Source organism: Ochrobactrum sp. EDr1-4 (assembly GCF_049199085.1).
GTDB lineage: Bacteria > Pseudomonadota > Alphaproteobacteria > Rhizobiales > Rhizobiaceae > Brucella.
In genome coordinates this window covers 450,284-1,306,146 of the sequence record NZ_JBLZOF010000001.1, presented here as the reverse complement: position 1 = coordinate 1,306,146, position 855,863 = coordinate 450,284, and the positions used below count along the sequence as shown (strand labels likewise).

The following is an 855,863-nucleotide window of genomic DNA, read 5'->3' as shown; positions in this document are numbered from 1 at the left end:
CAGGATCAAACTCTCAAGTTGAAAATTTGATAATTGGCTATTTTGGTCAAAGCATTCTTCGTTGCCGAAAAACACTCAGAACCGTGGTCACGCTCAAATTTGACGAGAACATATTTACACACCAACTTTAATCTCAAAGGCCGAAGCCTAAGATCAAAGCCAGGTAACATATTCTATCAAGAAACGTGTCCGCCAAAGTTCTGTTCGAATATTCCAAATCTCTTTCAAGACCCGAAACATTCAGCAGACAATGCCGCCCACGTTTCTCTTTCTTCTGTATAAAATTATCAAAGAACAGACAGTTTAAAACCGTCGAAAACTAAACCCGCTTAACTCCGCTCAACAATCTCAATCATCAGAACCATTCGGCCCAACTCTCAATCTCGTCTCGCTCCGTCGCTGCGGTGCCGGGTATCTAGTCTACATCGTAAACCGTGTCAACCCATTTTTTTCAAGAAATTCACAGCCTTACAAACCGTTCCTTCCTCAACACATCAACAAGACTTCCATCTTACCAATGCCGCCCAACTAACCACTCTCAACATCTCTGTCAATCGCTCTCGCTGAACTACAAGGACGAGGCAACATGCCGCTAGCAGCGTCGCCGCCCTCGTTGGAAGCCATATAGACCCCAACAAACAATTCTGTCAACGCGTATTCGTTCGTTTTTTGAATCTTTTTTGACAATTTTCCTTGTTTGACAGGTTTTCCACTATCTCCGCTTATATAAGCAAGGGCAAAACCAATTGAATAACGCCGGCAAGAGCCACAAACCGGCCTCATTATCCCATTAGCGTCGGCGCACATTATAAAGCGCAGCTCGAACTGCTGTGAATAACGTATATGAGCCCACTTATCGTTGACTTACTGTGTTGCGGCTGACAAAACTCAACAGCCTGCTTGAGGGACTTCCATAATAAGGGAAGACGCCATGTGTCGGATTGCAGCAATGCTGCTTTCTGGAAATGATGTTCATGCACTTATATATGCGTGCATCCAGATTTGAAGAAGGACCTGCACCCGCAGCATGAAAGATTTGGGGCCACACAATGTGAATCCGGGTGACGAACCTCCGCTTACAGTGGGCGGTCGACGTCGCCCGCCTGATCGGCGTGAGGTATCAGCGCGCTGGCTCGTAGGTACATTTCTGACAGGTGTCACATCTTGTATGCTTATCGGCGTCGCATTGTTTGCAGCGCTCGACGGTCGTGAACAATTGGCCACGCCGCCAGAAATCCTAGCACGCGCCGATATGCCTGGCGTTACCAATGATACGAATGCCACCAAGGGTTCGCGTCTTGTAAGTACGATTTCCAAACAGAAGGCGAATGACCGCCGCCACTTTGAACTTTCAACTATGCAAAAGGTGGGTGAACGCGAAGTCATCCGCACGCGGCCTTTTGAACTCGTGAGCATGTCACTCGCCGTCGATCATCCCACAAACCGGAAATATCCCGCTTTCAATGCGATGACCGTTTTCTCCGAAGGGCCCGCAGCACCGCAGCCGACGGATACCGGCCAGATTTATGGTGCAAAGGTTGAGAGCGAGGTTAGCCTGCGCGTAGCAGATTTCCCACTTAATAGTGCGAGCTTTGACCCTTCGAATGATCTGACGGTTGATGAAGTGGAAAAGGTCGTTCGTGATACCGGTGTTTTGCTCACCGACGGCGATGTTCAAGTTGCTTCTCTACACTATGTCGATCCGGCACGTTTTGGAGGCGTTGACTCCTCTTTCGCACTGAGTCCAGCCCTTGGCGTGAAAATCACGCAGGAAAATGTGACTGTCGCCCAGCGCGCTGACGACGAAGAAGCCACTGACGGATTTTCTGAAGAGCTAATTCCCTTCCGCCAAACGATGGATATCAATCAGGCTTTGCAGAGTGCCGGTTACACGGACGACGATGCTTCGAATATGGCTGACGCTATTACGAAGCTGCTCAATTCGCCTCGTCTGAAAGAAGGAAGCGTGCTGCGTGTCGGCACCGAGACGCATAATGGCGAAGATAAAGTCGTTCGAGCGAGTGTATATCACCGCACGACACACCTGGTAACGGTTTCACTCAACGACCGTAATCAGTATGTGCCATCCGATCAGCCCGAAGAAACGCCGCTTCTTGCTTCTGCATTTGATGGCGATGCTCCGCCAACTGCGATTCGCGGCAATCTTCCGAGTGTCTATGATGGGATCAGCCGTGCAGCACTTGCTTATGGCATGACGGAAACCATGCGCGAGCAGCTCGTAAAGATGCTGGCGTCCGATGTTGATCTACAAGCACGCCTCTCGCAGAGCGACAAGATCGATGCTTTCTTCTCGCTGCCTGATGACCCCGAAAAACCGGACGGCGATTCACAGCTTCTTTATGTAGCCGCCAATTTCAGCGGGACGACGCGAAAGTTCTATCGCTATCAGGCCCCGGATGGCAGCGTTGATTATTTCAACGAAGATGGAAAAAGCGCGAAGCAATTCCTGCTGCGCAATCCAGTGCCAAATGGCGTGTTCCGCTCACCATTTGGAATGCGCCGCCATCCAATTCTCGGTTATAGCCGTATGCACACCGGCGTTGACTGGGCTGCCCCTCGCGGGACCCCAATCATCGCATCCGGTAACGGTGTCGTTGAAAAAGCTGGTTGGACAAACGGCTATGGCAACCAAACCTTGCTTCGTCATGCGAATGGTTATGTCAGCAGCTATAGTCACCAGAATGCAATTGCGCGCGGCGTAACCGCTGGCTCACGCGTGCGCCAAGGGCAAGTTATCGGTTACGTTGGATCGACTGGTCTCTCAACCGGACCACACTTGCACTACGAGCTCATCGTCAATGGCACCAAGGTTGACCCGCTTCGCATTCGTTTGCCGGATAATAAAGCGCTGAAAGGCAAAGAACTTGAGGCCTTTAATCAGGAGCGCGAGCGCATTGATACGCTGCTGAACACAGATGATGCCGGCACTAAGCTTGCATCGACAGGAACCACGAAGAGCTAATTAGTCAGCCCGTTTAACAAGATCAATATAAAACACCCGGAAATCGCTACTGATTTCCGGGTGTTTTTCTTTTTAGCAGATGATCTTCAACCGTGCTTATTCCGTAAACTCAACAGTTACGCCCGCTTTGACGAGCTTCGCTAATTCTTCCGCATCCCAATTCGTCAAACGCACACAACCATGACTTGATGTCTTGCCAATGCGTGAAGGTTCGGGAGTTCCGTGAATCCCGTAAGTCGGCTTTGACAGTGCTATCCAGACTGTGCCAACCGGTCCGTTTGGACCCGGTGGAATAGTCAGCACCTTATCATTAGCACCCTGCTTGAAATTGATTTTCGGATTGTATGTGTAATTCGGGTTAATCGCGATGCGCTGCACCTGCACGATCCCCGAAGGCGATGGCGTATCAGAAGAACCAATTGTTGAAGGGTAAGCGACCACGAGCTTGCCATTTTCATCATAGCCCCGGACCTGCTTGCGACCTTTATCGGCGATGATGCGTGCAACCTTTGCACGGACAGGCTTGCCAAGGCTTGGCACCCTCACAATGGAGCCCGGCTGATTAAAATTTACACCGGGATTGATCTCTTTGAGATAGGCCTCATCGATATGAAACTTTTCACCAAGCATTTCGGTTACCGACGTATAGGCCATAGCCGGTAGCTGCGCCTTATGAGCATAATCATCCGGGATCGAAGCCACATATTGACGGCCGACATCTTCATTGGTGATGGTATATTCTGTGAAAGCCGGACCGCCTGTTGCCTGCAACTCGGCCTCAATTGAAGCTTCATCGGTTGGGTTGAGGAACTTGCCCGTCATTTCGCTATAGGCCGCAGCAGCCTTATCGACATTAGAGCCTGAACGACCATCAATCACGCCCGGCGAAGCACCTGCCCGATCAAGCAAAACCTGATAGGCAGCAATCTTCTGTTTTGCACCCTGCCCTTTCGGCATTTCAATGGCGGGCGTCATATCATCGGCATTGGGCACAGCATGTGGCTGTGTCGATGGCTGTTGATAGCCCGGATCGCGATTGATGCTTGCAGTCGGTGATTCCGTATCTGGATATTCCGTACCCGCCGGTGGCAGCTCGGAGCGCTGAACCTGTCCGTCGCGATTATAGTCATAAGCAGGCGCTGATGGTGCTTCCGGGTAATAATTCGGATCTTCTGGCACATTGCCGAACCCATCAGAAGGCGCACCGCCGCCTACCGGACCGCCAGACCAGCCATCATCTTGCTGATTACCACCAGCATAACGGCCAGAATCGCGCGGGTCTTCAATATTGAGAACGCGTCCGCGACGATCAATCGTGACCTGCCGACCATATTCGTCCGTATAAACACGCACACCGCGATCGCGACCACGATCATTATTTCGATCATGTCCCCAATCGAAGAGCTGTGCCAGTTGCACGGGTTGCGAAACGTGGGGGGTCGCATCGCGCTCATCCGCAAAGGCTGAACCACCTGCTGCAAGAATGATTGCAGAACCGAACAAACCGAAGCGAAGCATGTTTAAGAGATGCGACATACAAGAAACCCTGAATTACCTTACATAAGGGATGCAACTATATGGTTAACAATTAATTACTCAATAACAGCAAATGCCAGATGAACTGGACATGAAGATGGCCTTCTAAAGCGATGCTTTATAAAAAAAGCGCCGCAATCGAATGATTGCGGCGCTTAATGGATAATATTGATAAGGCCTTATGCCTTTTCGTCCTCTTTCACAGGCTCGCCTTCACCCATCACGCGGATGGGACGGAAGTTAAGCCGATCCGAGCCGGGCAAAATCTTGACAATCGAACCATCAAGAATATCCCCCAGCAGAATGCGTTCGGCCAGAGGGTCTTGAACTTCCTTCTGGATAACGCGCTTCAACGGGCGCGCACCATAAGCCGGATCATAACCCTTGTTAGCCAACCATTCACGGGAATCGTCTTCAAGTTCCAGCGTGATCTTGCGATCATGCAACAGAGCCTGCAAACGCTTCATCTGAATGTCGACAATCGAACCCATATCCTCACGACGCAACCGATGGAACAGGATGATTTCATCCACACGATTGAGGAATTCCGGACGGAACGAAGCCCGCACGACACCCATCACTTCATCACGAACACTTTCAACGTCTTCATTCTCGCCAAGATTGACGAGATATTCAGCGCCAAGGTTCGAGGTCATGATGATCAGCGTATTGCGGAAATCAACCGTTCGACCCTGACCATCCGTCAGACGACCATCATCAAGAACCTGAAGCAACACGTTGAACACATCAGGATGCGCCTTTTCGATCTCATCGAACAGGATCACCTGATATGGCCTGCGCCGCACAGATTCCGTCAGAACACCGCCTTCTTCATAGCCGACATAGCCGGGAGGTGCGCCAATCAGCCGGCTCACAGAATGCTTTTCCATGAATTCCGACATATCAATACGCACCATAGCCGTGTCGTCCTGAAACAGGAACGAAGCCAAAGCCTTGGTCAACTCAGTTTTGCCCACACCGGTTGGTCCAAGGAAAATGAACGAGCCGATTGGCCGGTTCGGATCCTGAAGACCTGCGCGTGCACGGCGAACAGCTTTTGAAACAGCCTGAACCGCTTCACCCTGTCCGACAACGCGTTTGCCGATTTCGTCTTCCATGCGCAAAAGCTTTTCGCGTTCGCCTTCCAGCATCCGTTCAACAGGAATACCTGTCCAGCGCGCAACGATCTGCCCGACATGTTCCGGCGTCACGGTTTCCTCAAGCAGCGAGCCTTTGTTCTCGCTGCTTTCAGCATCGACAAGTTGTTTTTCAAGCTGCGGAATTGTGCCATAGGCCAATTCACCAGCCTTCTGGAATTCACCGCTGCGCTGAGCAGTCGCCAAAGCATTGCGTGCTTCTTCAAGCTGACGCTTCAAATCTGCCGCAAGCCCAAGCTTCTGCTTTTCCGCCTGCCATTTCGCTGTCAGTTCCGCTGATTCCTCTTCCAGATCAGTCAGTTCTTTTTCGAGACGCTGCAAACGATCAATAGAAGCCGTATCGGTTTCGACCTTCAGTGCTTCGCGCTCAATCTTGAGCTGCATCGCACGACGATCGATCTCGTCCAACTCTTCCGGCTTTGAATCAACCTGCATACGCAGACGCGATGCAGCTTCATCGACAAGATCAATAGCCTTATCTGGCAGGAAACGATCCGTAATATAGCGGTTCGAAAGCGTTGCTGCCGCAACAAGTGCCGAGTCGGAAATACGAACCTTATGGTGCTGTTCATACTTTTCCTTCAAACCACGAAGGATCGAGATCGTATCTTCAACAGTCGGCTCATCAACAAATACTGGCTGGAAACGACGCGCAAGCGCCGCGTCCTTCTCAACATATTTGCGATATTCCTCGAGTGTGGTAGCACCTACGCAGTGCAACTCACCACGAGCCAATGCAGGCTTAAGCAGGTTCGATGCATCCATCGCACCGTCAGACTTGCCTGCACCCACAAGCGTGTGCATTTCATCAATGAACAGGATGATCTGGCCCGCAGCAGTCTGCGTTTCCGAAAGCACGGCCTTCAGACGCTCTTCAAACTCACCACGATATTTCGCGCCAGCGATCAACGCACCCATATCGAGCGCCATCAACTGCTTGTCTTTCAGTGATTCCGGCACGTCACCATTGACGATGCGCAGGGCAAGACCTTCGGCAATTGCTGTTTTACCAACGCCAGGTTCACCAATCAGCACCGGATTGTTTTTGGTGCGACGCGACAAAACCTGAATGGTGCGACGAATTTCTTCATCACGGCCAATCACCGGATCAAGCTTGCCCGCACGTGCATCTTCCGTCAGATCGCGCGCATATTTTTTCAGCGCATCGTAATTGCTTTCAGCAGAAGCGGAATCGGCTGTGCGGCCTTTACGCATGTCATTGATAACCTTGTTGAGCGCGGTCGGTGTCACACCGGCAGCAGCCAGAATTTCAGACGTTTTTGCAGACTTTTCGATAGCAAGTGCTGTGAGCAAACGCTCAACCGTGACAAAACTGTCGCCAGCCTTGCTTGCCAGCTCTTCAGCAAGGGTAAAAACCTTTGCCAATGGCTGAGCCAAATAAAGCTGATCGTTACCGCCGCTTACTTTTGGCAGTTTTTCGAGCGCTATCTGCAAACCCATACGCACATCAGTGATACGGCCACCCGCACGCTCAATGAGCGACGCAACAAGGCCCTCGTCATCATCGACGAGCACTTTCAGAAGATGTTCCGGGGTAAACTGCTGATTGCCCGAGGAAAGGGCGAAAGTCTGGGCTGACTGAATAAAACCGCGAACCCGTTCGGTGTATTTCTCAATATTCATAATGTCTCCTTTTCCTTCCGACCCATTCTGGCATCGGAAGACTTTTGGTGACGGAGCCACCGAATTCGGCTGGCTCACTATCCAAGGAGAAATATGGGAAGATCATTGAAGTTCGGCAAGGCCACAAAAGCCAAAAGCGTGCAAATAAAAATGGCGCGGAAAACCGCGCCATCTTTTTGAAATCAAACATATTGCCAATCAGGCTTTATGCATCAGAATCCGCTGTTTCAGGAACTTCATCCTTAGGAACGCGACGCGGGCGACCCGGACGACGTGTAACACGGGCTGGAGCTTCTTCCTTAGCCGACGCTTCAACAGATGCTTCGGCAGCAGGTGCAGGCTTTTCAACAACCGGTGCTGCTTCTTCCGCAACTTTTGCAGGCCTTTCAGCGCGCTTAGGCTTTTCAACCACTGGCTTTTCTGCAACCGGCGTTTCAACTACCCGCGCTTCAACAACTGGCTTCTCAACAACTGGCTTCTCAACAACTGGTGCTGGAACTGGCTGTTCATCCGAAACCGCAGCAGCAACTGGTGCATCTATGACTGGCTGATCGGACTGCTCATCCGCATTGAAGCGTTCGCGCTGTGGGCGACGACCACGACCAAGACGGCGCTGATCACGTCCGTCACGGCCTTCGCGGGCATCACGACCTTCGCGTGGCTGCGAACGGTTGTCAGGGCGGCCATCAGATCGATTGTCGGAACGATTATCCGAACGGCCTTCCGAACGACTTTCACTACCATCTTCGCCGTAAACAACTTCAGCTGGAGTGCCTTCAATAACAGGCTGCGGGCCAGAACCATTGACTGGCTGGTGCACAGGAGCGGCTGGCACGAAGCCGCCTTCATCCTCATCGCCACCATCATTGTCGAAGTTTTCTTCGCGCTGATATGGAATATTCTGCGCTGCCATAGCAGCCATAATGATGCGATTATAATGTTCTGCGTGCTGAAGATAATTTTCAGCCATAACACGGTCACCAGACGCCTGCGCGTCGCGGGCCAGTGTCGTATATTTTTCTGCAACATGCTGAGCATTGCCGCGGATTTTTACATCCGGACCATTGCTTTCATAATTACGCGACAGAGGATTGGGGCCCTTGCGGTTGTTATTGTTGTTATTATTATTGTTATTATTCCCCCGTCCGCGCATACGCCTGTTCTGCTGTACTGGCCTCATCGTCTTCTCTTTTCAGATTAAAGGGCGTCAAATTCCTGTGGCTTAAAGCCACCGGCTTCGCATTATCGAGCCATGGAGGAAGCACACCCTAAAACTTCCCACACATCGAATTGTTAAGAGTTCCGCATCGCCCACCAAAGACAACGCGAACTTTCCGGCTTGGCATTTGCAAGACCCTCCGAAAAGAAAAACTCTCCGGAACTATTTTTGAAAGCCGTGCACTTCCGTACAAACCATCCCTTGAGAAAAACCCTCACGGGAGCATGACCTTATTCGTCATGGAGTATTTCCGCCACCGCCCTCAAGCGGGCAAAACCATTCTGGCTATATACGGTGGCTGGAAACTAAACGGCTTCGCCGCAAATTCCAAGCGCTTTTTTGATGTCATAGCGCGTTTTTTAACACGCGGTCTATCAAACGCTCACACCGTCTTGGTCTATGAAAACCATGGCCCTTCTATGACCACCGAGATCAATCGCTTCATTAGTCAAATGAAAATCAGCGCTTTCAAAAATGGCGCTCACATCGTCGAACTGGCCTGCGCCAATCTCAACGGCAATAATTCCACCTTTATATAGGTATCCACGAGCCTCACTTGCAAGGGAGCGATAGAAATCAAGTCCGTCATCGCCGCCATCCAGAGCCGCCATTGGATCATGCTCACGCACTTCGCGCGACAGATCATCAATGTCTTTGCTCGGAATATAGGGCGGGTTTGAGACAATGAGATGAAACCTGCCACTGACATTTGAAAGCCAGTCGCTTTTAAGCGCCGCAAATCTCGCGCTCACACCATTTGCTGCAGCATTTATCCGCGCCATGGCAAGCGCACCATCGGCAACATCCAGCCCAATACCATTGAGTTTTTCAAACTGATGCAGAAGCGAAATCACAATGGCGCCTGTGCCTGTGCCCATGTCGAGCATCATTGCCCGGCCATGCTGTTCAATCAGCTTTTCGATGTAAGGTGAAACAAGCTCCACCAGAGCTTCTGTATCAGGGCGCGGCTCAAGCGTTTCAGGCGAAAGCCGGAACTGCAGGCCGTAAAACTCGCGCATACCGATGATGCGATGTACAGGTTCACCAGCGATCCGGCGCTCCAGCGCTTTGCTTAACTGCGCGACCTTATCTTCATCAATGAGCTTTTCCGGCCATGAAATCAGATCGAGCCGCGTTGCCCCGGTCGTCCATTCGACGAGCAACTGCGCATCAAGATCAGGCGTATCAATACCGGCCTCGCGCAACCGCGCTCGGCTCGACGCCATCAGCAGATCCAAGCGTTCGCCGCTCACGCGTTTTCGCCCAATTCCATCAACAATGCCGTCTGATGATCGGAAATCAGCGCATCAACCAGTTCGTCCAGTTCGCCCATCATCACGCGATCCAGCTTATAGAGCGTTAGGTTAATACGATGATCGGTTACCCGGCCTTGCGGGAAATTATAGGTACGGATACGCTCAGAACGATCACCTGATCCCACCTGACTGCGGCGCGATTCAGAGCGTTCATTGTCAGCCTTCTGGCGCTCCATGTCATAAAGACGCGCACGTAGAATCTGCATGGCGCGGGCACGGTTCTGGTGCTGCGATTTTTCCGCCTGCACAACCATGATGCCCGTCGGAATATGCGTAATACGCACAGCCGAGTCAGTCGTGTTGACGTGCTGACCACCGGCACCAGAAGCGCGCATCGTATCGATACGAATATCTTCATTGCGCACTTCGATGTCGATTTCTTCAGCTTCGGGCAGCACGGCGACCGTTGCAGCAGAGGTATGAATACGGCCACCCGCTTCAGTTTCAGGCACGCGCTGCACACGGTGCACACCTGATTCGAATTTTAGTTTCGAGAACACGCCCTTGCCGGAAACGGTTGCAATGATTTCCTTAAAGCCGCCCGCGTCACCGTCGCTTGCCGAAACCAGTTCGACGCGCCAGCCTTTTTCGGCAGCAAACCGCTCATACATGCGGAACAGATCGCCAGCAAAAAGTGCTGCCTCCAGCCCACCCGTACCAGCGCGGATTTCCAAAATCGCGTTCTTCTCGTCAGCTGCATCTTTTGGCAGCAGCAAAATCTGCACTTCCTGCTCAAGCGTCTCTATGCGCTTTTCGACCTCTGGCAGTTCTTCGACCGCCAGCGCACGCATTTCAGCATCAGTGGATGCATCATCCCGCATCGCAGTCAGATCTTGCGCCTCGCTACGCGCATCGGTCAGCTCGCGAATTTTACCAACAACGTCCTGAAGCTCTGAATATTCAGAGGCCAGCTTCACATAGGTGACAGAATCAGGATTGTTCGCCATCTGGCTTTCAATCATCGAGAACCGCTTCAAAAGCTGGTCCATCCGGTCCTGTGGCAATGCGATCATGGGTATGTCCTAAGGTTTCTCAAAGTGAGAATAAGCAAAATTGGGCACAGCACAAACGGTGCTATACCCAATGATGAAATGCAATTTTCTACGCTATAGCGGAATATCGTTGTCTTCTGCAAACTGAAGCAGCAGTTCACGCAGCGAATGCGCACCATTTGGCTTATCGAGCTTGTCATTGAGCAGCGCATTCAGCTTGCTCACATCAAGCGCACCGAGCATTGCTTTGACCGGGCCAATATTGGCAGCGGACATCGAAATCGAGCGGAAACCAAGCCCCAGCAATGCCATTGCAGTTAGCGGACGTCCGGCCATTTCGCCACATAAAGTAACCGGCTTTCCATGACGATTACCGGCGTCAACAATATGACGAAGTGTACGCAGGAAAGCTGGCGACAACTGATCAAAACGGCTTGAAATCAGCGAGTTGCCACGATCCACTGCCATTAAAAACTGGAACAGATCGTTGGAACCAACGGAGACGAAATCCACAATCGCCATCAATTCGTCGAGCTGCCATAGAAGTGCAGGCACTTCGATCATAGCACCAAGCTTGAGATTATTCGGCAGCGTGTGGGCAAAGCGCGAAAGGTGACGAACTTCGCGATCAATGATCTCGCGTGCGGCTTTCACTTCGCTTACTTCTGTCACCATCGGCAACATAATTTTGAGTTCACGCCCACCAGCAGCTTTCAGCAGCGCACGCAACTGTGTGCGCATCAAACCCGGACGATCCAGCGTCAGGCGGATCGCACGCCAGCCAAGCGCCGGATTTTCTTCCTGTGCGGTTGCGCGGAAATAAGGAAGAACCTTATCGCCACCAATATCAAGTGAGCGGAAGGTAACAGGCTTATTGCCCGCTGCTTCAATCACCGAGCGGTACAGCCGTTCTTGTTGTTCTGCACGCGGGAAAGTCGACGCCACCATGAACTGAAGTTCTGTGCGAAACAGACCTATACCCGCGGCGCCCGACGCTGAAAGCTGTGGCAAATCCACCAGCAGACCTGCATTCATCAAAAGCGAGATATCGACGCCGTCTTTCGTCACCGCAGGCTTGTCGCGTGATTCGCGATAGAGCGCCTGACGACGCGCGCGGAAACGAACTTTTTCTACATAAGCAGTTTCAACGTCGGTTTGTGGACGCAGATGCAGGATGCCCTCATCGCCATCGACAATGGCCGCATCGTTGTTTTCAGCCATGGACACAGCGCCCTTGGCCTGTCCGACCACGGGAATACCCATTGCGCGGGCAACAATCACCACATGGCTGGTGGCAGCACCATCTTCGAGCACAACGCCACGTAAACGCTCGCGCGGATAATCAAGAAGCTCGGCAGCGCCCATCGTGCGCGCGACAATGATCGCGTCCTTGGCGAGTGATTCGGCCATAGTCTTAATGTCGCGACCCATCAGCTGACGCAACAGGCGGTTGGCCAGATCGTCAAAATCCGATAGACGCTCACGCATATAAGGATCGGTCAGATGCACCATGCGCGCACGCGTGTCGCTCTGCACCTTCTCAACTGCGGCTTCTGCTGTCAGACCATTGTGAATGGCTTCTTCAAGACGGCGTACCCAGCCGCGATCATGAGCAAACATACGATAGGCTTCGAGCACTTCACGATGTTCGCCTTCAGCGGCCACATCACGACGCGAAAGCATGTCATCAATCGAAATACGCAGAGAACCGAGCGCAGTTTCCAGCCTGACGAGCTCCGCCTGACTGTCCTCGTTAAACAGGTTCGTTACAACGATACGCGGCTCGTGCAGCACGACATGACCAAGGCCGATTCCATCATTAAGCCCATTACCATTCACGCTCATTGAACGGCCAAGATCCAGCTCAATGCCGGGACGTGCAAAACGAAGCCCGTCTCCCGTGGCAATAATTTCAGCAAGAACCATTGCTGTCGTCTCAAGTGCTTCAACCTCGTCTTCGCGATAGGCCCGCTTTGTCTGATTCTGGACGACAAGAACGCCCAAAGTGCGGCCAGCACGAAGAACAGGAACACCGAGGAATGAATTATAGGCTTCTTCGCCGGTTTCCGGCAGATAAGCAAAGGCTGGATGGCTCTGCGCATCGGTCAGGTTCAGCGGGCGTGCGCTGGCAGCAATTGTACCCACAAGGCCCTGCCCCAGACGCAGCTGCGCAAGATGAACCGACTGTGGGTTTAGACCCTCAGTCGCATAAAGCTCAAGCACGCCATCGGCACGAAGAATATAAAAAGAGCAAACTTCCGCGACCATATTTTGCGCGATTTCACGGACGATCCGGTCAAGGCGTTCCTGTGGCTCTAGTGATTCAGCCATCAATTCGCGCAACCGCTTCAGCAGCACGCGGGGACCAGTTGTCAGATCACGCATGATCGTCGGGGGCTCCTCATTTGGTACAGGCTCAGCTCTTCCGCAAAGCCAGTTCCCTTTACCCGCCTGCGAAGCGTTACGCCGAATCCTTTGTGAGCATTTTTGACACGCGCGTCTAGTCTAATCGTCAGAAAATCTGACAACTCATATAATAAGAAAATGCCACCCCCTTATTATAGGGAGTGGCATTGTTTCAAAACGAACCAGACACAGCTGGCTAGAGCATTTCCAGTTTCTTTTGAATCTTTGGAAATGCTCTATCTTTTTGTTTTTGCGCGCATCTTGTTCCGAAAACCGTTTCACACTTTTCGGGATGCGCTCCAATTACTTATCGAGGCCGTAAACGCCGTGCAGTGTGCGAACTGCGAGTTCGGCATAAGGACCGTCAATCAGGATCGAAATTTTGATCTCAGACGTGGTTATAGCACGGATATTGATGCCTTTTTCAGCCAATGCCTTGAAAGCTGTCGCCGCTACACCCGCATGGCTGCGCATACCGATGCCGATGACCGAAACCTTGGCAAGACCAGTTTCCGACTGGATATGATCGGAGCCAATTTCGGCTTTCACTTTATCGAGAACACGCAGTGCCTTGTCGATATCGCCGGTCGGGATCGTGAATGTCATGTCGGTTTTTGAACCGTCTTCCGACACGTTCTGGACGATCATATCGACATTGATGTGCTCTTCGGCCAGAGGTCCGAAAATCGCAGCCGAAATGCCTGGCCGGTCAGCCACGCGCCGGAGCGAAATCTGAGCTTCATCCTTCGCATAAGCGATACCAGTGACGACCTGCTGTTCCACGATTTCTTCCTCGTCGCAAATGAGCGTTCCGGGCGGATTGATCGGATCATCCATGCCCGGTGCATTGGGGTCCGAAAAACTTGAGCGCACGAAGGTACGCACTTTATGTACCATAGCGAGTTCGACCGAACGCACCTGCAAAACCTTGGCGCCGAGCGAAGCCATTTCCAGCATTTCTTCAAATGTAATGCGGGAAAGGCGCTTTGCCTTGGGTTCAATACGTGGATCAGTCGTGTAAACGCCATCAACATCGGTATAGATGTCGCATCGGTCAGCTTTTACGCCCGCAGCTATCGCCACAGCCGAAGTGTCAGAGCCACCACGACCCAGCGTCGCAATGCGGTTATCCGGGCCGATACCCTGGAAACCAGCAACAACGGCAACCTGACCCATTTCCATACGACGGATAATTTCTGAACCGTCAATTTCCTGAATACGGGCAGCGCCATGCGCATTGTCTGTCTTGATCGGAATCTGCCAGCCATGCCACGAACGCGCATCAATACCAATCGACTGCAACGCAATCGCCAAGAGGCCGCTTGTTACCTGTTCGCCAGAGGCGACAATCGCATCGTATTCGCGCGCGTCGTAAAAAGGCGAAGTACCACCGGCAACCTTGGGCATGTTCTGTACCCAGTTGACCAGCTCGTTGGTCTTGCCCGACATGGCGGAGACAACAACAGCAACCTGATTGCCAGCATCGACTTCACGTTTGACGTGGCGCGCCACAATGGAGATGCGTTCCAGATCGGCCACAGAAGTGCCGCCGAATTTCATCACGATGCGCGCCATTTAAGGATACGTCCCGTCTTTTGCAAAATTACACTAACGCCTGCCGAAACATTATTTTCTTGCGACAGACAAACCCGGGGTCACATAGCTAAAATGTCGCGCTTCCGCAAGAGTGTGATTCCCGTGAAACAATAATCAACGCTTCCAATTCGGGAATTTGATTTGATCCTTGACTTTAACACGCTACCTTGAGAGCAGGATTGCACGCGCTTCCGCAGGAGAATGATATGACTGAGACCGCCCGCACCACGATCGATGCTTCTGAAATCGAGCATTTTTCGCGCATTGCTGCGCAATGGTGGGACCCGCAGGGCAAGTTTCGTCCGCTGCATAAATTCAATCCGACACGTCTGACCTATATCAAAGAAAAGGTCTGCGAAAAATTCAATCGCGACCCGAACAGCCCCCGGCCTTTTGAAGGCCTGCGCTTTCTCGATATTGGTTGCGGCGGTGGTCTGTTGTGCGAACCGATGTCGCGTCTCGGTGCAACGGTGATCGGTGCCGATGCATCCGAAACCAATATCGAAGTCGCAAAGATTCACGCGTCCCAAAGCGGTGTAGACGTTGATTATCGTGCAACCACGGCGGAGGCACTGGCTGAAGCGGGCGAGAAATTCGACGTCGTGCTGAACATGGAAGTGGTTGAACACGTTTCCGACGTTGATCTGTTCATGTCCGCGACCAGCGAAATGGTAAAGCCGGGTGGGCTGATGTTCGTCGCTACCATCAATCGCACACTCAAAGCCTATGGCCTTGCTATTATTGGTGCCGAATATGTGCTGCGCTGGCTGCCACGCGGCACCCATCAATATGAAAAACTGGTGCGCCCGGAAGAGCTGGAAGCAGCCTTTTCAAAAGCTGGCCTCACCCTTATCGACAAGCTGGGCGTGACCTATAATCCGCTTGCCGACAGCTGGAGCCGCTCACGCGATACCGATGTAAACTACATGGTTCTTGCAGAACGTCCTCAATAACTACCTTTTCTGGGCTTTTGTCGTCAGCGCCACTCCAATAGCGATGACGACAGCACCTATCCATGTGAGCGGCGGATAGTTTTCGCCCAGAAACAGCGTTCCTGAAATCAGCCCGAGCGCTGCCGCCACATAGCCAATCTGGCTCAGATAAACCGGTCCACCCACCGCCTGCAACCGGAAGAACAGGGCAAACATGCCCGCCGCCGCAATGCCTTGTGCTACAGCAGTCGCTGGCGCAAGAGCCAGTGTTTCAATTGGGAAATTACCGCTGAACAGCAAAATCCCGATAAACAGCATCACGGCCGCAGCCAAATGGCTACCAGCAGCAAGCTCAGTCGGATCAGCATTTTTCGGCCAGTCGAGCGTGCGATAGACATTTCCCATCGCCAGAAATACCGGAATAAGAAGCGCTAAGCCGATCCAGAGCGGATCGGCTGGTTTGCCCACTTCGCCGCGTGTCATCGCCACCATAATCGCGCCGATAAAACCAACAACAATCCCGGCAATCCCAAGCGCATTCGGACGGCGCAGACCAAAGCCCATCGAAATCAAAAGCGTAATCACGGGCGACAGCGTGTACATGATTCCTGTGAAGCCCGCACCAAGACGCGGAATGGCTGACAGGATCAGAAGGTTTGGCAGCGCATAGGAAATTGCCGCCGTGCAGATATAATAGCGCAGTCTGCCACCTGAAAAGCCGACACGCTTTTTATTCAAAAGCATGACCAGCAGCAGGATGATCCCTGCACTTGCCGAAAACAGAAATGTCCAGATCGCGGGCGGAATGCCTGCTTCTGCAGCAATCTTACCTAGGGGGAGAATAAGGCCGAGAAGCGTGCCGGTCGTAAGCAACAAAAAAGGCGCAGAATCCATGAGTTTCATGCGCCTGATCTCCTACGCATTGCAATTACCAGCTAATTCTTATCTTCCGGAAAAACAGGCAATGGCATCACTTCGACACCATCCTCGATAAGAGAATGCACATCCTCTTTGGACGCTTCGCCGTAAATACCGCGCGCTTCAGTTTCACCAAAATGAATTTTACGCGCTTCCTCGGCAAACTGATCGCCGACATAGTCCGCATTTTCACGGACCTTGCGGCTTAGTTCTCGCATCTGCTCAAGTACCTGTTTCTGCGCCTGATCCATAGCAATCGCCACCTGCTCTTTTGAGCGACTGGTGGAGACGGCAGGTGCCATCAACGACTTTTGGATTTCCGGGGAGTTGCAAACAGGACAAGAGACCAGCTTCCGCTCCGACTGCCGGTCAAAATCGGCATTGTCGCGAAACCAGCCTTCAAATTCATGGCCGTGATCGCAATGAAGCGAAAAGCGGATCATGGATTATGCGTCCTTTTTTTCATGCGAAACTTTCACGGAAAATTCCCGCGCATTCTTGAGGTTTGGCACTTTGGCGCGTGCTGCCACACTTTCCGAAACGTCGATGTCAGCGATAATCACGCCCGGCTCATCATGCGCCGCTTCAGCCAGAACCTTGCCCCATGGCGAAACGATCAGCGAATGACCATAGGTCTCGCGACCGTCTTCATGCACACCGCCTTGGGCTGCTGAAATCAGGAATGCACCATTTTCAATCGCGCGCGCCCGCTGCAAAACATGCCAGTGCGCTTCACCCGTCTGGCGCGTGAAAGCGGCAGGTCCGGTAATCACATTGGCTCCTGCCAGTGCTTGCGCACGAAACAGTTGCGGGAAGCGAATATCGTAACAGACCGCCATGCCGACATTTGCAAAAGGCAGCTCGGCAATAACCGTTTCCTTGCCCGGCTCATAGGTTGCCGATTCGCGCCAGCTTTCGCCATTGTCGAGATCGACATCGAACATGTGCACCTTGTCATAAGTCGCGATCTTCTTGCCCGATGGCGCAAAGATGCCGCCACGATTGGCAATCTTGCCATCACCGGCAGCAATGGCTGTCGAACCGATATGCAGGAAAATGCCGTGCTTCTTTGCAAGTGCTGATGCGGCTTTGAAAACGAGGTCATCATTTTCATCACGCAGACTTGCAAAAAGCGCTGCACGGTCGCGCATCAGCACACCCGTCATTTCTGGGGTTTGCACATAATGAGCACCCTTCGCTGCAGCGTCAGTTACGAATTTTTCCAAATCCTCAACGTTACGGGCAATGTCAGTGCCAGAACGCATCTGAACGGCAGCGGCGCGAAAAGTGCTCATAAAAATCTCCCCCATCCTGATCTTAGTTCAACTCACCAGTTGCAAGAAGGCCGTCAAGCTTACCTGCATTGTCGAGTGCTACGAGATCATCGCAACCGCCGACATGCACAGCACCGACAAAGATCTGCGGGAAGGTATTACGGCCCGAACGTTCCTGCATTTCTGCACGCAATTCAGGCGTCGCTGCCGCATTGATTTCGTTGAACTCAACGCCCTTGTTCTTCAAAAGGCCAACGGCACGTGTGCAGTAAGGGCAGCCGGGACGGGTGTAGATGGTAATATCGGTCATGAAAAACTCCATTCGTTGCCCACTATATAAGTAGCAAAGCCACGATCTGGAAGCCCCTTATCTCTTCACAAAGCTGTATTCAGGTGTCAGGCAGAACGCGGCTGAATGTCAGAACATCAACGCTTTTTGCGCCGCCACGCAGCAGCGCGCGTGTCGCGGACTTAACCGTTGAACCCGTGGTATAAACATCATCGATCAACAGCACCCGCCGCCCACGCACGTGAATTTCATGTTCTTTCGGCACACGAAATGCACCATCGACATTGCGTTTACGCTCTTTCAGGCCAAGCCCAATCTGCTGATCAGTCCGGCGAATACGCTTTACCGCCTGTGGAGCAAAAAGCTTACCATTTAATTGCGCCAACGCACGTGCCAGCTCAGCTGACTGGTTAAATCGACGCGACCAGAACCGCCATTTATGCAAAGGCACCGGCAGAATAACGTCGCATTCGTCGAGCAACTCACGCCCAGCACGTTGCATCCAACGTGCCATCCATGGTGCAAGATCAGTTCGATCATGAAACTTGAGTGCCACTGCCATGCGTTGCGCTGCTCCTCTATGCAGCACTGCTGAACGTAAACGTCGAAACGGTGGCGGATCAGCAATCGCTTCTGCACTCATGAAATTCTCGCCAAAGTCGTGATTGAACGGAATGCCAAGCACCGGACAATAGGGCTTTTCAATAAAGCGCAGTTGCGACCAGCATTGCGGACATAGCGTCCCCGGCTCGGAAACCTGAATGCGACATCCAATACAACTGGCCGGATAGAGAATATCAGATGAATAGCGCAAGCCCTTGCGTGCCGCGCTAAGCGCGTGCGTTTTGAGCCTGTAAAACAAGCTTTGATGCGACCTGTCGTCATCAACCATTGCATTCGCCCCCGTTCGAATGCATTTACGCCTATATCTATATTACCGACGCATATCCGAAAGAGAAGACGGAATCGCAATGGCCGCCCCTTCACCTGCCCAATCGTCTGAAAACGCGATCTTTGATCGCGACCTCCAACTGGCATTTCGCCGCCGTGCCTTTAAACGCGCGATCCCGGGAGCAGACTTTATTTTACAAAGGGCAGCAGAAGACCTTGAAGACCGGCTGGATGCAGTGACACGTCGTTTCCCGGTTGCTGTTGATCTCGCGGGGCATAATGGCCTTGCGGCGAGCGCCATTGCACGCTCTGGCAAGGCGGATATGATTTTGCGCATCGAGCGCGATGCAGCCTTTCTCAATGGCCCCTTCCCGGCAGTCGTTGCAGATGACGAAGCTCTGCCGTTAAAGCCACAAAGCGCCGACCTCATCGTTTCACTTCTGGCATTGCATTCGACCAATGATACGCCCGGCGCGATGATCCAGATTGCCCGCGCACTAAAGCCCGATGGTTTGTTTCTGGCAGCACTCAGCGGCAATGGAACTTTGGGCGAATTGCGCGAAAGTCTTTTGCAAGCAGAAATCGAGCTAACGGGGGGCGCAAGTCCACGTATCTTCCCATTTGCGGACGTGCGTGATGTTGGCGGCCTCTTGCAGCGCGCCGGTTTTGCGCTTCCAGTGACGGACGTGGAAAATGTCACCGTTCGTTATGACAGCATTTTCAACCTGATGGCTGATCTGCGTGCCATGGGTATGCAGAACATTTTGCGTGATCGATCCCGTAAGCCTGTTTCGAGAAAGCTATTTTTACGTGCAGCTGAAATCTATGCCGAGCGTTTTAGCGATCCAGATGGGCGTATCCGCGCAAGTTTCTCGACAATCTGGTTGTCTGGCTGGGCGCCGCACGAATCGCAGCAAAAGCCATTGAAACCCGGCTCTGCCAAAGCTTCACTGGCTGATGCGCTTAAGAATGTGGAATAAAGTGTTTCCAGCAAACGTGTGAAACAGTTTTGCGTACAAAAATACGCAACTCAAAAAGGCTTAGCAGTCGCCCGTCTGGGTGCCATCGACTTCGATGACACAGATGGGCCTGACGGGTGCCTTGCGCTCCATATGAATGTCCCGCTTAATCGATCCAGTCATCGTGCGATCAATGCCCGCTGGCAGAACCGATTGTGCCGCGAGCTTGTTCGCCTGATCGTTTAAAATCGGCACAATAATCAGTGCAAGAGCGACTGCGGCAGAACCAAAAAGCAGCACGACGCGCAAGATACCGCGGCCCGCTTTCGAGAGTGGTCCCGGGGTGTATTCATTATGATCTGCACTGAAATAATTATTATCAAAACTCATGAGGCTAACTCCGGAACACTTATCCCAGAGAATGCCGCAGTGGAGTGAATCATCGATTAACGCGGAAGGTTAACGGGTAAGGATTTGGGTACTATTTCGTAGCTTTCCACAGCCTCAGAGAAGATCGATCAAAAACGGGATCAACGGCTCGTCTGCTGGCGGCATCGGATAATCCCGCATGTCCTTCGGACGCACCCATTTCAGTGCCTGACCTTCCAGCCCTTGCGCCACACCTTCAAAGCGACGGCAGACATAAAGCGGCATTAACAAATGGAAGTCATCATAGGTGTGGCTGGCAAAAGTCAGCGGCGCGAGACAGGCCACTTTCGTCGTAATACCAACCTCTTCCTGAAGCTCACGGATCAGGGTTTCTTCCGGCGTTTCGCCTGCCTCAACCTTGCCACCGGGAAACTCCCAAAGGCCAGCAAGCGATTTGCCTTCCGGGCGCTGCGCCAACAGCACACGTCCGTCAGCATCAACCAGCGCACAGGCAGCGACCAAAACAATACGACGCGATTTCACTTCAGTCATTGTTCATTGCTTTCCCGATATGCATAGCGATAGGCTTCCTGAAAGCCGAAACGCTTATAAAGTGCCAAACCAGCGACATTATCAGCTTCAATTTGCAGCCATGCAGTTTTTGCACCCAGTGATTTTGCCCATTTGAGCGTCGCACCAATCAAAGCCTTACCATGCCCCTTCTGACGCGCTTCTGGCAAAGTTCCGACGTCAAACAGACCGGCCATGGCTGCATCCTGCACACAGAGCACATTGGATACCGCACGACCGCCCTCTTCCAGAACAAACATGCCCTTATTCGGACGAATACCGTCCAGCAACTCAGAGAAACCCGGACGCAATTCTGTCGGGCGACCATGAATGGAAATTGAAGCATCCACATAGCGGCCAATGTCTTTCAAAGGCGCTTCGTCACGTTCAGCCGAAAGATCAAGCGCACTCAGATTGGTTGTCATGACGATAGTTTCGTCGTGACGCTTCCAGCCAAGACCTTCGAGATAGTTCTCAAGCTCGACAGGGGCTAGCGGCGAAAGCCTGAAACACGGAACCCGGCCATAGGTGCGAAAGCGCTGTGATGCCTGCTCGACACGCGCCGGAATATCGCGCGTGTCGCCCGGATCAAGTGGATTAACCGAGTTGAGACGCTTGGAGGGATGTGCCGCAGTCATGCGTATCGCCCATGTCCCGTCATAATGAACGGACGTGGCTGGCCATGCACGGAAGCCTACGGCTTCAAGCTGGCGAACGATAGCAAGATTGGACATATTCAAACTCTTTCACAACTCTGCTGATGCAGGTTTCGGAGATCAATTGCGCCGAAAATAGTGATCTTCGAGAACCGGAGCGCAGTGTACTTAATGTACATGAGCACCGGAAGCGCAGAAGATTGCTATTTGCAGGCCAATGGAGCCAGAAACGTTTAGCTTCGGTAGTCGCCGTTGATTGCAACATATTCCTTTGTCAGATCGCAGGTCCAAACGGTTGCCTTACCCTTGCCAAGGCCGAGATCAACCCGGATCAGAATATCTTCGCCCTGCATATAGGCCGAGGTTGCCTCTTCGGAATAAGCCGGATCGCGCTGTCCCTGATTGGCCACGCGAATATCACCAAACCAGATGGCGAGAAGATCGCGATCCGCCGGTTCACCCGCCTTACCGACAGCCATCACAACACGGCCCCAGTTTGCGTCTTCGCCGGCCACAGCAGTCTTAACCAGCGGTGAATTGGCAATCGAAAGCGCAATTTTCTTTGCGGAAGCGGCAGATTTAGCACCGGTCACTTCAACTTCGACCATCTTACGCGCACCTTCGCCGTCGCGAACGACCTGAAGTGCAAGTGATTTCAGAACACGGCCCAGTGCCTTTTTAAAATCGCCAAGGCGTTTATCGGAAGCATCGGTGACTTCAAGTGCGCCGCGCTCTGTTGCCGATCCGGTTGCAAACAGCATCAGCGTGTCAGATGTCGACGTGTCGCTATCAACAGTCACAGCATTGAATGTCGAACCAACGCCCTTGGAAAGCAGGCTTTGTAGCACATCAGCCTTGATCGGCGCATCTGTAACAACAAAGGAAAGCATCGTCGCCATATCAGGCGCAATCATGCCAGCACCCTTCGAGATGCCATTGATCGTCACCGGAACCTGTCCGAGCAGCACCGTTTCAGTCGCCACTTTCGGGTAGGTATCGGTGGTCATGATGGCTTTAGCGGCTTCTGTCCAGAAATCATCGCTGGCAGTATTTGCCATATCATCCAGAAGACCGGAGAACTTTGATGCATCAAGCGGCTCACCGATCACGCCGGTAGAAGCAAGAAACACATCTGTCGTATTGCAGCCAACAGCTTTGGCAGCCGCTTTAGCTGTTGCCTCTGTGGCTTCCCGACCTTTAAGGCCCGTAAAAGCATTGGCATTGCCCGAATTAACCACAACTGCACGCGCTTTGCCATGAACGAGGTTCTGGCGGCAGAAATCCACCGGCGCTGAAGGGCAGAGCGAGCGGGTGAAAACGCCAGCTGCTTCCGCTGGCTTGTCAAACACCATCAGCATGACATCGGTGCGGCCCTTATATTTGATACCGGCAGCAGCAGTTGCAATGCGGACGCCGTGAATGACCGGCATGGATGGGTAATGTTTTGGAGCAAGCGGGGATACGGTCGCAGACATGATTGCCTCTGAAAAGATGCGATTTGATTCTGCCGCATTGGAAAGGTTTGCAGCACAAAATCAAGTTATAAGTAAAATGGAGATAAAAAAACGCCCCGCATTGCGGGGCGTTTTCATGAACTCAAATCTTACTGCTGCGGAGCGGCATCGGGTGCATCACCCTGTTCCTGCGCCGCTGCGGCTTCCTTCATCGCTTTATCGACTGCTGGATCCTTATACTCGATCTTCATGCCATCACGCAGCTTCTTGACCATTTCGACATAACGCTCACGCATGATGATCGAACGAATCTGCTCAGATACCTGATCGAATGCCGGTGGCTGCTTGGTGCGGCGATCTTCCAGCTGAATCACGTGGAAGCCAAACTGCGACTGCACAGGCTCCTTCGTGTATTCACCCGGCTTCAGTGCAAAAGCGGCCTTTTCAAATTCAGGAACCATCTGACCTTCGGAGAAGTAACCGAGATCGCCACCATTGGCAGCAGTGCCATCGGTCGAGCTTTCCTTGGCGAGATCTTCAAACTTCGCGCCACCTTCAAGCTTCTTGATGATCGCTTCAGCTTCTTCCTTGGTCTTCACGAGAATGTGACGCGCGCGCACTTCATTCTGTGGAGGGATAGCCGCGATTTCCTTGTCGTAACGGGTACGAACATCAGCGTCCGAAATCTTGTCGACAACGGCATCCTTGAAATATTCGTTGTGAAGCGCGCGTTCACGCAGGAACTCCATACGCTTCTTGAAATCGTCGCTCTGATCGAGCTTTTCCTTGGTTGCTTCGCCAGCCATCGCCTTAATGTCGATGAGGGCTGCAAGAGCGGCCAGACGGCGCTGTTCAGCTGGAAGGCGAGCAAACTGCGGATCAAGATCGCCAGCGGCCTGATCGACTTCACCAACAGTGATGTCGTTGCCGTTGACGGTAGCAAGAACCTTTGCCGGATCTTCGGAAGCGGCAGCAGACGTTGCGGCTTCAGCGGGTTTAGCTGCATCCTGTGCAAAAACAGCCGAGCTGCTAAAACCAGCAAGCGCAACGGATGTTGCGAGAACGGCAAGAGCTTTGCGGGATGGGGCTTTGAAAAAGGCTTTCATATGAGATTCTCTCCTTCGAGACCGCCTACCGGCCCCATGAATGCGGCGGAATTTGGCCCGAAACCCCGATTATCCTTTAGAAAATACGAGCTTTCCGGCCTTTCGAGCAACATTGACATCGCTTGAAGCCCCTCTTATCTGTCCTTCAGCTTGGCGTCCAGTAAGCGGCTGGGGAATTGCGTTGAAAATGCGCCGTATCTGGCAGCTTTCGACGCGCAGTTTTCTTGCATTTGTTTCAATACGCGTGAATAAAGCATTCGACAAAGCATTATCGGCAAAATTGCAATGCGGTTTTGAGTTCGAAAATGCGAAAGATTTAAAGAGTTAGAGCCTTTTTAGAGTTTCGATGAAACCGAAAAAAGGCAATGGCGCCGGAAGCGCTTCCGGCTGAACGCACAGGAAAGGACCAGGAATGGTCAGCTTTGGCGGCCTCGCCCGCAAGATATTCGGTTCGTCCAACGACCGCCATGTGAAAACACTGCGCGTTCGTGCGGAACAGATTACTGCGCTTGAGAAGAATTACGAATCCCTTACCGACGAACAGCTTCAGGCAAAGACTGCGGAATTTCGCGCAGAACTCGCTCAGGGCAAGAAGCTCGACGCATTGCTTCCGGATGCTTTTGCAACCGCGCGTGAAGCGGCAAAGCGCGTGCTTGGCATGCGCCCCTTCGATGTGCAGCTGATCGGCGGCATGGTCCTGCATGAACGGGGCATTGCTGAAATGCGTACCGGTGAAGGCAAGACGCTGATGGCGACATTGCCTGTTTACCTCAACGCACTTGAAGGCAAGGGCGTGCATGTGGTGACGGTCAATGATTACCTCGCTACCCGCGACGCCGAAACAATGGGCAAGCTTTACAACTTCCTCGGTCTGACCGTGGGCGTGATCAAGCATGGCCTTGATGATGGTGAGCGTCAGGCAAATTATGCCTGTGACATTACCTATGCGACCAACAACGAACTCGGCTTCGATTATCTGCGTGATAATATGAAGTATGAGCGCAGCCAGATGGTTCAGCGCGGTCACAACTACGCAATCGTCGACGAAGTTGATTCGATCCTCATCGACGAAGCGCGTACACCGCTGATTATCTCCGGCCCGTTGGAAGATCGCTCTGACTTCTACAACCTCATCGACACATTCATTCCAGCGCTTGAGCCGGAAGATTTTGAAATCGATGAAAAGCAGAAGACTGCAATCTTCACCGAAGTCGGCACCGAAAAAGTTGAGCAGCTTCTTGAAGCTGCTGGACATCTTAAAGGCGAAAGCCTCTACGACATCGAAAATGTTGCTGTCGTCCATCACCTGAACAACGCTCTTCGTGCGCATAAGCTGTTCCAGCGTGATAAGGATTACATCGTCCGCAACGATGAAATCGTCATCATCGACGAATTCACCGGACGTATGATGCCGGGTCGCCGCTTCTCGGAAGGCCTGCATCAGGCGCTTGAAGCTAAAGAGCAAGTGACCATCCAGCCTGAAAACCAGACGCTGGCATCGATCACTTTCCAGAACTACTTCCGCATGTACACCAAGCTTTCCGGCATGACCGGTACAGCTTCAACGGAAGCGGAAGAATTCGGCAATATTTATGGTCTGAATGTTCTTGAAATTCCGACCAACCTGCCGGTCAAGCGTCTCGACGAAGACGATGAAGTTTATCGTACCGTCGAAGAAAAATACAAAGCCATCGTCCGCGATATTCAGGCTTCGCACGAAAAGGGCCAGCCAGTCCTCGTCGGCACGACATCGATCGAAAAATCGGAACAGCTTGCAGAGCGTCTGCGCAAAGAAGGCATCAAGGGCTTTCAGGTCCTTAACGCCCGTTATCATGAGCAGGAAGCTTTCATTATTGCGCAGGCCGGTGTTCCAGGTGCAGTGACCATCGCCACCAATATGGCGGGTCGCGGTACGGACATTCAGCTGGGCGGCAATCTTGATATGCGCGTTCATAACGAGCTTTCGGAAGTGCCGGAAGGTCCAGAGCGGACTGCAAAGATTGCTGAGATCAAAGCCGATATTGCGAAGCTGAAAGAAAAGGCACTTGCTGCGGGTGGCCTTTACGTTCTCGCAACCGAACGTCATGAAAGCCGCCGCATCGATAACCAGCTGCGCGGTCGTTCGGGTCGTCAGGGCGATCCGGGTCGTTCGAAATTCTTCCTGTCGCTTCAGGATGATCTGATGCGCATCTTCGGCTCCGACCGTATGGACGGCATGTTGCAGAAGCTGGGCCTCAAGGAAGACGAAGCTATCGTTCATCCATGGATCAACAAGGCGCTTGAAAAGGCCCAGACCAAGGTTGAAGCACGTAACTTCGAAATCCGTAAAAACCTGCTCAAATATGACGACGTCATGAACGATCAGCGTAAGGTGATCTTCGAGCAGCGTCTTGAAATTATGGACGACGAAGACCTCACTGACACCGTGACCGAGATGCGTCACGAAGTCATTGAAGACATGGTGCGACTGCGTATTCCAAAAGACGCTTACGCTGAAAAGTGGGAAATTGCCGCCCTCAAGGACGACATTCTCACCAAGCTCAACCTCGCCTTGCCAGTTGATGAATGGGCTAAGGAAGAAGGCATCGCCGAAGAAGAATTTGAAGCCCGCATCAAGGAAGCCGCCGACAAGGCCGCTGCTGAGAAGGCAGAACGCTTCGGCCCACAGATCATGACTTATATCGAAAAGTCGGTGATCATGCAGTCGCTCGACAATCTCTGGCGCGAGCATCTGGTCAATCTTGACCACCTGCGTTCGGTCGTTGGTTTCCGTGGCTATGCACAACGCGATCCGCTGAACGAATATAAGACCGAAGGCTTTGAACTGTTTCAGGCGCTGCTCGCCAACTTGCGCGAAGTGGTTATTACACAGCTGATGCGTGTTGAAATCGTTCGCGAAGCACCCGTTGAGCCAGAGCTTCCGCAGATGACGGGTGTTCATATCGACGGCACCACCGGCGAAAATGACTTTGATGAAAATGCTTGGGCCGATCATCAGCAGGATGAGCGCATCATCCCCGCTTCTGAACGTGACGCCGCTGACCCTAAAACATGGGGCAAGGTGAGCCGCAACGAATCCTGCCCTTGCGGTTCTGGCAAGAAATACAAGCATTGCCACGGCGCGTTCGAATAAGCGCTGACAGCAATCTAGCTTACATGAAAACCCGGCGCGCAATCGCCGGGTTTTTATTTGCCAAAGTGCTTGGCAACTCCATATTTTAGTAATTTCACAGAAACTGATATGTTCAGAAAGTAATTACCATTAATGCGAATTTGGCTTCGCTTGGTCAGAAGTGGGCGATTTGTTTTTACCTTTTTAAAGAACTCCCATCTAATGTTTGGCCAATCTTGTTCAGCAACGATTAAAATACGCTGGATAGATCGACCTCGAGATATCGCAGCGGGACAAGCAGAACTTTGATCAAAAGTCGCAATAAACAGGATTGGCAACGAATGCATATTTCCGCCGCTGACGTGCTGCGACAATCATTTTCTGATGAACTTTGCGTGTCAAAAAAAGCACGCGATAGTTCTGGGCAAAGCGCCAAATGTCAGGCAACCAAGCAGGTTTCAGGTCCCAATGTGACAAGCGTCCGTTCCGGTGTTGATTTGACAAGCCAAATTCTCCTCGGATTCACTAAAAACCTTGAGGAGGCTTTGTAATGGCCGCAAAACCTTTACTTGAGGAATCCGCAGGTGGACATACGGCCCGCATCATCTCTCAGCTGTCCGATAATGTCGCGGGGAAGGATACAGCCAAGCGACTGGAAGAAAGCCTGCTTCATCGAGACATCCCACGTAAGCTTGCAATTTATGGTGCCTCCGCAGGCTTTGAACTGCGCGATGAACTTGACCACTTAAGCAGCCGCACAATCGAGCCCAATATCTTCTTCAATGCACGCTTTCTGGCACCAGCCATGCCACGCCTTGAAGATCGAGAAGTGCGCTTCATGGTGATGCGTGATGAAAATGAAATCCGCAGCCGCCTGCGCTTCGTTATGCCTTACACTGTAGAGCGCCCCGGCCTGCCCCTGTCGTCACCCGTCATTCGTGCATGGGCGACACCATTTGGCCCGCAAGGCACCCCGCTTATCGATCACGATGATCCAGTGGGCGTCGTTGAGGACTTGTTCGATATTCTGGCACGCGATCATATCAAAATGCCGGAAGTTCTCGTACTTCCGGAAATGCGCGCCGATGGCGCTGTTGCGAAATTAATCCGTTCTGTTGTGGTCGGCAGACAGCTGCCCGTCGTTTCGATTGAACAAAAAGCCCGGCCATTCCTCGAAAGCAATTTGGATGGTGAAAGCTATTTCAGGGAAGCTCTCGGAGCACACCACCGTCGCAATTACAGCCGCCTTTGGCGTCGCCTCGCTGAGAAGGGCGAACTCGCACATCGCATCGCCCGCACACCCGATGAAGTCCGCTTTGCATTCGAGCACTTTCTGACCTTGGAAGCGAGTGGCTGGAAAGGTCGCCGTGGCACCGCTATGGCTGTTGATCGCTTTCGTGCGGCGTTTGCTCGGGAAGCGGTCAACAATTTGGCTGAACGCGATTGTGTCCGCATTCATACGCTTGAATTGGATGGACGTGTGATCGCTATCTTGATCGTTTTCACCGTGTCAGGCGAAGCATGGACATGGAAAACGGCTTATGATGAGACGTTAGCGGCTTACTCACCGGGCATGTTACTGATGATAGAGGTGGTCAAAAACCATCTGGAGGATCCCAACATTACCCGCACAGATTCCTGTGCAGTGCCCGACCATCCCGTAATGTCACGTCTCTTTAAGGAACGGGAAACCATCGAAACACTGGTGATCGGGCTTCATCCGGGTGTCGACAAACAAGTGCGTCAGGCGGCCTCGCAAATTCATCTTTATCAGCGTACTCGCAACCTGACCCGGATCATTCGCAACCGTATCCGCAATTTTACAGAACGAAAATAAAGCCGAATAGTTCAATAAACAGAACGAAACAAAAATTTGATAAATCGGAAAGACGTGCTATATTTTCTATCGGGAGAGCGCCTGAATTAAAGCAATGCAGGCGAAAAATAAGGGTCTGAACTTGTTGCCCTGATATTTAATTACGTTGCAGCAAGTAAATATATAAGTAGGACCTTTTTTCGCTGCTTCACGAAAACCAACGCGCCTCCTTTGGGAAGGAGATGCGCTATGTTGGAATATCTCACTTATCTAAAGACACTCGATCTTATCGTATTGGGCTTGATCGCTTTTCTCGTCTGTTGGAACATTGTCGAGTATAATTTGCGCCGCTGAGGTCGCGCTGTAAAAAAGGCGGCTTCATAAAGCGACGTGAGCACAGGCGACAGGCTTTATCGCCCATCCAAGGCGCTTTCGTCGCTGTGTGGAAGTATAATCAGTCAAGCCGCTTGTGAGCGATTGACGTGGTTTCGTTTAGTCGTTATATCCCTCCCCGCTGTCCGTTTTTGGACCATATCAAACTGCTTCGGCAGTTACGTGCGGGTGTGGTGGAACTGGTAGACGCGCCGGACTCAAAATCCGGTTCCGCAAGGAGTGTCGGTTCGATTCCGACCACCCGCACCATTTATCTTCAAAACGTCATTTCATTGTTATGACGACGTAACTTGGATAGACTTCAACAAAAATCAGTGGCGTTGCATTTATGATAGTTGCCTGATCAATGGGCGATATCTGCACATTTGCCAGCATGTTCTCAAGCTTGGCGCGATTATTCTTATCGCTAAAAAAGCGGTCTTTAACGTCTTCCGCATCGACCTTGCCAAACTGATGTACGTTTGCACGATCCTGACGGATAATCCCGGCAACCTTGGTCAGGCGTTGTCCCGATGAACTGAAATGGTCTTGCTCACTCAATCGGGCATAATAGGAATCGATCGGCTTTTCAGCCGCAGATGCTATTCCGAGCGTCATGAACAGCAGTATTGCAGACAAGATCGATGAGCGCATGACGCCTCCTTATGCCAGTTTTATGCACGAATGCTTTATCTCGACACACTTCTTATTATGTCTCCGACAAACCGTCAAAATCTGTTTGCCATGATGACGACGAAGAAGGTCTGAGAGCAGTTAAACGGCTCATACTTCCAGAAAACATGCCATCGCAGCATTATGCAAAGCGTTTACCTCACTATTAAGAGGTATATGAAAAAGCTAGATTTAAATTATTCGTTGACATTCAGATCATTTTCGCACTGATTAATCAGCACCTAACTGTTTGTTTTGATGGACGTCTCGTTTGAAATTTCATTTCCGGGATGTCGGACATTATACGTTTCGTCTATCTGTTTTATCCATTAAACAGATAGGAACAGATCAGTTTTAGGGCGGGCAAAATAATTGCTTGTCGGAGTGTGTTCGCTCCACTTTGATGATTAAAGCGGAGCGAGGACTCTGAGATGCGTATAGTCAGTGCGGCTTTTCTTGTGGGCCTTCTTGTGTCCAGTGCGCCAGCTTTTGCACAATATGAAAAAGAACTTGGCCCCCTTGCTTCCGCAGCAACATCACAAATTTTACCGGGTTGGACCGCAACCACACGAGACGGCTGGTTTGTTCTCAACAACCAGCAAGCAAGTGGCTCCGAGCAAACCTTGATGCTAACTGCTGGTCCTGCGCCAGATCAAGGTCGGGCAACGCGTGTCGCTGTTGCAGTTACCTCATCAAAGCCAAGCGCTTCCATTGGATTATTTGCGACCAATCCTGCTGAAAACGCGATTTGTCTGATGGAGATCATGGCAGACAAATCTGCCAAACTATTCTGCATGGACAATGGCAAGCGGCTTGATATTGCCAATGTACCAAATGCAGCGAAACTAGACGGCAGCGATGTCATCGAAATGGTCGATGTGCCGGGCGTATCGCGCTTTCTGCTCAATGGTAAAACCATTGGAGATGTGCAGGCCTCTCGCGCGCTCGGCGCACAAATTGGCGTTATGGCCTATGATGTTGGTATGTTTGCGATAGCGAATTTCAGTATAACATCTGACGGCCAGAATGTGCCAACACAGCCATTCGTGTCTACCACGCCGCGCAGTGAAACACCACAAACGGCTGACACAGGTACACAGCAACAACCGCAAACTGGTGCGCCAACACAGGCAGGATCGGGAAACCTCTCAGGACCGCTTCCCGATTTTGAGGGAGACACCAACAAAATCGCATCTGTCTATTTTGGCCTTATGCGCAGCATCTTTGCACATGAATTCGGACATGCGCTAATTGGCGAATTGCAACTGCCTTCAACCGGCCCGGAAGAAGACGCGGTTGATATTTATTCCGCATTGCAGATCGTTGAACCGACAATGTACCCGTCGGGGGATAAGCAGGTGGACGATATGGCAGTCGGCTCTGCAACCTATGCCGCGCTGCAGTGGTATTACAGCGGCAAAATCAACGAGATGAAAGGCAGCGCGCCATCGCCATGGCAGGACGAGCATACCGCTGATCTGAAGCGGTTTCGAAACATGATGTGTATCATGTATGGCGGTAACCCTAAGGTTTTCAGCAATCTGGCTGATAGCGTGAACCTTGATGAGCGCACACGCGCCCGCTGCTCAGACGAGTTCAACAAACAGAACCGTGCATGGCGGAAAATTCTCGCGCCACATACACGATCAGGAGAATGGCACCCCGAGGGTGAGCAACCAGCCGATGCGCCGGGTGCCGTCATTAAAACCGTTTTCGAGCCATCAAAAAGTCGCGTCGGTGATTATTATTATGCCATGCTGTCAAAAGCTTTGACCGGCTATTTCAACAACCTGTCTCAGACTTACGTGCTACCGCGCCCAATCACTGTTACTTTCCGCGACTGCGATCAGTTAAATGCATGGTACGATCCCAAAGAGGGTTCAATCACCATGTGCTATGACCTGTTTGAGCACCTCGCAGTGATGATTTCTGATGTTGAAAGTGGAACTGTAAGGGGTGAACCAGCCACAGAAACCACCACAACGTCAGCGCCAGCCGCTGGAAATGCAAGCGGCGGCGGCACAGCCATTGATGAATTGCGTGATGAAGGCATTGCCGCCAGCATGGTTCTGTTTCAGGCTCCCTACACGGGACCAACGCCTAACAAACATGCAAGAGCAACAATCATCACAACGGTTGAAGTTGTAAAAATTATCGCGAACGGCCGTAAAACGCTTTTCGTCGATACCAGCGGTTTGCAAGAATCCTTGCAGAATGCTTACTCGCTCACTGATGCGGGGCGTGATGGCAGCGTGACGGATGGTCTGCAACAGGCGCTCGACGAATGGCTTAACGAAAAAGCTGGTGGCGATCGCAGCGTCGGTTTGGTGTTCTTCGGCAAAGGCATGCGTGATCGCTCGTCATATAATGCTGCCCTGCGTGCCGCTACACTCGGCTGGACAACATTCTGGTATCGCGGCGGGCTCGAAGCGTGGACCGCGAACGGGTTGCCCGTCAGTAAGTAGCCAACGCACAACTTTATGCTTTGTGCATCCACTTGATGCACAAAGCTCTCTTTGATCAGGCAGCCTCCAGTGCTTGAGCGAGATCGGCAATCAGATCATCCGGATGCTCGATACCAATGGACAGGCGAATTGTTGATTCCAGCACGCCTATCCGTTCGCGCACATCCACAGGAACCCCGGAATGGGTCATTGCTGCCGGATGGCTCGCAAGCGATTCTGTCCCGCCAAGGCTGACAGCCAATTTCAAAATCTGTAGTGCATTCAGGAAGCGGAAAGCAGCCGCCTGACCGCCTTTGATATCAAATGAGAAGGTCGATCCAGCCCCCGTGCATTGGCGCTTGAACAATTGGCAAATATCGGATTTTTCATCTTCAAACGGCAGATAATGCAGTTTTCCAACCTTGGGATGCTCTCGCAAAAACGTGGCTATCGCGCGTGCATTTTTGTCGGCGCGCTCCATACGAATGCCGAGCGTTTCAAGCGAACGTCCAAGCATCCAGCAAGAATGCGGGTCAAGCTGTGTACCGATAGCACCACGCAGCGCTTTGACCTGCTTAACGACTGATTTGGCACCCAGAACGGCGCCGGCAATCAGATCAGAATGACCACCGACATATTTCGTCAGTGAGTAAAGAGAAATATCAGCACCATGATCGAGCGGTTTCTGAAAAACCGGACCAAGCAGCGTATTATCGCAAACGATCACTGGACGTAGTCCATTTTGCTTGTCTGCAATCGTTTCGGCAACACGTCGGATCGCAGCAATATCAACAATACTATTGGTGGGATTGGCAGGCGTTTCAATCAGAATAACTGAGACGCGGCCTTTTTCGAGCGCAACCGCCGCAGCTTTTTCAATTGCAGCTTCATGAACACCGTCCGCGAATGCGACAGCTTCCACATTGAAGTTTTGAAATGTCTTGGCGAGCAATGTTTCTGTTCCGCCATAAAGCGGCTGCGAATGAAGAATGACATCGCCTGGCCGCGCAAATGCGAAAAGCGTTGTTGCAATTGCCGACATGCCTGAGGAAAACAGCGCACAGCTTTCCGCGCCTTCATAGACAGCCAGCCGATCTTCAACGATCTCACTGTTGGGATGGTTAAACCGCGAATAGACGAGGCCAGCGCCGACACCGACTGGCGGCTCCTTACGTCCGGAAACGAAATCGAAAAAATCTCTGCCATCTTCGGCAGTTTTAAAAACGAAGGTCGATGTGAGAAAAACGGGCGGTTTAACCGCACCTTCGGATAATTCAGGATCGTAGCCATAATTCATCATCTGCGTTTCTGGATGCACCAGATGATTGCCAATATGGGTTTTCGACTGACGCGGTGCGGTCATGCTAATCTCCTCAAAACTCCTCCGGCCCTCAGGCTGGGAGGAGTTTAACAGAGATGGACCGCAATCTTCTTGCGTTGTTAGATGCTTAAGCGACTAGGAGTGAACAGGTCACATGCTCGCCATTGCAGAATACCTGCTTACTTGATCACCAAAACAGGCACCGAGCTGAACGAAAGCACCTCAGCCGCCTGACTGCCGAGCAGCAATTTATTGACGCCACGGCGACCATGCGATGCGATAACGATCAAATCGCTACCAGTCTTTTGTGCCGCCTCGATAATGCCTTGTGCCGGAGATTGGTTTTCAATGTGCAGAGTTTCAGCCTCAACGCCTGCAGCTTCAGCCTTGGCTTTCGCTTTTGCGAGAAGCTCAGACGCCGCTTTGGTAATCGCCTCGCGATATTCCTGAAAAGCAGCAGGACTGGAAGCCCATTCTGCGGCAACCACGATGCCATAGGATGGCAAAAGCTCCGTCACGGAAACCAGCGACACTTTCGAACCAAACTGCTTTGCCAGCGCCACGCCCTGTTCGACGCCTTTATCTGCAAGTTCAGAACCATCAGTAGCAATCAGAATTTTCTTATACACAGCCCAAGCCTCCAGTTTGTGATCAAGATCCAACCATGCGCGCCGCTATGAATAAGGGCATTGATGCGGATCAATCAGACAGGAAAAAGCTTATAGGCATGAAGAGCTTACCGAAAGAGGGAGCGAGTGGTTTGAGAACCATGAATTGTCTTTTTCAAACAAATCATCGTGCGCACTATCCGCGCACAATGGATTAAAAATAAATTCTACACGCATCGACTTTAAAGAATAAAATTCCAAATTTTAGCAATCCGAAGCACAGAGCCAGCTATGCTTTTGCGTTATTTCCTCTTAAACTCCGTTCCAAACACAAGGAGATTTTTCCATGAGCAAGCCACTTGGCGAAAAAGGCGGCGCAGCTGCGGGACGCGGGCGCATTTATGATTCCATCCTCGACACCATCGGCAATACGCCGCTGGTGCGTATCGATAAATTCGCCAAGGAAAACGGCGTCGAAGCCAATCTTCTTGTAAAGCTTGAGTTCTTCAATCCACTGGCAAGCGTCAAGGACCGTATCGGCGTTGCTTTGATTGAAGCACTGGAAGCACAAGGCAAGGCTGTTCCGGGTAAAACCGTATTTGTGGAGCCGACCTCCGGCAATACCGGCATTGCGCTTGCTTTTGCAGCAGCTGCCAAAGGCTATCGCCTCGTGCTCACCATGCCAGAAACCATGTCGGTTGAACGCCGCAAGTTGCTCAAGCTGTTGGGAGCAGAACTTGTTCTCACCGAAGGCGCAAAAGGCATGAAGGGCGCAATCGCCAAGGCCGAAGAAATCGCTGAAGGCAATCCGAATGCGATCATTCCGCAGCAGTTCGAAAATCCGGCCAATCCAGAAATTCATCGCCTCACCACCGCTGAGGAAATCTGGAACGACACCAATGGCGAAGCCGATATTCTAATTTCCGGCATTGGCACCGGCGGCACGATCACCGGCGTTGGTCAGGTGATCAAGGCCCGCAAGCCATCCTTTAAGGTGGTAGCGGTTGAGCCTAAGGATTCACCAATTCTTTCGGGTGGAACACCCGGCCCGCACAAAATTCAGGGCATCGGCGCTGGCTTTGCACCAAAGACGCTGGATACCGGCGTTTATGATGAGATCGTGACTGTTTCAAACGAAGATTCCTTCGCGAACTCGCGTCTTATTGCACGTCTGGAAGGCATTCCGGTCGGCATCTCCTCCGGTGCAGCACTCACCGCTGCAATCGAGATCGGCAAACGTCCTGAAAACAAGGGCAAGAATATCGTCATCATCATTCCATCCTTTGCAGAACGCTATCTTTCGACGGCGCTCTTTGAAGGTCTGGAATAAGAACGCCAATAAACAAAAAGCCAGAGCGGTCACCCGCTCTGGCTTTTCTGTTGCCTGAAATCATGTACTCCGCGCCTGAACCTCATTGGCCCTGCTACGGCAGTCTCAATTTTCAGTTTACCGTGCGTGCCGCGCAAGCCGGACCAGGACCGCGCATGTAATGGCGCTCGGGCCTGTAGCTTGGTGCGACGAATTCACGAATAACATTAACGCTGTCACGCAGCTGAACTATAATGTTCATCGTCTTCACCTCTTCACCAAATTGCTTTTCTAAAATGATATCCGGCACCGGCCCGAATAGGGTTAAGGCAATGCTTTTCGCTTCCGAACATCTTAATGAAAACTTTAACAATTAAAGATGAACAACCCCTGAACCGGCATGGTTAAGGTTAAGTTAACGGTAAGGATATTTAGGTTTTCCACAAGTGTGGGAATTAGAGCGCATCCCGAAAAGTGTAAAACGGTTTTCGGGATGCGCGTTAAAATAAAGAATGAGAGCGCCGATCTGATTTGATTAGATCGAAACGCGCTCTAGCCACAAATAAAAAAGCCGGTGTGAATACACCGGCTTTTCCAATGCTAATCATTTGTTTTACGCACATCTTGGTCCGAAAACCGGTTCCCACTTTTCGGGATGTGCTCTAGCGCGTTGGAACCGGATGTTCGCCGCGATAATCATAAAAGCCACGACCCGTCTTACGACCTAGCCATCCAGCTTCAACATATTTCACCAGCAACGGGCATGGACGATATTTTGAATCTGCCAGACCATCATGCAGAACCTGCATGATCGACAGACACGTATCAAGCCCGATGAAATCAGCGAGCTGCAACGGCCCCATTGGATGGTTGGCGCCGAGCTTCATGGCCGTATCAATGGCTTCCACGCTGCCCACGCCTTCATAGAGCGTATAGATCGCTTCATTGATCATCGGCAGCAGAATTCGATTGACGATAAAGGCCGGAAAATCTTCGGCAACAGTGACTGTCTTGCCGAGTGCGGTCACAAAATCCTTGGACTTGCGGAATGTTTCCTCGTCAGTCGCAATACCGCGTACCAATTCCACCAGCTTCATGATCGGAACCGGATTCATAAAGTGAATGCCGATAAAGCGCTCTGGACGATCAGTCGTGGATGCAAGACGCGTGATCGAAATTGACGACGTGTTGGTCGCTACAATGGCTTCAGGATTGAGCACAGGGCAAAGCTGAGCAAAAATCTTGCGCTTGACGGTTTCGTCTTCGGTCGCCGCTTCAATAGCCAGATCAACGCCAGCAAGATCCTGCATCGTGTTCGCTGCACGGATAAGCTTCATCGCATCGGCGCGTTGCTGTTCTTCCAGCTTACCCGAAGAAACTTGCCGCGCCATATTGCCGTTGATCGTGGCGATGCCTTTTTCCAGCCGATCTGCAGCCGCATCATGCAACAGCACGTCGTAACCTGCCAAAGCGCACACATGGGCAATGCCACTGCCCATCTGACCCGCACCAACAATACCTACCGTTTTGATTGCCACAGTATCGACTCCTTCATGCTACGCATTCATGCTTATCAAAAAGCTCGCCTAACAAGCCAGTTAAAGGCAAGAAATGCAAGGTCATCGTGCAAACCACGCGATTTGGCTCAATAAAAAAGGCGGCGAGGATGACCTGCCGCCTTTTCAGAGAATTAGAGAGCTTTTTGCAGCTCTGGCAGAATGGTAAAGAGATCACCGACTAGGCCGTAATCGGCCACCTGGAAGATCGGCGCTTCTTCGTCCTTGTTGATTGCCACGATCACGCGGCTATCTTTCATACCCGCCAGATGCTGGATCGCACCGGAGATACCAACTGCGATATAAAGATCAGGCGCAACCACCTTACCCGTCTGGCCAACCTGCCAGTCATTTGGTGCATAGCCCGCATCAACTGCTGCACGGCTGGCACCAACTGCTGCACCGAGCTTGTCGGCAACTGGTAGGATCACTTCCTCAAACTTCTCAGACGAACCAAGCGCACGGCCACCTGAGATGATGATCTTGGCCGAGGTCAGTTCCGGACGATCGGAATCCGACAGAGCGTTTTCAACAAAGCTAGAAAGAGCAGGATCAGCGGCAGCATTGATGCTTTCAACCGAAGCTGAACCGCCCTCAGCCGTTGCCGAGAAAGAAGCCGTACGAACCGTGATGACCTTCTTGGCATCTGTCGACTGAACGGTCTGGATCGCGTTGCCGGCATAGATCGGACGCTTGAAAGTGTCAGCGGACACGACTTCCATGATTTCCGAAAGCTGCATCACATCGAGCAGAGCTGCTACGCGCGGCAGCACGTTCTTGGCCGAAGTGGTGGCTGGTGCAATGATCGTGTCGTAATTGCTCGCTAAGTCAACTATAGCTGCTGCGAGTGGCTCAGCCAGACGGTTTTCCAGTGCATCGCTTTCAGCAAGCAGAACCTTGCGCACGCCCGAAAGCTTTGCTGCGGCATCAGCGGCAGCTTTCGCGCCCTTGCCTGCAACCAGAATGTCAACGTCGCCGCCGATCTGGGCAGCGGCAGTTAGTGCCTTTGCAGTCTGATCAGAAAGGCTTGCATTGTCGTGTTCGGCAATAAGAAGAATAGCCATAAATTTGTCCCTTCCGATCTCTTACAGTACGCCGTCAGCTTTAAGCTTCTCAACCAGCTCACTTACGGAGCCAACCTTCACGCCAGCCTTGCGACCGCCCGGTTCTTCGGTCTTCAAAACCTTGAGACGCGGAGCAATGTCGGCACCAAAATCGGCTGGCGACTTTTCATCAAGCGGCTTCTTCTTAGCTTTCATGATGTTTGGCAGCGAAGCATAGCGCGGCTGGTTCAAACGCAGATCAACGGTGACAATCGCAGGCAACTTCACATCAATGGTCTGAAGGCCACCATCGACTTCACGGGTTACCTTGGCAGAACCTTCACCCAGCTCAACTTTCGATGCAAACGTTGCCTGGCTCCAGTTGAGTAGTGCCGAAAGCATCTGGCCCGTCTGGTTGGCATCGTCATCAATCGCCTGTTTTCCGAGGAACACGAGGTCTGGCTGTTCAGCTTCGACGACGCCCTTCAGAACCTTGGCAACGCCAAGCGGCTCAACGGTTTCGTCAGTTTTCACGAGGATTGCACGGTCCGCACCCATGGCGAGCGCGGTACGCAGTGTTTCCTGCGCCTGTGCAGGACCGACCGAAACCACGACGATTTCCGTAACCTTGCCAGCTTCCTTCAAACGGATCGCTTCTTCAACCGCGATCTCGTCAAAAGGGTTCATCGACATCTTGACGTTTGCAAGCTCAACGCCCGAACCATCACCCTTAACACGGATCTTTACGTTGTAATCTACAACCCGCTTTACTGCGACAAGGACTTTCATCCGCGATTACCTCTTCAATGACTTTTTGCGGCCTGACTATGCCGCCATGAATCTTTGCCCGCATGTCAGAATCCGACATGACAACGCTGCTGACAGAAACGCCGTAAAAGCCAGCCTTTCCCCGCAACATCAGGAACCGGCACGAAACCTAAAGACGGTTGACGTGCGCGTCAATCGTGGTTGGGCGGCAATATCGATTTAAATGAATATATTCTGACAGATAGTCATTCCGTTTTCGCACTAACGTCTATCGTAGAGTTACCTAACGACTTGGCACTATTCGATACGCTTAGTTTCTTCATGCCGCGCCCTCCCATTTTCGTGGCGTTTACAAGCCATACCTCATGCGCTAGGAGTGCAGCGTAAACATCCGGTCGCAGCCTACCCGGTCAAAACAAGGACTCAAACTATGAAGACGCTTGTCATCTGCTCCGGCGGATTGGACTCCGTTTCGCTTGCGCATAAAATCGCAGCGGAACATCAACTCACTGGCCTTATTTCTTTCGATTACGGCCAGAGACACAAAAAGGAACTGAGCTTTGCGGAAGCCTGCGCAAAGCGACTTAACGTTCCTCATCAAATCATCGATATTCGATCTATTGGTGCCAGCCTGACCGGCTCAGCGCTCACAGACGACGTCGATGTTCCCGATGGTCATTATGCCGAGGAAACGATGAAAATTACCGTCGTTCCCAACCGCAATGCTATCATGATGACGATTGCTTTCGGTGTCGCCGCAGCACAGCAAGCCGATGCAGTGGCGCTCGCCGTCCACGGTGGCGATCACTTTATATACCCCGATTGTCGTCCTGGCTTTATCGGCGCTTTCCAGACCATGCAAAACCATGCACTGGAAGGCTATGCTGATGTCCAGTTACTTGCACCCTATGTACACAAGTCAAAAAGCGACATCGTTTCAGACGGTGCAAAATACCAAACGCCATTTGAAGCGACATGGTCCTGCTACAAAGGCGGCGAGCATCATTGCGGGCGTTGCGGCACCTGTGTCGAACGACGCGAAGCCTTCCACCTCGCTGGTATAAATGACCCGACACATTACGCAGATGCTGATTTCTGGCGCGTCGCTGTTGAGAAAAGGAGCGCCTGATGTTTCGCATCACCAAGGAATTTCATTTCTCTGCTTCGCATCAGCTGACAGAGCTTCCCGCCGATCACCAGTGCGCGCGGTTGCATGGACACAACTACATCGTGGAAGTAGAACTGTCCGCCAATGATCTTGATCAGCATGGCTTTGTCCGCGACTATCACGAACTCGCGCCACTGAAGCGCTATATCGATGATGAACTGGATCATCGTCATCTGAACGACGTGCTTGGACATAATCGCATAACCGCAGAATTTCTAGCGCGTCATCTTTATGAGTGGTGTCACACCCGCTGGCACGAAGTTACGGCGGTACGGGTTAGTGAAACGCCGAAAACATGGGCGGAGTATCGGCCAGAACGTCTGCAACCTTGTTTCCTGCAACAATGAACAAGCATCCTGAAATCCGCATCAGCGAGATTTTCGGTCCAACCATTCAAGGCGAAGGCGTATTAAGCGGCGAGCCGACTGTTTTTGTGCGCACGGGCGGCTGCGACTACCGCTGCGCATGGTGTGACAGTCTGCATGCTGTTGAAAGCCGCTTTCGCCATGACTGGAAACCGATGAGCATTGATGCCATATGGCGCGAAGTGACGGCATTATCAGGTCGAAGGCCAATAACAGTGTCACTTTCTGGCGGAAACCCGGCTATTCAACCATTAGGACCGTTAATCGATCATGGTCACGGTCAAGGTTATCGCTTTGCACTGGAGACACAGGGATCGGTAGCGAAAGACTGGTTCTCACGACTTGATACGCTGGTGTTAAGCCCAAAACCGCCATCGAGCGGCATGGAAACAGACTGGAAGGCGCTCACCACCTGCATCAATGCTGCGGGATCACAACCGAAGACCGTATTGAAATTCGTAGTCTTTGATGATGCAGATTATGCCTTTGCAAAGGCTGCATCGGCGCGTCATCCGCATTTGGCCGTCTATCTTCAGCCGGGAAATCACACACCGCCTCCGCCTGAAGATGACGATGCCCGCATCGACATGGACGGCATCATGAGCCGCATGGAATGGCTGATCGACAAGGTGATGGCCGACCGCTGGTTTGAAGCGCGCGTCCTGCCCCAGCTTCATGTGCTGATCTGGGGCAATAAGCGCGGCGTCTAAAGTATGTCGCGGAAAAGTGGGGACCGGTTTTCCGATAACGACATGCTTAAAAACAAAGAGATAAAGCTAGCCGCAACGCGCATTGTCGTCAGGCCGTGGCGAAAATGGTGGTCTGTTGAGCATCGGAGCGGAGCTTACTTGAGGTAAGTGAGCACCGAAGCGCAAACAGAACGCCATTTGCAGACCGGCCTCACGGCGATGCCTACCGGTTTTGGCCCGGCACCCAAAGAACATCCCTCGCGCCATTATCATTGACGGCGCGAGCGGCGACAAACAGAAAATCGGAGAGGCGGTTGATATATTGCAACGCCTCTTTTGAGACAACTTCGCCTTCCACCTTTGCGAGCGCCACCATCAGTCGTTCGGCACGGCGCGAAACCGTGCGCGCCAGATGAAGCGCTGCTGATGCAGCCGAACCACCCGGCAGAATGAACGAGCGCAAAGGCGGAATCGAAACATTCAAATAATCAATGTCGGATTCAAGTCGCGTCACCTGCGATGCAACAATGCGCAGCGGTTCATAGGCAAGCGGCTCCCCATCATCCGGCGTTGAAAGATCAGCACCGAGATCGAACAGATCATTCTGGATGCGCATGAGCATCACATCAATAGGACCGTGATCTGCGCTACTTGTATGCAGTCGCACCAAGCCGATACAGGCATTGGTTTCATCGACCGTGCCATAGGCTTCCACGCGCAGATCGGATTTCAGCCGGCGCGCACCAGATGTGAGGCCGGTGGTGCCATCATCACCTGTGCGGGTGTAAATCTTGTTGAGCTTGACCATTTGCTATTGTCCACTTGCCTGACGTGCAAAATAGATTGCCCCCACGACCAGAAGAATTGCAACAAATTGCAGAAGAACACGCAGCTGCATCATCTTGTTGGAGAAATTACCGTCACCACCCCGCATCATATTGCGCAGGCCGATAATCAAAACGATTGCCACAGCAATCACGGCCACCATGGCAGCCGCCTTGAAGACGAAATCCATTTACATTCCTCCCATAATCCGCCGTCTTTGTTGGTTTCAAGACTGATCGGACAGCATTTTGTAGAGCCAGCGTGACGGCAGCAGGCGTCGTGCCAGAATACCCAGTTTCGCCGGTCGCGTAACTGCGTAATGCGGACGCGGCTTTGGTGCGTCCAATGCATGCACAAGTACCGCGTAAACCGCTTCCGGGCCAAGCTTGTTTTTGGATTTCGTGCCACCACCTTCGAGCTTTGCCATCTGGCGCTGATAGAGTTCGCGATGCACCGAGTTTTCAAGGTCAATATTAGCCCGCGCATGCGCTGCTGCAGTATAGGTAAAGCGCGATGCAATTGGCCCCGGCTCGATCATCGACACCTCAATACCCGAACCTTCCAGTTCCATACGTTGCGCCATCATCAAGCCTTCAAGCGCGAATTTCGAAGCTACATAAGCGCCGCGCCATTTCATAGGCACAAGCCCGAGAATAGACGAACAATGCACAATCCGGCCCTGCCCCTGTGCGCGCATCGTGGGAATGATACGTCGTGTCAGATCATGCCAACCAAAGAAATTTGCCTCAAATTGCGCACGCAAAGCTTCAACCGGAAGATCTTCAATCGCCCCCGGTTGCGCATAGGCACCATTGTTAAAAAGCGCGTCCAGCTTGCCATCCGTTGCGCGCAAAACTGCATCAATCAGCGCTTCGATTGATTGCGGCTCGGTATAATCGAGATAAAACGCCTCAATGCCTTGGGCTTTGAGGGCTGCAATATCCTCGCCTTTTCGTGCAGTCGCAAACACGCGCCATCCAGCCTCATGCAAAGCTGTCGCGCAATAAGCACCGATACCAGAAGAACAGCCGGTTATGAGGATGCTGCGCTTTGCATTTTGTGAGACCATGGATCGGTTCCGCTCCTGTTTTGGCTCACAGTGCTTGATTCGTCCTAGTATGGCGAACCCGAAATTCGTTTCACCTTGAAGCAGCTCTCGAAGCAGATTTCGGGTTCGAAGCCATACGAGTAAACTTTTGAATCTAGTGTGGTTTACGGATTTGAAGTTCCTAAACGTGAATGCAACACAAATGATAGGAACTTCAAACCCACCACACTAAGTTTAAAACCGCTATCCCCTTGCAATATTGAATCTAATACTAGATTTAAACGCTTGGAATGAATGTCGGTCGACCGAAGGAAAAAATCTACGGATGCGAAAAGTTAAACGTTTTCTCCGTCAGGTCACTTACGACGTTTACTGGCATTTCAGCACTGACGACGGTTGGGCTTTTGCTTCGCACATCGCCCTTTCCGGGCTGATGGCACTATTTCCATTCCTGATTTTCGCAACAACACTCGCTGGTTTTCTTGGCACCAAGGAATTCGCTAATAATGCCGTGCATGTCATTTTTGATATGTGGCCTTCTAATATCGCAGGTCCGATCGCTAATGAAGTGATGAATGTTCTGACCGTTCAACGCAGCGGGCTTCTGACATTGAGTGTGATCGCGGCCGCCTATTTTGCCTCCAATGGGGTGGAAGCCTTGCGCATGTCGCTCAACCGCGCCTATCGCGTCAGTGACCAGCGCTCGATCATCTTCTGTCGCCTGCAAAGCCTTGGCTTCGTGCTGATTGGCACAATCAGTCTGATGGCCATCAGCTTTCTGCTGGTTCTGGCACCGCTTGCAGTGCGTCTTGCCGAACAATGGTTTCCCGATATCGCTCCCTTCACCGGCACAATCGCCATATGGCGCTATACGATTGCTGTGAGCGTTCTGGTGCTGGCACTTTTCATCGTGCATATCTGGCTGCCTGCCGGAAAACGCCGCATGAGCGACATTCTTCCCGGCATCGGCATCACGCTCGTTGCATGGCTTGCTGCCGCAACCGCTTTTGCAAAATATCTCGAAACATTTGCAAACTACGTCACCACCTATGCGGGCCTTGCCTCGATCATGGTGGCCATCGTGTTTCTTTATATGTTATCCGCGATCTTCATCATTGGCGCAGAAATCAACGCGGCGATCATGATTTTCCGCAAACGCGAACAACAGCCCGAACTTATCGACGCAAAGTAGTCAGCGCCACACCGAGCGTTGTCACAACCATGCCTGCGATCTGAATCGGCCCCAGCGTTTCACCAAAAATCAGATAGGCCATGATCGCGGCAGTCCCCGGAACCAGATAGAAAAGTGACGCAACCTTCGACATAGCGCCTTCGCGGATCATCACCAGAAGCGCCAGAATAGCGCCGATGGAAATTGCAAGCGTCAGCCAGACCAGCGCAAAAATAAGCTGTGGCGACCAGATCATGACGCGGGTTTCAAACGCAAAAGCGCATATCGCGGTCATTCCTGCTGCCGCGATATATTGCACCGCAGTCCCGGTCTTCAAATCCGCCGCCGTGCCGAAACGTTTTTGCCACACGGTGCCAGTGCTGATCGCCAGAACAGCCACAAAAGCCGCAAACAGGCTTTGCGGATCTACACCGCTATGCCCCGAAAACTTCGGCCAAACCACCATCGCAACACCAAGAAAACCAATCAGCAGCCCCAGCCATTGCCGCCCACTGGCGCGCTCTCCAAGAAGAAGTGCTGCAATCAAGGTGGTCAACATGGGTTGAAGACCAGCAACCAGCCCCGACATACCAGCTGGCAGACCGTGATGCACCGCCCAGAAAAGTGCTGAAAGATAACCACCATGGATGAGACAGCCAACAATGGCTGCATTGAGCAGCGTTTTGCCTCTTGGCCACACACTATGACTTGCCAAAGCCCACAGGATCATAATGGCTGCTGCAATCGAAAACCGTACCGCCATAAAGCTGAACGGCTCCGCATAAGGCATGGAAAGCCCTGCCCCGATAAAGCCAGTGGCCCAGAGCAACACGAACATAATCGGGAAAAAGCGGGTAGACATGATGCAGACGTTCCTGTTTGCTTCCCTCTAATCCCGTTCCATGCTTTGCGCTATCGCATAAATCTGATTGTTGCGATCAATTTGCCAAATGCCTCGCTTCTGCCTATGAAACGGCATGGATAATCAGAATGACACAATTCGCATTTTTGTTGATGCCGACGCCTGCCCGGTAAAGGCCGAAGTCTATCGCGTCGCCGAACGGCACAATCTGCCTGTTGTGCTGGTCGCCAATAGCTATATTGCCATTCCGCGCGATGCAGAGCGGGTTGAGCGCGTCATCGTTTCTGACAAGCTGGATGCAGCAGATGACTGGATCGCTGAAAACTCCCGCCCCGGCACCATTGTGATTACAGCGGATATTCCGCTCGTAAGCCGGTCGATAGAGATGGGCGCATCAGTTATCGGCCCCAATGGCAAAGTGCATACGGCAAGCACCATCGGCAACACACTTGCTACGCGCAATCTGATGGATTCGTTGCGTTCGGCAGGCGAAACGACGCGCGGACCAGCGCCGTTTTCGGCAAAAGACCGCTCGGCTTTTTTATCCGCACTCGAACTGGCAATTGTTCAGCTCAAGCGTGCTGGTTTCAAATCAGCTTGATCGTATTGAAGCGGTGGCAATGCCCGCGCCGATCAACATTGTCCCGCCAGCACGATTGAAAATACGCAAGGCACGTTCATTGGCAAAGAAACGACGGGCGCGCGTGGCAATCAGCGCATAAGCGAAGGCATTGAGAAATGCCAGAACAAGAAATGTACTCTCAAAAACCAGCATCTGAGTGAGAAAATCGCGATGCGGGCTTAAGAACTGCGGCAGGAAAGCCACGAAAAATGTGATACTTTTGGGGTTGAGCGCTGTCACCAGCCAAGCGTGCAACAACATTTTGACCGGCTTAACCTCATCGTGCCGCGCCTTGGCGTCCATTGTGCCACCGGCACGAAACAACTTTATACCCAACCAGATGAGATAGGCGGCACCAAGCCACTTAACCGCAGTAAAGACCGTCGCTGACGCGGCGAGAAGCGCACCGACACCCAGCATCGAAAGCGTCATAGCGGTAAAGTCACCGAGTGCCACGCCAATTGCCATAGGGAGCGCCGCTTTCCAGCCCTGCCCGAGCGCATAGGAAACGACAAGCAAAACCGTTGGCCCCGGAATAATCAAAAGCACAATGGATGCCGCAGAAAATGCCAGCCAGACTTCAATGCTCATGGGAAACTTCCTCTCTTAACAAGAGGAAGCCACTGAACCGAATGTTTGTCTATCTAAAGTTTCTGCGCAGCTTCAATCAACTTGATAGCGTCTGGGCCATCCCACGGTGCGGGACCATTCATCGATGCAATCTGGCAACCATCCTTATCGACCAGCAATGTCACAGGCAGGCCGAATGCGAGATTTTTGCGCTTTAATTCATTGAAGCTTGACATAGTAGCATCACGATTGAGGCTCAGGCTTTTGATACCAATCTCTTCGAGAAATTTCTTCGGCTTCTCGTCGGAGCCGGTATCAATATTGATGGCAACCACATCAAAATCACTGCCACCCTTTGCCGCCTGCAAATTATCAAGCTCCGGCATTTCTTCACGGCAAGGCGCGCACCATGTCGCCCAGAGGTTCACAAGCAGCGTCTTGCCCTTGTAATCGCCTAGCGTCATCTGCTTGCCGTCAGGTCCGGCGAAAGCGATATGCGCCACCGAAATCGGCTTTTCAGCTGCACGCATGGCAGCAACGCTTCCGGTTGCAGCTTGATCTAGGCTCTTCAGACTATCCGCTTTCAGTGCACATTGTGCAGAAGCTTCATCCGATTTCGCAGAAACATTGCTGGCTGTAGCATTGCCAGAAGGCCGTTCCATCACGTATACCGCGCCTATACCGGCAATGACACCGGCCAGAGCGGCAAGATAGACGATCCTGCGATTTCCTGACTTAGCCTTATCGTTGTCTTTTGCCATCTCGCGTCACTTCTTTCCTAGTCTTGCATTCGAGGCATACGAGCATGAGCGAACAAAAATCAAGCAATCAGATGTGGGGCGGCCGTTTTGCCTCAGGACCCGATGCGATCATGGAAGAGATCAATGCATCGATTGGCTTCGACCGCAAACTCTATGCGCAGGATATTCAGGGATCGCTCGCCCATGCAGCCATGCTTGCAAAGACTGGCATCATTGCGGCAGATGATCATAAAAAGATCGAAGACGGTCTGAAAACCATCCTGAAAGAAATCGAAGACGGCAAATTCACCTTCTCGCGCAAGCTCGAAGACATTCACATGAATATCGAAGCGCGTCTGGCCGACCTTATCGGCGCATCTGCTGGACGTCTGCACACGGCCCGTTCGCGTAATGATCAGGTGGCGGTTGATTTCCGCCTCTGGGTTAAGCGCGAAATGCAGAAAACTGCGGTCGCGCTAGAAGGCCTCATCAACGCGTTTCTTGAACGCGCCGAAGAGCATGCGGCAACCGTCATGCCGGGCTTCACGCATCTGCAAACAGCCCAGCCGGTCACTTTTGGTCATCATTGCATGGCCTATGTGGAAATGTTTGGCCGCGATCTTTCCCGCGTCCGCGATGCGATTGAACGCATGGACGAATCACCTCTCGGTGCCGCAGCACTTGCTGGAACCGGCTTCCCGATTGATCGTCATATGACAGCGGCAGCGCTTGGTTTCCGTGAGCCAACCCGCAATTCTCTGGATAGTGTTTCCGACCGCGACTACGCGCTGGAATTCCTGTCACTAGCCGCAATCTGTGCCGGTCATCTGTCACGTCTGGCTGAAGAAATCGTCATCTGGTCAACACCGCAGTTCAATTTCGTGCGCTTGTCTGATGCCTTCTCGACCGGCTCCTCGATTATGCCGCAGAAGAAGAACCCAGACGCTGCCGAACTTGTTCGCGCCAAGACCGGCCGCATCAATGGTTCACTCGTGGCACTGCTGACCATCATGAAGGGTCTGCCACTCGCCTATTCCAAGGATATGCAGGAAGACAAGGAACAGGTTTTCGACTCTGCCGAAAATCTCGAACTCGCAATCGCTGCCATGTCCGGCATGGTGCGTGACATGACCATCAATGTCGCCAGCATGAAAAAAGCTGCCGGTTCCGGCTATTCAACCGCAACCGATCTTGCTGACTGGCTGGTGCGTGAATTGGGTCTTCCTTTCCGTGATGCCCATCATGTGACTGGTCGCGCTGTGGCTCTTGCTGAAAGCAAGCAGGTCGATCTCGCAGCTCTCACACTTGAAGATCTTCAGTCGATTAACCCGGGCATTACGGATGCAATCTTTGGCTATCTGACCGTTGAGCAGTCGGTTGAAAGCCGTCAGTCATTCGGCGGCACCGCACCGCAGCAGGTGCGTAAGCAGATTGCTTACTGGAAAAATCGTATCGCAAAAGCGTAAGCTGACCATCCTGGTGAACTCACTCTTAAAGGAGTGATTTCACTTTCTGATATTTTGGGTTAGACCTGACCCATCGACAAATTCCGGGAACCAAAGCTGATGACAGGCCGCTCCGCCATTTCTTCCGTGCTTCTGATCGCAGCCCTTGCTGCCACTCTTGCCGCTTGCGGACGTAAAGGCCCACTTGAGCCACCGCCAGCGCAGCTCATCACCAATGAACAGGGTCGTACAGTCGAAAAACCGAAGGAAGACAAGCCCTTCATCCTCGACAAAATCTTGTAATTCCTCCCCCATTCGGATTGTTTCCCGTGAATCATTTTGAATATCGCGACGGCGTTCTTCATGCCGAAAATGTAAGCCTGCCCGAGATTGCAAAACAGGTTGGCACGCCGTTTTACGTCTATTCCCGCGCAACGATTGAGCGTCATTTCCGCGTTTTCAGCGAAGCTTTCGCCGACATGAATACGCTAGTGACCTATGCGCTCAAGGCCAATTCCAATCTGGCTGTACTCAAGACGCTTGCCAAACTTGGCGCAGGTGCTGACACGGTTTCAGAAGGCGAAATTCGCCGTGCGCTGGCCGCTGGTATTCCGGCAAACAAAATCGTATTTTCCGGCGTTGGCAAAACACCGCATGAAATGGATTTTGCGCTAGAAGCAGGCATTTACTGCTTTAACGTCGAATCCGAACCAGAGCTTGAAATCCTGTCAGCTCGTGCGGTTAAAGCCGGCAAGGTTGCGTCCGTCTCTCTGCGCATCAATCCTGATGTCGATGCGAAAACTCATGCCAAAATCTCGACCGGCAAGTCCGAGAACAAATTCGGCATTCCACGCGTAAAAGCCCGTCAGGCCTATGCGCGCGCGGCAAGTCTGCCCGGTCTCGACGTTGTCGGCATCGACATGCATATCGGCAGCCAGATCATCGATCTTGAGCCTTTTGACAATGCTTTTGCGTTGATGGCTCAGCTTGTGAAAGAATTGCAAGCCGATGGCCACAATATCCGTCACGTTGATGTCGGCGGAGGTTTGGGCATTCCTTATCGCACTGATAATAATCCGCCACCGCTGCCTGTCGCCTATGCTGAAATCGTTGCCAAGCACATCAAACCGCTGGGCCTCAAGACCGTCTTTGAGCCGGGTCGTCTGATCGTCGGCAATGCCGGATTGTTGGTAACGGAAGTGATTTTTGTCAAAGAAGGCGATGCGAAGAATTTTGTCATCGTCGATGCGGCGATGAACGATCTCATTCGGCCGACGCTTTATGAGGCGTTCCACGACATCAAGCCTGTTCTGGAAACCAAAGATAATGCGCCACGCATTCGGGCCGATTTTGTCGGCCCGGTCTGTGAAACGGGTGATTATCTGGGTGTTGACCGTGAAGTGGCAAAGCCCGCTCCCGGTGATCTGATCGCAGTTTGCACCACCGGCGCTTATGGCGCGGTTCTGTCCAGCACCTACAACAGTCGTCTTCTGATCCCGGAAGTGCTGGTAGACGGTGATCGTTATCATGTCATTCGTCCGCGCCGGACCTATGAAGAGCTTCTGGCACTCGATTCTGTACCGGAATGGCTATAAGCGCATCCCGAAAAGTGTGAAGCGGTTTTCGGATAAGATGCGCATTGAAACAATGATTAGAGCGCCGATCTGATTTAATCAGATCGAAACGCGCTCTAATTGGGACGAAAGCCTCGCCTTTGCCATGATGCGTGTTATTCTATGAAACAACCATAGGCGTTACACGCATCAGAAAGACCCGATGACACAACAGACAAAAGACAGCAAAGACTTGCCAATCCGCAAGCGCGATGCGTTTTTCCGCCTGTTTTCCGGCGAGGGTGCGGCCCTTCGGCGCCTGCGTCTGCAAAGTTTTCTGACAATCAGCTTTGAACGGGTATGGCCGCTCGTTTTGCCGCTGATTCTTTTGATTGCCCTTTTTGCAAGCCTAAGCTGGCTCGGACTTTTCGCGCTAATGCCGCGCTGGCTGCATCTTGGCGTGCTCGGGCTTTTTGGTCTTGCTGGAATTGTAGCGCTTTATCTGCCTTTCCGTTTCCGCCTGCCGGATGACGAAGCCATTACCGCTCGCATTGAAGACGTAAACGGACTGATTCACGAGCCATTGGCCGTCCAGACTGGCCAGATGGCGACAGGCGCCAACGATCCATTTGCCATTGCACTCTGGCAGGAACATCAGCGCCGCATGGCTGAGCGGTTGAAAAACCTGCAATCCGGCGTTCCACGTCCGCATATTCCTGAACGCGACCCCTATGCACTGCGCGCTGTCGTGGCCTTGCTGTTTGTGACCGCCGCCGCCTATAGCCTCAGCCCGAATAGCGGTCAGATTGCTGATGCGTTTAACATCCGCGCAGGCTCGGCAAGTGCCGTTGCGCGCATTGATGCCTGGGTAACGCCTCCATCTTATACCGGTCGTGCGCCGATATTCCTCAGCACGGCGCTGGATGATGCAAGTGCCGAAAAGCCAATAACAGTGCCACAAGGCAGCATCGTCAATATCCGTGTCATTGGCGGGAGTTCCGAAAGGCTAACCACAACGGATGCCACGGGCCATCGCGCAGAGATAAAACCCGTTGCACCCAAACAGGGCGAAGAAGAGCAGCAAACAAGCGTCGATGATAGCCGCAACTTCCGTTACGATTTGCAACAGGACCAGACGCTCAATCTTTCAGGCATAGATGCCCGCTGGTCATTTGCTGTCACGCCCGACAATCCGCCGACTATTCGTTTCAGCAAAGAGCCGGGCCATGCGCTAAACGGCACTTTGCAGCACAGCTATGAAATTTCCGACGATTACGGCGCAGTCAAAGCCTATGGCGAGATCGTTCCGCTCGACATTGACCATGAAGACGAAGAAACGGCGCCACTCTATGACGCGCCGGACCTGCCGCTTGCGCTACCGCGTCGCGGAACCAAAGAAGCGACAACTTCCAAAGACCTGACCCAACATCCATGGGCTGGTCAGAAAGTGGCGCTGACGCTTGTTGCAACTGATGCAGCCGGAAAATTCGGACGCAGTGAGACGAAAATCATCACGCTTCCAGAACGTCCTTTTTCCAATCCGCTCGCGAAAGCCGTCGCCGAACAGCGCCGGATTCTCGCGCTTGATGCAACGCAGCGTGATCATGTGCGCGATATGCTTTCAGCACTGATGATCCGCCCGGAAGAGACGATCAAGGACAAAGCGCATTATCTGGGCCTCGTGACTATCCGTACGCGTCTGCGCCTGGCAACAGGCGATGATGCACTGCGCGATACAGCAGATTATATGTGGCAAGTGGCTCTGGGCATTGAAGACGGCAATCTTTCGGCAGCAGAGAAGCGTCTGCGTCAGGCGCAGGAAGCGCTGCGCAATGCCTTGCAAAATGGTGCCTCACAGGAAGAAATTGAAAAGCTGACTGCGGAACTGCGTGAAGCCATGCAGCAATTCCTGCGTGAATTTGCACAGCGTCAGCAGCAAAACCCGAATGCAAAAAACCAACCGATGGACCCGAATGCGCGCATGCTCACCGACAAGGATTTGCAGCGCATGATGGACCAGATTGAAAATCTGGCGCGTCAGGGGTCACGTGATCAGGCTGAGCAACTTCTTTCGCAGCTACAAGACCTGATGAACAATCTGCAGATGGGGCAACCGTCGCAGCCCGGTCAACAAGGGCAAGGTCAGGGCCAAGCCAATCAGATGCAACAGCAGATGAACAAGCTGGGAGATTTGATGCGCCGCCAACAGCAGATGATGAACGAGACTTTCAAGCTCGATCAGCAAATGCAGCAGCAACAATATGGCAGCGGCGAGTTCGGCGATGAAGATGTGTTGCCGGGTGATGATGGAACCATGGGGCAAGGCGAATCGCAGCAAGGCGGCCAGTCCGGTGAAACATCTTCGGAAATGGCTGAAGCTATGCGCAAGCTGCAACAACAGCAGCAAGCACTTCAACAAGAACTGAAGAAGTTCGGCGAAGACCTGAAAGGCATGGGTATAAATCCAAATAAGGATTTCTCCGACGCCGACAAATCCATGGGTAATGCCGGAGATGCTTTGGGTCGCAGTGAAGGTTCAGAAGCCGGAGACCAGCAAGGCAATGCGCTGGAGGCTCTGCGCCGCGGTGGCCGCGATATGATGCAGCAAATGCAGCAGGCCATGGGACAGCAGGGTGAAGGCCAGAACGGGCAACAAGGACAGAATGGCCGTGACCCGCTCGGGCGTCAGCAGGGCAGCAATGGCATGTCAAATGAGAATGGCGTCAAGATTCCGGGCGAAATTGATATTCAGCGCGCCCGCGAGATTCTCGATGAAATTCGTCGAAAGCTCGGCGACGCGCTGACGCCACAAATCGAAAAGGAATATCTCCAGCGACTGCTGCAATTCGACTGATCAAAGCGCGATCAGTCTTTCCGAAACGCACGCCACTAGCCGCGGGAGATTTTGGTTATAACGTGCCGAAAATGGTGGTTTTTGAGAACCGGCGCGCAGCGTACTTAAAGTACGTGAGCACCGGAAGCGCAGAAAAGCGCCATTTGCAGGCCGTTAGAGCCGAAATCTCTGGGTTAGTCCCGGACGTGACCGACGTAAGGTAGCTGCCGGAACGAGTGTGCGACGTCCATGCCATAGCCGACGACGAAATAGTCCGGGCATTCGAAAGCAACAAAATCTGCATCCAGATCAACCTTGCGCCGCACGCTCTTGTCGAGAAGAACGGCAATGCTGACGCTGCGCGCACCACGTTCGATCATCAGTTCACGCACAAATTTAAGCGTCTTGCCTGATTCGAGAATGTCATCGATCAGAAGAACGTCACGGTCTTTCACATCGCTGTCGATGTCGCGCAACAGACGCACTTCGGTGCTGGTCGTACCCTTGCCATAGCTTGAAACCGTGATGAACTCGACGTCCGGTTCAACACCCGCATCGTGCATGGCGCGAATAAGATCGGCTGCGAAGATAAATGAGCCTTTGAGGATCGAAATAGTCAGCAGATTGTGAAAATCGCGTCCTGCTATTTCTTTTGCCAGCGCGAGATTACGCGCAGCGATTTCCTCCGGGCTGAAAAGCACGTCGATGGTTTTTCCGCCAACCTGAGGCATCTGCTGCGTCTCCTGATTTATAAGCATAACTTCGCTCTGAAAGGCACGCTCTATAGCACGCTTTCAGAAAAATGCACCCTCTTGAAGAGCACGAGTTTGAGAACATCTAAAGTAAGCATAATCATTTGCCATTTCATTGGTTTGATGTAGCGTGCCTGCCATGCATCCGGACATTATCGAACTCCGCTCCTTTTATGAAACCACCCTTGGCCATCTCGCCGAGCGGTCCATTCGCATGGCGCTTGCGGCACTGTGGGGGCATGTTCCAGGTGAGCGACTTGTGGGGCTTGGATATAGCCTCCCCTATCTCGACCGTTTCAGCGCAGATACCGAACGAAGCTTCGCATTCATGCCTGCAGGACAGGGTGCCGTTGCATGGCCGTCATCGGGCAAATCAAGCACCGCTCTTGTCTTCGACGAAGAACTGCCGCTGCCTGATTCTTCGATTGATCGTGTGCTGATGGTTCATGCGCTCGAATATGCCGAAAACGCCTCAGAAACGCTGAAAGAAATGTGGCGTGTGCTGGCTCCCAATGGACGGCTCGTCATTGTGGTTCCGAACCGACGTGGTGTCTGGGCTCGTCTCGACCGCACGCCATTCGGCAGTGGCCGGCCCTATAGCCGCACACAGTTGACTGCCCTGCTGCGCGAAGCCAATTTCAGCGTCAACACAGTCAGCAATGCATTGCATTTTCCGCCCGTGAAACGTCGCTGGATGATGCGTCCTTGCATGGCAATTGAAGGTATTGGTCGCAAGCTCTGGCCACTGTTTTCCGGTGTTCTGGTCGTCGAAGCGCAGAAACGCCTTTATCAAGGCCTGCCTGTCGCACAACGCTCATCGCGTCGTGTCTTTGTGCCGGTTCTGGCCCCACAGGGAACACCAGTTAGCGGGTTGAGAAAAACCGCGTCAAAAGAACCCAAAAAATAGCGCTGCAACCTTTCACAGTAAGGTTTTTCTCGACTTGAACGCGGCAGAGGTTTATGCCCGCTACGCAACCTTAACATCAGTCCTTTTGGCGGAGCCAAAATCATGACCAATACGCAAGACCTTTCCCGTCCCCAGCCTAAAACCGGCCTGCTAGATATCGCAGCCTATGTACCAGGCAAGGAACACGTCGAAGGCGTTGCAAAGGTCTATAAGCTCTCCTCCAATGAGACGCCAATCGGCCCCAGCCCTCATGCAATCGAGGCCTATCGACATTTGGCTGATACGCTTGCGATTTATCCGGACGGTCAGGCGCAGGCATTGCGCGAGGCAATCGCTGAATCTCAGGGGCTTAACATCGGTAACATCATCTGCGGCAATGGCTCGGATGAATTGCTCGGCCTGATCTGTCAGACCTATCTGGCTCCGGGCGATGAAGCCATCATCACCGAACATGGTTTTGCGGTTTACAAAATCCAGACGCTTGGCGCTGGCGCAACGCCTGTGACGGTAAAGGAAAAGAACGAGCGCATCGACGTCGATGCAATTCTGGCCGGCGTAACACCACGCACAAAGATCGTTTTCATTGCCAATCCAGCCAATCCGACCGGCACCTATCTGCCGTTTGAGGAAGTGCGTCGTCTTCATGCAGGCTTGCCGAAGAACGTTCTGCTAGTGCTGGATGCTGCCTATGCAGAATATGTTCGTCGCAATGATTATGAGTCCGGTCTTGAACTGGTATCGTCGAACGAAAATGTCGTTATGACACGCACCTTCTCGAAGATTCATGGCCTGCCAGGTCTTCGCATTGGCTGGATGTATGCGCCATTGCACATCATCGATGCGGTCAATCGTATCCGTGGGCCTTTCAACATGAATTCGGCAGCAATTGCTGCCGGTGCTGCCGCGATCCGCGACCGCGCTCACGTTGTAAAGTCAGTCGAATATAATGAAAAATGGCTGTCGTGGCTCACAGACGAATTCACGAAGCTTGGCCTTCGCGTCACTCCATCGGTCACAAACTTCCTGTTGTTCCATTTCCCGGAAAATTCCGCACATTCGGCAGATAAGGCGGATGAGTGGCTCTGCAAGCATGGCTATATCCTGCGTCGTGTGGGCGGCTATGGCTTCCCCAATGCATTGCGTATGACGGTCGGCACGGAAGAGGCTAATCGCGGCGTTGTGGCAGCTCTGACCGAGTTTTTGAAGTAAGACGATGTCCACGATCCATTTCGAGAAAATCGCGCTCATTGGCATTGGTCTCATCGGCTCATCGCTGGCGCGTGTCGTTCGCCGTGAAGGCCTTGCCAATCATATCGCCATTGCAACACGCAGTGCCGAAACATTAAAGCGCGCCGAGGAACTCAACCTCGGCGACAGCTACTCAACCGATAGTGCTCTAGCCGTCAAAGATGCCGATCTCGTTATCGTTTCGGTTCCTGTCGGCTCGTCGGGCACAGTTGCCAGGCAGATTGCTGCACATCTGAAACCCGGAGCAATCGTTACCGATGTCGGCTCGACGAAAGCTTCGGTGATTGCACAAATGCAGCCGGAATTGCCTGAGAATGTGCATTTCATTCCCGGCCACCCGCTTGCAGGTACGGAATATTCCGGTCCGGATGCGGGTTTTGCCGAGCTGTTCAACAATCGCTGGTGCATTCTCACGCCACTGCCAGACACGGATCAGGCAGCGATAGACAAGCTTTCAGCCTTCTGGACAGCTTGCGGTTCACGCCTTGATCAGATGGACCCGCAGCATCATGATCTGGTGCTGGCGATCGTCTCGCATCTTCCGCATATCATCGCCTACAACATCGTCGGTACTGCCAGCGATCTTGAACAGGTGACAAAATCAGAAGTCATCAAATATTCGGCTTCAGGTTTCCGCGATTTCACACGTCTGGCTGCGTCCGACCCAACCATGTGGCGCGACGTCTGCCTGCATAACAAAGATGCGATCCTCGAGATGCTGGCGCGCTTCTCGGAGGATTTGGCGTCCTTGCAGCGCTCGATCCGTTGGGGCGATGGCGATGCACTGTTTGATCTATTCACCCGCACGCGAGCGGTACGGCGCAGCATCATCGATGCCGGGCAGGAAGTTGACGCACCGAACTTCGGGCGACAGGCGGCTTCCCAAACAAGCGACAAGAAATAAAAAAAGGGCAGTATGTGATACTGCCCTTTTCTTTATAGGTTGGGCAAACGCCCTAGTGGGATAAAGCCAGCGCTGGCTTTCCCCTTACGAATGGTAATATCAATAACAGGGTTGCCATTTTCGTCTTTCGGCATGGCGGAGAGAGCAAAAAGAGCGGTGGCTATATTGCCGCCCTGCTCTGGAAATACCGTCTGTCCGGCCTGCGCGAATGATTGCGAGTTGACCATGGTGACTTTCAGGTCAGCATCGATTTCACCTTGCTGGCCAACTGAAAAAGGCCCTGCAACCGTCAACATTGCGCCATTCGGCATTGACAGAAATGCTTGATTGATAACGCCACTATGACCGCGCATCCGTTCGTTAAATGGTGCAGAACTTGGAGCAAGGAAAGTCGCGGCATCAGCAACAGCTATATCGACCAGTCCATCAATTTCTGGGCTTTTGGCATTACCAATGACGTATGGTTCAAGCTTTAGACCGGCGAAACGACCGTTGATCTTGAGCTGACCTTCCTCATTGCTCATACGGAAATTCATCTGCTCTAGCTTGCTGATCTGCTCCGTGGTCGTGGTTTCGGTTCGCAACCCGACCATGACGTCACGTGCGGTTAGCTCAATCTCGGTTGGAAAAGGTCGTGCTAGACGCGTGTTGGAGGTAAATTTTTCCCAGTTGATTTCGAGCGGCTGCACACCCGGAAACTCGACAAAAGCTGGGCCTGTCAACTCATTGCTCAATGATCGTGGCGCATAGACGGGAGAACCAGACGTGAAGCGCCCGGCACGCAGCGCCATTCCCTCAGAAGGCTTCTGCCATGAGATACTGGCACAAACCACATTCACGCGAAGCGGATAACCGCCCATATGGAGGTTTTCACACTGAACACCAACGCCCTGCGATGCCAGCTTGGCTATGTCAGCCTTAGCGCGTACTTCGATCTTATCGGCAGCATAAAACCAGCCAGCCGTATAGGCGGCTATCAGCACAAGAACGATAATCGCAATTGTGATCGGACGCTTTCTGGATTTTTTGGTTCCAATACCAGCATGCGCCATAGAAAAAGCCTTTGTTTATTAAGCTGCTTTATCAGCCGGGCAACGCATAAGTGACTCTGCCCATTTAAAAACACGAGATAATCTGCTGTCTTCAACACGTGGCTATATTATGGCAAGATTGAGTCTTGTGAAGTTGCGCCAATTAAAAAATACGGGATATCTTGGGACCGCAGATAAAAAGCTGCCATATTCGCAATTATAGATATTAGATTATGGAAATGCGCGCAAATAACAGTCCATTGAATGACTTCTGGGTATTCGGATACGGTTCGCTGATGTGGAAACCGGGCTTCGCTCATGTGGAGACCGTGCGCGCACGTCTGCATGGCTATCGCCGCAGCCTTTGCATCTATTCGCATGTTCATCGTGGCACCCCCGACCATCCCGGCCTTGTATTGGGACTGGATGCCGGTGGATCATGCCTTGGAATTGCCTTCCGCGTTCCGGGCGATATGACCGATGAAGTGATGGTCTATTTGCGTGAGCGAGAAATGTCGCATCAGGTTTATCATGAAAAGCGACTGCGTCTGCGTTTGGCAGATGGTCGCGACGTTGAAGCCGTGACTTACGTGGCAGACCGCCGCCATGAGCAATATGCGGGGTCGCTTAAGCCTGAAGATGCTGCTGCAATTGTAGCTTCTGCACATGGCGAATCTGGCGCAAATGTCGATTACGTTGCCAACACACTCGAACATCTGCACAATATGCGGGTTCGTGATCATACGCTTGAGCATGTGACGGACCTCGTGCGTAAAAACATCGAACTCAATCGACACTCATTATAAATTTCTTCGCTAATGCAATTTTCCTCGCGGCCCAAACATCGCCAGCGCGTTAAAAATTCTAATTACGCGATGCCCCAACCCTTGTTCTTGCCCGATGCAACCGCTACATCTCGGCAAGTTCTCAAGGAGAAGTTTTTATGATCGCATTGTTCCGCACCATTGATCTGGCGCTCGATATCTATACGTGGATCATCATCGCAAGTGCCATTTTCTCATGGCTCTATGCGTTCAACGTCGTCAATTCTTCCAACCGCTTCGTGGCTTCAATCGGTGAATTTCTTTACAAGGTTACAGAGCCGGTTCTGCGCCCAATCCGCAATATTTTGCCCAATCTTGGCGGCATCGATCTTTCGCCGATCGTCCTGCTGCTGATTATCTTCTTCATCCGTCAGTTCATGTGGACGACGCTGCTTCCAGCACTTTTGTAAGAAGAAAAAGCAACACGACAAACAAAAACGCCCGGATTTTCATCCGGGCATTTTTTTAAACCATATAAGATCGATTATTGTTCTTAGCGCGTTCAATCGCTTCAACGATGAACTTGCGCGCGTAATCTTCATCACCCCAGTCGCCGATCTTAACCCACTTACCTGGTTCCAGATCTTTGTAGTGCTCAAAGAAATGCGCAATCTGCTTGAGTGTGATTTCCGGAAGATCGGAATAATCATGCACTTTTTCATAGCGCTGAGTCAGCTTAGGCGAAGGAACTGCAATGATCTTCTCGTCCTTACCGGAATTGTCTTCCATGACCAGAACGCCGATTGGACGGCAGTTAATCACGCAACCCGGGATCAGCGGACGGGTATTGCACACCAGAACGTCAATTGGATCGCCATCTTCTGAAAGCGTATGCGGAACAAAGCCGTAATTGCCCGGATAGGTCATCGGCGTATAAAGAAAGCGGTCCACAATCAGGGCACCAGCTTCTTTGTCCATCTCGTACTTGATCGGCTGTCCGCCAACTGGCACTTCGATAATTACGTTGATGTCTTCTGGAGGATTGTTACCAATCGAGATAGCATCAATATTCATGATGGGTCCTTTCGTATCGCGCTCTGATAACGGGTTTCATGTTTGCGTGCAAGAAAAACGAAGTTTCAACAAAACGTGACGAATTGTCGTTCCCTCTGACGTAACAAAGCGCATTCGAGTTATTGGGAGGTTTCGGTTATTTCACTGAGTTCCTTCAACCGTTGCACGGCTGTCGGTGGCATTGGGGGTGCATTCACATCACGACTTGCTGCAACGAGCAGTTCATCACAAGCCGTCTCTGTCGTTTCGATCAAACGACGCAAAAACTCTTCTTTCTCAAGTCCTGCTGGAATAAGCGGCAAAACCCTGCAACGAATTGTGCCGGGAAAACGAAAGAACTTGCGTCGCGGCCAGTAAAGCCCGGCATTGTGTGCAATCGGTAAAACTGGAAGTTTGAGCGCATCATAAAGATGCACGATACCATATTTGTACTCCGGCGGCGCTCCCGGTGAACGACGTGTTCCTTCAGGATAAATCAGAATCTGGCGTCCTTCAGAAATCGCCTTCTGCGCACCAACTGTGATCGAATGCAGTGCCTTCACGCGCGATCCACGGTCAACCGGGATCATTTCCATTTTCGCGACATACCAGCCAAACAGAGGTATCCGCATCAACTCACGTTTGAGGATCAGAACCGGATCATCCAGCTGCGGTAGGAATGCATAAGTGTCCCATGCCGACTGATGCTTTGGCGCGACGATATAAGCGCCTTCAGGAATATTTTCGAGGCCTTCAATCACGTAGTCGGTGCCTGCAATATATTTTTGCAGCCACAAATTAACGCGCGCCCATGTTTTCGGCACGATCCATGCCTTTTTGCGCGGAAGCAAAAAGTAAAACGGTGTGTAAAGGACCATCTGCACAAATGTGCCGATGTAGAAGGCGAGATTAAACAAAATGGAGCGCAGATAGAGAAGCATCGTATCGGCGATAACCTTGGTTATGCCCATCGCTCCACATTTCAGCGTGTGAACCGATCAAGCAAAGAAACGGAGAGCTTTTCCGAGAAAGCAGCGGCACTCGATATATCAGGAAGCAGAGAATTTTCCATAAGGAAATCGTTTTGCAAGACGATCAATTGCGCACGGTCTCGAAAGGATTAGGCGGCTTCGCCGAAAATCTTCGCTCCGCCCACGCGAATGGCTGCGCCGATATATTTGATGTATTCGATAAACAGCACGCGGAGCGTATCGCTTTCAGCCACCCAGCTATGAGCACGCTTCTCACCATTAACCACCGGATAAGGCACAAATTCCACATCCTGCATCCGCGATGACATCTCAAGAATACTGCGTGGGATGTGGTAATTGTTCGTAACGACAATCACCCGATGATACTTGTTGGCGCGTATCCAGCGTTCGCTTTCAGTTGCATTCCCCACCGTATTAAGCGCAGAACGATCAAGATCGACGCAACAGTTAAACAGGCTCGCATCCGTGTGTGTGGCGCGCTGCAAATCTTTTTCATTGGTCGAAGGATGCACACCACTGATCAATAGCCGCTTGCCCTGCTTATCTTTCAAAAGATCAAGCGCCGCCTGAATACGCGACTGACCGCCTGTCAAAACCACAATTGCATCAGCAGGCGTGTCCAATGCAGGCGATTGCATGCTTGTCACTTTCTCACTGAACGCAACAAAGCCGATCAGAAAGGCGACAATCACCAAAAACAGAAAAATGGAAACAGGCTGAAGTCGACGGAATACACGCATTAAAAGCGACCATAGAAATTTAGCGCCCGCCAGTGCAAGGCCAGAAGGCGCGTCGATAGTGCTACTGCGGCGCCATACCACAGCGCCCATACGCCCCCCGGCTTCCTTGTCTGCCGCTGCATCATTGCTTTCCCGATACTCAACTGCGTGTTCGTTCGACCTACCATCATAGCTACCATTGCGGCGATATGTCGGAAAGCTGCCAGAAACTCGCGATTTGCGATCGGTATTAGCAAAAAAAGACGTCATTCAGCACGCACTCCCGGCCCATCCATCGTCGCGAGTTGACGGACAACCGTCAGCCGACTTGTCAGCATCGTCAGAAAGCTCACAAGAATGATGATTGCAGCAGCACCGAAATAACCCTCACGGCCAATCGCGAAATTGCCAAACATCGCTGCGGCCTGATCGCCAGCAGGCGTTCCCATACGTCGGGACGCCCACCAGGAGAAGCATAGGAAAACGAACATAGCTGCCCCGCCGCCAAACAAGGCCCCTTTGAGCGCTGTCCGGAAGAAGTGCCATTCAAATTCACGCGCAACAAACTTTGATTCTGCGCCAATAAAATGCAGAACCTCGATAATATGGCCGTTGCCTGACATCGCCCCGCGCGTAGCGAAAATCACCGTCAAAACTGTTGCAGCGATCACGAGTGACAGAACTCCAGTACCTATAAGCACCGTCGTATTGGCCATTGAAACGAGCCTGTCGACCCATGTGCGATGATCATCAAAACTCGCACTTGGAATAGCCCGCGAAATCTCCGCACGCATGGTTTCAAAGTCAGGCGGTGCGTTTTCATCGATGGTGACAACGACGAGACGCGGCACAGGCAGTTCGTCGATATTCAGACCACTGCCGAGCCATGGCTCAAGCAGCCGTGCAGTTGCGTCCTTGTCGATAATATTGGTGTCTTTGACCCCGGAAAAGCCGCGTGCAATACCGCTGGCATCCGACAGAGCCTTTTCCATGTCCAACCCGTCAACAGGCCTGATCTGGATGGTCGCCTCACGAGCAATCTGGCTTTGCCATTGCGCAGCCGATGTTCGCACAAGTGTAACGCCACCAAGCGTGAGGCAGGCAAGAAAGGTCATGATCGCAATCACAGTGACCAAAGCCGTCCCGGTCACACTTCCATCAGGAACAATGGGATTTGGCCCCTGACGCTTTCTGCGTTTACCAATGCGCACCAGCAGCATATCTTTGAGGTCTTCAAAGCGTATGCGCAGATCGTCCATGATCTTGGCGAAAGCGTTCTGCCTGTTTCTGCTCGCATTATTCATAAATATCGAGCCGCCCATGTTCTATGATCATACGGCGTGCATTGACCTGATCCATCAAAGACAAATCATGTGTCGCAATAATAACTGCAGTGCCCGAACGATTAAGCTCAGCAAAAAGCCGTAACAAACGTTTTGCAAGTGGCGGATCGACATTGCCTGTCGGTTCATCAGCCAAAAGCAGTTCCGGCTGATCGATCAGCGCACGCGCAATCGCTGCACGCTGCTTTTCACCACCAGAAAGTACTGGCGGTAGCACGTTCATGCGATCACCAAGTCCAACCCAATGCAGCAGCTCTTCAACTTCGTGACGATAAGTGGCTTCTTCCTTGCCGCGTACACGCAAAGGAAGTGCAACATTTTCATAGGTCGTCATATGATCGAGCAGACGAAAATCCTGAAACACAATTCCAATGCGGCGCCGAAGTAACGGCACGTCCTTATGGTCGAGACGCGCGACATCTTTACCAAAAATGTTGATAAGTCCACGCGTTGGCTTCAGTGCCATGAACAGCAGCCGAAGCAGCGAGGTCTTCCCCGCGCCTGACGGACCAGTCAGAAACTGAAATGAACGCGGCGGAATATGGAAGCTGACATCCTTCAGGATCTCAGGCCCCATGCCATATCTCAGGCCAACATTCTCAAAACGTATCACCGCTGCGCTTCTCTGAATTGTCCGCACACCAATCGGTGCTGCGGATGAAATCTAATTTAAAATGACCTTTAACCTCCATGGTTAATGTGAGGTTAATTATGTCGAAATCGCTCGTAAAAATTACGAGAGACTTGATTTTCTATAACGCAGAAAAATTGGGCAAATCTTGGGGCGGACACACCAAAACACTCCGCAAAAAATAATTGCGGCATAAACGATGCAAATTAATAACCAAAACGGATACGGGTTATTCCCAGCAGCCCAGGTTACGGCCTTTGAGATTATGGGAATCAATGTCAGTGACGAGGCGCGCGTCTTCCCGCAACAAAATCATCGTCGTGCGCTGTTTAAGATCAATCCTCTGCCAACCTGCACATTCCGTTGGCATTGGCGGCCTGCTATCGATCCTGACAGTTTCTGACCATGTCGTCGCGGTGCAGCCGGAAACAGCCGCGCTGATGCCAATTACCATGGCGGATTGTAGAACCAGTCTGCATGTTCGTGCCTGAAATTGAATATTCAAGACTGGCAACTCCCTAAAACGCCCCACGAAACACCCGCTTACCAAGATCGATTTCATCGCAATTATCTGCATGAACAAGCTTCTTATAGCCCGCGCTCACCCATCACCGCAATATACTCGACGAAAACAAGCATGATTTAAATTAAGGCGCAAAAGCGGCTAAATTACGGATTTATCAAGTATATTTGATAAATTAGCAAAACTTTAAATAACTAATGACGAGATAAATCAAAACTTGATCGTAGTATTAAATATTAGAAATATTCATAAAACAAACCAACGATAAAATGTAATTGAAGCTAAAAATAGCTAGATATATATTTGAGAAATTGATTCGCATTGGCATTATCACGACACCAACACTGGGGACTTCCATGTTGAATAAATTGTCTGCGGAATTTTTCGGAACATTCTGGCTTGTTTTTGGCGGCTGCGGCAGCGCAATCTTTGCTGCTGCTTATCCTGAACTCGGTATCGGCTTTGCCGGTGTCGCTCTCGCTTTCGGCCTGACCGTCCTTACAATGGCTTATGCCGTAGGTGGAATTTCGGGTGGTCATTTTAACCCAGCCGTCTCGCTTGGCCTTCTGGTCGCCGGCCGTTTTGAGGCCAAAAATCTCATCCCTTACTGGGTTGCGCAAGTTTTGGGCGGCATTGCTGCAGCGGCGATTCTCTATCTCATCGCCACAGGCAAAGCTGGCTTTACGGTGGGCGGTTTCGCATCCAATGGTTATGGCGAACTTTCACCCGGCGGCTATAGCCTCACCTCTGCACTGATTGCAGAAATCGTGCTGACAGCCTTCTTCCTCATCGTGATCCTCGGCTCAACATCGTCTTCTGCGCCAAAGGGCTTTGCACCAATCGCTATTGGTCTTTCCCTTACGCTGATCCACCTGGTGGCCATCCCGATCAGTAACACCTCAGTTAATCCAGCACGTTCAGCAGCTGCGGCTCTCTTTGCCGAAACCAACGCGCTCGGCCAGTTGTGGTTATTCTGGGCAGCTCCGCTGGTTGGCGCGGCCATCGGCGCAATCATCTGGAAAGGCCTTCTCGGTAAGGACTGACCAACAATACAAATGCGGAATCATCGAAAAGACCGGCTTAGGCCGGTCTCTTTGCTCGAAAACTGAGACTTGGAAGCAAACTACACCAACTCTTTCATAAAATTTCGATTCTCCAAGAAAAAGTGATCATTGCTCGCAATAAATTACTGTAAGAAAGAACTCCCTTTCACAGATGTTCTGAGCAATGTCCCCCAGCACTGATGCCACCCACGCGGATCGCTACGCCGCATTCCGCCATACGTCGTTCAAAAAATACTGGGCCGCGCGCTTTCTAAGTGCCTTTGCCGTTCAGATCGTCAGCGTCGCTGTCGGCTGGCAAATTTATGATCAGACCCGCGATGCATTCAATCTTGGTATGGTCGGGCTTGTGCAGTTTCTGCCTGCCCTGCTGCTGGTGCTCTTTACAGGCGCTGCAGCCGACCGCTTTGGCCGTCGCCTTGTCATGGGCTTGTCGCTCATATTGGAAGCCGGTGTCACAGCATTTCTGCTGCTGCTCACGCTTTTCAGTGATTTCGAACCGATGATCGTCTTTGCGGCGCTGCTGGTGTTCGGCATTGCCCGTGCGTTCCTCGGACCGTCCTCGGCTTCTCTTGTTGTGAACCTCGTCCCGACAGAAGATTTTGCGAATGCAGTTTCGTGGAATTCTTCGGCATGGCAGGTCGCAACGATTGTTGGTCCGGTTGCCGGTGGGCTGCTCTACGGAATTTCGCATGTCGCTGCTTATGGCATTGCAACGGTCTTTCTCGTTGCAGGCTCAGTGCTGATTTTTTCTATCCCGAAACCGAAACAGCACACGACGATGGAGGAGCGCTCGCTCACCTCCATGCTTGCTGGTTTCCGCTATATCTGGAAAGAAAAGATCGTTCTGGGTGCTATCTCGCTTGATCTTTTCGCCGTTCTGCTTGGTGGAACAGTTGCGCTTTTACCGATATATGCGCGCGATATTCTCGATCTCGGACCTTGGGGTCTAGGCCTGCTGCGTTCAGCGCCGGGGATTGGTGCGGTTCTCACCGCGATCTGGCTTGCTGGTCATCCAATCCGCGATCATGCAGGCCGCGTAATGTTCTTCTTCGTCGGCATGTTCGGCCTGTTCAATATCATCTTTGGCGTCTCGACAATCGTCTGGCTGTCGATTGTAGCACTGGCCTTAGCGGGTGCTGCCGATATGATCAGCGTCTACATCCGCGAAACGCTGATGCAGCTCTGGACACCAGACCACGTGCGCGGACGCGTAAATGCGGTCAATATGGTGTTTGTCGGCGCATCGAATGAGCTGGGCGAATTCCGTGCAGGGCTTATGGCTGCGGCCATTGGTGCAGTGCCTGCGGTTGTTATTGGCGGAATAGGCTCTATTGCTGTTGCAGCTGCATGGGCTGCGATGTTCCCGCAACTGCGCAAAGCGCGCAATCTGCAAGGGCGCACCTAGCTCCCGATCACTGCGTCAGGCTTCTGGCGCGGTGATATTTCCGGCCTGAACACGCGTTTCGATCTGATCCCGATCTTCAGCTTTGATGCCAATAAGATCGGCCACACGCCACATCACATCAACCTCGACTTCGCTTGCAACACCATCGGCATAGACGATGTTCCACATCAACGCGATAAAATCGAGCCGGGCTTGATAATCAAGATGCCGTTTGAGAACAGAGGTAAAATCCGAAAGGCTGATTGATTCCTGATCAGCCTCTTCGGCGGCGCGAATAAGCTGCTTAAGGGCATCGCCCTTCAGTCCATATTTCTGCGCAAGCATGGCCGAAAGCTTAGCACGCTCTACCTCACGCGCATCACCGTCAGCATCCATGATGTGAAACATCAATGCTGCCGCAGCCAGTCTCGGATCATCGTCGGAAAACTTTTCGCCCCGCTCACGCAAACCATTTCCGGGCAACTCTTTCAGAAAATCCAGCAACCGCTCGAACATTCACCCTCGCCAAGTCTCAAACCGCAAAAGACCAACTCGGTCTGCTCTTCTTTAGAAGCTTTAAAACTAGCGAGATGAAAATATGAGACAAGACTGTAAAGCGACGATGCCGCCTTTCAACAGCGAAAGACGGCATCGTCGTGGTCTTTAAGCAACAATTTACCCGCTACAAAGGCCAGATCAGAACAGGCGAAGCCCGTTTTGCGACTTTTGCGACGTCTTACGTTCATCAACGCCGGGATCATCCACAATGATATGGGCCGTCCGTTTTTTGTCTGTCTCGTCAATATCCGGCCCAGCTGCATCAATAATTGCTGGCTTCTCTACCTGCTGAATTTCAGGCTTTTCTGGCTGTGGCTTTACCTCAACAGGCTTCGGCTTAGGCAGGACCACTTCCGCTTCGATAACGTCGTCAATCTGCGGCTTGGGCTTAATTTTTTCAGCTGGAATAATTGCATTGTTTTTTACAACAGGTTCGGAAACAGCCGCAGCAATCTCAGGCTTTTCCACTTCAATCACCGGTGAAAGCTGCTCGACAGGTACTTTCCATTCAAAGCTGTTCAGGCGTCCGGTCACTGGCGATACAGGCGACCACTGTTCAGACACATAGCCATCAGCCGTCCATGCCGGATCGCGCGGTGCTTTAACCGCCTGCGCAAGCAACTGACGCACCTTGCCCTGATCGCCGGTCTCTGCCTCTTCAATATCGGCAAGCAGCAGATAGGCACTTTCGCGTGGCGAGCCGCGCAACACCTTATCGGCATTTTCTCGCGCCAGACGATAATCACCCGCATCATAAGCAGCCCGAGCAAGTGCCAAACTGCCTTCGGCATTGTTTGATCTCAGCGTCACCAAGTGCTTTGCCCGCTTGAGACGATCCTGCACGGTGTCGCCAGAACGGCCATAAATATAGGTCGATGCAATATCTGGATGCGGCGCGCGCTTCCACGCAGCCTCAAGAATCTTCGACCCCTTGCGCACTTCGCCATCGGCAAACAATGCTCGCGCTGCAACGACAGCTGCTGGCACCAGATCAGGCGCAAGTTTGTTGGCTTCAAGAGCAATCGCCTTGGCATTTGCGTGATCGACATCAACCGTTGCGATTGCTTTCGCCGTCAGAAGTGCAGCACGCTCCTTCTTCACAACATCCTTGCTATGCGAGAGCGCCTGTTTACGTGCATCAACCAGTTTGAGCGCACCATCCCAATCGCCTTCCGAGCAGAACTGCCCCATCACGGCTGAGGATGCCCATTCGAGCTGTGGTGCATGTTTTGCGGCTTCTGTCGCATAGTGACGTGCGGCTTCTCGTGCACCCATGCGCTGCGCCTCGATATAAAGTCCGCGCAAGCCAAGAAGTCGGGTTTCGGGGTCCTCAACCATGGCCTCAAATGCCTTGCGCGCATCATCCGACCGGCCTTCAAGCATGGCCGTTTGAACTTCCAACAACTTGATCATCGGTTCAAGATCAGGATCAAGCAACGTGCCTGCCTGCTTTGCCATACGGCGCGCGGCTTCCGCATCCCCTGCACCTGCAGCAATCAAGCCTGTTGAAAGCGACTGATATCCCCGGTCGCGTTTGCGCGAACGAAAATGACGACGCAACGTGTAAGGCGACTGAATGGTGCTTTTGATTACCCACCAGATGATCAGAATTGCAGCCACAATTGCCACTACACCTGCGGCAGCGGTAATCAGTGGGACGTTGTAATGATTGCCAGCAAAGGTGACATCAAGCTCGCCCGGACGATCCGCAAGCCATGAGAAGCCAAATCCCAGAACAACGACAATAGCGAAGTAAAAAATCACACGCAGCATAGACGCCTCCTTAGTTTGGCGCCGTGGCGTCTGTTGCGGTTTTTGGCTTAATGCTTTCGGTTACGACGCGCTGGATAAGCGCATCAGCGTCGTGACGCGCTTTTAGCTGGCTCGCAAACTCTGCCGAAACAGCTTTTGCATCAGGCGTGAGCTGCTCCCATTCGGAAATGGCACGCTCCAGATCACCGGCATGAAGCGCTGCTTCCATTCGGGCAGTCGTTGGACCCGCACCGGTTCCGCTGACATTGCCCGCAACCGGACGCACACTCACAAGCCCCTTTGCGCTCGCAAGGAGCTGATCCCAAACGCCAGCATCAGCGGGCAGCTTATTTTCAGTAGCAATGATTTTGTTAGCGACAGGCCCAAACCATGCATTCAGATCAGCAACTGTCGGCACACCTGAATGCGCAAAGGCATTTAGACCTTCAATTGTCTTATCCTGCGGAGCAACGGAGGCATATGTATCAAGCTCAGCCTTATAAGAACCACCGCGATCAATCGCAGTCTTTAGCGCATTGGCTGCAATCAATACAGACGCATCAGGCTGGCGCGCACTCTCACTGACCTTACCCTCAAGCGAAACCAGCTTCTGTTCAAGGTTAGAAATCGTGCCACTATTGCCGGAAACACCAGCTGCGGCCTGATCAGCCTGATTCTTCGCATCACTTAACTGCGTTTCAAGCGCACTGAGGCGCTCGGTTAACGCCGAAACATCAACAGGCGCGGCATCCGCCTTTGGAAGCGACGCAAATTGCTGCTGAACTTCCGTCAAAGTCCCAGCCACGGCCTCCGCCTTGATTTCAGCCGCCTGGACGTTTTTCTGCAAATCAGCAAGCTGCGCCTTGCTGGCATCGTCGAGCGACGCGGGCGCGGGATTGGAGCGCAAGTCCGCAATCTGCTGTTCCATATGGGCCAGCTGTTCAGCTGTCACCCTAGCGCCCGGCGATGGCACAACATTGCCCCATTGCAGCGCAAAAAGGCCCGCCAGTGCAATCACACCGCCTGCAACACCCGCCAGCAGATGAGAGCCACCTGAACCCGATTTCTGTGCTGGTACGGAAGTAGCTGCACTAGCACGTGGTGCCTCCGGCTTCACTCCCGCCGTAAAGGGCGGCTTTTCTGTCTTCGTTTCTGGCTTAAACGCTGGCTTTTCTTCTGGCTTGGGTTCGGTTTTCATCGCCGCATCCCCAACTGGCTCAGCGGCAGGTATCGCTTTCGGCGTTGCTGCTTCGTCAACGCGTTGAACATCCGACGGATCAAGATTGATCGTCACGGGCTTATTGGCCGGTTTGGAATGCCGCGGAGTGCCAGATTTCGCCATGGGTCCTCTCGGTGTAGAAATAATGTTTCTAAAGCTTATCAGATAAAATCGCGAGATGAAGGAAGGTTGCGCTCAAAAGAGTCAAAGTTTGGAAAACAAACGAAAAATTCCTTGCTCGTCAGGATGGTCTGCTATGAGCGCCTGCGCCTTGCATGTCTCTGGTAATTGCTCAGCAACGCGGCCAGAAATACACAAAAACCGCGTATCCGAGCCAAATGCAGCCTCAATCTGCGGCATTATCCGGGCAAAATATTGGGCCGCAACGCCCGAATAAAGCAGAACCGCGACAAATAGACTTTTGGGCAAAAGCGCTCTGACTTCTTCTTCGGAATAGCCAATCTGCTCAACGTCATAAACATCGCAGACCTGCATTTTGAGGCCAGCCTGCAATACTCGCTCTTCAAAGATCGGCTGACGTATCCGCCCCGCGAGATACAAAACCTTTGCGCCTTCCGGCAAATGCTCTGCCATACACGACGCCAGACGAACGGCATCGCCGCCGCCCTCGATAACCCTCTCAAAGCCCGCATAACGCGCAGCGCGCGCCGTGCCTTCACCGACAGCAAACAGCGGCAGCGATTTATAAGGCTTCAGAAACTCATCCTTCACGTGCCGGAAGGCATTGGCGCTGGTTACAGTAAGCGCGTCGAAGGATTGATTCTCGACAGAAAATTCCAGAGTAACAGTACGGCTTAAAGGCATCAAAACCGGCGAAAAGCCGAGTGCGGCAAGCTTTGCTGCCGTCACGGATGCCGATGGTTCAGGCCTTGTTATCAGAACTGAACCGCGCGTTCCGGTCTTGTGCTCTGCTGTCAATGTTACTCCCAGCCCTCAAAGAAATCGGCACCCGCTTGCGCCCGCACGCGCTTGGCGGCATCTGACCCAAGCTCAGCTGCATCCGATGCCAAACCCTCTGCTGTGACTTCATGCGCCTCACGACCATCCGGTGTGAGAATCATGCCACGGAATGAAATCGTGTCACCATTCACAATCGCAAGACCGGCAATTGGCGTGCGGCAGGAGCCGTCAAGCGTCGCCAAAAATGCGCGCTCACAGGCCAGCGCCACATGCGTATCATGATGCGCCAGCGGCTTTAACAATGCGTCGATTTTTTCATCACCAATACGGGTTTCAATCCCGATTGCACCCTGTCCGGGCGCAGGCAGAAACACCGATGGCTCAAGCAAGTCGGTAATCACATCTGCCAAATCAAGCCGCCGCAAACCAGCACAGGCGAGGAATGTCCCATCCACTTCGCCTTCTTCAAGCTTGCGCAGACGCGTCTGGACATTGCCGCGAAACATCACCACCTGAAGGTCGGGACGAAGCCGCTTGATCATCGCCTGACGGCGCAACGAAGACGAACCGACCACTGCACCCTTCGGCAGATCAAGAAAACGCTTAGACGTGCGGCCAACAAAAGCATCGCGAGGATCTTCGCGCTCAAGGAATGCGGAAAGATGAAGACCTTCCGGCAAAACTGTCGGCATATCCTTGGTGGAATGCACAGCCAGATCAATACGGCCATCTTTCAGCGCTGCTTCGATCTCTTCGGTGAACAGCCCCTTGCCGCCAACCTGCGACAGCGGGCGATCCTGAATGCGGTCTCCGGCAGTGGACATCGGCACGATTTCAATCGCATCTTCGCTCAGGCCGTGCGCGGCAATCAGACGGGAACGGGTTTCATAGGCCTGCGCGAGCGCAAGCTTGCTGCCTCTAGTGCCAATCTTCAAGGATGCTGTTTGCATATCGCGCCGTCCATGATACCGGGTTTCTAAAATATTTACGTAAGATTACGAGACAAGCAGGGTCTAACCGCAAATGCGCGTTCTTGGAATAGAAACAAGTTGCGACGAAACAGCCGCCGCCATCGTTGAACGTGACGATAGCGGCAAAGGGCATATTTTGTCCAATGTGGTGCTCAGCCAGATCGCCGAACACGAACCTTATGGTGGTGTGGTGCCGGAAATTGCCGCCCGCGCCCATGTTGAAGCGCTCGACCAGCTCGTGAAACGTGCGCTCAAAGACGCCAATGTGAAGCTCGAAGACGTGGATGCAATTGCCGCGACTGCCGGTCCAGGTCTTATCGGCGGGCTGATTGTTGGCCTGATGACTGCCAAGGCCATGGCCATGGCAGCGAACAAGCCGTTTTATGCGGTCAATCATCTAGAAGGCCACGCGCTCACTGCTCGACTGACTGACAACCTCCCGTTTCCTTATCTGTTGCTGCTGGTTTCCGGCGGTCACACGCAGATGGTTCTTGTGCGTGGTCTTGGCGATTATGAACGCCTTGGCACAACAATCGATGATGCTCTGGGCGAAGCTTTCGACAAAACCGCCAAGCTGATGGGGCTGCCTTATCCCGGTGGTCCAGCGGTTGAGCGCATGGCAATGCAGGGCGACCCGAAACGTTTCCCGCTGCCAAGGCCACTCAAGGGTGAAGCACGGCTCGACTTCTCATTTTCAGGCCTCAAGACAGCCGTGCGGCAGACTGCAACGGAACTTAGCCCGCTTTCTGATCAGGATGTAGCCGACATCTGCGCATCGTTTCAGGATGCTGTTGCCGACACTTTGTCAGATCGTGTGAAGCGCTCGCTAGAGCGGTTCAAGCAAGAGTTCCCGGATTGTGCTACCCCCTCGCTAATCGTTGCGGGGGGCGTTGCGGCCAACAAGACCTTACGCGCATCTCTGGAAAAGCTTTGCGAAAAGCACGGTTTCAGCTTCATCGCACCGCCGCTCAATCTCTGCACCGATAATGCAGCAATGATCGCATGGGCAGGCGCCGAGCGCGCTGCAACCAAAGCTCCTGATTCGCTTAACATCGCACCGCGCTCACGCTGGCCGCTTGATGAAAAATCGACACCCATGTTCGGCACCGGGCGACGCGGAGCAAAAGCATGAGCGAGCGAGCTAAAATTGCGGTGCTAGGCGGCGGCGCATGGGGAACCGCTCTTGCAGCCATGGCAGCCATCAGCGGTCACGACGCATGGCTTTATGCTCGCGATGCGCAAACCGTCGCCCATGTGAACGACCAGCGCCGCAATCCTGCTTATCTTGGCGAGATCGAATTGCCCGAAGGCATTCACGCCAGCACGGACGCCAAAGCAGTACTTGAAAATGCCAACGCAGTTCTTGTTGTCCTGCCCGCACAGGCGATGCGCAAAGGGCTATTGGAATTAAGCGCACTTATTCCACAATCAGCTCCTGTTATTCTCTGCGCCAAGGGCATTGAGCGCGACACCGGACGACTGATGTCGGAAGTGGTGGCGGAAGTTCTGCCACACCACACAATAGGCGCACTCTCCGGTCCTAGTTTCGCAACGGACGTGGCGCGTGGCCTGCCAACAGCGGTGACGATTGCTTGCGAAGATGCAGCCATTGCCGATCAACTGGCGGCGATGCTCTCTGGTCCCGCCTTCCGCTGCTATTCAACCACTGATCTCAAAGGTGTTGAAATCGGCGGAGCGCTTAAAAACGTGCTGGCGCTTGCAGCAGGTGCTGCCATCGGGCGCGGTTATGGTGCCAGCGCACAAGCAGCCCTTGTTACGCGCGGATTTGCCGAACTCCGCCGTGTTGCGCAGGCCATGGGCGCAAAGCCAGAAACCATCATGGGTCTTTCAGGCCTTGGCGATTTGATGCTGACCTGCTCGTCATCGCAATCGCGCAATTATTCCTACGGGTTGGCAATCGGCCGTGGTGAAGACCTCACCAACCGCCCGCTGGCAGAAGGCGTGGCAACCGCTCCGATTGCTGCTGAGCTTTGCAGACAACATGATGTGCCTGCGCCGATCATTTCGGCAGTTGCGGCACTTCTTGCAGGAAAAATCACGATTGATGAAGCCGTAACAGCGCTTCTTAACCGACCACTCAAGACTGAGGATTAAGGCATGATCCCGAAAAGTGGGAAGCCCATTTCGGACCAGATCATGCCCAAACAAGAAGGTTAGAATAACATGCTTTTTGCTCTTCTGTGCAACGACAAGCCCGATCATCTGCAAGTGCGCCTTGATACGCGCCCGGCCCATCTCGACTATCTTAAAGGCCTTGGTGACGTGCTAAAATTTGCAGGCCCATTCCTTGGTGAAGACGGCAAGCCAAATGGCAGCCTCGTTGTCGTAGAAGCAGCCGACAAAGCCGAAGCTGAAAAGATCGGCGCGAATGATCCTTACGCACTGGCTGGACTTTTTGCTGATGTAACCGTGCGCCCATGGAACTGGGCGATTAACAATCCAGCAAACGCATAAGGGCAGATCATGGCTTACTGGCTGTTCAAGTCTGAACCATTCAAATGGTCATGGGAAATGCAAAAAGCCCGTGGCGAACAAGGCGAACAGTGGGACGGCGTGCGCAACTATCTGGCACGCAACAACATGCGCGCCATGAAGATCGGCGATAAAGGCTTTTTCTACCATTCTAACGAAGGTCTGGAAGTAGTCGGCATTGTCGAGATTTGCGCCCTTTCGCACCCCGACAGCACCACCGACGATCCGCGTTGGGATTGCGTGGACATCAAAGCTGTGCGCGATGTGCCAAAGCCTGTCACATTGAAAGACGTGAAAGCCAATCCAAAGCTCGAAAAGATGGCGCTCGTTACATCCATGCGTCTTTCGGTGCAACCAGTGACGGAAGATGAATGGATTGAAGTCTGCCGCATGGGCGGACTGGACGCTAAAGATATTTAATGCTTGATCCGGCACATAAGGCGACGCGTGATTTCATATTGGCCAATACTGGCCTGCAAGCGCCGCCGCACGTGCCGGAAATCAATCTCCATCTGGCCGATGAAGCGCATGACCTTTGGCATAAGACCGAGGAAGAACTGGCAACCATCGGCCTGCCGCCGCCTTTCTGGGCCTTTGCCTGGGCGGGTGGTCAGGGCGTTGCGCGCCATATTCTTGATCACCCGGAAACGGTCTTCGGCAAAACTGTACTGGATTTCGCTTCCGGCTCAGGTCTGGTTGCCATTGCAGCCATGAAAGCGGGCGCAAAAAGCGTTAAGGCTTCCGATATTGATCCATTTGCGCTGCCAGCTATCGAAATCAACGCGGCTGCAAACAACGTTACTATCACCCCGACACTCACCGACCTGATCGATCAGGATCATGGCTGGGAAGTCGTGCTTGCGGGTGATGTGTTTTACGAGAAGCCGCTCGCGGATCGTCTGATCCCTTGGTTTTCAAAATTGGCAGAACGCGGTGCCCGCATCATTGTTGGTGATCCGGGCCGTTCCTATCTGCCCAAAGACCGGCTTGAGCAGCTTGCCGTTTACACAGTGCCCGTCACCCGTGCGCTTGAGGATGCAGAAGTCAAACGTACGACTGTCTGGACGTTTTTTTAACGTTACCTAGGCGAATTTCTTCGCACCAGCCACACAAAGCACCACCACACCAGCTGTCAAAACCATGCCCATGCTGACCGGTTCACCGGCAATCGATGCAGCCAGCATCAGGCCGAAGAATGGCTGTAACAATTGCAGCTGTCCGACGGCTGCCGCACCGCCTTGCGCAAGGCCGCGATACCAAAAGAAAAAGCCAATCAGCATGGAAAACAGCGTTACATAGGCAAGCCCGCCCCATGCCATAACGCCGATTCCAGCCCATGTTTCTGGACGGGTTAGAATGCTGAGCGGCAGCATCACTGGCAACGAAAACACCAGCGCCCAGCAAATCACCTGCCAGCCACCCAGTCTGCGAGAAAGGCTCGCGCCTTCTGCATAACCCAGCCCGCAGACAATGATCGCGCCGAGCATCAGCACATCGCCCAGCAATGTTGACTGGCTCCCCTGCCCGTAAGCATAAGACGCAACAATAGCGCTACCCACAACCGAGAACAGCCAGAACAGCGGCCGTGGGTTTTCGCCGCCGCGCAGTACGGCAAACACAGCTGTCGCCAAAGGCAGCAGGCCGATAAAGACAATCGCATGGGCCGAGGTCATGTGTTGCAGCGCAATGCCTGTTAGCAATGGAAAGCCCACCACCACACCAAGCGCCACTACAATCAGCGAAACAACGTCATTTCGGCTCGGAAATGGCGCGCGGAAAACGAGCAGTAGCGCGAGCCCCAACAGGCCCGCAATCGAAGCTCGTGCCATAGTTAAAAAAGTCGGGTCTATATCAATGACGGCCAAACGCGTGGCTGTCAGTGACCCGCTGAAAATAAGAACGCCAATAAATCCGTTAATCCAACCCGCAGTCTTGTTCATATGTCTTTTCGATCTGTTGCAGTTTCATGTAGATGATTCTGGCAAAGTGTCGTGAATTCGGCAAAATAAGCAGAGACAGTTTCCGTACAATTTTGCTAAACTGTACTGATACGAAGGATGGTACAGATGATTTCAACGGGCCTGTTGCGCAGTCTTGAAGCAGTGGAAGCAGCCTATCTTGGCGGAAACAGCGAAGAGAAAACGAACGCTGAAAAAATCTCGCTCGTTGACAAAGTCATGACCATCATTCGTGACCGCATTGCTGCCATGAGCCTCGCGCCCGGAGCGCGTCTGCCATCGATCCGCCGCTTGGCCGAAACCATGAATGTCTCTAAATCCACTGTGGTTGAAGCCTATGACCGGTTGGTGGCTGAAGGTGTTATTCAGTCACGCCGGGGTGCAGGTTTTTATGTGTCTGAGCGCGGACGCCAACCATTTACCGTTGCCGCAACCACGCCCCACAAAGACCGGCAGATTGACCCTTTCTGGGTCATGCGCCAATCTCTTGAAGCTGATATCGAGACTTATAAGCCCGGTTGTGGCTGGCTACCCGATGAATGGCTGCCGCTTGAAGGCATTCGTCGTGCCATGCGCGCAATCGCCCGCGATGAGAACAGCAATCTTACGACTTATGGCGAACCTCTTGGCTTCCGCCCTTTGCGCAACCATCTGGCGCGCAAACTGTCTGAACAGGGCATCGATATGTCCGGCGGCGATATCTTGCTGACCGATTCAGGCACCCACGCAATTGATCTCATCTTCCGCTTTCTGTTGCAGCCTGGCGATACCGTGCTGGTCGACGATCCCTGCTATTTTAATTTTCAGGCAGCGCTTCTCTCACATCGCGTAAAGCTTATTGGCATCCCTTATGCGCATACTGGCCCCGATCTGGAGGCCTTTGCAAAGGCTGCTGAGGAACACGCGCCGAAGCTCTATATTTCCAATGCAGGACTGCATAATCCCACAGGTGGCACGATGACACCTGCCATTGCACACCGTTTGCTGAAGCTTGCGGAAATCCATAACATAACACTGGTTGAAGATAATATTTTTGGCGACTTTCATCCATCGCCAACACCACTTCTTGCCGAACTCGACGGCTTTGATCGCGTGCTGCATATGGGCAGTTTTTCAAAGACGCTCTCGGCTGCGGCTCGCGTTGGCTATATTGCCGGTCGTCGCGACTGGATCGATGGATTGACCGATCTCAAGCTTGCAAGCACATTTGCGGGCAATACTGTCTCGGCACAAATCGTGCATTCACTGCTAACTGACGGCACCTATCGCCGCCACATCGACAGCCTGCGCGCCAAGCTCGCCGATGCTATGACGCTGGTCGCTAAGCGACTGAAGGCTACCGGACTTGAAATATGGACCGAGCCACAAGGCGGGATATTTCTCTGGGCGCGATTACCCGAAGGCATGGATTCAGGCCGCATCGCAGCCTATGCGCTTGAGAAAAATGTTCTTCTCGCGCCCGGCGACGTATTCAGCCCATCGCGCAGTGCCACGCGCTATCTTCGTTTCAACGTTGCGCAATCGATAGAGCCATATATCTATACCGTTCTCAGTGATGCCATGCGCGAAGCGTCGGTGTGAGCGCATCCCGAAAAGTGTGAAACGGTTTTCGGACAAAGGTGCGCGTAGGGCAAAAGCATTAGGCCGCTAAAGCCGAAAACAACTTCAAGCAAAAGCAATGCAGTCAGTCTGCGCATGAGGGATATACTCGCCCCCTGTCTTTGAGGAGAGACATCGGGAGGAATAATCGTGAATGCACACCCAACAGGGATGATGGCCAGTCCGCGTCCTGAAGACGAAAAACTATCCGTCGCCGCCAATCTTGCCTATGGATTTCAGCATGTTCTAACAATGTATGGCGGCATTGTCGCCGTGCCGTTGATTATCGGTCAGGCGGCAGGCTTGAGCGCCAGCGAAATTGGCCTGCTGATCACCGCTTCGCTTTTTGCAGGCGGCGTTGCAACCGTTTTGCAAACCATCGGCATTCCATTTTTTGGCTGCCAGCTTCCGCTGGTGCAGGGCGTATCATTCGCTGGTGTTGCCACAATGGTTGCCATTGTAACTTCTGCCGAAACCGGCGAGGCAGGCATTCAGGTCGTGCTGGGTGCGGTTATGGCTGCATCATTAATCGGCTTTCTCATCACGCCAATCTTTTCGCGCGTTACGCGCTTTTTTCCGCCACTTGTCACCGGCATTGTGATTACCACCATCGGTCTTACCCTGATGCCCGTTGCTGCGCGCTGGGCCATGGGCGGCAACAGCAAGGCACCTGATTTTGGCAGTATGGGCAATATTGGTCTCGCAGGCCTCACACTTCTGATTGTGCTCTTACTCAGCAAAATCGGCAACGCCACGATTTCACGCCTCTCGATCCTGCTTGCAATGGTGATCGGAACAGGCGTTGCATGGGCGCTCGGCATGACGGATTTTTCGCGTGTAGCAGAAGGTCCAGTGATGGCCTTGCCCGAAATATTCCATTTTGGCTGGCCGATATTCAGCATTGCAGCAACACTATCGATGTTCATCGTGATTATCGTGACATTGGTCGAAACCTCTGCCGATATTCTGGCAGTCGGTGAAATTCTAGGAACGAAAGTCAACTCCCGACGGCTCGGCGATGGTCTGCGCGCCGATATGGCATCAAGCATTCTCGCACCTGTCGTCGGCTCTTTCACGCAAAGTGCCTTCGCGCAGAATGTGGGTCTGGTGGCCGTAACGGGTGTGAAGAGCCGCTATGTGGTTGCCACGGGCGGACTTATTCTCATCACGCTCGGGCTTCTGCCAGTGATGGGCCGCGTAATTGCCTGTGTACCGCCAGCCGTGCTCGGCGGTGCGGGCATTGTTCTGTTTGGAACCGTGGCCGCAAGCGGCATCCGCACGCTGTCAAAAGTCGATTATCAGAACAATATCAATCTGATCATCGTAGCAACCTCGATTGGCTTCGGGATGATCCCGATCGCAGCACCGGAATTCTATCACCACTTTCCAACGTGGTTTGAGACGATCTTTCATTCGGGCATCAGCTCGGCTGCATTGATGGCCATCGTGCTTAACCTCATGTTCAACGAGTTCAAAGCTGGCAACTCAAACCAGATGTCAGTCTTTGCCGAAGGCACTGAGCGCATCATTCGCCACCACCAGATCGCAGAACTGCACGATGGCGATTATATCCAGAACGGTAAACTCTACGATGTGGAAGGAAATGAAGTGAAAATCGTTCCGGCAGGGGCACATTAAAAGCACTTCCAGCAAAAGTGCGAAGCGGTTTTGCGTAGGACAGTGCGTAAAAAAAAATCAGAGCGCATAGCGCTCTGATTACCGAAGCACACGGATAATCGTCCTATTCGTCAAATGCGGTAAGAGGCGCGCCATGTCGGCGCGCTTCAACGCTATGCAGCCCTCTGTCGGCGTATAACCTGGACGCGCAAGATGAAAGAAAATCGCGCTGCCACAGCCACGTTTGCGCGGGCTGATATTCCAGTCCATCACAATACAGGCATCGTAAACATCGTCGTTGCGCCACATCTTCTCGTGGCTTGATTTGAATGGAAGACTAACCGGGTGATTGTAATTGGCGTCGTTGGGTGCATCGCACCAGCCATCAAGCTTGCGAACACGCTTCAACGGAAAAGGCGTGAGAGGCCATTGCCGCGCATCGCCGCGACGATAGCCATAAAGCAACCGCATTGAAGAAAGTGGCGTCGCACCGTCGCCTTCGCGCTTGAAAGCGCTGATTCCCCCCTTGCCAAGCGCACATTCGAGCACCAAATTGCCAGCAGCAAGCAGGCCGCGCGTTTTATGGCCGGGCTTTGCCCGTACATCTATGATGCCAATTCCGCGGTTATTGTGATTTCTGGACAAGCCTGCCTCCGTTTTCTGCCTGCTGGTAAAGTTTGGGTGATCGCCTGAAAATCTGCTCTGTTTTTTCACGGCTTCAACTTATCGCCATTAAATGTCATAAAACACGAACCACTATTTGAATCAAAGAGTAACGAGGACAGGCATGACAGGTCGTACAATACTGCTCGTGGACGATGACGAAGATCTCCGCTCCATCCTCGTCGAACAGCTGGAACTATGCGAAGAGTTCCAGATTCTTCAGGAAGACAATGCCACCAAGGGCATTCAGACGGCGCGCAACGGCATTGTTGATCTGTTGATCATGGACGTTGGCCTGCCGGATATGGACGGTCGCGAAGCAGTCAAGCTGCTGCGCAAAGGCGGGTTTAAGGCTCCTATCATTATGCTGACCGGTCACGACACCGAATCGGACACGATTCTCGGTCTCGAATCAGGTGCGAATGATTACGTCACCAAGCCATTCAAGTTTGCCGTTCTGCTTGCGCGCATTCGCGCGCAGTTGCGCCAGCATGAGCAGAGTGAAGACGCGACATTCATCGTTGGTCCTTATACGTTCAAACCGGGCCAGAAGCTGCTTCTCGATGAGAAGGGCGGAAAGATTCGCCTGACCGAAAAGGAAGCCGCGATCATTAAGTATCTTTATCGCGCCGGCGACAAGGTCATTGGCAGAGATGTGCTGCTTGAGGAAGTGTGGGGGTATAATTCGGGCGTCACGACACACACGCTGGAAACCCACGTTTACCGTCTGCGCCAGAAAATTGAAAAGGATCCATCCAATGCATCGCTTCTGGTTACAGAAAGCGGGGGATACAAACTTGTCCCATGATGGACAGCGCATGATACGGGTGTCATGACAAGCTATGGCGCTCGATGACGATATCCGCATTCTCAGCTCAGTAGGCCTGTTCGAGTCTTTCTCACCTGAACAGTTGCGTCTGCTCGCCTTCGGCGCAGAACGTCTTGTGCTGCGCGCTGGTCGTGAACTATTCCGCGAAGGCCAGAGCGCTGATTGCGGCTATATCGTCGTATCGGGCAATATCAGCCTGTTTCATGATGCCGACGAAGGGCGGGTCACAATCCGCCCCGTCGGCCCCGGTGCAATGCTTGGCGAAATGGCGCTGATTGCCCAAACCTCCCGCATGACCGGTGCGTTGGCTGAGGAAGAAACCGAAGTTATCCGCATCAGCCGTTCGGTGTTCCGGCGCATTCTGGAAGAATATCCGGAAGCCGCAGCCTCGCTGCACGCGCATATCAGCAGAAACCTGCTGCAACTGATTGCTGATATTGAAAAAGTAGCACCTCAATTTGGCGGCAGCGACTAAATCATAATTCAATGATCCGCTCGATCCCTATAGCATCCAGAAATGCTTGATCATGGCTCACAAGCAGCAGGCCACCCTCATAATCATTCAGTGCTGTTTCCAGTGCCTGAATTGAATCAAGATCGAGATGATTTGTCGGCTCGTCCAGAATAAGCAGTTCAGGTCTGAGCGTTCCTGCGAGCACACAAGCCAATGCTGCGCGCAGCAATTCACCACCGCTTAAGCTACCTGCCAGACGTGACGCACTCTCACCACGAAATGAGAAACGCGCCAGAGCCGAATGAGCATCATTATCGCTGGAACCTTTGTTCAACCTGCGGAAATTCTCGTAGAGCGTCGCATTTCGGTCCATCAGGCTCATCTGCTGATCAAACATGGCAATAGACACAAAGCACTTGATCTCACCCGAAACAGGCTGCAAATCGCCGGAAATCAACCGTAAAAGCGAGGTTTTGCCAGCACCATTTGCACCGCGAATAACAATGCGTTCTGGCCCGACAATTTTCAGCGAGAAGTCCCGGATAACCGGGCGTTCCGGTACTGGCCCGCCAGAAACATTGAGCATTTCGAGCATCACACGCCCCGAAGGCGAAAGCGCCGCCTCAATATTAAAACGCATTGGCTTATTGCGTTCGACCTTTGCTTCCGCATCACGCAACTGGTTTTGTGCGCGCTCTGCATTGCGCTCAGCAAGCAATTCACCACGACCGCCAGTCTTTTGCGCTTTATCGGCACGCGCATCCAGCAGAAGCTTGCTCATGCCCGCATCGGCTCGCGATTTTTTCCCACGCGCATCGCTTTTTGCCTGCCGTTCAGCGGCTTCCTGCGCTTTGAGCCTGACCTGTTTCACATCGCGCTGCGCAAGCTCAAGATCACGCTGCGCCCCTTCCCGCTCTGCTTCCTTACGCTCGTAATAGAAATCCCAGTTGCCGCCATAAAGCGTCAACGCGCCTTGCGAAAGCTCGGCTATCGCATCCATTCCCCGCAACAATTCACGATCATGGCTGACGACAACAGCTGCCCCCTGCCATTTCGCAAGCATGTCAGCGACAGCCTGACGACCATCGCGATCAAGATTGTTGGTGGGTTCATCGAGCAGAATAAGATCAGGCTTCTGAAACAGTAGAGCTGCGAGTGCTGCCCGTGTCTGTTGCCCTCCACTTAATGCTGAAACCAGGGTTTGTGGAGCAAGCGAAAGCCCGAACATCTGCAAGGCTTCATCAAAATGCTGCGGCAACAGCCAGTCGGCCTGCTCAAAATCAACGTCAGTGCCCTCACCTGCTTGGATACGCGCAAGCATGTCAAAGACAGCACCCGCCTCAAACAGATCGGCTACAGTCTGCTGACCATCACTACCGATATTCTGGGCAAGTACACCAATTCGGCCAGTGCGCGTAACAGTGCCACTAGCAGGCAGCGACGCCCCGCTCATGATTTTCAGAAGGGTGGATTTGCCAATACCATTGCGCCCGACAAGCCCAATACGGCCTTCGGTTACGCTGAAATTGATGCCGGAAAAGAGTGTACGGCCATCAGCCGTGAGCGCGGAAATACCCTGAAGAGTGAGAAGAGAAGACATGAAGAACCCCGGAAACGTTGAAAACACTGGTCATTGAAAACAGTGCTGAACGATCCATTGCTCTTTTCTCCTCTTCTGAACTTCGCTCTATATACGCTTGCGTGTGCGTTTAATCCAGATCGAATGTCGCAATTACTGGTACGTGATCGGATGGACGATCCCAGCCACGCGCTTCGCGCAGGATTTGCAAACCTTGCATATGCGCTTCCAGATCAGCCGAACCCCAGATGTGATCGAGCCTGCGGCCACGGTCAGCTGCATCCCAATCCTTGGCGCGATAACTCCACCATGTATAAATTTTCTGGTCTGCCGGGATGACATGACGCATGAGATCGCTCCAGCCGCCTTTGACGCGAAGATCTTCAAGCGTGGTGGTTTCAATCGGCGTGTGGCTGACGATTTTCAGCAACTGCTTATGCGACCAGACATCGTTTTCCAGCGGCGCAATGTTGAGATCACCAACAAGGATCGACGAGTTTCCATCCTGCCTGTCAGCAACAATCGCCCGCATTTCCTCAAGGAAACCAAGCTTGTGCGCAAATTTTGGATTGATTTCCGGGTCTGGCTCATCGCCACCCGCAGGCACATAAAAATTATGGATACGGAGCTTTTTGCCACCCGCTTCAACCACTGCGCTTAAATGACGGCAATCGCCCATCTCGCAAAAACCGACCTTTTCAACGTCGCTCAGCGGACGTTTCGAGATGGTTGCAACGCCGTGGTAACCCTTCTGACCACTGATCGCGATATGCTCATAGCCGAGTGCGCGAAAGCCCTTGGAAGGGAACTGATCGTCGGGACATTTGGTTTCCTGAAGGCAGAGAACATCCGGCTGATAATCGCTTAAAAACTGCTCGACCAGCGGCATACGCAAGCGAACGGAATTGATGTTCCAGGTAGCAACAGAAAATGTCATGGGAATAAGACTCACAGCCATCAAAAGATGGCCGCGAACGTAACGATTTATCCGGCAAATGCAAATATCGAGCGTGAAGTTTTACTGGCCCTTACGCTTCATCGCGATGCGCTGATAGTCGATCTTGAACATGTCATCGGTAAAGCGAACGCCACTGCGAAGATTGAACACCATGATTGTGGTGTCGAGGCCCTGCGCATCGGTGATGGTCCACTGCTTGAGATCCATGGTCTTTGGTTCAAACATCATGGTGATCTTCGAATTACCAAAAGCCGTTTTATCACCCACGACCAGCGTGGTCATATCCGGGTCTTGCTTAACACTCTGAAGGCGTCCGCCGCCGAGATCAATCCGGTCAGCGAGCAGCATCTTCAACGGCGTGGTGCCGAGCGCATACATATCCCATGTGTCGAGCTTGCGATTGTTGATGACAACCTGATTACCATCGGAGATCACGCGGATCGGTGACTTATCATAGTTGAAGCGAATCTTGCCCGGACGTTCCAGATAGAATGTGCCGCCGGTCTGTTCACCCTTAGGGCCGAACTGTACAAATTCGCCAGTGAGCGTCCGCAACGATGAGAAGTGATCGGCGATCTGCTGTGCAGCCGCAGCACCACTTGCGCCCTGTGCCTGCGCTGCAACCGGCACAAAAGCCGGAGCCACAACACCAAGGCTCAATGCTCCCAATCCGAGGACGGCCACAAAGCGGCTGGCTTTCATAAAGCTCGAAATACGGGAGATCATCATGGGCAAACTCTCTTTTTTCATCGTTGTCTCAGAATAAATCGGCAGTTAGGCGCCAGTATGGCAGCACAAAAGCCGATGAGATCCTGAGAATTAATAGTCGTCTTCAGTCGGCACCAATATCTCGCGCTTACCCGCGTGATTAGCAGGACCGACAATACCTTCTTCTTCCATGCGCTCAATGATTGAAGCGGCACGATTATAGCCAATGCCTAGGCGACGCTGGATATAGGAAGTCGAAGCCTTTTTATCACGCAGCACCACGGCAACAGCCTGATCATAAGGATCGTCGGAGTTTTCAAGGTTGGACGTTCCAGCCGGACCGCCACCTTCGTCTTCTTCCTCATCCTCGGTGATCGCGTCGAGATATTCCGGCACACCCTGAAGCTTGAGATGCTGAACAATACGCTCAACCTCGTCATCGCCCACGAATGGACCGTGCACGCGCTGAATGCGACCGCCACCGGCCATGAACAGCATATCACCCTGACCAAGCAACTGCTCGGCGCCCTGCTCACCCAGAATAGTGCGGCTATCAATCTTGGAAGTAACCTGGAACGAAATACGCGTCGGGAAGTTCGCCTTGATCGTACCGGTAATCACATCGACCGATGGACGCTGCGTTGCCATAATCACATGAATACCTGCCGCACGCGCCATCTGTGCCAGACGCTGTACGGTGCCTTCAATATCCTTGCCTGCGACCATCATCAAATCGGCCATTTCGTCGATGATCACGACGATATATGGCATTGGTTCGAGATCAAGCTGTTCGGTTTCGTAGATCGCTTCACCTGTGTTCCGGTCAAAGCCGGTCTGCACAGTGCGCGCGATATTCTCACCTTTTTTCTGGGCTTCGCCAACGCGCTGATTGAAACCGTCAATGTTGCGCACGCCGACCTTGGACATCTTGCGATAGCGGTCTTCCATTTCCCGCACGGTCCATTTGAGCGCAACCACCGCCTTCTTCGGATCGGTCACAACGGGCGTCAGAAGATGCGGAATACCGTCATAGATCGAAAGCTCCAGCATCTTTGGATCAATCATGATCAGGCGGCATTCTTTTGGCGTCATGCGATAGACCAGCGACAGGATCATCGTGTTGATAGCAACCGATTTACCGGAACCCGTCGTGCCTGCCACCAGAACATGGGGCATTTTTGCAATATCGGCGATGACCGGCTCACCATTAATCGTCTTGCCGAGTGCCAGCGCAAGCTTTGCCTTTGTTTGCTCAAAATCACGGCTTGCCAGCATTTCGCGCAGATAAACCATTTCGCGCTTCTGGTTCGGCAGTTCGATGCCGATCACATTGCGGCCTGGAACAACAGCAACACGGGCGGCAATCGCGCTCATCGAGCGTGCAATATCGTCAGCCAGTCCAATGACGCGAGACGACTTAATGCCTGGAGCAGGTTCAAGCTCGTAAAGCGTGACGACCGGACCCGGCTTCACATTGATGATCTCGCCACGCACGCCGAAATCTTCCAGCACACCTTCCAGCAGACGTGCATTCTGTTCGAGCGCATCTTTGGAAAGCGATGAATCGCGCTGCACAAGCTTTGGTTCAGCAAGGAAATGCAGCGATGGCATTTCAAAAGCGCCGCCATCTTTCAGGAACGACGACTGCGCCTCACGCTGAATACGTCCACCGCTCTTTGGTGCCGGCGCACGTTCGCCAACCCGCGCTTTCGAGCGCTGCGGCGGTGCGTCGTGCCACTCTTCACCCGCCAAAGGCATATCTTCACCATCACCATCCATATCGAATGGCGGTTCTTCCGATGCTGCACCACCAAAGCCCGGCTCATGACGAGTACTGCCCCGCGCTTCTGCACTGCGGCGCACTTGGCGCATATCGCCATATTCGTCGTCGCGCGGCTTGCGACGGTTCATTCCGGTCAGACGTTTGAATGTTGCGGTCGCGCTATAAATCGTGTGGGTAAGAGAACCAACGAACGCAGAGAGGCCACCAGAAGATGCTTCATCGTCTGCATCTTCATAATCCGAATAATCATCTTCAGCCGATGCACCGCGTTCGCTCGCGCCATCAGTCGCCGCGTTGCCGCGACCAATGATTCCGCTTGCAAACAGGCACAGCCAAAGTGCCGGGAAAGCCAGAACCAGTGCAATGCCTGAAGCAATTGCACCTTGCGGGAAGGAACCTAAAAAGATGCCGGGAATGCGCAGAACCAGATCACCGAAAACACCGCCAAGACCAATCGGCATCGGCCAGCTTTCGGGAACCGCAAAGCAGCTCGCAATGGCTGCAAACAACAAAGCCGCGCCAAACCATGCGATGCTACGCTTTGCGATCCGGCCAATACCACCGCGCGTCATCATCAGCAGCGACCAGACTGCAAGCGGCAGAAGTGCTGGAACACTGGCAAGGCCGAAAAACTGCATAGCAATGTCGGAAAAGACGGCACCCGGATAGCCAAGCGCGTTGGTGACAGGATTGTCCGTCGCATGACTGAGGCTGGGATCAGCCACGTTCCATGTGGCGAGCGCGCCAACAGCCATCGCTGCCAGCGAAAGCAACGCCAACCCAAATAGGATATAGAATTGCCTGCGGAAGATATTGACCAGTCGCAGTCTATCATCCGAAATCCGCTCGTCACGCAGCGGGTATGAGGGCGAATATCCTTGCCGCATAAAGCCTGTCCCGAACTATGGTTTGTTGCCCTCGGGCTTGGATAGCCCTGGGCGCAATGAATCGGGATGATCCTAGCCTTGCGATGGTTAATTCCTCATTAACCATGCAGTATCATACACAGGCAAATAATGCTGAATGTGAAAAAGGCGCGGTTTCCCGCGCCTTTTCCTTCTTGAGACAACCCTGTTCTACTGAACAGACTCGCCGTGCAACGCGATGTCGAGACCTTCCATTTCTTCCTGCTTTGTCGGGCGCAGACCCATGATGGCCTTGATCACATAAAGGATGATGGCTGTCGCAACTGCGGTGTAGACAATCGTAACTGCCGCACCGAAGAACTGCTTGCCCATGGTTGCGCCTTCGCCAGCAGCATTGATTGCAACATCAGCAAAAAAGCCAGTGAGGATCGCGCCAACAAAACCGCCAACACCGTGAACACCGAAGGCATCGAGCGAGTCGTCATAGCCAAGTGCGTGCTTGAGCTTAACCGCTGCCACGTAGCAGATAAGGCCTGCGATGATACCGATAATCAGCGCGCCCGTTGGATTGACGAAACCAGCGGCAGGCGTAACGGCAACGAGACCTGCAACCGCACCTGAGATGATTCCAAGAACACTTGGCTTACCGGCAATTGCCCATTCAGCAAACATCCAGGCGAGAGCTGCACCAGCGGTCGCAACCTGCGTGTTGAGCATAGCGACAGCAGCGAGCGAATTGGCACCAGCAGCCGAACCAGCGTTGAAGCCGAACCAGCCCACCCACAGAAGAGCTGCACCAATGACCGAGAGAACGAGGTTGTGTGGAGCCATATTGACGTGGCCGTAACCATCACGCTTGCCAATGATAAGGGCTGCAACAAGACCAGCAACACCAGCATTGATGTGAACGACAGTACCACCAGCAAAGTCGAGAACGCCGTCAGAACCGAGGAAGCCGCCGCCCCATACCCAATGTGCTACCGGCACATAAACGATGAACAGCCACAGAACCATGAAAACAAGCATGGAGGAGAATTTCATGCGTTCAGCGAACGAACCCGCAATCAGCGCAGGCGTGATAACCGCAAAAGTCATCTGGAACACGATGAAGAGATATTCGGGAATTGTTCCAGTGAGCGAGTCCATCGTCACACCCGACAGAAACGCCTTATCAAAGCCGCCGATATAGGCGTTCATCGAACCACCATCGGTGAATGCGAGCGAATAGCCGAAGAACATCCACAAGACCGACATAAGGCAGGTGATTGCGAAGCTCTGCATTACAGTGGAAAGCACATTCTTCTTGCGAACCATACCGCCGTAGAAAAGTGCGAGACCAGGAATGGTCATCATCAGCACAAGCGCGGTTGAAGTCAGCATCCAGGCGGTATCGCCCGTATCAAGGGTCGGGGTAGCTTCGGCTGCATCCTGTGCAAAGGCTGTTCCCGCTAATACGAGCAGCGCAGGAAGGGTGGCAAATGCCGTCTGCTTAAATCTTTCAGTTATGAGCATCGAGTATCTCCGTCGAATGGCGGCTTCAAACGCGTCTGCGCTGAAAAGACCGGTTCGAACTAAGAGAAACAAAAATCGTGCCAGTTACGGACCACCACACCATAAAAATGCAATTTTTCTGATGTTTGATGCTCGCTGATTTCTCAGAACTGTCAGATAGACGCTGTATTTTCGCCCAAAATGCGGGCTTTTCGGCAAACCAGACAAGCGATGCAAATGCCGAAAAAATCTTTCTATGACAGAAAAAAGCGGTCTTACCCCGATGGGCAAAACCGCTTTAAGTGATTCATCGGATTCAGTTTTTAAACCTGGCGCTCAGTTAGCGTAGATAGCCACTGCATAAAAATTAAACACACGTATTATCGGTGATTAAAATATCATCATTTGGCTTTTTCATGCACACGAATAAGACCTTCCTGCGCAACCGACGCGATTAACAACCCATCGCGGGTATAAAGTGCGCCACGGTTAAATCCACGTGCGCCGGAAGCGCTCGGGGTATCCTGCGTGTATAAAAGCCAATCATCGAGCCTGCACGGGCGGTGAAACCACATCGCATGATCAAGGCTCGCCACTTGCAGATCACGATCAAAAATCGTGCGTCCATGCGGGTGCAGCGATGTATCAAGCAATGTCATATCGGAGAGATAGGCAAGAATGGCTGCTTGAAGTGCGCGATCATCCGGCACGATGCCGCGCGCGCGCACCCAGACATGTTGGCTCGGAGCCAGTTTTTCGCGCGAGAAATAATGCTTGAGCGACACCGGCTTGATCTCGATCGGGCGCTCCTGCTCCCAATATTTACGCACGCCCGACGGGGCAAGATGCAGATACTCGTCTTTTAGATCATGATCGCCGACCAGCTGTTCCGGCATCGGCAGACCTTCCGGCATTTCGATCTGATGATCGAGACCCGGCTCATCAATCTGAAATGAGGCCGACAGCGTGAAGATCGCCTTACCGTGCTGCTTTGCCAGAACACGGCGCGTATTGAAACTCGAACCGTCGCGAATGCGGTCGACTTCATAAATAATCGGAATTGCCGGATCACCCGGACGCACAAAATAGCCATGCAGAGAATGAACCTGCCTTTCCGGCTCCACAGTGCGCTGCGCTGCAATCAGCGCCTGGCCGATCACCTGTCCGCCAAAAACGCGCTGCCAACCCACCTGCGGGCTGTTACCACGGAAAAGATCCACTTCCAGCGTTTCAAGATCAAGCGTCTCTAGAAGCTGTTGCATGGCAGCCGTTTGCTCGGCCTGCGATAGATCGGTCTTTTCATTATTCGACATGGACAGCCTGTCTCCTGAAACCTTATATAGAGAACATATTCTTGATGAACTGTTTGGGCTTGCACAAGGGAAACTGTCAAGTTCCCCAAAACTGTCGCAGCCTTATCTGCTTCATCGAAGAGCGATCTGAAAGGAAGAGCAATGTCCGCCGAAGCCACGCAAAATGCAGCCAACAAACGCGATCTTGTTATTGCAGGTGGCGGCTACGTCGGCCTTGTGACTGCTGTTGCTGTCAAATCCGCAGCCCCGCATCTTTCCGTAACCGTCATTGATGGCGCACCCGCAGGCGCATGGAAAAATGACCCGCGTGCGTCTTCCATTGCCGCTGCCGCCTCACGCATGCTTGATAAGCTTGGCTGCTGGCAGGAGATTGTCACAGATGCTCAGCCAATCACTGAGATGGTCGTAACAGATTCCCGCACCTCTGATCCCGTGCGTCCGGTATTTCTGACATTCGCTGGCGATGTTAATCCCGGCGAGCCCTTTGCGCATATGGTCGAAAACCGCGTTCTTAACACCGCCCTTCACAGACAAGCGGATAAACTCGGCATCACGTTCATTGAAGGCATGAGTGTAGAGAATTTTGAAACGCTACCCGAATCCGTCACCGTCACTTTGGCCAATGGCGAAACAATCTCCACGCGCCTGCTGATTGCCGCTGATGGCGCGAAGTCGCGCCTGCGTGATATTGCAGGCATCAAGACCGTTAACTGGGACTACGATCAATCGGGCATCGTCTGCAACGTCGCCCATGAACGCCCCCATGGAGGCCGTGCCGACGAACATTTTCTGCCTGCTGGCCCATTCGCTATCCTGCCGCTGAAAGGCAATCGCAGTTCGCTCGTCTGGACAGAACGCACAGCGGACGCCGAGCGTCTCATCCGGGAGGATGACTTCATCTTTGAAACAGAACTCGAGCAGCGTTTCGGCCATCGCCTTGGCGCACTGACGGTTGAAGGCCCGCGCCGCGCCTTCCCACTCGGCCTCACGCTGGCGCGCGAATTTGTAAAACCACGTTTCGCGCTTGTGGGCGATGCAGCCCATCGTATTCATCCAATCGCCGGTCAAGGTCTCAACCTCGGTTTCCGCGATGCCGCAGCCATTGCAGAAGTAATTGTCGAGACAGACCGCCTTGGCCTCGACATCGGCTCCTTTGCGGCACTCGAGCGCTATCAAGCATGGCGTCGGTTCGACACGGTTCAGATGGGTGTCACCACTGATGTGCTGACCAAGCTCTTCTCCAACGACAATCCGGCTGTGCGCACCATTCGCGACATTGGGCTAGGTCTCGTGGATCGCGTGCCAAGCCTCAAATCGTTCTTCATAAAACAAGCCGCAGGTCTTTCGGGGGATACCCCGCGTCTGCTGCAAGGAGAAGCGATTTAAGCTTCTCACGACCACTGGAAAAAGCTTCCACGTCTGCTAAAAAAGCAAAATAGAATATAGGCGTGGGGGCCTTGGGGCATGCATACCAATAAGCGGTTGATCGATGTGATCCTGCAGGCACAGGCAGGCTTATGGACAACGGCACGTGTTCACAAACTGTCTAAAATTGCGGGCGCGCTTGCCATTATTACCGCTATGGCAGCAGCCGTCATTTATTCAGCCGTTAAGCCTGACAATAATTGGGATATGATCCCCTATATCGCGACAGCACTGGAAAACCGCTATCCCGATGCAAACGCGCTACATACGGAAACATGGCGGCAAGTCGCCGAAGTTGCATCAGAGGGCGAACTGCTCGCTTTGAAACAAGATGGAGACTTTCGAAGCGCTCAGTGGGAGAGCCCGGATAGCTTCAAGTCACTATTGGTCATGTATCGCGTCAAGGCCGGCTATATTCAACTGCTGCGCTGGCTTGAGCCTTACACCGGCCTGGCTCGTGGTGGCCACCTCATCAGCATTGCGGCCTCACTTGCGATTGGGCTGCTCATGCTTTGGTTGCTCGCCAGCTATCAATCGCTTCAGGCTGGCCTCATCGTTGGCCCCGTTCTTTTGCTGGCCGGGTATGGACCAATATCGTCAGCTGTATTTCCCGATATCACCATGGCAGCGCTTTCCTTCGCTGCCATTTTTGCCATTCTGCGTAAGCGTGACTGGCTGGGTGCGATGCTACTCGTGCTTTCCTTCACAATCCGTCCAGACAATATTATCATGATATTCGCTCTGCTGATCACAGCATTCCTGTTCGGCTGGCGAAAACTTCCATTGCTGATCGCCTTCGCCGTGTGCATCGTGGCTGGCTTAATGATGGAGAAAACTGCGGGGCATCCCGGCTGGTGGGCACACCTCTATTTCACCTGCATTAATATGCCAAACTCCATGACGGGTTTTAACCCGGACTTTTCGCTCGTCCTTCTGATCAAAGCCTATATTCGAGGCATCATACTCGCACTTTATCTCGAAAGCTGGCCCTCCATACTTCTGATAGCACTGGTCGCATGGATCGCGATGGCGAGAGCTGGGATCAAGACCAATATACCGCGATTGAATGGCGTTATCTTCGCCATGGTCATCGGTATTCTCGGAAAATTTGCTTATTTCCCGATGCCCTACGATCGCTTCTTCTTCAACATGATTATTATCATGGTTCTCATGCTTTCACTGGCATGGGCAGACGATACAAACCGTAAGATTGTCCATAGCTGACACTGGAACGCATCTGAATACGCCCTATGTGGTTTTTAAACCCAACAGAGGAGTTTCATCATGGATAGAAAAGCAACAGCCGTCTGGAAAGGCACGCTCAAAGAAGGCAAAGGCACGCTCAATACACAGAGCGGTGCTTTGAAAGATCTGCCTTATGACTTCAAAGCGCGCTTCGAGGATGAAAGCGGTCGCGCTGGTACCAATCCAGAAGAACTGCTGGGTGCAGCCCATGCAGGTTGCTTTGCGATGAATCTCTCAGCACATCTGACGCAAAATGGCACTCCGGCAGAAAAGCTGGAAGCAACAGCGGCGGTCACAGTGGTTCCGGCATCCGGTGGCGGTTTTGAGATTACGCGCAGTGCTTTGACGCTTAATGCAACCATTCCCGGCATATCAAACGACGATTTTCAGAAGCTCGCTGAAACAGCAGAAAAGACCTGCCCACTTTCTAAGGCGCTTGGTGCTATCGAAGTAACGCTGGACGCCAAACTGGTGTGATAAAATAAAAGCGGGCATTGCCCGCTTTTTTCATTCCGGCAGATGACAGACTGCTTCGATGTTATGGCCGTCAGGATCGGTCACGAAAGCCGCGTAATAATCGGGGTGGTAATGTTCGCGTATTCCCGGCTTGCCATTATCTTTTCCGCCTGCGGCAAGCGCCGCTTCATAGAAGCGGTCCACTTCAGACCGTGTTCCCGCTGAAAAGGCCACATGCAGAACACCCTCGAGTTTTGCACCCTTCTGTTTGCCGATCCAGAACTCTGGCTTGCCATTGCGGCCATAGCCGACCCAGTCACCGAATTCCATAGCACGCGAAATACCGAGCGGTTTGAGCGCGGCATCATAGAATGCACTGGACTTTGGCATGCTGGAAATATTGAAGCCGATATGATCAAGCATGATGAAACCTTCAAACGAGGAGTAAACTTCTGCTTTCTGATCAGATATGGGCAACACGAAAAAATCAAGTATCAGCCAGATCTTCCGCAAAAGAAAAGGGAGGCAAAACCTCCCTTTAATACAGTATTTGACTGCCGCGATTACACGGGGCGTTCAACCATCATCTTCTTGATTTCGGCACAAGAGGCGTTGAGGCCACAGGCCGAAAGGGAAACAAAAAGGCGATCGCCGCGATTATACGCGGCGCTCAACCATCATTTTCTTGATTTCGGCACAGGAGGCGTTGAGGCCACAGGCCGAAAGGGAAACAAAAAGGCGATTGCCGCGATTACACGCGGCGCTCGACCATCATTTTCTTGATTTCGGCAATCGCCTTGGCAGGGTTAAGACCCTTCGGGCAGGTTTGCGCGCAGTTCATAATCGTATGGCAGCGATAGAGACGGAACGGATCTTCGAGATTATCGAGACGTTCGCCCTTGGCTTCGTCGCGGCTGTCGATCAGCCAGCGATAGGCCTGAAGCAGAACAGCTGGTCCGAGATAACGATCGCCATTCCACCAATAGCTTGGGCACGAGGTCGAGCAGCAAGCGCAGAGAATGCACTCGTAAAGACCATCGAGCTTCTGACGATCTTCGTGGCTCTGCAACCATTCCTTCTGCGGCTCTGGCGAAACCGTCTTGAGCCATGGCTCAATCGAACGGTGCTGAGCGTAGAAGTTGCTGAGATCAGGCACCAGATCCTTCACAACCGGCATATGCGGCAGCGGGTAGACCTTGATGGAACCCTTGATCTCGTCCATGCCCTTGGTACAGGCAAGCGTGTTAGCGCCATCGATGTTCATCGCGCAAGAACCGCAAATGCCTTCACGGCACGAACGGCGCAGCGTCAGCGTCGGATCGATCTTGTTCTTGATGTAGAGAAGACCGTCGAGCACCATCGGGCCGCAATCATCGCGATCGATATAATAAGTATCGATGCTTGGATTTGCGTCGTCATCCGGCGACCAGCGATAAATGCGGAACTCCGTTACATTCTTGGCACCATCTGGACGCGGCCAGGTCTTGCCTTCCTGCATACGGGAGTTTTTGGGAAGTGCGAGTTCAACCATTGCTCATTCCCTCGATCAGTAAACGCGCTTTTTCGGCGCGATTTTGGCCAGATTGATGCCGCCTTCTTCCTCGGTCGTCAGCGGATCGAGATGAACAGGGCGGTAATCAAGCTTCACGTCGCCATTTGGCGACAGCCAGGAAAGGGTGTGTTTACGCCATTCGGCATCATTACGGTCCGGGAAATCCTCATGCGCATGTGCGCCACGGCTTTCCTTGCGTGCTTCAGCCGAAACAACGGTTACCATGGCGTTTGCCATCAGGTTTTCCAGTTCCAACGTTTCAACCAGATCAGAATTCCAGATCATTGAGCGGTCAGAAACCTTAATGTCCGGCAGTTCTTTCCAGATTTCGGCCATACGTGCCACGCCCTGCTTGAGCGATTCATCCGTACGGAACACGGCAGCATCTTCCTGCATCGTGCGCTGCATCTTTTCGCGCAGTTCTGCGGTTGGCGTATTGCCGTTCGCATAGCGAAGACGATGGAAACGATCCATAATCTTGTCGCACGCAGCCTCGTCAATATCCGGAATTTTTGCAGCGCGATCGATGACTTCGCCAGCGCGGATTGCAGCCGCACGGCCAAATACCACCAGATCGATCAGCGAGTTGGAGCCAAGACGGTTTGCACCATGCACCGATGCGCAACCAGCTTCACCCACGGCCATCAGGCCCGGCTGAACGCGATCTGGGTCTTCCTTGGTTGGGTTAAGCACTTCGCCCCAATAATTGGTTGGAATGCCGCCCATATTGTAGTGAACCGTTGGCAGAACCGGGATCGGTTCCTTGGTCAAATCCACGCCTGCGAAAATCTTGGCCGACTCGGAAATCCCCGGCAGACGTTCATGCAGAACAGCCGGATCAAGATGGTCGAGATGCAGATAAATATGATCTTTGTTTTTGCCAACGCCGCGACCAGCGCGGATTTCCATGGTCATGCAACGCGAAACAACGTCACGCGAAGCCAGATCCTTGGCGGACGGTGCATAACGCTCCATAAAACGCTCGCCTTCGGAATTGACGAGATACCCGCCTTCACCGCGTGCGCCTTCAGTAATCAAGCAGCCTGCGCCGTAAATGCCGGTGGGATGGAACTGAACGAATTCCATATCCTGAAGCGGAAGGCCTGCGCGAGCAGCCATGCCGCCACCGTCGCCAGTGCAGGTATGCGCGGATGTTGCCGAGAAATACGAACGACCATAACCACCCGTCGCCATAACCACCATTTTGGCGGAGAAGCGATGAATTGTGCCGTCATCAAGGTTCCATGCAACAACGCCCGTGCAGACGCCATCGGTCATGATCAGATCAAGCGCGAAATATTCGATGAAGAACTGCGCATTGTTTTTCAGTGACTGACCATAAAGCGTGTGCAGGATCGCATGGCCGGTACGGTCAGCAGCGGCACAAGTACGCTGAACTGGCGGACCATCACCAAAGTTCTGCATGTGGCCGCCGAATGGACGCTGATAAATCTTACCTTCTTCGGTACGCGAGAACGGCACACCGTAATGTTCAAGCTCGTAAACCGCAGCAGGAGCCTCACGCGCCAGATATTCCATCGCGTCCGTGTCACCCAGCCAGTCCGATCCCTTAACGGTATCGTACATATGCCACTGCCAGCTGTCCGGGCCCATGTTTTTCAGCGATGCTGCAATACCGCCCTGCGCTGCAACCGTATGGGAGCGCGTTGGGAAAACCTTGGTGATGCAGGCAGTTTTCAGGCCCTGTTCGGCCATGCCAAGCGTTGCGCGCAGGCCGGCGCCACCGGCCCCCACCACGACAACATCAAACTTGTGATCAACGAATGTGTAGTTCTTTTCGCCCGCAGCACCAGCTGCATTATTTTGTGCACTAGCCATCGGGCTATCAACCTCCGAAGCTCAGCTTGAGGATCGCGTAAACGCAAGCCACGCCCACAACCACCGTGAAGAAGGTGTTGAGCATAACCAGCAGGACCTTCAGGCCTTCGCCGTGAATGTAATCTTCAATAACAACCTGCATGCCAAGACGCATGTGGTAAACACCGGTCAGCACGAACAGCGCCATCACCAGAGCGGTGAAGGGATGCGCCAGAACGGCTTTCACTTCCGCATAGCTTGCGCCATGCAGCGAAATGACCAGACCGACGAAAAACAAAACCAGCGGAACGAGCGCTACGGCACTCATACGCTGAAACCAGAAATGGCCGGTGCCTTCCTTGGCAGACCCCAAACCGCGAACTTTGCCGAGAGGTGTACGCATATCGCTCATGTCAGAACTCCTTTCAGCGCACTACGAAAGCAACAACCCAGACAAGGATCGTTGCAGGCAGTGAGAAGGCCAGTGTCAGCCAAGCGATCTTACTGGCTGTGTGCTTTTCCAGTCCGGCACCCATGTCCCAGATGAAATGGCGCACGCCGCCAGCCAGATGGTGCAACAGCGCCCACGTATAGCCAAACAGTACAATATAGCCGATCCACGAATTGTAGACCCAGCTCACAGTATTGAAAGCGTCTTCACCGATTGCAGCGGCAATCAGCCAAGCAGCGAGAAGAATGGTTCCGAAATAAAGCGCAACACCCGTGATACGATGGATGATCGACATCGTCATCGTGATCTTCGGTCGATAAATCGACAGATGTGGCGACAAAGGACGCTGACGCGTAACGGTCGGTTGTGTCATGGCTTTCGTGGGCTTCCCTGACGTTTCCACCCGCTTCTCCATGTGCCGGTTTTGTCTGGCATGATGAAGCAGATGCGGGCTCATTCGGAGCCCGGTTCGATGTCGTTCACAGCGCAAGGAAACGGAACTGTTCGATCCTGCGCCAGCACGACCCAGAAAATGTGTCTAGATCGTGTCGCACGACCCTATGTGGCGCTTTCTACTGCGCTTTCACCACCACGTCAAAGAAGCTTTTTCACGAAAAGACTAACAATTGGTCGCACCCGGACGACACTTTCGCGTGATTTAGGAATTCAAACGATTGAAGTCCCGTGTTTGGCAAAACATGTGTAATTTCATCCACTTTTACAGATGAAACTCAGTTCCCGAAGCGAATCACATAGCTGGACCAGTCAGCAGCCGTGGCGACTTGTTCGTAGAGCTTGCGGCCATCTTCCGGCACGCGCGGCGCATTGAGCACAAGCTTCGACCAACTGCGCTCTTCGGCTTTGTCAGCCAGCACGTCAATCAACGCCTTTGCTATGCCTTTGCCGCGATGATCATGATGGACGTAAATGTGATCCACCTGTCCTGCACGCGAACCAGAGACCGGTTCTGGCAGATCGAAGAAAATGACAAAGCCAACGAGATCGCCGTCAACACGCGCACCAAGAATTTCGGTCGCACGATCCTGCAACAGATGCTCGGCATAAAAATCATCTGGGCGGCGTGGAGCACCACGCTTCAATGCCTGCGCATAGCTTGCAAGCAAAGGCGAGAACTCATGCGCATCTCGCAAATGCAGCAGCGCAATATCGACGGCATGATCTGTGGTCATTTCGGTCTTTTCCTCCAAGTACATCCCCAAGAAGGGAGTGGGGCGATTGTAGACAACAGCTCGTCCAAAGGTAAAGCATGTCAGCATAATTCAACGTGTTTTATCGGGCTCTGTTTGCACCACGCATTTCGACGACATTGTCATCAAGCATCATCGGCAAGGCCGTGCGAACGCAATTGCGACCATTTTTCTTGGCTTCATAAAGTGCTGCGTCAGCGCGCTTGTAGACATCAGAGAAAAAGTCATCAAACTCCATCTCCGTCACACCGAAACTAACCGTGAAGTTAACTTCACCAACAGAAGCTGGCAGAGAAATATCGGCACAAGCCAGCCGCGCGCGCTCCGCAAAACGCCATGCTGACTGGATCGTATGACCGGGCAACAGAACTGCAAATTCTTCTCCCCCCATACGGGCTGCAATGCCACCCTTCGCCGCTGCCGAGCGACGCAATTCATCGGCAAATACAGCAATCACACGATCACCCAAAGCATGTCCATGGGTGTCGTTAATGAGTTTAAAGTAATCAATGTCGCAGACGATCAGAGACAGTGCCTGCCGCATACGCTTGGACTTTTCAATCGCAGCTTCCGCTCTGAACTCAAAGCCGCGCCGGTTAAGAAGTCCGGAAAGCTGATCGGTCTCCGAACGCAGCGTCACGTCGGAAATCAGCTCACCCATGAGGCTCAAAAGCAAAAGTAAACCACCAGCGACCGAAAGTCCGGCACCAATCGACTGGACCAAAAGCGCATAGTCCGTGCGAATGTAATCATCCGGCGATGCACCAACACCACCAACCAGATTAGCCAGCACAGGCTTAATCAGAAAATGAATTGCGCTCACCGTAAACAAGCCCGCCATCAGGCCATCAAGAGCCCCCCAGGCGCGGCCAAAAGGTCTTGTACGGGTTCGACTGCTTGTTCGGCTATGGATCACAATCCAGGCTGCAAGCATAAGAATCAAAAAATACGGCAATTGATAGAGAATACGACCCAGCATTTCACTGCGGGCAATATCGTAAATACCGTAGATTAGTACCACTGAACCTATTGTAAGAATCCCCAGCGGCCACCAGGGAACAGGCACAGAATACATGCGTGCAACGCCGACAACGAGAAATGACATCGTCACGAAGTACACAATAAATGCCAGCATATAGCCAAGTTTCTGACTTGGAATTGAAGGCATCAGCAGTTCGGTGAGAAAATAAAGCATCGCGAAAATGAAGCCGATGCCAAAAACCGGCGCCGCACTGTTGTCACGCGCATAGGCCGCAATACCGAAAAAGGTAAGCGCAAACAGGCCGGAAACCGTCATGTTTATCAGCAGTATGAACTCAGCGCCGTCCATTCATATTTTCCCGCATATATGCCTGCCAGCACATCACAATATAAGCCCATTGCAATAAAACATAATACACTGAAAGCATGAAAAAGGAGCTAATTTAGAGTCTCACCAGCAATACCATAAACAAAAAAGCCGCCGGATTACTCCGACGGCTTTGGTATTCATGGAATAGAAAAATTAGTTCCAGTCGCGAATATCGACAAAATGACCGGCAATTGCCGCAGCAGCTGCCATAGCTGGCGACACGAGATGCGTGCGACCTTTGAAGCCCTGACGGCCTTCGAAGTTACGGTTTGAGGTCGAAGCGCAACGTTCGCCCGGCTTCAAACGATCGTCATTCATAGCAAGACACATCGAGCAGCCCGGCTCACGCCAATCAAAGCCTGCTTCGATGAAAATCTTGTCGAGACCTTCAGCTTCCGCCTGCTCCTTCACAAGACCGGAACCTGGAACGATCATGGCACTGACGCCCGCGGCAACTGTCTTGCCAGCAGCCATACGTGCCGCATCGCGCAGATCTTCAATACGACCATTGGTGCAAGAACCGATGAAAACACGGTCGATCTTGATGTCGGTCATCTTGGTGCCCGGCTTCAAACCCATGTAATCAAGCGCACGCCACTTCGATGCACGCTTGGTTTCGTCCTTGATCTCGTCCGGGTTCGGAACGATGTCAGTTACAAAGACCACGTCTTCCGGCGAAGAACCCCAGGATACAACCGGCGAAATCTTGGCGGCATCCAGTTCAACGATGTTGTCGAAATGCGCGCCTTCATCCGAATGCAACGTCTTCCAATAACCAATGGCCTGTTCCAGCGCTTCGCCCTTTGGCGCGCGTGGCTTGTCAGCGACATAAGCAAAAGTTGTTTCGTCCGGCGCGATAAGACCAGCGCGCGCGCCGCCTTCAATCGACATGTTGCAGACGGTCATGCGACCTTCCATCGACAGCGAACGAATGGCGCTGCCTGCATATTCAATCACGTAACCGGTTCCGCCTGCGGTACCGATTTCACCGATGATCGCAAGTGTGATGTCCTTGGCGGTAACGCCTGCGGCCAGTTCACCCTCAACACGCACCAGCATGTTCTTGGCTTTTTTCTGAATCAGCGTCTGGGTTGCCAAAACGTGCTCGACTTCCGATGTGCCGATACCGTGCGCAAGCGATCCGAAAGCGCCGTGGGTCGATGTGTGGCTATCACCGCAAACAATCGTCATGCCGGGCAGCGTAAAGCCCTGTTCCGGACCAACGATGTGCACAACACCCTGACGCTTATCGCGTTCAGAATAATATTCAACGCCGAAGTCGGCTGCATTTTTAGCAAGCGCTTCAACCTGAATACGGCTTTCTTCGTTCTTGATGCCGTTTACGCGGTCAGGCGACGTTGGAACGTTATGATCGACAACGGCCAGTGTTCTCTCAGGATGACGCACCTGACGTCCAGCCATGCGCAGACCTTCAAAAGCCTGCGGGCTTGTCACTTCGTGCACAAGATGGCGATCAATATAAAGGAGGCAGGTACCATCGTCCTGCTGATCCACTACATGGTCGTCCCAGATCTTGTCATAAAGTGTACGCGGCGCGCTCATTGCGAGAGTTCCTTTGAATAGTTCTTAATTGGCTGTCATATGCACCCGCCGCAGCATTTCGTCAAGAAAGCGCAACCGCAACAGGGTGTCGCAGTAACAATCTTGCGCAATATTGGCGGAATTATGCAATATGTTACGCAGGCTTTTGAATTTTGCAAATAAAAAAGGCGGTCCAAAGACCGCCTTTTTCAGATTCATGCGAAAACTGGCTTATTCAGCAGCAGTCTTTGCAGCTTCTGCCTTAGCAGCAGCGGCCTTATCGGCTTCGCGTTCTGCCTTGGTGCGGTTGTCTTTTTTCTCAGCAATACGTGCAGCCTTACCGGTGAGGCCACGAAGGTAGTAAAGCTTCGCGCGACGGACCTTACCGCGGCGAACGAGTTCAACACCTTCTACGATTGGCGAGTAAACTGGGAATACGCGCTCTACGCCTTCGCCGTAAGAAATCTTACGAACCGTGAAGCTTTCATTGATGCCAGCGCCGGAACGCGCAATGCAAACGCCTTCATAGGCCTGGACACGAGTACGCGTACCTTCGGTAACGCGAACCTGAACGCGAACGTTGTCGCCTGGCTTAAAATCTGGAAGCTTGCGCTTTTCTTCAATCTTTGCTGCCTGTTCGGCTTCAAGCTGACGAATAATATCGACCATCGTCTGATTCCTCTACGAATTATTCTCAAACAGCCAGAGCGCTCTGCACTTACCACCAAGCATCTTTGGCCTTGTGGTTATGCCTGAAAAATCAGGCAGGAGCGGTGCACCATTTATTAGTTAAAAGACGTCGGGTTTTCCCGAACTGGCGCGGCAATACACCATTGCGCGCATTGAATCAATATCACGGCTCAGATTTCGCTATTTCCCGCCAATGCGTCCGAGATGCGTATCCTGAAAACTGGTTCCATACTTGAGACCGAAACCGAGGGCACGATCAATACCAATATGAACCGCCCAGATAAGCGCAACAGCGAAGCAAAGCGGCCAGCTCATCACCCAGCCAAGCACTGCCACGAGCACAACACCGATCCAGCTATGCGCGATGTTATAAATGATCGCACCCGTGCGCGGACCTTTGAGATAGGCAAAGAACGACAGATCCGGTGCGAGGATGAGAATCGCAAATAGCCACCAGCTCACGCCACTTACCCAATAAGCACCCAGCGCCAGCAGCGCGAGTGAAAGACTTTCGAGCCGCTGGATCAGATTCATTTGCGTTTGCCCTCGCGATAAGTGTCCCAAAGGTCCGGACGCCGTTCCTTTGTAATGCGTTCTGCCTGCGCATGACGCCATTTCGCAATGGCACCATGATTGCCGGATGTCAGCACATCCGGGATTGCACGGTCTTCCCAGACTTGCGGGCGTGTATAATGCGGATGCTCAAGAAGCCCGGTCTCAAAACTTTCCGTCTCACCCGATTCCTGATTGCCCATCACACCAGGCAAAAGCCGCACAATGGCATCAAGCAATACAATAGCCGCTGTCTCTCCACCTGAGAGAATATAATCACCAATCGAAATCTCTTCGAGTTGGCGGCCTTCGATCACTCGCTCATCGACGCCTTCAAAACGACCACAGAGAATGATGGCTCCCGGACCGTCAGCCAGTTCACGCACGCGCTTTTGCGTCAATGGCGCCCCGCGCGGGCTCATCAGCAGCATAGGGCGGTCATCAGCAACCGAATCGAGTGCACGCGCCACCACGTCCGCCTTCATAACCATGCCAGCGCCGCCACCCGATGGCGTGTCATCGACCATGCGATGCTTGCCTTCGGCAAAATCGCGGATCTGCACCGTATCAAGCGACCATGTATTATCAGTAAGCGCCTTGCCTGCCAGCGATACACCCAGCGGTCCCGGAAACATTTCGGGATAAAGGGTTAGCACCGAGGCATGAAATCCCTGCTTATCTGTGTCAGGCAGATCGTTCATGACTTCTTTGGCCGCTTCTGTTCTTTTTCAGGTCTATCGCGCTCATTATCCGGATTGTCATCGTCGTCGGCAATAAGCCCCGCAGCATACGGATCGACACGAATAGTACCCTTATCGAAATCGATTTCCGGCACTGCGGCTTCCGTAAAAGGAATTAGCATCGGGCGCTTTCCCTTGAGACTCAGCTCGATCAGATCGCCAGCACCAAAATCAAAAAGGGCACTGACAATGCCATAAGACTTGCCTTCAGCATCAAAGGCTTCAAGACCAATCAGATCAGTCTGGAAAAACTCGTCTTCATCAAGTTCTTCATCATGGAGCTGCGAACGGTCGATGAAAAGCTCGGTGCCGTTCAATGCTTCGGCAGCGTTGCGGTCATTAACGCCTTTGAAGCGAACCACAACCACAGTCTTGGCCGAACGTGCTTCAAGCACTTCATAGGCCTTGCCCTGCGCATCATAAAGATGGCCATAATCAGCAATGGAAAGCGGGTCATCGGTAAATGTCTTGACCCGAACTTCGCCACGTATGCCATGAGCGGCTCCGATGACGGCAAGCTGGATCGGGTTTTCTAGGCGCGACATGAATATTTCCGTAATTGAAGGACTATTTTCTATCGCTTACTCAATTTCCCATGAAAACGCCAAGAAAAACGAAAAGCGGTAAGTTTACCGCCCGGCAACCTATCGCTGGCAAAGTGTACGCAGCCCAACTCAAGTAGCGAATCCCGACCATGACGCGCAAAAGCGAATTCCTTATCCCTGCCCGCGCAGATCTTGCAGCTGCACGCGAGGAATGGCTGAAAACGCTCAAAGATATGCGTCGTCTTTCGGAAAATACGCTGGAAGCCTATGAGCGCGACACGCGCCAGTTTCTGCAATTCATGACCGGACACCTCGGTGAACCGCCTTCGATTAAGGACATCGGCAGTCTGCGCGTCGCTGATCTGCGCTCCTATCTCGCAAACCGCCGCAGCGATGGGGCTGGTGCGCGCACATTGGGGCGTGGCCTTGCTGGTGTCCGCTCCCTGCTTAAGCACCTGGAAAAGCGCGGTCTGGTGAATGCCGCTGGTGCCACCGCCATACGCGCACCGCGCCAGCCAAAATCACTGCCAAAACCGCTGACCGCAGAGGATGCCCGCAAGGTTGTCGCCGCCGATGGTCAGATGGCAGAAGAGCCTTGGATTGCCGCCCGCAATGCTGCCGTTCTGACATTGCTTTACGGCTGCGGCCTTCGCATTTCCGAAGCACTGGGCCTTGCAGGTGATGCATTGAGCGACGCGTCTGCGCTATCCATCACGATCACGGGTAAAGGCGGCAAATCCCGCATGGTGCCACTGCTTCCCGCAGTCCATCGCGCTATAGCGCAATATCGCGAACTCTGTCCGTTTGATCTGTCTGCTGACAAGCCTTTGTTTCGGGGAGCCAAAGGCGGCGAGCTTCATGCAGCCATCATCCAGCGCGAAATGCAAAAGCTGCGCGCAGGTCTCGGCCTTCCTGACACCGCAACGCCCCATGCGCTGCGTCATTCCTTTGCCACGCATCTGCTGGGCCGTGGCGGCGATCTTCGCACCATTCAGGAACTGCTCGGACATGCGAGTCTCTCAACCACGCAGGTCTATACCGGCGTCGATAGCGCAAGGCTTCTTGATGTTTATGACAAAGCGCATCCCCGCGCTTAATCTAGGGTGCCATCTTGCGCTCACCATCCTATATTCACCTTATGAAAAAGCTGTTCTTTGTTTTTGCCTGTGCTCTTGTCGTCAGTTCCGCACATGCCAGCGCTGAAAGCAGGCAAGCCACCTGTACTCCACACGGCGTCAATCTTATTGACGGTCTGGACAAAAAAGACCCAAAACTCTGGGCCGAGCTTCAGAAAGAAGCGAGCGAAATGCCCAATCACAAGGGCATCTTCTGGAAAATCGAGAAGGATGGACTCAAGCCATCCTATTTGTTCGGAACCATTCACCTAAGCGATCCGCGCGTGATGGCCCTGCCCGATGCGGTAGCAAAGGCCTATGATGATGCAGATGCGATTGTCGTCGAAGCAACCGATATTACCGACCCAAAAGCCTTTCTGCGGGTTAAACTTGAGCAGCCGGAACTGATCCAGTTCACAGATGGCTCAACGCTACAATCGCATCTGCCACAGGACCAGCTCGAAGAAATCGATAAGAAACTGGAAGCGCGCGGCATCATTCTTGGTGCCGTTGGCAAGATGAAACCATGGATCATCACAAGCCTGCTTGCACTTCCCAAATGCGAAAGACAGAGAAAACTCGAAGGCGCGGACTTCCTCGACGGATACCTGATCACAGAAGCTCAGGATCAGGGCCGGACGGTCCTCGGCCTTGAAAACGCGGTCGAGCAGCTTGAGGCGATGAACAGGCTTCCGCTTGATTTTCACATCCGCAATCTGATTTCTAGCGCCCAATTTGGCGATACGATTGAAGACGCCATGGAAACCACGATTGCGCTTTATCTTCAAGGCGAAACCGGAATGGTCATGCCAGCATTGCGCAAGATTGTGCCCGATGGGCTTTCAGAAGACGATTACGAGCTTTTCCAAAAAGTGTTGCTGACAGACCGCAATCATATCATGGCAAAGCGTGCAGCACCTATTTTGAGGAACGGCGGGGCTTTTGTTGCCGTTGGCGCATTGCACCTTCCCGGACAAGAAGGACTGATAGAACTCCTGCGTGCGCAGGGCTACACCATCACCGCACAGTAAACTGGAACAATTGCGGCGCGCTCGCGTTAAGTCTTCCAATGGTTGCAACCAACCGGAGGAGAGCAAATGGTTGACCCACTCGATCCCCGTAATGATCCTTTAAACAATCCGCGTCAGACGGACCCGCTTGCAAACCCGGTCGGACGGCCACCGCAGCCGAAAGGTGGCAGCGGTATGATGCTTGCAGTTATTCTGCTCGCCGCAATCCTCATTCTGGGCTTTTTCTTCTACAGAAGCGGGACAACAGATACGGCAGCGCCACCGCCGCCAGCGGCGCAGGGCGAAACCACGATGCCACCTGCGGCACCGCCAGCAACGCCACCTGCAGCAGCACCGGCACCAGTTGAACCAACAACACCGCCGCCGCCTGCACCACCGGCACAGAACTAATCATACGAAAAAGGCCCGCTTGCGCGGGCCTTTTATTATGGAACTGAAACCAGCAATTACATATGAATTGGCTTGGCGAAAGTCGCCAGCGCCGATTCACGAACGGCTTCCGACATGGTTGGGTGAGCGTGGCAAGTGCGTGCCAGATCTTCGGACGAACCACCAAATTCCATCAGAACCGCCAGTTCGTGGATCATTTCACCGGCATTATAGCCGAGGATATGCGCGCCAAGAACGCGATCTGTTGACTTGTCAGCAAGGATCTTCACAAAGCCATCCGTGTGCTGCATAGCGCGTGCGCGACCGTTGGCAGTGAACGGGAACTTGCCAATTTTGTATTCAACGCCAGCGGCTTTCAGTTCTTCTTCGGTTTTGCCGACAGAAGCGACTTCCGGCTGCGTGTAAACAACGCTTGGAATAACGTCGAAGTTTACATGTCCAGCCTGACCAGCGATGATTTCGGCAACTGCAATGCCTTCATCCTCAGCCTTGTGCGCCAGCATCGGGCCCTGAACCACGTCACCGATGGCATAAATGCCTTCGACATTGGTGCGCCAGTGACCGTCAATCGCAACGCGACCGCGATCATCGACATTCACGCCAGCTTCCTGAAGACCCAGACCATCCGTGTAAGGACGACGGCCAGTCGAAATCAGAACTGCATCGGCTTCGATGGTTTCTGCATCGCCACCCTTAACCGGCTCAAAGGTCACTTTTGCACCCTTAGCCGACTTTTCAACGCCAGTTACTTTCGCGCTAAGCTTGAAAGCAATGCCCTGCTTCTCCAGCAGACGCTGGAACTGCTTCGACACTTCGCCATCCATCGCACCAAGCACCTTGTCGAGATATTCAACGACAGTCACTTTCGCGCCGAGACGCGCCCAGACCGAACCAAGCTCAAGACCAATCACGCCACCGCCAACAACAACGAGATGCTCTGGAACCTTGTCGAGCGCAATTGCGCCCGTCGAAGACAGAATGACCTTCTCGTCAATATCGACCTTAACGCCCGGAATGCCAGCGACGTCCGAACCGGTTGCAATGATGATGTTCTTGGCTTCAATTTCCTGAACACTGCCGTCTTCGGCAGTCACAGAAACCTTGCCCTTGGCAATGACCTTGCCGGTGCCTATGAAAGCGGTGATCTTGTTCTTCTTGAACAAGAATTCGACGCCCGAGGTATTCGACTTAACGGTCGCATCCTTATGCGCCATCATCTTTTCAAGATTGAGCTTCGGCTTGCTGATTTCAACGCCGAGCGTGTCGAATGAATGACCGGCTTCGGCAAAGACTTCAGACGCATGCAACAGCGCCTTGGAAGGAATGCAGCCAACATTGAGACAGGTGCCGCCAAAGGTCTTGCGCTTTTCCACCACAGCGACCGATAGGCCGAGCTGTGCGGCCTTGATTGCAGCAACATAGCCGCCGGGGCCGGTACCAATGACAACCACATCATAAGACATTGAACTATCCTTCTTACGTCTGAGCCACTCCCGGCTCGTCAATTATTTTCAACCGGAAATCCGGTCATTCCTCAGGTGTGCAGGATTTAAAGCGGAAGCTTTCAAACTGAAGCGGCTTTTCCGGCTTCGCTGCACCAAAATCATATCCATCAAGCGCTGTCACAAGATCAGGAAACAGAATTGCCTGCGCTGCTGGCTCGTCGGCCTTGGGCAACACATCGGCTTCCGCACCTTCTTTCAGCGCATAAACAACGCTCTGCCAGAGACTGCAATCATCGAGATCTTCCGGCTCCGTGCCGCCATTCTTGCAATTATAGGTGATCAGCGCATACGGGCGCGCAATCCCCTCTTCCGGCCAGATCACAAGACCCGTCAGCTTAAACTCCGGCTTGTCATCAGCAGTGATTGTGAATTCATTGGTGGGTGCTGGGCTCATCTTGAGCGCATTCGACTGCGCCTCATGGAAGGTGAGGGTGTAAGCATCGCCCTGATCGCGATAAGTCGCGCGGTTCTGTGTACAGGCGGCCTGAACGGCGCTCGAGAAAACCGTCACAGCAAGCGCTGATGCAGCCACCACTTTGAAAAGCTTCTTAACGTCATGCATCTGTCGGTTCTCCTCAATCGTCCGGCAGCGATTACTGCGCTTTAGCGATGGCAAGTTTGAGACCAAGCGCAATGAAAACCACGCCGCTTGTTCTGTCGATCCATTTTGAAGCACGCGAGAACACGGCACGCATTTTTGGCGTCGTCATGAAAAGGCTGACACCGATGAACCACGAAATCAATGCCGAGGCCATCACAACACCATAGCCTAGCTTCACTTCATTGGGGGTGTGAAGGCTGACAACGGTCGAGAAAATCGAAAGGAAGAAGAACACGGCTTTTGGGTTCAGCGCATTGGCAGCGAAACCAAGGCTGAACGCCCGAACTGCGCTCTGCGCGGCGCGTGGTTCCTGTTTGCTCATATCCACATCGATCTTGGTTGTGCCTGCGCGCAACGCTTTAATGCCGATATAGACCAGATAGGCCACACCACACCATTTGACGATGTTGAACAAATAGATCGACTGCGAAATGATCAGCCCCAGACCAAGCACCGTATAAGTGACATGCATCATGAGTGCTGCACCAATACCAAAGCTGGTAATGATTGCCTCGCGACGGCCATGCATCAGCGACTGACGAATAACCATCGCCAGATCAGCGCCCGGCGAAACGATAGCGAAAACAAAGATCGCCATCAGGGATGCAAGTTCAAACAGATAGGGATGCATCACTTATCCTTCGCCCCGCATCGTCACGATGCAGGCAAGCATCAAAAAACCAGATTGAAAAACATGAGTGCAAGCCCGGCCAGCGAACCAACCCAGACCAGCGAGCGGATATACGGGATACCCGCCAGATAAAGCGGCACATAGACGATGCGGCAGATAAACCATATCCATGCACCATAAAGCCCGAGAGTTGCCGCATCGCCTTTAAACACAAGGCCCAAAGCGAGCGCAACAAATGCAGGATAAGTCTCGCGGAAATTATTGGAAGCGCGTTCCGCACGACCGGCCAGATGACCAGAGGCTTTCAAGCCATTATCGCGCGGACCCGCATTCCATTTGGAGCCGAGCTCCCTCGTCACCGTCCAGCCCTGCAGGAGGATATGAACCACCAGCAGAACGACACTCCAGCCAATCAGCGGAAGAAAAGACGACGCGGAAAGGATACCCGGCTCCATTATTTTTTACCTCAGAGCATTTCCAGCAAAAGCGCGAAGCGGTTTTGCGTAGGATAATGCGTTGCGATTAAAGATCGAGAACCAGACGTTCTGGATCTTCCAGGCTTTCCTTAACGCGAACGAGGAAGGTCACTGCTTCCTTGCCGTCAACGATACGGTGATCGTAGGAGAGCGCGAGATACATCATCGGACGGATGACGATCTGGCCGCCAACAACAACCGGACGATCCTGAATCTTGTGCATGCCGAGAATACCCGACTGCGGCGAGTTGAGGATCGGCGAAGACATCAGCGAGCCGTACACGCCACCATTGGTGATGGTGAAGGTGCCGCCCTGCATGTCAGCCATCGAAAGCGAACCATCGCGCGCAGCTTTCGCAAGACGACCAAGTTCCTTTTCAACGCCAGCGATTGAACGCTGATCGGCATCGCGGATAACTGGAACAACAAGACCCTTATCGGTGCCAACAGCCATGCCGACATGGGCAAAGTTCTTGTAGATGATGTCGTTGCCGTCAATCTCGGCGTTAACAGCCGGGATTTCCTTCAGCGCATGTGTCACAGCCTTCGTGAAGAAGCCCATGAAGCCGAGCTTAACGCCGTGCTTCTTTTCAAAAATGTCCTTGTAACGAGCGCGAAGCTCCATCACAGCAGACATATCGACTTCGTTGTAAGTCGTGAGCATTGCAGCGGTGTTCTGCGCGTCTTTCAGACGACGTGCAATGGTCTGACGCAGACGGGTCATCTTCACGCGTTCTTCGCGTGGTGCATCATCAGCCGATGAAGCAGGACGTGCCGCGGCCGCAGGAGCCTGAGCGACCGGAGCAGCCGACACACCCTTAGCGATTGCGTCGAGAACGTCGCCCTTGAGAACCTGACCGCGCTTGCCCGAACCATCAACCTGATCAGCTGACAGGCCTTTTTCAGCGAGAAGCTTGGAAGCAGCCGGTGCTGGCTGCATTGCCGGACCGGATGTCGAAGCAGCAGGCGCCGCCGCCGGAGCAGCAGCTGCTGCTGGCTTGGCTTCTTCCTTTTTCGGAGCAGGTGCAGAACCCGCGCCGGAAATCTGGCCGAGCAGTGCGTTCACTTCAACAGTGTCGCCTTCCTGCGCCACGATTTCAGCGAGAACGCCCGCAGCCGCAGCCGGAACTTCAATTGTCACCTTGTCGGTTTCCAGTTCCACCAGCGGTTCGTCAGCAGCGATTGTGTCGCCAACCTTCTTGAACCACTTTCCGATGGTTGCCTCAGTAACGGACTCCCCAAGCGTGGGAACGCGAATTTCGGTGGCCATGGTTTCTTCTTCCGTGATCTTCGATCTTTAGATTTATGTTCAATTCAGTAAGAAGCGGCTTTTCCAAACCGCTTCTTACTGACAATTCAATTAGTTTCCGAGTGCATCCTCGAGGAAAGCCTCAAGCTGCGCAAGGTGCTTCGACATCAGACCTGTTGCAGGCGACGCCGCTGCCGGACGACCGGTGTAGCGAACGCGCTGATGCTTGGCGTCGATATGTGCAAGTACCCATTCGAGATACGGATCGATGAACGACCACGCACCCATGTTCTTCGGCTCTTCCTGACACCAGACAATTTCTGCCTGACGGAAGCGCGACAGCTCATTGATGAGCGCCTTTGCCGGGAACGGATAAAGCTGTTCGACACGCAGAAGGTAGACATCGTCGATGCCACGCTTTTCGCGCTCTTCGTAAAGATCGTAATAGACCTTACCCGAGCAAAGAACCACGCGACGGATCTTGCCATCCTTCTGAAGCTTAATGCCAGCTTCGCCCTTGTTGTACTGTGCGTCATCCCAAAGCAGACGGTGGAACGATGAATCGCCCGACAGTTCGTTGAGGCTCGACACAGCACGCTTGTGGCGCAGCAGCGACTTTGGCGTCATCATGATCAGCGGCTTACGGAAGTCACGCTTCATCTGACGGCGTAGAATGTGGAAGTAGTTAGCCGGCGTGGTAACGTTTGCGACCTGCATGTTATCTTCAGCACACATCTGCAACCAGCGTTCCAGACGAGCAGACGAATGCTCAGGACCCTGGCCTTCATAGCCATGCGGCAGAAGGCAGACGAGACCCGACATACGCAGCCACTTGCGTTCACCCGAAGAGATGAACTGATCGAATACGACCTGCGCACCGTTGGCGAAATCGCCGAACTGGGCTTCCCAGAGAACCAGAGCGCGTGGATCGGACAGCGAATACCCATATTCGTAGCCGAGCACAGCTTCTTCCGAAAGCATCGAGTTGATAGCTTCGTAGATTGCCTGCCCCTTCTGAATATTGTTCAGCGGGATATAGCGGTTCTGGGTTTCCTGATCATAGAGAACCGTGTGGCGCTGCGAGAAGGTGCCGCGTTCCACGTCTTGACCGGACAGACGGATCGGGCTGCCTTCGGAAACCAGCGATCCGAATGCCAGCGATTCAGCAGTTGCCCAATCGATGCCTTCGCCAGTCTCCATCATCTTGGCGCGGTTATCGAGGAAGCGCTGGATCGTGCGATGGACGTTGAAATCCTTCGGCACTTCAACAAGCTTCTTGCCGATTTCCTTGAGCGTCTTGATCGGAACGCCGGTCTTGCCGCGACGCTGTTCGTCGGCATTGTCCGCCGTACGCAAACCGCTCCACGCACCGTCAAACCAGTCAGCCTTGTTCGGCTTGTAGCTCTGACCAGCTTCAAATTCCTGCTCAAGCTTTTCGCGCCAGTCAGCCTTCATCTTGTCGATGTCAGCCTGTGCAAGCAGACCTTCAGCCATCAGCTTGTCGCTGTAGAGCTGAACAGTGGTCTTGTGCGCGCGGATTTCCTTGTACATCAATGGCTGTGTAAATGAAGGTTCGTCACCTTCATTATGGCCGAAGCGGCGATAGCAGAACATGTCGATCACCACAGGCTTGTGGAAGATCATACGGAATTCCATCGCAACCTTAGCCGCAAAAACAACCGCTTCCGGATCGTCACCATTGACGTGGAAGATCGGCGCTTCGATCATCTTCGCCACATCCGATGGATAAGGCGATGAACGTGAGAAGGCCGGATTGGTGGTGAAACCGATCTGGTTGTTGATGATGAAGTGCAGGGTACCGCCGACCCGGTGGCCTTTCAGACCCGAGAGACCAAGACACTCGGCAACAACACCCTGACCTGCGAAAGCTGCATCGCCGTGCAACAACAGCGGCAGAACTTTCGCGCGTTCAGTCAGTGGCACCATGTCGTCGCGGGTACGGCCCACAAGCAGATCCTGCTTGGCGCGTGCCTTGCCCATGACAACCGGATTGACGATTTCAAGATGCGACGGGTTTGCGGTCAGCGAAAGGTGAACCTTGTTGCCATCGAACTCGCGGTCCGACGATGCACCAAGATGGTACTTCACGTCGCCCGAACCTTCCACATCGTCAGGCGCATAAGAGCCGCCCTTGAACTCGTGGAAGATCGCGCGATGCGGCTTGCCCATAACCTGTGAAAGCACGTTCAGACGACCACGGTGCGCCATGCCGAGCACGACTTCCTTGAGGCCCATCTGACCGCCACGCTTGACGATCTGCTCCAGCGCCGGGATCAGCGATTCACCGCCATCAAGACCGAAACGCTTGGTGCCCTTGTACTTCACATCGATGAACTGCTCAAAGCCTTCGGCTTCGATCAGCTTCGATAGAATAGCTTTCTTGCCTTCAGCAGTGAAAGCATAGGCTTTATCTGGGCCTTCGATGCGTTCCTGAATCCATGCCTTTTCGATCGGATCGGAAATATGCATGAATTCAACGCCAACATTGCCGCAATAAGTGCGCTTGAGAATTTCAAGCATCTGCGGAACAGTCGCGTATTCAAGACCCAGAACATTGTCGATGAAGATCTTGCGATCATAATCGGCAGGCGTGAAGCCATAGGTCGATGCATCGAGTTCGCTAAAATCATTTGGCTTTTCAGCAAGACCAAGCGGATCGAGATTAGCATGCAGATGACCACGCATACGATAGGCGCGGATCATCATGATGGCGCGAACGCTATCGCGTGCAGCCTGTGCAATCTCTTCTGATGTCAATGTTGCAGCAGAAGCCTTGGCATCGCCCTTTGCAGCCTTGCCCTTAAGCTTGTCCGTGACATGCTTTTCGACTTCGGCCCAGTTGCCGTCAAGTGCGGAAATCAGCTCGCCATTGGCAGGAATTGGCCAATTCTTGCGCGTCCAGGATGCGCCCTGTGCGTTCTTACGCACATCGTCGGCATCGTCTTTCAGCTCTGCAAAGAAATCGCGCCATTCCTGATCAACCGATGTGGGATCATCCTCGTATTTGGCATAGAGCTCCTCAATATAGTCGGCATTGCCGCCATAGAGAAACGAGGTAAGGGCGAAAACGTCATTGGCTTGTTCTTGCCTTGCCATAACCTAATCCGGAGCCTCCGCTCCGTCTCCTTATAGTAGCTCATCATGCGCGGGCCGGAAGCTTTTGACCTTCATCCCTCACGCCGCCGGGGAGGAACCACAACAGACCCCGGCATAACTCGTTTACAAATCAGTCTCTGCGGGAGAATGATGGCCAAAGCCTGACATTCTCTTAAACCAACCGCATTCAGTATTTTTGCGCGCATCTTATCCAAAAACCGCTTCACACTTTTTGGGATGCGCTTGTCCCGGCAGCAACTTTCGCCGCTGCCGGATCATTTCAATCAACGACGCAGTCTCAGCCCTTGAGGACTTCAACCAGCGTCTTGCCGAGCTGTGCTGGCGAAGGAGACACGCGAATGCCAGCCGATTCCATGGCTGCAATCTTGTCTTCTGCGCCGCCCTTGCCACCCGAGATCACAGCGCCTGCATGGCCCATGGTGCGTCCGGCAGGAGCAGTACGGCCAGCGATAAAGCCAACCATTGGCTTCGAGCGACCGCGCTTTGCTTCGTCCTTGATGAACTGCGCTGCATCTTCTTCAGCAGAGCCACCAATTTCACCGATCATGACAATCGACTTGGTTTCATCGTCTGCCAGGAACATTTCCAGCACGTCGATGAACTCAGTGCCCTTAACCGGATCACCGCCGATACCAACAGCAGTGGTCTGGCCGAGGCCTTCGTTCGAAGTCTGGAACACTGCTTCATAGGTAAGTGTGCCGGAGCGCGAAACAACACCCACAGAACCCTTCTTGAAGATATTGCCCGGCATAATGCCGATCTTGCATTCTTCAGGGGTCAGGATGCCTGGGCAGTTTGGTCCGAGCAGGCGCGACTTCGAGCGTTCGAGACGCTCCTTGACGCGAACCATGTCCATGACAGGAATGCCTTCGGTGATGCAAACAATGAAGCTGACTTCGGCTTCGATTGCTTCAATGATTGCAGCCGCAGCACCTGCTGGCGGAACGTAGATCACCGATGCGTCTGCACCTGTGCGTTCCTTAGCTTCTGCAACAGTTGCAAAAATTGGAAGCTGTTCGCCCTTGGAACCTTCCCAGGTTTCGCCACCCTTCTTAGGGTTGATACCGCCGACCATCTGCGTGCCGTAATAAGCAAGCGCCTGTTCGGTGTGGAAAGTTCCGGTCTTGCCGGTCAGGCCCTGTACGAGAACCTTGGTGTCCTTGTTAACGAGAATGGACATGCCTTAGTTTCCCTTCACTGCAGCGACGATTTTCTGCGCCGCATCGTCGAGATCGTCAGCCGAAATAACATTCAGGCCGCTCTCGTTGATGATCTTCTTGCCAAGTTCAACATTGGTGCCTTCAAGACGGACAACCAATGGAACCTTGAGGCCGACTTCCTTGACCGCAGCGATAACGCCTTCAGCGATCACGTCGCACTTCATGATACCACCGAAGATGTTGACCAGAATGCCCTGAACAGCTGGATCAGCGGTGATAATCTTAAACGCAGACGTTACTTTCTCCTTGGTAGCGCCGCCACCAACGTCGAGGAAGTTAGCTGGCTCAGCACCGTAAAGCTTGATGATGTCCATGGTTGCCATGGCAAGGCCAGCGCCGTTGACCATGCAGCCGATATTGCCATCAAGAGCGACGTAAGCGAGATCGTGCTTGGAAGCTTCGATTTCCTTTTCGTCTTCTTCCGACAGATCGCGCAGTTCCTGAATGTCAGGATGACGGAACAGTGCATTGCCGTCGAACGATACCTTGGCATCGAGAACGCGCACGCGGCCATCGGTCATGACGATCAGCGGGTTGATTTCCAGAAGGCTCATATCCTTATCGGTGTAAGCCTTGTAGAGGATCGGGAACAGCTTGAGAGCATCTTCACGTGCTGCACCTTCAAGCTTCAACGCGTCAGCGAGCTTGTTGGCGTCTTCATCGGTCACGCCCTTGGCAGGATCGATAGCAACGGTGATAATCTTCTCAGGTGTTTCTTCAGCAACAGCTTCAATGTCCATGCCGCCTTCGGTCGAAACGACGAAAGCAGGACGGCCAACGGTGCGGTCGATGAGGATCGAGAGATAAAGCTCACGCTCAATATCTGCGCCATCTTCGATGTAAAGACGGTTGACCTGCTTGCCAGCGTCGCCGGTCTGCTTGGTCACGAGCGTGTTGCCGAGCATTTCCTTGGCGTGGGAAACAACTTCTTCGATCGACTTTGCAAGGCGAACGCCGCCCTTTGCATCAGGACCGAGTTCCTTGAATTTGCCCTTGCCGCGTCCACCAGCATGGATCTGGCTCTTGACGACATAAAGCGGGCCTGGAAGCGTCTTTGCCCATTCTTCCGCCTGTTCGACGGAATAAACAGCCACACCATTGGCGATTGGTGCGCCATAAGTGTGGAGCAGGCGCTTGGCCTGATATTCGTGAATATTCATCTGGTTGTCCTCTGCGGATTAACAGCCGGAAAAGGCCGGAACGCTTTCAAGAGCGATCCGGCCTTGTCTGGAACTTATTTCAGTGACGGTGCGATACCGACGCAAGCTTCACAAAGACCGGCTACAGAATCGACCGACTTTTCGAACTCGGCCTTTTCGTCCTTATCGAGATCGATCTCGATAATACGTTCAACGCCATTGGCACCAATTACGGTTGGAACGCCGACATACATGTCTTTGACGCCATACTGGCCAGTCAGCTGTGCTGCCACTGGCAGAACGCGCTTCTTGTCCTTGAGGTAGGATTCAGCCATCTGAATGGCCGAAGCTGCCGGTGCGTAGAAAGCAGAACCGGTCTTGAGCAGGCCGACGATTTCTGCGCCGCCGTCACGGGTGCGCTGAATGATCTTGTCGAGCTTTTCCTGTGTGGTCCAGCCCATCTTGACGAGGTCTGGAAGCGGGATACCGGCAACAGTCGAATAACGAGCCAGCGGAACCATGCTGTCGCCGTGGCCGCCAAGCACGAATGCAGTGACGTCTTCAACCGACACGTTGAATTCTTCCGACAGGAAGTAGCGGAAACGGGCGCTATCGAGAACGCCAGCCATGCCGACAACCTTGTGTGCTGGCAGACCGGAGAACTTCTGCAAAGCCCAGACCATCGCATCAAGCGGGTTGGTGATGCAGATAACGAAAGCTTCAGGAGCGTATTTCTTGATGCCTGCGCCGACCTGTTCCATGACCTTCAGGTTAATACCCAGAAGATCATCGCGGCTCATGCCCGGCTTACGCGGCACGCCTGCGGTAACGATGACAACGTCCGAGCCTTCGATTGCGGCATAGTCGTTTGCACCGGTGAACTTCGCATCAAAACCGTCAACCGGTGAAGATTCTGCGATATCCAGTCCCTTACCCTGCGGAGTACCTTCCGCAATGTCGAAAAGGACGACGTCGCCGAGTTCCTTCAGACCAGCAAGATGAGCGAGCGTGCCGCCAATCATACCGGAGCCGATGAGGGCAATCTTGTTGCGTGCCATGTTGTTTCTTTCCTCAAGTTTGATCCAGAAACGCATGAAGCTATCCGGTTTCCTCCCGGAAAACGCGTCTGCGCTGCGAGGGTTCGATAGGACTCTTTCAAAAAAAACTCAACTCATTATTTTGCGACCAATGTTTTCAATCGGTTAGAATTATATGTTCTTACGTAAACGTAAGATATTTTAGCAAAATGAAGGCAATTGAGTCTCTTCGTCCGGCTGTTTTGCATCTCTTGAAACAAGACAGCGCGTCCGCAAATGATTTTTTGCTGGTGAGTTCAATCAACATGAAGACAACTGCATCCCACCCAAGCCGTGTCCCACCAACATAGCTCGCGGATGATATAAGTCGAGTCTGTGGCAGTTAGATGATGGTGAAGGGGCAATACGCCCGCATTTTACTGTGCTGCTTTTTCAGAAAATGCATCCAGATATTCAGCGCTCTGCATTTCAAACAGGCGCGATGCAGTGCGATCAAACTCGAAAGCTTCAACACCCTGCTTTGCCTGATAGAGCTTTTCAGGCTGCGCTTCGGCGGAAACAAAAAGCCGCGCGTGATGATCATAAAGAACGTCGATTAGCAGAATAAAGCGCTTGGCTTCATTGCGGCGGGAATGGTCAAGCACCGGCACATCATCGATGAACAGCGTCTGGTAGCGTGAAACAATGGCAATATAATCATTGGCTGCAAGCGGCTGTGCGCAAAGCTCGTCGAAAGTGAAGCGCGCGGCACCCGGCACAGCTTGACGCACGACGATATCGCGGCCCTTGATATGGACGACATCAGGCTTTTCTTGCTGCCCATCCTTATGGGCGGTCCATGCTGCATCCATGCGCTTGGTCGTCTCAGAATTAAGCGGCGTCAGATAAACCGGCTGACGATCAAGCTTTTCAAGACGATAATCGGTGCGTGAATCGAGATTGATCACATCGACATGCTTTTTGAGAATATCAACGAATGGCAGAAACAGCTGACGGTTCAGCCCATCGCGATAGAGATTGTCTGGCGCAACATTCGAGGTGGCAATCAGCACCACGCCGCGTTCAAACAAGGCGCTGAACAGGCGCGACAGGATCATCGCATCGGCAATATCAGTGACGGTGAATTCGTCGAAGCACAGCACCCATGCCTGTTGAGCAAGAGCCTCAGCCACCGGCGGTATCGGGTCTTCTTGCTTGGTTTCGCCGCGCTTCAAAGCCTGACGATGTGCATTAATGCGCTCATGCGCATCCGCCATAAAATCATTGAAATGCGCACGGCGCTTGCGTTCAATCGGCAAAAGCTGAAGGAACATATCCATCAGCATGGTCTTACCGCGGCCAACTTCACCGTGAACATAAAGTCCTTTGACTGTGGCAATTTCCTTGCGCTTACCAAACAGCCAGCCCAAAGCGCTCGATTTGCGCGACAGACGCTTGGTGCAAATCTCCTCAATGAGGCGGTCATAACGCTCAGTCAGCTCAAGCTGTGCGGGATCGGAATCAACCTCGCCTGCCCTTACCAGCGCATCATAATGCTCACGAACCGATGGGAACGCTTTCAGATTACCGTCGAAAGACATGATTGCTTGTCCAACCGCCTAATTGTAGAAAAGGCGGAGCGTCTCGCGACTGCTCCGCCTGTCTTTAACTCAATTGCCTGATCAGCGCGACAGCGAAACAGTCTGGCCGCTTGTGGTCTGGCCATCGAAGCGGCCCTGACCGGAAGAATAAAGTGTCGCGACCGTGCCACCATTGGCATCATAGAGCGAAAGCTGCTTGCCGCTGACAGCCCATGAAGCGAGGCTTCCCAGTTCACCCGGGCAGCGCAGCGGACCAGCGCGGAAACCCTGACCATATTTGGTCTGCGGCGTTGCAATCTTACACTGCTGACCGGCAAGTGAAGCATTCCACACACCAGCAACCTTGCCCGGTGTCAGATCAGGCGCTGATTCGGGCGGAAGGCTTGCAACCTGTGTGCCAGCTTCTGGCTGCGACATGTCCGTTGCTGGCGCGGTCGGGAACGAGGTTGGCGCATTCAGATTTCCAGACTGTACGGAACTTACAGGAGCAGAGCGCAGCGGTGCAGGTGGCGGCGGCGATACCGTATTGTCAAAGCCACCAACCCGGGAGCTCTGACAACCAGCCAGAATTGCGCCCGCTGCAGCAATGCTGAGCAAACTTGCTTTTGAAATTCCCATCTGGTTCTCCAATTCCGCCTTAAGTTCAGGCGTGTTCGTGGGGCTGACTATTCGGGGGAGCGCCCCTCGCACCGTCGAGTTTGAAAGCTCGAGCTAAAACAATATTGCACCGATAAAATGGCGATATGGTTAAAAAATCAACAGTGGGCTATGGCGAATTTATGCAAAATGAGCCGAAGAGGCTTGAAATAGCTTAGAAATTTTTGAAATGGCGCAGGAAGGACACAGTTTTTGAAGAAATTGCTATCAATAATGAATGTCATCAGAGGACGGTGCGGCCAATAGCGCGCCGGTACTGGCAATTTGTGGGCTTTTCCGCCATATAAGGCGCATCCCGAAAAGTGTGAAACGGTTTTCGGACTAAGATGCGGCTTAAAATAAATAAGTTGGAGCGCAGATCTGATCAAATCAGATCGAAACACGCTCCAGAACCTTTCCAGAATATACGGGATCCGGAACCATCAATGAGTAAGGCTATCTTCGCCAAAATGAACGGACTAGGCAACAAGATCATTGTTGCCGATATGCGCGGGCGCGGCGATCATATCGCACCGAGCGCTGCAATCCGTTTGGCCGGTGACGAAGCCACCTCATTCGATCAAATCATGGCGATCCATGATCCAAAAACCCCCGGCACCGATCATTATATCGAGATCATCAATTGTGATGGCACACAGGCGCAAGCTTGTGGCAACGGCACGCGCTGCGTTGTGCAGTGGCTTTCCAATGAAAGTGGCAAACAGGATTACATCTTCCAGACATTGGCAGGTATTCTGACCGCCAATGAACATGAAGACGGGTTGATCACGGTCGATATGGGTAAGCCGCATTTTGGCTGGAAGGAAATCCCCCTCGCCCATGAAGTCGCCGACACACGCGCCATCGATCTGTCTGCTGGCCCTGCCGATGCACCTGTTCTGCGATCGCCGTCGATTGCATCGATGGGCAACCCGCATGCGATCTTCTGGGTTGAAAACGACGTCTGGTCCTATGCGCTCGATCAATATGGGCCGGGGCTGGAACATGATCCGATCTTCCCGGAACGCGCCAATATCTCCATCGCTCAGGTCACATCGCGCGACAGCATGAACCTGCGCACATGGGAACGTGGTGCGGGCTTGACCCGCGCTTGCGGCTCTGCTGCCTGCGCTGCGGCTGTTTCAGGCGCACGCACGGGCCGCACCGAACGCAATGTCACCGTGAATGTCCCCGGTGGTCCGCTTAAAATCGAATGGCGCGAGGATGATCACGTCATGATGACCGGCCCTGCCGAATGGGAATTTGACGGCACATTTGATCCTGCAACCGGCGCATGGGAGTACGCCCCAAAGACCAGCCGGGGAGCTGCCTGATGGCTGTGGAAGTTGTAACCTTCGGATGCCGCCTCAACACCTATGAATCCGAGGTGATGAAACGCGAAGCCGATAGTGCTGGCCTTGGCGAACTCAAAGATGGCGCGATCATCTTCAACACCTGTGCCGTTACATCGGAAGCCGTGCGTCAGGCGCGTCAGGCGATCCGCAAAGCCCGCCGCGATAATCCGCAAGCCCGTATCATTGTGACGGGCTGTGCCGCGCAAACAGAATCGGCCAAATTCGAGGCCATGGATGAAGTTGACCTCATTCTCGGTAATGAGGAAAAGTTGAAATCCAACTCCTACCGCATGCTGCCAGATTTCGGCGTGAACCAGTTTGAAAAGGTCCGCGTCAACGACATTATGGAAGTGCGCGAAACCGCAAGCCATATGGTCGATGCCATTGAGGGCCGCGCCCGCGCATTCGTTCAGGTGCAAAATGGCTGCGATCATCGCTGCACCTTTTGCATTATCCCTTATGGTCGCGGCAATTCGCGCTCGGTGCCGATGGGTGGCGTGGTCGATCAGGTCAAACGCCTCGTCGATAATGGTTATGCCGAAGTGGTGCTGACAGGCGTGGACATGACCTCTTATGGTCCTGATCTGCCGGGAAGCTTACGCCTTGGCAAGCTGGTGAAAACCGTTCTCAGTCAGGTGCCGGATTTGCAGCGCCTGCGCCTGTCATCCATTGATTCCATCGAAGCCGACGAAGACCTGATGGAGAGCATCGCCAATGAAAAGCGTCTGATGCCACATCTGCATCTGTCGCTTCAGGCAGGTGACGACATGATTTTAAAGCGCATGAAGCGTCGCCATTTGCGCGATGATTCAATCCGCTTCTGCGAAGATGTACGCGCGCTTCGCCCCGACATCGTATTCGGTGCCGACATCATTGCTGGTTTCCCGACCGAAACCGAAGAGATGTTCGCAAACTCAATGAAGATCGTTGAGGAATGCGGGCTAACGCATTTGCACGTCTTTCCATACAGCGCACGCGAAGGCACACCGGCTGCGCGCATGCCACAGGTCAGGCGCGAAATCGTGAAGGAACGCGCCAAAAGGCTGCGTTCTGTCGGCGATCAGGCTTATGAAAAACACCTCACCTCTCTCAACGGCACCGCGCAGCGCCTGTTGATCGAGAAGGAAGGCATTGCCCGCACGGAAGGCTTTACGCTTGCCGCGGTGGATCAGGGTAATGCTGGCGAAATTATCGAACGAATTGTGACGGGGCATGACGGTGAAAAACTTCTCACCCGTCAGGCAGAGCACAAAGCGGCTTAGACAAGGCATCAAAATTCATGGCAATGGGTTTCATTAAGAAAATGTTCTCCTTCGGCAAGAAGGAGGTCGAGGAAAAGCCGGTCGAACAATCGGCTCCCGATGCTGTGGAAGCAGCGCTTCCGGAAGCCGTCGAAGTATCTGAAAAAGCTGAAATTCCTGCTGCCGAAGTGGTCGTCGCCGAACCTGAAGCACCTCAAGTCGTTCCAGAGCCAGAGCCGGTTGAAGAACCCGTCGCTGTGATCGAACATCCGGTTGCCGAGATCGAAATTCCGATTGAGCAGCCTCCCGTTATGGAACCAATCGTGGTGGAAACGCCAGCGCCGGAACCTGTTGTGAAGCCGGAGCCGGAAGTCGTTGTCGAACCCGAACAGCCGGAAATCGCGGAAGCTTCTGACGCTCCAGTCGTGGAAGTGGTTGAAGTCGCACCGCAGCCAGAGCCGGTTAAGCCTAAAAAGGTCAAGGTCGCAAAGGCCGTTGAAGAACATCAGGACGAAACGCCGGTTGAGGCTGCACCTGAGCCAAAGCTTTCGTGGTTCGAGCGTCTGCGTCGTGGTCTGCTGCGCTCTTCCAATTCACTAAGTGATTCCATCAGCGGCATTTTCACCAAGCGCAAGCTGGATGAAGACACGTTACAGGATTTGGAAGACGTGCTCATTCAGGCCGATCTCGGACTTGAAACCGCTATGCGCGTAACTGATGCGCTCTCGTCTGGCCGCTACGGCAAGGACGTGACCGGCGAAGAAGTCCGCAACATCATGAGCGCGGAAATCGAGAAAGTGCTTGGTCCGGTCGCAAAGCCGCTGGAACTTGATCTTTCGCATAAGCCGCATGTCATTCTGGTTGTCGGTGTTAACGGCACGGGCAAAACCACAACCATCGGCAAACTTGCCGCAAAACTGACCGCTGGCGGCCTTAAGGTCATGCTTGCAGCGGGCGATACATTCCGTGCCGCCGCCATTGAACAGCTTCATATTTGGGGTGAGCGCACCGGCTCGCCGGTTGTTTCGAGCAAGCTCGGAGCGGACGCGGCAGGTCTCGCCTATGACGCATGGCAGCAGGCAAAAGACGCGGGCAGCGACGTTCTCATCATCGATACGGCTGGCCGTTTGCAGAACAAAGCCGAGCTTATGGATGAACTTGCAAAGATCGTTCGCGTTCTTGGCAAGCATGATCCGGAAGCGCCGCATACCGTTCTGCAAACGCTAGATGCCACTACCGGCCAGAATGCGCTCAATCAGGTTGAGATTTTCAAGAATATCGCTGGCGTCAACGGCCTTGTCATGACCAAACTGGACGGCACGGCACGCGGCGGCATTCTGGTGGCGATTTCGGCCAAACACAAACTACCGATCTATTTCATTGGCGTCGGCGAAGGTGTCGACGATCTGGAACCCTTTGCGGCCAATGATTTTGCCCGCGCTATCGCAGGAACAGCCTGATGCAACACCCGGTTTTTGAGCGCGATCCTTCACAAAAGACCGAAGCCGAACGCAAGGAAATCGCACCGCTGCTCAAGCTTGCGCTGGAACTCGGACCGCTGCTGGTTTTCTTTTTCGCCAATGCACGCGGCGAAAATCTGATCGAGAGCTTTCCAATACTCGCCAAGATCGGTGAACCGATCTTTCTGGCAACAGCGCTCTTCATGGTTGCGACGGTTATCGCGCTTGCGGTTTCATGGTCGCTGACACGCACGTTGCCGATGATGCCGCTTATTTCCGGCATTGTGGTTCTGGTGTTTGGCGCGCTGACGCTCTGGCTGCACAATGACACCTTCATCAAGATGAAGCCGACCATCGTCAATACGCTGTTTGGTGCGATCCTGCTCGGCGGACTGTTCTTCGGCAAATCCCTGCTCGGCTATGTGTTTGATTCGGCTTTCAAGCTCGATGCCGAAGGCTGGCGGAAGCTCACTTTCCGCTGGGGGCTGTTCTTCATCTTCCTCGCGGTGGTGAATGAAGTGGTCTGGCGCAATTTTTCGACCGATGCCTGGGTTTCCTTCAAGGTCTGGGGCATCATGCCGATCACCGTTGTCTTCACACTTTTACAAATGCCGCTTATCCAGAAGCACACTTTGCCCGAAGCCCGTAAAGACTAAAAGTCATCAAGGAGGACGCCATGTCCCAAATCGACAAAAGGCTGGACATTGAACAATTCATCTGCCGCAGCGATAATTATGGCGTTCTCATCCACGATCCAGAAAGCGATCTGACGGCGGCAATTGATGCGCCCGACGCGGCAGCCGTTGAAAGCGCTCTCAAGCGCCGGGGCTGGACGCTCGATTTCATCTTTACAACGCATCATCACCTCGACCATGTAGAAGGCAATACAGCACTCAAGGCCAAGTTCGGCGTTAGCATCATCGGCCCAAAGGCTGAGGCCGATAAAATTCCGACACTCGACCGCACCGTGCAAGATGGCGACGAGTTCACCTTCGGACTTTTCAAGGTCAAAGTAATCTCCACACCCGGCCACACGGCAGGCGAGATTTCCTTCTACCTACCGGAAGCAAAAATAGTGTTCACTGGTGATACGCTTTTCGCGCTGGGCTGTGGACGGCTGCTGGAAGGCACACCCGGTACGATGTTCCAGTCGTTGCAAAAGCTTGTGGCGCTACCCGGCGACACACAAGTCTATTGCGGCCATGAATATACGCAAAGCAATGCGCGTTTTGCCCTCACCATCGATCCTGACAATTCGGCTTTAAAAGAGCGTTCAGCAGAGATTGCGCGGCTGCGTGCGGCTGATAAGATGACGCTACCCACCAGCATAGCGCTTGAAATGGCAACCAATCCGTTTCTGCGCTGGCACGATGCCCGCATTCGCACCCGTCTTGGGATGCAGAATGCAACTGATGAAGCTGTTTTTGCGGAAATCCGTAAGCGCAAGGATTTATTCTAGGATTCTATCATGACAAAGATTTTCCCAATTAAACGCTTCCAGACAGCAGCTCTTCTCGGCCTCTCGCTTGTGATCGTGCCGCAAACCGTCAAAACAGCTTTTGCGGAAGACATTCTCGCGATTGCGACACCTTTGCAAACACCAGCAGAAATCAACAATTTCAAGCTCAGCGAAGACCTGCTGGACCGTATGTTGAAAATCCATAACAAGCTTGAAGATATGCAGCTTTCACCGACCGCTGAAGAAGGTCTGGATGCGCGACCGTCGATGGATTCCATGGTCAAAAGCATTGAGTCGCGCCCACAGGTCGTGGAAGTGATGAAGGCGGAGAACATCGCACCCCGGGATTATCTGCTCGCCTATTTCGCGATGATGAGTGGGCTTGCAGCAGCGGATGCCGAAGAAGAAGACCAGCTTGTTGATGAAGTGAAACAAATCAATCCGGAGCATGTCACCTTTGCCAAGCAAAATGGTGATCGTATCCGCGAACTGATTGGCGAATAGGTTTTAAAAAACCGGCGAAGGAGACTTCGCCGGTTTTTCCTTTAAGACGGTTGCCGCAAAAGCCGCAGCGCATTGATCGTGACCAGAACGGTTGCGCCCGTATCAGCCAGAATGGCTGGCCAGAGGCCAGTAATACCCAGCACTGTCGTCACGAGAAACACAGCTTTCAGCCCAAGCGCGATTGCAATGTTCTGATGAATGTTGCGCATTGTCCGCTTGGAGAGATCGACCATTGCGGCCACATCGCCTACACGTCCGTGCAGCACGGCCGCGTCCGCCGTTTCCAGCGCAACATCAGTACCGCCACCCATGGCGATGCCAACATCAGCCGCTGCAAGTGCTGGCGCATCATTGATACCGTCGCCGACCTTTGCAACAATCTGACCTTCATTGCGGAACTCACCGACAATACGCTGTTTGTCTTCTGGCAGAAGTTCGGCACGCACCTCAATATCAAGATCCTTGCCGATGGCTTCTGCTGTGCGACGATTATCGCCGGTCAGCATAACAGTGCGAATACCGGCAGCTTTCAGCGTCTTTAGCCCTGCAATCGCATCGGCGCGAGGCTCATCGCGCATAGCGATAGCGCCCGCGATTTTGCCATCCGCCACCAGAACCGAAACCGTCTTGCCTTCATCGTTGCAGGCTGCAATGCGGGCAGCAAGTTCGTCCGGAATGGCAGAGATTTCATTGGCAGCTTTGCGCGAACCAAGAAACAGCTCAATCCCGTCTGCCGTACCCGACACGCCCTTGCCGCCATGTGCCTTGCCGGTCGAAACTGCCGAGATTTTCAGACCACGCGCATCCGATGCCGAAACAATCGCCAATGCCAGCGGATGACTGGAACCTGCATCGAGCGATGCAGAAAGACGCAGCACTTCATCTTCTGAAAGTGCGCCAGAGAGAACATCGGTCACTTGAGGCTTACCTTCGGTAAGCGTGCCGGTCTTGTCGAAACAAGCGGTCGTGATCTTTCCGATAGTCTCCAGAACCGCGCCACCCTTCAGCAATAGCCCGCGACGCGCACCAGATGATAGCGAAGCTGCAATGGCCGCAGGGGTCGAAATGACCAGCGCACAGGGGCAGCCAATCAGCAGAATAGCCAGCCCCTTGTAAATCCACTCGCCCCATTCAGCACCTGCCACAAGCGGCGGCAGAATGGCAACGAGAGCTGCAACCACCACCACACCCGGCGTATAATAGGTCGAGAAGCGATTGATGAAACGCTCTGTGGGTGCTTTGGCTTCCTGTGCTTCTTCAACAAGCCGAACAACACGCGCAATGGTGTTATCCTGTGCTACCGCCGTCACTTTCACACGCAGCACACCATCGCCATTGATCGTTCCGGCAAACACGCTGTCACCGACGGCTTTGCCAACCGGCGTGCTTTCGCCTGTCACCGGCGCTTCATCGATAGCACTTTCGCCAGAAATAATCTCGCCATCGGCAGGCATACGGTCGCCCGGACGCACGGCAATCACATCGCCAACTTTGAGTTCTTCCGCTGGCACTTCTTTCGTTGTGCCATTGCTTTCGAGAAAAGCGGTCTTCGGCACAAGGGCAGTCAGCGATTGAATACTGTCACGCGCTTTGCCAGCAGCCACACCTTCCAGCAATTCGCCAACCAGAAACAGGAATACGACAGCTGCCGCTTCTTCTGTCGCACCAATGATAACCGCGCCGATAGCAGCAATCGTCATCAGCATTTCTATGGAAAACGGCGTGCCATTAATCGCAGCCGAATAAGCGCGTTTTGCAATCGGTATCAAGCCGATCAGCATAGCTGCTGTGAACGCCCACAACGCAATCGGCGGATAAAGATGGCCCACAATATAAGCCAGCACCAGACCGCCACCACAGGCAAGCATCATCTGACCCTTGTCAGTTTGCCACCACCGCTTCGGCTTTGCGCGAGCGGTTGGCTTCGGTGTCGCATGAGCAGGTGATTGCGCGCTGGCCTTATAGCCCAGAGATGTAACCTTCGCAGCGATCTCATCAAGGCTGACTGAACCGTCATGATTGACGGTCATAGTACCATTGGTCACAGAAACCGAAACATCCTGTACGCCACCAACACGGCGCACAGCCGTATCGATCTTCGTCGCGCAGGACGCACAATCCATGCCTTCAATGCTAAAACGAAGACTATCAGCACTGGCTGCAATCGGCTTTGCTTCGGTTTCATCATGCTCATGATCATGGTCGTGATGATGGCCGCTACAGCCAGCATGATCATGGCTATGTTCATGATCGTGGTCGTGATGTTTTGTACGTTCGGTATGGCTCATCATCTGCCCCAGAAAATTGCCCAGAAATGGTCTGGCACGGCTTCTCTCTTGAATTCCCTGAAACAAGGTTTACATCCTCTAGTGACTAGAGGAGCAAGAGAAAAAATGATCACTAATGTTCCGATTGGCGAGGCATCAAAAGCCAGCGGTGTGAAAGTGCCAACCATTCGTTATTACGAGCAAATCGGGCTGCTGCCAGTGCCACCACGCACGGAAGGCAATCGCCGCCTTTATGACAATGCCGATATTCAGCGGCTGCTTTTCATCCGCCATGCGCGCGATTTGGGTTTTGAGGTCGATGCAATCCGCACGCTTTTGGACCTTCAGGACAACCCCGACCAGTCCTGCTCTGCGGCTGATTCTATTGCGCGCGCACGTCTGATCGATGTTGAACATCGCATCGCGAAACTGACATCATTGAAAACGGAGCTTTTGCGGATGCTCGACTGCACGGCACATGGCCGCATTGACCAGTGCCGGGTTATCGAAATTCTCGGCAATCACGACGAATGCCTGCATCCGAAGCATTGAAATTCAAACTTATTGCTGAATTTTCTCGAACCGCGTTGCTTCGATTTTCAGCGTTCCGAGCTGGGTACCAATGCGCGCCACCACCGGAGCATAGATGCCTGAATTGCCAAGCGAAGCAAACGAGATCGTGATCTTGCTGCGATTGGCAAGATAATCAATGGCCTTCTTGCCCTTTTGATAACCAGCAAGCGGCACAAATTTTGCCGAGCAAATCACCGATTCGCCGGTAAAGCCTTTGGTAGTGAAGGATTCGGTGCCGTTAAAACTCAAAATTATATCAGCGCGGGTCTGACCATCGAAAACGCGAAGTGTGCGGTTGCAGACGGCCTTCGGGTCTTTGGTCGGAATCATCAGCGCGCTGAGCGGATCACTGACATTAACAAGGTCCTGCGGGGTTATCTCCACCCATGGATCGCGTTTTTTGACTGGCGGCACATTCTCAGAAGAGGTCACATTTCCTCCAGAGAAGCGAATGGTCGTGCTCTTGTTCTTTCGCCCATGCTTATAAGCGAGATCAAAGGCGGACGGCGTCACCTTACTCTGGGTCGAACTGCCGCCCACATAAACAGTACCATCGGTATCATCAAAAATGCGAGCAATGCCGGAAGTCTTAAAGCGGCCATTAACGCCGTAATTGGCACCTTTAACCACCGTCTCAATCGCAGAGCGCGCAATAGAAAGCGCAAACATGGAAATATCGTATTCGGTCCGATAGAGATCATCTGCCTGAGCGGAACTCATCACCGACATGCTCGCAATCGTCAGTCCGGTAAGAAATGCAAGTCTTCGCTTGATGACCCGCTTGTTAACCGGTTGCTGGAAATACGATTGCATGATCATGCCAGACTTTCCTTTCGTCTTATCAGCGTCGCATCAATCCCCTCGCAAGAATGATGCCCGGCCACTCGACCCATGAACTTCACCTGTAACCGATTCTCTTTCTCGACAGATGCTGTGTCTTGCGTTTAAGCTTTCGACTATCAATAACTCAAAATCTGCGCCAGATTTCTAATTGATATGCTGTGTCGAACAGAAAAAGCTGGCAAAGTTATGATCGGATGGCATGGTCTGGGCTGAAAACTGCCGGAATTGCGCGCCTTTAGGTCACGCTGACGGAATCTATCTTGACTGTAATCGCTAGTCTCACTATAGAAACGCGACTTTCCCAATAGGCCGCCTGTCCGAGATCGCGCGCCAGCAGCAGAAATACTGCTATGATTGCGTTGAATTCGGACATTCGAGTCGGGGCCTGAGAAACAAAAATTTGAAGGTGAGACCAAAATGTCCCGCGCTTGTGAATTGACCGGCACCTCGGTCCAGTACGGCAACAATGTCAGCCACGCGAACAACCGTACGCGTCGCCGCTTCCTGCCGAACCTCTGCAATGTAACGCTTATGTCCGAAGTACTCGGCCAGAGCTACCGTCTTCGCGTTTCCGCTTCTGCTCTGCGTTCAGTTGAGCATCGCGGTGGCCTCGACGCTTTCCTCGCAAAGTCAGACGACAAAGAACTTTCGCAGCGCGCTCGCCTGCTGAAGCGTCAGATCGCGAAGAAGCAGGCTGAAGTTGCTGCATAAGCAATCAGCTTTTTAAGTTTTGACAAAAAAGGCTGACTTGCGTCAGCCTTTTTTACTGGTGACATCACCCAGGATAAAAAAATGTTTAATACAAGCCCTGCTTTGTCCCGGCTTTTGCCGGCCATATTGTGCATGTGCGCGGCTGTCGCCGCTTCCAATATCTTTGTGCAATATCCGTTTGAACATTTTGGCCTCGGCGAAATGCTCACTTACGGCGCTTTCACCTATCCTTTTGCCTTCCTCGTCAATGACCTGACAAATCGTCGCTTTGGCCCTGCTGCCGCGCGCAAAGTTGTCTATGCGGGTTTTGTGCTTGGCGTATTAATGTCGATCCGGCTGGCAACACCACGTATCGCTATTGCGTCCGGCTCGGCATTTCTGATTGCGCAATTGATGGACATTACGGTCTTCAATGGCCTACGCAAGAAGACATGGTGGAAAGCACCTTTTGCAGCAGCAATGTTCGGCTCGATTGTCGATACGGTATTGTTCTTCTCCATCGCCTTCGCTGCGCAATTTGCATGGCTCGATGCCATAACTGGCCTGCCCGACTCATCCCTGACCGATCCCGCCGCTTTCCTTGGCCTTGGAATGCCTCTCTGGGCTTCGCTGGCTATCGGTGACTTCTTTGTGAAGGTTGTGATGGGAACACTGATGCTTGTGCCTTACGGCGCCATTCTGGCGGTCTTTGCACCACGCCTTTATGCGCCGGATCGTGCGAAATAGATCTGCAATCACAATCCATTTATCTGAATAAAATTCAGTTTCCTCAGAGCGCGGTAAGCTTTATGTACCGCGCTCCGATAATTTTAATGATTAACTATCCTGAATAAATTATCGGACTCGGTTTCTATATTGTTTATAATTAGCAAAGGCTGTGTGGATTTATTTCGCCCTCGGCTTTTGTGCTTTTCTGAAGATATTTATATTTAGATAGAGGTTTATTAGATGTCCGATAATAAGGGAAAGCTGCCGCTCGTCATCATTACCGGCGCGAGTTCAGGTATTGGCGTCGCCACAGCGAAGATGTTTGCTGATCGTGGTCATCCACAGCTGCTGTTGGCACGTCGTCTCGACGCGATGGAAAAGCTCAATCTGCCAAACACATTGTGCAAGTCTGTCGATGTGACGGATCGCAAAGCGCTGCTTGCTGCCGTTCACGAAGCTGAAGCGAAATTTGGCCCTGCCGATGTGATCGTCAACAATGCCGGCGTCATGCTGCTGGGCGATGCAACCAAGCAGCACCCGGACGAATGGGACAAAATGCTTGAGGTCAACGTCAAGGGCTTGCTCAACGGCATTCATGCTGTCTCCGCTGGCATGGTCGCACGCAAGCGCGGCACCATTATAAACATCAGCTCGGTGGCTGGCCGCAAGACATTCGCCAATCACGTTGCTTATACGGCCACGAAATTCGCCGTCCACGGCCTTTCCGAAAATCTGCGCGAAGAACTCTCACCGCATGACGTGCGCGTTGTGACGATTGCGCCGGGAGCCGTTGAAACCGAACTTCTCAGCCACACCAATGATGCAAGCATCAAGGCTGGCTATGAGGACTGGAAGAAGAGCATGGGCGCGCCTGTGCTGGCAGCTGACGATGTTGCTCGCGCTATCCTCTATGCCTACGACCAGCCACAGGGCGTATGCATTCGCGAAATCGTGTTGGCAGCGACACGCCAGCAAGCATAAGAAAAGGGGGCTGAAACAGCCCCTTTTTTCGTTAGCGTTTACCGGCACGGCGTCCCCGCCCTGCCCCGCCTGCACCCTGTTCTTCAAACAGCGATGCGAGCTGCTCAGTCATCGCACCGGCAAGCTCCTCAGCATCCACAATGGTCACAGCGCGCTGATAATAGCGCGTCACATCATGGCCGATACCAATGGCAATCAGCTCAACCGGTGAGCGATTTTCGATCTCTTCGATCACCGCACGCAAATGACGTTCAAGATAATTGCCCGGATTAACCGAAAGCGTGGAATCATCGACCGGCGCACCGTCAGAAATCATCATCATGATCTTACGCTGTTCAGGACGTGCCAGCAGACGCTGATGCGCCCAGATCAGCGCTTCGCCGTCGATATTTTCCTTGAGCAGGCCTTCGCGCATCATCAGGCCGAGATTGTTGCGTGCACGGCGCCACGGCGCATCTGCGCGCTTATAAACGATATGGCGCAAATCATTCAGGCGACCCGGATTGGATGGTTTACCACGGCCAAGCCATGCCTCGCGTGATTGCCCGCCCTTCCAAGCCTTCGTGGTGAAGCCCAAAATTTCGACCTTCACGCCGCAACGCTCGAGCGTGCGTGCCAGAATATCGGCGCAAGTTGCCGCAACTGTAATTGGGCGACCGCGCATGGAGCCAGAATTATCAATGACCAGCGTCACAACCGTATCGCGGAAATCCGTATCACGCTCCATCTTATAGGAAAGCGGCTGCGTTGGGTCGATAACGATACGCACCAGACGCGCACTATCGAGATACCCCTCTTCCAGATCAAAGTCCCAAGAGCGGTTTTGCTGCGCCATCAGGCGACGCTGCAAACGGTTAGCAAGCCTGCCAACCACGCCTTGAAGATTGGCCAGTTGCTTGTCGAGAAAGCCACGCAGACGAGCAAGTTCCGCCTCATCACAAAGATCCGCGGCCTCAACCTCTTCATCAAATTCATGCGTGAAGACGTTGTAATCGACATGCTCGGCGAAATTGGCGAAAGGCTGGTTCTGACGGCGTGTGTCGCCCGGCGTTTCCGCGTCGACATCCTCGCTGTCATCCATATCATCGGAAGCGGCGTCAGTGGCTTCCATTTCGCCCTGTTCGCCTTCTTCACTGGAATTGTCCGATTCGTCGCTTTCAGCGGAATCAGAACCTTCCTGATTTTCCTCGCCGCCTTCTTCGTTTTCGTCCTGCTCCGGCGTCTGCTCGTTATCCTCGTCCTGCTCGTCGCTCTGCTGTTCCTGCGAAAGCTCCTCAGCCATATCCATCGAGGCCAGCATATCGCGCACGGTACGCGCAAAAGCCTGCTGGTCTTCGAGATTATCGCCAAGACGTGCGAGCTCAGGACCAGCCTTCTGCTCGATCCATTCGCGCCAGAGATCAAGCACAGGACCAGCTTCAGCGGGTGCTTTGCGTCCGGTCAGTTTTTCACGCAACAGTAGCGACACGGCTTCTTCAAGCGGTGCATCTTCTTTGTCAGTCACTGCGGAAAAATTGGCGCGGGCATATTTGTCAGCCAGCATTACTGAGAGATTTTCGGCAACACCTGCCATGGCGCGCGCACCGATAGATTCGACACGCGCCTGCTCAACCGCATCATAGATCGCACGCGCCTGCTTGCCTTCCGGCGCAAGGCTTGCATGAATACGGGCATTATGGCGAGCCTGACGCAGTGCCATGGAATCACCAAGGCCGCGTGTGACGGCAACATCATGGGCAGTCGGGCGTTTTGGCAGATCAGGCAGGCGGGCACGGTTTCCCGTCAGCGCTGGGCGATCATTGCTGAAAGCTACTTCCAGTTCGTTCTCACCGGAAATGGCGCGCATGGTAACGGTCATCGCCCGCTTGAACGGCTCCGAATCCACGGGTCCGTTTTTGCGCTCGCGCGAATTATCGCCAATTCCTGACTTCTGGCCCGACATCTGCCTATCCTGCCTTTGTATATAACGCTGCCGCTCTTAATGAGCGGCAGGCATCATCCAGTCTTATGCCAAAACGATATTGGCAGCCGATTCTGGAAGTTCCTCACCGAAAGCACGCTGATAGAACTCAGCCACAGTCTGGCGCTCAAGTTCATCGCACTTGTTGAGGAAGGTCAGGCGGAATGCAAAGCCGACATCGTTGAAGATCGCGGCATTTTCAGACCAGGTAATGACGGTACGCGGGCTCATCACGGTCGAAAGATCGCCATTGATGAAAGCCTGACGAGTCATGTCGGCAACGCGAACCATCTTATTGACGATCTCGCGACCTTCAGCATTCTGATAATGCTTAGCCTTGGCGAGAATGATGTTCACTTCATTGTCGTGCGGCAGATAATTCAGCGTCGTCACGATCGACCAGCGGTCCATCTGTGCCTGATTGATCTGCTGCGTGCCATGATAAAGGCCAGTCGTATCGCCAAGACCAACGGTGTTGGCGGTCGCAAACAGGCGGAACGCCGGATGCGGACGGATTACGCGGCTCTGATCGAGAAGCGTCAGACGGCCCGAGGTTTCCAGAACGCGCTGGATCACGAACATAACGTCCGGGCGACCGGCATCATATTCATCGAAAACCAGCGCAACATTGTGCTGATAGGCCCAAGGCAGAATGCCGTCTTTAAATTCGGTAACCTGCATCCCGTCCTTGACGACGATTGCATCTTTACCGACGAGATCGATACGGCTGACATGGCTGTCGAGATTGATACGGACACAAGGCCAGTTGAGGCGGGCTGCGACCTGTTCGATATGGGTCGATTTACCCGTACCGTGATAACCCGAAACCATCACGCGACGATTATAGGCAAATCCTGCGAGGATCGCGAGCGTCGTGGTGCGGTCAAAAATATAATCCGGGTCTTTTTCCGGCACATAGGAATCGCCTGCCGCATAGGCTGGCACACGCATGTCGGAATCAATTCCGAACACTTCGCGCACCGAAACCGTGGTATCCGGCAAATTGGCTATATCCCGCTCAACCTTGTTCATCATGCCTCCAGAGCGACAGGACTGTCCTGCCGCGACATTCAAATTCAATCAGGAGGCCGATTTCCGGCGAGCCGGATGGCGCCCCTTGAGTTCAGTTGCGGGCATCCGTAATCGCATCTGCACGTAAGCGCAGTAGATGAATGTCCGTCAGGGCAAAGAATGCCCTGATACTCGACTTCACAAAGCCCAGACAGGCTTTAGCAAAAACCTGCCGTCTTGAGCAATTGATAAGCCTGAATGACGTCGCGAAATCTTTCTTCAGACCCGCGGTCACCACCATTTGCATCGGGATGGTGTTGCTTCACAAGTTCTTTATAGCGCGACTTAATCATATCGCTAGTCGAATTCGCATCAAGACCCAGTGTAGCAAGCGCCTTTATTTCCAAAGTACGCGGTTTGCGCTGCACAGCTTTGGCTGTACCGGGATTGCTTTTCGCATCATTCACGAAGGCAAACGGATCGCGCATGCGGTTCTGATAGGCGGCAGAACCCGAACGCCGTTTCGCCATATCGGGCGACGTGCGTGTCGATGCTGTCGGATTGGAGGTCGTCGACCATGTCGGACGATTGCCGGTAATCGCATCCTTCTGGAATTTCGAAATATCGCCGTCGTTCAGACCGGAGAAATAATTGAAATTCTTATTATATTCGCGGACGTGATCCACGCAGAAATGCAGATACTCGCCCTCACGCTCACGCCCAACCGGTGCACGATGCGTACCAGGCTTGTCGCAACCATCCCATTGGCAGCAGGGACCACTGGACTTCTTTTCCGTTTCCTTCTTAGGACGGATACGGATGCTGTCGAAAAATTTTGAGTTCGTTGTCATCGAATCGGATTATGCGGAATAAGAGTGACGAAACAAGAATTGACTTTTCGTCCTGAATGGTTTTGGCCACAAGGTCAGGGCGAAAATTTAATGCAGATTACAATTCCTGTGCGGATTTGCCCCACCGATTGTCGCCGGGGCGACGTCTATATGAAGCACAGCGTCTATATGGGGAGAACTGGCCCAAATGTCCATTCACAATAGCAAACAATCTTCGATGGAAGCAAAACTGCAAGCAGCTTTTGCCCCCGAAAAACTTGAAATCATTAATGAAAGCCATCTCCATGCCGGCCATCATCACGAAGATCGTGGCGAACATGAGGTCTATGACGGCACCGGCGAAACACATTTTCGCGTGCGCATCGTGTCTGACGCTTTCACAGGCTTAAGCCGCATTGCGCGTCATCGCGCGATCAATGATCTGCTGAAAGATGAACTCAACACCGGCGTTCATGCCCTAGCACTTGAGCCTTCCGCACCCGGCGAAGCAACCCGCCGCTGATTTTACTTACGCTTGAGCCTTCAGCATCGGCCCAAAAATCGGAATCGATTTTTGGAAAGCACGATGCGTAGTTTTAATAATTTAGAGCGTCCTTTGTGCGTCCGATAGGGCGCACGGCGCTCTAAGCCATTTGCGCAGACGGCCTCGCGCATTGGCATAGGGCGAGGACGTATTGAACTGGATCATGCGCCCGAGCGTATATTTCTCATACCATTGAACACCATAAAGCTCTGCATCGGTGCGCACAGTAATCAATGCGACCAGCGCATTCTTCGCGCTTTCAAAGCGTGACAGAAGCTCGGCAAACGGCACATCTTCATAATCGCTATAAAACTTGGCTGCGAGCGCACCAAGTTCATTCCATTTGAAACCCGTTTCCGGGAAATCAACAGCAAGCCCCTGATCCTTGCGCTCGCACCATTTCAGCACCAGCTCGTTCCAGCCAACCAAATAGGCAACCAGATCATGCACGCTCATCAGCGTGCCTTTGGCATGGCCTTCCATGGTTTTGAGCGCGTATTGTTCAGGCGACACCCGACGCAGATCAAGCGCCAGCCGTGCATAATTGGTTTCAATCGCCGCAAGCAATTCCTGTTTGTTTGCGGGAACAGCCATCAGGCGATCAGCCGTTCTTTAAGAAACTCAAGCACTGCCACTGGCGGCACATCCTTAGCAATGAATGACTGGCCTATGCCGCGTGTCAGAATGAATGTCAGCGCCCCGCGGGAGACTTTTTTGTCTTGTGCAATGTAGTCCATCAGCTTTTCAGCGTCCGGCAGACCACCCGGCACATCATTTAGCGATGTCGGCAGACCAACAGTCTTCAGATGCGCCTCGACGCGTTCCGCGTCTTCAATGCCGCAAAGATTCATCTTCACCGAAAAACGATGCGCAAGCGCCATACCAATCGCAACGCCTTCGCCATGCACCAGACGGCTTGAATCATATCCGGTCGCTGTTTCCAGCGCATGGCCAAATGTATGACCGAGATTTAGCAGCGCACGATCACCATTTTCATGCTCATCGCGTGCGACGACTGCGGCCTTTGAGCGGCATGATTCAGCAATGGCTTGTGTACGTTCTGCACCGCCTGCAAAAACCGCTTCCCAGTTTTTCTCAAGCCATGCAAAGAAATCCGGGCGATCAATCAGACCGTATTTTGCGACTTCGGCATAGCCTGCACGGAATTCGCGCGGGCTTAACGTGTCGAGCACATCGGTATCCGCCAGCACCAGCTGCGGCTGATAGAAAACGCCAACGAGGTTCTTGCCATATTGTGTGTTGATGCCGGTCTTGCCGCCAACGGACGAATCCACTTGCGCCAGCAGCGAGGTTGGCATCTGCACGAAATTCATGCCGCGACGCACGATCCCAGCAACAAAGCCCGACAAATCGCCGACTACGCCGCCGCCAAAAGCAACCACCGCGTCACCACGCTCAAGACGCGCTGCAAGCACGGCATTGGTGACACTTTCAAGCACGGAAAACGACTTCGACTTCTCGCCCGGAGCAACGATAACCGGCGTTGATTCGATACCAGCGCGGGCAAAACTCTCTGTGAGTGCTTCAAGATGCGCTTTGGCGACATTCTCATCGGTGACGATTGCTACACGAATGCCCGGCAGACGCTTGGCAACTTCTTCGCCAGCGCGTGCAACCAGCCCCTTGCCGATCAGGATTTCATAAGATCGGTCCCCCAGCGAAACCGGAACTGTTACACTGTCGGTACTCAAAGGGGCATTCATTTAAATCGTCTCCTAAATCAGTATCAGGCTTCGCCCTCGGGCAGACTTTTATCCAGATGCGCGATCAAAACGTCGATCAGCTCTCCGGCAATCACTTCTTTTTTGTCGTCGCGAGTCATGGCATGCACATCAGCCAGCGCATAAATCGGATAGCGCTCATTCATCAGCCGCTGCATCACGCCGCGCGGATCATCATTTTTCAGAAGCGGACGGTTTTGACGACGCGAAACGCGGTCCATCAACACATCCAGCTCAGCATTGAGCCAGATCGAAACGCCGTTTGCGGCAATCGCCTCACGGGTTTCAGCGTTCATATAAGCGCCACCACCAGTAGCGAGTACCATTGGACCGTCTTCAAGCAAACGTAGGATCACACGTCGTTCAAGATCACGAAATTCTGCCTCGCCATAAGCGTCGAACAATTCCGGGACACTCATGCGGGCAGCCGACTCGATTTCGTTATCAGCGTCTTTAAACGGCAGATTGAGCATCGTTGCCACTTTGCGGCCAACCGTCGATTTGCCTGCACCCATCAGCCCAACAAGAACAACCACTTTCGCGCCAAGAAGCTGGCGGACCATGTCCGCCTTGTCGTTAAAATCTGTTTGTTTTGCTGTACTGCTCATAGACCTCATCCATTTCCTCCGGTTCCATAGGAAAAACCATGCGGCGTCAATCGCTTTCATCCACAAAACTGAACCAATTACGGCTTTTTAGTGCCAAGCGCGGGCAGTCCTTGCTTTCGTCTCAATAGCACAGCATAAACGCTTCATGCCCACGCTGACGCGCATTCTTCTTCTGCTCGCTGTGATTGCTGCCATTATTTATGGCGCAATGTTCTCACTCGCCAGTTTCGTGAAACCCACCACCCATGAAATCACCGTCGAGATTCCATCATCAAAGTTGAAGCAGACCGTCATTGCCCCCCCGTCAAAACCAGCACCACAACCAGCACCAGTGGTGGAAGACAACACGGATAGTCAGGAATAGACATGCGGGCATCACTGGCGATTGAAAATTTCCTCGAAATGATGAGTGCAGAACGCGGTGCAGCGCATAATACGCTGGAATCCTATCAACGTGATCTGGAAGCGGCAGCCGATATACTCACAGCGCGCGGCACCAATCTCGCTGAAGCAAAGACCGATGATATTCGCCGTGTTCTCGATAGCATGGCCGATGAAGGCTTCGCCGCCACATCACAGGCACGGCGCCTGTCTGCACTCAGACAATTTTATCGCTTTCTCTATGCGGAAGGCTTTCGGCAGGATGACCCGACCAGCGTCATTGACGCACCGAAAAAGCAAAAGCCACTGCCAAAAATCATGAGCGTCGAGAATGTTGGCCGTCTTCTGGACCGCGCAGCGCTGGAAGCACAAGAAGCAACGGAACCAGCAGAGCGTTTCAAGGCTCTGCGTCTTCATGCGCTTCTCGAAACGCTTTATGCAACTGGCTTGCGTGTCTCGGAGCTTGTCGGGCTGCCTGTCAGTGTCGCCCGCACTGACCATCGTTTTCTGATTGTACGCGGCAAAGGCTCAAAAGACCGTATGGTGCCTTTGTCGCCCAAAGCGCGCGAAGCACTGCAAGCCTTTATTGTGGTCCGCGATGCCTTGTCCGGCAGCGATGACAATCCTTGGCTGTTTCCCGCTTATTCAGAAAGCGGGCATCTGGCACGACAGGTTTTTGGCCGAGAGCTTAAAATTTTGGCAGCGCGTGCTGGGCTTTCAAGCGCATCCATATCGCCGCATGTGCTGCGTCACGCCTTTGCCAGCCATCTATTACAGAACGGCGCAGATCTGAGAACTGTGCAGCAATTGCTCGGTCACTCCGACATTTCGACGACACAAATTTATACGCATGTTCTGGAAGAAAGACTGCATAAGCTGGTAAGTGAACATCATCCGCTTGCCGATTAAGCGCGCGGCGTTTAAGAGAATTTCAGAAAAATTTGCAAGATGCGCTCGAAGTAAATATGTAAGACGCCGTAAAACAGCCTTTATCTGGCTTGTTCTATGGCCAACATCTCCGGAAACGCACAATAGTCAGGCCCGATGTATAACTATCTCGATTTTGAAAAACCCGTCGCAGACCTTGAAGGCCAGATCCTTGAGCTGAAAAAGCTCGCTCAGGAACAGGGCAGTGTTGAGATGAGCGACGAGATCAGCCGTCTCGAGAAACGCTCGGCCGATGCGCTCAAGGATATCTATCGCAAGCTGACCCCTTGGCAGAAGGCGCAGATCGCCCGCCACCCGGATCGTCCGCACTGCCTTGAATATATCAACACGCTTTTTACCGAATTCACGCCTTTGGCCGGTGACCGCCAGTTTGCCAATGACGAAGCCATTCAGGGCGGCTTTGCCCGCTTCAATGGTCAGGCTGTTGCAATTCTCGGTCAGGAAAAAGGCTCGGACACCAAGACGCGCCTTAAACACAATTTCGGCTCTGCCCGTCCTGAAGGTTACCGCAAAGCCGTGCGCATCATGGAAATGGCTGACCGTTTCCAGCTGCCGCTGATCACTTTTGTCGATACCGCCGGTGCTTATCCGGGCGTGAGCGCGGAAGAACGCGGTCAGGCAGAAGCCATTGCACGCTCCACCGCCGAATGCCTCAAGCTGCGTGTGCCTGTCATTTCGATCATCATCGGTGAAGGTGGCTCCGGCGGCGCGATTGCGATTGCCGTGGCAAACCGCGTCTATATGCTTGAACATTCGATCTATTCGGTGATTTCGCCGGAAGGTGCGGCATCGATCCTCTGGCACGATTCTACGCGCGCTAAGGATGCAGCATCCAATATGCGCATTACTGCGCAGGATCTGTTTGACCTCAAGGTCATCGACGGCATTATTCCTGAACCGCTCGGCGGCGCCCATCGTGGCAAGGAATCGACCATTGCGGCAGCTGGCGACATCATCACCGCCTCGCTGCGCTCGATGAAGGATGTTGATGGTGAAACACTCAAGCAAGAGCGTCGCCAGAAATTCCTAGAGATCGGCAGAAATATTTAGAGCCTGTTCCGATCTGATTTAGTCAGATCGGCGCTCTAAACTTTTTTACTCCAAGCATAATCTTATCGATCCTAGTTTCGCTCCGGTCGGATTAAGCTTCAATTAACTATAAAATTCAAAAACTTGCCCCGGCGCAGCTCAAACTGCGCCGGATTTGCATCATGTCGCCATTTCCGCCATATTGCGGACACGCTGTTTTTTAGGTATTTGAGCAAGGAATTATCAACGATACCGAAAGGTTTTGTTGTTAATAAACGAATACTGAAAATTCAGATTTCGAAACAGGCTTGATGCGATATGAAGATCAGAACCGCACTTTTTGCAACTCTCATGGCCTCCGCTTTGCTTGCGGGTTGTCAGGGTTCGTCCGTTTCCGATCTCAGCCTGCGGGCTGAAAAGCCACTTTCCGAGAAAATTGTCGCCAAGATGAAGACGAAGGGCATGACGCGCACATCGCCGGTCATGGTTCGTATTTTCAAGGAAGAAGGCGTCCTCGAAGTCTGGAAGCAGAAGAATAACGGTAAGTACGATCAGATTGCATCTTATGAGATTTGCAAATGGTCCGGTAAACTTGGTCCGAAATTCGTAGAGGGTGATCGTCAGGCGCCAGAGGGCTTCTATAACGTTCGCCCCGGCCAGATGAACCCGAATTCGCAATATCACCTCGCCTTCAACATCGGCTTCCCGAATGCCTATGATCGCGCCCACAACCGCACCGGACAGAATCTGATGGTCCATGGCGCTTGTTCGTCGTCGGGCTGCTATTCTATGACCGATGAAAGCGTGAGCGAGATTTATGCCTTTGGGCGTGACGCCTTCAAGGGTGGCCAGCGTGATTTCCAGATTCAGGCTTTCCCGTTCCGCATGACAGCAGCCAATATGTCACGCTATAAGAGCGATCCGAATTACGGCTTCTGGAAAATGCTTAAGCAGGGCTACGACACTTTTGAAGCGACCAAGGTACCGCCGAAAGTTGACGTCTGCGAAAAGCGTTATGTCTTCAACGTACCAACGCCGGATGGCCAGCCGCTTTCGGCAACCGATGCCTGCCCGCCTTCGGCCAATGCTGAATCGATGGCCTATACAACATCGTATGAAAAGACCTTCCAGTCGGCTTTCAGTGCAGCACAGAAGAAGCCTTCGCCATCCATTCAGGGCATCTCGGAAGCCAAGCTCGTCTCGGCATGGAGTGCAGCACGTGCGCGTGGCGAAAAAGTAACGCGTGAACCGCCGTCGCTTTCGCCAACATCGGCTGAAACGCCAAATGCTCCAGATATTGCGCCTGCGGCAACACCGATCTCGGTGCAGCCAGCCACCGCAATTGCAGCAACACCAGCGGTCGTTGATGCGACACAGACAGCTTCCGTTCCTGTTCCGCAACAGAACCCGGCTGTGGTCTCTCCCATGACCACGGCAAACACAGTTGCAGAAACTGTGCCAGCACCCGCGCCTGAAAAGAAAAAGGCATGGTGGAAGCTCGGCGGAAACTAAGACGCAATGCGTGAAGACATTCCCGTCTATGATCTAAGAGGGCTTAAATGCCCTCTTCCCGTTTTGAAAACGCGCAATCGTCTGAAAGATATGCCAGCCGGTGCGCTTCTTTGGGTGGAAGCAACCGACCCGCTGTCGGGCATTGATCTTCCACATTTCTGCGCGCAGGAAGGACACGCTCTGCTTTCGCAAGAGCGCCATGAAAACCTTCACCGTTTTCTCATTCAGAAAAAATAATTATCGCGTAGAAAATCCGGGAATAGCCAGCGGATTGTCCATCATCGCCGCACGGTCCGGACGATCAATCCCCGCTTTGCCGAGAAATGCGTCGAAAAGCTCGCGCACATAGGCTTCCGGCAAATCCTTGACGATCATCACAAGAAGCGTTTCACGCTCGTCTTTGGGCCATTTTGGCAGGCGTGCGGGCGGATGGAAAATCTTCTGCACACCATGAATGACCAGCGGACGATCCGGGTCTTCGGCAATCTGCACAATGCCTTTCACGCGCAACAGCTTCTCGCCGTGGGTCGAGCGCAGCAGATCAAGAAACATCTCGAACGTTGAGAACGGAATCGGTTCCTTGTGGCGCAGCGAGAAAGAGCGGATCGCATCATCGTGATGATGATGATGGTGGTGGTGGTGATGGTGGTGTTCATGATCACAATCAGGGCCACACACATGCTCATGATCATGGTCGTGGTGCGAATGATCGTGATGATGATCATCTTCATAGGCTTCAGCGTTCAGCCAGTGCTGCACATCTGCCGTCTTGGTCTCAGGATTATAAAGCCCGCATTCAAACAGAGCCGCATAGCCCGTGCGCGTATCCGACGCTTCCAGAATGTCCGCGCCCGGATTAAGCAGTTTCAAACGTGCTTTAAGCGCTCCAATCCCTGCCTGCGCTTCCGGCATATCCGCTTTGGTGATGATAATACGATCAGCCATTGCTGCCTGCTTGACCGCTTCCTCATGATTATCGAGCGTCGTCATGCCATTGACGGCATCAACCGTTGCCAGCACACCATCAAGTCGCAGCGCCTGCATCAGAACAGGATGCCCCATGATCGAATGCAGCACGGGTGCCGGATCTGCAAGACCGGTGGTTTCAATGATTATCCGCTTCAACGCCTTGATCTTGCCCGTCTGAAGACGGTCAATCAAATCGGCCAGCGTATCAACCAACTCGCCGCGCACGGTGCAGCACAGGCAACCATCGGCAAGCTCAATCACGCCTTCACTGGCTTCTTCAACCAGCAGATGATCGATGCTGACTTCACCAAACTCATTGATGATGACAGCCGTATCGGTCAGCGCCGGGTCTTTGAGCAAGCGATTTAGCAGCGTGGTCTTGCCCGAGCCAAGAAAGCCGGTCAGCACGGAAACAGGAATTGGATGCGCCATGGTACTATCTTAATTGATTGAAGCGGAAGTGCGCTGCGGACGTGGCATTGGAACAGGAACCTGCGAAATATCGAGCTGACCAACGCGTGTTATCTTCGCTGGTGGCGCAGAAACAAGTCCGACCTGAACCGGCACCGGCTCGCGGGTCATCGCGTGAATATAAGGTGAGTTCAGCTGCAAACGCCCTTCAACATCGCGACCATCCCAGCGATCAGCCATAGCCTGCTGATTGCAAATCGCTTTGCGCATATCGACGGCCTGATTAACCGCGCTGCTTGCAGGCGGAACCATGGTCCCAAGCGTTGGCACGCCCGCACCATTGGAGCGGAATGCATCGGTCATCAGCTGTGCCGCCTGCACCGCACGCGCTTCCTGACGATCAGAACCCAGAACCACGGCCAGAATTGTCCGACCCTGACGGGTTGCGGAACTGGCGAGATTAAAGCCAGACGCACAAACGAAGCCGGTTTTCATGCCGTCGGCGCCGTCAAAACGACCCAGCAGAATGTTGTAATTGGCCTGTGGCTTCTTGCCGTCGCCTGCGTCAATCGCTTCGGTATTAAAATAATGCGCATATTGCGGGAATTCGCGACGCAACTGCACGCCAAGCACTGCCAGATCATGCGCGGTCGAATAATTATTCGGATCATGCAGACCGTTTGGATTAGCGAAACGCGATCCGCTCATGCCGATGCGCTGAGCTTCCGCATTCATGCGCTTGACGAAAGCAGCCTCGCTACCACCAACAGCCTCTGCAACGGCAACCGAAACGTCATTGGCTGACTTCACCAGCATAATTTTCAGCGCGTTATCAAGCGTCAACACCGAACCCGGGCGATAGCCCATCTTGCTCGGCGGCTCTTTGGAGGCATTGACGGTCATCTTGACCGGTGACCCTAGCGTCAACTGTCCCGACTGAAGCGCCCTGAACGTAACATAAGCCGTCATCATTTTGGTGAGCGAAGCCGGATACCAGCGCTGGAACGGATCTTGGGCCGAATAAACCTTACCGGTTGCCACATCGACAGCAATCGATGGGTTCGCCAGAGCACTCGACAAAGTCAGGGCTGAAAGAGCCGCGGCTGCACAGAGGATTTTCAACGACTTCGAGATCATTCGTAGTTCCAATCAGCAAAAGCGATAACCGCTTGCAAATACATCAGTCAAAAAGGAGAATTAACTCTCTGTTATCTATGCCATGTGGCAACCAAAAGGCAAATAGAGCATGCCCAGAAAAGTGGGAACCGTCTTCGCAGGGAAATCAGTTCACTGGACTGATTTCCGATCCTGCTTCGATCCGATAATGCATGCGTAAAACCAATAACTTAAAGCGCAAAGCGCTTTTGGGATTGCCCGCTTTCACCGAAACGTCATATCCTGACAACTTCTGTACATAAAGAATCTCAGGATATTTTCGAAATGCCAGTGCTTAATCGTGTCGTCGAAACCCAAGCGGAGATCGCCGCATGGCGTCGTCATCTGCATCAGAACCCTGAACTGCTTTATGACGTTCACGACACGGCGCGATTTGTCGAAGAAAAGCTGAAATCTTTTGGTTGCGATCTGGTCGAAACCGGCGTTGGCCGCAGCGGTGTTGTCGCCGTCATCAAAGGTCGTCACGGGGATGGACCGGCGATCGGACTGCGCGCCGATATGGATGCGCTGCCGATTACCGAGACCAGCGGCGTCGAATGGAGCTCGACAAATCCGGGCAAAGCGCATTCATGCGGCCATGATGGTCACACGGCAATGCTGCTCGGAGCTGCGCAATATCTCGCAGAAACCCGCAACTTCCGCGGCTCAGCAGTTCTGCTTTTCCAGCCAGCCGAAGAAGGTGGCGCAGGCGCACTTGCCATGGTTCAGGATGGCGTGATGGACCGTTTCGGCATTGCGGAAGTCTATGGCGTGCATAATCTTCCAAGCCTGCCTGTTGGCCAATTTGCCATGTGCAAAGGCCCGATCATGGCAGCAACTGACGAATTCGATCTTTCCATCAAAGGGCGTGGCGGTCATGCAGCACAGCCGCACCGCACGATTGACCCGATCCTTGCCGGTTCACAACTGCATATCGCCATTCAAAGCATCGTTTCACGCAATATCGATCCGCTGGATTCGCTCGTGATTTCGATCACAAAGTTCAATGCTGGAGAAGCCTATAACGTCATTCCGGAAACGGCGAAGCTTTCGGGCACGGTGCGCACATTGAGCAAAGAAACGCGCGCCTATGCCGAAAAGCGCATTCGCGATGCAGCGGCTGGTATTGCCGCTGTAACAGGTGCGGAAATCAGCGTTCGTTATAAGAACAATTATCCAGTGACCTATAACCATGATGACCAGACCGATTTTGCCGCCCGCGTTGCAAAAAATGTCGCTGGCGAAGGCAAGGTGAAAACCGATGTAGCGCCGATGATGGCGGCAGAGGATTTTTCCTACATGCTCGAAGCGCGCCCCGGCGCTTATATCTTCCTTGGCAATGGCGACACACCGGGCCTGCATCATCCAGCCTATGACTTCAACGACGAAGCTATTCCTTATGGCGTGAGCTATTTTGTGTCTGTGATTGAAACTGCCCTCGCCGCCTGAAACCCAATAAACAAATAAATGCGCCCACCCCGCTTTTTGCGGGGTTGGCGAAAGCCATGAAAAACAGTATGTGTCGGAAAATACACAGCTTAGGCTGGAGTATTGATAGTGCTGGTCCCGTAGCTCAGTAGGATAGAGCGCAAGATTCCTAATCTTGAGGCCACTGGTTCGAATCCAGTCGGGATCACCATCACGCTGCCGATCTGCACTTCACTCAGAGTTTGAGACAGAGAGCTACCTCAGATGATCTTCTTTTGACCGTTTCTTGAGATCAAAAACCATCCCATAACAGTCAGCACAAGACCTCCGATTGCAAACGGCAACACCAGCACCATCAGCCAGAAGATGAATGCAGTCATCTCATCATTGCGTCCGGATGCATTGCTTTTCATAAGCTCAAATATATTTATGTCAGAGCTGACCACAGTAGCGATCAATCCACCAAGAACAACCAGCCCAAGTATCAAACAGCCCCAGCCCAAACGCAGTCTCGTATCTGCAAGTCGCAACAGAAAAAACGTCACTGCGGCGATAATAATCAATTGAACCAACAGGCTGGCGATAATAATCGCGTCAACATTACCTGAATCCGATCCTGCTCCACCAAACTGAGACAATATTGCTGGCACGAAAAGAGTGGATCCAGCGCGAGCAATTATCACGCCGAAAACAAGACTGATAATCCATTTTTTCCAGACAGGATTCATGTAATTCATTCCTTGTTGAGCCTGCTTTATCTGAAACAAAGCACTATCAATTTTGTGATGTTATATAGCACGAGGCTCAGACAGGCCAACTGGCTTGCGAGAATACCCCGCCATCAACCCAGAGTGTCTGACCTGTCACGAAACATGCAGCATCCGATGCCAGAAAAAGTACCGGCCCTGAAATATCTTCGGCAGAACCAACGCGGCGCAACGGGGTGATCCGGCTCCAGCTTGCCGCATAATCTGGCTGTTCTTGCATCGTGCGCTCGTTGAGAATAGCGCCCGGTGCCACACAATTGACCCGGATGCCCTTGGGTCCAAGTTCTACCGCCGAAACCTTGGTGAATTGTTCAATCCCACCTTTTGAGGCCGTATAAGAAACCAGATTGGGAAAAGCCAGCTTATTGCAGCCCGAGCCAATATTGATGATCGAACCAGCTTTACCGACATCAACCATGCGTCTGGCTGCCGCCTGCGTGTTCAGGAAGCAGCCTTTCATATTGGTACGAATAACATCGTCCCAATCATCTTCGGAAAGTTCCAGCAAAGGTGCCCAGGCCTGAATACCGGCATTGTTGATGAGCACGTCCGGCGCATCACCATACCAGCTGCAAACCTCATCAAAAAACTCATCCACTTCGGCAGCGGAACCAACATCGCACTCGATCCCGAGCGCCTGACCGCCTTGTGCCTCCACCTCTTCCATAAGTGTGTTTGAGGGCTCTTCATCGCCTTTGAAGCTGAAAGCAACGGCATATCCGGCTTCCGCAAAAGCCAGAACCAAATGTCGGCCGATACCGGTGCTACCGCCTGTGACGACCGCAAATCCACTCATTCAACCCCTCCCAAAATCTTGTGAGTGAGACTTTAGTTGAGTTTTTCCAATGGTAAAGCCAGAAAGACCGAAATAAGATTCTGGCGAAAGAGGAGTTGCAAATGAATCTTGATATTCAAACTGCCAATGGTGCCTGCCACTGCGGAACCGTGCGCTTTCGCGTCAAACTATCCGATGGACTTCACACTGCGCGCCGCTGCACCTGTTCCTATTGCCGAATGCGTGGTGCTGTCGCTGTTTCCGCAGATCTCAACGGTGTTGAAGTTCTGGAAGGCGAAGATGCGCTGACGCTCTACACATTCAATACGGGCGCGGCGAAGCATTATTTCTGCTCGAAATGCGGAATTTATACGTTTCACCAACGCAGATCCAGCCCGCATCAGTTTGGCGTGAATGTCGCCTGTCTCGAAGGCGTCTCACCTTTCGACTTCAAGGTCATTCCGGTCAATGACGGCGTGAACCACCCATCCGACAATCCGAACCACAAGGGTTCAGGCATTGCTGGCTATCTGCGTTTTGAGGTCAACGAAGACTAACCGCGCGCGCGCCGCTTGTGTTCGTTTTTCTCCCATGAAAACACAGTGGGCAGTAGCGGGTCGAGACCACGAATAATATCCGCACCCTTTTCGCCGACCATGATGGTCGGTGCATTGGTGTTGCATGACGGAACGCGTGGCATGATGGAGCTGTCACAAACGCGCAGACCTTCCAGACCGCGCACTTTGAGTTCCAGATCGACAACGGCCATCGCATCCGTCCCCATCCTGCAGGTGCCGACAGGATGGTGATCGGTCTTGGCATTGGCACAGGCATAATCAAACAGATCATCATCACTGACGACCTTTGGCCCCGGCAGACGCTCCGCCATGACATAGGGCTTTAGCGCGTCCTGCTGCATAATTTCGCGCGCGATCTTCAGACCTTCAAGCGACATTTTGCGATCATGCGGATCACTCCAGTAATTCGGATCAATCAGGGGTGCTGCAGCCGGATCATTGGAAGCCAGCCGCACGGTTCCACGCGAGCGCGGATGTAGATAGGCAGAATTAAGCGTCACGCCTGCATTCTTAAGCTTCTCGACGCCAGCTTCAATGCCCGAACCAAGCCCCAGATGAAACTGAATATCCGGTGAGCGGGCATCCGGGTCCGCATACCAGAAGCCGCCCGTTTCAAAGAGGCTGGACGCCACCGGACCAGAGCGCAGAAACATATATTGCAGGCCAGCGCCCAGAGTCCGATGCAGCTTTGCCACGCCATCATAGGTGTGATCGCCCGTACATTCGGCAATGACAAACAGATCGAGGTGATCCTGCATGTTCTCACCCACACCCGGCAGATCATGCTTCACATTAACGCCAGCCTTTTTAAGATGATCGGCAGGACCAATGCCCGATTGCAGCAGAAGCTTCGGTGAGCCGATAGCGCCGGACGAGACAATCACCTCGCGGTTTGCGCGCAAGACCTCGCCGCTCATCAGCGTTACGCCGGTGACTTGGGTCTTTTCCAGATCGATACTGCGCACCGGCGCATTCATCCGCACGGTGAGATTTTTACGGTTCTTGATAGTGGAGAGGTACGCAAGTGACGCCGATGAACGGCGGCGGTTGCGTTGAGTAAGCTGATAAAAGCCGACACCTGCCTGCTCACGACCATTGAAATCAGGATTATACGGAATGCCGAGTTCTTGACCCGCGCGGATATAGGCGTCGCAAATCGGCAATGGCGCAGACGGCATCGAAACACCCAGCGGTCCGCCATAGGAATGAAAATCATCGTTAAAACGCTGATTGTCTTCGGCGCGTTTGAAATAGGGCAGCACATGGCGATAATCCCAGCCGGTACAGCCGTCTTCACCAGCCCATAGATCATAATCGGCTGCATTGCCGCGTGTGTAAATCTGCGCATTGATGCTGGAGCCGCCGCCGATAACTTTCGCCTGCGTATAGCGCAACACACGGTTTTTGAGATGCTTCTGCGGAACGGTTTCCCAGCCCCAGCTGGCCACGCCTTTGGTCATCTTTGCAAAACCGGCAGGCATGTGAAACAGCGGATTCCAGTCGCTTCCACCTGCTTCCAGCAGCAGCACTTTTATCGCTGCGTCTTCGCTCAGACGATTGGCGAGAACGCAACCGGCAGGACCGCCGCCAACAATAATATAGTCATACTTCATGCGTTTCTCCTCCCGAGAAACTAAAGCTTCGCAATCGACAGGCCACCATCGGCATTGATCGCCGAGCCCGTCGCAAAAATGAAGTCACCACCTGCAAGCCCGGCCACAATAGCGCCGACATCGCCTGCCTCGCCCCAGCGTTTCATCGGCACCAGACCACCTTCGATCAGTCCATCATAACGTTCGGCAACACGCGCTGTCATATCCGTGCGGATGATACCGGGACGCACCTCGAACACACCGATCCGTGCTTCTGCGAGGCGCAGAGCAAGCCCCTGCACAAAGGCTGTCAGACCCGCTTTGCTGATGCAGTAATCAAGCCTTTCGGGCGACGTCATCACAGAGGAAACCGAACTGATCGTCACGATACTGCGCGGAAACCGCACATCCGTCACCGCCAGCATGGATTTCACCACCGCTTGCGTAAAAAACACCGTACCGCGCAGGTTCACATCAATAATCGTGTCAAAATTCTCAGGTTTCAGCCCAATAAAATCACCGCGCTCAACCGAACCCATACCTGCATTGTTGACCAGACAATCGATGCCCCCAAGTTCATTCACAACGGCTGCAACCGTCGCTTCATGCGTTTCGATAGACGCCAGATCGCTTTCAAAGAAAGCCACCTTTCCCCCAAGCCCGCGCAATTCATGGACAACCGCCTCATCACGTTCACGGTCGGTAATCGCCAGATCAAACCCTTTGGCGGCCAAAGCGCGCGCTATGCCAAGCCCGATACCACGCCGCCCACCAGTCACCAGTGCCACAGGTCTTTGACGGTTCATGCCAGTATCTCCCTTTGAATATGGTCGGATACGCGCAGAGCTTGCGCCGCAATGGTCAGTGCGGGATTGACCGCTGCCGAAGTCGGCAGAAACGACGCATCGACAACAAAGAGATTGGGGTGATCATAAGCGCGGCAGTAGGGGTCAAGCGGCGCTGTTGCTCCATCATGACCAATACGCACGGTGCCGCATTGATGCGATGGTGTTCGGCGATCAAAAGCGCGCGACAGCACGATTGGAAATCCTGCCTGTCGCAACGCGCATTTCAGCTTATCAACCAGCATCAGATGCGCTTTCCAATTGGTCCGCACCCAATGAAGCGTGATGCGTTCACCATCCACGCTCACGCGACTTTCCGGCGATGGCAGATCTTCGCTCATCGCGTAAAAATCAATCGTATGCCCGGCAATGCGGTTCAAAAACCATTCCGGCACACGCAGCATGCTCGATTTCAAGACTGCACCCGACACCCGCCCCAGCAATTGCACATTGCCGAGTGGCGGCCCGCCTGCTCCGTCGCTGAGATAGTAATCGTTAAAGCCAAAAGTCTTCTGGTAAACGCTGTCATTGCGATAACGCGGATCAAACCCGATCACCGCACTGGCATTGTGGTTCATGAAATTGCGGCCCACCTGATCGGAACGGTTCGCCAGTCCAGAACGCAACAAAAGTGCTGCTGACTGCACCGCTCCCGCGGACAGAATGACCATCTTTGGACGCAGGACCAGCGCCTCGCCGTTCTTCACATAATGAACTGCCGTAATGGTTTTGCCATCCGGCCCGGTTTCCAACTTCGTCACCCGCGCTTGAGTTTCAAGACTGACATTCGGATGTTTGAGCGCAAGTGCTAAGGGACAAGTCTCCGCATCCATCTTGCCATCATTGCTGTTGGGATGCGCGTCCCACGGCGTTTTTGCCTTCGCCAGCCAGCGCTCAATATCAACGCCAAGCGGCAGGGAAGCCGGATGCAGCCCCGCCTTCTTCAGCCGTGCCCGCACATCAGCAATCGGGCTTTCATCACGGATGGCCGGATAAGAATAAGGTTTTGAATGATGCGGTTCGGTCGGATCATCGCCCAATTCACCGCGAACCTGAAAAAGCTCTTCCGCCTTGCAATACCACGGCTCAAGCTCGTCATAGCCAAAAGGCCACGCCGGAGACACGCCTTCGAGATGCGCAAGCTCGTCAAAATCCTCACGCCGATAGCGCACCAGCACGGCGCCATAGAATTTGGAATTGCCCCCGACATTATAATAATTGCCGGGATTGAACGGCGTGCCATTGGTCTCATACCAAAGCTCTTTGGGGCGAAAGAAACCTCGCTGGAAAATGGCCCGAGGGTCACGGTTTTCCGGCCTGTCAGCCAGATGCTCACCTGCCTCAAGAATAAGAATCTCCGCACGTGATGTGGCCAGACCAGCGGCCATTGTTGCGCCACCGATACCCGATCCGATGATGACGATATCCGGCTGTCCTCCCAAAGCCGTCACTCCTTTATTTTGCTTGCGGCATCCACCAGCCGGTGCGCGCACCGATATGCATGTTGAGCGTCTTGGTCTCGGTATAATCCTCCACCGCATGACGACCCAATTCGCGGCCCAGACCCGACTGGCGATAACCACCAAACGGCAGTTCCGGCGTGCCGTCCATGAAGGTGTTCATCCAGACAGTGCCAGCCCGCACCTTGCGGCCAATGTTCATGCAAGTGTCGAAATCGCGGCTCCACACGCCGGCCGACAGGCCATAATCAACCGCATTGGCAATGGAGATCGCCTCATCCACTGTATCAAAAGACAGCACCGACAGAACCGGCCCGAACACTTCTTCACGCGCAACGGCCATGTCGGCTTTCACACCTGCAATAATGGTCGGTCCCATATATTGGCCAAGACCGAGATCCAGCACATCACCACCATGGGCAATTGCTGCACCTGCCTTTTTCGCCTGATCCACATAAGCGCCGACCTTGCTCAAATGCTGTGGCGTAATGATCGCGCCCACTTGCGTGCTGACATCGAGCGGATCGCCGACGATCACTGTCTTCGACAGATCAGCGACGCGCCCAACAATCTCATCGACAATCGAGCGATGCACGATCAGCCGCGAACCGGCATTGCAGCACTCGCCCGCATTGAACCATGCGCCGAACACGGCAGCATCGATAAAGGCATCCATATCCGCATCCGGAAACAGGATTTGCGGATTCTTTCCGCCAAGTTCCAGCGACACTTTCTTCAGCGTCTGCGCCGCATTGGCCATGGTGAGCTTGCCCACACCAGTCGAGCCGGTGAACGATACCATGTCCACATCCGGATGCGTGCTCATATGCTGGCCAACGTCCGCACCGGTCCCGGTGATGATGTTGACGACACCGTCAGGGACGCCTGCTTCAGCCAGAATTTCGCCGAGTAACAATGTTGATCCGGAAGTCAGCTCCGAAGGCTTAACGACTGCCGTACAACCCGCAGCGAGTGCGAATGGCAGCTTTTGGCCCACGATCAGGAACGGGAAATTCCACGGCGTAATGATCGACACAACGCCAATTGCCTCGCGCAGCACGACGCCGAGCGTCCCATCGCCCAGATTATTGTAGCTCTCGCCATGCAGATCGCGCGCCAGTGCTGCCGCATAGCGCCAAATATCAACTGATCCTGCAATCTCACCACGCACCTGAGAAATCGGCTTACCCGCTTCAATTGCATCGAGATAGGCCAGCTCTTCGGCCCGCGCTTCGATCAGATCGGCAGCTTTGAGCAAAATCAGCGAACGCTGCGAAGCCGTTTTAGACGACCAGCGCCCGTCATCGAAAGCCTTACGCGCGCTCGCAACCGCGCGCTCCACATCGGCTTTATTGCCAGCAGGATAGCGGCTCACGGTAACGCCATGGCCGGGAGCCACACGCTCGATTGTCTCACCGCTCTGGCTTCCAACCCATTTGCCATCAATCAGCATGGAGAATTCACGGACTTCCAACCCATTCAGCGGCTGTGGCTTTACGACAATGCTCATTACCATTTTCCTTCAAAATTCGCTTCGCGCTTTTCGGTAAACGAGCGCACGCCTTCGTTCAGATCGCCGGTCTTGGCGACGAGGATGGAACCTAGCGCCTCGACTGCGCTGCCATTATCCTCGCCATTGGCGACCGACAGCATCAGTTTGGAAATCTCAAGCGCAGCCGGTCCGCGCTTGGCCACCCGCAACGCACAGTCCTGCGCGGCTTGCAGAGCTGCACCCGTCTCCACCACATGATCGACCAACCCATGCGACAGCGCTTCGTCTGCGGTAAACATTTCGCCACCCAGCACCATGCGGCGCACGATCTGCGCACCGAAACGGCGCACAAGACGCTGCGTGCCCGACCAGCCGGGGATCATACCAAGCGATGTTTCCGGCAGGCCGATTTTTGCTTGTCGCTCTACAATGCGGATATCGGCGGCACCTGCCAGTTCCAGACCACCACCCAAAGCATGACCATTCATCGCTGCGATTAGCGGCACACGCAAAGTCGCAAGCCGCTCGAACACACGATGACCGTAGCGCACCCAGGCATGGCCGAATTCTGCCGGTTCCATGCCGCCCCAGGCCTTGATGTCGCCGCCTGCGGAAAAAGCCTTGCCTTCGCCAGTCAGGATCGCAACGCGCACGGTGCACTCCGCTTCCACCCGATCACAGGCCGCAGACAATTCCTGCAAAAGCTCGATATCAAACGCATTGAGCTTTTCGGGCCGCTTGATGGTCATGACGGCGATGTGGTTCTCGATCGAGATATCTATCCGTTGAGCCATTTATGCCTCCAGCTTTCGCGCAGGCTTTTGCTGCAATTCAAGCCCGATCGGCTCGTCACGGAACAGTGCCTCATCCATGAGTTTAAGCTGGTCCGAAACAATCAGCGGAAACTCGGCCTGGTCCAGAATATGCGTCTGCAAATCCACACCCGGCGCAATCTCTGTGAGCACAATGCCCTCTGGCGTCAGCTTCAAGACGGCGCGTTCGGTGACATAGGTGATATCCTGTCCCTGCTCGACGCCACGCGGACCGGAGAAGGTGACATGCTCAACTTCATTTACGAGCTTTTTAAGCTTGCCTTCCTTCTCGATCACCAGCTTACCGTCAGCGACCGACAATTTCGCCCCTGCATTGAACATGCCGGAGAAAACGATCTTCTTGGCCCTTGCAGTAATATCAACAAAACCGCCAGCACCAGCCGTCACATGCGGACGGAATGACAGCTTCGACACATTGACCGAGCCGTCGCGTCCGATCTCAAGGAAGGACAGAAGCGAGGCGTCGAAGCCTGCGCCCTGAAAATAAGTGAACTGATAGGGTGACGGCATATAAGCATCGGCATTCGACGCACAGCCAAAGGCAAAATCGAGAAGTGGCACGCCGCCAACTGCACCCTGCTCAATCACCCATGTTACGGCCCCATGCAGACCTTCTTCCAGCAAAATGCGCGGCACATTGGCGGAAATACCGAAGCCAAGATTGACAGCACTTCCCGCTTGCAACTCCTGTGCGACACGCCGCGCAATCGCCTTTTGAATATTAAATTCAGGCAAGCGGAACGTATCAAGCGGACGGAAAATCTCGCCGGAAATTGCCGGATCGTAAAGTGTCTGCGTTGTCTGTTTCTGATCAGGATCAACGACAATATAGTCAACCAGAACGCCCGGAACGCGCACATCATGCGGTTTCAGCGTGCCTTCCTTGGCAATGCGCTTCACCTGCGCAATGACGATGCCGCCATTGTTGCGCGCAGCCAGCGCCTGATCCAGCCCACCAAGATAAGCACCCTCATGTTCATAAGTGAGATTGCCGCGTTCATCGGCAGTGGTGGCGCGGATGATCGTCACATGCGGCACGATATTGGGGAAATAGAGCCAGTCCTCACCTTCAAAACTGACCCGCTTGACGACCGGCTCCTCACGCGCCTTGTCGTTCATTGCCGATCCCTGACGCTTGGGATCAACGAAAGTATCAAGCCCCACTTTGGTCAGTACACCGGGACGCTTAGCAGCTGCCTCACGATGCATGTCGAACAGAATACCAGACGGTATATTATAGGCCGGAATCTCGTTATTGGTGATCATCTGCCAGATCAGCGGCGGCTCAGAACTTGATGGCCCTGACGGATAAGAACCACCGATGATCTTTTTAAGAAGCCCCTTTTTGGCGATGTAATCAACGCCCTTAATGCCGCTCATATCGCCCGCAGCAATTGGGTGCAGCGTGGTGATATTCTGGGGATGACCGGTTTCATCAAACCGTTCGCCAATGGCTTTCAGCATCATATCTGGACAGCCAAGACCGCTCGATGAAGAAACCGAAACAACAGCATTGTCGGGGATGAGTGCGGCTGCTTCAGCAAATGAAATATGTTTGCTCATTATGTTCACAGTCCTGAATGAACGGTCGTGGCCTTGCCGGTCTTTGCAGCCTCAAGCACGGCAAGCCCGGTCGCCAGCGACCAGATGCCATCCTCCAGTGTGGCTGATGGCTGGCCTTTGCCCGCAATCGCATTATGGAAGGCCAGCAAGGCGGTTTCGTAGAGATTCTTCTGGTCGAGCGGCAATTCGTGCTCGCCATCCTTGTCACGCAGAATGACGGTTCCCACGGGCTTCTGCGTCATGACATTGCGTGCAATGAGCGAGCCTTCACGCCCATGCACTTCAAAACCGGTTTCCGCATATTTGGTGGTGAACGCATCGTGGAACTGAGCAATCGCGCCGGAGGAGAAGCGCAGCACACCCATCACACCGTCTTCCAGCCCTGCGCCGCTTAAGCCACCCTGCTGGCTGAAAGCCACAGCTTCGACCGGGTCTTCACCCAGCACAAAGCGCAATGTGTCAGCATCATGCACTGTAATATCGAGGATCACACCACCGCCCGCATCAGGGCGTTCAATGCGCCAGCCTTGCAAATGGGGCGGCAGATAAACCGCATGAAAAACCCGCGCGCCCAGCACCTTGCCGATCCTGCCTTGAGAGATCGCATCACGCATGGCGAGGTGGCTTGCAGCATTGCGCAAGTGATGGTTGGTGCCCGCCACAACGCCCGCTTCACGCACTGCTTTCAGCATTTCGTGGGCATCGCCAATCGTCAGCGCCAGCGGCTTTTCACAGAGGATGTGCTTGCCTGCTTTGGCGGCAGCAATCGCCTGATCGCGGTGCAGTTCATTGGTGGTGGAGATATAGACAGCGTCGATTTCCGGATCAGACAACAGCGCATCAAGGCTTGTCACCGAGCGGCCAATACCGTTCTCGCGTGCATAGGTTTCGCCACGCTCAGCATTGGTGCTGTAGACGGAAACGACTTCGCCGCCAGTGGCGCGAATGGCACCGATCACCCATTCTTTTGCAATGGTGCTTGCGCCTATAAGGCCCCACTTTGCCATGCGAATTTCTCCTCCTTTTTAGATTGCGCACCACAACTTGCACGCACCGCAAGACGCACCGCCAAGCGCTGCGCCTCCGCCTCCACCCGTTCCGAATTGATTTGTTTAAGCAAAAGCTGCGCCGCACGTTCTCCCAAACCTTGCGGATCAACAGCCACAGTTGTCAGTGCCGGAACAGCGGTCTTTGCTTCGATCACATCGTCAAAACCGACCACTGCGAAATCCCGGCCTGGTTCCAGATTTGCAGCGCGCAAACCATCGCAGACTCCAAAAGCCACAGCATCATTGAAGCACACTGCTGCCGTCGGCTTCATGCCGTGCCGCAACATGCGCTCAACTGCTTCAACACCGCCTGCGCGTGAAGGCGCAGACGTGAAGACCAGCGCATCATCAAACGCGATGTCCGCCTGCTCAAGCCCCGCACGATAGCCCGCAACGCGTTCAGCAAAAACAGCGGTATCAGCATAGCCGCCCATGAAAGCGATTACGCGATGCCCCAGCGACACCAAATGCTCAACTGCCTTTGCCACGCCGCCGCGATTGTCTGAAACAATGGACGACACACCCGATCCCGGCACATCACGCACCATCTGAACAACTGGCAGGCCACTTTTTGCTAATGGTTTCAGATCACTAGCCTCGGTGCCACGCGCCGGCGAAACAATCAGCCCTGCAATGCCATGCTCACGCATCGAAGCAATCACCTCACGCTGGCGATCAATGCTTTCCGCTGTATTAGCGAGAAACTGCACATAACCTGCCGACTGCATGACACGATCAACACCTACGGCAAGCTCGGCAAAGAAGCTGTTTGTCAGATCATTGACCACAAGCCCGATGATCTTCGATTTCGACTGCCTGAGATTGGCGGCTGAGCGATTATAGACATAGCCGAGCTTCTCAATCGCTTCCTGAACCTTAGCCCGGGTCTCGGCATGAACCAGAGGACTATCGCGCAGAACAAGCGATACAGTCGACTTCGACACGCCTGCTTCGCGTGCGATATCGATGACCGTGATGCTGCTCTTGCTCATATCCGTCTCCTGTTCCCTTAAGTTAATTGGAACGATCCAAATTTGTCAACTTTTTTAGTAAACACGGAATTGCCATATTGTTAACATCAGCTTGCCTTAATTTTTGAAGCATTTTGCAATGCTAAAATGAAAAATCAGGCTCTGGAATCGCATTTTTTAAGCATCTTCTTGAAATTTGGAACGATCTAAATTATTCATGTCGTCGTGGAGTTGGAGGACTGACATGTATGCATCGTCGGAAAATATGCTGAGCCTGCCATTCGCAGATGGTGGTATAAAACCCTATCGCTTGATTGGCACCCCGACGCCGCGCCCTGCATCTCCTCCGCGTTTTAACCGCATTGCCTATGCAGCCGCGCATGTTGTGTCAGATCCCCTTAGAGACCGTAATCCATGGAACGACCCAGCGATTGACTGGGATGCGACCATGGCCTTCCGGCATCATCTCTGGAGCCTCGGCTTTCAGATTGCGGAAGCGATGGACACCTCGCAGCGCGGCATGGGTCTCAACTGGGCTGGCGCTCAGGAATTGATCCGCCGCTCACTAGCAGAAAGCAAAACCGTAGCAGGCGCTGATCTGGCCTCTGGCGCTGGCACCGACCATCTTGATCCGTCTGAGGCAAAAAGCCTTGATGACGTGATCAAGGCCTACGAAACTCAGGCTGAATTCATCGAAAAACACGGTGGTCGTTTCATTCTGATGGCCAGCCGCGCGCTCGCCCGCATTGCAAAATCACCTGATGATTACGCAAAAGTTTACGGGCATATTCTCTCCAATGCCCGCGACAAGGTCGTACTGCACTGGCTGGGCGACATGTTCGACCCACAACTCAAAGGTTACTGGGGTTCAGACAAGTTTGAAGACGCGCTTGATACGGTCATCAGCATTATAGAGGCCAATCGCGACAAGGTTGAAGGCATCAAGATTTCACTGCTCGAAGAGCGCTACGAGATCGCACTGCGCAACCGGCTCCCTGATGACGTCCTCTGTTTCACGGGCGATGATTTCAACTATGCACCGCTGATCGAAGGCGATGGCAACAAGCACAGCCATGCGCTGCTTGGCATTTTCGACGCCGTAGCACCACAGGCTTCAAGCGCTCTCGCCGCTCTTGCCGATAGCGACAATGCCCGCTTCCGCGCAATCATCGAGCCAACAGTGCCTCTGTCACGCAAAATCTTTGAAGCACCAACGCAATATTACAAGGCAGGCGTTGTGTTTCTCGCCTGGCTCAACGGGCACCAAAGCCATTTCACCATGCCTGCAGGAATGCAATCGGCACGCGGCATTTTGCATTATGCTGATATTTTTCGCCTCGCAGATCAGGCGCACGTGCTGGATAATCCAGAACTTGCAATCATCAGGATGAAAACTCTGCTGGCTATTTACGGTGTGAAATAAACCAGCAAAGATAATATTCATATATATTTATGTTAAGTAAATTTATCATCTCTTAATAAGCAATAATTAAAATGAAAATCAAATATACTCTATTCAAATAACATATTTAATATCAATTATTTATAATAATAACATATATTTCAAATAGTAAAAATTAACTTGATTTTTACATTTCAATCAAACAAAAATATCAAAACTAACGACTATCGGTTTGTTGTATTTAAATTATAACAGTCTTGTGTAGAGATGAGTTAAATTTATGTTAGTAAATAAGATAATTCTAAACTCATCAATACTTGTATCACTGAGTTCTTATGCATTTGCAGAAGCTCCTGTTTATGAGGTTCATGGCTCATTTGGAGGGGCTCGTGCTGATGCGGTCAGTGTGTCTGCAAACGGAAAAGTATTTGGCGTGCGCCGTATGTCTTCCAGTGGCGCTTACGACAAATCATTTATCGTCACTCCAGACGGAATAACGGATATCGGATCACTCATCGACGCTGGTGGAACCGCACTCATGGCCGTCTCGGCAAACGGGGTTGCTGCAACAGGCATCAGCAATATCAACGCAACAGAAAGCCACGCTTTCTGGTGGTCATTCGATACAGGCATGATCGACATAGGCACGCTCGGAGGAGCTGCTTCTTATGCCAACAGTATTTCATCAGACGGAAATGTCGTTGCGGGAGATAGCCAGACCAACAATAACGCAACAATTGCTTTTCGATGGACACCTCAAGACGGAATTTTAAGTCTTGGTACTCTGGGTGGAGAGGTATCTTTCGCAAATGCTGTGTCCGCTGATGGCAGCACCATTGTTGGATATTCAGCAATCGAAACTTTTGAAACAAGAGCATTCCGCTGGACACAAGCTTCAGGAATGTTCAGCCTCGGAAGTCTTGGCGGCAATAACTCAACAGCCCGGGGTGTTTCATCCGACGGATCAGTTATCGTCGGAACCAGTGATACCAGCGACGGCCAACAGCATGCATTCCGTTGGACGACGCAGACCGGAATGGTCAATATACATTCGCTTCTGGGTTCTCAACAAAGCATCGCAGATTTGGTTTCTGGCGATGGAAATGTTGTCGCCGGAGCGGCCATTTTCGATAACGGCTTTAATCAGGCATTTCGCTGGACCGCACAAACGGGGATGATTAGCCTCGGCTCGTTTGGCGGGGGGATTTCTCAGGCTCTGAGCATGTCCGCTGACGGCAGTGCCGTGGTCGGTTACAGCTATACAGACACTATGGCAATGCATGCCTTCCACTGGACCGCACGTGACGGCATGGTCGACCTTGGAACCATTGGCGGCACCAGCGCAGTTGCATGGGATATTTCTGACGACGGCAGCGTCATCGCAGGAATGGCGGAAACGGCAGATGGCGATCTTCATGCGACCTTGTGGAAATTCCCCAAACGTGAACCTGCTATTGATCCAGTGATCAACCCTGGAACCCCGCCAACTGATCCCGGGGCTGAGCCGAAACCTGAAACCGGAGGCGGAACCGATCAGGGAACAACACCTGAAGAAAATCCCGGCACTGGCCCCATAGCTAGTCCATCGCCAACTGAACCATCAATTGAGGCGCCTGTGATCATCGACGTCGATCACACGGTTGCCACAGTTCTTAAGCTGGCCAATATTGGTTTCTCCGCAATGGAAGCGCAGCGCCTCACACTCAATAAATTGCAAGGGGTCTGCAATGTAGATGCAGCAGGTAAGACCTGTTTCACGCAATTCACGGATTTTAGCGGATTTGGCGATCAGCGAGACCTCTTATCTGGCTTAACTCTGGGCCATGGCTTTACAGAAAACTTCTCAGCTGGTTTGACGCTGGCGCATTCATTCTGGCGTCAGCAACCAGACGGTTATAATTCCGGCAGCGACAATTTCGGCGGCGGCGCTTATGCGCAGTGGCAAGACAAGACCAAATCCGGCGAATGGTATATGCGTTTTAGCCTCGCCGCCAACCGCTACGATGCCGATATTATGCGACCCCGCCTGAACTATACCGAAGCCGGAACCGGCGAAAGCCGCGTGCAAGGCTGGAGCACGACGCTGGAAGCCGGACGCACTGAAAATCTAAACTTTAACGATGCGCATTTCGGCTATTATGGTGGCCTTCGTTATAGCGATGTATCCATGGACGGCTACACCGAAACCAATGCGGAGTTTCCGTTCACATATAGCGATATGACCTATCGGCTCACGACTGCTTATGCAGGAGCCAATTATACGGCAACGCTCAACAACCGGCTTCGCTGGTCCGCCAATATCGAAATCGAACAAGATCTTTCGCACGACGATCCGGAGTTTAACGCAAGAGCAGACTATATCGGCGGACTGGTATTCAGCTCTGACTTTGCCCACACTCGAGGTTCGGCATCCACAAGTCTGATCTATGCTATCAATGACACAGTCGATCTGTCATTCACGCCCTATCTCATTCGTACTGCAACCCGGGAAAATGCGCTTGGAGCAACCGCCAGAGTTTCTGGCAGGTTTTAAACGATCCTCTTAAACATGTCAGAACAAAGGTTTGCACCCAATAAAAAGCCTCGCAGAATGTTATCCTGCGAGGCGGTTGTGCGTCTCGAAAACTGTGAAACAGCTTTCGGGATGCGCTCTGATAAAGCAACTCAGCGCCAGCCGAGAGCGGGTGCCACATGCTTGAGGATCGCCTCAATCACGTGCGCATTGTATTCCACGCCAAGCTGGTTTGGCACAGTAAGCAAAAGCGTATCGGCTTCAGCAACCGCTTCGTCCTGTGCAAGCTCTTTGATCAGCGCATCCGGTTCAGCCGCATAGGAGCGACCAAAGATAGCGCGGGTATTCTCATCGATATAGCCGACAGAGTCCTGATCTTTGCTGCCACCACCAAAATAGTCGCGGTCGCGATCATCAACCAGCGCAAAGATGCTTCGGCTTACTGAAACACGTGGCGTTCTGGTATGCCCGGCCTCTTTCCAAGCTTCACGATAAGCACGAATTTGCGCGGCCTGCTGGACATGGAACGGCTCGCCCGTTTCATCATCTTTCAGCGTCGAGCTTTGCAAATTCATACCAAGCTTTGCAGCCCAGCGTGCTGTTGCATTGGAACCGGCACCCCACCAGATACGATCGCGCAAGCCTTCCGAATACGGTTCAAGACGCAACAGGCCGGGAGGGTTCGGAAACATCGGACGCAGGTTTGGCTTGGCAAAGCCTTCGCCTTTTAGCGCGTCAAAGAAAACCTCACCATGTTTACGGCCCATATCCGCATCGCTTGCGCCGTCTTCAGGCGCATAGCCGAAATAGCGCCAGCCATCGATCACCTGCTCTGGCGAGCCACGGCTCAGACCAAGCTGTAAGCGGCCTTGCGAGATAAGATCGGCGGCACCCGCATCTTCCGCCATGTAAAGCGGATTCTCGTAGCGCATGTCGATAACGGCCGTGCCAATTTCGATCTTGCTGGTTTTTGCACCAACAGCTGCCAGCAGCGGAAATGGCGATGCAAGCTGACGGGCAAAATGATGCACGCGGAAATAAGCACCGTCTGCGCCCAGTTCTTCAGCTGCAACTGCCAGATCAATCGACTGCAAAAGCGCATCACTTGCCGAGCGGGTGCCCGACTGTGGCGAAGGCGACCAATGTCCGAATGAAAGGAAACCTATCTTTTTCATATTCATTTTCCTCAAGTGCCCGTTCTGTGAGCGCCCGTCCTGTGCGTGGGGAGGCACTTTTAAAGTGTTCTCGCAGAATATGGCTCTGCACGATAGCCATTGAAAGTGGGCTGAACACAGTGTTCATGAAACAGAATATAGCGGCGTATTAAAACAGGTAATGCGGACACGTTGACAGTCTATACGGACCCGATTAAGCCTTGTTATCAGGTGGATAAACCTTCAATTCCGGCAGATAGCCGTTGTTGAACATTCGGGTGTAAGCCAACAAAATGCCTTCACAGGCAACGCACCAAAACAGGGGAGATTTTTCATGCGTTCTATGCTTCTGGCCTTGCTGGCCGCAACAGCTCTTGCCACGTCGGCGCAGGCTAAGGATGTGACGGTTGCTGTCACTGCTATCGTCGAACATCCGGCACTCGATGCTGCGCGCGACGGTGTTAAAGATGCGCTGGCTGCTGCTGGCTTCAAAGAAGGCGAAAACCTCACCTTCGTCTATCAGTCGGCACAGGGCAATCCGGCAACCGCCGCACAGATCGCACGTCAGTTTGTTGGTGATGGCCCGGACGTCATCGTTCCAATTTCGACACCTTCGGCTCAGGCTGTTGTTTCTGCAACGCGTGATATTCCGATTGTCTTTACCGCAGTTTCCGATCCGGTTGGCGCGCAGCTTGTCAAGGACATGGCAAAGCCGGGCGGCAACGTCACGGGCCTTTCCGACATGTCGCCGGTTGTCGAGCACATCAAGCTCATCAAGGAAGTAATGCCGAACATCAAGAAGCTCGGCTATCTCTACAATTCCGGCGAAACAAACTCGGTTTCACTTCTTGCAGCACTGAAAGAAGCCGCGAGCGCTGAAAACATCGAAATCGTTGAATCGGCGGCCACTAAGTCAGCAGAAGTTCAGGGTGCAGCCCGTGCGCTCGTTGGCCGTGCCGATGCAATGTATGTCCCAACCGACAACACCATCGTTTCAGCGCTTGAAAGCGCTGTCGGTGTGGCGGAAGAAAGCAAGTTGCCACTGTTCACTGCTGACACGGATTCCGTGAAGCGCGGTGCCGTTGCAGCTCTCGGCTTCAACTATTACGATGTTGGCAAGCAGACCGGCGAAAAGGTCGTGGCCATTCTGAAGGGTGAAAAGCCGGGCGATATTCCGGTTGAAATCGCCAAGGGTACCGATCTGGTCATCAATCTTGGTGCAGCCAAGAAGATGGGCGTTGAATTCCCGCAGGCTGTCATCGACCGCGCCACCAGCAAGATCGACTGATTGCGATCTATATTGTAAATGAGAAGGGCGGGATCAATTCCCGCCTTTTTATTTTAAACCTGTCGAGTTTCTGAAATGCCCGCAATACGCATCCTTCCAGCCGATGACAACACCAATGGCTGGAGCAAAATTCTTAGCCCTCGCGCCCCGAATGCATCGCTGAAAGGTGACATCAAGGCTAACTGGATTGTACTTGGAGCGGGTTATGCAGGTGTGGCTGCGGCGCGACGGCTGGCAGAGAACCGCCCGAACGACCAGATAGCACTGATTGACGCGCAGGAAGTCGGCAAAGGCACGTCAGGTCGGGCAGCCGGCTTTGCGATTGATCTGCCGCATAATGTCAGTTCCTCAATGGAAGAACTGGCGAAGTCTCATAGCTATCGCGCACTAGCGCGTGCAGCGATTGATCATCTGAAACAGCAGGTTGATCAGCATGGTATCGACTGCGACTGGCGGCAGGATGGCAAGTTTCACGCTGCCGTCTCCGATCAGGGTATGCGTGAAGTTCTGGAACCAACGGTTAAAGAACTCGAACGCCTCAAAGAGCCTTTCGACTGGCTCGAAGGCGATGCTTTGGCCAAACGACTCGGAACAAATCATTTCAAAGCGGCGATTTTCACTTATGGCACATCGCTGTTAAATCCGGCTGCTCTGGTGCGCGGCCTTGCCGACAGCCTGCCGGACAATGTGACGCTTTATGAGAATTCGGCTGTTACCAAAATTGATTATGGCGAGCGTATTCTCATCACCACGGCAAAAGGCAGCATTCAGGCGCCAGCGATGATCCTGACTGTCAATGGCTTTGGCGAACAGTTCGGTTTTTTCAGACGAAAACTGCTGAATTTCGCAGCACATGCCAGCCTCAGCCGCACGCTGACCGATGCTGAATATAAAGCGATCGGCGAAGTCGCTCCGTGGGGGCTGACACCTGCAAATTCCTTTGCTGGCATCACCATGCGCCTGACATCGGACCGACGTATTCTCGTTCGGCAGAATGTGCATTTCTGCCCGTCGCTGCGTCAGTCGGATGCGCGCCGTGAAACAATCAAGCGTGAACACAAACGCCTGTTTGACGAGCGTTTCCCGGTGCTGGCTAATGTGAACATGGAACATACATGGACAGGTTTTATCTGCCTGTCACGCAATGGCGCTCCGGGGTTCGGGCAGATTGCAAAGAATGTTTACACATCGCTTTGCCAGAACGGTGTCGGCATCACCAAGGGCACTATCGGCGGTATTCTCGCAGCCGACATGGCCTGTGATATCGACAATTCGCTGATTAATGACATGTTGAAACTGGGATCCCCAACCGAACTTCCGCCACGCCCTTTCCTTGATATTGGCGTTCGTGCGCGTTTTGCATGGGAGTTGTGGCGCGCACGCGGAGAAGTGTAAGCTGAAATAAGCGCCTCAAATGTTGTAACACGCCCACAGAACGCGGCTTTTCAGCGCTTTTTCATCGATAATGCTTGCGCGTTGAAACTTTTGAGTTGTATCGGAAAAGATAACTAGCCAGAACAATCGCAATCGATGCGATTGCGCATGAAAAACCGGGAACTGGTTTCGTAAGGCATAAGCTTACGAAACGAACTCAAATCAAAACCGGTCGTGATTGAAACAGTCCTCCGGGCATGAGTGGCAGAAGTCATCATGTTTGAAGGCCAATGAATAGTGTTTGCCGCAAGGCCATGTTCATGTTCAGCCACGGCAAAGAACAAGGAATCTCAATGTGAGTCAGATCGCCTTCTGGGGTGCGGTCGAATTGGGCCTCGTCTTCTCTTTTGTCGCCATCGGCGTCTATCTGGCTTTCCGCGTGCTCGATTTCCCCGATCTGACCGTGGATGGTTCGTTTCCGCTGGGTGCAGCTGTAACCGGCGTTCTGATCCTTGCTGGCTGGAACCCATGGCTGTCCGCAGGTGTTGCGATGATTGCCGGTTCGCTTGCCGGTCTCGTCACCGCAACGCTGAATGTGCGCTTCAAGATCCTTAATCTGCTGGCATCCATTCTGACGATGATTGCGCTGTTCTCGGTTAATCTGCGCATTATGGGCCGTCCGAATATCGCGCTGATCAATCAGGATACCATGCTGTCGCCGTTCTTCGGCCATGGCATTCCTGAATATTATGTGCGCCCGGCTTTCCTTTTCGTGCTGGTTGCGATCACGGTCTTCCTCGTCTGGCGCTTTCTCGAAAGCGACATGGGCCTTGCCATGCGGGCAACCGGTGCCAATCCGAAAATGGCGCGTGCGCAGGGCGTGCGCACCGACCGCCAGATTTATCTAGGCATGGCACTCTCCAACGCGCTCGTGGCGCTTGGTGGCTCGCTTTTCGCCCAGACAAACGGCTTTGCTGACGTAACTTCCGGCGTGGGTACAATCGTGGTTGGCCTTGCCGCCGTGATCATCGGTGAAACATTGCTGCGCTCGCGTCTGATCCTCGTGATCCTGATCGGCTGTGTGCTTGGTTCGATCATCTACCGTATTGCCATCCAGCTCGCACTTTCCAACGGCAATATGGTTGGGCTTCAGGCTTCCGATCTCAACATCGCAACGGCGCTTCTCGTGACCTTCGCGCTTATCTTGCCGCGCCTGCGCCGTGGAGGAGCATCATCATGATTGAAGTCTCCAATCTTGAAGTTATCTTTGGTCGTGGAACACCGCTCGAAAAACAGGTTCTGAACAAGATCAACCTGACAATGGATCAGGGTTCGTTCGTCACCGTGATTGGTTCCAATGGTGCGGGCAAATCGACCATGCTCGGCGTTCTGGCAGGCGATGTCATCCCGACCGCTGGCAAGGTGGTGATCAGCGGGCAGGACGTGACCCGAAAATCAACCGCAGACCGTGCCGGTCTTGTGGCGCGTGTGTTTCAGGATCCGCTTGCTGGCAGCTGTGGAACACTGACGATTGAGGAAAATCTGGCACTGGCTGCATCGCGTGGAACACGCCGTGGTCTGACCCATGCGCTCAATTCCAAGCGCCGTGAATGGTTCCGTGAACGCGTGGCAAGCCTTAATCTCGGTCTCGAAAACCGCATGCAGGATCGCATGGAGCTTCTCTCCGGCGGTCAGCGCCAGGCGCTTTCGCTGATCATGGCAACGCTTTCGGGTTCAGAAGTGCTGCTGCTTGATGAACATACCGCAGCGCTTGATCCGGGCATGGCAGAATTTGTCATGGAACTGACCCGCAATCTTGTTACCGAAAACAAGCTCACAGCACTCATGGTCACACACTCGATGCGTCAGGCATTGGATTATGGCGACCGCACCATCATGCTACATGGCGGGAAGATTCTGCTCGACGTGACCGGCGACAAGCGCAAGACGCTCAGCGTGGAAGACCTTATCGAAATGTTCCGCAAGGTGCGTGGACAGACGCTTGATGACGATGCTTTGCTGATCGAATAGCGTTGCAAACAGCTTTGTTTCACAGCCGCCGCTCAGTTTGACCGGCGGCTGTTTCTGTTTATAGGCAGGATTATACAGATTCAGGTTAGGGACAGCCGAAAATGGTGTCTTTTCGAGACCCAGCGCGCAGTGTACTAAGAGTACATGAGCACTGGAAGCGCAGAAAAGCGCCATTTGCAGGCCGACATAACCTGAATATGGATATATCCTAATGGCGCAGAAGAAAGCACACGAAGTAGATCAGTTCATCAGCAAACCGAGCAGCTCGTTTCCGGTTGTGCTGCTCTATGGCCCTGATAAGGGGCTGGTGAACGAACGCGCACGTCGCTATGCAAAGGCCACAAAACTGCCGCTTGATGATCCCTTCGCGGTCATTCGTATGGAAGCCGATGAGATCGACGCTGATCCGGCAAAGCTTGCCGATGAAGCGCGTACAATTTCGATGTTTGGCGGCGAGCGGCTGATCTGGATCAAGAATGCTGGCGGACAAAAGAAGCTTGCCGAAGCTGTGAAACTTCTGGCGACCGAGCCGCCGCGTGAAACATATATTCTGGTCGAAGCGGGCGATCTGAAAAAGGGTGTCGGTCTGCGCGGTGCCGTTGAAAACGCACCAGCTGGCATGGCACTGCCCTGCTATTCAGACGATGCACGTGGCATTGATGGTGTCATCGACGATGTGCTGGCCGAGTGGAAAATGCAGATCACCATGGACGGCCGCCAGCTGCTGCGCGCCAGCCTGGGCGGTGACCGGCTGGCCACGCGTGGTGAGCTGGAAAAGCTTTGCCTTTATGCGCGTGGCAAAGAACGCATCGATATAGACGATGTGCGCGAAGCCGTGGGTGATGTAGCAGGGCTTTCGACCGATGAAGTGGTGGATGCGGTTCTGACGGGCGATCTGCGCCGTTTTGAGACGACATTTGACCGCGTTGTGAAATCGGGAACTGCTCCGTTCCTAGTGCTCAATACTGCTGCACGTCAGTTCCAGCAGATTCAGACGCTTCGTCATATCGCAGATACCGAGCGTAAAAGTGTCTCTGTCGTGGTCGCCTCTGCGCGTCCGCCGGTCTTCTTCAACCGCAAAAAACTGATTGAAAATGCCGTCAGTCGCTGGACTGCAGAAAGCCTTTCGCGTGTCATGGAACGCCTGCAACGCGCAGTTCTGGAAAGCCGTCAGAATGCAGCTCTGGCAGTGCCCATCATCCGTCAGTGCCTGCTAGCAATCTCGGTGGAAGCCGTGAAACTATCGCGCAAATAGGCTATAGTTTCACATCTAGCCCAGCTTAAGCTGCGGGCTTTCCTGATATTTCCGCCACAGCGAAATGAGCCAGCCGCCGAAATAGCCCGCTGAAGCACCTGAGACCACCGCGGTTACATACATCAACGTCGTGTGTTCCTGCGGATAAATCGCGTTCAGAACTGCCAGCACATATTGCGCGCAGAAGAAAATCACATTGCGAATAAGAGGCAGCGTTGTGCCTGCGCGTTCTATGCGCTTGGTTTCACGATCAACCGCCAGAATGCGCGGCCCAGTCAAAAAACCCAGCGGTGTAAACAGTGCCAACCCTACAAACCAGCCGATTAGAAACGAACTGAATTGGTCCGACGTATCATCAAAGTGCAAAAAGCCAACGCCGATGAAAATAACCGGCACAAAAAGCATTCTCCAGAGCGAAACCGTTTGTGTTTCACGCCCCTTTATCCCTGTTATGATCAGATAGACAAGCAATCCCCAGACATAGACAGGCGTGTGAATAATGATTTGCGTCAGCAGTTCCATGAATTGCGCTCTCTCCCCGCCCCTCTGATCCGGGCACTTTGACTCTCAATCATATAGGACTTTTAGCGCTTCGATGAAAAGCCGTTAAAAGCAGGCACAGTACAAAGGTCAAGAACCCGTTCAACAGGCTGTGAGACCGTGATCGAGATCTTGAGATTGCAGTTCTGTTCAGCAATATTAGAGCCAACGTAATAATCGACAATTCCCTTATTCTGGTTCGCTATTCCGCTTCTCTGGTCTGAGGAATATTTTATACAAGCCATTGGAATAAATGCATGATTGGCTGCATCCCTCCTATTCTCCTGATCATGATCAGCGCAACTCTCGGCTGGCTGATTGGCGGCGACTACGGAGCTTTCTGGGGAGGTGCGGTGGGTGCTATCATTGGTGTTATCACCATGATCATTGTCGTCTTCGCGCTCATCAAGGCACGCACACGATAAAGAAAAAGCCGTGAAACAAATCACTGTTCCACGGCTTCAGATTTCAAACGCTTAAAAGAAACGATCAGCTCTGCAAGCGACGGCAAATCTCATCGAGCTGTTCCAACGAGCTATAGCGCACCTTCACTTCGCCACCGCGTTCACGGTGATTGATTTCAACCTTCATACCGGTAACATCAGACAACAGCTTTTCAAGCGCCTTGGTGTCAGCATCTTTCTCAACTGGCGCACTCTTGTTTGGCTTCGGCTCTGCACCATTGCGTGCCTGCGACAGAGCTTCAACCTGACGCACGGACAAGCCTTCCTTGACCACGCGCTCCGCCAATGCGGTCGGATCTTCCATGGTGATCAGGCTGCGCGCATGACCGGCCGAAAGAGCGCCATCCGAGATAAAGTCCTGCACGCGTTGCGGCAGTTTCAGAAGGCGGAGCGTATTGGCAACATGGCTTCGGCTTTTACCGATCACCTGTGCGAGATCATTCTGCGTATAATCATGATTATCGATAAGCTGTTGATATCCCATCGCTTCTTCGACTGCGTTAAGATCGGCACGCTGCACGTTTTCGACAATTGCAATCTCAAGCGCAACGCGATCATCCACATCGCGGATGATAACCGGGATCGTATCAACGCCCGCGCGCTGCGATGCGCGCCAGCGGCGTTCACCAGCAATCAGCTCAAAACGGTCAGGTTCATTCGGTGCTGGACGAACCACAATAGGCTGAACAACGCCATGTTCCTTGATCGATTGCGCCAGATCTTCCAGCTCGACTTCCGAGAACATACGGCGCGGGTTGCGTGGATTGCGCGTTACGAACTCGATCGGAACGTTACGTTCACTGGAAATGGGCACTTTGCGCTCTTCCGCCGGGCGGTCGATTTCACCAATCAGTGCGGCCAAGCCGCGGCCAAGGCGCTTTTTTGAAGGATCGTCGTTCATCGTCGGCAGTTCCTGAAATTGTTACGTAGTCGAATCGATAAAAGCACCGCAGCGCGATGCTGGCTCATTATGCGGCTTTAAGCTGCCGCTCACGCTGAATAACTTCGGATGCCAGTTGCAAATAAGCCTGACTGCCTGCGCATTTCAGATCATAGAGAATGGCCGGCTTTCCGTGCGAAGGCGCTTCCGATATGCGCACATTGCGCGGAATAACGGTGCGATAGACCTTTTCACCCATGAATGCGCGCACATCATCCACAACCTGCGTCGCAAGATTGTTACGGCTATCGAACATTGTCAGGACAATTCCCTGAATTGTCAGCTCAGAATTAAGGCTAGCGCGAACCTGATCGACAGTCTGCAAGAGCTGACTTAGACCTTCAAGCGCGAAGAATTCGCATTGCAAAGGCACCATCACAGAATCGGCTGCGGCCATTGCGTTCAGCGTCAAGAGGTTCAGCGACGGCGGGCAATCAACGAGGATATAGGAAAACTTTTCAGCAACAGTAGAATCAAAGCGCAATGCATCGCGCAAGCGACGCGTACGGTCCGGTGCCTGCGCAATTTCCATCTCGATACCGAGAAGATCGAGCGTAGATGGCACAATATAAAGGTTCGGAACATCACTCTGCATCGCAGCATCATTCGCAGAAGCAGCCTGAGTCAGGACATCATAGGATGACAAAGGGCGGTTTAGACGATCAATACCGAGACCCGTGCTGGCATTACCCTGCGGGTCGAGGTCAACAATCAGCACCGTCTCCCCGATGGCGGCCAGCGCTGTCGCAAGATTAATAGCGGTCGTGGTTTTGCCAACGCCGCCCTTCTGATTTGCAATGGTTATGATCCGGGATCTTTTGTTCATTACCGTCGCCCTGCCACTTTCTGTCATATCGATGCTGGTTTAGCCGGTGATGCGTCGCAGATTGCTAATCTCGAGTATCACCGAACTGGTATCGATAGCACTTTCATGTTGTACCAGATCAAAACTCCAGCCGACACGGCTTTCATCGATTTCCCTCTGGTAATCCCGGCCTTTTTGAAAAAGGGCCTTGGAACCATTCGTCAGCCAAGGTTCTGCAAGCTCGAAAAGTACGTTGAGCGATGCGAGCGCACGAGCCGTAACAACGTCTGGCGTCTCAATTTTATCCCACATCGCCTCAATACGCTCGGAATGAACACGCGCTGGCACCCCAACATGCCCCGCAGCAGTGCGCAAAAAGGCCGCCTTTTTGCCAGCGCTCTCGATCAGATCAATCGAAGCGCCCGGCTTTTCTTTGAGGAAGCAGGCCGTCACAACGCCTGGAAATCCGCCGCCGGATCCCAGATCAAGCCAACGCTTTGCGTCTGGAGCCAACGGAAATATCTGCGCACTATCCAGAATATGCCGTTTCCAAAGGTCGGCAAGTGTGGATGGAGATGCCAGATTGATCGCGTTTGACCACTTACGAAATAGTTCTTCAAAGGCAATTAGGCGTTCAGTTGTTTCACGTGAAACAACGGGAACAATCTTTTTCAAGCTCGAATATCGGCTATCCACAGTCATGCTACGCCTTTCTCGGCGTTCAGTTCGAGCGCCGCACGTTCGCGCGCACCATGCTTCTTGATATGCGTAATCAACAAAGCAAGTGCTGCCGGCGTAATACCCTCTACGCGCTGCGCTTCAGCAATAGTCTCTGGTTTGCGCTGCTTAAGCTTGAATTTAAGCTCATTGGAAAGGCCGGAGATCGCATCAAAATCCAGCGTTGCAGGAATGAAGAGACGTTCTTCTCGCTCCATCACCGCAATATCACTTTGCTGGCGGTCCATATAGACCGCGTATTGAGCTTCGATCTCAAGCGCCTCGCGCGTGATGGAATCAATGCTATTCAACTCGGGCCAGATAGCCTGAAGGTTTGGCAGATCAATATCTGGGTAAGACAGAAGATCATAGGCCGAGCGACGCACTCCATCCTGATTGAGATGAAGGTCATAACGGCTAGCCTGATTGGGCGTGATCGTCAGTTCTTTTGTCATATCGCGTGCAGCTGACAATGCATCCTGCCGGGCGGCAAACTTTTCGCGACGCTCCGAACCAAGAATACCGAGCTCATCTGCAAGCGGTGTCAGACGCTGATCGGCATTATCTGCTCTCAGCGAGAGGCGGAACTCAGCGCGGGATGTGAACATACGATAAGGCTCGCTAACCCCTCGTGATGTCAGATCATCGACCATAACACCAATATAGGCTTCCGTACGCTGAATAATAACCGGCTCACTGCCGCCTGCCCGCTTGGCAGCGTTCAATCCCGCGAGCAATCCCTGCGCACCGGCTTCTTCATAACCGGTCGTGCCATTGATCTGCCCTGCAAGGAAGAGGCCAGTCACGCGACGGGTTTCAAGACTGCGCTTCAACTCCCGCGGATCAATAAAGTCATATTCAATAGCATAGCCAGGCTGAAGCATGGTCGCTTTTTCCAAACCGGGAATGGTCTTGAGGTATTCGAGCTGCACCTCTTCCGGCAAAGATGTCGAGATACCATTCGGATAGACGGTATGATCGTCCAGCCCTTCTGGTTCAAGAAATATTTGGTGACCGTCGCGATCACTAAACTTAACGATCTTGTCTTCGACCGACGGGCAATAGCGCGGGCCGATCCCTTCAATGGAACCGGAATACATCGCCGAACGATGAAGATTGGCCCGGATGATCGCATGGGTTTCCGGCGTCGTTCGCGTAATACCGCAATCAATCTGTGGCGTGGTAATCTTATCTGTCATCAGCGAGAAGGGAACCGGATTCTCGTCTGCTGACTGCATATCCAGGCTCTGCCAATCAATAGTGCGCCCATCAAGACGTGGCGGTGTGCCGGTCTTAAGGCGCCCTACTGCAAAACCTAAACCGCGCAACGTATCCGACAGACCAAGCGCCGGATTTTCACCCATGCGTCCAGCCGGGATTTTTTTCTCACCAATATGAATGAGGCCATTCAGGAATGTGCCGGTTGTCAGAACGACAGCCGCACAACTAATCTCACGACCATCTGTTAGAACTACCCCAGTGATAGCACCATCGCTCACGCGGATGTTCGATGCACCGCCTTCAACGACCGTCAGATTTTCCTGCTCTGAGATCAGTTCCTGCATTGCAAGACGATAGAGTTTACGGTCGGCTTGTGCGCGCGGACCACGCACAGCGGGTCCTTTGCGACGATTGAGCAGTCTGAACTGGATACCTGCCTTATCGGCAACGCGGCCCATCAATCCGTCCAGCGCATCAATCTCGCGCACGAGGTGACCCTTGCCCAAACCACCAATCGCTGGATTACAAGACATGACGCCAATTGTATCGAAGCGGTGCGTGACCAAGGCGGTACGCGCGCCAGCACGTGCTGAGGCAGCCGCAGCCTCACAGCCGGCATGTCCCCCACCAATTACAATCACGTCGAAAGCTGTCGCTTCGGCCGAACTTTTGATGTTCATCCTGATGCATCCGAATCCAGTTTAGAGAGAAGTCTCTTTGACACGTTTGGGTCTTCAACGGAAGGGGTAACCCGACCGAGCTTCGATCAACTCTTTGATAAACTTGATACAGAAATCGACTCACGGATCGATATGGGAGTCAATAAGTCTGGGCAGATTCCACAGATGTTTCACGTGAAACATTTCGCTCGGCTACTTCCAAAGCCATCACTGTTTCACGTGAATCACTCATTTTCCAATGCAAAACTGAGAGAAAATAACGTCGAGAATCTCTTCAACATCAACGTCGCCGGTAATGCGTCCGAGATATTGCGATGCCCTGCGCATATTCTCAGCGCGGAGTTCCAATGGTAAATCTTCGCGCTCCGCTGCAATATCAATTTCGGAGATTGTTGATTGTAAAAGATTGATGTGTCTCTGCCGCGTCGGTACAGCATCATTGATAAGGCCAATGCGCGCTTCGGCAAATTGCTGTAATGCTTCCAATAGACGATCAAGTCCGTCTGTGGTTCGAGTTGAAATGCGATACTGCCAGTTTCCGCTATCGCTTGTAACCAGGTCCGCCTTAGTCCCGACTGTCCAGATGTCAGCATCGCCATTCTCAAGCGAGACCGGAATTGGATTTTGCATATCCTCAAGCAGTAAAACCAGATCGGCTTCAGCTGCGCGTTCGCGCGCACGCTCAATACCAATCCGCTCAACCTGACTTGTCGTCTCGCGCAGCCCAGCAGTGTCTGTCACATAAACCGGAATGCCGCCAAGGTTCAATTTAACTTCCAGCAGATCGCGCGTCGTGCCCGCCTCTTCCGAAATAATCGCAATCTCGCGGCCCGCCAGAAAATTGAGTAGGCTCGACTTGCCAGCATTTGGAGCGCCAGCAATGACTACATGCAAACCATCGCGCAACATGGCAGCACGTTTGCCGCCTTCAATATGGTTGATGATTTCGCTACGCAGAGTTTTGAGATGCTCCCATACCTGCACCGAAACGGAACCCGGCACATCACTCTCATCAGCAAAATCGAGTTCCGCTTCAATGAGCGCACGCGCGCGGACGAGCCTCTGTCTCCAATCTGTATAAAGCTGACGCTGCGCTCCAGATGCGACCTGTAATGCAAGACGGCGCTGCCCTTCAGTTTCCGCTGCTATCAGATCAGCCAGGCCTTCGGCAATCGTCAGGTCCATTTTGCCGTTGGTAAAAGCACGACGAGTAAATTCACCCGCTTCCGCGATACGACAATTCGGAAAGGTACCCAGTTCTTCGAGCAGCTTTTCAACGACGGCAATACCACCGTGGAGATGGAATTCTGCACAATCTTCACCGGTAAAGCTGTTGGGTCCAGGGAAGAATAGTGCAAGCCCCTTATCAATAGCATCGCCATTACGCGCGCGAATAGTTTTATACGCGGCATATCTTGGCTTCATCATCGCACCAACGATCGTTTCGATTACGAATCGAACTTGCGGGCCGGATATACGCACTACAGCTACGCCGGAAGGAAGGCGTCCGCTCGATAATGCGAAAATCGTATCGGTAAGATGTTGCCGCTCGCTCATTTAATTTCCCGTTCTATATTGATAGTCACACGCATATTCATTCATGTCAGGAAAGAAAAGCCCTATGACCGATATCAGCAGCAACAGGCTCAGGACCGCTCCAAGCGCCTATCTGCGTCAGCACGCCGATAATCCGGTTCACTGGCAGGTTTGGGGCAAAGAGGCGCTTGATGCAGCGCAGGAACTCAACCGCCCTATTCTACTTTCGATAGGATATGCCGCCTGCCACTGGTGTCATGTCATGGCACACGAGTCCTTCGAAGATCCAGCCGTGGCTGAAGTCATGAATGATCTTTTCGTCAATGTGAAGGTTGATCGCGAAGAAAGGCCAGATATTGATCAGATTTATATGGCAGCTCTTGGCGCTATGGGACAGCAAGGTGGCTGGCCGCTTACAATGTTTCTGCGTCCCGATGGAAAGCCATTTTGGGGCGGAACTTACTTTCCACCTAAAGCGCGACACAATCTTCCCGGATTTATCGACGTGCTAAAAGCGGTCAATAATCTTTGGCAAGGAAATAAAGAAAAAATTAACCATAATGCGGAGGCTGTGTTCAGTCATCTCGAAACACGTCTCGCTGCGCAAAGCGAGGCGAGCCTGAATGACATTGCGCATTTCGATACTATAGCAGATCGGATCAATTCAATGTTTGATCCTATACGCGGCGGTATTGATAACGCGCCAAAATTCCCCAATGTTCCCTTCATGGATGCTTTGTGGCTGTCGTGGCTCTATGGAGGACGAAGCGATCATCGCAATACGTTTCTGCTAACGCTGAGAACAATGCTGCAAGGTGGCATTTATGATCATCTCGGTGGCGGGCTTTGTCGCTATAGTGTCGATGCCGACTGGTTGGTGCCGCATTTTGAAAAGATGCTCTACGACAATGCACAACTGATCAGACACGCGACTTATGCCTATGCTGAAACGCAAGATAAATTGTTCCGTATCCGAATCGAAGAGACAGTAAGCTGGTTGATCCGCGAAATGCGACTTCCCGACGGAAGTTTTGCGTCCAGTCTCGACGCCGACAGTGAGGGTGAAGAAGGGAAATTCTATATCTTCACCGAGGCTGAGATAGATGCAGTATTGGGTGATCAGGCAGCGGCATTCAAAAACTGGCATGGCGTAAAAGCTGAAGGCAATTTTGAAGGCCAAAATATTCTCAACAGACTTCACGCGGTGAATAAGAAGGCCGAGCTTCCCAGAGAAATTGAGGCATCAAGACAAGAGCTTTTTGATTATCGCAGCAGGCGCATTCGTCCGGGCCGCGATGAAAAAGCACTGACGGACTGGAATGCGTTAGCTATACGGGCACTGGCAGAAGCGGGTCGGTGTTTTCAGAACCTCGAATGGATTGATTATGCCATTGCTGCCTATCGTTCGATTGGCTCATCGTTTGAAGCCGGACGCATGGCGCATTGCCGGATGGATGATGAATTGGTTTACCCTGCCCTATCATCCGATTATGCAGCGATGATCAATGCAGCACTCTCGCTTTTTGAAGCGACAGGCGACAGAGTATTTATCCGCGATGCGCTCGCACTCAGAGATGCGCTCAATCAAAACAATCGAGATGCGTCGGGCAATTACCGGCTTTCAGCGATAGAGGCGGAAGATGTTATTCTTCACAGCTATGGAGATTATGACGAAGCCATTCCATCTGCTACCAGCCAGATCATCGAAGCATTCACGCGGCTATTTTTGGCCACCGGTGATATGCATCTTTATCATCAGAATGAGCGTCTGGTTGAACAGGCAATGGGTCGCGCGCTCGTTCAGCAATATGGACAGATCGGCATTCTAAATGCGAGCCGCTTTGCTGCTGAGCCACGTTCGCTTGTAATAGCTGACACAGGAGCAGATGGCGAACTCTTAGCCATAGCTCAGCGCAATCCTGATCCACGAAGGTTGGATAAGTTTGTTGCCTTTGAAGCGGGGAAATTGATTGAGCTTCCGACAGGCGGCACAGCACATGCGGATAAACCATCAGCATGGTTCTGTAAGGGGCAAGTTTGCTTGGCACCTGTTGAGACCGCTGCAGCGCTCGAAATCCTGCTTAGAGGCCATTCCTGAGCTTTTATGAAGCAAAGAAACGAAAACGCCGCGCTGATTTCTCAACGCGGCGTTTTTATAATGATAGTCGATCAGAACTTACGTGTTCATTGAATCGAAGAAATCGCCATTGCTCTTGGTCTGCTTGAGCTTGTCGATCAAAAATTCGATCGCATCGGTCGTGCCCATTGGCGCGAGAATACGGCGCAGAACGAAGATCTTCTGAAGATCGGCGCGTGGAACAAGCAGGTCTTCCTTACGCGTGCCGGACTTGAGAATATCCATAGCCGGGAAGATACGCTTGTCAGCAACCTTACGGTCGAGAACGATTTCCGAGTTACCTGTGCCCTTGAATTCTTCAAAGATCACTTCATCCATCCGCGAACCGGTGTCGATCAGTGCCGTTGCGATGATGGTAAGCGAGCCACCTTCTTCGATGTTACGGGCTGCACCAAAGAAACGCTTTGGACGCTGCAAGGCGTTCGCGTCCACACCACCGGTAAGAACCTTACCTGACGACGGAACAACGGTGTTATAAGCGCGGCCAAGGCGAGTGATCGAGTCGAGAAGGATCACGACGTCACGGCCATGTTCGACAAGACGCTTGGCCTTCTCGATGACCATTTCCGCAACCTGAACGTGGCGTGTTGCTGGCTCATCGAAGGTAGAAGAAACAACTTCACCCTTCACCGAGCGCTGCATGTCGGTCACTTCTTCCGGACGTTCATCGATCAGCAGAACGATCAGATAGCATTCAGGATGATTTGCTGTGATCGAATGCGCGATGTTCTGCAAGAGAACCGTTTTACCGGTACGTGGCGGAGCAACGATCAAACCGCGCTGGCCCTTACCGAGCGGAGCAACGAGATCGATAACGCGGGATGACAGATCTTTAGTGGTCGGAACTTCGAGTTCCATCTTGAAGCGCTCATTTGGATAGAGCGGCGTCAGATTGTCAAAGTGGACCTTGTGTTTGATTTTTTCAGGGTCGTCAAAATTGATCGTGTTGACCTTAAGAAGTGCGAAATAACGTTCGCCTTCTTTTGGACCACGGATCGGGCCTTCAACCGTATCGCCGGTCTTCAGTGAGAAGCGACGAAGCTGGGAAGGCGAAATATAAATATCATCCGGGCCGGGCAGATAATTGGCGTCGGCTGAGCGCAGGAAGCCAAATCCGTCCTGCAGCACTTCAACAACGCCCTCGCCGATAATTTCGACGTCCTGAGCAGCAAGACTTTTGAGGATCGCGAACATCAGTTCCTGCTTGCGCATGGCGCTTGCATTTTCGACCTCAAGCGTATCGGCAAATGCCAGCAGCTCGACCGGAGTTTTATTTTTAAGTTCTTGTAGTTTCATTTCCTGCATGGGTGAGGAACTCTTTTGAAATATAAGGAGAAAAATGCAGTTGTTCGGAAAGGTGGGTCACTTGGATCGTGACCGGCATCGAAGGCCTGCTGTCATGGTGGGAAGAGGACTCACTCATACCTTTTTGCGGTATGAAGAGCAAGTCTCAGATAAGGATTAACGATAGTTTCTTCAATAGGAAAAAAGTTGAAGCCCGGAAAAACAACAGAATTTCCGGGCTTCTTTAAAAAATCATTTGCAATTAGAATGGCTTCACGATCACCAAAATAACAATCAGGATCATCAAAACGGTTGGAACTTCGTTAACGATTCGCCAATGTTTGGCTGATTTCGTGTTCTTATCCTGCGCGAAAAGACGTGTAGCCTTCGACAAGTAACCATGAACACCGGACATCAGCACCACCAGCAAAATCTTTGCGTGCAACCATCCGCCTTTGAACTCAAAGATTTCCCATGCAAGCCAAAGACCGGCAATCCATGTTACAATCATTGCGGGATTTATGATAAAGCGCAGCAACCTGCGTTCCATAATTTTGAACGTCTCAGAGGTTTCTGAACCGGGTGTCGCCGCACAATGATAAACGAAGAGCCGCGGCAGATAGAGCATTCCGGCCATCCAGGCGATCACCGCAATGACGTGGATCGACTTGACCCAAAGATAAGCATCAGCTGGATTCACGTGAAACAATCCCCATAGTCCAAGCACCACCACGGCAAGAGCCACAATGGTACGGATCAGCGCGGCCTTGCCGCTGTTTGTCTTATCGGAAGTGCTCATCAATAGCCTCCGCGGACCCGGTCAATCATCCGCTGCACGTTTTCAATTGGTGCCTGTGGGGTAATTCCATGACCGAGATTGAAGATCAGCGGACCTTGACCCAGATTTTTGAGGATCGCGTCAACGCCTTCATCCAAAGCTGAACCACCAGCGACAACGCGCAGCGGATCGAGATTCCCCTGAATAGCGCCTTCTTTCTGCAGTTCCTGTGCAAAGGAAACTGGTACTGACCAATCGAGACCCAGAACATCAACGCCGGTCTTTTCGCGATAGCCCGCGTAAAGCATTCCCGCGCCTTTCGGGAAACCGATAATGCGAGCTTCAGGATAAACAGCCCTCACCTTTTGCACGATACGGGCAACCGGGCGAATGCAGAAGCGCTCAAAACAATCTTCATCAAGCACGCCCGACCATGAATCGAAAATCTGTACCGCATCAGCGCCTGCATCAAGCTGTTCGATGAGGTATTCGGCTGAAACATCAGCCAGATTATTCAAAAGCTTCTCAAAAGCTTCCGGGAAGCGATAGGCAAACAGACGGGCGGGAGCCTGATCCGGAGTGCCATGTCCGGCGATCATATAGGTCGCAACGGTCCAGGGAGCGCCACAGAAGCCCAATAGCGTCGTTTCGTCAGGCAATTGTGCCCGCAGCAGCCGAACCGTCTCATAGACGGGCTCCAGCCGTTTAGCGACACCTTCTGTTTCAAGCCAGAAAATCTCATCCGCATCAATCGGTGTCATCAAAGGCCCTCTTCCTTCTTCAAAGCGAAGGTCTCGTCCAAGGGCGTGAGGGATGACAAGAATATCTGAAAACAAAATGGCTGCATCAAAGCCATAACGGCGGATTGGTTGAAGTGTCACTTCAACGGCCAGATCAGGTGAGTAGCAAAGGTCGAGAAAGCTTCCTGCCTGTTTACGCACTTCGCGATATTCAGGAAGATAACGTCCAGCCTGACGCATCATCCAGATTGGTGGTGGAAACACTGCCTCACCGTCTATGACTTTCAAGACTTTGCGCTTCATTGCATTCCACCTTGTCTGATTTTCGTTATCTCGTGTGAAAGTTTTCCCGTGCTTCCTTCATAAAGAAAGGAGGAATCTTGAGTCTTCTTATTCTTAGAGTCTGTTGGAATCGGGGATTACGTTTTGCTCACCTTTTTCCCACAGCTCTGCTTAGCAACAGCTTTGCCTGTGGGATCATTCACCGATAGTCTCGTTAAATGCAATGGAAACTCAAATCATTCATTGAATCTAAGGAGTTACCAATTGCCGCACTTTGACGCTCTTTGTGGACAAGCTGGGTATATCGCAGGCGTTTTCCAAATGTTACGAGTCTTGTACACAAGCGCTTTCTAAAGCTTCCCACATGTGCACTCGCTGTGGATGACTTGCCAAGTTTCCCACTGCCTGCCATGGCTTGTGGATTAAGCCTCTAATTTACGCACAGTCGTCAACAGGGAGGGGAGAAAACTGTGACCAGACCGCTTTCTTACTTTCATCTTCATCTGATTTCTGATGCGACAGGAGAGACTCTCCTTGCCGCAGGGCGTGCTGCAGCCGCTCAATATGCCAATGCGCGTGCGATTGAGCATATCTATCCGCTCATCCGAACCGAGAAACAATTGCGCAAAGTTCTGGAAAACATCGACGCCGAGCCCGGCATTGTTCTCTATACAATTGTCGATCAGAAGCTGGCCGCGATCATTGATGAAGCCTGCGCTGAAATGGGCGTACCGAGCGTTTCGGTTCTGGAACCAGTGCTCAATACATTTCAGTCCTATCTGGGCGCGCCTGCGCATCGCCGCGCCAGCGCACAACATGTATTGAATGCCGATTATTTTCGCCGCATCGATGCGCTTAATTTCACAATGGAGCATGATGACGGGCAATTGCCGCTTGATATTGAAGAGGCAGACCTCATTCTGGTGGGCATTTCGCGAACCTCAAAAACGCCAACCAGCATTTATCTGGCCAATCGCGGCATCAAGGCGACCAATGTGCCGATTGTTCTTGGCATCCCCCTCCCCGATCAGCTTTTTACCGCAAAGCGTCCATTGATTGTTGGCCTCGTGGCAACGGCAGAGCGCATTTCTCAGATAAGGCAGAACCGCCCGCTCGGCAGTGTTCCTTCGCTTGATATCGGACTTTACACAGACCGCGTTTCAATTTCGGAAGAACTGGCTTATGCCCGCAATCTCTGCAACCGGCATGGCTGGCCGATCATTGATGTGTCGCGCCGGTCGATTGAGGAAACAGCAGCGGCAATTCAATCTCTGCTGCGTGATGGCAAGAAGGAAGACCTGACATGACCATAAAGCTTATTCTCGCCTCGAAAAGCCCGTTTCGTTCGGCTCTGCTAAAAAATGCGGGCATCACTTTTTCGGCTGAAAGCGCGGATATCGACGAGCGCTCGGTGGAAGCACCGCTTTATAAAACGGGTGCAACACCAGAAGATGTGGCGCAGGTTCTAGCTGAAGCAAAAGCCTTGTCGGTCAGCGAAAACCATCCCGATGCGGTGGTGATTGGCTGCGATCAAACTCTTTCCATGGGGGACGAAATTTTCCACAAGCCTGCTGATATGGAGGCGGCACGCCGCCAGCTTTTGCAATTTTCCGGTAAAACCCACCAGCTTAACAGCGGCGTGGTTCTGGTTAAAAATGGCGAGACGCTGTGGCGTCATGTGAGCGTCGCGCGCATGACAATGCGTGATCTCGATCCGGGCTTTATCGGACGCTATCTCGGGCAGGTTGGCGATATTGCCCTTTCCAGTGTTGGCGCTTATCAGGTCGAAGGTCCGGGCATTCAGTTGTTCTCGAAAATCGACGGCGATTATTTCACCATCGTTGGACTGCCGCTGTTGCCGCTGCTTGATGAACTGAGGAAGGAAAATCTGATCGATGGCTAATAAGGCATTTGTCACCGGCTTTCCGATAAAGCATTCGCGTTCACCGCTTATTCACGGCTTCTGGCTGAAAGAGCATGGCATTGAAGGCTCTTATGAAGCCATTGAAGTAGCACCGGAAAATTTCGCCGAATTTGCTACTTCGCTTCAAAAAAATGGCTTTGCTGGTGGCAATGTTACGATCCCGCATAAGGAAGTAGCTTTTGCAACGGTGGCGAGCCGCGATAAGGCCGCGGAAGCTATCGGCGCGGTCAATACGCTCTGGCTTGAGAATGGAAAACTCTGCGGCGGCAATACCGACGCTTATGGCTTTGCCGCTAATCTTGATGCGCTGGCTCCGGGCTGGGATGATGCGGATACGGCGCTTGTTCTGGGTGCTGGTGGTGCAGGACGTGCGATTGTGCACGCTTTGCAGACACGCGGCTTCTCACGCATTGCAATCGTCAATCGCACGGTGAGCCGGGCGCTAGAACTGGCAAGTCATTTTGGCGCGGGCGTTTCGGCCCATGGATGGGATGCGGCACAGGCTTTGGTCAAAGATGCCGGTCTCATCGTCAACACGACATCTCTTGGCATGAGCGGACATGGTGAGGTTGAAGAGTTTCCACTTGATCTGAGTAACGCGCAAAAATCAGCCGTTGCCACCGATATTGTCTATATTCCGCTGAAAACTCCTTTTCTGGCCAGCGCCGAAACCTCAGGCCTCAAAACCGTCGATGGGCTTGGCATGTTGCTGCATCAGGCCGTTCCGGGTTTTGAACGCTGGTTTAGGAAAAGACCAGAAGTGACAGATGCTCTGAGAAATCATATTCTGGATGATATGAAAAAGGCTGGCGCTTTATGATCATCCTCGGACTGACCGGCTCCATCGGCATGGGAAAAACCACTGCATCCAACATGTTTGCAGACGCTGGCGTGCCGGTCTATAGCGCCGACGATGCTGTGCATCGCTTATATGCGGGCCGTGCTGCACCGCTGATTGAAGCGGCCTTCCCCGGAACGGTTGTGGACGGCACTGTTGATCGGGCAAAATTATCCGCAGCAGTTCTCGGAAAGCCGGAAGCGCTCAAAAGGCTTGAATCGATCATTCATCCCCTCGTGCATGAAGAGGAAGCCAGCTTTCTTGACCAAGCGCGTGCCGATGGCGCTGATATTGCTCTGATTGATATTCCGCTGCTTTTTGAAACTGGCGGTGAAAGCCGCGTAGACAAGGTTGCGGTTGTTTCCGCCCCAGCCGACATTCAGCGGGAGCGCGTTCTGGCGCGCCCCGGCATGACGGATGAGAAGTTTGCGGCGATTCTAGCCCGACAAATGCCGGATGCTGAAAAACGTGCGCGTGCGGATTTTATCATCGATTCTTCGGGCGACTTTGAGGAAACGCGGGCGCAGATTAATGCCATTATCGCCGAATTGCGTGGAAAGCCTGTTGATCAATCCTGATTGCCAGCGCGGGCGTGTTATAAGACACAAATCATTTGAAAGGTTTTTCCATGCGTGAGATCGTTTTCGATACGGAAACCACCGGCCTTGAACGGCTGGAGGATCGCGTGATTGAAATCGGCGGCGTGGAAATGATCAACCGCTTTCCCACCGGCAAAACTTTTCACAAATTCATCAATCCGCAGGGACGCAAAGTGCATCCCGATGCATTGGCCGTTCACGGCATTACCGATGAGCAATTGCTCAAAGAGCCGAGCTTTGCGGAAATCGTTGACGAATTTATGGCTTTTATTGATGGTGCGCAGCTCGTCGCGCATAATGCCATGTTCGATCTTGGCTTTATCAATGCGGAACTGGATCGTCTGGGCAAGCCGGGCATTGCGGTTGATCGTATCGTCGATACGCTGGCACTGGCGCGCCGCAGAAACCCGATGGGTCCGAACTCGCTCGATGCGCTTTGCAAGCGCTATGGCATCGACAATTCGCATCGCACATTGCACGGCGCATTGCTCGATTCCGAAATTCTGGCGGAAGTTTATATTGAGCTGATTGGCGGTAAGCAGACGGCCCTTGGCCTTAGCATGTCTGGTAATTCAGGCGGCAATAATGGCTCAGATAACAATAGCGGTATTGTTCTGCGCCAACGCCCGGTTCCACTCGCCTCACGCATTTCCGAAAAAGAACGTGCTGCACATGATGCGCTTGTTGCAAAAATGGGCGACAAAGCAATCTGGAAAAAATACGTGAACTAATTCAAGCATAAAAAAACCCCGCATAAAGCGGGGTTTTCTTTTGATAGGAACCTAAGATCAGCTCTTTACAGCGTTCTTGGCTTCTTCTTCGGCCATACGGGCCTGGAACATCTGCGCGAAATCGATTGGATCGATCATCAATGGTGGGTAGCCGCCATTGCGGGTTGCGTCAGCAACGATCTGACGCGCAAACGGGAACAGCAGACGTGGGCATTCGATGAACAGCAGCGGAAGCATGTGTTCCTGCGGGATGCCCTGAATGCGGAATACGCCGCCATAAGTCAGTTCTGTGTTGAACAGAACGTCCTTGCCGTCGACAGCCTTGGCTTCAAGCGTCAGAACAACGTCGAAATCCGTTTCGGAAAGCGGATTGGCGTTTACATTCACATTGATGTTGATCGAAGGAGCCTTGTCGCGTGGGCGCAGCGACTGAGGCGCGCCTGGGCTTTCAAAGGAAAGATCCTTGATGTACTGGGCCAAAATGTTGAGGGACGGCTGGGCGGTTGCGCCATTGCCGTTCTTTACTTCGCCCGCAGCGGCCTTATCGCTCATTATCGGTATGCCTTCTCTTTAATGATTTATCTTGTTGCCAAAAAGCAGTGCTGCTTGGCTAGCATGTGTCGGAACATCAAGCAAGGAACGCTTTTTACGTTAGTATTTGCTCGATTAACGATCTTTGTGGTCCGGGTTCCATGGTGAGTTTTCATCCGGTTTTGCGGTGTAATCTTCCGGGTCGAGATCGATCACGTTGTTATCCTGACGCTGATACGGGCTATAGGCCTCCGAATAGCGCGTGGATGCAGTTGCAACCACCAGACGATTGCGGACAAATCTGTTCCAGACGAGATCACGGATGAAGGGCACGAAAAGCAGCAGGCCAATGGCGCTTGTGACGAAGCCCGGAACAATCAGCATAATGGCCGCGACGACGATCATCGCGCCATGCATCATTTCGCGATCCGGTACACGTCCCGCAGCACTTTCAGCACGAATGCGCTGCAATAGTCCAAAACCCTGCACGCGCAGCAGGAAAAAGCCAAGAACGGCACTCAAAACGACAAGACCCAGCGTTGCCAGAACACCGATTTCACTGCCGACGATCACAAAACCAGCAATTTCGATGAACGGCATGGCCAGCATGAGAAGAGGGGCGAAAGAAGGTGACACGGCAATTAAGACCTTATGTTGATGGGTGTTTGCAAAAAAGAAACGGAATTGAAGCAGTCTATCATAGATTATCACATAGGTATTCGTGATCGGGATTTGAATGATCTATCAAGCCGATCTATATGTATATGTAACGAAATTGGTGGCGGGAGCAAAATTTGCGGTCGTTATCCGTTAACTGGTGGCAGGCGGTATGGAATTTTTTGATTTTGGCACGATATTTTTCTTCATAGCAGCGGTGGTAATATTTCTTCAGCTGAGGAATGTTCTTGGCCGCCGCACAGGAAACGAAAAACCGCCAGTCGATCCTTATACCTCTAACCGTAGTTCTGACACGCAGACGAGTGGCGCGGACGCCGATAATGTAGTGTCGCTGCCGCAGCGCACCGGCGAAAAAGATTTCAGTCGGATAGACAAGATTGCCCCTGCGGGCACTCCAATTAATGACGGATTGCGCGCCATTCAGGCGGCTGATCCATCGTTTGACCCGCCAGTCTTTGTCGATGGTGTGAAGATCGCTTACGAAATGATCGTGATGTCTTTTGCCGATGGCGACCGCAAGGTTCTCAAAAATCTTCTTTCGAAGGAAGTCTATGAGGGCTTTGTATCCGCAATTGATGAGCGCGAAGCGCGTGGCGAAAGCGTGCGCTCAACATTCGTTGGTATCGATAAAGCCGAAATCGCCAATGCTGAAATGAAGGGTTCGGAAGCGCATGTGACGCTGAATATCGTCAGTCAGATGATTTCTGCAACCTTCGATAAGGATGGCAACGCGGTCGAAGGCGATCAGGAAAACGTTGTTGAAATCCGCGATCTGTGGACTTTTGCCCGCGACACGCGTTCGCGTGATCCAAACTGGAAGCTTGTCGCGACGGAAGCGGAAGACTAAAGAGAGTTTATGAATCAGGGCCGCTAAATTAGCGGCCCTTTTAATATTGACGGATGCGGCTTGTGCATAATCTGGCGAACATCATACGACCGGTCAGCTATTCAGACTGTCCGGGCTGGTATCAGGACGATCAGGCTTCAGCCTTTTCGGCCTTTCGTCGTTCAGCCGATTACGCAGAACATAATCGCTATAACAGCGGCAGTCTGGGCATCAGCTTTGAGGCACTACAGGTGACTTTTGCTGCGGCACGGTTGCTGACACATCCCAATATCGCGCAGGCACGTGCGTTTTTTGAAGAGCATTTTGTTCCCTGCCATATTGATGCGGAAGGCTTTGTGACAGCCTTTTACGAGCCGGAAATTGCCGCATCGCGGACGCCTGACGCGCATTTCACCGTGCCTTTTCTGAAAAAGCCGGACGATCTTTTAAAAGTCACCGATGAAAACCGTCCTGCGGGCATGGATGTGTCTTACGCTTTCGCACGACAAACAGCGCACGGTGTCGAAGAATATGATGATCGACGGGCTATTGAGCAAGGGAGCCTGAACGGACGCGGGCTTGAGCTTGCTTATGTTGCGGACCGTGTGGATGCGTTTTTCGCGCATGTGCAGGGTGCAGCTAAGCTCAAGCTCACCGATGGCAGTTTTATGCGGATCACTTACGCCGCTAAAGCTGGCCATCCTTTTACGGGCATTGGGCGTATTTTGGTGGCAGAAGGCGAGATTCCGGCTGATAAAATTTCCATGCAGACAATTCGGCAATGGCTGAAAGATCATCCGGAAAAAGCCGATGATCTCATCTGGCAAAACCGTTCTTACGTTTTTTTCCGCGAAGCACCGGTGGATGACCCGAATGTCGGACAGATTGCAGCTGCCAAAGTTCCGCTCACAGTAGGACGTTCCATTGCTGTGGACCGGCTTTTGCATACATTCGGAACACCTTTTTATGTGAATGCTCCAAGCGTGACCGAGTTCGACAATGCGCCCTTCTCCCGGCTTATGATCGCACAGGATACCGGAACGGCGATTGTCGGCCCCGCGCGCGGCGATCTTTTTGCGGGTTCGGGTGATGCAGCTGGTGAAATTGCTGGCGGCATTAAAAGCAAAGCCGATTTTTATGCGCTTGTTCCTCGCGCTCTGGTGATCTGAACCATGGTGCCAAAGAACGAAAACTCCGACAAAGATTATCTACGCCCTGAAGACCGCATTCTGTGGGAAACGGTGGCTAAAACCGCAAAGCCTTTGGCTGGCAAAAAGCTTCAGTTTGAAGAGCTTTCGGTTTTCAGCGAATTGATGGCGGAGAAGGCTGAGAAGAAGCCAGCGAAGCAGGTGTCTACGCCTGTGGCCGACCCCGTCGAACCTAAAAAGAAAATCACCGCTCTTAAAGAACTGCCGATCCATGCCTTTGATCGGCCAACGCACCGCAAGATTTCCAAAGGGCGTGTGGATATTGAAGCGCGGATTGATTTGCATGGCCTGACGCAGAACGACGCTTATGAACTGCTCTACGGTTTTCTTCTGGGCGCCCATGCACGCGGCTTGAAGCATGTGATGGTGATTACCGGTAAAGGCCGCTCATTTGGCAGCGAAGGCGTGCTCAAACAGGCAGTTCCACATTGGTTCTCGACGCCCCTCTTCCGGCTTCTGGTCAGTGCCTATGAAGATGCAGCGCATCATCATGGCGGGCATGGTGCGCTTTATGTGCGACTGCGCAAGCAAACGCAAAACGGAGGTCTTCTGCGATGACACCGTTTGGCAAGCGTTTGCGAGAGTTGCGTGACGAACGCAATGTTACCCAGAAAGAAATGGCAGCGGCTTTGCGCGTATCGCCAGCCTATCTCTCGGCACTGGAACACGGGCGGCGCGGCCAGCCGACATGGGATCTGCTGCAACGCATCATTACGTATTTCAACATCATCTGGGACGAAGCGGAAGAGTTGCAAAACCTCGCTTCGGTCTCGCATCCGCGTGTGGTGATCGATACGTCCGGTCTGTCTCCACAGGCAACGGAACTTGCCAATTTGCTGGCGCGCAATATCCGCATCATTGATCGCGAGACGATCAAGCATTTGAGCGATGAAATAGAAGCGGCGCGAAAACGCCGCCGTGGCTTGAAGCCTTTAGTCTGAAACCCGCATTCTAGAGCGCATTTCGATCTGATTTAATCAGATCGGCGCTCTAATCACTTGTTTTTAAGCACATCTTGGTCCGAAAACCGGTTCCCACTTTTCGGGATGTGCCCTAAAACAGCGCCTTCAGCTCATCGAGCTTGGAATTGACCAGCCAACCATAATAGTTTTCCTGCGGCATCAAAGCTGCCTGACCAGATGCTTTGCGCTGTGCATTTTCATTGGCCAGCGCACGGGCGCGGGCATCTGCACCACCGGTGTTATAAAGCGTTGCGGTCAGACCGGGGTTCTTGGAAATGTCGAAATCTGCAATCTGACGATAGGCGGTGATCGACTGCTTTAGCGTGGCCGCGATGTAGGGCAGCGTCAGATCGGGGTCCATGATGGTCTTATAGACCGTGTTGCCATTTTCGGCATCAAGCTTTGGTAGGCCGGAAACGCGATTGACTATATCCGACATTTGCAATGCAGTGAGCGGGTTCATCTGACCAAGACCGAAGGTCTGACCAGCATAAAACGGCTGGAAGAAAACGGCGCTGAACCGGTTGTTCGGATAGTTTTTGCCGCCGACGGATTTGCCACGGAATTGCTTGTTCCAGATATTCTCACGGCAAGCCCAGAGCGAATAGCTGTCCTTGAACTTGAGGCATTCGGAGAATTCAGGACGCTTTACGAACTGGCCAATGCTCTCGCCATTATAGCCGAAGCTCACACCCTGGTTCACATAGGACATAGCCTTGACATAGTAGGTCTGCAAACGATCATAGACGTCGACATTGTAAGTGTGCTCGCCAACGATAGCGCCGACAATATGGATCGGATCAATGCCATAAGCGGAAGCCGTCGATTTGATCTTTGAGCGTAACGATGCATCTTTTTTCAGAAGGTTATAAATCTTCTGATACTTCTTTTCATAAGTGGTGCTGAGTTCCTTGGTGCGCTTGGCAGAAGCACCGGGAATGGGCGGCTGTTCGGCATTGCGGTTGCCGGCTGGCACGGAAACGGCTGCAAATGCGCTCTGGCAGGAAAAAGCGACAGCGAGGCAGATGCCCGCAATACGGTTCAATCGACTGGTCATTGCGCGGAAACGGCCCCAAATATGGTAAACGACATGTAAAAGTTGCGGCAAAATAAAAAACCCCCTCGATGAAGTCGAGGGGATTTTTGTTTTTCAGGATTATGGGACTGAAGCGTGACTTTATGGTCACGTTTTAATTTACAGAATGAAACGCGAAAGATCCGTGTTTCGGGCAAGATCGCCGACAGTCTTGCGGACGTAATCGCCGTCAACCTTGAATTCCGAACCGGATTTGTCGGGTGCATTGTACGAAATATCGTCCAGCACCCGCTCCATTACCGTCTGCAAACGACGTGCGCCGATATTTTCCACTGTCGAATTGAGATCAACTGCAATATCCGCAAGAGCTTCAATCGCATCGTCGGTAATATCGAGCTTCACCTCTTCCGTCGCCATCAGTGCAATATATTGCTTGATCAGACTGACTTCGGTTTCAGTGAGAATCCGGCGGAAATCTTCACGCGTCAGGGCGCTGAGTTCTACGCGTATTGGCAGACGGCCCTGAAGTTCTGGCAGAAGGTCAGAAGGCTTGGAAACGTGGAAAGCGCCCGATGCGATAAACAGGATATGATCGGTTTTCACCGGGCCATATTTCGTTGCAACGGTGGTGCCTTCAACGAGTGGCAACAGATCGCGCTGTACGCCTTCGCGTGATACGCCTGCTCCCATACCGCCTTCGCGCGAAGCGATCTTGTCGATTTCGTCCAGGAAGACGATACCGTCATTTTCAGTCGAACGCAGGGCTTCCTGAATGAGCTGATCCTGATCGAGCAGCTTGTCGGACTCGTCATTGATCAGAATCTTGTAGGATTCTTTGACCGTGGTTTTGCGCGTTTTGGTGCGACCGCCCATGGCCTTGCCGAAAATATCGCCGATATTGATCATGCCAATATTGGCACCCGGCATGCCCGGAATTTCGAAATTCTGACCAGCACCGGTGTCGGCAACTTCGATTTCGATTTCCTTATCGTCGAGCTCGCCTTCACGCAGCTTCTTGCGGAAACTGTCGCGAGTGGCCGGACTTGCGGTCTTGCCAACCAGACCGTCAAGCACGCGCTCTTCGGCATTGATATGCGCTTTGGCCTTCACTTCCTCGCGCTTCTTTTCGCGCACGAGGCCGATTGCAGCTTCGACCAGATCGCGGATGATCTGCTCGACGTCGCGGCCAACATAGCCCACTTCAGTAAACTTGGTGGCTTCCACCTTGATGAACGGCGCACCGGCAAGCTTCGCCAGACGGCGGGAGATTTCCGTCTTACCAACGCCGGTCGGTCCGATCATCAGAATGTTTTTTGGCATAACTTCTTCGCGCATCTGGCCATCCAGCTGCTGACGGCGCCAGCGATTGCGCAAGGCGATAGCCACGGCGCGCTTGGCGTCGTTCTGACCGATGATGAAGCGGTCAAGCTCGGAGACGATTTCGCGGGGAGAAAAATTGCTCATGATTATAACCCGGTTTGCCACTGCTTGATGAACTCGAACGGATGCAGCAGCATGATCACGTTGAGCGTAAGATTGTCGCGAATAATGATAAGCGCCAGAATTTCGAAGAACAGCGCTATGGCGACGGTGATTTTTGTCGGTAGTTTTGCAGCAAGCAGAAAGCCGATCAGGGCGGCGATGGTATCGGAAACTGAATTCACGATGCTGTCGCCAAAATAGTCGACGGAGGACGTATTTGCGCGATAGCGCTCGATAATGAAGTTCGAGTTTTCGACCAGTTCCCAGACGGCTTCAACGCCAACTGCCATGGCAAGCCGCAGACCCAGCGGCGCTTTTGGCGCGATGATTGTCAGAAGCCAATAGAACAGAAAGCCATGGATGATGTGCGAAAGCGTATACCAGTCGGATATATGCTGCGAGTTTTCGGACATCAGCGAACCGGACCATAATTTTATGGTGCCGCATTCGCACATAGGAATTCGTCCATCGAGATAAAGCCAGAAGGCCTGTATCACGAGAATGGCAAGGACGATCAGAGCACCTAAGCCCCAACGCTGTGGTTTAGAGGCTTGCACGGTTTGCGTCATTCTGCGTTGAGACTTTCAACCAGAATGCTGTGATTGGTGTAGATACAGATGTCTGCGGCAATCCCCATCGCTTTGCGGGCGATTTCCTCGGCATCCAGATCTGTATCGACCAGAGCACGCGCTGCGGCGAGAGCATAATTGCCGCCCGAACCAATCGCCATAACGCCATGTTCTGGCTCAAGCACGTCGCCTGTTCCGGTTAGGGCCAGCGTAACTTTGCTGTCGGCAACTAACATCATGGCTTCGAGCTTGCGCAGATAACGGTCGGTGCGCCAGTCTTTTGCGAGCTCGACGGAGGCGCGCATCAGCTGGTCGGGATATTGTTCAAGCTTGGCTTCAAGGCGCTCAAGCAGCGTGAAGGCGTCGGCAGTGGCACCTGCAAATCCGGCAATGACATTGTTGCCCTTACCGATGCGGCGCACTTTGCGCGCATTGCCCTTCATGACGGTATTGCCGAGCGAGACCTGCCCGTCACCGGCGATAACGACCTTGTTACCCTTGCGAACGGTAACGATGGTCGTGCCGTAAATTGTCGTGGGATTGTGTTCGATCATGGATCACTCCTTTGGCGGCCGATACGTTTCCATCTGGCAAACGCATAAGCCCCTGATATGGGCGAAGCCCCATTTTGCTCGTTCAAGAGCTAACTGAATCGGGTTTCGTTGTGAATATTTAAGAACCGTCTGGCAAAATGCAAATAGGTTCACGCGCATTCCAAAAAGTGGGAACCGGTTTTTGGGTAAATTGCGCGTGAGGAAATAAGTGCATTCCAAAAAATGGGGTCCGTTTTTTGAAGAAAAAATGCCTGAATAAAAGTCAGATTATTGGGAGGTGTTCTAAAAGCATTGGCAAAAGCAGCCAGCTGTTCTAGAACGCGAAAAGATTTCAACTGAGGAAATGCAATGACGGCTGAAAGCGCCCGCAAAGCAAGTATCGAACGTTCAACAAAAGAAACAAGCATTGCTGTTTCTGTCGATCTGGACGGCAACGGCAAGTTTGACATTACAACCGGTGTCGGCTTCTTCGATCATATGCTGGAGCAGCTTTCCCGACATTCGCTCATCGACATGCGCGTGATGGCCAAGGGCGATCTGCATATCGACGATCATCACACAGTGGAAGATACCGGCATTGCGCTTGGTCAGGCTGTTGCAAAAGCGCTTGGCGAGCGTCGCGGCATCGTGCGTTATGCATCGATGGATCTTGCTATGGACGACACGCTGACGGGTGCTGCGGTCGATGTTTCTGGCCGGGCTTTTCTCGTATGGAACGTAAATTTCACGACGGCCAAGATCGGCACATTCGATACCGAACTGGTGCGTGAGTTCTTCCAGGCTTTTGCAATGAATGCAGGCATCACCCTGCATATCAATAATCATTATGGTGCCAACAATCACCATATTGCAGAGTCGATCTTCAAAGCCGTGGCCCGGGTTCTGCGCACAGCGCTCGAAACCGATCCGCGCCAGAAGGATGCAATTCCATCGACCAAGGGGTCGCTGAAGGGATAAGCTAATGGCGCAATTCGTGGTGCTGGAGAAAGAAGGCGCAAACAGCGCTGAAAACTCTGTCTTCGTGCGCGACGGATTCTACACATTGGCGCTGATCCTGCCGGTTGTCTGGCTGTTGTCGCAGCGGCTGTGGTTTGAAGCGATTGCCGCTCTTGGCGTAACGATCCTGCTGGGTGTGGCAGGTTCTGCATTGGGGATATCCAATGCAGTGCCGCTGATCACTTTGTTGTTTTCGCTGTTTGTGGCGCTGGAAGGCGCTAATTGGAAAATCGCGAAACTCAAACGTCAGGGCTATGTCGAAAAAGCGGTCATCGATGCTTCCGATCTGGAAGAAGCGGAAATCCGCTATTTCTACAGCTTTGAGGAAGCAGCCTCATCCGCAGAGTTGCCAACGCCCGAATGGGCTGAAAAAACTCCTCGTCCCACTTATTCCTCATTTGGCTCGACGATCGGATTTGTCGGTCATCGCGGAGAAAACTGAAAATGCGTGTTGCTATTATCGACTATGGTTCCGGCAATCTTCGCTCGGCCACCAAGGCCTTTGAGCGTGCCGCCCACGAGAGCGGTGTGAAAGCTGAAATCGAATTGACTGCGGATGCCGATCGCGTGGCAAGCGCTGACCGCATCGTTCTGCCGGGCGTTGGCGCTTATGCCGATTGCCGTCGCGGTCTTCATGCTGTGCCGGGCATGGTGGAAGCACTGGAAGATGTGGTTCTGAAAAAGGCCCATCCTTTCCTTGGCATCTGCGTGGGTATGCAGTTGATGTCAGAGCGCGGCCTTGAAAAAGAAGTGACCGAAGGTCTTGGCTGGATTGCTGGTGATGTGCGTGAAATGACGCCGTCCGACCCGACGCTCAAGATTCCGCAGATCGGCTGGAACAGGATTCACGTGAAACATTCGCATCCTGTCTTCGATGGAATCGCTACCGGCGAGAACGGCTTGCATGCCTATTTCGTGCATTCCTATATGTTCGATGCGAAGAACAAAGCGGACGTTCTGGCCGTCACTGAATATGGTGGCGATGTGACCGCAACTGTTGGTCGCGACAACATGATCGGCACGCAGTTCCATCCTGAAAAGAGCCAGCTGCTTGGCCTTTCGCTTATTGCCAATTTCCTGAAATGGAAGCCTTGAAGATATGATCCTTTTTCCCGCCATCGATTTGAAAGACGGTCAATGCGTGCGCCTGAAGCTTGGCGACATGGATCAGGCGACCGTTTACAATGAAGACCCCGCAGCGCAGGCCAAAGCTTTTGAGGATCAGGGCTTTGAATGGCTACATGTGGTCGATCTCAACGGTGCTTTTGCTGGCGAAAGCGTCAACGGCAAAGCTGTTGAAGCCATTTTGAAAGCGACCAAAAATCCGGTTCAGCTTGGCGGCGGTATCCGTACGCTTGCCCATATCGAGAGCTGGCTTTCCAAAGGTCTGCGCCGCGTCATTCTCGGCACCGTTGCCGTGCGTGATCCAGCACTGGTGATTGAAGCCTGTAAGGAATTTCCGGGACAGGTTGCGGTCGGCATTGATGCCAAGGGCGGCTATGTTGCCGTTGAAGGCTGGGCCGAGGCTTCTGAGCTTGGCGTGGTGGAACTCGCGAAAAAATTTGAAGGCGCGGGTGTTGCCGCCATCATCTATACCGACATTGACCGTGACGGTGTTCTGGCTGGTATCAACTGGGATTCCACACTTGGTCTTGCCGATAGCGTTTCCATTCCGGTGATCGCATCGGGCGGCCTCGCCTCGATGGATGATATCAAACGCCTCGCCGCTCCTGATGCACGCAAGCTTGAAGGTGCGATTTCCGGTCGCGCGCTTTATGACGGCCGCATTGATCCGGCAGAAGCACTGGCATTGTTGAGGGCTTCGGTATGACACTCAAAGCACGCGTCATTCCCTGCCTGGACGTTAAAGACGGACGTGTCGTTAAAGGCGTAAACTTTGTCGATCTGATTGATGCCGGTGATCCGGTGGAAGCAGCGCGCGCCTATGATGCCGCGGGCGCTGACGAATTGTGCTTCCTCGATATCACGGCGTCTTCGGACAATCGCGAGACAATTTTCGATGTCATCGCCCGTACAGCAGAACAATGTTTCATGCCGCTGACTGTTGGCGGTGGTGTGCGTCAGGTTTCTGACATTCGCAAGCTGTTGCTTGCTGGGGCCGACAAGGTTTCGATCAACACGGCTGCGGTGAAGAACCCGGAATTTGTTGCAGAAGCCGCTGACAAGTTTGGCGACCAGTGCATCGTTGTGGCCATCGACGCCAAGAAAGTTTCGGGCGCAGGCGAGAGCGACCGCTGGGAAATCTTTACCCATGGCGGACGCCAGACGACGGGCATTGATGCGGTGGAATTTGCGCAGAAGGTGGTGAGCCTCGGTGCCGGTGAAATTCTGCTGACCTCGATGGATCGTGACGGCACCAAGGCTGGTTACGATGTGGCCCTGACGCGGGCTGTTGCTGACAGCGTGCGCGTTCCGGTGATCGCATCGGGCGGCGTTGGCAATCTCGATCACATGGTTGATGGCATTCGCGAAGGTCACGCAACGGCAGTTCTCGCAGCATCCATCTTCCACTTCGGCACCTATACGATTGGCGAAGCCAAGCGCTATATGGCCGAGGCCGGCATTCCGATGCGGCTTGATCCGGTCCGTTGAGAATATAGCTTGTCGCGGAAAAGTGGGAACCGGTTTTCCGATAACGACATGCGCAAAAAGAGTTGAAGGAAGTTCGATGGCTGAGTTCACACTTTCCGATCTTGAACGCATCGTTGCGGAACGTGCGACTTCGACGGATGGATCGTCCTATACGGCTAGTCTCTTTGCCAAGGGTCAGACGCGGGCCGCCAAAAAGCTTGGTGAAGAAGCCGTCGAAGCGGTGATTGCGGCAGTCAGTGGCGACCGCGCTGAAGTGGTCACGGAAAGCGCTGATCTGCTCTATCACCTGCTGGTGGTTCTAAAAATTGCAGACGTGCCACTTGATGAGGTTCTTGCAGAGTTACAACGCCGCACGGCGCAGACTGGCCTTGAGGAAAAGGCCAATCGTCCGAAAGCATAAATGCAAACTAATCCAAAAACTGTGAGTTTAGAATTGGCGTTGAGGGAGAGCAGCGACAATATGTGGGAAAAAGTGGACCAGCTAACGCCGTCGCGTTACTCGCCTTACCGTTTTTTTTCGGCCGAGGAATGGGCAGGCTTTCGCGCCGACACTCCCCTCACCCTCACCTATGAAGAAGTCAAACGGCTGCGCTCGCTGGGCGATCCGATTGATCTGGATGAGGTGCGGCGCATTTATCTGTCGCTGTCCCGCCTGCTCTATGCGCATGTGGAAGCGAGCCAGCTTTTGTTCCGCCAGCGTCAGCAGTTCATCAATATGGAAGAGCGTTTCAAGACGCCTTTCATCATCGGCATTGCAGGCTCGGTTGCCGTCGGAAAATCCACGACTGCGCGTATTCTGAAAGAACTTCTCGCCCGATGGCCTTCCAGCCCGAAGGTCGATCTGGTGACGACGGACGGCTTCCTCTACCCCAACGCGGTTCTGCGTGATCAGAACATGATGGAACGCAAGGGCTTTCCGGAAAGCTATGATGTGGGCGCGGTCTTGCGTTTCCTGTCAGCGATCAAGGCAGGCATGAGCCATGTACAAGCGCCGCTCTATTCGCATTTGAGCTATGACGTGCTGCCCGGCGAATATCAGATTGTCGACAAGCCTGACATTCTGATCTTTGAAGGCATCAATGTTTTGCAAGTCCGCGATCTGCCGGAAGACGGTAAGATGGTGCCTTTCGTTTCCGACTTCTTCGACTTCTCGATCTATATCGATGCAGAGCCGGAGCTGATCCACAAATGGTATATTGATCGCTTCATGCGGCTGCGCGAGACGGCCTTCGTCAATCCGCAGTCGTTCTTCCATCGCTATTCGCAGCTTTCAGAAGATGCGGCGCGTTCCATCGGCGAAGGCCTTTGGAACAATATCAACATGAAGAACCTGCGTGAGAATATTCTTCCCACACGCCCCCGCGCCGATATTATCCTGCGCAAAGGCAGCGATCATTTGATCGAAGAAGTGGCACTCAGAAAGATATGAAAAAGGCCGGTTTAACCGGCCTTTTCTTTGTGTCTTTAGCCTTCCAGTGGCGGAATGCGCAGCACCTGGCCCGGATAGATTTTGTCCGGATGCGTCAGCATTGGCTTGTTGGCTTCAAAGATAATGTCGTTCTTTGCGCCTTTGCCTTTGCCATATTGGGCTTCGGCGATTTTCCAAAGATTGTCGCCCTTCTTGACCGTGTAGAAGACAGGTTCGGCGCCCGTTGTTCCGGCACCCTCGACTTTCAGCTCTGAAGCTTCAACCTTCGATACACCAAGCGAGTTGCCGACGGCGATAATCGCTTTTTCAAAAGCCGACTGATCTTTCACATTGCCGGTCAGAACGGCCTTGTCACCCTGCACGCTGACCTGCACGCCATCGGTGCCGAGATTATGCGAGTCGAGTTCCTTCTTCAGATCATCGGCTTTGGGTTCATTCTCGCCGAAACCAAGCTTGGTTCCAACTGACTTCACGAAATCGAAAATTCCCATGGGCAAATCTCCCTGTTGTTGCTACTCAGTCGTTGCATCAAACCCGTTATCGAAACCAGCGGGGCTCCCGGTCAGTCAATAGCCAGTAAGGTACAGCGCTCGTCAAATTGGTCAAGTGCCAATTGATCCCGAATTATCCAATGAGTACGGGCACTTAATTAGCACCTTAATAAGCTCTAACGACCAAGATTGGTCTTTGCCAGTTCGACGATTTCATCACCACGACCGCTGATGATGGCTTTGAGCATATAAAGGCTAAAGCCCTTCGCCTGCTCGGCCTTGATCTTGGGCGGCATCACCAGTTCCTGCTTAGCTGTCACAACATCGACCAGAACCGGACCATCATGGGCAAAAGCTTGTTTCAAGGCTTCCGGCAGATCAGCGGATTCCTCTACGCGAAAACCTTTTATGCCGATAGCTTCCGCCATGGCTGCAAAATTCGGGTTTTCGAGATCGGTCCCGGAGGTCAGATAGCCGCCCGCTTTCATTTCCATGGCCACGAAGCCAAGTGAGCCATTGTTATAAACAATGATCTTGGCGGGCAGATTGAGTTGTTTGAGCGACAGGAAATCGCCCATCATCATAGTGAAGCCTCCATCGCCCGAAAGCGAAACGACCTGTCGTTCCGGTGCCGCAGCTTTTGCGCCGATTGCCTGAAGCATGGCATTGGCCATGGAGCCGTGGCTGAAAGAACCGAGCAGACGGCGCTTGCCATTCATGGTGAGATAGCGTGCAGCCCAGACGGTTGGTGTGCCAACATCGGCGGTAAAGATCGCATTCTCGTCAGCAATCTCATCAATGAGACGCGTGAGATATTGCGGGTGGATTGGCTGGCCAGGTTTTGATGGTGCTGCCAGATCATCCAGTGCCTCGCGCGCTTTCGTGTAATGCGTCTTTGCAGCATCGAGGAACTTCGTGTTGCGACCGGATTTGAGTTTGGGCAGAAGGGCTGCGATTGTTTCCGACACATCGCACGTCACACCCAATGTAAGCGGCGCGCGGCGACCAAGCTGCGAGGGATCATTGTCGATCTGAATGATTTTGGCCTTTTCGGGATAGAAGTTGCGATAAGGGAAACTGGTGCCAAGCATCAGCAGCGTGTCGCAGTTGAGCATGGCGTGATAGCCGGATGAAAAGCCGATCAGGCCGGTCATGCCTACATCAAAGGGATTGTCCCATTCGACATGTTCCTTGCCGCGCAGCGCGTGAACGACAGGCGCTTCCAGCTGTTCGGCCAGAGACACGACAGCATCATGGGCGCCAGCGCAGCCGCTGCCTGCCAGAATGGTGATCTTCTCCGAACCGTTGAGAATATCTGCGAGTTTTGCAACATCCTGATCTGACGGAACCATGCGTGGAAGCGAGATTGGCGTCCAGGTCTGCTTTGCCCCTTCAGGTGCCTGCTTGAGCGCAACGTCACCCGGAATGACGATCACAGCCACGCCGCGCTTGCCGATGGCGGCACGCATGGCGCGGTTCAGCACTTCGGGCATTTGCGCAGGGTTGGAAACTAATTCAACAAAATGGCTGCATTCGCGGAACAGTTCCTGCGGATGGGTTTCCTGAAAATAGTCGAGACCGATTTCGGACGAAGGAATATGGGCTGCAATCGCCAGCACAGGTTCGCGGTTGCGATGGCAATCAAACAGACCGTTGATGAGGTGCAGATTGCCGGGACCACAGCTGCCAGCACAAACGGCCAGTTCGCCGGTAATGGCGGCTTCGGCACCCGCAGCGAATGCCGCGGTTTCCTCATGGCGGACATGCATCCAGTCGATCTTGCCAAGTCGTCTGAGGCTGTCATTCAGTCCGTTGAGGCTATCGCCCGTAACACCCCAAATACGCTTAACACCTGCTTCGGCTAAAGTTTGAGCCAGAAGATCCGCAACAGTCATGCCCATGATTTTGCCCTTTCACAATCTTGAAGATCAAGTTAGGGCGCGGGGCTGATGTGGGAAGCCGTCAAACGGCATCAATTGATGCCGTTTGAATGGGAAAAGTTATTTTGTGCAACTCTCGATGAAACGCGCAAGATAGGCATCAAATTCCGCTGGCGTTTCGCGGAATGGCGCATGTCCCGCATTGTCGATAACGTGGGTTTTGCCTTCCCAAAGATTACCGAATTTTACCCTGGAGACGAAGTCGAGTTCGACGAAAGGTTCGTCGCGTCCATTGACGACTGCAATGGGAAGCTTCGCTTGAGCGACGATGTCGCGCTGGTTGCCGCCGGTGCCAGAACCAAATTTTTCAAACATGATGCGGCGGGCGCGACCGTCGGTACGGGCAACAATATCGAGAAGCGATGCCTCGAATGGTTCGCCACAGGTACTGCGTGCGTAAGAATCCACATCGCGTTCAGAGAATACTTCCTGTCCGGCAAGCGCCATGTCGGGTCCACTCTTAAACCCCTGCCCCACTTCTTCACGCGCCACGGGCGGCGTTCCGGTAATCATCAGGCCACGCATTTCTGGGTAGCGCTCAATCATCTCGATACCGATATGTCCACCGAGCGACCAGCCGAAAACGACAGCATCGGCAATACCGAGCTTCTGCATGACTTCCGTCATCGCATCCGCATAGCCTTCCATCGAATAGCTGCGATCGGGATCAATCGCATCGGAAGATTTACCATGGCCCGGAAGATCAGGCGCTATCACGCGCCATTTTTTGCCAATTGCACCTTCGAGCTGTGGTGCGAAAATTGCGCCCGAACTTGAATTGCCATGGATCATCAGGAGGGGCGCGCCTTGGCCCTCGCTTTCACGCACGGCAATGCGGCCATGGCTGGTTTCAAGCTCGTGATAATTGATCGTCATGTTGTCTGTTCCCAAAGTCTGAATGGTCTATTTTTTTACGCGCATCTGTGTCCGAAAACCGGTTCCCACTTTTCGGGATGCGCTTAATCGTAAGAAACCTTGCCGCGGCCTTTTTTAATGTCAGCGCGTCCGGATTTAGCCTTGAGGCGGCGTTCAACGGAGCCTTTTGTCGGCTTGGTCTTTCTGCGTGGCGGCGGCGGTGGAACTGCCGCTTCTTGTATCAAAGCAATCATCCGCTCGCGCGCATCTTCGCGGTTGCGCTCCTGCGTGCGAAAACGATTGGCTTCGATCAGCACATCGCCATCCTTGGTGCCGCGCTGACCGGCAAGTTTGAAGAGACGGGAAAGCACATCCTCCGGCAGACCGGACTGGCTCGCATGAAAACGCAGCTGCACGGCGGTCGAAACCTTGTTGACGTTCTGACCACCGGGACCGGATGAGCGGATAAAGCTCTCCTCAAGATGATCCTCGTGGATCGTCAAGCGGTTTGTGATGCGGATGGTGGTGCGGCTTTCTTCCATGAGGACGAGTGATACACCGCTTTCGAACGCATGTCTCCCAAAAGTGGGAACCGGTTTTGGGATAAAGACATGCGCAAAAACAAATGGATAGAGCGAGCGAGGTGGATACGATCAAGCGCGACACGCTCTACCCATTGCAAAAAAGAAAAACCCGGCCTTTCGACCGGGCTTCCCCTCCTCCTCAGGATTTCATTTTCTCTTACTCAGCTGCAATCTGCGTTGCTGGCGCTGCATCGCGCACATCATGGTCGACATGGCTTTCGAATTTCTCGAAATTGGTCACGAACATATCAACCAGCTTTTGCGCCTGTGCGTCGTAAGCAGCCTTGTCAGCCCATGTCGAACGCGGATCGAGAATGGCGGTATCCACACCCGGCACTGCAACCGGAACGGCAAAGCCGAAATTCGAATCAGTACGGAATTCCGCATCATTGAGCGAACCATCAAGCGCTGCCGCGAGAAGTGCGCGGGTGGCCTTAATCGGCATACGCTTGCCGGTGCCATAGGCGCCGCCGGTCCAACCGGTGTTGACCAGCCAGCAATCGACCTTGTGTTCGGCGATCAGCTTACGCAGCAAATTTCCGTATTCCGATGGATGGCGCGGCATGAATGGCGCACCAAAGCAGGTAGAGAATGTCGCTTCCGGCTCGGTCACGCCTTTTTCGGTGCCAGCAACCTTGGCGGTGTAGCCAGACAGGAAGTGATACATGGCTTGCGCAGGCGTAAGCTTGGCGATCGGAGGCATGACGCCGAAGGCATCAGCGGTGAGCATGATGATGTTCTTTGGCTGGTTGCCTTTGCCCGATGCAGATGCATTGGGGATGAAGTCCAGTGGATAAGCGCAGCGGGTGTTTTCGGTGAGCGAGACGTCATCGAAATCCGGCTGGCGGTTTGCATCCAGCACGACATTTTCCAGCACAGTGCCGAAGCGCTGCGTGGTCGCGTAGATTTCCGGCTCTGCTTCCGCAGAAAGGCGGATGGTCTTGGCATAGCAGCCGCCTTCGAAATTGAAGACGCCATGTTCGCCCCAGCCATGCTCATCATCGCCGATCAGCGTGCGGGTCGGGTCAGCCGAAAGCGTGGTCTTGCCGGTGCCGGACAGACCGAAGAAGACAGCCGTGTCGCCATTCGGGCCTTCATTGGCCGAACAATGCATCGGCATGACGCTCTTGGCAGGCAGCAGGTAATTGAGCGCGGTGAAGACCGATTTTTTCATTTCACCAGCATAGGACGTGCCGCCGATCAACACGATCTTGCGGGTGAGATCAACCGCGATCACCGTTTCGGTTCGCACGCCATAGCGTGCAGGATCGGCCTTGAAGGAAGGCAGATCGATAATGGTCATTTCAGGCAGGTAAGAAGCAAGCGCTGCTTCTTCCGGGCGGATCAGCAGGTTGCGGATGAACAGCGAATGCCATGCATATTCAGTCACAACACGTGCATTGATCTTGTTGTCTTCGTCAGCACCGCCGATCAGATCCTGTACGAAAAGCTCTTTGCCCTTCGCATGGTCAATGAAATCGGCATAGAGAAGCTCGAAAGCTTCCGGCGTCATTGGTTTGTTGTTGTCCCACCAGACCTGATCTTCGGTGTTTGCATCGCGAACCACGAACTTGTCTTTTGGTGAGCGACCAGTGTGTTGGCCCGTTCTAGCAACAAGGGCTCCTTGTGCCGAAAGCTCTGCTTCACCGCGACGGATGGTCTCTTCATAAAGCCGGGCCGGTCCAAAATTATAAAAGACTGCGGACAGTTCCTTCAATCCTGAAGTGGAAATGGAAGCGGCAGTATTATGGATGCCGATCTCTTTCATGGTCTCTCCGCCATATGGTTCAAAATTTGGTTGGCCCCGGTCTTTTTTAAACGGGATGGCAGTCAGAAACAGATTAATTAAATTAAATCAAATATTTAATCGATTTAAAAATATTGAATTTTTTTTAAATCGTTTAATTTAGATGTTATGTTGGCTATCCACAGTCTGGAACTGTTCTCGACTGTGTTAACCACTCCGCTAACCATCGCGAAAAAAGCCTATCAGCGGTCTTGCCGGGAAGTTAAGCCGTTGCCACATTTTGTACCTAATTTGTACTGCACAAGCGGCAGGACTGTAATAAGATCAACGCGCTTACCGGCGTTTGGTGATTTGCACCGCTGCTGTAACGGGGCGGTTAACAAAGGAGAAGGTTCGCATGAAGGAAGCTTCGGCAACGCAGACAATTGCGCTGGTCGACGATGACCGCAATATTCTGACCTCCGTTTCCATTGCTCTGGAGTCGGAAGGCTATCGCGTCGAGACCTATACCGATGGGGCTTCTGCTTTGGACGGCCTGATGACCCGCCCACCGAACCTCGCGATCTTCGATATTAAGATGCCGCGTATGGATGGGATGGAACTGCTGCGCCGTCTGCGCCAGAAGTCCGATCTTCCGGTCATCTTCCTGACGTCCAAGGACGATGAGATCGACGAACTCTTTGGCCTCAAGATGGGCGCGGACGATTTCATCACCAAGCCGTTCTCGCAGCGTCTTCTGGTCGAGCGTGTAAAGGCTGTTCTGCGCCGCGTCGCAGCGCGTGACGGCACCGCGAAGCCAACCGGACAGCAGGCAAAGTCGCTTGAGCGCGGTCAGCTTGTCATGGATCAGGAACGCCACACCTGCACATGGAAGGGTGAGCCAGTAACGCTGACCGTTACTGAATTCCTCATCCTGCATTCGCTTGCCCAACGTCCCGGTGTTGTGAAAAGCCGTGATGCGCTGATGGATGCGGCTTATGATGAACAGGTCTATGTTGACGACCGCACCATCGACAGCCACATCAAGCGTCTTCGCAAGAAGTTCAAGTCGACGGATGATGATTTCGAAATGATCGAAACGCTTTACGGCGTCGGTTATCGTTTCCGCGAAGCGTGATATAGAGATTAAATCGCCAGACATTTTCAGTCTGGCGATTGTTTAAGAAGGCAAGATTGCAGCGACATGGTCGCCGAGACACGCAAAGATAGCGCAATGACGATGAGAGAACGCAGGGCACGGCGGCAACGCTCGCTGTTTCTGCGTCGTCTTTTTGCGCCTTTCAGCCGGTTTCTGGGTCAGTTCCTGTTTTCCAGCCTGACGCGCCGCATTCTGTTTCTGAATATCGCGGCGCTTGGCGTTCTTGTTTCCGGCATTCTTTATATGAACCAGTTCCGTGAGGGGCTGATCGATGCCAAGATTGAAAGCTTGCTCACGCAGGGCAAAATCATTGCCGCTGCAATTTCGGCATCAGCGACGGTCGATACCAATTCTCTGATGATTGATCCTGAAAAGCTGTTGGAGCTTCAGGCAGGGCAAAGCATTACCCCCTCGCCCGATTCTCCGGACAATTGGGAATTTCCGATTAATCCGGAAAAAGTTTCACCCCTGCTGCGTCAGTTGATTTCGCCAACCAGTACGCGCGCTCGTATTTACGATCATTACGCCAATCTGCTGCTGGATTCCCGTTCGCTTTATGCACCGGCATTTGCTTCTGGCGGTCCGGTGTTCCGTTATGATCTGCCCGCAATTGAAGAAGACGCACCGAGCACATGGGAACGCTTTACCATGTGGTTCTCACGTCTGTTTTATGGTGGTGGTCTTCCACTATATCAGGAACAGCCGGGTGGTAATGGTCTAGCCTATCAGGAAATCGTTCGCGCATTGAGTGGCTCGCCGCAAACAGCGCAGCGCCGCAATCAGCAGGGCGAACTGGTGGTTTCGGTTGCCGTGCCAATTCAGCAATCGCGTGCGATTTTGGGTGTGCTTCTGCTTTCAACTGAAGGCGACGACATCGACAAGATCGTTCAGGGCGAACGTATGGCGGTTTTCCGCGTGTTCGGCGTTGTTGCGGCGGTGATGGTGATCTTATCGCTGTTTTTGGCTTCGACCATTGCAAGCCCGTTGCGAAAACTCGCTGCCGCAGCGGACCGTGTGCGCCTTGGCGTAAAAAGCCGCGAAGAAATTCCGGATTTTTCCGAGCGTCAGGATGAAGTAGGACATTTGTCAACGTCTATCCGCGCGATGACTGACGCGCTTTATACGCGTATTGAGGCGATTGAGAGCTTCGCTGCCGATGTGAGCCATGAGTTGAAAAACCCGCTCACCTCGTTGCGCAGTGCTGTTGAAACGCTGCCGCTTGCGAAAAATGAGAATTCTCGCAATCGCTTGCTTGATGTCATTCAGCATGATGTGCGGCGTCTTGATCGTCTGATCACTGATATTTCGGATGCATCGCGCCTTGATGCAGAATTGGCACGCGAACATTCTGACCGTGTGGATATGAAGACGCTGCTCAATAATCTGGTTCTTGCAGCACGCGAAGTCCGTCGCAACAAGGTTGGCACCGAGATTGTTTTCAATACGGGCAAGTTGCCGTCCGGCAAGAAGGGCTTCTTCGTTGCGGGACATGATCTTCGTCTCGGTCAGGTTATTAGCAATCTGATCGAAAATGCGCGGTCTTTTGTTCCAGAGGATACTGGCCGCATCGTGGTGACGCTGAGCGGTGAAGGCAGTCGCTTGCGCGTTCTCGTTGAAGATAACGGCCCCGGCATTCCAATTGAGAATATCGAACGTATTTTCGAGCGTTTTTATACGGATCGTCCGGCCTCCGAAGCGTTCGGACAAAATTCTGGCCTTGGTCTTTCAATCAGCCGCCAGATTATTGAAGCGCATAATGGCACGTTGAGTGCTGAAAACATCATCGATGCCAATGATCCGGATCATATGCTGGGCGCACGCTTCACCGTTGATCTGCCAGCCATCGCGTGACCTGACATGACGCCGGAAGAACAGAAAAGTGGTCTTCACGCAACGACGGTGCAAATACGCGGTCGTGGTGTTATGCTGATGGGAAAATCGGGCGCGGGCAAAACAGAGACCGCACTGACACTGATTGAGCGAGCTATCGCGCGTGGTGAAGCGGCTTCACTTGTCTCTGACGATCGCACTTTGCTGCATGTGGAAGGTGGCAAGCTGATAGCCAGCGTTCCCGATTCTCTCGCCGGCGGCGTTGAAATTCGTGGCGCGGGTCTTTTCACTGTTGCTTATGTGAAACAGGCGCCACTTGATCTTGTTGTCATTCTGGTCAGCCGCGAAGAGGCTGAACGCTATCCAAGCAGCGAGAACTGGCAGTTTGAAGGTATCGAAATTCCGCGTCTGCTGTTGCCTGCACTCTCGTCAAACGGCGATTCTAACGCGCTTTCGCGTGCTATCGAGGCAAGTCTCTTTTACAAACCCTGGCCATAAGCGCTTCGCTGAAAGAAATGCCCAACGCTGCGGCATTTTGCTTTTTTCAAGGCAAATGTGAAATTTTTCACTTGCTATCAAGATTTGCAATGCCAAGATGCACAACTCGTCGGCTGAGTTCCGGCGATTTTTGTGTCATCTGCGCCTTTGAAGGGGTGAAGCGGCGGGCACGCGACAGGAGCTTTTAAAGTATGATCGGACTCGTGCTTGTTACGCACGGAAGGCTGGCCGAAGAGTTTCTCCATGCTGTCGTGCATGTGGTTGGCCCGCAAGACAATTTCGAGACCGTTTGTATCGGTGCCGAAGATGACATGGAACAGCGCCGCCGCGATATCGTGGATGCGGTGGACCGCGCCGATAGTGGCAGAGGTGTTATCGTTCTGACCGATATGTTTGGTGGAACTCCGTCCAATCTCGCAATTTCGGTGATGGAAGAAGGCAAGATCGAGGTGATCGCAGGCGTGAACCTGCCGATGTTGATCAAGCTCTCCAGCGTTCGCATTGGCGGCGACATCAAGACAGCGTTGCGCGAAGCGCAGGATGCAGGACGCAAATATATCAATGTTGCAAGCCAGGTCCTGACAGGAAAGTAATTCATGCATCCCACAGTGGTTGTTACTGGCGAATATGATGCCGACAGCTCTCTCCTGCGCTCCTTCGAGATCGTCAATAAGCGTGGTCTGCATGCGCGTGCATCGGCCAAGTTTGTCCAACTTGTGGACAGCTTTGATGCCCATGTCCGCGTCAGCAAGGACGGCATGACGGTGGGCGGAACGTCGATCATGGGCTTGATGATGTTGGCGGCCTCACCGGGCTGCTGCATCGAAGTGCGCGCATCGGGTGAACAAGCCGATGCGGTGCTTGATGGGCTTCAGGCGCTTATTGCTGATAAGTTTGGCGAAGAAGCCTGATATTAAAAAATATCGCTAAGTTGATATGCACACATAAAGAACTCTTTATGTGATGTTGTGCTGACGCGAGTGATCTGCTAATCAAATGGCCAGTCGAAGCCCCTCCTCCGATATTTTTTATTTCGGGGCTTCAAAATCAATTTGATTGGAGCAGATGATGACCGCAAGTCAGGATTTCGTCGTCAAGGATCTTAGCCTCGCCGATTGGGGCCGCAAAGAACTCGATATTGCTGAAACCGAAATGCCGGGCCTGATGGCCGCGCGCGAAGAGTTCGGCAAATCGCAGCCGCTCAAGGGCGCACGCATTTCCGGTTCCTTGCATATGACAATCCAGACTGCCGTGCTGATCGAAACCTTGAAGGTTCTTGGTGCAGATGTGCGTTGGGCGTCCTGCAATATTTTCTCGACGCAGGATCACGCAGCAGCTGCAATCGCTGCAACTGGCACGCCAGTTTTCGCCATTAAGGGCGAAACCCTTGAGGAATACTGGACTTACACCGATCAGATTTTCCAGTGGTCGGATGGTGAGCCATCCAACATGATCCTCGATGATGGTGGCGATGCCACCATGTATATCCTGATCGGTGCGCGCGCTGAGGCTGGTGAAGACGTTCTTTCCAAGCCTGAAAGCGAAGAAGAAGAAGTTCTGTTTGCACAGATCAAGAAGCGCATGGCCGAAACACCTGGCTTCTTCACGCGTCAGCGCGATGCGATCAAGGGTGTGACCGAAGAAACCACCACAGGCGTCAACCGTCTGTACCAGTTGCAGAAGAAGGGCCTCCTGCCCTTCCCGGCAATCAACGTCAATGACAGCGTCACCAAGTCGAAATTCGACAACAAGTATGGTTGTAAGGAATCGCTGGTCGACGGCATCCGTCGCGGCACAGACGTGATGATGGCTGGCAAGGTTGCTGTCGTTTGCGGCTACGGTGACGTCGGTAAAGGCTCGGCTGCATCGCTCGCTGGTGCTGGTGCCCGCGTGAAGGTTACGGAAGTTGATCCGATCTGCGCGCTTCAGGCTGCAATGGATGGCTTTGAAGTCGTAACCCTGGATGATGCGGCTTCGACTGCTGATATCGTGATTTCGACAACCGGCAACAAAGACGTCATCACGCTTGATCATATGCGCAAGCTGAAAGATATGGCGATTGTTGGCAATATCGGTCACTTCGACAATGAAATTCAGGTTGCTGGACTGCGTAACCTGAAATGGACCAATGTGAAGCCACAGGTTGATCTGGTTGAATTCCCGGATGGCAAGCGCATCATCCTTCTGTCGGAAGGTCGCCTGCTCAATCTCGGCAATGCAACGGGTCATCCAAGTTTCGTGATGTCGGCTTCGTTTACCAATCAGGTTCTGGGTCAGATCGAGCTCTTCACGCGTACTGATGCGTATAAGAACGAAGTCTATGTTCTGCCAAAACACCTTGATGAAAAGGTTGCCCGTCTGCATCTCGACAAGCTCGGCGCGAAATTGACCGTGCTTTCGGACGAACAGGCCGCTTATATTGGCGTAACACCACAGGGTCCGTTCAAGTCAGAACACTACAGGTATTAATTATCTGTTAACCATACTGCTACATCTTGTAGGCCGGACAGTTTAACACTGCCCGGCCTTTATTTTTGCGCGTAACATGCTTCACGCGGAATCCCCGGAAGGGTATTGTGAAGACGAATCAATGTGTTTTGACGGGTGTTTGCGTTCAGCGTTTTTTGCCAATTGGGGTGAAAGACGGATGGCGTATTCAACCGCGAAACATGTCTGGCTCTTTGCATTTGGCGATGTGAGAGAGGCAGAATGGCGTTTTTTGAAATACGGCTGCACCTTTTTAAGGATCGGCAGTCGGGCGGCGGAGACACGGAACATATGCCAGAAGTTGGCTCAACGGGGAGTTTGCAGACACAATCTGCAATCAGCGCAGGCAGGCACCTGAAAGCAACGCTTTCGCTTGGCTTTCGTCCTTTGAAATGGGTTGTTCTCAAGGCTTCAGTCTCTTTTGCCGCATTGGTTGCGGCTGTTCCAGCTTTTGCACAAGGCGCTGAAAACGCAACGCGTATTGCTCTGCCGTTTGGTGGCAGCGTGGGTGCTTTTGAAGTCATCCAGTTTTCGATTTTTCTGGGCGCTTTGGGTGCAGCCCTTCTCTCGGCTGGCTGGCTTATCCGCGATCGCTCGAAAACCGCACAGGAAAACAATGAGCTGCGGTCGCGCCTATCAGATATGAATCTGGCAGCACAGCGCAGTGAAGCACTGCTTAATCTCAAAGACCAGCGCGCCATTGTCTGGGACGCAAATGGCGCGCGCGCTGATGTTGTCGGCCAACTGCCATTTGATAGTGGCGCGCCGCAGGATCGTTCACACTTCCTCGCTTTTGGCCGCTGGTTGCGCCCGCAATCCGTGACCGAGCTTGAGCGTGCGGTTTCCTCCTTGCGCGAACAGGCCCATGCATTCGATCTGACGGTCGAAACCAGCAATGGAACCCTGCTTGACGTCTATGGCCGCACATCGGGAAGTTTTGCGATTGTGCGTTTCTTGGGGCTTCAGGGCGTGCAGGCAGAGCGCGCAGCGCTTCAGGCACAGAACCGCGAATTGTCTGAAAAGCTCGCACTTCTTCGCCACCTGCTTGATCGTCTTGAGCAGCCGGTCTGGCTACGCGGCGCAGATGGTCGTATGGAATGGGTCAATGCCGCCTATGCGCGTGCTGTGGATGCAGTGGACGGCACACAGGCCACATCTGAGCGTCGTGAACTCTTCGGTGCGCAGGCGCGCCAGCGCTTGGAACGTGATCGGTTTGCCGAGCCTGATCTCTATGAAAAACTTCCCGCCGTCATACGTGGCGACCGCCGCGTGTTCGATGTGACAGATGTGAGTGCAGAGGCGGGTTCTGCTGGGCTTGGCTTTGATCTGAGCGAAGTTGAACAGATACGCGAAGAACTGAGCCGCACCCTGAAAAGCCATGCCGAGACGCTCGATCAGCTTTCAACCGCTGTGGCGATTTTCGATCCCGACATGAAGCTGCAATTCTTCAATCAGGCTTTTGTTTCGCTCTGGTCGCTCGACACAGCTTGGCTTGAAACGCATCCAAGCAACACACTGCTGTTTGATCGTCTGCGCTCGGAAGGCAAGCTTCCAGAGCAGCCGGAATGGCGCAAATGGAAGGATTCGCTTCTCGCCGCCTATCGCGCTGTCGAGCCGGAAGAGCATATGTGGCATCTGCCGGATACCCGTATCCTGCGCGTCGTTGCCAATCCGCATCCGCAGGGCGGCGTGACGTGGTTCTTCGAGAACATGACCGAGAAATTCGAGCTTGAAGGCCGTTACAACACGCTGATTAAGGTACAGGGAGAAACGCTCGACCACCTCGGTGAAGCGGTCGCTGTGTTCGGTTCTGACGGTCGTTTGCGTTTGTCCAATCCGTCTTTTGCTGACCTCTGGTCGCTGCCTGCAGCCATTACCGTTGAAGGCACGCATATCTCAACCATTTCCAAGCTTTGCGGTCAGCGCGGCGGAAACGGTCTTTGGGATGACTTTGTTTCCTCTGTCACTGGCTTCCTTGATGAGCGCAACGGCCGTATGGGACAGGTGGAACTGGATGATGGCATCATCCTTTCCTATGCCGTGGTGCCGCTGCCAAAGGGCCAAACGATGCTGACCTTCATCGATGTCAGCGATACGGTGCGCGTTGAACGGGCGCTTAAGGAAAAGAATGAAGCGCTGTCGCTTGCCGATCAGATCAAGAACGACTTTGTGCAGCACGTTTCCTACGAGTTGCGCTCGCCGTTGACCAATATCATCGGCTTTACCGAATTGCTGCAAACGCCTGCCTTCGGTTCGCTGAATGAACGTCAGCTCGAATATCTCGATCATATTGGCACGTCATCTGCCGTGCTTCTGACTATCGTCAACGATATTCTCGATCTTGCAACAGTCGATGCTGGTATCATGCAGCTCGATATTGACGATGTTGCTGTGATGGACGAGATTTCGGCCGCGGCAAAGCGCGTGAGTGAGCGCCTGCAAGAGCATGATATTGCGCTCAATATCGAAATCGCTGACGATGTGGAGTTGTTCAGAGCCGATGCCAATCGCGTGCGTCAGGTGCTGTTCAATCTTCTATCCAACGCTTCCAATTACGCGCCGGAAGGCTCGACTGTTTCGCTGCAAGTTGTGCGCGATGGCACGGATATCCTGTTTGCTGTGCATGATGACGGTCCGGGGATGCCGGGCGATGTGCTTGATACGGTGTTCAAGCGTTTCCAGGCCTATCAGAACGGCGGGCGCAGACGCGGCGTGGGGCTTGGCCTTTCCATCGTGAAGAGCTTTGTCGAATTGCATGGCGGGCGTGTGGAAATTGAAACTGGAGCTGATATTGGTACGACAGTAATTTGTCGCTTCCCATCTGAAGCGCGCAGCTTCCGTGTTGCCGCCGAATAAGGTAAATGGGGCTTTATGAGCACCCCAATCAGTAGCCCGATAACCCATCTTGAATTGTTCCTGCCCGATGAGGCCGCGACCAAACGCTTTGGCGAGGATTTCGCTTTGGCACTGGTCAAAGGCGATCTCGTCACTTTATCGGGCGATCTCGGCGCAGGTAAATCTTCACTTGCACGCGCTGTCATTCGCGCGATTGCCGATGATGAGGGGCTTGAGGTGCCAAGCCCGACATTCACGCTGGTGCAAAGCTATGAGGTGCTGCGCTTGCCCGTCGCTCACGCTGATCTTTACCGGATTTCGCATGGCGAAGAGCTGGATGAACTGGGGCTGGTCGAGTTTCTCGAAGATGGTGTTGTGCTGTCCGAATGGCCGGAGCAGGCGGAAGGTTTTCTGCCAGAGCCAAGCTTTGCCGTCACCTTGACCCACGAAGGGGCGGGACGGCGCATCGCAATTAGCGGGACAGACGCTGCGATTGCTCGTCTTCAACGCACGCTGAAAATCCGCAGTTTCTTAGACAACAACGACCGGGCAGGAGCCACGCGCCGCTATTTGCAGGGCGATGCTTCACCGCGTAAATATGAGATTATCGACAGCGCGCATGGCATAGAAGTGCTGATGAATGCGCCCGCGATGCCCTACGATCCGCCCTTGCGCAATGGCAAGTCCTATCGTCAGCTTGCGCATATTGCAGAGAATATTCAGGCTTTCGTGGCCATTGATGATCTGCTTGCGAAAAATGGCCTGCGCGTGCCGCAAATGCGCGCTGTTGATATTGATGCAGGACTGCTGATCCTCGAAAATCTTGGGCTCGAGGGCATCAGGGCTTCATCGGGTGAGCCTGTGGCTGAACGCTATGAAGCGGCTGGACGGTTTCTTGCGCATCTTCATGGGGTTCAGTGGCCGGATCATGCGCCGGTTGCAGGCTATCCAGATCACATCGTTGCATCTTTTGATCGTGATGCGATGGTCATGGAAGTGAGCCTTGTCGGGCAATGGTATGCGCCACGCATGATGGGCCGCAAGCTGAGTGATGCAGAAGCGCAAGCTTATGAAGCGGCATGGGACAAAGTTCTCGACGCTATTGCCGATTGCGAGAAAAGCCTGCTGCTGCGCGATTACCATTCGCCAAACCTGTTCTGGTTTGAGGATGCGCAAGGCGCAAATAAGATTGGCACAATCGACTTTCAGGACGCGATGATCGGCCCTGCTGCCTATGATGTCGCGTCGCTGGCACTCGATGCTCGCGTGACGATTACGCCGGAGCTCGAAAAGGCAGTGGTGGATGCCTATTGCGATGAACGCCGCAAGCTTGGCCATGTGTTTGATGAAGCGGCTTTCCGCATGGCCTATGCCGCCATGGGTGCGCAGCGCAACGCCAAGCTGCTGGGTCTTTTCGTGCGGCTTGATGAACGTGATGGAAAGCCGCATTATCTCGCGCATCTGCCGCGTATTCACGACTATCTCAGCCGCGTATTAAAGCATCCGGTCATGGCGCCGGTCGCCCGCTGGTTTGATGATCTCGCATTGCTGGAGAAACAATGACACGTCCTGATACAGCGATCATGCTTGCAGCAGGTCTTGGCAAGCGTATGCGCCCGATCACCGAAACCATGCCCAAGCCACTGGTTAAGGTTTCCGGCAAGCCGCTGATCGATTGGGGTTTGGATGCGCTGGCGGGTGCAGGCGTTGAGAATACAATCGTCAATGTTCATTATTTAGCCGACCAACTGATCGATTATCTCGGTAATCGTACAGCGCCGAAAATCACGATCTCCGACGAGCGCGCTCTTCTGCTTGATTCCGCTGGCGGTATCGTCAACGTGCTGCCCCAGCTTCAGAACAAGCCGTTCTACGTACTCAATGCCGATACATTCTGGGTTGGTGATGAAGCGCAGCCGAATATTTCGGCGCTGGCGCATGTCTGGGACGATGCCCGCATGGATATTCTTCTCATGACGGCCCGGCTCGATCAGGCAACGGGTTTTGAAGGCAAGGGCGATTTCGTCGCGGATGAAGAGGGCCGCTTGCGCCGTCTGCGTGATGTCGCGGGCGACCCGGTCATCTATGCCGGTGCAGCAGTCATTCATCCGCGTATTTTTGCCAAAGCCGAGCCGGGTGTTTCATCGCTCAATCGCTATTTTGATGAAGCCATTGCAGCCGGACGTCTTTATGGTATGCCCATGACCGGGCATTGGCTTACGGTCGGAACACCGGAAGCAATTGGCGAGGCGGAGGCTGTGCTTTCCGCAATTGCGTAAGGAGAGCATGGCGGAATGACCATTACGAGGCCGAAGCTTTTTTCCATTCCATCCGGCACAGCTTTTCTACCGGCCTTTGCCAAGGCGCTTCTGGAAGGCCGCCTGATTGAAGGCTTTCCGGGTAACGCATCTGATCCACTGGCATTAGCGAACGCGACCATCTATGTGCCGACGCGTCGTGCAGCGCGTGCGCTTCGTTCCATTCTGGTCGATATGAATCCGGCTAAATCTGCAATCCTTCCGACCATTCGCCCGCTGGGCGATGTGGACGAGGACGCAGCTTTTTTCAACGCAGCCACAAGCGGCGTATTCGATCTTAATCCGCCAATTGGCAAGGCTGAACGGCTGTTGCTGCTGGCGCGGCTCATTCGTCCATGGCGTGAATCGCTGCCTGCGCATGTGCGGGCGCTGTTTGGCGTCGATGATGTTTCAGTTCCCGCAACGACCTCTGACGCGATTTGGCTTGCGCGTGATCTGGCTGGCCTGATGGATCAGGTCGAAACCGACAATGCCAAATGGAGTGAGCTTGCCAGCATTGCGCCCGATGATCTTGCCGACTGGTGGCAGGTCACGCTCGGCTTTCTCGATATTGTCACGAAACTCTGGCCGGAAATTCTGGAAGAACGCAAGCTCTCCAATCCCGCAGCGCACCGCAACGAATTGATCTGGGGTGAGGTGCGGCGACTGCGCGATCATCCGCCGCAAGGTCCTGTGATTGCGGCTGGTTCCACAGGCTCAATCCCCGCGACTGCCGAGCTTGTTTCAGTCATCGCCCGACTGCCGCAAGGTGCTGTGGTTCTGCCCGGACTGGATCGTGATCTTGATGAAGGCGCGTGGAACCTGCTGGGGGCTTCGGATGATAATCCGTCCACCTTCGGCCATCCGCAATATGGTCTCCACAAGTTGCTTAGGGCCATCGGCGTTTCCCGCGATGAAGTCGAGCATATCGAAAATATGCCGGTTAAGAAGCGCGTGCTTGAACGCGTCGTTAGCCAAGCATTGCGCCCGGCAGAGACGACTGACGCATGGAGCCTGCTCAATGATGAGCCTGATATGCGCCCTGAAATATTGCTTCAACACGCCAACAAGATCGATCTGATTGAAACCGCCAATGAGCGCGAGGAAGCGCTGGCAGTGGCTCTGGCGCTTCGCGATGCAATCGCTGATGAGAAAAAGACCGCAGCACTTGTGACCGCAGACCGTAATCTTGCGCGCCGCGTGGTGGGCGAACTCGCCCGCTTTGGCATCGACGCCGATGATTCCGGCGGCCGCCATTTGCGCGATATCGAAACCGCGACGCTGATGCGCCTCATGGTCGAAACCGTGTTCAACCCCGGCGATCCGGTGGCTCTATTAGCGCTGGTTAAGCACCCGATGCTACGGCTTGGCGGCAAGCGTATCGAGCGGCGACTGGCTGCGGAAACGCTTGAACTGGTGGCGTTCCGTGGCGGTACGGGCAGGGCATCGATCATCGATCTTCCCGGCTTTTTCGATCGCCGCATGGAAGAAAGCGCCAGCCAGTCATGGCAACCGGCATGGCACGCGACTGTTACGCCTGACATGATCGAAGCGGCGCGCTCGCTTTGCGTGAGCCTGTCGGAAGCGGTTGCGCCGCTGGCACCTTTTGCCACCATTAACCGGCGAACGGATATTGGCGAGATTACACGGGCAACTGTGGAAGCGCTCGAAAATCTGGCACGCGATGAGAGCGAAAGCGTCACGCGCTATTATTCCGGCGAGCATGGCGAGAAGCTGGCTTCATTTCTGCGTCAGCTTGTGGCGAGTGAAGCGGGACTGGATTTTGAGGCTATTGAATGGCCCGCAATTCTTGAAGCTCTGATGTCGGGCGAAACCGTCAAGCCGCATCCGGGCGGCCATCCGCGCGTTTTCATCTGGGGTGCGCTGGAAGCGCGTTTGCAGACCATGGATACGTTGGTGATTGGTGGTCTCAACGAAGGAACATGGCCCGCCAAGACGCGCAACGACCCGTTCATGTCGCGCCCTATGAAGGCGATGATCGCGCTTGATCCACCTGAGCGCCGTACTGGCCTTGCAGCACATGATTTTCAGATGGCGCTTGGCATGGATCATGTCGTGCTTTCGCGTTCGCAGCGTTCTGATAATGCGCCGACGATTCCGTCGCGCTGGTTGCAGCGGCTTGAAACGGTGCTGGGTTCAGATGTGACCAAGGATATGCGCTTGCGTGGGCAACGTTTCATCCATTGGGCGCGTGAAATCGATCAGGCACCCGATGTGCCGTTCGTTAAACGCCCGGAACCGGCACCGCCTGTAAGCGCGCGACCCAAGCATTTTTCAGTCACGGAAATCGAAACCCTTCGTCGCGATCCTTATGCGATCTTTGCCAAAAAAATTCTGAAGCTGCGCCCGCTGGAGCCGCTGATCCGCGATCCGGCAGCCGCAGAACGTGGGACGCTTTTTCACGACATTCTTGGACATTTTACCGAAGAGGGCATCGATCCGCTGGCGCCGGATGCGAGCGCGCAACTTGAAGAATTTGGCCGGCATTTCTTTGGCGAAATGGATCTGCCCATTGAGATCGAAGCAGTCTGGTGGCCGCGTTTTACCGCTCTTATTCCGCAATTCCTCGAATGGGAGCGGGAACGCGCTTACAATGTTCAAACCCGCTTTGCCGAAATTTCGTCGGATAAGCGCGAGGTTGAAAGTCTTGGCATCACTTTGTCGGGCCGTGCCGATCGTATTGATCTGATGCGCGACGGAACTGCGGAAGTGATCGACTATAAGACCGGCTCCACGCCATCTCCACGACAGGCGCATGTCCTCTTGTCACCCCAGCTGGCGCTGGAAGCCGCTCTTCTTGTGCGCGGTGCGTTTCGCGAACTGGGTTCTGTTCGCGCGTCTGATCTGACCTATGTGCGCTTGCGGGCAGGCGGAGAGGTGAAGCCGGAATCGATTTTGAAGATCGGTCGGCCACCATCAGAAAAGACCGCACCCGCCCTTGGCGAAGAGGCTTGGCAAAGATTGGCGCAGCTGCTTGCTGAATATCAGAATCCGGCTAAGGGTTATCTTTCCCGCGCGCTTCCTTTTCGTGAGACAGATTTGACTGGCGATTATGATCATCTTGCACGCGTGCTGGAATGGTCCGCTGGTGGTGATGCTGGCGGGGAGGGCGGCGAATGAAAAAGCAACGGATTATTCCAAAGGAAACAATCGAGGCACAGGCCAGTGCCGCCAATCCACTGGCCTCTGTCTGGGTGTCGGCGAATGCCGGTTCGGGTAAGACTCACGTTTTGACCGAGCGCGTTATCCGGCTGCTGCTCGAAGGCACTGACCCGTCAAAAATCCTCTGTCTCACCTATACCAAGGCGGCAGCAGCCGTCATGCAGAACCGCGTCTTTGCGCGATTGTCCGAATGGGCAATGTTGCCAGATGAGGATCTGGCTGACAGGCTTATCAAGCTTGAAGGCAGGCGCCCGGGAGCGACACGACTTGCCGTTGCACGCAGGCTTTTTGCGCGCGCGCTTGAAACACCGGGCGGGTTGAAAATCCAGACCATCCACGCATTTTGCGAAGCGATCCTGCATCAGTTCCCTCTTGAGGCGAATATTGCAGGCCATTTTGAGATGATGGATGATCTCATGCAGGTGGCTCTTGTCGGCGAAGCGCGACGCACACTGCTTGAGACCGCACATGGCGGCGGTGATCCGGAACTGGCAAACGCCTTTGCCGATGTCATGCAGGCAGCAGGCGAGATGGGTTTGCAGGCACTGCTTGATGAGGCTGTTGGTCGCCGCAATGGCTTGCAGCAATATATTTCGGCGCTTGGTAATGCGGATGAGCGCAGCGAGACTTTGCACAGGCATTTCCGTTTCCGGCCAGACACGCGCGAATCCGATTTGCTGGATGATATGTGGCCGGTGCCGGAATTTTCCGACGATGCACTCGATCTCATTTTGTCGATCCAAAAGGGTGCGGCACGCGCGCATGATTTTGCGTTGCAGCTCAAGCAATATGACAAGGTCAAAAGCAGCTTCGACAAGGAAGCCGTTCTGCGCGCTTCCTTCCTGAAAGCCACCGGCGAAGCCAAATCTGGTTCCTATGTCAGATCGAGCGCGGTCAAAAAGCTGCTGCCGGATTTCGAAGAAGATTTTAATGCTGCCGCTTCCCGGGTGGAACTTGGTCTCGACAAGATCAAGGAATTGCGGCTGATCCGGCTCAATCTCGCGGCACTCACACTCATTGATAATCTTCTGCAGCGCTATCATGACTTGAAGCGCAAGCGCGGTCTGCTCGACTTTGAAGACCTGATTACCCGCACGGTTGCACTTCTGGCGCGTGATGGGGCGGGGCAATGGGTACAGTATAAGCTTGATCGCGGCATTGATCATATTCTCGTCGATGAAGCACAGGATACCAGTCCCGATCAGTGGCAGGTTATCCGTATGCTGTCGGAGGAGTTTTTCTCCGGCCTCGGTCAGCGTAATGTGCAGCGCACGCTGTTTGCCGTCGGCGATGAAAAACAGTCGATCTACTCGTTTCAGGGCGCTATCCCGGAAGATTTTGCAGCACAGGGCAGGGCGGTCAGCATCAGAGCGCAAGATGCCGAGCTTAAATTCGAGCGCGTCAGCCTCAACTTTTCGTTCCGTTCGGCACCCGACGTTTTGCAGGCCGTGGACGAGGTTTTTGCACGCCCCGAAGCCAATCGCGGCTTGTCAGGGGCCACCGTTCACTCCGCCATCCGCGACAACGAGCCGGGCGAGGTGGAAATTTGGGATATGCTGACGCCGGACGTGGTGGAGGAGCCCGACGACTGGCGCGTTCCGGTCGATCATTTGCAGGCACCCGCCATAAAGCTTGCCGAGCAGATTGCAGCAACCATTCGCTACTGGCTTGATCGCGGCGAGACCATTCCGGGGCAGAACCGCAAACTCGCGCCAAAAGACATTATGGTGCTGGTGCGTAAGCGTGATCAGTTCATGCCAGCACTTTCGCGTGCACTTAAAAACCTCTCCGTGCCGGTGGCTGGTGCTGATCGTCTCAAGCTGACAAGCCATATCGCTATTCAGGATCTGATGGCATTGGGACGTTTCGTGTTGCAGCCGTCAGATGATTTGTCATTGGCTTCGCTTCTCAAAAGCCCGCTGTTTGGCTGGGATGATGACAGGCTGTTTGCGCTGGCCCATCCGCGCAAGAGTGGCGAAACGTTGTTTGAGCGCCTTTATCATGCATCCCTTGAAGAACCGACGCTGATCGGCGTGCATAAGACGCTGAGCCGTTGGCGCAATATGGCCGACACCATGCCGATCTTCGAGTTCTATGCGCGAATCTTGAGTGCCGATGGTGCAAGGCGTAAGCTTCTGGCGCGGCTTGGACCGGAAGCGGGCGATATTATCGATGAATTCCAGAACTACGCGCTTTCGGCTGAACGCGCTGGTCTGCCGGGTATGCAGGCTTTTCTGGAAACGCTTGATGCAGCCTCGCCGCAGATCAAGCGCGAACTGGATCAGGGCCGAAACGAAGTGCGTATCATGACGGTTCATGCCGCCAAGGGGCTTGAGGGCGCTGTGGTGTTTCTGGTTGATCCGGGCAATGCCGTCTGGAGCGGAACACGCGCGCCCAAGCTGATCCCGTTTGATCTCAGCAGTGACGGGCCACAGGTGAAAGGCTATCTCTGGCAGCCCAATGCGGGTTATCAGACCGGCTTTCTGGCATCGCAGATTGAAGGCTTGAAGGCCCGTGCCGAAGAAGAATATCGCCGCCTGCTTTATGTAGGCATGACGCGTGCGGAAGATAAGCTGATTGTCTGTGGCTATCGCGGTTCGCGTGAAAGCGGCGAGACATGGCACAGGCTGGTTGAAGATGCTTTGACCACAAAAGCCGAAACTTTCGTGCATCCGGTATCGGGTGTTGCCGCCCGACGCTATCGCAACACGCCGCGCAGTCTTACAGAGATTGCAGAGCCGGAAGTGGAAAAGGTGGCAGAGCTGCCGCCGTTGCCGCTCGACTATCTGAAGCCCATAAAGCCAGAGCCGGGTCTGCCACGTCCGCTTGCGCCGTCTGGTGCATCGGCACTGATCGAAGCGGATGAGGAGCCACCGCTCGATACGCTGTCACCGGTTCTGGGATTGGGTGGCGAGACGTCGGCTTTCGCGTTAAGGCGCGGTACTGCGATCCATATGCTGCTGCAATATCTGCCAGAAGTGGCCGCGAATGAGCGCGAGAATCTTGCACAGGACTATCTGGCACGCATTGCTGCCGACTGGCCGGAAGCTGAACGCGCGAAAGCCTGGGCGAGTGTTGCAACAATTCTGGCCGATCCAAAGTTTGCGCCGGTCTTCGCCAGCGGATCGCGTGGTGAAGTGGCGGTCATGGGCACGATCAATCTCGGCGGAAAAGATCATGCCGTATCGGGCCAGATCGACCGCATCAGCGTCGATGAAAACCGCGTGCTGATCGTTGATTATAAAACCAATCGCCCTCCACCAAAGACCATTGAAGCCGTGCCTTTTGCCTATCGCGCACAACTGGCGCTCTACCGCGAATTGCTTGCGCCCCTTTATCCGGGACGGGTCGTCGAGGCCGCTTTGCTTTTCACCGAAGGCCCGTATTTGCTACCATTGCCGGAGAATGTACTCAATGAAGCATTGCAGGCTCTAAGTGACTCTCAAGGAAAGGTTACTAACCAGAACTTGACGGATGGCAGTCAACACGCCACATGATATGGTCAAAGGAGCGATTTCTTGATGAGTCTTTCGCTCTCAAACAGATATGAGGATAGCCCTATGGCAACCGTAAAGGTCGATAACAGCAATTTTCAGTCGGACGTTCTTCAGTCGAGCGAGCCAGTCGTCGTGGATTTCTGGGCTGAATGGTGCGGTCCTTGCAAGATGATCGCTCCTGCTCTTGACGAAATCGCCGCTGAAATGGCTGGTCAGGTGAAGATCGCCAAGGTCAATATCGACGAAAATCCAGAACTCGCAGCACAGTTTGGCGTTCGCTCGATCCCAACATTGCTGATGTTCAAGGACGGAGAACTTGCAGCCAACATGGTTGGTGCAGCTCCAAAGAGCCGCCTTGCTGACTGGATCAAGGCTTCTGCTGCTTAATCAGCGAAGTTTGCTAAATATGAAAAACCCGGCCTATAAGCCGGGTTTTTTGTTAATTTGGTGGTGTTCCATTGTCGCGCAGCACTTCACCTGCCAGATAAAGTGAGCCACCAATCAGAATGCGCGGCGGGGCTTCATCAGGCGCCCATGTATCGCGTAGAATCTTGAGCGCGTTTTCAACCGAATGTACCGGTTCTGCCGAAAGCCCGGCCTTCTGTGCGCTGATTGCCAGCTCATTATTCGGGATGCCTGCATCGCTTGACGGGATCGGCACGGTAAAGACATGGCGTGCCATGCCCGCAAAGGCCTCAAAATAACCGACAGGGTCTTTGGTGTTGATCATGCCGGTTATCAGGAACAAAGGCCGTGTGGAGCGCTCTTCAAGATCGCCAAAGGCTTCCGCGATTACCATGCCTGCGCCGGGATTATGTCCGCCATCAAGCCAGATTTCTGATGCCGTGGGTGCCAGATCAACAAGTGCGCCATGGGTCAGGCGCTGCATACGCGCAGGCCAGTCCACAACCATCATGGCTTTTTCAGCGGCCTTGTCGGTAATGGTGAAACCAGCCATTTGCACGGCTTCAATGGCAGCAGCAGCATTGGCAAGTTGGTGACGGCCAGGCAGACGGGGCAGCGGCAGATCAATCAGCGCGTCCTCGTTCTGGAAAACCATACGGCCATGTTCCTCGAATGCGAGGAAATCCTGACCATAGATCGAAAGTGGGCAATCGAGCCGGTCAGCAGTCGAGATCAGCACTTCACGCGCTGCGTCAAACAGCTGAAAGCCAATGACGACAGGGCAGTCTTTTTTGATAATGCCAGCTTTTTCCGCGGCAATCAGTTCAACGCGGTCGCCCAGAAATGCCTGATGATCGATAGAAATCGGCATGATCAGCGATACGGCTGGATCAGTAATCACATTGGTCGCATCAAAGCGTCCGCCAAGGCCAACTTCCATGATCACCACATCGGCGGGATGCTCGGCAAATAGCACAAAGGCAACGGCGGTGAGTATCTCGAAAACCGTGATGTACTGACCGTCATTGGCGGCTTCAACGCGCTCAATGGCTTCGGCCAGAACATCGTCGGAAACGAATTTACTGCCATTTTTGGAAGCGAGCCGATAGCGCTCATGCCAGTTGACGAGATGCGGCGAGGTATGGACGTGAACGCCAAAGCCGCTCGCCTCCAGAAGCGCGCGGCAGAAGGCAGTTGCCGATCCCTTGCCGTTGGTTCCGGCAATGTGGATGACGGGCGGCAGGTTCAGGTGCGGATTGCCAAGCTTTTCCAGCAGACCGCGAATGCGGTCCAGTGAAAGATCAAACCCTTTGGGATGCAATTGCATCAGCCGTTCGATGACGGCATCCGCTTTTCCTGTCACGATTAAGCCGCCTTGCTGTCAGCTTCTGGCTTCTTTGGCGCAGGTGCCTTTACCGGCACATCACTGTTGGCTGGCTGCCGGGTCATGATTTTGAGCAAGCTCGCGATGGTTGATTTCAGCTCAAGGCGCGAGCAAACCATATCCACCATGCCATGTTCCATCAGATATTCAGCGCTCTGGAAGCCTTCTGGCAGCTTTTCGCGAATGGTCTGTTCGATCACGCGAGGACCAGCAAAGCCGATCAGTGCCCCCGGTTCTGCAATGTGAATATCGCCGAGCATTGCATAGGAAGCCGTGACGCCGCCGGTGGTCGGGTTAGTGAGAACGACGATGTAAGGCAGACCTGCTTCTTTGAGCATTTCGACCGCAACAGTGGTGCGCGGAAGCTGCATGAGCGACAGAATGCCTTCCTGCATACGTGCACCGCCTGATGCTGCAAACAGAACCAGCGGACGCTTCAATTCAATGGCTTTCATGAAGCCCTGAATGATGGCTTCGCCAGCACCCATGCCGAGCGAGCCGCCCATGAAACCGAAATCCTGAACGGTTGCGACAATCGGCAGACCTTCAATTGTGCCAAGACCATTGGTGATCGCGTCTTCCATGCCGGTGCGCGCACGATAGTCTTTCAGACGGTCGATATATTTCTTTTCGTCGCGGAATTTCAGCGGATCGACCGGAACTTTCGGGCTTTCCAGCGTTGTGTATTCGCCATTGTCGAAGAAGAAACGCAGACGGTCCTTGCCCTTGATGCGCATGTGATGGCCGGAACCCGGAATCACGAACTGATTGCTTTCAAGGTCTTTATGGAACACCATTTCGCCGGTCGATGGATCCTTGATCCAAAGATTTTCCGGCATCTCGCGACGTCCGAGCATCGAATTGATCTTTGGACGAACGTAGTTGGTGATCCAGTTCATGACGTTTGCTTCCGTTTCTTGTTCTTCAAAAAACTCGTTATTTTACGCATGTCGTTATCGGAAATTGGCTTTCCACTTTTCCGCGACATGCTCTCTTGCTGCCTAAATGGACGATTTATTGGGCAGCTTCAAGGCGTGTTGCGCGAACACTTGCTGCCAATGCACTGACAAGTTTCGTCACAGCGGCTGCCGGATCGCCCTTTACCTTGCCATTTTCATCGAGCTCGAGCGCCACTGCATTGACGATTGCAGTACCCACAACCACACCGTCAGCAGCTTCCGCAATGGCTGCGGCCTGTTCCGGGGTCTTCACACCAAAGCCCACACAAATTGGCAGATCGGTGCTCTTCTTGATGTGGCGCACAGCATCGGCAACGCGGCTTGTATCGGCAATCGCCGAGCCGGTAATGCCGTTCATCGAGACATAATAGACAAAGCCCGACGAATTATGCAGCACTTTGGGCAGGCGCTTATCATCGGTGGTTGGTGTCGTCAGGCGGATGAAATTGAGACCCGCAGCCGTTGCCGGAATGCAGAGTTCCTTGTCCATCTCAGATGGCAGATCGACAATGATAAAGCCATCAATGCCGGATGTTTTTGCATCGGCAAGGAAGCGCTCGACGCCATAAATATAAATCGGATTGTAATAGCCCATCAGGACGATTGGCGTGGTGTCGTCTTCCTTGCGGAAGTCAGCAGCCAGTTGCAAGGTCTTTTTCAGAGTCTGTCCGGCATTGAGCGCGCGCAGACCAGCGGCCTGAATAGCAGGGCCATCGGCCATCGGATCAGAAAAAGGCATACCAAGCTCGATCACATCGGAGCCTGCTTTTGGCAGCGCCTTCATGACGTTGAGCGATGTTTCATAATCGGGGTCGCCGCCCATGAAATAGGTAACCAGCGCCGGACGTCCTTCGGACTTGAGCGATGCAAATTTGGTGTCGATGCGTGTGGTCATACCGTGCCCCGTGGCAAAATGCGCGTAAGATATTCGGCGGTGGATTGGCCAGACATGGCCGTTTCCATCCAGGCGCGCCGTTCAAAGTCAATGATTCCAAGCTCCCAGACGCAGGCCATCAATAAAGGCTGCGCTGGTTCAAATTCGATCTCGTCGCCAAGCTCAGACTGCCAGAGAATCTGCGTTGCGATGCCGCCTTCCAGCCACCAGTGCAGAAGCAGCCACAGGCTTTCTTCGCCCTGATGCAGAATGGCAAAGCCAGCACCCAGATGCGGCGTATGCTCTAGCTTGTCTGCAGCAGATGCGATCTGCCTGCGTGTAATGCCGAGAGCTGATTCAGCCAGTGGATTGGAGGGATCGGCTTCAATGATGCTGAGCTTGATTGTTGCCGACCCACACTCCGTCAGTCCGTCGAACCATGCGGCGCGCGGTCTGTAAGCATTGGCGTCGACAACAGTATTGCTCATGTCGTCCTCACATATCCATGCCGAGCAGCTGCCCGACCGTGTGAACATCCTTATCGCCGCGACCGGAGAGATTGACGATCATCACCTGATCCTTGCCCATGGTTGGGGCCATTTTCACAGCTTGCGCAATCGCGTGAGCGGATTCAAGTGCTGGAATAATGCCTTCAACGCGGGTGCAAAGCTGGAAAGCTTCCAGCGCTTCGTCGTCGAGGATTGGCACATATTCAACGCGACCTGAATCCTTGAGCCATGAATGCTCAGGACCAACGCCCGGATAATCAAGGCCTGCGGAAACCGAATGGCCTTCAAGAATCTGGCCGTCTTCGTTCTGCAAAAGATAGGTGCGGTTGCCATGCAGAACGCCGGGGCTGCCTGCGCTCATCGATGCGCAATGCTCAACGCCATCGAGGCCACGCCCGCCCGCTTCAACGCCAACGATCTTAACCGATGAATCATCTAAGAACGGATGGAAGAGACCGATTGCGTTCGATCCACCACCGACAGCAGCGACGATCACGTCGGGCAAACGGCCTTCCTGTTCGAGAATCTGCTTGCGCGCTTCCACGCCGATGACCGACTGGAAATCGCGCACCAGTTCCGGATAAGGAGCGGGACCCGCAGCGGTACCGATCAGGTAATAGGTGTCATCAACATTGGTGACCCAATCGCGCAATGCTTCGTTCATCGCGTCTTTGAGCGTGCCATTGCCAGCGGTAACAGGGATTACTTCAGCACCCAGAAGCTTCATGCGGAACACATTTGGCTTCTGACGCTCAACGTCAGTGGCACCCATATAAACAACGCAAGGCAGGCCAAAACGCGCTGCAACGGTCGCCGATGCAACACCGTGCTGACCAGCGCCGGTTTCAGCGATGATGCGGGTTTTGCCCATGCGCTTTGCAAGCAGAATCTGGCCAAGGCAATTGTTGATCTTGTGGCTGCCGGTATGGTTCAGATCTTCGCGCTTGAAGTAAATCTTCGCGCCGCCCAAATGCTTGGTCAGTCCTTCAGCATAATAGAGCTTGGAAGGGCGACCGGCATAATAGGTCGAGAGATTGGAAAGCTCGGCCTGAAATTCAGGATCGGTCTTTGCCGTCTCATAGGCTTCCTGCAATTCGAGGATCAGTGGCATCAGTGTTTCGGCGACAAAGCGTCCGCCAAAAATGCCGAACATGCCTTCTTCATCCGGGCCTGTCTTGTAGGAATTGGGTTCAACCGGCTTGTTCAATGCTGCCACTCCGTCATGTGCAGGCTATTGTCTGGCATCAGACACAGCCTGAAAAAAATCATTGATAAGACGCACGTCCTTTTCACCGGGCGCGCGCTCTACACCGGACGATACATCAATACCCGGCGCACGCGTTTTGTGCAGCGCCTCGGCAATGTTGCCCGCATTTAGTCCACCGGAAAGCATGTAATCGACGCTGTCGTCAAGCGCGTCGAGCAATGCCCAGTCAAAGGATACACCATTGCCGCCCGGAAGGTCAGAACCTTTCGGCGGCTTGGCGTCAAAAAGAAAGCGATCCGCGATGCCCTGATACGGCGCGATTACCGCAAGATCGTCGGCCTCGCGAATGGCAAAGGCTTTTATCACCGGCAGGCCATAGCGCTTTTTTACATCAGCCACGCGTTCCGGCGTTTCATGGCCATGGAGTTGCAGTATATCCGGCTGCAATTCACGCACGATTTCATCAAGCGTTTCATCATCGGCATCAACGGTGACGGCAACCACTTTGGCGCGGCCTTTCGCTGCTTCACGCAGACGTCCGGCATCGGCAGGCGTTAAGTGCCGCGGGCTTTTGGGAAAAAAGATAAAGCCAATATGCGTCGCACCGCCATCAAGCGCAGCAGCGACTGCTTCCGGCGTTTTAAGGCCACATATTTTTATATCAAAAACCATGGGGTTTCCGTCGCACATATTGTGAGCCGACTCAAGCTGTTCCGGCTTCAACGCGCGGGGCCGCGTCATCATAGCCCCGTGATATTAGGTAGTCATAGGCTTCCATAACCTCAAGGGGAACGGCTTGCGCAACCTGAAAGCCAAGTGCCGGATATTCGAGAATGCGTCGCAGATCACCAACCATCTCGCGCACCAGCTTCTCAAAATCATGCCCCGCTGTTGGCTGATCTCTAAAAGATGTCGCAGGTGCGGTGACGAATGCGCGTGCTTCCGGCCATTGCCTGTCAACGGTTGCCCGCACCCGGCGCTGGGTTTGCGGTTTGGTCACAAAGATCGGGCTGATTGTTCCTGCAACCATGATTTCGCGTGCGAAAAGTATGTTCTCGCCGATATTGGTGGCTTTCGGCTCAATAATGATCGCGCTCTCAGGTACACCTTCAGCGATGGCGATTTCCGCGAAGGCTTCGGCCTCTGATGCCTTGTAAAGCCCTTTGGTCCAGTTGCCGCTATGGCCTGTGAACATGAGCCAGTTGGCAAGGCCTTGCAGATAAAGTTCGGCAGCGTGCTTTGCGACGCGGGTGTCGTAGCTGCCGAGCCCGATAATCACATCGGCGGCGATAGGTTCATCCGAGAGGCAATGGTAATCCCACAGCGCCCGTGCAGCAGTTTGAATGTCTGATGTCATGTAAAATCGATAGCCTGTAATGCGCTGCCATTGCGCTTCAGCCATGCTTTGCAGCGCTCTGTATCAGGGCAAAGCTCATGGCAGAGTTTCCAGAATTTCGGCCCGTGGTTCATCTCAATCAGATGGGCCACTTCATGGGCGACGAGATAATTAATGACGGGCGCAGGCGCCATGCCGATACGCCACGAAAAAGAAAGCACGCCATCGGAAGTACACGACCCCCAGCGGCTTTTGGTATCCTTGAACCGAACCGCTTTGGCTTTGCGACCCACGGTTGTCGTGTGACGGGTAACAAGCTGTTCAATATCGCGTTTGACTTCGCGCTTAAGGTAATCGGCAATACGCCGCGAAAGATGTGCGGGATCGCCATGAACGAGCAGAACATTGCCTTCCAGCAAATCCACTGTGCCGCGTCCGGGCTGATGGGTGATGAGATGCGGCACGCCGCGAATGGGTATTTTTACACCCGCACGAAGGCCAGCCTGATCGGGCATTTTGGCAATGCGGCTCTCAATCCAGCCCTGATGGCGGACCAGAAAACTCTGAACTTCGCGGTCTGGTAGGCCGGGCGGAATGGTTACGCGCAGCCCTTTGCCGCCGGTTTCAATTCGCAATGTCAGACGTTTGGCGCGTGGGTTTTCCAGCACGCGCAAAGGCAGTTCGCGCCCCGCAACCGCATGTATGCGTTCGCGTGTGACGACAGACGGCTTTTTCGGTGCAGATCGAAATAAGGAAAAACCCATGCCTTAAAGATAGGTGATTCGCATAAAAATCCAGAAATTTTTAATGTTCCAAGCAAAACGGCGCAGACAAAGCCTGCGCCGTTTACAGTTTAGATCGGGATTATAGCCACTAGATCGTAGTTATATCGCTCGCATCATTTTTCTTTGCAGAAGCACGGCGTTCATTCATGAAGCGGTCAAACTCTTCCTTGTCGCGGGCGCGGCGAAGTTCTGTCGCATAGGCTTCAAACTCAGCCCGGGCTTCTTCCAGCTTGCGGCGTTCTGCGGCCAGGCGGTCGAGTTCTTCACGACGCCATTCGTCGAAAGCAGCATTGCCGGTGGTGCCACCAAAATTGAAGCTTTCGCTTTTGTTACAATTGCGGAAAGAGCCAAACACAGAGTCGGTCTTTTCGTTGACTTGGCGTTTAAAATCACCGAGGCGATCACCCCAGATGATATAGGCAAGCATGGCGAGGCCAAGCGGCCAGAAGAAGATAAAGCCCAGCACCATCAGCGCAATCGTCGCTGGTGTCCATGCGGGGCGGATCAATGCAGAATTGGTCATGGTCTACTCCGTCAGTTTAAAGGCCGTTCGCTTAGTCTCGCGGCTTGAAATTGACGTGGTAAATCAATTAGGGCTTTTCAAGAATACCGTCTGCTTGCTCCCGCCAAACGGGAGCTAAGCAATGTGATTATCTCGGAAATTTTTTACGTAAATGTTCGAGTGCTGCCACCCCAAGACCAGCAACCAGTGCCCAGAAGGCGGAACCGACGCCAAAAAAGGCAATGCCGGAGGCAGTCACTGCGAAGGTGACGATAGCTGCAAGCCGCTCTTCTTCAACTTTTAGCGCCAGCGCCATCGCGTTGATGAACGGGCCGCTTAATGCAAGACCAGCAACCAGCGCGATGAGTGTGACGGGCAGCACGGCAAAGATTGCGACCAGCGACGCGCCGAACAGTGCAAATATTATATAATAGACCGCATAGACCGGGCCGGTCATCCAGCGCTTTTTAGGGTCAGGATGCGCATCTGGATTGGTGCAAAGCGCCGCTGAGATTGCCGCAAGATTGCTGGTTGCTGCACCAAAGGGCGCGGTCAGCAGCGAGAAAAAACCGGTTACACGCAGAGCAGCACTTGTCGGTGGCTCATAGCCTGAAGCGCGCAACACCGCGAAGCCCGGCAGATTTTGCGAGGCCATGGTCACGATATAAAGCGGCAAAGCGATGCCGATCATTGCGCCAATGTGAAACTCCGGCCAGATCAGTGTGAGTGTCGAGATTTCCGGCGCAGGCAGTTGAGGCACGCGGGCGGACATAAGCGCATAGGCCATACCCAGCACGAGCACGGCAATGACCGCCAGCGACGGATTAAACAGCCGCACAATGAAGAACAAAGCCACCAGAGGCAGCACGAAAGCAGGATCAAGCGAAACGGATTTCGCAGCCGCAATCACAAAACTCAGCAGCACACCTGCCAGCATGCCAGATGCGACCGATGCCGGAATACGCGAAACCAGCGTGGAAAGCGGACGGATTAGTCCGGTCAGGATCAGCGCTAGCGCTGTGACGATGAATGCGCCCACCGCTTCCGGCATGGTGAAGCCAACGCTTGCACCAATCAGTGCCAGTCCCGGCGTGGACCATGCGGCGATGATCGGCATTTTGTAGCGCACACTTAGCCATGCGGATGAACCGGCAATGGCTAAGCACACCGCTGTCACCCAGCTTGCAGTTTCGGCTTGTGTTGCGCCGAGTACATTGGCGGCTGCAACAATCAGCGCCAGCGTACTACCAAAGCCAACGATTGCTGCGACTGCTGCGGACGCAAAAACCGAAACGCGCATGCTTATTCTCCGAGAGATATACGTTCAGCGAGACCTGAAACGGTGCGGATCAGAAGTTCCAGATCCTGCGGACGCGACAGACGATGGTCGCCATCGCGCACCAGTGTCAGCGTCACATCATCGACAGGCAGATGCTCAACGAGCTTGAGCGCATGCTGATAAGGCACCGCCTCATCCTGCATTCCCTGCAGAATATGCACTGGGCAACCCGTTTCGATGATTCCTTTGAGAACCAGATTGTTACGACCATCTTCGATCAATGCGCGCGTATAGATATATGGGTTTGGCGAATAGTCCGAAGGTTCTTCAAAATAACCCTGTTCGATCAGGTCTTTTTTCTGCGCATCGGTCAGCGAGGGTTCGACAAGCTCCGCAGTGAAGTCGGGGGCGGGTGCGATCAGAACAATTCCTGCTGGTGATTTACCGATCTTCTTCAATTCCTGCGCCATACGCAGCGCGATCCAGCCGCCCATGGATGATCCGACGAGAATCTGTGGGCCTTGCGTATATTTGGCTAAAACCGCGAGGCTTTCATTCAGCCAGCGTGAAATTGTGCCCTGATTGAAGTCACCACCCGACTCACCATGGCCGGAATAATCAAGACGCAACACGGAACGTCCGGTTTTTTCAGCCCACTCATCAAGAACGACAGCTTTGGTGCCAAGCATGTCCGAACGATAGCCACCGAGCCAGACAACGCCCGGCGCAACCTGTCCCGTGCGATTGCGGACGGCAATATTCGCGCCATCAACGTCAATAAAATCTGGTTCAGCGGCACTCATGTCTCGTCTCCTGATTTGGCAGGCAATTTTTCAAGTGGTTTTCATTTGCCATTTATGACGGGCGGAGAAAACCTCACTCCCTTGAAATAATAGGAATTGTGACCGATATGTCGCTTACCACTCCCGAAACACTTCTTTCTTTGCCTTTATTTATCCGGGGGTGATTTTCCCTGTCAAAGATGCTATTGACTTTACCGCTCGCTTGACCACATTTCCGCGTTAAACAGGGGTTTGATGGGAAACGGTCGTGGCGGGCCACGAAATTGAATTGCCTATATCGTTAATAATCAGGAGATAACGACCATTCGCCGACCGTTCAGAGCGACGCCGGTCCAGAAAGACGGACCGCGCTCCAACCGTGATATCCGGGTTCCCCGGGTCCAGCTTATTGATGCCGAAGGCCACAACCACGGCAGTATCGCCACTCAGGACGCCATTGCGATGGCGGAAGAAGCGGGCCTCGATCTCGTTGAGATCGTGCCAAACGCTGAACCACCTGTGTGCAAGATCGTGGATCTCGGCAAGCTGAAATATCAGAATCAGAAAAAAGCCTCCGAAACACGCAAAAAGCAGAAGACGGTCGAAATCAAAGAAATTAAGATGCGACCAAACATCGACACGCATGATTATGACGTGAAGATGAAAGCGGCTCAGCGTTTCTTTGATGATGGCGATAAGGTGAAGTTCACCCTGCGTTTCCGCGGTCGTGAAATGGCGCATCAGGAGCTCGGTATGAAGCTTCTCATCCGCGTCAAGGAAGACACTGCGGAGATCGCAAAGGTCGAGGCAGAGCCTAAGCTTGAAGGCCGTCAGATGATGATGGTTCTTGCTCCACGCTGATCTAATGTTTTTTTGCCTTTGAAAAGCCGCCTTCGGGCGGTTTTTCTTTGCCCGGAATAATCCTCTCTTAGAGATCATCATGAAAACACTAAGTGAACTGGGCAAATATCAGCAAAAACGTCGTCTTGCGATTGCCATTGTAATCGGGTTTCTTGTGTTCGCGCTGTTGTTTGTGCGCTCGCAATCAACCGACCATATGCACGAATATATCGAAGCCTTCGGTATCAGTTTGATCGTTGCTGCGATTCTCGGTCGTATGTGGTGCACGCTTTATATTGGCGGTCGCAAAAGTGCGGAAATCGTGCAGACTGGCCCCTATTCGATGACGCGCAACCCGCTTTATGTGTTCAGCAGCATCGGCGCGATTGGTATCGGCGCACAGACCGGCAGCATCATTATTGCGCTTGCTTTTGGTTTGCTTTGTTATCTGGCTTTCGCAACTGTCATCCGTACCGAAGAAAAGTTTTTGAAAACCAACTTCGGCAAGCCCTATGAAGCTTATTGTGCGAGCGTGCCGCGCTTTTTTCCAAAATTCTCGCTGTTCCGCGATGAAGACGAATTGCGCGTAAAACCGGATCGGCTTTATCGCACATTCACCGATGGTCTGGTGTTCTTTGTGGCCTATCCGTTCTTTGAATTCATCGAATATCTTCAGGGCATCGGCTCATTGCCGGTTTTGCTGCGACTTTATTGAGTTTGAGGCGCGATTCAGCTTGATTCAGGCCGATTCAGGCATTGCGTTTTTCAGGCTTTACGCCTATAAGCCGCCTTCGAACCGCCCGGCAGGGCATGCCGTGGCGGTTTCGCATGCTTTTCGGACTTGGTCGGTCCGGGAGTAAATCAAGGTTCCGGTATTTTGCAGATACGGACGCTTTTTAAACAAGAGGCGTGGAGTGCTGCAAGCACGACAGGGACTAAACAAAGGAGTAGCAAAATGCCCAAGATGAAGACCAAATCGGCTGCTAAAAAGCGGTTCAAAATTACTGGCACTGGCAAAGTTGTAGCTGCGGCTGCAGGCAAGCGCCATGGCATGATCAAGCGCTCGAACAAGTTCATTCGCGATGCACGCGGCACCATGGTGCTCTCGGACGCAGACGCGAAGATCGTAAAACAGTTCCTGCCTAACGGCCTCTAAGCCGTCTATCCTCTAAGGAGATCATCACATGGCACGTGTAAAACGCGGCGTAACTTCCCACGCCAAGCACAAAAAAGTTCTCGATCAGGCTTCCGGTTTCCGTGGCCGTCGTAAAAATACAATCCGCACCGCTAAGGCTGCTGTTGATCGTTCGAAGCAGTATGCTTACCGCGATCGCAAGAACCGCAAGCGTACATTCCGCGCTCTCTGGATTCAGCGTATCAACGCTGCTGTTCGTGAGCATGGTCTTACCTACGGCCGTTTCATCGATGGTCTTGGCAAAGCAGGTATCGAAATCGACCGTAAGGTTCTTTCCGACATCGCAATCCATGAACCAGATGCATTCGGTGCGCTGATTGCTTCTGCTAAGAAGGCACTTGAATACCTTAAGGGTACAGAGACGCCAAACGCTTTTGAAGGCGCTGTTCGCTAAGCCAGCCCTTCCCAAGTGATATTTTGAATTTTGGGAACCCGCGCTGGCTTGGCTGGCGCGGGTTTTTCTTTCTGTTATGCCTTGCAGGCCTGAGAGTATCACTGCCCAAGAGGCGTAAAGTGCCGCAGGCGCGACAGGGACTTAAATCAAGAGGCGTCGAGTGTCCCTTGGACACGAGAGGGATATAGACAATGAGCGATCTTGAACAACTCGAACAAACTATTCTTGGCGAAATCGCCGCTGCCAATGATGAGCAGGCGATTGAAGCGGTGCGCGTTGCAGCACTCGGCAAAAAGGGCACTATCTCTGAAAAGCTGAAGACGCTGGGCAGCATGTCGCCGGAAGAGCGGCAGGCGCAGGGTCCGGCTATCAATGGCCTAAAGAACCGCGTGACCGAAGCACTGACCGAACGCAAAACAGAGCTGCGCAAGCAAGCCATTGCAGCGCGCCTTGAGCGCGAAAAGCTTGATGTCACGCTTCCTGTTCGCGAAGGTGCAGCATCACGCGGTCGCATTCATCCGATTTCTCAGGTTATCGATGAAATTACTGCGATCTTCGCGGATATGGGTTTTTCGATTGCCGAAGGTTCGGACATTGAAACCGACTATTACAACTTCACGGCGCTGAACTTCCCCGAAGGTCATCCGGCGCGCGAAATGCACGACACGTTCTTCTTCAATGCTGATGAGAAGGGCGAGCGCAAGCTGCTGCGCACGCACACCTCGCCGGTGCAGGTGCACACGATGGAGAAGTTTGCCGCCATTCGCGATAAGGAAGGCCGCGACGAGCCGATTCGCATCGTCATTCCGGGCAAGACCTATCGCATGGATTCCGACGCCACCCATTCGCCGATGTTCCATCAGGTCGAAGGTCTGGTTGTCGATAAGTCGGCCAATGTCGCGAATATGAAGTGGGTGCTGGAAGAATTCTGTAAGGCATTCTTTGAAGTGCCAAACGTCACGATGCGGATGCGTCCGAGCTTCTTCCCGTTCACCGAGCCATCGGTTGAAGTTGATATTCAGTGCGACCGTTCTGGCCCGCATGTGAAATTTGGCGAAGGCACTGACTGGCTCGAAATTCTGGGCTGCGGCATGGTGCATCCGAATGTGCTGCGCGCTTCAGGCTATGACCCGGACGTCTATCAGGGCTTCGCATGGGGTATGGGTATCGACCGTATCGCGATGCTGAAATACGGCATGCCTGATCTGCGCGCCTTCTTCGATGCCGATGTGCGCTGGCTCAACCATTATGGTTTCCGTCCACTCGACCTGCCGACGCTGTTCGGCGGTCTGAGCGCGTAAAGACAGGAAGGAACAGAAAAATGAAATTCACGCTTTCCTGGCTCAAGGATCACCTTGAAACTGATGCGACGCTCGACCAGATCGTCGAAAAGCTCACCGATATTGGTCTGGAAGTGGATGGGGTTGATGACCGCGCCGCTTTCAAAGCTTTCAAAATCGCTAAGGTTCTGAATGCTGTTCAGCATCCGGATGCCGACAAGCTGCGCGTTCTGACCGTTGATACGGGCGAGGGCCAGCCGGTTCAGGTCGTTTGCGGTGCGCCGAATGCTCGTACAGGCCTGGTCGGTGTTCTCGGTCGTCCGGGCGACTATGTGCCGGGCCTCGATGTGACGCTTTCGGTTGGCAAAATCCGTGGTGTCGAAAGCTTCGGCATGATGTGTTCCGAGCGCGAGCTGGAACTTTCTGACGAACACAATGGCATTATCGATCTGCCAGAAGATGCGCCTGTTGGCACAAGCTTCGCGGCCTATCTCGGTATTGACGATCCGATTATCGAAATCGGTCTGACGCCAAACCGCGCGGATTGCACCGGCATTCGCGGCATTGCCCGTGATCTGGCAGCCGCTGGTCTTGGCACGCTCAAGAACACTTTGCCGGAAGCGGTGAAGGGCGAAGGCGAGACACCTGTTAAGGTCATTCTTGATCAGGATGCCGAAAACCCGTTCTGCACAGGGTTTGCACTGCGTCTGGTTAAGGGTGTGAAGAACGGCCCAAGCCCAAAATGGATGCAGCAGCGCCTGAAAGATATTGGTCTGCGACCTATCAATGCGCTGGTCGACATCACCAATTATGTGACCTTCGATCAGGGCCGTCCGCTGCATGTTTTTGATGCAGCTAAGGTTAAGGGCAACTTGACTGTGCGTCTCGCCAAGGATGGCGAGACTATCCTTGGCCTTGATGGGCGTGAGCATAAGTTCAAGCCGGGCATGTATGTGATTGCTGATGAAAACGGCCCCGAATCGATTGCCGGTATCATGGGCGGTGAGCATTCAGGCTGCGATGAAAACACTGTGGATGTGCTCATTGAGTCGGCCCTTTGGGATCCACGTATGATCGCACGCACGGGCCGCGAACTCGGTATCGTTACGGATGCACGCTATCGCTTTGAGCGTGGCGTGGATCCTGAAATGATGATTCCGGGTGCGGAAATTGCAACCAAGCTGGTGCTTGAACTTTGTGGCGGTCAGCCAACGGTTCTCGACGTGGTTGGTTACACCACTCCCAGCCAGCGCGTGATTGATTTCCCAGTTTCTGAAGTCAAGCGTTTGACCGGCATTGAGGTTTCCTATGATGCATCGTTCGACATTCTGAAGCGTCTCGGCTTCGGCGTTGAAGGCGACGGCAAGGTCATTAAGGCAACGGTGCCCACATGGCGCAATGACGTGGAAGGCAAGGCTGATCTCGTTGAAGAAGTCATGCGTATTCACGGCATCAATCAGATTGCACCACAGCCGCTGCCGGGTCTTGGCACGGTTAATGGCCGTATTCTGACAACGCTGCAAATTCGCACGCGTCTGGCACGTCGCACACTTGCTTCGCGCGGCATGATGGAAGCTGTGACCTATTCCTTCATTTCCGAAAGCCAAGCCAAAGCTTTTGGTGGCGGCAAGCCGGAACTGAAGCTGGCAAACCCGATTGCAGCCGATATGTCGGATATGCGCCCTTCGCTTCTGCCGGGCCTGTTGACTGCTGCGCAGCGCAATGCAGATCGCGGATTTGGCGATACAGCACTGTTTGAAGTCTCGGGCATCTATGAAGGTGACAAGCCTGAACAGCAGCGTCGCGTAGCGGGTGGTGTCCGTCGTGGCACGGCTGGCGTTGAAGGTTCGGGCCGCTTCTGGTCGGGCAATGCGGCAACTGTCGGCGTATTCGATGCCAAGGCTGATGCGCTGGCCGCACTTGAGGCTGCTGGTGCGCCGGTTGATCGTATCCAGATCGAAGCTGGTGGACCTGAGTGGTTCCATCCGGGCCGTTCGGGCACGCTGAAGCTCGGACCAAAGGTCGTGCTTGGCTATTTTGGTGAGTTCCACCCTGATACGCTCGAAGCGCTTGATGTGTCGGGCGCGCTCTGCGGCTTTGAAGTCTATATTGATGCGATCCCTGAGCCGAAGGCAAAGGCAACCCGCACCAAGCCAGCGCTCAGCCTCTCGCAGTTCCAGAGCCTCAAGCGTGACTACGCATTTGTCGTGGATGCAAATGTGGAAGCTGGCAGCCTTGTGAAGGCAGTCTCTTCTGCCGACAAGAAGCTGATTGCCGGTGTGCAGGTGTTCGACATCTTCACAGGTGCTTCGCTTGGTGAAGGCAAGAAGTCTATTGCGGTTGAAGTGCTGTTGCAGCCACAGGACCGCACTTTGACCGATGAAGATCTCGAAGCTTTGTCAAAGCAGGTGATTGCAAATGTCACCAAACAGACTGGCGGCGTCCTTCGCGGATAACAATAAATGAAAAGAAAACCCCGCTCGTGAGAGCGGGGTTTTTTCTAACCACGCAAACCGATGCAATTACCCCACGGGTCTTTGACCTGACACATGCGCATATTGTCCTGAATATCGAGCGGCCCTCGATAAAGCGTGCCGCCAATGGCGATCAAATGCGCGAGCGATTCATCGAAATCATCGACGTGCCAATAAACAACACTCCCCGCAGCACCCGATGAAACCTTTTCATCTGCCGGAACTATCTCCAGATCAACATCGCCGATTTGCAGATAGCTGAAATCATAGGTTTCGAGATGTTTGAGGACCGCGTGCGGGAAGGCTTTTCGATACCATTCGATTGCTGCCTCTACATCACTGACATGAACGAGAACAGCCGATATTGCGCCGCTCATGCGGGAACAGCTACGCGTGCAGGCATGGCAAGCATCGCCATGTCGATGATTTTCTGCACGGCTTCGCGTGAATTGCCATCGCGGGCTTCAAAAGAAATGCTCTGCTGGATCATATGATAGAACTCGGTCATCTGTGCGATGTCGGTTTGTTCGGGCAGATCGCCTGCCGCAATAGCGCGCTTCAGACGGCGTGAAAGCTGTTCGTGATTGGTGTGACGAACATCCTGCAGAAATGCCTTCACATTGGCGTTTTCCGGTTTGCACTGAATAGAGCTAACACTGATCATGCAGCCGCCAGCAGGACACGCAAAAGCGCTGTCAGCGCTCAATTCAAGCCATTGCCGCATGCCGTCCTGAATGGTTGGCGCTTTTTCAAGTGCATCGAAAGGACCAGCGCCGATTGTGCGGGTATAATAGTCCACGGCTTCGCGAAACGCCTGCTCTTTATTGCCAAAGGCGGCATAAAAGCTTGGCGGCGTAATGCTGATCGCCGATGTAAAATCGTTGATCTGGGCGCATTCATAGCCCTTCGCCCAGAAGACTTTCATGACTTTTTCCAACGCAGTATCGCGGTCGAAACTGCGCGGACGCCCGCGCGGAACCATTTTTCGCCCTTTCTGTAGTCATCCTTATATAATTTGCTTGACGCTCTGGCGCAAGACGATATGAATTATGTAGTATCGACTATATAAATAGGATTCGTCCCATGAACGAAGTGTGTGATTCTGCCATTGCGGCGGAAGGGGTTTCTGCGTCTTCAAGCCAAGCGCGCGAGATTCCACTGGTGGTCTATTGCCTGACATTGGGTATTTTTGCGCTGACCACCTCTGAACTGATGATTTCTGGCATGATGCCAGCGCTTCAGGAGGCTTTCGGGCGCTCGGTTTCCGATATTGGCAATCTGATTTCGGTCTATGCTTTGGGTATGACGATTGGTGGTCCGCTGGTGACGGTGTTGTTTCTGGCACTGAAAATCGAAAATAAGCGCGGGCTGCTGTTGCTTCTGATTCTTTATGCGGTGGGGCAAAGTGTGGCTGCTTCGACCAGCAATTTTCATGTGATGCTGGCGGCGCGTGTTTTCACCGGCATGGCAGCTGCGACCAGTTTCGGCCTGATGCTGGCAATTACTGCGCAGCTCGTTGTGCCTGAACTGCGCGGTCGCGCGTCTTCGCTGGTCTTTGCGGGGCTGATGCTTTGCACGGTTTTAGGTGTGCCGCTTGCAACGCTCATCACCAACAGCTTTGGCTGGCGTGCAGGTTTCTGGGCGATTGTGGTGCTGGTGCTGTTTTGTGCGCTGGTGATTGCGCTCAAGATCGAAGCAAGGCCAAATAATGCCGAAGTAAATCTGCGCTCCGAGCTCAATGAAATGCGCAAGCCAAGGCTTTGGGCCGCTTACGCAACCAGCGCTCTGGTGATTGGTGCCTCGTTCTCAGTCTATAGCTATTTGTCGCCTATTACGGCGCAACTTGCGGGCTTCCCGGAAGCGCAATTGCCATTTTTGCTGGCCATCTATGGTGCAGCCAATATCATCGGCAATTATGTGATTGGTCGTTTCGCTGACCGCCATACGATTGCGACGATCTTTATCGGCATTCTGATCATGCTGGCGGCAATGCTGATCTTTGCGCTGTTTGCTGAACTGAAAATTGCGACGGTGCTGGCAATTGTGCTGATCGGTCTCACAGGTATTGCGCTTAATCCGGCGTTTATTGCCCGTGTGATGCGCATCGCGCATCCCGGCGCGCTGGTCAATGCAATGCATGCTTCGGTTATCAATATCGGCCTTGGCCTTGGACCATGGGCTGGCGGCTTTGCGCTTTCAACAGGCTATAGCCTTCATGCGCCGCTCTGGGTGGGTTTCATCATGACGCTTCTTGGCTTGCTAACCCTTGCACCGCGCGCCTTGCGCCGAATGTAATGATCCACATCACACAAAAAAGCCGGGGTCGATGCCCCGGCTTTTTGATCGAAAGGAAATTAGTCTTTTGCAAAAATTGTCGCGTTCTGCGATGTCGTGACCATAGTGTTGTAGTCACTGACGATCCACTGGAGATCAGAGGCAACATTGCCCTTGCGGGCATCGCCTTTGGTCTTTTCCAGCTTTTCCTGGAAGTCGCGCAGCTTGCCCAGAAGGCTTGCAGGGCGGGATTCAAAAACATGGAACGAGTTTGGATGCTCGGTCGCGTAATCATCCATTTCACGAACGGCAGCAGCATAGCTATCCATAGCTTTGCCAAAGGCTTCCATATCGACAACCGGCTTTTCATTCTCTGGCAGCAGTTCAACAACCGCATTGGCACGCATCATAACATTGCGAACCTGCCAGTTGGCTTTTTTGCCTTCGGCTTTTTCAAGCGCATCAAGTTCTGCCAGATCGATCTTGGCTTTTTCCTCGCCTAACAGTGCATCGACGCGCTTGCGTTCTTTGGTGAATTCCGGCGCATATTCGGCGATCTGTTTGTGAAACTCTTTCGCGCCAGCAAACTTGTCAGACTTATAGTCCTTGCGGTCGTAATATTTGCTCGCCTTTTCAACAACCGGGGCAAGCTTCTGATAGATCGCAATATAGCTCACCATTGCTTCGTCGAGCGCTGGAAGTTTTGGGTCCGCCTTGGTGGCTTCTTCAGCGGCTTCAATTTCGCTGCGCACATCATAGAGCGAATAAAGGCCATAGACATTGCGCTCCTTGCCAGTGGGACCCTTCTTCATGTCGACCCAGCTATCGTAACGGTCGAGCGATTCCGAAGCGCGGATGGTGCGGTTGAGAAGCGAAACATAGGCGTTCATCTTGCCAATCGCAGCGTTTGGGTCAGTCTCATCGGCAGATTGCGCAAAGGCTGTAACTGGTAGGATGACCGCCAGAAGCGTGAAAAGGATCGCACGAGGCGAGAAGCGTTTCATATGTTTTCCCTCATTGAGTACATTCTGAAATTGGTGAACTGACTGCTATGCATTCAGTTCCAGGCCGGAAGCATGTCCCCCTCCGACCGGCTTTTATGATGGGGATGATCGTCGCGACCATGGAAAGCACGATCAGATATTCAGGTCGACGAAACCAGCCAGCAAGAAGAAATTTTCTCGCGATGCCATCAATCAAGATGACGCCATGGATCCCATGTGTGAAGCCAAGCCCCACATAGGAAAAGCAAGCAATAGCAGCGGCGGCGATGGCAATTATGCCAAGCACTCTCGTGATGGTCCCTGTTTGCATAGCAGGCAAAAAGCACGCAGCCGCAAGAATGACAAGCCTTATTAGGAACTTCTACTTAATCAGATGGGTCATTTAAATATTTATGCTTGTTTCAGTCTGTGAATGCGAAAGGCGGGGATGATCCCCGCCCTCGTGTTTAATTCTCTCAGTTTTAAAGTCCGGTCATGGCCAGCGAGGCATCGGTGTATCTTTTGCCCGCAATCTTTTCGAAATCAAAAAGAGTGTTGAGCTGTGCCAGTTCATTGCTGCTCAATGATACATTTGCAGCGCCGGCATTGTCTTCGAGGTGATTGACCTTGCGGGCGCCGGGGATCGGCACGATGAAATCGCCCTGATGCAGAACCCAGGCAAGCGCCAGCTGTGCTGGTGTAACCTGTTTTTGAGCGGCTATATCGACAATGAGATCCACCTGCTTGTTATTGGCTTCAAGGTTACCCGGCTGGAAGCGCGGCAGCGTCTTGCGGAAGTCATCTGCTGCGAGATCGGATTGCGAGCGAACCTTGCCCGTCAACATGCCACGACCCAGCGGGCTGTAAGGCACAAAGCCAATGCCAAGTTCGGCACAGATTTTCAGCACCTCATTTTCAGGATCACGTGCCCAGAGTGAATATTCACTCTGCAGAGCAGCAATCGGATGAATAGTATGAGCACGGCGTAGCGTGTTTGCGCCCGCTTCTGAAAGACCAATGGTGCGGATTTTTCCCTCGTCAATCAGGTCTTTCATTGTGCCGATGACATCTTCGATTGGTACATTCGGATCAACACGATGCTGATAGAACAGATCGATCGTTTCAATGCCAAGGCGCTGCAAAGAAGCCTCTGCCACGGCGCGGATGTTTTCTGGGCGGCTATCCACGCCCACGGGCGTGCCGTCTGCGATTTTAAAGCCAAATTTTGTAGCAATCGTGACTTTATCGCGGATCGGCTTCAGCGCCTTGCCGAGCAGCTTTTCGTTTTCATAGGGGCCGTAGACTTCGGCTGTATCGAAAAATGTGATGCCAAGATCAAAAGCACGGTGCAATGTGGCAATGGCATCCTGTTCGTCCTGTCCGCCATAGGCATAGCTCATGCCCATGCAGCCGAGGCCGATTGCGGAGACAGTCAGGTCCTGGCCAAGCTTGCGCGTTTTCATAGATATTCCTTTCGGGACGAGTTTTGAAATCTGGGAGCGCGGTTCTCTGAAAGCACAGAGCGTCCGGCGAGACTGAAACTACTCCTCGATCCGGCGTTCGATAATACTGATTTATTTTCACGGGCTATTCTATATTTTAGAACAATGAATCGAAATCAGCTTTCCCAATTGGCCGTTTTGGCAGCCGTCGCAGCCCAAGGCAGTTTTCGCGGCGCAGCGCGTGAATTGTCGATTGCGCCATCCGCAGTCAGCCATGCAGTCTCAACTCTTGAAGAAAGCCTTGGTATCAGGCTGCTATCACGCACTACGCGCAGCGTTGCGCCCACGGATGCTGGACGACAATTGCTGGAGCGGCTCGCTCCGGCGCTTGAGGAAATTCATCAGGCGCTGGGTGCTGCAATCGAGGCGCGCGAACGCCCAGCGGGCATACTGCGCATTACGATGCCGCATATTGCAGCGCAGTTTGTCATTGCGCCGCGGCTTCATGCTTTCGCCGAAGCCTATCCCGACATTACGCTTGATCTGACAATAGAAAGTGCGCTCACAGATATTGTTGCAGAAGGTTTTGACGCTGGCATGCGGCTTGGTGAAAGTCTTGAGGCTGATATGATCTGCGCCCGGCTGACAGGTGACCTGCGCGCTGCGATTGTGGGAGCGCCGTCCTATTTTGAAACGAAAGCCATCCCCGAACATCCGCATGACCTGATGCGGCATCGGTGTGTACGGCAACGCTTTTCCAGCGGACAGATTTACAATTGGGAGTTTGAAAAAGGCGGCAAAGAGATAGAGGTGGCAATCAAAGGGCCGCTTATTCTCAATGATGACAGACTGATTCTTGATACCGTTCTAAATGGTACCGGCCTTGCCTATCTGTTTGAAGATCACGTTCGCGACGCGCTCGCGGATGGACGGCTGGTCAGAGTGCTTGAAGACTGGTGCCAGCCATTTGCAGGGCTGTTCCTTTATTATCCAAGCCGCCGCCAGATGAGACCTGCTCTGCGTGCATTTATCGATTTCTTTCGCGGGTCTTACGACATGCAACATCGTTTTTTGGGGGCTTGAGGTATCTCGCGACTAAGAAACTTATTTGACCGCTTTGGTGGCGAGACATTTTTTTGTTTCGTATTTGGCACCAATCATGGCATCGATAGCCGCAATTATGGGATCATGGCGCTTTGCGCATACTGAAACTGGGCTTGAAAGAAGGAAATCGCATGTTTCGTTGGGGTATTCTTTCCACCGCCAAGATTGGCGTAACACAGGTTATTCCGGCACTTTGTGCTTCGGACAATGGTATTGTTCATGCCATTGCCAGTCGTGATCATGCGCGTGCGCGTGCTGTTGCAGATCGATTTGGTGCACCACTGGCCTTTGGTTCCTATGAGGAATTGCTGGCAAGCGACGAAGTGGATGGCGTTTATATCCCGCTGCCGACTTCACAACATATTGAATGGACGCTGAAAGCAGCTCAGGCCGGTAAGCATGTGCTTTGCGAAAAGCCGATAGCGCTTAAAGCCGATGATATTGATCAGTTGATTGCCGCGCGCGACAAGCATAAGGTCACAATAGCTGAAGCCTTTATGGTCTTTTACCACCCGCAATGGATCAAGTTGCGTTTTCTTCTGGAAGAAGGTGCGATTGGAACGCTGCGCCACGTGCAGGGTGCATTCAGCTATTTCAACAATGATCCAACCAATATGCGCAACCAGCCGGAGCTTGGCGGTGGCGTGCTGCCGGACATTGGTGTTTACCCGACTGTTGTTACGCGTATGGTGACTGGCAAGGAGCCATTATCAGTTCAAGCTACGGTCGAATATGATCCGAAATTCGGCACCGATCGCTATGCCAATGTCTCGGCGCGATTCGACGGTTTCGACATGAGCTTCTATGTCGCCACCCAGCTTGCCGGTCGTCAGACGATGGTTTTCCATGGCGACAAGGGATTTATCGAAGTTCACGCACCTTTTAACACCGGCAAATATGGTCATGGCCGTATTACGCTCTATAATGCGGGACATACGGAGGCGACAGAATGGTCATTCTCCGATACAGACCACTATAAGCTTCAGGCGGAAAACTTCGTGCGCGCCACGAAGGGCGAAGGCGTGATGCTGTTTTCTCTGGAAAACTCAAAAGCCAATCAGAAATTTATCGATGCGATTTATCGCGCTGGTAAAAGCGACGGCTTCGTGAGTGTTTAAAGCATGTCGCGGAAAAGTGGGAACCGTCTCCGCGGGGCAATCAGTTCACTGGACTGATTGCTGATCCCGCTTCGATCCGATAACGACATGCGAGATACAAAAATACAGAGCGAGTACTGCGGTTGCGATTAAAATGCGGCACGCTCTGAGAGCTGGAAAGTTTAACAGGCAGGAATCTTTCACTGTGATGCGTCTTGTGACTTGCAGTGAAAAACTGCCTTTCTTATATACGCCTCGCACAGGGCTTTGATAAAAGGCCGGGTGGCTTGAAAAACGCTTCCCGACTTCACACCTTGAAGCAGGCATTGTGAAACCGATAGGAACCGCTCATGAAACGCTCGGTAGAGGTTTTTGCGGTTTGCTGAATGGAGAGAAATATGGCTAAAGTTATTGGTATCGATCTGGGAACGACCAACTCCTGCGTAGCCGTCATGGACGGAAAAACCGCGAAGGTCATTGAAAATGCTGAAGGTGCGCGTACGACACCTTCGATCATCGCTTTCAGCGATGGTGACGAACGTCTCGCTGGCCAGCCTGCGAAGCGTCAGGCTGTCACCAACCCTGAAGGCACTCTGTTTGCCGTAAAGCGCCTGATTGGCCGCCGCTTTGATGACCCAATGGTCACCAAGGACAAGGACCTTGTGCCTTACAGCATCGTCAAGGGCGACAATGGCGACGCATGGGTAGAAACGCACGGCAAGAAATATTCGCCATCGCAGGTTTCTGCGATGATCCTTCAGAAGATGAAGGAAACTGCTGAATCTTACCTCGGCGAAACTGTGACGCAGGCCGTTATTACGGTTCCGGCATACTTCAACGATGCTCAGCGTCAGGCAACCAAGGATGCCGGCAAGATCGCTGGTCTTGAAGTTCTGCGCATCATCAACGAACCAACTGCTGCAGCCCTTGCTTATGGTCTCGACAAGAGCGAAGGCAAGACGATTGCTGTTTACGATCTTGGTGGCGGTACGTTCGACGTTTCCGTTCTCGAAATCGGTGACGGCGTGTTTGAAGTTAAGTCGACCAATGGTGACACGTTCCTCGGCGGTGAAGACTTCGACATGCGTCTGGTTGAATATCTGGTTGCCGAGTTCAAGAAGGAACAGGGCATCGATCTGAAGAAAGACAAGCTTGCTCTGCAGCGCCTCAAGGAAGCTGCTGAAAAGGCAAAGATCGAGCTTTCGTCCGCTCAGCAGACCGAAATCAACCTGCCGTTCATCACAGCTGACCAGTCTGGTCCTAAGCACCTTGCTATCAAGCTTTCGCGCTCGAAGTTCGAAAGTCTGGTTGACGATCTCGTGCAGCGCACGGTCGAGCCATGCAAGGCAGCGCTTAAGGATGCAGGCCTCAAGGCTGGCGATATCGATGAAGTTGTTCTGGTTGGCGGTATGACCCGTATGCCGAAGATTCAGGAAGTCGTTAAGGCTTTCTTCGGCAAGGAACCACACAAGGGCGTGAACCCGGACGAAGTTGTTGCTATGGGCGCAGCAATTCAGGGCGGCGTGTTGGCTGGCGACGTCAAGGACGTTCTGCTGCTCGACGTTACCCCGCTTTCGCTCGGTATTGAAACGCTTGGTGGCGTGTTCACACGTCTGATCGAACGCAACACCACGATCCCGACCAAGAAGTCGCAGACCTTCTCGACCGCTGAAGACAATCAGTCGGCTGTGACGATCCGCGTGTTCCAGGGCGAGCGTGAAATGGCTGCCGACAACAAGATTCTCGGCCAGTTCGATCTCGTTGGTATTCCACCAGCACCACGCGGCGTACCGCAGGTTGAAGTGACTTTTGACATCGACGCCAACGGCCTGGTTAACGTGTCTGCAAAAGACAAGGGCACAGGCAAGGAACACCAGATCCGCATTCAGGCATCGGGTGGTCTTTCGGACGCCGACATCGAAAAGATGGTCAAGGACGCGGAAGCAAATGCTGAAGCCGACAAGCAGCGCCGTGACGCGGTTGAAGCCAAGAACCAGGGCGAAAGCCTCCTTCATTCGTCTGAAAAGTCGCTGAAGGAATATGGTGACAAGGTTTCTGCTGAAGACAAGCTGGCCATCGAAGGCGCGATTGCAGCTCTTCGTACCTCGCTTGAAGGCGAAGATGCTGAAGACATCAAGGCGAAGACGCAGGTTCTTGCCGAAGCTTCGATGAAGCTTGGTCAGGCCATGTATGAAGCAGCGCAGGCTGCTGAAGAAAATGGTGCTGCCGGTGGCGAACAGGCTTCTTCCAACGACGATGTTGTCGATGCCGATTACGAAGAAATCGACGACGACAAGAAAAAGTCGTAAGCCTAGTCTGTAAACGCTCAAGCCCGGGTCACTCCCGGGCTTTTGCGGCCTTTCGGGACGGTTGCACCGGACGGGTAAACCAAGACTATTCCAGCAGGCACAACAATGTCTGCACGAAATGGGACCGTGGAGCCGCAAACATTGCATGCGCTCCTGCCGTCGGGATAACGAACGATGAAGATCGATTATTACGAAGCTCTCGGTGTGGAGCGTACTGCAGACGATAAGGTGCTTAAAACCGCCTTTCGCAAGCTTGCTATGGAATATCATCCGGATCGCAATCCGAATAATCCGGAAGCTGAAGTCAAATTCAAGGAAATCGGCGAAGCTTATGAGACGCTGAAAGACCCGCAGAAGCGCGCAGCCTATGACCGTTTTGGTCATGCAGCCTTTGAAAATGGCGGCATGGGTGGCGGTGGTTTCGGCGGCGGCGGCTTTGGTGGCGCGGGCGGTTTCTCCGATATTTTCGAAGATATTTTTGGCGAGATGATGGGTGGCGGCGGTCGCCGTCGTTCGAATGGCGGACGCGAACGCGGCGCCGATCTTCGCTACAATATGGAAGTCAGCCTTGAGGAAGCCTTTTCCGGCAAGGCAGCACAAATTCGTGTGCCGACCTCTATCACCTGTGATGAATGTTCAGGTTCTGGCGCAAAAGCCGGTTCGCAGCCAACGACTTGTACGACGTGCGGCGGCGCTGGTCGTGTACGCGCAGCGCAGGGTTTCTTCTCCGTTGAGCGCGCTTGCCCGACCTGTAATGGCCGCGGCCAGATCATCAAGGATCCTTGCGGCAAGTGTCACGGTCAGGGCCGTGTGACACAGGAGCGTTCGCTTTCGGTCAATATTCCGGCTGGTATCGAAGACGGCACCCGTATTCGCCTGTCTGGTGAAGGCGAGGCCGGAACGCGTGGCGGACCTTCGGGCGATCTCTACATCTTCCTGTCGGTCAAACCGCATGAGTTCTTCCAGCGTGATGGGGCTGATCTCTATTGCAAAGTGCCGATCTCGATGACGACGGCGGCACTGGGTGGCGAGTTTGAAGTTTCCACGCTTGATAGTACCCAGACCCGCGTAAAAGTGCCGGAAGGCACGCAGAACGCCAAGCAGTTCCGCTTGAAGGGTAAGGGCATGCCGGTTCTGCGCCAGCAAGCGATGGGTGATCTTTATATCCAAATCGATATTGAGACACCACAAAGCCTTTCCAAACGCCAGCGCGAGTTGCTTGAGGAATTTGAACAACTCTCGTCGAAGGAGAACAGTCCGAAATCGGCTGGTTTCTTTTCCCGGATGAAAGAGTTTTTTGAGGGTATTGGTGAGTGATAAAAAGGGGGCCGTTTGGCTCCCTTTTTTTATTCTGTCCTTAATGTTGCCTTGCGCAGCTCGTTCAATACGTCATAAACTTGTCTGATAACGACAATGGGAGCAGTGAGAATGGCAGGACAACTCGGCAGGAAACTGGCCGCTAAGTTCGATGAGGAAATCCGTTTTTTCAAAGGCTGGATCGACGGACCGAAAGCGGTTGGCGCGATATTGCCGACAAGTTCGATTACGGCGCGCCGTATGGCGAGCGTCATTGATACAAAATCTGGCCTGCCCGTTCTGGAGCTCGGACCGGGCACAGGTGTTATTACCAAAGCCATTCTTGCGCATGGCGTGAAGCCATCCGATCTTTATTCAATCGAATATTCTCCCGCTTTTGTTAAACATCTCGAAAATGCCTATCCCGATGTGAATATCATCGAGGGCGACGTGTTTGATCTTGATACTGCACTTGGCACTATGAGAGATCAGCAGTTCGATAGCATCGTTTCAGCGGTACCTATGCTGAATTTCCCAATGCCAAGTCGTATTCAGCTGATGGATGATCTTCTCTCGCGAATTCCGCGTGGTCGTCCGCTGATTCAGATAACCTATGGCCCACGCCCTCCGGTGCCTGCTGGTAAAGGCAATTATACTGTGCAGCATTATGATTTTGTCGTGCGCAATGTTCCGCCTGCACAGCTTTGGGTCTATCGCCGCCCGATCACCTGATATTTGGAGTAACAATGACTGCACGAATTCTCGTTTTCGCGGGTTCTGTCCGCACGGGTGCATTTTCGGCCCATATGGCGGATGCAGCTGAAAAAGAACTCACGCAACAGGATGCTAAAGTCACACGCATAACGCTTGCCGATTATCCGCTTCCCATCATGAATGAAGATTTGGAAGCCGAAGAGGGTATTCCTGAAAACGCTATGAAGCTTGGCCGTCTGATGGCTGAGCATGACGGGCTGATGATCTGTTCGCCCGAATATAACGCATCGATCCCGCCGCTTCTGAAAAACACGATTGACTGGGTCAGCCGGATTTCAAAAGATGGCGATAAGCCATTCAAGCCTTATGCGGGTTTGACGGTCGGGCTTTGTTCAACTTCCAACGGCGCTTTTGCCGGTATGCGCGGGCTTTATCACCTGCGCGCCGTTCTGATGAATTGCGGTACGCAGATTGTGACGGAGCAATGCTCTGTGAGTGCCGCCGCCGATGCTTTCAACGAGGATGGCACGCTTAAAAACGAACGTCAGGCAAAAATGCTAAGCAACGTTTGCAAAAGCCTGATTGCGCATTCGGCCAAATAGACACGTTGTTTGATTGATATTCAATAATTTCAGGGCGCGGTATCTTTCGTACCGCGCCCTGTTGTGCGAAGAGAGCTAAACTCATCACGGAGAGATTTATGACGACGACAGATGTGCGCGATAAGCTGATCGTGGGCCTCGACGTGCCAAGCGTTGCTGAAGCGGAAAAGGTGGTCGAAGAACTGGGCGATGCTGCCACTTTCTACAAGATTGGCTATCAGCTGGTATTCGCTGGCGGTCTCGATTTCGCAAAGAGCCTGATTGCGGCGAAGAAAAAAGTCTTTCTCGACATGAAGCTTCTCGACATCGACAACACCATCGCCAAGGGCGTCGAAAATGTTGCTAAGATGGGCGTTTCGATGCTCACGCTGCATGCTTATCCAAAGGCCATGCGCTCGGCTGTTCAGGCCGCGCAAGGCTCTGATCTCTGCCTGCTTGGCGTGACGGTGCTGACCTCGATGGATGATGCTGATCTCAAAGAAGCAGGCTATTCCGATACGCCGGAAGCGCTGGTGCTCAAACGTGCGCAGCAGGCACGTGATGCCGGTATGGGCGGGATTGTCGCTTCCGCCGCCGAAGCTTTTGCCATTCGTCAGGCCATTGGTCCCGATATGGCGGTTGTCACCCCCGGCATTCGTCCGGCAGGAGCCGAAAAGGGCGACCAGAAGCGCGTGATGACACCAGCAGATGCGCTGAAAGCCGGTGCGAGCCATCTCGTCGTTGCGCGACCAATTGTCGGCGCGAGTAATCGCAGGGCTGCAGCTCTTGCCATTCTCGAAGAAATGCGCTCGGTTGCATAATCATTTTTCGAGGAGGACAACATGACCAAAGCCTATTGGATCGCCCGCGTGGATGCCCGTGATACGGAGCGCTACAAGGATTATGTATCCACCGCTAAGCCCGCTTTTGAGCGCTATGGGGCGAAGTTCATCGCCCGCGGCGGTAAAGCCGAAGCTGTTGAGGGACCGGGCCGCGCCCGCAATGTCATCATCGAATTTGAAACCATGCAGCATGCGCTGGATTGCTACAATTCGCCGGAATATCAGGCGGCGAAAGCCATCCGCCAGACGGTGGCGGACGGCGAAATCGTGATTGTCGAAGGATTTTAAACTTACAATCGAACCGGCGGGTCGTGACGACCGCTGACCGACAGATCCAGCAACACGACTTTGCCCGCATGTGGATCAGCATTGCGGGCATTTTCATTCATAGCTTCATGCGCGCTGGTGACGATCAGCACAGAGGCGTCTGCACCGATAAAGGCGGGGCAGGTCGGCTGTGTCACAGGTAGTTTGATCGAGCGGATCAACCGCCCTTGCGGTGAATAGGCATTTAGCGCGCTGCCGCCCCAACAAGCATTCCACAAGGTTCCCTCAGCATCCACGACAGAGCCATCAACGCCACCCTCTTCCACATGATGATGAAACACGCTTTTTTCCGATGTAGGCAGCCCGGTTTCGGGATCGGTATCGACCCGCCAGATGATGTTGCGGTCGGTATCCGCAAAATAGGCGATTTTACCATCCGGCGAAAAGCAGATCGAATTGGTGATCGTAATGCCAGAGAAAAGCTTTTTCACTTGTCCCTCGCGATACCACCAGATCGATCCCGCATCCTTCTCGGCCTTCTTACCCATGGTGCCGATCCAGAATGAACCGGATGGATGCACACGCGCATCATTGGAACGGGTGACATTATTGTCGGCTTCTAACGGATGATGCAGCGTGAGGCGTCCGTTAGTGCGTTCGCGTACAAACAGGCCGTGCTCGCTCACGATCAGTTGCCGTTCGCGATCAATAACTGCGAGCGCGCTGGCTTTCATGCCAAGATCATGCGCACGAATTTCACCGCTGTCGTCTCGCTCAATCAGCCGCTGGCCGAGAATATCAAACCACCAGCACTGACCGGTCAGCGGATCATAGCCCGGACCTTCGCCCAGTTCAGCAATATGGTCGGCAAATAGAGTTGTCTTGACTGCGCTCACCTGTTCCTCCCGGGTCATGCTGGTTCAACATAATCAAGCAGGCCGATACGATCCAGCTACAAATATTTGTGTTAGCAGAAAGGACTATGTTGCGGTCAAATTCCGTTTTAAGTTCGCGCAACTAAGAATCGCGAGGAAATCATGTCGCTAAAAGTTGCGGTCCAGATGGACCATATCAGCACCGTCAATATCAAAGGTGACACCACCTTCGCTCTGTCGCTTGAAGCACAAAAGCGTGGCCATGAGCTGTATCATTATACAACGGATCGCCTGTCGATGCGCGATGGTGTTGTTTCAGCGCGGCTTGAAACGCTGGAAGTGCGCGATATTGAGGGCGATCATTTCACCCTTGGCGCGCCTGAGCGTCGCAACATGCTGGATATGGACGTGGTGCTGCTGCGTCAGGACCCGCCTTTCGACATGAATTACATCACCAATACGCATCTTCTGGAGCGTATTCATCCAAAGACGCTGGTGGTCAATGATCCGGCATGGGTGCGTAACAGCCCGGAAAAGATTTTCGTCACCGAGTTTCCTGATTTGATGCCGGAAACGCTCATCACCAAAGACCCGCAGGAAGTGATGGAATTCCGCCGCGAGTTTGGCGACATCATTCTGAAGCCGCTTTACGGCAATGGCGGTGCGGGTGTGTTCCATCTGGCCGATGGTGACCGTAACCTGACCTCGCTTCTGGAAATGTTCGGCCAGCTTTTCAAAGAGCCATTTATTGCCCAGCGTTATCTCAAAGATGTGCGTTCTGGCGACAAGCGCATCATTCTGATCGATGGTGAGCCGGTGGGTGCGATCAACCGCGTGCCTTCGGAAAGCGATGCGCGTTCCAACATGCATGTTGGTGGCCGTGCCGAGAAGACGCTGCTGACCGCACGTGAACGCGAAATCTGCGAACGGATTGGACCATCGCTGAAGGAACGTGGCTTTATCCTCGTTGGTATCGACGTGATCGGCGATTACATGACCGAAATCAATGTAACCTCGCCAACCGGCATCCGCGAGATCGAACGCTTTGACGGTACTAACATTGCTGCCCTGTTCTGGGATGTGGTGGAAGCCAAGCGCAAGTAACACGTGCTTCCTTACAGAGAAAACTTATAGGGCCGGTCTGAAACAATCAGATCGGCCCTTTGTCTTGATTGAACCCCAACTTGATTGAACTCAATGAAAATGCTTAAATCCTATGGTTGTATTTAAGCATTTTCTCACGTTTGAGATGTGCTGCGTGTTATGCGGGGGCATATGGTAGCGCGGGTGGGGACGGTTGCCTTTCAGGGCATAGAGGCGGTGCCTGTCGATGTGCAGGTGATGGTGGCACCGGGTAAAATGGGCATGTCGATTGTCGGCCTGCCCGATAAGGCTGTTGCCGAAAGTCGGGAGCGGGTGCAGGCAGCGCTACATGCTTCCGGGCTTTCCATGCCGACCAAGCGTGTGACAATCAATCTGGCACCAGCCGATTTGCCAAAAGAAGGCTCACATTACGATTTGCCGATTGCTGTGGGGCTTATGGCTGCGATTGGCGCTATCCCGGCGGATGCAATTCAATCCTATATGGTGCTTGGTGAATTATCGCTCGACGGCACGATCACTGCCGTCGCGGGTGTCCTGCCTGCTGCAATCAGTGCGAACCGTGAAGATAAGGGGCTGATATGCCCTTATGCCTGCGGCTCGGAGGCTGCATGGGCGGGCGCGGACATTGATATTCTCGCGCCGCGCAGCCTAATCGCGCTGGCCAATCATTTCAAAGGCACGCAGGTTCTGACGCCGCCAGAGCCGTCTATGCGGGTTTCAAGTGAAGTGCAGCCTGACTTGGCTGACATTAAAGGACAGGAAACAGCAAAACGCGCGCTGGAGATTGCAGCAGCCGGCAATCACAATCTGTTGCTGGTCGGACCGCCCGGATCAGGCAAATCCATGCTGGCGCAGCGTTTGCCGTCAATCCTGCCAAAACTCAGCCCACGCGAACTTCTCGATGTTTCGATGATCGCATCAATCGCGGGCGAACTGTCTGGCGGAAAATTGTCGGATCGCAGACCGTTTCGAGCGCCGCATCATTCTGCCTCTATGGCGGCAATGGTCGGTGGTGGCCTGCGGGCACGGCCGGGCGAGGTGTCGCTCGCACATAATGGCGTATTGTTTCTCGATGAGTTTCCCGAATTCTCGCCACAGGTGCTCGATTCGCTTCGGCAACCTTTGGAAACGGGCGAATGCATGATTGCTCGCGTCAATCATCGCACCAGCTACCCGGCACGCTTTCAGCTGATTGCTGCAATGAATCCATGCCGCTGTGGCATGGCAGGAGAACCGGGGCACACATGCGCGCGCGGCCCGCGCTGCCAGAGTGATTATCAGGCGCGGATTTCCGGCCCTTTGCTGGATCGTATTGATCTGCGCGTTGATATGCCCGCGGTTTCCGCGATGGACCTCATTCAGCCTTCACAGTCTGAACACAGCGAAAGTGTTGCCAAGCGCGTGGCGCGGGCGCGCGCAATACAAAGCGCACGCTATACGGCGCTTGGGCTTGATGCATCGATGACCAATGCACATTGCTCGGCAAATCTGATTGAAGATGTGGCAAAGCCGGATGCGGCAGGCGTCAAATTACTGCGCGATGCCAGCGAGCAGATGCGTTTTTCTGCGCGCGCTTATCATCGTATTCTGAAAGTTGCACGCACGCTCGCTGATCTCGATGGTGTTGATCAGCTCAGCCGTATCCATCTGGCTGGTGCGATTTCGTATCGGATGGGTGCGGAAAGGCTGATCGCCTCTGCCTGAACTTACTTAACTGCGCCAACCAGCAGGTTGTCCGGGCTTTCGATGGTGACCCAGCGGCCCGTATTGTTGGCAGCCTGACGCTTAAGATAGGTGTATTCGGTTTCGTCCCAGCGCAGAACTTCATCGGTCAGATTGTCGAGAACGAAATCGCCGCGATCTGTGCGAACGGTCAGAACTGCATGGCCTTCACCGTCTGGCTTACGAACAACGGTGATCAGAAGGTCGGTCATTGGAATGCCAGCCTTGGCTAGTTCGCGCTGCTTAAGAAGAACATAATCTTCACAATCGCCAACAGTGGTTGGGTAAGCCCAATATTCCTCAACGCCGTAGATTTCCATGTCGGTCATCGGCTTGATACGTTCATTGGCCGAAAGATTGACGGTCTGAATGAGCTGCCAGTTGTTGTTGTTGAGCGAGAGGGCGCGTGTATCACGGCTTACGATGTTGCATTCAGCAGCTTCACGCTTGCAGAATTCGTAGTGGCCAATTGGCTGTGAGGTGAGTTTGCCGGTCTGCATATAAGCGCCGGTTCCAGCCTGTGCACTGAAGCTCACAACGAGAGCAGCAATGCCGATGCTTGCAGCAGCGATAATCTTCATGCCTGAGCGAACTACACACAACATACTCAACGCCCTTTTCACAGCCCGCACAGGGCATTTATTAACGAAAAGTTAAAGTATGAAATGTGGCCTGAGTCAATTCGATCTGCCGCTAGAGCGCCCTACTTCTTAATTAATGGTTAACACGGGTATTTCTATATTAACACACCTTATGCGTGTATATAGGCGCGCAAAAAACCGCCATGGAAGCCCATAGCGGTTTCAAAACATGCTATTCGTTACTGGTTCAGAGCGGCGTGAAGCACACATTTGTGTGGCCGGCACTGATAAAGCCGAGGCGCTGCGCAGCACCCTTGGAAAGATCAAGCACACGTCCCTTGATGAACGGTCCGCGATCATTGATGCGCACGACAAGCGACTTGCCATTGCGCTGGTTGGTGACTTTAACCTTGCTGCCAAGAGGCAGTGTCTTATGGGCGGCTGTTAAGCCCGCAGGGTTCATGCGTTCGCCCGATGCCGTGCGGGACGTGAGTGCATACCATGAAGCACCACCACAGCGCGCGGCCTGAGCTTCCATTGCGGTGATCGAGAACAGACCGGTTGTCGCAACGGCGAGCATAGCCATACGGATTTTGAAGTTCATCGTGATTCCAATAGTCGTTTCGAAGAGCCTTCACAGTCATGACTGGTAAAGACCGGTGCCAATTGGAATCTAAATGTGGCGACGACGTGATGTTATTGAGAGTATAATGAGATGATTGAATCGCTTATTTAAGCGGAATATCATCCTATACTCTGCGTTGTTTATTTAAACTTCCAAGAAAAAATCAGGAATATTTTGAATTGAATCGCATTGTTTCTAAGAATCTATTTAAGATTCACTGGGATTCAACGCAGGACCGCGCCGATCCATGTTTTTAAGCGTGGTTCTCAAGAAGAGCTGCTTACGGGCGGGCGATTGTTTAGCCGGGACAATACAATCTTTATTTGTATCGCTAGTGTTTACCCCGGACTCACAAGATGACAAAATCCGGCCTTTTTTGGTCAAAATACAACTTATTCGTGTTTCTTGGTCGGTAAAGTTTGGAGTCTTTTCTGTAACTTTTGTTGAAATCCCGCGTGATGACGTAGTTTTGTCCACGCGCCCTCTGCACGCTAAAGCCAGAATCCTGCTATAAGCGCCCATCTTCAGAATGGATTATCATGCAGGACGATACGCAAAAGGACGATACGGAAACGCCGCTACCGCCAATCTCGGCGGGAAAGCGCATTCTTTATCTGTGCCTTGGCTTTCTTATGGTAGCGCTGGGTATCATCGGCGCCATTCTGCCGGTCATGCCAACGACGATCTTTATTATTCTCGCTGCATGGTTCTTCGCCCGCTCCTCGCCGAAGTTTGAAGCGCGTCTACTTGCCGATCCACGCTTTGGTCCGATGATTATCAAATGGCGTGAGCGCGGAGCCATTCCTCCAAGAGCCAAACTCTATGCCTGTCTCGGCATGACTTTCGGCTATGGTATGTTCTGGTGGGGAGCCCAGCCAGGACCTTTGCTGGCTATCAGTGTTACAATTTTTATGGCTGGCTCGGCCATATATGTTCTCACGCGTCCCAGTGAGTGATGCATGCTGAGTGATTCATAATATTAGGCATTTTGCATGTGAGCGCACAAAACTGCCTGCATCATGTAATGACACAGAGCTGTAACACTACTGTCATATGACTGTTATATAGAGCGCGTAGATGGCTGCTGACGCTTTCACGTCATGTGTCTTTTACAACAGGGACTGGTACTCATGAACAAGATGATTTCCTCGACCGCAGCGCTTGCAATAGCAGCAGTATTGTCGGTTTCAGCTGCAAACGCACGCGAACAGATTCAGGTTTCCGGTTCCTCGACCGTTCTGCCTTACGCTAAGATCGTTGCCGAAACTTTTGGCGAAACCTATCCGAACTTCAAAACACCGGTTATCGAATCGGGCGGTTCGGGCGCAGGCATTAAAGAATTCTGTAAGGGCGTTGGCGAAAACACCATCGACATCGCAAACGCATCGCGCGCTATGAAGGACACAGAACTCAAGTCCTGCATCGACGCTGGCGTTAAGGACGTTCAGGAAGTTCGTTTCGGTTATGACGGCATCGTCTTCGCAACCGATGCAAAGGGTCCGGATTGGAAGCTCGCTCCAGTTGACCTTTACAAGGCACTTGCCGCTAAGGTTATTGTTGACGGCAAGCTCGTAGACAATCCAAACACTAAGTGGAATCAGGTCAATGCCGACCTGCCAGATTGGGACATTGCTGCTTACATCCCTGGCGAAAAGCACGGCACCCGTGAAGTTTTCGAAGAAAAGCTTATGGCTGATGGTTGTAAGGAATCGGGCGCTCTTGCTGAAATCAAGAAGACCGGCCTCGACGACAAGGCTTCGGCTGCTGCGTGTATCGCTGTTCGTAAAGACGGCAAGGCTGTCGACATCGACGGCGATTACAGCGAAACGCTGGCTCGCATCGACTCGAACAAGCAGGGCGTTGGCGTTTTCGGCCTCTACTTCTTCGAAAACAATGCTGACAAGCTCAAGGTTGCAACTGTTAACGGCGTAACGCCATCGGCAGAAACCGTTGCTTCGGGCGAATATCCAGTTTCGCGCCCACTGTTCTTCTACGTGAAGAAGGCTCACCTTGGCGTCATTCCAGGCCTCAAGGAATATGTAGACTTCTTCCTGTCGGAACAGATGGTTGGCCCAGACGCTCCGCTTGCTGAATACGGTCTGGTTCCTGCACCAGATGCAGAACGTGAAGCACAGCGCACTTCGTTCACCGAAGGCAAGGTTCTGGCTGTTAAGTAAGCTTTGAACTGTGGAACGTGGGGATCATTGGTCCTCACGTTCTTTCTCTTTAGCGCCTTTTCAGTATGACAGGCGCATTCGCGTGGAAGTGGTTCGGCTGCATATTTTGCGTCAACACGCTGCTTCCGCTTTTTTTGGGGCAACCGGGGAAATTGAATGTCCTTCTTTCTGGTTCTCGTCAGTGTCGTTGCAATCGGACTGATCGGATTCTTCATAGGCCGACAGCGCGCCGTTGCAATTGACAAAGCGCAGCCTGTAACCAACGGCGTCAGCGCAGAGAAAATGCATTCCCGCCCGCTTTATCATGGCTGGTGGGTTTTCCTCGTTTCCGCATTGCCCGCAATTCTGTTTCTCGCGGTCTGGGCGGTCGGCACATCTGTTTATCTCGATCATACGGCGACAGCGCGTATGCCTGCGGCCGTTGAAGATGGCACTTATTCCGAGCGCAGCTTGCAGCTTGGTATGATCCGCAGTCTGTCAGATGGCTTGCAAAAGCTCACACCTGCAGAGATCGACAGCCTACCGCAGACTTACACGCAAGCGCGTGATGTTCTTGGCTCAAAGGGCGTAGCACTTGCGACTGAAGGTCAGGACTATATGGTCCCGGTTGCAATCTTCCTCGATAAAGCCAGCAAGATTTCGCATACCGTTGGCAGCGCGATTGCGCTGGTTATCGCGATTGCAGGTCTGATTTTCGGACTATCCGGCATTCGCCGCCGCACACGCGCTCGCAACAATGTTGAGCGCATCGTTCTCTGGGGGTTGATCGCTGCGTCCGGCATCGCAATTCTCACAACCATCGGCATCGTGTTCTCTGTTCTGTTCCAGACAGTGAGCTTCTTCCAATCGATTGCTCCGATGGACTTCTTTTTCGGTACCGTTTGGGACCCACGCTTTGCTGCAGCCGGTTCGGGTGGTGAAGTTGGTCAGTTCGGTCTGATCCCGCTTCTGGCCGGTACACTCTACATCGCGTTTGTCGCCATGTTGTTTGCGGTGCCTGTCGGCCTGTTCTCGGCAATCTACATGGCCGAATATGCGTCGCCGCGCGTACGCACCGTCGTTAAGCCGGTGCTTGAACTTCTGGCCGGTATCCCGACCATTGTTTACGGCTTCTTCGCACTGATAACGGTTGGACCGTTCCTGCGTGATCTCTCGATGGCAATCGCTGGTGGTCAGGGCTTCATCATGGCGCAGAGCGTGCTGACTGCCGGTCTCGTCATGGGCGTGATGTTGATCCCGTTTGTGTCGTCGCTATCCGATGACATTATCACGGCGGTTCCTGGATCGCTGCGTGATGGCTCGTTGGGCCTTGGCGCAACGCGTTCGGAAACAATCAAGCGTGTTGTTCTGCCAGCTGCACTTCCGGGCATTGTCGGCGCACTTCTGATGACAGCTTCCCGTGCGATCGGTGAAACCATGATCGTGGTGCTTGCAGCCGGTGTTGCCGCTCGTCTTTCTGCCAATCCGTTTGAAGCGATGACGACGATTACTGTCAAAATCGTCAGTCAGCTGACAGGCGATCTTGAATTTGACTCGCCACAGACACTTGTTGCTTTTGCGCTGGGTCTTACGCTTTTCGTCCTGACGCTGATCATGAACATCTTTGCGCTCTACATCGTTCGCAAGTACCGGGAGCAGTACGAATAATGACCGATTCAACATTGAATGCCGGCACTGCTGTGGCAAAGCCAGAGCGCCGTGATATCGGGATCAAGCGTCGCTACGCTGCTGAACGTCGCTTCCGTCTCTATGGCGTCGTTGCCATTGCGATCGGTGTGTTCTTCCTTTGCGCACTTTTGTTCTCGGTCTTCTCCAAAGGCTATACGGCTTTCGGACAGACAACGATCTATTTGCCAGTCAAACTTGAAGCGAGCGTCATCGATCCGGGCAACAAGCTTGCGACCGATCCAAATGTGCTGATCACTGCCAACTATCCGCTTCTGGTGCGCAATGCTCTGGCTGAAAAGCTCGGTGTTGCAACCACGGATCGCGCAGAAATGCGTGAAGTTGGACGTTTCTTCTCGGATGGTGTGCGTGTTCAGCTTCGCCAGATGGTGATGGATAATCCGTCGCTGATTGGTACGACGCAGACGGTTCCTGTTCTCGCTGCTGCTGATATTGATTCTGCCTATAAGGGCCAGATCGATTTTGCAGTCCCGGAAGCAAACCGCAAGGTTTCCGATCGCCAGTTTGAGTGGATCAAAACACTGACCAATGAAGGCATCATGAGCGAGGCCTTCAACTGGGGCTTGTTCACCAATGGCGCTTCCAGCCGTCCTGAAACTTCGGGTCTCGGTGTTGCACTGGTCGGTTCGTTCTACATGATGATGATCGTGCTGGTTCTCGCACTGCCTATCGGTGTGGCCGCTTCGATCTATCTTGAAGAATATGCCAAGAAGAACCGCCTCACGGATATTATCGAAGTCAACATCAACAATCTTGCTGCTGTTCCGTCGATTGTGTTTGGTCTGCTTGGTCTTGCTGTCTTCATCAACTTCTTCAACCTGCCGCGTTCAGCTTCGCTTGTCGGTGGTTTGGTTCTGACGCTGATGACGCTTCCGACCATCATCATCGCGACACGTTCGGCACTTCGCGCAGTTCCACCGTCGATCCGTGCGGCAGCGCTGGGACTTGGTGCATCGAAAACACAGATGGTTTTCCATCATGTGTTGCCGCTAGCAGCACCGGGCATTCTGACCGGAACGATTATCGGCCTTGCGCAGGCGCTTGGTGAAACTGCACCGCTGCTTCTGATTGGTATGGTGGCCTTCGTTGCCAATATGCCTGCAACCCCGATGGACCCTGCAACGGCTTTGCCAGTGCAGATCTTTATGTGGGCCAATGAAGCCGAACGTGCCTTTGTGGAACGGACATCAGGCGCTATTATCGTCCTGCTCCTGTTCCTAGCCGTCATGAACATCTTAGCAATTATTCTGCGCCGCCGCTTTGAGCGCCGCTGGTAAACGGGAGAGAAATGATGAATCTTATGACAGAACGATCTCTCGAAAAAGCCGTAGGAGACAAAATGAACGCCAACGCTCCATCCATTAAAATGCGTGGCGACAAAGTCTGCGTGTTCTATGGCGAAAAACAGGCTTTGTTTGAAGTCGATCTCGACGTGCCGGAAAAGATGGTGACAGCGCTGATCGGTCCTTCGGGCTGTGGCAAGTCGACCTTCCTGCGTTCGCTGAACCGCATGAACGACACGATTGAAGGCTGCCGCATCGTTGGCAACATCACGCTCGATAATGAAGACATCTACGATCCAAAGATCGACGTTGTTGAACTGCGTGCACGTGTTGGCATGGTGTTCCAGAAGCCAAACCCATTTCCGAAGACGATCTTTGAAAACGTGGCTTATGGCCCGCGCATTCATGGCCTCGCACGTAACAAGACTGATCTTGAAGAAATCGTTGTCACAAGCTTGAAGAAGGCCAGCCTTTTTGAAGAAGTGAAAGATCGTCTTCACGATGCAGGCACCGGTCTTTCCGGTGGTCAGCAGCAGCGCCTGTGCATTGCACGCGCGATTGCCGTCAGTCCTGAAGTGATCCTGATGGATGAGCCTTGTTCGGCACTCGATCCGATTGCAACGGCAAAGGTTGAGGAACTGATCGACGAGTTGCGTCAGAACTACACCATCGTCATCGTGACTCACTCGATGCAGCAGGCTGCTCGTGTGTCGCAGCGCACAGCGATGTTCCACCTTGGTAATCTGGTGGAAGTCGGTGATACCGATGTGATGTTCACGGCACCGACCGAGAAGCGCACGCAGGACTATATCACTGGTCGTTTTGGCTAACCAATATTTCAGCAAAAGCAGGAGCCGATTGCGGTTCCGCTTCCTGCGTTTTTAATCGAGAGGTCTATGATGGCGTCCCAGCATACTGTTAGCGCATACGACGAAGAACTTCAGTTCCTGACCCACAAGATCGCCGAAATGGGCGGTCATGCGGAGCGCATGGTTGAGCAGTCGGTTGCAGCGATTGTGAATGCCGATAACGCACTGGCACAGCGCGTCATCTCCGACGATCTTATCCTCGATGCAAGCGAGCGCGAGATTGACGACAAGGCCGTCATGATTATCGCAAAGCGTCAGCCAATGGCTGTTGATCTGCGTGAAATCATCGGATCAATCCGCATTTCCGCTGATCTGGAACGCGTGGGCGATCTTGGCAAGAACATCGCGAAGCGCGTTGCAGCCGTTTCAGAATCCCGCCAGCCGGGCAAGCTTTATCGTGGTCTCGAAACCCTCGCTGAACTGGCACTGACACAGTTGAAAGACGTGCTCGACGCCTATGCAACGCGTTCGGTGCAGCAGATCAATATCGTTCGCGACCGTGATGACGAAATTGACTCGATGTACACCTCGCTGTTCCGCGAGTTGCTCACCTATATGATGGAAGATCCGCGCAACATTTCAGCCTGCACGCATCTTCTGTTCTGCGCGAAGAATATCGAGCGCATTGGCGATCACGCAACCAACATTGCTGAGACCGTCTATTACATCGTGACCGGCCTGCAGATGCCTGCGGAACGCCCGAAAGAAGACCTGAGCCACGGTATTGTCGTGGACGAGGCGCGTAAATCCTGATGAGATTTGCGCCGTATGATCGCGGCGCAAATTATTCGCATATGTAAGAAAACGCGGCGGCACGCGGCTGAACGGGGGAGTTGCATGTGCCGCCACGCTTAACTCAATAGGAAACACTGCATGTCACAGGCACCTAAGATTGCTGTGGTTGAAGACGAAGAAGCGCTGAGTGTGTTGTTGCGCTATAATCTTGAAGCCGAAGGCTATCACGTCGATACGATCTTGCGTGGCGATGAAGCCGAGATTGCACTGCGTGAAAACGTGCCGGATCTTCTCATTCTCGACTGGATGCTACCGGGTGTGTCGGGCATTGAACTTTGCCGCCGTCTGCGTCAGTGGCCGGAAACCGAACGTCTTCCGGTAATTATGCTGACTGCGCGTGGCGAAGAAAGCGAACGTGTTCGCGGCCTGAGCGTTGGTGCCGACGATTATGTGGTCAAACCGTTCTCGACCCCTGAACTGCTTGCGCGTGTTAAAGCCATGCTGCGCCGTGCCAATCCAAGTGTTCTGTCGCATGTGCTTAAAGTCGGCGAACTTGTGCTCGACCGTCAGCAGCACCGCGTTTATCGCAAAGAAAAAGAAATTCGTCTTGGACCGACAGAGTTCCGCCTGCTTGAATATTTCATGATGTCGCCGGGCCGCGTTTTCTCGCGTAGCCAGTTGCTTGATGGCGTATGGGGACCGGATATCTACGTCGATGATCGCACGGTCGACGTGCATGTCGGACGCCTGCGCAAGGCGATCAATTTGGGGCGCATGCTCGATCCGATCCGCACTGTGCGCGGTGCTGGCTATTCTTTCGGCTAGTCATCAGAGTTCATTTCACGCGTTAAGAATGGCCCGTTGCTCAAAAGGCATCGGGCCATTTTTGTTGCAAATTTCCAAATTCCGATTCGTGTTGTTGATGAAAATCCGTTCCATATCGGCTCGTATCACACGATGTTACAGTTCATTTCAAAGATTTGACTGAAACTGGACATGATGCTCGTGAGAGACGCATGTTCTGATTATTTCAGCGCCAATTTCTATGTCTTAGCAGGATTTTACAGCAGTCATGAATTAAGGCAGCTCTATGGTGCGCGCTGCATTGCAATTGAATCGCGTGTAATCAATACCTTATAAGATTTAAGTGGTTGCGTTAACGATTTGTTAATAATTTAGAACGGCTTAGCTCAGGTTATTGGCCAAAGATTCGACGTGTTGAGTCTCTCGGTTTCAATATGGCTGTGAATTTGAAATATGATTTTTTGCCTTGTTTTTGCCGAAAAATTCTTAATTCTTGCACTCTAAGAAGATTAGCAGAACGTTTGAATTTTAATTTTCGTTCGATTTGGCTTGAACGCCAGCCTGATTTTGCAGCGCCTTGGTGGCGCTTTAAAAGCGGAAGCAGACTGGATCAGTTAAGGGTCGTAATGATGCGCCTAATTAAGAGATTGAGCCGTTGACGCGCGCTCGTAAATGGAAACTGCCGGTTATTCTCGGTTTGCTCGTGGCACCTTTTCTGGTGACGGGCTGCACGACAACTGGTGGTACGAGCAAGACCAAGACCGAAAAGACAGCGGCTGTAAGCCACGTTAAGTCGGTCAATGGCGTGAAGACTTTCACTTACACCGCGAGAGATCGCGAATGCCTCCAGCGCGCGATGTTTTTTGAATCAAACCGTTCAAGCCCTGATGGTTTGATGGCTGTCGGTACTGTGGTGATGAACCGCCTCGCATCGGGCAGCTACCCCGATACAATTTGTGGTGTGGTTGGGCAGAAAAACCAGTTTGCACCGGGCGTTTTGACCCGCAAGATGAATTCCAACGCTTTGCCAGATGTTCAAGCAGCTGCTGATGCAGTTCTTAAAGGCAAGCGTCATCCATCTTTGAAGAACTCGATGTTCTTCCATACTGCAGGGCTCAAATTCCCTTACAACAATATGCATTATGTGCTGGTTGCAGGTGGAAACTCCTTCTACGAAAAGCGTGGTCGTGACGGCGAATTGCAGAACCCGGTTCCGCAAACGCCTTACAACCTTGCTTATGCGTCATCGCCACAATCGCCTTCCATGCCTGAAGGGCCGTTTTATAACGTGACCACGCAGCAGGATGGAACTGTTCCTGAAGTTCAGCCGACTGTTCAGGTTGCGCTTGCTGACGCTTCAAAGACGGCAGAGACGCAGCAGAACGGTGGTGTTGGTCCACAAGCGCGTGGTGATCGTTTGGCGACCTTGCCTGTTACGCCTGCTGAAAAGCCGGTTCTGACGCAGGTTGCAAGCTATCAGCCGACTTTCGATGAAACCGCACCAACGGAGCAGAACGCATCTCTGGCATATACCGCCGATAAGAAGCATGTTGATGCAATTGGTGCGATGCTTCTCGCGCAGGATCGTCCGCAATCACCGCTCTGAAGTTGAGCTGATCACAGAATTAAAAAAGCGCCCCAAAGGGCGCTTTTTTTTATTTTACTGGCACCGCCACCGGAACGGGCTGATAAATCACCATCGGCCTGTCGTAGAAATCAGCTCTATTTTGCCATTCGCGTCGATCCGCGCGGCGGTCGAGATCAAGCCGCATCAGACAATTCGCAAAAGCATCCGATTTCTGTTTGAAACCATAGCCGCGGCAGGTCTGTTCATCTGCCGCGCGGCGCTGTTCAGGTGTCATAGTTTGACAGCCTGCAAGCAGCCCTGCAACACCGAGGATTATAAGCACGCTTTTCTTCATAGCCGTTGCTCTCATTGAATAAAAAAATTCGACCGCATGATCAATATAGTGCAATAGCAGTAAAAAGAGTGGTGAAATTATGCCTTCTGATACACTGCCGCTGATTCTATCAAACACAAGGTTCGCAGCCCTATGGCACATGACATTAACGCTCCCGTCATCGACCCGGTAAAACTCGAACGTCTGGCCGAAGTCGCCGTACGAGTCGGGCTGCAATTGCGCGAAGGGCAAGATCTTGTCATCACAGCCCCGGTTGTTGCGCTGCCGCTGGTGCGCTTGATTGCAAAACACGCCTATAAGGCGGGTGCAGGCATTGTAACGCCCTTCTTCTCCGATGATGCGATTGCGCTGGCACGTTATGAAAATGCATCGGACGAGAGTTTTGATCGTGCAGCCGACTGGCTTTATGAAGGCATGGCAAAGGCCTATGCCAACGGTGCAGCGCGTCTCGCGATAGCAGCTGATAATCCGCTGCTCTTGTCTTCGCAGGATGCATCTAAGGTTTCGCGCGCCAACCGTGCCAATTCCAAGGCCTATCAGCCAGCGCTTGAAAAGATCGCAGGCTTCGACATCAACTGGAACATCATTTCCTATCCGAACCCGGAATGGGCGAAGCTGATGTTCCCGGATGATGCGCAAGACGTTGCAACCCGCAAGCTTGCTGATGCGATTTTCGCAGCCTCCCGCGTTGATGTTGATGATCCTGTCGGTGCGTGGGCCGCGCACAATGCGGCATTGCGCACCCGCACGCGTTTGCTCAACGGCAAGGCTTACAGCGCGCTGAATTTTAAGGGACCGGGCACCGATCTGACGGTTGGTCTTGCCGATGGTCACGAATGGCATGGCGGTGCATCCACGGCGAAAAACGGCATCACCTGCAACCCGAATATCCCGACCGAAGAAGTGTTTACCACGCCGCATGCGCTACGCGTCGATGGTCATGTGTCGAGCACCAAGCCGCTGTCGCATCAGGGCACATTGATCGACAATATCTCTGTGCGTTTTGAAGGCGGTCGCATTGTTGAAGCCAAGGCAAGTCGTGGCGAAGAAGTGCTCAACAAAGTGTTGGATACGGATGAAGGCGCACGCCGTCTGGGCGAAGTGGCACTCGTTCCGCATTCCTCCCCTATTTCGCAGAGCGGGCTTCTTTTTTATAACACGCTGTTCGATGAAAATGCAGCAAGCCACATCGCGCTCGGTCAGTGCTATTCGAAATGCTTTATCGATGGCGCGAAGCTTACGCCGGAACAGATCAAAGCGCAGGGCGGCAATTCGAGCCTGATCCACATCGACTGGATGATCGGTTCAGACAAGATCGATGTGGATGGTGTGAATGCCGATGGCAGCCGCGAGCCTGTCATGCGCGGCGGTGAGTGGACGAACTGATAAACAAAAGGCCGGGAATTTCCCGGCCTTATTCGTATTATCAGCGTACCAAAATCAGTTCTTTTCCTGAACGTGTGCTTCCAGAAACCACAGCGACTTGTCGAGGCTGCGCGAGGCGGCTGTGAAAATATCTGCGGTCGTGTCGTCACCAGCTTCGTCTGCATCCCTGATCGACTGACGCACTAAGTTGGCCACATCGCCATAGCGCTCGATCAATGCTGCCAGATGGTCGTGCACGGCATAAATATCAGTCGGATAGGCTTTAAGCTTGGAGTCTTTGGCGACAACCTGCGTGGTGCCATAGGCAGTGCCGCCAAGCTGCACAGCGCGTTCTGCAATCGTGTCCACATGATCGTCGAGGTCGGCACGGAATGTATCAAGCAATTCATGCACGGCGATAAACTGCGGACCCTTAAGGTTCCAGTGCGCCTGCTTGGTGATAAGAGCAAGATCAATGGTCGCAGCCAGGTTTTCGTTGAGCAGCGCGATCATCGTTGTCTTGGTATTGGAGGGAAGATCGTTGCGGGTTGTATGCATCGACTTCTTGGACATTTGATCCTCATATCCTTTGCACGATCCGACTCATGTCACAGTGATTGGGACATCACTGAGCGAAAGCAGATTTGCTTTCTGAAACCGTCCCCGCCGGATCTCAATGTAAGGCCGGTTTGGATAGCGTTATTATATTCCGTCCCGCATCCGATATTTAAACGCTCCACACGGCATTTTGTTCCCAAAAGTGCTGTTAAATTTGGTCCAATTCATGTGTTTTGCTTGTGGCATAACGAATTCTGATTTACCCGATGGCTTATGAAGATACTTGCCCTTGATACCGCTTCTTCCTGGTGTGCTGCCGCAATCTATGATTCTGGCACCGATACGGTTCTTGCTGAAGTCAGCGAGGACATCGGAAAAGGTCATGCCGAAGTCCTGATGGACTATATCGGGCGGGTAATGACGCAATCCGGAATTGCCATGACTGATCTTGATTGCGTGGCCGTCAATGTTGGCCCGGGTTCTTTTACCGGCGTACGGATTGGCGTGTCGGCAGCGCGTGGTTTTGCGCTGGCGCTTGAGCGCCCTGCAATCGGCATCAGTGCTTTTGATGCGCTTGCATCGGAAGTAGCGATCAGCCATCCGGGAAAGCCGGTTCTGGTGTTGCTTGAAGCGCATCGCGGTGAAATCTATGCGCAGAGCTTTGATGCGGATTCCAAGGCGACAACTGGCCCAATGGTGCTGCCGCGTGATGAAGCGCTGGCGCTTATCCAGCAGCAATCCTCAGAGACGGTGCTGGCTGGCTCTGCCGCAAATGCGCTGAATGAAGTTTTGGCAGGAACATTCAGCACTGCACGCGTTGAGCCGACCGCACGGATCGGCACTTATGCAAAGCTTGCAGCATTGCGCGAGCCGGGCGAAGCGCCGAAGCCGCTCTATATGCGCGGACCTGATGTGAAGCCGCAGACTGGTTTTGCGCTGCCGCGTAAGGCGGACGGAGAATAAGATGCTGGGCTTTTCGCTCCCCCGCTTTGGCCGCAAGTCTGTTTCGGTCGAGCCGCTTAGCGCTAAGGACTGCGGAGAAATTCACCGTGTTCATGCGCTGGCTTTTCATCACAGCTGGAGCTCCGATGATTTCCGCTCGCTGATTGCGCAAGACAATGTTTTTGGCTTCGTTGCGCGGCCTGAAGGTAAACCGGGCAAGGCATACGGCTTCGTGCTGGCCCGGCTGGTTGCAGGTGAGGCGGAAATTTTGACGATTGCAGTTTCCGATGAGGTGCGCAAGCAAGGCGTTGGTCGCTCGCTGATGGATGCGGTGCTGCGCTATCTGTATCAGGAACGGGCGGAAACGCTGTTTCTCGAAGTCGATGAAAACAATGTTGCGGCAATGGCTCTCTATCGCCGGATTGGTTTCAACAAGGTCGGTGATCGACCGGCTTATTACGAAACAGAAAATGGGCGCTCATCAGCGTTCATCCTAAGGCGCGATTTGGTGAGGCCACAATGATCGGTGCCATCCGCATCATTTTGGTCGTTGCGGCGATGGTGGCTCTCAGCCTGTCGCTGATTCCGTTTCAATATGTGTTTTTGAAACTCAAAAACACTTGGAAGCGCCGCCTGCCGAATTTCTTTCATCGTATCATCGCCCGCCTGTTCGGTTTCCGCATTACGATTGTTGGTGAGATCCCGGAAGGTAGGCCGCTTTTGCTGGTCGCCAATCACACGTCATGGAGCGATATTGTCGTTTTGTCGGCGGCGGGGCAGGTTTCGTTCATTGCAAAATCGGAAGTAAAAAGCTGGCCGGTCTTTGGCTTTTTTGCTGTGTTGCAGCGCACGGTCTTTGTTGAACGCGAACGGCGCGGCAAAACGGGCGAACAAACCTCTGACATTGCAAGACGTCTGGCTGATGGTGACGCGATGGTTCTGTTTCCAGAGGGGACGACTTCGGACGGTAATCGTGTTTTGCCGTTTAAGACCGCACTTTTTGGGGCGGCACATGCTGCAATCCGCGAAGCAGGCATTCCGGAAGTGATCGTTCAGCCGGTGGCTATTGCCTATACTGGCATGCATGGAATGGCGATGGGTCGTTATCACCGCCCGATTGCATCATGGCCCGGTGATGTTCAGCTGATGCCCCATCTCAAGGGTATCTTGAAAGAAGGCGCTATCGACGTTGAAATACGCTTTGGCGAGCCGATTGTTGTGACTGCCGAGACGGACCGTAAGGCTTTGGCGCGCAGCATGGAAAGCCGGGTGAGGGCGCTTTTGCAGTCATCATTGCATGGTCGCGAAATTGCTGAGGATTGATACCCAATTCCATCGAGTGAAACTGAATGGAATTGGGTTAAGCCCGAGTGGCGATTGAACTTCTTCAAGGCGTGATGCGTAAGCATCTTAGCGCCTTGGCATAAGAGCGTAAGTTTGTCGCCTTTTAAAGCGGTGATAAAAACGCTAGATAGCGGCCATGAGCGAAAACATGACCGATATTCAAAAAACATCAGATGGCAGCAACACGCGTAAGGTCTTCGTGAAGACTTATGGGTGCCAGATGAATGTCTATGACAGCCAGCGCATGGCCGATAGCCTTGCGCAAGAAGGTTATGTCACGACGGACACGCCGGACGATGCTGATCTGGTTTTGCTCAACACCTGCCATATTCGTGAAAAAGCATCCGAGAAGCTTTATTCAGCGCTGGGTCGTCTGCGAAAAATGACGGATAAGCGCGGACCGAATGGCAAAGAACTGACCATTGGCGTTGCCGGTTGCGTTGCACAGGCCGAAGGTCAGGAAATTCTGCGCCGTGCGCCCAACGTCGATCTGGTGATCGGGCCACAGACCTATCATCGTCTGCCCAACGCGCTGGCGCGTGTCCGTGGTGGCGAAAAGGTTGTCGAAACCGAATATGCTATCGAAGATAAATTTGCTCATCTGCCTGCGCCAAAGCGCGAAGAAACCCGTAAGCGCGGCGTTTCGGCGTTTCTCACGGTTCAGGAAGGTTGCGACAAGTTCTGCACCTTCTGCGTAGTCCCTTACACACGCGGCTCGGAAGTCTCGCGCAGCGTTGCACAGATTGTTGCCGAAGCCGAACGCCTTGCCGAGAGCGGCGTGCGTGAACTCACGCTTTTGGGTCAAAACGTTAATGCATGGCATGGCGCGGGCGATGATGGTCGCGAATGGGGCCTTGGCGAACTTCTGTTCCGCCTTGCACGCATTCCCGGTGTAGCGCATTTACGTTACACGACCAGCCATCCGCGCGATATGGACGATACGCTGATTGCAGCGCATCGCGATCTGCGCCAGTTGATGCCTTATCTGCATCTGCCGGTTCAGTCGGGTTCGGACCGCATACTCAAAGCGATGAACCGCCGTCATAAGGCTGACGAATATGTCCGTCTTGTCGAGCGTATTCGTGAAGTGCGCCCTGATATGGCGCTGTCGGGTGACTTCATTGTCGGTTTTCCCGGTGAAACCGATCAGGACTTTGAAGATACAATGCAGCTGGTGCGCGATGTAAATTATGCGCAGGCCTATTCGTTCAAATATTCGCCGCGTCCAGGAACGCCGGGTTCTGATCTTCCTGATCATGTGGAAGAAGCGGTCAAGGATGAGCGGTTGCAACGCTTGCAAGCGCTTTTGGCCGAACAGCAAACAGCATTTCTGAATTCGCTGGTCGGTCGTGAAATGGATGTGCTTCTGGAAAAGAAGGGCCGTTTCGAGCGCCAGATGGTTGGTCGTTCGCCATGGCTCTTGCCAGCCATCATTGATGATAATGACGATCAGGTCGGTGAGATCATCCGTGTAAAAATTACGGGGACTGGCACCAATAGTCTTATTGCGCAAAAGCTTGTGTGAGAGCATTATAGCATTCAGGCAGTAGTCGCGGTGAGTAGTCTTTGACCGAACGTCCTGCCGGTACTGCGATTGCAATGCGTGAACCTTTGGGAGATGCGTTTGAGCGCTACGGAAAAACTAAAGCCTGCCAAGCCAACCATCCATACGCAAACAAACACAATTTCAAGCCCGGCTGCGAGTTCTGCTATTACTGCGCCATCCGGAGCCTCCGATATGGCCCATATCGTCCTCACCTTCGACAATAATCGCCTTGCCAGTGCGCTTTACGGCCAGTTCGATGAGAATCTGGCGCGTATTGAGCAGAAGCTCGGCGTCGATGTGCGATCACGGGGCAATGAGCTATCCATCCGTGGAGAGCCAACGGCCACCGAACAGGCCCGCCGCACGCTGGATCAGCTTTATGAATATTTGCAAAAAGGCAATGAACTGACCGCTTCGGATGTCGATGGCGCGATTCGCATTGCCGTTGCTGCGGACGATCAGCTGATCTTGCCAACGCTTGAAACCAAGGGGAAAATGTCGGCTGCGCAAATATCGACGCGCAAGAAGACAATTTTTGCCCGCACACCGACGCAGGACGCCTATATGCGCGCCCTTGATCGTTCGGAACTTGTTATGGGTGTCGGGCCAGCTGGTACAGGTAAGACTTATCTTGCCGTCGCCCATGCTGCGATGCTTTTGGAACGCGGTCTGGTCGAGCGTATCATTCTGTCGCGCCCGGCTGTTGAAGCCGGTGAGCGTCTTGGCTTTTTGCCGGGTGACATGAAGGAAAAGGTCGATCCTTATCTTCGTCCGCTTTATGACGCGCTTTACGACATGATGCCTGCGGAAAAGGTCGAACGTGCGATTACGGCGGGTGTGATCGAAATCGCACCGCTTGCGTTCATGCGCGGACGAACGCTCGCGCATTCTGCGGTCATTCTTGACGAAGCGCAGAATACAACATCGATGCAGATGAAAATGTTCCTGACGCGTCTTGGTGAAGGCTCGCGGATGATGGTCAATGGTGATCCGAGCCAGATTGATCTTCCACCCGGCCAGAAATCGGGTCTCGTTGAAGCGCTTCGCGTTCTTGAAAACGTCGAATCGGTTGTCAAAGTGCGCTTTACTGAGAAAGACGTGGTGCGTCATCCGCTGGTCGCAGCCATCGTCACCGCTTATGACAGTGACGCGAAAAAGAACGCTCGCTCAGAATAATTCAAAATTATTCTTGTATTCGCGTAGAATAATGACGATTTATAAATATTACGTCCGCCGAAAGGCGGACGCTTCTTTTAACAACTGGAAGGATAGAGCGGCTGTTTCATCGCAAGCCGCGAGAGAAGTGTCAGATAACGCGATCCAAATCGATATTATGATCGAAGCCGGCAACTGGCCGGAAGAAACAGTCCTTGAAGGACTTGTGCAGCGCTCCGTAGAGGCAGCTTGGAATAATCTCCAGCTTAAGCCCGCTGAGAGCGAATTGAGTCTGGTTTTTACCGACGATGCTTCTATCCGCAAGATCAATGCCGAGTGGCGAAACAAAGACAAGGCGACCAATGTTTTGTCTTTTCCGGCCTATCCTGTAAAGGCTGGCGAGCAGCCGGGCCCGATGCTGGGTGATATCATTATTGCGCGCGAAACGGTCGAGCGTGAGGCTCTCGAAGAGGGCAAGCCGTTCGATAACCATCTCACGCATCTCGTAGTGCATGGCTTTTTGCATCTTTTGGGTTACGATCACGAGACTGAGGAGGAGGCCGAAGAGATGGAACGTCGCGAACGCGAAATCCTTCATGCTCTTGCCATCCCCGACCCTTATGCTGTATCCGATTTAAACGTTGAAACAGATTGATCATGGCTGACCAAAACAATTCCTCTACCGCTGGCGATAGCCGAAGCGACACACAAGACGCCGAAGGGCAAAGTACGCAGCGCTCGCAATCGAGCGAAAAGCGTTCCCTTCTGGCAAATATTTTTCCGTTTATGCGTTCGCGCCAATCATCGTCTTTGCGCGAAGATTTAGCTGATGCGCTTTCAAGCACTGAAAGCGAACAGGATTCGGCTTTCTCGCCTGAAGAAAAGGCGATGCTCAACAACATCCTGCGTCTGCGCGAAATCCGCGTCGAAGATGTGATGATCCCACGCGCGGATGTAGTAGCGATTGAAATTTCTACACCGCTTTGGGAAGCGCTAGAGCTGTTTGAAAGCTCAGGCCATTCACGCATGCCGGTCTATGCTGAAACGCTGGATGATCCGCGCGGCATGATCCATATCCGCGATGTGCTGAATTACATTACACAGCAATCGCGTCAGAAGACCGACGCGACGAGTGCTGCCAAGTTTGACATGGGGCGTATCGACCTCACGAAGACCATTGGCGAACTTAATCTTATTCGCAAGGTGTTGTTCGTGCCGCCATCGATGCTGGCGAGCGGACTGATGGCACGCATGCAGGCGGCCCATATCCAGATGGCACTGGTCATTGATGAATATGGCGGCACCGATGGTCTGGCCTCGCTCGAAGACATTGTCGAAATGGTTGTCGGCGATATTGAAGATGAGCATGATGACGAAGACATCATGATCTCTGAGGAAGCCAACGGCGTTTTCGTTGTCGATGCCCGCGCTGATCTTGAAGAACTGGCTGAGAAGATCGGCCCTTCGTTCGAAGTGGGCGAACATGGTGAGGATGTCGACACTGTCGGTGGCCTGATATTCTCGGTTCTTGGACGCATCCCTGTACGCGGTGAAGTCGTGCAGGCTATACCGGGATATGAATTTCATGTGCTGGAAGTTGATCCACGCCGCGTGAAGCGGGTTCGCATTGTGCCACTTTCGGAATCAGAAAGTCATCGGCCACGTCCAGTTGTCAGCACGGATGATGATGCATCCGAAAACACCACGGACACGTCCAAAGAGGCCTGATGATAGAGAGATTTGCGGGGAAGATCTCTTCTTTGAGCGGCTGGCGCCGGGCGCTGGTCGCTTTTCTCACTGGTGCAGTCGCGACGCTCACCCAACCGCCTTTCGATATTTTTATCGTCGGTTTCCTTACATTCCCACTGCTGGTCTGGCTGATTGACGGTGCAGTGCCTGATAAGGAAAAAGGCCCTATCCGGCGCTTTTTCCCGGCCGCTCTGATCGGCTGGTGGTTTGGTTTTGGCTATTTCGTATCTGGTCTTTGGTGGATCGGTACGGCTCTTCTGGTCGATGCTGAGCAATTTGCTTGGGCTATACCGTTTGCAGTTCTAGGCCTTCCCGCGTTTCTGGCGATTTTCTATGGATTGGCCGCGATGGTTGCGCGGCTTTTCTGGTCGCAGGGCATTGGGCGCATCTTTGCGATGGCGCTCGGCTTTGGTCTGACTGAATGGCTGCGGACATTTGTTTTCACCGGCTTTCCGTGGAACGCAGTTGGCTATGCCGCCATGCCCACGCCGATGATGATGCAATCCGTCGAGATTGTGGGTCTCGTTGGTATGAGTGCATTTGCAGCGCTCGTGTTTTCGGCACCTGCGTTGCTCAGTGGCGGTCGTTTTGCAAAGGCTGGCCTTGGGCTTGCCGCTGTTCTTGTCGCCGCGCATATCGGCTTTGGTGCATGGGTGCTGTCGAATGCGCCAGCGGTCGATACTGATCGGACAACGCTTTCAATCCGCATCGTACAGCCTTCTATTGCGCAGAGCCTGAAATGGGACAACAACGAGCGGCGTGCGATCTTCGATAAATTTATCGCCATGACTGAGCAGGCACCGGCAGATGGTGCGCCGAGGCCCGATGTGGTGATTTGGCCTGAAACGGCAGTTCCTTATATTCTTTCATCAACACCGGATGCCCTGAAGCGCATTGCCGATGTGGTTGGCGACGATCAGGTGCTGTTGACGGGTGCGGTGCGTGAAGAAATCGTACCGCGCCGCGATCCGCGTTATTATAATTCTATCCTGACGATTAATGGCGACGGTAAAATTGTCGATTATACCGATAAGGTCCACTTGGTGCCGTTTGGTGAATATCTGCCTTTCGAGCGGTATCTGCGCAGCTGGGGATTGCAGGAAGTGGTCGAAATGCCCGGTGGCTTCACAGCTGCCAAAGCGCGTCACGCGATCAATGTCATGGAAGGCCAAACCTTCCTGCCGTTGATTTGCTATGAAGCAATCTTCCCTGATGAACTCTCCTATACTGGACGAAAGGTGACGGCGATTGTGAATGTCACCAATGATGCATGGTATGGGGACACACCGGGACCTTACCAGCATTTCCGACAAGCACAGGTGCGCTCTGTGGAGCAAGGCCTCCCCCTCGTTCGTGCTGCCAACAATGGTATATCTGCTGTCGTAGATGCTTATGGACGAATCATTCAGGAGCTACCTCTTGACGCGGTAGGGGTAATTGATGCTTATTTGCCTGAAGAGCGTGTCCCATTTTGGGGCAGTGCGCCCTCCGGCAAACAGGCTCTTGCAATTCTGTTTGTGTTATTCACCGTATGCGTGTGGTTGAGGTTGTCTTTCCGCAAGCGTTTTCATTGACATGGCAATTTTGTTACGATGTTATACTCGGGCGGTGACGGTTTCATTGGAAAACCAGTCTGACTACCTCCCACAATGATTTTTATCTCTGTTCTTTTGAACAGACCATGAATGAAAGCTCGCGGTCGCGAGGAGTGAAACTGTATGATTGAGAATAAGAAGAAGCCCAACCCCATTGATATCCATGTGGGCAGCCGCATTCGTCTTCGCCGCAATATGTTGGGCCTCAGTCAGGAAAAATTAGGCGAAAGCTTAGGCATTACTTTCCAGCAGATTCAAAAATATGAAAAAGGCACCAACCGCGTTGGCGCCAGCCGTCTTCAGGCGATCTCATCTATTCTGACGGTGCCAGTTTCCTTCTTTTTTGAAGATGCGCCGGGTTCTTCGCCTACTCAGGCAGGTTTTGCTGAGGACAATGAAGCGACTTATGTTGTCGATTTCCTTAACTCGAATGAGGGCGTCCAACTGACCCGTGCGTTTACCAAAATTTCCGACCCGAAAGTGCGCCGCAAGATTATCGATCTTGTGAAGTCTCTTGCCGCAGAAGGCGAATAACGCATAATTTTGTCCGCAAAACCGCATGCCGGAAGGATTTTTTCTGGCATCGAGGTGTCGCAACAAGAATATGCATTGACGGTTTAATCCTAACTTCGCTAACACAATGCTGTGCCCGGACCATATGAAACGGTTCCGGGCGCTACTGTGTTTCCATGGCGGATATTTCATCCGTTGGATTTTCAAGAGGGGTTACCCGTGTCGCGCAGTTCTTATCTCTTCACCAGCGAATCGGTGTCTGAAGGTCATCCAGACAAGGTTTGCGATCGTATTTCCGATGAAATCGTAGACATGATCTATAAGGAAGCGCGCCGTACCGGCGTTGATCCTTGGTCTGTCCGCGTTGCATGTGAAACGCTTGCTACCACCAATCGTGTGGTTATTGCTGGCGAAGTCCGCGTGCCTGAAACTTTCCTGAAGAAGAATAAGGACGGCACAATCGCTCATGACGCGGCGGGCCATCCACTGATTAATCCATCACGCTTCCGTTCCGCTGCGCGTAAAGCTATCCGCGAAATCGGCTACGAGCAGGATGGCTTTAATTGGCGCACTGTGAAAATCGACGTGTTGCTGCATCCACAATCTGCCGATATTGCGCAGGGCGTGGATAATGCTGCCGACCGTCAGGGCGAAGAGGGTGCAGGTGATCAGGGCATTATGTTCGGCTATGCTTGCCGCGAAACGCCTGATCTGATGCCAGCGCCGATCTATTATTCGCATAAGATTCTCGAAAAGCTCGCTGAAGCGCGTCACAAAGGTGAAGGCGATCCGGGCAAACTCGGCCCTGATGCCAAGAGCCAGGTCACTGTGCGTTACGAAAACGGCAAAGCTGCTGAAGTAACTCAGATCGTGCTTTCCACGCAGCATCTCGATGCAAGCTGGGATTCAAAGAAAGTTCGCTCGGTTGTTGAGCCTTACATTCGCGAAGCGCTGGGCGATCTTCCAATTGCAGCAAACTGCAACTGGTACATCAACCCGACCGGCAAGTTCGTTATTGGCGGGCCAGATGGTGATGCGGGCCTTACGGGTCGCAAGATTATTGTTGATACTTACGGCGGTGCGGCTCCGCATGGTGGTGGTGCATTCTCCGGTAAGGACACAACCAAGGTGGATCGCTCGGCAGCTTATGCAGCGCGTTATCTTGCCAAGAATGTGGTTGCTGCCAATCTTGCAGATCGCTGCACGATCCAGCTTTCTTATGCTATCGGCGTTGCACAGCCGCTTTCGGTCTACGTCGATCTGCACGGCACGGGCAAAGTGGACGAAGCAGCCGTCGAGGTAGCATTACGTAAGGTTATGGACCTGTCGCCAACCGGCATCCGTAAGCACCTTGATCTCAATAAGCCTATCTATGCCAAGACCTCATCTTATGGCCATTTTGGTCGCAAGGCGGGTCGAGACGGTTCTTTCTCTTGGGAAAAGACCGATCTCAGCAAGGCGTTGAAGGCAGCACTTTCAGCCTGATTGTTTACATTTCCAGCAATACTGCGCAGCGGTTTTGCATAGGACAATGCGTAAAAAAGAGTTAGAGCGGTTCCAACGATACCGCTTTAACTGGAACCGCGATAAATGACCGATGAATCTCATCCAGTACGCGCGGCCGGAAACTTCTTCGGTCGCCGTCACGGCAAGCCACTGCGTCCACATCAGAACAATCTGTTTGAGGATTTGCTGCCGCGCCTTAAACTTGATCTCGATACGCGTGCACCACTGGATTTGCGAACCTTGTTCGATGCGCCAGTTGAAAATGTGCGCATGGAAATTGGCTTTGGTGGCGGGGAACATCTCCATCACGAGAGCGGACGCTATCCGAAGTCTGGCTTCATTGGCGTCGAGCCTTTCGTCAACGGCATGGCCAAGATGTTGGCTGCCCTTCATGAAGCGCCGCGAACGAATCTCCGTCTCTATGATGAAGATGCGACCGATGTGCTTGATTGGTTGCCGGATGCATCGCTTGACGGGATCGATCTTTTCTATCCCGATCCGTGGCACAAGCGCCGCCACTGGAAGCGCCGTTTTGTCAGCGATGCCAATCTCGACCGTTTCGCACGGTTGTTGAAACCGGGTGCAAAGTTCCGCTTTGCTTCCGACATTGAGCATTACGTCAACTGGACGCTGCAACACTGCCGCAGACATCCGGCTTTCGAGTGGCAGGCAGAGGGCCCGGATGATTGGAACAAAGCCTATGATGGCTGGCCGGGCACGCGTTATGAAGCCAAGGCTTTCCGTGAAGGACGCGTTGCTGCGTATCTTACTTTCATTCGCCAATAATCTATCTCGGATGCGGCTCTTGAAAAAATCCGCGCTGGCTGGTATATAAGTTTCAAATTCTTGGTCGTTTGAACAAGAGTGGGCCCTCCCGGACCCGCTCTTTTTTGTTACCTGCGACCCAGTGAAGAAGGTTTATCGAGTGAGCGAACACGAACAGGCAATTGAAACCGTAACCGCAGATGCCGTAATTGCAGACGAGCGCATCATTCGCGAAACGGGTCTTGATGCAAAAGTGGCATCCATTGTGGAACCAGTGATCAATACGCTGGGTTTCCGCCTCGTGCGTGTGCGCCTTTCTGGCCTCAATGGGCAGACTTTGCAGATCATGGCAGAGCGTCCTGATGGCACGATGACCGTTGAAGATTGTGAATTGTTGAGCCGCACTGTGGCTCCAGTTCTCGATGTGGAAGATCCACTCAGCGGCAAGTATCATCTTGAAATTTCGTCGCCGGGTATTGATCGCCCGATGGTTCGCAAGTCCGATTTTACCAATTGGGCCGGTCATGTTGCCAAGCTTGAAACATCGATTGTTCACGAAGGACGCAAGAAGTTTCGTGGTCGCATTGTGATTGATGAAGCCGCGCCGGACGATTCGGTTGTGATTGAAAGCGATCAGATTTCTTACGGAAACGAACCAGTTGTTCGCATCCCGTTCGATCTGATTTCTGATGCGCGTTTGGTTCTGACCGATGATCTGATCCGCGATGCGTTGCGCAAGGACAAGGCTGCACGCGAAGGCCGCATTCCCGGAGATATTCTGGATGGCGATCTGAGCGAAGGCGCCAATGAAAATACGGAAGAAGCCGGATCGGCTGAATCCGAAACTGAAAAGTAATAAGTTTCAAAGTGAGTTTCAGGCGTCCGGCTCTCAAAGAAGAACGGATGCGTCACCAAGGAGAGACCTATGGCAGTCAGTGCAAACAGGCTGGAACTTCTGCAGATCGCCGACGCGGTCGCACGCGAGAAGTCGATTGACCGCGAGATTGTTCTCTCGGCCATGGCCGATGCTATCCAGAAGGCCGCACGTTCGCGTTACGGTCAGGAAAGCAATATCCGCGCCGACATCAACGCGAAGTCCGGCGAGATCAAGCTTCAGCGTTTGCTAGAAGTTGTTGAGACCGTTGAGGACTACTCCACGCAGATTTCGCTGTTCACTGCACGCGACCGTAACCCTGATGCGCAGATTGGTGATTTCATCGCTGATCAGCTGCCACCAATGGATTTCGGCCGTATTGCTGCCCAGTCGGCCAAGCAGGTTATCGTGCAGAAAGTGCGCGAAGCCGAGCGTGACCGTCAGTATGACGAATTCAAGGACCGTGTCGGCGAAATCGCTAACGGTACCGTTAAGCGCGTTGAATATGGCAATGTGATCGTTGATCTTGGTCGTGGCGAAGCAATAGTACGTCGTGATGAACTGATCCCACGCGAAGCATTCCGCTATGGCGACCGCATCCGCGCCTATGTTTACGACGTTCGTCGCGAACAGCGCGGTCCACAGGTTTTCCTGTCGCGTACCCACCCATCTTTCATGGCGAAGCTTTTCAACATGGAAGTGCCGGAAATTTACGACGGTATTATCGAAATCAAGTCGGTCGCCCGTGATCCGGGTTCGCGCGCCAAGATCGCCGTTGTATCGCGTGATGCATCGATTGATCCGGTTGGTGCCTGCGTTGGTATGCGTGGCTCGCGTGTTCAGGCTGTTGTGGCTGAACTTCAGGGCGAAAAGATCGATATCATTCCATGGTCGCCAGATGCGGCTTCTTTCATCGTCAACGCGCTTCAGCCAGCTGAAGTTGCTAAGGTTGTTCTCGATGAAGATGCAGAACGTATTGAAGTTGTCGTTCCGAATGACCAATTATCACTGGCAATTGGTCGTCGCGGTCAGAACGTGCGCCTTGCGTCACAGCTGACTGGCTGGGACATCGACATCCTGACCGAAGACGAAGAGTCGGATCGTCGCCAGAAAGAATTTGCTGAGCGTTCGAACCTCTTCATGGATGCCCTTAACGTTGATGAAATGGTCGGTCAGGTTCTGGCTTCGGAAGGCTTTGCCTCGGTTGAGGAAATTGCTTACGTCGAACCGGCTGAAATCGCTTCTATCGAAGGTTTCGATGATGATACCGCTGGTGAAATTCAGGAACGTGCGCGTGAATTCCTGGAGCGTATCGAAAACGAACAGGATGATCGTCGTAAGGAACTGGGCGTAGAAGATGAGCTTCGCGACCTTCCGGGCCTGACGACCGCAATGCTTGTTGCTGTTGGCGAAGACGGCGTGAAGAACATCGAAGACTTTGCTGGTTATGCCGTTGACGATCTCGTTGGCTGGCGTGAACGCAAGGACGGCGAAACCGTTAATCACAGCGGTATCCTGTCTTCGTTTGATCTTTCCCGCGTTGATGCGGAACAGATGATCCTGACAGCACGTTTGAAGGCTGGCTGGATCACAGAAGACGAACTGGTCTCAACCGAGGTTGAGGAAGAAGTCGAAGCAGGCGAAGAAGAAACCGCTTCGTAAAGAAATGGAGCCGCATCGTTATCGTTGCGATGCAAATCGGACGTAAATGATGCGGCACCGCGTTCTTGTTTAGAGTTAGAGCGTTCTTCTAAGAGTTAGTTATTGTGATGTGGCGTTACCTCTGCTAGGTCGCTGCCAGTTTTGGAATTGAATAAAAGGCGGTCTATGGCAAAGCCATCATTGCGTGCGGAGCAGGATATGAACGACAGAACCTGTATCGTCACACGTGAAAGTGGTTCTGCGGATGAGCTGATCCGCTTTGTGGCTGGGCCTGATGGTTCGGTTGTGCCTGATCTTAAGCGAAACCTGCCGGGCAGGGGCTGTTGGGTTAAGGCAGAGCGGCGTCTGGTGGACGAAGCCGTCAAGCGCAAGCTGTTTGCGCGGGCGTTGAAAGAAGGTGTTACGCCGCAGGCGGATCTTGGCGCGCTGGTTGACCAGCTGCTGACGAAATCTGCCCTAGGAAGTTTGGCACTAGCACGCAAATCCGGTGCTGTGGCATCTGGTTCGACCAAGGTCGATCAGGCAATTCGCTCCGGACAAGCGGTTTTGGTATTGCATGCGAAAGAAGCGGCCTCTGATGGGGTTCGTAAATTGGATCAGGCAAGGCGCGTTGTTGTGCATATGGATGGCCCTCAAATCCCGGCCTTCACTCTTTTCGGAGTCGAAGAAATGGATTTGGCATTTGGGGGCGGAAATGTGATACATGCAGCCGTGCTCGGCGGAAGGGCAGCAGCCGGCGTCGTGCAAAGGCTGCTTTTATTGCATAGCTATCGTGGCGAAAGCCCACCAATTGAGACGGTGAGTTGAAACGGCGAATTCGAGCAGCAGTCCGACACTGCTGTGTGTGGTAAATTAGTAGAGCGGTTCTCTTAAATCCCGACGATACGGGGTCCGCTCTGGAGCATAAACCGGATGATTGGGCTGTTTGGCTCAACCGGATTATGCACTAAAGTGGATGACCGGAGCATTATCCAAAATGATTTGATTGTGTTGGATGATGCTCGGGTAAAGCGGTTGAAGCCGCGAAGGAAACGGAAACGTAATGAGCGATAAAACAAACGACGATAAGACGCTGAGCGTCAATTCCAAGAAGACGCTGACCATCAAGCGGCCAGGGGTTGAGCAGAGCACCGTGCGCCAGAATTTCAGCCACGGTCGCACAAAGGCTGTCGTCGTTGAAACGAAGAAGCGCAAATTCTCACGGCCTGATGAGAAGCCTGAAGCGGAAGTAGCAGCGGCACCAAAGCCTGCCGCTCCTGCTCCAGTTGCGAGCGCGCCTGTTGAGCCAACACCAGCACCTGTCGCTGCGGCTCCAGTGTCTGCACCAGCTCCAACTCCAGCACCTGCTGCACAAACAGCTCAGGCAGCTCCAGCTGTGGCATCGACGCCAGCTCCGACTCCAACGCCTGCGCCTGCTGCACCAGTGGCGGCAGCTCCAGTTGCAGCCGCACCTGTCGCTCCTGCACCACAGCAGCCAAAACCTGCACCAGCGGCACCGGCTTCCGCACAGCGTCCGCAGGGCACGCAGCAGCAGCGTCCCGGCCAGCAGCAGTCCCGCCCGGGTCAGCAGCAGCGTCCAGGTCAGCAGCGCCCCGGCCAGCAGTCACAGCGTCCACGCCAGTCCGATCGCTCGGGTATGGTGCTGAACACGCTGTCGAGCTCTGAAATGGATGCACGCCGCCGCGCGCTTGAAGGTGCTTTGGTTCGTGATGCCGAAGATCGCGTTCGCGCAGCTGAAGAAGCCAAGCGTCGTGCAGAAGAAGATGCGCGTCGTGCTAAGGAACGTGAAGAATCAGCTCGCCGTCAGGCAGAGGAAGAAGCACGCCTGAAGAGCGAAGCAGAAGCCAAGGCTCGTGCCGCAGCAGAAGCTGCAAAGCGCGCTCCACAGGCAGCTGGTCGTCCGGAACAGCGCGGCGATTCCCGCCCTCCACAGGGTGCACGTCCGCAGCAGTCGGGTCGTCCGCCACAGGGTGGTCGTCCACAGCAGGGCGCACGTCCAGCGTCGCCAGCGATCGCAGACGTTATTCCAACGGCCAACAAGCCATTGCCACAGAGCCAGCAGCGTAAGCCAGGTGCAGGTCAGGACGATGATGATCGTCGTGGTCCATCGACCGCGCGTCGCGGCACACCTGCGAAGCCTGAAGTGCGTACACCAAAGGTCACCAAGACCGATGATGATCGTCGTCGTGGCAAGCTGACAATTTCCAGCAATCTGGAAGATGAAGGCCGTTCGCGTTCGCTTTCAGCGATGCGTCGTCGTCAGGAAAAGTTCAAGCGTTCGCAGATGCAGGAAACCCGCGAGAAGATTTCTCGTGAAGTTATCGTGCCTGAAACCATTACGCTTCAGGAACTTGCACAGCGCATGACCGAACGTTCAGTTGATATCATCAAGTACCTGATGAAACAGGGCCAGATGATGAAGCCAGGCGATGTGATCGATGCGGATATGGCGCAGCTGATCGCTGAAGAGTTCGGCCATACCGTTAAGCGTGTTGCTGAATCGGACGTTGAAGAAGGTATCTTCGACGTGGCTGATGACGCGGCTGCTCAGGTTTCGCGTCCTCCGGTTGTCACCATCATGGGTCACGTCGATCACGGTAAGACATCGCTGCTCGATGCTATTCGTCAGGCCAATGTGGTTTCTGGCGAAGCTGGTGGTATCACACAGCATATCGGTGCTTATCAGGTCGAACAGAACGGCCATAAGATCACCTTTATCGATACGCCGGGCCACGCTGCGTTTACCGCAATGCGTGCTCGTGGTGCACAGGCAACTGACATCGCCATTCTGGTGGTTGCGGCTGACGACAGCGTGATGCCGCAGACGATTGAATCGATCAGCCATGCTAAGGCCGCTGGCGTGCCGATCATTGTTGCAATCAACAAGATCGATAAGCCGGAAGCTGATGCGCAGAAGGTTCGTACACAGCTGCTTCAGCACGATGTGTTCGTTGAATCGCTCGGCGGTGAAATTCTCGACGTAGAAGTTTCGGCTAAGAAGAAACTCAACCTCGATAAGCTGCTTGAAGCAGTTCTGTTGCAGGCTGAAATCCTTGATCTCAAGGCTGATGCGGCCCGTACTGCAGAAGGCGTCGTTATCGAAGCTCAGCTCGACCGCGGTCGTGGTTCGGTTGCGACCGTTCTGGTTCAGAAGGGTACGCTGCGCCCGGGCGATATTATCGCTGCTGGTAATGAGTGGGGCCGCGTGCGTGCTCTGGTCAACGACCATGGCGAACACGTTAAGGAAGCTGGCCCTGCAATGCCTGTTGAAGTTCTCGGACTTCAGGGTACGCCACAGGCTGGTGACCGTTTCGCGGTTGTTGCCAACGAAGCCAAGGCTCGTGAAATTGCTGATTATCGCCAGCGTCTTGCTCGCGATAAGGCTGTTGCACGTCAGACTGGTCAGCGCGGTTCGCTTGAACAGATGATGAGCCAGTTGCAGGTTAATGGCACCAAGGAATTCCCGCTTGTCATCAAGGGTGACGTGCAGGGTTCGGTCGAAGCGATTATCTCTGCTCTCGAAAAGCTTGGTACTGACGAAGTTCGTGCACGTATCGTTCATTCGGGTGCAGGCGGTATCACGGAAAGCGACGTGTCGCTGGCCGAAGCCTCGAATGCTGCAATCATCGGCTTTAACGTTCGTGCCAATAAGCAGGCACGCAGCTTGGCTGATCAGCAGGGCACCGAAATTCGCTACTACAACATCATCTACGATCTGATCGAAGATGTGAAAGCTGCGATGTCGGGTCTTCTGTCGCCAGAACGTCGTGAAACCTTCATTGGTAATGCTGAGATTCTCGAAGTCTTCAACATCACCAAGGTTGGCAAGGTTGCTGGTTGCCGCGTCATCGACGGTAAGGTCGAACGTGGTGCAGGCGTCCGCCTCATCCGTGACAACGTGGTTATCCACGAAGGCAAGCTCAAGACACTCAAGCGCTTCAAGGACGAAGTGTCGGAAGTGCCGATGGGTCAGGAATGCGGTATGGCGTTCGAAAACTACGACGATATGCGCGCAGGCGATACAATCGAAGCGTTCCGCGTCGAACATATTACGCGTACGCTCTAATATCTTAATGCCGGACCGTCCTCGATTGGATGGTCCGGCTTTTCATTGCCCGGTTCCGAGGGTCTGACTCCCATCGCAATTGTGGTAGATTGAACTTATCAATTTGTAGCCATTTATCGGCAGGCCCGTCGGCTTGCGCGTTCATGGTTGTTTATCGAGGATAAATAATGGCACGTTCTCCCGATCCGAAAGGCTCAGGTGGTCTTTCTCAGCGCCAGCTTCGCGTGGGCGAGCAGGTACGTCACGCTTTGGCACAGGTTCTTCAGCGCGGTGAAATCCGCGATGATCTGCTTGAGCGTACGGTTATTTCTGTTTCAGAAGTGCGCATGTCGCCGGATCTGAAAATCGCGACCTGTTTCATCACGCCGCTCGGCAGCACAGATGTGCAGGCGGTCATTAAGGCATTGGCTTCAAATGCGAAGTTTATTCGCGGTCGCATTGCGCCAAGCCTGAGCCAAATGAAATACATGCCGGAATTCCGCTTCCGGCCTGACACAAGCTTCGACAATTTTTCCAAGATAGATGCGCTTCTGCGTTCGCCAGAAGTAGCGCGCGATCTTGGACGTAATGAAAATGATGAAGACGGTGAAAGTGACGACGCTTCCCGCAATGGAGACGCATAAAGCATGGCAAGACGGGGCAAGAAAAAAGGCCGTCCGGTTTCTGGCTGGGTTATTTTCGACAAGCCAAAAGGCATGGGTTCAACGGAAGCCGTTTCAAAAATCAAGTGGCTGTTCAATGCAGAAAAAGCCGGACACGCCGGTACACTCGATCCGCTTGCATCCGGCATGTTGCCAATTGCACTTGGTGAAGCCACCAAAACCGTGCCTTATGTTATGGATGGCACCAAGGTTTACCGCTTCACAGTGACCTGGGGTGAAGAACGCTCGACGGACGATCTGGAAGGCGTTGCCACAAAGAACTCCGACAACCGCCCATCGCGCGCGGATGTTGAAGCTCTGTTGCCAAACTACACAGGCGTTATCTCTCAGATTCCGCCGCAGTTTTCCGCCATCAAGATTGGCGGCGAACGCGCCTATGATCTGGCACGCGAAGGCGAAACAGTCGTCATTCCAGCGCGCGAAGTCGAAATCGACCGTTTGGAAATCGTTGAATTTCCTGATGCAGATCGCACCGAATTTGAAGTCGAATGCTCCAAGGGCACCTATGTTCGCTCGCTTGCGCGCGATATGGGCCGCGATCTTGGCTGCTTCGGCCATATTTCGGACCTTCGTCGCATTGAAGTAGCACCCTTCACTGATGAGGATATGGTAACGCTGGCAGAGCTTGAAGAAGCATGGCCGCCGCTGCCGCCGAAGAAGGAAGAGGCCGCAGAAGATGCAGAGACCGACATTGTCGAACAGCCAGCGCCGCGCCGCGATTTTTCAGCAATCGATGCGCTCGTGATCGATACCGGTGCAGCGCTTGATTGTCTGCCGCAGGTGCCATTGAGCGATGATCAGGCCCAGCGTGTGCGTCTTGGTAATCCTGTAATTATCCGTGGACGCGATGCGCCATTGGAAGCGGACGAAGCCTGCGTAACATCGAAAGGCAAGTTGCTTGCAATTGGCTATATCGAGCAGGGTCAGTTTAAGCCAAAGCGTGTTTTCACGGCGGCTTAAAGCGCATTCCGAAAAGTGTGAAACGGTTTTCGGATAAAATGCGCGTTAGGATAAAGATTTGAGATGCGCAGACCTAATGCAAGCAGCTTGGCGCGTCTCAAATTAACCGCGATAATGCCAGCGTTTATTTGACACTGGTATTATTGCCGTTTTTGCACTATATGCCCCATCAGCGGTCTTATGAATTAATTGTGAGATCGTTTAAATGGCCCGCGCTGGACGACATCCCGGCTTGGGCGTCTCTTTTTCCTCTCATCAAGAAAGGGTGTACGATGTCGATTACTGCTGATCGCAAGCAAGCGCTTATCAAGGAATTCGCTACCAAAGAAGGCGATACCGGTTCCCCTGAAGTTCAGGTTGCCGTTCTTTCCGAGCGTATTTCGAACCTTACAGATCATTTCAAGGGCCACAAGAATGACAATCATTCGCGTCGCGGCCTTCTGAAGCTGGTTTCGCAGCGTCGTCGTCTTCTTGACTATGTCAAGGGCATCGACCAGGCACGTTACCAGGCGCTGATCACCCGTCTGGGCCTGCGCCGCTAACGGTAAAATCGGGCGACGTCTCAAAGCGTCGCCCGTTTGATTTAGAGCGCGTTTTTCAGATGCGCACTAAAGGAATACCTTAAGGCATTCTGAGAAGCGGATATCCGCTTTCCAAAAGAGAATGCGATATTTCGGGCGAATGCCCACTGACATGAGACGGCGCACATGGTGCATTCCGTCATGTCAATGCAGAGCCAAAAGGCTCAAGACCTGGACCAGTCATGGGGCAGGATTGCAGGCAGTTCGTGCCAGAGGATGTTCGCATGCGAATATTCTGACACGTAACGAACTTCCCGTTGTCTTGCCCATGGCCCGGTCTGCCAACCGGATGATGTCTTCAGACGCTTTTGCGCGGCATCTCCAAACAAGGACAAGATATGTTCAATACTCATAAAGTTGAAATCGAATGGGGCGGCCGTCCGCTGACACTCGAAACCGGCAAGATCGCACGTCAGGCTGACGGTGCAGTTCTCGCAACTTACGGCGAAACCGTCGTTCTCGCGACTGTCGTTTCTGCCAAGAGCGCAAAGCCGGGCCAGGATTTCTTCCCGCTGACCGTCAACTATCAGGAAAAGACCTACGCTGCTGGTAAGATCCCAGGTGGCTTCTTCAAGCGTGAAGGTCGTCCAAGCGAAAACGAAACACTTGTTTCGCGTCTGATCGATCGTCCGATCCGCCCGCTTTTCGTTGAAGGCTACAAGAACGAAACGCAGGTTGTTCTGACCGTTATCCAGCACGATCTGGAAAACAATCCAGACGTTCTGTCGATGGTAGCAGCATCGGCTGCGCTGACCATTTCCGGCGTTCCATTCATGGGCCCAATCGGTGGCGCACGCGTTGGTTACATCAACGGCGAATACGTCCTGAACCCGAATATCGACGAAATGCCAGAATCGAAGCTCGATCTGGTTGTTGCTGGTACTTCTGAAGCCGTTTTGATGGTTGAATCAGAAGCACAGGAACTGTCGGAAGAAATCATGCTCGGCGCCGTTGTTTTCGGCCAGAAGGGCTTCCAGCCAGTTATCGACGCGATCATCAAGCTCGCTGAAGTTGCTGCCAAGGAACCACGCGATTACCAGCCAGAAGATCTGTCGGAAATCGAAGCCAAGGTTCTTGCAGTTGTCGAAAAAGACCTGCGCGATGCCTATAAGAACACTGAAAAGCAGGCTCGCTACAACGCTGTTGACGCCGTTAAGGCTGCAGCGAAGGCGCATTTCTTCCCTGAAGGCGTTGAAGAAACAGAATTCTCGGCTGAAAAGTTCGCGACTGTTTTCAAGGAACTGCAGGCGAAAATCGTTCGCTGGAACATTCTCGACACCGGCAGCCGCATTGACGGTCGCGATCTGTCGACTGTTCGTGCAATCGTTTCCGAAGTTGGCCTTCTGCCACGTACCCACGGTTCGGCGCTGTTTACCCGTGGCGAAACACAGGCAATCGTTGTTGCGACACTTGGCACCGGCGAAGACGAACAGATGATCGATTCTTTGACTGGTACGTACAAAGAACCTTTCATGCTGCACTACAACTTCCCTCCATATTCGGTTGGTGAAACCGGCCGTATGGGTTCGCCAGGTCGTCGTGAAGTTGGTCATGGTAAGCTCGCTTGGCGCGCAATCCACCCAATGTTGCCAGCTGCTGAACAGTTCCCTTACACGATCCGTACTGTTTCTGAGATCACCGAATCCAATGGTTCGTCGTCGATGGCAACCGTTTGCGGCACATCGCTGGCTCTGATGGATGCGGGCGTTCCGATCATCCGTCCAGTAGCTGGTATTGCTATGGGTCTGATCAAGGAAGGCGATCGTTTCGCAGTTCTGTCCGACATTCTCGGTGATGAAGATCATCTCGGCGATATGGATTTCAAGGTTGCCGGTACTGAAAACGGTATCACAGCGCTTCAGATGGACATCAAGATCGACGGTATCACCGAAGAGATCATGAAGGTTGCTCTGGAACAGGCTAAGGGCGGTCGCGTTCACATTCTGGGCGAAATGGCGAAAGCTCTTTCGACCTCGCGTGAAGAACTCGGCGAATTTGCTCCACGCATCGAAGTCATGAACATTCCTACCGACAAGATCCGTGATGTTATCGGTTCGGGCGGTAAGGTTATTCGTGAAATCGTCGAAAAGACCGGCGCGAAGATCAACATCGAAGACGATGGTACGGTCAAGATCGCTTCGTCGAACGGCAAAGAAATCGAAGCCGCTAAGAAGTGGATTCACTCGATTGTTGCTGAGCCAGAAGTTGGCGAAATCTACGAAGGTACAGTTGTTAAGGCTGCTGACTTCGGCGCATTCGTAAACTTCTTCGGTCCACGCGATGGTCTGGTTCACATTTCGCAGTTGGCTTCCGACCGCGTTGCCAAGACCACTGACGTGGTTAAGGAAGGCCAGAAAGTCTGGGTCAAGCTTATGGGCTTTGACGAACGTGGCAAGGTTCGCCTGTCGATGAAGGTTGTCGATCAGGAAACCGGCAAGGAAATCGTTGCTGAAAAGAAGGCAGAAGCAGACGCTGAATAAGCGTTGAAGCTGTTGTAAGTTATCGAAAGCGCGCCCCAGAGCTAATTTGGGGCGCGCTTTTTTGTTGCACGTGAATCAATTCAAGACCATGGATGAGCCATGATGACACCAGCACAACAAACACTCTTTCTCCCTTTCTATCAGGACATTCTGGATATGCCTGAAGAAGGCCAGACCTTCCTTGCTTGCGGCTTGTCTGCCGACCGGCAGCTTGAGGATGAATGGAAGCAGGCGCTGACTTTCTTGCAGCCATGGCGTCCTGATTGGCTGGCTCTCAACAAAGAAGGCTTCAAGGCAATCCCCAGGTTGGCTCAGGAGAGCAATTTTTCCGGCGGGCTACTTCTGCTCGGAAAACACCGTGGTCGCAACGAGGCGTGGTTTGCGGAGCTTCTGGCGCGTGTTAAGCCGGGCGGCTGGATTGTCGTCTCCGGTGACAAGAAGCTCGGTGTCGATAGCTTTCGCAAATGGGTCGGCAATATTGCTGAAGTCAGCGACCGGCTATCCAAGAATCATGCGGTCGCTTTCTGGCTGCAACGTCCTGCCGATCTAGGTGACGATTTTATCAATGCATTGAAGCCGGTTGCGACTGATATTGACGATGTGTTCCGCACAGAGCCCGGCATGTTCTCGCATGGCGCTATCGACAAGGGTTCGGCGCTGCTGGTGCCGCATATGGAAAAGATCGTGTTTGGCAATGTTGCCGATCTGGGTGCTGGCTGGGGCTATTTGGCGGCGCAAAGTCTCAAACATGCCGATCGCATCAAGCAGATTGATCTTTTCGAGGCGGATTATGAAGCGCTGGAAGCGGCGCGTGGCAATCTGGAGCGTCTTGGTTCCCCCTTGCCGATGACGTTTAACTGGTTCGATGTTACAAGCGAAAAAATGACCGGCATTTACGATACGGTTATCATGAATCCGCCGTTTCACGAGGGACGTGCGACCGAAGTGTCGCTCGGTCAGACGTTCATAGCAGCCGCTGCTTCACGTCTGAAAATCGGCGGTCGTTTGCTGATGGTTGCCAACCGCCAATTGCCTTATGAGGCAACACTCAAAAGCTTGTTCAAGAATGTGAATGTGCTTGAGGACGCAAAAGGCTTCAAAATATTTGATGCTAAGAAGTGAAGCAAAAAAGCCGCCTCGAAAGGCGGCTTTTTTTATCAAGCTTATGAGACTTATTCGCCGCGCGTGTCAGCCGAACTTTTCAGTTCTTCCAGCGTTGGCATCGAAAGGATGTTGTAGCCCGAATCCACATAATGGATTTCGCCGGTTACACCGCTCGAAAGATCTGACAGCAGGTAAAGAGCCGATTTGCCAACATCATCAATGTCGACAGTGCGGCGCAGAGGCGAATTACGGCGCTGATAGCTGAAGATTGCGCGTGCATCGCCAATGCCGGCACCAGCCAGCGTGCGTACAGGGCCAGCCGAGATCGCATTGACGCGGATACCCTGCGGGCCGTAATCGGCAGCGAGATAGCGAACCATGGCTTCAAGAGCAGCTTTCGCCACGCCCATGACATTGTAGTTCGGGATTGTGCGTGTCGAGCCGCCATAGGTTAGCGTCAGGATCGAGCCGCCGTCCTTCATGAGCTTTTCTGCGCGCTGCGCCATTTCCGTGAAGGAATAGGCAGAGATCACCATGGTGCGGCTGAAATTGTCGCGTGTGGTGACGTCTGCGTAACGTCCCTTCAGCTCAGTCTTGTCCGAGAAACCGATGGCGTGAACGATGAAATCGAGCTTTCCCCATTTCTTCTCGATTTCAGCGAAAACGGCATCAACCGAAGCAATGTCTTCAACATCGCAAGGCAGCACCATATCCGAGCCAACCTGTTCGGCCAGCGGTTTAACACGTTTGCCAAGTGCATCGCCCTGATAGGTGAAAGCGAGTTCGGCACCCTGTGCTGCGAGTTGCTTAGAAATTCCCCAGGCGAGTGAGTGGTTATTCGCGACCCCCATAATGAGGCCGCGTTTGCCTTGCATCAAACCTTGCATATTGTCCCTCTCCATCAGCTCTGATAGCGCTGGAACACCAGCGTTGCATTGGTGCCGCCAAATCCAAAGGAATTGGAAAGCACTGTATTGAGCTGAGCATTGTCGATGCGCTTGCGAACGATAGGCATGTCCGCGAAGGCAGGATCCAGTTCTTCGATATGAGCGCTTTCGCAGATGAAGTTATTCTGCATCATCAAAAGCGAGTAGATAGCTTCCTGAACGCCTGTGGCACCCAAAGAGTGGCCAGTCAGCGACTTGGTTGCCGCAATCGGCGGGCAGGCATCGCCTGAACCAAATACCTGACGGATCGCTTCGATTTCAGGAGCGTCGCCAGCAGGGGTCGAGGTTGCATGCGGGTTGATGTAATCAATCTTGCCCTTGACGGTCGAGAGCGCCATTTTCATGCAACGGATCGCGCCTTCACCCGATGGAGCGACCATGTCGTAACCATCCGATGTTGCACCATAGCCGACGATTTCGCCGTAAATCTTGGCACCACGAGCAAGCGCGGTTTCGAGGTCTTCCAGCACGAGAACGCCTGCACCACCGGCAATAACAAAACCGTCGCGGTTTTTGTCGTAAGCGCGCGAAGCCGTCGAAGGTGTGTCGTTATATTTCGACGACATAGCACCCATGGCGTCGAACAGCACTGAAAGCGTCCAGTCGAGGTCTTCACAGCCACCAGCGAAAACGCGGTCCTGCTTGCCATACTGGATCATTTCATAGGCATTGCCGATACAATGGTTCGATGTCGCACAAGCGGACGAGATCGAATAATTGACGCCCTTGATCTTGAAGAACGTTGCAAGCGTTGCCGAAGCTGTTGAGCTCATGGCTTTTGGCACGGCAAAAGGTCCGACGCGCTTTGGGCCTTTTTCACGGGTGATGTCGGCAGAATCGACAATGGTGCGTGTCGAAGGACCGCCCGAACCCATGATGATGCCGGTACGATCGTTGGAGACTTCCTCCTCCGAAAGACCTGCATCGGCAATTGCCTGATCCATGGCGACATGATTCCATGCAGTACCACGACCATGAAAACGCATGGCGCGGCGATCTACGAGCGCCTCGACATCGATCTTTGGAATGCCGTGAACCTGGCAACGGAAACCAAGCTCGCCATATTCTTCAGCACGGGAAATGCCGGATCTGGCTTCACGCAAAGAGGTCGTAACCTCTTCAGTGTTGTTTCCAATCGAGGATACAATCCCCATACCCGTTACGACCACACGCCGCATCGCGTTCTCCTTTACACCTGTTCCGTGTGATCAACCCGTATGAGTTGACCCTTGTTCCCGGTTACATAGGTGCGATCTTCGCATATTTTGAGCGCGGCCGCATGAAAACTCGTCATTTTCTGCGTCCGCGCCCGTGAATGTTGTATGAATTAAGCGCCGTCGCTGTCTTTGGACAGGCCGACGCGCAGGTCGCTCGCCTTATAGATGGTCTCGCCATCAGCCTTGAGCCAGCCATCGGCTGTGCCAAGAACAAGGCGACCACGCATGACGCGCTTGAAGTCGATTCCGTATTGCAGAAGCTTTGTGTGCGGGCGAACCATGCCCTTGAACTTCACTTCGCCGGTCGAAAGCGCCATACCGCGACCCGGCTCGCCGAGCCAGCCGAGAAAGAAGCCCGTCAGCTGCCACATGCCGTCGAGGCCAAGGCAGCCCGGCATGATTGGATTGCCCTGAAAATGGCATGGGAAATACCAGTCATCGGGGCTGACATCGTATTCAGCACGGATATAGCCCTTGTCGAACTCTCCGCCGGTTTCGGAAATTTCGGTGATGCGGTGCACCATCAGCATTGGCGGCAGGGGGAGCTGTGCATTACCGGGACCGAACAACTCGCCACGTGCGCAGCTGAGGAGCTCTTCATACCCGTAGCTCGATTTCTGTTCTGCCATTACGCCTCCCTTGAGGGTTATTCTTGTGATGGCTCCTGTGTTTCAGGAACGATCGCGTTTCATCAATTCGGGAACACCTCTATCATAGAGTGTTTCCATCAGTAAAATAGTGAGCGAGGTTTTCCAAAAAAAGGCGGAATTACCAAGCCTATTGATACTTAATTCGCAACGGCATATATCAATGTCAGTAGGCAATGGGCAACAGCCCGTTTAATCTTTGACGAAATTGCTACAAGCTTGTGACGGATCCAAGGGTGAATATGCAGAATTATCATGCCAGCCACTCGATGGTTTCAATGGAAGAGCGCCTTCGCGGCGCGGGTTTGCGCCCGACGCGCCAGCGTGTTTCGCTTGCCAGCCTGATCTATGCTCAGGGTGATCGCCATCTTTCCGCTGAAGACCTTCATGAAGAAGCAGTCCTCGCGAATGTGCCAGTATCGCTTGCAACTGTTTACAACACACTGCACCAGTTTACCGAAGCCGGTATGCTGCGCATCATCGCGGTTGAAGGTTCGAAAACCTATTTCGACACCAATATCTCCGATCACCAGCACTTCTTCCTCGAAGGTGAAAATGTTGTGTTCGATATTCCGCATGGTGAGCGCGGCCAGCCAACGGTTTCCAATATGCCCATCGCACCAGAAGGCATGGAAATCGTCAATGTGGACATTATCGTCCGCCTTCGTCGTAAAACGCGATAAGTTATTTGGTAAAAGTTTCTAAGAAGGCGGCCTTTTGGGGCCGCTTTTTTGTTGCGCATCTTAGCCTAAAGTGATTCACCCAAAGCATTCCTTTTAACTGGCGCATCTCATCTTGGACCTCCCAATCCGCATGAATGCGCCGATAACAATTTGACTGGAGACGCCCATGCGCAAGCTGATCATTGCTGCTACCGCTTTTGCCCTGTTCTCAACCGCAAGTGCTTTTGCTGAGAAAATTCGCATTGGTGTAACGCCCGGACCGCATGCGCAGATCATGGAAAAGGTTAAGGAAGTCGCTGCGACTAAAGGAATGGAAATCGATATTCAGGAATTTTCTGATTATGTGATTCCCAACATGGCGCTGGCTGACAAAGCGCTTGAAGCCAATTCCTTCCAGCATCAGCCATATCTCGATAATCAGGTTGCAGATCGCGGATTTCCGATTGAAACGGTAGCGCCAACGGTCAACTTCCCGATGGGCCTCTATTCAAGCAAGCTGAAAAACATCTCGGAACTGGCAGATGGTGCAACCATCGCGATCCCGAATGATCCGACCAATGGTGGTCGTGCACTTCTGGTGCTGGCAGACAACGGTTTGATTAAGCTCGATGCGTCAAAGGGCCTGAAGGTCACGTCGATTGACGTAACGGAAAACCCAAAGAAGCTGAAATTTGTGGAACTGGATGCTGCGCAATTGCCGCGCTCGCTTGAAGATGTCGACGCTGCGGTCATCAATACTAATTATGCGCTGGAAGCAGGTCTTGATCCGGCAGCAGGCGCATTAATCCGCGAAGGCGAAAAGGCACCTTATGTTAATGTGCTCGTTGTGCGTACCGAAGACAAGGATGCTGATTGGGTGAAGACGCTGGTCAGCAGCTATCACAGCCCGGAAGTGAAGCAGTTTATCGCTGATACATTCAAGGGCTCGGTCATTCCGGCCTGGTAAGGTTCGATAGAAAAAGCGGCTTTCGAGCCGCTTTTTTGTATTCTTTAATCAAAGACCTCGTCCGGATAAACGCCCCAGAGGTCAGACTGTCTAATCCAGCCGCGTGTGCCCTGAATATCCATCCGGCACCACTGGCCATTGCATTCGCGTGCGGTGCCGACGACATTTGGTTCAACTTCGGCTGACAGGCCCGAAGTTTCGCTCGGATCGCGGCGCATGGTAATCATCGCGCCCTGATCGTTTTTAAGCCATGGCGCGGTGATTGCGGTCCGCTTGCCCGATAGCAACGACTGGTAGACCCAGCCTTCTGTGCCGTCAGCATCGCGGATACGGCGCCAGTTATCATATTCCTGAATGATTTCGACTGGCAGTCCGGCTTTCATAAACAGCCATGACACCGCATAGTCGCGTCCCGGACCTATGCGCAGATTAACGCGCGCTGGCTTGAGACTGACAAAGCGAGGGACAGGCAGGCCGCTTGCACCCAGAGGTGTGGCGGATTGCTCCTGCGCATTGGCGCCGTGCTTGTGCGATGCCAGCAATGGCGCACCAACCAGCAGCAGAGCAATGCTGCAAAGCGTTGCGATAAAAAAGCGTTGCGAAAGTACCCGGTACAATTCTGACCTCTCGCTGTCCTGTCATGTGGGGCAATTTCAGGACTAGGGGAGGGGCGTCTGAAACTGCGGAATGAATAAATTGCGCGGTTGCCCGCATTTGATGCCGCTCTCGCGGTTCTGTTTTTCTTTGTCTTTGCAGCGCCACCTTGCTAGAGATGAGCAACTGAAGCAAAATCGCATATTGCACCTTCTTGGTTAAGGAGGTCTCAACGTGTGAAACGGCAGGGCAGGTTTCCTGAGAAATCCGTAAGCCTTTTACCGCTGGCTTTGCTCAAAAAATGGGGTGGAGATGTCGAACAAGAAAAAACCACTGGTGGTACTGACCCGGAAACTGCCCGACCCGGTGGAAACCCGAATGCGGGAACTGTTCGACACACGCCTGAATATAGATGACCATCGCATGTCGCAGCCCGAAATTATCGCTGCGATGAAAGAAGCCGATGTTCTGGTGCCCTGCATCACCGATGTGATTGATGCGGCAGCCATTGAGCAGGCTGGTCCCAATCTCAAGCTAATCGCAAATTTTGGTAATGGTGTTGATAATATCGATGTTGCAGCCGCTGCAAAGCGCGGCATCACCGTCACCAACACGGCCAATGTGCTGACCGAAGACACCGCCGATATGACGCTGGCACTTCTGCTGATGGTGCCGCGCCGTCTGGTGGAAGGCGCGAATGTACTGAACGAGCGCGATGGTGAGTGGCCGGGCTGGTCGCCGACATGGATGCTCGGACGCCGTATCTGGGGCAAGCGCCTCGGCATTGTCGGCATGGGCCGAATCGGAACGGCAGTCGCCCGCCGCGCCAAGGCTTTTGGCCTGTCGATCCATTATCACAACCGTAAGCGGGTTAACGCACAGGTTGAGGAAGAGCTGGAAGCGACCTATTGGGACAGTCTCGATCAGATGCTGGCCCGTATGGACATTATTTCGGTCAATTGTCCGTCAACACCAGCGACATTCCATCTGCTCTCAGCGCGGCGCATCGCGCTGATGCAGCCAACCGCCTATCTGGTCAACACATCGCGCGGTCAGATCATTGATGAAAATGCGCTGGTCGATCTGATCGAACAGGGTAAGATCGCCGGTGCCGGGCTTGATGTGTTCGAGCATGAGCCAGCCGCCAATACACGCCTGTTGTCGCTGGCCGAAAAGGGCAAGGTCGTGCTGCTGCCGCATATGGGGTCGGCCACGATTGAAGGTCGTGTCGATATGGGCGACAAGGTCATCATCAATATCAGAGCGTTTTTTGACGGCCATCGCCCGCCGGATCGTGTGCTGCCGAACCGTATTTAATTATTTGCTGGCGGTTACAGGATCGTTCTGTTCGTTGCCAGCAATAAATTTCAGGACCGCATGCGCGTAAAGCCTTGGATTCTCAGCCGGAACGCCATGGCCCGAATCGGGTAAAATAATCAGGCTGGCACCCGGAATATGATGCGCCATAAATTCGGTATGCTCGCGCGTAATCGCCGTATCGCGATCACCGATCACAATTGCTGTGCGCACATTTATCTTTGACAGATCATCCGCGCTGTAATTCGGCTCATTGGCCCAAAGCGCATGGATTTCTTTATCGATGCTTTCATAATGGCGCAGCTCAGGCACAGGCTTACCCTCGGCTCGCGCTAGCGCATAGCCGGTAGAGCCTTCCGGTGACACATTGGCCGCCTGCGCAAATACGCTTTTCAACCTGTCAGGATAGCGCATCGCCATGATGAGGCCGATAATGCCGCCATCGCTCCAGCCAACAAGGTCAACCTTGTCGATCTTGAGATAATCGAGCAGTGCAACATAGTCGTCGGCCATAAGTTCATAGGTGAGTGGTTCGGTGGTGCGGGTCGATCGCCCCTGTCCACGACTGTCAGCAACGATGACTGTGTGATGTTGCGCGAGAATCGGCAGTTGCGCATCCCAGACATGCTGGTCGGATAGGCCGCCATGAATAAGCAGAATCGGCGATCCCTTACCGATAACGCGATAATACATGTCGATGCCGTTAACGCTGGCGAAGCTCGCTGGTGCAGCAGTTATGGTCATGCGGGCGATTCTTTCAAAGGAGACAGCAGAAGGGAAAAAGGCTGTGAGGCTGAGTACCAGCCCTGCAATCCATAATGTCCCTTTGCTCTTCATCGTCTCACGCTTATGGCCTTCTGATGAGCGTCGGCAGATCGTAAAGATAAGCGATGCGTTTGATTGCGTCCTTCAGCGGTTCAAGCGTTACGGTCATTGTATGACCACTGGCATGAAGAAGCATATCGGGCGATTGGCAGATAGCGACATGGCCTTTCCAGAACACGAGATCGCCGCGCTTGAGATTGGAATAATCGGCGTCCGGCTCGATAATGTCACCGAGCGAGTTTTCCTGCATATCCGAATCGCGCAGAACTGATCTGCCCGAAACCCACATCGAAAGCTGCACGAGGCCAGAGCAATCGATGCCAAAGCCTGATGTGCCACCCCAGAGATAAGGCGTATGCAAAAGCGTTTCCGCAACCGCTACAAAGTCATTGGCATGTTCGCTCAAAGGCGCGAGATGCTTTGCGATCAGCGCTTCGCCGGTTTCGAGCAAAGCATATTCAGTGCCGCGCTTTTCCGACGATCCAACGATTCGCACTCGTGAACCGAGCGACAGCGCCTGAGTATGCGGAAAACGCAAATCATTGCCGGGATAAACGAATGTGCGTGGCACGATGACCATATGCGTAGGCTCGCCAACCGGCTTTGCCAGTGAAGCCGCTGAGACGTAGCCAGTATAGCCGTCGCGTTCAGCCTGCACCCAGCACCAGCCATCCTGCTCTTCAAAAACGCGCACCGTGTCACCAAAGATGATCTGCGTTTGCGGTCCGCTGTCGGGGCGTGGTTCGGCGCGAAGATCGACTACTGAATCGGAGACTTGCATCTTTGTGCCTGCGGTGAAGCGACTAGCTTCCACCTGACCATTCAGCCGCTCATCGGCGAGGTCAGGGCGGTAGGCGTTGAGGCGACGGTCAAGCATGCTCACAATGGTAACTCCCGGGCATTGGCGATCACGAGATCACCCAGTCTTTCGACATAGAGCGCACCCGTGACTGTTCTCTTTACTAGCACATTTCTGCGATCTTTTTCATCACGATGCCGGGATACGAGATCGAGCGTTCCCATCGTATCGAGCGCACGCGTAATCACCGGCTTGGTGACATCAAGCTTGGCTGCAAGCCCCCGCACGGTATGCGGAGGCGGCTCCAGATAGATGGTCAGAAGAATCGCGGTCTGCCGCGTTGTGAGGTCAGGCATTTCATCCCGAACCTGCGCCAGTGACAGCGTTCTCAACAATGTCAGTGCCTGCAAAGGCTTCAATTCAACGGGCATATTTTACGCAACGCTTAATATCGTTTCGGTCCCGTATCATTCAACGTCGTTTTTGCTTTGCAGGCAAGAGATTTTATTTCGCGGGATATTTTTGCTTGAGAAGCGCATAGACCGCACGAATAGCCTGTGCTTCGCCACCAACCGGTGAGGCTGGCTTTTCAGCCGGCACCCAGCCGAAAATATCGAAATGCGCCCAGCTTTTTGCCTTCTCGACAAAGCGGCTCAGAAACAGAGCGGCAGTAACAGATCCGGCAAAGCCATCGGTGGTGACATTGTTAATGTCCGCTACACGTGAGGAAAGTTTTTGCGCATATGGCTGCCACAGTGGCATGCGCCACAGTGGATCGGCGGTCTCAATAGCTTTCTCCGCAATGTTCGCTGCCAGTGCATCATCATGCGTATAGAAAGGCGGCAGATCAGGGCCGAGCGCTACACGCGCCGCACCCGTCAGCGTTGCCATATCGATGATGAGTTCTGGCTCTTCTTCATCTGCCAACGCCAGTGCGTCAGCCAGAACCAGACGACCTTCGGCATCGGTATTGCCGATTTCAACGGTTAATCCCTTGCGGCTTTGCAGTACATCGCTCGGGCGGAAAGCATTGCCTGCAATCGAGTTTTCAACCGCCGGGATTAGTACGCGCAGACGAATGGGGAGTTTGACATCCATGATGATGGAGGCAAGGCCCAACACATTGGCGGCTCCGCCCATATCTTTTTTCATGGTTAGCATGCCGCTTGCAGGCTTGATGTCGAGACCGCCGGTATCAAAGCACACACCTTTACCAACCAGCGTAATCTTTGGGTCGCTCTCTTTGCCCCATGTGAGATCGATAAGACGCGGCGCAATGCTGCCTGCGCGACCTACCGCATGGATCATCGGGAAATTCCGTTCAAGAAGTGCGTCGCCCTCAACGGTGCTGATTTTTGCTCCATTTTTCGCCGCAAGATCGCGTGCCGCCTGTTCGAGCGCATCCGGTCCCATGTCGTTGGTTGGCGTATTGATCAGATCGCGCGCCAGTGTAACCGCATCTGCAATGCGCTGTGTTTCGGCTGCATCGACACCTTCCGGCACTGCCAGACGGATGAGCTTGTCGCTGCCCTTGCGGTAACGCGTAAAATTATAACCGCCCATCAGAAAGGCGAGCGTTACGAGTTCTGCATGATCTGGCGTGCCTTCAATATGCCAGTTGCCTTCGGGAAGGCTGCGTGCAAGCTTTCCGGCAAGGAGCTGTGATTGCCCGCTCTGTTCTGCATCGCCTGTGCCAAACAGCGCACCGGCAATCGCGCCGTCTTTACCGGGCAGAACAAGAACACGACCGGCTTCGCCGTTAAAATCATTTGCCTTGGCCCAGGCTGTCGCATCCGGCGAAAGCCCCACTTGATCGACGGCATTCTTTCCGATGAACCAGACAGGGCGGCTATCGGTTGATTTCGCGGTAATGATTTCAACGCTCATGACATTCCTCGGCGATTAGAATTTCTGGTTTAATCAATAAACAAATAGCCACCCGGCGTGAACCGGGTGGCTATTCAAATCTCTATAAAGTGAAACAACTTAGTTTCGTTCAGTCAACTGGATTTGCGCGGCTTTGTAATCAAAAGCGGAAGCGGGCTTTCCGGCAAACAGCGCCATGCCACTGATAACGGCAATAACGGCAAGCGCACCGATGAGTGTGCATTCGATCATCGCTGCACCTGATCTGTTTTTAAAGAAGCGCGTCATCAAAGCCGGCATGTTATTTACCCTGAACTGAAGTCTCGTTGGGTTTCCTTTTAGTGCCTGCCAATTGTGATGAGTTTAAGAAACAAGGAAAATAAAACGTTAATATAGGTCAGGCACGACTTCGATGTGGTTTGGGTTAACGGATGGCAAATGCCGCTAACCGGCATTATATCATTGCAACAGCTTGTTTCTTGTCATGCCCGAAAGATGAAAAATGCCCGAATTGCCTGAGGTTGAAACAGTTCGCCGTGGTTTGCAGCCTTTTATGGAAGGTTCAAAAATAGAACATGTCGAGCAGAACAGGCCTGATTTACGCTTTCCTTTTCCTAATCAATTTGTCGAGCGTCTCACGGGACGCAATATTGATGCATTGGGGCGCCGCGCGAAATATCTGACAATGCATCTTGATGACGGGCTGTCCGTGATCAGTCATCTGGGCATGTCCGGCTCGTTTCGGATTGAGGCGGATGATGGGGAAGAAATGCCCGGCGACTTTCATCATGAACGCTCCAAACTCACCAAGCATGATCATGTGGTTTTTCATTTGAAGCGTGCAAATGGTTCAACCGCCCGCATCATTTATAATGATCCGCGACGGTTCGGCTTCATGCTCTTTGCAGAAGATGGCGCTCTGAATGAACATCCTTTCCTTAAAGGTCTGGGCGTTGAGCCAACCGGCAATAGCCTTTCAGGTGAATTGCTTGGCGCACTCTTTGAAGGCCGCAAGACGCCTCTCAAAGCAGCGCTGCTTGATCAGCGGCTGATTGCAGGGCTTGGCAATATCTATGTCTGCGAGGCGCTGTGGCGCTCGCGACTGTCACCGATGCGTGCCGCAGGCTCTATTGCTAAGGATAAAAAACTTCTCGATCGACTGGCGGAGGATATTCGCACCGTGATTGCCGAGGCGATTGCCGCGGGCGGCTCAAGCCTCAAAGATTATATTCAGGCCGATGGTGCGCTTGGCTATTTCCAGCACTCATTCTCTGTCTATGGGCGGGAGGCGCAGCCATGTCGTGCACCCGGCTGCAAAAATACTATTGAGCGTGCGGTGCAGTCGGGTCGCTCGACGTTTTTCTGCGCTTCGTGCCAAAGTTAACTATCAGCTGGCCTTGTTAAATGGAAACGTCTGGTCCAGCTTGACGGCAGAATACGTACTGGTTTTGGAGGAGAGATTTTCTCATGGCTTATGAAACGATCGTTGTAGAAACACGCGGTGGCGTTGGACTTGTTCGGCTTAATCGGCCACAGGCGCTTAATGCGTTAAACAGCACGGTTCTTAAAGAACTGACTGAGGCGCTTGCCGCTTTCGACAGCGATGGCAAAATTGGTGCAATTGTTCTCACGGGTTCAGAGAAAGCTTTTGCCGCTGGTGCCGACATTAAGGAAATGCAGCCCATCAACTTCGTCGATGCCTATTTACAGGATATGTTTGCCGACTGGCGCAAGGTTGATCGCACCCGCAAGCCGGTCATTGCAGCTGTTTCCGGCTATGCGCTGGGCGGTGGTTGTGAACTTGCCATGATGTGCGATTTCATTATCGCGGCAACCAATGCCAAATTCGGCCAGCCGGAAATTACACTGGGCGTTATGCCCGGCATGGGTGGCTCGCAGCGCCTCACCCGCTATGTCGGTAAATCTAAGGCCATGGATATGTGCCTGACAGGCCGCATGATGGATGCGCAGGAAGCTGAACGCTGCGGTCTGGTCTCACGTCTGGTCGCGCCGGAAGAATTGATTGAGGAAGCACTGAAAGCTGCCGAGCGTATTGCGTCTTTCTCGCAGCCTTCGGTGCAGATGGTCAAGGAATCGGTCAATCGTTCTTATGAGACAACACTTGATGAAGGTCTGCGTTTTGAACGCCGCCTGTTTCATTCGCTTTTTGCGACTGAAGACCAGAAGGAAGGCATGTCCGCGTTTATTGATAAACGGACGCCATCGTTCAAGAATCGCTGATATGATCAGTGCGAGAGGCTATAAATGAGGCACTCTCGCTGGCTTGGACGCCATAATTTGAGCCAGAAGGCCGCATATCCGGCCTTTTGACAGGGCTTGAGATCAGAATCTTCGTTGACGCGAAGCCAAAGCTGATCTATAAGCCCGCCACGGATCGGCGGCCCTAGGCATTATGGCTGCCCTAGAGGTTTTTGTGCCTGACGGTTATTCACCGTGGGCTGCTGACAGAAAAAGAGAGGCATTTATGGCCAATACTCCTTCGGCGAAGAAGGCAGTGCGCAAGATCGCTGCCCGCACCGAAATTAATAAATCGCGTCGTTCGCGCGTTCGCACATTCCTCCGCAAGGTTGAAGATGCGCTCCTGAGCGGCAACAAGGAAGCAGCAACTGTTGCTTTCAAGGCTGCTGAGCCAGAACTGATGCGCGCTGCTTCAAAGGGCGTCGTTCACAAGAATACTGCTGCTCGTAAGGTTTCGCGCCTTGCTGCACGCGTTAAGGCTCTGAACGCCTAATATAATCTAAATTGAGATTAGATTTTGGAAACCCGGCTCATTGTTAGCCGGGTTTTCTTTTTTAGAGCTTTTACAAAGAAACTTAACGACGGATTGTCAGAACATAATTCTTTAGTAATTTTGCATTTGATGAATGAAACCCTCCATGTTTCATTCAGTAGAGAATCGAATTTCCCTTATTTTTTCAAAAGCTTGCAAATTATTGTCCACACTTATCCACAGGCCCCGGAAAGGACTCGGAAGGGGTGATGAGTCAAGAAGATTTTTAAAAATTATTTTCCCGGAGAACATATCGTGTTCATCTAAAAAATAGCCAATCGAAACGCATTGAATCCAAAGGTGTTATTTCCTCAGTGCCCGATTCTCAGTCTTCACCTCGAAGCAATGCAAGTCTTAATTGAAGAAAAAACTATAGATTCGAGGCTTGCTCTTTGCCGCCAGCCTTCGCTAAAGTCAGAGCACAAGAGGGGTGGGCCTTGGCCCGGAGTTAGCATTAAATTGAAGTTTCTTTGGCGTGGGCATGTATGTCTGCGATTGCTTAATTCTGGTCTTAAGTTCCTGATCCTATTAAGTTTGTCTCTTTCGACGATTGCTTACCATTCATTAACCGGATTGCTGCTTTAGGCACATGCTCGTCAATTGAATGGTTGTCGCAAGAGTCGTTCCGGGCAATCAGCCTTGAGCAAGAATTGTATGAGTCGTAACGCGTAGCCGGAAAGGAGCATCCGGGCACCGGTCCGTGATAGCTGTTTGATGCGTAGACCGTTTTGAGTTTGTGTTTGGCCCTCGACATGAGGCGCCAGTTTAGAGTGAGTACCAGCGAGGCGACCTGATCATAAGATCTGGCGACCTTAAGCAGGAAAAAAAGATAAGCGCCGTAAAAATGGCGCGTAAGAATGTGAAGGCAGGCGAGACGATGGCAATGATGACTGGTAAGTCGACGGCAACGATGGGTGATGATGCGCATGCGAACCGTATCCATGGATCTTCTGCAACTGGAAAAGAAAACAGCCTCGTGGTGAGCGCTGAGTCGCCAATTGGTGATGACGTTTTTGAACGTCTGACAGCAAAGCTCAAAGCCCGCGTTGGCAGCGAGATCTATTCGAGCTGGTTTGGTCGCCTTAAGCTTGACGATCTTTCCAAAAGTGTTGTTCGCTTGTCGGTTCCAACAGCCTTCTTGCGCTCGTGGATCAACAATCACTACTCCGACCTGCTGACCGAGCTTTGGCAGGAAGAAAATCCGCAGATTCTGAAAGTTGAAGTTGTCGTGCGCGGAATGAGCCGTGTGGTTCGTGCTGCAGCACCTGCTGAAACGAATGAAGCTTCTGAAACTAAGCCACTTTCAGGTTTGCGTGAGAAGGTGGCTTTCCCTGTCGGTCAGCCAAGCGCTGAAAAGCGTGGCTCAGCAGTTGTTGCAGACTCTGTTGCTGCATCTGGTGCTGTTCTCGGCTCGCCGCTTGATCCGCGTTACACGTTTGATTCTTTCATTGATGGCGCGTCCAATCGTGTGGCCCTTGCTGCTGCCCGCACTATTGCTGAAGCAGGCACAAGTGCAGTTCGCTTCAACCCGCTGTTTATTCATGCATCTGTTGGTCTTGGTAAAACTCACCTGCTACAGGCGATTGCGGCAGCCGCTTTGCAGCGTCAGGAAAAGGCACGCGTCGTTTATCTGACTGCTGAATACTTCATGTGGCGCTTTGCGACCGCTATACGCGACAACAATGCACTTTCGTTCAAGGAACAGCTCCGCGACATCGACCTTCTGGTCATTGACGACATGCAGTTCCTGCAAGGCAAGTCGATCCAGCACGAGTTCTGCCATCTTCTGAACACGCTGCTTGATAGCGCCAAGCAGGTTGTTGTGGCTGCTGACCGTGCACCATCGGAACTGGAATCGCTTGATGTCCGCGTTCGCTCGCGTCTTCAGGGTGGTGTGGCTCTCGAAGTTGCAGCACCAGATTATGAAATGCGCGTTGAAATGATGCGCCGCCGTCTAACGGCTGCACAAGTCGAAGACCCAAGCCTCAGCATCAGCGATGAAATTCTTTCGCATGTTGCTCGCACGGTCACCGGATCGGGCCGTGAGCTGGAAGGCGCTTTCAACCAGCTTCTGTTCCGTCAGTCGTTCGAGCCTAATCTTTCGATTGATCGCGTTGATGAATTGCTTGGCCACCTCACCCGCGTAGGCGAGCCAAAGCGTATTCGCATTGAAGAAATTCAGCGCATTGTTGCGCGACATTACAACGTATCGAAGCAGGATCTGCTCTCGAGCCGTCGCACACGTACCATCGTTAAGCCGCGTCAGGTCGCCATGTATCTGGCCAAGATGTTGACGCCGCGTTCACTTCCGGAAATTGGCCGACGCTTTGGCGGTCGCGATCACACGACGGTTCTTCACGCAGTTCGTAAGATCGAAGATCTTGTTGGTGCTGACACCAAGCTTGCGCAGGAATTGGAACTGTTGAAGCGTCTGATTAACGATCAGGCTGCCTAATTTCGCAGACATCCCCGCTGTTCACAGTGGTTATCAACAAAAAGCCCATGCCGTGTCGATTTGCGACGCGGCATGGGCTTGCTTTTGAGCTTATAAATCTGGCACTTTAACAAACCTTCGGGCGCGATAAGCGCCGTATTGATAAGGGTGTCTGCCCGTTGCGCGGTTGCCCAGTCCTAGAGAGCGAGTGCGTTTCAATATGCGTGTAACCCTGGAACGGTCGAACCTTCTTAAATCCCTCAATCACGTGCATCGCGTCGTCGAGCGTCGCAATACGATTCCGATTCTGTCGAACGTGCTTTTGCAGGCAGAGGGTGCAAGCCTTGCACTGAAAGCCACCGACCTTGACCTTGAAGTCAATGAAGCGACGGCTGCAATGGTAGAGCAGGCGGGTGCCACGACAGTTCCTGCACATCTGCTTTATGACATCGTGCGCAAGCTTCCCGATGGTGCGGAAGTGATGTTGTCGACCAATCCTGATGGCGGCTCGATGTCGGTTGTGTCGGGTAAGTCGTCGTTCCGCTTGCAGTGCCTGCCACAGTCCGATTTCCCGGAACTGACTTCCGGCTCATTCACCCATACATTCCGCATTGAGGCGCTGGCTTTGAAGCGTCTGATTGATCGCACACAATTTGCGATCTCGACGGAAGAAACCCGTTATTACCTCAACGGCATTTATTTCCATGCGATTGAAAGCGATGGCGCACTGAAGCTGCGTGCGGTGGCAACAGATGGCCATCGTCTGGCACGCGCTGAACTTGAAGCGCCTTCGGGCACCGAAGGCATGCCGGGAATCATTATTCCTCGTAAAACCGTTGCCGAACTTCAAAAGCTCGTCGATGTGCCGGATACTGTTGTTTCGGTTGAACTGTCCGATGCAAAGATTCGTTTCACCGTTGGTTCGGTTGTTCTGACGTCCAAGCTGATCGACGGTACATTCCCTGATTATCAGCGGGTGATTCCTTCAGGCAACGATAAGAAGCTTACGATTGGCCGTCAGGATTTTGCTGCTTCCGTTGATCGTGTTTCGACAATTTCGAGCGAGCGCGGTCGTGCGGTCAAGCTTTCGATTGCCGATGGTCAGCTGACGCTCACGGTCAACAATCCCGATTCGGGCAGTGCAACCGACGAACTCGCAGCCGATTATAATGATGATCCAATCGATATCGGCTTCAACTCGAAATATCTGCTCGACATCACCAGCCAGCTTTCTGGCTCGGATGCTGTCTTCATGCTGGCTGATGCTGGTTCGCCAACGCTGGTGCGCGATACCGGCGATGAAGATGTGCTCTATGTTTTGATGCCGATGCGCGTTTAGGGCGTCATATTCCGGCTCTGGCGGCCTGCAAACGGCGCTTTTCTGCGCTTACCTAGGCTCACGTACCTTTAGTACGCTGCGCTCCGGGTCTCGAAAATCACCATTTTCGGCTCGCCATAACCAGAATAGCAACAGTCCTTAAAGAAGCGGATAGTGGAAACAAGAAACAACATAGAAAGCCGCCCGGATCGTGTCTCGGTCCGGCGGCTTAAACTTTCTGATTTCCGTAACTATGCGGAACTCACGCTTCCACTCGGCCCCGGCCATGTTGTGCTGACAGGCGAAAACGGCTCAGGCAAAACCAATCTCATTGAAGCTCTTTCTTTCCTGTCGCCGGGAAGGGGCCTGCGGCGCGCGTCTTATGATGATGTCGCGCGCACGACCGGACATGATGGCTTTGCAATTCACGCCACACTTGATTGCATGATTTATGGTGATGCCGAAATCGGCACAGGTACGGCAGGCGGCGGCGAAGGTGGCCGTAAGGTCCGTATCAACGGTAATGCTGCATCGGGTGACGAGCTTCTTGATTATGCGCGTGTGTTGTGGGTAGTTCCGTCAATGGACGGGCTGTTCACCGGCGGCGCATCGGACAGGCGGCGCTTTCTCGACCGCATGGTTCTGGCCATTGATACAGGCCACGGCAAACGTGTGCTCGATTATGAAAAGGCAATGCGCTCGCGCAATCGTCTTCTGAGTGATGGCAACAACGACAATCAGTGGCTTGATGCGATTGAGAGCCAGATGGCCGAGCTTGGTATCGCTATAGCAGCAGCGCGCGCGGAAGCGATGCGGCTGATTGCTGCGATGATTGAGCGCTTGCCTGCCGAAAGTCCATTCCCGAAAGCTGATTGTTTTCTCGAAGGATCGTTGGAACAGCGCATAGGTCTGGAAGCAGCACTTGATCTGGAAGAGGATTTTCGCCGTCAGTTGCGCGATGGTCGTCCGCGTGATCGCGCTTCGGGGCGCACGCTGGAAGGTCCGCATCGCACCGATTTGATTGTGCAGCATCGGCCAAAATCCATGCCCGCCGCGCTGTGCTCGACCGGCGAACAAAAGGCTCTTTTGATTGGTCTGATTCTGGCCCATGCTCGCCTAACAGGCGAGCTTTCCGGCATGGCCCCGATTCTGTTGCTCGATGAAATCGCGGCACATCTTGATACGGGACGCCGTGCGGCCCTTTTCGGCATTCTTGATGATCTTGGCGGACAGGCCTTTATGACCGGCACTGATCGTTCTCTGTTTGAAGCGCTTGAAGGCGATGCGCAGTTTTTCAATGTTGCAGCGGGCGAACTGACGAAAATCTGAAAATAGTCGCTGACAGCGCATGTGAGCAGGCTTATGTTCAAGCATCATGAATGCATCATCAAAGCCTTTTTCATCTGAAGAATTGGAACGCTATGCGCGCCATATCGTGTTGCCGGAAATCGGCGGACCGGGCCAGCAGAAGCTCAAAGCTGCCCGTGTGCTGATTGTTGGCGCAGGTGGGCTTGGCGCGCCGGTGCTGCAATATCTGGCAGCCGCGGGTGTTGGGACGATTGGCCTCGTCGATGACGACACAGTTTCGCTTTCTAACCTGCAAAGACAGGTGATCCATGACACAGACAGCGTGGGGCATAGCAAGGTTGAGAGCGCCAAAGCGTCTATTGCCCGCATCAATCCGCATGTAAGCGTCGAAACGCACTCCTTGCGGCTTAATGGCGAAAATGCGCAGGCTTTAATCAGTCAGTATGATGTCGTTGTTGATGGCTCTGACAATTTCGCCACCCGCTATGCTTTGGCCGACGCAAGTGCGCTTGCCGAGCGTCCGCTGGTTTCAGGCGCTATGGGGCGCTTTGATGGCACGGTGACAGTGCTTATGCCTTACGCAAAAGGCGCTGACGGCACACAAAATCCGTCCTATCGTGATCTGTTTCCGGATATGCCGCCAGCGGGTTCCATCCCAACATGCGCTGAAGCTGGTGTTCTGGGTGTGTTGCCGGGCGTGATTGGAAGTTTGCAGGCTATGGAAGTGATCAAGCTGATAGCTGGTATTGGTGAACCGCTTGTGGGCCGCTTGTTGCTCTACAATGCATTGAATGTGCGTTTTGAAACTATTCGCTACAAGGCACGCAAACCCAAATGACTTCTGTTCGTATCGCTCCGATTGGTGCAGATTTTGAGCGCTGGAACGAGCTTTTGGAGCTCATTCAAAATAGTTTTGCTTATATGGATGGCGTGATTGACCCGCCATCCTCCGCACATGTGCTGACGGTTGAAAACTTGCAGACAAAAGCCCAGGACGAGCTGGGCTTTGCAGCCTTTCTCGGTGACAGACTCGCTGGCTGTGTGTTTATCAAAGAAAAAGAGGATCACTTCTATCTCGGCAAGCTTGCTGTTGCTCCGGCCTTTGAGGGACAAGGCATTGGTCGTAGCTTGTTGGAAGAGGCAGAGAATCAGGCTGTTGCGCATGGCAAGCCTGAACTAGAGCTGCAAACGCGGATAGAACTCACGCGTAATCATGCTGTTTTTGAAAAGCTTGGTTTTCGCAAGATTGCCGAGACGGCCCATCCGGGTTTTGACCGCACAACGTCTATCACCATGCGCAAAATAATCGCGCATGATGCTTAGCCGGGTAATCTTTTAATACTGCGTAGCGCGGTCAACCACGTTTTCGAGTGTTCCGTCGCGTTCAAAGGCTTCAATCTGACGAATGATCTGCGGAACAATTGCGTTTGCAGACGAGCTTGCTGCCGCATGCGGGGTGATCGTCACTTTTGGATGCGTCCAGAGCGGGCTTTCAGAAGGCAAAGGTTCCTGATTAAACACATCAAGCGTCACTGCAGATAGCAATCCACGATCAAGTGCCGCCAGAATATCCGCTTCATTTTGCAAGCCCCCACGACCCGCATTGATAAGCACAGGTGCACCAAGTGGCCCATCGCTTTTCAATTGTGCGAACATGGTCATAGAGAGGATGCCCTTGGTGTCAGGCGTCAAAGGCAACAGGCAGACGAAAATATCGGCGGTCTTGAGAAAACGCCCAAAACCTTCTTTGCCGCTAAATGTCTGAACGCCATCGATTTCCTGCGGGCGGCGGCTCCAGCCAGTCACATTAAAGCCTAATGTTTTGAGCTTTTCGGCTGCGTCGCGACCAAGCACGCCAAGCCCCATGATGCCGACTGTGACTTCATGTGCTGCCGGCTGGCGCGGATCCTCGTGCCAGATGTGGTTCTTCTGTTGCTTGCGATAGCTTGCGCCGAGACGATGATGATCAAGCACCTGCCAGACGACATATTCGGTCATGCGCATGGTGAGATCATCGGAAATGACACGCACCAGTGGTACATCCGGGATATGCGGATCATGGAACACATGATCAACGCCAGCGCCCAGCGAGAAGATCACCTTAAGATTTGGCAAATTGGTCAGCGAGCCGGGCTTCTGCTTCCACACAAGCGCATATTCGATGTTTGGATCGTTCTCCGCACGCTCTGTCACGACATTGCGTTCAGGCGCATGTGCCTTGAAGCTATCGGTCCAGGTTGCCGGGTCCCAATTGGTTATTGCGAGAAGAATGTTGCCATCATTATTGCTTGTCATTGCTTAACTCCTCCCGGTGTGGCCTCCATGTGGAAAGCCGCTGCCATCAACGCTTTGGTGTAGTCAGTCTTTGGATTGGCAAAGACTTCCTTTGACGTTCCATATTCGACTGCTTTGCCATTGCGCATAACCAGCACATCATTGGCCAGTGCACGCACCACTTTCAAGTCGTGACTTATGAAAAGATAAGCCAGATCATGCTTCTTCTGCAATGCGCGCAGCAGATCGACAACCTGCGCCTGAACGCTCATATCAAGCGCCGAGGTTGGCTCATCCAGCATCACGAATTTTGGGTTGAGCACCATGGCGCGTGCAATCGCGATGCGCTGGCGCTGACCGCCGGAAAACTCGTGCGGATAGCGGAAACGGGTTTCAGGGTCGAGGTTCACCTCCTTGAGTGCAGAAACAACCCGCTCGTCGCGCGCATCGGCAGAAAGCTTCGGTTCATGCACCAGAAGCCCTTCCGCAATGATATCAGCGATGGTCATGCGTGGGCTGAGTGATCCGAACGGGTCCTGAAACACGATCTGCATTTCACGACGCAGCGGCCGCATATCCTTGAAGCTGAATTGCGCAATATCGCGGCCATCAAAGCGGATTTCACCTTTCGATGAAATCATGCGCGAAAGTGCGAGACCAAGCGTGGTTTTGCCAGATCCCGATTCACCCACCACGCCAAGCGTCTGACCTGCACGCAGTTGTACGTCGATGCCGTCCACGGCTTTCACATGATCGACTGTCTTGCGCAGAAAGCCTTTCTTGATTGGAAACCAGACGCGGATATCCTTGCCTTCCATCACCGTTTCGGCAGTGAGGTCGGCTACGGGCGGCTCACCTTTTGGTTCTGCTGCAAGGAGATGTTTGGTATATTCGTGTTGCGGATTTTCGAAAATTTCTTTCGTCGGTCCAGCTTCGACAATCTTGCCTTTGCTCATCACGCAGACGCGATCGGCGATCTTGCGCACAATGCCGAGATCATGGGTAATGAAGAGCATCGACATGCCCTGCGAGGCTTTGAGTTCCGCAAGAAGCTCCAGAATCTGTGCCTGGACAGTCACATCAAGCGCCGTTGTCGGCTCGTCGGCGATTAGCAGTTTTGGCTTGTTGGCCAGTGCCATGGCGATCATCACACGCTGACGCTGCCCACCTGAAAGCTGATGCGGGAAAGATGCGAGGCGTTTTTCCGGTTCGCGGATACCAACCTCATGCAGAAGCTCGAGCGTGCGTTTGCGCGCCGCCTGATCACCCATGCCCTGATGCATTTTTAGGATTTCAGCGATTTGCTGTTCCACCGTATGCAATGGATTGAGCGATGTCATCGGTTCCTGAAAGATCATCGTCACATCATTGCCGCGCACGTGCCGCAACTCTGGCTCGGATGCTTTCATCAGATCCTTGCCGTTGAAAAGAACTTCACCGGAAGGATGGCTCGCAGCCGGATAGGGCAGAAGCTTAAGGATCGAAAGTGCTGATACGGACTTTCCTGAACCTGACTCGCCCACCAGGGCTACGGTCTCTCCTTCGGCGATATCAAAAGAAACACGATCAACGGAAATCCGTTCCTCACCATTCTGGCGGAACGCAACGGAAAGGTCGCGGACGGATAGCAATGGTTTGTTGTTCATCGATCCGCTCATAGAAAGGCCTTTCGCGGATCGAATGCATCGCGCGTTGCTTCACCGATGAAAATCAGCAGCGACAGCATCAGAGAAATGACGACAAAGCCGGTTATGCCAAGCCATGGTGCCTGAAGGTTGTTCTTGCCCTGGGCGAGCAATTCGCCCAGCGAAGCGGAACCTGGCGGCAGACCAAAGCCCAAAAAGTCGAGCGCGGTCAGTGTCGTGATCGAGCCATTGAGAATGAACGGCAGGAAGGTCAGCGTTGCCACCATGGCATTCGGCAACAAATGCCGCCACATGATGGTGCCGTTTTTCACGCCAAGCGCGCGGGCTGCATTCACATATTCAAAGTTTCGGGCGCGCAGGAACTCAGCGCGGACGACGCCGACGAAAGCCACCCATGAGAATAGCAGCATAATTCCGAGCAAGACCCAGAATCCGGGTGGTAATATCGCTGCAATTATCAGCAGCAGATAAAGCACCGGGATCGAAGACCAGATTTCGATGACGCGCTGGAAGATCAGATCGACCCAGCCGCCGAAATAACCCTGCACAGCACCAGCCGTTACGCCGATCACGGCTGAGAAGAAGGTGAGGATCAGGCCGAACAGCACGGAAATGCGGAAGCCATAAAGCGCACGCGCAAACACATCACGCGCCTGATCGTCTGTGCCGAGCCAGTTGAAGTTACCGACAATACAATTTGGATCATTCACACCGAGTGGATAGCGTTGGCAGCGCTGCTCGGCTGTATAAAGCCAGAATGGCTTGGATGGCGCAGCTTCTGGAATATCGTTATTGACCGTGTTGTAGGAATAGCGAACCGGCGGCCAGAGTGCCCAGCCATTGCTATTAATCTCGTCCTGAATAACCGGATCGCGATAATCCGTGACGGCATAAAAGCCGCCAAATTTCTCTTCCGGGTAATCAACAAAAACCGGCGTCAGCAGCTCGCCCTTGTAGGAAACGAGGATGGGTTTGTCATTTGCGATAAACTCGGAGCAAAGCGCCGCGACAAGCAGAAACAGGAAAATCCACAGCGACCAGTAACCGCGCTTATTGGCTTTGAAATTCTGCCAGCGTCGTTTGTTGAGCGGCGATAGAAACGGGCGCTTTACGGGCTTGGCGATCGGGTTGAGAGTGGCGTCTGTCATCACACGTCCCTCCGGTCAAAGTCGATGCGCGGATCAATCCATGTGTACATCAGATCAGACAACAGGCCGACCAGAAGGCCGATCAGTGAGAAAATAAACAGGCTGGCAAATACCACTGGATAATCACGATTGATAATCGACTGATAGCCGAGAAGCCCCAGACCATCGAGCGAGAAGATTGTTTCGATCAGCAGTGAGCCGGTGAAAAAAGCCGAGATAAATGCGCCCGGAAAACCGGCAATCACGATCAGCATCGCATTGCGAAACACATGGCGGTAAAGCACCTGATGTTCCGTAAGTCCTTTGGCGCGTGCGGTCGTCACATATTGTTTGCGGATTTCTTCCAGAAATGAATTCTTGGTCAAAAGCGTTGTGGTGGCAAAGGCCGACAGCACGAGCGCTGTTACCGGCAGAACCATGTGCCAGAGATAATCACCGATCTTTCCCCAAACTGACATCTGAGCAAAATCCGGCGAGGTGAGGCCGCGCAGCGGGAACCAGTCGAAGAACGAACCACCCGCAAACAGCACAATCAGCAGGATCGCAAACAGGAAGCTCGGAATAGCATAGCCGACGATAATGATGGCGCTGGTCCATGTATCAAAGCGGGTGCCTTCTTTGATCGCCTTGCGAATGCCCAGCGGGATCGAAATCAGATAGGACAGGAACGTGAGCCAGAGGCCGAGCGAGATCGAGACCGGCATCTTTTCTTTGATAAGGTCGATGACGCTGATATCGCGGAAGTAACTGCGGCCAAAATCAAAGCTCATGTAGCTCCAGAGCATATGGCCAAAACGCTCAAGCGGCGGCTTATCGAAGCCGAATTGCTTTTCAAGGTCGGCAATGAATTGTGGATCAAGACCCTGCGCGCCGCGATATTTGGAATTGACCGAGCCGCTATCGATAGCGGTTTGTCCGGCATCCGCGCCGCCGCCGGAAATACGATCAAGAGCGTCGCCCCCCTGACCGGATAGCTGCGCAATCACACGTTCGACAGGTCCACCGGGCGCAAACTGAACCACAGCAAAAGATATAGCCATAATGCCGAGGATCGTCGGAATCATCAGAAGCAGGCGGCGGAAAATATATGCGCCCATCAGCTCTCAATGCTCCGCATGTTCAGATTGCTCTCTCGGCTTGCCAATAGTTTCGCCTTTTTACTTTTTAAAATTACGGTTTAGTCCACCAAAGCGTCTCAACCGGAAAGCCATAATCGGGTTTCGGCTCCTTAAAGCCAAACCGATCCCAATAGGCAACCAGGTGATTCGCTGCTGTCCAATTTGGAATCCACTCCAGCCGGATACGCAAGTAGCGATCTAGCACCCGGATTGTTGCAATGAGCTCGTCGCGTGTGGAAACCTTGCCGACATCGTCGATTAGTGCGTCGATTATCGGGTCGGAAGTTCCCGGGAGATTATAGCTGCCCGGTGTTTTGGCTGATTGCGAACCGAACATGCCCGCGAGTGATTCTTTTGTGGGGGTTGCGCCAAACTGCATCGCTATGCCCACGAGATCAAAATCGAAATCCTGCATTCGCGCCTGATATTGGCTGGGGTCGACCAGTCGCAAACTGGCATCAATGCCGATTGCCCGCATTTTCTGCACAAACGGATTATAGATGCGGGAGAAGCTTTCCGAATTGCTGAGTATCTCCAGCGAGAATTTTTCTCCGCTCTGGCTGTGAAACTGGCCGTTCTTGCGTTCAAAGCCTGCCGCATGCATCAGCTCAATAGCGCGTGAAAACTGCTTGCGGTCACGACCGGAACCGTCCGAGACAGGCATGAGCGATACATCGTCAAACGCCGCTTCCGGAATTTTTCCACGATAGCGTTCCAGCACCTTCATTTCGTCCGGCGTTGGTACGCCCACGGCCTGAAAGTCAGAACCATTGAAGTTGGATTGCGAGCGTTCATAGGTGGAATAGAACAGGTTCGCATTGGTCCATTCAAAGTCGAAACAGAGATTGATTGCTTCGCGTACCCGCGGATCTCGAAAGCGTTCGCGGCGCTGGTTGAGCGCCCATGCCTGCATCAAAGGGCGCTTTTCTCGCGGGAAGGTGCGTTTGATAATCTTCTTTTGCTCGATAGCCGGGAAGTCGTAGGCCGTAGCCCAGTTTTTAGCGATGCTTTCCTGCCGAAAGTCGATACTGCCTTTCTTGAAAGCTTCAAATTCCGGTTGGCGATCACGGTAAAACTCAATGCGCAGAAGATCGAAGTTGTTGGAGCCGCGCTGCACCGGCAAATCTTTGGCCCAATAATCTTCAACGCGTTCATATTCGATTGACTGACCGGCGACTACTTTTCCGACGCGATAAGCGCCCGATCCAAGGATGACGTCCATGTTGGCCGTATCTAAATCGCGACCTTTAAACCAGTCTTTAGACAAGATCGGTAGTGTCACGGCATCAAGAATAGCGCTGGCACCACGATCAGCAGCAAAGTGCATCTCGACTTCGCGCTTGCTAATTTCCTTTACAGTCTCAAGCGCTGCAAGCGTTTGCCTTATATGCGGGTGGCCCTTTTCTTTCAGCGTCGTGTAAGTGAATACGACGTCTTTCGCTTCAATCGGTGAACCGTCATGAAAACGCGCTTCCTTGCGCAGTTTAAAGAGGCAGGTTTGCCGATCTTTGGAAAGCGTGACGCTTTCTGCAATCAACCCATAGACTGCATCCGGCTCGTCCAGCGCTGAAGCCATAAGACCGTCAAAGGTCAACTCCATACGTGGCGGCGCATCACCTTTGAAAGTCAACGTATTCAGTGTGTTGAATGTCGCCGTGTTCTGGTTCCAGTACCATGTATTTGGTGCGAGCGTGAACGTACCGCCCTTAAGCGCTTCCGGGTTCACATAATCGAAATGCGTGAACTCGGGCGGGTATTTCAGTTCGCCAAAGGCCGACAGTCCGTGCAAGGGCTTATCAACGGCAAGCTTTGCAAAAGCTTTTCCCGGCAAGCAGGCAGCGATGGCTGCACTGCCTGTAAGCCCGAGAAAATGGCGGCGATCCATGCGAAGAGCGGTCATTCTATTGGTACTCTACTGGGTGCCAGTCTTGATCTTTGATTCCTTTGCAGGATCTACCCACCACGAAAACGGGTCAATTCCCATATAATCGGGTTGCTTATCGGGCATACCAAACTTGTTCCAATAGGCCACATTGATGTGGTCAGAATACCATTGCGGAATGACATAGTAGTTCCACAACAGCGCACGATCGAGCGCGTGGCTTGCCGCTACCAATTCGTCACGATCTTTCGCATAGATGATGCGGTCAATCAGCTTGTCGATGGCTGGATTCTTGATACCCGCATAGTTACGGCTCCCTTTGAAGTCTGCTGCTTTCGAGCCCCACATATCGCGCTGCTCGTTGCCCGGAGAGGCAGTTTGTGCGGTAACAGACGATATGACGTCATAGTCAAAATCATTGAGGCGGGCCTGATACTGGGCGGCATCGACGGTGCGAATTCGTGCATCAATACCGATCTTTTTCAGGTTTTGGATATAGAGATTGTGGACACGCTCAAACGTTGGGCCGTCATCTAAAAACTCAATCGTGAACTGCTTGCCATTGGCGTCAACCAGCTTGTTGTTCTGTAATTTCCAGCCTGCTTCACCGAAGAGTTGCAGTGCCTTACGAAGATTATCGCGTGTTGCCTGCGGCGTGTCATAAACGGGCGCTTTAAACTCGTCTGTGAGGGCTGCTGCGGGCAGCGCATCTTTTACCGTTTCAAGAATTGCTTTTTCCTCAGCCGTTGGCGGCCCATCGAGCTGCAATTCATTGCCAGAGAAATAGCTGTTGATGCGGGTATATTGGTTGAAGAACAGCAAACGGTTCATGGTTTCAAAATCGAAAGCATATGTCAGCGCTTCACGCACTTTCGGATCCTGGAACTTGTCTTTGCGTGTGTTGAGGAAATAGCCCTGCATCCGCCCCACAGCATTATATGGGAAGGACTTCTTCACCACATCGCCGCGCTGTACCGCGGGGAAATTATACTGCTCGGCCCAACGCTGCGCCCGATTTTCATTACGATAATCGTATTGGCCACCTTTTTTGAAGGCTTCCCACGTTGCGTCTTCGCTTAAGTAATACTCGTACCGCACTTCATCAAAATTGTTGCGGCCAACACTATCCGGCAAATCCTTGCCCCAATAGTCGGCAACGCGCTCCCATACGACTGAACTACCCGGCACGGCGCTCTTGATCTTATAAGCACCTGACCCCAGCGGAATTTCCAGTGTCGGACGGCTGATGTCGCGTTGCCTTCCCTGTGCATCTTTGCCCTCCCACCAGTGCTTCGGAAGCACGGCAAGCTGCCCTAAGATTTGCGGAAGTTCGCGGTTGCCCTTTTCTGAGAAGGTAAATTTCACTTCATGGTCGCCGGTCTTTTCGACTTTTTCGACGTCGCCATAATACTTGTTATACATAGGCGACTGCTTTTTCAGCACGTCGAATGACCAGATGACATCATCTGCGGTGATCGGTTGGCCATCATGCCATTTCGCATTGGGATTGAGCTTGAACTTCACCCATGAATAATCATCAGGATACTGCAACGCTTCCGCGATCAGTGGATATTGTGTTGAACCCTGATCAAGCGAGTCGCTCATTAGCGTGTCGTAAAGCATCCCGCCGCCGAATGGGGCGAGGCCAGCTGCTGGCACACCTTGAATGACGTAAGGATTGAAGCTGTTGAATGTGCCAACCGCGACCTGATTGAGCGCGCCACCTTTCGGCGCATCAGGATTTACGTGGTCATAATGCTTGAAACCAGCTGGATATTTGGGTTCGCCGATAAGGCTGGAAGAGGTATGCCATTGTGGTTCGCCGTCCGCCGCGTAACCAAAGGATACCGCGTTCGCCAACATGGTGACTGCGAAAGCGCCCGCCCAAAAACCCTTCATCCAGCATCTCCGTTTCTGCTTCGGATATATTGGGACCAAGTTTTATGGGTTTTTGCGGAGGAAGAAAGGCGCTCGGGCAATAAATAGCTGGTCTAACTAAATTTTCTTTCAATTATCAGCTTTTTTAGCACTTTCTTGGTTCGCGGTGAACATTGTTGCTTTTGCCTAGCTGATGCATTTTGCGTTTTAAAGCTGATTGTTCCGTTCAGTTGCCTTGTTTTTCAGAAGTAGTCCGCTTTATTGCAAGTAATAACGAATATGACCAAGGCGTATAAAGGCTCGGCGAATGGTGCAAAACGAAACTTCAGCCACTGCAACTCAGGTTGAACCATTAAAAATACAAGACATCAAAGTCATTGATAACGTTAAACTGAAAAAAGCTATTACCGCTGCGGCGCTTGGCAACGCGATGGAATGGTTTGATTTCGGTGTTTATGGTTTTGTGGCCTATGCCTTGGGGCAGGTGTTTTTTCCCAATGCGGCACCCGGCATTCAGACCATTGCCGCATTGGCAACATTTTCGGTACCATTTCTTGTCCGCCCACTCGGCGGACTATTTTTCGGGGTGATGGGTGATCGCTTCGGACGTCAAAAAGTCTTGTCGCTAACGATTATCATCATGGCCGCGAGTACATTTTGTATCGGCCTTATCCCGTCCTATGCAACCATTGGCATCTGGGCACCTGTCTTGCTGCTTGTGTGCAAGCTCGTTCAGGGTTTCTCCGTTGGTGGCGAATATACAGGTGCTGCCATTTTCGTGGCGGAATATGCACCAGATCGCAGACGCGGATTCCTTGGCAGCTGGCTCGACTTTGGGTCGATCGCTGGTTTTGTGATGGGTGCCGGACTTGTTGTGTTTCTAAGCACAATGATGGGCGAGGCTTCATTTTTGGATTGGGGATGGCGTCTGCCGTTCTATCTGGCTGCGCCACTTGGGCTGATCGGGCTTTATCTTCGCCACGCGGCGGAAGAAACGCCAGCCTTCACCCAGCAGCTTGAGCGTATGGAGAAGGAAGACAAAGACGCGATTGAAGATCGTCCGCGCATATCTTTCAAAGAGATCGTTCGCAACTATTGGAAGTCATTGTCCGTATGCGTCGGCATGGTGCTTGTAACCAACGTCACCTACTACATGCTGTTGACTTATATGCCGACTTACCTGTCGCAAAGTCTTGGATATTCTGAAGATCACGGCGTTCTGATCATTATTGTTGTGATGATAGGAATGCTGTTTGTGCAGCCGGTTGTTGGCTTCTTCAGCGACCGTTTTGGTCGGAGGCCATTTCTGCTTATTGGTAGTTTGGGTTTGTTGTTTCTGTCCTTGCCCGCGTTTCATCTCGTTACGAGCGGTAACACGCCACAGATTTTTGCGGGCTTGCTCGTCTTAGCGGTTTTCCTGAACTGTTTGACTGGTGTTATGGCATCAACCTTGCCTGCTTTGTTCCCAGCAAGAATACGCTACAGCGCATTGGCGAGCGCGTTCAATATCTCGATCATTATCGCGGGCTTGACGCCGACACTGGCCGCCTGGTTGGTGGAAGCAACCGACAGCCTTTATGTGCCAGCCTATTATCTGATGATAGCTTCGGTCGTTGGTCTGATAACGGCGTTCTTTCTGCCCGAAACAGCCAATAAGCCGCTTCGTGGCGATACGCCGAGTGCGTCGAATAAGTCTGAAGCAAAGCTGCTGCTTCAAGAGGCCTATGATCATATTGAAGAACGCGTTGAAGATATTGACGAAAAGATCGCATCTCTCGAAGGCGATATAGAAGCGCTGAGAATACGCAGGCAATCTCTGGTGGATCGTCATCCGAAGCTGAACTGATGCGCAAAACAAAAATGCCGGGCAAAGCCCGGCATTTTTTATCTCGTAACTGTTGAGTTTTAGTTAGCCGGTGCGGGTTGAGCTGGTGCTGGATCAGCTGGTTTTTCCGCTTCACCAGCAGCTGGTGCTGCTTCGCCTTCAGGCTTTGCTTCGCCACCTGTAGCAGGCGCTGCGTCAGCAGTTGGAAGCGGTGCAGGATTGTCGGCAAGGGTGCGCAGGAACGCAATCAGATCAGCGCGTTCATTGTCCTTTTTGTCGCCAGCAAAACCCATGGCCGTGCCTTTGATGTAGCCTTTTGGCGAGGTGAGGAACTTGTTGAGATGTTCATAATCCCATTTGTTTCCTTCCGCACCGAAAGCCTTCATGGCAGCGGAATAGCCAAAGCCATCAACTGATGCGGCTGGGCGGTCCACTACATCCCAAAGATGCGGGCCAACCTTGTTGGCTCCACCTTTTTCAGATGTGTGACAGGCAGCACAACGCTTGAAAACTGTCTCGCCGCGCGCAGGATCAGCAGATTGCATAAGAACAGCAATCGACACTTCTTCCTTGGCTGGAGCTGCTTCGCCGCCTGTTGAAGCCTCTGCTGCTTCAATTATGAAACCTGGTTTTTCAGGTGCAGGTGCATGAAACAACGTATCGGACAGAATGCCGGTTGTCATGACAACAAAAACTGCGGCTAGAAAAGCCATGATAAACTTGTTCGTCCGGGTTGAATTCATCGCCGGTCAGCGCTCCCTCTACTCAACGCCTCCAAAGGCCGGCATGCAAAACCTATGTGTAAGTCTGGCAAGTCTCTCCCCGGCATTGGGCGGAAACTAGGTCTTTTACCGGGGGGGTGCAACACTTATAAGGTCTGCTACCCCCGTGACTTTTTGACACTTTTGCTGCAATGGGTGGGTAGATAAATGTCAAAAGAAGGCGCAAGAAGACCTTTCCGGCTAAACCACACATGACGAGACGATCATGCTTCAGACTTTGAAAACACTGACACTCATTCCGGCGCGCATGGCCTCAGTTCGCCTGCCAAACAAGCCTCTTGCGGATATTTGCGGCAAGCCGATGATCGTGCATGTGGCAGACAGGGCTGTGGCAGCAAAGCTTGGCCGCACGGTGGTAGCGACAGACAGTGAAGAGGTTTTTGCCGCCGTTCAGGCACATGGGCATGAGGTCATTATGACGCGCAGTGATCATGAGTCGGGTTCGGACCGAATTTATGAAGCGCTGCAAAAAGTCGATCCGAATGGCGAGATCGAAGCAGTGGTCAATGTGCAGGGCGACTTGCCGACAATCGATCCAGAAACAATCCGCCGCTCTTTGCTGCCACTGGTTGATGGCTCTGCCGATATTGCAACGCTCGGCGTAGAGATCACTCTCGATGAGGAAAAGATCAATCCCAACGTGGTGAAGATCGTCGGCTCACCAATGAATGGCGGCGAGCGTTTGCGTGCGCTTTATTTCACGCGCGCGACCGCCCCTTATGGCGATGGTCCGCTGTATCACCACATCGGTCTTTATGCCTATCGCCGTGCGGCGCTTGAGCGTTTTGTGAAGATTGGCCCATCTGTGCTTGAAAAACGAGAAAAGCTTGAGCAATTGCGCGCCCTTGAAGACGGAATGCGCATAGAAGCAGAGATTGTCCGCACCGTTCCGCTTGGCGTTGATACGCAGGCTGATCTTGACCGGGCACGGGAAATTATCGCAAAGGGTTTGTGATAAATAAGCTTCGATTGTTGCGGAGCATTTGAGAAAGTACGGACACGATGAAGACCAACCGGATTTCCTTTCAGGGTGAAGCGGGCGCCAATTCCGATACGGCTTGCCGCAACATGTTTCCCGATATGGAGCCTTTGCCGTGCCCGACTTTTGAAGATGCGTTCAACGCGGTTGAAAGCGGTGCTGCCGATCTTGCGATGATTCCCATCGAGAACACGCTTGCTGGTCGCGTTGCCGATATTCACTATCTGCTGCCGCTGGCTGATATTCATATCGTCGGCGAATATTTCCTGCCGATCCATTTTCAGTTGATGGTGCTTCCGGGCGTAAAACGCGAAGAGATCAAAACGGTTCACAGCCATGTTCATGCGCTGGGTCAGTGCCGCAAAGTCATTCGGGAAAACGGCTGGAAGCCGGTGATCGCAGGCGACACGGCAGGTGCTGCACGTCTTGTTGCAGATATGCAGGACCGCTCGATGGCGGCCCTTGCGCCACGCTTAGCGTCTGAACTTTATGGCCTCGATATTCTGGAAGAGAATGTTGAAGACGCAGAAGACAACGTGACCCGTTTCGTTGTTCTGTCAAAGACCAAGAAATGGGAACCACGTCCCGAAAAGGACGAGCGCATTATCACGACCTTCGTATTCCGCGTGCGCAACGTCCCTGCGGCCCTTTACAAAGCAATGGGCGGTTTTGCGACCAATGGCGTCAACATGACCAAGCTGGAAAGCTATCAGGTTGGTGGACGTTTCATTGCCACGCAGTTTTATGCGGATATTGAAGGCCATCCGGAAGACCGTAACGTGCAGCTTGCTTTGGAAGAACTGGCGTTTTTCTCAAAGGAAGTACGCATTCTTGGCGTCTATAAGGGCAGCGATATTCGCGGCACACAATTGCTGGCGGCGGAGTAACCCGCATTTCCAGCGAAAGTGGGAACCGGTTTCGCGTAGGAGAATGCGCGAAAATAATTAGAGCGGCGTAGCCGCTCTAACCCTCTGCCCAGGCTCTGATCAAATGGGTTGCGATGGCACCGCTTGCCGGTACACGCAGCCCATTTTCATGTGTGCCTGCGAGCATGGCACGCACTTCTGACTTATCGAACCAGCGACCATCTTCAAGTTCTGAATGATCAATAGTGAAGTCGTCGGATAGCACTTCGGCATGACAGCCAATCATCAGTGAATAGGGGAACGGCCATGGCTGGCTTGCGTGATAGCCAACGCGACCGATTGCCAAGCCCATTTCCTCAAAGCTTTCGCGACGAACTGCTGCTTCAATTGTTTCGCCATGCTCGATAAAGCCCGCAAGGCAAGAATAAGAACCAGCAGTAAAATGCGCGCTGCGTGCGAGAATGCATTTTTCGCCGCGAACCGGCAGCATGATCGCCACCGGATCAGTGCGCGGAAAATGCTCAGTGCTGCAATTGGGGCAAACGCGCTTTGCACCACCGGCGCGCATTTCGCTTTTGGTGCCGCAACGTCCACAATAGCGATGATTGCTGTGCCATGCGGTTAGTGCTGCAGCCTGTGCCAGCGCACCAACAATATCCGAAGGAACCAGTCCTTCCATATAAATGCTGCGATAATCCTGCACGCGGTAAGGCTGCTCGATTGCATCCGGATCAAGCGGTGCCATCAGTGCAACAATCGGCGCACCATCCTGTAAGCCCAGCAGAATAGGCTCATGCAAATCTGGCGAGAAAGCCTGTACTTCAGTGAGCGAGTACAGGGCGCGGGGTTCCTGTTCTTCCGTGTAATCAAGCAGAAGCTTGTTGCCGCCCAGAACCAACACGCGGGTTTCCGGCAATGCCAATGCTGTGAAAGCAGAATCGTCCTGTCGTTTTTCGGATAGGCGGTCAATGCGGTTGCCTGCAAAGCCGACGAGGCGGCTCGGCTCAATTTCCGGCAGGTCGTAAAGGCGAAAAGCCATGATGTTCTCGGGAAATGTTTGGAAGGGGATCAGAGTGCTGCGCGAATGTCTTCGATCAGCTTGTGGGCTTCGTCATCGCTATAAGGCTCGCGTGTGCCATGCCCCCAGACAGGTCCGGGCCAGCCAGCGTCGCCTTCATTGCGCGCAATCACATGCATATGCAATTGCCGAACCATATTGCCCAAAGCGCCGGTATTGATTTTGAGACAATTGGTGGCGCTTTTAAGAGCCTGCGAAACGATTGCCGCTTCAAAGGTCAGCATAGTCTGATCAAGCGGTGTGAGGTCGTGTATCTCGGATAATTTAGCACGTCGCGGCACAAGTATCAGCCATGGCCAGCGCTTGTCATTCATCAAGCGCAGTTCGCAAAGGCCAAGCTTGGCTACTGAAAAAGTGTCGGCATCAAGCCGTTTATCGAGTTCAAACTGTTCCATAGAATAATTCTTATCAGTTTTTTTGTCTCTGCGCTTGCTTTTTGCTTGGTAATTGACGATATGCAGCGTGGGAGGTTGGTGGTGGACGAGCCACTCGCCAACCGGGTCAGGTCCGGAAGGAAGCAGCCCCAACGAGCACGGCACGGGTCATCGTGCCAGCCTCCCACCTTTCTAAAACGATCATGGCTGTTGATGGTTGATAAGCCATCGCCAAAGCCACTTTCGTCTCTGGTCCAAACTGTTTAGAGTTTGTTGATCGGAACAAGCGAACAGAGAACGGAAGGGTCGCAATGGACACAAAATCCGAAACTGGCGCTTATCGCGTTCTCGCCCGCAAATATCGCCCCCAGAATTTCAATGATCTGATCGGCCAGGAGCCGATGGTCCGCACGCTGAAAAACGCGTTCGAGACTGGCCGTATTGCGCAGGCATGGATGCTGACTGGTGTTCGCGGTGTGGGCAAAACTACGACGGCACGTATTCTGGCGCGTGCGCTCAATTACAAGACCGATACTGTCGATCAGCCGTCGATTGATCTCTCCGTAATGGGTGAGCATTGTCAGGCGATCATGGAAGGCCGCCATGTCGATGTGATCGAGATGGATGCGGCCTCGCATACGGGTATCGACGATATTCGCGAAATCATCGAGCAGGTGCGCTATCGCCCTGTGTCGGCGCGGTACAAAGTCTACATCATCGACGAAGTTCACATGCTGTCCAATCAGGCCTTCAACGGCCTGCTGAAGACGCTTGAAGAGCCGCCGCCGCATGTAAAATTCATCTTTGCGACCACCGAAATTCGCAAAGTGCCGATCACGGTTCTGTCGCGCTGTCAGCGTTTTGACCTTCGCCGTATCGAATCGGGCACGTTGGCTGCACACCTGCGCCGTATTGCGGAATCAGAAGCGATCGAAGTCGATGACACATCGCTTGCGATGATTGCGCGTGCGGGCGAAGGCTCGGCACGCGATTCGCTTTCGATTTTCGATCAGGCGATTGCGCATGGTGCAGGGCATGTCTCAGCAGAGGCTGTGCGTTCAATGCTCGGCCTTGCCGACCGTGCGCGCATCATCGATCTGTTTGAGATGATTATGCGTGGTGATGTGGCCGGTGCGCTGACCGAGTTCCGCGCGCAATATGATGTTGGTGCTGATCCATCAGTCGTGCTGACGGACCTCGCCGATTTCAATCATCTGGTAACGCGTCTGCGCTTTACGCCGGATGTGGCTGAAGATGTGTCGCTCTCGGAAGATGAGCGCGTACGTGGCCGCGACTTCTCGCAAAAACTGTCCGTGCGTGTGCTTTCGCGTACGTGGCAGATGCTGCTCAAGGGCATTGCGGAAGTGGATACGGCAACGCGGCCTGTGCAGGCGGCGGAAATGCTGCTGATCCGTCTCGCGCACGCAGCCGACCTGCCAACGCTGGATGAAGCCTTGCGTGGCTTGGAAAATGGATCAGTGTCAGCACCACGTCCTCAGCCGTCAGGTGGCGCACGCTCCAATGGCAGCTCACAGCCGGAAGCGCGCAGCAGTGTTGATGCAGTTGCCGCCTCAACCATGATGCCTGCGTCGGGTGGTCCTGCAACTGCCATGCGTCTCGTTGAATCGCCGCCGCAGCCTATTCAGCCCGTTGCGCCCCAGCAGTTTGTCGATAATACACCGCAACCTTCGGTTCAAATTAACAGCCTCAACGATATTGTTTCCCTGGCTGATAAGTTCCGCGACATGCAGTTCAAGATTCTGGTCAAGAACTGTGTGCGCATGTCGTCTATTGCAGCAGGACGGCTGGAAATCGGCTTGACGGACGATGCGCCAAAATCACTGCCAAGCGATATTGCGCAACGTCTTTTGAACTGGACGAGCATTCGCTGGGTGGTGAGCGTTGTGCGCGATGTTTCGGGACAAACCGTTGCCGAAGCTGAAACCGAGCGTCGCGATAATCTTGTAACCGATGCGCGTGCTGATCCCGATGTTGCTGCAATTCTGGCGGCTTTTCCCGGCGCAAAGATCACAGATGTCCGCATTGCCGTTGCAGAACAGAGCGACGATGACGATATAGACCTTGATACGATTGAAGACGTGCCCGGCGCGCCTTCTGACGATGACTGAATTTTAGAGCGCATCCCGAAAAGTGCGAAGTGGTTTTCGGATTAAGATGCGCGTTCAAAAAATGATGGAGTGAACCCATGCGTGACATGATGGGCATGATGAAACAGGCGAAGGAATTGCAGGCCAAAATGAAGGCCATGCAGGACGAGATCGCTGATCTTGAAGCAACCGCTTCTTCGGGTGGCGGTCTTGTTACCGTTACGCTTTCCGGCAAGGGCACTTTATCGTCTCTCAAGATCGATCCTTCGATGATGAAGGAAGAAGATACCGAAATCCTCGAAGACCTGATCATCGCAGCTCATAATGATGCCAAGGCGAAGCTCGAAGCTGAAATGGCTGAAAAGACCCAGTCTCTGACCGCCGGTCTGCCAATTCCTCCGGGCTTCAAGCTGCCATTTTAAAACTGTTCGGGGAGCGTTTCAGCTCCCCTTTTTATCTCCTTATGACTCCCTAACTTTTTAAAGCAGCATGTCAAAACGTATCGCCGGTCCTGAAATTGAACGTCTGATCCAGCTTCTGGCGCGAGTGCCGGGATTGGGACCACGTTCTGCACGTCGTGCGGCTTTGCACCTGATCAAGAAGAAAGAGGCGCTTCTTGTGCCGCTTGGCGGTGCCATGCAAGAGGCGGCTGAAAAAGTACGCATCTGCTCGTGCTGCGGTAATGTCGATACATCTGATCCCTGCACGATCTGCACTGATGATCGCCGCGACCCAGCAATCCTGATTGTCGTCGAAGACGTGTCCGATCTCTGGGCGCTCGAACGCGCTGGCACCATGAATGTGCGTTATCATGTGCTGGGTGGGCGATTGTCGCCATTGGATGGCATCGGGCCTGATGATCTTAACATCAAGGGACTGGTCGAACGTGTGGCCTCAGGCGACGTCAAAGAAGTGATTCTTGCAGTCAATGCGACTGTCGAAGGTCAAACCACCGCGCATTACATCACCGATCAGCTGACAAATTTTGAAGTTCGTGTCACGCGGCTTGCCCATGGTGTGCCAGTGGGTGGTGAGCTTGATTATCTTGATGAAGGAACGCTTGCGGCGGCTCTGCGGGCGCGAACAGCACTCTGACACGCTATTTGGGAGACGCTTATGAAGGCTGGATTCTGGAAACAAGGCCTGACAACGGCTCTTTGTCTCGCTGCATCGCTGTTCGTAACATCTTCTTTTGCCGCTCCTTCCAAAGCGCAGATCGAAAGTCAGTATCGCAACTGGATTGAAAAAGACCTTTGGCCGGAGGCAAAAGCCGCCGGCGTTTCACGCCCTGTTTTTGAGCAGGCCTTCGCAGGCGTTAGCATTAACTGGAAACTGCCGGATTTGGTTATCCCCGGCGAAAAGCCAACGGGACCAAAAGAGCAGAAACAGGCCGAATTCGGTGCTCCGGGTAAATATTTCAACGATAAGACCGTTGGTAGCGTCACCAATGGCGGCAAGGCACGGCTTGGTCAGAATGCAAGCCTGCTCAAAAGCATTGAGCAGCAATATGGCGTGCCGGGCCGGATTGTGGTTGCCATTTGGGGGCGCGAGTCTGGCTTTGGCACGGTAAAAATTCCTTACAATGCCTTTGAAGTGCTAGGCACCAAAGCCTTCATGGCAACCCGCAAGGATATGTTCCGCAAGGAGCTGATTGCAGCGCTTGAGATTACATCGCGCGGTTACATTGCCAATGGCGCGATGAAAAGCTCGTGGGCGGGCGCTCTGGGCCAGCCGCAATTCATGCCAACATCCTATCTCAAACATGCTGTTGATTTTGATGGCGACGGCAAGCGCGACATCTGGAACTCTGTGCCGGATACACTGGCATCAATCGCCAATTATCTCAAAATCCACGGCTGGCAGGCAGGGCGCGACTGGGGCTATGAGGTCAATGTGCCTCAGAATATCTCGTGCTCGCTTGAAGGGCCTGATCAAGGCAAGACGTTTGCTGAGTGGTCAAAGCTTGGCATCACTCGCACAAACGGCAAGGCATTTCCGGCCAATGAAATGCGCGGCGAGGGCTTTTTACTGATGCCCGCTGGTCGCTATGGTCCGGCCTTTATCGTGACACCGAATTTCTACGTCATCAAAGATTACAATATGAGCGATCTTTATGCGCTCTTCATTGGCCATATTGGGGACCGTATCGCCTATGGCGCTGGCGATTTTCAAACCCAATGGGGCAACGTCGGCACCATGTATCGCTCTGACATTCTGGCGATGCAAAAGCGCATGCAGGCGCAAGGTTATGATATCGGCAAGGCGGATGGACTGCCGGGTTTCAAAACGCGTCGTTCGATTGGTCTCTGGCAGTCCAAAAATGGAATGGCACCAACATGCTTTACCCAGCCTGAACTGGTAAAGTCCATTCGCTAAAATCTGCGCCGGAGCGAGATAATCGCTCCGGCGCAAAGCATTTAAGCCGCCTTCGTCAGCATACCGTGCGGGTCGAGCACGAATTTCTTTGCCACGCCCTGATCAAAGCTTTCATAGCCTTGCGGCGCATCTTCGAGCGAAATCACCTGCGCATTGACGATATCTGCAATGTTCAGACGTCCATGCAGGATGGCCTGCATGAGCTGACGGTTATATTTAACCACCGGCGTCTGGCCCGTGTGGAAAGATTGAGCCTTTGCCCAGCCAAGACCAAAGCGCAGCGAGAGACTTCCCTGCTTAGCGGCACTGTCAACGGCACCCGGATCTTCCGTCACATACAACCCCGGAATGCCGATAGACCCTGCGGGGCGAGTGATTTCCATCATCTGGTTGAGAACAATGGCCGGTTGCTCGCCGCCGCTATGGCCGCGTGCTTCAAAGCCCACCGCGTCGATAGCACTGTCCACTTCATTGCTACCGGTCACTTCGGCAATCATGTCTCCAAGGCGGTCGCTGGCCGAAAGATCAATCGGCTCGAAGCCGACCTTGCGGGCGTGTTCCAGCCGCTCTTTGTTGAAATCACCCACCATAACGACTGCAGCACCCAAAATGCGGGCAGAGGCGGCAGCAGCAAGCCCGACTGGCCCAGCGCCAGCCACATAGACAATCGAGCCGACACCAACGCCCGCTTTCACCGCGCCATGAAAGCCGGTGGGTAGAATATCCGACAGCATGGTCAGGTCGCGGATTTTTTCAATGGCCTGTTCCCGGTCTGGGAATTTCAGCAGATTGAAATCGGCATAAGGCACCATGACATAGCGCGCCTGCCCACCGATCCAGCCGCCCATATCGACATAGCCATAAGCACCGCCTGCGCGTGCCGGATTGACCGTCAGGCACACGCCGGTGTCTTGCGATTTGCAGCAGCGGCAGCGCCCACAGGCGACGTTGAACGGCACGGAAACAATGTCGCCGACTTCGAGCATTTCGACATCGCTGCCTTTTTCGATCACTTCGCCAGTGATTTCATGGCCAAGCACAAGCCCCGGCATCGCGCTGGTACGGCCACGCACCATGTGCTGATCAGAGCCGCAAATATTGGTTGTGATGACTTTTAGAATGACGGCGTGATCAAGCTTGCGCCCATCAGGAGCGCTCAACACTGGATCATCAATGTCACGAACTTCCACTTTACCCGGGCGCATATACACAACGCCTCTATTCCTGCTCATGTCTACCTCCTCCAGATTGACGTGCGGATCGGTCCCGATCCGCACATGTTGGGCCGGGATGTGCGGGGATATACCCGTGGGTGAAGCCTACAGCGGTTACCGGTCGGGAAGTTGTCCTGTGCGCGACATGTCCGGTTCGCTCGTCAGCATGTCGGCGAAAGATTTGAGCGCTTTCGTCTGATAGCGATCATTGTGCGAAAGCATCAGAAACTGGCGTTGTGGCAGTGCAAAATCCGCTTTGACCAACGTTCCCGCCGCAAGATGCGGGGCTGCGACCAGTTCCGAAATTGCAGTGACGTAATTGCCGGATAAAACCGCCGAGCAAATAGCCTCATTGGAAGGCAGTTCAAGTGCAATGTTCAGACGCGCGGGATTATAGCCCGCGACGCGCGCTGCATCTTCGAACACGCTGCGTGTCCCTGATCCATGTTCACGCAATATCCATTGGCCGGTAAACAATGAATCCCAAGTGAGTTTTCCGGCATCGTGCCATTGATGATCTGGCTTTGTGACGACGATCAGCTTGTCGGTGCCTACCTTGCGAAGCGAAAGGGCAGGAGCCTGAACAGCACCTTCCACAAGGCCTACATCAGCCAAGCCGGCCTCAGTCGATTGTGTCACGCTTTCGGTGTTGCCAAGCGTCAGGCGGACATCAATCATAGGGTAGGCCGCGTGAAACTGTGCCAGATAAGGCGGTAGCCAATAGCTCGCAATCGTTTGGCTTGCATGGATGGAAAGAATACCACGTTTGCCGCCGCCAAGCTCGGATAGCATACGTTCTGCGGATTGCGCCCGCGCCAGTGTCGCTCGCGCTTCATCGAGAAACATGCGGCCATCGCCGGTTAGCTCTATACGCCGCCCGATCCGGTTGAAAAGCATCGCACCATAGCGATCTTCAAGCGTACGAATGGCCGAACTCACCGCCGATGGCGTGAGATTGAGTGCCTCCGACGCACGTGTGAGGTGCTCGCGCTCGGCTACTTCGATGAAAATGCGTAGTTGTTCCAGTGTCATAGCTTTAATCGTTCGATTTTATCGAATGAATTATGCCATATTATGCGATGGAATGAACAGAAGAAAAAGCGCATCAGATTGGAAAATCTTTCTCCTGCAATGAATGCCTGTTCCAATGACCACTGCAACCGTCACCAAATTCCAGAACATTCTCCCCGGACTAGCACTTAGTCTGGCGGTATCGGCAGTCGCGGTCAGCTTGGAAAAAGTCGAGGAACATTATACCGGCAAAGCATGGCTCGAAGCCTTGGTACTTGCAATTCTTCTCGGAACAACCGTTCGCACCATTTTCCGCCCGGGTAAGCAATTTGCCAAAGGCATCAGCTTTTCAGCAAAGCTATTGCTGGAAATTGCCGTGGTGTTGCTTGGCGCGTCGATCAGTGCAAGTGCAGTGATTGATGCTGGACCGGGCCTTATCCTCGGCATTGCCTGTGTGGTGGTAATGGCTATTACCTTCAGCTATGGCATTGGGCGGCTGTTAAAGCTGCCGCATCGCATGGCCATTCTCGTTGCTTGCGGCAATTCTATCTGCGGCAACTCGGCGATTGCGGCGACGGCTCCCGTCATAGGTGCAGATAGCGAAGACGTCGCCGCCTCCATAGCGTTTACCGCCATTCTGGGCGTGGTTGTCGTGTTGCTGCTGCCGCTTTTGGTGCCACTGCTTGGAATGTCTTTTACGCAATATGGCGTTTTGGCGGGACTGACCGTCTATGCCGTGCCGCAGGTGCTGGCTGCAACCGCTCCTGTAGCTGCAATCAGCGTTCAGCTTGGTACATTAGTCAAGCTGGTGCGTGTGCTGATGCTGGGTCCGGTTATTCTGGCGCTTTCCGTAGTGGCTGGTAACAAGGACGCCGAAGTAAAACCCGGCTTTCTGCAACTCGTGCCATGGTTCATTATCGGCTTTCTGGGCATGATGGCACTGCGCTCGCTGCACCTCATTCCTGAAACCATTCTCCCAATCATCCAGTTTTCATCCACGGCATTGACTATCATTTCAATGGCGGCTTTGGGGCTTGGTGTCGATGTGCGCTCGGTCGCGTCTGCTGGTGGGCGCGTTACGCTTGCAGCTATCCTGTCGCTGCTGGTTCTTGGCGCGATCAGCCTTGGCCTGATCCATTTGCTTGGTGTTGTTTGACTTTCCGTTTGCGCGGATTTTTCATTCAAAAATCCGCTTGATCCTCTAGTCACTAGAGATGTTACGAAGCTTTAAATTCGTAACAGGAATGTTGAAATGGATCGGAACTACCTCAAAGAAACGTCACTTCTCGACTTTAGCTCAGGATCAATTCAGGAGCTGATGACCTCAAGGGCTTGGTTTGATCTCAATAGCTTTGAGAGGGTTGGTGCGGCGTACGACTTTGTGCGTGATGAGATCGTGTTCGGATATAACAGCAGCGACAACATCACGGCATCTGCCGTGCTGGCCGATGGCTATGGCCAGTGCAACACGAAAGGCACTCTGTTGATGGCTTTGTTGCGCGGCCTTGGCATTCCCTGCCGTCTGCATGGCTTCACGATCCATAAAGACCTCCAACGTGGTGTCGTGCCGGAACTTGCCTATGCACTTGCGCCTGACAGCATTTTACACAGCTGGATTGAAATCTGGCACAATGGGCGATGGATCAACCTCGAGGGCTTCATTCTGGATCGCCCTTTTCTGCAGGCTTTGCAAAATAGGTTCGGGCGCGATGGTGAAAGCCTTTGCGGATATGGCGCTGGAACAGACTGCCTGTCCTCTCCGCAAGTCGACTGGACTGGCGAAGACACCTACATACAACGCACCGGAATAAATGCTGATCTTGGCTTGTTCGATACGCCAGACGACTTTTACACGCTGCATAAGCAAAAATTCGGCTGGCTGCGCGGACTGATCTATCGACATATTGTCCGGCATTGGATGAATGCACGAGTGAAGCGGATCAGATAGGGAAAGATACCCGAATTGCCAAAGCGGCAAAATCGCATGGTCATGCATCGAGCATTTGAGAATGGTTTGAGCAAAGAAAAAGCCCACCAAATGGCGGGCTTTCTCGTATTTAGTGAAGTGTCGAAAACTTAGTTGTTTTCCGACTTCTTCATTGCTGCAGCGAGAATGTCGCCGAGCGAAGCGCCTGAGTCGGTCGAACCGTACTGAGCAACTGCTTCTTTTTCTTCAGCGATTTCCAGAGCCTTGATGGAGACCTGCAGCTTGCGGGTCTTCTTGTCGAAGGCGATGACGCGAGCGTCAACTTTCTGGCCAACGGTGAAGCGTTCTGGACGCTGTTCGTCACGATCACGCGACAGATCCGAACGCTTGATGAAGCTATCGAGATCGTGGTCAACGAGACGGACTTCAAGGCCACCATCGGTAACAGCTGTGACTTCACAGGTTACAACGGCGTTCTTGCGCAGATCACCCGAAGCTGCTGCTTCGCCGACCTTGTCGCCGGAAAGCTGCTTGATGCCGAGCGAGATACGTTCCTTTTCGATGTCAACGTCGAGAACAACGGCCTTAACAACTTCGCCCTTGTTGTATTCTTCGATGACCTGTTCGCCTGGACGGTTCCAGTCGAGATCGGAAAGGTGAACCATGCCGTCAACGTCGCCGTCGAGACCAATGAACAGGCCGAATTCGGTCTTGTTCTTGACTTCGCCTTCAACGATTGTGCCCTGTGGGTACTTGTCAGCAAAGGTCGTCCATGGGTTGTCGAGAGTCTGCTTGAGACCAAGCGAGATACGGCGCTTAACCGGATCAACTTCGAGCACAACAACTTCGACTTCCTGCGTGGTCGACAGGATCTTGCCTGGGTGTACGTTCTTCTTGGTCCACGACATTTCTGAAACGTGGATCAGACCTTCGATACCTGGCTCGATTTCGACAAATGCGCCGTAATCGGTGATGTTGGTTACAGTACCGGTGATCTTTTTGCCGATCGGGTACTTCGCACCAATGCCATCCCAAGGATCGTTCTCGAGCTGCTTCATGCCGAGCGAGATACGATGTGTATCCTGGTTGATACGGATGATCTGCACCTTGACCGACTGGCCAATTGTGAGGATTTCCGAAGGATGGTTGACGCGGCGCCATGCCATGTCGGTAACGTGCAGAAGGCCGTCAATGCCGCCGAGGTCAACGAACGCACCGTAATCGGTGATGTTCTTGACAACGCCGTCAACAACCTGACCTTCTTCAAGGTTCTGAACGATTTCCGAACGCTGTTCCGCACGGCTTTCTTCAAGAACGGTACGACGCGAAACAACGATGTTGCCGCGACGCTTGTCCATCTTGAGGATTTCGAAAGGCTGTGGGACGTGCATAAGTGGGGTAACGTCGCGGATCGGACGAATGTCGACCTGCGAACGTGGAAGGAACGCAACTGCGCCGTCCAGATCAACGGTGAAGCCACCCTTAACCTGGTTAAAGATGACGCCGTCGACGCGTTCGCTGTTTGCGAACTTCTGCTCGAGCTTGCCCCAGCTTTCTTCACGACGTGCTTTTTCGCGCGACAGAACAGCTTCGCCGAGTGCGTTTTCGATGCGCTCAACATAAACTTCAACTTCGTCGCCCGGCTTCATCGAGCCGTCTTTGCCCTTCGCGCCGAATTCCTTCAGCGGTACGCGACCTTCGACCTTGAGGCCAGCATCGATGATTGCCATGTCTTTTTCGATGGCAACGATGCGACCCTTTACAACATAACCTTCTGCAAGGTCATTGTTGGCAAAGGATTCAGCCAGCAGCGATTCGAAGTCTGCGAGGGAGGGATTGAATTCAGACATAAATACTCCTGATGCATCCGGTATAAAACAACATCGGATGCGGCGCCGGGGGTTAGAGTTGCGTTAGGCCTGTCCTTCGGCTCCGTCTCTTAGAGACAACCGGCGCGTGGAACGCGAAGTCAGGTTATAAGTTTGGGTGAGCCCTATATAGGAACAAAACCCGGATTATTCAGCGTTTCAGAGGCATTATTCTATCAGAAAGTTGTAAAACTGTCCCGATATTATGCCTTGTGCTGCGCAAGAGCATGATCAATCAGCTTTTTCGCAGCCAGAAATGCCGCTTCTATACTCATTTTGCTCGTATCTAGCAAGTGCGCGTCTTCGGCAGGCTTAAGGGGCGAATCCGTGCGGTTCATGTCGCGCTCGTCGCGCTTTTTGAGATCAGCGAGAATATCATCAAAATCCGCTGTGCCGCCTTTGGCGATAATCTCGTCAAAGCGACGCTGGGCGCGGACTTCTGGCGATGCCGTTACAAAGAGCTTTATTTGCGCTTGCGGGCAGACCACCGTTCCAATGTCCCGCCCGTCAAGAACACTTGAAGGCAATGCATTGGCAAAACTGAGCTGTGCTTCGACAAGCGCACGGCGCACGGCAGGCATGACAGCCACTTTCGATGCTGCTTCACCAATGGTGTGCGCTGAAAGCACAGCCTTATCCATGTCGTGCAGATTAAGATTGAGCGCCACATCCGCAGCTATCGCTTCATCATCAAGCGGCAGTCCCTGATCAAGTAGGGCTTTCGCGACTGCACGATAGGTCAATCCGGTATCAAGGTGTGGCATGCCGTAATGAATGGCAATGCGCCGGGCAAGGGTCCCCTTGCCCGAGGCTGCTGGTCCGTCGATGGCTACGACGAAACTTGTCATTGCTTCTCGCTGACTTCGATTTTCGCACCAAGGCCGGGCATCATGGTCATGAATTCCGGAAATGAAGTGGCGATCATCGTACTGTCATCAACCGTGACCGGCTTTTCCGCGGCCAGACCCATGACGAGGAAGCTCATCGCAATGCGGTGATCAAGGTGGGTTGCAACCGTGCCGCCGCCAAGGCCTTTGCCGTCTGGACGACCGCGAACCGTCAGCGACATTTCGCCTTCGGTGCAATCAACGCCATTGGCCTCAAGGCCACGAGCGACCGCTGCAAGACGATCTGATTCTTTGACGCGCAGCTCATCAAGGCCATCCATGACGGTTTCGCCTTCTGCAAAGGAGGCTGCAATCGCTAGAACCGGATATTCATCGATCATCGACGGTGCACGTTCCGGCGGAACGACAACGCCCTTGAGCTTCGATGATTTCACACGAAGATCAGCAACATCTTCACCACCGGCAAGACGCGGATTGATGATTTCAATGTCAGCACCCATTTCCTGCAAGGTGAGAATGAGCCCGGTACGGGTCGGGTTCATCAGAACATTGAGAATGGTGACGTCCGAGCCTTCAACCAGCAGAGCGGCAACAAGCGGGAAGGCGGTTGAGGACGGATCGCCCGGCACATCGATGGTCTGACCGGTCAGTTTGCCCTGTCCGACGATACGGATATGGCGCACGCCGTCCTTGTCAGTCTCAACCGTGAGATCAGCGCCAAAGCCTTGCAGCATTTTTTCGGTGTGATCGCGCGTCATGACCGGCTCGATGACTGTTGTAACGCCGGGTGTGTTAAGCCCTGCCAGCAGCACGGCGGACTTCACCTGCGCGGATGCCATTGGCACACGATAGCTGATCGGGTTTGCAGTCTTTGGACCAGTGAGTGTGAGCGGCAGGCGGTCGCCTTCGGCGGCCTTTACCTGAACGCCCATCTCGCGCAGCGGATTGAGCACACGGCCCATCGGACGCGAGGTCAGTGATGCGTCACCGATAAAGGTTGTGGTCATGTCGTATGTACCGACAAGACCCATGGTGAGGCGGGCACCAGTTCCGGCATTGCCGAAATCAAGCGGCGCTTCCGGCTGTAAAAGACAGCCATTGCCGACACCATTGATGATCCAGATATCGCCGTCTTTGCGAATCTTGGCACCCATGGCCTGCATAGCGCGGCCTGTATTGATAACGTCTTCACCTTCGAGCAGACCTGTGATGCGGGTTTCGCCCGCAGCAAGACCACCGAACATGAAGGAACGATGCGATATGGATTTGTCACCCGGAATGCGTATTTCGCCCGTCAAAGCCTCTGAACGGCGGGCGGTTGCAGGTTTCGGGGTAGCGGAATGGGACATGGATTCTTCACTGTCTCATTTTGGCGTTATTCACGCTGGATTAATCAAAGCGGCAGCTTCGTAACACAGGAACAAGGCTTGGTCATCCGCCAATGCATATTTTCAGGTGTTGTAAACGCGCAGAATGAGTCTTTGGCTTTGACAAAAGCTGCAAATTACGTTTATGCACCAAACAACACCGCCAAAATTAGATCAGAGGCGCGTCTTCCGCCTTCTCCCGACTGATTGACGGTTGAGGAGTCTGATGGCGAGCTGAATGCATGCATGCGTCGCAAGCGCGACGGGGAAATCAACTCACGAGGCTAAACGTGTCAAAAGCTGAACTTGGAACCAAGCGCATCGATCCGGAAACGGGTAAGAAATTTTACGATCTCAATCGCGATCCGATTGTTTCGCCTTACAGCGGCATTTCCTATCCACGGTCGTATTTTGAAGCGACTGTAGCGGAAAGCCGTGCGGCTGAGCAGGAAGAAGAAGCGGAAGAAGTCGATACCGCACTCGAAAAGCCAGAATTCGTTTCCCTTGAGGATGCGGACGATGAAGCCAAGGGCGGCGAAGATCTTCCGGATCTGGATGATGATGTCGATCTCGGCGATGACGACGATGACACCTTCCTCGAAGAAGAAGAAGACGAAGACGACGACGTTTCGGGCATTCTCGGCGGCGGCGTCGGGGATGACGACGAAGAAGTCTAATCTTCTGATATCGAGATAGATTGAAACAAGGCGGCTCATTGAGCCGCCTCGTTGCTTTTACGGCATGGTGGATGGCATTTGGATAATCGGCAAATTATTTTTGGCCGATGCGATAAGAGTTGCGATTTAGCTCTTGATCTTCTTCCAAACGCCATTTAAGAAGCCGCCACACCGGACAGAAATTTCTGTCTGGCCCACCTCGCAAGAGGTCTGATGGGGCCATAGCTCAGCTGGGAGAGCGCTTGCATGGCATGCAAGAGGTCAGCGGTTCGATCCCGCTTGGCTCCACCAAAATTTCCGATGAAATCAGCGCCTTAAATAGCTTTTCTTGCCTCGATCATCGATGCAATATTTTCCACCGCGTGGACCTGTGCAAAACAAGCCGTCGCGGCACGAGCATTCGTTGCTCGATGAAGATTGCATGTTCGATTGAGCAGGATTGATTAAACCGGCTGCATCCCCAACTGCTCCCATTGCGGCCTGACACGATTTTTTGCTGCCGCTGACTGAGCCATCATTGCAGATGAAAATATCGCCGCGGCAATGCGATATGCCACCTTTGCTGCCACTGCATGGTGTGTTCGCTGCCTGCGACGGTGCAATTATTGAAATTTGCAAACCGATGATTATCAGTTTGATGACCCAGCCCATTATCCGCATAAGTGCTGATATTAGCGGGTGTTGAATTGCGTGCAACTGATTAAGATCAGGAAAAGCATAGACGCCAAGTCGAGTCTCTTTTAGAGACTTCTATGGAGCTGGGTGGGGAGAACATCTCAGCTCACATAATTCTGGGAGGAATGATGAATAAGACTGTTTCCGCTAATGATCGTCCGCTGTGGCAACCTGATGCAAATCGCATTGCAGCGAGCGGGCTTGAACATTTTCGCGTGCAGGCAGAGGAGTGCGCAGGGCGGAAGCTTGCAGATTATCAGGCGTTGCATCGCTGGTCGATCGAAGATCGCGCTGCATTCTGGACGTTGATCTGGGATTTCTGTGATGTCATTGGCGAGCGCGGTGATACGGCGTTGATCGATAGTGGCCACATGCGCGAGGCAAAATTCTTCCCGGACGCAAAGCTTAATTTCGCAGAAAATCTTCTTCGTCATAAGGGCGAGGGCGAAGCAATCATCTTTCGCGGCGAAGACAAGGTCGAGCGCCGTCTGACATGGGATGATCTGCATGCGCTGGTCTCAAAACTTCAGCAATTCATGCTTGCAGAAGGTGTAAAACCCGGTGACCGCATTGCAGGCATGATGCCTAATATGCCCGAAGCAATCGCACTGATGCTGGCAGCAGCGTCTATCGGTGCGGTTTGGTCTTCGTGCTCGCCAGATTTCGGTTCACAGGGCGTTTTGGATCGGTTTGGCCAGATTGAGCCAAAACTGTTCTTCGCCTGCGACGGCTATTGGTACAATGGCAAGCGCATCGATGTGAGCGAGAAGATTGCCGAAGTGACGGCGAAACTTCCAACCAGCAAGCGCACGGTCATCGTGACCTATCTGGGGGAAGCTGAAACTGTTGCAGCCAAAGCTGCAAATGGCATTGCGTTGGATGCAGCCCTTGCATCATTTGCTGCAAAAGACGTCGCGTTCGCGCGACCGCCATTCGATCACCCGCTGTATATTCTGTTTTCATCGGGCACGACGGGCATTCCGAAATGCATTGTTCACCGGGCTGGTGGTGTGCTGTTGCAGCACCTCAAAGAACATCGTCTGCATGCAGATATTCACGACGGCGATCGCTTATTCTATTTCACGACCTGTGGCTGGATGATGTGGAACTGGCTGGCATCCGGCATTGCGTCCGGCGCAACGCTTCTGCTTTATGATGGCTCACCATTCTATCCCGATGGCAATGTGCTGTTTGACTATGCGTCAGCAGAAAAAATGACCTATTTCGGCACGTCTGCAAAATTCATTGATGCGGTGCTGAAAGCCGGGCTGAACCCGCGCGAAACCCATGATCTGTCTGCTTTGCGTACGGTTTCATCGACTGGCTCGCCGCTATCGCCGGAAGGCTTTGCTTTCGTCTATGAAGCGATCAAGCCAGATGTGCATCTGGCCTCCATTTCCGGCGGTACTGATATCGTCTCCTGTTTCGTGCTGGGTGTTCCGACAGAGCCCGTCTGGCAGGGCGAAATTCAGGGCGCTGGTCTTGGCATGGCGGTCGATGTCTGGGGCGATGATGGTAAGCCGATGCGCGGTGAGAAAGGCGAGCTGGTCTGCACGAAGGCTTTCCCCTGTATGCCTTTGGAGTTCTGGAACGATCCCGAAGGCGCCAAATATCAGGCTGCCTATTTTGACCGCTTTGACAATATCTGGTGCCATGGCGATTTCGCTGAATGGACCGAACATGATGGCATCGTGATTCACGGTCGTTCAGATGCGACACTTAATCCGGGCGGTGTGCGTATCGGTACGGCGGAAATCTACAATCAGGTTGAGCAGATGGCAGAAGTGGCTGAAGCGCTTTGCATCGGGCAGGATTGGGACAATGACGTGCGCGTGGTGCTTTTTGTGAGGCTTGCTGAGAGCGTCTCGCTCGATGATGATCTAAAAGCGCGTATCAAGACCAAAATCCGCACCGGTGCAACGCCGCGCCATGTGCCAGCGAAGATCGTTGCTGTCAGTGATATTCCACGCACCAAGTCAGGCAAGATTGTTGAACTTGCCGTGCGCGACATTGTGCATGGGCGCGAGGTGAAAAATCGCGAGGCGCTGGCAAATCCGGAAGCCTTGGAACTTTATCGCGATCTTGTTGATCTCGCTTAGGTTCAGTCTCCTGTTAAGCCTGCCTTTCGTGTGCCGCTATATGGAGCATTTTCGCTTGTTCTGATGACCAGTTCAAAAGAACTCAGATGATTAGGAATGGGAATAAACCTAGCCGATTATGGTGGGGGTATTTCTGTTGTAGTTGCAGGCAGTTGAACGCTTGCAATCGCAAGCGGGAAATGCATTCTTATTACATCATGAAAGCTCGCTCCCGTTCCTGAGCATGATTCCGAAAGTGCGAGAGTAATTTCGGATAATATTATGGCTCAGATGCCCTTATGGGTGGTGTGGCGTGCTTTTGGATTGACCCTTTAAAATCGTATGATTGAAATAAAAGGGAGGGCCCGGCAAACCGGCGGCGCAAAGACGCTGCAATTTGACCGGCATGGGTTGTCTGAGGTCATCGGGAAAACGAGACCTCGCAAAGGAGAAAAAGAATGAACCTCAAGCTTCTTTCCAGCGTAGCTTTTGCCGCTACACTTGGCTTCGCCGGTACTGCTTATGCGGACATCACCGTCGGTGTTGTTGCACCGCTCACAGGTCCGGTTGCTGCTTATGGCGATCAGGTCAAGAAGGGTGCGGAAACCGCCGTTGAAGTCATCAATGCAAAGGGCGGCATCAAGGGTGAAAAGATCGTTCTGAAATTTGCTGACGATGCCGGCGAACCAAAGCAGGGCGTTTCGGCTGCTAACCAGTTGGTTGGTGACGGCGTCAAGTTTGTCGTTGGTCCGGTTACAACTGGCGTTGCAATTCCGGTGTCCGATGTTTTCGCTGAAAACGGCGTCCTCATGGTTACGCCAACGGCGACTGGTCCTGACCTCACCGCTCGCGGTCTGGAAACAGTGTTCCGTACTTGCGGTCGTGACGACCAGCAGGCTGACGTTATGGCCGATTACTTCATCAAGAACATGAAGGATAAGAAAGTCGCTATCGTTCATGATAAGGGCGCTTACGGCAAGGGACTGGCAGATTCGTTTAAGGCTGCAATCAACAAAGACGGCGTTACGGAAGTTCAGTATGATTCCGTCACGCCAGGCGACAAGGATTTCAGCGCCCTCGTATCCAAGCTGAAGGCTGCTGGCACCGAAGTCGTTTACTTCGGCGGTTATCATGGTGAAGGCGGTCTTCTGGCGCGTCAGCTTCATGATGCAGGTCTGAATGCGCTGATCCTTGGCGGTGAAGGTCTTTCCAATACTGAATTCTGGGCAATTGGCCAGAAGAATGCTGAAGGCACGCTCTTCACTAACGCTGTTGATGCAACCAAGAACCCAGCTTCCAAGGAAGCCGTCGATGCATTGACTGCAAAGAACATTCCGGTTGAAGCATTCACCATGAATGCATACGCCGCTGTTCAGGTTCTCGCAGATGGCATCGAACGCGCTGGGACAACAGATGATGCTGCAGCCGTGGCAAAAGTCCTTCGCGATGGTCAGCCAATCGAAACTGTTATTGGCAAGCTGACCTATGGCGAAACGGGCGATCTTTCGTCGCCAAGCTTTGATGTGTTTAAATGGGAAGACGGCAAGATCGTCGGTCTTGACTGATAAATTTGTGATGATTGCATATTCTGAATTTATCAGAATATAGCAGTTATAAATTAAGAATAAAAACGCCGATATTTTTATCGGCGTTTTTTTATTGCTATAATATAATGATCTAAAATTAATTCATTTCATAATTTATTATTGTAATTATTCATACTAGGAGTAATCTATGCGAATTATTACTTATTTTAATACCATTTTTCATAATGGGGTATTTTAGTAATACGTTTTTTGTTTCCATGTGCAGATGTTTTTGAAATTGTATGGTCTCGCTTTATCTACAGCATTTGTAAAACGGTAAGCTTCGGTTAACCATGCTGGTGTAGTCTGACTGTATCAAAAAGGAACATCTGGCGGAGCAGGTTTGATGCAGCGCTATAGATTTGACGACAAAAAAGTTTTGATCGAAGCAATAGTCGAGCTCCTCAATCGTGGCGTCGAGCCGGACGAATTGGATCTCGTATTGAGCCGGATCGGTCCGGTTGATCTCGATCTGATGCGGCAGTGTTTGATCGAAGTCTGGGAGTATAATAATCCCGCGCCGATTGAAACGCCGATGGCAGCTTGAACGACCGGAACTTTACCGGGAAGTGTCATAAACCTGAAATGGACAGATGCTAAATCTGCTCATGTATCGGGAATTCATTCGATAATGTGTCCACGGATGTACTGGCGCAAAATCAGAATGGAAGCGGAAGGTCGGGTTCAGCCCGGCCTTTTTCGTTTTAAAAATGCGTTTGTATTGCTGATCCCCGACGACTGTTATTTCAGTCTTTCATTATTTGCAGGTGATGCATCGAAAATGCCTTCTCGGTTTTTCGAATAGGCTCTAATGTCTGGCGGCATTCTGCGAGGAGATAATCAATGCTGCGCCATATCGTTCTTGTGAAGTTCAGGTCTGAGATTCCAGCCGCGGAAATCGATGCAGCGCTTGATCAGGTTGTTGCATTGCGTGAAAAGATTGATGGTATTGTTGCGGTCAGCGTTGGCGCGAATACCAGCCCTGAAGCATTGGAAAAAGGTTTCCGACACGGTTTCGTCGTCGACTTCACGGATGAAGCGTCGCGGGATGCCTATCTTCCACATCCTGATCATGCGGTGGTCGGTGGAAAGCTTGTTGAACTCGCAGAGGGCGGGATCGACGGCATTTTGGTGTTCGACTACAACTGCTAAACCAGTTCTATAGAACGAGCCCGCCGACGCCCATTCTTCCCAGATCGTTTGCGCTGAGTTGCATTCCTGCCATCAGCCGATCCAGTATCCAGTCAAGACTGTTCTCGCGTGCACTTCGTGCTGAGCCGGGTGCTACGACAATATATTTGTCGTCTAGCTTTGCCAGCACAAGAAGATTACCGGGATCGACCGGAACGCCCATTCGCAGGATTTTGCCCCCGCAATTGATGATTGCGCGTGGAACAATGTCAGCTTCGTCAGCAATTGATGATGCGCTGAAAATCACGATGACATCGCAATCCTTGGCAGCTTCACGGATTGCAGAAGACAGCGCCGTTTGCTCATGAGCAACGCGATGCTCCATGGACACAGAACCCTGATTTCGCTCGACGCGACTGGAAATCAGATTTTTGGTTTTTTCGAATATCGTTTCACGTATCGACGGCAGCCGTGATTGTATAAGGCCGATCCGTGTGGCGCGGAATGGCCTGACGTCAATTGCTTTGCGTTGCTTTCCTTCTAGCTTTTCAATCAAGGCTTTTGGAATGGCAAACGGGATGATCTTGACGGTTGCTACCATCTGACCGCGATCAACGCGGCAATCCTTGCGTACTGTGGCAATTGAAATGCGGGGATCAAGCAGATTGATTGCATCAATGTCGCTGGCATTGGCATGAAACAGACCTGCATGTTGAGCGAAAAGATTGACGCGTCCTGCAATGGGCGGGCCTGCCTGGAGATTTGCTGAAATTAGCAATTTCCCAACTGCAAGCGCCGCGTCATTCTCGCTAATGTCATCGTTTTCGAGACGAGCTGCGAAAATATGCGTGAGGCCGTGATGCTTCAGAACCGCAACATGATCCGACGTAAGCAGCGTGCCTTTGCGAAAATTGTGAGTGCCTGTGGCAATTGCATAGCCAAGTACTGCTCCCTCAGTTTCTTCGATTGGCCAATTACCAAAAATCATGCATGTCTCGTTGGTTTCAGTTTCTGCAAGTTGAAACTACAGCATCTCAACGCAGACTGGAATCGTTCTGAGTCCAATTTGCGATGGATTCCATAGAATTATTTGTTGTATCGATATATATATGGTATTGTATGTCTTGTGTTTTAATATGATTAATTTGCAAAATACAAAATAAGCATGGATGGCATTCATTAGACTTAATGTATTCTTATTAGCAAGTTTCATCTTTGCCATTAATCACAGCCAGTTTACCACTGAATATCGTCTTGAAAATTTTGATTTGAACTTGTAGAGAACCGCCAATCGCAATTGGCTTGTCCAATATGATTCCGAATGGGTCGATTATGACTCTTCAAACCCATGCAGCCGCGACATTTCGATCCAATACATTTTTGGTCTGGCGCGTGACAAACGGGATTATTCGTTATATCGGTACTTTTGAAATTTTCAGAATTTACCGAAATCTAGAAAATGACGCATGCACCAGAGCTGACGCTTTGCGTGCAGGATGGAAAGACAAATGAAACACGGCACCCCCCGGACGATCGTTTCGTTCGCCGTCTTGGCCCTCACGGCGTTCCTCGCCGGCTGCGAGAACCAGGTCCTGCTCTCTCCGAAAGGAGAGGTCGGTGTGGCAGAGCGCGATCTAATTTTCTTTGCGACGGGCCTTATGCTGCTCGTCGTGATCCCGGTCATTGGTATGACGCTTTACTTCGCTTGGAAGTATCGCGCGACCAATGAAAAGGCAGAATATCTGCCAGACTGGCACCATTCCAACAAGATCGAAGCTGCGGTTTGGCTGATCCCTGTGGTCATTATCGTCGTGCTTGGCACGGTGACGTGGATCACAACGCATAAGCTTGATCCGTATCGTCCGCTGGTGTCTGATGCGAAGCCGATCAACGTTGAAGTTGTTGCGCTCGACTGGAAGTGGCTGTTCATCTATCCTGATCTGGGTGTTGCGTCTGTCAATGAAATGGCGATGCCGGTTGATGTTCCTGTGAACTTCAAGCTGACATCCAGCAGCATTATGAACTCGTTCTTCATTCCTGCGCTCGGTAGCCAGGTCTATTCCATGCCAAGCATGCAGACCAAGCTTCACCTGATTGCCAATCATGAAGGCGTGTTTGACGGTATCTCCGCGAATTATAGCGGTCAGGGTTTTGCTCAGATGCGTTTCAAAGCGCATTCGCTCAACCAGGCTGACTTTGACAAGTGGGTTGCCGATGCCAAGGCTTCGGGTCAGGAACTGTCGCGTGAGCGTTATGCTTCGCTGGTTCAGCCAAGCGAAAAGGCGCCTGTTCAGCACTTTGCCTATAATGATAAGGCGCTGTTTCATAACATCGTCAATCGTTGCTGGGATGGAAAGTCCGTCTGTATCGATGATCAGATGCATCAGGAACAGATGGTGCGTGAAGCACGTTCGGACCTGCGCAAGTCTTCGCCCGTCGATTTCAGCCAGTGGGCAAATGACATTCTATGCCTCACTCAGCCGCAGCGTATGACGCAGCTTGAAAACTGATATGCCGATGCAGCTTGAGCCCCGGATGTATTCCCCGGGGCTTAAACTGTTGATCGCACTCCAATCGAAGTAAGAATAGAAATGTTCGGAAAACTTACGCTCGAAGCGATACCCTATCACGAGCCTATCATCATGGTCACACTGACCGCGGTGGCTGGTGGGGCGCTCGCTATTCTCGCAGCCATCACCTACTATAAAAAGTGGGAAGATCTCTGGCATGGCTGGCTCACATCTGTCGATCACAAGCGCATCGGCATTATGTACATCATTCTGGCTTTCGTGATGCTGTTCCGCGGCTTCTCGGATGCTGTGATGATGCGCGCTCAGCAGGCGATTGCCTCTGGTGCGAATGAAGGCTTCTTGCCGCCACATCACTACGATCAGGTTTTCACGGCGCATGGCGTGATCATGATCTTCTTCGTGGCAATGCCTTTCATCGTCGGTCTTATGAACTTTGCCGTTCCGCTTCAGATCGGTGCGCGCGACGTGGCCTTCCCATACCTCAACTCGTTGAGCTTCTGGTTGACCGTTGCTGGTGCAATCCTGATCAATTTGTCGCTGGGTATCGGTGAATTCGCAAAGACCGGCTGGCTGGCTTATCCGCCGCTGTCTGGCATCGAGTTCAGTCCGGATGTCGGCGTCGATTATTATATCTGGGCATTGCAGATTTCCGGCATGGGTACGCTTCTTTCGGGCGTCAACCTGATCACCACCATCATTAAGATGCGTGCGCCGGGCATGGGCATGATGCAGGTTCCTGTCTTCACATGGACCGCGCTTTGCTCGAACGTTCTGATCGTGGCTGCGTTCCCGATCCTGACCGTTACCCTCGCTCTGCTTTCGCTTGACCGTTATTTGGATTTCCACTTCTTCACCAATGACAGTGGTGGCAATCCGATGATGTATGTAAATCTGATCTGGATCTGGGGTCACCCGGAAGTCTATATTCTGGTTCTGCCTGCATTTGGTGTGTTCTCTGAAGTCGTCTCGACCTTCACTGGCAAGCGTCTCTTCGGCTATACGTCGATGGTTTACGCAACTGTTGCGATTACTGTTCTGTCGTTCCTCGTCTGGGTGCACCACTTCTTCACCATGGGTGGCGGTGCAAGCGTCAACGCCTTCTTTGGTGTTGCAACGATGATCATCTCGATCCCGACAGGGGCTAAGGTCTTCAACTGGCTGTTCACCATGTATAAGGGGCGCATCCAGTTCACGACACCTATGTACTGGACCATCGGTTTCATGTGCACCTTCGTTGTCGGCGGTATGACAGGCGTTCTGCTTGCTGTTCCACCTGCGGATTTCGTACTGCACAACTCGGTGTTCCTGATCGCCCACTTCCATAACGTGATCATCTCGGGCGTGCTGTTTGGTTGCTTCGCCGGTCTCATCTACTGGTGGCCAAAGGCATTCGGCTTCAAGCTGCACGAAGGACTTGGCCGTAAGGCATTCTGGTGCTGGCTCGTTGGCTTCATCCTTGCGTTCATGCCGCTCTACGTGCTTGGCCTGATGGGTATGACCCGTCGTCTGAACCACACTGAAAACCCAGCCTGGCACATCTACCTGATCGTTGCTGCCATCGGTGTTGCGATTATCCTTTGCGGTATCGTCTTCCAGGTTCTCCAGATCATGATTTCGATCCGTGATCGTGAAAAGCTGCGTGACCTCAATGGTGACTCATGGGGTAATGGCCGTACGCTGGAATGGTCGCTGTCTTCGCCTCCGCCATTCTATAACTTTGCTGAAGTGCCGCATGTCCGTGATCCAGACAGCTGGTGGGATATGAAGCAGAACGGTTATGTTCGTCGTACAGAAAAGTTTGCCCGCATTCACATGCCGCGCAACACGGGTACTGGCTTCATCATCGGTATGCTGACCATTCCACTAGGTTTTGCTCTGATATGGCATATCTGGTGGCTGGCAATTGGCGCAGCGGTTGGTGTGCTTGCTGTCGCTATCGCCCATTCTTTCAACAATGACAGAGACTATTATGTCTCGGCCGAAGAAGTGCAGCGCGTCGAAGACGAACGCACTCGGCAACTGAATGCTCAGGAGGCCTGATCCATGAGCGCTATGGGTTATAAATCTGCCCCTTTCACAGGTGGCAACGAGCATCCGGCTCACGAAGACCATCACGATGCAGGGTCGACCACACTGGTCGGCTTCTGGATCTACCTGATGAGCGACTGCGTTCTCTTCTCGGGCCTTTTTGCAACCTATGCCGTTCTGGCGCATCAGTTTGCGGGTGGCCCAACCGGCCGTGAACTGTTTGATCTGTCGTTCGTTCTGACAGAAACCATGATCCTGCTGGCATCGTCGCTGACCTACGGTCTGGCCACGTTGTCGATGTACCGCAACAACCGCGCAGGCGTTTTGTTGTGGCTGGGCGTGACGTTCCTGCTCGGCGCAGCGTTTCTTGTTATGGAAATCTATGAGTTCCATCACCTGATCGTTGAAGGCGCAGGTCCAAGCCGAAGTGCATTCCTTTCGGCCTTCTTTGCGCTGGTCGGAACCCACGGTCTGCATATTACTTCGGGTCTGATCTGGATTCTGGTGCTCTCCGCCCAGCTTCTGCGTGATGGCCTGACTGAAAAGAACCGGACGCGCGTGATGTGCTTGAGCCTCTTCTGGCACTTCCTGGACATCATCTGGATTGGCGTCTTTACCCTTGTCTATCTGCTGGGTGTATTGTGATGAGCTCTGGACACGAAACACATGATCAAGCCGCACATGGCAGCCTGAAGTCCTACCTGATTGGTCTGGCTCTCGCGATCGTTCTCACCATCGTTCCGTTTATGCTGGCGATGAATGGTTACTTCACACCAGCAACGACCGCAGCGATTGTTATCGGTATGGCTGCTGTTCAGATCGTGGTGCATCTGGTTTACTTCCTGCACCTTGATCCGAAGTCGGAAAATGGCTGGAACATTCTGGCGCTCATTTTCACGGTCATTATTCTGGCTATCGTGCTTGCTGGCTCCATCTGGGTCATGCATCACCTCGATACCAATATGATGCCGATGTATATGACACCGGATGATGCGCGTAATCTGCCATAATTGAATTTCAGAAGGCTGGTTCCGGCTGGCCTTCTGATCGCCTGAAACCAGGTCTGACGGCCCGGTTGCGCGACTTTTTTCCTCCCTCTCCCCCTTAAAAGTCGCGTGGCGCCCTGGTTCCCTCCAGGGCGCTTTTATTTTGATATAGTGATGAATAAATTTAGCAGTAAATTTAATTAAAATTTTTTAAAAATGTTAATAAGTGAAATTGTTTGACATAAATCACGTGTAATACGATGTATTGCTTATCCTTATTAAGCACGATTTTAATGTGTATTTGCATTTTTTGGATATTTGGTATAAAGATACGCGCATTAACTTCTTAAATCGTATATTTTAAATTGCGTATTTGGAGAAATGTTAATGTATTTATCTGATTTATTTACGAGCAATAGATTTTTCGGCGCTTTAGTTTTTGTATCCCTATTCCTGATGCCGAGTACCGTCTTTGCAGCACCTGCAACGGTAACTGCGAACGCGAATTTAAGAACTGGTCCCGGGAGTAATTACGAGCGGCTAGCGTCGCTACCGGCGGGTATGGGAGTTGATGCTGGCCCATGTCGCGGTAGTTGGTGTCAAGTTCGTACTAGCTTCTATAGAGGCTGGATATCGTCACGCTTTTTAAGCTTCAGTCGTTATTCTCCTGCGCCAAACTATTCAATGTCGCGTGGCGCTAGGGTTCCTATTGGCGATGGTGTGGAGATTAGACGGCGCCCACCCGCTCGTCCTGGTTATGACCCTTATCAACCGGATCCCGCACCGGGATACGATCCTTATCGTGATTCCGGTCCTTCAACAGTTCCTCCTATTGGTGGAGGTGTGAGGCCCATGAGGTCGCCTGATTAAATGCAGACTGATCGGCTTGGGCTTGGCCATTCCGCTTAGACGCAACCGCAGAATTACGAACATGAATAGCAAGACGAAAGCGAGACGAGCCTTACGTTCTAACGTTTCTGAGATTTTTTTGTCTTCAGGTCATATCCTCCCCGCACAATCATGACCTGAGCCGCGGCCTGCCAGAGTCCCTCCCTCTGGTGGGCCGCATTCATATTGCGAATAAATTTTAGTTTAATCTTGTCCGCTTATTAACGCTCCATTGACTCAATCTATTCAAAATAGGGCATATTTGACTTTAGGGCTTGGATCGCTGTTTGGGTTCGCTGTGAGGGCTTTTGTTAAAGCTGGTCATTGCTCGCAAAGCACGGCATCCGGGCCTGAAATGTCAAAACGCATCGGGTTGAAGCTTGGTCTTCCTACCGCACTATGTTAATCCCTGAATCGTCCTGGGATTTCGGGGGAGGACGAGGCACTGCCCAAGCGGTCGTGAAATTGCAACCGGACAGTATTGTGTATGACTAGGCGTAACAGGACGATACAGGGAAGAAGTTTGATTGTGCTCGCTTTGGCGGTGCAATTTGCTTCGATGACGGTTTCGCCTGCTTTGGCGTTTGAGATTTTTGGGATTCACCTTTGGGGTCAGAAGAAAGAAACTGATCCCGACATTATTGATCCCAAAAGCTACACCGTCGAAGTCACTACTTCTGGCACCCGAAAAAATGCCGACGGTAGCGATGCTGATCTGAAATCTGTAATTGATGGCGCGTCTGGTCTCGTCTCAGATGAAGAAACGCCTGCATCCGGTTCAGCTGGCCTTTTGGCAAAAGCACGCGGTGATTATCGTCGGATTTTGGCCGCTCTTTATGGTGATGGCCGATACGGTGGCACGATATCCATTAAGGTCAATGGGCGGGAGGCAGCGGACATTCCTGCCGATACCGACATTCCAAATAATGCTAAGGTTGATATTTCGGTCGATCCGGGTCCGCAGTTCCTGTTCTCCCGCACGGCTATTTCAAATATCGCGCCGCCATATGCGGATAAACGCAACAAAATTCAAACGCCGGAAGAAGCTGGTTTTGCGCCGGGTGAGGTTGCCCGATCAACCACAATCCTGAAGGCTGAGCGACTAGCGGTTGAGGCATGGCGTCAGCAAGGTTATGCGAAAGCGAAAATCACTGGCGAAGACATTGTTGCCAACCATGATGGCGATACAGTTGCCGCTGATGTCTCGCTCGATCCGGGTCGCAAGGCATTTTATGGGCCGGTCAGCGTCGTTGGCACCGCGCGCATGGACCCGCAATTTGTGGCCTGGATGACCGGCCTTAAGCAAGGCGAGCAATACAGTCCCAAAGATATTGAAGACGCCAAGAAGCGTCTTGGCCGCATGGAAGTTTTCCGTGCGATGAACTTTGAGGAAGCCGATCAAATTGGGCCGGATGGCAGCTTGCCGATGACGCTCAATGTGCAGGAGCGAAAGCCCCGTCGCTTTGGCTTTGGTGCGGAATATTCGACGCTCGACGGTTTCGGTGTGACGGGTTACTGGATGCATCGAAACCTGTTTGGCCGAGGCGAACGTCTGCGTTTTGATGCCAAGGTTAGTGGTGTCGGCGGATCGCAGGATAATTCCTTCGACCCGACAAATTTCACCTATACGCTTGGCACGAGCTTTGCGAAGCCGGGCGTTTATACGCCGGATACGGACTTTGTGGCAGCGCTAGATGCGAAGCGCGAAGTGCTCGACGCCTATACCGAAACTTCGATCAATGCGAAGACTGGCTTCACACAGATTTTCAGCGATGAACTGTCCGGTGCGCTTTATGCCAAGGCAAGCCATGGCCGCTTTGAAGATGACTTTTTTGGAAAGCGCGAGTTCACGACTGGCGGACTTGAAGGCAATCTTCTTTATGATGGCCGTAATAACAAACCTGATCCAACTTCGGGTCTTTATGCAGAAGGCAATGTTCAGCCTTTCTACGAATTTCAGCGCGGCAACTTCGCAACACGCTTCACCGCAGAAGGTCGTGCTTATTACGGCTTTGGCGCAACGGATCGCGTCGTTCTCGCAGGCCGCGTGAAACTCGGTTCCGTGGTGGGTGCGGATATTGCTGACCTTCCTCCGAACCAACTGTTCCTTGCAGGTGGCGGCGGGTCGATCCGTGGCTATTCCTACCGCAGTATCGGTGTCGAAACATCGACCGGAGACACGATTGGCGGGCGCTCGCTGGTTGAAACATCGGGCGAAGTTCGTACACGCGTCACCGATTCCATCGGCGTTGTGGGCTTTGTCGATGCTGGCTATGTCGGCGAACAATCCTATCCTGACTTTTCGGAAGAAATGCGTGTCGGCGCGGGCCTTGGTCTGCGTTATCTGACGGGGCTTGGGCCGATCCGTCTCGATGTCGCTCTTCCGCTTAACCGCCGCTCGGGCGATCCGAGCTATGCATTCTACGTAGGCATAGGACAGGCGTTTTGACCAGATTTCTCGCACTTCTCGCCTTCATCCTTTTCGCAGTACCTGCCGTCGCCCAAGAGCAACAGCAGGAAGAAGAAAAGTCGTATTTCATCTCCTTCGTGGAAAGCAAACTTTCCGCGCCAAACCGTCGTATCCAGTTTTCAGGCCTGAGCGGGCTTCTGTCGTCTGAGGCAAGTGTTGGCCAGATTACCATTGCTGATCGTGAAGGCGTGTGGCTGCGCATTGAAAATGCCAAGCTGAACTGGAGCCGTACGGCGCTGTTCACGGGTCGTCTGAGCATTCAGTCGCTCGTTGCTGAGCGCATTGATTTTATCCGCAAGCCTTTGCCGGATACAGGTCTGCCATCGCCTGAATCGTCGAGTTTCAGCCTGCCGGAACTGCCGCTGTCGATCAATATCGATAGCCTTGATGTGGCACGTCTCAAATTCGGCCCTGATATTTTTGGCCTTCCATCGGAAGTGTCGCTCACGGGTAACTTGTCGCTTGCCGATGGATCGCTGACTTCTGCTTTTGACATTAAACGTCTTGATGGTCCGGGCGGTAATTTTTCGCTGCGTGCGGCCTATGCCAATGCCGATCAGAAGCTCGATCTTGATTTGAAAGTCGCTGAGCCTGCCAATGGTATTGTTGCCAATGTGCTCAATATTGATGGTCGCCCGCCGGTTGATCTGACACTGACTGGCAAGGGCACGTTGGATGATCTTAAGATCGATCTGGCGCTCGATACCAATGGTAGTCGCACACTGACGGGTGGCTTTACACTGCTGCGTCAGGCCGATGGACGCGTGTTTGCGACCCAGATCAATGGTCCTATTGCTGTTCTGGTGCCGCCAGCATTCCGCGATTTCTTTGGCGCTGAAACGGCCCTTTCCGCCAATGGTTTGCTCAAAGATGGCGGTGGTTTCCGTCTCGATGATCTGGCACTCAAGAGTGCTGCGCTCAACGTTAAAGCGTCGGCTGAATCTGGCAATGACGGGTTTTTGAACAAGCTGCGCGTAGACGCAACCATTCAGGATGACAGCAAGGGGCAAGTGCTTCTGCCGGTTAAAGGCGCTGAAACAGCCATCAACAACGCCACATTGCAAATCGCTTACGGCGACCGCCCGACCAATGACTGGACCGGCAAGCTTGCTGTAACTGGATTTAAGAATGCGACTATTTCGGCTTCCAGCATTGCGCTCGACATGGGCGGCGTTGCTGAAAACCTGAACGACGCGGCCAACCGCCGCGTAACATTCGATGTTAAGGGCGGTGTCACCGGAATCGATGCGACCGATGCTAAAGTTGCTGAAGCGCTGGGCGATAAAATTGATCTCGCGATTGCGGGCGGCTGGCGTGCTGGCACTGCTGTCGATCTTACAAAGGCTGCAATTGAAGGCAACGGCCTGAGCCTTGAACTCGCTGGCAAGATTGATGATTTCACATTCAATGGCGATATCGCAGCCAAGGTCGCAAGCCTTGCGCCTTATGCAGCGCTCGCTGACCGCGATCTTGCAGGTAGCATCGATGTGAAGGCATCTGGCACTGTCAGCCCGATCAGCGGTGCGTTCGATCTCAATCTCGACGGCAATGCGCAGAATATGCGCACCGGCACGGAAGCGGTCGATAATATTCTGAATGGCGATGTGAAGCTAAGCGGTGGGATTGCCCGTAGCGCGCAAGGTTTCGCAGCGCGTAATTTCCGCATTGGCAATGAGCTGAGCGAAATCACCGCCAATGGTTCTTTTGCATCCGACAAGGCTGACTTTGATTTCGGTGTGATGCTTTCTGATCTCAAGCTATTGTCCGAAAAAGCTTCGGGCCGCATGACGATCAAGGGAAGTGCGCGTGGTGATGATAAGCTGATTGCCCTGGCATTGCGTGCTGATGCACCACAGGGAACGCTGGCGGATCGCAAGCTCACAGAAGGCGCGCTTGATTTTAACGCGCTGCTTGATGGGAATGCCACAACGGGCGCGTCTTTGTCGGGCAAGCTTGCCGGTAACGCATTCCTCAATGGCCAGAAGATCGATCTTGCTACGCTGATTGACATCGTCAATGATGAGAAACGTCTGACCGACTTAGTGTTCAACGCAGGCGGTGCGCATCTTTCTGGCAATGTTACGCAGAATGCAAAAGGCTTGCTGGCAGGCCAGTTGAAGGTCGATGCACCAGATATTTCCACAGCCGCAGCGCTCTTCCTTGCTGATGCGACTGGTTCTGCAAATGCCGATATTGCGCTTGATGCCAATGGCGAGCGCCAGAACGCAACCGTCAATGCCAAGGCCAATAGCCTTAAAATCAACGGCAATCATATTACATCGGCTGATATTGCGCTCACCGCGCAGGATCTGTTCGGCGTGCCGGTTGTCGATGGTACGGCGAGTGCGCGCGACATTCTGGTTGGCACGTTCGGCATTGATAATTTTGACGCCAAAGCCAATGCAACTGGTACAAAGACCGATTTTACGGCCAGCACCAAACTCAAGATTGGTACGCTTGCCAATGCTTCCGGTTCGCTTGAGCCAAAAGATGGTGGCTTTGAACTGGCACTTGCATCTGCAGACGTGAAGCAAGGAAACCTCGCGGCAACGCTTGCCGCACCTGCAACCATTGCCATGAAAGGCAGCGACATTTCCTTTGGCGATATTATTGTCAATACGGGTGACGGACAGGTGAAGGTCAATGGTGCGGTTGGCGATAGGCTCGATCTTTCGGTCGCACTCTCCAATCTGCCGCTGGCACTTGCCAATACGTTCAAGCCTGAGCTCGGGCTTGGCGGCACGCTCAACGGTACGGCACGCGTTACAGGCACCAAAGATAATCCGAACGCGGCATTTGACATCACTGCGCGTGGCGTGACTGCTGCCGAACTGAAAAATCAGGGCATTGCGCCGCTTGATGCGGATGCCAAAGGTACCTCGGATAACAATCGTCTCAATGTCGATGCGCGTGTTACCGGTGGTGGCGGTATTGATGTGAGCGCCAAGGGGGCTGTTCCGCTTGGTAAAGGCGATCTGGCCGTTGATGTTAACCTCGCCAATCTGCCACTGACTGCATTGAACGGCGCGGTCAAAGGTCAGGATCTGGCCGGAAATGTCACTGGTACTGCGCGTGTGACTGGCCCGCTGACCAATCCAGCTGCGCAGTTTAATCTGCGTGGAACAGGTCTTGCTGCCAAGCCTCTGCGTGACAACGGCCTTGCGCCAATAAGCTTGCAAACGGCTGGCAATTACGCAGCAAAGACTGTCGATATTTCGTCGCTGACGCTTGAAGGTCCACAGGGTCTCAATGTCACGGCAAATGGCAAAGTTCCGCTTTCGGGGCAGGGCCTTGGTGTGAATGTTTCGGGCAGTGTTCCGCTGGCTCTCGCCAACCGCTTCCTTGCTGATCGTGGTTCACAGGCAAGCGGCACGCTGTCGCTGACCGCAAGCGTTTCAGGTGGTTTCGACAAGCCGCAGCTGCGTGGCATGTTCTCGACGTCGGGTGCACAGTTCATTGATCCTGAAACAAACCTTCGCCTGAACAATATCAATGTCATGGGCGCGATGGAGGGTGAAACCATCACGTTGCGTCAAGTCAATGCAGCGTTGGGGGGCGGCGGTTCTGTTTCCGCGACTGGCACGATATCGACCAATGCGGCTGCCAATTTTCCCGCGAATATCGATATCAAGCTCGATAATGCGCGCTATGCAGATGGCAAACTGGTAGCAGCAACCGTCAATGGTGGCATTTCCATCACCGGCCCGCTCATGCGTGATCCGTTGATTGCTGGTCGTATTGATGTCGAACGTGCGGAAATCACTGTTCCGGAAAATCTGGGCGGTGGCGCGACCTATGTTCCGGTAACGCATATCCATACGCCAAAAAATGTGCTGACAACACTTGAACGCGCCAAGGTCGAAACGCGCAGGGGCAAAGTGCCGACGCCAACCTCGCGTCCAACCGTTCCGCGCCTTGATATTCTTGTTAATGCGCCGAACCAGATTTTTGTGCGTGGTCGTGGTCTTGATACGGAATTGGGCGGGCGTGTGCGTCTCACCGGCCCTGTCACCAATATCCAGCCGGTTGGTTCGTTTGACCTGATCCGTGGCCGCATCAGCATCCTTGGTCAGCGTATTACCTTTGACGAAGGCAGTGTCACGCTTGTTGGCGATCTCAACCCGCAGATCAATTTCGTGGCCCGCAGTGAAGGTGACAATATCACTGCAATTGTGACGGTGACGGGAACGGTCGATAATCTCAATATCGTTTTCTCATCATCGCCGGAACTTCCACAGGACGAAGTGCTTGCGCAGTTGATCTTCAAGCGCTCCATTGGCGAATTGTCAGCCTTCCAGATCGCGCAGCTTGCAGCAGCCGCTGCGGAGCTTGCTGGCGGCTCCAACAATTCGCTCATGAGCAAATTACGTCAGGGAACGGGGCTGGATGACATTGATGTCGTAACAGACAGCAAGGGCCAGACCAGTGTGAGGGCAGGGCGCTATATTCGGGATAATATTTATCTCGGCGTTGAAGCCGGTGCAGCTGGCGCGACGAAAGGCACTGTCAATCTCGATATTTCGCGAAACCTGAAGATTAAGGGTGCGGTTGGATCAGATGGGGATTCCAGTGCCGGTATCTTCTACGAAAAAGACTATTGATCCATCATTCAGTTGAAATTTGAAAGGCCGGGGCAATCCCGGCCTTTGTTTTATCTATGGCACGGTAACCAATTTTCTTAACGTTTGCGCGAGCTATTTAACGCTTCCTCAACCATAAGGACGCAAATTGTCAAAATGATCAGAAGGCATTTTGCCAGTTGTTTTGAGTTAGGCGATTTGTATGTCTAAGTTGACTGAGAAATTAAGCCGCCGCCATTTTCTGCTTGGCACAGGTGCCGCTATGCTGGGCGGCGTTGCGGGCTGTTCGCAAACCATGGACATGTCGGCGTTTCAGATGAATCTGGACCCGATGTCGACGGGTGGCATTACGCCGATGCGTCCGCAAATCAGCGTCGATAAGAATATCACGACGCCGGATGTTATGTATGCTGCGGTGCAGGAAGGCCAATATGCGCTGCCTGCCATTCCGTATCAAAAGGTGCCGAAAGAGTTCCGCCGTCAGATCGTGCCAGATCCGACAGGGCAGGCACCTGGAACAATCGTTGTCAGCACAAAAGACCATTTCCTTTATTATGTCCTGCCGGGCGGTGAAGCGCTGCGCTATGGCGTGGGCATCGGCAAGGCGGGCTTTGAATGGCAGGGCCGTGCGAATGTGCAGTATAAGAAGCAATGGCCGCGCTGGACGCCTCCGCCGGAAATGATCCAGCGCCGACCTGATCTTGAAAAATACCGCAACGGTCAGGAACCGGGTCCGCAGAACCCGCTGGGTGCGCGTGCGCTCTATATTTTCCAGAATGGTCGCGACACGGGTTATCGTATTCACGGCTCACCGGAGTGGTGGTCGATTGGGCAGTCGATGTCGTCGGGCTGTATCCGCCTGATGAATCAGGACATTATTGATCTCTATAATCGTGTTCAGGGACAGGCGCCGATCATCGTTGGATGATCGGTTCGCCCATCGGCCTAAACAAAAAGAGCGCGTGCATTTCGTAATGCACGCGCTCTTGTTTTTACCGGACTGACTGGAGGCGTTTCGGCCGGCTAATAGCTAAAGAATTTATTCGTAGTGAACTGGTTTAGCCGCATTGTCAGCAAAAGCGACAAGGCGGGATAGCTCAAGTTTCATGCTGTCCACTGATGCATGAAGCGTAGCAGGTGCAGTGGCATCCTGTGCCATCTGGGTCGATACTGCTGGCATTGCAAAGGCTGATGCGGTGAGTGCAATCGCTGCTACAAAGCCGAGGCGTCGTTCTGTTCTGGCCTGCATTTTCGTTCTCCTCGTGCCGCTTTTCGCGGCCTCAATCTGAATTGGTTTTCGTGCTGCGTTTTCAGCTCAGTGAAAAGTCGCGCGACGGGATATGTTCAAAGCACTGTCGATTGCATGGATGGGTATTGGCAGCAAAGTCTGTCCGAAATCCGCCAATGTCTCGGCGAAACTACGTGCAGCATCGGCCACATCATGGCTGCGACGCTTACATGCAATCGCCTCAAGACAGGTATCGAGCAACAAGCCATCCTGATTCTGGATGCCGGATATCAGACCGAGCGTCAGACACTCTTCGCGGCAGACATGGTGTGAATCGAATGGAAAGGCGCGCAGCTGGCAGCTCGCGCAATGGTGCAGCACACGAATGAACTGGGACAGTTCGCCCACGGCCCGCTTTGCTTCTGATGCGCCAAGCAATTCCGAATAGAGGCCCCAGGTCATTTCCCAGGGAATGATCGATCCGGTCTCAAAACCGGCGGTCCAGCGGCGATAGCCTTCAAGCACCAGCTTCTCAGGCAGGCGGTCATAATAGCCGACGCTGTTGGTGCCATTCAGCTCAGAAATACGCATATTCATGTGCGCCTCCATTCAGAGGTGCGAACACGTGCGCAGTCTTGCTGCTTTGATTTCACGAGGCGTTCTGTTTCCCCTCGCGCATTACAATATCCGGTCGGCAAAAGATGCAACTGCCACGGCAATCCATCAACATTTGCGGACCGGCACTCACTGAGACCGATCATCTGGTCCTCCAATCGAACGGGTTCAAGGCCCAAACATCAAAGGTTAAGTAAAATAATTACGCTTCATAAAAGCTGCAAATTGATCTGGAGTCAATTAGTCAGCTTTTAAAAAGCAGAATTATTTCAATAAATTAGAATTATTCTATACTATTACATTCATGTTTATAGCTATAAACGAAGAACGCAACCGCTACAACGGGGTAGCGGTTGCGGCAAACGGGCGCATAATGCTGTAAGGAGAGAAACGCGTTAGCGCCCTTTACCCTAACATTAATGGTTGGAATGATCTTCCGACTTACCGCTTTGCGGGGTCACAGGGAATTCCAGATCAACTTTTCCAGCCTTCTCGAACTCCAGCGTAGCGGAAACCTTGTCGCCTTCCTTGTACGGATGGTCTGGCTGGATGAACATCAGGTGGTAGCCACCGGATTTTAGCTCAACAGTTTCACCGGCAGGAATATCCAGACCATTTTCAAGCTTGCGCATCTTCATGACCTGATTGTCCATGGTCATTTCATGGATTTCAACGCGCTTAACGCCAGTCGTTGTGACGCTGACCAGCTTGTCAGCTGCTTTGCCGTCGTTCTTGATCGTAAGGAAACCGCCAGCAACCTTGGCACCCGGAACCATTGCACGGATGGAAGGGCCGCTGATGCTCAGATCGCCCGCTTTGGTTGGAGCCATGGCGTGATTGCCATGCGAGCCATGTCCGGAGTGATCATCTGACGCGGCAGCCACGAGAACGCGAAGCTGCGGGGCAGGGCTTTTCAGGTCGTGTGGGTTCTGGCCGTCCGCTGCAATTTCAGTCCATGCAACGGAATCATCCGTGCCGCAATATTGGGTCACCGGGAAGGACAGCGTTGTGTCCTTGTCAAACTTGGCAAGCTGACCAACGACCACGAATTCATCATAGAAATCGCTTGGCAATTCGCCTTCGCTGAACGTGACTTGCTTGACGCCGGAGGTCACATCTTTGCCATGGACTTTGTAGCTCTGTGCGTAATCACCCTTGGCGGTTTCTATTTTCCAACCGGCTTTTGCCTGTGGCTGGGCCGCGATAAAGCCTTCTGGAAGTTCAATTTTTACCGAAGTCGTGGCTTTGCCGTCGCAACCATGCGGAATGCGCACAACAGCTTTATAGCGGCTCCCTGCCGTGGCTTCGCTCCGGTCAAGCGATGAGTGGGCGTTTGCCATGCCTGCGGAAGCGCAAAGGGCAAAGAGCGAAATGGCAGATGTCAAAAGACGAGCATTTTTCATTGTAAAGAACCTGAATAATCATGTGTCGGGACGCAGCTTTTCTAAGCGCGTGCAGGAAAAGACTGATTTCAGGCGAAAGGCGGCGCTTGTGGCGGCGCTTGAGGCGGATAAGTCTGCTGCCTCAGAACTGGTTCTGATGGCGTGATAATATCAGCCGTTGCAATATTGATTGTGGCTCCTGTCGATGGAGCAGGCGCAGGACACAGAAACGCTGATGAAATGCGGCAGGCATCGCAAACAGTGTTGTTGTGCAAATGCTGATCATCCTCATGACCGTCAATATCGACTGCATGATCGGTGATACAAAGCACGGGATAGCTGCCATCAGGCAACACATATTGTGCGAGCAGAAATTGTTCTGGAGAAGCGAGCGCGACTGGCTTGTGTCCGAACGCGACAAGCATCAACGCCAATACGCTCAAGATGCGTATTGCCAATGTTGCCCGTAACTGGACTGTGCGCCTATTCAATCCGAGTGCTCCTTCAGGATTGACCTTATCTATTCCAAGGCAACCGTCTTTGCCAAGCGTCAAATAGAAGCTGATTTGTTAGTAGGCGAGCGGCGATTTGATAAACTGCTCGCCTGATGTGCCTTACTGATAGCGTCCGCCGCGCTGAATGACTTCGATCTTGTAGCCATCTGGATCTTCGACAAAGAAGAAGCGCGCGACCAGCGCGTCACCATTTTTGAAGTCTACCAGCTTGCCGACCTTAAAGCCGAGCTCACTGAAGCGGGCATGTTCGGCGCCCAGATCATCAACCACGAAAGCCAGGTGACCGTAGCCATCGCCAAGATTATAAGGATCGGTGCGACCTTTGTTCACGGTCAACTCAACTTCGAAGTCCGCTTCGTCATTGCGCAAATAAACAAGCGTAAAGCTTTCAAAGTCGATGCGTTCAGCAATTTTCAAACCAAAAGCATGGCCGTAGAAGGAAACGGAACGCTCCTCATCAAGAACGCGTATCATCGTGTGGATGGCTTTGGCCATTATGTCACCTGTCTCTATAAAACTCTTTGCTTGGTTCTATTGGCCTTTTGGCTAAAACTGGCTTATCTCAAGACATGCAAAGCGGGCAAGCGCAATGCGTGTTGCAGACGAGGGCTTGCCGCAGACGAGGTTGGAATAATGTCAGGCGTAACGCGTGAACAGGTTCTGGAGCGGCTGAAGGCCGTAACAGGACCAGATTTCGAAAGCGATGTCGTGTCGCTCGGTCTGGTGTCGGATATTTTCATTGCCGACGGCAAGGTTTTCTTTTCCATCACGGTTCCTGCGGATCGCGCAAACGGGCTTGAGCCGATGCGGCTGGCTGCGGAAAAAGCGGTTAAGGAAATACCGGGCGTGTCCGGCGCGCTGGTCACACTGACTGCTGAGAAGAAAGGCGGTCGCACAAGTGACGACGCCCCGCCCCCGCCAAAGCCACAGCCGCGCCCTGCACAGGCTGCGGCACCACAACCGCGTCCGGCTGCGAAACCGGGGGTTCCGGGCGTCGGCGCAATCATTGCAGTTGCATCGGGGAAGGGTGGCGTCGGCAAATCCACGACGGCGGTTAATCTGGCGCTCGGTATGGTGGCGAATGGCCTGAAGGTCGGTATCCTTGATGCCGATATTTATGGCCCATCGATGCCGCGCTTGCTTGGTCTTTCTGGCCGCCCGGAAACGGTGGAAGGACGCACCTTGAAGCCGATGGAAAATTATGGCGTTAAGGTCATGTCCATGGGCTTCATGGTTGAAGAAGACACGCCGATGATCTGGCGCGGCCCGATGGTGATTTCTGCGCTGACACAGATGCTGCGCGAAGTGGCATGGGGCAATCTTGATGTTCTGGTTGTCGATATGCCTCCCGGTACGGGTGACGCGCAGCTCACCATGGCGCAGCAGGTGCCACTCGCGGGTGCTGTGGTCGTTTCAACGCCGCAGGATCTGGCGCTGATTGATGCGCGCAAGGGCCTCAATATGTTCCGCAAGGTCGATGTGCCACTTTTGGGCATTGTCGAAAACATGAGCTATTTCATCGCGCCCGATACCGGCAAACGCTATGATATTTTTGGTCATGGTGGCGCACGCAAGGAAGCGGAGCGTCTCAATGTGCCGTTCCTAGGCGAAGTGCCGCTGCATATGGATGTGCGCGCGCATTCAGACAACGGAACGCCGATTACCGCGGTCGAACCGGATAGCGAACACGCGAAAATCTATCGCGATATTGCCGCTAAGGTTTGGGAAAACATGAAGTCTGGCGCAGGCGCGGGAAAACCGGCTCCGGCTATTGTTTTCGAGTAGTTTAAAAAAGAAAAGGGCCCGTGAGGGCCCATTTCATTATGTGATGACGCTTGGCTCAGTTCGTCCGCTGCGCTTTTTGACCTCAGAAATTTGCTCGGCAGCATCAATCAGCGCTGCCAACGTTTCCTGCGTATCGAGATTATGCTTGGCCTGATCTGCTTCATAACGCTCGATATAAATGCGGATCGTCGCGCCAGATGTACCTGTTCCGGACAGACGCAGAACCACGCGCGCACTGCCTTCAAAATAGATGCGGATGCCCTGATGTTCGCTCACCGAATGATCAATCGGATCATGATAAGCAAAATCATCGGCCTTTTCGATTTTCAAACCATTGACGCTGGTGCCCGGCAGACTTGCAAGCTTACCGCGTAAATCAGCAACGAGCTTCTTTGCAATGTCGGAATCAACCGCTTCATAATCGTGGCGGGTGTAATAGTTACGACCAAAGCGCGCCCAATGTTCTTCGACAATGTCCTTCACGCTTTCTTTGCGCACCGCGAGAATGTTGAGCCAGAGTAGAACAGCCCACAATCCATCTTTTTCACGCACATGGTCGGAGCCGGTGCCGGAGCTTTCTTCGCCGCAGATCGTAACCTTGCCATGATCGAGCAGATTTCCGAAGAACTTCCAGCCGGTCGGCGTCTCATACATGCCGATGCCAAGCTTCTCTGCGACGCGGTCGGCTGCGGCACTGGTTGGCATGGAGCGGGCGATGCCCTTAATGCCGTCCTTATAGCCGGGTGCCAGATGCGCATTGGCGGCAAGCATGGCGAGCGAATCGGATGGAGTTACGAAAATGCCGCGTCCGATAATGAGATTTCGGTCGCCATCACCGTCTGACGCCGCTCCAAAATCTGGCGCATTATCTGACATCAGCAGATCATAGAGCTCTTTGGCATAAACGAGGTTCGGGTCGGGATGATGCCCGCCAAAATCTGGCAGCGGCACAAAATTCATCACGCTGCCTTCCGGCGCACCCAGACGGCGTTCAAAAATTTCTTTGGCATAAGGGCCGGTAACGGCATGCATAGCATCAAATTTTAGCGCAAAGCCTTGGCTGATCATGGCGCGGATCGCTTCGAAATCGAACAGGCTTTCCATCAACTCAGTATAGTCTGCTACCGGATCAAAAATCACAATTTCGGTGTCGTCAATCTTGGCGGTTCCGAGCGTGTTGAGGTCAACATCCGCAGCCTCAATAATCTTGTACTGATCAATCACCTTGGAGCGCGCATAGATTGCCTCGGTAATCTTTTCAGGTGCCGGGCCACCATTCCCGATATTATACTTGATGCCAAAATCTTCGGTCGGACCACCAGGATTGTGGCTTGCTGACAGGATGAGGCCACCGAAAGCTTTGTACTTCCGGATCATGTTGGAAGCGGCAGGCGTGGACAGAATGCCACCCTGACCAACCATGATGCGACCAAAGCCATTGGCGGCTGCGATCTTGATGACCTTCTGGATTACTTCGCGATTATAGAAGCGTCCGTCGCCGCCCACCACGAGGGTCTTACCCCCGAAACCGTCCAGCACATCGAAAACCGACTGGATGAAGTTTTCGGCATAATTGGGCTGCTGGAAAACCGGCACTTTCTTGCGCAAGCCTGATGTGCCGGGCTGCTGATCCTGAAAGGGCGTGGTGGCAACTGTCTTGACGGTCATATTTTTCCCGTTCGATTCAATGATTTGGTGTAGCAGTGATCAGTCTTTGCGCTCATTGCAAGACAAGATAGATCAAACTTATTGTTTGAAAATAACAAACTGTGTGCTGTTGTGCAGAAACAGTTCTGTTTTTCATTCCGGATGACCTCATATGAAGCCTTTCCAAGCGGAAAGCCTGCCCGCCGAAATTCTTTCAAAGCTTTCTCATATGGATGGTCGATTGATCGTTGCAATTGCGGGTCCGCCCGGTGCTGGCAAATCCACCATCTCGGAATATCTCCGCGATGCGATCAATCAGGGCGAGTCAGGACCAGCTGTCATCGTGCCGATGGATGGCTTTCATCTCGATAATGCGATTCTTGATGAGCGCGGCCTACGTAGCCGCAAAGGATCTCCACCGACGTTTGATTGCGCAGGCTTTGCCACACTTCTTGAGCGTCTCAAAAATACATCGGAGGATGTAGTTATTCCGGTTTTCGACCGCACGCTTGATCTTGCACGTGCCGGTGCGTCTGTCGTGCATGACGATCATCGCATATTGCTGGTCGAGGGCAATTATCTGCTTCTCAATCAGGAGCCATGGACAAGGCTCGCGCCATTTTTCGATATGACGATCTTTCTCGATGTTCCTTTGGACGAGCTTGAACGTCGGCTTATTCAGCGCTGGCTTGAGCATGGGCATACGCCCGATGCCGCACGCGAACGCGCACTTTCCAACGATATTCCTAACGCCGAACTTGTAGTCTCATCTTCACGCGATGCTAATTACGTTGTCAAAACGGCATAGTGCATGACGGAAAATTGCACGGGCAAGACTTGCAGGTGGTGATTCCTGCCTGCATGATAAAAACCTCATACATATCTCACGGGATCAGCTTTTTATGACAAATTATGTTTTTCAGCCTTCGCCGCAGCCTTACGTGCCGGTTAAGGGAACAGAAGCGCGTTTTCCTGTGCACCGCATTTACTGTGTCGGTCAAAACTATGCTGATCACGCTATTGAAATGGGTGGTGATCCTACTCGCAATCCGCCATTTTTCTTCCAGAAAAACCCGGATAATCTGGTGATTGATAGTGGTGATTTTCCTTATCCGCCCAAGACCGAAGATGTGCATCACGAGATTGAACTGGTGGTCGCATTGAAAACGGGCGGCAAGGATATTGCGGTTGAAACAGCGCTCGATCATGTCTTTGGCTATGCAGTTGGCATCGACATGACGCGTCGCGATTTGCAGGCCGTGGCCAAAAAAGCCGGTCGTCCGTGGGAAGTGGCAAAAGCGTTTGAACACTCCGCACCATGCTCGGCCATCGTGCTGGTATCGGAAATCGGCCATCCCGAATCGGCTGAGATTTCGCTCAAAATCAACGGTGAGACCCGCCAGTCGGGTAATCTCAATCAGATGATCTGGAAGATTGCCGAGACGGTTTCCTATCTTTCGTCGCTGTTTGCGCTGCAACCCGGTGATCTTATCTACACTGGCACACCAGCCGGTGTTGGCGCGGTTCAGCGTGGTGATGTGCTGGAGGGTAATGTGGACGGTGTCGGCTCCATTTCCGTCAAGGTCGTCTGATTTATTTGAAAGACGCTTAAACTCTGGAGGAACAATGAGCACATATCTTCCGACTGACGTTCATGATGCCCTTGAGCGCTTCATCAACGAGACGCATCCGGGCATCAATCAGACCGAGGCAATTATTCTGATTCTGCGAAAAGCACTTGTGCATCAAGGTTATCTTGCAGCTGAGCCAGAACATGGTACACCGCCTGAAGAATTGAACGCCACAAATGACGATTGATGATGAATAAGATTCCACCTGAGGGAGCGCGCCATAAGGCCGCTCTCGGTCGCCGCCTGTTACTTCTGACGATTCTGGCGATTGTGCTGACTGTAGCACTGATCTGGATGAGCATTTATCTGTTCAATCCCGATGGCAGCATTGACTTCGAGGATCTTGGAATTTTTGCGCATGAATTCAATGCGATAGACACAATGTTGCCCCGGATTTTATGATCCGGAAAACGGCTCTGTTACGCGTTGAAATATTCATTTTGACGCCTCTATGATTTTCAGGGCTTCCGCTTTGCTCATTTAGCGTGGTACATCACTGTCATCGATTGAAAGAATATTGACTGAACCGGGCCGCATTTGCGCCTGTTAAGCCAAGAGGATCTTATGGCATTCGAGGACATCAAGGCAGAGATCGCTCTGCTGTTTGAGCAGATGGTAAACCAGCCGCAGGACGTTCACGAAGTTCGTGAAATCGTTCGCGAAAAGCTCAATACGCTTAAAGCAACAGGTATGCCTCTGCCAGAAGATCTGGTTGAACTCGAAAAACGCATCGAACAAGATTTCGATTCATAGGATCGGTTGATCATGCGATTTCAGTTTTTTTCAAAGCCATTCGTTCTTCCACTATTTAAAGGCGCGCTGCTGTTTGGTTGCGCTTTTGCATTGAGTGCCTGCAACACGACGAGCGATGGTAAGCCTGCAAAAACTGCACTGATCACACCAACTGAAAATTCCGCTACGGCTACGACTGTTGCTGCAACAACCGCAACCGGCGACGCTATAACGCCAGCCGCGGGTACTACCGCTGTTGCGGATGCAAATGCCGCTCCGGGCACGGAGACTGTTGCATCTCTTGAAAATCCTGTGCTTCCATCGGTTGTGCCAATTCCGGGTGTGCGCGGACAGTCCGAGCCGATGCTTGCCTTTGCTGGCGCACAGGCCGCAGCTTCGCCCGCGTCTCTTGCCACCAATATGGCGTTTGAAACGCCGGACCATGCACCGGAAGGTCTCGACGACCTGATCACCAAATATTCAGTTGCCTATGATGTGCCGGAACGTCTGGTGCGTCGCGTCGTGCATCGCGAAAGCCGCTTTAATCCCGGTGCGCGCAACGGCCCTTACTGGGGTCTGATGCAGATCAGCCATCCGACCGCGCGCGGCATGGGTTATAAGGGCAACCCCAAGGGTCTGCTCGATGCCGAGACGAACCTGAAATATGCCGTTCGTTATTTGTCGGGTGCCTATAAGGTCGCAGGCGGTGATGAAAGTCAGGCAGTCCGTTTTTATGCGCGTGGCTATTATTACGATGCCAAGCGTAAGGGTCTGTTGCAGGAAACTGGTCTCGACGGAAGCCTTAAGCGCAATGGTCCGACTGTTGAAGCAGCCGCAACTTCAGTTGAGCCAGCAGTTCTTCCGCAAGGTGACGCTGTTCCATTGCCGGGCGTTGCACCCATTCAGGCGTCTTTCGCACCTGCTGCGCAGTAAGAAGCCAAACGACACTCTGTCATCTTGACGCTGCAATCCAATGTCATCACAAGCTTCGTTTGTGAATATGGAAAAGCGTGATGGATATAAAACTCCCATATCCTATTAAATGGAAGTATGATCGTGCCGAACTTTGGGCAGATGGCGTCATCCATATATTGGGTGTTTCGCTGGCACTTGGCGGCGCGATTGCCATGCTTTTCTATTTTCTACCCAATATGACGGTAACGACGTCCATCGCTTCGGGTGTCTATCTTGCAAGCCTGCTGGCAGCGCTTGGAATTTCTGCCGTCTATAATATCTGGCCAGTTTCGCCGACCAAATGGTTTTTGCGCCGCTTCGATCACTCAGCGATTTACCTGCTGATTGCTGGCACCTACACGCCTTTCGCAGTCCATATGGGTGATCGGGCTTTGCCGCTGCTTCTCTTTGTCTGGAGCGTGGCTTTTGTCGGCATTATGCTCAAACTCTTCATGCCGGGTCGTTTCGACCGGTTGTCGATCCTGCTTTATCTGGCGCTCGGCTGGAGTGGCGTGATGGTCTATGACACCATGGTGCAATCGCTGCCGCCGGCTGTGTTCTGGCTGATTGCCGCGGGTGGCATGGTTTACTCGCTCGGCGTAATTTTCCATGTCTGGGAGCGGTTGCGATTTCAGAATGCAATCTGGCACGGCTTTGTCGTGGTTGGCGCAGCACTGCATTATTGCGCAGTTTTCGTCGTCGGAACGTGAAGTTGAGGATAATTGCGATGCGCCGGATTGGGCTTATGGCGTGCCGAAAATGGGGTTTGCGAGAACCAGAGCGAAGTGTACTTTAAGGTACATGAGCACCGGAAGCGGAGAAAAAACGCCATTTGCAGGCCGCTAGAAGTCTAATCCTAATGAAAGTCACGTGAGTTCGGCATGATCTTCACATTGCGCGGATGGCGCGCTGTGGTCTGTGATGGCGCGATAAGGCGGTTTGGCTCGCGCCCACTCATTTCAATGAGCGCGGCTGAACGATCTTCCAGCTTTGATGCAACCAGATGCACGACGCCCTCCGGGCTGCGCTGAACCTGCCCATCAATGAGAATGAGCCGTGCGCCCATCACCTCGCGGCGAAATATTTTCATGATTTTCGGCCACACAACAATATTGGCGATGCCGGTTTCATCTTCAATCGTGAGAAACACCACGCCTTTGGCACTACCGGGGCGCTGACGAACAGTGACAACACCCGCCACTTTCATGCGGCGGCTCTGTGTTGCTTGCTGTACGGATTTGCAGGTGGAAACACCTTCTGCCGCGAGCCTTTCACGCAGGTATTCCACTGGATGACCTTTGAGCGAGAGCCGGGTTGTCTCATAGTCAGCAATGACATGCTCAGAAGCCGCCATTTCAGGCAGTTTTGTGTGTGGCTCTTCCGCGAGTTCGCTGGTTTGGGCAGCCATGAACAGCGGCAGGGTTTCATCATTGGGCAGGCGGCGCACAGCCCATAAAGCAGCACGCCGGTCAATGTTAAGCGAGCCAAAAGCATCGGCATCGGCAAGAAGCGTGAAAGCACGCCGGTCGAGCCGCAGGCGGCGATGCATATCCTCAATGCTGCGATAGGGTTCATGCTGACCGGCAATCAGCAGCTTTGCAGCATCCTTTGAAAATCCATCAATCTGGCGAAAACCAAGTCGAAGCGCTGGTTGCATATTGGATCTGTTTTCCAGAGTATTGTCCCAATGGCTGAAGTTCACATCGATTGGCAGCACGCACACACCATGTTCATGCGCATCACGCACGATCTGTGCTGGCGCATAAAACCCCATCGGCTGTGAGTTGAGCAGAGCCGCTGCAAACACTTCCGGGTGGTGGCATTTGATCCATGCGGAAATATAAACGAGATGTGCAAAGCTCGCCGCATGGCTTTCCGGAAAGCCATATTCACCAAAGCCTCTGATCTGGTTGAAGCAGTTTTCTGCAAAAGTCCGGTCATAGCCACGGTTGACCATGCCATCGATCATCTTGGTTTCCATGGTGTGGATGGTGCCCATTTTCCGGAATGTCGCCATGGCGCGACGCAGTAGATTGGCTTCATCAGGCGAAAAATGTGCAGCTTCAATGGCAATGCGCATGGCTTGCTCCTGAAACAGCGGCACGCCTTTGGTCTTTTCCAGAATGTTTTTCAACTCATCCGGCTCACCATGCTCAGGTGAGGGAGCGGGATAGATTACATTCTCCGGATTTTTCCTGTTCCTCAGATATGGATGCACCATATCGCCCTGAATAGGACCTGGGCGGACGATGGCCACCTGAATGACAAGATCATAATACTTTTGAGGGCGCAAACGCGGCAGCATGTTCATCTGCGCACGGCTTTCAACCTGAAACACACCGACTGAATCGCCTTTGCAAAGCATATCGTAAACGGTTTTGTCCTCACGCTCCAAAGTGGCGAGCGTTAGTTTTTTGCCGTGATAAAGCTGCGGTTTATGAGCGTGAATGAGGTCGAACGCCTTGCGGATACAGGTGAGCATGCCGAGAGACAGCACGTCCACTTTCATCAGGCCTACTTCGTCAATGTCGTCCTTGTCCCATTCGATGAAAGAGCGTTTGTCCATCGCCGCCGGACCAATTGGTACTGTCTCATCCAGACGATCTCGGGTCAGCACAAAGCCTCCGACATGCTGCGATAGATGCCTTGGAAAGCCGATCAGCTCCAGCGCCAGTTCAACCGCTCGCCGAATGATGGGATTATCAGGATCAAGCCCCGCCTGTCTGATATGCTCTTTGTCGATGCCGCCGCCTGATATGCCCCAGACGGTGTTGGCGAGTGCTGCAGTCACATCTTCTGTTAGCCCAAGCGCCTTACCAACATCGCGGATAGCGCTGCGGGAACGATAGCTGATGACGGTCGCAACAATCGCCGCACGGTCTCTCGTGTAGCGCTCATAGACATATTGCATCACCTCTTCGCGCCGCTCATGCTCGAAATCGACGTCGATGTCTGGCGGCTCTTTGCGCTCGACGGATAGGAAGCGCTCAAACAGAAGATCCACTTCTGTCGGATCGACGCCCGTTATGCCAAGGCAGAAACAGACAACGGAATTGGCGGCTGAACCGCGCCCCTGACACAGAATGTCTTTCCTGCGCGCATAGCTCACAATGTCATGAACAGTGAGAAAATAGGCCGCATATTGCAGCTGTTCGATCAGCGCTAGTTCCTTGTTGATCAGCTTTTGAACCTTAAGCGGAACTGTATCTGCACCATAATACCGGGCAGCGCCGTCCCATGCGAGATCATGCAGATGCTGCTGTGGTGTCTTGCCGGGCGGCACTGGCTCGTCGGGATAGTCATATTTCAGCTCATCAAGCTGGAAATTGATAGGCGCCACGAAATCGGCAGTCGCTTCAATTGCGCTGGGATAATTGCGAAACAGACGCACCATTTCATGCGGCGGCTTGAGATGACGCTCGGCGTTCTTTTCAAGTATTCGCCCGGCGGCAAAAACTGTTGTGTAATGGCACGTTGCTGTAAGCACGTCCTGCAAAGCGCGCCGGTCTGTATGATGATAAAGCACGTCATTGGTGGCGAGTAGCGGCACATTCGCCTCTGCCGAAAAATGTGCTATGCGTTCTGCACGGCGTCCATCATGGCCCTGATGTGGCATGGTCAGCGCCAGCCAGACAGAGCCCGGTGCGGCTTTTGCAATCTCTGTCAGACGGTCAATAAAATAAGGTTGGTCTTCGTCGGGGGCAAAGACGGCAATCTGGAACTGTCGTGCACGGAATAGCAGATCGCCCCATTCAAGATGGCATTTGCCTTTGGTGGCAGCGCGTTGTTTTCCCTCTGTCAGCAGGCGACACAATTGCCCATAGGCAGCACGATCACGCGGATAGACGACCATATCCGGCGTGCCATCAATGAAGGAAAGACGGCAACCGATGAAAAGCCGGAAATCGCATGTCTCGCGAATATCCTTCCATGCCGCATGCGCACGCACCACACCTGCGAGCGTGTTACGATCAGCAATACCAATGCCGGAAAGCCCCAAGGCATGGGCTTGCAAGACAAGCTCATGCGGGTGCGATGCGCCACTCAGGAAGGAAAAATTGCTGGCCACAGCCATTTCAAAATAGCGGTCCATCACGCGAACAACCCATGCAAGAACCAGCGCGGATGATTAGAGCCGTCATAAAGCCCCTCACGAAAAATCCAGAAACGCTGGCCGTTATCATCCTCCACCCGGTAATAGTCGCGCAGCTGCGGCACATTATGGCCGATAGAAAGCCACCATTCCGGTTCGATCCGCTCCGGCCCTTCGGCAAGGCGCACATGATGGCGTACGCGCCGCCATAGGAAAAACGATGGCGGACTGTCAGGCACTTCAGCAATCGATTCGATTGGCTGCGGCGGATGAAACAGTTTTATCGGTCGCGCGGGCGGGTCGCCGGGAAGCGTCCGACTGCTTTCATAATCCGCGTCATTCTTACGACCTGTCTGCATTGCTGAATGTAGGCTGAAAGCCCGCTCTGGCATATGCGTGTTGCGCGCAAACGGGATGAGCACCCGGTTTGCACCAAGCCGGGCTGCAAGCCGGTCAATCAGCTGGCTGAAACCGGCCTGATCTTCCTCGTTCTGGTCCAGTCCGGTCTGGCGCTGGGCAATGGCAGCAGAGCGCAGTGCCGCAAGCCGTATCATGTCAAAGCCAAAACCGGCATCAAGCGGATCGGTCAGCGCATTGAGCCGCTCACGCGCAAGCCTCAGAAAAACCCGGTCTTCACGCAAAGGCTGGCCGGTTTCAATGCGGATATGACGCACCTCGCCATCGACCCGGAAAAACGAAGCTTCGATCAGCAGTGCGCCTTTGCCTTCGGTCTCAAGCAGGGCGAATAATTCCTGCGCCAGTTCCTGCAAAATTTGCTCAACAAGCGCCATCACCGTGACCGGCTCTGAAAGACGGCGTTCAGCTATGCTGAGCGGCACGATGCGCAAGGGTGAAATCGGTGCCCGTTCCTGCCGCGCCAGTCGTTCAAGCTTCGTGGCAAGGTCAGTTCCGAAACGTGCGGTCAGCGTTGCACGTGGGAGTGCCATCACATCGCCGATATGCTTCAGCCCGGCACGTTTAAGACCCGTCTCAGCAGCTTCATTCAGTTCAAGAGAGCTGATCGGCAGACGCGGCAAAAAATGGTCGGCACCAGCCTTGCTGAAAACGCCGCCTCTGGTGCCACGCGCCAGAAGCCGTGCGGCAAAGCTGCCATCGGCAATCGCTGCCTGTATGCTGAGCCCAGCCCGTTCAATCCGCATGATCGCGTCCTCTCGCAGGGCAGAAAGCCCGCCAAAAAGATGCGCGCATCCGGTGATGTCGAGCATCAGCCCATAGGGCTGATCGAGAGCGACAAGCGGCGTATAGCGCTCGCACCAATGCGCAAGCCGTCTGAGCAGCGCTGCGTCGCGCTGAGGTGCTGCGGTTGCCACGTCCAGCTTTTCTACCCGCGCACGCGCATCGGTCAGGGCCATGCCGGGAAAAAGGCCCAGCTTTGCGGCCTCAATATCCACTGCCGTCAGTCGCAGTGCATTGGCCGTGCGCTCGGTGACAACAAGTGGCAGTTGCTGTTTGCCCTCATGCGGAGCGGAGCGGCGAAGCCGGTCGGTCGGCAGAAACGGAAACCACAGGGCGAGGAACACCCGTTCTGGCGCTCCGTTTTGCTGCTCCAAATTCAAGGCTTTCATTGTTCCATTCCATGATCCATTGCCCACATGTGCCGTGCCGGTTGCGTTCAAGTACAGCAGAAAAGGCAGGCTTTCCGGGGGCATTCGCTCCGCTGGAGCGCGAGGGCGCAGGGGCTACCCGCCAGCGGCTGACGGCTGCACTCTGAATGCCCGTTCGGTGGCTCCTGAGCAGGAAAACTGGTAGTTGCGCAGTCTCCGTTGCCAGCAGCAGACGACGCGACGCTGTCAGGTCGAGGCACTTTGGCTGGCCAGTCATTGAAGCAACCACGCCGGAGATAAGATGCGAAGCCTTGCCACCACTTCCCGCCTCAAGCGCATCATTAGATGCTTTGAGCACATCCTGCGCGGTGGGGCAGCGCACGATCAGCAGCCGCGCCGGATCAATACCAAAGGCATGAAGTCCCGGTGGATACAGCCCGCCATATTCAGTTGAAGTGCTTTCCTCCTCAATCCAGATAATCGGCTTTTTTGCAGGCGATGCCCGCAAGGCAAGCGCCAGTGCAAAGCCTGTTGCTGCCATATGCGCACCCGGATTTTCTGCAAAAACCTCATGCAAAGCATCGCCTGCCAAACCATGCGGGAAAGCATCATCAGCGTGAGCAAGACCCAGCGTGAAACTACGCGCACGCCCGAAACCCGCGACCGCTTCACTGCTAAAACTGCCTTGTGCGTCGTTGCCTTCAATGGCCGTAACCATGCGCCGCAACGCCGCGATGTCGATGCCGCTCACGTTTGAAACCTATTGTTGTTCACTTTATGTTCTAGTATTGAATCGAGTCAGCGAAGAGTCAAGCAAGATCATCTGTGGGTTGGTGTGGATAAGAAAAATGCTCCTCGATAGGGAGCATTTTTCTTTCAGTTCAGGCGGCTTCTTTAAAAGATACGCCTGCCAGTTGTGCGAGATGACCACCAAGGTCAGTGCCAGCACCTGATGCATTGATGGTGTCAAAATAATCATGCCAGCCGGTTGAAGTGATTCCGGCAATTAGCATGTCGAGAGCGGCTTCATCCGGGAAACGCCAGATGGCAAAGAAGCTCTGCTCTGGTGCATAAGGCTTTGTGGAATCGACCGGACCCAAAGCCAAAGCTTCAACTCCGAGTGCTGCCAGACCGCCCATGCCAGCGCCTACTTTTTCAAAGAAAGCCTGTCTGCCTTGTGCATCAAGTTCAAGCCAGCTTGCTTTGGGTGAGTAAAGCTCGGCGAGGTAATAGGTCATTATAAGTCCCTTAGGGTTTCACTAATTTTGAAGGAATGGCCCGCATCAGTTCGGCTCCAGATGCGGCGCAATAGGGTACTCAGCAGTTGTTGCTCGCCGGTTGAAAGATCGCTCATCAGGCCCGCGATCCAGGCCGTATGCTGATCGAAAAGCTCTTGTGCCAAACGTGCGCCTTCGGGTGTTAGCCTTACTGTGAGCTTGCGGCGATCCTGCGTATCTGCATGGCGCGTCAGAAAGCCGTCACGTTCCAGCCCGTCGAGAAGGCCGGTAATGGTGGCGCGTGTGACGCCAGCGCGTTCCGACAGCTCATGCGGCGACAGGCCGTCAGCTGCATTTTGCAACAAAAACAGCAGCACAAACTTGCCTTCGGAAAGCTTGTGAGGGCTAAGCCTGTTCGCGCAGTCTCGATCAATCGCTGCTGCCAGCGACAGGATTTCAAAACAGGCCTTCAACGCGCCGGTTGAGGGAGTGTTGCGGCGTTCCAGTTCGCCCAAAAGGGCGTGATGCTTCTGCTCTATAATTTCCATACGGCGACGTATAGTAAGGTGCCGTACTAAATGCAAGAGGATTAAAGATAGATGGCGACTAGCTGGCCTTGATTGAGTGTAATATACGATTTATATATGTTTTATATATTAAACGATGGATCGCAATTATGGGTATCGTAAAAATTAGCGACGAACTGCATGAAGAACTGCGCAAGGCAAGCGATGTTATGTGCCGCTCAATCAATGCGCAGGCAGAATATTGGATGAAGATCGGCATGCTGGCACAGGCTCACCCCGAACTGTCGTTCAATGAAATTGTGCAGATGCAGTTACGCGCCGCCCATGTCGAAATTCCGGTTCTGGCGGTTCAGTCATCATGATCAAGACACCGGCTGAAGTGGAAAAGATGGCGGCTTCGGGCGCGCTGTTGGCTTCTGTCTTCACGCTTCTCGACAACACGTCGCTTGTTGGCATGAGTACAATGCAGGTCAATGATCTGGTCGAGGATTATATCACCCGCGAATTGCAGGCGCGTCCGGCCAGCAAGGGGCAATATGATTTTCCTTATGTGCTCAATGCCTCAAGGAATGAAGTCGTTTGTCACGGTATGCCGTCTCATGATGAAATCATCGCAAATGGTGAGATCATTAATTTCGACATTACCCTTGAAAAAGACGACTATATCGCTGATTCCAGCAAGACCTATATGATTGGTGAAGTTGCTCCCTTCGCCTCACGTCTGGTGCGTGTAACCTATGAAGCGCTATGGAAGGGCATTGCTGCCGTGCGCCCCGGTGCAACGCTGGGCGACATTGGCTATGCCATCGAGCGTCACGCAAAGCGTCATGATTACAGCGTCGTGCGTGAATATTGCGGTCATGGTATTGGCCGTGAAATGCATGAAGAGCCGCAGGTTCTGCATTTCGGAAAGCCGGGCACTGGTGCTCGATTGCGCGAAGGCATGGTGTTCACCATTGAGCCTATGCTCAATCAGGGCACAGCCAAGGTAAAGACCGAAAAAGATGGCTGGACGGTGGTGACGCGTGACGGAAAATTGTCAGCCCAATTTGAGCATACGGTGGCTGTTACGTCGAATGGCGTTCGGGTGCTGACCTTACGTCCCGGCGAAGAAAAGATGCTTGGCTCTATCAGTCACGCGGTATGATGATCACCCGATTTTACCAGCCAGTAATAGGATGAATATTATCGTTCCGGCGATGCTCATTCCGCTTGCCAGAATGGTTCCCAAAATGACAGGCACGAGTTTTAGGAATGAAACATAGGGCGATATTTCCAGCTGAAAATTTGACCGGATTTTCTCTGGCGTAAGACAGGTTATCTCGTATTCGCCCGCTGCTGAGCATTCAAAGTTTCCTAAAGCATGCGAAGCGTAGCCGCTCATATCTGTGCGTCTGACGCCGAGCAGCGAACGGCTTGTTGAGCGATAGGCGACAGTTGCGCCGCTTGGCAGCGACTTGATTGCAAATTGCGTTGAGAAATAAGCGGTTCCTGTAACAATCGTTAGCGGCGGAAACACGATGCTCACAGTATATCGTCCGGTGTTTGGCAAGTAAAACACGTGTGGCTGGCTGTCTGCTTTAAAGCGATGACGGACCGCTGGCATGATGATGCCCCACAGAATGGAAATGCACCGGACCAGCAGATAAATGCCGAGCAGAATGCAAAGAGGCATCGCAAGATAGAGAAACACGGCTCACGCTCCGTTTAGTTCCTGAAAAGAAAAAGCCCGCCGGGAGGCGGGCTTTTTTATTGATGTGAACCGCTTATCGACGGTCGCGAGCAGCCAGGGTGCGCAGACGAAGCGCATTGAGCTTGATGAAGCCTGCTGCGTCCTTCTGGTCATAAGCGCCCTGATCATCTTCAAACGTCACGAGCTTGTCGGAATAGAGTGACTTGTCCGATTCGCGGCCAGTGACGATCACATTGCCCTTATAGAGCTTGAGTGTGACTTCACCTTCAACATGACGCTGGCTGAGGTCGATTGCAGCCTGCAACATTTCACGTTCTGGCGAGAACCAGAAGCCATAGTAAATGAGTTCTGCATAGCGTGGCATCAGCTCATCCTTGAGATGTGCTGCACCACGGTCGAGCGTGATCGATTCGATAGCGCGGTGTGCAGCCAACAGGATCGTGCCGCCCGGTGTTTCATAAACGCCGCGGGACTTCATGCCAACGAAGCGGTTTTCAACGAGGTCAAGACGACCAATACCGTTGTCGCGGCCATAATCATTGAGCTTGGCAAGCAGTGTTGCAGGCGACAGACGTTCGCCATTGATCGAAACGGCATCACCCTTTTCAAAGCCAACCTTGATGATGGTCGGTGTGTCTGGTGCTGATTCTGGCGAAATCGTGCGCATATGCACATATTCAGGCGCTTCGATTGCCGGATCTTCCAGAACCTTGCCTTCGGACGAGGAGTGCAGCAGGTTTGCGTCAACCGAGAACGGCGCTTCGCCCTTCTTGTCTTTCGCAACAGGGATCTGGTGCTGTTCAGCAAATTCAAGCAGATGCGTACGGCTCTTGAAGGTCCAGTCGCGCCATGGAGCGATGATCTTGATGTCCGGGTTCAGCGCATAAGCGGAAAGCTCAAAGCGAACCTGATCATTGCCCTTGCCGGTCGCGCCATGCGCAATCGCGTCAGCGCCGGTCTTCTTGGCGATTTCGATGAGGTGCTTGGAAATCAGCGGACGGGCAATCGAGGTGCCGAGCAGATAGACGCCTTCATAGACGGCATTGGCGCGGAACATCGGGAAGACGAAATCGCGCACGAATTCTTCGCGCACATCCTCAACGAAGATTTCCTTGATGCCCAGCATTTCCGCCTTTTTGCGTGCTGGTTCAAGTTCTTCGCCCTGGCCGAGATCGGCGGTAAAGGTAACGACTTCTGCGTTAAGCTCAGTCTGCAACCATTTCAGGATAATCGAGGTGTCGAGACCGCCCGAATAGGCCAGAACGACTTTTTTGACGTCTTTCAGCTTGCTCATAGTTCACTTCCGTCTGAGATGCGATGGTGGCCTGAAGGGCCGTAGAACAGGATGTTGCAGCTCTTTTATCAGTTGCTAAGCAGCGTGCAAGCCGGATGGTGCGTTGTGGTCGAAAAGAAAGCTTTATCTTCCATTTTGGACAGTGTTGACTGTCATCTTGATTTGTAACTATAAAAGTTACGTGAATAATCAACCCAATCCATTTTCTGATCCGCAGTTGGTTGCTCGTTATTGTGAGGGGCCGCCGAAAGCTGTGCCGGGCTTTCGAGACATGCAGCGCATGACGCGTTTGCTGCTTGCTGAACAGGTTGCTGATGATGCGCGCATTCTCGTGCTTGGCGCGGGTGGTGGGCTTGAACTCACCCTCTTTGCTGAAAAACACCCGCGTTGGACTTTTGAAGCAGTTGATCCCTCCACCGAAATGCTGCAACTGGCGCGGCAAAATCTAGGCACCAATGGGGAGCGTGTGAATTTCCATAATGGTTATATCGACACTGCAGCAATGGGACCGTTCGATGGCGCTGTCTGCTTATTGACCATGCATTTTCTGGATACGGAAACGCGCAGACAAACGCTTGCAGATGTACATCGCCGATTGAAACCCGGTGCGCCGTTCATCATGGCGCATTTTAGCTTTGAGCAGAGCAACGCCGATGAGCGGGCTTTGTGGTTGTCGCGCTATGCTGCCTTTTTGAATGATTCTGGCGTTGATCTGGCAAATGCAATCAAAGCCAGCACAGCGATCAATGAGCGTTTGCATATCTTTACGCCGCATCAGGATGAAGCACTGATACGCGGTGCGGGCTTTAAGAATCTGAGCCTTTTTTATGCGTCTTTCACCTATCGCGGATGGGTTGCCTACGCGTAATCACGGGTCGCTAAGACGGCTAAAAAATTCGATGGCGGAGGACATGGATTCGCGTTAGCTTGCCGCGAATTCCCGGAGTGCTTTTCAATGTCTTTTCTGACAAACCTGACCTTCATCCCCGAATGGACCATCTTCGTCCAGTTCGTGATTGCTACTGCAATCCTGTCGATCACCCCCGGCCCGGATATGACGCTGTTCGTTGGTCGTGCGTTGTCTGAGGGCAAGGCTGCGGGCTTTGCCTGTATGGCGGGTGCCAGCACTGGCATCGTCATTCACACGAGCATGGTGGCGCTTGGCTTGTCCGCGCTGATCCTCGCGTCTCCCGCCGCTTTCACAGGACTCAAAGCTGTTGGTGCGATCTATCTTGTCTGGCTCGCAGTGCAAGCAATCCGCAAGGGGTCTGCATTCTCGCCGGAAAAGAATGGCGGCAAAAAGCATACATTGTTTCAGAATTGGGCAACGGGCCTCGGCATCAATTTGCTCAATCCGAAGATCATCCTGTTCAATATGACCTTCCTGCCGCAATTCGTCTCAGCCAGTGATCCGCATGCGATGGGAAAACTGTTCTTCCTCGGCCTGTCCTTCATTCCACTGGCACTGCCTTTCACCATTCCAATGGTGGTTGCAGCCGACAAGTTCGCGGGTCTTCTCAAGAAGAATCCGACAGTGACGCGGATTGTGGACTGGCTTTTTGCAGGTATTTTCTCAGCTTTCGCGCTGAAAATTATCACTGCGCAGGCGAAGTAAAGTTATTTAGCCGGGTGGCCCAAAAACCGCCCGGCATTGCGGCCAGCTATCAGCCAATAGACGAAGCCGCCGACGACACCTGAACCGGCGAAAGCGCCTGTCATAAGCGCAAGACCTGCGGCGATATTCTGATCCGTCACCGCGAAAAGCGACCCCGTACCCATTCCAAGCAGGCCAATGACCATGCCACCGATGCAATAAGGCAGGGATGACTTCCATCCGCGCGCTTCACTGATGACAATCAGCAGCAGCGCTGGGAAGAAGCTGAAACCGCCTGCCATGAATGCCAGAACCGGGCCACCAACGAGAACCGCAGCATAAAAGCCGGTCGTATCCCAGCTGTTGCGGATTTCCCTGAAAACATCCTCAAAGAATGGGTCTGACATTGCATAGCCCAGCACATCGATCTGGCTATACAAAATAGCCGCCAGAAAAAACCCAGCGGCCAGAACGGCTAAGCAATAGCCGAAAACGATAACGACAAAGCGCGTGATATAATCAAACGTATCGGTCAAAGGCGCTTAGTCCCCCTGAATTATTCACCGTGCCCGGCAATCATCATAGCTTCAAGCGCCAGACGCTCGCTTTTGCGCATACGTTCTGATTCCGACTTCAACTGACCGCAGGCAGCCAGAATATCGCGACCGCGTGGTGTACGGATCGGCGAAGCATAACCGGCAGCGTTCACATAATCGGCAAAGCGTTCAATATGCTCCCAGTCCGAGCACTGATAATTCGTACCGGGCCATGGGTTGAACGGGATCAGATTGATCTTGGCTGGAATGCCGCGCAAAAGCTTTACGAGCAGTTTGGCGTCTTCCATGCTGTCATTGACGTCCTTGAGCATCACATATTCAAATGTAATGCGCTTGGCGTTCGACAGGCCCGGATATTCGCGGCACGCTTTGAGAAGCTGTTCCAGTGGATATTTCTTATTGATTGGCACCAGAAGATCGCGCAATTCATCGCGCACGGCATGCAGCGAAATCGCCAGCATCACGCCGATTTCTTCGCCGGTGCGATAGATTTCAGGCACGACGCCAGAGGTCGAAAGCGTGATGCGGCGCTTGGAAAGTGCCAGACCATCGCCATCAGACGCAATCAGCAGAGCTTTTTTCACTTCATCGAAGTTATAAAGCGGTTCGCCCATGCCCATCATAACGATGTTGGTGACCTTGCGGCCTTCAGCTGGCACGATCGCACCGTCTGGTGTGTCCGTTTCCGGGAAGTCGCCCAGACGATCACGCGCGGTCATCAACTGAGCCAGAATTTCTTCAGAGGTCAGATTGCGCACCAGCTTCTGCGTGCCGGTATGGCAGAAAGTGCACGTCAGTGTGCAGCCAACCTGAGAGGAAATACACAGCGTGCCGCGACCTTCTTCAGGAATATAGACGCATTCGATTTCAACCGGACGTCCAGCACCGCGTGGCGGAAAGCGGAACAGCCATTTGCGCGTGCCATCCTGCGAAATCTGTTCTTCAACCACTTCCGGGCGCGCAATGGTGAAATGCTGCGCCAGAAGGGCGCGCAGATCCTTCGAGATATTGCGCATATCGGCAAAATCGGAAACGCCGCGGACATAAAGCCAGTGCCAGAGCTGCGCAATGCGCATCTTGACCTGCTTTGGCAACACGCCAATCTTAATCAGCTCATCAGCCATTTCCTCACGCGACATGCCGATGAGCGACGGCTTTTGCTCCATATTTGCGCGCACATGGCGGGCAAGCTGGTCACGCGTATCATCAATGGTCAGGTCGAACGAAATGGACATCTTTTTTCAACTGTTGGGGGCGACCGCATAAAGCGCGCCGGTAATTTTGTCGATTGCATGGATATATGGGCTCGTTCATCTGAAATGCGAGCCTGTTGCGCGCGCTCTTAGCACACAATATTGCATCCGTCATCCCGCAGTCTGTCGCGGCAGACATGCATAAGTGAGGATGCAGTGTCGAAAAGAAAAGCCGGAGCGAAGCCCCGGCTTATAGTTTTAGCTTGGACCAAATGAACTATTTGCAATTCTGAATGGCTGCGAGCGCTGCCGAAATGCCCTTGAGCGAATAGGTATAATTGGTCTTTGTGCCGCGCTTGGACTGTGCCTGCACCTTCATGTCCGCACCGCCGCGCATCGCTGCAATCAGCTGCGGCTCTTCGGCTGCATTTTCCATCCAGCCCGACTTACCATTCACGAACATCGTAAAATTGCGAGCTCCCACGGTGACAATAACCTTGGCATTCGCATTGGCGTTCAGCTCGTAGCCAGCCATAAACTGCGGCTCGAGGTTAACGTTCTGTCCTGGCTTCTTGCTCACGAGGAAAAAGTTATCGCCATGATCAACATTGGCGGGCGCTTTAACCGTCGGAACGGACAGGACATAGCAAACCTTGCCATTGGCAGACTGGTAGCTATATGCGCCCCAGGCGTCGAACTGCTTAATCTGGGTCGGTGTCTGGGCGAGTGCTGAGCCTGCCATTGCAATCGTGAACACCGAAGCCGCGACGATCGATTTTCCAAGCATGATTTTTTACCGGTTCTCTTTCGTTTGCTTCAAAGTCGAATATCGGGATGTCGCCGTTCAACACGCCGCCCCGTTTGATGACCCTTAATGTGCCTTAATCTGGGTTACCAAACGGTGAAGTTTTGAAAGAAAACTTGAACGAGTGGGAAAAGCCCACCACGATCCCGTTGCCAACTTCAATGAAAAGAAAGCGGCAAGAGTTTGTCATATCGCGTCAATTCGCTATGAGCGATGTATTCCACCGTCACAAATCTGTGAAACAGAGCTTAAGCGGCTTCGCCCTCATCGCGCATAGCCTCACGCGCTGCGATTCTGTGCGCTGGCGTTATATGTGTGCGTACAGCGGTCAATGCAGCCATCAGTACGGCAATATCGTCGGTAAAGCCAATGCCCACCAGCATGTCGGGAATAATGTCGAACGGAAGCACGAAATAGGCGAGGGCCGCCATCAGTGTCATGCGCACGCGGGTCGGGGTCTTTTCATCGAGCGCGCAATAATAAGCCGCTACGACTTCGTCCATGAACGGGACCATACGACCAGCACGACGTGCAGTCTTCCAGAAGCCCTGTTTCACCCGTTCGCTGCGCTTCTCGTGGTCGCGCTCGCTTCCGGGTTCGAGGATGTCATCAATCTTGGTGCGATCCATAGTCAGTTTAACTCCTGTCAGCCAGATAGAGGGCTGCACCAAAAGAAGATGGGATTATTTTTCGTCATTTTCAAGTTTTCTACCCGATGAGACACTGGCAGACCCTGCCAGAACCATCAGCTTCACCGCGCATCCCAAATCACCGGATTATGGATTTTGCCTTTTTAGGGCTGAACAAGATCTGAGGGAGTGGAGCTATTCAATGCATTTAACTGGTTATGGCGAAAACTTTGTGCGCAGTGACCGGTCGAGCCAGTTCTATCGCGGCCATCAACTCGCAGCCGCGCAGGATGTTGGCGATCAGGTCAATATCGATGTGAAAGACGGCATTTGCTATGACATCACGGCCTATATGCGCTTTCTGCTTGGTGCGGGTATTTCAGAGCATACCTTACGTGGTACATCCGGCCAAAACTGGATACCGCTGCTAAACTTCCGGGCTGGGGAATTGTGGAACGGTTATTCTTCACTGCCATACGGACGCGCTATCGGCTTTTACGATGTGAGAGCTGGCCACATTTTCCATTCTGCCGTTTCGATAGGAGATGTGTTTATTCGCAGTATTAATGGCGGCGCACTCGGCCAACAGTGGAGTGATCGCGTTGATCTGACCAAAGCACTGCCATACATCGCGAGAAACCGTGACGGCAGTTTCAATTTTCAGAAAAAGACGATTTTCGTTTATATTTCAAAAGTTTGAACCAATCACATAATCGCATTCATTTTGCGTGCAAGCTTAATATCTAGTTCCGTAATGCCGTTCTCGCTATGCGTTGAAAGCGTAACATCGACGCGATTATAAACATTGAACCATTCCGGGTGATGGTCGAATTTCTCCGCATAAAGCGCTGCCCGCGTCATAAATCCAAAAGCTGCATTGAAGTCCTTGAACTTGAAGCTTTTGCTGATCGCCTCGCGGCCATCGACCTTCTGCCAGCCTTCAAGGTCGCTGAGTGCTTGTTTGAGTTCTTCTTCTGTCAGCCTGTTGCGTGCCATCACATTTCGCCTATGTTGCGGTTCTGATGATAACTTATCATAGCCGCGAGAGTTCCGTGACCCAACAAGCCCCAACCAGTATTCTGTTTGTCTGTGCAGGCAATATCTGCCGTTCTCCGCTCGCAGAAGGCGTGATGGAATATGTTTTGGCCAAGCGTGGCATCAAACATGTGAAGATCGATTCGGCAGGAACAAACGGCTATCATACGGGCGAAGAGCCTGATGAGCGCTCAGTCCGGGTTGCGGCAAAGCATGGCCTTGATATTTCAGAACAATCTTGCCGCCAGTTGACCGCGACAGATTTCACCCGCTTTGATCTAATTCTTGGAATGGACCGCTACAATATGCGTATGATCGCGCAGCGCCAGCCTGCGAACACGACTGCGCGTATCGGGCTTTTCACCGAAATAGCAGAGGGTAAAGCAGTTGAAATCCCCGATCCTTATTATGGAAACATCGGGGATTTCGAGCAGGTTTACCGGATGGTGCTCGCATCCTCTAAAGCGCTTGCCGACCAGTTCTGGCGGGAGGCTGCCATCAAAGGCCAGGCTTCTTCGACAATATAAGGTCCACCGCCAACAGAATCACGTGACGACATCAGCACGAAGCGGCCCAGTTTGAATGGCATTGTTGAGAAGTTTCCGCGTGATGAAAGATAATGCACGACATCCGCAATATGTGGATTTCTCAGCCGTGCCAAAGTCACATGGGGCGTGAATTTGCGTGGATCAGCCGGAATATGAAGCCGCTGGCAGATGCGTTCTATTTCGCTCTGCAACGCATTGAGTTCGGGGGAGGGTGATACACCCGCATAGATGCTGTGCGGTTTCTTGGAACCGAAAGCATCTACACCGGACAGGTTGAGCATGAATTCGGGACGCCTTACGCGATCCAGTGCATTGGCAACTTCGTCGGCCACATGGCCTTCCACATCCCCAATAAAACGCAGAGTTATATGGTAGTTTTCGACATCAATCCAGCGTGCGCCTGGGAGTCCGCCCCGTAATAACGAAAGCGAAAGCGCGGCGTCGCGCGGGATTTCGAGGGCAGTAAAGAGACGCGGCATTAAGCATCCTCCTCGAACGGTTCTGATCCAGAGCGTCGTGTGGCTTAGCCACGGGAGGACGCTCTGACTTAGAGTGCCTGTGCATCGACTATCGGAAAAACGAATCTCTTTTTCCTAATCGATGTATTTCTTAGCGAATCATTCTTCGCCTTCTTGGGCAAGCTGTTTATGCCTGCGGTTTGTGTCAGCCGCCTGATGTCCCCGTCTTTTGTTCAGCTTTCAACGCTTTCTCGATTGTTGGCATAAAATTGCTCACCATCGTTTCCACGCCCTTTTCATTCGGGTGCATGCCGTCTTCAAGTTGCAACTGCTTTTGTGCAGCAACGCCATCAAGGAAAAATGGATACAGCGGCACGCCATATTTTTGCGCTAGCTTCGGAAAAATTGGATTGAACTTGTCGGCATAGTCTTTGCCCATGTTAGGCGGCGCCATCATACCTGCGAGAATAACCGAGATGCCGCGTGTTTTCAGCCGCGAGAGCATTTCATCAAGGTTCTTCTCAGTAATATCAGGCGCAATCCCACGTAGCGCATCATTTGCTCCGAGTTCTAGGATCACCAGATCCGTGCCATCGGGTATAGACCAGTCGATGCGCGCAAGACCACCCGTGGTGGTGTCGCCCGACACGCCAGCATTCTCGATGCTGACTTCATAACCCTTATCATCAAGCGCTTTTTCGAGTTGCTGCGGGAAGGCGGCATTTGAAGGCAGAAGATAGCCCGCCATCAGACTATCGCCGAAGCCAACAATTTTGACGGGTGCCAGTTGCTCGGTTGGCAATGCGTCCTCAAGCCCCGTAGGGTCTTCCTGCGCACGCGCAGCGGTAGCAATAAAAGACGCAGCTACGACAAAAATCGATAACCAAACCGTGATCGAGTGTTTGAAACGCATCGTTAGCAACCCATATCTAGCTAATTGGTGGTGGATCCACCTACATGATTCCTTCTTGCGCAAAACAAGATCATTTTTGTGACGCGCTTCGGCTCTTAATATTCATATAGGAAGAAAAACGCGTGACGGAACAGGTGACTTCGCTAAATCATGCTCCGATCATCGAGCTAGAGCCGATCATTCAACTTGATAATGTTCATCTGACTCTGGGACATGCGGCATCATCCGTGCATGTGCTTAAAGGCGTCTCGCTTTCCATTGCGCAGGGGCGCTCTGTGGGTATTGTCGGTCCATCAGGCTCGGGCAAGTCCACACTGTTGATGGTGCTGGCTGGTCTTGAACATATCGATCAGGGCACGGTGAAAATCGCAGGCGAAACCATCAGCCAAATGACCGAGGATCAGGCTGCCGCATTTCGTGGCGCGAATATCGGGATCGTCTTCCAGTCATTTCATCTCATTCCGAACATGACGGCACTGGAAAATGTTGCCGTGCCGCTTGAGCTTGCAGGCCGCAGAGATGCGTTTGAAGTTGCCGAACGCGAATTGCGTGCAGTCGGCCTTGGCGAGCGGCTCACGCATTATCCCTCAGAACTTTCCGGTGGCGAGCAGCAGCGTGTGGCAATTGCCCGTGCGCTTGCGCCAAGCCCGAAAATCCTGATTGCTGATGAGCCGACAGGCAATCTTGATACGGCGACAGGTCGACAAATCGCTGATCTTTTGTTTTCCAAACAGCGTGAAAACGGCCTGACCATGGTGCTTGTCACGCATGATCCATCGCTTGCAGCGCGTTGTGATCAGGAAATTCCGGTTCGTTCAGGCCGCATTGAAGAACCAGCCCGAAAAGAGCCAGCGCTTGAAACAGCGGCGGCTAGCGCATGAGCAGGCTCGCTTCTTTCTCTCTTGCTCTTCGCTTTGCGCTGCGCGAAATGCGCGGCGGGCTTTCCGGCTTCTATATTTTTCTGGCCTGTATCGCTTTGGGTGTCGCAGCCATTGGCGGCGTTAATTCGGTTGCCCGTTCGGTCAGCACTGGCATTGCCGCAGAAGGGCAGAGCATTCTAGGTGGCGATGTCAGCTTTGCGCTTAACCAGCGCGAAGCAAGCGTAGAAGAGCGCGCTTTCATAGACAGCCAAGGCAAGGTCGCTGAAAGTGCGACAATGCGCTCGATGGCGCGTCTGCCGGATGGCTCTGATCAGTCGCTGGTCGAAGTGAAGGCGGTCGATGCTGTCTATCCGCTTTATGGCGAATTGAAAGTCGCACCAGAGTTTTCGTTCGAGGACATGACGAAACAGCAGGACGGCGCTTACGGTGCTGCTGTCAGTCAGGATTTCCTCAACCGGATGGGTGTGAAGCTCGGTACGAAAGTTCTGCTCGGTTCCGAGACTTTTGAACTGCGCGCGCTGATCGAAAGCGAACCTGACCTCCTGTCGTCTGGCTTTAATTTTGCACCGCGATTTCTTGTCTCAATAGATGGTCTTCGCGCATCTGGCCTGATCCAACCCGGAAGCCTTGTCGATCATATTTATAAGGTCGCATTGCCTGATGGCGCGCCTGATACTGCAATCGCGCAATTGCGCGAACGCGCAACTGCCGACTTCTCCGACGCGGGTTGGAATATCCGTTCGCGCAACAATGCCGCGCCAGCACTAACCGCCAATATTGAACGTTTTTCGCAGTTTCTCACGCTGGTTGGCCTGACCGCGTTGATCGTCGGCGGTGTTGGTGTGGCCAATGCCGTGCGCGCTTATCTTGATGGCAAGCGCGGTGTGATTGCTACCTTCAAATCACTGGGCGCGCCTGCGCGGTTTGCCGTGCTGGTCTATCTGGTCCAGATCATGGTCATCGGTTTGATGGGCATTGCGATCGGACTGGTTCTTGCGGCTATCATCCCATTTGCAGCTGCTTTGGCGCTTGCCAATTATCTGCCAGTTGCGGGTGGTGGTGGTTTCTTCCCCGATGCACTCGCTTTGGCAGCCGTGTTCGGCCTCATCACAACCCTTGCATTTGCGATTATACCACTTGGTCGCGCGCGCAATATTCCGGCGACTGCACTGTTTCGCGAACAGGGCTTTGAGCAACGCGGATTACCACCGTTTTTATACCTGTCGCTTGCGGTTCTGCTGATTGCTGCACTGGCAGGGTTGGCACTTTACGTCGCTTATGACAGGCGGATTGCGGCGATATTCATCGTGGCCTCGATCGCAGCCTTTGGTATTCTGCGCCTTGTGGCGGATGGTATCCGCTGGCTGGCGCGCCGTGCGCCGCGTACACGCTCGACCGCCTTTCGTCTTGCAATTGGCAATATTTATCGCCCCGGCGCTCTGACACCATCCGTTGTGCTTTCGCTCGGCCTTGGTCTCACGCTGATGGTGGCGATAGCGCTGATCGACGGCAATCTTCGTCGTCAGGTGACGGAGAATATTCCGGCGCAGGCCCCGGACTTCTTCTTTGTTGATATCCAGAACAACGACATTGGCGACTTCACAAAGCTTGTCACCGGCATTGTGCCGGATGGCAAACTGACTTCCGGACCAATGCTGCGGGGACGCATCGTTGCTTTCAACGGCACCAATGTGCGTGACATGACCATTCCTCCGGAGGCTGCATGGGTGCTGCGCGGCGACCGCGGCATTACCTTTGCCGACAAGGTTCCTGAAAACTCGACCCTAACTGAAGGCGAATGGTGGCCGGAAAATTACACCGGCGAACCGCTTGTGTCTTTTGCTGAACGCGAAGGCAAAGAGCTGGGTCTGAAAGTTGGCGATATGGTTACGGTCAACGTGCTTGGCCGCAATATCAATGCCAAAATCGCAAGCTTCCGGCAGTTGCAATGGGAAACGCTGGCGATGAATTTCGTCATGGTGTTCTCGCCCAATACATTTGCCGGAGCACCTGCCACATGGCTTGCGACGCTGACCATTCCTGATGGCCAGAAAAATCTCGCACCCGATGTTTTGCGACAGGTTACAAAAACATGGCCAGCGGTTACCACTGTCAGCGTGACAGATGCGCTGGATGTGGCGAACGATCTGATCAGCCAGCTTGCAACAGCAATTCGTGCAGCAGCATCTATTGCGCTTGCGGCGTCTGTTCTGGTGCTCGGCGGCGCTCTGGCTGCGGGCAATCGCGCCCGTGTTCACGATGCAGTGGTGCTGAAAACACTGGGTGCCACGCGTGGCACGCTGATTAGCGCTTATATCATTGAATATATGCTGTTGGGTCTGGCAACCGCCGTGTTTGCGCTGGTCGCTGGCGGTGTCGCGGGCTGGTATGTGGTTGTGGAAGTGATGAAGCTCAAAGCACAGTTTCTACCGGATGTTGCACTGATGACGGTTGGTGTAGCTCTGGTGCTGACTGTCGGTTTTGGTCTTGCCGGAACATGGCGGGTGCTGGGTCAGAAGCCCGCAAATGTGCTTCGTACCTTATGAAGCATTTGTAATGTGAGAGCTTAAAATCGCTTAAGCCTTTGGATCGCATGGATAATGCGATCCGTATTTCAACCAGACTCATCACGATTTTTTTCAAGTAGTACTTGTGTGAGAGCGGCAAAATCCCCATAATAAAACGCAGGCATGCTGGGGTCTCGCCAGCGGCGCCTGGGAGCGGCTCGAAAAGAGCCTGACCTCGACACCGGACGGGACAACGCAAAGGGATTTAAGTCATGGCTGACTTTCGCAATATTCAGGCACAGCAGAGGCCGGTAGGTGGCGCTCGTGTTGGAGCCGACATCGATCAGGGCCTCCGCAGCTATATGCTCGGCGTCTACAATATGATGGCAATTGGTCTGGTTGTTACCGGCCTTGCTGCTTTGGCTGTTTCGTCACTGGCTGTCACAACCGATCCGTCGGCTGCGGTTGCACAGATGGCAAACGGCAAAATGCTCACTGCACTTGGTGCAGCACTCTACACATCGCCACTGCGCTGGGTTGTTATGCTCGCGCCGTTGGCTGCCGTATTCTTCCTGAGCTTCCGTATCGAGCGCCTTTCGGTTGGCACGGCTAGCGCCGTTTTCTGGGGCTATGCAGCGCTCGTTGGTCTCTCGCTGTCGTCGATCTTTCTGGTTTATACCGGACAGAGCATCGTTCGCACCTTCTTCGTAACCGCTGCCTCGTTCGGCGCCCTGTCGCTTTACGGCTACACCACTAAGCGTGATCTGTCGGCGATGGGCTCGTTCCTGATGATGGGTCTGTTCGGCCTGATCATCGCTTCGGTTGTTAACATTTTCCTCGGCTCCACCGCGCTGCAGTTTGCAATCTCGGTGATTGGCGTTCTGATCTTCGCAGGTTTGACCGCTTACGACACACAGTCGATCAAGGAAATGTACTTCGAAGGTGATTCTGCTGAATCGCAGGGCCGCAAGGTTGTTATGGGCGCGCTGCGTCTGTACCTCGACTTCATCAACATGTTCATGTTCCTGCTTCAGTTCATGGGCAACCGTGACTAATCAAGTTGGAATAGAGTTATTGCGAAAGGGCAGCGGAAACGCTGCCCTTTTTGCTTTTCAAAAGAGATGCCTGGAGTCATGCTCAGCGGGTAATTTCAAACTGAGTCCCGGCCCACATGCCCCATATTCGCGACTTTCATCCCACCGACATTGAAGCTATCACAACCATCTATACCGAAGCCGTGTTAAACGGCTCAGGTTCCTATGATCTCGAGCCGCCGACGCTTGAAGACATGGCACGGCGCTTCGATAACTTTGTCGAACAGGGCTTTCCAATTCTGGTTGCCGAAGAAAACGGGCTGGTTCTTGGCTATGCCTATATCAGCTATTTCCGCACCCGCCCGGCCTATCGCTGGCTTGCTGAGGATTCGATCTATATCGCACCCGATGCGAAGGGGAAGGGTGTCGGTAAGCTTCTGCTTGGCGAACTCATCAAACGCGCAACAGCGCTCGGCTTCCGGCAGTTGCTGGCAGTGGTTGGTGACGGCGAGCACAATATTGGCTCAGTAAAGCTGCATGAGAGCCTTGGCTACGTCCATTGTGGGCGTATTCAGGGATCGGGTTTCAAGCATGGGCGTTGGCTTGATACGGTGTTGATGCAGTTGCCGCTCAATGGTGGCTGTACGGTTGATCCAGGGCCAATGCCGCTGATTTAATAAAGCGCATCCCGAAAAGTGCGAAGCGGTTTTCGGATAAGATGCGCGTCAAAAAGAGCAGCATCCCGAAAAGTGCGAAGCGGTTTTCGGATAAGATGCGCGTCAAAAAGAGCAGCATCCCGAAAAGTGCGAAGCGGTTTTCGGATAAGATGCGCGTTTTAATTGTCTACGAGCTTAAGGCTTTTATCGAAAACGCGCAGCACGCGTTCAAGCTCATGCCCGCGTTTCATTATCAGTCCGCTTGCGGCAATAACCGAATACGCACCTTGCTTGTTCGCAAGCTTGGGGTTTTTCTCAACCCGAAACAACGGCACCTCGCTGGCGCGCCGAAAGATGGAAAATACTGCTCTGTCGGCAAGATGATCGATGGCGTAATCGCGCCACGCGCCTGTTGCGACCATGCGTCCATAAATATTGAGGATTTTTCCCAGCTCGTGCCTGTCAAAACTGACCGTTGGGGGTTGCGGACGTGATGTGCCAAGAGGGACTACTTTTGGCGTTGCCGATATAGGGGAAATGGGTTGCGATGATTGATCTTCATTCGCAGCGCTTGGAATATCCATTGTGTTCCTTTCATCGCAGAATTGGTCGTGAAGGGAATGAGCAAGCGGCAATATCTTGCTTCATAGTGCTATGGTGATGCTTTTATTAAATCTTTGCAAGGTTGTGTTTGAGGGCTAGCGCTCACTCTCTGATTGGTCTATACAAAACTACTCCCAATTAGTTGTATATTAGCTGATCACGAAAAGAGAATAGCTGTTCTCAATGGTGATCGCTGGCCACATTTTGGCCTTGTCAAATCCCCATTCCGGCCCGATTCTGTGGCATATATTAGCTCGTTGCCTGAGACGGTTCGGTCCGGGTATGTCCGACCCCAAGCCCCCCGCCCAAAGGACTGCCCGAACCGAACCAACCTCTGATGGTTAGCTGTTGAGACAGCGGCAAGATTTCCCGAAATGACAAAGTAATTTTATACGCTTGAAACGTCGCCTTTTGGGCTCAAAGAGCCAGCGGATTTTTCTGCTTAAAGATCGCTGCGCCGTGAATAGGGCCGAGAGCCTTTTCGCTGTTGCTTTCCTGCAAAACGACTGCGCAGCCGCTCACATCTTTGCGCGTGAGTTCTGACGCCGGCAGTTCAATCTTAAGCGCTTTGCCGTCCCACATGCCGATTGTGTTGATGTCTGTTACCGTATTGCGATAAGTCACGGATTGACCGGCGTTTTCGCCTTTTTCGATTGGTATCGTCACCGAATCGCGCAGATAAAACATCACAACATGCACGGGCTTTTCCGGCTTTTCACCGGCTGCAATCTCAATCGAAAGACGTCCGTCATCCAGTTTGGTGATTGAAACCGGCACATTGAGCTTGTTGTCTGTCAGATGCGTTTTCACGACCTGAGCGTCGTTGCCGTTCATCTCAGCAGCACCATTGACGATAGCCTGCGGTGTATAAACCATCTTCGCATTGAATGAATTGCGATAGGCATTCTGTCGGTCGGTATTATCCTGAGAGGCAAGCGTATCGCGCCATCCCATATAATCCCAGTAATTAACATGAAACGACAGCGCCAGAACGTTTGGATCATCCGCATAGGATGCTAAATTCTTATCAGCCTGCGGGCAGGATTTGCAGCCCTGGCTGGTATAAAGCTCAAGCACCGATGTGCGTGTGCTGTTGTCCTGTGCCTTTGCAGCGCCACTCATTGACAGGCAACCAGTGAACGCCATCCCCAAGGCAGCACAAACACAACGCAGACCGGGAGCGCACTCGTCGGAAAGCCATGTATATGTCCCATTAAAAGGGGAGTGGAAGGTCACTTTGGTTTCATCCTGCTATAATTGACGCTGACATCTATTATGTAGGAATTGCGACGATCAATAGGAAGTCACGTTGCAGTGAGATTTGTCGCAGTTTTTGTCATATGGGTGTTTCTTTTATCCCACGTTTGAGCTTGCTTGCGATAAGTGTGGCCCACGCGCACTTATATAAGTAAGGGACTGAGTGAATATGAGGTCGAGTTTAAGAGAAAAGGCCATCGCTATTTGCGATGAGAAAATCGCGAAAAAGGGCGAGACGGTCGGCATTTCCTTTTATGCATTCTTTGCCAATAAAAACTCAGACCCAGACCTGCTTATGGAAGCAGCAGAATGGTGGATCAAAACCCATAAGCTGGATCACTTTGAGAAGGCTTTGAAAATCAGGGAAATGATTCGTTCGGGGCTATAAAATGAAAAAAACCGCCGGATTCCTCCAGCGGCCTTTTTGTTTTATGAACGCGCTGATTAAGCAGCGAGATCGCGCAGAACGGTCTGCAAAATGCCGCCGTTCTTCATGTAGTCGAGTTCGTCCAGCGTATCGATACGGCAGATCAGTGGAACCTTCTTCACTGTCCCATCTGCAAAGGTGATCGAAGCTTCAACCTTCTGACGCGGGCGTACATCGGCAAGGCCTTCAATGGAGACGATTTCGTCGCCCTTCAGACCCAGTGTCTGCCAGCTTGTACCTTCCTCAAACACAAATGGCACAATGCCCATGCCAACGAGGTTGGAGCGGTGAATACGCTCGAACGACTGCGCAATCACGGCCTTGACGCCAAGCAGATTGGTGCCCTTTGCAGCCCAGTCACGCGACGAGCCGTTGCCATACTCCACACCCGCAAAGATGACCAGCGGAACGCCTTCGGCCTTATACTGCATGGCAGCATCATAGATCGAAGTTTCTTCCTTTGACGGATAGTGAATGGTGTAACCACCCTCGCGACCATTTTCGCCCAGCATGTGGTTGCGAATACGGATATTTGCGAAAGTGCCACGCATCATCACTTCATGATTGCCACGGCGCGTGCCGTACTGGTTGAAGTCGGCAATGCCGACGCCATGATCGATGAGATATTTACCAGCAGGCGACTGTGCCTTGATGGAACCGGCAGGCGAAATATGGTCGGTCGTGATCTTGTCGCCAAACAGGCCAAGAACGCGCGCGCCCTTCACGTCTGCAATCGTGCCAGCCGACTTGCCCATGCCCACGAAGTAAGGCGGGTTCTGCACATAGGTCGAATTGTCGTCCCATGCATAGGTCTGACCCGCTGGCACCTGCACAGCCTGCCAGTTTTCGTCGCCCTTGAACACGTCCGCATATTTTTCGGAGAAGACTTTGCGGGTTACGTTCTTTGCGATGAAATCCTGAATCTCAGCCGATGAAGGCCAGATGTCACGCAGGAATACCGGATTGCCATTCTGATCTTCGCCAAGCGGCTCTTTGGTCAGATCCATGGTGACCGTACCAGCAAGCGCATGAGCCACAACGAGCGGAGGCGAGGCCAGATAGTTTGCCTGAACGTCCGGCGAGACGCGGCCTTCAAAGTTACGGTTGCCGGAAAGTACGGCAGCAGCGATCAGGCCCTTCTCGTTGATGGTCTTGGAGATTGGTGCAGGCAATGGACCGGAGTTGCCGATACAGGTCGTGCAGCCGAAGCCAACGAGGTTGAAACCGAGCGCATCGAGGTCTTTCTGAAGGCCAGCCGATTCAAGATAAGCGGCAACAACCTGAGAGCCGGGAGCAAGTGAAGTCTTAACCCAAGGCTTGGTTTTAAGACCTTTGGCAACGGCATTGCGGGCCAGAAGACCAGCAGCAATCAGCACGCTTGGGTTAGAGGTGTTGGTGCAGGAGGTAATAGCGGCAATGGCCACATCGCCATGACCAAGATCATAGTCTTCACCTTCAACCGGATAACGTGTGGTCTGGCCGGTGGTCTTTTTATATTCAGTTTCAAGCGAGGTCGCGAAGCCTGAGCCAATATTTTCTAGCGCAATACGGCCTTCAGGACGCTTTGGACCAGCCATCGACGGAACAACTTCGCTCATGTCCAGCTCAAGAATATCGGTGAAGACAGGGTCTTCCGAACCGGCTTCACGCCACATGCCCTGTGCGCGGGAATAAGCCTCCACGAGCGCGAGACGATCTTCTGCGCGACCGGTCGTGTTCATGTAGTTGAGCGTTTCTTTGTCGATCGGGAAGAAGCCGCAAGTCGCGCCATATTCCGGGCCCATATTCGCAATAGTGGCGCGATCAGCCAGCGTCATGTTTTCGAGGCCTTCGCCGAAGAACTCAACAAACTTGCCGACTACGCCCTTCTTGCGCAGCATCTGTGTAACCGTAAGCACCAGATCGGTTGCGGTCACGCCTTCCTTAACCTTCCCGGTCAGGCGGAAGCCGATAACTTCCGGCAACAACATGGAAACAGGCTGACCCAACATCGAAGCTTCCGCTTCAATGCCACCAACACCCCAGCCAAGAACACCAAGGCCATTGACCATGGTTGTGTGGCTGTCTGTGCCGACGCATGTGTCAGGATAGGCGACGGTCACGCCGTCTTCTTCCTTGGTCCAAACGGCTTGCGCCAGATATTCAAGGTTTACCTGATGACAGATGCCTGTGCCCGGAGGAACAACGCGGAAGTTTTTGAATGCCTGCTGGCCCCACTTAAGAAAGCGGTAACGCTCGCCATTGCGCTCATATTCGAGATCAACATTGGCCTTGAACGCATTTGGATTGCCAAATTCATCCACGATGACCGAGTGGTCAATGACAAGATCGACAGGAACCAGCGGATTGATCTTTTCCGGATCGCCACCAAGTGCCTTGAGGCCGTCACGCATGGCTGCAAGATCGACAACGGCTGGAACGCCGGTGAAGTCCTGCATCAATACGCGGGCAGGGCGGTAAGCGATTTCTGCACCGGCAGAACCGCGGTCTGTAAGCCACGCAGCAACTGCTTCAATGTCCGACTTCTTAACCGAGCGGTCGTCTTCAAAGCGCAGCAGGTTCTCGAGCAGAACCTTCATGGAAAATGGAAGCTTGGAAATGCCTGTCAAACCGTTCTTTTCGGCTTCGGTCAGGCTGTAATAGATATAATCCTTACCGTTGACGGTAAGCGTTTTGCGGCTTTTGAAACTATCAATGTTTGACACGTTAGTTCGTCCTCATGCTACTGGCCGGAAAACCAGGACGAACGCCTAGGCTTGCGTTTCAAGGACGCGCCAAGGTGCGGGTGCAGTCATTTCCGCTGTCCGTCCCGAAACCTGTGCTCTTGCAAGCGCCAAGTGTTTGAGATCGGCCAAAATTTGTTTCCACACCGACCGCTGGCATGGTAACTCAGATATAGGGAGTTTCTTATAACGATTCCAGACAGATTATCGTGAACGTCATCCCTTGCGGCAAAATGTTACGTTATCCCGGTCGGCTTGATCAGCTTGACCCTAGGAGAGAATATGCGGCTTGGGGCCGAAAATCTGGCGGGCGAACGCGGTGGCGAGACGATCTTCGCAAGCCTCTCATTTGAATTATCATCTGGCGAAGCGCTGATTGTCACGGGCCCGAATGGTTCTGGGAAATCCACTTTGCTGCGCATCCTCTGCGGATTGCTTGCTCCCGAAGAAGGCAAAATTACGCTGGTTGAAGACGAGACTACCCTGCCTGTTCAAGCAGCATGTCATTATCTCGGTCACCAGAATGCAATGAAGCCTGCTTTGAGCGTGCGTGAAAATCTACTGTTCTGGCAAAAGTTTAATGGCGCAGCAGCGCTTGAACTTGATGAGGCGCTGGAAGCCGTCGATCTGCCGGGTGTTGAGCATTTGCCTTTCGGCTATCTTTCAACCGGGCAGAAGCGCCGCGTTTCCATCGCAAAACTGTTGATCAGTCATCGCCCGCTCTGGATTGTCGATGAGCCGACTGCGGGTCTCGACAAAGCATCGGAAGAGCGCTTTGCAGAACTGATGCGCGATCATATGCGCGACGGCGGTATGGTGATTGCCGCAACACATATTCCGCTCGGCCTCGAAGGTGTCAAAACGCTCGATATGGCGCAATATTCGCACGAGGCCGTGTGATGCTGGCGCTGTTTTTGCGAGATTTACGCCTGAGTTTTCGTGCCGGTGGTGGCGCGCTGATCGGCATCTTGTTTTTTCTGGCGGTCATTTCCGTGATGCCGTTCGGCGTCGGCCCTGATCTTAACCTGCTGTCGCGGATTGGTCCGGCCATGTTGTGGATCGGCGCTTTGCTGGCGACACTGCTTGGCCTCGACCGGCTGTTTCAGGCAGACCGCGATGATGGTTCGCTCGATCTGCTGCTGATCGGCGCAGACCGGCATATGCTGGCTTTCACAGTCTTTGTGAAATGTTTTGCGCACTGGGTCGCAAGCGTTTTGCCGCTGGTGATTGCATCACCTTTGTTGGGGCTGTTCATGAATATGGATGCGACGGCAACGGCTGCTACCACACTCACACTTCTGGTTGGAACGCCAGCGATTACCTTTATCGGCGCTGTGGGCGCTGCCCTTGCGGTTGCGCTTCCACGCGGCGGTTTGCTTGTTTCGGTGATTGTGCTGCCGCTCACCATTCCGGTGCTCATTTTCGGCGTCTCGGCATCTTATGGCGCGACCGATATGGTGGCACCATTCTTTGCTCCGTTTCTTATTCTCTGCGCCCTGACTTTGTTTTTCGCAATTTTGGGGCCATTGGCTGCTGCGGCATCGTTGAAAAGCTCGGCGGATTGAGCATGATCCCGAAAAGTGGGAACCGGTTTTCGGATCAGATCATGTTCGGCAGAGTGTCGCAGTTGATTACGGTCAATTGAACGCCATAACGCGTCAGGTATAAGTATAGCCCATGACGAATGACATTGTGAAAACCACAAGCTGGCTTGATCTGGCAAACCCCACGCGCTTTCTTGGCTTTGCGGGCCGGGTTTTGCCGTGGCTGGCAATCCTCTCTGCGTTATTTCTGGCCGCAGGGCTTTATATGGTTTTCCTGTCACCGGATGATTATCAGCAGGGGTTGACGGTCCGCATCATGTATATCCATGTGCCTTTCGCATGGCTTTCGATGATGTGTTATTCGATCATGGCAATCTCGGCGCTTGGCACATTGGTCTGGCGTCATCCGCTGGCCGATGTCTCCATTCGTGCAGCTGCACCTTTGGGTGCTGTTTTCACAGCATTGGCACTTGCAACCGGCTCGCTCTGGGGCAAGCCGATGTGGGGCACATGGTGGGTGTGGGACGCGCGCCTGACATCCGTTTTCGTGCTTTTCCTGATGTATCTTGGCATTATAGCGCTGTCGCGCGCCATGGATGACCCGGCAAAAAGCGCCAAGCCAGTGGCAGTGCTTACACTGGTTGGCTTCATCAACATCCCGATTATCAAATTCTCGGTCGACTGGTGGAACACGCTACATCAGCCCGCTTCGGTGTTCCGCATGGACGGCCCGACGATTGACGGCTCCATGCTGCGCCCGCTTTTTGTTATGGCGATTGGCTTCACGCTGTTGTTTCTCACATTACATATGATGGCGATGCGCAATGAAATCTGGCGTCGTCGCGTGGCAATGATGAAGAAGCTTGCCGCCCGTAACGCAGATCGCAGCCGTCTGAAAAGAGAGCGTGCTAACGCGCAAGAGGAGGCCGCACAATGAGTCACTTTGCTTATGTGATGACGTCTTACGGGATTGCAGCAGCAGCGCTTGCCGTCACCATTGGCTGGCTTTTAATTGATCAGCGCATTCAGAAAAATGAGCTGAAGCGGCTTGATGCGCAGGGCGTGCGCCGCCGTTCTGACAAAGCATCTGGTTCCGCACGATGACTGAAGCTACAAAGAAACGCGCAACCTGGGTTGCGCTGCTGCCGTTGATGATTTTCGTTGGCCTTGCCGCAATCTTTGCTGTGCAGCTCTTATCCGGCAAAGACAACACGACTATTCCGTCTGCCCTGATCGGCAAGGATGCTCCACAAACCAATCTCGCGCCGGTGGAAGGTCTTGTGCATGAAGGCGCACCTGTCCCGGGCCTCAACAGCGAAGATTTCAAAGGCAAGCTCACACTGGTTAATGTGTGGGGATCATGGTGCGTCCCATGCCGTCAGGAGCATCCGCTGCTGATGGAGATCGCCAAAGATGAGCGCATCCGGGTAGTTGGCCTTAATTATAAGGACCAGCCCGAAAACGCCCGCCGTTTCTTGGGCGATCTTGGCAATCCATTTGCCGCAGTCGGTGCCGACCGTGCCGGCCGCTCAGCCATAGAATGGGGCGTCTACGGCGTGCCTGAGACCTTCCTCGTCGATGCCGATGGAAAGATCGTCTACAAGCATGTTGGGCCGTTTACGCCAGAATCCGTCAAGAATGATCTGATGCCAGCGGTACAGAAGGCGCTTCAGCAATAAACTCTATAAAATGGAAAAAGCCCCGCATGTGCGGGGCTTTTGCTTTTTTCATACTATCAATCAGGCAGCTTTCGCACCGCGCCCTTGGCGGCACTGGTTGCCATGGAGGCGTAGGCTTTAAGCGCGGTTGAAACCTTGCGCTTACGCTGTTCCAGTGGCTTCCAGCCTGTTTCATTCTGCTCTGCGCGGCGTTGTGCCAGCGTTGCATCGTCAACAGCGAGATGGATCGTGCGGTTTGGAATATCGATGTCGATAATATCGCCTTCGCGCACCAGACCAATTGTGCCGCCTTCGGCTGCTTCCGGCGAAACGTGACCAATCGAAAGACCCGATGAGCCGCCCGAAAAACGTCCGTCCGTGATTAGCGCGCAGGCCTTACCCAAGCCCTTCGATTTCAAATAGCTGGTCGGATAGAGCATTTCCTGCATGCCCGGACCGCCACGCGGACCTTCATAGCGGATCAGCACGATGTCGCCAGCTTTGATCTTGCCGTTGAGAATAGCAAGAACCGACGAGTCCTGGCTTTCAAAGATACGGGCCGGGCCGGAGAATTTAAGGATGGAATCATCCACGCCTGCCGTTTTCACGATGCAACCATCTTCGGCCAAATTGCCGTAAAGCACGGCCAGACCGCCATCTTGACTGAAAGCGTGTTCTTTCGAGCGGATAACGCCCTTTTCGCGGTCAGAATCGACGCTGTCAAAGCGGCGTTCCTGAGAAAAAGCAACCTGTGTCGGTACACCACCGGGAGCAGCTGAGAAGAACTTATGTACCATTTCGCTCTTGGTACGGGTCACGTCCCAAGTATCGAGCGCCTTGCCCATGGTTTCGCTGTGCACGGTCGGCAGATCGGTGTTGATGAGGCCCGCTTTATCGAGCTGGCCGAGAATGCCCATGATGCCACCTGCGCGATGCACATCTTCCATGTGAACCGTGTTGTTGGCAGGTGCCACTTTACAAAGCACAGGAACACCGCGCGACAGACGATCAATATCCGCCATGGTGAAGTCGATTTCAGCTTCCTGTGCGGCGGCAAGGAGGTGTAGAACCGTGTTGGTCGAGCCGCCCATTGAAATGTCGAGCGTCATCGCATTTTCAAACGCTTCAAAGCTCGCAATCGAGCGTGGCAAAACGCTTGCGTCGTCCTGCTCATAATAACGGCGGGCAAGATCAACAATCAGATGGCCAGCTTCGACAAAAAGGCGCTTACGGTCAGCGTGGGTCGCGAGCGTCGAGCCGTTGCCCGGCAACGACAGACCAAGCGCTTCGGTCAGGCAGTTCATCGAGTTGGCTGTGAACATGCCAGAGCACGAGCCACAGGTCGGGCAGGCGGAGCGTTCAATCGCCTTGACCTGATCGTCGGTGTAGCTGTCATCAGCTGCTGCAACCATAGCATCGACGAGATCGAGCTTCTTCACCTGATCGTCCCAGATAACCTTGCCGGCTTCCATCGGGCCGCCGGAGACAAACACGACTGGAATATTAAGACGCAGCGATGCCATCAACATGCCGGGGGTGATCTTGTCGCAATTGGAAATGCAGACCATCGCATCGGCGCAATGGGCATTGACCATATATTCGACGGAGTCGGCGATTAATTCGCGCGAAGGCAGCGAATAAAGCATGCCGTCATGGCCCATGGCGATGCCGTCATCGACTGCAATGGTGTTAAATTCCTTGGCAACGCCGCCTGCTTTTTCGATTTCACGCGCGACGAGCTGGCCGAGGTCTTTGAGATGTACATGGCCGGGAACGAACTGCGTGAACGAGTTCACCACAGCAATAATCGGCTTGCCAAAATCCTCATCTTTCATGCCGGTGGCGCGCCATAGGCCGCGCGCGCCAGCCATGTTGCGGCCGTGAGTGGTAGTACGCGAACGATAAGGAGGCATTTTCAAACCTTTTAGGAACTGTTCTAACTTTAGAGCGCCGTGCGTCCTTTTGGACGCACTAAGGACGCTCTAACTCTTTGAATCGGCGCATCGTGCTTTTCTGAAATCGAAATCGATTTCAGGCCGATGCGCTGATGCCGGTATGCCAGAATCATTTCCGCAGAGCAAAGCGCAAATTGCCCCAGAGACTGCACTGGCGCACTATTTTTAAGGCACTTTGCATTCCACGGAAGGTTCAGGCGTGCAATAGCAATTGCAGGCACCGACACGGATAATCTAACACATTATTGATATAATGCAAAAGATTTTGCCAATTAAACGTAATGAAATTTCTTAAGGCTCGTTTGGCGCAGAGGTCATGGCGCTGTCGAGCAGAGCGTTGGCTGTTTTCATGCGCTGTTCTGCAGCCAGACGAAACTCTTGTGGCAAGCGGTCGGGGTGGTTCTCGGCTGCAAAACTACGTCGAAGACGCTGAAGCTCACTTCGTTTCATGCCAGCGTGTAAACCGAGCTCAACGCGAATAGATGAAGGTGACTGGCTTTCCATACGCTTTGCAAGTTCGCGCATTTCGCGATTGAACGTATCTGCTTCGCTTTCAAATTCTTCTAGGTCGAACTGAGGCAATATTCTTCTGGCTTGTTCTGTGTCAGCTGAAGCCGAATTCAAGCCTGCGGTGAAGACTGCCGAAGCGAGGTGAACATGCGAAGGACGTGCATATTCAGCGCGCTCGCTTTCGGTTTCAGCTTCCTTCAAGATGGTAGCAAAGTCCGGAAAACCATGCCGCATCAGCGCTGCTCTGCCATTTCAGAGGAAAACGCGTGAGCAAGCGTCCGCGTAAGTACATAGGGCGGCACTGGCTTGCGAAATACCGGAACCTCTGGATAGCGCGCCGCAACATGTGCAGGCATTCCTCCGCCTGTATGCACTACGACGAAAATATTGCGGCTCCTCAATCGCTTGAGAATGGGTTCAAGGTCGCCATCCGCTAAATTGACGTCGAGAATTGCTGCATCAACATCTTGTTTCTCGATAAGTTCAATGGCTTTCTTAACTGTTGCGACAGGCCCTATAACAGTCCCATGGGCATCTTCCACAGTAGCCGCTACGTCGAGAGCAACGAAAACTTCGTCCTCCACAACAAGTATTCGTCTATGTTCAAGATTATCCATCGTCTTTCCATTATCGCTATTGTTATACTCTTTGGTAAACCCTTTTTGGGTGTGCCGCCGAGTCAATGCGCGAGGACGCGAAGAGGTTCCATGGCCAACAGGATAATAGAATAATGGTAAATCAAATCTTTATTTCGGTTGCGTCTCAAGAACGGCTGCAATCATTGTATATCGGATAGTCAATTGCTCTTTTAGAATGCCGTGAATGTCAACGTGGTCAGAGACCGGACAATATTCGGAATATTCAGCACGTTCTCGTTGATAAACTTGCCAATGTCGTCGCCTTCTTTCACATAGATTTTTGCAAGCAGATCATATTCACCGCTCGTTGAATAAAGCTCTGAAACGATCTCGCGCTGATAAAGTGTGTCGGCAACCTCATAGGTCTTGCCGGGCGCACATTGCAGTTGCAGAAAAACGGGCTTCATATTTGTTCCTTTCGCCATAATTAGCTTTAAAGCTTTATGACTGAATTGCCGATTGTCTTGGCTGTTTCAAGCACGGTCAGAGGCGCTAAATCAAGAGCGTTTGATCACTGCGCGTGTTTCTGCCTTCGGTTTAATTTACTGAATTGTATTTTCAATTAAGGAAGGCGATAACACAGCTTAAAATTAGAAATAAGATAATCAATCTATGCTTTATGTACTGCCTGCCGTTTTTATCCTGTTTTCATTGGCCTTTGTTATCGTCGGGGTCATAGATAAACTGCGTCGCCATCTTTTGTGGTGTGCTGTTTGTTTTATCTGCATTGGCTTTGCCATGCTTAGCCAACTTGTCGATATACCGGCGGATGATGAAAATAATACGCTGCTAACCACTGGCATTTATGTGTTGGGTGCTTTGGCGGGTGGACAGGGCATACTTAGAAGATCAGGTCTTAGCCTGTCTGTTGGGTTCTCTATTGTCAGCATCGTGTTGATCATGGGTGGCGTTCTTTGGTTTCTTTACCCCCAACCCAATGCGATTGGCCGTATTTACGTTGTAAATTTTGGCCTCGCATTCATGATTTTGGCGTTTGTCTGGTATTTGCGCGGGTTGGTTTATGGCTCTGTCGCTGACAAACTCATTCTCGGTATGTTGTTACTCGTATCGATACAATTCTTCCCACGAACATTGTTAACCGCACAAACTATTGTCGGCGACGATACCGGCATCGATTTTTCTTTTACACCGTTTTGGCAATGGACGGTGTTTTCGACTGCGGTGGCAGGCGTTATTGCTGGGCTTGTGTTATTTGCCGCTGCCGGTGCCGATCGGTTAAGTGAGTTGGAACACGAGCGCGATAGAGATCCTCTGACAGGGCTGTTGAACCGACGCGGGCTGGAAACGCGCATTGTTGAAACAGAGCGCAGCAATCTCTCCGGGTGGATTGTCGCTTGTGACATTGATCACTTCAAAACCATCAATGACCTCCATGGCCATGCGGCGGGCGATGCTGTTTTGAGGGAGTTTTCTGATATTCTTCAGTCGTATTCCGGTGATCGCAATTTGACAGCCCGTATCGGAGGGGAGGAGTTTATTCTTTATCTCGACGATATGCCCTCCGACGAGGCGCTGGTTCTGGTCGAGACAATTCGGGAAACTGTGAATGATCGACAGTTTGCACGTTTGTCGGAAGGTCAGCAGGTTACTTGTAGCTTTGGCGCGGCTAAGCTCGAAAGCCACGGGGATTTCTGGAAAACTGTCGAAGCAGCTGATAAGATTTTGTATGCTGCTAAAAAAGCCGGGCGGAACCGGACGTTCTTTGGTAGCTGATTTTGATAGCCAGACCAGCTTGTTGGGTGCAGCCAATTCTTGTGGGGATCACAATCAATAACATTGCCGTGAAGGTCGACAAGCTGGCATAAAGAGTGTGTTATTAAAGCACTAATTTAAAATCTTTCTCAGCGAGTTTTCCAAAATCCAATGAAGTTTTTATATCGTCTGTTTTCCTTATCGTTTGTTGTCCGCGCTTTAGCGGTCACATTTGGGACTGTTCTCGTTGCTTTCAATTCACCAGCCTCGGCCATGACTGCGCTTGAAAAGGCGCAACTTGAGAAGCTTGATCCTGCAACGCGCCTTGAGCAGCGCTGTGATGTCGAGGCAATGGAACAGATTAGCCGCGATGTCCGCAAGTTCTCCGTCGACAAGGTTTTGGCCTATGCGTTTTCCGACCCGCGCGCTGGAAAAAACAGTATAAAGGCTGATGGCGCTGCGTTTCGCAGCGGTGAGCATTGGTATAAGCTCGCATTTGTCTGCAAGACTGCTGATGACCACATCAGCGTCACCTCATTTGATTATGAAATCGGCGATGAAGTTCCGCAGGATCAGTGGGACAAGCATTACCTCGTCCCCTGATTAGATTTTACTCTTCATTACCGTCCGCGCGGCAGGCTGCAAGTATCGTAATTTCCTTCGCTGAATCATCAGCTTCAAGATGGGTTAAAACAGCCTTGCCGTCTTTCTCATTCCAGCGATAGCTATCCTGCTCATCCATAGCGACGTATTTTTTTAATGCGTCGTGCCATTGCAGCGCGACCATTTTTCCTTCGGCATCAAGCACTGCAAAAGCTGGCTCTTCTCCCGCATGGATATAGGTGACAGGAACGACAACACCCCGTTCGCATATATAATCTGTGCGAATGACTGAATCACGGCTGATCGATTGGGCTAATGCTGGCCCAGTCACCAGAAAAGCCGCAGTGAGTGCGATGACCATAGTCTGAGTTTTGCTTCGCATGGCGGCCTCTCTATTGGCATGTTTTGGAACTCATCACATTGTAATGTGGCAGCTATTCACTTCAAAGCATCAAATGCTCTTATGATTAAGGGGCAATTTTTTGGTCATAAAAAATCTTAAGAATTTTCAATATTCTAATGGAACCGAAATCATGATAATCCGTTGTGTGTGTGCTGGTCGTTAGATCGGCCGGGACCCGGACTAAATTTGCCCCCGCAATCCCAATCCGGGTCCCACCTTTTCAAGGTTCAGCCAGTTAAAGAACTGGTTTCTTCTCATCCTCACATTGATAATTCTTACCTCTCTCTCAGTTTTAAAAGAGGGTGTTAGAAAATTTATTCCTTAAAATTAGCTCTGATCGCTTATAATTTTCGTACAGCGTTTAAATAACAGAAACCTTGTGGCATCCTGTGATCACTGTCCTCTGATACTCTTTGAGGAATGAAACGCGGAGAGGTGGACCTGAACATGTCGAAGAAAATATCGAAATTTTCGTTCGCGCTTGCAACTTTTGTTGCGGCCGCAGCACTTGCCGGTGGGATTCAGGCAAGTCACGCTGATCAGACATTGCTCAACGTGTCCTATGATCCGACACGAGAGCTTTACAAGGATTATAACGCAGCGTTTGCCAAGCACTGGAAAGATGAAACCGGCGAGACGGTCACTATTCGCGCATCGCATGGCGGATCAGGCAAGCAGGCGCGTTCGGTTATTGATGGTGTAAAGGCTGACGTCGTAACGCTGGCACTGGAAAGCGACATTGATGCTATCGTCGAGCATTCCGGCAAGATCGATAAGGATTGGCGCAAGCGCCTTCCAGACAATTCATCGCCTTACACCTCGACGATTGTTTTCCTTGTGCGCAAGGGCAATCCAAAAGGCCTCAAAGATTGGGGTGATCTGGTCAAGGATGGCGTTGAAGTCATCACGCCAAATCCGAAGACATCCGGCGGTGCCCGCTGGAACTATCTGGCTGCATGGGCATGGGCGCACAAAGAATATGGTGGCGATGATGCCAAGATAAAGGAATATATCGGCGAACTGTTCCGTCATGTGCCGGTGCTTGATACGGGTGCGCGTGGTTCCACCACAACCTTTGTGCAGCGTCAGTTGGGTGACGTGTTGCTGGCGTGGGAAAACGAAGCCTATCTTTCCATCGCTGAGTTTGGCGACGATGCTTTTGACATTGTTGTGCCACCTCAGTCGATCCTCGCTGAGCCGCCAGTAGCCCTCGTCGACAAGAATGCCGATGACAATGGAACCCGGAAAGTGGCGGAAGCTTACCTTGAATATCTTTATTCGCCAGAAGGTCAGGGTCTGGCATCCAAGCATTTCTATCGCCCATCGAAGCCCGATGTGGTGCCAGCTGACCAGAAGCGCGATTTCCCGCAGTTGCAGCTTGTGACGATTGATGATCCAATCTTCGGCGGATGGGCCAAGGCTCAGCCTTATCACTTCGGTGATGGTGGAACATTTGATCAGATCTACAAGCCAGCAAAATAAGCTGCTCTTGCTTACGAGTCAGTACGACCAATAAAAGGGAACATAACAATGTCTTCTCACCCTGCACCGGTCAGAGCAGGGTGGCATTTCAGAAAACCGAGCGTCATTCCAGGCTTTGGACTGACACTCGGTTTTAGTGTCGCCTATTTGACTCTGCTTATTCTTATTCCGCTGGCGGCACTTGTGCTGCGTTCCACTGATGTTGGCTTTGCGGGATTCTGGAAGATCGTCACAGATGCGCGCACAGTGGCGGCGCTTGAAACGAGCTTCGGTACGGCTTTCATCGCAGCACTGGTGAATGTGGTCTTCGGTGTTATTCTTGCGTGGGTTCTGGTGCGCTATCGTTTTCCGGGACGCCGGTTTATCGATGCAATTGTCGATATTCCCTTTGCACTTCCGACAGCTGTCGCCGGTATCGCGCTGGCGTCTATCTATGCGCCCAATGGCTGGATTGGCAGCCTGCTGACCCCTTTTGATATCAGAATTGCTTTTTCGCGTGCTGGCATCATCGTGGCGCTGATCTTTATCGGTCTGCCATTTGTGGTGCGCACGGTGCAACCGATCATGGAAGAGATCAGCCGCGAAGTTGAAGAAGCTGCTGCAACTCTTGGTGCATCGCGTTTTCAGACCATTTGGCGTGTGCTTTTACCAAGCCTTCAGCCCGCCATTCTCACAGGTTTTGCGCTGGCTTTTGCGCGCGGCGTTGGGGAATATGGCTCAGTCATCTTCATTGCTGGCAATACGCCTTATGTCTCAGAAATTGCGCCGCTTCTGATCGTGATCCGGTTGGAAGAATATGATTATGCCGGTGCAACTGCGCTTGCCACTGTCATGCTGGCGCTGTCATTTGCCATGTTGCTGTTCATCAATCTGATCCAGTCGTGGACGAGAAAGAAGTACGGCTATGGCGTCTAGTTCTTCCACGCGCAGCGCTGTGACTGAAAGCCTGCCGACGCGGATCATCCTGATCGGCATAGCACTGGTATTTCTCGCGCTGTTTCTGATCCTCCCGGTTGTTGCCGTTTTTGTGGAAGCTTTTCGCAAAGGCACTGGCGAATATCTGGCAGCATTGGTTGAACCGGATGCCGTTGCAGCCATCAAGCTCACGCTTCTGGTGGCGGTGATTTCGGTTCCGGTCAATCTGGTTTTTGGTGTCGCTGCTGCATGGGCAATTGCCAAGTTCGAGTTCAAGGGCAAGGCGCTTCTAACCACGCTGATTGATCTGCCGTTTTCGATCTCTCCGGTTATTTCCGGTCTGGTGTTCGTGCTGCTTTTTGCAAGCCATGGCCTGATCGGCCCTTGGCTTGAAAGCCATAACATTCAAATTCTGTTCGCAGTGCCCGGCATTGTGCTGGCGACTTTGTTTGTGACATTTCCCTTTGTGGCGCGTGAACTGATTCCGTTGATGCAGGAGCAGGGAAGCGGTGACGAAGAAGCGGCCATTTCGCTGGGTGCAAATGGCTGGCAAACATTTCGCTATGTTACGCTGCCCAATATCAAATGGGGCCTTCTCTACGGTGTGCTGCTTTGTAATGCGCGTGCGATGGGCGAATTTGGTGCGGTTTCCGTGGTGTCCGGGCATATTCGCGGCCTGACCAACACCATGCCGTTGCATGTCGAAATCCTCTATAATGAGTATAATTTCGTTGCGGCTTTTGCTGTGGCATCGCTGCTGGCGCTGTTGGCTCTCGTGACACTGGCGGTCAAAGCGTTTCTGGAATTGCGCTATGGCGATGAACTGGCTGGCAGTAACGGGCATTAACACTTAGATTAGATATAAGAGAATAAGCCGCCCGGTTTTGTGGACCAGTGGCGGTAGGGGAAAGGATCTGGAATGGAAGTTCGTGTCGCCGGTGTGCGTAAAGAGTTTGCTCGCTTTCCGGCATTGCATAATGTGTCGCTTGATATTCGCTCATCCGAGTTGATTGCTTTGCTTGGACCGTCAGGATCCGGCAAGACAACCTTGCTGCGCCTGATTGCTGGCCTGGAAAAGCCAACAGATGGTGCCATTTATTTTGGTGATGAAGATGCTTCGCACAAAAGCGTGCAGGAGCGTAATGTCGGTTTCGTGTTTCAGCATTATGCGCTGTTTCGCCATATGACAGTCGCTGATAATATCGGCTTTGGCCTCAAGGTTCGTCCAAGTCGCACACGCCCTGAAAGTGCAGAAATCCGCCGCCGTGCGCTCGAATTGCTCGATCTGGTACAGTTGAAGGGACTTGAAAGCCGCTATCCATCCCAGCTCTCCGGTGGTCAGCGTCAGCGCGTCGCTCTTGCCCGCGCCATGGCGATTGAGCCAAAAGTTTTGCTGCTGGATGAGCCTTTTGGCGCGCTTGATGCGCAGGTGCGAAAGGAATTGCGCCGCTGGTTGCGCGAAATTCACGACAAAACCGGCCATACCACCGTTTTCGTAACGCATGATCAGGACGAAGCACTGGAGCTCGCTGACCGCGTGGTGGTGATGAGCCAGGGGCGTATCGAGCAGATCGGTACGCCGGATGAAGTTTATGACAATCCCAATTCACCGTTTGTCTATGGCTTCATTGGGGAATCGAGCACGCTGCCTGTGCGCATAGAGAATGGCGAAGTCTGGCTTGCAGATCGCAATATCGGCCTCACTGTCGAGAACACGGCTGACGGTGAAGCAAAGTTGTTCTTCCGCCCGCATGAGGTTGAACTGCTTGATGGTTGCGGTGGCTGTATCGCGGGCACGGTTGTTGCGAGCCGCAGATCAGGCGGCAAGCGCCGTGTCGAACTTGAAATCGGTGGTTCGCGGGAGCGCGTCGAAATAGAAATCCCTGCCGAACATCCTGCGTCGGAAAAAAGCCGCATCGCTTTTCGTCCGCGTTATTGGAAGGTTTTTGGTCGCGAAGATGCCGAAAATGCATCGACTGCGCTCGATAAAGCTTCATAAATCTGCTGCACAGCGGATTTACTCTCTCAAAACATCATCCGCATCCTAACCGGGGTGCGGATTTTTTGTGTCGCATGAAGGTTTGCTTGCTCGGTAAGTATTACAATGAAGCTAGACTCTGGGTGGTATTATTTTTATTTTCAGTATGTTAGGGTTGTGGAAACCGCACATTTCATAACGCAACATTACTACCGGGAAAGATTTGTGCGTTGCGATTTAAACGATTTGAATATCAGCACAACCCGTCGTCGCATTTTAGACAAATGATATCGACATTCAGGGAACCGATTACGAATACTGTCGTTTTTCTGAATTGAAATTCTAACTCGTATTCACCCGCCGCATTCAACTCATTCCCTTCGGAAAGGCTGTTAAGGCACATGCCGGAATCGACTTCTTCGCCGTCAAAATCGTCCATCGTCGATCGCAAGACTTCGGATCAGATTCCGCCCGAACAACCTTCTCCAATACGCGCTCTCTACAAAAGTGACGATGAGCTGCGTGAACTCGCAGCATCTGTTGCGCGTGGAGATGAGCTGGCACTGCCCGGCTATCAGTCTTTTGTTTTTGATGAGCGCCTGTCTGAAAACGGCAAGCTCATCCTTCATGCTTATCGCTCATCGGACGCTGCATCGCGTGCAGGCGAGACCATCACGCCAGCCGCACAATGGCTGCTCGACAATCATTATCAGGTTGATAAGACAGTCCAGCAGACCCGCAGGGATTTGCCGCGCAAGTTCATTCGCCAACTGCCAACTTATGCAGCGCAGAAAGACATGCCACGCATTTTCGCGCTGGCTTGGCTTTATGTTGCGCATACGGACAGCAATTTTTCGCTGAAGTCACTGACAGCACTTGTGCAGGGTTTCCAGACTGTCGAGCCGCTCAAGATTGGTGAATTGTGGGCGCTGCCTTCGGCCGTGCGCTTTTTCCTGATAGAGAATGTGCGTCGTCTAGCGCTTCGCGTTGATCGCGCACGCGACATGCGCAATCTCGCCAATACGGCGGCTGACCGCATCGTCATTGCTGCCAATGAGCATGAGCTGGAGGCGGTTCTCGCACAATACTCAAAGGCTGCGCGCGACAGTACCTTTGCCACGCATTTGCTTTATCGTCTGCGCAGTGCCTCCACTGATACATCTGCTGCATCAAGCTGGCTTGAACGTATTCTCGACCAGGAAGGCAGCAACGCCGAAGACGCTATTGTCGAGGAGCATGCACGCCAGTCTACCGGCGGCGTGACCATGGGCAATGCGATCAGCAGTCTCAAGCGCATTGACGATATTGACTGGGAAACATGGTTTGAAACCGTCAATGAAGTCGATGCGATTCTGCGCGATCACAGCGATTTTGAACTGCTCGATTTTCGCTCGCGCAATGCGTATCGTGTGACAATTGAAAAGCTCGCTCGCTTTTCAAACATGAGCGAAATTGACATCACATGGGCGGCGCTCAAACTTGCTGACGACAGCAAGGTTGATGACAACCAGCCCGAAGGCAAAGGCTCGATTGCCTATTACCTTTCCGGTGATGGTCGAACAGAGCTTGAGCAGCTTTGCGGTTATAAAGCGCCATTCGGAACCCAAGTCCTGCGCTTTTATCGTAGTCTTGGCCTGTTTGGTCTATTTATTCCGACTGCGATCTTCACGGTCATTATTCTGGCAATCGTGCATTACTGTATGATGAAGGCTGGCCTCTCGGCTGATTGGCGCGCGCTCTTCACCATACTGGCACTCTTCCCGGCGATGGATGCATCTTACTCGCTATTCAACGCGCTCGTGCCGCGCTTTGTGCAGCCAACACGTTTGATCGGGTTTGAATATAAGGAAGGTCTGCCTGCTGAGGCGCGCACGCTGGTTGCTGTGCCGACGCTGATCACCTCGCGTGACTCCATCGATGAGCAGATCCGCAATCTTGAAGTCCATTATCTGACCAATCCGCGCGGCGAGATTTATTTCTCGCTGGTGAGCGATTGGACGGATGCCAAGCAGGAAATCACGCCTGCGGATATGGAAATCTACGAATACGCGCGCGAAGAAATAGCCAAGCTCAATGAGCATTATACCGGCGATGAACAGCCGCGTTTCTTCCTTATGCACCGTCGCCGGCTTTACAATGAGAAGCAGGGCTGCTGGATGGGCTGGGAGCGCAAGCGCGGTAAGCTGCATGAGCTGAACCTGCTGTTGCGTGGCGATCAGGATACGAGCTATTTTGCTCCGGATGCCCGTCTGCCAAAAGACATAAAATATGTGATGACGCTCGATGCGGATACGCGTCTGACGCCTGAATCTGTCACCAATCTGGTCGGTAAGCTCAGCCATCCGCTCAATCGTCCGGTATTTGATGACAAAACAGGCCGCGTTGTGCGCGGTTACGGCATTTTGCAGCCCCGCGTTACACCATCGCTGACAACAGGCGACGAAGCATCGTTTCTGCAACGCGTGTTCTCGGTCAATCGCGGCATTGATCCTTATGTGTTTGCTGTTTCCGACACCTATCAGGATTTGTTGGGCGAAGGTTCCTTCACGGGTAAGGGCCTTTACGACATTGATGCTTTTGAAACGGCGCTTAAAAATCGTGTGCCGGAAAATACGCTGCTCAGCCACGATCTTCTCGAAGGTGGCTATGCACGTGCGGCGCTCGTTAGTGACGTCGAAGTCGTTGAAGATTATCCGACTGGCTATAATGTTGACGTATCGCGTCATCATCGCTGGGCGCGTGGTGACTGGCAGCTTCTGCCATGGCTGTTCTCAACAAGTCGTGGTGTGAGCGCAATCACCCGCTGGAAGATGGTCGATAATCTGCGTCGCTCATTAAACCCAATCATGTGGTTGATTGCATCGGTTGTTGGCTGGACCATTCTGCCGATTGGCGTTGCCTCCGTCTGGCAGGCATTCCTGATCGTCAGCATGTTCGTGGCGCCGACTTTTGGTATTCTGACCAATCTCATTCCGTCGAATATGGATTATTCACTGAAAGGCCATGCACAGTCGGTTCTGACTGATATTGCGCTCGGCACAGCGGATGTCGCCCTTCGCACAACCTTTATCGCGCATTCGGCGTTCCTGATGGCCGATGCAATTGTGCGCACGATTTATCGTCTGTTTGTATCGCATCGCGATCTGCTCGAATGGAAGACGGCTGCACAGGCGAAATCATCGCCGGATACGCTGCTCTATTATTTCCAGCTGATGTGGCCTGCCATTATCATTGCTGGCCTTGCGGTGTTTATCCCGCTTGGTGCTGATAGCCATGCTGCCCTGATTGCGGCACCGTTTGCTGTGATCTGGTTTGCGTCGCCACTGATCGCCTGGCTCGTCAGTCGTTCAGCCAAGCCGCAGGATACGCTGGAAGTTCTCTCCTCCGATAAGGCTGATTTGCGCCGTTATGCGCGTCGCACATGGCGCTATTTCGCCGAGTTTTCCAATGAGGAAAACAACCATCTGCCGCCGGATAACTTTCAGGAAGACCCGGCCCCGATTGTCGCTCAGCGCACGTCGCCAACCAATATCGGTGTCTATGTACTATCCGTAGTCGCGGCCCGCGATTTTGGCTGGATCGGCTTTGATGAAACGCTTAACCGCCTTTCGTCGACCATCACAACGCTCGAAAAGATGGAGAAATATCAGGGCCATCTCTACAATTGGTACGAAACCAACACGCTGACGCCGATGCGTCCGCTCTATGTTTCTGCGGTTGATAGTGGCAATTTGGCTGGCCATCTTGTGACGCTTTCTTCGGCACTCGAAGAATGGGCGGAAGCGCCAAGTGTATATCTTCAGGCCGATCTCGATGGCATTCTTGATGTCAACGACATCCTTGAGGAAAGCATTGCGCAGATCCCGGATGATCGCCGCATTCTGCGTCCGCTTCGTCGTCGTCTGGAAGAGCGGATTGCCAATTTCCGCCGCGCCGTTCGCACCATCAAGGAAGAGCCAGAATCGGCAACCTTCCGCACGATCAATCTGTCGCTTTTCGCGACCGACATTGTGCGCCTGATGGAAGAACTGGATAGCGAAATCGAAACAGCGGCAAGTGCTGAAGCCAAGGAATGGGCCAATATTCTGGTCGATACCTGTAAGGCACACACCGATGATTCCGTTGGTGAGCACAACACCGACGAGCTGCGTGAACGTCTGCAAGATCTGGCAGGGCGCGCGCGTCAGTTGGCCTTTGATATGCAGTTTGGCTTCCTGGAGCGCAAAGAGCGTCGCCTTCTCTCCATCGGTTTCCGCGTGCAGGAAAACGAACTGGACGAAAGCTGTTACGATCTTCTGGCGTCCGAAGCACGTCTGGCCAGCTTGTTCGCAATAGCCAAGGGCGATGTGCCAGTTGAACATTGGTTCAAGCTTGGTCGCCTTCTGGTGCCGGTTGGCTGGAAGGGCGCTCTGCTCTCCTGGTCCGGCTCGATGTTCGAATATCTGATGCCGCCGCTGGTCATGTCCGAGCCGCTCGGTTCGCTGCTTGATCAGACCAATAAACTTGTGGTGCAGCGCCAGATTGATTATGCGACCTCGCGCGGCCTGCCATGGGGTATTTCGGAAGCGGCATTCAATGCGCGCGATGCGCATATGAATTACCAGTATTCTAACTTTGGCGTGCCGAACCTCGGTCTCCAGCGTGGTCTCTCGCGTAATGCGGTTATTGCGCCTTATGCAAGCTTGCTTGCAGCGCAGTATCAGCCAGCGGCAGCAGTTGCCAACTTGAAGCGTCTCGCAAAGCTTGGTGCGCTTGGTCGCTATGGCTTCCACGATTCAGTTGATTTCACTCCATCGCGTGTTCGCGAAGGCGAACAATATGCCGTGGTGAAAAACTACTATGCCCACCATCATGGCATGGCGATTATCGCGGTCAACAACGTGATTTTCGAAGGTCGTATGCGTGAGCGTTTCCACTCCGATCCGGTGATCGAAGCAGCAGAACTTCTGTTGCAGGAAAAGGCACCACGCGAAATCCCGATGATCTATGCGAAGACGGAAAATCCGATGCGCGTGGATTCGGGCGGCTTCGACGATGCACCAATGCGCATCATCGATGTGCCGTTCAAGGCACCACGCACCACGCATATGATGTCGAATGGTCAATATGCGCTGATGGTTACGGCCAATGGTTCTGGCTACAGCCGCTGGCACAATTGGGACATCACGCGTTTCCATGCCGATGCGTCGGAAGATCTTCAGGGCAGCTTCCTGTTCCTGCGTGATATGGAAAGTGGTTATTGGTGGTCGGCAACCGGTGAGCCGGTGCGCAATCCAGACGAAGAAACCAAGACTGTCTTCACTGAAGACAAGGCGGAATTCTACAAAACCGCCGGTGACATCAAGACGGTCATGGAAGTGATTGTCTCGTCGGAATCGGATGGTGAAGGCCGCAGGCTCGACATCATCAACACCTCTGCGCGTGACCGCGTGATTGAAGTGACGTCCTATTCCGAACTGGTGTTGACGGACAGCGATAGCGATGCAGCGCATCCGGCCTTCGCCAAGATGTTCGTTGAAACGGAAATCGCAGATAATGGCTCGACCATTTATGCGAAGCGTCGCAAACGTGCGCCGTCCGATCCGGATATTCACGTCGCACACTTTGTGACCGACCTGTCTGGTTCAGTCCGTGAAACGGAAGTCGAAACAGACCGTCGTGCCTTCATCGGGCGTGGCCGTTCACTACGCGATGCAGCGGCCTTTGATGACGGTGCAAAGTTTACCGGAAGTCAGGGTTGTGTGCTCGATCCGATTGCATCGGTGCGCACGCGTGTCCGCGTTCCCGCACACAAGAAGGTGAGCCTCGTCTTCTGGACATTCGCCGGCGGTAGCCGCGATGCGGTGGAGCACGCTGTTGCAACCCATCGTCATCCGGAAACTTTCGTTCGCGAATATTCATTGTCTTGGACAAGCTCGCAGGTACAGCTCTACCATATCGGCATCAAGCCAGCGGAAGCAGCCGACTATCAAAAGGTTGCGGCCTATCTGCTCTATCCAGAGCGGACTATGCGCCAGCCGCCGGAAACCATTGCAGCGGGCCTTGGCAAGCAGTCGAACCTTTGGCCAATGTCGATCTCGGGCGACTATCCGATCTTTGCGCTTCGCATTGATAACGAAGTCGATCTTGACGTGCTGCGCGGCGTTTTGCGCGCCCAGGAATACTGGCGCAGCAAGGGCCTGACTGTGGATGTGGTTGCAGTCAATGAACGCGCCTTCTCCTATGCGCAGGATACACAGCGGGCGATTGACTGGATCATTGAGGGCTTCCGCGCCCGCGGTGGTGGTCAGCCGCATATCTTTGCGGTTCGTCGCGATCAGATGAGCGAAGAGAGCTACAACACGCTGCTTGCTTCCGCTCGTATCGTGATGCATGCGCAGAACGGCTCGTTGGCCGAACAGCTTCGCCGCAGTGAAGAACTCACTGTCGATATGGCTGCACGCGGTGACGGCAAGACGCCAGCTTCACAGCAGGGTCTGGGTGCTGCTGGTCTTGCACCGACGACAATCGAACGCGGCACTGAAGAGCGCCGCATGGTCGCCAAGCCTAAGCCTGTTCTGCGCCCGGCACCAACCGGCGATGATCTCCAGTTCTGGAATGGCTATGGTGGCTTTGCTGACGACGGCAGCTATGTCGTGCGTGTCAACAACCGCACAACCACGCCGCATCCTTGGATCAACGTGATCGCTAATCCGAATTTCGGCTTCCATGTCTCGGCAGAAGGTTCGGCCTTCACATGGGCTGGCAACAGTCGCGATTATCAGCTCACCCCTTGGGCGAACGATCCGGTCACCAACCGTCCGGGTGAGGCGATTTATATTCTCGACCGAGAAACGGGACGCAGCTTTGCCCCAACGGCAAGTGTGCTTCGTGATGAGGCCGTGACCTATGAAGCGCGTCACAGCCATGGCTATAGCACGTTTGCTGCCCAGCATGGCGAACTGGCACTGGAGTTGACCCATATTGTCGATGCGGAAAAGCCAGTTAAGCTTTCACGCCTCACGATCACCAATAAGGGTCGTTCCAAGCGCAAGCTGCGCGTCTATGGCTATGCTGAATGGGTGCTGGGCAATGCCCGCTCTAAGAATGTGCCGTTCATCGTGCCATCGCAGGATGAAGAACTCGGCGCGCTCTTTGGAGGCAATCCATATCATCCGGACAAGTCTGGTCAGGTGGCGTTCTTTGCGGCAACGGAAAAGCCGCAATCGGTAACGGCTGACCGGGGCGAGTTCATCGGCTCGACCGGCTCGGTTGATCGTCCTGAAATCGTGCTGGCTGGCAAAGCGCTGTCCAACACGGTTGAAGCGGGACGCGATCCGTGTGCCGCCCTCGCAATTGACGTTGAGGTCGGCCCCGGCGAAAGCCGCGAAGTGGTGTTTCTGCTTGGCAATGCTGCCGATCAGCAGCAAGCAAAGGCGCTGGTCACAGAAAGCCGCAAGGCTTCCTTTGACGAGAAGCTCAATGCATCTCGCAAGCATTGGGAAGGTCTCTTCAACCGCGTGCAGGTCAAAACACCTGATCCGGCATTTGATTTGCTGATCAATGGCTGGTTGCCTTATCAGGCGATTGCCTGCCGTATCTGGGCGCGTGCTGCTTTCTATCAGGCCAGCGGTGCTTTTGGTTTCCGCGACCAGTTGCAGGATACACTCTCTCTGTTGTTGATTGATCCGTCACTGGCCCGTGCGCAGATTCTTAACGCCGCTTCGCGTCAGTTCCCTGAAGGTGATGTCCAGCATTGGTGGTTGCCCGCGACGGGTGCGGGTGTTCGCACGCTGATCTCCGACGATGTGGTCTGGCTCGGCTATGGCACCTCGCTTTATGTGCAAACCACCGGCGATCATGCAATCCTCGATGAAAAGCTGGCGTTCCTGAAGGGACGCATGCTGGAAGAAGGTGAACATGACGCATTCTTTGAGCCGGAGATTTCCGATCAAACCGTAAGCCTTTATGAGCATTGTGCGCTGGCGCTTGATCTCGCAATCAAACGCACTGGCAAGCATGGGCTACCGCTGATGCTCGGCGGCGACTGGAACGACGGCATGAACCTTGTCGGCGTGAAAGGCGAGGGCGAAAGCGTTTGGCTGGGCTGGTTCCTCGCCTACACCTTGCGTCAGTTCATTCCGATTGCGCAATCCCGCAAGGATGCCCGGGCAAACGCTTGGGCCGCACATCTTGAAAGCCTGACCGCAGCGCTTGATCGCGATGGCTGGGATGGCGAATGGTATCGTCGTGGCTTCTACGACAATGGTTCGCCGCTTGGTTCAAAAGACAGCGACGAATGCCAGATTGATGCCATTGCACAGTCTTGGAGTGTGTTGTCTGGCGTTGCCGATCCGAAGCGTTCGGAACAGGCCATGGCTTCGCTCGAAAAGCATCTGCTTGACGATGAAGGTGAATTGTTGCGGCTATTCACGCCGCCATTCGACAAAACGGTGCAGGAACCGGGTTACATCAAGGGCTACCCGCCGGGTGTTCGTGAGAACGGCGGTCAGTACACCCATGGTGCAACATGGGCCATTCTGGCGCTCGCCCGCATGGGCAAGGCAGCGGAAGCATGGAAACTGTTCTCGCTGATCAGCCCGGTCAATCATGGCCGCAACCCGGATACCTACCGCGTTGAGCCTTACGTGATTGCAGCTGACATCTATTCGGTCGAGCCACGTCGCGGACAAGGCGGCTGGACATGGTATACAGGTTCTGCCGGCTGGTTCTATCGCGTAGCGACTGAGGGCATTCTGGGTGTGACCAAGCGCGGTGATCGTCTGCATCTCGATCCGGCCTTGCCGCCTGAGTGGGATGGCTATGAGGCAGAACTTCGCTTCGGTGAAGCGCTCTATCGTGTGAAGGTTGTTACGGGCGCCAAGACGAAGGCCATCAAGCTTGATGGTCGTAAAGTCACCAAGCCGGAAGACGGTGTAATCATCAAGCCGGATGGCGAACATGAAATCATAGTAGAGCTTCCCAAATCTGAATGAAGCATTTAAAAAGGCGGGTGAAAACCCGCCTTTCTTTTTGCTGCCAAGCATTTGGCTAGGCAGCGGTATATGCTCATGGAATGGAGGCCGTTATGGCCAAAACCGATATCGCGCGGCGCGTCTTTAACCACGCATGGAAGCTCGATCCGATTGTTCGCAGCCTGCTGGATACCGATTTCTACAAACTTCTGATGTTGCAGATGATCTGGGGACTTTACCCCAAGGTAGACGCCACCTTTTCGCTGATCAATCGCACGACATCCGTGCGCCTTGCCGATGAAATTGATGAAGGTGAGCTACGCGCGCAGCTTGATCATGCGCGTACCCTGCGCTTTACCAAGAAAGAAATGATCTGGCTGGCGGGTAACAGCTTTTATGGCCGCAAGCAGATTTTCCAGCCGGAGTTCCTCCACTGGCTGCCTGACTTCCAGCTGCCGGAATATGAACTGAGCCGCAAAGACGGGCAATATGAGCTGCATTTCCATGGTCCGTGGTCGCACACAACGATGTGGGAAATTCCAGCACTCGCCATTATCAATGAGCTTCGTTCGCGCGCTGCGATGAAGAACTTGGGGCCGTTCTCGCTTGATGTGCTTTATGCTCGCGCCAAGGCCAAGATGTGGAGCAAGGTCGAGCGACTGCGCGAACTACCTGACTTGAAGATTTCAGATTTTGGCACACGTCGCCGCCATTCGTTCCTGTGGCAGCGCTGGTGTGTTGAGGCGCTGAAAGAAGGCATCGGCAATTCCTTTACCGGCACCAGCAATGTGCTTCTCGCGATGGATAATGATCTGGAAGCGCTCGGCACTAATGCGCATGAACTGCCGATGGTGCTGGCGGCGTTGGCCAATACGGATGAGGAACTGCAAACCGCACCTTACCGTGTGTTGCAGGACTGGAACCGCTATTATGGTGGCAATCTTCTGATCGTGTTGCCGGATGCTTTCGGCACCGCTGCCTTCCTGCGCAATGCGCCGGATTGGGTTGCGGACTGGACCGGCTTCCGCCCGGACAGCGCTCCGCCGATTGAAGGCGGCGAACGCATCATCGAATGGTGGAAATCACGTGGCAAAGACCCACGCGAAAAGCTGCTGATTTTCTCGGATGCGCTTGATGTCGATACGATTGAGGAAACCTATCGCCATTTTGAAGGCCGCGTCCGCATGAGCTTTGGTTGGGGCACCAACCTCACCAATGACTTCGCCGGTTGCGCACCAACAACCATTCATGGCCTCAAGGCTATTTCGCTGGTCTGCAAGGTGATTGATGCCAATGGACGTCCGGCGGTCAAGCTTTCGGATAATCCGCAGAAGGCGACGGGTGATCCTAAGGAAGTCGAGCGCTATCTGAAATTCTTCGGCAACGAAGAGCGCGTCGAGCAGCTCGTTAAAGTATAGAGCGCATCCCGAAAAGTGTGAAACGCCTACGCGGGGAAATCAGTCCACTGGACTGATTTCTGATCCCGCTACGATCGGAAAAGATGCGCGTTAAGACAAACAATTAAAACGCCGATCTGATTTAATCAGATCGGCGTTTTAATGAGCTGCGTCAATTATTCCATCAGTCGTGCAGTGCCCGACAATCGGATAGATTCGCCACGTATATGGCCGATCTCTGCGCGAAGGTGTGATGGTACACCCATATCCTCGCCCTGAAATACTTCAATGGCGCCACCATGTGGCCAACCGAGATCACGGAGATAGGCTGCAAATGCGGCTGTCGAAGCGCCCGTTGCCGGGTCTTCATAAACACCGCCAGAGGCGAATGGATTGCGGCTATGAAAACGCGTGGGCGTTTCTGCGTGAACCAAAAGGATTGTGGTCCAACCCTGACGGTTCATCAACACGCGACCACGTTGCAGGTCATAATGCATGGCCGCTAGCTTCTCGCGTGAGCGCAATGCCAGCACGATATGGTCAGCACCGGCGTGAATGAGTGCTGGCGGAATGCCCGGCGCCAGATCGTCCTGTTCGTAGTTGAACAAAGCCAGCGCTTGCTCAATTTCAATTTCCGATGCGGCGCGGTTGCGCGTTCCCGGCGATTGCAGGCTGGCGGCAAAAAGCTCGCCTTCTTTGCGGCCTTCTACGCTGATTTCTGCATTGTTGAGCTTCAATGCGAAGCGTCCATCGCCGTCGCGCATGGCGAGCGCTGCGCCCAGTGCTATGGTCGCATGGCCGCAGAAAGGAATTTCTGTTTCCGGCGCAAAATATCGCACGCGAAAGCCTCCGGCTTCCGGCATTGCAAAGGCCGTTTCGGAAAAGCCAACATCTTTGGCAATTTTCTGCATGTCTTCGGTTGAAGGCAGTTTTTCAGAAATCAGTACACCGGCAGGATTTCCGCCCTGATTACCTTGCGAGAAGGCAGCTATACGCAAGACGTTCAATGACATGTCCTTTGCCAACTTTCGATTCGTTCCCACCTTCTTCAATAGAAGGCGCTAAATGAGTCAGGTCAAGGGCAGGGGGCATTCGTTCACATGCAAGTTTGGAACGTGTTTTGATTTAGAGCGTGTCGCGCTTATTCGTATCCATAGCGCTCGCTCTAACTCCTTGTTTTTTACGCATGTCGTTATCGGAAAACCGGTTCCCACTTTTCCGCGACATGCTCTAGTCTTTCATTTCCGTCGCCCATGGCGGATTTGCACCCGCGCGCGAAACTGTCACTGCGGCAGCGCGCACGCCAAGCGCTACAGCTGCATGAATTTGGTCTTCATCGAGTTTGGAGATAGCTTCTTTGTCGAGAAGCCCCTGATTTTGCAGGCTCGCAAGAATACCGGCATTGACCGTATCGCCGGCGCCAACCGTATCCAACACGTCAACCTTCACGCCGGGCACCCGAACGGTGGCGTTTGCGCTGTAGGCATCAGCGCCATGTGCGCCTTTGGTTATGACAATCAGCTTCGGCCCGAGCTTAAGCCATCGGGCAGCAATCTCATCGTGATTGCCCTTTTCACCGAACCATTCAAGATCTTCGTCCGAAAGCTTCACAATATCCGCAAGCGCAATCATGCGTTTCATCCGGGCAAGATGGATTTCACGATCTTTGATGAAGCCTGTGCGGATATTCGGATCAAGGAACATGACGCGCTGTGACGCTTCGCGGGTCATCAGCGCTTCATAAACGCTGCCGCATGGCTCGGAAATCAGACTGATACAGCCAAACAGCATGGCTTTAATTGCATCATCAATCGGCGGAATATCGCTTTCGGAGAGCATCCGCAGGGCTGTGTTTTCGTCATAGAAAGCATAGCGCGCCTGACCATCAACGAGGCGGACAAAAGCCAGTGTCGTGGGACGATCCGAAGTGGCCGAAAATGAATAATCGACCTTGGATCGTGCGAGTGTATCGCGCAGCACTTCGCCGAAAAAGTCTGATGAAAGTCCGGAGAAGAAACCCGTTGGAACGTCAAGACGCCCAAGCGCAATCGCCGTGTTGAAAACCGACCCGCCAGCGAGCGGCAAAAATGCTGTTTCACCTGACGCAGTTTCGCGTGGCAGCATGTCGATCAGGGCTTCGCCGCAGCATAGGATCATGGTTTCAACTCAGCTGTTAAATCGATTGAAGATTACAAAACGAGCAAGGTAAACACAAAAGCGCAGCGTTGATCAATGCCGCGCTTTTGAAAATCGATCAGACGTGCTGACCGCCATTGATGTGGATTTCTGAACCCGTCACATAAGATGAGGCTTCGGAGCAGAGATAATAGATCGTCTCTGCAACTTCTGAGGTCTTGCCAAGACGACGCATTGGTAGTTGCTCGACAAGCTTTTCTGTGCCGGGAGAAAGGATTGCGGTGTCGATTTCGCCCGGCGCAATCGCATTCACACGAATTCCATGCGGGCCAAAATCGGAAGCCATTTCGCGGGTCAATGCTGCAAGCGCTGCCTTGGAAGTTGCATAGGCCGTACCTGCAAAAGGGTGTACGCGGGATCCGGCAATGGAGGTCACATTGACCACTGAGCCTTGCGCGGATTCCAGTTCTTTGAACAAACCACGTGCAAGCATGATCGGTGCCATGAAGTTCACCTGAAACACATCGCGCCAAACGGCCATCGGCGTTTCGATGGAATTCAAGCGGCGACCACCTTCTGCCTTTGGTGAAATACCGGCGTTGTTGACGAGGGCATGCAGCTTGCTGCCATTGGCTTCCAGTCGGCGGCGGATTTCAGCGATTGCCTTGCCGACGTCTTCCTGATCGGCAAGGTCAACCTTGATGTGGTCTTCCGGCCCTGCTGGCCATGGGCAATTCTCAGCGAAATCCTGACGCGAGCAGGTGATGACACGCCAGCCAGCGCGCGAAAAACGCTTGACCGTCGCATGACCGATACCTCGGCTTGCGCCTGTCAAAACGATCGTTTTGCGTTCCGTGTCTGGCTTGGGAGCTTCAGACCGGGCCGCATCTGTTTGGGAAACTGTGGACATGAAAACCTCACTCTCAATCCTTGAATAGACTAAGCCACTCAGGATTTCGAGCGGATTTCATATCTATTAGCGCTATCTGCTTCACTTGATCGCGATAAGGGCCGGTATTAACCGGCCCTATGCGAAGATCACTGCGTATTGCCCATAATGATATCGAGAAGCGTGGTTGAATCACGGCTCTGCTGTGGCTGTCCGCCGACATCACCGGGAGGCAATGGTGCGCCATTGTCATTGGCCGGGTAATTGGCAGGTACGCCCGATTGCTGGCCCTGTTGAACATTGTTACGGGCGGGCGAGTCAGGTGCTGGCGGCCAATAGCCGTCATCGCCATTGCCAGCCAGTGGCTGTTCGCCATAGCCGCCCTGCGGAATCATACCCGGTTCATACGGATTGTTCGGATCAATACCGTCGCTGCCGCCGGGAATGATATTCTGAATGTCGTAATGGCCGGGAAGCTCGGCAATCGGCACGCCCTTATGCGCTTCCTTCATGTATGCTTTCCAAGCGGCGACGGGCAGTGTCGAGCCGAACACGCGCTTCATGCCCTTGCCATCATCATTGCCGAACCACACGCCAGTGGTGAGATTGGCGGTGTAGCCGACAAACCATGCATCGCGGAAATTCTGGCTGGTTCCGGTTTTGCCTGCCGCTGGCCAGCCGAAGGCCGCGCGTTTTGCCGTGCCGTCTTCCACTGTCTTGCGCAGCATAGCGTTCATCATGCCGACATTGCGCTCATCAATGACGCGCGGACCAATGCCATCTTCCCGCTGATAGAGAACCTTGCCTTCGGAATCCGTGATCTTGGTGATGAAATAGACCGGCGCGCGATAGCCACCATTGGCAAATGGCACATAGGAATCGGTCAATTCCAGAAGCGATACTTCCGAAGTTCCCAATGCCAGCGAAGCATTGGGCTCTAACTTGGACTGAACGCCCAAACGATGTGCGGTGTCGATAACGGTCTGCGGCCCGACTTCCATCACAAGCTGCGCAGAGACGGAATTGAGCGAGTGAGACAGCGCGGTCGCAAGCGTCACTTCGCCCATATATTTGCCGTTGTCGTTGCTTGGCGTCCATTTGCCGATCCGCACCGGCGCATCGTTACGAACGGAATCCGGTGTGCGGCCCTGTTCCAATGCAGTCAGATAGACAAATGGCTTAAACGACGATGCTGGCTGACGGCGTGCATCGGTCACGCGGTCAAACTGGCTGGCCGCGTAGTCATAACCGCCAACCAAAGCGCGCACTGCACCCGTGCCATCAATGGAGACAAGCGCGCCTTGGCTTACATTCATCTTCTTGCCGTTCGCGGAAATCTGGTCTTTGATTGCTTCTTCGCCTGCGCGTTGAAGATTAAGATCAACGGTCGTTTCAACAACTATATCTGTCTTTGTCTCGCCAATCAGGGACGGAATTTCAGCAACCACGCGGTCGGCAAAATAGTTTTCCGAACCCTGCCAATAAGAGGCAGCTCGTGCTGGCGGCTCGCTTTCCGCGATCGCGACCTGACGGTCATCGATCATACCTTCTTCACGCATGGCACCGAGAACCAGCCGCGCGCGGGTGGCGGCTGCTTCCGGATCGCGTGCTGGTGAAAGGCGCGAAGGCGCTTTCAGAAGGCCGGCGATTGTTGCCGCTTCCATCAGGTTGAGTTCTTTTGCGGATTTGTTGAAATAGCGGCGTGAGGCAGCATCGACACCATAAGCACCGGAACCGAGATAAACGCGGTTCAGATACATCTCCAATATCTGCTCTTTGGTGTATTTATGCTCTAGCCAGAGGGCGAGCATCACTTCCTGCACCTTACGTTCCAGCGTGCGGTCTGGTGACAGGAACAGATTTTTAGCCAGCTGCTGCGTGAGCGTTGAGCCACCCTGAACGGCACGGCCTGAAGTGATGTTGGTAACAACAGCACGCGCAAGACCGATTGGATCAATGCCGAAATGCGACATGAAGCGGCGATCTTCAATGGCCATAACCGCTTGCGGAATAAAAGGCGACATTTCATGCAGACCGACAGCTTCGCCGCCTGTCGTGCCGCGATTGGCAATCAAACTGCCTTGCACATCGACAATACGCACATTTGGCGGACGATCAGGAATGGACCAATCGGTTGTCGGCGGCATTTTTGCTGCGAAATAAACGAGCATACCGGCGAAGGCGATGCCTCCCCATAGGCCGAGTACCAGGAACCAGTAAAAGGCACGGCGAACAAAGCCAAAAAAGCCGCCGCGCTTTTTCGTCTTACGGCGTGAACCACGTGGTTCACGCTCTTTTGGCTGCTTGCCGCCGCGCTGCGTTCTGGCCATGCGCTCCTCATCATCGACGCGAAACACGTCTTCTTCCTCTTCCTTTTTCGGCGCATTGCCGAAGGAAGGTTCGATACGTCCGTTTCTACCGTCTCGCGATGCCATATCTGCTTAAATCCACCCGCCTGTATATTTTTTACGTTGTTTATCGCCTGAAGTGTAAATGCGGCAGTTTAAAGGGGCGTAAACTCAGCATTCACAAAAAACAACCTTCCAGCAGCTCAAAAAGAAAAGGCCCCGCAAATGCGAGGCCTTTTCCGTAGTTTTATCAAGTCAGATTAGAACTTGTATGCAACGCCAAGACGAATTTCGTTGGTCTTGAACTTGTTGCGGGTATCTACACCGTCAACGTCAAAGTTCTTGTGACCGTAATCGGTATAGCGATATTCAAGACGCAGAATTACGTTGTCGGTTGCAGCGTAATCAACACCAGCGCCAGCTGTCCAGCCGGTGTGGGTCTTGCTGGAGGAGAAGCTGTCTTCCACACCGCCAACGATAGAGGTTGCAGAATTCTTGATCTGGCCGAACGCTACACCACCAGCGATGTAAGGCAGGAAGCGGTCAACTGCATAACCTGCACGTGCACGCACAGCACCCGACCAACGCAGCTTTGTTTCTACGCTATCGAAATCACCGTCTGCGTCGGTCTCAGAAAAACGCTTCTTGAGATTGTTGTAGGTTACGTCACCGTCAACACCGAGGACAACACTGTTGCCGAGGTCGAAGTTATAACCAGCGTAGAGGCCACCGAGGAAGCCATCTGGCTTCAAGTTAGCGGAGCCATCGATATCGCTGAACTGCGACTTGCCCCAGCCGTAGCCGATCTGTCCACCGAGGTAAGCACCGTTCCAGCTGAATACTGGAGCGGAGATAACTGGTGCTGGTTCTTCGTAAACGATAGCGTCAGCGGCTTTTGCGCCAGTGGTAGCAAGAAGAGCAACAGTTGATGCGAGAAGAAGGGACTTAAGTGTCATAATAAAACCTCCGGTGGAGAAATTGGGGAAACTCATTTGTTGCCCCCAATATAATCCTTCCACTGATAAAGTCTGTAGCAAGAATACCACAGTGAATATCTGGCAGGAAAAACCACGTATTTCCGGGCATTTACGCGAAAAAGCCGGTATTGTTGGTTATCAAATGGTTAAATTATCGATTATTTTGAAGTTGAAGTGCTTATAAAGCTATTTACAATCAGAACAGGTATCTATCAGAAAATTTAAGGAGCGCTCTGTTTGGGCGCTCCTTAAATATTGGTATTAATTTACGCGTGAGCGAAAATATCCGCCTCAGGCCAACCCATCAGATCAAGCTCTGAGCGGGTTGGCAGAAACTTGAAGCAGGCTTCGGCTTGCTTGGTGCGGCCATCACGTTCAAGGCGCTGTTCAAACACGGCCTTCAGGCGGTGCAAGTAAAGAACGTCAGACGCTGCATATTCAAGCTGTGCCTGTGACAGAACTTCTGCCGCCCAATCGGATGACTGCTGCTGCTTGGAGATCGAAACCTCAAGCAGTTCGCCGCAGATTTCCTTCAGGCCATGGCGATCCGTATAGGTGCGGGTGAGCTTGGATGCGATCTTGGTGCAGAATACCGGCTCCGGCATGGTGCCAAAAGCATGCGCCAGCACAGCCAGATCAAAGCGGCCAAAATGAAAGATCTTGGTGATCGCTTTGTCTTGCAAAAGCTTGACCAGATTAGGCGCAGTTTTCTGGCCTGCTTCAATCTGGATCACATCTGCGGTGCCGTCGCCCGGTGAAATCTGCACCACGCAAAGACGGTCGCGATGTGGGTTGAGGCCCAGCGTCTCGGTATCGATAGCAACCGAATCCACCTGATAATGCTCGAGATCAGGCAAATCGTTTTTATGAAAACGAATAGTCATTTAGTCTTCCTTATTGAGCAGCGATGGCTGCCATAATGCGTGCCCAAGAGCGCTGGCCCTTATGGAAAGAGTTCAGTTCATATTTTTCATTGGGCGAATGGATGCGGTCATCTTCGAGGCCGAAGCCAACAAGCAGCGATTCCATGCCGAGGAACTTGTCGAAATCACCGACAATCGGGATTGATCCACCCATGGCGATCAGCACGGCTGGCTTTGGCCATTCGTCGGACAATGCGTCCTTGGCCTTTGAAACCAGCGGTGAATCATAAGGCAGCTGAATCGCTGGCGAGCCGCCATGCGGATGAAACTCGACAGAGCAGTCAGCTGGCAGGCGTTCCTGAACAAATGCGCGGAAAGCTTCGCGGATTTTGACCGGGTCTTGTTTGTGCACGAGACGGAACGAAACCTTGGCTGAAGCTTCCGCTGCGATAACTGTCTTGAAGCCTTCTCCGGTATAGCCGCCGATGATGCCGTTGACTTCGGCTGTCGGGCGCGCCCATGTCAGCTCTAAAACGCTGCGGCCTTGTTCGCCAGATGGGATCGAAAGGCCAATCGGGCCGAGGAAGCTTTCAGCGGTACGGCCAAGGTTTTCCCATGATTGCAAAATCTGTGACGGCGTTTCTTCCACACCTTCATAGAAGCCCGGAACCGTGACGCGTCCGGTTTCGTCATGCAGGTCAGCGAGAATTTTTGCGAGAATATGGATCGGGTTTGCAGCAGCGCCACCGAAGAAGCCAGAATGCAGATCGCGGTCAGCGGCCTTGATAACGATTTCTTCGCCAACCAGACCGCGCAGACCAACGCTGATCGCTGGCGTTTCTGTGTCCCACATTGAGGTGTCACAGACGAGCGCGACGTCTGCTTTCAGCTCTTCCTTATGCGCATCGAGGAATGGCTTGAGCGATGGTGAGCCGGATTCTTCTTCGCCTTCAAACAGCAAGGTCACTTTGACAGGCAGGTTGCCGTTGACGGCTTTGTAAGCGCGGCAGGCTTCGACAAAGGTCATCAGCTGGCCCTTGTCGTCAGAAGTTCCGCGACCGGTCAGAATTTTGCGGCCATTGCCAACGTCTTTGATCGCCGGTTCAAACGGATCGTTTTCCCAAAGGTTGAGCGGGTCAACCGGCTGCACATCATAATGACCATAGAATAGCACATGCGGCGCATCGGCGGTGGCGCCGTCATGATGGGCGACAACCATTGGATGACCGGGTGTTTCGCGCACGCTTGCGTCAAAACCAATGGACTTCAAATCCTCGACCAGCCATTCGGCAGCCTTGCGGCAATCGGCTTTGTAAGCCGGATCGGTCGAAATCGACTTAATCCGCAGAAGATCGAACAGATGATCGATGCTCTTGTCGAGATTTGCGTCGAGATGGTTGAGGACTTTATCGAGTGATTGCGCGGACATGAACACTTCCTGACGAGTCGAAATACTGCGCGCACAGTACAACTGCGAAGCTCAAGAAGAAACCCAATTTGACAGGGGCGCAATTTGATGAAGGAAAGTTGCCTCAAAATGAATTGGCCGTCGTGGTGAGGGGGTTACCACAACGGCCATATCACTACACTCACAAACGACAGCCCGGAGAGGGGATTTAGGCTGTCGCTCACAACCGGTTTCCAACGGGGGACGGGTCAGTAAACCGGCGATCAACGTACTGTCGATGACCTAGAAATGGCCCTTCAACTGTGGCTATTCAAGGGCATTTGGTGGCATTTTAGATTACAAATTCGTAACATAAACGTTACCTTTTCGTGAGCAATCCGATATCTGTAATAACCTGAAATTGCATATGCACGGAGGCACTTATGGAAAAGCCTATCATACTCAGCAAGGCCGACTGGGAGAAGACGCCAGGTAAGTGGCACGGCGAATTTGAAGGCAATGTGTTCGGCGCGGGCACGTCGATCATATTCTATTCGACTGAGGAGATTGGCCGCGGGCCGCGACTGCATCGCCATCCTTACGATGAGATTTTTATCGTGCGCAAAGGTCGGGCTTTATTCACCGTTGGCGAAAAGCAATTTGAAGCGGAAGAAGGCAGCGTTGTGTTTGGTGCGGCCAAGATTGCGCACAAATATGTGAACCTCGGGCCCGGACTGCTGGAAACGATTGATGTTCACGTCTCAAGCACCTTCATTCAGGAAGACTTGGAGTAGTTTCGCTTATCAAAACAGGTCGGGAAGCGATCCAACGGTGGACACATGTTTCTCCTGACACAAGGCCGGTTTTCTTTGTGCTTTGTTTGATTTAATCCTAAGCCATGAAAAAAGGCGATCATCTCTTCCTCATCGACGGCTCGGGCTATATTTTCCGCGCCTATCACGCTCTTCCACCGCTGACCCGCAAGTCGGACGGCTTGCCAGTGGGCGCGGTGTCTGGTTTCTGCAACATGCTGTGGAAGCTGCTGAAAGATGCGCGCAATACTGATGTGGGCGTGGTGCCGACGCATTTTGCGGTCATTTTCGACTATTCATCGCAGACATTCCGCAAAGAGATTTATCCCGAATATAAGGCCAACCGCACCGCGCCGCCGGAAGATCTGATCCCGCAATTCGGCCTGATCCGTCAGGCAACTCGTGCCTTCAATCTGCCCTGCATCGAAAAAGAAGGCTTTGAGGCTGACGATCTGATCGCAACCTATGCCCGCATTGCGGCAGAAGCCGGGGCCGATGTCACTATTGTATCGTCTGACAAAGACTTGATGCAGCTCGTGACAACGCAAGTGTCGATGTATGACGGCATGAAGGATAAACAGATTTCGATCCCGGAAGTGATCGAAAAATGGGGTGTGCCGCCGGAGAAGATGATTGATCTGCAATCGCTGACTGGCGACAGCACCGATAATGTTCCGGGCATTCCCGGCATCGGCCCAAAGACTGCAGCGCAATTGCTGGAAGAGTTTGGCGATCTTGATACGCTGCTCGCACGGGCGTCCGAGATCAAGCAGAATAAGCGCCGCGAAAATATCATTGCTTATGCTGATCAGACCAAGATCGCGCGTGAGCTGGTCACACTTAAAGTCGATGTGCCGCTGGATGTTGACCTTGATGGTCTGGTGCTTGAGCCGCAGAACGGCCCGAAGCTGATCGGCTTCCTGAAAGCGCTGGATTTCACGTCACTGACGCGCCGCGTGGCGGAAGCAACCGACACAGATGCATCGGCGGTTGAGCCTTGCCACATCGAGACGGAATGGGGGGCAGATGCCCACGGACCAGACGTTGATGTGCCTGCGAAGACAGATGCTGCGCCAACTGGCTCGGCTCCCATTGCTGCTGAAACGTCCGACGCAAGCGGCTATACGCCAAAAGCGCTCGCTGCAAAGCGTGCATCTGATGCTTTGGCGCAGAAAATCGACACCACGGCCTATACCTGCATTCGCGATATTGAAACGCTGAACAAGTGGCTCGCGGAAGCTGTTGAGACGGGTCTGGTTGCCTTCGATACAGAAACCAACTCGCTTGATCCAATGCAGGCGGAACTGATTGGTTTCTCGCTGGCGCTTGCGCCCGGCAAAGCTGCCTATATCCCGCTCCAACACAAGTCTGGCGTAAATGATCTCTTGGGCGGCGGAATCGTCGAAGAGCAGATTCCGCTCGATAAGGCGCTTGCGGCATTGAAGAGCGTTCTTGAGGACAAATCCGTCCTCAAAATCGCACAGAACATGAAATATGACTGGCTGGTCATGCGCCGCCACGGCATCGACACTGTGTCTTTTGACGATACGATGCTGATTTCCTACGCGCTCGATGCTGGCCCCGGCGGCCACGGCATGGACCCGTTGTCCGAGCGTTGGCTGGGTCATACGCCAATCGCCTATAAGGATGTGGCAGGCAGTGGTAAGAGCGCTGTCACCTTCGATATGGTCGATATTGATCGCGCCACCGCCTATGCAGCCGAAGATGCTGATGTGACATTGCGTCTCTGGCAGGTGCTGAAACCGCGTCTTGCGGCAGAAGGTCTGGCCTCGGTTTATGAACGCCTTGAGCGTCCGCTAGTCGATGTGCTGGCGCGTATGGAAGAACGTGGCGTTTCAGTTGATCGTCAGGTTCTCTCGCGCCTGTCTGGTGATCTCGCACAGTCCGCTGCGCGCAATGAAGACGAAATCTACGAGCTTGCCGGTGAAAAATTCAACATTGGTTCGCCCAAGCAGCTTGGCGATATTTTGTTTGGCAAAATGGGACTTCCGGGCGCTTCAAAGACCAAGACCGGTCAATGGTCGACCTCTGCGCAAGTGCTGGAAGATCTAGCCGCTGAAGGTTTGCCTTTGCCGCGCAAGATTGTCGACTGGCGTCAGCTGACGAAGCTGAAATCCACCTATACCGATGCTCTGCCGGGCTTTATTCATTCCCAGACCAAGCGTGTGCATACGTCATATTCGATGGCTTCCACCTCAACGGGGCGCTTGTCTTCGTCTGAGCCTAATTTGCAGAATATTCCGGTGCGTACCGCCGAAGGCCGCAAGATCAGAACCGCCTTCATTGCCGAACCCGGCAATAAGCTGGTCTCTGCCGATTACAGCCAGATCGAATTGCGCGTTCTGGCGCATGTCGCGGATATTCCGCAGCTAAAACAAGCATTTGCCGACGGTATCGATATTCATGCCATGACCGCGTCTGAAATGTTTGGTGTGCCTGTCGAAGGCATGCCGTCAGAGGTGCGCCGCCGCGCCAAGGCGATCAACTTCGGCATCATTTACGGTATTTCGGCCTTTGGTCTCGCCAATCAGCTGTCCATTCCACGCGAAGAAGCAGGGCAATATATCCGCACCTATTTTGAGCGTTTTCCGGGCATCAAAGATTATATGGAAGCGACCAAGGCTTTTGCCCGCGAGCATGGCTATGTCGAAACCATTTTTGGCCGTCGCGCGCATTATCCCGACATCAAAGCATCCAATCCACAGGTGCGCGCATTTAATGAACGCGCTGCAATCAATGCGCCTATTCAGGGCGCTGCAGCTGATATTATTCGTCGCGCCATGATCCGCATGGAAGATGCGCTTGCAAAAGAGAAGCTTGCCGCCCGTATGCTGTTGCAAGTCCACGACGAATTGATTTTCGAAGTGCCTGAAAATGAAGTCGAAAAGACGATTACGCTGGTGCGTGACGTTATGGAAAACGCGGCGATGCCAGCTGTGTCGCTTTCCGTGCCATTAAAGGTCGATGCGCGTGCTGCGCATAACTGGGATGAGGCGCATTAAAAGCGCATTCCGAAAAGTGTGAAACGGTTTTCGGGTTAAATGCGCGTCAAAAAAGACTAGAGCGCCGTTCCGGGTTAATCGGATCGAATTGCGCTCTAGCGTCTCACCCTGTTGACCTGAGAGGCACAAACCTATAGGTAGGCGCTAATTATGGTGCTTCGGTAGTCGTCAGGAGAGTTGTGAACAAAAAGGTTCACAACCGATGGGTATGCGGCTTGTGAAGCTTTTTTGAAAGTCACTCATGTCCCTACCTGATACGATCGCTCCGGCTCTTTCCGGAGCATTAGCCGCTCGTGGTTACAACACACTCACCGCTGTTCAGAATGCCGTTTTGGCGCCTGAAACACTTCATGGCGATTTGCTTGTTTCCGCGCAGACAGGCTCCGGCAAGACTGTTGCCTTTGGTCTTTCCATGGCATCCACCATTCTTGGTGACGACCTGCGCTTTGATCGTGCGCAAAATCCATTTGCGATGATTATTGCACCAACGCGCGAACTTGCTTTGCAGGTTCGCCGCGAACTCGAATGGCTCTATGCTGATACGGGTGCTGTGATTGCTTCTTGCGTTGGTGGTATGGACATTCGTTCCGAGCGCCGTGTGCTCGAACGTGGATCGCATATCGTTGTCGGCACACCGGGTCGTCTGCGTGATCATATTTCGCGTCGTGCGCTTGATATGTCGGAACTGCGCGTTGTTGTGCTCGATGAAGCTGACGAAATGCTCGATATGGGCTTCCGTGAAGACCTCGAATTCATTCTTGGTGAAGCACCGGAAGATCGCCGCACATTGATGTTCTCGGCAACCGTACCAAAGCCGATTGCCCAGCTTGCCAAGCGCTTCCAGAAAGATGCGCTGCGCATTACAGCTGCTGGCGAAGCCGGTCAGCACGCCGATATTGATTATTTTGCGATGCCGGTTCCGCCACAGGAACGCGATCATGCAATCATCAACACCCTGCTTTATTACGATGCGCAGAACTCGATCATTTTCTGCTCGACGCGTGAAGCGGTTAAGCACATGGCAAGCCGCCTTTCCAATCGCGGTTTTGCGGTTGTGGCGCTGTCGGGTGAATTGAGCCAGGCCGAGCGTAACAATGCGCTTCAGTCGATGCGTGATGGACGTGCGCGTGTTTGCGTTGCAACCGACGTTGCTGCACGCGGTATCGATCTGCCAAACCTTGATCTGGTTATCCACGCAGACCTGCCAAACAATCCAGATACCATGCTGCACCGTTCGGGCCGTACCGGTCGCGCAGGCCGCAAGGGTACTTGCGTTCTGGTGGTTCCGTTCTCGCGTCGCCGTATTGCCGAGCGCCTTCTGAGCCTCGCAAAGCTTGATGCGCAGACAGTACCAGCTCCGGGCATTGCTGCCGTTCAGGCCAAGAACAATGAGCGCATTCTCAATGGTGAAGCTTTCAGCCAGCCGATTGATGAAGAGCATCAGGATCTGTTGAAGGCACTGACCGAGCGTTATACGCCGGAACAGATTGCGGCTGCGTTCCTCAATCGCGAACTGGCAGCATTGCCAGCTGCGGAAGATATTTCGGACGCACCTGTTCACCCGATTTCCAGCAAGAAGCCGCGTGAGCGTTCAGAGCGTGGTGATCGTCCGGAACGTGGTGGCGAACGTTTTGATCGTGCTGATCAGGGCGAACGCTTTGACCGTAATGCTCGTTTTGACGGCGTCTGGTTCTCGGTTTCGGCTGGTCGTAAGCACCGTGCCGATCCAAAGTGGTTGCTGCCGCTGATCTGTAAGGCTGGCGATATTACCAAGCGCGATGTTGGCTCGATTAAGATTTTCGACAATGAATCCCGCTTTGAAATCGTCGCTTCCAAGGCTGATGAATTCCGTCGTTCGGTTGAAGAACGCGGCACTGGCGAAAAGGGTCTCGTGATCCGCACTGCCGTTGCAGGCGCCGGTGGCGATGCTGCGCCTCGCGAAGGTAAGCGCGATTTCAAGCCACGCAGTGATAAGCCAAGAGGCGATTTCCGTGACGGCCCACGCGATAATAATCGCGACGGCGCTAAGGGTGGCTGGTCGAAGCCGAAAGGCGACTTCAAGAAAGATGGTTTCAAGAAGGACGGCAAGAAATCCAACGATGGCTATTCGAAAAAGCCACGCGGCGAGTAATCGCTCCATAGATTAAAAAAAGCCCGCCAATTGGCGGGCTTTTTTTTGTCAAAACTCCAAAACAGAAAAAGCCCCGGAAGATTTTGGTCTTCCGGGGCTTTGTTATCCGTGCAGTAAATCTGGTCTAAACGTCGAGATTGGCAACGCTGAGCGCGTTTTCCTGAATGAACTCACGGCGCGGTTCAACTTCATCACCCATCAGGCGCGAGAACAGCGAGTCAGCATCCGTCGCATCGTTGACCTTAACTTGCAAAAGCGTGCGCACATTCGGGTCTAGCGTGGTTTCCCAAAGCTGTTCAGCGTTCATTTCGCCCAAGCCTTTATAACGCTGTAGCGTCAGGCCCTTGCGACCCGTCGCGAAAATTGCATCAAGCAACGCCATCGGGCCAGAAAGCGTATCGATCTTATCCTTGCGGCGCAGCACTGGAGGCTCGGCAAACACTTCTGCAAGGCGTGAGGCCACGCGGTCGATCTGTCGTGCATCAGCAGAACCGAGCAGTGCCATATCGAGAATAGCAACATCCTTCACGCCACGCACCATGCGCTCGAAACGATAGCCGCCGTCATCCGTCACATGTGCTGTCCAGCCACGCTCGGTTTCTTCCGAGATCATATCAAGACGTTTGGAAACCGTTGCAGCCGATGTCTGTGCTGTCGCGTCATTGGCGGTAGAACCGGGATTAAGCAGTCCGGCAATTGCGGCCTGTTCGACAACACGGCGATCATAACGTGTATGCAGGCCACCCAGAAGCTGACGCAGCGTGCGGGCATCATCGACAACAGAACGAAGGTCAGGTCCGGCGCGCACTTCTCCGCTTGCCATTTCAAGAGCCGCTTCATCAAGGCCAGTCTCGATGAGGAAATCCTCAAAGGCTGCTTCATTCTTGATATATTGCGAGGATTTTCCGCGCACGACCTTATAAAGCGGCGGCTGTGCAATATAGATATGGCCGCGTTCAATCAGTTCCGGCATTTGACGGAAGAAGAAGGTCAACAGCAATGTGCGAATATGCGCGCCGTCGACGTCAGCATCGGTCATGATGATGATCTTGTGATAGCGCAGCTTGTCAGGGTTGAAGCCATAAGCTTCATCCTTGCCAATCGATGTACCAAGTGCGGTAATCAATGTGCCGACCTGATCAGACGAGATCATGCGGTCAAAACGAACACGTTCCACATTGAGGATCTTACCGCGCAGCGGCAGAATTGCCTGATTCTGACGCGAACGACCGCTCTTGGCGGAACCGCCAGCAGAATCACCCTCGACGATGAAGATTTCTGATTTTGCAGGATCGCGTTCCTGGCAATCAGCAAGCTTACCGGGAAGCGATGTAACGCTCAGATTGCTCTTGCGGGTGATGTCGCGCGCCTTGCGCGCTGCCTCACGCGCGGCGGCTGCCTGAATGACCTTTTCAACGATGGTCTTGCCGCCAGCAGGATGTTCTTCCAGCCAAGTTGAGAGCGCTTCATTGACGAGGCTTTCGACGACAGGACGCACTTCCGAGGAAACCAGCTTGTCCTTTGTCTGCGACGAGAATTTCGGATCAGGAACCTTGACCGAAAGCACGGCCGTCAGTCCTTCACGGCAATCATCACCGGTGAGGCTGACCTTTTCTTTTTTGGTCATGCCGGATGCGTCAGCATAGCCCGTAACCTGACGCGTTAGCGCGCCACGGAAACCGGCCAGATGCGTACCGCCATCGCGCTGCGGAATGTTGTTAGTGAAGCAAAGCACCTTCTCGTGGTAGGAATCGTTCCACCACATGGCGACTTCAACGGTCATGCCGTCTTTTTCGCTCTTGATGTAGATCGGTGCATCCAGAAGGGCTTTTTTGCTCTGGTCGATGTATTTTACGAACTCAACGACACCGCCATCATAATGCAACTCGTGCTCCCGCACATCCGCATGGCGGCGGTCGCTTAGCAGAATACGGACGCCGGAATTCAAAAACGCCAGTTCGCGCAAACGGCGCTCCAGCGTGTCATAGTCGAATTCAACCATAGTGAATGTGTCGGTCGAAGGCAGGAAGCTAACCTCGGTGCCGGTTTCGCTGCCAGCATCACCTGTTACAACGAGCGGAGCATCGGCGACGCCATGCGTAAACGCGATCTCGTGAATTTTTCCCGCGCGACGAACTTTCAGTCGCAGCCAGACCGAAAGCGCATTCACAACCGAAACGCCCACGCCATGCAGACCACCGGAAACCTTATAGGAATTCTGGTCAAATTTGCCGCCAGCGTGAAGCTGGGTCATGATGACTTCGGCAGCCGAGACGCCTTCTTCCTTGTGGATGTCGGTCGGAATGCCACGGCCATTGTCGGTCACGGTGCAGGAGCCGTCAGCGTTGAGCGTAACGGTGACCAGCGTGGCGTGGCCTGCAAGCGCCTCATCGATTGCGTTGTCGACGACTTCGTAGACCATGTGATGCAGGCCAGAGCCATCATCCGTATCGCCGATATACATGCCCGGACGCTTGCGGACTGCGTCGAGGCCTTTCAGAACACGAATGGAATCCGCGCCGTATTCGGCAGGGGCTTCGGAATTCATCTCTGGAGTCTCGGTCATGAAAATCTTTCGCAAATGTGCCGCGAATGCGGCCTGAAATCCTGCTGCTTATCCAGCATAAAATCTTATGTCGAATCACTCGACAAACATGGCTTTAATATAGGCGTTAACGGTGATTTTTCCAAATTTAGCGGCCAAAATTGCCGGGGATTGCGCTTATTTGGATATGCTTATCTTCTCACGGTTGTTTTCGCGCCAAAGTGAAGGGCTCGTAGCGGTAACACGCCTGAACTCCTTGTTGAAATTCGACTTAGTTTGAAAGCCAGCATCCAGCATGATCGTGGTCACAGGCAGGTCGGTTTCGGTGAGCAACCGGCAGGCTTCATGGATCCGATAATTGTTGATGAAGCGCGAGACATTCTCTCCACTCACCCGGTTGACTGCGGCTGAAATCTGCCGCGATGGAATACCGGACTTGCGCGCTAACCGCGTCAGATTGAGGCTCTCGTTCTGATAAAGCCGTGTCTCATTAAGTAACGTTTTTATCCTGAGAAGAACGTCGTGATCCTGCGCGGATACATCGGAAATATCCTCGCGATTTTCGGGCATTGGAGCAGCAATCGCATTGCTTGCAATGAGCGCTGTGACGCCGATCAGAAATAGGCCGATGAGATTGGCATTGCCGATAATGAAGGCCGTGTGCTGGCCACCGCTCCATCCTGCATCAACAAGAACGGCAACATCAAAAAATGCTGAAAAATAAAGCGAAATGGCAGCAATAATCAAAGCGCGATGGGCTGAAATTGCAGCATCAAAGCGCGCTTCCTCCAGCCGGTCTGGTCCGGCCCCGCCCATAAAAAGTAGTGCGGACGCAAAGAAAATAAAAATGACAAACAGCGCTGCGTCGAGCAATTCGGGCGCAAAAAGCAGCAATGTTACCATCAGGCAAGGTAGCAATAGTGCCGACCAGAAAGTTGGGTTTTTTGATGGTTTTTCCCGCTGAATAAGGTTGCAAAAGCCCAAGTAAACCAGTGGCGGCAGACAAGATGCAATGACGGGCGACACCATGCGCAAAGCGGTGATGTCATAGCCCCATCGCAAGCCAACAAGTGCTGATTGAATAGCGCTGAGAAAGATCACCAGAATGAACGGCCAATGTTGGCGTGCAAGTTCCTGATTGCGCAGCGTTGGAATAAGCAAAGCCAACAATGCAAGCGCTGCGACAAAGGGCAGGGGAATGAAAATCAAGGGCACCTCAGCTTGCCATTGGCACGAACTATGTTTGGCTTTTGTCGCATTTTGTCCTTTATCGCGATTTTGGGCGACCTGAAACACGATTGAGAACGCGAGACGCCAAGATTTAGCAGAAACCTCCAACGCATCGTCATCTGAATCGAACATGCATGGAGAAAGACATGAAACTTTGCAAACTGGTCCTCGGTCTCACTTTTGGGGTGATCCTGTCTTCGGCGTCTGGCGCGTTGGCCACAGAGGTCGGCGTGCGTGCGGTCGATATTCCATCGCCTACGCGTGGAAGCGATCTTAAACTGCGCATCTGGTATCCGGCACAAAAGGGCGGCAAACCTGCTTCGATGGGTGAAAACCGTGTTTTTCAAGGTGCAGAGGCGTTTGAAAATGCACCTTTGAGTGCAGGAGTATATCCTCTGGTGCTGTTTTCGCACGGGTCTGGGGGCAATGTCGAGGCAATGGGCTGGCTTGCCAATATTCTGGTGAAGGCCGGTTTTATTGTGGCAGGCCCCAATCACCCGGGCACGACGTCGGGCGATTCCTTACCTGCAGAAACACCCAAAGTCTGGCAGCGTGTGGGCGACCTCTCAGCCGTGATCGATTTCATGAGCAAGGACGCAGAGTGGCAGCAGCATATCAATGTGGATCGCATCGGTGCCGTTGGCTTTTCGCTGGGTGGCACCACAGTTATGAGAATGTCTGGTGCGCGAAACAATCTTGAGGCTTATGCGCACTATTGCGATGGTTATAAGCAATGGGATTGCGCATGGTATGCCAATGGCATTGGCTTTCGTGACAATGAGGAAGTCAAAGTCGGGACTTATGATCTGCGCAACGTAGACCGGCAATTGTTTGAACAATCAAACCGCGATCCGCGTCTTCGCACGGCTATTATTGTTGATCCCGGAATGGCCCGTGCCTATGTGCCAGAGAGCCTTGCGAAGACTGAAATCCCGATGAATTTCATCAATTTGGGCAGTGAAGGCACGGTGCCACTGGCGACAGAGGCAAGTCAGCTGGCGGAGATAACGCCCAATGGCAGCTATGTGAGCGTTCAGGAATCTGACCACTTTAGCTTTCTGCCCGAATGCAAACCAGATGCGGAAGCTTTCCTGAAATCAATCAATGAACCCGACCCAATCTGTGCGCCGACAAAGCGTTCACGTAGCGATATTCATGCAGAGCTTTCCAATGTAATTTCAGCGCTTCTGCAAGCCACTTTGAAAAACGCGGACAAGCCTTAACATTGACCAAACGGGGCTTTGGCCCCGTCAGTCTTTGGAACTGCCACAATTGGCGCTTATATTGGTTTTCAGCAGGGGCATTCTCGACACCGAGGAGCACTTTATGGATACCACAATGGCGATCAACGAAGCCGCGCAACCATTCATCCCACCGGCACCACGCCCGCGCGAAAAGCCGGTTGGCCGCTTCGAGATGATGCGTGTGGTTTATAAAAACCCGCTCGAATTGTGGGGTGAGCCTTCTTACAATGAGCCATGGGTTTCGGTGAGTTGGCTTGGTATCAAAACCATTATTGCCAACGATCCCGGCCTCATCCGGCATGTGCTGGTCGATAATGCCGCAAACTATCCGATGTCTGCCATTCGCCAGCGGGTTTTGCGTCCGCTTTTACGCGATGGATTGCTGACCGCTGAGGGTCAGGTCTGGAAGCGCTCGCGCAAGGCCATGGCACCCGTGTTCACGCCGCGCCACATCGGCGGCTTTGCGGAAGCGATGCGCGATCGCTCGCGCCAGTTTGTCGAGCGTTACAAGACAAGCGGCATCATCACCGATGTAGCCCACGATATGACGCTGCTCACCTATGATATTCTCGCGGAAACCCTGTTTTCGGGTGAGATCGCCGGTGATCCCAACGACTTTGCGCGCCAGATCGACAAGCTTTTCGAGACCATGGGTCGCGTCGATCCGTTTGATTTGCTCGGCCTGCCAGATTGGCTGCCGCGCTTCACGCGCCTTCGTGGTAATCAATCGCTTGGCTTCTTCCGTGAACTGGTCTCCGAGACCATCGCTCTGCGAAAAGCGCGGATGGATAAGGGCGAAGACGTCCCCAATGATTTTCTGACCTTGCTTTTGCGCGCCGAAGGACCGGATGGTTTGAGCCGTGCCGAGATTGAAGATAACATCATCACCTTCATCGGCGCGGGGCATGAGACAACAGCACGCGCGCTTGGCTGGACGCTCTATCTGCTGGCCAAAGCACCGCAGGAGCGCGAGCGTGTTGAGGCCGAAATCGATGGGTTTTTTGCTGATGGCGGACATGATCTGCCGCCGCAGGAATGGCTGGCGAAACTCCCTTTCACACGCGCTGCCTTTGAAGAGGCGATGCGGCTTTATCCGCCAGCGCCGTCCATCAATCGCGAGGCCGCAACGGATGACACTTATGGTGATCTGAAAATTGCCAAAGGAACCGCTGTTCTGGTGATGCCATGGGTGATCCATCGGCACAGGCTTTATTGGGATCAGCCGGATGCCTTCATGCCGGAACGCTTCTGGCCGGAAAATCGCGACAAGCTGGATCGTTTTCAATATCTGCCATTTGGCGCAGGCCCGCGTGTCTGCATCGGTGCGAGCTTCGCGCTTCAGGAAGCTGTCATTGCGCTTGCAATCTTGCTCGATGGTCGTCGCTTTGATGTGCTGGAGACCACAAAGCCATGGCCGGTGCAGAAACTCACCACCCAGCCGCAGGGCGGTCTGCCTATGAAGGTTATGAAACGTTAATCGGTTGCCGCACCAATGGCGATCCGCGCAAGACGCGGATATTCGGGGTCGGCCAGATTGCTGATGGTTTCGAGCTCGCTAGGGCTGTACCATGCAAGCTCAGAATGTTCATCGCAGACATTGCGCGGTTCGCCACCGCCCCATGCAGTGACCTGAAAAATATGGCAGATGGAATCGCCATAGAGCTCAGGCTTTTTCTCATCGATGGCAGCGATCTCACGAAACTTGATCGGGCGAATGCCGAGTTCCTCGCCCATTTCCCGCACCAGCGCATCTTCCAGAGTTTCCCCACGCTCAACATGACCACCGGGCGTGTCCCAATGTTCGGGCCACGCCTTTTTCCATGGTGAGCGCAGCCCCATCAGGACTTTTTTGTCGCCGTTCACCAGCAAGGCACCGACGGTGACAACTTTCTTCTTCTTCGCCATGAGGGTCCCGTCATGTTGATGCGTTTGCGAATAAGCTTACTGCTAAGTCCACAAACGCACATCACCACTTTTTAATTAGCAAGGCTTTTACCTAGCAAGACGCTCCGCATGCCACTGGAGATGTTCACCCATGAAAGATGAGATGAAGAAATAGGAATGGTCATAGCCTTCGCGCATGTTGAGCGTGAGCGGAATACCAGCCTTTTGGCAAGCTTTCTCCAGCAACCACGGACATAGTCCTTCCTCAAGGAACACATCGGCTTCGCCCTGATCGACCAAAAATTCCGAAAAGCGTGCGCCATCCTCAATAAGCAGCGTCGCGTCATAGGCGCGCCATGCGCGTTCTTCGGAACCGAGATATTTTTCCAGCGCAGGCTTCGACCAGTCGGCTGTTGAAGGCTGCACAATCGGCGCGAAAGCCGATGCCGATTTGAAGCGGTCGGGGTTTTTCAGTGCGATGGTCAGTGCACCATGACCACCCATGGAGTGGCCGGTGATGCCCTGACGCGACATATCAAGTGGGAACTCAGCCGCCACCAGATCGGTCAGTTCCTTGGTGATGTAGCTATACATCTGATAGTTTTTGGCGAATGGTTCCTGCGTCGCATCAACATAGAAGCCTGCACCTTTGCCGAACTTCCAGTTCTGCGTCTCGTCTGGAACATCTTCACCGCGCGGGCTGGTATCGGGGCAAATAACGGCAATTCCTAATTCTGCGGCCATTTGCCGATACTCGCCTTTATCCATCACATTTTGATGCGTGCAGGTCAGGCCGGAAAGATACCACAGCACCGGAACGGGACCGTTCTTTGCTTGTGGCGGCAGGAAAACGGCAAATGTCATTTCGCATTGAGTGGTCTCGCTCTTATGGCGATAGACGCCCTGCGTTCCACCAAAGCATTTCGCGGTCGAAATCGTTTCCATGATTAAATCCTAACTCCCGGATACTTTAACTTCCAAGGGCAACCGCGACATTGACGGTTGCAGCCACGAGGACAGTATTGAAGAAGAATGAGACGACGCTGTGCAGAAGCGTCATTTTTCGCATCGCGGTCGTGGTCACATTGGTGTCAGAGGTCTGCGCTGTCATGCCGATGATGAAGGCATAATAGGCAAAATCCCAGCCCGAAGGTTGTGGCGTTTCAGGAAACGCAAATCCGCCCCGGTAACGACTGGCATGCGCCGCATCTTTTCCAGCTGGCTCCGTTGGTTGCCAGTATAAATGCGCATAGTGGATCGCCGTCATCATGTGGATGGTGCACCAGCCAAGCGGCACAGACGCCAGCGTCACAATAAGCGAAAACATATCTGCTTCCGGCTTTTGATTGACCAGTACAAACAGCGACACAACCGCAACCACCACCGTGGCAAATGTGACCAGAAAGATGATCCACATCGGTTCATCTGCCGTAGCTGCATGTTTTTTGAGATAAGGCGCTGTCAGTTTTGGCAAGGCGCACAATGCGAGCGCCAGATAAAGCACGAAGAAAACATTCGCCCCAATAACTGGCGCAAGCGGGGTTTTGAGAACCCAAGTGATGATGAATGCGAGTGCGCCGCCAATGGCCGCGAGATAAAACGACATATGGCGGCGCAGCAAAAACATCAGGCAGCGCTTTCCTGCGGCTCTAACCGCATATCGACATGCGGAATACCGTCTTCAAGATATTCGTCTGAAACCGCAACAAAGCCAAACGAGCCATAGAATTTCTGCAAATGGCTCTGCCCGCCTAGCTCCATGGCGATGCCCGGAAAGCGTGTCTCAGCAAAGGTAATCGCCTCTTTCATGAGGCGCTGACCAAGTTTGTAACCGCGATAATCGGCCGCCACGACAACGCGACCGATCTTCACCGGCTTACCATCCTTCTCTGGTGGCAGAACCCGCAGACTTGCTGCGAGTTCTTCACCATCGAGAATGCGTAGATGAAACGCGTCATAATCCTTGCCGTCGATTTCAGGGTAGGGGCAATTCTGCTCCACCACGAAAACATCCACGCGCAGCTTCAGCATCGCATAAAGTGCGCGCGGGGTCAGGTTGTCGATTTCATCCCAATGGGAGGTGAAAAGCTTCTCACTCATCAGTAGACAATCACCGAGCGGATCGACTTGCCTTCATGCATCAGATCGAAGGCGGTGTTGATTTCATCAAGCGGCATGGTGTGGGTGATCAGGCTGTCGATGTCGATCTTGCCTTCCATGTACCAATCAACAATCTTTGGCACATCGGTACGACCGCGTGCGCCGCCAAAGGCTGTACCCTTCCAGACGCGTCCGGTGACGAGCTGGAATGGACGCGTAGCGATTTCCTTGCCCGCTTCCGCGACGCCGATGATGATCGATTCACCCCAGCCGCGATGGGTGCATTCGAGCGCCTGACGCATGACATCGGTGTTGCCGGTGGCATCGAACGAATAGTCCGCGCCGCCATCGGTCAGATCCTGAATGGCCTGAACAACCTTGTCATTACCGATTTCGCGCGGGTTGACGAAGTCAGTCATGCCGAACTTCTTTGCCATTTCCACCTTGGATGGATTGATGTCGACGCCGATGATCTTATCGGCGCCAACCATGCGTGCGCCCTGAATGACATTAAGACCAATGCCGCCCAGACCAAACACGACAACATTAGAACCTGGACGAACCTTAGCCGTGTAAATAACCGCGCCAATGCCGGTGGTCACACCGCAGCCAATGTAGCAAATCTTGTCGAAAGGCGCGTCTTCGCGGACCTTGGCGACAGCAATTTCCGGCAATACAGTGAAGTTCGAGAAGGTCGAGCAGCCCATATAATGGAACACTTCGCCGCCATCGCACGAAAAGCGCGAAGTTTTGTCAGGCATCAGACCCTGACCCTGCGTTGCGCGGATCGAGGTGCAGAGGTTTGAGCGCTGCGACAGGCAGGTTTTGCATGAGCGGCATTCCGGCGTGTAAAGCGGGATCACATGATCGCCGGGCTTTACCGAAGTCACACCAGCGCCGACTTCACGCACGATACCCGCACCTTCATGGCCGAGAATGGCCGGGAATTTGCCTTCGGAATCAAGGCCGGAAAGCGTGTAGGCATCCGTGTGGCAAACGCCGGTCGCCATGATTTCGACCAGCACTTCGCCAGCGCGTGGACCGCCGATTTCGATAGTTTCGATGGTGAGCGGCTTCTTTGCCTCCCAGGCAACGGCTGCGCGTGACTTCATGTTTGCAATCCTTTTGTCCGTGCGCCCTATTTCAGATAGGTACGCAAAATCCGCATGATTTCGTCGATTTGTGTATCGGGATCAGCCGCTGCATTTTGCGCTATGGTCTCACGCGCTTGGCCAAATGTCTCGCGAAAATGGCTTTCCAGCACTTCCGCCATCAATCCGTTGGTCGCCCCACGCAAAGCCGCAATCTGCTGCAACAAGGCAGCGCATTCCGTGCCTGCTTCCACTGCGCGCTCAAGCGCTTCGGCCTGGCCTTTGATGCGGCGCAGACGCGTTAAAGCACGCTTTTTGTCTTCCGGTGAATGCGGCATGGAATCTCCCGATTTTCACAAAATCTATATACTCTAGGGGAGTATGTCAATTGCTCCTAAAATAGCTTTTGCGAGAATAGTTTTGCGAGCAAATCTTACAGGCTGGATTTTATGCCTCAAGCTTAAAATGCAGCAGCGGATAAGGGCGTCCCTGATCATCCGTTTCCGAGCTGCCTGTCTCGACAAAACCCATATGCTTATAAAAGCCGACGCCTTGTGTGTTCTGCTCATTCACATCAACGGTCAGCGTGCCCTGCTTTTTCGCATGCGCAATCATATGCTTGCCAATACCCTTGCCGCGCTGAACAGGTGAAATGAATAGGCTGTCGATATTGTTATCGGTCATGCCCATAAAACCTACCGGTTTGCCGTCATCCTCAATGACATCCACTTCCACATTCGGCAGATATTGCTCACCGACCAGCTTTTCGATTTCAGCGAAATCTTCGCGGCTTAGAAAGTGATGCGTTGCCAGCACACTTGCGCGCCAGATAGCGGTAAGGGCTGGGGCATCCGCCGGATTGGATTTTCGGATATGGATCATCTCGGTTCCCTGTGTGATAAGCAGCAAAGCAACGCCTTTATAATACGGAATTTCATTTGACGAGCCTACCCGATCTCCCCGTTACCCGCATTCTGCCGGAACTCGACGCTGCCATGAACAGCCATGCAAGTGCGGTTCTGGTTGCACCTCCCGGCGCGGGTAAGACGACGCTGGTGCCGCTGCATTTTTTAAATGCCAGCTGGCGCGGCGACGGCATGATTGTGCTGCTCGAACCGCGTCGTCTCGCCGCCCGCGCAGCGGCCCGCCGCATGGCGCAGCTCTTGGGCGAAGAGCCGGGCGAAACGGTCGGCTATCGTATGCGCCTTGAAAGCAAGGTCTCGGCCAAGACCAAAATTCTTGTTGTCACTGAGGGCGTTTTTGCACGCATGATTCTTGATGATCCCGACCTCAATGGCATTGCCGCCGTTCTGTTCGATGAGTTTCATGAACGCAGCCTTGATGCCGATTTTGGTCTGGCGCTGACGCTCGATGTGCAGGCCGCTTTGCGCGACGATTTAAAAATTCTCGTCATGTCGGCAACGCTGGATGGTGCGCGTGTGGCCTCACTTTTGGGCGATGCACCCATTATCGAGAGCGAAGGCCGCGCTTTCCCCGTCGATATTCGTCATCGCGAACGCAAGCCTGACGAACGCATTGAAGATGCGATGGTGAAAGCCATTCGCGAAGCGCTGGCCGACGAAACCGGCAGCATTCTTGCCTTTCTTCCCGGTCAGGGCGAGATTGAACGCACGGCTGGCGTTCTAGAGAAATTTCTTCCTGCCAATATCATTTTGGCCCCGCTTTATGGCGCGATGGAAGGCCGTGATCAGGATGCGGCAATCAAGCCAGCGCCCGCAGGCCATCGCAAGGTCGTGCTGGCGACCTCGATTGCCGAGACCTCCATCACAATTGATGGCGTTCGGGTGGTGATCGATTCAGGTCTTGCCCGCCTGCCAAAATATGAACCCGCCACCGGCCTGACCCGCCTCGAAACCGTGCGCACTTCGCGTGCGAGTGCAGATCAACGCGCTGGTCGTGCCGGACGTACTGAGCCGGGTATCGCAATCCGCCTCTGGCATCAGGGACAGACCGCAGCACTTCCCGCGTTCTCTCCACCCGAAATTCTTGAAGCCGATCTTTCCGGCCTCGTGCTCGATGCGGCGGCATGGGGTGTCACTGATCCCGCAACCTTATCACTGCTCGACAAGCCCCCGGCACCGGCATTGAAAGAAGCCAAAGCGCTGCTCATGCGGCTCGGTGCGCTTGATGAAACAGGGCGACTGACATCGGACGGCGAGGCGATGCGGTCACTCGCACTTCCTGCACGTTTGGCGCATATGGTGGCGGAAGCGGGCAAACGCGGTGAGGCTTCGCGGGCAGCAGAGCTTGCAGTGCTTTTGACTGAGCGCGGCCTTGGCGGCAATGAAACCGACCTCGACACGCGCATGTCGCGCTTCCGCAATGATCGATCCGATCGTGCGCAACGCGCCAAAGGACTAGCGAAACGTCTGGCTGCAAATGTGCCTAATAAAGGCGAAGCAGCAGGTTCCAGTGTTGGCCGTATGCTCATCGACGCCTATCCAGACCGTATCGCCAAGGCGCGTGGAGCAACGGGGCAATTTCTGCTGGCCAATGGCCGCGGCGGTGAGGTCGATCCGGCGATCAGCCTTAGCCGTGCGCCATGGCTTGTGGTGGCAGATATGTCGGGCAAGGCAGGCCGCGCACGCGTACTTTCTGCGGCTGAAGTCTCAGAAACCGAAATCCGCACTGCTCTTGGCAACAAGATCGAAAGCGGCCGCCAAGTCGTCTATGACGCAGAAAAGAACGCGCTGCGTGCGCGTGAAGCTGTTCGCATTGGCGCCATCGCCTTGTCGGAAAAACCGCTTGCCGCCCCTTCCGGCGTGAGCGCCGATGAAGGCGTGATCGCTGCCGTGCGCGAGCACGGACTGCAAATCCTTCCATGGGGCAAAGAGGCAGAAATCCTGCGTCGTCGTCTGGGCTGGCTCTATCGCGGCCTTGGTGATCCGTGGCCGTCAATGGATGATGAGCATCTGATCGAGCGTCTTGATGACTGGCTTTTGCCATTTCTTACGGGTGAGTCACAACTCAACCGTATCCCGGCGCATGTGCTGAAAAACGGTCTGATGAGCCTTGTGCCATTCGACATGCAGCGCAGCGTCGATAGACTGGCCCCGACACATTTCGAAGTGCCGACTGGCTCCAATATTCCCATTCGATACGATGCGGAGGAGCCGATCCTTGCCGTGCGTGTACAGGAGCTGTTCGGCCTTGGCATTCACCCGGCAATTGCCAATGGCAAAGTACCCCTTTTGCTGGAACTGCTTTCCCCCGCCCACCGCCCGATCCAGATCACGCGTGACCTGCCGGGCTTTTGGCAAGGTTCATGGGCCGATGTGCGCACGGATATGCGTGGCCGCTATCCGCGCCATGTCTGGCCGGAAGATCCGGCCAATGCGCAAGCTACCAGCCGCGCTAAGCCTCGCGGCACTTAAGCATGCAGAACGACGCTCACTTCGTCTTCATCGCGAATGTCAAGATGATTGCGTATCCGCTTATCTGAGATCAGTTCCAGACAGTCATGCATGTGTGATCCCACACGCCGGAAAACCCAAACTGGCATCGACCGCGACTTGGCGTAAAGTGTGGCTCGCCATGCTTGTCCCATGCCTCGACGTGGCTTGAAAAGCTTGCGCCTAAGGCTGTTATTTTCAATCCTATCTTGCGGGATCACCAAGGTTGGCGGAACCAAACCACGGTCCAGCGCCTTCAATCTGCTGCGGCGGCTTTTCAGTGCCTCGGGAAATTCGACGATTTGAACATTGAGTGATCCAGCCGCAAATTCTTCCGGCCAATCAACGGGTGAATCGGCCAAATTTTGTTTTCCCGGAATGATCAGCTCGGAATGCCTCCCAAGCCCCGAAGATATCTTCCCCCTGAAGATAACCATGCGTGCCCTCCTACGCGTGTAGAGGGCATCATAAATTATTCACAAAATTGACACAATTTAATCACGTCCACCCTGACGGCAATGTGATTGCAGCCCAAATCCCCGTAAATGCGGGGTTATGGCCTATTGCTTGTTAAGCTGCGACTGGATGACACAGTTCTACTTGCATGAATATTTGCGCTGTCGCATAAGGAGCCGAAGGTGGCTTCGCTTTATCCAGCGCAATGGATATGCTTTTCTTAAAGCGAGGCTGTCTTGAAATTTGGTGGAATTTTTGGGAGTGGCCATGCACGCAGAATTCGATAATCGCGCTTCCAATCTCTCACGCAGGCCGCGTCTTACCACATTGGTACGTTTGCGCTGGTTGGCGATTGCCGGACAGACGGCAGCCGTGATGTTTGTGGCGCTTTATCTGCAATTCAGCTTTTCCATCAGCATTTGCCTCGCACTGATAGCATCGTCCGCGTGGCTTAATCTCTATCTGGCGTTTCGCTTTCCAAACACTCACCGACTTAATCCCGAAGCGGCAAGTCTGGTGCTTGCCTTTGATATTTTGCAACTCGCAGGCCTGCTTTATCTAACCGGCGGCGTACAAAACCCGTTTATCATTCTGGTGATTGCACCTGTAATTATCTCTGCAACATCGCTTTCGGTACGGCACACGCTGGCTCTGGCTTTGCTTGCGGTGTTCTGCACTTCGTTTCTGATATTTTATCACCGGCCTTTGCCTTGGTATCCGGGCGAGATGCTGGTTCTCCCATTCCTCTTTGTGGCCGGTATCTGGTGTGCAATCGTTTCGGCGCTCGGCTTTACTGGCGTTTATGCCTATCGTATCGCTGAGGAAACGCGTCAGCTGGGTGATGCATTAACCGCCACCGAACTGATATTGCAGCGCGAACAGCATTTGACTGCCCTTGATGGTCTTGCCGCTGCTGCTGCCCATGAGCTGGGCACCCCGCTTGCCACCATCACGCTGGTGGTCAAAGAAATGCAGCGCACTTACGCTAAAAAGCCGGATAGTGATCCCGCATTGGCGGAAGACATTGCGCTTCTGCAGTCGCAGGCGGCGCGGTGTCGTGAAATCCTGCAACGTCTGACCAGCCTTTCTTCGGAAAACGAAGAGCATATGTCACGCTTGCCGTTCTCTTCACTGATTGAAGAAGTGATTGAGCCGCATCGCAACTTTGGTGTCGTGCTTGATGTTTCCAAGCTCGATGGGCCAAAGCCCGAACCTGTTGTGCGGCGCAATCCAGGCTTGCTGTACGGCCTTGGTAATCTCATTGAAAACGCCGTCGATTTTGCGCGTGAAGAGGTCAGCGTGACATGGGGATGGACGGACACCAATGTGACCGTTCTTATTCAGGATGATGGCGAAGGCTTCAAACCGGAAATTCTTGACCGAATCGGTGAACCTTACATGAGCAGTCGCGACGGCAGTCAAAATGGCGGCGGTGGGCTTGGTCTGGGACTTTTTATCGCAAAAACCTTGCTCGAACGCTCTGGTGCACAGATCAGTTTCAAAAATCGCAAAAATCCTGGTCAGGGAGCCGAGGTAAAGGTGGTTTGGCCACGCTCTGCATTTGCACTAAGCTAATGAATATGCTCGATAATCTTTATTAGATTATGGGTGACATTGGCGAGCTATAATGCCCAAATATAAAATCATTTTTATATGGAAAACCTAAAAAAGACTTTGCGAAAACAACAGTTTGCCTTGTTTCTGTTTGTCAATTTTTTGCAAGGATTGCTTCAACAATTCAATGGCTATTTGACTTTTTGACGCAGGGGTATCAATAAAGGAACAAAAATACAGGCAGGAAGCACCCCATGGAAGACTTGAAGCAGGAAGACACCGAAGCCATTGGCAACGATCCAACCCTTCTTCTGGTTGATGACGATAAGCCTTTCTTGCAGCGCCTTGCCCGCGCCATGGAAGGTCGGGGCTTTCAGGTGACCACTGCGGAATCCGTTGAAGAAGGCATTGCCGCTGCGAAAGCCGCGGCCCCCGCTTATGCTGTGGTCGATATGCGCCTTGGTGACGGAAACGGCCTTGATGTGATCGAAGCCATCCGCACCCGCCGTACCGATACCCGTGCGATTGTACTCACCGGCTACGGAAATATTGCGACAGCAGTAAACGCGGTGAAGCTTGGCGCGATTGATTATCTGTCCAAGCCAGCCGATGCGGATGAAGTTTTTGCAGCACTTACCCGTCGCCCGGGCGAAAAGATTGCACCGCCGGAAAACCCAATGTCTGCCGACCGGGTTCGCTGGGAGCATATTCAGCGGGTTTATGAAATGTGCGAGCGCAATGTTTCTGAAACCGCGCGTCGTCTCAATATGCACCGCCGTACTTTGCAGCGCATTCTGGCAAAGCGCGCGCCTCGTTAAAGCATATCGCGGAAAAGTGGGAACCGATTTTCCGATCACGATATGCCTAAAAACAAAGAGTTAATCAATATCGGTTTCAGGCACGTCTAAACCTGCTAATTCAGCAATTGTCAGCCTTGCCGCACTTGATCTCGCAAAGCGTAACATCAGCGCTTTGCGGGTAGCGCCCGGCAGTTTGTGTTCCGGTGCATCGCGCAGGATTTCCGCGCCATACCCATCCGATAAAATAAACCCGCAGTCTTCTGGAAATATTTCGCTTGGCACGCTCGGATGCGTCGCAAAAAACAGACGATCGCAATAGGCGCGATAGTCTGGCCATTTGCGATCGGCCTTCCAGTCTTCAATGGACGACTTGATTTCGACGATCCAGATTTCGCCTTTGCGGCTAACCGCAATAAGGTCTGCGCGCCTGCCTGAAGCGAGAGACAGCTCCGGCAAAGTTGCCAGTCCCATTTCCAAAAAAAGACGCTGAACACCGCGCCGCACAAGCATGGCATTTTCGGATTGGCGACCGTCGGAAAGTGGGTGTGTTTTGTTGGGAATCACGATTGGCATGAGTGCATTTTGCGCGTGAAAAACGTCCAAAACAATTGAAAAACACTCAAAAACCAGCGGCAAACCTAGTACGAGATTGTGAAACCAATGGCGAGATTATGGCTAAATAATGAATTTTCAATTTACGGTTAACGCTTGGTTAACAATACTCCCTCATCTTTGCGTATGAATGAGCGATTCGCTCCTGATGATGGTCTTTTCAATCTGGGGAATTTTCATGAAGTCTCGCGTCTTGCAGTTGACCGCAGCCCTTCTTCTTGGTGGCGCCCTTACTGGCTGCTCCACAGTCGGCGGCACCTTCTACACCGCGTCCTATTCTTCGGTCAGCGACGCTGGCTACACAATTCCAGCTATTCCGAATGAGAAGATCCCGCAGCAATATCGCCGTCAGATCGTCAAGTATCAGACCAATGAGGTGCCGGGCACAATCATTGTGGAAACCGGCGAAAAGTTTCTTTATCTGGTGCAGCCAGACGGAAAGGCGATGCGCTACGGTATCGGTGTAGGTCGTGAAGGTTTCGGCTGGAACGGGACGGCACGCGTTGCGATGAAGCGTGAATGGCCGACATGGACACCTCCATCTGCAATGATCAAGCGTCAGCCTGAACTGGCAAAATACCGCAATGGTATGGGACCGGGCCTCAAGAATCCTTTGGGTGCACGCGCGCTCTATCTCTACAATAAGGGCGGCGACACCGGCTATCGTATTCATGGAACACCAGAATGGTGGTCGATTGGCAAGGCCATGTCATCGGGATGCGTTCGCATGATGAATCAGGATATCATTGATCTTTACGAGCGCACCGAGCAGGGTGCCAAAGTTATAGTCCGATAACAGACGATATGAAAAAGGCCGCTGAAAAGCGGCCTTTTTATTGCGATTTCTATAAGATCAGATCTGCTCAACCTGCTGAACTTCCGGCACAAAATGACGCAGAAGATTCTGAATGCCGTGCTTGAGTGTTGCGGTCGATGATGGGCAGCCAGAGCAGGCACCCTTCATGTGCAGAAACACAGTGCCGTTTTCGAAACCGCGGAATGTGATGTCACCACCGTCCTGAGCCACAGCTGGGCGGACGCGTGTTTCGATCAGTTCCTTGATAGTATCAACGATTTCAGTGTCGGCCTTATCGAAGAATTCTTCTTCTTCATCGGTCTTGGCAGCATCAACGCCAGTGTTGCCTGCCATGACAGGAGCGCCCGACATGAAATGTTCCATGATGGTGCCAAGGATAGCAGGCTTCAAATGCTGCCATTCGCCGTCTTCTTTGGTCACCGTGATAAAATCAAAGCCAAAGAAGACGCCGGTTACGCCCGGAACGGCAAACAGCTTGGCTGCGAGTGGCGAAGTGTTGCCAGCGCTGGCTGCATCGCGAAAATCGGCGGTGCCTTCAGGCATAACGACCTTGCCGGGCAGGAACTTGAGGGTTGCCGGGTTTGGCGTGGTCTCGGTCTGGATGAACATGTCCGTTCTCCGCTTTCAATATCAGAAGCTTTTCGTAAGCATGGATGCGCGTTTAAGCAAGCCTCATCTCAAAAGGCGCATGCGCGTTACGATCAATATAGGGTGATTATGTCACCGCATCAATGTCTTCATCGGAAAGACCTGCCGGAATGACGGTCACCGGAATCTGGAATTGCGCACGATTGGCAAGAGATTGCACAAGAGGGCCGGGGCCTTCGTTGCCCGAACCTGCCGCCAGAACGAGGATAGCAATATCCTGATCTTCCTCAATCAGGCTCGGCAGCTCTTCTGTTATCCGGCCTTCACGAATGATCAGTTCGGGATCAATGCCCTGTTCTTCGCGAACTTTTGCAGCAAACTTCTCAAGCGTTGAACGCGCACGTTCTTCTGCCTCGGCACGCATGATCTCGCCAACGCCAAGGATTTGCTGGAAATCTGAATTGTCGATGACGAAAAGCATGACGAGCGCGCCATTGGAGTTTTTAGCGCGGCGTGCAGCATAGGCAACAGCACGCCCGCATTCGGGCGTCTCGTCGATAACGGCAAGAAACTTGCGTCGATGTCCGGTTTCCCGGCTAAGTCGTTTTGATACCATGGCGATAATGTGGCATTCTCGAAGGCTACCTGCAAGCTGGTAGCCTTCGAATTTGATTAGGACCTTTTGAGATTCCGGTTATAGCGTGCCGAAAATTGTGATCATCGAGCACCGGAGCGCAGTGTACTTAAAGGTACATGAGCACCGGAGCACAGAAGATCGCAATTTCCAGGCCGCTAGAGCTGGAATCTAGTCTTGCAGCCAGCCGATAATGTCGCGTACATGGCGCATATTGGTCTCTGCAATCGCGCTTGCACGTTCGCCACCATCCTTCAAAACGCTGTCGATATAGGCAGGATCAGCCACCAAACGGCGCATTTCATGGGTGATTGGCGAGAGTTTCGCGACTGCCAGATCGGCAAGCGCCGTTTTGAATTCTGAGAATTGGCGTCCGCCAAATTCAGCCAGAATGTCTTCCTTCGACTTGGACGAAAGGGCTGCATAGATTCCAACAAGATTGTCAGCTTCCGGGCGACCTGTGAGGCCATCGAGTTCCGTTGGCAAGCCATCCGAATCGGTTTTTGCCTTGCGGATCTTTTTGTTAATGGTGTCTTCATCGTCGATCAGATTGATGCGCGACAGGTCAGATGGATCGGACTTCGACATTTTCTTAGTGCCATCACGCAGTGACATAATACGCATAGCCGGGCCTGAAATCATCGGCTCGGTCAGCGGGAAGAAACCCGAAACCTGTTCGTCGCCCACCTGCATATCCACGCCGATACCAAGGGCAGCAATACGGTCGGAATAGTCGTTGTTGAACTTCTGTGCGATGTCGCGGGTCAGTTCCAGATGCTGCTTCTGATCTTCTCCGACCGGCACATGGGTTGCGCGATAAAGCAGAATGTCTGCAGCCATCAGGCTTGGATAGGCGAAGAGGCCCAGCGATGCATTTTCGCGGTCTTTACCAGCCTTGTCTTTAAACTGCGTCATGCGGCTCATCCAGCCCATGCGCGCCACACAGTTGAAAACCCAAGCGAGTTCGGCATGCTGACGCACGCGGCTCTGATTGAACACGATGCTGCGTTTAGGGTCGATGCCTGCCGCAATAAATGCAGCTGTCACTTCGCGGGTTGACTGCATCAGTTCAGCCGGATCGGGCGAAACGGTCAGCGCATGCATATCGACAACACAGTAGATGCATTCCTGCGTCTCCTGCACTTCGACCCACCGCTTGATCGCACCCAGATAATTTCCAAGGTGAAGGTTTCCGGTCGGTTGAACGCCGGAGAAGACAAGCGGTTTGAACGTGCTCATGATTATATCCTGATGTTGGCCTTCGCCGGTGGAGAGCGAAGGGCACTAATTTTGATGCGGTGTTTTCGCAGAGCTGCGAGTACCTTTCAAGGTCTATTATACTTCGCTCTCGGGCTCTTTCTTGGTGGCACCGCGCTTGATGCCGCGACGTATCATCGCCGTATTTGCACCACCAAGCCCAAAGGCCAGCGCAAAATAGACAACCATCGCCGCCAAAACCATGGCCGCTAGAGTTCCGGCGCGCACACCAAAGGATGATGCTGATGAAAGCTCATGCGAAAAATAGCCAATGGCAAAATGAATGCCGATAGCCATAACGCCAGCGGCAATCAGCAGGCGCGGAATGCGGGTGAGCAATGGAATATCATTGCCCCAATGCCCACGCTTTATCAGCATTACAAACAGCAGTGCCGCATTGATCCAGCCCGCTGTGATTTCTGCAATGGCGATGCCGGTCGGTCCCATACGCGGAAACAGGGTGAGGGCTAGTGTTATATTCACCGCAACCGAAATGGCTGCAAAGATCATTGGTGTGCGGGTGTCTTCACGGGCAAAAAAGCCCGGAAGAAAAGCTTTGATCAGCACATAAGCTGGCAGGCCGATGCCGTAAATTGCCAGAATGCTGGAAACAACGAGCGTTGATTCTGCGCTGAACTGTCCGCGCTCAAACAACAGTCGAACAATCGGCTCTGACATGACCAAAAGAGCAGCCGCAGCCGGAAGGGTGAGAAACAGTGTGAATTCAACCGAGCGGTTTTGCAGGTTCGATGCTTCTTTCATATGCCCGCCGCGCAAAGCGCGTGAGAGTTCCGGCAGAAGTACGGTCGCAACCGCAATCCCCACTACGCCTAGTGGCAACTGGTAAATGCGGTCGGCATAAACAAGCGAGGAAACTGCACCCTCCATACCCGACGCAATATTGGTGTTGATCAGCAGATTAATCTGCGTGATGCCACCGGTGATCGCTGCTGGAAATGCCAGAACGAGCAGCCGTTTGACGCCGGGCGTCAGACGCGGACGCCGAAAACCGATTTTAATGCCTGCAACGCGCACGTCGATCCAGACGATAGCAAGCTGAACCAGACCCGCGGCCATCACACCCCATGACAGCGCATAGCCGACGGCAAGCGCGTCATATCCCTGCCACCAGCTGAAGGCGAGAACTGCAATGAGGATGATGTTGAGAAAGACTGGCGCCACTGCTGCTGCGAAATAGCGATGCAGCGAATTGAGCATTCCCGCCATCATTGACGCCAGCGACATACAGGCAAGATAGGGGAACATGATCACGGCGAGCCGCACCGTATTGTCAAACTTCACCGGATCATCGGTGAAGCCCGGCGCAATGACGGTGCGCACGATAAACGGCATTGACAGTTCCATGACAATCGTAATGAACATCAGAACCGTGAAGAGTACGCCAAACACTTCTTCCGAAAAGCGACGGGCACCGTCCATGCCGTTCTTCTCGATCTCTTTTGAAAATAGAGGCACGAAGGCAGTATTGAACGCGCCTTCGGCAAACAGTCTGCGGAAAGTATTCGGGAACCGGAACGCCGCATTGAACGCATCCGCAACCGGACCAGTACCGAGAGCCGCTGCCATAAACATTTCACGCGTGAAACCGAAAATGCGGCTCATTAGCGTGCCAGATGCAACGGTAGCGAACTTTTTGACCAAACTCATTGAATTGAAATACCTATATTATGCTGCTGCGCGGCCATTGGTCTTAGCAGTATTTTCGCCGCTAAGGACGGCAGTAAGTTTGCGCCTGATATTACCCTGACGCGTCGCGTTTGAAATCTTGTGCCCGACCAGATCAGTGACATAGAAACTGTCGATCACTTTCTCGCCGAAAGTCGTGATATGCGCCGAAGCAATATCCAGTGACAAGTCAGAAATAAGGCCAGTCAATTCTGACAAAAGGCCGGGACGATCCAAACCTTCCACTTCAATGACGGTGAACTTATCGGATAAAGTGTTGTTGATTTCAACGCGCGGCTCGACCTTGAAAGCCTTTGCGCCACGTTTGGGCTTGGTGCGTTTGGCAAGCACATCCGGCAGATGTGATTTGCCCGAGAGTACATCTTCGATCACCTTGCCGACACGCTCTGCACGACGGCGTTCGTCTTCGTCTGTGTCAAATTCGCGGTTGATGAGAATTGTATCGAGCGCACGACCGTCGCCTGTAGTGAAGATCTGCGCGTCGACAATGTTGCCGCCAGCAGCAGCGCAAGCGCCGGTGATGATCGACAAAAGACGCGGATGATCGGGCGCAAGCACGGTTATTTCCGTGACAGCTTCAAATGTATGGGGTTTTGCCATGGTGGCGAGCACACGCCCATTACGGTCCGTTTCACGGATGAAATGCGCGTGGCGAACCTGATCCTCAAGACTGACGGTCAGGAAATAATTGGTGTAATGCAGGCCAAGATATGCTTCGCGCTCGGCTTCCGGCCAGTCGCTCAATTTTTCAGCCAAGTCTGCACGGGCCTGTCGGTCGCGATCAGCACGTGGCAGCTTGGAGAAGCCGCCTGTTAGCACCAGCTCGGTTTCATAAAAAAGCGTGCGCAGAAGCTGGCCTTTCCAGCCATTCCAAACGCCGGGGCCAACGCCTTTAATGTCGCAAACCGTCAGGATCAGCAGCAGCTTAAGCCGCTCCATCGTCTGCACGGTATCGGCAAAATCAACGATGGTTTTACGGTCGTTGAGATCGCGTGATTGCGCAACCATGCTCATGGTCAAATGCTCACGCACCAGCCATTCGACGGTTTTGGTTTCTGATGGCGAAAGCCCAAAACGCGGGCAAAGCTTTTTCGCAATACGTGCGCCAGCAATCGAATGATCTTCAGGGCGACCTTTGGCAATGTCATGCAAAAGCATGGCGACATAGAGCAAATTGCGATCACGCTTGATGGTGCCGACGAGGTGATTGGCGAGCGGATGCTCGTTTTCAAGATCGCCATGCTCAATCTCGGAAAGCACAGCAATGCAGCGCAGCAGATGCTCATCAACCGTGTAATGATGATACATATTGAACTGCATCATCGCGACGATCTTGCCAAAATCCGGGATGAATTTGCCCAGCACACCCGATTCATTCATGCGCCTGAGAATGAGTTCGGGGTTGCGTGGCGAGGTCAGCACTTCCAGAAACAGCTTGTTGGCTTCCGGGTTCTCACGCAGCTCCGTATTGATGAGTTTGAGCGAGCGAGTGAGCTGCTGCATCACATCGGGGTGAAATTCTAACCCAAGCTTATCAGCGAGCTGGAAAACACGAATTATATTGACCGGATCGCGCTTGAACACATCGGCATCGGCAATGTTGATACGATGATTTTCGGAGATGAAATCATTGGTGCCCGCAAGTTTGCGCTTGCGGTTGGAGAATGTGAGGAAGATACGGTTGAAGCCCGGCACATGCTTGGCCTGCTCTTCTTCCAATGCTGCACAAAGAATGCGCGTCAGATCGCCAACGTCTTTGGCGACGAGGAAGTAATGCTTCATGAAGCGTTCGACGTAGTTCTGGCCGGGATGGGCTGTGTAACCCAGACGCTGCGCAATTTCCGGCTGAATGTCGAAAGACAGACGCTCTTCGGCTTTCAGCGTTGCAAAATGCATGTGGCAGCGTACAGCCCAGAGAAAATCTTCAGCCTTATTGAAAAGCCTCAGTTCCGCGCGTGACAACACGCCAAGCTTGACCAGCTCTTCCTTGCTTTTGACGCGATAGAAATATTTGGCAATCCAGAACAGAGTATGCAGATCGCGCTGGCCGCCTTTGCCTTCTTTGACATTGGGCTCGACCAGATAGCGGGTTTCGCCTGCCTTACGGTGACGGTTATCACGCTCGGCAAGCTTGGCCTGAATGAATTCCGGACCTGTATTCTTGACCACTTCCTCGTCAAAACGCGCGACGAGCGAATTAAACAGATCGCGATTGCCGATGATAAAACGCGCATCGAGAATGGCGGTTCGGATCGTCATATCTTCGCGCGAAAGGCGGATGCATTCGTCGATATTGCGCGTGGAATGGCCGACCTTCAGCCCCATATCCCAGAGCATATAGAGCATATATTCAGCGACTTGCTCGCCCCACGGCGTTTGCTTGTAAGGTAGCAAAAACAGCAGATCGATGTCTGAGCCGGGAGCCAGTCCGCCGCGACCATATCCGCCGACAGCAACAATCGCCATGTTCTCGGCTTTGGATGGATTGAGCGCCGGATAAGCCTTGGTGCTGGCAAATTCAAAAAGAGCGCTGATCAGCGTATCCATGAGATAGGAAAGACGTCGCACGCAAAGCGAGCCGCCGCCATCTTTCATCAGCATGTTTTCCGCAACGCCACGACCGCGAACGAGCGCATCTTTCAGCGCATGCAAAACCACCTTGCGGACAGGCAGGCTCGTATAGCTTTCGTCGGCTGAATCCGCGAGTTCGTTGATCTTGCGACGCAGCGTTTCGGGATTGACGATTTCTTCAAGCTTCAGGTCGTGTGCGCTCATGCGGCTTGTATGTCCGGCGTTTTGGGAGGGAACTGACGGAACTATCCTATAGCCGGTTTTAAATTGTATGAATATTCAAAAGAAACAGCCGGGCATTGCCCGGCTGTTTAGCATTTCATTCGTCTTTTCAGTTGCCAGCATTATAGGCAGCGATTGCCGCCATATTGACAATGTCGGTATCTTTCGCACCGATGCTGACGATCTGTGCTGGTTTGTCGAGACCAACGAGCAGCGGGCCGATAATGGTCGCCCCGCCCAGTTCCTGGAGCATATTGGCTGCAATTGATGCCGAATGATTATCCGGTGTGACGATGACATTGGCCGGACCCGACAGGCGGATGAACGGATACCGCTCCATCAGCTTTGGGTTCAGCGCCACGTCTGCGCTCATTTCGCCGTCAAACTCGAAATCGACATGACGCGTGTTGAGAATACGCACGGCTTCCTGAATGCGCGCCGAGCTTTCGCCGCCCATATGACCAAATGTCGAAAACGCAGTGAGTGCCACGCGTGGCACATAGCCCATGCGACGCGCCATGCCTGCGGCTTCCACCGCAATATCGGCGAGTTCTTCAGCGGTTGGCTTTTCGTGAACGGCAGTATCGGCGATGAACACAGTGCGACCACGGCAAAGCGCAATGGAAACACCAACCAGACGATGGCCCGGCTTTGAGTCGATAACGCGGCGCACGTCTTCAAGGCCCGTGGCGTAATTACGGGTGATGCCCGTTACCATGCCATCCGCATCGCCAAGTGCAACCATGCAAGCCGCGAAATGATTGCGATCATTGTTGATCAGGCGATGGCAATCGCGCGTCAGATAGCCTTTGCGCTGAAGCTTCTCATAGAGATAATCAGCATAGGCCGCGTTGCGGCTCGACAAGCGCGCATTGATGATTTCAATGCCCGGACGGTTGAGATCAAGACCCGCTTCCTTGGCCGTTTCTGCAACACGCTCTTCGCGGCCAACCAGAATGGCAGTGCCAAGGCCCTGATTAACATAGGAAACAGCGGCGCGCATTGTTGGCTCTTCTTCGCCTTCGGCAAAGACGATGCGCTTTGGCTGACGGCGCACGCGCTCATAAATGCCTCGTAATGTCGAAGCAATTGGATCACGACGCGCAAGCAGTTCCTGCTTGTAGCCTTCAATGTCTTCGATGGCGCGACCGGCCACACCCGTTTCCATCGCGGCCTTGGCAACGGCTGCGGAAACGGTTGCCAGCAAGCGCGGATCGAATGGCACCGGAATGATATACTGCGGACCAAAGCGCGGACGGCTGCCCTGATAGGCGGCAACCACATCGTCCGGCACGTCTTCGCGTGCCAGATCCGCAATCGCGTAAACCGCTGCGATCTTCATCTCGTCATTGATCGTGGTTGCACGCACATCAAGCGCACCACGGAAAATATACGGGAAGCCGAGAACGTTGTTGACCTGATTTGGATAGTCCGAGCGGCCTGTGGCAACAATTGCATCGTCGCGCACTTCGGCAACGTCTTCCGGGGTCACTTCCGGGTCGGGATTGGCCATGGCGAAGATGATCGGATTTGGTGCCATTGAACGCACCATTTCCTTGGTCAGCGCGCCCTTTGCCGAAACGCCGAAGAAGATGTCGGCATCTTTCATGGCGTCTTCAAGCGAGCGCTTGGACGTTTTGATGGCATGCGCCGACTTCCACTGGTTCATGCCTTCTTCGCGGCCCTGATAAACGACACCTTTGGTGTCGCAGAGCGTGACGTTTTCAGACGGGAAACCGATGGCCTTGATGAGTTCGATACAGGCAATGCCTGCAGAGCCCGCGCCATTGCAGACGAGCTTGGTATTTTTGATGTCACGACCCGTCAAAAGCAGCGCATTGATCATGCCTGCTGCAGCAATGATTGCTGTGCCATGCTGGTCATCGTGGAAAACCGGAATATCCATCACTTCGCGCAGACGCTGTTCGATGATGAAGCAATCCGGTGCTTTGATGTCTTCGAGATTGATGCCGCCAAAGGATGGGCCGAGATAGCGCACGGCATTGATAAATTCATCAATGTTGGTCGTATCGACTTCCAAATCGATGGAATCCACATCCGCAAAGCGCTTGAAGAGGACGGCCTTGCCTTCCATCACAGGTTTGGAAGCCAGTGCGCCGAGATTGCCAAGGCCAAGAATGGCTGTACCGTTGGAAATGACCGCAACCAGATTGCCCTTGGCCGTATAATCATAGGCGGTGGCAGGGTTTTCGGCGATTGCCTTGACTGGCACTGCGACGCCCGGCGAATAGGCCAGCGACAGGTCGCGCTGCGTCATCATCGGCTTGGTGGGATTGATTTCCAGCTTTCCCGGACGGCCATGCGCGTGAAAGTCGAGCGCTTCCTTCTCACTGGCTGTGGGTGTGCGTTCTGGCGTGTTGCCCTTCGGCGTCGAGACTGGCATGTTCCCTCCGGTTTCTTCTGCGGGACGAATTCGATAGCGTCAGTCCGTAGGAGTGTAAACAGCGCATTTTGGAATAGATATTGATCCTAAAAAGCATGATATTGAACGTATTATGTCTTTAAATGGATTTAAATCGCAATAAATGAAGGTTTGGCATGGAAGCGAAGGTCGAAGAGAAACAGGTTGATGCGGATGAAAATAACACGCAGGAAACCGTTGTTCGCCTCACGCCCATGATGGAACAGTATATTGAGATCAAAGCTGCGAATGTTGATTCGCTGCTTTTCTACCGCATGGGCGACTTTTACGAGCTGTTTTTCGACGATGCGGTCGAGGCTTCCAAGGCACTGGGCATCACGCTGACCAAGCGTGGCAAGCATCTTGGCGAAGACATTCCGATGTGCGGCGTGCCGGTTCATGCTTCCGATGATTATCTGCAAAGACTGATTGCCAAAGGCTATCGCGTTGCGGTTTGCGAGCAGATTGAAGACCCGGCAGAGGCCAAGAAACGTGGCTCGAAATCAGTGGTTCGCCGCGATGTTATCCGGCTGGTAACGCCCGGCACAATCACTGAGGAAAAGCTGCTTGATCCGTCAGAAGCTAATTATCTGATGGCGCTTGGCCGCACCAAAGGCGACGGCGCGCTGGCTCTTGCCTGGATCGATATTTCCACCGGCACATTCCGTGTGTCGGAGACGAGCGAAGACCGGCTTTTTGCCGATGTGGCGCGTGTCGATCCGCGAGAGCTGATCGTGGCGGACACGGCATTTCATGATGCCGAGCTGCGTCCGACTTTTGATCTTATCGGCAAGGCGGTTATCCCGCAGCCTGCAACTCTGTTTGACAGTGCGGCCGCTGAAAATCGCATTCAGCGCTATTTCAATGTGGCGACACTGGATGGGTTCGGACAATTCAGCCGCTCTGAGCTTTCCGCCATTTCCGGTGCCATTGCCTATATTGAAAAGACGCAGATTGCCGAGCGTCCGCCGCTGATGCGGCCTGAACGCGAGCAGGAAGGCGGCACGATTTTCATCGATCCTGCCACCCGTGCAAGCCTTGAACTTGCCCGCACCATGTCCGGCAATCGCGAGGGCAGTCTGCTCAAGGCCATTGACCGCACGGTAACGGGCGGTGGTGCGCGGCTGATTGCCGAGCGTCTGACAGCACCTTTGACAGATCCGAAGGCGATTGCGCTGCGTCTTGATGCCGTTTCATGGTTTTTAAGCGAGCAATCGCTTTGCGAAGGGCTGCGGCTGGAGCTGAAAGGTGTGCCGGATATGCCGCGCGCACTGTCGCGTCTGGCGGTTGGTCGTGGTGGTCCGCGTGATTTGGGTGCTTTGCAGCGTGGTTTTGAAGCCTCCAACGGCATTGCTTCTATACTTGAAGGTACAATTCTGCCCGATGAACTGGCAGCGGCGCGTGAGGCCATTGAGGCATTGCCGGTCAGCTTTGCGGCGCACATTGATCGTGCGCTTGCTGACGAAATGCCGCTGCTAAAGCGCGATGGCGGGTTCGTGCGTGAAGGCTACAACACAGAACTCGATGAAATGCGTGCGCTGCGTGATCAGTCGCGCCGCGTGATTGCCGGACTTCAGGCCGACTATATCGAGGAAACCGGTATTAAGACGCTGAAAATCAAGCACAACAATGTGCTTGGTTATTTCATTGAAGTTACAGCCAATAATTCCGGCACTATGACCGATACGGTTGAAGCAAAGGGCCGCTTCATCCATCGCCAGACAATGGCCAATGCCATGCGTTTTACCACAACGGAACTGGCCGAGCTGGAAAGCAAAATCGCCAATGCGGCTGATCGTGCGCTTTCTATTGAACTTGCAATCTTTGAAGAACTAACAGCCGAAGCGGTCAGCCATGCCGATAGTATTCGTGCTGCTGCTGCTGCACTTTCCGTTTTCGATGTTTCAGCAGCACTTGCAATACTTGCCGATGAGCAGGGCTATTGTCGTCCGCTGGTCGATGACAGTCTGTCATTCAACATCGTCGCTGGCCGTCATCCGGTGGTGGAGCAGGCGCTGCGCCGTCAGGCGGCCAATCCGTTTGTGGCCAATGATTGTGATCTTTCACCACAGAAAGACGGCGGGAATGGCGCTATCTGGCTGCTCACAGGCCCGAATATGGGCGGTAAATCGACCTTCCTTCGTCAAAATGCGCTGATTGCGATCATGGCACAGATGGGTTCGTTTGTGCCTGCGGGTTCGGCGCAGATCGGTGTGGTGGACCGCTTGTTCAGCCGCGTTGGCGCGTCTGATGATCTGGCGCGCGGCCGTTCGACCTTCATGGTGGAAATGGTTGAAACAGCCGCTATTCTCAATCAGGCGGGCGAACGCTCGCTGGTCATTCTCGATGAGATTGGTCGCGGTACGGCAACCTTTGACGGGCTTTCGATTGCATGGGCTGCGGTTGAATATTTGCACGAAAAGAACCGCTGCCGCGCATTGTTTGCCACGCATTTTCATGAAATGACGGCACTTTCTGAAAAGCTCGACCGGTTGTCGAATGTCACCATGCGGGTCAAGGAATGGGACAATGATGTCGTGTTCCTGCATGAGGTGGCAAAGGGCGCGGCTGATCGTTCCTATGGCGTACAGGTTGCGCGCCTTGCCGGTCTTCCGGAAGCTGTCGTCAATCGTGCGCGTGATGTGCTCCATCAGCTCGAAGCTGGCGAAACATCGGGGAAGGCTGACAAGCTGATCGATGATCTGCCGCTGTTCTCAGTCGTGCTGAAACAGGAAAAGCCAAAGCCGCAGGTGAACGCAAAGGACAGCGAGTTGTCCAAGGCTGTTGCGGATATCAGCCCGGATGAGCTGACACCGCGTGAAGCACTTGAGCTGATTTATAAGCTGAAGGAATTGGCGGGCAGGGGATAAGGGCACTGCCCAGTCTGTTTGAGATTCTGGTTATGGTATGCCGAAAATGGTGTTTTTCGAGAACCGGAGCGCAGTGTACTTAAGGTACATGAGCACCGGAAGCGCAGAAAAAAGCCATTTGCAGGCCACCAGAACCAGAATATCTACAGACTAAACAAAGCGGTTTGCGTCCGCGCCGTAATACGTGATGTACCGGCTGGAAATACGCTCGATTGGCAGGATGATGAATACATCGGTCGTGCCGAAAGCTTCATCGATCACTGCGCCGTCACCGATCATGGCACCAAGGCGCAGATAGCCCTTCACCAGTGGTGGCATCGAAAACAGCGCAACCTTGGTGTTGATGGCTTCCTTCGGCATCAAATCCATTGGCTGATAGCGATGTGGTAGCGCGCGCACATCCCAGTCAGGCGTTGCACGGCAATTTTGATGCAAGAACGATAGTCCCAGCGCATGTGCAGCAGGCACGGCACCATGGAAGGATGCACAGCCAAACATCACATCAATCGAATGGCGGCGGCAATAAGCCCACGCACCCTGCCAGAGCAGTTCGACCGTACGCTTGGAGCGATATTCAGCTTTGACGCAAGAGCGACCAAGCTCGAGAAGTCTCAGATCAGGACGCGAAAGCGCCAGACGCTGCACGTCATATTCATCAGCCGAATAAAAGCCGAGTGCCTTTTCTGCCTGTTCGCTGCGCATCAGGCGATAGGTGCCGACAATCTGCTTGTGCTCAGGCACGGGCAGGGCGGTGTCGTAAACCAGAAGGTGATCGCAGATTGCGTCGAAACGGTCGGCGTCTCGCAATTCAACTTCTTCAATACTTTCCTTGCGGGCGCCTAACTCTTCAAAGAACACACGAAACCGCAGCTCCTGCGCGGCTTCAATCGCCTCGCGAGAATTTGCAAGTCGCACTTCGAGTGAACCAATGCGTCCCAAAACGATGGGAGCGCCGTTTGTCTCAAAAAGTGCCTGTTGTGCTTCTATACCCGACATGACCGTATCATCGATGATTTGCTGGCTCATTCCAAGCAGTGTTGACATGATGATTCGCTCCTAATTCCGTTTCCGCGCAGTCCCGAATGGCTTGCCCCGGCAACGGATGATTTGTTCCGTATTTGCCAAAGCAATAGTCGTTCAGTGCTACGCGAGGATGACAGAAGCGTGTCACCAATGTGTCAATTGGAGTGGGTCGAGCTTATCCCCTTCAAAAAACTGTTAAATTTGAATTCAAACTAAGCGAAAGCCCCTGTGCAATCAAGACTTTCGCTCGGGCTGCAAAAAACAACTAGCAATAATGGTTAGCGAGTGGCGCGTTCGCGTCGCCAGCCGAGGAATTCTTCCAGAATAATCAGCGCTGCTCCGATGGTGATAAACGTGTCCGCCAGATTGAAAACAGCGAACGACCACGTCGGCAGATGGAACAGAATATAGTCGACCACATAACCGTGCATGACGCGGTCGATCAGATTGCCAATCGCACCGCCGACAACGAGCGCAAAGCCATAACGCGCAAAGACGCGATTGGACGGATTGGTCCACCAGAGATAAAGCACGAAAACAATGACGGCTGCGGTAATCGCAACCAGTCCCCAGTCGTGCAGCCATGCCAGCATCGAGAATGCGATGCCTTCATTATGCGTGCGAAACAGCGCAAGAAACGGCAGAATATCAATCTGCTCGTGATAGCCCATCCGGGTTTCAACGAGATATTTGATGCCCTGATCGATCAGAACCGCAAAGAAGACAACGAAAAACGATGACAGGACGGCATGACGCTTCATCCGCTGGTCCTTTCATCAAGGGTGAGCGCGTCGCGGCGAATTTCATAGAGCATCACGCCGGTGGCAATCGCCAGATTAAGCGAATCGGCGCGACCAGCTTGCGGAATACGTGCGAGCTTATCGCAGCTTTCTGCCAGATTATCCGGCAGTCCCTGTTGCTCATTGCCCATCATCAGAATGACCGGCTTTTTGGCATAAGGAATAGTGCGGTAATCGACGGCACCTTTCAAATGCGTACCGACGAGAAGCCCCGAAAAGCCTTTGCGCCAGTTGAGAAAATCGGATTCCGTTGTCTTATAGAGCGGCAACGAGAAGACCGAGCCCATGGTGGCGCGCACGGTTTCAAGCGAATAAGGATCGGTGGTGTCGCCGATCAGGATAATGCCCTTGGCACCAACCGCATCGGCTGTGCGGATGACGGTGCCAAGATTACCGGGATCGCGCACACGGTCAAGCGCGATGTAAACATCATTGCCCTTTGGCTTGAGGCTTGAAAGCTGCTGATACTGCTGCTCGAAAACGCCAACCACCATCTGCGGATTATCGCGACGGGTGATGGCTGCCATGATCTTCTCGGTCACTTCCAGCACCAGTCCGCCCTTGGCAAACGTGCGCGCTGCAACCTGCTCGACCATCTTGTTACCCTTGCCGGACTTGGCAAAAACAAGCGTCTTAATGCGCCAATCCTGTTCGAAGGCATCAATAACGAGCTTCAGACCTTCGGCCAGAAACACGCCCTGCTGGTCGCGGAATTTTTTCAGTGCGAGCGAGCGAAGGTCTTTAACAATCGGATTTGTCAGGCTGGTGACTTCTTTCACCTGACCGACCCGCTGGCCCGAATGCTGGCCAGAATGTGTGTTGCCGCTTTTAGAAAAATCGTCGTCTCGGCTCATTTTGCTACCCAGCGGCTGAACATGGAGGTGGAAAGCGCACGCTTTGAGGCACGTTCGCGAAGAATAAGTTCGCCCGATTCGACCGTTCCGCCAAGTCCGGTAAAGCGGTCGCGGACCAGTTCATGGATGGCGAAGAAGGAAGCGCGGATTGAATAGGCGGTCAGAATGACGGCCAAAGCTTTGGGCGAAAGGATCGCACGGCAGGTATCGACCATTGCAGGCAGATGTTCGAACAACTGCCAGACTTCGCCGTTCGGGCCACGGCCATAGGCAGGCGGATCAAGCAGGATAATGTCATAGGTGCTGCCGCGACGCTCTTCGCGCTGCACGAATTTCATCGCGTCTTCGCAAATCCAGCGGATTGGTTTGTCGGAAAGTCCGGCCATTTCCTGATTTTCGCGCGCCCAGACGATTGCTTTCTTCGAAGCATCGACATGGGTGACTTCAGCGCCTGCGCGTGCTGCAACAAGCGAAGCTACACCTGTGTAACCAAACAGATTGAGCACTTTTACAGTGCGGCCCGATTTGGCTGCATCACGAATAAGCTTGCCCATATAGGACCAGTGTGCGGCCTGTTCCGGGAACACGCCGACATGGCGGAACGATGTGAAACGGCCATGAAACGAAATGCCGTCATGCTGCATCGGCCATGTTTCGCCGAGCTGCTCACCAATCGGCAGCTTTGGAAATGCCCAGCGGCCCATACCTTCTTCATCGGTATTGCCGGTAAAGACTGCGTCGGCCTTATCCCATTCGCCTTTGCCGAGGCTTGGAAGCCAGATGGCCTGACCTTCCGGGCGGATGATGCGATAGGGGCCATATTGTTCGAGCTTGAGACCATCGCCGCTATCAAGCAGCGCATAATCGTTTGATGGCTCTGTTTCGAGGATGACCGGTGCGCGTTCGCCGGGACGCTCGCCTTGATACGCTTTGATTTCGCGTAGAGGGCTAGCTGCAACGTGCTTTTCTTCGGCTGGCTTAACAGGTGCCTTAGCGAATTGCGGGCGCGGCTTTTTAAAGAACGTGCCCTTGTCGTCGGCCTTGTTCCCTTGTCTTGAAGCCGAACGTGGTTCTTCATGCTTTACGCGGCCTGAACCGCGCTGCTCTTTACCACCTGTTGGCTTTTTGCCTTTTCCTTTTGGCGCCTTCACCCGAAACTCCGTTTATTATTTTGGGTTTAGGTAGGGCAAATGTCGCCGGAACGAAAGTGAAAAAACGAAAAGACGCGATCAGACCTTGGTGAGAGTGTGAGACGTGTGGCGTTTTTCAGCAGATTCGGCACGTTCGAGAAGCTGTGAGGCCTCTTTTTTATAGTGGCGACCACGGCGGCGGTGCTTTCCTTGGGTGAGCCAAGTCACCGCAGCGCCAATGAAAGCGCCAAGGATGAGCGCACCAAACAGCCAGATAAACAAAGGAGCCTGATAGGTCAGCGCTGGATTGCCGGGATTGAACGGATCAATTGTCAGGCCAATCGTTTGACGATTGGCCACCGACAAAGCGATTAGAATGATCGCCAGCGGCACAAGAATGACAATTGTTACGACGCGCTTTGCCACCATGACAGATCAGATGGCGCCGTTGAGACGGTCGCGCAATTCTTTACCCGTCTTGAAGAAAGGAACCCACTTTTCTTCGACGTCCACCGTGTCGCCGGTGCGTGGATTACGGCCACTGCGTGCAGGACGGTTTTTCACCGAAAACGCGCCAAAGCCGCGAAGCTCAACGCGATTGCCTTCAGCAAGGGCGGTTGTGATCTCATCAAAAACCGCTCCAACGATGTTTTCAACATCGCGCTGGAAAAGATGCGGATTACGGCTGGCGATAATCTGAACGAGTTCCGATTTGATCACGGCTTTTAACCCCTGTGTTTATGTTGTCCGATGAAAGGACTCAATTATTTGCCGGGTTGTTGCCCGACTGACCGTCAACGTGCCAAACGGAGAGAAGTCCGTCAAGGAAGATACGATCTTTAGCGATTTCATTAAGTAATCCATTGGCTTCCTGAGGCAAGCCCAGAAGTTTGGCACCAGCATGAATAATGAGATCGCGGAGCGAAAATCCGGTATCTGCGCTGACCGGCTTCCATTCAAGTTTCGGCAGATCTTTGGAAATACCTTTGCTCGTCAGCCAATCAATCGCTTCTTGCTCTCCACCCAACCCGTCAATCAGCTTTTTCTCAAGCGCCTGACGGCCCGTGAAAACTGCACCGTTGGCAAGCGCCAGCGCTTCTTCATGCGTGAAAGAGCGACGTTCCTGTACAATGCCGACAAACCAGTCATAGGAATCCATGATCATGCTGCGGATCATGGCTTTGGCTTCTTCGCTTGCTGGGCTGAAATAATTAGGCTCGGCTTTGAGTGGCGAAGATTTGATGGTTTCGACCTTTACGCCAATTGTGTCGAGCAGCTTCGACAGATCCGGATACTGGAACAGCACGCCGATTGAACCAACGATAGAGGTCTGATGCGCAATAATGTGGTCTGAGCCAGCGGCAATCATATAGCCCGCGGAAGCCGCAAGTGTGCCAACTTGTGTCACGACCGGCTTCTTTTTGGCGATTCTCCGCACAGCTTCATAAATCGTTTCGCCGCCAACGGTGGTGCCGCCGGGAGAATCAAGAATGAGGATCACAGCTTTGACGGCATCGTCATCGGCAATCTTGTTAAGACGCTTGAGAAGTTCTTCATTCTCAAAAATAGTGCCTTCGATGCGCACTTTCGCAACATGCGGTGTCGCAAAATTCGTTCCGCGCAGGGAATAAGAGGCGATGCCGGCGATCAATAGAGCCAGCAGAAGGAGAAACGCCACACGCCAGACAGTCAATTTACGGCGCAGCTTGCGTCTTTCGATCAGGGCTTCGGCATCTTGAGCCATTCGGTCGGTCCCATCCATTCAACAAACAAGATAAATAATAATTGATGCCTTTTAATATATGGTTCGCAATTGGGGAAGGTGGTGCGCTTCCCTTCTGCTCAGGCTGGAGACTATAATGAAATTTAGTTTTATGTTAACAAGGAATTGATCGGGCTTTTATCAGCAGTGAAAAGCCGGAATACGCGGTATTTTCTGCGAATTTATAGAGCCTATGCCCGGTTTGCATGGCAGGTGCGTTGTTTTGTGGTCTGTATCAGACTTGAGTAGCAGGCTATTGAACCCCAAATAAGCCGCATTGAACGAAGATAGCATTCGACGAAAAATGTTGATCCTAATGCTTTCGTAAACTGTTGAGCAATAAAGCAACATTAAAAGCTGACGAAAATCTGGAACGATTGAAAGACACGATGAGCGCTGACACACCACATATTCATGTTTCGCGAGGAGCTGCCACTGCAGTTTCTGAAGGCGTTGGCATGCATTTTGGAGCGTCTGAAAAGGCAGCCTCGATTTTTCGATCAGCACAGCGCCATTCGGTCCGCGTGCGGGTACTGAAGACCGCTTTGCCTGTCGCTGCAATTGCACTGGCAGCTGTTTTTTCGTGGTACACATTTCTTGCTACGCCTGCTTCGCCTGTTAAAGTTGAAGTCAATAATGGCGGAGAGCCGGGTAAGCTTGTGATGAGCAATCCGCAGCTCAATGGTTATACCAAGGATAATCGTCCTTATTCGATGGTGGCAGCAAAAGCTGTGCAGGATGCCAAGAATAGTGGCTCGATTGCACTTGAAGGTATTTCGGCAGAGCTGCCTGTTGGCGAAAAGGGTAATGCTAAAATCGAAGCTGCGTCCGGCGTTTACGATAATGCGAATGGCCGTTTGCAACTTGATAAGGATTTTACTGTTACCACTGATGAAGGACTTCATGCCGTCATGCGCAACGCAGATGTCAATCTGAAGAGCGGACAGGTGACGACAGATAAGCCGGTTGATATTCGCAATGGCAGCACGCAGATCAGTGCTGACAGCATGCAGATTAAAGAGAGCGGCAAGGTGCTGATCTTTGAAAACAAAGTGCGTGTCGTCATTGACGGTGGTGAAGTTTCGGGTGACAAAACGCCTGAAAATGATCGGGCAGGATAATTGCCGAAAAGCAGCGCATGTATTTGCCGCGCTTTTTAGGTGGTTGTGATTGGGTTTATGCGCAGTCAGATATTTCTATCTGGCTGCGTTATGTTTAAGATTAAGACTGATATTCTGGCCTAAGATGTGGTTGTGGAAGGTTGATCGACTTTTCATAACCGTTTAAGCGTCAGACAGTTATGAATTGCGCTGGACCTGATCCCGCAGGGGTCTTTAGGGGAAGTATAAGCGATGGAACGTGAGACGGGCACAATGAACAAGATCTTGAAGACCCGCACGCTGCGGATGGGATTTGCGGCTTTGGCGCTCGGTCTCATTGTTGTACCGATTTCGGCTATGGCTCAGGATAGCCAGCAGGTTCCATTCGGCAGCCTCAAGCTTTCTGATGGCAAAAACCCGATCAAGATCGATGCCGACAAGCTCGAAATGCTCGACAAAGAAGGCAAGGCCATTTTCACAGGCAATGTTTCTGTGATGCAGGGCGATGCACTTCTGAAGTCCGGCAAGATGATTGTCTTTTATAATAAAGATGCGCAGGGCGCGGATGGCAAACCCGCTGGCGGTACTGCTGGCTTGAGTGGTTCTGGCATTGATCGTCTGGAAATCAGCGAAAAAGTTTATCTGAAATCCGGCACGCAGGTCGCCACTGGCGATACCGGCACTTATGACGGCAAAAGTCAGGTCATGGTGTTGCAGGGTCAGAAAGTTGTCCTCACCGATGGTGACAATGTGGCCACTGGCTGCAAACTAACGGCCAATATGGGCACCGGCAAAGCTTTCCTTGAAAGCTGCAAGGGCCAGAGCAAGGGTCGTGTTTCGATCATCATGTCGCCCAAGGATCAACAGCAGGGCGGCGCTGCGCCCAAATCGAATTAACCGGAGCACGCGTGGGATTGTTCTGGAATAAGAAAGCCGACGAGTCTATGGCCGTTTCTGAAAGTGCTGCACCTTCATCTGCTGTTGATGGCATGATGCCTGCGCAGCCGGGCAAAGAAACACGCCTCAAGGGAACGTTGGTGGCGCGTGGACTTTGCAAAAGTTATCGCGGACGTCAGGTTGTCAACGGCGTGTCTTTTGGTGTTCGCGCTGGTGAAGCTGTTGGTATTCTTGGCCCAAACGGTGCCGGTAAGACGACGTGCTTCTATATGGTGACGGGTCTCGTTCCCGCTGACGCAGGTTCAATTGAAATTGATGGTTACGACGTAACTTCGATGCCGATGTATCGCCGTTCGCGTCTTGGCATCGGTTATCTGCCGCAGGAAGCGTCGATTTTCCGTGGCCTTTCGGTCGAGAACAATATTAAGGCTGTGCTGGAAGTGGTCGAAAAGGACCGCAAGAAGCGTGCTATGGAACTCGATGCTCTTCTTGAAGAGTTTCACATTTCGCATTTGCGTAAGGCTGCCGCAATTTCATTATCGGGTGGTGAACGACGCCGTCTCGAAATTGCCCGCGCTCTCGCATCGCGTCCAAATTTCATGTTGTTGGATGAGCCGTTTGCGGGTGTTGATCCGATTGCGGTTTCCGATATCCAGCAGCTCGTGCGCCATCTGACCAGCCGTGGCATTGGCGTTCTGATTACCGACCACAATGTGCGCGAAACGCTTGGTCTGATTGACCGTGCCTATATTATCCATGCGGGTCAGGTGCTGACCCATGGCCGCCCCGCGGAAATCGTCGCCAATCCTGACGTGCGAAGGCTTTATCTCGGCGACCAGTTCACGCTCTAATTATTTCAGGTTTCCACAAACACGTGGAAACCGCTTCCCTTCTTCCCGTGTATAACGCGACGACTGCTTCGACAGTCGCCTCATTGCTGCGACTATTTTTCCTTTTTCTGGAAAATACGCACATTCAGAATTGACAAGCAAGGTTCATACCAGTTTTGATGAACTGCACGCTTTAATTGAAAACAATTCGGGAACAAGCGGTTTGCCAGCTAACTTGCTGTAAAGGAAATGGGGGAGTTGCGCGTCATATGGCTCTGTCGCCGAGGCTAGATTTTCGTCAATCGCAATCGCTGGTGATGACTCCGCAGTTGATGCAGTCCATCAAGCTGTTGCAGATGACGCATATCGAGCTGGAGCAATTTATCGACATAGAGATCGAGAAAAACCCGCTTCTGGATAGAATAGAAGCTGCAAACGACGATTTTGCAGAGCCTGAAACTGCGAGCGATAGCGGTGACACGTCGGATGCTTCATCCGATGAAGACTGGTTCAAGACGGATAATGTCGCCGACGCGCAAAATCTTTCGTCCACCTTTGATAGCTCGTTAGAAAATATTTTTCCCGATGATCCTGGTCGCTCAGATGATGCTGGGGCCATGCTTGATCCCCAGTGGAAAACCACCGGCGTCGAGAGTGCGGGCAGCGGTGGCAGCTATGATATTGATCAACTCACAGCGAACCGTCCGTCTTTGAGTGAGCATGTTGCCGAGCAAATTGCCCTCTCATTCAGCAATCCCGCTGATCGTTTTATCGCCACTGCACTTGCTGATGCGCTCGACGAAAGTGGCTATTTGCGCGCTGATACGTCATTGCTTGCGCAAAATCTTGGCGTTGAAACAGCGCATGTTGAGCGTGTGTTGCATGCCGTGCAAGGTTTTGATCCGGCAGGCATTTTTGCCCGTGATTTGCGCGAATGTCTGGCCATTCAGCTTCGATTAAAAGATCGGTATGATCCGGCAATGGCCGCGCTTATTGATAATCTTGATTTGCTTGCGCGTCGGGATTTTGTCGCGCTCAAAAAGCTTTGTGGTGTCGATCAATCCGATCTTCTCGATATGCTGGGTGAAATCAGAGCGCTTGATCCGAAGCCCGGCACGCAGTTTGAGGTTTCGGTTGCTGATGTAATCACGCCCGATGTGTTGGTGTCGCCCACCCGCGATGGCGGCTGGGCGATTGAGCTTAACCCTGATGCGATGCCGCGCCTGATCGTGAATAATGAATATTACGCGGAAGTCAGTCCTTCTGTGAAAGCGGAAGAGAAAGCATTTCTGTCTGATTGTATGCAGTCGGCAAGCTGGCTGGTGCGCAGTCTTGATCAGCGGGCGCGAACGATTCTTAAAGTCACACAGGAAATCGTGCGTCAGCAGGACGGCTTTCTTCGCGACGGTGTCACACATCTCAAACCTCTGAACCTGCGTACTGTAGCTGATGCGGTCGGTATGCATGAATCAACCATTAGTCGCGTGACGGCCAATAAATTCATGGCAACCTCGCGCGGTGTTTTTGAATTGCGCTATTTCTTTAACGCTTCTATCGCCTCGTCAGAAGGTGGAGATGCTCATTCATCGGAAAGTGTGCGTCATCGTATCCGCCAGATGATTGACGCGGAAAAGCCCGATGACGTGCTTTCCGATGATGCAATCGTTGATGCATTGAAAAAAGACGGAGTGGATATCGCACGCCGTACAGTCGCAAAATACAGGGAATCGATGAATATTGCTTCATCGGTTCAACGCAGACGCGAGAAAAAAGCCAGATTATCTGCACGATGACAGGTGGCATCTGGCGTCAGGAAGCAGCAACGAAATACGTTTGTAACATCATGGAATTGCTCTGAAACTTTGAGACGACTGAACTCTGATTTTATAAGAATTTGCTCAATTTCTAACAAGCAGCACGCATTGCATTCGAAAATGACTGGTATTCGCTGCGATTGACAATTGACGTTTCAGTCAATAGAAGCCCGGCTCGCATAACGATATGAACCTGCAAAAGTCGGTTTCACACTGACCGATTGTTTGAATGGAAGGCTAGGTAATATTTCAGGAAACGCTTCTGCGTTTTCTGCGTTACATAAGAGAACGATGTGCAGTGAGCCATCCCTGACGATGAATGGGGAAATTACTCGAATAGCCGTGAAAATGAGCGCATTCCAGAAAGCAAGCTCTGCTTCTCTGGAATATGTGAAACGAGGCTAAAATAAGCACAGGACGAAAAGCAAAATTGATGCTGGTTCGCTTTGCGCTTCGCTCACCATGTGGTTAGACTACGTCCTGTTGTGTAACGCAAATGAGGTGTACCAAATGACTCTGCGTGTATCTGGAAAGCATATGGACGTCGGCGAAGCTTTTACGACTCGGATCGTTGATCGGGTTAATGATGCAGTCGGCAAATATTTTGATCATGGCTTTTCCGGGCAGGTAACGGTCACCAAGTCCGGATCGCGCTATAGCGCAGATTGTACCTTGCATCTCGATAGTGGTGCCACTCTTCAGAGCACCGGAGATGCGCAGGACCCGCAATTGGCGTTCGATGCGGCGGCTGATAAGATTGAAACCCGGTTGCGTCGTTACAAGCGCCGGCTGAAATCTCGTCCTGCCACTGCACCAAATGCGATCTATGATGATGTGACATATCGTGTTATGGCACCGCTGCCGGAGGAAGAGGAGGATCTTCCGGTGGATTACGCGCCAACTATTGTTGCGGAATCGTCTGTTGCTCTTCGCACCCTCTCGGTCGCGTCGGCAGTTGTGGAACTTGACCTGATTGAAAATCCGGTTCTGGTGTTCCGCAATGCAGGAAATGATGAAGTTAATATCGTCTACCGTCGTGCGGACGGAAACATTGGCTGGGTTGATCCGTCAACGGTAACCCGCCAGTCCGCGCCACGCGCCTGACGGCAAACCTGGAGCGCACGCAGTGGATGCTGTCGTGCGCTTCCCTAAACAGGGCCTTAAATGGCTTGATTGAAGAAGGAACGGAGAGAATGGATCTTAGTGATCTGATTCAGCCAGGGGCGATTATCCCTGCGTTGAAAGCCAGCTCCAAAAAGCAGCTTTTGCAGATTCTGTCTGAAAAGGCTGCGGAACTGACCGGTCTCCCTGAGCGTGAAGTTTTTGAAACAATTCTCCAGCGCGAACGTCTTGGTTCGACTGGCGTTGGTAATGGCATCGCCATTCCGCACGGTAAGCTGGCGAGTATTAATAAGATTGCCGGAATTTTTGCGCGCCTTGAAACGCCAGTGGATTTTGAAGCACTGGACGATCAGCCTGTTGATCTTGTTTTCCTGCTTCTGGCACCGGAAAACGCGGGCGCTGACCACCTGAAAGCCCTATCACGGATTGCGCGTATGCTGCGCGATGCTGATACAGTTGCAAAGTTGCGCGGCACACATGATGCGCAGGCGCTTTATTCATTCCTCAAAGCACAGCCAGCCACCAACGCTGCCTGAGTTTGGCGAATAAGAATTAAAAAAGCCGCCGTTTCGGGGAGAACGGCGGCTTTGTTTGTTCTGGCATTTGCGGGCTGGAAGTTAGTCCCTCATTCTTTCGATTTTAAACAGTGGACGGAACGTTTAACTAGGTTTCGCAACGCGATATAACGCACCGTGAACACGTATAAGCTTGATAAGCTCCAGTATTTTTTTAGTCTGCCTCTCCAGAGAGTTTCTGAATTCCAATGCCCTCATAATTGTAAGAAGCATTTCAACCTGTATGCTGGAACCTGCACATGAAGTTTCGTATTGCCCATGCGTCCGACGCGCCAGTATTGGCCGCTATCTCAATTGAAGTTTGGTTGGGGACTTACATCAAGCGTGGGGTAAATGCTTTTTTTGCTGATTATGCACTAACTGAATTTACTGCCCACAACTTCGACAAACTAATTGATGATCCCAACGAACATATCGTCGTTTCAGAGAATGAAGATGGCATAGATGCGTTCATTCGTATGAGTGACGGGAAACCTGCTCCAGTTATCGGCTGTTCGTCTATGGAGATTTCTACCCTGTATGTTCAGCCTCGTCATCACGGTAAAGGGCTTGGAAGGCTATTATTGCAGGAAGGGTTGAAATACGCGCGAGCTGCTGGAAGCCCTTCAGTCTGGCTGACGACCAATTCTGAGAATAGTCCCGCGATAGCATTTTATGTTAAACAGGGTTTTGAAAAAGTCGGAACTACAAACTTCCGCATTCAAGATCAGGCTTACTTGAATGATGTATTCAGGCGTTTTATCTCTGTATAAAAGGAAAAGATGCAATTCTCTGCGAAGCCGTAATGTCGAGCCATGTTATGGATCGACATTACTGGTTAAGCTTACTGCAGCGTCACTGTGCGCAGTTCATGTTCATGTGCGCCCTGAAGCGCTGTGGCTCGGACATCGGAGAGCACAATCGGCTCGCCGCTCGCGCCAAACAGCGCCCAGATTTCTAAACCTGGAGCAATCGGTGGCAGCGCAGGAAAGGTGCGGGAAAGGTCATCGGACCTGATCTTGCGCACATAGGCCAGTTCGCCTTCACCCAGATGCGCGAATTCATGATCAGTAAGAATGTGTCTGTTCATCATCGTAGCCTCCGTTCCAGCGGCATATCATTTGCGATCATGGCGCTTAAGAGCTTAATAATTCTTTATAGCGGTTTTGATCTGAACCTAAGGTGAACCCGGTTCAATCTTTAACTGCTATATTAATACGTTTGATCAGCCGTTCTGGTTCAGGACGATCAAGATCAATCGCTAGTAGGCCGTTTTTCAGATCGCAGGCGACAACCCGCATTCCATCCGCCAAAACAAACACGCGCTGAAACTGTCGGGCAGCGATGCCGCGGTGCAGAAATTCGCGTTCTGTGTCGTCGGTCTGGCGTCCGCGGATAACAAGCTGGTTGTCTTCCGTCATGACTTCGAGGTCGTCGCTGGCAAAACCCGCAACAGCCAGCGTGATACGCAGCCGTTCAGAACCGGTCTCGCCGCGCAGTCGCTCGATATTATAGGGCGGGTAACCTTCGCCGGATTTGGCAATCCGTTCCAGCGTCTTTTCCATTGTGTCGAATCCGAGCAATAGCGGGCTCGAAAACGGTGTCATTCGTGTCATTGCATCAGTCCTTATCGAAGCGACCGGTTATGGAAAGCACCCTTGCGGCGTATCTTTCACCCAACTGATATGGCTTGTGAAAAGCCCGACTTCAAGAGCCGAAAACCGATTCCTGATGTCACACCGTAAATCAGATGCGTTAGAGGCAAAAGCCGTCAACTTATGTGGAAAAATCTATCTTTTCGCTTTTGAAAGCGCATCGCGAAAAGCGGTTGCGAAACTTTCGCGATCATCGGGATTAAGAAAACCACCGACAAGCACGCGGTTTTCGCGGCTTTCGACATGCATGGATGTGATGCCGAACTCAGGTTTACGGGCTACTTTAAACCGCGACCAAAACGGATGAAACTCGTGGCTACTCACTTTGCCGGACGGCTCATATTTGCGAATATGCAGTGCTGAACGGGAGACGGATATTTCTTCTCGTGCATTGGCCGCGCGGTAATTCCAGCGAAAAGCCAGATAGATCAGCAGGACATCAAGACCGAAAAATCCGATGATCGGCCATGCGCCAATTGACCAGAACAGTAAGCACACAAAAAGCCAGCAGGCGATGAGCGCGCCCATCAGCACGCGAAATCCCGTTCGTCCCAGTGATCGATAGGGCGTCAGTAATGCGCTGAAAATTGGTTCGTCAAAATTATCCGGATTTGCGCCGTCTGGATGCTGCATGGATTCGACGTCCTGTGGGGGCTGCGTCAAGCTGCTAAGTTTTTTCCAAAGCCAAGTGCCAGTATAGAGACAAAATGGAAAACGCCAAAATCAAATCCCCTGTGAATGTTGCAACACCCGCTCGCCGTCCGCGCCGGGTGGCTGGTACGCTTTACACAGTGGATGAGATTCATGAGATTTTCCGCCGCTTTTCCATTCTACGCCCCGAACCGAAGGGCGAACTCGAGCATGTGAATGCTTTTACGCTGCTGGTGGCAGTGGTTCTCTCGGCACAGGCAACCGATGCGGGCGTCAACAAAGCGACCCGCGCTCTTTTCGCCATTGCTGATACGCCGCAAAAGATGCTTGCGCTTGGGGAAGAGACGGTTGGTAATTATATCCGGACCATCGGGCTTTGGCGCAACAAGGCCAAAAACGTCATTCTTTTATCAGAAGCGTTAATCCGCGAGCATGGTGGCGAGGTGCCGGACGATTTGAATGCATTGGTTGAGCTGCCGGGTGTTGGTCGCAAGACTGCCAATGTGGTGTTAAGCATGGCGTTCGGGCATTCTACCATGGCGGTCGACACGCATGTTTTGCGCATCGGTAACCGCATGGGGCTTGCGCCAGGTAAAACGCCAGAGGCGGTGGAAGCTATTCTGATGCGGGTGATCCCAAAGGAATATCTGTTCCACGCCCATCACTGGCTCATTCTGCATGGGCGCTATACGTGCAAGGCGCGCAAGCCTGAATGCGAGAAATGCGTTGTCGCCGATATTTGCAAATATCCGGGCAAAACCTGCGATGTTCCGGCAGCGCTTATTCCGCTACCGCCGCAGTTTTAACATCTCCTTTGCAGAGATCGCTTTGTGCAGATGAATCATCATCGCGGCGGCAAAAAGCGGTGTCAGCAGGTTAACGATTGGGATTGCGAGGAAGCCTGCAATCAACAGTCCTGCGAGAAAGACCGTTACTCCATATTGCGAGCGTAGCGCCTTCGCTTCCGCTTCTGAACGATAGCGCATTGCGGCAAATTCAAAGAATTCCCGGCCAAGCAGATAGGCGTTGATTACAAAAAAGGCGATTAGATTGATCCCCGGTATGAACAGCAAAAACAGCGCCACGATATTGCCGAGAATAACGACGCCTAAGAATTTCAGTGACACAATCATTGAACGCCCTAATGGCAAGGGTGTGCCTTTTGGCTCACCCGGATAATCCTCGCGCTCAACCACATCGGCCACGTCATCAAGGAAAATACCGGCGACAAGCGCTGTGACGGGAGCGATCATTAGCGCGAGCACGAGTGCCAGCCCAAGGCCAGCAACAATAGCTGCCACAATTCCAAGCCAGCCAGCCCATTCGGGCATTCCGGGCAGGATCTGCTCCATCCACGGCCAGGCTAAGGTAAAAAATAATTGACGAATTGCGACCCAGAGCCCGACGAGCAGCAATAGTGTCAAACCCAGCGTTTTCAACAAAACCGAGCGAAACTCAGGTGTTGGAAGGCGTTTGAGGGCTTTTGCTGCGGCTTCAAGGATCATTTTTGTCCACTTTTCTCGATCTTACCGCATGAAAGTAGGAAGTGGGATAGGTCTGCGCAATATCCCATACCCACAGTCCAAAGGTCTAATAGGCGGCGGACAGGGTGGTCAAAGCACTTGCAAACGGTTAAACCCGCCCCACATTGCTGTCGCCGGTTCCAGTCTGAAAACGTCAGACAACGACTGGCAGCAGATCAAAGGGGAGCCCAGACCAGCTCATGGCTACATTCGACGTTCTTTGCATTGGCAATGCCATTGTCGATATTATTTCGCGTACCGAAGACGCATTTCTCGAAACAAACGGCATCATAAAAGGTGCTATGAACCTGATTGATGCGGATAGGGCCGAGCTGCTCTATAGCCGTATCAAAGGTCAGGTTACGGAAATGTCGGGCGGCAGCGCAGGCAATACGGCGGCGGGCATTGCAAGCCTTGGTGGGCGTGCTGCCTATTTCGGCAAGGTTGCAACGGATCATCTGGGCCGGGTTTTTGCACATGACATTCGCGCGCAGGGCGTCGCTTTCGATACGCGCCCGCTTGAAAAGGGATCGCCAACTGCACGCTGCACGATTTTCGTGACTCCTGACGGTGAGCGTTCGATGAATACTTATCTCGGTGCTTGCGTTGAGCTTGGACCGGAAGATGTTGAGACTTCCAAGGTTGCAGATGCACGTGTGACCTATTTTGAAGGCTATCTGTGGGATCCGCCACGCGCCAAGGAAGCAATCGTTCTGGCATCCAAAATCGCGCATGAACATGGCCGCAAGGTCGCGATGACTCTGTCTGATCCATTCTGCGTTGATCGCTATCGCGAAGAGTTTCTCGATCTGATGCGCAGCCGCACGGTCGATATTGTGTTTGCGAATGAAGATGAAGCCAAGTCGCTTTATCAAACCAAAACACTTGATGAGGCAATCGAAGCTATCCGCAAGGATTGTGAATTGTCGATAATCACACGGTCTGAAAAAGGTGCGGTTGTCGTAACGCCTGATCAGACGATTGAAGTACCGGCTATCGAGATTGAAGAACTGATCGACACCACCGGCGCCGGTGACCTTTATGCGGCTGGCTTCCTTTATGGTTACACGAAGGATCGCTCGCTTGAGGATTGCGCACGTCTTGGTTCACTCGCCGCTGGTATGATTATCCAGCAGATGGGCCCGCGTCCGCTGGTCGATCTCAAGGCTGTGGCAACACAGGCCAAGCTTATTTAATTAGGGTACGATCCGGTCGCGCTTGAGTTCTTCTTCGGTGCGACCGGGACGGCTTTTATAAACGGGCAGGTTCCAGCCAAAGTAAAGCGCACCGCCGCGCACGACAAAGGCGATCAGTGCTGATGAAAGCCCGGCAAAGAGCGGATTGATCCCGAAGCGCTCCAGGATCACATAGAGACATGCTCCGACAAGCGCTGCGCTGACATAGATTTCGCGCCGCATCAGCACCGATGGTTCGCCTGCCACCATGTCGCGCAAAATGCCGCCCAGTGTTGCGGTGAAAATTCCGGTCACAATCGCGACTGACGGCCCAAAGCCAAGCGCCAGCCCCTTCGCGGCCCCCACCACCGTATATGCGGCCATACCAATGGCATCAAACCACAACAAAAGCCGATAGCGCGATTCAACGAGATGGGCTGTGAAATAAACAATGATTGCGGCTGATGTGCCGGCCAGCAAATAGAATGGCTCGATTACCCAGAAAACAGGCGCGCCGAGAAGCAAGTCGCGGATGGTGCCGCCACCAATGCCGGTGATGTTGGCGAGGAAAATAAAGCCGATAATGTCGAGCTGTCGACGTGAGGCCGCAAGTGCGCCGGTGGCAGCGAAGATGAAAACGCCTGCAAAATTGGCAAAGTCGATAATCGTCAAGCGCGCCTCCCAGCAATTGTCTGTCGATATTCCAACGGATGCCGGCAAAAAGAAAGAGCGGCGATTAACGCGCCGCTCTTTCTCTCAAATATGTTCAGCAGTTTATATGCTTATGCATTGCCTTCGGGTGCTGTTTCCGCAGCAGCCTTCGGACCACCCTTGGAAACGCCGACCATGGCCGGACGCAACACGCGATCACCAATGGCAAAGCCTGCCTGCATAACTTGAACGACTGTGTTGGCTGGCAGTTCAGGATTTGGCACTTCAAAAATCGCCTGATGGAAGTTCGGGTCGAACTTTTCTCCTTCAGGGTTGAGCTTGGTCACGCCATGACGTTCCAAAGCCTGCAACATGGCGCGTTCAGTCATTTCCACGCCTTCGGCCAGCGACTTAAGGTTCGCATCGCTTTCCAGCGCTTCTGCTGGAATCGATTCATGTGCGCGGCTCAAATTGTCGGAAACCGAGAGCATGTCGCGTGCGAAGTTTGTCACCGCATAGGTACGGGCGTCCTGAACATCGCGCTGGGTGCGCTTGCGCAGGTTTTCCATTTCAGCAACCAGACGCAGCATCTGATCTTTCAATTCTGCGTTGTCAGCTTCCAGAGCAGCAATCGTGTTTGCAGCAAGGCTTTCGGAATCAACTTCGTCTTCGGCAGCTTCAGCGCGTGCCTCAGCCTTGCGGCTTTTCAAAAAATCATCGGCAGCACGCTTCAGCGCATCACGATCACGAGGATTGTTGATATCGCGCTGCTCAAGATCGGCGGTTTCAGGTGTGTTTTTTTCATCAGCCATTTTTTGTCTTCCGTCTTGAAGTATGTTTAGGGCGGATATCGAGTTTCGCGGCGTTAAAATCAAGGTCTAATTTGTTGCCCTTGTTAAGACTGACAACTTAACGCAGCAATCGAGACACGATTTGAGCGGTATAATCGACCATCGGCACAATACGCGCATAGTTAAGGCGGGTTGGTCCTATCACGCCAAGCGCGCCAACAACGCGCTGTTCGCTGTCGCGATAAGGTGCCACTACCAGCGATGAACCGGACAGAGAAAACAGTTTGTTTTCGGAGCCGATGAATATTCGTACGCCCGAACCCGATTCAGCCAGATCAAGCAGCTGGATCATGCCATCCTTGGTCTCTAAATCATCAAACAGATGGCGCAGGCGCTCAATATCTTCTTGCGCATGAATGTTTTCAAGCAGATTGGCGCGGCCACGAACAATCAAACGCGCTGGCTGGTCAGAACCTGCGCCACTCCAGACCGCTATGCCCTGTTCGACCAGTTCTTGCGAAAGCTGATCAAGCTCCTGTCTGGTTTCCTGCGAGAGTTTTTCCAGTTCCGACTTTGCTTCCGAAAGCGTGTGGCCATGAATATGCGCATTGAGGAAGTTTGAAGCTTCCACAAGTTGCGAAGCCGAAATCCCGGCAGGCAGATTGATGACGCGGTTTTCCACATCGCCATTCTGCATCACCAGAACGGCTAGCGCGCGCGTTGGTTCAAGCCGCACAAATTCGATATGTTTGAGTGCGCCTTCGGCCTTGGTTGCAAGCACAAGACCCGCGCCACGCGATAGGCCAGAAAGTACCTGACTGGCTTCGGTCAAAACACTTTCGACTGAATTGTTCATACCCGCCGAGCGAACCTGCGCTTCAATCGACGTGCGTTCATCGGGGCGCAGATCGCCCACTTCCATGAAAGCATCGACAAAGAAACGCAGGCCGATCTGCGTTGGCAGGCGTCCGGCAGAAATATGCGGTGCGTAAATGAGGCCGAGTTGTTCCAGATCGCTCATCACATTGCGGATGGTGGCAGGCGAAAGACTGTGCGGCAGCAGACGCGACAGATTGCGCGAACCGACCGGATCGCCATCATTGAGGTAGCTATCGACGATCAGCCTGAAAATATCGCGCGACCGCTGGTCGAGCGAATTAAGTAGCTGATGTTCCGGTGATTTGATCATGGTCTTAGAGCGAAGCCTCTGAATTGCATGCTATAAATATAAGCGCGCAACCCAAGCCGTCAAAGGCTTTGCGCCAATAATGACAGTTCTCTTAACATCTCTCTTGCCGGATCATGCGAAATTCCTTTCCATTCCTGCACGACAAGCCTAAAAAGCCGCAACGAAAAACGAATTGAGGAAATACAATGCGTCCATCTAAGCGCGCTGCTGATGAAATGCGTGCCGTCTCTTTTGAGCGCGGCGTCTCCAAACATGCGGAAGGCTCGTGCCTCGTAAAGTTCGGTGACACCCACGTTCTTTGCACCGCAAGCTTAGAGGAAAAAGTTCCGGGCTGGATGCGCAATTCCGGCAAGGGCTGGGTCACAGCAGAATATGGCATGCTGCCACGTTCAACCGGCGACCGTATGCGCCGCGAAGCAGCAGCTGGCAAACAGGGTGGCCGCACGCAGGAAATCCAGCGTCTTATTGGCCGTTCGCTGCGCGCTGTTGTTGATCTTCAGGCATTGGGCGAATACCAGATCACCGTTGACTGCGACGTCATTCAGGCTGATGGCGGCACGCGTACCGCGGCGATTACCGGCGGCTTTATCGCGCTGCATGATTGTCTGCGCTGGATGGAAGCGCGTCAGATGATCCGCATCGAAAAAGTGCTCAAGGATCATATCGCTGCGATCTCTTGCGGCATCTATGAAGGCCAGCCTGTGCTTGATCTTGACTATGTTGAAGATTCGGCGGCTGAAACCGACAGCAATTTCGTCATGACCGGCAAGGGCGGCATTGTCGAAATTCAGGGTACAGCTGAAGGCGCGCCGTTCTCGGAAGAAGAGTTTGCAGCGCTTATGAAGCTTGCTCGCGGCGGCATCAATCAGCTGGTTGAGTTGCAGAAGGCAGCACTTGCCTGATAGTTAGGGCCTTCTTGATTAAAGCGCATCCCGAAAAGTGTGAAACAGTTTTCGGGATGCGCGTTAAAGTAAGTGATTGGAGCGCAGATCTGATAAAATCAGATCGAAACGCGCTCTAATGGGGGCCAGACTATGCAAGCATCCCGCATTCTTGAAACTGCGCTCTATGTCCGTGATGTTGCTGAAGCGATTGCGTTTTATCGCGACATTATCGGGCTTGAGCCGGTGGGCAAGGTGAGCGAACGCAATGCATTCTTCCGCTGTGGCGATGGCATATTGCTTTTGTTCAAAGCGGAAGAAACACTGAAACCACCTCTGCTCGGGTCGTTACCGGTGCCACCACATGGCGCTGCGGGTCCGGGACATGTTTGTTTTGCCGCCACACGTCATGAAATTGACGACTGGCGCATCTATCTCGAAAAGCACGACATTGCTATCGAGTCTGATTTCGAATGGCCTAATGGTGCGCGTTCGATTTATTTTCGCGATCCTTCCGGTAATTCGCTGGAATTCGCTGAGCCGAAACTTTGGAGTTAAAGCATGATCCCGAAAAGTGGGAACCGGTTTTCGGATAAGATCATGCGTAAAAAGGTAGAACTTAAATGAAGGCGCTTGAAAAAGGCAAACTGATCGTCGCATCGCACAATGCAGGCAAATTGCGTGAGTTCGATGGGCTGATTGCGCCGTTTGGCTTTGAGGTCAGTTCCGTTGCAGCTCTCGGTCTGCCTGAGCCGGAAGAAACCGGCACGACATTTGAGCAGAATGCTTACATTAAGGCGCTGGCCGCAGCCAAAGCCACTGGTTTGCCTTCGCTGTCTGACGACTCCGGCATGATGGTTGACGCGTTGGATGGTAATCCGGGTGTTTACACCGCGGATTGGGCCGAAACCGAAGACGGAACGCGTGATTTCAATATGGCAATGCAGAAGGTCGAAGATCTTTTGCAGGAAAAAGGCGCTGTTGCACCTGACCAGCGTAAGGCGCGTTTTGTTTCGGTGATCTGCCTTGCATGGCCGGATGGTGAAGCACAATATTATCGCGGTGAAGTGGAAGGCACGCTGATCTGGCCTCCTCGTGGTGATATTGGCTTTGGTTATGATCCGGTTTTCAAGCCGGAAGGCTATGAGAAGACCTTTGGCGAAATGACTGCTGACGAAAAGCATGGCTGGAAGCCGGGCGATGCGTCCGCACTTTCGCACCGTGCGCGTGCTTTCAAGCTGTTTGCTGAAAAAGCGCTCGGTGTTGTTTCGGATGCTGCTGAATGAACCACCACTTTTCTCCACCCGCTGGAAGTGTTGATATTCTGCCGATTGCGCGAGCGGATGGAGAGAGTGCGTTTGGCGTTTATGTGCATTGGCCATTTTGTCTGGCCAAATGCCCATATTGCGACTTCAACAGCCATGTGCGTCATCAGCCGGTTGATCAGGATCGCTTTGCATCCGCCTTCAACCGCGAGATGGAGACACTGCGTGAGCGCACAGGTCCGCGTACCGTCACCAGCATCTTTTTAGGCGGCGGGACACCATCGCTGATGCAGCCTTCAACCGTTGGCAGCTTACTTGATGGCATTGCGTCGCGCTGGTCTGTTGCACCCGATATTGAAGTGACGCTGGAAGCCAACCCGACAAGCGTGGAAGCAGATCGGTTTCGCGGCTATCGCGCCGCCGGTGTCAACCGCGTCTCGCTCGGCATTCAGGCGCTCAATGCCCCTGATCTGCGTCGTCTGGGTCGCATGCATTCCGTTGATGAAGCAAAGGCCGCAATCCGGCTGGCGCGTGAGATTTTCCCACGGCTGTCGTTTGATTTGATCTATGCGCGGCCCAATCAGACGATTGAAGCATGGCGCGAAGAGCTGAAAGAAGCCATTGATCTGGCTGCCGATCATCTGTCACTCTATCAGCTGACGATTGAAGAAGGCACGCAGTTCTATAATCTTTGGAAGGCTGGCAAGCTGACTACGCCAGAGCCGGATCATGCGGCGGCTCTTTATGAAGAGACGCAAAAGATTACTGCAGAACACGGCCTGCCTGCTTATGAGATTTCAAACCATGCTATGCCGGGGCGCGAGTCGCAGCACAATCTGGTTTATTGGCGTTATGGGCAATATGTCGGCATTGGTCCCGGCGCGCATGGTCGTTTTGTTGAGAACGGCACACGCACGGTCACAATGACCGAAAAGCACCCGGAAACCTGGCTCGAAAAGGTCGAAACCAACGGTCACGGCATCATTGAAGAAGAATATCTCAATGGCAATCAGGAAGGCGATGAGTTCCTGATGATGGGGCTACGGTTGCGCGAAGGCATCGATCTTGCGCGTTATCAACGCTTGACCGGGCACGATATTGATCGCAAGCGTCTTGAACGGTTGATTGCATCGGGCATGATTGAAAAGATGGATGGAACTTTCATCCGTGCAACGCCGGATGGTTCGCTGGTGCTTGATGCGCTGGTGGCTGATCTGGCTGCTTAGCGCATGTCGCGGAAAGGTGGGAACCGGTTTTCCGATAACGACATGCGTCAATAAGGAATTTAGATGAGCGAATTTTTGGACGAGCAGAAACGCGAATTTGTTGTCGGTGGCACCGCTCAGCGTGCGCGCCCGATTGAACCCGCGCTTTATATCGTCTCGACCCCTATCGGTAATCTTGGCGACATGACGCTGCGTGGGCTGGAAACACTGGCAAGTGCCGACATTGTTGCCTGTGAAGATACCCGCGTAACCCGCGTGTTGCTGGATCGCTATGGAATTGCGCGTCGCCCGATCAGCTATCATGAGCATAATGCTGCTGAAGCCGGCGCAAAGTTGATTGCCGCTTTGCAGACTGGCAAAAGCGTAGCGCTTGTTTCCGACGCGGGTACGCCACTTGTGTCTGATCCAGGTTTTCGGCTCGTCGGTGAAGCACGCGAGGCAGGCATTCGCGTGGTGCCAATTCCAGGTGCTTCCGCACTTCTTGCAGCCCTTGCCGCTTCAGGGCTTCCGACCGATGCTTTCATGTTTTGCGGCTTTCTGCCGGTTAAACATGGACAGAAAACCTCCAAGCTCGAAAGCCTCAAGAATATCGAAGCAACGCTGGTGTTTTATGAATCGCCCAATCGTACGGCGACAACTCTTGCCGATATGGCGGAGGTTTTTGGCGACGCGCGTGAAGCGGCCCTGTGCCGCGAACTGACCAAGGCTTATGAAACCATTGTCACTTCCACTCTGGGTGAGTTGAAACAGCAATTTGATGGCGAAAATCGTATTCGCGGTGAAGTCGTGTTGCTGGTTGGTCCGCCAACAGGGGAAGCCGGTCCGCAGAGCGAAGAAGACATCGACAAGCTGCTGCTGTCACTCTCGCAGGAATTGTCTCCGTCCAAGGCGGCAGGCGAGGCCGCAAAGATGACCGGCGGGCAGAAGTCGGTGCTTTATCAGCGTCTGATGCAGTTGAAGGCACAAGGCTGATGAGTGATTTCCGCGAGAAAAAGCGAGTTGCTTTCTTTCGCGGACATAGCGCCGAGCGGCTGGCCGCGTTTGCGCTCATGCTCAAAGGTTATCGTATCGTCGCTCGCCGCTATCGCACACGGTTAGGCGAAATTGATCTCATTGCCCGGCGCGGCAATCTTATCCTCATCGTTGAAGTTAAAGCGCGGACCACTGTGGAAGCGGCACATCTTGCCGTCACCCCACAAGCTATGCGCCGTATCGAGGCGGCCGCCGATATGTGGCTGCAACGCCAAAAGGATTACGCACAATTATCACTGCGCTTTGACCTCGTGGCTGTTCTGCCGCGCCGCTGGCCAAAGCATTTTCCTGCATTCTTCACTTCTGAAAATTATCGCTAAGCTGATGTAAATCCTACAAAAATTATGGGATATAATTTAAGGCAAGCAGGAATTAAAATCCTCAAAACACCTTTTTAAAGGAAAAGTGATGCTCCGTGCGATTTGCGCGCGCAAGCCCGTTTCTTATAAAATTTCATCGGTACGGGAATAATAACAGCAGTCTAAAAAAGGATACTGCTGTGGCTCTCGCGTCCCAACGACTTCTTGCTGATTTTCCTGCCTTCTTTCGTGTTTCGGAAGAGGTGGTGGTTATTGTTGGCGGCGGCGAAGAAGCGCTCAACAAAGCCCGTCTTGTGGCCCAGACGTCGGCTCGTTTGCGCATCGTTGCGGAAGAGTATGAGCCAGCTTTGGCGAGCTTCATCGAAAGCCATGGTGTAGAGCAGATTTACGAAGCTTTTGAACCGAAACATCTTGAAGGTGCGAAGCTGGTTTTTGTCGCGACCGGCGATGAGCAACAGGATCGCGCAATTGCAGCGATTGCCAAAGCGCATAAAATTCCTGTCAATGTGGTTGACCGTCCCGCACTTTGCGATTTCCTGACGCCGGCTATCGTCAACCGTGCACCGATTGCAATTGCGATTGGCACAGAAGGTTCGGCCCCTGTGCTGGCGCAGATGGTACGCGCGCGCATTGATGCGGCTTTCTCGCCACGCCTTGGCGAACTGGCGCATTATGCCGAAAGCTGGCGTCCGCTGGTTGAAAAACTACTACCAAAAGGTTTGGCGCGGCGCAGTTTTTGGCGCGGCTTCTTTTCTGGCTCCGTTGCCCGTAGCGTTGAAAACGGCGACCGTGAGGAAGCGTATAGAGCAGCGAACGAATTGATTGCCGAGCCGCAGAATGCTGCCGGTTATGTCTGGCTGGTTGGTGCTGGTCCGGGTGCCGAAGATCTGCTGACCCTGCGTGCGCATCGTGTGCTGATGGAAGCCGATGTGATTGTGCATGACGCGCTGGTGCCAGAAGGCGTTATCGCCATGGGGCGTCGCGATGCGGAGCGTCTTTCGGTTGGTAAGCGCAAGGGTTGCCATTCCAAAAGCCAGAACGAGATTAACGATCTGCTCGTCAGCCTTGGTCGCGAAGGCAAGCGCGTGGTGCGTCTGAAAGCGGGCGATCCGCTGGTCTTTGGCCGTGCGGGCGAAGAAATGGCTGCATTGCGGTCAGCCGGTATCGGTTTTGAAATTGTGCCGGGCATCACGTCCGCTTTCGCTGCTGCTGCCGATATGGAACTGCCACTAACCTTGCGTGGCGTGGCATCCTCGCTGGTGTTCACGACAGGTCACGACATGGCAGGTGATGTGTTGCCGGGCTGGGCCAAGCTGGCCGTCTCTGGTGCAACAATCGCTGTCTATATGGGCTCAAGCGTTGCGGCATCCGTTGCAAGCCGTCTGATTTCTGCGGGTCTTCACGAAGATACGGCTGTCGCAGTTGTTGAGAATGCCAGCCGTAAGGATAAGCGGCTGTTTCATGGAACATTGAAAGATCTGCCATCGCTGGAAGAGCGCAAAGAGCTTGCGGGTCCGGTCATGGTCATCATCGGCGATGCTGTTGCAGGTGCCGCTATCGATAAAGCGCAAGCGCTGGCGGTTAGACCCGTTGCAGTCGCTGCTTAAATCAGGAGTCGGAAAAATGGTTGTAAAAGTTCTCACCGCAAACCGGCTCATTGATGGTCAGGCCGTGTGGCTTGGCGCTGATGGTTCATGGCAGGAAACGATTAATGGTGCACTGGTTGCCCGTCATGCCGAAGCAGTTAGCGCTCTTGAAGACGCGGGCAAGGTTGCTGCCAAAGCCAATCTGGTGGTCGATGTAAACGTGATTGACGTCGAAGAGCGTGATGAAGGGCTCTATCCCATTCGCCTGCGCGAGCGCATCCGGCTTTCCGGACCCACCATCGTTACGCTTGGTCAATCGCATGGCGCCCAAAAGTGGGAACCGGTTTTGGGATAAAGCCATGCGTGAAGAAAAGCTCCTGAAGCAAGCTTCCTGATCTGAATATCGGAATTAAATATGTATCGTTATGATGAATTTGACCGCGATTTTGTTGCGGCCCGCGTTGCACAGTTCAAGGATCAGGTTGAGCGCCGTCTTTCGGGTGAAATGACGGAAGATCAGTTCAAACCGCTGCGCTTGATGAATGGCCTTTATCTGCAATTGCACGCCTATATGCTGCGTGTTGCGATCCCTTATGGCACTTTATCGAGCCGCCAGTTACGCAGGCTTGGCACTATTGCGCGCGATTATGATCGGGGTTTTGCACATTTCACGACGCGTCAGAATGTTCAATATAACTGGCCAGCGCTGAAAGATGTACCACGTATTCTTGAAGAGCTTGCAGAAGTCGAAATGCATGCGATCCAGACGTCGGGTAATTGCATTCGCAATGTGACCGCTGATCACTTTGCAGGGGCGGCTGCTGATGAAGTGGCCGATCCGCGCCCACTGGCAGAAATTCTGCGTCAGTGGTCGTCGCTGCACCCGGAATTTTCCTATTTGCCGCGCAAGTTCAAGATTGCAATTGTCGGCTCCGAGCATGACCGTGCGGCCATTCAGGTGCATGACATCGGCTTGCAGCTTAAAAAGAACGAAGCAGGCGAACTGGGCCTTGCCGTCTATATCGGCGGCGGGCAGGGGCGCACGCCGATGGTTGCCAAGAAAATCCGTGATTTTCTGCCGCTTGAAGACATGCTAACCTACGTGACGGCAATTGTTCGCGTTTATAATCTCCACGGACGCCGCGATAATAAGTACAAGGCACGCATCAAAATCCTCGTGCATGAAACGGGCGTCGAGCCGCTGGTGCAGGAAATTGACGCAGAATGGGAACAGATTCGTTACAGCGATCTGCAACTGCCGCAGCGCGACATCGATGCGATTGAAAGCTATTTCCGCATGCCGGATTTGGCGCAGCGTCCTGAAGGCTGGGAAATTCTGGCTGTCACGCAGAAGACAGATAGCGATTTTGCAGCATGGACCCAGCGCAATGTGACGCCGCACAAGAACCCGGATTATGCCGTTGTCACGATTTCGCTCAAGCCCATTGGCGGTATTCCCGGTGATGCCAGTGCAGAGCAAATGGAACTGGTGGCGGATATTGCGCAGACCTATTCCTCTGATGAAATCCGCGTCAGCCATGAACAGAATCTGGTTCTGCCGCATGTGGCGAAGGCCGATCTTCCGGCGGTCTATGATCTGTTGCAATCGGATGGATTAGTGACAGCCAATGCTGGTCTCATCACGGATATTATCGCATGCCCCGGTCTTGATTACTGCGCGCTGGCCAATGCACGCTCAATCCCGGTCGCGCAGCGTATTTCGGAGCGCTTTGGCGATCAGCAGCGCCAGCTTGAAATCGGTGATCTCAAGATCAAGATTTCTGGCTGCATCAACGCCTGCGGCCATCACCATGTTGGCCACATTGGTATTCTTGGCGTCGAGAAAAAGGGCGAGGAACTCTATCAGATCACGCTTGGCGGGTCTGGCGACGAGCATACGTCGATTGGTGACATTACCGGTCGTGGCTTTTCATCCGAAGAAGTGGTCGACGCAATTGAAACTGTGGTCGATACCTATCTTGGTCTTCGAGAAAACGGTGAAGAGACATTCCTCAATGCCTATCGCCGGGTTGGTATGGAGCCGTTCAAACGCGCGCTTTACGGAGAGGTAAGCCGTGCTGCCTGACTCTGATCCAAATTCAGACCAAATCGCAGAGGCACAAGCCCGTCTGCTGGAGGGAAGCCATGGCGCGTCCTCTCCGCAGGAGGTGATTGCGCTGAGCGTGCGCGAGATTTTTGACGGGCGCATTGCAGTCGTTTCGTCGTTTGGTGCGGAATCCGCTATCCTGCTGCACATGATCTCTGAGATTAATCCGGCAACACCAGTTCTATTTCTTGATACGGGCAAGCATTTCCGCGCAACGCTGGATTATCGCTACGATCTGGTTGACCGGCTGGGGCTTCTCGACGTGCAGGATATTCTGCCGCTTGAGGAAAGCGTGAAAGCCGATGATCCGTTTGGCGCTTTGTCGATGACCGACAAGGACCGCTGCTGCTTCATCCGCAAGGTTGAGCCAATGGCGCGTGCGGTTTCGCCTTATCGTGCATGGATGACTGGCCGGAAGCAGTTTCAGGCCTCGACCCGCAATGCGCTCCCAGTTTTTGAATCGGTCGGCCCTCGCGTTCGTATCAATCCGCTGGCACGTATGAGTGCGGACGATTTGCGAAACTATGCGCGAAAACACGATCTGCCTGTCCATCCGCTGACAGAACAAGGCTATCGCTCGATCGGCTGCATGCCCTGCACGCGGCCCGTGAGCGACGGTGAAGATCAGCGCGCCGGACGCTGGTCGGGATCGGAAAAGACCGAATGCGGCATCCATCTGACCGGACTCGCCGATAGCCTGAAAAATCATGGAGCTTTGGACCAGAAATGAGTGAAACAAAACTTTGGTCCGAGCAGGGCTTTCGCGAAGATGACTATATCTTTGCGGATGATCTGGAAACCGCAGGTGATGCACCGGCGATCATCATACCTTTGGCTGTCTGGCTGGGGCTGGATGACGAGCTACGCCGTGCCTCCAATCGCCGCATTGGTGTGTCGGTGGCGCCGGGTGAAAAAATCGAGCCATTGCTCGATCATCTGGAAAGCCTGCCATTGATTGCTTTGGAGTTTCCAGCCTTCAATGATGGCCGTTCTTATTCGAAAGCTGAAGTTCTGCGTCGCGCTGGCTTTGAAGGCGAGTTGCGGGCAACAGGCGATGTGCTGATCGATCAGGCCGCTCTTATGCTGCGCACGGGTTTTGATAGCCTGCAAGTGACCAATAAAGTCGCGCAATCGCGTCTTGGCGAGCAGCGCCTGGTCGATACGCCCGGCTATTATCAGCCTGGTCGCGGGTCGGTTCAGCAGGAGAGCGGCTATGCGTGGCGGCGTATTAAAGCCAGTTAAATCGTAGCGATCACCTTTTTGTGGTTTTGCTTGTCTGCTTGATGGGGTAGATACCCTCATAAAAGCATTTCCAGCAAAAGTGCGAAGCGGTTTTGCGTAGGATAATGCGTCAAAACAAAAAGATAGAGCGGTTCGCATGGGTTCATTTAGAACCGGGCCGCTCTGGATTTGGAGACGAGACGTGATCCGCCACATTGTTTTCTTCAGCGTCAAGCCCGATCAGGACATCGATGTTGTCCGCAAGGGTTTGGAGCAGTTGGGTACTATTCCTTATTCCGACGTGTTTGAAGTTCTGCCAAATTCCAAAGTCGACCCGATGGGCAATGCGATTGATCTCGTTGTCTATGCTGAGTTCAAGGATGAAGAAGCGCTTTTTGCGTATAAAAACCATCCGACATATGATGCGTCCACGCAATATGTGCGACCTATGCGTGAGCTACGTTTTTCTGCCGATGTCGTGACCGAGAAGGGTTAATCCGCCTGTGGTGGTGCCTGAAGTGGTAGGCCGCCAAATAAGTCGGGCTCTGTTGATGTTCTGGCACGCTCGATATTCAGCAGGCGCAGCTTGGTCACTGTTCCACCCGCAGCTGAAAAACCGCCGACCTTGCCATTGGAGCCTAAAACCCGATGGCAGGGCACAATGATCGGAAACGGGTTTTTGCCAAGTGCATAGCCCACTGCCTGCGAAAGACTAACATCGCCCAGCCTGCGCGCGATTGTGCCATAGGTGATGGTCTCACCGGCTTTAAGTTCCAGAAGAATTTCATAGACTTTGCGGTTGAGGTCCGGCACCTGATCAAGTGCCAGCGGTGTCTGTGAAAAATCCGGATCGCCACCATCAAGCAACACGCAAACTTTGTTGATAGCTTCGCTGACATAATCAGGTGCAGATGATGTTTCTGCATTATTAAAGCGTGACTGAAGCCGGTAACGCGTTTCGCTTTCATCGGCGTCACCAATTTCCACGCCGATGATTTTACCGGCGTCCCATGCAATCCCGCAAGGGCCGATAGGCGTGTCAAATATGTTGATGCCGGTCGAATCCATGAGCATTGATATAGCATAATTTACAACAATTGCTGCGGATGGTGATGCGAAATGGTTGAAGAACGCAGCAAATAGTGATTGTGTGGGGACAACCGCCATAGGCATGATCGTGAGTCATGACTTTTTATGGCCAAATAACAGAGCGATACCTTCCGGCACGTGTTGAATGTGATCGGAACGAGGAAGTTTAAATGGACGATTACGAACGCTATGCCACAGGGCTGATGATCGTTTTTGGTGCGCTGATCGTTGGCGCGCTGATGGCGGCCAATCTTTATCATGGCGATAAGCCCGGTTTTCTTTTCGCGCTCGGTGCGGCGGTTGTGGGCTGGTTTTCTGCTTTTGCGGTGCTTTTCGATAAGCCGCGCGTTTATGGCGTGATGATTGCTGTTGCCATTGGACTGGTCGCCGCGTCCATCGGTGCTTTCGTCACCTGATCTCTGAATTAAATAGTCTTATGAAAAAGCCCCGGTTTGTCCGGGGCTTTTTTTATTCAGATATATGGCGAATAACACTGGCGGCGTGGGCCATAATTGGGCTGGAACGTATTGTCATAAGCCCGGTATGACCGATAACGATTGAAGCACCAGCGGACATGCGCGTTGCCACCGCCACGATATACTGGGGCTGGGCGATAGCGCGGCGGGTGATGACGGTAGCGTGGTGGCGGACCCCAATCCCGGTAATGCGGCCGATAGTGTGGTCTGTAATGGGGGCGGTGATGCCTGTAACCGTCACGCCAATGACGTCGATCTCCGCGACGTTCGTAATACTGAATGGTCTCGACCGGTGCCTGTGCGCCATGTGAAACAGCGGGTGCAATAAGCGATGTTGGCTGTGCCGCATTTGCACTTGCGGTTATCGCAGGCACACCGATGCCAAGTGACAGACACGCTGCGAAGAAGGATGATGCAAGTCTCTTCATCGTTATCTCCTCGATTATATGAGCTTTATCTTCAACGTCCCTGATGCGATTTTGCTCCTGCAATGTGGCGGGTAGGTGGCTGGGAAAACTCACTTTTTCTTTGCTGTAGCAACAGATTGGTGAAGGGTTGCGCGGCTACTTAGAAAACTGCTTCTGAATTGACATAAAGATATGTTTATGTCATTAAGCAACCCACTGCGATTTTGCGTATTAGAATACAGGCGGTAATCCCCTATGACGTCTTCCCTCGATAATCTTTTTGGTTCAACGGCAGCTAAGCCGGATGGTTCGGAAGTGCTTGCAGCACTGACCAAAGCCGCAAGTGAACGCATTCTGATTCTCGACGGTGCCATGGGTACGCAGATTCAGGGGCTTGGCTTTCACGAAGAGCATTTTCGCGGTGAGCGTTTCGGTTCCTGCGATTGCCAGCTTCAAGGAAACAACGATCTTCTGACACTGACCCAGCCAAAGGCGATTGAAGAAATTCATTATGCCTATGCGATTGCTGGCGCTGATATTCTGGAAACCAACACCTTCTCGTCGACCACCATCGCGCAGGCCGATTACGGCATGGAAGATGCCGTCTATGAGCTGAACCGTGATGGCGCGCGTCTGGCGCGTCGCGCAGCAATCCGCGCGCAGCAAAAAGATGGTCGCCGCCGCTTTGTTGCAGGCGCGTTGGGGCCAACAAACCGCACCGCTTCTCTTTCGCCGGACGTGAATAATCCGGGCTACCGCGCCGTCACTTTTGATGATCTCCGTATTGCCTATGCCGATCAGATCCGCGGGCTGATCGATGGCGGCTCCGACATTATTCTGATCGAAACCATCTTCGATACGCTGAACGCAAAGGCCGCTGTTTTTGCGGCTGAAGAAGTATTTCTTGAAAAGGGCGTGCATCTGCCGGTGATGATTTCCGGCACGATCACCGATCTTTCAGGCCGCACACTTTCCGGTCAGACACCGACGGCGTTCTGGTATTCACTGCGCCATGCCAAGCCGTTCACCATCGGGCTTAATTGCGCGCTCGGTGCCAATGCAATGCGCGAACATCTCGCCGAAATCGCTGGCATTGCCGATACATTTGTCTGCGCCTATCCGAATGCTGGCCTTCCAAACGAATTTGGTCAGTATGACGAAAGCCCGGAAGCCATGGCAGCCCAAATCGAGGATTTCGCACGCGAAGGCCTCGTCAACGTAGTGGGCGGCTGCTGTGGTTCGACGCCTGACCATATCCGTGCGATAGCAGCTGCTGTGGCCAAGCATCCGCCACGCAAGCCGGTCAACGTGCCGCCGCTGATGCGCCTGTCGGGCCTTGAGCCTTTCACGCTGACCAAGGATATTCCCTTCGTCAATGTCGGCGAACGGACGAACGTTACCGGCTCCGCCCGTTTCCGTAAGCTCATTAAGGCTGGCGATTATTCGGCGGCGCTTGTTGTGGCGCGTGATCAGGTCGAAAACGGCGCGCAGATCATCGACATTAATATGGATGAAGGTCTGATCGACAGCCAGAAGATCATGGTTGAATATCTCAACCTGATCGCGGCGGAGCCGGATATCGCGCGCGTTCCGGTCATGATCGACAGCTCCAAGTGGGAGGTGATCGAAGCTGGTCTGAAATGCGTTCAGGGCAAGCCGATCGTCAATTCGATCTCGTTAAAAGAAGGCGAAGAAGCCTTCCTGCATCATGCGCGTCTGGTGCGTTCCTATGGTGCAGCAGTTGTGGTCATGGCGTTTGATGAAACGGGTCAAGCCGACACTGAACAGCGCAAGGTCGAAATCTGTACCCGCGCTTACAAGATTCTGACCGAGCAGGTTGGCTTCCCACCAGAAGACATCATTTTCGATCCGAACGTGTTTGCCGTCGCAACTGGCATTGACGAGCATAACAATTACGGCGTCGATTTCATCGAAGCCACGCGCAAAATTACGCAAACACTGCCGCATGCGCATATTTCTGGCGGCATATCAAACTTGTCGTTTTCGTTCCGTGGCAATGAGCCGGTGCGCGAAGCCATGCATGCTGTGTTCCTGTATCACGCCATTCAGGTTGGCATGGATATGGGTATCGTCAATGCTGGTCAGCTGGCGGTTTACGACACAATTGATACGGAACTGCGTGAAGCCTGCGAAGATGTGGTGCTGAACCGTCGTGATGATGCGACGGAACGGCTGCTCGAAATCGCTGAGCGTTTTCGCGATAGCGGCACAAGAGAAGCCAAGACGCAGGATCTGAGCTGGCGCGAATGGCCGGTGGAGCAACGTCTTTCGCATGCGCTGGTCAATGGCATTACTGAATATATCGAAGCCGACACTGAAGAAGCGCGTCTTGCTGCGGCACGTCCACTGCATGTTATCGAAGGTCCGCTGATGGCGGGCATGAATGTGGTGGGCGATCTGTTTGGCGCGGGTAAAATGTTCCTGCCGCAGGTGGTTAAATCCGCACGCGTCATGAAACAGGCCGTGGCTGTGCTTCTGCCATTTATGGAAGAAGAAAAGCGACTGAATGGCGGCGAAGGTCGCCAGAGTGCCGGTAAGGTGCTGATGGCAACTGTGAAGGGCGACGTGCACGACATTGGCAAGAATATTGTCGGCGTGGTTCTCGCTTGTAACAATTACGAGATCATCGATCTTGGCGTGATGGTGCCAACGCAGAAAATTCTTGATACGGCCCGCGCTGAAAATGTCGATGTGATCGGTCTTTCAGGACTTATCACGCCGTCGCTTGATGAGATGGTGCATGTGGCTGCTGAAATGGAACGCGAAGGCTTCAACGTTCCGCTGTTGATCGGTGGTGCGACGACCAGCCGTGTGCATACGGCGGTGAAAATTCACCCGCGTTATGAGCAAGGGCAGGCGGTCTATGTGATCGATGCCAGCCGTGCGGTGGGCGTGGTTTCCAATCTGTTGTCGCCTGAAAACAAGGGCGCTTATGTCGAGGGCATCCGTGAGGAATATGCCAAAGTTGCGGCGGCTCACGCCCGTAATGAGGCAGACAAGAAGCGTCTGCCACTGGCTCGTGCGCGCGAAAACGCCCAAAAGATCGACTGGGATGCTTATACGCCGCCTAAGCCGACATTCCTTGGCACCAAAACATTCGAGAACTACGATCTCGCAGAGATTGCGCGTTATATCGATTGGACCCCTTTCTTCCAGACATGGGAGATGAAGGGCCGCTATCCGGCTATTCTCGAAGATGAAAAGCAAGGCGAGGCGGCGCGTGCGCTCTGGAGTGATGCGCAGGCTATGCTTGCAAAAATCATCGAAGAGAAGTGGTTTGCACCGCGTGCTGTCATTGGCTTCTGGCCTGCAAACACGGTGGGCGATGATATTCGTCTCTTTACCGATGAAAGCCGGAAACAGGAGCTTGCCACCTTCTTCACTCTGCGTCAGCAATTGTCCAAGCGTGATGGTCGTCCGAATGTCGCCATGTCCGATTTTGTGGCTCCAAACGAGAGTGGCAAGCAGGATTATGTTGGTGGCTTCGTCGTGACTGCTGGCATCGAAGAAGTAGCAATTGCTGAACGCTTCGAGCGCGCAAATGATGATTATTCGTCCATTCTCGTGAAGGCTCTCGCTGACCGCTTTGCCGAAGCCTTTGCTGAACTGATGCATCAGCGCGTGCGCAATGAGTTCTGGGGCTATGCGCCGGGTGAAGATCTGTCCAACGACGATCTGATCCATGAGCGTTATGCAGGCATCCGTCCAGCGCCGGGTTATCCTGCACAGCCAGATCACACCGAAAAGAAGACCCTGTTTGAAATACTGGATGCAACGGCTCAAACCGGGGTCGAACTGACGGAAAGCTATTCCATGTGGCCGGGTTCGTCCGTATCGGGTCTCTACATTGGCCACCCAGAAAGCTATTACTTTGGCGTCGCTAAGGTGGAGCGTGATCAAGTCGAAGATTATGCCGCCCGTAAGGGCATGAGCGTTGAGGAGGTCGAGCGCTGGCTTGGCCCGGTTCTCAATTACATTCCCGGCCAAACCCCGGAGCCGGTTGAAGCTGCTGCATAACCGTAAAGCGCATCTGAAAATCATAAGTCCCGCATTGCGGGGCTTATCTATTTTATTTTACTTAAGTTTTATGCAGTTAAAATAAGTACTGTTTTTTGAAAATTATAACAATATTCAAATCAATATAGCTAGATGACCTGTAAATCATATGGTATGTAATACAGGTGGCTCACGGTCTTGTGGTCGATAAATAAATTCGGATTCCGGCGCCATCGAATCCTCAACATTATTATTCGCTTGTCTGGCTTTTTAATTTTGGCCGGAGTGCGGCTCTTTAACTGATATTTCTCAGAAGTTTTTGGTTCATCGAAACAATATTGGGATTCAAGTTATGAAATGGGAAGATTTTTACGAGACCATTCAATCATCCGATAATGCCGAAGTCCTGTTCGAGCAGATTAAGACCTATGCCGCAAAACTAGGCTTTGCCTATGTGTCTTATTCCATGTGTGTTCCGTCGCTGGATAGTGTCTCACGCTGGATACGCTTTGAGACCACGCCCGATGCGTGGCAGAAACAATATGCGGCAAAAAAATATGTTGAAATCGACCCTGTTGTGCGGCGTGGCGTAAATAGCATCGAGCCTCTCGTATGGTCACAGAGGCTTTTTGCCGAGACTCCGCAAATTTGGGCGGATGCGCAGAATTTGGGGCTTCGTGTTGGTATTTCCCAGCCATGTTGGGCAGCACAAGGTGTTTTTGGCATTCTCACATTTCTGCGGGACAAGCCAGCTTTATCAGAAGGCGAAATCTCAATCTTGCGTCGCCAAATGCAGATTGTGACCAATCTTTTGCATCTCGCCATGTATGAGCATCTCAATGTTCCGAAAATCAATTGCGTATCAGAAGTGAACCTGACTGCGCGCGAGCGTGAAATCCTGCGCTGGACAAGTGAAGGTAAGACCGCCGAGATTATTGGAACAATCCTCAGCATTTCGACGCGCACGGTGAACTTTCACATCAGCAATGTTCTCACCAAACTTGTTGCGGTGAACAAGGTACAGGCTGTTGCCAAGGCGCGTACATTTGGCCTTCTCTAACGACGTTTGATCCTTTGGCGGTTTAGCCCGAAGGACAATTTACCCCTCAAAAATCGACTTAATACCACAAATTTAGTAGTATTTTCCGCAACTTGACCAAAAATTGCACTTTTCAATCTGGCGCAAGTTTGTTTCTGTTATCGTGTCAAAACAGGCACGTTTTCGCTTAACCCCGTCACAATACGCGATAGCATACTTTTCCTTTTGCTCTGCCTTTCACGACAATGCGCGAAGAGTGGTTTTTGCCACATCTGCGCCGGATCAAGGCTCTCGCCACCCTCCCGCGAATATTAATTATCCAGCCGGTTTCCGGGAGAGACAGACGTGCATCACGCATCCCTGAGCAAAAACCTGACGCATCTTGAGCGTCTGGAAGCAGAAGCAATTCATATTTTCCGCGAGGTTGCCGCAACCTTCTCCAATCCGGTGATGCTTTATTCGGTGGGCAAAGATTCCTCCGTCATGATGCATTTGGCAATGAAAGCGTTCTATCCGGCTCCGCCTCCATTTCCGTTTCTGCACGTCGATACGACCTGGAAATTCCGCGAGATGATCGAGTTTCGCGATGCGCAAGCCCGCGAAAAGGGCTTTGAACTGCTGGTTCACATCAATGAAGACGGTGTGCGCGATGGTGTTGGTCCGTTCACGCATGGCTCAAACGTCCATACTCATGTCATGAAGACAGTAGGATTGCGGCAGGCGCTTGATAAATACAAGTTCGATGCTGCCTTTGGTGGTGCGCGTCGCGATGAGGAGAAATCCCGCGCCAAGGAGCGCATTTTTTCATTCCGCAATGCGCAGCATGGCTGGGACCCGAAGAACCAGCGTCCGGAAATGTGGAAGGTTTATAATACCCGCGTTGCAGCTGGTGAATCGATCCGCGTTTTCCCGCTCTCAAATTGGACCGAATTGGATATTTGGCAGTATATCCTTCAGGAAAATATCCCGATTGTGCCGCTTTATTTTGCAGCGCCTCGTCCGGTGGTCGAGCGCGACGGCATGTTGATCAAACTCGATGATGATCGCATGACGTTGCGTCCCGGTGAAAAGGTGGAAGAGCGGCTGGTGCGTTTTCGCACGCTTGGCTGCTATCCACTGACAGGTGCTATTGAATCCAGTGCCACCAATCTTTCTGACATTGTCGAAGAAATGCTGATCGCCCGCACCTCCGAGCGTCAGGGCCGCGCCATTGATCGCGATGAAGCAGGCTCGATGGAAAAGAAGAAGCGGGAGGGCTATTTCTGATGAACGCCATATTGAAGCCTTCTGTAACAAGTGCAGCCGTCAGCGACTTTCTCGCCGATCAGGAACGCAAGACGCTGCTCCGCTTTCTCACTTGCGGTTCGGTCGATGACGGAAAATCCACGCTGATCGGACGTTTGCTCTATGACACGAAGCTGATCTTTGAGGACCAGCTTGCCACACTGAAAAATGACAGCCGCAAATTCGGCACCACGGATGATGATTTCGACTTCGCGCTGCTGGTTGATGGCCTAGAAGCCGAACGCGAGCAGGGCATCACTATTGATGTGGCTTATCGCTTTTTCTCAACGCCGCGTCGTAAATTTATCGTGGCCGACACGCCGGGCCATGCGCAATATACGCGCAATATGGCGACAGGTGCTTCGACTGCTGATCTTGCGGTGGTGCTGATCGATGCGCGGCAGGGCGTGTTGACACAAACGCGCCGCCATAGCTTTATCGCTTCGCTGTTGGGCATCCGGCACATTGTCGTTGCCGTCAACAAAATCGATCTGGTTGATTTCTCGCAGGATGTTTTTGACAGTATAGTCGCTGATTATATGAGTTTTGCCAAAGATTTGGGTTTTGCCAGCATTCAGGCAATCCCACTGTCTGCACGCTTTGGCGATAATGTTACCAGCCTTTCGCCACGTATCGGCTGGTATCAGGGACCGTATCTGCTGGAACATCTGGAAACCGTACGTCTTGAAGCGGATAGTATCGGCAAGCCGTTCCGCTTCCCCGTGCAATATGTGAACCGGCCTAATCTCGATTTCCGTGGCTTCTCCGGCACTGTTGCATCAGGTTCGATTGCCGAAGGCGACACGGTCGTCGTTGCTAAGTCGGGCAAGCAATCGAAGGTGAAACGCATCGCCACCTATGACGGTGGTCTGCCCCGCGCCAGCGAAGGGCAGGCGGTAACGCTGGTTCTCGAAGACGAGATTGAAGTCTCGCGCGGTAATATGCTGGTGGGTGCAGAAACGCGGCCTGAAGTGGCGGATCGTTTCAGCGCCAACATTGTGTGGTTCGGTGAAGAGGCGTTACAGCCAGGGCGTTCCTATCTGCTGCGCACCGAGACCGACCAGACTCCGGTAACAATCAGCGAGATTAAATACCGTACCGACGTTAATACATTTGCGCGGGAAGAGGCGACGCAGCTTGATCTGAATGAAGTCGGGCATTGTCATCTTCAGACGGCGGATCAGATCGTGTTTGATCCCTATTCGGATAACCGCGTGACCGGCGCTTTTGTGCTGATTGATCGTGTAACCAATGCAACGGTGGGCGCAGGCATGATTGATGGCGCATTGCGTCAGGCAACCAATGTGCATTTACAGGCTTTCGATCTGGATAAGCAGGCACGCGCGTCGCAGAAATTCCAGAAGCCAGCGGTGCTCTGGTTCACGGGCTTGTCAGCATCGGGTAAATCCACCATCGCGAACAGGCTTGAACAGCGGCTTCATGCGCTTGGCAAACACACCTATCTGCTTGATGGCGATAATGTCCGTCATGGCCTCAATAGCGATCTTGGCTTCTCGGACGAAGACCGGGCCGAGAATATCCGCCGCGTTGGAGAGGTAGCAGGTCTTATGGCCGATGCCGGGCTGATTACGCTGGTCTCGTTCATCTCGCCGTTCCGTTCCGAACGCGATCGCGTGCGGTCGCGGCTGTCGGAGGGTGAGTTCATTGAAATCTTCGTTGATACGCCGATTGAGGAATGTATGGCGCGTGATCCGAAAGGGCTTTATACGCAGGCTCTACGTGGCGAGATCAAAGCGTTCACGGGTATTGATTCGCCCTATGAAGCGCCGCATTCGCCGGAACTACATCTTCACACCGCAGCGCGTGACATTGACGAACTCGTCGCGGAAGTGGAAAGATATCTTGCCGAGCGAGGTGTTATCGGCAGTTATGGCAGTGATTCCTGGTCGATTTGAGAAATGACAACAGCAGCCTTCCCTAAAGCCGACCCAGATAGCAAAGCGTTGCTCACTGTGCTGGAGAATGCAGCACTTGAGGCTGGTCGTGTCATTATCAAACACTACACGGATGGCTGCGCCGTTCATTCCAAGAAAGATCAGTCGCCAGTAACCGAAGCCGATCACGCGGCAGAGGCGATTATTCTTGCGGCCCTTGCATCTGTTGCGTCGGATATTCCGGTTGTGGCTGAAGAGGAAGCGGCGGCAGGTCGACTGCCAGCGCAATTGGGGAGACATTTTTTCCTGATTGATCCACTTGATGGAACGCGGGAGTTTCTTCTGCGCAATGGCGATTTCACAGTGAATATCGCGCTTATCGAAGGTGGAGCGCCAGTGCTAGGGCTAGTTTATGCTCCGGTGCGTAACCTGCTTTATGTGGGTTCGCGTGAAGGTGCGCAGGAAGTGACGACGTCTGCCGACCATCACATCGTAAGCAGGCGTCCGATTACCGCTCGCATTGCGCCAGATGAAAAGACCGTTGTGTGCAGCCGTTCTCATCTTACGCCTGAAACAGAAGAGTTCCTTAAACTCAATCACAGCGGTAAATGTGTTTCGGTGGGATCGTCGCTTAAATTCTGCATGATTGCGCGCGGCGATGCTGATCTTTATCCGCGATTTGGCCCGACAATGGAGTGGGATACGGCGGCAGGAGACGCAGTTTTGCGCGCAGCAGGCGGCATGACCACGACTTTCGACGGAAAGCCGATGATCTATGGTGCGCGTTCTGATGGAAGCGCGAGAGGCTTTGCCAACCCGGATTTTGTGGCTTTTGGGGCGGGAAAACCACCAGTTTTTAACTAAATAAGCCAGCTAATTATGCGGTTGAAAAAAATAGCTGAAAAAAAGCTGTTGCATCCCCTTGCAGGTTCAAAAGAGCGGCGCTATAAGCCGCTCACAGCAAGACGTTCGAGTCTCGCTAATATGGTTACGGAGTGTAGCGCAGCCTGGTAGCGCATCTGGTTTGGGACCAGAGGGTCGGGAGTTCGAATCTCTCCACTCCGACCATTTTCTCCCAGAAGTGAATGCTTAAATAGATCTGTCGAAAACAGACATGCGCATAAATGCGCCGTCATACTCGGCAATTTCGACAAGCCTTGATCGATTGAGAATTTCAACTCTATACGATTTGAACACGACCAGCCCTTCCTCGCGCAACTCCCTCATCATGCGGTTGAGATGGATAGGGGTAAGGCCCAGAGCATCGGCCAATTGATATTGCGTGAGCGGACAGTAAAATGAATCCGGCTCGTCCATGCCGCAGGATTTTACGCGATCAGACAATTCCAGCAAGAAATGCGCGGTGCGGACAAAACCGCTGCGGCAGCCAACATTGGTTAGATGCTCAACGAGCATCGCTCGCTGTCGCGCAAGCATCTCAATGAAGAGTAAGCCCAGACGGGGCACTTGTTTGATTGTTTGTTCAAGTGACACCAGCGGTATTTCATAAACAGACATCGGCGTCAGTGTTTTGATCGTATTGTAGCTGTAGCCGCCAGCAGTTCTTAATCCAACGAAGTCGCACCGCATTGGAAAGTCGATAATCTGCCGCTCTCCACTTGAAAGATCTCGATAAACGCAGCCCCATCCGGTGCGGACCATATGAATGCTGCGGATAGATGCACCTTGATCAATGATAACGGCATCGGCGGGATAGCTGTGCTCTGAAATGGCAAGGGCCTGCATGGCCTCTTTTTCGCGCGAATCCAGCTTGGCAAGAATTGGAGGCGATTCCAATAAGTTGACCAAGCCGTCGATCAGTAAAGCGGTGGTGTGTTGGTTCCCACTATGCATCCGCTGCCCATGCTCAACGAAAGTTATAGAATTTATAACTTTATGTTCCCGAAGTCGTTCTTATGGCGAGCACATTTTTTTATAAACCGCTAACATAAGTTAATGACACGTTTATTTGCTGGTATCAATATTTAGACCAGTCTTCAGCTGGGTTGGCAATGAAAATACCAATAAAGTGCCGAAGTTTTTATCGTAACTAGTGTTTTGTATCGAGTAAAAACATGAGTAGTAGAGGAAACTAAGCAATGCTTCAAATAAGAGAGCCTTACTTATGGGCAGCACCTGATGGCAGTCGCGAGGGTGCTTTTGCTGTCTTCGGGGAAAGAAAAAAGAGTGAAGAAATTGCAACTGGCTTGCCTGTTCAGAATGAGCCTCATCTTATGCTCGTCTGTAAAAGCAATCTGGAGCGGGAATGTCTCTTTAATGGCCTGATGATGAATGGGCTGAAGCTTCCCGTTATAAGCTACGCGGCAACTTATAAAAATATGCCGCTGAACGGAGCCATTGTCGTTCTCATGCATGTGGGTTCCAGACGGCTGGCAGATCCGTTTTTCTCTGATGAAGTGGAAGCTGCGGTGAAGGCGTGGCATCCGATACCGCTCGTGTTACTGGCAGAACGTGAAGAATGGTCACAGGTTATGCGGGCAATGGAAATTGGTGTGCGTGGCTACATTCCGACATCCGTGGACATTCGGATTTGTGTGGAAGCCATCCATCTGGCGCTTGCAGGTGGTATGTATGTGCCTGCTTCTATGCTTATGAAGCCGCCGTCTGAGGAAATGACTGACGATGTACTTGGTGAATTACTGACAATGCGTGAGATTGAAGTTGTTCACGCCATTCGCGTCGGAAAATCCAATAAGATCATCGCATTTGAACTTGGCATGAGCGAAGGTACCGTCAAGGCGCATGTTCATAATATCATGCGCAAGATTGGCGCCGCCAATCGCACGGAGGTCGCTTGTAAGCTGCATAAAATGTACGGCAACAAGTTTGGTGAGGAATGAAGTTTTTTACATGCTAACATTATCAATACCAAAAACTATGAAGCGTCGCCTGAATTGAACAGCCGGCGCTTCTTAGCTTTTGGAATGCAGGTAGAGCCTCATCTGATCTTCTGAGATGAGGGGGTAGGGGCAGATTTTCACCTGCCCCTACAGAATGAGAGTGGGTATCCTTTGAGGGGGCTCTCATTCTTTTCTGAGCGGATGGACGCCTGATGCGGTTCCGCTTCTGTTTTTTGCTCTGGAAAAATTGTCTGTCGAGCCTTTGGGTCGATGGCTTTCTCTCAACAGATAACCGCTCCAGTTCCAGCCAGCCTGATTTTGGTTAACGACGAAGGCTGATGCTGCCGGAAGATCCTCCGGATGTGGTGCCAAAGGCTGTGCCTGCGGAACTCCCGCCAAGAAAGCCTGTGCCAGATTGCGCCATGGCAGCGGACTGACCGCCTGAGCCGGAGGTGAAATAGCCGGAGCCTATTCCTGCACTACCGCCATAATGTCCGACCTTGCCGCCAATGCCGACAACTGTGCCTTTGCCCTCTGCCCAGCCGGTGGTGGCTGCCTGACCTGCCGCAGTAGAGCCTGCGCCGAACGCAAAACCGCCGGTAACAGCAGAACCAGCACCACTTGCACCGCCAAAGCTACCATTCCAGTTTACCGTCTGCGCGGCTGCTGGCAGAGCGCCGGCTGCAAGAAGTGTGAGAGAAGCAATAAGAATTTTCTTCATGATGAGATGTCCTCCACGTGTTGAATGAGTTCCCGATCTTGTTTCGGTCGGCATATCCTGACGATACACCCCGCTGCCCATCCGCTTGCTGCCAGGCTTTATGCTCAAGGGGCTATACCGCAGAGTTGCCGGCCCAAAGCTTCTTTGAAAGCCTCTTTGGGCCGGGCATATGTGCTGATCTTCACATCAGAGGGCGCGAGCAGTGCCAGGCTTGTCCATTGTTTGCTGTATTGCGCAGAACACATCCCTTGGCGCGCAGCTGATCAGAACTCAGCCCGAGCGCTTTGGCAGAATAAGTTCGCTTTCCTGTTATCGGCTGCGACGGTGCAGTTCTTGTACGGGCACTGGCTGGAATTGCAGCTGGTTCTTCATTCGATACAGATGCAAAAAGCGGTGCCTGTCGTGCCCGGCGCGGTGTTGCTTGTGCTGTCGCTATGCCTTGTGAAGGGCAGACCACGCCCGTTGCATTCAGCGACGCTCTGACTTCCTTGTTCAGACAAATCAGATCGAGTGCGGCTCTGTTTTGACCCATGCCTAGAAGTGCTGCTGCATAGGCACGGCGGTTACATTCACGCATTTCATAAGTGCTGCCAAAGCCCAACCCCCAGCCGGTTGCGCCGACACCCACGCTTGTTGAACCCGCGCAGGAATGGACACCTGCGGCCACGAGGCCCGGTGCAAAAGCCGGTACCGTTGTTTTGATTTTGCTCGGTGAATTTCCGCCGCCGCCAACAGCAATAGCTGTCGCTCCGGCTTGCGATGACGAGTTTGTATTGTTGTCTACATTCACGCTTTGAGCAAACGCACTGCCACTGAAAAGAACAAGTGCGACGGAAATGAAAAAGATACCCAGTTTAGACATAGCTAACCCCTTCAGATAAGAATATATGTTTCACATTTACTGATAGGATAAAGGCGCCATTACCAATTTTATCTGTGGTCCTTTTCTCAAAGAAATAAGGATTATCTGAATAATATTTAAATTAACGATCTGGGAAATATGTTTGTTTGGCTTATTTATATTCGGAAGGTGTAGGTTCACTCAAAGATCGTGAGGCTTTTTGCTATCTTTTGAACGGTATCTTTCTGAAATGAAAAACTTTCGGATTCGAAATAAACGGAGGTTTATTTGGCGATACCTCCAATGAGGGGCAGAGATGGTGAGTTTCCGCCTGTTTTGTCATCAGGTGGTTGCTTTCTTTTGCAAAACAGCGAAATTACGAATTAATTGTTAGAATAATTCCATGCCGGGAACACCATGCAGCTTACCCCTCGTCACAATGCAATTTTGGATATCGCGCGCCGACAGGGGCAAGTTCTGGTGGATGATTTGGCAGTCGCTTTCGACGTAACGCCGCAGACGGTGCGTAAAGATCTCAACGATCTTTGCAAGGCACGATTGCTGCGCCGCATTCATGGTGGCGCGCTTTATCCGTCGGGCGTAGAGAATATGGAATATGAAGCGCGCCGCCGTATTGCAGCCAATGAAAAGGAATTGATTGGGCGTGCGGCAGCCGAAATGATTCCCGATGGGGCATCGCTGTTTATCAATATCGGTACGACCACCGAGGCCGTCAGTCATGCGCTGATCGACCACAACAACTTGATGGTCATCACCAACAACATCAATGTTGCCAATACGCTGCGCGTTTACCCTGAAATCGAAGTGGTGATTGCAGGTGGTGTTGTGCGCGCTTCTGATGGCGGCATCGTGGGTGAGGCGGCAGTGGATTTCATCCGCCAGTTCAAGGTGGATTACGCAATCATCGGCGCATCGGCGATGGATGAGGATGGTGCGCTGCTGGATTTTGATTTCCGCGAAGTGAAAGTCGCGCAGGCGATCATCGCCAATGCGCGTCACGTTATTCTGGTAAGCGACTCAACCAAGCTCGAACGCACAGCACCTGTGCGCCTTGGCCACATATCGCAGGTCCATACGTTTATAACTGACCGCTGCCCGTCGCGGCAATTGCGTGATTTATGCCGCGAGAATGAGGTTGAGATGATTGAAACCGCCCCGCTTAGCTCTTCCGAAGAGAAAGAATCGTAGTTTCGTTTCATTTTCGTTTTGCTTTCGTATTAAATAAATTATATTCGTTTTGGTGGTTGGAGATGATCTTCAGGGTTCACCATGGCGCAGCATGAAATATTCGACATTTTCGTAATCGGTGGCGGCATCAATGGCTGCGGCATTGCCCGCGATGCTATAGGGCGCGGCTTTTCCGTCGGTCTTGCCGAGATGAATGATCTGGCGAGCGGCACTTCATCGCGGGCCACCAAGCTTATCCATGGCGGTTTGCGCTATCTGGAGCATTACGAGTTTCGTCTGGTACGCGAAGCGCTGATGGAGCGCGAAGTGCTTTGGGCAAATGCCCCTCACATCATTCATCCTATGCGTTTTGTGCTGCCTTTTCATAAGGGCGGTGTGCGTCCGGCATGGCTGCTGCGCCTTGGGTTGTTTCTCTATGATCATCTGGGTGGCCGCAAAATGCTGCCTGCAACCCGCACGCTGGATATGCGGACCGATCCGGTCGCCGCACCACTCAAGCCGCTTTTCACCAAGGCTTTCGAATATTCGGATTGCTGGGTGGATGATGCGCGTTTTACAGCACTCACCGCACGTGACGCCGCTGATCGCGGTGCGATGATCCGCACGCGCACTAAGGTTATCTCTGCCCGTCGCGACCATGAAGCCTGGACAGTGACGCTGGAAAACATCGATACGGGTCTTCGCGAAGAATTTCGCGCGCGCCTTTTGGTCAATGCCGCAGGTCCATGGGCGGACAAGGTACTGGAAGGTGTCGAAGGTGAACGTCAGTTGCACAATGTGCGGTTGGTGCAGGGCAGTCACATCGTTGTGCGCAAGAAGTTTTCCGATCCGCGCTCCTATTTCTTCCAGAACAATGATGGACGCATCATCTTCGCAATCCCTTATGAGGATGATTTCACGCTGATCGGCACGACTGATCAGGATTATAAAGGTGATCCGGCGAAGGTTGCGATCAGCGACAAGGAAACCGATTATCTTTGTGCCTGTGCCAGCGAATATTTCCGTGAGCCTGTGCGCATTGAAGATATTGTCTGGACCTATTCCGGCGTGCGTCCGCTTTATGATGATGGTGCCAGCAAGGCACAGGAAGCAACCCGCGATTATGTGCTCAAAGAAGATGCGCCGCAGGGCGCTGCCCCGCTGATCAATGTGTTCGGCGGCAAGTTGACCACCGCGCGCAGGCTGGCCGAACATATGCTGGAGAAGATCGAGCATCACTTGGGCAAAAAGGGTGCGCCATGGACCCACGCCGCATCTCTGCCGGGAGGTGATTTCGAAGCAACGGCTTTTGATCGCGAATTGGAAAAGCTGAAAGCCGATTATCCGTTTTTGTCAGCGATCCACGCCCGCCGTCTGTTCAAGCTTTACGGAACGCGCGCACGTGTTTTGCTTGGTAACGCCACATCACTTGCCGAGCTTGGCCGACATTTGGGTGCCGACCTTTATGAAGCGGAAGTGCGCTATCTCATCGAGCATGAATGGGCGCATACGGCAGAAGATATTCTCTGGCGCCGGACCAAACTTGGCCTGCGGATGAATGCGATGGAAGTCGCAGCCCTTGAGACTTTCGTCGAACCTGCGAAAGTCGTGTAACGGTTCGCTTGCAACCCGTCCGATAAAAAGTCATTATCCACTCATTAGGCGGTTTCCAGCCTTTCTGGGAGGAAAACATGGGTGCACCGCAAGACAGGATTCATGCTGACCGTATTCAGTCCGCAATTGATACGGGCGGTGCGGCGCGCTCAGCACTTGTCGCCTCGTGGCGACGCTCCTCCCGCCTTTATGGGCTTGATCCCTCGCAGGTAGGGTCTGTTCAAACGCTATCCGATAATGAATTACGCACGACACGTCAGCGCATGGAACGTGTGATCAGTATCGCACAAGCCAGCATGGACCGGCTTTACATGGCGGTTGGCGGCGTTGGCTGCTGTGTGCTTCTGGCTGATAGCCAAGGTGTGCCGGTCGAACGTCGCGGTGCTGCGGGTGATGACGATACGTTTTACGATTGGGGTCTGTGGACGGGTGCCGTGTGGAGCGAAGCCGTTGAAGGCACCAATGGCATTGGCACCTGCATTGCTGAACAGCGCGCGCTGACCATCCATCGCGACCAGCATTTTCACACCCGCAATATCGGGCTTTCCTGCACAGTCGCGCCAATCCATGACCATCAGGGACGCATTATGGCAGCGCTTGATGTTTCGTCCTGCCGCAGCGATTTGACGGAAGCCTTCGTGCAGCTGATTTCTGTTGCGGTAATTGATGCGGCGCGCCGCATTGAGGCCGAGAATTTCCGCCAGGCTTTTCCAGATGCGCGTATCGTGCTTGCGCCAAGTGCCGACAGAACTGGCGGCGCATTGATTGCGGTCGATAAGGATGACCTCGTCATTGGTGCCACACGTGCGGCGCGTCTTTCGCTTGATCTGACCGATGAAGCGCTTTCGACCGCGCTGCCTGCTGCCGACCTGCTTGGCTGGAATGCCGATCCGCGTGAGGATATGGCAGAGTCTGAGCGTAGCGTTATTTTGCGCGCCATTGCACGTTCAGAAGGCAATGTCTCATCGGCTGCAAAGCTTCTGGGCATCAGCCGCGCCACGCTTCATCGCAAGCTTAATCGCCTGAAAATCATAAGACCCAATTAGTTTTTGAATTGTGTCGCATTATTGAGACACATTGATACAGCATACTATCCAGCGCTGGATGACTCCTCCCAAGAGCCGCGCCACATTGTGTCTGAAACGCCGTAGGAGCGGCGTTGAATTTTGGGAGGAAATAATGAACAAGGTTGAATTTCATCGCTCCGTAAAGCCGGAGTTTGCCAAACGTTATGGCAATTTCATCGGCGGCAAATGGGTTGAACCCAAGTCGGGCCGCTATTTTGAAAATACATCGCCGGTCAATGGTCAGGTGCTTTGCGAAGTCGCTCGTTCTGATGCGGCAGATATCGACGCAGCACTTGATGCAGCACACGCAGCCAAAGAAGCTTGGGGGAAAACAAGTCCGGCTGAACGCGCTGTAATCCTCAATAAGATCGCCGATCGGATTGAAGCCAATCTGCCAAAGCTGGCAGCGGCAGAAACATGGGATAACGGCAAGCCGATCCGTGAAACCACCCATGCCGATTTGCCGCTGGCAATCGATCACTTCCGCTATTTCGCTGGTGCAATCCGTGCGCAGGAAGGCGGTATTTCCGAAATCGATCACGATACGGTTGCCTATCACTTCCACGAACCGCTGGGCGTTGTCGGCCAAATTATTCCGTGGAACTTCCCACTGTTGATGGCTGTGTGGAAGCTCGCACCAGCACTTGCTGCAGGTAACTGCGTGGTGTTGAAGCCTGCTGAACAGACACCGGCTTCCATCCTCGTTCTGATGGAAGTGATCGGCGATCTTCTGCCAGCGGGCGTGCTGAATGTGGTCAATGGTTTTGGCCTAGAAGCTGGCAAGCCGCTTGCATCAAGCCCGCGCATTGCCAAGATCGCTTTCACTGGTGAAACGACAACCGGTCGTTTGATCATGCAATATGCCAGTCAGAACCTTATTCCGGTGACGCTGGAACTGGGTGGCAAGTCGCCAAATATCTTCTTCTCGGACGTAACCGCTGAAGATGATGATTACTTCGACAAGGCAATCGAAGGCTTTGTTATGTTTGCGCTCAATCAGGGCGAAGTCTGTACTTGCCCAAGCCGTGCGCTGATCCATGAAAAAATCTACGATAAGTTCATGGAACGGGCATTGAAGCGCGTTGAAGCTATCGTTCAGGGTGATCCGCTTGATCCGGCAACCATGATCGGTGCGCAGGCATCCAGCGAACAGCTCGAAAAAATCCTGAGCTATATCGACATCGGCAAGCAGGAAGGCGCGGAAGTGCTGACCGGCGGCGGGCGTAATGAACTGGCTGGTGATCTGGCAGGCGGCTATTACGTTAAGCCGACCGTGTTCAAGGGCACCAACAAGATGCGGATTTTCCAGGAGGAAATCTTCGGCCCTGTTGTTTCGGTCACCACGTTTAAGGACGATGCTGAAGCGCTCGCGATTGCCAACGACACGCTTTATGGCCTTGGTGCCGGTGTCTGGACACGTGATGGCACACGCGCTTATCGCTTTGGTCGCGCCATTCAGGCAGGTCGTGTCTGGACAAACTGCTACCACGCCTATCCGGCCCATGCTGCATTCGGTGGCTACAAGCAGTCGGGTATCGGTCGCGAAAACCACCTCAAAATGCTCGATCATTACCAGCAGACCAAGAACATGCTTGTGAGCTACAGCCCGAAGAAGCTTGGCTTCTTCTAAGAATGAAAGCGATCCGCGGTATATCAGCCGCGGGTCGTCGCCTTTGCAATTTCACTGATTCAGTGCGGCTTCAAAGAAATAATTTTGAAGCCGCTCCCCCCTGTTTCCTCCCAGGAAAGGGTCGGGTCGGCAGGACTTTGTGCCTGTCTATCCGACCCAAAATTTAGAAGGATGTTCTCGTAATGGCTAAGACAATGAAAGCTGCCGTGGTTCGCGAATTCGGCAAACCACTAACCATTGATGAAGTACCAATTCCGGTGCCGGGCGATGGCCAGATTCAGGTAGCAATTCAGGCATCGGGCGTGTGCCACACCGATCTTCATGCTGCCGAAGGCGATTGGCCGGTAAAGCCAAATCCGCCATTTATTCCGGGCCATGAAGGCGTTGGTTTTGTCTCGGCGGTTGGTCGTGGCGTCAAGCATGTGAAGGAAGGCGACCGCGTCGGTATTCCCTGGCTTTACACGGCTTGCGGTCATTGCGTGCATTGTCTTGGCGGTTGGGAAACCCTTTGCGAAGAGCAGCAAAACACTGGCTATTCGGTCAATGGCGGCTTTGCCGATTATGTTGTTGCTGATCCGAATTTCGTCGGTCATCTGCCAAAAAACATCTCGTTTAACGAGATTGCGCCGATCCTCTGTGCCGGTGTGACTGTCTATAAGGGCCTCAAGGTCACAGATACAAAACCGGGCGATTGGGTGGTGATTTCTGGTATTGGCGGTCTTGGCCATATGGCGGTGCAATATGCTAAGGCTATGGGTCTGAATGTTGCTGCTGTGGATATTGACGACAAGAAACTTGATCTTGCGCGCAAGTTGGGCGCAACGGTTACCGTCAATGCCAAGACGCATAATGATCCGGCAGCCTATATCAAGAAAGAGACCGACGGCGGCGCGCAGGGCGTTCTGGTGACAGCGGTTTCACCAAAGGCTTTTGAACAGGCCATTGGCATGGCGGCTCGCGGTGGCACGATCGCCTTGAACGGCCTGCCAGCCGGTGAATTTCCGCTTTCGATCTTCAATATGGTGCTCAATGGCGTCACCGTTCGCGGTTCCATCGTCGGCACACGTCTTGATTTGCAGGAGTCGATTGACTTTGCCGCTGAAGGCAAGGTTAAGGCCACCATCCGCACCGACAAGATCGATAATATCAATGTGATCTTTGATGAAATGCGCGCTGGCCAGATCGAAGGCCGCGTCGTGATGGACCTGACGCAGTAATGCTGCGATAATAAAGCATGTCTCCCAAAAGTGGGAACCGGTTTTGGGGCAAAAGACATGCGCAGATACAAAGAAGTAAAGCCGCCGTAGTGATGCGGCGGCTTTGTTAGAGCATAATCCGACCTTCGTTCAACGAAGATCGATAAGATTATGCTTCAAGTAAAAGACTGTAGAGCGCCGATTTGATTTGATCAGATCGAAATGCGCTCTAAATGAGGAGGAACCATGCCACAAGTCTCTGAACAAGAGCAGGTCACTGCCACTGACGCAGCGCTGGAGCTGATCGCCGAGTTGCAGGCCGAATATGGTCCGATCATGTTTCACCAGTCGGGCGGTTGTTGCGATGGATCGTCACCGATGTGTTATCCGCAGGGCGATTTGTTACTATCGGATGCCGATGTGAAGCTCGGTGAAATCGGCGGTGCGCCGTTTTATATCAGCGGTGCGCAATATGAAGCGTGGAAACATACCGAACTCATCATCGATGTCATTCCAGGGCGCGGCGGTATGTTCTCACTCGATAATGGTCGCGAAAAGCGCTTTCTCACCCGTTCCAAGATATGCTCCATTTAACTCTTTGCGTTGATCTGCAAAGCAGATACTAAATTGGCCATATCACTGGGGAGAGTGCATAACGGCCATGGCCGCATCCAATAAGAGAGCGACGATCCACGATGTGGCGCGTTTGGCAGGCGTGTCTATCAAGACAGTTTCGCGTGTTTATAATGACGAGCCGAATGTCCGCGATACGATCCGCGAAAAGGTCAAACTGGCAGGCGCCGAGCTGCGCTATCGCCCCAATGCTGCGGCGCGTAATCTGGTCGAACGCCGCTCGCATCTGATCGGACTTTTCTTTGAAAATCCGAGCCAAAGCTATGTAACCGAACTACAGATAGGCGCGCTGGATCGTTTGCGCGGCACGCGCTACCGGCTTTTGATATTTCCGGTCGAGAACCGTGCAGATATTCGCGGATCGCTGATTGAGACCGCCCATGCGTCGGGTCTTGATGGAATTATCGTAACACCGCCGATGTCGGATGATCCTGAGATTTTGCAGGAACTGATTGCATCCGCGATGCCTTTTACGCGCGTGGCTGGTGATTTTGGTGTGCATCCGACAGATAGCATTGCCATTGATGACGAGAAAGCGGCTTGCGATCTGATGCAATATTTGCTCGATCTGGGGCACCGTAAGATTGCAATTGTGATCGGAGATCTGACGCACCGCTCAGCGCAATTGCGCGTCGAGGGTTACCGCAAAATGCTCGACCAGGCGGGAATTGCGCATAATCCTGATTATGAGGCGGAGGGTGGTTTTAGCTTTGCAAGCGGTCTGGAGGCTGGCCGCAAACTCTTGTCGCTGAAGAACAGACCCACTGCGATTTTTGCATCGAATGACGATATGGCGGCAGCCGTTCTGCAAATAGCCTATGATCATAAGATCGACGTGCCAAATGAGCTGACCATTGTTGGGTTCGATGATAGTGCGATTTCGAGCATGGTATCGCCGCAGATCACCACCGTGCATCAGCCGATCCGCGAAATGACCTATGATGCGGTGGATATGCTTTTGAGCCAGATAGAAACCAGCGAGGCATCGCCGTCGCGGCATATCGATTACAAGCTGATTATTCGCCAATCATCCGGCAAGGTTTCCAAATAAAATGGGCCGGTTTCCCGGCCCATTCCATCTTAAGATAAATCAAGACCTTTGGTCAGTTCCAAGGCCTGCCGTTCGAACATACGACGATAGATACCACCAGGCTTACGGATAAGCGCATCATGATCGCCTTCTTCGACGATATTGCCTCTGTCAAAGACCAACAGCCGATCGAGTGCACGAACCGTTGAAAGCCTATGTGCAATCACAAGTGTGGTACGACCGATCATCAGCCGTTCCATCGCTTGCTGGATCAGCACTTCCGATTCTGAATCAAGGCTCGATGTTGCCTCGTCCAGAATAAGAATTGGCGCATCCGCCAGAAATGCACGGGCAATCGCCACACGCTGACGTTCACCACCCGAAAGTTTCACACCACGTTCACCGACAAGCGTTGCATAGCCCTTTGGCAAGCGCATGATAAACTCATGCGCACTGGCAAGCATCGCTGCATGCTCGATCTGGGCTTGTGTTGCGCCGGGGCGAGCATAGGCGATGTTTTCAGCCAGCGTGCGGTGAAACAGGATTGGTTCCTGCTGCACGATAGCAATCTGCGATCTGAGCGAAGCCTGCGTGACTTCGGCAATGTTCTGTCCATCGATTTTGATGGCACCGCCACTCACATCATAGAGACGCTGGATGAGCTTAACGAATGTCGTCTTGCCCGAACCCGAATGGCCGACCAGACCAACGCGCTCGCCAGCTTCGATCCTAACCGAGAAGTCGCGATAAAGCGGCGTGTCGTGGCTGCCATAATGGAAGGTGACGTTATCAAACGTGATCTCGCCATTTCCAATCTGGATTGCACCAGCACCCGACCTATCAGCAATACCGTAAGGTTCGGCTTCGATCTGAACCAGCTCTTCCATGTCGTTGACCGAGCGTTGCAGGTTGCGGATATGCATACCCACATCGCGCAGATAGCCCTGCAACATGAAGAAGGCGGTCAGAACAAACGTAATGTCACCTGCGGTCGCTTTGCCCTGGCTCCAGAGATAAAGCGCAAAGCCAATGACCACGCCACGCATGATCAACAGGTTTGCACCCTGAATGAAGCCGTTGAGCGTGCCGATCAGCCATGTGCGACGTGTGCGTCCGCGCCATTTGGTGACGACCTTGGCAAGACGTCCATCTTCGCGGGTTTCAGCACCGAATGCTTTCACAACCGCATTGCAAGAAATCGCATCAGCCAAAGCGCCGCCCATGCGTGTGTCCCAGCTGTTGGCAAGAGTTGCGGCAGGCGCAACAAAGCCAAGCGAAATCACAATCGTGCAGACGATGAACAGCACTGAACCAATGAATACCAGCAGACCCATCATCGGCCAGTACCATGCGAGAAGTGCGACTGATCCGAGCAGCATCAAGATCGACGGCAGCAGCGCAAGCAGCAACGTATCATTGAGCAGATCAAGCGCCCACATGCCACGCGAAACCTTACGCACGGTCGATCCGGCAAAGGCATTTGCGTGCCAGTCGGTTGAAAAACGCTGTAGCTTGTGAAACGCGCTCGCAGCCATGTCGCTCATGATTTTCAACGTGAAATCCGTGATGACATAGAAGGTGAGCTGACGTGTGATCAAAGCAACTGCGCCTAAGACAAGCAGAATGATCAGCGCGTGAATGGCTGCATCCCATGCGCCATCCTGTCCAAGCGAAAGCGCATCAACCAGCTTCCCTGAATAGAGAGGTGTGAGGACGTCTGCGGCTGTTGCAAGCAGCATGCTGATAATGATCAGCGTCAGCCGCAGAGGCTGACTTCGCCAGTGGCTGACGGTGTAGCCGAGGACATTGCGGAAAGCAGGTCCCCGGAAATTGATACGAAACCGAGTCATATGAATTATACCAGGCCGCACTAAGACGGATTCTGGTTCCTTTAAAATCATTTTCATTAAAAGCACGAAGCGGCTTCGCGTCGGACGATGTTTGAAAACGAAGACAAAACAAACAGCTGAAAATAGCTGCGGCAAATTTGGAAGTGTTTAGGAATATGCCCTTTGAGGGAGGGCGGTGAGGCCTTAGCCTCTTGTACGGGCCAAGAACTTAAAGCTTGAAAGCGCCCGCGCAAACACCGGGCACCGACGGAAATGGATAGGATCGCATCTCATACCTCTTGCCAGTGTTTCAGATGGGTGCACAATAAATGAGCAAATCTATTTGCCAAGTGGCAAAATGCAGAAACTTAATTTCATTTCGGTCACTGTGGCAAAAATGCTGCCTTACAGCTTTTGGGGCCAAACTGCGAGCTTGCGCGAAAAATGCGAGATTGTTGCATGTAAAAGCATGGTGAAGGCCGCCAGCACAAACAGGCTTGCGAACATCAGATCGACTTTGGCGCGACCATTGGCAAGGAGCATCAGATAACCAAGCCCTTTGGATGCTCCGACCCATTCGCCCACCACGGCACCGATGGGTGCATAGACGGCAGCAAGACTTAACCCCGAAGCGAGTGACGGGAAAGCTGCGGGAATGCGCACACGAAATAGAATTTGCATTGGCTTGGCGCCGAGATTTTCGGCGGCATTAATCAGCGTCTGATCCGTCCTTTGCATTCCATCCAGAAAGGTGGAGACGACTGGAAAGAAGATCATCAGAATGGTGACGGCGATTTTTGATGCCGGTCCATAGCCGAGCCAGAGTGTCAAGATCGGAGCGAGCGCAAATATCGGAATCGCCTGAGAGAACACAATCACTGGCATGACCAGACGTTGTACAAGCGGCGACAGCATTAGCCCTATCGCTGTAAGCACACCAATGGCAGAGCCGAGAAACAGCCCGCCCAGCACTTCACCAAATGTCACGACAGCATTATCGGCGATCAACTGTGCATTGGTGATAAGCGATTGCACGACGTCGATCGGGCCGGGCAGGATGAAGCGCGGCATCTGCCAGATGCTCACCACAGCCTGCCAAAGTGCCAGCACAGCAAACGCCGACAGAAACCCGTCGGCGATGCGTTTTTTGCGTGAGCGAGGAGCGATGCTCGTCATGCTCCTTTGAGACCCCCAGAAATACCCATTGACCAGAAGTTCGCTTCAAGCCTGCTTGCGGTCGCAAAAATCTGGCAGAGCTTTGGCCAGCGTGGGCTGCTCTCGAAATCCGTGCCGATGCGGGTTTTTGCGGCCTGATCAAAAAGCTTTCCAACGGTGTGGCACATCTCCTGATACTCAGCGCCCGCATAGGTGTCGATCCACTCCTGATAGGGTGTTCCGGGTTTCGCGTTGGCTGCGAGATTGACCCCGATTTCGCCATAGCCATGCGCGCAGGGAACCAGTGCGGTCAGCAGGTCGAGGAAATCGCCTGCCTGCCCGCAATCAAGCACATAACGCGTATAGGCGAGGTTTTCTGGCTCTTCTTTTGTGCTGTAAAGATCGTCTTCGGTTATGCCTTCGCGTGCGCAGATTCCGACATGCAGCGGCAGTTCTGTGACCGCCAGCCCATGCATAATCTCGGCGCAGAGCCGCGTTTCCTGCAAGCTCCCGGCCTTCACGACGCCCAGCGCAAAGGCGCGAGCATAGTGATGCAGATAGACGTAGTCCTGCCTGAGATAATGCAGGAATGCCGATTTCGGCAGCGTGCCGTTGCCCAGTCCGCGCACAAATTCATGATCGATATAGGGGTTCCAGTCATTAAGCGTTGCGGCACGCAGGCGAGTGAATAATTCGGATGAATAAAGCGTGTCACTCATGACTTGTCGCCTTCTGCATTCACATCAATTGCGAATTTTTCGACAGGCAGGATCGAAGGCACGAGGCCGTTATCCTTGAGATAGGTTTCGTAGCGGCTCCAGCGTCCATAATCGAGGCTTGCGGGCGAGCGCGAGAAACGGGCAACCGTCTCTTTCCAGGCGCGCTGGTTCAGCTCGTCTTTGAGTTCAGAACTATAAGACGCAAACAGGTCGTAGCTTTGCTCTGGATGATTGACGATATATTGCGCGGCTTTTTCAGTGGCTGCTAGAAAGCGCGAAATTCGCTCCTTTTCGTTCGCATCCAGCTTGTTTGAGTTGGCGACATAAACCAGCTCGTCATAGACCGGCACGCCTTCCTCCTCGACGAAGAAGCATTTGCCCGCAACCCCTTCAACCGCCATCTGGTTGAGTTCAACATTGCGATAGGCACCCATCACTGCATCAACCTGTTTCGACATCAGCGATGGTGCGAGCGAGAAGTTCACATTGATAAGTTCGACATCTGAAAGCGGAATGTCGTGGCGTTTGAGAATGGTGCCAAGCACCGTTTCTTCAACACCAGCGACAGAGAAGCCGATCTTCTTGCCTTTGAGATCGGCAATTGAATTGATCGAACCATCGTCACGCACCATCAGGCAATTGAGCGGAGAATCGATCAGAGTGCCGACGCGGATCAGCGGAATATCGGCATGAACATCGAGATGCACCTGCTGCTGATAGGAAATTGCCAGATCAGCCTGTCCAGCCGCAACCATTTTGGGCGGCACGGATGCATCCGCCGGTGCGATGATTTCCACATCGAGACCCGCATCTTTGAAGTAACCGAGCTTGTCGGCCACGATGATTGGGCCATGATCCGGGTTCACATACCAGTCGAGTATGAGTTTGAATTTGTCGTTCGCCTGAGCCGCCTGAGCTGACATCAGGGCGAACGAAGCCGTGGCGCTGAAAAGCGCAGCAAAAATCAGTTTTTTCAATGTTTCCTCCAGAAACTAAATTACATGAGGTCTAGTAACTTCGATCCATTGCCGCACGCGGGCTTCCGGATCAGGATTGAGAGTGATGTCGGTGACGACGGATACAATGTCAGCTCCGGCTTTAAAGACGCCGGGCGCGCGATCGACATTCATGCCGCCAATGCCAACAAGCGGAATATCGCCAAGTGTGGCTTTCCATTGGCTGACGCGGTCCAATCCCTGTTCATGCCATTTCATCTTTTTGAGAATGGTCGGATAGACAGGGCCGAGCGCGATATAGGCTGGCTTTAGTGCTAATGCGCGATCAAGTTCAGCCTCATCATGGCTGGATACACCGAGCTTCACGCCGCTTGCGTGGATTGCATCAAGATCGGCATCATCAAGGTCTTCTTGACCGAGATGTATGAAGTCACAGCCTTCCTCAATCGCCAGTTGCCAGTAGTCATTGACGATGAGCTGACAGTCATATCGCGCGCAAATTTCGCGGGCTGCGCGAATTTCTGCACGCAGTTCAGCGTCGTTCTTATCCTTGATGCGCAGCTGCACGAGTTTGATGCAAAGCGGCACCAAGCGCTCACACCAGCTGGCGCTATCAAAGATCGGGTAGAACGGATCAAGGGCCATTACAAAAATGCCTTTCCGAGTAGTGGAGTGGAGGGGGTAGCCATGTCGCGGGCTTCAATCGGATCGGCCTCATAGGCGATGCGACCAGCTTCAACAGCGAGTGCAAAAGCGCGGGCGATAGCGGATGGATCACCTGCTTTGGCAACGGCTGTGTTGATCAGCACGGCATCAAAGCCAAGTTCCATGGCGGTTGCAGCGTGCGATGGCACGCCAATACCAGCATCGACGACCAGTGGAATATCGGGGAAATGCGCGCGCATGGTTTTAAGCGCATAGGGATTGTTGAGGCCGCGACCTGAACCAATCGGCGCACCCCATGGCATCAACACCTTGCAGCCTGCCTCAATCAGTTTTTCCGCAACCACCAGATCGTCATTCATATAAGGAAAGACGTCGAAGCCTTCGTCGCAGAGAATACGGGCTGCTTCGACCAGCCCAAAAGGGTCCGGCTGCAACGTGTCGTGATCGCCGATGACTTCAAGCTTGATCCAGTTGGTGCCGAAAACGTCACGCGCCATTTTTGCCGTGGTGACTGCTTCGCGTGCGGTATGGCACCCGGCAGTATTGGGCAAAACCGAAACACCCAAATCCTTGATCAGTGTCCAGAAGTCTTGTCCGGCGCGCATATTCCCGCTCTCGCGCCGCAGCGAGACTGTCACGATTTCGGTCTTTGACGAGCGAACGCTGTCAGCAAGAATAGAGGGGGATGGATATTGCGCCGTTCCCAATAGCAGGCGGCTTTCAAAGGTTTTTCCGTAAAAATCCAGCATCTTAGCCTCCCTGCATGGGTGCGAGTACTTCGATGCGATCGCCTTCGCCGATCAACGTTTCCTCGCGTTCATCGCCTGCAATGAATTCGCCATTGAGCGCGGTTGCCACCACGGCCTCATCAAGTTCGATTTCTGCAAGCAGAGCCAAAAGATTGGCGCTTTTGGTCTCAAAGACCTCGCCATTTAAAACGATGGTCATGCCAGGTTCTCCAGAAGTTCAGGTTGTTGTTCGGCCTCGGTTGCTGCCGCAACCGCCATGCGTGCAACCGCAGGCGAGAGCAGAAAGCCGTGCCGGTAAAGCCCGTTGACATAGATGGTCTGGCCGCGTTTACGCACACGCGGCAGATTGTCGGGGAAGGCGGGGCGGGCATCGACGCCGGTTTCCAGAATTTCCGCCTCGCCAAATGCCGGATGCAGCGCATAGGCGGCACTCAACATTTCCAGCGTCGAGCGAACGCTGATGCCGCCTCTCTCATCGCTCTCAATCATGGTCGCGCCGATCATATGAATGCCGTCACCGCGTGGCACGATGTAGAGCGGAATACGCGGATGCAGCAGACGCACAGGGCGCGAAAGATTGATGTCGCGGGAACGAACCACCAGCATTTCGCCCTTCACGCCGCGCAGATCCTGCAACTGATCACGAGCCGCAAGACCGCGTGCATCGACGGTAATATCGGTGTCGATTTTTACATCTTTCGCATCTTGCCCGAGATGAAAGACGACGCCTTTCTTTTGCAGATTTTCGGCAAGTTCGATCAGTGTATTGCGTGGGTTGAGGTGGCCTTCTTCAGCAAAGAAAAGCCCCTGCCGGAAACGGCCTGCAAGGTCTGGCTCCAGTGCATCGATCTGTTCGGAATCAATTGTGTTGAAGGCTTCCGTGCGACGGGCGAAGCGGCGCAGTTCAGTCGTGTCGCGTGTGTGGGAAATGACGAGCGTGCCTTTGCGGTGGACTGTCGACACATGCCGTTCCCACCAGCCAATCGCTTGCTTCCCCAGCCTGACGACAGGTTCTTCCGCACTCTCGCCTTCGCACCAAGGGGCCAGCATTCCGCCCGCAAACCACGAACAGCTGTCAGAACCGATTGCGGTGCTTTTCGCAATCACGGTCACGGCGTGGCCTTGATCGCTAAATTCTGCGGCACAGGCAAGGCCGGCAACGCCTGCACCAATGATGGTGACGTGCATTATGCAATCTCCCACAAAGCGTGGAAATGATGCACGGGGCCGTGCCCGCTTCCGACCTGCAATGTGTTGGCAGAGCGGATGGCCGCTTGCAGATAGCTGTGCGCTTCACGAAGTGCCTGTTCCAGCGAAAGGCCTTTGCCAAATCCCGCTGCAATTGCGGATGAAAGCGTGCAGCCGGTGCCATGGGTGTTTCGTGTGTAGATGCGCTGCGCTTCCAGACGGATGGTTGGCAGGTTGGCGCGGATGAGAAGATCGGTGCAGATGTCGCCATCGGCATGTCCACCTTTCATCAGCACGGCCTTTGCACCGAGCTTGAGCAAAGCGCGCCCTTGTTCCTCTGCCTCATCATCGTTGCGGGCGATTGAACAATCGAGCAGGCAGGCTGCCTCTGGTCGGTTCGGCGTCAGAATGCATGCAAGTGGGATCAGTTTATCGCGTAACGTTGAGATCGCGGCCTCGCTTAACAGCCTATCGCCGGATTTTGCCACCATCACCGGATCAAGGACGACTGGTCCTGAGAAATGCGCGAGGCCCTTGGCGATTGCCTGAATGGTTTCCGGTACCGATACCATGCCGATTTTGACTGCTGCCACATTGAGATCGCTGAAGACCGCATCAATCTGTGCAGCAACGATTTCAGACGGGATGTCGTGAACGGCTGTAACGGCTAATGTGTTCTGCGCAGTGATCGCAGTGATCACGCTTGCGCCATAGACATTGAGTGCCGAAAAGCTTTTGAGGTCGGCCTGAATGCCAGCGCCTCCGCCGCTATCAGAACCCGCAATCGTCACGCAAATAGGCACAGATGCACCATTGCTGGCGGTCGTTTTGGTTCGGGAGAGGCTTTGTCTTAAGTCCATCATGTCGTCTCTCATTCCGAACGGAAAATTGAGACGTCATGAACGGGTTTTGGGGCTTTGCCCCACGGAGGATAGAATCCTCCTTGTTCGCGACGCGCCAAACTCCGTTCCCTACGCAGGTATTACCCGGATCAGGTTCAATGGGTTAACGCGATCAGCGTCTCTCAGCCTTTTGTGTCGCAGGATCGATTGGAAAACCGCAATGCACTTTTCCTGATCTTGCTTCGAAGGCACCCCAACGAATTTTGTGCTTTAGGCATAGGCCGGAACGAAGAGCCGGTCAAGCGCTCGCGATTATTACAATTTGCGAATAAAATTATATTCTCCCCAAGTTTATATATTAATTTTTAATGACCATGCGTTAATCCAGCTTGGGAAAAGCTTCGTCCTGCTACAGACGAATATCTGATTTTTGGGCACGGTCCTTTTTGAGGACATGAAATATCGGGTCAGGATCAGTCTGATGAGGGGACAATGATGAGGAAGCGGGAAGCCGGTCAGGCTCACTCGGATGATGCGCTGGAGCGCACATCTGACGCGGATTTCCGCATTCTGTTCACCACTCATCCCACGCCGATGTGGGTTTACGATCCCGATACATTGCGCTTCATCATCATGAATGAAGCGGCCCACGCGCTTTATGGCTATTCGGCTGATGAAGTGCCGGGCATGACTGTTCTCGATATTCGTCCGCAAACGGAACGTGACCGGATGTCGATTGCGGTTCGTGACAGAAGTGATCTTGAGCGTCCTGAGCGCTGGAAGCATCTGAAAGCCAATGGTCAGATCATTGATGTTTTGACCTATGGCCGTGAGGTGGTTTTCGATGGCCGGCAGGCCATATTGGCAATTGTGCAGGACATGACGGAGCTTGAGGAAGCCAATCGTCAGGCAAGTCATGCGCAGACATTGCTCGATAGCCTCATCAACAACATGCCGCTTGGTGTCTTCGTCAAAGATATGCAGGACGAGGGGCGTTACCTGCTCTATAATCAGGCTGCATCAACTATCAGCGGCCACAAGATCGATCATGTCGTTGGCTCTGTGGATACGCAAATCTTCCCCGCTGAGGAAGCCAAGCTTCTGACCCAGCAAGATAGTCTTGCGATGCGTCGCGGCAGCGTGCTGACAATTGAGCGCGATATTCGCTGTGCCGACGGAACTCCGCGCAGAATGCGGATCATCAAGCGCTCTATTCCGCCGGTGGAAGGCGATGAATCGCGCTATCTCATTGGGCTTGTTGAAGATATTACCGAGCGTCGTTTGATCGAACAACGCATGACGCATATTGCGATGCATGACAATCTGACGGACTTGCCTAATCGCGCTTATTTCTCTCAGCATATTGAAGCCGTGCTGAAAAAGCGTGAAAGCGCACCGGCTTTTGCGCTTTTCTATCTCGATATTGATCACTTCAAAAACATCAATGACAGCCGTGGGCACCAGATCGGGGATCGCTTGCTGCAACAGGTTGCAGAGCGCCTTAAAAACATCGTTTGCGATCATTTTCTGGCACGTCTTGGTGGCGATGAGTTTGCGATCATTTATCGTTGCGCTGCCGTTTCGCAGATTGCCATGTTTGCCGATCAGCTCCTTTCTGTTTTTCAGGATCCGTTCGATCTTGGCGATACGCTGGAATTTGTCTCATGTAGCATTGGGATCGCGCAGGCGCCATTGCATGGCGATGATCTTGACGTGCTGATGCGTAATGTTGATCTGGCGCTATACGCTGCCAAGGCCGATGGGCGACGCACATTCCGCTTTTATCAACATTCGCTGCGGCTGGCTGTCGAGAAACGTCATGCCATGACCACGGATTTACGGCTGGCTTTGGCAGCACAGCAGCTTGAACTGCATTATCAGCCAATTTTTAACCTTCAAACCGGCCACATCTCTGGTTTTGAAGCCTTGCTGCGCTGGCGTCATCCTGTGCTTGGCATGGTATCGCCCGTTGAGTTCATTCCAATTGCCGAAGAAGCCGGTCTCATTGGACCGATTGGCGATTGGGTGTTGAAACAGGCTTGCCTTGAAGCGGCTTCTTGGCCGCATGGCATTAAGGTTTCAGTTAATCTCTCGCCTGTGCAGTTCCAGCAAACGGCGCTTCTTGATTCAGTCACCGATGCACTGGCTGCGGCATCCTTGTCGCCTGACAGGCTGGAACTGGAAATCACGGAATCAGTGTTCCTGCAAAACAGCAAGCACAACATTGAATTGCTGTTTGAACTGCGTCGCTTAGGCGTTCGCATTGCGATGGATGATTTCGGAACCGGCTATTCATCGCTGAGCTATCTGCGTTCGTTTCCGTTTGACAAGATCAAGGTGGATCGCAGCTTTGTGTCTGGCATTGAGGTGGACACGCGCGATCTTGCGATCATTCAGGCCGTTGCAACCCTTGGTGCGGGTTTCAAGATCGTCACAACTGCCGAAGGTGTGGAAACCACTCAACAGCTGGAATGTTTGCGCGCGCAGAATTTCGGCGAAGTGCAGGGCTTTTTGATGGGGCGCCCAATGCCCGCCATTGATGTGGCCGATTTCATTCAGACCCGCTGCGGATCTATCCTTGCAATGATCGAACCGCAAAACGAATTGGCTATCTGATAGGGCTTGACCTTCCAACGGTGGGAAGGGTTATCTATCATGCAACTCATTAAATCGCTCTTCAAACAGAGCGAAGTAGCATCCGCCCAAAAGTCGGAAACGATTTTTGGAAAGCAGGATGCGCTTTAAAAGGGATTGCCATGAACAAGCCTGTAAAATCCGATGCCACAAGTTTTGCCATTCCTGTTGAAGGGATGAGTTGCGCGTCCTGCGTATCATCGGTTGAGAAGGCCGTCGCAAAGGTTCCGGGCGTAGAAAAAGTGTCCGTCAACCTCGCAACAGAACGGGCTGATGTCACCTTCAAGTCAGCGCCCGATATGCCTGCTGTCATCGATGCAATCCGCAAGGCTGGCTATGATGTGCCGTCGGGCAGTGCTGATCTTGCCGCCGAACTCGCTATTGAGGGTATGAGCTGCGCGTCTTGCGTGAGCAATGTCGAAAAAGCTTTGAACGCGGTTCCGGGCGTGTCTCGCGCCAGCGTCAACCTCGCAACTGAGCGCGCGCATGTTGAGCTTGCAGGACAGGTCGCAGTCGCTGATCTTATCAAGGCGGTTGAAAAGGCGGGTTATGAAGCGCGTTCGCTTGATGAGACACGCAGCGATGCCAAGCAGGAAACACAATCCGACAAGCGCGACGCTGAAGCGGTTGAGCTGAAAAAGAATGTTATTCTGGCAGCCGTTCTCACGCTTCCAGTGTTCATTCTGGAAATGGGCTCCCACCTCATTCCTGCTGTGCACATGTTCGTCATGGATACAATTAGGATGCAGAACAGCTGGTATTTCCAGTTTGTGCTGACAACGCTTGTGTTGTTCGGCCCCGGTATGCGCTTTTTCAAAAAGGGCATTCCCGCTCTGCTGCGTGCCGCACCCGATATGAATTCGCTGGTGGTTGTTGGTACAACGGCCGCATGGGGCTTTTCAGTTGTTGCTACCTTCTGGCCGGATATTCTGCCGGATGGAACGGCTAATGTTTATTTTGAAGCGGCTGCCGTTATCGTCACGCTGATCCTGATTGGCCGTTATCTTGAAGCGCGCGCCAAGGGGCGTACTTCGGCCGCAATCAGTCGCCTGGTGGGTTTGCAGGCAAAGTCTGCGCGCGTGGTGCGCGATGGTGAAACGCTGGATGTGCCACTTGAAGAGGTGCGTGCGGGCGACATTGTGCAGGTGCGTCCGGGTGAAAAAGTGCCTGTCGATGGCGAAGTGACGGAAGGCTCGTCCTATGTGGATGAATCGATGATCACCGGCGAGCCTATCCCCGTCGTCAAGGAAACAGGTGCTGAAGTTGTCGGCGGAACGATCAACAAGACTGGCGCTTTTACCTTCCGCGCAACCAAGGTTGGTCGCGATATGGTCATCTCGCAGATTGTGCGAATGGTTGAAGATGCGCAGGTCGATAAGCTGCCCATTCAGGCTAAAGTCGATAAGGTGACGGGCTGGTTTGTGCCAGCGGTTCTGGGCGCAGCGCTTCTTACATTTATCGCTTGGTTGATCATTGGCGGCACGGCGATGATGGGCTTTGCGCTGGTCAATGCCATCGCGGTTGTTATCATCGCTTGCCCCTGCGCTATGGGGCTTGCAACGCCGACCTCGATCATGGTTGGCACAGGCCGCGCTGCCGAATTTGGCGTGCTGTTCCGCCGTGGTGATGCACTGCAAACCTTGCGCGATGCATCGGTGATTGCGGTTGATAAGACCGGAACACTGACTCAGGGCAAGCCCGCTTTGGCACATTTTGACGTTGTCGATGGTATTGATAAGGACGAAGCACTGGCGCTGATAGCTGCTGTCGAGGCCCGTTCGGAGCATCCCATTGCCGATGCGATTGTAACCGCCGCAAAGGAAAAAAACCTTAAACTTGGTGATGTATCGGCTTTTGAATCGGTTCCGGGTTTTGGCCTGAAAGCCGAGGTTGCGGGTCATGAAGTTGCCATTGGCGCAGATCGTTACATGGCGAAGCTTGGGCTTGATGTGGCGATCTTTGCTGATGATGCCAGCCGTCTGGGTGATGAAGGCCAGACCCCGCTTTATGCGGCAATTGATGGCAAGCTGGCTGCGATTATTACTGTTGCCGATCCGATGAAGGAAACCACGCCTGCGGCAATCGCTGCCATGCACGAGCAGGGCTTGAAAGTTGCAATGATCACCGGCGATAACCGTCGCACCGCGCAAGCCATTGCCAAACGCCTTGGCATTGACGAGGTGGTTGCGGAAGTGCTGCCTGATGGCAAGGTTGAGGCTTTGAAGCGCCTTTCGGCTGGTGGAAAACGCATTGCATTTGTGGGTGACGGCATCAATGATGCACCAGCACTTGCGGCTGCCGATGTTGGAATTGCCATTGGCACTGGTACGGATATCGCGATTGAAAGTGCCGACGTGGTGCTGATGTCGGGCGATCTGCGCGGTGTGGTCAATGCGATTGCAATCTCGAAAGCCACGATCCGCAATATCGGTGAAAACCTGTTCTGGGCTTTTGCTTACAATGTGGCGCTGATCCCAGTTGCTGCCGGTGTTCTTTATCCGATTACGGGAACGCTTCTGTCGCCGGTGTTAGCGGCGGGTGCTATGGCGCTTTCGAGCATTTTCGTGCTCAGCAATGCGCTTCGGCTGCGGGCATTTAAAAGCCCGCTGGCCTGATAGATTACGCAAAGATCGGCGGCCTTTCTGGTCGCCGGTAATTCTTTATTTCTTTTGCATAAATGCCTCTGGATTTTTCATTTTGCCGCCTATCTTTCAGGGCAGGCAGTGTTGTGTTGCGTGCAAGGTCTTTTGCTGCAACACTTCCACCAATCAGGAATACCTCGAATTTTCTTTATCCGTGCAGCTCTTTCAGTCGAACAGCAGTGCACGGTGGGATGGCAGTTACAGCTTTAAGGGGGTAACGTCTTGCTTGTTTCTCTGACTTCAATTGTTTTGATATTGATCGGCCTGGGGCTGGGTGCCGCGGGCATCTATCTCGTCACGCTGGGCGGCAGCTGGTTCTTCGTCATCGCTGCTATTGGCTTTTTGCTGACAGGCTTTTTCCTCTTCAAAAGAAGCGCAGTTGCGCTCTGGATTTACGCACTTGTCGTCCTTGGCTCACTTGGCTGGGCGGTCTCTGAAGTCGGTTTCGACTGGTGGGGACTGGGTTCGACAGGCGGCGTGATCGTGCTGCTTGGCCTGTGGCTGCTGACCCCATGGATCAGAAGGCCTCTCAATGGTGGTGGTTTACCATTGACCATTGCGACGCTCGCGGCGCTTGTGGTTGCGGGTTACTCCATGACGCAGGACCCGTGGAATATTGCGGGTGATCTGCCAACCGACAAGGTGGCAGCAACGCCTGATCTCGGTGGCAATGTTCCCGATGGCGAATGGCATCAATATGGCCGCACGCCTTATGGCCAGCGTTATTCGCCTCTGACCGGGATCACGCCGGAAAACGTCTCGAAATTGCAAGTCGCATGGCAATATCAGACCGGCGATGTGAAACAGCCGGAAGATGTGGGCGAAACGACCTATCAGGTCACGCCACTTAAAATTGGTGACTCGCTTTATCTTTGCACGCCGCACAATTGGGCCATTGCGCTCGATGCAGCAACGGGCAAGGAAAAGTGGAAGTTTGACCCGAAAGTCGGCTTCAATACGGATCGCCAGCACCAGACCTGCCGCGGTGTCAGCTATTGGAAAGACACAACTGCAACGGCTGGGGCCAAGTGTTCTGAACGCGTTTATCTGCCAACATCGGATGCACGTCTGATTGCACTTGATACCCAGACCGGCGAAATCTGCACCGATTTTGCCAATGGCGGCACGCTCGATCTCAGTCATGGCATGAAATACAACCCAGCTGGCTATTACTATTCGACTTCGCCGCCAGCCGTGGTGGGTGACAAGATCATCGTTGGCGGTGCGGTCAATGATAACTATTCGACCGAAGAACAGTCGGGCGTTATCCGCGCCTTTGATATTCGCACCGGCGATCTGCTGTGGAACTGGGATTCGGGCAATCCGGACGTCACGACGCCGTTGCCAGAAGGTGAACATTATACGACCAATTCGCCAAACAGCTGGTCGGTATCGAGTGTTGATGAAGGGCTTGGCCTGATTTTCATTCCGCTTGGCAATCAGGTGCCAGATCAGTTGGGCATGAACCGCAGCGATAATGTCGAAAAATATTCGTCGTCCATCGTTGCGCTGGATGTGAATACCGGACAGCCGAAATGGGTGCGCCAGACGGTGCATCACGATCTGTGGGATATGGACGTTCCAGCCCAGCCGGTTCTTCTGGACATCAATGGCGTGCCTGCGCTGGTTGGACCAACCAAGCAGGGCGATATTTATGTGCTTGATCGCCGCACGGGTGAGCCGATTATCCCGGTTCGTGAAATCCCTGCGCCGACGGGTGCGATCCCGGAAGATCACACATCGCCGACGCAGCCGATTTCTGATCTGACATTCAGTCCCGCACCACTGACTGAAAGCAGCATGTGGGGTGTGACCCTGTTTGATCAGCTGGCATGTCGTATTGCTTTCCGTAAGCACTTCTATGAGGGTCGTTACACGCCGCCTTCACTGAAAGGCACCATTGTCTATCCGGGCAATTTTGGTGTGTTCAACTGGGGCAGTGTGGCTGTTGATCCGGTGCGTCAGGTTATGTTCGGCATGCCGACCTATCTTGCTTTCACCTCGCAGCTTGTACCTCGTGCCGATATTCCGCCACGTGGTCAGGATGAAAAGGGCAGTGAGCAGGGTCTGAACCGCAATGACGGCGCACCTTATGGCGTGTTCATGGGCCCATTCGTTAGCCCGCTTGGCATTCCATGCCAGACACCGCCATGGGGCTTTGTGGCTGGTGTTGATCTGCGTACAGGCAAGATCGCATATAAGCATCGCAATGGCACTATTGAGGATATGGCACCTGTTCCGCTACCGCTCAAAGTTGGCGTTCCGGGCATTGGCGGGCCAATGATTACTGCTGGTGGCGTTGTGTTCCTTGGTGCAGCCGTGGATGATTATCTGCGCGCTTACGACCTCACCAATGGTAAGGTGCTTTGGCAAGCACGCCTGCCTGCGGGCGGTCAGTCTACACCCATGACCTATACGGTCGGTGATCAGCAATTCGTGCTGATGGTTGCCGGTGGTCATGGTTCGGTGGGCACCAAGCCCGGCGATTATGTGATCGCCTATACGCTGCCGAAATAGGGCGCATAAAAGTAAAAAAACGCCGGGAAATTCCCGGCGTTTTTATTATGTGGGTGTGTTAGATTTTGCCGTGCAGCAATTCGCCTTTGCGCGGTGCTGTATGATGAAGCTGCTCCGCATTGGTATTTGCAAGCTCATGTATGATCGGGCAATCCGGGCGATCATCGCCATGGCAATTATGCGCGAGATGGCGCAGCGTATCGGCCATGTTCTGCAACTGCTTCATCTTGGCTTCTAACTCTTCGACATGAACCAGCGCAACTTTCTTCACATCGGACGATGCGCGATTGCGGTCGCGCCAGAGTGCGAGCAATGCTTTGATTTGATCGACGGAAAAGCCAAGGTCGCGGCTTGAACGGATGAAGCGCAGCGTTTCGACATCTCTTTGCGTATAGACGCGATAGCCGGAACTGGTTCTGTCAGCAGCTTCGATAAGTTCGATGGTTTCATAATGGCGGATCATCTTCGCCGATATGCCCGATGCGGTCGCTGCCTGGCCGATATTCATCCCATTCCTCACAAACTAATAAGTCTGGCATATAGGAATGGTGGAACAGGTTTCAAAGAGGTTTTCGCCGGAAAACCCGGCGAAAACCGCAATTATTACGACAATCAGGCGGTGAAATCGCTCTGGGTGCCGTGTGCTTCAATTGCCTGCGCAAGGCGCTGAAGCGCATGGACATAAGCTGCCGAGCGAACGGTTACATTGTGTGCTTTGGCATGGTTCCAGATGGCGCGGCCTTCGCGTTCCATGATGGTCTTGAGACGCTCATGGATTTCTTCAAGCGTCCAGTAGTAGCCCTGACGATTCTGTACCCATTCGAAATAGGAAACAGTCACGCCGCCAGCATTAGCCAAAATGTCCGGAAGGACGATAACGCCGTTTTTCACGAGAATTTCGTCGGCTTCCGGTGTGATCGGACCATTTGCCAGCTCAACAATCAGCTTCGCTTTGACCGAAGCTGCATTGTCGGCATGGATCATGTTTTCCATAGCACTTGGTACAAGAACATCGCATTCGGCGGCAATCAGCTGATCCGGCGTAATGGCTTCATGGCCATTTTTGCCAGCGGTGGAAACTACTGACTTATTCGCATTCTTGGCTTCGAGAAGCGCATCAAGATCAAGTCCATCAGCGCAATAAACAGCGCCGGACGAATCCGATACGGCAACGATCTTATGGCCGTCGCTTGCCATCAGCTTTGCGATGAACTGACCGGCATTGCCGAAGCCCTGAACCGTGACGCGAAGCTGAGATGCCAGGCCAAGGTCTTCCGACAGGTGGCGCACGAGATAGAAGCCACCGCGTGCAGTCGCATCGTTACGGCCCAATGAACCGCCGAGTGCTAATGGCTTGCCAGTAATAACAGCAGGCGAAGACTGGCCAACGATCTGCGAATATTCGTCTGCCATCCAGCCCATGATCATGGAGTTGGTGTAAACGTCCGGTGCTGGGATATCGCGATCCGGGCCGATAATGCCGGAGAAAGCCTGAATATAAGCGCGCGAAAGGCGCTCAAGTTCAGCCTTCGAAAGCTGACGTGGGTCAACCTGAATGGCACCCTTGCCGCCGCCATAAGGCAGGTTCATGACCGCACATTTAAACGTCATCCAGAAAGCGAGTGTTTCGACTTCTTCAGCCGTTGCTTCCGGGTGATAGCGGATGCCGCCCTTGGTTGGTCCGCGCGTGTCGTCGTAACGGCAGCGCCATGCAAGAAAGGATTTACGCGAACCGTCATCCATGCGGATCATCAGTCGCACTTTCATGGTTTCGCGGGCGTATTTCAGTTTTTCGATAACATCCGGATCAATATTGATGTGGCTTGCGGCTTCATCAAGACGAACCAGTGCACTTTCAAGTAGATTTTCCCTAGTCACGAAATCACCTTTCTTGCGCTTAAGTGTTTTTAAATGCGATTTTGCGCAAGTCTGAGTACCTTTTCACGCAATAAAAGAAAAGAGAAAAGGACAATATTATTGTCCTATTTCCAAAAAATGTTTTGGATTTGTTCTAATATTACTTAATGCTAATATTATAAAGGCGGAGCTTATCATTGTTTCAGATAGCCGCGCTCAACGCCTTCCGCGATAATCCGCTGAGCAGCCTCCCAAAGCGTGTCGGATGCATGGGAGATTGGTGACTTCCGGTCAAGCACAACAGGCGCGGTCACGCCCGGCGTATGCCAGGTGCCACCGCTTGTGAAGAAGTTATGTAGGAGCGGTTGCAGTCGATCCATCGCGCGAGCAAACTGCGCTTCTGCCGTTTTGCGCGCCTCAAACTCATCCCAAAGAGCGCGGAACTCCAGCGCCTGATCATTGGGTAAAATGCCGAATATCCGGTTGGCTGCCTGTATTTCGCGCTCTTCCTGATCAACAATCCCGGCATCGTCATAGATGAAAGTGTCGCCAGCATCGATTTCCACGATATCATGAATGATCAGCATCTTGAGCACGCGCAACAGATCAACGCTCTCATTCGCATGTTCCTGCAAAACCATCGCCATCAGCACCAGTTCCCAGGTGTGTTCGGCATCGTTTTCGCGACGCGACCCATCCAGCAGCGGTGTCCGACGAATGACCTGCTTCAGCTTTTCGACTTCAAGAATAAACTGGAACTGCTGTCGCAATCTGGCGTTCGGAACAAGACTTGTGAAATCGCTTTCAGATAGGTTGAGTGGCTTAAGTGGCAGCGCGTCAGTCATTGGCAATCCGATCAAAGCGTTAGGCGTATAATGTCAAATTCATTCCATTACTGTCTGGCTATCGCGATAATAGCAACTCTCAAAAGGCGTCTGCGGGTATGTCGCGAAATGGTGGTAATGTCGTATTTATGACGTCTTATGACGCAAGTCTGCTTTCCATTCTCCGCTTGAACCAATACAAATATCGCCAGAGGTTTTTCATGCGCCACATGGGAGCGTGAACCGTAAGACTGGTGGTTTGTATATGTCCCGCTTTTCGTTAGCTTCTATCGTTGGCAACGCGCTATCCGGCAACAAGAACTGGAAGCCACAATGGCCCAATGCAGAGCCTAAGGCCGAATATGATGTGATCATCGTCGGCGCTGGTGGTCATGGTCTGGGTGCTGCCTATTATCTGGCCAAAGAACATGGCATTACCAATGTCGCAGTCATCGAAAAAGGCTGGCTTGGCGGCGGCAATACGGGACGCAACACCACCATTATCCGCTCCAATTATCTCTATGATGAGAGCGCGCATCTCTACGAACATTCGATGAAGCTTTGGGAAGGTTTGAGCCAGGACCTCAACTACAATGTTATGTTCTCGCAGCGCGGCGTAATGATGCTGGCGCATACGGTGCATGATGTGCAGAGCTTCAAGCGTCATATTCATGCCAATCGCCTCAATGGCATCGACAATGAATGGCTGACGAAAGAGCAGGCGAAGGAATATTGCCCGCCGCTCGATATTTCCCCCACTGCCCGCTATCCAGTTGTTGGCGCTACGTTGCAGCGGCGCGGTGGCGTGGCTCGTCACGATGCGGTTGCGTGGGGTTATGCGCGCGGCGCGACTGAGCGTGGCGTGGATATTATTCAGAACTGTCCGGTGACGGGTATCCGTCGCGATGCATCGGGCCGTGTAACGGGTGTTGAAACACCACGCGGCTTTATCAAAGCCAAGAAAGTTGCAGTGTCGGCTGCGGGCAGCACGTCGATTGTTATGGATATGGCTGGTGTGCGGATGCCACTGGAAAGCTTCCCGCTTCAGGCGCTGGTGTCTGAACCGGTGAAGCCGATTGTTCCATGCGTTATCATGTCGAACAGCGTTCATGCTTATATCAGCCAGTCGGACAAGGGCGAGCTGGTCATTGGTTCGGGTACTGATCAGTACACGTCTTACAGCCAGCGCGGTGGTCTGCCGCTGATTGAACACACACTGGCGGCGATTTGCGAAATCTTCCCGATTTTCACGCGTATGCGTATGTTGCGTAAATGGGGCGGTATTGTTGATGTCACGCCTGATCGTTCGCCGATCATCGGCAAGACGCCGGTGCCGGGTCTTTATGTCAATTGCGGCTGGGGTACGGGCGGCTTTAAGGCAACGCCGGGTTCGGCCAATGTGTTTGCGCATACCATCGCACGAGATGAGCCGCATTGGATCAACGCGCCGTTCACGTTGGAACGTTTCGCGACTGGTCGTTTGATCGACGAAGCGGCTGCCGCCGCAGTTGCTCACTAAGGAATAGGGGAACACAAAATGCTTTTAATCCGTTGCCCTTATTGCGAGATGGAACGCCCGGAACTGGAATTCGCCTATGTAGGCGAAGCGCATATTGCGCGTCCTGCCGATCCATCCCAGCTTTCTGATGAAGAATGGCGCGATTTCCTGTTCACACGCTCAAATCCACGCGGCAAGCATTTTGAACGCTGGCGGCATATCAATGGCTGCGGTCGCTTCTTCAATGCGGTGCGCGACACGGTAAGCGACAAGTTTGTCACCACCTACAAGGCCGGTGAGCCTCGTCCTGCTTTGGCAGAAACTCCGGCTGCGGAGATAAAATAATGACCGATATGCGTTTGAATAATAAAGGCCGTGTCAACAAGGCCAAGTCCGTGCGGTTCAGCTTTAACGGCAAGACCTATTCCGGTTTTGAAGGTGACACGCTGGCATCCGCACTGCTTGCCAATGGCGAACATCTGGCCGGTCGTTCGTTTAAATATCACCGCCCGCGCGGCATTCTGTCGGCAGGTTCCGAAGAGCCAAACGCGCTGATGGGCGTTTCTCGCGGACCGGGCCGCTACGAGCCGAACACTCGCGCAACGGTGCTGGAACTCTACGACGGTCTTAAGGCTGAGAGCCAAAACCATTGGCCATCGCTGAAGCATGATGTCGGCGCGATCAATGATGCGTTTTACATGTTCTTCTCGGCAGGCTTTTACTACAAGACCTTCATGTGGCCGAAGAGCTTCTGGAACAAGGTCTATGAGCCTTTCATCCGTGGTGCCGCCGGTCTTGGAAAATCGCCGTCTGAACCGGACCCAGACACCTATGCCAGCCGCTATGCTTTCTGCGATGTGCTGATTGCCGGTGGTGGACCTGCCGGTCTGGCAGCAGCGTTAGAAGCTGCTAAGAGTGGCGCAAAAGTTATCCTCGTTGATGAGCAGTCCGAATTTGGCGGCTCGCTTCTGTCGGAACCAGAGCCGGTCATCAATGGTCGCGCAAGCTGGGATTGGCTGGACGAGACCATCGCTGCACTCAAAGCCAATCCGAATGTCACGCTTTTGCCGCGCACCACAGCCATTGGCTATTACCATCAGAACATGGTCGGGCTTTGTGAGCGCCTGACCGATCATCAGGCTAAGCCTGACACCAATGCGCCGCGCGAACGCATGTGGCGTGTGCGTGCTAAGCAAGTGGTGCTGGCGCAGGGTGCAATCGAAAAGCCGCTGGTCTTTGCAGGCAATGACCGTCCCGGCGTGATGCTGGCATCGAGCGCACGCACCTATCTCAATCGCTATGGCGTTAAGGTCGGCAATCAGGCTGTCGTCGTCACCTCGCATGACAGCGCTTGGCTTACCGCTTTTGATCTCGCAGTCGCTGGCGTCAAAGTTCCAGCCATTATCGATGTGCGTTCACACGTTGCCGACAGCCTTATCAACCGCGCCAAAATGCTTGGTATTGAAACGCTCACTGGCTGGACTGTGACGGACACAGGCGGACGCCATCGTGTGTCGTCGGTCCGCGCTAATCCGGTTTCTAACGGCTCGGTCGGTGCTGCGCGCACGATTGCCTGCGATGTGTTGCTGATGTCGGGTGGCTGGAATCCGAGCGTGCATCTTTTCTCGCACACAAAGGGCTCGCTGGTTTGGGACGAGACCCGCCAGATTTATCTGCCGGGCGAACGCACTGAAGAAAGCCGCTGTGCTGGTGCGGGCAATGGCAATTCCGATTTGCAGGCTGCCTTGCGTGAGGGTGCTCAAGCGGGAGCTGCTGCGGCCTCTGATGCCGGTCACAAGGCCAAGGCGTCGGAATATGCCGTAGCTGGCGATTTTGTCTGCGATGGTGTCAGTGTTCGTGAACTGCCAACGGATCGCGATCCGGGCAAGGCCAAGGCTTTTGTCGATTTCCAGAACGATGTGACCGCTAAGGATATTCGTCTGGCCGTGCGCGAAGGCTTCCATTCCATCGAGCACGTCAAGCGCTATACCACCAACGGCATGGCGACAGATCAGGGCAAGACGTCCAACATCAACGGTCTGGCGGTTGCAGCCGATGCTCTCAAGCGCCCAACGCCGCAAGTCGGTCTCACGACCTTCCGCCCGCCTTATACGCCGACGACCTTTGGTTCCTTCTGCGGTTATAATCGCGGCAAACTGTTTGATGTCACGCGCAAGACGCCCATTGATAGCTGGGCTGAACAGCATGGCGCTGCTTTCGAGCCGGTCTCGCTGTGGCGTCGCGCATGGTACTTTCCAAAAACTGGCGAAGACATGCATCAGGCCGTGACGCGTGAATGCAAGGCAACCCGTCAGTCGCTCGGCATGTTCGACGCATCAACGCTCGGCAAGATCGAAGTGGTTGGCCCGGATGCTGCGGAATTCATGAACCGCATGTACACCAACCCATGGACAAAGCTTGGTGTCGGGCGCTGCCGTTATGGCTTGCTGCTTGGCGAAGATGGTTTCATCCGCGATGACGGTGTTGTTGGTCGTCTGACGCAGGATCGTTTCCATGTGACGACCACAACCGGCGGTGCCGCGCGTGTGTTGAACATGATGGAAGATTATCTCCAGACCGAATGGCCTGACCTGAAAGTCTCGCTCACCTCGACCACTGAGCAGTGGGCAGTGGTCGCAATCAATGGCCCGAATGCGCGTAAGCTCATCGAGCCAATGGTTGAAGGTCTGGATATTTCCGATGAAGCCTTCCCGCATATGTCGGTCGCGGAATGTAAATTCCTGGGCGTGCCTTCGCGTTTGTTCCGTATGAGCTTCACGGGCGAGCTGGGCTATGAAATCAACGTACCCGCCCGTTATGGTCTGTCGCTCTGGAAGGCGCTTTACGAGGCCGGTCAGCAATATGACATTACGCCTTATGGCACCGAAACCATGCACGTTTTGCGCGCGGAAAAAGGCTATATTATTGTCGGTCAGGATACGGACGGCACGATCACGCCAGATGATGCAAGCCTAGGCTGGGCCGTCGGCAAGCAGAAGCTGGACTTTGTCGGCAAGCGTTCGCTGACGCGCCCGGACATGCTGAAATCGGATCGCAAGCATCTGGTTGGTCTGTTAACCAACGATCCGAAGCTGGTGCTGGAAGAGGGCGCGCAGATCGTTGCCGATCCGAAACAGGCTGTGCCAATGACCATGCTTGGTCATGTTACGTCTTCTTATTGGAGCGAGGCGCTTGGCCGGTCGATTGCAATGGCGGTTGTGTCGGGCGGCAAGGATCGGATGGGTGAAACGCTTTATATGCCGATGCCGGATGGCAGTGTGCATGAAGCGATCGTGTCGGGCATGGTCTTCTATGACCCTGAAGGTAAGAAACTGAACGGATAAGGATTGAACCATGCTTGTTGAGACAAAACCTTATTCGAACCGCAAGGTCGTCATTTCCGGCCGTGTGGAAATCCACGCGGCAGAAGATGCCGCTCGCTTTGTCCTGCGCATTGCACCTGCAAAGCTCGCGCAAGCTGAAAAGGCGCTCGGTGCAAAAATCCCGACGAAAATCGGTGATCTGATCCGCACGGATGATACTGCCGTTGCCTGCCTTGGCCCGGATGAATGGTATATCTGGGCTGATGAAAGCAAGGGCGTAGCGATCACGCAGGCTTTTGCCAAGCTCTATGAGACAGAGGTTCATAGCCTGACGGAAGTCAGTCACCGCGAAACCGGGATCGATATTTCCGGTCCTCAAGCGGAGTGGCTGCTTAATGCAGCATCGCCGCTCAATCTTTCTGAGATGCAGCATCCGGGTGCTACGCGCACCATCTTTGATCATGCCCAGATCATATTGTTGAAATGGGACGCTGATCATTACCGCATCGAAGTGTGGAACTCGTTCGCTGACCACGTGTGGACATTGCTGGAGCAGGTTAGCAACGAAGTTTGATCGTCAGCCTATTTCCTTACAAAACGCCGCCCCACCGGGCGGCGTTTTTGTATTGAGCGCATCCCGAAAAGTGTGAAACGGTTTTCGGAAAAAGATGCGCGTCAAAATAAGAGGTCAGAGCGCCGATCTGATTCAATCAGATCGAAATGCGCTCTAAGAGACCAATTTCAGCCTTGCCTTCTATAAATCCATATGTGAAGACTATATTCACATAAGAAATTCATGAGGAGGGAATTTCCCGATGTCGGAAAGCGAACTGCCGCTGAGCGGGCTTGTCGTTGTCGATATGAGCCAGTTTTTGTCGGGGCCTTATTGCTCGTTGCGTTTGATGGATCTGGGCGCACGCGTCATCAAGATTGAACGGCCCGATGGTGGCGATCTCTCGCGCAGGCTTTATCTGAGCGATACGGAAATCGGTGGCGATTCCACGATTTTTCATGCCATCAATCGTGGCAAAGACAGCCTCGCGATTGACCTCAAAAATCCCGACGATCTGGCGGCGTTGAAGAAGCTTCTCACGCAGGCCGATGTGGTCATCCAGAATTTCCGGCCCGGTGTCATCAAGCGTCTTGGCCTTGATTATGAAGCCGTTCAGCAGATCAATCCGCGTCTCGTCTATGCATCGATCAGTGGTTATGGCGAAGAAGGGCCATGGGTCGGGCGTCCGGGGCAGGATCTGCTTGCACAGGCGCGCTCTGGCCTGATGTGGCTCAATGGTGATGAAGGGCAGGGGCCGGTGCCATTCGGTCTGGCGGTTGCGGATATGCTGGCAGGCGCTGCGGCAGCGCAGGGCATTCTCGCAGCACTGGTTCGCCGTGGCATCACCAACAAAGGCTCGCATGTCGAAACCAGCCTTCTTGAAGCGCTGGTCGATTTCCAATTTGAAGTGCTGACCACGCATCTAAATGATGGTCGCCGCCTACCAAAACGGTCAGATTTCCGCAGTGCCCATGCCTATCTTGCAGCACCTTATGGTGTTTATCCGGCAGCGGACGGTTATCTGGCTATCGCCATGATGCCGATTGCGAAACTCGCACCACTGCTTGCAACTGATACACTTTCGCCTTTCATTGAGGATGCAAAACTCGCCTTTGCCAAGCGCGATGAAATCAAGCGGCTGATCGCTGATTGTATTGCCACGAAGACTGTCGATGAATGGCTCTCCATTCTGGAACCAGCTGATATCTGGTGTGCCCGCGTTCTCAATTGGGAAGAACTGCTCGCAAGCGAAGGTTTCTCAACCCTCGACATGCTCCAGACGGTAACGCGTGAAGATGATGTTTCCATCACCACCACACGTTCCCCACTGCGCATCAACGGACAGCGCCCGAAAGTGGCACGTGCCGCACCACGCATTGGCGAGAACAGCAAAGCAATCCGTGAGGAGTTCGGTCTATGAGCACGATCAAGCTTAAAGGCATGACCTGGAGCCACCCGCGCGGCTATGATCCGATGGTTGCGGGGGCCGAACAATGGCTTACGGACAAGGGCGTCGAGATCGAATGGGAAAAGCGGTCGCTCCAGGATTTCGAGACCTTTCCGGTTGAGGAATTGGCACGCAATTTCGATATGATCGTGATCGACCATCCGCATGTCGGCCAGATCACCAAGGAAAGTTGCCTTGTGCCGCTTGATGTGCCGGGGCGTGAAGCGGAACTCAAAGAGCTGGCCGATGGCTCTGTGGGCCGGTCGTTCCCAAGCTATAACTGGCAGGGGCGGCAATGGGCGTTTCCGTTGGATGCTGCAACACAGGTTCAGGCATGGCGTCCTGACCTGATGGACAAGCCAGCCACTTCATGGGGCGAGGTGCTGCGTCTGGCACGCGCCGGGAAAGTTCTGCTGCCACTGCGTTCACCGCATTCGCTGATGTGTTTTTATACACTCGTTGCCAATGCCGGAACGCCTTGCGCGGTTGAAGGCGAGCTGATCTCGGTTGAAGATGGTGCCAAAGCTTTTGAGCAGTTGCGCGAAATTGCGTCGCTGGTGAAGCCGGAATGTTTCGGCATGGACCCAATTGCAGTGTTTGAGGAAATGGCAAAGCCTGATTCCGACATTGCGTGTTCCCCGCTTATCTATGGCTATGTGAATTATGCAATGCCAGGTTTTCGTGAACGTCTGATCCGCTTTGCGGATATTCCAGCGGGTGCGGCGGGCGTTGCTGGCTCTGCTCTGGGCGGTACTGGCATTGCGGTGTCAGCCTTCAGCAAGCATCCCGAAGCAGCAATCGACTTCGCTTATTGGATTGCCAGCGGTGATGTGCAGCAGGGGCTCTATGCGGCTTCTAACGGCCAGCCCGGACATGCGGATGCATGGGAAGATGATGTTGTGAATAAAGCGACGTCCGATTTTTATCGCGATACGCGCGCGACGCTGGAAGGTGCATGGGTGCGTCCGCGTCACGATGGCTACATGCCATTTCAGGAAGCTGCTTCCGAACGGATCAACAGGGCCTTGCTTGACAAGGAGAAGGCGGAAGTCGTCGTCGCCGATCTCAATCGGCTTTTCCGCGAAAGCTTCTGATCAATAATGCTCGGCTGGCGGTTTACCGCCAGCCTGATCAAATTTACAGTTTCCAGAGACGCGTTGCATTCTCACAGAGAAGCAACGCTTTTTCGTCTTCGCTGCATCCTTCAAGAAGCGCATGGGTTGTCGCCACCCATGTCGAAAGCCCGGCATCAACATTGCTTGCTAGTGTGCAGACCGGCCAGTCGCTGCCCCAGACAATCCGCTCCCAGCCAAATGAAGCGATCACATGCTCGACATAGGGGCGCAGCGTGTCGACGGTCCAGCTTTCAGAATCGGCATAGGCGACAACGCCAGAGATTTTAGCGACCACATTGTCGCGTTGCGCAATCTCGGTGATGCCCTTCTTCCAGACTTCCAGCGCACCCGATTTGATGTCCGGAACGCCGCAATGATCGAGCACGAATTGCAGGTCTGGAGCGAGGTCTGCAAGTGCCAGCACTTTGTCGATCTGGTGTGGGAGTGTGCAGAGATCAAAGGTCAGGCCAGTGCCTGCAAGTCGTTTGATATTTTCGCGAAACAATGCACCTTCAGACAGATCGTCCGGCACAACATGCAACACGCGGCGAAAACCTTTGATGAAAGGATTGCTGCGGCTCTGTTCCAAGTACGCGGCAAAGTCCGGTTCTTCCGGGCGGCAGGATGCAATTGCACCTTTAATGAAGCCGCCATTGGTGATTGAAATATTCTGAACATGATCAGTTTCGGCCTGAATATTATCCGCCGCAACGTCCACTTCCATATGCAATGCGGCTTTGATCCCGCAACGTTCCGCCTGCTGCCTGTAGGTTTGAAAAAGGAAGTCGCGGTTGAGCGTTGGAACGTCGCCAAGCCATGGATAATTGAGCGCACTTTTGTCGATCAGGTGCAGATGGGTATCGATAATCATAGAAAACTCTCCTCCAATGTCATTCTTTCAAAAACGAAGAGAGTTTTCAAATAAGAATTATCAATCTCGATTATTCTGTTGTTCCGATGTCTGAACCAACGAGTTTGGACAGTTCTTTGACGGTCTTTTGCAGGAGATTGATCGTCTGTGTGATGTCAGGTGCGGATGCGGAGTTCACGAGCGTGACATAAGGACAGGTGAGGGCTGCAATGCATGTGCCGTCCGGTCCCAGAATCGGTGCGGACAGATTGTAAACTCCAGCCACCTGCGCACTGGGCATCATTTCATAGCCGCGTTCGCGAATCTGATCGAGGCGCTCGTAGAAGCTTTCATCGAGCTGTGCGCTTTCGCTGCCTTTCACATATTCGGCAATCATCATTTTGCGTTCTTCCGGTGAGCGGAATGCCAGCAAAGTGTGACCCGAGCCGGTGTCAAACAGACTGATATGAGAGCCAACACGGATCGAAATTCCCCAGTAATCCGGCGCCTCCTGCTGCGCGATCACGACAACTGAGCCGCGATCAAATACGGCCAGTTGGTTGGCCTGTTTCGAGCGGTCGGCAAGCTCGCGCATAAAGGGCGTGGCGAACGATGCTAGCCTGCGCACGGGCGCATGCAGATGCGCAAGACCAAACAGCTTGAGCGTGAGCGAATAGCGGTCGCCTTCAAGCTTGGTCACATAACCACGCTTCACCAGGCGGTCGAGCATACGGTAAAATTCATTCGGGCTACGGTCGAGATATTTAGCAATCTCGGCCTGGCTCAATCCACCATCGACGCTGGCCAGTAATTCAAGAATATCCAGCCCTTTGTCCAGTGCGGGTGCGCGGTAGCGATCGTCTGTTTCCAAGTCTCTTCCCCTCATGAATGGCTTGCTTCATATACGAATATCTTGCGCGATGAAAGATAGGATTACATCGAAAGCGCCTTGACCGGCTGTGAATATTATGTTTGCATATAAATACACAATTTACAATTGGGTGTGGACACGGGAGATGTCCGTCATGAGGAGGAAAGCATGAGGAATTTTACGACATCCGTGCTGGCAGGTTCTGTTCTGCTTGCGTTGGGTATGGTTTCTGCGGGGGCAGCTGACCTTCCGGGCAAATTTGAAGGCGTTACCATCAACGCCAAGCTGATCGGCGGTCAGCAATACGAAGCGCTTTATTCGCGCATTGCGGAATGGGAAAAGGCGACTGGTGCTAAGGTCAATATCCTGTCCAAGAAGAATCACTTCGAGCTGGATAAGGAAATCAAATCCGACATCGCTTCGCGTTCGATCAATTGGTGTGTTGGTTCCAATCACTCGTCTTTCGCGCCACAATATCCTGATCTCTATGCCGATCTGAACGCTCTGGTTCCGAAAGAAGAAATCGAAGGCTTTGTGCCATCGGTGATCAAGGCTTCGACGCTCAACGACAAGCTGATCATGCTGCCGCGCGCGCAATATGACGTGTCGGCGCTCTACTATCAGAAGAGCCTCTATGAGGACGACGCCAAGAAGACAGAATTCAAGGCAAAATACGGCTACGATCTCGCACCGCCTAAGACATGGAAAGAAGTTTCCGATCAGGCTGTGTTCTTTGCTGATCCGCCAAATTTCTACGGCACGCAGTTTGCAGGCAAGGAAGAAGCCATCAATGGCCGCTTCTATGAAATGCTGGTCGCTGAAGGCGGCGAATATCTCGACAAAGACGGCAAGCCAGCTTTTAATTCGGAAGCCGGTGCGCGTGCGCTTGATTGGTTCGTAAACGTCTACAAGGCGAAGGCCGTTCCTGCTGGCACCACCAACTATCTCTGGGATGAACTCGGCGCAGGTTTCGCGTCCGGCACCATCGCCCTCAATCTGGATTGGCCGGGCTGGGCGACTTATTTCAACGATCCAAAGTCGTCAAAGGTCGCTGGTAATGTCGGTGTGACTGTTGCACCGGAAGGCTCTTCCGGCAAACGCACTGGCTGGTCTGGTCATCACGGCTTCTCGGTTACAGAATCCTGCGACAACAAAGATGCTGCCGCATCGCTTGTCTGGTTCCTGACCAATGAAGATTCACAGAAGCAAGAATCGTCGGCTGGCACATTGCCTACCCGCACAGCTGTCTGGGATTACGTTATCGAACAGGCTGCGTCTGATCCATATAAGAAGGAAGTTCTTCAGGTGTTCCAGGAAACGGCAAAGACCGCTTTCCCGGTTCCGCAGACGCCATCATGGATCGAGATTTCCAACGCTGTTTATCCTGAGCTTCAGGCTGCAATTCTTGGCGACAAGACCTCGCAGCAGGCTCTTGACGATGCAGCCAAGAAGGCAACGCAGATCCTTGAGGACGCTGGCGAACTCTGATTTCGCCTTGTGATTTTAAACCTGTGACTTCATGGTCCGCTCTTAACGGGCGGGCCATTTCAAGTGCATCCCAAAAAGCGCGTAGCGGTTTTCGGATAGGATGCGCGTGTGCCTTGATGCGCTTACAATCGCTTCGGAAGAACAATGTTTAAACGAATTTCCCCGCCGGTTCTGCTTTTGCTTCCGGCCTTCATCATTCTCGCAGCGGTGGTTCTGTTTCCCCTTGCGCTTTCGCTTTATTCAAGCTTCACGCCGTTCCGGCTGACGCGTCCCGACAGCTTGTTCACCTTTATCGGCTTGCGCAATTATGAGCGCATCATGACCGACTGGGTGTTCTGGGCTGCATTCATTCGCACGGTGATCTTCCTCACCATTGCGCTTAATCTGGAAATGCTGCTCGGCCTTGGGCTGGCGCTGCTCATCAACAAAGCCACGCATGGCCAGCGCGTTTTGCGCACGCTGATGATGTTCCCGATGATGTTTTCGCCGGTTCTGGTCGGCTTCCAGTTCAAGTTCATGTTCAACGACAATATTGGTCTAGTGAACAATGCGCTGCAATCGCTTGGCATTACCAGTCAGGCTATTCCGTGGCTGATCGACGGCAATCTGGCACTGTTTGCTATTCTGATGGCAGAAGTCTGGATGTCGACCTCGGTATTCGCGATTCTCATTCTGGGCGGTCTTCTGTCCATGCCGCAAGACCCGGTGGAAGCAGCCCGCGTTGACGGCTGCACGCCATGGCAGACATTCCGCTATGTGATCTGGCCTTATCTGATGCCTTTTGCCTTCATAGCGATGACTATTCGTTCGCTTGATGTGGCACGCGCTTATGACATCGTGAAGATCATGACCGATGGTGGACCGGCACGGCGAACCGAGCTGATCTGGACACTGGTTGGACGCACCGCCTATTCGGATGCGCAAATGGGACTGGCCAATGCCATGGCCTATGTCGCGATCCTGCTTTCGATCATCTTCACCGTAATGTTCTTCCGCAAGCTTGCTGCCGCACGCGCGCAAATCGGAGCGGAGTGGTAATCATGGCTCACAAGACACTCAGTAACCAACAGCATCGCCTGCTGCGCCGCGTTAAGAAAGTCGCCTATCTCATCGGCCTGTTCTTAGCGATGACAATCATCTGCTTGCCGGGTCTGTGGATCGTGCTGTCCTCACTGCGACCGCCGGTCGAAATCATGGCAAAGCCGCCGGTTTGGATTCCGCAGGAAATCACGCTTGATGCTTATTATGCGATGTTTTCGGGTGCAGGCGGCGGCGGCATTCCAGTTTGGGATTATTTCCGAAACTCGCTGATTATTTCGGTCACATCCACCATTATCGCGCTGGTTGTCGGCATTTCGGGTGGCTATGCCTTTGCGCGCTTCCGCTTCTGGGGCAAGTCAACGACATTCTTAGGTCTCATGCTGACGCGCTCGGTGCCGGGCATTGCGTTGTCGCTACCGCTCTTCATGCTCTATTCGCGCATCGGCATCATCGACACGCATTTTGGTCTCATCGTCACCTACGTGGCGCTCAATGTGCCGTTTACGATCTGGCTGATCGATGGCTTTTTCCGTCAGGTGCCGAAGGATCTGGCGGAAGCAGCCCAGATTGACGGCTGCACGCGCTGGCAGGCCTTTTGGCAGGTGGAGTTTCCGCTGGCTGGTCCCGGCATTGCCACCGCAGGCATCTTCGCCTTCCTCACCTCATGGAACGAATATGCGCTGGCTTCCCAGCTTACCCGCTCGGTCAATTCCAAGACCCTTCCTGTCGGTCTTCTCGATTACACCGCTGAATTCACCATCGACTGGCGTGGCATGTGCGCGCTGGCGGTTGTGATGATTATTCCGGCGCTGACCCTCACATTCATCGTTCAGAAGCACCTTGTTGCTGGTCTGACGTTCGGCGCGGTTAAAGGTTGATATAAAATGGCTCAGCTTTCCATTAAAAATCTCGTTAAGCGTTATGGCACTGTCGAAGTGGTGCATGGCATTAATCTCGAAATCGCCGACAAGGAATTTGTAGCGCTTGTTGGCCCGTCGGGCTGTGGCAAGTCCACGACGCTGCGCATGATCGCAGGTCTTGAGAGCATCTCGGATGGTGCGCTCGAAATCGGCGGCAAGGTGGTCAATGATCTGCCGCCGCGTGATCGCAACATCTCCATGGTGTTCCAGTCCTATGCGCTTTATCCGCATATGTCGGTGCGCGAAAACATGGGTTTCTCGCTGAAAATAGCAAAGCAGCCGCAGACGGAAATTGACCGTCGCGTCAATGAAGCATCAGCCATTCTTGGGCTTGAAGCGCTGATGGAACGCCGTCCGGCACAGCTTTCGGGCGGTCAGCGTCAGCGCGTTGCCATGGGCCGCGCCATCGTGCGCAATCCGGAAGTGTTTTTGTTCGACGAACCGCTTTCTAACCTCGATGCGAAGCTGCGCACGCAGATGCGCACCGAGATCAAGAAGCTTCACGCCAAAGTGCAGTCGACAGTCGTTTATGTGACGCATGATCAGGTCGAAGCCATGACGCTGGCTGACCGTATCGTCATCATGCGTGATGGTCATATTGAGCAGGTCGGCACGCCGGACGAAGTGTTTAAGCGCCCGGATACGCAGTTTGTTGCGGGCTTTATCGGCTCACCACCGATGAATATGGCGGAAGCAACCGTGCAGGGTTCGGAACTGGTCTTTGCCAATGGTCAGCGTCTGCCGGTACCTGCACAGTTCAAGGCAAAGGTTACCGAAGGCGCTAAGGTCACATTCGGCCTACGCCCGGATGATCTTTTCCCGAAAGGTCATGGCCTTTATTCGGGTGATGCCGTGCATGAAACGGATCTCACCGTTTCCATCACCGAACCGCTCGGCAACGAAACGCTGGTCTTTGCTGAATTTGCAGGCAAGGAATGGGTTGCGCGCATGTTGAACCCGCGCAATTTGCATCCGGGCGAGGTTATTCCGATGCAGTTTGATCTGTCGCAGGCGCATCTGTTTGATGCGGCGAGCGGCAAGAGCTTGGCGGTTTAAACATGGCACGGATTGAAAAAGTTGAACTGCGCATGGTTGACCTTCCGCCGAAGGTCAAACGCACCGATGCGATCCAGAGCTTTGTCAGTCAGGAAACGCCGATTGTTACTATCACTGATAGTGATGGTGCGGTCGGTACGGGCTACAGCTACACCATTGGCACCGGCGGCTCATCCGTCATGCGGTTGTTGAGCGATCATCTGGTTCCGCTTATCTTGAATGAAGACGCTGATCGCATCGAAGCGATCTGGCGTAAGCTCGAATTTGCGACCCATGCCACAACCATTGGCGCAATAACGGCTTTGGCTCTCGCCGCCGTTGATACCGCCCTTTGGGATTTGCGTGCGAAAAAGCAGAACCTGCCGCTGTGGAAGCTTGCAGGCGGTGCCAAGGATCGTTGTCCGCTTTACACGACCGAAGGCGGCTGGCTGCATATCGAAAAAGAAGCGCTGGTCGAGGATGCTTTGCAAGCCAAAGCCAAGGGGTTTTCCGGCTCTAAGGTGAAGATCGGCAAGCCACATGGTTCGGAAGACTATGCGCGTCTTTCGGCGGTGCGTGCAGCTGTAGGCGATGGCTTTGAAATCATGACCGACTGCAATCAGGGCTTTAGCGTGGATGAAGCGATCCGTCGTGCCGAGCGCCTGAAAGAGCTTGATCTGGCATGGATTGAAGAGCCGCTTCCGGCGGATGATCTTGATGGTCATATCCGCCTGACCCGTTCCACCCCGACACCGATTGCGGTTGGTGAATCGATCTATTCCATTCGTCATTTCCGCGAATATATGCAGAAGGGCGCTTGCTCCATCGTGCAGGTGGATGTGGCGCGTATTGGCGGCATCACGCCTTGGCTGAAGGTTGCGCACACCGCAGAAGCCTTCGATATTCCGGTTTGCCCGCACTTCCTGATGGAACTGCATGTCAGCCTCACCTGTGCCGTGCAGAACGGGCGCTATGTCGAATATATTCCGCAGCTTGATGACCTGACCACCAAGGGCATGGAAATTCGTGATGGCCACGCCATTGCACCTTCCGAGCCGGGCATTGGCATTTCGTGGGATTGGGATGCCGTGCGTGCGCGCTCGGTTTCTGAATTCACCCGCGAGATCGTGAGATCATAATGGCTGAAAGAATGGGCATGGTGATCGGGCTGAAGCCTGAGAGGATCGCAGAATATAAAAAGCTGCACGCGAGCGTGTGGCCGGAAATTCTCTCACTCATTACCGACTGCAACATCACCAATTACACGATCTTTTTCAAAGAGCCTGAAAACCTGTTGTTTGGCACATGGGACTATGTCGGCACCGACTTTGAAGCCGACATGAAGAAGATGGCCGATAATCCGAAAAATCAGGAATGGTGGTCAGTCTGTATGCCATGCCAGAAGCCGCTTGAAACCCGAAAAGAGGGTGAATGGTGGGCGATGATGGAGGAGGTTTTCCATCATGACTGAAGCGTTTGATCCGAAAGCCCTGCGCCAATGGTGGCCGAAGCCGAGCTTACCGAAACCAATCGTGATTTTCGGCGCGGGCAGCATTGTCGGCGACGCGCATTTGCCAGCCTATAAGCAGGGCGGTTTTCCGGTTGCTGGCATTTTCGACCCAAATTTTGATAAGGTCAAAGAACTCGCCGACAAATGGGGCGTGAAGGCTTTTGCAAGTCTTGAGGAAGCAATTGCGGTTGAAGACGCGATCTTCGATCTGGCAACGCCGCCTTCCGCTCATGCTTCGATCCTCGCGCAATTGCCAGAAGGCGCGGCTGTTCTGATCCAGAAGCCGATGGGCAGCGATCTTGAGCGAGCTACGGAAATTCTGAAAGTTTGCCGCGCGCGTAATCTGAAAGCTGCGGTGAATTTCCAGCTGCGTTTCGCGCCGATGATGCTCGCTCTTTACGACGCCGTAGATAAGGGCTTGCTCGGCGAAGTGGTGGATTTCGACGCATGGCTGGCGCTTGCGACCCCTTGGGGTCTGTGGCCGTTCCTCAAAGGTCTGCCACGTATCGAGATAGCAATGCATTCGATCCATTATCTGGATTTCGTACGCGGTTTGCTTGGTAATCCGCAAGGTGTTCATGCCAAGACCATCGGGCATCCGAACCACGAGGTCGCCCAGACCCGCACCGCTGCAATTCTTGATTATGGCAACCGCGTGCGCTGTGCGCTGTCGATCAATCACGACCATGATTTTGGCCGTAAGTTTCAGGCTTGCGAATTCCGTATCTGCGGCACCGAGGGCGCTGCTTACGTGAAACTCGGCGTCAATCTTGACTATCCGCGTGGTGAACCGGACGAGCTCTGGATCAAGCCAAAGGGCGGAGGCGATTGGGTGCAGGTCGCACTTCAAGGCGCATGGTTTCCGGACGCATTCTTAAACCGCATGGCGCAGTTGCAGCGTTTCGCCACTGGTGAAGATGCAGAACTGATCGGCTCGGTCGAAGATGCATGGCACACGATGGCACTGGTCGAAGCCGCTTATCAGTCAAGCGCTGCGCCCGCCACGACGCTTGCTGCAAAACCGGAGTTTTGATCATGTCTGAACAGACGATCTATTTTGAAGATTACGAACTGGGCCATCAGCGCATCACCTATGGCCGCACGATCACCGAAACCGATTTCGTAGTTCATGCCGGGCATACGGGCGATTTCTTTCCGCACCACATGGATGCGGAATTTGCAAAGACCTTGCCGGGCGGTCAGCGAATTGCCCATGGCACGATGGTCTTTGCAATCGGCGTCGGCCTGACCGCCACGCTGATTAACCCTGTTGCGTTTTCTTATGGCTATGATCGCCTTCGCTTCGTGCGCCCGGTGCATATTGGCGATACGATCCGCACGCGCGTGACGATCAGCGCTAAGGAAGACGATCCGAAACGGGCAAATATGGGCCGCGTGAATGAGCGGTGCGAAGTGCTTAATCAGCGGGATGAAGTGGTGCTTGCTTGTGACCACATCCTGCTTGTTGAACGGAAGGCATGACTATGACGATACGATTTGATGGAAAAACCGCACTGATCACGGCGGCGGCTCAGGGCATTGGCCGTGCGAGTGCGCTGGCTTTTGCAGAAGCAGGCGCCAAGGCCTATGCGACCGATATCAACGAAGCAGCGCTGAAGGAACTCGAAGGCGTTTCGGGTATCATCACCCGCAAACTCAACGTGCTTGACGAAGCAGAAGTGAAGGCGCTCGTGGCCGAGATCGGTCAGATCGATATTCTGTTCAACTGCGCGGGCGTCGTCCATGGCGGTTCGATTTTGGAAATGAAGGACGAAGACCTCGACTTCGCGATCAATCTCAACATCAAGGCGATGATCCGCACCATTCAGGCCGTGCTGCCGGGTATGCTGGAGCGCAAAGACGGTGCCATCGTCAACATGGCGTCGGTCGCTTCAAGTGTGAAGGGCGTGCCGAACCGTTTTGCCTATGGCGTCACCAAGGCAGCTGTCATCGGTCTGACCAAGGCTGTTGCTGCCGATTATGTTGCCAAGGGCATCCGTTGCAACGCCATCTGCCCCGGTACGGTTGAAAGTCCTTCACTGCAGGATCGCCTGCGTGCGCAGGGCGATTATGAAGAGCAGCGTGCAGCCTTCATCGCGCGTCAGCCAATAGGCCGTATCGGCCAGCCGGAAGAAATTGCCGATCTCGCGGTCTATCTCGCGGGTGCCACTTACACGACTGGTCAGGCGTACAACATCGATGGTGGCTGGACGATTTAAGTTCGCTGCCGAAAATCCCCACAAGGAGTAAACTCATGAAATTTCTTCGCTATGGCGAAACGGGTCAGGAAAAGCCAGGCCTTCTTGATGCAGACGGCAATATCCGTGATTTGTCGGCGCATGTCAGCGATCTATCGGGTGCCGTTCTCAGCCCTGAAACCCTTGCAAAGCTTGGCTCGCTCGATGTGAATGTACTACCAAAGGTCGAAGGCAACCCACGCCTCGGCCCATGCGTTGCAGGCACTGGCAAGTTCATCTGCATCGGCCTCAACTATGCCGATCACGCAGCAGAATCCGGCATGGCTGTTCCGCCAGAGCCAGTCATTTTCATGAAAGCGACTTCGGCCATCGTTGGCCCGAACGACGATCTGCTCATCCCGCGCGGTTCTGAAAAGACCGATTGGGAAGTAGAGCTTGGCATCGTTATCGGCAAGACCGCGAAATACGTTTCGGAAGACGACGCGCTTGATTATGTCGCTGGCTACTGCACGCTGCATGACGTCTCGGAACGCGCTTTCCAGATCGAACGTGCCGGTCAGTGGACCAAAGGCAAGTCTTGCGACACATTTGGCCCAACCGGTCCATGGCTGGTGACGAAGGACGAAGTTGCCGACCCGCAAAACCTTGGCATGTGGCTCAAAGTCAACGGCGAAACCATGCAAGACGGCTCGACCAAGACCATGGTCTATGGCGTGCGTCATCTGGTTTCATACCTGTCACAGTTCATGTCTTTGCAGCCGGGCGATATCATCTCCACCGGCACGCCTCCCGGCGTTGGCATGGGCATGAAGCCACCACGCTACCTCAAGGCTGGTGACGTTGTCGAGCTCGGCATCGAAGGTCTCGGCACGCAGAAACAGAACGTGCGCGCTGACGTTTAATTCTTTTGAACATGCTCCCCGAAGCCCGTTTTTATGGGTGGGGAGCATGGTCTGATCACGGATAAATCATGACGAAAATTACTGATCTGCGCGTCTTCGATCTCCGTTTCCCGACTTCGCAAAGTCTGGACGGCTCTGACGCAATGAACCCTGACCCGGATTACTCGGCAGCCTATGTTATCCTCGATACGGATGATGAGGCGCTGAAAGGCCATGGTCTCACTTTCACCATCGGTCGCGGCAACGACATCTGCTGTCAGGCAATTCTTGCCATGCGCCATTTGGTGGTCGGCGTTGATCTCGATGTGGTGCGCGAGGCTCCGGGCAAGTTCTGGCGTCATCTGACCAGCGACAGCCAGCTGCGCTGGATCGGTCCTGAAAAGGGTGCGATGCATCTGGCAACGGGTGCCGTGGTCAATGCATTCTGGGATTTGCTGGCAAAGCAGTCCGGAAAGCCGGTCTGGCGTCTGGTGTCGGAAATGTCAGCAGAAGAAATCGCGGACATTGTCGATTATCGCTATCTGACCGATGTGTTGACCCGCGACGAAGCGGTTGAGATTCTGCGCAAGGCGGAAAGTGGGAAGGCTGAGCGTATCGCGAAGCTCGAAGCCACTGGCTATCCTTGCTACACGACTTCGGCTGGCTGGCTCGGCTATGGCGACGACAAGCTGCGTCGCCTGTGTCAGGAAGCCATTGATGAAGGCTTCAACCACATCAAGATGAAGGTTGGCCGCGATCTCGAAGACGATATTCGTCGTCTCACCATTGCGCGTGAGGTTATCGGTCCGGATCGTTATCTGATGATCGACGCCAATCAGGTCTGGGAAGTCGAGCAGGCAATCGAATGGGTCAACAAGCTTGCCTTCTCCAAGCCGTTCTTCATCGAAGAACCAACCAGCCCGGATGATGTTGCAGGTCATCGTAAAATTCGTGAAGCCATTGGCGACGTGAAGGTTGCGACGGGTGAAATGTGCCAGAACCGCATCATGTTCAAGCAGTTCATCGCAGAAGGCGCGATTGACATTGTTCAGATCGATTCATGTCGCATGGGCGGTCTGAACGAAGTGCTGGCCGTTCTATTGATTGCTGCGAAATATAACAAGCCGGTCTGGCCACATGCAGGCGGTGTTGGCCTCTGTGAATATGTGCAGCATCTGTCGATGATCGATTATGTTGCCGTGTCTGGCACCATGGACGGTCGTGTGATCGAATATGTCGATCATTTGCACGAGCATTTCATCGAGCCGTGCATCATCAAGGATGCGGCCTATATGCCGCCATCGCTGCCAGGCTTCTCGATTGAAATGAAGCCGCAGTCGATTACGGAATATACCTTCAAAGGTTAAGCGCAAAACCCCGGCTTGTTTACGCAAGCCGGGGTTTTTCTTATAAGTTCATGCGAAGCTATTCAGATAGTCAGACCCATACCAAAAGATAATTCATTTTTAAGCGCAATCTTAAGTATTGTTCCCTTACGAAGACATGGTTGCGTGGAATAACTGCGCAGATTTTTTGGGAAGAGTTCATGATGAAAAAAGCAATTTGGGTGCTTGGTGCTTCTATTCTTATGGCTGCAACGACTTCCGGTTCTGCGCAGGTCAGCGCCGAAGTTGGTGTGCTCTCCTGTGATGTGTCGGCTGGCATTGGCCTGATCATTGAGCAGAAGCAGAAGGTTAGCTGCACGCTGTCGAATGGCAATGGCCTGTCGCAGCAGTATAACGGATCGATCGATCAGTATGGTCTGGAGCTCGGTGAAACCACTGGCGGCCAGATGACCTGGACTGTTCTCGCCGCAACCACCACCATTGAGCCGGGCGCACTTGCTGGCACCTATGCTGGTGCAGAAGCGGATGCAAGCCTTGGTCTTGGCGCAGGTGTTCAGGTTCTGGTTGGTGGAACTGGTCAGGCTTTCACGCTTCAGCCGCTGGCTGTAGACACCGAAAAGGGCACTGCACTGTCAGCTGGTGTTGAAACGCTGACGCTGGAATATGTTCAGCAATAAGCCTGCATTTTCGTAAAAGACAAAAGCGCGTCAGATTAATGGCGCGCTTTTTATATAAGAGCATCCCGAAAAGTGTGAAACGGTTTTCGGAACAAGATGCGCCTAAAATGGGCTCTAAAGAAAGCGGATCATCAGCGCGCCGGTCAGCAGCAAGACAGCTCCCGCAATACGCCCGGCAGTGATTTCGCGAACAGCGATACCCATAAAGCCGATACGGTCTGCGGCAAGCCCAGCCAGCAATTGTCCGGCCACAGCAAGCCCCATCACGGCGGCGGCCCCGATGCGAGGCGTGAGCAGAACTGATGTTGTCACATAGATGCAGCCCAGCGCACCACCAGCCACAAACAACCAGCCCGCAGGCACGTTGAAGTTTGGCATAGCACCTGTTGCGCGTGCGGTTATCGCGGCAATCATTCCAAGAATGACGGCACCTGACAAAAATGAGATGGCGGCAGCCGTCACAGGTGAGCCAAGGCCACGCGCCAGCGCTGCATTGATTGGTGCCTGTATTGCGATACATGCGCCAGAAAGAATGCCGAACAGAGTCCAGATCATGAAGAATCCTCGCCAATTTATGCGGAAACTGCACGAAAATAGCCGGAACTGACACAAGATCAACCGCCGCGATTACGCGTATTGAGAGTTTCACTCAAAAGTGACGGCGTCGGTTGTCACTTCTGTTCGCCCGCGGAGATCATATTTTTGCCGCGACGCTTGGCATCATAAAGAAGAGCGTCTGCCGCATAAAGTGCTGCGGCTACATCATTGGGGGCAGCACTGAAGCTGACAAGCCCCATTGAGAAGCTAACCGGAAAACCAGCACGCGAAACAGCATCGTCCAGCAATGCTTTGATATTGTGTGCTTCTGCGAGGTCGCTGGCTTTGGTGCCGCCCAATCGCAATACGATAAACTCGTCGCCACCGGGCCGTGCGCTAATTTCATCGGGACGATTGCGCTCGGCAAGTGTTTCACCGATCAGCCGCAACAATTCATCACCCGCAGAGTGACCACGCTGATCATTGACTTGCTTAAAATGATCGACGTCGAAATAGAGAAGTGAGAATGGCAGGCCGTGATTGCGCGAAGCCATGATGGCTTTTTCGATTTCCAGCTCAATGCCGGTTCGATTGGCAATGCCGGTTAGCCCATCAACAAGAGCGAGCTTGCGCGCTTCACGCAAAACGCGGCGCATATTGAGAATTTCGACAGCCGTGCTGGCAAGGCCAGCAAGCTTGATCTTCTCTTCCGCTGTGCATTGTCTGATCTTAGTATCAAGCGCGCAAATCGCGCCAAGCGTCGATCCATCTGGCGCAATGAGTGGAGCACCGAGATAAAACCGGATACCCGGAGCTTCTTTCACAAACGGATTGGTCGCAAAGCGGTAGTCGCTCGTTGCATCTTCAATGAGAAACGGGTCAGTTCCTTCAATGGCATGCGAACAGAAAGTGTTCTCGTTTGGCACATCGCCAAACACACATCCAGCCATGCCAATGTGATGCGTGGTATGCTCGTCAACAAGTGAAACTGCAGCCATTGGCACGCCAAACGTCGACAACACGAGATTGCAGAGCGCATCCAGTGTACGGTCCTGGCCCATCTCGATCGTGTTGTAGGAAGTGAGAACAGCGAGGCGGTGTTTGTCGTGTAAAAGCATGGGCCTCATTAAGCAAATTGGATTGCTTCAATCAACTAACAAATCTGTCAGAATGAGGTGTGGTCATCCAATGCGCAATTATCAGTTGTAACAGCCTATAAGAGAGCACAGATTTTCTACAAAACCGTGAATATCATTATAATATCCATAAAGCTTAGTATTTGATTTTTATGAATGATATTCTTCAAAATTTCCAAACCTGTGTTAAAAATCTTTATTCAGTTTATGAGCGGAAAATCGTCTTGAGACGTTATATGTGACGTCAGGAAGAGGATGCGAATATATGCACATACACGATCAGAAGAATCCCTTTGTTTCCTCGAAGAATATTCTTTCTTTGGTCACAGAAAGTCCTCTCGGTGTTTGCATTACTGATGAACAAGGTCTTTTCATTTTCGTCAACAGAGCGTTTTGCAATCTTTATGGCTATGAAGCAGATGAACTGATTGGTCAGGATTTTACTATTCTGGTTCCGGATGCAAACAAGGATGAGCTTACCGCATTGCATAACAGTTTCATCAACGATTACTCGGAAGGTGATAGCAAATCCCTGACTGAGCTTCAGATGGAATGGACTGTGCTGGATCGGCATGGCAACGAGCTTTTCATCATCGCAAATGCCGTTCTGCTGCTGGGCAAAGATGGAAGCCGCAACAAGGCAACATTCGTCACTGATATTACGCAGCAGAAGATTGCCGAAGACAAATTGTTGCGCGCAAATCGAAAGCTTGAATTTCATGCAACGCGCGATGAGCTGACGGCTCTGCTCAATCGCAGAGCCGGTCTTGATCGTGTGTCAAAAGCAATTGCCTTATCGAGAGTGCGGCTTGAGCCTCTCTCGGTCGCGTTTATCGATGTGGATTACTTTAAAAGGATCAACGATCTTTACGGACATGTGGTTGGTGACGAGGTTTTGCGCGAGATTTCAGAGATGATCATCAATGGGATCAGAGAGGGCGATTCTGCCGTCCGCTATGGAGGCGAAGAGATTCTGATCATTATGCCGCGTACAAACGCACATGCAGCTTTGGCCGTGGTTGAGAGGTTGCGTGGCCAACTCGCTGAGATGCGATTGAGCAGTGAGTCTATTGAAGTTACGTTCTCAGCCGGTATTGCCGAGTATCAACGTGGGGATCGCAAGGCTTTTCTGGTGGCTGCTGATAAAGCTTTATATGCCGCAAAAAATGCCGGGCGTAATCGGTCGATGCTGAGTTAGCGGTAGGGTTTGATGCGCAGTGGAGGCAGAAAGCATAGTGCTCTCGTAGCGAGACTCAAAACCTGTAAAACATCATTGTTATTTTTGGGACGAAAGAGTGGTGCCCGGAGACGGATTTGAACCGCCGACACGCGGATTTTCAATCCGCTGCTCTACCAACTGAGCTATCCGGGCATCCTGTCAGTGATCTCTCACTTAGTGGCGGTGTTGGTGTCCGCCGGAAGTGGGTGCGTTATAGCATTAAATTTCGCGCTGTCCAGCACCCTATCGCACTTTTTATAAGATTTCTTATAAACGCGCTAAAGCACCGATTTGATTGTGGAAATCACTCATAGAAAAGTATCAGTTGTCGTTTTCTTCTTCTTCCTCAATCGTTTTTCCGGGAATGACATAGCTTCCCGAAAGCCAACGATTGAGATCAATGCTTTTACAACGCGGCGAACAGAACGGATAAGAATCGCGAGCCGACGGCTTGCTGCATTCAGGGCAGGGGCGTGTCGGGCGCAACGGTGTTACGCGCGCGTCCGGTGCTGTTGATATGTCTTTCTTATCACTCATAGAAATCTCAGACCTTGCCGCTTTCCCAGTTTGCATAAACCGGATAGTCACCGTCAGCCAGCAGGCTTACAACTTCCTGAAGCGGCAGTCCCACAACATTGCTGTAAGAGCCAACCAGCTTGACCACGAAGCTGCCAGCAAGCCCCTGAATGGCATAGCCGCCAGCCTTGCCGCGCCATTCGCCAGAGGCGAGATAGGCGTCGATCTGTTTGCGCGTCAGACGTTCAAAACGCAGGCGCGTTTCAACAAGCGTCTGGCGTAGGTTACCATTGGGCAGGATTACGCAGACCCCGGTAAACACCTTATGCGTGCGCCCCGACAGAAGACGCAGGCATTCCCGCGCCTCGTCGGTGATTTCCGCTTTTGGCAGAACGCGACGTCCTACAGCTACAACCGTATCAGCTGCCAGAACAAAAGCATTGGCGAGGTTTTCATCACCCTGCAATTGTGCCTGTGCCGCCTTTGCCTTCTCACGCGCAAGACGACGCGCGAGCGAACGCGGATGTTCCGCGCGCTCAGGCGTTTCGTCAATGTCAGCCGGCTGAATATGATCTGGCTCAATGCCGACTTGCCCCAGAAGCTCAATCCTGCGGGGAGAGCCGGAGGCAAGAACCAGCTTATGTTGCGCGCTCATAGACACCAGTTTTCCTGAAAAGCGAGTTGAGACTTACTTGAAGCGATAGGTAATACGGCCTTTGGTCAGGTCGTAAGGGGTCATTTCAACCAGAACCTTGTCGCCTGCGAGAACGCGGATGCGGTTCTTACGCATACGGCCAGCCGTGTGAGCAATAATTTCGTGGTCGTTTTCGAGCTTTACGCGGAACATTGCGTTTGGCAGCAGTTCCGTAACAACACCTGGAAACTCTAGGACTTCTTCTTTCGGCATACGATACCTATTTCTTTCTACGATAAATTGGCCCAAAACCGGGCCATAGCTTTAAATTTGGCCGGAACCTATATGATTAGACGGCATTTGTGAACAACGGAATTGGATTAGCCTCGGGCGCTGTTAATTTGGGGCCAAACGCTGTGTAATTTGGCGCTTTAAGCGGTCCCTAACATCGCGATAAGCATTCATGATCTGCTCGCGGCTGCCTGTCACAAGCGTTGGGTCAGGTGTGGGCCAATATTCCACATCGACTGAAAAGCCACGCATTTTTTCAAGCACCGTGTGATGTGCAAGCGGGGTCAGTGTAATGATCAGGTCGAAATAACCATCTGCCAGTTCTTCAAGCCCGCGTGGCTGACGATCATCCAGTGACAGACCTTCTTCAACAAGCACCGCATCGACAAAGGGATCACGTTCCCCGCGCTGCACACCTGCGGAAGCAATGAACATATTGGACGGCAACAGTTTTCTGGCAAGAAGTTCAGCAATCGGCGAGCGGATCGCGTTTTTTCCGCAGACAAAAAGCACTGAAGTTGGTCGTTTGGCGGCCTCAATCTCTTCCGGTGCTGTAATCATGTCCTCAATCGGCATCAAGGATCAGCCCCGCCAGTGCAGCACGCAGACGAGCGTGAAAAGCCGCCGTGCGGTTGTGAAGTCGACTTCGATTTTGCCGTTCAAGCGGGTTTGCAGAACTTGCGATCCTTCATTGTGCAGACCGCGCCGTCCCATATCGATGGCTTCAATCTTGCTGGGGCTGGCGGAACGGATCGCTTCATAATAGCTTTCGCAGACCATGAAATAATCTCGCACTACACGGCGAAGCGGAGTGAGCGATAGAATGTGAGTCGCGACAGTGTCGCCGCTTTCGCGCATGATCAAAAAAATCAGACGTGATTCCATCAGCGACAGTTTGAGCTTGTAGGGTCCGCCTAAATCGTCGCCGACTGGGCAGAATGCGTTTTCTTCAACCAGATCAAAAATCGCGACCGCGCGTTCATGCTCGACATCAGGCGTCGAGCGGCCGATGGACTCATCCAGCTCGATGTCGATCAATCGGGCATTAGGAACGCCAGCGGTCATGATCCCTCATAGATTAAGCCGTATGGCGACGGATTGTGCGTGAGCATCAAGGCCTTCGGCACGGGCGATTTCGATGGCTGCTGGCCCGAGTGCGCGCAGCTGATCGGGGCCGAGTTTTAGAAGCGAGGTGCGCTTCATATAATCCAGAACCGACAGACCAGACGAGAACCGTGCCGAACGTGCGGTTGGCAGAACGTGGTTACATCCGCCGACATAATCGCCGATCACTTCTGGCGTATAAGCGCCGATAAAGATTGAACCGGCATTGCGGATTTTTGGCAAAAGCGTTTCGGGGTCAGCGGTGGCGATCTCCAAATGCTCGGCAGCAATCCGGTTGGCTAGTGGAATGGCCGCTTCAAAATCATCAACCAGAATGACCGCACCAAAATCGCGCCAGCTAGCGGCGGCTGTTTCAGCGCGCGGCAAAGTTTTGAGCTGACGTTCGACGGCTTCTTCGACAGCCTTTGCGAAAGGCTCATCATTGGTCATCAGGATAGATTGCGCAGCCGTGTCATGTTCAGCCTGCGCCAGAATGTCAGCAGCCAGCCAGTCTGGATTGTTATCCTTGTCGGCAATCACCAGAACTTCCGATGGTCCGGCAATCATGTCGATGCCGACAGTGCCAAATACGATGCGCTTGGCTGCGGCCACGAATGCGTTGCCGGGGCCAACGATCTTTGCAACCGGGGCGATGGTCTCTGTGCCATAGGCGAGTGCCGCAACAGCCTGCGCACCACCAACACGATAGATTTCCGAAACACCGGCAAGACGCGCTGCCACCAGGACCAGCGGATTGAGCTTACCATCAGGCGAGGGGACGACCATCACGATGCGCTCGCAACCTGCAACCTTTGCAGGCACGGCATTCATTAGAACCGAGCTTGGATAGCTTGCTGTGCCGCCCGGAACATAAAGGCCGACCGCTTCAATTGCAGTCCAGCGTGAACCGAGTTCAACGCCAAGCGCATCGGTATAGCGGTCATCTTTCGGTAGCTGACGCGCATGGTGCTTTTCAATGCGCTCATGCGCAAGCTTCAATGCTTCGATGGTCGAGGCAGGGGCTTCGTCAAAAGCCGCATCGACTTCAGCTTCCGTTATACGAATGCCGGTTTTGTTCAGATCAATGCGGTCGAAACGAAGCGAATATTCGATCAGCGCAGCATCGCCTTCGCGGCGCACACGATCAACGATTTCGCGCGCAGCACGATCAACATCTTCAGAAACCTCGCGCTTGCCTGTGAGGAAAGCTGCAAATTGCTGTTCAAAATCGGGATCGTTTTGTCTGAGCGTCGTGGCCACGCTGGTATTCCTTTAATTTTTATTCTGGGCAAAGCCCTTAAGTCAAAGCGGCAATCAGGCTTCGTGTTTTGGCACCGAAGCGGTTTCCCATGCGGGGCCAAGATCTGTCAGCTGCGCTTCAATGCATTCTACATCGAGACGGATAGCGGCATTTGCCGAGAATGTCAGTTCCAAAGTTCCGGCTGGTGCTTCACTGGCGATAAAACGGATAGCCAGCAGCGAAAGAACCTCTTCCGACTTCTGCCGGTCGATACCGCTGCCTTTGACCGCCGTGACACGGTTAAAATGCAAAGCGGTGCGGCGACGCTGATATTGCGGCTTGCGGAACAGCTTTGGCTTGGCTTCTTCCCACGCAAAACGGTTCAGCGTGAGTACAAAGCGCTTATCCGCCGCCAGATATTGCAGGTCTGATACTTTCAGAACCGCATCCTGAAGATGGGCGGACAGGACCTGCAAATCTTCCTCATCCAGCGCCACAAGCTTCAACATTTCCATATCTGGTATCATTCCCTGCTATTCTCAAATGATGTTGGAAGCAACTTTACATGTAGCCACAAAAAAATCGACAGACTTTTCAGCCTGTTGATTAATAAGCTAAAGCATGTCGCGGAAAAGTGGGAACCAGTTTTCCGATAACGACATGCGTAAAAACAAAAAGATAAAGCGTGTCGATTGAATACGATAAATTGCGACACGCTTTAGGAATAAAAGAAAAGCCGGAATGCTGTTAGCAAATCCGGCTTTTGAATTTTTATCCGCTGATACGTTCGACGTTGGCACCGCAACGCGAAAGCTTTTCTTCCAGACGTTCAAAGCCGCGATCAAGATGATAAACGCGGTTGACAATGGTTTCGCCTTCGGCTGCAAGGCCAGCGATAACCAGCGAAACCGAAGCGCGCAGATCTGTTGCCATAACCTGTGCACCCTTGAGGCGCTCGACGCCTTCAACGGTAGCAGTCTGGCCCGACAGCGAAATCTTGGCGCCAAGACGTGCCAGTTCCTGCACATGCATGAAGCGGTTTTCGAAAATCGTTTCAGTAATATGCGATGTACCCTTGGCCATCGTCATCAGGCCCATAAACTGTGCCTGAAGATCGGTTGGGAAGCCGGGGAATGGATCAGTCGTCACATCAACTGGATGAATACCATGGCCGTTGCGCACAACGCGAAGACCGCTATTGGTTTCGGTGATTTCCGCACCGGCCTTGCGAAGGACATCAAGCGCGGCAGTCAATTGGCTTGCTTCAGCACCTTCGAGCACAACATCACCGCCGGTCATCGCGACAACCATGGCATAGGTGCCGGTTTCGATGCGGTCAGGAATGACGCGAACGCGTGCGCCTGACAGGCTGGTTACGCCTTGAATGTGGATTGTCTCGGTGCCAGCACCTGTGATTTTTGCACCCATTGCGTTCAGGCAGTCGGCAAGATTGACGACTTCTGGTTCGCGTGCAGGGTTTTCGATAATGGTTTCGCCCTTGGCAAGCACCGCTGCCATCAGCATGACATGGGTTGCGCCAACCGAAACCTTCGGGAAGCGATAACGTGCGCCAACAAGACCGCCTTTTGGTGCGCGTGCTTTGGCATAGCCGTTTTCAATGTCGATCTGTGCACCCAGCGCCTGAAGGCACTCAAGCAGCAAATCAACCGGGCGCGTACCAATCGCGCAACCACCTGGCAGCGATACAGTTGCTTCGCCCATACGCGCCAGAAGTGGTCCGATAACCCAGAAGCTCGCACGCATCTTGGAAACCAGTTCATAAGGAGCAACGGTATCTACAATCGTGCGGGCCGTAAAATGGATGGTGCGCGAATAAGAACCGTCCTGATGTTCACGGCGGCCATTAACTGAATAATCAACGCCGTGATTGCCCAAAATGCGGATCAATTGCTCGACATCGGCGAGATGCGGTACGTTCTCAAGCGTCAGCGTATCGTCGGTGAGAAGCGAAGCAATCATCAGCGGCAGAGCGGCATTTTTTGCGCCAGAAATAGGAATGACGCCATTAAGCTTATTGCCGCCGACGATTTTGATGCGATCCATGCTGTTTCACCTTCTGGGCCGAAGCCGTTGCCCGGTAATCGATATTTGCAAATTCTGCGGTCTTGGGACTCGCAGTATTGCAATATGAAATTGACTGATCCTGCGGCGAAATTACGTCGATCACGAATCATAGTCGTGCGGTGACGCCAGCAAGAGATTAATTGCGCTTTTATAACAGCTCTTCCCTATCTTCAAGGAAGGCTTCACAACATACTTATTCGCTAAAAAGGCAGTTTTTAAAATCGTAGCAGCTGATCAAAGGCAACGGATTTCAATCCTGATCCTGTTTGCCGGCTGTAATGCCGTCGTTGCGTTCGTCTGCATCGCCCGCACGTCGTGAACGTGATTGCACTTTGCGGCGCATCAGATTCGCCCGTAGCTGCTCTGCACGCCGTTTTTCACGCGGGTCAGGCTGGTTCTGTTTGTTGTTTTCGATGTCTTTTTCGCTCATCAGATCTGTGTACTATGGTGTATCGCCTGCGGAAAGTGGGTTTTATAGCGACGTGAGGGTGATTTCCACATTATGTCAAAATAATTGCATTTGGTTGCTTGCGATTTGCGTAATGATGTGTCAGAAGTCCGCCGCGTTCAAGAGAATGCTGCGGTAGCTCAGTGGTAGAGCACTCCATTGGTAATGGAGAGGTCGAGAGTTCAATCCTCTCTCGCAGCACCAGTCCTTCAATGAATTGCTCTAACTCTCATAAAATATCAGTCGTAATGTAGCCTCCTCCATAGACATGGAGTGGTGCGTTGATCTGCATTGTTCTCGCTATAATGCGGGACGCTACTGGTCTGGAATTTAGACAATATATCTTAATGTTATAATCGCGATTGAAACTGTAATTGCTCCGCCAATGCGCGTTGCTATTTGTGCGAAAGGCATCAAAGCCACACGGTTGGCAGCGGTCAAAATTGCAATGTCACCAGTCCCACCTTGTCCACTGTGGCACCCGGTCACAATCGCGGTGTCGATTGGGTAAAGTTTAACAAACCGGGCAACGAAGAAACCTGTCGTGATCAGAGAGAAAACCGTTGCGAAGACTGTCACGACAGTGGGTAAGTTAAATACCGCAATAAATTTCGCCCAAGGCGTATAAGCCACTCCCATTGCAAACAGTAGCGGCCATGTCACAATAGTTGAGAAAAACTTGTAGACATGATGACATCCGCTTTCGATACGCGGCTCGAATAGTTTGCCAACTTTGGCTGCAACAGCCAAGAATAGCATGCATATCGGCGCCGGAAAGTCTGTTAAGTCCTGAACATAGACGCCTAGCAAATATAGGCTGACAATCGTAACGCCTGCTGCTGCAATATCTGTGATTGCGATAGCTTCGAAGGCTTTGTCAGTTGAGGATGCTGTGTTTTCGTCGTCTGGCTGTAGTCGCCCTTCGCCGGTGAGATGCGGATAGTGCTTTCCCAGCAAATTGAGCAGTCCACATAGGAAAACGGCTGTAAAACTGCCGAGCATAACAACCGGTATAATCTGAGCGAACAGAACATCTTGCGGCTGATGAAGAATGAGCGAATATCCCATAGAGAGTGGAATTGCGCCTTCTCCTAATCCTCCAGCCATAATGGGCACCACGATGAAGAAGAGACTATGGATGGCCGTTAGTCCCATTGCTACGCCCACAAGAGTTCCCGTGATCAACGCAACAATTGATCCTGCGGCAAGAGGCACAAAAATTCGGAAAAAGCCGTTTATCAGAACGCGGCGGTCCATACTCACTATGCTGCCGACGATGATGGCTGCAATGTAGAGATAGAGAAAGTTGGATTGTTTGCTGAAGGTTGTCACGGATGTCGCAACCGATGCTGGAATAATGCCATAGAAGACGGCAGCCGACGGCACTACGAATGCCATAATTGCAGCTCCACCCATCAGCCCCAGTATTCGAAAGCGCTTACCGAGCTCCATAAAAAGAAAGCCACCCACAGACAGAATGCCGATAGACATCGTCAAATCTGAGGGCACCTTGCCAATCAATACGAAGCCAACGATCAGCAGCGTTATGAGTAAATATATTGGAAGCGGCACGACGCCTATACGCATGCTCTGCACTGACAAGAAGGCTTTACGCCAGCTAGTTTCATTGGTTTTGCATGTCGTCTCGTCATTAAGAGCCATAAAATTTCCTTAATAATATTTTCTTAAGTATCGTTATTTTCGTTATTAAAATTCGCTATTTATTAAAACTTAACAAAAATATATTTTGAAATATTAAATCATGTTTGATGTGTATTGGTAAACAAACAAATGTAAACTATAAAATGTTATTTAGTCCAGTATCCAATTTATTGTGGGTTATTTTTACAATCGGAAGGATATTTTTTTCTTGATAATTTTATTGGAAATATAAATACCCCAGAAGAATTTTAGACGATTGCTGCTCTTGCGTACGAGGCGAATGGTTTCTCTTTTAGCAAGTGCGCGTAAACCAATTTTTCGGCGCTTGGACCGCGGTTCTTTTTGGCGCTCGATCTCAATTTCACTGGTTAAATAGGGGGCATTCGCCGTGCTGAATCGTGTAAGAATGACGTCTTGAATAGCGATTGCGGGTTGAAGTTGCCATAGCGAGAATTGAGCCACGCTGGGATCAAAAAGATAATCGTCGATTGGTGTCGAACCCGGTATATATTGATCCAGCATTTTTCGAGCGGCTGATTTGCTTATTACATAAGCTCCAGACCCCCAATGCTTGTAATATAGCTGGCCCAATTCACGATTGTTTTTGGTTGTTATTGTTCGCGTCGATATGAGTGTAGGTTCATCAACGGTCTCTAGCTTAATAATTTCGGCCCCTCTGGGGATCCAGTCTGTAGAGTTGATGAAATCACCCGCATCATTGGATAGGTGCAAGTCGTCTTCCATAACAATAGCGTAGTCATCGGCGGATGCTATTATCTGCCGGTAAATAGCTAGATGCGATTCAGAGCAAGCGATCTCACCAGTAGTGAGTGGCTTGCCTTGAGTGCGTTTGCTTCTGTAAAGGGCGATTTCATCTTTTGTAAAATGCGCGCCATCAGTAGCAGGGTGACGAATGAAGTTTGCCGAATAAGATTGTAACAACTCAGATATGCGATGCATTCGTTCTGGTGCGCGGTCAAGATTAATAATATAGCACTGCATATTGATTGCCCCCTAATTGTTAGTGTTTTATCTGAGGCTAATTAATAATGTCAGTACCTGTTCTTCTTTATCACCAGATAGCACGGCTGCCTGATCCTAAAGTTCCATACAAAGGACTTTTCGTTCGGCCTGAGAGTTTCCGTTCTCAGATGAAATGGCTGAAGTCATTGGGTTATAAAGGACTCTCAGTTCGTGATGCTTGGCCTTATTTGCGAGGTGACAAGAAGGGTAAAGTCGTCGTCATTACTTTTGATGATGGATTTTTGAATACACTTGAACATGCAGCTCCTGCGCTGGCGGAAGTTGGCTTCACTGCGACCAATTATTTTGTCGCTAATCAAATTGGTGGCAGTAATGTCTGGGATGCAAAAGAAGGCATACCGCAGTCGCCGTGTATGAATGCCAGTGAATTACGTGAATGGGCTAGATTAGGGCATGAGGTCGGTGCCCACACATTGGATCATTGCCTTCTCCCTCAAGTTTCCCACCAGGAGGCGCAGCGTCAAATTGCTGATTGCAAAAGAAAAATAGAAGACGTGCTCGGATCGGAAGTCACCAGCTTCTGCTATCCTTACGGTGGAAATGATCCGGTCCACAGGCAGATTGTTAAGGAAGCTGGATATCTCAACGCTACAACGACAGTGAGTAAACGTGCCAAATCGACCGACGATGCGTTTGGCATTCCGCGCATCTATATTCGCTATCGTCATCCAACATTGGAAGCGATGCTGCGCGTTCTATTCAAATAGCGGCCTCGAGAGTGATAGCGTTGCGCGGTAAACTTGGCAGGCTGTTTGCTGCTGATTTTCTAAAGGTCGTCATATAATTTTGGGGCTTTAACCCACTTAATTCAACAGACTAAATGCTTATTTGAATTGTCTGGCGGAGAGAGCGGGATTCGAACCCGCGATACGGTTCCCCGTATACACACTTTCCAGGCGTGCGCCTTCAACCACTCGGCCACCTCTCCACTCATTTGCTGTCTTGAAATCCGCAAGCGCGGTCAGAACTCTCGCAAACACGACACCGCTTCAAATCAGGCATTGGTTAGTTGCCAAAACAGGTGCTGCGGCGCGCAATATAGCCAGAATGCGCATATGTTCAACTGCTATTTGTCAGTTTTCTATTTAATTTGTATCAAGTCACGGCCCTGTGGCTTTTTAAGAGCTAAATAATTGTTTTTTAAATGGAAAATATATTGAAAAACTTGTGCTTTATTCGATGATGCATGCTGCATCTGCCTTATGGTATGATTTAGTGATGAGTTAGGCAGAGGCTAGATGGCATGGATCGTGCATTTTGGCACGATTTGCATGGGTGAAATCGAAGGCAGAGAATCGTGTTTCGTTTTGTATTGCGCAGTTTTGCGGTTGTGTGTCTGGCGCTGGCAGTCGTTTTTGCAGTTTTGGATGGCGCGCGCTCGGTCGGAGCGCAAGAATTCGTCGTGAAGCCATTTCTGGATATGTGGGCTGTTGGTGCACCAGAACTGCTGGGGGATGCAGAAGCATTTGTGACGCACTATATAGGCATAGCGGCTTGGGACAGGGTGTTGGTTCCTTTGCTGGAGCAGCCGGGCTGGCTGGTGTTCGGCATACTCGCACTCTTGTTTTATCTGGCTGGCCATCGTCGCGAAAAGCGCTTTGGTAATTTTAGCGCGCGTTAGCATTGGTCTCCGGGCGCTATCTTCGGAAGTTACATAAGATCGGTTTGTCCAAGAGCGTTGCGCAGTATGTGCATATTCTCAGCTCTTCAGGAGGTGTTAAATGAGTTTCCTAGACAGCTATCGCAAAAAGGTAGAAATGCCTTCACATCAGGACGCTTTACCGGGTCGCGCTGCGGCGCTTCCGACGGCAGCATCGCATTATGTATCGGGTAAGCCGCTTAAGGGGCCATGGCCGGAAGGCATGAAGCAGGTCATGTTCGGCATGGGTTGTTTCTGGGGCGCAGAGCGGCTGTTCTGGCAGGTGCCGGGTGTTTATGTAACTGCCGTTGGCTATGCTGGCGGCATCACGCCCAATCCGACCTATGAGGAAACCTGCACGGGTCTGACTGGCCACGCCGAGGTGGTGCTGGTCGTTTATGATCCAAAGGTTGTTAGTCTTGATGAATTGCTGACGCTCTTCTGGGAAGAGCATGATCCGACGCAGGGCATGCGACAGGGCAATGATATCGGCACGACTTATCGTTCGGTGATCTACACCTTTGATGAGCTGGATCGTGAAGCGGTTGAAAAGAGCAGGGACGCTTACCAGGCCGCGCTGGCATCGCGTGGTCTGGGTCCGGTCACGACGGAAATTGCTGATGCTCCGGCGTTTTATTACGCGGAAGATTATCACCAGCAGTATCTGGCCAAGAATCCGAATGGCTATTGCGGTTTGCGCGGAACAGGTGTGAGCTGCCCAATACCGGCGGCATCATAAGAAGCAAAAAATCGCGCGGTTAGCCCCGCGCGATTTTCTTATTTAAGATCAGCATGCCTTCATTCTCGCCGGTCAGTTCTTCAAAATCACCCCATGCCATTTTGCGGTAAAGATCAGGCTTATAGGTGTAGAGATAAGCCTCGCTATAACCGAGATCATGAGCAGCCGTTTCAATCGCTGTCATGAGCGCCTTAGCAATACCACGCCCGCGAAACTCCGGTGCAACCAGCACACTCGCAACCCATGGCTTGAGGTGAGGGTGGCTGTCGAGGTCACTATGAATCAGAAGAACAAAGCCTGCCAGTTCGCCATTCCAAAGCGCGGCACGCGCTGCCTGACCATCATTTGAATGGATAATATCCTGTAAGGCTGAGGCGACTTCTTCTTCAGTTGCGCCCGCTGCCTGTCCCCATTCGGCATGGTTCCATTTTGCGCAAATTGCTGCGAGATCTTTTCGATGCTCAAGGGTGATGATTTCAATCATTGCATTACCAGTGCGGTGGCTTTGTGATGGGAATTTCGGGTGCGGTTTGCCCTTCGAGCGTCAAAAAGCGATCCGTCAGGGCCGAATGTTTTTTGTCGAGACGGTCTATCGTTTTCCACTGCTCCGCAATGACGGCAGAAAGCTCTTCAATCGTCTGTTCCTGTTGAGCAACCCGGATTTCAAGTTCTGTCAGGCGGGCTTCGGTAGACATGAGCGATGTTCCATACCAGTTGATATTGAAGAGATAAAAAATCCGCGCTGGCAGCTCAATATCGATTATCGAGCGGCCAATACGCGGATTAGTATAGTGCTTATCGTAAGGTTTGAAACTTACTTCGTGCCGTACATGCGGTCACCAGCATCACCGAGACCCGGAATGATGTAACCTTTTTCATCAAGGCTATCATCAATGGAGGCGGTGAAGACATCAACATCTGGATGAGCCGCCGTGAAGCGCTCAATGCCTTCCGGTGCTGCCAGCAGGCACAGGAACTTGATATTGGTCGCGCCGCGTTCCTTCAGCTTGTCGATCGCTGCGATTGCCGAATGGCCGGTTGCAAGCATCGGATCGACCACGATGATGAGGCGGTTGACGATGTCTTCCGGTGCTTTGAAGTAATATTCGACTGGCTGAAGCGTGTCGTGATCGCGATAAAGACCGATATGGGCCACGCGTGCTGCTGGCACCAGATCCAGCATACCTTCCAGAAGACCGTTGCCAGCGCGCAGGATCGAAGCGAAAACCAGCTTCTTGCCTTCAAGCGTTGGCGCTTCCATTGGCATCATTGGCGTTTCGATATGCATGGTGGTTAGTTCGAGATCGCGTGTCACTTCATAGCAAAGCAACAGCGAAATTTCTTTCAGCAAACGACGGAAGCTGGCGGTTGAAGTTTCGCGCTTGCGCATAATGGTGAGCTTGTGCTGGACAAGCGGATGGCTGACGACATTAACGCCCATGTTGTTTCCACTTTTCTTGTTATCTTTATCGACTGTAACGGCTAATTAAGCCGGAGAAAACGCGTGGCAGGCGCGCACGCACAGTTTTCTATTTCTTTGAACATTTTGCACAGATGCGCAAGTGGAGATCACAAAAGGGGTATCGGCTTGCGGTCTGTGCTTGTATCGTCCGGTACAAGCTTTATATGCATCAAGCAAACGGAAAACGGAGATCGGCTTCGTTTCGCACATGAACCGGCAGGATAGTTATGAGCCAGCAGAACGGCAATGCAGACCGCGTGGGCGCACAAGGTGGCATGGAGCATTCATTCGGCTTCAAGGCAGTCGATGAAAGCGAAAAGCAGGGGCTGGTCAACGACGTTTTCCATAAGGTTGCGAAGCGCTACGATGTGATGAATGATCTCATGTCGGGTGGTCTGCATCGTGTCTGGAAAGATGCGATGATCGGCTGGCTGGCACCATCCAAGCGTCCGGGCTTCAAATCGCTCGATGTGGCTGGTGGTACGGGCGATATTGCTTTCCGTATTGTTGAAGCCTCGAACCGTCAGGCGCATGTAACTATTCTCGATATTAACGGCTCAATGCTCGGTGTTGGGCGTGAACGTGCGATCAAGAAGGGCTTAGCCGATAATCTCGAATTTGTTGAAGCGAGCGCCGAAGAGCTACCCTTTGAAGATGCGAGCTTTGATGCTTACACAATTTCGTTTGGCATTCGTAATGTGCCACATATCGACAAGGCGCTGTCCGAAGCCTATCGCGTGTTAAAGCCCGGTGGCCGTTTTATGTGCCTTGAATTCTCCGAAGTCGAACTGCCATTACTTGATAAGATTTATGACCAGTGGTCGTTCAACGCTATTCCGCAGATTGGTAAAATGATTACGGGTGATGCTGAATCCTACAGCTATCTTGTGGAATCGATCCGCAAATTCCCTAAGCAGGAAGATTTTGCACGCATGATCCGCGAGGCGGGTTTTGAGCGCGTGAGCTACCGCAATTTCACAGGTGGTATCGCAGCCCTTCATTCTGGCTGGAAGCTCTGAGATCAGTATGAGCAATATTTCTGCGGCTTTGAGATTGATGCATGCTGGCTGGATTATGGCGCGCGAAGGCGTGTTGAGTTCGCTGCCTGTTGATGATGCGGCTGGATTGCCAGCCTTAGGGCACAAGGCTGCGAAGCTTCTTGCGCGTAAGCGTGCGAAAGATGCGCCTCGCTCCGAGCGTATTTCGAGGGCGATGAACAAGCTTGGGCCTTCCTATGTGAAGCTCGGTCAGTTTCTTGCAACCCGTCCTGATATTGTGGGCAAGGACGTTGCCGCTGATCTCGAGCTTTTGCAGGATCGCCTTGATTTCTTCCCGCAGACTGAGGCCGTTGCGGCTATCGAGAGTTCTCTTGGCCGCAAGATTGATGATCTCTATGTGAGTTTCGAAGCGCCGATTGCAGCCGCATCCATGGCGCAGGTGCATCCTGCCTATGTGATGAAGGATGGCGCACCGCATAAGGTTGCGGTTAAAGTCATCCGTCCGGGTGTTCGTCAGCGTTTCGCGCGTGATCTTGAAAGCTTCTTCATGGTCGCTCGCATGCAGGAGCGGCATATACCGTTTACGCGGCGCTTGCGCCCGGTCGAGATGGTGGAAACACTACATCAGACCACGCGTATCGAGATGGATCTGCGGCTTGAAGCGGCAGCGCTGTCCGAGATTGCCGAGAATATCAAGGACGATGAGGGCTTTCGCGTCCCCAATGTGGATTGGGAGCGCACGGGTCGCGATGTTCTGACGCTTGAATGGATTGACGGCATTAAAATGTCGGATATCGATGGCTTGAGAGCGGCAGGCTTTGATCTGAAAAAGCTTTCGGAAACACTGATCCAGTCTTTCCTGCGCCATACTCTGCGCGATGGTTTTTTCCATGCGGATATGCATCCGGGCAATTTGTTCGTTGATCCGCAGGGTGTCATTGTTGCCGTTGATTTCGGTATTACCGGGCGGCTCAACAAGGATCAACGGCGCTTTCTTGCAGAAATTCTATATGGCTTTATTACGCGTGATTATCTGCGTGTGGCGGAAGTGCATTTTGAAGCAGGCTATGTGCCGCATACGCATGATGTGGCAAGCTTTGCGCAGGCAATCCGCGCTATTGGCGAGCCGATCCATGGCCAGCCAGCCGAAACCATTTCGATGGCCAAGCTTCTCACATTGTTGTTTGAAGTGACGGAGCTGTTCGACATGGAAACGCGGCCAGAACTTCTGATGCTTCAGAAGACGATGGTCGTGGTTGAAGGCGTTTCGCGCACGCTCGACCCGCATTTCAACATGTGGAAAGCGGCAGAACCCGTGGTCGGCGGATGGATTCGCAAGAATCTTGGACCGCAGGGCATGTTGCTCGATGCAAAAGACAGTGCATATGCGCTGCTGCATTTCGCTCGTAAAACGCCAGAAATGGTTGCACGGATGGATCGCGCTACGGCTGCGATGGACGCGATGGCGGTCAAGGGTTTGCATTTCGATGCAGAGACAGCGGAGGCCATTGGCAAGGCGGAAGCGCGGCATACGCGATGGGGTCGTATTGCGCAGATCGTGATTGCAATCTCACTCGCTGCGATTGCAATTAAGCTCTATATTGAGCTTTAATGTATCTGTTTGTTGATTATTCGACAAAAGAGTGATTTCATTGATTGCATCAGAAACGATCCGGTGCAATCAAATGGCCAGCATTACCATCCGCAATCTTGATGACGCTGCAAAAGAACGGCTTCGCGTAAGAGCCGCTCAAAACGGACGCTCCATGGAAGAAGAAGCAAGGCTTCTACTTGGCGGTCTTGAAGAGCCAAAGTCCACTGCCAAAGCTTCGCCGTCGGTTTCAGGTTCATTGCAAGGCAAGCGCGTTCTTCTCATTATCAGTGGTGGAATTGCGGCCTATAAAGCACCTGATCTTATCCGGCGATTGCGTGAGCGTGGTGCGCATGTACGTCCGCTGATGACGGCTGCAGCACAGCAATTCGTGACACCGCTGACCATTGGCGCGGTGGCTGCCGATCATGTGTTTACCGACCTTTTCTCGCGCGAAGATGAGCAGGATGTCGGCCACATTCGCCTTGCGCGTGATGCCGATCTGATCGTTGTGGCACCTGCGACGGCTGGCCTGATGGCCAAAATGGCCAATGGAATTGCCGATGATCTTGCGAGTGCGGTTCTTCTTGCGCGCAAGATTCCGGTCTTGGTGGCTCCCGCAATGAATCCTGCCATGTGGGATAACCCGGCAACCAAGCGCAATCGTCTGACACTAGAAAAAGACGGCGTGCATTTCATTGGCCCTGAAAAGGGCGAGATGGCGGAAAGCGGAGAGGCGGGCACAGGTCGCATGAGTGAGCCGCTTGCAATTGTTGCAGCCATTGAAAGCTTACTCGCACCACAAGTAAAACCGCTTGCAGGCAAAGTGATCGTCATGACATCCGGCCCGACCCACGAGCCGATTGATCCGGTGCGCTATATTGCTAATCGGTCCTCGGGCAAGCAGGGCCATGCCATCGCGGCCTCCCTCGCGCGCTTAGGTGCAACGGTGCATCTGGTGTCCGGTCCGGTCACGATCCCTGATCCTGAAGGTGTGAACGTTATCCGTGTTGAAACCGCGCGGGAGATGCAGGCAGCCGTTGAGAGCCATTTGCCTGCTGATGTGGCTGTGATGGTTGCAGCCGTTGCCGATTGGCGAACCGCCAATTCAGCCGATCAGAAGATCAAGAAACAGCCGGGCGAGGGCGCGCCGATGCTCAGCATGGTCGAAAACCCTGATATTCTGGCCGGTGTTGGACATAGTGAGAAGCGTCCCGGTCTTGTGGTGGGCTTTGCTGCGGAAACGCAGGACGTGCTGGCCAATGCTGGACGCAAGCTTGAGCGAAAGGGTGCCGACTGGATCGTTGCCAATGATGTGTCGGGTGACGTGATGGGCGGCGATCGCAATCGCGTGCGTATTTTAAGTCATGCTGGCATCGAAGAATGGCCGGAAATGAGCAAGGAGCAAGTTGCTGAAAAGCTTGCAGAAAAAATTGCAGCCGCACTTCTCGAAATAAAAAGCTGATTTTTTATGCGGGGCATGTCACATTCCGATGAAGCTATCTCGTCTTGATGATGAACGACCAATACGGGTCAACATCAAGGAGAAGAGATCATGGAACTAAGACTTGCCCCTTATACGTTCGCACCGCAGATCATGCAGGCAATGGTGGAGCTGGAAAAGCGTGTTGCCGCTTGCGGGCTTGAATATAGCCTTTATGAGTTGGTGAAAATCCGAGCCTCGCAGATCAATGGCTGTGCCTATTGCATCTATATGCATACGGCTGATGCGCGGAAGGCTGGCGAAACCGAAGAGCGCCTCTATCTGGTTGCTGCATGGCGTGAATCACCGCTTTATACTGCGCGAGAACGGGCGGCACTCGGCTGGACCGAGGCGTTGACCCTGCTGGCACAGACTGGCGCACCGGATAAGGATTTTGATGCTTTGAAGGCACATTTCTCAGACGAAGAGATCGTCAATCTGACCATGCTGATTACCACCATCAATGCATGGAACCGCATTGCTGTCGGCCTGCGCCTTGTTCATCCGGTCAAAGCCGATGCAGCTGCCGCTTGAGCCAAACATGAATGAAGCGGGTGTATTCGAGGCCTTGCGGCCTCGGCTCATCCGCATTGCTTATCGCATGGTGGGCACGCATGCCGAAGCCGAAGACATCGTGCAGGATGCATGGCTACGCTGGAGCGCTGTGGATCGTGAAACCATCCGTGAGCCGCAGGGCTGGCTCACCCGTGTGGTTAGCCGTCTTGCGCTCGACCATCTGAAATCAGCGCGCGTGAGACGCGAAACCTATCCCGGAACTTGGTTGCCTGAACCACTTGTCGAGGACGAAGAAGATCGCAGTGACGACATTACGCTGACACTGATGCTCGCGCTTGACCGTCTGTCGCCGCTGGAGCGGGCGGCATTTCTTTTGCATGACGTGTTTGATATGGGCTTTGATGAGGTTGGGCGCGTGCTTGATCGCGATGCTGTGGCCTGTCGCCAGCTGGCGAGCCGCGCGCGCAGCCATGTTCGGCAGGAAAAGATGCGGTTTTCCATGCCTGAAGATCGTGGACGAACAATTGCCGAGGCTTTCTTTCAGGCGTCCCGCAGCGGGGACATGACGGCGCTGAAAGGGCTGCTCGCGGAAGATGTTGTGATGTATTCTGATGGTGGCGGTATCCGCAATGCCGCTCTCAACCCGATTTACGGGCGTGACAAGATTATGCGTTTTTATGAGGGTATCGCGCGCAAGACGGACGGTCTGGTGCCGGACATTCGCCATTTTGCGTTGTTCGACGGGCTACCCGGCCATATGAGCTTAGAGGCAGATGGACTGCCGCAAGTGGTGGCCTTGGATGTGCAGGATGGACTTATCGCAGCGGTCTATCTCATCCGCAATCCGCAGAAGCTTACGCATCTGCGGATGGGCTAATCAGCACTAAATCTCTGTTTTAACGCGTATCTTATCCGAAAACCGGTTCCCACTTTTCGGGATACGCTTTATCAGGCCTTATCGCGGACCTGATAATCCTTGATCGTGGCGAAGCGGATTGCCTTCCAGCGCTCAGCTTCATAGTTGAGCGAGAAGCCATTCTGCGCGAGGAACACCGGATCATTGTCGAGATCATGCGCAATATCGGCGCGATGCGAAGCGATGAAGCGGTCAAGCTCGGCTGGTTCATCCGCCGTAATCCAACGACAAACAGAGAAGCGCGACATTTCAAAGCCGACGGGCAGCGAATATTCGATCTTCAGGCGTTCGGTCAAAACGTCGATCTGGAGAGCGCCGACGACACCGACAATCGCCGGAGAACCATCATCCGGCACGAAAAGCTGAACAACGCCTTCTTCCGCCATCTGTTGAAGCGCTTCACGCAGCTTCTTCGCCTTCATTGCATCATCAAGCCGCACACGCCGCAGGATTTCCGGTGCGAAGTTTGGCACGCCACGGAACAGGATGTCTTCACCCTCGGTCAGCGTGTCACCGATACGCAATGTGCCGTGGTTGGGGATTCCGACCACGTCACCTGCAAAGGCTTCATCGGCAATCTGGCGGGAGCGTGCAAAGAAGAATTGCGGCGCAGACAAGCTCATTGGCTTGCCGGTGCGAACCAGTTTGGCCTTCATGCCGCGCGAAAGTGTGCCCGAGCAGACGCGCAGGAACGCAATACGGTCACGATGGTTCGGGTCCATATTGGCCTGAATCTTGAATACGAAGCCGGTCATCTTGGCTTCGGTTGCGCCAACCATACGGGCATCTGCCTTCTGGTCGCGTGGGCTTGGGCCAAAATCACAGAAAGCTTCGATCAGATCGCGCACGCCGTAATTCTTGAGTGCCGAGCCGAAATAAACCGGCGTCATATGGCCTTCCTGAAAGGATGCGAGATCGAACGGGCGGCAAACGCCCTGTGCCAGTTCCAGGCTTTCAATCCAAGCCTGGCGTTCATTTTCAGGCAGAAGCTTTGCCGCTTCTTCTGGTCCGCTGACCTTGGTCGGCTTCTCTTCGGCATCCTTCTGGCGCACGGTATTGTTGCGCAGGTCGTAGGTGCCAGCAAAGCTTTTGCCAGAGCCGATTGGCCATGTGATGGGTGCTGTATCTAGCGCCAGCTTTTCTTCGATCTCATCAAGAATTTCGAGTGGGTCGCGGGCTTCGCGGTCCATCTTGTTGATGAAGGTCACGATTGGGATATCGCGCATACGACAGACTTCAAAGAGCTTCAGCGTCCGTGGCTCGATACCCTTTGCGGCATCGATAACCATGACGGCGGAATCCACAGCGGTCAGCGTGCGATAAGTATCGTCCGCAAAGTCTTCGTGGCCTGGTGTATCGAGTAGGTTGAAGATGCAATCCTTATACTCAAACGTCATCACGGAAGTGACGACGGAGATACCGCGATCGCGTTCGATGTTCATCCAGTCGGAACGGGTCTGGATGCGGTCTTTCTTGGCCTTAACTTCACCGGCAAGCTGAATAGCGCCGCCGAATAGCAGCAGCTTTTCGGTGAGTGTGGTTTTACCGGCATCCGGGTGCGCGATGATCGCGAAGGTGCGGCGCTTTGAAACTGGATGGTCTTGAGCGGACATAAAAGAAACTCGTAATTGCGAAAGGATGGGCTGCGCAAAACGCGCGCCGCGAAGATGTTGCGCTGCATCTAGCAGTCATTGGGCAAAAGGTCGAGTTGAAATGAAAAAAGCGGCGTGTGAACGCCGCTTTGTGTCGTCTGAAGAGCTGTATTAGCGCTTGATGCCAAGGCCAAATGCAATAAACGACCAGCCTTGAAAGATTAGATCGATTGCCAAGAACAGGCCGAGAATGAACAGGCTGTTGACTGGCCATTGCATTGCGATGACGAGGCCCGCGAGTGCGGTGATAACACCTGCTGCAACAATCCAGCCCCAGCCAGCTGCTGGCTTCGAATGAAAGCCAAGCCAGACGCGGAAAATGCCCGCACCAATTAGTGCTGCTGCGAGAAGGAAGGTCAGAACGCCAGCGGCCAAAATTGGATTGGTGAATGCGACGATACCTGCGGCTGAATAGAGAAGGCCGCTGAGCAGCCAGAAGAAGAAACCGCCCCATGTTTTCACGCCGAATGCATGAATGATTTCGATGATGCCTGCGACCAGCATCATGATGCCGACATAGTAAACCGAAACCACGGTGGCGAGCACGAGATTACCGAACGCAATGCCGCCTAGAATCAGTAGCGCCACGCCAAGAGCGACAAACCAGCCCCATTTTGTTGTGACTTCTGTCGGAAGATTAGACCGGTTAAAATTACTTTGCGTTGTTGCCATGAGATGTCCCTCTGATTGCAAGTCCCGCGGCTAATATAAAGTAGATCACAGATTTGACCAGTGAACTCTATAAGTTTGGTTTATTTGGTAAATGAGTGTTGGCGTAGGGGGCTTTCCATTATATCTCTAAGCTGTTGCAGTGCGTTTCAGGATAAGGTCGGTTTATGTTTGATATTCTTTCACATTATTGGCCGCATATCCTCGCAGTCCTGTCGATCATTCTGGGTGCAGTAGCTGCAATTCACGCCACAATGACGAAAGACGAAGTCCGCACCGCACTTGGCTGGGTTGGCGTCATCGTGCTGTCGCCTATCGTTGGGGCCGTGGTTTATGGTCTGGCTGGCGTTAACCGGATCAGACGCAATACGCTCAGTCATCAACGCGAAAATCTTGGCAATATAGCACTCTATCATCTGTCTCATTTCGACACGACCAATGATCGGGTGCGCGCAGCCTTTGGCCGACAGTTTGGCGCGATGAAAATCCTCGGCGACACTGTCAGCCTTTATGATTTCACCAGCGGCAACAATATCCAAATGCTGCAAACCGGCGACGAAGCCTATGATCAAATGCTGGAAGCCATTGCTAAGGCTGAACGCAGCATCATGCTCGAAACCTATATTTTTGATCGTGATGCGATTGGTCAGAAATTTGCCGATGCTCTGGAAGCAGCAGTTAAGCGCGGTGTTGAAGTGCGCGTGCTGGTCGATGCCGTGGGCGCACGCTATTCCATTCCGAGCATCGTCGGGCTGTTGAAGGAAAAAGGCATTATCGTTGATGTCTTCAACGGTAATATCATCATGGGTCTGCGTCTGCCCTATGCCAATCTGCGCACCCACCGAAAGATTCTGATCGTTGATGGCAAGCTCGCTTTTACCGGGGGCATGAACATTCGCGGCGCTTTTGTGAAAGCAATCGCTGGTGATGCGGTAGCATTTGACACGCATTTTCATATCGAAGGCCCGGCGGTTGCGGATCTGTTTCATGTGGCGTCTGAAGACTGGCGCTTTGCAACGGGCGAGCTTTTGACGGGCGATGCGTGGAGCATCGTTGCACCAAACGATCCACCGGGAACAGGGAAGCTGATCCGTGTCGTTGGTTCTGGGCCGGATAAGAATATCGAAACCAACCACCGCATGATGATGGGCGCGTTTTCGATTGCGCAGGAGCATATCCTGATTATGTCGCCCTATCTGCTGCCGGACCGTGAGTTCATCAGTGCGCTGATCACAGCAGCGCGGCGCGGGGTTTCCGTCGATGTGGTTATTCCGGGCGTTAACAATCTCAAGCTGGTGGATCGCGCCATGCGTGCGCAGTTCGATCAGTTGCTCAAAGGCGGTTGCCGCATCTGGCGGGCCGGTGGTGCCTTTAACCACTCCAAGCTGATGACTATCGACGGCGCATGGTCCTATGTCGGCTCATCCAATCTGGATGCGCGATCGCTTCGACTGAACTTTGAGATTGATCTTGAAATTCTGGATCGGGACGTGGCGCTTCAGGTGGAAGAACGCATCGGCAAGGCGATTGAAACCAGCCGTGAAGTCAACCTCACACGGCTTAAAAACCGCCCATTCCATGAGCGGCTTATCGACCGGATTATCTGGCTCGGATCGCCTTATCTTTAATTCTCAATGGTAGAGTTGCTGGTCAGCAGCGATGGATTGAACTCTTCCAAAAGCTGCGAAGCAGTTCTGAGATCAAGATGCGCTTTGATAGGCAAATGATCCGACGCCATACGCGCGAGCGGCGTGTTATGCACTTCGACTGCCGTTATCAGATTATGTGGTGTGCCGAGAACGCGATCAAGCGCGAAGACCGGAAAGCGTGACGGGAAGCTTGGCACTGCCGTTGCGACATGGTTGAAAGTCGGCATCAGCGAAGCCAGCGACGAGTTTTTGCCTATGCGCCATTCGTTGAGATCACCGATCAAGAGGGTTGGCAACGTATCGGCTTCTTCCAAGGCTGAAAGGATGCTTTCGGCTTGCTGCTGACGCGAGCGCTTTAAAAGCCCAAGATGGGCGGCGATCACTCGCAAAAGGCCAGATGAAAATTGCAGGTCTGCCACAAGCGCGCCGCGAGGCTCAACGCCGGGTAAGGAAAGCTGGCGAACATTGCGCACCACGCCTTCGCGAAACAGCAATATATTACCGTGCCAGCCATGGCCCTTCGGCATGGTTGAAGTGATCGGCACAGGCACGAGACCGTGGCGCTTTTCCAGCAAACCGAGATCAAGCAGACCGGAACGCTCACCAAAGCGCTTGTCGGCTTCTTGTAGCGCGATCACATCCGCATCGATCTCACTGATGACATCGGCGGTGCGCTGCGGGTCGAATTTTTTATCCACGCCAATGCATTTATGCACATTATACGACGCAATCGTAATATCGCCTTCTGGCGTATCGGGATGATGTGGTCGGAAGCCGGGCCGGTTACGGATTGCAGTCAGTATCTTTGTTGAAATCCGACCCGGTGTTTTCTTCTTCTGCACGCGTTGCTGCCTCGTATTATGATCCGAAGAGTATCGTTACTCTTAAATAGGGCATTTTGCAGTTTGAACAGTATTTATATTCTATTTCGTGATGAAACGGATGATCCGATCAGTCAGGCCGGTATAGGGCGGCTTGATCATATCCGTTGAGGCGGGCGTATATTTGTTCAGTACCGGCATGGCTTTGGAGAATGTCAGAAAGCCGTCATGTCCGTGATAATGCCCCATGCCACTTTGCCCGACGCCGCCAAAGGGCAGATCACCGCAGGCAAAATGATAGAGGGTATCATTGATGCATACGCCACCGGCCACGACTTGCGAAAGCACGGTTTCAATTTCTGCCGAATTATCGCTGAAGCAATAAAGCGCCAAGGGCCGCTCATGGTTCAGAATAGAGGCAATTGCCTCATCAATCGACCGATAGCTGATGACCGGCAGCAGCGGGCCGAAAATCTCCTCATTCATGATTGCGCTGGTCGGCGTTGGTTCAAGAATAAGCGTCGGTGTCATTAGCCGTGGATGGCTCGGCGTTGCGGCTTCGTCCAATAAAGGCATGACGGCTTCGCTTTTGCTTCTTGCGTCATCAAGCAATCCAGCAAGACGTGAATGCTGCATCTCATTGATGATCGTCGTGCGGTCTGCTTGAGCCGTCTCGCCGCTATAACGCTTTTGCGTTTCTTCTCTTAACAAGCCCACAAATGCATCGCGCTTGCTGTGATGGATAAGCACATAATCTGGCGCAATACAGGTCTGGCCAGAGTTGAAATATTTGCCCGTCGCAATGGATGCAGCAGCACGCTTTATGTCGGCGCTTTCACTGACAATGGCAGGTGACTTTCCACCAAGTTCCAGTGTGACGGGCGTAAGGTTTTCAGCTGCTGCTTTCATGATCTTGCGACCTACGGCAGTTGATCCTGTGAAGAACAGATGATCAAAGGGCAGGGCGGAAAATTCAGCTGACAGTTCGGCATCACCCAGCGCAACCGTGGCACGGTCTTCTGGAAACACATCGGCAATCAGCTTACGCAGAAATTCGGACGTATGCGGTGTATGCTCGGAAGGTTTCAAGAAAACGTGGTTTCCGGCGGCGATTGCAGCAACGAGTGGAGCAAGTGCGAGATTGACCGGATAATTCCACGGCGAAATAATGCCGACAACACCAAGCGGCACAAAACGCACTTCGGCCTTCGCAGGCCAAAGCTTCCAGCCAGCCTTGCGGCGCTGCGGCTTCATCCAGCGTTTGAGATGATGCAGCGTGTGGTCGATTTCGGCAAAAACGACACTGGCTTCACCCAGCAGTGTTTCATGGATCGAGCGATTGCCAAAATCCGCATTGATCGCCTTTGCCATATCCTCAAGGCGCTCATGCAGCAGCTTACGCAAAAGCCGCAGATCATCGACACGCTGCTCATAGGAGGGGCGGTCGTCGAGCCAGCTTTGCCGTAAACGCTGAAAGGTCGTGCGAAGCTGAGTATCAGCGCTCATAGGCAAAGTTCTCGGTTGATCGGGCAAAGAGGAATTGTGCTGCATAATACGTGCTTAAGACCCAAAATCCAGCCAACGGGATTGGCGTGTGGAAGCGGTTGAAGGCCAGCAACGTGTCGCTTGCCATGAAAAATAGGCCACCAGCGGCAGCAAGCCATGCGCTATAACGCGATGTGGTTTCGGGCGGCATTGAGATTGCGCGGCTGAAAGCCTGCGCTGCCATAACTGCAAGCGCAATCGCATAGATAACAACCGGAATTTTCATGGCATTGGGCAGGCTGGTCCAAAGGCCCGCTATAATCGCAATTGCAAAAACGGTAAATATTACAAAGACAAGCTTGTTGCCTGCGAATTTCGTATTGCGACACAGCGCATAGATATAGATGCAATGGGTGATCAGAAAACAGATGAGTCCTGCCAGAAAATAATCGCCCGGCAGCATCAGAAATAAGTCACCCGCAGCTGCAAATAAAAGACCAAAGGCAATCGTGAAGCCATAGGTTTTGGAGATCAGGCGCGGGGCTGCCAGAATAGCGCAGAGCAGCAGCAATGTTGCCGTGGGCTTTGTGAGATAGTGAAGCCAGCGCCAGAAAGCTGAATCATCATTTTGGCCCATGAGACTGCCTAAAATCGCACAGGCAGCACAGATGAAAAACAGTTTGAAAAACACACTATGGCGTTCAAAGTCGAACAGCTTCTTGTGTCGCATTTTGCTCCCCCATTGCTTTTGTCAGGCCGTTCCCTTGTTTTTCTGAGGCCTTCTATGTGGCTTACTGCTTGCTTTGCTTTTCTGCCTCACGCCGACGTTTACGACCCATGCGCTCGGCACGCGTGGAAAGTTCGCTGTTTCCTTCGAGATCAGATTGTAGAATGAGGCCATGCTCTTTGAGCCAGCGAATAATCTCGCCGAACTCAAGATCATAGGTAGGCTGCACCATCTGATTTGGTCCTCAACTTGCAATCACTTTCAGGCAGGATGCGCGGAGTTGCTGCATGTGGCAAGGCCCAAAGCTTTGCGATGCTAGAAAGCCTGGCGGGTTAACGTTTTATTAACCATTCGCTTTCACTATGAGGACATAACTGTTGCGGTGACTGCGGATGTACCAGCACTGTCGACAAAGAAAAAAGCCCGGTTTGGCCGGGCTTTTTTGTGTTTACTGTGTATTGTTTCTCATAAACGTTGCTTGGACGCATCGTCGAAGAAATGGCATTTCGGTGTTGAGAATGAAACATGCACCGGCTGGCCCACTTCCAATGCAATGCGCTCCCGCACGACCCAGGTAAGTTCCTGGCCCTGAATATCCAGGACAACGTGCGTTTCAGATCCGGTTGGTTCCACAACCTTCACAACTGCTTCAATGTCGTCAGCACTGCCAATTGAAATATCTTCAGGTCTGATGCCGAAAACAACCTTTTTACCAACAGCATCAGACGGTGCACCAGCGACATTTATAATCAGGCCGCTTTCCAAGTTTAGCTGGTTTGCATCTTTGAGCGTTCCGCTAAAGAAGTTCATTGCGGGGGATCCAAGAAAGCCTGCAACGAAAACGTTCTTCGGGCGGTCGTATAGTTCTAACGGCGAGCCAATTTGCTCAACTTTGCCAGCGTTCAGCACCACGATTTTGTCGGCCATTGTCATGGCTTCGATCTGATCATGCGTGACATAGACAATGGTCGTTTTCAGCCGCTGATGCAGGGCCTTAATTTCGGCACGCATTTTTACGCGAAGCTTTGCATCAAGGTTAGACAGTGGCTCGTCAAACAAAAACACTTTTGGGTTGCGTACGATTGCGCGCCCCATTGCAACACGCTGACGCTGTCCACCCGACAATTGTGCAGGCTTTCGATCAAGGAGCGGCTGAAGCCCTAAAATCTCTGCCGCTTCATTGACCTTCGTGGCTATGTCTTGCTTGCTGGAGCCTGCAAGCTCCAGCGCGAAGCCCATATTCTGGGCAACAGTCATTTGCGGATAGAGCGCATAGTTCTGGAAAACCATCGCAATGTCGCGGTCCTTGGGCTGAAGATTATTTACAACGCGCCCGCCAATGCTGATCTCTCCTGATGTGATGTCTTCAAGGCCTGCAATCATGCGCAGCAGTGTCGACTTTCCGCAGCCAGAAGGGCCAACAAGAATGACAAACTCGCCATCGTTAATCTCGACATCGACACCATGGATGATGTCAACTGTCCCATAAGATTTCTTGACATTCGCAATGCTCAACTCAGACATATGCAAACCTTCCTGATTTATTTCTTACGCCGTACACGCAGTGCCTGATATGGCTTGCGCGGCAGCGATACACCAAAGGCAGCGTCCGGTTTTCCACCACGCACGATTGCGCCATGTCGCACTGGATGGGTGATAGGAGCAGCGATCTTTTTCGCCGGCTCTATCGTCATTTCCCATGTGTCGATCAGATCAACTTCATAGTCGTCACTATCCATAGGAAGCCCGGATGACCACACAACAGGCTGGTGTTCACCAAGGTAAATCAGCCTGAAATCACCGTCGCCATCGCGTGCACCTGAAACGCGTGACCAGGGCCACTGTTTTGCAGGCGCAATGGGCTCCAGCCCATGTTTGACATCCGCTTCCAGAAGATCGCGAAGAAAGCCGATGCGCTTCCATGCTTCGCCGTGCAGCTTACCGCCCTTTGCCCACCAGATAAGATCATTGGCATCGGAATAGGTTTCACCGTGACCGACATAGCCACCGCGCGCCATTGAGATCCAATAACGGTGTACCAGTTCCTGTGGGGTCAAATTACCCCAGGATTCGAGAATGTCGCCTTCATATTCGGGTTCGTCGTTCACGACTGGCTTGCCGTATGTGTCACGCCATTCCTGTGTCTTTTTCACATCTGGGTTCTGAATGCAGATATGCGTGACCCAAGGTTTGCGGTGGTCATAGTTTGAATTGACATCGCCATTATGGATAGAGCGCAGATGCTGATAGGGGTCGTTCTCTTCCAGAATCTGGAAATATCGATCCCACTGTTCCATCGGCTTTGTGTCGAGCAAGAAGTCATACTCATTGGCGAGCGACCACCATACATTGCGATAGGCGGACAGGCGGGCAGCGAGATATTCGACATAGCGATAATCCTGCTCAGCGCTCATGTCTGCATAGCCCCACCGATCATAAGGGTGGAACATGATAATATCGGCTTCAATGCCTAGTTCACATAGCGCTGCAACCTGCTTTTCAAAATGCCTGAAATGCTCGGGATTTGGTCTGTCAAAGTTCTCTTTGCCGTCGGCATCTTTCTCAAAGCAGAGATGCAGAGGTTCGTTGGTATTATAAGGATAGTCTTTCGGGAAAACACCCATACGGATCTTATTGAAGCGCGCGTTTGCAAGCGTTTCCAGTGTCTCGTCCTGCATGTCGAGCGGCTGATGTGTCCAGGCATAGCAGGTCGTACCAAACGAAAAGAACGGCGTGCCATCCGCATAGGCGAAATGGAACTTGTTACGCACGCGAACCGGTCCGTGATTATTGGCTGAAGGCTGCGCTGCCTGAAGGGAGCCAGTTTTACCCTCAAGCTCCTTTGTTGCGGAGCGTGTGGTAAATGTCCATTCGCCTTCAAGGTCCGGCATAAATCGAAGACGATAAGTCCCATTGCCGTCATAGAAACCTGGAACGCGAACTTCACGGCTTTTATGTTTGAAAATGGCATCAAAGGCCACGTCGAGATAGGGATTGCCAGCGGAAGGTCCAGCAAAGGATGCTTCAAAAACACCCCATTTTTCGACGGTTGCACCAGACATGCGTTTTCTCCTCAGAATTTACTGAATGCTCGTTAGCCTTTGACCGCGCCAGAGGTCAGGCCAGAAACGAAATAACGTTGGAAGATCAGATAGACGATCGTAGCGGGAAGGACGGTCATCACGATTGCCGCATTTAACTGCCCGTAATCACTGGAGAATTGCCCCTGAAATGACATCAGTCCCAGCGGAAGTGTCCACATGCCCTGATCTTGCAAAAGCACAAGTGCCATCGCAAATTCATTCCACGTCGACACGAAGTCCAGAATGAAAAGCGCTGCGAGAACAGGCAGGCAAACCGGCAGAAAAATACGGCGGAAGATGGTAAAGTGGCTTGCACCATCAATCAGAGCTGCTTCGGACAACTCCTTTGGAATTCCTTTGAAGAAGCCATGCAGGATGAAGACCTGATAAGGGACGCCGAACGCAATGTAAGGCAGAATGACGCCAATATAGGTATCAATCAGCCCGAAAGAGTTTACGAGCGTGAACAGCGGAGCGAGCATGACCTGAAACGGAATCATCGTTCCAAAAACAACGATCAGAAGCAGTAGCTTATTGAATCGTAGCTTTATCTTGGCCAGGGCATAGGCGGCCATGGCAGACACCAGCAGTCCGATTGGAACCTTGATCGCCGTGATGATCACGCTGTTGAAGAACGAACTGGCAAAGCTGCCACGGTTCCATGCGCTTGAATAATTACCCCATGCCCATTCGACAGGTGGCATGAATGCCCCGGTACTTGTTACGGCGGCAGGTGTCTTCAATGATGTAAACACAATGAAAACAAAAGGGGCGACCCAGATGACAGCGATCACGAACAAGCTGATCCACAAGCCGATCAGCACCGGGTCACGTTGTATCTTAGACGGAGCTTGAGAGAGCGAAGTGGCGGTCACGATTCCAACTCCTCGTTTTTCTGCATCCAGCGCAGGTACGGAACTACAATTGTCATCGTGATCAGGAGCAGGACGACGGAAATTGCTGCGCCACGCCCAAAGTCGAAAATCTGCATAGCTTGTGTGAAGGCCCAAAGTGCCAGCATCTGCGTGCCTTGCGCTGGGCCACCACCGGTGAGGCCATAAACAATATCGAATGCTTTGAGTGATGAAATGATGGAAAGCACCAGAACGACGGTCATCGTTGGTCGAAGTGCGGGCAATGTCACATGCTTAAAGACTGCCCAACGCCCGGCGCCATCTATTCTTGCGGCTTCAATAAGCGTTTGTGACACGTTTTGAAGTCCGGCAAGGAACAAGACCATCGAAAAACCAACGGTTTGCCAGACATAGGCAACAAAGACTGAGTAAAGCGCGATGCTCTTGTTACCGAGCCAATCCTGAATCCAGGATTGCAATCCCCAATTGGTCAGCAACTGGTTAAACAGCCCGAAGAACGGATCGTACATCCATTTCCACATCGTCGCGACAGCGATCGGTGCGATGATAACCGGGAGGTAAAATATCGCACGCAGGCTGTTTCGGCCGAATATTTTCTGGTTGAGGCTCAATGCCAGCAACAAGCCGACGACAGGAGGAATGACGAGGCTCAACAATGTCCAGATGATGGTATTTTTGAAAGCAACCCAGAACACAGGGTCATTGGTAAATATTGCAGAATAGTTGGAGAAACCAACAAACCGGCGCTCAGGATCAAGCCCATTCCATTTCTGGAAGCTCATGATAATGACGTCGAGCATTGGATAGAGCGCGAACACGCCGTATATTGCTAATGCGGGGATCAGCAATATTGACGCTTGGCTACGTGGTGTCTGAATGATTGCTTTCAGCGACATGCTTTCCTCCAGGCAGCAATAAGCCGCCTTGATGATTGTGGTCCTGCGAGCTGCCTGAACAATATGCTCAGGCAGCCCGCATCCGGGGAGGATTAGTTTCGGGCCGTGATGAACGTTTGCATTTGTTTTGCGGCGTCATCGGAGGTCATGTCACCGGCAGCAACACTGTTGATAACGCGGAAGTATTCGGTCGTCACATCCAGCGGGAATGCCTGATCGCCGTTCATATAAACGGTGCCGTATTTGTTAAAAATATCAAGCCATTCAGCTTCGAGCGGAATTTGATTTTCGTATTTTACGTTCTTATTGACAGAGACTGCGCTGATCTGCCCGACGAGATCCTGCTGGACTTCAGTAGACAGGAAATAATCCAGGAATTTCGCTGCAATATCAGGGTTTTTGCTTTTTGAGCTGATGTAATTATACTCACCAAAGCCATAGAGGCGGCCGGTGTCGGTCGGGAATGTGAAAATACCATAATCATCCAGATTGACGCCGGTACCGTTCAACTGACTTACCAGCCAGTCTCCCTCCAGCATCATAGCTGCTCGCCCTGCGGTGAAGAGGCTGTAAGATTGCTTGTTATCAATGCCCATGAATGGCTGAAGCGTATAATCCTTCGTCCATTTACCGAATTCCTCAAAGGCATCCTTTGCACAAGGCTCCCCAGACCAGTCTGCCTGCATTGCCTTCAAAGCATCATGCTTTTCAGCACCACACTTTGTTTCCAGAATGACGTCCATCAGACGCATAACATGCCAATTGACCGATCCACCAAATGTAAAGGCGGGAATGCCGGCATCCTTGAGTTTTTGCGCGGCAGCCAGCAGTTCGTCATAGGTTTTCGGCTCTTCTGTGATGCCAGCTTGCTCAAATAATTTCTTATTGTAGTAAACTGCTTCACCCTTGAAGGTGAAAGGAACGCCGTGTTTGCCACCTGGATACAGGTCAGCAAAGGCCGCTGAGGCCGGGAGCAGCTCGTCTTTCCATTTATATTCAGTGTAATATTTATCGAGCGGCAGCGATAAGCCAGCTTTCACATATTCGCCGCCAAGTCCGAGACCCGCCCAGCTGAAATAAATATCAGGTCCGCGATTGGAGCCTGCTGCCACACGAAGCGCTGTTTTGTGCTCATCAATGGCACGCTGCACAATCTCGACCTGCACGTCAGGATTTGCCGCTTCAAAATCAGTCGCTACCTTTTTCAGTGCGACATTGGCGGCATTGTTATCAAAATTAAGCGTCCAGATCGTCAGCTTCTCGGCATGAGCGGGCGCTGTTGCGACGCCAAGAGCAAGCACACTGGTCAGGCTTATAGACTTCAGAATTGCGGATAGATTTTGCACTCGGTTCCTCCTCGCAACGGGTGGTTTCCACCCGTCCCATAACTGCACATCACCAAACATTCGATGTCGAAATCAGGGCCCATTGGTTCTCCTCCATCGGCCCGACCTCCCATCTAATTTCGCTAAACTGTCTAAACCTGTCAATACTTATTTCGTACACGAAAAAAGTATGATGAAAATAGCGGCTTGTTAGGTTATAAAGTGCATTAATTTCGCACATTTTTTCAAAAACGAAATAAGTTGCACCTGTGAGTAATTCGCGTCATGGATACGGCTGGAGGATTAATGGTTGGCTTTAAAGAGATATTTGATGATCACGAATCTCCCGTTGGAAAAATTCTCCGGACGGTCGCCAGCCTTGGTTCAGCAAGTGCAACGGATCTTGTAAAGAAGACGGGACTTGCACGCTCGACAGTCTCTACAATCCTGACGGAACTTAAAATCAACGAGGCCGTTCTCGAGACGGAAACGCGAAGCAGCGGTTTTGGTCGCCCTACCAAAATTATATCGCTCAACCCTTCCCAAGCTTATTGTGCGGGAGTTTTGTTCGGGCTCGCGGAAATACGTATCGCGGTCTGTGATCTGGGCCATAATGTCATTGCTGATATCTGGTTCGAGATGAGCGAAGATTACACCCCGCAAGAAGCTGCGATCTGCGTTCGAGACCAACTGGCTGTTGAATGTGCGAAGCTTAATATTGCAATTCGTGATTTGCTCGGCGTCGGTTTAGCGATTTCGGCCCCGGTTTCTTACGAAGGTACCGTGTTGAACGGTTCTATCCTGCCGACCTGGTGTGGCATTGATATTGCGGAGATATTTTCCGCTCATATCGACTGCCCACTGTTTGCAGAAAACGAAAGTCATTGTGGCGCGCTGGCTGAAATGACCTGGGGTGCTGCCATTGGTCTGAGTAATTTCGTTCTATACAAATTCGATCTTGGTATTGGCGGTGCGATTGTTATTGATGGGACGGTTCAGCGCGGTGCTTATGGCAATGCTGCAGAGTTTGGTCATATTTCACTCAACCCGCACGGGCCCCTTTGTAAATGCGGCAATCGTGGGTGTCTGGAAACCTATGCGGGTGGCTTTAATTTGATGCAGATGGCTGAGCAGGCCACAGGCGAAAAGCTTACCTTTGATGACTTTATCAGACAGGCACAAACAGGTGTTTCACCTTATGACCGGCTAATACAGGATTCTGCTGAAATGGCGGGCTGGGCGATTGGCATCACCTCTACCATATTGAGCCCGCCTGATATTATCATTGCTGGAAAGATTGCGGCCATCGGACCAAGCTTTCTGCGTTTGGTTGAGCAGAATTTCGAGAAACATGCTGTGCGGCCGCCGACACATGCACCGCATGTTCGCAAACCAAACTTCATCATTGGTAAGTTTCTACGTAATGACGATACCGTGCTGGGTGCAGTTGCGCTGGTTTTGCATCAACATGGGTTGATCGCTAAGCCTTAGTCACCTGAGAATGCTAAGCACTGCTCTTGAAATACTGGCTGACTTGTTGACGCAATACTGAGGGCGTAAAACCATACAGGTTTCGAAATGCCCGGCTAAAATACGCAGGGTCGTCGAAGCCCGCATTATAAGCAATCTGTGCAATGCCGGATTGATCACCACGCACAATTACTGAGCGCGCAACCTCGAGTCGCCGTTGTAGTAGATAGCGCGAGAAGGTGGTGTTCTCTCGCTTGAATAATTTTTGAATAGCGCGAGATGTAATGCCCTCGGATTGCGCTAATTGTATTAAAGAGAAATCGCTATTGGAAATTTGCTCTTCAATTTGTTCTTTAATAGTTTCGATGCGCCTGATTGGTGAAACCTGTTTATTTATGGCCTGCAGATTCTCAACCAACATTGGCAATAGCTGATAAAAATGTTGAACCATTGTTGCAGCATCGCGTTCGTTTTGATGCTCATTTTGCAGCAGATAACCTGCATAGGTCACCAGTAGCTGTAAAGGCAGATGTGTGAAAGGCAGGGGCTTGCCGAACAGTTTACCAATGTCCGGAATCTCATGTGTCGCTGCCTTTCGCGGAATATATGCGCAATCAAGGCGTCCACCTGTCGGTAACGTTAGCAAAAGCGGAGCGTCTGACGGAACAAAAACAACGTCACCACGCGCCATATTTATCCGGCTATCCTTTTGTTCTACCGAGACAGGACAGCTCATCGCTCTTAAAATTAAAATGCCTGCTTCTCGTGACCCCGGTGCGGATAAAAAGGTTCGATTGAGCGGGAAGTAGATCGTCGTCAAAGACAACAGAGGGTGTTTCCAGAATAGTCCGCGCACGGATGAAAGATCGCCGTTCGCTTGGGTTATCAAGGGGGTGCCCATCATATCGCGCAGGATCTGAAGGCAAGGTTGCAAACCATCAGGCACCCTTGAAGCTATATTTCCGAGTTTTTGCGGCATAATCGCTTCTGTCATTTCAACTCTCTACAGCCTTCGAGGTTCACTTTAGTCCCCTTCAGGTTCGCTTTTCTCCAAGCAAGGTTCCTATAGATTATTTAAATATGACTGCAATGGTCTTGTTTGACAATCGCGCATATAAGCGAGGCAATGCGTCTTCGCTTCTTCGGAGAGAATAATGCACAGTAAATATCACGGCGTTTCGCTTCTCACGCTCATTGCAATTGGAAGCATCGTTGGCAATGCGATGGCGCAGGACAAAAAGCAGGAATTGGTTCAGGCTGAAAAACCTGCTGCTAAAACCAATGGCGTTATGGTTCTGGATACTATTGCAGTGACAGGCAGCCGTGGTGGACAGCAGATTTCTGAAACTGCCCGCACCATCTATGTCGTAGATGCTCAGCAAATCGAAATGCGTGCGCGTTCGGGCGAAACCATTCAGCAAATTCTTGCACAGGAAATTCCAAGCTTTGACCCTGCCAGTCAAGGTGCACGCACATCCTATGGTCAAAACCTTCGCGGACGCACGGCACTTGTGTTGATTGATGGCATATCGATGAATTCCGCTCGTGGCTTAAGCCGCCAGTTTGATTCAATTGATCCATTCAACATTGAGCGAATTGAGGTTCTGTCCGGTGCAACGTCGCTGTACGGCGGCAATGCAACTGGCGGTATCATCAATATCATCACCAAAAAAGGCAAAGACGCGCCTGAAGGTGTGCATGCCGAAGTCACTGCTGGTATCGAGAGCGGTTTCAGGACCAGTCAGGACTTTGACCGGAATGGCGGCGCCGCAGTCACGTATAACAGTGAAGCCTGGGATGCGCGTCTCTCTTTAGCAGGCAATCGGACCGGAGCATTCTATGATGCTGACGGGACCATGATTGTGCCTGACATTACTCAGACTTCAACAGCCTTCAATCAGCGTATTGATTTTATGGGCAATGTTGGCTTCCAGATTGATGCTGATCGCAGGCTTGAAGTCACTGGCCAGCTTTTCAACTCTGAACAGAAGTCCGATTATAGTGTTTACTTCGGCCAGAATCTCGCCGGGTTGCGCAATCCGAGCCTCATTGAAACGCGCGATAATTATACGTCGGATTTCAATCCGCGCACCCGTCGCGCTATGGTCAATGCAACCTATACCGACAATGACTTTTTCGGTCAGCAGCTGTTGGTGCAAGGGTTCTATCGCAGTGAACAGATGAATTTTCATCCGTTCCCGAGTTCAACCTATTTCTATGGCAGCTCTCAGGATACTGATTATTATGGTATGAAAGCTGCTGTCATTTCCGAGCCGACAGAAAAAATCAACATCACTTACGGCATTGATGCCGACAGAGACTCGCTTTCATCCAGCCAGAATATCTTCGATATGAGGACAGCACTTGCTTCTGGGGCAATGAATTTTGAAACAATGGGCGTTACAGGTCTTTACCCTAAGATCGATGTGACAAATCTGGCAGGATTTGTTGAAGGTTCTTATAAGGCGACCGATAAGCTGACGTTCAGCGGCGGCGTTCGTTATCAGTACACAAAGACAAAAGTTGGCGATTTCGTCGGCGCGGCACAGCAGATCGCTATTCTGAATGGTCTGGCGTCTTCGGCGGATTCGATGTCAGGAGGAGACGTAGATTATGACGCTTTTCTGTTTAATGCCGGTGCTACTTACAGTCTGACTGATACGCAGCAAGTCTATGCGAATTTCAGTCAGGGCTTTGAGCTTCCTGATCCCGCAAAATATTACGGCGCTGGTGTATATGCCCTGTCCGGCGGGCATTACAATTTGCTTAGCAGCGTCAATGTATCAGACTCGGCGCTTGAAGCGATCAAAACCAATTCATTCGAAATTGGCTATCGCCTTGATGACGGAACTTACAACCTGGAGGGAGCTGGATTTTACTCCACCTCTGACCGTTCGATTGTGCTCAACCGTACTACGCTTGCCGTTGAATTGCAGGATAATGACCGAAGGGTTTATGGCTTTGAGGGTAAGGCTGGCATGAAGCTCAGCCATGGTTTTGACATTGGCGCTTTAGGGCAGTGGGTGCGCACCGAGGTTAAGAATGATGGTGACTGGGTCAAAGATACGATTGGCAGCGCCAGCGTATCCAAACTTGGTGGCCATATTGGTTGGGGCAATGACCAGCTTAACCTTCGTTTGCAGGGGCAGCACGTATTCAATCTTGATGACTATGCCGGGTATAAAATCGAAGGCTATACCCTGTTCGATATGATGGGCTCTTATCGCGTTGAGAAAATCGATACGACGCTTAATTTCGGTGTCCTGAACCTGTTCAATAAGGAATATAATACGGTTTGGGGCTCGCGCGCCAAGGCTCTTTATGGTGCATTGGCACCTGAAGAAATCTTTGACTACAAAGGTCGTGGCCGTACCTTTGCGCTGTCTGTGAGCAAGAAATTCTGATGACTGAACGACAGCTGCCGTCTATTGAGGAGCCAAAAGGCGCGTATGCGCGCCTTTATGCCGTTCTTGGTGGTCTCTATCTCGCGCAGGGGATACCGACCTATCTGTTACTCGTTGCTCTTCCGCCATTGATGCGCGAACAGGGCGCTTCGCGTACCGCAATAGGGCTGTTCTATCTTTTGATGATTCCGCTCATTGCCAAGTTTGCTATTGCGCCTTTCGTGGATCGACATCCGCTTATTCAGCGCTGGGGGCATCGCAGAAGCTGGGTCATTGTCACTCAGATTATTGTCTCTCTCGGCATTGCCAGTATGGCGCTGGTTCAGCCGCAACAGGCGGGGGCTCTATTTGCAATCTGTTTCTGCATTACGCTCCTGTCGTCTTTGCAGGACATTGCGACGGATGGTTATGCGGTGCGTCGCCTTAATGATCAGACGCGTGCTACAGGCAATGCAATTCAGGCAGGTGCTGTGGCTCTTGGCGTTATCATAGGCGGCACGCTTGCGCTCGTGCTCTTCCATAAGATTGGCTGGCGGCCGACCATCCTGATCGTAGCGGCCCTTTCGCTATTACCATTGCTTGCCGCATTTGGCATGGATGAGAAACCAGATAATACAACAAGTGAAACAGCACCGTGTCCCAGTTTGAAGCGTTTCTTTAAGCAGCCGAGCGCCTGGTATATCTTGGGTTTTGCACTGACCTATCGTGCAAGCGAAGGGATGGTCAGGGGGATGGAGGGCTCATATCTGGTTGATATTGGCTTGCCGCTGTCGTGGATCGGCTATCTTTCAGGTGCTTCCGCGGCAACAGCCGGGCTGGTTGGTGCCGTTATGGCAGCGATCCTGATCCGCTCGACCGGGCTTTTTTCTACGCTTATTATTCTTGGATTGGCGCGAACTGTATGTTTTCTGGCGCTTACCTTCAATGCAGGTGAAATTTGGCCCGGTGTAGAGATTGCAATGGCTGCCTCGGCTTTTCAAACCTTTCTGCGATATATGGAGCTGGTCGCGATTTATTCGTTTTTCATGAAGTTTTCTTCGTCCGATCAGCCCGGAACGGACTTTACGATTCTTGCTTGTGCAGAACTGCTGATCTATCTGATTGGATCTTCAGTGGCAGGTTATCTGGCAGACAAGTTAGGCTATGCAGATCTCTTTATGCTTGCAACTGTGCTGTCGCTGCTCGGGATCACCTTAACCTACTTCATTTTGCGAAAACTGGGTGGCAATACTCTAACCGAAGCTCCGGCGCGTACGGTGTGAAACAGATGGGCGCTGCTTTCGTCACGTCTAAATTGTGCTGGAATACGGCGGCTGTTTGCAGCCGCCGTATTGCCTTGAAAGAGCGGTGGCGGCGCCCCTTACGGGTAACTGCGTCTTGAATTTTTGAGAACCACATTCAACCGTAAGATACAAAAAAGCCCGCTTGCGCGGGCTTTTTGGGGTGCTTCTGGACCTTGGTAGTGGTCTGAAGACTTGGAAATGGTGCCCAGAAGAGGACTCGAACCTCCACGCCCTTGCGAGCGCCAGCACCTGAAGCTGGTGCGTCTACCAATTCCGCCATCTGGGCGACGAGGACCGATCTAAGGGGTCAGCCTGCTTCTGTCAATCGTGATTTCTTACTTCTATCAGCTTTTTTTCACATTGCGGATTGAAGCAATCAAAAAGGCAGGAAAACGCAGATCGGGCGCGGGGCGTTAGAGCTTCCGCGCCCGAAAAATCCTTATGCAGAAAGCACTTCCTTGGAAGCGACAGTCGAATCGGCATTCAGCTTGTAGATGATCGGAACGCCGGTATTGAGTTCCTGCTTGAGGATTTCTTCCGGTGTCAGGCCATCAAGCGCCATAATCAGCGCGCGCAGCGAATTGCCGTGTGCGGCAACCAGAATGGTTTCGCCACGCAGAACGTGTGGCTGGATGGTGTGCAGGTAATAAGGCCAGACGCGCGCACCGGTGTCTTTCAGGCTTTCGCCACCCGGAGGAGGGACGTCATAGGAACGGCGCCAGATGTGAACCTGCTCTTCGCCCCATTTTTCGCGTGCGTCGTCTTTATTGAGGCCAGACAGATCGCCATAGTCGCGTTCGTTCAAAGCCTGATCGCGGATGGTTTCGAGATCGGACTGGCCGAGTTCGTCGAGGATGTGCTGGCACGTAACCTGCGCGCGCGAAAGGCCCGATGTATAAGCGAGGTCGAACTTAAGGCCAGCAGCCTTCAGGCGCTGACCAGCAGCTTTAGCTTCAGCGTGGCCCTGTTCGGTGAGGCCCGGATCGCGCCAGCCGGTAAACAGGTTCTTGAGGTTCCATTCGCTTTGGCCGTGGCGGACCAGGACGAGGGTACGAGACATCGCAGCACTCCGTTGGGATAATTATTAGTTAGTCGTTAAGTCCAAGAACATCGAGCATGGAATAAAGGCCGGGCTTTTTGCCATGCGCCCAAAGTGCTGCTTTCACAGCGCCACGGGCAAAGATTGAACGGTCCTGCGCATGGTGAGAGAGCGTGATGCGCTCGCCTTCGCCAGCCAGAATGACGTCATGGTCGCCAATGACAGAACCGCCGCGCAATGTTGCAAAACCGATAGTGCCTTGCTCACGCGGGCCGGTATGTCCATCGCGAACACGCACGCTGTTCTGTTCAAGATGGATGGCGCGACCGAGGGCAGCGGCTTCACCCAGCAGAAGGGCGGTGCCTGATGGCGCATCGACCTTGTGCTTGTGATGCATTTCGAGAATTTCAATGTCGAAGTCTTCAGGTCCAAGCGCTTGAGCAGCCTTTTTCACAAGGCCGGACAGAAGATTGACGCCAAGGCTCATATTGCCAGACTTGACGATTGTTGCGTGGCGGGCTGCCGCCAGAAGCTTCTCGTTCTCATCGTTCGAAAAACCCGTTGTGCCAATAACATGCGCGATGCGCGCCTGAGCCGCGAGGCCGGCATAATCAACGCTTGTGGCGGGCGTGGTGAAATCAAGGACGCCCTGCGCTTTTGCGAACACTGGTAACGGATCATCCGTGATTGCGATACCGAGATTGCCGACGCCTGCGACTTCGCCTGCATCTTTACCAAGAAATGGTGAGCCGGGACGCGCAATGGCACCCGCAAGGCGAGCCCCATCAATAGCATGGATAGCTCGGATGAGCGCTTGTCCCATGCGACCGTTCGCACCAACAACCACCAATCCGATTTCAGCATTCTCAGCCAATGGACTTTTCCTCCGTGCCATTGTTCCCGATAAGCAATTCGTCTTTGCCGCTCTGCAGTTCATAGAAACGGGCATAGACGCCGTTGGGTATCTTAATCAGATCGCCGTGACGACCTTCTTCGACAACATGTCCTGCTTCCATAACGACGATACGGTCCGCGTTAACAACTGTTGAAAGTCGGTGCGCGATGACGATGGTCGTGCGGTCATGCATGATGTGATCGAGCGCCTGCTGAACGCGCTTTTCCGACTCGTTATCGAGTGCTGATGTTGCTTCATCAAGCAGCAGAACTGGCGCATTGCGCACAATCGCACGGGCAATCGACACCCGCTGACGCTGACCACCTGAAAGTGTTACGCCGTTTTCACCAACGGGCGTGTCGTAGCCCTGTGGTTGTTGCAGAATGAACTCATGTGCGTTGGCAAGCTTGGCAGCCTCGATAATATCATTCTGTGTCGCATCCGGGCGTCCGTAGCGGATATTATCGGCAATCGTGCCTTCAAACAGATAGGGTTGCTGGGAGACATAGGCCACGGAATGGCGAAGCGAATGTTTCGTGACTTTGGCAATATCCTGTCCGTCGAACAGAATTTTCCCGTCCGTGACATCGTAAAACCGCTGCACAAGGTTGATTAGCGTTGATTTGCCAGCACCTGATGCGCCAACGATTGCGGTGGTTTCACCTGCCTTTGCGGTAAAGCTGATGCCGTGCAAAACAGGCACTTTATTTGCATAGGAAAAATGCGCATTCTGGAAGTCAATTTCGCCTGTGCCAGCTTTAAGCTCTGTTGCGTCCGGCGCATCACCCTGATTAGGTTCAATATCCAGAACTTCATAGATCATGCGCGCATTAACGAGTGCGCGTTCAAGGCCAACCTGCAGACGTGCCAGACGGCGGGCAGGATCATAAGCCAGAAGCAGGGCTGTGATGAAAGCGAACATAGAGCCGGGAGGCTGCTGGTTCAGAATTGCATTATATCCGCTATAGGCCAAAACGCCCGCAATCGCGATGCCAGCGAGAATTTCTGAAATAGGGGTCGTGCGTTCTGAAACGCGGGCAATCTTGTTGCTACGGTTTTCGGTCTGATCGATGAGCAGATCGATTTTGCCACGAAGCTGCTCTTCCATTGTGAAGGCTTTCACAATGGCAATACCCTGAACAGATTCCTGCATCGCACCCAGCAGATGCGAGTTTAGATGCACCAGATCACGGGTAACGGTGCGGATGCGGCGCGAAATATAGGCGACCGCAAGAACCAGCGGTGGACCAATCAGAAAGACTGCCGCCGACATATATGGGTCGGTATAAAACATCATGCCGACCAGACCGATCAGCGACACGAAATCGCGCGCGATCGAGGTGATGGTCATGTTGAGAAGATCACGGATGCCGTTGACGTTCTGATTTATCTGCGCTGCCAAATGGCCAGAGCGCGTATCGTTATAAAAATCCAGCCCGAGCTTCATCAGATGGTCGAAAATGCGCTTTTGATAGCGGGCAACCAGATTGTTGCCGATCTTGGCAAGCTCGACCGCCTGAACGTAGCTCGACAGACCGCGCATGACGAAAATGCTGAGGATAGCTCCGCAGATAATCCAGATGAGACCGATTTGCTGTTCATAGAAAATCTTGTCGATCATCGGCTTCATCATATAAGCCAGACCAGCATTTGAGCCACCCACGATCAGGGATGCGCAAATTGCAATCGCATAGCTCTTTTTATACTGATGCACATTCTCCGACATCATGCGGCGAATGACGCGCGTGGCCTCGCTCGGGTCGATCTTCTTCTTTTTCTTTTTGAATAAGCTCACGGGCAAAGTGCTTTTTATTTGGCAGCCAAAGGCCGCAATAGGTGTCTGTTTGCAGCGCTTCTATAGCGTTATCTTTGTGGCTTGACCATGCCTGAGAATAAAAGCCCCATCAGTCAATGCGCCAGCGACGGCCTTTGGTAGCGACTTCAAACCGCGTCGGCGCGCGCGCAAATGCGGATAATCCGCTTAAAGCGGCAAGCGGATGGACCACTACGCGTACCGGAATTTCGCGCATGAAATGGCTGTGTGGTGCCTTGTCTTCAAAGGCTGTACGGAACGATCCGGCCTGAAGCGCGGAGAGAATGCGCTGTGGAATGCCGCCGGACAAATAGACGCCGCCATGTGCTTTGAAAACGAGCGCCAGATCACCAGCAATGCGTCCCAGATAGGTCACGAAAAGTTCCAGCGTTTCGACAGCCTGTGCATTGCTGCGATCAAGACCGGCTGCGGTAATATCCGGTGGCGTATCAAGAACTGGAGTCACCTTGTCGGCGGCGCAGATTGCAAGATAAAGATTGCGTAGACCGCGACCGCATAGGATCTGTTCCGCTGCAACGCGTCCTTCAATAGTCTCGATATGCGGGAACACTTCATAGTCACGCGCGCTGCGTGGGCCAATATCGATATGACCGCCTTCGCCGGGGACGGGAACCCATGCTTTGCTGGTGCGCACAAGCCCGGCAACGCCTAAGCCTGTGCCTGGTCCGAGCACAACGCGGGTGGCGACGATCTCTTCGTCATTGCCACCGATCTGATGCAAATATTCTTTATCAATTGAGACAACGGCGAGCGCTTGTGCCTCAAAATCATTGAGAACGGTTACGTCTTCAAAGCCCAGATTGGCTATCAGCTGCTTTGGGCGCACAACCCAATCGCAATTGGTGAGATCAATTTCGTCGCCATCGACTGGACCTGCAACCGCAAGAATTGCCGAGCGCGGACGAATGGATGTGTGGTTGAGCACTGTTTGCTCGATTGCATCATCAATCGTTGCATAATCAGCCGTTTGAACGACCGGAAATTCTTTAGGCTCGGCATGAGAATCAACAAGCAGTGCAAAACGCGCATTGGTGCCACCGATGTCGCCGACGAGGACGGGAAACTTGAAACTCTGGTCAGCGTTAATCATTGTGTGCCTTGCTGTCTCGTTTATTCTTATTATTGGCGGATGATACCGGAGTGCTGGATTAATCCAGCACTTTTATAAGTCTGTCTGCCGTTGCAGGGTTGAGTGCCATCGGAATGTCGTAGACGCTGCCAAGACGGGTCAGGGCTTTCACGTCCACGTCATGCGGGAGTGGCGAAAGCGGATCAATGAAGAAAAACAATGCTTGCACAGTGCCTTCTGCGATCATTGCACCAATTTGCTGATCACCACCCAATGGACCGCTCTTAACACGCAAAACATTGAGCGAAGGACACGCTTCCTGAATAAGCCCGCCAGTCGTGCCGGTTGCCACAATATCGTAGTGCGCCAAAGACTTCTCGTGGCTGCGTGCGAAAGCAACCATCTCGTCCTTTTTCAGATCGTGGGCAATCAATGCAATGCGCAGGCGGTCGGACATGAGAATGATAACCTTGTCACACGTTTTTTTACGCACATCTTGTTCCGAAAACCGGTTCCCACTTTTCGGGATGTGCTCTGAGTTAAATCGTTTGAAAGCTATAGCGAAGCCATAAGCCAGTGAAAAGCTTGTTTTCTATACACGCTTTAATTGGCATTATAGATCACATCTGCGATGGAATCGGGCGAGGGACCGTTCAGCACCGAAGCGCAAGCCTTTGGTAGATCTGAAACCATCACTGGCTTTGGCTTTTTCGGCGGCTCTTTGGATGGCTTTGCTGGCTTCCACGGCTCATCTGTAAACCACCACGCAAGCGACTTATCGCAACCATCGCCGCCTGTGACTTTCGGCTGCGGCGTGCAATCCGGCGATCCCGGCTGGCAATGCAATCTCACATGGAAATGATAGAAATGGCCCCAGTAAGGGCGCACTTTTCCAAGCCATTTTCGATCGCCTGTGACGGTGTCGCAAAGTTGCTTCTTGATGCCAGGATGAACGAAGATGCGTTCAACTTCTGGATAGCTGGCAGCATGTTTGATGAGTGCGGTGCGCGCTGGCGTCCATTTCTTCGGATCGACGTAAAGTGAATCGCTTTTCAACATTGATACGGCAGACACGCTTTCGCGCTCGGCGTCTGTGAAGCGCTTTTTGGGCATGGGCGTCAGCCAGATGTCGGCATCAAGCCCGACCTGATGTGAGGCATGGCCGGTCAGCATTGGCCCGCCACGCGGCTGCGAAATATCTCCAACTAGAAGTCCCGGCCAGCCGTCTTTTACGGCATCGCGGGAAAGCTTTTCTAAGAGCCCGATTGTGCGCGGGTGCCCCCAATTGCGATTGCGCGACAAGCGCATAACTTGCCAGTTTGGACCATCCAAAGGGAGCGCAACGCCACCGGAAAGGCAGCCCTTGGCATAAAAGCCAATGGATTGGGCCTCCTGCGCTACCACTGGAAGCTTTTTGCTACCGAATGCCTGTTTTGCTGGTGCATCCTGCGCAAGCGCTTGCGCAGCGAATTCCGGCGCAATCATCGCCGAAAGGCAGGTTGCAAGGACGAAACGCGACCAGAATTTGGAGAGAAATCTCTTAGCCATGGGCAGTTTCCAAATAAATATTGCTCGAATCATTCGAACGGATAGCTAGGATTATGCTTCGCGTTGATCAAAACGGCAATTAATCACTTATTTTGCGCGTGTCTTTAGCCAAAGTTGGTTCCCACTTTTACGCGATACGCTTTAGCGCCAGTTCTCATCCCGCCACATGGCGCTAAAGGCCGTCTTGTAATCGGGATAGATAAATTCATAGCCCAGAGCTTTGATGCGCTGGTTGGAGACGCGTTTATTTTCGCCGTAGAATGAGCGTGCCATTGGCGTCATTTCCGCTTCGTTAAACGGAACTTCCGGCGGCGGGGCAACGCCCATCAGTTCTGCGGCATAGGTGACGACGTCTTGCGGTGGCGCTGGTTCATTATCGGTGATGTTGAATGCGCCGCCGGTGTTGGTGCCTGCAAGAAAGCGCAATGATCCGGCAATATCTTCCACATGGATACGATTGAAGACCTGATCTTCCTTGATAACGCGTCGTGCGGTGCCGCGTTCAAGATTGATGAAAGCATTGCGGCCGGGGCCGTAAATTCCTGACAGGCGCAAAAGAGCAACCGGCGTGCCGTGGCGCTCACTCAGCGCTTCCCATGAATCTTCTGCCTCAACGCGTTCAAGTGAACGTCGCGAACCGGGCTGGCGTTGCGCGGTCTCGTCAATCCAGTTGCCATCAAAATTGCCATAGACACCGACTGTTGAAAGATAGCCGATCCAGCGAACAGTATTGCCGGGGCGACGCAGTGCTTCCTCAACGATTGCAAGCGATGGATCGCCATTATCACGCGGTGAAATCGAGATAACTACGTGGGTTGATTTTGCGAGACGGTCAATGAGTTCCGGTGAAGCAGTTTCACCGTCGAAAATGATCGGTGCGATGCCGGATTTTTCGAGAAGCGGGAAATTTTGTTCGTTACGGGTGGTACCGTCAATGCGTTCTGCCTCTCCGGTCATCAGGCGGGAAAAGGCTCTCGCAGAATAACCGGCTCCAAACAGAAAAATGCGCATTCTAACAGTCCTCCAATTTCCATTCTGCACGCACCGTATCATCCTCTTCCAGAGAGGCCAGACGATTTTTTAGAATTTCGAAATGTTCTTCATCTGCGAGTTGCTTGAATGCCCAGATCGCCGCTCCACGCACAACAGCAGCAGGGTCTTCGAGTAGGCTTTCCACTTGCGGTACCAGCGAAGGATCGTCAGAGTTACCCGTTGCAATCAAAACATTGCGCAAAAAGCGGTCGCGTCCAATGCGTTTGACGGGGGAGCCGGAAAACAGCGTGCGGAAGCTCGGATCATCAAGGGCCAGAAAATCAGCAAGCCTTGGCGCCTTGAGCTCATCGCGCGCTCTCAGCTTCATCTCCCTGGTTGCTTGCGCAAATTTGTTCCAGGGGCAAACCGACAAGCAATCATCGCAACCATAGATGCGATTGCCCATTGCTTTGCGAAATTCGAGCGGGATCGGGCCTTTGTTCTCAATACTGAGATAGGAGATGCAGCGCCGCGCATCGATCCTGTATGGCGAGGGGAAGGCCTTGGTCGGGCAGGCGTCGAGACATGCACGGCACGAGCCGCAATGATCGCGATCCGGCTGATCGGGCGGGATGTCAGCGGTGGTAAAAATTGAGCCGAGAAACAGCCATGAACCGAGTTCGCGGCTGACCAGATTGGTGTGTTTGCCCTGCCAGCCAAGCCCTGCGGCCTGCGCTAGCGGCTTTTCCATCACGGGTGCCGTATCAACAAAGACTTTGACATCCTGACCTGCGCGCGCAGCAAAACGGCTCGCTACATGCTTGAGCTTGCCTTTGATGATGTCGTGATAATCGCGATTCTGCGCATAGACCGAGATTGCTGCGCGGTCTTTGTGTTTGAGAATTTCGAGCGGGTTGCTGTCCGGGCCGTAATTCATGGCAAGCACCATGATTGACCGGACTTCCGGCCATAAAACGCTCGGATTGCCGCGGCGTTCTTCGGTTTCTTCCATCCAGAGCATATCGGCATGATGGCCGTCAGCAATGTATTGCCGCAGACGCTGGGGCGCTTGCGGGATGGAATCAGGGCCAGTGAAAGCCACGGCATCGAAGCCGACAGCTTTCGCCTCTTCGATCAGAAACCGCTTGAGCTTGAGTGCTTTTTCCGCAGCTTGATTATTGTCAGAAATCGAGGTCGCCATAATGAGCCACTGGAGCCAGTCCGCGCACACGATCAGCCAGGAGCGGACGGAAAGCAGGACGCGATTTCATGCGAGCATACCAGTCGCGCGCAGCTTTTGTCTCGCCCCATTCGATTTCACCAAGATAGTCGAGGACGGAAATAGATGCCGCCGCTGCCATATCCGCATAACTTGGATGACCACCGGCAAGCCAGTCGCGGGTGGCTGCAAGCCAGTCAATATAGCGCATATGCTGGCGAATATTGGTGCGCGCGGCACGAATGGCGGTCGAATCAGGTGCACTGCCGCCCATTTCGTCGGCCATCTGAAGCTTGAACACGCGTTCACGCGCGATATGGCGCGTGACTTCATTTTCGAGCTTGAGCAGAAACCAATCAACCAAGCGGCGCACTTCGGCGCGCTCCATTGGGCTTTCCGGCAGAAGACGACGGCTGCGCTTCAAGGCACCGCGTGTCTCGTCAAGATATTCGGCAATGACGGTTGCGCCGACGACCGGCAGGTCACGTTCGGCCAAAAGCACAGGAAGCGTTGCTGCCGGGTTAAGCGCAAGGAATTCCTTGCGGCGCGACCACGGACGCTCCTCGATCATTTCCGCTTCAACATCGTACTCGCCGAGAATAAGCCGCACATAGCGCGAGCCTGAAGACATAGGATGATGAAAAAGCGTAAGCATAATCGACGCGGTACTCTCGACTAAAAAAGCTCTGATTGAATTCCGCTCAGGAATTGTGGCTGGCATTTGCACCGGCAGCAGGTTTTTCTGCTGTCAGGAGATTTAAGCCACCTCAACGGAATGTTTAGGTTATAGGTGCTAAGCTTGATGGAGACAAGCAATCGCTGTAGGCGCTAATTGTAGCACTTTCATGCTTAACAGCTCGTCAAGATGCGCCATTTTTATCCTGCCACCTTCTAAGGTACTGACTTCATGGAAATTTATAATCTTCTGGAAGCCGCTTTTCTCGGTCTGGTCGAAGGTTTGACGGAATTCATCCCTGTTTCGTCGACGGGTCACTTGCTGCTGATCGGCCATTTTCTGGGCTTTGAATCCAACGGCAAGACCTTCGAGGTGCTCATTCAGCTTGGTGCGATCCTCGCGATCCTGACGGTTTATTCGTCAAAACTCATTAAAATTCTGACCGATTTTCCGCGTGATGCCCGCACACGGCGCTTTGTTTTCGGCATTCTGTTGGCTTTTTTACCTGCTGCCGTTATCGGCGCAATGGCGCATGGCTTTATCAAGAGCGTGTTGTTTGAAACGCCGATGCTGGTGTGCATTATGCTGATCCTTGGCGGTTTTATTCTGCTTTGGGTCGATCAGCTCGATCTTAAGCCGCGCTATAATAATGTGATGGATTATCCATTGCCGATTTGTCTGGCGATTGGTTTTGTGCAGTGCCTTGCCATGATCCCCGGCGTCTCGCGCTCAGGTTCCACGATTGTTGGCGCACTTTTGCTTGGGGCTGATAAGCGTTCGGCGGCAGAGTTTTCGTTCTTCCTCGCCATGCCAACAATGGCCGGTGCCTTTACCTATGATCTTTATAAAAGCCACAGCTCGCTGTCGATGAATGACACAGCGCTGATCGTCGTGGGCTTTATCATGGCGTTTATTTCAGGCGTTTTTGTCGTCAAGCATTTGCTTGATTATGTCTCGCGTCATGGCTTCAAGCTGTTTGCTTGGTGGCGTCTGATCGTCGGCTCACTCGGAATGGCAGCACTTCTGATTTGGGGCTAACCCGCAAACAGTATGCAAAAGAAAAGGGGCCTTTCGGCCCCTTTAATTCATTTATGTTTTAATCTCACGCAAATCCGGTCTTGGTGTACTGACCAGCGACGCGGTAGCGCCAGAGATAGGCTGGCAGAATTGCATCGACGGCTTCAGGCTTAATGCCGATGCCCTGCAACGTGCGGCCCTGTTTTGTTGCTTCATCGGAAACAACATTATCGGATTTCAGCAATGTCACCTGATCATTGGTGAGCAGGGGATTTGGCAAAAGGCCCAAAACCGCTGCCTGAATGCGTGCAACCCAGAAAGGCATGGAGATAATAATACGCTTGCGTGCGATGACGCCGAGCATATCTTTCATCCAATGCTTGAACGGCTGTACGTCTGGCCCGCCCAATTCATAAATCGTGCCAGCGGTAAGATCGCCATCGACGGCGCGTGCAACAGCTTCGGCAACATCACCAACATAAACTGGCTGAAGCTTGGTTTCGCCGCCACCGATAACCGGCAGGAATGGCGAGAAGCGTGCCATATTGGCAAAGCGGTTGAAGAAACGATCTTCATGGCCGAAAATGGTCGATGGACGCAGGATGACTGTATCGGGCAGTACACTCAGAACAGCCTTTTCACCTTCCGCTTTCGTGCGAGCATAGTCAGATGCCGAATTTGCATCTGCTGCAAGCGACGAAAGATGCGTGAGCTTCAGGCCAGCAGCTTTGGTGGCTTCAGCGATGTTCTTTGCACCAAGCACCTGAACGGCGTTGAAACGCTGCTTGCCGCTTTCCGAAAGAATGCCGACAAGGTTGATGACGTGATCGGCGCCGATGATCGCGCGTTCTACCGATGCGCGATTGCGAACATTCGCCTGAAGCATCTGGATCTGACCGACATTGCCGAGTGGTGCCATATAATAAGCAGCATCTGGCTTGCGCACTGCAACGCGCACACGATAGCCGCGCTTGGTGAGGCTTGCTACGACCGCGCGTCCAACAAAGCCAGAGCCGCCAAAAACGGTGACCAGTTTCGGCTTGTTGTGAACTTCGTTTGGTTCGGTCTTCATCCTGAACTCCTGCATGAAAGCCTGATTATATCGCCGGATATGATGCCCGAGTTGATCATTGCGGCATGTTTTCTGGCGCTGATTTATCGCCTTTTGGCAACAACGCAAAGGGGACTTGTTGTCACGACTGCGACAAAGGCCGCTTTTCCCGTATTAAACATGCAATACCGCTTTGAGATTTCGCGGCTTACTGGTAAATCGCGCGCATGAGCACACCACTAGACCATATTCGCAATTTTTCGATCGTCGCCCATATCGACCACGGCAAATCGACGCTGGCCGACCGCCTCATTCAATTGACGGGCGGGCTGGACACGCGTGAGATGAAGGACCAGGTCCTCGACTCGATGGATATCGAGCGCGAGCGCGGCATCACCATCAAAGCCCAGACCGTTCGTCTTAACTATAAGGCGAAGAACGGCGAGGACTATGTGCTGAACCTTATCGACACCCCCGGACACGTCGACTTCGCATACGAAGTCTCGCGTTCGCTGGCTGCGTGCGAAGGTTCGCTCCTGGTGGTGGATGCTTCGCAGGGCGTTGAAGCGCAGACGCTGGCCAATGTCTATCAGGCCATCGACAACAACCACGACATCGTGGTGGTGCTGAACAAGGTTGATCTTCCGGCAGCAGAGCCTGAGCGCGTTCAGAACCAGATCGAAGAAGTGATCGGCATTGACGCGAGCAAGGCCGTGATGATCTCGGCAAAAACTGGTCTTGGTATTCCTGATGTGCTGGAAGCGATTGTTGAGCAGCTGCCGCCTCCGAAAGGGGGCGACCGCAATGCCCCATTGAAGGCCATGCTGGTTGACAGCTGGTATGACAGTTACTTGGGCGTGATCGTTCTGGTCCGTGTGATTGATGGCGTGCTGAAAAAAGGCCAGACCATCCGCATGATGGGTACAGGCGCGAAATATCCAGTTGAACGCACCGGCGTGTTTACGCCGAAGATGGTTCAGATGGATGAGCTCGGACCGGGCGAACTCGGCTTTATTACTGCTTCTATTAAAGAAGTGGCTGATACGCGCGTTGGTGATACCATCACCGAAGATCGTCGCCCGACGGAAAAGCCTTTGACTGGCTTTAAGCCTGCACAGCCAGTTGTGTTCTGCGGACTGTTTCCGGTTGATGCGGCAGACTTTGAAGATCTGCGCTCTGCCATGGGCAAACTGCGCCTCAATGATGCGTCGTTCTCCTTTGAAATGGAAACGTCGGCTGCACTTGGTTTCGGTTTCCGCTGCGGCTTCTTGGGGCTTCTGCATCTTGAAATCATTCAGGAACGTCTTGAGCGTGAGTTTGATCTCGATCTCATCACGACAGCGCCTTCGGTTGTCTATCGCCTGAACATGCAGGACGGCTCGCAGAAAGAACTGCACAACCCGGCTGATATGCCGGATGTTGTGAAGATCGAAGCGATTGAAGAACCGTGGATTCGCGCCACTATCATGACGCCAGATGATTATCTTGGTACGATCATGAAGCTCTGTCAGGAGCGTCGCGGTCTCCAGATCGATCTCACTTATGTTGGCCCGCGTGCGATGATCACCTATGATCTGCCGCTCAACGAAGTCGTGTTCGATTTCTACGACCGTCTGAAGTCGATCTCGAAGGGCTATGCCTCTTTCGACTATAATCTTTCGGATTACCGCGAAGGTGATCTGGTTAAGATGTCGATCCTCGTCAATGAAGAGCCGGTGGATGCGCTTTCGATGCTGGTGCACCGTTCGGCTGCTGAAAAGCGTGGCCGTGTGCTTTGCGAAAAGCTCAAAGAGCTGATCCCACAGCATATGTTCAAAATTCCTATTCAGGCAGCGATTGGCGGACGCATCGTGGCGCGTGAAACCATTTCAGCTCTGCGCAAGGACGTGACGGCTAAGTGTTACGGCGGCGATATTTCGCGTAAGCGCAAACTTCTGGACAAGCAGAAGGAAGGCAAGAAGCGCATGCGCCAGTTCGGCAAGGTGGAAATCCCGCAAGAGGCCTTTATTCAGGCACTCAAGATGGGTGATGATTGATCCCAATTTTAGCGAGCATTTTAAGGGGCGTTTCAACGCCCCTTTTTGTTACTATGAGTAGGGCATAGAATTATCGTCGGGGTAATAATATGTCAGATTTGATTAGCATATTTAGATTGATCATCAGTTTTATCACTGGTCGTGCACGGGACCAGAAGGCCGAGCGACTTAGGCTAGAGCAAGAAGCTTGGCAATGGCTTGAGCGGCACTTGTGTTTCTTTGAAGAACAGGCTCATAAAATTTATAGTTTGGTTTTGCAGAATTCGGCGGAGAAAGTTCTCGAAGAACTCTGTGATGAAAAATATCCATTTGTTGAGAAACTGAGCCATTTTCCGCTGCGTGAAGACAGCGCATTAAAGATTAATTTTAGGCGATTGGAAAAGAAAGACCGTCAGAAGGCTTGGGCAATTTCAAACAGCTATGTTGAAATGTGGGATGTTTGCATTGCAAAATTTCCGGATGGTGCGCCTTTGTTTCCGCATGATTTGGTGAAGTTCCAGAAAGCTAAAAAGGTCTTAAAGTTGATAATCGCATAGGCAGGGTTGTTGCGACGAAATACAACTCTGTCCCATTACCCCTAAATCTATTGTCCAATTAGACGCTGTGGGTATTAAGGCTTGCGCAGAGCTTATCTGGGAGCGTGAGCGCGATCTTGTTCGTCTCGGCCGTAATTTCCGTGATGCAGACGGAGTCCAAAATCGCAATAATCCGAAGCCCGTTATCATGTGGGCTCTGTATGCCTAGTATATGGCCCTCAGGCACTCAGGGCTCGCCGTGGAGCGCCTGCTTGCCGAAAACATGGCTGAGGCAAGTGCGCCCATTTTTCACGCGCTGGCACTTAATAAATTGCTCATGATGATAGTTCTTCTTGTCAAATGTCCTGTGAACGTCTATCTCCCTGAACGTAACGATATTACATAACTTAAATATCAGGAGATATCAGATATGGTAAAATTGCTGGCTTCGGTTAGTCTGTGCGCGGCTCTGGCTTTCGCAGGGCAGGCTCTGGCGGAGACAAAGGAAAAATCTGTGTCCAGTCACACTCATTCGCATTCGCATGACCACGCGCACAAAGACGAAAAAACCGCTGCAAACGGTTATTTCGAGGACAATCAGGTCAAGGACCGTCAGCTTTCCGATTGGGCGGGTGATTGGCAGTCAGTTTATCCATATTTGAAAGACGGAACGCTTGATGCTGTTTTCGCGCACAAGGCGGAGCATGGCGATAAGAGTGCCAAGGAATATACTGACTATTATGAGATTGGTTATCGAACGGATGTGGACCGTATCGTCATTAAGGGTGACGAAGTGTCATTTTATAAAGGCGATAAAGCGTCTACCGGCAAATACGCCAGCGATGGCCATGAAATTCTGACCTATGCCAAGGGAAATCGCGGCGTTCGTTTCATCTTTAAGAAGGTTGAGGGCGATAGTTCTGCGCCTGAATATATGCAGTTCAGCGATCACCGCATAGCGCCGGAAAAGGCCGATCACTACCATCTCTATTGGGGTAATGATCGTGCGGCTCTGCTCAAAGAAGTTACCAACTGGCCGACTTATTATCCGTCGTCATCAAGCGGCAAAGATATCGCGCACGACATGATGCATCATTGATTATCTGATCTGCGAAAGCGGAATCAGTTTGAGAGGCCGGAGTGTGAAAGCACTCTGGCTTTTTTGTTTTTTCAATCGCGTAGGCTTCAACCATAAAAAATAGTATGGTTCATTTGTTCGATGAGGATTGTGATTTTAAACAATAAAGCTAGCGCATAATAGCCGACAGCCGCTGATGCAGTGTCTACCGTTCATCCACGTAACCTATTGAAAAGAATGGCGCACCCGAAAGGATTCGAACCTCTGACCCCCAGATTCGTAGTCTGGTGCTCTATCCAGCTGAGCTACGGGTGCATGCCTGTGTGCCGCGTCGTCTGCGGCGATGGGCGGTTGATAATCGGCCCCATTGCTAAATGCAAGCGCCTTCTTGGAAAAAAATGAAGTTCTGTGAAGTTTTTTTGTCAAAGCCCGGTTTTCCGGGCTTTTCATTGGTGCTTTAGAATGTGGAAAACTAGCTAATAATGGAAGAAACCCCGCCAGAGATTCGCATGCCAATGATTTCTGACGGGAATCAGTTGGTTCAACATTATGATTTCACATGTATTTTTTTGGAGAATGGCAAAATTAGGCTAAGTTGCCCTCAGATCGGCTATGCTTTTTGTCATGCCAATTGGACAAGTCAGGCAGACGAATCTCGAAATGCGCTCCAATAGGCCGATCTTCGCGTAACTCAATGGTTCCGCCATGCGCGCGAACCAGTTCCTGAGCAATGGCCAGACCAAGGCCCGTCCCATCGCTGCGGGTCGATCCCTTGAATGCAGTGAAAAGGTTGTCGCGTGCTTTCTGTGGTAGGCCGGGGCCGGTGTCCTCAACACCGATGATCGCTGTGGTCCCAATACGCCCTGCGGAAAGGGTTAGCCGCTTGACGGTTGATACGTCGCTTGGTCTGTCACGTTCCATGGCCTGTACCGAATTACGGCATAGGTTGCAGAGAACACGAAAGAGCTGTTCGGAATCGACATTGAGCTCAAAATCTTCGGTAACCAGATTCTCAAACTCAATGCCGTTTTCTTTGTCGACGTTCAGTGTCTCACGCACATCCTCAATGATAGTGTGCAGCTTCACGCGGCGCGGCGCGGGCGGCAGTTCCTGTGAGCGCCCATAAGCCATCACGCTCTCGGAATAGCTGATAGCACGGCTTAATGTATGAATGAGCTTTGGCGCAAATCGTTTGACTGCGGGGTCTTCCGTGTCGGCAAGCCTGTCAGACATGAGCTGTGCGGATGCCAGAATATTGCGCATGTCATGGTTGATCTTGGAAACGGCGAGACCCAAATCAGCAAGATGTTTCTGTTCTTTGAGTGTGCGTTGCAAATCTGCCTGAATATGGGCGATCTGGCGCTGAGCCACACCAAACTCGTCTTTGCGATCTTCTGGAACCAGGATCTTGGTTGGATTGTCGGGCGATAACGCAAAGTCAATCATATTGCGATGCATAAGGCGGACAGGCCGCAGAAGCATCTCATGGATGATGAGATAGATAAGGCTCGCCGCAATAATCGAGATGAGCAACGAGATGAGAGCGACGTTGATCGCGTAACTGAGCATCGCGTGGCGAAGCGGCGCGTCCGAGGTAACGATTTCAATAATCTGCCCAGATGGATCATTAGGCGGAACAGATCCATAAATTCGCAAAGTTCGGTTGCCGCCATTAAACAGCGTGCCAAAAGCATCCCAAATGGCCGCTGCTTCGCTGATATTATTAAGATCGATCACCTGATCGATTGGGCCGGGCATTTCGCTCATAGCAAGCAGGTTGGAGGCACCAGCACTCCGCAGAGCAATTGCTTTGGTGCCGGTGGCAAGCAGAACCTTGTCCTGCACTTCACGCGGGATATCGATATTGCCGCTGGCAACGAGAACTTCGCTGACCGCTTCCACCGTATCAAGACGCGAGTTCATCCAGCGCACACGCATATTGGCGACGGAGGGTACAAAAATCAGAACTTCGGCGATGAGTACAGCGAGCGCCGTTAGGATAAGAAGTTTGTTGGATAGGCGGTTGCGCCAGGGCAGTCTTGTGAAATGCGTGGGCGAAACTTTGTCGTCTTGTGCAGAGGCCATTGCCGGTGCACGCGCAGCAATCTCTGCTGCAACTCCACCGGGTTCCATGGTCTTTTCAATGGCCGTCATACGCACAATCCATATCGACGGATTGTTCGCAGGCGATGCAACATTCCATCAGGGGAGTTTCCGAATAAATAATATAGTTACAAATGTTGCCATCTATATATGCCCGCAAAAGATAATTCCAACGGCAATTGCAGTTCTCATTTTAAACAATCTTATTCCGGGTCATTGCGAGCATTACCGAAATTTAACTCGACGTGCGGAATCGCCAAGTGCAAAATCGCAAATGGGAAAATCCGTGATGACGCAACTTGTGCACGATTATGCAACTTATTGGCGCGATCATCATTTTGATACTCTTTGCGGGCATGAAGGTGCCAGCGTGAATGCAAATATTTAAATCAGATGCCTCTCGATGCACTCGATAGCGCTCTGTCGGAGAGTTGAATGAAGTCCTGGAAGCAGATTGTTCTGTGCCTGCTTATTATCGGAGCTGCCGCGGGTGGCTGGTATCTCTATAAAAACAAAGACTCTTCAACACAGACTGCTTCAGGAAATGCTCCCGCACAGCAGTCGCATGGCGGTTCTGGTGCTCGTGCGGCTCCCCTCGTTGTGGTTGAGCCGGCAGGTGAAGAAACGATCAACAATCGGCTCACGGCGATCGGTTCGGCACGTGCATTGAGCACGGTTTCGGTCACGCCTTATTCAAGCGGCTATATGAATGAGCTGCTTGTGAAAGCGGGCGATGCCGTCAAGTCGGGTGATCCGATTGCTATTCTCGACAATGAAACGGAAACCATTGCCGTCAACAAGGCGCAAATTGCAGTGAAAGATGCCGATACGACCCGTCAGCGTATTGCGCGTTTGCGTGCCACCAACACGGCAACCGTCGTGCAGGAGGTGGAAGCCGACCTCGCGCTTGCAAATGCAAAACTTGCTCTTGATGATGCGCAGTTGGCGCTTAGCCGCCGTACGGTGCGTGCGCCGATTTCAGGTGTCGTGGGTATTCTTCCGGTCAATGCCGGTAACTATGTGACTGCGCAGACATCGATTGCACGGATTGATGATCGCTCGAAAGTCCTCATTGATATTTGGGTGCCGGAACGTTTTGCACCGCAGATTAAAGTTGGTCAGCCGCTGAGCGCGGAATCGACTGCTTTTCCCGGGGTGAGCTATAAGGGCGCAATCAACGCGGTGGATAATATGCTTGATGAGGCAAGCCGCACGCTGCATGTGCGTGCCGAGGTCAACAATGACGAAGACCGTTTGCGCGCTGGCATGTCTTTCTCGGTAACAGTACTTTTCCCCGGCGACAGTTTTCCGTCGGTTGATCCGCTGGCGATCCAGTGGGGGGCTGACGGTTCTTATGTCTGGCGCGTCGAAGAAGGCAAAGCTAAGAAAGTGGCGGCGCGTATCGTGCAGCGCAATTCCACCAATATCTTGATTGATGGGCCTGTGAAACAGGGCGATATGATTGTCACGCAGGGCGTGCAGACCGTGCGTGATGATGCACCTGTGCGCTTGCAGCATGAGCAAGGTACGGCTCGCATTGATCCCGCTGCCAAAACCCGCGTAGCAGGGTGAGGATAAAGCGTGAGCAATCCTAACTCGAATCCCAGCAATCAAGGTGGATCGACGGCGCTTTTTATTCGTCGTCCAGTTTTTGCCTTTGTTATCAATGTTCTGATCATCGTTGCGGGCCTTGCGGCCTTTACCGGTGTTGATATTCGTGAATTGCCGGATGTTGATCGTCCGGTTGTTACTATCAGCACGGATTTTAGTGGCGCCTCTGCGGAAACCATTGACCGTCAGCTGACACAGGTGCTGGAAAATGCCGTCGCGCGTGTTTCGGGTGTGAAGTCGATTTCGTCTTCGTCGTCTTTTGAGCGCAGCCGCGTGACGGTCGAGTTCAACGACGGTGTGGATCTGAATGTTGCTGCCGCCGATATGCGCGATGCGATTTCGCGCGTGGCCAACAATGTGCCGGAAGAAGCCGATCCTTCGCGTATCATCAAGGCGGACTCCAATGCCGATCCGGTGATGCGCCTTGCCGTTACATCCGACACTATGTCGGTAGACGACATGACGGTTCTGGTTGAAGATCAGATTGAAGATGTGTTGTCGGCGGTCCCCGGCGTCGCCGATGTGCAAATCAATGGTGATCGCGATAAGATTTTCCGCATCGATATCAATCAGGCAAGGCTTGCAAGTTATGGCCTGACCATTGCCGATATTTCGAGCGCACTTTCCTCCATGGGGTTGGATGCGCCTGCCGGTTCGCTCCGCAGTTCTGATCAGTCAATTGTCGTGCGTGCGACAGCCAATCTGGAAAAGCCCGAGGCCTTTGAAAACGTCTATATCAAAGGCCGCACGCAGATACGCGACGTGGCAACAGTAACCCTCGGACCGGATATTGAAAGCTCTGCCGTGCGTTCCAACGGCAAGACAGCTATTGGCCTTGGCATCGTGCGTCAGGCTCAGTCGAACACACTCGATATTTCGGAAGGCATTCGCGCTGCCGTTGCAAATCTGAAGAATACATTACCCGCTGGTGTCAGCGTCACTGTCACCAGTGATGATGCAAACTTCATCAAAGGCGCAATTCACGAAGTTGAAATCGCACTGATCGCTTCGGTGATTATCGTTGTCGTGATCATTTTCATGTTTTTATGGGATATTCGCGCGACGCTTATTCCCGCTCTGGCCATTCCGGTTGCACTCATCGGAACGATTGCTGCCATCTATCTCAGCGGCTTTTCGGTCAATATTCTCACCCTGCTGGCGCTGGTGCTTGCTACCGGCCTTGTGGTGGATGATGCGATTGTGGTGCTCGAAAATATTGTGCGCCGACGCAATCAGGGCATGGGGCCGCGTGCGGCAGCTGTGCTCGGCACGCAAGAAGTGTTCTTTGCAGTTGTTGCAACAACGCTGACACTCGTTGCAGTTTTTGTGCCGATTTCGTTCTTGCCGGGGCAGGCGGGTGGTCTGTTCCGCGAATTTGGCTTTGTGCTGGCAATTGCCATTCTGCTTTCATCGGTTGTGGCTCTGACACTGTGTCCGATGTTGGCATCGCGTTTTCTCAAAGAGGGTAGCGAAGCCGGTGAGGGCGGACATGGCCCCAAATTCCTGCAACGCATTGGTGGCGGTCTGGCGAGTTTCTATCGCACGAGCCTTCATGCCTGTCTTTCCGCTCCCTTCATTGTGGTGATGGTCGCGGTTCTGTTTGCAGGCGCGTCCTATGTCGGTTTTGGCACACTCAGGCAGGAACTGACCCCAACTGAAGACCGTGCTGTTGCTTTGCTGCGCATCAACGGACCGCAGGGCATCAGTGTGGAGTTTCTTCAGTCGCAACTTGATAAGATTGAAGCGGCTATTCAGCCATTGCGAGACAATGGTGAAATTGAAACTACTTATGCCATCGCCGGTTCCGGCGGATCGTCCAATAACGGCTTCGTGGTGATGACGCTTGCGCCATGGAAGGAGCGCGCCCGCTCGCAGCAAGAAATTATGGCTGATATTAACGAGCGTGTGCGTGGCATTACTGCCGTGCGTATCTTCACGGCCCAGCCAAACAGTCTTGGTATTCGCGGTGCGGGCAATGGCTTGCAGTTCGCTGTTCTTGGCAGTGATTATGCCAAACTGCGCCCTGCAACAGACGCCATTGTCTCGGCTCTCGAAAAAGATCCGCGTTTTGTGCAGCCTCGCCTGTCGGTGGAACCAACACAGCCGCAGCTTTCCGTTGAGATCAACCGCGAGCGTGCGTCCGATTTGGGCATTGATATTACCGGGCTGGCCAATGCGGTGCAGTCGGTTCTTGATGGCCGTAAAATCGGATCGGTCTATGTTGGCGACAGAAGCTTCGACGTGAAGCTGGTTTCGACCACCAATCCGATCAATGACCCGACCGATCTTGAAAACGTCTTCCTCAAGACCACTGATGGTCGTTACGTGCCAATGTCGTCGATTGCAACCGTCGTTGAAAAGGCCGTTCCGCCGCAGTTGAACCGTGAAGAGCGTCTGCGCTCGGTTGCGATCACAACGGATCTGCGTAGTGACTTTGCCTTGGGTGATGCTTATGCGGCAGCGCTGGAGATTGCCGCACCGTTGTTGCCTCCCGGCGCGCACATTATTCCGCTAGCGGAAGCCTCGACCTTAAGCGAAACCTCAACGGGTATCGCGCTGGTGTTTGGCTTTGCGATCATCATCATTATGCTGGTGTTGGCTGCACAGTTTGAAAGCTTCGTGAGTGCGCTGATTGTTATGGCGACGGTGCCACTCGGCCTTGGCTGTGCGGTCTTCGCGATGATCCTCACCGGCACAAGCCTCAACGTCTATAGCCAGATCGGGCTTGTGCTGCTTGTCGGCATCATGGCCAAGAACGGTATTCTGATTGTCGAATTTGCCGATCAGTTGCGCGACAAAGGCATGAATGTCCGTCAGGCTATTGAAGAGGCGGCCAATATCCGCCTGCGTCCGGTCTGTATGACGATGATCTGTTCGGTGCTGGGTGGCGTCCCACTGGTACTGGCGAGCGGTGCGGGCGCAGAAGCACGCGTTGCACTCGGCTGGGTGATTGTTGGTGGACTTGGCCTTGCAACCATCGCAACGCTGTTTGTAACACCCGTTGCTTATCTTCTGCTCGGACGCTTCACCAAGCCAAAGGTTGAGGAAGAAGCGCGGTTGGAACGCGAACTTATCAGAGCTGTCGCTCTGGAAGAAAAGCTGAAATAAAGCGCACGCAAAAAGAAACCTCGCTGTAAGGGCGAGGTTTCGGAGTGGTTATTCCTTTGAGAAAGGCTGGCTTGCAGAACCACTGGCCAGTTTTTTACCAGCTGCATCCAGAGCCGTTACTGTAATTTTGTAGTTATGTGTTCCTTCAGGAGGGCATGGCCCTTTATATTTGAACGCGCCGTACGGTAGTTGCGCTTGCCCCTTATAAGCGACCTTACCGCCACCATGATTAAAGCCCGTCGCATTGCGATCAATCATCTTGATATCGAGCGTGGTGGTGCCCTGCGGAACGCCCGATACCTTGATCGGTGGCGATTTGGGGTCGAGGCATTTTTTAGTTGGGCCCCAATCGAATGACACATTCAGATCGGCAGCAAATGCATTTGGCGCAGCCATAGCAATAATAAATGCCAACAGCAATTTACGCATGATGTCCTCAAATAACCTGGCTGAAGGAAATGCCCCCCAATTACACCCAAGTTGCAACTTTTAATATATGATTCTGATACGAAGTACACGTTGATCGAAAGCCGCAGACAACAGCAGTTGGCCATTGTCTGCGTACTTCTTAAAGTGCCGTGCCTACTTCTTCAAAGCATCGGTAATTTTAGGAGACCATGCGCCTTCCGGCTTCTTTGTAATGACCGGATCAGAACCACCACCCAGCAATGTTTCGACTGTCCGGTCGGCAGCAGCGACATCGAGCGTGCCGTCCGAACCATCGATCAGCTTGGCGATTTCCTTGATCATACGCTCCTGAACTTCCTGTGTCTGCGCGCCGGATGCATCATTTTCAAGAATGATCTCGGCAGCTTCCGCAGGATTTTCAGACGCATATTGCCAGCCCTTCATCGAAGCGCGGACAAAACGTGCCAGCTTATCGACCATGGCCGGGTCATTTAGGCTCTTATCGAGCACATAGAGGCCATCTTCGAGCGTTGCCACGCCCTGTTCTTCATAAGGGAACACGACGAGCTGATCGGCAGGAAGACCGGCATCGATGACCTGCCAGTATTCATTATAGGTCATGGTGGAAATGCAGTCGGCCTGCTTCTGGATCAATGGATCGACGTTGAAACCCTGTTTCAACACGGTCACACCATCAGCTCCGCCTGTGGTCGGGATTTTCAGATGGCTCATCCATGACAGGAACGGATATTCATTTCCGCCGAACCACACGCCCAATGTGCGGCCCTTAAAGTCTTCCGGCTTGGTGATGCCGGTTTCCTTACGGCAGGTCAGCATCATGCCGGATTTTTTAAACGGCTGTGCAATGTTGACAAGTGGTACACCCTTTTCGCGGGTGGCCAGTGCCGAAGGCATCCAATCCACAACCACATCTGCGCCGCCACCGGCAATCACCTGTGGGGGTGCCACGTCCGGGCCGCCCGGCTTGATCTCAACATCAAGATCTTCTTCTTCGTAAAAACCCTTGTCCTTGGCGACATAATAGCCTGCAAACTGTCCCTGCGTCACCCATTTGAGCTGCAAGGTCAACTTGTCTGCTGCCATTGCTGAGTTACTCAAGAGTGCGAGCGCCAGTCCGGCTGTTCCAAGGCATAAAGACAGTGCCTTTTTCATTTCAGTTCTCCTCTGGTTCTTTTTTATTGCGCGCATTTTGCCCGAAAACCGTTTCCCACTTTTCGGAATGCACTTTGGTCCGCCTTATGTTGGCGGATGCCAAATCGTCAGGCTGATGCCCTCCTGTATGAAGGGTGCCAGAATGTTACTTTGCGCTCGATCAGCGCGATCAGCCCATAGGAGAGCGACCCTGCAAGAGCTGCTACAAAGATTTCGGCCCAGACCATATCGACATTCATGCGCCCGATTTCCGCCGATATGCGAAAGCCCATGCCGACAATCGGCGTGCCGAAAAATTCAGCCACAATTGCGCCAATCAGCGCCAATGTTGAATTGATTTTGAGCGCATTGAAAATGAAAGGCATGGCGGCTGGCAAGCGCAGCTTGATAAGCGTTTGCCAGTAATTGGAGCCATAGCTCTGCATGAGATCGCGTTCCATCGCACCGCTGGCAGCAAGTCCCGCAACCGTATTTACCAGCATTGGAAAGAAGGTCATGATGATCACGACTGCTGCTTTCGACTGCCAATCAAAGCCAAACCACATCACCATGATGGGTGCGACGCCAACAATGGGAAGAGCGGCAGCAAGATTACCCAGCGGTAACAGGCCTTTGCGCAGAAACGGAATGCGGTCTGCAATTATGGCCGTGATGAAGCCAAGGCCGCAGCCTGCGACATAGCCGATGATCACAGCTTTTAAGAAAGTCTGCTGAAAGTCGGCCCAAAGAATCGGCACTGACGAGCCGATCCGCGCACCGATGACTGATGGTGCAGGCAAAAGCACCGATGGCACTTCGAAAATCCGCACAGCCACTTCCCATAGGACCAGCATGGCAATGCCAAACAGTGCTGGGACGGCAATATCGATCAGCTTTTGCCCCTGAGCGTTGCGAATTTTAACGCTGGCCAGCCCCTGCACAACAAACCACGACACGGCGATCAGAACGATGATAATGGCAATATTGATGATCATGATGCCGCCTTTTCCGGCTTTATGCCCATACGTCGTTTGGCCATTGTGGCCGCAATGCCAACCAGCCCCACAAGGATGGATGCCATGAAGGCTGCAAGCACCAGTGCCGCCCAGATTTGCACGGTTTGCCCGTAATAGGAGCCAGCCAGCAATCGTGCACCAAGTCCTGCAACAGCACCTGTCGGCAATTCGCCAACGATGGCACCGACAAGGCTGATCGCCACCGCAATCTGCATTGATGTGAACAAAAATGGCATGGCAGCAGGAAAGCGTAGTTTCCAAAATACCTGATTTTTTGAGGCATTATAGGTGCGCATAAGATCGAGATGCATCACATCGGGCGAGCGCAACCCTTTGACCATGCCAACCGCCACCGGAAAAAACGATAGATAGGTGGAAATGACAGCCTTGGGGAACAGTCCGGAAATGCCAATCGCATTTAGTACCACGATAATCATGGGGGCTATTGCGAGAATGGGGATTGTCTGCGAGGTGATGATCCACGGCATCAGGCTTTTATCGAGCGTTGTCGAATGAACAATGCCGACCGCTAGCAATACACCGAGCGCCGATCCAAGCACGAAGCCGAGCAAGGTCGAGGAAAGCGTCACCCAGCCGTGATAGACGAGGCTGCGTTTCGAACTGGGCTTGACGGCAAAGACAGTTTTCCAGAGCTCATTTGCCACCTGATGCGGTGCAGGCAGCACAGGGCGATCCTGATGCATGGTGTTCGCAACGATGGTCGAGAATGAAATCTCGGCTCCCGCGCGCTGTGCTTGATCACGCTCAAACGGCGCGTTCAGATAGACGGCGAATGCATACCAGATCGCAATAATCACCGCGAGAATGGTCGCAACCGGAATAAACTTGTCGCGAAAAAACGCTGTCATTTTCGCCCCCGCAATTTATTCATGAATATGGCCTAGCCGCAGGCCTTCGCGCACGCGATGGGCGATTTTCAGAAATGCTTCCGATTCACGAATGTCCAATGTCCGGTCCGGTCCCAGATCGCAGTCGATGATTTCATGAATGCGGCCCGGACGCGGGCTCATCACCACGATCTTGGTCGACAGAAAGACTGCTTCGGGAATGGAGTGGGTGACGAAAATCACCGTCTTCTGCGTGGCCGCCCAAAGCTTCAAAAGCTGCTCGTTGAGATGATCGCGCACGATTTCATCGAGCGCTCCGAACGGCTCATCCATCAGCAACATATCCGGGTCAAACGACAGCGCACGCGCAATCGATGCCCGCTGCTGCATCCCGCCGGAAAGCTGCCACGGAAACTTTTTGCCAAAACCAGTGAGGTTCACAAGCGCTAGGTTTTTTTCAATGCAAGCTTTTCGCTCGGCTTTTGAAAAGCCCATAATCTCAAGCGGCAGACTGATATTATCTTCAATCGTGCGCCATGGAAACAACGCCGCCGCCTGAAACACATAGCCATAAGAGCGGTCAAGTCTCGCCTGTTCCGGAGTTTTGCCGTTCACTGTCACTGTTCCAGACGTCGGCTGTTCAAGATCAGCCACCACACGCATCAGCGTGGTTTTACCGCAACCCGATGGACCGATGAAGGAGACAAACTCGCCACGCTTAACGGCGAGATTAATGTCGGACAGGGCATGAACCGGTCCGTCATTGGTTTCAAATACCAGCGACAGGTCTTTAATGTCGATGACGGTCTGTGCGTCATCCAAGCCCCGCCTCGGGGCCATGCTATCGATATTCATCACATGCGGTTCCCGAAGCGAAGCTAGAGCCATGTATCAGACCCCTATCGGCATATGTTCGGCACTGCGTTCCACCTTGCGTGGCGCAACGATTTCTTTCCATTGCGACAGCGCTTTGTTGGCGGCACCATTGGGTTCGCGCTCGACAAAACGTCCATCGCCCGGCTGCGCGGTCACATGGCCATTGTCAAAGGCCAAACGGCCACGCGAGAATGTCTTGACCGGCAGGCCCTTCAGCTCAAAGCCTTCAAACACATTGTAATCAATGGAGGAGTGCTGTGTTTTGGCCGATATTTTCTTGGTGGCTTCCGGGTCCCAGATGATGAGGTCGGCATCAGCACCCGGCAGAACTGCACCCTTTTGCGGATAGATATTGAGGATTTTTGCAATATTTGTCGAGGTGACAGCAACAAACTCGTTTGGCGTCAGACGTCCTGTGCGAACACCGCGCGTCCAGAGCACCGGCAACCGTTCTTCAAGCCCACCTGTGCCGTTCGGAATTTTAGTGAAGTTGCCAATTCCGTTACGCTTTTGCTCGGTGGTGAACGCGCAGTGATCGGTCGCGACAACCTGCAGGCTACCGGACGCCAGACCCGCCCAGAGGCTATCCTGATTGACCTTGTCACGGAATGGCGGCGACATCACGCGGCGCGCGGCATAGTCCCAGTCGCGATTGTGATATTCGCTTTCATCCAATGTCAGATGCTGGATCAGCGGCTCGCCATAAACGCGCATGCCTTTCTGGCGCGCGCGGCGGATTGCTTCATGCGCCTGCTCGCAGGATGTGTGCACCACATAAAGCGGCACACCGGCCTGATCGGCAATCATGATTGCGCGGTTGGTAGCTTCGCCTTCCACTTCCGGCGGGCGCGAGTAGGCGTGCGCCTCCGGCCCATCATTGCCTGCTGCGAGAAATTTTGCCTGCAATTGCGCAACAATATCGCCGTTTTCCGCATGCACCAGCGGCATGGCACCGAGTTCAGCACAGCGCTGGAATGATGCGAACATCTCGTCATCATTCACCATCAACGCGCCCTTATAGGCCATGAAGTGCTTGAAGGTGTTGATGCCGCGCTTCACAACTTCCGGCATTTCATTGAAAGCGCGTTCGCTCCAGCCGGTGATCGCCATATGGAACGAATAATCAGTGCGGGCCTTGCCAGCCTTCTGGAACCATTCCTGAAGCGCGTCGAGCAGATTGCCTTCCGGCCCCGGCAGCACGAAATCGACCACCATCGTTGTGCCGCCAGCAAGCGCTGCTGCGGTGCCGGTGTCAAAATCGTCCGATGAATAGGTGCCCATGAAGGGCATTTGCAAATGCGTATGCGGATCGATGCCGCCGGGCATGATGTAACAGCCGGTTGCATCTATAGTTTCATCGCCGGTCAGATTATCGCCCACGGCAACAATCTTCTCGCCTTCGATAAGAACGTCGGCTTTGAAGGTGCGGTCAGCCGTAATCACGGTGCCGCCTTTAATGACCTTACTTGCCCCAGAACTAACCATGTTCGCGTTCCCCTTTTTGGTTTTGTTTCGAACATTAAGCAGTATTGGATGGGCTGGAAATTAACTCACAATTTCAGCACTCTCCAATACGGCATGTAGAAGCACATCAGCGCCAGCCGATGCCCATTCTTTAGAAATCTCTTCGTCTTCGTTGTGGCTGAGACCATCCACGCATGGACACATGACCATGGCGGTGGGCGCTACACGATTGATCCAGCAGGCGTCGTGACCGGCACCTGAAACAATATCACGATGGCTGTAGCCAAGCCGTTTTGCTGCATTTCGGATTGCTGTGACGCAGCCTTCATCAAAAGTGACCGGATCAAAATGCCCGGCCACTTCAATCTCAATCCCGATGCCAAGCTCTTCGGCGATTTTTGGCGCTTCCGCTTCAAAGCGTGCCTTCATGGCATCGAGCGTTGCCTGATCGGGCGAGCGGAAATCGACGGTGAACACAATCTGGCCCGGTAGCACATTGCGTGAGTTTGGCGAAACTTCGATATGACCGACGCCACCAACAGCATCCGGCTGATGCGACATGGCAATCTCGTTAACGAGTTGCAGCAGCTTGCCGAGACCAAGGCTGGCATTCTTGCGCATTTTCATCGGCGTTGAGCCGGTATGCGCTTCCTTGCCGGTTAATGTTACCTGCAACCACCACAGACCCTGTCCATGGGTGACAACGCCAATATCCTTATTTTCAATCTCAAGGATCGGACCTTGTTCAATGTGCAGTTCAAACATCGAATGGATTTTGCGCTTGCCGACCGGCTCGTCGCCCTTCCAGCCAATGCGCTCTAATTCATCGATGAATTTCTTGCCTTTGGCGTCCGTGCGTTCATAGGCCCAGTCCCGCTCATGGACACCTGCAAAAACACCCGAAGCCAACATTGCGGGCGCAAAACGTGTGCCTTCTTCATTGGTCCAGTTGACCACGACGATAGGGCGTTTTGTCTTGATATTGGTGTCGTTCAATGTGCGCATGACTTCAAGTCCGCCGAGCACACCGAGCACGCCATCATATTTTCCGCCCGTTGGCTGCGTGTCGAGATGGCTGCCCATATAGACCGGATCAGCATCCGCATCTTCACCGGGGCGAAGAAAGAACATATTGCCCATTGTATCGACGGTCATCGACAGTCCGGCCTGTTCACACCATTTTTGGAAAAGCTGTCGGCCTTCGGCGTCCTCATCGGTCAGCGTCTGGCGATTGTTACCACCGCGCAAGCCGGGGCCAATTTGCGCCATATCCATCAGGCTGTCCCACAGCCTGTCGCCATTGACCTTGAGATTGCTGCTGAGCGCCATAAGCTCTGCCTCCACATTTCAAGCATGCAATAACAGTGGCATTGCTGCCAGCGTTTCACATGTTATGTTGTTCCCGCGACCCGGCTCTTTGGCCTCAATCTTCTTGCAATTATTGCAAAAACTTGACTACTTGGTCAAAATGCAGGCTAGAAGAGCGTTCGGCAGTGGTCAAGCGGTTTTAAGAAATTTTGCCTCACGAGAAGGTGCTAAATGGTCACAGATGCGACAGCCCCCGCAAATGCCCCTGCCGAAGCAGGTGCGAGCGATAAGGCGGAAGGTGCGACGCGCATTCAGGCGATCAACCGCAGGCTTATTCTCGACGCTGCGCTCGATGTATTTTCTGCCTATGGCTTTCGCGGCACGACCGTCGATCAGATTGCGGAAAAGGCAGGCATGTCGAAGCCAAACCTGCTGTATTATTTTCCGCGCAAGCAGAACATCTATGTAACCGTTCTCGAAGAAACATTGACCGAATGGCTCGGCCCATTTGAAAGCATCAACTCGGAAGGCGATCCGCTTGAAGAACTGCGCAACTATATCGCGCAGAAGCTTGAGCTTTCAGCGAAGAGGCCCGCCGCATCGCGTCTGTTTGCCAATGAAATTCTGCATGGCGCACCGGCAATTACCGACTTTCTGAAAGGCCATCTGAAAGATCTGGTCGATGAAAAGGCGCAGGTTATTCATCGCTGGATCGAAGAAAAACGCATCGCGCCGATTGATCCCTATCATCTGATTTTTACAATCTGGGCGGTGACACAGCACTATTCTGATTTCTCAGTGCAGGTCGCAGCCATTCTTGGCAGCCGCGCCGAACAGCCGGATTTTTATGAGCAGACTGCACGATCGATAGCGGCAATTATTCTTGACGGTGTGCGTGTTCGCGACGATGTTTCGCCCCTATGAAAACGATTCTTATTGCAGCAGCCATTGTCCGTGATGAAGCGGGCCGTTTCCTCCTGGTGCGCAAGCGCGGCAGCGAGATTTTCTTCCAACCCGGTGGCAAGATTGATGCGGGCGAAGCGCCTGAAATTGCCCTAATCCGCGAGATCGAAGAAGAGCTCGGAATTCACATCGATGAAAGCCAATTGCGCCATGCCGCACGCATGTCGGCACCCGCTGCCAATGAAGCAGATTCGATTGTTGAGGCCGAACTGTTTCATCTCGACTTGAGAGAAGGACAAGCACCTGCCGCTTCCAGCGAAATTGAAGAGCTGATCTGGGTTGCGGCGGGCGATAAGTCGCGTCCGGTTGCGCTGCTTTCACAAAACATTCAGGCCCGCTTCGCATAAACGGGCTGAGTGTAAGCTATTCGCCAATGAATAAGTTTTTCGTTTGCGCATTTATTCGCTTCCTCTTATCAGTCTCTCCGCGTTCATAAGACGCGAAAGCATAGATTCTGGAGGAGATATCCATGCAGTTCAAAGCATCCGAGAAGCGTACGCTTGGCCGGACTGGTCTTTCTGTAACAGCGCTTGGTCTGGGAACAGCGCCTTTGGGCGGGCTTTATGCGCCAGTTTCGCGGGTTGACGCAGATGCTTTGCTGGAAGCTGGCTGGGACAGCGGTATTCGATATTTCGACAGTGCGCCAATGTACGGTCTTGGTCGCTGTGAGCACCTGCTGGGCGATATGCTGCGTGAAAAAACTGAGCGCGCTGTTGTGTCCACCAAGGTCGGACGCCTGATGACCAATGAGCGGGCTGGTCGCACCCTGCCGCCAGCGCCGCCAAAAAATCCGCTCGATTCGGGCTGGCACAATGGCCTCAACTTCCGTGAGGTCTTTGATTACAGCTATGACGGCGTCATGCGCAGTTTCGATGACAGCCAGCAGCGCCTCGGCTTTCCGGAAATCGATCTGCTCTATGTCCATGATATCGGTAGCGTAACCCATGCCGACATGCACGAATTTCATTGGAATGCGCTGACCAAAGGCGGTGGCTTCAGGGCACTGACCGAACTGCGTGCAGCAGGCAATATTAAGGGCTTTGGTCTTGGCGTGAACGAATGGCAGATCATTCGCGATGCGCTTGAGGAAGCTGATCTTGATTGCTCGCTTCTCGCTGGCCGCTATTCGCTACTCGATCAGGTGTCAGAAAAAGAATTTCTGCCGCTGGCGCAAAAGCGCGGCATGGCGCTGGTGATCGCCGGTGTGTTCAATTCGGGCATTCTCGCTGCCCCGCGCGGTGGCGAACAGAAGTTCGACTATGCCGATGCGCCTGCTGACATCATTGCACGCACCAATCGCCTGCACGATATTTGCGATGAGTATCATGTGCCGTTGGCTGCTGCTGCCATGCAGTTTCCGTTGCGCCATGAGGCCGTCAATTCCATTCTGATCGGTGTCCGCTCGCCGGAGCAGATCAAGCAGAATGTCGTTTGGTTCGAGCAATCGATCCCGGATGAGTTCTGGCAGACCTTACGTTCCGAAGGCCTCATTTCGTAATCATGTCGACTAAAATTCTCTGCGTCGGTGCCCTCACCATGGACACCATTCTCCGCCTTGATGCGCTCCCGCATGCGGCAGGCAAATATCTGCCGCGTGAGGCTGTTGAAATCGCAGCCGGTATGGCTTCGAGTGCCGCGAGCGCCATTGCCCGACTTGGCGGGGAGGTGGCGCTGTGGGCTTCTGCCGGGATTGATCCGGTGGGAGATCGCGCTGTCGCGGAGCTTGAAGCCGAAGGCATTGATTGTTCGCATATAAGGCGGCTGGAAGGCACACGCACGGCCTTTTCTTCGATCCTCGTTGATGCAAATGGCGAACGTATTATCGTACCGTTTTATGATCGCACGCTTGCCAGCCCGGCTGAAGAAACGCCGCCAATCGCGGCAGGCGCTTATGCTGCCGTCATGACCGATGTGCGCTGGCCTTGGGCTGCGGAAACGGCCCTTCGTGCGGCACGCGATGCCGGTATTCCGGCGATATTGGATGCCGATACTGCACCCATCGAACTGTTGGAAACGCTTTTGCCACTCGCAACCCATATTGTTGCGTCAGAACCGGCTGCAATCAGCGTGACAGGCACGACGGACTTGCGCGAATGCGTGCGCATTCTTGCCGACCGCTACGACGTGTTTACGGCTGTGACCGGTGGCGCGGATGGCTGTTATTGGACGGAAGGCGCTGTCAAACAGGTTTTCCATGTGCCCGGTTTTAAGGTCGATGCGGTTGATACGCTGGCTGCAGGTGATGTGTTTCACGGCGCTTTCGCGCATGGTCTGGTGGAAGGCAAAGACATGACGCACATCATCCGCTTTGCCAATGCCGCCGCCGCCATCAAATGCGCACGCTTTGGCGGACGTGCCGGTTCGCCAAGCCAAGCCGAAGTTATTTCCTTCATAGAAACCGGCATAGTCCCCGCACAATAATTTAAAAATCCCACCCGAAATTGAACATACAGGCCTCAACATCAAATTGACTATTTACTAACATGTTAGTATGTGCAAGCTTACAGTTCAATCTTGGGAGGAGCCAGTTTTGGCACATAATCATTCTGGACAGGAGCGCTTCGGCCTCTCTGCAGCACTCACGACCCCATTCGATGCTGAGGGCAATATCGACGTCAGCCGTGCGCTGAAGCATGCACGCGCGCGCCTCGACAATGGCTGCTCAAGTGTCACACTGTTTGGCACGACCGGCGAAGGTTCTTCCATTGGTGATGCCGAGCGTGCAGCGCTTCTTGATGCTTTCATCGCGCAAGGCTTTGCTGCTTCCAACATCGTCGTCGGCGTGATGGAAAACTCGATTGCCGATGCGGTTGCACAGTCTGCCGATGCACTGCGCCGCGGCTGCAAGGCCATTCTTCTGGCGCCACCGTCTTATTTCAAGAACCTCTCCGATGAGGGTCTGTTCAACTGGTTCTCGGCGGTGTTGAAGGGTCTTGGCAGCGATGCGCGCAGCATCATCCTCTATAACATCCCGTCAGTGACGGCTGTCGAACTGTCGGTCGATCTCATCACCCGTCTGCGCGCAACTTTCGGTGACATCATCATCGGCGTGAAGGATTCTTCGGGCACCTGGTCCTATACGGAAAAGCTGCTTGCGGCCCACAAGGACATTGCGATCCTGATTGGCGATGAGCGTGATCTTGCAGCTGGTGTACGCCTTGGCGGACAGGGTGCAATTTCCGGCATGGCAAACCTGTTCCCGGATCGTCTTCTGCGCATGATCAATGAGGGTCTGGATGACAATGAGCTGGTTGGTGCAGTGCGCCAGTTGCTCAACTATCCGGTCACGCCTGCGGTCAAAGCTATGGTTGCACGTCATACGGGTGACAAGGAATGGCGTCGTGTACGCGCACCGTTGATTTCGTTGAATGATGCGGATTTTGACGCAATTGGTAGTGTATTCGACCGTTTGCATATGGCAAAAGCGGCTTGACCATTGCATAAGCGCTAGTAGCAAAAAGGGAATGGCTTTGGCGGACGATCACAACGAACCAGTAAAATTGCGGGATAAGGCTTATCAGAGCTTCACCGAGCATTTGCTGGCGCGTGATTTTCATCCGGGCCAGTTCGTTTCTCAGCGCCAGCTCGTCACCATGACGGGCCTGCCGCTGGGTGCGATCCGCGAACTGATCCCGCGTCTCGAAACGGAAGGTCTGATCAAGACTGTGCCGCAGCGCGGACTGCAGATCGCGCATATCGATCTGAACCTGATCCGCGAGGCATTTCAGTTTCGTCTTTTCATCGAAAAAGAATCGGTCGCGATTTTCTGTCAGTCGGCTTCCGATGCATTGCTGTGTTCGCTGCGTGCCGCACACGAAGAAACGCTCAATCGCGCGATGAGCGAAGGTGAAACGCCAGAGCTTGAAGAGCAGGCGCAGAATATCGACTGGAGCCTGCATGACACGATTGTCGGCTCGCTTGATAATGAAATCATCTGGCGCAACTATCAGACCAATACGATCAAGATGCGCCTGATCAATCAGGAGCGTTTCCGTATCACCGGGCGTGTGATCCCGGTCATGCAGGAACATTTGTCGGTGTTGTCGGCAATCGAAACCCGCGATCCACAGACTGCCATGGATGCTATCGCCGTTCACATCAACAACGCACGGAAGCTGGCATTGCATATTTGAGACTAAGCATTTCCAGCAAAAGTGCGTAGCGGTTTTGCGTAGGATAATGCGAAAAATAAAAAATTAGAGCGTTTCCTATGACTCTATCGATATGGGAAACGCTCTGAAGGTTTGGCGAGAGGAGTCGCCGAGCCAAACACACAACAGGGGAGGAGTAAGCAGTGAATATATTACGTCCAACACGTCGCCAGTTTTTGGCGGGAACTGCGGCCATTGCCGCCTCAGGTGTAACGGGCATCAGCCCATCTTTCGCGCAGTCGGGTGTCGACTGGAAGAAATATGCTGGCACCACGCTTGAAGTAAACCTTATCAAGAGCCCGCGCGGCGAACTCCTTCAGAAGCATCAGAAGGAATTCGAAGATCTGACCGGCATCAAGGTCAATTCCGAACAGACGCCGGAACAGCAGCAGCGCCAGAAGGCCGTTATCGAGTTGACTTCGGGCCGTCCGAGCTTCGACGTCATCCATATCAGCTATCACGTTCAGAAGCGTCAGTTTGAAAAGGGTGGCTGGCTTGCCGACCTCAACCCGTTCCTGAAAGACCCGACACTCACCGATGCGTCGCTCACCGAAGATGATTTTGCAAGCGCTGGTCTGACTTTCGCCAAGGATGCCAATGGTCGCTTCGGTGCGCTGCCATTCTCGGTTGATTACTGGATCATCTATTATAACAAGGATCTCTTTGCGGAGAAGGGTCTTGAATTCCCGAAGACCTTTGAAGAGCTGGTTACAACTGCCGAAGCCCTGACTGACCCGGCAACCAGAACCTATGGTTTTGTTGCACGCGGCATGAAGAATGCCAATGCGCCGGTCTATACCAGCCTTCTGCTCGGCTATGGCAAGCAGTCGGTGGATGCCGATGGCAATGTTCAGACGGATTCGCCAGAAGGTATTGAAGCAGCCAAGCTTTATCAGCGCCTGATGACCAAATCGGCACCTCCCGGCGTTGCAGGTTTCAACTGGGCCGAATGCCAGTCAAACTTCCTTCAGGGCCGCGTTGGTATGTGGCTCGATGGTATCGGCTTTGCGCCGCCGCTTGAAGACCCGAACAAGTCGCGTGTTGTCGGCAAGGTTGGCTATGGCGTCATGCCAGCAGGCCCGAATGCACAGGCTGCCCCGACCACGGGCGATGGCATTGGCGTGACCGAAGCTTCGAAAAACAAAGAAGCCGCATATCTTTATTGCCAGTGGGCCATTTCCAAGGAAATGGGCGCGCGCCTTCTGCAATCGGGATCGGGCGTTCCGTTCCGCAAGTCGATCATCGACGACGCAGAAGTGCGCAAGGGCGTCACCATGCCGGAAGGCTGGGTGGAAGCGCTCTCAAAGTCTGCCCCAATCAGCCAGCTCTGCTTGCCAGTCATCGTGCCTGTTACGGAATTCCGCGACATTATCGGTGTTGGCCTCACCAATCTTCTCAATGGTGCTGACGCAGAAACTGAAATGAAACGCGCGACGGAAGAATTCCGTCCGGTCCTCGCACGGAGCGAAGGAAAATGACATCTGCCGCCCCGATAGGTGCAAAATCAGGAGCCGCGACAGCGGCCCCTGCCACCAAGCCCGTTGTGAGCCGCTTGCGGCCAAGTTACTGGCCGTTTGTTCTTCCAGCCTTGATTACCGTCGGGGCGGTGATCGTTTTTCCATGGGTGTTTACACTCTGGATGAGTGCCAATCAGTGGCAGCTCGGTGGTGAGCAGAGCTTTGTCGGCTTCGACAATTATTTGCGTCTTGCCGCCGATATGCGCTTCTGGGAATCCATGTGGCACACGCTTGTCTATACGGTTCTCTCTGTCGTGGCCCCGATGATATTGGGCACCATTGCGGCGCTGGTCTTTGACAGCAAATTGCCAATGCGCGGGCTATTGCGCGGTATTTTCGTGATGCCGATGATGGCAACGCCGGTTGCCGTCGCTCTTGTCTGGACGATGATGTATCATCCGCAGCTGGGCGTACTGAATTATCTTCTCTCGCTGATCGGCATTGCGCCGCAGGAGTGGATCTTTAACCAAAGCACGGTTATTCCGTCGCTGGTGCTGGTTGAAACCTGGCAGTGGACGCCGCTGGTGATGCTGATTGTGCTCGGTGGCCTTGCATCCATGCCGCGCGATCCGTTTGAAAGTGCGGAAATCGATGGTGCCAATGGCTGGCAGAAATTCCGCTATATCACGCTTCCGATGATCCTGCCGTTTATCATGGTGGCCGTTATCATTCGCTCGATTGATGCGCTGAAAAGCTTCGACATCATCTTTGCGATGACGCAGGGCGGCCCCGGTACGGCATCGGAAACCATCAATATCTATCTCTATAACGTGGCGTTTGCCTATTATGACATTGGTTATGGCTCGGCGATTGCCGTGGTGTTCTTCATTGTCATTATCGCAATGTCGATGGTTCTTCTGGCTCTGCGCCAACGAACCAAATGGAACGCTTGAGGATCAACCATGGCACGCAAGTCAATACTTTCCAAGCTTGGCACGGCACTCATGGTTTTCGTCATCGTGTCGCCCGCAATCTTCTTCTTCGTCTGGATGCTGTCGCTTTCGTTGAAATATGAAATCGACAATGGCGCCTATCCGCCAATCCTGATCCCTGACCGCATCGCGTGGTCGAACTATACCGGTATTTTCGAGACCAACGACTTCCTGCTCTATTTCTGGAACAGTATTCTCGTGACCGGAACCGCCACTTTGCTGGCATTGCTGGTTGGCGTTCCAGCTGGTTATGGCATCGCACGTCTGCGCGCCAACAAGTCGGCAATCGTCATCATGATTGCACGTATGACGCCGGGCCTGTCTTACCTGATCCCGCTGTTCTTGCTCTTCCAAACGCTGGGACTGCTTGGCACGCTTTGGCCGCAGATCATCATCCATCTGGTTGTGACTGTTCCAATCGTGATCTGGATCATGATTGGCTATTTCGAGACGACCCCGATGGAGCTTGAAGAAGCAGCCATTATTGATGGTGCTTCCTCGTGGCAGGTGTTCAGGAAAGTGGCACTTCCTATCGCCAAGCCGGGCGTTGTGGTGTCGCTCATCCTTGCGGTGATCTTCTCGTGGAACAATTTCGTTTTCGGCATCGTGCTCGCAAGCCGCGAGACACGTACCCTGCCGGTCGCAGTTTACAACATGCTGTCCTTTGAACAGGTCAGTTGGGGTCCGCTTGCCGCCGCGGCTCTCGTGGTCACATTGCCGGTCCTGTTGCTCACCGTTTTCGCACAGCGCCAGATCGTTGCAGGTCTGACAGCAGGCGCCGTCAAATAAGAATTGAGGTTTAAGATGGCATCTGTATCCATCCGAAATGCAATCAAGAAATATGGCAATGTCGGCGTGTTGCACGGCGTGTCCGTTGATATTCAGGACGGCGAATTTGTCGTGCTGGTCGGCCCGTCGGGTTGTGGCAAGTCCACATTGCTGCGAATGATCGCAGGGCTTGAAGAAATCAGCGACGGCGAAATCGCCATCGGTCCGCGCGTCGTCAATGATCTGCGTGCGAAAGAGCGCGATATCGCCATGGTGTTCCAGAATTATGCGCTCTATCCGCATATGACGGTGGCCGACAATATGGGCTTCGCGCTTATGTTGAAAAATGCGCCGAAGGCAGAACGCGACAGCCGCGTTAATCGTGCAGCCGAAATTCTCGGCCTTAACAAGCTGCTCGACCGCTTTCCGCGCCAGCTTTCCGGTGGTCAGCGCCAGCGTGTAGCCATGGGCCGTGCGATTGTTCGCGATCCGCAGGTGTTTCTCTTTGACGAACCGCTCTCCAACCTCGACGCCAAGCTGCGCGTGCAGATGCGCGGTGAAATCAAGGGGCTGCATCAGCGTCTGAAAACCACCACGATTTACGTGACCCACGATCAGATTGAAGCCATGACCATGGCCGATAAGATCGTTGTCATGCGCGATGGTCTGGTGGAGCAGATCGGTGCGCCGCTTGATCTTTATGATCGTCCGGCCAATATGTTTGTCGCGGGCTTTATCGGCTCGCCATCGATGAACTTTGTCAATGGTAAGATCGAAGAAGGCTCGTTTGTGGCTGACGGCGGCTTCCGCATGCAGCTTCCTGAAGGGGCCTATGCAAGCCTCTCGGGTAAGGCTGTTTATGGCATGCGCCCTGAGCATATGAAAATTGCCGAGCAGGGGGTGCCGATCACAGTTGATATTGTTGAGCCGACCGGTTCGGAGATCATGGTCATGGGCAAGCTTGGCGACCAGCCGATTACCTGCCTGTTCCGCGAACGTTTGACCGTGCGTCCAGGCGATGTACTGACCATTGCCATTGATCCGGCAACCAGCCATGTGTTTGAGCCGGAAAAAGGCAAACGCGTCAGTCGTTAAAACATTTGCCTGAAATGAAAGACGCCGGGCTTTTGCCCGGCGTTTTTGTTTTACTCTGCCGCTTCTTTGACAGCCATCGGATTGTTCGGATGGGTCGTCCAGTTGGCATATTGCGCTGGGATCGGTGCTTTGGTGCGTGGATCGAAATCGCCGATCTGCTCCATGGTGATGCAATCCTCGACAGGACAAACACTGACGCAGAGATTGCAGCCAACGCACTCCTCGTCGATCACCTCAAAGTGCCGCGCACCATCAACCATCGCTGTAATCGCCTGATGCGAAGTATCTTCGCAGGCAATATGGCAACGACCACACTTGATGCAGGAATCCTGATCAATCCGCGCTTTGGTGACGTAGTTGAGGTTGAGATATTGCCAATCGCTGACCTGACCCACAGCCATACCGCGGAAATCATCAAGCGTTTCATAACCCTTGCTGTCCATCCAGTCGGAAAGACCGTCGATCATTTCCTCAACGACCTTGAAGCCATAGGTCATCGCAGCCGTGCAGACCTGTACCGTGCCGCAACCGAGCGCGATAAATTCAGCTGCATCACGCCATGTGGTGATGCCGCCAATGCCTGAAATCGGCAGACCATAGGTTTCAGGATCACGCGCAATTTCCGCCACCATGTTGAGCGCAATCGGCTTAACAGCTGGTCCGCAATAGCCGCCATGACTGCCGCGTCCATCAATCGACGGAACCGGCGACATGCTGTCGAGATCGACCGACACAATAGAGTTGATCGTGTTGATCAGCGATACGGCATCAGTGCCATTGGCCTTGGCACCGCGCGCTGGCTTGCGAATATCGGTGATGTTCGGTGTCAGCTTGGTGATTACCGGCATCCGGCTATATTGCTTGCACCACTTTACAACCATGCCGACATATTCAGGCACCTGACCGACGGCTGCACCCATGCCGCGTTCGCTCATGCCGTGCGGACAACCGAAGTTGAGCTCAATGCCGTCAGCGCCGGTTTCTTCCACCAGTGGCAGAATGGCTTTCCACGCTTCTTCTTCGCATGGCACCATGATTGAAGCGATCAGCGCGCGGTCGGGCCAGCGCATTTTCACTTCTTTCATTTCGCGCAGGTTCACTTCGAGCGGCCGGTCGGTGATCAGCTCGATATTGTTAAGACCCAGCAGACGTCGGTCAGCACCATGGATAGCGCCATATCGTGGACCATTAACATTGACCACCGGCGGGCCTTCGGAACCAAGCGTTTTCCAGACCACGCCACCCCAGCCAGCCTTGAAAGCGCGCTCGACATTGTAGGCCTTGTCGGTCGGCGGAGCCGAAGCTAGCCAGAATGGGTTTGGAGATTTAATGCCGAGGAAGTTTGTTGAAAGATTAGCCATGTTACTCTCCTCAGCCCTGTTCTTGGCCCAAAGGCACACTGCGGTCGCGGTAAGTCGACGGGGCAGGCGCGTGAAGTGCGCCGCCCGACAGAACCGCATCGGCAAAGCCTTCAATCGCCTCGGGTCGTTTTGTCAGTGTCGCATGGATGGATTCGGCGGCTACTTTGCCGTCTTCCACTGAGGCCACCGTCAAATCCTGACCGCCTGCAACGCAGTCGCCCCCCGCCCAAATGCCCTCAACGGATGTGCGACGTTCGTCATCAACACTGATGCGTCCTTTGGAAAGCCCGATGCCTGCGCCCGCAATGGGTTCCGGTTCAAACTTCTGGCCAATAGCCTTAAACACCTGATCGGCTTCAAGAATGAGATATTCGCCAGTGCCGGAAAGTTTTCCGCTCTCGGCATTGGTATATTCAAACACAATGGCGTTGACAGTGCCGTCTTCGCTCCGCTCCAGTGCGTGCGGCTGCAACCAGTGACGGATGACCACGCCATGAATCTGCGCCAGTTCTTGCTCATAGGCGCTGGCATTCATGCTTTCCTGACCACGACGATAAACGATAGTCACGTTTTCAGCACCAAGCTTCTTGGTCTGGATAGCAACATCGACAGCCGTCATGCCGCCGCCGATCACCACGACATTGCGGCCAACGGGAAGCGATGCGAGGTCTTTTGCCTGACGCAGATTGGCGATGTAATCCACCGCATCAATCACATTAGGCGCATCTTCGCCGATAAGCGCCAGATCATTGACGCCCGGCATACCCATGCCGAGGAACACCGCATCATAGCCCGCCCTGAGTGCTTCAATCGTGATGTCCTGACCGAGCGTCTGGTTATATTCGATATTGATCGCGCCAATTTTCAGCACGAATTCCAACTCGCGCTGGGCGAAATTATTGACCGTCTTATAGGCGGCAATACCATATTCATTCAGACCGCCGCCCTTGGGTAGCGCTTCAAAAATCGTCACTTGATGGCCATGCATTGCAAGGCGATGCGCGGCAGATAGACCTGCGGGACCTGCACCCACAATCGCAATGTGCTTGCCGGTTTCTGGCGCACGTTTGAATGGATGATTGCCGGTTTCCATCAGAACATCTGTGGCATAGCGCTGCAAATGGCCAATCTTTACCGGCTTGCCTTCAGATGTTTCGCGCACGCAGACTTCTTCGCAGAGCGTTTCTGTCGGGCAGACGCGGGCGCACATGCCCCCCAGAATGTTTTCCGATAGGATGGTCTTTGCCGCACCAATTGCATTGCCGGTATTGATCTGGCGAATGAAACGCGGAATGTCGATGCTGGTTGGACATGCATTCATGCAGGGCGCATCATAGCAATAATAGCAGCGGTCGGATTCAACGAGGGCTTCATGCTTGTTGAGCGGCGGATGCAGATCATCAAAAACATGCACATAGTCGGCCTTTTCGAGCCGCGAGCCGTGAATATCAGGCCCGTTCGCGTGTCCCGGATTATCAACTGCATCAATAGGCGAATTCTCTGCAGATCTCCCATGAATCGAATTCATAGATCGCATCTCCCATTTTTGCTTGTTAAGGCGCGGGTTCCCTTTGCGCACCTTGAACTCTGTTCCGGGCTGCGATCTTTACCGTCGCGTGGTGCCCGTTGAAGACAGGATGACAGATTTTTACGGAAGGTCAAATTTTTTATCATCTGGTCAATTTATGACTTTTAGGCACTAGAAATAGCGAAAGGCCCGGCTTTGAAAGCACGGACCTTTGAAACTTGATCAGAGTGTAAAATCAGATGGTCTCTGATTTGATAATAGTGCTGTCAGAGGTTTCGTCTGTCTCAACGCTCGGAAAAGCTTCCGCTTCCTTTGGTAGCGATGGACGCGAGCTTAGCACCAACGCGCAGCCTGCAATGATCACCGCAGCGCCAATAAATTGGATGAAGGAGAGCTGCTCTTTCAGGAAGACTGCGCCAACCAGAACTGCAATTACAGTGACTGCAAATTCCACGCTAATGGCCTTTGTCGGGCCAACATTTCCGACCAGTTTGAAATAAAGAACATAGGTAAGTGCGCTCATCACACAGGCCGAAACCAGCAGATAGATGAAATCAACAAGTCCCGGTGTTGTTGGTACAGGAATGGCGAAAATCAGTGGCAGCGTCAGAATGCCGCCAAATACAAACGCGCCGATTGTGGTTTCCCACGAGCCGGTGGTAGAAAGACGGCGGCTTGCATAATTGCTGCCGAAGGCTGCGGAAAAGCACGAAAACATCACGGCAATACAGCCCATGATAAATTCAGGCGTTACAGCGACAGCCGGGAAGCCGACCAGAAGCACGATGCCGGTGACACCAAGCACAAGCCCCGCCAAGCCACGGGGCGTGATGCGCTCAAGGCCCCATAGCTGGCTGATAACCATTGAGAAAAGCGGAATCGATGCAACGCAGATTGCAGCCATCGCTGTGCCAATCAGCGGTGTACCATAGGAAAGGCCGATCAACTGACCTGCAACGGTCGTAGCACCCACTATCGCAAAGGGCTTCCAGCCCGCATGAAAATCAAGGCTGCGCCCAGAGAGCTTGGCGATTGCAAACAATGTTCCCGCCGCGATGAACGAGCGGAAGGCGACCGCACCCACCCAGCCAAAGGCTTCGACCACGCGCAACACCACGAGGAACGATAGCCCCCATGCTACGGCAAGAAAAATATAAGTGGCGACGTCTCTGGGTTTCATGCCGATAGGCCTTATTAAGGTTATGCTTTACCGACTATCTCATAGGAACGAAAAGCGAAACCTCTTTCGCGTCTCCTCCCATACCATCTTCGAATGAAATTATGCCGTTTTTGCAGCGGCATTATCTGCCGCTTTTTGTGCTGCCGCAGCACCGATATTAGCAAAGAAGCGATCGGCAATCTTACGCGCCACTGAGCCAAGCAGTTTCGAGCCGAGCTGGGCGATCTTGCCGCCTGCATCGCCATTGATCGAATAGCTGAGAATTGTCTCATGACCGTCTTCCGTCAGCGTCACATCGGTATCGCCATGGGCAAAGCCTGCAATCGAACCTTCACCACGGCCTGAAATCGTATAGGAGGCAGGCGGTTTCATATTGGAGAGTTCGAGCATTCCATGAAAGCGAACCTTGATAATCCCAAGGCTGACTTTGAGTGCTGCGCGGATTTCCGAGTCGGAAATTCGCTCCAGATCTTCGCATCCGGGAATGCAGTTTTTCAGCGTTTCAATGTCGTTAAGCGCATCCCACACGGCCTGCCGGGGCGCGCTAATTCTCTCTTCTCCGGTGAGGTCCATGCTTTACACTTCTCCTGATCAACCTAAATTGATGCATACCTCTATATAGAACCACACCAAAATGGAAAATTTCTGTAATTTAACGGATGCATTTCTCGTTTAAAATGCTCTATGAAGACAATTAAATCGATTTGATTGACTGGAGTACCATCATGGCAAGAGATACGGCGAAGCTTGAAGCAACGGTTGCCAAGCTGAAAAAGCATTGGTCGGACGCGGCACCAAAAGACATGCGTGCAGCATTTAAAGCCGATCCGGGCCGTTTTGAGCGTTATTCGCTGTCGCTTGACGATTTGCTGTTTGATTGGTCGAAGGCCCGCGTCAATGATGAGACTGTTGCGCTTCTGACTGAGCTCGCACAGGCTGCTGATGTTGAAGGTCGCCGCGCTGCAATGTTTGCAGGCGAGCACATCAACAACACCGAAGATCGCGCCGTTCTGCATGTGGCTCTTCGCGACACCACGTCGAAGGAAGTTCTGGTCGATGGCCACAATGTCCTGCCAGACGTGAAGGAAGTGCTCGACCGTATGGCTGCGTTTTCGGATGGCATCCGTTCCGGTTCCATCAAGGGTGCGACAGGCAAGAAGATCACCGACATCGTCAATATTGGCATCGGCGGTTCCGATCTTGGTCCAGTCATGGCAACGATTGCGCTTTCGCCATACCATGACGGCCCACGCGCACATTATGTCTCGAACATCGACGGCGCGCACATTGCCGACACACTGAATGCGCTTGATCCGGCAACGACGCTCATCATTGTTGCGTCGAAGACCTTCACCACCATCGAAACCATGACCAACGCGCAGACTGCACGCAAGTGGATTGCCGATGCGCTGGGCGAAGATGCGGTAGGCGCCCATTTTGCGGCTGTCTCGACCGCTCTCGACAAGGTTGCAGCATTCGGTATTGGCGAAGATCGTGTATTTGGTTTCTGGGATTGGGTTGGCGGTCGCTATTCGGTCTGGTCGGCTATTGGCCTGCCAGTGATGATCGCGATTGGTGCCGATAATTTCCGCAAGTTCCTTGCGGGCGCGCATTCGATGGACGTGCATTTCCGCGATGCGCCGCTGGAAAAGAACCTGCCAATCTGGCTCGGTCTGATCGGCTACTGGCACCGCGCAATCTGCGATTATTCGAGCCGTGCGGTCATTCCTTACGATCAGCGTCTGGCGCGTGTGCCAGCCTATCTGCAGCAGCTTGATATGGAATCGAACGGCAAGAGCGTGACGGTTGACGGCAAGCCTGTGTCCGGTCCAACCGGTCCAGTTGTCTGGGGCGAACCCGGCACCAATGGTCAGCACGCCTTCTTCCAGCTTTTACATCAGGGCACTGATACTATTCCGCTCGAGTTTATCGTTGCGGCAAAGGGCCACGAAAAGCATCTCGATCATCAGCATGAAATGCTGCTCGCCAACTGCCTTGCGCAGTCGGAAGCGCTGATGAAGGGCCGCACGCTGGATGAAGCCCACGCTCAGTTGAAGAGCAAGAATCTGCCTGAAAGCGAAATCGAGCGCATTGCACCGCATCGCGTGTTCTCTGGCAATCGCCCATCGCTGACGCTGGTTCACGACAAGCTCGACCCGTTTGCCTTTGGTCGCCTGATCGCTCTTTATGAGCATCGCGTGTTCGTTGAAGCGCAGATTTTCGGCATCAATGCGTTTGATCAGTGGGGCGTTGAGCTTGGCAAGGAACTCGCGACAGAGCTTCTTCCGGTGGTTTCGGGTGCAGAATCTGCCGAAGGCAAAGATGCTTCGACAGTTGGTCTCGTTGCGCATTTGCATGCGCGCCGTAAAGCCTGATATTACAAACAGGTGGATAAGGATAAAGCCGGGTTTCACACCCGGCTTTTTTTTCGTCTAGGTATGAATTGCTGAATGAAAATGGGAACTGAAATGAAGACCGAGATTATTGAGTTTGCCGGCGATGTACCGGGTAACGGCATTGAGCTGCGTGTGTTGCGTTTTGCAGGCAACGACAGCGATGCGCCAACCGCCTATCTGCAATCCTCGCTGCATGGTGGCGAATTGCCGGGGCAGGCTGCTCTGCACTTTCTCGTTCCGATGCTGAAAAAAGCATCCGAAGAAGGCCGCATTCTCGGCAACATCACGGTTATCCCACAGGCCAATCCGATTGGTTCGAACCAGTGGCAGGCGCATCAGCATCTGGGTCGTTTTGAGTTTTTCTCAGCGGTCAATTTCAACCGCGCTTTCCCGCTGTTGCCAGATTTCGACACGTCTGAATTGCCCGGCCCGGATGCACCTGTAGCGCTTGCACAGCGCTTGAAGGCCACGCTTTTAAAGATGGCTCTTGCTAATGACATCGTACTCGATCTTCATTGTGATGATGAAAGCGAAAACTACGTCTATATTGCCAAGGAATTCGTGGACGACATGAAGGATCTGGCCGTGGCGCTTGGCTCGACCGCGATCCTCGCATGGGACACGACTGCGGACGCAGCTTTTGAGGAAGCATGCGCGCATCCGGTTCTGCAATTGCCTGCCGACAAGCGCAATATGAAGCGCCGCGCCGTGACCACAGTTGAATTCCGTGGTTTGAGCGATGTCTATGCCGATATGGGCAAGGGTGACGCGGAAGGTCTTTATAAGTTCCTCGTTCATCGTGGTGTGATCCGCGATAAAAGCGTCAAGCTTGACCTCGACTACAAGGGCCTCATCACGCCGCTTGAAAATGTGGAAATGCTGCGTGCGCCGGAAGGCGGCATGGTGCTTTATCATGTCGCTCCCGGTGATGTGGTCGAGGCCGGTGCAAAGCTCGTCACTGTTGTCACCAAGCCGGGTGAACCGGAAGGCGACATCACACTGACTGCACCACAGGCAGGGCGTATTCTAACCCGCCGCACGTTGCGTTATGTCCGCCGAGGTGACGATTTGCTGAAACTGCTTGCCGCCAAGCCATCGGCAGTCAAAAAGCGTTCCGGTGCGTTAGAGGCATGAGTTCATTGCCTACTCCCGAGAAACTAAAAGCGATCCGTGCCATCCTGTTCGACAAGGATGGCACGCTGATTGATTTCGACCGCACATGGTTTACCGTGTCATGGAATCTTGCAAAGCGCACCGCCGATGGCGATGAGCATCGTGCACGTTCACTGCTCGATGCGGGCGGTTATGACTGGCAGGCAAAGCGCTTTCGCGCCAATTCGGTCATTGCTGCCGGAACGGTCGAAGACCTTGTGCAACTCTGGCACCCGGATATTGATGAGGCTGGCTTTAAAACCAAAATAGCCGAATTCGACAGCTATACGGTTGCCGAGGGTGCGCGTTCTGCCGCGGCGATTGAAGGTCTGCGGGAAACATTGGAAACCCTTCGCGAGATGGGCTTTATCCTTGGCATCGCCACCAATGATTCCGAAGCGGGAGCGCATGCCACCGCCAAGGCCTTGGGTATTGATCATCTCTTTAATGTGGTGATCGGCTATGACACAGCCGCGCGTCCAAAACCTTATGCTGATCCGCTGCTCTATTTTGCAGATAAACTCGGCCTTGAGCCGGGTGCAATCGCCATGGTCGGCGATAATCTGCACGATCTTGAAACAGCACAGGCCGCAAAAGCTGGTCTCGGTGTAGGAGTTTTATCCGGTAACAGCCCGCGCGATGCGCTGGAACCGCACGCCGATGTGGTGCTTAATTCCATCGCAGATCTGCCAGACTTGTTCAGATGAAATGAAAAGGCCCTCCTAATTAGAGGGCCGTTTCTGTTTTAGTCGCGCAACTCGCGGCGCAAAATCTTGCCGACATTGGTTTTCGGCAAAGCATCGCGGAATTCCACTTCACGCGGGCGCTTATAATTGGTGAGGCGCTGCGCGCAGAAGGATTTAACGTCTTCTTCCGTCAGCGTTGGGTCACGGCGCACGACATAGAGCTTCACCACTTCGCCGGAATGCTCATTCGGCACACCAACAGCGGCAGATTCAACAATGCCCGGATGCTCGGCTGCCACTTCCTCAATTTCATTCGGATAGACGTTGAAGCCGGATACGAGGATCATATCCTTTTTGCGGTCCACAATCTTGGTGAAACCGTTGTCATCCATGAAGCCCATGTCTCCGGTACGGAAGAAACCATCGGCCATGATAGCACGTTCGGTTTCATCGTCTCGGTTCCAGTAACCCATCATCACTTGCGGGCCACGCACACAGATTTCGCCGACGTCGCCGAGTGGCAAATCCTTGCCATCATCATCACGAATGGCGATATCGGTTGAGGGCATTGGCAAGCCGATTGTACCGCTGAATTCGGTTGCGTCGAGAGGGTTAGCCGATGCGACAGGCGATGTTTCAGAAAGACCATAGCCCTCGGTTATGTGGCAGCCGGTCATTTCCTTCCAGCGTTCAGCGATTGGCCGTTGCACGGCCATGCCGCCGCCAAGCGTCAGCACCAGTGGCTTGAAGTTTAGAGCTTTGAAATCCTCGTTGTTCATCAATGCGTTGAACAGCGTGTTGAGGCCTGGGAAAATATGGAATGGATATTTTTGCAACTCTTTAACAAAGGCCGGAATGTCACGCGGGTTCGGGATCAAAATATTGCGTGCGCCAAGTTTAAGGCCAATCATCGCATTCACGGTCAGCGCAAAGATATGATAAAGCGGCAGGGCGCAAACGAAGTTGAGTTCCTTTGGTTTGCCCTTGTTCTGAAATGCAACATCCATCCAGAACTGCATCTGCTCGACATTGGCCAGAATGTTTTTGTGGCTGAGCATTGCGCCTTTAGAAACGCCTGTCGTGCCGCCGGTATATTGCAGAAAAGCGAGATCAGAGCTGTCGACCGGCACCGGATTGAATGATTTGGATTTTCCCTGCGACAATGCATCTTTAAAGCGCACATGGCCGGGAATATTCCATTCCGGCACCAGCTTTTTGACCTTGCGCACCACCAGATTGATGATGTGGCCTTTCAGCCCGTGCATATCCCCCATCGAGGCAACAATTATGTTGGGCACATGAATGGAGGCAAGAGACTTCTGCACAGTCGCGGCAAAGTTCTCTAAAACAATGAGTGCTTGCGCGCCTGAATCGTTCAACTGATGCTGCAACTCGCGCGGGGTGTAGAGCGGGTTCACATTCACGACCACAAATCCAGCACGCAGGATAGCGGCGATTGCCACCGGATATTGCAGAATGTTCGGCATCATAATCGCAACGCGGTCACCCTTGACCAGTCCGCGTGATTGCAGCCATGCAGCGAGTGCGCGCGAGTTTTCATCCAGTTCTTTGTAGGACAAATCCTTGCCCATACAGGTAAAGGCTGGCCTGTCGGCAAAGTGGCGGCAGGCATTGGAGATCATGTCGCCAATGGACGTAGTTTTGCTGAGATCAATCTCATGCGGAACGCTTTTTGGATAAGATTTCAGCCAGATCTTGTCTGGTAAAGCCGCACTGTTGGTTGCCTTGCTCGACGCGGGTTTTGCTTCGGTTGCTTTTTTTGCCATGCTTTCTCCCCGGATTGCTCCGTCCAATGTTTGAGCAGCAAGCCGCCACCCTTCTCCCAATACGACCCTTTCCCACGTGCGGGTTAGGTGCTCCTCAATAATGAATGTGGTCGACTTTCGTCTTAATCGCAAGAGTTACATTGACGTAAGCGTAAATTAAAAATTCAATAGATAACGCATCTCGGAAAGTGCGAAGCGGTTTTCGGAGGATGATACGTGTTTCGAATAGGCATGCATTCTTGAAAGTAAGAGATGCGTGTATCAGTCAAAGGTCAGTTGTTCCGGCGCATGGACTGGATCATCGTTTTGATGGCTTTTCCGCCATCACCCACAAGATCAAAGTCCCGCTCGCTGCGAAGCCATTCATTAAGCAAACCGCCCAATACGGCGAGCAAAATTTGTGCAGCAGAGATAGCTGTCCATTCTTTGGAAAGCTCGTCGCGGCGTTCAGCAACTTCAAGCAGGCCGGAAAAAAGCGACAATACATTTCCGCGTGCTTCGCGAAGATGATCGACAACGGGTGCTATTTCGCCCACATATTCGCAGCGCTGATGAATGATTGTGAAAACGTTCTGCTGCCGCTCATTGTTTATAAAATGCTCAAGTGCCGTCAGGATTGATTGCTCAAGAACATAAAGCGGGTTAGGGTGATCGCACTCCGCTGCATGGCGCATGATTTCTTCATGCGGGAAGCAAGTGCGGTTCAGAATTGCTTGGAATATGTCGAGTTTGTCCTGAAAATGGAAATAGATCGCACCACGGGTTACGCCTGCTTGGCATGCGATTTGCATGAGAGTGGATTGGGTTAGTCCGCGGTCCAGAAATACCTGCTCGGCAGCTCTCAGAATAGCATCGCGTGTTTCTGCGGCCTCGGCCTTCGTCCTTCGCATTCCGGTTCTCTTAGCATTCCCATCGTGAGCCAAAGGTCAGGATAAAACGGATTTTTCGTTCACAAACAGGGTAACTCATTCGTGATACGTAACATTAGGTGATTGACTATAACACGGTAATTCGTATTTACAAACATTCGTGTATGTTTATTCGGCCGCACCGTGCGACATCAAGGGCAGCTCCCACTATGACTATGAACCGTTCTATCCGGATTTTTGCGGCAGGTGCCGCATTTTTCATTATTGCAGGGCAGTCTGCACTCGCGCAGGCACCGGGCGGGGCGACCCCGCCACCGCCACCTGTCACCGTTACCGAGATCAAAGCTGAAAATGTTACCGTGCCTTATGAATATGCGGCGCGTATAAGCGCATTCCGCGATGTTCAGGTACGTGCGCGTGTTGGCGGCATTCTTCTGCATCGTAATTTTGTTGAAGGCACGGAAGTCAAAGCTGGCGATCTGCTTTTCGAGATTGATCCAGCGCCTTATGAGGCCGAACTTGCCCGCGCCGAGGCGCAGGTTGCACAGGCCGAAGCGCAATATCAGCAGTCGATCCGCGATGCGGAACGCGCTGAACAGCTTGTGCAGCAGAAGGTGCAGAGCGCGGCAGTCCGCGATACTGCATTGGCAACGCGTGATCTCAACAAGGCCGTTGTTGCAGCAGCCAAGGCTTCGTTGCGCACGGCAGAATTGAACCTGAGCTACACCAAGGTTACGGCGCCGATCAGCGGCATTACCAGTCTTGAGCAGGTTTCTGAAGGCAGCCTGATTGGCACCGATGCAACATCGAGCCTTCTGACGTCGATCACCCAGATCAATCCTGTCTATGTCAATTTCTCGTTCACTGACTCCGAAGCTGCTGAAATCCGCAAGCTGCGTGAAGCACGCGGCGCGACAGGTCAGGATGCCGATCGTCTGCGCATCAAAATCCTGTTCGGCGACGGACAAGCCTATGATCAGGAAGGCGTCATCGACTTCACATCGTCGTCGCTTGATACCGAAACTGGAACGATTGGCGCTCGCGCAGTCGTGGATAATCCCGATCAGCGTCTGATTCCGGGTCAGTTCGTTCGCGCGTCCATTCTTGGTATCACCATTGATGATGCAATTTTGGTTCCGAAGGCTGCACTGATGCAGAGCCCGCAGGGACAGTTTGTCTATGTGGTGAATAAGGAAAACGTATCGGAAGTTCGCCCCATTACCATATCGCGCGAACTGCCAGATGAATGGATTGTAAGCAAGGGTCTGGAGCCAGGTGACCGCATCATTACCGAAGGTGTGATCAAGGCTGCTCCGGGCAAGGCAGTCCAGCCGGTAGAACCAAAAGCTGCGCCAGAAGCTGATGCTAAAGCTGGTGCAGAACAGGCGGCGGATAAAAAATGAATAAGTTCTTCGTCGACCGTCCAGTGTTCGCGGCGGTCATATCTATCGTCATCGTGATGGCAGGTCTTATCGCGATGCGGATTTTGCCCATCGCGCAATATCCTGAGCTGACGCCGCCACAGGTGGTTGTGACTGCGAACTATCCGGGTGCAAGTGCGGAAACTGTAACGCAAACCGTTGCGGCACCGCTTGAGCAGCAGGTCAACGGCGTTGAGAACATGCTTTATATGCAGTCCTCAAGCCTTGGTAGCGGCACCATGCAGCTGACTGTTACCTTTGCTCTGGGCACTGACCCGGATCAGGCGACGATCAACGTCAACAACCGTGTGCAGCGTGCAACCTCGTCTCTGCCGCAGGAAGTGCAGCGTCTTGGCGTTACCGTCGACAAGCGTTCCAGCACCATTCTCGGCATGGTGGCGATGTTCTCGACCACCGACCGTTATGACCGTACCTATGTTGGTAACTATGCGCTTCTGAACGTCATTGACGATCTCAAGCGTCTTTCCGGCGTGGGCGATGTTCAGCTTCTGGGTAACATCGAATATTCGATGCGTGTCTGGCTGCGCCCGGACAAGCTTGCTCAGTATAACCTGACGCCATCAGACGTGCAGACCGCTATTCAGGAACAGAATGCGCAGTTTGCAGCCGGTCGTTTTGGCGATCAGCCTGATCCGCAAGCAGGTCCCTTTACCTATACGGCGACCACACAGGGCCGCTTGCCGGATGCGACGGCATTTGAAAACATCATTCTTCGTTCAGATAAGAACGCGGCAACGCTTCTTCTGAAAGACGTTGCGCGTGTTGAACTCGGCACCGAAAGCTATCTGGTCGACAGTGCGCTTAATGGCACCGCAGCGGTTCCAATCGCGATCTATCTGCAGCCGGGTGCAAATGCGCTCAACACAATGGAACTTATTCAAAGTCGTATGGCGGAGCTGAAAACCAGCTTCCCGGAAGGCATTGATTATTCGATTCCATTCGATACGACCAAGTTCATTAAAGTCTCGGTTGAAGAAGTCATTCACACCTTTATCGAGGCGATTATCCTCGTCATTTTGGTGGTGTTTATCTTCCTTCAGAACTGGCGTGCAACGCTTATTCCGGTCATCGCGGTCCCGATCTCGATCATTGGTACATTTGCGGGCATGTATGTGCTGGGCTTCTCCATCAACCTGCTGACATTGTTCGGTCTGGTTCTGGCGATTGGTATCGTGGTCGATGATGCTATCGTGGTGCTGGAAAACGTCGAACGTATCATGACGACCGAAAAACTGCCACCGCGCGAAGCTGCCATCAAGGCAATGAGCGAAGTGACAGGCCCGGTTATCGCGATTGTTCTTGTGCTTTGCGCTGTGTTTATTCCGGTCGCGTTCATGGGCGGTCTGGTCGGCGAAATGTATAAGCAGTTCGCTGTTACGATTGCGATTTCGGTGATCATCTCCGGCATCGTGGCTTTGACGCTGACGCCCGCACTCTGCGCGCTGATTTTGAAGCCCGGCCATCATGAGCCGATGCTGCCATTCCGTATCTTCAACCGCTTTTTTGATAGCCTGACACGCGGTTATACAAATGGCGTTCGCTTCTTCCTGAAACGCGCTTCTATCGGCTTGTTGATTTTTGCAGGTCTGTTAGGCGGCACATACTATCTGTTTGAAAAAGTGCCGGGTTCGCTTCTGCCGGATGAAGATCAGGGCTTCTTGTTCAGCGTGGCAATCCTGCCGCCAGCCGCATCGCTGGAGCGGACCAGTAATGTTCTGCATGAGGCCAGCGAAAACATTCGTAAGCATCCTGCGGTCGCAAGTGTGTTTGAAGTTGCAGGCTTTGATCTACTCTCGGGTGGTCTGAAAACCAGTGCTGGCACGATGTTCATCATGCTGAAAGATTGGAAAGAACGCACAACGCCGGATCTCGACGCGCGCAATCTTCCCGGTACGATCATGGGTATGAATGCGGGCATTCAGGATGGGCTGGTTCTGGCATTCAATCCGCCGCCGATTCTCGGCCTCAGCACGACCGGCGGCTTTGAACTTTATGTGCAGGATCGTACGGGCGGCGGCGTTCAGTCTCTGACCAATGCCACGAAGCTTCTAACCGATGCTGCGGCCAAGCGTCCTGAACTTGCAGGTGTGCGTACAACATTCGATCCGAATGTGCCGCAATATGACATCCAGCTTGACCGTGACAAGGCCAAGGCGATGGGCGTGCCGATCAATTCGGTGTTCACGGCCATGCAGGCGACTTTCGGTAGCGTCTATGTCAACGACTTCACGCTTTATGGCCGTAACTATCAGGTCAACTTGCAGTCGGAAGCCGAGTTCCGCCGCGATCCAAGCGACCTCAAACATGTGTTTGTACGCGCCGATTCTGGTAGCATGATCCCGCTGAGCGCGCTGGTAAATGTTCAGCGTATTGTCGGACCTGATCAGCTTGAACGCTTTAATGCGTTTAACGCTGCCAAGGTTACGGGCAATCCGGCACCCGGTTTCACATCAGGTGACGCGATTAAGGCGATGCAGGAAGTGGCGACGGAAGTGCTTCCACAGGGCTTCCAGATTGCCTGGACAGGTTCCGCCTATCAGGAAGTCTCGACGAGCGGCAGTGGTAGCCAGGCTATGATCTTCGGTCTGATCATGGTGTTTCTGATCCTTGCTGCGCAATATGAGCGCTGGAGTCTTCCGCTGGCGGTTATTACGGCGGTTCCATTCGCTATCTTCGGTGCGCTTCTGGCGACGTACATGCGTGGCCTGACCAATGACGTATATTTCCAGATTGGTCTGGTGACGCTCATGGGCCTCGCGGCGAAGAACGCGATTCTGATTGTGGAATTTGCCGTGTTGCAACGAGAAGAGGGTAAATCGGCCATTGAGGCCGCTGCCGAGGCTGCACGTCTGCGCTTCCGCCCGATTGTGATGACGTCGCTGGCGTTCATCCTTGGTGTGGTTCCGCTGGCAATTAGCTCCGGTGCGGGTTCGGCAAGCCGTCACTCGATTGGTACGGGCGTTATCGGCGGTATGTTGGCTGCGACCTTTATTGCGACCTTCTTCATTCCCATGTTCTACAGCCTGATTGCGCGCAAGCCGCCTAAAAAGCGTCCTGACGATACAGCTGTAGCGCCAGCGCGAGCCGCGCCGGGTGAGGGAAGCGGCCCAGCCCATTAAAACTAATCCCGGTGGCTACTCAGTGCACCGCCGGGATTACACTCAAACAAAAAAGCCCCGCTCATGCAGCGGGGCTTTTTTTTGACTGAAAGCTATCTATTGAGGGCAAATTTCAAAATCAAAGGCATCTCAATCAGCATGGTCAACGGAATTCATGTTCCATACATTGCGCGTCACATTGAATAACAATCACCACGGTTTTAGGCTCCGATATTCATCGAATACTATCGTTTAAGAGAGCGCTGTCATTCCAGATTGGCTGATAAGCCACTTAGTTGGCGACGAATTGATAAATCGCCCCAAACTCCTCCAGCGAGATCTTTTGGACGCCTTATCCGTTACCCACGCCGGTAAACGTAGCTATAATCAAACCCCGAGCTGTATGAACCTCTTCACGCGGCTTTAATAAAACAGAATGCAAGCCAGCAAAAGCTTTACCTCTTCGAGGGGCGCCTCAGAAATGCGTCATCACGCTTTGCGCAATTGCCCAAAGAATGATTGCCGCAGGAACTGTCAGGCAAGCCAGAAAGATCCCGAAGAATACATAAGTTGCTTCGTGTGGCGAGCGCTGTGTCTGTGCAGGAGCTTTGTGCCAATGAGTACTGATGCCTTGGTACATGAATTATTCCTCCTTATCCCTGATTTTTATTATCGATCAAAAGAAAGAATCTGCAAGTACAAATAAATCTCTGGATTTATTGAGAAAATATGATAAAAGCGACACGGAAATTACGGAATTGAGCGCTTGTTAGCCCCGTAAAAATCAAAAAATATCCATTCAATATTCTGATTTCAAATAATTTTACTTATGTACTGTAAGTATCGAATAATCGGTATTTTCAATAATCACTGAAAATTCAAACAAGGTCACGCATTTGGGTGCGACAAAATGGCACAAAATAGTTTGTGCTGTGGCCACGCCACGTGCGTGATTAATGGTTGGCCAGATGCTGCGCGGGCCTTTTTGGAAATATCCCCTACAGCCTATTAGTAGAAGCTATTTGGAAAATATCGCAGATAAAGCTCCGTAAGCTTGCCCTGCTGTTGCAGTGATTGAAGTGCATTATTAAATGCGCTGGCCAAAGCCGTATCTTTTTGTGCAACGGCTATGCTCATTCCTTGGCCGAGAAACTGTGGCGCAAGATAGGGCCCGTCGGTGAACGAGCAGCAATTATTAGCTTCGTCGCTTTCAAGCCAAAATGATAGTGCCATTCCATCGTCGAAGGCCACAGTTACTTCGTTAGCTTTTAATCCATTCAGCAGGCTGGTTCTATCGGCATAGGTTTTCGCAATGGCGGATGGAAAATAGGCTTTGAGCAATTGCTCATGCGCAGTGTTGATAACGACGCCAACATTTTTGTCTTTCGTTGCGATTGCTGCCTGATCTGAGAATGTGTTTGCCTTTTTCGTTATAAACCTTGCAGGCAGGCGCATATAGGGACGGGTGAACAGGTACTTTTCGCGGTTTTTCTCATTGATGCCGATGCCTGCGATAATGGCTTCCGCTTCACCGGTTTCCAGTCTGGCTTCAAGCTCGCTCCAAGGCACCGCTTCTATCTGGCAAATGTCACTCAATCTCATTTGGCTGCAGAGCGCTCTCGCGAGATCCACATTATAACCTGAAAGCTGCCCGGCATCATTGACGGTATTGAAAGGTGGGAAATCCAGCGTTGTGACGAAACGTAGTCTGTTCAGCCCGCTTAAAGCAGGCAATGCCAGTCGTTCCTTCTCGTTAAAAAAGGACGGAGCTTTAAGGGTGGTCTGCGCGTTGGTGGAAGGGGTGCCTAAAAGCCAACAAGCAGTAAGTGCTATGCCGAAGAGGTGCCATTTCATAGACATCTTATATAGGTGCGATCCTATAATTTCGCGTTAACGATCCATTATATCGTATTTTTAATAAATGCCGAAATGAATATGGTGCCATGTTATTCAGAAGAAATTTTATTTTTACAATTTACTCTGTTTATTTTCAAATAAATGTGAAATTATTATTGATAGCTAGGGGTAATTTAATAATATATAATTTATGAATATATGTAATATATACATATATCTAAACTATATATTAGAAAAAATAAAAATAATTATTAATGGTGCGGGGGCGCTATGAGTAAGGGGTCGATTGGGTTCGATCTTGCGGTATGCACAGCCATATCTGCGAGATTGGAGCGACGAGGTGTGTCGCGAGCGTGTCTTAAACATGCATATGAAAGGGCTCTGATTAACGGAACGAGTTTTTGCGAAGAAATTCAGCACGCGAAAGATGTCACGGAGACGATGCTTTTCGAGGCTATTGCGGACTATCTTGAGCTTCCGTTTACATTGGAGATATTGCCGTCTCGGGTTTTTGTTTCCGGGGAGGCGGCGGCAACCGTCGTTGAGGTCGGGCAAGCCTTGGTCTTGGGGCCAGACGGTTCAAGCTATCTCTATCTTGCGCCGAATGAGCGTCGGACTGCACGGCTTCTGGAACATCTTCGTCGTTCGCCAGAGCTGCGAACGCGCATTCGGATATGCACGCACTCCTTGCTCAAGCAGATATTGCGGCAACGTCATCAAGACGAATTGATTCAACGTGCGCACTTGATGACGCCTAAGCCATTCTCGGCCGCTCGTGTACTCGAAACACCTCAGGCATTTCTCATCGCTATGGGCCTCTACGCCTTTATCGCCTGCATTGTCGGTTGGCCAATGCAAACGATATTTGTATTGCATACGAGCCTGACACTATTCTTTTTGGGCTGTGTGCTCATACGATTATCAGCTGCCGTTTCCAGTCGAAGGCTGCGCTTGTCACAAATGCTTCCATTCAAGAAACGTGACTTGCCAGTCTATTCTGTGCTCGTTCCGCTGTATCGCGAGCAAGCTGTCGTTGGACAACTGATTTCAGCGCTGGATCAGATCAACTGGCCGCGCAGTAAACTCGACATTAAGCTCGTCTGCGAAAAGGATGACTTCGATACAATCGCTGCCATTCGCAGTTGCAGGCTGCCGAGCAATTATGAAATCATCCTCGTCCCATCAGGCGGGCCGCGGACAAAGCCAAAAGCGCTTAATTATGCCTTGCAGTTTGCGCGTGGGGAAATTGTGGCCGTTTTTGATGCAGAGGATCGTCCGCACCCGGATCAGTTGCTGGAGGCATGGCAGGCATTTCAGCGTGAAGGTAGAAAGCTTGCTTGTGTTCAGGCTCCGCTGATTATCGGAAACTTCCGCCAAAACCTGCTGACGCGGATGTTTGCATTTGAATATTCGGCCTTGTTTCGGGGGCTTTTGCCATGGCTTGCGTCACAAGGGCTGGTTATTCCATTGGGTGGCACATCCAATCATTTCCGCCGTTCCTGTTTGGATGAAGTCGGGGGCTGGGATGCTTATAATGTGACCGAAGATGCCGATATGGGCCTGCGTCTGGCACGTTTTGGCTACGGCATTGGCGTTATCAGTCGTGGAACGATTGAAGATGCGCCGATAGATTTCAGCGTATGGAACAAGCAGCGTACCCGCTGGATTAAAGGTTGGATGCAAACCTGGCTGGTTCATGGTCGCAATCCCTATGCCGCATCACGTGAACTTGGCTGGTGGCGTTTTGCCATCAATCAAATTTATACTCTGGGGATAATCGGCTCAGCGCTTCTGCATCCATTTATGCTGATGACGGTTCTGCTGCTTTTCGGCAGCCTGTTTTTTGCGCCGCTTGGTGCAGAAAATATCTGGCTTCTGCGCATTGATATGGTGAATATCCTGCTGGCTTATCTGAGTTTCTATGTGTTGGGTTCCAAAACAATGGAGCCAACAGAGCTGGGCGGCTATGCCTATATTCTGGCAATTCCGGTCTATTGGGTTCTGATTTCTCTCTCTGCATGGCGCGCAGTGTGGCAGCTGGTGTGGAGACCCCATTTATGGGAGAAGACTCCGCACCAGCCAAGCTTGTTCTATGTGCCTGAAGAGGAAAGCTTCGGAATGCTCGATGCTAGAAACTCAGCACCTCGGCCGATAATGGACTGATCTTCCGGGCCAATAGCCTCAAGATCACGGCCTGTATAGGGCAATGTCAAAAGCACTCGCCGGATTGCAGCCAGTCTCGCGCGACGCTTGTCATTGGAGCGGATGATCGTCCATGGCGCATACCCGGTGTCGGTGCGTTCCAACATGGTTTGCAGTGCCGCCGAATAATCGTCCCAGCGCGAAATCCCGGCGATATCCATCGGCGAGAATTTCCAGTTTTTGAGTGGGCTGTGTCGACGCTCATGAAAGCGCTTGAGCTGCATTTCCTGACCAATATCGAGCCAGAACTTGAACAGGTGAATGCCTTCAGTCACCACCATCCGCTCGAAGTCAGGGGTTTCCGTCAGGAATGTCTCAAGCTGTTCTGGCGTGCAGAACTGCATGACACGTTCAACGCCTGCACGATTATACCAGGAGCGGTCGAAGGTGACGAACTCGCCCGATGTCGGAAAATGCTGCGTATAACGTTGAAAATACCATTGTCCGCGCTCTGTTTCGGTCGGCTTTGGCAAAGCGACATTTCGCGCGGTACGTGGGTTCATGAATTCGCGAAGCGTGAAAATTGTTCCGCCCTTACCAGCAGCATCGCGGCCTTCAAAAACATTGATGACGCGACCGCCAGTCTCTTGCAGCCAGTATTGCAGCTTCACCAACTCGATTTGTAGCCGCTCCAGTGTTTCTTCGTAATCCTTGACCTTCATTTTATCGGGATAAGGATAGCCACCGGACTGCAGCGCATTGTCCTCAATCCAATCCGGGAGTTTCGGATCATTGATGTCGAACTTCTGCGTTTTGCCATTAATTTTCAGCTTGATGGGTTTTGTGTCGCCCTTATCGGCATTCTTTTTGTTAGCTGTCTTTGAACTGTCACCCACCGCAAGCTCCTTTGCTATATAGACAAAGCATGTTTCAAACATGCCCATTCTTCTTGTTTACATGATATGGGCTGTTTGTGATGGACGTAAAGGACGCAATGCTGGTTTTTGCCGCATCTGCGTCTTCATGGTGAATCGCTTGCGCTTGAGAGCGCATCCCGAAAAGTGTGAAGCGGTTTTCGGATAAAGATACGCGTTAAATAACTGAGAGAAGTCAGAATGAGTGAAGATAACAATCAGGATGCACCCGTTTTAAATGCGGATGAATCTTTTTTCGCGCCGCTTCTCCGGGTTAAAGGTGTGCTGATTGCAAGCCTTGTTGTGATTATCTGCGTTATGGTGCTGGATCTGCCATTGTGGTTCCGCATTGTGTTGTTGCTGTTGATCGTCGTTGGTGCAATCTGGGTTGCCAGTGCCACGACTGATGATGTGGTTGTGCAAGAGCCGCAAAACGTGAGCATCGTCAGCGAGATGGACAATGTCACTGGCGAACGTCTTTCGGATTTGCTGACCGATCCGATGATCGTCTTTGATCATCGCGCAACGGTGCTTTTTGCCAATGTGTCGGCACGTGATGCTTTTCAGTCACTTGAAAAGGACACCGGGCTTTATCTGCGCTTTCGTGCGCCGGAGATGCATGCGCTTATTCAGGGTGTGATCACCGATGGCGAGCCGCGCAGCATTGATTATTTCGAGCGCGTGCCGATTGACCGTTGGTATAAAGCCATGGTGAAGGCGCTTCGCGGAGCTGACGGCAAGCCAGAACTGTTTGTTCTGCTGTTTCGCGATCAGAGTGAAACACGCCGCATTGACCGTATGCGCTCGGACTTTATCGCCAATGCAAGCCATGAATTGCGCACACCGCTGGCGTCGCTGCTCGGATTCATTGAAACGCTGCAAGGTCCGGCGCGCAACGATGCGAGCGCACGCGAACGTTTCCTTGGTATCATGCAAAAACAAGCCGAGCGCATGTCGCGTTTGATCGACGATCTTCTGTCTCTGTCCCGGCTCGAAATGCGGGCGCATTTGGCCGTGACCGAATGCGTGGATATGACAGCCGTACTTAATCATGTGGCTGATACACTAAGCCCGCTGGCACAAGGTCTGGATGTGGTTATTGAACGCCATCTGCCAGACCATCCGCTAAACGTTACCGGCACGCGGGACGAGCTAATTCAGGTGTTCCAGAACCTGGTTGAAAATGCCTGCAAATACGGGCAAGGCGGCAAGCGCATTATTGTGAATCTGAATGAAGAAGTATCGCAAGGCGCATCTGAAGTCGTGGTGTCGGTGCAGGATTTTGGACCGGGCATTGCCGCCGAACATCTGCCGCGTCTGACAGAGCGCTTCTATCGTATCGATGTGGAGACAAGCCGCGCCCAAAAGGGCACTGGGCTTGGGCTGGCGATTGTTAAACACATTCTTGCCCGTCATCGTGGACGTCTTGTCGTGCGCTCGCAGCTTGGCGAAGGTTCAACTTTTGTGGTGCGGTTGCCAAAGCGGGCATAAACTAGACAAATTCTGATACGCAAAGAAAAACCCCGGAGCAAAAATGCTGCCGGGGTTTTGAATTATAAACGCTCAAGAGATTGATTAGCGTGCGCGGCGACGTTCCGCAGTTGGCTGGAAAGCCAGCTTCGAATGATAGCCGCAATATGGGCTGGATTCACCGGATTCACTGCCGCAGAAGTGGAAGTCTTCATTGAGCGGATCGCCGATTGGCCATTTACAGGTGCGTTCGCTAAGCTGCAACAGTGTCAGCTTGCGCGAGATTGGAACCACCACGTCAGATGCCGGGCGCACAACACGCTGCGTTACAGCATCTTCAACATATTCCATCTGAAGTGCAGTTGCGCCGACAGTCTGGGTTACGGTTGCAGTGCGAATGGTCGTGGTCGCCTGTGGGCGGCTTGCACCATTGCTGCTGCTGGTCGTTGTTGTCGCAGTTGGACGCGGGGTCGCTGCAACTGGGTTTACTTTTTTGCTGCGCGGAGCAGCGGTCGTGGTTTTGCCACGGCCTGACAATTTCAGACGGTGCACTTTGCCGATCACTGCGTTGCGGCTGACGCCGCCAAGCTGCGCTGCGATCTGGCTCGCGCTCAAGCCATCATTCCATAGCTTCTTAAGCAGTTCGACGCGCTCATCTGTCCAGTTCATCGCCCTGGGCTCCAATCAATCTTCGTTATCCGGAATCCACCAGCGCCCCCGGATTACTCCAGGTGCAAATACTATATCTATCCGGGTGACTAGGTCCGCCGTACAAAATGTGGTTTTTTACTTTAAAAATAAACTACATTATTGAACGACGCCATGACAAGGGATAGCCTTGTCAGGCGGATTCCATTTCTATGGTTTTCCCCAACTTGGGTGCTAAAGACGGTTTTTCTGAGTCAGTTGCGCGTATTTTGCAGCAGCTTTTCAGAGGTGCGCCCCGTCAGGGAGAACTTCTGGCGTCTCTATATCGCCCCGTTCTGCAAAATGCCACCCCTTCGACCGCATAGGTGCCATCTTATAACCGGCAATAACTATAAGGTGTGTTTCTTGCATCACTTCATGCGTAAGATGCTTGATTATCCGGGATTGCTTTGATTGACATTTTTTTTGTGAACGCCAATATACGCGCGGGATTAAATAATGCCGCCTTGAGGGCGGTTTTTTATTTCCGCAGAGCGCATCCCGAAAAGTGTGAAACGGTTTTCGGATAAGATGCGCGTTTAAAATATGGGAAACGCTGCCTGACCGGCCTTGCCGGGGGCGCTGCATTAAAAAGGCTAATGGAGGCCTGACTGCAATGACCAACGTTACGACTGTGCAACCGCTTTACGACACTTACAATCGTGCGGCTCTGCGCTTCGAGCGAGGTGAGGGCATCTGGCTTATTACCGAAAGCGGCGAGCGTTATCTCGACTTTGCGGCAGGCATCGCGGTCAATTCGCTCGGCCATTCGCACCCACATCTCGTCAATACATTGAAAGATCAGGCTGACAAGCTCTGGCACCTGTCGAACCTCTATGAAGTTCCGGGTCAGGAAAAGCTGGGTCAGCGTCTGGTCGATGCGACTTTCGCAGACAAAGTTTTCTTCACCAATTCCGGTGCGGAAGCGATTGAATGCGCGATTAAGACCGCACGCCGCTATCATTATGTAAATGGCAATCCTGAGCGCTTCCGCGTCATCACCTTTGAAGGTGCGTTCCACGGCCGCACACTGGCCACGATCGCCGCTGGTGGTCAGGCAAAGTATCTCGAAGGCTTTGGCCCGAAGGTCGATGGTTTCGATCAGGTTCCTTTTGGCGATGAAGCGGCACTGCGTGCTGCGATCACCGATGAAACGGCTGCAATTCTGCTTGAGCCTGTGCAGGGTGAGGGCGGTCTGCGCGGTTTCCCTGAAGAGTTTATGCGTCTTATTCGTAAGATCTGCGACGACAAGGGCCTTCTGCTGATCCTCGATGAAGTGCAGACTGGCGTTGGCCGTACTGGTAAATTGTTTGCGCATGAATGGTCGGGTATTACGCCAGACATCATGGCAGTCGCCAAGGGTATCGGCGGCGGTTTCCCGATGGGCGCATGCCTTGCAACGGCTGAAGCTGCCAAGGGCATGACTGCTGGCGTTCATGGCACCACCTATGGCGGCAATCCGCTTGCTATGGCTGTTGGCAATGCTGTGCTTGATGTTGTGCTGGCTGACGGTTTCCTTGAAAGCGTGCAGGAAACTGCACTCACCATGAAACAGGGCCTTGCCTCGATTATTGATCGCTACCCGAATGTTATTTCGGAAGTGCGTGGTCGTGGTCTGCTGATGGGTATCAAATGCGTAGTTCCAAACGTGAGCCTCATTCAGGCTCTGCGTGATGAGAACTTGCTCAGTGTTGGCGCGGGCGACAATGTTATCCGTCTTCTGCCTCCGCTGGTGACAACACCGGAAGAAGCGCGTGAAGCGCTGGCGCGTATTGAAGCAGCTGTTGAGCGGCTTTCTGTTGCAAATCCGATCAGTAAGACGGCGTGAGATCATGGCGAATAATGGTATAAAGCACTTCATTGACCTCTCAGCCGTTCCGGCAACGGAACTGCGCGCGATCATGGAAGACGCCAAGGCACGTAAGGCACGCATTAAATCTGGTGAGATCGAAAAGCCATTCGCTGGTAAAGTGCTGGCGATGATTTTTGAAAAGCCGTCCACGCGTACCCGTGTGTCGTTTGATGTCGGTATGCGTCAGCTGGGTGGCGAGACCATTATGCTGACGGGTTCGGAAATGCAGCTCGGTCGCAGCGAAACCATTGCGGACACCGCAAAGGTGCTTTCGCGCTATGTCGACGCGATCATGATCCGCACAACATCGCATGATCGCATGCTGGAATTGGCCGAACATGCGACCGTTCCGGTAATTAATGCACTAACCGACGACACACACCCTTGTCAGATCATGGCTGACGTTCTTACATATGAGGAACATCGCGGCTCGATCAAAGGCAAGACCTTTGCCTGGATGGGGGACGGTAACAACGTTCTTCATTCGCTTGTGGAAGCCGCGGCGCGTTTTGATTTCAACGTCAATATCGCAACGCCGGAAGGCAGCGAGCCGAAGCATCAATACATCGATTGGGCAAAGGCAAACGGCGCGACTATCATGTCCACTGCGGACCCTATCAAGGCAGTTGACGGTGTGGATTGCATCGTCACTGACACGTGGGTTTCCATGGGGCAGGAAGATCGCGCACGTGGCCACAATGTTTTCATGCCCTATCAGGTAAATGCACGTCTGATGGCTAATGCTGACCCGAAGGCGCTTTTCATGCACTGCCTGCCCGCGCATCGCGGCGAGGAAGTGACAAACGAAGTGATCGACGGCCCGCAATCGGTCGTATTTGATGAAGCTGAAAACAGGCTGCATGCCCAGAAGGCCATTCTGGCATGGTGCCTGCAAAGCAGCTGATTGGGAGCATATTTTGTCTGACAAGATCAGCACAGAGCATAACGAAGCCGAAGTCGTTCATATCGATATGAACAATTTTGAATTCGCAGGTGATGACGCCGTTGTGCCTTTCCAGGTGGAAGGGCTCGACGTGCGTGGTCGCGCCGTGCAGTTGGGCGCAAGCATTGACGCAATTTTGAAGCGCCACGACTACCCGGAACACGTTGCCCGCCTTCTGGCGGAAGCGACGGTTTTGACCACGCTTCTTGGCACCTCATTGAAGTTTGAAGGCAAGTTTATCTTCCAGACGCAGTCTGACGGTCCGGTCGATATGCTGGTCGTGGATTTCCGCACGCCGAAGTCTGTTCGTGCCTATGCACGTTTTGATGCGGAGCGCGTTGCAGAAGCGGTGAGCGCTGGCAAAACCCGCCCCGAAGAACTGCTCGGTCGCGGCACGCTTGCTTTTACGGTTGATCAGGGTGCACATACACAGCGCTATCAGGGCATTGTTGCGCTTGATGGATCGACACTGGAAGAGATCGCACGCACTTATTTCCGCCAGTCGGAGCAGATTGCAACCGATATGCGACTGAGCGTTGCGAAGCTTGTTGAACGCGGTAGCGACGGTAAACTGGCTGAGCGCTGGCGTGCTGGCGGTTTGATGATCCAATACCTGCCGGAATCCGAAATGCGTGCGCGCATGCCAGATCTGCCGGGTGGCGATGGCGATGAGAATACCGCTATTCTCGGTCCTGAAGATGATGGCTGGGATGAAGCGCGTTCGCTGGTCGGAACAATCGAAAGCTCAGAGCTAACCGACCCGCAGGTCGGTTCGGAACGTCTGCTTTATCGTCTGTTCCATGAGCGCGGCGTGCGTGTATATGAAGCGATCCGCGTAGAGGATAATTGCGCATGTTCGCGTGAGAAGATCGAAGGCGTGTTCAATAATTTCTCGGCTGAAGAGGTTGAGGATAGCGTCAAGGACGGCAAGATTTCGGTGACATGCGAATTCTGCTCAACGACCTACGAGTTCGATCCGGCGCAGTTTGCGAAGTAAATGAGCACATCCCGAAAAGTGTGAAGCGGTTTTCGGATAAGATGTGCGACAAATTAAAAAGGCGCTTTTTTCAAAGCGCCTTTTTTTAATTCAGTGTCCGTCGAGTTTCTGGAATATCCAGCGAGAACGCTGGAATATCGACGTCAAATGAATTTCCATCGGGCGATTGCATCTGATAGCGACCGACCATGACGCCGGATGTTGTGCTGAGCGGGCATCCCGATGAATACTGATAAGAGTCGCCGGGGTTCAACGTAGGCTGTTCGCCGATAACGCCAGCGCCGCGCACTTCTTCAATGCGGCCATTGCCGTCTGTGATCTGCCAATAGCGCGAACGCAATTGCACGGTTTGCGATGAATTGTTGGCGATGGTAATCCGGTAGCCCCACACATAACGGCTTTCGTCCGGCTCGGACTGGTCTTCGAGATAAAACGGTTCAGCCGTTACCTCAATATCCCGTGTTACCGCTCTGTACATACGCACCCGCCTTCAAATCATACCTTGTCGCTGTCTTCTATCGCCAAAGTTGCGGGTAAGGTCAACGATTTGTGGCTGCAATTGCCGGAATGTTCCGGCAATTGCTTTATTTGGAATATCAATCAGCGAGCAGCGGCAAGCGCTTCCAGCACGTCTTCAACAAGATCATCCTGATCTTCGAGGCCAACCGAAATACGCAGCATACCGTCAGAAATGCCGAGTTCTGCACGCGCTTCATCGGTGAGGCTCTGATGCGTGGTTGTAGCCGGATGGGTGATGATGCTCTTTGCATCGCCCAGATTGTTGGAAATGCTGAAGACCTGCAACGCATTTTCAAACTTGAATGCTGCTTCCTTGCCGCCTTCGAGTTCGAGTGCGATCAGTGTCGAGCCGCCGGTCATCTGTTTTGCAATGATGTCTGCCTGCGGGTGATCTGCACGGCCTGGATAAATGATCTGCTTCACACCTGCCTGACCAGCAAGCGCATCGGCAACGGCTGCCGCCGACTGCGTCTGCTGACGCACACGAACGCCGAGTGTTTCAAGGCCTTTGAGCATAATCCATGCATTGAACGGGCTCATGCCTGGGCCGGTATGACGGAAGTAAGGCTGTAGCACTTCTTCGGTCCATTCCTGATCGGAAAGGATAATGCCGCCGAGGCAACGGCCCTGACCATCAATATGCTTGGTGGTCGAATAGACGACGATATGTGCACCAAGTTCCAGCGGCTTCTGGAAAAGCGGCGTTGCAAACACGTTGTCAACGATCAGCTTTGCGCCGATTTCATTGGCAATCTCTGCAACAGCTGCAATGTCGATAACCTCAAGCGTGGGGTTCGACGGGCTTTCGAGCAGCATGACTTTGGTGTTCGGGCGAACAGCTGCTTTCCAGTTTTCAATCTTCGAGCCGTCGATGATGGAGAACTCAACGCCATAGCGTGGCAGCAGTGTTTCGATAATGTAGCGCGACGAGCCAAACACAGCGCGCGCACAGATGACATGCTCGCCTGCCTGTACTTGACAGAGAATGGATGCGGCGACCGCCGCCATACCGGATGTGAAAGCGCGTGCATCTTCGGCGCCTTCGAGCGCGCACATGCGCTTTTCAAACATGTCTGTGGTTGGATTGGCATAACGCGAATAGATGAAACCCGGGTCTTCGCCAGTGAAGCGTGCTTCCGCAGCTTCTGCGGTCGGGTAGAGGAAGCCCTGCGTCAGATAGAGGGCTTCGGAAAGCTCTGCAAAGCCCGAACGGAGCGATCCTGCATGAACGAGTTGCGTTGCTGGGCGTAATTTACGGGTAGTCTTATTCGTCATTTTATCCAACCTGTCGAAAGCTGGTCGGCCGGGGCGGATTGCCTCGGCGGCCAATAAAAAAACCGGCCTTGCGAATACACAAAAGGCCGGTTACGAACCGCGGCCTTATTTTAGCGAATTCTTTAACGTGGCTGCAAGCCGGCCGGCCAAATCACCACGGAACACTTTTTCCTTATGCCTCTTGAGCGGGGTCGTCAATGCCAGAAGACGCCGACAAGCTGGAAAATAAGCAGTTTGACATGTGTTTTGATGCGTGAAAGCTGGGGAAACAGAGTCAAAATGCTGGTCTTGCGGCATTCAAGCGGTCAATGGTCTTAAACCTATTTTAAGTAATTCACGGAGTTGAGTGGCATGACGCAGAGGGAAGCAGGAATTCTGGCAGATGCGGATATTGCCGCCCTGTTTGAAAGCGGTTTGCTCAAATCTCAGCGTCCGCTCGATGCCGATCAGATTCAGCCTGCAAGCCTTGATCTGCGTTTGGGTGCGAAAGCCTATCGTGTGCGTGCATCTTTCATGCCGGGTCCGGGAACGCCGGTCATCGATAAGCTCGAACGCTTGAAGCTCCACGAGATTGACCTCACTCAAGGTGCGGTGCTTGAAACGGGCTGCGTCTATATCGTGCCGCTGCTCGAAAGTCTGTCGCTTTCGCCAGAGCTTTCAGCATCCGCCAATCCAAAAAGCTCGACTGGACGCCTCGATATTTTCACCCGTGTCATCACCGATGGCGCGCAGGAGTTCGACAAGGTTCCGGCTGGCTATAATGGCCCGCTTTATCTTGAAGTCAGCCCGCGCACATTCCCGATTGTCGCGCGCACTGGCTCGCGCCTGTCGCAAATCCGTTTCCGTCAAGGCCGCGCACAGCTGACCGAAGCCGAACTTGCGGTGCTGCATCAGACCGAAACGCTGGTGGCTGCCGAAATGCCGAACATCTCCGGCGGCGGCATTGCGCTCTCGGTTGATCTTTCTGGTGGCGAAGACAGGTTGATCGGTTATCGTGGCAAGCACCACACTGGCGTTGTCGATGTTGATAAGCGCGCCGCCAATGACGTTCTCGACTTCTGGGAACCAATCTATGATCGTGGCGCGCGCGAACTGGTGCTCGATCCGGATGAGTTTTACATCCTTGTTTCGCGTGAGGCAGTACATGTGCCGCCGCTATATGCTGCTGAAATGACGCCTTTTGACCCGCTGGTCGGTGAATTCCGTGTGCATTATGCAGGCTTCTTTGATCCGGGCTTTGGTCACACCGCTGCTGGTGGAACGGGAAGCCGTGCGGTTCTGGAAGTGCGCAGTCATGAAGTGCCGTTCATTCTCGAACACGGGCAGATTGTCGGCCGTCTTGTTTATGAGCATATGCTGCATCGCCCGAAGGCGCTTTATGGCCTTGATCTTGGATCAAACTATCAGGCGCAGCAGCTCAAGCTCTCCAAGCATTTCAGGTGATTGCATTCTTCCCAGTTCCGTCTCTATAAAATAGGGAATAGGTGGAGGATTGCTTTGGTGAAAAACGGGAAAGATGAGGTGCGGGAAATCGCGACGGACACGCCAGCGCGTCGTTTGTCTGTGGGCATTGTCGCATTGCCGGGCTTTACGCTGACCGCATTGAGCCTGTTTCTCGACCCGTTTCGCCTTGCAGCCGATGATCGCGATAAAAGCCGCCAAATCCGCTGCGGTTGGAAAATCTGCACCCTGTCTGGTGGTCCGGTCACATCGAGTTCCGGCATGGTGATCGAACCGACCGCGCCCATTGGTGAACTGGACGACTGCGATTATGTAGCCGTTGTTGGTGGTATTCTTGGGCAATATCGTCCACGCCAGCAGGCTTTGATTGATCTCATCAAGCGTGCCGATAAGCGTGGAAAGACAGTGGTCGGGCTCTGTACGGCAGCATTTTTGCTTGCCGAAGGCGGGTTGCTTGATGATCGCAATTGCTGTGTAAGCTGGTTTCACCATGACGATTTTATCAATCTTTTCGATGGCTATTCAGCTGATACGACAAGTCTGTTTCACCGCAGCGGACGACACTATACCTGCGCGGGTGGTCTGGGTGCTGCTTCGCTGTCGCTCTCGATTATCCAGAATGAAATCTCCGAGGAGCTGGCGCGCAAAAGCGCATCCATCCTGATGATCCCCTATGAGCTTGTGCGTTCGGAACAACCGGCGTTAAGCTTCAACGGGGTGCGCTCGCCGATGATCCGCAAGGCAATCCGCATTTTCGAGGAAACGCTGGAAGAGCCGGTGCCGATGATTGATGTGGCGCGAAAGCTCGGCATTTCCGTGCGCCAGATGGAGCGCGGTTTCCGCATGGCGATTGGCCGTACGGCATTTGAAGTGCGCGAAGAATTGCGGGTCAAGAAGGCTCGGGAGCTACTGTCTGAAACCGGACTGTCATTGCTCGAAGTGGCCGTTGCAAGTGGTTTCACGGATACGCGCAGCATGAACCGTTCGTTTGTGCGCCAGAAGCAGAAGCCACCGCGCGATTATCGCAAAGAACATTGAATGTCGGGCGCATGTTGCGGAAAAGTGGGAACCGGTTTTCCGATAACAACATGCGGAAAAAAGAAGCTAGAGCGAGCGCAATAAGGGCACATGGGCGCGACACGCTCTAGATTACTTGCGAATCCTGTGCCGACGACCTATTTTCCGCAGCGAAACTGCCGCTCTGGCAGATGCTGAATGCAGGAGATTTGCATGTCTGATGGTGTAAACCGTTTTCTTGGCGATACGCCTGCGCGCGCGCTGATCAAGCTTATTCTGATCTCGCTTGTGGTTGGCGTGGTTATGAGTGCGTTTCACTGGACGCCTTATGACATTCTCTATGGTATCCGCGATTTCGTCCTGCGCCTGTGGAATATGGGCTTCTCGGCAATTGCCGGTTTTGCAGATTATCTGATCCTTGGTGCAGCTGTTGTTATTCCCGTCTTTATTTTGCTCCGAATCCTGAGCTATCGGAAGTGAGTTAGAATTTTAGGGTCTGGTAAAATGCAGCAGAATAACGGCTTTACTCTTTCAAGGCGCGGTTTTCTGATCCTCGTCGGTGGCGCCCTCGCTTATGCAGCTCTGCCGAAGGGGTATGCAGAAGCAGCCTCTGGCGATGTTGATCCAACGGCGCTGTTTAATCAGATCCGCAAATCCAATGGCCTGTCTTCAATGGCAACTGACAGCAAACTTGAGAAAGCAGCGCTTTATCAGGCGCGCCGTATGGCATCTCACGGCAAGATCGGCCACTCCGTCGGGTGGGGCAATGGTTTTGTGTCGCGCCTTAAGCAGGCTGGCATTCGCGGCCCTGCGGCTGAAAATGTTGCATCCGGTCAGCCTAATACGCAAGCCGTGTTTGATGCATGGATGAAATCACCGGGGCATCGTAAAAACATGCTCGATCCGACATTCAGCCATTACGGGCTTGCATGGGCCACGCCAGAAAATAATCCGCGCCGCCTGTACTGGGCGATGATGCTCGGCCTGTAGAAATTTCATGCGCATCGCTCCTGACATAAGGCTGTCAGGGATGCGACAATGCGGTGGCCGAATTCTCTGTCGTTTTGAATGATTCCAGCATAGAGCTTTCCCTTATCTTGTTTGAAATTTGGGAAAGCCGGGGATCATATGCTGCACGATAAGAGCATTGTTTCCAGACCATTTGAAGTGACCAATCGCATGGTGATGATGATCGCCGTGCCGATGACGCTGGCAGCTATCACGACCCCATTGCTGGGGCTGGTGGATATGGGCGTGGTCGGTCAGATGGGGCAGGCGGAGCTGATTGGCGGACTGGCTATTGGTGCGCTGGTGTTTGACTTCCTGCTGACCATGTTCAGCTTTCTGCGTTCCGGCACCACTGGCCTCGTCGCGCAGGCGATGGGCGCGGGTGACAAGGCAGAAGAACAGGCGATCTTCTGGCGGGCAATTGTCATTGCCATTGCTGCAGGCATCCTGATGATCCTGAGCCTGCCGCTGACATTGAAAATTGCATCGGATTTCATTCATCCGACACCTGCTACGCAGGAAGCAATGGTCACTTATGTGTCGATCCGTATGCTTTCAGCACCAGTAGCACTGATTAATTATTCAGTGCTTGGCCTGCTGCTTGGGCGCGGGCAGGGCATTCTGGGCCTCAGCCTTCAGGTGCTGATCAACGGCATCAATATTGTGCTCTGCATCATTCTCGGGCTGGAACTTGGCTGGGGTGTGGCCGGTGTTGCATGGGCAACAGTGACGGGTGAAACTGTTGCGGCAGTCATCGGCCTCTTCCTCGTCATGCGGCATTTCCATAAGCAGACGGGTCGTCATCCTGACATCAAGCAGATTCTGGATAAGACGGGCATTGTGCGAATGATCGCGCTTAATCGCGATATTATGATCCGTTCGATCCTGCTGCTCACAGCCTTTGCTTATTTCACCCGCGCAGGAGCCGAACTCGGACCTGTGACGCTTGCGGCTAATGCTGTTCTGATGAACTTCTTCCTAGTATGCGGTTTCTTTCTGGATGGAATGGCAGCGGCCGTCGAACAGATCATTGGTCGATCAGTCGGTGCGCGCTACAGCCCGGCTTTTGTGCGCGGTGCCAAGCTTACCTTCGTTTGGGGACTGGTGATGGCGAGCGCGATTGCACTGATCCTGCTGGTGTTTGGCGATGCGATTATCGGCCTTCTTTCCAAGGCCGAGGACGTGCGCGATGAGGCGATCAGATATTTGCCATGGGCGGCATTAACCGGGCTTACTGGCCTGCTCGCATTCCATATGGATGGGGTCTATATCGGCGCAACATGGTCGCGCGATATGCGCAACATGATGTTCTTCTCGCTGATATTCTTTTTGGCGGTGCTTTATGCAGTAAAGCCCGTGATGGGAAATCACGGGCTTTGGTTGGCAATTAATCTGTTCTTGTCAATCCGCGGCATAACGCTTCTCGCGTTACTGCCGCGTAGATACAGAGCTGAATTCTTCAAAGCATGATCCCGAAAAGTGGGAACCGGTTTTCGGAATAAGATCATGCTCAAGAGAAGTTTAGTCAGGAAGACGACGCGCGGCCCATTCCTTGGTGTCGCGGTCGCGCAGATCAGCAATACTGGCCACGCCTGCGGACTTCACAGCTTCTGAAAGCCCGCGCACGATGTCTGATGCGAGGCCCGGACCGCGATAGATCATACCGGTATAAAGCTGAATAAGATCAGCACCGGCTCTGATTTTTGCAAGCGCTGTTTCGGCACTATCAATACCACCAACACCGATCAGCGGCATGTCGGCGCCGACGCGCTCACGCATGCGTGCGAGAATAATCGTCGAACGCTCAAACAGCGGCGCACCCGAAAGGCCACCGGCCTCTTCGCGGTTATCAGCACTTTTCAGGCCACTGCGCGAAAGTGTGGTGTTGGAAACGATAATACCGTCGAGCTTCTGCTCAAGCGCTTCCGCCGCAATATCATCAAGCTCTTCGTCTGAAAGATCTGGCGCGATTTTCAGGAAAACCGGACGCTTCAGCGTGCACATCTTGCCTTCTTCATCGCGTGCAGCAAGCACACGCGAGAGAAGTTCGCGCAGTGCATCACTTGATTGCAGATTGCGCAGACCCGGTGTGTTGGGCGATGAAATATTGACGGTGAAATAGCGAGCCAGCTGATAGAACTTGCGAATGCCAGCGACATAATCGCCAATGCGGTCTTCTGCATCCTTGTTGGCACCGATATTCACACCAACAATGCCGGTCTTGCCAGCGCGCTGTGACAGGCGCTTAAACGCTGCATCATGGCCTTCATTGTTGAAGCCAAGACGGTTGATGACGGCATGATCATCGACCAGACGGAAAATGCGCGGACGCGGATTACCGCTCTGCGGGCGAGGTGTCAGCGTGCCGACTTCGGTAAAACCAAAGCCGATTTTCAATAGCGCATCCGGCACTTCGGCGTTCTTGTCGAAGCCAGCGGCCATGCCAACCGGATTTGGAAACTGCAAACCTGCAATCTTGACCGAAAGGGCAGGATCATGCGGGCGGCTACAGGTAACAATACCTGTTTTCAGACCGGCGATGGACAGACCATGCGCTTGCTCGGCGTCGAGCGTAAACAATGCACGTCGACCGATTGCTTCAAAAAATCCGCTCATTAACCCTCAAGCTCCGGGAAGATATGGAGACCATTGTCGTCGAGCGTCAATGGCTCGACTTTTACCACTGCCGACACTGGCAGCACGTCATAAAGATGCGGAAACAATGCCCCGCCACGCGAGGCTTCATATTTCAGCGCGACACCTAAAGCTCTCGCATCCACGCTTATTAGCAGCAGATCGGCTTGCCCGGCAAAATGCTTGGCGGCTGTTTCGCGCACCTGTTCATGGGTGGAGAAATGGATATAGCCATCGGCAATATCAACGGGTGCCCCGGTAAAATTGCCAGTCGCTTCCGCCTGCGCCCAGAGATCGCGCGGGGCGATCTTGTAGATGGTCGTTTTGGTCATAGCGGCTCTCTAGCCCGAATTTATCGGAAAATCAAAGCATGACTTGTTCGTTTTTCTTGCATAGCTCCCATATGATGGGGAGTGCTCAAGCGCATCCCGAAAAGTGTGAAGCGGTTTTCGGACAAGATGCGCTTAAAAAAGTATTCTAAAGGAGGTGAATTATGAGTGGTAAAATTTGTGCAGTCGCAATGGCTTCAGTGCTTGGTGCAAGCTTTGTTGCAAGCAGTGCATATGCTCAGGAAAACGGGCGTTATCGCCTCGAAGGCACCGAAACCGGCTATGTGCGGCTCGATACACGAACAGGTGCGCTGTCGGTCTGTAATGAGCAGCAGGGCCAGCTTATCTGCAAAATGGCGACTGAAGACCGTGAGGCTTATGAGAACGACATTTCCGATTTGCAGGATCGCGTGAAGAAGCTTGAAGATAAGTTTGCGGCGATTGATGCCGGAACTGCATCAGCCTCTCCGTCGAAACTGCCGTCGGAAGCTGAGTTTGAACAGTCGCTTGGTTATATGGAACGCTTCATGCGCCGCTTCATAGACGTCACGAAAAGCTTTGACAGTGAGCCAGAAAAGCCAGCGGGCAACCTTCCACAGTAGCCGCATCGGTATTTAGTAGTGCTTGCGCCAATGGCCTGAAAATGCTTGCTTTCCTCATACTGTTTTTCCAATAGAGGTTAAATAGTACGGGAGGAAAGTCCGGCAATGCAGGGCTGGGGAATTATAGGCGTCGCATTTCTGTATCTGTTGATGCTGTTTGCTGTGGCAAGCATTGGTGACAGACGTGCGTCGCGCTGGAGCGTTGCTCCGCGCCCCTATATTTATGCGCTGAGCCTTGCAGTCTATTGCACCTCGTGGACGTTCTTCGGCTCGGTTGGCCTGTCGGCGCAACGCGGGCTTGAGTTCCTAGGTATATATATCGGGCCCATTCTGGTTTTCACGCTCGGAAACCGCCTGCTGCGCCATATTGTGCGGCTGGCAAAGGCCGAACATATCACTTCGATTGCCGACTTTCTGGCGGCTCGCTATGGCAAAAGCTTTGGCGTAGCATCCCTTGCCACGGCAATTGCTGCCGTCGGTTCCATTCCTTATATAGCGCTGCAACTCAAAGCCGTTTCGGGCAGTGTCGGTCTGGTCATGGAGCATTACGGCTCAGCTTTTGACCCGTCTTCCTTTGTATTTGGCGATATTTCATTACCCGTCGCAGCGGTGCTTGCAGTCTTCGCGATCCTGTTTGGTACGCGGCACACTGATGCGACCGAACACCAGAACGGGCTTATTCTGGCTGTTGCACTCGAATCAGTCATCAAGCTTTGTGCATTTCTGACGGTTGGTCTGGCCTGTACGTTTTTCTTGTTTGGCTCACCCGGTGAGTTGATCGACAAGATTTCACAATCGCCAGCGGCCCTTGATGCATTCCACTATGAAACATCGATTGGCACTTGGATTGTGCATACGATGTTGAGTGCAGCCGCCATCATCATGCTGCCGCGCCAGTTCCACGTCACAGTCGTTGAAAGCCGCAGCGAAAAAGAACTGCGCACGGCATCGTGGTTGTTTCCGATCTATCTGATCCTGATCAACATCTTCGTATTTCCGATTGCGCTGATCGGCGTGATGACGCTCGGAAATACGGTGAGTGGCGATCTTTATGTGCTGGCTTTGCCGCTATCGGCTGGCGCACACTGGCTGGCGCTGGTCGCGTTTCTCGGAGGCTTGTCGGCAGCAACGGCGATGGTGATTGTTGCCTGTGTGGCATTGGCGATCATGATCTCCAACCATCTGGTCTTGCCATTGATCATTCGAACACTGGCTGTGCGGCACCCGACCGAGCAGCGTGATCTCACCATGATCATTCTCAACACAAGGCGGCTGACGATTGTTGGTATTCTGGCGCTGGCCTTTGTCTATTACCGCATGGCGTCGAATAATATTCATCTGGCGTCTATTGGCCTCATATCCTTTGCAGCCATCGCGCAGTTTGTGCCGTCTTTCATCGGCGGGTTGTTCTGGCGCAATGCCAATGGTCGCGGCGCGATGCTGGGCCTTTCGGCAGGCTTTTTAATCTGGGCCTATACGCTTTTGCTGCCGACGGTCGCGCCGGAAAATGCAGCTATCTTGCGTGAAGGCTTCCTCGGTCTGACCGCCCTGCGGCCCGAAGCCCTGTTTGGCACCGATGCACTGCCGTTGACCCATGGCGTGATTTGGAGCCTGGCCGCCAACACGCTGTTTTATATTCTTGGTTCGCTGTCGCGGGCTTCCACCCCACTGGAGCGCATTCAGGCCAGTATTTTTCTGCCCCGCTATTCGATTGCGGCACCAACGCTCAAACGCTTGCGTACCACCGTCACGGTCGCAGAACTCAAAGCCACTATGTCGCGCTATCTGGGTGCTGAACGCGTAGAACGCGCCTTCATCCGCTTTGAAGGGCGTGAGCAGCGCAAGCTTGATCCCGGCATGATGGTCGATACGCCGCTGATCCGTTATGCCGAGCAGCTACTTGGCACGGCTGTTGGTTCTTCATCGGCCCGTCTGGTTTTGTCGCTGTTGTTTAAGCGCAATGATGCTTCCGCGCGCGATGCGCGGCAATTGCTCGATGATGCTTCGGTTGCCCTGCAACAAAACCGCGACCTCTTGCAAATCGCGCTCGATCAGATGGATCAGGGTATCACGGTTCTTGATAAGGATTTGCGCCTCACATGCTGGAACCGTCAGTTTAGAAAGCTGCTTGAACTGCCCGACGAAGTCATGCAGGTCGGCATTCCGGTATCTGAAATTGGCGAGCATCTGGTACGCAGTGGTGACTTGAGCGCCAGTGCAGAAAATGCCGCTATCCGGTCGCTGGCAACCTTGCGCAAGCCATGGCGATTGACGCTGAAATCAACCGGCAAGGTGTTGGAAATCAACTCCAACCCAATGCCCGATGGTGGTCTTGTTGCGACCTATACGGATATCACCGCCGAAGTCGAAGCCGACAAAATGCGCCAGCACGAGGCAGAAGTGCTTGAACAACGCGTGGTGGATCGGACGGCAGAACTAACGCTGGTCAATCAGAAACTTGCCAAGGCGCAGAGCGTTGCTGAAGAAGCCAATCTTGGCAAAACGCGCTTTCTCGCAGCAGCAGGCCATGACATCCTGCAACCGCTCAATGCTGCACGGCTTTATAGTACTGCATTGGCCGAAAAGCTTGGTCGTGCCGAAACAAGCCAGCTTGCGCGTAATATCGACAGTTCGCTTGAATCGGTCGAGGCCATTCTGGGCATGGTGCTCGATATTTCGCGGCTCGATACAGGCGCGTTGAAACCCGAGGAAACCGTATTCCGCCTTGACCGGCTTTTGAGCCAGATTGCGACTGACTTCACGCCGATGGCGCGCAAGAAAGGACTTAAACTTCGCGCCGTGCCGTCGAGCATCGTGGTCAAGACCGACCGTAATATGCTGCGCCGTGTCATTCAGAATTTGGTTTCCAATGCGATCAAATATAGCCGCAAAGGCGGGATTCTATTCGGCGTTCGCCGCAGAGGTGATTTCATCGAATTGCAAGTGCTGGATACGGGCATCGGCATCCCCCAGCAGAAACTGAAACTGGTTTTCCGCGAGTTCACGCGTCTGGATGAAGGCATGCGAGAGGCCGAAGGTTTGGGTCTTGGCCTGTCCATCGTTGATCGTATTGCGCGCATGCTTGAACTGCCGCTGACCTTCACGTCTACATCTGGGAAGGGTAGCGTGTTTGCTATTCGTATTCCGGTTAGTTACGAAGCAGTGCCGGTTGAGGAAGTGGCTAATCGTAAGGGCATCAAGCGTTCATCGAGCCTAGCAGGCCTTGATGTGCTGTGTATCGACAATGACGCGAATATTTTGGCCGGCATGGAAACATTGCTGGGTGGTTGGGGCTGCAATCTCACAACGCTTCGTAACGGCTCAGGCCTGAAGGTTTATTGCGTTGAGCGCGAAGTTCCACCGGATATTATCGTGGCCGACTATCATCTCGATCATGAAAACGGGTTGGATCTGATTGGCTTTGCACGCGAGAATTTCGGCAGCGAGGTTCCGGCAATTCTTCTGACTGCTGATCGCTCAAAGGAAGTGCGTAGGCGTGCTGAAGAAGAGATTGTCACTGTGCTCAATAAGCCATTGCGACCGGCAGCTCTGCGCTCGCTTCTATCGAGCGCATTGCATCAGCGCTCCGCTGCCGCTGAATAAAGTTCTTAGCTTGGCTCAATAGTCAGCGCATCGCTGCCGATACGTGAGAGAAGAATGACCGCCTGCGTGCGACTATCCACGCCGAGCTTCTGCAAAACAGCCGATACATGCGCTTTGACGGTGGCTTCTGAGACATTCAGTTCATAGGCGATTTGTTTGTTGAGCAAACCTTCCGCAAGCATGGTCAGCACACGGGTTTGCTGTGGGGTGAGCGTCCTGATCTTGGCAATCAGCGTTTCAATTTCAGGGTCGCGCGCTTCATCAATATCAATATCGGATGGTGTCCAGATATCGCCAGCAAGCACGGCATGCACGGCCTCGCCAATGGTTTCCATACTGGCAGATTTGGAAATAAAGCCCGATGCGCCAAGCTCAATAGCATGGCGGATTGTGGTGGCGTCGTCAGTTGCGGAGACAATGATAATCGGCAGCGCGGGTTCAAGCGCTTTCAGTGTCACCAAACCAGACAGGCCGGTGCCGCCCGGCATGGTCAGATCAAGCAACAACAAATCAATGTCGCCGCCATCCGTGACCAGCCTTTTTGCAGCATCGAAATCGCCGACTTCAATGACTGTTGCTTCTTCCGGCAAGCTCGACAGAACCTGTCTCAGCGCTCCCCTGAAAAGCGGATGATCGTCAGCGATGATAAACTGCATAAGCCTCGCACGCCATTCTGAAAGTCCTCCCCGAGCGATGCATGGTGACATGCAACGCTTTCGTTTTATGCCGTTTTTCGTCTCTCGCAACTAAAAATAGCACTAATTAGCCGGAACTTATGTCGCATTGCCCCCTTATGGCCGCATTATACGCTAATTTTGGGTTTGAAACAGCGACCTTGGTGGAAACGAAAAGGCCTTACATGACACGCAATACGCTATATCCGGAGATTGTGCCCTTCAAGGAAGAGATGCTGCAAGTGTCGGCTTTGCATCGTATCTATGTTGAGCAATGCGGCAATCCTGATGGCAAACCCGTGATCATGATCCATGGCGGTCCGGGCGGTGGCATCACGCCCGCTATGCGTCGTCTGCACGATCCCGAAAAGTATCGCATGATCCTATTCGATCAGCGCGGCTGTGGGCGTTCGACGCCCCATGCAGAACTGCGCGAGAATACCACTTGGGATCTCGTGGCCGATATGGAGCTTATCCGCACCCATCTCGGTATCGATAAGTGGCAGGTCTTTGGCGGCTCGTGGGGTTCAACACTGGGTCTCGCTTATTCCCAAACGCACCCAGAGCGCGTGTCGGATATGATTCTGCGCGGCATCTTCATGGTGCGTCGCTTTGAAGTCGACTGGATGTATTCCAATGGCGCAAGCATTATTTTCCCGGATCATTTCGAAGCCTATCAGGACCATATCCCGGAAGAAGAACGCGGCGATATGATTGCGGCTTATTATAAGCGTCTGACGGATCGCGATCCGCAAGTGCAGTTGGCAGCCGCTCGTTTATGGGCGCGGTGGGAAGGTTCTGTGCTGTCCGTCCAGCCCGATCCTGCGCGTGTTGAGGCTTTTGGTGAAGACCTCTATGCTGTCGCTTTCGCGCGTATTGAATGCCACTATTTCCAAAACCGCGGTTTCCTTGAAAGTGACGATCAGCTTCTTCGTAATGTTGACCGTATCCGCCAGATTCCGGGCGTGATCGTTCATGGCCGCTATGATATCTGCACGCCATTTATCAATGCTTGGCAATTGAAAAAGATGTGGCCGGAAGCCGATCTCAAGATCGTTGAAGACAGCGGACATTCCGTTACTGAGCCGGGCATCATGCATGAGCTGATTGAGGCAACCAAACGATTCGCCACTTAAACGATGCGAAAAGCAGCTAATTTGAAGCCGCAAGTTGCCTAAACATTAGAAAAATCGAAAAAAGCCCCCTCTAAACGATGTATTTTGAAAGTTCATCTTTTCTTTGAATGTTTTAGTCTACAATCTAGGGACAGAACTTTGGTGATCCTCCCGGTCTCTAGCGTTCGAAGCGAAGATTTTATCTGGCGATGCTTATCCGCAGCAAGGACGGCCCCGGTTAAGCTCGTGTTCGAGAGGGATACAGACTAATGTTGAAAGAATTCAGAGAATTTGCTCTCAAGGGCAATATGGTTGATTTGGCCATTGGTGTTATCATCGGTGGCGCGTTTGGTGGCCTTGTTAACTCGATCGTCAATGACATCATTATGCCAATCATTGGTTTGGTGACGGGTGGTATCGACTTCTCCAATATGTATATCCAGCTTGCTGGCGATCCACGGCCAACACTTGCCGCAGCTCGTGAAGCCGGTGCAACCATTGCGTACGGCAATTTCGTCACCTTGCTCATCAACTTCATGATTATTGCCTGGGTTCTGTTCCTTGTCGTTAAGGGCATGAACAAGCTTAAGAAGAAGGAAGAAGCAAAGCCAGAAGCTGTTGCTGAGCTTCCGCGTGAAGAAGTTCTGCTCGCAGAAATCCGCGATCTTCTGGCAAAGCAGAGCAAAGCTTAATTGCTTTCAAATAGCTAATTTAGAACGGGGTCTTTTTGGCCCCGTTTTTATTTGATCCATCAATTTGAATGATCGGATCATCACAAAATACCACATGATTTCATGGTTGCGCCTTGCTAAGCAGGAGCAATCAAAATTGAATTATGTGGGAACAAATGACGCTTTTTACTGATCTCCGTCGTGAAGCAGCTGAAGCACCGGATAGTGGTATTGTTGCTGTCGCCAATCATGGCCGGGGCAAGCCGGGAATAATTCCTCTCTGGGTGGGTGAGGGTGATCTGCCGACACCTGATTTTATTCGTGACGCTGCACAGAAGGCCATAGCAGATGGCGAAACCTTCTATACATGGCAGGCTGGTATTCCCGATCTGCGCGAAGCGCTGGTTCGTTATCACGAACGTCATTTCCCACAGCCGTTCAAGGCCGAAAATTTCTACGTCACCGGCTCTGGCATGCACGCCATTGAAATGGCGCTGACAGCGACCACGGGTGCAGGCGAAGAAGCGATTTATCTTTCACCGGCATGGCCTAATTTCGTTGGTGCAGCAGGTCTGTCCGGCGCTGTTCCAGTGCCTGTCGAGCTCGAATTCGGTGCGAATGGCTGGGTGCTTGACCCTGAAAAAATCGCGGCAGCCATTACGCCACGTACACGTGCTCTTTTCATCAATACGCCATCCAATCCTACTGGCTGGACGGCCGATATTGAAACCCTGCGCTATATTCTCAATCTCGCGCGCGAAAAGGGCATCTGGATTATTGCAGACGAGATCTACACCCACTTCTATTATGGCGGTGGTCGCGCCCCTTCCTTCATGGATATCATGGAGTCGGATGATCGCATTATCTTCGTCAATTCGTTCTCAAAAAACTGGGCGATGACCGGCTGGCGCGTGGGCTGGATGAATGTGCATCCGTCCATTGGGCCAGCAATTGAGAATATGATCCAATATTCCAATTCTGGCGTGGCGCAGTTTATGCAGCGTGGTGCGGTAGCCGCCCTTGATCATGGTGATGAATTTATTGCGATGCAGGTTGAGCGCGCACGTTCAACGCGGGATCGCTTGTGTGCGACCTTGCAGGAAACGGGCAAAGTCCGCCTGACGCCACCGCAGGGCGCGTTCTATCTGTTCTTTGGCGTTGATGGCGTGACGGATTCGGTTAAAGCAGCAATCGATATGGTCGATAATGCCAATGTTGGTCTTGCACCCGGCAGTGCATTTGGCGTGGGCGGCGAGGGCTATTTCCGTCTTTGCTTCTGTCGTGATCCGCAGCAAATCGATGAGGCTGCTGCAAGATTGGTTCGCTGGATCAATGGTCTCTGAAAGCAAAAAGGCCGGTGAAAACCGGCCTTTTTAGATGCTTTATTGCTGAACTGATCAGCCGCCCGCTTTGGAAACCATCAGCGGAATGATGCGGTCCGAATTCGCTGCTTTTGGTGCGTCTGGCTCAGCAAATGGAATGCCGAGCGTATTCCACACTTCGAGCAGCGCATCTTTCAGGCCATCAATTAGTGCGTCGTCATGCAACGGCGATGGCGTGATGCGCAGACGCTCTGTGCCGCGCGGCACAGTCGGATAGTTGATCGGCTGAATGTAGATGCCATGCACGTCGAGCAGACGGTCGCTGGCTTTCTTGCAAAGTTCCGGATCCCCAACCAGAATTGGCACGATATGGGTTTCCGAAGGCATAACCGGGAAACCGGCACCGGATAGAACGTCTTTGGCGCGCTGCGCCTGACGCTGCTGACCATCGCGCTCGACCTGTGAAGTCTTGAGGTGACGGATTGCAGCGGTGGCGGAAGCAGCGACTGCTGGCGGCAGCGATGTCGTGAAGATGAAGCCCGGTGCATAAGAGCGCACGGCATCGATAATCGCACGTGATCCGGTGATGTAACCACCCAGAGCGCCGAATGCCTTGGCGAGTGTGCCTTCGATGATGTCGATGCGATCTGCAAGGCCGTCGCGTTCGGTGATGCCACCGCCGTGTGCGCCATACATGCCAACTGCATGGACCTCATCAATATAGGTCATGGCGTTATATTTATCGGCCAGATCGGCAATCTTTTCGATTGGCGCGATATCGCCATCCATCGAATAAACGGATTCAAACACGATCAGCTTGGCGCGGGAATGGTCCGCAGTTTTCAAAAGCTGTTCGAGATGCTCAACGTCATTGTGACGGAAAATCTTTTTCTCTGCACCGGAACGACGCACACCTTCGATCATCGAAGCGTGGTTCAGCTCGTCAGAAAGGATCAGACAGTTTGGCAGCAATCGTGCTATGGTCGAAATCGAAGCTTCGTTGGAAACAAAGCCAGATGTGAACACGAGACCAGCCTCTTTGCCATGCAGATCGGCAAGTTCGGCTTCAAGCTCAACGAGCGGGTGATTGTTGCCCGAAATATTGCGGGTGCCACCTGCGCCAGAACCTGTAGAATTGGCAGTGTCGCACATAGCCTTGATAACATCGGGATGATGCCCCATGCCCAAGTAATCGTTCGAGCACCAAACGGTGATCTCACGTGCTGTGCCATTGGTACGCCAGGTAGCGCGGGGGAAACGTCCAACAATGCGTTCAAGATTAGCAAAAACGCGGTAACGTTTCTCGGCGTGCAGCTGGTCGATCGCTTCTTCAAAAAACCGGCGATAGTCCATTAAACGCTCCTTGTTATTGATCTAGTACCGCTTTTGTTTCTCTGCGTCCATGGCGCAATGATGGGCAATTTGCCACGTTTTCGTGAAGCTGCATTGATCTAAATCAAACAAATAGCAGGGTTTTTTAGCATGTTGCGAAAAAGTGGGAGCTAATTTTTGATAATGAAATGCGTTGTAAAAGACGCGCTGGAGCCGCGGCGGTGGGTACGAAAAAATGCGACCTGCTCTAACGCGTCATCAGACGATAAATGAATTTTGGCGCTGAATCGCGGCGGCGAACATAGACCCGCGGCATGCCGAAAAAATCGTCAGTCGCCCTTGCGCGTGCATGAACTGTTGTTGTTGCAGTTTCATATCCCGCTTCACGGCACATTTCCCTATGGATCGGCAGGTTGCCGCCATAAGGATAGGCGAAGTTGGTTACTTCTGATCCGAGCATGTCTTCAAGTTTGGCCTTGCATTCCGCGATCTGACGGCGGGCTTCGTCATCGGGTGTTTTTTCGAGATTGACGTGATCAAGCGTATGCGCACCCACTTCATGGCCAAGAGCCGCCCATTCGCGCATCTGTGCAACTGACATGCAGGGCGAAAGCGGAACGCCGACCGCATTATCCCAGACATTGCTGCCACCCACCTGATTTGCGACAAAATAATTGGTTGCGGTAAAGCCAAACTCCGAAAGCACGGGCAGGGCATTCTCATAATTGTTGAGAAAACCGTCATCAAAGGTGATGACTGCAACCTTGCCGGTCTTTTCGCCTTTGATATAGGGCATAGCATCACGCAGCGAGAGGCCTTGATAGCCAAGCCTTTTCAGCCATGCCAACTGGCTGCGGAACTTGTCGGGATGCACCCAAAGCCCGCGAAACGGAACCTTCTTGTGCGGCAGCGGCGCAATCTGATGATAAAGAAGAACAGGAACAGCCATGTTTCTCACTTCGATCTGGCAGAGAAGTTGCGCACACGCATCCGGTAAATCGGACGCAGTATTTCGCGTGCAAGCTTGTCTTTGAAGGATTTCTTGTGCTGGATTGTCGTGCCGCCAAGCTGTGCTGAGATTTCTTTGACACCACCCGGAATGACAGCAAGCGGCTGTAATCCGGTTACCCAGCGCATTTGCACTGTCGTATCAACGGGGCGGTCAAATTGCTCTGTCGCAGCCAAGAGTTTCTTAGCGGCATCAAAGCTGACAAGTTGCGCCACCATGCCAAGCCCAATCGGGTTTGGGATGATGATGCGGAGTTGGTCATTACGGAAAACTTCACGACCCTGTTCGCGGTCGCGGAACGTGAAGCGCACAAAACTGCCCGGCTCGAAATGATTGGTGACAGCCTGAAAGGCCGCATTGAAAACATCGGTCAGTTCAATGTCGTCTTCAATGACAAAGCCCGCATCGAGCCCCTGATCGACAATCGCTTGCCACGCTTTGCGATGCGATAAGAAACAGGCGATCTCATTTTTGCTTAGTTTAAACGGGTAGCGCGGGGCATGCAGCTTGCGCTTATAGACGCGCTTTATGTCTGCGTCTGGCAAAGTGCGGCTATCAACGGCATCGATGACTTCTGTTTTAACAGGCAGTTCCTGGACAAGTTTTGCGACTTGCGGCCTGCGATCGCTCGCGCGCGCCAAGTGAATGATGAAGGCCTTGATATTCATGTCGAACCTGAGCGCATAAAGTAAAGCGAGCTAGAATAGCCCTCTATATCTGTTATGCGCTCAATTTGCGCAAGTCGCTCTTATCAGTCTGCTTTAATCAAGGCTCCCGAGGCGATCTTTTCTTCGATCCATTTGCGTTCAGCCGCCCAATCGTGACGCTTCCAGCCTTCCCAACTAAAGCCGCAGATCTTTATGTCCCAGTCGGGTAGTGAATATTTGCGCAAAGCGAGCCAGATGCCAAAGAATCCGGTGCTTGGAAACACTTCTTTCATCCGATCAGCGCCAATTCCCAATTCGTCGCAAACCGAGAAGTAGTCCTGTGATGGCATGATGCGAATCTTTTTTCCCGCGCGGCCGAAATAATCGATGGCTTCATTCGTCCAATCTGCACGGCGACCTTTGAGGCGCGACAGGAAATTCGGGTGATGATGAAACCGTTTGATGATGCTTGGGTGAAAGGCGAACAAAACCTCCGGCGTATTGCGAACAATTTCCGAATTGATGAAGTTTGGATTTTTGATCCATTCTTCCATTTGCTTGCTCGATGTCGCAAGCATCAGCATGTCGGTTTTTGTGCCTGTCATTCCCAGAGAAACGCGTGGTTCGTTAAAGCGAATAACAAGGTCAGCGGAATCGATTTCTGCCGACATATCTCGGCCAACCGGGCCGTTCCCGACAATAAAAAGTGTCTTATTCATATGTTAGGAAATCTTGTTCTGTTAATTTAGACAATCAGATTTAATCAAATTACGTCGATTATGCGTTTGAAGCTATGTCTCACGCAGTTGAGGTCATTTTTTCTGATCACTTTTGTCGCGTCCTCATACGGCTTTCGTGAGATTGTTTACCATCAGGGCCTAGGTTCTGACAACGCAGCCATGCAGTTTATGCACTTCTCAAACTGATTGAAAAGGCAGAAGCTTCATCTTGGGAGGAAGGTAAAAATGCAGCACTGAAAAGATGCTCAACATAAGGGGATACCATTATGAACCACCTTCGCACTCAGTTTTCCCGTTGGATGCAGTATCGCGAAAATCTGCGCGAGCTGAGCGGTTGCACCGACCGCGAATTGTCCGATCTCGGTCTGTCACGCGCAGATATTCGCCGTGTCGCCCACGAAGCTGCTTTCGTCTGATCTTTTCTAGGCGTTAAACCTCACCTGGCTTCTTGAAGCGGATGTGAATGTCATCGCCTGCAAGGTCGAAACCGGCATAGTTGCGCTGAAAGGCGATGAGGGCATCGTTGACGCCCTTTGAATAATCATCGTCGTGCACTTCAACATGATGCCGGTAAATGATCCTGTCGTCTTTGTAGAATATGACCTGACCTTCCATGATGGCCTCCTCTTAAAGCCTTATGGTGTGTGCTGAGCAAAGCTCACTGACGTCGGTATAATCTATCGAGATAGGCGTGTGGCGCTTGCTTTCAAGTCTTGATGTCAGGTCTGGGCGCTGCTGTTTTCGCCTTTGCAAAGCGCAAGCCATGCTCTTGCAGCATGCGAGAGAAACGCACCCTTGCGCCAGACCAGTGCCATGTCCCAGTTCATTTCCACATCGCTGATACGATGGATGCGGATGCCGGGGCTTTTGCGTTGTTCAGCGATCATTTGCGGCAAGAAGCCAATGCCCATGCCAGCGGCCACCAGCTCGACAATAAAATCGATCTGGCTGGAACGCACGGCCACGTGCGGAAACAATCCACGCTGATGGCATGCATCGAGAATGATATGATTGAGCGCAAAGCCGCTTTCAAAAAGAATGAAGGGCAGGCTGGCAATATCAGACAAGGGAATGCCGCCATCATCGGTGAAGCTGTGATTGGCTGGAAGCAATGCGACCACCGGCTCGCAGCGGACGGCCTGCCATTCGAAGCTTTCCTCAACAGGCAACAGCGATGCGGCCAGTTCGACGTCGCCCGCTAGCAGTAATTCTTCGAGGCGCTTGCTGCCATGCTCGACAAGTTGGATATCGATGTCAGGGTAAAGCTTGGTAAAGGCTGCAAAGACCGGGGCGAACAACACGCTGGAACCGATTGGCGGAAGGCCCAGCCGCAGAAGGCCGCGCTTCAAGCCGCGCAATTCGCCAAGCTCGCTCAGCATGTCGTCCTTTTCGGTCAGCATGGCAATAGCCCGGCGATAGACGATCTCGCCTGCATTTGTCAGCCGGGGAGGGGTAACTTCACGGTCAAGCAGAATCAGCCCGAGTTCTTCTTCGAGCTGACGCACCGTCTTGCTGACGGTGGATTGGGTGGCATTGATGGTGCGGGCAGCAGCCGAAAAGCCGCCCTGGCGCACCACTTCCACGAAAGCCTGAAAGCCACGTAAGTTCATAAGCTATTCTATTATGGAATAGCTGCAATGAAATCAATTCATTTCTGGAATGGCGATGCTCCGCCTATAGTGAATTCACAACACCTGCATTGGAACATGACCATGAGCACCCATAATCTGACAGTTCGTTTTCGCTATGCGCTGCACAACAGCCGCATGATGCAGATTGCGACACTGTTCGGTTTCTGGCTGGCAGGTGAAGCGTTTGTCCGCCTGGTCGGCCTGCCGCTGCCGGGCGGTATTGTCGGCATGGCACTGGTTCTGGCTTTGCTTCTGAGCGGACGCATTAGCCTGTTCAGCATGAAGCGCGGTGCTGAATGGTTTCTGGCAGAAATGCTGTTGTTCTTTGTGCCTGCCGTGCTTGCCGTCCTTGAGCATCAGGAACTGCTTGGAATGCTCGGCGTGAAGATCATGGCCGTCATTCTGGTTGGCACACTCACCGTCATGACCGTTACTGCGCTGACAGTTGATATGTGCTACCGCCTGAGTGTGCGTTATGCCGCTAAGTAACCCCTATGTGGCGATGCTGTTTTGGTCGGCAGCCACAATCCTGCTTTATCTGGCGGCAAAGCGCGTTTATCGCCGCTTTCCTATGTGGTGGCTGACGCCGCTTGCCGTCACGCCATTATTGTTGATGGCGCTTCTTATTGGCATGAATGAAAATTACCGCAGCTATTTTGGCGCAACGCATTGGCTTGTGGCGCTGCTTGGCCCTGCGACGGTTGCTTTCGCCATCCCGATCTATCAGCAGCGTGCAACCATTCGCCGTTATTGGCCGGTTCTGCTGGTTGGTGTGGTGATGGGCAGCTCGTCTGCCATGCTCTCTGCATGGGGTTTAGCGCATCTGCTTGGCCTTAATGAAGCGATCAGTCTTAGCCTGATGCCGCGCTCGATGAGTACGCCTTTTGCCATGACGGTTTCCGGCGACATTGGCGGCACTCCTGATCTAACGGCGATCTTTGTGGTTATTACCGGCGTGTTTGGTGCAGCACTGGGTGAACTCATGCTCAACTGGTTGCCACTGCGATCAACGCTTGCGCGCGGCGCACTGTTTGGCATGGGTGCGCATGGCGCAGGCGTCGCCAAGGCGCATCAGATCGGCAGAGAAGAAGGCTCAATCGCCGGTCTCGTGATGGTTCTCGTCGGATTAGTCAATGTTCTGGCTGCGCCCTTCATCGCACATCTTCTCTGAAACACTGTTTTTGCAGAATAATTTTCTCGACCTGCTCATTCTGTGAGCAGGTTTTTTATGTTCGTAATTTTGCAACAAACTTAAGCATCGGCGTATTTGCATAACTGTTATGCGTTATTGGCCGTTGTTGAATAAAGAGGCTCAGGGTAAACATTGACCATCGGGTTCACTCCTCCTCCCAGAACCCGATGACGGATACGGCACTCCTCCTCCCAGCCGTATTCAAGATCAGGCCGCGCATCCTCCTCCCGCGCGGCCTTTTTCTTTTTTAAACTTCCCCAAAAAATCCCTTATTTGTTGACAGTGCGTTGCCGCGTCACCGTATAGGCAATCGCGGAAATGTGAACTATCTCTCCTGCAACATCAGTTTTGCGGCAATCCAATCCATCAGGACATTGCCGCCAAGAAATGCGGGAGTTAGAACTATGACCAGCGGCATTCATCATTTGACTATGATTACGCGCAAGGTTCAGGCCAATGTCGATTTCTATGCGGGCTTTCTGGGCTTGCGTATTGTCAAACAGACAGGCGGCTTCGAAGACGCTGAACAGTTGCATCTATTTTATGGCGACCGTTCCGGGACGCCCGGTTCGCTGATCACCTTCCTCGTCTGGGAAGATGGTGCACGCGGACGCATCGGTCACGGTCAGGTCAGCGAAATTGCGCTTGCCATTGATCGCACTTCTGTTGGCTTCTGGTTGGAGCGCGCCTTGCGCTATCATGTGCAGTCGGAAGGTCCGGTGCAGGAATTTGGCGAGCCAGTGCTGCGACTGCGTGATCCTGATGGCGTGATCGTCAAGCTTGTTGGCAGCGATCTTGCCGCCAATGATGCATGGGTTTCGGGCGATGTTCCAGCAGAGCATGCGGTTCGCCGCATTCGTTCGGCCACGATCCTGTCCGAAAAGCCAGAGCAGACCGTCAGCTTCGTTGAGCGTTATTTCGGTTTCCGTGCGCACGCCAAGGAAGGCAATATCGATCGTCTGGTGTCCGATTCAGGCGATGCGATTGATGTGCGTGATGCAACAGGCTTCTGGCCGGGTATTCCCGGCACGGGCATTGCTGATCATGTTGCTTTCCGTGCAACAGATATGGCCGAAGTGGAACGGGTGGAGAAGGAATTAGCTTCGCTCAATTCCAGCGAAACCAATGTCCATGACCGCAAATATTTTGCTTCGCTCTATGTTCGCGAACCGGGCGGCACTTTGTTCGAGCTTGCAACCGACGGCCCTGGTTTTACCATTGACGAGCCGGTTGATGCGCTTGGGCAGACGCTGTTTGTGCCTCCGGGTAACGAGCAGCAGGAAGCTGCAATTCGTATGCGCATGCCACAATTCTCAGCGCCGGGTGAGGAGCGGGTGATCTATCGCGATTTGCCTTTCGTGCATCGTGTTCATGTGCCGGAAAATCCGGATGGAACGACGCTGGTGCTTTTGCATGGAACGGGCGGCAATGAAAATGATCTGATGCCGCTTGCCCATGAGGTAGCACCGCGTGCCACATTGTTAGGTGTGCGTGGTCGCAGCATTGAAGAAGGCACACAGCGCTGGTTCCGCCGTATCACGATGGATCGGTTCGATCAGGCTGACATTCGTTCTGAATCTGAAGCATTCGAGGCTTTCATTCACGGTGCGGTGAAATCCTATGGTCTTGACCCGGATCGAATGGCATTCCTTGGCTATTCCAATGGTGCCAATCTGATTGCTGCCTTTATGCGGCTTCACCCGCACATTGTGCGTAAGGCGGTGTTGCTGCGCGGCATTGAGGTGCTTGAACAGGCTCCCAAAGCTGACTTGTCGGATACGTCGGTGTTGCTTTTGAGTGGGGCTGACGATCTCTATAGTGGCTTGTCTGGGCCTCTGGAACAGGCGTTAGATGAAGGCAAGGCCAGCCTTGATAGTCGTCGTTTGCCGGGTGTCGGTCATGGGCTTGTAAAGGATGATCTTCGTATCACACGCGACTGGCTGTCCGAACAGCTCTGATAAAACCAAAAGGCCGCTATGCAAATAGCGGCCTTTTTCGTGCTTTTTGTGTAACTGAGATGCCGCAATTGTTCTGGCTTTCCACAGCTCCCGATATTTAACGCTTGGCTTATTCTCTCCCTTGAAGAATAGTGCCTTCATATCTGCCCGATTGGGCGCGTTTCGGGTTTTGTCCTTTTGGGAGAGTTGAGTTTTGCGGAGCATTTTTCGTCATACCGCCCCGGCATTGCTCGTTATGCTTGCTCTCCTTGCGGGTTGCGCCAGCCGTCCCGACGGTGTGCTTATTCCCATCACAGAAAGTGTTCCGGGCGCGTCAAAAGTGGACCTGATGGTCGCCACGACCCGCAAGCCGTCCGATAATCCAGGCCTGCTTTATTCCGGCGAGCGCGATCAGGACATCAGCCTCACCGAGATTGTTGTTTCCATTCCGCCGGACAAAAATCGCAAAGTTGGCGAAGTGCAGTGGCCTAAGAAAATGCCACCGAACCCGCTCAAAGAATTTGCGACGGTGGAAGTGAAGGCGATCAATACCGAAACCGGCGCGCGACAATGGCTTGATCATAGCCTGCCAAAATCACGGCGCGTGATGGTTTTCGTGCATGGCTTCAATAATACATTTGAAGATTCGGTCTATCGCTTCGCACAGATCGTGCATGATTCCGGCGCAGAAGTGGCACCTGTGATTTTCACATGGCCGTCACGTGGCAGTGTGTTTGATTATAATTACGACAAGGAAAGCACCAATTATTCGCGCGATGCGCTGGAAACGGTGCTGCGCAAACTCGTGAATGATCCGCGCGTCAAAGACGTAACGATCATGGCGCATTCCATGGGTAGCTGGCTGACGGTGGAAGCACTGCGCCAGATGGCAATCCGGGATAAGCGCGTAGATCGGAAGATCACAGACGTTATTCTTGCGTCCCCTGATCTTGATGTGGATGTGTTCAACAAGCAGTTCCGCGCTATGGGCAAAGAGCATCCGCGCTTCACGCTATTCACATCCCGCGATGATCGTGCGCTTCGTGCTTCGCGCTTCATTTCGGGCAATGTTGACCGCCTTGGCCAGATTGATCCATCGGTTGAGCCATACAGGTCACAGCTCGAGCAGGCCGGAATTACTGTTATCGATCTCACGCAGCTAAAAGCGGGCGATAGCCTCAATCACGGCAAATTCGCATCAAGCCCGGAAGTGGTTCAGTTGATCGGCCAGCGCCTCGTCACGGGCCAAACCATCACCGATTCCGACATTGGTCTTGGCGAGCGTCTGGGTGCTGTGGCTCTCGGTACGGCACAAGGCGTGGGTACTGCTGCTTCACTCGTAGTCAGCGCGCCGATCGCCGTTTTCGATCCGAATACACGCCGGACCTACAACGAGCAGATTGATCGCTTTGGCAGAACGGTAGGCAGTACAGTCAGCGGCACGGTCGGAAACTAAACCGCGCTGCATCTTATGCATTGGCAAATGTGCAGTTGTCATATTTGAAGGCGCGCTGTAGGACTACGGCCAACTCTGGCAGTTGGCAGGAAGCCCCTCATGCAGATCGTCCATACAATTGAAGACTTGCGACAAGCACTTGGTGCGGCTCGCAAGAGCGGCAAATCCATCGGCCTCGTGCCGACCATGGGTTATCTCCACAAAGGGCATCTGGAGCTTGTACGCCGCTCGCGCGCGGAAAACGATGTCACCGTCGTTTCGATCTTCGTCAATCCGCTGCAATTTGGTGCCAACGAAGACCTCGACAAATATCCGCGTGATCTTGAGCGCGATGCAAACCTCTTGCGCAACGCGAATGTCGATTTCCTGTTTGCCCCTGCGGTGTCGGATATGTACCCGCGCCCGATGCAAACCGTTGTCGATGTGCCAGCGCTCGGCAATCAGATGGAAGGCGAGGCTCGCCCCGGCCATTTTGCAGGTGTTGCAACGGTTGTGAGCAAGCTTTTCAATATCGTCGGTTCAGACGCTGCTTACTTCGGTGAGAAGGACTTCCAGCAGCTCGTCATCATCCGCCGCATGGTCGAAGATATGGCGATCCCTGTGCGCGTGGTGGGTGTCGAAACTGTGCGCGACGATGACAATCTTGCCTGTTCATCCCGCAATGTTTATCTGACGCCTGAACAACGTGTTGCTGCTATCATCGTGCCAAAGGCGCTTGATGAGGCAGAGCGGCTTTATCGCTCTGGCATAGACGACCCGGAAGCGCTTGAAGCCGCCATCCGTGCTTTCATAGAAGCAGAGCCGCTTGCCAGCCCGGAGGTGGTTGTACTCCGCGATCCTGACACATTGGAGCGTTTGACGTCGGTGCAGGGCAGACCGGTTCTGGTTGCACTTTTCGTGCGATTTGGCTCAACGCGTCTTCTCGATAATCGCGTCATAGAATTATCTGCGCAGGAAAAGGCCGCCTGAAATGAGTGCGACTGTTAACAAAAAGCGCCTTTCGCCTAGGGCTATTCAGGCGATGAAGGGCGAACGCCCGGTTGTCAGCCTCACGGCTTACACCACGCCGATTGCCCGATTGCTTGATCCGCATTGCGATTTGCTTCTGGTGGGCGACTCCGTTGGAATGGTGCTTTACGGTATGGATTCCACACTTGGTGTCACGCTCGACATGATGATCGCGCATGGAAAAGCGGTCATGCGTGGCGTTGACCATGCCTGTGTGACTGTCGATTTGCCTTTTGGCACTTATCAGGAATCCAAAGAACAGGCGTTCCGCAGCGCTGCCCGTATCATGCAGGAAACCGGCTGCGATGGTGTCAAGCTTGAGGGCGGAGAGGAAATGGCCGAGACGGTCGAATTTCTCGTCAAACGTGGCATCCCGGTGTTTGGCCATGTTGGGCTGATGCCGCAGCAGGTCAATACAGTTGGTGGCTTTCGCTCACTCGGACGCGACGATGCTGAAGCCAATCGCATCCGTCAAGATGCACAGGCTATTGCCGATGCGGGTGCGTTTGCGCTGGTGATTGAAGGCACTGTCGAGCCACTTGCCCGCGAGATCACGCAAAATCTGGCGATCCCGACAATTGGCATTGGCGCGTCACCCGCTTGTGACGGGCAGATTCTGGTTTCAGACGATATGCTGGGTCTGTTTCAGGATTTTACGCCGCGTTTCGTCAAGCGCTTTACAGAGCTTGCACCGCAGATTTCCGATGCGGCTGAAGCCTATGCGCAAGAGGTGCGCGCCCGTACGTTTCCGGGGCCGGAACACGTGTTTGGTGTGAAGAAGTAGCGCGCTTACGACCTGACAGCTTTCAAAAATAGATCCTGCACGCCGCGAACCATTTCATCGCGGTCAGTGATGTTGGAGCGGATGATGAAATCATCAACCGCACCATGCAGCGCATGAAATAGAAGCGTGGCCAGAAGCCGCGTGTTTTCTATTGACCAGGCGTTTGCATCGTTACCATCACTCAGTAGCTGATCAAGCCGCACGATTGCTGGATTTTCCTGCATGACATGGCGCATTGGCGGATGAAAATCATGAAAAACTAGATCGTGCAGACGATAATTGTCGAGATAGGTCGCAATGCCGGTGCCTGCCCAGACTGTAAGGCGACCGTTCCAGTCATTGGCTGGAACGGTGCTCAACTCGCTGTCGAGCCGTTCGCAATAAAAGGCAATAAAGCGCTCGCGTAAGGCGACAAGAATGTCGTCTTTGCTGCGGAAGTGCAGATAAAAGGTGCCCTTGGCAACGTCAGCTTTGCGCACGATTTCATCGACGCTTGTGGCCACAAACCCTTTTTCAAGAAAGATCGTTTCAGCCGCCGACATAAGCTCGCTGCGACGAATTTCCGCCGGTTTTGTGCGGGGCTTTGTCTTAGTGGCTGCTGGCAAATCATTCACTCCCGTTTTCAGGCTGCTTCCAGTTTTGCGCGGATTGCGGCCTTGTCAAAAGCAAGCTGATTGGGTCGAACAACCCGTTCATCCAGCCAGTGCAGGGCGGCGTCGACATTCGAGAATGTGCCTGCGGGCACGCGAAACAGCTTTTCCGCATCCATGCGGCTTGCTTCCTCATACACGGATTCAGGTACAATGCTAATCATGCCCATGACCTGATTGCGGATACGCTCTGCATTTTGCTGAAACCATTGCTTGATCTCGCGCGCTCCGCCGTATGGCTGCTGAAGCGCATCTTCATCAAGAAAGCGCCTTATCGCAATGAAAGGCTTTCCTTCATCAAGCCATGCATTCCAGCTTTCACAGAATGCGCGCAGCTCTTCGATTGTCGAAGGGCCTTTGGCGAGCGTGACGACATAAGGCCACTGTTCGGTATTGTGAAACATGAATTCTCGCTCTCGCTGCGGCCAAAATTGTTGGCTGACCGGCATGCAAGGGTCTCGCTTGCATGTTTTGAGCCAGTTCAATCCGGTCGCAAGCACCGATGTCTCGTGGTTATGAGGCTTAGAGCGCGTTTCGATCTGATTGCATGAGATCGACACTCTAAGTTTTGCAGTAACGCGCAGCTTTTCCGAAAACCGCTTCTTGCTTTTCGTGATGCGCTCGAAAACCTGAAAGGCCAGCACGCACACATTAGCCGGCCTCCCAGATCATTATATTAACTGACTGATAGTCAGTCATTTATAATTTGCATGGATATATGAATAAAGCAATCATGTTTTTGTTGAAATTTGTGTGATCTGCGAATGGTGGTAATCGTTTCATAATGCGGGTTAAGCGCAGTTGCCGTTACATAACTGCAATATAGCATCGCTATTTTGCGCCGATTCTCCCAAGACCTTCGTCGAGCATTAGAAATCGGACAGTATTAATGATTGAGAATAAGCCCTTGGAAATCGAACGAAAGTTTCTGGTGGCGACATTGCCTCCGCTGGAGCAGCTTGAGGCGGTGAAAATACAGCAAGGTTATTTTACCCGTGCTGAAGACTCTGTTGAAATTCGATTACGCAGTAAAGGGACCGATCATTTTCTCACCCTCAAATCAAAGGGTTTGATTGAGCGTCTAGAATATGAAGTTGCGATCAGCGAGGCGCAGTTTCAGGCGCTCTGGCCTGCAACCGCTACGCGACGCTTTGAAAAGACGCGCTATGTCGGGGACCTTCCTGAAGGTCAGACTTTTGAACTCGACGTTTTTGCGGGTGATCTTGCATCGCTTTTGCTGGTTGAGGTGGAGTTTTCATCGATGGAAGCCGCACGACAATTTCAACCACCTGAATGGTTTGGCGCTGATGTGACGGAAGATGCCTCCTTTAAAGGCCGATCGCTTGCGATGCGCAATGAAGATCAGGGAGAGGTGTGATGAAAACGATTATGCTTGATGTGGACGGTGTTTTGATTTCAGGGCGTCCTTCGGATGGAAAGCACTGGACTACATCGTTAGAAGCGGATCTCGGCATTTTGCCTGCTGATTTAAAGCTGCATTTTTTTGCAAAATACTGACCTGCGATCCAGTTGGGAAATGCCGAACTCATGCCATCTCTCGATGATGCCCTGAAAAACATCAACTCCGATGTGAGTGCCGAGCAGCTTGCAGATTATTGGTTTACCCATGACAGCCATATCGATCAATCGGTGTTACAGGCATGTCAAAAGCTGCGTGCCGATGGACACGTAGTTTGGCTTGCCACCAATCAGGATCATGAGCGCGCGGCCTACATCATGTCGGATCTTGGCCTTGCGGCTCATGTGGACGGGATGATTTATTCCGCAGCTTTAGGTGTGAAAAAGCCCGACCCTGCTTTTTTCAAAACTGCCGAAAAACGTGCAGGTGCTGATGCGGCTGATATCATTTTTATCGACGACACGATGCTGAATGTGGAAGCTGCGCGAGATTGCGGATGGCAGGCATTGCATTGGAACAACGATCATCGTGGTGATCCTAGTTCCCAAGGATTGTTGGACTTGGTCCGCCAGTGCCGAGTTTGAGGCGCATTTTCATTTCAAGGTGGTTATCATTATCAGGCTGCGACGCGATTAATCCCGCTTCTTCAGCTTTTTGCCAAAGAAAGCCGCGATTTCCGCGTTGATCCGCTCGTGAAGCGTGGTTCTCACAACACCCGGATTATCAATGCAGAATCCGGCAACGAGTTTTGTAAGGTCTTCGGAGCAGGGCGCGAGGAAGGTGAAGTGCCCGGCCTTCTTGATTATCTTCAACTCTGCATTGGGGAGTTCAGGCGCCAGCGCCATGGCATTGTCCTCAGGCGATAACTCGCTATCCTGATCACCCACATAGATGAGTGTGGGTGCTGTAACTGATTTGAGCGTTTCAGGCGGAAAGACAACGCTTAACGGTGCCATCAGGACATAAGCGCTGATGCGCGGATCGGCTTGTGGTATGAGGTCTGCGCGGTCGATCCTGATCTTGCCCTCTGCTTCGCAGATGCTGTTATCGCCGATGCGTTTTGCGCAGTAATCCTCAAAGCGCGAAAGCTCTGGCTTTGCCCCTGCAAGGATCAGCCCGGTCGTGCCACCCGCCGAAAAACCTACAAAGCTGATACGGTTCTTGTCGATATGCGGAGCAAGTACTGCATCGTTCAGCGCTGTGGAGAGTGCTGCTGAAATCTGCATCGGTCGGCCATAGGTGGAGCTTATAGCGCCCAACCGGCTGGTATCGGCAAAGTTATCGCCTGCATGGGTCAGGCTGACCACGACATAGCCATCGCGGGCAAGAGATGCGCCGAGATCGTGATGCCCCCACATGCTGCCCATCGTGCCATGCGACAGCAGGATCAGCGGAAACTGCCCCTCTGCCATCATTGCATTGGGCGATGCTGCCACCTGATAGGGGCCGATTTTTGTGACTTTTGCCTCGTCTGTGCTTGGGTAGAAAACCACAGCATCCATCGGTTGATGATCAACCGGGTCGATCACTTGCAGCTTCCTGACGCCGCTGCTGGTGAAGCTTTCTGCGCTCGCTATGGGCGCGAGGCAAACAAGAGCAATGATCAGGGCGAACAGTCTCAACAGCATTTCAAAGCGATCCCGAACAAGGCAAGGTGCAAAAGTAACAAAGGGAGGCATGAGCCTCCCTTTCATCGTCGTATAGATCAGCTCTTACTTTTCGACGAAAGCCTTTTCGATCACGAAGTGACCGGCTTCGCTCTGGCTGCCTTCTTCAAGGCCAAGTCCTTCAAGAATGACGCGCATGTCGGCAAGCATTTCTGGACTACCACAAAGCATCATCCGGTCGTCCTGTTCGGAGAATTTCGGCAGGCCGAGATCTTCAAAAATCTTGCCTGAGCTGATCAGATCGGTGAGGCGACCCTTGTTGCGGAACTCTTCACGCGTCACGGTCGGATAATAAATGAGCTTCTCGCGCACCATCTCGCCCAAGAATTCGTCTTCTGGCAGTTCTTTGGTGATGAGATCGGCATAAGCCAGCTCGTTCACTTCGCGCACGCCATGCACGAGGATGATTTTCTTGTAACGCTCATAGGCTTCAAGATCGCGGATGATCGACAGGAATGGCGCAAGGCCGGTGCCGGTCGAAAGCAGCCACAGATTGTCGCCCGGAATGAGATTGTCATAAAGCAGCGTGCCAACCGGCTTTTTGCCAACGATCAGCTTGTCACCTTCTTTCAGGTGCTGCAAGCGCGAGGTCAGCGGACCATCCTGCACTTTAATCGAGAAAAATTCGAGCTGTTCGTCATAGACACTGGAAGCAATCGAATAAGCGCGCAGCAGCGGTTTGCCGTTCACTTCAAGGCCGATCATGATGAACTGGCCGCTCTGGAAGCGCAGGCCCTGATCGCGTGTGGTGCGGAAGGAAAACAACCTGTCGGTCCAGTGGTGAACGTCAAGAACGGTTTCCTGATAAAAATTGCTGCTCATGTCGGAACTGTCTCTGTTTCGCTTTTCACGGTGTCCGCTCAAAACAAGCGAACTTCATTTATCGCAATCATGGGGGATCGCGTCTGGCTGCCTTCAGGGTGGCTTCCGCGGAGGTCGTGATTTGCCGGTATGCTGCACCATGCCCGGCCGACGATTACGGAAGTTGGAATAATGCTTCTGTGTCCCGACATCAAGAGTTAATCAGGTATATGCGTCGCGCAATTAAATCGAATCCAAACGCAGTCTCAAGAAACCACGTTCTAATCAAGCGAGCTTCCGAAGCATGTTGTGCTCAGGAAGCTCGATTTGCCTTTCAACGCGAACTGCGCACCAGTGCGATAGCCGCAAAGAGTGCGACGCCCGACATCACGGCAAAACCGCTAAACAGCCAGAGCGCTGCATTGGCGGTGCCTGCAACCCCGCCGGGATTGCTCAGCCCTGCGAGATTGGCCACCATGCCAGCGAGTGCTGCACCCATAGCCGTGGTGAACAGTTGAACCGTTGTCAGCGATGCCGAAGCCAAATTCTGATCTGCTGCATCAGCGCGTTTGAAAATGCGTGTCAGCAGATGCGGCCATGTCATGCCAACGCCAAAGCCGATGACAATCATCGCAAGACAGATCGGCAGCAGACTTGTCCAATTGCCTTCACTGCCCGGAGGCACGAGGATAGCAAGTGTTATCATGCCAATAACGCCCATAATGGGTGCCGCAAGGATAACCCGGTTCACGCTTTTACCTGTCACGCCCGATGAGCCGATGGAGCCAAGCGTCCAGCTTCCGCCCATCAGCGCTGCAAGATAGCCAGCAATTAGCGGTGACTGGTTATGCAGAACTTGAAAGAACAGCGGCACGAACACTTCCGAACTGGTGACGGAACCGCCCAGAAAGCCCATGGTGAGATAAAGCGCACCAAGGCGGCTCAGGCTGAATGTTCCCTTCGGCAAAATGCGTTTTGTGGAGCGATGTTCGACAAAAACAAGCAGCATCAGCACCGCAAATGCGATGACAACACCTGCAACATTCCAAAACGCGCTCGGCGAAATGCTGGCAGCCGAAATAATCAGTACCGCCATGGTCAGCAAAATCAGCTGCGGCCATGCAAGACGGTCTTTGTTTTCAGCATTGCTGATCTGCTTTGGCAAAACGACCATCGCCATTACTGCGAAGATAGCAATCACTGGCACCAGCGACCAGAAGGCTGCGCGCCATTGGCCAAGCTCAGCAAAAATGCCGCCAACAGCAGGGCCAACCAGCGTTGCCACACCCCACATGCCTGAAACAAGTGCAATGGCACGCGGCCAGAGCCTTTCGCTAAAGACAATGCGGATCATTGCATAAGACAGCGCCAGCAACATGCCACCGCCAAGCCCCTGCACAACGCGACCGCCAAGCATGGCAGGCATGGACGGTGCAAAGCCGCATGCAAGTGTGCCAATAGCGAAGATAATTGCCGCCACCAGATAGGCATTGCGCGGTGCAGCTTGTGACAGAAGTTTCGGCACAAGCGCCGAGCCAAGAATAGACGCGGTCACGAACAGCGCCGTGTTCCATGCATAATAATCCATGCCGCCAATGTCGGCGACTACGGTTGGCAATATGGTTGTGGCGATAAAAACATTGATGGCGTGGAGTGCTACGCCGCCTACGAGCGTCAGCGAACTTATCGCATTCTTGCCCGCAAACAATTCTCCCCAGCCTGCGGTAGCCCCTGCTGTTACAGTGGCGGCTGGATTTTCGGTCTGCATTTCTTTCCCTGGTCCTATCCCGCATTTCAGAGACGGGTTGATGCCCGTTGTCCGCACGCGTTTGTGCGTCTTATAAAATGCTTTTTTGATCTTCGGAATGGGGGAGAAAGTAAAACAGCATGAATAAAAATCAAAAGGGGTTCAATTTTAAATGAAAAGCCCTATATCAAGCCCAGAAATATCCAGTCCGCCGCTGCTCTTGAGAAATTTTTCTCAAAATGTCTGTGGCGGATTTGTGTTTCTGTCACAAGCTTCATATAAGCCTCTTAATTAGTAGCCTTATATAGCTGCATAACGTGCCGGCCAGATAACTGGACAGGCCATATCCCCTCGCTGACGACCCGGAACGACTATGATCCAGACGCCATATTATTTGATCGACAAGACCAAGCTTAAAAGCAACATGGAAAAAGTTGCCTATGTGCGTGAGAAATCCGGCGCAAAAGCTCTGCTGGCGCTGAAATGCTTTGCCACATGGTCGGTGTTTGATCTGATGAGCGAATATATGGACGGTACCACCTCGTCCTCGCTTAACGAAGTGCGTCTTGGCCATGAGCGTTTTGGTGGCGAAACACACGCCTATAGCGTGGCCTATGCTGATCACGAGATCGACGAAGTTGTCAGCCATGCCGACAAGATCATTTTCAATTCGATCAGTCAGTTTGAGCGCTTCGCCGATAAAGCAGCACACATCAAGCGCGGTCTGCGTCTTAATCCAGGCATTTCGTCTTCAACCTTCGATCTCGCTGATCCTGCGCGTCCGTTCAGCCGGCTTGGCGAATGGGATGTCGCGAAGGTTGAAAAGGTTATGGACCGCGTCACCGGCTTCATGATCCATAACAATTGCGAAAATTCTGATTTCGGTCTTTTCGACACGATGCTGACCGATATTGAAGAAAAGTTCGGCTCGCTGTTGCATCGCGTTGAATGGGTCAGCCTTGGCGGCGGTATCCATTTCACGGGCGACGATTATCCGGTCGATGATTTCTGCGCGCGCCTGAAGGCGTTTTCGGAAAAGTTCGGCGTGCAGGTCTATCTGGAGCCGGGCGAAGCTTCGATCACCAAGACCACGACGCTGGAAGTGACGGTTCTCGACACACTTTATAACGGCAAGAACCTTGCCGTGGTCGATAGCTCGATTGAAGCGCATATGCTTGATCTGCTGATCTATCGTGAAAAAGCGAAGATGGTGCCGAACAATGGCGAGCACAGCTATATGATCTGCGGCAAATCCTGCCTAGCGGGTGATATTTTCGGCGAATTCAATTTCGACAAGCCGCTGGCTATTGGCGATCGCCTCTCATTTGAAGATGCTGCCGGTTATACGATGGTCAAAAAGAACTGGTTTAATGGCGTGAAAATGCCAGCCATTGCCGTGCGTGAACTCGACGGCACGGTGAAGATTGTCCGCGAATTTGATTATGCGGATTTTGAAGGGTCTCTCTCCTGAGACCTGTGACGGCTTAAAAATCGCACGAACTCAACACGTTCCATAAGGCAGGAGAGCCGGGGACAGTAAACAGATGGCGGGAAACCGCTGGAAGAGGAAGCATCGACAGAAAATGAAGAAGAACGTTCTCATTATCGGCGCCGGGGGCGTGGCACAGGTTGTTGCACATAAATGTGCACAAAACTCTGACATTTTGGGCGATATCCATATTGCGTCCCGCACGGTTGAGAAATGCCGCAACATTATCGATAGCGTGCATGAAAAGAAGAGCCTCAAGACTGAGGTGAAGCTGGAAGCGCATGCGCTGAATGCTCTGGATATTGAAGCCACCAAGGCTCTGATCCAGAAAATCGGCGTTCAGATCGTCATCAATGTCGGATCGTCCTTCCTTAATATGTCGGTTCTTCGCGCCTGTATTGATACAGGCGTGGCCTATCTGGATACTGCGATCCATGAAGATCCGAAGAAGATTTGCGAAACCCCACCGTGGTATGGCAACTACGAATGGAAGAACCTGAAGGAATGCGAAGAGAAGGGCATCACCGCCATTCTGGGCATCGGGTTTGATCCGGGCGTGGTCAATGCCTATGCGCGTCTGGCTGCCGACGACTATCTCGATGAGGTTAAGTCCATCGACATCGTTGACATCAATGCTGGTTCGCATGGCCGCTGGTTCTCGACCAACTTCGATCCTGAAATCAACTTCCGCGAATTTACCGGCACGGTTTATTCATGGCAGGGTGGTCAGTGGCAGTCGAACAAGATGTTTGAAGTCGGCCAGACTTTCGACCTGCCTGTCGTTGGCCCAAGCAAGGCCTATATGACCGGCCATGATGAAGTGCATTCGCTCTCAAAGAACTACCCAAACGCTGATGTGCGTTTCTGGATGGGCTTTGGCGATCACTATATCAACGTCTTTACCGTGCTGAACAATCTGGGCCTTCTGTCCGAACAGCCGGTTAAGACCGCTGAAGGTCTGGAAGTCATCCCGCTTAAGGTTGTCAAGGCTGTGCTGCCTGATCCATCCTCGCTGGCACCGGACTACACCGGCAAGACCTGCATTGGCGATTTCGTCAAGGGCTTGAAGGACGGCAAAGAGAAGGAAGTCTTCATCTATAACGTCGCCGACCATAAGGACGCCTATAACGAAGTTGGTTCGCAGGGCATTTCCTACACTGCAGGTGTACCGCCTGTTGCAGCCGCAATCCTGATCGCTTCGGGCGAATGGGACGTGAAGAAGATGGTCAATGTGGAAGAGCTTAATCCAAAGCCATTCCTGCATATTCTGAACCAAATCGGCCTGCCATCGCGTATTAAAGATGAAGATGGCGACCGCGCACTCGACTTCGCGTAAGCCTCGTCTAAATGACTGAAGAAAACCCCGCTTTGGCGGGGTTTTTGTTTGTGTATTAAGCGGCGGGTGTTCAGCCCGTCAGCGAATAAATATCAGTCGCCTCGAGGCCATGTGTCAGAGAGCCGATAACCGCCTGGAAACGGATCGCTTGGATCAAGCATAAGCTGCGAAGTCCCCGTCACCCATGCGCGACCGGAAATGATCGGGCTGATGGCGGGTTTGCCAGCAAGCTCCAGAGCCTTATCAAGCCGACAATGGAATTGCGTACCAAGTACGGACTTTCCAATAAACCGCTCGCCAACTTTCATCTGGCCCTTTGCGTGTAACACTGCCATGCGTGCAGAGCAGCCAGTGCCGGTTGGTGAGCGATCAAGTTTTGCGGGGCGAATGGCAACGGTATTCACACCTGTCAGCACATCGCCATCGCGTGTCACTGGCTCAGTGATCTGGCAGAATGAAATGTGGTTCCAGTCTTTCTCAGGATGCCGGAAACCCAATTGCTCATTGGCGGCTTTGGTGATTTTCACGCCGATTTCGGCCAGTTCACGCGCCTGTTCCGGCTCGATTTTCATGCCGATATGCGCCGCATCGACAATGACAAAACTGTCTCCGCCATAGGCGGTATCGACTGTTATGGTGCCAAGCCCTTCAACTTCCAGTGCGGCATCCAGACGGTCAGCGAAGGATGGCACGTTGCGCACGCTGATGCGCTCCGCCTTACCGTTGCGACATTCAGCTTCCACCTCAATGATTCCGCCGGGCGCTTCCAATACCATGCGTGTGATGGGCTCCTGCATGGGGATGATGCCGCTGTCGAGTAAAACGGTAGAAACGCAGATCGAATTGGAGCCCGACATGGGCGGCGTATCGGCAGGTTCCATTATAATAAAGCCCATTTGAGCGCGTGGGTCTTTGGGTGGAACCAGAAGATTGATATGGCGAAACACGCCGCCGCGCGGTTCGTTCAGCACGAAATTGCGCAAAGTCTCGTCGCTTGCAATGAAGCGCGACTGTTCCCAAACGCTATCACCGGGAGGAGGAGCAACGCCACCGACAATAACGTCGCCAACCTCACCCTCTGCATGGCAGCCAACGATGTGAATGACTTTCGTGCTTCGCATGGTTTTTCTCCCAACTTGGTATTTTCACTATTGGTGAGCAAAGGAGCTTAACGGTCAACAGAAATGCACCCGCGAAACCACAATTCTGCAACGTAAATGGAATTGATTTTCGTGCATGTCAGCAGGTGAGAATTTACTTCCCAAGATGTGTTGCTTCTTTATGCAAGTCTGCTATCCATTGTGCTCCAATTTTGTGCAAATCGATGTGCAACCCGCCTGGCTCCGGATCAATTTCTGGAACATACACAACGTTCCCAAAAGAAATTGAGCAAACCGAAAAGTGGGAGCGTAGTCGCTTTTGAAGCGATGAACGCTCTTAGCCGGCATGGGGCAGTCGATGATCGTATCACGATGCTAAATTCCTCAGATTGACATGGTCTCTGACGTCATGGCGCGTGTTTCAGCTATGGATTGTCCGGCGGATTGACGGCCACGGATAGTTCGGGGAGTGACGAGTGACCAATACAGTTGATGCGGGCTTTCGCGAGCCACATGTGAATAGCGTTCGGCGCTGGGCCCGGGAAATGGCCACGTCGCTTAAACTCGGCTGGCCGTTGATTTTCACTAATCTTTCGCAGGCGGCACTCACCGCGACTGACGTTATCTTCATTGGTCGTCTCGGTAAGGACACGCTTGCGTCGGCGCTGTTGGCGACCAGTTTCTATCATACGCTGATGATCTTCTCGATGGGGCTGGTCTCGGCTGTTATGCCAATGATTGCCATCGCACTCGGTAAGAACCGCCATTCGGTGCGCGATGTTCGCCGCACCGTGCGCCAAGGCATGTGGTCGGCGATTATCATTTCAATCCCGATCTGGATCGTGCTGTGGCATTGCGAGGAAATATTCATCTTCCTCGGCCAGCAGCCGGATATTGCGGCGCGTTCCACCGATTTTATGCACACGTTGCAATGGGCGCTGTTGCCCTATCTTTTCTATATTGTGCTGCGGTCGTTCTTTGCTGCGATGGAAAAGCCGATGTGGACGCTGCTGATTGCTGCTGCTGCCATTGGCTTTAATGCGCTTGCTGGTTGGACCCTGATTTTCGGGCACTTCGGCTTTCCGCGTATGGAGCTGCATGGCGCGGGTATAGCCACGACGCTGTCGAGCATCATGATGTTTCTCGGCATGGCATTTATCACGATGCGCCATCGCCGTTTCCGCCGCTATCGTTTGTTCGGTCGCTTCTGGCGCGCTGACTGGCCACGTCTGGTCGAGCTTTGGCGCATTGGTTTCCCAATGGCGCTGACCTTCGTATTTGAAACGTCGATCTTCTACGCTGCCGTCATTATGATGGGCTATATCGGGCCGACTGCCATGGCAGCGCACGCCGTTGCCATACAGGTGGCGTCGCTCAGCTTCATGGTGCCGCTTGGCTTCGGGCAAGTGGCAACGGTGCGCGTCGGTCGTGCTTACGGGCGCGGGGATGCGCAGGCTGTCGCCTATGCAGGATGGAGCGCCTATGCACTGGGCGTAGGGTTCATGGCAATCATGGGTCTGCTGATGATTTTGATCCCGCGCTTGTTCATCGGCGTGTTCCTCAATCTCAAAGATCCGGAAAACTTTGCGGTTATTGAGCTTGCTGTCACGTTCCTTGCACTTGCGGCACTTTTCCAGATCGTTGACGGCGCACAAGCGGTTGCCGCTGGCATGCTGCGCGGCCTGCGAGATACGCGCATTCCGATGTATCTTGCATTGATTGGCTATTGGGGCGTTGGCTTGCCGCTAGGCGCTTTGCTGGCATTCCAGTTCAAACTCGGTGGCGCTGGTGTCTGGCTTGGCCTTGCGGCGGGGCTTGCAATCGTATCCGTGCTGATGACGATGCGCTGGCGGCGGTCGCTCTTGCGCATTAGCAATATTTCGGCAGCCGTATAATCAAAAGCCGCGCGCTGAAAAGCGAGCGGCTTACTTTTCGACCGGAAAATTGCTTACTTTGTCAGTGTAACGATGCGGTCAAGTGCAGAGCCAAAGCCCTTCAGCGAAACCTTAAATGCAACCGGCTGGCTGGGGCTGAGCGCTGTCGTGGTCACATTGAGATTGGCGCCTGCCTTCAGGGCCGCAACCTGTTTCGCATCAAAGCTCACTGGCGCCAGACATCCTTGGGGCAGACAAGTTGAGAAGGTCAGATTTGGGCCCGCGGCTTCATCAATCTTGAGTGCTGCACCGTTTGCGAGATCAAGACCGAATGGCATCAGAAGTACGCCTTCTACCTTGCCACCATCCACATTGCGCAGTTCTGCGGTCAGAACGCGCTGGCCGGTTTGAGAGCTATTCTGATCCTGACGGACTGCGCAGAGAGTTTTATCTTTCTGTGATTGGCAAGAAACGGTCCAATCCTCATAAGTTTCCTGCAATGTGCTTGCTCCACCCGGAAGTGGGGCAGCAAAAGCTGACAGACCCGAAATGGTTGTGAATGCAACTGCAAGGCCGATGGAGCGATATTTTGTCATAAATGCAATCTCTATCTAAATTGGTGATGTGTAATGCCGATCAATCAGTTTACAAATCTCAAACAACTATTGATCACAAAATAAGAGCCTATTCAACAGGCAATATATTATTGTTATTTAAGCAAATTCAGGTGGTCTAAAAAAATAAATAGCTAATATTTTAAGTATTAATTTCTATGAATTGACTGTTAATCCGAGTGATGTAAGCAGTTTGATGTTGAACTTGCGCTCATAGCTGAATTGCGGTTCAATCTGGGAGACATAAGACTGAACCGCATTCATTCTTTTCGGCTTTACCGGTTTTCTATCGCGACAACTTCATGTGGCGATTGACATCCTTGTAGAGCAGATAGCGGAATTGTCCGGGTCCACCGGCATAGCAAGCCTGCGGACAGAAGGCGCGCAGCCACATGAAGTCGCCTGCCTCTACTTCCACCCAGTCCTGATTGAGCCGATAAACCGCTTTTCCTTCAAGAACATAAAGCCCGTGTTCCATCACATGGGTTTCGGCGAACGGAATGACGCCGCCCGGCTCGAATGTCACCACGGTCACATGCATGTCGTGGCGCAGATCGTTCGGATCGACAAAGCGCGTCGTGGCCCATGCGCCATTGGTGTCGGGCATAGGTGTTGGTGCGATGTTCTTTTCATTCAAGAAAAGCGGCTCCGGCACATCAAGGCCATCGACATACTCGTAAGCCTTGCGCACCCAATGGAAGCGCGCGACAGCACCTGAATTGTTGCGAAGCGTCCAGCCGCTTTTGGGCGGCAGATAGGCATAGCCGCCTTCGGTAAGCACATGATCCTGGCCGGCAAGCGTGACGGTCACTTCGCCTTCGACAACAAACAACACACCCTGTGCGCCATCATCAAGCTCTGCACGATCACTGCCGCCGCCGGGCTGCACTTCCATAATATATTGTGAGAAAGTCTCGGCAAAACCCGATAACGGGCGCGCAATAATCCAAAGCCGCGTCTTGTCCCAGAAGGGCAGAAAGCTTGTGACGATATCGCTGAATGTGCCTTTCGGAATGACCGCATAGGCTTCGGTGAACATCGCGCGATCGGTCAGAATTTGCGTCTGTGGCGGCAGGCCACCGGTCGGGGCGTAATAATTACGGCTCATGGTCTTATCCTAGTAAAGTGTCTCAGGAAGAATATCTTTCAGCCGCAGCAGCGCGATGCGCTCGACCTGTTCGGATGCGGTTTCCAGCTCTGCTTGCTTGCTGTTTTCGACGCGCCGTTTGAACGCGCTCAGAATTTCTTGGGCGTTGCGGCCCTTGACCGCGATGATAAATGGAAAGCCGAATTTTTGCGTGTAAGTGTCGTTAAGTTCAGTAAACGTCTTGCGCTCATCGTCCGTCAAAGCATCAAGACCCGCCCCTGCCTGCTCAGAGGTCGATTCCGGTGTCAGACGCTTCGCCGCTGCAAGCTTGCCTGCAAGATCAGGATGGGCGCGCAGCACACCGAGCTTTTCATCATCCGATGCAGCGCGGAAAGCACGCACCAGAACCGTGTGAAGACCGGAAGCCGAGTCTGCCAGTTCCGTCAGGCCCATGTCATGGGCGCGCTCGGCAATCCATGGCGAATGCTCGAAAATCCCGCCATAGCGCGCAACGAAATCTGCCTTGCTGGCTTTCGATGGCACCACATTGACTGCCTTTGGCTTGTGATGTTCATGCCAGTGCCGCGCAATATCGACGCGTTTGGCAACCCAGACCTTGTCATGCGTCTGCACATAATCGAGGAACCGCTCAAGTGCTGCCACACGGCCCGGACGCCCGACCAGACGGCAATGCAGGCCAATTGACATCATTTTCGGCGCACCTTCCGCACCTTCGCGGTAAAGCACATCAAATGTGTCTTTGAGATAGCTGTAGAACTGATCGCCGGAGTTAAAACCCTGTGGCGTTGCGAAGCGCATATCATTGGTGTCGAGCGTATAAGGCACGATCAAATGCGGGCCCTTTGGCCCCTTCACCCAATAAGGCAATTCATCGGCATAGGAATCGGCTGAATAGAGAAAGCCGCCTTCCTCCATCACCAGATTAAGCGTGTTATCCGACGGCTTGCCCTGATAAATGCCAAGCGGACGCGAGCCGGTTATTTCTGTATGCAGGCGCACCGCTTCGCGAATATGTTCGCGTTCAACCTCTTCGGGAACGTCCTTATATTCCCACCAGCGCAGGCCGTGGCTGGCGATTTCCCAGTCCGCTTCCTTCATGGCTGAAACAGCTTCGGGATTGCGTTCCATGGCAAGGGTCACGCCATAAACGGTGACGGGCATGTTGCGTCGCGTAAAAGCGCGCCACAAACGCCAGAAGCCGGATCGGGCGCCATATTCGTAGATGGATTCCATATTGAGGTTGCGCTGGCCGTTCCATGCCTGCGCGCCGACGATTTCGGAAAGCAGGTTTTCGGATGCCGGATCGCCATCGAGAATGCAGCTTTCACCACCTTCTTCATAATTGACGACGAACTGCACGGCGATGTTGGCATCGCCCGGCCATTGTGGGTCTGGTGTGTTGCGGCCATAGCCAACCAGATTGCGCGGATAACTCATATGGTCTTCCCTCGATTATTCATGGTTTTTTCTTATGATAATAAAGATTTACGCAGACTATTCCCCCTCAAAATTTTGAAAGACATCCAACGATTATCATCTTTCCCAAGACAGAGCTTCGGTGAATACTCACAATCGGGAACAAGTGTGGTTCGCAAAGGCTTGAATGTCGTGCGAAATAAACCACATAAAAACAATAGCTTGCAATGGTTGCGACGGTAGATAGGTCGAATCGCGCAAGCGGCAGGAGTACAAATGGGTCACGAAACGAGCGGTCAGGGCCGGTTAACGACGCATGTCCTCGATACGGTGAGTGGCAAGCCAGCGGCAAATCTGCGCATCGAATTGCGCCGCATTGAGAATCAGCAAGCCGAAACTTTGCGCGAAATCCGCACCAATGCAGATGGTCGCTGTGATGCACCGCTGCTTGCCGACGATACACTGCATCAAGGTTCTTACGAGCTGCTTTTTCACGTTGGCGAATATTTCGGCAAAAGCGCTGACACCATTCCGTTTCTGGATGTGGTGCCATTGCGCTTTGGCATTTCCGACGAAAAGGCGCATTATCATGTGCCGTTGCTGGTTTCGCCGTTTTCCTATTCAACCTATCGCGGGAGTTAAGCGATATGGGTCAAGCCGTCAGACATACACTCCGCTTTTTGCTGAATGGCGAGACGGTTGAATTAGACCGTGTTTCGCCCACAGAAACTCTGCTCGATTATCTGCGGCTTTCGTGCAAATTACGCGGCAGCAAGGAAGGCTGCGGCGAGGGCGATTGCGGTGCCTGCACGGTGCTGGTTGGCAAGATTGTCGATGACGAACTCGTCTATGAAAGCGTGAATGCCTGCATCCGTTTTGTAGGCTCTCTCGATGCTACGCATGTCGTAACCATTGAGCATCTGCGCGGCTCCGACGGCGGTCTGCATCCTGTGCAAAAAGCGATGATCGACTTTCACGGCTCGCAATGCGGCTTCTGCACGCCGGGCTTTGTCATGTCGCTTTATGGTCTCTGGATGCGCAATCCAAAGCCAGCGGATGCACAAATTGAAAAGGCACTGCAAGGCAATCTCTGCCGTTGCACCGGTTATGAGGCGATCATGCGTGCCGCGCGTGCAATATCTGACTATGGCACCTTGACCGATGATCCGCTCGCGATCGAACGCGCCTATGTCATCAGCCAGCTCAGCGCTTTACGCGACGGCACACGGGTTGAAATCGGCAGCGGCAAGGACCGTCTGGTCGTGCCTGCTGATCTCGAAGATTTTGCCAATATTTATGCAGCCGAAGCCAAGGCCACAATCGTTGCCGGTTCAACCGATGTGGGCCTCTGGGTCACGAAAATGATGCGTGATATTTCGCCGGTAGTATTCATTGGTCACCTCAATGAATTGCGGACAATTAGCGAAAAAGATGGTGTTATCAGCATTGGCGCGGGCGTCACCTATACCGAAGCTTTTTTATTTCTGGCGAAGCGCATTCCTGCGCTGGGAAGCCTGATCAACCGCATTGGCGGCGAGCAGGTGCGTAATATGGGCACCATCGGCGGCAACATCGCCAATGGTTCGCCTATTGGCGACACACCACCACCATTGATCGCGCTTGATGCAAAGCTGACACTGCGCAAGGGTGCCGAACGCCGGACGATTCCAGTGCAAGATTTCTTCATCGCCTACGGCAAACAGGATCGTCAGCACGGCGAGTTTGTCGAAGCCGTGCATGTGCCAATTCCGGACGAGCGCAGTCAGTTTGCTATTCACAAAATCTCCAAGCGTTTTGAGGAAGACATCACGGCAACGCTTGGCGCCTTTCATCTGACACTCGATGTACATGGCAATGTCGCCTCCATCCGCATCGCCTATGGCGGCATGGCCGCAACGCCAAAGCGGGCGTTGAATGTGGAAGCAGCCCTTCTTGGCAAGCCATGGAATGACGCAACTGTCGAGGCGGCACTTGAAGCCTATGGCCTCGACTATCAGCCTTTGAGCGACATGCGTGCGAGTGCTGGTTACCGTTTGTTGGTTGCGAAAAATCTGCTCCGCCGCTTCTATGCTGAAACGCAGGGCGAGAGCGAAGCTTTGCGTAAGCCAAACACTGTTGCGGCATAAGGAGGATGACATGAACAAGCATCCTGCATCTGAAATCAAAGCGGCGCGCATTAAAGGCGGTGTCGCAACCGATCAGCGCCATGACTCAGCGCATAAGCATGTGACGGGTGAAGCGGTCTATATCGACGATATTCCTGAACCCGAAGGCACGCTGCATATCGGTATCGGTTGTTCGACCGTGGCACACGCCAAAATCACCGGAATTGATTTGTCGGCAGTACGCTCTGCCCCCGGTGTGGTCGACGTACTGACTTATAAGGACGTGCCAGGCGAAAACGACGTCTCGCCATCCGGTATGCATGATGATCCGATTTTTGCGGTAGACACTGTGCAATTTCACGGCCAGCCGATCTTTGCGGTTTTGGCCCGCACGCGTGATCAGGCGCGTCGCGCAGCTCGCCTTGCCAAGATAGACTATGAAGAAATGCCCGGCCTGTTTTCGATTTCGAGTCTCGACGGCTACAAAGACAAGCTGGTCTTCACGCCGTTGACGCTTAATCGTGGTGACGCCCGTAAGGCCATTGACGACGCGCCGCGCAAGGTCAAAGCCCGCATGAAAATCGGAGGGCAGGATCACTTTTATCTCGAAGGGCAGGTATCGCTTGCGATCCCCGGCGAAGATGAAGACGTGACGATCTATTGCTCCACGCAGGGGCCAAGCGAAACCCAGCATCTGGTGGCCCATGCGCTTGGCGTTCCGAGCCATTCGGTGACGGTAGAAGTGCGCCGCATGGGTGGCGGTTTTGGCGGCAAGGAAACGCAGTCAAACCAATGGGCGGCAATTGCCGCTATCGCTGCCAAGAAGCACAAACGCGCCGTCAAAATCCGGCTCGACCGTGATGAGGACATGACCTCGACCGGCAAGCGCCATGATTTCGTCGTCGACTACGAAGTGGGCTTTGACGATGCGGGCAATATCCTCGGTGTCGATTATCTGTTCGCGTTGAATGCCGGTTTCTCTGCCGACCTGTCCGGTCCGGTTGGTGATCGCGCGCTGTTTCACTGCGACAATGCCTATTTCTTCCCCGCCGTTCATGCGCAATCCGCGCCGCTTTATACCAATACGGTTTCCAACACGGCCTTTCGTGGTTTTGGCGGTCCGCAAGGCATGGTCGGTGCCGAGCGCGTGATCGAAGAAGTGGCCTTTGCTGTCGGTAAAGATCCGCTCGAAATCCGCAAGCTCAATTTCTATGACGCGATGGGAACAGACGGCACACGCAATGTCACGCCCTATCACCAGAAGGTGGAAGACTGCATCATCCAGCGCATTGTTGCCGAGCTTGAGGAAAGTGCGGATTACGCGAAGCGCCGCGAGGCAATCCGCGAATTCAACGCCAAAAGCCGCTATGTCAAACGCGGCATGTCACTGACGCCAGTGAAATTCGGGATTTCCTTCACCAAGACGGAATCCAATCAGGCCGGTGCGCTGGTGCATGTCTATAATGACGGTTCGGTACATATGAACCATGGCGGAACCGAGATGGGGCAGGGGCTTCATCTGAAAGTGGCGCAGGTGGTTGCTGAAGAATTCCAGATCGACCTTGATCGCGTGAAGATCACCGCAACTACGACCGCGAAAGTTCCAAACACAGCGCCCACGGCGGCATCGTCCGGCGCTGATCTCAATGGTATGGCGGCGCAGGATGCAGCGCGTCAGATCAAGAAGCGCCTTATTCATTTTGCCGCCCAGCAATATCAGGTGCCGGAAAATCAGGTTGTTTTCCTGCCAAACCGCATACGCGTCGGCAATCAGGAAGTCAGCTTCAACGATTTGGTGAAGCAGGCCTATATCGGGCGCGTGCAGCTTTCCGCATCGGGTCATTACAAGACGCCAAAAATCCATTGGGATCGCGCCAAGGGTAAAGGCCACGCCTTCTATTATTATGCCTATGGTGCTGCCTGTTCCGAGGTGTCTGTCGATACATTGACCGGCGAATATGTGGTGGAACGCACCGATATTCTGCACGATACCGGGCGTTCGCTGAACCGCGCTATTGATATTGGACAAGTGGAAGGCGGCTTTGTGCAGGGCATGGGCTGGCTGACCACGGAAGAGCTTGTCTGGGACGATAAGGGCAGGCTGCGCACGCATGCACCATCGACCTATAAGATCCCTCTGGCCTCGGACCGTCCGAAGATTTTCAATGTAGCACTGACCGACTGGTCGGAGGCTTATGAGCCGACGATCCACCGCTCTAAGGCGGTGGGTGAGCCGCCGCTGCCACACGGTATGTCGGTGCTCTATGCGCTGTCGGATGCAGTGGCGAGTGTTGCAGATCATAAGACCAGTCCGCGCCTTGATGCGCCTGCAACGCCCGAGCGTGTCTTGATGGCAATCGAGCGGCTGCGAAGTCAGAGAGGCTGATGCGATGCTGGGCAGGCGGGACGACATAAGGGCGTTTCTGAATAAGCGGCCCGATAGTGTTCTGATCGAAGTCACTGATGTCAGAGGTTCTGCCCCGCGGGATGCGGGGGCTTGGATGCTTGTTGCGCGCGATATGATTTTCCGCACCATTGGCGGCGGGCAACTCGAATATATGGCGATTGACCATGCCCGGAAGATTTTAGCGGGCGGCAAAGATTCCCCGATGGATGTGCCGCTTGGCCCCGAGATCGGACAGTGCTGCGGTGGTCGCGTGGCTTTGGGTTTCAAGCGCGTGAACCGTGGCCTTGCCGAAGAATTGGTCATTAAAGTCGATGCCGAAATTGCCATGCGTCCGCATGTCTATGTTTTTGGCGCTGGCCATGTTGGTGACGCGCTTGCCTATGCATTGTCGCTGACCCCTGTGCGCGTCATTCTGGTCGATACGCGTGAGGCGGAGCTTATGGCCGTCGATGCGCCCGGCGTTGAAACCTGTCTTGCGGCAATGCCGGAACAGGTGGTCCGTTCAGCTCCACCGGCAAGCGCATTCATCGTGCTGACCCATGACCATGCGCTTGATTTTCTGATCGTGGCTGAGGCTTTGCAGCGGGGTGATGCCGTCTATGTTGGCATGATCGGCTCAAAAACCAAAAAAGCCACTTTCAAGAATTGGTTGAAAAACGAATTCGGCAGCGCTGATTTGTTTGAAAATCTCGTCTGTCCGGTTGGTGGTGCAGTTGTCAAAGACAAGCGGCCGGAAGTTATTGCCGCATTGGCTGCGGCGGAGGTTTTGACCTCGGTGCTGGTTTCCAACAAAGTTTTGCAATTGGTTTAGAGCGCATCCCGAAAAGTGTGAAACGGTTTGCGGACAAAGATGTGCGTTAGAATAAATATTTAGAGCGCCGATCTGATTCAATCAGATCGTAACGCGCTCTTAAGCCAGCAATTCCTTGATCTGCCGTTGGCAGCGCTCAGTCATAAAATCGATGATCAGACGCACTTTCGGATCCTGAAAGCGCTTATGCGGATAGATCGCTGCAAGCTGGATTGATGCTGGTGGGGTGCTTTCAAGAATCGGAATCAGCCGCCCGTCGCGGATATATTCCTTCACCTCAAACAGCGGCTTGTTGATGATTCCACGCCCGCCGAGCGCCCATTGCGTCAATACGTCGCCGTCGTCGGAGTCATATGGTCCGGTGACTTCAAACTTGCGCAGGCCCTCTGCGGTTTGTAGCGACCAGTAAAACTCTTTTGAGCCAGGAAAACGCAGCAGAAGGCAGTCGTGCTGATCACCCAACAACTCATCAGGAGACTGTGGAGTGCCGTGTTTTTCGAGATATTCTGGGGCAGCGCAGATCACACGCTCACAGTTTAAAATGCCGCGCATGCGCAGATTGGAATTTTCCAGAACGCCTAATTTGAAAGCAACATCAACGCTTTCGCTCATAATGTCGATCTCATGGTCAGATAGTCGCAGGCGCACTTCTATGTCCGGATATTTGTCGTGAAACTCCGGAATTCCCGATGCAATCAGTCTTCGACCCAGTCCTAAAGGCGCTGTAATCCGAATCGATCCTTTCGGATTTTTGGCCAATTCGGCCACTGCGGCTTCCGCTTCATCGACCGCTTCGAGTATCTTTATCGCACCATCATAAAAGATGCGGCCATGCTCTGTTGGGGTCAGTTTGCGTGTCGTTCTGTTGAAGAGCCGCACGCCCAAATGCTTCTCCAACTCCTTGATTCGATTGCTTGCAACGGCTGGAGAGGCGCGCTGGTCGCGACCTGCTGCCGATAGATTTCCCAATTCGACAACGCGCACAAAAACACGCAGATTATCAAGGTAAGACATGCGTTCGTTCCACCATTGTATAGTTTTTTTTGAAAGTGATGGTCTTGATGCGACGTTCACACAGGCGCAAAGCTTTGGCAAATACAAAAGCAGGGAACGAAAGCGCGTCCCGAAAAGTGTAAAACGGTTTTCGGATAAGATGCGCGTCAAGAACAAGAATGGGAGTGCCGCATGTATGATCTTGCCGTGGCCTGGGACTGGCTGGGCTTCGCTGCGCGGTGGCTACACGTCGTCACCGCAATTGCGTGGATCGGCTCGTCTTTCTATTTTATCGCGCTCGACCTTGGCTTGCGCCAGCGCCCCGGCTTGCCCGTTGGAGCGCATGGAGAGGAGTGGCAGGTGCATGGTGGTGGCTTCTATCACATCCAGAAATATCTGGTTGCACCCGCCGAAATGCCTGAACACCTGACGTGGTTCAAATGGGAATCTTATGCCACATGGCTGTCGGGCTTCACGCTGCTCTGCATCGTTTACTATGCGGGCGCTGATCTTTATCTGGTCGATCCGAACGTACTCGATGTCTCGGCAACCACCGCGATTGCCATTTCGATTGCCTCGCTGGCTTTTGGCTGGATTGTCTACAACACCATCTGCAAGCTAATGCTTGGCAAAAGCGACACGCTTTTGATGGTGATCCTCTACGTCATTCTGGTGTTTATGGCATGGGGCTATACGCATCTGTTCACGGGGCGCGCTGCCTTCCTGCATCTGGGCGCATTTACCGCGACAATCATGTCTGCCAACGTGTTCATGGTCATTATTCCGAACCAGAAAATCGTGGTGGCCGATCTCATTGCCGGTCGCAAGCCCGATCCGAAATACGGCAAGATCGCCAAGCAGCGTTCCACGCATAACAACTATCTGACGCTGCCGGTTCTGTTCCTGATGCTCTCGAACCATTACCCGCTGGCATTTGGCACCGAGTTTAACTGGATCATCGCTTCGCTGGTGTTCCTGATGGGCGTTACAATCCGCCATTGGTTCAACACGCGCCATGCCCGCAAAGGCAATCCAACTTGGACATGGCTCGTGACGGTGCTGCTGTTCATCGTGATCATGTGGCTGTCCACTGTGCCGAAAATCTTGACGGGCGAACCGGAAGAGCAAAAGATTTCATCGTTACAGCAGAGTTTCATTTCGGACCCGCACTTTGATAAGGTGCGGGATACCGTTCTCGGACGCTGTGCGATGTGTCATGCTAAGGAGCCCGGCTGGGAAGGCATCATCGCGCCACCGAAGGGCGTAGTGCTTGAAAATGATCGGGAAATCGCGGCCCATGCCCGTGAAATCTATTTGCAGGCTGGTCGTTCCCATGCCATGCCGCCTGCCAATGTGACCGGCGTGAGCAATGAGGAGCGCAAGCTTCTCGCTTCCTGGTATGAATCTGCGACTGCTGGAGCAAAGCAATAATGACCAAACTTCTCATCCGTGGCCGTGTGCTGAGTTTTCGTGAAGAACCGCAAAGTCTGGATGATGCGCAATCTTATCGCTATATCGAAGATGGAGCCGTTCTGGTCGAAAATGGCCGTATCGCGCGCCTCGGTGACTATGCCGATGTGAGCGCCGAAGTGGGCCATGATGTTCAGGTTGCCGACCATCGCCCGCATCTCATTTTGCCGGGTTTCATCGATACACATATTCACTACCCACAGACGCAGGTTATCGCGTCCTATGCGGCCAATCTTCTTGAGTGGCTCAACACCTATACATTCGTGGCAGAGCAGAAATTCGCCGATGAGCAGCACGCGGAATTTATCGCTGAGCGCTTTCTGGATGAGCTGATCCGCCATGGCACAACGACCGCCGTTGCCTATTGTTCGGTGCATCCGCAAAGCGTCGATGCCTATTTCCGTGCATCGCAACATCGCAATATGCGTATGCTGGGCGGCAAGGTGATGATGGACCGCAACGCGCCGCCAGCACTGTGCGACACGGCACAATCGGGTTATGATGACAGCAAGCAGCTGATTGCCCGCTGGAACGGCAAGGACCGGCTTGATTATGTGATTACGCCGCGTTTTGCGATTACCTCAACACCAGAACAGTTGGAAGCAAGTCAGGCGCTTGCCCGCGAGCATCCTGAATGCTTTATCCAGACTCATCTGTCGGAAAACCACGAAGAAATCGAGTTTACGAAGTCGCTCTATCCCGATGCGCCGGATTATCTTGGCATCTATGAGCATTATGGGCTTCTCGGCGAAAAGACATTGCTCGGTCATTCCATTCATCTGGAAGATCGTGAAGTGGGCGTCATGGCGGAAACCGGCTCAATTGCAGTCTTCTGCCCGACTTCGAACCTGTTTCTCGGCTCTGGGCTTTTCGACCGTGATCGCCTCAAAGCATCGGGCGTGCGTATGGCAGTGGCTACCGATGTTGGCGGCGGCACCAGCTTCTCGATGCTGCGCACGATGGACGAGGGCTACAAGGTTCTGCAATTGCGTGGCAACCGGCTCAATCCGTTCCAGTCATTCTACATGATGACGCTCGGCAATGCTCGTGCACTATCGATGGAAGACAAGATCGGTACGCTCGAAGAAGGCACCGAAGCCGACATCGTGGTGCTCGATTCCTCTGCCACCTCGGCAATGCGCTTGCGCATGGCAGCCGTTTCAACACTCGAGCAGGAATTGTTCCTGCTGCAAACGCTGGGCGATGATCGCGCAATTGTTGAAACATATGTGGCGGGCAAGCCGCTAAAGGCTGAATTGGCCTAAAAAATCTCTGGAGGAGGGAGAGGGAGGACCTGCGGCGGAGAAATCTGCAGCGGGTCTTTCTTTTTTGCTTAAAGTTCCTCCGGACGTTTGCCGCCCATTGCATGGGTCAGGTCATCGGCTGTAGACCGAATGAGTGGCCCCAGTTCTTCGAGCTTTTGCCGGGGCAAACGAACCGCAGGCCCGGACACGGAAATCCCTGCAATCGCCTCGCCATGCTCATTGAAAATAGGCGCCGCGATGCAGCACATACCAAGCGTATGCTCTTCATCATCAATCGACCAGCCCCGTGTGCGGGTTGCCTGAATGTCTTTCAGCAGTAGAGGCAATGTATCGAGCGTACGTTGTGTAAACTGCTCGAGCGCTTTGCCTGAAAGCGTGCGCGCAATTTGGGTATCCGACCATGTGGACAGAACTGCTTTGCCAATACCGGATGCATGGATAGGTCCACGCCGTCCTGGACGAAAGAAAGCGCGCATCGGCGCGTGGCTTTCGACTTGCGAGATAAACACCACATCACCATCATCTTCGATGCCGATATTGGCGGTCTCGCCGCTCGCTTCCATCAATGATTTGAGATAGGGCCGCGCCAGTGTGCCGAGCTTGCGGAAACGGCGAAACGCATTGCCAATTTCAAACGCCTTGACACCAATGGTCCAGTCGCCGCTTTCCAGATCATGAGAAACCATGCCGTGATTGGCGAGCGAGGTCAGAAGCCGGTGCACGGTGGAAGGCGCCATCCCACTTTCATCAGCAAGATCGGTCAACGTCGAGCCATCATTTTCGGCAATCAGCGCCAGAAGCTTGAGACTGCGATCCAGAACCTGAACGGAGGAAGGTGCCGCGTTTTCCGCAGCCTTGCGGCCCCGCTTTGCTTTTACCTGTTCCATTAGCCACCTCCGATTCCCTGCTCTCTCATCACTACCGCATCCATGTTCTCTCCGAAAGTGCATGTCGATTATCTCCATTTCGTTGAAAATCCTTATTTCCATAGAATGGTATGCATTTCCATTTTTATAGAATAGATTTTTGTTATGGATTATTTTTCCGTTGGAGGAGATCAACATGGCCAGAATGCGTGCAGTGGATGCAGCCATACTTGTGCTGGAGAAAGAAGGGATCGATTGCGCATTTGGTGTGCCAGGTGCTGCGATCAATCCGTTTTATTCGGCCATGCGGGCGCGGGGTTCGATCCGTCACATTCTGGCGCGTCATGTTGAAGGCGCTTCCCATATGGCGGAAGGTTACACCCGAGCAAAACACGGCAATATTGGCCTTTGCATCGGAACATCCGGCCCGGCTGGCACCGATATGATCACCGGGCTTTACTCGGCATCAGCAGATTCAATTCCAATCCTCTGCGTTACAGGCCAAGCACCCCGCGCGCGCCTCGACAAGGAAGACTTTCAGGCAGTGGATATCGCCAAGATCGCGGCCCCTGTCACCAAATGGGCGGTCACGGTTATGGAGCCTGCACTGGTGCCTTTTGTTTTCCAAAAGGCATTTCATATCATGAAGTCGGGTCGCCCCGGCCCGGTGCTGATCGATCTGCCGATCGATGTCCAACTCGCCGAAATCGAGTTTGACATCGATACTTATCAGCCAATGGAGGCTTACAAGCCATCAGCCACCCGCGCACAGGCTGAAAAAGCCATTGCGATGTTGAATGATGCGGAACATCCGCTGATCGTAGCGGGTGGCGGCATCATCAATGCCGATGCTTCCGATCTTCTGGTTGAGTTTGCTGAAATCACCGGCATTCCGGTTATCCCGACCTTGATGGGCTGGGGCGTTATCCCTGATGATCACCGCCTCATGGCGGGCATGTGTGGTCTTCAGACCTCGCATCGCTATGGCAACGCGACGCTATTGGCTTCAGATATGGTTATCGGTATTGGCAATCGCTGGGCCAACCGTCACACCGGCAATGTGGAAACCTATAAGAAAGACCGCAAATTTATCCATATCGATATTGAACCCACCCAGATTGGCCGTGTGTTCGCACCGGACTTCGGTATCGTTTCGGATGCTGCCAAAGCGTTAAAACTGCTGCTGGATGTTGCCACCGAATGGAAGACGGCAGGTAAGCTGCGCGATTGGTCCGGCTGGGCGCAAGAATGCGCTGAGCGCAAAAAAACCATGCTGCGCAAGACGCATTTTGATCAAACGCCGTTGAAGCCTCAGCGCGTTTATGAAGAGATGAACCGGGCCTTTGGCCGCGATACTTGCTATGTCACCACAATTGGTCTGAGCCAGATTGCTGGTGCGCAGTTCCTGCATGTTTATCGCCCGCGCAACTGGATCAATTGCGGTCAGGCTGGTCCATTGGGCTGGACATTGCCAGCAGCACTTGGCGTTCGCGCGGCTGATCCAGATCGCCCGATTGTTGCACTGTCCGGCGATTATGATTTCCAGTTTATGATTGAAGAGCTGGCGGTCGGCGCACAGCACAAGCTGCCTTACATTCATGTGGTCGTGAACAATTCCTATCTCGGCCTAATCCGTCAGGCGCAACGCGGCTTTAATATGGATTTCGAGGTCAGCCTGGCATTTGATAACATCAACGCATCGGGCGATGCCGAAAAGGGCTATGGCGTCGATCATATCGCGGTTGCCGAAGGACTGGGCTGCAAGGCGATCCGGGTGCGAAGCCCCAACCAGTTTGCCGAGAGTTTTGAACAGGCAAAGGCGTTGATGGAAGAACATCAGGTGCCGGTTGTGCTTGAATTCATTCTCGAACGTGTCACCAATATCTCCATGGGAGCCGACATCGATCAGGTTGTCGAGTTTGAGGAACTGGCCGAGCGTGGCGAAGATGCGCCAACTGCAATTGCGGCTTTATTAGATTAATTTCGGAGGAATGGGCTATGCCAAGATTTGCAGCCAATCTGACTATGCTTTTTAATGAAGTGCCGTTTATGGAGCGCTTTGCACTGGCAGCGAAAGCGGGTTTCAAAGGGGTCGAATATCTCTTCCCGTATGACTTCAATCGTCACGAGCTGAAGGCAGCACTGGACCGTCATAATCTGGCACAGGTGCTGCACAATCTGCCCGCAGGAAACTGGGCTGGTGGCGAGCGCGGTATTGCCGTTCTGCCGGATCGGATTGACGAGTTTCGCCGTGGTATTGCCGATGCAATTGACTATGCGACTGCGCTCAATTGTTCGCAGGTCAATTGCCTCGCGGGACTTGCGCCGCAAGGCGTCGATCCCGATGCATTGCGCGCAACGTTCGTGAGCAATCTGCGGCTTGCCGCGCGCGAATTTGGCAAGCATGGCATTCGTTTGCTGATCGAGCCGATCAACCATTACGACATGCCGGGCTTTTATCTCAACACGGTCGAACAGGCGGTGTCGATCATTGATGAAGTCGGCAGCAACAACCTGTTTATCCAATATGATCTTTATCACCAGCAGCGCACGCGCGGCGAACTCATCGCCACCTATGAGCGCTACAAGCCGCTGATAGCACATATTCAGCTGGCCGATAATCCGGGGCGCAACGAGCCGGGCACGGGCGAAATCAACTATCCATATGTGTTCGAAGCGCTGAAAAATGCTGGCTACACGGGTTGGATTGGTTGCGAATACAAGCCGAAGACCACCACTGAGGAAGGTCTTAGTTGGTTTAAACAAGATCAAGCCGAACGGCTGACTGCATAGGGGGAATGGCTATGACAAATATCGGTTTTATCGGGCTTGGCATCATGGGCAAGCCAATGGCGCAGCATTTACAAAATGCAGGCTATAAGCTTTTTACCTCCAAGCATACGCAACCGCCGCACAAGGACTTGCTAGATGCAGGGCTGACTGTCCTCGACACCCCAAAGGCAGTCGCAAGCGAATGCGAAATGACCATTCTCATGCTGCCGGATACGCCGCAGGTTGCCGATGTATTGTTCAGCGAAGGCGGCGTTGCCGAAGGTTTGGGCAAAGGCAAAACGCTCATTGATATGAGCTCAATTTCGCCGATTGAAACCAAGGAATTTGCCAAAAAAGTCCGGGCAACGGGTGCGGAATATATCGACGCGCCGGTATCGGGCGGAGAAGTTGGCGCGAAGAATGCCAGCCTTTCGATTATGGCAGGCGGTGCGCAGGGTGCGTTTGATAAGGCGCTGCCGCTCCTAAAACTCATGGGCAAAAACATCACGCTGGTTGGCGATTGCGGTGATGGGCAAACCACCAAGGTCGCCAATCAGATTATTGTCGCGCTCAATATTGAAGCCGTAGCTGAAGCGCTGGTCTTTGCGTCTAAGGCGGGTGCCGATCCGGCAAAGGTGCGTGAAGCGCTGATGGGTGGCTTTGCTTCTTCGCGTATTTTGGAAGTGCACGGCGAACGCATGATCAAGCGCACATTCGATCCGGGTTTCCGTATTTCGCTGCACCAGAAGGATTTGAATCTTGCTTTGCAGGGCGCGAAAGCATTGGGCGTTTCGCTACCAAATACGTCAATGGCACAGGAACTGTTCAACTCATGCGCAGCGCATGGCGACGATGGTCTCGATCATTCCGGACTGGTGCGTGCGCTGGAGCGAATGGCCAATCATGATGTGGCTTAATTCAAGAGATTAATTCTCTGGAGGGGAGAACATGGAGCTGGCGATCTGGAGGGAGATGGCTGGCTCCATTGCTTTTATATGCGCAGCACGAAATAGTGTTGTGAAATAACAATAATATCGGGAATCTCATGACTGCCATCAACGATCCGAAGAAGTTTCTGACCAGCCTGTTCGATGCAGCGGTTGCGGCTGCTGATCCTGAACTGGTGATCCGCGCCAATTTGCCTGCCAAGCCCAAAGGCCGGACGATTGTGATTGGTGCGGGCAAAGGTTCGGCGCAGATGGCAGCAGCTTTTGAGCGCGCATGGGCAGAGCGGCATGAGGGCGAGGACGCGCCAATCGAAGGTGTTGTCGTCACGCGCTATGGCTATGGTGCGCCTTGCAACACGATTGAGATCATCGAAGCATCGCATCCGGTGCCTGATGATGCCGGGCTTGGGGCCTCAAAACGGCTGTTTGATGCGGTATCCAACCTCACTGAAGATGATCTTGTTGTGGCGCTGATTTCTGGTGGTGGCTCGGCTTTGTTGCCATCGCCACCTAAAGGTCTGACGCTTGCTGACGAGATCGCCGTCAACAAAGTATTGCTGGCGTCCGGTGCGCCGATATCGGCCATGAATGCCGTGCGAAAGCATCTCTCGACTATTAAAGGCGGAAGGCTGGCAGCAGCGGCGCATCCTGCCAAAGTCTTCTCGCTGGTAGTGTCCGATATTCCCGGTGACAACCCCGCCTTTGTGGCGTCCGGCCCGACTGTGCCTGATGAAACGAACCGCGACGAAGCGCTCAAAATTATCGAAAGCTATAGACTTGAACTGCCCGATGCCGTGCTCGCACATATCAAAAGCGAGAAATCGCATGCGCCGAAGCCTGACGATAAGATCTTTGCTGACAACGAAGTGCGGGTGATCGCATCAGCAGCCGTGTCGCTGGAAGCAGCCGTCAAAGAAGCGCAGCGGCATGGCGTTGAAGCGGTGATCCTGTCCGATTCAATAGAGGGTGAGGCGCGCGAAGTCGCGCATGTTCATGCGGCAATCGCGCGGGAAGTGGCGGATCGTGATCGCCCGTTCAAAAAACCGATTGTTCTGCTTTCCGGTGGTGAGACCACTGTGACCATCCGCGCCAAAGGCGGCAAGGGTGGCCGCAACAGCGAGTTTCTTCTGGCTTTCGCGCTTGATATTGATGGCTATGGGAATATTCACGCGCTGGCCGCAGATACGGACGGCATTGACGGTTCGGAAGATAATGCCGGTGCCTTTGCCGATGGCACCACCGCTTCGCGTTTGCGCGATGCGGGTGAGGATGGCGCTGCACGGCTGAATACCAATGATGCATGGAGCGCGTTTGATGCGATTGGCGATCTGTTCACGCCGGGGCCAACCGGCACCAATGTCAACGATCTCCGCGCTATTTTGATAATGGCTTAGTTTCGTCGTCGATCAGGATGCGCGTTGCCGCTCCATCCAGATCTTCATACTGGCCGTTTTTCAATGACCATAGAAATCCGGCAAGGCCCAGAATACCCAGGCCAAGCGCAATTGGAATCAGGAAAAGAAGTCCGCTCATTTGTGCGCTTCCTTGAGAATGACAGCCGGCGCGACCTTGTTTTGCGCCTGCTGTTTTTGTTTTCCGGCCCTAAGCCGCATGGCGTTACTGACAACCACAATCGATGACAACGACATTGAAAGTGCTGCCACCAGCGGCGTGACATAGCCGAAAATCGCAATCGGCACAGCAATGATATTATAGCCGATGGAAAGTGCAAAGTTCTGGCTGATCAACCGACCCGCTTCTTTTGACACCGCAAAAGCCAGCGGAACAGCAGACAGGCTTTCACGCAGGAACACGAAATCGGCGGCGTTGCGGCCAATGTCGGCCGCGGTTGCTGGAGCCATCGAAACATGCGCCGCCACAAGCGCTGGCGCATCGTTCAGCCCATCGCCGACCATCAGGACTTTACGACCATCAGCTGCCAGACCCTGCACAAGCTCCGATTTATCGGCAGGCAGAACTTCACCACGATATTGATCAACACCGAGATAGGCAGCAAGCTTTTTCACTGCAGGCAGTTTGTCGCCCGAGATAATTTCAAGCTTCAAACCATTACGCTTCAGCGTACCAATCGCGGCAGCTGCATCTTCGCGTGGCTGATCTTCAAAGCGGAAGGTTTCAACAAGCATGCCATTGATGGACAGGCAAGTTTCCGGGCCATCTGACAGCGCAGCGTTCGTGTTTCTGTCCGCCCATTCGCGTTTGCCAAGACGATAAATCGTTCCGCTCAGCTCTGCCTCGATGCCAGCGCCGGGAATTTCCTCAATGCGCGTGAAAGCCGTCATCTGCTTTGCACCGGAAAACAGCGCAAGCGCGCGCGAAAGCGGATGGCGCGAATAAAGCGATAGTTCAGATGCAATTTCCAAATTGTTCGGATTGACCGCATCAAGATCAATCAGGCGAGGCTGACCAAGTGTCAGCGTGCCGGTTTTGTCGAATACGGCCGTGTCGATCTCGGCCATACGTTCCATGGCAGAGCCGTCCTTGATCATGATGCCGTTTTCAAACAGGCGACGCGCTGCGACCACCTGAACGATGGGAACTGCCAGTGCCAGCGCACAGGGACAGGTGATTATCAGCGTGCAGATCGCAATGTAAATAGAACGATACCAGTCGCCGCCCGTATAAATCATCCAGCCGACAAAAGCCGCAAAGGCAATCGTATGTACCATCGGCACATAGAGTTCCGACGCGCGATCAGCGAGGCGGCGATAGAATGCGCGACCACCTTCGGCCACATCCATCAGACGCACCATTTCAGCGAGGAAGGAATCCTTGGCTTCAGCGGTCGCACGAATGACGAGCGGGGCAGACAAGTTGATGGTTCCGGCGCGAATATCCGAGCCGGGGCCGACAGGCACCGCATCGCTTTCGCCTGACGCAATCGCGCAATCGAGTTCGGAACGACCGTCTTCGACCTTGGCATCTACCGGCACACGTTCGCCTGCGGCAAGGATGATTCGCATTCCGGGGCGGATTTCATTGACCGGCAGATAGTTGCGCTCGTCATTTTCGCCAATCACCACCGCACCGCGCGGGCTTAATTGCGCCAGACCACGCACCGCAGAACGTGCGCGTGCGCGCATGAGATAGTCGAGCGTGCGGCCAATCAGCAGGAAGAACAGCAGCGAGACAGAAGCGTCGAAATAGGCATGCTGGCCGTGGTTCATTGTTTCATAAACGCTCATGCCAAAGGCGAGCGAAATGGCGAGCGCGATTGGCACATCCATGTTCACGCGGCGCGCGCGCAGCGCATTCCATGCAGAAACGTAGAAAATCCGGCCCGAATAAATCAGGGTCGGCAGGGCGATCAGACCGGAAATCCAGTGAAACATATCGCGGGTGGCAGCATCTGCACCTGACCAGACGGCAACCGACAACAACATCACATTACTGGATGCAAAGGCTGCCACACCAAGTGCAATCAGCAGCCGCGTGAAGGTCGGGTCTTTGTCCTGCACCATATCGAAAATATGCGCTTCATAACCAAGGCGGCGTAGCGGATCGACAACATCGGGCGGCGTTTCGCCATCCTTCCAGCGAATGGTAACGCGGCGCGCGGTGAGATTGACGCGCACATATGCAACTCCGCTAATCTTGCCCAGAGCGTCTTCAATAGTCTTGATGCAAAGCCCGCAATGAACGCCGGGAACTGAGAGATCAAGCTGGCGCAGACCATCGCCGAGTGCACGGCTTGCGACCAGCATTTCATCCGGTGAAACCGACTGAATGACGGTCGCTATTTGTGCATTTTCAACGCAACAACTCATAAGATCCTCCCGTCCTTCACAAGAACGCGGATGATGTGACGATAGGGGTCTTCAAGGTTGTAATCGTCTCTGGCGACGGCGTTGACTTCCATGATCCAGGCACCTTCATCGAGCGCTAGCGGAGCGCTGAGCAAACCGTCTTCTGCAACAGTGAGGTCCACTTTTGTGTCATGCGCATCACCGACAGGGCGCTTGAATTCTACCGTGCCGCCCGTCATCACAACGGCCTTGCCGTCGCGATCATTCAGGCGCCACGAGAACACACCTTCTTCGAGCGCTGGCTGAGACTGCCAGCCAAGCGCTGCCTGCTCTTTTCCAGTCTCTGCTTTGTCGTTGAACTCCTGACTGGCGACATAGGTGTTCTTGACGACCAGTCCGCTCCAACTGCTCACAGCCTTATAAGCCATGGTCATATTGACCGCGATGATGACACCGAAGAACGCGAACATAATACCCAGCATGTGCCAACCGGTGAAGCCATTGGTGGTTTTTGATTTCACTGACATCATTTCTTCTCCGGAGCCATGAAGGTTGCTTTGTAACGTGCATGTTCCGCGCCGTCCGCGTCACGCACTTCGATTTCATAGTCGGAGCGCTGCTCCGTAATGGCATCATGCGGCAGGGTTACGAAAACCCGCAATGTTTTCAGCCGGTCGGGTTCAACGGGTATATCGTAATCGCCCTCTGCATTCAGGTTTTCATCTTGCACAGTCAGTTTCGCGCCGGGTAGACCTTCAATCGAAAGGCGGAACGTGCGCGGAACCGGGATCATGTTGAGCAGCTTGACCGTGTAGCCGTTGCGGATCGAACCATCCGACAGCAGCACATATTGCGGTGCGCGATCATGCAATACATTGATACCGATACGCTGACGCATCGAGAGCGAAATAACCAGTGTCAGACCGATCAACGCCCAGACGATGAAATAGAACAGAGTGCGCGGACGAAGAACCTTCTTCCACGACAGATGTTCAACCGCGGGGGACAGCTTGTTCGGTGTTTCATACACCCGCGCCGGATTGATTGGCGCGGTGCCATTATTGGTGGCAAGCGCCATGTTCCAGTCATAGTCGGCAAGCGTTGCATAGGAAATCAATCCCCGCTCTTTGCCGACTTTATCCATGACGCTGTCGCATGCATCAATGCAGAGTGCGCAGGTGATGCACTCGAGCTGCTGGCCATCGCGAATATCAATCCCCATCGGGCAGGCAGCAACACAGGCATTACAATCCACGCAGTCGCCGACGGTTTCACCCGCTGCGAGTGCCTTCTTGGAATGGCGTGAGCGTGGTTCGCCGCGCCAGTCATTATAGGTCACAGTCAGCGAGTTTTCATCCAGCATTGCGGCCTGAATGCGTGGCCATGGGCACATATAAGTGCAGACCTGCTCGCGCATCAGTCCACCGAAAATATAGGTGGTGGCGGTGAGGATCGCGACAGTCATATAGGCGACGGAGGCTGCTTGACCGGTGACAAAATCCACCAGCAGCGTGGGCGCATCAGCAAAGTAGAAAATCCACGCGCCGCCGGTCAGAACACCGATGATAATCCAGACCGTATGCTTGGTGACACGCTTCCAAACCTTTTCAAAAGACCAAGGCGCTTTGTCGAGCTTCATGCGGGCATTGCGGTCGCCTTCAATAGCGCGCTCGACAACCAGATAAAGATCGACCCAGACGGTTTGCGGACAGGTATAACCGCACCATGCGCGGCCCGCCGCCGATGTCACCAGAAACAAACCAAGGCCCGCCATGATGAGCAGACCTGCGACGTAATAAAATTCTTGCGGCCAGATTTCGACGAAGAGGAAATAGAAGCGACGATTGGCAAGATCGATCAGCACTGCCTGATCGGGCGCATAGGGGCCGCGATCCCAGCGCAGAAATGGCGTCAGGTAGTAAATACCCAACGTGATGAACATGATGATCCACTTGAAGCGGCGGAAATTGCCCTTCACACGCTTCGGAAATATCTTTACCCGTGCCGCGTACAACGACTGCCGGATATTGGGGGAATTGACTGCCTGAACGTCTATCCGTTCGACATCGTCTGACATTTGCCTTGCTCCTCAAGCGCGAGGCCGACAGACAGAAGCTGGCTTGCCGGTTGTTTCGCACTTGTCTTGATTGAGAGCGGGGTGATTATTCGCCGTCCGTTCTTATGTATTTCTCGTTTGGCTGGCCCCGAATTGCCGTCAAGCCGGGGCCAGCTGAAGCTTGGATGCTATTATTCACCACCGCCGAGCGAGTGGACGAAGATTGCGAGCTGCTTGACGGTTGCGTCGCCAAGACGTGCTTCCCATGCAGGCATCACGCCATGTTTTGGACGCGCAACCTGCTTGGCGATTGCGTCTTCACCAGAACCGTAGAACCAGATCGCATCGGTAAGGTTTGGCGCGCCAAATTCGCGCAAGCCCTTCGCATCTGCGCCGTGGCAGACAGCGCAGTTTTCCGCGAAGACCTGCTTGCCAGCCGGGATCATATCCGGGTTATGCGGTGTGCCCGAAAGGCTGACCACATAGGCCGCAACGTCACGAACCTGTTCTGGTTCAAGCACATCGACAAAGGCTGGCATTTCCGAAACGCGGGTATCCGCGTCATCGGGCGAACGCACGCCATGACGGATGGTCGTCAGAATGTCGTCAACCGAACCACCCCAGAGCCAGTCATCATCGTTGAGGTTTGGATAGCCCGGTGCGCCCTGTGCACCAGTGCCGTGGCACTGTACGCAGTTCACGCGGAACGCTGCTGCACCGCCAGCAATCGCATATTGGCGCAGGTTTTCATCCGCGATGATCTCATGCACGTCCTTGGCATTAATCTGGTCCATAATGCCCTGACGGTCAGCTGCGATCTGTGCGTTTTCCTTCCAGAAATCGCCCCGGCTCGACCATTCATAAAGACCTGCCGTCGAGCTTGAGATCAGCGGCCATGCCGGATAGGCAATCACATAGGCTGCGGCCCAAACGATGGTCGCGTAAAAGGTCCACAGCCACCAGCGTGGCATTGGGTTGTCGAGTTCCTGAATACCGTCCCATTCATGGCCGGTTGTGGGTACGCCACTGACTTCATCAACTTGTTTGTCAGTCATTTTTGTCGTCCTTGAACGGTATTTCCTTCGCTTCATCGGCTTTCTTTTTGCTTCCCGGACGGAAAGCAAAAAGAATAACGAAGACGAAGAACAGAGCCATCGCGAGCAGGCCCCAGCTATCGGCGAAAGTGCGCAGGGTATTGTAATCCATGGCTAATTCTCCGCGTTATCGTGCTTTGGGGGACTGGTCGTAGGTCGAGAAGTCGACGAGCGTGCCGAGCATCTGGAGATAGGCAATCAATGCATCCATTTCCGAGATGACCTGCGGGTTGCCGTCAAAGTCGCCAACTTTCGCTTTGGGGTAGCGTTCGAGAAGGGCAGTTGTATCGGCATCCGGCTCTGCCTGCGCTTTAAGATCAGCAAGCGCGTTATCGACCATCTCTTGGCTATAAGGCACGCCAACAGCAACGTTGGCTTTGAGATTGGCCGAAATATCGCTGATTTTCAGCGGGTTTTTCAGCAGGAAGCCGTAATTCGGCATAACCGATTCCGGCACCACGTCACGCGGGCGCACCAGATGCTGCACATGCCATTCGTTGGAATAGCGGCCACCGACGCGCGCGAGGTCTGGCCCCGTGCGCTTCGATCCCCATTGGAACGAATGGTCATACATGGATTCCGCTGCCAGAGAGTAATGGCCGTAACGTTCCACTTCATCGCGGAACGGACGGATCATCTGGCTGTGGCAGAGGTAGCAGCCTTCACGCACATAGATGTCGCGGCCCGCCAGTTCCAGCGGTGAATAGGGACGCATCCCTTCCACCTTCTCGATGGTATTTTCGAGATAGAAAAGCGGGGCGATTTCCACGATGCCGCCGACAGTCACAACAGCCAGCGAGGCGATCAGCAACAGCGTTGCGTTTTTCTCCAGTGTGGAGTGTTTTTTCAGAAAAGACATAAATCACACTCCTTATTCGGCTGGCTGAACAGCTGCGCCAACCACAGGCTGCGCACCGCCCATTGGGGCTTCTTTGCGCAGATTGCCGCGAATGGTCTGATAGACGTTCCAGGCCATAACCAGTCCACCGGCGAGGTAGAGCACGCCGCCCAGCGTACGGATGACGTAGTAAGGGAACATGGCAGCTACGGTTTCGACGAACGAGTAAACGAGGAAGCCCTGGCTGTCGTATTCGCGCCACATCAGACCCTGCTGGATACCGGCAACCCACATGGCGGCGGCGTAAAGCACGATGCCGAGTGTCGCTAACCAGAAGTGCCAGTTGACCATACGGATCGAATAGAGACGTTCGCGGTTCCACAGCTTTGGTGTCAGGTAATAGACAGCCGCGAAGGTAATCATGCCGTTCCAGCCAAGAGCACCCGCATGAACGTGACCAATGGTCCAGTCGGTGTAGTGCGACAGCGAGTTAACCGCTTTGATCGACAGCATTGGACCTTCAAAGGTTGCCATGCCGTAGAAGGCGATCGCAGCAACCATCAGACGGATGATCGGATCGGTACGTACCTTGTCCCATGCACCTGAAAGCGTCATCAGACCGTTGATCATGCCACCCCAAGAAGGCATCCACAGCATGATCGAGAACACCATGCCAAGCGTCTGCGCCCAATCGGGAACAGCCGTGTAATGCAGGTGGTGAGGACCAGCCCAGATATAGAGGAAGATGATCGACCAGAAGTGCACGATCGATAGACGGTAGGAGTAAACCGGACGGTTCGCCTGCTTTGGTACGAAATAATACATCATGGCGAGGAACGGTACGGTCAGGAAGAACGCCACCGCGTTATGACCATACCACCACTGCGTCACAGCGTCCTGTACGCCTGCGAAAGCTGAATAGCTTTTCACGCCGAGGAATGAGACTGGGATCGCCAGATTGTTGATGATGTGCAACATCGCAATTGTGACGATGAATGACAGGTAGAACCAGTTTGCCACATAGATATGTGGCTCCTTGCGCCGCAAGACGGTGCCAAGGAACACGGCGAGATAGGCGACCCAGACAATGGTCAGCCAGATATCGACATACCATTCTGGTTCAGCATATTCGCGCGATTGCGTAATGCCGAGCAGGTAGCCTGTTGCAGCCATCACGATGAAGAGGTTGTAACCCCAGAACACGAACCATGCGAGATCGCCGCCGAACAGGCGTGCGCGACAGGTGCGCTGCACGACATAAAATGACGATGCGATCAAGATGTTGCCGCCAAATGCGAATACAACGCCCGATGTGTGCAATGGGCGCAGGCGACCGAAGTTGAGATAAGGCTCAAAGTTCAGATCAGGGAAAGCGAGCTGTGCTGCGATAAGCACGCCGACCAGAAACCCAACCACACCCCAAAACACGGTCGCGATAACGCCATAGCGGATCGGCCCGTCAATATAGGTCGACGTATCGACCTTTTTTGGCGTCAGGCTGTAATCAGCATTACGCATCAGCAGAATGGTGAAAATGGCGAGTACGGCGAACAGAATCCACATATGGGTTCTGAACAACTCATCATGAGAAAATCCGGCCAGAAGCACGGCAAAAAGTGCTCCCAGACCAGACAGGACTGTTCCAGCGGCGTAGTTCATGTAATCCCCTCGCAGCGCAAGTCAGAAACTGTCTTAATGAAGACAGCTATGTCGATAGCCCCTCTATCGACATTTCTCGGTTACGTGTCATTGATCTAAATCAAATAGCGCTTGTTTGGGATGCGACGAATTGGGAGTTTTGGGGGAGTGGGCCTGTCAGCTCTGGAGCGCCTAGCCGCTTATTCCGTAGCCTGGGCGGGGATAATGACAAGGGCGCGCAAGCCACCTTCCGGGCGATTGCGAAGTTGAACCTCGCCACCCATGCGTGTCGTGGCCATCTTGACGATAGCAAGGCCAAGGCCGCTGCCATTTTCACTTCTGTTGGCACCGCGATAAAAACGCTCGGTTACATGCGCCATATCTTGCGGCGGAATGCCGGGACCGTCATCCTCGACAGTGAAAACAACCTGATCACCCGTCTTTTCGAGGCTGCATCGCACCGAGCCGCCTTCAGGTGAATGGTTGACGGCATTCTCGATCAGGTTGCGCATGGCAAGCGTGAAAAGATGCGGATATTGCATTGTAACAAGCGGTAGATTGTTGGGCAGTTCAATTTTTACGCCACGATGCGCTGCAAGCATACGCATGTCAGTGGAGATCGAGACCAGCAGCTGACAGGCGGGTTCCGGTGCTGGTGGCTCCATTTCATCGCCCGTTTCAAGGGCGGCAAGATCCAGCAACTGATTGACGAGACGGCTGGTGCGATCAACACCCGCCGCAATCTGCCGGACTGCATTGATGCGCATGGCGTCGTCTTTGGCACCCTCCGCGATCTGTGCCTGTGTCTTGAGACCCGCAAGCGGGGTCTTGAGTTCATGTGCGGCGAAGATCGCAAAATTGCGCTCGCGTTCACGCGCTTCCTCAACGCGATGAAAGAGATCGTTCAACGCAGAGACCGCGGGAGTAATTTCCGACGGCAGATTGTCCTGTGGTAACGGCCGCAAATCCCGCGCATCGCGTTTCGATAAAGTGCGAGCGAGGTTGCTCAGCGGGTTAAGTCCGCGCCTGACATAGAGCCAGATTAGCAGAGCCAGAATTGGCAGCATCAACAGCGCTGGCAAAATCACGCCCGTCACCACATTTTGCACCAGTCGCTCACGCACTGATAGGCTGTCACCCACCATCACACGCAGCCCGAGCTTGGTGTTTTCCACCGCAAAGACCCGCCAGCGTTCACCTGCAACGAGGGTATCGGAAAAGCCGTTAGCAACATCGGTTAACCGCTCACCCGGAGCGCTTTCAGACCGCCCCACAAGCCTGCCGTCGATTGCCCAAATCTGGCAGAAAAGCTGGCGGTCATAATGAGGAAAATCATCCATCGGTTTAAATGAAAGCTGCCCGCCGTCACCATCGGGATTAACCTCAACACGCCGCTCGGTGAGCAACGAATTGACCATGCGCGCAGCTTCCATCAGGCGCGCATCCAGCACTTTTTCAAGTTTTGATTGGGTGCTGACATGTATCCAGATCACGGCGAAAAGCCAGACAAGACAAGTGATGCCGATCAATATGCCGGTGAGACGATTGCGGAGCGAATTCATGCCTGTGCTCCGCCGAGCCTGTAGCCGACACCGCGCACGGTTTCGATGAAGCCAGCGCCAAGCTTGGATCGCAAGTGATGGATATGCACCTCGACTGCGTTGCTTTCGACTTCTTCTTGCCAGCCATATAGCGCTTCTTCAAGCGATGACTTTGAAACAGTGGCGGTTGGGCGTTCCATCAATGCGCGCAATATTGAAAATTCACGACGTGTCAGGCGCAGCGGTTCGCCGTTGAATTGCACCGACATTTCGGCAGGATCAAGCTCCACGCCGCGCCATTCAAGGGTGCTGCTTGCGCGCCCGGTACCGCGCCGGGCAATGGCGCGCACACGCGCCGCCAATTCATGCAGATCGAATGGTTTGCCGACATAATCATCAGCCCCAGCATCTAGCCCTGCAATGCGCTCCGGCACCTGATCACGCGCGGTCAGCAACAGGACTGGCGTATCATCGCGGGCCTGTCGCATGGCTTTGAGAATGTCCAGACCAGAACCATCTGGCAGCATCAGATCAAGCACAACGGCATTATAGTTTTGCGCAGCAAGCGCGGCATCCGCATCGCCACAACTCGCCACCGCATCCACGGTAAAGCCAGCCAATCCCAGCCCCACGGATAGCCCGTCGAGCAGGATTGGATCGTCTTCAACCACCAGAATGCGCATGTTTTCCTGTTTCCGCCTTGTTTTATTCGTATGTGGCTTTTTGCTTCGCCAGCTTAAGGCTGCCTTAAGCTGGCAACAGCATTTGCTTTTTACAACCTAATTCATTTTCGAGAATCAGATTACCCAAATGCGTCTCTTCGCGATACTCGCCATCTTTGTTGTGGCCATTCTCTCACCAGCGCTGGCCGCAAATCCGCTGCCGGTGGATGATGCTTTTCGTCTAAGTGTTGTGAAGGATGGCGACAACCGGCTCCTTCTTAACTGGCAGATTTCCGATGGCTATTATCTTTATCGCGATCATATCGAAGCAAAAGATGCGAAAGGCGCAGCACTCACCGTTGATACGCAACCGGGTATCGCCAAGGATGACCCGAATTTCGGACGCCTCGAAGTCTATTACACACGTACGAGTGCAAGTGTTCCTGCAGGCAGTGAACCCATTCAGCTGACCTATCAGGGATGTCAGGAAGACGGCATTTGCTATCGGCCTGAAACCCGCACGATAGATCCCGTAACGCTCGCCGTCAGCTCTCAGATGGGGAAGGCGTTTACGAGCGGCTCGGTGTTCACCGCCGCATCAGCTCCAATAGCTGAGAGCAAAGCTTTCGCGCTCGCCCCCGAAAAAGGCATGATCGAAAATCTTCTCGATCAGGGCGGTTCGGCACTGGTGATTGCGGCTTTCCTTGCTTTCGGTGTGCTGCTGGCCTTTACGCCTTGCGTGTTTCCAATCTATCCGATCGTCGCGAGAACGCTGGCGCGGGAAGGTGAAAAACTGACGGCAAAACGCGGCTTTGTTCTTTCCAGCACCTATGTGGTGAGCCTCGCTTTGGGCTTTGCAGTCGTTGGTGCAATTGCAGGCTGGTCGGGCCAGAACCTACAAATGGTGCTGCAATCCAAATGGATGGCGCTGGCACTGGCTGGCATCTTCACATTGCTGGCTTTGTCGATGTTCGGCCTGTTCCAGCTTCAGCTCCCATCGTCATGGGTCAGTGCAATTTCCGCAAAAACCGGTCAGCGCACGGGATCTAAGCGCTCTGCTGCAATCCTCGGTTTCTCGTCTGTTTTGATTGTCGGGCCTTGCGTGACTGCGCCGCTGGCTGGCGCGCTGCTTTATATTGCGCAGACGGCTAATGTTGCACTTGGAGCCAGCGCGCTCTTCGCGCTTGGCATCGGCAAAGGTCTGCCACTGATTGCTTTTGCGACGCTGGGTGCGGGCACGCTTCCGCGTGCAGGCGCATGGATGGAAGCGGTCAAACAGGTGTTTGGCTTTGGTTTTCTTGCCACGGCCATTTTCATGGCTGCACCTTTGCTGCCATCAGGCGTGGATATGGTTCTGTGGGCTTTGCTGCTGTTTGGCGTGGCGTGCTTCGCATTTATGAAAGTCCCGCATCGCAACCTTGTTGCGCGCACGATTGGAGCGGCTGCGTTTGTCTATGGCGTTATTCTGATGGTGGGTGTTGCGTCTGGCGGTCGCGATCCGTTGCAACCGCTGACAGCATTAGCTAATCGAGATGTTAACCATAATTCAGCCGCGTTACGATTCGCGCCGGTTGAAACGGTTTCTGCCCTTCAGGAAAAGCTGGACGCGGCGCACGGCGATAAGCCGACGCTGGTCTATTTTACGGCAGACTGGTGTGTCAGTTGCTCCGCTGTGGAGCGGCGCGTCCTGCCGGATGCAGGCGTGAAGAAAGCGCTTGGCGGATATCAGCTTATCAAAGCCGATGTCTCGGACCTTAATGCGGGCAATGCCGATCTGATGGCAAAGCTCAGAGTGGCAGGTCCGCCGACCATGATTTTCTTCAACAATGCCAGTAAAGAACCTGAAGGTACACGATTGGTTGGCGATGTTTCGTCAGCAACGATTGAGCGTTCGGTGGGGCTTCTGAATGCCACGCAGAAGCAGGGCGGCGCTTTTAATTAGATACGGCTTGGGCAAAGTAGGGTTGGGGAAATTGACGACACATTATCAAAAAGAGAAGGCGGCACGCTCGCTGGCGCGGCTGGTTTTCATAGGCCTTCTGCCATTTGCAGTTGCTGCCTGCACCACGACACAAGACAGGCCTGTGGTTGTTAACATGCCCGAACCAGTGGTCATGGCGCCTGAGCCTGCGGCTGTTGCACCTCTCTTGCCGGAGCCGGAAGTTCAGACGGCAAGAAGCGAATATGAAGTGATGTATGGCGCTGTCACCGATGGTGGAAATCACATCGCAGCGCTGGATCTCAGTAAAATTGCTGAACGCAATTTGCGCAAGCAAGTGGATTATCAGACCAGCCACCCGGTCGGCACAATCATTGTCGATCCCTATACGCGCTATCTTTATCTCGTGCAGCCCGGTGGTAAGGCCATGCGTTATTCCGTTGGCGTGGGGCGTGCGGGCATGACATTCAGCGGTGACGCACAGGTTGCTTACAAAGCACAATGGCCACGCTGGACACCAACGCAAAACATGATCAAGCGCAACCCAGACCATTACGCAAAACATGCGAAAGGTCTGGAAGGCGGTATTCGCAACCCGCTTGGCGCGCGTGCGCTCTATCTTTATCGCGATGGCAAAGACACGCTTTATCGCATCCACGGCACCAACGAACCCTGGTCAATCGGCAAGGCTGCTTCGTCGGGCTGTATCCGTCTTTTCAATCAGGACATTCTCGATCTGCACAAGCGCGTTTCCGCTGGAAGCCGCGTTGTTGTCCTGAGCAAGTCTCAATCCGGTCAAGGAGAAAGCTAATGATGAACCGCCGCCAGATGCTCGCTACAACAGTAGCCGGAGCCGCGACACTTGCATTTTCTGGCGGCGCAAGCTTCGCCCAGCGCGCGCCGAGCGTCGCCGAAGTCCTTTATGACACGGAAATCCCGGTGCTTGGCAATCCGAAAGGCGATGTGACTATCGTTGAGTATTTCGATTATCAGTGTCCTTATTGCAAAAAGGGCCATGCAGAGCTGATGCGTGTTGTCGAGAAAGACGGCAATGTTCGGCTGGTGTTGAAAGACTGGATTATCTTTGGCGACAATTCTTCCTATCCGGCGCGTCTGGTGCTAGCGGCAGAAAAGTCGGAAAATTACGTCAAAGCTATGGAAGCCATGATGCTGACGCCGGGCCGTCTGACAAAGGATCAGACCGATGCGGCTTTGAAAAAAGCCGGCCTTGATCCGAAGAAGCTCGAAGCTGACTATAAGGCTGATGCAGCGCGGATCGACGGCATTCTTGAGCGCAACATGGAACAGGGCGAGGCTTTCAATTTCAGTGGTACACCGTCTTTTGTCATCGGTACGCGGCTTTATGGCGGTGTGATGAAAGAGCAAAACCTGATTGATGCAATCAAAGAGGCACGCAAGGCTTAACGCGGTCGTAAAATTTGAAAGCAAGCAGCGGAGTGTTGTTTCTCTTGTAAGCGAATAGCTTTCCTTCATAGTAGGAAGGGAAACGGACATGAACCTGATGACATTGACCCACAGCACAGATGACAACCGCTGGAGACAAGTGCTTGCGCGGGACAAGGCATCGGACGGTGAGTTTGTCTATGCCGTCCGCACGACGGGCATTTATTGTCGCCCGTCATGTCCTTCGCGACGTGCAAAACGCGAAAATGTCCAGTTCTTTGCTGCTTGCGACGATGCGGAACACGCAGGTTTTCGTCCCTGCATGCGCTGCAAACCGCATGTTGATGCAACGCTTGAGACACAAAACACTGCGCGTTATGCCGATATGGTTTCGCTTGCTTGTCGTTTCATCGAAAATGCTGAAGAAGTCCCGTCGCTTGAAGACATTGCACGGGCCGCTGGCGCAAGTCCTGCACATTTCCATCGCATTTTCAAAAGCTTTACCGGCCTCACGCCCAAAGCCTATGCCGATGCGCATCGCGCCGACAAAATGCGTGCCGTGCTTAAAGAGACCAGTCGTGTGACCGATGCAATCTATGAGGCAGGCTATAATTCTTCCAGCCGTTTCTATGAAGCCTCAGACAAGATACTCGGTATGAAACCAAAAGCTTTCAAGTCTGGCGGCGAAAGCGAAACTATCCGCTTTGCGATTGGTCAATCTGCGCTGGGTGCAGTGCTGGTGGCGGAAAGTGGCAAGGGTGTTTGCGCTATTCTGATGAGCGATGATCCGCAGGAATTGATTGACGATCTGGAGAAGCGCTTCCCCAAAGCAAAGCTTGTCGGTGCAGATCGCGATTTCGAGGATCATATCGCGCAGGTGATCGGATTTGTCGAAAACCCCGGTATCGGTTTTCATCTGCCGCTCGATTTAAGAGGTACAGCTTTTCAGCAGCGCGTCTGGCAAGCCTTACGTGAAATCCCATTGGGTAAAACGGTGAGTTATAGCGAGCTTGCTGAGACAATTGGTCTGCCAAAATCGGCGCGCGCGGTCGCTCAAGCCTGCGGTGCGAACAAGATCGCTGTTGCTGTTCCGTGTCATCGCGTGGTGCGTCATGACGGCGGAATTTCCGGCTATCGCTGGGGTGTGGAACGCAAGCGCCAATTGCTGAAAAAAGAACGCCAGTCATGAAAGAGAAACTGGCTTCTTACGACTGGCAGAAAATTGCAGATGAGCTGGATCAGTTCGGTGCTGCAACACTGGAGCAGCTCTATTCTCAAGACCAATGCAGTGAGATTAGCGGCCTTTATAACGCTTCCGATGCGTTTCGTTCGACGATTTCCATGGCGAGGCACGGATTTGGGCGCGGCGAGTACAAATATTTCGCCTATCCACTCCCAAAGATCATCAGTGAATCCCGCAAGGAATTGTATGGACAGTTAAGCCCAATAGCTAATCGCTGGAGTGAACGTCTCGGAAGCGGAGTGGAATACCCCGAGAATCATGAGGAGTATCTCGCGAGGTGTCATGCTGCCCGGCAAACGCGTCCGACGCCTCTCATCCTGCAATATGTGGCGGGTGATTATAACTGCCTGCATCAAGATATTTATGGCGATCTTGCTTTCCCACTTCAGGTAGCTGTGCTGTTGTCGCAGCCGGGGGAAGATTTTACGGGTGGGGAATTTGTGCTCACAGAGCAGCGTCCACGTATGCAAAGTAGGGCGGAAGTCGTTCCTTTAGGGCAGGGAGATGCTGTGATTTTTGCAGTAAACGACAGGCCGGTCCGCGGCACGCGTGGCGATTACAGAGTTAAAATGCGGCACGGCGTTAGTCGTTTGCGTTCAGGCAAACGTCATACGCTGGGCATTATATTTCATGATGCACAATAAGGGGTTGCAACGTTTTTGCGGATGGCTTTTGATCGCGATACGAGATCAAAGGAGTCGAAAATGAGCGTGACCATCTACGGTATTAAGGCCTGTGACACGATGAAGAAGGCCCGTAGCTGGCTTGAGGATCATGGCATTGAATACAGCTTTCACGACTATAAGAAAGAAGGTCTGGACGCTGCAACAATCGACCGTTTTCTCAAGGACATAGAGTGGGAAAAGCTGCTCAATCGTGCGGGCACAACCTTCCGGAAGCTGCCCGAAGAAGAGCGCCAGAATGTCGATGCTGCCAAAGCGCGTGCCCTGATGCTGGCGCAACCTTCCATGGTCAAACGTCCTGTTCTCGATAAGGACGGCAAGTTGACGGTCGGTTTTAAGCCGGATCAGTACGAAGATTTTTTTAAGGCTTAACTATCTGAAAGCCTGCCATAAATTGTATCTCTGAATATGACGGATAACAGGGCAGGCCATTCATGCATCAGCGACTTAACAGAGTTTTTCAACAATGGTCGGTGAGTTGGCGCGATGCGCTGATCGCCTCCATTGGTGGTGCGGTTGCATGGCTTATCTGCCAGTGGATGCTCGGCCAGCCGCGTCCTGTTTTTGCGATGGTGACGGCCGTTATTTGCCTTGCACCGAACCTGCCCAATCACGGAAAACAGGCGATTGGCGTCATCGCCGGTGTGACCACCGGCGTGATTGTCGGTGAGTTGTCTCTCTTCGTGCCGGATACCATTATGGTCTTGCATATGAGCGTTGCTACCTGCGTCGCCATGGTGATTGCAACGACTTTTGGTCTGGCCCCTGCCATCGCTATTCAATCGGGCGTTTCGGCTATTCTTGTGTTGGCCATGGGGCCGCAAGTTGCTGGAATGACACGGCTTATCGATGTTCTGGTGGGTGCGGGTGTCGGGCTGTTGTTCAGCCAAATATTGCTAACACCTGACCCGGTCAGACTGATTGATCGCGCCGTTCGCGGGCTGGTCGATAATATCCTGAAGGGTCTCAAGCAGTCGGCAATAGCGCTCGAAAAACGTGATGTTGTGCATGCGCAAAGCGCAATCAATCAGTTCACGCAGGCGCAACGCGCGGTCAATGCGCTGGGCGACGGCATAGCATTGGCTCGTTCCAATGCGCGCTGGTCATTGCGTGGGCGGCTTGTCGCGCGCGAAGTCAGCGAAATGGCAGGCCGCTATGATCGCCGAGGCATTCGTCTCTACGCATCAGCACTGCTGTTTGGCGAAGCGCTTGGCAATGCGCTGCGCAAGAAAGAAGCTCAGCCGCCAGAATGGATTGCGCAATCATTGCAAGCAGTTATCCATAATTGTAATCTCGAAGAAGGAGAGGTGCCAGAGCGTTTGTTACCTGTGCCACAAGACATTGATTTCAGCTGGCGCGATACGGCTTTTCGCTTGCAATCGGTCAATGAAACGTTGTTGCACTTCCTGCATTCAGCCCAACCGGACAGCGTGCCAGTGCGCGCTCGAGCATAATCCGACCTTCGTTCAACGAGGATCGATAAGATTATGCTTAAAGTAAAAGGAGTTAGAGCGCCGATCTGGTTCAGCGCTCGAATGCCGGAAAGTTGAACTGAATTTCCGTGATTGATCCGATCAGAAAAATTCAATTGTATGCTGACAAACGAAGCGTATTTTCCGCGCCATGAATAACACACTCCCCCAGACGTACCCGCATACATCTGCCCTTCGCTATGCCCTTGGCGGCTTTTTCGCCATGATTGCGGTGATGGGCATTGGACGTTTCATCTATACGCCGATTTTGCCCGGCATGATGGTAGATGTAGGCTTCAATGCTGCTGATGCGGGCTTTATCGCTTCGGCCAATTATGTGGGGTATTTGCTAGGCGCGATTGTCGCTGGCTATGGCTGGTCGGCAGGAATTGAACGCGCAAGTGTGCTGACGGGCCTGATCATTAGCGCTATCCTTTGTGCGCTCATGGCGATGGTCGATGGGGTCTGGCTTTTCTCATTCATTCGCTTTGCCGCAGGATTTATCAGCGCTGTAACGATGATTTTAGCCACTGCAATCGTGTTAAGCCACATTACGGCGGCGGAAAAGGCAGAGTTGTCGGCGCTTCATTTTGGCGGCGTGGGCGCTGGTATCGCGCTGTCTGCGATTATGGTCGCAGCTGTCCGTTTCCTTGGCTTCGATTGGCGCGCTGACTGGATTGGCGCAGCCATTTTAAGTGCAGTGCTCGCTGCTTGCGTGGTCTTTTTGGTCAAAGAAGGCCCGATTGGCGGCAATAACGGTAAGCGTGAGCCCGCGCTGCCGAATAGCTTTGCTTTCAATGCAATAGCTCTTGCCTATGGCATTTTTGGCTTTGGCTATGTGATTACTGCAACTTTTATCATCGCGATTGTCCGCGCCAATGAGGGCGGCGGATTGATGGAGGCAGGCGTGTGGGTGCTGACGGGTCTTTGTGCGGCACCATCGATCTGGTTGTGGTCTCCCGCAATCCGCAAATTTGGTTTGTTTACAGCCTTTGCTATCACGGCGCTAATTGAGGCGGTCGGTGTGGCTGCAAGTGTGCTGCTTTCGCCACCATGGGGTCCACTGATTGGTGGCGCACTGTTGGGCATCACCTTTATGGCGCTGACCGCATTTGGCCTTCAGGCAGCAAGAATGCTCGCACCGCAATCACCAAAACGTGCTCTTGCCCGCATGACGGTCTGTTTCAGTATCGGTCAGATTGTTGGACCATTGGTAGCGGGCTTTATGGCTCAGCATTTTGGCTCGTTTACGCTTCCCAGCCTTGTTGCAGCCTTTGCACTGGTTGTAACAGCCGTGATCGGTCTTGCGGCCGGTAGAGCTGCCAAGTGACGGTAAACCTTACAATTATTTAACTGGCAAATATGAGGGAGCAGGAGTTAATTGACGCTAATTTAGTATTTCTGGATTTGCGTCAATGTTCGTCTCCTTCTTCCCGCGCCCCAAGCTGTTTTTTTCTTCCGTGTTGTTCTGGAGCATTCTGGCTGTGCTGGGATGGTATCAGGGCGGTGTCAATCTTGGTCGATTAATCGGTTTAACACCTGCTGCCGCCGACGCTGCACCGATCATTGGCGCGAGCGTTTTTTGGTCTGCGCCATTTTTGTGGTTCTATATATATTTTGCCGTCGTCGTTCTGGCGTTTTACGCTTTCTGGTCTTGGTTTGAGCCGCATCGCTGGCAACGTTGGTCAGTTCTGGGGTCGGCACTCATTCTCTTTGCCACTTATTTTAGCGTGCAAGTCAGCGTGGCCGTCAACGCCTGGTATGGTCCGTTCTACGACATGGTGCAGAATGCACTGGCTAAGCCAGGCGCTGTTCAGGCGGTCGATTTCTACTGGAGCATGCTGGATTTTGCCGGAATTGCATTTATCGGTGTGACGATCAGCGTGTTGAGCGCATTTTTCATTAGCCATTATATCTTCCGCTGGCGCACGGCGATGAATGATTTTTACATGGCGCATTGGCCAAAACTGCGTTCGGTTGAAGGCGCGGCGCAGCGTGTGCAGGAAGACACAATGCGATTTTCGACTACACTTGAGCAGCTTGGGGTTAATCTCATCAAGGCGATCATGACGCTGATTGCGTTTCTTCCCGTGCTGTTTTCATTCTCCGACAAGGTGAGCGAGTTGCCGATTATCGGTCTGGTACCGCATGCATTAGTCTGGGCGGCAATCGTTTGGGCACTGTTTGGAACAGGCTTTTTGGCACTGGTGGGTATCAAATTGCCGGGGCTGGAATTCAACAATCAGCGTGTGGAAGCCGCTTACCGTAAAGAACTGGTCTATGGGGAAGATTTTGCTGATCGCGCGCATCCCTTGACCATGGGGGAACTGTTTTCCAATGTTCGCCAGAACTATTTTCGGCTTTACTTCCATTACGTGTATTTCAATGTCGCCCGTATCTTCTATCTACAAGCCGACAATATCTTCCCGACGCTTATTTTGGTGCCGTCAATCGTTGCAGGCAAGCTAACACTGGGTCTGATGAACCAGATCCTCAATGTGTTTGATCAGGTGCGTGGATCATTCCAGTATCTGGTCAATTCATGGACGACGATTATCGAACTTCTATCGATTTATAAGCGTCTGCGTGGCTTTGAAGCCGTGATCTATAATGAGCCTCTGCCGACACTGGATCAGGAAAACCTCGGTCTCACATCATAATGCCTGTGAATGGCTCTCGGGCGCATTGCCGCCCGGAGCACCGATGCTGTTGAGATAATCATTATAAGTGGTGCATTTGACATCTGGCTTTTTGCAGACCTCTGAAACAAGCCGCTCCATTGCACGCCAGTAAGCGCCGTCATTCATCAGCACAAAATGGAAACCAAGCTGAAGCGGAATGCGTTCACCATCATATTGTTTGTCAAAGGCTGCACGGAACGCTTTATAGGTACGATCCTCAAACTGTGCGGCCTGTGCTGGCGCTTCCTTGCCTTTGGAGTGGCGCACATAGAGGTTGTAATCCATACCAACGATAAGTCTCTGTGATGGGCCTTCGGGAATGAGCGGCAGGCCGAAGGAAGCAAATGCACCATCAAGCTTTGGCACCTCTGGCCCACGCGTGATCGATGACGCCTGATAGCGGAACCCTTCCGACTTCAGCGCATCTTGTACCGGCTTTGATGCCGCAAGGTAGGGTGCGCGAAAGCCATTGATGCCGTTTCGCGCCAGTTCCTGCCAGCCATCCGGTTCGCCTTCAATGCCGTTATTCTTGTAAGCATCGGCAGTAATACGGCGAAATTCTTTGATTTCCTTGTCCCAATCGGCGGTTGACCAGTCGGTTCCGTCAAAATGGCCGCAGCCATGGCTGGCGATCTCATTGCCCTCAAGATGCGCTTGCCAGATGTTGTCGAGGCGGGTCACAACTTCATCATGGCTTAAAGCAAAGCCGACATTGGACGCACCGGCGCGCTTATGCGGCGGCTGGTAATCGCGGCGGTTTTTCTTTTCCATCAGAAAAACGCAGGACAGAAAATAGGTGAAATGCGCATTGTTGTTTTTCGCCAGTTCCCGCGAGCGGGTCCACAGCCTGTTGTCATGTGCGCCATCAAACGAAATCAGCACATATTGCGGCTTGGACGTTTCCGCCTGAACCGGATTTGTGACAAAGGCAAGTGACGCTGAAAGGGCGACAATGGAAGAAAGAACACGCATGGGATAATGAACGCCAGTATGGGGGAAAGGTTGCTTCGTACTGGTTGAATAAGGCAAAGCTCGGACACAAATACAGATTGTTCGGGTAAGGTGCAGCTTATTTCGCTCTCGGGTCTTACATCTCAAGCGAATTCCGATTAAAAGCGCCAGAACATACAAATTAAGATCAACGGTTTTAAGAGCGCGGCTTATACATATTGCGCTCCACTCAGAGTGGCAGGTCCATGGCAGACGACAGTTTCATCCGCGAGGTAAACGAGGAACTCCGTTCGGAACGGGCGAAGCAGGTTTGGAAAAACTTCGGTCCCATCGTTATCGGTGCGGCTGTTGCTATCGTCATCGGTACAGCTGGCTGGGTTGGCTATCAGCACTGGGCTGATGGTAAGGCAAACGCGGCTGGTGACAAGTTCCTCGCAGCGCTTGATCTCGCCGCAGCCGGAAAGAACGATGAGGCAATTGCGGCGCTCGATGATCTGGAAAAGACCGGCTACGGTTCTTATCCGGTGCTGGCGCGTCTGCGTTCGGCTTCGGTTCTTGCCGCTAAGGGCGACGCGACTGCAGCTGTTGCAGCCTTTGATGCGGTTGCTGCCGATAATGCAATTCCAGCGCCGATGCGTGACATAGCGCGCCTGCGTGCAGCCTATTTGCTGGTTGATTCCGGTTCTTATGATGATGTCGCAAAGCGCGTTGAAACGCTTTCGGCAGACGGCAATCCAATGCGTTCCAGCGCGCGCGAGACACTTGGTCTTGCAGCATGGAAGGCGGAACGTTTCGATGATGCTGCCAAGCTTTATCAGCAGATTGCCAATGATACACTGGCCCCGGCGAATATCCGCCAGCGCGCCAACACAATGCTTGATCTCATGCGCGGCGCTGGCATCACTGTGCCAGAAGCTCAGGGCTGAGCTACACTAATTTCGGAGTAATACGAACCTATGGGTTTCACTCTCGCCATCGTCGGGCGTCCCAATGTCGGCAAGTCCACACTGTTTAATCGCCTCGTCGGCCGTAAGCTGGCGCTGGTCGATGACTTGCCGGGCGTTACGCGCGACCGGCGCATCCATGATGCAAAGCTCTATGATCTGAAGTTTCAGGTGATCGATACGGCTGGTCTGGAAGATGCTGCCAATGACAGTCTCGAAGCGCGTATGCGTGCACAGACAGAAGCAGCCATTCAGGAAGCCGATGCGATCCTGTTTGTGGTCGATGCCAAGGCTGGTATCACACCAACCGATGCAACCTTTGCTGAACTTGTCCGCCGCTCGAACCGTCCGGTTGTGCTGGTGGCCAACAAATCAGAGGCACGCGGCGCGCAATCGGGTCTTTATGATGCGTTCCAGCTTGGTCTCGGTGAGCCTTGCGCAGTTTCCGCTGAACATGGTCAGGGCATGCCTGATCTGCGTGACGCGATTGTCGAGCTTTTGGGCGAAGAGCGCGTCTTTGCGGATGAACGTGAACAAGAAGAAGCCGATGAGGTCTTCACACCGAAGGCTGTTGGTGAGCTGATCGGCGACGACATCGAAGATCCGGATGAAGAAGAAATTCCGGCTTACGACACGACCAAGCCGTTGCGCATTGCCATTGTTGGACGTCCGAATGCGGGCAAGTCCACGATGATCAATACGATGCTCGGCGAAGACCGTCTCCTGACTGGTCCGGAAGCTGGCATCACACGCGATTCGATTTCCGTTGATTGGGAATGGCGTGGCCGCAAAATCAAGCTCTATGATACTGCTGGTCTGCGCCGCAAATCCCGCGTTCAGGAAAAGCTTGAAAAGCTTTCGGTTGCCGATGGCCTGCGGGCTATTCGCTTTGCGGAAGTTGTGATCATCGTTCTTGATGCGACGATCCCGTTTGAAAAACAGGATTTGCAGATTGCCGATCTGATTATCCGCGAAGGCCGTGCGCCGATCATCGCGTTTAACAAGTGGGATCTGATCGAAGATCGTCAGGCAGTTCTGGCTGATCTTCATGAAAAGACTGCGCGCCTGCTGCCGCAAGTTCGTGGACTTCGTGCTGTGCCAATTTCTGGTGAGCGCGGTCAGGGCCTCGACAAGCTGATGGAAAATCTTGTTGCGACACATGAGATCTGGAACCGCCGTATCTCGACGGGCCGTCTCAATCGCTGGCTTGCTGGGGTGATTGCGCATCAGCCACCACCGGCTGTTTCGGGTCGCCGCCTGAAGGTGAAATATATGACGCAGGTGAAGACCCGTCCTCCGGGCTTCGTCGTCAATTGTTCGCGCCCTGATGCGATGCCGCAATCTTATGTGCGCTATCTGGTCAATGGTCTGCGTGAAACGTTCGACATGCCGGGCGTGCCGATTCGATTGTCGCTAACGACATCGGAAAATCCGTTTGCGGGTCGCGCAAAGAAGAAGAGATAAACAAAAGCCCGGTCGCTAGACCGGGCTTTTTTGTTAGCTGGGCTTGCGGGTGCTAAGCCCTGCGGAAGCAATCCCCAGAACGCATATGATTGCAATTCCAAGCGATACGTTGCTCGCGGCGTTAAGCGCGGTGCCATCGCCTGCGCTCATCAAAGTCCCGGCAAGTGCTGATGTGATTGAAAAAGCAATGAGCTGCGTGGTTGTGATTGCCGCTGCCGCTTTGCCGCCCTCAGCCGGATCGTTAGTGCTGCTCATAGCGGCAACGCCAAGCAGCGGCCATGAAATACCAATGCCGACACCGGCAACACCGAGCGCTATCGTCCACAATAGAATTGTCGGTGTCGATGCCTTATCGATAAGGAGGAGGCTAAAGGCAATCAAGCCAACTGCCAGCAACAATGGTCCGAGTCGAATGGCACGGCGGCGGGTTGTTTCTGAAGTGATCGATACTGCAAAGAGCTGTGCAATTACCCATGCGAGTGACAGAACCGCGCCCAATAGTCCGGCAAGCAGCGGGCTAAGACCTGCGAGTTGCTGACTGAACAAGGGGATGAAATTCTCAAGCATGACGCCAGCACTTAATGCCGCAACAGTGAGATAAGTCCATTTGAGCGAATTGCCTGGCAGGTAGGTTATGCGCGGCAGGATCGTGTTTGTGGCACTGCGTTCAATCAAAACGAAGACGATCAGCAGCATAACTCCAATGCCGATTGCAATCAGCGTCGGTAGACCGATTGGCAGAACAGAGCTGATGCTGATAGCAATAATTGCAAGCAGTAGCGGGATAAGTGAAGCAAAAGGTATTGGCGCGCGATAGCCGCTTGTCTTTGCCTGTTTGAAGGAACCACGGGCAATGACGGCCAGCAGAAGTGCGGTTACTGCCAGTGCAGCATAGGCCCATCGCCACAAACCAAACTCTGCAAACATGCCGCCCAGTGAAGGGCCGAACAGCGTGCCAAGCCCCCACATTGCGGAAACAACACCTGTCGCACGCGCCCAGAGCTTCTCAGGCAGGGCAGATCGGATCACCGCATAGCCGAGACCGGCCAAAAGACCGCCGCCCAACCCTTGAACAACTCGGGCCACTATCAGCAATTCCATTGTCGGGCTGATCGCAGCGCCCACGGCTCCAAGAGTAAATATTGTGAAGGCGATGACATAGGCCGAAGCTGCACCTTTCCAGTCGAGCACGCGGCTGACGAAAAGCGATGCAACAATGGCTGCAATGACGAAGGCTGTTGTAACCCAAGCATAAAACTGTTGCCCGCCAATATCCATCACGATGGAAGGCATCAGTGCTGCCGTGAAATAAAGGTTCATTGCATAGAGCAGAATGCCGCCCGCCATAACAGAAACAACGGCGAGGTGCTGGCCTGAAAAGAGATCGGCCCAGCTGGCCGAAGGCGCGTCGAGGCCACCGGCCTCGGGTGAGAGTCCAGTCATTGTAGTTCTCCATAGTGTAAAGCTTGAGTTAGTTTGTGGTGCGCGTGCGGCCAGACAAAAATAGCACCAGCAACGACACGATGAGCACGATCAGAGGTGAAATAGCGTGATCATATTCGGTGTGAAAAAGCGTTGTGAGACTTGCCGCGCCCATCACCAAAGCGCCAATTGCAGCACCGGTTTTCCGCGTGGGTGGGTTGATCAACAAAGCTGCGGCTGCCAGTTCAAGCGTGGCGGTTATATAATGAAACCAGTCCGGATAGCTCCAGCGTGCATAAGAAGCCGCATTCTGGGGTGAGAGCAAAAAATTGCCATAAGCGCCAAAGACAAAAAATGCGGACAGCGAGAAAGCAAGGCCAGTGGCGAAGACGGAGCGGAAAGTCATGATGCGAATTCTCAGATTATGCACGACAAAACCCATCACCCGAAATGAGATTTCCGGGCGTGACATTTCGTCTGGACTTCTGTTTTAGATGGTTCTGCCGAGACAGAATGCTATATTCGAGTGGTTACTCTATTTATGTTCGATCTAGTGTCAAGCATAATTAGAGTTAATAATCTATTTATGGAGATTTGAATGGTTCGCACCGTCAATCCGGAAAAACACGAAGAGAAGCGGCTGGAGATTCTGGAAGCTGCCCATCGCTGTTTTCTGCGCGAAGGATTGCAGGGCGCGTCCATTGCAAAAATCTGTAAGGAGGCGGAAATCAGCCCCGGCCATCTCTACCACTATTTCTCAAGCAAGGAGGAAATCGTGGAGCAGATGGCAGAGGAATATTTGAGTAAGCTGCATGGAGATTTTGCAAGCCACCCGGAGGGGCAGGACACTGCCACCGTGTTGTTATCAGAGCTCTGGGGCATGAGCGGTTGGGGTGAGGTTGATCATTGCCGCATTCTGTTTGAGCTTCTATCAGAAGCCGGACGAAGCGAGCGCGTGAAGGAAATTCTGCGTAACAACACAGCCAGTATTCGCAAAATGCTGGCCGATACATTGAAAGCAGGACAGGCGCGCGGCGAAGTCGATCCATCGCTGGATGTTGGCCATACGAGTGCGATGCTGATTGCGGTGCTGGATGCCGCTCCTATGCTGCCTTTGATGGTGCCGGATGCGAATTTTGAGGAAAGCCGCAAGCTGCTGACCACGATGATCACGCGTTTCTTGCGGCCACAATAATCTCACGAATCAAGGGTGCAATTGAGCACCCTTGATCGCTTTGTCGATGTCTTTCTTGGGGCCATAAAGCGCCAGCCCGACCAGATCGGGCGTATCGGCATTATCCGCGCGGAAAACTTCGCGATTGGCCGCATCGTGTCCGGTTGTAAACATTGCCCGTACATAGGCGGCGCGGGTCAGGTCGCGTTGCAGGGACTGTTGCCATGCGCGCTGGAGAATGTCGAGGTTAGCCGAAAAGATAACCATTGGCTGACCGAGCAGACGTGCGTGTACCCGGCCATTTGCATCGACATATGGTTCGCCCATCGCATCCGGAACCGCACCGGCAATGCCTGACGCAAGAAAAGCGGTAACATTAAGTTTTTGCCACATCTGTAAATCGCTCTGTACGAGAATGGCGACTTTTGTATCGAAAATCATGATCCGTTCCTCATTAAAAAAGAGCGGATACCGCGACTAGCGCGCCAAATCTGGAACGTTTGTGCGTCCTCGGCGATATTGTGCGGGTGTCAGCCCATAGGTGCGCCGAAACCATCGCCCCATATGGCTTTGATCGGCAAAGCCACTGAGCATTGCGGCTTGCGCGGGTGTTTCCTGTTCACGCAAGAGACGGCGTGCCGCAGCAAGGCGCAACTGCACCAGACACGCATGTAGCGAAGTACCATAGCGGCGTCGAAAACTGCGCGAAAGTGAGAAACGATCAGTCGCTCCGACGGCCTCGATTAACTGATCAAGCCCGATATCTTCTTCAAAGTGCGCGCGGAGATACTCCATCGCCCGCTCGGAGATTTCTTTTGAGATCAGGCGGGCTTTAGGTGCGTCCCGACCCAGATGGTTACACAGCAATGCGATGATCTCGTCGCGTCCTTCTTCGATAGAAAGACGCGGCGCAGCATCAAGTATCAGACTTGAAGTTCTGGCGATTGCACCGGCCAGACGCGGGTCGTCGGTCACTGTGCTGCGAAAGCCAATCGCAGCATCACTGCCGCCCATCTCCTGTTTGAGAAGCGATTGCGGCAAATAAAGCATGGAATAGGTAAAGCCATCATCCCGGATTGCTTGTCCGTCATGTAACTCGCCCGGCTCAATCAGCATGATCTTGCCGGTGGTGCTTTGGCGTCTTTGTCCGCGACAGAAAAAATCCTGAACGCCTTGAGGGGTCACACCGACCAGCCATTCATCATGAAAATGCATGTCATAGGCATGGCTATGAAACCGCGCGCCAACAGCTTCAAGCCCAGTCGCTTGATCGCGGCGGAGTTGAAATATATCCCGTGTCTTATCCAAAAACACCACCTTCATCGGCATCGACAGTAATCGACAACGACACATGGCGTGGGCGGGTGAGGGCAAACAGAACCGATTCGACAATATCGCGGCTGGTGGCAGCTTCGCCTTTTTGTCGCTGGGCTGAGGCTTCCCAGTTGTCTTCCAGTGGAGAAGCGTCTTCCAGATAAGGCGGATGCACCACGATGGAACGAACCGGCGTTCCGGCAAGCTTTTGCCGTAAACCGTCCGCCAGTGCCGCCTGCGCACGCTTTGCCGCATAAAATGGGATCGAGACTGTCTGCAATGGCGCGTTCGGCAAGCCACTGATTGAGCCGATGGTGACAATATCCGGTTGAGATGAAGTATTCAGAAGCGGCAACAGTCCCTGCGTGAACAGGAATGTGCCGGTGACCGCTGCATTAATCACGCCCGCAACTTCCGCTTCGGAATAGTCTTCCTGTCTGTCTTCAAGCCACATCGCACCATTATTGACGAGAATGTCGATTGCGGAATGCTTCGCCTTGATGGTTTCGACAACACGCGCAACACTTGCGGTATCCGCCAGATCCACCTGAACTGTTTCGACCTTCTGTCCGGTCTGTTCCGCAATACTCTGTGCTGTGGCTTCAAGTGCGCCCACGCTGCGTCCGCAAAGCACCACATCGCATCCGGCTTCAGCGAGCGAAAAAGCAAGAGCAGCTCCCAGACCACGCGCTGCACCGGTTATAACTGCGGTTGTGTTTTCAAAGCGGGACATGGGATGTTCCTTTAAATCATGAGTTATGCGAATTCTGATTGTCTCTTATTCAAGTTTCTTGCCTTGAGAAACTCTAATCGGTCTGCTACTCCGCCGCCTCCTGAAATTCCCCAATACCAGAGGCAGATTATGACGATAGTGAGCGAGAGCCAGTTCAGCGGTGTCACGATGGGCATCGATTTTGGCACGACAAACACTGTCCTGTCGCTGGCTTCCCCCGATGGTTCGACGGCAGTGCTGAGCGTGCCGAAAGATGGCGTTGATGTCACCGGCTATCGCTCGATTCTCTGCTTCTGGCAGGATCGCGAAACCGGCGAACGCATCTCGGAAAGCGGTCCATGGGCAATGGATGCCTTTGTGAATGCCCCGCATTCAACGCGTATGCTGCAATCGTTTAAGACATTTGCAGCCCAGAAATCTTTCACCGATACGCCGGTGTTCGGCAAGCGCTTCAAGTTTGAAGATATTCTTGAGACATTCCTTCAATCGGTCGCAGCACGTCTTGGTGATCGACTGCCGCCAAAGGGCAATCGTGTTGTCATTGGGCGTCCGGTTATCTTTGCGGGTGCCACGCCCGATGAAGCGCTCGCAATGGAACGCTATGAAAAGGCATTTCGCGCCTTTGGCTTCACCGATATTCATTATGTCTATGAGCCAGTGGCTGCCGCTTATTTCTATGCGCAGGAACTGAAAAGCGAATCGACCGTTCTGGTGGCCGATTTTGGCGGCGGTACGAGCGACTTTTCGATTGTACGCTTTGAGGTTGGCGCAGATGGCTTGAGCTTCACACCGCTTAGCCAGACGGGTCTCGGCATCGCAGGCGATACTTTCGATTATCGTATCATCGACAATGCCGTGTCGCCGCTGCTTGGCAAGAATGGCGAATATAAATCCTTCGGCAAGCGACTACCGATCCCGCGCCATTACTATGCGAACTTCGCACGCTGGAACACGCTGTTCCTGATGAACTCACCAGCCACCATTCGGGCGCTGACTGATCTTGCCAAGAATGCTGTTGACCCGGAGCCGCTGGAGCATTTTATCAATCTGATCGAGAATGATTACGGCTATGAGGTTTATCGTGCCGTATCAAATCTCAAGGTGCGCCTATCATCGGAACGCATATCCGAGCTGCATTTCAAGGCGGATGATTTCGAGATTCGCTCGGAGGTTACACGTAACGACTTCGACAATTGGATTGCCGATGACGTGGCCAATATTGAACGCTCGGTCGAGCAGGCGGTTGAAAATGCCGGACTGACATTTGATGGCATCGACCGCGTGTTCCTGACGGGCGGCACGTCTTTTGTACCGGCCATTCGTACCGCGTTCGAAAAGCGTTTCCCTGACGCGATGGTCACAAGCTCTAACCAGTTTGATTCCATTGCCAATGGTCTGGCACTGATTGGTCAGAGCGCGGACATTGAACGCTGGGCGGTTAAAGCCGCTTAAGGTATAATGGTAATGGGGGTGCCATTTGGCACCTTCGACCAGATTTCGCGCATTTCAGCATTGGTCACACCAATGCAGCCATCGGTCCAGTCCCAGAGATGATGCAGAGGCGCAAGCAGGCCCCAGCCATTTGGCAGGCCATGGATCATGATATTGCCGCCGGGTTCGTACCCTGCGGCATCGGCGGCATTCTGGTCGTCCGTATTTGGATAGGAAACATGCAGGCTCAGATGTGCCATTGAGCGTGGATTGCGCCAGTCGATGACATAACTGCCTTCCGGCGTTTTCTGATCACCCTCGCGTGCCTTGTGCCCGCCATCGCCATTGCCGCCGAGCGTAATGCGATAGGTGCCGATGACCTCATCGCCGCGCAGCAGCGTCATGCGGCGCTCACCCTTATAGACTTTGATACTATCTGCTTGCTGTTCAGCAGGCGCTGCCTGCGGTGGCTCGCCAGAGCCAATCCGCGCCATGACTTTGGTATAGCCGAACAGAGCAACCGCGATAACGACGACGGTGAAAAGCACTTTTTTGATCATATCGCCTGCTTATTTCTGCTCTGAGGCCTGTTGAAGGCAGTCTGTAATACTTGATTCACATACCGGCGTCCGGGCGCGGCTCTCTGGGGTGTCGCGCCAATGCTTATAGGTGATCCAGAATTCGACATCCTTATAGGCATAGGTTTTGGCTTTCTTCCCATTGCGGCTTTTATTAAGAGCCTCCGGTGTGATCACCATATGCTGCGCAAGCCGTTTGAACACCCACGGCTTGTCGCCCTTTTTATGCTCGAACACTTCCAGATGATAATAAGGATCACTGTGTGCTGCGTCAGGTTGTTGATGAACCACCGCCCAGCGTGTGAGCTTCGGCGTGTCCCTTAAAATGAGCGTGTGTGGGACGTTTTCAGCGTAAAGATTTGACGAGGTGAAAGGGACGAGCATCAACCCTGCCGCCAGTGCTTTAATGATCTTTATGCTAAACATTATAAATACCCTAAAAATTTTATCTGCTTCATTGGGTGTCGCCTTTATACATTAGCTATTGTGACGGCTAAAAAAGCAAACAAAAACAAACCTCCTGAAACGATGTTAATTCAAAATTAATCAATATTTTCAAAGGGTAAACAAAATACCGTTAACGTTCCATCAAGGTTAATAAGCCATTATCGCACATAGTTAAGTAATCGTTGCGAGTGGAGTTTGCGGTGCGTTTTGGTTCCATACGAGCGCTGTTTGGCCGGTCAAAGGCCGCTGCCGAACCGGTATGGCACTATCCGGTGAAGGGCTATTGCCCTGAGGATGGTCGCTATTACGCCGTTCGCGCCAAGCCGCGTCATGTCGTGCGCAAACCCCATCGTCTGGTGCCGCTTGTGCTGGCTGCCATCACTTATCTCTTCAATTCCAATGCAATTGCTTTTCAGGATATGGCGAGCTTAGTGCCAGCCGCAGATATTGCCGGTCATCGCTGGACAGCTTTTGTTGCAAAAGCACCGGTTGGTTCGCTGCATCAGGCGGAAATGCCTTTTGTCGATGCGACGACTGTAACAGGCAGCATTTCAGCGACGGGCATAGAAGTTCCGGGCATTGGACGTGTTGCGCTTTCAGGTGGCCAGAAGACTGCCAAGCTAGGCGTCGATGATCCCAATCCGGACGAGAATCGCATCAATCGCGCTGATAAGACGGGTCGTCTTGTCTCTGTAAAGCCGAAAGCGCCAGCGCGGTCGTTTAATGCCGGTAGCATGTTTGAGAAAATCAGCATGATCACGGCACCGCGCGAAAAGATCGATGCGCGCATGGCTTTCTCCAAGTCCAGTGTTGAGGGCAAGGAGGTTGCAATCGCGATGGCGTTTCATGCGGTCAAACCGCCCAAACCCAAGCCCGACATGCCGGTGCAATTGGCAAAACTCATCAACAATGATCAGCCCGACGTTCTCGCGTTGGGCTATGCGCCGTCTAAGCCCGATTACGGCAAAACATCTCCCTTTGAGAGCATCCTGACACCGGAAGCTGACAGCGGCCGTTTTGTGCCACCTATCAGCGATCAGGACCACGCCTGGGCAGCGACGCCGCTACCGGCAGAATCATTTGGCACCAAAGAGCAGAAGTGCCTTGCTGAAGCAGTCTACTATGAAGCGCGCGGCGAAAACGTCAAAGGGCAGGTGGCTGTCGCACAGGTCGTTCTGAACCGTGTACGCAACCCGGCCTATCCGGGCACGATTTGCGGCGTTGTCTATCAGAACCAGAATTGGCTTAATGCGTGCCAGTTTTCCTTTGCCTGTGACGGTCAGAAGCATCGCGTCACCGAGATGCCGCAATGGCGTCTGGCGCAGCAGGTTGCAAAGACCGTGACCGATGGCCGGATATGGTTGCCAGAAGTCGGTTCTTCCACCCATTATCACGCAACCTATGTCAGCCCGTTCTGGGCGCCGACCATGAAGAAGATGACAAAGATCGGTCTGCATGTGTTTTACCGTACCTATGGCGGCGGCTGGAGCTGATAAGGCTTTGAGTCAATGTGATCACTTTCAGACACATTTATTTGTCCGAAACCGCGCTTGAAACGCGTGCACAATGATGAATCTATGTGCCGACCTTCGCCCAATTCGATTCCAATTTTTGGGCCGAAATGCTGACTGATCTGCCACTTTGAGCGGAAAATGAGTCGCACCAATAGCTAAGCTATTGTCTTTTCAGGATAAAAAACCTTTTGGAGCAAGTGCTTCATTGCCTTGACTAGCGTGCGGTGTGTCAATATGTTGCGCGCAACTTGGAAATGGGCTTTTAACGCCCGCATTTCTTGCAAAAAGGAGCTGCCAATGACGAGCGGCACTGAGTCGGGGAAAACACCCGGTGAGCGCAAGAATGTGGACTCAAAAACTGTTTCCGGGGGGCTGGATCAGCGTTTGAATCGCCTTGAGGCCGAATTGGCTAAAAAAGGTTTGTTCAAGCAGCCGGCTTCCGAGGATGAGCGGTCAGAAACATCCAGTTCTGTCGCGCAAGCCATGAAACTCTCCAGTGAGTTTATCGCTGGAATTATCGTTGGCGCGCTGATTGGTTGGGCTCTTGATCGCTACGCAGGGACTTCGCCGTGGGGGTTAATCATCTTTCTCCTTCTCGGCTTCGGTGCTGGCACCCTCAACGTGCTCCGTTCTGCAGGTTATGTCGCCGATCAAGGCAACATTAAGTCTAGCGTGGAAAAGAGCGATAAGGAATAAGTCTTCGCGGACATCACGAAAATGTTCGCGTATAGACCTTAAGACAAGCGAACCTTTGGTTCGTGACTAAAACGCCCCAAGCGGACCATCGGTCCGTGACTGAAACGCCTTAGGGCAGGAACGACAGACGAGGTTAAGTTGGCCAACGATCCGATCCATCAGTTCCAGGTTTCCCGGTTGATTCCTATCGACGTCGGTGGTTTGGACCTGTCGTTCACCAATGTTTCGGCCTTTATGGTCGCAACCGTGGTGCTTGCGTCAGGCTTTCTTTATTTCACGTCTTCGAGCCGTGGCCTCATCCCAAGCCGCCTTCAGTCGGTTTCTGAAATGGCCTATGAATTTGTGGCGTCCAGCCTCAGAGATTCAGCTGGTTCAAAGGGTATGAAATTCTTCCCCTTTGTGTTCTCGCTGTTCATGTTCATTTTGGTTGCAAATTTTATCGGTCTGTTTCCTTATTTCTACACGATCACCAGCCAGATCATCGTAACATTTGCGCTGTCGCTGCTCGTTATCGGAACAGTCATCATTTACGGTTTCTACAAGCATGGCATTGGCTTCCTGAAGCTTTTCGTGCCAAGCGGCGTGCCAGGCATTATTGTGCCACTGGTTGTTGCCATTGAAATCATTTCGTTCCTCTCGCGCCCAATCAGCCTTTCTGTTCGTCTTTTTGCGAACATGCTGGCCGGTCACATCACGCTCAAGGTTTTCGCAGGCTTCGTTGTCTCGCTGAGCTCGCTTGGTGCACTGGGTGTTGGCGGCGCTATCCTGCCTCTCATTATGACGGTCGCGATTACCGCGCTTGAGTTCCTGGTTGCATTCCTCCAGGCCTACGTCTTTACCGTCCTTACCTGCATGTACATCAACGACGCAGTACATCCGGGTCACTAAAGCATGTTGCGGAAAAGTGGTTTACCGGTTTTCCGACAGCAACATGCGTTATGAAAAAATTTAAAGCGCTTTGCATCAAGACTATAAGTAAGGCGCTTTGAGGTTCTAGCCGGCGGGTTTCCGCCAGAACAGAAATCCGCACTAATTTACAATCCAGAAGGAGCTTTAACATGGAAGCGGAAGCAGCAAAGTACATCGGCGCCGGTCTCGCGTGTTTCGGTATGGCCGGTACGGCTCTCGGCCTCGGCAACATTTTCGGTAGCTATCTCTCGGGCGCTCTGCGTAACCCATCCGCTGCTGACAGCCAGTTCGGCCGTCTGGTATTCGGTTTCGCTGTGACGGAAGCTCTGGGCATCTTCTCGCTGCTCATCGCGCTTCTGCTCCTCTTCGCTGTTTAATAAACAGTCGCAAGAAACTGGCCTGCCGCGATCTGTATCTTGAAATGCAGCGCGGCTGGCCTTTGCATATGAAGTCTGAGTGAGCGTATTCCGTTTTTCCCGGCTCTTCTGCCCGGAAAAGAATATGCTGGATTAAAGGGGAAATCTGGATGTTCGTGTCCACGGCGTTTGCCCAAACCGCCACCGAATCGCAACCGGCACCAGCTGCTGGCGAGCACGGCGCAGCCGATGCTGTGCACACCGAAACCGGGGTCGCGCACGATGCCGGACACGGCAGCGGCGTATTCCCGCCGTTTGATTCCACCCATTATGCATCGCAGCTTCTGTGGCTCGCGATCACTTTCGGTCTTTTCTATCTGTTCCTGTCACGCGTGGTTCTGCCGCGTATCGGCGGCGTGATCGAAAACCGTCGTGACCGTATCGCACAGGATCTCGAGCAGGCTGCACGCCTCAAGCAGGATGCAGACAACGCTATTGCTGCTTACGAGCAGGAACTTGCTTCTGCCCGCACAAAGGCTGCTTCGATTGCTGAAGCTGCGCGCGAAAAGGGCAAAGGCGAAGCAGATGCTGAACGTGCTGTTGCTGAAGCCGCACTCGAAGGCAAGCTTGCTGAAGCTGAAGAACGTATCGCCGCAATCAAGGCTAAGGCCATGAGCGATGTCGGTACGATCGCTGAAGAAACCACGTCTGCGATTGTTGAACAGCTTCTGGGAAACAAGGCCGATAAGGCTGACGTGACCGCAGCCGTTAAAACCGCAAACGCCTGAGGAGACGAAAATGGATTCAACATTTTGGGCATTTATTGCTCTTCTTCTCTTCATAGCACTGATTGTTTACCTCAAGGTTCCGGGCATGATCGGTCGCTCGCTCGATGAGCGCGCCGAAAATATCAAGAAGGAACTGGAAGAAGCCCGCACCCTGCGCGAAGAGGCCCAGCAGCTTCTTGCTGAATATCATCGCAAGCGTAAGGAAGCGGAAAAAGAAGCTGGCGACATCGTCGCCGCTGCTGAACGCGAAGCAAAGGCTCTTCTTGAAGACGCCAAACAGGCGACCGAAGAATACGTTATTCGTCGTAACAAGCTTGCTGAGCAGAAGATTGCAACCGCTGAAACCGATGCAATCAACGCAGTCCGCGCTTCGGCTGTTGATCTGGCTATCGCCGCCGCTGGCAAAATTGTTGCCGACAAGGTTGATGCCAAGGTTGCAAACACCCTGTTCAAGGATGCACTCGGTCAGGTTAAGACCAACCTGAACTAAGTTCAGTTGCTATCGAATTTTGGAAACGCCGCCTCAAAAGGGCGGCGTTTTTGTTGTGTCTGCAATCTATTTTTAATAAGAGATTTTAGCCCTATGCGTCGGGATACGCATTGAGCATCTGTTGAGAAGTTTGTGCGGTCTTTATCAATCCGGTCCAGAAGGCCAGTGGTCTTCTTGCGGCTGTCAATGAAAATGGGAGCACTCTGGACGCACTACGCGTTTGAAGATGCGGTTTACTTCTGCGGGGCCTGTTTTGCTTATTCTTGACGACCGTATCTGGTCCGATTTCTCGTGTACGACACGACCGGGCATCATCTTCCTTCTTGGCCTAGGTTCACTGGCTGTCATTGTCCCTTTGGCATTGTTGAAGGACAAACTCCTGGCCCGTCAATATCCGGTTCAGCAAGGTGTTGTGCCGCAACCGATATGGATTGGTTCGAAGATAGCTTATTGGTCGGTTGGATGTGTGGTGGCTCTGGTTTTCGCCGCGATGGCGGTGATTACTTCGCTCTCTCCGAACCTCACGCATCTCATGACGGATGGGCGGTTTCTCATCGAAAAGGGCTGCTTCCAATTGCGGCCATACGAAACGAGGATTGATCTGGCGTCAGCCAACTACGTTCATCAATACAGTGAGCGAAGGAAAGCGCTACGCGGGACGCTTCTATTCATGCAGGATGACAAGAAGATCAGTATCAATCTCAATACGGTTTATAAGGACGCTATTCTGGCGCAAATAGCACCCAATGCCATGCGCGTATTCGCACGCCGACATGATGCCTTGGGATATACATTGCATCCATCAGTACGGGCATTACTAAACGACTGAGCCGGAAGTTTCGTGGCCTCAATTCGCTATGAGAATGTGCGCCCTTTGATAGGGGCAAATGTATAGCGATGAATGCCCGGAACAGGGCCAGCTGTCTCGATAGCATTGCGATGCTTGAGCGTTCCGTAACCGGCATGAACTTCGAAGCCGTAGGCATGATGCACCACTCCGGCGCGGTCCATCATGCGGTCTCGTGTGACTTTCGCCACAATGGATGCGGCTGCAATCGAAATCGAGCGCTGATCGCCTTTCACCAGTGCCGAGCCGGGGCAGGATAGGCCCTGTGGAATATCGCGTCCGTCGATCAATGCATAATCTGGGCTAAGCGTCAGTCCCATAAACGAGCGGCGCATGGCTTCAAGTGCTGCTTTGCGAATGTCGCTTTCGTCAATGCTGCGCGCACTCAGGCTTGCAACGGAAACGCACACCGCTTTAGCCAAAATAACATCATAAAGCGCATCGCGCTTAGCAGCTTTCAGCCGCTTGGAGTCATCAAGTCCCTCTGGAAGATCGTCGGGATCAAGTACAACGGTTGCTGCAACAACCGGGCCTGCGAGTGGTCCACGGCCAGCTTCGTCAATGCCAGCAATATGCTTTAGCCCCCGCGCCAGATATTTCGTCTCTTCCGAGAAGTCTGGAGCAAGTGGAATTTCAAAGAGGCGCGGAGAATCAGAAATTAAGCGTTTCATTTGGCGGAAATGTTCGCACTGCTTCTGATTCTCCGCAAGGTCCCTGCCGAGGATATTGGCGTAAAAGCAGGGGCCTTCCGTCCGAAAAAATCAGACGGGGATGGAACGCACAACTGACAACTCATGCACACGTGAAGTCTAGCGTATCATCTGGACCAGAACGCTGAAATATCGCGTTCTGATATCCAGAATTTAGAAAAGCGAAAGCTGCTTCCCACCTTTTTCGACAGGTTCAAACAGGTCTGTACGCAAGGGAATGCGCTTGGAATTGAAGCCGAGCTTGCGCGCGCTAATTTCGAAGCGGCGCCCGATCTGCCATGCATAAGGGCCAGTACCGCGCATGCGCTTGCCCCATTCGGCATCATAATCCTTGCCGTCGCGCATGGAGCGTACAAGCGACATCACATGGCGATAACGGTCGGGATAATTGCGCAACAACCAGTCCTTGAATAACGGCGCGACTTCCAGCGGCAGACGCAGCAATACATAGCCTGCCTCACGCGCACCTTGAGCGTAAGCAGCATCCAGGATGCGCTCAATCTCATGATCATTGATGCCGGGAATAATCGGTCCCATCATCACACTGGTTGGAATGCCAGCTTCTGTAAGTTTGCGAATAGCTTGAAGGCGCAGTGTCGGCGTTGAAGCACGCGGCTCCATGGTGCGCGCAAGAGTGGCGTCCACAGTTGTGACGGACAAGGCAACCTTAGCCAGACCTTTTTCAGCCATGCGGCTCAAAATATCGATGTCACGCACGACCAAAGCTGATTTGGTAACAATGCCAACCGGATGATTGGCGGCTTCCAGCACTTCAAGAATCTCGCGCATGATGCGCCATTTTTTCTCGATTGGCTGATAAGGATCTGTGTTGGTGCCGATAGCAATCGTCTTTGGTTGATAACCGGCTTTGGCCAGCTCACGCTCAAGCAGACGCGGAGCATCGGGCTTGGCAAAAAGCTTTGCTTCAAAATCAAGGCCAGCAGACAAGCCCATATAGCTGTGTGTCGGACGTGCGAAGCAATAGATACAGCCATGTTCGCAACCGCGATAAGGATTGATCGAACGGTCGAAACTGATGTCGGGTGAATCATTGCGCGTTATAATCGTGCGCGGCTTTTCAACCTGCACGTCGGTCTTGAAAGCGGGCAAATCTTCGAGCGTTTCCCAGCCATCATCAAATTCATGGCGTGTGGTGGGTTCAAAGCGTCCGGTTGGATTGATACCAGCGCCGCGCCCGCGTCTGCGGGAGTGATCAATGCGCAGGCCAGCTTCACTGACAAGCGCATTGGCGTGATCTGCACGTCCTGCTCCGAATGCTGCCTGATCTGCCTGCTGGATGATTTCCATAACCGACTCTTTCGTTTTCTACATTCATCCTATCGCAGAGAATAGAACAAAGCAAGAACACAAAATCTTGAGCCGATATAATAAAACACCGACGTGATGCTCACGCCGGTGTCTGGGGCCTTATATTAGTAGCGTGGCTGCTTCTTTGGTGGATGGCCCTGATTATGGCCAGGCTTGCCCGAGCCACCGGGTCCAACCGGACGGACCTCATGTGGTTTGCTTGGGCCACCCGGACGACCGGGGCGGTTTGCGTGCGGCCTATCAGGACGACCCGGGCGATGTGTCGCCGGAGGCTTTCCGGGACGATGATGGCCATTGTTCCAATGCGGCGGCCGTGGCGGTGGCGGACGATGCCAGCCGTGTTTGTTGGAGCTCAGAATTGCCGCTGCAATCAGGGGGATACCGATAGCAACTGCCGCAGTTCCAAAATTATTGGAGTTTCTGGCCGATCCCTGTGAGAAGGCCAGATAATTGGAGGATGCCCATCCGAGGCGACCACCGTAATCGACCTGACACCAGTTATAGCCAGTCGTGCAGCCAAGCACGTCAATGCCTGCACCATTTGGAATCGCACCAATGACCGGATAGCTCGTACCCGGACCCGTGCGCACGTTCAGATTGGTTGTCGCTATAGCATTCGCGGCCTGTGCAACAGGTGCTGCAAGCATTGCCGTTGCCAGAACAATCGATGTAAGAGCTACCCGCATCAGCTCACTCCGCAAAACATGGGGTTCATAACAGAATCGACTAAATCACTTTGCTTGCTGATTTCATATGTTATTTTTGGCTTATAATTAATATTAAAGAACAGAATGAATATTCGTGTTGCGCTGCTTTAGTAGGCAGTGAACTGTGATATAGAAAATAATGCTTTCTGTTCTGCTCGTCACAAATAATTCTGAAAAAGCTTTGGCGCATACACTGGCCGGGTTGGTGCCAGCTGTTGTTGATGGGCTTTTGCGCCGCGTTGTTGTCGTCGATCAAGGCTCGACAGATGATACAAAGCTTGTAGCAGAAGGCGCGGGTTGCGCGCTTTATGATGAAGGAAGTTTATCTCAAGCATTCCAGGCATTGCGAACATACTGGTTGCTGATCTTACAGCCCGGAGCAACATTGCCGGATGACTGGATTGACGCGGTGGGCCGCCATTTGGCAGCGAGCAATTCTGCTGCACGCTTTACATTGCCGTATGAAGCACGCTTCGGACTGCTTGGAAGGCTGTTTACATGCAAGCCCTCTTTAGACGCGGGATTGCTGGTGAAGGCCGACACGCTCAAGCTGGTGCCTTCGAGGGTGGACGAGCTTGGAGATTTGCCGCGCCAGTTAAAACCTGTGCGACTATCGCCAGTCATTACACTTCCAAATACAACAAAAGGCGGAGCCTGATTGGCTTCGCCTTTTTGTGCAGTCCTACCGGCTGGTGCCGATATTAGTTCTGAAAGCTTGAAGGCGATGCGTCGCCAAAACGATGAGCTGAGCCATCCTGATAGACCTTCTGGCCGATAGAAGCGGTAGCCGTGTTATCAACCTGCTGCGAAGCAACTGGTGTGCGGTCATTGGCATAAAGATCGGCAGGAGTGCCAACATTTGGGTTTTCAGCGAAGGCAGCACCGGCGCTAAGAGCAACGGCTACGGCAGCGAGAGCAAACTTCTTCATTTTTCTATTCCTTTTTTAATCGCCCTTTGGATGGCATCAGTGCTTCCGGGGCACCGGAGTGGCATCAATGCCATCCACCGGGGAGATAACTGGGATTGCCTTTTGGATTAGTCCGTCAGGCGGGATTGTTCATTAATTTAGCTTAGTTCTGGAAGCTCGAAGGCGATGCGTCACCAAAGCGATGAGCCGAACCATCCATGACCGAAGCTTTGCCGATCGAAGCAGTTGCAGTGCGATCAATCTGCTGAGCAGCGACTGGTGTGCGGTCATTTGCATAGAGATCAGCAGGGGTGCCAACATTTGGGTTTTCAGCGAAAGCAGCGCCAGCGCTCAGAACAACAGCAACAGTAGCAAGAACAAACTTTTTCATTTTCTATCTCCTTGGTTTGTGTGAAGCGGCGATGTGTTCGTCGTTTCGATGATTAAGAGATAGGCCTTTCAATCGGCTGCGCATAGCCAGCGTTTGGTTCACGCATTGTATCCTAATTGGTAGACAATGAACCCTTGAAACCAGAAGATTGTTCTATAGGCAGCTATTTATTCAAGTATATGTGAACAGTATGAGGCGGAAAAGTGGCCGCTTTCGTCACTGTGCGGACGGCGCGGTATGGCTTGAAACCACAAACCAGTCAGGCTTTTGCGTAAGAATATGCGATGCGGCGGCATCTGCTCTCTGCTGGTCTTTAAAGATAGCAAAGCACGTTGCGCCGGATCCAGACATTTGCGCAAAAAGCGCACCGCTTGCGCGCAAGAGATCAAGCTTGACGTTGATGTGCGGGGCAATGGATAGCGCTGCGGGCAGAAGGTCGTTGCGCGTCGAGCCGAGATAAGCGCAGATATTTTCGACGTTGCTGTGAGCAGGTGCGGGAAGAGGGGCATTGTCTCGCTTTGTCAACGCACGGAAGACATCTGGCGTTGCAATGGCCGTCCCGTCATTGACAAGCAGCATGGAGAGCGATGGCATTTGAGGGGCTTCGGTTAGTTGCTCGCCGATGCCCCGCGCAACAAGTGGAGCACCATAAGCTGCGCCATGCAGGCACATGGGCAAATCAGCGCCAAGCTTCAGACCAAATTCTGCTAGCGTGTTGTGATCAAGACCAAGCCGCCAGATTTCGTTGAGTGCCAGAAGTGTTGCTGCCGCGTCGCTTGAGCCACCGCCGATGCCTGAGGCAACTGGCAGGTTCTTTTCAAGGTGGATGGCAATGGGTGAAAGTTTGCGACCCGTATGCGCTCTTAAAGCATCGCGCGCTTTGATAACCAGATTGCCACTATCAAGCGGGATGCCCTCAGCAAAACGTCCGTCAATGGTGAAATTGTCTTCGTCGGATTCCCGAACGGTGATGCGATCACCGAAATTGGCAAAGACCACCAGCATATCGAGCAGGTGATAACCATCGTCTCTGCGCCCCGTCACATGGAGCGCGAGATTAATCTTGGCCGGAGCAGTGTAGCGAACCGTTTGCGCGGCCTGTGCTTTATTATGCATTTTAAAGGTAAATCAGGATTAGTCTTTTTTGACGTAATATTCGCCGGTCTTTGGGTCCTGCACCAAAGTGCCATGCGCACGGTTCTGGGCTTCTTTTTCTGCCCGACGCACGCGCTGGGTTACGCGAACCGCTTCGCGCTTGAACGAACGATAGCCGTACCAAGCGGCAGCGAGTATCAGCAGCAGAAAGATAAGCTGGGGCATGGCCTCTAGTCCTCAGGCTGTCATACGATCCCGAAATGCCTTTTCGGGATCACGCAGGGAAACTTCGTTGCAAGAAGCATAACACTAATTTTTAGGATTATGCATCATATCATGGTGAAATGGTGAATTTCAAAGACCATATCGCGCCCAAAGCGCTTTTTCTTCAGCAACAGAGAGAAGACCGTCGCCGAGATTAGCCGCAATCGATGCCGGATCAATGCCGCCAAGCGCAATTTCAACGCCGGGTGCTTTGCGTCCGAGCAGTCCGCGCTTTGGTTCGATGAGCTTGAGTTTCACCTTGTCGCCATAGGTTTTGCGCAGGAAGCTGCGCATATCGCCAAGCCCGTCAACGAGACCGAGTTCTTTGCCCTTGGTGCCTGTCCAGAACATGCCGGTAAACAGATCGTCATTGTCTGCCAGCTTGCTGCTACGACGCTCCTTGACCATGTCGATGAAGGTCGCATGAATTTCAAGCTGAAGCGATTTGAGGCGCTCAATATCGGCTTCTTTTTCAGGCTGAAACGGGTCAAGTACGGCTTTGTTTTGGCCAGCAGTGTAAACGCGGCGCTCGACGCCGATTTTCTTGAGCAGTTCCGGGAAGCCAAATGAGGCGGAAACAACGCCGATAGAGCCGACAATTGACGACGGATCGGCAATAATTTCATCACCCGCAAGCGCGATCATGTAGCCGCCGGATGCGGCTGCATCTTCAACAAACACGAAAACACGCTTCTGGTGTTCGTCTGCAAGGTCACGAATGCGGCGATATATCAGGCGCGATTGCACGGGCGAGCCGCCGGGCGAATTGATCGAAATGGCAACGGCTGGCGTTTCTTTGTCGCCAAAGGCTTTTTCCAGCACGCCGGAAGCGCTTGCGAGCGAAAGCGATGGGCGCAGCGAGGAGCCGCCGCTCATGATTGCGCCATGCAGACGCACAACAGGAATCTCAATTTCTTTTTTGCGAAAACGGCGCGGAATGAAACGGCACAAAATCCCGGACAAATTAAACTCCAACTTCAAAACTTATGTTGGAGCGAATGTAGGAAGCAAATGTGCAAACACAAAGAGAAATGCCCGGAATTTCGTTCCGGGCATTGAATATTTGTTATTTTTTTGGCTTTGCCAACATTCTAAGCAGCATGTAACCACATATTGCGGAAAGTGCAGAACCAGTGAGAACGCCGATTTTCGTCTCCGCCTGCAACAATTCTGACGGGTAAGACAAAAGCCCGATGAAGATACTCATGGTAAAGCCGATACCGCACAGGATCGCGACGCCATAAAGTTGCCCCCAGCTTGCGCCCATCGGCTTCTGTGCAAAACCCGCTTTAATCGCCAGCCATGCAGCGCCAAACACGCCAATTTGCTTGCCGACAAAAAGGCCGAGCATGATGCCGAGTGGCAGAGTGTCGAAGATGATGGACGGCGTCATGCCGGTAAAGGAAATGCCAGCATTGGCAAAGCCAAATACGGGCACGATCAAGAAGGCGACAGGCTTTGCAAGCGCGTGTTCCAGCGTATGCAGTGGTGAACTCATATCATCCGGCTTGGCCTTTGCAGGTTTCAGCGGGATCATGAGTGCAGCAACAACACCTGCGACGGTGGCGTGTACGCCTGAATTGAATACCAAAAACCACAACAGTGCCGCGCCGATAAGATAAGGCAGCAAGCGGGAAACACCCATACGGTTCATCGCAAACAGCACGGCTGCTGTTGCAAAAGCCGCGCCAAGATAAGGCATAGAAATTTCAGCGGTATAGAAGATCGCAATGATGATGACGGCTGCGAGGTCATCAAGGATCGCAAGCGTCGCCAGAAACACTTTCAGGCTCGACGGTACACGCGATCCAAGCAGCGATAAAACACCAAGCGCAAAAGCAATGTCGGTAGCCGACGGGACGGCCCAGCCGCGCACTTTTTCCGGGTCGCCATAGTTGAAGGCCACGAAAATCAGCGCAGGCACGATGACGCCACCGGCAGCGGCTATCCCTGGCAATATGCGATTGGGCCAGCTGGCCAACTGACCATCGAGAAACTCGCGTTTTATCTCAAGGCCTACAAGGAAAAAGAAGATCGCCATCAGCGCGTCATTGATCCAGTGCGATAGGCTGAGCGGACCAATATAAAAATGCAGGGCGTCGAAATAGGTTTTGGAGAAAGGTGAATTGGCAACAATCAGCGCTAATGCCGCTGCGGCCATAAGCACAATGCCACCCGCAGATTCGCTATCCAGAAAACGGCGCATGATGGAAACGGGGCGAGCTGGCTGCGGAGTTTTTGTCATTCTTCTTCTTTTCAGGTTTTTACCGGAGCGCCTACTTCATAGAGCATGAGGTTGCGATCCGTTATGCCGAGTTTTGGCCATTCAGAGCGCCAGTCCCCTATGTGGTCAGACAAGAAGTGTTTGTCCAGTGAAACCCGATCACGCCAGACCTCTTTTACATGAATGAGACTTGGTTGAAGTACATCCTGAGAATAAGTGTAATCGACGCAGCCATCTTCAGCACGGCTTGCTTCAATCATTTGCTGCATAATTGGCCGGGCTTCATCAATTTTTTCGGCAGGCAGGCGAATGGTTCCAATGATCAGAAGCATGTCTTCATTTTTCCAGATTCTATTGTTAGCTGATTTCTGAGAGCCACGGAATCAGCGCTTTGGCTTCCCGCATGGCCTCGCTTGGGTCATTGTAAAGTCCCGAAGCGTAAGTCGTACCCCAATAGGTATAGGGACCGAGTTCCGGCACGTCATCGAGAAATTCCTGGGTTTCCTCAAAGGAATAAAGTCCATTGCCATGGTCAAAAAGTTCGAATCGAGCCTTTGCATCGGCACGATCCATCGCTTGCAAACATTTTTTCACGAGCTGTCCCTAAAGCAATGACGTCTGGCCATTGCTGATTGCTGTGGCACGTTGCGTGAATTCATTGCCCGCATCGCCATGCAGAACTAGCGCTGGCATAAGAGATAGACCGGCACGACTGCCGCGAATGCCCGTAATCACAATGCGGATGGCGGCTGCATCAGGGCGCGGCAGGATCGGAATGATCTTCAATCCGCCAAATCGCCGGTTCAACGCTTCTAGTATCGGCGCAAGCGAAGCAGGGCGCGCAATAATCGAGACGCTTCCGCCGGGACGAAGCAGAGCCGATGCCGTGCGCAACCATTGGTCAAACATTCCCTCGGGCATAACATGCGCTTCCGCTTTCACAGGATCGGGCGTTGCACGGTCACTCGCTTCATTGAACGGCGGATTCATGATGACGTAATCGAAGCTGTTATCGATCAGTCCTGCTTCGGTGCGTGCTTTTCCGGTGAGCGCAACATCAGCTTCCAGAATATCAATGCGATCACGCAGGGCAGCATTCAGTGGATGGTTCACGCTTTTGTGCGCAAAGCCGAGCATAAAGCCAGAGCGTTCTATAAGTGTCACGCGTGCATCTTTATACCGCGCCGCAACCGCCAGACCCGCAGCGCCCGCGCCGCTTCCAAGATCGGCGAGACGGCCTTTGAAGTCATTCGGCACACTGCTTGCGAGAATCATTGCGTCCACGCCAGAGCGATGGCCTTTCATCGCAGGTTGCACGAGATGAAATGCGCCGCGATGAAACACATCCAGCGTTTCTTCTATTTGTTCAGGCACTTTATTTGCCATGTTCTTTGAGTTCATGCTCCAGACCGGCATCAATTAGGTAGCGTCTGGCTTCATCCAGTCTGTCTTCTTCAACCAGAAAACGTCTCGGTATTATGCCGAGTGAACCTTCAAGAATGCTCATATTGGTATCAGCGATGAAATAGATGATGCCAGCTTCTTTCATCAGAGCTTCAGCAACTGACAGCAAAACGGAATCATTTGTGCGCATAAGTTCGATCATTTCGACACTCTGTATTCAATAGACCGCATTGACAACTGCCTCCTTCAATGGTGAACAGGCTCTGAATAAAAAAGCTTGGGCGTTGCAGGGGCTGTGAGGCACCTTGAGCGTTCTGATCCACGCACATAGTGTGGTCAGCAGCTAGGAGTAACGGCATTGGGTGTGGTTTTGAATCTTGACGGGAATACGAAGCGGGAAGGATCGGTTCAGCCTCTGGTCGATCTGACAAAGGCTGATATGGGTCGTGTAAACGAGCTGATCCTGTCTCGTGCCGGCTCCGATGTTGAGATGATCCCGGAAGTGGCAAACCACCTGATTTCATCCGGTGGCAAGCGCCTTCGCCCGATGATGACGCTCGCAAGTGCGCGTATGTTTGGCTATGAAGGCGAAGGCCATGTACGCCTCGCTACTGCCGTCGAATTTATGCACACAGCAACGCTTCTTCATGATGATGTGGTTGATGAAAGCGATCTGCGTCGCGGCAAAAGCACAGCACGCATGATCTGGGGAAATCAGGCAAGCGTTCTGGTTGGCGACTTCCTGCTCGGTCAGGCTTTCAAGATGATGGTCGATGTCGGCTCGCTTGATGCGCTGGATGTACTTGCAACCTCTGCTTCGGTGATTGCCGAAGGTGAAGTGATGCAGCTCGCTGCGGCTAAGAACATGGAAACCACTGAAGACGAATATCTGGCAGTGATCAAAGCTAAGACCGCCGCGCTGTTTTCTGCTGCTGCGGAAGTTGGCCCGATCATCGCAGATGCAAAGCCCTCTGATCGTGCGGCTCTTCGTGATTATGGTCTTTACCTCGGCCTCGCATTCCAGCTTGTCGACGATGCGCTTGATTATGGTGGCTCTGCCGCTGATCTGGGCAAGAACACCGGCGATGATTTCCGCGAAGGCAAGATCACACTGCCGGTTATCCTGAGCTATCGTCATGGCTCGGATGATGAGCGTGCTTTCTGGAAGCATGCCATCGAAGAAGGTGCGAGTGATGACGCTTCGCTCGAAAAAGCCATTGGCCTGATGCTGAAGCATGGCGCTATTGCTGAAACTGTTCAGCGCGCACGCGACTTTGGTGAAATGGCCCGCGATGCTTTGGCGCCGCTGAATGCGTCCCCTGAAAAGGATGCGCTGATTGAAGTCATCGACTTCTGCATCAGCCGGGTGAACTGATTTGCTGCATAGCTAATTGAATAGAATAAAAGAAAAGCATCCATCACGGATGCTTTTTTCTAGCATGTCGCCCGAAAGTGGAAACCGGTTTCGGGTTGACGACATGCTGATAAAGAATAACAAGAAAAGCATCCATCACGGATGCTTTTCTTGCGCTTGGACCCCAAAAAGGCCATGCTTGAGGCTCCTCTAAACAGAGGGTGCTTATACGGAATCGGAAAGAGGACTGAGCTTTATGCGGCAGGGATCTAAACGTCGTCCGCTTTACGGATTGCTTTTTCTGGCTTTGGCTGGAGTGGCGATGCCGTTCAATGCGGCAATGGCTAAAACAAGTATAGATCCGGCTCCACAAGTCCGCGCGGGTTCCTTTGCAGGCGCTTATCTTGCTGCGCTTACCGCTGAATCCGACAACAATATTTCCGCAGCCGTCGATTTTTATCGTCAGGCTATGGCTTTTGATCCGAGCAATGATCTTATCAAGCAAAATCTTCTACTCGCATTGCTGACCGAAGGTCGTTTCAAAGAAGCATTGCCAATTGCCGAAGAACTGAAAGATCAGCCAGAGATTGAACGCTTTTCTCGCGTTGCGCTGGCGATTGATGCTCTTTCGAAAAAACAATATCGCAAAACTGAGCCGTTGCTGATGCTATCGGTGAAGTCCGACATGGACGAACTCGCGACTAATCTTATTAGCGCATGGGTGAAAGTCGGGCAGGGAAATGCACAGGAAGCGCTTTCCGATGTCGTCAATATCAAAGGGCCGGAATGGTACAACCTGTTTCGCATCTATAATGCGGCGATGATTGCCGATGTTGCTGGTCTGAGAACAGATGCGCGCAACTACTACCAGCAGGCTGTTGATGATCGTCAGGGTGGTGCTGCTGCTCCTGATACCTATGAACGCGTTGTCATGTCATATGCTTCGTTCAAGCTGCGTCGCGGCGACAGGGCAGGGGCGATCAAGCTTCTCAAGGATGCTGAAGAGCTTTTGAATGGCCGTATAACGATCACTGCACTGCGTGAGAAACTCGAAAACGGTGAGAGACATCGCCGTTTGGTTAACAACGCGCAGCAGGGCGTCGGCGAAGTGCTTTATACGCTTGGCACTGCGATCAATCGCGGCGGGGCAGAAGCCTTTGCCAAGCTTTATCTGCAAATGTCGCTGCCACTACGCCCTGATAATGACGCAACGCTTTATCAGCTTGGTGATATTTCCGCCAAGCTGCGCCAACCAGAACAGGCCATTCGATATTATGCGCGCGTGCCGGAATGGTCGCCTTACAGGCGTGATGCGGAAATGCAGCGTGCGCTCAATCTCGCTGAAAACGAAAAGACTGGCGATGCAATCGGACAGCTCAAAACGTTGCTAAAGCGCGACAAGACAGATATCCGCACTTATCTCGCATTGGGCGGCGTCTATGCGCAGGACAAGAATTTTGCCGATGCTGCGAAAATCTATGATGCGGCTGTTGAGCAGATTGAAAAGCCAGAGCGCAAGGATTGGCCGGTTTTCTATCAGCGCGGCATCGCGCATGAGCGGCTGAAGGAATGGGATCAGGCGGAGCCGAATTTCCGTAAGGCGCTGGAGCTTTATCCGGATCAGCCACAGGTTCTCAATTATCTTGGCTATTCGTGGGTTGATCGTGGTGAAAACCTTGATGAAGCGCTCGGCATGATCAAGAAGGCGGTCGATCTGCGCCCACAAGATGGCTATATCGTCGATTCGCTTGGCTGGGCTTATTACAAGCTGGGCCGTTATCCGGAAGCCGTCGTTGAGCTTGAAAAGGCCGTAAAGCTTCGCCCCGAAGACCCGACCATTAACGATCACCTTGGCGATGCCTACTGGCGGACGGGTCGTCAGCTGGAAGCGACGTTCCAATGGAACCATGCCATTGCTGGCAAGCCTGAGCCAGAAGAACTGGTCAAGATCGAAGAGAAGCTGAAAAAGGGTCTGGCGCCGGATCCTAATCCTTCTGAAGCGTCAGTTCAGGATAAGAACCTGACCCCGGCAAAAGCCCCTGAAAGCAAAACCGAATAGTTTTTAAGCCCGGAAGTCTCATCGATTTCCGGGCTTTCTATTTGTCGATGTTTGCTTGCGAGCGTTCAGCGATCAAATGTCATGCTTGACCGTGGCAGGCGGACAAATTAGACCGGGCCAATCATTTCAATAACAAGGCCTGACCCTGTGTCCAGTACGTTGCCAGCACATATGCACCCCACCCGTTCCTTTCAGGGTCTGATCCTGACGCTCCATAATTATTGGGCGGAACACGGTTGCGCTATTTTGCAGCCTTACGACATGGAAGTCGGGGCGGGTACGTTCCACCCGGCAACCACATTGCGTTCGCTTGGGCCAAAGCCTTGGAAAGCTGCCTATGTGCAGCCATCGCGCCGTCCAAAAGATGGCCGCTATGGTGAAAATCCAAACCGCTTGCAGCATTATTATCAGTATCAGGTGATCATCAAGCCATCGCCGCCGAACCTTCAGGATCTTTATCTGGGTTCGCTGCGCGCCATCGGTCTTGATCCGACGCTGCATGATGTGCGCTTTGTGGAAGACGACTGGGAAAGCCCGACGCTTGGCGCTTGGGGCCTTGGCTGGGAGTGCTGGTGCGATGGCATGGAAGTGTCGCAGTTCACTTATTTCCAGCAGGTTTGTGGCATTGAATGTTCGCCGGTTGCGGGTGAGTTGACCTATGGTCTTGAACGCCTCGCCATGTATGTCCAGGGCGTGGACAATGTCTATGACCTTAACTTCAATGGTCTCGAAGGCGATGAAAAACTCACCTATGGCGATGTTTTCCTGCAAGCCGAGCAGGAATATTCCCGTTACAATTTTGAAATGGCCAATACCGAAATCCTGTATCAGCATTTTATCGATGCAGAGCGCGAATGCGAGGCCATTTTGAAGGCGGGCAGCACGGGCGAAGGCTCGCTGCATAAGTGTGTATTTCCGGCCTATGACCAGTGCATCAAGGCATCTCACGTTTTCAACCTGATGGATGCGCGTGGCGTGATCTCGGTGACTGAACGCCAGAGCTATATTCTGCGCGTGCGCAATCTCGCGCGTCAGTGCGGCGAAGCGTTCCTTTTGACGGATGCCGGTGGTTTTAATCTCAAGCGTGAGGGCGAGTAATTATTATGCCTGATTTATTGCTCGAACTGTTTTCTGAAGAAATCCCGGCACGTATGCAGCGCAAGGCTGCCGGTGATCTCAAGAAGATGATCACCGATGGTCTGGTGGAAGCTGGTCTCACCTATGAGGCAACCACTGCCTATTGGACCCCGCGTCGTTTGACGCTCGATATTCGTGGACTGACTGTGCGCTCAAAAGACGTCCATGAAGACGTCAAGGGTCCGTCAGTTACCGCACCTGACCAGGCAATTGCAGGCTTTCTGCGCAAGGCTGGTCTCTCGGATGTTTCTCAGGCGCATGTGCATTCCGATCCAAAGAAGGGTGATTTCTACGTTGCCCATCTGACAAAGCCGGGCCGTGCTGCAGAAGAAATCATCGCCGAACTCGTGCCGCAGACAATCCGTAATTTCCCATGGCCAAAGTCCATGCGCTGGGGTGCGGCTTCCAATAAGCCGGGTGCGCTACGCTGGGTGCGTCCGCTACAATCGATCCTCTGCACGTTTGGACCTGAAACCGAAGAAACCGTTGTGGTAGAGTTCGACGTTGACGGTATCAAGTCGGGCAATGTCACCTATGGTCATCGATTCCTAAGCGATGGTCAGGCGATCAAAGTGCGCCGTTTTGAGGATTACGTCGATAAGCTTGAAAAGGCCTTCGTTGTTCTGGATGCGGAGCGTCGCAAGGAAATTATCTCGCAGGATGCGCATAATCTCGCTTTCGCATCCGGTTTGGAGCTGGTCGAAGACGCGGGCCTTCTTGAAGAAGTTTCGGGTCTGGTCGAATGGCCTGTGGTGCTAATGGGCGAGTTTGAGGAAGAGTTCCTCGCGATCCCGCCGGAAGTCATTCAGCTCACCATCCGCGTGAACCAGAAATGCTTTGTCACCCGCAAGCAGGGCGAAACGGAAGCGCTGTCGAACAAGTTCATTCTGGTGTCGAATATCGCAGCGCGCGATGGCGGCACGGAAATCGCTTATGGTAACGGCAAGGTCGTGCGCGCACGCCTGTCTGATGCGCTCTATTTCTGGCACACAGATCAGCATGATCTGCCTGATCTCGATAAGCTTGCGGCATCGGGTGAGAAGTTCGGCCTTGATCTCAAAAAGCCGCTCGATCAGCGCATGGCGCGCCTCGACGGCCTCAATGTGACCTTCCATGCTAAGCTCGGTACGCAAGGCGCACGCGTTGAGCGTATTCGTGAGCTTGCAAGTCAGATTGCGCCGCTGGTCGGTGCTGATCCAAAGCTTGCATCGCGCGCAGCAGTTCTGGCAAAAGCTGATCTGACCACGGAAGTTGTGGGAGAATTCCCTGAGCTTCAGGGTGCAATGGGCCGCAAATATGCGCTCCTTCAGGGGGAAAACGAATCCGTCGCAACGGCTCTCGAAGAACATTACAAGCCGCAGGGTCCGTCTGATTTCGTGCCGAAAAGCCCGGTTTCGGTTGCCGTTGCTCTGGCTGATAAGCTCGATACGCTGGTTGGCTTCTGGGCAATTGACGAAAAGCCAACCGGCTCGAAAGACCCGTTTGCACTGCGTCGTGCAGCACTGGGCGTGATCCGCCTGATTCTGTCGCAGGATTGGAAATTTCCGCTCTTGCCACTTCTGCGCTCGGCTTATGCGTCGCTTAAAGAAGGTCAGGTTCAGCGCAAGCTGCGCGAGTTTGAAACAAAGCTTCTGTCTGAAAAGTCGGGCGATGTGGACGGTGAACAGGACGTCGATAACGCACTGCGTAATCTTGAAACAAAGGCGCGTTCGGAAATCGAAGCCAATGCTGAACCATTGTTGGCTGATCTTCTGTCCTTCCTGCATGACCGCTTCAAGGTTCATCTGAAGGAAGAAGGCGCGCGCTATGACGCGATTGATGCGGTTCTGACATCGGATGCCGATAATCTTCTGCTGGTTGCCCGTCGTCTGGAAGCGTTGATCGTCTTCATCAATGAGGAAGACGGCAAGAATCTTTTGGCTGGTGCCAAGCGCGCCGCCAATATTTTGGCTGCGGAAGAAAAGAAGGGCACAGAGGTCGCGCAAAGCGTTGATGCTGCTCTGCTGAAGCTCGACGAGGAAAAGGCGCTCTATGCGGCTGTGACCCTCGCATCCACTGAAGCCGAAGAAGCCATTGCCCGCGAAGATTTCGGCGGTGCAATGCTGGCACTCGCCAAGCTGCGTGGTCCGGTCGATACATTCTTTGAGAGCGTATTGGTCAATGACGAGGACGAAAACGTCCGTGCCAATCGTTTGGCACTGCTTGAACAAATCCGCACTGCCACCAGTAAAGTGGCCGATTTCTCGAAAATCGCCGGATAAACACAAAAGGCTGCCTTCTAGGCGGCCTTTTTCATAACTCATTCCGATCTTGCATCAACTGCGCATAGGAGTCTCTTGCTCAGAAGCGACGCTTTGTGTAGCTAAAGCGCATCCTGAAAAGTGTGAAACGGTTTTCAGAAAAGATGCGCGTCTCTGACACGGCAGGAGAATGACCTTGGCCGATATTCTGGAATTCGATGAAAAAGCTGTCTCGCGCGCGGTAGAAGTACTCGCCCGCGGTGGCCTTGTCGCGATTCCGACTGAGACGGTCTATGGTCTTGCCGCTGACGCATCACATGGTGAAGGCGTGGCCGGTATTTTTGCCGCCAAAGGTCGCCCGCAGTTTAACCCGCTCATTGCCCATGTGAACAGCATAGCTATGGCCGAGCGTTATGTGACGTTTGATACCATTTCGCGCAGGCTCGCAGAGAGATTCTGGCCGGGACCACTCACAATTGTTCTGCCGCTCAAAGCAACGCAAGACACGCCGCGCCCGATTCATTCGCTGGTGACGGCGGGGCTTGATACGCTGGCCATCCGTATGCCAACCGGCCAAGTGCGGGATGTTATAAAACAACTCGACAGCCCTGTGGCAGCACCGAGCGCTAATACATCGGGCCGCATCAGCCCAACATCGGCCAAAGCCGTGGCCGATGATTTGGGCCGTAAGATCGACCTTATTCTTGATGCCGGTCCATGTGGCGTGGGTGTTGAATCGACAATCGTCAAAGTCGATGGCGAGCGCGTGCATCTGCTGCGCCCCGGTGGGCTGGCCGCAGAAGAGATTGAAGCGTTTCTTGGCGTGAAGCTTATCCGCGCTGAGCATAATGCAGCCATTCAAGCACCGGGCATGATGGAATCTCATTATGCACCGGATGCTGCAATGCGCCTTGATGTTAAGATTGTGGAGCCCGGCGAGGCGCTGCTGGCCTTTGGGTCGACACGCGTTGCAGGCGGCGATGAAGCTACCCAAATTCTCAATCTCAGCGAAAGCGGCGATTTGCGCGAAGCAGCAAGCAACCTGTTTGACTTCATGCGCAAGCTTGATGCGACGGGTGCCGTAACAATCGCTGTTGAACCCATTCCGTTTGATGGTCTCGGTGAGGCCATCAATGATCGTCTTAAACGTGCGGCGGCCCCGCGCTAGTTCCCCAAACATTCAAGAGAAGCACATGCTCGAAACTGCCCTGATCGAACGTTTTGCAGCCATCGTTGGCGACAAGAATGCGCTGACCGCGCCAGAAGACATTGCGCCTTTTATGATTGAGCAGCGCGATCTTTATCAGGGGCACTCGCCGCTGGTGCTGCGCCCCGCTTCGACGGAAGAAGTTTCTGCAGTCATGAAGCTTGCCAATGAAACTAAGACGCCAGTGGTTCCGCAGGGCGGCAATACCGGTCTTGTTGGTGGTCAGACGCCAGATCAGAGCAACACAGCAATCGTGCTGTCGCTGGGCCGCATGAACAAGGTGCGTGCGGTTGATCCGGTCGGCAATCTGGTAACTGTTGAAGCCGGTGTGATCCTGAAAAACCTTCAGGACGAAGCGCAGAAGGTCGGCCGTCTGTTCCCGCTGTCGCTTGGTGCCGAAGGTTCTTGTCAGGTTGGCGGTAATCTTGGTTCCAATGCAGGCGGCACCGCTGTTCTGGCCTATGGCAATATGCGCGAGCTTTGCCTTGGCCTTGAAGTGGTTCTGCCAAATGGCGAGATTCTCAACGATCTGCGCTATGTCAAGAAAGACAACACCGGCTACGACCTGAAAGACCTCTTCATCGGTTCTGAAGGCACGCTTGGCATCATCACTGCAGCCGTTTTGAAGATTTACCCGCAGCCAAAGGGCAAGGGCGTGGCCTATGCTGGTCTGCGCAGCCCGGAAGATGTGCTGCGCCTGTTCCAGCTTTCAACCGAACATGCAGGCCCATCGCTAACTGGCTTTGAATTGATGCCGCGCGTCGGTGTTGAGTTTACTATTGCCCATGTTGATGGTGTTCGTGATCCGTTGGAAAGCCCGCATGATTGGTATGTGCTGGTTGATATTTCCTCATCCCGTTCGGAAGATGATGCACGCACGACGCTTGAAACCATTCTGACCGAAGCGTTCGAGAATGACATCATTCAGGATGCGGCCATTGCTGAAAGCGTCGCACAGGCGCAGATGTTCTGGAAAATGCGTGAGGAAATGTCCTGGGCGCAGAAACCAGAAGGTGGCTCGATCAAGCACGACATTTCCGTGCCTGTCGCGAAAATCCCTGAATTCATTGCAGAAGCCAATGCAGCAACGCTGGAAATGATTCCGGGTTCGCGCATCGTTTGCTTCGGCCATATTGGCGACGGTAATCTGCACTATAACGTGTCGCAACCGATTGGTGCCGACAAGGAAGCATTCCTTGCGCGCTGGCACGAATTAAATCATCGCATTCACACAATTGTTGCGTCTTATACCGGATCGATCTCCGCAGAGCATGGTATCGGCGTGCTGAAACGCGAAGAGCTTGCCTTCTTCAAGCAGGACGTAGCGCTTGAATTGATGCGCCATATTAAGAAATCATTCGATCCCAATGGCATCATGAATCCGGGTAAAGTGCTGTAATTAAGAGCGCATCTCGAAAAGTGCGAAGCGGTTTTCGAGAAAGATGCGCGTGGAATCAAATGCTTATGCCACCGATCTGATTTTTTCAGATCGGTGGCATAAGCGAAATATGACGAAAACGAGGCGGGCAGGCAACTGTCCGCCTTTTCATTTATGTAAACGAAAATTAGCAAGAATTACCGAGTTCTTACAGCTGGTTGTAAAGCAGTAACCAAATGAAAAAGCAGGGAAAAGTTAACCTAACGCGTTAAGCGCCTCGGTAATAACCATCGCCTATTCTCTAAATCAACAAGAGCGAACATGCTCAAAAGAGAAGTCGGAATAACTGGCTCTCAACAAAACAGGCAGAGATAGACAGAGGCGTCGAAGATGATGAGCAACGGACAGAAGAAGCCAGAATGGGCAGGTCAGGAACTTCGGCTTGATCCTTTTCACCTTCCGCAGGTTGTGACTTACCCGGCAGAAGATTGCGATGCAGACGTGACATTCACCATCAGCGAACGTGGTGCGGTTATGCGTCAGATCCTGCCTTCGAGCGGTCTGCCGATGTCGATTGCGCTGCCGATCAATGCATTTGTGGGTGTGGTTGCCCGTGCTGTTGAAGATGAATTCGGCGAAATCACCGTAACGCTCGAACTGATGCATGAAGATCCACAGCTATCAGTGCCGCTGCTCGTCGCACATGATCTGGCTGATGTTGCTGCCGACTGGCGCGCATGGGCTGCAACTTTCAACCTGCCGATGATGCTGGTTGAAGAAGATGGTGTTGCGCGTCCGCTTTACGAAAGCACCGGCCCGGTTCGTACTGCTGAGCCACAGGCGCGCCGTCAGGGACAGGAACCACGTCGCCGTCGTCCGCGTTTTCTCGCACGTCGCAAGACCGGTTCACTGGGTGTTCGTATGGTGATCGAAGGTCGTGAGATTATTGCAAGGAACTAGAGCGCATCCCGAAAAGTGTGAAGCGGTTTTCGGAACAAGATGCGCGTAATAACGCATAAATCATCACATTCGCGTGTGAACACGTTCTCGTCGGATTTCTGTACTATCTAAGAATGAACGCGCCGCTTGGTGGTTGTCTGGAAAGACGAAGGACCTTTCCAGATATTAAAGGCCACGATGCCGGAGCAACAAATTGGCTGACCTCCAACAAAGCCACCCGGATGGTATTCCCATCCGGGTATCTTTTTGCCTGTTTATTTCTTGCGGCTGAGAAATGCCATCACGGCTTCACGCGCTTCATCCGAAGTTAGCCGTTCGGCAAAGTGTTTTGCTTCGCGTTGAATGCGATCAGCAACAGGCTCGGCAGGCATCCGCATCAGGCTGCGTGCAATCTGCATGGCTTGAGGGGGCTTTGCGGCGATTTCGTCTGCGGCTTGAATGACCTGTGCTTCAAGGTCGCTGCTTTCGACGATCTTATACACAATGCCAGCTTCAAGTGCGGCCTGTGCATCGAAACCATGGCCGACTGCCAGAAGTGCAAAGGCCTTTTGGTGCCCCATAAGCGGTGGTGCAAGCAGGCTGGATGCTGCTTCCGGTACAAGCCCCAGATCGACAAATGGTGTACGGAACAGTGCGTGGCTGGTGGCGAATGTCAAATCGCAATGTAGATGAATAGTTGTTCCGATACCAATCGCCAGACCATCGACGCCGGAGACAATTGGCTTCTTCGCGCTCGATAGAGCGGTGAGGAAGTCGAGGATTTCTTGTCCAAGGCTTCCGCCTGATGCAGCAGCCATGAAATCCTGCATGTCGTTGCCGGATGAAAATGCTCCCGGCACGCCAAGGAACACGTGCACCCGAACGGCGTCATCAGCATCACCATCGACAAGCGCCTTAGCCATGGTGGCATACATGGCGCGAGTGATAGCGTTTTTCTTGTCAGCTCGGTTCAGCAGGATAATCTGCACCGCATCTCTGCGTTCGATCAGAACATGTTCGCTCATATTCATCCCTCCAATGCGGATTTAGCGGCTGCAAGGCTGGATGCGCCTGTGATGACGGTGTCTTTGAGAGAAGACACTTCCGCCAGCATGTTTTCTGCAAAGAAGCGGCAGAGAGCTGCGCGGCCATTATCATCGCTGGTCAACGCTGCCCGCGCCAGATATGCGCCGCCAGCAGTCAACGAAAGCAGGCGCTGATAAGGTGTGGCACCAGCCAGTGCTTCCTCTGTGCGACCTTCGGCTGCTGCCTTTTGCAGCCATTCGGTTGCTTCGCGGGCTTCACTGATGGCAGTGGAGAGGCGTGATCCGGTTTCGCCTAGTTCAGGACGGTTCGAGGTCGTGGCCTTATCTGCTTCGTCCTGCAGCTCTGCAAAGAAGCCCTTGATATGCTCGCCATTGCCTAGCGGCAATTTGCGTAGCACAAGATCGATAGCTTGAATGCCGTTTGTACCTTCATAAATCGGGGTAATGCGGGCATCGCGCAGCAATTGTGCTGCACCTGTTTCCTCAATGAAGCCCATTCCGCCATGGATCTGCACACCAAGCGAGGCAACATCCACACCAACGTCAGTTGAAAAGCTTTTCGCCAAGGGTGTCAGAAGTCCCGCGCGTTCCGACCAGAATTGCTCGTCTGCGTCTTCAGTTGCATGGCTCATATCGATGGCATGGGCGCAGGAATAGGTGATCGCGCGAGCAACCTGCGTCAGCGCCTTCATAGTTAGCAACATCCGCTGCACGTCTGGATGCTCAATGATTGGGCTCATGCCGGCTTTCGGATCGCCACCAAGCGCGCGGCCCTGCCTGCGTTCTTTCGCATAGTTCAAAGCTTGCTGATAAGCGGCTTCCGCAACGCCTACGCCCTGAATGCCGACCAGCAGGCGGGCATTGTTCATCATGGTGAACATACAGGCGAGGCCGCGATTTTCTTCGCCAATCAAATAACCGACTGCGCCTGTTTCCTCTCCTTTCACAAAACCATCGCCATAGATCATGGTGCAGGTGGGGGAGGCGTGGATGCCCATCTTATGTTCAAGGCCAGAGCAGAACACGTCATTGCGACGTCCGAGCGAACCATTCGCATCGACGAGAAATTTAGGGACGAGAAACAGCGATATGCCTTTGGTGCCAGCAGGGGCATCGGGCAGGCGGGCTAGCACGAGATGAACGATGTTGTCGGTCAGGTCATGTTCACCATAGGTGATAAAAATCTTTTGGCCGAAGATGCGATAAGAGCCGTTATCGCTGCGCTCGGCGCGGGTGCGCAATGCTCCCACATCAGAACCCGCCTGCGGCTCGGTCAGGTTCATGGTGCCCATCCATTCGCCGGAAATGAGCTTTTCGAGATAAATATCTTTGAGTTCTTTAGAAGCGTGCTTTTCCAACGCTTCAACAGCGCCCATCGTGAGCGTGGGAGCAATGGCAAAAGCCAATGTGCCGGAATTCCACATTTCGCTGACAGCAACCGACATCATGGTCGGTAACCCCTGACCGCCATATTCGGTCGTACCGGTCAGCGAATTCCAGCCGCCTGCAATCCAGTCGGCATAAAGCTCTTTCCAACGGGGAGCGGTTGTGACAACGCCGTCTTTAACGCTCGCCCCGTGTTTGTCGCCGGGAATGCGAAGCGGTTCCACGCGCTCAGCGGCGAACTTGCCCGCTTCTTCCAGAATGGCTTCAGCCAGATCAGAGGAAAACTCGGGAAACCGATTGTCTGCGATTGCTTTTTCAAGGCCTGCGACTTTCATCAGTGTATGCGAAATTTCAGAAACCGGGGCGCGATACATCTTTCCTCCTAAACCTTCTCCTCAAAAGGCTACGAATTGCGTTTTCTCAATGCGCATCATTTCCAAAAGACGCTTCAAACCTATCGGGATGCACTTTGATATTCAGCAATTCGATCAGCCTTGGGGCTGGATATATTTAAGAGCTATCGGCTTATTACGTAAACGTCAATATTCGTGCAAAGAACTTATTATGATTTTGGTGGCTGGTTCGGAAATTATTCGCTTTGATCGCGTTCGAGGCGGGCCGCTCGAAGACGCGCAGTTTTCGCATCCACAGCGTCGCGTTCCGTTTTCATGATCGCTTTAGCCGCTTTGTCCGTGGTGGCGTTTTTCGCTTCGATTCTTGAAGGATTGGGCTTGAAGAGTGTGTCTTTGGTGAGGTTTTCGTTGTCGTTATCAGACATGGACGGTTCTCCCATCATTGCTGCAGTGCAGCGTCGCACGAGTGTGGTGGATTTGCAGTTCCTACCATTTGTGTTGCATTCACGTTTAGGAACTTCAAAACCTTAAGCCAAACTAGATTCAAAAGTTTACTAGTATGGCTCGCTCCAAGTGCTGCTTCCAAGTGATACGAATTTCAGGTTCGCGATACTCGGTGCGGTCATCACCGTTAAGGTGACAAATAAAAAGGCCGGGCATGGACCCGACCTTCATAAGTCTCAACAATCGATGCCAGTACATCCGTGGTCAAAGATTGGAGACAAATTTCTTAGCGCAATCACGCAAGCGGAGTTTTGAAACGCCGCTTGAATAATTATTAGAGCGCCTGCAGGTTTTCAGCTGCATTCTTGCCCGAACGGCGATCAGCAACGACGTCGAAGCTAACCTTCTGGCCTTCGTTGAGCGAGCTCAGGCCCGAACGTTCAACAGCAGAGATGTGAACGAACACGTCTACGCCGCCGTCATCAGGCTGAATGAAGCCGAAGCCTTTAGTTGAATTGAAGAATTTTACTGTTCCGTTTGCCATGTTGAATACCTTTCAAATCGCACGGTTAAAATATAATGATCCATACGGACCATCGCCGAATTTCACGAGTTTGAAAGAAGTACCGGGTGGCGAAAGAGGCACGCCGCAACATTCGAAAACAAAATCGATGAGACACATATATGCGGCAATTCGTACTTTTACAAGGCACTTTTCCGAAATTGAGAAAAATATTACGATAAGTACAAATTATAGGGATCCAATGAATACTGATTAACGTAATACAAAGGTAGTTTTTTAAACGTGCCTTATGTCTAAATGCTGTGTGAATGCTGATTTTCCTGTAAAGAATAGCCTCGTTCTTAATGAAATTTTCTTCGTATTCCTTTAACTCGTGAGAATGTTGAAAGGTGCTGATATATGACGCTCGTTCCGTATTTTCTCACTGTTAATCTTACGGTTTCGTGCGTTTTCATTCTGACATTCGCTTTTGTAGCTATGCAGGAGCGCAATTATGCTGCCCCGCGCTGGTTTACATTAGCGGCGATCGCGGCAGCACTCGTCTCAATATTCGGTTACTGGATTCCGGTTGCGATCAACGCGCGGCTGCTTGTCATCATTTCATTTGCGCTTTCAATGACGGCATTCCTGGCAGCCATTATCGGGTTGCAAAGTATTTACCGCCAGAAAATCGATTGGAAATTGATCGGTGGATTTTTCGTCGCCGCGATACTTTGCAATATGTTGATTTCAGAACTGCCGCGCACGTCGTTTCTGCATCGCTTTTTGTATCAGCTACCACTTTGTGTCGCGCAGCTTTTAATGATACGCGTGATTTATCGCTCCGGAATGCCGCGCCTCGCTGATAGGCTGATGATGGCACTCGCTGTTGTTGCCTGCCTTCATTACTTCTCGAAAGCTTTTCTAATCTCTGGTCCGGGTGCGGATATAAGGCCTGATGATCCAGCCAATACGATGCATGTGATTTTATCGCTCTCAATTGGCGTGTTTGTGCATGTCGTGCGTGGTTTGCTGCTGCTTCTGACCACTGTTTCTCACATGGTGGGGGAGGCGAGCGAGCAATCAGAGGTGGACGAACTTTCGCAGATTTATAACCGCCGCGGTTTTGACCGGCATGTTTCTCGCGTGCTGGCCCGCAAAGGTGCGCGTATTCGCTATTCGGTAATTATGAGCGATCTTGATTTCTTCAAACGCGTTAATGACACCTATGGTCACGATGGTGGTGATCGGGTGATCGCGGCCTTTGGCAAATTGCTTAACACGCAACTCCCCAAAACAGCAGTAGCTGCGCGTATGGGTGGTGAAGAGTTCGTGGTGTTTATTCCGGATGCGGATATGGAATCTGCCGAAAGCCTGGCGCAGAATTTGCGCGAATCTCTCAGCAAGTTACGATTTGCCGAAAAAGCACCCGATTGGGGGCCAACCGCAAGCTTTGGTGTCGCTGAACAGGTAGACGAGGAAAGCCTCTATGAGACGATGCGCCGTGCGGACTCGGCGCTGTATGATGCGAAGAATGCCGGTAGAAACCGGGTTCATATAGCGTGAGTTATTCGCCTGAGCGTTCGCGTTCAACAGCACGCCAGCCGATGTCAGAACGATAAAAGCCTTCCGGCCAGTTCACCTGCTTCACGGCGTCATAGGCTTTGCCCTGAGCTTCTGCCACAGTTTCAGCAATGGCTGTCACGTTGAGGACGCGGCCACCATTGGCGATGAGATTGCCGTCTTTTTCTGCCGTGCCAGCGTGGAAGACTTTCAGACCATCAATGCCGTCGAGCTTTTCGAGACCGCGAATGACGCTGCCCTTCTTCACGTTGGCGGGATAGCCTTCCGCAGCCATAACAACGGTCAGGGCTGGCTGGTCTTTCCATTCGAGTTTAACTTCATCAAGTTTGCCATCAACGGCTGCATTGATGAGGTCGAGCAGATCAGTTTCAAGGCGCATCATCAGCACCTGACATTCAGGATCACCAAAGCGGGTATTGTATTCAATGAGCTTCGGGCCGTCCTTGCCGATCATCAGGCCCAGGAACAGAACGCCCGAGAACGGTGCGCCAATTTCGGCCATACCCCGCATGGTGGGTTCAATCAGCTCGCGCATAGTGCGTTCAACGATTTCAGGCGTCATCACTGGCGCAGGCGCATAAGCACCCATGCCGCCGGTGTTCGGGCCGGTGTCGCCATCGCCAACGCGTTTGTGATCCTGTGCAGAGCCGAGCGAGAGGGCAGTCTTGCCATCGCAAATGCAGAAGAAGCTTGCTTCTTCGCCTTCAAGAAACTCCTCAACGACGACTTCAGCACCGGCAGAGCCAAATGCGCCTTCAAAGCACACATCAACGGCATCGAGCGCCTCATCGAGCGTCATAGCAACGACAACGCCTTTGCCTGCGGCAAGGCCGTCGGCTTTGACAACAATTGGCGTACCCATTTCGCGAATATAGGCTTTGGCTTTTGGCGCATTGTTGAAGCGGCCATAAGCGCCGGTCGGAATATCAAAACGGGCGCAGAGATCTTTGGTAAAGCCCTTTGAGCCTTCAAGCTGGGCGGCCAGCTTGGAAGGACCGAAGACGCGAATATTCGCAGCCTGAAGATCATCAGCAAGGCCTGCAACGAGTGGCGCTTCCGGGCCAACGACAACCAGATCAATCGCATTCTGCTTGGCAAAAGCAATGACAGCCGCGTGATCGGTCACGTCGAGCGACACCAATTCTGCATATTCGGCAATGCCGGGATTGCCCGGTGCGCAGTAGAGCTTTGTCAGCTTTTCGGATGCGGCGAGTTTCCATGCCAATGCGTGTTCGCGTCCACCCGAACCGATCAACAGAACTTTCATGCCTTGCTCCCTGCGCGTGAGATCAGTAAATGTTGTTTATACGGGTCTCTATTGCCCAACGCACGAGCGGGCAAGGGCAGTGCCGCGATTTTTGGATAAAAAGCGGTCGCACCGGCATAGTTTCAGGAAAGCAAGCAGTCATGCAGCAGTCAAAGCCCGATATGGGGCCGAATTCAGATGTTCAGTCGCGCGACACACGCGGACGTGTGAAGGATGCGCCATCAGGCCATTGGGTCTATCGCGTGCTTCCGCCATCGCTATGGCCTTATGCGCAGCTTGCGCGCTGGGATCGTCCGATTGGCTGGCAGCTTTTGCTATGGCCATGTTTCTGGTCAGCGGCTCTCGTGGCGGGTGCAGGTGCGCAACCAGGCGATGATGCATGGTCTGTGGTGCCATCCATCTGGCATCTCGTTTTATTTTTCGTCGGCTCTGTCGCGATGCGTGGTGCTGGCTGCACCTATAATGATCTCGCAGATCAGGACATTGACGATAAGGTGGACCGCACACGCTCGCGGCCGCTCCCGTCAGGTCAGGTGACGCGCAAACAGGCAAAAATATTCATTGTCTTGCAGGCTCTGGTTGGGCTGGCTGTTGTGCTGCAATTTAACTGGTTTACGATTGGCCTTGGCGTTGGATCGCTCGTGATAGTTGCGGCCTATCCCTTCATGAAGCGTATCACGAATCTGCCGCAACTGGTGCTCGGCCTTGCTTTTTCATGGGGCGCACTGATGGGCTGGGCGGCGGTTGAAGGCTCGCTCTCACTCTCGCCTGTGCTGCTTTATATCGGTGCGATCCTTTGGACGATTGGCTATGACACGATCTACGCCCATCAGGACAAGGAGGACGATGCGCTGGTCGGCGTCGGGTCGACGGCTCGTCTGTTTGGTAAACATACCAAAACGGCACTGCTGGTGCTTTATGGTGGAGCAATTGGCTTTTTCGCTGCGGCCTTTGCGGTTGCACAGGTGCCGATGCCAGCGCTTGCCGGACTGCTCGCAGCTGGCGTTCATCTTTACCGACAAATCATCGTGCTGGATATCGATAATCCTGACCAGTGCTTGCGTTTGTTTAAGTCGAACAACACGGTCGGCTGGCTGATTTTCTTGGGCCTCGTACTAGGAAGCCTATGGGTGGCATTAAAGCCGATGGTATAAAATGAGAGCGCATCCCGAAAAGTGTGAAGCGGTTTTCGGATCAAGATGCGCGTCAAAAAACATCTAAAAGGCCGCTGATTTCAGCGACCTTTTTCATTTTATGGATAGAGACGATCTTTGTGCCAGTCGCCTTCCGGCGTGTCGCGGGTAAATAACACGCGGTCATGCAAGCGGAAGGGGCGATCGTGCCAGAACTCGATGGAAACTGGGCGGATGCGGAAGCCCGACCAATGTTGAGGCCGAGGGATTTCACCAATCGCATAACGAGCCGTATATTCTGCAACAGCCTTTTCGAGCGCAAAGCGGCTTTCTAGCGGGCGCGACTGCTTTGAAGCCCATGCGCCGATACGGCTGCCACGCGGACGCGATGCATAATAAGCATCGGCTTCTTCGGCGCTAACCTTCTCAACAGGGCCACGCACGCGTACCTGACGACGCAGCGATTTCCAGTGAAAGCACATGGCTGCTTTTTCAGCAGACAGGATTTCCTGTCCCTTGGCACTTTCGTAATTGGTGTAGAAAACAAAGCCGTGCTCGTCGAAATCCTTGAGCAAAACCATACGCACATTCGGCAAACCATCCGGATCAACGGTGGCGAGTGCCAATGCGTTTGGGTCGTTAATTTCGCTTTTGGTGGCGTCATTTAGCCATTGCGCAAAAAGCTCGAACGGTTCGGAGTTCTGGGTGAAGTCGTCGCTAGTATCGGTCATTTTCTGCTATTTCATATCTTCATGAAAGTGTGTGGAAGCGAACTTCGTCCATATCACGCATTTTGTCTATTGTTTTGCTGGGATTTTGCGCAGATGAGCAGATTTTGAGCGTTGTTCTTTGGTAGTGATTTGTTTACCCTGCCTGCGAACCGCTTGTTAACTCCATATCCCCCATATTCATTGCATCTTTAGGATGTACTTAAGGGAAGACCCGTTGGCCGCTGGACTTGCTCGCCGCGAGAAAAATGATGTGATCTGCAATCGAAGCATGGCTCTGATCCGCCATGTGGCCCTCGCTGCCGTCATGGTTTCGCTCGCAGGTTGTGCGATGGGCGGAGTTGGCATCGACAAAGCGGTTCCTGATTCCTCGACCATCACCGGCTCTATAAAGTCCGTCGAAAAAGACGAGACGGATAATGGCAAGCGTTCCGACCAGTCCACGATCAAGAGCATTGTTTCAGCACTGAACTTTACGCAATGGGGTAAGAACCCGGTTCCTTGGGCTAATCCCGATACCGGCAGTCAGGGTGCCATAACCACCATTGCCGAAACGAAAGCCAACGATACGCTTTGCCGACAGTTTGAGACATCGCGTGAAGCTTTTGACGGCGTTTCGATCTATCGTGGTGAAACCTGTATGCAGCGCGGCGGTGAGTGGACATTAACCTCATTTGCACCGCTTTAGGTTTTTTAGTACTCCACACGCGCTATTACTCTGGAAGTTTTAAGCCTTAGTACTCATATTACGGCAAAGTGAGTCTAACGGCTGATAAATCAGTCATTTTCCCGAATGAGGACTATATGCGCGATCCCTATAGCGTGTTGGGCGTCGCCAAAACGGCGAAGCCCGAAGAAATAAAATCGGCTTTCCGCAAGCTGGCCAAGAAATACCATCCGGATCAGAATCAAAATGATCCGAAAGCGCAAGAGCGCTTTTCCGAAATCAATCAGGCCTATGAGATTGTCGGCGATAAAGACAAGCGCGGCCAGTTTGACCGGGGCGAAATCGATGCCGAAGGCAAGCAAGCCTTTCAAGGTTTTGCCGGGCAGGGTGGCCATTCTGGATTTGGTGGCGGCGGCGATCCGTTCGCAGGCTTTCGTCAGCGTGGCGGTGGTCAGCAGGGTGGTTTCGGCGGCGGTGCCGAAGACATTCTCAATGATATATTCGGTGGCGCTTTTGGCGGCGGCGGCGGTGGTCGTGCACGTCAGCGTGGTCCTATCAAGGGCGACGATTTGGCTGCTTCGATCAATATCACGCTTGAACAAGCTGCCGGTGCTGACAAGGTTGAGGCCGTTTTTCCGAATGGCAAACACCTGAAAATCAAGCTGCCGCAGTTTGTCGAAGATGGTCAGACCATTCGCCTGAAAGGTCAGGGCGAGCATGTTGTCGGCGGTACGCCGGGCGATGCGCTGGTGACGATCCATTTCAAGCCAAGCGCGCGCTTTAAACTCGAAGGCCGCGATGTGCATGTCGATTTGCCGGTCGAACTTGCAGACGCAGCGCTAGGTGGCAAGGCGGAAGTTGAAACGCTCAGCGGTCGTATCGCAGTCAAAGTGCCCGCATGGTCGAGCTCGGATAAGGTTTTGCGTCTTAAGGGCAAGGGTCTGCCGCTCAAAGCTGGTGGCCATGGCGATCTTTATGTTCATGTTCGCATCATGTTGCCCGAAGGCGGCGATGCAGAACTTGAAGAGTTTCTCAAGAAACGCAAAGGCGACTAACAAGCTTTTGCCGCATCAACTGTAACCGGATCGCTGCACTGCGCGGCGATCCGTCGCTTGCAATCTATAATACCCGGCTTTTTGTGCGCAATTGCTTGAAGCCTGTGCAATGCTGTGCGATAGGGCATCTAGTTGATTATATTTCGATGAGGACCCTTAATGACCGCAAAGTCAGGTTTGTTGCAGGGCAAGCGCGGATTGATTCTGGGCGTAGCCAACAACCGTTCTATCGCCTGGGGCATTGCCAAGGCCGCTCGTGAAGCTGGTGCTGAACTCGCATTCACCTATCAGGGTGATGCGCTGAAGAAGCGTGTCGAGCCGCTGGCCGAAGAACTGGATGCTTTTGTTGCCGGACATTGCGATGTTGCTGACGGTGCAAGCATTGATGCTGTTTTTGAAGCACTGGAAAAGAAGTGGGGCAAGCTCGACTTCGTCGTTCACGCCATTGGTTTCTCCGATAAGGATGAACTGACGGGCCGTTATGTCGACACGTCAGAAGCCAATTTCCAGAACACTATGCTTATTTCGGTTTATTCGCTGACCGCGATTTCGCGTCGTGCGGAAAAGCTGATGAATGATGGTGGTTCGATTCTTACGCTGACCTATTATGGCGCTGAAAAAGTTATGCCGAATTACAACGTCATGGGCGTTGCAAAGGCAGCTCTTGAAGCAAGCGTGAAGTATCTGGCCGTTGACCTTGGACCGCAGAACATTCGCGTGAATGCGATTTCGGCAGGTCCGATCAAGACCCTGGCAGCTTCGGGCATTGGCGATTTCCGCTATATTCTTAAGTGGAACGAATATAATGCGCCGCTGCGCCGCACGGTTACGATTGATGAAGTGGGCGATGTTGGCCTTTACTTCCTCTCTGACCTCTCGCGCTCGGTCACAGGTGAAGTCCACCACGCCGACAGCGGTTATCATGTCATTGGCATGAAAGCAGTTGACGCGCCGGACATCTCGGTCATCAAAGACTGATCTGAACATTCCAAAATCCCGAAAAGTTGACCGACTTTTCGGGATTTTTCTTTGTCTCTTCATCGCCGAAGGGGCTATTCAAAATAGAATTACTTGCAGACAGAGGTGTGATTTTGGCCCGCGAGATCATCTATTTTTCGCGTCATGGTGAGACGGACTGGAATGTTGCACAGCGCATTCAGGGGCAGCTTGATATTGACATCAATGCCCATGGCCGCACACAGGCGGACCGAAACGGCGATATGCTGAAATCTCTGATCGGCGATGGTGCCGGTTACGATTTTGTCGCAAGCCCGCTGCGCCGCACGCGTGAAACCATGGAGCGTATTCGTCTGCGCATGGGCCTTGATCCTTATGATTTCCGCACTGACCCGCAATTGATGGAAGTGAATTTCGGCGATTGGCAGGGCTTCATGATGGAAGACATTGCCAAAGAGCGAGAAGACCTTCTCGATGCCCGCGCTCAGGATAAGTGGAACTTCATACCGCCAGGCGAGACTGCTGAAAGCTACATGCGCCTGTCACAACGCATTGGCCGCTGGGTCGAAGCGGTGGAATGGCCAACGGTCTGCGTGACGCATGGCGGCTGCATTCGCACGTTGTTCTATCTTTACGGCAATATGGACGGCCATGCTGCCGCCAATCTGTCGATCCCGCAGGATAAGATTCTGAAATTCGAGAACAACAAGCTTGAGTGGGTCTGAGTGAGCTCAGACCTTGTTTCAAGCAAGTCCTGTGTGTGATTCTGCAGGTCTGTCTTTTGGTTTGATGCCAGCCTGCGCCAATGTCCGGTCGAGAAGCTGTTCATAGATGGGCTTGCCGCCAATCCATTGCGCAACGAGATTGGCTGTGAGGCAGGTGGCAATCAGCGGCATTGCCATGCCATAGGCGCCCGTGAGTTCGAGCGTCAGAACAACGCCGACAATTGGTGCGCGAACCGATGCCGTAAACAGCCCGCCCATAGCCGCTATGGCAAATGCCAGAGGCATGATGCCTGCATCAGGCAGAAGCACGCTGATGATGCCTGCAAATGCAAGCCCAACACACGTCGCCAATGTGAGCATGGGCGCAAAAATACCGCCCGGAACGCCGGTGGAATAACTGCCAACCATCGTGAAATAGCGCGCAAAAGCCAGTAGGAGCAGAAGTGCCAGGCCGGTTTTCTGGTGAGCAAGCTGCATGATAATATGCTCGCCGCCGGTAACCGAATAAGGCAGCACAATGAAGAGTGCGCCCACGCATAGCCCGATAATTGCCGGATAAAGATATGGCACGCGATTATGCATTCGGGCTGCGAAATCAACCGCCCACATGATGCCACCATTGAGCGCCACTCCAACGAAGCCAAGCAGACAGCCGAGCAACACAAAGGCGGGGAGATGTTCAAGTGCTGCTTTTACATCCGGCATTGACATATCGGGTGCGGTACCGCCGATGATTTGCGTCATGACGGTTGCGAGAAGAGCAGCAGCGATCACGCCCATATAGGTGCGGAATGTGTAAGGAAACTGCTTGTGGGTTTCCTCCACGATAAACAGCACACCAGCCAACGGCGCATTAAAGGCGCAGGCAAGACCCGCAGCTGCACCAGCCGCCAGAATGCCGCGCCGTTCAGTTTCGCTGACTTTGAAGAAATCTGTGATCGCGGCACCAAGCGACGCGCCAATGTGGATGGTCGGGCCTTCACGCCCAAGAACGAGGCCGGACGAAATCGATGTGATGCCCATGAGAAATTTCACAGGCAGCACACGCCGCCAGCGCACCTCACGCAAACCTTCCATCGCGCCTTCAATTTCCTGAACACCACTGCCGCCAGCCTCGGGCGCAAAACGGCGAACGATGAAAACCGCAAGCACTGTGCAGCACATTGTAAACAGTGCTGCCGCAACGATAAGAGGTGTTCCGGTGATGTATTGGCCTAGCTTTTGCGGCCATGTCATCAGTGCATCAATGATGAGATGAAAATATGACCCTACAGTTCCAGTGAGTATTCCAGTCAGGGCAGCGAAGAATACATAGCGTGCCTGCGCTGATCTGTTTCCCGGCCTGTCGAGTGATTTTATCGGATCATCCATCGATGCTTGCCCCAATATGCAATACTCGGCCTGACCGGATTATTGGAGGCCCCCATCTCTCGGACACAAACAGACTCGCCCCTAAAAGTCTAGCAACGACATGGTTTGCGGCGAGCTGATTTGCCATTTGGCAAAATTATGCTATCTTTCCGCCATAAGGAAGGTGTGGCATGGAACTTCAGCCGATCAGTATCACGCCAGCAGGCACTCTGACGAATGCGATTACCAGTGAGGAAGCGGGCGCTTTGGCACGCACAACGGTTAATCTGCTGAGGGTCTGGAAGCTCTCGGATGGAGAAGCGTGTATATTGTTGGGCGATATGTCGCCGCGCACATGGGCGCGATGGAAAGACGGCACTATTGGCCGGATTGATCGCGACCTACGGATGCGTATGGCGCATCTGATGGGTATTCATAAAGGCCTGCGCTATATGTTCCGCGATGCCGCACGCGGTTATGCGTGGATCAGAAAGCCCAATGACGCTTTTGGCGGCCTTTCGGCGCTTGATCTTATGCTGCGGGGCGAAATTTCTGATCTCGCTGCCCTTCGCGAATGGCTCAATGCGGAGCGCGGCGCGTGGTAAGCGGATTGGCGCAAAAGCGACATGTTGATTGGCCGCAGACGTTTCGCATCATTCGGTCCATTCATCCGCCGATTGATCTGTTTGAAGATATTGCCGACCCGCGCGACTGGGAGGCACTGGCCTCAGTCGAGGAAAAAACCAATCCGCGTATTCGTTTTGAGATCGGTGATTTGGGCAAGGTTCCTGCTGAGCGGCGCGTCGTAGGGCAGGGCGCAACCTACGTCATGGCGCCTTTTGTGCATTGTTCGACGACGCGTCCGGGGCGTTTCAGCGATGGCAGTTATGGCATTTATTATGCTGCTGATCGCGAAGATGTGGCGGTGGCTGAAACCATTCATCACCATGAAAAATTCATGCGTGCAACCAGTGAAGAACCCGGCTGGACCTCAGATTTTCGCGTGCTTATCGGCAGCGTGGATAGAGAACTGGACGACGTGAGCGCAGTTCCGGGCGTGCTTAATCCTGTTGATTATGCAGCGTCTCATGTCGAGGGAAGAGATCTGCGCGCAAGCGGAAGTCATGGGCTTTTATGGCCAAGTGTACGGATGCGCGGTGGCTCTTGTATTGGGATTTTTTGGCCGAATGTTATAACGATTCCTGTTCAGGGACGGCATTACAGCTATCACTGGAATGGAACCCGCGTCGATTATGTTCGTCAATACGACACGGGCACAATTTTATCCGTCGTTTAAGTTTACGGCGCTTCCTGAATGTCGGTGATGAAGCGCGTATTGTCGGCTTCATCGTAAAGAATGATAACCTTCATGCCTTTGTTAATGGCGGAATAATCAAACTCGCCCGGCAGCTTATAGGTCTTGCCGTCATCAAGCGTAATTGTTTCTTTGTCTTGATTGATGCCAGTGATCTTGCCTTCGACATCATCTGCCATTGCGACAGTCGAAAAGAGCGAAGCAATGATAAAGAGCAGTCCCACAATATATTGCATGGGTGCCATCCTCCATTTGGGTGCCCGACCGTCCATTGACTGATTCGACACGAATTGCATTTTGCGATTGTTCCCTGATTTTTTTAGCAAACACTAAGAGCTGAAACTGAGGGAAGCAACTTCATTTGTGGCCGTATTTTAGCTGGTGGAATGTGTCAAAAAGAATGCGGCATGTGGATGATCTGATGGAAATTTTGCGATCCTGATGCGCTATTCCCAGCAATAATTTGACCGTTGCTCAAAAGGCCAATAAAACCGCCCCATATCTTGCCGGAAAAGGCGCTCCGTAATCAGGCTTAGCTCATGTCTCATAACAGTTTCGGTCATTTGTTCCGCGTAACCACCTGGGGTGAAAGCCATGGTATTGCGCTTGGTTGTGTCGTGGATGGTTGCCCTCCCGGCATCACATTTACCGAGGCCGAAATTCAGTCCTATCTCGATAAACGGAAGCCGGGTCAGTCAAAATATACGACGCAGCGCCGCGAACCGGATCAGGTGCGCGTGTTGTCCGGTGTTCTTTTGGGCGACGATGGCGTTACCATGACCACGACAGGTACGCCGATTTCGATGATGATCGAAAATACTGATCAGCGCTCCAAGGACTATGGCGATATTGCAAGCCAGTACCGTCCGGGTCATGCTGACTATGCCTATGACGTGAAATACGGCATTCGTGATTTTCGCGGTGGTGGACGTTCTTCGGCGCGCGAAACAGCGGCACGCGTTGCAGCCGGTGCCATTGCGCGCAAAGTTGTCCCGGGCTTGCAGGTGCGTGGTGCGCTGGTTTCGATGGGCGTTCACGACATTGATCGCTCGCGCTGGGACTGGAACGAAGTCGATAACAACCCGTTCTTCACGCCGGATGCGGGTTCGGTCGAGGTATTTGCAGAATATCTCGATGGTATCCGCAAGAATGGGTCTTCCATCGGTGCGATTATTGAAATCGTGGCGGAAGGTGTTCCTGCCGGTATCGGTGCGCCGATCTATGGCAAGCTTGATCAAGATATTGCAAGTTATCTGATGTCGATCAATGCCGTGAAAGGCGTTGAGATAGGCAATGGTTTTGAAGCTGCACGTCTGACTGGCGAAGAAAATGCCGATGAAATGCGGATCGGCAATGATGGCCAGCCTGTATTTCTGTCTAATCATGCGGGCGGTGTTCTGGGCGGCATCGCAACTGGTGCGCCGGTTGTCTCGCGTTTTGCAGTGAAGCCAACATCGTCGATCCTAACGCCGCGCAAGTCAATTGATGCGCAGGGCAAGGAAGTGGATGTGATGACCAAGGGTCGCCATGATCCATGTGTGGGTATTCGTGCTGTGCCGATTGGCGAAGCGATGGTCGCTTGCGCCATTGCTGATCATTATCTGCGCCATCGTGGGCAGACAGGACGCGTATAAAATATTCAGAGACGAGTTTCAGGAACTGAGGGCCGGTTTTCGACTGAAACTGAGGGACAAAGATTGAGGCTGAAATGAGCTATAATCAGAAACAGGTCGTTGATGCGCTGCGGGCTTTTGAACGCGGTGAAATCGTTGTGGTCATGGATGATGACGGGCGCGAGAATGAAGGTGACCTGATCGTCGCCGCTGTTCATTGCACCCCGGAAAAGATGGCGTTCATAGTGCGCTATACGTCGGGGATCGTCTGCACACCGATGCCACGTGAGGAAGCCAAGCGCCTCAACCTCGCACCGATGGTTGCCGAAAACGAATCGGCTCACACGACTGCTTTTACGGTCACGGTTGATTATCGTCATGGCACCACGACAGGCATTTCTGCTGATGATCGCACGCTTACGGTTCGCAATCTAGCAAACCCGAATGCTGGTGCTTCCGATTTCGTGCGTCCCGGCCATATCTTCCCGCTGATCGCACGTGAGGGCGGTGTTCTGATGCGTTCCGGTCATACGGAGGCAGCTGTCGATCTTTGCAAGCTCGCAAACTTGCCGCCAATTGGCGTGATCTGCGAGCTTATCAATGATGATGGCACCGTTATGCGTGGTCCTGACGTAACGAGCTTTGCAGAACAGCATAAGCTGCATCGCGTCACGGTGGCTGATCTTATTGCCTATCGTCAGCGCAAGGAAACATTGGTTAAGCGTATCGGCGATGCTGCAATTGATACCTGCGCAGGTCCGGCCCATGCCTATACTTACGAGCTTCCATGGGAGCCGATGCAGCATGTGGCTGTCGTCTTTGGTGACATTCGCGACGGCGAAGAAGTGCCTGTGCGCTTGCATCGCGAAGATGTGCTGAGCGATGTGTTCGGCAATGGCGGCAGCAATCTCGACGAGATCATGAAACGCATGGGCAAAGAAGGCCGTGGCGTGCTGGTTTACTTGCGTGAAGATTCGGTAGGCGTGCGCTCTGATCATCGCGATGCGCGGGCGCGTGAAGCTTTGCTTGGCGAGCAGGAAGCCCATGCGGAAGCTGTGGCGCGTGAAGAAGAATGGCGTCAGATTGGCTTGGGTGCGCAGATCCTGAAAGATCTCGGCATTACTTCAATTGTGCTGCTGGCTTCGCGTGAGCGTCACTATGTTGGTCTTGAAGGTTTCGGCATCAATATCTCGCGCACGGAAATCATCTGACACAGTGTTGTTGGCTAAGGATGCTAGAGGAGCGCAATGACAACACGGCTTTACTGGCATCCCACCTATCTTGAACATATCGTGCCGCCCGGACATCCCGAGCGGCCCGACCGCATTCGTGCACTGATGAGCGAGCTCGATGGGCCGGATTTTTACCGTCTCGATCGTGTGGAAGCGCAAATGGCATCTGAAAGTGCCATTCTCCTCGCGCATCCTGAAAGCTATGTCGATGAGATCCGCCAGCAAATTCCTGATCCCATCGATGACGAAGAAGCGCCTCAGCCCATCAATAAGCTTGGTGTCGATACTTATGTAAGCCCGAAAAGCTGGGAAGCTGCTCTTCTGGCAATTGGTGCCGCAACTAACGCAGTTGATGATGTGTTTTCAGGTGCGGCCGATAATGTGTTTGTCGCCTCGCGCCCGCCCGGCCACCATGCCGAGCTTACGACCGCCATGGGCTTTTGCCTTTTCAACAACGTGGCCATTGCTGCACGCCATGCGCAGCGCAATCATGGTGCAGAGCGTATTGCGATTGTTGACTGGGACGTACATCACGGCAATGGCACACAGGACATTTTTCAAGATGATCCGAGCGTTTTGTTTTGCTCAACGCATCAGTTTCCACTGTTTCCGGGCACCGGCCGGAAAGATGAAGTGGGCGTGGGCAATATCGTTAATGCCCCGCTGTCACCAAATACTGGCAGCCGCGAGTTTCGCGAAGCATTTAATAGTCGTGTATTGCCTGCTTTGGACAACTTCCGGCCAGATTTGATCCTTATTTCAGCTGGCTTCGACGCACATTTCCGCGATCCTCTTTCCGAGATTAATCTCGATGAAGCGGATTTCGATTGGGCGACGGGCAAGCTCATGGAACGCGCAGAGCGCTTCTGCAATCACCGGATGGTGAGTGTGCTTGAAGGTGGATATGATCTTGAGGGCTTGTCGCAGTCCGCGTCTTCCCATATTACGCGGCTGTTGAAAGGATAAACCATGGTAACCGAACCGTCCAACACCGACATTGCAGTTATGAGCTTTGAGGACGCCTTGAAGCAGCTTGAGAAGATCGTCGATGCTTTGGAGCGGGGCGATGTGCCGCTTGAGGAGTCGATCCGCATCTATGAGCGCGGCGAAGCGCTGAAGAAGCATTGCGATACGCTGCTTAAATCTGCGGAAGACAAGGTGGAGAAGATTCGCGTTGGTCGCGATGGTCAGCCTGTCGGTACAGAACCGCTCGACGCTGAATAAGATCAGTTAAGATTTTTATCTGGATATAAAAATAGCGGCTCTTTTGGAGCCGCTATTCCTTTGTGTCGCGTTCGGTCTGACTGGAGGTCGGGAAGCTTTAGCGACGCAAATTTGAACTAAGCAATATTGCTTAGAACGAACGCTGGAAGCGAACCATGCCCTGAACAGCGTCTTTGCCCTTGAGGACCGAACGATCGTCGTTCCACTTGGTGTAGGACACTTCTGGAGTGATGGTGAAGCCCGGTACGATGGTGTAAGCAACGTTCATGGTGCCTGCAAAACGGCCAGCTTCTTCGTAAGCTGCCTGAATGTTGAAGGCGGTCTTCTTGTTGAACTTGTACTTCGCGCCACCCCAGACAGCCCAATCGCCGCCCCATGTGCCGTAGAAGCTGTCGATCTGACGAACGCCAGCAATGTAATGGTCGTCGTTCGACTTGTAAGCGCCCTGTCCCCAGATCGAGAACTGTTCGGTTACGTTCACGTCGAGGCGAACCTTGCCCATCCACTTTTCATTGAGCGCGTCGTAAGCTGCAACACCGGCGATCGAACCCCAGCCCTGAGCATACTTTAGGCCACCAACAACATGTGGTGTGTAGTCGTCGATGGTGACGGAGCCGTTGGAATCGCCATTGCCGCCCTGTTCAAGCGCAACGATAGCCGAAAAGCCGTTGCCGCCCTTGAAAGTGTAGCTGATCGCGTTGGTGCGGGTGCCGCCAGCGAGGATCACGTCGTCGTTGATGACGTCGCCGAGGTAGCCAGTGAAAGTTACGAATGCTGATTCGTCGAGACCAACGCGAAGGCCGCCGAGCTGGATGTAGCCATAACGCAGGGTGCCGGTCGAGCTTGCATCAGCGCCGTTCTGGTACTGGAAGCGGGCTTCAGTATAGGTCTTCAGTGTGCCGAGTTCGGTTTCCGATGCGGTCGAGAAACGGAGCGAGAAACGGGTCAGGTAGTCATAGTTGTCGCGATCACGAGCGCTAAGGGTCTTAGCATAGACATTGTCGCCGCCCTTGATATCAGCGCGTACATAACCGTGGATGCGCAGGCAGGTTTCGGTGCCTGGAATGTAGAAGTAGCCAGCGCCGTATGCATCGCAAACGCGAACATATTCTACTGCTTCTGGCTCTGGCGCAACAATCGCGTCAGCAGCTTGTGCAACTGATGCGAACGAAAATACTGCAGCCGAAGCGCAGAGAAAATGCTTAACCCTCATAAGAAACTCCATAAGTGAGGTGTGACTGGAGCGCTTATAGAGGTGTAAAAAAAACAAACAATATCAATTACATGTCAGATTGGTGAAGTTTTAATGACTAGGCAACACTGGTCGATTTAAATATAGGGCAGTGAAATTTATCGCGTGTTGTTGCATTTGCACATCATTATATTTGATCCACCCAAAACTACTTGCTTGCTGGCTTAGTGGATCATGTTTTTGATGTGAATGACATAAGGCGCAAGCATACCACTCAGAAGATAAGGGCCAAGCCCCCAAACCAGTGTCCAAACTGCTGCACCGAAAATATTCGCTGCCATGAAGTGTAGCGGCGGCATTTTCATGGAACCGGCAATGATGCCGTTCAGCTGTCGCAACAACACGACAAAACGGGCAGTGGCGACGACAAAAATACCTTTGGTTTCAAATATCCTTTCAAAATGTTCGAGCCGTTCCGGCGTCAGTTTAATGCGGCTGCCATAACGCAGGATCAACGCGCGTCCGCCAGAGCGCCCGATGATATATCCAGTAGTGTCTCCAAGAACGGCTCCGATAAACACGGCGAGCAACACATGCTCAATATGCAGTGTTCCATTCAATGCAAGGAGTGAGCAGGCAATCAATGCGCTTTCACCGGGAAGCGGTGCGCCAAAAGATTCAAAATAGACAATGATAAAAATCGCAAAAGCGCCGTAAGCCGCGATGTAATGTTCGATAAAACCCATCTGGCACTGGTGCTTTCATGAATGGTAATAAAAAGGCTCCGGCGCGAACCGGAGCCATATAGCACTATAACGTGTTTTTCAGCCGATGGAACGCTTGCCGGTGATCTTGTGATAGGCCCACAGGACAAGGATCGAGCCGATAATCGCAATGATCAGGCTCATTGGATCGAAAGCGCCAGTGACGCCGCGACCAAACAGTGTTGAAGAGAGAGCGCCGCCAACGATCGCCCCGACAATGCCGAGCGCAATGTCGAAGAACAGTCCCTGACCGCTTTTATTGACGATTTTACTGCCGATAAAGCCGGCAATCAGGCCTAGGATAATCCAGCTTATTATAGACATCTAATATCTCCGATTGCGAAAATAAGGTTTTGCATCAGACAGTTAGAAAATTTTCACAATAGTTTCGATTTGGCAAGGTATAATGCTTGTCAAAGGTGAAAACTTATTTCACCTTAACTTATCGCGTGTGAAAAAACCACAGCGACCAACAGGGAGTATCGTGTGATGGGAAGTTATGATGACAATTCCAGCAATTCGCCGATCCCCGGCGGCAGTCTTGCCAAGCCGGTTCTGATTGCGCTCGGCGCGCTTCTGGTGGGTAAGATGCTTAAAGGCCATAGCGACGAGCCTGAACAACCGGCTTCTGTTCCTGATCAATCTGCACCGCAGCAGGCAGATAATGGCGGCGGACTGCTTGGCGGCATTCTCGGTGGCCTTGGTGGTCTGCTTGGTGGCGCCCTTGCAAATGGCAGTGCGTCATCTGCTCCCGCAGCGCCGGGTCCGCTCGGTGGTGGTCTGGGCGGTCTTCTGGATCAGCTTAAACAAGCAGGCCTTGGTGATAAGGTGGATTCATGGGTCGGGCAGGGCAATAACCACCAGATAGAGCCGGGTCAGCTTGGCGATGCACTTGGCAATAAGACATTGAGCGAAATCGCAGCTCATGCAGGTATTGACCAACAGGAACTGCTCAATCAGCTTTCGCAAGTGCTTCCGGGTCTGGTTGATAAGCTGACCAGCAATGGACAGGTGCCCGACACCAACGAATTGTCGCGCCTGTTGCACAATCGCTGACACAGTTCTATCTTTTTAAAGATGACGCACCGGCAAGCCGTTTGCCGGTGCGATTTTATTTGGTGGCTGTCCGATGAGCTTTTTTCCCTGTCCTGATCCGGTGCTTGGCGACAAGACTTCCGTTGATGCTATCGAAACGCTGGTCATCCCGCGCACCAGCGATATTGGCGGGCTGGAAGTGCGTCGTGCTTTGCCCACCGTTAAGCGGCGGCTTGTTGGGCCGTTCATCTTCTTTGATCGCATGGGACCGGCAGTGTTGAAGGATGGCGATGCGCTTGATGTGCGTCCGCATCCGCATATCGGGCTTTCTACGGTGACTTATCTGTTTGATGGTCATATCCGCCATCGTGACAGCCTTGGCACCGAAATGGTGATCCGTCCGGGCGACGTAAACCTTATGACGGCAGGGCGCGGCATTGTCCATTCCGAGCGTTCGCCGGAAGAGGAGCGCAACGGCCCACTCGCCATTTCAGGCGTGCAGACATGGCTCGCGCTGCCCGAGCAATTTGAAGAAATCGATCCGCATTTTTATCACACCAATTCGCCTGATCTGCCATTGATGGACGATAGCGAATTTAATGGCAGGCTGATCATAGGCTCAATGCACGGTCTATCGTCACCCGTCATCCAGCATGCCGAAACGCTCTATGCAGATATTGAAGTGCTGTCCGGTGGACGCTTTCAAATTCCGCCAACCACGGAAGAGCGCGCGATTTATACGCTGCGCGGAAATGTGGGCATTGGTGGAGAAGTGTTCCCACCAGATCGTCTGCTGGCTTTCCGTCCCGGTGACGATATTGTCGTGCAGGCCGGGTCGGATGGTGCGCATTTCATGCTTTTTGGCGGAGCAGCGCTTGGTTCAAAACGCTATGTTTGGTGGAATTTCGTTTCGTCTTCCAGAGAGCGCATTGAGCAGGCGAAGGAAGAATGGCGCACCGGGCGTTTTGATATTGTGCCGGGTGATGAAGAAGAATTCATACCTTTGCCAGAATGATGGAGCATTTCCAGTAAAAATGTGAAGCGGTTTTGCATTCGGATAATGCGATAATACAAAAAGTGGTCGCATAGGACACGATGTCTCGCTGGGTGCACGAAAGCCTTGCCAAGCTTGATCTGCACAAGCTGCTGCTATACCGACAAATAAAAATCGAACCAGAAACAGGTTGTTTTAATGTCCCGACCCATCACCCCATTGCTCGACAAGGCACCGACACCGGAAGCCCTGCGCGCATTGCCGGAGCAGGATTTGCCAAAGCTTGCGGAGGAACTGCGCGCCGAGCTGGTGGACGCAGTTTCAACGACGGGCGGGCATTTGGGGGCGGGGCTTGGTGTTGTAGAACTCACCATTGCGCTGCATCATGTCTTTAACACGCCGCATGATCGTATCATCTGGGATGTGGGTCATCAGGCCTATCCGCACAAGATCCTGACTGGACGCCGTGACCGTATCCGTACGCTGCGTCAGGAAAATGGTCTATCTGGTTTCACCAAGCGCGCTGAAAGCGAATATGATCCGTTTGGCGCGGCACATTCCTCGACATCGATTTCGGCAGGTCTTGGCATGGCCGTGGCCGCGGACCTTTCGGGCGAAAAGCGAAATGTGATTGCCGTTATTGGTGATGGTTCCATGTCGGCTGGCATGGCCTATGAAGCGATGAACAATGCGGGTGCGCTTGATGCGCGTCTTATCGTTATCCTCAACGATAATGATATGTCGATTGCGCCGCCAACAGGCGCTATGAGTGCTTATTTGGCGCGACTTGTTTCCGGCAAGACCTATCGTAGCGTGCGTGAAGCGGCTAAGCAGATAGCCAAGAAACTGCCGAAATTTTTGCAGGATAAAGCCCGCAAGTCGGAAGAGTTTACGCGTGCCTTCTTCACTGGCGGCACGATGTTTGAAGAGCTTGGCTTTTATTATGTCGGACCGATCGACGGGCATAATCTTGATCATATGCTGCCGATCTTGAAAAACGTTCGCGACACGCAAGACGGACCTGTGCTGATCCACATGGTGACGCAGAAGGGCAAGGGCTATGCGCCTGCGGAAGCCGCTGCGGACAAATATCACGGCGTCAACAAGTTCGACGTGATTACCGGCAAACAGGCAAAGCCACCGGCAAATGCGCCGAGCTACACCAAGATTTTCGGTACAAGCCTCATTGAAGAAGCGCGCCACGACGACAAGATCGTGGCGGTGACTGCGGCCATGCCGACTGGCACCGGCCTTGACCTGTTTGGCGAAGTGTTTCCGAAGCGCGTCTTTGATGTCGGCATTGCCGAACAGCACGCAGTCACTTTCGCGGCTGGCTTGGCGTCCGAAGGCTATAAGCCGTTCTGTGCGATTTATTCGACCTTCCTCCAGCGCGGCTATGATCAGGTCGTGCATGATGTGTCGATCCAGAATCTGCCCGTGCGTTTTCCGATTGATCGCGCTGGTCTGGTCGGTGCCGATGGCCCGACGCATGCCGGTTCGTTCGATACTGGCTTCCTCGCAGCGTTGCCGGGCTTTGTGGTGATGGCTGCATCCGACGAAGCGGAACTGCGCCATATGGTGCGCACCGCTGCTGAATATGACGAAGGCCCGATCTCCTTCCGCTATCCGCGCGGTGATGGTGTTGGTGTGGAATTGCCAGAGCGTGGCTCCGTGCTTGAAATCGGTAAGGGCCGTATTGTGCGTGAAGGCACCAAGGTCGCGCTTTTGTCATTCGGCACGCGTTTGCTGGAATGCCTGAGTGCTGCTGATGAACTGGCCGCAGCGGGGCTTTCAACAACGGTCGCGGATGCGCGTTTTGCCAAGCCGCTTGATCATGATTTGATCCGTCGTTTGGCGCGTGAGCATGAAGTGCTTGTGACGATTGAAGAAGGTGCCGCTGGTGGTTTTGCCGCCCATGTGCTGCAATTCCTCGCAACCGATGGTCTACTGGATCGTGGCCTGAAAGTGCGCGTACTGACCCTGCCAGACAGCTATCAGGACCATGCCAAGCCGGAAGTCATGTATGCCAATGCCGGTCTTGATCGCGCTGGTATCGTACACACGGTCTTTGCAGCTCTCGGTCGCGAAGAAGTCGCGGCACCATTTCGCGCATAAGTGATGAGCGAGCAATCACCGGATAACCGCCCGCGTCTTGACCAGTTGCTGGTTGATCGCGGCCTGTTCGCCACGCGTTCGCGTGCGCGCGATGCGATACAGCGCGGCACGGTGAAGGTTGATGGCAAGACCGTCACCAAGCCGGGGCAAAATGTTCTGCGCACGGCAGAACTGAGCGTCGATGATCCGGCCAGCGCCTATGTTTCGCGCGGAGCACTGAAACTGATCGCGGCACTTGATCATTTCCATCTCGATGTGAAGGGGCTGAATGCGCTTGATATTGGCGCATCGACCGGCGGTTTTACGCAGGTGCTGCTTGAACGCGGTGCTAGTCACGTCATTGCAATCGATGTTGGCCACGATCAGTTGCATCCGACATTGCGCAGTGATCTGCGTGTCACCAACAAAGAAGGCGTCAATGCGCGTGCGCTCGAGTTTAACCACCTTGATGGCCGCGACATTGGCTGCGTTGTTTCGGACGTAAGCTTCATTTCGCTGAAACTCGCTTTGCCTCCGGCATTGGCGTTTGCGCAAAAAGATGCTATCTGCGCGCTTCTCGTAAAGCCGCAGTTCGAAGCCGGGCGCGAAGCCATCGGCAAAGGCGGCATTCTGCGTGACCCTAAAGACGGCGAACGCATTGCGGAAGAATTGAAATCATGGCTTGAAACGCAACCCGGATGGCGTGCGCTGGGCCTTTGCCCGTCACCCATTGAGGGCGGCGACGGCAATCGTGAATATCTCTTGGCAGGAAAGAAAGATTTATGACGACGCAAGTTACAATCCGCTCGATAGGCGCGGGCGGCGATGGCGTCGCCAATCTTCCCGATGGCCAGCTTTTTGTGCCTTTCACGCTGCCGGGTGAAGTGGCCAATGTTGCACGCGACAAGAACCGTGGCACGGTGATGGCACTGCTTGAAACCTCCAATGAGCGTCAGGATCCAGAATGCCAGCATTTTGAAGAGTGTGGCAGTTGCGCGCTTCAGCATTGGCAGGACGAACCTTACCGCGCATGGAAACGCGAACTGGTTGTCTCGGCTCTTAAGGGTCGCGGCCTTGATGTCGAGGTTGAGCCGCTGGTCGCTTGCCAGCCGCAGTCGCGCCGCCGCGCAACCTTTGCTGCGCGCAAGACTGAAAAAGGCGTGCTGCTTGGCTTTAATCGCCACCAGAGCCACGAGATCATCGATCTTGTCGAATGTGCTGTTACAGTGCCGGAAATCGTCGCGCATCTTGATGACCTGCGCGAAGTGGGCGCGCTGATCGGACCGGGTTCAAAGCCGTTTAAGCTAGCTGCAACTGTAACCGCTTCCGGGCTTGATCTGGCAGCAAGCGGCTGCGGTAAATTAAGCGATGAGCAACGCCGTGCGTTGACTGCACTGATGATGAAAAAGGGCTTTGCCCGCCTTTCACATGAAGGCGAAATCATCGTCGAGCCGAAGAAGCCGATCATCCATTTTGGCAAAGTACCGGTTCCGGTGCCTCCGGGTTGCTTCTTGCAGGCAACGGTTGAGGCCGAAGAAGCCATGGTTTCGCTCGTGCTTGCGCATGTTGGTAAATCCAAGCGCGTCGCCGACCTCTTCTGTGGGGTTGGAACATTTGCGCTGCGTATCGCTGAGAAGAGCGCGGTCCACGCGATTGAAAATGATGCACCAGCACTCGCTGCCCTTGATCGCGGCGTGCGTCATGTGCAGGGATTGAAGCCTGTTTCGGTTGAACGCCGTGATTTGTTCCGCCGCCCGCTGATGCCAAAAGAATTGCTGCCTTATGATGCGGTGGTGTTTGATCCGCCACGCGCGGGCGCTGAAGAGCAGGCACAAGAACTGGCCAAATCCAAGGTAGGCAAGGTGGTTGCCATCTCTTGCAACCCGGTCACGCTGGCCCGCGACCTCGCCATTCTGGTGAAGGGCGGCTACCGCATTACCCGCGTCACACCGATTGACCAGTTCCTCTGGTCTTCGCATGTTGAAGCCGTGGTAACGTTGGTGAAGAAGTAGAACGCATTATCGCAGCAACACTTGCATCTCACATTAAAAGTCTGGCTGTTCGCAATTGTTACTGGCTGACGGGTGTTTTCGAGATTCCTCTGGCTGCCGGATATTGCAGTAAAATTCGACTTTGCTAAAAAATACAAACCTGAATGGGTAATTTTTACCCATTCAGGTTTTTCATTTCATGGCCTTGCATATGATGTTTCTGTGCGTCGCACTGTCATGTTCATATCGCGTTTTGTGCAGATTTTTGCCGACAGGCTGCAAGACGTATCACCGGCGCGGTTCTTCCTCCCAATCGTGAATAGCGCCCTGCGATAGACGATTATAAAATGACTGAAAATACCTCTTTGCCGGATCTGAACGGCGTTTTTCCTGCTCGTGAGATCAAAATCAAAAAACATGGATTGGCGCATCGTCTGCTCTATCCGTTTCTCAGCATCGTCTTTGCTTTTGCGAGTGTTGGCGTTGCTGTGGCCTGGTTTCCAGGACTTTACAAAGACCACCTGATTATGAACGATCCGCTCGTTCTGGAAGATGCTTCTATCATCGACGGTCAGTGCCGATCTAAAAAGATGACGGTTAACTGCAAGGCTGGCATTGTCTATGACTATGAAGGCGAGCGCCGTATAAAGCAGGTCGAGTTTTCATTTGTGAGCTTGGCGGGTGGCGATTACGAAACAGACGTTGTCATGCAGCGGTCTGATCCTGAAAATGTAACGCTGACACTGGCCATTGATGAGTTCTGGAATCGTCTGGCCTTTGATCTCGGGCTTTTCGCGATCATGCTCGCAATGTCTGTGCTGTTTCTGGTTCGCTTCTTCAAGATCATGGGAAGCGCGTCTGCAATGAAATCCGCCACAGCACTTCAGTTTGTTTGGGCGAAGATCACAGCCAGTAAGAAGAGTCTTGGCGCGACGAACATCACTTACAACCCGGTTGATAAGGCGCATAAAAAGAAGAGTGTTGTTTCGCGATTTTCGCGAAAGGAAAGCCCGTTTCTTCATTATGTGCAAGCGGATGATGAGACCTATGGCATTGTTGCCATACATCCACAGGCGTCATTGCCTGTTCTTCTGGATGAGGGTTTTGAACGTCTCGATCTCAATAAGGATGATCGTGAAGCTGCGTTAAAGGCGGTGAATGATCGTCTTACTGTTTGATACATAAAAAAGGGCGGATTTTCCGCCCTTTCGTTTATCGTAAAGCCCAATCCACTGCCGCCTCTGCATGTAACTGTGTTGTGTCAAACACCGGTACGGGACTGTCCTGCTGGCCTATCAGCAGCATGATTTCGGTGCAGCCGAGAATGATTGCTTCTGCGCCGCGCTCAACCAGACGCTGGATGACCGCACGGTATTTCTCGCGGGAAACATCGCGCACATCGCCCACCACCAGTTCCTGATAGATGATGTCATGCACAGTTTTGCGGTCGGCATCGTCGGGCGTGAGAACGTCCAGCCCATATTTTGCAGCAAGGCGACCTTTGTAGAAATCCTGCTCCATCGTGAACGCGGTGCCGAGCAGACCCACTTTTGAGAAGCCTGCGGCCTTGATTTTTTCTGCTGTCGGGTCGGCAATATGCACGAGCGGAATTGACGTGGCATTTTCGATATCAGAGGCCATTTTATGCATGGTGTTGGTGCAGATCAGGATGAAGTCCGCGCCACCTTTTTCAAGGTTTTGCGCCGCTTCAATCATAAGCTTTGTCAGTTCGTCCCATTTGCCCTGATGCTGGAGATCCTCGATCTCTGCAAAATCCATCGACCACATCAGGCTTTTGGCCGAATGCGTGCCGCCAAGTTTTGCGCGGACTTCGCGGTTGATGATGCGGTAATATTCCTGCGAGCTTTCCCAGCTCATCCCGCCGATTAGTCCAATCGTCTTCATCTCTGCCTCCCAGATAGAGTTAAGGGCGGATTGCTCCGCCCTTTTATTCGTTATGCAATCGGTCCAGAGCCGCGATTACATCTTCTCGATGATCTTAGGATCGCCCTCATGTGCGCGGCCATTGGCAGCGAGGATTGCTGGCACAATGTCTTTCGCATCATCAATCACCAGCGGCTTTACCTGATGCGCGGTATGCAGGAAGCCTTCATTTGTCATGTGCTCAAGCAAAGTGAGCATCGGCTGCCAGAAATTATTGATATTGGCGAAAACCATCGGCTTGGTATGCTTGCCAAGCTGTGCCCAGGTCATCATTTCCACGATTTCTTCAACCGTGCCGATGCCGCCGGGGAGGGTGACAAAAGCGTCTGACTTCTGGAACATCAGATGCTTGCGCTCGTGCATGTCGCCAACCACGATCAGCTCGGTTAATTCCTGCGCTTTTTCCAGGCTTGCTTCCTTGTCGAGCAGGAAGGTCGGGATGATGCCGGTGACTTCGCCGCCCGCTTCCATCACGCCTTGCGCAACCGCGCCCATAATGCCGCGCGTTCCGCCGCCGTAAACAAGACGAATGCCATGTTCCGCAAGCGAGCGACCAAGCGTGAGGCCCGCTTCACGATAGATTGGATTTAAGCCCGTTGAAGAGCCGCAATAAACACAAATGGATCGAATCTGAGACATGATTTCTTGTGCTACTTTGCTGTTTCAGCGTCAAGCGTCTCAAGCTATAACTGATGCGAAGCATATTTAGGCAGGGAGTTTGATGGAATGAAGAAGTGGATTTTGGCTGCAGGTTTTTCGCTTGTGGCATCGGGTGCGCTGGCCGGAGAAATTAATATTCCTTTGCCCGACGATGTGGAAGTAACGGAAAACTCGGTTCTTTATAAATGCGGAGATCAAAACGTTTCTGCCACTTATTACAATGCCGGTGAAAACTCACTCGTGCAGCTCGAAATGGAAGACACGTCGGTTATCGCAGCCAATGTTCTTTCGGGTTCCGGCGCAAAATATGCAGGCGGCGTTTACATTTGGTGGACCAAAGGCGACAGCGCTGATCTCTATAATCTGATGGATGATCCTGATCAGGAAAAGCCAATCAGCTGCAAAGAAGAGTAGTTTTCTTATAATCAGTACCGATAATATTTGTAATTCGGCTCAACTTCTTGTGAGACGCATAAAAAAGCGATAAACCCGTTGACTAATTTACTCATGTGGGTTTCGGGCCGAAATGCAAAATTACAGATATGGAATTATCGGTATTCTTATCGTCCTTATTCTAGGCGGTGGTGCGTATTATTGGAATTCGCTGAAAGAGCAGGGCGCAGCACCGGGTTCGGACATAGCTACAAAGGCTCCCGAAACCGGCAGCGCGCCTAAGACTGCTGAGACGCAGGCACCTGTGGCTGCAGCTGAGCCTGAAAAGCCAGCGGAAACGGCAGCGCAACAGTCCGCCGAGCAGACTACGCCTGCAGCATCCACGGAAGCACCAAAAGAAGCAAAAATCCCGTCCTTCGACATCCTACGTGTTGAAACAGATGGCTCTGTCGTGATTGCGGGTCAGGCTGCTGCGAATGCAGCCGTTGAGATCATTTCCGGCTCAAAAGTGTTGGGGACGACAAAGGCCGGAGAAAATGGCGACTTTGCTATAGTTCTCGATCAGCCGCTAAAGCCGGGCGATCATCAGCTTGTGCTGCGTGCAGGCGGGGAGGGTGGCAATGTCGCTACCTCCGCACAAACAGCAATCGTTTCTGTGCCTGATAACAACAATGGTCAGGTTTTAGCGCTCGTTGAAGAGCCAGGTCAGGCCAGCCGTCTGATTACCAAGCCGGAAGCGCCAGCGCAGCAAGCTGCATCGCCGACGGAAACCGGTGAGCAGGCACCGAAGGTCCAAGCGCCGGTGGATGCACCGATTGCCATTGAAGCGGTGGAAATCGAAGGCAGCAAAGTTTTCGTTGCAGGCAAGGCGAAGGGCGGCAGCACTGTTGTCGTGAATGCTAACGATACTCTACTCGGTTCAAGCCCGATTTCGCCGGAAGGTCGTTTTCTGGTGCAGAGCCAAAAGCCACTTTCGGTGGGTGACTACATCATCCGTGCTGATTTGCTGGATGCCAGTGGTCGTGTGATTGCAACCGCACGCGTGCCGTTCCGTCGTGAAGCTGGTGAGAATGTCTCAGCCGTTGCAACGGGAACAGTCAGCCAGAACAGCGCCGCGGAAGATGCAGCAAATGGCACGCCGTTGCAGAACGTTGATGGTTCGGTGATCATCCGCAAGGGTGACAACCTCTGGACGATCTCCAAGCGCACTTACGGCAATGGCACGCGCTACACCACGATCTATCTCGCCAACCGCGATCAGATCCGTAATCCAGACCTCATTTTACCGGGTCAGGTTTTCGTGATGCCGCAGCAGCCGCTCGGCGATGATGAAGTGCAGCGCCGTCTGCACGATTCTGCAAACTAATATAAACGCGCTATCTCTATTTCGTGAACGCAGTGTCCACGATAGCGCGTCCCGATAAGTGTGAAACGGTTTTCGGGCAAGACGCGCGTTAAAACAAGTAATTAGACTTCTAAGCATGAGCCCGGAAATCATTTTCGATTTCCGGGCTCATGCTTAGAAAGGACACTGCGTAATCTTGCTTTTTTGACTATAATCGTATATCGTCGATTTACGATGAGTATCTCCCTAGAAATAATTTCCAATGCTGTTTCCGGCGTGGATGACGAGTTGGCAGCGCGCATTTATGCAGCGCTCGGTCATCCCGTGCGTATTCACATACTCCGGCAGCTTATCCTTGAGGATGCCTGCTGCTGCAAAGACATTGTTTGTCGTCTCGACCTTGCGCAGTCCACCGTGTCGCAGCATCTCAAAGTTCTCGTACAAGCTGGCCTTATAGACTATCGGCCCGACCGCCAGACATCACGCTATAGCGTCAACTGGCAACAACTCACCATAATTCGTTCGCATCTTGCAGCCTTCAGCAATGGCTGCTGCGAAAAACCTGTCTGATCTGAAAGAAACACCATGAGTTCCCCCAAAACTGTTTCTGCCGATTCTGGCGAAACATTCAAAACATTGCGAAATCTGTGGCCCTATATGTGGCCTTCTGAACGGCCAGACCTACGCATGCGCGTGGTATGGGCGACGTTCTATCTGGTAATTTCCAAGCTTGTGCTGATCCTCGTTCCCTATTTTTTCAAATGGGTGACGAACGCGTTGAACGGCCAGCTTGACGCCGCGGATTACATTCCGCTTTTTCTCACCGGCGCGGTTATGCTGGTTCTGGCCTATAATGCCGCCAAGATCATTCAGGCGGGTTTAAACCAGCTTCGTGATGCGTTGTTTGCAAGCGTTGGCCAGCATGCGGTGCGCCAGCTTGCCTATAAAACCTTCGTGCATATGCATCAGCTCTCACTGCGCTTCCATCTGGAGCGGCGCACGGGCGGGCTTTCGCGCGTCATTGAGCGTGGCACGAAGGGCATTGAAACGATTGTACGTTTCACGATCCTCAATACATTGCCGACTGTGCTGGAATTCGCATTAACGGCGGTGATTTTCGCCTTTGCTTACGGCTTTTCTTATCTTCTCGTCGTGGCCGCGACGGTCGTCGCCTATACGTGGTTCACGATCAAGGCAAGTGACTGGCGCATCAATATCCGTCGCGAGATGAATGACTCCGACACTGATGCCAATACCAAGGCCATCGACTCCTTGCTCAACTTCGAGACGGTCAAGTATTTCGGGAACGAGACGATGGAAGCCGAACGCTTCGATGCGTCCATGGCGCGTTATGAAGATGCGGCCACCAAGACATGGACCTCGCTTGGCTGGCTCAACTTCGGTCAGGCCGTCATCTTCGGTGTCGGTATGGCGATTGTCATGGTGATGTCGGCGCGTGAAGTGCAGGCTGGCACGCAGTCGCTCGGTGACTTCGTTTTCATCAATGCCATGCTGATGCAGCTTTCCATCCCGCTCAATTTCATCGGTTTCATTTATCGCGAAATCCGTCAGGGTTTGACTGATATTGAGCAGATGTTCGACCTTCTCGATGTGCAACAAGAAGTGCAGGACAAGCCAACTGCCGAGCCGCTTAGCGTCGATAAGGGTGCAATCCGTTTTAACGATGTGCATTTTGCTTATGATGCCAACCGCCCGATCCTTAAAGGTGTGAGCTTTGAAGTGCCAGCGGGCAAGACGGTAGCGATTGTAGGCCCATCGGGTGCGGGCAAATCCACGATCTCGCGACTGCTGTTCCGCTTTTATGATGTGCAGTCGGGTTCTGTCACGATTGACGGGCAGGACGTGCGCGAAGTGACACAGGAAAGCTTGCGTAAAGTCATCGGCATGGTGCCGCAGGATACGGTGCTGTTCAACGATACGATTGCCTATAACATTCGTTATGGCCGCACCGATGCGAGCGATCAGGACATGGAAAAGGCAGCCGAAATGGCGCAAATTTCCCAGTTCATCAAACATCTGCCGGAAGGCTATCAGGCGATGGTGGGTGAACGCGGACTGAAGCTTTCGGGTGGCGAAAAGCAGCGCGTTGCGATTGCACGCACGATCCTCAAAGCGCCACCAATCCTCATTCTGGATGAGGCAACTTCGGCGCTCGATACCGCGACGGAGCAGGAAATCCAGTCGGCGCTCGATATCGTCAGCCGTGGTCGCACAACGCTGGTGATCGCTCATCGTCTGTCGACTGTGATCAGTGCTGACGAAATCATCGTTCTGAAAGATGGTCTGATCGCCGAGCGTGGCACACACCGCGATCTGCTCTTGCAGGATGGTCTCTATGCATCAATGTGGAGCCGTCAGCGCGAAGCGGATGAGGCAGAAGAACGCCTGCGTCAGGTTCGCGAAAATGACGATATGGGCGTCGTCAGCCGCGGTGTTCCAGCAGCCGAGTAAGGCTCTTTGCAGAGATCGAGAATTAAGGCATTGTCAGTCTGGGGGCTGACAATGTTACAGATATTTCGGCAAAAAACATTTTGGAAAAGGACACTCTGGTGGACCTGGAAGGTCTACGAGTTTTTCTGCGTTACGATTGTAACCCTTTATTTTGTATTTATGCTGGTTGCTATGGTTGTGTATTTTAACGACAGCTACGTCTTGCCGAACAAAATGGTGGTGAAGCGCGTTTTCAATTTTACTCTACATGGCCAATCTGATCTTTTTACTTCAGACGGATACACACGACTTGCGGAAGATATGGAGTTTATGTGTTTCAATGACCGCTATATCGAGGTCTTTACTATGGATCCCGGTGGTGGTGTCTTTGACGGAGAAACAAACTTGCCTGTTCCAAAGGGAAAGCGGGATATAACTGGGTTGAGTAAGCCGCCATATAGTTGCTACGGATATTATACCGCGTGGGTGGGGCCTGACTTGTTGTATGAGCGCAGTCAAGATCCATTGGTAGTGTCATGCAAATGGCGCAACTACTCCAACCCCAATTTGAAAAATCTTGCATGGCTTGAAAAGCGCCGTTGTCGTTCACGCCGATGAAATGCAACTTTCGAGCCTGATAGAAACAAATTTTTGAATAAGTTATCCTCTTAGGATCTATCGCCATTACCCTCTTAGCAATTGTAATTTGAGAGGGCTCATGAATATATATTTATCGAAGATCGATAAAAGCAGGCAGCGGTTGAATGAATTAAGCCGTCGGGAAGCTTTCAGTCACTACATAAAACATGGTAGCGTTCCTCGTGTTTGGAACGAAATTATGGATGCGTCAGATACCGAAGAAAAATTTCTTCGGTATCTGACGCGTTATAATCAAGCTTTGTCATACAAAGCAAAAGTTGGTGCTAAGGAGCGGAGCGCCACACATTATATTTGGCGTACCAAGCATGATGGTCGCGTACGAAGCGAACATGCTGCCAATGATGGTAAACTATTTTCATGGAATGAACGGCCTGTTACTGGCCATCCTGGTGAAGAGTATAATTGCCGATGTGTCGCTGAGCCATATGTCGAAGGGGCAACAGAATATGCAACGCATAATTTTTCATCAAATCTCGCAGCGCCCTATGGTCGCTGGGATAATTTGGATTTCGTGAAACATTATTTTTTTGGGAATGGACGCCCGGTAACTTTGTTGGAAATAGGCCATTTGCAAGAGATTGCGGAGCAGTATGCTCATCACGATAAAAACAAAGGTGCATTTCGTCGATTGTCGGGTCAAATTGCAAGTAAAGCTCGCGAAGGCGGGATGAAGGCACTGTGGTATTATTTTGAAGGAAATTATGACTTTAAACCCATTCAATTTTCACATGGGACAGCTAGCATATATGGTTATTTTAACGGGGACGTTACAACGCAAGGTGCCATGTTGCTAATTAGTGGCGAAAGTCAATTCTACTTTACAGATACGTTCAAAGATCCTTTGGATACCTTCAACCTATTCGAAGATGACCTGGAGGTCGGTGGGACGCCTTACGAAATTACGGGCGAGTGGACAGCAAATTTCGTTGCGCAAGTTTTTACAGACGAGTCGAGAAGCCAGTATTTCCACAAGGGGGCAAATGATTAGATTTTCGCTGTGGCTCGTGTGGAGCGTCTATAAGATCGCCTGTGTTTTTGTGATCTCGGCGGTGATCCTCTTTGCACTCTTTATCATTTTCACGCGCTATACGAATTACTGGCCGTAAGGCACGGTAGGATCACGCGCCTTAACAGTCGTGAATAATTTGCGAAATCGATTTGGATTTTGGACAGGATGAGGTAAAAACGGCCAAACCTAAAGGAAAATCGATGAGCCTGTCTGATACAATCCGTAACACTTTCGTGCCGATCCATCGTGAAGGCTATCCGTTTATCGCGGCGTTTTTCGTGGTTTCGCTCATTCTGGGCTGGCTGTGGGAGCCGCTTTTCTGGGTTGGCCTGGTGCTGACCATCTGGTGCATCTATTTTTACCGTGACCCTGAACGCGTGACGCCCATTGCCGATGATCTGGTGATCAGCCCGGCTGATGGCAAAGTATCTTTCGTTGGTCCGGCTGTGCCGCCAGCTGAACTTGATCTCGGTGCAGAGCCGCTGATGCGTGTTTCTGTGTTCATGAATGTGTTTTCGGTGCATATCAACCGCGCGCCGGTACGTGGCAAGATCGAAAAGATTTTCCACCGTCCGGGTAAGTTCCTCAATGCAGAGCTCGACAAGGCCAGCACTGATAATGAACGCAATTCCGTTCTTATCGACAGTGCAAATGGTAAAGTCGGCGTTGTGCAGATCGCAGGTCTTGTCGCACGCCGTATCGTCTGCTGGTCGCGTGAAAGCGATAATCTTTCAGTCGGCGAACGCTTCGGCCTAATCCGTTTTGGCTCACGCGTTGATGTTTATCTGCCAGCCGGTGCATCGGTTCGCGTGGCTGTTGGTCAGACAGCCGTGGCCGGTGAAACCGTGCTTGCTGAATTTGGTGGCACACGCGCTGAACCAGTGGTTCGGATCGCCTGAGCCGATGGAAACACCATTCCCACCTTTCGAGCCGAATGGCCGCGTGAATTCATCGCGCGGCCCTAGATTGTCGCAGATCCCACTGCGCATTGTTGTCCCGAATGTCATCACAGTTCTTGCAATTTGCGCGGGGCTTACGGGCATTCGGCTGGCATTTGAGCATCGCTTTGAACTTGCGGTGATGATGGTGCTGGTTGCGGCATTTCTCGACGGTGTGGATGGTCGCGTTGCGCGTATGATGAAAGGCTCGTCGAAGTTTGGCGAGCAGATGGATTCACTCGCTGATATCGTCAATTTTGGCGTTGCACCCGCGCTGGTGCTTTATGTCTATGTGCTTGATCAGGCGCGCTCTTTCGGCTGGATCGCCGCACTTCTCTATGCGATTGCCTGCTGCCTGCGCTTGGCGCGTTTCAATGTGATGCTGGAAGACCCGAACCGTCCGCCTTGGCAGAGCAATTATTTCATCGGCGTTCCAGCACCTGCTGGCGCGATGCTGGTACTGTTACCAGTCTATCTCGGTTTCCTCGGGCTTACACCAACCAAGGGGCTGGCTTTTGCGGTTGCGGTTTTCACCGTGGCGATTGCTTTCCTGCTGGTCAGCCGTCTGCCGGTCTATAATGGCAAGTCTGCTGGTGGTCTCATTCGTCGCGATTTCGTTATGCCGCTGATTTTGCTGGTGGTGATCTATGTGGCGTTTCTCATGAGCTTCACATGGCACACGCTTACGCTCACAGCTCTTGCTTATCTGGCTTTTCTGCCGTTCAGCCTTGTTGCGTGGAACAAGCGCGAAGCCGCTGACCGCAAAGCGGCAATTGAAAGCGAGCCGTCAGAAGAAGTCTGACGGCAAGGTTTTGCGGATGAAATTGACGCGCTCCTGAACCGTTGATTTCGGCAGGAGCGCGATTTCATATCCAAGCCCCCGATATGTTTCTTCCATGGCTTTGAATGTGCGCAAGGCTTCATCGAAGTCTTGTTTGCGCTCGGCATCCTGACCAAAAATTGCCTCCCATGGCGGGGCGAGAAACACCGTTTTGTTATATCGAATCATCGACGCTGCGCGGTGCATATGTTCAGGTACGGGCAGACCGCAAAGCGTGAGATAGCCGATAACATCCGGCACGCCACGGTCGAAAAACACAGGGCATTGTTGCTTGAGCGCGAAGTCGTAGGAACGCATCTCCCACGACAGCATCAGTTCCGAAAACAGAGCGCGATCCGCCCATGGCAATGCGTTTCCGCCGATTTCGACCTGATGCTGGATAATGGCACGGCCTGCTTCAATGCTGCGTGCAAAGCCTAGGCTTTCAAGCGCATCAATCAGCGTACTTTTGCCTGATCCGGGACCACCGCTGATGACGATAAATCGTTCCATGTCGTAAGTCATTGTTCCTCCAATAAATTGGGAAAAGTAAGCTTCAGAATAATATGGTTGGGGGAGGGGTCCGCTTTAAAACAAGGCCGAATGGTTCAGCAGGAGCGGAATACTCAAAAAGGTAATTCCGGCCTTGAGGTTAGCGCGCATCCCGAAAAGTGTAAAACGGTTTTCGGACCAAGATGCGCGCCAAAAAGATAATTAGAGCGCGGATCTGATTCAATCAGATCGAAACGCGCTCTAAGTAAGGCCAGAAAAGCAGCGATTAGGAAGGCAAGTGATAGTCGAGGAACTTATCCTGACGCACGTCGTAAAGCTTACCTGTAACGTCGAGGTTCGGATCGGCCAGCTGGACGATCTTTTCTGCAACGGACTGCGGTGTCGGCAATGTTTCAGGATCTTCACCCGGCATAGCTTTTGCGCGCATGGCGGTACGGGTTGCGCCGGGATTGACCGAGTTGACCTTGAGCTTCATCTGCTTGGTTTCTTCAGCCCAGCTACGTCCCATCACCTCGACAGCAGCCTTGGAAGCTGCATAAGGAGCCCAGAAAGCGCGGCAGGTATGTGCAACGCCCGATGACAGCAGAATCGCGCGTCCTGCATCTGATGCGCGCAGCAGGGTGTCGGTTGTACGGATAAGACGCCATACGCTCGTGACGTTTACATTCATGACCTGATCAAAAACTTTGGATTCTATATGGCCGATGGGGGAAATCGTGCCAAGAATACCAGCGTTCGCTACCAGAATGTCGAGCTTGCCCCAACGTTCATGAATGGAACCGCCAAGACGGTCAATCGCTTCCATATCGGTAATATCGAGCGGCACGAGTGTTGCGCTGCCACCGACCTTGCGAATATCGTCGTCGAGTTCTTCCAAACCGCCAACGGTGCGCGCAACGGCAATCACATGCGCGCCGCGCTTTGCCAGTTCAAGCGACAGAAAATAACCAATACCGCGCGATGCGCCCGTTACCAAGGCCACGCGGCCTGTAAGGTCGATACTCATTATACCCCCAGTGTAGAGCGCATCCCAAAAAGTGTGAAGCAGTTTTCGGAAAAGATGCGCGTTAAAACAAACATTTAGAGCGCCGATCTAATTCAATCAGATCGAAACGCGCTCTGATGCTAGCTTATGAAACAGGCGGCCCGTTGAGCCGCCTGCGTGAAGACAATCGATCAGCCGTTTGAGGCGAGAAGCGACAACGTGTGGATGTTGCTTTCGCCTTCCTGATCGAGAAGGCGGGTTGGATATTCACCCGTGAAATAGTGATCGGTAAAGGCAGGGGCCTTTGGATCACGAGCCTCGCCGCCAACGGCCTTATAAAGCCCGTCGATGGTGAGGAATGCCAGCGAATCTGCACCGATATATCGGCACATCGCTTCAAGGCTGTCATATTGGTTCGCCAGCAGCTTATCGCCGTCCGGCGTATCAATACCGTAGAAATCCGGATGGAAAATCATCGGGCTTGCCACGCGGATATGCACTTCCTTGGCACCGGCATCGCGGATCATCTGCACGATTTTGACCGACGTTGTGCCGCGCACGATGGAATCATCCACCAGAACCACGCGCTTGCCTTCAATCATCGCACGATTGGCCGAATGCTTGAGCTTCACACCAAGAGCACGGATCTGCTGGGTTGGCTCAATGAAGGTACGACCGACATAGTGATTGCGGATGATACCATATTCAAATGGAATGCCGCTGGCCTGCGCAAAGCCAAGCGCCGCTGGTGTTCCACCATCCGGTACAGGGACAACAACATCAGCTTCGATTGGCGATTCTTTTGCCAGTTCCATGCCCATGTTTTTGCGCGCAACATAAACGCTGCGTCCACCGACGACCGAGTCAGGGCGCGCAAAATAGACATATTCAAACAGGCAAAGACGTTCTGGCTGCGGGTTTTCGGCCTTGATGCAATCGGTTGTGATTGAGCCATCTTTCTGGATTTCGCAGATGATGACTTCGCCGTTTTCCACGTCGCGAATATATTTCGCACCGATAATGTCGAGAGCACAGGTTTCCGAGCAGAAGATTGGCTTGCCGTCGAGTTCACCCATGACGAGGGGACGAATACCGACCGGATCGCGTGCCGCAATCAACTTGGTACGGGTCAGAGCGAGCATAGCATAGCCGCCTTCGACCTGACGGATTGCATCGACAAAACGTGCGCTCGAGGAGGTCTGACGCGAACGCGCAATCATATGCAGTACGACTTCGGTGTCGGATGTTGCCTGAAAGATTGCACCCGAAGCAATCAGCTGCTTGCGCAGCGTAATGCCATTGGTGAAATTGCCGTTATGCGCAATCGCGATGCCGCCAACTTCGAGCTCGGCAAAAAGCGGCTGCACATTGCGCAGGATCGTTTCGCCGGTCGTTGAATAGCGCACGTGACCGATAGCCCGGTCGCCCGGAAGACGATTAAGCATCGACGCATCGGTGAAGTGATCGCCGACCAGTCCCATGTGGCGTTCCGAATGGAAACGACCCTTATGGTAAGACACGATACCGGCTGCTTCCTGTCCGCGATGTTGAAGAGCGTGCAGACCAAGCGCTGTCAGCGCTGCTGCGTCTTCATGGCCGAGAATACCAAATACACCACACTCTTCATGCAACGTGTCATCGTCCAGCATAAAGGAGTTTTCGTCATGCGATTGTTGGGACATCGTCCGCAAGACCTTTCGATTGCGGTTACTAAAAGCGATATTTACAGGAAAAGCCGCCACTTTAAAAGTGCTCGCTTTCGCCTGCGTCATTTTCAGCGCTCAATATAGGCATTGATTGAGGCTGAAAACAGATGAAACCGGCAACGCATAACGTGCCGGTTCCAAAAATGTTTATTCAGGATCAGTTTGCAGCTGGAGTATCATCCGGTACAGGCTGCTCAGTGGTAGTGCCAGCTGGCGTTTGCGTGTCCTGGCCTGGTTTGAATTGCTTTATGGCTGATTCAGGGTCAGCAGGCAGAAGTTCAACAAGCTGCTGACCAAAAGAGTCGAGCATTGGCTTGGATTTTGCGTTCGTGACCCATGCAGGTTGTCCGGTTGGAACCAGCCAGTTGAAGAACAACATCGCAACGACCACGAGCAGAACACCACGGGCAGCACCGAACAGGAAGCCGAGTGTGCGATCAAGTGCACCAATGCGGCTGTCGATGATGAAATCGGCAATTTTCATTGTAATCAGCGAAACAACAATAAGCACGACGAGGAACACTGCGCCAGCGGCTGCAATCTTCGCGATTGTCTCATTGTTGATGTATGGCTGGAGATAAGGCAGCACAGGCTGGTAAAACAGATAGGCCGCTGCAGCTGCCGCAGCCCATGAAACCAGCGACAGCACCTCGCGCGAGAAGCCGCGAACCATCGCAAGAATGGCCGAAACCAGTGTTATTCCGAGTAGAATTCCATCAAGTAGCGTAACCGGCATTCTGGGCTGTCCTTAATTGATACGCAGGATGTCTTTACCTGCGGGGCAGTCAAATTTTTGATAGTTTAACATCGGAAAGTTGACGAAACCTTCCGCAGTTAAATCTCATTAAATTCAATGATCTGCAACCTGATGATTGCAGATCATGGTCATTTTTTGGCCGGACCCGATGCAGCAATACGCACAACTAGATCCGACAGAGCGGTCGTCTCCACAAGGCCAAAACCGCGATCTTTCCAAAGGTCACTGGTTCCACCCGGCGCTACCGCCTGCTGAAAGCCGAGCTTTTCAGCTTCTTTCAGTCTCTGTACCGCATGCGAAACCGCACGAACAGCACCGGAAAGGCTGATTTCGCCGAAATAAACACTATCTGCGGGCAGGGCAATACCAGCGATGGACGAAACAAGCGCCGCAGCAACCGCAATGTCAGCTGCAGGCTCGCTGATGCGATAACCACCTGCCACATTAAGATAGACATCGTGCTGGCCAAAGCGCACGCCGCAATGTGATTCGAGCACAGCCAAAATCATTGCCAAACGGCTTCCATCCCAACCGACAACAGCACGGCGCGGCGTGCCGAGCGATGAGGGAGAGACCAGTGCCTGTATTTCGACCAGTACCGGGCGGGTGCCTTCCATGCCGGCAAAAACGGCTGCACCCGGCGATTTCGCATTGCGTTCGCCAAGGAACAGTTCAGACGGATTAGAGACTTCGCGCAAGCCACCATCCGACATTTCAAACACGCCTATTTCGTCAGTCGGGCCGAAACGGTTTTTCACGGTACGAAGGATACGGTATTGATGTCCGCCTTCGCCTTCAAAATAGAGGACGCCATCGACCATATGTTCAACAACACGTGGACCGGCAATCTGGCCTTCCTTGGTGACGTGTCCGACGAGAACAACCGCCGCACCCGTCTGCTTCGCATAGCGGATCATTGCTTGTGCTGATGAGCGCACCTGTGTGACTGTGCCAGGTGCAGAATCTGCCATGTCGGTCCAGAGTGTCTGGATCGAATCGATGATAACCAGATCAGGTCGCTTGCCGTCAGAAATCGTCGCTAAAATGTCTTCGACATTGGTTTCAGCGGCCAGTTCCACCGCGGATGATGCAACGCCTAATCGCTGCGCGCGCAGGCGTATCTGCGCAACGGCTTCTTCGCCCGACACATAGACAATGCGATGACCGTGATTGGCGAGGGCTGCTGCGGCCTGTGTCAAGAGCGTCGATTTTCCGATGCCCGGATCGCCACCAATCAGGATAGCCGAACCACGAACGAAGCCACCGCCGGTAACCCGATCAAGTTCGCTGATGCCGGATATGATGCGCGGGGCATCTTCGATTTCACCCGATAGCGAGGTGAGTGCAACAGCGCGGCCCTTGCGCTTGGACAACATGGAGCCGGGACCAGACCCAATGCCGCTATTGGTGCCTTCTTCGACGAGTGTATTCCACTCGCCACAACCGTCGCACTTACCCGCCCAGCGCGTATGCACTGCGCCGCAATTTTGGCAGATGAACTGAATGCGTGCCTTGGCCATCAGACACGCTCTTTAGGATTGGAGAAACTATTCATACTGGTCAGGGATATAAGAACCTTCGGCCAAATCTGCAAATCGCGTGAACTCTGCCTGGAACGCGAGCTTAACGGTGCCGGTTGGTCCGTGACGCTGCTTAGCGACAATTACGTCAGCCGTACCTTTCACTTTTTCAAAGTGCTGCTTCCATTCTTCATATTTCGGGTCGAACTCATCCCGCGGCTCTAAATTCTTGACGTAATATTCTTCGCGGAACACGAAAAGAACCACGTCGGCATCCTGCTCGATCGAACCCGATTCACGAAGATCGGAGAGCTGCGGACGCTTGTCTTCTCGGCTTTCAACCTGACGCGAGAGCTGTGAGAGCGCAATGATCGGAACATTGAGTTCTTTGCCAAGCGCTTTCAGGCCGGTAGTGATTTCGGTGATTTCCTGAACACGGTTCTGTGCAGATGCCTTGGAAGAACCTGTCATCAGCTGAATATAGTCGATCACAAGAACATCAAGGCCGCGCTGGCGCTTCAGACGGCGCGCGCGCGCCGCCAGCTGTGCAATCGAAATACCACCGGTCTGATCGATGTAGAGTGGAATCTTCTGCATATGTTGCGAGCAGGCGACCAGTTTTTCGAAGTCGGATTCGGTAATGTCACCACGGCGGATTTTTGAAGACGAAACTTCTGTCTGCTCAGAAATAATACGCGTTGCGAGCTGTTCAGCCGACATTTCGAGCGAGAAGAAACCGACAACGCCGCCGTTCTTAGCCTTCATAGAGCCATCGGCCTGTTGGTCAGCTTCGTAGGCATTGGCGATGTTGAAAGCGATATTGGTTGCCAGCGAGGTCTTACCCATACCCGGGCGACCGGCTAGTACGATCAAATCGGAAGGCTGCAGGCCACCCATCTTGCCATCAAGCATGTGAATGCCGGTGGAGACACCGGATAAATGGCCATCGCGCATGAAGGCGGCATTGGCCATATCAACAGCGTTGGTGACAGCGTCTTTAAACGCCTGAAAACCACCGTCATAACGGCCAGTTTCAGCGAGTTCAAAAAGACGGCGTTCGGCGTCTTCAATCTGCTCCTGCGGTGCATTATCGACAGGCGCGTCATAGGCGACATTGACCATGTCTTCGCCAATGCCGATCAGCGCGCGGCGGGTCGCAAGATCATAGATCGCACGGCCATAATCTTCGGCATTGATGATGGTGACGGCTTCAGTGGCAAGACGCGCGACATACTGGAACACGGTCAGATCACCGATCTTGCCTTCGTTCGGTAAGAAGGTCTTCATCGTGACCGGATTGGCCATTTTGCCAACGCGGATGAGATCAGTTGAAATCTCGTAGATGCGTCGATGTAGAGGCTCAAAGAAATGCGTTGATTTCAGAAAGTCGGAAACGCGGTAGAACGCATCATTGTTGATCAGAATAGCGCCCAATAGCGCCTGTTCTGCTTCAATGTTATGAGGTGCTTCACGATAAAGCGCGTCTTTCTGATCGCGCGCATCGTCAAGTTTGCGTACCACCGCTTCCGCCATGTCTGTCGTATCCTGTGTCTGATCTTTTCCAGCTAGCCTTGAACTGTGGCCAAATGCAACGCGGCCTCAAGGTGATTCCCGCTGGAAGATACAAACTATACCATGATTCACAGTCATCCACAGAGTGACGATCAATTTAAGCGCGCTAATTTCGGACGCTGCCACTCGCATCGGCTTCGCGTAAGGCGCTCATGACGCGCTCGAAATGCGCATCCCATTGGGGGATTGGTGGTGGTTGCAAACGCTTATGCTTTTCGGAGTGAAGTTTGATAAGTCGCTCCCACCCTTCAGGATCATCAATGCTACATAAATGAGGATAGTCGCCCGCGATTTCGCGATATACTGCCAAATCATTTGCAATAACGGGAATACCTTCACGGGCAGCTTCAAGTACTGGTAGCCCATAACCCTCTGCAAAACTTGGCATAAGTAAAGCGTTACAATCAGCAAGTAACTGTGCGACCGTAGTGTCGTTGGGGCCAATTAAGAGATGGATTGACTCGCCCAATAAGGGGCTGTTTTCCAGTCGATTTTTCAGGTCTTCAATTTTCCATCCCCAGTGTCCCAATACAACCAACTGAGGCATAATCTCTGGTGTTGTTTCTTGGGCTAATTTTTCCCAAAGATTGACAACGAAGCTATGGTTTTTACGCGGTTCAATTGTACCTAGTATGACATGAATCGGTCGTTTCTTATCTATACTCGCATAGGATGCAGATATTTCTCCGATGTTTACTTTCTTTGTATCGTGGAGGCCAAGATGCGAGACGATGTACTTAGTTTTGGCCGGGTTTCCGTTTAATCGCAATGCGTGTTGAACAAAACTGTCGGCGGTTGATTGTGAGTTGCATATAAGGTAATCGCCGGATTCTGCTTGGTATTTTACCAGTCCTTGCAAGTGAGGCTTCATCGCGGCTTCACAATATTGAGGAAAGTCCAGGGCAATAGTGTCGTGCAGCATCACTGCGGTACGCAAGCCAGCTTCTCGAATAGTATCAAGAAAAACATCCTCGCCCGGATGAAGGCCAGTTGATATGTACCAGCCGCCTTGCGGACATAGCCGTTTAAAGTGCTTGGAAAGCTTTTGTTTTTTTTCAAAGCTATGCCAGGTCATAATCGCGAATTGTGCCAAATTTGTTCGAACCGCACGACGCTTCCGCCCCAATTTCCAAAATATTTTAGATTTATAGTTCAAACTATCAGAAGAATTTTTTTCAAGTATTTCGATAAGATACGAGGAGGCTTCTCTATCAAGAATCATGACCTTGTCATTTCGACGTACGGAAAAATATATTGGTGAATTTAAGCCAATTATATATTTCAACCATGCTCTTTCGACGCGGCCAATTCCTGTTGGTATTTGGCCTAGTCGTTGTATTGCGAAAGATGCGTCAAAAACAATTGGCTTCATTCTCTAATCGACGTCCCCAAACATTCGGCTTTAATATCGAGCCGATCTAAAAAGACCGGGCGATTTAGTGCCATATGAATCAAAGCAACTAAGTTAATGTGCTTTAAGAGATAATTAGGGATTTGGTCAATAGTATCCGAGACTTGATGCCGGTGGTACTATTGGGTTTAAATCTCATAGCATTAATTTTGCCGATTAATAAACAAAGTGTCTTCGAGATACTTACACCTTTAGTCTTTTTGTTATTTCCCGCACTTCACTGTTTGCGCCTTCGGGTGCGCTGTCGAGCCGTTTTAGACGCTTTTCCTCGGTCTCAATGTAATTGCGGGTGAGTGGAACTGCGTCCTGACGATGCGCAATTTGAATGTGGAAGACCATCATATTCTGCCAGCGGAAAGCGCTTTCTGATGCGGCCAGATAGAACTCCCACATACGACAGAAGCGTTCGTCATAAAGCGCTTTCGCCTCGTCGCGCCGTGCCATGAAAGCCAGTCGCCATTCTTTGAGTGTCTCCGCATAATGAAGCCGCAGGATTTCAATGTCGGTGACGTAAAGCCCAGCTTTTTCGATATGCGGCAAGACTTCAGAAAGAGCAGGGATATAACCACCCGGGAAGATATATTTTCGGATGAATGGGTTGGTCGCGCCGGGGCCATCAGCGCGTCCAATCGCATGCAGCACAAACACACCGTCTTTTTTCAATAAGCGTGCGGCATGCTGGAAATATTCTGCGAAGTGTCCAATGCCGACATGCTCAAACATTCCAACCGAAACCAGCCGGTCGAACTGGTCATCAATGTTTCGATAGTCTGTTAGTTGGAATTTGGCACGGTCTGAAAGACCTTCATCCAATGCACGCTGATTGGCGATGGCATGTTGCTCTTCCGACAGTGTGACGCCTGTGACATTTGCTTTGAGAAAGCGGGCGAGGTAAAGCCCCATGCCACCCCAGCCGCAACCAATGTCGAGGACCTTGTGATCCTCTTTGACAAGAAGCTTGGCCGCAATGTGCCGCTTTTTAGCAAGCTGTGCTTGCGCAAGTGTTGCATTTGGCGTTTCGAAATAAGCACAGGAATATTGTTTGTCGGGATCGAGAAACAGATCGTAAAGCGCACCGGACAGGTCATAATGACTTTTGATGTTGCTCGATGAGCGCGCAATGTTGTTCATTTGTTGGAAGCGACGGAACAGCACGCGAAATTTTCCCGCCGCCTTCATCCATGGCTCAGTAGCGGCTGTTGGACCAGTGTTCTCAAAGACGATTTTCAGAAGCGTATAAATATCGCCTTCCAGAAAATCGATCTCGCCATCCATGAAACATTCAGCGAGTTTCAGTTCCGGGTCGAGAGCGACAGCGCGTTCCGCATGGAGCGTGTTGAACCGCATATGGACCGGCTCACCAGTCTTGTCACCATAACGATTGGCAGTTCCAGTTGAATCGGTAACCGTGAGGTCGCCGATTTTAATCATATGCGAAAGAACAGTACGCAGCATTCCATGCATTGGCCCCATCTCCCTTTTTAGAGCGCCGTGCGTCCGCAGGACGCACAAAGGACGCTCTAATCTCTAGGTTTCGCATCGTACTTTCCAAAATCGAAATCGATTTTGGGTCGATGCGGGATTGAAGCAAGTGCAACATCCATGCGGTTGCATGGCAGGCGGCCCGTTGCCTTATAAGCCGCACTGTCATCAGATTTCAGGCAATTTCCATTCGGTCATTTGGCCTATGGCTTATCGCCTGAGCAAACGCGGACGTTTCCGTCGGCACTTTTTCCAATCCAATACTAAAATGAAGAATAGGGAGTTTTTTTAATCTGAAAAGAGAAAATGCCCGGCGGAGACCACCGGGCATCATCATATAAAGTTTACCACCATGGGAACGCCTGCGTTGAGGGCAGGCATTCATTGGCTGGAAGAGGGCTAATTAAGCCTGATCTTCTTCGCCTTCTTCGTCTTCGTCGAAGACTTCATCAGCAAGTGGAGCTTCTTCGATGCCGTAAATGGCTTCGATCGAAGTCAGGTCTTCACCCTTTGCCTGACGTTCGGCTTCTTCAGTCGAACGAGCGATGTTTACGGAAACCGTAACAGTCACTTCAGGATGCAGTGTGATGACGATTTCATGAACGCCAATTGCCTTGATTGGCTGCTTCAGTTCAACCTGATTGCGGTGCAGGTTGAAGCCGTTTGCAGTGATGATGTCAGCGATGTCACGGGTCGAAACCGAACCGTAAAGCTGACCGGTTTCACCAGCCGAGCGAACAACGATGAACGATTCGCCGTTGAGCTTGGTTGCAACTGCTTCAGCTTCGTTCTTGCGCTCAAGGTTCTGAGCTTCGAGCTGCGCGCGCTGGCCTTCGAACTTCTTGCGGTTGGCTTCGTTGGCACGAAGAGCCTTGCCCTGTGGCAGAAGGAAGTTACGGGCAAAGCCGTCCTTAACCTTTACAGTGTCGCCCATCTGACCGAGGCGGCTGATGCGTTCCAGAAGAATAACGTCCATTTGAGTTTCCTTTCGAGATTTAAATATGGATTTATTGGTTGTCGGCTTCTGGCATTTTCGAGATTGGCGCGCCGCGCGATGTATCGAAAAGACCAAAAACCATGAAGACGAAAAGCAGGAATGCGAAGAGAATGATCGCAACGTAAACGAGCCACAAAGCGACTGGACGCCATGGCTTACCACGGGTGCGCTGATGGAACGTTGCCAAGCCGGCGATCATAAAGCCGAAGCTTAATGCACCGACCACGACTGTTGCGACGAGACCAGCAGCACCCGGCAAAAATGCAACTGCAAGAGCAACCGCAAAAACCAGAAGTGCCGGACGTGGCATGCGCATGGTTGCGGGCCAGTCATCACGCGGACGACGCAGGCGACCGGAAAGTGCTGTCAGACGTAGAGCCAGATAGAGATTGCCAATCAGAATGGCGAGGCATGTCGCAGGCTGAATCGCAGGCAGTGCAACCATCAAAAGTGCACTAACGCTCTGACGCATTTCATCACTTGCAGTGAATTGAGGGTCAGCGGCTGCAAGACTGTCGATCAGCGTATTGGCAAGTTCACGTGCCATATCCGGGCCGAAGCCGACGATGTAGCCGATGATGATGAAGCTTGCGGCAACCATCAAAGCCAGACGGAAAACGATATCCGAAAGCGGATACCAGACCATCACGTCTTTTGGGCCGCCGAGTTCTGATGCAGGACGGGCGAGGCCCGAAAGATAAGCGCCGATTGCCGCTGGCGCATAGCTTGTCAGCGCCATCAGAACAGCGCCGATAGGCGTAGCCACAATGCCGACCGCAATGGTGGCGCAAGCAGCAGCGATAAGCCCTGCGCTCGAACCCCAGCCAAGAGCGGCTACAAAAATTGGCAATGGTGTCAGGAAATACAAAACCACCGCCATGCCCGATTGGGCGATGACGCCAGACGACATCAGTGCCGAGGCAAGCCCCGCCAATATGCCGACTCCAATGATGGTTCCGTTGAATTTCATAAATTCGCTGTCCTGCTCCGGCTGTTCCGGTTTTGCAGTTAGAGGCTGCGATTCTTCGCTCCGCCCCAACTTGGGATTTTGAGTGCTCCGGTTACGCCCATCGCATCCGGGAAGAAACGCAAGGCGACATGAATGCCGCCTCGCGAAAAAGTCTTACTTAACTACGTAAGGCAGCAGGCCGAGGAAACGTGCACGCTTGATCGCCTTAGCGAGTTCGCGCTGCTTCTTCTGGCTAACAGCTGTAATACGCGAAGGAACGATTTTACCACGTTCCGAAATGTAACGCTGCAGGAGCTTGATGTCCTTGTAGTCGATCTTCGGTGCGTTTGGACCTGTGAATGGGCAGGTCTTACGACGACGATGGAAAGGACGACGGGTTGGGATCTGATTGATATCAACCATGATTATGCTCCTTCGCCAGCTTCGTTGTCACGTGGACGACGTGGGCCACGATCACCGCGGTCGCCGCGATCACCACGGTCGAAACCGCCTTCACGTGGACGACGTGGGCCGCGGTCGTCATCGCGATCACGACGTTCGTCACGACGCGAAAGCATAGCCGACTGGCCTTCTTCGTGTTCTTCAACGCGGATGGTCATGAAACGAAGAACGTCTTCGTTGATGCGCATCTGGCGTTCCATTTCAGCAACAGCAGATGCTGGTGCGTCAATGTTTACGAGCGTGTAATACGCCTTACGATTCTTCTTGATACGGTAGGTGAGGGGACGAAGACCCCAGTTTTCTACCTTACCGACCTTGCCGCCATTAGCTTCGAGGACACCCTTGTACTGTTCGACGAGAGCGTCGACCTGCTGCTGGGAAATGTCCTGGCGGGCAAGAAGCACATGTTCATAAAGAGCCATTGGCTTTGCCTTTCTTCTGTTACATCACGCTGACACTAACGGCTAAGCCTCTGCGACTTCTCTTAGACCGGAAAACCGGGAAGAAAGGACGCTTGAAGTTAAGACAATCGAGAGCGGAGACACGGGAGGCAGAAGCACTTTAGACTTCCACGGCCAACTCAACAAACGTTGAAGAACTGGTCGCTCCTCCGTTCAGCCCCCAGCTAATGCCAGCAACGAACGGGCGCTCATTACGTCTTTTTCCCCGGATTTGCAAGTCGTAAAGCCAGCTGAAATCCACAAATGGTTGACTTTTCAACCTGTGTTGGGGCACATCGCATGAAATTGTTCTATAAAAAGAGGCATTCATGGCGGTAGCATTTACATTTCCGGGACAGGGTAGCCAGGCAGTTGGCATGGGTAAAGCCCTTGCTGAACAATTCGCTGAGGCACGCGCTGTTTTCGAGGAAGTGGACGCAGCGTTGGGCGAAAAGCTCTCCGCAACCATGTTTGAAGGTCCGGAAGACGTTCTGACGCTCACAGCCAATGCACAACCTGCATTGATGGCTGTTTCCATTGCAACGCTGCGCGTCATGGAAGCTCAGGGCTTTTCGTTGAAAGATAAAGTCGCTTATGTTGCCGGTCATTCGCTCGGCGAATATTCGGCACTGTGCGCAGCCGGTACATTCTCGCTGGCAAATACTGCTCGCCTTTTGCGTATTCGCGGCAATGCGATGCAGAAAGCTGTTCCTGTTGGTGAAGGCGCAATGGCTGCTATCATCGGTCTGGAACACAGCGAAGTACAAGCCATCTGCGCAGAAGCTAAGGCTTCCGGTTCAGTTCAGATCGCCAACGATAATGGCGGCGGCCAGCTTGTAATCTCCGGCTCGAAGGCTGCGGTTGAACTCGCGGCTTCGCTTGCGTCGGAAAAAGGTGCAAAGCGCGCTATCATGTTGCCTGTTTCCGCACCGTTCCATTCGACACTGATGGCACCTGCCGCGGATGCAATGCGTGAAGCGCTTGCCCAGGTTGAAAAGCACAATCCGGTTGTGCCGCTGATTGCCAATGTGCGTGCAGCACCTGTGACCGATGCCAATGAAATTGCTGATTTGCTGGTTGAACAAGTGACGGGTCAGGTCCGCTGGCGCGAAACTGTTGAGTGGTTTGCAGCCAATGGCGTGACAACACTTTATGAAGTAGGTTCAGGCAAAGTTCTGACGGGTCTTGCGCGCCGCATCTCGAAGGATGTGACCGGCGTGACCGTTGGTTCAGCTGAAGAAATTGCAGCAGCGCTTGCTGCCTTGAATAGCTAAGGGATTCCAGATGTTTGATCTGACTGGCCGCAAGGCTCTCGTAACCGGTGCAACCGGCGGCTTAGGCGAAGCAATTGCGCGCGCTCTTCATGCGCAGGGCGCAATCGTTGGTCTTCACGGCACCCGCGAAGAAAAGCTGAAAGAGCTGGCTGCTGAATTGGGTGACCGCACTTTCATCTTTCCGGCCAATCTTTCTGATCGCGAAGCCGTTAAGGCGCTCGGCCAGAAGGCTGAAGAGGAAATGGGTGGCATTGACATTCTCGTCAACAATGCTGGTATCACCCGCGATGGCCTGTTTGTTCGTATGAGCGATGAAGATTGGGATGCGGTTCTTAACGTCAATTTGACATCCGTTTTCAACCTGACGCGCGAATTGACCCATCCAATGATGCGCCGCCGCAAGGGCCGTATCATCAACATCACGTCGATTGTTGGTGTAACAGGTAATCCGGGTCAGGCGAATTATTGCGCTTCCAAAGCTGGTCTGATCGGCTTCTCGAAGTCGCTGGCGCAGGAAATCGCAAGCCGTAACGTCACAGTCAACTGCATTGCTCCGGGCTTCATCGAATCGGCTATGACCGATAAGCTCAATGAGAAGCAAAAAGACGCTATCATGGGCAGCATTCCGATGAAGCGCATGGGCGTTGGAACCGAGATCGCTGCTGCTGTTGTCTATCTGGCGAGTGATGAAGCGGCCTATGTCACAGGCCAGACATTGCATATCAATGGTGGTATGGCGATGATTTAAAAGCCTTGAGAGGGCTCTTAAATCAGTATTTTACGGTATAAAAACTATTAAAGTCGGGTGGTAGAAACCAAAATGCGCTTTGCCTTGCTCAAGAAGCATGGTAATGCGCCCGACGAGAGTTTCGGCATTTCGTTCGCGGGATGCCGTTATCCTGTTCCGCAAGGAATATCCACAGGGTGACTGTCAGGCGAGCAAACTCGTAACTTGGCAGACGCCTTATAACTTGATTACAATCATGCATACCGCTAACCAATGCGGAGCAAGTAAACAAACAGGTCGAGGGTTCCGACATGAGCGATACCGCAGAGCGCGTCAAGAAAATCGTTGTTGAGCATCTGGGTGTAGATGCCGACAAGGTCACCGAAGGTGCAAGCTTCATCGATGATCTTGGTGCAGACAGCCTCGACACCGTCGAGCTCGTCATGGCTTTCGAAGAAGAATTCGGCGTTGAAATTCCTGATGATGCAGCAGAAACGATCCTCACGGTCGGCGACGCTGTAAAGTTCATCGATAAGGCTTCTGCCTAATCTGAGCTTTTGGGGCTGGGATTCTTCCGAATCCCGGCCCTGCTTGTCTTCTGTCTGAGGGCATTGAACTATCCCCGGTTTGGCCGCTTGGTCATTTGCATATTGCAATCCGTTAGCGGGCCGGTAACGAGATTGAGCATCGACCGTATGAGGCGCTTAGTGCCTGCGGGATGTCTCCAATGAAGTTTATCAAATTTAAGGGGTGGATATGAGGCGTGTCGTCATCACCGGTCTTGGTTTGGTGTCTCCGCTAGCTAGCGGCGTCGAAGAAACCTGGAAGCGTCTTATTGCTGGTGAAAGCGGTGCTCGCCGCGTCACCGAATTTGAAGTTGATGATCTGCCATGCCAGATCGCCTGCCGTATCCCTCTTGGTGATGGCACCAATGGCACCTTCAATCCCGATCTTCACATGGAGCCAAAGGAACAGCGTAAGGTTGATCCGTTCATCGTTTATGGCGTTGGCGCTGCAGATCAGGCTTTGGACGATGCAAATTGGCATCCGACAACCGACGAAGACCAAATCCGTACTGGCGTTTTGATTGGTTCGGGTATTGGCGGCATCGAGGGCATCGTTGAAGCTGGCTACACGCTGCGCGACAAAGGCCCACGCCGTATTTCGCCGTTCTTTATTCCTGGCCGTCTGATCAATCTGGCTTCTGGCCATGTTTCGATCAAGCACAAGTTGCGCGGCCCAAACCATTCGGTTGTCACCGCTTGCGCAACCGGTACGCATGCCATTGGTGATGCTGCCCGTTTGATCGCTTTTGATGATGCCGACGTGATGGTTGCGGGCGGCACAGAATCTGCCGTTAGCCGCATTTCGCTGGCAGGCTTTGCTGCTTGTAAAGCTCTGTCCACCAAGCGCAATGACGATCCAAAGGCAGCATCGCGTCCTTATGATATTGACCGTGATGGTTTTGTCATGGGTGAGGGCGCAGGTGTTGTTGTGCTTGAAGAGCTGGAACATGCTCTTGCACGTGGTGCTAAGATTTACGCTGAAGTCGTTGGCTATGGCCTGTCGGGCGATGCTTACCATATCACTGCTCCAACTGAGAGCGGCGAGGGTGCAGAGCGCTGCATGATTTCTGCCATAAAGCGCGCAAACATCACGGCGGACCAGATCGATTACATCAATGCGCATGGCACTTCGACCATGGCTGATACGATTGAGCTGGGTGCAGTGGAACGTGTTGTCGGTGATGCAGCGTCGAAGATTTCCATGTCTTCAACCAAGTCATCCATCGGCCACCTTTTGGGTGCCGCTGGTGCTGCAGAAGCGATTTTCTCGACGTTGGCAATCCGCGATAATATCGCGCCGCCAACGCTTAATCTCGACAATCCAGCCGTTGAAACCAAGATCGATCTTGTTCCGCATAAGGCACGTGAACGTAAAATCGACATTGCCTTGTCGAACTCGTTCGGCTTTGGCGGCACAAACGCTTCGCTGGTTCTGCGCCGTTATTCGTAAAATACGACGCTCCGAAAACGAAGCTTATTTAAAAACGCGGGGATTTCTCCGCGTTTTTGTCAAAATATGACCCCATGTCATGTTTAAAATTGCCAATTATGTTTAGTGTTGCTCTACAAAATGTAATTGATTTGGATGCCATTTCAGGCGGATCAGAGCAAAAGAGCGCAGACTTGATTTAATCAGATCGGAACGTGCTCTAAAGACGAGGTAGTCGAGTGACGTCAGAGGAAAAGGCGGGAAGCAATTTCGCCCAACAGCCGCCGCAGGATAACACGCCATCGTCTGCGACGCCGGAACAGGCCGCACCCGCTGCGCCCTTTGTGCCAAAGTCTGCCTCAGAAGCCTTGCGCCCCGAACCCGGTACACCGCCGCCGCGCAAGCGCTCGCGTCATGCGCGCAGCCAAATCGTCGTCTTCATGAACTTCATGTTGTCGCTGCTGGTGCTGGTTTTGCTCGGCGGGTCTGCATTGTTTTATTTCGGCAAACTTCAGTTTGATTCTCCTGGACCGCTGACCGCAGAAACAACGTTTCTGGTGAAGCGCGGCGCCGGTATTTCTGAAGTGTCCAACAGTCTTGAAAATCGCGAGATCGTTAGCGATGCGCGTATTTTCCGTTATGGTATGCGCGCCTATGGTCATGAAAACGATCTGAAGGCTGGTGAATATGCGCTTCCTGCCGGTTCGACCATGCGCGATGTGATGAATATTCTCATTAGCGGCAAGTCGATCATGTATCCGCTGACCATTCCGGAAGGCCTGACCGTCAAGCAGGTGTTTGATCGTATTTCCGCAGATCCAACGCTTGTGGGCGATATGCCGAAGGAAATGCCTGCGGAAGGCGGGTTGTTCACAGATACGCTTAATTTCACACGCGGCACCACGCGCGAAGAAATCATTGGCCGCATGGTTGCTTCGCAGCAAAAGCTGATTGACGATACATGGGAAAAGCGCCGTGCTGACCTCCCGGTAAAAGACAAGAACGAATTTGTGACGCTTGCTTCTATCGTTGAGAAAGAAACGGGCATCGCATCGGAACGCCCGCATGTGGCTTCGGTCTTCGTCAATCGTTTGAACAAAGGCATGCGTATTCAGTCCGACCCGACTATCATTTATGGTCTGTTTGGCGGTGCGGGCAAGCCGTCTGATCGTCCGATCTTCAAGTCAGATATTGAAAAGCCAACACCATACAACACCTATGTGATCAATGGCCTGCCGCCGACACCGATTGCCAATCCGGGTCGTGCAGCCCTTGAAGCAGTTGCTAATCCGCTGGATACGGAAGATCTCTACTTCGTTGCAGACGGCACAGGCGGACACGTCTTTGCCAAGACTTTGCAGGAACACAATGCCAATGTGCGCAAATGGCGTGCAGTTGAGCAGGGAAGAAGTCAGCAGTAATAAAATGCCGCCCAGCGATGGGCGGTTTATCTCGTGTAAAGGGTAAAATACATGGCGCTCCAGAGTATGACAGGGTTTGCGCGCCACGCGATACAGTATGGCGCTGCCGATAATGAAGCGCGCATCGTGTGGGAAGTACGCTCGGTCAACGGCAAAGGACTGGATTTGCGTTTGCGCTTGCCGCAGGGATTAGAAGGCGCTGAACATGCCATTCGTTCGCTTCAGGCGCGCTATTTCTCACGCGGAAATTTTCAGGCAAGCCTTAGCGTTGAGCGCGCAGAAGCGCAGGCAGGTTTTGCAATCAATGAGGCAATGCTCGATGAAGTGCTGAAACTTGGCGCTGAGCTGCAAGCCCGCCATGGCCTTGCACCAGCAAGCGTTGACGGTATTCTTTCGCTGCGTGGCATCATTGATCAGGCGCAGGTAAGCGAAGACGAGAATGCACGCGCTGGCCTTGAAGCAGCGGTTGTTGCGGCCTTTGAAGGTGCGCTAAAAGCGATTGCTGAGGCGCGCACCCATGAAGGCCAGTCGCTCTTCAACATTTTGTCCGGTCATGTCGATACGATTGAGCGTCTGACGCTTGAAGCGCGCAATGATCCATCGCGCAGTATTGATTCCATTCGTGCAAAGCTTGGCACACAGGTCGCACTGCTGATGGAAACCGGGCGCGATCTTGATGAAACACGGCTTTATCAGGAAGCAGCATTTCTTGCGACCAAGGCGGATATTCAGGAAGAGCTGGACCGGCTGGAAACCCATGTGGCATCTGCCCGCAAGCTATTGTCTGATGGCGGCCCTATCGGGCGCAAGCTTGACTTTCTTTCACAGGAATTTAATCGCGAAGCGAATACGCTGTGTTCAAAATCGAACGCAGCATCGATCACCGCAATCGGCCTTGAGCTGAAAGCGGTCGTCGATCAGTTTCGCGAACAGGTACAGAATCTGGAGTAACGGAAAATGGCCATCTCTTCGGTCGAACATGGCATTGCACGCCGCGGTCTGATGGTGGTGATTTCATCACCGTCAGGTGCTGGCAAATCGACAATTGCGCGGCAATTGTTGAGTGATGCGGATATGAATCTTTCGCTGTCCGTTTCCGTGACTACGCGTGAACGTCGCCCAAGCGAAATTGAAGGTGTTCATTACCACTTCATCACCAAGCGCGAATTTGAGCGCCGTCGCGACAATGACGAGCTGATCGAATGGGCAGAAGTGCACGGCAATTTCTACGGCACGCTGCGCCAGACCGCTGAAGAAGCGCTGGCCGACGGCAAGGATATGTTGTTCGACATCGACTGGCAGGGTGCCGAGCAATTGCAGGCCAAAATGCCTGCCGATGTGGTGTCGATTTTCATTTTGCCGCCAACTATGCGAGAACTGCAAAATCGCCTCAACCGTCGCGCGGAAGACACCGCAGATGTGATCGAAACCCGCTTGCAGAATGCGCGTTTTGAAATCCAGAAATGGGCGAAATACGATTATATCGTTATCAATGAAGACCTTCAGCGCTCTTATGCGGGCATTAAAGGCATCATCATTGCTGAACGTCTGCGCCGTGATCGCCGTCCCGGACTTTTTGAATTTGTAGAAGGTCTTCTGGAGGAAAACCCAGAGATCTGACACGGTTCAAAGCGCGGGGAGGACGTGGCGTGAGACCAGTTGTTATTGTTACCGGCGGCGGCAGGGGCATTGGCGCTGCCACCGCAATTCTCTTTGCGCGTGAAGGTTATAACGTCTGCATTAGCTACGTGAGCGATGCGGGCGCAGCGAACGAAACCGTTAAAGCCTGCGAAACCTTAGGTGCCAAAGCAATCGCTATGCGAAGCGATGTGGCCAACCGGCAGGACGTTGCCGATCTATTCGCCACCTGTGACCGTGCGCTCGGCGCGCCGCAATGCCTTATCAACAATGCAGGCATCATCGGGCAAAGCACGCGCATTGCGGGGCTTTCCGAAGAAGCACTCGAACGAACATTTAAAACCAACGTCTTTGGTTTGCTCTATTGCACGCAGGAGGCCGCACGCCGCATGTCTACGACAAATGGCGGTAGCGGTGGCACAATCATCAATATTTCGTCCGTTGCGGCAGTTCTCGGAAGTCCGGGCGAATATGTGCATTACGCCGCTTCAAAGGGCGCTGTCGAGACCATTTCTATTGGCGCAGGCAAAGAACTGGCTCCCGAAGGCATCCGCGTAAATGCAATTCGTGTTGGCACGGCCAATACGTCTATTCACTCAACAAGCGGCAACCCGGATCGACCTGCAAAAATCGCTGCCATGACACCGATGGGACGTATTGCCGAGCCGGAAGACATTGCACAAACGGCGCTCTGGCTCGCGTCTGATAAGTCAGGATTTGTGACTGGCACGGTGATTACCGTCGCGGGTGGACTAAGCGCTTGATTTGGTTGGCGCTATTAAGTCACATTTTCAGATTGTCTTTCGGTAGTTCAAAAGAATTATCGATGAATAGAGAAAGTTGTAAAAACATTGTCTTTCATAAGCCCATCCGTCAAACACTGGTCTCTTGTCGAGCTGCTGCATGAAACGGTGAAAAATCCGAACATTCATATCAGTGGTAAAAATAGCTATTATAGCAATGCATGGACTGGCTCTTTTGAGGAGTCCGTTGTTCGATATTTGTATGGTGATGAATATAGTTCAAAGGCCTGGGAATCGCAGTGGCCCATCGATCAGCTTCATATAGGTGACTATGTGTGCATTGGCGCAGAATCCGTCATTTTGATGGGCGGCAATCATACGCATCGGACCGATTGGTTCAGTCTTTATCCTTTTTCCGATGTTGTTCTCGATTCCTACGAGGCGAGAGGCGACACCAGAATTGGCAATGGTGCATGGATTGGAATGCGCGCGATGTTGATGCCGGGTATTACTATCGGTGAGGGAGCTATCATCGGCTCGGGTGCAATCGTGACGAAAGACGTTGGGCCCTATGCTATCGTAGCCGGCAATCCTGCTGTTGTGGTTCGGTCACGGTTTTCTGCGCCCACCGTTGAAGCCCTTTTGAGCCTCGGAATATACAATTGGGACCATCAAAAGTTTAATGCATTAAGAGCATATCTTTGTGCCAGTGACATTGGTGCGCTTGTGAATGCTTCGGCAGAATATGACGCGGTAAATACAGCAACACGATGAGCTTTTTGCTCATTCCAGTATGATCTTCACCCGATCTGTATCTGCTGCCAATTGCCGAAGTGCTTCCAGAAATGGCTTGCCGCCGAGCGTTTTTAGTTTGCTGAGCGCCTCGGTGTTTTTGAACACCAGTTCACATTCTCCGGGCCAGCCGGGGCCGCCCCATTGCACGCCATCCCAGAATGAATCGAGCGTATAGCCAAAGGATCCCGGGTCGAGCACGGGCACTGTGTCGAGATAGCGTTGCCAGAGTTCGTTGGGGGATTTTATGCCGGTGCAGTCGATTTCATAGACCAGCAACATCAGTCGACCAGAATGAGGATCGCATCAACCACAGCCAGCGTGAAGAGCAGAGCGATCATGGTTGCGGCGGCTATCACCATCATACGCTTTTGTCGGGAACGCTTTTCAGGCTGCTTTCCGCTCCAGTCATATGGTGTTTCAGGCATAGTCTCCTCCAGTCAGGTATTTGCAGCGAGTTTGCACCCTATAAGGACTGGATTGCAATACGATTGCCTTCACTATCTGTGATTTCTGCCACAAACCCGTTTTCGCCGATCGCAGTTTTGGGAAACAGGACTTCACTGCCTTGCTTTGTCGACTTTGCGATTACTTGGTCTATCTCCGCAACACTAAGATAGACTATCGCTCCATGGATGGTTGGGACGTAGACTTCACCTTCCGCCAGCGCGCCGCTCGCACCGTCTTTGCCTTCCTCAAATGGAAAATAAGCCATGCGGTTGCCGTGGATTTCAACCATCTCGTCAAAGCTGATGCCGAAAACCTCGCTATAGAACGCGATGGCTCGTTCGAGCTTTGTCACTGGAATTTCGACATGCGCGATGATGTTCATGAGGGTATCTCGTAGCGGGCAAGAGATGTCTCGCTGGCTTTTTTGATCGAATTGAGAATACGGCCTCGAATGATGCCGCTGACTGGCCGTATCAGATACCAGTATGGCGTGAAGCGAAGATGACTTTTGCGATCCGGGCAGAAGACGCGGGTTTCCGTGACAAGGCGCGTTTTGCCGCTCTGTTCAGTTACGGTGAAGGCAAGTGCGAGTTTGGCAACACCTGGCACTTTGAATGCCAGATAGTCTTCACCGCTTTCCATTCTATGGAGGCCGAAATCTGCTTTCCAGAATTGCCCCACCAGCCCATAGACCAATGCTTCCTCCGGTTTATGCTCAAGCAATGTAAATTCATGCAGGCCGAAAGGTGGCTCAACGGTGTTTTTCCGTCCGCGCAGCCGTGCGAGCGCACGCATTGGCACTTCGCGCAATGCAATCATGCTGCGGAAAAACGCATCCGTTTCGGGCCGATAGTTCATTGCTGCCTGCAAGACGGTTTCCGGCGAAGCGCTGACATCGCAGCCATGCACTTCGCTGAAATCATAGTCAGGCAGATATTTGTCAATCAGTTGCATGAGAAGGATTTAAACTGCTGTGCCGCCAACAGTCACTTGGTCCATGCGCAGATGCGGCTGGCCAACGCCGACCGGAACCCATTGTCCGCCCTTGCCGCAATTGCCCGAACCGGTGTCGAGTTTCATATCGTTGCCGATCATCGAAATGCGCTGCATGGCATCCGGGCCATTGCCGATCAGCATTGCGCCCTTGATCGGTGCGCCGATCTTGCCGGCTTCGATCATGTAGGCTTCAGTACAACCGAACACGAACTTGCCAGACGTAATATCCACCTGACCGCCACCGAAAGAAACGGCATAAATACCCTTCTTCATGGAGGCGATGATCTCTTCCGGCGACTTGTCGCCTGAGAGCATATAAGTGTTGGTCATACGCGGCATTGGTGCGTGCGCATAGGATTCGCGGCGGCCGTTGCCGGTGGCTTCCATGCCCATCAGCCGTGCATTCTGCCGATCCTGCATATAATTGACGAGCTTGCCATCCTCAATCAGCACAGTGCGATTGGTCGGCGTTCCCTCATCATCGATGGTCAGAGACCCGCGACGCTCAGAGATCGTGCCATCATCGACGACGGTTACGCCTTTCGAGGCGACTTGCTGGCCGAGCAGGCCCGCAAAGGCGGACGTTTTCTTACGATTGAAATCGCCTTCAAGACCGTGGCCGACAGCCTCATGCAACATCACGCCCGGCCAGCCATTGCCCAGCACGATATCATAGGTGCCAGCGGGCGCTGGAATGGCTTCGAGATTAACCAATGCCTGACGCAGCGCTTCATCGGCAACGCTCTGCCAGCTTTCGGTGGTGATGAAATCGCCAAAGCCCTTGCGTCCGCCAAGTGTATGCGAACCGGATTCCTGACGGTCGCCATTGCCTGCAACCACCGAAACACTCAGCCGTACCATTGGCCGAATATCACGCACGAAATGACCATCAGCCCGCAGAATTTCCACTTGCTGCCACGATCCGGCGATGGAAACGGAAACCTGCCGAACTTTTGGGTCTTTGGCGCGCAGATAGGCGTCGATCTTCTGCAGAAGCTGCACCTTGGCATCAAAGGTTGGCGAGCCGATTGGGTTCTCGTCGGTGTAAAGATGACGATTTGTGCCAGCGGGTGCGGCGGAATATGAACCGCTGTGGCCGCTGAGCGTGGCTGATACCGCATCGGATGCGCGTTTGAGAGCGGCGATCGACAAATCACCCGCATGGGCGTAACCGATGGCTTCGCCAGAGACTGCGCGCAGACCAAAACCCTGATCCTGATTGAACGAGCCGGTCTTGAGACGGCCATTGTCAAAGACGAGTGCTTCCGCCTCGCGATACTCCATGAAAAGTTCGCCGTCGTCACTGCCATTCAGGCTTTGCGAGACAAGGCGTTCAATATCGTCACGGTTTACGTCGAAGCTATCAATCAGGCTTTTCATAAAAATAATCCTGCGGCATGTGTTTGCCACAGGATGTAAGCGCTAAATCGGTTGAGAACAACCTCAGCTATCAACGACGCCGATGATTCAGGTTATGGCGTGCCGAAAATGGTGGTTTTTGAGAACTGGAGCGTAATGTACTTTTAGTACATGAGCACCGGAAGCGCAGAAAAGTGCCATTTGCAGGCCGCCAGAGCGTGAATCAAGGAAGAGCGTCGAAGCCTTCACCAAACGCTGTTAGATCAACCGGAATGCCGACGCCTTCTTCCGGTGTCTGAAAGACGATGAAGGTTGCAGACTTGCCATTGCGGAATGTGTTGAGCAGCTCGTCTTCGAGGATCACTTCTGCGTAGCAGCCGTCTTCAAAGCAGCGCACGAAATAAGCGCGGCCAATATCCTTGCCGTCAACATTCAGTCCGAGACCATTTGGCAGCAGAACGCCGAGTGGTGCGAGAACGCGCAGGATGCGCGCCTTGTTGTCGGCCGTCTTGAGAACAACGACCGAAAGGCCAAGTTCAGGCCGCTTGGCGGCAACCACATTCTGAATGAGCGCGCATTGCTCAGTCTTCGCACCGGCTGGCGTGTCACAAAGGATCGCCCATGGACCGTGCTGTGACTTCAGTGTGCCGCTCTGCTGCGGTGTCGCCGGCGACTGGCCCGCCTCCTGCTGCGCAGTTGGCGCAGGAAGCTGTGCTGGCGTTTGTGCGAGTGATGGCAGTGTCGCAACCGAAAAAATCAAGGCCGCACCCGTTGCAAGGGTGGCGAGGCGCTGGAAAACCGGGCGGCGGATGGATGGACGGAAAATCATGAAATCTCCAGATCGAATCACCGGGACGTTATCCTCTGAAACACACGGTGAAAAGCTATTGTCGCTTCCGCACCCTTATCGCAGAGGTCCTACCGACATTGCATCTGCGATGCGTCTCCGGCAGTTGCATCCATTATCACGCGGCACGTTAAAGGAAACCTTCCGCTAAATCATGGCTTCATTATGTGATTCTTGGTATTTTCCCAAGTTTTCGCAGGCTTATGACGCTTTTAATCGGGATTAGTGCGCGTGCGAGATGCGTGCTTCTAACGCAGGGCAGCGCGCAAAAATGCCGCACAGGAACATATTCGCCTTCCTTGCGGTGTGCGTTAAGGTGTGGTTTGAACGCTGACGGGGGATACGGCCGTCTGTACGTCCGGCGTCCAGCTCGCAAGAGCAAAAAGGGAGAGAGTTCTGGTGGATAAAATTGTTGCCACAACGAGGGGTGCCGTCGTTGGTGCTGTCGCATTGCTGTGGACAAGCGGAACCGCTTTAGCGGATCAGCCGCGTCCGTGGGAAATGACATTTCAAGCTGCGGCTACGGGAATAGCCGAACAGATTCATTGGTTTGAGCGCTATACGCTCTGGTTCATCGTGCCAATTACGTTGTTGGTGCTGGCGTTGTTGTTCTGGTGCGCTTTCAAGTTTCGCGCCAGCGCAAACCCTGAGCCATCGAAGACCAGCCATAACACGGCAATTGAGGTGATCTGGACCGTTGGGCCGGTGATTATCCTGCTGTTTTTGGCAGTTCCGTCGTTCCAGCTTCTGACCGCGCAATATTCGCCGCAGGACCCGACGCTGACCGTCAAGGCGACGGGCTATCAGTGGTATTGGGGCTATGAATATCAGACGGAAAACCCTGTCAGTTTTGATTCCCTCATTCTTAAAGAAGGCGAACGAGCTGCTGCGGGCAAAGAAAACCTCGCAGTCTATCCGCGCCTGTTGGCTGTCGACAATGAAGTCGTGGTGCCGGTCGGAACGACTGTTCGTCTTCTTGTAACTGCCGCGGATGTTATCCACTCATGGACTATTCCGGCTTTTGGCGTGAAGATGGATGCCATTCCGGGACGCATCAATGAAGCTTGGTTCAAGGCGGACAAAGAAGGCCTTTATTATGGCCAATGTTCCGAACTTTGTGGCAAGGATCACGCTTATATGCCAATTGCGGTGCGTGTTGTCTCTGATGAGCAATACAACACATGGCTGAGTGCTGCAGCGTCGGATCTTCCGGGTGCCAACAAGGCGCTACGGGATCAACTTGAAGACAAAGCAAACGATAAAGTAGCTGCGGCGAGCTTTTAAAAGCCCTGTACGCAACACTGTTGAAAGACGGGAGCGAATTCCATGGCTGGCACAGCAGCTCACGAGCATGGAGCCCATGACGACCATAAGCCAAAAGGCTGGGTACGCTGGGTTTACTCGACTAATCATAAAGATATCGGTACGCTGTACCTGATTTTCGCAATCACGGCAGGCATCATCGGCGGCGCATTGTCTATCGCTATGCGCGCTGAATTGCAGGAACCCGGTATTCAGATTTTCCACGGCCTTGCGGCAATGGTCTATGGCGTTGAGGGCGATGCGGCTCTTGATGCCGGTAAGCACATGTTCAATGTGTTCACCTCAATGCACGCGCTGATCATGATTTTCTTCATGGTTATGCCAGCGCTTATCGGCGGTTATGCCAACTGGATGATTCCACTCATGATCGGTGCGCCAGATATGGCGTTTCCGCGTATGAACAATATCTCGTTCTGGCTGCTGCCTCCTGCATTGCTGCTGCTGTTGATTTCGCTGTTCATGCCTGCTTCACCCGGCACTTGGGGTGTTGGTGGTGGCTGGACATTGTATCCGCCGCTCTCAACCAGTGGTCAGCCGGGCCCGGCAATCGACTTTGCAATTCTTGCACTGCATATCGCGGGTGTGTCGTCGATCCTTGGTGCGATTAACTTCATCACCACGATCCTCAATATGCGCGCGCCGGGCATGACGCTGCATAAGATGCCGCTGTTTGCATGGTCGGTGCTGGTAACAGCATTCTTGCTGCTTCTGTCGCTTCCAGTTTTGGCTGGTGGCATTACGATGCTGCTCACAGACCGTAACTTCGGCACGTCATTCTTCGCGCCTGAAGGTGGCGGTGATCCAATTCTCTACCAGCATCTGTTCTGGTTTTTTGGTCACCCAGAAGTTTACATTCTGATCCTGCCGGGCTTTGGTATCGTCAGCCACATCATCTCGACTTTCTCGCGTAAGCCAGTGTTCGGCTATCTCGGTATGGCTTATGCAATGGTCGCGATTGGCGTGGTCGGCTTTGTGGTCTGGGCGCACCATATGTATACGGTGGGGCTGTCACTTGATACGCAGCGCTATTTCGTGTTCGCGACGATGGTTATTGCGGTGCCCACAGGCATCAAGATATTCTCGTGGATAGCGACCATGTGGGGTGGTTCCATCACCTTCCGCGCACCAATGCTCTGGGCAATTGGCTTCATCTTCCTGTTCACCGTTGGTGGTGTAACAGGCGTGCAGCTTGCCAATGCCGGTCTCGATCGCGCTCTGCACGACACCTATTATGTGGTTGCGCACTTCCATTACGTGCTTTCACTGGGTGCCGTATTCGCAATCTTCGCTGGCTGGTATTACTGGTTCCCGAAGATGAGCGGCTATATGTATGACGAATTCACTGCGAAGCTTCATTTCTGGGTGACATTCGTAGGCGTCAATCTCGTCTTCTTCCCGCAGCACTTCCTGGGACTTGCCGGTATGCCGCGTCGTTATATCGACTATCCGGATGCCTATGCGGGCTGGAACATGGTGTCGTCTTACGGCTCATACATTTCTGGCTTCGCCGTGCTGATCTTCCTTTACAATGTCTTTGAGGCATTTGCGAAGAAGCGCGAAGCGGGTGCAAACCCATGGGGTCCGGGTGCAACAACACTGGAATGGCAGCTTTCATCGCCGCCGCCATATCACCAGTGGGAACAGCTGCCACGTATCAAGTAAACTTGCTTAGGGCGAATTTCCGAAAGGGGTTCGCCCACGCATAAAACTATGTTATGTGCAGGCGGCATTCAGTGCTGCGTGCTATCGGCTTGCGGCTGGGAACGGAAATTCCGATAGGAGTGAATGCATTTCCGGGAGGGTACTGTTTACAGAATTACCGATGTGCGTTCAGGGCCGAACGCAGCTTCGGTTGGTTGAATTCGAGGTTGTAAAAGTTAATGTCTCTGGTGGAAAAAAACACGGTTTCCGATGATGCATTCGCACTCTCCGAGGCGACAGCGCGGGATTACCTTGTACTGCTGAAACCGCGTGTCATGTCGCTGGTGGTGTTTACCGGACTTGTTGGTCTGGTGCTTGCGCCCGGTCACATGAATCCAGTTTTGGCGGCGATCAGCATTCTTTGCATCGCAGTCGGCGCTGGCGCGTCTGGCGCGCTCAATATGTGGTATGATGCCGATATTGACGCGATCATGAAACGCACAAAAAAGCGCCCGATCCCGGCAGGCGTCATTGCACCCAATCAGGTTCTGGCATTCGGCCTTACACTTTCCGCTTTCTCGGTTCTGACATTGGGCCTGATGGTCAACTGGCTTTCGGCCGCTTTGCTGGCATTTACGATTTTCTTCTATGCCGTTGTTTACACGATGTGGCTCAAGCGTTCGACGCCGCAAAATATCGTGATTGGTGGCGCTGCCGGTGCTTTCCCGCCAATGATCGGCTGGGCTGCGGCTACTGGCGAAATCACGTGGGACAGTGTTGTCCTGTTCATGATCATCTTCCTCTGGACGCCACCGCATTTCTGGGCGCTGTCACTGTTTTCCAGCAACGATTACGAAGCTGCCCGCATCCCGATGATGCCGAATGTGAAAGGTGAGTTGTCTACCCGCCGTCAAGCAATGTTCTATGCGGTTATTATGGCGCCGGTGGGTGTGCTGCCCTATCTTATGGGCTTTGCTGGCATCACCTATGGCGTGATCTCGACGCTGCTTGGCTTGGCATTTGTTTATTACGCATGGCGCATGTGGATGGCGGACAGCGAAACGCAGATGCTTCTTGCCGCGCGTAAGCTGTTCCGGTTCTCGCTCATTTATCTTTCGGCGATTTTTGCGGTTTTACTGTTTGAAGCCTTGACGATGAAGTTGCTGAGCGGCTTCGGTATCCTCTGAGGAGATGGAATGGAGAGCGTCGTGACTGAAAAGACAGGGCAGAGCCTGCCGACAGAAAAACTGGAGCTGATCGTTCCGACGCCTTTGCAGAAAAAAGCACAGCGCAATCGCTCGATTGGTCTGGCGATTGCGCTGCTACTGTTTGTAGTGCTCGTTTATATCGGTACGGTTGCAAAGCTTGGTGCCAATATATTTGCGAGGTCGATTTAATCGGCTTGAACTGATCGACTGTTATTCGTTTTCGGGAGGAGAAAATGGTTCAACAGCAGGATAGTGACGAAAAGCAGAAGAAGCTCAACCGCTCCAACCGGACGGTGGCGATTGCCTGCGTTTCTTTTTTCGTCTGCATGATTGGTGCGGCCTACGCTTCCGTTCCGCTTTATCGTATTTTCTGTCAGGTGACGGGCTATGGTGGCACAACGCAGCGGGTCGATCAGTATTCGGACACAATCTTGGACAGAACGGTCAAGGTGCGTTTCGATGCGAATACATCGAATGCCTTGCCTTGGGATTTTAAGCCGGAACAGCGCGAGATAGAAATTCGCATTGGTGAGACCACGATGGTCAAATACAATGCGCGCAATCTGTTTGATGATCCGACCTACGGGCGTGCGAGCTTCAATGTCGCACCTGCGCGTGCAGGGGCGTATTTCAATAAGGTGGAATGCTTCTGCTTTACCGATACGACACTGCAACCGGGTGAAAGCATGGAAATGCCGGTTGTTTTCTTCGTTGATCCTGAGATCGTAAACGATCCCGATTTGAAGGACGTGAAGACAATCACATTGTCCTATACGTTCTTCCCCATTGAGAAGCCCAAGCCAGTTGCAAATGCAAAACTGGCGCCGGTCAATAAAAGCAATGGGAATAGCGGAAGCTGACAAAACAGAATGCTTGCGGCACATAATGCCGCAAAGACAAACAAGCAGCACGGCTCTATGTTGTGTTGACAAGGGAACTGCCTGAGCGTGCCATAGGCGAACAGGCTGGAATGCATGAGAGAGGGCCCTCACGGGTCGCATGGGGAGAGACATGGCCGACGTTCACGAGAAGAATCACGATTATCATATTCTTGCACCCAGCCCCTGGCCGTTTCTGAGTTCGGTTGGAGCATTCGTGCTGGCCATTGGTGGCATTGCATGGATGCGATACATCAATGCGGGTGATCTGCCTTTCTTCGGCATCAATCTGGCGACACCTTGGCTGTTCTTCATCGGCCTCGCGATTGTTCTTTACTGCATGTATGCGTGGTGGTCAGACGCGATCAAAGAAGGCCGCGAAGGTCATCATACCCGCGTTGTTGCTCTGCATCTGCGTTACGGCATGATCATGTTCATTGCCTCGGAAGTCATGTTCTTTGCGGCATGGTTCTGGGCATTCTTTGACGTCAGCCTGTTTCCGAATGAAGTGCATCAGGTGCTGCGCGCTGAATTTACCGGCGGTCAATGGCCTCCAAAGGGCCTAGAGGTTCTCGATCCGCTGCATCTGCCGTTGTACAACACTGTTATTCTGCTTCTGTCCGGCACAACGCTCACATGGGCGCACCATGCGCTGTTGCACAAAGACCGGACAGGTATGATCATTGGCCTGATCCTGACAGTCGCACTCGGTATCCTGTTCTCCTTCGTGCAGTTCTTTGAATATGCGCATGCACCTTTCGAGTTTAAAGACTCGATCTATGGTGCAACCTTCTTCATGGCGACGGGCTTCCACGGATTCCACGTCATCGTTGGCACGATCTTCCTGCTGGTGATCCTGTTCCGCGCCATGAGTGGCGATTTCACGCCGGAGCGTCATTTCGGCTTTGAGGCTGCAGCATGGTATTGGCATTTTGTGGACGTGGTTTGGTTGTTCCTGTTCTGCGCCATTTATGTATGGGGTAGCTGGGGTGCGCCATTCCATGGTGGCTGATCATTGATTTGAATGAAGTGAGGGGCGGCCTTGGAGACTTGGCCGCCCTTTATTCTTTTCATGTGTGAGGGTGTAATGTCGGACCATGATCTTTATCCTTCGGTCGATCCGGTGAAGAGCGGAATGACAGGACATTGCCCACGCTGTGGCGAAGGCAAGCTGTTTAACGGCTTTCTGACGCTTGCTCCGCGTTGCAGCGCTTGTGGGCTGGATTATTCATTTGCCGATTCAGGCGATGGTCCAGCAGCTTTTGTTATCCTGATCATTGGATTTATCGTCGTTGGGTCTGCTTTGTGGATGGAGGTCAATTATGGACCGCCACTCTGGGTACATTTTCTGCTGTGGGTGCCGCTGGCGATTGTCTTAAGTCTTGTTGCTATGCGCAGCATGAAGGGTATTTTGATCAATCTGCAATATCGCAATAAGGCGGCACAGGGCCGTCTGGATGATGGCCAATGAACGAGGCGAATAAGCCACAACGGTTTCCATGGGGGGTGCTGATCGCGTCCCTTATCGCGTTCGCAATTCTGATTTCGCTCGGAACATGGCAGGTTGAGCGGCTGAACTGGAAAGAAGCACTGCTCGCTTCAACGCAGGAGCGTGTGCATGAAGCTCCGTTGCCTCTCGCCGATATGGAAAAAATATATCGCGATGAAGGCACGGTCGAGTATCGGCCTGTCACAGTGTCCGGCACTTTTATGCATCAGGGCGAGCGGCATTTTCTGGCGACCTATCAGGGTCAGCCGGGCTTTAACGTCTATACGCCTTTGATGCTGGAAGATGGTCGCTTTGTGCTGATCAATCGGGGCTTCGTGCCTTATGAGAAGAAGGATCGGCAGACGCGCCTTGATGGTCAGCTCGACGGGCCCGTGACAATCACCGGTCTGGCGCGCGATCCGCTCACAAGTAAACCGGGTTATTTCCTGCCGGATAATGATGCGGACAAGAATATTTTTTACTGGAAGGACTGGTCGGCCATGGCAGAAAGCGCGGATATTCCGTCGCTTGATGATGCCGTGCCGTTCTTTATCGATGCTGATAACAAGCCAAATTTCGGCGGATTACCTATTGGCGGGATCACAATTATTGATTTCCCGAACAACCATCTTCAATATGCTGTGACCTGGTATGGGCTTGCTTTGGCGCTCTTAGGGGTTGTCGTGGCGTGGTTCTGGCGGTATCGAAAGGCTACAAAGACTTGACAAGGGCCTCGTTGAAGCCCAACTCCGGCTTTATAGAATTTGCGCCTCACGCCGAACCCAGCGAGCACGCTTCATGACCGATAACCGCCCCCCTCTGGAAATTCGCCTCTGCGGCCCGCGTGGATTTTGCGCAGGTGTTGACCGGGCTATCCAGATCGTTGTGCTGGCTTTGAAGAAATATGGTGCACCGGTCTATGTACGCCATGAAATCGTGCATAATCGCTACGTTGTTGAAGGTTTGCAGTCGCGCGGGGCAATCTTTGTCGAGGAGCTCGATGAGATTCCGGCAGAGCATCGCGATCAGCCGGTGGTATTTTCTGCCCATGGTGTGCCGAAATCCGTGCCAGCGGATGCGGAAGCCAAGAACCTTTTTTATCTCGATGCTACCTGCCCACTGGTTTCCAAAGTCCATAAACAAGCCATGCGCCACCAGCGCTTAGGGCGTCATGTTATCTTGATCGGTCATTCGGGTCATCCGGAAGTCATCGGCACTATGGGGCAGTTGCCGGACGGCACGGTCACGCTCATTGAAACTGTCGAAGATGCGCGAGCAATTGAATTTGCTGACCCTGATAATTTGGGCTTTGTGACGCAAACAACGCTGTCGGTGGATGATACTGCGGGTATCATTGTAGAGCTGCAGCAGCGTTTTCCAAACTTGACAGCACCGGCAGCGGAATCGATTTGCTACGCGACCACAAATCGTCAGGATGCGGTGCGTGCGGCCGCTCCCGGTTGTGATCTATTTCTCATTGTCGGAGCGCCCAACTCTTCCAATTCCAAACGTCTTGTCGAAGTTGCAGAAAAATCTGGCGCTGGCATGTCAATGCTTGTGCAGCGCGCTTCCGATATCGAGTGGGACAAAATCGGCGACATTTCAGTGGTCGGGCTTTCAGCTGGTGCATCGGCCCCAGAAATCATCGTTGATGAAATCATGGATGCTTTCAAGGCGCGTTTCACGGTAAGAATAGAGCTGGCTGAAACGACGATTGAAACAGAAAATTTTCTGGTCAACCGCGAAATACGCGATGTTGAACTGACAGTGCAGGATATGGCATTCGTCAACGGCGAAAACCGGGTCGTCGGTATTCCAAAGTTTATGCAGGGGAAATAAGCGGCATGGCCGTCTATACAGACATTAACGAAATCGAGCTTGGCGCTTTTCTTGAGCAATATGACATCGGTGCATTGACCTCTTATAAGGGTATTGCTGAAGGTGTCGAGAACACCAACTATCTCCTGCACACCACCACTGGCTCATTCATTCTCACGCTCTACGAGAAGCGCGTAAACCGCGATGACCTGCCGTTTTTTCTTAATCTGATGCAGCATCTGGCCAAACGCGGTCTGGAATGCCCGCAACCGGTCGTGCGTCGTGATGGCGTTACGATTGGTGAGCTTGCAGGGCGTCCTGCAGCAATCGTGACTTTCCTTGAAGGCATGTGGATGCGCAAGCCAACCGTTGCGCATTGTGAAGAGGTTGGTCGCGGACTGGCCGAGATGCATCTCGCAGGTGAAGATTTCGATATGCGCCGCCGCAATGGTTTGACGCTGCCCGATTGGCGTCCATTGTGGAAACTGTCGAAAGAACGTGCGGACAGTGTTGAGCCGGGTCTGGTTGCAGAAGCGGAAGGTGATCTTGATTATCTCGAAAAGAATTGGCCGTCAGGATTGCCGGAAGGTGTCATCCATGCCGATCTCTTTCAGGATAACGTGTTCTTCCTGGGCGACCGTCTGTCGGGGTTCATCGACTTCTATTTCGCCTGCACGGATATTCTCGCCTATGACGTGGCCGTGTGTCTGAATGCATGGTGTTTTGAAAAAGACTTCTCTTACAATCTGACCAAGGGCGCGGCATTCTTGCGCGGCTATAATTCCGTGCGTCCGCTTTCGGGGGCGGAAATTGAAGCGCTGCCTGTTTTGGCACGGGGGGCTGCTGTTCGCTTCATGCTGACCCGTCTTTACGACTGGATCAATGTGCCGGAAGGCAGTTTTGTGATGAAAAAAGATCCGATGGAATATGTGCGTCGGATGCGCTTCCATCGTCAGGTCACATCGGCCAGCGAATATGGTCTTGAACTGAGCGGAGCTGACGCGTGAAGCATATTGAAGCTTTCACCGACGGCGCATGTTCCGGCAATCCCGGCCCCGGTGGCTGGGGCGCAATCGTGCGCTGGAACGACCATGTGAAAGAGCTTAAGGGCGGCGAAGCCGACACCACCAACAATCGTATGGAACTGATGGCTGCGATCTCAGCGCTTAACGCGCTGAAAGAGCCATGCGAAGTCGATCTTTATACCGATAGCGTTTACGTGCGTGACGGTATTTCTGGCTGGATTGAGGGCTGGAAGCGCAATGGCTGGAAAACAGCGGCCAAGAAGCCTGTGAAGAATGCCGAGCTGTGGCAGGCGCTTGATGAGGCGCGCAAGCCGCATAAGGTGACGTGGCACTGGGTTAAAGGCCATGCCGGTCACCCGGAGAATGAACGTGCTGACGAGCTCGCTCGTGCCGGTATGGAGCCATTCAAATATAACGGTCACAAGTCGCTTCAGGTGAAGTAAATTCTTCGAATTGAGACATGAAAAAAGCCGCGCTGAATTTCAGCGCGGCTTTTTATTTTGAAGTCGATTACTTGCCCTGTTCGATTTCCGTTGGGTCTTTGAGACGACCCGTCAGCGAGAATGCAAGCAGCGAAGACACAAGCATCACCGCACCGACGATGAACATTGGCATTTCATAAAGCCCGGTCGCATCCTTCACAAGACCAGTAATATAGGGGGCTGCGAAGCCTGCAATGTTACCAATCGTGTTGATGAGTGCGATACCAGCTGCCGCAGCTGTGCCTGTCAAAAAGCGCGATGGAATGGCCCAGAAGTTAGGCAGTGCCGAGAAGATCGCGCATGCTGTGATCGTGATCATCAGGATCGTGGTTGCAGGGGTTGGCATGAACAGAGCTGCCGGAATGGCAATCGCGCCAACCAGTGCCGGAATACCAATGTGCCATGGGCGAACGCCACGCTTTGCTGCATCGCGGCTCCAGAAATAGAGAGCGAATGCGGCTGGTAGGTATGGAATTGCGGTGATCAGACCCTTATCGAACACGTCGAACTTGGTGTTGAACTGCTGTTCAAATCCGCCAATGATCGTTGGCAGGAAGAAGGCCAGCGCATAAAGGCCATAGATCAGACCGAAATAGACGATCGACAAAAGCCAAACGCGCTTGTCTGTCAGAGCAAGGCCGCTGCGGTGTCCCGGAGCCTTTTCCTTGATCTTTTCTTCCTGAGCGAGAGCGCCATTCAGCCAATCGCGTTCGTCCTTGTTCAGCCACTTGGCGTCATTTGGCGTATCAGGCAGATAGAAGAAGGTAATGATACCGACAACGATTGCTGGAACTGCAACGCCGAAGAACATGATGCGCCAGCCTTCGAGGCCAAATGCACCGTGCATTGCGATCAGTTCTGCTGCAAGCGGCGCGCCGATCACAGTCGTCAATGGCTGTGCAAGATAGAATAGTGCCAAAATCTTGTTGCGGTGACGTGACGGCACCCAGGTCGACAGGAACAGAATTGCACCTGGGAAGAAGCCAGCTTCTGCAACACCCAGCAAGAAGCGCAGAACATAAAGCTCGGTTGCGCTTGAAACCCATGTGAACAGAAGGGCGACAATGCCCCATGTGACCATGATGCGGGCAAGCCATTTGCGCGCGCCAAACTTGTGCAACGCAAGATTGCTTGGAACTTCAAGAATGATGTAACCGACAAAGAAGATACCGGCTGCAAAACCGAACTGCGCTGCGGTCAACGCGAGATCGGAAGTCATTCCGTTCGGACCAGCAAATGAAATTGCGGTACGATCCAGGAAGTTAATGAAGAACATCAGCGCGATGAACGGGACGAGCCGGATCGAAATTTTCGATATGGCCGACTTTTCAGCGGGCGTCATTACGTGAGATTTTTGCTGCATTGCAGATCCTCCCTGCTAGCATATTAATCGAAGCGAAGGAGCTTGAAGGAGTGAATATCAAAAGATAATGCACATTCCGGCGGCAACTGCGCTTTTAAATGGGCAGATAGCTAAAGAATGCGACATGCCGCCGCAAGCGATTTATTATCAGCGATTTGTGATATAACCTCACAGGTATGCTCAGATGCTAACGAGGATTTCAATGCGGCCACTTCCTTCTTTGAATGCGCTTAAAGCTTTTGAAGCGGTCGCGCGTCACCGTTCGATGACAAGAGCGGCGGAGGAATTATGTGTAACGCATGGAGCGGTCAGCCGTCAGATCAGGTCGCTGGAGGATTCGCTGGGTGTGCTATTGCTTACACGCAATGCGCGATTGAGCGATCCGACACCGGAAGGTGCGAGGCTTGCGGAAGGTTTGGCCAGCGCATTTTCAATCATCGAGGGTAGCATTGAGCGCGTGAAGCCCGGGCCACTCACGCTGTCCTGTTCGTCGTCCATTATGATGGAATGGATCATTCCGCGCATTGGCCGCTTTCACGATAGTCACCCGAATATCGAGTTGCAGTTCAATATGAACTATGACCGGATTGACTTTATGCGTGATAAAATCGGCATTGCAATTCGCTCCAGTGTGATTGAACCGCCGGCAGATGCTGTGATCCGGGATATGGGGCGTGAGGAAATTGGCCTTGTCTGCGCGCCATCTTATCTCTCGCAATGCCCGCTGATTGATCCTGCCGATCTCGCACAGGCATCAGTGCTGGCGACCCATACGCGGTTGGAAGCATTTGCCGACTGGCAAAAGGCGGCCCATGCAGATTTTCCTGCTCCGGAACCGAAATCTACATTCCATCACTTCTATCTGTTGATTCAGGCTGTGCTGTGCGGCTTGGGTGTTGCAGTGGTTCCGCATATGCTGGTGGCCGAGCACATCGCATCGGGCCGGCTGGTTGCTCCATTTGGCTTTCGACCGGGGCCGCGCCGGATGCTATTGTGGATTGCACCACACAGAGCGGGACAGCCGGATTCGCTTGCGCTTGAAAAATGGCTGACACGTGAAATGCGCGCCCCACTGCAAAAGCAGGGCGCGTCATAAATTCTGATTAAAGCTGTTCGATCAGCGTTGCAGCACCTGAAGTCACAGCCTGTCCAGCCTGCTCTTCGATGTTGAGTGTCTTGACGACGCCGTCTTCAACGATTGCCGAGTAGCGCTTCGAGCGAATGCCGAGGCCGCCTGCGGTCGCATCAAGCTCAAGGCCGATTTCTTTGGTGAAGAGTGCCGAGCCGTCGGCGAGGAAAGTGATCTTGCCTTCGCCGCCAGTGCTCTGTGCCCATGCACCCATGACGAATGGATCGTTGACCGAAACAACCGCGATTGCATCCACACCCTTTGAAAGAATGGTATCACGGTTATCGAGATAGCCCGGCAGGTGGTTGAGATTACAGGTCGGTGTGAAAGCGCCGGGAACTGCGAAAAGAACGACTTTTTTGCCAGCGAAAACTTCATCAGTCGTCACTTCTTTAACGCCATCCGCAGTCTTTACCTTGAAGGTTGCTGCGGGGAGCTTGTCGCCAACTTTAATCGTCATTGTTTTCTCCTGAAGGTGAGCTTCTGCCGTCATGGCCCACCTGTATGAATGGCTAAATTTCATCTGCCTTTGCGCGAAGCAAGGCCACGACACTTAAGCCGATAACGGTGCGTTTCACAATTTCAAATTACAGCTTGTCAAAGCTAATCAAGCTTGACTTGCCCGGACACGGCTTTGCCATTCTGCACAAGCGTGTAGTCAATCAATGCGCCGTCTTTCGCTTCGTTATAAAGCATTGCGGTGAAGCGGGACGGTCCATCAGGCTTTGCTTCTGAAAGATTAAGCTGTTCGCTACCGACAAAGAGCTCGGCGGGTGCGTTAGCGTCTGGCAGTGCAATCTCGAAAGTGGCTTTGTTGTCCGCACGCTTCGCACTTTTCACGCCAAAATCAGCAGATGCAGGTGCAGGGAGGCGGTCAAAGGCCGTTTCGACAATGGTGCGCGTCGCAATGGCTTGCGGCGATTGCTCGGTCGCTTGATTTAATGGAAAGTCGAACTCTGCTTGAACCGGGATGCAGATTTTGTCACAGACGCCGAGAAAAAAAATGCCCTTCAGACGATCTTCACCGGGCTTTAATGTGAATGTCAGCGGCAGGGATAGAGATTGCTTGTATCCAATACCCCCTTCATCACCGTCGTCAAAATAGACAGGGGTTGGGAAATCAATGCGTGCTAGAGTGTCGCCTTCAATATTGATCTGAGGTGGCACACCCGCATCACCCGGGTTACGCCAATAGGTTTTCCAGCCGGGATTGAGATTGATCTGCAATGCGCCGCGTTGTTCCTCACCAGACTTCGTATCTTCAAGAATAACGCGCACTTTCCCGCCGGGGATTTCCGTCCATTCGGACGTGGCAGCGTGTGCGCTGAGAATTGTGCTTAACAGAAGCGGAAGGGCAAGAAACTTTACTGATCTCATTTGGCGAGATTGATCGAAAATCATGTTTCAATCAAGGCTGTGTTTTTGCGGGCATATTTTCATTCAGACTTTTACCAACATGCTGAAAATGAAAGTCAAAAATATCGCCGTGCCTAATGCGATATGCATCAGGAAGGCGATGTTTGAGATGGTACGCAGTTGCGGATAGTCTGGAAAATGATTGTTGATTTCGTTGGGCGGTGTCGGATTATGCCAGAGGTAAAGCGCAAATCGATAATTGCCGCGCGGCATAGTGAAAATATAATATAAATCAGATACATCGCCGATTGTTTTTGTCATTGATGGACTTTGTCTGATGAAATCAATGAGTGGAGACAGTTTTGTCTGCACATATATAGAGTAAATTAGGAAAATAGCGGCTGAAGTCAGTATTCCGTAAACCAGCATAAATTCTTTTCTTTTCAATTCACGATTGAATTTCTTGCGGGCAATGTTTCTGAACTATGCGATCAAAAATCAACTGCTATTTACCACAACGAGAAACTTTGCGCGATTTTCATTGTCATTTGGCACAGTCTTGCTACCTTAATCGTTATGACCATTCTCAGGAAGCCAAACCAGGAGCAGGGTTTCTTAAACGGGCAATTCCTGCTTGCCATGCCCGGAATGAGTGACGAGCGTTTTGACCGCGCGGTTATTTACATTTGTGCCCATTCTGAAGAGGGCGCTATGGGGTTTATCATCAATCAGCTCCAGCCCGTCGGATTCCCTGACATTCTGCGTCAGATCGGTATTGTTGACGACGAAGACCTGATCATGTTGCCAAAACGTGCGCAGAATATGGTTGTGCGTAATGGTGGGCCTGTTGATCGGTCTCGCGGATTTGTACTGCACAGTGACGATTACATGGTCGACTCGACAATGCCCGTAACCGAAGACATATGCCTAACGGCAACGGTTGATATCCTACGTGCGATTTATGGTGGCAGCGGACCATCACAGGCTTTGCTGACACTTGGCTATTCGGGCTGGGCACCGGGGCAACTCGATATGGAGTTTGCTGAAAATGGCTGGCTGGCCTGCTCAGCACCGATGGATATGCTTTTCGATAGCGATATTACCGGAAAATACGAGCGATTGATGGCTCGGATGGGCATTGACATGACACGGCTCGTCTCAGAAGCCGGTCATGCCTGAGTAAGCTTTCTAGAGCGCATCGCGAAGAGTGTGAAACGGTTTTCGGAAAAGATGTGCTCTAAGCTGCCGCTGCATCCTGCTGCTCACGCACGATACGCGTGGCATCTTCGCGCGTAGCTGGCTCGCCGAACATGAAGCTCTGCACATATTCGCAACCCATCTGGCGCAGTTGCAGTGCATCGTTTTCGTTATCAACGCCTTCGGTGACCACTGCCAAACCAAGATCATGCGCCATGCTGACGATGGAACGCAGGAGTGTTGTCTTTTGCGGCTGGTCGCCTTTCACGAAAGAGCGGTCGATCTTGATGATGTCGAACGGGAAGCGGGTCAGATAGGCAAGCGACGAATAGCCGGTGCCAAAATCATCAAGCGATAGGCCGACACCCATGGTTTTCAGGCGTGCAAGGACATGCGCCGATTGTTCGGGGTTTTCCATTAACACAGATTCTGTGAGTTCCAGCTTCAGCGTGCCGGGTTTCAGATGAATACGCGAGAGAACCGAACGCACGTCATTGATCAGATCCTGCCGGATCAACTGCGTGCTTGAAAGGTTGACCGAAACAAACAGATTGAGCTTCGGAAACTGTTCCTGCCACGCATAAAGGTCTTCAGCAGCACGCTGAATGGCAAACAAGCCAAGCTGCACGATCAGGCCAGAGCTTTCTGCAATAGGAATGAACTCTGATGGAGAAATACTGCCACGGCGCGGATGCTCCCAGCGCATCAGTGCTTCAAAGCCAGCAATCGTGCCCTCATCAAGCCGCACAATTGGCTGGTAGACGAGGCTGATTTCATCGCGCTCAAGTGCGCGGCGCAGGTCGGATTCAAGCTGTAACTTGTCGCTGCCAATCGCACGGAAGGCAGGTCGGAAAGGTTCTATGCGGTCGCCACCGAAGCGCTTTGCCTGATGCATGGCAAGCTCGGCGTCCTTGACAAAATCTTCGGCTGACGCGGCCGTTTTCGTCCATGTGATCAGACCGATTGAAGCCGTCAGCACGATTTCGCGTTTTGCATAGGCGATTGGTGCGCGAACGGCTTGTCGCAAGGCTTCAGCAAAGGCAGCAATGCGGCCCGGATCATTCTCAGATGCCAATAGCAGGCCGAACTGGTCAGATGACAGGCGGGAGAGCGTGTCCTGTGGTTTCATCAGACGCGACAGACGACGCGAGATCGTAAGCAGGATCGTATCACCTGCCGACATACCGAGACTGTCATTGACCTGTTTGAAACGGTCAATATCGATGATGAACACGGTCGGATGCAGCCTGCTTTCGCCGCGTGCCATGTTCATGATGCTGCTTAGGCGATCAAGGAATAGTTCGCGATTGGGCAACCCTGTCAGATTGTCATGAACCGCATCATGCAGCAGGCGTTCTTCGGCCTTCTTCTGTTCAGTTACGTTGACAAGCGTTCCTACACAGCGGACGATTTCGCCGTCAGAACCGATGACAGGACGGGCGCGCAACGCATACCAATGATAATGGCCGTCATTGGCACGCAGACGGAAAATTTGGCCGATGCGCCCACGACGGTTTTCGAGGATGGCATCAAGCGTTGAGCGGAAGCGATCACGATCATCCGCATGCATCGCTGGCAGCCAGTTGCGAACCGGGCCTTGCAATGAACTCGCTGTGTTGCCGAGATAGTTTGCAATGTCAGGCGTGGTGACAACGCGGTCACGCGGAACGTCCCAGTCCCAGACAATGTCGCCTGCACCAATCACTGCAAGCGCCTGACGTTCCATATCGGAAAGCAAGCCTTGCTGGAGCGCGCCACCGGAGAATGCGTGCTGCATAACGGTAAAGCCGATCAGCAAAACAATTAGCACCAGACCGCCGCCAAGTGCTGGCTGAATGATGTCGTTGTCGAGTTGGCCTGAAACCGTCATCCACGCGCCCAACAACCAAATCAGCGTGAGCAGCCACGCCGGTATGAGCATCACCGCTCGATCATAGCCTTTAATCGCCAGATAGCCGATGATGAAGATGCCCGACACAACCGTCAGCGCCAGCGACATGCGCGCAATGCCGGAAGCAACAGGTGGATCAAAGACGGCAACACCGGCAAGAGCCATAAGGCCCAATACCCAAGTGACCGCTCCATAGCTGAAATGGTCGTGCCAGCGATTGAGATTGAGATAGGTGAACAGGAAGATCACCAGTGAGGCGGCGAGGGCGACTTCGGTGCCCGCTCGCCAGACCTGCTCGTTTCCGGGCGTTATCTCCATCAGCTTGTTCCAGAAGCCGAAGTCAACGCAGATATAGGCGAGAACGGCCCATGCGAGCGCTGCGGTTGCCGGGAAAAGCGAGGTACCCTTAACGACGAAAAGAATCGTCAAAAACAGTGCCAGAAGGCCGGAAATGCCGAGCAGAATGCCGCGATACAGCGTGTAGGAGTTGACGGCATCCTTGTAGGCTTCCGGTTCCCACAAATAAAGCTGTGGCAGATTGTGCGACGAAAGCTGAGCGACGAAGGTTACAACGGTTTTCGGATTTAACGTAATGAGGAAGACATCAGCGTCTTCGCTTGGCTGTCTGTCGAGCGTAAAGCCCTCACTGGGTGTTATCGACGAAATACGCGCTGAGCCAAGATCAGGCCAAATTATGTTTGATCCAACAAGACGAAAATGCGGAGCAACGAGCAAGCGGTCGATCTGTTCGTCTGTCGGATTTGCAATGGAAAAGGCGGCCCAGTCTCCGGAGGCGTTTGAATTGGGCGCTGCCTGCACCTCAATGCGGCGAACGATTCCATCGGCTCCCGGTGCTGTGGAAACCTGCACGCTCTCGCCCTGATTGCGCAGCAGCTCTACAGCGCGCGATAGGTCAAGAGCGGTATCTTCTTTAGAGATTTTTATTGGTTCAACGGCAAGAGAAGGAATTGCTGAACAGGTCAAGATAATGATCAGCGCTACACAGCGCAGAAAAGCTGAGAATAACCTGTTTGTTACACCATTCACGAGCGTTCAACCTTGCCATTGATCATGCGTAGATCGCTTTCTATCAGGGCAAACAACAGGTGGTCCTGCCAGAAGCCATTGATCTTGAGATAAGAGCGCAACAGTCCTTCTCTCTGAAATCCGGCTTTTTCGAGAAGCCGTATCGAACGAACATTATGGGGAATACAGGCAGCTTCGATCCGGTGCAACCTTAGTTCATTGAATGCAAAGGGGATAACCAATGATAAGGCTTCGCTCATATAGCCTTTGCCAGCCGCCGATATGCTGCTCCAATAGCCAACCATACCGTTCTGTCCGACGCCCCGCTTTATGTTTCCCAGCGTTATTCCGCCGAGAAGTCGATTGTCTTTGTTGTCAAAAATAAAGAAGGGATAGCCGGTGCCATCGGACATTTCTTCCTGAACGCGGCGCAACCGATGACGAAATGCGCTTTTAGTCAGATCGTCGTCAGCCCATGTTGGCTCCCACGGGGTGAGAAAGCCGCGACTTTGCTCGCGCACATTGGCCCATGTCGCAAAATCGCTCAGCATTGGCTCGCGCAAATAAACGCGCTGCCCACGAAGAAGTGTCGGATTGCTGCGCCGGAATGGCAGGCCGATCATGCTGGTTCTCGTGTTGTTGATGAAGAAAATAGGCTGCTTCTAGAATATGCAATACTGTTGCATGAGTTCTTTTTGAAATTACAGCCTATTCTCCGATCTGTTAAACAGCAATCTTCCGTGTATGCGCGCTGGTCGAAAGAGCATCCGTAAGCCCTTCAAAGCTCATCAGACGTCCAACAGGGCCGACACCGGCGATTGTCGGCTTGCTGTCGAGGAACATACGGCCAGCAAGATCGCTCAGACGTTCAGGCGTGATGAGCGACAGACGGTCCATCAGCTCATTGTTTGGCACCGGGCGCCCATAGAGCAGGAACTGTCGTGCGATCTGCCCAGCACGGCTCGCTGCACTTTCCTGCGACATCAACAAGCTCGCGCTATATTGCGCACGGGCTCGATTAACTTCATCAATGCCGATGGAATCTGCTGCTTTGTGCAATTCCTGAATGATGACTGGAAGCAACTCCACAAGTTCGTCCTTGCCGGTTGCGGCATGAATGCCAAAAAGGCCGGTATCGGAAAAGCCCCAATGAAATGCATAGACCGAATAGCAGAGGCCGCGTTTCTCGCGCACTTCCTGAAACAGGCGTGAGGACATGCCGCCGCCGAGGATCATTGATAGAAGCTGCGAAGCGTAAAAATCGCGGACATGATAGGCGCGACCTTCAAAGCCGATCAGAACCTGCGCATCCATCAAATCGCGATCTTCGCGGAAATCACCGCCGACATAGGTCGCGAGGTCAAGGGTCGGTGCGGTATTGTGAGCGCGGAAACCGCCCAAACGCTGTTCGACCTCTTTCACGAAATGGTCATGATCAATGCCACCAGCAGCTGTCACCACCATACGGTCGGCGCTATACTGCTCGTCCATATATTGGCGTAGATCAGCCGATGTGAACGACATCACGGTATCAGGCTCACCTAAAATGGCACGTCCAATTGGTTGATGCCGATAGGCTGTTTCGGTGAAGCGGTCGAACACGATATCATCAGGCGTATCGTGGGCCGCACCGATCTCCTGCATGATGACCTGCTTTTCGCGTTCAAGTTCGGCTTCATCGAACTTGGAGGCAGTCAGAATGTCAGCAAGAATATCTATTGCCAGTGGCATGTCGTTGCGCAGCACGCGCGCATAATATGATGTGGTTTCAACGCTCGTTGCGGCATTGATTTCGCCACCAACATTTTCAATGTCAGATGCAATCTGCCAAGCTGTGCGCTTTTCCGTACCTTTGAAGGCCATATGTTCAAGCAGATGAGCAATGCCGTGTCGGTCTGACGCTTCATTTCGTGCGCCTGCTTTTACCCAGATACCCAACGCAACGCTTTCCACATGCGGCATGTTATCTGTTACAATGGTAAGCCCATTGGAAAGACGCGTTACTTCAACACCCATATGCAAAATGCTCCCATAGTCCCATTCGGGTTCCCGTTTTTAAACTCCTGAGCAAGATATAATCTTACGCCCGGGAATGACGGCGAATGTATTCTTCCACGATTTTCAGGTCGTTGTGAAGAACTGTGAAACTTTCTTTTCGGTCCATCAAGTCCGAAAGCCATACCGGAAGCGCCGGCGTCACACCACTTGCAGCTTTTACTGCATCAGGGAATTTAGCCGGATGTGCGGTAGCGAGTACAACCATAGGTGTATTACCGGACACTTTTTCGCGAGCGACCTTAACCGCAATCGCTGAATGAGGATCCAGCAAATAGCTATCCGCTTCCAGAACTGACTTAATGGTTGCGGCCGTTTCGTCAACGGTTGAACGGCCCGCTGCAAATTCGCTGCGAATAGCGGACAGTGGCTTTTCAGAAATCGTAAAGCCACCTGATTGCTTCATGCTGTCCATCAGGCCACGCACTGCGCTCGCATCGCGATCATGCGCTTCAAACAACAAACGCTCGAAGTTTGATGAAATCTGGATGTCCATGGAAGGCGAAGTCGTCTGTTCAACGCCGCGCATTTCATAGGCACCGCTATCAAGCGTACGTGCAAGAATGTCGTTGTCATTGGTTGCGATAATCAGCTGATCAATCGGTAATCCCATTTTCTTGGCAACATAGCCTGCGAAAATATCGCCGAAATTGCCGGTTGGGACCGTGAACGAG

815 protein-coding genes, 9 tRNA genes, 1 other RNA gene, 1 pseudogene and 2 riboswitches (1 of these 828 cut by a window edge) are annotated in these 855,863 nt (G+C 53.0%); of the genes and pseudogenes, 428 read left to right on the top strand and 398 right to left on the bottom strand.

Translation table 11 applies throughout. From position 1 onward, the window contains the following. The first annotated feature begins 1,027 nt into the window (after nt 1-1,027). On the top strand, nt 1,028-2,983 hold the full coding sequence (locus tag ACOZHT_RS06420) for a M23 family metallopeptidase (protein ID WP_339508937.1): 1,956 nt from the start codon (nt 1,028-1,030) through the stop codon (nt 2,981-2,983). Nucleotides 2,984-3,079: 96 nt separating this feature from the next. On the opposite strand, the gene ACOZHT_RS06415 is transcribed toward ACOZHT_RS06420, so the two are convergent. The 7 genes from ACOZHT_RS06415 to ACOZHT_RS06385 all read right to left on the bottom strand — a co-directional run bounded on the left by ACOZHT_RS06415 (nt 3,080) and on the right by ACOZHT_RS06385 (nt 14,828). Next, nucleotides 3,080-4,519, bottom strand: a complete 1,440-nt coding sequence (locus ACOZHT_RS06415) for a L,D-transpeptidase (protein WP_339508938.1) — start codon at nt 4,517-4,519, stop codon at nt 3,080-3,082. A 179-nt stretch (nt 4,520-4,698) separates the two neighbouring features. After that, entirely contained in the window at nt 4,699-7,320 is a 2,622-nt protein-coding gene (gene clpB, locus ACOZHT_RS06410) for an ATP-dependent chaperone ClpB (protein WP_339508939.1), read from the bottom strand. Between the two features lie 205 nt (nt 7,321-7,525). Continuing rightward, entirely contained in the window at nt 7,526-8,500 is a 975-nt protein-coding gene (locus ACOZHT_RS06405; protein WP_421565387.1) for a DUF4167 domain-containing protein, read from the bottom strand. A 413-nt stretch (nt 8,501-8,913) separates the two neighbouring features. After that, complete coding sequence (gene prmC / locus ACOZHT_RS06400) at nt 8,914-9,765, bottom strand: peptide chain release factor N(5)-glutamine methyltransferase (protein WP_339509498.1); 852 nt, start codon at nt 9,763-9,765, stop codon at nt 8,914-8,916. A gap of 23 nt (nt 9,766-9,788) precedes the next feature. Next, nucleotides 9,789-10,868, bottom strand: coding sequence for a peptide chain release factor 1 (gene prfA, locus ACOZHT_RS06395; RefSeq protein WP_339508941.1), 1,080 nt, complete (start codon nt 10,866-10,868; stop codon nt 9,789-9,791). Nucleotides 10,869-10,961: 93 nt separating this feature from the next. Continuing rightward, nucleotides 10,962-13,232 (bottom strand): phosphoenolpyruvate--protein phosphotransferase, encoded by a 2,271-nt coding sequence (gene ptsP, locus ACOZHT_RS06390; RefSeq protein WP_339508942.1) that lies wholly within the window; start codon nt 13,230-13,232, stop codon nt 10,962-10,964. A gap of 324 nt (nt 13,233-13,556) precedes the next feature. Further along, entirely contained in the window at nt 13,557-14,828 is a 1,272-nt protein-coding gene (locus ACOZHT_RS06385) for an aspartate kinase (RefSeq protein WP_421565386.1), read from the bottom strand. A 227-nt stretch (nt 14,829-15,055) separates the two neighbouring features. Between ACOZHT_RS06385 and ubiG the strand changes: the two genes are divergently transcribed. Beyond that, complete coding sequence (gene ubiG, locus ACOZHT_RS06380; RefSeq protein ID WP_339508944.1) at nt 15,056-15,802, top strand: bifunctional 2-polyprenyl-6-hydroxyphenol methylase/3-demethylubiquinol 3-O-methyltransferase UbiG; 747 nt, start codon at nt 15,056-15,058, stop codon at nt 15,800-15,802. Here the strand turns inward: ubiG and ACOZHT_RS06375 are convergent, their stop codons facing one another. The 5 genes from ACOZHT_RS06375 to ACOZHT_RS06355 all read right to left on the bottom strand — a co-directional run bounded on the left by ACOZHT_RS06375 (nt 15,803) and on the right by ACOZHT_RS06355 (nt 19,154). Continuing rightward, nucleotides 15,803-16,684, bottom strand: coding sequence for a DMT family transporter (locus ACOZHT_RS06375; protein ID WP_339508945.1), 882 nt, complete (start codon nt 16,682-16,684; stop codon nt 15,803-15,805). A gap of 32 nt (nt 16,685-16,716) precedes the next feature. Then, complete coding sequence (locus ACOZHT_RS06370) at nt 16,717-17,142, bottom strand: DUF1178 family protein (protein WP_339508946.1); 426 nt, start codon at nt 17,140-17,142, stop codon at nt 16,717-16,719. 3 nt (nt 17,143-17,145) lie between these two features. Next, nucleotides 17,146-17,994, bottom strand: a complete 849-nt coding sequence (locus ACOZHT_RS06365; RefSeq protein WP_421565385.1) for a carbon-nitrogen hydrolase family protein — start codon at nt 17,992-17,994, stop codon at nt 17,146-17,148. A 22-nt stretch (nt 17,995-18,016) separates the two neighbouring features. Then, nucleotides 18,017-18,283 carry a glutaredoxin 3 gene (grxC, locus tag ACOZHT_RS06360; protein WP_421565384.1) on the bottom strand — a complete coding sequence of 89 codons (267 nt, stop codon included), beginning with the start codon at nt 18,281-18,283 and terminating at the stop codon, nt 18,017-18,019. 79 nt (nt 18,284-18,362) lie between these two features. Next, nucleotides 18,363-19,154, bottom strand: coding sequence for a ComF family protein (locus ACOZHT_RS06355; protein ID WP_421565383.1), 792 nt, complete (start codon nt 19,152-19,154; stop codon nt 18,363-18,365). A 79-nt stretch (nt 19,155-19,233) separates the two neighbouring features. Between ACOZHT_RS06355 and ACOZHT_RS06350 the strand changes: the two genes are divergently transcribed. Further along, nucleotides 19,234-20,133 carry a methyltransferase domain-containing protein gene (locus ACOZHT_RS06350; protein WP_421565382.1) on the top strand — a complete coding sequence of 300 codons (900 nt, stop codon included), beginning with the start codon at nt 19,234-19,236 and terminating at the stop codon, nt 20,131-20,133. A gap of 60 nt (nt 20,134-20,193) precedes the next feature. Here ACOZHT_RS06350 and ACOZHT_RS06345 read toward each other — a convergent pair whose 3' ends face one another. The 6 genes and pseudogenes from ACOZHT_RS06345 to ACOZHT_RS06320 all read right to left on the bottom strand — a co-directional run bounded on the left by ACOZHT_RS06345 (nt 20,194) and on the right by ACOZHT_RS06320 (nt 24,267). Further along, nucleotides 20,194-20,502 carry a hypothetical protein gene (locus ACOZHT_RS06345; protein ID WP_421565381.1) on the bottom strand — a complete coding sequence of 103 codons (309 nt, stop codon included), beginning with the start codon at nt 20,500-20,502 and terminating at the stop codon, nt 20,194-20,196. Nucleotides 20,503-20,616: 114 nt separating this feature from the next. Next, entirely contained in the window at nt 20,617-21,033 is a 417-nt protein-coding gene (gene mutT, locus ACOZHT_RS06340; RefSeq protein WP_250041638.1) for an 8-oxo-dGTP diphosphatase MutT, read from the bottom strand. Then, the gene (locus ACOZHT_RS06335) at nt 21,030-21,785 is read right to left on the bottom strand and encodes a GNAT family N-acetyltransferase (protein ID WP_421565380.1); all 756 of its coding nucleotides are present in this window, start codon (nt 21,783-21,785) and stop codon (nt 21,030-21,032) included. Before ACOZHT_RS06335 ends, mutT begins: the two co-directional genes overlap by 4 nt. 47 nt (nt 21,786-21,832) lie before the next feature. Further along, nucleotides 21,833-21,914, bottom strand: a pseudogene (locus ACOZHT_RS06330) (flagellar basal body P-ring protein FlgI); the annotation flags it as partial. A 26-nt stretch (nt 21,915-21,940) separates the two neighbouring features. Further along, nucleotides 21,941-23,182 carry a bifunctional glutamate N-acetyltransferase/amino-acid acetyltransferase ArgJ gene (argJ, locus tag ACOZHT_RS06325; protein WP_421565379.1) on the bottom strand — a complete coding sequence of 414 codons (1,242 nt, stop codon included), beginning with the start codon at nt 23,180-23,182 and terminating at the stop codon, nt 21,941-21,943. A gap of 128 nt (nt 23,183-23,310) precedes the next feature. Beyond that, nucleotides 23,311-24,267 (bottom strand): peptidylprolyl isomerase, encoded by a 957-nt coding sequence (locus ACOZHT_RS06320; protein WP_421565378.1) that lies wholly within the window; start codon nt 24,265-24,267, stop codon nt 23,311-23,313. A gap of 40 nt (nt 24,268-24,307) precedes the next feature. Between ACOZHT_RS06320 and ACOZHT_RS06315 the strand changes: the two genes are divergently transcribed. The 5 genes from ACOZHT_RS06315 to ACOZHT_RS06295 all read left to right on the top strand — a co-directional run bounded on the left by ACOZHT_RS06315 (nt 24,308) and on the right by ACOZHT_RS06295 (nt 29,837). Next, entirely contained in the window at nt 24,308-24,595 is a 288-nt protein-coding gene (locus ACOZHT_RS06315) for a hypothetical protein (protein WP_339508956.1), read from the top strand. An 84-nt stretch (nt 24,596-24,679) separates the two neighbouring features. Then, entirely contained in the window at nt 24,680-27,400 is a 2,721-nt protein-coding gene (gene secA, locus ACOZHT_RS06310; protein ID WP_339508957.1) for a preprotein translocase subunit SecA, read from the top strand. 320 nt (nt 27,401-27,720) lie between these two features. Next, complete coding sequence (locus ACOZHT_RS06305) at nt 27,721-27,930, top strand: hypothetical protein (protein ID WP_339508958.1); 210 nt, start codon at nt 27,721-27,723, stop codon at nt 27,928-27,930. Continuing rightward, nucleotides 27,930-29,216, top strand: coding sequence for a type IV secretion system effector crotonyl transferase BspF (bspF, locus tag ACOZHT_RS06300; protein WP_339508959.1), 1,287 nt, complete (start codon nt 27,930-27,932; stop codon nt 29,214-29,216). The genes ACOZHT_RS06305 and bspF overlap by 1 nt, the downstream gene beginning before the upstream one ends. Nucleotides 29,217-29,752: 536 nt before the next feature. Beyond that, nucleotides 29,753-29,837: transfer RNA gene (locus ACOZHT_RS06295), tRNA-Leu, on the top strand. 15 nt (nt 29,838-29,852) lie between these two features. Here ACOZHT_RS06295 and ACOZHT_RS06290 read toward each other — a convergent pair. Further along, a complete protein-coding gene (locus ACOZHT_RS06290) occupies nt 29,853-30,221 on the bottom strand; it encodes a hypothetical protein (protein WP_339508960.1) in 369 nt (122 codons plus the stop codon). 449 nt (nt 30,222-30,670) lie between these two features. On the opposite strand from ACOZHT_RS06290, the gene ACOZHT_RS06285 reads away from it, so the two are divergent. Continuing rightward, nucleotides 30,671-32,704, top strand: coding sequence for a DUF4344 domain-containing metallopeptidase (locus tag ACOZHT_RS06285; RefSeq protein WP_339508961.1), 2,034 nt, complete (start codon nt 30,671-30,673; stop codon nt 32,702-32,704). 55 nt (nt 32,705-32,759) lie between these two features. On the opposite strand, the gene ACOZHT_RS06280 is transcribed toward ACOZHT_RS06285, so the two are convergent. Together ACOZHT_RS06280 and ACOZHT_RS06275 are read right to left on the bottom strand one after the other, a co-directional pair. Beyond that, nucleotides 32,760-34,046, bottom strand: a complete 1,287-nt coding sequence (locus tag ACOZHT_RS06280; protein WP_339508962.1) for a cystathionine gamma-synthase family protein — start codon at nt 34,044-34,046, stop codon at nt 32,760-32,762. Nucleotides 34,047-34,183: 137 nt separating this feature from the next. After that, the gene (locus ACOZHT_RS06275; RefSeq protein WP_339508963.1) at nt 34,184-34,633 is read right to left on the bottom strand and encodes a universal stress protein; all 450 of its coding nucleotides are present in this window, start codon (nt 34,631-34,633) and stop codon (nt 34,184-34,186) included. A gap of 325 nt (nt 34,634-34,958) precedes the next feature. Here ACOZHT_RS06275 and cysK point away from each other — a divergent pair, with 325 nt between their 5' ends. Then, nucleotides 34,959-35,942 (top strand): cysteine synthase A, encoded by a 984-nt coding sequence (gene cysK / locus ACOZHT_RS06270; protein ID WP_339508964.1) that lies wholly within the window; start codon nt 34,959-34,961, stop codon nt 35,940-35,942. A gap of 112 nt (nt 35,943-36,054) precedes the next feature. On the opposite strand, the gene ACOZHT_RS06265 is transcribed toward cysK, so the two are convergent. The 4 genes from ACOZHT_RS06265 to ACOZHT_RS06250 all read right to left on the bottom strand — a co-directional run bounded on the left by ACOZHT_RS06265 (nt 36,055) and on the right by ACOZHT_RS06250 (nt 39,309). Then, entirely contained in the window at nt 36,055-36,183 is a 129-nt protein-coding gene (locus ACOZHT_RS06265; protein ID WP_260525696.1) for a hypothetical protein, read from the bottom strand. A gap of 400 nt (nt 36,184-36,583) precedes the next feature. Next, a complete protein-coding gene (locus ACOZHT_RS06260) occupies nt 36,584-37,459 on the bottom strand; it encodes a 3-hydroxybutyryl-CoA dehydrogenase (RefSeq protein ID WP_339508965.1) in 876 nt (291 codons plus the stop codon). Nucleotides 37,460-37,611: 152 nt separating this feature from the next. Further along, on the bottom strand, nt 37,612-38,541 hold the full coding sequence (locus ACOZHT_RS06255; RefSeq protein WP_339508966.1) for an electron transfer flavoprotein subunit alpha/FixB family protein: 930 nt from the start codon (nt 38,539-38,541) through the stop codon (nt 37,612-37,614). Between the two features lie 21 nt (nt 38,542-38,562). Beyond that, complete coding sequence (locus tag ACOZHT_RS06250) at nt 38,563-39,309, bottom strand: electron transfer flavoprotein subunit beta/FixA family protein (protein ID WP_339508967.1); 747 nt, start codon at nt 39,307-39,309, stop codon at nt 38,563-38,565. A gap of 409 nt (nt 39,310-39,718) precedes the next feature. Between ACOZHT_RS06250 and queC the strand changes: the two genes are divergently transcribed. Genes queC through queE form a run of 3 tightly spaced genes read left to right on the top strand, consistent with a single transcriptional unit; the run spans nt 39,719 to nt 41,531 of the window. Next, the gene (gene queC, locus ACOZHT_RS06245) at nt 39,719-40,417 is read left to right on the top strand and encodes a 7-cyano-7-deazaguanine synthase QueC (RefSeq protein WP_339508968.1); all 699 of its coding nucleotides are present in this window, start codon (nt 39,719-39,721) and stop codon (nt 40,415-40,417) included. Next, nucleotides 40,417-40,803, top strand: coding sequence for a 6-carboxytetrahydropterin synthase QueD (gene queD, locus ACOZHT_RS06240; RefSeq protein WP_339508969.1), 387 nt, complete (start codon nt 40,417-40,419; stop codon nt 40,801-40,803). The genes queC and queD overlap by 1 nt, the downstream gene beginning before the upstream one ends. Beyond that, nucleotides 40,800-41,531, top strand: coding sequence for a 7-carboxy-7-deazaguanine synthase QueE (queE, locus tag ACOZHT_RS06235; protein WP_339509499.1), 732 nt, complete (start codon nt 40,800-40,802; stop codon nt 41,529-41,531). The genes queD and queE overlap by 4 nt, the downstream gene beginning before the upstream one ends. Before the next feature lie 202 nt (nt 41,532-41,733). On the opposite strand, the gene ACOZHT_RS06230 is transcribed toward queE, so the two are convergent. From ACOZHT_RS06230 to ACOZHT_RS06220, 3 genes are read right to left on the bottom strand one after another with little or no spacing between them, the layout of a single operon-like run. Next, entirely contained in the window at nt 41,734-42,318 is a 585-nt protein-coding gene (locus ACOZHT_RS06230) for a cob(I)yrinic acid a,c-diamide adenosyltransferase (protein ID WP_339508970.1), read from the bottom strand. Nucleotides 42,319-42,321: 3 nt separating this feature from the next. After that, entirely contained in the window at nt 42,322-42,525 is a 204-nt protein-coding gene (locus tag ACOZHT_RS06225) for a twin transmembrane helix small protein (RefSeq protein ID WP_250041615.1), read from the bottom strand. Between the two features lie 36 nt (nt 42,526-42,561). Further along, nucleotides 42,562-43,404, bottom strand: a complete 843-nt coding sequence (locus ACOZHT_RS06220; RefSeq protein ID WP_339508971.1) for an SDR family oxidoreductase — start codon at nt 43,402-43,404, stop codon at nt 42,562-42,564. A 304-nt stretch (nt 43,405-43,708) separates the two neighbouring features. Between ACOZHT_RS06220 and ACOZHT_RS06215 the strand changes: the two genes are divergently transcribed. Further along, complete coding sequence (locus ACOZHT_RS06215) at nt 43,709-44,575, top strand: YihY/virulence factor BrkB family protein (RefSeq protein ID WP_339508972.1); 867 nt, start codon at nt 43,709-43,711, stop codon at nt 44,573-44,575. Here the strand turns inward: ACOZHT_RS06215 and ACOZHT_RS06210 are convergent. After that, complete coding sequence (locus ACOZHT_RS06210; protein WP_339508973.1) at nt 44,559-45,416, bottom strand: DMT family transporter; 858 nt, start codon at nt 45,414-45,416, stop codon at nt 44,559-44,561. The two genes, ACOZHT_RS06215 and ACOZHT_RS06210, sit on opposite strands and share 17 nt — an antisense overlap. Nucleotides 45,417-45,531: 115 nt before the next feature. Here ACOZHT_RS06210 and ACOZHT_RS06205 point away from each other — a divergent pair, with 115 nt between their 5' ends. Beyond that, entirely contained in the window at nt 45,532-46,017 is a 486-nt protein-coding gene (locus ACOZHT_RS06205) for a YaiI/YqxD family protein (RefSeq protein ID WP_339508974.1), read from the top strand. Here the strand turns inward: ACOZHT_RS06205 and ACOZHT_RS06200 are convergent. Together ACOZHT_RS06200 and tlpA are read right to left on the bottom strand one after the other, a co-directional pair. Then, nucleotides 46,009-46,629, bottom strand: a complete 621-nt coding sequence (locus ACOZHT_RS06200; RefSeq protein ID WP_339508975.1) for a LysE family translocator — start codon at nt 46,627-46,629, stop codon at nt 46,009-46,011. The two genes, ACOZHT_RS06205 and ACOZHT_RS06200, sit on opposite strands and share 9 nt — an antisense overlap. A gap of 53 nt (nt 46,630-46,682) precedes the next feature. Next, nucleotides 46,683-47,369 (bottom strand): thiol:disulfide interchange protein TlpA, encoded by a 687-nt coding sequence (gene tlpA, locus ACOZHT_RS06195; protein WP_339508976.1) that lies wholly within the window; start codon nt 47,367-47,369, stop codon nt 46,683-46,685. A 44-nt stretch (nt 47,370-47,413) separates the two neighbouring features. On the opposite strand from tlpA, the gene argH reads away from it, so the two are divergent. From argH to ACOZHT_RS06175, 4 genes are all read left to right on the top strand, one after another. Continuing rightward, nucleotides 47,414-48,814: an argininosuccinate lyase gene (gene argH, locus ACOZHT_RS06190; RefSeq protein WP_339508977.1), complete on the top strand. Its 1,401-nt coding sequence runs from the start codon at nt 47,414-47,416 to the stop codon at nt 48,812-48,814. Nucleotides 48,815-48,913: 99 nt separating this feature from the next. Next, nucleotides 48,914-49,096, top strand: a complete 183-nt coding sequence (gene lptM / locus ACOZHT_RS06185) for an LPS translocon maturation chaperone LptM (protein ID WP_007872064.1) — start codon at nt 48,914-48,916, stop codon at nt 49,094-49,096. A gap of 26 nt (nt 49,097-49,122) precedes the next feature. Beyond that, entirely contained in the window at nt 49,123-50,388 is a 1,266-nt protein-coding gene (gene lysA / locus ACOZHT_RS06180) for a diaminopimelate decarboxylase (RefSeq protein WP_339508978.1), read from the top strand. A 181-nt stretch (nt 50,389-50,569) separates the two neighbouring features. Beyond that, the gene (locus tag ACOZHT_RS06175) at nt 50,570-53,200 is read left to right on the top strand and encodes a TIGR02302 family protein (RefSeq protein WP_421565377.1); all 2,631 of its coding nucleotides are present in this window, start codon (nt 50,570-50,572) and stop codon (nt 53,198-53,200) included. Nucleotides 53,201-53,373: 173 nt separating this feature from the next. On the opposite strand, the gene hpt is transcribed toward ACOZHT_RS06175, so the two are convergent. Then, nucleotides 53,374-53,910, bottom strand: a complete 537-nt coding sequence (gene hpt, locus ACOZHT_RS06170) for a hypoxanthine phosphoribosyltransferase (protein WP_310013294.1) — start codon at nt 53,908-53,910, stop codon at nt 53,374-53,376. Between the two features lie 160 nt (nt 53,911-54,070). On the opposite strand from hpt, the gene ACOZHT_RS06165 reads away from it, so the two are divergent. From ACOZHT_RS06165 to ACOZHT_RS06155, 3 genes are all read left to right on the top strand, one after another. Continuing rightward, nucleotides 54,071-54,838, top strand: a complete 768-nt coding sequence (locus ACOZHT_RS06165; protein ID WP_339508980.1) for a class I SAM-dependent methyltransferase — start codon at nt 54,071-54,073, stop codon at nt 54,836-54,838. Between the two features lie 102 nt (nt 54,839-54,940). Beyond that, on the top strand, nt 54,941-56,047 hold the full coding sequence (gene hisC / locus ACOZHT_RS06160) for a histidinol-phosphate transaminase (RefSeq protein ID WP_339508981.1): 1,107 nt from the start codon (nt 54,941-54,943) through the stop codon (nt 56,045-56,047). A gap of 4 nt (nt 56,048-56,051) precedes the next feature. Further along, complete coding sequence (locus ACOZHT_RS06155; protein ID WP_339508982.1) at nt 56,052-56,990, top strand: prephenate/arogenate dehydrogenase family protein; 939 nt, start codon at nt 56,052-56,054, stop codon at nt 56,988-56,990. Between the two features lie 32 nt (nt 56,991-57,022). Here ACOZHT_RS06155 and ACOZHT_RS06150 read toward each other — a convergent pair whose 3' ends face one another. Next, the gene (locus ACOZHT_RS06150) at nt 57,023-58,042 is read right to left on the bottom strand and encodes a DUF2125 domain-containing protein (protein WP_339508983.1); all 1,020 of its coding nucleotides are present in this window, start codon (nt 58,040-58,042) and stop codon (nt 57,023-57,025) included. Nucleotides 58,043-58,260: 218 nt separating this feature from the next. Here ACOZHT_RS06150 and ACOZHT_RS06145 point away from each other — a divergent pair, with 218 nt between their 5' ends. After that, nucleotides 58,261-58,827 carry a gamma-glutamylcyclotransferase gene (locus tag ACOZHT_RS06145; protein ID WP_339509500.1) on the top strand — a complete coding sequence of 189 codons (567 nt, stop codon included), beginning with the start codon at nt 58,261-58,263 and terminating at the stop codon, nt 58,825-58,827. Between the two features lie 137 nt (nt 58,828-58,964). Beyond that, the gene (locus ACOZHT_RS06140; protein ID WP_250041585.1) at nt 58,965-59,255 is read left to right on the top strand and encodes a YggT family protein; all 291 of its coding nucleotides are present in this window, start codon (nt 58,965-58,967) and stop codon (nt 59,253-59,255) included. 55 nt (nt 59,256-59,310) lie between these two features. On the opposite strand, the gene ppa is transcribed toward ACOZHT_RS06140, so the two are convergent. The 6 genes from ppa to ACOZHT_RS06110 form a co-directional block, all read right to left on the bottom strand. Beyond that, the gene (ppa, locus tag ACOZHT_RS06135; protein WP_421565376.1) at nt 59,311-59,859 is read right to left on the bottom strand and encodes an inorganic diphosphatase; all 549 of its coding nucleotides are present in this window, start codon (nt 59,857-59,859) and stop codon (nt 59,311-59,313) included. Nucleotides 59,860-59,978: 119 nt separating this feature from the next. Continuing rightward, complete coding sequence (locus ACOZHT_RS06130) at nt 59,979-60,779, bottom strand: 1-acyl-sn-glycerol-3-phosphate acyltransferase (protein ID WP_339509501.1); 801 nt, start codon at nt 60,777-60,779, stop codon at nt 59,979-59,981. Between the two features lie 179 nt (nt 60,780-60,958). Then, nucleotides 60,959-61,819 carry a YdcF family protein gene (locus tag ACOZHT_RS06125; RefSeq protein WP_339508985.1) on the bottom strand — a complete coding sequence of 287 codons (861 nt, stop codon included), beginning with the start codon at nt 61,817-61,819 and terminating at the stop codon, nt 60,959-60,961. Further along, nucleotides 61,816-62,808, bottom strand: coding sequence for a cell division protein FtsX (locus ACOZHT_RS06120; protein WP_421565400.1), 993 nt, complete (start codon nt 62,806-62,808; stop codon nt 61,816-61,818). The genes ACOZHT_RS06125 and ACOZHT_RS06120 overlap by 4 nt, the downstream gene beginning before the upstream one ends. Nucleotides 62,809-62,845: 37 nt before the next feature. Further along, a complete protein-coding gene (gene ftsE, locus ACOZHT_RS06115; RefSeq protein WP_421565375.1) occupies nt 62,846-63,505 on the bottom strand; it encodes a cell division ATP-binding protein FtsE in 660 nt (219 codons plus the stop codon). 247 nt (nt 63,506-63,752) lie between these two features. After that, nucleotides 63,753-64,028 (bottom strand): hypothetical protein, encoded by a 276-nt coding sequence (locus tag ACOZHT_RS06110; protein ID WP_310013269.1) that lies wholly within the window; start codon nt 64,026-64,028, stop codon nt 63,753-63,755. A gap of 374 nt (nt 64,029-64,402) precedes the next feature. Here ACOZHT_RS06110 and aqpZ point away from each other — a divergent pair, with 374 nt between their 5' ends. Together aqpZ and ACOZHT_RS06100 are read left to right on the top strand one after the other, a co-directional pair. Beyond that, nucleotides 64,403-65,089 carry an aquaporin Z gene (gene aqpZ / locus ACOZHT_RS06105; RefSeq protein WP_339508987.1) on the top strand — a complete coding sequence of 229 codons (687 nt, stop codon included), beginning with the start codon at nt 64,403-64,405 and terminating at the stop codon, nt 65,087-65,089. A 184-nt stretch (nt 65,090-65,273) separates the two neighbouring features. Further along, complete coding sequence (locus ACOZHT_RS06100) at nt 65,274-66,515, top strand: MFS transporter (protein ID WP_339508988.1); 1,242 nt, start codon at nt 65,274-65,276, stop codon at nt 66,513-66,515. A 15-nt stretch (nt 66,516-66,530) separates the two neighbouring features. Here the strand turns inward: ACOZHT_RS06100 and ACOZHT_RS06095 are convergent, their stop codons facing one another. The 5 genes from ACOZHT_RS06095 to hemC all read right to left on the bottom strand — a co-directional run bounded on the left by ACOZHT_RS06095 (nt 66,531) and on the right by hemC (nt 71,894). Continuing rightward, complete coding sequence (locus ACOZHT_RS06095) at nt 66,531-67,010, bottom strand: TerB family tellurite resistance protein (protein WP_339508989.1); 480 nt, start codon at nt 67,008-67,010, stop codon at nt 66,531-66,533. Between the two features lie 180 nt (nt 67,011-67,190). Next, nucleotides 67,191-68,825 carry a heme biosynthesis protein HemY gene (locus ACOZHT_RS06090; protein WP_339508990.1) on the bottom strand — a complete coding sequence of 545 codons (1,635 nt, stop codon included), beginning with the start codon at nt 68,823-68,825 and terminating at the stop codon, nt 67,191-67,193. Between the two features lie 10 nt (nt 68,826-68,835). Continuing rightward, nucleotides 68,836-70,146, bottom strand: coding sequence for a COG4223 family protein (locus tag ACOZHT_RS06085; protein ID WP_339508991.1), 1,311 nt, complete (start codon nt 70,144-70,146; stop codon nt 68,836-68,838). Nucleotides 70,147-70,227: 81 nt separating this feature from the next. Continuing rightward, the gene (locus tag ACOZHT_RS06080) at nt 70,228-70,962 is read right to left on the bottom strand and encodes a uroporphyrinogen-III synthase (RefSeq protein WP_339508992.1); all 735 of its coding nucleotides are present in this window, start codon (nt 70,960-70,962) and stop codon (nt 70,228-70,230) included. A 2-nt stretch (nt 70,963-70,964) separates the two neighbouring features. Next, on the bottom strand, nt 70,965-71,894 hold the full coding sequence (hemC, locus tag ACOZHT_RS06075; RefSeq protein WP_339508993.1) for a hydroxymethylbilane synthase: 930 nt from the start codon (nt 71,892-71,894) through the stop codon (nt 70,965-70,967). A gap of 73 nt (nt 71,895-71,967) precedes the next feature. Here hemC and tsaD point away from each other — a divergent pair, with 73 nt between their 5' ends. From tsaD to ACOZHT_RS06050, 5 genes are all read left to right on the top strand, one after another. After that, nucleotides 71,968-73,047: a tRNA (adenosine(37)-N6)-threonylcarbamoyltransferase complex transferase subunit TsaD gene (gene tsaD, locus ACOZHT_RS06070; RefSeq protein WP_339508994.1), complete on the top strand. Its 1,080-nt coding sequence runs from the start codon at nt 71,968-71,970 to the stop codon at nt 73,045-73,047. Beyond that, a complete protein-coding gene (locus ACOZHT_RS06065) occupies nt 73,044-74,030 on the top strand; it encodes an NAD(P)H-dependent glycerol-3-phosphate dehydrogenase (protein ID WP_339508995.1) in 987 nt (328 codons plus the stop codon). Before tsaD ends, ACOZHT_RS06065 begins: the two co-directional genes overlap by 4 nt. Nucleotides 74,031-74,099: 69 nt before the next feature. Continuing rightward, a complete protein-coding gene (locus ACOZHT_RS06060; RefSeq protein WP_112814527.1) occupies nt 74,100-74,390 on the top strand; it encodes a YciI-like protein in 291 nt (96 codons plus the stop codon). A gap of 9 nt (nt 74,391-74,399) precedes the next feature. After that, nucleotides 74,400-74,828 (top strand): EVE domain-containing protein, encoded by a 429-nt coding sequence (locus ACOZHT_RS06055; protein ID WP_339508996.1) that lies wholly within the window; start codon nt 74,400-74,402, stop codon nt 74,826-74,828. Next, nucleotides 74,828-75,484 (top strand): methyltransferase, encoded by a 657-nt coding sequence (locus ACOZHT_RS06050; protein WP_339508997.1) that lies wholly within the window; start codon nt 74,828-74,830, stop codon nt 75,482-75,484. Before ACOZHT_RS06055 ends, ACOZHT_RS06050 begins: the two co-directional genes overlap by 1 nt. Nucleotides 75,485-75,490: 6 nt before the next feature. Here ACOZHT_RS06050 and ACOZHT_RS06045 read toward each other — a convergent pair whose 3' ends face one another. Then, a complete protein-coding gene (locus ACOZHT_RS06045; protein ID WP_339508998.1) occupies nt 75,491-76,348 on the bottom strand; it encodes a DMT family transporter in 858 nt (285 codons plus the stop codon). A 126-nt stretch (nt 76,349-76,474) separates the two neighbouring features. On the opposite strand from ACOZHT_RS06045, the gene ACOZHT_RS06040 reads away from it, so the two are divergent. Further along, the gene (locus tag ACOZHT_RS06040) at nt 76,475-77,947 is read left to right on the top strand and encodes a PLP-dependent aminotransferase family protein (RefSeq protein WP_339508999.1); all 1,473 of its coding nucleotides are present in this window, start codon (nt 76,475-76,477) and stop codon (nt 77,945-77,947) included. Nucleotides 77,948-78,136: 189 nt separating this feature from the next. Beyond that, nucleotides 78,137-79,603 (top strand): nucleobase:cation symporter-2 family protein, encoded by a 1,467-nt coding sequence (locus ACOZHT_RS06035; protein WP_339509503.1) that lies wholly within the window; start codon nt 78,137-78,139, stop codon nt 79,601-79,603. A 78-nt stretch (nt 79,604-79,681) separates the two neighbouring features. Here the strand turns inward: ACOZHT_RS06035 and ACOZHT_RS06030 are convergent, their stop codons facing one another. Next, nucleotides 79,682-80,227 carry a L,D-transpeptidase gene (locus ACOZHT_RS06030; protein WP_339509000.1) on the bottom strand — a complete coding sequence of 182 codons (546 nt, stop codon included), beginning with the start codon at nt 80,225-80,227 and terminating at the stop codon, nt 79,682-79,684. 142 nt (nt 80,228-80,369) lie between these two features. Here ACOZHT_RS06030 and ACOZHT_RS06025 point away from each other — a divergent pair, with 142 nt between their 5' ends. Both ACOZHT_RS06025 and ACOZHT_RS06020 read left to right on the top strand, forming a co-directional pair. Beyond that, entirely contained in the window at nt 80,370-81,053 is a 684-nt protein-coding gene (locus tag ACOZHT_RS06025) for a response regulator transcription factor (protein ID WP_339509001.1), read from the top strand. Between the two features lie 34 nt (nt 81,054-81,087). Then, nucleotides 81,088-81,549: a Crp/Fnr family transcriptional regulator gene (locus ACOZHT_RS06020; protein ID WP_339509002.1), complete on the top strand. Its 462-nt coding sequence runs from the start codon at nt 81,088-81,090 to the stop codon at nt 81,547-81,549. 1 nt (nt 81,550) lies between these two features. On the opposite strand, the gene ACOZHT_RS06015 is transcribed toward ACOZHT_RS06020, so the two are convergent. From ACOZHT_RS06015 to tesB, 6 genes are all read right to left on the bottom strand, one after another. Then, nucleotides 81,551-83,128, bottom strand: coding sequence for an ABC-F family ATP-binding cassette domain-containing protein (locus ACOZHT_RS06015; protein ID WP_339509003.1), 1,578 nt, complete (start codon nt 83,126-83,128; stop codon nt 81,551-81,553). 109 nt (nt 83,129-83,237) lie between these two features. Next, complete coding sequence (locus tag ACOZHT_RS06010) at nt 83,238-84,044, bottom strand: exodeoxyribonuclease III (RefSeq protein ID WP_421565374.1); 807 nt, start codon at nt 84,042-84,044, stop codon at nt 83,238-83,240. Nucleotides 84,045-84,125: 81 nt separating this feature from the next. Then, nucleotides 84,126-84,794, bottom strand: a complete 669-nt coding sequence (locus ACOZHT_RS06005) for an outer membrane lipoprotein carrier protein LolA (RefSeq protein WP_339509005.1) — start codon at nt 84,792-84,794, stop codon at nt 84,126-84,128. A gap of 90 nt (nt 84,795-84,884) precedes the next feature. Continuing rightward, nucleotides 84,885-87,443 (bottom strand): DNA translocase FtsK, encoded by a 2,559-nt coding sequence (locus tag ACOZHT_RS06000; protein ID WP_339509006.1) that lies wholly within the window; start codon nt 87,441-87,443, stop codon nt 84,885-84,887. Between the two features lie 189 nt (nt 87,444-87,632). Next, a complete protein-coding gene (locus ACOZHT_RS05995) occupies nt 87,633-88,934 on the bottom strand; it encodes an ammonium transporter (RefSeq protein ID WP_339509007.1) in 1,302 nt (433 codons plus the stop codon). A 380-nt stretch (nt 88,935-89,314) separates the two neighbouring features. Beyond that, entirely contained in the window at nt 89,315-90,226 is a 912-nt protein-coding gene (gene tesB, locus ACOZHT_RS05990; protein ID WP_339509008.1) for an acyl-CoA thioesterase II, read from the bottom strand. A 141-nt stretch (nt 90,227-90,367) separates the two neighbouring features. Here tesB and ACOZHT_RS05985 point away from each other — a divergent pair, with 141 nt between their 5' ends. From ACOZHT_RS05985 to ACOZHT_RS05975, 3 genes are all read left to right on the top strand, one after another. After that, on the top strand, nt 90,368-91,612 hold the full coding sequence (locus ACOZHT_RS05985; protein WP_339509009.1) for a ubiquinone biosynthesis hydroxylase: 1,245 nt from the start codon (nt 90,368-90,370) through the stop codon (nt 91,610-91,612). Between the two features lie 78 nt (nt 91,613-91,690). Further along, nucleotides 91,691-92,875: a hypothetical protein gene (locus tag ACOZHT_RS05980; RefSeq protein WP_421565373.1), complete on the top strand. Its 1,185-nt coding sequence runs from the start codon at nt 91,691-91,693 to the stop codon at nt 92,873-92,875. Between the two features lie 60 nt (nt 92,876-92,935). After that, nucleotides 92,936-93,373 (top strand): OsmC family protein, encoded by a 438-nt coding sequence (locus ACOZHT_RS05975; RefSeq protein ID WP_339509011.1) that lies wholly within the window; start codon nt 92,936-92,938, stop codon nt 93,371-93,373. A 30-nt stretch (nt 93,374-93,403) separates the two neighbouring features. On the opposite strand, the gene ACOZHT_RS05970 is transcribed toward ACOZHT_RS05975, so the two are convergent. Next, on the bottom strand, nt 93,404-93,775 hold the full coding sequence (locus ACOZHT_RS05970; RefSeq protein ID WP_339509012.1) for a VOC family protein: 372 nt from the start codon (nt 93,773-93,775) through the stop codon (nt 93,404-93,406). On the opposite strand from ACOZHT_RS05970, the gene ACOZHT_RS05965 reads away from it, so the two are divergent. Continuing rightward, on the top strand, nt 93,764-94,135 hold the full coding sequence (locus ACOZHT_RS05965; protein WP_339509013.1) for a hypothetical protein: 372 nt from the start codon (nt 93,764-93,766) through the stop codon (nt 94,133-94,135). The genes ACOZHT_RS05970 and ACOZHT_RS05965 overlap by 12 nt on opposite strands. Here the strand turns inward: ACOZHT_RS05965 and ACOZHT_RS05960 are convergent. The 11 genes from ACOZHT_RS05960 to rimM all read right to left on the bottom strand — a co-directional run bounded on the left by ACOZHT_RS05960 (nt 94,104) and on the right by rimM (nt 103,801). Then, nucleotides 94,104-94,883, bottom strand: coding sequence for a succinate dehydrogenase iron-sulfur subunit (locus tag ACOZHT_RS05960; RefSeq protein WP_007872174.1), 780 nt, complete (start codon nt 94,881-94,883; stop codon nt 94,104-94,106). The two genes, ACOZHT_RS05965 and ACOZHT_RS05960, sit on opposite strands and share 32 nt — an antisense overlap. A 15-nt stretch (nt 94,884-94,898) precedes the next feature. Next, the gene (sdhA, locus tag ACOZHT_RS05955; RefSeq protein ID WP_339509014.1) at nt 94,899-96,743 is read right to left on the bottom strand and encodes a succinate dehydrogenase flavoprotein subunit; all 1,845 of its coding nucleotides are present in this window, start codon (nt 96,741-96,743) and stop codon (nt 94,899-94,901) included. Nucleotides 96,744-96,750: 7 nt separating this feature from the next. Beyond that, nucleotides 96,751-97,134, bottom strand: coding sequence for a succinate dehydrogenase, hydrophobic membrane anchor protein (gene sdhD / locus ACOZHT_RS05950; RefSeq protein ID WP_339509015.1), 384 nt, complete (start codon nt 97,132-97,134; stop codon nt 96,751-96,753). A gap of 13 nt (nt 97,135-97,147) precedes the next feature. Continuing rightward, on the bottom strand, nt 97,148-97,546 hold the full coding sequence (gene sdhC, locus ACOZHT_RS05945) for a succinate dehydrogenase, cytochrome b556 subunit (protein ID WP_339509016.1): 399 nt from the start codon (nt 97,544-97,546) through the stop codon (nt 97,148-97,150). Between the two features lie 358 nt (nt 97,547-97,904). Beyond that, entirely contained in the window at nt 97,905-98,363 is a 459-nt protein-coding gene (locus ACOZHT_RS05940; RefSeq protein WP_339509017.1) for a GNAT family N-acetyltransferase, read from the bottom strand. A gap of 100 nt (nt 98,364-98,463) precedes the next feature. After that, complete coding sequence (locus ACOZHT_RS05935) at nt 98,464-99,711, bottom strand: GGDEF domain-containing protein (protein ID WP_339509018.1); 1,248 nt, start codon at nt 99,709-99,711, stop codon at nt 98,464-98,466. Between the two features lie 174 nt (nt 99,712-99,885). After that, nucleotides 99,886-101,295, bottom strand: a complete 1,410-nt coding sequence (leuC, locus tag ACOZHT_RS05930) for a 3-isopropylmalate dehydratase large subunit (RefSeq protein WP_339509019.1) — start codon at nt 101,293-101,295, stop codon at nt 99,886-99,888. A gap of 210 nt (nt 101,296-101,505) precedes the next feature. Beyond that, nucleotides 101,506-101,943, bottom strand: a complete 438-nt coding sequence (rplS, locus tag ACOZHT_RS05925) for a 50S ribosomal protein L19 (RefSeq protein WP_339509020.1) — start codon at nt 101,941-101,943, stop codon at nt 101,506-101,508. A 201-nt stretch (nt 101,944-102,144) separates the two neighbouring features. Further along, nucleotides 102,145-102,498, bottom strand: a complete 354-nt coding sequence (locus ACOZHT_RS05920) for a DUF4260 domain-containing protein (RefSeq protein ID WP_339509021.1) — start codon at nt 102,496-102,498, stop codon at nt 102,145-102,147. Further along, the gene (trmD, locus tag ACOZHT_RS05915; protein ID WP_339509022.1) at nt 102,495-103,217 is read right to left on the bottom strand and encodes a tRNA (guanosine(37)-N1)-methyltransferase TrmD; all 723 of its coding nucleotides are present in this window, start codon (nt 103,215-103,217) and stop codon (nt 102,495-102,497) included. Before trmD ends, ACOZHT_RS05920 begins: the two co-directional genes overlap by 4 nt. Next, the gene (gene rimM, locus ACOZHT_RS05910) at nt 103,214-103,801 is read right to left on the bottom strand and encodes a ribosome maturation factor RimM (protein WP_339509023.1); all 588 of its coding nucleotides are present in this window, start codon (nt 103,799-103,801) and stop codon (nt 103,214-103,216) included. The genes trmD and rimM overlap by 4 nt, the downstream gene beginning before the upstream one ends. A gap of 149 nt (nt 103,802-103,950) precedes the next feature. Between rimM and ACOZHT_RS05905 the strand changes: the two genes are divergently transcribed. From ACOZHT_RS05905 to ACOZHT_RS05895, 3 genes are all read left to right on the top strand, one after another. Further along, on the top strand, nt 103,951-104,898 hold the full coding sequence (locus ACOZHT_RS05905; RefSeq protein WP_339509024.1) for a tyrosine recombinase XerC: 948 nt from the start codon (nt 103,951-103,953) through the stop codon (nt 104,896-104,898). 41 nt (nt 104,899-104,939) lie between these two features. Further along, on the top strand, nt 104,940-105,947 hold the full coding sequence (locus ACOZHT_RS05900; RefSeq protein WP_339509504.1) for a TraB/GumN family protein: 1,008 nt from the start codon (nt 104,940-104,942) through the stop codon (nt 105,945-105,947). Between the two features lie 66 nt (nt 105,948-106,013). Further along, nucleotides 106,014-106,337, top strand: coding sequence for a hypothetical protein (locus tag ACOZHT_RS05895; RefSeq protein WP_339509025.1), 324 nt, complete (start codon nt 106,014-106,016; stop codon nt 106,335-106,337). Between the two features lie 56 nt (nt 106,338-106,393). Here ACOZHT_RS05895 and lpdA read toward each other — a convergent pair whose 3' ends face one another. The 11 genes from lpdA to ACOZHT_RS05840 form a co-directional block, all read right to left on the bottom strand. Beyond that, the gene (lpdA, locus tag ACOZHT_RS05890) at nt 106,394-107,800 is read right to left on the bottom strand and encodes a dihydrolipoyl dehydrogenase (protein ID WP_339509026.1); all 1,407 of its coding nucleotides are present in this window, start codon (nt 107,798-107,800) and stop codon (nt 106,394-106,396) included. 64 nt (nt 107,801-107,864) lie between these two features. Further along, nucleotides 107,865-108,404, bottom strand: coding sequence for a hypothetical protein (locus ACOZHT_RS05885; RefSeq protein WP_339509027.1), 540 nt, complete (start codon nt 108,402-108,404; stop codon nt 107,865-107,867). A gap of 31 nt (nt 108,405-108,435) precedes the next feature. Next, nucleotides 108,436-109,074 (bottom strand): LysE family translocator, encoded by a 639-nt coding sequence (locus ACOZHT_RS05880; RefSeq protein WP_339509028.1) that lies wholly within the window; start codon nt 109,072-109,074, stop codon nt 108,436-108,438. Nucleotides 109,075-109,115: 41 nt separating this feature from the next. After that, nucleotides 109,116-109,529, bottom strand: coding sequence for an MAPEG family protein (locus ACOZHT_RS05875; RefSeq protein ID WP_339509029.1), 414 nt, complete (start codon nt 109,527-109,529; stop codon nt 109,116-109,118). 67 nt (nt 109,530-109,596) lie between these two features. Beyond that, the gene (gene odhB / locus ACOZHT_RS05870; RefSeq protein WP_339509030.1) at nt 109,597-110,820 is read right to left on the bottom strand and encodes a 2-oxoglutarate dehydrogenase complex dihydrolipoyllysine-residue succinyltransferase; all 1,224 of its coding nucleotides are present in this window, start codon (nt 110,818-110,820) and stop codon (nt 109,597-109,599) included. A 90-nt stretch (nt 110,821-110,910) separates the two neighbouring features. Further along, a complete protein-coding gene (locus tag ACOZHT_RS05865; RefSeq protein ID WP_339509031.1) occupies nt 110,911-113,916 on the bottom strand; it encodes a 2-oxoglutarate dehydrogenase E1 component in 3,006 nt (1,001 codons plus the stop codon). Nucleotides 113,917-114,214: 298 nt separating this feature from the next. Beyond that, nucleotides 114,215-115,117, bottom strand: a complete 903-nt coding sequence (gene sucD, locus ACOZHT_RS05860; RefSeq protein ID WP_339509032.1) for a succinate--CoA ligase subunit alpha — start codon at nt 115,115-115,117, stop codon at nt 114,215-114,217. Nucleotides 115,118-115,120: 3 nt separating this feature from the next. Further along, a complete protein-coding gene (sucC, locus tag ACOZHT_RS05855; RefSeq protein WP_421565372.1) occupies nt 115,121-116,317 on the bottom strand; it encodes an ADP-forming succinate--CoA ligase subunit beta in 1,197 nt (398 codons plus the stop codon). A 74-nt stretch (nt 116,318-116,391) separates the two neighbouring features. After that, nucleotides 116,392-117,354 carry a malate dehydrogenase gene (mdh, locus tag ACOZHT_RS05850; protein WP_421565371.1) on the bottom strand — a complete coding sequence of 321 codons (963 nt, stop codon included), beginning with the start codon at nt 117,352-117,354 and terminating at the stop codon, nt 116,392-116,394. A gap of 395 nt (nt 117,355-117,749) precedes the next feature. Then, nucleotides 117,750-118,913 (bottom strand): cell division protein ZapE, encoded by a 1,164-nt coding sequence (zapE, locus tag ACOZHT_RS05845; RefSeq protein WP_421565370.1) that lies wholly within the window; start codon nt 118,911-118,913, stop codon nt 117,750-117,752. Nucleotides 118,914-118,994: 81 nt separating this feature from the next. Then, nucleotides 118,995-119,531: a protease inhibitor Inh/omp19 family protein gene (locus tag ACOZHT_RS05840; protein ID WP_339509036.1), complete on the bottom strand. Its 537-nt coding sequence runs from the start codon at nt 119,529-119,531 to the stop codon at nt 118,995-118,997. Nucleotides 119,532-119,995: 464 nt separating this feature from the next. Between ACOZHT_RS05840 and dapF the strand changes: the two genes are divergently transcribed. From dapF to ACOZHT_RS05810, 6 genes are read left to right on the top strand one after another with little or no spacing between them, the layout of a single operon-like run. Beyond that, entirely contained in the window at nt 119,996-120,883 is an 888-nt protein-coding gene (dapF, locus tag ACOZHT_RS05835) for a diaminopimelate epimerase (RefSeq protein WP_421565369.1), read from the top strand. Continuing rightward, nucleotides 120,883-122,166, top strand: coding sequence for a tRNA (N(6)-L-threonylcarbamoyladenosine(37)-C(2))-methylthiotransferase MtaB (gene mtaB, locus ACOZHT_RS05830; RefSeq protein ID WP_421565368.1), 1,284 nt, complete (start codon nt 120,883-120,885; stop codon nt 122,164-122,166). Before dapF ends, mtaB begins: the two co-directional genes overlap by 1 nt. A gap of 17 nt (nt 122,167-122,183) precedes the next feature. After that, a complete protein-coding gene (gene ftsY / locus ACOZHT_RS05825; RefSeq protein WP_339509039.1) occupies nt 122,184-123,605 on the top strand; it encodes a signal recognition particle-docking protein FtsY in 1,422 nt (473 codons plus the stop codon). Then, nucleotides 123,605-124,261, top strand: a complete 657-nt coding sequence (locus tag ACOZHT_RS05820) for a septation protein A (protein ID WP_339509040.1) — start codon at nt 123,605-123,607, stop codon at nt 124,259-124,261. Before ftsY ends, ACOZHT_RS05820 begins: the two co-directional genes overlap by 1 nt. Before the next feature lie 20 nt (nt 124,262-124,281). Then, nucleotides 124,282-125,064 (top strand): hydroxyacylglutathione hydrolase, encoded by a 783-nt coding sequence (gene gloB / locus ACOZHT_RS05815; RefSeq protein ID WP_339509041.1) that lies wholly within the window; start codon nt 124,282-124,284, stop codon nt 125,062-125,064. A 9-nt stretch (nt 125,065-125,073) separates the two neighbouring features. Beyond that, nucleotides 125,074-125,568, top strand: a complete 495-nt coding sequence (locus ACOZHT_RS05810; RefSeq protein WP_339509042.1) for a hypothetical protein — start codon at nt 125,074-125,076, stop codon at nt 125,566-125,568. 41 nt (nt 125,569-125,609) lie between these two features. Here the strand turns inward: ACOZHT_RS05810 and ACOZHT_RS05805 are convergent, their stop codons facing one another. After that, nucleotides 125,610-127,856, bottom strand: coding sequence for a heavy metal translocating P-type ATPase (locus ACOZHT_RS05805; protein WP_421565367.1), 2,247 nt, complete (start codon nt 127,854-127,856; stop codon nt 125,610-125,612). Nucleotides 127,857-127,964: 108 nt separating this feature from the next. Between ACOZHT_RS05805 and ACOZHT_RS05800 the strand changes: the two genes are divergently transcribed. Beyond that, complete coding sequence (locus tag ACOZHT_RS05800; RefSeq protein ID WP_339509505.1) at nt 127,965-128,387, top strand: helix-turn-helix domain-containing protein; 423 nt, start codon at nt 127,965-127,967, stop codon at nt 128,385-128,387. Between the two features lie 9 nt (nt 128,388-128,396). Here the strand turns inward: ACOZHT_RS05800 and ACOZHT_RS05795 are convergent, their stop codons facing one another. Both ACOZHT_RS05795 and ACOZHT_RS05790 read right to left on the bottom strand, forming a co-directional pair. Beyond that, nucleotides 128,397-129,221, bottom strand: coding sequence for a DUF3108 domain-containing protein (locus ACOZHT_RS05795; protein WP_421565399.1), 825 nt, complete (start codon nt 129,219-129,221; stop codon nt 128,397-128,399). 265 nt (nt 129,222-129,486) lie between these two features. Then, nucleotides 129,487-129,624: a hypothetical protein gene (locus ACOZHT_RS05790; RefSeq protein ID WP_339509045.1), complete on the bottom strand. Its 138-nt coding sequence runs from the start codon at nt 129,622-129,624 to the stop codon at nt 129,487-129,489. A gap of 44 nt (nt 129,625-129,668) precedes the next feature. Here ACOZHT_RS05790 and rpmB point away from each other — a divergent pair, with 44 nt between their 5' ends. The 3 genes from rpmB (at nt 129,669) to ACOZHT_RS05775 (ending at nt 131,651) form a co-directional block, all read left to right on the top strand. Then, the gene (gene rpmB, locus ACOZHT_RS05785; RefSeq protein ID WP_094578447.1) at nt 129,669-129,962 is read left to right on the top strand and encodes a 50S ribosomal protein L28; all 294 of its coding nucleotides are present in this window, start codon (nt 129,669-129,671) and stop codon (nt 129,960-129,962) included. Nucleotides 129,963-130,043: 81 nt separating this feature from the next. Continuing rightward, on the top strand, nt 130,044-130,688 hold the full coding sequence (locus ACOZHT_RS05780; RefSeq protein WP_421565366.1) for a VUT family protein: 645 nt from the start codon (nt 130,044-130,046) through the stop codon (nt 130,686-130,688). Nucleotides 130,689-130,910: 222 nt separating this feature from the next. Continuing rightward, entirely contained in the window at nt 130,911-131,651 is a 741-nt protein-coding gene (locus tag ACOZHT_RS05775) for an SDR family oxidoreductase (RefSeq protein ID WP_339509047.1), read from the top strand. A 31-nt stretch (nt 131,652-131,682) separates the two neighbouring features. Here the strand turns inward: ACOZHT_RS05775 and cobT are convergent, their stop codons facing one another. From cobT to ACOZHT_RS05760, 3 genes are all read right to left on the bottom strand, one after another. Continuing rightward, complete coding sequence (gene cobT / locus ACOZHT_RS05770; RefSeq protein WP_339509048.1) at nt 131,683-133,593, bottom strand: cobaltochelatase subunit CobT; 1,911 nt, start codon at nt 133,591-133,593, stop codon at nt 131,683-131,685. A gap of 63 nt (nt 133,594-133,656) precedes the next feature. Next, nucleotides 133,657-134,643, bottom strand: coding sequence for a cobaltochelatase subunit CobS (cobS, locus tag ACOZHT_RS05765; RefSeq protein ID WP_094505818.1), 987 nt, complete (start codon nt 134,641-134,643; stop codon nt 133,657-133,659). A 197-nt stretch (nt 134,644-134,840) separates the two neighbouring features. Then, the gene (locus tag ACOZHT_RS05760; protein WP_339509049.1) at nt 134,841-135,473 is read right to left on the bottom strand and encodes a J domain-containing protein; all 633 of its coding nucleotides are present in this window, start codon (nt 135,471-135,473) and stop codon (nt 134,841-134,843) included. A 187-nt stretch (nt 135,474-135,660) separates the two neighbouring features. Here ACOZHT_RS05760 and ACOZHT_RS05755 point away from each other — a divergent pair, with 187 nt between their 5' ends. Then, nucleotides 135,661-135,975 carry a BolA family protein gene (locus ACOZHT_RS05755; protein ID WP_339509050.1) on the top strand — a complete coding sequence of 105 codons (315 nt, stop codon included), beginning with the start codon at nt 135,661-135,663 and terminating at the stop codon, nt 135,973-135,975. A gap of 81 nt (nt 135,976-136,056) precedes the next feature. On the opposite strand, the gene ACOZHT_RS05750 is transcribed toward ACOZHT_RS05755, so the two are convergent. Genes ACOZHT_RS05750 through ACOZHT_RS05740 form a run of 3 tightly spaced genes read right to left on the bottom strand, consistent with a single transcriptional unit; the run spans nt 136,057 to nt 138,346 of the window. Then, complete coding sequence (locus ACOZHT_RS05750; protein WP_339509051.1) at nt 136,057-136,590, bottom strand: ClbS/DfsB family four-helix bundle protein; 534 nt, start codon at nt 136,588-136,590, stop codon at nt 136,057-136,059. After that, on the bottom strand, nt 136,590-137,720 hold the full coding sequence (aroB, locus tag ACOZHT_RS05745; RefSeq protein ID WP_339509052.1) for a 3-dehydroquinate synthase: 1,131 nt from the start codon (nt 137,718-137,720) through the stop codon (nt 136,590-136,592). The genes ACOZHT_RS05750 and aroB overlap by 1 nt, the downstream gene beginning before the upstream one ends. Nucleotides 137,721-137,743: 23 nt before the next feature. Continuing rightward, a complete protein-coding gene (locus ACOZHT_RS05740; RefSeq protein ID WP_339509053.1) occupies nt 137,744-138,346 on the bottom strand; it encodes a shikimate kinase in 603 nt (200 codons plus the stop codon). Between the two features lie 145 nt (nt 138,347-138,491). Between ACOZHT_RS05740 and ACOZHT_RS05735 the strand changes: the two genes are divergently transcribed. The 5 genes from ACOZHT_RS05735 to ACOZHT_RS05715 all read left to right on the top strand — a co-directional run bounded on the left by ACOZHT_RS05735 (nt 138,492) and on the right by ACOZHT_RS05715 (nt 142,453). Beyond that, complete coding sequence (locus ACOZHT_RS05735; RefSeq protein ID WP_339509054.1) at nt 138,492-138,710, top strand: hypothetical protein; 219 nt, start codon at nt 138,492-138,494, stop codon at nt 138,708-138,710. Nucleotides 138,711-138,712: 2 nt separating this feature from the next. Next, nucleotides 138,713-139,636, top strand: coding sequence for a site-specific tyrosine recombinase XerD (gene xerD, locus ACOZHT_RS05730; protein ID WP_339509055.1), 924 nt, complete (start codon nt 138,713-138,715; stop codon nt 139,634-139,636). Nucleotides 139,637-139,771: 135 nt separating this feature from the next. Continuing rightward, complete coding sequence (locus tag ACOZHT_RS05725; protein WP_339509056.1) at nt 139,772-140,725, top strand: acetyl-CoA carboxylase carboxyltransferase subunit alpha; 954 nt, start codon at nt 139,772-139,774, stop codon at nt 140,723-140,725. Between the two features lie 297 nt (nt 140,726-141,022). Further along, complete coding sequence (locus tag ACOZHT_RS05720) at nt 141,023-142,216, top strand: hypothetical protein (protein WP_339509057.1); 1,194 nt, start codon at nt 141,023-141,025, stop codon at nt 142,214-142,216. Between the two features lie 6 nt (nt 142,217-142,222). Continuing rightward, nucleotides 142,223-142,453 (top strand): sulfurtransferase TusA family protein, encoded by a 231-nt coding sequence (locus ACOZHT_RS05715; protein WP_339509058.1) that lies wholly within the window; start codon nt 142,223-142,225, stop codon nt 142,451-142,453. Here ACOZHT_RS05715 and ACOZHT_RS05710 read toward each other — a convergent pair whose 3' ends face one another. Continuing rightward, nucleotides 142,454-143,617, bottom strand: coding sequence for a GTP-binding protein (locus ACOZHT_RS05710; protein WP_339509059.1), 1,164 nt, complete (start codon nt 143,615-143,617; stop codon nt 142,454-142,456). 9 nt (nt 143,618-143,626) lie between these two features. Beyond that, nucleotides 143,627-144,733, bottom strand: coding sequence for a D-alanyl-D-alanine carboxypeptidase family protein (locus tag ACOZHT_RS05705; RefSeq protein WP_339509060.1), 1,107 nt, complete (start codon nt 144,731-144,733; stop codon nt 143,627-143,629). Between the two features lie 303 nt (nt 144,734-145,036). Here ACOZHT_RS05705 and ACOZHT_RS05700 point away from each other — a divergent pair, with 303 nt between their 5' ends. Together ACOZHT_RS05700 and ACOZHT_RS05695 are read left to right on the top strand one after the other, a co-directional pair. Further along, nucleotides 145,037-146,200, top strand: a complete 1,164-nt coding sequence (locus ACOZHT_RS05700; protein ID WP_339509061.1) for a M20 aminoacylase family protein — start codon at nt 145,037-145,039, stop codon at nt 146,198-146,200. A 113-nt stretch (nt 146,201-146,313) separates the two neighbouring features. Further along, nucleotides 146,314-146,390: transfer RNA gene (locus ACOZHT_RS05695), tRNA-Arg, on the top strand. Nucleotides 146,391-146,439: 49 nt separating this feature from the next. On the opposite strand, the gene ACOZHT_RS05690 is transcribed toward ACOZHT_RS05695, so the two are convergent. Both ACOZHT_RS05690 and ACOZHT_RS05685 read right to left on the bottom strand, forming a co-directional pair. Continuing rightward, complete coding sequence (locus ACOZHT_RS05690; RefSeq protein WP_339509062.1) at nt 146,440-146,907, bottom strand: hypothetical protein; 468 nt, start codon at nt 146,905-146,907, stop codon at nt 146,440-146,442. Nucleotides 146,908-146,983: 76 nt separating this feature from the next. Further along, nucleotides 146,984-147,742, bottom strand: coding sequence for an SDR family NAD(P)-dependent oxidoreductase (locus tag ACOZHT_RS05685; RefSeq protein WP_339509063.1), 759 nt, complete (start codon nt 147,740-147,742; stop codon nt 146,984-146,986). 101 nt (nt 147,743-147,843) lie between these two features. On the opposite strand from ACOZHT_RS05685, the gene ACOZHT_RS05680 reads away from it, so the two are divergent. Continuing rightward, entirely contained in the window at nt 147,844-148,278 is a 435-nt protein-coding gene (locus ACOZHT_RS05680) for a GFA family protein (RefSeq protein ID WP_339509064.1), read from the top strand. Here the strand turns inward: ACOZHT_RS05680 and ACOZHT_RS05675 are convergent. Genes ACOZHT_RS05675 through ACOZHT_RS05640 form a run of 8 tightly spaced genes read right to left on the bottom strand, consistent with a single transcriptional unit; the run spans nt 148,275 to nt 158,125 of the window. Next, complete coding sequence (locus ACOZHT_RS05675) at nt 148,275-149,912, bottom strand: GMC family oxidoreductase (protein ID WP_339509065.1); 1,638 nt, start codon at nt 149,910-149,912, stop codon at nt 148,275-148,277. The genes ACOZHT_RS05680 and ACOZHT_RS05675 overlap by 4 nt on opposite strands. Before the next feature lie 20 nt (nt 149,913-149,932). After that, nucleotides 149,933-150,697, bottom strand: a complete 765-nt coding sequence (locus ACOZHT_RS05670) for a 3-ketoacyl-ACP reductase (RefSeq protein ID WP_339509066.1) — start codon at nt 150,695-150,697, stop codon at nt 149,933-149,935. Then, complete coding sequence (locus ACOZHT_RS05665; RefSeq protein WP_339509067.1) at nt 150,694-152,178, bottom strand: GMC family oxidoreductase; 1,485 nt, start codon at nt 152,176-152,178, stop codon at nt 150,694-150,696. Before ACOZHT_RS05665 ends, ACOZHT_RS05670 begins: the two co-directional genes overlap by 4 nt. Before the next feature lie 13 nt (nt 152,179-152,191). Beyond that, a complete protein-coding gene (locus ACOZHT_RS05660) occupies nt 152,192-153,712 on the bottom strand; it encodes an aldehyde dehydrogenase family protein (protein ID WP_339509068.1) in 1,521 nt (506 codons plus the stop codon). Further along, nucleotides 153,706-154,482: an enoyl-CoA hydratase/isomerase family protein gene (locus tag ACOZHT_RS05655; protein WP_339509069.1), complete on the bottom strand. Its 777-nt coding sequence runs from the start codon at nt 154,480-154,482 to the stop codon at nt 153,706-153,708. Before ACOZHT_RS05655 ends, ACOZHT_RS05660 begins: the two co-directional genes overlap by 7 nt. Further along, nucleotides 154,483-156,084 carry an acyl CoA:acetate/3-ketoacid CoA transferase gene (locus ACOZHT_RS05650; RefSeq protein WP_339509070.1) on the bottom strand — a complete coding sequence of 534 codons (1,602 nt, stop codon included), beginning with the start codon at nt 156,082-156,084 and terminating at the stop codon, nt 154,483-154,485. A gap of 5 nt (nt 156,085-156,089) precedes the next feature. Continuing rightward, on the bottom strand, nt 156,090-157,091 hold the full coding sequence (locus ACOZHT_RS05645; RefSeq protein WP_421565365.1) for a Gfo/Idh/MocA family protein: 1,002 nt from the start codon (nt 157,089-157,091) through the stop codon (nt 156,090-156,092). Continuing rightward, nucleotides 157,070-158,125, bottom strand: a complete 1,056-nt coding sequence (locus ACOZHT_RS05640; protein ID WP_339509072.1) for a LacI family DNA-binding transcriptional regulator — start codon at nt 158,123-158,125, stop codon at nt 157,070-157,072. Before ACOZHT_RS05640 ends, ACOZHT_RS05645 begins: the two co-directional genes overlap by 22 nt. Nucleotides 158,126-158,348: 223 nt before the next feature. On the opposite strand from ACOZHT_RS05640, the gene ACOZHT_RS05635 reads away from it, so the two are divergent. Together ACOZHT_RS05635 and ACOZHT_RS05630 are read left to right on the top strand one after the other, a co-directional pair. Continuing rightward, nucleotides 158,349-159,527 (top strand): dihydrodipicolinate synthase family protein, encoded by a 1,179-nt coding sequence (locus ACOZHT_RS05635; RefSeq protein ID WP_339509073.1) that lies wholly within the window; start codon nt 158,349-158,351, stop codon nt 159,525-159,527. Nucleotides 159,528-159,786: 259 nt separating this feature from the next. Beyond that, a complete protein-coding gene (locus tag ACOZHT_RS05630) occupies nt 159,787-162,039 on the top strand; it encodes an autotransporter domain-containing protein (protein WP_421565364.1) in 2,253 nt (750 codons plus the stop codon). 131 nt (nt 162,040-162,170) lie between these two features. On the opposite strand, the gene ACOZHT_RS05625 is transcribed toward ACOZHT_RS05630, so the two are convergent. Further along, on the bottom strand, nt 162,171-163,193 hold the full coding sequence (locus tag ACOZHT_RS05625) for an LLM class flavin-dependent oxidoreductase (protein ID WP_339509075.1): 1,023 nt from the start codon (nt 163,191-163,193) through the stop codon (nt 162,171-162,173). A gap of 313 nt (nt 163,194-163,506) precedes the next feature. Here ACOZHT_RS05625 and ACOZHT_RS05620 point away from each other — a divergent pair, with 313 nt between their 5' ends. The 5 genes from ACOZHT_RS05620 (at nt 163,507) to holA (ending at nt 169,120) form a co-directional block, all read left to right on the top strand. After that, nucleotides 163,507-164,460, top strand: a complete 954-nt coding sequence (locus tag ACOZHT_RS05620) for an ABC transporter substrate-binding protein (protein ID WP_339509076.1) — start codon at nt 163,507-163,509, stop codon at nt 164,458-164,460. A 75-nt stretch (nt 164,461-164,535) separates the two neighbouring features. Then, complete coding sequence (locus ACOZHT_RS05615; RefSeq protein ID WP_339509077.1) at nt 164,536-165,855, top strand: FAD-dependent oxidoreductase; 1,320 nt, start codon at nt 164,536-164,538, stop codon at nt 165,853-165,855. 334 nt (nt 165,856-166,189) lie between these two features. Next, entirely contained in the window at nt 166,190-167,074 is an 885-nt protein-coding gene (locus ACOZHT_RS05610; protein ID WP_339509078.1) for an ABC transporter permease, read from the top strand. After that, nucleotides 167,071-167,865 (top strand): ABC transporter ATP-binding protein, encoded by a 795-nt coding sequence (locus ACOZHT_RS05605; RefSeq protein ID WP_339509079.1) that lies wholly within the window; start codon nt 167,071-167,073, stop codon nt 167,863-167,865. Before ACOZHT_RS05610 ends, ACOZHT_RS05605 begins: the two co-directional genes overlap by 4 nt. A gap of 211 nt (nt 167,866-168,076) precedes the next feature. Continuing rightward, the gene (gene holA, locus ACOZHT_RS05600; RefSeq protein ID WP_339509080.1) at nt 168,077-169,120 is read left to right on the top strand and encodes a DNA polymerase III subunit delta; all 1,044 of its coding nucleotides are present in this window, start codon (nt 168,077-168,079) and stop codon (nt 169,118-169,120) included. Nucleotides 169,121-169,135: 15 nt separating this feature from the next. On the opposite strand, the gene ACOZHT_RS05595 is transcribed toward holA, so the two are convergent. Then, nucleotides 169,136-169,642: a hypothetical protein gene (locus tag ACOZHT_RS05595; RefSeq protein ID WP_339509081.1), complete on the bottom strand. Its 507-nt coding sequence runs from the start codon at nt 169,640-169,642 to the stop codon at nt 169,136-169,138. 275 nt (nt 169,643-169,917) lie between these two features. Between ACOZHT_RS05595 and ACOZHT_RS05590 the strand changes: the two genes are divergently transcribed. Next, nucleotides 169,918-170,085, top strand: coding sequence for a hypothetical protein (locus tag ACOZHT_RS05590; protein ID WP_339509082.1), 168 nt, complete (start codon nt 169,918-169,920; stop codon nt 170,083-170,085). Between the two features lie 64 nt (nt 170,086-170,149). Here ACOZHT_RS05590 and ACOZHT_RS05585 read toward each other — a convergent pair whose 3' ends face one another. The 5 genes from ACOZHT_RS05585 to mnmE form a co-directional block, all read right to left on the bottom strand. After that, a complete protein-coding gene (locus tag ACOZHT_RS05585; RefSeq protein WP_339509083.1) occupies nt 170,150-171,025 on the bottom strand; it encodes a ParB/RepB/Spo0J family partition protein in 876 nt (291 codons plus the stop codon). A gap of 67 nt (nt 171,026-171,092) precedes the next feature. Beyond that, a complete protein-coding gene (locus ACOZHT_RS05580) occupies nt 171,093-171,890 on the bottom strand; it encodes a ParA family protein (RefSeq protein ID WP_339509084.1) in 798 nt (265 codons plus the stop codon). Nucleotides 171,891-171,929: 39 nt separating this feature from the next. Next, nucleotides 171,930-172,571, bottom strand: a complete 642-nt coding sequence (gene rsmG / locus ACOZHT_RS05575; protein WP_339509085.1) for a 16S rRNA (guanine(527)-N(7))-methyltransferase RsmG — start codon at nt 172,569-172,571, stop codon at nt 171,930-171,932. Then, the gene (mnmG, locus tag ACOZHT_RS05570) at nt 172,568-174,487 is read right to left on the bottom strand and encodes a tRNA uridine-5-carboxymethylaminomethyl(34) synthesis enzyme MnmG (protein WP_421565363.1); all 1,920 of its coding nucleotides are present in this window, start codon (nt 174,485-174,487) and stop codon (nt 172,568-172,570) included. The genes rsmG and mnmG overlap by 4 nt, the downstream gene beginning before the upstream one ends. A 228-nt stretch (nt 174,488-174,715) precedes the next feature. Continuing rightward, on the bottom strand, nt 174,716-176,044 hold the full coding sequence (gene mnmE / locus ACOZHT_RS05565; protein WP_339509087.1) for a tRNA uridine-5-carboxymethylaminomethyl(34) synthesis GTPase MnmE: 1,329 nt from the start codon (nt 176,042-176,044) through the stop codon (nt 174,716-174,718). A 64-nt stretch (nt 176,045-176,108) separates the two neighbouring features. Between mnmE and ACOZHT_RS05560 the strand changes: the two genes are divergently transcribed. Beyond that, the gene (locus ACOZHT_RS05560) at nt 176,109-178,121 is read left to right on the top strand and encodes a thioredoxin domain-containing protein (protein WP_339509088.1); all 2,013 of its coding nucleotides are present in this window, start codon (nt 176,109-176,111) and stop codon (nt 178,119-178,121) included. A gap of 78 nt (nt 178,122-178,199) precedes the next feature. Here ACOZHT_RS05560 and rho read toward each other — a convergent pair whose 3' ends face one another. The 3 genes from rho to hemE all read right to left on the bottom strand — a co-directional run bounded on the left by rho (nt 178,200) and on the right by hemE (nt 181,265). After that, entirely contained in the window at nt 178,200-179,465 is a 1,266-nt protein-coding gene (rho, locus tag ACOZHT_RS05555) for a transcription termination factor Rho (RefSeq protein ID WP_094505845.1), read from the bottom strand. 241 nt (nt 179,466-179,706) lie between these two features. Beyond that, nucleotides 179,707-180,243 (bottom strand): protoporphyrinogen oxidase HemJ, encoded by a 537-nt coding sequence (gene hemJ, locus ACOZHT_RS05550; protein WP_339509089.1) that lies wholly within the window; start codon nt 180,241-180,243, stop codon nt 179,707-179,709. After that, nucleotides 180,243-181,265 (bottom strand): uroporphyrinogen decarboxylase, encoded by a 1,023-nt coding sequence (hemE, locus tag ACOZHT_RS05545; protein WP_339509090.1) that lies wholly within the window; start codon nt 181,263-181,265, stop codon nt 180,243-180,245. The genes hemJ and hemE overlap by 1 nt, the downstream gene beginning before the upstream one ends. A gap of 449 nt (nt 181,266-181,714) precedes the next feature. Between hemE and ACOZHT_RS05540 the strand changes: the two genes are divergently transcribed. From ACOZHT_RS05540 to dnaQ, 5 genes are read left to right on the top strand one after another with little or no spacing between them, the layout of a single operon-like run. Continuing rightward, nucleotides 181,715-182,551, top strand: coding sequence for a pyruvate, water dikinase regulatory protein (locus ACOZHT_RS05540; protein ID WP_339509091.1), 837 nt, complete (start codon nt 181,715-181,717; stop codon nt 182,549-182,551). After that, on the top strand, nt 182,548-183,147 hold the full coding sequence (locus ACOZHT_RS05535; protein WP_339509092.1) for a Maf-like protein: 600 nt from the start codon (nt 182,548-182,550) through the stop codon (nt 183,145-183,147). The genes ACOZHT_RS05540 and ACOZHT_RS05535 overlap by 4 nt, the downstream gene beginning before the upstream one ends. Further along, nucleotides 183,140-183,988, top strand: a complete 849-nt coding sequence (locus ACOZHT_RS05530; RefSeq protein ID WP_339509093.1) for a shikimate dehydrogenase — start codon at nt 183,140-183,142, stop codon at nt 183,986-183,988. The genes ACOZHT_RS05535 and ACOZHT_RS05530 overlap by 8 nt, the downstream gene beginning before the upstream one ends. Beyond that, nucleotides 183,985-184,584 (top strand): dephospho-CoA kinase, encoded by a 600-nt coding sequence (gene coaE, locus ACOZHT_RS05525; RefSeq protein WP_421565362.1) that lies wholly within the window; start codon nt 183,985-183,987, stop codon nt 184,582-184,584. Before ACOZHT_RS05530 ends, coaE begins: the two co-directional genes overlap by 4 nt. 50 nt (nt 184,585-184,634) lie before the next feature. After that, the gene (gene dnaQ / locus ACOZHT_RS05520; protein WP_339509095.1) at nt 184,635-185,336 is read left to right on the top strand and encodes a DNA polymerase III subunit epsilon; all 702 of its coding nucleotides are present in this window, start codon (nt 184,635-184,637) and stop codon (nt 185,334-185,336) included. A gap of 57 nt (nt 185,337-185,393) precedes the next feature. Here dnaQ and secB read toward each other — a convergent pair whose 3' ends face one another. Next, nucleotides 185,394-185,888 (bottom strand): protein-export chaperone SecB, encoded by a 495-nt coding sequence (gene secB / locus ACOZHT_RS05515; protein ID WP_339509096.1) that lies wholly within the window; start codon nt 185,886-185,888, stop codon nt 185,394-185,396. Between the two features lie 114 nt (nt 185,889-186,002). Then, entirely contained in the window at nt 186,003-186,503 is a 501-nt protein-coding gene (locus ACOZHT_RS05510) for an FxsA family protein (RefSeq protein WP_339509097.1), read from the bottom strand. A 193-nt stretch (nt 186,504-186,696) separates the two neighbouring features. On the opposite strand from ACOZHT_RS05510, the gene ACOZHT_RS05505 reads away from it, so the two are divergent. The 4 genes from ACOZHT_RS05505 to ACOZHT_RS05490 are packed head-to-tail and all read left to right on the top strand — an operon-like array spanning nt 186,697 to nt 189,520. Further along, on the top strand, nt 186,697-187,392 hold the full coding sequence (locus tag ACOZHT_RS05505; RefSeq protein WP_339509098.1) for a Tim44/TimA family putative adaptor protein: 696 nt from the start codon (nt 186,697-186,699) through the stop codon (nt 187,390-187,392). Nucleotides 187,393-187,445: 53 nt separating this feature from the next. Then, entirely contained in the window at nt 187,446-188,540 is a 1,095-nt protein-coding gene (locus ACOZHT_RS05500) for a murein transglycosylase A (protein WP_339509099.1), read from the top strand. A gap of 3 nt (nt 188,541-188,543) precedes the next feature. Further along, on the top strand, nt 188,544-189,137 hold the full coding sequence (locus tag ACOZHT_RS05495) for a Smr/MutS family protein (protein WP_421565361.1): 594 nt from the start codon (nt 188,544-188,546) through the stop codon (nt 189,135-189,137). After that, the gene (locus ACOZHT_RS05490; RefSeq protein WP_339509101.1) at nt 189,134-189,520 is read left to right on the top strand and encodes a helix-turn-helix transcriptional regulator; all 387 of its coding nucleotides are present in this window, start codon (nt 189,134-189,136) and stop codon (nt 189,518-189,520) included. The genes ACOZHT_RS05495 and ACOZHT_RS05490 overlap by 4 nt, the downstream gene beginning before the upstream one ends. A 112-nt stretch (nt 189,521-189,632) precedes the next feature. On the opposite strand, the gene ACOZHT_RS05485 is transcribed toward ACOZHT_RS05490, so the two are convergent. From ACOZHT_RS05485 to hslV, 4 genes are all read right to left on the bottom strand, one after another. After that, nucleotides 189,633-190,598: a DUF1402 family protein gene (locus ACOZHT_RS05485; RefSeq protein ID WP_339509102.1), complete on the bottom strand. Its 966-nt coding sequence runs from the start codon at nt 190,596-190,598 to the stop codon at nt 189,633-189,635. A gap of 138 nt (nt 190,599-190,736) precedes the next feature. Further along, nucleotides 190,737-192,041: an ATP-dependent protease ATPase subunit HslU gene (gene hslU / locus ACOZHT_RS05480; protein WP_339509103.1), complete on the bottom strand. Its 1,305-nt coding sequence runs from the start codon at nt 192,039-192,041 to the stop codon at nt 190,737-190,739. Between the two features lie 2 nt (nt 192,042-192,043). Then, the gene (locus tag ACOZHT_RS05475) at nt 192,044-192,628 is read right to left on the bottom strand and encodes a DUF2585 domain-containing protein (protein ID WP_339509104.1); all 585 of its coding nucleotides are present in this window, start codon (nt 192,626-192,628) and stop codon (nt 192,044-192,046) included. Then, nucleotides 192,625-193,182, bottom strand: a complete 558-nt coding sequence (gene hslV, locus ACOZHT_RS05470) for an ATP-dependent protease subunit HslV (protein WP_339509105.1) — start codon at nt 193,180-193,182, stop codon at nt 192,625-192,627. Before hslV ends, ACOZHT_RS05475 begins: the two co-directional genes overlap by 4 nt. 348 nt (nt 193,183-193,530) lie before the next feature. On the opposite strand from hslV, the gene hisB reads away from it, so the two are divergent. From hisB to coaA, 7 genes are all read left to right on the top strand, one after another. Continuing rightward, the gene (hisB, locus tag ACOZHT_RS05465) at nt 193,531-194,139 is read left to right on the top strand and encodes an imidazoleglycerol-phosphate dehydratase HisB (protein WP_007872453.1); all 609 of its coding nucleotides are present in this window, start codon (nt 193,531-193,533) and stop codon (nt 194,137-194,139) included. 4 nt (nt 194,140-194,143) lie between these two features. Beyond that, complete coding sequence (locus ACOZHT_RS05460) at nt 194,144-194,620, top strand: DUF2628 domain-containing protein (protein WP_339509106.1); 477 nt, start codon at nt 194,144-194,146, stop codon at nt 194,618-194,620. A 2-nt stretch (nt 194,621-194,622) separates the two neighbouring features. Continuing rightward, entirely contained in the window at nt 194,623-195,273 is a 651-nt protein-coding gene (hisH, locus tag ACOZHT_RS05455; RefSeq protein WP_339509107.1) for an imidazole glycerol phosphate synthase subunit HisH, read from the top strand. 4 nt (nt 195,274-195,277) lie between these two features. Continuing rightward, nucleotides 195,278-196,009 (top strand): 1-(5-phosphoribosyl)-5-[(5-phosphoribosylamino)methylideneamino]imidazole-4-carboxamide isomerase, encoded by a 732-nt coding sequence (hisA, locus tag ACOZHT_RS05450; protein ID WP_339509108.1) that lies wholly within the window; start codon nt 195,278-195,280, stop codon nt 196,007-196,009. Then, nucleotides 196,006-196,791, top strand: coding sequence for an imidazole glycerol phosphate synthase subunit HisF (gene hisF, locus ACOZHT_RS05445; RefSeq protein WP_007872463.1), 786 nt, complete (start codon nt 196,006-196,008; stop codon nt 196,789-196,791). Before hisA ends, hisF begins: the two co-directional genes overlap by 4 nt. A gap of 76 nt (nt 196,792-196,867) precedes the next feature. Further along, complete coding sequence (locus ACOZHT_RS05440) at nt 196,868-197,191, top strand: phosphoribosyl-ATP diphosphatase (RefSeq protein ID WP_339509110.1); 324 nt, start codon at nt 196,868-196,870, stop codon at nt 197,189-197,191. A gap of 60 nt (nt 197,192-197,251) precedes the next feature. Then, entirely contained in the window at nt 197,252-198,220 is a 969-nt protein-coding gene (gene coaA / locus ACOZHT_RS05435; protein WP_339509111.1) for a type I pantothenate kinase, read from the top strand. Between the two features lie 35 nt (nt 198,221-198,255). Here coaA and lysM read toward each other — a convergent pair whose 3' ends face one another. The 5 genes from lysM to ACOZHT_RS05410 all read right to left on the bottom strand — a co-directional run bounded on the left by lysM (nt 198,256) and on the right by ACOZHT_RS05410 (nt 203,858). After that, entirely contained in the window at nt 198,256-198,711 is a 456-nt protein-coding gene (gene lysM, locus ACOZHT_RS05430; protein ID WP_094578513.1) for a peptidoglycan-binding protein LysM, read from the bottom strand. A gap of 176 nt (nt 198,712-198,887) precedes the next feature. Further along, nucleotides 198,888-200,612, bottom strand: coding sequence for a ubiquinone-dependent pyruvate dehydrogenase (gene poxB / locus ACOZHT_RS05425; protein WP_339509112.1), 1,725 nt, complete (start codon nt 200,610-200,612; stop codon nt 198,888-198,890). 99 nt (nt 200,613-200,711) lie between these two features. After that, nucleotides 200,712-201,527: an alpha/beta hydrolase gene (locus ACOZHT_RS05420; protein ID WP_339509113.1), complete on the bottom strand. Its 816-nt coding sequence runs from the start codon at nt 201,525-201,527 to the stop codon at nt 200,712-200,714. Nucleotides 201,528-201,610: 83 nt separating this feature from the next. After that, nucleotides 201,611-202,048 carry an alternative ribosome rescue aminoacyl-tRNA hydrolase ArfB gene (arfB, locus tag ACOZHT_RS05415; RefSeq protein ID WP_339509114.1) on the bottom strand — a complete coding sequence of 146 codons (438 nt, stop codon included), beginning with the start codon at nt 202,046-202,048 and terminating at the stop codon, nt 201,611-201,613. A gap of 199 nt (nt 202,049-202,247) precedes the next feature. Further along, nucleotides 202,248-203,858 carry a phosphoenolpyruvate carboxykinase gene (locus ACOZHT_RS05410; protein WP_339509115.1) on the bottom strand — a complete coding sequence of 537 codons (1,611 nt, stop codon included), beginning with the start codon at nt 203,856-203,858 and terminating at the stop codon, nt 202,248-202,250. A gap of 376 nt (nt 203,859-204,234) precedes the next feature. On the opposite strand from ACOZHT_RS05410, the gene ACOZHT_RS05405 reads away from it, so the two are divergent. The 12 genes from ACOZHT_RS05405 to trxA all read left to right on the top strand — a co-directional run bounded on the left by ACOZHT_RS05405 (nt 204,235) and on the right by trxA (nt 221,989). Continuing rightward, nucleotides 204,235-204,954, top strand: a complete 720-nt coding sequence (locus tag ACOZHT_RS05405) for a response regulator transcription factor (protein WP_250039417.1) — start codon at nt 204,235-204,237, stop codon at nt 204,952-204,954. Between the two features lie 66 nt (nt 204,955-205,020). Further along, the gene (locus tag ACOZHT_RS05400) at nt 205,021-206,826 is read left to right on the top strand and encodes a stimulus-sensing domain-containing protein (protein WP_339509116.1); all 1,806 of its coding nucleotides are present in this window, start codon (nt 205,021-205,023) and stop codon (nt 206,824-206,826) included. 6 nt (nt 206,827-206,832) lie between these two features. Beyond that, entirely contained in the window at nt 206,833-207,303 is a 471-nt protein-coding gene (locus ACOZHT_RS05395) for an HPr kinase/phosphorylase (protein ID WP_339509117.1), read from the top strand. Between the two features lie 191 nt (nt 207,304-207,494). After that, entirely contained in the window at nt 207,495-207,896 is a 402-nt protein-coding gene (locus ACOZHT_RS05390) for a PTS sugar transporter subunit IIA (protein WP_250039414.1), read from the top strand. A gap of 3 nt (nt 207,897-207,899) precedes the next feature. Next, the gene (locus ACOZHT_RS05385; RefSeq protein WP_339509118.1) at nt 207,900-208,214 is read left to right on the top strand and encodes an HPr family phosphocarrier protein; all 315 of its coding nucleotides are present in this window, start codon (nt 207,900-207,902) and stop codon (nt 208,212-208,214) included. 157 nt (nt 208,215-208,371) lie between these two features. Beyond that, nucleotides 208,372-209,772 carry an adenosylhomocysteinase gene (gene ahcY, locus ACOZHT_RS05380; RefSeq protein ID WP_339509119.1) on the top strand — a complete coding sequence of 467 codons (1,401 nt, stop codon included), beginning with the start codon at nt 208,372-208,374 and terminating at the stop codon, nt 209,770-209,772. Between the two features lie 309 nt (nt 209,773-210,081). Continuing rightward, on the top strand, nt 210,082-212,646 hold the full coding sequence (locus tag ACOZHT_RS05375) for a sensor histidine kinase (RefSeq protein ID WP_339509506.1): 2,565 nt from the start codon (nt 210,082-210,084) through the stop codon (nt 212,644-212,646). Between the two features lie 15 nt (nt 212,647-212,661). After that, nucleotides 212,662-214,188, top strand: coding sequence for a tRNA (adenosine(37)-N6)-threonylcarbamoyltransferase complex ATPase subunit type 1 TsaE (tsaE, locus tag ACOZHT_RS05370; protein ID WP_421565360.1), 1,527 nt, complete (start codon nt 212,662-212,664; stop codon nt 214,186-214,188). Further along, the gene (locus tag ACOZHT_RS05365; RefSeq protein WP_339509120.1) at nt 214,185-214,904 is read left to right on the top strand and encodes a nucleotidyltransferase family protein; all 720 of its coding nucleotides are present in this window, start codon (nt 214,185-214,187) and stop codon (nt 214,902-214,904) included. The genes tsaE and ACOZHT_RS05365 overlap by 4 nt, the downstream gene beginning before the upstream one ends. Nucleotides 214,905-214,919: 15 nt before the next feature. Further along, nucleotides 214,920-218,063, top strand: a complete 3,144-nt coding sequence (gene addB, locus ACOZHT_RS05360) for a double-strand break repair protein AddB (RefSeq protein ID WP_339509121.1) — start codon at nt 214,920-214,922, stop codon at nt 218,061-218,063. Continuing rightward, complete coding sequence (gene addA / locus ACOZHT_RS05355; protein ID WP_339509122.1) at nt 218,060-221,602, top strand: double-strand break repair helicase AddA; 3,543 nt, start codon at nt 218,060-218,062, stop codon at nt 221,600-221,602. Before addB ends, addA begins: the two co-directional genes overlap by 4 nt. A gap of 63 nt (nt 221,603-221,665) precedes the next feature. Continuing rightward, nucleotides 221,666-221,989: a thioredoxin gene (trxA, locus tag ACOZHT_RS05350; protein WP_007872546.1), complete on the top strand. Its 324-nt coding sequence runs from the start codon at nt 221,666-221,668 to the stop codon at nt 221,987-221,989. A gap of 52 nt (nt 221,990-222,041) precedes the next feature. On the opposite strand, the gene ACOZHT_RS05345 is transcribed toward trxA, so the two are convergent. The 11 genes from ACOZHT_RS05345 to ACOZHT_RS05295 form a co-directional block, all read right to left on the bottom strand. Continuing rightward, a complete protein-coding gene (locus tag ACOZHT_RS05345) occupies nt 222,042-223,334 on the bottom strand; it encodes a bifunctional folylpolyglutamate synthase/dihydrofolate synthase (protein WP_421565398.1) in 1,293 nt (430 codons plus the stop codon). 38 nt (nt 223,335-223,372) lie between these two features. Then, nucleotides 223,373-224,290, bottom strand: coding sequence for an acetyl-CoA carboxylase, carboxyltransferase subunit beta (gene accD / locus ACOZHT_RS05340; protein ID WP_339509124.1), 918 nt, complete (start codon nt 224,288-224,290; stop codon nt 223,373-223,375). A gap of 115 nt (nt 224,291-224,405) precedes the next feature. After that, on the bottom strand, nt 224,406-225,245 hold the full coding sequence (trpA, locus tag ACOZHT_RS05335; protein ID WP_339509125.1) for a tryptophan synthase subunit alpha: 840 nt from the start codon (nt 225,243-225,245) through the stop codon (nt 224,406-224,408). Further along, complete coding sequence (locus ACOZHT_RS05330; protein WP_339509126.1) at nt 225,242-225,712, bottom strand: hypothetical protein; 471 nt, start codon at nt 225,710-225,712, stop codon at nt 225,242-225,244. Before ACOZHT_RS05330 ends, trpA begins: the two co-directional genes overlap by 4 nt. A 7-nt stretch (nt 225,713-225,719) precedes the next feature. Beyond that, on the bottom strand, nt 225,720-226,940 hold the full coding sequence (gene trpB, locus ACOZHT_RS05325; RefSeq protein ID WP_339509127.1) for a tryptophan synthase subunit beta: 1,221 nt from the start codon (nt 226,938-226,940) through the stop codon (nt 225,720-225,722). 24 nt (nt 226,941-226,964) lie between these two features. Next, nucleotides 226,965-227,612 carry a phosphoribosylanthranilate isomerase gene (locus ACOZHT_RS05320; protein ID WP_339509128.1) on the bottom strand — a complete coding sequence of 216 codons (648 nt, stop codon included), beginning with the start codon at nt 227,610-227,612 and terminating at the stop codon, nt 226,965-226,967. A 31-nt stretch (nt 227,613-227,643) separates the two neighbouring features. Then, entirely contained in the window at nt 227,644-228,297 is a 654-nt protein-coding gene (locus ACOZHT_RS05315) for a YdcF family protein (RefSeq protein WP_339509129.1), read from the bottom strand. After that, nucleotides 228,294-229,040 (bottom strand): M48 family metallopeptidase, encoded by a 747-nt coding sequence (locus ACOZHT_RS05310; RefSeq protein ID WP_421565359.1) that lies wholly within the window; start codon nt 229,038-229,040, stop codon nt 228,294-228,296. Before ACOZHT_RS05310 ends, ACOZHT_RS05315 begins: the two co-directional genes overlap by 4 nt. Before the next feature lie 109 nt (nt 229,041-229,149). Then, on the bottom strand, nt 229,150-229,584 hold the full coding sequence (locus ACOZHT_RS05305; protein ID WP_339509131.1) for a DUF2852 domain-containing protein: 435 nt from the start codon (nt 229,582-229,584) through the stop codon (nt 229,150-229,152). A 127-nt stretch (nt 229,585-229,711) separates the two neighbouring features. Next, complete coding sequence (locus tag ACOZHT_RS05300; RefSeq protein ID WP_339509132.1) at nt 229,712-230,863, bottom strand: benzoate/H(+) symporter BenE family transporter; 1,152 nt, start codon at nt 230,861-230,863, stop codon at nt 229,712-229,714. Between the two features lie 2 nt (nt 230,864-230,865). Further along, nucleotides 230,866-231,645 (bottom strand): alpha/beta hydrolase, encoded by a 780-nt coding sequence (locus ACOZHT_RS05295; RefSeq protein WP_339509133.1) that lies wholly within the window; start codon nt 231,643-231,645, stop codon nt 230,866-230,868. A gap of 303 nt (nt 231,646-231,948) precedes the next feature. Between ACOZHT_RS05295 and infC the strand changes: the two genes are divergently transcribed. The 6 genes from infC (at nt 231,949) to pheT (ending at nt 237,789) form a co-directional block, all read left to right on the top strand. Next, the gene (infC, locus tag ACOZHT_RS05290; protein WP_339509508.1) at nt 231,949-232,485 is read left to right on the top strand and encodes a translation initiation factor IF-3; all 537 of its coding nucleotides are present in this window, start codon (nt 231,949-231,951) and stop codon (nt 232,483-232,485) included. A 79-nt stretch (nt 232,486-232,564) separates the two neighbouring features. Further along, nucleotides 232,565-233,179, top strand: a complete 615-nt coding sequence (locus ACOZHT_RS05285) for a methyltransferase family protein (RefSeq protein ID WP_421565358.1) — start codon at nt 232,565-232,567, stop codon at nt 233,177-233,179. A gap of 240 nt (nt 233,180-233,419) precedes the next feature. Further along, nucleotides 233,420-233,620 (top strand): 50S ribosomal protein L35, encoded by a 201-nt coding sequence (gene rpmI / locus ACOZHT_RS05280; RefSeq protein WP_007872654.1) that lies wholly within the window; start codon nt 233,420-233,422, stop codon nt 233,618-233,620. Nucleotides 233,621-233,648: 28 nt separating this feature from the next. Continuing rightward, nucleotides 233,649-234,053 carry a 50S ribosomal protein L20 gene (gene rplT / locus ACOZHT_RS05275; protein ID WP_094505915.1) on the top strand — a complete coding sequence of 135 codons (405 nt, stop codon included), beginning with the start codon at nt 233,649-233,651 and terminating at the stop codon, nt 234,051-234,053. Between the two features lie 191 nt (nt 234,054-234,244). Further along, nucleotides 234,245-235,354 carry a phenylalanine--tRNA ligase subunit alpha gene (gene pheS, locus ACOZHT_RS05270; RefSeq protein ID WP_339509135.1) on the top strand — a complete coding sequence of 370 codons (1,110 nt, stop codon included), beginning with the start codon at nt 234,245-234,247 and terminating at the stop codon, nt 235,352-235,354. 20 nt (nt 235,355-235,374) lie between these two features. Next, a complete protein-coding gene (gene pheT / locus ACOZHT_RS05265; protein ID WP_339509136.1) occupies nt 235,375-237,789 on the top strand; it encodes a phenylalanine--tRNA ligase subunit beta in 2,415 nt (804 codons plus the stop codon). 44 nt (nt 237,790-237,833) lie between these two features. On the opposite strand, the gene ACOZHT_RS05260 is transcribed toward pheT, so the two are convergent. Continuing rightward, nucleotides 237,834-238,184 carry a VOC family protein gene (locus ACOZHT_RS05260; RefSeq protein ID WP_339509137.1) on the bottom strand — a complete coding sequence of 117 codons (351 nt, stop codon included), beginning with the start codon at nt 238,182-238,184 and terminating at the stop codon, nt 237,834-237,836. Then, nucleotides 238,181-238,789, bottom strand: coding sequence for a TetR/AcrR family transcriptional regulator (locus ACOZHT_RS05255; protein WP_339509138.1), 609 nt, complete (start codon nt 238,787-238,789; stop codon nt 238,181-238,183). Before ACOZHT_RS05255 ends, ACOZHT_RS05260 begins: the two co-directional genes overlap by 4 nt. A 101-nt stretch (nt 238,790-238,890) precedes the next feature. On the opposite strand from ACOZHT_RS05255, the gene ACOZHT_RS05250 reads away from it, so the two are divergent. Beyond that, nucleotides 238,891-240,102 carry an MFS transporter gene (locus tag ACOZHT_RS05250; protein WP_339509139.1) on the top strand — a complete coding sequence of 404 codons (1,212 nt, stop codon included), beginning with the start codon at nt 238,891-238,893 and terminating at the stop codon, nt 240,100-240,102. Nucleotides 240,103-240,161: 59 nt separating this feature from the next. On the opposite strand, the gene ACOZHT_RS05245 is transcribed toward ACOZHT_RS05250, so the two are convergent. After that, on the bottom strand, nt 240,162-241,085 hold the full coding sequence (locus ACOZHT_RS05245) for a YiiG family protein (RefSeq protein ID WP_339509140.1): 924 nt from the start codon (nt 241,083-241,085) through the stop codon (nt 240,162-240,164). Nucleotides 241,086-241,546: 461 nt separating this feature from the next. Then, nucleotides 241,547-242,527 (bottom strand): aldo/keto reductase, encoded by a 981-nt coding sequence (locus tag ACOZHT_RS05240; RefSeq protein WP_339509141.1) that lies wholly within the window; start codon nt 242,525-242,527, stop codon nt 241,547-241,549. Nucleotides 242,528-242,671: 144 nt separating this feature from the next. Between ACOZHT_RS05240 and ACOZHT_RS05235 the strand changes: the two genes are divergently transcribed. From ACOZHT_RS05235 to ACOZHT_RS05200, 8 genes are all read left to right on the top strand, one after another. Then, nucleotides 242,672-243,589, top strand: coding sequence for a LysR family transcriptional regulator (locus ACOZHT_RS05235; RefSeq protein WP_339509142.1), 918 nt, complete (start codon nt 242,672-242,674; stop codon nt 243,587-243,589). A gap of 152 nt (nt 243,590-243,741) precedes the next feature. Further along, the gene (locus ACOZHT_RS05230; RefSeq protein ID WP_339509143.1) at nt 243,742-244,728 is read left to right on the top strand and encodes a Gfo/Idh/MocA family oxidoreductase; all 987 of its coding nucleotides are present in this window, start codon (nt 243,742-243,744) and stop codon (nt 244,726-244,728) included. 377 nt (nt 244,729-245,105) lie between these two features. Continuing rightward, a complete protein-coding gene (gene dnaK / locus ACOZHT_RS05225; RefSeq protein ID WP_339509144.1) occupies nt 245,106-247,016 on the top strand; it encodes a molecular chaperone DnaK in 1,911 nt (636 codons plus the stop codon). Between the two features lie 174 nt (nt 247,017-247,190). Continuing rightward, nucleotides 247,191-248,333, top strand: coding sequence for a molecular chaperone DnaJ (gene dnaJ / locus ACOZHT_RS05220; RefSeq protein ID WP_339509145.1), 1,143 nt, complete (start codon nt 247,191-247,193; stop codon nt 248,331-248,333). Nucleotides 248,334-248,444: 111 nt separating this feature from the next. Beyond that, nucleotides 248,445-249,044 (top strand): phospholipid N-methyltransferase PmtA, encoded by a 600-nt coding sequence (gene pmtA / locus ACOZHT_RS05215; protein WP_339509146.1) that lies wholly within the window; start codon nt 248,445-248,447, stop codon nt 249,042-249,044. 14 nt (nt 249,045-249,058) lie between these two features. Then, nucleotides 249,059-249,628 carry an NAD(P)H-dependent oxidoreductase gene (locus tag ACOZHT_RS05210; protein ID WP_339509147.1) on the top strand — a complete coding sequence of 190 codons (570 nt, stop codon included), beginning with the start codon at nt 249,059-249,061 and terminating at the stop codon, nt 249,626-249,628. Nucleotides 249,629-249,726: 98 nt separating this feature from the next. Continuing rightward, on the top strand, nt 249,727-250,428 hold the full coding sequence (gene pyrF / locus ACOZHT_RS05205) for an orotidine-5'-phosphate decarboxylase (RefSeq protein ID WP_339509148.1): 702 nt from the start codon (nt 249,727-249,729) through the stop codon (nt 250,426-250,428). Between the two features lie 21 nt (nt 250,429-250,449). Further along, nucleotides 250,450-250,737 carry a DUF1330 domain-containing protein gene (locus tag ACOZHT_RS05200; RefSeq protein WP_339509149.1) on the top strand — a complete coding sequence of 96 codons (288 nt, stop codon included), beginning with the start codon at nt 250,450-250,452 and terminating at the stop codon, nt 250,735-250,737. 2 nt (nt 250,738-250,739) lie between these two features. On the opposite strand, the gene ACOZHT_RS05195 is transcribed toward ACOZHT_RS05200, so the two are convergent. After that, a complete protein-coding gene (locus tag ACOZHT_RS05195) occupies nt 250,740-251,612 on the bottom strand; it encodes an SMP-30/gluconolactonase/LRE family protein (RefSeq protein WP_339509150.1) in 873 nt (290 codons plus the stop codon). A 141-nt stretch (nt 251,613-251,753) separates the two neighbouring features. On the opposite strand from ACOZHT_RS05195, the gene gshB reads away from it, so the two are divergent. Together gshB and ACOZHT_RS05185 are read left to right on the top strand one after the other, a co-directional pair. Continuing rightward, nucleotides 251,754-252,695: a glutathione synthase gene (gshB, locus tag ACOZHT_RS05190; RefSeq protein WP_421565357.1), complete on the top strand. Its 942-nt coding sequence runs from the start codon at nt 251,754-251,756 to the stop codon at nt 252,693-252,695. Between the two features lie 171 nt (nt 252,696-252,866). Then, nucleotides 252,867-254,399: a YifB family Mg chelatase-like AAA ATPase gene (locus ACOZHT_RS05185; protein ID WP_421565356.1), complete on the top strand. Its 1,533-nt coding sequence runs from the start codon at nt 252,867-252,869 to the stop codon at nt 254,397-254,399. A 2-nt stretch (nt 254,400-254,401) separates the two neighbouring features. Here ACOZHT_RS05185 and ACOZHT_RS05180 read toward each other — a convergent pair whose 3' ends face one another. After that, nucleotides 254,402-255,022: a transglutaminase-like cysteine peptidase gene (locus tag ACOZHT_RS05180; protein ID WP_250039380.1), complete on the bottom strand. Its 621-nt coding sequence runs from the start codon at nt 255,020-255,022 to the stop codon at nt 254,402-254,404. A 223-nt stretch (nt 255,023-255,245) separates the two neighbouring features. After that, nucleotides 255,246-255,602 (bottom strand): septal ring lytic transglycosylase RlpA family protein, encoded by a 357-nt coding sequence (locus ACOZHT_RS05175; RefSeq protein WP_339509152.1) that lies wholly within the window; start codon nt 255,600-255,602, stop codon nt 255,246-255,248. Between the two features lie 560 nt (nt 255,603-256,162). Here ACOZHT_RS05175 and ACOZHT_RS05170 point away from each other — a divergent pair. The 8 genes from ACOZHT_RS05170 to ACOZHT_RS05135 all read left to right on the top strand — a co-directional run bounded on the left by ACOZHT_RS05170 (nt 256,163) and on the right by ACOZHT_RS05135 (nt 264,783). Further along, the gene (locus ACOZHT_RS05170) at nt 256,163-256,579 is read left to right on the top strand and encodes a YbaN family protein (protein WP_339509153.1); all 417 of its coding nucleotides are present in this window, start codon (nt 256,163-256,165) and stop codon (nt 256,577-256,579) included. A 174-nt stretch (nt 256,580-256,753) separates the two neighbouring features. Continuing rightward, the gene (locus tag ACOZHT_RS05165) at nt 256,754-257,800 is read left to right on the top strand and encodes a PstS family phosphate ABC transporter substrate-binding protein (RefSeq protein ID WP_339509154.1); all 1,047 of its coding nucleotides are present in this window, start codon (nt 256,754-256,756) and stop codon (nt 257,798-257,800) included. 156 nt (nt 257,801-257,956) lie between these two features. Further along, nucleotides 257,957-259,447 carry a phosphate ABC transporter permease subunit PstC gene (pstC, locus tag ACOZHT_RS05160; RefSeq protein ID WP_339509155.1) on the top strand — a complete coding sequence of 497 codons (1,491 nt, stop codon included), beginning with the start codon at nt 257,957-257,959 and terminating at the stop codon, nt 259,445-259,447. Then, nucleotides 259,447-260,763, top strand: coding sequence for a phosphate ABC transporter permease PstA (gene pstA, locus ACOZHT_RS05155; RefSeq protein ID WP_339509156.1), 1,317 nt, complete (start codon nt 259,447-259,449; stop codon nt 260,761-260,763). The genes pstC and pstA overlap by 1 nt, the downstream gene beginning before the upstream one ends. A gap of 62 nt (nt 260,764-260,825) precedes the next feature. Beyond that, entirely contained in the window at nt 260,826-261,599 is a 774-nt protein-coding gene (gene pstB, locus ACOZHT_RS05150; protein ID WP_339509157.1) for a phosphate ABC transporter ATP-binding protein PstB, read from the top strand. Between the two features lie 69 nt (nt 261,600-261,668). Beyond that, the gene (phoU, locus tag ACOZHT_RS05145) at nt 261,669-262,391 is read left to right on the top strand and encodes a phosphate signaling complex protein PhoU (protein WP_339509509.1); all 723 of its coding nucleotides are present in this window, start codon (nt 261,669-261,671) and stop codon (nt 262,389-262,391) included. 120 nt (nt 262,392-262,511) lie between these two features. Then, complete coding sequence (gene phoB / locus ACOZHT_RS05140) at nt 262,512-263,198, top strand: phosphate regulon transcriptional regulator PhoB (protein ID WP_339509158.1); 687 nt, start codon at nt 262,512-262,514, stop codon at nt 263,196-263,198. A 634-nt stretch (nt 263,199-263,832) separates the two neighbouring features. Next, the gene (locus tag ACOZHT_RS05135) at nt 263,833-264,783 is read left to right on the top strand and encodes a cell wall hydrolase (protein ID WP_339509159.1); all 951 of its coding nucleotides are present in this window, start codon (nt 263,833-263,835) and stop codon (nt 264,781-264,783) included. A gap of 49 nt (nt 264,784-264,832) precedes the next feature. Here ACOZHT_RS05135 and ACOZHT_RS05130 read toward each other — a convergent pair whose 3' ends face one another. Next, complete coding sequence (locus tag ACOZHT_RS05130; RefSeq protein WP_250039373.1) at nt 264,833-265,099, bottom strand: hypothetical protein; 267 nt, start codon at nt 265,097-265,099, stop codon at nt 264,833-264,835. Nucleotides 265,100-265,231: 132 nt separating this feature from the next. Between ACOZHT_RS05130 and ACOZHT_RS05125 the strand changes: the two genes are divergently transcribed. Beyond that, a complete protein-coding gene (locus tag ACOZHT_RS05125) occupies nt 265,232-266,485 on the top strand; it encodes an aminopeptidase (protein ID WP_339509160.1) in 1,254 nt (417 codons plus the stop codon). Between the two features lie 54 nt (nt 266,486-266,539). On the opposite strand, the gene dps is transcribed toward ACOZHT_RS05125, so the two are convergent. Beyond that, nucleotides 266,540-267,037, bottom strand: coding sequence for a DNA starvation/stationary phase protection protein Dps (gene dps / locus ACOZHT_RS05120; protein ID WP_339509161.1), 498 nt, complete (start codon nt 267,035-267,037; stop codon nt 266,540-266,542). A 258-nt stretch (nt 267,038-267,295) separates the two neighbouring features. Here dps and tsaB point away from each other — a divergent pair, with 258 nt between their 5' ends. The 20 genes from tsaB to ACOZHT_RS05020 all read left to right on the top strand — a co-directional run bounded on the left by tsaB (nt 267,296) and on the right by ACOZHT_RS05020 (nt 290,544). After that, nucleotides 267,296-267,985 carry a tRNA (adenosine(37)-N6)-threonylcarbamoyltransferase complex dimerization subunit type 1 TsaB gene (gene tsaB, locus ACOZHT_RS05115; RefSeq protein ID WP_339509162.1) on the top strand — a complete coding sequence of 230 codons (690 nt, stop codon included), beginning with the start codon at nt 267,296-267,298 and terminating at the stop codon, nt 267,983-267,985. 1 nt (nt 267,986) lies between these two features. Continuing rightward, nucleotides 267,987-268,487 carry a ribosomal protein S18-alanine N-acetyltransferase gene (rimI, locus tag ACOZHT_RS05110; protein ID WP_339509163.1) on the top strand — a complete coding sequence of 167 codons (501 nt, stop codon included), beginning with the start codon at nt 267,987-267,989 and terminating at the stop codon, nt 268,485-268,487. Further along, a complete protein-coding gene (locus tag ACOZHT_RS05105) occupies nt 268,484-269,287 on the top strand; it encodes a 1-acyl-sn-glycerol-3-phosphate acyltransferase (RefSeq protein WP_339509164.1) in 804 nt (267 codons plus the stop codon). Before rimI ends, ACOZHT_RS05105 begins: the two co-directional genes overlap by 4 nt. Nucleotides 269,288-269,444: 157 nt before the next feature. Next, complete coding sequence (miaB, locus tag ACOZHT_RS05100) at nt 269,445-270,833, top strand: tRNA (N6-isopentenyl adenosine(37)-C2)-methylthiotransferase MiaB (RefSeq protein ID WP_339509165.1); 1,389 nt, start codon at nt 269,445-269,447, stop codon at nt 270,831-270,833. Between the two features lie 99 nt (nt 270,834-270,932). Next, entirely contained in the window at nt 270,933-272,030 is a 1,098-nt protein-coding gene (locus ACOZHT_RS05095) for a PhoH family protein (protein WP_339509166.1), read from the top strand. A 127-nt stretch (nt 272,031-272,157) separates the two neighbouring features. Beyond that, the gene (gene ybeY / locus ACOZHT_RS05090; RefSeq protein ID WP_339509167.1) at nt 272,158-272,664 is read left to right on the top strand and encodes an rRNA maturation RNase YbeY; all 507 of its coding nucleotides are present in this window, start codon (nt 272,158-272,160) and stop codon (nt 272,662-272,664) included. A 2-nt stretch (nt 272,665-272,666) separates the two neighbouring features. Further along, a complete protein-coding gene (locus ACOZHT_RS05085) occupies nt 272,667-273,737 on the top strand; it encodes a hemolysin family protein (RefSeq protein ID WP_339509168.1) in 1,071 nt (356 codons plus the stop codon). After that, entirely contained in the window at nt 273,737-275,332 is a 1,596-nt protein-coding gene (gene lnt / locus ACOZHT_RS05080) for an apolipoprotein N-acyltransferase (protein ID WP_339509169.1), read from the top strand. Before ACOZHT_RS05085 ends, lnt begins: the two co-directional genes overlap by 1 nt. A 144-nt stretch (nt 275,333-275,476) precedes the next feature. Next, nucleotides 275,477-275,887: a helix-turn-helix domain-containing protein gene (locus ACOZHT_RS05075; RefSeq protein ID WP_339509170.1), complete on the top strand. Its 411-nt coding sequence runs from the start codon at nt 275,477-275,479 to the stop codon at nt 275,885-275,887. Between the two features lie 198 nt (nt 275,888-276,085). Continuing rightward, nucleotides 276,086-277,351 carry a methionine adenosyltransferase gene (metK, locus tag ACOZHT_RS05070; RefSeq protein WP_339509171.1) on the top strand — a complete coding sequence of 422 codons (1,266 nt, stop codon included), beginning with the start codon at nt 276,086-276,088 and terminating at the stop codon, nt 277,349-277,351. 105 nt (nt 277,352-277,456) lie between these two features. Continuing rightward, complete coding sequence (locus ACOZHT_RS05065; RefSeq protein ID WP_339509172.1) at nt 277,457-278,158, top strand: tRNA (guanosine(46)-N(7))-methyltransferase TrmB; 702 nt, start codon at nt 277,457-277,459, stop codon at nt 278,156-278,158. 139 nt (nt 278,159-278,297) lie between these two features. Continuing rightward, nucleotides 278,298-278,993 carry a ribosome maturation factor RimP gene (gene rimP / locus ACOZHT_RS05060; RefSeq protein WP_339509173.1) on the top strand — a complete coding sequence of 232 codons (696 nt, stop codon included), beginning with the start codon at nt 278,298-278,300 and terminating at the stop codon, nt 278,991-278,993. A 69-nt stretch (nt 278,994-279,062) separates the two neighbouring features. Beyond that, nucleotides 279,063-280,673 carry a transcription termination factor NusA gene (gene nusA, locus ACOZHT_RS05055; RefSeq protein ID WP_339509174.1) on the top strand — a complete coding sequence of 537 codons (1,611 nt, stop codon included), beginning with the start codon at nt 279,063-279,065 and terminating at the stop codon, nt 280,671-280,673. A gap of 165 nt (nt 280,674-280,838) precedes the next feature. Then, complete coding sequence (locus ACOZHT_RS05050) at nt 280,839-281,480, top strand: RNA-binding protein (protein WP_339509175.1); 642 nt, start codon at nt 280,839-280,841, stop codon at nt 281,478-281,480. 235 nt (nt 281,481-281,715) lie between these two features. Next, complete coding sequence (gene infB, locus ACOZHT_RS05045) at nt 281,716-284,739, top strand: translation initiation factor IF-2 (RefSeq protein WP_421565355.1); 3,024 nt, start codon at nt 281,716-281,718, stop codon at nt 284,737-284,739. Nucleotides 284,740-284,906: 167 nt separating this feature from the next. Next, nucleotides 284,907-285,362, top strand: coding sequence for a 30S ribosome-binding factor RbfA (gene rbfA / locus ACOZHT_RS05040; RefSeq protein ID WP_339509177.1), 456 nt, complete (start codon nt 284,907-284,909; stop codon nt 285,360-285,362). A gap of 3 nt (nt 285,363-285,365) precedes the next feature. After that, nucleotides 285,366-286,361 carry a tRNA pseudouridine(55) synthase TruB gene (truB, locus tag ACOZHT_RS05035; protein WP_339509178.1) on the top strand — a complete coding sequence of 332 codons (996 nt, stop codon included), beginning with the start codon at nt 285,366-285,368 and terminating at the stop codon, nt 286,359-286,361. A gap of 272 nt (nt 286,362-286,633) precedes the next feature. Then, nucleotides 286,634-286,903, top strand: a complete 270-nt coding sequence (gene rpsO, locus ACOZHT_RS05030; protein WP_339509179.1) for a 30S ribosomal protein S15 — start codon at nt 286,634-286,636, stop codon at nt 286,901-286,903. A 377-nt stretch (nt 286,904-287,280) separates the two neighbouring features. Next, a complete protein-coding gene (gene pnp / locus ACOZHT_RS05025; RefSeq protein WP_339509180.1) occupies nt 287,281-289,422 on the top strand; it encodes a polyribonucleotide nucleotidyltransferase in 2,142 nt (713 codons plus the stop codon). A gap of 99 nt (nt 289,423-289,521) precedes the next feature. Further along, nucleotides 289,522-290,544, top strand: a complete 1,023-nt coding sequence (locus tag ACOZHT_RS05020; protein WP_339509181.1) for a class I SAM-dependent methyltransferase — start codon at nt 289,522-289,524, stop codon at nt 290,542-290,544. Between the two features lie 50 nt (nt 290,545-290,594). Here the strand turns inward: ACOZHT_RS05020 and fabI (ACOZHT_RS05015) are convergent, their stop codons facing one another. From fabI (ACOZHT_RS05015) to fabA, 3 genes are all read right to left on the bottom strand, one after another. Next, the gene (fabI, locus tag ACOZHT_RS05015) at nt 290,595-291,413 is read right to left on the bottom strand and encodes an enoyl-ACP reductase FabI (RefSeq protein ID WP_339509182.1); all 819 of its coding nucleotides are present in this window, start codon (nt 291,411-291,413) and stop codon (nt 290,595-290,597) included. Between the two features lie 14 nt (nt 291,414-291,427). Then, nucleotides 291,428-292,651 (bottom strand): beta-ketoacyl-ACP synthase I, encoded by a 1,224-nt coding sequence (fabB, locus tag ACOZHT_RS05010; RefSeq protein ID WP_339509183.1) that lies wholly within the window; start codon nt 292,649-292,651, stop codon nt 291,428-291,430. A gap of 149 nt (nt 292,652-292,800) precedes the next feature. Continuing rightward, on the bottom strand, nt 292,801-293,319 hold the full coding sequence (gene fabA / locus ACOZHT_RS05005) for a 3-hydroxyacyl-[acyl-carrier-protein] dehydratase FabA (protein ID WP_339509184.1): 519 nt from the start codon (nt 293,317-293,319) through the stop codon (nt 292,801-292,803). Between the two features lie 260 nt (nt 293,320-293,579). Between fabA and irrA the strand changes: the two genes are divergently transcribed. Then, on the top strand, nt 293,580-294,020 hold the full coding sequence (gene irrA / locus ACOZHT_RS05000) for an iron response transcriptional regulator IrrA (RefSeq protein WP_339509510.1): 441 nt from the start codon (nt 293,580-293,582) through the stop codon (nt 294,018-294,020). A 166-nt stretch (nt 294,021-294,186) separates the two neighbouring features. Beyond that, a complete protein-coding gene (locus tag ACOZHT_RS04995) occupies nt 294,187-294,966 on the top strand; it encodes a MetQ/NlpA family ABC transporter substrate-binding protein (RefSeq protein ID WP_339509185.1) in 780 nt (259 codons plus the stop codon). Nucleotides 294,967-295,010: 44 nt separating this feature from the next. On the opposite strand, the gene ACOZHT_RS04990 is transcribed toward ACOZHT_RS04995, so the two are convergent. Beyond that, entirely contained in the window at nt 295,011-295,583 is a 573-nt protein-coding gene (locus ACOZHT_RS04990; RefSeq protein ID WP_339509186.1) for an SH3 domain-containing protein, read from the bottom strand. Nucleotides 295,584-295,872: 289 nt separating this feature from the next. On the opposite strand from ACOZHT_RS04990, the gene ACOZHT_RS04985 reads away from it, so the two are divergent. Next, the gene (locus tag ACOZHT_RS04985; protein ID WP_339509187.1) at nt 295,873-296,877 is read left to right on the top strand and encodes a D-glycerate dehydrogenase; all 1,005 of its coding nucleotides are present in this window, start codon (nt 295,873-295,875) and stop codon (nt 296,875-296,877) included. On the opposite strand, the gene ACOZHT_RS04980 is transcribed toward ACOZHT_RS04985, so the two are convergent. From ACOZHT_RS04980 to ACOZHT_RS04960, 5 genes are all read right to left on the bottom strand, one after another. After that, nucleotides 296,878-297,714: an alpha/beta hydrolase gene (locus ACOZHT_RS04980; RefSeq protein ID WP_339509188.1), complete on the bottom strand. Its 837-nt coding sequence runs from the start codon at nt 297,712-297,714 to the stop codon at nt 296,878-296,880. A gap of 10 nt (nt 297,715-297,724) precedes the next feature. After that, nucleotides 297,725-298,579, bottom strand: a complete 855-nt coding sequence (locus ACOZHT_RS04975; RefSeq protein ID WP_339509511.1) for an NlpC/P60 family protein — start codon at nt 298,577-298,579, stop codon at nt 297,725-297,727. 2 nt (nt 298,580-298,581) lie between these two features. Beyond that, on the bottom strand, nt 298,582-298,932 hold the full coding sequence (locus tag ACOZHT_RS04970) for a MarR family winged helix-turn-helix transcriptional regulator (RefSeq protein ID WP_313827534.1): 351 nt from the start codon (nt 298,930-298,932) through the stop codon (nt 298,582-298,584). A 73-nt stretch (nt 298,933-299,005) separates the two neighbouring features. After that, nucleotides 299,006-300,388, bottom strand: a complete 1,383-nt coding sequence (locus ACOZHT_RS04965; protein ID WP_339509189.1) for a leucyl aminopeptidase family protein — start codon at nt 300,386-300,388, stop codon at nt 299,006-299,008. A gap of 99 nt (nt 300,389-300,487) precedes the next feature. Then, complete coding sequence (locus ACOZHT_RS04960) at nt 300,488-300,667, bottom strand: Flp family type IVb pilin (protein ID WP_339509190.1); 180 nt, start codon at nt 300,665-300,667, stop codon at nt 300,488-300,490. A 202-nt stretch (nt 300,668-300,869) separates the two neighbouring features. On the opposite strand from ACOZHT_RS04960, the gene mutM reads away from it, so the two are divergent. The 8 genes from mutM to ACOZHT_RS04920 all read left to right on the top strand — a co-directional run bounded on the left by mutM (nt 300,870) and on the right by ACOZHT_RS04920 (nt 309,541). Next, nucleotides 300,870-301,751 carry a bifunctional DNA-formamidopyrimidine glycosylase/DNA-(apurinic or apyrimidinic site) lyase gene (gene mutM / locus ACOZHT_RS04955; RefSeq protein ID WP_339509191.1) on the top strand — a complete coding sequence of 294 codons (882 nt, stop codon included), beginning with the start codon at nt 300,870-300,872 and terminating at the stop codon, nt 301,749-301,751. An 83-nt stretch (nt 301,752-301,834) separates the two neighbouring features. Further along, nucleotides 301,835-302,608 (top strand): enoyl-CoA hydratase, encoded by a 774-nt coding sequence (locus tag ACOZHT_RS04950; protein ID WP_339509192.1) that lies wholly within the window; start codon nt 301,835-301,837, stop codon nt 302,606-302,608. A 244-nt stretch (nt 302,609-302,852) separates the two neighbouring features. Continuing rightward, nucleotides 302,853-303,119, top strand: coding sequence for a 30S ribosomal protein S20 (gene rpsT / locus ACOZHT_RS04945; RefSeq protein WP_187543721.1), 267 nt, complete (start codon nt 302,853-302,855; stop codon nt 303,117-303,119). 922 nt (nt 303,120-304,041) lie between these two features. Continuing rightward, nucleotides 304,042-305,613, top strand: coding sequence for a chromosomal replication initiator protein DnaA (gene dnaA / locus ACOZHT_RS04940; protein WP_421565397.1), 1,572 nt, complete (start codon nt 304,042-304,044; stop codon nt 305,611-305,613). 199 nt (nt 305,614-305,812) lie between these two features. Beyond that, on the top strand, nt 305,813-306,931 hold the full coding sequence (gene dnaN / locus ACOZHT_RS04935; RefSeq protein ID WP_339509193.1) for a DNA polymerase III subunit beta: 1,119 nt from the start codon (nt 305,813-305,815) through the stop codon (nt 306,929-306,931). 153 nt (nt 306,932-307,084) lie between these two features. Further along, complete coding sequence (recF, locus tag ACOZHT_RS04930) at nt 307,085-308,239, top strand: DNA replication/repair protein RecF (RefSeq protein WP_339509194.1); 1,155 nt, start codon at nt 307,085-307,087, stop codon at nt 308,237-308,239. 46 nt (nt 308,240-308,285) lie between these two features. Further along, entirely contained in the window at nt 308,286-309,056 is a 771-nt protein-coding gene (locus ACOZHT_RS04925) for a molybdopterin-synthase adenylyltransferase MoeB (RefSeq protein ID WP_339509195.1), read from the top strand. Further along, nucleotides 309,053-309,541 (top strand): GNAT family N-acetyltransferase, encoded by a 489-nt coding sequence (locus ACOZHT_RS04920; RefSeq protein ID WP_339509197.1) that lies wholly within the window; start codon nt 309,053-309,055, stop codon nt 309,539-309,541. The genes ACOZHT_RS04925 and ACOZHT_RS04920 overlap by 4 nt, the downstream gene beginning before the upstream one ends. A 12-nt stretch (nt 309,542-309,553) precedes the next feature. On the opposite strand, the gene ACOZHT_RS04915 is transcribed toward ACOZHT_RS04920, so the two are convergent. The 6 genes from ACOZHT_RS04915 to ACOZHT_RS04890 form a co-directional block, all read right to left on the bottom strand. Further along, nucleotides 309,554-310,513, bottom strand: coding sequence for a glyoxylate/hydroxypyruvate reductase A (locus ACOZHT_RS04915; RefSeq protein WP_339509198.1), 960 nt, complete (start codon nt 310,511-310,513; stop codon nt 309,554-309,556). Next, the gene (locus tag ACOZHT_RS04910; protein ID WP_339509199.1) at nt 310,510-312,138 is read right to left on the bottom strand and encodes an ABC transporter ATP-binding protein; all 1,629 of its coding nucleotides are present in this window, start codon (nt 312,136-312,138) and stop codon (nt 310,510-310,512) included. The genes ACOZHT_RS04915 and ACOZHT_RS04910 overlap by 4 nt, the downstream gene beginning before the upstream one ends. An 8-nt stretch (nt 312,139-312,146) precedes the next feature. Then, nucleotides 312,147-313,286, bottom strand: a complete 1,140-nt coding sequence (locus ACOZHT_RS04905) for an ABC transporter permease (protein WP_339509200.1) — start codon at nt 313,284-313,286, stop codon at nt 312,147-312,149. Then, entirely contained in the window at nt 313,286-314,383 is a 1,098-nt protein-coding gene (locus ACOZHT_RS04900) for a microcin C ABC transporter permease YejB (protein ID WP_339509201.1), read from the bottom strand. The genes ACOZHT_RS04905 and ACOZHT_RS04900 overlap by 1 nt, the downstream gene beginning before the upstream one ends. A gap of 73 nt (nt 314,384-314,456) precedes the next feature. Next, nucleotides 314,457-316,304 (bottom strand): extracellular solute-binding protein, encoded by a 1,848-nt coding sequence (locus ACOZHT_RS04895; RefSeq protein ID WP_339509202.1) that lies wholly within the window; start codon nt 316,302-316,304, stop codon nt 314,457-314,459. A gap of 12 nt (nt 316,305-316,316) precedes the next feature. After that, nucleotides 316,317-318,185: an extracellular solute-binding protein gene (locus ACOZHT_RS04890; protein ID WP_339509203.1), complete on the bottom strand. Its 1,869-nt coding sequence runs from the start codon at nt 318,183-318,185 to the stop codon at nt 316,317-316,319. A gap of 286 nt (nt 318,186-318,471) precedes the next feature. Here ACOZHT_RS04890 and proP point away from each other — a divergent pair, with 286 nt between their 5' ends. Further along, nucleotides 318,472-320,010 (top strand): glycine betaine/L-proline transporter ProP, encoded by a 1,539-nt coding sequence (gene proP, locus ACOZHT_RS04885; RefSeq protein WP_339509204.1) that lies wholly within the window; start codon nt 318,472-318,474, stop codon nt 320,008-320,010. A 59-nt stretch (nt 320,011-320,069) separates the two neighbouring features. Here the strand turns inward: proP and ACOZHT_RS04880 are convergent, their stop codons facing one another. Beyond that, the gene (locus ACOZHT_RS04880; RefSeq protein ID WP_339509205.1) at nt 320,070-320,732 is read right to left on the bottom strand and encodes a cytochrome c family protein; all 663 of its coding nucleotides are present in this window, start codon (nt 320,730-320,732) and stop codon (nt 320,070-320,072) included. A gap of 244 nt (nt 320,733-320,976) precedes the next feature. Here ACOZHT_RS04880 and ACOZHT_RS04875 point away from each other — a divergent pair, with 244 nt between their 5' ends. After that, a complete protein-coding gene (locus tag ACOZHT_RS04875) occupies nt 320,977-321,726 on the top strand; it encodes a 3-deoxy-manno-octulosonate cytidylyltransferase (RefSeq protein WP_339509206.1) in 750 nt (249 codons plus the stop codon). A 47-nt stretch (nt 321,727-321,773) separates the two neighbouring features. After that, nucleotides 321,774-322,637: a prephenate dehydratase gene (locus tag ACOZHT_RS04870; RefSeq protein ID WP_250039317.1), complete on the top strand. Its 864-nt coding sequence runs from the start codon at nt 321,774-321,776 to the stop codon at nt 322,635-322,637. 76 nt (nt 322,638-322,713) lie between these two features. On the opposite strand, the gene nudC is transcribed toward ACOZHT_RS04870, so the two are convergent. Both nudC and ACOZHT_RS04860 read right to left on the bottom strand, forming a co-directional pair. After that, complete coding sequence (nudC, locus tag ACOZHT_RS04865; protein WP_421565354.1) at nt 322,714-323,655, bottom strand: NAD(+) diphosphatase; 942 nt, start codon at nt 323,653-323,655, stop codon at nt 322,714-322,716. Nucleotides 323,656-323,684: 29 nt separating this feature from the next. Further along, nucleotides 323,685-324,089 carry an HIT family protein gene (locus tag ACOZHT_RS04860; protein WP_339509208.1) on the bottom strand — a complete coding sequence of 135 codons (405 nt, stop codon included), beginning with the start codon at nt 324,087-324,089 and terminating at the stop codon, nt 323,685-323,687. Between the two features lie 70 nt (nt 324,090-324,159). Here ACOZHT_RS04860 and ffs point away from each other — a divergent pair. The 5 genes from ffs (at nt 324,160) to ACOZHT_RS04835 (ending at nt 328,552) form a co-directional block, all read left to right on the top strand. Continuing rightward, an RNA gene (gene ffs / locus ACOZHT_RS04855) (signal recognition particle sRNA small type) lies at nt 324,160-324,256 on the top strand. A gap of 39 nt (nt 324,257-324,295) precedes the next feature. After that, nucleotides 324,296-326,197, top strand: coding sequence for a DNA polymerase III subunit gamma/tau (locus tag ACOZHT_RS04850; protein WP_339509513.1), 1,902 nt, complete (start codon nt 324,296-324,298; stop codon nt 326,195-326,197). A 77-nt stretch (nt 326,198-326,274) separates the two neighbouring features. Continuing rightward, nucleotides 326,275-326,598, top strand: coding sequence for a YbaB/EbfC family nucleoid-associated protein (locus ACOZHT_RS04845; RefSeq protein ID WP_094506038.1), 324 nt, complete (start codon nt 326,275-326,277; stop codon nt 326,596-326,598). 67 nt (nt 326,599-326,665) lie between these two features. Beyond that, on the top strand, nt 326,666-327,271 hold the full coding sequence (recR, locus tag ACOZHT_RS04840) for a recombination mediator RecR (protein ID WP_339509210.1): 606 nt from the start codon (nt 326,666-326,668) through the stop codon (nt 327,269-327,271). Nucleotides 327,272-327,292: 21 nt separating this feature from the next. Beyond that, complete coding sequence (locus ACOZHT_RS04835) at nt 327,293-328,552, top strand: lytic murein transglycosylase (protein ID WP_339509212.1); 1,260 nt, start codon at nt 327,293-327,295, stop codon at nt 328,550-328,552. Between the two features lie 41 nt (nt 328,553-328,593). Here ACOZHT_RS04835 and fdhA read toward each other — a convergent pair whose 3' ends face one another. Both fdhA and ACOZHT_RS04825 read right to left on the bottom strand, forming a co-directional pair. Then, a complete protein-coding gene (fdhA, locus tag ACOZHT_RS04830; protein ID WP_339509214.1) occupies nt 328,594-329,784 on the bottom strand; it encodes a formaldehyde dehydrogenase, glutathione-independent in 1,191 nt (396 codons plus the stop codon). A gap of 96 nt (nt 329,785-329,880) precedes the next feature. Then, nucleotides 329,881-330,798 (bottom strand): LysR family transcriptional regulator, encoded by a 918-nt coding sequence (locus ACOZHT_RS04825; protein WP_339509216.1) that lies wholly within the window; start codon nt 330,796-330,798, stop codon nt 329,881-329,883. A 115-nt stretch (nt 330,799-330,913) separates the two neighbouring features. Here ACOZHT_RS04825 and ACOZHT_RS04820 point away from each other — a divergent pair, with 115 nt between their 5' ends. Together ACOZHT_RS04820 and ACOZHT_RS04815 are read left to right on the top strand one after the other, a co-directional pair. Continuing rightward, nucleotides 330,914-331,933, top strand: a complete 1,020-nt coding sequence (locus ACOZHT_RS04820; RefSeq protein ID WP_339509218.1) for a YeiH family protein — start codon at nt 330,914-330,916, stop codon at nt 331,931-331,933. 96 nt (nt 331,934-332,029) lie between these two features. After that, entirely contained in the window at nt 332,030-332,725 is a 696-nt protein-coding gene (locus ACOZHT_RS04815; RefSeq protein WP_339509219.1) for a transglutaminase family protein, read from the top strand. A gap of 128 nt (nt 332,726-332,853) precedes the next feature. Here the strand turns inward: ACOZHT_RS04815 and rpsA are convergent, their stop codons facing one another. The 3 genes from rpsA to aroA all read right to left on the bottom strand — a co-directional run bounded on the left by rpsA (nt 332,854) and on the right by aroA (nt 336,769). After that, a complete protein-coding gene (gene rpsA, locus ACOZHT_RS04810; RefSeq protein WP_339509220.1) occupies nt 332,854-334,554 on the bottom strand; it encodes a 30S ribosomal protein S1 in 1,701 nt (566 codons plus the stop codon). Between the two features lie 221 nt (nt 334,555-334,775). Beyond that, on the bottom strand, nt 334,776-335,420 hold the full coding sequence (gene cmk, locus ACOZHT_RS04805) for a (d)CMP kinase (RefSeq protein ID WP_339509221.1): 645 nt from the start codon (nt 335,418-335,420) through the stop codon (nt 334,776-334,778). Continuing rightward, nucleotides 335,417-336,769 carry a 3-phosphoshikimate 1-carboxyvinyltransferase gene (gene aroA, locus ACOZHT_RS04800; protein ID WP_339509222.1) on the bottom strand — a complete coding sequence of 451 codons (1,353 nt, stop codon included), beginning with the start codon at nt 336,767-336,769 and terminating at the stop codon, nt 335,417-335,419. The genes cmk and aroA overlap by 4 nt, the downstream gene beginning before the upstream one ends. Before the next feature lie 308 nt (nt 336,770-337,077). Here aroA and ACOZHT_RS04795 point away from each other — a divergent pair, with 308 nt between their 5' ends. The 6 genes from ACOZHT_RS04795 (at nt 337,078) to ACOZHT_RS04770 (ending at nt 342,955) form a co-directional block, all read left to right on the top strand. After that, nucleotides 337,078-337,464, top strand: coding sequence for a TIGR02300 family protein (locus ACOZHT_RS04795; protein ID WP_339509225.1), 387 nt, complete (start codon nt 337,078-337,080; stop codon nt 337,462-337,464). A gap of 215 nt (nt 337,465-337,679) precedes the next feature. Continuing rightward, nucleotides 337,680-337,755: transfer RNA gene (locus ACOZHT_RS04790), tRNA-Ala, on the top strand. Nucleotides 337,756-338,264: 509 nt separating this feature from the next. Continuing rightward, complete coding sequence (locus ACOZHT_RS04785; RefSeq protein ID WP_421565353.1) at nt 338,265-340,238, top strand: acetoacetate--CoA ligase; 1,974 nt, start codon at nt 338,265-338,267, stop codon at nt 340,236-340,238. A 437-nt stretch (nt 340,239-340,675) separates the two neighbouring features. Further along, nucleotides 340,676-341,782 (top strand): branched-chain amino acid ABC transporter substrate-binding protein, encoded by a 1,107-nt coding sequence (locus ACOZHT_RS04780; RefSeq protein WP_339509228.1) that lies wholly within the window; start codon nt 340,676-340,678, stop codon nt 341,780-341,782. A gap of 367 nt (nt 341,783-342,149) precedes the next feature. Then, nucleotides 342,150-342,350, top strand: a complete 201-nt coding sequence (locus ACOZHT_RS04775; protein WP_310012714.1) for a hypothetical protein — start codon at nt 342,150-342,152, stop codon at nt 342,348-342,350. Nucleotides 342,351-342,646: 296 nt separating this feature from the next. Continuing rightward, nucleotides 342,647-342,955 (top strand): Dabb family protein, encoded by a 309-nt coding sequence (locus tag ACOZHT_RS04770; protein ID WP_339509229.1) that lies wholly within the window; start codon nt 342,647-342,649, stop codon nt 342,953-342,955. 7 nt (nt 342,956-342,962) lie between these two features. Here ACOZHT_RS04770 and ACOZHT_RS04765 read toward each other — a convergent pair whose 3' ends face one another. Then, entirely contained in the window at nt 342,963-343,922 is a 960-nt protein-coding gene (locus tag ACOZHT_RS04765) for a molybdopterin-binding protein (RefSeq protein ID WP_339509230.1), read from the bottom strand. A 520-nt stretch (nt 343,923-344,442) separates the two neighbouring features. Between ACOZHT_RS04765 and cyoA the strand changes: the two genes are divergently transcribed. From cyoA to ACOZHT_RS04725, 8 genes are all read left to right on the top strand, one after another. Next, nucleotides 344,443-345,444 (top strand): ubiquinol oxidase subunit II, encoded by a 1,002-nt coding sequence (gene cyoA, locus ACOZHT_RS04760; RefSeq protein WP_339509232.1) that lies wholly within the window; start codon nt 344,443-344,445, stop codon nt 345,442-345,444. A gap of 81 nt (nt 345,445-345,525) precedes the next feature. After that, nucleotides 345,526-347,505: a cytochrome o ubiquinol oxidase subunit I gene (cyoB, locus tag ACOZHT_RS04755; RefSeq protein ID WP_339509233.1), complete on the top strand. Its 1,980-nt coding sequence runs from the start codon at nt 345,526-345,528 to the stop codon at nt 347,503-347,505. A 12-nt stretch (nt 347,506-347,517) separates the two neighbouring features. Next, nucleotides 347,518-348,138 (top strand): cytochrome o ubiquinol oxidase subunit III, encoded by a 621-nt coding sequence (gene cyoC, locus ACOZHT_RS04750; protein ID WP_421565396.1) that lies wholly within the window; start codon nt 347,518-347,520, stop codon nt 348,136-348,138. Beyond that, nucleotides 348,138-348,503 carry a cytochrome o ubiquinol oxidase subunit IV gene (gene cyoD, locus ACOZHT_RS04745; RefSeq protein WP_310012700.1) on the top strand — a complete coding sequence of 122 codons (366 nt, stop codon included), beginning with the start codon at nt 348,138-348,140 and terminating at the stop codon, nt 348,501-348,503. The genes cyoC and cyoD overlap by 1 nt, the downstream gene beginning before the upstream one ends. Nucleotides 348,504-348,860: 357 nt before the next feature. Next, complete coding sequence (locus tag ACOZHT_RS04740; protein ID WP_421565352.1) at nt 348,861-349,349, top strand: SH3 domain-containing protein; 489 nt, start codon at nt 348,861-348,863, stop codon at nt 349,347-349,349. 547 nt (nt 349,350-349,896) lie between these two features. Then, nucleotides 349,897-351,816, top strand: a complete 1,920-nt coding sequence (locus tag ACOZHT_RS04735; RefSeq protein WP_339509514.1) for an autotransporter assembly complex family protein — start codon at nt 349,897-349,899, stop codon at nt 351,814-351,816. Next, nucleotides 351,813-356,438: a translocation/assembly module TamB domain-containing protein gene (locus tag ACOZHT_RS04730; protein ID WP_339509235.1), complete on the top strand. Its 4,626-nt coding sequence runs from the start codon at nt 351,813-351,815 to the stop codon at nt 356,436-356,438. Before ACOZHT_RS04735 ends, ACOZHT_RS04730 begins: the two co-directional genes overlap by 4 nt. Nucleotides 356,439-356,619: 181 nt before the next feature. Continuing rightward, a complete protein-coding gene (locus ACOZHT_RS04725; protein WP_310012691.1) occupies nt 356,620-357,345 on the top strand; it encodes a L,D-transpeptidase in 726 nt (241 codons plus the stop codon). A gap of 111 nt (nt 357,346-357,456) precedes the next feature. On the opposite strand, the gene ACOZHT_RS04720 is transcribed toward ACOZHT_RS04725, so the two are convergent. The 5 genes from ACOZHT_RS04720 to ACOZHT_RS04700 form a co-directional block, all read right to left on the bottom strand. Next, nucleotides 357,457-357,666: a hypothetical protein gene (locus ACOZHT_RS04720; protein ID WP_339509236.1), complete on the bottom strand. Its 210-nt coding sequence runs from the start codon at nt 357,664-357,666 to the stop codon at nt 357,457-357,459. Between the two features lie 66 nt (nt 357,667-357,732). Then, entirely contained in the window at nt 357,733-358,242 is a 510-nt protein-coding gene (locus tag ACOZHT_RS04715) for a hypothetical protein (RefSeq protein ID WP_339509237.1), read from the bottom strand. 434 nt (nt 358,243-358,676) lie between these two features. Then, nucleotides 358,677-359,663, bottom strand: a complete 987-nt coding sequence (locus ACOZHT_RS04710) for a DUF1775 domain-containing protein (RefSeq protein WP_339509238.1) — start codon at nt 359,661-359,663, stop codon at nt 358,677-358,679. A gap of 68 nt (nt 359,664-359,731) precedes the next feature. Continuing rightward, nucleotides 359,732-360,067, bottom strand: coding sequence for a hypothetical protein (locus tag ACOZHT_RS04705; RefSeq protein WP_339509515.1), 336 nt, complete (start codon nt 360,065-360,067; stop codon nt 359,732-359,734). Between the two features lie 189 nt (nt 360,068-360,256). After that, on the bottom strand, nt 360,257-360,652 hold the full coding sequence (locus ACOZHT_RS04700; protein WP_339509239.1) for a VOC family protein: 396 nt from the start codon (nt 360,650-360,652) through the stop codon (nt 360,257-360,259). 138 nt (nt 360,653-360,790) lie between these two features. Here ACOZHT_RS04700 and ACOZHT_RS04695 point away from each other — a divergent pair, with 138 nt between their 5' ends. Next, on the top strand, nt 360,791-361,942 hold the full coding sequence (locus tag ACOZHT_RS04695; RefSeq protein ID WP_339509240.1) for an Mrp/NBP35 family ATP-binding protein: 1,152 nt from the start codon (nt 360,791-360,793) through the stop codon (nt 361,940-361,942). A gap of 36 nt (nt 361,943-361,978) precedes the next feature. Here the strand turns inward: ACOZHT_RS04695 and ACOZHT_RS04690 are convergent, their stop codons facing one another. Further along, nucleotides 361,979-363,610: an alpha-D-glucose phosphate-specific phosphoglucomutase gene (locus ACOZHT_RS04690; RefSeq protein WP_339509242.1), complete on the bottom strand. Its 1,632-nt coding sequence runs from the start codon at nt 363,608-363,610 to the stop codon at nt 361,979-361,981. Nucleotides 363,611-363,761: 151 nt separating this feature from the next. On the opposite strand from ACOZHT_RS04690, the gene ACOZHT_RS04685 reads away from it, so the two are divergent. The 7 genes from ACOZHT_RS04685 to trhA all read left to right on the top strand — a co-directional run bounded on the left by ACOZHT_RS04685 (nt 363,762) and on the right by trhA (nt 367,616). Beyond that, complete coding sequence (locus ACOZHT_RS04685; RefSeq protein WP_339509243.1) at nt 363,762-364,397, top strand: nucleoside/nucleotide kinase family protein; 636 nt, start codon at nt 363,762-363,764, stop codon at nt 364,395-364,397. A 94-nt stretch (nt 364,398-364,491) separates the two neighbouring features. Beyond that, nucleotides 364,492-365,181: a fumarylacetoacetate hydrolase family protein gene (locus ACOZHT_RS04680; protein ID WP_339509245.1), complete on the top strand. Its 690-nt coding sequence runs from the start codon at nt 364,492-364,494 to the stop codon at nt 365,179-365,181. Between the two features lie 34 nt (nt 365,182-365,215). Beyond that, entirely contained in the window at nt 365,216-365,407 is a 192-nt protein-coding gene (locus ACOZHT_RS04675) for a hypothetical protein (protein ID WP_339509247.1), read from the top strand. Between the two features lie 2 nt (nt 365,408-365,409). Then, the gene (locus tag ACOZHT_RS04670) at nt 365,410-365,622 is read left to right on the top strand and encodes a hypothetical protein (protein ID WP_339509516.1); all 213 of its coding nucleotides are present in this window, start codon (nt 365,410-365,412) and stop codon (nt 365,620-365,622) included. Nucleotides 365,623-365,784: 162 nt separating this feature from the next. Next, nucleotides 365,785-365,973, top strand: a complete 189-nt coding sequence (locus ACOZHT_RS04665; protein WP_187543572.1) for a hypothetical protein — start codon at nt 365,785-365,787, stop codon at nt 365,971-365,973. Nucleotides 365,974-365,985: 12 nt separating this feature from the next. After that, the gene (locus ACOZHT_RS04660; RefSeq protein ID WP_421565351.1) at nt 365,986-366,885 is read left to right on the top strand and encodes a transglycosylase SLT domain-containing protein; all 900 of its coding nucleotides are present in this window, start codon (nt 365,986-365,988) and stop codon (nt 366,883-366,885) included. A gap of 80 nt (nt 366,886-366,965) precedes the next feature. After that, complete coding sequence (trhA, locus tag ACOZHT_RS04655) at nt 366,966-367,616, top strand: PAQR family membrane homeostasis protein TrhA (RefSeq protein WP_339509249.1); 651 nt, start codon at nt 366,966-366,968, stop codon at nt 367,614-367,616. A 146-nt stretch (nt 367,617-367,762) separates the two neighbouring features. Here trhA and ACOZHT_RS04650 read toward each other — a convergent pair whose 3' ends face one another. From ACOZHT_RS04650 to ACOZHT_RS04630, 5 genes are all read right to left on the bottom strand, one after another. Beyond that, on the bottom strand, nt 367,763-370,999 hold the full coding sequence (locus ACOZHT_RS04650; RefSeq protein ID WP_339509250.1) for an error-prone DNA polymerase: 3,237 nt from the start codon (nt 370,997-370,999) through the stop codon (nt 367,763-367,765). After that, a complete protein-coding gene (locus ACOZHT_RS04645; protein ID WP_339509517.1) occupies nt 370,999-372,540 on the bottom strand; it encodes a DNA polymerase Y family protein in 1,542 nt (513 codons plus the stop codon). The genes ACOZHT_RS04650 and ACOZHT_RS04645 overlap by 1 nt, the downstream gene beginning before the upstream one ends. Beyond that, on the bottom strand, nt 372,476-373,315 hold the full coding sequence (locus ACOZHT_RS04640) for a hypothetical protein (RefSeq protein WP_339509252.1): 840 nt from the start codon (nt 373,313-373,315) through the stop codon (nt 372,476-372,478). The genes ACOZHT_RS04645 and ACOZHT_RS04640 overlap by 65 nt, the downstream gene beginning before the upstream one ends. A 130-nt stretch (nt 373,316-373,445) precedes the next feature. After that, nucleotides 373,446-373,802 carry a DUF6616 family protein gene (locus tag ACOZHT_RS04635; protein ID WP_339509254.1) on the bottom strand — a complete coding sequence of 119 codons (357 nt, stop codon included), beginning with the start codon at nt 373,800-373,802 and terminating at the stop codon, nt 373,446-373,448. Next, nucleotides 373,802-374,329: a MarR family transcriptional regulator gene (locus ACOZHT_RS04630; protein ID WP_339509256.1), complete on the bottom strand. Its 528-nt coding sequence runs from the start codon at nt 374,327-374,329 to the stop codon at nt 373,802-373,804. The genes ACOZHT_RS04635 and ACOZHT_RS04630 overlap by 1 nt, the downstream gene beginning before the upstream one ends. Nucleotides 374,330-374,457: 128 nt before the next feature. Between ACOZHT_RS04630 and ACOZHT_RS04625 the strand changes: the two genes are divergently transcribed. Continuing rightward, the gene (locus tag ACOZHT_RS04625) at nt 374,458-374,670 is read left to right on the top strand and encodes a ParD-like family protein (protein ID WP_339509258.1); all 213 of its coding nucleotides are present in this window, start codon (nt 374,458-374,460) and stop codon (nt 374,668-374,670) included. Beyond that, nucleotides 374,667-375,455 (top strand): type I methionyl aminopeptidase, encoded by a 789-nt coding sequence (gene map / locus ACOZHT_RS04620; protein ID WP_339509259.1) that lies wholly within the window; start codon nt 374,667-374,669, stop codon nt 375,453-375,455. The genes ACOZHT_RS04625 and map overlap by 4 nt, the downstream gene beginning before the upstream one ends. A gap of 3 nt (nt 375,456-375,458) precedes the next feature. On the opposite strand, the gene ACOZHT_RS04615 is transcribed toward map, so the two are convergent. Beyond that, the gene (locus ACOZHT_RS04615) at nt 375,459-376,001 is read right to left on the bottom strand and encodes a hypothetical protein (protein WP_339509260.1); all 543 of its coding nucleotides are present in this window, start codon (nt 375,999-376,001) and stop codon (nt 375,459-375,461) included. A 73-nt stretch (nt 376,002-376,074) separates the two neighbouring features. Continuing rightward, the gene (locus ACOZHT_RS04610) at nt 376,075-377,295 is read right to left on the bottom strand and encodes an argininosuccinate synthase (protein WP_339509261.1); all 1,221 of its coding nucleotides are present in this window, start codon (nt 377,293-377,295) and stop codon (nt 376,075-376,077) included. Between the two features lie 181 nt (nt 377,296-377,476). On the opposite strand from ACOZHT_RS04610, the gene ACOZHT_RS04605 reads away from it, so the two are divergent. Further along, nucleotides 377,477-378,163: a class I SAM-dependent methyltransferase gene (locus tag ACOZHT_RS04605; protein WP_339509262.1), complete on the top strand. Its 687-nt coding sequence runs from the start codon at nt 377,477-377,479 to the stop codon at nt 378,161-378,163. An 87-nt stretch (nt 378,164-378,250) separates the two neighbouring features. Continuing rightward, on the top strand, nt 378,251-378,910 hold the full coding sequence (locus ACOZHT_RS04600) for a LysE family translocator (protein ID WP_421565350.1): 660 nt from the start codon (nt 378,251-378,253) through the stop codon (nt 378,908-378,910). A 2-nt stretch (nt 378,911-378,912) separates the two neighbouring features. On the opposite strand, the gene ACOZHT_RS04595 is transcribed toward ACOZHT_RS04600, so the two are convergent. The 4 genes from ACOZHT_RS04595 to ACOZHT_RS04580 all read right to left on the bottom strand — a co-directional run bounded on the left by ACOZHT_RS04595 (nt 378,913) and on the right by ACOZHT_RS04580 (nt 382,073). Continuing rightward, entirely contained in the window at nt 378,913-379,425 is a 513-nt protein-coding gene (locus tag ACOZHT_RS04595) for a hypothetical protein (protein ID WP_339509263.1), read from the bottom strand. Between the two features lie 20 nt (nt 379,426-379,445). Next, nucleotides 379,446-380,681: a 23S rRNA (adenine(2503)-C(2))-methyltransferase RlmN gene (rlmN, locus tag ACOZHT_RS04590; RefSeq protein WP_339509264.1), complete on the bottom strand. Its 1,236-nt coding sequence runs from the start codon at nt 380,679-380,681 to the stop codon at nt 379,446-379,448. Between the two features lie 235 nt (nt 380,682-380,916). Next, nucleotides 380,917-381,426, bottom strand: coding sequence for an invasion associated locus B family protein (locus ACOZHT_RS04585; protein ID WP_339509265.1), 510 nt, complete (start codon nt 381,424-381,426; stop codon nt 380,917-380,919). Nucleotides 381,427-381,692: 266 nt separating this feature from the next. Then, nucleotides 381,693-382,073, bottom strand: coding sequence for a YkvA family protein (locus ACOZHT_RS04580; protein WP_339509266.1), 381 nt, complete (start codon nt 382,071-382,073; stop codon nt 381,693-381,695). 202 nt (nt 382,074-382,275) lie between these two features. Here ACOZHT_RS04580 and ACOZHT_RS04575 point away from each other — a divergent pair, with 202 nt between their 5' ends. Beyond that, nucleotides 382,276-382,773, top strand: a complete 498-nt coding sequence (locus tag ACOZHT_RS04575; protein ID WP_339509267.1) for a hypothetical protein — start codon at nt 382,276-382,278, stop codon at nt 382,771-382,773. Between the two features lie 5 nt (nt 382,774-382,778). On the opposite strand, the gene ACOZHT_RS04570 is transcribed toward ACOZHT_RS04575, so the two are convergent. Beyond that, the gene (locus ACOZHT_RS04570) at nt 382,779-383,069 is read right to left on the bottom strand and encodes a 4a-hydroxytetrahydrobiopterin dehydratase (RefSeq protein ID WP_339509268.1); all 291 of its coding nucleotides are present in this window, start codon (nt 383,067-383,069) and stop codon (nt 382,779-382,781) included. A 26-nt stretch (nt 383,070-383,095) separates the two neighbouring features. Between ACOZHT_RS04570 and ACOZHT_RS04565 the strand changes: the two genes are divergently transcribed. Beyond that, entirely contained in the window at nt 383,096-383,635 is a 540-nt protein-coding gene (locus ACOZHT_RS04565; protein WP_339509269.1) for a low molecular weight protein-tyrosine-phosphatase, read from the top strand. On the opposite strand, the gene thpR is transcribed toward ACOZHT_RS04565, so the two are convergent. Together thpR and ACOZHT_RS04555 are read right to left on the bottom strand one after the other, a co-directional pair. Further along, on the bottom strand, nt 383,545-384,135 hold the full coding sequence (thpR, locus tag ACOZHT_RS04560) for an RNA 2',3'-cyclic phosphodiesterase (RefSeq protein WP_339509270.1): 591 nt from the start codon (nt 384,133-384,135) through the stop codon (nt 383,545-383,547). The genes ACOZHT_RS04565 and thpR overlap by 91 nt on opposite strands. A 184-nt stretch (nt 384,136-384,319) precedes the next feature. Then, nucleotides 384,320-385,027, bottom strand: a complete 708-nt coding sequence (locus tag ACOZHT_RS04555) for an arylesterase (protein ID WP_339509271.1) — start codon at nt 385,025-385,027, stop codon at nt 384,320-384,322. Nucleotides 385,028-385,185: 158 nt separating this feature from the next. Here ACOZHT_RS04555 and ACOZHT_RS04550 point away from each other — a divergent pair, with 158 nt between their 5' ends. The 4 genes from ACOZHT_RS04550 (at nt 385,186) to ACOZHT_RS04535 (ending at nt 390,126) form a co-directional block, all read left to right on the top strand. Then, a complete protein-coding gene (locus ACOZHT_RS04550; RefSeq protein ID WP_339509518.1) occupies nt 385,186-385,908 on the top strand; it encodes an ABC transporter ATP-binding protein in 723 nt (240 codons plus the stop codon). Beyond that, a complete protein-coding gene (locus tag ACOZHT_RS04545; protein ID WP_339509272.1) occupies nt 385,905-388,454 on the top strand; it encodes an ABC transporter permease in 2,550 nt (849 codons plus the stop codon). The genes ACOZHT_RS04550 and ACOZHT_RS04545 overlap by 4 nt, the downstream gene beginning before the upstream one ends. A 233-nt stretch (nt 388,455-388,687) precedes the next feature. Beyond that, the gene (locus tag ACOZHT_RS04540; RefSeq protein WP_339509273.1) at nt 388,688-389,470 is read left to right on the top strand and encodes a Bax inhibitor-1/YccA family protein; all 783 of its coding nucleotides are present in this window, start codon (nt 388,688-388,690) and stop codon (nt 389,468-389,470) included. 116 nt (nt 389,471-389,586) lie between these two features. After that, nucleotides 389,587-390,126 carry an N-acetyltransferase family protein gene (locus ACOZHT_RS04535; RefSeq protein ID WP_339509274.1) on the top strand — a complete coding sequence of 180 codons (540 nt, stop codon included), beginning with the start codon at nt 389,587-389,589 and terminating at the stop codon, nt 390,124-390,126. Nucleotides 390,127-390,284: 158 nt separating this feature from the next. Here ACOZHT_RS04535 and ACOZHT_RS04530 read toward each other — a convergent pair whose 3' ends face one another. Together ACOZHT_RS04530 and ACOZHT_RS04525 are read right to left on the bottom strand one after the other, a co-directional pair. After that, a complete protein-coding gene (locus tag ACOZHT_RS04530) occupies nt 390,285-390,689 on the bottom strand; it encodes a DUF2794 domain-containing protein (RefSeq protein ID WP_339509275.1) in 405 nt (134 codons plus the stop codon). Between the two features lie 436 nt (nt 390,690-391,125). Next, a complete protein-coding gene (locus ACOZHT_RS04525; protein WP_339509519.1) occupies nt 391,126-391,860 on the bottom strand; it encodes a thioredoxin family protein in 735 nt (244 codons plus the stop codon). A 274-nt stretch (nt 391,861-392,134) separates the two neighbouring features. Between ACOZHT_RS04525 and ACOZHT_RS04520 the strand changes: the two genes are divergently transcribed. Continuing rightward, nucleotides 392,135-392,353, top strand: a complete 219-nt coding sequence (locus ACOZHT_RS04520; protein ID WP_339509276.1) for a DUF6500 family protein — start codon at nt 392,135-392,137, stop codon at nt 392,351-392,353. A 56-nt stretch (nt 392,354-392,409) separates the two neighbouring features. Here the strand turns inward: ACOZHT_RS04520 and acnA are convergent, their stop codons facing one another. Then, nucleotides 392,410-395,097, bottom strand: a complete 2,688-nt coding sequence (acnA, locus tag ACOZHT_RS04515) for an aconitate hydratase AcnA (protein WP_339509277.1) — start codon at nt 395,095-395,097, stop codon at nt 392,410-392,412. A 300-nt stretch (nt 395,098-395,397) separates the two neighbouring features. Here acnA and ccmA point away from each other — a divergent pair, with 300 nt between their 5' ends. The 5 genes from ccmA (at nt 395,398) to ACOZHT_RS04490 (ending at nt 398,338) form a co-directional block, all read left to right on the top strand. Next, on the top strand, nt 395,398-396,015 hold the full coding sequence (gene ccmA / locus ACOZHT_RS04510) for a heme ABC exporter ATP-binding protein CcmA (RefSeq protein WP_339509278.1): 618 nt from the start codon (nt 395,398-395,400) through the stop codon (nt 396,013-396,015). Further along, the gene (gene ccmB, locus ACOZHT_RS04505) at nt 396,015-396,680 is read left to right on the top strand and encodes a heme exporter protein CcmB (RefSeq protein ID WP_339509279.1); all 666 of its coding nucleotides are present in this window, start codon (nt 396,015-396,017) and stop codon (nt 396,678-396,680) included. Before ccmA ends, ccmB begins: the two co-directional genes overlap by 1 nt. Nucleotides 396,681-396,792: 112 nt before the next feature. After that, nucleotides 396,793-397,596 (top strand): heme ABC transporter permease, encoded by an 804-nt coding sequence (locus ACOZHT_RS04500; protein ID WP_339509280.1) that lies wholly within the window; start codon nt 396,793-396,795, stop codon nt 397,594-397,596. After that, a complete protein-coding gene (gene ccmD / locus ACOZHT_RS04495; protein ID WP_339509281.1) occupies nt 397,593-397,763 on the top strand; it encodes a heme exporter protein CcmD in 171 nt (56 codons plus the stop codon). The genes ACOZHT_RS04500 and ccmD overlap by 4 nt, the downstream gene beginning before the upstream one ends. Then, nucleotides 397,760-398,338, top strand: coding sequence for a DsbE family thiol:disulfide interchange protein (locus ACOZHT_RS04490; RefSeq protein WP_339509282.1), 579 nt, complete (start codon nt 397,760-397,762; stop codon nt 398,336-398,338). Before ccmD ends, ACOZHT_RS04490 begins: the two co-directional genes overlap by 4 nt. A 56-nt stretch (nt 398,339-398,394) precedes the next feature. Here ACOZHT_RS04490 and ilvD read toward each other — a convergent pair whose 3' ends face one another. The 4 genes from ilvD to ACOZHT_RS04470 form a co-directional block, all read right to left on the bottom strand. Further along, nucleotides 398,395-400,230 (bottom strand): dihydroxy-acid dehydratase, encoded by a 1,836-nt coding sequence (gene ilvD, locus ACOZHT_RS04485; protein WP_339509283.1) that lies wholly within the window; start codon nt 400,228-400,230, stop codon nt 398,395-398,397. A 333-nt stretch (nt 400,231-400,563) separates the two neighbouring features. Beyond that, nucleotides 400,564-401,016, bottom strand: a complete 453-nt coding sequence (locus ACOZHT_RS04480; RefSeq protein WP_339509284.1) for a hypothetical protein — start codon at nt 401,014-401,016, stop codon at nt 400,564-400,566. Further along, entirely contained in the window at nt 401,016-401,399 is a 384-nt protein-coding gene (locus tag ACOZHT_RS04475) for a response regulator (protein WP_421565349.1), read from the bottom strand. Before ACOZHT_RS04475 ends, ACOZHT_RS04480 begins: the two co-directional genes overlap by 1 nt. Before the next feature lie 191 nt (nt 401,400-401,590). Continuing rightward, a complete protein-coding gene (locus tag ACOZHT_RS04470; protein ID WP_140904866.1) occupies nt 401,591-401,827 on the bottom strand; it encodes an Lrp/AsnC ligand binding domain-containing protein in 237 nt (78 codons plus the stop codon). A gap of 205 nt (nt 401,828-402,032) precedes the next feature. Between ACOZHT_RS04470 and ACOZHT_RS04465 the strand changes: the two genes are divergently transcribed. Continuing rightward, nucleotides 402,033-403,154: a GGDEF domain-containing protein gene (locus tag ACOZHT_RS04465; RefSeq protein ID WP_339509286.1), complete on the top strand. Its 1,122-nt coding sequence runs from the start codon at nt 402,033-402,035 to the stop codon at nt 403,152-403,154. 150 nt (nt 403,155-403,304) lie between these two features. Beyond that, nucleotides 403,305-403,736 carry a DUF930 domain-containing protein gene (locus ACOZHT_RS04460; RefSeq protein WP_421565348.1) on the top strand — a complete coding sequence of 144 codons (432 nt, stop codon included), beginning with the start codon at nt 403,305-403,307 and terminating at the stop codon, nt 403,734-403,736. A 7-nt stretch (nt 403,737-403,743) separates the two neighbouring features. Here ACOZHT_RS04460 and ACOZHT_RS04455 read toward each other — a convergent pair whose 3' ends face one another. Beyond that, entirely contained in the window at nt 403,744-404,118 is a 375-nt protein-coding gene (locus ACOZHT_RS04455; protein ID WP_339509287.1) for a lysozyme inhibitor, read from the bottom strand. A gap of 468 nt (nt 404,119-404,586) precedes the next feature. On the opposite strand from ACOZHT_RS04455, the gene ACOZHT_RS04450 reads away from it, so the two are divergent. From ACOZHT_RS04450 to pncB, 6 genes are all read left to right on the top strand, one after another. Then, nucleotides 404,587-405,621: a sulfate ABC transporter substrate-binding protein gene (locus ACOZHT_RS04450; protein WP_339509288.1), complete on the top strand. Its 1,035-nt coding sequence runs from the start codon at nt 404,587-404,589 to the stop codon at nt 405,619-405,621. A gap of 48 nt (nt 405,622-405,669) precedes the next feature. Next, nucleotides 405,670-406,536, top strand: a complete 867-nt coding sequence (cysT, locus tag ACOZHT_RS04445; RefSeq protein ID WP_339509289.1) for a sulfate ABC transporter permease subunit CysT — start codon at nt 405,670-405,672, stop codon at nt 406,534-406,536. Continuing rightward, a complete protein-coding gene (gene cysW / locus ACOZHT_RS04440; protein WP_339509290.1) occupies nt 406,526-407,383 on the top strand; it encodes a sulfate ABC transporter permease subunit CysW in 858 nt (285 codons plus the stop codon). Before cysT ends, cysW begins: the two co-directional genes overlap by 11 nt. A 72-nt stretch (nt 407,384-407,455) precedes the next feature. After that, on the top strand, nt 407,456-408,535 hold the full coding sequence (locus ACOZHT_RS04435; protein WP_339509291.1) for a sulfate/molybdate ABC transporter ATP-binding protein: 1,080 nt from the start codon (nt 407,456-407,458) through the stop codon (nt 408,533-408,535). A 380-nt stretch (nt 408,536-408,915) separates the two neighbouring features. Beyond that, on the top strand, nt 408,916-417,489 hold the full coding sequence (locus ACOZHT_RS04430) for a GH36-type glycosyl hydrolase domain-containing protein (RefSeq protein ID WP_421565347.1): 8,574 nt from the start codon (nt 408,916-408,918) through the stop codon (nt 417,487-417,489). A 92-nt stretch (nt 417,490-417,581) separates the two neighbouring features. Then, entirely contained in the window at nt 417,582-418,886 is a 1,305-nt protein-coding gene (gene pncB / locus ACOZHT_RS04425; protein WP_339509293.1) for a nicotinate phosphoribosyltransferase, read from the top strand. A gap of 155 nt (nt 418,887-419,041) precedes the next feature. Here the strand turns inward: pncB and ACOZHT_RS04420 are convergent, their stop codons facing one another. The 7 genes from ACOZHT_RS04420 to ACOZHT_RS04390 form a co-directional block, all read right to left on the bottom strand. Then, nucleotides 419,042-419,872: a PhzF family phenazine biosynthesis protein gene (locus tag ACOZHT_RS04420; protein ID WP_339509521.1), complete on the bottom strand. Its 831-nt coding sequence runs from the start codon at nt 419,870-419,872 to the stop codon at nt 419,042-419,044. Between the two features lie 223 nt (nt 419,873-420,095). Further along, nucleotides 420,096-421,022, bottom strand: coding sequence for a carbohydrate kinase (locus tag ACOZHT_RS04415; protein WP_339509294.1), 927 nt, complete (start codon nt 421,020-421,022; stop codon nt 420,096-420,098). 97 nt (nt 421,023-421,119) lie between these two features. Then, nucleotides 421,120-421,911, bottom strand: coding sequence for an SDR family oxidoreductase (locus ACOZHT_RS04410; protein ID WP_339509295.1), 792 nt, complete (start codon nt 421,909-421,911; stop codon nt 421,120-421,122). Between the two features lie 128 nt (nt 421,912-422,039). Then, nucleotides 422,040-424,325 carry a transglycosylase domain-containing protein gene (locus ACOZHT_RS04405; RefSeq protein ID WP_339509296.1) on the bottom strand — a complete coding sequence of 762 codons (2,286 nt, stop codon included), beginning with the start codon at nt 424,323-424,325 and terminating at the stop codon, nt 422,040-422,042. 173 nt (nt 424,326-424,498) lie between these two features. Further along, nucleotides 424,499-425,194 (bottom strand): outer membrane protein, encoded by a 696-nt coding sequence (locus ACOZHT_RS04400; RefSeq protein ID WP_339509297.1) that lies wholly within the window; start codon nt 425,192-425,194, stop codon nt 424,499-424,501. Nucleotides 425,195-425,481: 287 nt separating this feature from the next. Next, nucleotides 425,482-426,099 (bottom strand): ribonuclease D, encoded by a 618-nt coding sequence (locus ACOZHT_RS04395; RefSeq protein WP_339509298.1) that lies wholly within the window; start codon nt 426,097-426,099, stop codon nt 425,482-425,484. Between the two features lie 10 nt (nt 426,100-426,109). After that, entirely contained in the window at nt 426,110-427,507 is a 1,398-nt protein-coding gene (locus ACOZHT_RS04390) for a dipeptidase (RefSeq protein ID WP_339509299.1), read from the bottom strand. A 401-nt stretch (nt 427,508-427,908) separates the two neighbouring features. Here ACOZHT_RS04390 and ACOZHT_RS04385 point away from each other — a divergent pair, with 401 nt between their 5' ends. From ACOZHT_RS04385 to ACOZHT_RS04375, 3 genes are all read left to right on the top strand, one after another. Continuing rightward, nucleotides 427,909-428,259 (top strand): cupin domain-containing protein, encoded by a 351-nt coding sequence (locus ACOZHT_RS04385; RefSeq protein WP_421565346.1) that lies wholly within the window; start codon nt 427,909-427,911, stop codon nt 428,257-428,259. A 104-nt stretch (nt 428,260-428,363) separates the two neighbouring features. After that, the gene (gene polA / locus ACOZHT_RS04380; protein ID WP_339509301.1) at nt 428,364-431,300 is read left to right on the top strand and encodes a DNA polymerase I; all 2,937 of its coding nucleotides are present in this window, start codon (nt 428,364-428,366) and stop codon (nt 431,298-431,300) included. A 241-nt stretch (nt 431,301-431,541) separates the two neighbouring features. Then, entirely contained in the window at nt 431,542-433,431 is a 1,890-nt protein-coding gene (locus tag ACOZHT_RS04375; RefSeq protein WP_339509302.1) for a DEAD/DEAH box helicase, read from the top strand. A 124-nt stretch (nt 433,432-433,555) separates the two neighbouring features. Here ACOZHT_RS04375 and gyrB read toward each other — a convergent pair whose 3' ends face one another. Both gyrB and ACOZHT_RS04365 read right to left on the bottom strand, forming a co-directional pair. Next, on the bottom strand, nt 433,556-435,997 hold the full coding sequence (gyrB, locus tag ACOZHT_RS04370; protein ID WP_421565345.1) for a DNA topoisomerase (ATP-hydrolyzing) subunit B: 2,442 nt from the start codon (nt 435,995-435,997) through the stop codon (nt 433,556-433,558). Between the two features lie 156 nt (nt 435,998-436,153). Next, nucleotides 436,154-437,185 (bottom strand): helix-turn-helix domain-containing protein, encoded by a 1,032-nt coding sequence (locus ACOZHT_RS04365; RefSeq protein WP_339509304.1) that lies wholly within the window; start codon nt 437,183-437,185, stop codon nt 436,154-436,156. Between the two features lie 167 nt (nt 437,186-437,352). On the opposite strand from ACOZHT_RS04365, the gene ACOZHT_RS04360 reads away from it, so the two are divergent. Both ACOZHT_RS04360 and ACOZHT_RS04355 read left to right on the top strand, forming a co-directional pair. Further along, entirely contained in the window at nt 437,353-438,429 is a 1,077-nt protein-coding gene (locus ACOZHT_RS04360) for an alpha/beta hydrolase family protein (RefSeq protein WP_339509305.1), read from the top strand. 103 nt (nt 438,430-438,532) lie between these two features. Further along, nucleotides 438,533-439,927 carry a cytochrome P450 gene (locus ACOZHT_RS04355; protein WP_339509306.1) on the top strand — a complete coding sequence of 465 codons (1,395 nt, stop codon included), beginning with the start codon at nt 438,533-438,535 and terminating at the stop codon, nt 439,925-439,927. Here the strand turns inward: ACOZHT_RS04355 and ACOZHT_RS04350 are convergent. From ACOZHT_RS04350 to ACOZHT_RS04320, 7 genes are all read right to left on the bottom strand, one after another. Beyond that, nucleotides 439,924-440,355 (bottom strand): NUDIX hydrolase, encoded by a 432-nt coding sequence (locus ACOZHT_RS04350; protein ID WP_339509307.1) that lies wholly within the window; start codon nt 440,353-440,355, stop codon nt 439,924-439,926. The two genes, ACOZHT_RS04355 and ACOZHT_RS04350, sit on opposite strands and share 4 nt — an antisense overlap. A gap of 87 nt (nt 440,356-440,442) precedes the next feature. Further along, complete coding sequence (gene fghA, locus ACOZHT_RS04345) at nt 440,443-441,279, bottom strand: S-formylglutathione hydrolase (protein ID WP_339509308.1); 837 nt, start codon at nt 441,277-441,279, stop codon at nt 440,443-440,445. A 25-nt stretch (nt 441,280-441,304) separates the two neighbouring features. Then, nucleotides 441,305-441,961: a DUF1345 domain-containing protein gene (locus tag ACOZHT_RS04340; RefSeq protein WP_339509309.1), complete on the bottom strand. Its 657-nt coding sequence runs from the start codon at nt 441,959-441,961 to the stop codon at nt 441,305-441,307. Next, complete coding sequence (locus ACOZHT_RS04335) at nt 441,961-442,434, bottom strand: GNAT family N-acetyltransferase (RefSeq protein ID WP_421565344.1); 474 nt, start codon at nt 442,432-442,434, stop codon at nt 441,961-441,963. The genes ACOZHT_RS04340 and ACOZHT_RS04335 overlap by 1 nt, the downstream gene beginning before the upstream one ends. Beyond that, nucleotides 442,434-443,546 (bottom strand): S-(hydroxymethyl)glutathione dehydrogenase/class III alcohol dehydrogenase, encoded by a 1,113-nt coding sequence (locus ACOZHT_RS04330; RefSeq protein WP_339509311.1) that lies wholly within the window; start codon nt 443,544-443,546, stop codon nt 442,434-442,436. The genes ACOZHT_RS04335 and ACOZHT_RS04330 overlap by 1 nt, the downstream gene beginning before the upstream one ends. A gap of 26 nt (nt 443,547-443,572) precedes the next feature. Beyond that, the gene (locus tag ACOZHT_RS04325; protein WP_339509312.1) at nt 443,573-443,863 is read right to left on the bottom strand and encodes a metal/formaldehyde-sensitive transcriptional repressor; all 291 of its coding nucleotides are present in this window, start codon (nt 443,861-443,863) and stop codon (nt 443,573-443,575) included. Between the two features lie 109 nt (nt 443,864-443,972). After that, nucleotides 443,973-444,407, bottom strand: a complete 435-nt coding sequence (locus ACOZHT_RS04320) for an acetyltransferase (RefSeq protein ID WP_339509313.1) — start codon at nt 444,405-444,407, stop codon at nt 443,973-443,975. A gap of 56 nt (nt 444,408-444,463) precedes the next feature. Between ACOZHT_RS04320 and hrpB the strand changes: the two genes are divergently transcribed. Next, nucleotides 444,464-446,920: an ATP-dependent helicase HrpB gene (gene hrpB, locus ACOZHT_RS04315; protein WP_339509314.1), complete on the top strand. Its 2,457-nt coding sequence runs from the start codon at nt 444,464-444,466 to the stop codon at nt 446,918-446,920. Here hrpB and ACOZHT_RS04310 read toward each other — a convergent pair. Then, nucleotides 446,917-447,300, bottom strand: coding sequence for a hypothetical protein (locus ACOZHT_RS04310; protein WP_339509315.1), 384 nt, complete (start codon nt 447,298-447,300; stop codon nt 446,917-446,919). The genes hrpB and ACOZHT_RS04310 overlap by 4 nt on opposite strands. A gap of 361 nt (nt 447,301-447,661) precedes the next feature. Between ACOZHT_RS04310 and ACOZHT_RS04305 the strand changes: the two genes are divergently transcribed. Both ACOZHT_RS04305 and regA read left to right on the top strand, forming a co-directional pair. Next, nucleotides 447,662-448,969 (top strand): ActS/PrrB/RegB family redox-sensitive histidine kinase, encoded by a 1,308-nt coding sequence (locus ACOZHT_RS04305; protein ID WP_339509316.1) that lies wholly within the window; start codon nt 447,662-447,664, stop codon nt 448,967-448,969. Between the two features lie 233 nt (nt 448,970-449,202). Further along, entirely contained in the window at nt 449,203-449,766 is a 564-nt protein-coding gene (gene regA, locus ACOZHT_RS04300; protein WP_250039154.1) for a global response regulator transcription factor RegA, read from the top strand. A 60-nt stretch (nt 449,767-449,826) separates the two neighbouring features. Here the strand turns inward: regA and ACOZHT_RS04295 are convergent, their stop codons facing one another. After that, nucleotides 449,827-450,321 (bottom strand): MmcB family DNA repair protein, encoded by a 495-nt coding sequence (locus tag ACOZHT_RS04295; protein WP_339509317.1) that lies wholly within the window; start codon nt 450,319-450,321, stop codon nt 449,827-449,829. A 217-nt stretch (nt 450,322-450,538) separates the two neighbouring features. On the opposite strand from ACOZHT_RS04295, the gene ACOZHT_RS04290 reads away from it, so the two are divergent. Beyond that, entirely contained in the window at nt 450,539-451,156 is a 618-nt protein-coding gene (locus tag ACOZHT_RS04290; protein ID WP_339509318.1) for a L,D-transpeptidase, read from the top strand. A gap of 57 nt (nt 451,157-451,213) precedes the next feature. Here ACOZHT_RS04290 and ACOZHT_RS04285 read toward each other — a convergent pair whose 3' ends face one another. The 6 genes from ACOZHT_RS04285 to ACOZHT_RS04260 all read right to left on the bottom strand — a co-directional run bounded on the left by ACOZHT_RS04285 (nt 451,214) and on the right by ACOZHT_RS04260 (nt 460,560). Continuing rightward, nucleotides 451,214-451,786: a NifU family protein gene (locus tag ACOZHT_RS04285; RefSeq protein ID WP_339509319.1), complete on the bottom strand. Its 573-nt coding sequence runs from the start codon at nt 451,784-451,786 to the stop codon at nt 451,214-451,216. 106 nt (nt 451,787-451,892) lie between these two features. Then, on the bottom strand, nt 451,893-452,381 hold the full coding sequence (locus ACOZHT_RS04280) for a universal stress protein (RefSeq protein WP_339509320.1): 489 nt from the start codon (nt 452,379-452,381) through the stop codon (nt 451,893-451,895). Nucleotides 452,382-452,570: 189 nt separating this feature from the next. Then, complete coding sequence (gene trpS / locus ACOZHT_RS04275) at nt 452,571-453,638, bottom strand: tryptophan--tRNA ligase (protein ID WP_339509321.1); 1,068 nt, start codon at nt 453,636-453,638, stop codon at nt 452,571-452,573. Nucleotides 453,639-453,734: 96 nt separating this feature from the next. After that, entirely contained in the window at nt 453,735-455,324 is a 1,590-nt protein-coding gene (gene murJ / locus ACOZHT_RS04270; RefSeq protein WP_339509322.1) for a murein biosynthesis integral membrane protein MurJ, read from the bottom strand. Nucleotides 455,325-455,342: 18 nt separating this feature from the next. Then, nucleotides 455,343-458,138, bottom strand: a complete 2,796-nt coding sequence (locus ACOZHT_RS04265; protein ID WP_339509323.1) for a [protein-PII] uridylyltransferase — start codon at nt 458,136-458,138, stop codon at nt 455,343-455,345. Nucleotides 458,139-458,265: 127 nt separating this feature from the next. Beyond that, on the bottom strand, nt 458,266-460,560 hold the full coding sequence (locus ACOZHT_RS04260; protein ID WP_339509324.1) for an NADP-dependent malic enzyme: 2,295 nt from the start codon (nt 460,558-460,560) through the stop codon (nt 458,266-458,268). Nucleotides 460,561-460,715: 155 nt separating this feature from the next. Between ACOZHT_RS04260 and mutS the strand changes: the two genes are divergently transcribed. After that, entirely contained in the window at nt 460,716-463,448 is a 2,733-nt protein-coding gene (gene mutS, locus ACOZHT_RS04255; RefSeq protein ID WP_339509325.1) for a DNA mismatch repair protein MutS, read from the top strand. A 150-nt stretch (nt 463,449-463,598) separates the two neighbouring features. Here mutS and ACOZHT_RS04250 read toward each other — a convergent pair whose 3' ends face one another. The 7 genes from ACOZHT_RS04250 to sppA all read right to left on the bottom strand — a co-directional run bounded on the left by ACOZHT_RS04250 (nt 463,599) and on the right by sppA (nt 468,999). Further along, nucleotides 463,599-464,492, bottom strand: coding sequence for a GNAT family N-acetyltransferase (locus tag ACOZHT_RS04250; protein WP_339509326.1), 894 nt, complete (start codon nt 464,490-464,492; stop codon nt 463,599-463,601). Nucleotides 464,493-464,749: 257 nt separating this feature from the next. Further along, nucleotides 464,750-465,232 (bottom strand): signal peptidase II, encoded by a 483-nt coding sequence (gene lspA / locus ACOZHT_RS04245; RefSeq protein WP_339509327.1) that lies wholly within the window; start codon nt 465,230-465,232, stop codon nt 464,750-464,752. Next, entirely contained in the window at nt 465,229-466,125 is an 897-nt protein-coding gene (locus tag ACOZHT_RS04240; RefSeq protein ID WP_339509328.1) for an RNA methyltransferase, read from the bottom strand. Before ACOZHT_RS04240 ends, lspA begins: the two co-directional genes overlap by 4 nt. Then, on the bottom strand, nt 466,122-467,276 hold the full coding sequence (locus tag ACOZHT_RS04235; RefSeq protein WP_339509329.1) for a class I SAM-dependent methyltransferase: 1,155 nt from the start codon (nt 467,274-467,276) through the stop codon (nt 466,122-466,124). The genes ACOZHT_RS04240 and ACOZHT_RS04235 overlap by 4 nt, the downstream gene beginning before the upstream one ends. Nucleotides 467,277-467,354: 78 nt before the next feature. Beyond that, nucleotides 467,355-467,684 (bottom strand): LapA family protein, encoded by a 330-nt coding sequence (locus ACOZHT_RS04230; protein ID WP_339509330.1) that lies wholly within the window; start codon nt 467,682-467,684, stop codon nt 467,355-467,357. 6 nt (nt 467,685-467,690) lie between these two features. After that, nucleotides 467,691-467,975, bottom strand: coding sequence for an integration host factor subunit beta (locus ACOZHT_RS04225; RefSeq protein ID WP_250039129.1), 285 nt, complete (start codon nt 467,973-467,975; stop codon nt 467,691-467,693). 40 nt (nt 467,976-468,015) lie between these two features. Next, nucleotides 468,016-468,999, bottom strand: coding sequence for a signal peptide peptidase SppA (gene sppA / locus ACOZHT_RS04220; RefSeq protein ID WP_339509331.1), 984 nt, complete (start codon nt 468,997-468,999; stop codon nt 468,016-468,018). A 407-nt stretch (nt 469,000-469,406) separates the two neighbouring features. Here sppA and lptC point away from each other — a divergent pair, with 407 nt between their 5' ends. The 7 genes from lptC to ACOZHT_RS04185 all read left to right on the top strand — a co-directional run bounded on the left by lptC (nt 469,407) and on the right by ACOZHT_RS04185 (nt 476,107). Continuing rightward, the gene (lptC, locus tag ACOZHT_RS04215) at nt 469,407-470,138 is read left to right on the top strand and encodes an LPS export ABC transporter periplasmic protein LptC (protein WP_339509332.1); all 732 of its coding nucleotides are present in this window, start codon (nt 469,407-469,409) and stop codon (nt 470,136-470,138) included. 231 nt (nt 470,139-470,369) lie between these two features. Then, entirely contained in the window at nt 470,370-471,014 is a 645-nt protein-coding gene (locus ACOZHT_RS04210) for an LptA/OstA family protein (RefSeq protein ID WP_339509333.1), read from the top strand. Between the two features lie 11 nt (nt 471,015-471,025). Next, nucleotides 471,026-471,865: an LPS export ABC transporter ATP-binding protein gene (gene lptB / locus ACOZHT_RS04205; protein ID WP_310012475.1), complete on the top strand. Its 840-nt coding sequence runs from the start codon at nt 471,026-471,028 to the stop codon at nt 471,863-471,865. Nucleotides 471,866-472,113: 248 nt separating this feature from the next. Next, nucleotides 472,114-473,637, top strand: coding sequence for an RNA polymerase factor sigma-54 (rpoN, locus tag ACOZHT_RS04200; protein ID WP_339509334.1), 1,524 nt, complete (start codon nt 472,114-472,116; stop codon nt 473,635-473,637). 531 nt (nt 473,638-474,168) lie between these two features. Then, complete coding sequence (hpf, locus tag ACOZHT_RS04195) at nt 474,169-474,762, top strand: ribosome hibernation-promoting factor, HPF/YfiA family (protein ID WP_339509335.1); 594 nt, start codon at nt 474,169-474,171, stop codon at nt 474,760-474,762. Between the two features lie 89 nt (nt 474,763-474,851). After that, a complete protein-coding gene (gene ptsN / locus ACOZHT_RS04190) occupies nt 474,852-475,316 on the top strand; it encodes a PTS IIA-like nitrogen regulatory protein PtsN (protein WP_339509336.1) in 465 nt (154 codons plus the stop codon). A 278-nt stretch (nt 475,317-475,594) separates the two neighbouring features. Next, complete coding sequence (locus ACOZHT_RS04185) at nt 475,595-476,107, top strand: GNAT family N-acetyltransferase (RefSeq protein WP_339509337.1); 513 nt, start codon at nt 475,595-475,597, stop codon at nt 476,105-476,107. Between the two features lie 71 nt (nt 476,108-476,178). On the opposite strand, the gene ACOZHT_RS04180 is transcribed toward ACOZHT_RS04185, so the two are convergent. From ACOZHT_RS04180 to ACOZHT_RS04170, 3 genes are all read right to left on the bottom strand, one after another. After that, nucleotides 476,179-476,424 (bottom strand): DUF1150 family protein, encoded by a 246-nt coding sequence (locus ACOZHT_RS04180; protein ID WP_339509522.1) that lies wholly within the window; start codon nt 476,422-476,424, stop codon nt 476,179-476,181. A gap of 103 nt (nt 476,425-476,527) precedes the next feature. Further along, nucleotides 476,528-476,950: an Hsp20 family protein gene (locus ACOZHT_RS04175; protein WP_250039117.1), complete on the bottom strand. Its 423-nt coding sequence runs from the start codon at nt 476,948-476,950 to the stop codon at nt 476,528-476,530. A gap of 174 nt (nt 476,951-477,124) precedes the next feature. Then, nucleotides 477,125-477,622, bottom strand: coding sequence for a DUF2244 domain-containing protein (locus tag ACOZHT_RS04170; protein ID WP_339509338.1), 498 nt, complete (start codon nt 477,620-477,622; stop codon nt 477,125-477,127). Nucleotides 477,623-477,696: 74 nt separating this feature from the next. On the opposite strand from ACOZHT_RS04170, the gene nth reads away from it, so the two are divergent. Next, entirely contained in the window at nt 477,697-478,446 is a 750-nt protein-coding gene (nth, locus tag ACOZHT_RS04165; protein WP_339509339.1) for an endonuclease III, read from the top strand. On the opposite strand, the gene ACOZHT_RS04160 is transcribed toward nth, so the two are convergent. Beyond that, a complete protein-coding gene (locus ACOZHT_RS04160; RefSeq protein WP_339509340.1) occupies nt 478,429-479,145 on the bottom strand; it encodes a sulfate transporter family protein in 717 nt (238 codons plus the stop codon). The genes nth and ACOZHT_RS04160 overlap by 18 nt on opposite strands. Before the next feature lie 218 nt (nt 479,146-479,363). On the opposite strand from ACOZHT_RS04160, the gene ACOZHT_RS04155 reads away from it, so the two are divergent. Then, nucleotides 479,364-480,359: an adenosine kinase gene (locus ACOZHT_RS04155; RefSeq protein ID WP_339509341.1), complete on the top strand. Its 996-nt coding sequence runs from the start codon at nt 479,364-479,366 to the stop codon at nt 480,357-480,359. On the opposite strand, the gene ACOZHT_RS04150 is transcribed toward ACOZHT_RS04155, so the two are convergent. The 3 genes from ACOZHT_RS04150 to hrcA all read right to left on the bottom strand — a co-directional run bounded on the left by ACOZHT_RS04150 (nt 480,360) and on the right by hrcA (nt 482,969). Further along, nucleotides 480,360-481,010 (bottom strand): trimeric intracellular cation channel family protein, encoded by a 651-nt coding sequence (locus ACOZHT_RS04150; protein ID WP_339509342.1) that lies wholly within the window; start codon nt 481,008-481,010, stop codon nt 480,360-480,362. A 110-nt stretch (nt 481,011-481,120) separates the two neighbouring features. Next, nucleotides 481,121-481,801: a nucleotide exchange factor GrpE gene (grpE, locus tag ACOZHT_RS04145; RefSeq protein WP_339509343.1), complete on the bottom strand. Its 681-nt coding sequence runs from the start codon at nt 481,799-481,801 to the stop codon at nt 481,121-481,123. A gap of 97 nt (nt 481,802-481,898) precedes the next feature. Further along, nucleotides 481,899-482,969: a heat-inducible transcriptional repressor HrcA gene (gene hrcA, locus ACOZHT_RS04140; RefSeq protein WP_339509344.1), complete on the bottom strand. Its 1,071-nt coding sequence runs from the start codon at nt 482,967-482,969 to the stop codon at nt 481,899-481,901. A gap of 185 nt (nt 482,970-483,154) precedes the next feature. Here hrcA and rph point away from each other — a divergent pair, with 185 nt between their 5' ends. The 12 genes from rph to ACOZHT_RS04080 all read left to right on the top strand — a co-directional run bounded on the left by rph (nt 483,155) and on the right by ACOZHT_RS04080 (nt 493,103). Continuing rightward, a complete protein-coding gene (gene rph, locus ACOZHT_RS04135) occupies nt 483,155-483,871 on the top strand; it encodes a ribonuclease PH (RefSeq protein WP_339509345.1) in 717 nt (238 codons plus the stop codon). 132 nt (nt 483,872-484,003) lie between these two features. Next, complete coding sequence (locus ACOZHT_RS04130) at nt 484,004-484,408, top strand: VOC family protein (RefSeq protein WP_339509346.1); 405 nt, start codon at nt 484,004-484,006, stop codon at nt 484,406-484,408. 65 nt (nt 484,409-484,473) lie between these two features. Beyond that, on the top strand, nt 484,474-485,136 hold the full coding sequence (gene rdgB, locus ACOZHT_RS04125) for an RdgB/HAM1 family non-canonical purine NTP pyrophosphatase (protein ID WP_339509347.1): 663 nt from the start codon (nt 484,474-484,476) through the stop codon (nt 485,134-485,136). Continuing rightward, nucleotides 485,133-486,341: a radical SAM family heme chaperone HemW gene (gene hemW, locus ACOZHT_RS04120; protein WP_339509348.1), complete on the top strand. Its 1,209-nt coding sequence runs from the start codon at nt 485,133-485,135 to the stop codon at nt 486,339-486,341. Before rdgB ends, hemW begins: the two co-directional genes overlap by 4 nt. Nucleotides 486,342-486,404: 63 nt before the next feature. After that, the gene (gene rsmI / locus ACOZHT_RS04115) at nt 486,405-487,313 is read left to right on the top strand and encodes a 16S rRNA (cytidine(1402)-2'-O)-methyltransferase (RefSeq protein ID WP_339509349.1); all 909 of its coding nucleotides are present in this window, start codon (nt 486,405-486,407) and stop codon (nt 487,311-487,313) included. Next, nucleotides 487,313-487,693, top strand: a complete 381-nt coding sequence (locus ACOZHT_RS04110) for a YraN family protein (protein ID WP_339509350.1) — start codon at nt 487,313-487,315, stop codon at nt 487,691-487,693. The genes rsmI and ACOZHT_RS04110 overlap by 1 nt, the downstream gene beginning before the upstream one ends. 179 nt (nt 487,694-487,872) lie before the next feature. Then, nucleotides 487,873-489,300, top strand: coding sequence for a siroheme synthase CysG (cysG, locus tag ACOZHT_RS04105; RefSeq protein WP_339509351.1), 1,428 nt, complete (start codon nt 487,873-487,875; stop codon nt 489,298-489,300). 16 nt (nt 489,301-489,316) lie between these two features. After that, on the top strand, nt 489,317-489,634 hold the full coding sequence (locus ACOZHT_RS04100) for a DUF2849 domain-containing protein (protein WP_339509352.1): 318 nt from the start codon (nt 489,317-489,319) through the stop codon (nt 489,632-489,634). A gap of 60 nt (nt 489,635-489,694) precedes the next feature. Next, nucleotides 489,695-491,365, top strand: coding sequence for a nitrite/sulfite reductase (locus ACOZHT_RS04095; protein WP_339509353.1), 1,671 nt, complete (start codon nt 489,695-489,697; stop codon nt 491,363-491,365). Next, the gene (locus tag ACOZHT_RS04090; protein WP_339509354.1) at nt 491,355-492,116 is read left to right on the top strand and encodes a phosphoadenylyl-sulfate reductase; all 762 of its coding nucleotides are present in this window, start codon (nt 491,355-491,357) and stop codon (nt 492,114-492,116) included. The genes ACOZHT_RS04095 and ACOZHT_RS04090 overlap by 11 nt, the downstream gene beginning before the upstream one ends. Continuing rightward, entirely contained in the window at nt 492,113-492,628 is a 516-nt protein-coding gene (locus tag ACOZHT_RS04085; protein WP_421565343.1) for a DUF934 domain-containing protein, read from the top strand. Before ACOZHT_RS04090 ends, ACOZHT_RS04085 begins: the two co-directional genes overlap by 4 nt. Before the next feature lie 181 nt (nt 492,629-492,809). Further along, nucleotides 492,810-493,103 (top strand): Dabb family protein, encoded by a 294-nt coding sequence (locus ACOZHT_RS04080; protein WP_339509356.1) that lies wholly within the window; start codon nt 492,810-492,812, stop codon nt 493,101-493,103. Here the strand turns inward: ACOZHT_RS04080 and ACOZHT_RS04075 are convergent. Next, nucleotides 493,100-493,675 carry a methylated-DNA--[protein]-cysteine S-methyltransferase gene (locus ACOZHT_RS04075; protein WP_339509523.1) on the bottom strand — a complete coding sequence of 192 codons (576 nt, stop codon included), beginning with the start codon at nt 493,673-493,675 and terminating at the stop codon, nt 493,100-493,102. The two genes, ACOZHT_RS04080 and ACOZHT_RS04075, sit on opposite strands and share 4 nt — an antisense overlap. 191 nt (nt 493,676-493,866) lie before the next feature. On the opposite strand from ACOZHT_RS04075, the gene ACOZHT_RS04070 reads away from it, so the two are divergent. Beyond that, a complete protein-coding gene (locus ACOZHT_RS04070) occupies nt 493,867-494,112 on the top strand; it encodes a hypothetical protein (RefSeq protein WP_007873334.1) in 246 nt (81 codons plus the stop codon). Between the two features lie 56 nt (nt 494,113-494,168). On the opposite strand, the gene ACOZHT_RS04065 is transcribed toward ACOZHT_RS04070, so the two are convergent. Continuing rightward, nucleotides 494,169-494,600: a BA14K family protein gene (locus ACOZHT_RS04065; protein WP_339509357.1), complete on the bottom strand. Its 432-nt coding sequence runs from the start codon at nt 494,598-494,600 to the stop codon at nt 494,169-494,171. A gap of 234 nt (nt 494,601-494,834) precedes the next feature. Between ACOZHT_RS04065 and metH the strand changes: the two genes are divergently transcribed. From metH to ACOZHT_RS04035, 6 genes are all read left to right on the top strand, one after another. Continuing rightward, on the top strand, nt 494,835-498,617 hold the full coding sequence (gene metH, locus ACOZHT_RS04060; protein WP_339509358.1) for a methionine synthase: 3,783 nt from the start codon (nt 494,835-494,837) through the stop codon (nt 498,615-498,617). Between the two features lie 331 nt (nt 498,618-498,948). Next, the gene (locus tag ACOZHT_RS04055) at nt 498,949-499,656 is read left to right on the top strand and encodes a LuxR family transcriptional regulator (protein WP_339509359.1); all 708 of its coding nucleotides are present in this window, start codon (nt 498,949-498,951) and stop codon (nt 499,654-499,656) included. Nucleotides 499,657-499,980: 324 nt separating this feature from the next. Further along, a complete protein-coding gene (gene cysD, locus ACOZHT_RS04050; RefSeq protein ID WP_339509360.1) occupies nt 499,981-500,901 on the top strand; it encodes a sulfate adenylyltransferase subunit CysD in 921 nt (306 codons plus the stop codon). Beyond that, nucleotides 500,901-502,835, top strand: coding sequence for a sulfate adenylyltransferase subunit CysN (gene cysN / locus ACOZHT_RS04045; RefSeq protein ID WP_421565342.1), 1,935 nt, complete (start codon nt 500,901-500,903; stop codon nt 502,833-502,835). The genes cysD and cysN overlap by 1 nt, the downstream gene beginning before the upstream one ends. A 3-nt stretch (nt 502,836-502,838) precedes the next feature. Further along, nucleotides 502,839-503,678 carry a 3'(2'),5'-bisphosphate nucleotidase CysQ gene (gene cysQ / locus ACOZHT_RS04040; protein WP_339509362.1) on the top strand — a complete coding sequence of 280 codons (840 nt, stop codon included), beginning with the start codon at nt 502,839-502,841 and terminating at the stop codon, nt 503,676-503,678. Between the two features lie 127 nt (nt 503,679-503,805). Next, nucleotides 503,806-503,882, top strand: a tRNA-Pro gene (locus ACOZHT_RS04035). Between the two features lie 21 nt (nt 503,883-503,903). On the opposite strand, the gene ACOZHT_RS04030 is transcribed toward ACOZHT_RS04035, so the two are convergent. Continuing rightward, nucleotides 503,904-504,668: a Crp/Fnr family transcriptional regulator gene (locus tag ACOZHT_RS04030; RefSeq protein WP_339509363.1), complete on the bottom strand. Its 765-nt coding sequence runs from the start codon at nt 504,666-504,668 to the stop codon at nt 503,904-503,906. A gap of 245 nt (nt 504,669-504,913) precedes the next feature. Here ACOZHT_RS04030 and ACOZHT_RS04025 point away from each other — a divergent pair, with 245 nt between their 5' ends. Next, nucleotides 504,914-505,675, top strand: a complete 762-nt coding sequence (locus ACOZHT_RS04025) for a response regulator transcription factor (protein ID WP_339509364.1) — start codon at nt 504,914-504,916, stop codon at nt 505,673-505,675. A 322-nt stretch (nt 505,676-505,997) separates the two neighbouring features. Here the strand turns inward: ACOZHT_RS04025 and ACOZHT_RS04020 are convergent, their stop codons facing one another. Beyond that, the gene (locus tag ACOZHT_RS04020) at nt 505,998-506,396 is read right to left on the bottom strand and encodes a hypothetical protein (protein WP_339509365.1); all 399 of its coding nucleotides are present in this window, start codon (nt 506,394-506,396) and stop codon (nt 505,998-506,000) included. Between the two features lie 181 nt (nt 506,397-506,577). Beyond that, the gene (locus ACOZHT_RS04015) at nt 506,578-507,258 is read right to left on the bottom strand and encodes a hypothetical protein (RefSeq protein ID WP_339509366.1); all 681 of its coding nucleotides are present in this window, start codon (nt 507,256-507,258) and stop codon (nt 506,578-506,580) included. Between the two features lie 396 nt (nt 507,259-507,654). On the opposite strand from ACOZHT_RS04015, the gene ACOZHT_RS04010 reads away from it, so the two are divergent. The 7 genes from ACOZHT_RS04010 (at nt 507,655) to ACOZHT_RS03980 (ending at nt 515,616) form a co-directional block, all read left to right on the top strand. Beyond that, a complete protein-coding gene (locus ACOZHT_RS04010) occupies nt 507,655-508,446 on the top strand; it encodes a DeoR/GlpR family DNA-binding transcription regulator (protein WP_339509367.1) in 792 nt (263 codons plus the stop codon). Nucleotides 508,447-508,527: 81 nt separating this feature from the next. Further along, complete coding sequence (glpD, locus tag ACOZHT_RS04005; protein ID WP_339509368.1) at nt 508,528-510,039, top strand: glycerol-3-phosphate dehydrogenase; 1,512 nt, start codon at nt 508,528-508,530, stop codon at nt 510,037-510,039. 77 nt (nt 510,040-510,116) lie between these two features. Continuing rightward, the gene (locus ACOZHT_RS04000; protein WP_339509369.1) at nt 510,117-511,085 is read left to right on the top strand and encodes a GAF domain-containing protein; all 969 of its coding nucleotides are present in this window, start codon (nt 510,117-510,119) and stop codon (nt 511,083-511,085) included. A 133-nt stretch (nt 511,086-511,218) separates the two neighbouring features. Next, entirely contained in the window at nt 511,219-512,736 is a 1,518-nt protein-coding gene (gene adh / locus ACOZHT_RS03995) for an aldehyde dehydrogenase (RefSeq protein WP_339509370.1), read from the top strand. Nucleotides 512,737-512,918: 182 nt separating this feature from the next. Next, nucleotides 512,919-513,953, top strand: a complete 1,035-nt coding sequence (adhP, locus tag ACOZHT_RS03990; RefSeq protein WP_339509371.1) for an alcohol dehydrogenase AdhP — start codon at nt 512,919-512,921, stop codon at nt 513,951-513,953. 225 nt (nt 513,954-514,178) lie between these two features. Then, nucleotides 514,179-514,526 carry a DUF779 domain-containing protein gene (locus ACOZHT_RS03985; RefSeq protein ID WP_339509372.1) on the top strand — a complete coding sequence of 116 codons (348 nt, stop codon included), beginning with the start codon at nt 514,179-514,181 and terminating at the stop codon, nt 514,524-514,526. Nucleotides 514,527-514,593: 67 nt separating this feature from the next. Next, on the top strand, nt 514,594-515,616 hold the full coding sequence (locus tag ACOZHT_RS03980) for a LacI family DNA-binding transcriptional regulator (RefSeq protein WP_310012399.1): 1,023 nt from the start codon (nt 514,594-514,596) through the stop codon (nt 515,614-515,616). A gap of 29 nt (nt 515,617-515,645) precedes the next feature. Here the strand turns inward: ACOZHT_RS03980 and ACOZHT_RS03975 are convergent, their stop codons facing one another. From ACOZHT_RS03975 to thiD, 9 genes are all read right to left on the bottom strand, one after another. Further along, the gene (locus ACOZHT_RS03975; RefSeq protein WP_339509373.1) at nt 515,646-517,445 is read right to left on the bottom strand and encodes an ABC transporter ATP-binding protein; all 1,800 of its coding nucleotides are present in this window, start codon (nt 517,443-517,445) and stop codon (nt 515,646-515,648) included. Nucleotides 517,446-517,829: 384 nt separating this feature from the next. Continuing rightward, nucleotides 517,830-518,600 carry an ABC transporter permease gene (locus ACOZHT_RS03970; RefSeq protein ID WP_421565341.1) on the bottom strand — a complete coding sequence of 257 codons (771 nt, stop codon included), beginning with the start codon at nt 518,598-518,600 and terminating at the stop codon, nt 517,830-517,832. After that, the gene (gene tenA / locus ACOZHT_RS03965) at nt 518,597-519,298 is read right to left on the bottom strand and encodes a thiaminase II (protein ID WP_339509375.1); all 702 of its coding nucleotides are present in this window, start codon (nt 519,296-519,298) and stop codon (nt 518,597-518,599) included. The genes ACOZHT_RS03970 and tenA overlap by 4 nt, the downstream gene beginning before the upstream one ends. Beyond that, a complete protein-coding gene (locus ACOZHT_RS03960) occupies nt 519,295-520,275 on the bottom strand; it encodes an ABC transporter substrate-binding protein (protein ID WP_421565340.1) in 981 nt (326 codons plus the stop codon). Before ACOZHT_RS03960 ends, tenA begins: the two co-directional genes overlap by 4 nt. Before the next feature lie 15 nt (nt 520,276-520,290). Continuing rightward, a complete protein-coding gene (locus ACOZHT_RS03955; RefSeq protein ID WP_339509377.1) occupies nt 520,291-520,899 on the bottom strand; it encodes a thiamine phosphate synthase in 609 nt (202 codons plus the stop codon). Beyond that, nucleotides 520,899-521,669 (bottom strand): thiazole synthase, encoded by a 771-nt coding sequence (locus tag ACOZHT_RS03950; RefSeq protein WP_339509378.1) that lies wholly within the window; start codon nt 521,667-521,669, stop codon nt 520,899-520,901. Before ACOZHT_RS03950 ends, ACOZHT_RS03955 begins: the two co-directional genes overlap by 1 nt. Before the next feature lies 1 nt (nt 521,670). Further along, nucleotides 521,671-521,868, bottom strand: a complete 198-nt coding sequence (thiS, locus tag ACOZHT_RS03945; protein WP_113487427.1) for a sulfur carrier protein ThiS — start codon at nt 521,866-521,868, stop codon at nt 521,671-521,673. Next, the gene (gene thiO, locus ACOZHT_RS03940; protein WP_339509379.1) at nt 521,865-522,857 is read right to left on the bottom strand and encodes a glycine oxidase ThiO; all 993 of its coding nucleotides are present in this window, start codon (nt 522,855-522,857) and stop codon (nt 521,865-521,867) included. The genes thiS and thiO overlap by 4 nt, the downstream gene beginning before the upstream one ends. Beyond that, nucleotides 522,857-523,717: a bifunctional hydroxymethylpyrimidine kinase/phosphomethylpyrimidine kinase gene (gene thiD, locus ACOZHT_RS03935; RefSeq protein WP_339509524.1), complete on the bottom strand. Its 861-nt coding sequence runs from the start codon at nt 523,715-523,717 to the stop codon at nt 522,857-522,859. Before thiD ends, thiO begins: the two co-directional genes overlap by 1 nt. A 91-nt stretch (nt 523,718-523,808) precedes the next feature. After that, nucleotides 523,809-523,965, bottom strand: a riboswitch (TPP riboswitch). A gap of 229 nt (nt 523,966-524,194) precedes the next feature. On the opposite strand from thiD, the gene ACOZHT_RS03930 reads away from it, so the two are divergent. The 3 genes from ACOZHT_RS03930 (at nt 524,195) to ACOZHT_RS03920 (ending at nt 531,492) form a co-directional block, all read left to right on the top strand. Then, nucleotides 524,195-526,315, top strand: coding sequence for a putative bifunctional diguanylate cyclase/phosphodiesterase (locus ACOZHT_RS03930; RefSeq protein WP_339509525.1), 2,121 nt, complete (start codon nt 524,195-524,197; stop codon nt 526,313-526,315). A gap of 140 nt (nt 526,316-526,455) precedes the next feature. After that, nucleotides 526,456-528,948 (top strand): heavy metal translocating P-type ATPase, encoded by a 2,493-nt coding sequence (locus ACOZHT_RS03925; protein WP_339509380.1) that lies wholly within the window; start codon nt 526,456-526,458, stop codon nt 528,946-528,948. Nucleotides 528,949-529,197: 249 nt separating this feature from the next. Continuing rightward, nucleotides 529,198-531,492 carry a glucose/quinate/shikimate family membrane-bound PQQ-dependent dehydrogenase gene (locus ACOZHT_RS03920; RefSeq protein WP_339509381.1) on the top strand — a complete coding sequence of 765 codons (2,295 nt, stop codon included), beginning with the start codon at nt 529,198-529,200 and terminating at the stop codon, nt 531,490-531,492. Between the two features lie 58 nt (nt 531,493-531,550). On the opposite strand, the gene cueR is transcribed toward ACOZHT_RS03920, so the two are convergent. The 3 genes from cueR to ACOZHT_RS03905 form a co-directional block, all read right to left on the bottom strand. Continuing rightward, nucleotides 531,551-532,000: a Cu(I)-responsive transcriptional regulator gene (cueR, locus tag ACOZHT_RS03915; protein ID WP_421565339.1), complete on the bottom strand. Its 450-nt coding sequence runs from the start codon at nt 531,998-532,000 to the stop codon at nt 531,551-531,553. 104 nt (nt 532,001-532,104) lie between these two features. Then, complete coding sequence (locus ACOZHT_RS03910; RefSeq protein WP_339509383.1) at nt 532,105-533,370, bottom strand: Glu/Leu/Phe/Val dehydrogenase; 1,266 nt, start codon at nt 533,368-533,370, stop codon at nt 532,105-532,107. Between the two features lie 173 nt (nt 533,371-533,543). Next, complete coding sequence (locus tag ACOZHT_RS03905; RefSeq protein ID WP_339509384.1) at nt 533,544-534,194, bottom strand: HD domain-containing protein; 651 nt, start codon at nt 534,192-534,194, stop codon at nt 533,544-533,546. Nucleotides 534,195-534,438: 244 nt separating this feature from the next. Here ACOZHT_RS03905 and ACOZHT_RS03900 point away from each other — a divergent pair, with 244 nt between their 5' ends. From ACOZHT_RS03900 to ACOZHT_RS03875, 6 genes are all read left to right on the top strand, one after another. Continuing rightward, on the top strand, nt 534,439-535,692 hold the full coding sequence (locus ACOZHT_RS03900; RefSeq protein WP_310012373.1) for a sarcosine oxidase subunit beta family protein: 1,254 nt from the start codon (nt 534,439-534,441) through the stop codon (nt 535,690-535,692). A gap of 18 nt (nt 535,693-535,710) precedes the next feature. Continuing rightward, nucleotides 535,711-536,016 (top strand): sarcosine oxidase subunit delta, encoded by a 306-nt coding sequence (locus ACOZHT_RS03895; protein ID WP_421565338.1) that lies wholly within the window; start codon nt 535,711-535,713, stop codon nt 536,014-536,016. Next, nucleotides 536,016-539,015, top strand: coding sequence for a sarcosine oxidase subunit alpha (locus tag ACOZHT_RS03890; RefSeq protein ID WP_421565337.1), 3,000 nt, complete (start codon nt 536,016-536,018; stop codon nt 539,013-539,015). The genes ACOZHT_RS03895 and ACOZHT_RS03890 overlap by 1 nt, the downstream gene beginning before the upstream one ends. A 10-nt stretch (nt 539,016-539,025) precedes the next feature. Beyond that, on the top strand, nt 539,026-539,568 hold the full coding sequence (locus ACOZHT_RS03885; protein WP_339509387.1) for a sarcosine oxidase subunit gamma: 543 nt from the start codon (nt 539,026-539,028) through the stop codon (nt 539,566-539,568). Between the two features lie 241 nt (nt 539,569-539,809). Then, the gene (locus ACOZHT_RS03880; RefSeq protein ID WP_339509388.1) at nt 539,810-540,967 is read left to right on the top strand and encodes a CaiB/BaiF CoA-transferase family protein; all 1,158 of its coding nucleotides are present in this window, start codon (nt 539,810-539,812) and stop codon (nt 540,965-540,967) included. Further along, nucleotides 540,964-542,088 (top strand): extracellular solute-binding protein, encoded by a 1,125-nt coding sequence (locus ACOZHT_RS03875; RefSeq protein WP_339509389.1) that lies wholly within the window; start codon nt 540,964-540,966, stop codon nt 542,086-542,088. The genes ACOZHT_RS03880 and ACOZHT_RS03875 overlap by 4 nt, the downstream gene beginning before the upstream one ends. 43 nt (nt 542,089-542,131) lie before the next feature. Here ACOZHT_RS03875 and ACOZHT_RS03870 read toward each other — a convergent pair whose 3' ends face one another. After that, nucleotides 542,132-542,980: an amidohydrolase family protein gene (locus ACOZHT_RS03870; protein WP_421565336.1), complete on the bottom strand. Its 849-nt coding sequence runs from the start codon at nt 542,978-542,980 to the stop codon at nt 542,132-542,134. 70 nt (nt 542,981-543,050) lie between these two features. Beyond that, nucleotides 543,051-543,845, bottom strand: a complete 795-nt coding sequence (locus tag ACOZHT_RS03865; protein WP_250039054.1) for an IclR family transcriptional regulator — start codon at nt 543,843-543,845, stop codon at nt 543,051-543,053. A 153-nt stretch (nt 543,846-543,998) separates the two neighbouring features. Here ACOZHT_RS03865 and ACOZHT_RS03860 point away from each other — a divergent pair, with 153 nt between their 5' ends. From ACOZHT_RS03860 to ACOZHT_RS03805, 12 genes are all read left to right on the top strand, one after another. Beyond that, nucleotides 543,999-545,318 carry a sugar ABC transporter substrate-binding protein gene (locus ACOZHT_RS03860; protein ID WP_339509391.1) on the top strand — a complete coding sequence of 440 codons (1,320 nt, stop codon included), beginning with the start codon at nt 543,999-544,001 and terminating at the stop codon, nt 545,316-545,318. A gap of 144 nt (nt 545,319-545,462) precedes the next feature. Then, a complete protein-coding gene (locus ACOZHT_RS03855) occupies nt 545,463-546,356 on the top strand; it encodes a sugar ABC transporter permease (RefSeq protein WP_339509392.1) in 894 nt (297 codons plus the stop codon). Nucleotides 546,357-546,358: 2 nt separating this feature from the next. Continuing rightward, entirely contained in the window at nt 546,359-547,237 is an 879-nt protein-coding gene (locus ACOZHT_RS03850; protein ID WP_421565335.1) for a carbohydrate ABC transporter permease, read from the top strand. Nucleotides 547,238-547,243: 6 nt separating this feature from the next. Then, on the top strand, nt 547,244-548,335 hold the full coding sequence (locus ACOZHT_RS03845) for a sn-glycerol-3-phosphate ABC transporter ATP-binding protein UgpC (RefSeq protein WP_339509394.1): 1,092 nt from the start codon (nt 547,244-547,246) through the stop codon (nt 548,333-548,335). Between the two features lie 2 nt (nt 548,336-548,337). Then, nucleotides 548,338-549,453, top strand: coding sequence for a mandelate racemase/muconate lactonizing enzyme family protein (locus ACOZHT_RS03840; RefSeq protein ID WP_421565334.1), 1,116 nt, complete (start codon nt 548,338-548,340; stop codon nt 549,451-549,453). Next, entirely contained in the window at nt 549,453-549,785 is a 333-nt protein-coding gene (locus ACOZHT_RS03835) for an L-rhamnose mutarotase (RefSeq protein WP_339509396.1), read from the top strand. Before ACOZHT_RS03840 ends, ACOZHT_RS03835 begins: the two co-directional genes overlap by 1 nt. After that, nucleotides 549,778-550,857, top strand: coding sequence for a Gfo/Idh/MocA family oxidoreductase (locus ACOZHT_RS03830; RefSeq protein ID WP_339509397.1), 1,080 nt, complete (start codon nt 549,778-549,780; stop codon nt 550,855-550,857). The genes ACOZHT_RS03835 and ACOZHT_RS03830 overlap by 8 nt, the downstream gene beginning before the upstream one ends. 2 nt (nt 550,858-550,859) lie before the next feature. After that, nucleotides 550,860-551,306: a MaoC/PaaZ C-terminal domain-containing protein gene (locus ACOZHT_RS03825; RefSeq protein ID WP_339509398.1), complete on the top strand. Its 447-nt coding sequence runs from the start codon at nt 550,860-550,862 to the stop codon at nt 551,304-551,306. A 2-nt stretch (nt 551,307-551,308) separates the two neighbouring features. Next, on the top strand, nt 551,309-552,043 hold the full coding sequence (locus ACOZHT_RS03820; protein WP_421565333.1) for an SDR family oxidoreductase: 735 nt from the start codon (nt 551,309-551,311) through the stop codon (nt 552,041-552,043). Nucleotides 552,044-552,078: 35 nt separating this feature from the next. Then, nucleotides 552,079-552,924 (top strand): fumarylacetoacetate hydrolase family protein, encoded by an 846-nt coding sequence (locus ACOZHT_RS03815; RefSeq protein WP_339509400.1) that lies wholly within the window; start codon nt 552,079-552,081, stop codon nt 552,922-552,924. Nucleotides 552,925-552,992: 68 nt separating this feature from the next. Beyond that, nucleotides 552,993-554,270, top strand: coding sequence for an L-fuconate dehydratase (locus ACOZHT_RS03810; RefSeq protein WP_421565332.1), 1,278 nt, complete (start codon nt 552,993-552,995; stop codon nt 554,268-554,270). 179 nt (nt 554,271-554,449) lie between these two features. Beyond that, nucleotides 554,450-554,926 carry a DUF992 domain-containing protein gene (locus ACOZHT_RS03805; protein ID WP_339509402.1) on the top strand — a complete coding sequence of 159 codons (477 nt, stop codon included), beginning with the start codon at nt 554,450-554,452 and terminating at the stop codon, nt 554,924-554,926. Nucleotides 554,927-555,040: 114 nt separating this feature from the next. Here ACOZHT_RS03805 and ACOZHT_RS03800 read toward each other — a convergent pair whose 3' ends face one another. Together ACOZHT_RS03800 and ACOZHT_RS03795 are read right to left on the bottom strand one after the other, a co-directional pair. Further along, complete coding sequence (locus ACOZHT_RS03800; RefSeq protein ID WP_339509403.1) at nt 555,041-555,481, bottom strand: DMT family transporter; 441 nt, start codon at nt 555,479-555,481, stop codon at nt 555,041-555,043. A 116-nt stretch (nt 555,482-555,597) separates the two neighbouring features. Next, the gene (locus ACOZHT_RS03795; RefSeq protein ID WP_339509404.1) at nt 555,598-556,581 is read right to left on the bottom strand and encodes a sensor domain-containing diguanylate cyclase; all 984 of its coding nucleotides are present in this window, start codon (nt 556,579-556,581) and stop codon (nt 555,598-555,600) included. Between the two features lie 283 nt (nt 556,582-556,864). On the opposite strand from ACOZHT_RS03795, the gene ACOZHT_RS03790 reads away from it, so the two are divergent. Further along, the gene (locus ACOZHT_RS03790; RefSeq protein ID WP_421565331.1) at nt 556,865-557,797 is read left to right on the top strand and encodes a sensor domain-containing diguanylate cyclase; all 933 of its coding nucleotides are present in this window, start codon (nt 556,865-556,867) and stop codon (nt 557,795-557,797) included. 98 nt (nt 557,798-557,895) lie between these two features. Here ACOZHT_RS03790 and ACOZHT_RS03785 read toward each other — a convergent pair. The 10 genes from ACOZHT_RS03785 to ACOZHT_RS03740 form a co-directional block, all read right to left on the bottom strand. After that, nucleotides 557,896-557,971, bottom strand: a tRNA-Phe gene (locus ACOZHT_RS03785). Between the two features lie 168 nt (nt 557,972-558,139). Next, the gene (gene yacG / locus ACOZHT_RS03780; protein WP_339509423.1) at nt 558,140-558,355 is read right to left on the bottom strand and encodes a DNA gyrase inhibitor YacG; all 216 of its coding nucleotides are present in this window, start codon (nt 558,353-558,355) and stop codon (nt 558,140-558,142) included. A gap of 7 nt (nt 558,356-558,362) precedes the next feature. Beyond that, nucleotides 558,363-558,989 (bottom strand): Maf-like protein, encoded by a 627-nt coding sequence (locus ACOZHT_RS03775; RefSeq protein WP_339509424.1) that lies wholly within the window; start codon nt 558,987-558,989, stop codon nt 558,363-558,365. A 33-nt stretch (nt 558,990-559,022) separates the two neighbouring features. Then, nucleotides 559,023-559,241, bottom strand: a complete 219-nt coding sequence (gene infA / locus ACOZHT_RS03770) for a translation initiation factor IF-1 (protein ID WP_007873428.1) — start codon at nt 559,239-559,241, stop codon at nt 559,023-559,025. Nucleotides 559,242-559,364: 123 nt separating this feature from the next. Beyond that, complete coding sequence (locus ACOZHT_RS03765) at nt 559,365-559,835, bottom strand: low molecular weight phosphatase family protein (protein WP_339509526.1); 471 nt, start codon at nt 559,833-559,835, stop codon at nt 559,365-559,367. Nucleotides 559,836-559,841: 6 nt separating this feature from the next. After that, entirely contained in the window at nt 559,842-560,324 is a 483-nt protein-coding gene (locus ACOZHT_RS03760) for a UPF0262 family protein (RefSeq protein WP_339509425.1), read from the bottom strand. Between the two features lie 6 nt (nt 560,325-560,330). Continuing rightward, on the bottom strand, nt 560,331-561,623 hold the full coding sequence (hisD, locus tag ACOZHT_RS03755) for a histidinol dehydrogenase (RefSeq protein WP_339509426.1): 1,293 nt from the start codon (nt 561,621-561,623) through the stop codon (nt 560,331-560,333). Nucleotides 561,624-561,677: 54 nt separating this feature from the next. Further along, the gene (locus ACOZHT_RS03750; protein WP_339509427.1) at nt 561,678-562,118 is read right to left on the bottom strand and encodes a DUF2948 family protein; all 441 of its coding nucleotides are present in this window, start codon (nt 562,116-562,118) and stop codon (nt 561,678-561,680) included. A gap of 256 nt (nt 562,119-562,374) precedes the next feature. After that, a complete protein-coding gene (gene murA, locus ACOZHT_RS03745) occupies nt 562,375-563,667 on the bottom strand; it encodes a UDP-N-acetylglucosamine 1-carboxyvinyltransferase (RefSeq protein ID WP_250039032.1) in 1,293 nt (430 codons plus the stop codon). A 271-nt stretch (nt 563,668-563,938) separates the two neighbouring features. Next, complete coding sequence (locus ACOZHT_RS03740; RefSeq protein WP_339509428.1) at nt 563,939-564,118, bottom strand: hypothetical protein; 180 nt, start codon at nt 564,116-564,118, stop codon at nt 563,939-563,941. A 147-nt stretch (nt 564,119-564,265) separates the two neighbouring features. Here ACOZHT_RS03740 and ACOZHT_RS03735 point away from each other — a divergent pair. Next, nucleotides 564,266-564,340: transfer RNA gene (locus tag ACOZHT_RS03735), tRNA-Thr, on the top strand. 126 nt (nt 564,341-564,466) lie between these two features. Here the strand turns inward: ACOZHT_RS03735 and ACOZHT_RS03730 are convergent. Together ACOZHT_RS03730 and ACOZHT_RS03725 are read right to left on the bottom strand one after the other, a co-directional pair. Further along, nucleotides 564,467-565,798: a 2-hydroxycarboxylate transporter family protein gene (locus ACOZHT_RS03730; protein ID WP_421565330.1), complete on the bottom strand. Its 1,332-nt coding sequence runs from the start codon at nt 565,796-565,798 to the stop codon at nt 564,467-564,469. Between the two features lie 183 nt (nt 565,799-565,981). Beyond that, the gene (locus ACOZHT_RS03725) at nt 565,982-566,800 is read right to left on the bottom strand and encodes a glycosyltransferase family 25 protein (RefSeq protein ID WP_339509430.1); all 819 of its coding nucleotides are present in this window, start codon (nt 566,798-566,800) and stop codon (nt 565,982-565,984) included. A gap of 47 nt (nt 566,801-566,847) precedes the next feature. On the opposite strand from ACOZHT_RS03725, the gene ACOZHT_RS03720 reads away from it, so the two are divergent. After that, entirely contained in the window at nt 566,848-567,549 is a 702-nt protein-coding gene (locus ACOZHT_RS03720) for a polysaccharide deacetylase family protein (protein ID WP_421565329.1), read from the top strand. A gap of 131 nt (nt 567,550-567,680) precedes the next feature. On the opposite strand, the gene ACOZHT_RS03715 is transcribed toward ACOZHT_RS03720, so the two are convergent. After that, nucleotides 567,681-567,770: transfer RNA gene (locus ACOZHT_RS03715), tRNA-Ser, on the bottom strand. 369 nt (nt 567,771-568,139) lie between these two features. Between ACOZHT_RS03715 and ACOZHT_RS03710 the strand changes: the two genes are divergently transcribed. Both ACOZHT_RS03710 and msrA read left to right on the top strand, forming a co-directional pair. Further along, on the top strand, nt 568,140-568,463 hold the full coding sequence (locus tag ACOZHT_RS03710; RefSeq protein WP_339509432.1) for a hypothetical protein: 324 nt from the start codon (nt 568,140-568,142) through the stop codon (nt 568,461-568,463). Between the two features lie 100 nt (nt 568,464-568,563). After that, nucleotides 568,564-569,220: a peptide-methionine (S)-S-oxide reductase MsrA gene (msrA, locus tag ACOZHT_RS03705; RefSeq protein ID WP_339509433.1), complete on the top strand. Its 657-nt coding sequence runs from the start codon at nt 568,564-568,566 to the stop codon at nt 569,218-569,220. A gap of 19 nt (nt 569,221-569,239) precedes the next feature. Here the strand turns inward: msrA and ACOZHT_RS03700 are convergent, their stop codons facing one another. The 3 genes from ACOZHT_RS03700 to upp form a co-directional block, all read right to left on the bottom strand. Next, the gene (locus tag ACOZHT_RS03700) at nt 569,240-569,704 is read right to left on the bottom strand and encodes a GNAT family N-acetyltransferase (RefSeq protein ID WP_339509434.1); all 465 of its coding nucleotides are present in this window, start codon (nt 569,702-569,704) and stop codon (nt 569,240-569,242) included. A 4-nt stretch (nt 569,705-569,708) separates the two neighbouring features. Beyond that, a complete protein-coding gene (locus ACOZHT_RS03695) occupies nt 569,709-569,915 on the bottom strand; it encodes a SlyX family protein (RefSeq protein ID WP_094506284.1) in 207 nt (68 codons plus the stop codon). Nucleotides 569,916-570,034: 119 nt separating this feature from the next. Then, nucleotides 570,035-570,661: a uracil phosphoribosyltransferase gene (gene upp, locus ACOZHT_RS03690; protein WP_339509435.1), complete on the bottom strand. Its 627-nt coding sequence runs from the start codon at nt 570,659-570,661 to the stop codon at nt 570,035-570,037. Nucleotides 570,662-570,909: 248 nt separating this feature from the next. On the opposite strand from upp, the gene ubiE reads away from it, so the two are divergent. The 5 genes from ubiE (at nt 570,910) to ACOZHT_RS03665 (ending at nt 576,147) form a co-directional block, all read left to right on the top strand. Further along, entirely contained in the window at nt 570,910-571,701 is a 792-nt protein-coding gene (gene ubiE / locus ACOZHT_RS03685; RefSeq protein WP_339509436.1) for a bifunctional demethylmenaquinone methyltransferase/2-methoxy-6-polyprenyl-1,4-benzoquinol methylase UbiE, read from the top strand. Nucleotides 571,702-571,708: 7 nt separating this feature from the next. Further along, nucleotides 571,709-573,292: a 2-polyprenylphenol 6-hydroxylase gene (gene ubiB, locus ACOZHT_RS03680; protein ID WP_339509437.1), complete on the top strand. Its 1,584-nt coding sequence runs from the start codon at nt 571,709-571,711 to the stop codon at nt 573,290-573,292. A gap of 73 nt (nt 573,293-573,365) precedes the next feature. Continuing rightward, complete coding sequence (gene coaBC / locus ACOZHT_RS03675) at nt 573,366-574,736, top strand: bifunctional phosphopantothenoylcysteine decarboxylase/phosphopantothenate--cysteine ligase CoaBC (protein ID WP_339509438.1); 1,371 nt, start codon at nt 573,366-573,368, stop codon at nt 574,734-574,736. A gap of 90 nt (nt 574,737-574,826) precedes the next feature. Then, nucleotides 574,827-575,288 (top strand): carboxymuconolactone decarboxylase family protein, encoded by a 462-nt coding sequence (locus ACOZHT_RS03670; protein WP_339509439.1) that lies wholly within the window; start codon nt 574,827-574,829, stop codon nt 575,286-575,288. Then, nucleotides 575,272-576,147: a sigma-70 family RNA polymerase sigma factor gene (locus ACOZHT_RS03665; RefSeq protein WP_339509440.1), complete on the top strand. Its 876-nt coding sequence runs from the start codon at nt 575,272-575,274 to the stop codon at nt 576,145-576,147. The genes ACOZHT_RS03670 and ACOZHT_RS03665 overlap by 17 nt, the downstream gene beginning before the upstream one ends. A 71-nt stretch (nt 576,148-576,218) precedes the next feature. Here the strand turns inward: ACOZHT_RS03665 and ACOZHT_RS03660 are convergent, their stop codons facing one another. Both ACOZHT_RS03660 and ACOZHT_RS03655 read right to left on the bottom strand, forming a co-directional pair. After that, nucleotides 576,219-577,799, bottom strand: a complete 1,581-nt coding sequence (locus ACOZHT_RS03660) for a peptide chain release factor 3 (protein WP_339509441.1) — start codon at nt 577,797-577,799, stop codon at nt 576,219-576,221. Between the two features lie 150 nt (nt 577,800-577,949). Further along, nucleotides 577,950-578,510, bottom strand: a complete 561-nt coding sequence (locus ACOZHT_RS03655) for an HdeD family acid-resistance protein (RefSeq protein ID WP_339509442.1) — start codon at nt 578,508-578,510, stop codon at nt 577,950-577,952. A 164-nt stretch (nt 578,511-578,674) separates the two neighbouring features. On the opposite strand from ACOZHT_RS03655, the gene cls reads away from it, so the two are divergent. Continuing rightward, nucleotides 578,675-580,135: a cardiolipin synthase gene (gene cls / locus ACOZHT_RS03650; RefSeq protein ID WP_339509443.1), complete on the top strand. Its 1,461-nt coding sequence runs from the start codon at nt 578,675-578,677 to the stop codon at nt 580,133-580,135. On the opposite strand, the gene ACOZHT_RS03645 is transcribed toward cls, so the two are convergent. The 9 genes from ACOZHT_RS03645 to ACOZHT_RS03605 all read right to left on the bottom strand — a co-directional run bounded on the left by ACOZHT_RS03645 (nt 580,132) and on the right by ACOZHT_RS03605 (nt 589,389). After that, entirely contained in the window at nt 580,132-580,998 is an 867-nt protein-coding gene (locus ACOZHT_RS03645) for an endonuclease/exonuclease/phosphatase family protein (RefSeq protein ID WP_339509444.1), read from the bottom strand. The two genes, cls and ACOZHT_RS03645, sit on opposite strands and share 4 nt — an antisense overlap. Before the next feature lie 81 nt (nt 580,999-581,079). Next, nucleotides 581,080-582,483 carry a coniferyl aldehyde dehydrogenase gene (locus ACOZHT_RS03640; RefSeq protein WP_421565328.1) on the bottom strand — a complete coding sequence of 468 codons (1,404 nt, stop codon included), beginning with the start codon at nt 582,481-582,483 and terminating at the stop codon, nt 581,080-581,082. After that, a complete protein-coding gene (locus ACOZHT_RS03635) occupies nt 582,473-583,192 on the bottom strand; it encodes a lysoplasmalogenase (protein WP_421565327.1) in 720 nt (239 codons plus the stop codon). Before ACOZHT_RS03635 ends, ACOZHT_RS03640 begins: the two co-directional genes overlap by 11 nt. Nucleotides 583,193-583,253: 61 nt before the next feature. Then, nucleotides 583,254-583,421 (bottom strand): hypothetical protein, encoded by a 168-nt coding sequence (locus ACOZHT_RS03630; protein ID WP_339509447.1) that lies wholly within the window; start codon nt 583,419-583,421, stop codon nt 583,254-583,256. A gap of 233 nt (nt 583,422-583,654) precedes the next feature. After that, nucleotides 583,655-584,713, bottom strand: coding sequence for a sn-glycerol-3-phosphate ABC transporter ATP-binding protein UgpC (locus tag ACOZHT_RS03625; RefSeq protein WP_339509448.1), 1,059 nt, complete (start codon nt 584,711-584,713; stop codon nt 583,655-583,657). A gap of 17 nt (nt 584,714-584,730) precedes the next feature. Next, nucleotides 584,731-586,251, bottom strand: coding sequence for a DUF5060 domain-containing protein (locus ACOZHT_RS03620; protein WP_339509449.1), 1,521 nt, complete (start codon nt 586,249-586,251; stop codon nt 584,731-584,733). A gap of 32 nt (nt 586,252-586,283) precedes the next feature. Next, entirely contained in the window at nt 586,284-587,150 is an 867-nt protein-coding gene (locus tag ACOZHT_RS03615; RefSeq protein WP_421565395.1) for a carbohydrate ABC transporter permease, read from the bottom strand. After that, complete coding sequence (locus ACOZHT_RS03610; RefSeq protein ID WP_339509451.1) at nt 587,144-588,043, bottom strand: sugar ABC transporter permease; 900 nt, start codon at nt 588,041-588,043, stop codon at nt 587,144-587,146. Before ACOZHT_RS03610 ends, ACOZHT_RS03615 begins: the two co-directional genes overlap by 7 nt. A gap of 92 nt (nt 588,044-588,135) precedes the next feature. Next, nucleotides 588,136-589,389 carry an ABC transporter substrate-binding protein gene (locus ACOZHT_RS03605; RefSeq protein WP_339509452.1) on the bottom strand — a complete coding sequence of 418 codons (1,254 nt, stop codon included), beginning with the start codon at nt 589,387-589,389 and terminating at the stop codon, nt 588,136-588,138. A 285-nt stretch (nt 589,390-589,674) separates the two neighbouring features. Here ACOZHT_RS03605 and ACOZHT_RS03600 point away from each other — a divergent pair, with 285 nt between their 5' ends. Then, a complete protein-coding gene (locus tag ACOZHT_RS03600) occupies nt 589,675-590,859 on the top strand; it encodes an ROK family protein (RefSeq protein WP_339509453.1) in 1,185 nt (394 codons plus the stop codon). Between the two features lie 13 nt (nt 590,860-590,872). On the opposite strand, the gene ACOZHT_RS03595 is transcribed toward ACOZHT_RS03600, so the two are convergent. Continuing rightward, the gene (locus ACOZHT_RS03595) at nt 590,873-591,832 is read right to left on the bottom strand and encodes an AraC family transcriptional regulator (RefSeq protein WP_339509454.1); all 960 of its coding nucleotides are present in this window, start codon (nt 591,830-591,832) and stop codon (nt 590,873-590,875) included. 160 nt (nt 591,833-591,992) lie between these two features. On the opposite strand from ACOZHT_RS03595, the gene ACOZHT_RS03590 reads away from it, so the two are divergent. Together ACOZHT_RS03590 and ACOZHT_RS03585 are read left to right on the top strand one after the other, a co-directional pair. After that, nucleotides 591,993-594,242 carry a TonB-dependent receptor gene (locus tag ACOZHT_RS03590; protein ID WP_421565326.1) on the top strand — a complete coding sequence of 750 codons (2,250 nt, stop codon included), beginning with the start codon at nt 591,993-591,995 and terminating at the stop codon, nt 594,240-594,242. Next, a complete protein-coding gene (locus tag ACOZHT_RS03585) occupies nt 594,242-595,504 on the top strand; it encodes a RhtX/FptX family siderophore transporter (RefSeq protein WP_339509455.1) in 1,263 nt (420 codons plus the stop codon). The genes ACOZHT_RS03590 and ACOZHT_RS03585 overlap by 1 nt, the downstream gene beginning before the upstream one ends. 220 nt (nt 595,505-595,724) lie before the next feature. On the opposite strand, the gene ACOZHT_RS03580 is transcribed toward ACOZHT_RS03585, so the two are convergent. From ACOZHT_RS03580 to ACOZHT_RS03535, 10 genes are all read right to left on the bottom strand, one after another. Then, nucleotides 595,725-595,811, bottom strand: a tRNA-Leu gene (locus ACOZHT_RS03580). Nucleotides 595,812-595,964: 153 nt separating this feature from the next. Then, nucleotides 595,965-596,585 carry a 2,3-bisphosphoglycerate-dependent phosphoglycerate mutase gene (locus ACOZHT_RS03575; RefSeq protein ID WP_064321000.1) on the bottom strand — a complete coding sequence of 207 codons (621 nt, stop codon included), beginning with the start codon at nt 596,583-596,585 and terminating at the stop codon, nt 595,965-595,967. Between the two features lie 28 nt (nt 596,586-596,613). Next, a complete protein-coding gene (gene dapB / locus ACOZHT_RS03570) occupies nt 596,614-597,459 on the bottom strand; it encodes a 4-hydroxy-tetrahydrodipicolinate reductase (protein WP_339509456.1) in 846 nt (281 codons plus the stop codon). Beyond that, nucleotides 597,431-599,254 (bottom strand): ABC transporter ATP-binding protein, encoded by a 1,824-nt coding sequence (locus ACOZHT_RS03565; RefSeq protein WP_339509457.1) that lies wholly within the window; start codon nt 599,252-599,254, stop codon nt 597,431-597,433. The genes dapB and ACOZHT_RS03565 overlap by 29 nt, the downstream gene beginning before the upstream one ends. A gap of 109 nt (nt 599,255-599,363) precedes the next feature. Continuing rightward, nucleotides 599,364-600,383: a glucokinase gene (locus ACOZHT_RS03560; RefSeq protein ID WP_339509458.1), complete on the bottom strand. Its 1,020-nt coding sequence runs from the start codon at nt 600,381-600,383 to the stop codon at nt 599,364-599,366. A gap of 58 nt (nt 600,384-600,441) precedes the next feature. Further along, on the bottom strand, nt 600,442-600,819 hold the full coding sequence (locus ACOZHT_RS03555) for a methylglyoxal synthase (RefSeq protein ID WP_339509527.1): 378 nt from the start codon (nt 600,817-600,819) through the stop codon (nt 600,442-600,444). Nucleotides 600,820-600,965: 146 nt separating this feature from the next. Beyond that, complete coding sequence (gene mepA, locus ACOZHT_RS03550; RefSeq protein ID WP_339509459.1) at nt 600,966-601,910, bottom strand: penicillin-insensitive murein endopeptidase; 945 nt, start codon at nt 601,908-601,910, stop codon at nt 600,966-600,968. A 141-nt stretch (nt 601,911-602,051) separates the two neighbouring features. Next, nucleotides 602,052-602,921: an SDR family oxidoreductase gene (locus ACOZHT_RS03545; RefSeq protein ID WP_339509460.1), complete on the bottom strand. Its 870-nt coding sequence runs from the start codon at nt 602,919-602,921 to the stop codon at nt 602,052-602,054. A gap of 1 nt (nt 602,922) precedes the next feature. Further along, entirely contained in the window at nt 602,923-604,083 is a 1,161-nt protein-coding gene (gene queG / locus ACOZHT_RS03540; protein WP_339509461.1) for a tRNA epoxyqueuosine(34) reductase QueG, read from the bottom strand. Further along, nucleotides 604,064-604,756, bottom strand: coding sequence for a glutathione S-transferase family protein (locus tag ACOZHT_RS03535; RefSeq protein WP_094506302.1), 693 nt, complete (start codon nt 604,754-604,756; stop codon nt 604,064-604,066). Before ACOZHT_RS03535 ends, queG begins: the two co-directional genes overlap by 20 nt. Nucleotides 604,757-605,008: 252 nt before the next feature. Here ACOZHT_RS03535 and ACOZHT_RS03530 point away from each other — a divergent pair, with 252 nt between their 5' ends. Further along, complete coding sequence (locus tag ACOZHT_RS03530) at nt 605,009-605,815, top strand: undecaprenyl-diphosphate phosphatase (protein ID WP_339509462.1); 807 nt, start codon at nt 605,009-605,011, stop codon at nt 605,813-605,815. 64 nt (nt 605,816-605,879) lie between these two features. Here ACOZHT_RS03530 and ACOZHT_RS03525 read toward each other — a convergent pair whose 3' ends face one another. Next, nucleotides 605,880-606,866 carry a complex I NDUFA9 subunit family protein gene (locus ACOZHT_RS03525; RefSeq protein WP_421565325.1) on the bottom strand — a complete coding sequence of 329 codons (987 nt, stop codon included), beginning with the start codon at nt 606,864-606,866 and terminating at the stop codon, nt 605,880-605,882. 206 nt (nt 606,867-607,072) lie between these two features. Between ACOZHT_RS03525 and lepA the strand changes: the two genes are divergently transcribed. The 3 genes from lepA (at nt 607,073) to ACOZHT_RS03510 (ending at nt 610,495) form a co-directional block, all read left to right on the top strand. Further along, complete coding sequence (lepA, locus tag ACOZHT_RS03520) at nt 607,073-608,881, top strand: translation elongation factor 4 (protein WP_339509464.1); 1,809 nt, start codon at nt 607,073-607,075, stop codon at nt 608,879-608,881. Between the two features lie 89 nt (nt 608,882-608,970). Beyond that, nucleotides 608,971-609,417, top strand: coding sequence for a hypothetical protein (locus ACOZHT_RS03515; RefSeq protein WP_339509465.1), 447 nt, complete (start codon nt 608,971-608,973; stop codon nt 609,415-609,417). Nucleotides 609,418-609,826: 409 nt separating this feature from the next. After that, nucleotides 609,827-610,495 (top strand): metal-binding protein ZinT, encoded by a 669-nt coding sequence (locus ACOZHT_RS03510; RefSeq protein WP_421565324.1) that lies wholly within the window; start codon nt 609,827-609,829, stop codon nt 610,493-610,495. 217 nt (nt 610,496-610,712) lie between these two features. On the opposite strand, the gene ACOZHT_RS03505 is transcribed toward ACOZHT_RS03510, so the two are convergent. Both ACOZHT_RS03505 and ACOZHT_RS03500 read right to left on the bottom strand, forming a co-directional pair. Further along, nucleotides 610,713-610,789, bottom strand: a tRNA-Arg gene (locus ACOZHT_RS03505). Between the two features lie 270 nt (nt 610,790-611,059). After that, nucleotides 611,060-612,607, bottom strand: a complete 1,548-nt coding sequence (locus ACOZHT_RS03500; RefSeq protein ID WP_421565394.1) for a sensor histidine kinase — start codon at nt 612,605-612,607, stop codon at nt 611,060-611,062. A 10-nt stretch (nt 612,608-612,617) separates the two neighbouring features. On the opposite strand from ACOZHT_RS03500, the gene ACOZHT_RS03495 reads away from it, so the two are divergent. The 3 genes from ACOZHT_RS03495 to ACOZHT_RS03485 are packed head-to-tail and all read left to right on the top strand — an operon-like array spanning nt 612,618 to nt 617,296. Next, on the top strand, nt 612,618-612,965 hold the full coding sequence (locus ACOZHT_RS03495) for a hypothetical protein (RefSeq protein ID WP_339509468.1): 348 nt from the start codon (nt 612,618-612,620) through the stop codon (nt 612,963-612,965). 47 nt (nt 612,966-613,012) lie between these two features. Next, the gene (locus ACOZHT_RS03490; protein ID WP_339509469.1) at nt 613,013-614,149 is read left to right on the top strand and encodes an efflux RND transporter periplasmic adaptor subunit; all 1,137 of its coding nucleotides are present in this window, start codon (nt 613,013-613,015) and stop codon (nt 614,147-614,149) included. A 9-nt stretch (nt 614,150-614,158) separates the two neighbouring features. After that, entirely contained in the window at nt 614,159-617,296 is a 3,138-nt protein-coding gene (locus ACOZHT_RS03485) for an efflux RND transporter permease subunit (RefSeq protein WP_339509470.1), read from the top strand. Nucleotides 617,297-617,344: 48 nt separating this feature from the next. Here ACOZHT_RS03485 and ACOZHT_RS03480 read toward each other — a convergent pair whose 3' ends face one another. From ACOZHT_RS03480 to ACOZHT_RS03450, 7 genes are all read right to left on the bottom strand, one after another. Continuing rightward, entirely contained in the window at nt 617,345-617,725 is a 381-nt protein-coding gene (locus tag ACOZHT_RS03480; RefSeq protein WP_421565323.1) for a phospholipid-binding protein, read from the bottom strand. Between the two features lie 153 nt (nt 617,726-617,878). Beyond that, on the bottom strand, nt 617,879-618,877 hold the full coding sequence (locus tag ACOZHT_RS03475; RefSeq protein ID WP_339509472.1) for an ABC transporter substrate-binding protein: 999 nt from the start codon (nt 618,875-618,877) through the stop codon (nt 617,879-617,881). Nucleotides 618,878-618,984: 107 nt separating this feature from the next. Further along, complete coding sequence (locus ACOZHT_RS03470; RefSeq protein ID WP_339509473.1) at nt 618,985-619,851, bottom strand: ABC transporter permease; 867 nt, start codon at nt 619,849-619,851, stop codon at nt 618,985-618,987. Beyond that, complete coding sequence (locus ACOZHT_RS03465; protein ID WP_339509474.1) at nt 619,848-620,741, bottom strand: ABC transporter permease; 894 nt, start codon at nt 620,739-620,741, stop codon at nt 619,848-619,850. Before ACOZHT_RS03465 ends, ACOZHT_RS03470 begins: the two co-directional genes overlap by 4 nt. A 15-nt stretch (nt 620,742-620,756) precedes the next feature. After that, nucleotides 620,757-621,575, bottom strand: a complete 819-nt coding sequence (locus ACOZHT_RS03460) for an ABC transporter ATP-binding protein (RefSeq protein WP_339509528.1) — start codon at nt 621,573-621,575, stop codon at nt 620,757-620,759. Between the two features lie 36 nt (nt 621,576-621,611). Further along, complete coding sequence (gene hydA / locus ACOZHT_RS03455) at nt 621,612-623,081, bottom strand: dihydropyrimidinase (protein WP_339509475.1); 1,470 nt, start codon at nt 623,079-623,081, stop codon at nt 621,612-621,614. 60 nt (nt 623,082-623,141) lie between these two features. Beyond that, complete coding sequence (locus tag ACOZHT_RS03450) at nt 623,142-624,389, bottom strand: Zn-dependent hydrolase (protein ID WP_339509476.1); 1,248 nt, start codon at nt 624,387-624,389, stop codon at nt 623,142-623,144. 210 nt (nt 624,390-624,599) lie between these two features. Here ACOZHT_RS03450 and ACOZHT_RS03445 point away from each other — a divergent pair, with 210 nt between their 5' ends. The 10 genes from ACOZHT_RS03445 to ACOZHT_RS03400 all read left to right on the top strand — a co-directional run bounded on the left by ACOZHT_RS03445 (nt 624,600) and on the right by ACOZHT_RS03400 (nt 633,794). Then, nucleotides 624,600-625,292 carry a TetR family transcriptional regulator C-terminal domain-containing protein gene (locus ACOZHT_RS03445; RefSeq protein WP_339509477.1) on the top strand — a complete coding sequence of 231 codons (693 nt, stop codon included), beginning with the start codon at nt 624,600-624,602 and terminating at the stop codon, nt 625,290-625,292. Then, nucleotides 625,289-625,678, top strand: coding sequence for an NUDIX domain-containing protein (locus tag ACOZHT_RS03440; RefSeq protein WP_339509478.1), 390 nt, complete (start codon nt 625,289-625,291; stop codon nt 625,676-625,678). Before ACOZHT_RS03445 ends, ACOZHT_RS03440 begins: the two co-directional genes overlap by 4 nt. Before the next feature lie 122 nt (nt 625,679-625,800). Continuing rightward, the gene (locus ACOZHT_RS03435) at nt 625,801-626,829 is read left to right on the top strand and encodes an aldo/keto reductase (RefSeq protein WP_339509479.1); all 1,029 of its coding nucleotides are present in this window, start codon (nt 625,801-625,803) and stop codon (nt 626,827-626,829) included. Between the two features lie 2 nt (nt 626,830-626,831). Continuing rightward, complete coding sequence (locus ACOZHT_RS03430; protein ID WP_339509480.1) at nt 626,832-627,752, top strand: PfkB family carbohydrate kinase; 921 nt, start codon at nt 626,832-626,834, stop codon at nt 627,750-627,752. Nucleotides 627,753-627,861: 109 nt separating this feature from the next. Then, nucleotides 627,862-628,764 carry a dihydrodipicolinate synthase family protein gene (locus ACOZHT_RS03425; RefSeq protein ID WP_339509481.1) on the top strand — a complete coding sequence of 301 codons (903 nt, stop codon included), beginning with the start codon at nt 627,862-627,864 and terminating at the stop codon, nt 628,762-628,764. A 37-nt stretch (nt 628,765-628,801) separates the two neighbouring features. Further along, on the top strand, nt 628,802-629,464 hold the full coding sequence (locus ACOZHT_RS03420; RefSeq protein WP_339509529.1) for a GntR family transcriptional regulator: 663 nt from the start codon (nt 628,802-628,804) through the stop codon (nt 629,462-629,464). Between the two features lie 161 nt (nt 629,465-629,625). Beyond that, entirely contained in the window at nt 629,626-630,960 is a 1,335-nt protein-coding gene (locus ACOZHT_RS03415) for a sugar ABC transporter substrate-binding protein (protein WP_339509482.1), read from the top strand. After that, complete coding sequence (locus ACOZHT_RS03410) at nt 630,957-631,892, top strand: sugar ABC transporter permease (RefSeq protein WP_339509483.1); 936 nt, start codon at nt 630,957-630,959, stop codon at nt 631,890-631,892. The genes ACOZHT_RS03415 and ACOZHT_RS03410 overlap by 4 nt, the downstream gene beginning before the upstream one ends. Before the next feature lie 9 nt (nt 631,893-631,901). Further along, a complete protein-coding gene (locus tag ACOZHT_RS03405; protein WP_105705389.1) occupies nt 631,902-632,720 on the top strand; it encodes a carbohydrate ABC transporter permease in 819 nt (272 codons plus the stop codon). A gap of 15 nt (nt 632,721-632,735) precedes the next feature. Continuing rightward, a complete protein-coding gene (locus ACOZHT_RS03400) occupies nt 632,736-633,794 on the top strand; it encodes a sn-glycerol-3-phosphate ABC transporter ATP-binding protein UgpC (RefSeq protein WP_339509484.1) in 1,059 nt (352 codons plus the stop codon). Between the two features lie 50 nt (nt 633,795-633,844). Here the strand turns inward: ACOZHT_RS03400 and preA are convergent, their stop codons facing one another. The 4 genes from preA to ACOZHT_RS03380 form a co-directional block, all read right to left on the bottom strand. Then, on the bottom strand, nt 633,845-635,155 hold the full coding sequence (gene preA, locus ACOZHT_RS03395; protein ID WP_339509485.1) for an NAD-dependent dihydropyrimidine dehydrogenase subunit PreA: 1,311 nt from the start codon (nt 635,153-635,155) through the stop codon (nt 633,845-633,847). 10 nt (nt 635,156-635,165) lie between these two features. Continuing rightward, the gene (locus ACOZHT_RS03390; RefSeq protein ID WP_339509486.1) at nt 635,166-636,692 is read right to left on the bottom strand and encodes an NAD(P)-dependent oxidoreductase; all 1,527 of its coding nucleotides are present in this window, start codon (nt 636,690-636,692) and stop codon (nt 635,166-635,168) included. A gap of 226 nt (nt 636,693-636,918) precedes the next feature. Then, nucleotides 636,919-637,863: a DMT family transporter gene (locus ACOZHT_RS03385; protein ID WP_339509487.1), complete on the bottom strand. Its 945-nt coding sequence runs from the start codon at nt 637,861-637,863 to the stop codon at nt 636,919-636,921. A 99-nt stretch (nt 637,864-637,962) separates the two neighbouring features. Then, the gene (locus ACOZHT_RS03380; protein ID WP_339509488.1) at nt 637,963-638,436 is read right to left on the bottom strand and encodes a carbon monoxide dehydrogenase subunit G; all 474 of its coding nucleotides are present in this window, start codon (nt 638,434-638,436) and stop codon (nt 637,963-637,965) included. A gap of 152 nt (nt 638,437-638,588) precedes the next feature. Between ACOZHT_RS03380 and pgi the strand changes: the two genes are divergently transcribed. The 3 genes from pgi (at nt 638,589) to ACOZHT_RS03365 (ending at nt 642,118) form a co-directional block, all read left to right on the top strand. Continuing rightward, a complete protein-coding gene (gene pgi, locus ACOZHT_RS03375; RefSeq protein WP_339509489.1) occupies nt 638,589-640,238 on the top strand; it encodes a glucose-6-phosphate isomerase in 1,650 nt (549 codons plus the stop codon). 93 nt (nt 640,239-640,331) lie between these two features. Continuing rightward, on the top strand, nt 640,332-641,393 hold the full coding sequence (locus tag ACOZHT_RS03370; RefSeq protein WP_339509490.1) for a succinylglutamate desuccinylase/aspartoacylase family protein: 1,062 nt from the start codon (nt 640,332-640,334) through the stop codon (nt 641,391-641,393). Then, nucleotides 641,390-642,118: an HAD family hydrolase gene (locus ACOZHT_RS03365; RefSeq protein WP_339509491.1), complete on the top strand. Its 729-nt coding sequence runs from the start codon at nt 641,390-641,392 to the stop codon at nt 642,116-642,118. Before ACOZHT_RS03370 ends, ACOZHT_RS03365 begins: the two co-directional genes overlap by 4 nt. Nucleotides 642,119-642,156: 38 nt before the next feature. On the opposite strand, the gene ACOZHT_RS03360 is transcribed toward ACOZHT_RS03365, so the two are convergent. Further along, nucleotides 642,157-643,884, bottom strand: coding sequence for a long-chain fatty acid--CoA ligase (locus ACOZHT_RS03360; RefSeq protein WP_339509492.1), 1,728 nt, complete (start codon nt 643,882-643,884; stop codon nt 642,157-642,159). Between the two features lie 272 nt (nt 643,885-644,156). Further along, nucleotides 644,157-644,774 (bottom strand): TetR family transcriptional regulator, encoded by a 618-nt coding sequence (locus tag ACOZHT_RS03355; RefSeq protein ID WP_339509493.1) that lies wholly within the window; start codon nt 644,772-644,774, stop codon nt 644,157-644,159. 188 nt (nt 644,775-644,962) lie between these two features. Between ACOZHT_RS03355 and ACOZHT_RS03350 the strand changes: the two genes are divergently transcribed. Together ACOZHT_RS03350 and ACOZHT_RS03345 are read left to right on the top strand one after the other, a co-directional pair. Continuing rightward, entirely contained in the window at nt 644,963-646,156 is a 1,194-nt protein-coding gene (locus tag ACOZHT_RS03350; protein ID WP_339509494.1) for an efflux RND transporter periplasmic adaptor subunit, read from the top strand. Beyond that, entirely contained in the window at nt 646,153-649,314 is a 3,162-nt protein-coding gene (locus ACOZHT_RS03345; RefSeq protein WP_339509495.1) for an efflux RND transporter permease subunit, read from the top strand. The genes ACOZHT_RS03350 and ACOZHT_RS03345 overlap by 4 nt, the downstream gene beginning before the upstream one ends. A 454-nt stretch (nt 649,315-649,768) precedes the next feature. Here the strand turns inward: ACOZHT_RS03345 and ACOZHT_RS03340 are convergent, their stop codons facing one another. Both ACOZHT_RS03340 and ACOZHT_RS03335 read right to left on the bottom strand, forming a co-directional pair. Continuing rightward, complete coding sequence (locus tag ACOZHT_RS03340) at nt 649,769-649,933, bottom strand: hypothetical protein (RefSeq protein WP_339509496.1); 165 nt, start codon at nt 649,931-649,933, stop codon at nt 649,769-649,771. A 368-nt stretch (nt 649,934-650,301) separates the two neighbouring features. Continuing rightward, the gene (locus ACOZHT_RS03335) at nt 650,302-651,147 is read right to left on the bottom strand and encodes a transporter substrate-binding domain-containing protein (RefSeq protein WP_339509497.1); all 846 of its coding nucleotides are present in this window, start codon (nt 651,145-651,147) and stop codon (nt 650,302-650,304) included. 273 nt (nt 651,148-651,420) lie between these two features. On the opposite strand from ACOZHT_RS03335, the gene ACOZHT_RS03330 reads away from it, so the two are divergent. Continuing rightward, nucleotides 651,421-653,313 (top strand): glycosyltransferase family 2 protein, encoded by a 1,893-nt coding sequence (locus tag ACOZHT_RS03330; RefSeq protein WP_339513662.1) that lies wholly within the window; start codon nt 651,421-651,423, stop codon nt 653,311-653,313. Here ACOZHT_RS03330 and ppk2 read toward each other — a convergent pair. Continuing rightward, the gene (gene ppk2, locus ACOZHT_RS03325; RefSeq protein ID WP_339513660.1) at nt 653,241-654,188 is read right to left on the bottom strand and encodes a polyphosphate kinase 2; all 948 of its coding nucleotides are present in this window, start codon (nt 654,186-654,188) and stop codon (nt 653,241-653,243) included. The two genes, ACOZHT_RS03330 and ppk2, sit on opposite strands and share 73 nt — an antisense overlap. Nucleotides 654,189-654,407: 219 nt before the next feature. Between ppk2 and ACOZHT_RS03320 the strand changes: the two genes are divergently transcribed. Then, on the top strand, nt 654,408-655,697 hold the full coding sequence (locus ACOZHT_RS03320) for an ATP-binding protein (RefSeq protein WP_339513658.1): 1,290 nt from the start codon (nt 654,408-654,410) through the stop codon (nt 655,695-655,697). 84 nt (nt 655,698-655,781) lie between these two features. Here ACOZHT_RS03320 and ACOZHT_RS03315 read toward each other — a convergent pair whose 3' ends face one another. Next, nucleotides 655,782-656,345 (bottom strand): GcrA family cell cycle regulator, encoded by a 564-nt coding sequence (locus ACOZHT_RS03315; RefSeq protein WP_339513656.1) that lies wholly within the window; start codon nt 656,343-656,345, stop codon nt 655,782-655,784. Between the two features lie 634 nt (nt 656,346-656,979). Between ACOZHT_RS03315 and ACOZHT_RS03310 the strand changes: the two genes are divergently transcribed. Genes ACOZHT_RS03310 through ACOZHT_RS03300 form a run of 3 tightly spaced genes read left to right on the top strand, consistent with a single transcriptional unit; the run spans nt 656,980 to nt 660,155 of the window. Continuing rightward, nucleotides 656,980-658,191, top strand: coding sequence for an aspartate aminotransferase family protein (locus ACOZHT_RS03310; protein ID WP_339513654.1), 1,212 nt, complete (start codon nt 656,980-656,982; stop codon nt 658,189-658,191). Between the two features lie 4 nt (nt 658,192-658,195). Further along, the gene (gene argF / locus ACOZHT_RS03305; protein WP_339513652.1) at nt 658,196-659,119 is read left to right on the top strand and encodes an ornithine carbamoyltransferase; all 924 of its coding nucleotides are present in this window, start codon (nt 658,196-658,198) and stop codon (nt 659,117-659,119) included. A gap of 13 nt (nt 659,120-659,132) precedes the next feature. Then, nucleotides 659,133-660,155 (top strand): Hsp33 family molecular chaperone, encoded by a 1,023-nt coding sequence (locus tag ACOZHT_RS03300; protein ID WP_339513650.1) that lies wholly within the window; start codon nt 659,133-659,135, stop codon nt 660,153-660,155. A gap of 85 nt (nt 660,156-660,240) precedes the next feature. On the opposite strand, the gene apaG is transcribed toward ACOZHT_RS03300, so the two are convergent. Together apaG and ACOZHT_RS03290 are read right to left on the bottom strand one after the other, a co-directional pair. Next, nucleotides 660,241-660,633 carry a Co2+/Mg2+ efflux protein ApaG gene (gene apaG, locus ACOZHT_RS03295; protein ID WP_339513648.1) on the bottom strand — a complete coding sequence of 131 codons (393 nt, stop codon included), beginning with the start codon at nt 660,631-660,633 and terminating at the stop codon, nt 660,241-660,243. Nucleotides 660,634-660,755: 122 nt separating this feature from the next. Further along, on the bottom strand, nt 660,756-661,949 hold the full coding sequence (locus ACOZHT_RS03290) for an O-succinylhomoserine sulfhydrylase (protein WP_339513646.1): 1,194 nt from the start codon (nt 661,947-661,949) through the stop codon (nt 660,756-660,758). Nucleotides 661,950-662,036: 87 nt separating this feature from the next. Further along, nucleotides 662,037-662,117, bottom strand: a riboswitch (SAM riboswitch). A gap of 183 nt (nt 662,118-662,300) precedes the next feature. On the opposite strand from ACOZHT_RS03290, the gene ACOZHT_RS03285 reads away from it, so the two are divergent. The 5 genes from ACOZHT_RS03285 to ACOZHT_RS03265 all read left to right on the top strand — a co-directional run bounded on the left by ACOZHT_RS03285 (nt 662,301) and on the right by ACOZHT_RS03265 (nt 666,905). Further along, nucleotides 662,301-663,392, top strand: coding sequence for a 2'-deoxycytidine 5'-triphosphate deaminase (locus ACOZHT_RS03285; protein WP_339513644.1), 1,092 nt, complete (start codon nt 662,301-662,303; stop codon nt 663,390-663,392). A gap of 57 nt (nt 663,393-663,449) precedes the next feature. After that, nucleotides 663,450-664,448: a GlxA family transcriptional regulator gene (locus ACOZHT_RS03280; RefSeq protein ID WP_339513642.1), complete on the top strand. Its 999-nt coding sequence runs from the start codon at nt 663,450-663,452 to the stop codon at nt 664,446-664,448. Between the two features lie 192 nt (nt 664,449-664,640). Then, nucleotides 664,641-664,907 (top strand): DUF6460 domain-containing protein, encoded by a 267-nt coding sequence (locus tag ACOZHT_RS03275; RefSeq protein WP_339513640.1) that lies wholly within the window; start codon nt 664,641-664,643, stop codon nt 664,905-664,907. A gap of 24 nt (nt 664,908-664,931) precedes the next feature. Further along, a complete protein-coding gene (locus tag ACOZHT_RS03270; RefSeq protein ID WP_339513638.1) occupies nt 664,932-665,417 on the top strand; it encodes a CAP domain-containing protein in 486 nt (161 codons plus the stop codon). A 138-nt stretch (nt 665,418-665,555) separates the two neighbouring features. After that, a complete protein-coding gene (locus ACOZHT_RS03265; RefSeq protein WP_421565322.1) occupies nt 665,556-666,905 on the top strand; it encodes an MATE family efflux transporter in 1,350 nt (449 codons plus the stop codon). 51 nt (nt 666,906-666,956) lie between these two features. On the opposite strand, the gene ACOZHT_RS03260 is transcribed toward ACOZHT_RS03265, so the two are convergent. Continuing rightward, entirely contained in the window at nt 666,957-668,051 is a 1,095-nt protein-coding gene (locus tag ACOZHT_RS03260) for a quinone-dependent dihydroorotate dehydrogenase (protein WP_421565321.1), read from the bottom strand. Further along, the gene (locus tag ACOZHT_RS03255; protein WP_339513632.1) at nt 668,051-668,401 is read right to left on the bottom strand and encodes a DUF952 domain-containing protein; all 351 of its coding nucleotides are present in this window, start codon (nt 668,399-668,401) and stop codon (nt 668,051-668,053) included. Before ACOZHT_RS03255 ends, ACOZHT_RS03260 begins: the two co-directional genes overlap by 1 nt. Nucleotides 668,402-668,562: 161 nt before the next feature. Here ACOZHT_RS03255 and ACOZHT_RS03250 point away from each other — a divergent pair, with 161 nt between their 5' ends. Next, nucleotides 668,563-669,000, top strand: coding sequence for a hypothetical protein (locus tag ACOZHT_RS03250; RefSeq protein ID WP_339513630.1), 438 nt, complete (start codon nt 668,563-668,565; stop codon nt 668,998-669,000). A 105-nt stretch (nt 669,001-669,105) separates the two neighbouring features. Continuing rightward, complete coding sequence (locus ACOZHT_RS03245; RefSeq protein ID WP_339513628.1) at nt 669,106-672,603, top strand: hybrid sensor histidine kinase/response regulator; 3,498 nt, start codon at nt 669,106-669,108, stop codon at nt 672,601-672,603. A 5-nt stretch (nt 672,604-672,608) separates the two neighbouring features. On the opposite strand, the gene ACOZHT_RS03240 is transcribed toward ACOZHT_RS03245, so the two are convergent. Beyond that, nucleotides 672,609-673,259, bottom strand: coding sequence for a response regulator transcription factor (locus ACOZHT_RS03240; RefSeq protein WP_339513626.1), 651 nt, complete (start codon nt 673,257-673,259; stop codon nt 672,609-672,611). A gap of 203 nt (nt 673,260-673,462) precedes the next feature. On the opposite strand from ACOZHT_RS03240, the gene pip reads away from it, so the two are divergent. The 3 genes from pip to ACOZHT_RS03225 all read left to right on the top strand — a co-directional run bounded on the left by pip (nt 673,463) and on the right by ACOZHT_RS03225 (nt 676,406). Further along, nucleotides 673,463-674,413, top strand: a complete 951-nt coding sequence (pip, locus tag ACOZHT_RS03235) for a prolyl aminopeptidase (RefSeq protein ID WP_339513624.1) — start codon at nt 673,463-673,465, stop codon at nt 674,411-674,413. A gap of 248 nt (nt 674,414-674,661) precedes the next feature. After that, nucleotides 674,662-675,084 (top strand): large conductance mechanosensitive channel protein MscL, encoded by a 423-nt coding sequence (gene mscL / locus ACOZHT_RS03230; RefSeq protein WP_339513622.1) that lies wholly within the window; start codon nt 674,662-674,664, stop codon nt 675,082-675,084. Nucleotides 675,085-675,239: 155 nt separating this feature from the next. Beyond that, entirely contained in the window at nt 675,240-676,406 is a 1,167-nt protein-coding gene (locus tag ACOZHT_RS03225) for a pyridoxal phosphate-dependent aminotransferase (protein WP_339513620.1), read from the top strand. Between the two features lie 54 nt (nt 676,407-676,460). Here ACOZHT_RS03225 and hemA read toward each other — a convergent pair whose 3' ends face one another. The 4 genes from hemA to ACOZHT_RS03205 all read right to left on the bottom strand — a co-directional run bounded on the left by hemA (nt 676,461) and on the right by ACOZHT_RS03205 (nt 680,092). Continuing rightward, nucleotides 676,461-677,738, bottom strand: coding sequence for a 5-aminolevulinate synthase (gene hemA / locus ACOZHT_RS03220; RefSeq protein WP_339513618.1), 1,278 nt, complete (start codon nt 677,736-677,738; stop codon nt 676,461-676,463). A 226-nt stretch (nt 677,739-677,964) separates the two neighbouring features. Further along, nucleotides 677,965-678,666 carry a polysaccharide deacetylase family protein gene (locus tag ACOZHT_RS03215; RefSeq protein WP_339513616.1) on the bottom strand — a complete coding sequence of 234 codons (702 nt, stop codon included), beginning with the start codon at nt 678,664-678,666 and terminating at the stop codon, nt 677,965-677,967. 5 nt (nt 678,667-678,671) lie between these two features. Then, on the bottom strand, nt 678,672-679,394 hold the full coding sequence (locus ACOZHT_RS03210; protein ID WP_421565320.1) for a glycosyltransferase family 25 protein: 723 nt from the start codon (nt 679,392-679,394) through the stop codon (nt 678,672-678,674). A gap of 83 nt (nt 679,395-679,477) precedes the next feature. Then, nucleotides 679,478-680,092 carry a glycosyltransferase family 29 protein gene (locus ACOZHT_RS03205; RefSeq protein WP_310010907.1) on the bottom strand — a complete coding sequence of 205 codons (615 nt, stop codon included), beginning with the start codon at nt 680,090-680,092 and terminating at the stop codon, nt 679,478-679,480. Nucleotides 680,093-680,379: 287 nt separating this feature from the next. On the opposite strand from ACOZHT_RS03205, the gene ACOZHT_RS03200 reads away from it, so the two are divergent. Beyond that, a complete protein-coding gene (locus tag ACOZHT_RS03200; RefSeq protein ID WP_339513612.1) occupies nt 680,380-680,529 on the top strand; it encodes a DUF1127 domain-containing protein in 150 nt (49 codons plus the stop codon). 13 nt (nt 680,530-680,542) lie between these two features. Here ACOZHT_RS03200 and ACOZHT_RS03195 read toward each other — a convergent pair whose 3' ends face one another. Both ACOZHT_RS03195 and ACOZHT_RS03190 read right to left on the bottom strand, forming a co-directional pair. After that, nucleotides 680,543-680,728, bottom strand: a complete 186-nt coding sequence (locus ACOZHT_RS03195) for a hypothetical protein (RefSeq protein ID WP_007873529.1) — start codon at nt 680,726-680,728, stop codon at nt 680,543-680,545. A gap of 104 nt (nt 680,729-680,832) precedes the next feature. Further along, a complete protein-coding gene (locus ACOZHT_RS03190) occupies nt 680,833-681,723 on the bottom strand; it encodes a LysR substrate-binding domain-containing protein (protein ID WP_339513610.1) in 891 nt (296 codons plus the stop codon). Nucleotides 681,724-681,825: 102 nt separating this feature from the next. On the opposite strand from ACOZHT_RS03190, the gene ACOZHT_RS03185 reads away from it, so the two are divergent. The 6 genes from ACOZHT_RS03185 (at nt 681,826) to panB (ending at nt 688,121) form a co-directional block, all read left to right on the top strand. Continuing rightward, nucleotides 681,826-682,233 (top strand): CidA/LrgA family protein, encoded by a 408-nt coding sequence (locus ACOZHT_RS03185; protein ID WP_339513608.1) that lies wholly within the window; start codon nt 681,826-681,828, stop codon nt 682,231-682,233. Beyond that, nucleotides 682,220-682,915, top strand: a complete 696-nt coding sequence (locus tag ACOZHT_RS03180) for an LrgB family protein (RefSeq protein WP_310010904.1) — start codon at nt 682,220-682,222, stop codon at nt 682,913-682,915. Before ACOZHT_RS03185 ends, ACOZHT_RS03180 begins: the two co-directional genes overlap by 14 nt. Nucleotides 682,916-683,340: 425 nt before the next feature. Continuing rightward, complete coding sequence (locus tag ACOZHT_RS03175) at nt 683,341-684,894, top strand: VOC family protein (protein WP_339513606.1); 1,554 nt, start codon at nt 683,341-683,343, stop codon at nt 684,892-684,894. 235 nt (nt 684,895-685,129) lie between these two features. Continuing rightward, nucleotides 685,130-686,329, top strand: a complete 1,200-nt coding sequence (locus ACOZHT_RS03170; RefSeq protein WP_339513666.1) for an alpha/beta hydrolase — start codon at nt 685,130-685,132, stop codon at nt 686,327-686,329. A gap of 99 nt (nt 686,330-686,428) precedes the next feature. Next, a complete protein-coding gene (gene panC / locus ACOZHT_RS03165; RefSeq protein WP_339513604.1) occupies nt 686,429-687,298 on the top strand; it encodes a pantoate--beta-alanine ligase in 870 nt (289 codons plus the stop codon). A 1-nt stretch (nt 687,299) separates the two neighbouring features. Continuing rightward, a complete protein-coding gene (panB, locus tag ACOZHT_RS03160; RefSeq protein WP_339513601.1) occupies nt 687,300-688,121 on the top strand; it encodes a 3-methyl-2-oxobutanoate hydroxymethyltransferase in 822 nt (273 codons plus the stop codon). A gap of 5 nt (nt 688,122-688,126) precedes the next feature. On the opposite strand, the gene ACOZHT_RS03155 is transcribed toward panB, so the two are convergent. Together ACOZHT_RS03155 and ACOZHT_RS03150 are read right to left on the bottom strand one after the other, a co-directional pair. Continuing rightward, entirely contained in the window at nt 688,127-688,735 is a 609-nt protein-coding gene (locus ACOZHT_RS03155; protein WP_339513599.1) for a TetR/AcrR family transcriptional regulator, read from the bottom strand. A gap of 8 nt (nt 688,736-688,743) precedes the next feature. Then, the gene (locus tag ACOZHT_RS03150) at nt 688,744-689,175 is read right to left on the bottom strand and encodes a hypothetical protein (RefSeq protein ID WP_339513597.1); all 432 of its coding nucleotides are present in this window, start codon (nt 689,173-689,175) and stop codon (nt 688,744-688,746) included. A 485-nt stretch (nt 689,176-689,660) separates the two neighbouring features. Here ACOZHT_RS03150 and ACOZHT_RS03145 point away from each other — a divergent pair, with 485 nt between their 5' ends. Genes ACOZHT_RS03145 through ACOZHT_RS03135 form a run of 3 tightly spaced genes read left to right on the top strand, consistent with a single transcriptional unit; the run spans nt 689,661 to nt 690,775 of the window. Continuing rightward, nucleotides 689,661-690,149 (top strand): CYTH domain-containing protein, encoded by a 489-nt coding sequence (locus tag ACOZHT_RS03145; protein ID WP_339513595.1) that lies wholly within the window; start codon nt 689,661-689,663, stop codon nt 690,147-690,149. Beyond that, complete coding sequence (locus ACOZHT_RS03140) at nt 690,149-690,289, top strand: hypothetical protein (RefSeq protein WP_421565319.1); 141 nt, start codon at nt 690,149-690,151, stop codon at nt 690,287-690,289. The genes ACOZHT_RS03145 and ACOZHT_RS03140 overlap by 1 nt, the downstream gene beginning before the upstream one ends. 12 nt (nt 690,290-690,301) lie before the next feature. Further along, on the top strand, nt 690,302-690,775 hold the full coding sequence (locus ACOZHT_RS03135) for an HAD family hydrolase (RefSeq protein ID WP_421565318.1): 474 nt from the start codon (nt 690,302-690,304) through the stop codon (nt 690,773-690,775). Between the two features lie 48 nt (nt 690,776-690,823). On the opposite strand, the gene ACOZHT_RS03130 is transcribed toward ACOZHT_RS03135, so the two are convergent. The 3 genes from ACOZHT_RS03130 to ACOZHT_RS03120 form a co-directional block, all read right to left on the bottom strand. After that, nucleotides 690,824-691,870, bottom strand: coding sequence for an alpha/beta hydrolase family protein (locus tag ACOZHT_RS03130; RefSeq protein WP_339513592.1), 1,047 nt, complete (start codon nt 691,868-691,870; stop codon nt 690,824-690,826). A gap of 33 nt (nt 691,871-691,903) precedes the next feature. Next, complete coding sequence (locus ACOZHT_RS03125) at nt 691,904-692,680, bottom strand: ferredoxin--NADP reductase (protein ID WP_007873545.1); 777 nt, start codon at nt 692,678-692,680, stop codon at nt 691,904-691,906. 313 nt (nt 692,681-692,993) lie between these two features. Further along, nucleotides 692,994-694,427: an MFS transporter gene (locus ACOZHT_RS03120; RefSeq protein WP_339513589.1), complete on the bottom strand. Its 1,434-nt coding sequence runs from the start codon at nt 694,425-694,427 to the stop codon at nt 692,994-692,996. Nucleotides 694,428-694,779: 352 nt separating this feature from the next. Here ACOZHT_RS03120 and nspC point away from each other — a divergent pair, with 352 nt between their 5' ends. Both nspC and ACOZHT_RS03110 read left to right on the top strand, forming a co-directional pair. After that, nucleotides 694,780-695,877, top strand: a complete 1,098-nt coding sequence (nspC, locus tag ACOZHT_RS03115; RefSeq protein WP_339513587.1) for a carboxynorspermidine decarboxylase — start codon at nt 694,780-694,782, stop codon at nt 695,875-695,877. Nucleotides 695,878-695,989: 112 nt separating this feature from the next. Further along, nucleotides 695,990-697,231 (top strand): saccharopine dehydrogenase family protein, encoded by a 1,242-nt coding sequence (locus ACOZHT_RS03110; RefSeq protein ID WP_339513585.1) that lies wholly within the window; start codon nt 695,990-695,992, stop codon nt 697,229-697,231. A 92-nt stretch (nt 697,232-697,323) separates the two neighbouring features. Here the strand turns inward: ACOZHT_RS03110 and ACOZHT_RS03105 are convergent, their stop codons facing one another. Next, nucleotides 697,324-698,352, bottom strand: coding sequence for a trans-3-hydroxy-L-proline dehydratase (locus tag ACOZHT_RS03105; RefSeq protein ID WP_421565317.1), 1,029 nt, complete (start codon nt 698,350-698,352; stop codon nt 697,324-697,326). A 455-nt stretch (nt 698,353-698,807) separates the two neighbouring features. Between ACOZHT_RS03105 and ACOZHT_RS03100 the strand changes: the two genes are divergently transcribed. After that, nucleotides 698,808-700,226: an MATE family efflux transporter gene (locus ACOZHT_RS03100; RefSeq protein ID WP_339513581.1), complete on the top strand. Its 1,419-nt coding sequence runs from the start codon at nt 698,808-698,810 to the stop codon at nt 700,224-700,226. 53 nt (nt 700,227-700,279) lie between these two features. On the opposite strand, the gene ACOZHT_RS03095 is transcribed toward ACOZHT_RS03100, so the two are convergent. From ACOZHT_RS03095 to puuE, 3 genes are all read right to left on the bottom strand, one after another. Next, on the bottom strand, nt 700,280-700,801 hold the full coding sequence (locus ACOZHT_RS03095; RefSeq protein WP_339513579.1) for an invasion associated locus B family protein: 522 nt from the start codon (nt 700,799-700,801) through the stop codon (nt 700,280-700,282). 304 nt (nt 700,802-701,105) lie between these two features. Continuing rightward, nucleotides 701,106-701,927 (bottom strand): bifunctional allantoicase/(S)-ureidoglycine aminohydrolase, encoded by an 822-nt coding sequence (locus ACOZHT_RS03090; RefSeq protein WP_339513577.1) that lies wholly within the window; start codon nt 701,925-701,927, stop codon nt 701,106-701,108. A gap of 9 nt (nt 701,928-701,936) precedes the next feature. Then, nucleotides 701,937-703,364: an allantoinase PuuE gene (puuE, locus tag ACOZHT_RS03085; RefSeq protein WP_339513576.1), complete on the bottom strand. Its 1,428-nt coding sequence runs from the start codon at nt 703,362-703,364 to the stop codon at nt 701,937-701,939. A gap of 255 nt (nt 703,365-703,619) precedes the next feature. Here puuE and uraH point away from each other — a divergent pair, with 255 nt between their 5' ends. Genes uraH through xdhC form a run of 4 tightly spaced genes read left to right on the top strand, consistent with a single transcriptional unit; the run spans nt 703,620 to nt 708,666 of the window. Continuing rightward, entirely contained in the window at nt 703,620-703,985 is a 366-nt protein-coding gene (uraH, locus tag ACOZHT_RS03080) for a hydroxyisourate hydrolase (protein WP_339513574.1), read from the top strand. Between the two features lie 5 nt (nt 703,986-703,990). Beyond that, nucleotides 703,991-705,469, top strand: coding sequence for a xanthine dehydrogenase small subunit (gene xdhA, locus ACOZHT_RS03075; protein WP_339513572.1), 1,479 nt, complete (start codon nt 703,991-703,993; stop codon nt 705,467-705,469). Between the two features lie 10 nt (nt 705,470-705,479). Next, nucleotides 705,480-707,834 carry a xanthine dehydrogenase molybdopterin binding subunit gene (xdhB, locus tag ACOZHT_RS03070; RefSeq protein ID WP_339513570.1) on the top strand — a complete coding sequence of 785 codons (2,355 nt, stop codon included), beginning with the start codon at nt 705,480-705,482 and terminating at the stop codon, nt 707,832-707,834. A gap of 4 nt (nt 707,835-707,838) precedes the next feature. Beyond that, entirely contained in the window at nt 707,839-708,666 is an 828-nt protein-coding gene (gene xdhC, locus ACOZHT_RS03065; RefSeq protein ID WP_339513568.1) for a xanthine dehydrogenase accessory protein XdhC, read from the top strand. A 99-nt stretch (nt 708,667-708,765) separates the two neighbouring features. Here xdhC and ACOZHT_RS03060 read toward each other — a convergent pair whose 3' ends face one another. Continuing rightward, nucleotides 708,766-709,680: a LysR family transcriptional regulator gene (locus tag ACOZHT_RS03060; protein ID WP_339513566.1), complete on the bottom strand. Its 915-nt coding sequence runs from the start codon at nt 709,678-709,680 to the stop codon at nt 708,766-708,768. Nucleotides 709,681-709,851: 171 nt separating this feature from the next. Here ACOZHT_RS03060 and ACOZHT_RS03055 point away from each other — a divergent pair, with 171 nt between their 5' ends. Together ACOZHT_RS03055 and guaD are read left to right on the top strand one after the other, a co-directional pair. After that, nucleotides 709,852-711,090, top strand: coding sequence for a urate hydroxylase PuuD (locus tag ACOZHT_RS03055; RefSeq protein WP_339513564.1), 1,239 nt, complete (start codon nt 709,852-709,854; stop codon nt 711,088-711,090). Then, nucleotides 711,090-712,394 carry a guanine deaminase gene (gene guaD / locus ACOZHT_RS03050; RefSeq protein WP_339513562.1) on the top strand — a complete coding sequence of 435 codons (1,305 nt, stop codon included), beginning with the start codon at nt 711,090-711,092 and terminating at the stop codon, nt 712,392-712,394. Before ACOZHT_RS03055 ends, guaD begins: the two co-directional genes overlap by 1 nt. A gap of 68 nt (nt 712,395-712,462) precedes the next feature. On the opposite strand, the gene ACOZHT_RS03045 is transcribed toward guaD, so the two are convergent. Beyond that, nucleotides 712,463-713,281: an IclR family transcriptional regulator gene (locus ACOZHT_RS03045; protein WP_339513560.1), complete on the bottom strand. Its 819-nt coding sequence runs from the start codon at nt 713,279-713,281 to the stop codon at nt 712,463-712,465. Between the two features lie 175 nt (nt 713,282-713,456). Between ACOZHT_RS03045 and gcl the strand changes: the two genes are divergently transcribed. The 4 genes from gcl to ACOZHT_RS03025 all read left to right on the top strand — a co-directional run bounded on the left by gcl (nt 713,457) and on the right by ACOZHT_RS03025 (nt 718,373). Then, nucleotides 713,457-715,241 carry a glyoxylate carboligase gene (gene gcl, locus ACOZHT_RS03040; protein WP_339513558.1) on the top strand — a complete coding sequence of 595 codons (1,785 nt, stop codon included), beginning with the start codon at nt 713,457-713,459 and terminating at the stop codon, nt 715,239-715,241. Between the two features lie 17 nt (nt 715,242-715,258). Beyond that, complete coding sequence (gene hyi, locus ACOZHT_RS03035) at nt 715,259-716,053, top strand: hydroxypyruvate isomerase (protein ID WP_339513556.1); 795 nt, start codon at nt 715,259-715,261, stop codon at nt 716,051-716,053. A gap of 11 nt (nt 716,054-716,064) precedes the next feature. Further along, nucleotides 716,065-716,949, top strand: coding sequence for a 2-hydroxy-3-oxopropionate reductase (locus tag ACOZHT_RS03030; protein ID WP_339513554.1), 885 nt, complete (start codon nt 716,065-716,067; stop codon nt 716,947-716,949). A 128-nt stretch (nt 716,950-717,077) separates the two neighbouring features. After that, the gene (locus ACOZHT_RS03025) at nt 717,078-718,373 is read left to right on the top strand and encodes a glycerate kinase (RefSeq protein WP_339513552.1); all 1,296 of its coding nucleotides are present in this window, start codon (nt 717,078-717,080) and stop codon (nt 718,371-718,373) included. Here the strand turns inward: ACOZHT_RS03025 and ccoS are convergent. The 10 genes from ccoS to ACOZHT_RS02975 all read right to left on the bottom strand — a co-directional run bounded on the left by ccoS (nt 718,354) and on the right by ACOZHT_RS02975 (nt 728,596). Continuing rightward, nucleotides 718,354-718,512 carry a cbb3-type cytochrome oxidase assembly protein CcoS gene (ccoS, locus tag ACOZHT_RS03020; RefSeq protein ID WP_339513550.1) on the bottom strand — a complete coding sequence of 53 codons (159 nt, stop codon included), beginning with the start codon at nt 718,510-718,512 and terminating at the stop codon, nt 718,354-718,356. The two genes, ACOZHT_RS03025 and ccoS, sit on opposite strands and share 20 nt — an antisense overlap. Further along, nucleotides 718,509-720,767 carry a cation-translocating P-type ATPase gene (locus ACOZHT_RS03015; protein WP_339513548.1) on the bottom strand — a complete coding sequence of 753 codons (2,259 nt, stop codon included), beginning with the start codon at nt 720,765-720,767 and terminating at the stop codon, nt 718,509-718,511. The genes ccoS and ACOZHT_RS03015 overlap by 4 nt, the downstream gene beginning before the upstream one ends. Continuing rightward, nucleotides 720,764-721,273: a FixH family protein gene (locus ACOZHT_RS03010; RefSeq protein ID WP_339513664.1), complete on the bottom strand. Its 510-nt coding sequence runs from the start codon at nt 721,271-721,273 to the stop codon at nt 720,764-720,766. Before ACOZHT_RS03010 ends, ACOZHT_RS03015 begins: the two co-directional genes overlap by 4 nt. Further along, the gene (gene ccoG, locus ACOZHT_RS03005) at nt 721,273-722,823 is read right to left on the bottom strand and encodes a cytochrome c oxidase accessory protein CcoG (RefSeq protein ID WP_339513546.1); all 1,551 of its coding nucleotides are present in this window, start codon (nt 722,821-722,823) and stop codon (nt 721,273-721,275) included. Before ccoG ends, ACOZHT_RS03010 begins: the two co-directional genes overlap by 1 nt. Nucleotides 722,824-722,993: 170 nt before the next feature. Next, nucleotides 722,994-723,857: a cytochrome-c oxidase, cbb3-type subunit III gene (gene ccoP / locus ACOZHT_RS03000; protein WP_339513544.1), complete on the bottom strand. Its 864-nt coding sequence runs from the start codon at nt 723,855-723,857 to the stop codon at nt 722,994-722,996. Beyond that, nucleotides 723,850-724,008 (bottom strand): CcoQ/FixQ family Cbb3-type cytochrome c oxidase assembly chaperone, encoded by a 159-nt coding sequence (locus ACOZHT_RS02995; protein WP_024896091.1) that lies wholly within the window; start codon nt 724,006-724,008, stop codon nt 723,850-723,852. Before ACOZHT_RS02995 ends, ccoP begins: the two co-directional genes overlap by 8 nt. A gap of 15 nt (nt 724,009-724,023) precedes the next feature. Then, a complete protein-coding gene (ccoO, locus tag ACOZHT_RS02990) occupies nt 724,024-724,755 on the bottom strand; it encodes a cytochrome-c oxidase, cbb3-type subunit II (RefSeq protein ID WP_339513539.1) in 732 nt (243 codons plus the stop codon). Between the two features lie 12 nt (nt 724,756-724,767). Further along, nucleotides 724,768-726,393, bottom strand: coding sequence for a cytochrome-c oxidase, cbb3-type subunit I (gene ccoN, locus ACOZHT_RS02985; protein ID WP_339513537.1), 1,626 nt, complete (start codon nt 726,391-726,393; stop codon nt 724,768-724,770). 179 nt (nt 726,394-726,572) lie between these two features. Continuing rightward, nucleotides 726,573-727,934 carry an ATP-binding protein gene (locus ACOZHT_RS02980; protein WP_339513535.1) on the bottom strand — a complete coding sequence of 454 codons (1,362 nt, stop codon included), beginning with the start codon at nt 727,932-727,934 and terminating at the stop codon, nt 726,573-726,575. Continuing rightward, nucleotides 727,931-728,596 (bottom strand): response regulator transcription factor, encoded by a 666-nt coding sequence (locus ACOZHT_RS02975; protein ID WP_339513533.1) that lies wholly within the window; start codon nt 728,594-728,596, stop codon nt 727,931-727,933. Before ACOZHT_RS02975 ends, ACOZHT_RS02980 begins: the two co-directional genes overlap by 4 nt. A gap of 127 nt (nt 728,597-728,723) precedes the next feature. Between ACOZHT_RS02975 and dsbD the strand changes: the two genes are divergently transcribed. The 9 genes from dsbD (at nt 728,724) to sbmA (ending at nt 737,976) form a co-directional block, all read left to right on the top strand. Further along, on the top strand, nt 728,724-730,517 hold the full coding sequence (gene dsbD, locus ACOZHT_RS02970) for a protein-disulfide reductase DsbD (RefSeq protein WP_339513531.1): 1,794 nt from the start codon (nt 728,724-728,726) through the stop codon (nt 730,515-730,517). Between the two features lie 31 nt (nt 730,518-730,548). Continuing rightward, complete coding sequence (locus ACOZHT_RS02965) at nt 730,549-731,325, top strand: L,D-transpeptidase (protein WP_339513529.1); 777 nt, start codon at nt 730,549-730,551, stop codon at nt 731,323-731,325. Then, nucleotides 731,325-731,939 carry a DsbA family protein gene (locus ACOZHT_RS02960; protein ID WP_339513527.1) on the top strand — a complete coding sequence of 205 codons (615 nt, stop codon included), beginning with the start codon at nt 731,325-731,327 and terminating at the stop codon, nt 731,937-731,939. The genes ACOZHT_RS02965 and ACOZHT_RS02960 overlap by 1 nt, the downstream gene beginning before the upstream one ends. Before the next feature lie 88 nt (nt 731,940-732,027). Further along, nucleotides 732,028-733,107, top strand: a complete 1,080-nt coding sequence (ada, locus tag ACOZHT_RS02955) for a bifunctional DNA-binding transcriptional regulator/O6-methylguanine-DNA methyltransferase Ada (protein WP_339513525.1) — start codon at nt 732,028-732,030, stop codon at nt 733,105-733,107. Then, complete coding sequence (locus ACOZHT_RS02950) at nt 733,104-733,805, top strand: 2OG-Fe(II) oxygenase (protein ID WP_339513523.1); 702 nt, start codon at nt 733,104-733,106, stop codon at nt 733,803-733,805. The genes ada and ACOZHT_RS02950 overlap by 4 nt, the downstream gene beginning before the upstream one ends. Before the next feature lie 60 nt (nt 733,806-733,865). Beyond that, on the top strand, nt 733,866-734,216 hold the full coding sequence (locus ACOZHT_RS02945) for an ArsC family reductase (protein ID WP_250040141.1): 351 nt from the start codon (nt 733,866-733,868) through the stop codon (nt 734,214-734,216). Between the two features lie 62 nt (nt 734,217-734,278). Beyond that, nucleotides 734,279-735,298: an FUSC family protein gene (locus tag ACOZHT_RS02940; RefSeq protein ID WP_339513521.1), complete on the top strand. Its 1,020-nt coding sequence runs from the start codon at nt 734,279-734,281 to the stop codon at nt 735,296-735,298. A gap of 169 nt (nt 735,299-735,467) precedes the next feature. After that, nucleotides 735,468-736,646: a YbfB/YjiJ family MFS transporter gene (locus ACOZHT_RS02935; RefSeq protein WP_339513519.1), complete on the top strand. Its 1,179-nt coding sequence runs from the start codon at nt 735,468-735,470 to the stop codon at nt 736,644-736,646. A gap of 85 nt (nt 736,647-736,731) precedes the next feature. Next, entirely contained in the window at nt 736,732-737,976 is a 1,245-nt protein-coding gene (gene sbmA / locus ACOZHT_RS02930) for a peptide antibiotic transporter SbmA (RefSeq protein WP_339513517.1), read from the top strand. On the opposite strand, the gene ACOZHT_RS02925 is transcribed toward sbmA, so the two are convergent. Then, entirely contained in the window at nt 737,971-738,969 is a 999-nt protein-coding gene (locus tag ACOZHT_RS02925; protein ID WP_339513515.1) for a polysaccharide deacetylase, read from the bottom strand. The two genes, sbmA and ACOZHT_RS02925, sit on opposite strands and share 6 nt — an antisense overlap. Nucleotides 738,970-739,193: 224 nt before the next feature. On the opposite strand from ACOZHT_RS02925, the gene ACOZHT_RS02920 reads away from it, so the two are divergent. Together ACOZHT_RS02920 and der are read left to right on the top strand one after the other, a co-directional pair. Then, complete coding sequence (locus tag ACOZHT_RS02920) at nt 739,194-739,874, top strand: tetratricopeptide repeat protein (RefSeq protein WP_310010860.1); 681 nt, start codon at nt 739,194-739,196, stop codon at nt 739,872-739,874. Nucleotides 739,875-739,904: 30 nt separating this feature from the next. After that, nucleotides 739,905-741,356 (top strand): ribosome biogenesis GTPase Der, encoded by a 1,452-nt coding sequence (gene der / locus ACOZHT_RS02915; protein ID WP_339513512.1) that lies wholly within the window; start codon nt 739,905-739,907, stop codon nt 741,354-741,356. A gap of 33 nt (nt 741,357-741,389) precedes the next feature. Here der and ACOZHT_RS02910 read toward each other — a convergent pair whose 3' ends face one another. Next, the gene (locus ACOZHT_RS02910) at nt 741,390-742,799 is read right to left on the bottom strand and encodes an MFS transporter (RefSeq protein ID WP_339513510.1); all 1,410 of its coding nucleotides are present in this window, start codon (nt 742,797-742,799) and stop codon (nt 741,390-741,392) included. A gap of 28 nt (nt 742,800-742,827) precedes the next feature. Next, nucleotides 742,828-743,250 (bottom strand): DoxX family protein, encoded by a 423-nt coding sequence (locus ACOZHT_RS02905; protein WP_339513508.1) that lies wholly within the window; start codon nt 743,248-743,250, stop codon nt 742,828-742,830. Between the two features lie 126 nt (nt 743,251-743,376). Here ACOZHT_RS02905 and ACOZHT_RS02900 point away from each other — a divergent pair, with 126 nt between their 5' ends. Beyond that, a complete protein-coding gene (locus ACOZHT_RS02900; RefSeq protein ID WP_339513506.1) occupies nt 743,377-743,973 on the top strand; it encodes a TetR/AcrR family transcriptional regulator in 597 nt (198 codons plus the stop codon). 9 nt (nt 743,974-743,982) lie between these two features. On the opposite strand, the gene ACOZHT_RS02895 is transcribed toward ACOZHT_RS02900, so the two are convergent. The 3 genes from ACOZHT_RS02895 to ACOZHT_RS02885 are packed head-to-tail and all read right to left on the bottom strand — an operon-like array spanning nt 743,983 to nt 745,999. Continuing rightward, the gene (locus ACOZHT_RS02895; protein WP_339513505.1) at nt 743,983-744,393 is read right to left on the bottom strand and encodes a DUF2000 domain-containing protein; all 411 of its coding nucleotides are present in this window, start codon (nt 744,391-744,393) and stop codon (nt 743,983-743,985) included. Between the two features lie 36 nt (nt 744,394-744,429). Next, a complete protein-coding gene (locus ACOZHT_RS02890; RefSeq protein WP_421565316.1) occupies nt 744,430-745,260 on the bottom strand; it encodes an AraC family ligand binding domain-containing protein in 831 nt (276 codons plus the stop codon). Further along, nucleotides 745,253-745,999 (bottom strand): SDR family oxidoreductase, encoded by a 747-nt coding sequence (locus ACOZHT_RS02885; protein WP_339513503.1) that lies wholly within the window; start codon nt 745,997-745,999, stop codon nt 745,253-745,255. The genes ACOZHT_RS02890 and ACOZHT_RS02885 overlap by 8 nt, the downstream gene beginning before the upstream one ends. A 129-nt stretch (nt 746,000-746,128) precedes the next feature. Between ACOZHT_RS02885 and ACOZHT_RS02880 the strand changes: the two genes are divergently transcribed. Further along, entirely contained in the window at nt 746,129-747,451 is a 1,323-nt protein-coding gene (locus ACOZHT_RS02880; protein WP_339513501.1) for an Hsp70 family protein, read from the top strand. Here ACOZHT_RS02880 and ACOZHT_RS02875 read toward each other — a convergent pair. Both ACOZHT_RS02875 and ACOZHT_RS02870 read right to left on the bottom strand, forming a co-directional pair. Next, a complete protein-coding gene (locus ACOZHT_RS02875) occupies nt 747,448-747,990 on the bottom strand; it encodes a L,D-transpeptidase family protein (protein ID WP_339513499.1) in 543 nt (180 codons plus the stop codon). The genes ACOZHT_RS02880 and ACOZHT_RS02875 overlap by 4 nt on opposite strands. 9 nt (nt 747,991-747,999) lie before the next feature. Further along, entirely contained in the window at nt 748,000-748,434 is a 435-nt protein-coding gene (locus ACOZHT_RS02870) for a DUF5086 family protein (protein ID WP_339513498.1), read from the bottom strand. A 221-nt stretch (nt 748,435-748,655) separates the two neighbouring features. On the opposite strand from ACOZHT_RS02870, the gene ACOZHT_RS02865 reads away from it, so the two are divergent. The 7 genes from ACOZHT_RS02865 to ACOZHT_RS02835 all read left to right on the top strand — a co-directional run bounded on the left by ACOZHT_RS02865 (nt 748,656) and on the right by ACOZHT_RS02835 (nt 754,037). After that, on the top strand, nt 748,656-749,948 hold the full coding sequence (locus ACOZHT_RS02865; protein ID WP_339513497.1) for a cell wall hydrolase: 1,293 nt from the start codon (nt 748,656-748,658) through the stop codon (nt 749,946-749,948). 318 nt (nt 749,949-750,266) lie between these two features. Continuing rightward, nucleotides 750,267-750,665: an AtpZ/AtpI family protein gene (locus ACOZHT_RS02860; RefSeq protein ID WP_339513496.1), complete on the top strand. Its 399-nt coding sequence runs from the start codon at nt 750,267-750,269 to the stop codon at nt 750,663-750,665. Nucleotides 750,666-750,803: 138 nt separating this feature from the next. Then, complete coding sequence (locus tag ACOZHT_RS02855) at nt 750,804-751,553, top strand: F0F1 ATP synthase subunit A (protein WP_134152933.1); 750 nt, start codon at nt 750,804-750,806, stop codon at nt 751,551-751,553. Between the two features lie 170 nt (nt 751,554-751,723). Then, entirely contained in the window at nt 751,724-751,951 is a 228-nt protein-coding gene (locus tag ACOZHT_RS02850) for a F0F1 ATP synthase subunit C (RefSeq protein ID WP_007632966.1), read from the top strand. A 149-nt stretch (nt 751,952-752,100) separates the two neighbouring features. After that, complete coding sequence (locus tag ACOZHT_RS02845) at nt 752,101-752,718, top strand: F0F1 ATP synthase subunit B (protein WP_421565315.1); 618 nt, start codon at nt 752,101-752,103, stop codon at nt 752,716-752,718. Nucleotides 752,719-752,728: 10 nt separating this feature from the next. Next, a complete protein-coding gene (locus tag ACOZHT_RS02840) occupies nt 752,729-753,208 on the top strand; it encodes a F0F1 ATP synthase subunit B (protein WP_339513490.1) in 480 nt (159 codons plus the stop codon). Nucleotides 753,209-753,461: 253 nt separating this feature from the next. After that, entirely contained in the window at nt 753,462-754,037 is a 576-nt protein-coding gene (locus ACOZHT_RS02835) for a hypothetical protein (RefSeq protein WP_339513488.1), read from the top strand. Between the two features lie 26 nt (nt 754,038-754,063). Here the strand turns inward: ACOZHT_RS02835 and ACOZHT_RS02830 are convergent, their stop codons facing one another. From ACOZHT_RS02830 to ACOZHT_RS02820, 3 genes are all read right to left on the bottom strand, one after another. Beyond that, nucleotides 754,064-754,726 (bottom strand): ribonuclease HII, encoded by a 663-nt coding sequence (locus ACOZHT_RS02830; protein WP_339513486.1) that lies wholly within the window; start codon nt 754,724-754,726, stop codon nt 754,064-754,066. A 192-nt stretch (nt 754,727-754,918) separates the two neighbouring features. Next, complete coding sequence (locus ACOZHT_RS02825; RefSeq protein ID WP_339513484.1) at nt 754,919-756,073, bottom strand: PA0069 family radical SAM protein; 1,155 nt, start codon at nt 756,071-756,073, stop codon at nt 754,919-754,921. Between the two features lie 125 nt (nt 756,074-756,198). Beyond that, nucleotides 756,199-756,780, bottom strand: a complete 582-nt coding sequence (locus tag ACOZHT_RS02820) for an SH3 domain-containing protein (RefSeq protein ID WP_421565314.1) — start codon at nt 756,778-756,780, stop codon at nt 756,199-756,201. A gap of 160 nt (nt 756,781-756,940) precedes the next feature. Here ACOZHT_RS02820 and ACOZHT_RS02815 point away from each other — a divergent pair, with 160 nt between their 5' ends. Beyond that, nucleotides 756,941-757,459 carry a glycosyl transferase gene (locus ACOZHT_RS02815; protein ID WP_339513480.1) on the top strand — a complete coding sequence of 173 codons (519 nt, stop codon included), beginning with the start codon at nt 756,941-756,943 and terminating at the stop codon, nt 757,457-757,459. Between the two features lie 43 nt (nt 757,460-757,502). Here ACOZHT_RS02815 and ACOZHT_RS02810 read toward each other — a convergent pair whose 3' ends face one another. From ACOZHT_RS02810 to ACOZHT_RS02765, 10 genes are all read right to left on the bottom strand, one after another. Further along, a complete protein-coding gene (locus ACOZHT_RS02810; protein WP_339513478.1) occupies nt 757,503-757,730 on the bottom strand; it encodes a hypothetical protein in 228 nt (75 codons plus the stop codon). A 142-nt stretch (nt 757,731-757,872) separates the two neighbouring features. Then, nucleotides 757,873-758,100 (bottom strand): hypothetical protein, encoded by a 228-nt coding sequence (locus tag ACOZHT_RS02805; RefSeq protein WP_310010838.1) that lies wholly within the window; start codon nt 758,098-758,100, stop codon nt 757,873-757,875. A 216-nt stretch (nt 758,101-758,316) separates the two neighbouring features. Further along, nucleotides 758,317-759,216 (bottom strand): 4-(cytidine 5'-diphospho)-2-C-methyl-D-erythritol kinase, encoded by a 900-nt coding sequence (locus ACOZHT_RS02800; protein WP_339507936.1) that lies wholly within the window; start codon nt 759,214-759,216, stop codon nt 758,317-758,319. A gap of 18 nt (nt 759,217-759,234) precedes the next feature. Further along, on the bottom strand, nt 759,235-759,420 hold the full coding sequence (locus ACOZHT_RS02795) for a hypothetical protein (protein ID WP_007873680.1): 186 nt from the start codon (nt 759,418-759,420) through the stop codon (nt 759,235-759,237). Between the two features lie 129 nt (nt 759,421-759,549). Further along, a complete protein-coding gene (locus ACOZHT_RS02790; RefSeq protein WP_339507937.1) occupies nt 759,550-760,422 on the bottom strand; it encodes a S49 family peptidase in 873 nt (290 codons plus the stop codon). Between the two features lie 103 nt (nt 760,423-760,525). After that, on the bottom strand, nt 760,526-761,704 hold the full coding sequence (gene nhaA / locus ACOZHT_RS02785) for a Na+/H+ antiporter NhaA (RefSeq protein WP_339507938.1): 1,179 nt from the start codon (nt 761,702-761,704) through the stop codon (nt 760,526-760,528). Between the two features lie 11 nt (nt 761,705-761,715). Continuing rightward, entirely contained in the window at nt 761,716-762,015 is a 300-nt protein-coding gene (locus tag ACOZHT_RS02780) for a putative quinol monooxygenase (protein ID WP_339507939.1), read from the bottom strand. 25 nt (nt 762,016-762,040) lie between these two features. Further along, on the bottom strand, nt 762,041-762,277 hold the full coding sequence (locus tag ACOZHT_RS02775) for a hypothetical protein (protein ID WP_339507941.1): 237 nt from the start codon (nt 762,275-762,277) through the stop codon (nt 762,041-762,043). 9 nt (nt 762,278-762,286) lie between these two features. Continuing rightward, nucleotides 762,287-763,069, bottom strand: coding sequence for a tRNA1(Val) (adenine(37)-N6)-methyltransferase (locus ACOZHT_RS02770; RefSeq protein ID WP_421565313.1), 783 nt, complete (start codon nt 763,067-763,069; stop codon nt 762,287-762,289). Next, entirely contained in the window at nt 763,059-763,289 is a 231-nt protein-coding gene (locus ACOZHT_RS02765) for a DUF2007 domain-containing protein (protein WP_339507944.1), read from the bottom strand. Before ACOZHT_RS02765 ends, ACOZHT_RS02770 begins: the two co-directional genes overlap by 11 nt. A 156-nt stretch (nt 763,290-763,445) precedes the next feature. Between ACOZHT_RS02765 and ACOZHT_RS02760 the strand changes: the two genes are divergently transcribed. The 7 genes from ACOZHT_RS02760 to ACOZHT_RS02730 all read left to right on the top strand — a co-directional run bounded on the left by ACOZHT_RS02760 (nt 763,446) and on the right by ACOZHT_RS02730 (nt 773,422). After that, the gene (locus ACOZHT_RS02760) at nt 763,446-764,462 is read left to right on the top strand and encodes a polyprenyl synthetase family protein (protein WP_339507946.1); all 1,017 of its coding nucleotides are present in this window, start codon (nt 763,446-763,448) and stop codon (nt 764,460-764,462) included. 235 nt (nt 764,463-764,697) lie between these two features. Next, nucleotides 764,698-766,500, top strand: coding sequence for a tetratricopeptide repeat protein (locus tag ACOZHT_RS02755; protein ID WP_339507948.1), 1,803 nt, complete (start codon nt 764,698-764,700; stop codon nt 766,498-766,500). Between the two features lie 171 nt (nt 766,501-766,671). Then, entirely contained in the window at nt 766,672-767,598 is a 927-nt protein-coding gene (locus ACOZHT_RS02750) for a glycine--tRNA ligase subunit alpha (RefSeq protein ID WP_339508897.1), read from the top strand. Nucleotides 767,599-767,603: 5 nt separating this feature from the next. Continuing rightward, nucleotides 767,604-769,898: a glycine--tRNA ligase subunit beta gene (glyS, locus tag ACOZHT_RS02745; protein ID WP_339507949.1), complete on the top strand. Its 2,295-nt coding sequence runs from the start codon at nt 767,604-767,606 to the stop codon at nt 769,896-769,898. Nucleotides 769,899-770,067: 169 nt separating this feature from the next. Further along, nucleotides 770,068-771,045, top strand: coding sequence for an L-threonylcarbamoyladenylate synthase (locus tag ACOZHT_RS02740; protein ID WP_421565312.1), 978 nt, complete (start codon nt 770,068-770,070; stop codon nt 771,043-771,045). Nucleotides 771,046-771,070: 25 nt separating this feature from the next. Continuing rightward, complete coding sequence (locus ACOZHT_RS02735; RefSeq protein ID WP_339507952.1) at nt 771,071-772,483, top strand: FAD-binding oxidoreductase; 1,413 nt, start codon at nt 771,071-771,073, stop codon at nt 772,481-772,483. A 369-nt stretch (nt 772,484-772,852) separates the two neighbouring features. Next, nucleotides 772,853-773,422, top strand: a complete 570-nt coding sequence (locus ACOZHT_RS02730; RefSeq protein WP_339507953.1) for a DUF6101 family protein — start codon at nt 772,853-772,855, stop codon at nt 773,420-773,422. Nucleotides 773,423-773,676: 254 nt separating this feature from the next. Here the strand turns inward: ACOZHT_RS02730 and ACOZHT_RS02725 are convergent, their stop codons facing one another. The 4 genes from ACOZHT_RS02725 to ACOZHT_RS02710 all read right to left on the bottom strand — a co-directional run bounded on the left by ACOZHT_RS02725 (nt 773,677) and on the right by ACOZHT_RS02710 (nt 777,174). Further along, nucleotides 773,677-774,426 (bottom strand): crotonase/enoyl-CoA hydratase family protein, encoded by a 750-nt coding sequence (locus tag ACOZHT_RS02725; RefSeq protein WP_339507954.1) that lies wholly within the window; start codon nt 774,424-774,426, stop codon nt 773,677-773,679. A 2-nt stretch (nt 774,427-774,428) separates the two neighbouring features. Further along, nucleotides 774,429-776,207, bottom strand: a complete 1,779-nt coding sequence (locus ACOZHT_RS02720; protein WP_421565311.1) for an acyl-CoA dehydrogenase — start codon at nt 776,205-776,207, stop codon at nt 774,429-774,431. 215 nt (nt 776,208-776,422) lie between these two features. Then, nucleotides 776,423-776,611: a hypothetical protein gene (locus ACOZHT_RS02715; protein ID WP_339507956.1), complete on the bottom strand. Its 189-nt coding sequence runs from the start codon at nt 776,609-776,611 to the stop codon at nt 776,423-776,425. A gap of 353 nt (nt 776,612-776,964) precedes the next feature. Then, the gene (locus ACOZHT_RS02710) at nt 776,965-777,174 is read right to left on the bottom strand and encodes a cold-shock protein (protein ID WP_094506436.1); all 210 of its coding nucleotides are present in this window, start codon (nt 777,172-777,174) and stop codon (nt 776,965-776,967) included. A 378-nt stretch (nt 777,175-777,552) separates the two neighbouring features. On the opposite strand from ACOZHT_RS02710, the gene ACOZHT_RS02705 reads away from it, so the two are divergent. After that, complete coding sequence (locus ACOZHT_RS02705; protein WP_339507959.1) at nt 777,553-778,698, top strand: diguanylate cyclase; 1,146 nt, start codon at nt 777,553-777,555, stop codon at nt 778,696-778,698. Nucleotide 778,699: 1 nt separating this feature from the next. Here ACOZHT_RS02705 and purD read toward each other — a convergent pair whose 3' ends face one another. After that, nucleotides 778,700-779,983: a phosphoribosylamine--glycine ligase gene (gene purD / locus ACOZHT_RS02700; RefSeq protein ID WP_421565310.1), complete on the bottom strand. Its 1,284-nt coding sequence runs from the start codon at nt 779,981-779,983 to the stop codon at nt 778,700-778,702. A 161-nt stretch (nt 779,984-780,144) separates the two neighbouring features. Here purD and ubiA point away from each other — a divergent pair, with 161 nt between their 5' ends. Continuing rightward, the gene (gene ubiA, locus ACOZHT_RS02695; protein WP_421565393.1) at nt 780,145-781,137 is read left to right on the top strand and encodes a 4-hydroxybenzoate octaprenyltransferase; all 993 of its coding nucleotides are present in this window, start codon (nt 780,145-780,147) and stop codon (nt 781,135-781,137) included. 98 nt (nt 781,138-781,235) lie between these two features. On the opposite strand, the gene pdxH is transcribed toward ubiA, so the two are convergent. Next, complete coding sequence (gene pdxH / locus ACOZHT_RS02690; RefSeq protein WP_339507963.1) at nt 781,236-781,847, bottom strand: pyridoxamine 5'-phosphate oxidase; 612 nt, start codon at nt 781,845-781,847, stop codon at nt 781,236-781,238. Nucleotides 781,848-782,061: 214 nt separating this feature from the next. Between pdxH and ACOZHT_RS02685 the strand changes: the two genes are divergently transcribed. The 4 genes from ACOZHT_RS02685 (at nt 782,062) to ACOZHT_RS02670 (ending at nt 785,248) form a co-directional block, all read left to right on the top strand. After that, nucleotides 782,062-782,532: an RT0821/Lpp0805 family surface protein gene (locus ACOZHT_RS02685; RefSeq protein ID WP_421565309.1), complete on the top strand. Its 471-nt coding sequence runs from the start codon at nt 782,062-782,064 to the stop codon at nt 782,530-782,532. 116 nt (nt 782,533-782,648) lie between these two features. Further along, on the top strand, nt 782,649-783,566 hold the full coding sequence (locus ACOZHT_RS02680; protein ID WP_339507964.1) for a DnaJ C-terminal domain-containing protein: 918 nt from the start codon (nt 782,649-782,651) through the stop codon (nt 783,564-783,566). 159 nt (nt 783,567-783,725) lie between these two features. Next, nucleotides 783,726-784,544, top strand: a complete 819-nt coding sequence (gene fabI / locus ACOZHT_RS02675) for an enoyl-ACP reductase FabI (protein WP_250040211.1) — start codon at nt 783,726-783,728, stop codon at nt 784,542-784,544. 113 nt (nt 784,545-784,657) lie between these two features. After that, the gene (locus ACOZHT_RS02670) at nt 784,658-785,248 is read left to right on the top strand and encodes a histidine phosphatase family protein (protein WP_339507965.1); all 591 of its coding nucleotides are present in this window, start codon (nt 784,658-784,660) and stop codon (nt 785,246-785,248) included. Nucleotides 785,249-785,266: 18 nt separating this feature from the next. Here the strand turns inward: ACOZHT_RS02670 and clcA are convergent, their stop codons facing one another. Continuing rightward, entirely contained in the window at nt 785,267-786,619 is a 1,353-nt protein-coding gene (clcA, locus tag ACOZHT_RS02665) for a H(+)/Cl(-) exchange transporter ClcA (protein ID WP_339507967.1), read from the bottom strand. Between the two features lie 170 nt (nt 786,620-786,789). Between clcA and ACOZHT_RS02660 the strand changes: the two genes are divergently transcribed. Together ACOZHT_RS02660 and ACOZHT_RS02655 are read left to right on the top strand one after the other, a co-directional pair. Next, entirely contained in the window at nt 786,790-787,203 is a 414-nt protein-coding gene (locus ACOZHT_RS02660; RefSeq protein ID WP_339507968.1) for an MbcA/ParS/Xre antitoxin family protein, read from the top strand. Further along, nucleotides 787,197-787,895, top strand: coding sequence for an RES family NAD+ phosphorylase (locus ACOZHT_RS02655; RefSeq protein ID WP_339507969.1), 699 nt, complete (start codon nt 787,197-787,199; stop codon nt 787,893-787,895). The genes ACOZHT_RS02660 and ACOZHT_RS02655 overlap by 7 nt, the downstream gene beginning before the upstream one ends. Before the next feature lie 2 nt (nt 787,896-787,897). On the opposite strand, the gene ACOZHT_RS02650 is transcribed toward ACOZHT_RS02655, so the two are convergent. Next, nucleotides 787,898-788,149 (bottom strand): DUF1344 domain-containing protein, encoded by a 252-nt coding sequence (locus ACOZHT_RS02650; protein ID WP_250040220.1) that lies wholly within the window; start codon nt 788,147-788,149, stop codon nt 787,898-787,900. A 303-nt stretch (nt 788,150-788,452) separates the two neighbouring features. Between ACOZHT_RS02650 and aroC the strand changes: the two genes are divergently transcribed. The 4 genes from aroC (at nt 788,453) to ACOZHT_RS02630 (ending at nt 791,982) form a co-directional block, all read left to right on the top strand. After that, nucleotides 788,453-789,547: a chorismate synthase gene (gene aroC / locus ACOZHT_RS02645; protein ID WP_339507971.1), complete on the top strand. Its 1,095-nt coding sequence runs from the start codon at nt 788,453-788,455 to the stop codon at nt 789,545-789,547. Nucleotides 789,548-789,621: 74 nt separating this feature from the next. Next, on the top strand, nt 789,622-790,737 hold the full coding sequence (gene ribB / locus ACOZHT_RS02640; RefSeq protein WP_339507973.1) for a 3,4-dihydroxy-2-butanone-4-phosphate synthase: 1,116 nt from the start codon (nt 789,622-789,624) through the stop codon (nt 790,735-790,737). 36 nt (nt 790,738-790,773) lie between these two features. Then, entirely contained in the window at nt 790,774-791,724 is a 951-nt protein-coding gene (locus ACOZHT_RS02635) for a histone deacetylase family protein (RefSeq protein WP_339507975.1), read from the top strand. 3 nt (nt 791,725-791,727) lie between these two features. After that, entirely contained in the window at nt 791,728-791,982 is a 255-nt protein-coding gene (locus tag ACOZHT_RS02630) for an exodeoxyribonuclease VII small subunit (protein WP_250040228.1), read from the top strand. Between the two features lie 130 nt (nt 791,983-792,112). Here the strand turns inward: ACOZHT_RS02630 and ACOZHT_RS02625 are convergent, their stop codons facing one another. The 3 genes from ACOZHT_RS02625 to ACOZHT_RS02615 all read right to left on the bottom strand — a co-directional run bounded on the left by ACOZHT_RS02625 (nt 792,113) and on the right by ACOZHT_RS02615 (nt 794,262). Beyond that, nucleotides 792,113-793,195, bottom strand: a complete 1,083-nt coding sequence (locus ACOZHT_RS02625; RefSeq protein ID WP_421565308.1) for a porin — start codon at nt 793,193-793,195, stop codon at nt 792,113-792,115. Nucleotides 793,196-793,398: 203 nt separating this feature from the next. Next, on the bottom strand, nt 793,399-793,920 hold the full coding sequence (locus ACOZHT_RS02620; protein ID WP_339507977.1) for a DedA family protein: 522 nt from the start codon (nt 793,918-793,920) through the stop codon (nt 793,399-793,401). 78 nt (nt 793,921-793,998) lie between these two features. Then, nucleotides 793,999-794,262, bottom strand: a complete 264-nt coding sequence (locus ACOZHT_RS02615; protein WP_339507978.1) for a GlsB/YeaQ/YmgE family stress response membrane protein — start codon at nt 794,260-794,262, stop codon at nt 793,999-794,001. Nucleotides 794,263-794,427: 165 nt separating this feature from the next. Between ACOZHT_RS02615 and ACOZHT_RS02610 the strand changes: the two genes are divergently transcribed. The 6 genes from ACOZHT_RS02610 (at nt 794,428) to ACOZHT_RS02585 (ending at nt 801,230) form a co-directional block, all read left to right on the top strand. Next, a complete protein-coding gene (locus ACOZHT_RS02610; RefSeq protein WP_339507980.1) occupies nt 794,428-794,994 on the top strand; it encodes a YidB family protein in 567 nt (188 codons plus the stop codon). Nucleotides 794,995-795,067: 73 nt separating this feature from the next. Further along, nucleotides 795,068-795,988, top strand: a complete 921-nt coding sequence (locus ACOZHT_RS02605; protein WP_339507981.1) for a pirin family protein — start codon at nt 795,068-795,070, stop codon at nt 795,986-795,988. Nucleotides 795,989-796,165: 177 nt separating this feature from the next. Next, a complete protein-coding gene (gene dxs / locus ACOZHT_RS02600) occupies nt 796,166-798,082 on the top strand; it encodes a 1-deoxy-D-xylulose-5-phosphate synthase (RefSeq protein ID WP_339507982.1) in 1,917 nt (638 codons plus the stop codon). Nucleotides 798,083-798,085: 3 nt separating this feature from the next. Next, complete coding sequence (locus ACOZHT_RS02595; protein ID WP_339507984.1) at nt 798,086-798,847, top strand: TlyA family RNA methyltransferase; 762 nt, start codon at nt 798,086-798,088, stop codon at nt 798,845-798,847. Next, nucleotides 798,844-800,073: a class I SAM-dependent RNA methyltransferase gene (locus ACOZHT_RS02590; protein WP_421565307.1), complete on the top strand. Its 1,230-nt coding sequence runs from the start codon at nt 798,844-798,846 to the stop codon at nt 800,071-800,073. Before ACOZHT_RS02595 ends, ACOZHT_RS02590 begins: the two co-directional genes overlap by 4 nt. 326 nt (nt 800,074-800,399) lie before the next feature. Then, a complete protein-coding gene (locus tag ACOZHT_RS02585) occupies nt 800,400-801,230 on the top strand; it encodes a hypothetical protein (RefSeq protein ID WP_339507987.1) in 831 nt (276 codons plus the stop codon). A 34-nt stretch (nt 801,231-801,264) separates the two neighbouring features. Here ACOZHT_RS02585 and ACOZHT_RS02580 read toward each other — a convergent pair whose 3' ends face one another. Next, nucleotides 801,265-801,957, bottom strand: a complete 693-nt coding sequence (locus tag ACOZHT_RS02580) for an aspartate/glutamate racemase family protein (RefSeq protein ID WP_339507988.1) — start codon at nt 801,955-801,957, stop codon at nt 801,265-801,267. 75 nt (nt 801,958-802,032) lie between these two features. Further along, entirely contained in the window at nt 802,033-802,635 is a 603-nt protein-coding gene (locus tag ACOZHT_RS02575) for a TIGR00730 family Rossman fold protein (protein WP_339507990.1), read from the bottom strand. 87 nt (nt 802,636-802,722) lie between these two features. Between ACOZHT_RS02575 and ACOZHT_RS02570 the strand changes: the two genes are divergently transcribed. From ACOZHT_RS02570 to pssA, 8 genes are all read left to right on the top strand, one after another. After that, the gene (locus ACOZHT_RS02570) at nt 802,723-803,070 is read left to right on the top strand and encodes an MliC family protein (RefSeq protein WP_339507991.1); all 348 of its coding nucleotides are present in this window, start codon (nt 802,723-802,725) and stop codon (nt 803,068-803,070) included. Between the two features lie 112 nt (nt 803,071-803,182). Next, nucleotides 803,183-804,415, top strand: a complete 1,233-nt coding sequence (locus ACOZHT_RS02565) for a LysM peptidoglycan-binding domain-containing protein (RefSeq protein ID WP_339507992.1) — start codon at nt 803,183-803,185, stop codon at nt 804,413-804,415. Between the two features lie 213 nt (nt 804,416-804,628). Continuing rightward, nucleotides 804,629-804,964 (top strand): metalloregulator ArsR/SmtB family transcription factor, encoded by a 336-nt coding sequence (locus tag ACOZHT_RS02560; protein ID WP_339507994.1) that lies wholly within the window; start codon nt 804,629-804,631, stop codon nt 804,962-804,964. Nucleotides 804,965-804,979: 15 nt separating this feature from the next. Beyond that, a complete protein-coding gene (locus ACOZHT_RS02555) occupies nt 804,980-806,866 on the top strand; it encodes an ABCB family ABC transporter ATP-binding protein/permease (protein ID WP_421565306.1) in 1,887 nt (628 codons plus the stop codon). A 51-nt stretch (nt 806,867-806,917) separates the two neighbouring features. Beyond that, entirely contained in the window at nt 806,918-807,463 is a 546-nt protein-coding gene (locus tag ACOZHT_RS02550) for a hypothetical protein (RefSeq protein WP_339507997.1), read from the top strand. Nucleotides 807,464-807,563: 100 nt separating this feature from the next. Continuing rightward, the gene (locus tag ACOZHT_RS02545) at nt 807,564-808,493 is read left to right on the top strand and encodes a phage minor head protein (protein ID WP_339507999.1); all 930 of its coding nucleotides are present in this window, start codon (nt 807,564-807,566) and stop codon (nt 808,491-808,493) included. Between the two features lie 221 nt (nt 808,494-808,714). Beyond that, nucleotides 808,715-809,413: a phosphatidylserine decarboxylase gene (locus ACOZHT_RS02540; RefSeq protein ID WP_339508001.1), complete on the top strand. Its 699-nt coding sequence runs from the start codon at nt 808,715-808,717 to the stop codon at nt 809,411-809,413. Between the two features lie 4 nt (nt 809,414-809,417). Next, complete coding sequence (gene pssA, locus ACOZHT_RS02535) at nt 809,418-810,254, top strand: CDP-diacylglycerol--serine O-phosphatidyltransferase (RefSeq protein WP_310011114.1); 837 nt, start codon at nt 809,418-809,420, stop codon at nt 810,252-810,254. Here pssA and ACOZHT_RS02530 read toward each other — a convergent pair. From ACOZHT_RS02530 to rpsF, 12 genes are all read right to left on the bottom strand, one after another. Continuing rightward, nucleotides 810,240-810,797 carry an AAA family ATPase gene (locus ACOZHT_RS02530; protein WP_339508002.1) on the bottom strand — a complete coding sequence of 186 codons (558 nt, stop codon included), beginning with the start codon at nt 810,795-810,797 and terminating at the stop codon, nt 810,240-810,242. The genes pssA and ACOZHT_RS02530 overlap by 15 nt on opposite strands. Before the next feature lie 253 nt (nt 810,798-811,050). Further along, nucleotides 811,051-811,791: an SDR family NAD(P)-dependent oxidoreductase gene (locus ACOZHT_RS02525; protein ID WP_339508004.1), complete on the bottom strand. Its 741-nt coding sequence runs from the start codon at nt 811,789-811,791 to the stop codon at nt 811,051-811,053. Nucleotides 811,792-811,961: 170 nt separating this feature from the next. Beyond that, nucleotides 811,962-813,452, bottom strand: a complete 1,491-nt coding sequence (gene purF, locus ACOZHT_RS02520) for an amidophosphoribosyltransferase (RefSeq protein WP_339508005.1) — start codon at nt 813,450-813,452, stop codon at nt 811,962-811,964. Nucleotides 813,453-813,633: 181 nt separating this feature from the next. After that, entirely contained in the window at nt 813,634-814,212 is a 579-nt protein-coding gene (locus tag ACOZHT_RS02515) for a CvpA family protein (protein WP_310010785.1), read from the bottom strand. 149 nt (nt 814,213-814,361) lie between these two features. After that, entirely contained in the window at nt 814,362-815,753 is a 1,392-nt protein-coding gene (gene radA, locus ACOZHT_RS02510; protein ID WP_339508006.1) for a DNA repair protein RadA, read from the bottom strand. 27 nt (nt 815,754-815,780) lie between these two features. Then, nucleotides 815,781-817,286, bottom strand: coding sequence for a replicative DNA helicase (locus tag ACOZHT_RS02505; RefSeq protein WP_339508007.1), 1,506 nt, complete (start codon nt 817,284-817,286; stop codon nt 815,781-815,783). A 145-nt stretch (nt 817,287-817,431) separates the two neighbouring features. Then, entirely contained in the window at nt 817,432-818,697 is a 1,266-nt protein-coding gene (locus tag ACOZHT_RS02500; protein WP_339508008.1) for a glycosyltransferase family 1 protein, read from the bottom strand. Nucleotides 818,698-818,919: 222 nt separating this feature from the next. After that, the gene (locus ACOZHT_RS02495) at nt 818,920-820,200 is read right to left on the bottom strand and encodes a cyclopropane-fatty-acyl-phospholipid synthase family protein (RefSeq protein ID WP_339508009.1); all 1,281 of its coding nucleotides are present in this window, start codon (nt 820,198-820,200) and stop codon (nt 818,920-818,922) included. Nucleotides 820,201-820,621: 421 nt separating this feature from the next. After that, nucleotides 820,622-821,194, bottom strand: coding sequence for a 50S ribosomal protein L9 (rplI, locus tag ACOZHT_RS02490; RefSeq protein ID WP_339508010.1), 573 nt, complete (start codon nt 821,192-821,194; stop codon nt 820,622-820,624). 31 nt (nt 821,195-821,225) lie between these two features. Continuing rightward, nucleotides 821,226-822,185, bottom strand: coding sequence for a DUF2232 domain-containing protein (locus ACOZHT_RS02485; protein ID WP_339508011.1), 960 nt, complete (start codon nt 822,183-822,185; stop codon nt 821,226-821,228). Nucleotides 822,186-822,338: 153 nt separating this feature from the next. After that, nucleotides 822,339-822,587: a 30S ribosomal protein S18 gene (gene rpsR / locus ACOZHT_RS02480; protein ID WP_022712184.1), complete on the bottom strand. Its 249-nt coding sequence runs from the start codon at nt 822,585-822,587 to the stop codon at nt 822,339-822,341. 2 nt (nt 822,588-822,589) lie between these two features. Continuing rightward, nucleotides 822,590-823,048: a 30S ribosomal protein S6 gene (gene rpsF / locus ACOZHT_RS02475; RefSeq protein WP_339508013.1), complete on the bottom strand. Its 459-nt coding sequence runs from the start codon at nt 823,046-823,048 to the stop codon at nt 822,590-822,592. 347 nt (nt 823,049-823,395) lie between these two features. Here rpsF and fabD point away from each other — a divergent pair, with 347 nt between their 5' ends. The 9 genes from fabD (at nt 823,396) to ACOZHT_RS02430 (ending at nt 831,638) form a co-directional block, all read left to right on the top strand. Then, the gene (fabD, locus tag ACOZHT_RS02470) at nt 823,396-824,340 is read left to right on the top strand and encodes an ACP S-malonyltransferase (protein ID WP_339508014.1); all 945 of its coding nucleotides are present in this window, start codon (nt 823,396-823,398) and stop codon (nt 824,338-824,340) included. Nucleotides 824,341-824,350: 10 nt separating this feature from the next. Beyond that, the gene (fabG, locus tag ACOZHT_RS02465; protein WP_339508015.1) at nt 824,351-825,088 is read left to right on the top strand and encodes a 3-oxoacyl-[acyl-carrier-protein] reductase; all 738 of its coding nucleotides are present in this window, start codon (nt 824,351-824,353) and stop codon (nt 825,086-825,088) included. 290 nt (nt 825,089-825,378) lie between these two features. Next, nucleotides 825,379-825,615, top strand: coding sequence for an acyl carrier protein (locus ACOZHT_RS02460; protein ID WP_002963616.1), 237 nt, complete (start codon nt 825,379-825,381; stop codon nt 825,613-825,615). A gap of 208 nt (nt 825,616-825,823) precedes the next feature. Further along, nucleotides 825,824-827,083, top strand: coding sequence for a beta-ketoacyl-ACP synthase II (fabF, locus tag ACOZHT_RS02455; protein WP_339508016.1), 1,260 nt, complete (start codon nt 825,824-825,826; stop codon nt 827,081-827,083). A gap of 218 nt (nt 827,084-827,301) precedes the next feature. Continuing rightward, complete coding sequence (mltG, locus tag ACOZHT_RS02450; RefSeq protein ID WP_339508017.1) at nt 827,302-828,483, top strand: endolytic transglycosylase MltG; 1,182 nt, start codon at nt 827,302-827,304, stop codon at nt 828,481-828,483. Nucleotides 828,484-828,534: 51 nt separating this feature from the next. After that, nucleotides 828,535-829,434 (top strand): YicC/YloC family endoribonuclease, encoded by a 900-nt coding sequence (locus tag ACOZHT_RS02445; protein WP_339508018.1) that lies wholly within the window; start codon nt 828,535-828,537, stop codon nt 829,432-829,434. A gap of 6 nt (nt 829,435-829,440) precedes the next feature. Beyond that, nucleotides 829,441-830,103, top strand: a complete 663-nt coding sequence (gmk, locus tag ACOZHT_RS02440; RefSeq protein WP_250040289.1) for a guanylate kinase — start codon at nt 829,441-829,443, stop codon at nt 830,101-830,103. A 29-nt stretch (nt 830,104-830,132) separates the two neighbouring features. Then, the gene (locus ACOZHT_RS02435) at nt 830,133-830,885 is read left to right on the top strand and encodes an SDR family oxidoreductase (protein ID WP_339508019.1); all 753 of its coding nucleotides are present in this window, start codon (nt 830,133-830,135) and stop codon (nt 830,883-830,885) included. Between the two features lie 87 nt (nt 830,886-830,972). Next, a complete protein-coding gene (locus ACOZHT_RS02430; RefSeq protein WP_421565305.1) occupies nt 830,973-831,638 on the top strand; it encodes a CatB-related O-acetyltransferase in 666 nt (221 codons plus the stop codon). A gap of 9 nt (nt 831,639-831,647) precedes the next feature. On the opposite strand, the gene ACOZHT_RS02425 is transcribed toward ACOZHT_RS02430, so the two are convergent. The 6 genes from ACOZHT_RS02425 to ACOZHT_RS02400 all read right to left on the bottom strand — a co-directional run bounded on the left by ACOZHT_RS02425 (nt 831,648) and on the right by ACOZHT_RS02400 (nt 835,290). Beyond that, nucleotides 831,648-831,938 carry a hypothetical protein gene (locus ACOZHT_RS02425; protein ID WP_339508021.1) on the bottom strand — a complete coding sequence of 97 codons (291 nt, stop codon included), beginning with the start codon at nt 831,936-831,938 and terminating at the stop codon, nt 831,648-831,650. Continuing rightward, on the bottom strand, nt 831,938-832,084 hold the full coding sequence (locus ACOZHT_RS02420; RefSeq protein WP_153223297.1) for a hypothetical protein: 147 nt from the start codon (nt 832,082-832,084) through the stop codon (nt 831,938-831,940). Before ACOZHT_RS02420 ends, ACOZHT_RS02425 begins: the two co-directional genes overlap by 1 nt. Nucleotides 832,085-832,122: 38 nt before the next feature. Next, nucleotides 832,123-832,488, bottom strand: a complete 366-nt coding sequence (locus ACOZHT_RS02415; RefSeq protein WP_339508022.1) for a VOC family protein — start codon at nt 832,486-832,488, stop codon at nt 832,123-832,125. After that, complete coding sequence (locus tag ACOZHT_RS02410; RefSeq protein ID WP_339508023.1) at nt 832,485-833,060, bottom strand: hypothetical protein; 576 nt, start codon at nt 833,058-833,060, stop codon at nt 832,485-832,487. Before ACOZHT_RS02410 ends, ACOZHT_RS02415 begins: the two co-directional genes overlap by 4 nt. Nucleotides 833,061-833,069: 9 nt before the next feature. Further along, nucleotides 833,070-834,482 carry a metalloprotease TldD gene (tldD, locus tag ACOZHT_RS02405; protein WP_339508024.1) on the bottom strand — a complete coding sequence of 471 codons (1,413 nt, stop codon included), beginning with the start codon at nt 834,480-834,482 and terminating at the stop codon, nt 833,070-833,072. Nucleotides 834,483-834,684: 202 nt separating this feature from the next. Continuing rightward, nucleotides 834,685-835,290: an invasion associated locus B family protein gene (locus ACOZHT_RS02400; protein ID WP_339508025.1), complete on the bottom strand. Its 606-nt coding sequence runs from the start codon at nt 835,288-835,290 to the stop codon at nt 834,685-834,687. A gap of 417 nt (nt 835,291-835,707) precedes the next feature. Between ACOZHT_RS02400 and coxB the strand changes: the two genes are divergently transcribed. From coxB to rnhA, 11 genes are all read left to right on the top strand, one after another. Further along, a complete protein-coding gene (gene coxB / locus ACOZHT_RS02395) occupies nt 835,708-836,592 on the top strand; it encodes a cytochrome c oxidase subunit II (protein WP_339508026.1) in 885 nt (294 codons plus the stop codon). A gap of 42 nt (nt 836,593-836,634) precedes the next feature. Further along, nucleotides 836,635-838,293: a cytochrome c oxidase subunit I gene (gene ctaD, locus ACOZHT_RS02390; RefSeq protein ID WP_339508028.1), complete on the top strand. Its 1,659-nt coding sequence runs from the start codon at nt 836,635-836,637 to the stop codon at nt 838,291-838,293. A gap of 218 nt (nt 838,294-838,511) precedes the next feature. After that, entirely contained in the window at nt 838,512-839,459 is a 948-nt protein-coding gene (gene cyoE / locus ACOZHT_RS02385) for a heme o synthase (RefSeq protein ID WP_339508029.1), read from the top strand. Nucleotides 839,460-839,480: 21 nt separating this feature from the next. Next, complete coding sequence (locus ACOZHT_RS02380; RefSeq protein ID WP_421565304.1) at nt 839,481-839,669, top strand: hypothetical protein; 189 nt, start codon at nt 839,481-839,483, stop codon at nt 839,667-839,669. Nucleotides 839,670-839,713: 44 nt separating this feature from the next. After that, a complete protein-coding gene (locus ACOZHT_RS02375) occupies nt 839,714-840,340 on the top strand; it encodes a cytochrome c oxidase assembly protein (protein ID WP_339508032.1) in 627 nt (208 codons plus the stop codon). Between the two features lie 151 nt (nt 840,341-840,491). Beyond that, nucleotides 840,492-841,370, top strand: a complete 879-nt coding sequence (locus ACOZHT_RS02370) for a cytochrome c oxidase subunit 3 (protein WP_339508034.1) — start codon at nt 840,492-840,494, stop codon at nt 841,368-841,370. 75 nt (nt 841,371-841,445) lie between these two features. Next, nucleotides 841,446-841,829 carry a DUF983 domain-containing protein gene (locus tag ACOZHT_RS02365; protein WP_339508036.1) on the top strand — a complete coding sequence of 128 codons (384 nt, stop codon included), beginning with the start codon at nt 841,446-841,448 and terminating at the stop codon, nt 841,827-841,829. Then, entirely contained in the window at nt 841,826-842,572 is a 747-nt protein-coding gene (locus tag ACOZHT_RS02360) for an SURF1 family protein (protein ID WP_339508038.1), read from the top strand. The genes ACOZHT_RS02365 and ACOZHT_RS02360 overlap by 4 nt, the downstream gene beginning before the upstream one ends. A gap of 73 nt (nt 842,573-842,645) precedes the next feature. Continuing rightward, complete coding sequence (ispH, locus tag ACOZHT_RS02355; protein ID WP_339508040.1) at nt 842,646-843,686, top strand: 4-hydroxy-3-methylbut-2-enyl diphosphate reductase; 1,041 nt, start codon at nt 842,646-842,648, stop codon at nt 843,684-843,686. A gap of 5 nt (nt 843,687-843,691) precedes the next feature. After that, nucleotides 843,692-844,672, top strand: a complete 981-nt coding sequence (locus ACOZHT_RS02350) for a homoserine kinase (protein ID WP_339508041.1) — start codon at nt 843,692-843,694, stop codon at nt 844,670-844,672. Further along, the gene (gene rnhA / locus ACOZHT_RS02345) at nt 844,669-845,133 is read left to right on the top strand and encodes a ribonuclease HI (protein WP_339508044.1); all 465 of its coding nucleotides are present in this window, start codon (nt 844,669-844,671) and stop codon (nt 845,131-845,133) included. Before ACOZHT_RS02350 ends, rnhA begins: the two co-directional genes overlap by 4 nt. A 67-nt stretch (nt 845,134-845,200) precedes the next feature. On the opposite strand, the gene ACOZHT_RS02340 is transcribed toward rnhA, so the two are convergent. Continuing rightward, nucleotides 845,201-846,535 (bottom strand): MFS transporter, encoded by a 1,335-nt coding sequence (locus ACOZHT_RS02340; protein WP_421565303.1) that lies wholly within the window; start codon nt 846,533-846,535, stop codon nt 845,201-845,203. Between the two features lie 202 nt (nt 846,536-846,737). On the opposite strand from ACOZHT_RS02340, the gene ACOZHT_RS02335 reads away from it, so the two are divergent. After that, on the top strand, nt 846,738-847,631 hold the full coding sequence (locus ACOZHT_RS02335; protein ID WP_339508046.1) for a LysR substrate-binding domain-containing protein: 894 nt from the start codon (nt 846,738-846,740) through the stop codon (nt 847,629-847,631). A 7-nt stretch (nt 847,632-847,638) separates the two neighbouring features. Here the strand turns inward: ACOZHT_RS02335 and ACOZHT_RS02330 are convergent, their stop codons facing one another. The 3 genes from ACOZHT_RS02330 to ACOZHT_RS02320 form a co-directional block, all read right to left on the bottom strand. Then, nucleotides 847,639-848,124 carry a peroxiredoxin gene (locus tag ACOZHT_RS02330; RefSeq protein ID WP_421565302.1) on the bottom strand — a complete coding sequence of 162 codons (486 nt, stop codon included), beginning with the start codon at nt 848,122-848,124 and terminating at the stop codon, nt 847,639-847,641. A 143-nt stretch (nt 848,125-848,267) separates the two neighbouring features. Then, the gene (locus ACOZHT_RS02325) at nt 848,268-849,041 is read right to left on the bottom strand and encodes a protein-disulfide reductase DsbD domain-containing protein (RefSeq protein WP_421565301.1); all 774 of its coding nucleotides are present in this window, start codon (nt 849,039-849,041) and stop codon (nt 848,268-848,270) included. Between the two features lie 63 nt (nt 849,042-849,104). Beyond that, on the bottom strand, nt 849,105-849,449 hold the full coding sequence (locus ACOZHT_RS02320; RefSeq protein ID WP_339508049.1) for a hypothetical protein: 345 nt from the start codon (nt 849,447-849,449) through the stop codon (nt 849,105-849,107). Nucleotides 849,450-849,596: 147 nt separating this feature from the next. Here ACOZHT_RS02320 and ACOZHT_RS02315 point away from each other — a divergent pair, with 147 nt between their 5' ends. Further along, nucleotides 849,597-850,199 carry a YqgE/AlgH family protein gene (locus tag ACOZHT_RS02315; protein ID WP_339508050.1) on the top strand — a complete coding sequence of 201 codons (603 nt, stop codon included), beginning with the start codon at nt 849,597-849,599 and terminating at the stop codon, nt 850,197-850,199. Nucleotides 850,200-850,257: 58 nt separating this feature from the next. Here ACOZHT_RS02315 and ACOZHT_RS02310 read toward each other — a convergent pair whose 3' ends face one another. From ACOZHT_RS02310 to thrC, 4 genes are all read right to left on the bottom strand, one after another. Then, nucleotides 850,258-853,155 (bottom strand): sensor domain-containing phosphodiesterase, encoded by a 2,898-nt coding sequence (locus ACOZHT_RS02310; protein WP_339508051.1) that lies wholly within the window; start codon nt 853,153-853,155, stop codon nt 850,258-850,260. After that, entirely contained in the window at nt 853,152-853,757 is a 606-nt protein-coding gene (locus ACOZHT_RS02305; RefSeq protein WP_339508052.1) for a GNAT family protein, read from the bottom strand. Before ACOZHT_RS02305 ends, ACOZHT_RS02310 begins: the two co-directional genes overlap by 4 nt. 100 nt (nt 853,758-853,857) lie before the next feature. Beyond that, nucleotides 853,858-855,150: a pitrilysin family protein gene (locus tag ACOZHT_RS02300; protein WP_339508053.1), complete on the bottom strand. Its 1,293-nt coding sequence runs from the start codon at nt 855,148-855,150 to the stop codon at nt 853,858-853,860. A gap of 64 nt (nt 855,151-855,214) precedes the next feature. Beyond that, nucleotides 855,215-855,863, bottom strand: the end of a protein-coding gene (thrC, locus tag ACOZHT_RS02295; RefSeq protein ID WP_339508055.1) for a threonine synthase. It continues 743 nt past the right edge of the window; only the last 649 of its 1,392 coding nucleotides appear in the window; the start codon falls outside the window, past its right edge; its stop codon occupies nt 855,215-855,217.

Coding starts and splice junctions, on each gene's coding strand:
- ACOZHT_RS03850 (WP_421565335.1), top strand. CDS start 546,359: ATGGCTCACAAGACACTCAGTAACCAACAGCATCGCCTGCTGCGCCGC.
- ACOZHT_RS05670 (WP_339509066.1), bottom strand. CDS start 150,697: ATGAACCGTCAAAGACCTGTGGCACTGGTGACTGGTGGGCGGCGTGGT.
- ccoP (WP_339513544.1), bottom strand. CDS start 723,857: ATGACTGACAAACAAGTTGATGAAGTCAGTGGCGTACCCACAACCGGC.
- ACOZHT_RS05345 (WP_421565398.1), bottom strand. CDS start 223,334: ATGCAATTGCATCCCAAAGGGTTTGATCTTTCACTGGACCGCATTCGC.
- ACOZHT_RS05440 (WP_339509110.1), top strand. CDS start 196,868: ATGGCTGAGTTCACACTTTCCGATCTTGAACGCATCGTTGCGGAACGT.
- ccmD (WP_339509281.1), top strand. CDS start 397,593: ATGAGTCACTTTGCTTATGTGATGACGTCTTACGGGATTGCAGCAGCA.
- ACOZHT_RS04020 (WP_339509365.1), bottom strand. CDS start 506,396: ATGAAGAAAATTCTTATTGCTTCTCTCACACTTCTTGCAGCCGGCGCT.
- ACOZHT_RS03265 (WP_421565322.1), top strand. CDS start 665,556: ATGCTGCACGATAAGAGCATTGTTTCCAGACCATTTGAAGTGACCAAT.
- ACOZHT_RS03490 (WP_339509469.1), top strand. CDS start 613,013: ATGAAGTCCTGGAAGCAGATTGTTCTGTGCCTGCTTATTATCGGAGCT.
- panB (WP_339513601.1), top strand. CDS start 687,300: ATGAGTGCGACTGTTAACAAAAAGCGCCTTTCGCCTAGGGCTATTCAG.
- rplS (WP_339509020.1), bottom strand. CDS start 101,943: ATGGTCGATATTATTCGTCAGCTTGAAGCCGAACAGGCAGCAAAGATT.
- ACOZHT_RS02905 (WP_339513508.1), bottom strand. CDS start 743,250: ATGTCACGCCCGGAAATCTCATTTCGGGTGATGGGTTTTGTCGTGCAT.
- ACOZHT_RS02565 (WP_339507992.1), top strand. CDS start 803,183: ATGCAAAATTACAGATATGGAATTATCGGTATTCTTATCGTCCTTATT.
- ACOZHT_RS05375 (WP_339509506.1), top strand. CDS start 210,082: ATGCCAGAAGTTGGCTCAACGGGGAGTTTGCAGACACAATCTGCAATC.
- rpoN (WP_339509334.1), top strand. CDS start 472,114: ATGGCTCTGTCGCCGAGGCTAGATTTTCGTCAATCGCAATCGCTGGTG.
- ACOZHT_RS05260 (WP_339509137.1), bottom strand. CDS start 238,184: ATGAGCGGCGCAATATCGGCTGTTCTCGTTCATGTCAGTGATGTAGAG.
- ACOZHT_RS02560 (WP_339507994.1), top strand. CDS start 804,629: ATGAGTATCTCCCTAGAAATAATTTCCAATGCTGTTTCCGGCGTGGAT.
- ACOZHT_RS02460 (WP_002963616.1), top strand. CDS start 825,379: ATGAGCGATACCGCAGAGCGCGTCAAGAAAATCGTTGTTGAGCATCTG.
- ACOZHT_RS02895 (WP_339513505.1), bottom strand. CDS start 744,393: ATGATTTTCGATACAAAAGTCGCCATTCTCGTACAGAGCGATTTACAG.
- ACOZHT_RS04360 (WP_339509305.1), top strand. CDS start 437,353: ATGAAACTTTGCAAACTGGTCCTCGGTCTCACTTTTGGGGTGATCCTG.
- ACOZHT_RS02365 (WP_339508036.1), top strand. CDS start 841,446: ATGTCGGACCATGATCTTTATCCTTCGGTCGATCCGGTGAAGAGCGGA.
- ACOZHT_RS02570 (WP_339507991.1), top strand. CDS start 802,723: ATGAAGAAGTGGATTTTGGCTGCAGGTTTTTCGCTTGTGGCATCGGGT.
- ACOZHT_RS02370 (WP_339508034.1), top strand. CDS start 840,492: ATGGCCGACGTTCACGAGAAGAATCACGATTATCATATTCTTGCACCC.
- ACOZHT_RS05795 (WP_421565399.1), bottom strand. CDS start 129,221: ATGCAATCGTATTTCCAGCAACCGGTTAACAAGCGGGTCATCAAGCGA.
- pssA (WP_310011114.1), top strand. CDS start 809,418: ATGGAAACACCATTCCCACCTTTCGAGCCGAATGGCCGCGTGAATTCA.
- ACOZHT_RS05285 (WP_421565358.1), top strand. CDS start 232,565: ATGAAAACACTAAGTGAACTGGGCAAATATCAGCAAAAACGTCGTCTT.
- addB (WP_339509121.1), top strand. CDS start 214,920: ATGACCATTACGAGGCCGAAGCTTTTTTCCATTCCATCCGGCACAGCT.
- ACOZHT_RS02840 (WP_339513490.1), top strand. CDS start 752,729: ATGGATTCAACATTTTGGGCATTTATTGCTCTTCTTCTCTTCATAGCA.
- ACOZHT_RS05775 (WP_339509047.1), top strand. CDS start 130,911: ATGTCCGATAATAAGGGAAAGCTGCCGCTCGTCATCATTACCGGCGCG.
- ACOZHT_RS04185 (WP_339509337.1), top strand. CDS start 475,595: ATGAAGTTTCGTATTGCCCATGCGTCCGACGCGCCAGTATTGGCCGCT.
- nhaA (WP_339507938.1), bottom strand. CDS start 761,704: ATGACAAAAACTCCGCAGCCAGCTCGCCCCGTTTCCATCATGCGCCGT.
- ACOZHT_RS06155 (WP_339508982.1), top strand. CDS start 56,052: ATGTCCACGATCCATTTCGAGAAAATCGCGCTCATTGGCATTGGTCTC.
- ACOZHT_RS04995 (WP_339509185.1), top strand. CDS start 294,187: ATGCGCAAGCTGATCATTGCTGCTACCGCTTTTGCCCTGTTCTCAACC.
- ACOZHT_RS03820 (WP_421565333.1), top strand. CDS start 551,309: ATGACGATACGATTTGATGGAAAAACCGCACTGATCACGGCGGCGGCT.
- hydA (WP_339509475.1), bottom strand. CDS start 623,081: ATGGTTAGTTCTGGGGCAAGTAAGGTCATTAAAGGCGGCACCGTGATT.
- ACOZHT_RS02885 (WP_339513503.1), bottom strand. CDS start 745,999: ATGTCCCGCTTTGAAAACACAACCGCAGTTATAACCGGTGCAGCGCGT.
- ACOZHT_RS04015 (WP_339509366.1), bottom strand. CDS start 507,258: ATGTCTAAACTGGGTATCTTTTTCATTTCCGTCGCACTTGTTCTTTTC.
- ACOZHT_RS03390 (WP_339509486.1), bottom strand. CDS start 636,692: ATGCGATCTATGAATTCGATTCATGGGAGATCTGCAGAGAATTCGCCT.
- ACOZHT_RS03175 (WP_339513606.1), top strand. CDS start 683,341: ATGACCAGCGGCATTCATCATTTGACTATGATTACGCGCAAGGTTCAG.
- ACOZHT_RS05755 (WP_339509050.1), top strand. CDS start 135,661: ATGTCCATTCACAATAGCAAACAATCTTCGATGGAAGCAAAACTGCAA.
- map (WP_339509259.1), top strand. CDS start 374,667: ATGATCAAGACACCGGCTGAAGTGGAAAAGATGGCGGCTTCGGGCGCG.
- metH (WP_339509358.1), top strand. CDS start 494,835: ATGACGTCTTCCCTCGATAATCTTTTTGGTTCAACGGCAGCTAAGCCG.
- ppa (WP_421565376.1), bottom strand. CDS start 59,859: ATGAATATTGATGCTATCTCGATTGGTAACAATCCTCCAGAAGACATC.
- ACOZHT_RS02610 (WP_339507980.1), top strand. CDS start 794,428: ATGGGAAGTTATGATGACAATTCCAGCAATTCGCCGATCCCCGGCGGC.
- ACOZHT_RS03595 (WP_339509454.1), bottom strand. CDS start 591,832: ATGACAGAAGCGATTATGCCGCAAAAACTCGGAAATATAGCTTCAAGG.
- ACOZHT_RS04180 (WP_339509522.1), bottom strand. CDS start 476,424: ATGAACAGACACATTCTTACTGATCATGAATTCGCGCATCTGGGTGAA.
- cyoD (WP_310012700.1), top strand. CDS start 348,138: ATGAGCTCTGGACACGAAACACATGATCAAGCCGCACATGGCAGCCTG.
- ACOZHT_RS04685 (WP_339509243.1), top strand. CDS start 363,762: ATGAAGCCTTTCCAAGCGGAAAGCCTGCCCGCCGAAATTCTTTCAAAG.
- ACOZHT_RS02650 (WP_250040220.1), bottom strand. CDS start 788,149: ATGCAATATATTGTGGGACTGCTCTTTATCATTGCTTCGCTCTTTTCG.
- ACOZHT_RS05645 (WP_421565365.1), bottom strand. CDS start 157,091: ATGGCAAAGTGGGGCCTTATAGGCGCAAGCACCATTGCAAAAGAATGG.
- sucC (WP_421565372.1), bottom strand. CDS start 116,317: ATGAATATTCACGAATATCAGGCCAAGCGCCTGCTCCACACTTATGGC.
- pmtA (WP_339509146.1), top strand. CDS start 248,445: ATGGCAGGACAACTCGGCAGGAAACTGGCCGCTAAGTTCGATGAGGAA.
- ACOZHT_RS03805 (WP_339509402.1), top strand. CDS start 554,450: ATGATGAAAAAAGCAATTTGGGTGCTTGGTGCTTCTATTCTTATGGCT.
- pncB (WP_339509293.1), top strand. CDS start 417,582: ATGGCCAAAACCGATATCGCGCGGCGCGTCTTTAACCACGCATGGAAG.
- ACOZHT_RS02540 (WP_339508001.1), top strand. CDS start 808,715: ATGAGCCTGTCTGATACAATCCGTAACACTTTCGTGCCGATCCATCGT.
- dapB (WP_339509456.1), bottom strand. CDS start 597,459: ATGGCACGGAGGAAAAGTCCATTGGCTGAGAATGCTGAAATCGGATTG.
- ACOZHT_RS04675 (WP_339509247.1), top strand. CDS start 365,216: ATGAGCACATATCTTCCGACTGACGTTCATGATGCCCTTGAGCGCTTC.
- ACOZHT_RS05640 (WP_339509072.1), bottom strand. CDS start 158,125: ATGAGCAAGAGCAGCATCACGGTCATCGATATCGCACGCGAAGCAGGC.
- ACOZHT_RS03660 (WP_339509441.1), bottom strand. CDS start 577,799: ATGTCCGCTCAAGACCATCCAGTTTCAAAGCGCCGCACCTTCGCGATC.
- ACOZHT_RS04110 (WP_339509350.1), top strand. CDS start 487,313: ATGAGTGATTTCCGCGAGAAAAAGCGAGTTGCTTTCTTTCGCGGACAT.
- ACOZHT_RS05590 (WP_339509082.1), top strand. CDS start 169,918: ATGATTGGCTGCATCCCTCCTATTCTCCTGATCATGATCAGCGCAACT.
- fabI (WP_250040211.1), top strand. CDS start 783,726: ATGACCGCAAAGTCAGGTTTGTTGCAGGGCAAGCGCGGATTGATTCTG.
- queD (WP_339508969.1), top strand. CDS start 40,417: ATGTTTCGCATCACCAAGGAATTTCATTTCTCTGCTTCGCATCAGCTG.
- cobS (WP_094505818.1), bottom strand. CDS start 134,643: ATGAACAAGGTTGAGCGGGATATAGCCAATTTGCCGGATACCACGGTT.
- pstB (WP_339509157.1), top strand. CDS start 260,826: ATGAACGCCAACGCTCCATCCATTAAAATGCGTGGCGACAAAGTCTGC.
- ACOZHT_RS04910 (WP_339509199.1), bottom strand. CDS start 312,138: ATGAACAACAAACCATTGCTATCCGTCCGCGACCTTTCCGTTGCGTTC.
- fabA (WP_339509184.1), bottom strand. CDS start 293,319: ATGGCAGAACAGAAATCGAGCTACGGGTATGAAGAGCTCCTCAGCTGC.
- ubiG (WP_339508944.1), top strand. CDS start 15,056: ATGACTGAGACCGCCCGCACCACGATCGATGCTTCTGAAATCGAGCAT.
- ubiE (WP_339509436.1), top strand. CDS start 570,910: ATGAGCCAGCAGAACGGCAATGCAGACCGCGTGGGCGCACAAGGTGGC.
- ACOZHT_RS04535 (WP_339509274.1), top strand. CDS start 389,587: ATGCCCCATATTCGCGACTTTCATCCCACCGACATTGAAGCTATCACA.
- mnmG (WP_421565363.1), bottom strand. CDS start 174,487: ATGAACATCAAAAGTTCGGCCGAAGCGACAGCTTTCGACGTGATTGTA.
- zapE (WP_421565370.1), bottom strand. CDS start 118,913: ATGTCTTTCGACGGTAATCTGAAAGCGTTCCCATCGGTTCGTGAGCAT.
- ACOZHT_RS02515 (WP_310010785.1), bottom strand. CDS start 814,212: ATGCCGGTTACGCTACTTGATGGAATTCTACTCGGAATAACACTGGTT.
- ACOZHT_RS04880 (WP_339509205.1), bottom strand. CDS start 320,732: ATGAATTCAACCCGGACGAACAAGTTTATCATGGCTTTTCTAGCCGCA.
- ACOZHT_RS02305 (WP_339508052.1), bottom strand. CDS start 853,757: ATGATCGGCCTGCCATTCCGGCGCAGCAATCCGACACTTCTTCGTGGG.
- fabF (WP_339508016.1), top strand. CDS start 825,824: ATGAGGCGTGTCGTCATCACCGGTCTTGGTTTGGTGTCTCCGCTAGCT.
- grpE (WP_339509343.1), bottom strand. CDS start 481,801: ATGGCTGATGAAAAAAACACACCTGAAACCGCCGATCTTGAGCAGCGC.
- ACOZHT_RS04065 (WP_339509357.1), bottom strand. CDS start 494,600: ATGAAGAGACTTGCATCATCCTTCTTCGCAGCGTGTCTGTCACTTGGC.
- ACOZHT_RS05585 (WP_339509083.1), bottom strand. CDS start 171,025: ATGAACGACGATCCTTCAAAAAAGCGCCTTGGCCGCGGCTTGGCCGCA.
- ACOZHT_RS06015 (WP_339509003.1), bottom strand. CDS start 83,128: ATGTCTTCTCTTCTCACTCTTCAGGGTATTTCCGCGCTCACGGCTGAT.
- ACOZHT_RS03355 (WP_339509493.1), bottom strand. CDS start 644,774: ATGCGAAGGACGAAGGCCGAGGCCGCAGAAACACGCGATGCTATTCTG.
- ACOZHT_RS04250 (WP_339509326.1), bottom strand. CDS start 464,492: ATGTCAACACTGCTTGGAATGAGCCAGCAAATCATCGATGATACGGTC.
- murA (WP_250039032.1), bottom strand. CDS start 563,667: ATGGATCGCATCAAAATCGTCGGCGGCAATAAGCTTAATGGCGTCATT.
- ACOZHT_RS05740 (WP_339509053.1), bottom strand. CDS start 138,346: ATGAGCAGTACAGCAAAACAAACAGATTTTAACGACAAGGCGGACATG.
- ACOZHT_RS03195 (WP_007873529.1), bottom strand. CDS start 680,728: ATGGAAGGTCAGGTCATATTCTACAAAGACGACAGGATCATTTACCGG.
- ACOZHT_RS05535 (WP_339509092.1), top strand. CDS start 182,548: ATGACCATAAAGCTTATTCTCGCCTCGAAAAGCCCGTTTCGTTCGGCT.
- ACOZHT_RS04970 (WP_313827534.1), bottom strand. CDS start 298,932: ATGCCCGTTGAATTGAAGCCTTTGCAGGCACTGACATTGTTGAGAACG.
- ACOZHT_RS02340 (WP_421565303.1), bottom strand. CDS start 846,535: ATGCAGCAAAAATCTCACGTAATGACGCCCGCTGAAAAGTCGGCCATA.
- argH (WP_339508977.1), top strand. CDS start 47,414: ATGAGCGAACAAAAATCAAGCAATCAGATGTGGGGCGGCCGTTTTGCC.
- ACOZHT_RS04540 (WP_339509273.1), top strand. CDS start 388,688: ATGGCTGACTTTCGCAATATTCAGGCACAGCAGAGGCCGGTAGGTGGC.
- ACOZHT_RS02755 (WP_339507948.1), top strand. CDS start 764,698: ATGCGGCAGGGATCTAAACGTCGTCCGCTTTACGGATTGCTTTTTCTG.
- ACOZHT_RS06100 (WP_339508988.1), top strand. CDS start 65,274: ATGTCCCCCAGCACTGATGCCACCCACGCGGATCGCTACGCCGCATTC.
- ACOZHT_RS06250 (WP_339508967.1), bottom strand. CDS start 39,309: ATGAAAGTCCTTGTCGCAGTAAAGCGGGTTGTAGATTACAACGTAAAG.
- ACOZHT_RS03970 (WP_421565341.1), bottom strand. CDS start 518,600: ATGACGAGCATCGCTCCTCGCTCACGCAAAAAACGCATCGCCGACGGG.
- lepA (WP_339509464.1), top strand. CDS start 607,073: ATGAGCACACCACTAGACCATATTCGCAATTTTTCGATCGTCGCCCAT.
- ACOZHT_RS02320 (WP_339508049.1), bottom strand. CDS start 849,449: ATGCTGGTTTACGGAATACTGACTTCAGCCGCTATTTTCCTAATTTAC.
- ACOZHT_RS04835 (WP_339509212.1), top strand. CDS start 327,293: ATGAAGGCTGGATTCTGGAAACAAGGCCTGACAACGGCTCTTTGTCTC.
- ACOZHT_RS03775 (WP_339509424.1), bottom strand. CDS start 558,989: ATGAGCGCGCAACATAAGCTGGTTCTTGCCTCCGGCTCTCCCCGCAGG.
- ACOZHT_RS04780 (WP_339509228.1), top strand. CDS start 340,676: ATGAACCTCAAGCTTCTTTCCAGCGTAGCTTTTGCCGCTACACTTGGC.
- ACOZHT_RS02445 (WP_339508018.1), top strand. CDS start 828,535: ATGGCGCTCCAGAGTATGACAGGGTTTGCGCGCCACGCGATACAGTAT.
- ACOZHT_RS03870 (WP_421565336.1), bottom strand. CDS start 542,980: ATGATTATCGATACCCATCTGCACCTGATCGACAAAAGTGCGCTCAAT.
- ACOZHT_RS03460 (WP_339509528.1), bottom strand. CDS start 621,575: ATGAATATCGATAGCATGGCCCCGAGGCGGGGCTTGGATGACGCACAG.
- ACOZHT_RS04395 (WP_339509298.1), bottom strand. CDS start 426,099: ATGACTATTCGTTTTCATAAAAACGATTTGCCTGATCTCGAGCATTAT.
- ACOZHT_RS03795 (WP_339509404.1), bottom strand. CDS start 556,581: ATGCTTTTACACGACAAACACCGCCTCGCTGTTCTCACTTCCTACAAC.
- trxA (WP_007872546.1), top strand. CDS start 221,666: ATGGCAACCGTAAAGGTCGATAACAGCAATTTTCAGTCGGACGTTCTT.
- ACOZHT_RS05490 (WP_339509101.1), top strand. CDS start 189,134: ATGACACCGTTTGGCAAGCGTTTGCGAGAGTTGCGTGACGAACGCAAT.
- ACOZHT_RS03635 (WP_421565327.1), bottom strand. CDS start 583,192: ATGCGACACAAGAAGCTGTTCGACTTTGAACGCCATAGTGTGTTTTTC.
- ACOZHT_RS03840 (WP_421565334.1), top strand. CDS start 548,338: ATGGCACGGATTGAAAAAGTTGAACTGCGCATGGTTGACCTTCCGCCG.
- hisH (WP_339509107.1), top strand. CDS start 194,623: ATGCGTGTTGCTATTATCGACTATGGTTCCGGCAATCTTCGCTCGGCC.
- dnaA (WP_421565397.1), top strand. CDS start 304,042: ATGATGACTGGTAAGTCGACGGCAACGATGGGTGATGATGCGCATGCG.
- arfB (WP_339509114.1), bottom strand. CDS start 202,048: ATGGAAGAAAGCCGCACCACCATCCGCATCACAAACCGCTTGACGATC.
- cobT (WP_339509048.1), bottom strand. CDS start 133,593: ATGTCGGGCCAGAAGTCAGGAATTGGCGATAATTCGCGCGAGCGCAAA.
- ACOZHT_RS05495 (WP_421565361.1), top strand. CDS start 188,544: ATGGTGCCAAAGAACGAAAACTCCGACAAAGATTATCTACGCCCTGAA.
- ACOZHT_RS05505 (WP_339509098.1), top strand. CDS start 186,697: ATGGAATTTTTTGATTTTGGCACGATATTTTTCTTCATAGCAGCGGTG.
- rpmI (WP_007872654.1), top strand. CDS start 233,420: ATGCCCAAGATGAAGACCAAATCGGCTGCTAAAAAGCGGTTCAAAATT.
- ACOZHT_RS04285 (WP_339509319.1), bottom strand. CDS start 451,786: ATGTTCATCCAGACCGAGACCACGCCAAACCCGGCAACCCTCAAGTTC.
- ACOZHT_RS06045 (WP_339508998.1), bottom strand. CDS start 76,348: ATGAACAAGACTGCGGGTTGGATTAACGGATTTATTGGCGTTCTTATT.
- ptsP (WP_339508942.1), bottom strand. CDS start 13,232: ATGCGTGATCTGACAACTGGTCCCCGCGTGCTGCTGAAGCGGTTGCGC.
- gshB (WP_421565357.1), top strand. CDS start 251,754: ATGTCGCTAAAAGTTGCGGTCCAGATGGACCATATCAGCACCGTCAAT.
- ACOZHT_RS05560 (WP_339509088.1), top strand. CDS start 176,109: ATGACCGATATCAGCAGCAACAGGCTCAGGACCGCTCCAAGCGCCTAT.
- mnmE (WP_339509087.1), bottom strand. CDS start 176,044: ATGAGCGAGCGGCAACATCTTACCGATACGATTTTCGCATTATCGAGC.
- ACOZHT_RS03315 (WP_339513656.1), bottom strand. CDS start 656,345: ATGAACTGGACAGATGAGCGCGTCGAACTGCTTAAGAAGCTATGGAAT.
- ACOZHT_RS02315 (WP_339508050.1), top strand. CDS start 849,597: ATGACCATTCTCAGGAAGCCAAACCAGGAGCAGGGTTTCTTAAACGGG.
- ACOZHT_RS05420 (WP_339509113.1), bottom strand. CDS start 201,527: ATGACGATCAATTATCACGAGCTTGAAACCAGCCATGGCCGCATTGCC.
- ACOZHT_RS03440 (WP_339509478.1), top strand. CDS start 625,289: ATGAAAACGATTCTTATTGCAGCAGCCATTGTCCGTGATGAAGCGGGC.
- cyoB (WP_339509233.1), top strand. CDS start 345,526: ATGTTCGGAAAACTTACGCTCGAAGCGATACCCTATCACGAGCCTATC.
- ACOZHT_RS02875 (WP_339513499.1), bottom strand. CDS start 747,990: ATGATCAAAAAAGTGCTTTTCACCGTCGTCGTTATCGCGGTTGCTCTG.
- tlpA (WP_339508976.1), bottom strand. CDS start 47,369: ATGGCAAAAGACAACGATAAGGCTAAGTCAGGAAATCGCAGGATCGTC.
- ACOZHT_RS03410 (WP_339509483.1), top strand. CDS start 630,957: ATGACATCTGCCGCCCCGATAGGTGCAAAATCAGGAGCCGCGACAGCG.
- ptsN (WP_339509336.1), top strand. CDS start 474,852: ATGGATCTTAGTGATCTGATTCAGCCAGGGGCGATTATCCCTGCGTTG.
- ACOZHT_RS02525 (WP_339508004.1), bottom strand. CDS start 811,791: ATGAGTATCGACCTTACAGGCCGCGTGGCCTTGGTAACGGGCGCATCG.
- ACOZHT_RS04635 (WP_339509254.1), bottom strand. CDS start 373,802: ATGACCTATTACCTCGCCGAGCTTTACTCACCCAAAGCAAGCTGGCTT.
- tsaD (WP_339508994.1), top strand. CDS start 71,968: ATGCGCGTTCTTGGAATAGAAACAAGTTGCGACGAAACAGCCGCCGCC.
- ACOZHT_RS06000 (WP_339509006.1), bottom strand. CDS start 87,443: ATGCGGCAAGGATATTCGCCCTCATACCCGCTGCGTGACGAGCGGATT.
- nspC (WP_339513587.1), top strand. CDS start 694,780: ATGATCCAGACGCCATATTATTTGATCGACAAGACCAAGCTTAAAAGC.
- ACOZHT_RS04890 (WP_339509203.1), bottom strand. CDS start 318,185: ATGAAGGGTTTTTGGGCGGGCGCTTTCGCAGTCACCATGTTGGCGAAC.
- ACOZHT_RS03610 (WP_339509451.1), bottom strand. CDS start 588,043: ATGTCGCTGAAAGCAATCATTCAGACACCACGTAGCCAAGCGTCAATA.
- ACOZHT_RS02830 (WP_339513486.1), bottom strand. CDS start 754,726: ATGAAACGCTTAATTTCTGATTCTCCGCGCCTCTTTGAAATTCCACTT.
- ACOZHT_RS02680 (WP_339507964.1), top strand. CDS start 782,649: ATGCGCGATCCCTATAGCGTGTTGGGCGTCGCCAAAACGGCGAAGCCC.
- ACOZHT_RS03730 (WP_421565330.1), bottom strand. CDS start 565,798: ATGGCTCTTAATGACGAGACGACATGCAAAACCAATGAAACTAGCTGG.
- ACOZHT_RS05675 (WP_339509065.1), bottom strand. CDS start 149,912: ATGAAGTATGACTATATTATTGTTGGCGGCGGTCCTGCCGGTTGCGTT.
- ACOZHT_RS02585 (WP_339507987.1), top strand. CDS start 800,400: ATGACTGAAAATACCTCTTTGCCGGATCTGAACGGCGTTTTTCCTGCT.
- ACOZHT_RS05705 (WP_339509060.1), bottom strand. CDS start 144,733: ATGATCTCGAAGTCGTTGAAAATCCTCTGTGCAGCCGCGGCTCTTTCA.
- ACOZHT_RS04705 (WP_339509515.1), bottom strand. CDS start 360,067: ATGCTTGTCGCGTTCGGACACAAGCCAGTCGCGCTCGCTTCTCCAGAA.
- panC (WP_339513604.1), top strand. CDS start 686,429: ATGCAGATCGTCCATACAATTGAAGACTTGCGACAAGCACTTGGTGCG.
- ACOZHT_RS06050 (WP_339508997.1), top strand. CDS start 74,828: ATGCTTGATCCGGCACATAAGGCGACGCGTGATTTCATATTGGCCAAT.
- hpf (WP_339509335.1), top strand. CDS start 474,169: ATGACTCTGCGTGTATCTGGAAAGCATATGGACGTCGGCGAAGCTTTT.
- ACOZHT_RS03950 (WP_339509378.1), bottom strand. CDS start 521,669: ATGCTGGATTTTTACGGAAAAACCTTTGAAAGCCGCCTGCTATTGGGA.
- ACOZHT_RS05700 (WP_339509061.1), top strand. CDS start 145,037: ATGCCAGTGCTTAATCGTGTCGTCGAAACCCAAGCGGAGATCGCCGCA.
- ACOZHT_RS06370 (WP_339508946.1), bottom strand. CDS start 17,142: ATGATCCGCTTTTCGCTTCATTGCGATCACGGCCATGAATTTGAAGGC.
- hemC (WP_339508993.1), bottom strand. CDS start 71,894: ATGCAAACAGCATCCTTGAAGATTGGCACTAGAGGCAGCAAGCTTGCG.
- ACOZHT_RS03480 (WP_421565323.1), bottom strand. CDS start 617,725: ATGCGTAAATTGCTGTTGGCATTTATTATTGCTATGGCTGCGCCAAAT.
- rimM (WP_339509023.1), bottom strand. CDS start 103,801: ATGTCGCGCCTAGAAAACCCGATCCAGCTTGCCGTCATCGGAGCCGCT.
- ACOZHT_RS04290 (WP_339509318.1), top strand. CDS start 450,539: ATGAAGTCTCGCGTCTTGCAGTTGACCGCAGCCCTTCTTCTTGGTGGC.
- fabI (WP_339509182.1), bottom strand. CDS start 291,413: ATGCAAGGTTTGATGCAAGGCAAACGCGGCCTCATTATGGGGGTCGCG.
- ACOZHT_RS03380 (WP_339509488.1), bottom strand. CDS start 638,436: ATGGACCTCACCGGAGAAGAGAGAATTAGCGCGCCCCGGCAGGCCGTG.
- ACOZHT_RS05605 (WP_339509079.1), top strand. CDS start 167,071: ATGATTGAAGTCTCCAATCTTGAAGTTATCTTTGGTCGTGGAACACCG.
- ACOZHT_RS04985 (WP_339509187.1), top strand. CDS start 295,873: ATGTCGAACAAGAAAAAACCACTGGTGGTACTGACCCGGAAACTGCCC.
- ACOZHT_RS06220 (WP_339508971.1), bottom strand. CDS start 43,404: ATGGTCTCACAAAATGCAAAGCGCAGCATCCTCATAACCGGCTGTTCT.
- dnaK (WP_339509144.1), top strand. CDS start 245,106: ATGGCTAAAGTTATTGGTATCGATCTGGGAACGACCAACTCCTGCGTA.
- ACOZHT_RS04390 (WP_339509299.1), bottom strand. CDS start 427,507: ATGTCCGCGCAATCACTCGATAAAGTCCTCAACCATCTCGACGCAAAT.
- upp (WP_339509435.1), bottom strand. CDS start 570,661: ATGGGCGTTAATGTCGTCAGCCATCCGCTTGTCCAGCACAAGCTCACC.
- msrA (WP_339509433.1), top strand. CDS start 568,564: ATGAGTTTCCTAGACAGCTATCGCAAAAAGGTAGAAATGCCTTCACAT.
- ACOZHT_RS03125 (WP_007873545.1), bottom strand. CDS start 692,680: ATGAGCAGCAATTTTTATCAGGAAACCGTTCTTGACGTTCACCACTGG.
- ACOZHT_RS05460 (WP_339509106.1), top strand. CDS start 194,144: ATGGCGCAATTCGTGGTGCTGGAGAAAGAAGGCGCAAACAGCGCTGAA.
- ACOZHT_RS05300 (WP_339509132.1), bottom strand. CDS start 230,863: ATGCGCGTTTCGGTTTTTGCGTCCGCAGCAGTCGCAGCAATCGTTGGC.
- rpsT (WP_187543721.1), top strand. CDS start 302,853: ATGGCCAATACTCCTTCGGCGAAGAAGGCAGTGCGCAAGATCGCTGCC.
- ACOZHT_RS03830 (WP_339509397.1), top strand. CDS start 549,778: ATGACTGAAGCGTTTGATCCGAAAGCCCTGCGCCAATGGTGGCCGAAG.
- ACOZHT_RS03190 (WP_339513610.1), bottom strand. CDS start 681,723: ATGAACTTACGTGGCTTTCAGGCTTTCGTGGAAGTGGTGCGCCAGGGC.
- ccmA (WP_339509278.1), top strand. CDS start 395,398: ATGCGGCTTGGGGCCGAAAATCTGGCGGGCGAACGCGGTGGCGAGACG.
- ACOZHT_RS04265 (WP_339509323.1), bottom strand. CDS start 458,138: ATGAGCGCACACGACCTGAAGCTTGAAGAAATCGTCAATCCCGAAACG.
- gmk (WP_250040289.1), top strand. CDS start 829,441: ATGGCCATCTCTTCGGTCGAACATGGCATTGCACGCCGCGGTCTGATG.
- ACOZHT_RS04385 (WP_421565346.1), top strand. CDS start 427,909: ATGGAAAAGCCTATCATACTCAGCAAGGCCGACTGGGAGAAGACGCCA.
- ACOZHT_RS03585 (WP_339509455.1), top strand. CDS start 594,242: ATGACTGAACGACAGCTGCCGTCTATTGAGGAGCCAAAAGGCGCGTAT.
- pheS (WP_339509135.1), top strand. CDS start 234,245: ATGAGCGATCTTGAACAACTCGAACAAACTATTCTTGGCGAAATCGCC.
- ACOZHT_RS02635 (WP_339507975.1), top strand. CDS start 790,774: ATGACAACACGGCTTTACTGGCATCCCACCTATCTTGAACATATCGTG.
- ACOZHT_RS06290 (WP_339508960.1), bottom strand. CDS start 30,221: ATGCGCTCATCGATCTTGTCTGCAATACTGCTGTTCATGACGCTCGGA.
- pip (WP_339513624.1), top strand. CDS start 673,463: ATGACACGCAATACGCTATATCCGGAGATTGTGCCCTTCAAGGAAGAG.
- dapF (WP_421565369.1), top strand. CDS start 119,996: ATGAGTAAGGCTATCTTCGCCAAAATGAACGGACTAGGCAACAAGATC.
- ACOZHT_RS03560 (WP_339509458.1), bottom strand. CDS start 600,383: ATGATTAACGCTGACCAGAGTTTCAAGTTTCCCGTCCTCGTCGGCGAC.
- ACOZHT_RS02410 (WP_339508023.1), bottom strand. CDS start 833,060: ATGCAACTGATTGACAAATATCTGCCTGACTATGATTTCAGCGAAGTG.
- ACOZHT_RS05315 (WP_339509129.1), bottom strand. CDS start 228,297: ATGACATCAGACATTCAAACTGCTGCACGGGCGCTGTGGGATTACCAT.
- fghA (WP_339509308.1), bottom strand. CDS start 441,279: ATGGAAACGATTTCGACCGCGAAATGCTTTGGTGGAACGCAGGGCGTC.
- rplT (WP_094505915.1), top strand. CDS start 233,649: ATGGCACGTGTAAAACGCGGCGTAACTTCCCACGCCAAGCACAAAAAA.
- ACOZHT_RS05330 (WP_339509126.1), bottom strand. CDS start 225,712: ATGAGCAATACTGTTGTCGACGCCAATGCTTACAGACCGCGCGCCGCA.
- ACOZHT_RS02850 (WP_007632966.1), top strand. CDS start 751,724: ATGGAAGCGGAAGCAGCAAAGTACATCGGCGCCGGTCTCGCGTGTTTC.
- ACOZHT_RS05615 (WP_339509077.1), top strand. CDS start 164,536: ATGCCCGCAATACGCATCCTTCCAGCCGATGACAACACCAATGGCTGG.
- glpD (WP_339509368.1), top strand. CDS start 508,528: ATGGCGCAGCATGAAATATTCGACATTTTCGTAATCGGTGGCGGCATC.
- gcl (WP_339513558.1), top strand. CDS start 713,457: ATGGCCAGAATGCGTGCAGTGGATGCAGCCATACTTGTGCTGGAGAAA.
- recR (WP_339509210.1), top strand. CDS start 326,666: ATGTCAAAACGTATCGCCGGTCCTGAAATTGAACGTCTGATCCAGCTT.
- hisF (WP_007872463.1), top strand. CDS start 196,006: ATGACACTCAAAGCACGCGTCATTCCCTGCCTGGACGTTAAAGACGGA.
- purF (WP_339508005.1), bottom strand. CDS start 813,452: ATGTCCCAACAATCGCATGACGAAAACTCCTTTATGCTGGACGATGAC.
- hisA (WP_339509108.1), top strand. CDS start 195,278: ATGATCCTTTTTCCCGCCATCGATTTGAAAGACGGTCAATGCGTGCGC.
- cysW (WP_339509290.1), top strand. CDS start 406,526: ATGGCGTCTAGTTCTTCCACGCGCAGCGCTGTGACTGAAAGCCTGCCG.
- rpsF (WP_339508013.1), bottom strand. CDS start 823,048: ATGGCTCTTTATGAACATGTGCTTCTTGCCCGCCAGGACATTTCCCAG.
- ACOZHT_RS03145 (WP_339513595.1), top strand. CDS start 689,661: ATGATTGAGAATAAGCCCTTGGAAATCGAACGAAAGTTTCTGGTGGCG.
- rdgB (WP_339509347.1), top strand. CDS start 484,474: ATGAAGGCGCTTGAAAAAGGCAAACTGATCGTCGCATCGCACAATGCA.
- ACOZHT_RS04960 (WP_339509190.1), bottom strand. CDS start 300,667: ATGCCGGCTTTGATGACGCGCTTCTTTAAAAACAGATCAGGTGCAGCG.
- ACOZHT_RS03930 (WP_339509525.1), top strand. CDS start 524,195: ATGAGGAAGCGGGAAGCCGGTCAGGCTCACTCGGATGATGCGCTGGAG.
- ACOZHT_RS05400 (WP_339509116.1), top strand. CDS start 205,021: ATGGTCGCCGAGACACGCAAAGATAGCGCAATGACGATGAGAGAACGC.
- ACOZHT_RS03655 (WP_339509442.1), bottom strand. CDS start 578,510: ATGGCAACAACGCAAAGTAATTTTAACCGGTCTAATCTTCCGACAGAA.
- ACOZHT_RS04565 (WP_339509269.1), top strand. CDS start 383,096: ATGATAACTTATCATAGCCGCGAGAGTTCCGTGACCCAACAAGCCCCA.
- tesB (WP_339509008.1), bottom strand. CDS start 90,226: ATGTCGAATAATGAAAAGACCGATCTATCGCAGGCCGAGCAAACGGCT.
- ACOZHT_RS06175 (WP_421565377.1), top strand. CDS start 50,570: ATGACACAACAGACAAAAGACAGCAAAGACTTGCCAATCCGCAAGCGC.
- ACOZHT_RS03140 (WP_421565319.1), top strand. CDS start 690,149: ATGAAAACGATTATGCTTGATGTGGACGGTGTTTTGATTTCAGGGCGT.
- ACOZHT_RS04925 (WP_339509195.1), top strand. CDS start 308,286: ATGAATGCATCATCAAAGCCTTTTTCATCTGAAGAATTGGAACGCTAT.
- ACOZHT_RS05485 (WP_339509102.1), bottom strand. CDS start 190,598: ATGACCAGTCGATTGAACCGTATTGCGGGCATCTGCCTCGCTGTCGCT.
- tenA (WP_339509375.1), bottom strand. CDS start 519,298: ATGAGTGACACGCTTTATTCATCCGAATTATTCACTCGCCTGCGTGCC.
- ACOZHT_RS02910 (WP_339513510.1), bottom strand. CDS start 742,799: ATGACTGGACTCTCACCCGAGGCCGGTGGCCTCGACGCGCCTTCGGCC.
- gyrB (WP_421565345.1), bottom strand. CDS start 435,997: ATGACCGAGACTCCAGAGATGAATTCCGAAGCCCCTGCCGAATACGGC.
- ACOZHT_RS02350 (WP_339508041.1), top strand. CDS start 843,692: ATGGCCGTCTATACAGACATTAACGAAATCGAGCTTGGCGCTTTTCTT.
- ACOZHT_RS02950 (WP_339513523.1), top strand. CDS start 733,104: ATGAAAGAGAAACTGGCTTCTTACGACTGGCAGAAAATTGCAGATGAG.
- ACOZHT_RS04700 (WP_339509239.1), bottom strand. CDS start 360,652: ATGGCCAAAGCCATCCACACGATGATACGCGTTCTTGATGAGGAGCGT.
- ACOZHT_RS05230 (WP_339509143.1), top strand. CDS start 243,742: ATGTTTCGTTGGGGTATTCTTTCCACCGCCAAGATTGGCGTAACACAG.
- ACOZHT_RS03215 (WP_339513616.1), bottom strand. CDS start 678,666: ATGGCTGTTCCTGTTCTTCTTTATCATCAGATTGCGCCGCTGCCGCAC.
- ACOZHT_RS03665 (WP_339509440.1), top strand. CDS start 575,272: ATGCAGCTGCCGCTTGAGCCAAACATGAATGAAGCGGGTGTATTCGAG.
- ACOZHT_RS04915 (WP_339509198.1), bottom strand. CDS start 310,513: ATGACAAGCAATAATGATGGCAACATTCTTCTCGCAATAACCAATTGG.
- ACOZHT_RS03845 (WP_339509394.1), top strand. CDS start 547,244: ATGGCTCAGCTTTCCATTAAAAATCTCGTTAAGCGTTATGGCACTGTC.
- ACOZHT_RS06265 (WP_260525696.1), bottom strand. CDS start 36,183: ATGAACATTATAGTTCAGCTGCGTGACAGCGTTAATGTTATTCGTGAA.
- ACOZHT_RS02505 (WP_339508007.1), bottom strand. CDS start 817,286: ATGGCGGAAGCGGTGGTACGCAAACTTGACGATGCGCGCGATCAGAAA.
- ACOZHT_RS03470 (WP_339509473.1), bottom strand. CDS start 619,851: ATGATCATCAATATTGCCATTATCATCGTTCTGATCGCCGTGTCGTGG.
- pgi (WP_339509489.1), top strand. CDS start 638,589: ATGGCAAGAGATACGGCGAAGCTTGAAGCAACGGTTGCCAAGCTGAAA.
- ccoS (WP_339513550.1), bottom strand. CDS start 718,512: ATGAGCGGACTTCTTTTCCTGATTCCAATTGCGCTTGGCCTGGGTATT.
- ACOZHT_RS03545 (WP_339509460.1), bottom strand. CDS start 602,921: ATGCGCATTTTTCTGTTTGGAGCCGGTTATTCTGCGAGAGCCTTTTCC.
- ACOZHT_RS04845 (WP_094506038.1), top strand. CDS start 326,275: ATGCGTGACATGATGGGCATGATGAAACAGGCGAAGGAATTGCAGGCC.
- ACOZHT_RS04820 (WP_339509218.1), top strand. CDS start 330,914: ATGACCACTGCAACCGTCACCAAATTCCAGAACATTCTCCCCGGACTA.
- ACOZHT_RS06385 (WP_421565386.1), bottom strand. CDS start 14,828: ATGGCGCGCATCGTGATGAAATTCGGCGGCACTTCTGTGGCCGATCTG.
- ACOZHT_RS05295 (WP_339509133.1), bottom strand. CDS start 231,645: ATGAGTGCCGCTGAACCAGATTTTATTGACGTTGATGGCGCGAATATT.
- ACOZHT_RS05650 (WP_339509070.1), bottom strand. CDS start 156,084: ATGAGCAAACATATTTCATTTGCTGAAGCAGCCGCACTCATCCCCGAC.
- ACOZHT_RS03895 (WP_421565338.1), top strand. CDS start 535,711: ATGCTTTTAATCCGTTGCCCTTATTGCGAGATGGAACGCCCGGAACTG.
- ACOZHT_RS05970 (WP_339509012.1), bottom strand. CDS start 93,775: ATGCTTGATCATATCGGCTTCAATATTTCCAGCATGCCAAAGTCCAGT.
- ACOZHT_RS06085 (WP_339508991.1), bottom strand. CDS start 70,146: ATGGCGAAATCTGGCACTCCGCGGCATTCCAAACCGGCCAATAAGCCC.
- ACOZHT_RS03515 (WP_339509465.1), top strand. CDS start 608,971: ATGTCAGATTTGATTAGCATATTTAGATTGATCATCAGTTTTATCACT.
- aqpZ (WP_339508987.1), top strand. CDS start 64,403: ATGTTGAATAAATTGTCTGCGGAATTTTTCGGAACATTCTGGCTTGTT.
- ACOZHT_RS04085 (WP_421565343.1), top strand. CDS start 492,113: ATGAGTGAAACAAAACTTTGGTCCGAGCAGGGCTTTCGCGAAGATGAC.
- dsbD (WP_339513531.1), top strand. CDS start 728,724: ATGCGTCTCTTCGCGATACTCGCCATCTTTGTTGTGGCCATTCTCTCA.
- ACOZHT_RS03620 (WP_339509449.1), bottom strand. CDS start 586,251: ATGTCTGGTGCAACCGTCGAAAAATGGGGTGTTTTTGAAGCATCCTTT.
- ACOZHT_RS05805 (WP_421565367.1), bottom strand. CDS start 127,856: ATGAGCCATACCGAACGTACAAAACATCACGACCACGATCATGAACAT.
- ACOZHT_RS05240 (WP_339509141.1), bottom strand. CDS start 242,527: ATGAAAACGCGCAAGCTTGGCCAGGACCTGACTGTCTCCGCAATCGGC.
- ACOZHT_RS04450 (WP_339509288.1), top strand. CDS start 404,587: ATGTCGAAGAAAATATCGAAATTTTCGTTCGCGCTTGCAACTTTTGTT.
- pstA (WP_339509156.1), top strand. CDS start 259,447: ATGACCGATTCAACATTGAATGCCGGCACTGCTGTGGCAAAGCCAGAG.
- ACOZHT_RS03865 (WP_250039054.1), bottom strand. CDS start 543,845: ATGAGGGGAAGAGACTTGGAAACAGACGATCGCTACCGCGCACCCGCA.
- ACOZHT_RS05310 (WP_421565359.1), bottom strand. CDS start 229,040: ATGGGTTTTTCCTTATTTCGATCTGCACCGAAAAAGCCGTCTGTCGTC.
- ACOZHT_RS04000 (WP_339509369.1), top strand. CDS start 510,117: ATGGGTGCACCGCAAGACAGGATTCATGCTGACCGTATTCAGTCCGCA.
- ACOZHT_RS04470 (WP_140904866.1), bottom strand. CDS start 401,827: ATGAAGCCCGTTTTTCTGCAACTGCAATGTGCGCCCGGCAAGACCTAT.
- ACOZHT_RS03525 (WP_421565325.1), bottom strand. CDS start 606,866: ATGAAGACCGAACCAAACGAAGTTCACAACAAGCCGAAACTGGTCACC.
- ACOZHT_RS05980 (WP_421565373.1), top strand. CDS start 91,691: ATGCATACCAATAAGCGGTTGATCGATGTGATCCTGCAGGCACAGGCA.
- poxB (WP_339509112.1), bottom strand. CDS start 200,612: ATGGGCATGACTGTTGCGGATCTTCTGGCTCAAACTTTAGCCGAAGCA.
- ACOZHT_RS05900 (WP_339509504.1), top strand. CDS start 104,940: ATGAAAAAGCTGTTCTTTGTTTTTGCCTGTGCTCTTGTCGTCAGTTCC.
- pyrF (WP_339509148.1), top strand. CDS start 249,727: ATGACGACGACAGATGTGCGCGATAAGCTGATCGTGGGCCTCGACGTG.
- ACOZHT_RS03060 (WP_339513566.1), bottom strand. CDS start 709,680: ATGTCTTACCTTGATAATCTGCGTGTTTTTGTGCGCGTTGTCGAATTG.
- ACOZHT_RS02920 (WP_310010860.1), top strand. CDS start 739,194: ATGGCAGACGACAGTTTCATCCGCGAGGTAAACGAGGAACTCCGTTCG.
- ACOZHT_RS03385 (WP_339509487.1), bottom strand. CDS start 637,863: ATGAAACCCAGAGACGTCGCCACTTATATTTTTCTTGCCGTAGCATGG.
- lnt (WP_339509169.1), top strand. CDS start 273,737: ATGATAGAGAGATTTGCGGGGAAGATCTCTTCTTTGAGCGGCTGGCGC.
- ACOZHT_RS06375 (WP_339508945.1), bottom strand. CDS start 16,684: ATGAAACTCATGGATTCTGCGCCTTTTTTGTTGCTTACGACCGGCACG.
- ACOZHT_RS03590 (WP_421565326.1), top strand. CDS start 591,993: ATGCACAGTAAATATCACGGCGTTTCGCTTCTCACGCTCATTGCAATT.
- ACOZHT_RS02980 (WP_339513535.1), bottom strand. CDS start 727,934: ATGAATTCGCTCCGCAATCGTCTCACCGGCATATTGATCGGCATCACT.
- ACOZHT_RS04625 (WP_339509258.1), top strand. CDS start 374,458: ATGGGTATCGTAAAAATTAGCGACGAACTGCATGAAGAACTGCGCAAG.
- ACOZHT_RS02725 (WP_339507954.1), bottom strand. CDS start 774,426: ATGAGCGAACATGTTCTGATCGAACGCAGAGATGCGGTGCAGATTATC.
- ctaD (WP_339508028.1), top strand. CDS start 836,635: ATGGCTGGCACAGCAGCTCACGAGCATGGAGCCCATGACGACCATAAG.
- ACOZHT_RS05020 (WP_339509181.1), top strand. CDS start 289,522: ATGATGACACCAGCACAACAAACACTCTTTCTCCCTTTCTATCAGGAC.
- sdhA (WP_339509014.1), bottom strand. CDS start 96,743: ATGGCTAGTGCACAAAATAATGCAGCTGGTGCTGCGGGCGAAAAGAAC.
- aroC (WP_339507971.1), top strand. CDS start 788,453: ATGTCTCATAACAGTTTCGGTCATTTGTTCCGCGTAACCACCTGGGGT.
- ACOZHT_RS05255 (WP_339509138.1), bottom strand. CDS start 238,789: ATGGTTCCGCGCGGGCGTCCGCGCAGTTTCGACCGCGATACTGCGTTG.
- xdhA (WP_339513572.1), top strand. CDS start 703,991: ATGGGTCAAGCCGTCAGACATACACTCCGCTTTTTGCTGAATGGCGAG.
- ACOZHT_RS04775 (WP_310012714.1), top strand. CDS start 342,150: ATGCAGCGCTATAGATTTGACGACAAAAAAGTTTTGATCGAAGCAATA.
- grxC (WP_421565384.1), bottom strand. CDS start 18,283: ATGACCGATATTACCATCTACACCCGTCCCGGCTGCCCTTACTGCACA.
- ACOZHT_RS06145 (WP_339509500.1), top strand. CDS start 58,261: ATGCGCGCAAATAACAGTCCATTGAATGACTTCTGGGTATTCGGATAC.
- ACOZHT_RS03670 (WP_339509439.1), top strand. CDS start 574,827: ATGGAACTAAGACTTGCCCCTTATACGTTCGCACCGCAGATCATGCAG.
- ACOZHT_RS03810 (WP_421565332.1), top strand. CDS start 552,993: ATGACGAAAATTACTGATCTGCGCGTCTTCGATCTCCGTTTCCCGACT.
- ACOZHT_RS02935 (WP_339513519.1), top strand. CDS start 735,468: ATGAATAACACACTCCCCCAGACGTACCCGCATACATCTGCCCTTCGC.
- ACOZHT_RS03180 (WP_310010904.1), top strand. CDS start 682,220: ATGCCGCTAAGTAACCCCTATGTGGCGATGCTGTTTTGGTCGGCAGCC.
- ACOZHT_RS02580 (WP_339507988.1), bottom strand. CDS start 801,957: ATGAAGACGATTGGACTAATCGGCGGGATGAGCTGGGAAAGCTCGCAG.
- ACOZHT_RS05075 (WP_339509170.1), top strand. CDS start 275,477: ATGATTGAGAATAAGAAGAAGCCCAACCCCATTGATATCCATGTGGGC.
- ACOZHT_RS04860 (WP_339509208.1), bottom strand. CDS start 324,089: ATGGAACAGTTTGAACTCGATAAACGGCTTGATGCCGACACTTTTTCA.
- ACOZHT_RS05865 (WP_339509031.1), bottom strand. CDS start 113,916: ATGGCAAGGCAAGAACAAGCCAATGACGTTTTCGCCCTTACCTCGTTT.
- trpA (WP_339509125.1), bottom strand. CDS start 225,245: ATGACCACACGCATCGACACCAAATTTGCATCGCTCAAGTCCGAAGGA.
- fabB (WP_339509183.1), bottom strand. CDS start 292,651: ATGCGGCGTGTGGTCGTAACGGGTATGGGGATTGTATCCTCGATTGGA.
- cyoE (WP_339508029.1), top strand. CDS start 838,512: ATGTCTCTGGTGGAAAAAAACACGGTTTCCGATGATGCATTCGCACTC.
- sdhC (WP_339509016.1), bottom strand. CDS start 97,546: ATGACACAACCGACCGTTACGCGTCAGCGTCCTTTGTCGCCACATCTG.
- ACOZHT_RS04905 (WP_339509200.1), bottom strand. CDS start 313,286: ATGACAGACGCCACTCTCAACCCGATCGCCAAGCCCGTAAAGCGCCCG.
- ACOZHT_RS05130 (WP_250039373.1), bottom strand. CDS start 265,099: ATGAAGAAAAGCGTGCTTATAATCCTCGGTGTTGCAGGGCTGCTTGCA.
- ACOZHT_RS05995 (WP_339509007.1), bottom strand. CDS start 88,934: ATGCTCATAACTGAAAGATTTAAGCAGACGGCATTTGCCACCCTTCCT.
- ACOZHT_RS04295 (WP_339509317.1), bottom strand. CDS start 450,321: ATGCCAATCGTGATTCCCAACAAAACACACCCACTTTCCGACGGTCGC.
- ACOZHT_RS05250 (WP_339509139.1), top strand. CDS start 238,891: ATGAACGAAGTGTGTGATTCTGCCATTGCGGCGGAAGGGGTTTCTGCG.
- rlmN (WP_339509264.1), bottom strand. CDS start 380,681: ATGTCCATTTCGTTCGACCTGACCATTGATGATACGCGTGACCAGCTT.
- ACOZHT_RS02595 (WP_339507984.1), top strand. CDS start 798,086: ATGAGCGAGCAATCACCGGATAACCGCCCGCGTCTTGACCAGTTGCTG.
- ACOZHT_RS03285 (WP_339513644.1), top strand. CDS start 662,301: ATGACGCAGAGGGAAGCAGGAATTCTGGCAGATGCGGATATTGCCGCC.
- ACOZHT_RS05940 (WP_339509017.1), bottom strand. CDS start 98,363: ATGACCACAGATCATGCCGTCGATATTGCGCTGCTGCATTTGCGAGAT.
- ACOZHT_RS06280 (WP_339508962.1), bottom strand. CDS start 34,046: ATGACCGCACCGCGTCAGTCGAAAACCCATATTGGCAATCATCTGGTG.
- ACOZHT_RS03095 (WP_339513579.1), bottom strand. CDS start 700,801: ATGACAAAATATCGCTCCATCGGCCTTGCAGTTGCATTCACAACCATT.
- ACOZHT_RS02555 (WP_421565306.1), top strand. CDS start 804,980: ATGAGTTCCCCCAAAACTGTTTCTGCCGATTCTGGCGAAACATTCAAA.
- ACOZHT_RS04210 (WP_339509333.1), top strand. CDS start 470,370: ATGGAACGTGAGACGGGCACAATGAACAAGATCTTGAAGACCCGCACG.
- tldD (WP_339508024.1), bottom strand. CDS start 834,482: ATGAAAAGCCTGATTGATAGCTTCGACGTAAACCGTGACGATATTGAA.
- ACOZHT_RS04875 (WP_339509206.1), top strand. CDS start 320,977: ATGCTTCAGACTTTGAAAACACTGACACTCATTCCGGCGCGCATGGCC.
- ACOZHT_RS03210 (WP_421565320.1), bottom strand. CDS start 679,394: ATGAATATCAAGGCCTTCATCATTCACTTGGCGCGCGCGAGCGATCGC.
- ACOZHT_RS03535 (WP_094506302.1), bottom strand. CDS start 604,756: ATGCTTACGCTTTTTCATCATCCTATGTCTTCAGGCTCGCGCTATGTG.
- ACOZHT_RS05630 (WP_421565364.1), top strand. CDS start 159,787: ATGTTAGTAAATAAGATAATTCTAAACTCATCAATACTTGTATCACTG.
- ACOZHT_RS04160 (WP_339509340.1), bottom strand. CDS start 479,145: ATGATCCTTGAAGCCGCAGCAAAAGCCCTCAAACGCCTTCCAACACCT.
- ACOZHT_RS03225 (WP_339513620.1), top strand. CDS start 675,240: ATGACGCTTTTTACTGATCTCCGTCGTGAAGCAGCTGAAGCACCGGAT.
- ACOZHT_RS03855 (WP_339509392.1), top strand. CDS start 545,463: ATGTTTAAACGAATTTCCCCGCCGGTTCTGCTTTTGCTTCCGGCCTTC.
- ACOZHT_RS03530 (WP_339509462.1), top strand. CDS start 605,009: ATGGAAATTTATAATCTTCTGGAAGCCGCTTTTCTCGGTCTGGTCGAA.
- ACOZHT_RS02740 (WP_421565312.1), top strand. CDS start 770,068: ATGACCTTGGCCGATATTCTGGAATTCGATGAAAAAGCTGTCTCGCGC.
- thiO (WP_339509379.1), bottom strand. CDS start 522,857: ATGCACGTCACCATCATTGGTGCAGGCGTTGCCGGCCTTGCCTGTGCC.
- polA (WP_339509301.1), top strand. CDS start 428,364: ATGAAAAAAGGCGATCATCTCTTCCTCATCGACGGCTCGGGCTATATT.
- ACOZHT_RS03985 (WP_339509372.1), top strand. CDS start 514,179: ATGCCACAAGTCTCTGAACAAGAGCAGGTCACTGCCACTGACGCAGCG.
- ACOZHT_RS05390 (WP_250039414.1), top strand. CDS start 207,495: ATGATCGGACTCGTGCTTGTTACGCACGGAAGGCTGGCCGAAGAGTTT.
- ACOZHT_RS02805 (WP_310010838.1), bottom strand. CDS start 758,100: ATGAAAAAGTTTGTTCTTGCTACTGTTGCTGTTGTTCTGAGCGCTGGC.
- ACOZHT_RS03130 (WP_339513592.1), bottom strand. CDS start 691,870: ATGCCTCCCTTTGTTACTTTTGCACCTTGCCTTGTTCGGGATCGCTTT.
- adh (WP_339509370.1), top strand. CDS start 511,219: ATGAACAAGGTTGAATTTCATCGCTCCGTAAAGCCGGAGTTTGCCAAA.
- rplI (WP_339508010.1), bottom strand. CDS start 821,194: ATGGACGTTATTCTTCTGGAACGCATCAGCCGCCTCGGTCAGATGGGC.
- purD (WP_421565310.1), bottom strand. CDS start 779,983: ATGAAAGTTCTGTTGATCGGTTCGGGTGGACGCGAACACGCATTGGCA.
- ACOZHT_RS03055 (WP_339513564.1), top strand. CDS start 709,852: ATGTATGATCTTGCCGTGGCCTGGGACTGGCTGGGCTTCGCTGCGCGG.
- ACOZHT_RS02400 (WP_339508025.1), bottom strand. CDS start 835,290: ATGATTTTCCGTCCATCCATCCGCCGCCCGGTTTTCCAGCGCCTCGCC.
- ACOZHT_RS05185 (WP_421565356.1), top strand. CDS start 252,867: ATGGTAGCGCGGGTGGGGACGGTTGCCTTTCAGGGCATAGAGGCGGTG.
- ACOZHT_RS05710 (WP_339509059.1), bottom strand. CDS start 143,617: ATGGCGCATCCAATTCCTGTTTCCGTGCTGACCGGCTTTCTTGGCTCG.
- ACOZHT_RS03345 (WP_339509495.1), top strand. CDS start 646,153: ATGAATAAGTTCTTCGTCGACCGTCCAGTGTTCGCGGCGGTCATATCT.
- ACOZHT_RS02330 (WP_421565302.1), bottom strand. CDS start 848,124: ATGACGATTAAAGTTGGCGACAAGCTCCCCGCAGCAACCTTCAAGGTA.
- ACOZHT_RS06320 (WP_421565378.1), bottom strand. CDS start 24,267: ATGAAAGCCTTTTTCAAAGCCCCATCCCGCAAAGCTCTTGCCGTTCTC.
- aroB (WP_339509052.1), bottom strand. CDS start 137,720: ATGAATGCCCCTTTGAGTACCGACAGTGTAACAGTTCCGGTTTCGCTG.
- ACOZHT_RS04240 (WP_339509328.1), bottom strand. CDS start 466,125: ATGAGCCGAGACGACGATTTTTCTAAAAGCGGCAACACACATTCTGGC.
- cueR (WP_421565339.1), bottom strand. CDS start 532,000: ATGAATATCGGCCAGGCAGCGACCGCATCGGGCATATCGGCGAAGATG.
- ACOZHT_RS05405 (WP_250039417.1), top strand. CDS start 204,235: ATGAAGGAAGCTTCGGCAACGCAGACAATTGCGCTGGTCGACGATGAC.
- ACOZHT_RS03320 (WP_339513658.1), top strand. CDS start 654,408: ATGAGTGAAGATAACAATCAGGATGCACCCGTTTTAAATGCGGATGAA.
- ACOZHT_RS05885 (WP_339509027.1), bottom strand. CDS start 108,404: ATGCATGACGTTAAGAAGCTTTTCAAAGTGGTGGCTGCATCAGCGCTT.
- ACOZHT_RS05985 (WP_339509009.1), top strand. CDS start 90,368: ATGTCCGCCGAAGCCACGCAAAATGCAGCCAACAAACGCGATCTTGTT.
- ACOZHT_RS05625 (WP_339509075.1), bottom strand. CDS start 163,193: ATGAAAAAGATAGGTTTCCTTTCATTCGGACATTGGTCGCCTTCGCCA.
- ACOZHT_RS02800 (WP_339507936.1), bottom strand. CDS start 759,216: ATGCATAATAAAGCACAGGCCGCGCAAACGGTTCGCTACACTGCTCCG.
- ACOZHT_RS03760 (WP_339509425.1), bottom strand. CDS start 560,324: ATGACCGCTGGCGTTCCTAATGCCCGATTGATCGACATCGAGCTGGAT.
- ACOZHT_RS04695 (WP_339509240.1), top strand. CDS start 360,791: ATGTCAGGCGTAACGCGTGAACAGGTTCTGGAGCGGCTGAAGGCCGTA.
- ACOZHT_RS06255 (WP_339508966.1), bottom strand. CDS start 38,541: ATGGCTATTCTTCTTATTGCCGAACACGACAATGCAAGCCTTTCTGAT.
- ACOZHT_RS04965 (WP_339509189.1), bottom strand. CDS start 300,388: ATGAGCGTTGAAATCATTACCGCGAAATCAACCGATAGCCGCCCTGTC.
- ACOZHT_RS05960 (WP_007872174.1), bottom strand. CDS start 94,883: ATGGTTGAACTCGCACTTCCCAAAAACTCCCGTATGCAGGAAGGCAAG.
- ACOZHT_RS05685 (WP_339509063.1), bottom strand. CDS start 147,742: ATGAGTGGATTTGCGGTCGTCACAGGCGGTAGCACCGGTATCGGCCGA.
- ACOZHT_RS02710 (WP_094506436.1), bottom strand. CDS start 777,174: ATGGCAAACGGAACAGTAAAATTCTTCAATTCAACTAAAGGCTTCGGC.
- ACOZHT_RS02900 (WP_339513506.1), top strand. CDS start 743,377: ATGGTTCGCACCGTCAATCCGGAAAAACACGAAGAGAAGCGGCTGGAG.
- gloB (WP_339509041.1), top strand. CDS start 124,282: ATGTCCCAAATCGACAAAAGGCTGGACATTGAACAATTCATCTGCCGC.
- ACOZHT_RS04600 (WP_421565350.1), top strand. CDS start 378,251: ATGTCTTTTCTGACAAACCTGACCTTCATCCCCGAATGGACCATCTTC.
- infB (WP_421565355.1), top strand. CDS start 281,716: ATGAGCGATAAAACAAACGACGATAAGACGCTGAGCGTCAATTCCAAG.
- ACOZHT_RS06005 (WP_339509005.1), bottom strand. CDS start 84,794: ATGATGATCTCCCGTATTTCGAGCTTTATGAAAGCCAGCCGCTTTGTG.
- ACOZHT_RS04025 (WP_339509364.1), top strand. CDS start 504,914: ATGCTTCAAATAAGAGAGCCTTACTTATGGGCAGCACCTGATGGCAGT.
- ACOZHT_RS05920 (WP_339509021.1), bottom strand. CDS start 102,498: ATGAATCTGATCCAGCGGCTCGAAAGTCTTTCACTCGCGCTGCTGGCG.
- ACOZHT_RS02495 (WP_339508009.1), bottom strand. CDS start 820,200: ATGCATGGAATGCTGCGTACTGTTCTTTCGCATATGATTAAAATCGGC.
- lptM (WP_007872064.1), top strand. CDS start 48,914: ATGACAGGCCGCTCCGCCATTTCTTCCGTGCTTCTGATCGCAGCCCTT.
- ACOZHT_RS05875 (WP_339509029.1), bottom strand. CDS start 109,529: ATGGAGCCGGGTATCCTTTCCGCGTCGTCTTTTCTTCCGCTGATTGGC.
- ACOZHT_RS04415 (WP_339509294.1), bottom strand. CDS start 421,022: ATGATCCTATGCTGCGGCGAAGCCCTGATCGACATGCTGCCACGCGAA.
- ACOZHT_RS03790 (WP_421565331.1), top strand. CDS start 556,865: ATGCACATACACGATCAGAAGAATCCCTTTGTTTCCTCGAAGAATATT.
- odhB (WP_339509030.1), bottom strand. CDS start 110,820: ATGGCCACCGAAATTCGCGTTCCCACGCTTGGGGAGTCCGTTACTGAG.
- ACOZHT_RS06335 (WP_421565380.1), bottom strand. CDS start 21,785: ATGTCCAATCTTGCTATCGTTCGCCAGCTTGAAGCCGTAGGCTTCCGT.
- rimI (WP_339509163.1), top strand. CDS start 267,987: ATGCTGGGCTTTTCGCTCCCCCGCTTTGGCCGCAAGTCTGTTTCGGTC.
- ACOZHT_RS03250 (WP_339513630.1), top strand. CDS start 668,563: ATGAGTGGTAAAATTTGTGCAGTCGCAATGGCTTCAGTGCTTGGTGCA.
- ACOZHT_RS03045 (WP_339513560.1), bottom strand. CDS start 713,281: ATGGAACAGGTAAAAGCAAAGCGGGGCCGCAAGGCTGCGGAAAACGCG.
- ACOZHT_RS03405 (WP_105705389.1), top strand. CDS start 631,902: ATGGCACGCAAGTCAATACTTTCCAAGCTTGGCACGGCACTCATGGTT.
- ACOZHT_RS03090 (WP_339513577.1), bottom strand. CDS start 701,927: ATGAGCCGTAATTATTACGCCCCGACCGGTGGCCTGCCGCCACAGACG.
- ACOZHT_RS02975 (WP_339513533.1), bottom strand. CDS start 728,596: ATGCGCATTCTGGTGGTTGAAGACGATCCAATCCTGCTCGACGGGCTA.
- ACOZHT_RS06035 (WP_339509503.1), top strand. CDS start 78,137: ATGATGGCCAGTCCGCGTCCTGAAGACGAAAAACTATCCGTCGCCGCC.
- ACOZHT_RS02705 (WP_339507959.1), top strand. CDS start 777,553: ATGACGCTCGTTCCGTATTTTCTCACTGTTAATCTTACGGTTTCGTGC.
- ACOZHT_RS04305 (WP_339509316.1), top strand. CDS start 447,662: ATGCACGCAGAATTCGATAATCGCGCTTCCAATCTCTCACGCAGGCCG.
- cysT (WP_339509289.1), top strand. CDS start 405,670: ATGTCTTCTCACCCTGCACCGGTCAGAGCAGGGTGGCATTTCAGAAAA.
- ACOZHT_RS05410 (WP_339509115.1), bottom strand. CDS start 203,858: ATGAAAGAGATCGGCATCCATAATACTGCCGCTTCCATTTCCACTTCA.
- thiS (WP_113487427.1), bottom strand. CDS start 521,868: ATGACCATCGTTTTAAATGGCGAGGTCTTTGAGACCAAAAGCGCCAAT.
- clcA (WP_339507967.1), bottom strand. CDS start 786,619: ATGGATGATCCGATAAAATCACTCGACAGGCCGGGAAACAGATCAGCG.
- uraH (WP_339513574.1), top strand. CDS start 703,620: ATGGGTCACGAAACGAGCGGTCAGGGCCGGTTAACGACGCATGTCCTC.
- ACOZHT_RS05680 (WP_339509064.1), top strand. CDS start 147,844: ATGAATCTTGATATTCAAACTGCCAATGGTGCCTGCCACTGCGGAACC.
- ACOZHT_RS04465 (WP_339509286.1), top strand. CDS start 402,033: ATGCTTTATGTACTGCCTGCCGTTTTTATCCTGTTTTCATTGGCCTTT.
- trmD (WP_339509022.1), bottom strand. CDS start 103,217: ATGAACGATCTGCCTGACACAGATAAGCAGGGATTTCATGCCTCGGTG.
- ACOZHT_RS04375 (WP_339509302.1), top strand. CDS start 431,542: ATGTCCCTACCTGATACGATCGCTCCGGCTCTTTCCGGAGCATTAGCC.
- ACOZHT_RS03350 (WP_339509494.1), top strand. CDS start 644,963: ATGACTATGAACCGTTCTATCCGGATTTTTGCGGCAGGTGCCGCATTT.
- regA (WP_250039154.1), top strand. CDS start 449,203: ATGGAAGACTTGAAGCAGGAAGACACCGAAGCCATTGGCAACGATCCA.
- ACOZHT_RS03640 (WP_421565328.1), bottom strand. CDS start 582,483: ATGAGCGCTGATACTCAGCTTCGCACGACCTTTCAGCGTTTACGGCAA.
- thpR (WP_339509270.1), bottom strand. CDS start 384,135: ATGCCGCGTCTCTTTACTGCCCTCGAAATCCCGCGCGACGCCGCGCTT.
- ACOZHT_RS02485 (WP_339508011.1), bottom strand. CDS start 822,185: ATGAAATTCAACGGAACCATCATTGGAGTCGGCATATTGGCGGGGCTT.
- aroA (WP_339509222.1), bottom strand. CDS start 336,769: ATGTCCCATTCCGCTACCCCGAAACCTGCAACCGCCCGCCGTTCAGAG.
- ACOZHT_RS06020 (WP_339509002.1), top strand. CDS start 81,088: ATGGCGCTCGATGACGATATCCGCATTCTCAGCTCAGTAGGCCTGTTC.
- rbfA (WP_339509177.1), top strand. CDS start 284,907: ATGGCACGTTCTCCCGATCCGAAAGGCTCAGGTGGTCTTTCTCAGCGC.
- ACOZHT_RS05180 (WP_250039380.1), bottom strand. CDS start 255,022: ATGTTGTGTGTAGTTCGCTCAGGCATGAAGATTATCGCTGCTGCAAGC.
- ACOZHT_RS03725 (WP_339509430.1), bottom strand. CDS start 566,800: ATGCAGTGCTATATTATTAATCTTGACCGCGCACCAGAACGAATGCAT.
- ACOZHT_RS03885 (WP_339509387.1), top strand. CDS start 539,026: ATGCTTGTTGAGACAAAACCTTATTCGAACCGCAAGGTCGTCATTTCC.
- ACOZHT_RS03260 (WP_421565321.1), bottom strand. CDS start 668,051: ATGAGCGGATTTTTTGAAGCAATCGGTCGACGTGCATTGTTTACGCTC.
- ACOZHT_RS04680 (WP_339509245.1), top strand. CDS start 364,492: ATGACAAATTATGTTTTTCAGCCTTCGCCGCAGCCTTACGTGCCGGTT.
- ACOZHT_RS03360 (WP_339509492.1), bottom strand. CDS start 643,884: ATGGCAAAAAAAGCAACCGAAGCAAAACCCGCGTCGAGCAAGGCAACC.
- pheT (WP_339509136.1), top strand. CDS start 235,375: ATGAAATTCACGCTTTCCTGGCTCAAGGATCACCTTGAAACTGATGCG.
- ACOZHT_RS03860 (WP_339509391.1), top strand. CDS start 543,999: ATGAGGAATTTTACGACATCCGTGCTGGCAGGTTCTGTTCTGCTTGCG.
- ACOZHT_RS03815 (WP_339509400.1), top strand. CDS start 552,079: ATGAAATTTCTTCGCTATGGCGAAACGGGTCAGGAAAAGCCAGGCCTT.
- pnp (WP_339509180.1), top strand. CDS start 287,281: ATGTTCAATACTCATAAAGTTGAAATCGAATGGGGCGGCCGTCCGCTG.
- ACOZHT_RS03025 (WP_339513552.1), top strand. CDS start 717,078: ATGACTGCCATCAACGATCCGAAGAAGTTTCTGACCAGCCTGTTCGAT.
- ACOZHT_RS06205 (WP_339508974.1), top strand. CDS start 45,532: ATGGATAATCAGAATGACACAATTCGCATTTTTGTTGATGCCGACGCC.
- ACOZHT_RS02375 (WP_339508032.1), top strand. CDS start 839,714: ATGGTTCAACAGCAGGATAGTGACGAAAAGCAGAAGAAGCTCAACCGC.
- ACOZHT_RS04280 (WP_339509320.1), bottom strand. CDS start 452,381: ATGGTATCAAAACGACTTAGCCGGGAAACCGGACATCGACGCAAGTTT.
- rpsO (WP_339509179.1), top strand. CDS start 286,634: ATGTCGATTACTGCTGATCGCAAGCAAGCGCTTATCAAGGAATTCGCT.
- ACOZHT_RS03110 (WP_339513585.1), top strand. CDS start 695,990: ATGAAGAAGAACGTTCTCATTATCGGCGCCGGGGGCGTGGCACAGGTT.
- ACOZHT_RS05725 (WP_339509056.1), top strand. CDS start 139,772: ATGTATAACTATCTCGATTTTGAAAAACCCGTCGCAGACCTTGAAGGC.
- ACOZHT_RS04895 (WP_339509202.1), bottom strand. CDS start 316,304: ATGACCGCTCTTCGCATGGATCGCCGCCATTTTCTCGGGCTTACAGGC.
- ACOZHT_RS02630 (WP_250040228.1), top strand. CDS start 791,728: ATGGTAACCGAACCGTCCAACACCGACATTGCAGTTATGAGCTTTGAG.
- ACOZHT_RS06065 (WP_339508995.1), top strand. CDS start 73,044: ATGAGCGAGCGAGCTAAAATTGCGGTGCTAGGCGGCGGCGCATGGGGA.
- ACOZHT_RS06225 (WP_250041615.1), bottom strand. CDS start 42,525: ATGGATTTCGTCTTCAAGGCGGCTGCCATGGTGGCCGTGATTGCTGTG.
- argF (WP_339513652.1), top strand. CDS start 658,196: ATGGCGAATAATGGTATAAAGCACTTCATTGACCTCTCAGCCGTTCCG.
- ACOZHT_RS04630 (WP_339509256.1), bottom strand. CDS start 374,329: ATGGAAATTATAGAGCAGAAGCATCACGCCCTTTTGGGCGAACTGGAA.
- ACOZHT_RS05690 (WP_339509062.1), bottom strand. CDS start 146,907: ATGAATCCTGTCTGGAAAAAATGGATTATCAGTCTTGTTTTCGGCGTG.
- accD (WP_339509124.1), bottom strand. CDS start 224,290: ATGAACTGGATCACCAACTACGTTCGTCCAAAGATCAATTCGATGCTC.
- ACOZHT_RS03905 (WP_339509384.1), bottom strand. CDS start 534,194: ATGACTGACGCGCTGCCACTTAAGCCACTCAACCTATCTGAAAGCGAT.
- ACOZHT_RS04095 (WP_339509353.1), top strand. CDS start 489,695: ATGTATCGTTATGATGAATTTGACCGCGATTTTGTTGCGGCCCGCGTT.
- ACOZHT_RS04130 (WP_339509346.1), top strand. CDS start 484,004: ATGCAAGCATCCCGCATTCTTGAAACTGCGCTCTATGTCCGTGATGTT.
- ACOZHT_RS03030 (WP_339513554.1), top strand. CDS start 716,065: ATGACAAATATCGGTTTTATCGGGCTTGGCATCATGGGCAAGCCAATG.
- coaE (WP_421565362.1), top strand. CDS start 183,985: ATGATCATCCTCGGACTGACCGGCTCCATCGGCATGGGAAAAACCACT.
- coaA (WP_339509111.1), top strand. CDS start 197,252: ATGTGGGAAAAAGTGGACCAGCTAACGCCGTCGCGTTACTCGCCTTAC.
- ACOZHT_RS02870 (WP_339513498.1), bottom strand. CDS start 748,434: ATGTTTAGCATAAAGATCATTAAAGCACTGGCGGCAGGGTTGATGCTC.
- hslV (WP_339509105.1), bottom strand. CDS start 193,182: ATGATCGAACACAATCCCACGACAATTTACGGCACGACCATCGTTACC.
- ACOZHT_RS04975 (WP_339509511.1), bottom strand. CDS start 298,579: ATGCTTGACCGTCGCCTCAACGCCTACCGCCCTGACCTCGCCGATGAG.
- ACOZHT_RS04330 (WP_339509311.1), bottom strand. CDS start 443,546: ATGAAGTCACGCGCAGCCGTTGCCTGGGAGGCAAAGAAGCCGCTCACC.
- ACOZHT_RS03875 (WP_339509389.1), top strand. CDS start 540,964: ATGAGCACGATCAAGCTTAAAGGCATGACCTGGAGCCACCCGCGCGGC.
- mtaB (WP_421565368.1), top strand. CDS start 120,883: ATGGCTGTGGAAGTTGTAACCTTCGGATGCCGCCTCAACACCTATGAA.
- ribB (WP_339507973.1), top strand. CDS start 789,622: ATGAGCTATAATCAGAAACAGGTCGTTGATGCGCTGCGGGCTTTTGAA.
- ACOZHT_RS04725 (WP_310012691.1), top strand. CDS start 356,620: ATGTCTAAGTTGACTGAGAAATTAAGCCGCCGCCATTTTCTGCTTGGC.
- cls (WP_339509443.1), top strand. CDS start 578,675: ATGTTTGATATTCTTTCACATTATTGGCCGCATATCCTCGCAGTCCTG.
- ACOZHT_RS04950 (WP_339509192.1), top strand. CDS start 301,835: ATGGCTTATGAAACGATCGTTGTAGAAACACGCGGTGGCGTTGGACTT.
- ACOZHT_RS06095 (WP_339508989.1), bottom strand. CDS start 67,010: ATGTTCGAGCGGTTGCTGGATTTTCTGAAAGAGTTGCCCGGAAATGGT.
- ACOZHT_RS05750 (WP_339509051.1), bottom strand. CDS start 136,590: ATGGCTGTTCCCGCAAACAAACAGGAATTGCTTGCGGCGATTGAAACC.
- ubiA (WP_421565393.1), top strand. CDS start 780,145: ATGGGGCCGAATTCAGATGTTCAGTCGCGCGACACACGCGGACGTGTG.
- ACOZHT_RS06345 (WP_421565381.1), bottom strand. CDS start 20,502: ATGAGTTTTGATAATAATTATTTCAGTGCAGATCATAATGAATACACC.
- ACOZHT_RS02720 (WP_421565311.1), bottom strand. CDS start 776,207: ATGTATCGCGCCCCGGTTTCTGAAATTTCGCATACACTGATGAAAGTC.
- ccmB (WP_339509279.1), top strand. CDS start 396,015: ATGCTGGCGCTGTTTTTGCGAGATTTACGCCTGAGTTTTCGTGCCGGT.
- ACOZHT_RS02995 (WP_024896091.1), bottom strand. CDS start 724,008: ATGGATTACAATACCCTGCGCACTTTCGCCGATAGCTGGGGCCTGCTC.
- ACOZHT_RS04030 (WP_339509363.1), bottom strand. CDS start 504,668: ATGCATAGTGGGAACCAACACACCACCGCTTTACTGATCGACGGCTTG.
- ACOZHT_RS03630 (WP_339509447.1), bottom strand. CDS start 583,421: ATGGTGCAGCCTACCTATGATCTTGAGTTCGGCGAGATTATTCGCTGG.
- ACOZHT_RS05660 (WP_339509068.1), bottom strand. CDS start 153,712: ATGGTAATGAGCATTGTCGTAAAGCCACAGCCGCTGAATGGGTTGGAA.
- ACOZHT_RS04545 (WP_339509272.1), top strand. CDS start 385,905: ATGAGCAGGCTCGCTTCTTTCTCTCTTGCTCTTCGCTTTGCGCTGCGC.
- ACOZHT_RS02960 (WP_339513527.1), top strand. CDS start 731,325: ATGATGAACCGCCGCCAGATGCTCGCTACAACAGTAGCCGGAGCCGCG.
- ACOZHT_RS03750 (WP_339509427.1), bottom strand. CDS start 562,118: ATGGAAATGTTGAAGCTTGTGGCGCTGGATGAGGAAGATTTGCAGGTC.
- cmk (WP_339509221.1), bottom strand. CDS start 335,420: ATGACAAGTTTCGTCGTAGCCATCGACGGACCAGCAGCCTCGGGCAAG.
- ACOZHT_RS03700 (WP_339509434.1), bottom strand. CDS start 569,704: ATGATTGAAATCATCACCCTTGAGCATCGAAAAGATCTCGCAGCAATT.
- ACOZHT_RS04650 (WP_339509250.1), bottom strand. CDS start 370,999: ATGGACCGCTATTTTGAAATGGCTGTGGCCAGCAATTTTTCCTTCCTG.
- ACOZHT_RS04530 (WP_339509275.1), bottom strand. CDS start 390,689: ATGGATATTCCAAGCGCTGCGAATGAAGATCAATCATCGCAACCCATT.
- ACOZHT_RS02820 (WP_421565314.1), bottom strand. CDS start 756,780: ATGCGGGTAGCTCTTACATCGATTGTTCTGGCAACGGCAATGCTTGCA.
- clpB (WP_339508939.1), bottom strand. CDS start 7,320: ATGAATATTGAGAAATACACCGAACGGGTTCGCGGTTTTATTCAGTCA.
- nth (WP_339509339.1), top strand. CDS start 477,697: ATGGAAAACGCCAAAATCAAATCCCCTGTGAATGTTGCAACACCCGCT.
- ACOZHT_RS05810 (WP_339509042.1), top strand. CDS start 125,074: ATGACAAAGATTTTCCCAATTAAACGCTTCCAGACAGCAGCTCTTCTC.
- ACOZHT_RS05210 (WP_339509147.1), top strand. CDS start 249,059: ATGACTGCACGAATTCTCGTTTTCGCGGGTTCTGTCCGCACGGGTGCA.
- ACOZHT_RS04460 (WP_421565348.1), top strand. CDS start 403,305: ATGAAGTTTTTATATCGTCTGTTTTCCTTATCGTTTGTTGTCCGCGCT.
- ccoG (WP_339513546.1), bottom strand. CDS start 722,823: ATGTCAGACGATGTCGAACGGATAGACGTTCAGGCAGTCAATTCCCCC.
- ACOZHT_RS03450 (WP_339509476.1), bottom strand. CDS start 624,389: ATGGCGCTCAGCAGCAATCTCAAGGTCAATGGCGACAGGCTGTGGGAC.
- ACOZHT_RS02715 (WP_339507956.1), bottom strand. CDS start 776,611: ATGTCTGATAACGACAACGAAAACCTCACCAAAGACACACTCTTCAAG.
- ACOZHT_RS05620 (WP_339509076.1), top strand. CDS start 163,507: ATGCGTTCTATGCTTCTGGCCTTGCTGGCCGCAACAGCTCTTGCCACG.
- ACOZHT_RS04610 (WP_339509261.1), bottom strand. CDS start 377,295: ATGAGCAAGCTGAAAGACGTCAAAAAAGTCGTTCTGGCCTATTCGGGC.
- ACOZHT_RS05895 (WP_339509025.1), top strand. CDS start 106,014: ATGGTTGACCCACTCGATCCCCGTAATGATCCTTTAAACAATCCGCGT.
- ACOZHT_RS03010 (WP_339513664.1), bottom strand. CDS start 721,273: ATGTCAGTGAAATCAAAAACCACCAATGGCTTCACCGGTTGGCACATG.
- hemE (WP_339509090.1), bottom strand. CDS start 181,265: ATGAAGCGCAAAGTCTTGAAAGTCATAGACGGTGAGGCAGTGTTTCCA.
- ispH (WP_339508040.1), top strand. CDS start 842,646: ATGACCGATAACCGCCCCCCTCTGGAAATTCGCCTCTGCGGCCCGCGT.
- ACOZHT_RS05235 (WP_339509142.1), top strand. CDS start 242,672: ATGAATCGAAATCAGCTTTCCCAATTGGCCGTTTTGGCAGCCGTCGCA.
- ACOZHT_RS03740 (WP_339509428.1), bottom strand. CDS start 564,118: ATGAGCGAAAAAGACATCGAAAACAACAAACAGAACCAGCCTGACCCG.
- ACOZHT_RS06350 (WP_421565382.1), top strand. CDS start 19,234: ATGGCCGCCCCTTCACCTGCCCAATCGTCTGAAAACGCGATCTTTGAT.
- ACOZHT_RS06120 (WP_421565400.1), bottom strand. CDS start 62,808: ATGGACGATCTGCGCATACGCTTTGAAGACCTCAAAGATATGCTGCTG.
- ACOZHT_RS02360 (WP_339508038.1), top strand. CDS start 841,826: ATGAACGAGGCGAATAAGCCACAACGGTTTCCATGGGGGGTGCTGATC.
- ACOZHT_RS03290 (WP_339513646.1), bottom strand. CDS start 661,949: ATGACGAATAAGACTACCCGTAAATTACGCCCAGCAACGCAACTCGTT.
- rpsA (WP_339509220.1), bottom strand. CDS start 334,554: ATGTCTGAATTCAATCCCTCCCTCGCAGACTTCGAATCGCTGCTGGCT.
- phoB (WP_339509158.1), top strand. CDS start 262,512: ATGTCACAGGCACCTAAGATTGCTGTGGTTGAAGACGAAGAAGCGCTG.
- ACOZHT_RS05105 (WP_339509164.1), top strand. CDS start 268,484: ATGATCGGTGCCATCCGCATCATTTTGGTCGTTGCGGCGATGGTGGCT.
- ACOZHT_RS06305 (WP_339508958.1), top strand. CDS start 27,721: ATGCATATTTCCGCCGCTGACGTGCTGCGACAATCATTTTCTGATGAA.
- ACOZHT_RS03835 (WP_339509396.1), top strand. CDS start 549,453: ATGGCTGAAAGAATGGGCATGGTGATCGGGCTGAAGCCTGAGAGGATC.
- ACOZHT_RS03825 (WP_339509398.1), top strand. CDS start 550,860: ATGTCTGAACAGACGATCTATTTTGAAGATTACGAACTGGGCCATCAG.
- ACOZHT_RS04825 (WP_339509216.1), bottom strand. CDS start 330,798: ATGACACTGGAACAACTACGCATTTTCATCGAAGTAGCCGAGCGCGAG.
- ACOZHT_RS03880 (WP_339509388.1), top strand. CDS start 539,810: ATGTCGGAAAGCGAACTGCCGCTGAGCGGGCTTGTCGTTGTCGATATG.
- rsmG (WP_339509085.1), bottom strand. CDS start 172,571: ATGACTGTGGATAGCCGATATTCGAGCTTGAAAAAGATTGTTCCCGTT.
- cyoA (WP_339509232.1), top strand. CDS start 344,443: ATGAAACACGGCACCCCCCGGACGATCGTTTCGTTCGCCGTCTTGGCC.
- secB (WP_339509096.1), bottom strand. CDS start 185,888: ATGAGCGATAAGGCCGCTGCGGGCGAAGTAAAGAACGGCAATGGCGCA.
- ACOZHT_RS03270 (WP_339513638.1), top strand. CDS start 664,932: ATGCAGCAGAATAACGGCTTTACTCTTTCAAGGCGCGGTTTTCTGATC.
- ACOZHT_RS04340 (WP_339509309.1), bottom strand. CDS start 441,961: ATGTTTTTGCTGCGCCGCCATATGTCGTTTTATCTCGCGGCCATTGGC.
- rsmI (WP_339509349.1), top strand. CDS start 486,405: ATGAGCGAATTTTTGGACGAGCAGAAACGCGAATTTGTTGTCGGTGGC.
- ACOZHT_RS03310 (WP_339513654.1), top strand. CDS start 656,980: ATGACCAACGTTACGACTGTGCAACCGCTTTACGACACTTACAATCGT.
- ACOZHT_RS05780 (WP_421565366.1), top strand. CDS start 130,044: ATGTTTAATACAAGCCCTGCTTTGTCCCGGCTTTTGCCGGCCATATTG.
- fdhA (WP_339509214.1), bottom strand. CDS start 329,784: ATGAGCAGGAATAGAGGCGTTGTGTATATGCGCCCGGGTAAAGTGGAA.
- ACOZHT_RS03150 (WP_339513597.1), bottom strand. CDS start 689,175: ATGTTTCACAATACCGAACAGTGGCCTTATGTCGTCACGCTCGCCAAA.
- apaG (WP_339513648.1), bottom strand. CDS start 660,633: ATGTACAGAGCGGTAACACGGGATATTGAGGTAACGGCTGAACCGTTT.
- ACOZHT_RS05385 (WP_339509118.1), top strand. CDS start 207,900: ATGCATCCCACAGTGGTTGTTACTGGCGAATATGATGCCGACAGCTCT.
- ACOZHT_RS04665 (WP_187543572.1), top strand. CDS start 365,785: ATGGCATTCGAGGACATCAAGGCAGAGATCGCTCTGCTGTTTGAGCAG.
- ACOZHT_RS03185 (WP_339513608.1), top strand. CDS start 681,826: ATGAGCACCCATAATCTGACAGTTCGTTTTCGCTATGCGCTGCACAAC.
- tsaB (WP_339509162.1), top strand. CDS start 267,296: ATGAAGATACTTGCCCTTGATACCGCTTCTTCCTGGTGTGCTGCCGCA.
- nudC (WP_421565354.1), bottom strand. CDS start 323,655: ATGGCTTTTCGCCTTTACGACCTGCCGGAAATTGAGCCGAGCCGCCTC.
- hisC (WP_339508981.1), top strand. CDS start 54,941: ATGACCAATACGCAAGACCTTTCCCGTCCCCAGCCTAAAACCGGCCTG.
- ada (WP_339513525.1), top strand. CDS start 732,028: ATGAACCTGATGACATTGACCCACAGCACAGATGACAACCGCTGGAGA.
- ACOZHT_RS03575 (WP_064321000.1), bottom strand. CDS start 596,585: ATGTCTCGTACCCTCGTCCTGGTCCGCCACGGCCAAAGCGAATGGAAC.
- ACOZHT_RS02880 (WP_339513501.1), top strand. CDS start 746,129: ATGACGATAGTGAGCGAGAGCCAGTTCAGCGGTGTCACGATGGGCATC.
- ACOZHT_RS03500 (WP_421565394.1), bottom strand. CDS start 612,607: ATGGAACCCGGTGGAGTTGCAGCAGAGATTGCTGCGCGTGCACCGGCA.
- ACOZHT_RS04660 (WP_421565351.1), top strand. CDS start 365,986: ATGCGATTTCAGTTTTTTTCAAAGCCATTCGTTCTTCCACTATTTAAA.
- ACOZHT_RS03120 (WP_339513589.1), bottom strand. CDS start 694,427: ATGCAGACCGAAAATCCAGCCGCCACTGTAACAGCAGGGGCTACCGCA.
- ACOZHT_RS06140 (WP_250041585.1), top strand. CDS start 58,965: ATGATCGCATTGTTCCGCACCATTGATCTGGCGCTCGATATCTATACG.
- ACOZHT_RS03365 (WP_339509491.1), top strand. CDS start 641,390: ATGAGTTCATTGCCTACTCCCGAGAAACTAAAAGCGATCCGTGCCATC.
- ACOZHT_RS02425 (WP_339508021.1), bottom strand. CDS start 831,938: ATGTTGCTGGTCTATGAAATCGACTGCACCGGCATAAAATCCCCCAAC.
- ACOZHT_RS04320 (WP_339509313.1), bottom strand. CDS start 444,407: ATGATCCATATCCGAAAATCCAATCCGGCGGATGCCCCAGCCCTTACC.
- sdhD (WP_339509015.1), bottom strand. CDS start 97,134: ATGAGCGATATGCGTACACCTCTCGGCAAAGTTCGCGGTTTGGGGTCT.
- ACOZHT_RS03695 (WP_094506284.1), bottom strand. CDS start 569,915: ATGTCTACCGAAGCCCGCCTGACAGAACTTGAAATCCGGGTTGCTCAA.
- trhA (WP_339509249.1), top strand. CDS start 366,966: ATGGATATAAAACTCCCATATCCTATTAAATGGAAGTATGATCGTGCC.
- ACOZHT_RS04490 (WP_339509282.1), top strand. CDS start 397,760: ATGACTGAAGCTACAAAGAAACGCGCAACCTGGGTTGCGCTGCTGCCG.
- ACOZHT_RS03445 (WP_339509477.1), top strand. CDS start 624,600: ATGGTCACAGATGCGACAGCCCCCGCAAATGCCCCTGCCGAAGCAGGT.
- mutS (WP_339509325.1), top strand. CDS start 460,716: ATGGAAGCGAAGGTCGAAGAGAAACAGGTTGATGCGGATGAAAATAAC.
- ACOZHT_RS04900 (WP_339509201.1), bottom strand. CDS start 314,383: ATGGGCGCATATATTTTCCGCCGCCTGCTTCTGATGATTCCGACGATC.
- cysN (WP_421565342.1), top strand. CDS start 500,901: ATGAACGCCATATTGAAGCCTTCTGTAACAAGTGCAGCCGTCAGCGAC.
- murJ (WP_339509322.1), bottom strand. CDS start 455,324: ATGAGTTTGGTCAAAAAGTTCGCTACCGTTGCATCTGGCACGCTAATG.
- pdxH (WP_339507963.1), bottom strand. CDS start 781,847: ATGACCGATACTAGCGACGACTTCACCCAGAACTCCGAACCGTTCGAG.
- ACOZHT_RS03245 (WP_339513628.1), top strand. CDS start 669,106: ATGCAGGGCTGGGGAATTATAGGCGTCGCATTTCTGTATCTGTTGATG.
- ACOZHT_RS06010 (WP_421565374.1), bottom strand. CDS start 84,044: ATGACATTTTCTGTTGCTACCTGGAACATCAATTCCGTTCGCTTGCGT.
- ACOZHT_RS02620 (WP_339507977.1), bottom strand. CDS start 793,920: ATGGGTTTTATCGAACATTACATCGCGGCTTACGGCGCTTTTGCGATT.
- prfA (WP_339508941.1), bottom strand. CDS start 10,868: ATGATCGCATTGCCACAGGACCGGATGGACCAGCTTTTGAAGCGGTTC.
- bspF (WP_339508959.1), top strand. CDS start 27,930: ATGGCCGCAAAACCTTTACTTGAGGAATCCGCAGGTGGACATACGGCC.
- ACOZHT_RS02660 (WP_339507968.1), top strand. CDS start 786,790: ATGGAACTTCAGCCGATCAGTATCACGCCAGCAGGCACTCTGACGAAT.
- leuC (WP_339509019.1), bottom strand. CDS start 101,295: ATGAGCGCGCCGCGTACACTTTATGACAAGATCTGGGACGACCATGTA.
- ACOZHT_RS03800 (WP_339509403.1), bottom strand. CDS start 555,481: ATGATCTGGACTCTGTTCGGCATTCTTTCTGGCGCATGTATCGCAATA.
- hslU (WP_339509103.1), bottom strand. CDS start 192,041: ATGAGCAATTTTTCTCCCCGCGAAATCGTCTCCGAGCTTGACCGCTTC.
- ACOZHT_RS02770 (WP_421565313.1), bottom strand. CDS start 763,069: ATGGCAAATAAAGTGCCTGAACAAATAGAAGAAACGCTGGATGTGTTT.
- ftsY (WP_339509039.1), top strand. CDS start 122,184: ATGGCAATGGGTTTCATTAAGAAAATGTTCTCCTTCGGCAAGAAGGAG.
- ACOZHT_RS04500 (WP_339509280.1), top strand. CDS start 396,793: ATGACGAATGACATTGTGAAAACCACAAGCTGGCTTGATCTGGCAAAC.
- cyoC (WP_421565396.1), top strand. CDS start 347,518: ATGGGTTATAAATCTGCCCCTTTCACAGGTGGCAACGAGCATCCGGCT.
- proP (WP_339509204.1), top strand. CDS start 318,472: ATGGTGCAAAACGAAACTTCAGCCACTGCAACTCAGGTTGAACCATTA.
- hemW (WP_339509348.1), top strand. CDS start 485,133: ATGAACCACCACTTTTCTCCACCCGCTGGAAGTGTTGATATTCTGCCG.
- ACOZHT_RS06210 (WP_339508973.1), bottom strand. CDS start 45,416: ATGTCTACCCGCTTTTTCCCGATTATGTTCGTGTTGCTCTGGGCCACT.
- phoU (WP_339509509.1), top strand. CDS start 261,669: ATGGCGTCCCAGCATACTGTTAGCGCATACGACGAAGAACTTCAGTTC.
- preA (WP_339509485.1), bottom strand. CDS start 635,155: ATGGCTAATCTTTCAACAAACTTCCTCGGCATTAAATCTCCAAACCCA.
- hemA (WP_339513618.1), bottom strand. CDS start 677,738: ATGGACTATCGCCGGTTTTTTGAAGAAGCGATCGACCAGCTGCACGCC.
- guaD (WP_339513562.1), top strand. CDS start 711,090: ATGACCAAACTTCTCATCCGTGGCCGTGTGCTGAGTTTTCGTGAAGAA.
- ACOZHT_RS03465 (WP_339509474.1), bottom strand. CDS start 620,741: ATGACAGCGTTTTTTCGCGACAAGTTTATTCCGGTTGCGACCATTCTC.
- ACOZHT_RS05975 (WP_339509011.1), top strand. CDS start 92,936: ATGGATAGAAAAGCAACAGCCGTCTGGAAAGGCACGCTCAAAGAAGGC.
- ahcY (WP_339509119.1), top strand. CDS start 208,372: ATGACCGCAAGTCAGGATTTCGTCGTCAAGGATCTTAGCCTCGCCGAT.
- ACOZHT_RS02625 (WP_421565308.1), bottom strand. CDS start 793,195: ATGAGGGTTAAGCATTTTCTCTGCGCTTCGGCTGCAGTATTTTCGTTC.
- ACOZHT_RS04570 (WP_339509268.1), bottom strand. CDS start 383,069: ATGGCACGCAACAGGCTGACAGAAGAAGAACTCAAACAAGCACTCAGC.
- dxs (WP_339507982.1), top strand. CDS start 796,166: ATGTCCCGACCCATCACCCCATTGCTCGACAAGGCACCGACACCGGAA.
- ACOZHT_RS05395 (WP_339509117.1), top strand. CDS start 206,833: ATGACGCCGGAAGAACAGAAAAGTGGTCTTCACGCAACGACGGTGCAA.
- ACOZHT_RS04715 (WP_339509237.1), bottom strand. CDS start 358,242: ATGAATATGCGTATTTCTGAGCTGAATGGCACCAACAGCGTCGGCTAT.
- ACOZHT_RS06365 (WP_421565385.1), bottom strand. CDS start 17,994: ATGAGCACTTTTCGCGCCGCTGCCGTTCAGATGCGTTCTGGCACTGAC.
- ACOZHT_RS03015 (WP_339513548.1), bottom strand. CDS start 720,767: ATGAGTTGTTGCGTTGAAAATGCACAAATAGCGACCGTCATTCAGTCG.
- queG (WP_339509461.1), bottom strand. CDS start 604,083: ATGGCGACCTCGATTTCTGACAATAATCAAGCTGCGGAAAAAGCACTC.
- infA (WP_007873428.1), bottom strand. CDS start 559,241: ATGCCGAAAGAAGAAGTCCTAGAGTTTCCAGGTGTTGTTACGGAACTG.
- ACOZHT_RS04230 (WP_339509330.1), bottom strand. CDS start 467,684: ATGGTGGCAAAGCGCGTCGTAACAATTGTCATTCTTGTGCCGCTGGCG.
- ACOZHT_RS05500 (WP_339509099.1), top strand. CDS start 187,446: ATGCGGCTTGTGCATAATCTGGCGAACATCATACGACCGGTCAGCTAT.
- ACOZHT_RS05790 (WP_339509045.1), bottom strand. CDS start 129,624: ATGTCCGAATTCAACGCAATCATAGCAGTATTTCTGCTGCTGGCGCGC.
- ACOZHT_RS04480 (WP_339509284.1), bottom strand. CDS start 401,016: ATGCGGCATGGTTTTCCGGACTTTGCTACCATCTTGAAGGAAGCTGAA.
- ACOZHT_RS02325 (WP_421565301.1), bottom strand. CDS start 849,041: ATGAGATCAGTAAAGTTTCTTGCCCTTCCGCTTCTGTTAAGCACAATT.
- ACOZHT_RS05655 (WP_339509069.1), bottom strand. CDS start 154,482: ATGGCTCAACGGATAGATATCTCGATCGAGAACCACATCGCCGTCATG.
- ACOZHT_RS04325 (WP_339509312.1), bottom strand. CDS start 443,863: ATGCCGCATTCACCGGAAGACAAAAAGCGTGCTTTAACGCGTCTGCGC.
- ACOZHT_RS06055 (WP_339508996.1), top strand. CDS start 74,400: ATGGCTTACTGGCTGTTCAAGTCTGAACCATTCAAATGGTCATGGGAA.
- ACOZHT_RS05720 (WP_339509057.1), top strand. CDS start 141,023: ATGAAGATCAGAACCGCACTTTTTGCAACTCTCATGGCCTCCGCTTTG.
- ACOZHT_RS06090 (WP_339508990.1), bottom strand. CDS start 68,825: ATGCTGCGTGTGATTTTTTACTTCGCTATTGTCGTTGTTCTGGGATTT.
- hemJ (WP_339509089.1), bottom strand. CDS start 180,243: ATGAGCACTTCCGATAAGACAAACAGCGGCAAGGCCGCGCTGATCCGT.
- cysQ (WP_339509362.1), top strand. CDS start 502,839: ATGACAACAGCAGCCTTCCCTAAAGCCGACCCAGATAGCAAAGCGTTG.
- ACOZHT_RS03600 (WP_339509453.1), top strand. CDS start 589,675: ATGGTTGGCTTTAAAGAGATATTTGATGATCACGAATCTCCCGTTGGA.
- ACOZHT_RS03955 (WP_339509377.1), bottom strand. CDS start 520,899: ATGGCCCTTGATCCGTTCTACCCGATCTTTGATAGCGCCAGCTGGTGT.
- ACOZHT_RS06130 (WP_339509501.1), bottom strand. CDS start 60,779: ATGCTTCTCTATCTGCGCTCCATTTTGTTTAATCTCGCCTTCTACATC.
- ACOZHT_RS04260 (WP_339509324.1), bottom strand. CDS start 460,560: ATGCCAGTCTCGACGCCGAAGGGCAACACGCCAGAACGCACACCCACA.
- ACOZHT_RS06040 (WP_339508999.1), top strand. CDS start 76,475: ATGATTTCAACGGGCCTGTTGCGCAGTCTTGAAGCAGTGGAAGCAGCC.
- ACOZHT_RS04475 (WP_421565349.1), bottom strand. CDS start 401,399: ATGGATAATCTTGAACATAGACGAATACTTGTTGTGGAGGACGAAGTT.
- ACOZHT_RS04720 (WP_339509236.1), bottom strand. CDS start 357,666: ATGCAGGCCAGAACAGAACGACGCCTCGGCTTTGTAGCAGCGATTGCA.
- ACOZHT_RS05065 (WP_339509172.1), top strand. CDS start 277,457: ATGACCGATGAATCTCATCCAGTACGCGCGGCCGGAAACTTCTTCGGT.
- ACOZHT_RS03200 (WP_339513612.1), top strand. CDS start 680,380: ATGAACCACCTTCGCACTCAGTTTTCCCGTTGGATGCAGTATCGCGAA.
- miaB (WP_339509165.1), top strand. CDS start 269,445: ATGAGCGAAAACATGACCGATATTCAAAAAACATCAGATGGCAGCAAC.
- adhP (WP_339509371.1), top strand. CDS start 512,919: ATGGCTAAGACAATGAAAGCTGCCGTGGTTCGCGAATTCGGCAAACCA.
- ccoN (WP_339513537.1), bottom strand. CDS start 726,393: ATGAACTACGCCGCTGGAACAGTCCTGTCTGGTCTGGGAGCACTTTTT.
- lpdA (WP_339509026.1), bottom strand. CDS start 107,800: ATGTCTTATGATGTGGTTGTCATTGGTACCGGCCCCGGCGGCTATGTT.
- ACOZHT_RS02500 (WP_339508008.1), bottom strand. CDS start 818,697: ATGAAGCCAATTGTTTTTGACGCATCTTTCGCAATACAACGACTAGGC.
- ACOZHT_RS05085 (WP_339509168.1), top strand. CDS start 272,667: ATGGCTGACCAAAACAATTCCTCTACCGCTGGCGATAGCCGAAGCGAC.
- ACOZHT_RS02825 (WP_339513484.1), bottom strand. CDS start 756,073: ATGGAAATCATCCAGCAGGCAGATCAGGCAGCATTCGGAGCAGGACGT.
- ACOZHT_RS03890 (WP_421565337.1), top strand. CDS start 536,016: ATGACCGATATGCGTTTGAATAATAAAGGCCGTGTCAACAAGGCCAAG.
- ACOZHT_RS04765 (WP_339509230.1), bottom strand. CDS start 343,922: ATGATTTTTGGTAATTGGCCAATCGAAGAAACTGAGGGAGCAGTACTT.
- ACOZHT_RS04010 (WP_339509367.1), top strand. CDS start 507,655: ATGCAGCTTACCCCTCGTCACAATGCAATTTTGGATATCGCGCGCCGA.
- ACOZHT_RS03555 (WP_339509527.1), bottom strand. CDS start 600,819: ATGTCCGACCGCCTGCGCATTGCATTGATTGCCCACGATCTGAAAAAG.
- ACOZHT_RS03475 (WP_339509472.1), bottom strand. CDS start 618,877: ATGAAAAAGGCACTGTCTTTATGCCTTGGAACAGCCGGACTGGCGCTC.
- ACOZHT_RS04815 (WP_339509219.1), top strand. CDS start 332,030: ATGGATCGGAACTACCTCAAAGAAACGTCACTTCTCGACTTTAGCTCA.
- mepA (WP_339509459.1), bottom strand. CDS start 601,910: ATGGCTAAGAGATTTCTCTCCAAATTCTGGTCGCGTTTCGTCCTTGCA.
- cysK (WP_339508964.1), top strand. CDS start 34,959: ATGAGCAAGCCACTTGGCGAAAAAGGCGGCGCAGCTGCGGGACGCGGG.
- ACOZHT_RS05840 (WP_339509036.1), bottom strand. CDS start 119,531: ATGGGAATTTCAAAAGCAAGTTTGCTCAGCATTGCTGCAGCGGGCGCA.
- xerD (WP_339509055.1), top strand. CDS start 138,713: ATGCGGGCATCACTGGCGATTGAAAATTTCCTCGAAATGATGAGTGCA.
- ACOZHT_RS04435 (WP_339509291.1), top strand. CDS start 407,456: ATGGAAGTTCGTGTCGCCGGTGTGCGTAAAGAGTTTGCTCGCTTTCCG.
- ACOZHT_RS04075 (WP_339509523.1), bottom strand. CDS start 493,675: ATGGATTCGACCGGCATCAACATATTTGACACGCCTATCGGCCCTTGC.
- ACOZHT_RS02795 (WP_007873680.1), bottom strand. CDS start 759,420: ATGCCCCAGCTTATCTTTCTGCTGCTGATACTCGCTGCCGCTTGGTAC.
- ACOZHT_RS03170 (WP_339513666.1), top strand. CDS start 685,130: ATGCTTGCTCTCCTTGCGGGTTGCGCCAGCCGTCCCGACGGTGTGCTT.
- ACOZHT_RS05170 (WP_339509153.1), top strand. CDS start 256,163: ATGCAGGACGATACGCAAAAGGACGATACGGAAACGCCGCTACCGCCA.
- dps (WP_339509161.1), bottom strand. CDS start 267,037: ATGTCCAAGAAGTCGATGCATACAACCCGCAACGATCTTCCCTCCAAT.
- secA (WP_339508957.1), top strand. CDS start 24,680: ATGGTCAGCTTTGGCGGCCTCGCCCGCAAGATATTCGGTTCGTCCAAC.
- ACOZHT_RS03975 (WP_339509373.1), bottom strand. CDS start 517,445: ATGACTCGGTTTCGTATCAATTTCCGGGGACCTGCTTTCCGCAATGTC.
- ACOZHT_RS02550 (WP_339507997.1), top strand. CDS start 806,918: ATGTTACAGATATTTCGGCAAAAAACATTTTGGAAAAGGACACTCTGG.
- hisB (WP_007872453.1), top strand. CDS start 193,531: ATGACGGCTGAAAGCGCCCGCAAAGCAAGTATCGAACGTTCAACAAAA.
- ACOZHT_RS05305 (WP_339509131.1), bottom strand. CDS start 229,584: ATGACCAATTCTGCATTGATCCGCCCCGCATGGACACCAGCGACGATT.
- radA (WP_339508006.1), bottom strand. CDS start 815,753: ATGGCCAAGGCACGCATTCAGTTCATCTGCCAAAATTGCGGCGCAGTG.
- ACOZHT_RS05935 (WP_339509018.1), bottom strand. CDS start 99,711: ATGGACGGCGCTGAGTTCATACTGCTGATAAACATGACGGTTTCCGGC.
- ACOZHT_RS04070 (WP_007873334.1), top strand. CDS start 493,867: ATGGACGATTACGAACGCTATGCCACAGGGCTGATGATCGTTTTTGGT.
- ACOZHT_RS06200 (WP_339508975.1), bottom strand. CDS start 46,629: ATGAGCATTGAAGTCTGGCTGGCATTTTCTGCGGCATCCATTGTGCTT.
- ACOZHT_RS03240 (WP_339513626.1), bottom strand. CDS start 673,259: ATGCAGTTTATCATCGCTGACGATCATCCGCTTTTCAGGGGAGCGCTG.
- pstC (WP_339509155.1), top strand. CDS start 257,957: ATGTCCTTCTTTCTGGTTCTCGTCAGTGTCGTTGCAATCGGACTGATC.
- ACOZHT_RS06215 (WP_339508972.1), top strand. CDS start 43,709: ATGCGAAAAGTTAAACGTTTTCTCCGTCAGGTCACTTACGACGTTTAC.
- ACOZHT_RS04335 (WP_421565344.1), bottom strand. CDS start 442,434: ATGAGTGAGAAGCTTTTCACCTCCCATTGGGATGAAATCGACAACCTG.
- mutM (WP_339509191.1), top strand. CDS start 300,870: ATGCCCGAATTGCCTGAGGTTGAAACAGTTCGCCGTGGTTTGCAGCCT.
- ACOZHT_RS06420 (WP_339508937.1), top strand. CDS start 1,028: ATGAAAGATTTGGGGCCACACAATGTGAATCCGGGTGACGAACCTCCG.
- ACOZHT_RS06165 (WP_339508980.1), top strand. CDS start 54,071: ATGCATCCGGACATTATCGAACTCCGCTCCTTTTATGAAACCACCCTT.
- queE (WP_339509499.1), top strand. CDS start 40,800: ATGAACAAGCATCCTGAAATCCGCATCAGCGAGATTTTCGGTCCAACC.
- ACOZHT_RS05245 (WP_339509140.1), bottom strand. CDS start 241,085: ATGAAACGCTTCTCGCCTCGTGCGATCCTTTTCACGCTTCTGGCGGTC.
- ACOZHT_RS02590 (WP_421565307.1), top strand. CDS start 798,844: ATGACGACGCAAGTTACAATCCGCTCGATAGGCGCGGGCGGCGATGGC.
- ACOZHT_RS04575 (WP_339509267.1), top strand. CDS start 382,276: ATGCATTTAACTGGTTATGGCGAAAACTTTGTGCGCAGTGACCGGTCG.
- xdhB (WP_339513570.1), top strand. CDS start 705,480: ATGAACAAGCATCCTGCATCTGAAATCAAAGCGGCGCGCATTAAAGGC.
- ACOZHT_RS05635 (WP_339509073.1), top strand. CDS start 158,349: ATGTATGCATCGTCGGAAAATATGCTGAGCCTGCCATTCGCAGATGGT.
- ACOZHT_RS02860 (WP_339513496.1), top strand. CDS start 750,267: ATGACGAGCGGCACTGAGTCGGGGAAAACACCCGGTGAGCGCAAGAAT.
- ACOZHT_RS04175 (WP_250039117.1), bottom strand. CDS start 476,950: ATGACACGAATGACACCGTTTTCGAGCCCGCTATTGCTCGGATTCGAC.
- ACOZHT_RS03720 (WP_421565329.1), top strand. CDS start 566,848: ATGTCAGTACCTGTTCTTCTTTATCACCAGATAGCACGGCTGCCTGAT.
- ACOZHT_RS06150 (WP_339508983.1), bottom strand. CDS start 58,042: ATGGCGCATGCTGGTATTGGAACCAAAAAATCCAGAAAGCGTCCGATC.
- ACOZHT_RS05125 (WP_339509160.1), top strand. CDS start 265,232: ATGGCACATGACATTAACGCTCCCGTCATCGACCCGGTAAAACTCGAA.
- ACOZHT_RS04585 (WP_339509265.1), bottom strand. CDS start 381,426: ATGCTTGGAAAATCGATCGTCGCGGCTTCGGTGTTCACGATTGCAATG.
- ACOZHT_RS02750 (WP_339508897.1), top strand. CDS start 766,672: ATGCACCCCACCCGTTCCTTTCAGGGTCTGATCCTGACGCTCCATAAT.
- tsaE (WP_421565360.1), top strand. CDS start 212,662: ATGAGCACCCCAATCAGTAGCCCGATAACCCATCTTGAATTGTTCCTG.
- glyS (WP_339507949.1), top strand. CDS start 767,604: ATGCCTGATTTATTGCTCGAACTGTTTTCTGAAGAAATCCCGGCACGT.
- ilvD (WP_339509283.1), bottom strand. CDS start 400,230: ATGCCTCCTTATCGTTCGCGTACTACCACTCACGGCCGCAACATGGCT.
- ACOZHT_RS03900 (WP_310012373.1), top strand. CDS start 534,439: ATGTCCCGCTTTTCGTTAGCTTCTATCGTTGGCAACGCGCTATCCGGC.
- ACOZHT_RS06415 (WP_339508938.1), bottom strand. CDS start 4,519: ATGTCGCATCTCTTAAACATGCTTCGCTTCGGTTTGTTCGGTTCTGCA.
- ACOZHT_RS03980 (WP_310012399.1), top strand. CDS start 514,594: ATGGCCGCATCCAATAAGAGAGCGACGATCCACGATGTGGCGCGTTTG.
- ACOZHT_RS05530 (WP_339509093.1), top strand. CDS start 183,140: ATGGCTAATAAGGCATTTGTCACCGGCTTTCCGATAAAGCATTCGCGT.
- irrA (WP_339509510.1), top strand. CDS start 293,580: ATGCAGAATTATCATGCCAGCCACTCGATGGTTTCAATGGAAGAGCGC.
- ACOZHT_RS03205 (WP_310010907.1), bottom strand. CDS start 680,092: ATGAATAAGACACTTTTTATTGTCGGGAACGGCCCGGTTGGCCGAGAT.
- dnaJ (WP_339509145.1), top strand. CDS start 247,191: ATGAAGATCGATTATTACGAAGCTCTCGGTGTGGAGCGTACTGCAGAC.
- ACOZHT_RS04870 (WP_250039317.1), top strand. CDS start 321,774: ATGAAGACCAACCGGATTTCCTTTCAGGGTGAAGCGGGCGCCAATTCC.
- ACOZHT_RS06405 (WP_421565387.1), bottom strand. CDS start 8,500: ATGAGGCCAGTACAGCAGAACAGGCGTATGCGCGGACGGGGGAATAAT.
- ACOZHT_RS02545 (WP_339507999.1), top strand. CDS start 807,564: ATGAATATATATTTATCGAAGATCGATAAAAGCAGGCAGCGGTTGAAT.
- ACOZHT_RS04155 (WP_339509341.1), top strand. CDS start 479,364: ATGGCTACATTCGACGTTCTTTGCATTGGCAATGCCATTGTCGATATT.
- nusA (WP_339509174.1), top strand. CDS start 279,063: ATGGCAGTCAGTGCAAACAGGCTGGAACTTCTGCAGATCGCCGACGCG.
- ACOZHT_RS04580 (WP_339509266.1), bottom strand. CDS start 382,073: ATGGATCGCACCAAGATTGATGACATCCTCGAACCCGGAAGCGAGCGC.
- ACOZHT_RS04455 (WP_339509287.1), bottom strand. CDS start 404,118: ATGCGAAGCAAAACTCAGACTATGGTCATCGCACTCACTGCGGCTTTT.
- sppA (WP_339509331.1), bottom strand. CDS start 468,999: ATGGCTCAAGATGCCGAAGCCCTGATCGAAAGACGCAAGCTGCGCCGT.
- ACOZHT_RS03330 (WP_339513662.1), top strand. CDS start 651,421: ATGAGTAAGGGGTCGATTGGGTTCGATCTTGCGGTATGCACAGCCATA.
- fabD (WP_339508014.1), top strand. CDS start 823,396: ATGGCGGTAGCATTTACATTTCCGGGACAGGGTAGCCAGGCAGTTGGC.
- ACOZHT_RS02765 (WP_339507944.1), bottom strand. CDS start 763,289: ATGATCGAACTTATGCGCACAAATGATTCCGTTTTGCTGTCAGTTGCT.
- ACOZHT_RS05905 (WP_339509024.1), top strand. CDS start 103,951: ATGACGCGCAAAAGCGAATTCCTTATCCCTGCCCGCGCAGATCTTGCA.
- ACOZHT_RS04410 (WP_339509295.1), bottom strand. CDS start 421,911: ATGTCCACAGTTTCCCAAACAGATGCGGCCCGGTCTGAAGCTCCCAAG.
- ACOZHT_RS02940 (WP_339513521.1), top strand. CDS start 734,279: ATGCATCAGCGACTTAACAGAGTTTTTCAACAATGGTCGGTGAGTTGG.
- rpsR (WP_022712184.1), bottom strand. CDS start 822,587: ATGGTTGATATCAATCAGATCCCAACCCGTCGTCCTTTCCATCGTCGT.
- lysM (WP_094578513.1), bottom strand. CDS start 198,711: ATGGGAATTTTCGATTTCGTGAAGTCAGTTGGAACCAAGCTTGGTTTC.
- rho (WP_094505845.1), bottom strand. CDS start 179,465: ATGCAGGAAATGAAACTACAAGAACTTAAAAATAAAACTCCGGTCGAG.
- ACOZHT_RS06230 (WP_339508970.1), bottom strand. CDS start 42,318: ATGGTCAAGCTCAACAAGATTTACACCCGCACAGGTGATGATGGCACC.
- ACOZHT_RS02335 (WP_339508046.1), top strand. CDS start 846,738: ATGCGGCCACTTCCTTCTTTGAATGCGCTTAAAGCTTTTGAAGCGGTC.
- prmC (WP_339509498.1), bottom strand. CDS start 9,765: ATGGCGTCGAGCCGAGCGCGGTTGCGCGAGGCCGGTATTGATACGCCT.
- ACOZHT_RS02615 (WP_339507978.1), bottom strand. CDS start 794,262: ATGTCTATAATAAGCTGGATTATCCTAGGCCTGATTGCCGGCTTTATC.
- ACOZHT_RS03495 (WP_339509468.1), top strand. CDS start 612,618: ATGGCCGTCATACGCACAATCCATATCGACGGATTGTTCGCAGGCGAT.
- ACOZHT_RS03430 (WP_339509480.1), top strand. CDS start 626,832: ATGTCGACTAAAATTCTCTGCGTCGGTGCCCTCACCATGGACACCATT.
- ACOZHT_RS05760 (WP_339509049.1), bottom strand. CDS start 135,473: ATGACAACGAACTCAAAATTTTTCGACAGCATCCGTATCCGTCCTAAG.
- rph (WP_339509345.1), top strand. CDS start 483,155: ATGCGTCCATCTAAGCGCGCTGCTGATGAAATGCGTGCCGTCTCTTTT.
- fabG (WP_339508015.1), top strand. CDS start 824,351: ATGTTTGATCTGACTGGCCGCAAGGCTCTCGTAACCGGTGCAACCGGC.
- ACOZHT_RS05200 (WP_339509149.1), top strand. CDS start 250,450: ATGACCAAAGCCTATTGGATCGCCCGCGTGGATGCCCGTGATACGGAG.
- sucD (WP_339509032.1), bottom strand. CDS start 115,117: ATGTCCATTCTCGTTAACAAGGACACCAAGGTTCTCGTACAGGGCCTG.
- ACOZHT_RS04785 (WP_421565353.1), top strand. CDS start 338,265: ATGATGAATAAGACTGTTTCCGCTAATGATCGTCCGCTGTGGCAACCT.
- ACOZHT_RS05880 (WP_339509028.1), bottom strand. CDS start 109,074: ATGCATCCCTATCTGTTTGAACTTGCATCCCTGATGGCGATCTTTGTT.
- ACOZHT_RS05820 (WP_339509040.1), top strand. CDS start 123,605: ATGCAACACCCGGTTTTTGAGCGCGATCCTTCACAAAAGACCGAAGCC.
- truB (WP_339509178.1), top strand. CDS start 285,366: ATGGCAAGACGGGGCAAGAAAAAAGGCCGTCCGGTTTCTGGCTGGGTT.
- ACOZHT_RS04170 (WP_339509338.1), bottom strand. CDS start 477,622: ATGCAGCATCCAGACGGCGCAAATCCGGATAATTTTGACGAACCAATT.
- ccoO (WP_339513539.1), bottom strand. CDS start 724,755: ATGTCTTTTCTGAAAAAACACTCCACACTGGAGAAAAACGCAACGCTG.
- ACOZHT_RS02415 (WP_339508022.1), bottom strand. CDS start 832,488: ATGAACATCATCGCGCATGTCGAAATTCCAGTGACAAAGCTCGAACGA.
- ACOZHT_RS02605 (WP_339507981.1), top strand. CDS start 795,068: ATGAGCTTTTTTCCCTGTCCTGATCCGGTGCTTGGCGACAAGACTTCC.
- ACOZHT_RS06125 (WP_339508985.1), bottom strand. CDS start 61,819: ATGACGTCTTTTTTTGCTAATACCGATCGCAAATCGCGAGTTTCTGGC.
- dnaQ (WP_339509095.1), top strand. CDS start 184,635: ATGCGTGAGATCGTTTTCGATACGGAAACCACCGGCCTTGAACGGCTG.
- ACOZHT_RS03275 (WP_339513640.1), top strand. CDS start 664,641: ATGTCTGATGGTGTAAACCGTTTTCTTGGCGATACGCCTGCGCGCGCG.
- ACOZHT_RS03625 (WP_339509448.1), bottom strand. CDS start 584,713: ATGTCTGAGTTGAGCATTGCGAATGTCAAGAAATCTTATGGGACAGTT.
- ACOZHT_RS04055 (WP_339509359.1), top strand. CDS start 498,949: ATGAAATGGGAAGATTTTTACGAGACCATTCAATCATCCGATAATGCC.
- ACOZHT_RS05050 (WP_339509175.1), top strand. CDS start 280,839: ATGGCAAAGCCATCATTGCGTGCGGAGCAGGATATGAACGACAGAACC.
- ACOZHT_RS05365 (WP_339509120.1), top strand. CDS start 214,185: ATGACACGTCCTGATACAGCGATCATGCTTGCAGCAGGTCTTGGCAAG.
- der (WP_339513512.1), top strand. CDS start 739,905: ATGGGTTTCACTCTCGCCATCGTCGGGCGTCCCAATGTCGGCAAGTCC.
- addA (WP_339509122.1), top strand. CDS start 218,060: ATGAAAAAGCAACGGATTATTCCAAAGGAAACAATCGAGGCACAGGCC.
- ACOZHT_RS03255 (WP_339513632.1), bottom strand. CDS start 668,401: ATGACCAAAACGACCATCTACAAGATCGCCCCGCGCGATCTCTGGGCG.
- ACOZHT_RS02575 (WP_339507990.1), bottom strand. CDS start 802,635: ATGTCTCAGATTCGATCCATTTGTGTTTATTGCGGCTCTTCAACGGGC.
- ACOZHT_RS05165 (WP_339509154.1), top strand. CDS start 256,754: ATGAACAAGATGATTTCCTCGACCGCAGCGCTTGCAATAGCAGCAGTA.
- ACOZHT_RS03340 (WP_339509496.1), bottom strand. CDS start 649,933: ATGTACCAAGGCATCAGTACTCATTGGCACAAAGCTCCTGCACAGACA.
- ACOZHT_RS03765 (WP_339509526.1), bottom strand. CDS start 559,835: ATGCCGATTGAGGACATGATTACAGCACCGGAAGAGATTGAGGCCGCC.
- ACOZHT_RS04670 (WP_339509516.1), top strand. CDS start 365,410: ATGAATAAGATTCCACCTGAGGGAGCGCGCCATAAGGCCGCTCTCGGT.
- ACOZHT_RS05475 (WP_339509104.1), bottom strand. CDS start 192,628: ATGACGCAAACCGTGCAAGCCTCTAAACCACAGCGTTGGGGCTTAGGT.
- ACOZHT_RS06285 (WP_339508961.1), top strand. CDS start 30,671: ATGCGTATAGTCAGTGCGGCTTTTCTTGTGGGCCTTCTTGTGTCCAGT.
- coaBC (WP_339509438.1), top strand. CDS start 573,366: ATGGCCAGCATTACCATCCGCAATCTTGATGACGCTGCAAAAGAACGG.
- ACOZHT_RS03370 (WP_339509490.1), top strand. CDS start 640,332: ATGAAGACCGAGATTATTGAGTTTGCCGGCGATGTACCGGGTAACGGC.
- yacG (WP_339509423.1), bottom strand. CDS start 558,355: ATGAGTGATAAGAAAGACATATCAACAGCACCGGACGCGCGCGTAACA.
- mscL (WP_339513622.1), top strand. CDS start 674,662: ATGTTGAAAGAATTCAGAGAATTTGCTCTCAAGGGCAATATGGTTGAT.
- ACOZHT_RS05320 (WP_339509128.1), bottom strand. CDS start 227,612: ATGGTTTTTGATATAAAAATATGTGGCCTTAAAACGCCGGAAGCAGTC.
- ACOZHT_RS04355 (WP_339509306.1), top strand. CDS start 438,533: ATGGATACCACAATGGCGATCAACGAAGCCGCGCAACCATTCATCCCA.
- mdh (WP_421565371.1), bottom strand. CDS start 117,354: ATGGCACGCAACAAGATTGCCCTCATCGGCTCCGGTATGATTGGCGGC.
- xdhC (WP_339513568.1), top strand. CDS start 707,839: ATGCTGGGCAGGCGGGACGACATAAGGGCGTTTCTGAATAAGCGGCCC.
- argJ (WP_421565379.1), bottom strand. CDS start 23,182: ATGTCTGCGACCGTATCCCCGCTTGCTCCAAAACATTACCCATCCATG.
- ACOZHT_RS04710 (WP_339509238.1), bottom strand. CDS start 359,663: ATGAAAAATGCTCGTCTTTTGACATCTGCCATTTCGCTCTTTGCCCTT.
- queC (WP_339508968.1), top strand. CDS start 39,719: ATGAAGACGCTTGTCATCTGCTCCGGCGGATTGGACTCCGTTTCGCTT.
- ACOZHT_RS05715 (WP_339509058.1), top strand. CDS start 142,223: ATGCGTGAAGACATTCCCGTCTATGATCTAAGAGGGCTTAAATGCCCT.
- ACOZHT_RS04980 (WP_339509188.1), bottom strand. CDS start 297,714: ATGAAGAGCAAAGGGACATTATGGATTGCAGGGCTGGTACTCAGCCTC.
- ACOZHT_RS05595 (WP_339509081.1), bottom strand. CDS start 169,642: ATGGAACTGCTGACGCAAATCATTATTCACACGCCTGTCTATGTCTGG.
- ACOZHT_RS02945 (WP_250040141.1), top strand. CDS start 733,866: ATGAGCGTGACCATCTACGGTATTAAGGCCTGTGACACGATGAAGAAG.
- ACOZHT_RS04405 (WP_339509296.1), bottom strand. CDS start 424,325: ATGGCATCGCGAGACGGTAGAAACGGACGTATCGAACCTTCCTTCGGC.
- ACOZHT_RS06355 (WP_421565383.1), bottom strand. CDS start 19,154: ATGGTTGATGACGACAGGTCGCATCAAAGCTTGTTTTACAGGCTCAAA.
- ACOZHT_RS05175 (WP_339509152.1), bottom strand. CDS start 255,602: ATGAACTTCAAAATCCGTATGGCTATGCTCGCCGTTGCGACAACCGGT.
- ACOZHT_RS02780 (WP_339507939.1), bottom strand. CDS start 762,015: ATGCTTCTGATCATTGGAACCATTCGCCTGCCTGCCGAAAAAATTGAT.
- ACOZHT_RS04100 (WP_339509352.1), top strand. CDS start 489,317: ATGGTTGTAAAAGTTCTCACCGCAAACCGGCTCATTGATGGTCAGGCC.
- ACOZHT_RS06315 (WP_339508956.1), top strand. CDS start 24,308: ATGCGGCGGAATTTGGCCCGAAACCCCGATTATCCTTTAGAAAATACG.
- ubiB (WP_339509437.1), top strand. CDS start 571,709: ATGAGCAATATTTCTGCGGCTTTGAGATTGATGCATGCTGGCTGGATT.
- rpmB (WP_094578447.1), top strand. CDS start 129,669: ATGTCCCGCGCTTGTGAATTGACCGGCACCTCGGTCCAGTACGGCAAC.
- ACOZHT_RS06060 (WP_112814527.1), top strand. CDS start 74,100: ATGCTTTTTGCTCTTCTGTGCAACGACAAGCCCGATCATCTGCAAGTG.
- ACOZHT_RS02815 (WP_339513480.1), top strand. CDS start 756,941: ATGCTTTCTGTTCTGCTCGTCACAAATAATTCTGAAAAAGCTTTGGCG.
- ACOZHT_RS05580 (WP_339509084.1), bottom strand. CDS start 171,890: ATGAACAAAAGATCCCGGATCATAACCATTGCAAATCAGAAGGGCGGC.
- dnaN (WP_339509193.1), top strand. CDS start 305,813: ATGCGTGTAACCCTGGAACGGTCGAACCTTCTTAAATCCCTCAATCAC.
- ACOZHT_RS05735 (WP_339509054.1), top strand. CDS start 138,492: ATGCCCACGCTGACGCGCATTCTTCTTCTGCTCGCTGTGATTGCTGCC.
- ACOZHT_RS03335 (WP_339509497.1), bottom strand. CDS start 651,147: ATGAAATGGCACCTCTTCGGCATAGCACTTACTGCTTGTTGGCTTTTA.
- ACOZHT_RS04920 (WP_339509197.1), top strand. CDS start 309,053: ATGACTTCTGTTCGTATCGCTCCGATTGGTGCAGATTTTGAGCGCTGG.
- sbmA (WP_339513517.1), top strand. CDS start 736,732: ATGTTCGTCTCCTTCTTCCCGCGCCCCAAGCTGTTTTTTTCTTCCGTG.
- ACOZHT_RS05965 (WP_339509013.1), top strand. CDS start 93,764: ATGATCAAGCATGATGAAACCTTCAAACGAGGAGTAAACTTCTGCTTT.
- ACOZHT_RS02925 (WP_339513515.1), bottom strand. CDS start 738,969: ATGCGTGTTCTTTCTTCCATTGTCGCCCTTTCAGCGTCACTTGCCTTT.
- ACOZHT_RS02735 (WP_339507952.1), top strand. CDS start 771,071: ATGCTCGAAACTGCCCTGATCGAACGTTTTGCAGCCATCGTTGGCGAC.
- trpS (WP_339509321.1), bottom strand. CDS start 453,638: ATGAGCACGTTCAAACCGCTTGTCTTCTCCGGCGTTCAACCGACCGGA.
- ACOZHT_RS04520 (WP_339509276.1), top strand. CDS start 392,135: ATGAGGTCGAGTTTAAGAGAAAAGGCCATCGCTATTTGCGATGAGAAA.
- ACOZHT_RS04350 (WP_339509307.1), bottom strand. CDS start 440,355: ATGGCGAAGAAGAAGAAAGTTGTCACCGTCGGTGCCTTGCTGGTGAAC.
- ACOZHT_RS04770 (WP_339509229.1), top strand. CDS start 342,647: ATGCTGCGCCATATCGTTCTTGTGAAGTTCAGGTCTGAGATTCCAGCC.
- mutT (WP_250041638.1), bottom strand. CDS start 21,033: ATGACTGAAGTGAAATCGCGTCGTATTGTTTTGGTCGCTGCCTGTGCG.
- lptC (WP_339509332.1), top strand. CDS start 469,407: ATGAGCGCTGACACACCACATATTCATGTTTCGCGAGGAGCTGCCACT.
- ACOZHT_RS03510 (WP_421565324.1), top strand. CDS start 609,827: ATGGTAAAATTGCTGGCTTCGGTTAGTCTGTGCGCGGCTCTGGCTTTC.
- hrcA (WP_339509344.1), bottom strand. CDS start 482,969: ATGATCAAATCACCGGAACATCAGCTACTTAATTCGCTCGACCAGCGG.
- ACOZHT_RS03400 (WP_339509484.1), top strand. CDS start 632,736: ATGGCATCTGTATCCATCCGAAATGCAATCAAGAAATATGGCAATGTC.
- ACOZHT_RS03925 (WP_339509380.1), top strand. CDS start 526,456: ATGAACAAGCCTGTAAAATCCGATGCCACAAGTTTTGCCATTCCTGTT.
- ACOZHT_RS02300 (WP_339508053.1), bottom strand. CDS start 855,150: ATGGGTGTTGAAGTAACGCGTCTTTCCAATGGGCTTACCATTGTAACA.
- ACOZHT_RS04740 (WP_421565352.1), top strand. CDS start 348,861: ATGTTAATGTATTTATCTGATTTATTTACGAGCAATAGATTTTTCGGC.
- ACOZHT_RS04430 (WP_421565347.1), top strand. CDS start 408,916: ATGCCGGAATCGACTTCTTCGCCGTCAAAATCGTCCATCGTCGATCGC.
- ACOZHT_RS04555 (WP_339509271.1), bottom strand. CDS start 385,027: ATGCGTTTCAAACACTCGATCACGGTTTGGTTATCGATTTTTGTCGTA.
- puuE (WP_339513576.1), bottom strand. CDS start 703,364: ATGAGTTATCCGCGCAATCTGGTTGGCTATGGCCGCAACACACCAGAC.
- ACOZHT_RS04400 (WP_339509297.1), bottom strand. CDS start 425,194: ATGACACTTAAGTCCCTTCTTCTCGCATCAACTGTTGCTCTTCTTGCT.
- hpt (WP_310013294.1), bottom strand. CDS start 53,910: ATGCCTCAGGTTGGCGGAAAAACCATCGACGTGCTTTTCAGCCCGGAG.
- ACOZHT_RS02845 (WP_421565315.1), top strand. CDS start 752,101: ATGTTCGTGTCCACGGCGTTTGCCCAAACCGCCACCGAATCGCAACCG.
- ACOZHT_RS03435 (WP_339509479.1), top strand. CDS start 625,801: ATGCAGTTCAAAGCATCCGAGAAGCGTACGCTTGGCCGGACTGGTCTT.
- ACOZHT_RS02530 (WP_339508002.1), bottom strand. CDS start 810,797: ATGACTTACGACATGGAACGATTTATCGTCATCAGCGGTGGTCCCGGA.
- lspA (WP_339509327.1), bottom strand. CDS start 465,232: ATGAAGCGTCATGCCGTCCTGTCATCGTTTTTCGTTGTCTTCTTTGCG.
- ACOZHT_RS06025 (WP_339509001.1), top strand. CDS start 80,370: ATGACAGGTCGTACAATACTGCTCGTGGACGATGACGAAGATCTCCGC.
- ACOZHT_RS02810 (WP_339513478.1), bottom strand. CDS start 757,730: ATGAAGAAGTTTGCTCTCGCTGCCGTAGCCGTTGCTCTTAGCGCCGGT.
- ACOZHT_RS04690 (WP_339509242.1), bottom strand. CDS start 363,610: ATGACCGTCAAGACAGTTGCCACCACGCCCTTTCAGGATCAGCAGCCC.
- ACOZHT_RS02420 (WP_153223297.1), bottom strand. CDS start 832,084: ATGCCTGAAACACCATATGACTGGAGCGGAAAGCAGCCTGAAAAGCGT.
- ACOZHT_RS02730 (WP_339507953.1), top strand. CDS start 772,853: ATGATGAGCAACGGACAGAAGAAGCCAGAATGGGCAGGTCAGGAACTT.
- hyi (WP_339513556.1), top strand. CDS start 715,259: ATGCCAAGATTTGCAGCCAATCTGACTATGCTTTTTAATGAAGTGCCG.
- thiD (WP_339509524.1), bottom strand. CDS start 523,717: ATGGACTTAAGACAAAGCCTCTCCCGAACCAAAACGACCGCCAGCAAT.
- ACOZHT_RS03105 (WP_421565317.1), bottom strand. CDS start 698,352: ATGCGAAGCACGAAAGTCATTCACATCGTTGGCTGCCATGCAGAGGGT.
- holA (WP_339509080.1), top strand. CDS start 168,077: ATGGCGCAGAAGAAAGCACACGAAGTAGATCAGTTCATCAGCAAACCG.